Below are 901,573 nucleotides of genomic sequence, written 5' to 3' on the forward strand. Positions count from 1 at the left end.
TATGGCCCACGTGGTGGTGGCCACAGGCGTTGATGCAGCCCGAGATCTTGATCTTCAGGTGGCCGATATCATGCTCAAGCTTCAGGTCCTCGAACCGGGTCGCAATTTCCTGCGCCACGGGGATCGACCGCGCCGTCGCCAGCGCGCAGTAGTCCATGCCGGGGCAGGCGATGATGTCGCTGATCAGGCCGATATTTGCGGTCGCCAGCTCGTGCTCCTTCAGCTTCGCGTGGATCGCGGGCAAGTCCGATTTGTGGACATGCGGCAGGATCACGTTCTGCTCGTGGCTGATGCGTAGCTCGTCATAGGCGAACTCTTCGGCCAGATCGGCCATCACGCGCATCTGCTCAGTAGTCGCATCGCCCGGCGTCTGACCGTGCTTCTTGATCGAGATCGTGACAATCGCGTGGTCAGCGTTCTTATGCGGCGCGATGTTTGTGTCGACCCACGACCGGAAGACTGGATCGTTGGTATAGGCGCCTTCGAAGGTCGCAACCGAAGCCTCGCGGAAGGCAGGCGGTGCGAAATGGCCCTTGATCTCTTCCAGCAGGTTCATGTCGGCGCCTTTGAACTGGGGGCGGACCTGCAGGAAACGCTCATTGACCTTGGCGCGGATGGTGTCGATGCCATTCTCGTGCACGGTGATCTTGATGCGCGCCTTGTACTTGTTGTCGCGACGGCCGATCTGGTTCCACACGGAGACAGTGGCTTCAAGATACGCCAGCAGGTCGTCAAAGGCGACGAACTCGGACAGTTCCTTGCCGATCATCGGGGTGCGGCCCAGACCGCCACCGACGATCACGCGGGCACCCAGAACGCCGTCACGCTCGACCAGTTGCAGACCGATGTCATGCGCTTTGATCACGGCGCGGTCATTCTCGGACCCGGTGATGGCGATCTTGAACTTGCGCGGCATGAACTGGAATTCCGGGTGGTCGGTGGACCATTGGCGCAGCAGTTCGGCATAGGGGCGCGGGTCGGCGATCTCATCCGCGGCGGCACCGGCGAAATGGTCGGCGGTCACGTTGCGGATGGTGTTGCCACTGGTCTGAATGGCGTGCATGCCAACCTCGGCCAGCGCGTCCAGCATGTCCGGCACGTCTTTCAGCTTCGGCCAGTTGTACTGGATATTCTGACGGGTGGTGAAATGGCCATAGCCTTTGTCCCACTTCTCGGCCAGCAGTGCCAGTTGACGCATCTGCGCGCTGTTCAGCGTGCCATACGGGATGGCGACGCGCAGCATGTATGCGTGCAGTTGCAGATACAAGCCATTCATCAGGCGCAGGGGTTTGAATTCTTCCTCGGTCAGCGAGCCGTCGATGCGACGCTCGACCTGAGCGCGGAACTGCGCGTTGCGTTCTGCCAAAAATGCTGTGTCGAACTCGGAGTAGCGATACATGTTTAGCTGTCCTTAGTTGCAGCCCCGAACCTTGGGGCCTTGAAGGGGAGAGAGAGGGCCGAAAGTCAAGCCCGGGGCTGCGGGGAAGTTTCCTGTTTGCCGTGGGCATAGTTGGACGGACCAGTGCGGCGGAAATCTTCCCGGAAATGGGTGGGTTCAGGGCCGTTTTCGCCAGCCACTGCGTCGGCCAGATAGGCCCCCACGATCTTGTTCGCCTGACGCGCGGCATCCAACAGGCGGACCTGCGCATGAGCTTCGTCGGTGATCAGCTCGGCGTCGGACAGGTCACGCGACCAGCGGTCATCCTCGGTCAGATAGATCACGTCGCCTTCCAACAGGTCATTGGCGGTTACAACTTTGGGGGTAAAAGCGCGGGCCATCAGGCGTGCTCCTTTTTGAATTCGGTCAGGGCCTGTGCCGCGTCGCGCGGAGCGAGGCCGTAAAAAGTCAGGGCCGGGCCGTCCATTTCGGCGGCGGCCAGATCGGCGGGCAACTGATCCAGCGACGTGGCCAGAATGCGTTGATCCGGGCGCGAGGCGTTTTCGACCAGCGTGACCGGGGTCGCGCGATCGGCACCGTGCATGATCAGACGGCCCTGAATGAAACGGGCGGATTTCTTGCCCATATAGATCGCCGCTACAGAGCCTGAACGCGCCAACGCGTTCCAGTCGTGATCGGCAAAGCCTTTCATGTCATGTCCGGTCAGAAAGCGAACCGACGAATTGCGTCCGCGCCGGGTCAGGCTTTGACCAATTCCAGCAACCGCCGCCGAAGCTGCGGTGATACCGGGCACGATCCGCCACGGGATGCCTGCGGCCTCGACCGCTTCGATTTCTTCGTCCAGACGGCCAAAGATCGTCGGATCGCCGGACTTCAGGCGCACCACCCGCTGTCCCGCCCGGGCGTATTCCACCAGCAGGGCGTCGATATCTTCCTGCTTCCACGACGGGCCGAAACCGGCCTTGCCGACATCAACCAGAACGGCGGACTTGCCGGCCAGCGCCAGAACTTCGGCACTGATCAGGCGGTCATGCAGTATGACATCCGCGCGCTCGAAGGCTTTCAGCGCCATGAGCGTCAGCAATTCCGGATCGCCGGGGCCTGCGCCGACAAAATCGACGTGTCCTGTGCCATCATATGAATGCGTAACCTGCATGTGCCGTCTCGGGTTGGTTTGACTTGACTTGCAATATAGGAAATATTCCCGGATATGCGCCATATGGGTGCGCAAATAAGGACGGCCGTTCTGCGAATGCCGTCGAACGGGACGAAAGTTTCAAAACGAAGGAAAAATTGGAATGTCGGTGCGGATTGATGACACGGATCGGAAAATTCTGGTCGAGCTACAGCGCGATGCCAGCCAATCTTTGGATGAAATCGCGGCGCATGTCGGCAGTTCCAAGACGCCGGTCTGGAATCGAATCCGCAAGTTGAAAGGCGCCGGGGTGATTGGCCAGCAAACCGTGTTGCTGGATGCCGAGGCGCTGGGGTTCGAAGCGACGTTTTTCGTTCTGATCCGCACATCCGAGCATGAGGCGGAATGGCAGCGTAAGTTTCTGAAAGCATTGCGCGACCGGCCCGAAGTGCAGGAAGCGCACCGGCTGGCCGGGGATATCGATTATATCCTGAAGGTCCGCGTCAAGAATGCGCGGGCATATGACGAGTTTTATCAGCGCCTGATCTCTGAAGTTCGCGTCCACAACGTCACGGCCTTGCTGTCGATGGAGGAAATCAAATCCACAACCATGTTGCCATTGAACGCACTGATCGAAAGCTGAGCCGGATCAGACCTGAACCATCAACCGGGTCAATCCGTGAAAGTGGTAGGTATTCGAAAACTCAGGCGCCGAGCTTAGGCGCAGGTCGGGGCATCGTTGGAACAATGCGATCAGAGCAACCCGCATTTCAAGACGCGCCAGCGGAGCCCCGACACAGAAATGCAGTCCGCCACCGAAGGCGGAATTGGTTGCGACCGGGCGCGTGGGATCGAACATGTCCGGATGCGCCCAGACCGCGGGATCGCGGTTCGCCGCACCCAGCAACAGAGCCACCTCATCCCCGCGCTTGAACTGATGCCCGAACAGGTCGACGTCCTGATAGGCAAAGCGGGTGAACATGTGCAGCGGCGGGTCATAGCGCAGAATTTCCTCGACCATTCCGTCAATGGTTTCCGGCGCAAAGTTCACCTTGTCCACACCCAGTTGCAGAACCGTTTTGATCCCGTTGCCCAGCGAATGAACCGTGGCCTCGTGACCTGCGTTCAGCAGCAGAATGCAGGTGGCAATCAGTTCATCCCGGGATAGCTTTTCGCCGTCTTCCTCGGCAACGATCAGGCGGGTGATCAGGTCGTCCTGCGGGTCGCTGCGGCGCTGCTCGATATAGTCCCCAAGAAATACGGCAAATTCCTGTGAGGCGACGGCCGCCGCGTCCTCGGTCTGGCGGGTTCTGCTTGCCTGATACATTGCCACCATTGCATGCGACCAGCGCAGAAGGCTTGGCGACATCTCTTCTGGCACGCCCAGAAGGCGGCAGATGGTGATCACCGGAACCTGCGTGCAATAGGCATCCAGCAGGTCAAACGGTTCGCTTCCGAACCCGTCGACCAGATTGTGGCAAAGGTCCCGGATCGACGGCTCCAGCGCTGCAATCGCGCGCGAAGTAAAGGCCCGCATGACAAGGGCGCGCAGCCGCGTGTGGCGAGGCGGTTCCGCTTCCAACAGCGAATGGGCCTCGACATTCAGCCAGGGCGCAAGATGCGCCGGTCCGGGGCGCTGCATTTCCGCGGGAACTTCGCGACCAAAGCGGCGATCCTTCAGCAATGCCTGAACGGCCCGGTGCGAAACCGCCGCGGGCATCTCATAATCGCTCCAGTAGACAAGATCGCCCATGGCCCGGGCCTTGTCGTAAAACGGGTATGGGTTCTGAACGAAACCCGGCTGGATCGGGGATTGCGACACCGTCTTCATGCGTCGCAGACTTGCCATGCGGCGCGCTGAATGCAAGACCCTATGTCATGCAACGGGTCTGGGTCATCCTGGGATTTCTGTTTGCCGTCGGGCTGTTGTCCGCCGGCGTCTGGTCCTATGGATATCGGCAGGCACTGTCGCAGCTGAGCGAAAAGGCCGAGGCGGACCTTGAACTGGCCGCCGACCGGCTGAGCACGCAGATGCAGGTGTATCAGGAACTGGCGGTGCTGATGGCGGACCACCCGATTCTGCGCGCGCCGGAAACTGTAGTACAGCAAAACGCGGCGCGGGCGATGCTGTTGGACGTCGCGGATAAGACGGCGGCGGTCAACATGATGTATGTGGATCGCACGGGCCGCGTGTTGTCGGCCGCTCAACCCGTTACACGGAACAGCATGGCCGGGCATCCCGCGTTCGAGCGCGCAATGCAGGGGGCCTTGGGCAGTGCCCACGGCGTTCAGCCTGTCAGCGGCGAGCGTTTCTATTCCTACGCCGCCCCGGCCTTTGGTCCCACCGGGCAGGTTGAAGGCGCATTGATGGTTGTCGCTGATGTGCAGGATGTGGAGCAGACTTGGCGCGGCAGTACAGAAGCGGTTTTCTTCGTCGACGCGGATGGGATCGTCTTTATCTCGAACCGGTCCGACCTGCTGTTCTGGCAGCGATCCGAAGGGCAGCGCGGGTTGAACCCGCCGGGGAATGGCGCGGCCGGGTTCAGTTCAACCCATGTCGGTGGGCATGAGTTGTGGATGCTGAACTGGGGCCGTTACTTGCCTCAGCGGGCCCTGCATCTGACATTGGACCTGCCTGTAATCGACATGACCGCCGAGGTGCTGGTCGATGTCGCCCCGGCACGACGTTTGGCGGGTTTGCAGGCGGCAGCGGTCGCGGCGATCTGCTTTGCTTTCGGGGCCCTGCTGTTTCTGGCGACCGAACGACGCCGAACGCTGGCGCAGGCCAACGCCGTTCTGGAAAGCCGTGTTGCGCAACGAACGCGCGCGCTTACGGCTGCGAACACTGCCCTGCGGCGTGAAGTACACGAACGTCAGGAAGCAGAGACGGCCCTGAAACACGCGCAGGAAGAGTTGATTCAGGCCGGCAAGCTGAGCGCCCTTGGGCAGATGTCGGCAGGTATCAGCCATGAGCTCAATCAGCCGCTAATGGCGATCCAGCAATTTGCTGATAACGGGGCCGCGTTTCTGACGCGCGGTCGCGAAGGAAAAGCGGCGGAAAACCTGACCCGGATTTCCGATATGGCCGCCCGGATGGCGCGGATCATCAAGAACCTGCGCGCGTTTGCCCGCAATGAAAACGAACCCATGGGCAAGGTTGATCTGGTGCAGGTGATCGACACAGCGGTGGAACTGACCGAAGCGCGGCTGCGGGCCGATGGCGTCACGTTGGAGTGGAATGCGCCCGACAGCCCGGTGTTCGCTTGGGGCGGAGAAGTGCGCCTTGTGCAGGTTTTTGTGAACCTGATCAACAACGCGGCCGACGCGATGAGCCAACAGGACGAAAGGCTTATTCGTATTGAAATCAACACTGGACAGAAACTGGCCGTCACTGTGCGGGATATCGGTCCGGGTATTGAGAATACGGAAAAACTCTTTGAGCCGTTCTATACGACCAAGGCGGTTGGGTCCTCGGAAGGGATGGGATTGGGTCTGTCCATCTCTTATGGTCTGGTGCAAAGCTTTGGCGGAAATATTCGCGGCGCCAACGCGCAAACCGGCGCAATTTTCACGGTTGAGCTGGAGTATTTCCGGGAAGACGAGGTGACATGAGCCGCAAAGTTCTATTGGTCGATGACGACGCGGCGGTGCGCGAGGCGCTGGCGCAGACCCTGGAACTGGCCGAGTATGACCCGGTAACCGCAGGGTCGTTCGTGGCGGCCAAGGATCATATCCGAGCCGATTTTCCCGGCGTGATCGTCTCGGACCTTCGCATGCCCGGCCGGGACGGGTTTCACCTTTTGAACTATGCGCACGACATCGACCCCGACCTGCCTGTCATCCTGCTGACCGGTGAAGGTGACATTCCCATGGCGGTGCAGGCCATGGGGCAGGGCGCTTTTGACTTTCTTGAAAAACCCTGCGCCGCAGCCGATCTGCTTGAGGTTCTGGGCAAAGCCTTTGCCCGCCGAATACAGGTTCTTGAGCAGCGCGCTCTGAAACACGAACTGGAACGCGGCGACCCTGCCGCGCGGTTGCTGTTTGGCCTGTCCCCGCAGGCCGAAGCCCTGCGCGAGCGTGTCCGGTCCGTTGCGCCAACAGGGGCCGAGGTTCTGGTCACCGGGCCCGCCGGCAGCGGCATCTCAAAAGTGGCCGAGGTTGTTCACCTGATGTCGCCTCAGGGGCAGGGTCCGTTTGTCAAAAGGCCGTCTTCGGGCCTGACGGCGGGTGAATTGGTCCGGATGTGCGAGGATGCTGCCGGGGGCTCCCTGTTTCTAGACGAGATTTCGGCGATGCCCGAGGCGACTCAATACGTGGCGCTTGAGCTTGTCGAACAGGGCGTGGGCGCGCGCATTCTGGCGGGTACAACGGCTGATCTGGCGCATTTGTCCTCTGAGGGGCGGTTTCACGCGGATCTGTTTTATCGTCTGGATGTCATGCGGGTGCGCATTCCGTCGCTGGCCGAACGGCCCGAGGACATTCCGGTGATCTTTCGCCATTACGTTGCGCAGGCAGCTGAGCAGGCCGGAATTGCCGAACCGGAAATCTCGTCGGAACATATGGCGGCACTGATGGCGAGCGACTGGCCGGGCAATGCCCGATCGCTGATGTCGGCGGCAATGCGGTTTGTTCTGGGCATGCCGGAAGAGGTGTCGCAGGCCACCGATCTGGGGTTGAGCGAACAGATGGCGCGGGTCGAACGTTCTTTGCTGATTGCGGCGCTGGGGCGGCACAACGGCAAAGCGGCCGACGCGGCCAAGGCGCTGAAGCTGCCGCGCAAGACGTTTTATGACAAACTGGCCCGCTACGGTATTCGCCCCGAGGATTACCGCAGGTAGCGGCGGAATACTCCCGACCCTTTCAGCGCATTTTCATGCGCTTAAAGGCGTTGGGCCGGGCAGCCCGCTGACGCGGGCTGCGGTTCCACCAAGGTTGAAGTTGAGCCGATTCGTTACAGACGATTCGGGATGTGTGCGGAAATCCGCACAGGTCGCCACACGCGTGTGCGAAAATCCGCACGCGGAGTGTCGGTGTGCAATACTCGCTTCTGAAGTGCAACTTATAAGATATTGTAATCGAAGGACGAAACCGGATCGTGCGGCAGGTGAAACAAAACGTTGAGCCGGAACCGGCGATTCGGTTCACTTCCCGACATGCGGTGCCGACTCGGCGCCCAGTGGAAATTTGAAGAAGTCTGGGAGGAAAAGACTTATGAAATTCCTGACAACGGCTGCAACGGCAGTTGCACTGACTGTAACCGCAACCGCCGGGATGGCGGCCTGCGAAGACGGCGAAATCGTCGTCAAATTCGCGCATGTTACAAACACCGACAAACACCCTAAGGGCATCGCGGCCTCGCTGCTGGAACAGCGTGTGAATGACGAGATGAACGGCGTGATGTGCATGGAGGTTTATCCGAACTCGACGCTCTACAACGACGACAAGGTGCTGGAGGCGATGCTGCAAGGCGATGTGCAACTGGCCGCACCGTCGCTGTCCAAGTTCGAGAAGTTCACCAAACAGTTCCGCCTGTTCGATCTGCCGTTCATGTTCAAGAACATCGAAGCTGTGGATGCATTCCAGGCCTCGGCTGACGGTCAGGCGATGAAGGACAGCATGCAGCGCCGCGGCCTGCAGGGCCTGGCCTTCTGGCACAACGGCATGAAGCAGATGTCGGCCAACAAGCCGCTGGTAGATCCCGTGGATGCGGATGGCTTGAAATTCCGGGTGCAGTCCTCGGACGTGCTGGTGGCGCAGATGGAAGCCATTGGCGGTAGCCCGCAGAAGATGGCGTTCTCCGAGGTTTACGGCGCGCTGCAACAGGGCGTTGTGGACGGGCAGGAGAACACCTGGTCGAACATCTACGGCAAAAAGTTCTTTGAGGTGCAGGACGGCATCACCGAGACCAACCACGGCATCATCGACTATCTGGTCGTAACCTCGGTGGATTGGCTGGACAGCCTGGATCCGGAAGTCCGTGACCAGTTCCTGACCATTCTGGGCGAAGTGACCGAGCAGCGGAACAAGGAAGCTTTCGCAGTGAACGAAGCGGCCAAAGCCTCGATCACCGACGCCGGTGGCATCATTCGGGAACTGAACCCCGAACAGCGTCAGGCCTGGGTCGACGCGATGAAGCCGGTCTGGGACCAGTTCGCCGGTGACGTGGGTCAGGACAAGATCGACGCTGCGCAGGCCATCAACGCCGGGTTCTGATCCCGGAACAGGCCGCGCGTCCGAAGACTGGGGAGTTATCGACGCGCCGGCCGGGCGGGCTGACACAGGCCCGCCCCTGAACTCCAATCACGAAAATGCGGGGACAGAAAGATGTCTGGTGCGAAATCCGGCCAGGGCGGGCTGGTCGACCATATCGAAGAAACCCTGATCGCGTTGCTGCTGGGCCTGATGACGGCCGTGACATTTGCCAATGTGATCGCGCGGTACTTTTTCAACTCGAACATATTATGGGCGCTTGAACTGACGGTTTTCATGTTCGGCTGGCTGGTCTTGTTGGGCGCGTCATACGCAGTAAAGAAACACGCGCATCTTGGCGTGGACGCCATCCTGAACATGCTGAACCCCGCACCGCGCCGGATACTGGCGCTGATCGCGGTGGCGTGCTGTCTGGTGTTCTCGTTGCTGCTGTTGAAGGGGTCGTATGACTATTGGGCGGTGTTTGCGGACCTGCCGCCGACCTCGGGCCGCTGGTTCCCCACCGGGTTTGATACCGGTGCGCGCAGTCAGAGCTTTTATGAGGTGGACGACATCCCAATGGTCGCGCCGCTGCGCTTTCTGGAGGGGCTGATCAACTACGGCGAGGGGTATGAAAAACTGCCCAAGGTCGTGCCTTATCTGGTGCTGCCGGTTTCGATGTTGCTGTTGGTGATCCGTTTCTCGCAGGTCGCCGTGCAGATCTGGCGCGGCGAGACCGATCGCCTTGTCGCCAGCCACGAAGTCGAGGACGAGATCGAAGAGGTCCGGGCTCAGCAGGGAGAGCATGACTGATGGACGTAATTCTTCTTTTCTCGATGGTCATCGGCCTGCTGTTGATCGGAGTTCCGATTGCGGTGGCACTGGGCCTCAGTTCGACCCTGTTCCTGCTGATCTATTCCGACAGTTCGCTGGCTTCGGTCGCGGGCACGCTTTTCGAGGCGTTCGAGGGGCACTTTACCCTGTTGGCGATCCCGTTCTTCATTCTGGCATCGTCTTTCATGACAACGGGCGGCGTGGCACGGCGGATCATCCGGTTCTCGATTGCCTGTGTGGGGCATCTGCCGGGCGGTCTGGCGATTGCGGGTGTGTTCGCCTGTATGTTGTTTGCGGCACTGTCGGGCTCCAGCCCTGCCACCGTGGTCGCTATCGGCTCCATCGTCATCGCGGGGATGCGTCAGGTCGGCTATTCCAAGGAATTCGCCGCCGGTGTGATCTGTAACGCGGGTACGCTGGGCATTCTTATCCCGCCCTCTATCGTGATGGTGGTCTATGCCGCCGCGGTCGAGGTTTCGGTGGGCCGGATGTTCCTGGCCGGGGTCATTCCGGGCCTGATGGCCGGTTTGATGCTGATGATCACCATCTACGTCATGGCCAAGGTCAAGAACCTGCCCAAAGGTGACTGGAAGGGTTGGGGCGAAATCTTTGCCTCGGCACGCGAGGCCGGTTGGGGCCTGTTCCTGATCGTGATCATTCTGGGCGGCATCTACGGCGGTATCTTCACCCCGACCGAGGCCGCTGCGGTGGCCGCTGTTTATGCGTTCTTCATTGCCAGCTTTGTCTACAAGGACATGGGGCCGTTGAGCACCGAAGGGGATGCCAAGAACATCTCACTGCTGAGAAAACCCTATGCGCTGGTCACGGCGTTCTTCCACCCCGACACCAAGCACACGCTGTTCGAGGCTGGCAAACTGACCGTCACGCTGCTGTTTGTCATCGCCAACGCGCTGATCCTCAAGCATGTGCTGACCGACGAACAGGTGCCTCAGCACATCGCCAGCGCCATGCTGTCGGCGGGTCTGGGTCCTGTCACCTTCCTGATCGTGGTGAACGTGATCCTGCTGATCGGCGGTCAGTTTATGGAGCCTTCGGGACTTCTGGTGATTGTTGCGCCGCTGGTGTTCCCGATTGCGATCGAATTGGGCATCGACCCGATCCATCTGGGCATCATCATGGTGGTGAACATGGAGATCGGGATGATCACACCTCCGGTCGGGTTGAACCTATTCGTAACCTCGGGCGTCGCGGGGATGCCGATGATGGGTGTTGTGCGGGCTGCGTTGCCGTTCCTGGCGGTTCTGTTCGTCTTCCTGATCATGGTGACGTACATTCCGTGGATTTCGACCTTCCTGCCCAACACGTTCATGGGACCCGAGATCGTCACAAACTAGGTCAGATCACAAGCAAACTGAGCCGGCCAAGATTAGGCCGGCTCAGTTCTTTCAGGTGCTGTATTTCTGCAAATATTGCTGAACCCAACCGACAGCGCCAAAGGCACGTCTGCGGCCATATCCCCAATACCCCACATCGTTGCCAATCAGTTCGAACGGCTTTGGGTGGCCGTTGAAAATCACGATTTTCGAGCGTTTTGGAATCTTCTTGTATTGTTTGAAGATCAACCCAAAGGGCCAATAAGGCACCAGATGATGAAGGCCGATGCACCAGCCTTTGGGATAACATTTCCGGTCATGCGCCAGTGCCGAGATGTAATTCTGGTCGTTCCCGAACTTGGTGACATGTGTGGCGGCGTCGAACTGGTCGAACAGGTGCCGTTGTTCGGACGGGACGAAGCCGACGATCGACGAGTTGCCGCGCGTCACCCTGTTCATAAAGGCCGGTGCATGATCCCAAAACACCGCCGGGATAGAGAGCCATACAAAGCCGCGAAACTTGGGCATCAGAAACAGCCCACGGCGCTTTCTGACCGTGTCGATCAGCGGTTCGATGTCTGCGGTGACAAGCACGTCCAGATCCAGAAACAGCGCGACCTCATAGTGGCCGGCAATCTTTTCGTCAAACATCAGCAGTTTGGGCCAGCGACCGTTTTGCCAGTCAGGCCGCGCCATCTGAGGAAAGCTGAGCGGATGGCATAGGATTCCGAGATCCAGCCCGCGGGGATCGTTCGTGATACAGATAAAATTATGACCCACGCTCAACTGATCGCGAACCGCACTGTAGAGCGTGTTGACGTTGTCCGCCCCAAAGACCTCGCCCCATTTCATGCACAGGATACAGGTTCTGTGTTTAGCTCGGGCGTTTTTGGGCATTCTTGCTCCGGAGTTCGCGGTCGCGATCTTCGCGGGCCGGATATCGGCCCAACGTAAACTTCGGATGACAGATTTCTTAATTTGACCCGACCGCGCCAGCGAGCCTTGATTCACGGCCCGCGTTGCTTATGTGAAGGGCAGAGGACGACCTCCCCAAAACGGGCAGAAAACCGGGACGACCCGGTTTCATATGAGGGGTCCTTATGTCCTGGATATATCTTTTGCTTGCCGGTCTTCTTGAAGTTGTCTGGGCCGTTGCAATGAAGCAATCCGCCGGTTTCACGCGCATCTGGCCCACGGCCATCATGGGGGTGACCATGATCGGATCGTTCGGCCTGTTGGCCATGGCGATGCGCACGCTTCCCCTGGGCACAGCCTATGTCATCTGGACCGGCATCGGTGCGGTCGGCGCGTTCTTGGTCGGTGTGATGCTTCTGGGCGAGACGCTGAACGCGGCCCGGATCATCGCGGCTGTACTGATCGTGTCTGGGCTGGTGACGATGAAGCTGGCCTGAGCACGCGCTCAGGCCCTTTGCAGGGCTTCGATGATGCCCGAGAAATCCTGCGCTTTCAGGCTGGCGCCACCGACAAGGGCGCCATCCACATTCGAAACCCCAAAGATATCTGCGGCGTTCGAGGGTTTGACCGATCCGCCATACAGCAGCCGGACCGAGCGCCCAACGCCTTCGCCAAAGCGACGTTCCAGCCGGGCCCGCATGAAATCATGAACATCACCAATTTCGTTCAGCGTCGGAACCTTGCCGGTGCCAATGGCCCAGATCGGTTCATAGGCGACCACAAGGTTTTCGCCTGTCGACTGATCGGGAATCGACCCCGACATCTGACCGCCGATGATATCCAGCGTATTGGCCGCCTCGCGCTGTTCCAGGCTTTCGCCTACGCAAATGATGGTCATCAGCCCGGCATCCATCGCCGTGCGCGCCTTGGCGCGGACATCCTCGTTTTGCTCTCCGTGATCCTCGCGGCGCTCGGAATGGCCCAGGATCACCGATCCGGCACCAGCATCCGCAAGCATCTCGGCGCTGACGTCGCCCGTATGGGCACCTGAGGTCGCCGCATGGCAGTCCTGACCACCGACGGCGATTCCGGTACCTTTCACGGTCTCGGCAGCGCGGTGCAGCAGCGTTGCCGGAGGGCAAATCAACACATCGACCGAGGGCGTCGGAAAAGAGCGCGCCAGATCCTCCAACTCGCTCAGCGCCGCAGCGGTTCCGTTCATTTTCCAATTGCCAGCCGCCAGCTTGCGCCGCATCGCTCAGTCCCCCTGAAAATCCTGCATTCAAAAACCGGATAGCACTGACTGTCCGGTCTGACAATTCCGGTTGCGGAGCAGGAAACAAAACGGCAGGTTCCGCCGCAAAGAGGTAGAGGCAGAATGATCGAAAATCTTGATCTGGATAAGCTGGATCGTTGTGATCCGTCCGAGCTGACCAAACTGATGCGCGCAGTTGGGAATGTGGGTTTTTTGACTGTGTCCAATACCGGGATGGATGGCGACCGGGTGCGCCGTGTCCTCGATGCGTACCGCACGTTCTTTTACCTGCCGGAATCCCGGAAAAGGCTGGTTGATATGGCCGCGACCGGCTCCAACCGTGGTTGGGGCGCGTCACAGTCCGAACAGGTCGACCCGGCGGCGAACCCGGATTACAAAGAGGTCTTTGATTGCGGCTACGAAGTGCCCGAGGCCAGCCCTTATTCGGGCGCGGGCCTGAGTGTCTATGCCCCAAACCTGTGGCCGCAAGACCTGCCGGGTTTCAGAGAGACGATACAGGGCTACTATACGGATGCCTGCGCCGTTGCGATGCGCGTTTTGCGTGCAATTGCGGTGGCGCTGGGTCGTGATGAGAACAGTTTCGATACCGCCTTCGACACACCCATGGCGTTGCTGCGCGGCAATTTCTATCCGCAGCGCCCGGACTGGGCCGGCGAAAAAGACTTTGGGATAGGGGCCCACACGGATTACGGATGCCTGACCCTGCTTGCAACGGACGGGACTTCGGGCCTTGAGGTCTGCATGCCGGACATGAGCTGGGAGCGGGTCGAGGCCGCGCCTGGCACCTTCGTCATCAATTTCGGAGAGATGCTGGAGTTCTGGACAGCCGGTCAGGTCAAGGCAACGCTTCACCGGGTTGTCGGCGGCACCCAGGAACGCCTGTCGGTCCCGCTGTTCTTTAACCCGTCCTACGACACCAACGTCGCACCGCCGGCTTCAGGCAACGTCATCCGGGCGGGGGATCACCTGACACAGCGCTTTAACGAGACTTACGTCCACCTGCAGGCGACAGCCTAGCCCTGAGACGAAATCCCTTCGTCGAATTTGATCGATTCACCGCACCCGCAGGCATCGACGACATTCGGGTTGCGGAACTTAAAGCCGGATTCCAGCAAGGACACCTCATAGTCGATTTCCGTGCCGAACAGGAACATCTGCGCCATCGGAGCGATCATGACCCGCGCACCGTCCTGTTCGACGACTTCATCATTCGCATCCGGCTGATCGACATAGTCCATGGTATATTCCATACCAGCGCAACCACCTTTCTTGACACCGATGCGCAGGCCGGCATGGCCGCCTGATGCCATTAGGCGCGCAATCTGCTCAGCAGCTTTAGGTGTCATGGTCACGGCTTGCTTGCCGGGAATGCCGAACATGGTGGTCTCCGTTGTCGCGCGTCGATACCAATCTAGTGCCGCGGGGCGGTGGCCTCAAGACACAGCAGCCCTGCTTACCTAACTTTTTCGCTCGGAAAGGCAGTGATTGTATTGCTCCCGATCCAATGACGCTTGCTTTTTGAAACAAGGTCCTCGTAGCCTGAGCGCACGGAGTTGAAGTTGAATTGAGTCAGTTCCATGAAGGGTGAGATTTGATGGGGAACTTTCACATATTGAGGAAAAGCAAAGCTTTACCGGCAATCCTTTGTGCGGTTTTGGTGGGTGGTCCCGCCTTGGCCGAGACGACTGACAAGCGGCATCCGGTGAATTGCGCAACCGCCGAGGGCGACCTGAGGGCGATCGCCGCGGAAAAGAAGCACGCTCAGGACCAGCAAGTGGAAAGCGTAGTTTCGATTTTACCAGCCGGCGCGCTTTTGGGTCTGATCACCGGGACCGAGAACAAGAGGCTGTCCATGCTGTCGGGCGACTACGTGAAGGCCCTGGATGAACGCGCGGCTGAAATCAAATCCAAATGCGGCGTGGAATAGCCGAATGTAACGACAGTATCTGCCAAAAAGAAAAGACCGCTCTCGGGCAAGAGCGGTCTCTCATTCAGGCCGGTGCTCTGGGGGGACGGAATATGTACTGTCGGCCCGCGCAGCGAATTGCCTGAGGCCAGACGCTAGCACGCGCGAACTATTCACAATGCTTGTGACGGTAACCTTTCAGATATGTGACAGGCACATAAAGCTTTTAAGACAGGGGATTATGTGCGGGACCTGATGTGGGTTTACATAAAGCCCAGTTCAAGCCGGGCTTCGTCCGACATCATCTCCATGCCCCAGGGCGGCTCCCATGTCAGTTCGACGTCGACTTCCTTGACGCCCGCAACCGGTTCGATGGCTTCGACGATCCAGCCCGGCATGTCGCCGGCGACCGGGCATCCGGGGGCCGTCAGGGTCATGATGACCTTCACAGCGTTATCCTGCGCGATGTCGATCGTGTAGATCAGGCCCAAATCGTAGATATTCACCGGGATTTCAGGGTCATAGACCGTCCGGCAGGCTTCTACCACCGGCTCGTACAGGGGATGCTCAATGGTCGAAGGCGCGATCAGGGGGGTGCCTTCAAACTGTTCACTCGGATGAGTCATTCGTGCCTCGGGTCTGTTTCCTGAGAGATTATATAGGGAATACCAGAGCCATCGTCCAGAGGTGCGATGGCGCCCAATACGGGCGCCAGTCAGGTTTAATCGTTGATGTCGTGATTGAAGGTTTTGACCTGACCGTGGGGCAGGGCAAACATGCGCCGCAGGACCAGCCAGGCAATCAGTGACAAGGCTGCAAAGACCAGCAGCAGGATAGGCAGCGACGGGGCTAGGCCGGGTATGGCCAGAAGAAGCCCGGTTGCCGCGGCACCTATCGCGAAGCCCAGAAAGATGAACCCCGGCAGGAAGATCTCAAGAATGCCCAGAGCAAGCGCTGCCGCAAGCCACAGCCACCAAGTCAACCAGAAGGGATCGGCCATTACTTTCCTCCTCGCAGCATCTTAAAGGCGTCGCCAAAGGCTTCAAGGGCGTTGGCAGGCACCACGATGGTCTGCGATCCGGTCCCGTTACCCAGCGCGTTGAGCGCTTCGACCTGTTTCAGTGCAACCTGATACTGTGCAGCCTCAATACCGTTGTCCTGAATGGCCTTGGCAACGACACCCGTGGCGTAAGCCTCGGCCTCGGCCTGAATGCGGCGCGCTTTCGCGGTTTGCTCGGCCGCGTACAGCTCAGCATCCGCATGCAGTTCGACAGCGCGTTTCTGACCTTCGGCTTCGGTCACCTGCGCCCGGCGGGCACGTTCGGCGTTCAGCTGCTGCAACATCGCGTCGCGGGTGGCCTGATCCAGGTTAACGTCCAGAATCTCGGCCCGGGTCACTTCGATGCCCCAGTCGTCCACGGCGGTTTCCACGCTTTCCTGAATCCGTTCGATCAGCTGCGCCCGGTTGGACTGAACCTCATCCAGGTCCATTTTACCAATCTCGGCCCGCACAATCCCAGCCACCGTCGTCGCAATCGCGCCATCCACGTCGCGGATACGGTAAACTGTCTTTTCCGGTTCCAGAATGCGGTAAAAGACCGAGGTGTCGATTTGCACAAGAACGTTGTCCTTGGTGATCGCGTCCTGCGTCGCGTTAGGAAGCTGACGTTCCAGAATGGATATCTTGTGACGCGCAACATCTAGAAAAGGAACGATAAAGTTGATGCCGGGCCCAAGCACCGAATGCAGGCGTCCGAACCGTTCGACCACGTATTTTTCGGATTGAGGGACGATTTTTACGCCCTTGAAGATAACGGCGATGATCAGAACGGCGGCAAGCACGTAAATGATATTCGACGTTATCAATCCTATAATCTGGTCTTCGGTCATATCTGTCCTCGTTTATTGTGTACTACAGTATACATTTGGGAGTTGAGTCGCTCAATTTCAACTCTGGTATGGAGAGATTGCGCGTGGATGCAAATCTCTGAAGTTGTGGATGCGACGTGGTATTTTGCGAATGTGGCCGCTTTGCATCCCGCGCCGTTTGCGGTATCGGGCTGGTATGAAACTGATCATCGATACTGACCCCGGCATAGACGACGCAATGGCGATTGCCTATGCCGCCGCCGCCCCGGAAATTGACCTGATTGGGCTGACAACTGTCTTCGGCAACACGCATGTGCACCAATCCAGCCGCAATGCCCGGTTCTTGTTGGATAAACTGGGGTTAAATGCCCCGGTGGCCGAAGGCGCGCCTTTTGCCATGGGCGCGAAAGGTCACGATCCTTCTGAACATGTCCATGGCCCCGAGGGGTTCGGCGATATTACGGACATTCCCGAGATCGGGTCGAACCACCCGCTGCCTGCGGCCGAGTTTCTGGTCGAGATGGCACGCCAGCACAAAGGCGAACTGGTTGTTTGTGCCGTCGGTCCCCTGACCAATATCGCCGACGCGATGCGGCTGGATCCGGATTTCGCGCGCAATATCAGACGTCTGGTGATCATGGGCGGGGCGGTCTATTGCCCGGGCAACATTACCGCGCATGCCGAGGCCAATATCTATCACGATGCCCGTGCCGCGGACGAAGTGTTCGCCGCACCCCCCGACATCGTCGTTGTTGGTCTGGATGTCACGCTAAAGACGCTTTACGAGACCGCCGATTTCGAGGCGCTGGCCGCCCGTTCGCCGGACATGGGCGCGTTCCTGCGCGACATCTCGCGGTTCTACCTGAAGTTCTATAAAGAGGTCGGTGGGCTGGAAGGCTGCGGTTTGCACGATTCGACCGCTGTGATCGCCTGCACGCACGCACCGATGTTTGACATGGTTGAAACAGGATTGAAGGTCGTTCTGGAAGGCACTGAGATCGGCGCGACACGCCCGGTTTCGACGCGCCCGTCCGTACGCGTGTGCCGGGACGTTGACGGGGCAGGGGTAGTTCATCTGTTTACCGAACGCGTTGCGTCGCTGCCCTGACGGGTTGCAATGACGGCACAGATCGGGCAAACGCTGCCCGGTTCAGCGACCCTAAGGCGAGCCCATGACCGAACGTTTCTCATTTGACCTGAAGGCCACGGATGGCAAGGCCCGAACCGGTGCGATTCACACGCCGCGGGGCGAGGTGCGTACCCCGGCCTTCATGCCTGTGGGTACGGCGGCTACGGTCAAGGCGATGATGCCGGAAAGCGTTCGTGCGACCGGGGCGGACATTCTGCTCGGCAACACCTATCACCTGATGCTGCGCCCAACGGCGGAACGGATCGACCGGCTGGGCGGGTTGCACAAGTTCATGAATTGGGAACGGCCCATCCTGACGGACTCGGGCGGGTTTCAGGTCATGTCGCTGGCCGGGTTGCGCAAGCTGACCGAAAAGGGCGTGACCTTCAAATCTCATATCGACGGGTCCAAGCACGAGCTGACACCCGAGCGGTCGATGGAGATCCAACGCCTGCTGGGGTCCGATATCGTCATGTGTTTCGACGAGTGTCCGGCCTTACCGGCTGATCGCGACCGCATCGCCGAGTCGATGCGCCTGTCGATGCGGTGGGCTGACCGATCGCGCGAGGCGTTTGGGGACCGTCCGGGGCACGCTCTGTTCGGGATCATGCAGGGCGGTCTGGAAATGGACCTGCGGGAAGAAAGCGCCGAGGCGCTGAAACAGATCGGGTTCGAGGGATATGCGGTCGGTGGTCTGGCCGTTGGCGAGGGGCAGGAGGCCATGTTCGACTGCCTCGACTATGCGCCCGGCTTCCTGCCAGAGGACAAGCCACGTTATCTGATGGGGGTCGGCAAGCCCGACGACATTGTCGGCGCCGTCGCGCGTGGCATCGACATGATGGATTGCGTTCTGCCGTCGCGGTCAGGGCGCACCGGGCAGGTTTTCACCCGGTTTGGTGTGGTAAACATCAAGAACGCCCGACACGCCGATGATCCGCGACCACTGGATGAGGCGTGTTCCTGCCCCGCCTGTTCAAACTATTCGCGGGCCTATCTGCACCATGTCTTCCGGGCCAACGAGATGATTTCGGGGATGCTGCTGACTTGGCACAACCTGCATTATTTTCAAGAGATCATGCAGGGCATGCGGGATGCAATCGCTGCCGGGACGTTCGACACCTGGCAGGCTGAGTTCCATGCGCAACGAGCGCAGGGAGATATCGAGCCCCTCTGACGGGCCGGCCCTTTGGTGACAAAGCGCGGGTGTTTTGGTAATCTGCCACACGATTATTCAAGACAATTATTGTGTTTTTGCCGGAGATTTCGATGCCTCGTTTCCTTGCTCCATTGGGTGTATTTGTTGTCTTTTCCACCGGGCTGTATGCGGATGTCTGGACGTTTGAAACACCTTCCGAAAACATCCAGTGTTCGGTTGGCCAGGACGTGAATGCCTCGGATATCTACTGCACCATTATCGAACGCCGCGGCGCGCCGGCCTTGCCGCGCCCGACGAATTGCCAATCCGACTGGGGTCACGTCTTTTTCATGTATAGCACCGGGCCCGCTCAGATGTTGTGTCGCCCGCTGGACCGCAATCGAAATGGCTTTGACAGGGCCGAATATGGCGTAACCGGAAGGTTTGGTGGGTTCGTATGCCATTCCTCGAAAAAAGGGTTGGAGTGCAGGAACCAGGACGGTCACGGCTTTTTCCTGTCGCGGGCAGTGCAGAGGTTGTTCTGACGCGTGCTTTTTCAGGCATGCCTGCATGTTTTGTGAAATTCAGTGGATATATGCGCCGGACGCCTTGCAGTCCGCAAAAGCTCGGTTCATTCTGAATCATGTTACATGGCGGTAAGGTTGAAAAAGGGCGATGAGGCCCCACCTTTATCGTCCAAGACAGGAGACGGCCGGGCGTTGCCTTAAATAGGGACCAGAGCCGTCTTGCCAACGATAAGGATTGAGCATGCAAGAGCCCCTGAATTCCTCATACCCCGTACTTCCGCTGCGCGATATTGTGGTCTTTCCACATATGATCGTGCCGCTGTTCGTGGGTCGGGAAAAATCCGTCCGCGCGCTGGAAGAAGTGATGCAGGACGACAAGCAGATTTTGCTGTCCAGCCAGATTGATCCGGGTGATGACGACCCGGTGGTGGAGGGCATCTACCGCTCGGGCGTTTTGGCCAACGTTCTGCAACTGCTGAAGCTGCCCGACGGCACGGTCAAGGTGCTGGTCGAAGGTCAGGCCCGCGTGCAGATTACCGAGTTCCTTGAAAACGAAGAGTTTTTCGAGGCCCGTGCCGAGTACCTGACCGAAATTCCGGGCGATGTGACCACAACCGAAGCGCTGTTGCGCACTGTCGCGGATGAGTTCGAGCGCTATGCCAAAGTGCGTAAGAACATTCCCGAAGAAGCTCTGACTGCCGTTGGTGAAACCGCCGAACCGGCCAAGCTGGCCGATCTGGTATCCGGTCATCTGGGCATCGAGGTTGAGCAAAAGCAGGAACTGCTGGAAACCCTGTCCGTCAGCGAACGGCTTGAAAAAGTCTATGGGCTGATGCAGGGCGAAATGTCGGTTCTGCAGGTCGAGAAAAAGATCAAGACCCGCGTTAAATCCCAGATGGAGAAGACGCAGCGCGAGTATTACCTGAATGAGCAGATGAAGGCCATTCAGAAGGAGCTTGGCGATGGTGAGGACGGCAGCAACGAGGTTACCGAACTGGAAGCCAAGATCAACGAGACAAAGCTGTCCAAAGAGGCACGCGAAAAGGCGGAAGGCGAGCTGAAAAAGCTGCGCAACATGAGCCCGATGTCGGCTGAGGCCACGGTCGTGCGCAACTATCTGGACTGGATCCTGTCGCTGCCGTGGGGCACCAAATCCCGCGTCAAAAAGGATTTGGGCCGGGCACAGGAAATCCTTGATGACGACCACTATGGTCTTGAGAAAGTCAAAGAGCGGATCGTCGAATACCTGGCAGTTCAGCAGCGGTCGAAAAAACTGAAAGGACCGATCCTGTGCCTTGTTGGACCTCCGGGTGTGGGTAAAACCTCGCTGGGTAAATCGGTGGCCAAGGCCACGGGACGCGAGTTCATCCGCATCTCGTTGGGTGGGGTGCGCGACGAATCCGAAATTCGCGGCCACCGCCGGACCTATATCGGTTCGATGCCCGGTAAGATCATTCAGGCGCTGAAAAAGGCGAAGACCACGAACCCGCTCATCCTGCTCGATGAGATCGACAAGATGGGGCAGGACTTCCGTGGCGACCCGGCTTCGGCCATGCTGGAAGTGCTGGACCCCGAACAGAACAACACGTTCATGGATCACTATCTTGAGGTCGAATATGACCTTTCCAACGTGATGTTCCTGACCACGTCGAACAGCTACAACATGCCCGGACCTCTGCTGGACCGGATGGAGATCATTCCGCTAGCCGGTTACACCGAAGAGGAAAAGAGCGAGATCGCCAAGCAGCACCTGATCGCCAAACAGATCAAGAACCACGGCCTCAAGGCCAAGGAATTTGAACTGACCGACGAGGCGCTGCAAAAGATCATCCGCACGTACACGCGTGAGGCGGGCGTGCGGAACCTTGAGCGCGAGATCGCCAAAGTGGCGCGGAAATCGCTGACCAAGATCATCAAGAAAGAGGCGGAAACCGTGCAGGTGACGCCGGACAACCTTGACGATTTCCTTGGCGTGCCCAAATTCCGCTACGGTCTGGCCGAACAGGACGATCAGGTCGGTGTGGTCACTGGTCTGGCCTGGACGTCAGTGGGCGGCGACCTGTTGCATATCGAGGCGCTGAAACTGCCCGGCAAGGGGCGGATGAAGACCACCGGCAAGCTGGGCGATGTGATGAAAGAATCCATCGATGCGGCTTCCTCTTATGTGCGGTCTATCTCACCTCAGATCGGGGTAAAGCCGCCGAAATTCGACACGCTGGACATCCACGTTCACGTGCCGGACGGGGCGACGCCCAAGGATGGTCCGTCGGCCGGCCTTGCCATGGTGACGTCGATCGTGTCCGTGCTGACCGGAATTCCGGTGCGCAAGGATATTGCGATGACCGGAGAGGTTTCGCTGCGCGGCAATGCGATGCCGATTGGCGGGCTGAAAGAGAAGCTTTTGGCTGCGTTGCGCGGTGGAATCAAAACGGTTCTGATCCCGGAAGAAAACGAAAAGGATCTGGCCGAAATTCCCGACAACGTGAAGGAGGGGCTGGAGATCATTCCGGTCACTCATGTTTCGGAAGTTCTGAAACAGGCGCTGGTTCGAACCCCCGAAGCGGTGGATTGGGACGAGGCCGCAGAAGAAGCTGCGGCCGCTGCGGCCAAAGTCACTTCGGACGGAAGCGGCGCATCCGCCACCGCGCATTGAACAACGATGAGACTACGAAAGGGCGGGGCGTTTTCCCCGCCCTTTTTCGTTGACCAGTAGTTGTCTAGCCTGAGTTAAACGGCAGTACACCTAAATGCCACGAAGTGTTAGAAAGTGACTCTGTCGTTTGCGGAAACACGCAGGGAAAATGGTGGGTGATAAGAGATTTGAACTCCTGACATCTTCGATGTGAACGAAGCGCTCTACCACTGAGCTAATCACCCGTGAGGACGCGTATTATAGAGACTTCAAAACCGCTGCAAGGGCGTTGAGGCGATTCAATGAAGAATATGCGAAGACTAATGGCGGTCAGCTCGCCCGAGTCTTTTTCCGCATTTGCGTGGTTTCAGTACGCTGTCAGGACTGAATATCGCTGTTCAAACGTGCCCGGACTAACGGAATATTGGAGCAGGGCAACATGGGGAAGCCGGTTAGAAGGCTTCCCCGGTTTTTAGTTTACAGAATGAAATCATCTGCAGTCAGATTATGGAGCCCGCTCAACTCAATCACCATCTCGGGCGCGCGATCTCCGTCTGTGTCAATGTAGACGTAAGTTCTGTCATTGGCGGTTCCCGCTGCGTCGATCTTTTTGTAGTAGATCTCACCGCGATCCGCGACGCCAAAGGGTTTCTGTCCGCGGAAAACGAACTCGTCATCACCGGCCAGAACGGTGCTCGCGTCGATCGCACTGACGTCGATTTTGTCAACGCCGGGCCGGAAATCGCGAATTTCATCCGTCCGTGCAGTCGAAGCTGTGCTTTCGCGTGTTGATGTGAACACGAACGTATCAGCGCCTTGGCCGCCGGTCATAATATCCAGACCGCCACCGCCAAAAATCGTGTCCGCTCCATTGCCGCCGTTCAATGTGTCACGGCCGCCTCCGCCGATAAGAGTGTCGTTATGATTCCCGCCGTTGAGGCGGTCATTCCCGGCGCGGCCGTCCAATACGTCTTTGCCACTGCCACCGTTCATAACGTTTACTGCAGCAGATCCGGCGAATTGGTCGCCCTGACCGGTTCCGCTCAGGTTTTCGATGCCGGAAATGGTGTCCAGACCATATCCGGTGTCTTGCTGCGTGGTTACTTCCAAGTCGACAGCAGCCGCGGCGGTACCGGTAAAGCGAATCCAGTCCGAGTTCTCGCCTCCATTGATCACGTCATTCCCGTCGCCGTCGCGCGAGACGATGTTATCGTTGCCGCGCCCGCCGTTCAGAATATCGGAGCCACTGTCCCCGGACAGGGTATCATTGCCGTTGCCGCCAAGGATCGTGTCGTCCCCCGCACGCCCATACATGACGTCATTGCCGGCGCGCCCCTGAATGTTGTTTGCGACTTCGTTGCCCAGAATCCTGTCCGACTTGTTACCGCCGATCGCGTTTTCAATGACGACCGTGTTTGCAATAGTATACCCGCCACGGATACCGCCCGCATGAGAAGGAATGCCGCCCGCATCCTTGCCGGACAGGTCAGCATCATTGAGGTTGATCAAAGTGTTTCTATTCAGCCCTTCCGCGGAAATCGTATCCACGCCACCGGTATCCCAGATTGCGGACCAGTAGGTGCCGGGGCCGTTTACATCTTTCAGCTTGTAGACGTTATTTCCGGTGTTGTTCGCGGTTGTACCGTAGATTTCCTGCAGCGCCGCAATGTCCAGTGCCATCGGCGAGGCAGCACCGCCAAACGTCAGGGACGTCAAGGGCACTTTTTGAGCGTATCCGGAATTGTAAGACATGATTGTGAACACGCCCTGATTCTGGCCATGTGATCCGTAATCGTCGAAGGGCTGTGTTACGCCTGGAAACACCGACGAACTACCGCCGTTGTCATGCGGGTGTGCCAGGCCAAGGCCGTGCAGAATCTCGTGCAGAATCGTCGTGAATCCCTCGCCGCCTTTGACCAGCGCTTCGCGGCTGAAGAAAGGGGTGTCGTAGGCGAAGAAACCAAAGAGCGTATCGATGCCGAAACCATCCTGAAAAATCGGCTTGTCGCCGGGTACCTGGTGATAACCCAGGCCGCCATCGAGGAATTCTGACGTGACCAGGCCAAAAGAAACGTTCTCGAAATAGGGCGTCCCGCTGGGAGACAGGAAATCAACCTCCACGAAGTCGATCGGAATAATGCTCTCGATTATTGCCAGCGCCGCGCGAAATGCCTGCATTTCGTAGGGCCGCATCGTTTTGAAGCCCGACACCGTCGAGTCCGCGAAGGAATAGGTGATGGTGCCTGCAGGACCTCCGACGCTGGTGTTCACATTCCACGACGTTCCCCAAATCAGCCCGTCCACGTATACGTTACCAGTGGGGTTGGCGCCTGGAGAAGTTGTGCTGACAACTGACATTTTCTACTACTTCCTTCTTAACAAAACGCGGCGGAACTTCTGTATCGAGTTTCTAAAATCCATTCGCGTCAAATTTGATCTTCGACCCATTAACAAAGATTCGGAACATTCTTCCTTGGATTAGATGGTTCCAATGCTATTCGGCGTATGCAAGCAACGCGTCCTGAAATCTTCGCGGTAGAGGTTCTTTTGCATCTCTTGCCGTTGCAATGTGGCTGAATAGTGGCGCAAGGCTGACGTTTACGAAGCGTCAGTTTGAGACAGGCACGGCGTGTCTGCTCGGTCTGGTGCAAACAGGTGATTTGATCAGAATTTATCCAGCGCGCGCATCTTATGCGTGTTGGCTTCGGGGCCTTACCGCACCGTCAATCTGTCATGATTTACGCGCCAAGTTGGCGGGCATGTTCAGGAATTTTCGCGTGCAGGCAATTTGGTGGGCGCGGCGGCATAAAGAAACGAGCGGGCCAAAAATCCAAACAAAAAATGCGTAGGTCAAAAAAACTTCAAAACGCCGCTTGACGATGCCGGGGCGTGGCCATAATACACCCCAACGTTCAGCAACGAACGGGCAGCGGGCGGTTGTAGCTCAGTTGGTTAGAGTACCGGCCTGTCACGCCGGGGGTCGCGGGTTCGAGCCCCGTCAACCGCGCCATCGCTGCCAGCCTCGGTTCAGGCAATAGAACCATGAAATAGATGCGCGGTTGTAGCTCAGTTGGTTAGAGTACCGGCCTGTCACGCCGGGGGTCGCGGGTTCGAGCCCCGTCAACCGCGCCACTTTTCCTTTGATGCCGAAAAAACCTCAGCCAGCTAGCAGGGTGGCTTTGGCATGGTGTCAGCAGGTGTCGGCAATAACCCGTTAGTTCACACTTTGTTCTAACTTTTCTATTGGAGACTCAGTGCCGCTCGCCTATTTCTAGGACACTTGTGTGTTGGGAGCCAAAAATGGCTGAGCTGAAGAATATCGAGGTACGCGGCGCGCGCGAACATAACCTCAAGAGTATCGACGTGGACATCCCGCGGGATCAACTGGTGGTGATCACCGGACTGTCGGGTTCAGGTAAGTCGTCTCTGGCGTTTGATACGATCTATGCCGAAGGCCAGCGTCGCTATGTCGAAAGCCTGTCAGCTTATGCGCGCCAGTTTCTGGACATGATGGAAAAGCCCGATGTCGATCACATCAGCGGCCTGTCCCCGGCAATTTCGATTGAACAGAAGACCACCTCGAAAAACCCGCGCTCGACCGTCGGTACGGTGACCGAGATCTATGATTACCTGCGGCTGTTGTTTGCACGCGCCGGCACGCCCTTTAGCCCTGCAACCGGTCTGCCGATCGAGGCGCAGCAGGTGCAGGACATGGTCGACCGCATCATGGCGATGGAGGAAGGCACACGCGGCTATCTGCTGGCTCCGATCGTGCGGGACCGCAAGGGGGAATACAGAAAGGAGTTTCTGGAACTGCGCAAGCAGGGGTTCCAGCGAGTCAAGGTGGACGGGGCGTTCTACGAACTGGATGAGCCGCCGACGCTGGACAAGAAGTTCCGGCACGACATCGATGTTGTTGTCGACCGCCTGGTTGTGCGCGAGGGGATGGAAACCCGGTTGGCGGACAGTTTGCGGACTGCGCTGGATCTGGCGGACGGCATCGCCGTGCTTGAGACCGCACCGCGTGAGGGCGATCCGGAAAGAATTACCTTCAGTGAGAATTTCGCCTGTCCGGTCAGCGGTTTCACCATCCCCGAGATTGAACCGCGCCTGTTTTCCTTCAACGCTCCTTTCGGCGCCTGCCCGGACTGCGACGGACTGGGGGTTGAGCTGTTTTTTGATGAACGGCTTGTTGTTCCCGACCAGACCCTGAAGCTGTACGATGGTGCGCTGGCCCCGTGGCGCAAGGGCAAATCGCCTTATTTCCTGCAAACAATCGAAGCCATCGCGCGGCATTACGAATTCGACAAGAATACGCCGTGGAAAGACCTGCCAGAGAACGTGCAGCAGGTGTTTCTGCGCGGCTCGGGCGATGAGGAGATCCAGTTCCGTTATGACGAGGGCGGGCGGGTTTATCAGGTCACCCGCAGCTTTGAGGGCGTTATTCCGAATATGGAGCGTCGCTATCGCGAGACCGACAGCGCCTGGATACGCGAAGAGTTCGAGCGGTATCAGAACAACCGCCCTTGCGGGGCGTGCAACGGCTATCGCCTGCGGCCCGAAGCACTGGCTGTCAAGATCGCCGGCCTGCATGTCGGGCAGGTGGTTCAGATGTCGATCCGAGAGGCGCTGGCCTGGATCGAAGGCGCACCCAAGCACCTGAGCGTACAGAAGAACGAGATCGCGCGGGCCATCCTGAAGGAAATCCGCGAACGTCTGGGCTTTCTGAACAATGTCGGGCTGGAATATCTTACTCTGTCCCGCTCAAGCGGCACATTGTCCGGCGGTGAAAGCCAGCGGATTCGTCTGGCCAGCCAGATCGGTTCGGGCCTGACAGGTGTTCTGTATGTGTTGGACGAGCCCTCTATCGGTCTGCACCAGCGTGACAATGATCGCCTCTTGGGCACGCTGAAAAATCTGCGCGATCAGGGGAACACGGTGATCGTCGTTGAACATGACGAAGAGGCCATCCGCGAGGCCGATTATGTCTTTGATATCGGGCCGGGGGCCGGTGTGCATGGCGGTCAGGTGGTCAGCCAGGGTACACCGGATCAGATTGCTGCGGATGCCGCGTCAATGACGGGTCAGTACCTTGCCGGTACACGCGAAATCCCTGTGCCGGCAGAGCGTCGCAAGGGCAACAAGAAGAGTGTTTCGGTGGTCAAGGCGACCGGAAACAACCTCAAGAACGTCACGGCGAAATTTCCCCTGGGCAAGTTCGTCTGTGTGACCGGCGTGTCAGGCGGTGGCAAGTCGACGCTGACGATTGAAACCCTGTTCAAGACCGCCTCGATGCGGCTGAACGGCGCGCGGCAGACCCCGGCACCCTGCGAGACGATCAAGGGGTTGGAGCATCTGGACAAGGTCATCGATATCGATCAGCGACCCATCGGTCGGACTCCGCGTTCAAATCCAGCCACTTACACAGGTGCCTTCACCCCGATCCGCGACTGGTTCGCCGGGTTGCCCGAGGCCAAGGCGCGCGGTTATAAGCCGGGCCGCTTCAGTTTCAACGTCAAGGGCGGCCGGTGCGAGGCCTGTCAGGGGGATGGTGTCATCAAGATTGAGATGCACTTTCTTCCCGACGTCTACGTAACCTGCGAAACCTGCAAGGGCGCGCGCTACAACCGCGAGACGCTTGAGATCAAGTTCAAGGGTAAGTCCATCGCCGATGTCCTTGATATGACAGTGGAAGACGCGCAGGAATTCTTTAAGGCCGTGCCTTCGATCCGGGACAAGATGGATGCGCTGGCGCGTGTTGGTCTGGGGTATATCAAAGTCGGTCAGCAGGCGACCACGCTTTCAGGTGGTGAGGCGCAGCGGGTGAAGCTGTCCAAGGAACTGTCCAAACGCTCGACCGGTCGGACGTTGTATATACTGGATGAACCCACAACCGGGCTGCATTTCGAAGACGTCCGCAAGCTGTTGGAGGTTCTGCATGAACTGGTCGATCAGGGGAATACAGTGATCGTGATCGAACACAATCTGGACGTGGTCAAAACGGCGGACCATATCATTGATATCGGTCCCGAAGGGGGCGACGGCGGCGGTGAAATCGTGGCGACCGGAACGCCCGAGGATGTGGCCGTGGTCGAGCGCAGCCATACCGGTCGTTATCTGAACCAGATGCTGAACCCTGAACAGGTCGCGGCGGAGTAACGTCCGCCGCAGGTCATCTTGTGTGCAGAATTAGTATTGGGCGTGTCTCAGCATGTGCCAATGACGCAGCAATGGCGGAAAGAACAGGAACACGAAGCCGAAGTAGGTATAGGCAAATATCATCATCGGGATCCAAAGCAGCACGCCGATTAATCCGATGAATCCTGCAATTCGTGTGGCTGTTGTGGCGGATACGATGCGATTCAGTCCCGCATGCAGAAGACGCCCGCCATCCAGCGGCATCAGGGGCAGCATATTGAACAGGGCCAGCCACAGGTTCAGTTGCGCCGTTACCGCCAGCACCCAGCCCAGGTCCGGCGAAGCGACCATTGGTTCCAGCAGAGAGCATACCGCCCACAACGTCAGGTTGACGATCGGACCCATGGCCACGATCAGTTCATCTTCATAAGACGTCGTTGACCGGCGGTGCTCGCAGAATCCGCCGCCGCCGTAAAGCACGACCCGGTTGACGGGAATGCCCTGAACAAGGCACCCCCAGGCATGGCCCAGTTCATGAAGAAGGATCGACGCCAGAAGAATCGCCACAAATCCAAGCGCATAGGGCAGGCTGTCCGGGTCAAAATTAAACCCGACAATGATCAGGACAAGAAAGATCAGGCTTTGGCTGAATTGTATCGGTACGTTCCACGGGCCGCGGAACTGAAAAATCGTGCCGTCATTATTCATATTCAATCCTCGCAATAGCGAGAATCGTGATGACGCCAAATTGCGTCAAAATTTTGGACTTAACCTCTGGGTTGTGGCAGAACGTTCTTTTTATTGACGTTTTGGCGGGCGGTATCTGAAATACACGGCTCTGGGTTGGGAACGTCAGTTCAGGATATCAGCCACCGCTCCGATGAGATTCAGAACTTTGTGTGTATCCGGGTCGACGCGGTACACATAATCGCCCGCGCGCACGTAATAACCGCCAGGGCGCAGCCCATAACGGTATGGATCGCGGACCCAGAAGTAATCCCGGGTGATATAGTCGCCCGTGTTGTACAGCTTTTTCGCCTGACCCGGCGGCACGCAGGGCACCGCCTTTTTCGCAAGCCCCGGCGGGCAGTGACCCGACTTTCCTTTTCCGTTCCCGGCCAAGGCCACGCTTGAATTGAGCGCAAGCGCCAGAATTGCTGTCGAAATGGTCAAGACACGCGACATCTTACTTCCTTCTGCATGAGCGTCGGCTTGCAGGATAGATGGCTGTTGCGTTCAGGTTGGTCAACCGCGTGGGCGAGAAGCCGCCCACGCGGGTCGCTCAGCCCCGGTTGCGCTTTTCGAACCGGGGCAGCATGGCCGAGAAATCCATGCCCAGACCGCCCTCATTTTCGACGAATTGTTCGTAGAGGGCGGTTGCGGCCTGGCCCATCGGCGTGTCCGCGTCAGAGCTTTCGGCAGCTTGCTGGCTAAGGCGCAGGTCCTTGAGCATCAGTTCTGCTGCAAATCCGGGCTGATATCCGTTGTCCGCCGGGCTTTCCGGTCCGACGCCGGGGGCAGGGCAGTAGGCATTCATCGTCCAGCTATAGCCCGAGGATGTACTGACCACGTCAAACATCTTCTGGCGGTCCAGCCCCAGCTTGTCGGCCAGAGCGAAGGCTTCACAGGTGGCAATCATGGTGACGCCAAGGATCATGTTGTTGCAGATTTTTGCGGCTTGCCCGGCACCGGACTCTCCGCAGTGCACGGCTTTTTGCCCCATGATATCGAACAAGGGATCAGCCTTTGCAAACGCGACGTAGCTGCCGCCGGCCATGAAGGTCAGTGTACCGGCGGCCGCACCGCCGATTCCGCCAGAGACGGGGGCGTCCACGGCAAGAACGCCTGCATTCCCCGCCTGTTCGGCAACAGCCCGGGCGCTGTCGACATCGACGGTCGAGCAATCGATCCAGACCGAGCCGGATTTCATGGCGGGAACGATCTCATCCGCTACCGCGCGCAGGATTTTCCCGTTCGGCAGCATGGTGATCACGATCTCGGCGTCAGCGGCGGCCTCTGCGCCAGATCCCGCTATTTTCACACCCGGAACGTCGACATCGGCCATGTCGAAACCTGTCACCGTATGGCCAGCCTTGGCCAGATTGGCCGCCATTGGATTGCCCATATTGCCCAGGCCGATAAATCCGATCTTCATGTTCTATTCCTCCTCGAATGTCAGCGCGTCATCGCCCAGGGGCTGAAGCATTTTTGAAACCGCGACGGCTGGTACGGACTGGTCGCTGTACTGCCAGGTGGGATTGCGATCCTTGTCGATGATCTGCGCACGGATGCCTTCCAGAAAGTCGCCATGTTCCATGGCCCGGTAGGTGTACCTGTATTCCAGTTCCAGCGCCGTGCGCACCGTCACGGTCGGGTTGCGGAGGCGGTGGAGTATTTCGATCGTGCAGGCCATCGACAGAGGCGAATTGCGACCCATGAGGGTCAGCGCCTCGGAAGCCAGTTCCTGATCCGAGTTGCGCAGAGCGTTCAGAATATCAGCCAGCCCTTCGCCGCCAAACAATGTGTCCAATGAGGACTGGGCCTTTTCCAGATCGCTGGCAGGGAGCGGCGCGGAATGCTGTTCCAGCATCGCGACATCACCCGACGCTTCGAGCATTTCAATCACGTCAGACCAGTGCCGAAGCGGGATAAAATGATCCGCGAACCCGGCGAAAATCGCGTCGCCCGGCCCCATGCGGTGACCCGTTGTCGCAAGGTACTCACCCAGTCGGCCGGGTGCCAGCGCCAGCATGAACGAGCTTCCGACATCGGGAACCAGCCCAATGGAACATTCCGGTAAAGCGATCTTTGAGCTTTCACCGACGACGCGGTGACTGCCATGGCAGCCGATGCCGACACCACCGCCCATTGTGAACCCCTGCAAAAAGCTGACGACCGGTTTGGGGTATTCAAAGATCAACGCGTTCAGGCGGTACTCGTCCCGCCAGAATGTGCGTCCGTAGCCATAATCCTGTTTCATGCCCGAGGTGTAGAGGTCGGCAATATCGCCACCCGCGCAAAAGGCTTTGTCACCTTCGGCGTCAAGGATGACAAGGTCCACGGTGTCGTCTTCCCGCCAGTTGCGCAGCGCCGTGTCGATGGCCATGCACATGTCGTATGTCATCGCGTTCAACGCTTTGGGTCTGGTCAGCGTAATACGCCCGGCGCGACCCGTGGTCCGAATCTCAATATCTGCCATTGGGTCCTCAGCGATGGGCAAGCAACTGGCGCGATACGATTACCCGCATGATTTCATTCGTGCCCTCCAGAATCTGATGCACGCGCAGGTCACGCACCAGCTTTTCGATTCCGTAATCGCCAAGATAGCCGTAGCCGCCGTGAAGTTGCAGACATTGATCCACGACCTTTGAGCCCGTTTCAGTGACGAATTTTTTGGCCATCGCGCAGAACTTGGTGGCATCCGGCGCACCCTGATCCAGTTTCCAGGCGGCCTGACGCAGAAAGGTGCGGGCGGCCTGCAATTCGATCTCCATATCCGCAAGACGGAACTGAAGGGCCTGAAACTGGTCAATGGACCGCCCGAACGCCTTGCGTTCCGACATGTATTGCAGCGTCATGTTCATACCTGTCTGTGCCGCCCCCAGCGAGCATGAGGCGATATTCAGCCGGCCGCCGTCCAGACCCATCATCGCGTATTTGAACCCGTCGCCTTCGACGCCGACAAGATTTGCCGAAGGGATTTTGCAATCATCGAACTGAACCTGCGCGGTCGGCTGGCTTTTCCAGCCCATCTTTTCCTCCAGCGCACCAAAGCTCAGGCCGGGGGTGCCGTCTTCGACATAAACGGTCGAGATGCCTTTGGGGCCATCCTGTCCGGTTCTGACCATGCAGACATAAGCATCGGAATAGCCGCCGCCGGAAATGAATGCCTTGGTTCCGTTCAGTGTGTAGCCTTCGTTTGAGCGTTCGGCGCGTGTTTTTAGTGCAGCCGCGTCGGAACCTGATCCGGGTTCAGTCAGACAATAGCTGAGGACCGTATTCAGGCTCAGAACGTCCGGCATGATGCGGGATTTCAGATCGTCGCTGGCAAAGCTGTCCAGCATCTTTGCGCACATATTGTGGATCGACAGGAAGGCCGCGACCGAGGGGCAAGCCATCGAAAGCGCCTCGAACACGAGCGTCGCGTCCAGACGGGTCAGCCCCGAGCCACCGCTGTCCTCGGACACGTACAGCCCGCCGAACCCCAGCTCTCCGATGCGTGGCCAAAGGTCTTTGGGAATGGTGCCATCGGCCTCCCACTGCCGGGCATAGGGTGCGATGTTTTCCTGCCCGAAGCCATACGCCATGTCGAAGATCGCGTTCTGCTCTTCTGTCGTTGCAAAATCCAAGGCTTACCTCCCACGCGACCCGATGAATTGAACGAGTGTTTATTTCTCAATTCTTACAGAAATATTGCATGGCCAGCAATCACCGGTTTGGGCAACTTTTGATACGTGTTCCGGCGCCAGGCCTTACAGGTCCATGTGGTATTCTTCGATCAGATGCCGCACCACTGCCTTGCCCGGATCGTCGTCTCTTGCCGCGGCCTCGGCGTAGACGCGACGTTGTCGTGTGGCCGAAGTTCCGTTCTGCGCGATTTGTTGCAGCCGGGCCAGTTCCGTCATGGTTCCCAACGCCTCGCCATCTTCTGCCAGCAACCCCATCAATTCACCCATAAGGTCGGGCATGGGTTTGATGGACCGGTCTCCGAAATCGATCAGCCCTTCGCCCACGCCATAGCGTTGCGCACGCCAGCGGTTTTCGCCGATGAGGAACTGATCATAGTTCCGCCACCGCAGGTTCCGGTCCTTGAGGCGGCACAACATCCGCGTCAGGGCCTGCACGAGAGCGGCAAGCGACAGCGTGTGTTCCAGCCGTGGCTGCACATCCATGATCCGGGTTTCCAGAGTGGGAAAGCGATGCGATGGCCGCAGGTCCCACCAGATCTTTGTGGTGTCTTCGATCACGCCCAGCTCGACCAAAATGCCGGTCGTGCGTTCATAGTCTGACCAGCTGGCCAGAACAGGCGGTAATCCTGTGCGCGGCAGGTTGTCGAACACCGTCAGGCGATAAGAGGACAGCCCCGTATCCTCACCGTTCCAGTACGGAGACGATGTTGACAGCGCCAGCAGGTGGGGCAGGAAATAGGACAGTTGCGGCATCAGATCGGCGCGGATTGCGGGGTCTTCGACACCGACATGCACATGCATCCCGCAGATAAGCATCCGTCGCGCGACACCGCCCAGGGCATGTTGCAGCGCGTCATAGCGGTCCTTGCGCGTGTGATGCTGTTTCTTCCAGTCCGCGAACGGGTGGCAGGACACGGCAATCGGCGCAAGATTATACTCTGCCGCGCGCTCGGCCACGCAGGATCGCAGGCGTTTCAGGTCTTCGCGCGCGGACTTGACCGTTGAATGCGGGCGGGTGCCAACCTCGATCTGGCATTGCAGAAACTCCGGGCTGACCTGTCCCTGAAAATCGGCTTCGCAGGCTTCCATCAGGGCAGCAGGCGCTTCGGCAAGCTGAAGGCTGTCGCGATCGACAAGCAGATATTCTTCTTCTATGCCCAGCGTGAAATCCTGCTGCATGGCGGCCCTCGTCTTACCGTTCACAACAGTGAATACGGAAAATCGGGTTTTGCCAAGTGTTTGCCACGGAGGTTCTTGCAGAGCCCCCGTCGGCAACGCTATGGAGCTTGGCAGAATATCCCGAACCGGAGACATCGCGTGAAACCCAGGAAATTCACCCGGCTCAATGCCGCGCTTGACCGATTTGGTGTGAAATTGATCGACAAAGTGACCGAACGGGATGAGCGGACCCGGCTTGAGGCGTTCGAACGGGCAGGGGGGTTGACCCGCCCGGCATATGCGCTGTCTCCGGGGATGGACGGGTTCGACATCGGGCAACTTGTCGATGACTATGCCAAGCATGCCAAGGCGCTTGATGCACTGAAAGACCCTGCGCGGAACAAGACCGGTTACTGCATCGGCAACGGATATTACGACAGCCCGGACGCGGACGCTCTGTATCTGATGGTCCGGCGCTTTGAACCGCGTCGCGTGATCGAGGTCGGCTGCGGCAATTCAACCCGGGTGACCCGACAGGCGATCATTGATGGCAGGCTTGAGACGACGATCACCGCCATCGATCCCTTTCCCCGCGCGGACATTGCCCATGTCGTCGACCGGTTCGAACAAAAGCGTCTGGAAGAAGTCGATCCGGTCCTGTTCGAACAGCTGGAAGCCGGTGACATCCTGTTCATCGATTCCAGCCATGTCGTACGCATGAGCAATGACGTGGCTCATCTGTTCTGCCGGATCATTCCGACGCTGAAGCCGGGCGTGGTGATCCACGTGCACGACGTTTTCCTGCCCTACGAATACCCCAAGCGTTTCTTCTATGATTGCCCAGGGTGGGGCGAGCAGTATATGCTGCACGCCATGCTGCAATCCGGAGCGTTTTCAATGCTCTGGCCGGGGTATTACCTGCAACATGACCGTCCGGATGCAGTCGCGGCGTTGCCATTTCTCAAAGATGGCCGCGCACAGAGCATCTGGGTTCAGATCCGGGAAAATTGATCGCAAAGTGATCCGGCGCGTCAAAACGCCCGTACCCCTTTCCATAACAAGCTGGAGAGGAGAAGACAGTTATGTTTCGCCGCACTTTCATGGGCGCCGCTGCCGTATTGGCGCTCGCCTTGCCCGTAAAGGCCCAGGCCGCCGATATTGTGGACACTGCCGTATCTGCCGGATCGTTCAACACGCTGGTTGCTGCCGTTCAGGCCGCCGGGCTGGTTGATACTCTGAAAGGTGATGGGCCGTTTACCGTGTTCGCACCCACCGATGAGGCTTTCGCCGCCCTGCCGGAGGGAACGGTTGAAACGCTGCTTCTGCCCGAGAACAAGGACCAGTTGGTCGAGATTCTGACCTATCACGTGGTGCCGGCCAAGGTGATGTCGGGTGACATCGCCGGCAAACGCGCCAAGGTTCTGACAGTTCAGGGCGACCGCCTGAACGTGAACGCCAGGAACGGCGTCAAGGTGAACGGCGCCGAGGTTGTGCAGGCTGATATCGAAGCCAGCAACGGCGTCATTCATGTGGTCGATGCGGTTATTCTGCCGGAGTAACGACGTACCACAACAACCAAAAAGCCCCGGTCCATTTGGCCGGGGCTTTGTTCGTCAGACCAGTCTGACCTGTGTTCCGATCTGAACCAGCGGATACAGTTCCTCGACATGCTGATTGTACAATCCGATGCATCCGGATGAGCTCTGCCGGCCGATTTTCCGGGTATCGTGCGTGCCGTGCACCAGATAGGCAGGCCAGCCCAGATACATCGCGCGGGTGCCCAGCGGGTTGCCGGGGTCGCCACCTTCCATTCGAACGGGCAGGGAAGGATCACGTTCGCGCATCGATGCTGTCGGAGTCCAGCTAGGGTTTTCGCGCTTGCGCACAACCTCAGTATAGCCGCGCTTGGTCAGTTCCTCGCTCATCGGGACCGAGCTGGGATACAGCTTGTAGGACCCGTCCGCGCCCCAGTAATGAACCGCGCGGCTGGTGATATCGGCCAGCAGGCAGCCAACGCCAAGCTCATCAAAATGGTCCTGCCAGTTTTGCTGTGAAAACGACGATACATTGCGGCGCACCGGAAGCTGTGTGCTGATGGCTTCTTCGTCCGGCGGAAACGCATCCGTGCTTTGCGCGCGCACCAGTGCAGGTGCCGCCATAAGAGACGCTGCGCCCAGCAAGGCAGAGCGGCGGGTCATGCGGAAATTTGACAAATTGGCCTCCGGTTCAGGAACTGCTCGAGCTATAATTTGCCGCGAAAATATTTGCCGCCGGCCTGATTTGCTAGGGTCCGGCGGCTAAATTTATCGTGAAGCCGCCGGAATTGTTCCAAATTGGCAAGGCTTCGCCGAAACAACCGGGACTGTTCAGGGCCGGGTTGTTCCATGTTCGTAGCCGCAGCGCGGATCAGTCCATCGCTTTGAAGTTGAACTCGCCGCCTTCCTTGATGCCGGACGGCCAGCGCGCTGTGACGGTCTTGGTGCGGGTGTAGAACTTGAAGCTGTCCGGCCCGTGCTGGTTGAGGTCGCCGAACATCGACTTTTTCCAGCCACCAAAGGTGTGATAGGCCAGCGGAACCGGGATCGGAACGTTGATGCCGACCATGCCAATATTCACGCGGCTGGCGAAATCGCGCGCGGTGTCACCGTCACGGGTGAAGATCGCTGTGCCGTTACCATATTCGTGGTCCATCGCCAGCTTCAGCGCCTCTTCATAAGAACCCGCGCGGACGGTGGACAGAACCGGGCCAAAGATTTCCTGCTTATAGATTTCCATCTCAGGGGTCACATGGTCGAACAGGTGCGGACCGACAAAGAAGCCGTCCTCATATCCCTGCAGGCTGAAGTCGCGGTTGTCGACAACCAGCTTGGCACCCTGTTCAACGCCCGAGTTAATCAGGCCCAGAATACGCTGCTTTGCAGCACCGGTGACCACCGGGCCCATGTCGACATCATCGCCAGCCGTATAAGGACCGACCTTCAGCTTTTCAACGCGCGGGATCAGCTTTTCGATCAGCGCATCTGCGGTTTCCTCACCCACCGGAACGGCGACCGAGATGGCCATGCAGCGTTCGCCTGCCGCGCCGAAACCGGCACCAACCAGGGCATCCGCAGCCTGATCCAGATCCGCGTCGGGCATCACGATCATGTGGTTCTTGGCGCCGCCAAAACACTGCGCGCGCTTGCCGTTCGCCGTGGCGCGGGAATAGATGTACTGCGCGATCGGGGTCGAGCCCACGAAAGACACACCTTGAATGACATCACTGTCGAGCAGCGTGTCGACCGCCTCCTTGTCACCGTTGACCACCTGGAACACGCCCTTAGGCAGGCCCGCCTCAACAAACAGTTCCGCCAGCATCAGCGGGACCGAGGGGTCACGTTCGGACGGTTTCAGCACCACGGCATTGCCGCAGGCCAGCGCCGGGCCGACATGCCACAGAGGCATCATCGCGGGGAAGTTGAACGGCATGATTGCGGCGACAACACCCAGCGGCTGGCGCATCGAATACATGTCGATGCCGGGGCCGGCGCTGTCAGTGAACTCACCCTTCAGCATCTGCGGCGCGGCAATGCAGTATTCGATCACTTCCAGACCACGCTGCAGGTCGCCCTTGGCGTCGGGGATGGTCTTGCCGTGCTCGCGGCTCAGCGCTTCGGCCAGTTTGTCCATGTCCCGGTTCATCAGTCCGACCATGGCCATCATGACGCGGGCGCGTTTCTGCGGGTTGGTCGCACCCCATGCGGGCTGCGCGGCAGCCGCGCTTTCGATGGCGGCGTTGGTTTCGGCTGCGCTGGCCATCGGGCACTTGTACTGTACGTCGCCTGTGGCCGGGTTGAAGACGTCGTCGAAACGGCCGGATGTTCCGGCGACGTTTTCGCCATTGATGAAATGGGACAGTTCGTTCATTGCAAGTTCCTCCGGTGTATTTGCGCGCACAATAGGCTTGCAAAAATTGCTTGAACAGAGGCAATATCTCAAAGAAGTTTTGCAAAAATGCAAAGGTCGGGACGTGGCGGCGAATTGGGATGACATGCGCGTTTTTCTGGCAGTCGCGCGCGAGGAAAGCCTGTCGGCAGCGGGTCGGATTCTCAAGATTGATCCGGCGACGGTTGGGCGCAGAATTGCGCGGCTTGAGGCATCGCTGGACGCGCCTTTGTTCACCAAATCCCAGCAAGGCTATGTCCTGACTTCGGCCGGAGAACGGTTGATGGATCACGGGCTGAAGGCCGAAGAGGCCATGCGTTCCGCAGCAGGTGCGCTGTCCGGATCGTCCAAGACACTCAGCGGTCAGATCCGGATCGGGGCCCCGGATGGCAGCGCCAATTATCTGCTGCCGCAGGTCTGCGCAAAAATCAGTGATGCAAACCCGGATCTGGATATCCAGATTCTGGCCTTGCCGAGGGTCATCAACCTCTCCCGGCGCGAGGCTGACATGGCGGTGACCGTCAGCGCGCCGACAGCCGGCAAACTGCTGGTTCAGAAGATCAGCGACTATAAGCTACATCTTGTCGCAACTCAGGATTACCTGAGCCGCCATGACGCCATCCAGTCTGTCGAAGACCTGAAGGGACACCGGATGATCGGCTATATTCCGGATATGATCTTCGACCGCGAACTGGACTATCTGGTGGACATGGGGGTTGACCGTGTCGCGCTTGCATCGAACTCGGTTTCCGTACAATTGCGGCAGGTTGCGCTGGGTTCGGGGATATGTGTGGCGCATGACTTTACGCTGCCGTTTCACCCGAATTTGCGGAAAATCCTGACGGATCAGGTGAGTCTGACCCGAAGTTTTCATCTGTTGCGCCACCAGGGCGACCAGCGAAACGAAAGGCTGAACCGCTTTGCTCAGGCGCTCAGCCTCGGTATTCGCGAAGAGGTTGAGCGGTTAGAGGCCGAAGCTTCACCTTGACAGGGTTAAACATTCCGGCAACGCTTTGGAAAACAGGAAGTTATTTCGGAGGTTACGCACATGCTTGTTCAGGCCATTCTGAAATCCAAGGCCACCGAAGGTGTAGAAACGGTTCTGCCTTCGTTGACCGTGTCCGATGCCGCGAAAATACTGGCGGACAAGCGGATCGGGACGGTTGTTGTGTCCGAGGATGGTGGCGAAACGGCGACGGGCATCCTGTCCGAGCGTGACATCGTAAGGGAACTGGCCGCCAGCGGCAGCGGTTGCCTGACCCAGCCGGTCAGCGCCTATATGACCAGCGACCTTGTCACCGCCACCCGGCAGGACACAGTTCAGGACATTCTGTCCCGCATGACCGAAGGGCGCTTTCGCCACATGCCCGTTGTGGAAGACGGCAAACTGATCGGCATTGTCACCCTGGGCGACGTCGTCAAGGCGCAACTGTCCGAACTGGCTATGGAAAAAGACGCGCTGGAAGGCATGATCATGGGGCATTGACGCCCCTGCGGCCTGACGCCACCTCTTGCACCCGCGGCAAAGTTATGTTTGCTTGCGCAGAAATTTTGTTGCGCTGGAGGCCGCGATGAGGGTTGGATTATATCCCGGAACTTTCGATCCGATCACCTTGGGTCATGTCGACATCATCCGCCGCGCCTCGGCTCTGGTGGACAAGCTGGTCATTGGCGTTGCGATCAACAGGGACAAGGGCCCGCTGTTTTCTCTGGAAGAACGTGTTGAGATGATCGAGGCGGAATGCGCCCTTCTGACCGAACAGACCGGAACGGAAATTGTCGCCCATCCCTTTGAGAACCTGCTGATCGACTGCGCGCGGGATGTCGGTGCCCAGATCATCGTGCGCGGTTTGCGGGCCGTTGCCGATTTTGAGTATGAATTCCAGATGGTTGGAATGAACCGGGCCCTAGACGACTCGATCGAGACCGTGTTCCTGATGGCCGAAGCGCGGCATCAGGCCATTGCGTCGAAACTGGTCAAGGAAATCGCGCGGCTTGGCGGGGACGTGTCGAAATTCGTCACCCCCCGCGTCAATGCCGCGCTGAAAGACCGGTTAGGTTAGGGCACCCATCGCCGCCGCCGTATCCAGCATGCGGTTCGAGAAGCCCCATTCGTTGTCATACCACGCCAGAACGCGGACCAGCGTGCCGTCCGTCACCTTGGTTTCGGGCAAAGAGACCGTCGAACTGTGGGAATCGTGGTTGAAATCGACCGAGATCAGCGGACGATCTTCGGCCGCCAGAACGCCGGGGATTTTGGCTGCGGCCTCAGAGAACAGCGCGTTCACCTCATCCTCTGTCGTCGGGCGCGAAACTTCGGCCACCAGATCGACGACAGAGACGTTGGGGGTCGGAACGCGAATGGCCTGACCTGTCAGTTTCCCCGCCAGTTGCGGCAGCACCAAACCTACGGCCGAGGCAGCACCGGTCGTTGTCGGGATCATCGACAGCGCAGCGGCCCGGGACAGGTAGGGGTCCTTGCCAGCCGTGTCGTGGACGGGTTGGCTGGCGGTATAAGCGTGAACGGTGGTCATGTTGCCGTGCACGATCCCAAGCCCGGCATCCAGCGCGGCCGCGACCGGAGACAGGCAGTTGGTGGTGCAGGATGCGTTCGAGACAACCGTGTCATCCGCAGTCAGTTCATGGTCGTTGACGCCAAAAACTATAGTCTTCACCGCGCCGTCGCCGCGGGCAGGGGCCGAAATCAGCACTTTCTTCGAACCATTTTCAAAGTGGCGCGACGCAGCCTCACGCGTGCGGAAAACACCGGTGCATTCCAGAACGACGTCGACATCGGACCAGTCCAGCTTTTCCGGTTCGCGCTCATTGGTCAGGCGGATCGGCCCGCCCCCCACATCTAGGCCCTTGTCATTCAGGGTAACCGTTTTTGGATACCGGCCGTGCACGCTGTCGAACTCGAACAGGTGGGCGTTCATTTCGGGCTTGGCCAGGTCGTTGATGGCGACGATTTCAACATCGGTGCGACCTGTTTCCATTGCGGCGCGCAGAACACCGCGTCCGATGCGTCCAAATCCGTTGATGGCAATCTTGAGTGTCATGTTCCGCTCCGTCCGGTTTTCGGCTAAAAGTAAGTTAGCGCTAACAAAGATAGAATGGCAAAAAAGTCAAGCAAAACCTCTGTCAGCGCCAGAAAGCGAGCCAGTCCAGAAAAGCATAAAGCTTCTTGCCAAGAAACACGAAATGTTCCGGGCCAAAGACCGCGTAGTCGACAATACACCCGCCAAGGATAAGAAGGCCAAGCCATATGGCGATTTGATTTGTCATGCCGGCCCCGAACGAAAACGCCCGCCCAGATAACCTGAGCGGGCAAAAAGGTTCAAGATTTCAGGCCGATCTTAGTTAAGCCGGCCCATTGCGGCCGCGACATCGGCCATGCGGACCGAAAAGGCCCATTCATTGTCATACCAGGCCAGAACCCGCACCATACGATCGCCGACAACGCGCGTCTGGTCCGGCGCAAAGATCGAGCTTTCCTCGGTATGGTTGAAATCGGTCGAAACCAGCGGCGCGGGTTCGTAACCCAGAACGCGCTGCATCGGCCCCCGCGAGGCTTCGCGGACGACGGCGTTGACTTCCTCCACCGTCACATCGCGCCCGGCGCGGAAGGTCAAATCGACGGCCGAGACATTCGGTGTCGGTACCCGGATGGCCGATCCGTCCAGACGACCTTTGAGGTTGGGCAGAACCTCGCCCAACGCCTTCGCGGCGCCCGTCGAGGTGGGAATCATCGACATGGCCGCCGCGCGGGCGCGGTACAGGTCGCTGTGGCGGCGGTCCAGAGTTGGCTGATCGCCCGTGTAAGCATGGATCGTGGTCATGATGCCGTGTTCGATCCCGATCCCTTCGTCCAAGACCTTGGCAAGCGGAGCAAGGCAGTTGGTGGTGCACGAGCCGTTCGACACCATCTTGTCATCGGCAACCAGGCTGTTGTGATTCACGCCGTAGACGATGGTCTTGTCGACATTCTTGCCCGGGGCGGACAGCAGCACCTTTTGCGCGCCGCGTTCAAGGTGGGTATTGGCCTTCAGGCCGTCATTGAACTTGCCGGTGCATTCAAGAACGACGTCGCAGCCATCCCAGTCCAGTTCCTTCATGTCATAGGTCGAAAACATCTCCATCGGGCCGCGACCCAGATCCATGGTTTTGCCGTTGATGGCGACATCGCGTGGAAAGCGGCCGTGGATGCTGTCGTATTTCAGCAGATGCGCAGTGGTTTCCAATGGGCCTGTTGCGTTGACCTTGATCACTTCGATGTCGTTGCGGGCTGACGCGGCGATGTGCGACAGGGTGCAGCGGCCAATGCGGCCAAAACCATTGATACCGACCTTGATGGTCATCTGACGTCTCCAAATGCGCTTGCTTTAAGCGCCATATAGCGGTGAATTCTTTTTCTCAAAAGCCCAAAAGTGACATAATTTTAAGGTGTTAGCGCAAACCTCGACCGATTGCGCTAACGCTTGCGCTAAGCGTCGGATCAGGTAGGGTCCAATTGCGGCAGGTGAAAGGAAAGGAAGCATCATGAGCGGTCTTTTGGCGCTGTTGGACGACGTTGCTGGCATTGCAAAAGTTGCTGCGTCATCGGTGGACGATGTGGTCGCCGCGGCGGGCAAGGCCGGGGCCAAGACTGCGGGTGTCATCATTGATGATGCGGCCGTCACCCCGAAATACGTTCAGGGTTTCGCGCCGGCGCGGGAATTGCCGATCATCTGGCGGATCGCCCGCGGGTCGATATTCAACAAGATCGTCCTATTGCTGCCCGTCGCGCTGCTACTTGCGAATTTTGCGCCCTGGCTGATCACGCCACTACTTATGATCGGCGGGTCCTATTTATGCTTCGAAGGGGCTGAGAAGATATTTCACGTCCTGTTCCCGCACGGTTCTCATGTCATTGATGAAGACATGAATGTCCGCGATCCCGGACATCTTGAGGAACAGAAGGTCAAGGGGGCGATCAAGACGGATTTCATCCTGTCGGCGGAAATCATGACCATTGCCCTGGCGGCTGTCGAAGCGCCGAATCTGTGGATGCAGGCCGCAACCCTGGCCGTTGTCGGGATCGGGGTGACTGTCGCGGTTTATGGCTCGGTCGCCCTGATCGTAAAGATGGACGACGTCGGCCTGTACCTTGCGCAAAATGCGCCTACACCGATCGGGCGCGGTTTGGGGCGCGGTTTGGTCAAGGGGATGCCGGGCGTGATGAAAACCCTTTCCATCGTCGGCACCGCGGCAATGCTCTGGGTCGGCGGGTCGATCATCATTCACGGGATGGAAGTTCTGGGCTTTGGCTGGCTGGGCCACCACATTCACGACTGGGCCTATGCCGTCGGGCATTCGGTTTCAGCGCAGTGGGAGGCAGCCGCGGAATGGATTGCCAAGGCCACAATGGACGGCGTGTTTGGACTGGCCTGGGGACTGGTGCTGATCCCGGTCGCAACCAAGTTGATCGCTCCACTGCTTTCGAAGACGCCCGGAGAGCATTAAAAAAGGGCGGCTGATGCCGCCCCTTTGCCTGTGTTTCCGATAAGGGTTACTGACCCAGCAGTTCCTTGACCTTGGCAACCGTCGCCTCGGCTGTGATGCCGAAGTGCTTGTACAGCTCGCCTGCCGGGGCCGAGGCGCCGAAGCCCGACATGCCAATAAAGCCCGCCTTGACCTCACGGCCACGCTCGCCCAGCAGCCAGCGATCCCAGCCTCCGGCACGAACGGCGGCCTCGATGCCGACACGAACCGGACCTGCGGGCAGAACGCGCTTGCGATAGGCTTCGTCCTGCTCGGCGAACAGTTCCATGCAGGGCATGGAAACGACGCGGGTGCCGATGCCTTCGGCCTCAAGCATGGCCTTGGCTTCCATCGCCAGCGAAACCTCGGAACCGGTGGCGATCAGGATGGCCTGACGCTTGCCCTCGGCTTCGGCCAGAACGTAAGCGCCTTGCGCAACGAGGTTCTTGGTTTTGTGCTGGGTCCGCACGGTCGGCACGCCCTGACGGGTCAGCGACAGGACCGAAGGGCTGTCCTTGAAGGTCAGCGCCAGTTCCCATGCCTCGGCGGTTTCCACGGTGTCGGCGGGACGGAACACATAGGTGTTCGGCGTCGCGCGCGAAATCGCCAGATGTTCAACCGGCTGGTGGGTCGGACCGTCTTCGCCCAGACCGATCGAGTCGTGGGTCATGACGAAAACAGTCGGTACCTTCATCAGTGCCGCCAGACGCATGGACGGGCGCGCATAGTCGGTGAAGGCCATGAACGTACCGCCGTAGGGGCGGATGCCGCCGTGCAGGGCCATACCATTCATTGCAGCGGCCATGCCGTGTTCGCGAATTCCGTAGTGGATGTAACGGCCCTTGCGGTTTTCCGGCAGGAACACGCCCATATCGGCGGATTTGGTATTGTTCGACCCGGTCAGGTCGGCCGAGCCGCCGACGGTTTCGGTCATGATCGGGTTGACGACGTTCAGAACCTTTTCGGACGAGGCGCGGGTGGCCAGCTTGGGCTGATCTTCCGACACCTGTTTTTTGAACGAACGGATCGCTCCGCCCAGTTTTTTCGGCGCTTCAAATGCATAGGCGCGATTGAACTCGGCCTGTTTGCGTTCGGAGAGTTGGGCAAAACGCTCTTCCCACGCGGAACGCTCAGCTGCTCCGCGGGCACCAATGGCTTCCCAGGCGGATTTCACATTGCCCGGGATTTCGAACGCATCATGCGGCCAGCCGTAACCTTCCTTTGCGGCCTTCAGCTGATCCTGATCGGTCAGCGCGCCGTGACCTTTTGACGTGTCCTGCGCAGCGTGACCCAGTGCGATGTGGCTCTCACACGCGATCATGGTTGGTTTGTTCGACTTTTTCGCCTGAATGATCGCAGCATCAATCGCCTGCGGGTCATGGCCGTCGATTTCGATCACATACCAGCCCGAGGCCGCGAAACGGCGCACCTGATCGGTGCGGTCGGCCATATCAACGGTGCCGTCGATGGTGATGTTGTTGTTGTCCCAGAACACGATCAGCTTGCTCAGTTCGTGGCGTCCGGCCAGCGTAATCGCCTCCTGGCTGACGCCTTCCATCAGGCAGCCGTCACCGGCGATCACGTAGGTATAGTGATCGACAACCTTCTTGCCGTAATGCGCGCGCTGGATTTCCTCGGCCATGGCAAAACCCACAGCGTTCGAGATGCCCTGACCCAGAGGGCCGGTGGTGGTCTCGATCCCTTCAACAAGGAAGTTTTCCGGATGGCCTGCCGTCTTGGCGCCCAACTGGCGGAAGTTCTTGATCTCGTCCAGCGTAACGTCCGCGTGGCCCGTCAGGTACAGCAGCGAATAGACCAGCATCGATCCGTGACCAGCCGACAGAATGAACCGGTCGCGATCGGGCCAGTTCGGGGCCGAGGCGTCGAATTTCAGGTGCTTTTCGAACAGGACGGTCGCGACATCGGCCATGCCCATCGGCATGCCGGAATGGCCGGAATTGGCGGCGGCGACGGCGTCAAGGGTCAGGGTGCGGATGGCCGCAGCTTTGTCCCAGTGTTCGGGGTTTGCATTGCGCAGCGCAGTCAGGTCCACGGGTGTTGTTCCTTTGGATTACAGGCAGATGGGCCGCTCAATATCAATTACCCCTCAAAGTGCAAGCGGAACTGGGCGATGACGTACGCCAGTGGTTCAAGAATGCAGCCCAAGTGATTGAAAGCAAACAGTGGGTATTTTCCGCCCCGTTCGGTTAGACTAGGCAAAGAAGCGGACTACGTTGATTCGGACAAACCCGCGAAAGAAGGAACCTTGGATAAGAGGTGGCAGGGGCATGAGCCAGATCGAAGAATTACAACGCCGTATCGTGGCCGCGATGGAGCGGATCGGAACCGGCGTTGAGGCCCTGCGGGACGTAGCGCCCGCAAGCGGCAGTGAAGATGTTACTCTGCGGGCGGCCCTGGATGATGAACGCGTCGCCAATGCGCAGCTGGAAGAACGTCTGAAATCCCTGAAAGAACGTCACGCTCAGGAAGTCGACGCGATGCGCGCCGATATGGAAAGCCTGCGCGCCGCACCGGCGGAAGACCCGGAAAACAGCGCCCTGCGCGAACAACTGGCTGAGGCGACGGCCCGGCTGGCCGCGGTTGAGGCGGCGCGCGCCGAATTGGCCGATGCCAAGGCCGCGCTTGAAAATCAGGACGAGCTTGAGGCGCTCAAGGCCGAGAATGCGCGCCTGCACTCTGAACTGGCCGACAGCGAGCGCGTGGCCGAACTGAATGCCGAGCTTGAGATGCTGCGCGCCGAGCGCAGCAGCCATGGTGCCGCGATGTCGCGTCTGGATGACGATCTTCAGCGGATGCGCAAGGCGAACGAACAACTGCGCAAGTCCGTGGATGAACTGCGCGCCGCCGCTGAAGATGGCATGCCCGATGCCGAGCTGCTCAACCGTGCAACGGTCGCCGAGCTGGAAGCCACGCGTGCGGCTCAGGCGACCGACGCGGCCGAGGCGCATGCAGTTCTGGCCCGGCTGGAGCCGTTGTTGTCCCAGGCGAAACTGGCTGAGGGAGAGGTGGAGTAATGCCCGAAGTGACCATTCAAATCGGTGGGCGCGGCTTTGAAGTCTCGTGCCAGGAAGGCGAAGAGGCGTTTCTGCAATCCGCAGCGAAATTGCTGGATGATGAGGCGCAGGTTTTGTCTGATCAGATCGGCAGGATGCCGGAATCGCGGATGTTGCTGATGGCCGGGCTGATGCTGGCGGACAAGGCCGCGGGGACCGACGACAAGATCAAATCGCTCGAGTCGAAACTGGCCTCGGTTGAAGCCGAGTTGCAGAACCTGCGAAACATGCCGCGACCCGAACCCGAACGGGTCGAGGTGGCTGTCGTTCCGCCCTCGGTCACGGATACACTGGCAGAACTGGCCGCACGGGCCGAGGCGCTGGCATCGGTCATCGAAGAAAGGTCCGGCGGATGAAACCGCTGAAAACTTTCGCCTTTTCCCTGGCGATGACTTTTTACGGATCGGTTACGTGGGCCGACATCGACATTTTGCCGGTCACATTCACTTGTGAAAACGGCGTTCCGCTTCAGGTCGCCTATTTCAACGCGCCGGACGGGTCCAGCGCAGCGGCGATGATGGTCGACAATCAGCTTGTCACTCTGCGTCAGGCGGAAAGCGGGTCCGGAATACGTTATGAATCCGAGGGTGGGGCAGGGACTTACATCCTGCGATCCAAAGGGTGGGACGCAAACGTCAGTTATCTGGCGGCAGGTGCGGATGCCGCCAGTGAGCAGGTCGTCTTGCAGAATTGCGTCAGCCGCTGATCAGGCGTTGGCTTCGCGGATCTTGTCTGCGGCGTCCTTGTTGTAGCCGACACCGTTCTCGTCAAACAATGTGTCCAGCTCGCCCGACAGGGTCATCTCGGTGATAATGTCACAGCCGCCGACAAACTCGCCTTTGACAAAAAGCTGGGGAACGGTCGGCCAGTCGGAATAGTCCTTGATGCCCTGGCGCACGTTTTCGTCGGCCAGAACGTTCACGTCGGTGTAGTCCACACCCATGTAGTTCAGGACACCGGCCACGCGGGACGAGAACCCGCACTGCGGCATCTCTTTGGTGCCCTTCATGTACAACACAACGTCATTGGCTTTGACGGTTTCGTCGATCTGGGTCTTTACGTCGGTCATCTTGCTTGTCCTTTTCCCCCGCATTCAGGGCAGTCGTTTCGTTCTCTGACGGGTTCGGGCCCCATCCTTCTTTCTCCAGCCGCCGATGCTCGGCCTGTGCCATGGCCAGCGGATCCAGCCCGTATCTTTCAATGCCGCCGACCTTGCTGATCTTGTCCGGGTCAGGACGCATGTCGGCTAGGTTACGTTTTCTGTTTCGCTTCACATAGGCTTCGATTGCTGCGGCGACAACTATCAATGCAGCGATTGCGCATATCCAGAAGAGCCAGCCGTTCATTTTTTCGGAGCCATGGCTTTGGCAAATTCCTGAGGATCTCTGGCGACCCGGGATACAGTTACATGACCGCCACCGCCACCCAACACTGTTCCATGATCTATCAGTTGGTCACCCTGACCAGGGTCCACGCCCCGAATTTTGTCAGAACGCACACCTTTTATTGTTGATCTGAAAATAACGACACTGCCGACTGCGGCGATCAGTCCACAAATGCCATATATCCAGAAAGTAATGCTCATTCAGGCACTTTCGTCGTCAACGCCAGCGCGTGCAATTCTCCGTCCGGGCCGTCCATCTTGCCTTTCAGCGCTGCGTAGACCGCGCGCTGTTGCTGGACGCGGTTCTTGCCGCGAAAGCTTTCGTCCACGACCATGGCGGACATATGCACGCCGTCATGCCCGCCGACCTGAATTTCCGCATCCGGAAAGGCTTCGCGCAGCAGGTGTTCGATTTCGTGGGCGCTCATCGGCATGTAGGTTTCTCCTGAAGGTCTTTCCCAAGATGTAGAGCGCCCGGACGGGGCGCGCAAGGGTGTGATAGGGGGCTAAAAACGACAAATCCTGCGCCTGAACGGACGCAGGTTTCGGGAACTTGAACCGCTTGCAGATCAGGCCACGGCTTCGGCAAAACTGTTGCGGAAAGTGACCGAAAGCTCGTCCAGAGAGGCTTCGGAACTTCCGATGCGAACACAGTCGCCAGTGAACCGGCCAACCGACACCAGCGGCACGCCCGCCTGACCGGCGGCGATCATCAGTGCTTCGGCCTGATCGAAATTGCAGGCAACCAGATAGCGGGCCTGATCCTCTCCGAACAGGAAGCCGGTTGATGCGTCATCAAGGCAGATGCCCACACCCGCAGCCTCGGCTAGTTCGAATGCGGCCAGGGCAAGCCCGCCGTCGCCCAGATCGGTGCAGGCCTTGATCATGTCACGGTTGGCGCGAATGAAGTCGCCGTTGCGCTTTTCCGCGTCCAGGTCGACATGCGGCGCGTCACCGTCTTCGCGGTTGAACACTTCGGCCAGCAAAGCGGATTGGCCAAGATGGCCGTTGGTTTCGCCGATGACCAGCGCGACATGGCCTTCGCGCACTTCGTTGCCGATGATGTCGTCGGTATGGGCCAGAAGGCCGACCGCACCAATGGTCGGCGTGGGCAGGATCGCCTGACCGTCGGTTTCGTTATAAAGGGAAACGTTGCCCGAAACGATGGGCATATCCAACGCCGCCACGGCCTGACCGATACCCTGAATGGCGCCGACGAACTGGCCCATGATCTCGGGCTTTTCGGGGTTGCCGAAGTTCAGGTTGTCGGTGGTGGCCAGCGGCTTGGCACCAACGGCGGTCAGATTGCGGTAGGCTTCGGCCACTGCCTGTTTGCCACCCTCGACCGGGTTGGCACGGACATAGCGCGGGGTCACGTCGCTGGTGAAGGCCAGCGCTTTGTCAGTGCCGTGCACGCGGATCATGCCAGCACCCAGACCCGGCGTGCGGGCGGTGTCGGCCATGACCATGGTGTCATACTGCTCGTAAACCCATTGCTTGCCGGCATAGTTGGGCGAAGCCAGCAGGGCGCGCAGCCCGTCGATCGGGTCGATCTGAGGGACTTCGGCCAGCTCTTCGGCTTCGGGCGTGGCAACCCAAGGGCGGTCATATTCCGGAGCGGTCGAGGACAGTTTGGACAGAACCAGATCGGCTTTGACCTCACCGTTGTGAACGATCAGGAAGCGGTCCTCGGCAATGGTTTCACCGACGATGGCGAAATCCAGATCCCATTTTTCGAACACGGCGCGGGCCTCGGCCTCAAGCTCGGGCTTCAGCACCATCAGCATGCGTTCTTGGGACTCAGACAGCATCATCTCATAGGCGGTCATGTTCTCTTCGCGCTGGGGCACGTTTTCCAGATCCAGACGCACGCCCAGACCGCCTTTGTCGCCCATCTCAACGGCGGAACACGTCAGGCCCGCCGCACCCATATCCTGGATCGAGATCACAGCGCCGGTTTGCATCAGCTCCAGCGTTGCCTCCATCAGGCGTTTTTCGGTGAAGGGATCGCCGACCTGCACGGTGGGGCGCTTTTCTTCGATGGTGTCGTCGAATTCGGCCGAGGCCATGGTTGCACCGCCAACGCCATCACGGCCGGTTTTTGCGCCCAGATAGACAACGGGCATGCCGACGCCCGACGCGGCCGAATAGAAAATCTTGTTGCTGTCGGCCAGACCCGCGGCAAACGCGTTCACAAGGCAGTTGCCGTTATAGGCGGGATGGAACCGCACCTCGCCGCCCACGCAAGGTACGCCAAAGCAGTTGCCGTATCCGCCGATGCCTTCGACCACGCCGTTGACCAATTGCCGGGTCTTGTGGTGGCCGGGCTCGCCAAAGCTGAGCGCATTCATTGACGCGATGGGACGCGCGCCCATGGTGAACACGTCGCGCAGAATGCCGCCCACACCGGTCGCAGCACCCTGATAGGGTTCGATATACGAGGGGTGGTTGTGGCTTTCCATTTTAAAGACAACCGCCTGACCGTCGCCGATATCTACAACACCGGCGTTTTCACCGGGGCCGCATATGACCTGCGGGCCGGACGTTGGCAAAGTCCGCAGCCATTTCTTCGAAGACTTATAGGAGCAATGCTCGTTCCACATCGCGGAAAAAATGCCAAGCTCGGTAAATGTCGGCTCGCGTCCGATGATCTCAAGGATCATGTCGTATTCGTCAGGTTTGAGCCCGTGGGCAGCAATCAGATCCGGGGTGATGGCGGGCTCTTGCATCGTTTGTCCTGTGTCCAAATTGGCCGAGATTTCGGGCCTTTTAGGGCAAGGGGGCGTCCGTGGGAAGGGTCAAGTGAGCGCAGGGCGGGTCAGGCAAAGAAAAACGGGCCCGGCAGCGAAGCAGAGCCCGTCTTTTTCTTGTAACAGACCGGCGTCAGGCTGGGGCCTGACCCTTGTTTACCGCGTCTGCGGCGGCCGCACCTACGGCGGTTTTTTGTTCGTCGGTCAGGTTATCGCTCTCATCCAGACCGGGGATCGCAACGCGCACTTCGCGGCGGGCGAAGTCGATGCCGTTTTCCTTGAACGCCGCCTTCACCCGGTTGAAGATTTCCTTGCGCAGTGTGAACTGCTTGCCCGGTTTCGCCATGAACTTGCCCCGGATGATCATGCCGACATCGTCGAAATCGAACACACCCTGAGATTTAAAGGGCTGCAAGAAGCCGTCTTTGTGGGTTTCGTCCTCCATCATCTCGGCCCCGATCTTCTTGAAGATCTTCTTCACCTTGTTGGGGTCGGTGTCGAAGGGCACAGTGAATTTCAGCTTCATGATCACCCAGTCGCGGCTGTAGTTGGTCAGTTTCTGGATCTCACCGTATGGAATGGTGTGAACCGGCCCGCGATGGTGGCGCAATTGCATGGAGCGGATCGAGATTTTCTCGACCGTCCCGGTGGTGCCGCCGACATCCACATATTCGCCGACGCGGAAGGCGTCGTCGATCAGGAAGAAGATCCCCCCGACGATATCCGAGACCAGTTTTTGCGCGCCAAAGCCGATGGCCAGACCCAGGATACCGGCACCGGCCAGAAGTGGCGTGATATCCAGACCAAGCGCCCCCAAGGCCAGCAGGACAAAGATCACCGCAATCGCCACCTGAGCGGTTACGCGAAGCAGGGGCAGGACCGTGGCCAGGCGCGACCCGCCGGACCCGCCGCCTTCGCCGGCCTCTTCGTCGGGACTTTGTTCCGCCGCGGTTTGCTCCTTGGCCAATCGGCGGTTGATCCAAAGCGAAACGAGTTCGTTCAGGATATAGCCGACGGCGATGATGATGAAGAACTGAATGATCCGGCTGCCGGACTCCTCGGCTCCGCCCGCGATTTCCCGAAGGTCGAGGTTCCAGGCATTGGCAACCATCAGGATAACCAGAATGCCCGCGAGAACGCGGCCGATGCGGATATAGCTGCGCTTGGTGGACTTGTAAGCCTGTAGGGCCACCGGACCCTCACCCAGCATTGGCGGCTGCAAATGCCGCACAAGACCACGTATCAGCGTGTCGAGCGCCGGCGCGATCAACAGCCAGAACATGGTAGTGAAATGCGCACCCCGACCCAGCATGGCGAGGATCGCGGGATCACGTTTCGCGACCAGGAATTCGACCAGCAACCAGATAACCGCCGACACGCCGATTGCGAAATAGGGGTAATAATGGGCAACTTCTTCGTCGAATTTGGTGCGGTCCGGGTCCGTGCCAAGCATCATCTGCGACAGCCCTTCGCGCGCTTTCCACGCGATTACGCCGATATAGATGTGGATCGCCGCGTTAAGCCAGAAGCCCACGCGCGTTTCACCTCCGGTAATCCCGTTCAGCCTGTTGAAGTGCAAAAGGAATAACGTGAACCCGATCAGGATCAGCAGGCCGATCAAATTGCGGTGCAGGTATTTCGCCCAGTGATCGTCGATATTGACGAGGCGGAAATGGGGTTTGCTGGGGGCGAGAATAAAGCGTGAGGCCGCCGCACCCAGACGCGGAACCCAGATCAAATAGAACACAAACGGCGCGGCATAGGTGATCTGCTCGGGCGTCAGCAATCCGCGCCCGACAGCGCGGATTACGACGTAGAACACGACCAGCCCGGCGATCTCGTGGCAAAACCGCCGGAACAGATAACTGACTGCGCTCCAGAGGTCACTGTCATCCATCTGTTCGTTCTTGTTGTGCCATTTACGGGTCAACAGGCCGAACAGTTTTTCCGCTACGAAACCGGCCGCCAGAACACTCAGGATCAGGCCCATAAGAACAAAGACACCAGTAGGGCCAAAGGTCCCCTGAAAGTTCTGAAATGCGTGGGCCTGTGCGCTGAAGATATTGGGAACAGTGACCAGAACATGGGTCCAGGATGCCACCATTTCGGCCCAGATTTCGTTGATCTCTGTGATTGGGTCTTCGCGTTCCTCTGCCTCGGCCGCGCGTTGCTCGGCCACCGCATCCAGCCGCTCGAGCAAAATGGCGCGGACCTGATCATCCGACATGCGCGCTACCAGATCGTCCACCTGTTCCGGCGTCAGATCATCCGGAATGCTGACCGTGGTGGATGGCTGCGTGGCGTCGCTTTGCTGGGCGATCAACGGGGTTGAAAGCCACAAGACGGAAATAATCGCCAAAAGAAGACGAATTGGGTGAAACATCGAATCTGTCCTCGAACACAAGTCTTCGTGATTTTTTTGTGATCATAGGTCTAAGTACCCGACTTTCCCAAATGTTTTCCCTCAACCACCGCGAATGTCGGCGTTCGGAGCAAAAAAAAGGCCGAGCACTAAGCTCGGCCGTAGTCCAACAGGGAGGTATGAAGATGATGAGCGTTTCAGCATCACCGCCTTCGAGTGCTCATTTAGGGATCAGTTTGTTAACGATCAAGATGTTTCAGACTGATCTATGGTCATGTCCGCTATGCCTGCGGCGCATAGCTAGAGTTTTCCCTGTTGCTTCAACTGTTTACGTTGTGCGATGATCTCATCCTGAACAAAGTCGCGGAAGGCCGCGACGCGCTTGGAATGGCGCAGTTCCTCGGGGTAGGCGAGGTATACAGGCACGTCAGCGGTTTCAACATCTGACAGGATGGGCAGCAGGTGCGGGAAGTCCTGCGTCACGTAATCCGGAAGCACGCCGATCCCAAGATTGTGCAGCACGCCCTGAAGCACGCCAAAATAATTGTTCACCGTCAGCAAGGATCCGGGGTTATACGTCATCAGATGCCGCACCATCGCAGCGCTGGCGCCCACTTGCGGGGCGGACGGCGTTTGGCAAATCAGCCTGTGATCCGAAATATCTTCCAGCGATTTCGGCTCACCGTTATCCGCCAGGTATTCCTGCGTCGCGTAAAGCTGCATCTGGACCGTCATCAGACGCTTGCGCACCAGATCGGCCTGGCTTGGTTCTTTCATGCGGATGGCGACGTCGGCCTCGCGCATGGGCAGATCTAGCACCCGTTCCTCCAGCATCAGGTCAATGTTGAGGTCGGGATACTGTTCATAAAGCTTGGGCAGGCGGGGCGCCAGCCAAAGAGTGCCAAAACCAAAGGTCGTGGTGACACGCAGAACGCCGAACACCTCTTCTTCGCTGTCACGAATGCGCGCGGCGGCTGCGTCCAGACGTTTGGACATGGCCGAGGTCGCGTCGAACAGCAACTCGCCCTGTTCGGTCAGGATCAACCCGCGCGCATGGCGGTGAAACAGGGTCGAATCAAGCGACTCTTCCAGCGCGCGAATTTGTCTGCTGACCGCGGATTGCGACAGGTTCAGCTTGTCCCCCGCATGGGTCAGGCTGCCTGCGTCCGCCACTGCGTGAAATATCCTAAGCTTGTCCCAATCCATCGTCGCAACTTTCGTTATTCTTCGGAACGCCTATATGAAATAGGTGACAACTTCCACATTCAAACCGCAAAATCCTTGGGATTCAGAGGATAAACACTATGCAGGTCAGAATATATGACCTAAAATGCGAACTAATGAAGCACACTGATCTGACGAGGGGAGGCGTCTGATGAGTCAGCCACAAATATCGCTCAACGACCGGTTCGATCTGGAAAAGAACCCCGTTCTTCTGAACGGGACACAAGCGCTGGTGCGCTTGATGCTGATGCAAAAAGCGCGCGACAAAGCAGCAGGGCTGAACACCGCCGGTCTGGTTACGGGTTATCGCGGCTCACCGCTTGGGGCGGTCGACCAGCAGATGATGCGCGCCGAAAAGCAACTTACCGAAAGCGATGTCACATTTCAGTTCGGGCTGAACGAGGATCTGGCGGCAACCGCGCTGTGGGGCAGCCAGCAGGCAGGGCTGCGCGGCGATGGGCGCTTTGACGGTGTTTTCGGCCTTTGGTACGGCAAGGGGCCGGGCGTGGACCGGTCGGGCGACGTGATGCGGCACGCAAATATGGCGGGTACAGCACAGCATGGCGGCGTGCTGATGGCGATGGGCGACGACCATACCGGCGAAAGCTCGACCGTGCTGCATCAGTCCGAATGGTCGCTGGTCGATATGTATATGCCGATCGTCAGCCCCGCCGGCGTGCAGGAAATTCTGGACTATGGCATCTATGGCTTTGCGCTCAGCCGCTTTGCCGGCGTCTGGGTCGGGTTGAAGACGATGAAGGACACGATCGAGGTCACGTCGGTCGTCGATGGCAGCCCGGATCGGATGCGTGTTGCGGTGCCGTCGTTCGACATGCCCGAAGGGGGGCTGAACATCCGTTTGGGCGACACCCCGCATCTGCAGGAATCGCGCATTATCGACTTTAAACGCTTTGCGGCGGAAACCTTCTCACACGCCAACAAGATGGACAAACGGGTCTGGGGCAAGCCGGGTGCCAAAATCGGACTGGTTGCCGCCGGAAAGAACTGGCTGGATCTGGCGCATGCCATGTCGTTGCTGAATATTGACGAGGCCGAAGCCGAACGTCTGGGTATCACGACGTACAAGGTCGGGCAGACCTTCCCGCTGGATATGGCGGGCTTCCACGACTGGGCCGAAGGGCTGGATCTGATCGTCATCGTCGAGGAAAAGCGCAAGCTGATCGAAGTTCAGGTGAAAGAAGCCATCTTTGACGACCGGCGCGGGCGTCGCGTGTATGGCTGGTACAAGGGCGGAGCGGGGACGCTGCACCGCGAAGAGCTGTTCCCGACGCGCGGCGCGCTTGATCCGATCATGATCGCCGAAAAGCTGGGTGAAATCCTGATCGAAGAGGGGCGCGAAACAGACGGCGTGCGGGCCGGTCTTGCAAGCCTGTCCGAGGCGCGCCGGGCTGACAACGCGGAAGAGATTGCGACGCGTCTGCCCTATTTCTGCTCGGGCTGCCCGCATAACAGTTCGACCAGATTGCCGGAAGGCAGCCGCGCTTATGCGGGCATCGGGTGCCATTACATGGTGCAGTGGATGGATCGCAACACATCCGGGTTCACCCAGATGGGCGGCGAAGGGGCGAACTGGATCGGGGAAGAGCCGTTTTCAACCACCAAGCACGTGTTTCAGAATCTGGGCGACGGCACCTACAACCACTCGGGCGTTCAGGCGATCCGGGCGGCATTGTCCGCGGGTACGAACATCACCTTCAAGATTTTGTTCAACGATGCGGTCGCGATGACCGGCGGGCAAGGCAACGAGGGCGACCTGACCGCAGAACGGATCGTGCAAGAGGTCAAGGCCATGGGCGTCGGGGAGGTCGCCGTGGTGTATGACGAAAAAGAAGACGTGAACTTCAGGGCGCTGCCGGCCGGTGTCGAAACCTTTGAGCGTGCCGATCTGATGCATGTGCAGGAAAGGTACCGTGAGATCGAAGGCGTTTCGGTCATCGTCTATATTCAGACCTGCGCTGCGGAAAAACGGCGTCGCCGCAAGCGCGGCGCTTTTCCCGACCCGGATAAGCGGGTCTTTATCAACACAGATATTTGTGAAGGCTGCGGCGATTGCGGCGTGCAATCCAACTGCGTTTCGATTGTGCCGAAAGATACGGAACTTGGCCGCAAGCGCGCCATCGACCAGTCCAGCTGCAACAAGGACTTTTCCTGCCTGAACGGTTTCTGCCCTTCGTTCGTGACTTTGGAAGGGGCCAGGATTCGCAAGGAAGCCACGACCGAGATTGACCTGCCTGATTTGCCGATGCCGGAGCTTCCGCGGATCAGGGGAACGCATAACGTGGTGATCACCGGCATCGGTGGCACAGGAGTCGTGACACTAGGTGCGGTGCTGGCACAGGCGGCTCAGATTGACGGCAAGGGTGCCGGCATGATGGAGATGGCGGGCCTGGCCCAAAAAGGCGGAGCTGTGCATATCCACTGTCGTCTGGCCAATCGCCCCGAAGACATCAGCGCCATTCGGGTTGCAACCGGCGAGGCTCATGCCCTGATCGGCGGTGATCTGGTCGTCTCGGCCGGGGCCAAGACACTGGGGCTGACGCGCAGCGGTCAGACCGGGGCGGTCGTCAACAACCATGAAACGGTCACCGGAGATTTCACCCGCGATACCGAGTTTCAAATTCCGGGCGACCGTCTGGAACTGGCGCTGCAGGCGCGCCTGAAAGAGGACGTGTCCCTGTTCGACGCGACCGAACTGGCGCGCGCGGTCATGGGCGATTCGATCTATTCCAACATGATGGTCTTTGGCGCCGCCTGGCAGCGCGGGTTGCTGCCGGTCAGCCACGGCGCAGTTATGCAGGCGATCGAATTGAACGGCACCGCCGTCGAGCGCAACAAGCGCGCTTTCGATATCGGTCGGTGGGCGGTTCTGCATCCTGCGGAGGTCACAGAAATTCTGACCCCTACAGTCGCCGAACTGCCCAGAACGCTGGAGCAGATCGTGGATTACCGCGCAACGCATCTGTCCGAATATCAGGGCAACCGACTGGCAAAACGTTATCGCAAGCTGGTGGATAGTTTCGAGGATGAGACCATCCGCGCGACCGTCGCCAAAGGTTATCACAAGTTGCTGTCCTACAAGGACGAGTACGAGGTTGCACGGCTTCTGCTCAGCAGCCGCGAAAAAGCCGCGGCTGAGTTCGATGGCGATTTCCGGATGACGTTCCACCTTGCACCGCCGATCCTTGGGGGCACGGGCACGGATGGGCGGCCCCGGAAACGGGCCTATGGCGAATGGATGCTGGGGCCGCTGAAGGTTCTGGCCAGGCTGAAAGCTCTGCGCGGCACGCCGCTGGACATCTTTGGCTATACCGCCGAACGGCGCATGGAGCGTGCTTTGATCCGGCAGTATGAGCGCGACATGAAAGAGGTAGCACCTCTTGTGTCCGCGCAAACCCGGGACGCGGTGGTGGCACTTGCGCGCCTGCCGCTGGACATCCGCGGCTTTGGACCGGTGTTGATGGAAAACGAGGCCAAGGCCGCCAAGCGCCGTGAAGAACTTTTGGCAACAATTCGTGACGGGGGACCGGAAATGCAGGCCGCTGCCGAATAAAACGTCACAGCCCTGTCACGATATCTAGGCAAAATTGTTGCTTACACCTATTTTGCAGGCAGCAAACTTGGAGACTCGAATGCCTTCGCGCCATCATGTCGCTCGTGACATATCCTACGCCTATTCCGCCGAGACCAAAGGCGGGCGGATGGTGATCAAGCTGATGGAGAACACGACCGGGCGCATGCGCCTGATCAAGCGCGCGGACGGTTATGAGAAAGAGGTCGCGAACGGCCGCGATTTCTGGTCGGTCATGGTGGAACGCTATGGCCTGTCGCTGGATATCGTTGGCGGGTCTTTGTCGAACATCCCAAAGTCGGGTCCCCTGATCCTGATCGCCAACCATCCCTATGGCATTCTGGACGGGTTGATGATGGGCCATATCCTGTCCGAGGCACGCGGCGATTTCCGCATTCTGGCGCATCGCGTCTTTCGCAAGGCCGAAGACCTCAACCGCATCATTCTGCCGATTTCCTTCGACGAAACGAAGGAGGCAATGAAGCAGAACCTTGAGACGCGGAAAACCGCCCTGAACTATCTGGGTGATGGCGGGGCAATCGGGATTTTTCCGGGCGGCACGGTCAGCACCGGGCTGAGGCCGTTCTCGCACCCCATGGATCCGGGCTGGCGCGGGTTCACGGCCAGAATGGTGGCCAAGTCCAATGCGACCGTGGTTCCGGTTTTCTTTGACGGCCACACCTCGCGCCTGTTCCAGATCGCCAGCCACCTGCATTACACGTTGCGCATGGGTCTGCTGATCAAAGAATTCAAGAAGCGCGTCGACAGCCCTGTCCGCGTCGTTGTTGGCGACCCCATCGGGCGTGATGTTCTGGACCCGTTGGCGAAGGACACGCGCAAGATGATGGATTTCTTGCGCAAAGCCACGTATGAGCTGTCTCCGACGCCGTTGAAGTCTTATGACTACGGCTATGAATTCGAGGAACGGCATCGCGCCTAAAGGGGCACATGGCAGTAGGCATTTTTGATTCTGGTTTGGGCGGTCTGACCGTTCTGGACGCCGCGCAGAAACGTCTGCCGGACGTTGATTTCCTGTATTTCGCGGACAGCGCGCACGCGCCATACGGCGTGCGCGATGCCGAAAACATCTATGACCTGACCCGCAGCGCCGTGACGGACCTGTGGCAGCGGGGCTGCGATCTGGTGATTCTGGCCTGCAATACCGCCAGCGCGGCCGCGCTGCGCCGGATGCAGGAAGAAGGTGTGCCCGAAGGCAAACGTGTTCTGGGTGTATTCGTGCCGCTGATCGAGGCGCTGACCGAACGGCAATGGGGCGACAACAGCCCGCCGCGCGAAGTTGCGGTCAAACATGTGGCCCTGTTCGCCACGCCGGCGACTGTGTCCAGCCGGGCTTTTCAGCGCGAGCTGGCCTTCCGTGCGATCGGTGTGGATGTCGAAGCGCAGGCCTGCGGTGGTGTCGTCGACGCGATTGAAGACGGTGACATGATTCTGGCCGAGGCACTGGTGCGCAGTCATGTGGACGCGCTGAAACGCAAGATGCCAGAGCCGCAGGCGGCCATTCTGGGCTGCACCCATTACCCGCTGATGGCCGAAACCTTCCAAAAGGCGCTTGGACCGGATGTTCAGGTGTTCAGCCAGGGCGATCTGGTCGCCGAAAGCCTTGCGGACTATCTTCAGCGCCACCCGAACATGCAGGGCGCGGCGCAAGGCGGCTTTCTGACGACCGGCAAGCCCGGGTTTGTCAGCGACCGGGCGACTCAGTTCCTCCGACGACAAATCTCGTTCGAGGCGGCCTGACTTCGGTCAAGGACGGCACCATCTGCTATCTCTTATTCGATGACCGTCGCATCGGCGGTCGTGACATGTGACACAATGGATCAAGAGGTCTGACATGACCCACAAAATCGCAATTCTGGGCGCATCCGGCTATACCGGCGCCGAATTGGTGCGGCTGATCGCCGAGCACCCGAATATGGACATCGTCGCGCTTGCCGCCGAACGGAAGGCGGGGATGTCGATGGAGCAGGTGTTTCCGCATCTGCGCCATATGGACCTGCCGGACCTGTGCAAAATCTCCGAGATTGACTTTTCGCAGATCGACCTGTGCTTTTGCGCTTTGCCGCACAAAACCAGCCAGGAGGTCATTCGCGACCTGCCGAATGATCTGAAAATCATTGACCTGTCGGCGGATTTCCGGCTGCGGGACGCGGATGAATATGAAAAGTGGTACGGCAATCCGCACAGCGCCTTGGAGCAGCAGGCAGAGGCCGTTTACGGCCTGACCGAGTTTTACCGCGACGACATCCGCCATGCGCGACTGGTGGCCGGAACCGGGTGTAATGCGGCGACGGGTCAGTATGTGCTGCGCCCGCTGATTGCGGCTGGCGTGATCGATCTGGACGACATTGTGCTGGACCTGAAATGTGCCGTGTCGGGCGCGGGCCGGTCGCTGAAGGAAAATTTGCTGCACGCCGAACTCAGCGAGGGGTACAACGCCTATGCCGTAGGCGGGACGCACCGGCACCTTGGCGAATTCGATCAGGAGTTCTCGGCGCTGGCCGGTCGGACCGTTCATGTGCAGTTTACACCGCACCTGATCCCCGCGAACCGGGGAATTCTGGCGACGACCTACGTCAAAGGCGATCCGCAAAGCGTGTATGAGACGCTTGCCAAAGCCTATGAAAATGAACCCTTTATCCGGATGCTGCCGTTTGGGGAAACCCCGTCGACCCATCATGTGCGGGGTTCGAACTTCTGCCATATCGGGGTTGTCGGCGACCGGATCGAGCGCCGCGCAATCGTGGTGGGCGCATTGGATAACCTGACAAAAGGTAGCAGCGGGCAAGCCTTGCAGAACGCCAACCTGATGTTAGGTGAAACCGAAACCGCAGGGCTGATGATGGCCCCGCTGTTCCCGTGAGGATGAAATGAAAACGCTCAAGAAACGCCGTCGTGTACAAGTCATTCTGCTGGCTGTCGTGGCCCTGGTGTTGGCGACGGGGTTGATCGGTTACGCCATGCGAGACGGCATCAACTTTTTCCGCTCGCCCAGCCAGGTGATCGCGGAACCGCCTCAGCCCAGCGAAGTGTTCCGGATTGGCGGTCTGGTTGAAGAAGGTTCCATCGTCCGCGGGCAGGGCGAAACCGTGCGTTTTGTGGTGACAGACGGCGGGGAAAGCGTACCCGTGGCCTTCAAGGGCGTTCTGCCGGACCTGTTTGCGGAAAATCAGGGGATGGTGGGCACGGGAACCTACGTGAACGGCGTGTTTGAAGCCACTGAAATACTTGCGAAACACGATGAAACTTATATGCCGAAAGAAGTCGTGGACGCCTTGAAAGAACAGGGTGTCTATAAGGAACCCGGCGAAAGCTGACCCAGTCCTTTTTCCTCACCATTTTTAACAGGGCGTTGCGCAAAGTGCCCGCGCGGCGCCCTGTTTCGTTTGTTCGTGTTAACTGAACTGCCCGAGCCTTTTGTGCAACCAATCGCGGGGGCAGACGATGCAGACGGTTCGACAGATAGCAGCTGAAATCGTGGCGAGAGAAGGCGGGTTTGTGGACGATCCCGACGACCCGGGCGGGGCGACAAAATACGGTGTGACCATCCACACGATGCGCCGTCTGGGATTGGATCTGTCCGGCGATGGTGTCGTCGACCGCACCGATGTGAAAATGCTGAGCAAATCGCAGGCCACCGACATCTTTGTACGCCACTACTTCGAACTGCCGCGACTGGACTTGCTGCCCCGGTCGGTGCAGGCGACTGTGTTCGACATGTACGTCAACGCAGGTGTTCAGGCCATCAGGATTCTGCAGCGCCTGCTGCGGGACATGGGCTTTGCCATTGCGGTGGATGGCATTGTCGGCCCGGAAACTGCGCGGGTCTGCCATGACGCGGCCAGACCCGAGCCAACGGCGCTTAGGGATGCCTATGGGGTGGCGCGGCGAAACTACTACTTTCGGCTGGCCGACCTCAGACCCGCTTCGCGCAAATATGCGCGGACGCGAGCCGGCGGCAAAGGAGGTTGGATCCGCCGCGCGGAAGAATTCGTCTCGCCCGCATATCATCTCAGCGACAGTGAATTCAAACAAAGGGTATCCGAATGGGGCTGATCTCGGGCGTGTTGGCATTTCTGTTTGGCGGCGGCCGCAACGTCGTGCGCGAAACCGTCGAAGTATTTCGGGAAAATTCCGAGGAAGAAGCCAGACGGGGGCTGGCGTTGCAGCAGCAGGCGATGGCTCAGTTCGGGGCTGAATATCAGGTGCCGAAAAAGGGTGTCTTCGACCGCTTTATGGACGGGCTGAATCGCCTGCCACGTCCAGCGATGGCACTGGGAACGCTGGGCCTGTTCGTGGCGGCAATGGTCGATCCGCTGTGGTTTGCCGCGCGGATGCAGGGCGTTGCAGTGGTGCCCGAGCCTTTGTGGTGGTTGCTGGGTGTCATTGTGTCGTTCTATTTCGGAGCGCGCCACCAGACCAAGGTGCAGGATCTGCAGCGCGAGATTTCGGCGACGATGCAGCGTACGCCTCAGGTCCTGGCCAATCTGGAAAGGCTGGATTCAATGCGCGCTGATAGTGTCGGCGCGGCCGATGCCGGCGGCAACGCTGAACTGGTGCAGCGTGCGACGCATCCGGATAGCAACCTGGCCCTTGAAGACTGGCTGCGCAGACGCCACGCCTGAACCGCGACACTATGCTCGTCTCAGCAGGGCGAAAGTGATTGGTGCTTGCCCGGTATCGGGATTATATCCAGGGCCATGATTACAGAACTTGGCCACTTTGCCCTGATACTCGCCTTTCTGGTTGCCATCGTGCAATCGGTCGTTCCCCTGATCGGGGCCGCCAAACGCTGGACCGGATGGATGACCTTTGCCGAACCTGCGGCGATTATTCAGTTTCTGTTGGTGGCCTTTTCGTTTGGCGCGCTGGTCTGGGCGTTTGTGACATCCGATTTCTCGCTGAGGATCGTGGTTGAAAACAGCCATTCGGCCAAACCCATGCTGTACAAGATCAGCGGTACATGGGGGAACCACGAGGGTTCCATGCTGCTTTGGGTGCTAATCGTTGCGTTGTTTGGTGCAATGGCGGCATATTTCGGGGGTGGCCTGCCACCGACCCTGAAAGCGCGGGTTCTGGCGGTTCAGGCTGCGATTGGGGTGGCGTTTTTCGCCTTTATCCTTTTCACCTCGAACCCCTTTGATCGTCTGATCGTGGCACCTTTTGACGGGCGCGACCTAAACCCGCTGCTTCAGGACCCCGGTTTGGCCTTTCATCCGCCATTTTTGTATCTGGGCTATGTCGGGCTGAGCATGGCCTTCAGCTTTGCCGTCGCGGCCCTGATCGAAGGGCGCGTTGACGCCGCTTGGGGCCGGTGGGTGCGGCCGTGGACGCTGGCGGCATGGATATTCCTGACCATTGGGATCGCATTGGGGTCCTGGTGGGCGTATTACGAACTGGGCTGGGGTGGGTTCTGGTTCTGGGACCCGGTTGAAAACGCATCTTTCATGCCCTGGCTTCTGGCCGCCGCCCTGTTGCATTCTGCCATCGTGGTGGAAAAGCGCGAAGCGCTGAAAAGCTGGACCATCCTGCTGGCGATCATCGCGTTCGGGTTTTCGCTGATCGGCACGTTTATCGTGCGGTCGGGTCTGCTGACCTCGGTCCATGCATTCGCCAATGACCCCGAGCGTGGGGTGTTCATCCTGTTCATTCTGGTGATCTTCATCGGCGGGGCGCTGACGCTGTTTGCCGCGCGTGCGCAGACGATGGAGGCCAAGGGCGTGTTCGGAATGGTCAGCCGCGAAAGCGCGTTGGTGCTGAACAACATTCTGCTGGCCGTCAGTTGTTTCGTCGTGTTCTTCGGAACGCTCTGGCCGATGGTGGCCGAAATGGCTTTTGACCGCAAACTCTCGGTCGGGGCGCCGTTTTTCAATTCGGCCTTCACGCCATTCATGGTTGTGCTGGGAATTGTGCTGCCCGTCGGGGCAATGTTGCCGTGGAAACGGGGCAGGTTGGGCAGGGCGGCTTATTCCCTGCGCTACGCGTTTGTACTGGCAGTCGCTTTGGCCTTGCTGGTCTGGGCGATGCAGACGGGGCGCAGCGCGCTGGGACCCGTTGGGATGTTCCTGGGCGCCTGGATCACATTCGGCGCGGCCGTGGACTTGTGGAGCCGTACGGGCCGCAGGGGCAACCTTGGACGCCTGTTCCGCCTGCCCGGCGCGGATTGGGGCAAGGCCGTGGCCCATTCCGGCTTGGGGGTTACCATGTTCGCCATTGCCGGTCTGACCGCCTGGGAAGTCGAGGATATCCGCGTTGCCCAACCCGGCCAGCCTTTCGAGGTCGGACAATTCACACTGACGCTGGAGGATGTCCGCCTCGTCGAAGGTCCGAACTATTTCTCGACCACCGCCGATGTGAAAGTCGAAAAGAACGGGCGCGCCATCGGGACGCTGCATCCTGAAAAGCGGGACTATCCCGTGGCGCGGATGCCCACGACCGAAGCCGCGATTGACTACCGTTTCTTCCGGGATCTCTATGTTGTGATCGGCGATCAGCAAGCAGATGGGGGCTGGGTCATGCGCACCTATATCAAACCGCTGGCGAACTGGATTTGGGCCGGGTGTATCCTGATGTCTCTGGGCGGCGCGCTCAGCCTGTCGGATCGCAGGTTCCGCGTCGCGGCTGGGGCGCGCAAAGCCCCATCCGGCGGGGTGCCGGCGGAATGATGCGGCTGCTGTTGATCCTGATGCTGATTGCATCGCCCGTCTGGGCGGTGCAGCCGGACGAAGTTCTGGATGATCCGGTGCTTGAACAACGCGCGCGCGCCCTCAGCACCGGCTTGCGTTGCCTGGTTTGCCGCAACGAAAGCATTGACGAAAGCAACGCCGAGCTTGCCCGGGACTTGCGCCTGTTGCTGCGCGAACGGCTGGTGGCCGGGGACACCGATCAGGAGGCGTTAGATTTCATCGTGGATCGCTATGGCGAATACGTGCTGTTAAAGCCGACAACCACGGGTTCGAACCTGATGCTGTGGCTGGCCGGTCCGATCATGCTGCTGATTGCCGCCGCGATGGGATGGAACTTTCTGCGCAAGCGTTCGCAGGTGCAGGCCGCCGGGGAAAACGACACTCTGAGCGAGGCCGAGAAAGAGCGTTTGCGCCAGATTCTTGAAGACTGACCCAGGGTTCGTCTTTTCCTTCCGTGTCATATGGTTCAGGGTTCCCTCAAGCTCTGATTTGGGGAGGAATTCATGGAATACGAAACGGTCCTGTTGGATATCATGGACGATTTGGCGGTTGTGACCCTGAACCGGCCAGACAAGATGAACGCGATGACCGCGCAGATGCGGGCCGAGATCACCCACGCGATGAAACACGCCACGCGGCACGCGCGGGCGATCGTTCTGACAGGGGCAGGGGATGCGTTCTGTTCGGGGCAGGATCTGGGCGATGCCTCAAGCACGGGCAAGGTCGATTTGGAGCGCACGCTGCGCGACGAATACGAACCGATGCTGGAAACGATTTACGATTGTCCGGTTCCCACGATTGCGGCGGTCAACGGTCCGGCAGCCGGGGCCGGAGCAAACCTGGCACTGTGCGCCGATGTCGTGATTGCAACCGAAAGTGCCTATTTCCTGCAGGCTTTTGCCCGGATCGGTTTGTTGCCCGATGCCGGCGGTACGTGGTTCATGCCGCGCCAGATGGGCTTTGCCAAAGCCATGGGCGCCGCGCTTTTTGCCGACAAGATCAGCGCCCGGCAAGCGGATGAATGGGGATTGATCTGGGAAGCTGTCGCCGACGAAGACTTCGAGGCGCATTGGCGCAAACGGGCGGCCTATCTGGCCAAGGGACCGACCGCCGGGTTTGGCGCGATCAAACAGGCCATTCGCGGCACGTATGAAAACACGCTGCCCCAACAACTGGCAAAAGAGGCCCATCTACAGGGGGATTGCGGACGTTCGCGCGACTTCGCCGAGGGCGTCGTGGCCTTCATGCAAAAGCGCCCCCCGAAGTTCGAAGGGCGCTGATAGCCTCAGGCGCGGCGGCGGCGGCGTGTGCGCCGCTCGGGTGCCGCGGCGTCTTCGCCGGTTCCATCCGTAGCGGATGAAAACGGACCCAGAGCATCCGTGATCTGATCCAGCGTTGGCCGGGAGTTGCGCGGAGCACTGTCCAGTGCCTCGCGCATCTGACGCAGGTGCGCGGGCATGGTGCCACAGCAGCCCCCGATGATCGAAGCCCCGGCATCCCGTGCCATGGCAGCGTATTGCCCCATCAGTTCGGGCGTGCCGTCATAGTGGATATGACCGTCCACATATTTTGGAATGCCCGCATTTCCTTTCGAGATAACCGGTCGTTCCGTGCCTTGCGCGGCAAAACCCAGCACCGTGCGCAGAATGTCCGACGCGCCGGTGCCGCAATTGGCTCCGAAGGCGACAGGTGGGTTTGGCAGCGTCTCGACCAATTGCGCCAGATCAGAAGATGTCACCCCCATCATGGTGCGGCCCGCCGTATCAAAGCTCATCGTGCCACACCAGGGCATGTCGGCCAGCGCGAACGCTTCGGCCGCTGCGCGGAACTCCTCCGGTGCGCTGATGGTTTCCAGCCACAGAACGTCGACGCCCCCCGCCTTGAGCGCCTCAGCCTGTTCGTGGAACATCTCGACCGCTTCTGCATGAGACAGGCTGCCGACGGGTTCCATGATTTCACCGGTCGGTCCCACCGAACCGGCGACAATGACCGTGCGACCGGCCTTGTCCGCGACCTCACGCCCAAGCTCCGCGCCGATGCGGTTCAGTTCGTCAACGCGGTTCTGGGCGTCATGCAGCTTTAGTCGGGCCGCGGTGCCGCCAAAGGTGTTGGTCAGGAACAGATCGCTGCCCGCATCGACCGAGCCGTGATACAAGGCGCGGATCTTTTCGGGCGCGTCCACATTCCACAATTCCGGGGCGTCACCCGATTGCAGACCCATGTTGAACAGGTTGGTCCCCGTTGCCCCATCTGCGAGGATGGCATCTTTGGTTTCCAGTAGCTTGCTCAGTGCGTTTGTCATTGGGGTATTCCAGGAAATGACCCAAAGGGTCGATAAAATAAGAGACGCCCCGTGTCTCACGACCGGGGCATCAAATCAAATTCATAAAACTCATGATGATCATGAGGTTTGCGGAAAAGCCTTAAATTTCGGCCTCTGCCATGACCTGCTCTTTGGCTTCAACCAGCAGTTCCGCCATCTTTTCGCGAATCTTGGCCTCGTCCGCCAGGTCGCCCAGATAGCCTTTCACCGCTTCCACAACGTCGTCTTCGCCGACATTCTGAAGGTCGGTGTGAACCAGTTGCTGGCCATAAGCACGCGCCTTTTCAACGGGTTCACCCTTGAGGGTCGAGGCCCATACAGCCATGAACCTGTTGCGACGCATCCGGGCAATGAACTGCATCTTTTCGTCATGTGCGAATTTGTTTTCAAACGCGGCTTCACGTTCGTCAAATGTGGTCATTGGTTGGGGACCTCTTGGGTTTCATCTTCTTTCCTCATGATATGACTATACGGCGGCGTCGGTGCAAGGTATTTGCGCTGCGTCAAACCCACTCTGGCCGGTGAACTTGCGAGAGGGCAGGGCTTGCACTATGAGAACGCCAAAGCGAAGGGACTCATTCCCTCGCCCCGGACTTGAAAGGTCGCTTATGGCGCGTCGCAAGAAAATCTACGAAGGCAAGGCAAAGATCCTGTATGAAGGGCCCGAGCCGGGCACCATCGTTCAGTATTTCAAGGATGACGCCACCGCGTTCAACGCGGAAAAGAAGGACGTGATCGACGGTAAGGGCGTGCTGAACAACCGCCTGAGCGAGTTCTTCATGAACGGCCTGACCCAGATCGGTGTTCCGACGCATTTCATCCGCCGCCTGAACATGCGCGAACAACTGGTGCGCAGCTGCGAGATCGTGCCGCTGGAAGTGATCGTGCGCAACTATGCCGCCGGGTCCATGTCCAAGCGTCTGGGCATAGCCGAGGGCACGCAGCTGCCGCGCCCGATCGTGGAATATTGCTACAAGGACGATTCGCTTGGCGATCCGCTGGTCACCGAAGAGCATATCGCCGCGTTCGGCTGGGCCAGCCAGCAGGACATGGACGACATTCTGAGCCTGGCCCTGCGTGTAAATGACTTCATGAGCGGTGTGATGCTGGCCGTGGGTATTCGACTGGTCGACTTCAAGATCGAGATCGGCCGCGTTTACGACGGCGACTATCAACGCCTGATCATCGCGGATGAGATCAGCCCGGACAGTTGCCGACTGTGGGATATCGAGACCGGCCAGAAACTGGACAAGGACGTCTTCCGCCGCGATCTGGGCAACCTGACCGACGCCTATTCCGAGGTGGCGCGTCGCCTTGGCGTTCTGCCCAAAAGCAACGTGGCCAAGCCTACGCTGATCAACTGAGCCTCGGCTCAGTATGCATTGTAAAAGCGTCGCCTTTATGAAGGCGGCGCTTTTTTGATGTTAGGGGTGGTTTGACAGCGAGGCCGCTCGTCCCGCATTGTCGCGCCAGTTCAACCGAAGGTTTTCCCGGCATGGCGGAATTGTTCGATCAGGCAGTCTTTCTGAAATTCCTCGCGGCGTTGTTGGCGATCTTCAACCCGCTATACGGCATCCCGATTTTCCTGAGCATGACCGAGGGTTATTCGACCTCGGAACGCAAGCGCGTGGCGCTGATCGTGACCGCGACGGTGGTTACCGTGGCACTGATCGCGGTTCTGGTCGGTGAAGAGATATTGGCGATCTTCGGCATCGACATTCCGTCGTTTCGTATCGCCGGGGGGCTGATCATTCTGGGGGTGGGCATGTCGATGCTGAACGCCTCGGACCGGCCAAAAGGGGATCAGAAGGCGGTCGAGGAGGGGGCAGAGAAAAGCAACATCGCCGTGGTTCCCCTGGCGATTCCGCTGACAATCGGTCCGGGCACCATCGCGACGACCATCGTTTTTGCGCATACGCTGTCAGATGGGGCTGAAATTGTCACGCTCGGCTCTGCCGTGTTGATTGCCTGCGCCATCGTTGGCCTCGGGTTGCTGTTTGCGGACCCGATCTCGCGGTTTTTCGGACCGACCATGATCAATGTCATCACGCGGGTCATGGCCATCATCCTTGTCGCCGTGGCGGTCGAAATGGTTCTGACCGGGACCTTCCACGCAATCGACGCGCATTACCCGGGACTGTCGGGCGGAAGCTGAGCGCGCCCCTGCGGCAAACTGTATGCGGACAAGGGTTGTCGAACGCCGTTGGGCGCGCTATCTCCCGCGCAAGGGAACGGGCCGGAAATCCAGGCCCTCAGCTGGAGTTGCAGGAATGAAAGCACGGGTGCATGTGATGCTCAAGAACGGGGTTCTGGACCCGCAGGGTGAAGCGGTGCGTCATGCATTGGGTGCCATGGGCTTTGATCAGGTCGAAGGCGTGCGTCAGGGCAAGGTGATCGACCTGGAGCTGGCCGAAGGCGCGACCGAGGCGGACATCACCGAGATGTGCGAAAAGCTGTTGGCCAACACGGTCATCGAACGCTACGAGATCGAACTGGTCTGAACCTAATTCCGGAGGGCCCGCCATGCGCGCTGCTGTCATCGTATTTCCAGGCTCAAACTGCGACCGTGACCTGGCCGTCGCGTTCCGGCAGGCAGGGTTTGAGGTCGATATGGTCTGGCACAAGGATGCGGCACTGCCTGATGGTGTCGACATCGTGGGCGTGCCGGGCGGGTTTTCCTACGGGGATTACCTGCGCTGCGGGGCCATCGCCGCACAATCGCCCATTTGCAAGGCCGTTGTCGACCATACCGCCCGCGGCGGATATGCCCTTGGTATCTGCAACGGTTTCCAGATTCTGACCGAAACCGGCATCCTGCCCGGCGCCTTGCTGCGCAATGCCGGGTTGAAATACATCTGTCGAACTGTCGGCCTGAAGGTTGAAACCAGCGACAGCGCCTTCACAGAAGGTTACAACGCCGGTGATGTGATCGGAATTCCGATTGCGCATCATGACGGAAACTATTTCGCGGATGACGCAACATTGTCCACTCTGCGCGATCAGGACCGGATTGCTTTCACCTATGCCGAGAATCCCAACGGTTCAGTAGGCAACATTGCCGGTATCCTGTCGGAAAACAGGCGTGTTCTGGGCATGATGCCGCATCCCGAGCGGGCGGCTGACCCGGGTCACGGCGGTACTGACGGAACGGCATTGTTCCGCGCATTGTCCGGCGTCCTCGCGCCTGCGTGACTTGAGGTTGCACCCAAGCCCGCGTAATTTTCCGGGATGAGTTTCGACATTCGCTCTGGCTGGTCCATTCTGACAAAACCGTTCCGTGGCGCGCCAATGGGATGGCGACTGCGCTTGGCTGTTCTGGTCCTGTTGCTGGCGACCGTCGCGACAGTCTGGGTCACCAACCGATTGCTGACCGACCGATTCACGGAATCGACGCGCAATCGGGCCGAACTGCGCCTGGCGCTGTATTCGGGGAACCTGCTCAGTGAATTGCGCCGGAACGCGATCGTACCACAGCTTCTGGCACGCGACCCGACGCTGATTTCGGCGCTGCAGTCCAGCGACTTTTCACTGTCGACGCAGCGCCTGATTTCCTTTGTCGAGGAAATCGGGGCCGCATCGCTGATGCTGCTGGACAGGGACGGGCGCTCGGTCGCAGCCACCGACCGGAATCGGTTGGGTGAACCCCATCGGAGTTCGCCTTATTTCATTGACGCTGTCCGCTCGAATTCCACGGTTTTTACCGTCATTGAAAAGGAGGCGGGCGGGTACAGTTTCGTCTATTCCCGCCGGATCGAAGCCAATGCCGAGGTTATTGGCGTGATCGTGGTCGAGGTTGACCTGCAAAAGTTCGAAAGCGCCTGGGCCGGTATCTCGGATGCTGTGATGGTGGCGGACAGCACCGGCAAAATCATCCTGTCGACCGAACCGCAATGGCGTGGTGTCGAGGAAGGCGAGGCGATCCTGCGACAGCCGCCGCAAGGCGCCATCCAGCGCGCGATCCGCGCCACAACTGACTGGACCGCCTTGCCGCCCGATGCCTATCTGCAGGGCGAAGCGGTGATGCGGATGGAAACCCGCATTCCGTTCCGCGGCTGGAAAATGACTTCATTCACCACCTATGCGTCGATCCGGGAAAAGGTGAACAGCGTCCTAGCGCTGGAAATCATGGGATTTGCGATTCTTCTGGCTCTGGCCTTTTATGCGCTCAGCCGCCGCGCCACGTTCCGTATGACGTTGTTCCAGCGCGAGTCGGCAGAGCTTCGCGCATTGAACACACGGCTACAGCGGGAAATCGCTGAGCGCGAACGGGTTGAAAAGACACTGGAAGTTGCCGAGCAGACGCTGGCGCAAAGCTCGAAATTGGCCGCGCTGGGTGAGATGTCTGCGGCCGTCAGTCACGAGCTGAATCAACCGCTGGCTGCAATGAAAACCTATCTGGCCGGGGCGCGCTTGTTGCTGCGGCGAAACCGGCCCGAAGAGGCCCTTGCCAGCTTTGGCCGCATCGACGGTCTGATCGAACGGATGGGCGCGATCACACGGCAGCTGAAATCTTATGCACGCAAGGGCGCGGATGCGTTTTCACCAGTAAATCTTGGTGAAGCGCTGGCCTCCTCCCTTTCGATGATGGAGCCGCAGCTGCGGCAGCGCCATGTGAAGATCACTCAGATCCTGCCCGAAGAACCCGTGATCGTGATGGGGGACCGGATGCGGATCGAGCAGGTGATGGTCAACCTCTTGCGGAATGCGCTGGACGCCACCAAATCGGTATCGGACCCCGATGTGGAAATCATTCTGGCAGCAGGGGATATGGCGGTGTTGACCGTGCGCGATAACGGCCACGGAATCGAGGATATCGAGAACCTGTTCGAACCCTTCTACACCACCAAGCAGCCCGGCGACGGGGTCGGGTTGGGGCTTGCTATCTCGTCCGGGATCGTGAACGACCATGGTGGACGGCTGACCGCGCGCAACAGCCAGCACGGCGGCGCGGTATTCGAGATGCAACTGCCGATACTGGGAAGCGACGGCCTTGAGGCCGCTGAATAACGAGGAATGAATATGGCACAGGCCATGAAAATCGCCATTGTGGATGACGAACAGGACATGCGCCAGTCGATCAGCCAATGGCTGGCGCTGTCGGGATATGACACCGAAACCTTCTCCAGCGCCGAGGACGCGCTCAAGGTTCTGGGGCCGGATTACCCGGGCATCGTCATCTCGGACATCAAGATGCCGGGAATGGACGGCATTCAACTGCTGAAAAAGCTGATGGGGGCCGACAGCACGCTTCCGGTCATCATGATCACCGGCCACGGCGACGTGCCTATGGCGGTCGAGGCGATGCGCGTGGGCGCGTTCGACTTTCTGGAAAAGCCGTTCAACCCGGATCGGATGTCCGAACTGGCCAAACGCGCCAGCAATGCGCGCCGTCTGACCCTGGACAACCGGGCGCTGCGGCGCGAGCTGTCCGGCGGCACCCAGATCATGAACAAGCTGATCGGTGCCAGCCCGGTGATGGAGCGGCTGCGAGAGGATATCCTTGATCTGGGGCAGGCGGATGGCCATGTCCTGATCGACGGCGAAACCGGCACCGGCAAAACCCTTGTGGCACATGCGCTGCATGCGGTGGGTAGCCGGGCAGGCAAGAAATTTGTTCTGGTGTCCTGCGCGGCGCTGGAGGAAGAGGCGCTGTCGAAACGTCTGTTCGGCCCGATGATGCCCGAGGATGCCCAGTTGCCGGCCATCGAAGAGGCCCGCGGCGGCACTCTGGTTCTGGAAGATGTCGAGGCCCTCAGCGACACGCTTCAGGCACGTCTGCTGAGCGTCATGAACGATCAGGGCACGCCCGCCGAAACTCGGATCGTGGCGATTTCGAACCTGCAGGAGGCCGGAAAAACCAGCGAGGATGTTCTGCGACCGGACCTGTTCTACCGTCTGGCCGCCCTGCGGATCACCATGCCGCCCCTGCGTCAGCGCGGTGAGGATATTCTGACACTGTTCACCCGATTGAGCGAGCAGTTTGCCGAGGAATACGGGTGTGACGCCCCGCAGGTCAGCGCACAGGAGGCGGCGCAGCTGCTTCAGGCCCCGTGGCCCGGCAACGTGCGTCAGCTGATCAACATCGCCGAACGCGCGGTTCTGCAATCGCGTCGCGGATCGGGCACCATAGCCTCGCTGCTGATGTCGGATCACGAGGAAATGCAGCCAGTGATGACGACCGAGGGCAAGCCGCTAAAGGAATATGTCGAAGCGTTCGAACGAATGCTGATCGACAACACCATGCGCCGGCACAAGGGTTCGATCGCGTCGGTGATGGACGAACTGTGCCTGCCGCGCCGTACGCTGAACGAAAAAATGGCCAAATACGGCCTACAGCGGTCGGACTACCTGTAAAAGCCCGGGAGGGGGCCAGCCCCCTCTTGAGCCTTCGGCTCAATTCACCCCCGAGGTATTTTTGGCCAGATGAAGGGATCCTGCGTCGCGTTGTGGGCGCGCGATGCAGTTTGCCCATTGTCTTTTCCACAGGACTGCTTTTATTGTAACCGGACGGGCCGGGCCGATTTTGCGCCCACAAGTCCCGAATCTTTGAGTTTCGCTGTGTCGCCGCAGGTGGTGATCCTTCCCACAGGGCGACGCAGACAGATTGTGCCCCATCAGGGGCAGTAGAACGCCTGAGCCCGCAGCAGCGGGCGAAAGGAATAAATGGGCAGGCGGCGGCACTCCGCGCCTGTCGGAGAAGAACCGCGATGACGCGCGCGCAACGAGTGAGTATACGGGCAGGGGGCCACAGCGCCAGACCCTGCGGCGCGCCGTCCGATATCGCCCTGACAAGACACCACCCCAAAAGCGCCTGTCCTCCCGGACGGGTCAGGACAACGCGTTTGGCGCGGTGCACCAAGGACACATGGCTAAGAAAATGCTTATCGATGCCACCCACGCGGAGGAAACCCGCGTTGTGGTGGTTGACGGAAACAAGGTTGAGGAGTTTGACTTTGAATCCGAAAACAAACGCCAGCTTGCTGGCAACATCTATCTTGCAAAAGTAACCCGGGTCGAACCGTCGCTGCAGGCGGCCTTTGTGGATTACGGCGGAAACCGGCACGGGTTCCTGGCGTTTTCAGAGATTCATCCGGATTATTATCAGATCCCCGTCGCCGACCGCGAGGCGTTGATGGAGGAAGAACGCGCCTATGCCGAAGCGATGAAGGCGCGGGATGAGGCCGAGGAAGCCAAGCCCAAAAAGCGCCGGTCCCGTTCGCGGACAAAGGCGGCGGATATTAAATCCGACGACGTTGTGGAATCGCTGGACGTTTCTTCGGAACCGTCCGGCATGGAAACTATCGACCTCGACACGGGCGAAGAAGGGGCTGATCTTTCGGTTCCGGAAGGCACGTCTCCGGCGGATCGCGTGGCAGAGACTCCCGTCGAGGAACCGGTTGACGAGGGTGAGGCGTCTGACGCCGCTGATGAAGTCGCCGACGCGGATGAGAACGTTGTTTCCGACGACGCCGAAGCTGTCGATGAAACCAGCGAAGAGGCAGCCTCTGAGGTCAGTGCGGCGCAGGAAGACGAGAACGGATCAGACCCGGAACCTGTTACGGAAGAGCCTGAAACTGACGAAGCTGAAGCCTCGGATGAAGGCAAGGCTGTACCGGAAGAGGCCGACACTGCCGAAGCCCGCGCGGATGCCACCGCGAAGGACGATACCATCGAATCCGTTGCGGACGAGGATGACAGCGAGGACATTCGTCCGCCGCGCAAACCGCGTCCGCGCCGGTATAAAATTCAGGAAGTCATCAAGGTCCGCCAGGTCCTTCTGGTGCAGGTCGTCAAGGAAGAGCGCGGCAACAAGGGCGCTGCGCTGACCACATACCTGTCGCTTGCTGGACGCTATTGCGTTCTTATGCCCAATACCGCGCGGGGCGGCGGCATCAGCCGCAAGATCACCAACGCGCCGGATCGCAAAAAGCTGAAGGAAATCGCGGCAGAAATCGATGTGCCGACCGGTGCCGGCCTGATCATCCGGACCGCCGGCGCCAAACGCACGAAGTCCGAGATAAAGCGCGATTATGAATACCTGCAGCGCATGTGGGAACAGATCCGCGAACTGACGCTGCAGTCGATTGCGCCAGCCAAAATCTATGAGGAAGGCGACCTGATCAAACGGTCGATCCGGGACCTTTATAACCGTGAGATCGACGAAGTTCTGGTTGAAGGCGAAGGCGGGTACCGTATCGCCAAGGACTTCATGAAGATGATCATGCCGTCACACGCCAAGAACGTGAAACGGTATGAAGATGCGTTGCCGCTGTTTGCGCGGTATCAGGTGGAAAGCTACCTGACCGGTATGTTCAATCCGACGGTTCAGCTCAAATCCGGTGGTTACATTGTGATCGGGGTGACCGAGGCACTGGTAGCAATCGACGTGAACTCGGGCCGGGCCACAAAGGAAGGTTCGATCGAAGACACCGCGCTCAAGACCAACCTTGAGGCCGCCGAAGAAGTGGCGCGGCAACTGCGTTTGCGCGACCTTGCCGGTCTGATTGTCATCGACTTCATCGATATGGACGAGCGCAAGAACAACTCGGCCGTCGAGAAACGTCTGAAAGAAAAGCTGAAAACCGACCGTGCGCGCATTCAGGTCGGCCGTATCTCGGGCTTTGGTCTGATGGAGATGAGCCGTCAGCGCCTGCGCCCCGGTATGCTTGAGGCGACGACGCAGCCGTGCCCGTCCTGCCACGGAACGGGCTTGATCCGGTCGGACGACAACATGGCGCTGACCATTTTGCGTCAGATCGAAGAGGAAGGCACCCGTCGCCGATCGCGCGAGGTTCTGGTGCGCTGCCCGGTCAGCATCGCCAATTTCCTGATGAACCAGAAACGGGAACATATCGCGCAGATTGAGGCGCGGTACGGTCTATCCGTGCGCGTTGAGGGTGACGTGCATCTGGTCAGCCCCGATTTCTCGATGGAGAAGTTCAAGACCGCCAGCCGGATCGTGCCCGAGGCCAGCGCCCCGGTCGTGTCCGTCGACGCGTCCCTGATGGATCTGGTGGATGCCGGAGAGGATGAGGCGGTCGAGGAAGAAGCGGTTCAGACCGAAGAAGAGGCGAAACCCAAGCGCAAGCGCCGTCGTCGTCGCCGGAAGAAGGGCTCCGGCGCAGGTGAGACGCCCGAAGCTGACACAGACGAGAACGATGCCGCAGCGTCCGAAGCGGCAGATGAGCCGCCTGCGGAGCCAGAGGCTGATGCAACTGAGCAGGAAGAAAAGGCCGAGAAGCCCAAGCGCCGCCGCGCGCCGCGCCGCAAGAAGAAAGCGGCTGATGACGCAGCGACCGAAGCTGAATCGCCCGCATCCGAACCCGCCGAGCAGACGGAAGACACTTCCGCAGCCGAAGAAGATGCTGTTGCGCAGGAGACGGTCGAGACGGCAACTGAACCTGTTGAGAGCACAGAGACGGTTGCGGACGACAACAACGCGCCTGCGGCCGATGAGGTAAGCGAACCGGTTGCTGAGGAAGTATCGGAACCCGTAGCTGAGGAAACGTCTGTTCCCGAGACCGAGGAACCGGTTGAGCCTGCTGCGGAAGCGGTTGATGAGACCCCTGAACCGGTGCTGGAGTCCGTTGCGGAAGAGCCGGAACAACCCAGCAAGCCGGACAAGCCCAAACGGCGCGGTTGGTGGTCGCTGGGTCAGTAAAAAGAAAAGGCGGGTCTTGGGACCCGCCTTTTTTCATCCGGCACTGCCCAGTCTCAACCCGATTTCTGGATGACGTAGATCTGGTGCCCGTCCTCCTCTTCCTGAGACAACAATTGGTGGCCGCTTTCGACACAGAAATGAGGCACATCAATAACTGCCGCAGGGTCGTCAGCCAACACACGCAGAACCGCCCCGGCGGGCATGGATTTCAGGCGTTTTCGGGCTTTCAGTACCGGCAGAGGGCACAGCAGGCCCAAAGCGTCCAGCGTTTCAGTAGCGTTTGACATGGGGTTGAGATATTTCCACTTTGTCGTGGTGTCCAGCGTGCAACCACGAGGATGTGACCGATTGGCCCGGTGACGCGGCGCGATTGATACCCTATGTGCTGATCCATGTTCGGAATTGATATCATAGACGCGGGCTTGCTGCCTGCCATGTTCATCGCGATGCTCGGCGGGCTGATCAGCTTTCTGTCGCCCTGCGTGTTGCCCATCGTGCCGCCTTACCTGGCTTATATGAGCGGTGTGACCATCAACGAGATGAAGGACGAGGCGCAGGCACGGCGCAAGGCGACCCTGTCCGCGTTGTTCTTTGTTCTGGGCTTGTCTACAGTGTTCCTGTTGCTGGGATTCACCGCTTCGGCCTTTGGGGCGTTTGTGCTGAAAAATCAGGTTTTGTTTGCAAAGCTGTCCGGCGCGGTCGTGATTGTCTTTGGTTTGCACTTTCTGAACGTCTTCCGCATTCCATTCCTTGATCGCGAAGCCCGCATTGACGCGGGTGAATCCGGCGGTTCGGTCTTTGGCGCCTATATTCTTGGCCTGGCTTTTGCCTTTGGCTGGACACCCTGTATCGGCCCACAGCTTGGGGCGATCCTGTCGCTTGCCGCATCCGAGGCTTCGGTCGCTCGGGGCACCCTGCTGCTGGGCGTTTATGCGGCGGGGCTGGGCATTCCGTTCCTGCTGGCAGCGATGTTCCTGAACCGCTCGATGTCGGTCATGAACCGCATCAAGCCCCACATGGCCACTATCGAAAAAGTCATGGGCGGTCTGCTGCTGTTTGTCGGCATCATGCTGATCACCGGTCTATTCACAGAGTTCAGCTGGTGGCTGCTGGAAACCTTCCCGGCACTGGCCAATTTCGGGTGATTAACCGATCAGACTTACCTTGACGGCTATGCTGCGCTAGTCTGCGCGACAAAAGGTAAGGCGATGAGCAGTCACGACAATCAGCCTCGGGTGCGTCGGCGCCGGGTATTCTACATTCCCGGCTACGATCCGATTCCACCCCGCCGGTATCGCGAGCTGTATCGCCGCGAAAGCCAGGCTCAGGCAAAGATTTCCGGTTACAGCGTGTCAGTATCCCCAAAACCGGCGCAGGGACCCTATGGTTGGCATGTCCGGTCCTGTCAGGACGGGGCCGAAGTACAGTCGGATATCGAGGTTCTGGTCTGGTCCGATATCGTACGCGACAGCATGTCAGGTTCGATACCGGCAACCTATCTGCAACTGGCGCATACCGCTTGGATCTATATCGCATCGGGTGCGCTCGGCCGGTTGATGCGGTTGCGCAAAGGGCCGGTAATTGCCGCGCTCTATCCGGTTGGGATGCTGATCGCCCAGCTTGCCGTTGCGTTGGCGGTCGCATCAGTTGCCGTCACATTCCTGTCGCCGTATCTGAGCTGGTTCGCGATTGTGCCGGCCGCTGGTGCGGCCTATGCCCTGTTGATTTGGTTCCGCAACATCGACAATCGCCTTTTTGTTTACTACCTGATGCACGACTACGCCTATTCCGCGGCCTCGAAAGGCGCGTTGCAGGCGGACTTGAAAATGCGCCTGTCCGGGTTCACGGAACATATTCGGTCCGCGCTTGAGACGGATGTGGATGAGGTTCTGGTCGTTGGCCATTCTTCCGGTGCGCATCTGGGCGTGATGGTTCTGGCAGAGGTGCTTAGGGACGAAAACGCGCGCGACAACGGACCTGAACTGTCGTTTCTGTCTTTGGGTCAGGTGGTTCCGATGGTCTCTTTCCTGCCCAATGCGACCGATCTGCGTCGTGATCTTCAGTTTTTGTCGGCCCGCACCGAACTGACCTGGGTCGATGTCTCGGCACCGGGCGACGGCTGCGCATTTGCGCTTTGTGACCCGGTGGCGGTCAGCGGCGTTGCGACCGAAGAATCTCGCTGGCCACTGGTCCTGTCTGCAGCCTTCACCCAGACTTTGTCCGCGCAACGCTGGCGGGCGCTGCGCTGGCGGTTTTTCCGGCTGCACTTCCAATACCTTTGCGCCTTTGACCAGCCGGGTGACTATGATTATTTCCGCATTACGGCGGGGCCTTTTTCACTGGGTCAGCGGTTTGCAGGGCGCGCGCCGTCCAGATCGCGCATCGCAACGCCCGTTTCAAAATATCGGACGGTGCAGGCATGATACCGCCAAAGCCGTCCCCGCGTCCGGACAAGGTATCGCTGTGGCGGTATCTGAAGCTGTTCCGCAAGGACATATTGTCGGCACAGCCGCAACGGCTGTACCGCGCCTGGATGGCCGAATTTCGGACGCCGTTCTTTCGATCCTACATGATAAATCAGCCGGAACTCGTTGATATTGTACTCAAAAAACGCCCGGATGATTTTCCGAAATCCAGCCGCATCCGCGAGGGGCTGCGCCCGCTGCTGGGAAATTCAGTCTTCCTGACGAACGGTGAGGTTTGGAAACGGCAGCGCCGGATCATCGACCCGGCCTTTGAAGGCGGGCGTTTGAAAGACACTTACCCGGCTATGCGCGCCGCGGCGCATGCTTGTGTCGAACGTCTGCGGGCGCAGACAGGCACCGACGTCGAGTGCGAAGAGCTTACCAGCCATGCAGCGGCGGACGTTATATTCAGAACCCTGTTCTCGGTCCCGATCGAACATGACCTTGCCGCGCAGGTGTTTGAGAAGTTCAGATCCTATCAGCGGCAACAGCCTTTGTTGAATCTGGCGGCTTTTGTTCCCGTCCCCGCATGGGTTCCCCGCATGCACTCCCGCAAAACCCGCAGGAATGCCCGGGATATAAGGGCGTTGATCACGCGTCTGACTGCGGAACGAGCAGATATGATCGCAAAAGGAGAGGCACCGGACGATCTGGCCACCAAGATCATGACCACGCCGGACCCGGAAACCGGACACTGTTTCGACACGCAGGAGATGGTCGATCAGGTCGCCATCTTTTTTCTGGCCGGGCATGAAACCAGCGCGTCCGCTCTGGCCTGGGCGCTGTACCTCGTGGCTCTGTACCCCGACTGGCAGGACAAGCTTGCCGCCGAAGCGCAATGTCTGGACGAACCCGGTTTCGGCAGATTGTCCGATCTCCGGCTCAGCCGGGATGTGTTTCGTGAAACGCTACGCCTGTATCCACCGGTGCCGATGATGGTGCGCGAGGCCGCGTGCCCCGAGAACTTCAGGGGCAGGGCGGTGCGGCAAGGGTCGCAGGTCGTTATCAGCCCGTGGCACCTGCACCGTCAGGAGCGTCTGTGGGACCGGCCGGATGAATTCGACCCCACACGCTGGGGCACGGAAAACGGAAAGACCTGTCAGCGAACAGCTTATCTGCCCTTTTCCGCCGGCCCGCGCGTCTGCACGGGGGCCGGGTTCGCCATGGTCGAAGGGCCCTTGCTGCTGTCGACTCTGTTGAAGAACTTCAGGTTCAGCCTCGTCGAGGGGCGCCCCCCCGTTCCCGAGGCACATCTGACCGTCCGGTCCCGGAATGGAATTTGGTTGCACGTGGTTGAGCGCTAACAAACTACCATCACCCTGCGCCTTGCTGTATGCGATTTAAAGATGCGGAATCATTACTGAACGGGAAAATCTTATGTCCAAAGCAGAACAGCGCGAGCAGATGTCCAACGGCGCAGGATTTATTGCAGCACTGGATCAAAGCGGCGGGTCGACGCCCAAGGCGCTGGCGCTATACGGGGTTGAGGCCTCTGACTACAGCTCGGACGAAGAGATGTTCGGCGAAATCCAGAAGATGCGCGCCCGGATCATTCTGGCTGACGATTTCACCAAGGACAAAGTGATCGGCGCGATCCTGTTCGAACGGACGCTGGGTGAAGAGATTGACGGCCGCAAGGTCGCGGATTACCTGTGGTCGGTCAAGGGTATCGTGCCTTTTCTGAAGATCGACAAAGGGTTGGAGGAACAAGCGAACGGGGTTCAGATGATGAAACCGATCCCCGGTCTGGCCGACACGCTGTCAAAGGCAACGGGTATTTTCGGCACCAAAGAACGTTCAGTGATCCATGAAGCAAATGCCGAAGGCATCGCCGCTGTGGTTGCTCAGCAATTTGACGTCGCCAGAGAGGTCGTCGCCGCCGGTATGGTGCCGATCATCGAACCTGAAGTGAATATCAACTCTGCCACCAAGGCTGAGGCGGAAGACATCATGAAGGCCGATATCCTGAAAAACCTTGATAAGCTGGACGAGGGGCAGGAGGTCATGCTCAAGCTGACGATCCCCAGCAAGGCAAACCTGTTCGACGAACTGGCGGATCACCCGCGCGTTCTGCGCGTCGTGGCCTTGTCCGGCGGCTATTCGACCGAACAGGCCTGTGATCTGCTTGGTCAGAACGGCAAGATGATCGCGTCCTTTTCGCGGGCGCTGACCGAAGGTTTGTCCAAGCAGCAGTCGGAAGCCGAATTCAATGCCGCGCTGGGTGGCAATATCAACAAGATATTCAGCGCATCCGTCTGACGCGCATTATTCTGGTTTGGTGAAATCGCGGCGCAACTGCGCCGCTTTTTCACGCATCACGCAGCCCGTCGCATGATCGTTTACAAGCCCCATCGCCTGCATGAACGCAAATACCGTGGTTGGACCGACAAACTTCCAGCCGCGCTTTTTCAGGTCTTTCGACATGGCCACGGATTCTGCCGAGGTTGAAGCGGTCTGCGGGTCCGTCGGCGTTGCGGCTTCATAGCGCCAGACATAGGCGGCAAGTGACCCTTCGGCGGCAACAAGTTCTTGCGCACGGCGGGCATTGTTGATGACCGCTTCGATCTTGCCGCGATGCCGTACGATACCTTCGTTCTGAAGCAAACGCTCAACATCTGCGTCATCAAACCGGGCTACAGCATTGAAATCAAAATGCTTAAATGCAGCTCGGAAATTTTCGCGTTTGGCCAGAATCGTGCGCCAGCTTAGGCCGGACTGAAAACTTTCCAGGCATAGTTTTTCGAACAGACGCTGGTCATCAGCCACCGGGTAACCCCATTCCTGATCGTGGTAATCAAAGAACTCGGGTGCCGCCTGACACCAAGCGCAACGCTGTTTTCCATCCGGGCCGGGAACTGTTTGGTTCATATTGTACCCCTTTTGTTCTCACCCAACATAGGCGCAATTCGCCGCCCGGAGCAAGGCCCGTCGTTCAGGTGCGATACCAGTTCAGGGTAAATACGCGAATGGCCGAGGCAAGCCCGACATCCGGATCACGGTTGACGTCAATTTCAGCAGCCAGCGCATTGATAGGTATGTTTTTTTCTTTTGAGATTTCGCGAAAGGCCAGCCAGAACTCATCCTCCAGCGAAACCGAGGTTCGATGGCCTTTCAAGGTGAGGGAACGCTTGACCGGGCGGCCGCTCATTCGTCCAACTCATGGCTGTCCAAATCGCGGCGCTGTTTGTCCCGCTCGTGTCTGGTTGAGTCTTTCTCCGCCTTGCTCTGGCCAAATACAACCACATTGCGGTCTGCGCGGGCTTTCTTCTCGGCCCGGGCCTTTTCTTTCCGGTATTTGTTCAGGTTGACCACGGATTTCATAGGAACATCAGCCCTTGTCGTTGACCGGAGTGTACATGCACCAAACGGCTGCGTCAGAAAAAACTCCGCAGCAAGCCCGGCAGCATTGCCCGTCCTTCGCGGGTAATCGCATAGGCGACCGAGATGGGGCGCTGCGGTTCGGGCACTTCGCTTTCCCTTGGCTCCATCCAGCCGACATTGGACAGATGGGCCCAAAACCAGTCATTGGCCGACCCGCGGGCGGTCATCGCCACGGCATCCTCATCCGCAGTATTCGCAAGCATGGCCAACAGAACCGATTTGTCGCCTTGCGACAGATTACCGGCCAACTCCTTTAGCTGCGGACCCCATCCCTTGTCCTGCAGCGCGGCCTCGCTAAGGCCGCGCTGGGGTTCTGTGGGTTCGCTCATCGATCCTTGGGGCCGATCATGTGTTCGGGGCGAACGACCGCGTCAAAGGTTTCCTCATCAACAAAACCCAGTGCGATAGCCTCTTCCTTGAGGGTGGTGCCGTTCTTGTGGGCCGTCTTGGCCACTTTCGTTGCGTTGTCATAGCCGATGGTCGGTGCAAGCGCCGTCACCAGCATCAGCGATTCCTTCATCAGCTTGTCGATGCGCGGCTCATTGGCCTGAATGCCCAGCAGCATCCGTTCGGTAAAGCTGTCGGTGGCGTCGCCCAGAAGCTGAATGGATTGCAACAGGTTATAGGCCATCATCGGGTTGTAGACGTTCAACTGAAAGTGCCCCTGCGACCCGGCGAACTTGATCGCTGCGTCATTGCCCATCACATGGGCGGCCACCTGCGTCAGCGCTTCGGCCTGTGTCGGGTTCACCTTGCCCGGCATGATCGAAGAGCCGGGTTCATTTTCCGGCAGGATCAGCTCGCCCAGACCCGAGCGCGGACCAGACCCCAGCAGACGGATGTCGTTCGCGATCTTGTAACAAGACCCCGCAATGGTCGCCAATGCGCCGGACAGGAAGACCATTGCGTCATGGGCGGCCAGCGCTTCGAATTTGTTGGGGGCAGTGACGAAGGGCAGGCCGGTGATCTCGGCCATATTGGCAGCCACGGCCTCATCCCAGCCATCGTGGGTGTTCAGACCGGTGCCGACAGCGGTGCCGCCCTGCGCCAGTTCGTAAATGCCGGGCATCGAGGCTTTGACCCGGTCGATCCCCTGACGGATCTGATGCGCGTAACCGCCGAATTCCTGCTCCAGCGTCAGAGGGGTCGCGTCCTGCGTATGGGTGCGCCCGATCTTGATGATGCCTTCGAATTCCCTGGCCTTCTGCTCCAGCCCTGCCGCGAACTTCTCAAGCCCGGGCAGCAGCACGTCGCGCACGCTCATGGCGGTGGCAATGTGCATCGCGGTGGGGAAGGTGTCGTTTGACGACTGACCCATATTGCAGTGATCGTTGGGGTGTACCGGTTCTTTTGAACCGATCTCGCCGCCTAGGATCTCAATGGCGCGGTTGGCGATCACCTCGTTCGAGTTCATGTTCGACTGGGTGCCTGAACCGGTTTGCCACACGACCAGCGGAAAGTTGTCATCGAACTTACCCTCGAACACCTCACCCGCGGCCCGAATGATGGCGTCGGCAATCTCTGCGTCCAGCTTGCCGATGGCCTTGTTTTCCATCGCGCAGGCTTTTTTGATCACACCCAGCGCGCGCACAATGGCGACAGGCTGCTTTTCCCAGCCGATGGGAAAGTTCATGATCGAGCGCTGAGTCTGAGCCCCCCAATACTTGTCAGAGGGGACTTCCAACGGGCCAAAGCTGTCGGATTCGGTGCGGGTCTGTGACATCGGTAACTCCGTCGTGTATACAGTCGCATGCCGTTTACCCGTGACGACGCCATCGTGCAATCGGCCAGTTGCGCGCACCTTAAACACAAGGTTGCCAAAGGTATAGGCGCGATGGTACGTCATTTTTCTTGTTAAGGATGACAACAGCGCCATTGTGCGCACGGGCGGCTGGGCTACAATAAATGGATCACAACCCGGAGGCTAAGGTGGGCATTTTGAATCGGACTCGTCCCTTGAATTTCATTGCTTTTTCCCTGGGCGTCCTGTTTTGGACCGCGATTGCCAATCTTCCGGCGCACGCGGAGAACATCGAACCCTTTGTCGGCGATTACATCGGTTCGGCGAACGTGGTGGATGACGACGGCACCGAAACGCCCCGTGACATGAGCGTTTCGATCCATGAGACAAAGGGCGGCTTCAACGTCAGTTGGACGACGACAACCTACAAGCCGGATGGCCGGGTCAAAGAGCAGAAGTTTTCGATAGACTTCAAGGAATCCGAGCGTTCAGACGTGTATTCCGCTGCAATGAAACGTAACGTGTTCGGGCATGAGGTGCCGCTGGACCCGATGCAGGGCGAGCCGTTTGTGTGGGGCCGGATCGACGGCCAGACCCTGACCGTCTTTTCGCTGTTTATCAGTGAAAACGGCGATTACGAGCTGCAACAGTTCGATCGCACACTGGCAGAAGGCGGGCTGAACCTTGCCTTTTCAAGGTTTCGAAACGGCGTAAGGTCCCGTTCTGTCGAGACTTTCCTGGAAAAACAGTAAATCCGGCGCTATTTCCTGAAGCTGTCCAGCGACACGACCTCGGCATCGTGCTGGTCGGGTTCTTCTTCGACCTCAATTGCTTCCTCGACAAAGGATTCGATCTCTTCCTCGTCCTCGGGGCTTTCAAAGCGCAGTCCGAACTCAACCGAGGGGTCCACAAAGGTCTTGATCGCGGCATAGGGGATGTACAGCGGCTCTGGCGCGTCGCCGAAATTCAGGGTGATCGCAAAGCCCTTGTCACCGACTTCCAGGTTTTCGAACCAATGCTGCATGACAATGGTCATTTCTTCGGGATACCGCTCGCGCAGCCAGTCAGCCAGATCAACGCCGTCATGGCGAGTGTCAAAGGTAATGAAGAAGTGATGCGCCCCGGGCAGGCCGTGTTCGGAAACGCTGGTCAAAACAGTCTTGATGAGCCCGCGCATGGCGGTGTGCATCAGGTTCCCATAGTCGATGTCTTGCGACATGTGTCATCCTCAAAAGTGGTCGTTCTCAGCATAGGGTATTTCAACGGAAACGAAAGACCGCCAATGCGCAGATTGTTCAGAGAAAGTGAAGCCCGGTTCCGACCGCAGCGACGACAATCAGCGCCGTTGCCATGCCAAATTTATACTTGAAAATCAACACGCCAGCGAAAACTGTCAGGATCAGCGCTGTAGGATTCAAGCTCCACAACTCTGGCCATGGAATCGCAACCGGTCCCCAGGATCGCTCGGGGATGTTGCCGAAAAGAACATTCAGACCGAACCACACGGATAGGTTTAGAATCACACCCACGACAGCAGCCGTGATTCCATGCAGTGCGGCGGACAATCCGGGGCGCGCCGACAGTTGGTCCAGAAACGGGGCCGCAAGAAATATCCAAAGAAAACACGGGACAAATGTTGCCCATAGGGCGACGGCAGCCGCAGCAATCGCCAGCGACGCGCCACCATCAATCTGCCCAGCCAGCATCGCAACGAACTGGGTCACCAGTATCAACGGGCCCGGGGTTGTTTCCGCCAGACCCAGCGCGTCGATCATCTGATCTGTGCTGATCCATTGATACTTGTCCACGACGGTCTGGGTCATATAGGCCAAAACGGCGTAGGCTCCGCCAAAAGTAACAACCGCGAGGCGAGCGAAGAACCATCCCAGATCGCTCAACAGCTTCTGCCCGGTCAGGGTGAGCGTCAGCAAGGGCCCTAGCCACAGAACCAGCCAGAGCGCCCCGGTTCTGAGGGTGCCAGCCACGTTGGGGACAGGGGGGGCATCGCCGGTCTGCCGCTCTCCGTCGAAGGAAATATACCCCCACAGAGCGGCTGCAAGAATGATCAGGGGAAAGGGAAGGTTCAGGGCAAAGATGGCGATGAAGCCCAGCCCGGCAATCGCGCGGTGTTCGACATCGGTCAGCGCCTTGCGGGACAGGTTTCGCAACGCCTGCAGAACAATGACGATCACCGTGGCCTTGACCCCCAGAAAACCCGCCTGAATTGGGGGAAGGTCTCCGAAGGTGACATACAGCCCCACCAGAACCGCGATGACGATCGCGCCGGGCAACACAAACAACGTGCCGGCAATCAGTCCGCCTGTTACGCCACGCAGACGCCATCCGGCGTAAGTTGCCAGTTGCATCGCCTCGGGGCCGGGCAGCAGCATGCAGAGCGACAGCGCCCGCAGGTACGTCTGTTCATCCAGCCAGGGGCGCCTTTCGACCAGTTCCTGATGCATAAGCGATATCTGCGCCGCCGGTCCACCGAATGAAAGCAGCCCAATTCGCCCAAAGACCCGGATCAGATCTGCGATTGTGGGCGTCATGCCTTGCGGTCCGTTGGCCAGTCGTGGCGTTCCTCGAACCCGTCCCGCGCCCAGCGATACATCGCGTCATACACATGCAGGCCCGCCGCAAGGTTCTGATGATCGTCCCGATATTGCCGTGACAGTCCGACGGATACTGCCAGCAATCCCGCCGCCTCCGGTGCCAGATCATGACGGTTGGTGTCGGCCGCGCGGATGACGGTCGCCAAACGATCCAGCGCCGCTGTGTGCAACTCAAACTCATCCAGCATGGTATCAAATGTGCAGCGGTCCTGCCGATGTGACCAATAACTGCCTTCGATGTCGAACGGGGTGGCCCCGAAGGCCTGTGCGACGGCTTCGACTTCGGATGGGGCTACGAACAGAAAACGGGCGTTTGGGTCCACGAAACGGCGGATCAGCCACGGGCAGGCGATGCGGTCGATTTTTGGCCGGTGGCGGGTGACCCAGACGGTGCACCCATCCCTGCGCGCCGGAATGGCGGAGGCCGGAACGCGTGGCGCGTCGGCGCAGTCCCGCCAGCCATACATGCCGCCCTCCAGAAATTCTGCCTGACACCCCAGGCCACGCAGCCACGACACTGCACCCTGGCTGAGCTTCTTGCCTTTCTGGCAAATGATGACGGCCGGCCGGTCACCGATGATCGTTGCAAGCCCCTCGACATCCTGCGCCGGGTGCCGGACAGAGCCGGGGATCAGATAAGGGTCGGCCTCAAAATCCGGGTCCAGGCAGATGTCGAACAATACCGGGGCCTGAGGCGTTCCGATCAGACGCAATAGCTGTTTTGGGGTAATCGCATTTGGCGCGGGCATGGCATGTCTCCTGGCTCAATCGGATACATGCGAAACTTGGGCTTGCGCCTCACGGGGCGTTCGCAATTTTACCCCATGGCTCTTGCTTACGTGCAAGCGCCAGAGGGGTCAAGATTGCGCGACGGACCTGTCAGGCCCAGTCCAGCCGTTGCCCGGTCATGCAGACGGGCAGGGTATCCTGCGGAAACTGGCCAAGCTGTTCGAACAATGAAATAAAGTCAAACTGGTTATACGCCTCGACCATGCGGCCATCCCGGATGCGGGCCACGACGCTGCCTGTGGCCTGCAGCGGGGCGCCGTTATCCGCCCGCGTCGTTTTCAGATGAATGATCGCGGATACCCAGTCACCGTTTTCGATGATCTTGGGCAGTTCAACATGAATGTCGCCAAGAATGTGCCGGAACGCCATGACAAGATCGCGGAATTCATCCGCGCCAACCTGCATCTCGGGGATCAACCCTTCGGCCATCGTGTCGGGGGCAAAATACTGGTCGATGGCATCGGTATTCCCGTTTTCCCAGACTTCGGCATACCATTCCTTGAGTACATCTGCGTGTGACATCCCAGCTCTCCTTTTCCTGTCGGGCTGAGAATGAAACGAAAGGGTGAAAAAAGCCTGAACGTAAACAAGCGCAGGGGATTACAGCAGACATTTTGGATGAAAATGCAGGTTTCTGTTGCCAGGTACCTGCGAACCCCGCCTTACGCGGCTAGGCGCAAGGGCTTAAGTTTCGGTCTTGCTACTGCTTACGCAGCAACTGCAACCGGAGCACGATTGTCGTTTGCAATTGTACTGTTTTCGCCGGTAACGGTGGCAGACAGCCGAGACAAAGCTAACCCCTTTAGACGTTCGTCGATCCTATTTCGGCCCCAAAATCCTCAAACGAAGGATGGTTGGTGGAGCCGCCGGGTACCGCCCCCGGGTCCGATCCGCTTATTACGAGCGCGTTTATGTCCATAGTCCCGAAGGACATTACCTATATAGGTGAGCAGAGGCCGGGATGCAAACCGGGAATTTTCAGCCGTCGTTACATTGAAAACAAAAGCTTACGGGGCCCTGTTAATGTTCGCCAGAATAAGCCACAGCGCCAGCGCCAGCTCGATTCCTCCAAAGGTCAGCGCCTTGACCAAAGGCGGGTTGTCCAGAACCACGGAAACAAACCGTCCAAGTGCCGCGCCCGCATAGACGATCCCCAGAATGGCATAGGCCATCGGGTTGTTCAGATACAGAACCGCAGCACCCGTGACCACAAACAAACCCCCAACCGAAGCCCGCATTTCGCTAAGCCCCATGGTGCTGCTGGTCGGCGCCAAATCCAGTGAGGTCGCGGTCCAGGCCGGGGCCAGAAAGCCGAAAAGACCAAACCCGATGGTCAGAAGGGCCGCTATCACGTTCAATGCTGGGATCATCTGAACCTCATTATGCCGGTTTGCGCCGCTGCTGGGCCACATCCCGTGCCAGTTTGCGCGTGTAGCTTTCCAACTCAGCCAGCGTCGCGTCTACGCGGTCCGCGTCCCGGTCCTCAAGCGCGTCGGCGATCTGGTTGTGCAACAGGATGATCTCTTCGCGGGACCGGGCCGTAAAGGTGATCATGTTCATCAGCGGTTGCATCGCCTCAACTGCACCGGCCAGCTGGTACGACAGGACGGGGTTGCCGGCGCCGTCGACCAGTGCGCGATGAAAGGCAACGTCCGAGGCGCAGAACGCTTCGTCCGTCAGGCCCGGCTGGGCCTGCTTGAATATCTCCGCCCGCATTGTCGCCAGCTGATCTGCGGTTCTTCGTAGCGCCGAAAGCGGTGCACAGGCCCGTTCCAGTGCATATCGCGCCTCGCAGGCGGTATCGAAGCTGACCGCGTTCATCGATAACAGCAAAGTCGAGGTCGTGATCTGCTGACTATAGGCGTCCTCAAATCCCAGCCGGTTGACAAAGGCACCGCCGCTGGCTCCGCGCTGCGTGCGGATCAGCGACTGGGCCGCAAGGCGTTTGAGGGCTTCGCGCACCGTCGGGCGCGAGACTTTGAACTGTTCGGACAATTCCGCCTCGGACGGCAATCGTTCGTCCACGATCAGCTCGCCCGAGACAATCGCGTCGCGTATGGCCTGCGCTATCTGCGCGGACAGATCCGCTGGTTTCTGAGGGTCGATTTTCATTTTCCGAGCGTCACCGGATAATTTTTATTTGTCTGACATTTAAAAGTCTGACATTTGAAAAGCAAGAACTGAGTCGGGAGGAACAAGTGAGTCGCGCAGTTCTCCGCAATGGGTTGTGGCTGGGGTTCTATTTTCTGATCCTCTGGTCCTGGTGGATGATGTTCTCGATGAGCCGGGACATGGATCTGGACTGGATCGGCCGTCCCGGCCCGATGGGCGAAGCCATGCGCGCGATGGACCCCCGCATGGATATGTATATGCCAATGGCCGAATTCGGGCCGCTGTTCTGGATGTGGGCGATCATGATGGCGGCAATGATGCTGCCGACCCTCGTACCGACTCTGCGCAGCTATGACGACCTGATCCACAGCGCCAACGGCACCCGCGGCGGCTGGCTGGGCGTGCTGGCCGGGTATTTCATCGTCTGGGTCGGCTATGCCGCCCTGATCACCTGCGTTCAGCTTGTTTTGTTGTTCGGCGGGGTCATCGACATGCTGGGCATCGCAAAATCAGGCGCGCTGGCCGGTGGGCTGATGATCGCAGTGGGCGCATTTCAGTTCACCCGCGCGAAGGAGGTGTGCCATGGCGTCTGTCACGCGCCGATGACCTATTTTCTGGGGCATTGGAAGACCGGATTCACCGGCGGGCTGCGCATGGGTCTTGGCCTTGGCGCGTTCTGCGTCGGGTGCTGCTGGGGGTTCATGGCACTGGGCTTTGTCGGCGGCGTCATGAGCCTTTTGTGGATGGGTCTTGCGACCTTCTTCATGGTTCTGGAAAAACTTCCCCAGATCGGCCACGCGGTGACGCGGCCGCTGGGGTTCGCGCTTATGGCAGGAGGGCTCCTCCTGCTCATCTATCCCTTTGCTTACGGAGGATAAGCCTATGGCTAAGAACAGAAAACCCGAAGCTGACAGGCTGCCCATCAGTCAGCGTATCGACAGCCGTATGCCCAATCCCAAGCGGCGCGAGATGAGCCCTACGGACTGGGCTATCAAGGGGGAACTGATCCTCAACTGCTCATGCGACGTGTTCTGCCCCTGCGTTGTTTCGCTGGGGGCGCATCCGCCGACCGAGGGGCATTGCCACGCGTGGATGGGCGTCATCATCGATGAAGGCAATTACGAGGGCGAGGATTTGTCAGGTCTCAATGTCGGCTTGCTGGTCGATATTCCGGGGCGCATGGGCGAAGGGCAGTGGAAGGTTGCCGCCTATGTCGACGAGCGCGCCAGTGGCAAGGCTTATAACGGCCTGTTGCAGATTTTCAGCGGTCAGGCCGGCGGCACGACGGGGCTGTTTACCATGCTGGTCAGTGAGATCATCGGCGCCGAGCGGGCCCCGGTCGAGATTGAGCGCGACGGCAACAAGCGCCGCATCATGATCGGCCGCAAGATTCAAGGTGAGATCGAAATGCTGGCAGGAAAGGACCCCGAGCATCCGGTCATGGTGTCCAACTCGAAATACTGGATGGGGCCCGACATCATCGTTGCGCGCGGCACCAAATCCAGGGTACGCGACTATGGGCGGGTTTGGGACTTCGGTGGCAAGTCCGCCGAAATCTGCCCCATCGACTGGCACGGGCCAAAGTGATGATCACCGGCGCCTACGCGCGGGAAATGGCGCGATACAACCGGTGGCAAAACAGCCAGTTGACCGAATTTCTTCAGGACCTGTCGCCCGAGGAACTGGCGCGAGAGCGTGGCGCGTTTTTTGGCTCGATCATGGGCACTGCAAATCACTTGCTGTGGGGCAACTGGATCTGGATTTCTCGGTTCGACAAGGGTGAAGGCCCCGGTGGCGGCATTCCCGAAAGTGTTTCGCTCTGCGATACTCTGGCCGCCTGGGTGCCGCTTTGCGAATCCGTGGACGCGCGAATTCAGACCTGGGCCGGGACTTTGGGTGAGGAACCGCTGACCGGGTCGTTCACGTGGTTTTCGGCGGCAAAAGAGGCTGGTGTGACGCTGCCATATGCGCGCTGCGTGATTCACATGTTCAATCATCAGACCCATCATCGGGGGCAGCTGCACCAGATGCTGACCGAAACCGGGTCGGCGGCACCTGTCAGTGACCTGGTGTTTATGCCGCAGGAGGTTTGAATGCCCCAGATATCACTGTCTCGCCGCCTGCGCAGAACACCCTTTTCCGATGGTGTCGAAGCGGCGGGTGTCAAGGCTTATACGGTGTACAACCGGATGCTGCTGCCGACGGTCTTTGAAAGCGTCGAGGCCGATTACCGGCATCTCAAGACCCATGTTCAGGTCTGGGACGTATCCTGCGAACGTCAGGTCGAACTGCGCGGGCCCGACGCGACCCGCCTGATGCAGATGCTGACCCCTCGGGACCTGCGGGGCATGTTGCCGGGGCAATGCTATTACGTTCCCATCGTCGATGAGACCGGCGGCATGCTGAACGATCCGGTCGCGGTCAAGCTGGCGGAAGACCGATGGTGGATTTCCATCGCAGACAGCGATCTGCTGCTGTGGGTCAAGGGGATAGCGAACGGCTATCGGCTGGATGTCGTGGTTTACGAACCAGATGTGTCGCCGCTGGCCGTTCAGGGGCCGAAAGCGGATGACCTGATGGCGCGCGTTTTCGGGGACCGAGTGCGCGATATCCGGTTCTTCAAATTCGACATGTTCCAGTTCGAGGGTCGCGATCTGGCGGTGGCCCGCTCGGGCTATTCCAAACAGGGCGGGTTCGAGATCTATGTCGATGGATCGGATGTCGGCATGCCGCTGTGGAACGCGTTGTTTGCGGCGGGGCGTGATCTTTCGGTGCGCGCCGGCTGCCCCAATCTGATTGAACGGATCGAGGGCGGGCTGTTGTCCTACGGCAATGACATGACCGAAGACAACACGCCGCATGAATGTGGTCTGGGCAAGTTCTGCAATACCCACACCGCGATTGGTTGCATAGGCAGGGATGCCCTGTTGCGCGTGGCCAAGGAAGGTCCGGTGCAGCAGATTCGCCCGATGGAAATAGGAGGAGACGCCGTACCCGCCTGTGACCGGCCGTGGCCGATCTTTGCCGGGGGCAAGCGCGTGGGGCAGGTGACCTCGGCCGCGTGGTCTCCGGATTTTTCGACCAACGTGTCGATCGGGATGCTGCGGCTAAGCCATTGGGACGCCGGAACGGAAGTCGAGGTTGAAACCCCCGACGGCATGCGGCGCGCAAAAATACGTCCGCAGTTCTGGACTTGAACGGGGAAGGGCACGCGGCCGCCGTCGCAGCGCGACTTCCCCGGAATATTTTGAGCCAGGTGAAGAGCGGGCCTGGCATTTTGGAAACGAAAGGAAATCGGATGTTCAACGCATTGGTGATGGAAAAGAACGAGGAAACCGGTTTGGCCAGCGGCGCGGTTAAGGGACTGTCGCTTGAGGATTTGCCACAGGGCGACGTCACCGTGGCGGTTGAGTATTCCACGGTGAACTACAAGGACGGTTTGTGCATGTCCGCCAAGGGCGGCGGGCTGGTGCGCAGTTACCCCCATGTCCCCGGCATCGACTACGCCGGAACGGTCGAGGCTTCGAACGATGACCGTTACAAGCCGGGCGACAAGGTGGTCCTGACGGGTTGGCGCGTGGGCGAGGCGCATTGGGGCGGCTATTCCCAGAAAGCCAACGCGCTGGCCGATTGGCTGGTGCCCTTGCCCGACGGGCTGGATACACGTCAGGCCATGGCCGTGGGCACCGCCGGGTTCACCGCCATGCTGGCCGTCATGGCGCTGGAGGATCACGGGCTGAAGCCCGGTCATGGGCCGGTGCTGGTGACCGGGGCCGCCGGTGGCGTAGGTTCGGTCGCAACCGCGATCCTGGCCAATCTGGGATATGAGGTTGCCGCGGTGACAGGGCGACCGGAAACCGCCGACTACCTGACCTCATTGGGTGCGACGACCATCGTGCCACGAGAGGAACTGAACGAAACCACGAAACGCCCGCTGGAAAGCGAAACCTGGTCCGGCTGCGTGGATGCCGTGGGCGGCGAGATGCTGGCCCGGGTACTTGGCCAGATGAAATACGGCGCGTCGGTCGCAGCTTTGGGTCTGGCAGGTGGCGCGGCGCTGCCTGCGACGGTCATTCCGTTCCTGCTGCGCGGCGTCAACCTTCTGGGGATCGACAGCGTGATGCAGCCCTATGACAACCGCGTACGGGCGTGGCAGCGCATTGCCACGGACCTGCCGATGGAAAAGCTGGAAGCGATGGTTCATCCGGCCAGCCTGGCGGATCTGCCACAATTGGGCGCGGATATTCTGAACGGCCAGGTCAAGGGACGCGTGGTTGTCGACGTAAACGCTTGATCTGCGAAAATTTCCGGGGACCGGCCGGCTTGCAGGTCGGCCGGTTCACCTGTCTTGGAAAGTTCCAGAAAATGCCGGAAACTCCTCTGGTCAATGGCGCAATTCCGCATCATCATTGCTATACATCCCAAATGGGATGGCGTAAGAGCCATCCGAATAGCACCTGACGACGGGGAGTGAGCAGTATGTCTGACGATTTTGAACTGGATACCGATGATCTGAAACGCCGCATGGACGGCGCCATGTCCAACCTCAGAACCGAATTTGCCTCGCTTCGGACCGGGCGTGCCTCGGCCTCGATGCTTGAGCCTGTCATGGTGGACGCCTACGGTTCGATGACCCCGATCAACCAGGTGGGAACGGTCAACGTGCCCGAACCGCGTATGGTTACGGTCAATGTCTGGGACAAGGGTCTGGTCGGCAAGGTCGAAAAGGCGATCCGGGAAAGCGGGCTGGGGATCAACCCGCAACTGAACGGCACGATTATCATGCTGCCGATCCCTGAACTGAACGAAGAACGCCGCCGCGAGCTGGGTAAGGTTGCCGGTCAGTATGCCGAACACGCCCGCGTCTCGATCCGCAACGTGCGCCGGGACGGGATGGACCAGATCAAAAAAGCCAAGGCAGACGGGATGTCCGAGGATGATCAGAAGTTCTGGGAAAACGAAGTTCAGGACTTGACGGACGAGATGATCAAATCCGTGGACGCCGCGCTTGAGACCAAGCAAGCCGAGATTATGCAGGTCTGAGATCAGCACATGCTCAACGCCCCACATACCGTGCCCGCAGGGCCGCGCCATGTCGCAATCATTATGGACGGAAACGGACGTTGGGCGCAGGCGCGCGGCAGGCCGCGGCTGTTCGGACATCAGGCCGGCGCCCGCCGCGTGCGCGAGGTGGTCGAAGCCTGCCCGGGGCTGGGCGTCAAATACCTGACGGTTTTTGCGTTTTCGACCGAGAACTGGAAGCGGACCCAGGCCGAAGTCGCAGGCCTCATGAGCCTGTTCAGGCGATATATCATCAAGGAAACCCGGACGCTGAAGGAAAACGGCATTCGGGTCCGGTTCATCGGCGACCGGGTGCGGCTGGACGCCAAACTGACCGGCTTGATGGATGCGCTGGAAGAGGAAACCAAGGACAACGATCTTGTTCACCTGACGATCGCGCTGAACTATGGCGGTCGGGATGAGGTTGCGCGGGCGACCAAGCGGCTGGCGCGGGACGTGGCCGACGGGCGTTTGCACCCGGAAGACGTGGATGAAGAAACCCTGCCCAAGTATCTGGACACGCGTGTTCTTCCGGATCCAGACCTTGTGATACGAACCAGTGGCGAGGCCAGGATTTCCAACTTTCTTCTGTGGCAGTCGGCTTATTCGGAATATGAGTTCATCGATACCCTCTGGCCCGATTTCACGGCGGCCGAGTTTGAACGGCTGTGCCGAAATTTCGGAACCCGCGAGCGACGCTACGGAGCGGTTCCGGCATGAGCGACGGCCGATGGTCTGACCTGACGGCCCGCGTCCTGTCAGCAGCCGTTCTGATCGCCATCGGCTCGGTCGAGGTCTGGTTGGGCGGGCTGTGGTTCGAAACCTTTATCGGAATTGCCTGCGGATTGATGACCTGGGAACTGGTGCGCATGGTCGACCCGGACCGGAGCGGCGTGGCGATACAACTGGGCATACTGACCGGCGTGGCCGTTATCCTCAGCTATCACGTGCCGCCGCTGTACAAACTACCATTGTTGTTGGCACCCGCACTGGTCGGGGCAGGGCAGGTCAAACGGTCCCGCGGCACCTATGCGCTGTTTGCCATCTGGATTGCCGCCGCGGGGCTGGGCTTTATCTCGATCCGTGAGAATATGGGTTTTGGCTGGATGGTCTGGCTGATCATGGTGGTCGTCGCCACCGATGTCGCCGGGTATTTTGTGGGCAAAACCGTTGGCGGCCCTAAGTTCTGGCCAAAGGTCAGCCCAAAGAAAACGTGGTCGGGAACCGCTGGCGGCTGGGCTGCCGCAGCGGTTGTGGGTGTCATTTTTGCCGTTCACGCAGGGTTCGGGATCATGTTTGTCGTGGTATCGGTGCTGGCGTCGATGGCCAGTCAGGCCGGCGACATCATAGAAAGCGCGACCAAGCGGAAATTTGGCGTCAAAGACAGCTCGAACCTGATACCCGGGCACGGCGGCTTTCTGGATCGCTTCGACGGCATGATGGGGGCGGCGCTATTTGTTCTGATCGCAGGTCTGATTTACTCCCCCGGGGCCATGTAATGCGCAAAGTTTCGATTTTTGGTGCAACCGGCTCGATCGGACAGAACACTATTGATCTGATCGACCGCAACCCGTCTGCCTATGAAGTGGTGGCGCTGACCGGTGGGTCAAACATCGAAAAGCTGGCCGAGGATGCCCGCAGGCTCGGCGCGGAGCTGGCCGTAACGGCGCATGAAGACCGGCTGCAAGACCTTCGCGACGCGCTGGCGGGCAGTGGTGTTGAGGTCGCCGCAGGGCAGGCCGCGTTGGCCGAGGCCGCGGCACGGCCGGCGGATTGGGTCATGTCGGCCATTGTCGGCGCGGCGGGGCTTCCGCCCGGGATTGAGGCCTTGAAACAGGGCGCGACACTGGCGCTGGCGAATAAAGAGACGCTGGTTTGCGCCGGTGCGCTGGTTCTTGAAACGGCTCGTGCGCATGATGCCCGGTTGCTGCCGGTGGACAGCGAACACTCGGCCGTGTTTCAGGCGCTGATCGGCGAAGAAATGAACACGGTCGAACGCATCATCATTACCGCCAGCGGAGGCGCTTTCCGGGACTGGCCGCTGAACGACCTGGCCTGCGCAACAGTAGAGCAGGCGTCCAGTCATCCAAACTGGAATATGGGGCAGCGGATCACGATAGACAGCGCGTCCATGTTCAACAAGGCCCTTGAGCTGATTGAGACCAAAGAGTTTTTTGGCGTTCACCCGGGGCAGATCGAAGTGCTGGTGCACCCTGAATCCATCATCCATTCCATGGTTGGCTTCAATGATGGCGCCGTGATGGCCCATATGGGGGCACCGGACATGCGCCACGCCATCGGTTACGCGCTGCATTGGCCGCAGCGCCAAAAGCTGCCAGTCGAACGGCTGGACCTTGCGAAGCTGGGTCAGCTACGCTTTCACGCGCCCGACGAAGCCCGCTATCCGGCGCTACGGCTGGCCCGCAATGTGATGGAGCGTGGAGGTCAGGCAGGTGCGGTGTTCAACGCGGCCAAGGAACGGGCGCTGGATCACTTTATCGCGCGTCGGATCGGCTTTCTTCAGATGGCCGATATTGTCGAGGCTGTTTTGGACCGGTTCGAAGCCTCCGACAGCCTTATTGATGCCCCTTTGACTCTTGATAACGTGCTGCAAACGGACCATCTGGCACGTAAGTGGGCGGATGACGCTGTAATCCAAAAAGCAGGATAGAAACTTGGACGTACTCTCTCTGATCCCCCAATTCGGCAACCTGCTTTATACGATTGTGGCCTTTGTGATTGCACTTTCGGTAATTGTGGCGGTGCATGAATACGGCCATTACATCGTCGGGCGCTGGTCCGGCATCCATGCCGAGGTGTTTTCCATCGGGTTTGGGCCGGTTCTGTGGAGCCGTGTCGACAAGCGTGGCACCAGATGGCAGGTCGCCGCGTTGCCCTTTGGCGGTTACGTCAAATTCATGGGGGACGCGAATGCGGCCTCGGGCAAAGACGAAGAGGCCATGGAAGAAATCGCCGAGCTCAGCCCGGCGGAATTGCGAAAAACCATGCACGGCGCGCCGCTATGGGCGCGGACGGCAACGGTGGCGGCTGGCCCGGCCTTCAACTTCGTCATGTCCATTCTGGTCTTTGGGCTGATCTTCTTTTCTCAGGGCGTGACGCGCGAGCCATTGACGGTCGGAAAGCTCTATCCGCTGCCTGGCACCGTGCAAGAACTTAAGGATGGGGACGAGATTGTTGCCATTGCTGGAATACCGTTACCGGATTTCGATCAGGACGGGGCGTTCAGCGATTTCACCGACTCACTGCCGCGGCAACCGGAACTTAGTTACACGGTGGTGCGCGATGAGCAGACGTTGGATGTTACCGGTCCCTGGTTGTACCCACCTCTGATCCAGCAAGTCGCACCACGCAGCGCGGCCATGGACATTGATCTGCAGCAGGGCGACGTCATTACTGCGATCAACGGCGACCCGATTTTTGCTTTTGACCAGCTCAAGGAATATGTCGAAGGGTCCGACGGCCGGGTTCTGTTGCTGAACGTCTGGCGCGACGGGGCAGATCTGGAGTTTGCGCTGGCACCGCGTCGAACGGACGAGCCGCAACCGGATGGCGGTTTCGTGACCCATTGGCGCATCGGGATTGTCGGGGGCATGTTGCTGGAACCGGCAACCGAACCCGCCGGTATTCTGGACTCGCTTTCCGGCGGTGTCCGGCAGACCATGCGCATCATAGATGGGTCGCTTTCGGGCATCTGGCATATGGTGACTGGCGCGATCAGTACCTGCAATATGTCGGGACCAATCGGCATTGCCGAGACGTCCGGTGCCATGGCCAGCCAGGGGGCGCAGAGCTTTATCTTCTTCATTGCGGTTCTGTCCACCGCGGTTGGATTGCTGAACCTCTTTCCGATCCCGGCACTGGATGGCGGACATCTGGTTTTCTACGCGTATGAAGCCATCGCGGGCAAACCGCCCAGTGATGGCGCGCTCCGAATTTTGATGGGGGTCGGGGTGTCGTTGATTCTGGGGCTGATGATCTTCTCGGTCTCCAACGATCTGTTCTGCTGATTGTGGCAGACTCTGCACGAGGATGCCGCAATTATGCCTCAATTCACGCGTAGTTTTGCTCGCGAAAATTGAACCCCGTCAGAGGCTGCGATGACCAAGACACTGCGAAAATCATACCAAAGCTTCAGCTTTCTGTTTGCGCTGAACTGGGATTGGTTGCTGTTTTTCGGCGCGACCGCACTGGCAATGGGCGGCTGGACCTACCTTATCAATATGTGATTCTCTGCCTGTTGGGAAAACCACAGCTGGCGGCCCTCTGGGCCGCTTTGTGTTTTGGTCTTTTGACAAGGTTAAGTATTCTCGCTACTCAGCAATAAAGTCCAAAAATATTGGGTAGTGAAAAAATGACTGACAGGCGGAACGCGGGCACATCCTGCGGGGGGCAAAAGCCGAAAAACAAGATTTTGTGGCAAACACTAGCGTTATTTTTCCTTATTGCAGTCGTGAGTTTAGTGCCCGCGCCCAAGGCGGCATGGGCCCAGCCATTCACGATCAATTCCTTCGAGGTCGAAGGCAACCGGCGCATCGAAAGCTCGACAATTATTGCGCGAACCGGGATCGAACCGGGCCAGACAGTTACCGCCGGCCAGTTGAACGATGCCTTTCAGCGTTTGCTTGACAGTGGTGTTTTTGAGACAGTTGAACTGACGCCGCGCGGCAGCACTTTGCTGATCGAAGTTCAGGAATACCCCACGATCAACCAGATCAGCGTCGAGGGAAACCGCCGGGTCAAGGACGATGTTCTGCTTGAGGCGATCACGTCTCAGCCGCGGCGGGTCTTTACGCCTCAGGTTGCGGAAACCGACGCCGACCTGATTGCCCAGATCTACTCGTCACAGGGGCGCGTTTCGGCCACCGTTATCCCGCGCATCATCCGCCGCAGCGACAACCGTGTGGATCTGGTATTCGAGATTGCCGAAGGGACGACGATCGAAGTTGAACGCGTCAGCTTTGTTGGCAACCGGGCTTATTCCGACCGCCGTTTGCGTCGCGTCCTGGAAACCAAACAGGCAAATATCCTGCGTACTTTCCTGCGCGGCGATACCTTTATTGCTGACCGCATCGAATTCGACAAACAGGTGATCCGCGACTTCTACCTGTCCCGTGGCTACGTGGATTTCCGCGTCAACAGCGCCAATGTCGAATTCACCCGTGAGCGGGACGCCTTTTTCCTGGTGATGAACATCACCGAGGGACAGAAATTCTCATTTGGCCAAATCTCGACGGTCAGTGAAATCCCCGGAGTGGACCCGGCTGAATATCAGGCCGCGCTGAAGGTCAGGCCCGGTGTTACCTATTCTCCGTCAGTGATCGAAAACTCGATTGCGCGACTGGAGCGTCTGGGTATCAAGCAGGGCGTCGATTTCTTGCGGGTTGAACCACGTGTCACCCGCAACCCGCGTGAATTGACGCTGGATGTCCAGTTTGTTCTGACCAGAGGTCCGCGGATCTTTGTGGAACGGATCGACATCGAAGGAAACACCACAACGCTGGATCGCGTGATCCGCCGCCAGTTCGACACCGTCGAAGGTGACCCGTTCAACCCGCGTGAGATCCGGCAGGCCGCTGAACGCATCCGCGCGCTTGGGTTCTTCTCGATGGCGGATGTCGAGCCGCGTGAAGGGTCTTCGCCAAGCCAGGTGATTGTTGACGTTGACGTGGAAGAACAGCCGACCGGCTCGCTGAGCCTTGGCGGCAGTTACTCGGTCTCGGATGGTTTCGGTATTGCGATTGGCCTCAGTGAATCGAACTTCCTGGGCCGCGGGCAAACGGTTGGGCTCAACCTGTCTACCGCGCAGGATTCCGAGCAATATACCCTGAACTTTACCGAACCATACCTGCTGGGCCGCAGATTGCGCTTTGACGTAGGTCTGGGTCTGGCTTCGACCAACTCCAGCTTTGCCAGCTATGACACCGAAACTCTGTTTTTCCGGCCACAGCTGAGCTACGCAATCGGCGAATTGTCCTCGCTGCGTCTGCGTTATGGCTGGGACCGCAGTGAAATGACTCAGCAGGATGACGAAGTCAACGGCGCAGTCATTTCTTCGGAAATTGCGCAGGGCAAGCGGACAACCAGCTCGTTGGGCGTGTCTTACGTATATGACAGCCGTCTGGGCGGGCTGAACCCCAACGCTGGTGTTCTGTTTGAGATCGGAGTCGATGCAGCCGGTCTCGGCGGCGACAACGAATTCTACAAAACCACGGCACGCGGCATCGCACAAACCAGAGTGCTGAGCGAAGAAGTTGTTCTGCGCGCCACACTGGAAATGGGTGCATTGCATTGGAGGGGCAACGATTTCAGTCGCACCCTCGACCGCTTTGTCCTTGGCCCGAACGTGTTCCGTGGTTTCGAACCCGCAGGTCTGGGTCCGCGCGATCTGTCCAACGGGCAGGACGATGCGATCGGCGGCAACTACTACTGGGTCGCCCGCTTCGAATCCGATTTCCCGCTGGGTTTGCCCGAGGAACTGGGCCTGCGGGGCGGCGTGTTCTATGATGTCGGCAACCTTTACAATATCGACGACGTGAACACGACCGGTGCAAATATCGTAGGCGCTGACGGTTCGATCCGCCACGTCATCGGTGTATCGGTTCTGTGGGAAACACCTTTTGGCCCGCTGCGCTTCAACTTCTCGCAAGCGTTGAAGAAAGAGGATTTCGACAAGGAACAGAATTTCGACCTGACCGTTCAGGCGCGGTTCTGAGTCTGAATGTTGTCGCAATCGATAATGAAAATGCAGGGCCCGTTACGGGCCCTGTGCGTTTTGGCCCTTCTGGTTGTTTCCGGTACAGCGGTGGCGCAGCAGTTGGGCGTGCCTCAGGCCGATGTGCTGACGGTTTCCAGCGATCGCCTGTTTGCCGAATCCAAATTCGGTCAACGCGTCCTGCGCGAGATTGAGGCCGAGGGAACCCTGCTGGCCGAGGAAAACGAGCGGATCGTGGCCGAGTTGAGCCGGGAAGAAAAAGACCTGACGGAAAAACGAGCGGGCATGCAGGCCGAGGCGTTTCGCCCCCTGGCTGAAGCCTTTGACCGGAAAGTTCAGTCACATCGGGAAGGGCAGCGCGCGAAGCTGGATGCCCTCGCGCGCCGCAGCGAAGAGGCGCAACAGACGTTTGTTGAGCTGGTTCAGCCGATACTGATCGACCTGCTGCGCGAATCCGGAGCATCCGTCATCATTGAACGATCCAGCGTTTTTCTGAGCTCGGACCGTACCGATATTACCGAAGCTGCAATCAACCGGATCGACGCTGTGATCGGTGATGGCAGTTCGCTTGAGAACGGTTCCCGCGAATAGGTTTGCTTGCCCTTGGGGCGCTGTATTGCTAACCACGCGGCAAGTGGAAATCCAGAACGGGACAACAACATCATGAGCACGGAAACCAAGAGCGCCGACATTCAGCTGATCCAGCGGATATTGCCTCATCGCTATCCGTTTCTGCTGGTCGACAAAGTGGTGGAAATCTCGGGTTATCAATCTGCGGTCGGTATCAAGAACGTCACGATGAACGAACCGCATTTTCAGGGCCATTTCCCGGGCACTCCGATCATGCCGGGCGTGACAATCGTCGAGGCGATGGCGCAGACGGCCGGTGTCATGCTGGGCGTCGGTATGGACGTGATCGACAGCGAGTTGCTGATCTATTTCATGAATATCGACAAGTGCAAATTCCGCCGCAAGGTGGTTCCGGGCGACGTTCTGGAAATGCATGTTGAAACCGTGCGTGGCAAGAAGGGCGGCAAGATCTTCAAGTTCAGCGGTCGCGCGACCGTTGAGGGCGAAGTTGCAGCCGAGGCCGAATTCTCGGCCTATGTCGACTGGGACATGGAAAAAACGACATGAGCGGCATCCACCCAAGCGCAATCATAGAAGACGGTGCGCAAATCGGTGACGGCTGCGTGATCGGGCCGTTTTGCTATGTCGGTGCAAAGGTAAAGCTCGGCGCGCGGGTTGAGCTGAAGTCTCATGTGGTGGTGACCGGTGATACATCGATCGGCGATGAGACCGTTGTTTTCAATTTTTCCGTGATCGGTGAGATCCCGCAGGACCTGAAGTTCGGTGGCGAGGATACCCGGCTGGAGATCGGCAAACGCAACCGCATTCGCGAGCATGTCACCGTGAATACGGGCACCGAAGGCGGCGGCGGGGTTACGCGCATTGGCGATGATTGCCTGTTGATGGCCGGGGTGCATGTGGCCCATGACGTTCAGATCGGCGACCGGGTGATCATGGTGAACCATGCCGGTGCCGCAGGGCATTGCATTATCGAGGACGACGTTATCGTCGGTGGCATTTCCGGCTTGCACCAATGGGTGCGCGTCGGTCGCGGCGCGATTATTGGCGCTCTGACAATGGTTGCCAATGATGTGATCCCCTATGGTCTGGTTCAGGCGCCGCGTGGCGAGTTGGACGGTCTCAATCTGGTTGGGCTAAAGCGCAAGGGTGTGTCCCGCGAAGATATCTCGGCCCTGCGGGCCGCGTTCCGCGAACTCTCGACCGGCGACGGCACGTTTATGGAGCGGGCGCATCGTGTGGGCGAGGAGAACGAAAGCGAATATGTCCAGCGGATTGTCGATTTCGTGACCGGGCACTCGGACCGTTCTTTCCTGACACCGGGGAAGTGATCCGATGCTGGCCCTGATTGCTGGAACGGGCGCGTTGCCGAATGAGGTGGTGAAAAGCCTGGCGGAACGCCCGGTTGTCTGCGCCATGGAAGGGTTTGTGCCCGACGATCTGACGGCGGATATCGTGTTTCCGCTGGAACAGCTTGGCAGTTTCATTGCTGACATTCAGGGCCGCGGCGTTACCGAGATTTGTCTAGCGGGTGCGGTCCGGCGCCCGAACATTGATCCGTCGCGGATCGACGCGGAGACGATGCCTCTGGTCCCGGTTTTGCAGCAGGCCATTCTGTCCGGGGATGACGGAGCCCTGCGGGCGGTGATCGGCATTTTTGAAACGGCCGGGCTGTCCGTTCGCGCGGCACATGAGATTGCGCCGGGTCTGCTGCCGCGACTGGGTTGCCTGACAGAGGCGCAGCCCTCCGAGGTGGATCTGGCCGACGCGGACAGGGCGGCCGGAATTCTGCGCGCCATGGGCGCTGCCGATATCGGGCAGGCCTGCGCCGTATCCAAAAAGCAGGCGCTGGCGGTTGAGGGGATATTCGGCACCGACTGGATGCTGCAATCATTGACCCAGCGACCGGATGCGGGCGGTGGTGTTTTGTTCAAAGCCCCCAAGCCGGATCAGGATCGGCGCGTGGATTTGCCGACCATTGGCCCCGGCACCGTGTCCGGTGCAGTTGCCGCCGGACTATCCGGCATCGTGATTGAAAAAGGCGGGGTGATCGTGCTGGAACAACACCGCGTCATCAAAGAGTGCAACCGTCTGGGCCTGTTCTTCTACGTGCGTGAGCGGGCTGTCTGATGCGCGTCTTTCTGGTCGCCGGTGAACCTTCGGGCGACCGTCTGGGCGGCGCGTTGATGGAAGGGCTGCGCAGCCTCGTGCCAGAGATCGAATTCGACGGGGTCGGCGGACCGCTGATGCAGGCGCAGGGTCTGGACAGCCGCTTTCCGATGGCCGAGCTGTCGGTGATGGGTCTGGTTGAGGTCCTGCCGAAATTCTTTCACCTGAAACGCCGGATCGCCGAAACGGCGCAGGCGGTTCTGGACACGAAGCCCGACGTTCTGATCACCATCGACAGCCCTGATTTCTCGCTGCGTGTTGCCCGGCTGGTGAAGGCGAAAAGCGCGATCAGAACCGTGCATTATGTCGCCCCCAGCGTGTGGGCCTGGCGCCCGGGTCGTGCCGACAAGATGGCCAAGGTCATTGACCACGTGCTGGCGCTGCTGCCGTTTGAGCCGCCCTATATGGAACGCGCCGGGATGGAGTGCGATTTTGTCGGCCATCCCGTGGCAAGCGAACCAGTGGCGACGGAACAGGATATCGCGGAATTCCGGGCCGCATACGATCTTGGCGATTGTCCGGTCGTGCTGGCGCTGCCGGGCTCGCGCGGTGGCGAGATTGAACGGCTTGCGCCTGTGTTCGGTGAAGCGCTGAGCCTTTACCTTAAAGATCGGCCGGACGCGCGCGTGGTTGTGCCGACGGTCGCGCATATGGTGGATGCCGTGGCAGAGCATGTTCGCGGATGGCCGGGGGACGCCGTGGTGGTGGACCCGCGCGACATGCCTTCCGATCAGGCAGTCCGGCAAAAACGCGCGGCCTTTGCAACAGCTGATCTGGCGTTGGCAGCATCGGGTACGGTGTCACTGGAACTGGCCGCGCAAGCCACACCGATGGTTATCGCCTACAAGCTCAGCTGGTTGACCCAGAAAATGGCCGAGCGGATGGTCAAGCTGGATACGGTCACTCTGGTCAATCTGGTGTCCGAAACCCGTACCGTGCCTGAATGCCTGCTGAACGAGTGCCGGCCCGAAGTCATCGCAGCAGCACTGAGTCAGGTGTCAGACGCGCCCACCGCGCAGCAGGACGCCATGACGGTGACAATGGAACGGTTGGGACGCGGCGGCGAAGCGCCCGGCCTGCGGGCGGCCCGCGCAGTGCTGGCCCGGATGGGTACCTGATGCTGGATCAGGTCGTCTTTGGTCTGTCGGCCTTTATGGCTCAGGTCATGACCAACCTGGACAACCTGGCTGCCTTGCTGGCTTTGATGATGGTTTCGGGGGCGAAACGGTCGGTACTTGGGTTCCTGCTGGCGCAGTTCCTGATAATCGCGGCTTCGCTTCTTCTGGCACTGGGCGTGGACGATGTCGTGCCGCAATGGGCTGGATATCTGGGACTTATCCCTCTGGCGCTTGGCGTCCTTTCGCTGGTCAGGCGTCATCGTGGCAACGATACTGAAACGGACCCAAACCTTGAAGCCGGCGCTTCGGTGTTTGTGCTGACGCTGCTGTTCGTCAGCTTGTCGATGGATACATTCGCGGTGCTTGCGCCGCTGCTGGCGGATTCGGCTCCCGAATATCGAACCGCAGGCGTTGCCGGGGCGGTGCTGGCCGCGATCAGCCTCGCCGCGGTTGCCATGTTCGGGTCCAGAGCACCGTTCATGAGTGGCGCTCTGGCTCGTCGGCTTGAACGGCTTGTACCTTACGTGATGATCTGCGCCGGGCTCTATATCCTCAGCAATTCCTGGACCGACGCGATTTAATAGCCGCGCCAGATCCAGCCGCCGCCGAAGATGCGGCTGCCTTCGGACGCATAGAACACGCAGGCCTGACCGGGTGAGACGCCTTCTTCCGGCGTCAGCAATTCGACCTCGGCGGTGGTGCCAGACAGCGGTCGTATGATCGCCTCGCGCGGGGGGCGGGTCGAGCGCACCTTGACCGAGACATGCCATTCCTTCTGTGAGGTGAAGGGCGCATCGCCCAGCCAGTTGATTTCCCGCACCGGGATCGTGCGGGTGGCCAGCAACTCTTTGGGGCCCACTACGACCTGCTTCTTGTCGACGTCCAGCTTTACCACGTAAAGTGGCTCGCTCAGGCCGCCGATGCCCAGCCCCCGGCGTTGCCCGATGGTGAAGTGGATGACGCCGTCATGCTGCGCCAGAACGCGGCCGTCGGCGTGCACGATCTCACCTGGCTCTGCCGCGCCGGGGCGCAGCTTTTCAATGACGCTGGCATAGTTGCCGTTTGGAACGAAGCAGATGTCCTGACTGTCCGGCTTATCAGCCACGGACAGCCCGTATTGCGCCGCCATTTCGCGGGTCGCGTCCTTGGACGGCAAATGACCCAGTGGGAAGCGCAGGAAGTCAAGCTGCTCGGGTGTGGTCGAGAACAGGAAATAGGACTGATCGCGGTTCGCATCTTCGGCGCTGTGCAGTTCGGGTCCGTTCGGACCCATCTTTCGCTGGATATAGTGACCGGTGGCCATGCAGTCGGCCTCTAGATCCTTGGCGGTTTCCAGCAGATCCTTGAATTTAACCCGCTCATTGCAGCGGATGCAGGGAACCGGTGTCGCACCGGCCAGATAGCTGTCGGCAAACTCATCGATTACCGCGTCTTTGAAGATATTCTCATAATCCAGAACGTAATGCGGGAATCCGCGTTCCTCGGCCACGCGCCGCGCATCGTGGATGTCGATCCCGGCGCAGCAGGCACCCTTTTTGGCCAGCGCCGCCCCATGGTCATAAAGCTGCAGCGTAACACCAACCACATCATATCCCTGATCGGCCAGATAGGCGGCAACGACGGAACTGTCGACGCCTCCGGACATGGCGACAACCACCCGCGTTTCGGACGGGGGTTTGGCAAAGCCAAGGGAGTTCAGCGGTGTCTCGGTATCGAGGGCCATGACGGTTCCAGTGAGTGTTAAGAAAGACCGGCAGAATATAGGAAAATTCTACACACTCTCAAGGGGCAGTTTCATGACGCATTAAGTAGGCTGGTGTCAGCTTTGTCGCAGCAGGAAGAGGGTCGAAAGATGTATTTGCACAAAGTTGAAGGACCAAGGTCCGTAACCCTGCCGGATGGAACGGTTTTATCACGCGCCGACCTTCCGCCGGAAGACACGACCAGATGGGTCGCATCGCGCAAGGCCATCGTGGTGCGCGGCGTTATGTACGGGCTGATTTCCCTGTCGGACGCCAAGAAACGCTATGGGCTGAGCGATGAGGAATTCAATGCGTGGGTTTCGGCCGTCGCGGAACACGGAATGGATGCCCTGAAAGTGACCGCGATAAAAAAATATCGACAACCTAAGGGTGAGAGTAAATAAATGATTCAACGGTAACGTCAGATTAACCATTTTTGAGCAGGTTCAATTTGAATTGGTAAATTGACCCGAATTGGAGCAGTAAATGCGTATACTTCTTGTCGAGGATGATCCGACCACGTCCAAAAGCATCGAACTGATGCTGACGCACGCCAACCTCAATGTCTATGCAACCGATCTTGGGGAAGAAGGCATCGACCTGGCCAAGCTGTATGATTACGATCTGATCCTGCTCGACCTGAACCTGCCGGATATGAACGGGCATGAAGTTCTGCGGCAATTGCGCATCGCGCGGGTGGAAACACCGATTCTGATCCTGTCCGGCGCAGATGACACCGAGAGCAAGATCAAGGGGTTTGGCTTTGGTGCCGATGACTATATGACCAAACCGTTCCACCGCGAGGAACTCGTCGCACGCATCCACGCCATCATCCGCCGCTCTAAAGGGCATTCGCAATCGGTGATCCACACGGGACGCGTGGCTGTGAATCTTGATGCCAAAACGGTAGAAGTTGAGGGCAAGGCGGTTCATCTGACCGGCAAAGAGTATCAGATGCTGGAGCTTCTGAGCCTGCGCAAGGGCACGACCCTGACCAAAGAGATGTTCCTGAACCATCTTTACGGTGGAATGGACGAGCCCGAATTGAAAATCATCGACGTCTTTATTTGCAAGCTGCGTAAAAAACTCAGCAACGCCACAGGCGGCGAGAATTACATCGAAACCGTTTGGGGCAGGGGATATGTGCTGCGTGATCCCCAAAGCAACAGCGTGGATGAAACGCGTATGGCAGTCGGCGCCTGACCTGATCTGAAAATGGTCGCCGCAGGTCCGGGGCGGCCCCCTCGCTCACTGAACAGCACATCTGGACCTGGCCATGACCTCGCCCTATCACTGAGGTCCAAGAACACGTGACAGGGCGAGGCCATGAGCAAACCGATTCCGGTATCAGACCTGACAGAAGACGACGCGCGGACAGAACTGGCGCAGCTTGCGGAGCAGATCACCCGGGCAAACACGCTGTACCATGCCGAGGACGCGCCGAAAATTTCCGATGCGGACTATGATGCGCTCAAGCGCAGAAATGCCGAAATCGAAGCGCGGTTTCCGCATCTGAAACGACCCGACAGCCCCACTGACAAGGTTGGCGCGCGCGCCGCGGAAGGGTTTTCCAAAGTCACGCATGCTGTTCGCATGATGTCTCTTGGCAATGCGTTTGACGATGACGACGTGCGGGACTTTGACCGATCGGTGCGCAAATACCTTGGTATGTCTGACGCAGCGCCATTGTCTTATACGGCTGAACCCAAGATCGACGGGTTGTCGCTGTCATTGCGCTATGAACGGGGCCGGCTGCTTCAGGCGGCAACTCGCGGTGACGGTGAAGTCGGTGAGAACGTGACCGCAAACGCGCTGACAATTTCGGACATTCCGCATTACGTCGAAACCGCGCTGGACGTTCTGGAAATACGCGGCGAAGTTTACATGTCACATGACGATTTCGACGCCCTGAACCAGCGTCAACTTGAGGCTGGTGACAAACCTTTTGCCAACCCCAGAAACGCCGCCGCCGGGTCGCTGAGGCAGTTGGATTCGGACATCACGCGCGCGCGCCCGCTCAGGTTTTTTGCCTATGCCTGGGGCGAGGTGTCGGATGCACTGGCCGATACCCAGATCGAAGCAATTGAACGGCTTGCGGCTATGGGATTCGCTACCAACCCGCTGACCCGGCTTTGCGAAACTACGGAACAGATGCTGGAGCATTACCGGAGTATCGAGGCCCAGAGATCGACACTGGGTTATGACATCGACGGGGTGGTCTACAAAGTGAACGAACTCGCGCTTCAGGCACGCCTTGGGTTTCGGTCCACAACACCCCGCTGGGCCATCGCCCATAAATTCCCGGCCGAACTGGCCTGGACGCGGCTTGAGGGGATCGACATTCAGGTCGGCCGTACAGGCGCGCTCAGCCCGGTGGCCCGGTTGCATCCCGTTACAGTTGGCGGCGTCGTGGTCTCGAACGCGACGCTGCATAATGAAGATTACATCGCTGGCCGGGACGCCAAGGGCGGCACGATCCGCGATGGAAAGGACATTCGCGTCGGGGACTGGGTACAGGTTTACCGCGCGGGCGACGTGATCCCCAAACTGGCCGATGTCGATATCTCGAAGCGTCCCGAAGATGCTGAGCCCTTCCATTTTCCCAAAACCTGCCCCGAATGCCACAGCGACGCGGTGCGCGAAGAAGGCGACGCCGTCCGCCGCTGCACCGGTGGCCTGATTTGCCCTGCGCAGGCGGTTGAGAAACTGAAGCACTTCGTATCCCGCAAGGCCTTCGACATTGAAGGTCTGGGCGCCAAGCAGATCGAGATGTTCTATGACGACCCCGACCTGCCGATCAGGGAACCAGTCGACATATTCACGTTGCAGGACCGCGACACCGCCAATCTGAGCAAACTGGCGAACCGAAAGGGATGGGGCGCACAGAGCGCCGGAAACCTGTGGGCCGCAATCGAAGAAAAGCGCCGCATTCCGTTCGGACGGCTGCTGTTTGCGCTGGGGATCCGGCATACGGGCGAGGCTGCAGCCAACCTGATCGCCAACCATTATGGAACCTGGTCCGAATTCGAGCGCGCCGTGACAGCCGCACGGGGCTTTGAAGGCCCCGAGTGGGACGATTTGCTGGGTATCGACGGGGTGGGCGAGGTCATGGCCCGCGCGCTTGTATCTGCCTTTGCCCAGAGCGCGGAGCGCGCCAGCATTGATGCGCTGGTGGCCCAGTTGGACGTACAGGAGGCCAAGCGCCCGGACACATCAGGCAGCCCTGTGGCGGGCAAAACCGTGGTATTCACCGGCACGCTGGAAAAGATGACCCGCGCCGAGGCCAAGGCCAGGGCGGAGGCATTGGGCGCAAAGGTCTCTGGTTCGGTCAGCAAGAAAACAGACCTACTGGTCGCAGGTCCGGGTGCGGGTTCAAAAGCCAGGAAAGCGGCCGAACTGGGCATCGAAACGCTTGATGAAGACGGCTGGCTTCAGCTGATCGGAAGCGCATGAGCGGCCGTCCGGAACTTCTGTTTCCGCTGTTTGCCGGTCTGGAAACGCTTGGGGGCGTCGGCCCCAAAACGGCGCAGCTTTTGGTGCAGGCCGGAACGGAATCACCGCGCGATGTGCTGTTCAGCCTGCCCTATGCGGTGATTGACCGCCGCCGTCGCGACACGATCAAGGGCGTGGACCTGCCCGCGACGCTGACGGTTGAAGTGACGATCGGAACTCATAGGCCACCCCGCAACAAGGGCGGCGCCTATCGCGTTCACGTCGAGGATAACCAGGCCGACTTCCAGCTGGTGTTCTTTCACGCTCGCGGCGACTATCTGAAACGGGTGTTGCCGCAGGGATCGCGGCGGGTGATTTCAGGCAAGCTTGAACTGTTCGATGGCATGGCTCAGATGGTTCATCCCGATCACATGCTGCCGCCGGATCAGGCCCGGGACATCCCGGATTTCGAACCGGTCTATCATCTGACACAGGGGGTAACGCAAAAAACCGCATTCAAAGCCGCACGCAGCGCCCTGGAGCGCGCGCCGACTCTGGCTGAATGGATCGATCCCGCGCTGCTTTCGAAACAAGGCTGGCCGGGCTGGATCGCCGCAATATCGGCGGCGCACAACCCGCAGGGCGCGGATGACGTTGCCGCACATGCGCCCGCGCGCGAACGTCTGGCCTATGACGAACTGTTTGCACACCAGTTGACCCTTGCGCTCGCACGGCAACGCGAACGCAAGGCCCGAGGCGTTGTGAGCATCGGAACCGGTGCGCTGCAGTCCCGGGTTCTGGCAAGCTTGCCGTACCAGCCGACCAGCGCACAGAGGCGCGCCATCGACGAAATAGCTGCCGACATGGCATCGGAATCGCGGATGAACCGATTGCTTCAGGGCGATGTGGGCGCGGGAAAGACACTGGTCGCCTTTATGGCCTTGCTGATCGCGGTTGAGGCGGGCGGGCAGGGCGTCATGATGGCACCGACCGAGATTCTTGCCCGGCAACATCTGGAAGGGCTGCGCCCGCTGGCCGAAGAAGCCGGGGTAGTTCTTGAGATCCTGACCGGCCGCGACAAGGGGACGGAGCGGCGTGCAAAGCTTGCGGCGCTGAAGAACGGGGACATTCAGATCCTGGTCGGCACCCATGCTGTGTTCCAAAGCGACGTGGAATTCAACGCGCTTCGTCTGGCGATTGTTGACGAACAGCACCGGTTCGGCGTTCGGCAACGTATGGAACTGTCGGAAAAAGGGCAGGGTGCGGACGTGTTGGTTATGACCGCCACGCCGATTCCGCGCAGCCTTGCGCTGGCGCAATATGGCGACATGGACGTCTCTGTGCTGGACGAAAAACCGCCGGGTCGAAAACCCGTCAAAACAGCCATCGTCAGCACTGAGCGGATGGATGAGGTCGTTGCCCATCTGCGCCGCGCGATTGATGAAGGCAGGCAGTGTTACTGGGTATGTCCGCTGGTTGACGAGTCCGAGGTATCAGATCTGACCGCCGCAGAAGAACGGTTCAAACGCCTGCGCGCGGAATTGGGTGACGGGTCAGTCGGGCTGGTCCACGGTCAGATGCCCGCATCCGACAAAGACGCTGCGATGAAGGCGTTTCAGGACGGACAAACAAAAGTTCTGGTCGCAACGACCGTCATCGAGGTCGGCGTCAACGTCCCCAACGCGTCCATCATGGTCATCGAACGGGCCGAGATTTTCGGACTGGCACAATTGCACCAGCTCAGGGGTCGCGTTGGCCGGGGCGAGGCAGAGTCGACCTGCCTGCTGATGTATCAACCCCCGCTCAGCGAAGGCGGGCGCAAACGTCTGGAAGTTCTGCGCGAAACTGAGGACGGCTTTCGTATCTCGGAAACCGATCTGCAGATGCGCGGCGCGGGGGATCTGATCGGTACGGCGCAATCGGGATTGCCGAAATTCCGAATTGCGGACCTTGAAAGGCAAGCCGGTTTGATGGCCGTCGCCCAATCCGACGCACGCGCCCTGCTGGGTGCGGACCCAAAACTGAGTTCTGAGCGGGGGCAGGCAGCACGTGTTCTGTTGTGGTTGATGAAACAGGATCGGGCAATTCGTTTGATTTCAGTAGGTTAGGGAACTCGTTCCGATAAGTTCACAAATGTTCTCAAAAAGTTCTTTACCGACTCGGCAAAATATGAGAACAAAAGGTCAACAAAGGATTAAAACCCTGACCGGAGGTGAGACCATGCTGACCCAGATCAAGACAGCCCTGAGCCGTTCGCAAGCCACGCTTTTACAGGATGCCGCAGGTGCCGTCTCTCTGGTGGTTATGCTGATGGTCGCCCTTCACCTGCCCGGAGCGTTCTGACCCTTTCTGCCTGCGATCTCGTGCCGATCATACCGCGCTGTCATCCCCATTTCAGTCAAGGGTGACCTGCCTGTCCCAATTCCCTTGAGGGGCCTGCCTCGGCCCCGGGCGGCTATCCGGACCCCACGCGAGAAACGCATAACCTGCCGCCGCCCTTTCCGCCCGGAAGGCGCGGCGGTTTTTTTTAAAGCTGCCCGGTTTTCATGATCTCAAGAATCGCCGACAGCACCGAATTCACCGCGACCGAGGCCAGGATCATGCCCATCACACGGCTGATGATGGCCGCTCCGGAATGCCCGATTAGCCGTATGATCGGCTCGGCCAGCAGCATCAGCACAAACGCAATCGCCACAACGGACAACATGACAAGGGCTGTGATGCCCTGATCGGTCGCGCTGAAACGGTTATTGTCGGTCAGGATAACAATGGCCAGCATCGCACCGGGCGAGGCCAGCGACGGCACCGCCAGCGGAAAGATCGCCGGGTTGTGCTTATGCAGCTTGTCTTCCTGATCATCCTCGGCGGCGCGCTGTTCCACATCCTGTTTGCTTTCGCCAAAAATCATGGTCAGGGCAAACAGGAACAGGATAATCCCCCCGGCCACCTGAAATGAGTTCAACCCGATATCCAGCGCCTCGATCAGCAGTTGACCGAATACGAGGAAGAACAGCAGGACCCCGGCACTGATCACCGATGCCAGCAGCGCCGTCCGCCGACGCGCGGCAATCTCCATTCCTGCAGTCACGGCGATAAAAACCGGAATTGTGCCGATGGGGTCAATAACGACCCACAAGGTTACGAAATGCTCCAGCAAATTGTTCAAACCAATACCTTCCCCCAAAATTTCAGCAGAGGTTAGACGGGTTTGCGAAAAAACGCCACGTTCAGGCGCAATGCTCCTGTTCGGCTTGCTCCATGGCTTCGGCGGCGGCATCCAGCGCCAGCAGAATCGACGCGTGGCGGTTCTTGTAGTCCCGCGCGGGGATCAGAACCTCAAGCCCGTCAAACGGTGCGTCCGGCGCGGGGCCGTCCTGTTTCAGCATGGCAGACAGCTGATCGCGCGCGGTTTCGACCTGGGCCCGGTCGGCCCCGATGATCGCACGCCCGACAACCGAGGCAGAGGCCTGACCCAGAGCGCAGGCTTTGACGTCCTGACCATAATCCGAAACCTTGCCATCGCGCAGCTTCACATCCACGGTCACGGTCGAACCGCACAAGGGCGAACGCTTTTTAACGGTCGCATCGGGCCCATCAAGCCGATCCAGATGCGGAATATCCGCCGCAAGCGCCAGAATACGGCCCGAATACAGCTTAATCAGATCGTTCTCGCCCGACATGGCTTTCCCTCGTTGTCTGTTCCCCATACATAGTGAGCATCCACCGGGATGCAAAAGGTTTTTGCCATGTCTGACACGATCGCGTTCGACCCCACGCGCCTGCGATTCAACGATGCCGGGTTGATCCCGGCCATAGCTCAGGACGAGGGGACCGGAGAGGTTTTGATGATGGCCTGGATGAATGTCCAAGCCATTGAACGCACGCTGGAAACCGGGCGCGTCACTTATTGGTCCCGCTCGCGGCAGGCGTTTTGGATCAAGGGCGAAAGCTCTGGCCATGTGCAGGAACTTGTGGATTTTCGCGTCGACTGTGACCGCGATTGCCTGCTGATCCTGGTACGTCAGACCGGACCGGCCTGCCACACCAACCGGCGCAGTTGTTTCTACACGGCCGTTCGCGAGGGTGCCGAGGTCGAACTGATGTCGCCGATGGAATAGCGCGGATTACAAACCCACCATGGCCCTGACTTCCGCGGGTGTCAGGCCATCCTGACGGTATTTCGCGATGGCCCGCGCATCGTCCCGTTTCGCCAGACGTTTGCCGGCCTCATCGCGGATCAGCCTGTGATGATGGTAGATTGGTGTCAGCAATCCCAGCAAGCTTTGCAGCACCACATGGATGCGCGTGGCGTCAAACAAGTCCTGCCCGCGTATGACATGTGTAATGCCCTGCGCGGCGTCGTCCAGCACCACAGACAGGTGATATGACGTGCCCATATCGCGGCGGGACAGGACCACGTCACCGATGGTCCGAGTGCATTCCCTGTCTGAAAAGCGCACCAGCCCCGTTTCGCCATTTGGCCCTTCACCGGTTTCCCTGAAACTATCCCTATTGTCCGGACCAGCAACAACGCGCAATGCTGCCGCCATATCCAGCCTCAGCGGAATGTCATCAGGCCGGGGCCCCATATCACCGGGAATCGGGTGCCGGTCCGGCCGGCACGTGCCCGGATAGACAATGCCGTCCGGTCCAAGCAGCGGTGCGCCTTCCTGCGGTGCGCTGGCCGCCGCGGCGATGTCCTTTCGGTTGCACGTGCAGGGATAGAGCAGGCCACGCGCCCATAGCGTGTCCAGCGCTTCTTCGTAAATCGCCAACCTGTCGGACTGACGCATAACGGGCTCTGGCCATTTCAGGCCAAGCCACTGCAGGTCATCATAAATCTTCTCTTCCCAGTGGCTGCGTGATCGCGACCGGTCGATATCTTCGATCCGCAGCAGGAATTGTCCGTTCTTTGCGACGGAAAGATCATGGGCAAGCATTGCGGAATACGCGTGCCCCAGATGCAGCGGACCAGTGGGCGAAGGCGCAAATCTGGTTTTAAATGTCACGCTTTTTCAACAATATATACGTCAGACTTAAGGTCCATCCCAGGCAGATGAGGCCCGTATTCGCGAAACAGCAAACGTGCGGCCCCCATGTCCAACCAGTCATTCAGACGACAAGTGTAGGACACATCTTCAAGCGTATGATCATTAAAGGAAAATCCCAGCAGCCCGCCTTTGGGCAGGGCCTGCATCAAAAGATCAAACACCTGCGGCGGTGCGGCGCCCGCGCCGATGACGCCGATAGCAGTGATCGCTTTGTAAGCGCCTTGTTCCAGAGGGTCGGGATCGGTGATGTCAAACGTTGAAAGCTTGCGATAAACCCCTTTGGCCGCAGCACCTTCCAGCATTTTCGGTGTCGGGTCGATTCCGTCGATCACCTGAAATCCCGCCGCGTGCAGCGCCACGCCGGAAAGTCCTGTGCCACATCCATAATCCAGAACCGGCGTCTGCGCCTCCGGCATTTTGGACCACAGCGCCTCGGCAACCCGGCCGGGGGTGGCGTAACCGTGCGCGCCGACCTCGGCATCGTAGGATGAGGCCCATTTCTGATAATGCGCGCGGGTCGCTTGCGGGGTGTCCAGATCGTAGACGTCTTTGAGGTACTTGTCGCTCATGCCACGATGTTATGCCGCGGCGCACCTGCACGTCCAGTCAGCAATGGTTCAGCCAGTCGGTCCATTCAGCCTTGGCCCGGTCCGTGTACGCCTTGTAACGATCCTTGCGGCCGCGTCGCCCGCCCTTGAGACCATCAACGGGCCGGAACAGGCCGAAATTGACGTTCATTGGCTGGAACGTCTTTGCCTCGGCCCCGCCGGTAATGTGATGGATCAAGGCCCCCATGGCGCTGTCCTGCGGTATTTCGGGCAGGGTTTGCCCCAGAATTTCGGCCGCCGCCAGACGACCGGCCAGCAGACCCATTGCAGCACTTTCGACATAGCCCTCAACACCGGTGATCTGCCCGGCAAAGCGGATATGCGGCTTGGACTTCAACCGCATCTGCGAATCCAGCAGCGTGGGCGAGTTGATGAACGTGTTGCGATGAATGCCGCCCAGCCGGGCGAACCCGGCGTTTTCCAGACCGGGGATCATGCGGAACACTTCGGTCTGAGCCCCGTATTTCATCTTGGTCTGAAAGCCCACGATGTTGAACAGAGTGCCCAGAGCATTGTCCCGCCGCAATTGCACGACCGCATGCGGTTTGATGTCCGGCTGATGTGGGTTGGTCAGACCGACCGGCTTCATCGGACCGTGTCGCAGAGTCTCGCGCCCGCGTTCCGACATCACCTCGATCGGCAGGCAACCGTCGAAATACCCTGCTGTTTCGCCCTCGTGAAATTCGGTTTTGTCGGCCGCCAACAGGGCATCAATGAACGCCTCGTACTGGTCGCGATCCATCGGGCAGTTGAGATAGGCAGTGCGCTCTTCCTCGGTTTCGCCCTTGTCATAGCGCGACTGCATCCAGGCTTTGCTCATGTCGATGCTGTCGGCATAGACAATCGGCGCGATCGCGTCGAAAAACGCCAGCGATTCCGCGCCGGTTTCCGTGCGGATGGCATCCCCCAATGCGGCAGAGGTCAGCGGACCTGTCGCAAAAATCCAGTGGCCCTGGTCGGGCAGGGTGGTGACCTCTTCTCCGGTCACTTCGATCATGGGGTGGGCGTGCAGTTTGGCTGTGACGGCCTCGGCAAACGGGTCGCGGTCCACGGCCAGCGCACCGCCTGCGGGCAGCCTGTGGGCGTCGGCGGTTGTCATGATCAGGCCATTGGCGGCGCGCATTTCCCAATGCAGCAGGCCCACCGCGTTCTGTTCATCGTCATCCGACCTGAACGAATTCGAGCATACCATCTCGGCCAAATTGCCGGTCTGGTGCGCAAAAGTGCCCACTTTGGGCCGCATTTCGTGGATCACCACGTTCACGCCCATTTCCGCCGCCTGCCAGGCCGCCTCGGACCCGGCCATGCCGCCGCCCACGATATGCAATGTCTGTGTCATGCGCTGCCACATAGGGCACAGCACAGCCCAACGCAACAGAACACGGCGACAACGGCAATGGTCAATATTTCAGGGAAGATCTTGGGGTCGCCGCTGCGGGGATGTCGGCGCCGGTGAGAGAAACCAGCTTGGAGGGACCTTCCGCCCACGACGACCCAAAAGTGTATCCAGGGCCTCAGCCCTGACCCAGCTTTGCCACAGTGTCGCCCTTTTGAAAAGTGCAAAAATGAGAACAGTGGGGAAAAATGTCCGTTACAATCGCCTCATTGGTGCCAATTTGGCGGTCTTTTTTCGATAAATGCAGATATCCCTTCTTCGGTATCCCGGTGCAGCATATTCTGCGCCATTACCTCGCCGGTATAGTCATAGGCTTGATCTATCGGCATCTCCAACTGCTGATAGAACGCCTGTTTCCCGATCTTCACGGCAGATCCCAGCTTGGACGCCAACTGTTCGGCCAGCGACGTGGTTTCATGCTCCAGCAGCATTTCCGGAACGACCCGGTTGATAAGGCCCAGTTCGGCGGCTTTTTCTGCGGTGATGAAATCTCCGGTCGTGAGCATCTCAAACGCTTGCTTCCGGGGGATGTTCCGGCTGAGCGCCACCATCGGCGTCGAACAGAAAAGGCCGATATTCACGCCGTTGACGCCAAATCGTGTGCCCTCGGCGGCCACGGCCAGATCACAGGTCGCAACCAGCTGGCACCCGGCCGCCGTCGCGATTCCGTGCACCTCGGCAATAACTGGCTGGGGCAGGGACCGAATCGACAGCATCATCCGGGCGCATCGGGCAAAAAGGTCCTGAAAATAGGCTTTGCCACCGTCTTCGGACTGACGTCCCGCGGTCATTTGTTTCAGATCATGACCGGCGCAAAACGCCTTTCCTTCGCCCGACAGAACCACCGCCCGGATCGAGTCATCCCCGTCCAGCGCATCGAATTCGGCCTGAAGGGCCGCCAGCATCTCATCGCTCAGGGCATTCAGACGCTCGGGCGAGTTCATTTTCAGCCGCGCGACCGCGCCTGTGTCGCTACGTTCCAGAATTGCCATCTTGCCCTCCGATATGATGTCGGGCCAACTCTAGGTCGGCAAATCGAGGAGGGGAAGTATGTCATTGGCGATGAACCGGGAACAACTGACGGATTACCTGAAACAAGTCTTTCCGCAGGTGCATCGGGATTTTGTTGTCGAGGCGTTGGACGAAACCTCAATCACCGTGCGTCTGGTCGTGGAAGACAGGCACTTGCGACCGGGCGGAACCGTGTCCGGACCGTCGATGTTCGGGCTGGCGGATGTAAGCGTCTATGCCCTGATTCTTGCGCTGCGGGGGCAGCAGTCGCTTGCGGTAACGACCGGATGCTCGATGGACTTCATGCGAAAGCCGAACGGTGGCAAGGACATCATTGCGCGGTGCACGCTGCTGAAGCTGGGCAAATCCCTGGCTGTCGGCGATGTTTTGATGTTTTCGGAAGGGTCGGACAAACCCGTGGCGCGCGCGACGATGACTTATTCCCTTCCCCCCGAAGGCTCGGCCGCAGCGGCGTTTGGATAAAAAATGGCCGGGTGTGAACCCGGCCAGGGAAGAGGTCCCGAAATGGGACTGGGGATTAACTAATACTGCCAGAACCGGCGGTCGGCTTCCCGGTTGGCCTGATAGCGGGTCAGACCGACATCCTGCAAAAGCCTGTCATCCAGTTTCGACAGATTGATGCGGCTGCGACGGCGACGCTCCCACTGTGTGACAGTCGCCGCAAACCGCACGGCCAGCGCGGCGATAAGCGGCAGCCGGGGGCTGTCGTTCAGCAGCATGAGGGCGGGGTTGTGCATTGCGCGTGTCATTTGGGTATCCTTTCAAATCGTATTGACACAAACGTAATATGTTCGGTATGTGTGTTTGATACATTCAGGATTGTGTCAAAATCAAAGGAAGAATTGTAATGGATACAATTTGGCCGGAGGCGTTGCCGAAATCTAAAGGTCCCAAGTATACACTGGTGGCTGACACAATCCGAAAAGCGATTGATAACAAGATGCTGGAGGTCGGAACAAAGTTGCCTCCGGTACGTGAACTTGCGTATCGGTTACAAATCACGCCGGGAACCGTCGCCCGGGCCTATACGATTCTGACGGAAGAGGGTCTGCTGCTGGCCGAGGTCGGACGTGGTACATTTGTGGCGCCCCCGAAATCTCCGATACTGGATGATGTCTGGGCAAGGCAGCTTCACCTTCGCGACGACAAATACAATGCCAATGTCAGCCTGTTCAGCCCACGGCTGGCAGATGTCGGGCAGGTCGCGCTGATCCGCGAATGCCTTCAGAAGGTGGCTCAGTCCGATCCTGGCCTGTTCCTGAATTACCCGACGCGCGATGCCTATAAACCGATGCGTCTGTCCGTGGTCGACTGGCTTTCCGATCTGCCGCTCGGCCCGCTGTCGCATGACGATATTGTGCTGACACATGGCGGACAGAACGGGCTGTGCCTGGTGTTTCAGACCATTCTGCGCGGTGCCAAGCCGGTCGTTCTGGTCGAAGACCTGTCTTACGCCGGTTTCCGCAGGGCCGGGGAACTGATGCGCTCGGACGTGATAGGCGTAAAGATGGACAAATGGGGCGTCGACCCAGGCGCGATGGAGCATGTGTTGCGCCAAACCCCAGCACAGGCGATCTGTGTTTCACCCGAAGTTCAGAACCCGACCGGGTCGCACACGCCGCTGGAACGCCGCAAGGAAGTGGTCGAGGTTGCCCGCCGCTATGACGTCCAGATCATCGAGGACGACTGCTATCGCATGGGCGACGCGCGCGAGCCCAGCTATCGCGCCTTGGCGCCTGAGCGGGGCTGGCATGTGTCCTCGATCTCAAAAACTCTGACACCGGCGCTGCGTGTTGGATTCGCCATCGCACCACGGGAAAGAAGCGTGGAGCTGCGACGATCTGCCGAATACGGGTATTTCGGGCTGGCGCAACCGCTCGCGGAACTGACGCGGCTGTTGCTGTCCGATCCGAGAACGCGTCAGGTGGCGCGCGATGTCCGGGTGCGGATGGGCGAGTATGTCCGCGTTGCGGTCAACGCATTGGGCGGGTTCGACCTCAACTGGGCACCCGATGTGCCGTTTGTCTGGCTGAACCTTCCGTCAGGCTGGCGCGCCGCAGCCTTCAGCCGAGCCGCCGAGCGGGAAGGGATACAACTCCGCTCGGCCGACGAGTTTGCCTTGCGGGACGGGCGGGCACCCAACGCCGTGCGCATCGCGATGAACGGACATGTGTCGCTGGAACGGTTCGAGGACGCGATGCAACGGTTAAGGGCGTTGCTGGACAATCCGCCCGAACAGATCAGCGTCTGAGGTTCAGGTCAGCGGATCTGGATCACCAAAGAAACCGGCCAGATGCACAATCTGACCCTGCGCATCCAGTTTGATAAAGTCGTGACCTTTGACCATGATCGCCCCATCCGGTGCAACCATATGCCAGGTAAAGTGAACGACGTCGTGGTGTGCGGCAGGCTGGCTGGTGATATCAACGCGGCCGTTCGTGTCCTGCAGAACCCCGCCGATATGCGCGTTCAGATGCTCCCGACCGGAAACCTCCCCGGTTGGATCGACATATCGGCCATTTTCCGAAAAGCACCGCGTCAGCAGCGCAAGCCGCTTGTCCGCGTCGGTTTCCTGCCACGCTGCGCCATAGTCGGCGATCACCTGGTTCAGTTCCTGCATGCGTCCCTCCGTTGCCTATGTTATGCCGCCTGTGCCCGATAATAGCAGAGGGCGGTCCAATGCGGGTTATTTACCCGCAAGACTATGGGGTAAAATAATACCTATTTTGCAAAGCTTTGTTTTTGCTTACTTTTTATAAGATTACGTCGCTTGACGCGGCACTTGGGTATGTCTAGATACGCAACCATCGAATTCGGGCCGCTCCGCCGTGGGGCGGTCTTTCACATCAAACAGGACTATCCTGCCATGAAAACCTTTTCTGCAACACCTGCAGACATCGACAAGAAGTGGATCCTGATCGACGCCGAGGGCGTTGTTCTGGGCCGTCTTGCCTCGATCGTCGCCATGCGTCTGCGTGGCAAGCACAAAGCGTCGTTCACTCCGAACATGGACATGGGCGACAATGTCATTGTGATCAACGCTGACAAAATCCAGATGACCGGCAAGAAGCGCGAAGAGAACTTCTACTGGCACACGGGCCACCCGGGCGGCATCAAGTCGCGCACCAAGCAGCAGATCCTGGAAGGTGCGCACCCCGAGCGCGTCGTGACCCAGGCGGTCAAGCGTATGCTGCCGGGCAACCGTCTGGCGCGTCAGCAAATGACCAACCTGCGCGTTTACGCCGGTGCCGAGCATCCTCATGAGGCGCAAGCGCCCGAAGTTCTGGACGTGAAGTCCATGAACAAGAAAAACACCCGGAGCTAATGACCGATGGCTGATCAGATCAATACTCTCGAAGAGCTGAGCGCCGTCGCAGGCGTTGAAACCGTGGCCGAAGAAGTCATCGTGCGTGAACCCGTACGTGACGAGTTGGGCCGCTCCTACGCCACCGGCAAGCGTAAAGACGCTGTTGCCCGCGTTTGGATTAAGCCGGGTTCCGGCAAGGTCACCGTGAATGGCAAAGACCAGGACAAGTACTTCGCACGTCCCGTTCTGCAGCTGATCCTGCGCCAGCCGTTCCAGGTTGCCGGCGTTGAAGGTGAGTTCGACGTTGTCGCAACCGTCAAAGGCGGTGGCCTGACCGGTCAGGCCGGTGCGGTCAAGCACGGCATCTCGAAAGCCCTGCAGCTGTACGATCCCAACCTGCGTGGTGCCCTGAAAGCCGCAGGCTTCCTGACCCGCGACAGCCGCGTTGTGGAACGTAAGAAATACGGTAAGCGCAAAGCGCGTCGTTCGTTCCAGTTCTCGAAGCGTTAATCGCTGCGGACTACGAATATCAAAGGGCTCGCATCCGCGAGCCCTTTTTCTTTGGGGTTGTGCCCGGGATTATTCTTCGTAGACCAATTTCCACGCGCCGTTTTCGACCACGTTGACAAAAACGGTATCCGCCCCCTGATGGTCATCTGGTCCATAGGTGATGTGATTACCAACCAATTCATCGGTATAGTCCAGCGATTCCATTGCAGCGATGAAACTGTCATGGGTCAGGTCAGGGCCCGCGGCCTCCAGCGCTTTGACCATCATCTCGGCGGCCGAATATCCCAGCATCGAAAATCCGACCGGGTCTTCTCCGGTGGCTGCTTTGTACTCATCGATGAATGCGGCGGGAACGGGGTCTTCGGCCCGGGCCCACAGGTCCTGCCACGAGGCCGCTGCGTAAAACCCGTCGGTCACTCCGCCGGGCACCTGCGCCACAACCGTCAGGAAGCTGGCCGAGGTGCCCAGGAACTTCATGTCCTCAAGTCCCATTTTCTTGGCCGTCCCGACAACAGTGATCGCCTGCCGCACACCCAAAGCCATCGTGACGATGTCACAGCCTTCTTCCCTGAGTTTGCTGAGCGATCCGACAAAATCCGTTTCATCCGGTTTGTGCGTGGTCTCGGTGACAAAGGCGATACCGGCCTCTTCTGCACCGGCCTTGCTGCCTTCCAGAATTTCTTCGCCAAAATCCGTCGGCAGGTACATGGTGCAGACGGCCTGAGACCCGAACTGACCGGCCAGATATTTCACCCCGACGCGGCTTTGATCGAAATAGGTCGAGAAGGAGGTGAATTTGTTTTTCATCGGCTCCTGCAGCATTTGCCGGGCCGCAGTCAGAGGGGCCACATTCGGAATGCCTTTGGGATCCAGCAGCTTGAAACCGGCCAGGTTCATCGGCGTGCCCAGTGATTGCAGCATCGCAAACACCTTGTCGCGGTTCAGCAGCTTGTTATAGCCCTGCATCGCGCGTGGCATCTGATAGCCGTTATCTTCGACCACAAAACGTATCTTGCGACCGTGCACGCCCCCTTCGGCATTGACGCGGTCAAAGACGACATTCGCCCCTTTGGTGGCGGGGACGCCGACCGCGGCGAAAATACCGCTCAGATCATTGACCGAGCCGATGACGATTTCATCATCCGTTACGCCCTGAGTCTGTGCACCGGCGATCGTGCCCGATGCTACCAAAGCGGTGGCCGCAGCCAGCCGTTTGATCACGTTCCTCATGAGTTCTCCTCCCTTTGGGTAATCCCTTTTCTATTTGTACATGTCTTCAATAAGATGTCCGTGTTTCTTTTCCACGAAGCTGCGCTTTAGTTTCATCGTCGCCGTAAGCTCGTCGTCATCAGCGGTAAGCAAGACGTCGATCAGGCGGAAGTCTTTGATCTGTTCAACGCGTGCGAAGTCGCTGTTGACGGCAGCGACCTCGGAGCCGATCAGATCACGCACTTCGGGGGCCGCGCAAAGTGAGGCGAAATTCGAGAACGGGGTTTTTCGGTCCTGCGCATATTTCTCGACGCTTTCCTGATCGATCATGATCAGGGCGGTCAGGTATTTGCGCTTGTCGCCGATGATGACCGCGTCCGAGATGTACTGGCTGAATTTCAGCCTGCTTTCGATCTCGGAAGGGGTGATGTTCTTGCCGCCGGCCGTGATGATGACGTCCTTCATGCGGCCGGTGATGGTGATATAGCCCTGGCTGTCAATCTCACCCATATCTCCGGTTCGCAGCCAGCCATCGGCGGTAAAGGTCTCGGCCGTTTTTGCGTTGTTGCGCCAATAGCCCTGAAAGACGTTCAGTCCCTTAAGCTGAATTTCACCGTCGTCCGAGATGCGAATGTCATTGCCCGGCACCGCGCGCCCGATGGTGCCGACCCTGTTGTCTTCGACCGTGTTTACCGTTGCCAGCCCGGCCGTTTCCGTCATCCCGAACCCTTCGACCAACGGAACGCCAATGGCCCAGTACCATTTCAGCAACTCGGTCGAGATGGGCGCCGCACCGGTTCCGCCCCGGCGCAACTTGTCCATGCCGAGCATCCGGCGCAGATTGCGCAGAACCAGCCTGTCCCACAGCCAGAACTGCGCGGCGACTGCGGCAGGCACGGGCTCGCCCGCTAGAAGGTATTTGGCCCGCGCAAAACCGGCCTTCAGCGCCATAGCATAAGCCGCGCGTCCAGCGGGCGTGGCATCCTGCGCCATGATCTGAACATGGGCATAAATTTTCTCCCACACGCGCGGAACGGCAGTGAACGTGGTGGGTGAGACCTCTTGCAGATTGGCGAACACGGTCTCGGGGCTTTCGGCAAAATTCACCACGCATTTGGCGGCCAGCGGGAAATAGACCGAAACGTCACGCTCCAGAATATGGCAGAGCGGCAGGAAACACAGTTGCTCGTCGCTTTCCACCGAAGGCAGCGCGTGGGCGCCGGCCTCGATCGCCGCCAGGATGTTCTCGTGACTGAGCATTGCGCCTTTGGGCTGACCGGTCGTGCCAGAGGTATAGACCAGCAGCGCCGTGTCCTGGGGCGAGGCCAGGGCGATTTCCGCGTCGAATCGGCCCGGCTCGGCCGCTTCGGCCTGACGCCCCAGCGCATACAGCTCGTCGATCATCATGCAGCGCGGATGGTTCAGGTCGTGCAGACCTTCGTCTTCCAGAATGATGACGTTCAGCAGACCGGGCACTTCGGCGTCGATCTCAAGAAACTTGTCCAGATGTTCTTCGTTTTCGACGATCAGAAAACGGCTGTCGCTGTCATTTACAAGGTATTTCAACTGGTTGGCGGAATCGGTTGTGTAAACGCCTGAAGCGATGCCGCCGACGCCCTGAATGCCCATGTCAAGCCATGCCCATTCCTTGCGGTCTTCGGACAGGATCGAAACTACCTCGCCCCGCTGCAATCCCAGTTTACGCAATGCCAGCCCGATCCATTTGGCATGCTGCCAGTAATCGGACCAGGAATACGATTTCCAGATACCAAAATCTTTTTCGCGGTGGGCGGTGCGATCCTTCAGATCCAGACAGCGTTTCTGAAACAGCTGGCAGATCGTCGTGCATTCATCGACCAGAACCGGGCGCTGACCAGGGGTTGCGTTGAAGCTGATGCCGTTGATTGTGGTTTGTGGGGGCAGGGTGCTGATGTTCATCTGTGTCACCTCCACGTTTTCTTTCGTTTCCAGCGGCGATTTTCACGCGCGCCTTCCTCCTGCACGCCAAGGTAGAAATTCTGCACATCCTCGGACTGCATCAACACATCTGCCGCGCCATCCATGACGATGCGCCCGACCTCCATAACATAGCCGTGATGGGCCAGGTCCAGCGCTGCGTTGGCGTTCTGTTCCACCAGCATCATGGTCATGTTCTGTTCGTCATTCAGGCGTTTGAGGATGCCGAATATCTCTTGCACCAGCAGCGGTGACAGACCCAGCGAGGGTTCGTCCAACAGCATGATTTTCGGGTTGGCCATCAGGCCGCGCCCGATCGCCAGCATCTGTTGCTGCCCGCCGGACAGGGTGCCGGCCTCCTGATCGCGACGTTCCTTGAGGATCGGAAAGTAGGAAAAAACCAGATCTCGGTCGTGGTCGATCTGCCCTTTGTCAGACAGCGTGTATGCGCCGAGGCTGAGGTTTTCATCAACCGTCAGCAATGGAAAAACCTCGCGCCCCTCGGGCACATGGACGATGCCCTTTTGCACGACCTTATGCGGTTCGGACCCCTGAATTTCATCCCCGTCAAAGGTGATCTTGCCTTTTTCCGGGTCCATCACGCCGGAAACGGTTTTCATCAGCGTGGTCTTGCCCGCGCCATTCGCCCCCAGGATCGATACGATTTGACCCGGGCGCACATCCAGCGACACGCCACGGATCGCCATGATCGGGCCATAGAAGCTTTCGACGTTTCGGATGGTCAGGATCGGTTCGCTCATGAGGCTTTCCCCAGATATGCCTCAATCACCGCCGGATGCGACTGTACCTGCGCCGGTGTACCAAGCGCCAGTTTCGCGCCGTCTGCCATCGCCAGCACCCGGTCAGAGACGCCGGAAACCAGCCCCATATCATGTTCGACCATCAAAACCGTTATTCCCATTTGCCGCCGAATATCGTCGATCCACCAGCGCATGTCGGTCGTTTCCTCGACCGAGAGGCCCGAGGCGGGCTCATCCAGCAGCAAAAGCTTGGGGTCGGTTGCCAGTGCGCGCGCAACCTCGACCACTTTGCGCACGCCGTAGGGCAGGCCCGAGATCATCTTGTCGCGGAACGCCTGCAGATCGAGGAAATCGATGATTTCCTCGACCTTCTCGCGGTTCTCGATCTCCTGCCGGCGCGCGGACGGCAGAAACAGAATCTCGGACAGCATATTTGTCCGCCGGTGACGGTGCCGCCCGACCAGAAGGTTCTGCAAAACGGTGGCGTGTTCGAAAAGTTCGATGTTCTGAAATGTCCGCGCCACGCCATACGCGGCGACGCCCGACGGCTTGACCTGCAACAGGTCGTGCCCGTCATACCGGATCGATCCGGCGAAGGGTTCGTAGAAGCGCGAGATCAGGTTGAACACCGTGGATTTGCCCGCACCGTTCGGCCCGACGATGGCAAAAACCTCGCCTTCTTCAACCTGAAACGACAGATCGTTTACGGCGGTCAGGCCGCCGAATTTCAGGGTGACGTTTTCAAACTCAAGCAGGCTCATCTCAGGCGCTCCGTCTTGAGGTATGATTTCTGGCGCTTGAACATGTCCTTGCGATAGAACGGGAACAGTTCGAACCAGGTACGGATTTTCAGCCAGCGGCCGTACAGGCCCATCGGTTCGAACAGGATGAAGGCAATCAGGATCATCCCGAATATGCCAAATTCCAGCCCCGGTATCGCAACCGTATTGCCACCGAACAGCGCACCGGCATATTCCTTTGAGATCGACAGGAACTGCGGCAGAAAGCCAATGACGACAGCGCCCAGAAACGCGCCGTGGATCGAGCCAAGACCGCCAATCACGATCATCATCAGCAACTGAATTGAAATCACGACGCTGAAGGTTTCGTTGTTGAACGCACCGGAAAACATCCCCATCAGCGCGCCCGCCCAACCGGTGATGGCGCAGGAAATGGCGAAGGAGATCATCTTGGTCCGGGCAATATCGACCCCCATGGCCTGAGCCGAGACCTCGGAATCGCGCACCGCGATGAAACTGCGCCCCAGCGGCGCGCGCAGAAGGTTGATGTAACCCAGAGTCACGATCACAGCGACGCCCAGCACCAGCCAGTAGAACTGATCCGGGGTTGCCCAGCGATCAACGAGGTGTCCGAACATCTCAACGCCGCCCAGATACTTACCGGCAACGCCGCCGGTGATCGGTTCGGCCAGAACGATGACATCGTCCATCAGGATGGACAGTGCCATGGTGAAGATCGCCAGATAGATGCCGTGCAGACGCAGGGCAGGGATGGCGACCGTCACCCCGGCAATCCCGGTCAGGATGCCGGCCAACGGAAAGGCGACCAGAAACGGTACGCCTGCTTCGATCAGGATGACGTTGGCATAGCAGCCAAAGGCCAGAAACGCCGCATGGCCCAGGCTGACCTGCCCGGTATGCCCCGTCAGCACCATCAAACCCAACCCGGCAATGGCCCAGATCAGAACGTTCGTCAGTTCACCCAGATAAAAGTCGTCCAGCCACCAGGGGGCCACCGCCACCACTGCCAGCAAGAGCAGATACAGGCAGAGTTGATAGGTGTCCTTCCAGGGGCGGATGTCTTGCATATAGTCGGTTTTGAAAACGATCCGCATGCGCCTAGACCTTCTTGACCCGAACCTGACTGAACAGCCCGTTGGGACGGAAGATCAGCACCGCCAGCAACAGCGCATAAGGCGCGATCTGGCTGTATCCGGCGGCGATGTAGCGGCTGGCAAACGGTTCGATCACGCCGACGATCAGCCCTCCTGCCAAGGCGCCGGGCAGGCTGCCGAATCCACCAATCACAGCAGCCGCGAAGGCCTTGATGCCCAGCAGTCCGGTGGTCGGGTCCACCGATCCTTTTGCGGCGAACAGAATGCCTGCAATGCCTGCTACAGCGCCGGCCAAAGCCCAGATGAACCCTTGTACGCGTTTCACCGGGATGCCCATGTAATAGGCCGCCAGCTGGTTTTGCGACGCGCCCTGCATCGCCAGTCCCAGCTTTGTCCGGCTGAAAAAGACATAGAGGCCCCAGGTCAGCAGTATGGTGACGATGATGACCGCCACATCCTCTAACCCCAGCACCAGCCCGCCGAACCGAACCTCTTTCCCGGCCAGCGGATTTTGCAGGGTCTGCGGCTCATGCCCCCAGATCAGCCCGGCCGCGAACCGGATCACAAAACCAAGCGCAATCGTCAGGATGACGACGGCCGTCTGACTTTCGCCGAATAGCCGCCGGATGATCAGACGATCCAGCAAATAGCCAAGCGCCGCCATGATGCCCAGGGAAATGGGCAGGGCCAGCCAGAACGGCAGGCCCATATATTCGGTATTCGTAAGCCCGATAGTGACAAATGCCCCCAGCATCATGAAATCGCCCTGCGCGAAATTCACCGCCTCGGTTGCCTTGTAAATCAACACAAACCCAAGGGCGATCAGGCCGTAGACACAGCCATTCGCCAGCCCGCTGATCAGCAGCTGCGCGTTGTCCAAATTCACCTCCCGATACCGGTTTTCCCGGCGTTCTTGGCACCCCGGTTCAGGTTTCTGATCCGGGGCTTTGTTCTACTATGGCGTGATAATCACCTTTCCGTCACTCTTTTTCAGCGCACCGGCCAGATTTGACACCACGTCCTTTAACGCCACCCGTTCCGAGACATCGGTTTTCCAGCGCCCATCGGCAAAACGCGCCTGCACTTCTCCGACAACACGCATCTGATCGGCAGGCGGTGTCGAAGTCATCCATTGCGTCAGCCAGAACCCTTCAATCCGCTTGCTCATAAAGATCAGCTGGCCCATCTGCGTCAGCCGCGGCAGTTCGGCACTGAGTTTGCCGTAGCACACCCAGCGACCTCCATTTGGCATTGCACAGAAAATTTGTTCGGACACCTGATCGGCAACGGCATCCAGAAACACACGGGGTTTAAGTTCTTTGCTCAGGGCGGCAAATTTCTGACCCAGTTCCGGGTCGCCGGTGACCAGAACCTCGTGCGCCCCCAGCGCTTTCAGGTTGTCAACCGCATCAGCGCGGCGCACCAGAGCGATGGGTTTAAGGCCAAGGTCGCGACCGAGGCTGCACATCAGCTTGCCCAACTGGCTGGTCGCGGCCGAGACAACAAATGCGTCGCCGGCCTCGCGGGCAATATCGACCATCGCCATCGCAGTCATCGGATTGACGATTTGGGCCGATCCGTCCTCGTCCGATATCTCGGGCCGCAACGGGATGCACATCTGTGCCTGGGTGAGGGCGTATTCCGCCCATGCGCCTGAACCGGCGGCCACAAAGGCCACGCGCTGGCCCTGCAGCGCTTCGGCGCCTGCACCGGTGGCGACAACATCGCCGCAGCCTTCGAACCCCGCAGGGCTGCCCTTGACGCGCGGCTGACCGTATTCGCCCTTGATAAAGTGAATATCCGACGGATTGACCGACGACGCCCTGAGACGGATCAGGACCTGCCCGGGGCCGGGTTCGGGCACGGGGATCTCCGCCTCGGCCAGCCAGTCGGCGGCGTTTTCGATCACGGGTCCGGTGGCCGTTTCTGAATACCCGTCATGGGTTTGAAGGACGGCAAACATTGTTGAGGGCAGGGCGGTCATGATGGCTCCTTCTTGTGGGCGCTTCCGCGACCGATGACGGCCGCAGGGATATGGCAAACACATACCACGCCTGGTGGATCAGGTGTGGGCGAATATGTGCATTGGTATCCGGGGCAGCCAATCAAAAGCCCCCATTCGCGTCAATCTGACAGCTCCTTTACGTAACAGGAACCATGAGGCGCGTGGGCAAAAATGGGGCGCCGGACCTCAGGCGCCCCAAGGGGGTCACTGCCCCGACAACAGGTCACGAAGTTCCTGTATCTTTGTGGCGATGGTCTCGGGCGATGCCTGGATGTCATCCAGAATCTGAATCGCCTGCGTCTTGACTTCCTGGGCCAGGGTGCTTTCCTGAACCGACGCCACCATCGTGTCGTAATCGAAGTTCTGTACGGTCAGCGCCCCGTCTTCGATCCACGAGTTGATCAGATCCTGACCCTGGTTTGCCAGCGCGGCAACTTCCTCGCCCGCCTGATTGGCCAGATCGGTGGCGGTTTCCCCGGCCTGCTCGGCCGCGTCTGTCGCCTGTTCCGTGATCGACGACGCAGCGTCGGTCGCCTGCTCGGTGATCGAGGATGCGGCTTCGCTTGCCTGCTCGGTCACTGTTTCGGCTGCCTCGCCAACCGCATCGCCCGCATCCTGGGCCGCTGATTGCAATTGATCCGCCGGCGTCGGGTCGGACTGATTCAGATAGTAATAAATTCCAGCGCCAATGGCGGCTATGACTACACCTAATAAGATAGTACGCGACATGTGTCTCTCCTTTGGAAAATGTGTCGCCAAGATGGAAACAGGCTAGCGGGATTCAACGGTGAATTCCCGGAATTTCTTTTCAAAACGGGGGATTGAGCCAGCCTACGCCTATCGATCGCACACAGATGGCAATATCACGCCGCCGTGCAGCGCGAGAGGTGGCAATAGAGGCAGATCATGCCAAAACAGGCCGGATAACATGCAGTAAACTGGAAAGTTTGTGGCGGAGAGACAGGGATTCGAACCCTGGGTGGGCTTGCACCCACAACGGTTTTCGAGACCGCCCCGTTCGACCACTCCGGCACCTCTCCGCGGGGGTCTGTGAGGGGGGGATGTAGTCAGGAACGGGCAGGGGTGCAAGCAGAAAATTCCGGAATTTCACTTCGCTGGTATTTTCCATTGCCAGACCGCCCAAAACGCCTAGGCTTCTGGGTATGACTTATCTTGCATCCCGTTTCGTCCTGCCTTTTTCCCTGTTGTTGCTGGTCCTGTCTACCGCGCCTCTGCCATCCGCAGCGGCCGGGCGCGACCGGATCGAGGCGTTTCTGACAACGACCGGATTCGACGTCGCACTGGAAAGCATCGCGCTTGCCTCGGCCTCGGCACCTCAGATGTTGGGAATCGACGCAAAGGACTTTGGCTCGGACTGGAAACGCCTGACCGAAGAGGTGTTCGATACCGCCGACATGCACGAAACCGCTGTGTCGATCCTGGAACAGACCCTCAGCGATGACGCGCTGAACCACGCGGTGGAGTTCTATGCCTCGGACCTGGGACAGCGGTTGGTCGAGGCGGAAAACGCGTCTCATATGATCGAGGACGAGGATTCCAAACAGCAGGAAGGACAGAAAATCGTGTCCGACCTGATTCAACAGGGCTCACTGCGTGTTGAAAGCCTCAAGCGGATGAACAACGCCATTGACTCCAGCGGCACGGCTTTGCGGGCGCTGCAGGAAATCCAGCTGCGGTTTCTTCTGGCCGCAAGTGCGTCGGGCGTGATTGATCTGCAACTGAACGGTGACGAGTTGCGGCAGATGATGCGGCGGAACGAAACCGGCATGCGACAGGCGTTGCAACTGTCTGCGCTGGCCGGGGCGGCCTATACCTATCAGGATTTTTCGGACACGGATGTTGTCGCCTATGCCGAAGCGCTGGAACAGCCGTTGATGCAGGAGGTGTACGAACTGCTGAACGCCATTCAGTATGAAATCATGGCGATGAAGTTCGAAATACTGGCGGCCCGGATGGCGGATCTGCACCCGGCACAGGATATTTAATGCACCGGATCGCTGTTGTCGCTGCCCTGATCCTATGGGCCTTGCCCTTGCAAGCCGAAGAAAGGGTCGAGCGCCTGATACAGGCCATGCAGTTCGATCAGGTCATTGCCATCCTGCGCGAAGAAGGCAGAACGCAGGGGCAAGAAATGGATGAAGACATCCTCAACAACACCGGCGGGCCCATCTTCGCGGCGCAGGTTGAACGGATTTACGATCCGGTCGCCATACGCAATCAGGTGACCGAGGTGTTCAGTGAGGACCTGACCGACAGCCAGCTTGAACGCGCCATTCTGTTTTTCGAAAGCGATCTTGGCCAAACCATCGTTTCGCTGGAAAACTCCGCCCGAAAAGCCTTTGCCGATGAGACGATCGAGGAGATGGCCCGCGACGCCTACCGACAGGGCGATCAGAACACCGAACTGTTCCGGCTTGTCGAAGAATACATTCAGGTCAATGATCTAATCGAGCAGAATGTCCAAAGCTCGCTCAGCGCGGATTTCAGCTTTTTTCGCGGGCTGAACGACGACACCCCGAGCGACGATGCACAGCTGTTGGCCGGGCTTCTGGCGCAAAAAGACAGCGTGACAGCTGAAACAAAAACCTGGTTGTATTCCTTTCTGCTGCTGGCCTATCAGCCCCTGAACGACACCCAGATGCGCGAGAATATCGCGTTTTCCCGCACCGAGACGGGCAAGGCGGTCAACGAGGCCCTTTTTGAGATTTTTGATCGGATGTATGGCGAGATCTATTTCAAACTGGGACAGGCGGTTTCGCAGGTGTTGAAAGGATCGGATCTATAGTCATCATTTCGTGTTGACTTTCCGGCTTAATCTATGGATAAGCGCGCATCCCGGCCGGTTCTTCCGCGCCGGGTATCGTTATTATTGACCCGCCCGGCAAGTCTCGCGGGTCGTCACACAGCCCGAAAAGGGCGCGCTGTTCGAGGTGGCTTTCAAGTTTCTTGGGGCCAAAACACCCGGAAGGGGACCACAGAACGCGGGTTAGAAAAGGAAAGACGCATGTTTGCGGTCCTCAAGACTGGCGGCAAGCAGTACAAGGTTCAGGCGGGTGATATCCTCCGCGTTGAAAAGCTGGCTGCCGACGCAGGTGAAAAAGTTCAATTCAACGATGTTCTGATGCTGGGCGGCGACGCTCCGGTTGTTGGTGCACCTTTCGTTGAAGGCGCAGGCGTACAGGCCGAAGTGATCGAACAGGTCAAAGGTGACAAGGTCATCAAGTTCGTCAAGCGCCGTCGTAAGCACAGCTCGAAGCGTACCGTTGGCCACCGTCAGAAGCTGACTCTGGTCAAGATCACCGACATCCTGTCGTCGGGCGCTGACAAGTCTGGCATCAAAGCTGCAACCGGTTCGGCTCCGGCTGGCGAAGCTGCTCCGGCGGCGAAAAAGCCTGCCAAGAAAGCTGAAGCCAAGGCAGAGGCACCCGCCGCTGCGACTGCCGCTGACGATCTGACCAAGCTGAACGGTGTCGGCCCCGCCGCTGCCAAGAAGCTGAACGAGGCCGGTATCGAGAGCTTTGCCGCTCTGGCCGCCTTGTCGGACGAGCAGATTGCTGCTATCGACACGATCAAAGTGAAACCCGAATGGGTTGAGCAAGCTAAAGAGCTGGCTCAGGGCTAAGGAGAGAGAGAATGGCACATAAGAAAGCTGGCGGTTCCTCCCGTAACGGTCGCGACTCAGCGGGTCGCCGCCTTGGCGTGAAACTGTATGGTGGCCAGGCAGCCATCGCAGGCAACATCATCGTACGTCAGCGCGGCACCAAGTTCTGGCCGGGCGAAGGCGTAGGCATGGGCAAAGACCACACAATCTTTGCAACTGTCGATGGCGCCGTGAAGTTCCACAAGGGACTGAAAAACCGCACCTTCATTTCGGTCCTGCCAGTGGCGGAGGCCGCAGAGTAAGCCGAAACCCAGAAGGTTTAAGAAAAATTCATGGGGGGCCGGCACAAAGTGCCGGTCCCCTTTCTCGTTTTAACGCAATTGTGAAGCCAAGCCCCAATGACGGTTGCAACCACCAGCTTCCTGATCTTTGCCGCCTCTCAGGTCGGCACGCCGGGACCGGCCAATATGGTCCTGCTGGGCACCGGTGCGCGGTTTGGTTTTCGGGCGGCACTGCCGTTTGTGGGCGGTGTCATACTGGGTAAACAGCTGATAATCTGGCCTGTCGGATTTGGCCTGATGCAATTGGCGGATCAGGCGCCTGCGGTATTTTCCGTTCTGAAATACGCCTCTGCCGCCTATGTCTGCTGGCTTGCGTGGAAAATCGCCAACCTGCGGCTGTCGCGCAGCAGCGGCTCTGATCGGGTTCCGGGATTCTGGTCCGGATTGATCGTGCATCCGCTGAACCCAAAGGCATGGGCCATGATAATCGCCGGGTTCACCGGGTTTGTGGCCGCGGGAACACCCAGTTTCACGGCGACGCTGACGATCGCGCTCTGCCTGTTGTTGTGTCAGTTGATCCTGCACCCGATCTGGACATTTGCAGGCGATAGAATTGCGCACGCGGTTGAAGGACAGCCCGTGGAAAAATATCTGATGTGGATGCTAGCGAGTTTGACTGTTGCGTCCGTAATTTTCGTGTTGTTCGGAGGAGGAACGCACTCATGAAACTTGAGACGATAATAAACCAGCCGGTCATTGAAACCGAGCGGTTCGATCTGCGCCCCCTGCGCCGGTCGGATATGGGTCTCATTGAACATTATGCAGGTGATGAACGTGTGGCGCGGATGACGACCAGCATCGCGCATCCGCTGGTGCCGGGTTCAACCGAGGCCTTTGTGGTCCGTTCCATGTCAGACGACCGGGACGAAGACGTCTGGGCGATGGATGCGACCAAAGACGGCGGGCCGGAACTGATCGGCCTGATTTCACTGAAGCGGCTGGATCGCAACCAGTCCGAGGTCGGCTATTGGGTCGCGCCGATCTATTGGAACACCGGCATCGCGTCGATGGCGGTCGAAGCGCTGGTTAACGCCAACCCGCTGGAGAACGCGACCATGTTCGCCAGCGTGTTTCAGGACAATCCGGCCTCGGCCCGGGTGCTGACCCATTGCGGGTTCCAGTATCTTGGCGATGCCGAAAGCTATTCGGTGGCGCGCGATGCGAACGTGCCCACCTGGACATACAGCAAAAAACTCTGACTTGTGGCCGATGGGGCCTTTGCAGTAGGGGACAGTCATGAAATTTCTCGATCTTGCAAAGGTCTACATCCGGTCCGGGGCCGGTGGTAGCGGGTGCGTCAGCTTCCGACGCGAAAAATACATCGAATATGGCGGTCCCGATGGCGGCGACGGCGGCAAGGGCGGGTCTGTCTGGGCCGAGGTTGTGGATGGGCTGAACACCCTGATCGACTTTCGCTATCAGCAGCATTTCTTTGCCAAGAACGGTCAACCCGGCCGCGGCCAGCAACGCACCGGTAAGGATGGGGATGACATCATCTTGCGCGTGCCCGTGGGCACCGAGATTCTGGATGAAGACGAAGAAACCGTCATCTGCGATCTGACCGAGGTTGGCCAGCGGGTCCTGCTGGCCAAGGGCGGCAATGGCGGCTTCGGCAACCTGCACTTCAAATCGGCCACCAATCAGGCCCCGCGGCGCGCCAATCCGGGGCAGGCGGGGATCGACCGCACAATCTGGCTGCGGCTGAAGCTGATTGCAGATGTGGGGCTGCTGGGTATGCCCAACGCGGGCAAATCGACCTTTCTGGCGGCGACATCGAACGCGCGTCCCAAGATTGCCGATTACCCGTTCACGACCCTGCATCCCAATCTGGGCGTTGTGGGTGTCGACAACGTGGAATTCGTGGTGGCCGACATCCCCGGCCTGATCGAAGGCGCGCATGAGGGGCGGGGCATCGGCGACCGGTTTCTTGGCCATGTCGAACGCTGCGCGGTGCTGCTGCATTTGGTCGACGGGACCTCGGAAACCGTTGCCGAAGACTACCGGACCATTATTCACGAATTGGAAGCCTATGGCGGCGCACTGGCGGAAAAACCGCGCATCACCGTTTTGAACAAGGTCGATGCGCTGGACCAGGAAGAACTGGCCGCGACCAGGGCCGAACTGGAAGAGGCCGTGGGCGGCCCTATTATGACAATGTCCGGTGTGGCGCATCTGGGCGTGACCGAGGTGCTGCGGGCGTTGCGGGCACAAATCGACCACGACCGTCTGCGGCAAAAGCCCGCCGAGGAGACCAAGACTTGGCAACCCTGACCTCGGCGAAACGACTGGTTGTCAAAATCGGATCTGCCTTGCTGGTGGACCGAAATACCGGTTTGCTGCGGTCCGACTGGCTGATTTCACTGGCGCAGGATGTGGCGTGGCTCAAGGAGCAGGGGACGGATGTTATTCTGGTCTCGTCAGGGTCCATCGCGCTGGGGCGCGGTGTGTTGGGCCTGCCGATGGCGACATTGCCGCTGGAACAGTCGCAGGCGGCGGCAGCCGTGGGTCAGATCCGTCTGGCGCGTGCGTATGAGCAGGCGTTGACACCACACGGGATCACCACGGCACAGGTTCTTGTCACCCTGGAAGACAGCGCCGATCGCCGCCGTTATCTGAATTCGCGGGCGACGCTGGAGACTTTGCTGGGGCTGGGCGTCGTTCCGATTGTCAATGAAAACGATACCGTCGCGACGGACGAAATCCGATATGGCGACAACGACCGGCTGGCGGCCCAGATTGCCGTCACCGTTGGCGCGGATCAGTTGATTTTGCTGTCGGATGTGGATGGGTTTTACACAGGCAATCCAACCGAAGACCCCGCCGCCACCCGCTATGACGTGATCAGAGAAATCACCCCCGAGATCGAAGAAATGGCCGGCGATGCCGGGTCGGGCCTTTCCAAAGGCGGAATGAAGACCAAGTTGCTGGCGGCCAAGATGGCCACTGCTGCCGGGTGCGACATGGCGATCACCGAAGGATCACCCCTGAACCCATTGAAATCCCTGGAAAACGGCGCGAACAGTACGTGGTTCACGGCCACGCTGGACCCGCATGCCGCCCGCAAACGTTGGATCTCTGCAATGAAACCGCGTGGTGAAATTGTCGTCGACGAAGGCGCAGCGCAGGCGCTTGGCAACGGCAAAAGCCTGTTGCCCGCCGGTATTGTCGAGGTGACCGGTGATTTCGGGCGCGGCGACCCTGTCGCGATCCTGGACCCAAGCGCGCGCCGTCTGGCGCAGGGGCTCAGCCGTTATACCGCGCAAGAGGCGGACGCGATCAAAGGGCGCAAATCATCCGAAATTGAGGCGACGCTGGGATACCCGGGACGGGCGGTGCTGATCCACCGGGACGATTTGGCGCTGTAGCAGCGCAATGTTAGAACTGAAAAGACCGACTGAAAGGCACATGAGATGAAGGATTTCGACAGTATTCCCACATTGATGGCCGATCTTGGAAAGCGCGCCAAGGCGGCCTCGGCCGATCTGGCCTTTGCCAGCGCCGAGCGCAAGCACGCCGCTCTGATCGCTGCGGCAGATGCGGTCTGGGCGAACCGGGTTAAAATCATCGAAGCCAACCAGAAGGATCTGGAATTCGGCCGCGAAAAGGGCCTGAGTCCGGCGATGATGGACCGCCTGATGCTGGACGAGTCTCGTGTTCAGGGGATGGTCGACGGTTTGCGTACCGTTGCGGATCAGGCCGACCCGGTGGGAGAGATTCTGACGGAATGGGACATGGCCTCGGGCCTCAACATCCAGCGCGTGCGCACGCCGCTGGGTGTGATCGGTGTGATCTATGAAAGCCGCCCGAACGTCACAGCGGATGCCGGCGCGCTGTGCCTGAAATCCGGCAACGCGGTGATCCTGCGCGGCGGTTCTGAAAGCTTCCACTCTTCAACCGCCATTCACGCCTGTCTGGTCGAAGGGCTGAAGGCTGCGAACCTGCCCGAAGATGCCATCCAGCTGATCCCCACCCGCGACCGTGCAGCAGTGCAGGAACTGCTGACCATGACCGACTATGTCGACGTCATCGTTCCGCGCGGCGGCAAGGGGCTGGTCGGGCTGGTGCAGCGCGAAGCCCGCGTTCCGGTCTTTGCCCACCTCGAAGGCATTGTGCACATCTATATCGACAAAGACGCCGACCCGCAGAAAACCCTGGATGTCGTTCTGAATGCCAAGACGCGCCGCACCGGAATTTGCGGCGCCGCGGAATGCCTGCTGGTCCATCAGGATGTGGCCGAGACACTAGGGCAGGACGTTGTCGCGGCCCTGCTGGCCGCAGGTGTCGAGGTTCATGCCGAGGGCGCGCTGGCCGTTGACGGCACGGTGGCAGCGACACCCGATGACTGGGGCAAGGAATTCCTCGACAGCATCATCGCGGCCAGACCGGTCACCGATATTGACGACGCCATCGCACATATTCGCCGGTTCGGATCAAACCACACGGACTGCATCATGACCGAGGATGCGAATGCCGCCAGCCGGTTCTTTGAACGGCTCGACAGTGCAATCCTGATGCACAACGCCTCGACCCAGTTCGCCGATGGCGGAGAGTTCGGGATGGGCGCCGAGATCGGAATTGCGACCGGCAAGATGCACGCGCGCGGACCGGTCGGCGCGGCGCAACTGACAAGCTTCAAGTACCTTGTACGCGGGAATGGAACGACCCGGGCCTAAAACCGGATCAAAACGCGGGTGGCGGTGGTTTCCGCCGCAACCCGCCGCCCCATCGACGCAGCCGCCTGCTGCAACAGGGCGAACTGCACCTGTGCGGGTTTTACAGCATTGGCAAACCGACCCGAAGGCAGGTTCTTCCAAAGGTCGCTGTCCAAGTTCAGCTTGTCCGCAGACCCGGTAACTGTCCAGTCCGGGCCCGAGTTTTCAATCGTGACCTCACCGCCAAACGGCATCGCGCTTTCGCAGCACATCATTGCCAGAAACGCCAGCTTGACCTGATTGCGCGGCACTGCCCCGGTCAGGTTCCAGTTGACGCGCACGCGGCCCGCGCGTTCCACATCCTTCAGCAGTTCGGCGACCTCGGCGCGCCCGAGCGGCTGATCGCTGGCCGATCCGAAAGCGACGCGAAAAAACCGTATCCGCGCCCCGGCGCTGCCGACGCTGCCCGAAATCAGCTCCATCTCGGGGCCCTGGACCGAGCCAACCATCTCAAGCAGTTCCAGACCATTGGTGATCGCGCCAATGGGGCTGATCAGATCGTGACAGATCCGCGAGCCGATCAACTCGGCCAGGTTGACTGTGGTGTCGCTCATGCGTACCTCCTGCTGCATCTGCCGCCGGACCGGAGCCCTTGGATGACAGACCTCAATGCTATTCTTGCACCGGGCATGTTTGTCCGCCACCCCGATTTTCCCGAATGGGGTGTCGGACAGGTACAGTCCAACATCGCAGGCAAGATCACCGTGAACTTTCGCGAGCAGGGGAAAGTGGTGATTGACGGAACACGCATCACCCTGATGCCCGTCTTTGATCCGTGAAACTGGTTTAGGAAAGGTTAACGGTTTCGCATATCTGCACTTGTTGCCATCCCCCCGGAAACTGCGGTATCAGCGCGCAAACAAGAACGGAACCATTCATGCCGGACGCAGGCCCTTCCTTTACCGTCAAGCTTGCCGAAACCGAGGCCGAACTGCGCGCAGCCCATCGTCTGCGATATGATGTTTTCGTGCGCGAACTGGGCGGCGGTGGAGAGATGGTGGATCATGAGGCCGGGCTGGAACTGGACCAGTTCGATCCGTACTTTGATCACATGCTGGCCATCGACGACCTGACCCACGAAGTTGTGGGCGTTTACAGGCTGTTACCGGGCGAACGTGCGGCGGAACTGGGCCAGTTTTATTCCGAGGACGAATACGATCTGACCGTGCTCAAGCAAGGCGGTCGCAAGCTGCTGGAACTGGGCCGATCCTGCCTGCATCCCGATTACAGGGGTGGCACGGCAATGTACCACCTTTGGAACGGTCTGGCGGGCTATGTCAACGAACGCGGAATCGAAGTGCTGTTCGGAGTGGCAAGCTTTCACGGAACGGATGTGCGTGAACTGGCGCAACCCTTGTCGATGCTGCACCACAACCACCTGGCCCCGCCGGACCTGCGGGTTCGCGCGCAGCCGGATGTGTTCGAACCAATGGATATGGTCGCGCCCGAGAATCTGGACCGTCGCGCGGCGATGGTGCAGGTGCCCGCGCTGATCAAGGCCTATCTGCGGCTGGGCGGATTCGTGGGCGAGGGGGCCTTTATCGACCACGCGTTCAACACAACTGATGTGTGCCTGATCCTCGACACGGCCCGCATGAACGACCGCCAACGGCGCATCTATGGCGGAGCCTGAACAGGTGAACGATCCTTCCTGGTACAGCGAAGACGCGCCTGATCCGGTTGAGCTGGGCCTTATTGGCTGGCTGCTGGTGGCTCTGCGCGGCTTTCCACTGGCAGTTCTGGTGTTCGGCGGCCTGATCGTTCTGTTGGTTGTTCGCCTGATTGAGCGTCCGCTGTATGGTGTGCGCCGCCCGATCACTCCGTTCATCACGCAATTCGTCTGCCGAAACGCCTTTCGCATTCTGGGGATCGGGTTTCGGTCCTCGGGCGAATTGATGAAGCAACACGGCGCGGTGGTGGCAAACCATTCGTCCTGGCTGGACATTTTCGCGCTGAACGCCCGCAAACGGGTTTATTTCGTGTCCAAGGCCGAGGTCGCAAAATGGCCCGGGATCGGATGGCTGGCCCGTGCAACCGGGACCGTGTTTATCGAGAGAGACCGAAAAAAGGCGCGCGAACAGACAAAACTGTTCGAAGAACGCTTGTCTGCGGGTCACAAACTGTTGTTTTTTCCGGAAGGGACCTCGACGGACAATTTGCGTGTTTTGCCATTCAAAACAACGCTTTTCGCCGCATTCTTCACTGACGAACTGCGGGAGTTCATGTGTGTGCAGCCCGTCTCGGTGATCTTCCATGCCCCGAAGGGGCAACCAGACAGGTTCTATGGCTGGTGGGGCGATATGGAGTTCGGGCCGCATTTGCTGAAGACGCTGGGCGCGCGCAGGCAGGGCGTGGTCGAGTTGATCTATCACGCTCCGGCAAAGGTCAGCGACTTTGCCAACCGCAAGGAACTGGCGGTTCATTGCGAGCAGGCCGTGCGTCACGCGCATTCGCTGGCGCGGCTTGAAAAATAGGGTCGAAAGGCCCTTGCGCTGCCATAAAACCTGCCGTATACGCGCGCCATTCAAACCCGCAGGCGGGGTTTGGCCTTTTTGAGGGAGACATCCTCATCAAGACCGCCGGTTGGAGCATCCGCTTCTTTCACCCCCGCCCAGGCGTAAACCGGAAAAGGAAAACATAGCATGGCTCTTCCCGAGTTCACCATGCGTCAGCTGCTGGAAGCTGGCGTTCACTTTGGTCACCAGACACAGCGTTGGAATCCCCGCATGGGCCCGTTCATCTACGGCTCGCGCAATGGCATCCACATCATGGACCTGACCCAGACCGTTCCGATGCTGGATCAGGCTCTGCAGGCCGTTCGTGACACCGTTGCAAAAGGTGGCCGCGTTCTGTTCGTTGGTACCAAGCGTCAGGCCGCTGGCCCGATCGCGGAAGCCGCTGAAAAGTCGGCTCAATACTACATGAACCACCGCTGGCTGGGCGGCACGCTGACCAACTGGAAAACCGTTTCCCAGTCGATCAACCGTCTGAACCAGATCGACGAAGCCATGGAATCGGGCGCCGAGGGCCTGACCAAGAAAGAGCGTCTGGGCATGGAGCGTGACCAGGCCAAGCTGCAGGCTTCGCTGGGCGGTATCCGCGAGATGGGCGGCGTTCCGGATCTGCTGTTCGTCATCGACGTCAAAAAAGAAGCACTGGCCATCGCCGAAGCCAACAAGCTGGGTATCCCGGTTGTGGCTGTTGTCGACACCAACTGCTCGCCCGACGGCGTTGACTACATCATCCCCGGCAACGACGACGCAGCCCGCGCAATCGCGCTGTACTGCGATCTGGCCGCACGTGCCGCGCTGGACGGCATGACCGCACAGCTGGGCGCCGCAGGCGTTGATCTGGGCGAATTCGAAGAGGCGCCGGCAGAAGAAGCCGTTGCAGAAGAAGCAGAAGCAGAAGCACCTGCCGAAGCGTAAGCTGCCCGTCACCAAAATGACATATGGGGCAGGGTATGACCTGCCCCAATTCCGTTTGAATTGAGGAGAGCCGAAAGATGGCAATCACAGCAGCAATGGTTAAAGAACTGCGCGACTCGACTGGCGCAGGCATGATGGACGCGAAAAAAGCGCTGACCGAAACCGGCGGCAACATGGACGAGGCCGTTGACTGGCTGCGCACCAAAGGTCTGGCCAAAGCGGCCAAGAAATCGGGCCGTACCGCAGCAGAAGGTCTGGTTGCCGTGCACGTTGACGGTGGCAACGGTGTTGCTGTCGAAGTGAACTCGGAAACCGACTTTGTCGCGAAGAACGCTGAGTTCCAGGAAATGGTCGGCAAGATCGCCTACGCTGCTGAAGGCGTCGACAACGTCGAGGCCCTGCTGGCTGCTGATCTGGGCGGCAAGTCCGTTGCCGACACCCTGACCGACAAGATCGCCACCATCGGCGAAAACATGTCGGTGCGCCGTATGGCTAAACTGTCGGGTGATATTGTTGTGTCCTACGTCCACAACGCGGCCACCAACGGCATGGGCAAAATCGGCGTTCTGGTTGCTCTGTCCGGCGGTGACGAAGCGATCGGCAAGCAGATTGCGATGCATATCGCAGCTGTGAACCCGGCAGCTCTGTCCGAAGCGGACATGGACCCGGCCGTAGTCGAGAAGGAAAAGCAGGTTCAGATGGACATCGCCCGCGAATCCGGCAAGCCGGAGCAGGTGATCGAGAAGATGATCGTGGGCCGCATGAAGAAATTCGTCGCGGAATCGACTCTGTTGAACCAGCAGTTCGTTGTGAACCCTGACCTGACCGTCGAAGCAGCAGCCAAGGAAGCAGGCGCAACCATCACCGGTTTCGTCCGCCTGGAAGTTGGCGAAGGCATCGTCGTCGAAAAAGAAGACTTCGCCGCCGAAGTGGCCAAGGCCGCTCAGGGCTAAACAGATTTGCCCGGACCGTACCGGTTCGGGCGTTTCGACAAGGACCGGTTGCGCGATGCGCAGCCGGTCTTTTCTTTTGCGGAATCAAAAAAAGGCGCCAAAGCGCCCGCAAGTCTTCCGGATTTGAATTGAGGGGCCCCGCATGATGGGGATGGTCGAGGCCCCCCAAAAATTCCGACATAGGTACGTGGACGAATAGACGCCCCTGTGTCAGAGCGACCGGAGAGCTTTGTTATTACAAAGATCCGACCAAATGTTCCCTGGCTAAAGCCACCACTCACGGAACAATATCACTTTGCAACCAGACCCCAGATTTGGAAAGTCATGTTTTCCTTACCTAAGGTAAATTGACGCAATTTGGCGTCAGATTCAGCCCTCAGGCCTCCATGATGAACATCTGATTTTGCAGCGACGCCTTGAGCACAGCCTGCGCCGTGGTCTCAACCGAAAGCGCCTCGCGCGCGAGCCTCAGATGCTTTTCCACGGTTGCCGATGTCAGCCCCATCAAAAGCGCGATGTCCTGGGTGGTCTTGCCGTCGCCGACCCATTGCAAGGCTTCGCGCTGACGCTTGGTCAGGGCGCGGTTCGGCGCGTTATAGGGCAGGGTCAGAATCTTCAGATGGGCGACATTATTCATCAGCAGAATGTCGTCGCCATGCTCGTCCCAGATCGCGTCCACTTCGTCCTGGCTGCGCCTGTCCCGGGCAGAGAGTGATATCGCGCCCTTGGACCGCATCGAGACGGAGTTGAAACTGACCGTATACCCGGAAACGACACCCTTGGATTTGTTGAACTCGATCACCGCGCGCTCCTGCGCCGACAGGGTGTCGTCGTTCATCATCTCCTGCGTCATTCGCCAGCTTGCCGCGCCTTCGTTGTGCAGCGCCCATTTCAGCATCGGAGCATGGAAATAAAGTCCACCGCTCAAAAACCCGTCCAGGTATTCCTTGCCGTGGTTCGTCAGAATCACGAAATCTTCGGGATCACCCAGCGAGGTTTCCGTTCGGTATTGCGTATATCCATAAAGCAGACGGTCAAACCCGTATTCGGCCATCTGGCGGCAATGTGCGTCCCAAAGCTCTTCCAGAGTCTTTGCATAACTGAGAAAATGAAGGTATTCGCTCAGCTTCATGCAGCGCCTCCGCCTTTCAGGTGCGCAGCCAGGGCATCAAGGGCCAGAACATATCCCTGTGCGCCGAAACCGCAGATCAGACCTATAGCGACCTGCGAGATATACGACCTGTGCCGGAACGTTTCACGCGCGTGGATGTTGGACAGGTGAACTTCGATAACCGGCAGGTCAACCGAGGCGATCGCGTCCATAAGCGCGATGGAGGTGTGCGTGTACGCGCCCGCATTCAGAACGACACCGTCCTGAACCCCTTTTGCGGCGTGAATCGCATCGATCAGCGCGCCCTCATGGTTCGATTGAAAATGCGTCACTTCCAGCCCGATGGAATTCCCATGGGTCCGGCACAAATCCTCGACCATCTTCAATGTGGTGTCGCCGTAAACCTCAGGTTGCCGGGTGCCCAACAGGTTGAGGTTCGGGCCGTTCAAAATCAGAGCTTTGTGCATTATTTCACTGTCCCCATAACAGGTTGATAAACGTGAATTGGTGGCAATGTCCACCTGCCAGCACACACGTGAGATGCGTGGCCCCGGCCAGTGACACTTTTATCGGCAAATGGCCGCCCTTCGGGGTCAGTTTTCATCCATTGTCACGACGATTTTTCCGACCGCCGTGCGTTCGGAAAGCTGCACAAGCGCCTCGGCCGCGCGGCTTAGCGGAAAGGTTGCGCTGACGCGGGGTCTGATTTGGCCCTTGTCGTATAACCCGAACAACTCACTGACGTTTTCAGCATGGCCCTTGGGGTCACGGAACACCGATGCACCCCAGAACACACCGACGACCTGACACCCTTTGAGCAAAGGCAGGTTCAGGGGAATTTTCGGAATGCCTGCGGGAAACCCGACAACAAGGTAACGCCCGTTCCAGGCCATGCTGCGCAGCGCGGGTTCCGCGTAATCGCCGCCAACCGCATCATAGACCACATCAACGCCTTCACCGCGCGCCAAGGATTTGATTTCTGTCGAAAAAGACTTTTGCGCGGCCCTGTCCATCTCGCGCGGATAGACGATGGTGGCATCTGCGCCAACCTCTCGGCAGAATTCCGCTTTGTCCGCAGAGGAGACAGCAGCGATCACGCGCGCGCCCATGGCTTTGCCCAACTCAATCGCCGCGGATCCGACGCCTCCGGCCGCACCAAGGATCAGCAGCGTCTCACCCGGCTGAATCGCGGCCCGGTCCTTCAGGGCGTGATGGGAGGTGCCATACGTAAAAATGAAACTGGCCGCATCTTCGTAGGGCATCGAGTCCGGGAACCTGACGGCGGTATTCGCCTTTATTGTCAGATGGGTGGCGAACCCGCCGGACCCGGTCAGCGCAAGCACCCGGTCGCCGGGTTCAAATCCGGTGACGCCTTCGCCGGTTGCCAGAACCTCGCCCGCAATCTCTCCACCGGGGGCAAAAGGGCGGGGCGGCTTGATCTGATACAAGTCCTGTATCATCAACGTATCGGGGAAATTGACACCTGCTGCCTTGACCCCAACCAGCAGTTCGCCCTTTCCCGGAACGGGAGCGGGCAGGGTGGTCAGTTCCAAAGTTTCCGGCCCGCCCGGGGCGACGCTGAGTAAAGCTTGCATATTGGCCCTGTTGTCCTTGTTATTCGGTCCAGAGGAACTTTGGCGCAGCAGCGGGTGTTGTCAAGAATTCAGCCGGGAAGGAACGTCTGACACAAGGCGGATCACCCCCGACAGCCCGCACCGCCGGAACACACCGAGGAGCAAGAACAATGACCCCCGAAACGCTATTCTCCCTGCACGGCAAAACGGCGCTTGTCACCGGCGGCGCCACGGGCATCGGTCGCATGGCTGCCGAGGCATTGGTCCGGGCGGGCGCTCGGGTTCTGATCGCTTCCCGGAAGGGCGACGCGTGCGAGGCGGTGGCGGCGGAGCTAAACGCGCTCGACGCGTCAGGAACGGCAGAGGGCTTCGCAGGGGATGTCGGAACGCAGGCGGGAATTGAGTCGCTGGCGGCCGAGGTCAGGAACCGCACGGATCGGCTGGATATCCTTATGAACAATGCCGGCGTATCCTGGGGCGCGCCGATGGGGCAGTTTCCCTACGAAGCCTGGGACAAGGTCATGTCCGTCAATGTCGCCGGTATCTTCGACCTGACGCAAAAGCTGCTGCCCATGCTGATGAGCTCCGGATCACCCGACGACCCGGCCCGCGTGGTCAATGTCGGCTCGGTCATGGGCGAGGTGCCGATGGGCGACGGCGCTTACAGCTATTCCGCCTCGAAAGCGGCGGTGCTGCACCTGACCAAGATCATGGCAAAAGAGTTTTCGCCCTACCACGTCACGGTAAATGCCCTGGCGCCCGGACCGTTCGTGTCGCGCATGACGGCATTTGCCACTGCGGATGAGACCACCCGCGAAAAGGTCGGAAAGTCCGTGCCTCTGGGACGCGTCGGCTGTGATGAAGATATCGCGGGATGTATGCTGTTCCTGTGCGGTCGCGGCGGCAGCTATGTCACCGGTGCGGTGATCCCGGTATCCGGCGGCATCAACGTCGTGACGGCCGGAAACATCTTTGCCGAAGCGTTTTGACAGCATCACGCGGAGGAGCCCAATGTCCGACAGCTCAAATCTGGACCTGACTGCAGTTGATAACTACCTCAGCGCCCATCTTCCGGGATATCGCGGGCCGCTGGAGGCGACGAAATTCGCGGTTGGGCAGTCGAACCCGACCTACGAACTGCGCACGCCTGAAAAATCCTATGTCCTGCGCCGAAAGCCACCGGGCACCCTGTTAAAATCGGCGCATGCGGTGGATCGGGAGTTCCGGGTTCAGACCGCACTTGCCGGCAGCAACGTGCCGGTGCCGGAGATGTATCTGCTGTGCGAAGATGCGGATGTCATCGGGTCCGATTTCTATGTCATGGAGCGACTGAACGGGCGCACTTTCCTTGAGCCGGTCATGAAAGGCGAAAGCAACGACACCCGGGCCGCAATCCTTGATGAGATGAACCGGGTTCTGGCCGAGTTGCATCAGGTGGATATCGACGCGGTGGGGTTGTCCGACTACGGGCCGCCCGGCAATTACTTTGAGCGCCAGATCGCGCGATGGACCAAACAATACCGGGCGTCGGAAACAACGCAGATCGCCGAGATGGACGCGCTTATTTCCGCCCTTGAAAGCTCGGTTCCGGCCGATGACGGGCAGCGGACCCTGGTACACGGCGATTACCGCATCGACAATTTGATGTTTGAGGAGGGCGGCACCCGCTGTCTGGGCGTACTGGACTGGGAGCTGTCGACGATCGGGCACCCCTATGCCGATCTGGCCGCCGTCATCATGCAATGGCAGATGCCACAGGGGAAAGAGGGGCGGGGCCTGGCCGGGATCGACCGCGCCTCACTTGAGCTGCCTTCGGATCAGGCATTTATCGAACAATATTGCCTGCGGCGCGGACTGCCCGGGATAGACAATTTCGGGTTCTATCTGGCCTTCAATTTCTTCCGCATGGCAGGAATTTTGCAGGGCGTATACAAACGGGCCCTGGACGGAAACGCGTCAGACCCGAAACGCGCGCAGATTTTCGGCGCCTACGTCCCGATGTTCGCGCAGCACGGGCTGGCCGCACTGAAATAGCGTTGCGGCCAACTACGCATTACGCTTCAGTTCAAGCTCCAGGTTTCCGAGGCTGTTTTTCCCGAAAAACATCTCGGAGCCGACAAACATACTGGGCACACCAAAAACGCCCTTTTTGACTGCGGCCTTGGTCTGCTCTTTCAATTGCTGTTTGATGTCGATGCTGGTCATCGCCTCGCGCATCTTGCGGACGGGCAACTCCTTTTCGTGCAGAATTTCGGTCAGGACGCCAAGTTCATCAACTTTTTGACCGTGGACCCAGATCGCATCAAATATGGCCTTTACATATTTGTTTTCCCATGGCTTTCCAGAAGCATAGACCGCGCCCCGCATGGCAAACCTGGTGTTGACCGGAAAATGCGGGCTCATGTGGAAACTCAACCCACGGGCACGAGCGAACCGATGCAGATCATGCGTAAGATACGCAGATTTCTGTCGGTTCTCGGAAAACGCCTGAAACGGGCTCTGGTTGTTGGTCGCCTTGAAAACCGTGGCCAGCAGCACCGGTACATAGCTCACCCGAACGCCATTCTTTTTCGCCAGATCGGGCAGAACCTTGTGCGCAAGAAAGGCATTCGGACTACAGAAATCGTACACAAAATCTATATGTTGCGCCATGTTTCTCCTCCGGGGCGTGAAAAATCGGACTAACCATCCCGCAATCGGCGAATCTGTTACTACGTCAGTGTAACAGCCCGTCCGGACAATACGTATAGGTGTGCGTTTCGCCCGCAAGCCGGTGATTGATTTCCCTGTTAATTCAATCCGCAAGGGCCCAATATCCAACGGGAAACCAAAGGACCCGGACCATATGCAAAGCCAGACCAAGTTCGATCCAACGCGACTGGGCCGTATACCCGGCTGGATGCAGCGATATGTCGATCAGCGGAAATACGCGGGCAACGCGCTGTTGGTGAGACACAAGGGCAACGAGGTGTTCTTTCACACCTGCGGTCAACGAAGTGTCGAGCGTGATCTGAGCTTTCAACGGGACACAGTAGCGCGCATCTATTCGATGACCAAACCGATAACGTCGGTTGCGCTGATGATGCTGGTCGAACGGGGGCAATTGCATCTGGATGCCCTGCTGTCCGACTTCATCCCCGAATTTCAGGATATTCGCGCGCTGATCCCCGGTGCGGCCCGACTGGATCAGACAGAGGCTGCGCCGTCGCCGACGCTGCACCATTTGCTCACGCATACAAGCGGTTTCAGCTATTCGTTCAACCCGGGATTGTTGCCGGACGCGATGGATGAGGTCGACCTGATTTTCGCGCCTAATCAGGGGCTTTTGGCGGATCGTGTAAGAGACTTAGCCAGTTTTCCTCTGGCGTTTCAACCGGGCACGCGATGGGAGTATTCGGTCGCGACTGATGTGCTGGGCCGGGTGATTGAAGTGGTTTCCGGGCAAACGCTTGATCAGTTTTTTCAGGCTGAGATTTTTGAACCGCTGGGCATGCACGAAACCGGGTTTTCCGTACCTTCCCGCGCGGTAGACAGGTTTGCGTCACTTTACACGCCGCTGGCAGGCGACGCGATGGACCTGAATTCGGCCAAGACCGGTGCAGAGACCCTGCGTCTGGTGGATCAGGCCGGCGAGTCGCCCTTTGAAAATGCAGTCACGTTCTCGGGCGGTGGCGGTCTGGTCAGCACCATCGACGATTATTCGCGCTTTGCCGAAATGTTGCGAAATATGGGGCAGGGCAACGGATATCGTCTGTTGGGGCCAAAAACCGTGGACTTCATGATGCGCAACCACCTGCCCGGCGATATCGCATCCATGGGACCGCAGAGCTTTGCAGAACAGCCGATGGAAGGCACAGGGTTCGGACTGGGTGGCGCTGTGGTCATAAATCCGGGCAGAACCCGCGTTCCGGGAACGCCGGGTGATTTCAGCTGGGGCGGAATGGCTTCGACCTTTTTCTGGGTCGACCGTCTGAACGAAATGACTGCTGTTTTCTTTACACAGCTCTCACCGTCCAGTTCCTATCCATCCCGCGCGGAACTAAAAGCGCTTGTCCTTGGGGCAATGATTGAATGACACCCAACGCGCTGATACCCAAGGCACATGCACCAAATCGGAGATCCGGGCATGACCGAAGCAGAACGTATCCTTCTGGACCTGCTGGACATCGAAAGGCTTGAAGTCGACCTGTTTCGGGGCACCGGTTCCGGCGGCGAAACCCCGACGCGCATCTTTGGCGGTCAGGTCATCGCTCAGGCGCTTGCTGCCGCATACCGCACGGTCGAGGAGCGGCTGTGCCATTCCCTGCACGCCTACTTCATTCGCCCCGGTGATCCGTCCATTCCCGTTATTTATCAGGTGGATAGAGCACGGGATGGAGGTTCGTTCACCACCAGACGCGTTGTCGCTATTCAGCACGGCAAGCAAATTCTGAACATGTCGGCTTCATTCCATATACAGGATGAAGGTTGGGGTCATCACCACGAAATGCCCAGGATGGAAGCGCCCGAACACTATCCGGCCCGCACCGATCTGCGGCAGAGATACGTGGAACTGGTGCCCGAAAAGCTGCGCGGAGAGCTATTGCGTGAACGTCCCATCGAGGTTCGCGAAGCCAGCCATCTGCACCCGTTTACGCCCGAGAAATCCGATGATCGCAACCAGATCTGGTTTCGCATGGGCGCCGCCGCAAATGCCGACCCGGTGACCCAGCACCTTTTGCTGGCTTACGCGTCGGATATGTACCTGATGAGTTCGGGGATGCGACCCCATGGGCTCAGCTGGTTCACCGGCGAAGTCAACGGAGCCAGCCTGGATCATACCTTATGGTTTCACGCGCCTGTGCAGTTTCAGAACTGGCATCTTTACGCGATGGATTCGCCATGGGCCGGGCAGGGGCGCAGTTTTAACCGCGGGTCGATCTACTCAGAGGACGGTACTCTGGTCGCGTCAGTTGCGCAGGAAGGGCTTATGCGAAAAGCTCAGCGGAAATCTTAGGATCACTCGATAAACTGTTGATTTAGCTTCCGCATTCCGCCCAGCCAGCGATCATAGTCGCCAGCTTTGTGCCGCATATAGTCCAGAACCTGCGGATGCGGCAGCACCAGAAACTGTTCCGCTTCGATAGCCTTCACACAGGCTTCGGCTACGTCCTCGGGCTCCAGCATGCCGTCTATTGATGCGACGGAAAACTCGTGCCCGCGTGTCATTTCAGACCGAACGGCCTGCGGACACAGAACCGACACGCGCAGACCTTTGTGGCCATATGTCAAAGAAAGCCACTCTGCGAACCCAACAGCCGCATGTTTCGTAACCCCATAAGGTGCCGCACCCGGCTGATTGAGTAATCCGGCAGCCGAGGCCGTTGTCATGAAGTAACCGCCGCCACGTTCGATCATTCGCGGAACAAGGTGACGCGCCGCCCAGACATGCGACATGACATTGATCTTCCAGATCCGATCCCAATCTTCATCCGGAACATCGAGACCGCCCAGCGTCAGAATTCCCGCATTGGCGCAGAACAGATCAATCGGTCCGATAGTGTTTTCAACCGTGTCGATCAGGGATTTGATATGCGCTTCGTCTGAAACGTCGCAATGTACCGCTGAGCCGCCAATAGACTGCGCGACCTCAGTTGCACCGTCCAAATCAATATCGGCGCAAGCGACATGAGCACCTTCCTTGGCAAAACGCTCAGCCAAACCTTTGCCAATACCTTGCGCGGCACCGGTCACGACGACAGTTTTTTCGTTCAGAACCATCTGACACTCCGCAGCTTGTCTTTAAGGCGTGACCGTAAGACATTGGTAGTTAATGGCAAACCCGGTTTTCGGACATAAACTATTTAACCATAATACCGATTACGCGCTTATTGGGTCACCTCAGTAGAAGGCCTGCAATCCGGTTTGTGCCCGCCCCAGGATCAGCGCGTGAACGTCATGCGTGCCTTCATATGTATTCACGGTCTCAAGGTTTACCATGTGACGAATGACCTGGAACTCCAGCGATATGCCGTTTCCGCCATGCATGTCACGGGCCATGCGCGCAATGTCCAACGCCTTGCCGCAATTGTTGCGTTTGACGATCGAGATCATTTCGGGCGCGGCTTCGGCCTGATCCATAAGACGACCGACGCGCAGACTTGCCTGTAGCCCCAGTGCGATTTCGGTTTGCATGTCCGCCAGCTTGCGCTGGAACAGCTGCGTTTGCGCCAGCGGCTTGTTGAACTGCTTACGATCCAACCCATACTGGCGGGCTCCGTGCCAACAGCTTTCGGCGGCCCCCATAACGCCCCAGCTGATCCCGTACCGCGCGCGGTTGAGACAGCCGAACGGTCCTTTCAGTCCCTGCACATGCGGCAGCAGAGCGCCCTCGTCCACCTCGACGCCGTCCAGAACGATTTCGCCGGTGATCGAGGCGCGCAGGCTCATCTTGTTCCGGATTTTCGGAGTGCTCAGCCCCTTGAGGCCTTTTTCAAGAACAAAACCACGAATCTTGCCCTCATGCGCATCAGACTTGGCCCAGACAACAAACACATCCGCAATCGGAGAATTTGAAATCCACATCTTGCTGCCGGTCAGACGATAACCGCCATCAATCTTCTCGGCGCGGGTTTTCATGCCGGCCGGATCGGACCCGGCATCGGGCTCGGTCAGGCCAAAACAGCCGATCCATTCGCCGCTGGCCAGTTTCGGCAGGTATTTCCGGCGCTGTTCCTCTGATCCGTAGGCGTAGATCGGATACATGACCAACGAGCTTTGAACGGACATCATCGAGCGATACCCCGAGTCGACACGTTCAACCTCGCGCGCGACCAGACCGTAGGACACGTACCCTGCCCCGAGCCCGCCATACTCTTCGGGAATCGTGGTGCCCAACAGGCCCATTTCGCCCATTTCCCGAAAGATTTCGGGATCGGTTTCCTCGTCCTGAAACGCCTGGAGCACGCGCGGCTGAAGCTTTTCCTGCGCGTAAGCCTGCGCGCTGGCGGCGATCATCCGTTCGTCTTCGTTCAGCTGATCTGACAGGCGAAACGGATCGTCCCAAGTGAAATTGCCCATGTCAGGCGCATCTTTGGCACGCAGGGCCGGCTTGGTGTCAGGGGCGTTCATAATGCTTCTCCGCTCAGTCAGCTTCGCCGCAAACTAACCCGGCCACCGGACAAAAAACAGTAAGAGTTTTGCATTCACCCATGAGGAAAACTCATAGGCCACCGGCGACGCCCCTGCCCCGGTCCGGTTCAGCCCAGGGCGTAGCCGGCGCCGCGCACTGTCCGCACGGGATCTTCGCCGCCATGTTGCGTCAGTGCCTTGCGAAGACGACCAATGTGGACGTCCACAGTGCGGGTATCCACATAGATATCGCGGCCCCAGACGCGGTCCAGCAACTGTTCGCGGCTCCAGACGCGACCCGGTTTTTCCATGAAGGTGCTCAGCAGCCGAAACTCGGTCGGGCCAAGCTTTAGCGGCTTGCTGTCCCGGCTGACCTTATGTGTCTCTGAATCCAGAACGATGTCGTCGAACTCCAGCCGCAGACCGACGGTTGCGGGCCGCACCCGGCGCAACTGCGTGCGCACGCGTGCCATCAATTCGACGACCGAATACGGCTTGACGACATAATCATCCGCCCCGGTTTCCAACCCGCGCACCTTGTCGACCTCTTCGGTCCGGGCCGACAGCATGATGATCGGGATCGATCGCGTGTCGGGACGGGATTTCAGACGGCGGCAGACCTCGATCCCGCTGAGGTTGGGCATCATCCAGTCCAGTACGATGATGTCCGGGCTGTCCTCGTCAACCAGCAGCATGGCTTCGTCGCCGCTGGCCGCTTTGGACACGCGGAATCCTTCAGCTTCGAGGTTATAGGCCAGCACTTCGCGCTGGGCCAGTTCGTCCTCGACAACCAGAACGGTTGGTTGGTCAGCTGACATTCTTCAGATCTCCTAGGCGGATTGCGACGTAATATCTGCTTTGGGTCGGGCTTCGGCCGGGCGTTCACCGGTTACAAGATAGACGACCTGCTCGGCGATGGCGGTGACATGGTCGCCCATGCGCTCGATGTTCTTGGCGATGAAATGCAAGTGCATACAGGCGGAAATGTTGCGCGGATCCTCGGCCATGAAGGTCAGAAACTCACGGAACAGACCGTTATACATCTGATCGACTTCCTCGTCGCGCTCGATGACGTCAGCGGCCAGTTCGGCGTCGCGCTGGATATAAGCATCCAGAGCGTCGCGCAGCATCCGCTCCACCTCGCGCGCCATGCGGCGCAGGGCGGCGGCGCTGCCGTTGATCTCACCTGCGTTGACCAGAACCGTGGTGCGTTTGGCGATATTCTTCGAATAATCGCCGATACGTTCCAGGTTTGCCGACACTTTCAGCACCGACAGGACCAGACGCAGGTCGCCCGCGGTTGGCGCGCGCAGCGCGATCACGCGGGCTGTTTCCTCGTTGATCAGGTCTTCCAGCGCATCAATAGCCTTGTCGCCTTCGCGAACGCGGTGGGCCAGTTCTTCGTCCCGGGTCTCAAGTGAGCGTGCCGAGCTCATGATGGCGGCCTCGACCAGGCCGCCCATCTTCATGATATGGGCCTGGATCGCTTCGAGATCCCGGTCGAATACGGATGCAATATGTTGTTCGCTCATCGCAATATACCTGTGCTCAGCCGATGCGGCCGGTGATGTAACTTTCGGTGCGGGGATCTTCGGGGTTGGTGAAAATCTGACCTGTTTCGCCAAATTCGACTAGGTTGCCCAAGTGGAAGAACGCGGTCTTCTGGCTGACCCGCGCGGCCTGCTGCATCGAGTGGGTCACGATCACCACCGAATAGCGCGAGCGCAGCTCGTCGATCAGTTCCTCGACCTGTGCGGTTGCAATCGGGTCCAGCGCCGAACAGGGTTCGTCCATCAGCAAGACCTCGGGCTCGGTCGCGACGGCGCGGGCAATACACAGACGCTGCTGCTGCCCGCCCGACAGGCCGGTACCCGGGGCATCCAGACGATCCTTGACCTCATCCCAGATCGCGCCGCGACGCAGAGATTTCTCGACAATCTCATCCAGTTCCGCCTTATTCTTGGCAAGGCCGTGGATGCGGGGACCATAGGCCACGTTGTCATAGATCGACTTGGGGAACGGATTCGGCTTCTGGAACACCATGCCCACCTTGGCGCGCAACTGCACCGGGTCGACGCGCTTGTCATAGATGTCTTCGCCGTCCAGCAGGATATCACCTTCGACCCGGCAGATGTCGATCGTGTCGTTCATCCGGTTCAGACAACGCAGGAAGGTGGACTTGCCGCAACCCGACGGGCCGATAAAGGCCGTTACTGTCTTGTCTTCGATCTCTACGTCCACGTCCTTGATGGCGTGGGTATCACCGTAATAAACCTGAACCTTGTTCGCGGCGATTTTGATATCTTTTGCGTCCACGGTTCTCTCCACTCGTGTCATGTCGTTCATTATAGCCCCCAATTACCAGCGGCGTTCAAAGCGGCGGCGCAGAATGACCGCGATTGTATTCATCGTCACGAGGAATATCAGCAGAATGATGATGCCTCCCCATGCGCGTTCATAAAAGGCCGGGTCGGCGCGTTTCGACCATTCGTAGATCTGCGCCGGCATGGCCGAGTTCGGGGACAGGAAGCCCGCAACTAACCCATCAGGTGGATTCGACGCGATAAAGCCCACCATCCCGATCAGCAGCAGCGGCGCGGTTTCCCCCAGCGCCTGTGCCAGACCGATGATCGTGCCGGTCAGGATACCGGGCGCGGCCAGCGGCAGAACGTGGTGGAACACTGCCTGCATTTTCGAGGCCCCTACCCCAAGCGCGGCGTCCCGGATCGAAGGCGGAACCGCTTTCAGCGACGCGCGGGTCGAGATGATGATCGTTGGAAGGGTCATCAGCGTCAGCACCAGACCGCCCACAAGCGGTGCTGAAGTCGGCAGATGCATGTAGTTGATGAACACAGCCAGACCCAGAATACCGAACACGATCGACGGAACCGCCGCCAGGTTCGAGATATTTACCTCGATGATATCGGTCAGCCGGTTCTGCGGCGCGAATTCCTCAAGATAGATCGAGGCCGCAACCCCGATGGGCAAGGCCAGCGCCAGCACAACCAGCATCATGAACAGTGAACCCAGCATCGAGACGCCGATCCCCGCAGCCTCGGGCCGCTGATCCGATGCGTCCGCACCAAAGATGAAGTCCGGGTTGAACGCCTTGTAAAGCACTCCGGCGTCCCGCAGCTGATCCACGAAATCAAGCTGAGCGGTGCTGATGCTTTTGTCGTTGGCAATCGACTCGCGCGTCACGCGGCCCTTCATGTACCCGTCCACACGGCTGTTGACGAGGAACCGGAAGCTGACCGTTTTGCCGATTTCATCGGGATTGGCCAGAACGTAGTTCCGCAGCTCTGCCTGCGCGGCCTTGGACAGAATCCCACCCATTTCCTTTGGCTTCAGATCGGTTTCGATGCCCAGCTTCTGAACTTCGCTTTCCAGTGCGGCCGCAATCAGGGGCGCGTAGCCGAAGGTCGAAACCTTTTTGATCTCTTCGATGTTCCGGTTGCCCTTCTTGTCCAGCTTGTCTTCCAGCAAGTTCACATCCAGTTCCAGGAAGGACTGCTGGAATGCGCCGGTGCCGGCTGTCACGATGTTGGTGACCAGCACGACCAGCATCAGCAAGCCGACGCCAATGGCCGCGATCCCGTACATCTTGAACCGGCTCTCGGCCGCGTTGCGGCGCTTGGTGCGTGCGTCCTGCTGGAACAGCGATCCGCCCTTGGGCTTCGCAGAAGGAGCAGCGCTTGGAGTTTGGGAAACTTCGGTCATTCGTACTGCTCCCGATATTTGCGTACGATGTAGAGGGCGAAGATGTTCAGCCCCAGCGTGATGATGAACAGGGTCAGTCCCAGCGCGAAGGCCACCAATGTCTCGGCACTGGCAAAATCGGTGTCCCCGGTCAGCTGACTGACGATCCGCGTTGTGATCGTGGTCATCGCCTCGAACGGGTTCCCCGAAAACTTGGCAATCGCACCTGCCGCCATCACCACGATCATCGTCTCGCCAATGGCTCGGCTTGCTGCCAGCAGGATGGCTCCGACGATGCCCGGCAGCGCTGCGGGCAGGATCACGCTGCGCACGGTTTCGGAATGGGTCGCACCCAGCCCAAGCGAGCCGTCGCGCATGGACTGCGGCACAGCATTGATGATGTCGTCCGACAGCGACGACACGAACGGGATCAACATGATGCCCATCACCAGGCCCGCAGTCAGAACCGCGTTTGAACTGGCCATCCAGCCCAGCCCCAGCGCGCCGCCATCACCGAAAAGCGACACCAGCGCCGGCCCCACGGTCAGCAGGGCAAACAGACCATAGACGATGGTGGGAATGCCGGCGAGGATCTCAAGCAACGGTTTGGCAATCGACCGCGTCGCGCCGGATGCATATTCCGACAGGTAGATCGCCGCGAACAGGCCGATCGGCACCGCCACGAGCAGCGCGATCAATGAGATATACAGCGTACCCCACAGCAGTGGCAGGATCGAAAGCTCACTCCCGCCGCGGAAGTTGGGCGCCCATGTGCTGCCAAAGAAGAAGTCCCGCCACGAATGCATCTGGAAGAAGTTCATCGTCTCGAACAGCATCGACAGGACGATCCCGACCGTCGTCAGAATGGCGATGGACGCAGCCAGCAACAGCAGCGCCAGAATACCCTGTTCGACGACGTTGCGGGCGCGGAATTCCTTATGTGTGCGCACATAAGCAAAGGCCGCGCCAAGCAGAGCAAGTGCCAGAACAACGACTTGCATCACGACAGTACCCATTCCGGTCATGTTGCGGTATTTCTGCGCTGCGACCAGAATAGGCTGAGTAATCTCCTGCGTCAGGACCTGGCCCGCGTCTTTCAGCGCTGCCGTAAGCTCATCAATATCAGCGTTGGGATTTTGCGCCTGTGCTTCGCTCATCGTGCCCAGAGCAACTGCGCCATCCAGGCCGTCCGCGACGCGGCGCACTTCGCTCATGACAAGACTCCGGTCCGTTCCTTCCGTGATTGCATGATCAGGGATCAGGCCGGACACCGAATTGTTTACGATCATCGGCTGAACCAGAAGCCAGACAATCAAAACCCCCAGAGCCGGTACAAGCGCTGTAAGCGCGACATTGTAACCATAATATGATGGCAGCGAATGCAACTCGCGGGCATCTCCTCCCGCGCTTGCCAAGGCACGGGACCGACCCGTGAAAAATCCAATCACTGCCAGTGCAAGCAGGATCAGCAACAGCCAGGATAACGCCATGAGAACTCCGTGGGGATGGCAGTAAATGGAGTCAAAATGAACCGGGGCGTGCTTTGAGCGCCCCGGTTCTGTTCACAAGGGTGATTAGGAACCGCCGCCCAGAACGGCTTCGTTGGCAACGGCTTCCTGAACTTTCGCCAGTTCCGGATCCGAGACCAGACCGTATTCGGCCAGCGGGCCGTCGGGGCCTGCGATTTCGTCGGCGACGAAGAACTCAGCATATTCTTTCAGGCCGGGGATCACGCCGATATGGGCTTTCTTCACGTAGAAGAACAGCGGGCGCGAAACCGGGTATTCGCCGGTTGCAATCGACTCAGTCGACGGAACGATACCGGACATGGTCGCAACCTGCAGCTTGTCGGTGTTGTTCTCGTAGAACGCCAGACCAAAGACGCCGATGCCGTCCTTGTTGCTGTCGATGCGGGCCAGGGTCTCGGTGTAGTCGCCGTCGATGTCGACCGAAACGCCGTCGGTGCGCAGCGCAATACAGGCTTTCTCGGCGGCTTTCTTGTCGTCACCGTTTGCAGCCTTGTAAGCGTCGAAATCGCCCAGATGCTCACAACCGGCCAGGATCACCTTGTCTTCGAACACTTCGCGAGTGCCGTGCTTGGTGCCCGGGATATAAGCGGCGATCGGCTGTGCCGGGAAGTTCGGGTTCACGTCAGCCCAGGTCTTGTTCGGGTTGTCGACCAGTTCGCCGTCCACAACAATCTGTGCCGACAGGGCCTTGTACCAGTCTTCCGGCGTGAACTCGAACGAGTTGCCGTTGATGTCGCTGGCAAAGACGATGCCGTCATAGCCGATCTGGACTTCGATGATGTCGGTCACACCCGCATCAGCACAGGCCTTGATTTCTTTCTCGCGGATTTTGCGCGACGAGTTGGCAACGTCGATGGTGTTTTCGCCAACACCTTCACAGAAACGCTTCAACCCGGCCGAGGAACCACCCGACTCGACAACCGGTGTCGGGAAGTCAAAGTTCTCACCGAAGGCTTCAGCTACGATTGAGGCATAAGGCAGCACGGTCGATGAACCAGCAACCTGAACCTGATCACGAGCAGCGGCCGTGGTGGCCGATACGGCAGCGATAGCAAGAGCAGAAGCCGACAGTTTTACAAAGGACATTTCAGTCTCCTTGAGAGATAGAGTTAGTGATCACCCCCATGATGATCTTGCGCGAACCTCTACGAGTCGTGCGTAAGCCTTTTGTGACACCCATGTAACAGCTTTATGACAGAAACGGATAAACCGGGCTGACGTAACGCAAAGCTGCCATGCATTCTTTACATACGGGCGCGATTGGCAGTGTCACATAGACGAGGCTTACGATCAGCGTGGCAGGATAACGGTAAAGATTGTCCCCTTGCCCAGATCGCTTTCCACACGCAGCCGCCCCCGGTGGCGATTGATGATGTGCTTTACAATCGCCAGACCCAGCCCGGTGCCGCCCAATTGACGGGATCTGTGACTGTCGGCGCGATAGAAACGCTCGGTCAGGCGGGGCAGATGAACGGCGTCTATTCCGGGGCCCTTGTCGATAACCTGAACCCGGACCGCAGGACCGCGCATCGCGGTATCCCGTTCCAACGACATGACGCGCACTTCGACGACGCCGCCACTGCCGCCGTATTTGATCGCGTTCTCGATCAGGTTGGTGAACACCTGACGCAACTGATCGCTGTCCCCGGTCAGCGACACCGGTCCCTGAGAGGCGTTCAGCGACAGTTCCACACCCGCATCTTCGGCCAGAGGCCGCAGTGAATTGAGCGTCGATTGCAGCAGGCCCGTCAGTTCAAGCTGCTCTTTCGGCCGGACCCGCTCCTCGCTTTCGACACGGTTCAGTGACAGCAGATCGCCAACCAGACGGTTCATGCGGTTGGCTTCCTCGGTCATGATCTGCAGAAACCGTTCGCGCGCGGCAACATCGTCGCGGGCAGGTCCGCGCAGGGTTTCGATGAACCCCATCAACGCGGTCAGGGGCGTGCGCAGTTCATGGCTGACATTTGCCACGAAATCGCGCCGCATCTGGCTGGCCTGTTCCACATGCGTGATATCCTGAAAAATCGCCAGAACCGCTCCGCCGGACACTGCGCCCACGTCGCGCATATACCGGCACTGCACCTCGAACGTCGTGTCCTGTGCGCCGTCATTCGACAGGTGCCGGGTTTTTGCAGAACCCTTGCTCCGCAGGCTTTGCTCCATCGCTTCGATAACCTGGGGCTGCCGGAGGATGGTGGCGAAATGCCGGCTGACGATATTCTGACCCAAAAGCGTTCGGGCATCCGTGTTGGCCGCGATGATCCGCTCTGTCTGATCGACCATGAGCGCCGGCATGGGAATGGCCGAGACGAATTCGGCAAGCAGGTCGTATGACATGATTTCGGTCTCTTGCGGATGGGCGACGGGCGTTACGACACGGGCTTCATCATATCGCGAAACGCCCGCATGTTCTGCTGATAGTGCAAAGCGCTGAAGGTGATCTTTTGTGCCGCGGCTTCGTCCAGTTGCCGCACAACCTTGCCCGGTGACCCCATGACCAGCGAATTGTCGGGGATCTCTTTCCCTTCGGTGATCAGCGCCCCTGCCCCGATCAGGCAGTTCTTTCCGATCCGTGCACCGTTCAGAACGATTGCGCCCATACCGATCAGAGTGTTTTCCCCGATCGTGCAGCCATGCAGCATCACCTTATGTCCGATGGTGCAATTGCGGCCGATGGTCAGCGGGAACCCGGCGTCAATATGCATGACACAGTTCTCCTGAACGTTGCTGCCCTCACCCACCCGGATCTCTTCATGATCCGCGCGAATGGTGCATCCGAACCAGACCGAGGCCCCCTGCTCCAGCACCACTTTGCCGATCAGATTGGCGTCCGGCGCGACCCAGGTGTCCTCGTGAATTTGCGGAACGTGGTCGCCCAATGCGTAAATGGTCATGACAGCCCCTCGAACTCGCTTTGCAGGGTACGGACGTGATCCTGCAGTCTGGGTTGCTGGATGCGGCGCATGCGCTCGGCGCTGACGATGGTTTTCAGCTTTTCCTCGGTCGCGTCCAGGTCATCGTTGACCAGCACGTAGTCGTAATACCCCCAGTGGCTGATCTCATCCCAGCTTTTCAGCATCCGCTTTGCGATCACGTCGTCGCTGTCCTGCCCGCGGCTTTCCAGCCTGCGGCGCAGTTCCGGGATCGAAGGCGGCAGGATGAAGATCGACAACGCGTGTTTGCCCAGATCGGAGTTCCGGATCTGAACTTCACCTTGCCAGTCCACGTCGAACAGAACGTCCCTGCCCGCGTTGATCGAGTCGCGGACCGGTCCCGCGGGCGAGCCGTAGAAGTTGCCGAACACATGGGCATGTTCCAGCATCTGCCCCTCGGCGACCTGTTGTTTAAAGGCGTCTTCGCTCAGAAAATAGTACTCACGCCCATGTTCCTCACCGGGTCGCGGTGCGCGGGTCGTGGCAGAAACCGAAAACTCCAGCCCGCTGTCCCATTGCATCAGCCTTCTGGCCAGGGTCGATTTGCCCGCACCCGAAGGCGAGGACAGAATGATTAAAAGGCCGCGTCGATCCGCCATTTGGGGCGCTCCTGTCTTTATTCCACGTTCTGCACTTGCTCGCGCATCTGATCTATTACGGCCTTCAACTCAAGCCCGACCGAGGTCAGTTCGGCGCTTTGCGCCTTGGAACACAGCGTGTTGGCCTCGCGGTTGAATTCCTGCATCAGGAAATCCAGCTTGCGCCCGACCGCGCCGTCCTGTGCAAGAAGATCGCGCGCCGCCGTCACATGCGCCTTCAGGCGGTCGATCTCTTCGGTAATGTCCGCCTTGACCGCGATCAGGGCCAGTTCCTGTGCCACCCGGTCCGGGTCGGCCCCCTGCGCGTTGTCCAGTACCCGCGCAAGGTTTTCGCGCAATGTCTCGGCCATCTTGTCCTTGCGCTGATCCGCCAGTTCCGCCGCCTGCGCCGTCAGCTCCGCGACCTGACGAAGCTGGCCGTCCAGAATCTCGGCCAGAGCCTGCCCTTCGGTCCGCCGCATGTCGATAAACGCGTCCAGCAGACCGGCAAATTCCGTCGTCAACTGAGCCGTCAGTGGGGCCGGATCGTCCACGTCGCTGCCGGCATCCAGCATTCCCTTGACGGCGATTAGATCGGCGGCGGTGGACGGCGTCAGCGTGACGCCGTGTGCGGTCGCCATCTCTTGCGTGCGGGCCAAAGCCTTCAGCGCGGCCTCCATCGCCGCCTCGTTCAGGACAAGATCCGGTGCGGTCTCATCCCGGCTTAATCGGAGCGACAGCGTGACATTTCCCCGGCTCAACGCCTTTGACATCTGCGCCCGCAGCGCTGTCTCAAGCCCGGTCAGCCAATCCGGCGTACGTACGCGCAGATCCAGCCCCTTGCCGTTTACGCTGCGCAGTTCCCAAGTCCAGCTATGGGGTCCGAACGCCCCTTTGCCCGAGGCGAAACCGGTCATGGATCTGATCATGCCTGCCCTTTCAATAGCCGCCCGTTCCCTTGTGCCTGCCGCACCTAATGCCATCGGCGCACGCAGGGCAAGTCTTTGCTGAGTTTGGCAATGCGACCCGGAAGTTAACCATTCATTAAAGAATTGCTCCAAAATTGAATTAACCCGTGTCAATCTGACCCGTGACGGGACTGGTCAGACCTTGATGTCCCGGATATGTGGCATTTTAAGAAAATGACGGTCGATTGGTGCTAGGGTGATGAAAATGAAAACCTTTTTCGGGAACGGTTCCGGGTCAAACTTTGGAAAGATCGTCGCAATGGATCGTTTTGACAGTGGGCGCAGCCTCTCGCCCATCCGGCAGGCCGAGGCATACTGGACCGCGTTGCTGACAGGTGACGGCGTGCCCATGCGGTCGCAGATCGATCCGCGCGGGCTTGAGAATATCCTGGAATACACATTCGTTCTGGAACGCATCGCCCCGGGGCTGGCAAGGTTCCGTCTGGCAGGAAGTCATCTGAACAAACTGGCGGGCATGGAGGTGCGCGGCATGCCCCTGACCGCGTTTTTTGAACCCAGCGCACGCGGGCAGATCACCGAGTTATTGGAACAAGTCTTTGCCCGGCCCTCGATTGCCGAGCTGGGGCTAGTGTCTTCGGGCAAGCTGGGGCGGACAGAAATGCAGGCGCGAATGATCCTGCTGCCCCTGAAAAGCGATCTGGGCGACATCAGCCGCGTGCTGGGCGTGATGGTCAGTGACGGCACAATCGGCGCGACACCCCGACGGTTCACAATCCCGGACAGCCGTGTGCGTGCGGTTTCCGACGTTCAGGCACCGCGAAAGCTCGCACAAGAAAACATGGCGGAATTCGCCGAGGACCAGGCCGAGTTCAAGCGGCCCGGCTCGCATTTGCGATTGGTCGTGTCGCGGGACGATTAAAAAAAGGCGGGCACGCAGCCCGCCTTTCTCTTTTCGATAGGTTCAATACTTAGCTGACAGCCCGTTTGCTGCCATTGCGGCGCAGGGTAGTCAGTTCTTCCGCAACCAGGAACGCCAGTTCCAGCGACTGCGTTGCGTTCAGGCGCGGGTCGCAGGCTGTGTGGTAACGATCCGAAAGATCCTCTTCGGTCACGGCGCGGACGCCGCCGGTGCATTCGGTCACGTCCAGACCGGTCATTTCGAAATGCACACCACCGGGGATGGTGCCTTCGGCCTGATGAACGCCGAAAAAGTCGCGCACCTCGCGCAGAACCGAGTCGAACGGGCGGGTCTTGTAGCCGGTGGCCGACTTGATCGTGTTGCCGTGCATCGGATCGCAGACCCAGGTGACCTTGGCGCCTTCTTCCTTGACCGCCCTGATCAGGCGCGGAAGATGTTCGGCCGCCTTGCCTGCGCCGAAACGTGCAATCAGGGTCAGACGCCCCTCTTCGTTTTCCGGGTTCAGCTTGGACATCAGAACCTTGAGGTCCTCTGCCGTGGTCGTCGGGCCGCATTTCAGGCCGATCGGGTTCAGAACGCCGCGGCAGAATTCCACATGTGCGCCGTCCGGCTGACGGGTACGGTCGCCGATCCAGATCATGTGACCGGACCCGGCCAGCCAGTTACCGGAAGTCGAATCGAGACGGGTCAGCGCCTCTTCGTATTCCAGCAGCAACCCTTCGTGGCTGGTGTAGAATTCAACGGTCGAGAATTCATGCGTGGTGTCCGCCGTGATCCCGGCGGCATTCATGAAGTCGATGGTGTCCTGAATGCGATCCGCAATTTCGGAATACTTCTGAACGTCCTGCTCATCCGTGAACCCCAAAGTCCACGAATGTACCATGCTCATGTCGGCAAATCCGCCGGTCGAGAAAGCGCGTAACAGGTTCAGCGTTGCCGCAGCCTGAGTATAGGCCTGCAGCATCTTGCCGGGATTCGGAATGCGCGCTTCGGGCGTGAAGGCCAGTTCGTTGATGATGTCACCGCGGTAGCTGGGCAGTTCCACGCCATCCACAACCTCGGTCGGCGCGCTGCGCGGCTTGGCAAACTGGCCAGCCATGCGGCCCACCTTGACCACCGGAACCTTGGCGCCATAGGTCAGCACCATCGCCATCTGCAGCATCACCTTGAACGTGTCACGGATCGCATCCGCACTGAATTGTTCAAAGCTTTCAGCACAGTCCCCGCCCTGCAGCAGGAAGGCCTCGCCGCGACCGGCGGCACCAAGAAGTTGCTTGAGACGCCGTGCTTCGCCAGCAAAGACCAGCGGGGGATACTGCGAAAGCTGAGCCTCGACCTTGGCCAGAGCGGCCGCGTCGGTATAGTCTGGCATCTGAACCCGGGGCTTGTTGCGCCAGTTCGTTTTTTGCCATTCGGTCATAGCTTTGATCTCCGCTGAAGTCGTCAGGTCGTCTCTATACAAAATGCAATGAAGACTGACCATATGCGATTTGCGCCTCTTGACGCCGGAAACAAGCTTTGATCATGGTGGCTGCCAAATCAGTCGCGGGACGTCACGTCACAATGCGGCGAATCAAGGACACCTCGCCATGCAAGAGCAACGCCAAGTTGTCACGGTGGAAGACACTGCGGCCAACCCGAAAAACTTCGTATTTGTCCTGCTGGACAAATTCTCTTTGCTGTCGTTTGCATCGGCACTGGACAGCCTTCGGATCGCGAACCGGATGGCGGATCGGCAATTGTATTCCTGGACGCTGGCAGGAGAAGGCGGTGAAACCGTCAGCTGTTCGGCCGGAACCACCTTTCAGTTAGACTCGGACCTTGTCGAGCTTCAGCGCGACGAGGTTGTCCTTATTTGCGGCGGCGTGGATGTTCAGGGGGCGACGACCAAGCGGGTTCTGAACTGGGTCCGCCGCGAGGCGCGGCGCGGGTTGCGCATCGGCGGGCTTTGCACGGCGGCCTATACGCTGGCCAAGGCAGGGCTTCTGGACGGCAAGCGCGCCACGATCCACTGGGAGAATTCGGACAGTTTCGTCGAAGAATTCGATGAGGTGGAACTGACAAAATCGGTCTTTCAGATCGACGGCAACCGAATGACAACGGCTGGCGGGACGTCCTCGATCGACCTGATGCTGAAAATCATCGCGGACGATTTCGGCGAAGACCTTGCGAACGCCGTCGCGGACCAGATGATCTATTCGTCCATCCGCACCGACCAGGACACGCAACGCCTGTCGACCCCAACCCGGATCGGCGTGCGCCATCCAAAGCTGAGCCAGGTCATCCTGATGATGGAAAAGAACATCGAAGAGCCGATCTCGCCCTCGATCCTGGCCAAGGATGTCGGCATGTCGACCCGGCAGCTGGAGCGGCTGTTTCGCCGCTATCTCAGCCGGTCGCCAAAGCGCTATTATATGGAACTGCGGCTGCACAAGGCGCGCAACCTGCTGATGCAGACGGATATGAGCGTAATCAACGTGGCCCTTGCCTGCGGTTTTGCCAGCCCGTCGCATTTTTCGAAATGCTACCGCGCGCACTACAACACCACGCCCTATCGTGAGCGTGGTGCGCAGGGCGGGCGGTTGTCGGTCTGACCGATCAGAACATCTTGAACAGGACTTCGGAACTTGTGTTCATGGTAAAGCGCAGGACCAGAACGCCGTCTTCGCGGTCATGCAGCAAAGCGTAGTAGTAAAAGTAACTGTTCTTGTCGTTCCAGAACGCGCGCAATTCATGAGAGAAGCCGTTTTCAAGCTCGACACGCTTAATAATGGCGGAATCGGTGAGGTAAAACGGAACGACGTCGCGCAACTGGTTCTGGGCAAGCCTTAGTTGTTCTTCCGTATACTCATCCGCGCCCCCTAACCGCAGGATGATATTCGAAAATTCCCGGTTCTTGATCTTCTTCTCAACATATTCCTCATAATCGTCATATGTCGCGAAGGCTTCATCTGCCGCAGAAGGCAATGCGCTGACTGCAAACAGCGCAGCGGCGAGAATGTTTTTCATGAACTACCCCGTTAAGTTGTCGTACCAACGTTCTAGGTCTGCGGAGACATTCTGTAAACTGCGCCCTGCCCAACCGAAATGAACCAGATCGACCCGTCCGGGGCTTCTACTATTTCCCGCACGCGTTCGGTTTCCGGGCCCTTGATCTGCTCGACCTCTCGCAACGGGTTGCCAGCAAGCCGCGAGATGTAGTCGAATTTGAGTGACCCGACAAAGATATCGCCCCTCCATTCGGGCCAAAGCTTGCCCGAATAGACCAGCAGCCCCGAAGGAGCGATGGACGGGTCCCAATAGAACTCGGGCTGTTCCATGCCGGGTTTGGATGTGCCTTCGCCAATTTTCTGACCCGAGTAATGAACGCCATAGGAAATCACGGGCCATCCGTAATTCCGGCCGGGCCGGATCAGGTTCACCTCGTCGCCGCCTCTGGCCCCATGTTCGGAAATCCACAAGCGGCCGCGCCCGTCCAAGCCCGCCCCTTGCGGATTGCGGTGCCCGAAGGACCAGATCTCGGGGCGGATATCCGCGTTTCCGACAAACGGATTATCGGCGGGCACCGTCCCGTCGCGATTAACGCGGATCACCGATCCCATATGGTTCGACCTGTCCTGCGCTGACGGCCGGTCGCCGCGGTCGCCAATGGTCAGGAACAACGTGCCGTCATTGGCCTCGACCACCCGCGAGCCAAAGTGACGGCCGGTTGTGCCCCCAGGCACGGCCTCGAATATGACACGAAAGTTGTTCAGCCTGTCGCCCGCGTCCGACAGGCGGGCGACGGCAAGCGCGGTGCCCGCGCCGCCTCTTTGGGGTTTGGAAAAGGTCAGGAAGATCTCACGGCTCTGCGCAAAGTCACGCGCGACGGTCACATCCAGCAAACCGCCCTGCCCGTTCGCCGCCACTTTGGGCAGACCCTTGACGCGCTTGGCCTGCCCGTCTGCGATGAACAGCATCTCTCCGTCACGCTCGGTAACAAGAAACGCCCCACCGGGCAGGATGCCGATTGCCCAGGGGGTATCCAGCCCTTCGACCATTGGCGTTACACGCACAGGACCAGCGGAAGTTTGAAGAACATCCGCCCTGACCAGACCGGCGCTCAGGGTGAGGATCAGAATCACAATGGCTCTTAACATGGGGGCCTCCAGTTGCGGGTCGTTCTTCAGGGAACACGGCGACAAACCCTACAAAACAAATAGGATTGTGGGGGACAAAAACACAATTGCGTTAGGACTTTTCTTTTTCAGGCAGCTTGCCTAGGGTCGTGCCCAGAACGAAGACGTTCCAATAAGGGAGTAACCTAATGAAAAAGCTGCTTACAGCAACTGCAGCAACCGCTCTGTTGTCCGGCACCGCAATGGCCGAAGATGTCACGCTTGGCGTCCTCTTTGGCTTTACCGGCCCGATTGAATCGCTGGCCCCGGCCATGGGTTCGGGTGCCGAACTGGCGATGGCCGAAGTCTCGGAATCCGGCAAGCTGCTGGACGGCACGACCGTCACAGCGTCGCGCGCGGATACCGGGTGCATCGACAACGGTCTGGCAACCTCGAACGGCGAACGCATGATCGCCGACGGTGTGGCCGGCCTGATCGGCGGCGACTGCTCGGGCGTGACCGGTGCGATCCTGCAAAACGTCGCGATCCCGAACGGCATGGTCATGATCTCGCCTTCGGCGACCTCGCCCGGCCTGTCGACCATGGAAGACAACGGCCTGTTCTTCCGCACCGCCCCGTCGGACGCGCGTGAAGGTCAGGTGATGGCGGACATCCTGAACGATCGCGGCATTAGCTCGATCGCACTGACCTACACCAACAACGACTATGGCAAGGGTCTGGCGGATGCGATCCAGTCGTCCTTCGAGGCTGCGGGTGGTGAAGTCACCATCGTTGCCGCGCACGAAGACGGCAAGGCCGACTATTCGGCCGAAGTGGGCGCGTTGGCCTCGGCCGGTGGCGACATTCTGGTCGTTGCAGGCTATCTGGATCAGGGCGGTCTGGGCATCATCCAGTCGGCGCTGGACAGCGGTGCGTTTGACACATTCGGTCTGCCCGGCGGCATGATCGGTGACTCGCTGCCTGCCAATGTCGGCCCCGACCTGAACGGCTCGTTCGGTCAGATCGCCGGTTCGGGTGGCGAAGGTGCCGAGAAGTACTTTGCCATGGCCGAAGCCGCGGGCTTTGACGGCTCGTCGCCCTACTCGCCGGAATCCTATGACGCCGCAGCCCTGTTCATGCTGGCGATGCAGGCGGCTGGGTCCACCAACCCTGCCGACTATGGCGCGAAGATCATGGACGTTGCCAACGAACCGGGCGAAAAGATCTATCCCGGCGAGCTGGCCAAGGGCCTGGAACTGCTGGCCGCGGGTCAGGACATCGACTATGTCGGCGCTTCGGGCGTTGAGCTGATCGGCCCCGGTGAAAGCGCGGGTTCCTATCGCGAGATCGAAGTCACCGACGGCGAGAACAAAACCGTCAATTTCCGTTGATCCGACGTTAAACGTCATAAAAACAAGCAGCCCGGGCCTTGTGCCCGGGCTGTTTCGATGAAAAAAGACCGCACCTCTCCGGGGGATGGGAAAACAACAACGCCGAAAACGGCGGCTAGGGGAAAAGATGATCGTCGTCGAAGACGTGCACAAGCATTTCGGCGGTTTTCACGCGGTGGACGGGGCATCGCTGGAAATCCAAAAGGGCTCGATCACCGGCCTGATCGGGCCGAACGGGGCCGGAAAAACCACTTTGTTCAACGTGATCGCAGGGGTTTTGCCGCCCACCAGCGGACGCGTCTTCATGGATGGCGAAGAGATCACCGGCCTGCCCCCGCACGATCTGTTTCACAAGGGCCTTCTGCGCACCTTCCAGATCGCGCATGAGTTTTCGTCGATGACCTGCCGCGAAAACCTGATGATGGTGCCCGGTGCTCAATCGGGGGAATCGCTGTGGAACACATGGTTTGGCCGCAAGCGCATCGCCGATGAAGAACGCGCGCTCAAGGCCAAGGCCGATGAAGTTCTGGAATTCCTGACCATCGAACATCTGGCGGATCACAAGGCCGGTCAGGTTTCGGGCGGTCAGAAAAAGCTGCTGGAACTTGGCCGCACCATGATGGTCGACGCCAAGATCGTGTTTCTGGACGAGGTCGGCGCAGGCGTGAACCGCACCCTGCTGATGACCATCGCCGACACGATCCTGCGGCTGAACAAGGAACGCGGCTATACCTTCGTCGTCATCGAGCATGACATGGATTTCATTGGCAAGATCTGCGACCCGGTCATCTGTATGGCCGAGGGTAAGGTTCTGGCCGAAGGCACGCTGGATGAGATCAAGGCCAATGAACACGTGATCGAGGCCTATCTGGGCACCGGCCTGAAGAACAAGGACAAGCTGGAGGCGGGCGCGTGACCGACAACCCCTATCAGGACGACAAGGGCAACAAGGACGCCTCGATCACCAATACCGCGGGTATCGGCACGATGACACCCGCCCACCGCAAAAGCGGCGAAACGCACCGCGTGGAAGGCGGCCCCTTTCTGATCGGTGACACCATGACCGGCGGCTACGGCAAAGGGCCGGACATTCTGCACGATTGCACCATTGCCGTCGACAAAGGTGAAATTGCGGTGATCGTCGGCCCCAACGGCGCCGGTAAGTCTACTGCGATGAAGGCTGTGTTTGGGATGCTGGACGTCCGCGCCGGGTCGGTTCGGCTGGACGGTGAGGATATCACCACCCTCACGCCACAAGACCGGGTGATGCGGGGGATGGGCTTTGTGCCCCAGACCTCGAACATCTTCACGTCGATGACGGTGGAAGAGAACCTTGAGATGGGCGCCTTCATCCGCCGCGACGACATCAGCCAGACGATGGAGCAGGTCTATGACCTGTTCCCCATCCTCCGCGACAAGCGGAACCAGGCAGCCGGAGAATTGTCCGGCGGCCAGCGCCAACAGGTCGCCGTGGGCCGCGCGCTGATGACCCAGCCCAAAGTGCTGATGCTGGACGAACCAACGGCCGGCGTCTCACCCATCGTGATGGATGAACTGTTCGACCGGATCATCGAGGTCTCGCGCACCGGTCTACCGATCCTGATGGTCGAACAGAACGCCCGCCAGGCGCTGGAGATTGCCGACAAGGGATATGTTCTGGTGCAGGGACGCAACGCCTATACCGGCACGGGCAAGGAACTGCTGGCTGATCCCGAGGTTCGGAAGAGTTTTCTGGGCGGATAAGTGCTATGGCTAAACCGTTCTCAGCAACTTTAAGCAAAGCATTGCTTCTAACCGCATGCGTATCCTTACATACCCCAGTACAGGCGTCCGAGGCAGAAATCTCCAGTGTTGCCAAGGAAATAGTTGCCAACGGTGGAACTGTTTTGAACTGTATTTTTTCAGAGTCTTGCGACCGTGGGGAATGCTCAAGTATGGATAGCAAGGTTGAAATAGCACTTAGTGCGTTCGCAGAATCCGCGCTCTCCTTCGAGGCAACCGAAACTGTAGTAATAAGAGGCACTTGGATCGAGTCTGCTCGGCACAGCGGCGTTGATGGCGTTAAACTGGGTAGAGTCGCGACAGTAATCGCAACTGGTTTCGACGATGCAGTATTGGTAGCTTCCGTTGATCTGAAGACGCTAGAGATCAATTCCTCCAAACACTTGTCGACTGCTTTCGGAACTTCCCATCAATACGGTTCATGCGAGGTCGTAAACTAGTGGACTTCCTTAACGCCATTGTGGCGCTCTCCAACTTTGTCCTTGTTCCCACAATCGCCTATAGCCGGTAGGTAACATTGGCCCTCTAGAAGAGGCGCGCATGACCAACTTCCTGGACCTAAACTCAATGTCCTCCATCCCAAGATTTCCACGCCTCGGCTGCAATCCGGACACATTGTGCGTTTAGCGGGCGTGAATGAAGGAAACGATTTCCCGGGATTGCACACGCTTTCTCCGCGAAATCAGCGAACCTTCTGAATGAAATACACTATTCAGGACACAAAAATGAAAAAATGGATGTGTGTGGCGGTCGCCACGCTGTTCGCCACGACCGCAACCGCGGAAGAACGTCACTTTGTCTGCGTCTCGGATCGCGACGGCAGCGAAGTCCGCCTCAACCGGGCACCCGAAGGGGACAAGGGCAGTATCGAGACAAAGGACATTGCGGGTGATGCAATGGTATTCAAGGGCGTCGGCAACATGACATTTGTTCATATCGAAGATCAGGACGTCATGACCTTCGTCGTCCACTTTGGTGACATGTCCTATGACCTGTCGGTCAAGGGTCCGCACGCCGGTACCGATCACGGAATGTGCACCGAAACAGCCGCCTGATTCCCCGGCTGATCCACCTGGGCGTGCGGCAGAAATTGCTGGCGCGCGCCGAAACCGGGAACTGTTCCGCGACACCCAAGTTCTTCGTGGTTCTTTTTCGCAAACAGCAGAAAAATATGGCTTTAATCCGGGCCCGAAATGTTGTGCCCGCAGGGATCGTCATGCCATAAGGTCGCACCCGGACAGTGAGAAGAAATAATGGATCTACTGAACGCGCTCGTCGCGCTATCGAATTTCGTCCTTGTGCCGGCGGTTGCCTATGGCAGTCAGCTGGCTCTGGGGGCGCTGGGGGTGACCCTGATATACGGAATCCTGCGGTTTTCCAATTTTGCCCATGGCGACACGATGGCCTTTGGCGCGATGATCGCCGTGCTGGTCACCTGGGGGCTACAGGCCGCTGGGGTCAGCTTCGGCCCGCTGCCGACCGCTCTGCTGGCCCTGCCCTTTGCCATCCTGGGCTGCATTGTTCTGGTGCTGATCACCGACCGGCTGGTTTACCGTTTCTACCGCGAGCAGAAGGCGAAACCGGTCATTCTAGTGATCGTTTCCATGGGCGTCATGTTCATCATGAACGGTCTGGTGCGGTTCATCATCGGCCCGGACGACCAGCGGTTTTCCGATGGTGTGCGGTTTCTGATTTCAGCGCGGGATTTCAAGACCATGACCGGTCTGAACGAGGGGCTTGCCATCCGAACGTCGCAGGCGATCACGGTCGTCGTTGCCGTTGTTGCCGTGGCGCTGCTGTTCTGGTTCCTCAACAAGACCCGCACCGGCAAGTCGATGCGCGCCTATTCGGATAACGAAGATCTGGCGCTGCTGTCCGGCATCAACCCCGAGCGTGTGGTGATGATCACCTGGATCATCGTTGCGGCCTTGGCCACCACTGCCGGCGTGCTGTACGGGTTGGACAAGAGCTTTAAGCCGTTCGTCTATTTCCAGCTTCTGCTGCCGATCTTTGCCTCGGCTATCGTAGGCGGGCTTGGCAACCCGCTGGGGGCCATCGCGGGCGGCTTCATCATCGCCTTTTCCGAGGTCACGATCACCTATGCGTGGAAGAAGGTTCTGACCTATGTCGCACCGGAAAACCTGGCCCCGTCGGGATTGGTGCAGTTCCTGTCCACCGATTACAAATTCGCCGTCAGCTTTGTCATCCTGCTGATCGTGCTTCTGTTTAAGCCCACGGGCCTGTTCAAGGGGAAAGCGGTATGACCGAGTCCGTCAAAAACACGCTGCTTTTTGCCGTTGTCGGCGGCCTGATCCTGTTGACCGGATTTACGCAGAGCTGGAACGCCGCGATTCTGATCCTGAACATGGGGCTGATCTCGGCCATCATGTCGATCGGGGTGAACCTGCAATGGGGCTTTGCTGGCCTCTTCAACGTTGGTGTCATGGGCTTTGTTGCGCTGGGCGGATTGGCGGTTGTGCTGGTTTCGACCCCGCCGACACCCGGAGCGTGGTCTTCCGGCGGGTATGGCATTGTTCTCGCCCTGATGCTGGGGGCCGCAACCGTTGTCGGCGCCGTTCTGGTGGCGCAGAAACTGCCGAAAGGCCGGGTGCAGACCCTATCGATCATTGGCATTCTGATTGTCGGCTTCTTTGTCTACCGCGCGATATTTGATCCCAACGCCGCCGCGGTCGAGGCCATCAACCCGGCCGTGGAAGGCAACATTGGTGGTCTGAATCTGCCTGTCCTCATTGCCTGGCCCGCAGGTGGGTTGCTGGCCGCCGGGGCGGCCTGGCTGATCGGCAAGACGGCCCTGGGCCTGCGTTCGGACTATCTGGCAATCGCCACGCTGGGAATTGCCGAGATCATCATCGCCATCCTTAAAAACGAAGACTGGCTGGCCCGGGGCGTCAAGAATGTTTACGGCATTCCGCGCCCGGCCCCTGTTGTCGGATACGAGGTCGAGTTGCAGAAAGATCCCGGCTTTATCGCCCGTGCCGAGTGGTTCGGGCTGGACCCGGTCACGGCCTCGACCCTGTCGGTCAAGCTGGGCTATTCGCTGCTGTTCCTGATCGTGCTGCTGGCGCTTTTGTGGATGGCGCAGATGGCGCTCAAAAGCCCGTGGGGCCGCATGATGCGCGCCATCCGCGACAATGAGGTTGCAGCCGAAGCCATGGGCAAGGACGTTACCCGCCGCCACCTGCAGATCTTCGTGCTGGGCTCGGCCATCTGCGGCATCGCCGGTGCAATGATGACCACGCTGGACGGTCAGTTGACCCCCAGTGCCTACCAGCCGCTGCGTTTTACCTTCCTTGTTTGGGTGATGGTGATCGTGGGCGGATCGGGCAACAATTTCGGCGCGGTTTTGGGCGCGTTCCTGATCTGGTTTCTTTGGGTTCAGGTTGAACCCATTGGCCTTTGGCTGATGAACCTGATCACCATTGGTCTGCCCGATGGAAGCGCGCTGAAGGCTCACCTGATTGGAAGCGCCGCGCATATGCGGTTGTTCACCATGGGCCTGATCCTGCTGATTGTTCTCAGATTCAGTCCTAGGGGACTGATCCCCGAGAAATAGATCAGAAAATAATCAATTGCCTGAACCGCGCCGCAAAAACGGCGCGGTTTCTTGATTAGAATCAGGATTGTGAATAGACGGATTCACAACGCTTACCTGTAATCAGGCGATGCTCGGCGCACTCTCACACCATATTTGCCGATCTTCGTCGACCAAATAGTTAACCAGTAAAATGAGCACCAATCATGAAACCTACCACTGCCAAGACTCTCCTGCTTTTTCCCCTGACAGCAGTTCTGACCGGATGCATCCCCTCACCCGAGGATCTGGAAACAGCGCCCGTCACAGTGCAGACCCCCAAGGGCGAAGTGACCTGTCAGCTGTACCGTCAGGACCGCGTGACCTGGGACCGGGCCATTAACTTTCCGGCGACCAGTATGACGGTCCCCGAGGCCGATGCCTATTGTCGTCAGGAAGGCCAGCGCCGCCTGAAGTAGTGCGTTCGGGGCTACCGGCTTTTGAACAAGCCCCCAAGGATGCCGCGCACGATCCGGCGTCCTGTGGTGCCCTTCAGCTCTTTGATGACCGCCTGACTCATAGCCGTTGCAAACGTGTCTTTCTGACGTGACACGCGCGACGACGACCGCCCGACCCTGCTGCCGGAATACCGGCGCGCGGTGGCGAATTCGCGTTCGGCCAGAGACAGGGCCTCTTCCTGCTCTTCCGCTTTTGCCGCCTCCTGCGCGGCTGTATCGGCACGCGCCCTGAGGATCTCGAACGCGGATTTTCGATCCTTCAGCGTGCCGTATTTTGCCTTCATCGGAGAGGCAGCCATGACCGCCTGCCGTTCGGAGGCCGTGATCGGACCAAGCTGAGACCCCGGTGGCCGGATCAGCGTGCGTTCGACGATTCCCGGCACGCCCTTCTTCTGTAACATGGAGGTCACGGCCTCACCCACACCAACCTCACGGATAGCGGCCTCGGTGTCGAAAGCCGGGTTTTCCCGATAGGTTTCGGCCGCAAGACGCAGGTTCTTTCTGTCCCGCGCAGTGAAGGCGCGCAACGCGTGTTGAACCCGGTTGCCCAACTGCCCCAGAATATCCTCGGGGATATCCGCCGGGTTCTGCGAGATGAAATAGACGCCAACGCCCTTGGACCGGATCAGACGCGCGACCTGCTCGACCTTATCGACCAAAATCTTTGGCGCGCCTTCGAACAACAGATGAGCTTCATCAAAGAAGAAGACCAGCTTGGGTTTTTCGGGATCGCCCACCTCGGGCAGTTCCTCGAACAACTCGCTGAGCAGCCACAAAAGGAACGTCGCGTATAGGCGCGGCGACCCCATCAGCTTGTCGGAGGCCAGAATATTCACCATCCCCTGCCCGTTTTCGTCGAGCCGCATCAGATCGGCCAGTTCCAGCGCCGGTTCGCCAAACAGATTGGTGCCACCCTGATTTTCCAGTACCAGCAGACGCCGCTGGATCGCCCCGATTGATGCGGTTGAGACATTGCCATAGCGCAAGGACAGCTGGGCGCGGTTTTCCCCGATCCAAACCAGCAAGGCTTGCAGATCCTTCAGGTCCAGCAGCGGCATACCTTCTTCATCCGCAACGCGGAAGGCGATGTTCAGAATGCCCTCCTGCGCTTCGCTCAGGTCCATGAGGCGCGACAACAGCAGCGGCCCCATCTCGGTCACGGTGGTTCTGACCGGGTGCCCCTGCTGCCCGAACAAATCCCAGAACGTCACCGGGCAGGCGGCATAGTCGTAGTTTTGAAATCCGATACGCTGAGCCCGATCCTGAAACGCCTGATGCAGCTTGTGGTTTTCGCTGCCGGCTTTGGCCAATCCGGAAAGGTCACCTTTGACGTCAGACAGAAAGACCGGAACACCGGCCTGCGAAAACCCTTCGGCCAGAATTTGCAGGGTCACGGTCTTCCCCGTGCCAGTGGCGCCGGCGATCAGGCCGTGTCTGTTGGCATAGTTCAAAGCAAGGGATTGAGGCTGGCTATAGTCTTCACCTGCACCGCCCAGAAAGATGTTTTTGTCCATGTATCTAAGGCCTTAATTTCACCGATCTGCCCCCAGCATACAAAGTTAACCTTTAACTGCGATAGTCATTTTCGCTGCCTTCGCGGCGCAAGGTGCAAGGCGGCGAACTTCCTCCCTGTCGACTGGCCGCGCCTTCGGGCGCGGTTTTTTTAAGGAACGCTGGTCGTGTCATTAAAATTTCAGGTTTGCAGTTGACCGCCGCGCTCCCCTCTCGTAACGTCTGCGCATAACTAAGTCGGCCAGTCCGACGGGGAGAACATTTTCTGGAAGGGAGCCGCTCCACCGGCTCCCTTTTTCGTTGCCGAGTTGCGACGGTCGACGGCAAGAATCCGTTCACTTCCACATGTTCACGCTGCTTAATGACTGACACCATGATCCAAGGGTGATAGACCGGGCAAAAAGCTCTGTCACACTGCCGAGGCATTCATGATCAAGAAACTCCTACCATCCACCGTAATGGCAGCCGCGTTGATTTGCGGTGCCGTAAGCGCCCAGGAAACTCAGACCGAGGAAACCCCGTCGCAATCCGCCGACAGCGGCCTGGATCTGGGCAGCGAAGGCCCCCGCATCGGCGAGCAATTCGTCAAGGAAAAGTCGGGCGATTGGGACGTGTCCTGTATCAAGGCTGAAGAAGGCGACGATCCTTGCGCGATGGTGCAGATTCTGAACGGCCAACAGGGAGAACCCATTGCCGAGGTGACCATTGGCAAGCTTCCTGCGGGAGGTGCAGCGGTGGCTTGGGCCAACGTGATCGTACCGTTGGAAACGCTGCTGCAGGCTCAGCTTGCGCTGTCGATTGATGGGGCACCGCGCAAACTTTACAACTATCACCATTGTGTGCCGGTTGGGTGCGTCGCGCAACTGGGGCTCAGCCAGGGCGACATTGACGCCATGAAAGCCGGCAGCAAGGCCGTCCTGTCGCTGGTGCCTGCGCGGTTCCCGGATCAGGTCCTGCAGATGGAGATGTCGCTGTCTGGCTTCACGTCCGGTTTCGACGGGCTGGTCGCCAATCAGAACTGACCTACCGAAACAAAAAGCGCCGCCGATTAAAACCGGCGGCGTTTTTCATTTCCAACTGTCCTGCTTCAGACGCGTTTCAGGGCCAGAACCGCGTTCAGCCCGCCAAAGGCAAACGCGTTGCTCAGCGCCACATCGACCTTGGCTTCGCGGGCATCGTTCGGCACCACGTCCAGCGCGCATTCCGGGTCCGGTTCTTCATAGCCGATGGTCGGGGCAATTACACCGTCACGCAGCGCCATGATGCAGGCCAGCAACTCCACAGCGCCGGTGCCGCCAATCAGATGGCCATGCATGGACTTTGTGGACGAGATCATCAGATCGTCCGCATGCGGTCCGAACACATCGGCCACCGCCGCGCATTCGGTTTTGTCGTTTGCTGCCGTTCCGGTGCCATGGGCGTTGATATATCCGACCTGATCCGCGTTCAGCCCGGCATCGGCCAGCGCGCCCGACATGGCCCGCGACGCGCCTTGCTTGCTTGGCATTACGATGTCTGACGCGTCGGACGACATCGCAAATCCGACCACTTCGCACAGAATGTCCGCGCCGCGCGCCCGCGCATGTTCGTATTCCTCGAATACAAACACACCCGCGCCTTCACCCTGAACCATGCCATTGCGGTTGGCGCTGAAGGGGCGGCAAGCATCCTTGGACATGACGCGCAAACCTTCCCAGGCCTTCACACCGCCAAAGCACAGCATGGATTCCGATCCGCCTGTGATCATCGCGGGTGCGGCTCCGCTACGGACCATCTGAAAAGCCTGCGCCATGGCATGGTTCGAAGACGCGCAGGCCGTCGAAACCGTGAAACTGGGACCTTTCAGATTATGCTCCATCGACACATGACTGGCTGCGGCGTTGTTCATCAGCTTGGGCACAACGAACGGGTGAACGCGGTTCTTGCCGTCCTCGTACACAGACCGGTAATTGTCGTCCCAGGTGGACACGCCGCCACCCGCAGTGCCAAGCACAACGCCGGAGCGGGCCGCAAGGTCACCGTGAAACTCGATCCCCGACTGATCAATCGCTTCCTTCGCCGCAGTCAGCGTGAATTGGGTGAACCGGTCATACAGGGTCATCTGCTGGCGGTTGAACCGCCCTTCGGCCTCGAACCCACGCACCTGGCCGCCGATCTTGATGGCCAGCCGGTCCACATCACGGAACTCAAGCTCGGAAATGCCGCAGCGGCCTTCGCGCATAGCCTCCAGCGTATCGGGAACGGAATGGCCCAGCGAGTTGATCGTCCCGGCCCCGGTAATGACAACGCGTTTCATCAGCTTAGGTCAGACCTTTTCCGACACAAGCTTTTCAATGCCCGCGATGATGGCAGCAACATTTGAGATATCGAAATCGCTGGCCGTTGGTTCGTTGGCGTTGAACGGCACCGAAATGTCGAACTCTTCTTCTATGGCAAAGATGCTTTCGACCAGTCCCAGACTGTCGATGCCCAGATCTTCGAGCGTACTTTCGGGCGTCACATCCGAAGGCTCCAGCACGGCCTGCTCAGCGATGATTGCGATGACGCGGTCGGTGATGCTCATGTCGATCCTCTGATTATCACGTTGAGTGTGATTTAATCACTCGGAGGCTGTTTGAAAACAGCCTTTTTCAACGCCTCTACGTCACGTGCCATGCGCGGCAACCGGCGCTGGGCCTTGTAGACATCTGTATGGGTTTCCATTTTGATGCCCGGATAGCCCATGATCACCCGTCCCGCAGGAACATTGGACAGGATTTTGGTGCCTCCGCCCGAGATAACGCCGTCGCCGATAAAGATATTGTCCACCACGCCGGTCTGACCGCCCAGAACGACATTGTTGCCGATCTCGACCGATCCGGACACGCCGGTTTGGCCGCACAGCAGACAATCCTGCCCAACGCGGGTGTTGTGGCCGACATGCACAAGGTTATCCAGTTTGGAACCGTTGCCGATGCAGGTATTGCGGATCGTGCCGTTGTCGATGGTGCAATTTGCCCCCACCTCGACGTCATCGCCGATCTCCACCGCGCCCAGCGAGTGAATACGCAGCCAGCTTTGCGCGCGCGCCTCGCCCTGATCGCCCAGGGTTTTGCGCGCGTTTTCGGCCCCCGATACCTCGGGCGTGACAAAGCTGAAGCCGTCACCGCCGATTCGAGCGCCGGGTTGAGCGATGAACCGGTCGCCGATTTGCGCCCGCGCTCCGATGCTGACCATCTCGCGCAGCGTCGCGCCATCCCCCAGCACAGCGTCCATTCCAATCACGCAATGCGCCCCGATGACGGCATCCTTGCCGATCCGCGCCCTTGCGCCAATGACCGCGAGCGGCCCAATGGATGCGCCCTCGCCAATATTCGCGGTCGGGTCGACCACTGCCGATGGGTGAATCCCCTGCGCGACCCCCTGTCCCCGGTCCAGCATCGACGTAATCCCGGCCATGGCCATACGCGGCCGCGGAACAAAGATCGCAGCCTTCAGCCCCAGCGCCTGCCAATCCGCGCCTTCCCACAGGACCGCCGCCCGTGCCGACCCGGCACTCAGCGCTTCGGCGTATTTCGGGGACATGGCCATCGCGAGGTCCGATGCACCTGCATCCGCAGGTTCTGCCGCCCGTTCGATGATCAGGTCCACATCGCCCTGGCTTTCGGCACCGAGCGCTTCGGCAATTTGCTGAATAGTATACTGCATGACGGGCTTCCCGGTTTAAGGACGTGCCCCGGTGATTACCCCTGAACGTCCGGCAGGGCCACCCCTGCTTTCTGCAGGGCCTCCCAGATTTTCCGATCCCGGTCGTAAACATCGCGGCGGTACTGAACCTGACCTTTTGGCCCGATATAAGCCGTGCGGTAGATCAGATGAACCGGAACATGCTGTTCAAGCTGCACGGTCGTTTCCTTGCCGGTGGCCAGAACGCGGTGAAAGAACGCCTTAGGGTCTTCCTCTTGTCTGGCCAACAGCGCGTAGGCGAACTCAAACGGCTGCGCCAAACGGATACACCCGTGCGAGAACGCACGCACCTCGCGCGCGAACAGGTTTTTCTGAGGCGTATCATGCAGATAGATGTTGTACTTGTTGGGGAACATGAACTTCACCAGCCCCAGCGCATTGCTTTTGCTGGGCGGCTGGCGCATCGCGAAAGGAAAGTTCCTGGCGTCGAACTGGGTAAAGTCGACCGCACCGCGATTGACCTGACGACCGGAGCGATCCGTGATCTGAATATGGCCGACCGCGTTGGGATTGGACTGCAGTTTGGGCAAGTATTCCTTGGTGATAATCGACCTTGGGACATACCAGCTTGGGTTGATGACCATATGCTCCATCTCGTCCGAGAACTCGGGGCTGCGCCGGTCATGTGTGTTCTTGCCAATCACCGCGCGCGTTTCGAAGGTCACCTGCCCGTCATCGACGATCTTGGCGGAGAAGTCGGCCTGGTTGACCAGAATGTGCCGGTCACCTCGGTCACGCGGCAGCCAACGCTCGCGTTCCAGCGCAACGTAGACTGCCTTCAGCCTCTCGGATGCGCTTCGGTTAAGTTCTGTGATCGTTCCCTGCCCGGCAACGCCATCCGGTTCCAGACCGTGATCCACCTGAAAGGCCTGTACCGCAGACAACAGCGCGTCATCGAATTTCGGGCTGGCCGTCGGTTTGAGGTATCCCAGGGAAACTAACCTGTTGCGCAGCTTAACGACGTTGGGTCCGGTATCGCCATATTCCAGCTTGGACACCGGAACGGTCGCACCCCACCCCCCTTGCTGCACAAGGTTTTCCAGGGCTATCTTCTGTTTCATCAACGCCCGATACTGGGTCGATTGCGGGGCCAGCTGATCGAAATACGCGGCGTTTTCGGTGGCAATCAGCCCCTGCAAGTGGTCTTTGGCCGGGGTCCGTTCAACCTTGCGAACCAGCCCGTCGTCGATATCCGAAGGACGCAAAGCGCCGGATTGGAGACTGCGCGCGTACTCGACAAAAGCTCGGGTCAACTTGATCTCGACCGCGCCCAGATCGCGCATTGTACGCGCGGTCTGCATCTGATCCAAAAGCGCCTGAACGTTGTGGGACCCGCCGGGCAGCCCGTGCATATGCGTTGTCGACAGGGCTCGGATCAATCTACCGCGCCGGGCCTGATGCTCGGGCGTGGTCCCCACCCAAACCGGCGCAAACCCGCTGGTCCGGTAGAATTCGGCAATCCCCGAGCCTGTCGGCGCAAACTCGGCAACGGCCATCTGGAATGCGGTCGCTGGCCTGGTTTCGGCACTGGCAACGGATGCCGCGGCGAAAAAGCATGCGGCGACGAGGGTACTGGTACGCGTCCGAAAAACAGAGAGCATTTGATGGCCTTGACTATTCAATATCTTACGTCGTTTGTATTGCGTCGATAACTATGGTTTCGCGCCACGCAGAATGTCTATTCACAAATGCTTCAATTCTGCGCTTATGTCCGCGCGTGATGCTTGTTTGCATCGGCTGAATCGGGCCGACACGTAATTGTCTAAAGATTATACCCATTTGCATCACCTGCGCAAAAATCTGCCGAAAATTCCCCCTTGAAATGGTGAATATGAAAGACTTCTTGGCTGCCTTTCGCCTCTGTGTCATAAATCCCGCATCTGGGATGGGAAAAAATTAAGATCGCGCGCGTAACATCGTGTGCAGGCAGGAACAGTACGGGACGAAACAGAAATGACGAAGTGCAGTACCTCGGGCCTGACCCGGCGTGCCCTATTGGGCGCATTCGCAGCTACGGCAGTCGTGGCCGCACCGACTTATTCCAATGCAGCAGGGTTCCTTCGCGGCGGTGGCGATATCCGACGCATTCGTATGTATTCCGGTCGCACGGGCGAACGGATCGACATGATATATTGGGTCGATGGAAAATACATCAAGGACGCTGTCAAAGAAGTGAACCACTTCATGCGCGATTGGCGGACCGATCAGGTCAAGGACATGGACCTGCGCACCATCGACATCATGGCCGCCTCGCACAATCTGCTGGATGTCAACGAACCCTACATGCTGCTGTCCGGCTATCGCTCCCCGCAGACCAACGCGATGCTGAGATCCCGGTCGCGTCGGGTTGCCAAAAACTCGTTGCACATGAAAGGTCAGGCCGCTGATCTTCGCCTGTCCTCCCGCTCGGTATCCCAGATGGCCAAGGCAGCCATGTCTTGCCGCGCCGGCGGCGTCGGCAAATACTCCCGCTCAAACTTTGTACATATGGACTGCGGCGTGGTCAGGTCCTGGGGCGGCTGACACGCCCGTTCCAATTCCAGTCAACGACGAGCGCCACCCGGCGCTCTTTGTTTTTGGGGCGAAGGCAACGGAAGTCTGACCGCCACGTCTATGAACAGACGTCATCTCCGACGGGATCGGAAGCTGGTGGACTGACAGGAATATGGCGCACCTGAGAGGATTCGAACCTCTGGCCTCTGCCTTCGGAGGGCAGCGCTCTATCCAGCTGAGCTACAGGTGCCTTGGCCGTTAGCTAACCTTGTTCCGGTCCGGGTGCAACTGCAAATCTGACCAGAAACGCCCGGTTTCACGCAAAGAGTTCATGCGCCAGTTCCAGCGCGTCAATCAGCGTATCGACCTCTTCCTTGGTGTTATAAAGCCCAAAGCTGGCGCGGCAGGTGGCGGTCACACCAAAGAAATCCATCAGCGGTCCGGCGCAGTGATGACCTGCGCGCACGGCAACACCTTTCTTGTCGAGAATCGTCGACACATCATGGGCATGACCGGCCCCGTCCAGCGTAAAGCTGAAAATCGCCGCTTTGTCCGGGCGTGTGCCTTGCACCTGTACCCAGTTCAGCCCCGTGAGCCTTTGCATCGCGTAATCGCGTATTCCGGCCTCATGCGCGGCAATGTGTTCCATCCCCAGATCCGACATGTAATCCAGCGCAACGCCCAGTCCGATGGCCTGAACGATGCCGGGGGTTCCGGCCTCGAATTTCATCGGCGGATCGTTGTAGATGATCTGATCCTTGCTGACCTCTTTAATCATGTCGCCGCCGCCGATGAAGGGGCGCATTTCGGCCATCCTTTCGGACTTGATGTAGATCGCGCCGGATCCGGACGGACCATACAGTTTGTGTCCGGTGATTGCATAAAAATCGCAGCCGATATCCGACACGTCGACCGGCATGTGCACGGCCCCCTGACTGCCATCCACAAGCACAGGAACGCCTTTTGCATGCGCGCCCTGAGTGATGGCCTTGACGTCCACCACGGTCCCCAGAACGTTGGAACACTGCGTCACAGCAACCAGTTTGGTCTTTGGTCCGATCGCATCAATCACGGCCTGCGGGTCAAGCCCGCCATCCGCGTCCACATCCACCCATTTCAACACGACACCCTGCCGTTCGCGCAGAAAATGCCAGGGCACGATGTTGGCGTGATGTTCCATGACGCTCAGGACGATCTCGTCCCCGGCCTGCAGGCGGGGCATAGCCCAGCCATAAGCAACCAGATTGATCCCCTCTGTCGTTCCCGAGTTCAGGACAATCTCATCCTCGCTTGCCGCGCCCAGAAACCGGGCAACCGTGCCGCGGACGGCCTCATATTTCTCGGTCGCCAGATTGGACAGGAAGTGCAGGCCGCGGTGCACGTTCGAGTATTCTTCGGCATAGGCGCGTGTTACCGCATCAATGACAACCTGCGGCTTTTGCGCCGAGGCCCCGTTGTCCAGATAGGTCAGCGGTTTGCCGTTGACCTGCCGCGACAGGATCGGAAAATCTGAACGGATTTTTTGCACGTCGTACATGGTCTTCTTTCCCTATACCGGGGCGCTGGGCGTCAATGCGAGGACAAATGGCACTGCCACAAGGGCAGAAAGCATGATGACCGCAAAGGATTTCCACAGCGATCCGAACTTATGGGCCTCATTCAGGAAATGCAGTGTGACGTAAAGGCTCAGCACGGCAGTGGCGAGAAGCAGCAAAAGCATCAGGAACGGAAGCGCGATGGCGACGACAAGCGTGATGAACAGCGCTGCGATCTGAAGGTATTGCAACCAGACCGTCAGGATCATGATGTCGGCAAACGCCCCGACACCGCCAAGCAGACGCCCGACAAACAGAAACGCCACGATGCTCAGCAGCATGGCCCCGGCGGATCGCACCAGATTCAGCAACACCGAATCCGGCGGCGGAGCGGCCTGCCCTTCCGGAACGGGTATAAGCTGATCAATTCCGATCTGAACCAGACCATTCAGGACAACAGCCAGCGCAAAGGCCAGCCACAGAACCTCGCGCCCCGGACGCAGGGCCAGCAACTGACGGGCGGTCTCGGCCGGGTTGGTCAGGGTCTGAACAGCCAGATTTCCAAACGAAGCAACGTTCATTCCGACGCCCTTTGCGATTGCACAAGTCCGGCCAGCCAGAACCAGACGAACACCGCCGTCCAGATCAGCCCGACCCACCATAGCAGCGGTCCGGGACCGATGAACCCGGCGACCAGCCCATTCAACAAGACCAGCGGTGTCGAGGACAAGAGCGCCCAGAACAGCGCAAGCCGCGCACCGTATGCAGTGCCCTGCCCGCCCACCAGACGCGCGATCCCATAGGACAGAAACGCAAACAGGTAGAATATCAGTGGCAGGAAAATAACCGTGCTCAACAAGGCGCCGCCCATCAGCATGTTCAGCTCAAGCCCTTCCAGATGCGCGCGGCGGGCCAGGCCCGGCAGTTGCGCAATGAAGGCAACCACACAGAACCCCATCACAAAGATAAGCGCCCTGTCCTCGCGCTGGCCAAGGTCGAGAAGCCGGCGCACGACCCGCCCCGGCCCCCGATAGGTGGCCACGATATCCGAAGTCACCGGCATCAGATGTGCCGCGAGAGCCAGCCTTCCAGGCGGTCCACCATGGCCTCGGCCAGGGCCTCGTCCTCGATTTCATCCACGGCTTCGGCCAGAAAGGCCAAAGTCAGCATGTTGGTGGCATCCTTGGCTGGCACCCCCCGCGACCGCAGGTAGAACAAGGCCGTCTCGTCAATCGCGCCCGAGGTCGAGCCATGCGAACAGGCCACATCATCGGCATAGATTTCAAGTTCCGGTTTGGCCAGAAACTGGCTGTCGTCATCCAGCAACAGCGACTGGCTGATCTGATAGCCGTCGGTCTTTTGCGCGCCTTCCTTGACCAGGATCTTGCCCTGGAACACGCCGGTCGCGCCGTTGCGCAGAACCTTCTTGAACACCTGACGGCTTTCGCAGTTCACCGCATCATGGGTCACAAAGACGGTGTCGTCGTGGTGGAAGTCACCATCGCCGACACAGGCACCGGCCACATGCGCAACGGCATCGTCACCGGTCAGTTCGACGACCTGCTCATTGCGCGTCAACACGCCGTTCACGGTCAGCGTGAAGGACTTATAGATCGACTCGCGGCCCAGCCGGGTGAACATATGCGTCGCCGCACGGCGTTCGTGATCCCTGCCCTGCGCACGCACGTGATGCAGCGTACCGCCATCGGCGATATCGATCTCCATGCACTTGTTAAAGCGCGAGGCCGCCGGTCCGTTCTCCAGAATGGTCACTTCGGCACCGCTTTCGACCCGCACGATATGGTGCAGCATCGCGTCCGACGTTTCCGATGCGTGGCGGTAGATCAGGCTGATCGGCTTGCTGGGTTTCCCGGTGACATGAATCGCCACCCCATCCGCCGCGAACGCCGTGTTCAGGGCTGCCAATGGCCGCTGCACCGGGGTCTGGCCCCGTGCCTCAAGCACACCGTAGAGTTCCTTGGCCCAGTGGATGTCCTTGCAGCAGATATCCTCGATCCGGTCGATCGCAACGCCCTCAAGCGACAGCTCATCCGAGTCTTCCGGGCTAAACACGCCATCAATGAACACGATTTTCAATCGGTCCAGACCACCGAACAGCATCGGTTCATCCGCATGGAACAGAGCCGCCCGAGGCGCCTCAGGTGCAATCAGTGTCTCGGGGCGGGTGTATTTCCAATACTCGTCCCGCCGGCCGGGCAGACCCATTTCCAGCACGCGGGCCAGCGCATCCTCACGCGCGGCACGGGTGCATCCTGCGTCCGGCATGACCAGATTGGACAGCCGTGCCTCGGTCGCGGTTTGTTTGACTTCGGGCAGCGCCATCAGTTCACCTCGGCCAGAATGTCGGCATAACCGTTGTTTTCAACCTCAAGCGCCAGCTCGGGGCCACCGGTCTTGACGATCCGGCCATCCGCCATGATGTGCACGACATCCGGTTTGATGTGGTCCAGCAGACGTTGATAGTGGGTGATGACAAGGAATCCGCGCCCTTCGTCGCGCAGCGCGTTCACACCTTCCGCCACCAGTTTCATCGCGTCCACGTCGAGGCCGGAATCCGTCTCGTCCATAATGCACATCTTGGGTTCCAGCATCGCCATCTGAAGGATCTCATTGCGCTTCTTTTCGCCGCCCGAGAACCCTACGTTCACCGGTCGTTTGAGCATATCCGCGTCGATCTTCAGCGACTTCGCCACCGCACGGACGGCTTTCAGAAAATCGGCAGCCGAAAGTTCGTCTTCTCCACGCGCCTTGCGCTGTGCGTTCACGGCGGTGCGCAGGAAGGTCATGTTGCCCACACCGGGAATTTCCACCGGATATTGGAACGCCAGAAAGATGCCGGCTGCGGCGCGCTCTTCCGGCTCCATCTCAAGCAGGTCCTCGCCTTCCAGTTCCGCCGATCCTTCGGTCACCTCATAGCCGTCGCGACCCGATAGCACGTAGCTGAGCGTAGACTTGCCCGAGCCGTTCGGCCCCATGATTGCGTGCACTTTGCCGGCCTCGACCGTGAGATCGACACCTTTGAGGATTTCTTTCTCTTCTTCCTCAAGTTTCACGTGCAGGTTATTGATTTCCAGCATTTTTTGTCCTTTTGCATAACGCAATGAGCGTCCTTCCGCCCGGGTAATATCCTATCCCCACAACTTGCGGATCACGCGTGCAACAACCCATCCAAGGATCGCTCCGCCGCCTACCGCCCAGACTGGGTTGATGAAGTCCATATGATTGATGTTGACATAGACGACGCCTAGCAACCCGCCCAATACCGGAAGAGCGTAGCCCGCCCAGGTCAGAGCATCATCCTTTTGGACGTGTTTGCGAGGCGTACGCGCCATCAGCCAACCGAACCTTCGAGGCTGATCGCGACAAGCTGTTGCGCTTCCATCGCAAATTCCATCGGAAGGGCCTGCAAAACGTCCTTGCAGAACCCGTTGACGACCAGCGCCACGGCCTCTTCCTCGTCCATTCCGCGCTGGCGGCAATAGAACAGCTGGTCGTCATCCACCTTGGATGTCGTCGCCTCGTGCTCGACCCGGCTGGAGTTGTTCTTGACCTCGATATACGGCACCGTATGGGCCCCGCATTTGTCGCCGATCAGCAAACTGTCGCACTGGGTATAGTTGCGGCTGTTCTTCGCCTTGGGGTGCATCGAGACAAGGCCGCGATACGTGTTCTGCGCCTTGCCCGCGCTGATCCCCTTGGAGACGATCCGCGACTTGGTGTTCTTGCCCAGATGCACCATTTTGGTGCCGGTATCGGCCTGCTGATAGTTGTTGGTAATGGCGATCGAATAGAACTCGCCCTGGCTGTCATCACCGCGCAGAATGCAGGACGGGTATTTCCAGGTCACGGCCGATCCGGTTTCAACCTGCGTCCACATCACCTTGGATCGGTCGCCCCGGCAATCGGCGCGCTTGGTCACAAAATTGTAGATACCACCCTTGCCGTTTTCATCGCCGGGGAACCAGTTCTGAACGGTCGAGTATTTCACTTCGGCGTCTTCTTCGACGATGATCTCGACCACGGCCGCGTGCAGTTGCGCCGTGTCCCGCTGAGGTGCAGTGCAGCCTTCCAGATAGGACACGTAAGACCCCTTGTCGGCGATGATCAGCGTCCGCTCGAACTGGCCGGTGTTCTCTGCGTTGATGCGGAAATATGTGCTCAGTTCCATCGGGCAGCGCACGCCCGGCGGGATGTAGACAAACGAGCCGTCCGAGAACACGGCCGAGTTCAGCGTCGCATAGAAGTTGTCCGAAACCGGAACCACCGTGCCCAGGTATTTCTTGACCAGTTCAGGGTGTTCCTTGATCGCCTCGGAGATCGAACAGAAGATCACGCCGTGCTTTTTCAGTTCATCCTGAAACGTCGTGCCGACCGAAACCGAGTCGAACACCGCATCGACAGCCACTTTGCGACCCTCTGCCGGTGCATCCTCAGCGCCTTCGACGCCCGCCAGAATCATCTGTTCTTTCAGCGGGATACCAAGCTTTTCGTACGTTGCAAGCAGCTTGGGGTCGACCTCATCCAGCGACTTCGGCTTTTCCTCCATCGATTTGGGCCGGGCATAGTAATACTGGTCCTGAAAATCGATTTCGGGATAGTTGACCATCGCCCAGTTCGGCTCGTCCATCTTCGTCCAGCGCTCGAACGCGGACAGGCGCCATTCGGTCATCCACTCCGGCTCTTCATTCTTTTCCGAAATCAGACGGACGATATCCGGGTTCACGCCCTTGGGCGCGTATTCCATTTCGATCTCGGTTTCCCAGCCGTATTTATAGGTCCCGACCTCGCGCACCGCATCCACGGTTTCCTGATCGACACCTTCTTTTACCTGGGTCTGGTCCAAAGCGGCCATAAGACACCCTCCGTCAGATCACGCGGCCCGCGCGCGATGCTTTTTCTCTTTTTCCAGCCACGTCTCGGCGAAACGCAGCACATCTTCTTCACTCGTCCGAGGGCCCAGCGACACGCGGATTGCGCTGGCTGCTGTCACCTCGTCGTATCCCATGGCGGTCAGCACCGCACTTGCGCGAACCTTGCCGCTTGAGCAAGCCGAGCCTGCGCTGATCGCAAAACCCGACAGGTCCATCTGCATTACCTGCGTTTCACCTTTCCATCCGGGCGTGGCGAAACACAGGGTGTTGGGCAGGCGGTCCTGACCTTTCCCGACAAAAATAGTAGATTTAGAACCAGCCTCAAGGGCCTTTTCTAGAATATTTCTAAATTCTGCCACCTGGTCCCAAACACCGCTGGCCAGTTCCCGCGCCGCTGCTTCAGCTGCGGCCCCGAACCCTGCGATTCCAATGACATTTTCCGTACCGGACCTGCGCCCCATTTCCTGACCACCGCCCTTGATCTGCGCAGGCAGGTCCGTGCCGCGCTTGATCACGACCGCGCCGACACCTTTTGGCCCGCCCAGTTTGTGCGCGGAAACAAGCGCCATCCGGGTATCCAGCCAGTTGAACGCCACCGGCAGTTTCCCAAATGCCTGCGTCGCGTCAGTCACCGCAAGGCCCGAAGGCAGTTTCTGTACGATACCTGTTTCTGAGTTGGCCAGTTGCAGAGTGGATTTCTCGGGTACGCGCACTTCGACCAGTCCGGATTGCGCGACCGGTAAATCTTCGGTCACCCAGGCTCTTACCGCATCATGCTCAACCGCCGCGCCGTGCAAATCCCGTCCTGCCAGGGTCAGCGCAGCACCCTCGGTTGAGCCCGAGGTGAACACGATATCGGCTCCGTCAGCCCCAAACGCCGCCGCAACCTGCGCCCGCGCGCGTTCCACCAGGGCTTTAGCGGCGCGTCCCTCGGCATGGACCGAGGATGGGTTGCCGACAAGATCCATCGCCGCGATCATCGCGTCCCGCGCCTCGGGGCGCAGGGGCGTCGTGGCGTTGTGATCCAGATAAACGCGACTCATGGATACACCTTTTTTCCGAAGCGCGTCCGCCCGGGGTGAGAATTCATCGGCGTCAGCACGTCACTCATCCACAACGGCAAACAGGTTCGGAACGGCCGGGCACGGGGCCAGATCGTTCTTGATCACGTCAGACAGGCGTGTCTGATGCAGGAAGACATAGACATGCGCACTCAGGCTTTCCCACAAGCGGTTGGTCAGCGATTGCGCCCGGCTGCCCGACGACGCGCCCGAAGCGCCCGCGCCCTTTTGCAGCGCATCTACCGTTTCATCCACGGCTGCCAGAATCTCGACCACACTGATGTCCGATGCCGGGCGGGCCAGCCTGTACCCGCCGCCCGGACCACGTACCGACGCCACCAGTTCCGCCCGGCGCAGCTTGACGAAAAGCTGTTCGAGGTAGGGCAGCGAAATATCCTGCCGTTCCGAGATTTCGCCCAGTGTCACAAGACCATCCGTGGGCTGAAGGGCGATATCGGCCAATGCAACCATTGCATAACGGCCCTTGGTCGACAGCTTCATTGCCTTTACCTCATGGCAGATTTCGCGCGAAAACATTGACGCCGCTGCCGCCAGTGCGTATCTCCGACAGGCAGCGCCATTGCGCAAAGTATCACAATTAGAACCGTTCTAAGGTGCCTGAGGATTACCGTCAAGTATATCCGGGCGCTGAGAAATAAAAGACAGGACCAAAGCACACATGCCCGAGGTGATTTTTCCCGGACCCGAAGGCCGCCTGGAAGGCCGCTACCACCCGCAAAAGGAAAAAGACGCACCGATCGCCATCGTGCTTCACCCGCATCCTCAATTTGGCGGGACCATGAACAACAAGGTGGTCTACAACCTGCATTACGCGTTCTACAACATGGGCTTTACCGTGTTGCGCTTTAACTTTCGCGGCGTTGGCCGCAGCCAGGGTGAATACGATCAGGGCGTGGGCGAGCTGAGTGATGCCGCATCCGCGCTGGATTACCTTCAGTCCATGAACAACAATTCGAAACACTGCTGGGTTGCAGGTTTCTCTTTCGGGGCCTGGATCGGCATGCAGCTTCTGATGCGCCGACCCGAGATTACCGGTTTCATCAGCGTGTCGCCGCCTGCGAATATGTATGATTTCTCGTTCCTGGCGCCCTGCCCGTCTTCCGGTCTGATCATCAACGGTTCGGCGGACCGCGTTGCGCCCCCGGCAGACACCACCTCGCTGGTGAACAAGCTGCATGAACAGAAAGGCATCACCATCACCCATAACGAGGTTGAAGGGGCCGATCACTTTTTCCAGGATCGCCACATGGACACGCTGATCACCGATGTCAGCGACTATGTGAAACGCCGCCTGACCGAGACCACGCGCTGATGTCTGACACCATCACCACCCTTGCCGCCAAACTGGCCGAGGACACGATGAAGGTCATGGACGAGACGGGAAACGACCGGTTTTTCGTCGAAGTGGGCGAGCTGCTTGGCGCGTCCTCGCAGACACTTGAAGAAGCTTTCCTGACCGAAATCCGCGTGCGGCTGGCGGAACGGAAAGCCCGCAAATTCGTAATTCAAAAGCTATCCGAACACCGTTCCAAAATGAAGGCGATCGAAAAGCAATGACCGAAAGACTGTCCGCGCAAATTGAATTTCTGAAACGCGCGGACAGGTTGAAATCGGTTGAACGCGCCAACAACCTGCTGGACCAGTCGCGCCCAGAAAACGCGGCCGAGCATAGTTGGCAACTGGCGGTCTGGGCGCTGGTGATGGCTCCGCTGGCCGATAGAGGCGTGAATATCGACCGGGTCATCAGAATGCTATTGCTGCATGATCTGGTCGAGATCATCGTCGGCGATCACCCTATTCATCTGGATACGGACTGGCAGGCCCTTGAACTGGCGGAACAATCGGCCGCGGCCGAATTGTTCGGGCTATTGCCTGCAGATCAAGCCGCGGATTTTCTGGCGCTGTGGCACGAGTTTGAAGCCGATCAGACGCCCGATGCCAGATTTGCCAAATGCCTCGACCGCTGTCAGCCCATGTTTCAGGTGCTCTGCGCACCGAACCCGCCCCCGGCACATAAAACGATTGTGCAGGACAACCTGAACGGCGGGCGCGCGGCCTATCTTGAGACCGAATTCCCGGACGCCCATCACCTTGCATCGGCGTTGCTGCTTGGCAAAACGCCTGCCGAGACTCCGTTCTCGCTGCGCCTTCCGTTTCTGGCAGAGACGGATCAGTTGAAATCCGTTTTCCGCGCCTCGCGCCTTCTTTCCGGCGAACGGTTCGAAAACTCGGCCGAACATTCCTGGCACATCATGCTTTTCGCCTGGGTGCTGTCCGAATATGCCGGGCCGGATGTTTCAACCGACCGCGTGCTGAGAATGCTGTTGCTCCACGATATCGTCGAGATTGATGCCGGGGACCACCCCATTCATGGTCAGGTCGATCACGCGAAACAGGAGGCCGAAGAACAGGCTGCCGCAATCCGGTTGTTTGGGCTACTGCCAGAGGACCTGGGACAGACATTCCTGTCTCTGTGGCACGAGTTCGAGGCGGCGGACAGTGCGGATGCACGGTTTGCCAAGGCAATTGACCGCTTTCAATCGCCGATTGGAAATCTGGAAACGGGCGGTGGGTCCTGGCGGGACTACGATGTCACCTTTGCACAGATCGAACGGCGCGTCGGCGAACCCATTCAGCGTGGCGCGCCTATGCTGTGGGCATGGCTCCGCCCACAATTAGTCAAGTATTTTTCCGTCAGGGAAGAGGTTTAGCTTCAGCCGAAGAAAAAGGGGCATAACTGCCCCTTTTTCCCATGTTCCGGCAGACGCCTAAACTTGTGCACTATTCAACCGTTCAACAGACCTGGCTGCATTCTTGTCAACGGACCCCCCGTCTGCAAGCCACCCAAGCGCCACGATTAAAGCCGAAACAAGTATTACGGACTTCGCAAATTTCGTCATACGATACACTCTTTAACAAAAACCTTTAAATAACAGCAGCTTTGTAGCACAGATCCGAATCAGTAAATAGTCAGGTTATCCTGACTTCCCCGACACGCCCGGCGGTTGCGCCAATTGGCCTGCCATCGCCGCCTTCTCACTTAATTTGGGCTGGTATATTTTGCCGCAGCGCGCTATGCGCGCGGCAACTTCCCGTTCAAAGGCTGACCTCTCATGGACCTGCGCAATATCGCAATCATCGCTCACGTGGACCACGGCAAGACGACCCTGGTGGATGAGCTGCTCAAACAATCCGGCGCGTTCCGGGAAAATCAGGCCGTGGCAGAACGCGCCATGGACAGCAACGATCTGGAGCGCGAGCGCGGCATCACCATCCTGGCCAAAGCGACCTCGGTCGAGTGGAAAGGTACGCGCATCAACATCGTCGACACCCCCGGCCACGCCGATTTCGGCGGTGAGGTTGAACGGATCCTCAGCATGGTGGACGGCGTTGTCCTGCTGGTTGACGCTGCCGAAGGGCCGATGCCGCAGACCAAATTCGTGACCTCCAAGGCGCTGGCGCTGGGTCTGCGTCCGATCGTGGTGCTGAACAAGGTCGACAAACCCGATGCCGAGCCCGATCGCGCTCTGGACGAGTGCTTCGACCTGTTCGCCAACCTGGGCGCCGACGACGATCAGCTGGATTTCCCGGCCATGTACGCCTCGGGTCGGTCTGGCTGGGCGGACATGGAACTGGACGGGCCGCGCAAGGACCTGACCGCTCTGTTCGATCTGATCGTCGATCACGTCCCGGCACCGCAACAGGTTGCGCACAAGGACGAACCGTTCCGCATGCTGGCCACCACGCTGGGCAGCGACCCGTTCATCGGCCGCATCCTGACCGGTCGCGTGGAAAGCGGGACGCTGAAGGCGGGTGACAGCCTCAAGGCGCTCAGCCGCGATAGCACGCTGATCGAAAACTTCCGTGCATCGAAAATTCTGGCGTTCCGCGGTCTGGCGCAGCAACCCATCGACGTGGCCGAGGCGGGCGACATCATCACCATCGCCGGCATGAGCAAGGCGACGGTTGCGGATTCGCTGGTCGCGCCGCAGGTTGATGAGGCCCTGCCCGCCCAACCTATCGACCCGCCGACCATTACCGTAACCTTTGGCATCAACGACTCGCCACTGGCCGGCCGCGACGGCAAAAAGGTCCAATCCCGCGTTATTCGTGATCGCCTGATGAAAGAGGCGGAATCGAACGTGGCGATCCGCATCTCTGACACGCCGGGCGGTGAAGCCTTCGAAGTGGCAGGCCGCGGCGAATTGCAGATGGGCGTCCTGATCGAGAACATGCGCCGCGAAGGGTTCGAACTCAGCATCTCGCGCCCGCAGGTTCTGTTCCGCGAAGAAGACGGCCAACGCCTTGAACCCGTTGAAGAAGTCACCATTGACGTGGATGACGAATATTCCGGCGCGGTGATCGAAAAGGTCACCGGCGCGCGCAAGGGTGAACTGGTCGAAATGCGACCGGCCGGTGCAGGCAAGACGCGCATCATCGCCCATGTACCCTCCCGCGGTCTGATCGGCTATCATGGCGAGTTTCTGACCGACACGCGCGGCACCGGCGTTCTGAACCGGGTTTTCCATGGCTGGGCCGCGCATAAAGGGGCGATCCCGGGCCGCCGGGCCGGAGTCTTGATCTCGATGGAAAACGGTCAGGCCGTTGCTTACGCCCTGTGGAACCTGGAAGAGCGCGGTCGCATGTTTGTTGGTCCGCAGACAGATGTCTATCAGGGCATGGTGATCGGAGAGCATTCCCGCGACAACGATCTGGAAGTTAACCCGCTGAAAGGCAAAAAGCTGACCAACGTCCGCGCCAGCGGATCAGATGACGCGGTGCGTCTGACGCCGCATATTCAGTTCTCGCTGGAAGAGGCGATCGCCTATATCGATGACGACGAACTGGTTGAGGTGACGCCGAATGCCATTCGGTTGCGCAAACGGTACCTGGACCCGCACGAACGCAAGCGTATGGCAAAATCCGCCTAAGACCTGCAGTGACATAGTTCACTCAACGGCAACAATCGCGAACATGTGGTAATATTGCTGCTGACGCAGGGTGGTTTATCACCAAAAAGCCCGCCAAAATGGCGGGCTTACATTTTGATTTTCTAAACAATTCAACCCTAACGTGCATGGCTTCGGTTTAATTTGCCTCAGTGCCTCTTGAAAATGTGTCTTAAAACGGGTGTAATTGTGTTGGTAATGTGTCGCGGTTGTATTACCTGAAATGTGCGGCACGATTTGTTAGTGCAATGAAGTTTGTAACGAGTTCCGAAGGAGTGGCGCCATGCGCGTGAAATCCCGATTTTTATCGATTGTTTTTATTTCTGCAACATTCCCCTTAATCTCAGCCAGTGCTGCGCAAGCGGAAAGATGTACCGTCAAAACGGCTCGTCAGTCGGTTGCGACGGAAACGTTGTGCGGTTGCTCGGTCGTTGAAGCGCGAATGCTCCGCTATATTCAGCGCCGCAGCGATTTCGAAGACATCCTGGCCCGTACTCTGGAAAGCTGTCCGGCTTTCGCAGCCGTTCTGACCGACATCCCGACTGCAACCACAGCCGCGTCTGATCGCGACGGTGATACGGAAGACAGTGGATTTGACGGTGGCGATGGCAACAACGGCGGTGGCGGCAATGGCGGCGGCGGCGGCAATGGCGGCGGCGGCGGCAATGGCGGCGGCGGCGGCAATGGCGGCGGCGGCGGCAACGGTGGCGGCGGCGGCAATGGTGGCGACGGCAACGGCGGCAACAATGGCGGCGGCAGCAACAGCGGCGACGGCAATGGCGGCAACAATGGCGGCGGCGGCAACAGCGGCGACGGCAATGGCGGCAACAATGGCGGCGGCGGCAACAGCGGCGACGGCAATGGCGGCAATAATGACGGCGGCAGCAACAGCGGCGACGGCAACGGCGGCAATAATGACGGCGGCAGCAACAACGGCGACGGCAACGGCGGCAATAATGACGGCGGCAGCAACAGCGGCGACGGCAACGGCGGCAACAATGACAGCGGCAGCAGCAGCGGCGACGGCAATGGTGGCAGCAACGGCAGCGGCAACACCGGCGGCAACTCGGGCGGCGCGGGCAATGGCGGCGGTACCGGTGGCGGCAATGCCGGCGGCCCGGGCAGCGGCGGCGTCTTCTGATCCGCGACTGAAGACAGTTGGTTTGCCATCTCCTTTTGAAGCGAGCCGATCTATAGAAAAAAGGGCGACAATTGCGTCGCCCTTTACCCGTATCTGTCCTGCCTTTTAGGCCTTAATACATCTTTCGGATCAGGCCCTTAACTGCTGCCGTAGACGCCGACCCATCCGCTGGGCTTTTGTGGATTCTGCATCCGCAAAAAAAGATAGCGCGTGGCCGACCAGGGTTTGATCTGGTTGGTCAGGTTGTCCAGCACCAAATCTCCGCCGGCTGAGCGGTAAACCAGCACGGCATGAGAATTTCTTTGGGTATCCAGCACGGTTGCGATTAGCAATTTGCTTGGATCGACCCCCGCCCTGATCAGATCTCTCTTCTTCAACAGGGCGAAATCTTCACAATCGCCGCCCCGCGAGGTCGGCAAAGCCCAACGCTCGCTTGTTTGATACTGAGACTGATCTGTTACCGAGCGTGTTGACGCGTTCACACGGCGGTTCACCTGCCGGATGATCTGCATCTCTTGCTGTTTGGACAGGGAAACGGAAGATTTGCTTGAACAGGCCCAATTGTACTGCCGGCACAATTGCCGCGCGCCAGACGGCGGTGAGGCCACAGCAACGCTGGGGATGAACTTTCCCTCACTGGCTGAAGCGGCCGACCCGACCATCGCGGACGCAATGACCAACGCAGACAGCCCGCAAATGCGAACCGAAGCAACAACCATTCGCGCAAGCGCGGCCTTGAATTCAATGCCAATAGATTTCATGCCTGTCCCTCGATCCATGTCTCACCCGAGTGATTGCGGACAATTAGGACCGTACCTTGATGGGGTTAAATATCGGTAGACGGCGCCGTTTCTGCAATCTACAGGAAAATTGCAAGTGAAAAGAGGCGGAAATTCGTCATTCAATATGACCATTTCGGGCAAAAACTAAGGGATCGCGGTCACAATCTATAGGTAACCGGTCGGGAATTCACATTCGGATATTGCTATAAGTCACTGAAATTTATGGCCAGGAACCACTGAGGCTAAATTCGGGCGACCACCAAAGTCGCCCGGTTTTTCAGTTGGCTGAAATCCGCGCATCTGGCTGGCACGTTGCACCAGATTGGCGCCGAAATTCTATTCGGTGATCTCGACAACCAACAGTTCACGCTCGCTCGCACCCCGCGCGTGGTCAAGCGCCTGCTGGTATTCGGGAGAGTTGTAGCACTCCACAGCCGCCTCAACCGAAGGGAACCGGGCCACGACATTCCGGGGTCGTTCCTTTCCTTCAAGCTGAACGTACCGCGCCGCGCGGGCGATGAACGCGCCGCCGTGTTTGGCAATCGCGGGCCCGGCCAGCTCTGCGTATTTTCCATAGGCTTCGGCGTCGGTCACCGTTACATGCGCAATCCAGAGTGCGGCCATGTCATCCTCCCAGTACTTGTTCGGCGGCCTTGATGGCCGCATCAGAATTCGAGGCGTCGCGGCCACCGCCCTGCGCCATATCGGGACGTCCGCCGCCCCCCTTGCCGCCCAGTTCACTGACGGCGGCCCGCACCAGATCAACCGCTGACACTTTGTCTGTCAGATCCGGGGTGACGCCGGCAGCAACGGCTGCCTTGCCGCCCGCATCAGCGATCAGCAAAACCGCGCCGGAACCCAGACGGCTTTTGTGCTCGTCGATCAGGGCGGGAAGGTCCTTGCCGGACACGCCGGTCAATGCCTGCGCCAGGAACGGAACGCCGTTGACGTCGCGCGCTTCGCTGCCGACTTGACCCGACCCGCCTGCCATCGCCAGATCACGGCGCAGTTGCGCCACCTCGTTCTGCAGCGACTTGCGCTCATCCAACAACGATCTGACGCGGCTGACCACTGTGTCAGGTTGCGCCTTTAGATCCAGCGCAATCTGGCTCAGACGCTGATCCTGCACCGAGAGGTGTCGGAACGCCTCATCCCCGGTCAAGGCTTCGATCCGGCGTACACCGGCGCTGCTGGCGCTGTCGCCAAGCACGACAAAAGTTCCGATGTCACCGGTCTGACGCACATGCGTTCCGCCACACAGTTCGATCGACCAGGTTTCCCCATCCTGCCCTTTGCCTGTCGGTGCCTTGCCCATCGACACGACGCGGACCTCATCACCGTATTTCTCACCAAACAGAGCCTGCGCGCCCAGTTCGCGGGCATCGTCCGGGGTCATGATGCGCGTTTCAACGGTCGAATTCTGGCGGATGAAGTCATTCACCTCGCGCTCGACCTTCTGAATCTCCTCCGGGCTCAGCGCCTTGGAGTGGCTGAAGTCGAACCGCAGACGATCATTAGCGTTCAGCGACCCGCGCTGTGCGACGTGATCGCCCAGAGTTTCACGCAGCGCTTCGTGCAGAAGGTGCGTGGCCGAATGGTTGGCGCGGATTGCGGTGCGGCGGGCGTGATCCACCTCAAGCTCGACCGCGTCGCCTTTTGACAACGTGCCCTGGCTGACGGTCACCCGATGCGCATAGACCTTGCCTTCGGCAAATTTGCGTGTGTCTTCAACCCTCGCCACGTCCTGCATATTCTCAAGACGCCGGATTTCCCCGGTGTCGCCGACCTGACCACCGGCCTCGCCATAGAACGGTGTCTGGTTCACGATCACCCATCCGGTCCCGCCCTTTTCGATCTGGTCGACCAAAGCGCCATCCACGATCAGGGCCGCCACCTGCCCTTCGGCTTTCTCGGTGTCGTAGCCAAGAAAATCCGTGGCACCGGCGGCATCCAGCACGTCGAACCAGACCGCCTGATCCGCCGACTCACCCGAACCGGCCCACGCCGCACGCGCCTTGGCCTTCTGTTCGGCCATGGCCGCATCAAAACCGTCGGTATCCACGGTCCGGCCCTTTTCGCGCAGCGCATCCTGCGTCAGATCCAGCGGAAAACCATAGGTGTCATAGAGTTTGAAAGCGGCGTCGCCCGGAAGGGCCGCGCCCTCGGGCAGACCCGCGACCTCATCATCCAGCAATTTAAGACCTCGATCCAGGGTTTGCTTGAAGCGGGTCTCTTCAAGCAGCAACGTCTCTTCGATCAACGCCTGCGCCTGCCCCAGTTCGGAATATTGCGCGCCCATCAGTTGCACCAGCGAAGGCACCAAACGGTGCATGACCGGGTCTTTCGCGCCCAGCAGATGCGCGTGACGCATCGCGCGGCGCATGATCCGTCGCAGCACATAGCCGCGCCCGTCATTGCTGGGCATAACCCCATCGGCAATCAGGAACGAGGTCGACCGAAGGTGATCCGCGATCACGCGATGATGCACGTTTTGGTCGCCATACGGATCGACGCCGGTTGCATCCGCCGATGCCTCGATCAGCGTCTTGAACAGGTCTGTGTCATAGTTGTCATGGCTGCCTTGCAGCAACGCCCCGATCCGTTCCAGCCCCATGCCGGTGTCGATCGACTGCATGTCGAGTTCCACCATCGAGCCGTCCTCAAACTGTTCGTTCTGCATGAAAACGATGTTCCAGATTTCAATGAACCGGTCGCCGTCTTCCTCGGCTGAACCCGGAGGGCCGCCCCAGATATGATCGCCGTGATCATAGAAAATCTCGGTGCAGGGGCCGCAGGGGCCGGTCGGACCCATCTGCCAGAAGTTGTCATTGGTGGCGATGCGGATGATCCGGTCTTCGGGAACGCCGACCTTTTTCCAGATTTCAAACGCCTCGTCATCAGTGTGATAAACCGTTGTCAGCAGACGGTTTTTGTCGATGCCGAATTCCTTGGTGATCAGTTCCCATGCAAAAGGGATCGCCTCGGGCTTGAAGTAATCCCCAAACGAGAAATTGCCCAGCATCTCAAAAAACGTGTGGTGCCGTGCGGTATAACCTACGTTGTCCAGATCGTTATGCTTGCCGCCGGCACGGACGCATTTCTGGGCGGTTGTAGCACGCTGATAATCCCGGCTTTCTACGCCTGTGAACAGGTTCTTGAACTGGACCATGCCCGAGTTCACGAACATCAGCGTAGGGTCGTTGCGCGGGACCAGCGGGCTGGACGCCACCACTTCGTGCCCCTGCTTGGCAAAGTAGTTCAGAAAGGTCGATCGGATATCGTTCAGCGTGGGCATAAGGTTCTCTCAGCGCGCAATCATAGTGTGTCGAAACGGGTTTATCCCCGTCCCTGCGGATAGTCCACAGCATTGCAGACGCAGAACGAAACAAGGCGGCCCCGACGGACCGCCCTGTTCAAGACATTATCAAAGACCGTCAGGCTTCGAGGATATCGTCATCCTCGGCCACACCCGGCGGCATGTCGAATTCCAACCCGTGCGCGGCGCGAATCTTGTCTTCGATTTCCAGCGCAACGCGGCTGTTGTCGCGCAGGTATTGCTTGGCGTTCTCGCGCCCCTGCCCGATCCGTTCATCGCCATAACTGAACCACGAGCCCGACTTCTCGACCACCCCGGCCTTAACGCCTAGATCCAGCAACTCGCCCATCTTGCTGATGCCTTCGCCATACATGATGTCGAATTCGACCTGCTTGAAGGGCGGCGCCACTTTGTTCTTGACGACCTTGACGCGGGTCTGGTTGCCGACCACCTCGTCCCGATCCTTGATCGCGCCGATGCGGCGGATGTCCAAGCGGACCGAGCTGTAGAATTTCAGCGCGTTACCACCGGTCGTGGTTTCCGGGCTGCCGAACATCACGCCGATCTTCATCCGAATCTGGTTGATGAAGATCACCATGCAATTCGAGCGACTGATCGAGCCGGTCAGCTTGCGCATCGCCTGGCTCATCAGGCGGGCCTGTACGCCCACGTTGCTGTCGCCCATATCGCCTTCCAACTCGGATTTCGGCGTCAGCGCCGCGACCGAGTCGACGACGACCATGTTCACCGCACCCGAGCGCACCAGCGTATCGGTGATCTCAAGCGCCTGTTCGCCTGTGTCGGGTTGCGAGATCAGCAACTCATCCAGATCGACGCCCAGCTTGCGGGCATATTGCGGGTCCAGCGCATGTTCGGCATCCACAAACGCGCACACACCGCCGCGCTTCTGTTGTTCCGCGATGCAATGCAGCGTCAGCGTGGTCTTGCCCGAGCTTTCCGGCCCGTAAATCTCGACAATCCGGCCCATCGGCAGTCCGCCAATTCCCAGCGCAATATCCAGACCCAGCGATCCGGTCGAGCTGGCGTCGATATCCTGCTTGGCATCCTCGCCCAGCTTCATGATCGAGCCTTTGCCGAATTGCCGTTCGATCTGCGCCAGCGCGCTGTCGAGCGCCTTTTGCTTATCTGCGTTTTTCTTGTCGCTCATTGTCAGAAGATCCGCCATTGTCCTGTCGCCTTCCCTTTTGTCACACCCTTGAACGGGCGGCAATCGCTGCTTTGTTCGCCTCTTGTTCCTTATGGGACCAAAAAGAGAACATTTCAACTAAAACTTACAGAACTTACTGTTGGGCAATTGTGTTAAAGAGTCGTTTACGCCAATCTGCGACCGTAGCAAAATGCGGCAAGGGTTATTTAAATGCTTGTTTTCTATAAGGAACGCCTTGCGTTTCTGGCTGTCCCCAAAACAGGCAGCACGGCCTATCACTCGGCTCTGCGCGACCGTGCCGACTTTGTGGTCACCGGCCCGCCGGACCTGAAACATGCGCCCGTGCGGCGCTATGACCGGTTTTTCCAGAATATCTTTCGCAAGATGTACGACACCGAAATGGAAATCATAGCCATTGTCCGCGAACCGGTTGACTGGCTGGGCAGCTGGTACAGGTTCCGCAGCCGCGACGCGCGGATCGGGCATCCGCATTCGACCCGGGGTCTTAGCTTTGACGACTTCGTTCAGGCTTATATGCAGAACCCGCGCCCGGAATTTGCCGATGTCGGCAGCCAGAGCCAGTTCTTCCGCACGCGCAGCAACGGCGCCGGCGCGCGTCATGTCTTCAAATATGAAAATCAGGACAAGATCCTGGACTTTCTGCAAACCCGGCTGGACATGAAAATCGACCTGAAACACGAGAATGTTTCACCGCCTGGCGACCTTTCCCTGACACCGGAAACAGAACAGAGGTTCCGCAAGCTGCACGCGGCGGAATTTGCCTGTCACGCCTCGGCGCTCTGACGTGGTCAGTTGAGCTGCTGAAACACCGCTTCGGTCAATTGATTCAGCGAGAAGGGTTTCGGAAGGAAGGTGGAATTTGGAATTTCCGGCCCGGAATCACCGAATGCGCCTTCGGTGTAGCCCGACATGAAGATCACCCTGACATCCGGACGCGTTTCCATCGCTTTGCGCACCCATGTCGGACCGTCCATTCCGGGCATGACCACGTCGGTGACAAAGGCGTCAACGTTCAGCGATCCGTCATTGAGCATATGCAATGCCTCTTCGGCCGACCCGGCTTCGAGCACGGTAAAGCCTTTCAGCCGCAAGGCACGCGTCGCGAAGGCGCGCACCGGGGCTTCATCCTCGACCAGCAAGACGACACCTTCACCCTGTCGGGCAATGGGGGTGTCGGCCCCGGTTGAGTCGACGGAACTGACTTCGCGGGGCGCGACCGAGACCGGCAGAAGGACTGTGAACTCGGTACCGTGCCCCGGAAGGCTGTCGACGAAGATAAAGCCTCCGGTCTGCTTGACGATACCGTAAACGGTCGACAGGCCCAGACCAGTGCCTTCACCCGTTCTTTTGGTGGTGTAGAACGGCTCGAACACTTTTTGCAGCTTGTCGGAGGGGATGCCGACACCGCTGTCGATCACCTTGACGGTTACGTATTCGCCAGGTTGCACCGTCGCGCGGTCTCGTTTCAAGGCTTCGCTCAGCACCACAACCTCTGTCTCAATCCGCACTTCGCCACCGTCTGGCATCGCGTCGCGCGCGTTGACGACAAGGTTCATAAACACTTGCTCCAACTGCCGTTTATCGGCCCGAACAGGCTTGAGAACGGGATCGTGGCTAAGGGTCAGGCGTACTTTCTCGCCCACCAGCCGGTTCAGCAGGTGGATCAGGTCGGAAATCGTGTCCCGAAGGTCCAGCACCTCGGGCTGCAGCGTCTGCTTGCGGGAAAACGCCAGCAACTGACTGACCAGGGCAGCCGCACGGTTGGCATTCTGGTTGATCTGAACCAGGTCGCCGTAATCCGGGTCGTTTTGATCATGCCGCAGCAACAAAAGATCGCAATGACCTGATATTGCGGTCAGCAGGTTGTTGAAATCATGGGCAACACCGCCGGCCAACTGCCCGACAGCCTGCATCTTTTGTCCCTGAACAAACTGCGCTTCAAGTGTCTTGAGCTCGGTCGCGTCGTTCAACACGGCGATCAGGCAGACCTGCCCGTTGTTCACCACACGGTTCAGCGTCACCTGAACGAACACCTCCTTGTCCTTGCGCGTCAGCCGCAAAAACTCTGAACGCATTGCGGGTTCCTGCGCGGCGGTCCGCGCCAGCCAGTCCAGGATCGGATAGCCAAGGCCGTGCATGATCTGCTCGGCATTGGTTTCACCGGGCACCACATCGCCGATCAGTTTCACGGCCAGTCTGTTGGCTTCGAGAATGCTGCCATCGGGATCAAGGCACATGATCGGCACAGGCAGGTCCGCAAAGGACGCCGCGCTTTCGCCGTGATCAGAGGCGTCTACGGGGAGAAGCAGCACATCCCGAACCGAGCCCGATCGGTTGAGTTCGCACACCGCGACAGAAACCGGGTCGCTGGCCGTTTGGACCTGCGCAATTCCGCCCTGCCCATCGGGTTCGTTCAGAAACACCTGTCTCAGATTTTCGGGCCGCCGCCCCAACAGGTGTTCGGCCGCTGTGTTCACTCGAAGCAACGCGCCGTTTCGGCCTTCGGTCAGAACCGGAACGCGGACCTCATCCCAATGGCCATGCGCGTCCAGATGAAACCGCCAGCAGAACAGACCATTGCCGACGCCGAACACGGCCACCGGGATTGTCGAACCGACAGTAACGATGTCTTCCCTCGCCTTTCCATAAATCTCGGCCTGCGATTGAAGCCGCAGCAAAATGGCGGGCGGATTGGCAAAAACGGATTTCAGGCACCGCTCAAGCCGGTTGCCTGCACGCGCCTGAAGCTGCTCTGTCGCCTGGGCGTTGCATGTCAGAACATCACCCTGGGCATTTGCAATCAGACAAGGATAGGCGTCCTGATCGGCAAAAGCCGCCATCGCCTTGACGGCCTGACGCACGGAATAATCCGCGATCTGCCCCTTGAGAACGACAAGGAACGCGGCCGCCAACAGCGACACGCCGGCGACAACAAGGCCGATACTCCAGTTCGGCGGCATAAGTCCCGCGATCGGCGACAGGCTCAACACTGCCCCGAAGGCTACAAGCGAGGCCAGTCGAAATCCGGACGGGGCTTTTTGAAGAGAAGGGTCAGAAAAAATTTCCGCAGTTTCAGACATAAACAACTCAGATCAGAGGGCTTCGGTCCAATCAGCCCAAATAAAGTTAATGCCCGCTTAAAGGAAACCGAACACTCTCCTTAAGGTTGCTATGACCTGATGCGCTATCGCGTCAAGTGTGCTGTGAAGAAACCGTCCGTTCCGTGTGAAACGAGCCACGTTTTGCGAAAACGCGCGCTCCATTCCGGGTTGGCCTGAAGAAAAGCATCCACGACATTGCCATTCTCATCATCAAGCATCGAACATGTGGCATAGGCCAGCACGCCGGCCGGATGGACCAGATTTGTCAGCCTTTGCAGTATTTCCGTCTGGATGCGCGACAATGCGTGCAGGCGATCTTCGGTCAATGCCCATTTTCCTGCTGGTGCACGACGCCAGGAGCCGCTGCCGGAACAGGGAGCATCGGCCAGGACAACGTCGAACGGGGTGTGATCCGCGATTTCATCCGGCGACAAAATGGTGACGTTTGCCCCTGCCCGCTCTGCCCGTGCGGGCAAGTCCCGCATTCGACCAACATTCACGTCATGCGCGAAAACCTTCACGCCTGAATGTGCGGCCAGCGCCAGTGACTTGCCACCACCTCCGGCGCAGTAATCCAGAACGCGCATTCCCGGTTGCAGGTCCAGCGCGGCGACGACGGCCTGGCTGGCTGCGTCCTGAAGCTCGACCAGCCCTTCAGCATAGGCGCGGCTTCCCGCGATTTTTCGAGCGCCTTCCTTTACTTCGAGAGCGGTGTCACAGGCCGGATGGGCGGATGCGAAAATGCTGTCTGCGCTCAGTGCAGCAATGGCGCCCGGAACGTCCACCTTTAACAAATTGACCCGCAGATGTACCGGAGCACGACCCTGCAACGCCTGTGCGACCACGCTAGCCTGGTCACCCAGCGATGCTTGAAATCTGGGCCAAAGCCATTCGGGTATATCCAGCCGCTCGGCTTCGGTTTCAAAATCACGCCCCGTCTCCGTTGCGACTATTGGCTCGGGCGCGTGCCGCAATCCGGTGAACAGCGCGTCAAGATCGGCACCTTCTGCCCGCGCCGCTCCGATCATCAACCCGCGCCCGGTCTCTGATCCGCCCAAAGCGGCAAAGGACCGTTTGCACCTCATGGCTGAAAAGACATGATCCCGCACGGCCGCACGGTCTTTGGAGCCCGCGAAACGACTGCGCCGAGCCCAGTTGGTCAGCGATTTCTCGACAGGCGCACCGGACAGGATCTCGTCCAGGATTTCTATCGAAGCCTGAATGCGTGCGGCCGGTGTCATGGAATGTTCCGTTGCGGTTATGGGCGGGCTGCCCGATGTCGAAAACGCAAGACGGCGCCTGGGTCCGGGCGCCGTTCTCAATCAGGTTCGGGCTCACATCACCCGGTAGTTCGGGCTTTCACGGGTGATCTGCACGTCATGCACATGGCTTTCCTTCAACCCGGCCCCGGTGATTTTGACGAAATGGCAATTCCTGCGCATCTCTTCGACAGTGGCGCATCCCGTGTACCCCATTGCCGCCCGCAGGCCGCCAACAAGCTGATGCACCACCGCGCTGGCCGAGCCCTTGTAGGGCACCTGCCCTTCGATCCCTTCCGGCACCAGCTTGTCATTGGCGGCGTCCTTCTGGAAATACCGATCCGCCGAGCCGCGCGCCATGGCACCAAGGCTGCCCATGCCGCGGTAGGATTTGAACGACCGACCCTGATACAGGATCACTTCGCCCGGGCTTTCGTCCGTCCCCGCGATCATCGAGCCGACCATGGCGCAGGATGCCCCCGCTGCGATGGCTTTGGCAAAATCGCCCGAGAACTTGATGCCGCCGTCCGCGATCACCGGGACATCCCCCGCCGCCGAGGCGCAATCCATGATGGCGGTCAGCTGCGGCACGCCGACGCCCGCAACCATCCGCGTGGTGCAGATCGAGCCCGGCCCGATGCCCACCTTGATCGCGTCCGCCCCGGCATCGATCAGTGCCTTTGTCGCCTCGCTTGTCGCGACATTGCCCGCGATGATCTGAACCTCATTCGACAGAGTCTTGACCCGTTTCACCGCGTCAAGCACCCCTTGCGAATGGCCGTGCGCGGTATCCACAACGATGATGTCGACGCCCGAATCCACCAGTTGTTCCGAGCGTTCGAAACCGGCATCCCCGACCGAGGTCGCAGCCGCCACCCGCAGCCGGCCCAGCCGGTCCTTGCACGCGGTCGGATTCAGCACCGCCTGTTCGGTGTCCTTCAGCGTCAGCAGGCCCGTCAGCTTGCCTTCGCCGTCGACCACCAGCAGCTTTTCGATCCGGCGGGCTTTCATAAGGCTCTTGGCCTCTTCCAGATCCGCCGGCTCTTGCAGCATGGCCAGATTTTCCGAAGTCATCATGACGTGGACCGGCGTTTCTTCCGAAGTTGCAAACCGCATGTCACGGTTGGTCAGAATGCCGACGACGCGACCGGCGTCGTCAACCACCGGAAATCCGGTAAAGTTGTAGCGCTGCACCAAAGCCTTGGCATCGGCCAGGGTCTGATCGACCCGAAGGGTCACAGGGTTGTAGACGATGCCGGATTCAAACCGCTTAACCCGGCGTACCTCGCGGGCCTGCTCGTCCACGGACAGGTTCTTGTGAACAACGCCGATACCGCCTGCCTGTGCCATGGCGATGGCCATGCGCGCTTCGGTCACCGTATCCATGGCCGAGCTGAGCAGCGGGATGTTCATGGTGATCTCGCGCGTCACGCGCGTGGTCGTATCCGCCGTTGCCGGCAGCACCGACGAGGACGCCGGAACCAAAAGAACATCGTCAAAGGTAAGTGCCTCACGAATCTGCATCTGTTAACCCCATGCAAAAGCCCGTTTGGCGGTGACCCTATTGCATGGATTCAAGCTAAGGAAAAGCCCCTGACCTAAACTAGTTTTCACCTGCGGGGTGATACCGCAGCAAAAAACGACGCAACGCGCACAAAACGTGCCGCGGAATGGCCTTTCCCTTTTGACGCAAACCCATATCTTGCCCGGCAAACGCGCGAATACAAAAAGGCAGGCCAGACATGACCACCGACCCCCTTGTTGTCTTTACCCCGTCGGGCAAACGCGGGCATTTCCCCGTGGGCACTCCGGTTCTGACTGCCGCCCGGCAGCTGGGGGTCGATCTGGATTCGGTCTGCGGCGGCCGTGGGATTTGCTCGAAATGTCAGATCACGCCCAGCTATGGTGAGTTTCCCAAACACGGCGTCACCGTCTCGGACACTGCGCTGAGTGCGTGGAATGCCGTCGAACAGCGCTATGACGACAAACGCGGGCTGAAGCCCGGCCGCCGTCTGGGATGTCAGGCGACCGTTCAGGGCGACATTGTGATCGACGTCCCCCCCGAAAGCCAGGTGCACCGTCAGGTGGTTCGCAAAGCGGCCGCCGCGCGGGCCATCACGATGGACCCGGCGACCCGGCTTTATTTTGTGGTCGTGGAAGAGCCCGATATGCACTCGCCCACCGGCGATCTGGAACGTCTGGAACGGGCCCTGCGCCAGCAGTGGAAGATCGACGCTGTCACCGCTGACCTGTCCCTGTTGTCCAAGCTGCAACCGGTTCTGCGCAAAGGGAAATGGGAAGTCACGGTCGCCCTTCACAAGGGCCACAAGGACGAGGTGGCCCGGATCGTTGAAATCTGGCCCGGCCTGCATGAGAGCGGGCTGTACGGTCTGGCGATTGACCTTGGCTCGACCACGATCGCGGCCCACCTGACCGATCTGGAAACCGGTGAGGTCAAAACCTCCTCGGGTCTGATGAACCCGCAAATCAGGTTCGGAGAAGACCTGATGAGCCGGGTGTCCTATTCGATGATGAACCCCGGCGGGGACAAGGAAATGACCAGGGCCGTCCGCGAGGCGATCAACGATCTGACCTCCTCGATTGCGGAAGAGGCCGATATTGACTCCGCGCTGATTGTCGAGACCGTGTTCGTCTGCAACCCGGTCATGCATCATCTGCTGCTGGGTCTGGACCCGGTCGAGCTTGGCCAGGCGCCGTTTGCGCTGGCGACGTCGGAAAGCATGTCGCTGCCCGCGCGTGACATGGACCTGACCAAAATGAACCCGCGCGCGCAGGTCTACATCTTGCCCTGCATCGCGGGGCATGTAGGTGCGGATTGTGCGGCTGTGGCGTTGTCAGAAGAGCCCGGCAAATCCGAAGACCTCGTGCTGATCGTCGACGTCGGCACCAACGCGGAAATCCTGCTGGGCAACACCTCTCGCGTGCTGGCCTGTTCCTCTCCGACAGGGCCCGCCTTTGAGGGCGCGCAGATCAGTTCCGGCCAGCGCGCCGCGCCCGGAGCAATCGAGCGGATTGAGATCGATCCCGTCACCAAGGAACCCCGCTTTCGGGTGATCGGGTCCGATAGATGGTCGGACGAAGACGGATTTGACCGGGATGTCGCAACTACGGGAATCACTGGCATATGCGGTTCGGGCATTATCGAAGCCGTCGCCGAAATGCGCATTGCCGGGTTGCTGGATGAAAGCGGACTGATCGGGTCTGCCGACCAAACCGGCACAGCCCGCTGTGTCCCCGAAGGCCGCACCCACGCCTATCTGATCCACGATGCCAGCGCCGAGGGCGGTCCGCGCATCACCGTGACGCAGGGCGATATCCGCGCCATCCAGCTGGCCAAATCCGCGCTTTATGCCGGCGCGCGCCTGCTGATGGACGAAATGGGCGTCGACAAGGTGGATCGCGTGGTTCTGGCCGGGGCGTTCGGCGCGCATATCTCGACCAAACACGCGATGGTTCTGGGCATGATCCCGGACGCACCACTGGACAAGGTGAACAGCGCCGGCAATGCCGCCGGAACCGGTGCCCGGATTGCGCTGTGCAACATCGGCTCGCGGTCCGAGATCGAACGCGTCGTGCGCGAGATTACCAAGGTCGAAACAGCCATCGAGCCCAAGTTTCAGGATCATTTCGTTGCGGCCAACGCCATCCCGCACAAGACTGACCCGTTTCCGGAACTGGCGCAGGTGGTCACGCTGCCCGCGCCTTCGTTCAACACCGGTGGGGACGAGGAAAAATCGGGCCGTCGCCGCCGCCGCCGGTCATAGGATGGCCTGCTGTTGGTGAAAGTGGGTCCGTTGGCGGCCACCACCTGAAAGCCGTATCAAAAACGCGCAGAGGTCGGGCGGTGCACTGCCCGGCTTCCGGAATCACAGAAACGGCAGTCTTTCCCGGCGAAACTTGTCAGAGATAAAGACGGCATCCCCGAACCGGCGCTGCCCGCTGGGCGCAGATCGGCCGGGGAAAATGTCGTACATGGAATAACTGAACCGATCCAACTCGTTCCAAAGGTCCAGAATCAGGGGACAATTCGCATAATGCGGCGTTGCGAACCATTCGAACATGATCATGTCGATGCGCTGCTCGGACAGCATCTGCGCAGCACCTCTGAATATATTCAGCTCGGACCCCTGCGCGTCGATCTTCATGCAGGAGATGTGCGAGATGCCATTCTCCTCACAAAAGGCGTCGATTGTGTTCACTTTCACCTGAATGGATGAGACGACCTCGGATTCCGGGTGGTTTGCAACCGTCTCATCACTCATCGGCAGCAGCGAGGACGTTCCAAGACTTTTGCCAACAAAAAACTCGGCTTCGCCCGGCGTATCGCTGAGCGCCTGCTGCACGACATTCACGGCCGAGAACGAGGAAAACCTGTTGGCCAGAAAGCTGGCCTGTTCTGGCAGGGGTTCAAACAGAAAGCAGGGGCAGTCGGGGAAAATGCGGATCAGGTGGCGGGCGATGGTTCCCCGGTTCACGCCGATGTCGAACAGGGCGCCGTCCTCATGCGCGACGGCGGACAACCGCGCCAGCGATCCGACAGGCCCGCCCTTTTTTGCGACTACTTGCGCCCGCCGCGTCAGCTGTTTCTTCATGACCGAGATCCCTTGGAGCGGGTAGCGGGAATCGAACCCGCGCGTTCAGCTTGGGAAGCTGACAGGCTACCATTACATCATACCCGCCGCGTTGGATTGGATAGCACTCTCGTCCGGCCGACTTCAAGCACGTTTCGGTGCTGACCGGGCGCTATTCCGTTCGGGCGCGCAGGCTGTCGATCAAGGACTGGTCCACGTCCAGCGCCTGACAGGCCGCATCCAGTGTTCGCTGATCCAGATGCTGCGGGTTCAGGTCGACATCCTTTGAAAACGCATCAACAATCGCGCGCATCGCCTTGATACGGGCGTATTTCTTATTGTTGGCGGGAATCACATGCCAAGGGGCGATTGCCGTCGATGTGCGCGCCAGCATTTCGTCCACAGCGACTTCAGTTTCCGCCCAGCGTTCACGATTTCGGAAATCCTCGTAGGTCAGCTTCCAGCGCTTCATCGGATTGCGCAGACGCTCGGTGAACCGTGCCATCTGCTCTTCCGGAGAAATGTGAAAGAACAACTTCACGATCCGGGTTCCGTCATCGACGAGCATGCGTTCGAAATCATTGATCTCCTGATACGCGGCGCGCCAGCGTTCTTTCGGAGTAAGGTTTTCGATCCGTTCGACCAGCACACGCCCGTACCAGCTGCGATCAAAGGCCGAGATGGCCCCGGCCGGCGGCAGCCTTTCCCAGAAACGCAGCAGATAGTGCCGGTTCAGATAGTAGTTTCGGGGCGCACCGATCGGCCAGACCTTGAAACTGCGCGGGTCCAGCGCCTGGCTGATCCGCCGGATTGTCCCCCCCTTGCCTGCCGCATCCCAGCCTTCGAATACCAGAACGCCCTTAACCCCATGAAACAGAAACGCCTGCTGAATCAGCGCAAGCTGCGCCTGCAGCGCGGCGAGTTGTTCGAAATAATCCTGCTTGTTTAAACGCTTGCCGAGGTCTGTGTCCGCCAGTTTCGGGGGGTGATGTTTGCTCATCTTTGCACCTGAACCTATCTGTTGGGGTTCTGCCAATATCGCAAACCAATGATGAACCAGCCTTGATCGGTGTCAAAACGAAAATGGCCGGGCACTGGGCCCGGCCTTTGATGTCTGGGCGTTGCCTATCCGGCGCGGCGCCGGCGACCGCCACCGCGACGACCGCCTGCCGCACCGGCGGCACCGGCTTCGTCCGGCGCTTTGTTGAACTTGATCCAGGCACCACCATGCGGGTCGTTGTTGGTCAGCAGATTGGCCGCGCGGATGGCCTCCATCTCTTTACCGGCACGCGGCAGGGTCGAACCCAGACCGAACAGCTGGCAAAAGGTTTCGTCATCCATGTCCGCGGGCAGAACGATGCCTTTCGCTTCGACTTCCGCTTTTTTCTCGGCCAGCTTTTTCGGACCAACCGGCAGGGCCACCGGGTTCATGATCGCCGAAGTCATACCCGCGCCCATCGCCATCGGCAGGAACGCGTTGTTGATACCGTGGCGGTTCGGCAGGCCGAACGAGATGTTGGACGCGCCGCAGGTGGTGTTAACGCCCAGTTCCTCGCGCAGGCGACGGACCAGAGCGAACACCTGCTGACCGGCCGTAGCCATCGCACCGATGGGCATGACCAGCGGGTCGACGACGATGTCATGCGCAGGGATGCCGAAATCGGCGGCACGCTCAACGATCTTCTTCGCAACTTCGAAACGCACATCGGGGTCTTCGGAAATCCCGGTGTCATCGTTCGAGATCGCGACCACCGGAACGTTGTATTTCTTGACCAGCGGCAGAACCAGTTCCAGACGCTCTTCCTCGCCCGTGACCGAGTTCAGCAGCGGACGGCCCTCAGCCGCCTCAAGGCCGGCCTCCAGCGCGCCGGGAACAGAGCTGTCGATGCACAGCGGAACCTCAACCAGACCCTGCACCAACTCGACGATCTTGCGCATCAGCGGCGGTTCGGTCTCGTTCGGGTTGGGGTTCGAGTTGTAGACAACGCCCGCGTTGATATCCAGAACGGTCGCGCCTGCAGCGACCTGGGCGATGGCGTCTTTCTCAACGGTCGAGAAATCGCCCGCTTCCAGTTCGGCGGCCAGTTTCTTGCGGCCGGTCGGGTTGATCCGCTCGCCGATCACGCAGAACGGTTCGTCAAAGCCCAGAACGGCGGTTTTTGTTTTTGATTCTACGACTGTACGGGTCATGTCCGTTCCTTAGGAGTTTGCAGGCTTTGCCGAGGCGCCGCCGTTGTCGATAGCCCAGTTGGCGTTGGTCTTGATGCCGCCGAGCGGGAAGAAATGCACGTTGGTGATGTTGAACTCTGGATTGGCCGCTTTGTGGTTGGCCAGTTCGGTGATCACATCGGTCGGCTCGTAGGGCAGCAACAGCTTGGAGACATCCATCGCGCGCTTTTGCAGGACCTTCAGCGACGGGCCGACACCACAGGCGATGGCGAACTTGATCAGGGTCTGCAGTTTGGCTGGACCGGCAATTCCGATATGGATCGGCAGGTCGATACCGGCGGCCTTCAGACCGTCGGCCCATGCGATGATCGGCTTGGCGTCAAAGGCAAACTGCGTGGCCAGCGCCATTTCCGCGTCGGTCGTTTCATTGAACTTCTGCTTCCAGCGCAGCGCGTCGTCGACATTCCTGGTCGAGCCGTCCGGGTCAATGTCCTTGTTGCCCTCGGGGTGACCCGCCACGTGCAGACGTTTGAAGCCCGCCTTGTCGAACAGGCCGGACTCCAGCAATTGCATCGAGCTGTCGAATTCACCATGCGGATTCGCGACACCACCGGCCAGCAGCAGCGCCTGATCGACACCCGCTTCGCCCTGATACATGGAAATCCAGTTTTCCAGCGCCTTCGCATCCTTGATGATCCGCGCCGGGAAGTGCGGCATCACGGGATACCCTTCAGTCGCGATCCGCTTGGCGGTCTTGACCATGTCTTCGATGGGCGTGCCTTCGATATGAGCGATATAGACGCGGGTGCCTTCGGGCAGCAGCGCGCGGAAATCCTCGATCTTTTCGGCGGTGCGCGGCATCACCTCGATCGAATAGCCCTGCAAAAAGGCTTCGACGGTCGGGTTTACCGGGGCCTTTTCGGCCGCATCACGTTTCTTGAAGTTCAGCAAAGCCATTGCGGCCTCCCATATAGATCTGGGGCTCATGCCCAACCGTCATTGGCGATCAGGGCCTTGACGCGCTCCTGATCGTATTCCGTCTCCAGACGCACGGCTTCGGCCTCGGCAATCTCGGACGGGTCTCCGTCCACAGCAAAGGGTTCGGCCTTGCGCCATTCAGCCAGGTAGGCATCGCTGTCCTTGGCGTTCACCTTCATCGCGGCCCGGTCGATGGCTTGCTCGAACCGCTCCTCCAACTGCCGCTTGGCGCCCCGGCGGCCTTTGCCGACGATGACTTGGGCGGGAATGTCGCGCCAGTATACGATGGTGACGTCAGGCATAGCCTTTGATTCCTCCTAACCAGATGGAGTGGTTCTAGACTTCTATATGGGCCAAGGTCGGTCGATTTTCGACACACGGCGTATTTCAAGCGACCTTTTTGCCCACGATGGGATACCGGGGCTTGTAACCAATTCCCGGTCGAAGTCGCACATCAAAATACTCAACACTTTAATGAGCGTCTTGCACGAACCAACCGCCCGACCTATGGTCGGGGTAACTCGAAAATCGGAGGGCGTTACGATGGCGCCCAAGCGTCCCAAAGGTGCGGGCGCGTTCCCGAAGGCGGTCGAAAGCCCCGCGCCGGCAAGACCCGATCCAGATGCGTTGTATGCGGCGCTGGATCTGGGAACAAATAGCTGCCGCATGTTGATAGCCCAGCCCAAGGGCAGCGGGTTCCATGTGGTAGACAGTTTTTCCAAATCCGTGCAGTTGGGCGCGGGGCTGGAACGGACCGGACGACTGTCGCGGTCGTCGATGGCGCGCACCATTCAGGCGCTGCGCATCTGCCAGCAAAAGCTGAAACGCAACAGGGTCAGACGGATGCGTCTGGTCGCGACCGAGGCATGCCGCCGCGCGCGAAACTCACGCGACTTTATCCGGCAGGTCAAGCGCGAGACCGGATTGACGCTGGAAATCATCCAGCCCGAGGAAGAGGCGCGTCTGGCCGTCATATCCTGCGCGCCGCTGGTCTCGACCAAGACCGAGCAATTGCTGGTCGTGGATATCGGGGGCGGCTCGACCGAGCTTGTGTGGATCGACATCTCTTCGGTGCCCCGCCGCGACCGTCCAGCTGCAATCATGCGCCTGCATAACGGGTTCCACACGGTTGAAAGCCCGTTTCCGGCGGCCAAGGTCGTGGACTGGATCAGTGTGCCGCTGGGTGTCGCGACACTGCGCGACCAGTTCAACGATGTCGAGGATGACTCGGCACGCTTTGCGCTTATGAGCTGGTTCTTCGAAGAAAATTTGGCCGATTTCGCGCCCTACAAGGACGAACAGGCGCGCGAAGGGTTTCAGATCGTCGGCACCAGCGGCACGGTGACGACCGTGGCTGCCTCGCATCTGGGGTTGAAGCGTTATGACCGGACCAAGGTGGACGGTCTGCGCATGACCAGCGATCAGATTGACAAAGTGATACGGGGATACTTAGAACTCGGCCCACTGGGGCGGCGGCGAGATCCGCGTATCGGCGATGACCGGCAGGCCCTGATCATGTCCGGCTCGGCCATTTTGCAGGCTTTGTTACGCTGCTGGCCCACCGACCGCCTTTCCGTGGCGGACCGTGGGCTGCGCGAAGGTTTGCTTTATGCGCAGATGAGCGCGGACGGCGTATTGGAAGACGGACCGTTCTGATGGCGAAGACACCGAGTGGAAAGAATACCTCAGGCCGTGGACAACGCGACCTGAAGGTCAAGGTGAAGACCGCGCGCGGGCGCAAGCTCAGCTCGACCCGCTGGCTTGAGCGGCAGCTGAACGACCCGTATGTGAAACGCGCGCAGGCCGAGGGCTATCGTGGGCGTGCGGCGTTCAAAATTCTGGAACTGGACGACAAGTTTCGCTTTCTTGTCCCCGGTGCGCGCGTAGTCGATCTGGGCTGCGCCCCCGGTGGCTGGTGTCAGGTGGCGGTGAAACGCGTCAACGCGCTGGGCGAACGCTCGGGCAAACGCGTCGGTACGGTTCTGGGCGTGGATCTGCAAGAGGTCGAACCCGTGGCCGGAGCGGACACCCACGTGCTGGACTTCATGGAGGACGACGCCGATCAAAAGGTCAAGGACTGGCTTGGCGGCAAGGCGGATGTGGTGATGTCGGATATGGCGGCGGCCTCATCCGGGCACAAACAGACGGACCATCTGCGCATCATGGCCCTGTGCGAATCCGCGGCCTATTTCGCCTTTGACGTTCTGGAAGAAGGCGGAACCTTCGTTGCCAAGGTGCTGGCCGGGGGCGCGGAAGGCGATCTGCAAAAGCTGCTGAAACAGAAATTCGAAAAGGTGGCGAATGTGAAGCCGCCTGCGTCCCGGTCGGACAGCTCCGAAAAATTCGTGGTCGCAACCGGTTTCCGGGGCTGAGTTCAATCGTCCAGCGAAATACTGTCGCCCGTCAGCACCTGTTCCCGCAGTGATGCCGCGGCGGTGCGTTGCAAAAGCAGGGCTTCACCATGGTTGATGTATTCAGGTTTTCGGGCCTGAAGATCGGCAATCCGCTGGTTCAGCGACAAGGGGCGCTGCAACTGCCATGTATGGACCGGTTTTTCAAACATTGGCTACCTATGGGCCTGTCCAGGGTTCTGCTTAGCCGAAATCATTAACCGGAGATTTTGCCGGGAACGTGGCGTAAACCGGGCCACGCGATGCCGTTTCAGGGGTCAAGCTGCGCCTTGAGTTGTCGCAGTTCCGGGCTGGCGGGTAAGCTGGCCAACCCCTCGCGCAGAACTTCGCGCGCGGCATCAAGACCGCGGTTGATCTGGGCCAGTTGCACCAGTATCGGCCACGCTTCGGCCTGCTGCGGGTCCAGGGTGACGACCTCGCGAAAGGCGCGTTCGGCGGCTGGCGCGTCCCGAAATGTCAGGGCCATCCCGCCCAGCACAAGATGTGTCTCGGGAAAGTCCAAACGGTTGGACATTGCCGCTTGCCACTCGCCCATTCCCTGCCCGACCAGCGCCTGCTGGGCGGGGTTCAGGGATTGCATCGGAATGGTCAGGAACTCTTTCGCGGCCGAAATCCGCACGTTCAGCATCGGGTCCGAGAGCAAGGGTTCAAGGCGCTCTAGCCGCTCTGGCAACCCGGCCTGACGCTGTAACGGGGCCGCGTTGGCACGCACCAGGGGGTCCGGATCAGTCAGCATCGCGGCGGTGATCGCGGCAACGTCCGCTGATCCGAAGGGTTGCAGCAAATACGCCGCCGTTGCACGGACGACCCCCGGCTGGCCCGGATCGGTCGCAATGGCCAAAAGTCCCTCTGGCCCGTCCATGCGCCTGGTCGCCGCCGCCTGAAATGCCCTGCCAAAATGTGCGCCCCGATACGCGGAATCGGGAAACCATGCCTCAATCTGCTGCGCGGCCCAGTCCTGATCTTCATCGCGGTGGCAATCGGTGCAGGCATCCTGCCCCAAATTCAGGTCGGGTCGCGGAATACGAAAACTGTGATCGCGCCTGCCATCCACGCCCATATAGACACGTTCGATCATGTGGCAGGACTTGCACTGCGCACCGTCGCTGCTTTCCGGGTGGTGATGATGGCCAAAAGAGTCGTAATCTTTCGCCGTAAGCGTTGGAAACTCCGGGTTGGCAGCCGGCGAGTGGCACTGTGTGCAGACCCCGTTTCCTTCGGCCCGAAGCCCGGCGCCATGAGGTTCGTGACAATGCATGCAACCAACGCCCCGTTCATACATCTTCGATTGCAGGAACGAGCCGTAAACATAGACCTCGTCCTGAATCTGACCGTCGAACTGGTAGAGACCGGGGCGCAGCACTGCCAGATTATAGGCGTCGTGATAGGGGGTTCCGGGTAACGGGTTGCCGTCCTGATGCGCCTCGCGCCGGGAATGGCAACCGGCACATTGCTGAATCTCCGCCTCGGTGCGGCCCCTGCCCCAGCTCATGGTAAAGCCGAATTCGTTCAAGCCGGCAGCAACCGTCTGACCATTGGTCCAATCGATATGCGTCGATCCGGGGCCGTGACAGGCCTCGCACCCGACGCCGATTTCGGCCTGCTGTGACCTGTAGGTTCTGGTTTGAATTTCATACTTCTTTTCGAACCCGGTCGCATGGCATTCGGCACAGCGCGCGTTCCAGTTCTTATACGGGCCGGTCCAGTGCAGACCGTCGCCGGGCGGCAGGTCCTGATCGGGATACAGGTGGAACCAGCGTTGTTGTTCCGTGTCCCAGACAACGTCAAAGCTTTGCAGACGGCCGGGCTGTGTTTCGAACAGGTATTGCTGCAAGGGCTCAATACCGACGACCGAATGCACATCATAAAGGGTTATTGCGCCGTCCTTTTCGGTCACATGGGCCCGCAACACGTCATCCTTTTCGTCGAACTCCACAGACATGCCGTCATGGTCAAAACGTGTGCCGTCGAAATCCGCCTTGACGTGCCCGGACGCTACAGAGGTCCAGGCCAGCGCGTGGTGCGAAGTTGACCAGGCCTCGGCCTCCTCCTCATGGCAGTCCATGCATTGGGCAGAGCCGACATAGGTCGGGGTCTGGGCAAAAGCAGTCAGGGGCACGAACATCGCGATTGCAGCGGCGACGAACCTCACGAGGCGCGCCCTTCCGGTCCGCTTTGCAGATCCATCAGCGCGCCGTTGAATTCCGCCCCAAGGATCAGGATCGCCGCACAGAGGTACAGAAAGATCAATGCCGCCATGGCCCCCGCCAGCCCGGCATAGGTGGCGCTGTAGGTTGCGAACTGTCCGATATAGATCGAAAACCCCCAACCGCCCGCCGTCCAAAGGGCAAGGGTCAGCAGCACGCCCGGCAAAATCTGCATCACCCTGTGACGCCGCGTCGGCAGGACCAAATGCGCCAGGATCACCGTGCCCGCCGGGACCGCCACCGTGAAGGTCCAGCGCAGCCGGTCCACCGATAGCCAGTCAGAGACATTGACATCGGTCTTTTCGGATACCAGCCGCGTGTAGAACGGCAAAACAACCTCGACCGCGGCGATTGCCAGAATGGCGGCACCGCCCACAACGACCAGCCCCAGGCACAACAAGCGCGTCTTCCAGAACGGCCAGCTGTCGCGGTCATGATACGCCTGATTGATCGCAGCGCGCACGGCAACCACACCGTTCGAGGCAAAGAAGATCGCAAGAAGCCCCCCCAGCGTGATGACACCGGACCCGGATTCCGCAAGGACCGCCCGCAGCTCGGTGACAATCGGCCCCGCGACATCCTGCGGCCACGCGCCAAAAAGCAGCTCGATCAACTCGTCCGTGACATAGTCCTGAGACAGCGCCCCCGCCAGCGCCACGGTAAACAGAACAAAGGGAAACAGGGCCAGCATAAGCGACATGGCGACATGGCTGCTCATGACGAACCCGTTCTTGGCGCCAAAGCGGATGATGGCCAGCCAAAGCGCCTGAACCGGTCGTCCAAATAAGGGAATCACTCGTGCGCTCATTCACAAAGACTAACCCGCCCGTCCCGCTCAAAGAACCGCCAATTCCGGTGATGTCTCAATTTATCCCTTACAAATGACTGGCCGCATTGCATAATCCGGCCTTGCTGTGCAGGATCGGCGGCACACACAATCCGCTGCCCCGCCGCGCAAAGTGCAGTTCCTGATACGGGCCGATCAATGACTTTGGACAATGACATCGCTTCCAAGCCAACGAAACTGAAGCTGTCCGTCGTGCGGGACGTGTCGATAGTAGCGACACTCATGGTGCTGGGACTATACGCAGGGTCGGCGTTTCTGGTGCCGCTGACCATGGCATTGCTGATCAATGTCCTGATCATCGCGCTCAGCGACCGGATCATCGCCCTGACCCGTGTGCCCGTCTGGCTGGCCAATATAGCGGGCGTCACCGTGGTTCTGGCCGGCCTGTTCGTCATCATGTACATCCTGGGCAGTCAGGCGACCCAGTTCGCGCGCTCGATCAACACCTATGAGGCCCAGTTCGACAACGCGGTGAACCGCATCGCCGGGTTGGTGGGCAATGACGTGACCACCTTTATCCGGGACAACCTGATCAGCATCGACATGTCCTATGTGGCTCGCGTTCTGCTGGGCAGCGCCACATCCCTGCTGAACCATTTCTTTCTGATCAGCCTCTACGTCGCCTTCCTTATGGCCGAGCGGCTGGCTTTTCGGAAAAAGATACGGCTTGCGGCGGGCGATCCGAAAACGGGTGCAGAATTTGCCGCCATACTCGATGCGATTTCCTTCAGCCTGCAACGCTATGTCGGGGTCAAGACGTTCATCAGCCTGATTACGGCGACCATCAGCTATCTGGTCTTCAAGCTGTTGGGTCTGGAATATGCCGAAACCTGGGCTGTGCTGACCTTCGCGCTGAACTTCATTCCCTCGATCGGCTCAATCATCGCGGTGGTGTTTCCATCCATGATTGCGCTGGTGCAGTTTGAATCGATCGGGCCGTTTCTGATCATCGTTTTGGGGTGCGGAACCCTGCAATTCCTGATCGGAAATTTCCTGGACCCCGCAATGTTGGGGCGGTCCCTGAACATGTCCACTTTTCTGGTCATTCTGGCGCTGACCTTCTGGACCACGGTCTGGGGGCTGATCGGGTCCTTCCTGAGCGTTCCGCTGACCGTTTGCATTCTGATCGTATTCAGCCATATCCCCGCGCTGCGCCCCATCGCCATTTTGATGTCACTGGACGGCAGGCTGGGCGAGGATGACCGCCCGCAAACGGCTGGTTAGACCATGCGACGGCCGGTTTTCATCGGGTCGGAAATCTATCGTAATTCGACCTATGGCTCAAAGCATCCCCTAGCGATTCCGCGCGTGTCCACGGTCATCGATCTGTGCCGCGCGCTGGGATGGCTGAATTCCAAGAACTATCGCGTCAGCCCCTGCGCCAAGCCAAGTGCGTTGCAGAGCTTTCACACACCCGAATACATCTCGGCCCTGAGGCTGGCGGAAAAGCAGCAAAGGGTTTCCGAGGATATCCGCGCCAGACACGGTCTGGGCACAATCTCAAACCCGGTATTTGCGGAAATGTTCCGACGTCCGGCCACCGCTGCGGGTGGGTCGATGCTGGGTGCGGAACTGATCCGTGAGGGCGGGATCGTGTTCAATCCGGCGGGCGGCACTCATCACGGTCTGCCTGATCGCGCCAACGGGTTTTGCTATCTGAATGATCCGGTGCTGGCGATACGAACCCTTCTGAACGCCGGGCTTGATCGCATCGTCTATGTCGATATCGACGCGCATCACTGCGATGGGGTTGCTGCTGCATTTCATGGCTCGGACGTGGTGCGGATGATTTCGATCCACGAGGCGCGCAGATGGCCGTTTACCGGCGCGCTGGATGATGATGCGGGCGGCGCGGCGTGGAACCTTCCCGTTGCCCGCAGCCTCAATGACAGTGAGTTTCTCGCCATTCTCGATCAGGTCATACTGCCGGCCACCGTCGCCTTTCGCCCGCAGGCCATCGTGATGCAATGCGGGGCCGACGCCGTAGCCGAAGACCCGCTGTCCCGCCTGACGCTGTCCAACAACGCCCACTGGCACGCGGTCGCCAGCCTGCGCGATCTGGCGCCAAGGTTTCTGGTTCTGGGCGGCGGTGGGTATAACCCCTGGTCCGTGGGCAGACTGTGGACCGGCGTCTGGGCGATCTTGAACGGGTTCGACATCCCCGAAATGCTCGCGCCAGAAGCACAGACTGTTCTTCACACCCTGACGTGGAACCGGGCCGCGGGAAAACGGCCTCCTCAGCACTGGTTCAAAACGCTGCGTGACGCTCCGAACGAAGGTAAGATTCGCCCGGAGTTGCGCGCGGACATGCGCATCCTGTCGGATCGGATTTCTCAATCCGTACGCCACTGACCGGCAATTGGTTGCCGGCAAACATGCGGCCCGTACGTCAAAAGTTGTGTAGATACATTGCGATATGGCGCAGGATCGGGATCGCATCTACACTGGCACAGATTAACAAGGCAAGAGACCGATAACCCCATGTGGACACTGCTCGTTTCCGCGCTCGTCTTCTTCCTCTACGCGACGGCCATCGTCTTTTCGATACGCGCCGCGCAGACCGCGCGCACGCCGCAGGGGGCCGTGGGGTGGGTTGTCTTTCTGATCGCCACGCCGCTGCTGGGGGTACCCTTGTACCTGTTTCTCGGCCACCACAGGTTTCGCGGGTATCGCATCGCCAGAAAGCAAAGCGAACGGGTTGTCGAGGGCATCAAGACCTTTGCGGATTTTTCCAAACCCGACGCCGAAAGAATGCCGATCAACCCGCGCCCGTTCGAATCACTGGCGCACCTGCCCGTTTCGCGCGGAAACGGGGCGGAATTGCTGGTGGACGGACAGGCCACTTTCGATGCGATATTCCAGGCCATCGACGACGCGCAGAACTATGTCCTGATTCAGTTCTACATCGTGCGCGACGATGCGCTGGGCAAGAAACTGCAAGCGAAACTGATCGCGGCAGCAGAACGTGGCGTCTGCATCCGGTTCATGACCGACGCGGTGGGCAGCTACGGACTTCCGACCGCCTACCTTGACGCCCTGCGCACAGCGGGGATCGAGATTGCGAACCCCCGGGATCGCCGCGGGCCGCAGTACCGGTTTCAGCTCAACTATCGCAATCACCGAAAGACCGTGATCATTGACGGCGAAACCGGATTTATCGGCGGGCATAATGTGGGCGTCGAATATCTGGGGCAGGACGCACATTTCGGCCACTGGCGCGACACGCATATCCGTATGACCGGCCACATTGTCCGGCAGCTGCAACTGATCTTCACCGAAGACTGGCATTGGGCACATGACGAAGACCTGATCGATCAGCTGGATTGGGCAGGATCGGAATCCGAGCAGGACATGAACGCGCTGCTGGTGGCGACCGGACCCGGCGACGAGACCGAAACCGGGGCGATGATGTTCTTTGCCGCCATCACCGAGGCCAAGGAAAGGCTGTGGATCGCGTCGCCCTATTTTGTACCGGACATCGACATCATGACAGCGTTGCAACATGCAGCCCTGCGTGGTGTCGACGTGCGCATTCTGGTGCCCGACGTGATTGACCACCGCCTGCCCTGGCTAGCCGCATTCGCCTATTTTGATGAAATCAGAGAATGTGGCGCGCGGGTTTTTCGCTATACCGATGGCTTCATGCACCAGAAGGTTTTCGTGGTTGACGACACATTGGCCGCGGTGGGAACAACCAATCTGGACAACCGCTCGTTCCGCCTGAATTTTGAGGCGATGGCGCTGTTCTTCGATCCACGCGCGGCGCATGCCGTTGACGCGATGCTGCGCAAGGACTTCGAATCCAGCTACGAGCTGACCCGCAATCTGCCCGACCAGCCCGCCTATATCCGCTTTGGATCACCCCTTGCGCGACTATTCGCGCCGATCCTCTAGGACATCAGTTCCTCTTTGAAGACCTGCGTCATCAGGGCAACCATGAATGCCGTGGATAATCCAAACGCCAGCAGCCCGGTCACCGACGCAAACGCGCCGAAAATGCGCAATTGTTCCCCCAGTACAATGTCGCCGTAGCCGAGCGTCGTAAACGTCACCAGCGAGAAATACAGCGCCGAGTTCCAGTCGGGCAGGACATCCCCCAATACCCAGACAATCGCCCAAAGCCAGACCTGGAACGTATGAATCGCCACAATGAACATCAGAGCGATACAGATCGGCCCGGCGATCGAGACAAACCTTTTGCTGTTTTCCAGTCGAACGGACATCACGCGCACCATTTGCGTGCACCAGGTGAGAAGGATGATTTCGATCAGAAAGCAGATGCCAAGATAGATGCTGCCCCAAACGATCTGCTGCGTTAATGTCATAAACCTGTATCTCTTGTACCCGTCCGGAAAAGTCCCTTCACAATGGCCGCTTCCGCGAAACGGAACAACCCCGTGGCCACCGCTGCGACGAATGGAAACGAAAACGCCTCGGTGCTGGACTCTGCCGGGAGGCGCTGCACATTGTTGCGGGCACTATCCGGGGCGTTTGAATGCTGCTGACGATCGACAAGGTTCACAAATCCTATCCGGGCGGGCGCCCGGTTCTGCGGGACGTTTCGCTGACGCTGGACCAGGGTCAGACGCTGGCCCTGACCGGCGAAAGCGGCAGCGGCAAAAGCACATTGCTGAATCTGGTCGCGGCATTGGACGGCTTTGACCAGGGTGAGATCACGCTGGACGGAACCGCCCTGTCGCCTTTGGACGACACGGGCCGCGCCGCGCTGCGCCGGCACAGCGTTTCGCTTGTGTTTCAGCAGTTTAACCTGATCCCGTCGCTGACGGTCGGGCAAAATCTGGCGTTCCACGCCCGGCTGGCGGGTCGTCTGGATCACGAATGGACCGCGCATCTGGCAGACAGGCTGGGTCTTGCGGAACTTCTTGAACGCTATCCCGAGAATCTGTCCGGTGGGCAACAACAGCGTGTCGCCATCGGGCGCGCCATGGCCGCTCGGCCTAAACTGCTGCTGGCGGATGAGCCAACCGGAAATCTGGATGAAACCGCCAGCGCCGCGGTACTGGACCTTATGCTGTCGCTCGTGGCTGATACCGGCGCGGCGCTGCTGCTGGTGACGCATTCGCAGGACATCGCGGCGCGGCTGGATCGGCAGGCGCATCTGTCCGGCGGGCGCATCGCATGACACGCGCCGTGATAGAAGCTTTGCTGTCGCATTGGCGCGCGCACCGGCTACAACTGGCGACGTTGCTGATCGGCATTGCCCTTGCAACCGGGCTGTGGTCTGCCGTGCAGGCCATCAACGCCGAGGCGCGCAACAGCTATGACCGGGCGCGCGACCAACTGGCTGTCGGTCAGTTTGACGAACTGCGCAACCCGTCCGGCCTGATCCCGATCTCGCGCTATGCCGAGCTGCGCCGGGCCGGGTGGCAGGTCGCCGCAGTGCTCGAAGGTCCGGTGCGCATCGGTAACCGCAGGGTGCAGGTGCTGGGCGTCGATATGGTCACCTACCCGGCCCTTCCGGCTGTTACCCAGATCGAACAGGGCGCAGTACCCCCGAACCCCGCTGACATCCTGACATCGCCCGGCCGTCTGCTGGCCACCCCCGATCTGGCCGCGTATCTCGAAGCGCAGGACGGCCTGCCCCCGGTGTTACGGTCAGATGCCCTGCCCCCTGATCTTGTCCTGACCGATATTGGCGTGGCCGAAACGCTGTTGGACAGACGCGGGCAAGTATCGCGGCTGATCGTATTGCCGAACCAGCCCGTATCCGTCCTGCCCCTGTCCGACATCGCACCTGAACTGGAGAGGGTCGAAGCCTCGGCGCAATTGGATACGGCCCGGCTGACCGACAGTTTTCACCTGAACCTGACCGCATTCGGCCTGCTGTCCTTTGCAGTTGGGCTGTTCATCGTGCAGGGCACGGTCGGTCTGGCCTTTGCTCAGAGGCGCCCGATGATCAGAACCTTGCGTGCGCTGGGGGTCTCGATGCGGCGGCTGGTCTTGCTGATCACAGCCGAGCTGACCTTGCTGGCCCTGACCGGTGGCGCGCTGGGCCTGATCCTTGGGTTCTTTCTGGCCGGTGCGCTTTTGCCCGATGTCGCCGCCACGCTGCGCGGTTTGTACGGCGCGCCGGTGGACGGGCAAATGGCGTTGCGGCCCCAATGGGTGCTGGCCGGGCTTGCTATGGCATTGGCCGGAACATTGGTGGCCAGCGGTCACGCCCTCTATCGCCTCTCTCGCATGCCATTGCTGTCAGGTGCCGGGGTCCTTGCCTGGCGCGAGGCGGCCGCAGGTCACCGCATCTCGGCCCTGCTGGGGCTTGCGCTGATCGCGGGCGGTGTTGCCATTGCTTTCCTTTTCGACGGGTTGATCTTTGGCTTTGCAATGGTGGCAGGTATCCTCACCGGCGCGGCTCTGCTGCTGCCGTTTCTTGTCTCCACCGTCCTGTCCATATTTCAGCGCGGCGCCCGCGGGCCTTTGACCCAGTGGGTCTGGTCGGACATGCAGGCGCAATTGCCGGGCCTTTCGCTGGCGCTGATGGCGCTGTTGCTGGCGCTGGCGGCAAATATCGGCGTCGGAACAATGGTATCCAGCTTTCGCCTGACCTTTACGGGCTGGCTGGATCAGCGTTTGACCTCCGAACTGTATGTGACCGCCGCAAGTGACCAGCAGGGCCAGCAGATCGTAGAATGGCTTACGCCGCAGGTAGATGCCGTTTTGCCGATCCGCAGTATCGAACTGGCCCACACGACCGGGCCACTCTTCCTGTACGGAATCGTCGACGACCAGACATACCGGCAAAACTGGCCGCTCATCGCCTCGTCCGACAATGTGTGGGACCGCGTATTGGCTGGTGAGGCGGTGCTGATCAACGAACAGCTCGCCCGCCGGTCGAACCTGTGGCCCGGAGATACGCTGAGCTTTGGTACAGACCATACGCTGACCATTGCCGGCGTGTATTCGGATTATGGGAACCCGACGGGTCAGGCCATCGTCTCCATGGCACAGCTTGACCGGATCGCGCCCGGTGCCGACATGCGCCGGTTTGGAATTCGCGTTGCCCCTGAGCAGGCATCGGAATTGGCGCAATCTTTACGCGATCAATTCGAACTGCCACGACAGGCGGTAGTCCAGCAGGCCGCGATGAAGGCGCAGTCTATGGCGATTTTCGAAAAGACGTTCGTTGTCACTTCCGCCCTGAATATCCTCACCCTCGGCGTGGCGGGCTTCGCAATCCTCACCAGCCTGCTGACACTGTGGACGCAACGCTTGCCACAAATTGCTCCGGTCTGGGCGCTGGGTCTGACGCGGACGCAACTGGCGCAGCTTGAGTTGCTGCGCAGCGTATTGCTGGCGGCGGTGACGGCGGTTCTGGCACTGCCGCTCGGGCTGGTTCTGGCCTGGGCGCTGCTGGCCGTTATCAACGTTCAGGCCTTCGGATGGCAGCTGCCGATGTATCTGTTTCCTCTGGACTGGGTCTATCTGTTCTTCCTGACCCTGCTGGCGGCGCTCATCGCCGCCGCCCTGCCCGCGCTGCGCCTGTTGCGCCTGCCACCGGCCGATTTGTTGAGGGTGTTTGCCAATGAACGTTAAAGCCTTGTTGCTTGCCCTGATGATCTTTCTGCCCGGTACCTTGCACGCGCAGGGCTATGCCGGGTTGGGCGGCAGCGCCGAGGGGTTCGACATTCCGCAACCCGGGTATCAGTTTCAATTTCCAGCCGACCACGGCCCGCACCCAAACTTTCGGATCGAATGGTGGTATCTGACCGCGAACCTTACCGGAGAGGACGGGCGTGATTACGGCATACAGTGGACCCTGTTTCGATCTGCCCTGAAACCCACCAGAACCGAGGGCTGGCAAAGCCCACAGCTTTGGATGGGGCACGCCGCCGTGACCACACCCGAGACGCATTACTTTGCCGAGCGTCTGTCGCGTGACGGGGTCGGCCAGGCCGGCGTGACGGCGGAACCGTTCGAGGCCTGGATTGATGAATGGCATATGCGCGGCCCCGATCCCAACAGGCTAATGCTGACCGCAGGCGGTACTGACTTCAGCTATGACCTGACGCTGAACGCTCAGGGCCCATTTGTGTTTCACGGCGACGCGGGATATTCGGTCAAATCTGCTGACGGGCAGGCCAGCTATTACTATTCGCAACCGTTCTACACCATCGAAGGCGTGTTGCACCTGCCTGACGGCGAAGTTGCCGTTACAGGTCAGGGCTGGCTGGACCGGGAATGGTCCTCGCAACCTCTGGCAGAGGATCAAAGCGGCTGGGACTGGTTCTCGCTCAGCTTTGAGGGTGGTGACAAGCTGATGGCGTTTCGTCTGCGCGGCGCGCGCCGGGATTTCACCGCCGCGACATGGATAGATGCAGACGGCACAGCCACACCCCTTGCGGACGGGTCCGCAACGTTCACCCCGTTGGATACGGCAAACATAGCGGATCGCGACATACCGGTGCGATGGCGCGTTACCCTTCCCGACCGTGGGTTGGATGTCGAGGTTTCGGCCCTGACGCCCACGGCGTGGATGGCCACCCGGTTCGAATATTGGGAAGGCCCCGTTACCGTATCAGGCAGCCATTCTGGCCGCGGTTACCTTGAGATGACCGGCTACGAACCCTAGCGCACCACGTAGACTGAGACGGTGGAATGCCGCACGACACGCGCGGCGTTCGGCCCAAGAAGGTAATCCTTCAGGTCCGGCTTATGCGCGCCGATCACGATCAGGTCACTGCCCGCCCCATCGGCGGTTTTCAGGATCTCCTGATAGGCAGTGCCGGTCGCCACCACATGACGGATCTTTGCATTAAGATCCGCCCCCAAAGTTGCGGTGCACATTTCGACAAGTTTGGAATGTGCCTCCTCAAGCGCCTTGTCATGAAAATCCGGCTGGAAGAATCCTGACACCCAGCTTTCCCCGAAATCGGGCAGGACGGTCACAACGTCCAGCTGGGCACTGTCCCGCTCGGCCAGATCGGCGGCGGTTTTCAGGACATTCACATCCAGATCGCCGTTGCTGATGTCTACGGCGCAAAGAACGGAATTTGTCATGCGGGCACCTCTTGTCTGGCGGCACGGCCACGTTGAAGGAAGGCGATCAGACCCAGCAATAGCATCGCCGGGATGTAGATCAGTTGTTTCGGCGGCTGGCTGGATGGCAAGCTAACCGAGGTCAGGCGCACGGCCTCATCCCCGTAATAGTCGAAAATGTCCAGCTCATCCGCGACGGGCGTGCCAAACAACGGCTCCTCCAGTTTGATCAGACCGTCCTCTTCGATCAGCAACAGACCCATCGCGTCAACGCGCGCCTCGCCGCCTTCTTCCTCGCCGACAGTGACGACAACTGTGGTATCCGTCATCTCGAGCGTGTCGAAATCCGGGCCGCTGACGACCATGCGCACCTCGGTCCCCGGTGGTGTCTGCCCGATGGTTTCGACAAAGGCAGAAGGCTCAACCGAGGTATAAGGCGGCGCGACGCGATCCATGAAATAGTCGGGCCTGAACAGCGCAAAGGCCACAAAGATCAGCGCGACGCTTTCATAGATGCGGCTGTGGGTCACAAAGTAACCCATTGTTCCCGCAGTAAAGACAAGGATCGCTATTGTCGCAAATATCGCGACGATAATGCCCTCGACCCAGGTGACATCGATCAACAGCAGATCGGTGTTGAAGATGAACACAAACGGCAGCGCAACGGTGCGCAGGCTGTAAAAGAACGCGGTGAAACCGGTCTTGATCGCGTCACCGCCCGACACGGCCGCAGCAGCGAAACTCGCCAGCCCCACGGGGGGCGTCACGTCCGCCATGATGCCAAAATAGAAGACGAACAGGTGCACGGCGATCAGCGGCACGATCAGCCCGCTCTGTGCGCCCAGTTCGACAACCACACCTGCCATAAGCGAGCTGACAACGATGTAATTCGCCGTGGTTGGCAGGCCCATGCCAAGGATTAGGCTCAGCAGGCCAACCATCACCAGCATCAGGATCAGGTTGCCGCCGGACAGGAATTCAACCAAATCGGCCATCACCTGCCCCACACCTGTCAGTGTAACTGTCCCCACGATCACACCCGCCGTGGCCGTTGCCAGGGCGATGCCGATCATGTTGCGCGCGCCGTCGATCAGACCCTGCCACAGGTCCACGACGCCGTCGCTGAACGAGGCGGACAGGTTGCTCTGCCCCCGGAACAGCGCCTTGAGCGGTTTTTGCGTCAGCAGGATCACGAACAGCAGCGCCGTGGCCCAAAACGCCGACAGGCCGGGCGATTTCTGTTCGATCATCAGGAAATAGACCAGAACGATGATCGGCAGCAGGTAATGCAACCCGGCTTTGTAAATGTCCGCGATGATCGGAAGGGTCACCTCTTTGGCGTTCGGATCGTCCGGTTCCAGATCCGGCACCTGAGCGGCCAGATACAGCAGAGCGACATAGACCGCGCAAACAATCAAGCTCAGGATCAATCCCGCCGAGGATGGTGCCCAACTTGAGACTGCTTCGACCGGGAATTGCGACCCATAGCACAGCCCGGCGAAGACCAGGAAGAAGGACAACATCCCCACAATGGTCCGTGCCAGATGGACGTCGCGGTCACCCAGCGTAGGCATGTTCCGCTTTACGGCTTCAAGGTGCACGATATAGACCAGCGCGATGTAGGAAATCGCCGCCGGCAGGAAGGCGTGGGTGATCACTTCGACATAAGAGATGCCCACATATTCAACCATCAGGAAGGCCGCAGCACCCATCACCGGCGGCATGATCTGGCCATTCACGGATGAGGCCACCTCGACCGAGCCCGCCTGTTCACTGGAAAAGCCCACACGCTTCATCAGAGGGATGGTAAACGTCCCGGTGGTCACAACGTTTGCGATGGAAGAGCCTGAGATCAGACCAGTCGCGGCAGAGCCGACAACCGCCGCCTTGGCGGGGCCGCCGCGCAGGTGGCCGAGCGCGCCGAAGGCCATCTTGATGAAATAGTTCCCTGCCCCGGCCTTATCCAGCAAAGCCCCGAACAGGACGAACAGGAACACGAATTTCGTAGACACACCCAAGGCGATGCCGAACACGCCCTCGGACGTGATCCACATATGGCTCATCGCCTTTTTCAGGCTGGCGCCCTTCCAGCGGATAACCTCGGGCACCCATTCGGAAGAGCCAAAGAATACATACGCCAAGAATATCGTCGCAATGATTGCCATTGCCGGGCCAAGCGCGCGACGCGCGGCCTCGAACAGCAACAGCAGACCGACCAGAGCGACCCATTTATCGGTATCATCCGCAAGCCCGCCCGCATCGACGATCTTGTTGTAGAAAAAATATCCGTAAAGCGCGACAAACGTGCCCACCAGCCCCATGATCCAGTCCTGAACGGGGATATAATCACGCGGGCTGGATTTGAGTGCTGGGTAGGCCGCGAAAGCCAGAAACATGGCAAAGGCCAGATGAAACTGCCGCGCGTTGTTCACAACGCTGCCCGGCAGCACGTAGTTCGCAAGCGGTGAAGCCAGAACCACCTGAAAGATCGACCAGATTGCAGCAACAATGGCCAGAAAGATTCCGACATTTCCGACCGGATTACGCCCGCCCGCATCGGACGAGGCCACGAGATCCTGTAGCTCTTCTTCGGATAGCGGACGATTGGATTGGTTGTCGGAACTCATGAATAGTCTCCCCGTCGCGGCCTTTGCGGCCTTCTGATTCACCCGCTTCTCGCGGGTTTGGGTGGCAGGGCACCAATCGGGCGCCCCGCTTCAGGTCTGGATTACTGAATCCAGCCTTTTTCCTTATAGTATTTCTCGGCGCCCGGATGCAGCGGGGCCGACAGGCCGTCCGCGATCATCTCCTCCGGCTTCAAGTTGGCGAAGGCCGGGTGCAGCTTTTTGAAGTCGTCGAAGTTTTCGAAGACCGAGCTGACAACCGCGTAAACCGCGTCATCCGACACGTCCGCCGAGGTCACGAAAGTCGCGCCCACACCAAAGGTCGCGGTGTCGCCGTCCGAACCGCGATACATGCCACCGGGGATTGTTGCGGTACGATAGAACGAGTTGTCGTTGACCAGCTTGTCAACCGCGTCGCCGCTGACGTTCACAAGAACCGAGTCGCACGCGGTGGTGGCTTCCTGAATCGAACCCGAGGGGTGACCCACGGTATAGACCATCGCGTCGATCTGGTTGTCGCACAGAGCTGCGGACTGTTCCGCTGCCTTCAGCTCGGTCGCCAGTTCGAAATCGTCCGTGGTCCAGCCCATCTCGCCCAGCAGAACTTCCATGGTGCCGCGCTGACCGGAACCGGGGTTGCCGATGTTGACGCGCTTGCCCTTCATATCTTCGAAGTTGGTGATGCCGGAATCGGCACGCGCAACCACAGTGAACGGTTCGGGGTGAACCGAGAATACCGCGCGCAGGTTTTCGAAAGGACCGTTTTCTTCGAATTTCGAGCTGCCGTTATAGGCATGGTACTGCCAGTCGGACTGGGCAACGCCGAATTCCAGCTCGCCTTCGCGGATGGTGTTGATGTTGTAGACCGAGCCGCCGGTCGATTCGACGGAACACCGCACACCATGTTCCTTGCGGCCCTTGTTGACCAGACGGCAGATCGCGCCGCCGGTCGGGTAATACACGCCGGTCACACCGCCGGTGCCGATGGTGATGAATTCTTCTGCATACGCGGCCGGAGCCATAAGAGCGGCGGTTACGACCGCGCCGAGGCTAAGCTTGCTGCTGTTTTTCATTTTTGAGAACTCCCAATTCTTCTGGTGGATGGGAGACCGACCCGCGGCCCCACCCAGGGACCCCGCCGGTACGGCAAGCGCAAACGTCTTGCAACAGGTACAAGCGCCTGAAATTACAAAATCTCCCAACACCTTCGACGTTTCATTCAGACACTCCACTTGTCAAGCCCTGTGCTTGGAAGGATGCGCCACAGCCGCAAATGTGAGAGATTTTTCCGAAGTTTCCCCCTCGTCACACGCCAAAAGGCGCAAAGACGCCGGAATGTCGCGCCTAATCATGGCTGTAGATTGTGTTGCTTGTCTTTCAGTGCCGGAACCACTTCCGCTTACCGGGCGCGGCAATTCACGCCAGGGCAATGATACCGCACGCGTTCAAAGCGCCGGAAAACACTGATTCAATGGTCTGATGTGGTGCCCAAGGAGAGACTCGAACTCTCACGCCCGTGAAGGCGGGGGATTTTGAATCCCCTGCGTCTACCATTCCGCCACTTGGGCCACGAACACTGGATTAGCGTCCATGACCGGGAAGGTCCAGAGGCAAAAACCACCCCAAATACAGTTTGTTTTGCCGGCAGCGGTTGACGCTCCACCGACCCCGTGATTTGGCTTACTCAACAAAAGAACGGGGTTTTTGCACCTAATGTTGCGATCGCTTTATGACTGGACCATCCGTCTGGCCGAACATCCGCACGCCCTGTGGGCGCTGGCCATCGTGGCGTTTATCGAAAGCTCGTTCTTTCCGATCCCTCCGGACGTTCTGATGATACCGATGATCATTGCGCGCCCGTCTCGGGCCTGGCTGATCGCAACCGTCGCCCTTGTCGCATCGGTGCTGGGCGGGTTGCTGGGCTATGCCATAGGGGCGTTCTTCTATGAAAGCCTCGGACAGCCCATTCTGGAATCCATGGGCAAGGCGCATGCGATGGAAGAATTCAACACCCGCTTTAACGATTTCGGCTTCTGGGCCGTTCTTGCCGCAGGTGTCACGCCATTCCCCTATAAGGTCATCACCATCATGTCCGGCTGGACCGGAATGCCGCTGGGCACTTTCATTGCGACCTCGATCTTGGCGCGCGCGCTAAGGTTTTTTGTGGTCGCCGGGCTGCTTTGGGGATTTGGCGAACCGATCCGGGCCTTCATCGAAAAGCGGCTGGGCCTTATGTTTACGCTGTTCATCACCCTGCTGTTCGGCGGATTTCTTGTGGTGCGATACCTATGACAAGTAGAAACACACTGGTTCTGATCGCCTCAGTCGGTTCGGCGGCCCTTTTGCTTGGGGCCTGGGGGTTTCAGTACATTGGCGGCATGGCACCCTGTAAGATGTGCATCTGGCAGCGGTATCCGCACGGGGCCGCCATCCTGATCGGAGCCGTCGCGCTCGCCCTGCCCCGGCTGGCATTTGTGCCGCTTCTCGGCGCACTCGCGGCGCTGACAACCGCGGCCATCGGCGTTTTCCACGCAGGGGTCGAGCAAGGCTGGTGGGAAGGCCCGTCCAGTTGCACGTCCGACGACATCGGCGGGTTGTCGACGCAGGAACTAATGGATCAGATCATGTCCGCCCCGCTGGTGCGCTGCGATGACATTCCGTGGCAGATGCTCGGCCTGTCGATGGCTGGCTGGAACGCTGTTCTGTCCGGTGTTCTGGTTCTGGTCTGGCTCGCCGCGTGGCGCGCAGGCCGTTAGAACTCGTCCAGTTCCGCATCCCAGTAGAGAAAGTCGATCCAACTGTCATGCAGGTGGTTCGGTGGGAATTTGCGGCCAATATTCCGCAGCGCTTCAGCATCCGGCTGGCGCGGTGGTTTGCGCAAGGACATTCCCGCCTGCCGCAGCGATTTGGACCCTTTGCGCAGGTTGCAGGGGCTGCATGCGGCCACGACATTCTGCCAGCTTGTCACGCCGCCCGCGGCCCGGGGCACAACGTGGTCAAACGTCAGATCACCGCGGCTGCCGCAATACTGGCAGCGAAACTCATCCCTCAGAAATAAATTAAAGCGCGTGAAGGCCACGCGCTTTCTGGGTTTTACATAGTCTTTCAGGACAACGACCGACGGTATTCGTATCTCGGTACTCGGGCTTCGGACGACCTCGTCATACTCGGCCACGATATCCACCCTGTCCAGCCAGGCCGCCTTGATCGCCTCTTGCCAGGGCCACAAAGACAAAGGGTAATAGGACAAGGGGCGATAATCGGCGTTCAAAACCAATGCCGGATGATGCTTCAGCGCACCGGGCTCCCTGACAAATTCGGTCCTGAAGTCTCCGTCCATCTTAGAATCGCTCCTCGCTCTGCTCTGCCCTTTTTTGACATCAGAGCGGGGAACACCCGCCCCGGCCTTAACTTTACTATATATCGTGTTAAAACTCTGACAAGCCCTGAGTTTCCACAATATCTCGGGGACTGGTTAAGCCGAATCCGTAACAACATCGTGACAGTTATCCACAGGTTGCGCGCCTGTGTCCGCCGGGCTATGGCGGTGGCCATGTCATGGTTCATCCGCTTCAACAAACCTTACGATGTGTTACCGCAGTTCACGGATCGCGCGCATGCGGATTCGCCCCGGCAAACGCTGTCGGATTTCATCGACCTGCCCGGCGTGTATCCCGCCGGACGGCTGGACCGTGACAGCGAAGGGCTGATGCTGCTGACCGACAATGGGCGGTTGCAGGCAAGGATATCCGATCCAAAGCACAAAATGGCCAAAACCTACTGGGTTCAGGTCGAGGGTCTGCCGGACCCGGCCGCGCTGAGCGCGCTGCGCGATGGTGTCGAGCTGAAGGACGGCCTGACCCGGCCCGCCAGGGCCCGGCTGATAGACGAACCGCCGGAATTATGGCCTCGTACCCCGCCAATCCGCGTGCGCCAGACCATCCCGGACTGCTGGATCGAACTGACGCTGCGCGAAGGCAGAAATCGTCAGGTGCGGCGCATGACCGCGGCGGTCGGGCACCCGACCCTGCGCCTGATCCGGGCGCGGATCGGGGACTGGACGCTGGACGGTCTGGAACCCGGTCAATGGGACAGCCTGCCCGCGCCAGAGTCGAACACGGCCCCGCACCGCAAGCGGGACCGGCGCCCGCGACGGTGACAAAAACGCCCATTTGTGATAGGCTTAGGGTATGAAAGTCACGCCAGACATACCCGCGCCCGAGGGCATTCTTGAGGCCGCTTTATACGTCGATGATCTGGACGCGGCAGAGCGATTCTATGGTGAAGTACTGGCGTTGGAGAAAATTCAGCGCGCCGCAGACCGGCATGTTTTCTTTCGCGTCGGCAGGTCGGTCCTGTTGCTGTTCAACGCCGAAGAAACCGAGAAACCGCCCGGAAACCCGGACCTGCCGGTTCCCCCACACGGCGCGCGCGGGCCGGGTCATGTCTGCCTGACTCTGACGCGGCCGCAGATCGACGCCATGCGCAAACATCTGCTTGACTGGAACATCCCCGTCGATGCCGAGTTCGACTGGCCAAATGGGGTGCGCTCGCTCTATGTCCGGGACCCGGCCGGAAACTCTGTCGAGTTTGCGGAATCCCATCTTTGGACGTGATCCGGGCAGCTCAGCGCAACGGCTGCTTTTCGCCTCCGACAATCCGGTAGATATCGCTGGATGTCACGCCGACCTCGGCCAGCACGCCCTGAAATGCCGCCATGTGCGCGGTGGCGAAATGCGCCTCCAACGCGGCCTGGTCCTGCCATTCCTCGTAGACGCGGAAACGGTTGGCATGGCCCAGAATCTGGCTGAATTCATAGATCTGGCAGCCGGGTTCCTTCACGGTTTCAGCGACCATCGCCTGCGCGGCTTTGGACGCTTTTTCAACACCTTCTGCCGACACCTCGACAGTTCCCGTAACGATCAGCATACCGCCCCCTTTCCCAGATCAAACCGTTTGGAAATGCGATCCACCGGAGTGCCATCCCTGAGCGGAACGCCGCAAGCCACCGAATAGTCTACAAATCCCATCTTGTCATAGTAACTCAGCCCCTGCCCGTTATCGGCCCGGATAGTTGCGTTGATGGCCACCAGCCCCAGTGCCGTCGCGTGTTTGGCGGTTTCCCCAAATAACGCCCGCCCCGCGCCTTTCAATGCCGGTTCGCGTCGGGTGAACGTTGCGATATCCGCCCAGCCATCCGGCAAGGATTCATAAGTTCCCAGCCACTGAAACCCGGCCACCTCGCCCTGATCGTCCATCGCCACGTGGCAACATATCTTGTCGGACCCGTTCAGAAAGCTCTGCGCAAAACTGGCGTCCGAGAACGGCGTTTCAATCGCGGTCGTCCCCCCGATTTCGATGATTTGATTGAGGATCCGGCACGCAGGCGCCACATCCTCTTGCATCATTGGGCGGACCACGATCATCGCTAAAGGCTCAGCTTGTCGCGCATGAAGGCCAGCGCGACGCTGAGGCCGTCCGGGGCGATGCCATGCCCCGTACCCTTCATCACATGCGCATAGACTTCTTTGAAATCGGCCGCCTGAAGCGCCTCGGCAGCTTCGGGCAGCGATTGCGGTGGCACCACGTCGTCGGCGTCACCATGCACCAGCAGAACAGGCATGCGGCTGACAGTCTCGTCCGGCAGCAGGTCCGGTTCCAGCAGACGTCCCGAAAAGGCGACGATCCCGGCCACCGGGTCCTCGCGGCGTGGCGCGACATACAGGCTTATCATCGTGCCCTGAGAAAAGCCGAACAGAACCACCTGCTCGGGCAGCACGTCCTCGTCCACCATCAGCGCGTCGAGGAAGGCGTTGAAATCCTCGACCGCCATTTCCATCCCCCGGCGCGCCTCTTCCTCGGACGAACCGTCGATCCACGGGATAGGAAACCACTGAAACCCGTTGGGCATGCCGGGGATTTGTTCGGGCGCGTCGGGGGCCACGAACAGCGTTTCCGGAAGATGTTCACCCAGCACATCAGCCAGCCCCAACAGGTCGGCCCCATTGGCACCATAGCCATGCACGAACACCACGACCGAGCGCGCGTCGCCCGAAACCGGCTCTTTCCTGAGCGCATTCAAAACCCGTGTCATCTGATCCCTTCTCGTTCTTTTGCGACCCGGTAATAGGCCCACAACACACGGGCCGCAACCGACCGCCACGGCGTCCACGCTTCGGCCATCCGGCGCAATTCCTTGTCAGTGGGGCGTTCGGGCAGGTCATACAGGATACGCGCCGCCTCTTGCAGCGCCAGATCGCCCGGCGCAATGACATCGGCCCGGCCCAGCGAGAACATCGCGTAAATCTCGGCGGTCCAGACGCCGATGCCGGGCACCTCGGTCAGAATTGCGACGACATCCTCATCAGGAACGTCCCGCAACGTGTTGTAATCAATACGCGCTTCGGCCAGCGCGCGCGCATACCGGATTTTCTGACGGCTCAGCCCGACGGCGCGAAGATCATCGTCGGTGGCCCACATGATCTTTCGCGGTCCGGTCAGCTTCGCCTCTTTCAGCCGCTTCCAGATCGCATTGGCCGAGGCCACGCTGACCTGCTGGCTGACAATCGCGCTGAGAAGCTGGGCAAACCCGTCAGGGCGGCGGCGCAGTGGCAATGGCCCGGTCTGCTGCATGGCATAAGCCATGCGCGGACAGGCCCCGGCAAGCCATCTTGCCCCCTCGGCCACACAGTCCGGTGTTTCGATGATGCGTCCGACAGACATGTACGCTCCGGCTAATGGGGTCGCATGCACGTTAGGTTGCTTTGTCGCAGATGCAACCCGCTTGTGCGACTGGCATTTCGCGGATACGCATGGCCCATGACAATGACCACCGCCACCCCGGATAACAGTCAGGCCAAGCGGAACGTCGCCGTTCTGGTGGCGGCGCAGGCCGTGCTTGGCGCGCAGATGCCGATGATTTTCATCGTTGGGGGTCTGGCGGGTCAGTCGCTGGCCACGAACCCATGCCTGGCGACCCTGCCCATTTCCCTGATCGTTCTGGGGTCAATGTTGGCGGCCACACCGGTTTCAGCGATCATGCAACGCTGGGGCCGGCGCGCCGGATTTCTGGTCGGGGCCACGGCGGGTGCATGTGGCGGCGTCGTCGGGGCCTATGGCCTGTATCTGGGATCCTTCCCGATCTTCCTGCTGGGCAGCCTGCTGACCGGCATATACATGAGCGCTCATGGCTTTTACCGCTTTGCGGCGGCTGATACAGCGTCTGACGCGTTCCGCCCCAAAGCGATTTCCTATGTCATGGCCGGCGGTCTGGCGGCTGCCATAATCGGACCGCAGATCGTCAAGCTGACAGCCGAAGCTTATGTGATTCCGTTTCTCGGCACCTATCTGGCCGTGATCGCGGTGAATATCTTTGGATCGGCGCTGTTCTTCTTCCTCGACATCCCGACACCCGAGAAGCCGGCCGAAGACGCCCCCAAGGGCCGGACCCGGCTTGAGATGCTCAGAACCCCCCGGATCGCGGTGGCGATCATCTGCGCGATGGTGTCCTATGCGCTGATGAACCTGGTGATGACATCGACCCCGCTGGCGGTCGTGGGCTGTGGATTCTCTGCCAATGACGCTGCGGACGTCGTCACCAGCCACGTTCTGGCGATGTATGTTCCCAGCTTCTTCACCGGCCAGTTGATCGCGCGCTTTGGGGTCGAAAAGATTGTGGCCCTGGGCCTGGCCATTCTGGCTGCTGCGGGGGTCGTGGCCTTGCAGGGCGTCGAACTGGGCAACTTCTTCGTTGCCCTTATCCTGTTGGGTATCGGCTGGAATTTTGGATTTATCGGCGCCACATCCATGCTGGCCGCCTCGCATGACGTGAACGAGCGTGGCCGTATGCAGGGCCTGAACGACCTGCTTGTGTTTGGCGGGGTGACCGTTGCGTCGCTGGCCTCGGGCGGGCTGATGAACTGCTCGGGCGGGTCCCCGGTCGAGGGCTGGACCGCAGTAAACCTCGCCATGATCCCGTTGCTGACACTGGCCGGCGGTGCGCTGCTGTGGCTGGTTCTTAAACCGTCCGAACAGGAAGCTGCCTGATCGCTACCAGCGACCGCTGGCCGCCGTCCACATCAGGGTCGCTCTGCGTCGCAACTCACCCTGTGCAAGATTGCCGGCGGCGACGCGCTCGGGGCGTGCCACTGCCTGCCGCAACACCCATTCCGCCTGCCATCCGGCAAACAAAGCGGGCCGGGCCTGTTTTGACACAGACAATGACCTGGACCGCGCCCGCCGCAACCTCTGCAACGCTGCCTGCGCCAGCGTTCGGACGCCGTCGGGCGTGCCATCCAGCAGCGGAATGCGCCCACGCGCCTCAAGATCGGGGATGGCGCGCAACCAGTTCGCCACCCCGACGCCATAGCCAAAATCGCGCAACACGGCTTCGTCTGCGGACCCAAGCGACTGCGCCGTGGCGACCATCAGGGTGCCGGCGCTGTGATTGATGTAGGCATCGAAATGCGCCTGATCCTCGAACGGATCACGGTATATATCCCAACGTCTTACAGCGACATATTCATCCAACATAGCCGCCAGATGTGGTGACAATACCCGCAACAGAGGTGTTACGACCTCATGCCGCCGCACGGTTTGCCCTTCGGCAATCTCCTGCAAGGCGTCACGCCACCATTGCAGGCGCATCTCGGCGATCATCGTCTCTTGCGTGACCCAGGGGGCCCGCGCGACCTCGACGTTCAGCGCATAGATCGGAAACAGCACGGCCCGCGCCGCGATCGGCGCCGCCATGGCCGCCATGAACCGGTCGGGATCCGCCCGATGAACCAGCGCCGCACAGGCTTTGACGTCGTCGTCGAACTGAATGCTCACTCGGCCACCGCAGTTTGCGACCCGCAGTCGCGCACCAGCTTCCACTGGATCGCGTCCAGCAGAGCCTCGAACGAGGCGTCGACTATGTTGGCGCTGACGCCGACGGTTGACCAGCGCCGGCCCTGCCCGTCTTCGCTGTCGATGATGACGCGGGTCACCGCTTCGGTGCCGCCCTGCGTGATCCGCACCTTGAAGTCCACCAGATGCATGTCGTCCAATATGGGGGAATATTGCCCCAGATCCTTGGACAGAGCCTTGGCCAGTGCGTTCACCGGACCGCGGTCACTGCCGTGTTCGTCGTGCGATTCACTGACCGACAGCTTCTTTTCTCCATCCACTTTCACGACCACCACCGCCTCGGACAGGCTGACCATCTTGTTGTACTTGTTCTTGCGCCGTTCAACGGTGACCTTATAGCGCTTTACCTCGAAGAATTCAGGCAGTTGCCCAAGTTCGTCGCGCGCCAGCAGTTCGAAGCTCGCCTGCGCGGTGTCATAGGAATAGCCTTCTGCCTCACGCAGCTTGATGCGGTCCAGAATGCGCCCCAGCGCCGGATCGCCCTTTTCGACAGCCAGTCCCGCTTCGGTCAGGCGCTTGCGCAGGTTCGACTGCCCGGCCTGATTTGACATCGGAATGATACGGGCATTACCAACCGCCGCCGGTTCGACATGTTCATAGGTCGACGGGTCTTTGAGGATCGCGCTGGCGTGCAAACCCGCCTTATGCGCAAAGGCCGATGCTCCCACATAGGCCGATTGCTTGCTGGGCACCCGGTTCAGGATATCGTCCAGCATCCGGCTGATGCGCGTCAGACCCGCCAGTGCCTGTTCACCGACACCGATATCGAATGACGACGCATAAGGTTCTTTCAGCAACAAGGTTGGGATCAAGGCCGTCAGGTTGGCATTGCCGCAGCGCTCCCCCAACCCGTTCAAAGTCCCTTGTACCTGCCGGGCGCCTGCATCGACAGCGGCCAAGGAACAGGCGACCGCGTTTTCGGTATCGTTGTGGGTGTGAATGCCCAGCCGATCCCCCGGCAAACCCGCAGCGATCACTTCTGACACGATGCGCGAGACTTCGGCCGGCAGCGCGCCGCCATTGGTGTCGCACAGCACAACCCACCGGGCACCGGCGTCCAGTGCGGCCCGGCACACCTCGACCGCATATCCGGGATGGTCCTTGTAGCCGTCAAAGAAGTGCTCGGCGTCAAACAGCGCCTCGCGCCCCTGCGCCACGACATGGGCAATCGAGTCCCGGACGTTCTCGACATTCTCCTCCAGCGAAATTCCCAGCGCCTGGGTCACGTGGTAATCATGCGATTTGCCCACCAGACAAACCGCCTGCGTGCCCGCGTTCATCACGGCGGCCAGCACGTCATCATTCTGGGCCGACCGGCCCGACCGTTTGGTCATCCCGAACGCAGTCAGGCGCGCCGCTGTCTTGGGTGCGACATCGAAAAACGCGCTGTCGGTCGGGTTGGCACCGGGCCAGCCGCCTTCGATATAGTCAACGCCCAGTTCGTCCAGCGCCTGTGCGATCTGCACCTTTTCGGCCGTGGAAAACTGGACACCCTGCGTCTGCTGACCGTCGCGCAGGGTTGTGTCGTACAGGTAGAGGCGTTCTCTGGACATCAGACATTCTCCAGCTTGGCGGCGTCGAACCCGGCTCCCGGAACCAGTTCGACCCCGTCCTTGCCCATGCGGACCTCCAGACCGGCGGCCAGATAAGCCGCCTTCAGACGGTCAACTTCCGAAAAGTCCTTGCTTTGCATCGCAACAGCCCGCGCGTCGGCCAGCTTGTCCGCATGTGCGGACAAATCCACCGCGCCGGTATCTGCCCAAGCCCCCATTTCCGGTGACAACAGACCCAGCAGTTGCGCCCCCGCCAGCAGACCCGCCGCATCGCCATCTGCCGCCAAACGGTAGAGCTCGGCCAGGGCGCCCGCCGTATTCAGGTCATCGCTCAGCGCGGCGACAACTGCGGGCGTCGCGCTGGCGGCGGGCTCGATGCCCGCTGTCAGCGCCCGCCACTTGCGCAGCGTCGTTTCGGCCTCGCGCGCCTTCTTTTCGGTCCAGTCCATCGGTTTGCGGTAATGGGTTTGCAGGAAGACAAACCGGATCACCTCACCCGGCACGCCCTGCTCCAGCAGATAATGCACGGTGAAGAAATTACCCAGCGATTTGGACATTTTCTTGCCTTCGACCTGCAACATCTCATTGTGCAGCCAGACGCGGGCGAATTCGCCATGCGGATGAGCGCATTTGCTCTGAGCAATCTCATTCTCATGATGCGGGAACATCAGATCGTTGCCGCCGCCATGGATGTCGAAACTCGCGCCCAGCAGCTCATAGCTCATGGCCGAGCATTCGATGTGCCAGCCCGGGCGTCCGCGACCCCAGGGCGATTCCCAACCCGGCAACTCGTCGGTCGATGGCTTCCACAGCACGAAATCCATCGGGTTCTTCTTATAGGGCGCAACTTCGACCCGTGCACCGGCGATCATGTCGTCGACAGACCGGCCGGACAGCGCACCATATTGCGCTTTCCAACTGTCCACGGCGAACAGGACATGCCCCTCGGCCGCATAGGCGTGACCTTTTGCAATCAGATCCTCGATCATTGCGATCATCTGGGCGATGTATTGCGTGGCGCGCGGCATCTCGTTGGGCTCCAATGCCCCCAACGCGCCCATGTCATGCAGGTACCAGCCGATCGTCTCGTCCGAGCGCTCCTGCACCAGTTGCTCCAACGTCCCCCCGGCCCCGGCCTTCTGCCGGGCCAGAGCGGTGGCGTTGATCTTGTCGTCTACGTCGGTGAAATTGCGCACGTAGGTTACGTGGTCGGCACCATAGACATGGCGCAACAGCCGAAAGAGAACGTCAAACACCACCACCGGGCGGGCATTGCCCAGATGGGCGCGGTCGTAAACGGTGGGCCCGCAGACATACATCCGCACATTTTCGGCGCTGATCGGCACGAAATCTTCCTTCGTCCGCGTCCGTGTGTTGTGCAGTTTGATCGTCGTCATCGGTCGGCTCCTAAAGACAGCAAAGGCTTGCGCGTTGGCGCGGGCTTAGCAACTTGTCTCGGGGATGAAAACGAAAGAAACCGGCCCGCTTGGTAAATCAGCAGGTAATGCAGCAGGTAATGATGCAGGTCATCGGGTTCATGAGATTCCCCTAGCATGGGCTGACCGCTGTGCCAAGGCTTGAGTTCTGCCGCAACCCGGCGCACCATCCCGACATGACCCGAAAACACGTGAACTCGATTTGCAAAGCGCTGCCCGGCGCAGAATGGTCCGACCCCTGGGGTGGCGGGCATGATGCCTGGAAGGTTGGCGGCAAGATGTTTGCCTGCATCGGAACCGCCAATGACGGCGTATCCGTGAAAACAGCGGATATCGAAACCGCCCAGATGCTGATCGATGCGGGGGTTGGCACCAAGGCCCCCTATTTTCACCGCAGTTGGATACGCCTGCCCTTCGATTGCGACGACGCGGAATTGCGCCATCGGCTGAACGCATCCTACGATCTGGTGCGGGCGTCGCTGACCAAGAAAGTCCAGGCGACCCTGCCCCCGCGAAGCTGATTGACTTTCCGCCAAAGCTCTGGCCCTGTCCGCGAAATCGACCAGACCGGAGCGTGCCATGAAATTGTCTCAGCGTATCACTCACCTCACCGGGGGCGGCAGTGACGGCTGGGAGGTGTTCTACCGTGCGCGCCGCATGATCAGCGAGGGGCACGCGGTTACCGAGCTGAACATTGGCGAACACGATATCGGCACCGACCCGTCCATTCTTGCAGCCATGGATTTGTCGGCCCGGCAGGGCAATACCGGGTACGCGATGGTGCCGGGTACGGACCTGCTGCGCGACACGGTTGCTGCGCGGATACAGGCCCGTACTGGCGTTCCGACCGCGCGCAGCAATGTCCTGATCACACCCGGCGGGCAATCCGCCCTGTTCGCGACCCATGTCGCAGTGTGCGATCCCGGCGACGTGGGCCTTTACATTGATCCCTACTACGCCACCTATCCCGGAACGATCCGTGGCGCCGGTGCAATCGCCCGACCGATCCAGACCACAGCTGAAGACGCGTTTCAGCCGCGCGCCGACCGGATTGCCGCCGCCGCGGACGGGGCGGTTTCCCTGCTGATCAACACGCCCAATAATCCAACCGGGGTGGTCTATTCGCGCCAGACCCTGGAAGGCATTGCCGATATATGCCACCACCGCGATCTGTGGCTGATTTCGGATGAGGTCTATGACACGCAGGTCTGGGACGGCGAACACATCTCTCCCCGCATTTTGCCAGGCATGGCCGAACGCACGCTGGTTGTGGGTTCCATGTCCAAGTCTCATGCGATGACCGGGTCCAGATGCGGCTGGGTGATCGGGCCGGAAGAGGTGATTGCCCACCTGATCAATCTGGCCACGCACACGACCTATGGTGTTCCGGGGTTTATTCAGGATGCTGCCAGTTTCGCGCTGAATGCGGGCAACGAACTTGAGGAGCGGATTGCCGCACCATTCCGTCGGCGACGCGCCCTGGCGATGAAGGTTCTGGCCGGCCAGAACACCGTTGGCCTGGTGCCGGCGCAGGGGGCGATGTATCTGATGCTGGACATCCGCGCCACCGGCCTCAGCGGCGAGGCTTTCGCCAACGCCCTTCTTGATACCCATGCAATCGCCGTCATGCCGGGTGAAAGTTTCGGGCTTGCGGCGGCCGGCCATATCCGTGTGGCGATGACCATTGATGATGACAGGTTTGTCTCGGCCCTCGGAACGATCTGCGATTTTGCAACCGGGCTGGCCGACCGCCACGCGGCGGAATAGGCCCGTCAGAAACGGAAGGTTGTGCGCAAATTGAAGACGTTGGAATCCAGTCCGCCATCGGACCGGGTCACATCGTTGAAATCCTGCCGCAATGCCTCGCCGCTGATGACGAAGTTTTCGCCAATGGGATAGGCAACGCCGATTCCGTAGACAGCAGCGGTGTCGTTATCGACCGACGAATCCACCCGGGCCGCACCGATCACGACATAGCCAAGGGCGGTCCCGAAATCGTAACCGCCGCGCAGTTTCAGCCGTGTCATACTGTCCAGAGTGCCTTCACCGTCGCCTAGGTTCAGCGACAGGCGGTTGTATTCCAGTTCCCCGCCGATCACAAAATTCCCGAAGTCGCGGTCATACCCGATAAGAGGCCCAAAGCTGGTGTCGTTTCCACTGGACCCGTTTGGCCCGTCGGCATCGGTGTAGCCAAAGCTGAATCCTGCATAAGCCCCCGTCCAATCCTCGGCAAATGCCGGGGCGGCGCTGGTCATCATCAAACCGACAATGAGGGCCTTATGGACTTTCATAAACCTCTCCGAAAAGCCTTGAGACAAAGCTTTGGCAATTTTCAGGCGTCGTTACACAAAATCGGCCTGCAACCCTTAAAATTCAATTTAGATCACGGGCCACTCTTAAATAAGTGAAGGAACTATAACAGATTTCTGCCCCGTCGGGAAAAATTCTTGGAACCTTCTGAAACACCGTGACAGAAATATCGAATGCTTCGCTTTTGGACGCTCAGGTCGCAAACAGAACAGAATGCGACGGTCTGCACCGGAATACTGAATGCTACGGAGTGAGGCCCTGCATGCAGAACGAAGTTTGGAAGATCCGCCTGGTCAGCCGCACCATTGGTGCGGACCGTGGGCGTGCGGCACGTGGGCGGCCATCAGGGGCGTGAACACCGCCACCCTGTACACTTTACTACCACCGGATTCCGAACAATGAACGAACAAACCCGAAACTCTTCGCGCAGCGGCGGACGCGCCGCGCGCCGCGCGGCCCGTGCCTCGGCGCTGCCTGAACATCTGCGCCCGGTCCGCCCCGGGATGGAAGGCGGCGCGCTGAACGTTCTGACGCAGGCACAGATCGAACGCATCCACGACGCTGCATTGACGGCGCTGGAGACAATTGGCCTTGCCGACGCACCGCAAAGCGGGATCGACTATCTTGTCGGCGCCGGATGCAGCCTTTGCGATGACGGTCGGATTCGGTTCCCCCGCGCCCTGGTCGAGGACACTCTCGCCAAGGCCAATCGTTCGGTTACGCTGTTCAGCCGCGACGGAAAAACCGATCTGGAACTGGCGGGCACCCGTGTCCATTATGGAACTGCCGGCGCGGCTGTCAGCATGGTGGACGTGCACGGTCAGGAATATCGCGATTCAACCGTTCAGGATCTTCACGACGCCGCGCGAATCTGCCAACAGCTTGATAATATTCACTTTGTTCAACGACCGATGGTTTGCCGCGATATCGCCGACAATCTGGAAATGGATCTGAATACGATCTACGCCAGTTGCGCGGGCACGTTCAAACATATCGGCACCTCGTTCACTGAACCAAGCCATGTCGCTCCGGCAATGGAGATGATCCACATGATCGCCGGCGGCGAGGATAAATGGCGCGAACGGCCATTCATCTCAAACTCGAACTGCTTTGTGGTTCCGCCGATGAAGTTCGCGACGGAAAGCTGCGAAGTGATGGAGGAATGCATCAAGGCCGGAATGCCGGTTCTGCTGCTGTCGGCGGGCATGGCAGGGGCAACAGCCCCCTCAACCATCGCCGGTGCGATCACCCAGGCAACCGCTGAATGCCTCGCCGGACTGGTTTATGTTAACGCCGTAAGTCCCGGTGCACCCGCAGTTTTTGGCACCTGGCCCTTTGGTCTGGATCTGCGCACCGGTGCCATGTCGATCGGGTCCGGGGAACAAGCGTTGTTGACTGCCGGCTGCGCGCAGATGCACCGATTCTACGACCTGCCCGGAGGCGCAGCAGCCGGTGCATCGGATTCGAAACTGCCGGATATGCAGGCAGGCTGGGAACAGATGTGTTCGAACGTGATGGCGGGGCTGTCAGGGCTGAACATGGTGTACGAAGCGGCGGGCATGCATGCCTCACTGCTGGGATTCTGCTTTGAAAGCCTCATTCTCAGCGATGATCTGATCGGTCAGGCGCTGCGCTGCGTGCGTGGCATCGAAGTATCGGACGAAACACTGGCGCTCGACCAGATTGCCGATGTCTGTCTGGACGGGCCGGGTCATTACCTTGGCACGGATGCGACGCTCAGCCGGATGCAGGCGGATTACGTCTACCCGACCTTCGGCGACCGGTCCTCCCCCAAAGAATGGGTGGAGCTTGGCAAGCCTGATCTGATCGAAAAAGCGATCAAGCGGAAAGAGGAAATCCTGTCGACACCATCTGCCGCGCGGTTCGATCCGCTTCTGGATTCCGAGATACGCGGTAAATTCCGGATTCACCTTCCGTCGTAACAACTGAAAAAGCGGCCAGATTCCCTCTGGCCGCTTCCTTGAATTCCGTTAGCCGTTTGACGGTGGCAACAGACCTGCTTCTTGCGCAACGGTGATCTCGGCCTCGTCCAGCGCGCCATCACCATTGGTATCCATTGCCGAGAAACCGTCTGCGTCGACGTCAGGCAGAACCGCCTGTACTTCCTCGATTGTCAGCACGCCATCCCCGTTGGTATCTGCCGAGGATTGTGCGACGGCCAGCGCCGGCAGTCCAAGAGCAAGAGCAGAGATTGCGGCCAGAGTTTGCGGTTTCATTGTGATGCCTCCTGATAGAGTTTGTGTGTTTCATGTCCGGACAGGCACCAAAGACACCCGAACCCCAACCCAAGTCACCCGCATAGATGGATTTCGCTGCTTTCGCGCCAATCTCCGCGTGTTTGCCAGAGTCGCGTCTGCGGGCAACCGCTGGGCAAAAATCCCCCATTGGGCCTCGGCGGTTCTTGCCCGATGGCGACCGGGCGATCTGGCAAGGCTCTGCTCAAAAACCGGTTTCTGACACCGAAAAAAAAGAAAGGGGGCCGAAGCCCCCTGTCAGTTTCGCCTTCCAGGCTCATTTCGTTGACCGCCCGGTGTTTTTTTGCCTGCGGCCTGGACTGCGCATGGGACGAGCGCACCCGCCCCGTGAAAGAGTGGGAAAGAGCAAATATTCCGCCCCACCCTGTTCCCGGCTGACACGGGCATGTCGGCCGAGTGAAGCAAGGCAAACTTGGTAAGTCTCAGCGCCTTGCTCCGTATTCGTCGGGGTCGGTACCTGTGGCAGCTATCCGACCCCTGCACCCCGGGTTGCCGGGGCGCTGAGCTTAGCTACACCCGCTGGTCGCGCCGCAAGTGTTGCACTTCATGCAGGTGCCGTTGCGCACCAGCGTGTAGTTTCCGCATTCGCCGCAGGGGTCGCCCTCATAGCCCTGCATCTTGGCTTTGGTCCGTGCATCCATGCTGGTCGCGACCGCCGTTTCCGCCGCAGGGGCTTCGAATGTCGGTGCCGCTTCGGCCATGCCGTTGGCTTCGGCCTGACCGCCATTGAACACCACCAGATCCTGCGGCAGACGCTTACGCAGATAGCCGGTCGAACTGATTTGTTTCAGCACTTCCAGTGACTTGGACGCCGCACTTTCACTGATCTCCGATACGTTCGAGACGCCTTCTTCCTCGCCCCGGCCCAGATCGTCGAAGGTTGCGCCTTCGGGTTTCACATGGGCCAGATCGGTGCGGTCCAAATAGGACACGGCCAGTTCGCGGAAGATATAATCCAGGATCGAAGTCGCGTTCTTGATCGAGTCGTTGCCCTGCACCATCCCCGCCGGTTCGAATTTGGTAAAGGTGAAGGCATCCACGAACTCCTCCAGCGGCACACCGTATTGCAGGCCAACCGAGACCGCGATGGCAAAATTGTTCATCATCGCCCGGAAGCCAGCACCTTCCTTGTGCATGTCGATGAAGATTTCGCCTAACTTGCCGTCTTCAAACTCGCCCGTGCGCAGATAGACTTTGTGGCCGCCGACGATCGCCTTTTGGGTATAGCCTTTGCGGCGATGCGGTAGTTTCTCACGATGGCTGCGGATCATTTCTTTGACCACAACCTTCTCGATCACCTTCTCGGCGAGAACGACGGCTTTTTCCTGCGTCGAACCGCTCTCCAGCACTTCCGCCGCCTCGTCATCATCCTCGACCAGCGCCGCCGCCAGAGGCTGCGACAGTTTCGAGCCGTCGCGGTAAAGCGCGTTCGCCTTCACACCCAGCGACCACGACAGTTCATAAGCCTTTTGGCAGTCCTCGATGGTGGCGTCATTCGGCATGTTGATCGTTTTCGAGATCGCACCCGAGATGAAGCTCTGCGCTGCTGCCATCATGGTGATGTGGCTATCAACCCCAAGGAAACGCTTGCCTTTCTTGCCGCACGGGTTGGCACAGTCGAAGATCGCATAGTGTTCCTCTTTCAGGTGCGGCGCGCCTTCCAGCGTCATCGTCCCGCAAACATGGTCGTTGGCCGCGTCGATATCCGCCTTGGTAAAGCCCAGATGGCGCAGAAGGTCGAAGGTCGGATCGTTCAGCTTGGTCGCCGGGATGCCCAGAACGCCGGTGCAGAAATCCTCTCCCAGTGTCCACTGGTTGAAGACGAACCGGATGTCGAACGCGCTTTCCAGCGCGGCGTCCACCTTGGCCAGTTCGTTCGGGCCAAAGCCGTGACCGGTCAACGAGGTGTGGTTGATCCCCGGCGCATTTCCGATGGTACCATGGCCGACCGCGTAAGAGACGATCTCTTCGATCTGAGACGAAGAATAGCCCAGTTTCTCAAGCGCCGAAGGCACTGAGCGATTGATGATCTTGAAGTAACCGCCGCCCGCGAGCTTCTTGAACTTCACCAAAGCAAAGTCAGGCTCAATCCCGGTTGTGTCGCAATCCATCACCAGACCGATGGTGCCCGTCGGCGCAATCACCGTTGCCTGCGCATTGCGGTAGCCGTTCTTCTCGCCGAGGCTCAGCGCCTCATCCCAGGCCGACATGGCCAAATCGACCAGACGTTTGTCCGGGCAGTTGCCGTGGTCCAGCGGCACCGGCTTCACGGCCAGTTTCTCATACCCTTCGGTCACGCCCTGCGACGCGCGACGGTGGTTGCGGATGACGCGCAGCATGTGGTCTGCGTTGCGCTCATAGCCTTTGAATGCGCCCAGCTCACCGGCAATCTCGGCCGAGGTCGCATAGGCCACACCGGTCATGATCGCGGTCAGCGCGCCACAGATCGCCCGTCCCTCGTCCGAGTCATAGCTGTAGCCCATGTTCATCAGCAGGCCGCCGATGTTTGCATAGCCCAGACCCAATGTGCGGAAATCATAGGACAGTTGCGCGATTTCCTTCGACGGGAACTGCGCCATGGTCACAGAGATTTCCAGCGTCAGGGTCCACAGGCGAGACGCGTGCATGTAGTCCGCCGCCTGGAACTCACCATCCTTCAGGAAGGTCAGCAGGTTCATCGACGCCAGGTTACAGGCAGTGTCATCGAGGAACATGTATTCCGAGCACGGGTTCGAGCCGCGGATCTCACCATCTTCGGGGCATGTGTGCCACTCATTGACGGTGTCGTGAAACTGAATGCCCGGATCGGCACAAGCCCATGCGGCGTGGCCGACCTTTTCCCACAGGTCGCGCGCCTTGACGGTGCGGGCGACCTTGCCATCGGTGCGGTTGATCAGCTCCCAATCGGCGTCTTTTTCAACGGCGGTCAGGAACGCGTTGGTAACGCGGATCGAGTTGTTCGAGTTCTGACCAGAGACCGAGCTGTAGGCTTCCGAATCCCAGTCGGTGTCGTAAGTCGGGAATTCGATACTGTCGTGGCCCTGCCGCGCATAATCCAGCACACGCTTGATGTAAGTCTCTGGGATCGCGACTTTTTTCGCTTCGCGTACCGCTTTCTTCAGGCTGTCATTCTTGTTGGGGTCATACGCGTCGTCTTGCGCGCCGTCCCAGCTTCGGATAGCCTCGAAAATGCCGTTCAGCATCTTCTCGTGCATCTTCGATCCGGCAACGATCGAGGCCACCTTCTGCTCTTCGATCACCTTCCATTCGATGAATTGCTCGATGTCGGGGTGATCAGCATCGACGATTACCATCTTTGCTGCTCGACGGGTTGTGCCGCCTGATTTGATCGCGCCAGCGGCGCGGTCGCCGATCTTGAGAAAGCCCATCAGGCCCGAGGACTTGCCGCCACCCGACAGCGCCTCACCTTCTGCCCGCAGATGGCTGAAGTTGGTCCCGGTGCCCGAGCCGTATTTGAACAGGCGCGCTTCGCGCACCCACAGATCCATGATGCCGCCTTCGTTCACCAGATCATCATCGACGGACTGGATGAAACACGCGTGCGGCTGCGGATGTTCATATGCGGATTTCGATTTGGTCAGCTTGCCGGTTTTGTAATCGACATAGTGGTGCCCCTGCGCCGGGCCGTCGATCCCATAGGCCCAGTGCAGACCGGTGTTGAACCACTGAGGGCTGTTCGGTGCGGCCCGTTGGGTCGCCAGCATATAGCGCATCTCGTCAAAATAGGCGCGCGCGTCTTCCTCGGTCGAGAAATAGCCGCCCTTCCAGCCCCAATAGGTCCAGGCACCAGCCAGACGATCAAAAACCTGCTTTGAAGACGTCTCACCATCGAATTCAGCGCCATCGGCGGGGACCGAGCGCCACAGGAATTCGGGGACGTCTTTCTCTTTTACTTTCTTCAGCTTCGAGGGCACGCCCGCCTTGCGGAAATATTTCTGCGCAATGACGTCGCTTGCGACCTGGCTCCAGCTTGCGGGGACTTCGATTTCATCCAGGCGGAATACAATGGTGCCATCCGGGTTTCGGATCTCGGATGTAGCAGAGACAAAATCCAGTTCTGCGTAAGCGTCTTGCCCCGGTTTTGTAAATTTCCTGTCAATCTTCATGTCCGCCGCCCTAGATCTAATCAACTTGTCCATTTGCGTCCGGTCCAAATCCGCAGACCATCCGCCTTGCCTGAAAACCGGGCGCAGTAGACCGGGCGCTGTCTCTTACAGCGCGAAACCGATCAAACGGTTGCACGTTACTATGATGTGCTTTCCGACCCTCGCCCTGTGCCTTTGCCTGGCTTTTCTACCAGATTTAGTGGCATCACTTTCGGCCCATACAACTTGGCGTATCCACCCATAGAAGGTCAACGACCTTTTTAGGTCATTTTTGAAATCTTTTTTGTTGACCCGAAGGCCGCCATACCCTGTGACCTGCCCGCAACCGATTCCTCCACAGAGTCATCCACCGCGACTCGGCCCGAAATTCACCTCTCCGTCCCGCAATTAACTGTTTTTCCCGGGATAGTTATCGGCATTTGATAATCTGCCGCTATGATGGTCGGGCTGAAACAGAATCAGCGCGCAGCGATTCAGGCACCGGCCCGCGGTCGTCCTGCGCGGCGCGCCAGATCGAGGGTGTCAGGACCGATGTTGTTGTTGCGTTTACTTCCGGTAATGGCCCTGATCGTGGCCTGCACACCACAAGATGTGGCATCTCCGTCGCGCAGCGCCCAGTTCGATACCTACCCCAAAAGGCTGTTCGACACGTTCGAAATCAGCTGCGACGGGCCGGGTGAACGGTTTGAAAAGGTTGGGAATCGGGTGTTCGAATGCACCGAATTGCTGCCACCGGAAACCACCGCATTTCTGATTCTCAACTATGACGGCTATCCCCAGAACCTGCCTAAAAGCGTCATGCGACTGACATCGACAAAGAACAACCTGGGGTACCGCGTGGATGCCGACCTGTTCTTTAACATCCCGCGAAAGACCGGGCCGGCGGTCCGGGTTCCGGTTGAAAGCCAGAGGCTGGATAGGGCGCTCGGCGCGCTTTACCAGGCAATGGGTGGTTCACCGACATAAGGGAAAGAAGTGGTCGGGGCGGCAGGATTCGAACCTACGACCCCCTGTACCCAAAACAGGTGCGCTACCAGACTGCGCCACGCCCCGGACCGTGCGCCTTCCTAAACGTGCCGATCTGATTTGAAAAGCCCTAACAGGGCCAAATTGCAGGGCCTTGCGAAAAAACTTGATGCCGCATCTGAGTGCCGGGCGTGATCATATAGCGACCGGCCAGCCCGGCATTGATTTCCAGCACCGCATACACCGAATCGCCGCCTTCAATCGGGGTCAGATCCCCGGGTATGGCGCTATGGTGGACATGCACAACGGTTCCGGTCCGATCCAGAAAAATGATATCCAGCGGGATCAGTGTGTTCTTCATCCAGAAGGCCACCGGTTGCGGCGGATCAAAGATGAACAGCATCCCCGCGCGTTGCGGCAGCGATTCCCGGAACATCAGCCCGCGCGCCCGCTCCTGCTGGGTCACTGCCAGTTCGACATCAAAACTGATCTGAGTTGTGTCGTTTCGCAGCCCGACGCGATCATCGCGACAGGCGGCCTGCGCCTCTGCGGTCCAAAGCATCGTTGCACCCGCCAGAACCGCAAGAAGTTTGCGCATGGGGAATCAGTCGTCCATGGCGGCTTCCCAGGCCAGGACCTGAGCCGCCATACGTCCGCGTTTTCCGTCAATGACCCGCATCGCCAGCGCTTCGCCCGGCTGCAAATCAGCAAGACCGGAACGGCGCAGAACTTCGATATGCAGGAACACGTCCTCACCCCGGCCGAACACATTCGCAAAGCCGAAACCTTTGCCCTTGTCGAACCATTTGACCCGCGCAGCCTCCAGCGGGGCTTCGGCGATCACCACCGGGTCAAGTTCGGCAAAATCGGCCAGCATCATCGAGTCGGTCCGCGCCGGTGGATCGACGCTGATCACTTCGACCGCCTGAACGCCGCGATCGGTGCGATGCGTCATGATCTCTATGCCGGCGCCATCGGCGACCGAGCTTTGGCCGAAATTGCGTAACACATTCACATGCAACAGAATATCCGGGCCGCCCTCATCGGACACAACGAACCCGTACCCCTTGGCAGGGTCGAACCATTTTACGTGTCCCCGGACGCGGTACATGCTGTTCAGATCTTCTGGCACGGTTTTCCCATCGCGAAAATTACCAATTCGTTAAGGGTTCGATGTGTATGGGAATGGCTCGCAAATTCAAGCTGAAAAATCCCTTTGATTTCTGCGTGTTGCATTTCACGATACGCGAACGTCATGGATTCAACCTCTGCACTTGCCACTCAGAGCCCACCTGATCACGCCGCCACTGGAACCTGTCATGCAGCCGGAAGGCTCCGTCGGCCCAGAACTCGATCTCTGTCGGCGCCAGCCGGTAGCCCCCCCAAAACGGAGGGCGCGGTGGATTCGGGCCCAGTCTGGCGGTCACTTTCGCAACCTCTGCCATCAGGGCGGACCGGCTGCTGAGAGGCTGGGACTGCTTGGATGCCCAGGCCCCAAGACGGCTTTTCAGCGAGCGGGACGCGTAATATTCGTCGGCTTGCGGTCCGTTTTCCCGGGTGATTGTACCACGAACACGGATTTGTCGCCGCAAAGATTTCCAATGCATGACAAATGCGGCTTTGCCCGCACTGTCCAGCTCGCTCGCCTTCGCACTCTCGTAATTGGTGTAAAAGACGAAGGCATCAGGTTCGATTTCCTTCAGCAGCACCATGCGCACATTCGGCATGCCACCTTCATCTACGGTCGCCAATGCGATCGCGTTCGGATCATTCGGTTCATTGTCTTTGGCATCATCCAGCCACTGCTCCGCTATTTTAAACGGATCAGTGCCAGCGAATATGCCGTCACGCTCACTCATTTCCATCCCCTGGAAACTTTCGTTAACCACCCTAGGGCGAGAACCCGCCACGGGCAAGAGTGCACGGCCTTGATGCAACGCATCCAATGGCATAAACCAACGCAACATAACGCGAAGACAGGCGGAGAACCAAACATGTCAAATCAGTTGATGGCCGGCAAACGCGGCCTCATCATGGGACTGGCCAATGACAAATCTATCGCATGGGGAATCGCCCGCGCTTTATCCGATGCCGGGGCCGAGCTTGCTTTTTCCTATCAGGGCGATGCGCTGAAAAAGCGGGTTGATCCTCTGGCCTCGCAACTGGGCAGTGAAATCGTTCTGCCCTGCGACGTCAGCGACGAGGCGTCGATTGACGGGCTGTTCGCGGCCCTGTCCGAAAAATGGGGCAAGCTGGACTTTGTGGTTCACGCCATCGGGTTCTCGGACAAAAACGAATTGCGGGGGCGGTATGTGGACACCTCGCGTGCCAACTTCAATCTGACCATGGATGTGTCGGTCTATTCGTTCACCGCGGTCATGCAGCGCGCTGAAAAGCTGATGACCGACGGCGGCAGCGCGGTGACGCTGACCTATTACGGCGCCGAGCAGGTCATGCCGCACTACAATGTCATGGGTGTGGCCAAAGCCGCACTGGAAGCTTCGGTGAAATATCTGGCCGAAGACCTGGGCAAAGACGGTATCCGAGTGAACGCGATCTCGGCCGGTCCGATCAAGACACTGGCCGCCAGCGGCATCGGCGATTTCCGCTATATCATGAAGTGGAATGAATATAACTCGCCCCTGCGCCGCAACGTGACCATCGACGATGTCGGCAATTCGGCCCTGTACCTGCTCTCGGACCTGAGCGGCGGCGTGACCGGCGAGAACCTGCATGTGGATTCGGGCTATCACATCGTCGGCATGAAAGCCGTCGACGCACCAGACGTTGAAAAGGGTTAAGCCATGAGCGCAAAGGATCGCCTGCCCCACGAAAAAGGGTTTCACATCAGTTGGGATCAGATCCACCGGGACTCTCGCGCGCTGGCCTGGCGGCTGGACGGGCAAGGCCCGGATGACGGTGCCTGGCGCGCGGTCGTGGCGATTACCCGTGGTGGGATGGCCCCCGCGATGATTGTCAGCCGCGAGTTGGACATCCGCACGGTCGACACGATCAGCGTCCGGTCCTACCACCACCAGGCACGTGGCGAGGCCGAGGTGCTCAAGGCCCCCGACGCAGACCTGATGGGCGACGGCACCGGTGTTCTGATCATCGACGATCTGGTCGACAGCGGTAAAACGCTGGAACTGGTGCGCGACATGTATCCCAAGGCGCATTTCGCAACCGTCTATGCCAAGCCCAAGGGCCGCCCCATGGTCGATACCTTCATTACCGAAGTCAGCCAGGACACGTGGATTTTCTTCCCCTGGGATATGGCCCTGCAATATGTCGAACCCTACCGCGGCACAGACTAACCGCGGCCAGCAGCACAATTTCCAAAATACAGGGACCACGCATGACCCGCACTCGCACTGCCGCCACCTTCGCCCCTCCGGTGATGGAGGCGCGGCGTTGGCTGGAGGGCGTGGAATTTCCCAGTAACCGCCCCCTGATCAATGTCAGTCAGGCCGCCCCGGTCGATCCGCCGCCGCTGTCGCTGCGCAAGGCCATGGCTGAATTTGCCGTGACCGAGGATGGCGCGCATCTGTACGGGCCGGTTCTGGGCAATGGCGACTTGCGAGAGGCGCTCGCGAATCAGATTGGCCAGCACTACGACGCCGCAGTCTTTCCGGATCAGGTCGCTATCACTTCGGGCTGCAATCAGGCGTTTGCCGCCGTGATATCCGCGATCACTGACGAGGGCGATGAAGTCATCCTGCCGACGCCCTGGTACTTCAACCACAAAATGTGGCTGGACATGGCAGGTGTTCAGGCGGTGGACCTGAAGACGGGTGACGATTTGCTGCCCGACCCCGAGGCCGCACGCACCCTGATTACCGAAAACACCCGCGCCATCGGGCTTGTCACACCAAACAACCCGGGCGGGGTCGAGTACCCGTCCGAACTGGTCCGGGCCTTCTATGATCTGGCGCGTGAAAGCGGTATCCGCCTGATCGTGGATGAAACCTACAGGGATTTCGACAGCCGCACCGGTCCCCCGCACGATCTGTTCAGCCAGCCAGCGTGGGAAGATACCCTGATCCACCTCTATTCCTTTTCAAAGGCTTACCGCCTGACGGGCCATCGGGTTGGGGCGATCGCGACAGGTGTCGACCTGCTGGCAGAAGTTGAGAAGTTTCTGGACACCGTCGCGATCTGCCCCGGACAAATCGGCCAGTTCGCGGCGCTTTGGGGGATGCAGAACCTGTCGCAATGGGTGGCCGGTGAGCGGGACGAAATCCTGGACCGCCGGGCTGCAATCGCAGACCTGTCGCCGCGCCTTCTGGACAAGGGCTGGCGTTTGCTGGGGCTTGGGGCGTATTTCGCCTATTTCGAACACCCGTTCGATATCGCCTCGGACGAACTGGCCCGGCGTCTGGTTCCCGAAGCCGGCGTTCTGTTGTTGCCGGGAACGATGTTCATGCCCAAGGGGGACCCAGCCGGAAAACGGCAGGTCCGCATCGCGTTTGCCAATCTCGACCGTGCGGGTTTAGAACAATTGTTCGAACGGCTGCAGACCCTGTCCTTCTGAGCTTGCCCCCCGGCGGTGCGCGTCGTATTCAGGGCCGCAACCGACAGGGCAGATACCTGCCGATAAAAGCACAAAGAGGGCACTATGGCCGCAGGCATGAAAAACCTATCAAAGACCTTTGTATGGATTCTCATGGGTCTATTGATGCTGGGCCTTGCCGGGTTCGGGGCGGTCAACCTCAGCGGAACGATCAGCACGGTGGCGCAAGTCGGGAATGAGGATATCTCGATCGATGCCTATGTCCGCGAATTGCAGCGCGAAATCCGGGCGGTCGAAAGCCAGACGGGTCAGCCCCTTCAAATGTCGCAGGCGCGCGAATTTGGTCTGGACCAACTGGCCCTGTCGCGCCTGACCGCTCTGGCCGCGCTGGATAATGAGGTTGGGCAACTGGGCATTTCGGTCGGTGACGAGAACCTGCAAAAGGAAATCGTGGCCATTCCCGCCTTTCAGGGCGTCAACGGCACGTTTGACCGAGAAGCCTATCAGTTCCAGCTGGAACAGATCGGAATGACGGATTCCGAGTTCGAAACGGACTTGCGCAAGGAATCCTCGCGCACCATCGTTCAGAATGCCGTTGTCAGCGGCGTGAAGATGCCCGAAATCCTGACGCAGGTTCTGACCGATTACGTGGGCGCCCGGCGCAGCTTTACGGTTGCGACCGTGGGACCCGACGCCCTGTCCGCTCCGGTGGCCGAACCGACGGATGAGCAGATTGAAACCTTCTATGATGAAAATGCCGATCAGTTCACCCTGCCCCGCACCAAGAAACTGACTTATGCGATCCTGTCGCCTGAAATGCTGTTGGACAGTGTCGAGGTGGACGAAGTTTCGGTGCGCCGTCTCTACGATCAGCGCGCGGCCGAGTTCCGGCAACCGGAACGCCGCCTGGTCGAGCGGCTGACCTACCCGACGGAAGAAGCCGCCCAAAATGCGAAGGCGCAACTGGAGGTCGGTGGCACTACGTTCGAGCAACTGGTCCGTGAACGTCAGCTGGAGCTTGGCGATATCGATCTGGGCGACGTCACCCGCGACGATCTGGGTGAGGCCGCCGAAGAAGTGTTCGCGGCTGAGCTGGACACCGTAGTTGGCCCGCTGCCCTCAACCTTTGGCCCGGCGCTGTTCCGCATCAATGGCGCGCTGGCGGAAAACAACACCTCGTTCGAGGATGCCGCCCCTGCCCTGCGCGAAGAACTGGCCGCCGACCGCGCCCGCCGCCAGATCGAAGCCCAGTCCGAAGACATCAATGATCTGTTGGCCGGCGGCGCGACGCTGGAGGAACTGGTTGCCGAGACCGAAATGGATCTGGGCCAGATCGACTGGACCCGCCAAAGCCAGGATGGCGTTGCCGCCTATGAAGGCTTCCGCAGCGCGGCCGAGGCCGTGCGCGAAGGCGACTTCCCCGAGGTTGCCTTTCTCGAAGATGGCTCGATCTTTGCGCTGCGCCTGAACGAAATTCTGCCCCGCCGCCCCGAGCCGCTGGAAACAGCCCGTGCCCGCGTGGCGGCCGCATGGATGCAGGCCGAAACCGGTAAGGCGCTGGAACAGCAGGCAAATACCGTGGTCGAGCAGCTGAAGAAAGACGGTGATTTCACCGCAACTGGCTTGCCCTTCCGTGTCGAAAACGCGCTGACGCGAACTGCGTTTCTGGATGACGTTCCCGTCGATTTCATGACACAGGTGTTCGAGATGGAACCGGGCGACCTGCGCGTTGTTCCCGGCACCGGAACTGCCCTGATCGTGCGTCTTGAAGAACTGTTGCCGCCCGCCGAAACCGACGAGCTGCGGCAGGCGCAAGAGGCGCTGGCGGCGCAGTTGGATCAGGCCCTGGCCCAGAACATCTTTGACGCCTATGTGCGCGACGCCCAAACCCGTGCGCGACCCGTCATTGATCAGCGCGCGCTGAACGCCGTGCAGTCGAGCTTCTAAAAGAGACCGGATATGGCCCTGACCCCTGAGTTCGACAGCTTCGCCCGCGCCTATGAGGCTGGGGAAAATCAGGTCGTTTACACCCGTCTTGCCGCCGATCTGGATACGCCTGTATCCCTGATGCTCAAGCTGACCGGCGCGCAGAAAGACGCCTTCATGCTGGAATCGGTGACGGGCGGAGAGATTCGCGGCCGCTATTCGATCATTGGTATGAAACCTGACCTGATCTGGCGCTGTCACGGCGAGACCTCGGCGCTGAATCGTTCGGCCCGGTTCGACCCCGAGGCGTTCGCACCGCAGGACGGCAACCCAATGGATAACCTACGGGCGCTGCTGGCCGAAAGCCGGATCGACCTGCCCGATGATCTGCCGCAAGCCGCGGCCGGGCTGTTCGGTTATCTGGGCTACGACATGGTGCGGTTGGTCGAATATCTGCCGGATGTGAATCCCGACCCTCTGGGTCTGCCGGATGCGGTCATGCTGCGGCCATCGGTGGTTGCGGTTCTGGACGGCGTGAAAGGCGAGGTGACCGTTGTGTCGCCAGCCTGGGTCAGCGACGGGCAATCCGCCAAGGCGGCTTATGCGCAGGCGGCTGAACGAGTGATGGATGCGGTGCGCGATCTGGAACGTGCCATGCCAGCCGAAACCCGCGATCTGGGTGACGCTTATGAAGTTGCCCCGCCCGAGTCCAACTTTACCAAATCCGGCTATATGCAGGCGGTTGAAAAGGCCAAGGAATACATCCGCGCGGGTGACATTTTTCAGGTCGTTCCGGCGCAGCGCTGGACACAGGACTTTCCGCTGCCGCCCTTTGCACTGTACCGCTCGCTGCGGCGTACCAACCCGTCGCCCTTCATGTTCTATTTCAACTTTGGCGGCTTTCAAGTCGTTGGCGCCAGTCCGGAAATCCTGGTGCGTGTCTTCGGCGACGAGGTCACCATCCGCCCCATCGCAGGCACGCGACCGCGCGGTGCAACGCCCGAAGAGGACAAGGCGAACGAGGTTGAGCTGCTGGCCGACAAGAAGGAACTGGCCGAGCACCTGATGCTGCTGGATCTGGGTCGCAACGATACCGGGCGGGTTTCAAAGATCGGAACCGTGCGCCCGACCGAAGAGTTCATCATCGAGCGCTACAGCCACGTCATGCATATCGTGTCGAACGTGGTCGGAGAGCTGGCCGAGGACAAGGACGCTCTGGATGCCTTCTTTGCCGGCATGCCCGCCGGCACCGTCTCGGGCGCGCCGAAAGTGCGCGCGATGGAGATCATTGACGAGCTGGAGCCCGAAAAGCGCGGGGTCTATGGGGGCGGTGTGGGCTATTTCAGCGCCGGTGGCGACATGGACATGTGTATCGCCCTGCGGACGGCCATCGTGAAAGATCACAAGCTTTATATTCAGGCGGGTGGCGGAGTTGTCTATGACAGCGACCCCGAGGCGGAATACATGGAGACGGTCCACAAATCGAACGCGATCCGGCGCGCAGCCGCCGACGCGGCGCGGTTTACCGGTTCCGGCAACAGCTAATCGAGACGGCTGCCCCGGGACAGGCAGCCGGTTCTTCAGCCCTTACTGAACCTCTTTCATCATCACCGCAGAAATTGGTGCCATGGCCACGCGGCCTCCGCGATCCTCAAGCCCCCACAGCAACAGGGCAGAGATCGTGTCCGGGCGCAGACGGCCCAGCATTACAACCGTGCCCTCCTGCCCGGCGCGAAAGGCGGCCTGATCCAGAAAGCGGCGCATGATCTTGGGGTCCTGCCGGGCCCCGTCGATGTCACGGAAGATGACGCCCGAAGGAACGCCGTTGCGGGCAGCCAGCTTTTGCACCGTGTTCAGCCCGTTGTCCTGCGTGATCAGACCCCGCCCGGTGCCGCCGGCAATCGCCGCAACCTGATCGGCCAGTTTGCGATTGCCCTGAATCCCCGAGTGCACTCCCTCAAGAATGCCAACGGTTTCCGGCAGCGTGTCGAGCCAGACCGCCAGCGAAACCTCTGCATCCTGGGCGCTGGCCGCCTTGGGCAGATCGGCAAGGGCCAGAACTTCGAACCCGGCCTGACGATGCCGGGCCATCTTTTCCGCCGCATCCGGGTCTGACGGGCTGACGGCAAAGCTCAGCGGATAGGGAAAATCACGCAGCGCCTCGGCCCCGAAAGCGCCTTCGTCGTCAATCAGGATGATCGACATCAGTGGCTTGGCCTCGGGGTTTTCGAACACTGCGGCATAAGTTTCGATCGGTTTGCCGGGAACGGCCTGTTCCGCCTCGGTTGCCGTCTCTTCGGGCGCGTCGTCGCGCTCTGTCAGCGGCACGACGCGCTTGCCGATTGTCAAACCTGCTGGCGATTCCACGGCCCCTCCGATCTGGGGAACCGAGGCAATGCGCGGCAAGTCGCGCGGCGCCGTGTCCTCATCGCCCTCAACAGCGATCGGGCTGTCTTCGAACGGATTTTCTTCCACATCTTGCGCCGTGCTTTCGACGGGCTCCGGCTGCGGTTCCGGTTCTTCCGGCTGCGGTTCTAGGACAGCAACCTCCTGTTCCGAAGGTTCGGGCGCTGCCGGTGCAGGTTCGGGCAGTTCCACGATGACATCGGGCAAGGGTTCGGATTTCGGAGGCTCCTGAATTGTCGCGGGGGTCTGGGGCGCGACCGGCGCCTCGGTTGCGACATTGACGTCCGTCAGACTGGCGGCGTCGGGCGCGTCAGTCTGCGCCGCCGCCTCTCCGATCTGGGGCTGCGCATCGGGCGCAGTTTCCACATCACTGAGGTCGGCCAGCGAATCCGTTTGCCCGGCCGAGGATTCGGGCGCGCTTGGCGGCAGTTCCACCAAATCGGCATCCGCACCCGCATCGGTCGCATCCGCCACTGTTTCTGGAACTTGCACCTGATCCGGTTCGGGTGCCAGAACGGCAACTTCCGGTTTGTCTGTCAGAGGCGTGTTCAGAGAAAGCATCGCCCCCAGCAAAAATACAACGATCGCGCCCACGATCATTCCACCGACAAATCCGCCCATCACTTTTGCCTCTCGTCTTAATCCTGCTTCGACCGTCACTGTACCATCTGCTGCGGTACTCACTCGTATGGCCCCCAAGAACGGGGATGTCCCCTTGACGCTGCCGCGCAAGCCTGAACATGTATGTCCCGACATTATACCGTGGCCCGGGGCTGCATCGCCAGCCCGAAATGCCCAATCCGAGACAAGTGCCCAAATGCTGCTGCTGATCGACAACTACGACTCGTTTACCTACAACCTGGTACACTATCTGGGCGAACTTGGCGCAGAAATGGTCATTCGCCGAAACGACGCCCTTGACGTGCAAGAGGCGATGGCGATGAACCCTGCCGGTATCCTGCTGAGCCCGGGGCCGTGTGACCCGGATCAGGCCGGGATTTGCCTTGCGCTGACCGAGGCGGCGGCTGAAACGAACACTCCGCTGATGGGCGTGTGCCTTGGCCACCAGACTATCGGTCAGACCTTTGGCGGGGATGTCATCCGTTGCCACGAGATCGTGCACGGCAAGATGGGCACCATGCACCACACCGGCAAAGGCGTGTTCGCCGGGCTGCCCTCACCTTTCGAAGCGACGCGTTATCACTCCCTTGTTGTCGACCGTGCCACCCTGCCCGACTGCCTTGAGATTACCGCCGAGCTGGAAGACGGAACCATCATGGGCCTGCAACATAAGGAACTGCCCATTCACGGCGTTCAGTTCCACCCCGAATCCATCGCTTCCGAGCATGGTCACGCCCTGCTCAAGAATTTCCTGTCCGAGATGAAAGTCCCCGCATGAGCGACGCTCTGAAACCGCTGATCGGAGCCGCAGCCGACCGGCCCCTGACCCGCGCCGAGGCCGAACAGGCCTTTGGCATCCTGTTCGAAGGTGAAGCCACCCCCAGCCAGATCGGCGGCCTGTTGATGGCCATGCGGACCCGGGGTGAGACGGTAGATGAATATGCCGCCGCCGCCGCGGTGATGCGCGCGAAATGTCACGCGGTTTCCGCCCCGGCGGGTGCCATGGACATCGTCGGCACCGGGGGCGATGGCAAAGGCACGCTGAACATCTCGACCGCCACCGCCTTTGTCGTGGCCGGGGCCGGTGTTCCGGTCGCCAAGCACGGCAACCGGAACCTGAGTTCGAAATCCGGCGCGGCCGATGCTTTGGGGCAGTTGGGGATCAATGTCATGGTTGGCCCGCAAACCGTTGAAAAAGCGCTGGCAGAGGTGGGTATCGGTTTCATGATGGCCCCGATGCACCATCCGGCCATTGCCCATGTCATGCCCAGCCGGCAAGAGCTTGGGACGCGCACGATCTTCAATATTCTCGGCCCGCTGACCAACCCGGCCGGTGTCAAACGCCAGCTTACCGGCGCTTTCAGCCGCGATCTGATCCGCCCGATGGCGGAAACGCTTGGTCTGCTGGGGGCAGAACACGCATGGCTGGTCCATGGATCGGATGGCACCGATGAGCTGACCATCACCGGAGTAAGCTGGGTTGCGTCGCTTGAGAACGGCACTGTGCGTGAGGTTGAACTGCATCCCGAAGACGCCGGTCTGCCGGTTCACCCGTTCGAGGACATCCTTGGCGGCACCCCGGAAGAAAACGCAGTGGCTTTCCGCGCGCTGCTGGACGGTGCGCCTTCGGCCTATCGCGATGCCGTGCTTCTGAATTCAGCGGCGGCTTTGGTCGTCGCGGATGCCGTGGCCGATTTGCGCGATGGGGTCGCCATGGCTTCTGAAAGCATCGACAGCGGCAAAGCCAAAGAAAAAACCGCCGCATTGGCCCGAATTACGCAGGAGGCCGCATGACAGAGACGGTACTGGACAGAATCAAAGCCTACAAACTGGAAGAAGTCGCAACCGATAAGACTCAGAAATCTTTGGAAACTCTGGAAGGCGAGGCCAGATTGGCACCAGAGGTTCGCGGATTTGGCGACGCGCTCCGGACTGCGACGCGCAACGGCTATGGGCTGATTGCCGAAGTCAAAAAGGCCAGCCCGTCCAAGGGTCTGATCCGTCCCGATTTCGACCCGCCGGTGCTGGCCAAGGCGTATGAAGATGGCGGTGCCGCCTGCCTGTCCGTTCTGACCGACACGCCCAGCTTTCAGGGTGCGAAAGAGTTTCTGACCCAAGCCCGCGCGGCCACCTCGCTGCCTGCATTGCGCAAGGATTTCATGTACGACCCTTATCAGGTGGTCGAGGCCCGCGCCTTGGGCGCGGACTGCATCCTGATCATCATGGCCTCGGTCGAGGACGCTCAGGCGGCGGAACTGGAACAAACCGCATTCGACTGGGGCATGGACGTTCTGATCGAAGTTCATGACGAAGAAGAACTGAACCGCGCGACGCAGTTGAAAAGCCCATTGATCGGGATAAACAACCGCAATCTCAAGACCTTCGAGACCAATCTTGATTCGACCCGCCGACTGTCGAAACTCGTGCCGGGTGACCGGACCATCGTCTGTGAAAGCGGGCTGAGCACGCCCGAGGATTTGGCCGACATTGCCCGCTATGGCGCACGGTGTTTCCTGATCGGCGAAAGCCTGATGCGGCAGGACGACGTCGCCGCTGCAACCCACCACCTGTTGGCAAACCCGCTGATCCCCGGAGTGATGTGATGCCGCTGACCCACTTTGATGCTCAGGGCCAGGCCCATATGGTCGATGTTTCGGACAAGGCCGTGACGGACCGTGTGGCTGTCGCCGCCGGCCACATCAGGATGGCACGGGACACCTTTGACTTGATTTCGGAAGGCAGGGCCAAAAAAGGCGACGTTCTGGGCGTGGCGCGTTTGGCGGGCATCATGGGGGCGAAGAAAACGCCCGATCTGATCCCCCTTTGCCATCCGTTACCCGTCACCAAGGTCGCCGTGGACCTGACGCTGGACCCGGATCTGCCCGGCGTTCGGATTGAGGCGACGGTAAAGACCTCCGGCCAGACCGGTGTTGAGATGGAGGCGCTGACAGCCGTCTCAACCGCGGCGCTGACCGTGTATGACATGATCAAGGCCGTCGACAAGGCCATGGAGATCGAAGGTATCCGGGTTCTGTTGAAAGATGGCGGAAAATCAGGACGTTACGAAGCGAAATGATTACCGTTGAAGACGCCCGGGCGCTGCTGTTTGATCTCGTCTCGCCCCTTCCGGCCGAGGAAGTCGCAGTGGGAAACGCTGCCGGCCGCGTTCTTGCGCAGGACGTCGTCGCCACACGGGACCAGCCCCCTTTTGCGGCGTCATCAATGGATGGCTATGCCCTGAAATCGGCCGAAGTTGAACTGCACGCCATGTTCAAGGTCATCGGCGAAGCGGCCGCAGGTCGTCGGTTTGACGGTACAGTCGGCGCAGGCCAGGCGGTGCGTATTTTTACCGGTGCCCCGGTTCCCCAAGGCGCGGATTTCGTTGTTATTCAAGAGGATACCGAGCGGCGCGGTGACCTGCTGACTATCACCGATCAGCCGGGGACCAAGACGAATATCCGCCCCGCGGGCGTCGACTTTACTTCCGGCACCAGGATCACGGCACCCCGCACCCTGCGTCCCGAAGACGTCGCATTGATGGCGGCAATGAATATCGCAACCGTGCCCGTAACACGCAGACCCGAGATTGCGCTGATTTCCACCGGGGACGAGTTGGTCATGCCCGGCGAGAACCCCGGCCCTGATCAGATCATCGCGTCCAATACTTTTGGCCTCAAAGCCCTGCTGGAAAACGCGGGGGCGCATGTGCGCATCCTTCCAATCGCACAGGATACCGTCGCCTCGCTGGAAACAGCGTTCGGACTGGCGCAAGGCGCCGATCTGGTTGTGACCATCGGCGGTGCGTCCGTCGGGGAATATGATCTGGTGTCCGATGTCTCGCAGGGGCTTGGCATGGAACGGGCGTTTTACAAGATCCGAATGCGCCCCGGCAAACCGCTGATGGCGGGGCGGCTCGGCGATGCCGCGATGGTCGGTCTGCCGGGAAACCCTGTCAGCGCAATGGTTTGCGGCTATCTTTTCCTAGTTCCGATGGTGCGCCGCATGCTGGGTATCGAACAAGCCCTGACGCCGTTCCGACATGCACGTCTGTCCGCGCCAGTCGACGAAAACGGGCCGCGTGAACACTATATGCGGGCCGTTGTGGACGACACCGGCATTCGGGCCTGCAAGGATCAGGACAGCTCTCTGCTGAGTGTTCTGGCACAGGCGAACGCTCTTCTGGTCCGGGATCCCAACGATCCGGCGCGCCCTGCCGGGGATACAGTTCGGTATCTGCCGATCTAGGCAATTTGCAAATCCGTTGACACAAAACGTGAACATGCGTAGAACAAAAGAAAACGCATGACCGACGAGGTGTGAGCAATGCTGACCAAGAAACAGTTGGATTTGTTGGAATTCATCCACAAACGCGTTCAGGCGGACGGTGTTCCGCCCAGTTTCGATGAAATGAAGGCTGCGCTGGATCTCAGATCGAAATCCGGCATCCATCGCCTGATCACCGCGCTGGAGGAGCGCGGCTTTATCCGCCGTCTTGCCCACCGCGCGCGCGCCATCGAAATCGTCAAGCTGCCGGAAAGTCTGGGCGGTGAGCCGACCGCTGCGTTCAAGCCGCGCGTCATCGAAGGCGACAAGCCCAAGGGCCCGCGCCCTGCCAACTTTGAGCCGGTCACGGTGGACGCGATGGAACTGCCCGTGATGGGCCGGATCGCGGCCGGTGTACCGATTGAGGCGATCAGCCATGTGTCGCACCGTGTTGCCGTGCCCGGTTCGATGGTGTCCGGCAAGGGTGAGCATTACGCGCTGGAGGTGCGTGGCGACTCGATGATCGACGCAGGCATCAACGATGGCGACGTGGTGGTGATCCGAGAGACATCCACCGCGGACAACGGCGACATCGTGGTCGCACTGGTCGAGGATCAGGAGGCCACGCTGAAACGGTATTTCCGCAGGGGCCACGCCATCGCGCTTGAGGCGGCGAATCCGGCCTATGAAACCCGCGTTCTGCCCGAAGAAAAGGTCAAGGTCCAGGGGCGGCTAGTCGGGTTGATCCGCAGCTACTGATCGCGGTTTGACTTCAGGTCCCCGGTGCTTGCCGGGGACCATAGCCTGTCGCCGATTACCTCCTTGCTGGTGTGTATGCGGCCGTCCGAAAACGCCAAACTTCCTGTTTCCATCAATCGCTCTGGGTCATAAATCCCGCACGCGCCTGCCAATGTCAGGGCGACAGCAGAGATAACGATCTGGTCTTCGCGACACTCGTCAAACCCCTGCGCCGCACGTTTTCCGGTTATGTGTACCAGTTCCTTGCCTTGCCAGACGTATCGCTGAACGGAATCCGTACCTTGCGGCCAGCGTCCGGCTGCCGCCGCCTGATCCACTCCATCACCGTCGTTTTCCAACCAGACGGTGGCGACAAAGCCGCTACCTTTCTCTTTGCTCAGGGCGCGGCCCTTGTCCGTCATCACCCCGACCAATCCGCCGGAATCCGCGACCAGCACCTCTGGCCGATGCCCCTGCCCCCACATCAGGAACGCTGCAATGACCGGCACCGCCCCCACCCATTTCTGCACACCCCGCCACAACGCAAGGCAAAGCGCGCCCAACGCGAACATGGGCAGCACAAACCACGGCGGGCTGACCACATAACCCTGTGCCCCGTCGAATCCGGAGACCCAGGCAGACACGTTCAAAATCCACTCAAGCCCAAACCCCATGACCGTCAGCGCCACCGCTTCGAGCCCGAAAGGCGCCAGAAGTGCGGCAACAACCGCGGACGGCACAACAATTGTCCCCATAACCGGAACCGAGAGGAGGTTGGCCAGCAAACCGTAGTGAGACATCGTGTTGAAATGCGCAGCGCCAATCGGCGCGGTCGCCAGACCGGCAATTGCCGACGACAATAACAGCCCTGCAACGGGCCTTAACCATTTCGGACCCGGCATCGGACCATAGTCCCGCAACGCGCCGAATACCGCGACAAGGGCCGTCGTTGCCGCAAAGGACATCTGAAATCCCGGGCTCAACAGCGATTCCGGCCGCAAGATCAGCACGATCAGGGCGGCCACGGCTACGGCGCGTAAGGAAATCGCGCGACGGTCGATCAGCACCGCACCCAACATTACGCTGGCCATTACAAACGCCCTCTCCGTGGCGACGTTGCCACCCGACAGCATCAGGTAAAAAATCGCCGCTGCCAACGCGCAGCTTGCCGCAAGCTTTCGCACAGGCACGCGCAGTGCGACGACAGGGATGGCTGATAAGGCCCCTCGGCACACAAGAAACACAAAGCCGGTGAGCAACCCCATATGCAGTCCGGAAATGGCCAGCAGATGCGCCAGATTCGAGGCGCGCAGCGATTTCAGCGTATCATGACCCATGCCGCTGCGATCGCCGGTTGTGACCGCCGCGGCAAATCCGCCGATCTCACCCGGCAGCACGGCACGCACCCGTTCCGAGATCGCCATCCGCATTGCGGTTATCCGGACGCCCTGAAGTTCATCCTCGGGCCGTGCGACCGTCATCACGGGAACGCGGGTATAGCCGACGGCGCCAAGGTGCTGAAACCAGGCGTGACGCCGAAAATCGAACCCGCCGGGCTCGACAGGTCCCTGAGGGGGCGACAGGTGACCGGTGGTCATGATCCTCTGCCCCGGCGACAGGGCAGCCGGCCCGCCATGCAGGGAAAGCCGGACGCGCTGCGGTCTGCGATCCGTGGGCAGATCCCCTATTCGTACCCGGTCCAGCGTGACCCGCAGCGCGTCCGACGCAGACCGGTCCAGGGCCACAACCCGCCCCTCGATCGGGCCGTAGTAGCGCCATGACAGAACCGGCTCTGCAACCGTATGGGCGCGTGCCCCCGCCAGAATTACTCCGGCAGCGATCAGGGCACCCGCCGTTGCCAACGATGCCCAGCCCGAGGATACCGCGCGGCCGACACCGAAAAGCACCCCGGCCAGAAGGGCCAGTGCCACATAGACCTGCCATCCCGGTTCGAACCGAAGACTGAAATACAGGCCGATACCAGCCGCCAGGCACACCGGAGACCATTGGAACAAATACCCGGTCTGGGTCAGCAATGCGGCCTCAACCCGTGCCAGAACCTGCATGGTTGCCCCCGTCCTTCGGGCTCGTTAGACAGGCGCCAAACTATGCCCGACACGGTTACCAAAAGGTTAATCCACATAATGTCCGATCAGGTCGTCACCCGCTTTGCCCCCTCGCCCACCGGTTTCCTGCATATCGGAGGGGCACGCACCGCGCTGTTCAACTGGCTTTACGCCCGCGGCCGCGGTGGCAAGTTCCTGTTGCGGATCGAGGACACGGATCGCGAACGATCCACGCCCGAGGCGACCGCAGCCATCCTGCAAGGCATGGCGTGGCTGGGGCTGGATCACGATGGCGACGTGATCAGTCAGTTTGAAGGGGCGGCCCGGCACGCCGAAGTCGCGCACCAGTTGCTGGCCGGGGGCAAAGCCTACAAGTGCTTTTCAACTCAGGAAGAAATCGCCGCGTTTCGCGAACAAGCCCGGTCCGAGGGCAAATCGACCCTGTTCCGCAGCCCCTGGCGCGATGCGGACCCGGCGACCCATCCCGATGCGCCGTGTGTGATCCGCATCAAGGCACCGCAAGACGGCGCAACCGTGATCCGCGATCAGGTGCAGGGCGATGTGACCATTCGCAACGACCAGTTGGACGATATGGTCCTGCTGCGCTCGGACGGGACGCCGGTCTATATGCTGGCCGTCGTCGTGGATGATCACGATATGGGCGTGACCCATGTCATCCGGGGCGATGACCACCTGAACAACGCCGCCCGTCAGATGATGATCTATGAGGCGATGGGCTGGGAGGTTCCGGTCTGGGCGCACATCCCACTGATCCACGGCCCTGACGGCAAGAAGCTTTCCAAACGCCACGGCGCGTTGGGCGCGCAGGAATATCAGGCCATGGGCTATCCGGCTGCCGGCATGCGCAACTATCTGGCGCGACTGGGTTGGAGCCATGGCGACGATGAGTTCTTTACCGACGAGCAGGCGAAAGACTGGTTCGATCTGAACGGCATCGGCAAAAGCCCGGCCCGGTTTGACCTGAAAAAGCTGGAAAACCTGTGTGGTCAGCATATCGCGATCTCAGAAGATGCTGCGTTGCGGCAGGAAATCGAATCTTATCTGGCCGCAGCGGGGCTTGCACCGCTGACGCAGACACAATCCGGTGATCTGGAACGTGCGATGTATTGCCTCAAGGACCGGGCGCGCACGTTCCCGGAACTTCTTGAAAAGGCGCATTTTGTGCTGACCAACCGCCCCGTCGAACCAGATGAGAAGGCGGCAAAGGCGCTTGATTCGGTATCCGATGGTATACTGGACGAATTGACGCCGCAGCTGCAAAATGCTAGCTGGACGAGAAATGAACTGGAGGAAGCCCTGAATTCGTTCGCAGATGCGAAAGGGCTTAAGTTCGGCAAGTTGGCAGGCCCGCTTCGGGCCGTTCTGGCAGGTCGGGCAGTGACACCTTCGGTTTTTGACATGATGCTTGTGCTGGGGCGTGACGAAACCCTGGCGCGGCTTTCTGATGCAGCGAAGTAAACCCAATCTTCACATTCGGGTAACGCTGCTCCGCTAACACCCGGACTGCGCGCCTGCGCGCAGCCGTTGCCCGCAAGGTCGGACAGCGATCCGACATGCGCATGATTGAGGAAGGGACACTATGACCGACAGCAATAAATCCGCCACTCTGACAGTCCATGGTGAAACATACGAGTTGCCGGTTCATTCGCCGACCGCAGGACCTGACGTTATCGACATCCGCAAGCTCTATGGTCAGGCAGGCGTATTCACCTACGACCCCGGTTTCACCTCCACCGCAAGCTGCGACAGCACCATCACCTATATCGACGGGGAAAAAGGTGAATTGCTGCACCGGGGCTACCCGATCGATCAACTGGCCGAGAAATCGCACTTCCTCGAAGTGTGCTACCTGCTGCTCTACGGAGAGCTTCCGGCAGCAAAGGATCTGGAGAACTTCGAAACCACGATCACCCGCCACACCATGCTGCACGAACAGATGCAGTATTTCTATCGTGGCTTCCGCCGCGACGCGCATCCGATGGCAATTATGGTCGGCGTGGTTGGCGCGATGTCAGCCTTCTATCACGACTCAACCGACATTCATGACCCCCGTCAGCGCGAAGTGGCCTCTCATCGTCTGATCGCCAAGATGCCGACCATCGCGGCCTGGGCCTATAAGTACCACACCGGTCAGCCTTTTGTGTATCCGCGCAACGATCTGGATTACGCGTCGAACTTCCTGCGCATGTGCTTCAGCGTTCCGGCCGAGGAATATGAGGTCAACCCTATCCTCAGCCGCGCGATGGACCGGATCTTTACGCTGCATGCCGATCACGAACAGAATGCCTCGACCTCGACCGTGCGTCTGGCGTCGTCTTCGGGCGCAAACCCGTTCGCCTGCATCGCGGCCGGCATCGCCTGCCTCTGGGGTCCGGCGCATGGTGGTGCCAACCAGGCTTGTCTGGAAATGCTGGAAGAGATCGGCTCGGTCGATCGCATCCCGGAATATATCGCCCGCGCCAAGGACAAGAATGATCCGTTCCGCCTGATGGGCTTTGGTCATCGCGTTTACAAGAACTTCGATCCGCGGGCCAAGGTGATGAAGCAGTCGGCCGACGAGGTGTTGGATCTGCTAGGCATCGAAAACAACCCGAAACTGCAGGTCGCCAAGGAACTGGAGCGCGAGGCGCTGGAAGATCCGTATTTCGCCGAGAAAAAGCTGTTCCCGAACGTGGATTTCTATTCGGGTATCATCCTTGAGGCGATGGGCTTCCCGACCTCGATGTTCACGCCGATCTTTGCGCTGTCACGCACCGTTGGATGGGTCAGCCAGTGGAAAGAGATGATTGCCGATCCTCAGAACAAGATCGGCCGTCCGCGCCAGTTGTATCTGGGCGAAACCACGCGTGATTACGTGGATATCGAAAACCGCTGATCGCGATACTAAAAACATCAAAAGCCCCGAACCTGCGTTCGGGGCTTCCTTCAGAACAGGTTTAGCTGATCCCCCGCCTGTGCCGGTCTTTCGAACAGATCACTGCGCAGTGGCGGGGTTCGCGTCGCAAGGCCAAGCCGTTTCACCGCTAGGCTGAACCGCTTGGCAATGAGCCCGGCATATTCACCCTCGCCCCGCATCCGGTGGCCCCAGCGCGGGTCATAATCCCGTCCCCCGTGCATATCCCTGAGCTTCGACATGATCTTTTCCGCGCGCGCGGGCTCATGCTCCTTCAGCCAACCCTGCCACAGTTCTGAAACCTCGCGCGGCAGACGCAGCATGATCCAGCTTGCGGCATCGGCGCCCGCATCCTTTCCGGCCTCAAGCAGGTTTTCCAACTCGTGATCCGTCAGCCCGGGAACAACGGGCGACGTCATGACCCGCACCGGCACCCCCGCATCAGTGAGCCGCCGAATGATACGCAACCGCCGCCGGGGCGACGGGGCGCGCGGTTCCATCCTGCGCGACAGATCCGCGTCGAGGGTGGTGAGCGAGATCCCGACCCGGACCAGCCCGACCCGCGCCATATCGGTCAGGATATCCAGATCCCGTTCGATCAGCGTGCCCTTGGTGACGATGGCGACCGGGTGTTGAAATTCCTGCAACACCTTCAGGCATGATCTTGTAATCAAGCGGGTTTTCTCGACAGGCTGGTAAGGATCGGTATTCGTACCAAGGGCGATGGGCGCAACCTTGTAACCTTTGGACGAAAGCTCTTTTCTCAGAACTTCCCCCGCGTTCGGGCGGGCGATCAGGCGGGTTTCAAAATCCAGACCCGGAGACAGACCAAGATAGGCGTGGGTCGGGCGGGCAAAACAATAAACGCAACCATGCTCGCATCCGCGATACGGGTTGATCGACCGGTCAAACGGCAGATCGGGAGAGCGGTTGTAGGTGATCAGGCTGCGCGCGATTTCATCGCGAACATCTGTCCGCAGCGGCGGAAGGTCCTCGTCGATGTCCCAACCGTCTTCACAGGGAACCGTATCGAACCTTTCGAACCGGCCTGCGGCGTTCGTGGCCACACCCCGGGCCTTTATGTTGGCTGCACCCATTGCTTTGTTCTCTTTTTGTTCCCATCACATATACTACCGTTGTCGTACCCCGGCAAGAACCCCAACACCCTTCCTGTCGAGCGCAGTAAAATCAGCAACTTGTGATGCCGCCAGCAGCAAGCGCCATTTCCCGGTCATGAATGAAACACAGGATAATGATGCGGAATTTTCGGTCGAGCGAAGGAAAAATCTGTCCTATAGGTCGGTCCCGAAACGACCAAGGTCGCAATCGTCACAGTCAAACTGCGACGTTTTGGCCAAAACGGGAAAAATGCCACCACGGGCCTCGGGTCCGAACAGCTCAGGGAAACGCCCCATGTCTGATGAAGAAGACATTGTCCTGTCCGAACTGAACGACGACGAACTCGTCGAACAGATGTTCGACGATCTTTACGACGGCCTGAAGGAAGAAATCGAAGAAGGTGTGAACATCCTGCTGGAACGCGGATGGACACCATATGACATCCTGACCAAGGCTCTGGTCGGTGGCATGACGATCGTTGGCCACGATTTCCGCGACGGTATTCTTTTCGTGCCCGAGGTTCTGCTGGCCGCCAACGCCATGAAGGGCGGTATGGCGATCCTCAAGCCCCTACTGGCCGAAACCGGCGCACCGCGCGTCGGCAAGATGGTGATCGGCACCGTGAAGGGCGACATCCACGACATCGGCAAGAACCTGGTTTCGATGATGATGGAAGGCGCAGGTTTCGAGGTTGTCGATATCGGCATCAACAACCCGGTCGAAAACTATCTGGAAGCGCTGGAAACCGAAAAGCCCGACATTCTGGGCATGTCGGCCCTGCTGACCACTACAATGCCCTACATGAAAGTCGTGATCGATACGCTGGTTGAACAGGGCATGCGCGAGGAATACATCGTTCTGGTTGGCGGCGCACCTCTGAACGAGGAATTTGGCAAGGCAATCGGCGCAGACGCATATTGCCGTGACGCGGCCGTCGCCGTTGAAACCGCCAAGGATTTCGTGTCGCGCAAGCACAATCAACTGGCCGGCTGACCGGACAAACGGACTTGTTTGAGGGCCGTCCGGTAACCGGGCGGCCTTGTTTGTTTTCAAAGACGTATCGGGTAAACTTCATCTTATCTGTCGCTAATACTCCGAAAGGTGCGGCCATGCAGCAGGACGAACTGCCAGACGACACCAGCCTGACGACAGACGGGTTCGCGCCCGCCACGGCGGGCCGTATTCTGCTGTTGGCCTGCGGCGCGCTGGCCCGTGAAATACTAGACCTGAAACAGCGCAACGGCTGGGATCACATGGCGCTGACCTGCCTGCCTGCCATTCTGCATGTCTACCCGGAGAAAATCACTCAGGCCGTTCGCGACGCCGTCGCTAAGCATCGCGATCAGTATGACCAGATCTTTGTCGTTTATGCGGATTGCGGAACCGGCGGCCTGTTGCAGAAAGCCTGCGAAGAGATGGGCGTCGAAATGATCAAAGGGCCTCATTGCTATTCCTTTTTCGAAGGAAATCAGGCCTTTGCCGAACGCGGCGATGACGAAACTACGGCCTTTTACCTGACGGATTTTCTGGCCCGACAATTCGATGCCTTTGTCTGGAAGCCGCTAGGTCTGGACCGGCACCCTGAATTGCGGGACATGTATTTTGGCAAATATACCAAGCTGATCTATCAGGCGCAGACCGAGGATGCGGAACTGACCGCCCGCGCCCGTGACTGCGCCAAACGCATGGGGCTGGAATTCGAGCACCGCTTTACCGGGTATGGCGACCTTGAAACCACGTTGACGGGATGGGCCAGCCGGCCGCCATCCGGCTCCCGTCGTTAATTCACGCGTTTTCCTGCGCCACGTCCCGGATACGTTCGATCATCGAGCGCAATCCGTTCGAGCGTTGCGCCGACAGGTGGTCATTCAGACCCAGCCGCGCCAGTTCGCCGCCCGCATCCACAATCGGCACGTCGCGTACGGGCAAACCGTTATAGAGCGATCGCAGCACCGCAATCAGCCCGCGCACGATCAGGGCATCGCTGTCACCGTCGAACCGAAAGACACCGTTTTCGATAATCGGATGCAGCCAGACCTGACTGGCGCAGCCATGCACCTTGGTTGCGGGCACTTTCAGCGCCTCATCCAACGGTGCCATTGCCTTGCCCTGCTCGATCACATGGCGATAGCGGTCTTCCCAGTCTTCCAGAAACTCGAAATCTTCGACGATTTCCTCAAAGGCAGGCGTTGCCATTTCGCAGCGGTCCTTTCGTTGCGGTTACAATTGTGACCTATGCTTCCGTTCTGTGCCTGTCCACCCCCCTGCGTGGCTTTTCAAACCCCGCAATTTGCGGTAACCCATTGCTGGAAATACTGCTCTGGACGTTGGGACCATGCAAAAATCGCTTACTCTACTTATGGTCGCCGCCCTGACCTTGTCTGCCTGCAACAGCTGGAGAGATTCGCGGGTCAATCCCTCCAACTGGTTTGGCTCCAGCGCACCCGCACCAGCAGAGGTCTCGGCAGACGATGCTGACGCCCTGGTGCCCAAGCAAAGCGAAGGCGTGGGGCTGTTTTCACGGCCCGAGGCTGAGGACACCAGCGTTCCGATTGCCAGAATTGATGAGCTTCGGATCGAACCGACGCCGACCGGCGCAATCGTCTACGTCGCAGGCACCGCGACCCGGCAAGGGGCCTATAACGCTCAGCTGGTTCGCGTGGAAAACGAAGCAAATGCGGAAAACGGCGTTCTGGAATACACGTTCCGTGTCAACTATCCGACTTATGCGACAAATCAGGGGACCGAGCGTTCGCGCAAAGTTTCGGACGCGGCCAATGTCAGCGTGAAGGAATTGGAAAGCATCCGCCTGGTGCGGGTTGCGGGCCAGCAGAACGCGCTGGAATCCCGGCGCCGTTAAGGCCTAAAGCGCAACCACCTTTACGGTCTGGCCCTTTGCGGCCAGCGCGATCTTGCCCTCGCACAGCTTCAGGGCATCCTCGCCAAAAACCTCGAACCGCCAGCCCGACATGGCCGGCAATTCGCGTTCGCCGGCAGCGATCTGATCAAGTTCAGAGCTTGTGGCGATCAGCTTGGCAGCAACGCCCGAGCTTTCGGTCTTGGATTTAAGCAACACGCGCAACAGGTCAGACAGCGCCGGGTTGACCTTGAGCTTGTCACGGCTGGTGTCGATCCGCGGCAAATTTTCGGCCGGGCAGTTCACACCTTTCTTTACCGCAGAAAGAATCCCATCGGCGATTGCCCCTCTCCGCGCCTCGCGCAGCAACAGGCGGGACCCACCCAGATCAGACGATGATTTCGGTTTGGTCGAGGCCAGCTCGATCAGCGCGTCATCCTTGAACACCCGGCTGCGCGGGACGTTGTTTTCCTGCGCATAGGCTTCGCGAAACTGGGCAAGTTCGCGCACCACGGCCAGAAACTTGGCCGAATTCGTACGCGTTTTCACCCGCTTCCACGCATCCTCGGGGCGAATGTCATAGGTTGCCGGTTCGGTCAGCGTGCGCAGTTCCTCAGCAACCCAGTGGCTGCGTTGGGATTTTTTCAGTTCAGCCGCCAGATACTCATAGATCTGCCGCAGATGGGTGACATCCGCCAATGCATAGATTTTCTGCGCCTCGGACAACGGCCGCCGCGACCAGTCGGTGAACCGAGAGGTCTTGTCGACGCCCTGTTTGCAGATTTTGCGCACCAGAGTCTCATACCCGACCTGTTCGCCAAAGCCGCAGACCATGGCAGCGACCTGCGTGTCGAACAACGGTTTGGGAAAGACCCCGGCTTCCACCCAGAAAATCTCAAGGTCCTGACGCGCGGCGTGGAACACCTTGACCACGCTTTCATTGCCGAAGAGCTCATACAGCGGATCCAGCGACATTCCGTCCGCCAGCGGATCAACCAGTACGGCGCTGTCTTCGTCCGGGGACGGCACCGCAAGCTGCAACAGGCAGAGTTTGGAATAATAGGTCCGCTCGCGCAGAAATTCGGTGTCGACAGTGACATAGTCATAGTCCGCAGCGGCCTTGCAGAAATCGGCCAGCTCTTGCGTCGTTGTCAGGGTTTTCATGCGCGGTGCTGTACTTGCTCTTGTTCTTCTCGTGGCTGCCCGTCAGTTCCTTGCCGTACCGAGCCGTAGTGCAGACCATAGGCCGATTTCCGGGCGCGTGTAAATCACCCTGAGACGTTCACGGCAGCAACACCGGCGTTCTGTCTCCGATGGCGTATCGCTGCAACACTGCGGGGTAAAGCCTGTGCTCCCAGACCAACACGCGGGCGGCCAGGGTTTCGGGCGTGTCCGCGTCCTCGATGTTCAGCCGGGCCTGTCCCAGGATCGGCCCGTCATCCAGCGCCGCCGTCACTTCGTGGACCGAACATCCGTGTTTGGCATCCCCGGCTTCGATCGCGCGCGCATGGGTGTTCAGGCCCTTGTACTTCGGCAGGAGCGAGGGGTGGATATTCAGCATCCGCCCCTGAAAGCGCGACACGAAATCGCCGGTCAGAACCCGCATGAACCCGGCCAGACAAACGATGTCGGGCTGTGCCTGTTCCAGCGGTTTCAGCAATTCAGCTTCAAAAGCCGCCCGGTCGCCCCTGAATGGCCGATGGTCCACCGCCGCCGTCGGAATGCCGCGGTCGGCGGCCTTTTTCAGACCGCCCGCCTGCGGGTCGTTCGACAGAACCAGACAGGCGCGCGCCGGGTGGTCGCCGACCATGCTGTCGACCAGCGACACCATGTTGGAGCCACCCCCGGATATCAGAATGGCGACGCGCTTGTGGCTCACAACAGCTTGCCCGAATAGGCCACGCCCGGCGCATCTGTCACGGTGCCGATCCGCGCGACGGTTTCACCGTCATCGGCCAGCATTGCGGCCAGTTCATCGGCGCGGGCCGCGTCACAGACAACGATCATGCCGATGCCACAGTTGAAGGTTTTCAGCATCTCGGCCTCGGCGATCCCGCCGGTTTCCGCCATCCAGCGGAACACAGGCGGCAGGTCCCAGGCGTTCAGGTCGATTTCAGCGCCCAGTTCGTCGGACAGAACGCGCGGCAGGTTCTCGGTCAGGCCGCCGCCGGTGATATGGGCCAGCGCGTGTACACCCCCTGCCCGGATCGCCTGCAATGCCGGCTTCACATAAAGCCGCGTCGGCGTCAGCAGCGCCTCACCCAGCGAGCCGCCACCAAAGGGCGATGCCGCGTTCCAGCCCAGCCCCGACATTTCAACCAGCTTGCGCACCAGCGAATAGCCGTTGGAATGTACCCCGTTCGAGGCCAGCCCCAACAGCACATCGCCCTGCTGTACCCCGTCAGGCAGGTGCGCCCCGCGCTCCATCGCGCCGACCGAGAACCCGGCCAGATCGAAATCCCCTTCGGGATACATGCCCGGCATCTCGGCCGTCTCACCCCCGATCAGGGCGCATCCCGACTGCACACACCCTTCGGCGATGCCTTCGATGATTCGCGCCGCGGTGTCGGTGTCCAGCTTGCCGGTGGCAAAATAGTCCAGGAAGAACAGAGGCTCGGCCCCCTGACAGATCAGGTCATTGACGCACATCGCCACCAGATCGATGCCCACGCCGTCGACCACGCCGGTGTCGATGGCAATACGCAGCTTGGTACCAACCCCGTCGGTCGCACCAACCAGAATGGGGTCTTGGTAACCGGCGGCCTTCAGGTCGAAAAGAGCGCCAAATCCGCCCAGGCCGCTCATGACGCCGGACCGGTTTGTGCGCTTGGCCGCAGGCTTGATGCGGTCGACCAGAGCGTTCCCTGCGTCAATATCCACGCCTGCATCGGCATAGGTGATTCCGTTCTTGCCCGCTGTCATGGCCAACCCTTCATGAATGCTGTCTCGCGCGGGTTAGTCGATTGTGCCCTGCGTTGCAACGGTCAGGCTTGACGCGGGCGTTCACCGTGATAGGCAAAGCGCTCAGGCGGGCCTGTAGCTCAATTGGTTAGAGCAGAGCGCTCATAACGCTTTGGTTGGGGGTTCGAGTCCCTCCGGGCCTACCATCTATCCGCCGTTACCTGAGCTTTCCTGTGCCTCGCCTGCGCGTCAGGGTAACGCGTCCCGGTCTTGCCAAACCGTTGCAAATGGCCTTCTTCTTGATGTCACAGGCGGCAATCGGGGTCAGGACAAATGGTTGAAAGCGTTCAGGCCGTGACCCGCCTTACCATCATTGTCGCACCCAATTTCAACATGTCCGCAACGATGGGGTTCATTGACCCGTTTCGGGCAGCGAACTATTTGGACGGCAAGTCCTATTTCAAATGGAATTTCGCTTCTGAATCAGGCGGTTTCTGCGTTTCCAGCAATGGGTCGGGCATTGGAACTGAATCCCTGAATGCGCCGGGCGCCGAACGTCCGGACATTGTCATTGTCTCCACAAGCTGGACACCTGAAAGGCACATGACCGAGAAGATCGGCAGCGCCTTGCGGCACTGGGCAAGATCCGGGGCAACGCTGGGTTCACTGGACACCGGGGCATTTGTTCTGGCACAGGCCGGATTGCTGAAAGGCCGGCGCGCAACTGTTCATTACGAACATATCGACGCCTTTCAGGAGCTTTTCCCGGATATCGACGTCGTGGAAAACCTGTATGCGCTGGACGGCAACCGGATTACCTGCTGCGGAGGTGGTGGCGCTGTGGATTTCGCGCTGCAAATTCTGCAGGGCATCCATGGCAGCGCGCTGGCGAATGCAGCCGCGCGGTATATCTTTCACGACCGGCTCAGAGGTCCGGCCGCCATGCAGCAGCCGGAAGGCAGCGAACCCCTTGGAACGGTCGTCCCGGCGACATTGAAGGCCGCGATTCAGGTGATGGAATCGCATCTGGAGGACCCGATGCCGATACCTGATATCTGCAAATTGGCGGGTATTTCGCATCGTCAGCTCGACCGGCTGTTTGCCACCTACATCAAAAAAACGCCGGCGCTTTACTACCGCGATATCCGGCTGGACCGCGCGCGCGGACTGGTGACGCAAACAGAGCTGCCCATTGCTCAGGTCGCGGCGGCGTCCGGGTTTGCCAGCCAGGTCCACTTTAGCCGGTCATACAAGGACAGGTTCGGTCTGCCCCCCAGCCAGGACCGCATCGAGGGACGCGTGCCGTTCGAATATCGCGCTTGGCCGATGCACCGAAAGCCCAAGGTCTGACCCAACCGGATGACGTTAATAGTCAACTCGGCGGCGTAAAAAGTTAAGCGTCGGAGCGCTTTTACGGGGAACATACTAACGACAAGCCAGTCACCCGGTGGCCCTGCCCCGGGCCAGTCAGTTGGAGCCCCCGATGAGCGCGCTGCCGTCCAAAGAACAATTCAACCGCATTTCCGATGGTTTCAGCACCGACCCGTTCAACACGCATTCTCTCAAGGCTGAGGCCTATGTTGATCCGGCGTGGCATCAGGTTGATCTGAACGGCATTCTCGCCCGGACATGGCAATGGGTGTGCCATGTCGAAAAACTGCGAGCGCCCGGGTCCTATGTCACGGTCGAAATCGCCGGACGCCCGATCGCCGTTGTGCGTGACCGCGAAGGCGAATTGCGCGCCTTCTACAATGTCTGCAAACACCGCGCGCATCACTTGCTGTCAGGCGAAGGCGAAACGACCCGCATCATGTGCCCCTACCACGCCTGGGTATACAAACTGGATGGCCAGTTGGTACGCGCGCCCGAAACCGAGAACCTGACCGGCTTCAGCACCAAGGACATCTGCCTGGATCAGGTTCAGGTCGAAGAGTTCGCCGGTTTCGTCTTTGTCAATCTGGACCCCAAAGCCCGCCCGCTCCACGAAGTTTCCGGCAACCTGCAGACCGAGATCCGCCATTGGGCCCCGGATATCGAGCAGCTGACATTCGGGCACCGGCTGACCTATGACATCAGGTCAAACTGGAAGAATGTCGTCGACAATTTCCTGGAATGCTATCACTGCCCGACCGCGCATAAGGACTTCTGCGATCTGGTCGACATGGACACTTACAAGGTGACCACTTACGGCATCTACTCCAGCCATTTGGCCGAGGCGGGAAAGGGCGCGAATACCGCTTATGACGTGTCGAACGCCACAGTGCGCACCCATGCGGTCTGGTGGTTGTGGCCGACCACCTGCCTGATGCGGTATCCGGGACGGTCGTCGATGATCGTTCTCAACATCATCCCGGTGGGTCCGGACCGGACGTTGGAAACCTACGACTTCTTCCTCGAAACCCCAGAGCCGGACGAGATGGAGCTGGAAGCGATCCGCTATCTGGACGAGGTTCTGCAACGCGAAGACATCGCCATTGTCGAAAGCGTGCAGCGCGGCATGAGCACGCCCGCCTTTACCCAGGGCCGGATCGTCCATGACCCGAACGGATCGGGAAAATCGGAACATGCGGTGCATCACTTTCATGGGCTTGTTCTGGACGCCTACGCAAAGGCCGCGCCGTGACACGGCCCAATATCGTCGTGGTCATGGCCGACCAGCTTGCGCCGCATTTCTGCGGCGCCTACGGCCACCCGACGGTGAAGACGCCACATATGGATGCCTTGGCTGTGCGCGGCATGCGTTTTGATGCGGCCTATTGCAACTCGCCCCTTTGCGCGCCGTCGCGATTTGCGTTCATGTCCGGCCAGTTGATCAGCCGCATCGCCGCCTATGACAATGGCAGCGAGTTCCGCGCGTCGGTGCCGACCTTTGCGCATTACCTTCAGGCGCTGGGGTATCGCACCTGCCTGTCGGGCAAGATGCATTTTGTCGGCCCCGATCAGATGCACGGATTTCAGGACCGCGTGACCACAGATATCTACCCCGCCGATTTCGCATGGACCCCGGATTGGGAGGCCCCGAACGAGCGGATCGACAAGTGGTATCACAACATGCAGACGGTCAAGGAAAGCGGCGAGGCCGTCGCGACCTTTCAGACCGATTACGATGACGAGGTCGAATTCGCCGCCCGACGCTGGCTGATTGACCGGGCCCGGGACCGGGCCGCCGGCAATGGCGCGCCATTCTGTCTGGTCGCCAGCTTCATCCATCCGCATGACCCGTATGTAGCCAAGCCGGAGTGGTGGAACCTCTACACGGACGATGACGCCCCCATGCCGGATTTCACCCTGACGCCCGCGGAACAGGACCCGTTCTCGCGCCGGGTGATGGATGGGATTAAGGCGAGCCTCGTGCCCCTGACCCCGGAAGAAATCCGCCGTGCCCGCCGCGCCTATCTGGCCAATGTCAGCTATTTCGACAGCAAACTGGGCGCGATGCTGAAGGCGTTGGAGGACATCGGAGAGCTGGACAACACCATCGTCGTCGTCACTGCCGATCACGGCGACATGCTGGGCGAGCGCGGCTTGTGGTACAAGATGAACTTCTTCGAACACTCGGCCCGCGTGCCTTTGATCATCGCCGGTCCGGGCGTGGTATCCGGTTCCACAGCCAACGCCTGTTCGCTGATCGACCTGCTGCCGACATTTGTTGAACTCGCCGGTGGGTCGGACGCGATGTTCGGCGAACCGGTGGATGGCCGCTCTCTGTTACCGTTGATGCGCGGGGAACAGGACCCGGTGGACGAGGCCATCGGTGAATACTGCGCCGAGATGACTCCCTACCCCGTGTTCATGATCCGGCGCGGGGCATTGAAGTACATACATTGCGACCCGGACCCGCCGCAGCTTTACGACCTGTCCGCCGATCCGCTGGAAACAAAGAATCTCGCCGGTGATCCGGCATATGCGGAACTGGCTGCCGGATTCGCCGCCGAAGTTACGCGCCGCTGGGACAGTGAAAAGCTGCGCGCCGACGTGATCGCGACCCAGAAATCGCGCCGCGCCCTGCTTGCGGCGATGCAGGCTGGTTCGGGCGAGCCCTGGGATTACAACCCGCCCCGCGATGCCGCGCAGGAATATGTGCGCAACACCGTCGATTGGCCGGTTGCCGCGGCGCGCTATCGATATCCGCCGCTGAAGGAGAAGGACGAATGATGCTGAAAGGCAAAACCGCGCTGGTCACCGGTGGCCGTGGCGGGATCGGACGCGCCATTGTTGCGCGTTTCCTGCGTGAAGGCGCGCAAGTCTTTGCGGCCGACCTGTCGCCCGAAGGGTCTCTGGCCTTGCACGACGCGGATGACAGCTATTTCGTGAAACTGGACGTGACGCAGGAGGCCGACGCAATCGCCGCGATGGAACGGATCGGTGCCGAGGCCGGTCAACTGGACATTCTGGTCAACGCCGCCGGGATCGAGATCGAAAAGACCATCGAAGAAACCACGCTTGAGGAATGGAACCTGTCATTTGCTGTCAACGTCACCGGCACATTCCTGACCTCGAAACACGCGCTGCCCCTCATGCGCAAGGCGGCAAGCGCGGGCACTACTGCCTCGATCATCAATTTCGGCAGCTATGACGGGTTTATCGCAGACCCCGGCCTTGCCGCCTATTGCGCCACCAAAGGCGCGGTTCACGCGCTGACACGGGCCATGGCCTGCGATCATGGGCCGGACGGCATCCGGGTCAATGCGATCTGCCCCGGTTATGTCGATACCCCCATGTTGCAGAGCTTTTTCACCGGCGACGGGTCCGGCGGCGGCGGCAAGACGATCGACCAGCTGCAACAGGCGGTGCGCGACGTTCACCCGATGCGCACCTATGGCACGCCGGAGGACATCGCCAATCTGGTCAACTGGCTGGCCTCGGACGAGGCGCGTTACGCCAGCGGGCAGCTTTGGGTTCTGGACGGGGGGCTGAGCGCGCAGGTTCAGCAGATGAAACTATGAGCAAACCGGTCATCATCACCTGCGCACCGACCGGCGGCATCCACACGCCGACCATGTCAGAGCATCTGCCGATCACGCCCAACGAAATCACCGAGGCCAGCATCGGCGCGGTCGAGGCCGGGGCCTCGATCATTCACCTGCACGCCCGCAACCCGGAAAACGGCCGCCCCGATCCGGACCCTGAACTGTTCATGCAATTCCTGCCCCGCATCAAACAGGCAACCGGCGCGGTGATGAATGTCTCAACCGGCGGCGGGCTGGGCATGACGCGCGAGGAACGGTTGCGCGCGGCCCTGCGCGCCAGCCCGGAAATGGCCAGCATGAACATGGGGTCGATGAATTTTGGCATCTTTCCGATGATGCAGAAATATTCGAACTGGAAACATGAGTGGGAGCCCGAGTTCCTGGACATGACCCGCGACTTCATCTTCCGCAACACATTTGCGGATATCGAATACGCGATGAAGGAACTGGGTGAAGGCCACGGCACGAAGTTCGAGTTCGAATGCTACGATCTTGGCCATCTCTACAATCTGGCATGGGTGGTCGATCAGGGCTGGGTCAAGCCGCCCTTCTTCATCCAGATGGTCTTCGGCATTCTGGGGGGCGTCGGTGCTGATCCGGACAACCTGATGCACATGCACTCCATTGCAGAAAAGCTGTTCGGCGGCAGTTATGAATGGTCGGTGCTGGCGGCTGGCCGACATCAGATGGCGTTTACCACACAGGCCGCGATTCTCGGCGGTAATGTCCGCGTGGGCCTGGAGGACAGCCTGTACATCGGGCCGGGCGAAAAGGCGAAATCCAATGCCGATCAGGTGCGGAAAATCCGCGCGATCATCGAAAACCTTGGCCTGACGGTCGCCACGCCCGAAGACGCCCGGCAAAGACTGGGCCTCAAAGGCAACGACCAGACCGCGTTCTGATTGGGGAAAATCATGCAGACAAAGATGCTGATCGACGGAGAACTGGTTGCCGGAAATGGCGAAGCCCTGCCTGTGCTGAACCCCGCGACCGGAGAGACCGTCGCCGGGATTGCCTGTAGCGAGGTGTTCGGCCCGGTCGTGACCCTGTCGCGGTTTTCCGAGGCCGGGGACGTCCTGCGCATTGCCAATGCCGGGCGGTATGGGCTGGCATCGTCGGTTTACGCGCTGGATGCCTATACGTCCGTGCGCCATATGATGGTGGCGCACTGATGCGGCTGGCCGGGAAAAGAGCACTGATCACAGGCGGCCGGCAAGGCATCGGGCGCGCCATAGTCGAGGCGTTCGCGCGGGAAGGAGCAGCCGTGACCACCTGTGGGCGCGGGCCGAGACCGGCCGGGTTGGACGACCTCATCCAATGGTGTCCGCTGGACGTCACGAATGCTGAAGCGGTTGAGGAATTGGCGTTTGTCACGGACGGCACCGATATCCTTGTCAACAACGCCGGCGTTCAGGTCGAAAAGACCGTGGCCGACAGCACCAACGCCGATTGGGAGGCGGTGATTGGCACCAATTGCCGGGGGGTCTTCAATCTGTGCCGCGCCTATATTCCGCGAATGCCCGAGGGTGGCTCGATCATTAACATAGGTTCGATTTCAGGCCGTGTCGCCGATCCTTCGATGGCGCTCTACAACGCATCCAAGGCTTTTGTGCATGGGTTGACCCGGTCGATTGCTGTTGATCATGGCCCCGGGATCAGATGCAACGCGATCTGTCCGGGCTGGATCGAAACGGGGATGCTCGATGCCGGGTTCGATCTGGCGGCGGACCCCGAGGCCGCGCGGCAGGACGCACTGGCGCGCCATCCCGCCCGCAGGTTCGGCAAACCCGAGGACATCGCCAGCATGGCCGTCTGGCTGGCCTCGGACGAAGCCGGCTTTGCCACCGGACAGCTGTTTACCGTGGATGGCGGCATGACGGCGGCCTCCCCCCTCAACCCGGGATTGTTCTGATGGAGTTTCAACACACAGCCTGCCTTGGCGGCGGCGTGATTGGCGCCAGCTGGGCGGCATTGTTTCTGGCCTCCGGCCGTTCGGTGGCGATGTTCGATCCTGCGGCGGACGTCGAACGCAAGGTGCGCGACTATGTCGAGACGGCCTGGCCCGCGATGACGGAACTTGGGCTGACCCGGAACGGGAATCCTGATGACATCACGTTCCACAACAGCCCGGTCAGCGCGGTCGATGGCGCGGAATTCGTGCAGGAAAACGTGCCCGAAAGGCTGGCGATCAAACACGCGACATTTGCCGGGATCGAACCCGCCCTGATGCCGAACGCGATTGTTGCAAGCTCGGCCTCGGGGCTGACCCTCAGCCAGATGCAACCGGGGTGGAAAGACCCGTCGCGCTTTGTTCTGGGCCACCCGTTCAATCCGCCGCATCTGATCCCGCTGGTCGAAGTTCTGGGGAACGAGCACACAGGTGCTGGCGTGGTCGACGCCACGCAACGGTTTTACGAATCCGTCGGCAAGACCACGATCCGCGTCAACAAAGAGGTGCCCGGCCACGTCGCCAACCGTCTTCAGGCCGCAATCTGGCGCGAGGCAATCAATCTTGTCATGTCCGGCGTTGCATCGGTTGAAGACGTGGACAAGGCGGTTTGGGCCGGCCCGGGTCTGCGCTGGGCGGCCATGGGCCCGACCATGTTGTTTAACCTTGGCGCGGGTGAAGGCGGCTTACAGGCGTTTTGCGATCACTTCGCGGATACGTTCAACGGCTGGTGGGACGATCTGGGGCAAGTCTATCTGACCGAGCAGGTCACGCAAACGCTGGTTCAGGGCGTCAATGCCGAAACAGCCGGGAAGTCAACGGCCGAGCTTGCGAAAACGCGGGACGCCCTGATTGTGGCGATGCAGAAATCCATTTCAGAGTTACGCTAGAACACCGGCGGTCTGAGCCCGGCCTGAAACCAGCCGATCAGTGAAACAATCGAGTATACCGGCAACCCGGTCGCCCCTTGAATATCCGCGGCGTAGGGGCACATATTCGTGCATTCCAGCACCAGAGCCCCAAGGTCGGGATGCGCCTTCTGCATCGCAAGCGCCGCTTCGACATTGTCGGCGCGGGCTTTGTCGATGTCCAAGGTAGGCTGGTTATCAAGGATCGCCCGCGTGAATTCCTGCCCGCCTTCGGTTGACCCGATGGGCGTCCCTTCGGGCACCTGAGCACTGCGCAGGTGTTCGGGGGTCAGGGTCGATGCCGATATCGTAAGCACCCCGGCCCGCTTGCCCGCTGGCAACAGCCGGTTGACCATCTCGACCTGCATCAAAGAGGACGTGACGACCGGGACCGGCACGGCCCGGGACAGCTCATCCTGAAACAGTGAAAGAAACCCGCAATTCGTAGTGATCCCGTCGACGCCGTCCTCAACCAGTTCCCGGGCGGCATCGGTAAACGCACCCAGCAACCCCTCGGCCTTGCGGCGCACCACCAGATCGGGCGAGGCGTTCCGCACGATGCGGTAATGCACCGGGAACGGCCACGTCAAAGCATTGCCCATATCGCCGGGGATACGCGGAAAGCGCGCATCTAGCATCAGAATTCCGACCGACGCGCCATAGAGCGATTTACCACCTGTCGCGATCATGACTTACGCCTCTTCGATAATCCGGGCCGCGATATCTTCGGACCCTTCCATATAGATACTAGAAATCCCGTGCCGAACCGCATCCTGCACCTGATCCATTCGCTTGGCGATGTGATTGCCCAGCACTTCGGCAGCTGCGCCAGAGTCGCGGTTCAGCAACGCCTGCATCACCTGCTTGTGTTCCTCTTTGGAACGTTGCACCCGGTCCAGGCTCATTGAGATCCAGCGGATATACCGGATGCGCTCGTTGATCCGGCGCAGGGAGTCGAGCAATTCCGCATTGCCCGAAAGCCGCGCAATACCAAGATGAAACGCCTCATCCCGGCTGACCGCTTCTTCGACCGTCAGGCCCTTGATGTCGATCCCGGTGGTATAAAGTTCGTCGTGCAACTTCTGCAATTCGGCGTCCGTCGCTTTTTCACAAGCAGCGCGCGCGGCGGCGGTCTCGATGATCTGCCGCAACTCAAACAGATCAAACACACCCTTCGCGTCCAGCGGACGACAGAAAAACCCCTGCCCGGGCCGAAAATCGAACATCCGCTCGGCCACCAGCCGGTTCAGAGCTTCGCGCAGCGGCGTGCGGCTGACACCCAACTCTTTCGACAGGGCGACTTCGTTCAGACGATCGCCCGGCCGAAGCCGAAAGGACACAGCCATCGCTTTGACCTGTTCATAGATGTCGTCGACCCGTGGACCTGCCATGAAAACCCCTTTTTCGCACTGCTGCCACAGACCAGACTTGAAATCAATATACAAAACTGTATACAGCTCTGCGCACAGACCTGCAATCAAAGGGACCAGCGATGACGGGAACCAACTATCTGACCGGAGCCGAAGCAATGGTGCGCATGCTCGAAGCGCATGGCGTCAAACATATGTTCGGTCTGTGCGGCGATACCACGCTGCCCTTCTATGACGCACTGGCGCGGATGGATCATGGCATTGAACACATCCTGACCCGTGACGAACGTCATGCCGCCTATATGGCGGACGGCTACGCCCGCGTGACCGGCAAGCCGGGCGTTTGCGAAGGGCCGTCGGGCGGAGGCGCGACCTACATTCTGCCGGGCGTGATCGAGGCCAATGAAAGCTCGGTTCCGATTCTTGCCATCACCTCGGACGTGGCGACCACCAGCCGGGGAAAATACCCGCTGACCGAATTGGATCAGGAAGCGCTGTTCAAGCCGCTGTCCAAGTGGAACACGTCGCTGGACGATGCGACCCGCTTGCCGGCGATGGTCCGCGCCGCGTTTCGGGCGATGACCACCGGAACTCCGGGCGCGACCCATCTGGCCCTGCCCTTCGACACGCAGAAAGGTCAGGTGGACGAGGCTGAAATCTGGGCCGACGCACGCCACCGCAGTTACCCCGCTGAACGGGCCGCCCCGGATCAGGCGGCCATCGACGCGGCCGTCGAAATACTGGCGCGAGCGAAATCGGCCGTGGCAATCTGCGGCGGCGGACCTGTTTTGTCGGGCGCGACCGACGCGCTGCACAAAGTGGCCTCATTGCTAGACATGCCCGTGGCCACAACGGTGTCCGGTCAAGGATCAATCGCGGAAACTGACCCCTTGGCGCTGGGAGTTGTGGGATCGAACGGCGGCATCCCCGCGACGCGTGCCGTCGTGGACGGCGCCGACGTCGTCCTGTTCATCGGATGCCGCGCGGGGTCAGTCACAACCGAACGCTGGCGCAGCCCGGCGCGTGACGTGACAGTCATCCATATCGACAGCGATCCAATGGTGATCGGCGCGAACTATCAGACCGAGGTTGCGATCTGCGCCGATGCACGTCTGGCGCTGGAGGCGCTGGCAGACGGATTGGCAGCACATGCGGGTCTGACAGCTCAGGGCGGCGCAGCCAAAGCCAAAGCGGCGTGGCAGGCCAAAATGGCGGCATTCGCCCCCCTGGCCGCCAACCAGGACACTCCGATCCGGCCCGAGGCGGTGATGGCCGCCCTGATGGATATTCTGGATGAAGACGCCATCGTTGTGGCCGATCCCGGCACCCCCTGCCCGTATTTCAGCGCCCATTACCGCTGGCAAAAGCCGGGGCGGCATTTCATCACGAACCGCGCACACGGCGCGTTGGGCTATTCGTTCGGGGCGGCCATGGGCGCGTATGTCGGACGCCCTGCGGTCAAAACTCTGGCCGTGATGGGGGACGGATCATTCGGCTTTGCCTGCGGTGAATTCGAAACGATGGTGCGGCACAATATGCCAATCACATCCATCGTGTTTTCGAATTCCGTGTTCGGCTGGATCAAGGCCGGGCAGGATGCAGGGTTCGGCCAGCGGTATTACAATGTCGATTTCAACCGCACGGATCACGCCGCCGTTGCATCGGCCTTTGGCGTCAAATCATGGACGGTGAAGGACCCCGACGACCTGCGCCGCGTTCTGAAAGAAGCAGTCGAGCATGACGGCCCCACTCTGGTCGACATCCACTCGCAACCGCTTCACGAGGCCGCGGCGCCTGTTTCCGAATGGGTCGCATAAGACGCGATTGAGGGCGTCAGCTGGGCCAGAAATTCCTGCGCGATGGCGGACAGAGGACGCCCCTTGGCGGTTATAATGGCAAGGTCCAGCATCACCGCAGGTCGGAACGGGCGGGTCTGATAGCCGCTTTCTGCGTCGAATGTCACAGTGAACGGGTCGATCACCGCCACCCCCATGCCTTGCTTGACGAAACTCAGCAGGTTTTCGGACAGGTGCGTGTGAATCTTGGTGCGCCAGGTCCGCCCGGCGGCCTGAAAGATGTCTCGGGTGCGGCGGTGAGTTTGATGTTCAGGGCCCATCACGATGAAGGGTTCGTTTTCCAGCAATTCCGGCGTCAGCACATCATATTGCGCCAGATGGCTGCCCTCGGGAAAGGTGGCCAGCGTTTCGAACTGAAAGACCTGATAGTTGAGCGTGTCGTGAAGAATCGGCATCTCGACAATGCCCACTTCGAACAGGCCCGAGATTACCCATTCCTGAATCTTGGACGAATATTGCGACTGAAAACTGACCGACAGGTTCGGACGACTTTCGGCGAACCGCGCGATTTCCTTTGGCATGAAGCCAAAGGACAGCAGATGTGGCGCGGCGACCTGTAGCTGACCGGGGTGCTTGTTCTGCAAATCCGTCACCGCCTGCGCCACATGATCCAGACCACGCACGACCGTATCGACCTCGCGGAACAGCAGCTCGGCCTCGGGCGTTGGCAGCAGGCGGCCCTTGTTACGCTCAAACAGCGGCAGCCGCGCCTCGCGCTCAAGCTGCGCCAGAAGGTTGCTGATTCCGGGCTGCGAGATACCCAGAACCGAGGCCGCCCCGGTCACCGTGCCCGTTTCCATGATTGCGTGAAATGCCTGCAATTGACGAAACCGAAGGGACATTGCGCCAACCTCATCATTTTTTCTGATACTCTTGCCATAACATAGTATTTGAAATGATACACTCACCACGGCACGGTTCCTCCTGACGACCGGAGGACCAATGAGCGATCTGAACCAGACCATCACCGGGTTTGATGTTTGGCATCTTGAACTGCCCGTCACGTCGCGACGCGATCACGGGATCGGAACGGTCGACGGCGCGTGCGAGGTGGTGATCCTGCGCCTGACGTCCGAGGATGGCACCGAGGGGTATGGCGAAGCCTCACCCTGGGCTGTCTTCACCGGAACCCCCGAGGCAACTTATGCGGCGCTGAACCGATATTTGCGCCCTCTGGTCGTCGGGTCCCGCGTGGCGGACCGGGCAGCGATCATGGCGCGGGCTGCCTATGCGGTCGCCCATTGCACCGAGGCCAAGGCCGCGCTGGAGTCCGCCTTGCTGGACCTTGCCGGACGCATCACCGGCCTACCTGTCTGGGCGATGCTGGGCGGAAAGTGTCGCGATACGATCCCGCTGAGCTGTTCCATCGCCAACCCGGACTTTCAGCAGGATGTCGCGCTGTTGGAGCGGCTCAGGGAAGATGGGGTTCGGATCGTCAAACTGAAGACGGGATTCAGGGACCACGCGTTTGACATCATGCGTCTGGAGCATCTGGCTCGGAACTGCCCCGAATTGTCGGTGCGCGTGGACTATAATCAGGGGCTGTCCGTCGAGGAGGCACCCGAACGGGTGCGGGATGTGGCGCAGTTCAACCCGGATTTCATCGAACAGCCCGTGCGGGCGCACCACTTTGGGATGATGGCCCGGTTGCGGAACCAGATTGGCGTCCCGCTGCTGGCCGATGAAAGCGTATTCGGCCCCGAGGACATGGAGCGCGCGGCCCGCGAGGGTATCTGCGACGGGGTTTCGGTCAAAATCATGAAATCCGGCGGTCTCAGCCGCGGCCAGTCGGTGGCGCGTATTGCTGCGGCGCACGGGCTCAGTGCCTATGGCGGAGATATGTTTGAGGCTGGTCTGGCGCATTTGGCCGGCACGCATATGATTGCCGCGACGCCTGAAATCACGCTGGGCTGCGAGTTCTATCAGGCGTCCTATTTCCTCAGGCAGGACATATTGGAAGAGCCGTTTTCTGTGCAAAACGGAAAAGTCGTCGTACCGGATACGCCCGGGCTGGGCGGCAAACCGGATCGGGACAAGCTGAACCATTTCGCGGTGGCAAGGGCGGTGGCGGCATGAGCGGGAAAAAGACCATTGCCATCATCGGTGCCGGTATCGTGGGCGTGTCCGCTGCGATTTGGCTCCAGCGCGACGGGCATGACGTGATCCTGATCGACAAGACCGGCCCCGGCGAAGGCACGTCGCACGGCAATGGCGGGGTTCTGGCGTCCTGTTCGATTGTCCCGGTCACGGTTCCGGGATTGCTGGGCAAGGCACCCGGAATGCTTTTTGATCCGGCACAGCCCCTGTTCCTGAAATGGGGGTACGTGCCCAGACTGCTGCCCTGGCTGCTGCGTTATCTGAAACACGCCAATGCCGCCGATGTCGAACGGATCGCCGCCGCGCTGTCCCCTATTGTCGGAGACAGCCTGAACGATCACAAGGCTCTGGCCGAAGGTACAGGGGCCGAGAAATGGATCGTGCCTTCGGATTATCTTTTTCTGTATGAAAATCGCCAGCATTTCGACGGCGACGCCTTTGGCTGGAGCATCCGCCGCAGGAACGGATTTATGTGGGAGGAACTGGAGGGCCAGGCCTTTCACGACTATGACCCGATCTTCAGCCGCGACATCGGATTTGCCGCCAGGCTGTCGGATCACGGGCACATCACCGATCCCGGCCTTTACGTCAAAGACCTGGCTGCATTTGTTGCCGCGAACGGTGGCAGGGTCATCCGCGCAACCGTTGACGATGTGGTACGCGACAACGGCCGGGTCACTGGTGTTCGGGTCGGGGGCGAGACCATCCCCTGCGACACCGCGATTGTCACCGCGGGCGTCTGGTCCGGCGCGTTGGCCGAGAAACTGGGTGTTACGGTTCCTCTTGAAAGCGAACGCGGTTATCATCTTGAATTGGTGGAACCTTCTGCGATGCCCAGAAGCCCGGTTATGGTAGCGTCAGGCAAGTTTGTCGCCACCCCGATGAAGGGACGGATACGGCTGGCCGGGATCGTCGAATTCGGCGGTCTGGATGCGCCGCCCTCGCGGGCACCGTTCGAATTGATGCGCAAGAATGCCCGGGCGGCGTTTCCGGGCGTGACATGGAAGGACGAAGTGGAATGGATGGGGCACCGGCCCGCCCCGGCAGACTCGATCCCGATTATCGGAGAAGTTCCGGGGATTGACGGCGCCTATTTGGGGTTCGGGCACCATCACATCGGCCTGACAGGCGGGCCGAAAACAGGACGCCTTTTGGCGCAGATGATCGCGGGCAGAACCCCAAACGCGGATGTGAGCGTGTACGCCCCGTCGCGATACATAAACTAAGAAAAGCCGGTGAAGAACACCGCCCAACCTAATGACAACTGGGAGAATAAAATGAAAAAACTGACAAGCCTTCTGGCGGCAACCGCTCTGACCGCAGCCGCAGCCCTGCCCGCCGTTGCGGAAAAATGGGACATGCCGATGGCCTATTCGGCGTCGAACTTCCACTCGGCAACGGGTGCTGAATTCGCCAAATGCGTAACCACCGGCACAAGCGGTGAGATTGAGATCGTGACCCACCCGTCCGGTTCGCTGTTCAAGGGCGCCGACATCAAACGCGCGATTCAGACTGGTCAGGCACCGATTGGCGAGCGCCTGTTGTCCGGCCACCAGAACGAAAACGCGCTGTTCGGGTTCGACTCGATCCCCTTCCTTGCCACCTCGTTCGACGACAGCGCCAAGCTGTGGGACGCTGCAAAACCAGCGATTGAAAACCTGCTGGCGGAACAGAACCTGACGCTGCTTTACGCGGTGCCATGGCCGCCTCAGGGGCTGTATTTCAAGAACGAAGTGAACTCAGTCGCCGATATGAAGGGCATCAAGTTCCGCTCGTACAACAACGCCACATCGCGTCTGGCCGAATTGACCGGAATGCTACCGGTGACCATCGAAGCGGCTGAGATCAGTCAGGCTTTTGCCACCGGCGTTGCGGATTCGATGGTGTCTTCGGGGTCGACCGGATATGACCGCAAGGTCTGGGAAAGTCTGAACTACTTCTACGAAGTGGATGCCTGGCTGCCGCGTAACTACGTGATGGTGAACTCGGACATCTGGTCGGGTGTGTCGGACGCCAACAAGAACGTCATCAAGGCCTGCGCCGAACTGGCCGAATACGCGGGCAACTGGCGCGCCAAGGAATATACCGGGTTCACCCTGCAAGGTCTGCGCGATGGCGGCATGACCGTTGGCCCGGCGTCGGATCAGATGACAGGCGAACTGAAAGAGATCGGCGTCACCATGACCAATGAATGGCTGGAGGCTGCCGGAGACGAAGGCAAAGCCATCGTCGACGCCTTCAACTCGGCGCAATAATCTTCCTGAAGCGGGCGGCGGCAGATCCCGTCGCCCGTTGTCCATCCAGACATAACAAAGCGGGGACGGTATGGCAGTCTTGAGAGGGCTTCGGTCCGTACTGGATTTCATCTATCTGGCAGCTGGCGTGCTGGCGGCATTGAGCCTGATCGCCATTCTGGCGCTAATCGTGGTGCAGATGCTGGCCCGCTGGACCGGCGAGGTCTTTCCGGGCGCGCCGGATTATGCCGGATACGCGATGGCCGCCGCCTCGTTCCTGGCCTTTGCCAACGCGCTGAACCGCGGCAGCCATATCCGCGTCTCGATCCTGTTGAACGCGGTGCCGGACAGATTTCGGCGGGTGCTGGAAATCTGGTGCTTCACCATCGGCACTGCCGTAATGTGGTATTTCTGCTGGTACGCCTATCGCTTCGTCTACTGGAGCTGGAAATTCAACGACATCAGTCAGGGGCAGGACAGAACGCCCCTATGGATACCGCAATCGGCCATGCTGTTCGGCGCGGTCATTCTGGCCATCGCCCTGACCGATCACCTGATCCACGTGCTGTTCCGGGGCGACCACCGCATCACCCGCGATCTTGCCGATCAAAGCCACGGAGAGTGAGAGCATGGAAAACGCATCAATTATCATCCTCTTTCTCTTTGTCCTGTTCACTCTGCTGGGCACCGGCGTGTGGGTCGGGCTTGCCCTGATGGGCGTCGCCTGGGTCGGGATGGAGCTGTTCACCACCCGCCCTGTCGGTGATGTCATGATCACGACGATCTGGTCGGCTTCGTCCTCATGGACGCTGACGGCGCTGCCGATGTTCATCTGGATGGGCGAGATCCTGTACCGAACGCGATTATCCGAAGATATGTTCAAGGGCCTGTCCCCGTGGATGGCCCCCCTGCCCGGCGGATTGGTGCACACCAATATCGTGGGCTGCACGGTCTTTGCCGCTGTGTCGGGGTCCTCGGCCGCCACGCTGACCACGGTCGGCAAGATGTCGATCCCTGAGTTGCGCAAGCGCAACTATCCCGAACGTATGATCATCGGCACCCTGACCGGCGCGGCAACATTGGGCCTGATGATCCCGCCGTCGCTGACGCTGATCGTCTATGGCGTCACAATCAATGAATCGATCACCAAGCTGTTCTTCGCAGGCATTCTGCCAGGGCTGGTTCTGGCTTGCATGTTCATGGGATATGTCGCGATCTATTCGAAGGTTGGTAAAGACTGGAACCCAAATGAGGAAGGCAAGTTGACCTTCTCAGAGAAGGTTAGGAATTCACGCTTTCTGCTGCCGGTGATCCTGCTGATCACAGTCGTTATCGGTTCGATGTATCTGGGCTATGCCACCGCCACCGAAGCCGCGGCGTTCGGTGTGATCGGCGGGCTGCTACTGGCGGCGAGCCAGGGTTCGCTCAGCTGGAAGACCTTCACCGATAGCCTGATGGGGGCCACCCGGACCAGCGCCATGATTGCGTTGATCCTTGCGGGTGCGGCGTTCCTGTCCCTGTCGATGGGCTTTACCGGACTGCCGCGCGGTCTGGCCGATCTGATCGCAGGATGGGACCTGACCCGGTTCGAGCTGCTGATGGTGCTGCTGGTCTTTTACATCATCCTTGGGTGCTTTCTTGACGGCATTTCCTCGGTCGTGCTGACAATGGCAGTGGTTGAACCGATGATCCGTCAGGCTGGCATCGACTTGATCTGGTTCGGCATTTTCATCGTCGTCGTGGTCGAAATGGCCCAGATCACACCACCGATCGGCTTCAATCTGTTCGTCATGCAAGGCATGACCAATCACGAGATGAGCTATATCGCCCGCGCCGCGATCCCGATGTTCCTGATCATGGTGGTGATGGTGTTCGTGCTGATCTGGTTCCCGGAACTGGCCACATGGCTGCCGGAAAACCTGCGGCAGAGCCCGACCGGGTAGCGCGTCCTTGAACCCTTTGCACGCAGCCGCCCGCCACGGCCCCTATGTGCTGTTGGCGGGTTTGATCGCGGGGTTGCTGCTGCCGGGGCTGGCACAGCCGATGCGGCCATTGTTGCCGCCCATGGTGGTGCTTTTGCTGTTCGTCACCGTCCTGCGCATGGAACCGGACAGCATTCTGGGTTCTTTGGCCGACCTGCGCCGCGTTCTCCTCGCGGTGGTCGGGCTGCAACTTGCCATGCCGCTGGCCCTTCTGGCGGTCGGTGCTGCAGGTGGGTGGTCCGGCAGCCCGGTTCTGTTCGCGCTGCTGATCATGACGGCAGCACCGTCAATTGCCGGCAGCCCGAACTTGTGCCGGATGATGGGGCATTCCCCGGAGTTTGCGTTGCGCTTGCTGGTTGTCGGCACCGCATTGTTGCCGCTGACGATGGCACCCGTCTTCTGGTTTGCGCCCGAGTTTGGTGGGTTCGGTGCCGTATTGTGGGCCGCGGCAAAGCTTCTGGCCACGATCCTCTTGTCAACGCTCACGGCGATCGCCTTGCGTATGACGTTTCTGCGCCGTCCGTCGCCGAGCTCAGAGCAGAGCCTTGAAGGCATCGCAAATGTCACGCTGGCGATCTTTGTCATCGGCCTGATGCCATCGGTCAGCGAGGCGATTCTGACCGAAACCATGCGCGCAATTTTCTGGATTGCCTTCGCCTGCGCCGCCAATTTCGGCACACAGATCGCCTTTTTCTATCTGACCCGGTCGCGACTGTCCCCGGCAAGGACAACCGCCGTATCTCTGATCGCTGCAAACCGGAACATCGCCCTGTTCTTTGTCGCCCTGTCACCAGAGGTCACGGCGCCGATCATGGTGTTCATCGGCGCATATCAGATACCGATGTACCTGACTCCACTGGTGATGCGTCGCATGTACCAGGGACCCGTTACCGACCGATGATGATGTCTGCGCACAGCCCGCCCAGCCGTTCGCTTTTGCCCAGCCGCAGCACGCCGCCATGCGCGCGGGCAATGTCGGCAACGATGGCCAGACCCAGCCCGACGCTGCTGCCCCGATTCTGGTTGCGTGCCGGATCGAGGCGCGAGAATGGCTTGACGGCCTCGGTGCGTTGCTCGGGCGGAATGCCCGGCCCGTCATCTTCGACCCGGATGCGCAGGGATTTGGGAGAAACCGACAGGCTGACCTCGGCGCAATTGCCGTATCGGACGGCGTTGCCGATCAGGTTTTCAACGGCACGGCGAATGGCCGTGGGGCGCAGGGTAACAGCACCCGCACCTTCGACCGAAACCAGATTTGCGTCATGACCGGCCCGGCGCGCATCCTTGACGATCTGGCGCAACAGCGTTTCGGGATCGACGGTTTCCGGCGATCCTTCCGCCGCCCCGCGCGAGAAATCGAGGAAGGCATCCAGCAGCAACTGCATCTCATCAACGTCCTGCTGAAGCGGCGCGGCCTCATCCTCGGGCAGCATCGACAGGCCCAGTTTCAGGCGGGTCAGTGGGGTGCGCAGATCATGGCTGACACCGGACAACATCATCGTGCGCTGTTCCATCTGCCGCTCGATCCGGGCGCGCATATCCAGAAACGCGCTGCCGGCGGCACGGACTTCGATGGCGCCACCGGGCGAATACGGCACCACTCTGCCACGCCCGAACGCCTGCGCGGCATCGGCCAGACGCGTAATCGGACGCAACTGGTTTCGCATATACAGAAACGAAATCGAGGTCATGATGACGGCGAAAAACACCATCGTAACGATCAACTGATGCGGCGCGGCAGGCGACAACCTGCGGCGATCAAAGGTCAGTTGCAGCATCCCCAGATGTGTACGGAGGTACAGCCGCGCCTCCTGACCGCTGGGCAAGGCGACCGTGACCAGTTCCGGCAGCAGCGCATGCAGATCGGTTTCAACCTGCGGCGCGATGAAATCATACCATCGGCGGGGGCCGATGACCGGTTTCTCGTTGATGCCCAGAAACCGCGCCCGCATATCCAAAGCCAGCAAATCCGGGCGCACGGCTGCCAGCGCCTGTTGCTGGGTCTCGGCGTCCTGCATGACGTCAGTCACCAATGTCACCTCGCGCGATGCCGCGCGTGTCATCTGCGCGGTCACGTCCTCAAGGTGTTTTTGCAGGAACGCGACGCCCACCACCAACAGCAGGACAATCACCGGCAGAACCAGGATCAGCGCAGCACGGGCATAGAGGCTGCGCGGCATATAGGGTTTGAGCCATCGCGCGGACATGCGCTAAACCTAACGGGCTGTTACGACAAGAGAAAGAGTGCAGAATGCAGGCCCCCGATGATTTCAACCCGCCCGCCGGCCCGGCCGTTGAGTTGCAACCGGACCTACGGCGCATCCTGGCACCGAATCCGTCACCGATGACATACCGGGGCACCAACACCTATCTGCTTGGATGCCGCGACCTGGCCGTGATCGACCCCGGCCCGCTCAGCGACGCACATCTGGATGCCATACTGGCCGCTGTACAGCCCGACCAGCGTATCAGCCATATCGTCGTCACCCACAGCCATCTTGATCATTCCCCGCTTGCAGCACCGCTGGCCGAACGAACGGGCGCTCCGGTCCTCGCCTTTGGCGGGCCTGAGGCCGGGCGCAGCGCGGTCATGTCGGAACTGGCCCGGGACGGGCTTGCCGGGGGCGGCGAAGGGATCGACACGGCCTTCCAGCCCGATGTCGAAGTTGCAGACGGCGACATTATCTCGGGCGACGGGTGGCAGCTTGAGGTGATCCACACGCCCGGCCATTTGGGCAACCACATCGCGCTGGCCTGGGGCGACACCTGCTTCACGGCCGATCACGTCATGGGCTGGGCCAGTTCGCTGGTATCACCTCCGGACGGCGATCTGACAGATTTCATGAGCGCCTGCCACCGCCTGCGGGCGCGTGACTGGTCAGTGTTTCATGCCGGACACGGGGCCCCGATCACAAACCCTGCCGGCCGGCTGGACTGGCTGATCAATCACCGCATGGAACGTGAGGCCCAGATTCTGGCCGCCCTGGAGATCAATCCCGGCACGGCCCGGGACCTGGCCGCACGGATTTACACGGACACACCCGCCGCGCTTCTTCCAGCGGCAGAGCGCAACGTATTCGCCCATCTGGTTGATCTGGCTGGAAAATCAAAGGTCGAACCCGACGGAAAACTGTCCGTCAACGCCCGGTTCGTCCGGTCTTTTTAGAGCCGCAGAACTTTTTTGCAAATTCCTGTCGTTCCCCTCTGGACGGCGAAAATGCGGGTTGCTATACGCCCCTCAGTTCCGGCGTAGCTCAGCGGTAGAGCAGTTGACTGTTAATCAATTGGTCGTAGGTTCGATCCCTACCGCCGGAGCCAAATTTCCCCAATAATTCAACACCTTGCAGAGCGTTCACTCGTCTTTGAGACGACCGGATCGCGCCATTTGGCAACCTAGTTTGAGAAAATGGTTTGCGCCAAGATTTGCGAAGGAAACCAGGCTTGCTTGCTCATCCCGCCATCAAGGGTCTGTTTTTCAGACATTTTTCAGGAATGACCGCCCTAACACCATTTGATTCGAGCTCTACCGGTTGCGTCGGACGCAAAGCTGAAGCTCGCTGCCCCTTTTCGTGGGCCTGGGCTCGTTGAGAATCGGCCTTGTTCTTTGGCCGGAATGACGGATCGCCGTGTGGGTGGCCACCACACTTCCCCTTGCTCAATTGCCCTACCTGACGCAAACTTGCATGTGGAAGAGGGATGTCTGTTTCACTGCCTGGTTGGTTGGAAAACGGACCAGCGCGGCAACATTCGTTGGAAGGAGTGTGTCATGCCATCCAAGACCGCAGGTTCCACACCACCGGACAATCTGACGCCGCAGAATCAGGCCATGCCCAAGGTGAACAAGGTGACTGCGGCTGATATCACCGCGTCGCTGAAGGCCGGGTTTTCCGACTTTCTGGCGCGCCCCCTTATGAGCGGTTTTTTCGGCCTGTTTTATGCAGTTTTCGGAATCCTGCTTGTCTGGAGCCTGGTCTGGCTCGGTAAGATCTGGATGATCATTCCTGCCATTGTTGGCTTTCCGCTGGTCGCGCCTTTCGCTGCCGCCGGGTTATATGAGATGTCGCGCCGGTTGCAGAAAGGCGAGAGCTTCGGCTGGTCTGAAATCCTCACCGTCATGGCCAATCAGCGCAAACGCGAGTTGGGCTGGATGGCCTTTGTTACGCTGTTCATTTTCTGGGTGTGGATTTACCAAATTCGGCTTTGGCTGGCGATCATCCTGCAGAACGCGTCCTTCTCGGATTTTGAAGGGTTTCTAAACATCGTGTTCTTCACTCCTCAGGGCTGGACCTTCCTTGCAGTTGGCACCTGCGTCGGCGCGTTTCTGTCGGCTGTTCTGTTCGCTGTGACCGTCGTTGCCATGCCCATGCTGCTGGACCGGGAAACCAATTTCGTTTCCGCAATGTTGACGTCCATTCGCGTCGTCACGGAAAACCCGGTGGTCATGCTCAGCTGGGCCGCGATCATCTCGGTCACGATGCTGTTGTCGATGGTCCCGGCGTTTCTGGGCCTGATCTTTACATTGCCGATCCTTGGCCACGCCACCTGGCACCTCTATCAGCGCGCCGTATCACCAGCCGAGGGATGATCTATCCGGCGCGCGCCGTCAGTCCTGAGGACGGACGGAGTAGCCGGGCCGTCAAGGCGCCGGCTAGGCAATAATTGACGGGTGTTTTGCTAAGTCCTCTTTGGGTTCAACGATACCTCCACCTGCACCAATCAAAGAAGTTGGCTTCGAGCAGCTACAGGTTTTGAAGGGGCTTGTGCCCGCCTCCCCAAAAATCGTCTTTTTCGTCTGGACGTCCGCATTGCCTGTTGATACACGCGGCTCAGTTCCGGCGTAGCTCAGCGGTAGAGCAGTTGACTGTTAATCAATTGGTCGTAGGTTCGATCCCTACCGCCGGAGCCAATTTTACCTTCAGTTCGTCAACCTGTTAAAGCGCCTTCAAAATCCGCCCGCAGGTTGCGTTTCAGGACTTTTCCGGTGGCGTTCAGCGGCAGGGCGTCGACGAAAACCACCTTGTCCGGCACCTGCCAATTGGCGATCTTGCCGTCGAAGAACGCCAGCAGCTCTTCCTCGGTCGGATTTTCTCCCTCAGCCTTGACCGCAACCAGTATTGGCCGTTCGTCCCATTTGGGATGCGGTACGCCGACAACAGCGGCCGTCGCCAGTTTGGGGTGCGCGACGGCGATGTTTTCCAGTTCCACCGAGCTGATCCATTCCCCGCCGGACTTGATGATGTCTTTTGAGCGGTCGCGAATGGTCATGTACCCATCCGCGTCCAGAGTGGCGACATCCCCGGTTGCGAACCAGCCATCCTGCAACAGGCCTTGATCCTGCATCTGGAAATAGCTGTCCAGAACCCAGTAGCCGCGCACCATCAGGTCGCCCTGCGTTTCACCGTCATGGGGCAGATCGCTACCGGCATCGTCGACGATCTTCAACTGTACGCCGTAACAGGGGCGGCCCTGGCTTTCCCGCAGCCTGTGCTGCTCGTCCTTGGGCAGGGTCAGGTGTTTGGCCAGCGGGTGATTGGCCGTACCCAGGGGGCTCATTTCGCTCATGCCCCAGGCGTGGACGGTATCGACGCCATAGGTCTCACGGAACGTCTCGATCATCGACGGGGGACAGGCTGCCCCGCCGATTACAGTACGCTCAAGGCTTGCCAGCTTGCTGCCGGATTGCGCGGCGTAGGCCAGCAACCCCTGCCAGATCGTGGGAACCCCCATCGCCAGTGTCACCCCATAGGTGTCGATCAGATTTACCAGCGCCTCGCCGTGCAGGTCCGGCCCCGGCAACACCATGCGCGATCCGGACATGGCGCAGGAATAAGGCGAACCCCACGCATTCACATGGAACATCGGAACCACCGGCAGCACCACGTCCATGGCGGAAAACCCGATCACATCGCGGGTATTCGACGCGAAGCTGTGCAGGACGGTCGAGCGATGGGAATAGAGCACGCCCTTGGGATTGCCGGTTGTGCCCGAAGTGTAGCACAGGCTTGAGGCCGTGTTTTCATCAAAGCCAGGCCATTGGAATCCGGGGGCTCCGGTCTCGATCAATTCGTCGTAGAACTGGACACCGGGTATCTGGGAAATGGCGTCCTCGTTCCGGGCGCCCATCAGGACGAAATGCTGAACTTCGGTCAGGTGTTCCTTCAGCGCAGCCACCAAGGGGATGAAGGTGGCGTCAAAGAACAGAACCCGGTCCTGCGCGTGGTTGATGATATAGGTCAGCTGTTCGGGAAACAGACGCGGATTGACCGTATGACACACGAAACCTGCCCCCGAGGCGGCATAGTAGATCTCAAGGTGTCGGCGGTTGTTCCAGGCCAGCGTCCCGATCCGGGCTTGTGGTTCCAGCCCCAGCCGGGACAACGCGGAAGCCAGTTTCCGGGCGCTTTCCGCAATCCGCGCCCAGTTGGTTTCCGTCACCGAGCCATCGGTTTCGACCGAAATGATCTCGGTCTGGCCATGATATTGATCGGCGTGTTCAATCAGCGACGAGATCAGCAAAGGCTGCGCCATCATCTGTCCCAGCATGGACATCCTCCCTATGGCGGCGCGGCTTCAGCTTGGCCACACCTGTTCTTTGCACGAAATCCCGAAGGCACCGGCCCGGTTCAGGTTTCGTGGCGTTTCCTCATATGGAACCCTGCCAATCATTTAATTGTCTGACAATAAGAGAATGCGGCCTGCCGCGGCGGCAGGCCCGTTTTTGCGCGGTACCTAGCCCCGGTGGCGCATCGCGTAGGCGACCAGCGCGGCGGTTGACCCGTCCTTGCCGTCAGCACTGACCTCTCCGTCCACGATGGGTCCCAGCGAGGTCGCAAGCTCTTTGCCCAGTTCAACACCCCACTGGTCGAACGAGTTGATCCCCAGGAGCACCCCTTCGACAAAGACCCGGTGTTCATACAGGGCAACGATCTGGCCCAGCACAAACGGTGTCAGCTTTGGATAGATCAGGGTCGAGGACGGCCGATTGCCCGGAAATACACGGTGACGCGCCTGTCGCTCCAGTTCGTCGCCCTGAAGGCCCTTGTCGGCCATGCGCCGCCGCGCTTCGTCCAGCGAACGCCCCCGCATCAATGCCTCGGATTGAGCCAGACAATTGGCCAGCAACAACCGCTGGTGGTGCGTAAGCTCGGGTTCGTGCCCCTCGGCGGCAACCATGAATTCGCAGGGGATTACGTCAGTGCCCTGGTGGATCAACTGATAAAAGGCGTGCTGCCCATTGGTGCCGGGCTCGCCCCACACAACCGGGCCAGAGGGGACGCTCAGCGAACTGCCGTCCATGGCGACGGATTTACCGTTCGATTCCATCTCAAGCTGCTGGAAATAGGCCGGCAGGCGCAGCAACCGTTGATCGTATGGCAGAACCGCGCGGCTGGCATGGCCCAGAACCTGACGATGCCAGACACCGACCAGAGCCAGCATAACCGGCATATTCTCGGCCCAGTCGGCGGCCTGGAAATGCACGTCCATCGCCTGACCACCCCGCAGGAACGCGTCAAACGCGTTCGAGCCGACCGCGATCATGACCGGCAGACCCACCGGCCCCCAAACCGAATAACGCCCGCCGACCCAATCGGCGAACCCGAAAACACGGTTTTCAGGGATACCGAAGGCCTGCGTTTTGTCCAGCGCGCTGGACACAGCAGCGAATTGCTTTGTCGGATCCCCACCGCCATCCGTCATCCATGCCCGCGCCGTACGGGCGTTGGTCATGGTTTCGATGGTCGTAAAGGTCTTGGACGCAACGATGATCAGCGTCCGCATCGGATCAAGCTGGCGCAGCGTGTCCGCGATATGCGCCCCGTCCACGTTGGACACATAGTGCAGCCTGGGCCCGTCGTGATACGGGGCCAGCGCATGCGTGGCCATCACCGGGCCCAGATCGGACCCGCCGATGCCGATATTCACCACGTCGGTGAAACTGCCCCCTGCCCCGGTCACCGCGCCGCCGCGCACCTCTTCGGCGAAGACCCGCATCCGTTGCAGCGTGTCGAGGACGTCGGGCATGACGTCCAGACCATCAACCTCGACAGGACCTCCGTCCAGATTGCGCAGTGCGGTGTGCAATACCGCGCGGTCTTCTGTTTCGTTGATCCTTGCGCCCGAAAACATCGCCTCGCGGCGCTCGGCCAGACCGGCCTGATCGCACAGGTCGATCAGGGCGTTCCTGACATCGGTGTCGATCTGCGTTTTCGAGTAATCAAACAACAGGTCGCCGGTCGATGCCGAAAACCCCGCTGCCCGGTCTGCGTCGGATTCGAACAATTCCAGGATGGTCCTGTCGTCGCGGTCTGTGGCCAGCGCCTTGAGTTTATCCAGTTGCATCTTCGTTACTCCGCCCAGTGGACTGTCATGCCGCTCAGCACTGCTGCGATCGGGGCATCTTCCGGCGGCAGTGACATTGCGCGTTCAAGGGCGTCGCGCTTGGCGCCGCCATAGATGATCAGGTGTTTCGACAACGCGCCATCCAGCACGGGCGCGGTCAGGGTGATACGTGGTTCGGGTTGAACATCCGTGCGCGCCACTGCCAATGGGCGCGCGTGGCTGTCCAGAGCATCCTCAAGCCCGTCCATGCCGGGAAACAGAGAGGCCGTATGCATGTCTTCGCCCATGCCCAGCACAAGAACCGACAAGGGCCGGATCGGAGCGATCAGGCTTTCGATCTCGGGCAGAACTTCTTCGGGTTCCTTGCCGGGCACGTACAGCGGAATGTACTGCGCCACCGAGGCGCGATTGGTCAGCAGGCGCGCGCGGATCAGACGCTCGTTCGAACGCTCATGATCTCCAGGCACGCATCTCTCGTCTGTGGGCAGAACCCGCACCCGATCCCATTCCAGATCCGCCGCGCACAGCCCGTCGAAAACCAGACCCGGCGTCGTGCCGCCCGGCACCGCAAACGAGACCACGTCATGGTGCAGCAGCGCCGACTCAAGCTCTCCGGCCAGCGCGTTCGCGACGTCGATGGCCAGCATGTCCCGGTCGGCATATTCCTGAATATTCATGGGTTTATTCCTTGCCAGCGGCGACCGTCCCGTTTCATCAGCAGCTCGGCGTCGCCCGGTCCTGTGCTGCCGCTTTCATAAGGTTTGGGCACGTCGCCGCGCGCCTGCCAGCCTGCGATGATCGGATCGGTCCAGGCCCATGCGGCCTCGACCTCATCCCCCCGCATGAACAGGGTCTGATTGCCCCTTATAACATCCATCACCAACCTCTCATAAGCGCCCGGCGGGTCCTGATTTTCCGGCCCCAGCGCTTCGGCAAAGCTCATGTCCAGCGGCACGTCGACCAGACGCATGCCGCCCGGGCCCGGCTCTTTGATGGTCACTTTCAGGGTAATGCCTTCGTTCGGTTGCAGACGGATGGACAACGCATTGGCGTGTCGCCCCGCGTCGGCGCCAAAGATCGAATGCGGCGCGTCTTTGAACAGCACGTTGATCACGGAGGACCGGGCCACCAACCGCTTGCCGGTGCGCAAATAGAACGGCGTGCCCGCCCACCGCCAGTTGCTGACATGCGCCCGCAGGGCGACATAGCTTTCTGTCGTCGATCGCGGCTTGCCCACAACCTGCCGATAACCCGGCCCGCTGGACCCGCCTTCGAACTGACCGCGCACGATGTGGTGCGGTTCGACCGGATCCAGCGCACGAATGACTTTGAGCTTTTCGTCACGGACCGCGTCGGGGTCGAACTTGGCCGGAGGCTCCATCGCGATCAGACACAGCAGCTGCATCAGGTGGTTCTGCATCATGTCACGCATCGCACCGGCGTGATCATAATATTCTTCGCGCCCGTCGATGCCTACGGATTCAGCAACCGTGATCTGGATATGGTCGACATATTGGCTGTTCCACAGCGGTTCAAACAGCATGTTCCCAAACCGGACCGCCATCAGGTTCTGAACCGTTTCCTTGCCCAGATAGTGGTCGATCCGGTAAATTTGACCTTCTGAAAAATGCGCCGCCAGAGTGCCGTTCAGTGCCCGTGCGCTGTCGAGGTCATGCCCAAAGGGCTTTTCGACCACAACCCTGGTTTGTGTCGTCGCCAGACCGTGGGACTTGATTTGTTCAGCCAGCGCCCCGAACAGTTGCGGGCCCACGGAAAAATAGAAGGCCCGGACGCGCCCGGCATTCAGCTTTCCGGCAAGCTGGTCCAAGCCGGCACCCGACAAGGCGTCCAGTGGAACGTAGTCAACCCGTTGCAGAAACGCGCCAAGCGCATCGGCGTCCTGACTGGCGGCGGGCATGTGGCTGCGCATGGATTCGGCGACCATGTCGCGAAAGTCGTCCCGGCTGTATTCAGCCCTCGCCGCACCGATGATCTGGGCGTCCTCGGGCCATTGACCTGCACAAAAACGTCGGAACAGCGTCGGAAGAATCTTGCGCTGCGCAAGATCGCCGGTACCGCCGAAAATGACCAGATCGAACGGATCAACAGGGATTACACGAGAAACCATGCATTTTCCTTACCTTGCCCCCGGGGTCATGTCCAATGTTAGCGCAATCAATCAAGCGGATTTCCCCTCATCAAAACTCTGTCAGTTCCCGGGCTGTGCCCTTAACTATCCCGCGGTGAAGGGCTAAGTCGGTGTGTAGACTTCAAAGAACCGGATACGGGAATGAAAGACAACGCCCCTCAAAGCGCCAATATTGGCAAGTTTCAGAACAAATTGGTGACAGCAGACGGGCAAACGCGGGCCTCCGTGTCGCTCAGCAGCCCGCAGACGCTTTGGTTCAATACCGGAACCCTGTGCAATATCGAATGCGTCAATTGCTATATCGCCAGCAGCCCGACCAACGATGCGCTTGTCTATATAACGGCAGACGAGGTGCGGGATTATCTGGATCAGATTGAGGAACGCAACTGGCCCGTGCGCGAGATTGGGTTCACCGGGGGCGAACCCTTTATGAACCCCGAGATGATCGACATGACACGCGCAGCGCTGGAGCGCGGGTATGAGGTTCTGATCCTGACCAACGCGATGCAGCCGATGATGCGCCGCGGGATGCGCGAGGGCCTGCTTGGCCTGTTACGCGACTTTGGTCACAGGCTGACATTGCGGGTTTCTGTGGATCACTTTCGCCCGAACCTGCATGATGAAGAACGCGGCAAGGGCAGCTTTGACAAGACGATCGCCGGGATGGAATGGCTGCGCGACAACGGGTTCAAAATGGCCGTGGCCGGGCGCACCCTCTGGGGTGACAGCGAAGCCGAGAGCCGCGCCGGATATGCCGCCTTTTATGCCCGGCATGGCTTTGACATCGACGCGCAGAATCCGGGTGAGACGGTATTGTTCCCCGAGATGGACGAAACTGTCGAGGTTCCGGAAATCACCACCGCATGCTGGGGCATCCTGAACAAATCCCCCGACGCGGTGATGTGCGCCAGCGCCCGCATGGTCGTCAAACGCAAAGGCGCGAAACGCCCTGCCGTTCTGGCCTGCACCCTGCTGCCTTATGAGCCGGAGTTTGAGATGGGCCATTCACTGGCCGAGGCCGAAGCGGACGTGCATCTGAACCATCCGCACTGCGCCAAGTTCTGCGTTCTGGGCGGGGCCAGTTGTTCGGGCTGATCAGTTCAACTCGGGCGATTTCCAGAATTTCGTACCGGACGCCCCGGCCGCAACCCGCCAGCCTTTCTTGCTGAGTGCAAAAAAGGACCGGCCGTCGGTGAAGTGAACGGTGTCGCCGGTGCTGTCGTCACCATACATGGCCCCGGTTTCCGCCGTTGCATCATAACCGTGGTCTATGAACGCCTGCAGGTCGGCGGGCGTTTCGAACAGGATCACGAATTTAGTCTCGAACCCGCCAATGCCGACGGCCGCACCGACACCACCCGATCCCATGTTCATATAGGTATGCTGGCCGGTGTCTTTCGAAACTGCCACGCCGCGCCCATAGCCCGCCGAAACCGGAAACACCGTCACCTTGCGCGAGTCGAATACCGCGTAACCCGCGCTTGTTTCATAAAGCGCCTGTGCATCGGGGTTTTCGGCAAAAAGCTGTGCCAGAACGTCGTCAGCCATGACGTCCAGCTTGGCGCGTGTTTCCTCGGGCGTGGCTTCGTTGGTCACCAGATCGGTCGTGGATGCGATGGTGTCATCAACCGCGCTTGCGCCTTTCTGGACGGTATCGCCCACGGTCTCGGCCCCGCGCCCGATGGCATCGGCGGTGTTTTCCGCACCCTTCTTGATTTTGTCCAGAACGCCTTCGGCGAAAACAGGTCCGCTCAGGACTAAAGCGGTGGTTAAGATCAGGATTTTGTGCATCGCGCGATTCCGTGTGTGACCGAAGGCTTGGCGCCACACTACATCACGCGGCCCGAAAAATAACGCACGTCAAACGATTGAAGTCCGGATTTTCAGTTTACCCGGAACTCACCCACAACATTGCGCCATTCGCCGGGTGCAATCATCTTGCGGTGTGTAAACCGAACCGAATGTAGCGGCCCTTCAATCTCGCGCTGCCAGAAGTCGATGAAATCAAACAGTTTTGGATGATCCGGTGCCAGATCGTAATCCTGCCAAATGAATGTGTTGAGTACGTGAATATAGTCGGGCATGTGATAGAAGAATTCCGCCGTCGTCAGCCCATACCCCTTGAGCATTAATTCCGTTTCGCTTTGCTCCATGCAGACCTCCAATTTCTTGCAAGGTCTCTTCAGCATAGCACGAAAACCACCTAACCCTTAGTTAACAATATGTTACTCTGATGTTACCGGGGTTTTTCGCAGGTGAAATGGTTGCTTGCTTGCACCTTATGTGCCGGGTCTGATAAGGTGCATCCACAAGATATAGACCCAGAACAATACACGGGCAGTTTACGTGAGCGATACGCCAGAAATCCCCGAAAACATGGACGAAACCCCGCCCGAGCGCCCCGTTTATGACGGTCCGACGGTGTCCATCGAATCCGAGATGCGCACCTCCTATCTGGACTATGCGATGTCGGTCATCGTCAGCCGCGCGATCCCCGATCTGCGCGACGGGCTGAAACCGGTGCACCGGCGCATCCTGTATGCCATGCACGAAACCGGAAATACCCATGACAAGTCGTACCGCAAATCGGCCCGTCCGGTCGGCGATGTGATGGGTAAATACCACCCGCATGGCGACAGCGCGATCTATGATGCGCTGGTGCGGATGGCGCAGGATTTTTCGATGTCGCTGCCGCTGCTGGATGGTCAGGGCAACTTTGGTTCGATGGACGGCGATAACCCGGCGGCCATGCGTTACACCGAAGTTCGGATGGACAAGCCCGCCGCGTCCCTTTTGGCTGATATCGAAAAAGAGACGGTCGATTTTCAGGACAATTATGACGGCAAGGACAAAGAACCAACCGTCCTGCCCGCCCGTTTCCCGAACATGCTGGTCAATGGTGCCGGCGGTATCGCTGTCGGCATGGCGACCAACATCCCGCCGCACAATCTGGGCGAAGTGGTCGATGCCACGCTGGCGCTGATCGACGATCCGGATCTGACGTCCGAGCAGCTGATCGAATACGTTCCCGGCCCCGATTTCCCGACCGGAGGTGTGATGCTGGGCCGGTCCGGTGCGCGCAAGGCGTATCTGGAGGGCCGCGGCAGTGTCATCATCCGTGCCAAGACACGGGTCGAGGAACTGCGCAAAGACCGCTACGCCATCGTCGTGGACGAAATCCCCTATCAGGTGAACAAGGCCGCGATGATCGAAAAGATCGCCGAAGCGGTGCGCGAGAAACGTATTGAGGGCGTGGCCCATGTACAGGACGAATCCGACCGCAACGGTGTACGCGTTGTCGTCGAACTGAAACGTGACGCAACGCCCGAAGTGGTGCTGAACCAGCTTTATCGTTTCTCGCCGATGCAGACCTCGTTCGGTTGCAACATGCTGGCGCTGAACGGTGGCCGGCCCGAGCAACTGACCCTGCGCCGCTTCCTGACCTCATTCATCGACTTCCGCGAAGATGTCGTTGCACGTCGCACCGCCTATGATCTGCGCAAGGCACGCGAACGCAGCCATATCCTCTGTGGTCTGGCCGTTGCGGTCTCGAATGTCGACGAAGTGGTCGCGACGATCCGGTCGTCAGCAGATGCCGCAGAGGCGCGCGAAAAGCTGATGACCCGCCGCTGGCCTGCGGCCGAGATCGAAGGCTATCTGCGCCTTATCGACGATCCTCTGTCCAAGATGAACGACGACGGCACCTATAACCTGACCGAAGTTCAGGCCCGCGCAATCCTCGAACTGCGTCTGCAACGTCTGACCCAACTAGGCGTCAAGGAAGTCACGGACGAGTTGGAAAGCCTGGCCGCCAAGATCAAGGAATATCTGGATATTCTGTCCTCGCGCGAGCGCATCATGTCGATCATCGCCGAGGAGTTGCGCGACGTCCGCGAACAATTCGCCGTGGACCGCCGCACCGAGATTGTCGACTGGTCCGGCGACATGGAAGACGAGGACCTGATCGAGCGTGAAGACATGGTCGTGACCGTCACCTCTGGCGGTTACATCAAGCGCACGCCACTGGCCGATTTCCGGGCGCAGAAGCGCGGCGGCAAGGGTCTGTCTGGGATGCAGACCAAGGAAGAGGATGTTGTCACCAACCTCTTCGTGGCGAATACCCACACGCAGCTCTTGTTCTTCACCACCGAAGGCATGGTCTACAAGCTCAAGACATGGCGCCTGCCCCAATCCAGCCGCACCGGCAAGGGCAAGGCCATTGTGAACATCCTGCCGATCCCGACTGGTGTTTCGATCGCCGCGATCATGCCTGTGGATGTGCCGGATGAAGAATGGGAGAACCTGCAGATCGTCTTTGCCACCAGCGCCGGCGATGTGCGCCGCAACCGTCTGTCGGACTTCACCAATGTCCGCCGCAACGGCAAGATCGCGATGAAGCTGCCCGAGGATGTGGAACTGGTAAACGCGCGCATCTGCTCCGAGGATGAAGACGTGATGTTGGTCACCAATTCGGGCCGGGCGATCCGCTTCCGCACCACGGATGTCCGCGTCTTCAACTCGCGCGAATCCACCGGCGTTCGGGGGATCAGGCTCACCAATGGTGACCGCGTGGTGTCGATGTCTGTGATCCGCCATTTCGAAGCCGGACCGGACGAACGCGCGGCCTATCTGAAAATGCGCCGCCTGATGGCCGGTGTCACGGATGAGGCCGAAGGGGACGAGGAGGAAGGCAATGCCGACAGCGTGTTGCCGCAGGAGCGCTACGCCGAAATGTCCGCTGCCGAGAACCTGATCCTGACCATCACGAAGGGCGGTGCCGGTAAGCTCAGCTCCAGCCACGACTACCCTGTGCGCGGGCGCGGCGGTATGGGCGTCGCGGCCATGGATAAGGCAATGCGCGGCGGTGAACTTGTGGCCTCGTTCCCGGTTGAGATCGACGACCAGATCATGCTGGCCACCTCCAAGGGCCAGTCGATCCGGGTGCCGGTCGACGGTATCTCATTCCGCTCACGCAGCGCGGGTGGCGTGCGCGTCTTCAACACCGGCAAGGGGGAAGAGGTTGTTAGCGTTGCCTGGATCGCGGATCAGGGCGACGAAGAAGCCGAAGAATAACAAAGCACTACAGAAGTGTAACAAAGCGCCCGTTCTGCGGGCGTTTTGCCGTTCCGGATCACGTTCCCGCCACCTCTCCGGCAGACAGGCTTGCCCGAAACCCGCCACGTGCCTAACTTTTTTTCATGTGGTCATTTGCCCATATCCGCCCTGCCTATAGCCGTTCAGAACGTATAAGTGACGGCATCGTTCACGTGCTCGGCGTGTCTTCGGCGGCGATTGCTGTTCCCATGCTGATCATCATGACAGTCTTTTACCGCTCTGACCCCGCAGCGGTATTGGGCGCGACGATCTATGGCGTGACGTTGGTTCTGATGCTGACCTTCTCGGCGCTGTACAACATGATTGAGCATGACGAATGGGGCGAATTTCTGCGTCGCCTCGATCATTCGGGCATCTACATAAAAATCGCCGGAACCTACACGCCCTTCGTGCTCCTCTCGGCCTCACAGTCGCTGGGTTTGTTGCTGGGCTTGTGGTTTTCTGCAACGTTGGGCTCGGTCCTGAAGATGATCGACCCGAACCGGTTCCGCTGGTTCGGACTGGCGCTTTACCTGCTGATGGGTTGGGCAGCTGTGTGGGCTGGTCAGTCCATGTTGGCCGAACTCTCGCCTGTCACATTGACGCTGATGTTCGCCGGGGGCCTCATCTACACCGCAGGCGTGATCTTCTACCTGTTAGAGTGGCTACCCTATCACAATACAATCTGGCATGTGTTCGTTCTGGCCGGAAGCGGCCTGTTCTTTGCCGCCGTCGCCCTGCGTATCGAGATGTTGCCGTCAAGCCCCGCCTGAGGCCAAGGCTGTGCCCGACGAATGAGGTTCAAAGCCCGTACAGCGCCCCGAACTTGTCCTCCAGATACGCCAACAGGGGTTCCGGCCCCGGCTCCATTCCGCTGGCGCGCGTGATGGTTTCGCGCGGCATGAAAAGGCCACCGTACTGCTGCACGGTCTCGCGCAGCCAACCCGTTGCACCCGAAGTGTCCCCATTGGCCAATTGCCCTTCCAGCCCCGGTACGGCGGCCCGCAGTGCCTGATAGAGACACCCTGCATAGACGTTGCCCAATGAATAGGTCGGGAAATAGCCGAACAGGCCAACCGACCAGTGCACATCCTGAAGGCACCCGTTCGACGGTTTATCGACCGCATAGCCGAAATCAGCCTCAAAGCGGTCGTTCCACGCGGCCTCAAGATCACTGACCTGAAGATCGCCGGACATCAGGGCACGTTCCAGATCAAAACGCAGCATGATGTGCAGGTTGTATTGCACCTCGTCCGCCTCAGTCCGGATATAGCCGTTATGGACGGCGTTGACGGTGGCGTAAAAAGTATCCGCATCTGCGACGCCGAAATCGCCGAACACATCCGTCATCTGATCATACAGCCAGCCGGTAAAGGCACGGGAGCGGCCAATCTGATTTTCGTAGATCCGGCTTTGGCTTTCATGCACGCCCATCGACACGCCGCTGCCCAGCGGTGTCAGGGTGTAAGACGGGTCGATCCCCTGTTCATAGGCCGCGTGTCCGACCTCGTGAATGGTCGAGTAGAAGCAGTTGAACGGGTCCGTCTCGCTGGTGCGGGTGGTGATCCGCACGTCCAGCCCGCTGCCCGAGCTGAACGGGTGTACCGCCTTGTCCACGCGCCCCGTATTCAGGTCATAGCCAAAGGTGGTGGCCAGCTTCTGCGACAGGCGCATCTGCGCCAGCTCGTCAAATGTACCCGTCAGTGCTTTGGGCGCGGCCCGATCAAGAACAGCGGCCCGCAAGGCCACCAGGCGCGGGCGCATCTGGTCGAATATCGCGGCGATCTGGCTGCCGGTGGTATAGGGCTCATAATCTTCGACCATGGCGTCATAGACGTCGCCGCCCTGCGCCAGCGCCGCGCCTTCTTCCCGTTTCAGGGCTACGACCTCTTGCAGAACGGGCAGAAAGGCGGCCACGTCCTCGTCCGCGCGGGCCTGCGCCCAGGTGCCCTGCGCGGCGGAAGTTACGCGCGCAATGGCCTTGGCCAGATCGGCCGGTACTTTGACAGTCCGCTCATAGGAACGGCGGATTTCACGGATCTGAGCCCGCGCCACCTCGTCCTGCGGGTCTGCTTTTTCCAGCCACTCAGCCACACGCGGATCGGATCGGCGGGCGTGAAGAACCGCCTCGATCGCGGCCATTTCCTCGGCCCGCTGCGGGGCGGCTCCGCGCGGCATCACCGTTTCCTGGTCCCAGCCCAGCCGCCCGGCTATCTGTCCCAGCGCCGAGGTTTCGCGTTGGAACGCCATCAGGTCGTCGAAAGCTGTCATCGGGGTCAGGCTCCGCGGATCGAAGTTGCGATTGGGTATGCGGTCAGGAACCGAGCGCGCAGGATCAGCGTCCAGACGACGACGGCCATGAACTGGTGCAGAATGGCGATCTGCCAGGGGGCAGCGTAGACCACGGTGACGATACCGATGACCACCTGCAACGACAGCGCCGCAAAGGCCGCGTTGAAGGCAAAGCGCGTCTGCGGATGGGCGCTGGTGCCGCCGCGACGCCAGACGACGACACCAAAAGCAAACAGCAGGTAGCCCGCGCAGCGATGGATGAACTGCACCAATCCCGGGCTCTCAAAGAAATTGCGCCACATCGGCTCCAGCATGGTGGCATCGGGCGGCAGAATCTGCCCGCCGATCAGGGGCCAGTCGGTATAGGACCGCCCGGCATCTATCCCCGCCACCAGCGCGCCGATCAGAATCTGAAGAAAGGCGAATTGCATCAACCCGGTCGACAGCGAGAACAACCTGACCTCTTTTGCGCGCCGCGCCTGCATCAGGTCACGCTCTTCCCGGCCCAGTTCAAAGATATACCACGCCAGGAAACCGAGGATCACGAAGGCCAGCCCTAGATGCACGGCCAGACGGTAACTGGCCACGGCCGTCATCCCCTCGCCCTGCGTCACGCCCGACGCGACCATCCACCAGCCGACGGCACCCTGTACGCCGCCCAGAACACCGGGGATCAGCAGCTTGCCGGCCCAGCCCGTCGGGATTTTGCGTGCCACAAGGAACCCGAAGAACCCGATCGCCCAGACCAGACCGATCACCCGGCCCAGTTGGCGGTGGCCCCATTCCCACCAGTAGATAAATTGGAAATCACTCAACTCCATCCATTGGTTCTGAATGCGCCACTGGTCAATCTCTTTGTACTTGTCGAACTCGGCCTGCCAATCGGCTTCGGTCATCGGCGGGATGGCCCCGGTGATCGGACGCCATTCGGTGATCGACAGGCCGCTGTCGGTCAGGCGGGTCAGCCCGCCCACGGCGATCATCACCACGACCAGCGCAAACAGGATCATCAACCAGACACGGATCGCGCCACGCGCGCCGCCCCGGCCCCGGTCGATCATGCCCGGCTGCACCGCCTTTTGTTTTTCGGTGTCCGAGACTTCTTCGAAGATGCTGCGCTTGCCGCTCATGCTGTCCTCATGTCCTGAATTTCGTCGCAAGCTAGGGCCAAGGGGGGCTGAGGTCCAGCCTCAGCCCTTGTCCTTCCAGCGGACCATCTGCCGCATGATCCCGTGCAGCATCTGCACATCCGCCCGCGTCATCCGCATCCGCGACCACAGGTTGCGAAGATTGGTCTTCATTCCTTCGGCCTTTTCGGGCGGGTAGAAGAACCCGGCCTCGTCCAACCGGTCCTCGTAATGTTCGACCAGCTTTTCAACCTCGATCCCCGTCGCCCAGTCGCCCTTGCCCAGATCGGTGGCCTCGTGCACCACATCGCCGGTCTGGCGCATCCACTCATAGGCGGTCAGCAACACACATTGGCCGAGGTTCAGCGAAGCATATTCAGGATTCACCGGCACCGAGATGATGGCATTGGCCTTGGCGATGTCCTCATTCTCAAGCCCTGCCCGTTCGGGGCCGAAGAGGACCGAGACCTTCTCGCCAGCCGCTACCTTTTCGGACGCAATCTGCATGGCCCGTTCCGGGCTGTAGACCGGTTTGGTCAGCCCGCGCTGCCGCGCCGTGGTGGCAAAGACAAAGGTGCTGTCCGCCAGTGCTCCGGCCAGATCATCGAACAGCTGCGCCTCATCCAGCAGCCGCCCGGCCCCGCTGGACATCGCCACGGCCCTGGGGTTCGGCCAGCCATCACGCGGCGCCACGATCCGCATCCGGTCCAGCCCGAAATTCCACATCGCCCGCGCGGCGGCACCGATGTTTTCGCCCATCTGCGGGCGCACGAGCACGAAGGAAGGCTGGGATTTGTCGCTGGGCATGGCTGTCTCCGAAAACTGCGCCTGCTCTAATCGGCACGCATGCGCAGGGCAAGGCGTAGCCGCCGCAATTCCGCCGCGACGGGCCATAAAAGTTTGCTTCCCCGCCGCAATCCGCTAAACCGCGCAAAAGACTGAAAGCGAAGGACGCGCCAATGGACACCCCCGAGCAGCCACAGATTTACCTGATCACCCCGCCGACGATCTCGCTGAGCACTTTTCCCGAACAGTTGGGCCGCGTTCTCGACGGGGCGGACATTGCCTGTATCCGGCTGGCGCTGGCGGGCAGTGACGAGGACACCATCGCCCGCGCCGCCGACGCCTGCCGCGAGGTGGCCCATACGCGCGATGTGGCGCTGGTGATCTCGAACCATGTTCTGCTGGCGCAACGTCTGGGGTTGGACGGGGTGCATCTGGACGATGCGGCACGCTCGGTCCGTGCGGCGCGCAAGGAACTGGGGGCCGACGCCATCGTCGGCAGTTTTTGCGGCGTCTCCAGCCATGACGGTATGACTGCTGGTGAGGCGGGCGCAGATTACGTTGCCTTCGGCCCGGTCGGCGCGTCCGATCTGGGCGACGGTAGCACAGCCGAACGCGACCTGTTCCAATGGTGGTCCGAAATGATCGAGGTTCCGGTCGTGGCCGAAGGCGGGCTGACCCCGGACCTGATCCGCGATCTTGCGCCTTGCACCGACTTTTTCGGCATCGGGGACGAGATCTGGGCGCAGGATGATCCGCTGGCCGCGCTGACGGCGCTGACCGCCGCCATGCGCTGACCCGTCCGCGCGATACCCCTTGCGCCTGCGCCGGGGCTGCGGCATGACGACGACATGACTCAGAACAGCGAAATCCTGTGTATCGGCTCGGTCCTCTGGGACGTGATCGGGCGATCTGCCAGTGCCATGCGGCAGGGATCGGACGTGCCGGGGCGGATCACCCGCCTGCCCGGCGGTGTGGCCATGAACATTGCCATGACGCTGGTGCGGTTCGGCATGACCCCCACCCTGCTGACGGCCATCGGCCGCGACCCCGAGGGCGACGAACTGGTCAACGCCTGCGCCCGGCTTGGGATGGTGACGGATCATATTTACCGTTCGCAGGATCTGCCGACCGACCGCTATATGGCTGTCGAGGGGGCCAACGGCCTGATCGCAGCCATCGCCGACGCGCATTCGCTTGAGGCCGCCGGCGCCAAGATACTGCGCCCACTGATGCAGGGACCGCTTGGGTATGACAATGCGCCGTTCGAGGGGCCGATTGCGCTGGACGGCAACCTGACGCTGACGCTGCTGGAAGAAATCGCCCAAAGCCCCGCCTTTGCTCGCGCCGATCTGCGCGTCGCCCCGGCCTCGCCGGGTAAGGCTGAACGACTGCTGCCGTTCCTGAAACACGCCCGCGCGACGCTTTATGTGAACCTCGAAGAGGCAGGTATCCTGTGCCAGCGAGAGTTCAGGGACTCGGAAAGCGCGGCCAGGGGCCTGCTGGATCGCGGCGCGCTGCGGGTTCTGGTCACCGATGGCGGCAACTCTGCCACCGTCGGTAACGCAGACGAAATCCTGACACAGAAACCCCCATCCGTTCTGGTCACCCGCGTGACCGGCGCGGGAGATACCTTCATGGCCGCCCACATTGCCTCAGAGGCAGGTGGCGCGCCCAGCGACGAGGCACTGACCCGCGCCCTGCACGCTGCTGCAACTTATGTTTCCGGAGAAACCCCACTGTGATCGACATCCAATACTCTGCCGAAGTTCGCGCCGCCAAAGAGGCCGGCAAACCCATCGTTGCGCTGGAAAGCACCATCATCACCCACGGGATGCCCTACCCGCAGAACATTGAAGTTGCTGCGCAGGTCGAACAGGACATCCGCGACGCCGGGGCCGTTCCTGCAACCATGGCCGTGATCAAGGGCAAGCTGCATGTGGGTCTGGAATCGGATGAGCTGCAGTCGCTGGGACAGGCGCAGGGCGTCGCCAAAATATCCCGCGCGGATATGGCGGTCTGCATGGCGTCAGGCGGAACCGGCGCGACAACGGTAGCCGCGACCATGATCGCCGCCCGCTATGCCGGGATCGAAGTCTTTGCCACCGGCGGTATCGGCGGCGTGCATCAGGGGGCTGAAACCTCGTTCGACATTTCCGCGGACCTGCACGAACTGGCCCAGACTCCCGTGACGGTCGTGGCCGCCGGAGCCAAGGCCATCCTAGACCTCGCCAAAACGCTTGAGGTTCTGGAAACATTGGGTGTTCCGGTCATCGCGTATGGTCAGGACGAGTTTCCGGCATTCTGGTCCGCGAAATCGCCCTTTGCCGCCCCGCTGCGGATGGACAGTGCCGAAGACATTGCCCGGGCCCACGCCACCCGCCGCGCGCTTGGTCTGCCCGGCGGTCAACTGGTCGCCAATCCGATCCCGGCGGCAGATCAGATCCCGGCTGAGGAACTGGCCACAATCATCGCCTCGGCTCAATCCGACGCGGATGCGCACCGCATCACCGGCAAGGGCGTCACCCCTTACCTGCTGCAACGGATTTACGAACAGACCGAGGGCCGCTCGCTGATCGCCAATATCGCACTGGTGCGCAACAACGCCCGGTTGGCGGCAGGCATTGCGCGCGCCCTGTCCCAGGGAACCGAATGACATAAAGCTATTGTACCAAAGCCCCGGACTGCTTAACTAAATCCGCAAACCACTCAGGACCGCAATGAACACGCCGTTTGACGAAGAACCCCATCGCCGCCCGGGCCTTTTGTCTCGGCTGCGCGCGTCGTTCCTGACGGGCATCGTTGTCATTGCGCCTGTTTGGTTGACGATCTGGCTGATCTGGTCGGTCGTGGGCTGGATCGACAGCGCGGTTCTGCCGCTGATCCCACAACGCTTTCAACCGCAGGAATATGTCGGGATAAACCTACGCGGTGTCGGGGTAGTCATTTTCCTGACCTTCACCGTCATCGTGGGCTGGATCGCAAAGGGCATTCTGGGGCGGTCGCTGATCCATTTCGCCGAAAGCCTGGTCAACCGGATGCCGGTGGTCCGGTCGGTTTATTCGGGAATCAAGCAAATCTCGGAAACGGTGTTTGCCCAGACCGAACGCTCATTCGAAAAAGCCTGTCTGATCCAGTATCCACGTCGCGGCATCTGGGCGATTGGCTTTGTCTCCACCACCGCCAAGGGCGAAGTCAGCGAACGCGCCGAAACGACCGGCGGATTGCTCAGCGTCTTTGTGCCCACGACACCAAACCCGACCTCGGGGTTCCTGCTGTTCTTCCCGGCCGAAGATGTGATCCTGCTGGACATGTCGATCGAAGACGCCGCCAAACTGGTCATTTCCGCGGGTCTTGTTTACCCCAACGACAAGGACCCGACCCAGCCGCCCGAATGATTAGCTGAACATCTCGGGCAGGTTGACGGTGCTGCGGCTGCCCAGATCGCCTTTGTGATCGGACAGGAACCGATCTGCCGCCGCACGGCCCGCCTGTTTCAGCTTGTGCAGAACCACCGGGTTCGGAACCGTCTTGGTCGCCACCGACAGGTCGTTCATCAGTTCGTCATCGGCGATCATATGCACCAGAACGCGGCTCATCTCACCGGCATTCAGCTTACCCTCGGCCAGCAGACGCTGAACAAAACTGATCGCGCGCAACTCGCGAAACAGTGAGGAATTAAAGCTGATCTCGTTGATCCGGTTCTGGATCTGCTGCGGTGTCTTTGGCACCTCGTCCCGCTCCAGCGGGTTGATATTCACGATAACCACATCATCGGGCAGGTCGTTGTTGAACAAGGGGTACAGCGCCGGATTGCCAGTATAGCCGCCATCCCAATACGCCTCGGTACGGCCGGACCTGGGATCGAAAATCTCAACCGCCTGGAACAGATTGGGCAGGCAGGCCGAAGCCAGAATGGCGTCGGTCGAGATATCTTCGCCTGTAAATACCCGGATCTTGCCACTGCGTACGCAGGTCGCACAGACATGCAGGCGCGGGCCTTCATCTGCGCAGATTTCGTCGAAGTTGAACCGGTCCACCACCGGCTCCAGCGGATTGCGGTAGAACGGGCCGTAAGCATAGGGCGACACCAGACGCGACCACGCGTCGCCGACGGAAAACGGCAGGGAATATTCCATCGCCTGGGCGATCTGCGCAGGTTCGATGGCCTGCATCCAGTTGGCAAGGCGCATGTCGCCCACCGCGCCCATGCGTGACCACAAATCGTTCAGACTGGCCCGTGCACCGTCACGGCCCGCGCGCACCATCCCCGACTTGTACGCCGCCCCGTTCAGCGCTCCGGCCGAGGTTCCGGTGATCGCCGCAACCTCGATATCGTCCTCATCCAGCAGCCGGTCCAGAACACCCCAGGTAAAGGCACCATGCGCCCCGCCGCCCTGCAAAGCCAGATTGATCCGTTTCATTGCGGGCCTCCTACATCAAAGCGCCGTCCAGCCCCCGTCCACGGAAATCGTCGTGCCGGTGATCTGCGCCGCCGCATCCGAGCACAGGAAGATCGTTGTACCGCCCAGTTGTTCGACGGTGGCGAACTCCTTGGAAGGCTGACGTTCCAGCAGGACGTTCTTCACGACATCCTCACGGCTCATGTCGTATTCCTTCATGGTGTTCGGGATCTGCGCCTCGACCAGAGGTGTCAGCACGTAACCCGGACAGATCGCGTTGCAGGTGATCGGCTCCTGTGCGGTTTCCAGTGCCACGGTTTTGGTCATGCCGACCACGCCGTGTTTCGCGGCCACGTAAGCTGCCTTGAAGGGGGATGCCGTCAGACCGTGCGCCGAGGCGATATTCACGATCCGCCCCCAGCCGGACGCGCGCATCATCGGCAACGCCGCCGCCATGGTGTGATAGGTCGAGTTCATGTTGATCGCTATGATCGCGTCCCATTTGTCGGCCGGAAACTGATCGATGGGCGCGACATGCTGAATGCCCGCGTTGTTCACCAGGATGTCGCAGGCGCCGGCCTGTTCGATCAGCGCGCGGCATTCGTCGCCCTTGGACATGTCGGCCTTGATGTAGCGCGCATTGGTCCCGGTCTGCTGCGCGATTTCGGCGGCCAGCGCGTGATCCTCATCCCGGTCGGTGAATGAGTTCAGTACCACGTCAGCCCCGGCCTTGGCCAGTTCCCGCGCCACGCCCAAACCGATCCCTGAATTCGACCCGGTGATGATCGCCGTTTTTCCAGACAGGCTCATGAACTCTCTCCCTCAAAAACCAGTTCGACCGCACAGTGCCATGCTGCAGTTGCAAAGGAAACGGGGAAACACCAGCCTCTGTCCGCCACGGGAAACTAAGCACAAAAAAACGCCCGCACGAAGCGGGCGTTAAGTTATTGAGGCAGGTTTCATACAGGCAAGAAACCTATCGAGCAGTGCGTCCTTTATAAGCAATTCCTTGCGTTCATCCAAGCTAAAAGTTTGATAATAGGAAAAATCATCGGTACGGTGAATCCCAACAAAATAAGGCCAGAGCAGGATTGTTTCCAAAATGCGCCCCGATTTTCTACGCCCCGTTCGTCCAGTGCTCGCGGGAATCGCTGCGGTTTTTGCCGCTGCAATCGCCCACGCAGAATCGGCTCATGGCATAGCTATGTACGGCGACCCTGCCCTACCACCGGATTTTGTGTCGCTGCCCTATGCCAACCCGGATGCACCCAAGGGCGGCAAAGTCGTTTTCGGAAACACGGGCGGCTATAACAGCTTGAACCCGTTTGTGCAAAAAGGCACCTCTCCGTGGCAACTTAGGTTTTGGACCCACGAAGGCCTGATGGGCCGGTCCTGGGACGAACCTTTCACTCTTTACGGCCTGTTGGCCGAATCAGTCGACACCGCACCGAACCGCTCGTGGGTGGAATTCACCCTGCGTGAAAACGCGCGATTTTCCGATGGCACGCCCGTCACAATCGACGACGTCATCTGGTCGTATGAGACTTTGGGCACCGAAGGGCACCTGCGATATCGCGGGTTGTGGGGCAAGATCGACAGCATCGAACAAACCGGTCCCCGTTCGGTTCGGATCACCTTTAACGAGCCCGACCGCGAACTCGCACTGATCGCCGGGTTGCGCCCGATCCTGCAAAAGGCCCAGTGGGAAGGGAAAGACTTCGCCGATGCTGAACTTCACGACGTACCAATCGGAACCGGCCCGTATATCATCGAGGATTACGAAGCCGGGCGCTATGTGAACCTGCGCCGCAATCCCGACTATTGGGGCAAGGACGTTCCGTTTCGCCGCGGCACGATGAACCTGGACGAGATGCGGATCGAGTTTTACGGCGACGGAACCGTGCTGTTCGAAGCTTTCAAGGCGGGCGAACTGACCGCCGTCCGCGAATTCAACGCCGACAAATGGAACACGCAATATAGCTTTCCCGCCGTTCAGCGCGGCGATGTGATCAAGACCGAAATTCCGCATCGCAAGCCGTCCGGAATGACGGGCTTTGTCATGAACACCCGCAAGCCGCCGCTGGATGACTGGCGCGTGCGCGAGGCGCTGATGCTGGCGTTCAATTTCGAATTCATCAATGACACGATCACCGGCGGCGCGCAGCCGCGGATCACTTCATACTACTCGGGTTCCGATCTTGCGATGCGCTCCGGTCCGGCCTCGGGTCGCGTCGAGGAATTGTTGCTGGCCTTCAAGGACGACCTGCCGCCCGGCGCGCTCGAAGGCTATACCCTGCCCGAAGGCGACGGAACGGCCCGCAACCGGGCCAATATCCGAAAGGCGGCCAAGCTGCTGGGCGACGCGGGCTGGACCATTCAGGACGGCGTACTGCGCAATCAGGCGGGTGATGCCTTCACGCTGAACGTCCTATTGCAACAGGGCGACAGCGAAAGCGAAACCGCCATCGAGATGTTTTCCCGCGCGCTGGAACGGCTGGGCGTTCAGGTCTCGACCGAGCAGGTCGACGCGGCGCAGTTTTCGGCCCGTAACGCGGAACTGGATTTTGACATGACCTTTTTTCGCAGGGCGCTGTCGCTGTCGCCGGGCAACGAACAGCGGCTGTATTGGGGCAGCGAAAACGCGGACACCCCGGGCACGCGCAACCTGATGGGCGTCGCCTCGCCCGCCGTGGACGGGATGATTGACGCCATGCTGGCCTCAGAAAGCCGTGAAGATTTTGTCGCCGCCACGCGGGCACTGGACCGTGTCTTGACCGCCGGGCGCTATGTGATCCCGATCTGGAACTTTGATGTCGGGCGAATTGCCCATGCCAAAGAGCTGAAGGGGCCACAAACCCTGCCAATCTATGGCGACGGGCCAGAGTACATGCCGCAGGTCTGGTGGTACGAAGAGGATTGATCCGAAGCCCCCGGAACAGCCCCTTCCTTCTGTGCCCTTTGGTGCGCCCATCCGTTCCGTTACCCGCGTTTCACGCCGCGCACTTGCGTACCCAGCGGGGTCGCGATGTCGGCGGAATTCGGCACATTCTTCGGATTACACCAAATATTGTAGCTCTCCCATCCGCTTCCGCCACAACTTGATCGAGAGCCAAATTTCAGGAGAATCCAAATAAACTGCCACAAGGGGCTTTACGTAAACTGTCCGCGCGGTATAGCCTGCGGGCAATTCAACGTAGTGCCTGACCGGATTAATACAGCAAATTTCATTAGATAGCTTTTGATCGGGCGCCATAAACCAAGGATTCACGGACCGGCCTCCACTCACTCCAAACTCAGGTCCGTCGGCCCGTTGCGGTTCGCCCGCAGCGGGCTATTTTGACCTTACGTCAGCGCGATACCGGTGCGACATTTTGTCATGCGCACGCACAACCGTGCCCTCCGTACCCTGTAATGAGGGCCGGGCAGCGGTGAAACCCGAATTACGGAAACCTAGCAGATGTTGAACTGGACCGATCTGACGCAAGACTGGGATGCCATGTATTCGCGCGCAAAGCGGCGTTTTCCAAATCTTCGCGATCAGGACAAGGTGCGGCTTGGCAAGGACCGGAAGCGGTTCGAAGCTTACCTGGCCGAACGCCACCACCTGACCGTGAACGAGGCGCATGAGGAACTTGAGGACTTTCTGTTCACCGAAGGGCTGAACCGCGAGTTCAGCCGGTCCTTAAGTAAGTGACGTAACCCATAAGATGGTCGCGTCCTCGTCGCTGACAGAAATTACGTTGTGCCCCATGCTGCCATCGTAATAGGCGCTGTCTCCGCGGCGCATTTCGACAGGTTCATAGAACTCGGTAAACAGCCGCACGACCCCGGTCAGCACATACAGAAACTCTTCGCCATCGTGGCGCACCCAGCCATCGAACTCGTCCATAGAGCGGGCGCGCACGCGGGCGCGATAGGGCAGCATCTGCTTTTTCGTCAGCGTCTCCGCCAGCAGTTCATGTTCGTAGGTGGCCGTGGCGTGGGCGGTGCCGGCGCCCATTCGGGTCACGGCCATTCGCCCGATGACCTGATCGCGTTGCGGCGGCGTGAACAGTTGCGGCACCGAAATCTCCAACCCTGTCGCCAGCTTTTTCAACGCGTCATAGGTCGGGGACATCTGGCCATTTTCGATCTTGCTGAGCGTCGACCGTGCCAGACCCGCCTGTGTGGCCGCCTGTTCCAGCGTCCAGTTCCGTGCCTTGCGCAATTCCCGCACGCGCGCGCCCAGATCCAGCGGCTCGGGTTCGGTGTGGTCACCGGAATCCCGGGCGATACGGATCAGCGATGTCTGTTCTTGGGTGCTCATACGCCAATCTATAGGCCCAGCCCGTCCCGCTTGCAACGCGGCAGGCACAAGGTTAGCCAGACGTCATGCTTTCTGTATTCGATCAGGGCCCGCCTCCGGCCTGTCCATCGCCGTTCAATCTGGCCGCGCATGTATTGCGTCGCGTCGACCAGAACCCTGACAAGATCACTCTTTCGGTTCTGCGGCCCGACGGTACCGAGGACTGGACCTACAGCGCCCTGCGCTCCGCCGTTCTGGGAACGGCCACCGGGTTGTTACAGGCCGGGCTTGAACCGGGGGACATTGCCCTGATGCGGTTGGGAAACACGGTCGACTTTCCAATTGCCTATCTTGCCGCGATTGCAGTCGGCATCGTGCCCGTCCCCACGTCTTCGCAACTGACAATCCCGGAAACCGCGCGGATCATTCAGGACCTGAACCCGGCGGTCATATTCCGGGACCCGGCCGTAGACTGTGCCGACCACCCGTTTCAGATCAAACTGACGGAATTGAAGCGGATGCAGGACCTGCCCCGGGCGCAATTTCGGATGGGCGACCCCGAGACGCTGGCCTACGTGGTCTATACATCCGGCACCTCCGGTAACCCGCGCGCCGTGGCCCATGCCCACCGCGCGATCTGGGCCCGCCAGATGATGGTGGAAGGCTGGTATGGGCTGCGTCAGACCGATCGGCTGTGCCATGCCGGGGCATTCAATTGGACTTATACGCTGGGCACCGGGTTGATGGACCCATGGACCATCGGCGCAACGGCCCTTATCCCGGCCCCCGGCACCGACCCGAACGACCTGACCGACCTGCTGCGCCAACATCGCGCCACGATCTTTGCCGCGGCCCCTGGTGTGTACCGCAGGATGCTTCGGACACCAGGCTCCGCCCGTCTGCCCGATCTGAGACATGGGTTATGCGCCGGTGAAAAGCTGTCGCGACATTTGCACGAGCAATGGGTTCGCTCCACTGGGACCGAGCTGTACGAGGCTTATGGAATGTCCGAGTGTTCGACATTTATCTCGTCCAGCCCCGCACATCCGGCAAGGGGCGAGGCGTTGGGGCAACCGCAGCCGGGGCGCCGGGTGGCCATACTCGGGCCCGACGGACCGGTACCGCAGGGCCAGGAGGGTACCATCGCCATTCACCGTAGGGACCCCGGGCTGATGCTGACCTATCTGAACGCCCCCGACGAGGCGGCGGCCCGCATGCAGGGTGACTGGTTTCTGACCGGAGATCAGGGTGCCATGGCCGTCGACGGGCAGATCACCTATCTGGGTCGCGACGACGATATGATGAATGCGGGCGGCTACCGCGTGTCGCCGGTCGAGGTCGAAGCCGCCCTGTCCCGCTTTCCGGGCATTGCGCAGGTGGGCGCGGCCGCGGTTGAGGTCAAACGGGACACCTTTGTCATCGCCGCCTTCTATACAGGGCCGGAAAAACTGGACGAGGCCGCCCTGCGCACCTATGTCGAAGCAAATCTGGCGCGGTACAAACAACCGCGCGCGTTCATCCACCTGTCCGAATTGCCGACCGGCGGCAACGGCAAACTCCTGCGCCGGGCGCTGCCGGCCTATTTCAAGGCGACCAACGAATGACCCAGACCGTCAAACTTGACATCATGTCCGATCCGATTTGCCCCTGGTGCTATATCGGCAAGACCCATCTGGACAAGGCGCTGGCCGCCATTCCGGATCACCCGCTAGTCATCGAATGGCATCCGTTTCAGCTGAACCCGGATATGCCGGACGCAGGGATGGACCGGCGGGAATACCTTGAACGCAAGTTCGGCGGCAAGGAAGGCGCGGTGCGCGCCTATGCGCCGGTGGTGGAACACGCGGAAAAGGCAGGGCTGAGCATAGATTTCGAAGGAATGAAGCGCACCCCGAACACGCTGGACGCGCATCGCCTGATCCACTGGGCCGGGATCGAGGGCAAGCAGAGCGCCGTCGTCGACGCCCTGTTCGATGCCTATTTCGTTCAGGCCCGCGATATCGGAGATCACGAGGTTCTGGCCGACATTGCCGACAGCCAGGGCATGGATGCGGCGGTTGTTATGAAGCTGCTGAAATCCGACGCTGACCGCGACGATATCCGCAGCCGCGACACCCATTCGCGTGAGATGGGCGTGAACTCGGTCCCGACCTTCATTGTTGCGAACCAGCATGCGGTGCCTGGCGCGCAACCCCCTGAAATGTGGGAAAAGGTGATCGGCGAGATCATGTCTCAACTTGACGCTTCCCCTGCAAATTAGCACAGCCATCTGTGCATTTTGATCCCTAGCGCCGACTGACCTGCCGTGATAGCGCGATCAGGTCAGGAGGGCACTATGGCCAATCGCATGTCTCGGGGTGAATTCGTCGCGCTTATCGCAATGATGTTTGCGACAATTGCGTTTTCCATCGACTCGATGCTGCCGGCCCTGCCTGAAATCGGCGCGCAGCTGAGCCCCGGTGACGTCAACAAGGCGCAATTGATTCTGACCTCCTTCGTGCTGGGAATGGGCATCGGCACGTTCTTCACCGGACCTTTGTCCGACGCTTTCGGGCGCAAGCCGGTGATCTATGCCGGTTCGGCACTTTACATTCTTGCCGCCGCGGTGGCCTGGGCAAGTTCCTCGCTTGAGATGCTGCTGGTTGCGCGCATCTTTCAGGGCGTCGGCAGCGCGGCCCCCCGCGTGGTTGCCATGGCGATCATCCGCGACCTGTATTCAGGTCGGGAAATGGCCCGCATCGTGTCCATCGCCATGATGATCTTTACGCTGGTGCCCGCCATCGCGCCCATGATGGGCGCCGGGGTTATCGCCCTGACCGGTTGGCGGGGCATCTTTGTGTCCTTCATGCTGTTTTCGCTGATCACGATTGTCTGGATGGGGCTGCGCCTGCCCGAGCCGCTTGCGCCCGAAAACCGCCGCCCGCTGCGCCTGCCGCTGATGCTGGATGCGGCGCGTCAGATGTTCGCACACCCAACGGTCCGGGTTTCGATTATGGTGCAAACGCTGTGCCTGGGGATGCTTTTCACCATGCTGACCATGGTGCAGCCGGTTTATGATGTCATTTACGACAGCGCCGACAGCTTCCCGTTCTGGTTCGGCTTCGTGGCCCTTATGGCCGGATCGGCCAGCCTGTTGAACGCCGCCCTGGTGGTCAGGCTGGGTATGCGCCGGATCGTCACCTGGGCACTGGGTGCGCAGATGGTCTTTACGTCCTCGGTCCTTGCCTTGAACGCACTGGACCTGTCGCCGGCCCTGTCCTTCGCCGTGTTCGTCGGCTGGCAGACCACCGTCTTTTTCATGGCAGGCATGACCATGGGCAATCTGAACGCCATCGCGATGGAGCCGATGGGCCACATCGCCGGCATGGCGGCGTCGGTGATCGGTGCGGTGTCGACCGTATTGGCCGCCGCGATTGCCGCGCCAATCGGCCTTCTGTTCGACGGCTCAATCACTCCACTCGCGGCCGGTATTCTGACCATGTGCACCCTCGGCTTCGGTCTGATGCTGCATATGGGCCGGATCGAAAGCAGACTGCCTGCCTGATCTGTGCAGACCGGGTGAATCACGCTAATCTCTCCGCGAGCCGAGGGGAGGTTTTCTATGAGCGACTATTACGATCTGGGCACCTATTCCTGTCCGGTCACCACATCTTCGACCGACGCTCAGCTGTGGTTCGATCGGGGCTTGGTCTGGACCTATGGTTACAACCACGACGAAGCGGTCGTCTGTTTTCAGCGCGCGCTGGAATTCGACCCTGGCTGTGCGATGGCCCACTGGGGCGTCGCCTACGCCAGCGGCCCGAACTACAACCTGCCCTGGAACCTGCGCGATGAACGCGGACAGCAGACATCGCTGGCACAGGCTTTCGATGCCACCCATCAAGCGCTGGCACTGGCCGACGGCTGCACCCCTGCCGAGCAGGCCCTGATCCGTGCCCTGCCCGCCCGCTATCCGCAGCGTGACCCGATCCCGGACATGCACGGCTGGGACTATGACTTCGCCGACGCCATGCGGGCCGCCTTTGCGGCACAGCCCGATCATCTGGACCTGCGCACCATCTATGTCGAGTCGCTGATGAACCTGACACCCTGGCAGATGTGGGACCTGAGAACCGGCCAACCCGCCGAAGGTGCCGCAACGCAAGAGGCCCAAGAGGCGCTGGAAGACGCGATGGCCAATGATCCGGCCGCGATGACACATCCCGGTCTGCTCCACCTATACGTTCACCTGATGGAGATGTCGCCGACCCCGGAAAAGGCGCTGAAAGCCGGGAACGTATTGCGCACTCTGGTGCCCGATGCCGGCCACCTGGTGCATATGCCCACCCATATCGACGTGCTCTGTGGTCACTATCACAACGTCGTTTACTGGAACGAAAAGGCCATCGAAGCCGACCTGAAATATTACGAGCGCGAAGGCGCCTTCAACATCTATACGGGCTATCGCCAGCACGATTATCACTTTGTCATCTATGGCGCGTTGTTTCTAGGCCAGATGGAACCCGCCCTGCGCGCCAATCAGGGCCTGTGGGACACCACACCCGAGGATATGCTGCGGGTCGAAAGCCCGCCGATGGCCGATTATTTCGAAAGCTACATGTCCATGGGTCCCCACATCCTGATCCGATTTGGCCGGTGGGAAGAGGCCAAGGCGCTGCAGGTGCCAGATGACCCCGACCTTTACCGCACCCTGACCGCAACAACGCATTACGCCCGTGCGGTTGCGCTTGCGGCCACCGGTCTGGTGGCCGAGGCCGAAGCGGAAGAACAGCTATTCCTGTCCGCCATGGCCTGCGTGCCCGAAACCCGGCTGCTGCACAACAACCGTGTCATCGACCTTCTGGAAATCGCCAGGGAAATGCTGCGTGGTGAGATCGAATACCGCAAAGGCAATTTTGAACTGGCCTTCGGCCACCTGCGCCGTTCGGTCGAACTGGATGACACATTGCCGTATGACGAACCCTGGGGCTGGATGCAGCCCACCCGTCACGCGCTGGGGGCGCTGCTGTTCGAGCAGGGGCATGTGGCCGAGGCCGAGGCGGTCTATCGCGAGGATCTGGGCCTGGGCGGCACACTCAGCCGGGCCTCGATCCACCCCGACAATGTGTGGAGCCTGAAGGGGCTCTATGACTGTCTGAAATCGCGCGGCGACACGGTTGAAATCCGGCAGGTCGAACAAAGGCTGGATCTGGCGCTGGCCCGGGCCGACCGGGCAGTCGGCGCATCCTGTTTCTGCGCGCAGGCCGCGATGAGGGCCGCTGAATGAAATATCTTCTGTTCGCGGCGGCTGTTCTGGCAGCGCCCGCTCTGGCGGACCGCCAGACCTTTCCGCCCGCCGACGAGGCCGGGCGCGACCCGTCGCTTGTGGCCTTTCGCGCTGAGTTGCTTGCCAACGTGGCGGCGCGGGACGTCGAAGCGGTCGTTGCATCTGCGTGCCCTGACATCTACCTGAGCCACGGCGGCAACGGTGGCCCAGCGGAGTTGCGCGAATACCTGACTGCAAACCCCGAAACCCTAACCGAACAGGATCGGCAAAACACGCACGGCTATCAGGACTTCTGGGCGGCGCTTGAACACACGCTCTCGCAGCCCGGGTATTTTGATGACGAGGGCGAGTTCTGGATGCCGCATCAGTGGCGGGTCACCCTGCCCGCCTCACTGGACCCTTTCACGGCCTTTTTTGTGACCGGCAAGGATGTGACCCTGCGCCGATCCGCGGATCGCGGTGCGCCGATTCTGGCCTTGATCAGCCACGAAGTCGTCATCATACCCGACTATCAGGAAGCCGCCGACTATCAGGGTGTCATTCTGACGGACGGCACCCAGGGCTTCATGCACAGCGATTTTCTGTGGTCCATGGTCGGCCACCGCGCCGCGCTGGTGAAATCAGAAGCGGGCGCGTGGCAGCTTTGTACCTTTGTCAGCGGCGATTAGGTTTTCGCCTTTTTCTTTTCGGCCACGACTTTCTCGGCCAGATCACGGGCGATGGCAAACGCGCCCTTGATCTTGTCGCTGTCCTTTTTCCAGTCGCGGCGCACGACGATCTTGTTGTCCTTGACCTTGGCCAGCCCGCGCTGGTTCTGGATGAATTCAACCAGCCCCTGAGGTGAGGCAAACTTGTCATTGTGGAACTGGATCGTCGCGCCCTTGGGGCCACCATCCAGCTTTGCAATCCCGGCCCGTTTGCACATGGCTTTGATGCGAACGACCAGCATCAGCGTGTTCACCTCTTTTGGCAGCGCGCCAAAACGGTCGATCAGCTCGGCTGCGAACCCTTCCAGCTCGACCTTGGTCGAAAGCGACGAGAGGCGACGATAGAGGCCAAGGCGCACGTCAAGGTCGGGCACGTATTCCTCGGGGATCAGCACCGGCACGCCCAGATTGATCTGCGGCGCCCATTGATCGTCGGCATCCGACAGCCCCTCCATCTCGCCCGCCTTGATCTTGGCAATCGCCTCTTCCAGCATCGACTGATACAGTTCATAGCCCACGTCGCGCATCTGGCCGGATTGTTCTTCGCCCAGCAGATTGCCCGCGCCACGAATGTCCAGATCCTGCGACGCCAGAGTGAACCCGGCCCCGAGCGTATCGAGCGAGCCCAGAACGCGCAGGCGTTTCTCGGCTGTCGCCGTCAGTTTCTGGCGCGGCTTGGTGGTCAAATAGGCATAGGCGCGCGTTTTCGACCGCCCTACCCGACCCCTGATCTGATAGAGTTGTGCGAGGCCGAACATATCCGCCCGGTGCACGACCATCGTGTTCGCCGTCGGGATATCCAGCCCGCTTTCCACAATCGTCGTGGCCAGCAATACATCATACTTGCCGTCGTAGAACGCGTTCATCCGGTCGTCGAGCTCTCCTGCCGCCATCTGGCCATGCGCCACGACATAAGTCAGTTCCGGCAGCTGATCCTTAAGGAATTCTTCGATGTCTGGCAGGTCCGAGATACGGGGGACGACATAGAAACTCTGCCCGCCGCGATAGTGTTCGCGCAACAGCGCCTCGCGGATCGTAACCGCATCGAACTCGCTGACATAGGTGCGGATCGCCAGCCGGTCGATGGGCGGCGTACCGATGATCGACAGATCCCGCACGCCTGTCAGGCTCAGTTGCAGGGTTCGCGGGATCGGTGTTGCGGTCAGGGTCAGGACATGAACGTCCGAGCGCAGCTGTTTCAGGCGTTCCTTATGCGCCACGCCGAAATGCTGTTCCTCGTCGATGATCAGCAGGCCCAGATTGTTGAACCGGATGCCCTTGGCCAGCAGCGCATGGGTCCCGATCACGATATCCACCGTGCCGCGCGCCAAACCATCCCGGGTCTGTTGTGCCTCTTTGCCCGAGACAAACCGCGACAATTGCCGAACCTCCAGAGGGAACCCCCGGAACCTGTCCCGGAAAGACGCCGCGTGCTGCCGAGCCAGCAATGTGGTTGGCGCGACGACGGCAACCTGCACCCCGGACATGGCGGCGACGAAGGCCGCGCGCATGGCGACCTCGGTCTTGCCAAACCCTACGTCACCGCAGATCAGACGATCCATCGGCGCGCCGGAATGCATGTCGTCCATCACTTCCGAGATTGCGCGCAACTGATCGTCGGTTTCCTGATAGGGAAAGCGGGCGCTGAACTCTTCCCACGCGTGGGGCGGCGGGTCCATGACCGGCGCTTTGCGCAGGGCGCGTTCAGCGGCGATGCGGATCAGCTTGTCCGCCATCTCGCGGATGCGCTCTTTCAGCTTGGCCTTTTTGGCCTGCCACGCGCCGCCGCCCAGACGATCCAGCAGACCATCGTCGTGACCGTATTTGGACAGCAGTTCGATATTCTCGACCGGCAGATACAGCTTGGCCTGTTCGGCATATTCCAGCAGCAGGCACTCATGCGCCGCGCCTGCGGCGGTCACGACCTCCATCCCCTGATAGCGGCCGATCCCGTGATCCACATGGACCACCAGATCACCGGGGCTGAGCGATTGGGTTTCGGTCAGGAAGTTCTCGGCCTTGCGGCGTTTCTTGGGCTGGCGGATCAGGCGGTCGCCCAGAACGTCCTGCTCGGCAATCACAGTCAGGCCGGGCGTTTCGAACCCGTGTTCCAGCGCCCAGACCGCCAGATGCAACCCGCGTTTACCGATGCGCGTGCCGTCCCTGACAGGGATGGCTTCGGCCAGCCCCTCATCTTCGATCAGCCCGGTCAGACGTTCCCGCGCGCCTTCGGAATAAGACGCGATCAGAACCGGCCCCTTAGCCATCTTGTCGGTGATATGACTGGCGAGCGCGCCGAACAGACTGATGCTCTCCTGCTGACGCTCAGGGGCAAAATTGCGTCCGATCCGCCCGCCCGCATCTATCACGCCGGGGCCGCTGGCCTGCGGCAAGGGGCTGAATTGCAGCACCCGCCGTTCACCCACCGCCTGGTCCCAAGCGGCATCGTCGAGATACAGCAACCCGGGCGGCGTGGGCTTGTAGACCGTATCCATGCGCGAGCGGTTTTCCAGCGCCAGCCGTCGCGTTTCGTACTGATCCTCGATGCTGTCCCATCGGGCCAGCCGCGCGGGTGTGACCTGATCATCCAGCGAAATCGCGGCCCCGGGAAGATAGTCAAACAGCGTCTCAAGCCTGTCATGGAAGAACGGCAACCAGTGTTCGATACCCTGATGCTTGCGCCCTGCGCTGACGGCTTCGTAGAGCGGATCGTCGGTACCGGCGGCACCGAATTCTATGCGGTAGTTTTGCCGGAACCGTGTGATGGCCGCTTCGTCCAGAATGACCTCGGACACAGGGGCGAGTTCCACCAGATCAAGCTTTTCGGTCGTGCGTTGCGATACCGGATCAAACCGCCGGGCACCGTCCAGCACATCGCCGAACAGGTCCAGACGCACCGGTCCGGACTCGCCCGGGGGGAAGATATCGATGATCCCGCCGCGAATCGCGTAATCACCCGGCTCCATCACGGTCGGACTTTGGGTAAAGCCCATGCGCACCAGAAAATTCCGCAGCGCGGTTTCATCGACGCGATGGTTTACGCGGGCGGTAAATGCGGCCTCTTTCAACACCTCGCGCGCCGGAACCCGCTGGGTCGCGGCGTTCAAGGTGGTCAGCAACACAAAGCGATCCGGCATCTGGTGCACCAGCGCCGCCAGCGTGGCCACCCGTGCCGCTGCAATGTCCGCATTGGGCGAAACCCGATCATAAGGCAGACAATCCCAGCCGGGGAACACGAACACCGGCATGTCCGGCGCAAAGAAGGCCAGCGCGGCGCGCATCGCCTCCATCCGCTTGTCATCCCGCGCGACATGACAGACCGGCCCGCCGGACCGGGCGACCTCGTTCAGGACCAGCTGTGCGTCAAACCCCTCGGGGGCGCCGCCGACAGTTACGTGGTTCGGAGCCGTCATAACTTTGCCTTTCCGAATTTTCTAACCCAGAGCACCAATGGAAAAGTTCTGGTACATGCCCCAAAGCGACGTGATCAAAATCGAGATCATACCTATGATTTGCGTATAAATCCGACAGCGCGTCAGAATTTTGCTCACGATGTCCAGCGTCCCGTCGCAATGCCGCAGCTTTCGCGCAGCGGACAGGTTGATCAGCATCACCAGACACACCGGAAACAACAACAGAAACACCGCCTGCGCAAACTCGACCCCGTAATAGAACCCAAGGGTTGCCAGACCGGTGAAGAAGAAACAACTCAGCCCCAGAATGGCCAGCCCGGCGACATTGGCAATGTACAGCAGGCGGTTTCCGTTGATGCGTACGATATCCATCAGGTCCTGTTCGGCCTGCCCGCCAACGCGCCGGGCGCGCACAACCAGATCATAAGGCACCCCCATCGCCCAGTGGCTGGCTGACGACCACAGAACCGCCAGCACGATCCAGTACCACAGATTCGAAAAGCTGCGCATGTCGATGATTTCGAAAATCGAAGAGTATAAGTCCAAGCGTCAGCCCTTTATTCACTGTCCTGAGGGGCCTTCTTTGCGCAGCCGCGTCCATCGTTACCCTTGAGAACACCGGGAATTCATGCCACCCAATGCGCGAATATTCAAGGAGAGCGCGACATGAAACCGACCATTGCCCCCTATCCCATGGCTCGCTTCCGCAGGGCGCGTCAGTCGCAGGCCGTTCGGGGCCTTGTTCGGGAAAACACACTGACGCCGGATGATCTGATCTGGCCGGTCTTTGTGCGGGACGGCGAAGGCGTGGAAGAGCCGGTGCCGTCGATGCCCGGCGTCATGCGCCGGTCGGTTGACCTGATCGCCACGGCAGCCGTTGAAGCTCAGGCCCTTGGCATCCCGGCGATCTGCATCTTTCCCTATACCGACGCCAGCCTGAAAACCGAGGATTGCGCCGAGGCCTGGAACCCCGACAACCTGTCCAACCGCGCCATTCGCGCGGTCAAGGCGGCCGCGCCGGACATTGCGGTGATGACCGATGTCGCGCTGGACCCTTACAACATCAATGGCCATGACGGATATGTCGTCGATGGCGAGATTGTGAACGACCAGACCCTCGAAGCGCTGGTCAAGATGACACTCGCACAGGCCGAGGCCGGGGCCGACATCATCGGCCCCTCGGACATGATGGACGGCCGGATCGGCGCAATGCGTCAGGCACTGGAATCAGCGGGGCACCGGAACGTGATGATCCTCAGCTATGCCGCGAAATACGCCAGTGCCTTTTACGGTCCGTTCCGCGACGCGGTTGGCGCGTCCGGCGCGCTGACCGGTGACAAGAAGACCTATCAGATGGATCCGGCCAATTCGAACGAGGCGCTGCGCCTGATCGAACGCGACCTGACCGAAGGCGCCGATATGGTGATGATCAAGCCCGGCATGCCCTATCTGGATATCTGCCGTCGCGTGAAAGACACCTTTGGCGCGCCGACCTATGCCTATCAGGTGTCGGGCGAATACGCGATGGTGCAGGCCGCGGCACAGAACGGCTGGATCGACGGAGAAAAGGTGATGCTGGAAAGCCTGCTGGCATTCAAACGCGCGGGATGTGATGGCATCCTGACCTATTTCGCCCCGCAGGTCGCCCGAATCCTGCAGGGCTAAAACCCGATATTGTCGCAATTTTTCGCCGATTGTGATCAGCGCGTCCGCAGCTTTCCCGTGACACAGGGGCGCAATCGGCGTATTCTTGCACATAAGATCGGGATCACCCGGCACTTCAGGCAGTTATACAGAGAAAAAACATGAGCAGTTCCAATTCCCCCCGACTGAGCCGGCGTGGCTTTGCATTTGGCATGGCTGGTCTGACCGTCACCGCGGCCTGCGGCAACGGCGTCGGCAATTCCAATGCGGCCACGATCGACGCCCGCGTCGACGCCACGCTGACCGAGATGTACAGCTCGTACCCCAACACGGTCGAGATCGCCAACAAGGCCAATGGCATGCTGGTCATGCCGCTGATCACCGAGGCCGGGTTTATCTTCGGTGGCGCCTATGGTCAGGGCGCGCTGCGCATACAGGGCGCGACGGTCGATTATTACTCAGCGGTATCCGGCAGCGCCGGGCTGCAGATCGGTGCCCAGCAATATGCGCATGTCCTGTTTTTCATGACGCAGGACGCACTCAACGATTTCCGCCGGTCCAACGGTTGGACCGCCGGGGCCGATATCGGCTACGTCGTCGATGCAACGGGCGAGTCGCTGTCGACCGACACGACAACCCTGCGTTCACCGGTTCTGGCGGCTGTCTTCGGCCAGGCCGGCCTGAAATTCGGCGCGACGGTCGAAGGCACCAAATACACACGGATCATTCCGTAACACCGGATTACCACACCCTCGCTCACGGCCCCGCCACAAGTTCCGACTGTGGCGGGGTTTTTCGTTTATGGCGCTGTAAACATGAATATTCCGGGGCTGTTCCTCTTTCGGTCGGCACGGCCATCCACTAGTCTTGGCGCAACCGGAATTAGATCAGGATTGTGGCCACAAATGGGATTCGTATTTCGCTGGCTTGTGCGTATAACCTCGGGCCTGATCCTGCTGGCGCTGGCCGCCGTGGCCCTGATTTACTTTCTGGCCAGCCAGTCCCTGCCCGACTATGACCAGACCGTCGAAGTCAAAGATCTGCGCGCCCCGGTCGAGATCATCCGCGACACCGCAAATGTACCCCATATTCTGGCCGGGAACGACCCCGATGTATTCTTTGGTCTGGGCTATGCGCATGCTCAGGACCGGCTTTGGCAGATGACCGTTATGCGCCGCACCGCGCAGGGTCGCCTGTCCGAGGTGTTCGGCGCACGAACCGTCCATATCGACAAACTGCTGCGCCGGCTGGACCTGTACGGGCTGGCCCATCGCTCGGTCGAGGTGCAGGACGATTACACCAAGGCCGCGTTACGCGCCTACTCTGCCGGGGTGAATGCGCGGCTGGATGAGATCAACGAGATGGCCCTGGGCCGCGGCGCGCCCGAGATGTTTCTTTTCAACGCGCCCGTGTCTCCGTGGCAACCCGGCGACAGCATCGCGGTGATCAAACTGATGGGCCTGCAACTGTCCGGCCATCTGCAGGACGAAGTGCTGCGCGCCCGAACGTCGCTTATGCTGAACGACCCGGTCAGGCTGGCCGACATTCTGCCCAATGTACCGGGCCCCGGCATTGCAGCCCTGCCGGAATACGCCGCCCTGTTCCCCAACCTGCCCCGCTTTGCGCGGGGCACGCCAATGCCCGACAGCCCGTTGTCACCCTTCCCGAAACGCGGTCTGGCCGGTGCGTCGAACGCCTGGACCGCCGCGCCGACACGCTCGGCCAGCGGCGGCACTTTGCTGGCCAATGACCCGCATCTGGGCTTTACCGCGCCGGGGGTCTGGTATCTGGCAAGGCTGGAACTGGCCAAAGGGGGCGTCATCGGTGCGACCATTCCGGGCATCCCTGCGGTCATGACCGGGCGCAGCGACCGGTTGGGCTGGGGTCTGACATCCTCGTATCTGGACGATCAGGACGTGCATATCGAATGGCTGAACCCCGACAATCCCGAAGAATACCTGACCCCTGACGGTTTCAAACAGTTCCGCACCCGCCCTTCGATCATCGAGATCAAGGACGAGGCGCCTATCACGCTGACGCTGCGCTGGACGGAAAACGGCCCTGTCCTGCCCGGCAGCCACTATGATCTGGAAACGATCACTCCGCCCGGCCATGTCGCGTCCCTGTCATGGACCGCCCTCAGCCCCCGCGATACGTCGATGACGGCGTCGATGGCGCTGATGAACTCGGACACCGTCCGGCAGGCCATCGCGGCCGGCGAAGACTTCATCTCTCCGTCACAGAACCTGTCGCTGGTCGACAGGGACACCATAGGCATGAAGCTGATCGGTGCCATGCCCAAGCGGGACCTGCGCAATCAGAGCCGGGGCCGGATTCCAACCCCCGGCTGGCTGGCCGAAAACCTCTGGCAAGGCCGCCTGCCTTATGCCGACAACCCTGAATTCGTGGCACCCGCAGGCGGAATTTTGGGCAACACCAACAACAAGGTCATCGACCGCCCCTTCCCCGAACACGTGTCCTATGAATGGGGCGACACCCAGCGCGTACACCGCTGGGAACGCCTGATGCAATCGCGCGAGGTGCATACCCGCGACAGCTTCATCGAAGCGCAGCTTGACACCGTCAGCTTCACCGCCCGCTCGCTGCTGCCGCTGATCGGTGCGGACCTGTGGTTTACCGGAGCTTCCGCGCCCGAAGGAACGCCTGAGCGCCGCCGACAGGTAGCGTTGTCCCTGCTGGCCGAGTGGAACGGCGAAATGAACGAACATTTGCCCGAGCCGCTGATCTATGCCGCCTGGCTGCGCGCGCTGCAAATCCGACTGATCTCGGATGAGCTTGGTCCACTGGCGGCGGAATACAAACATGTCGAGCCGCTGTTCATCGAACGCGTCTACCGCGACATCGACGGCGCCTCGGTCTGGTGTGACGTCCGCCAGAGCGCCCCGTCCGAGACCTGCACCGACATGGCGAGGCTGGCACTGGATGACGCGCTGATCTGGATTTCCGAGCACTTTGGCGGCGCGTTGGAATCCCTGCGCTGGGGCGACGCGCATCAGGCCACGCATGACCACCCGGTTCTGGGTTCGGTTCCGGTGCTGCGCTTCTTTGTCAACATCCGGCAATCGACCAGCGGCGGAGACAACACTCTGCTGCGCGGGCGCACGTCGGGCGAAGGTCCCGATCCGTTCCAAAATGTACACGGTGCAGGGTATCGCGGCGTCTATGACTTTGCCGACCCGGACAGTTCGGTGTTCATCACCGCCACCGGCCAGTCGGGCCATTTCCTGTCACGCTATTATGACGATCAGGCGCAGCTTTGGCGGCGGGGTGAGTACATCCCCATGTCGCTTGACCTTGATCTGGCCCGCGCGGCTGCCGTTGGCGTGACGAACCTGATCCCGCGCTGACTTCGCCGGCTCGGCAGGACCTTGCCCCTTTTTCAACCCGCCGTGGACGACCACCGGTGTTTTCGCCTACGATCTGTAGGCCGACGATCTTGGACCGGGGAGCAAAAATGGCTAGTATTCGGGATAGGCTGAACAATCTCGCTCGGGACTATGCAATCGCCTGGAGCTCGGGTGATGCAGACGCTGTCGCCGAATTCTTTGCACCCGACGGGCAGATGATCATGAACCGAACGGAAACGTTGCAGGGTCGCGCGGCGATCGCCGAGATGGCGCGCGGGTTTCAATCAGACTTCCCCGATCTGGAATTGCGTTGCGATATGATGCGATGGGCCGGCAGCCACGCGATCTTTGTCTGGACCTTTGAAGGCCATCACGCGCAGACCGGCTATCACGTGGTCACACGCGGCTGGGAAGAGTGGGAATTGACGGCAGATCACAAGGTCCAGTCGTCGCTGGGCTGGTTTGACGCCGACGACTATCAGCGGCAGATCGACGGAAAGTAAGCCGAGCGACCTAGCCTTTGGTAATGGTGTACTCGCGCGGGATGCCTTGGGTCACCGCGAACCACTGGGATGCCTGCGTGCGTGCCTGATGCGCGTCGAAGGCGGCCTGGCTTTCAAAAATTTCGCTGACGTTGAATTGCCCGGGAATATCTGCGTCCTCTGCGACCTCAAAGGAAACACAACCCGGCTCGGCCCGCGTCAGCGCGATATGTTTCGGCAACGCGGCCCGAACCTGCGCCAGCCGGTCGGCAGGCACAAGGATGCGCCCATGCAAATACACCTTGCCGCTGTCCTCCGTCGCCAAGGGCAAACCTCCTCCGGTCAGATCAGATTGTCGCAAATTGCGCTGCTTGTTTGTCCGTCCAAAGAACGGTGATCTCAAACCCGTCTTCTGTCTGCTTTTCCGAACGCACAACATCCTGCCGGAACAGCCACGCGCGCTTGTTGCCGTCGGCAAACCCCAAACTCAGCGTCGTTTCATGGCGCGCGCCCTGCAACCGTGTCGCGATATCGGAAAGCAGAGGTTCGACACCCTCGCCCGTCACCGCCGAGATGGCAAAGATCGACGGGTCCCGGTCGGCGCGTGCCAATGCGGCCTCGCGCTCGTCCGGGTTCAGCAGGTCGATCTTGTTCCAGACTTCCAGCCGTGGCCGGTTTTCATCCACGCCCAGCGAGGTCAGGATGGCCTCGACATCCTGTGCCTGCGCCTCGGATTCCTCGTGGCTGATGTCGCGCACATGAACAACGATATCCGCGCCCAGCACCTCTTCGAGCGTGGCGCGAAACGCCGCGACCAGTTCGGTTGGCAGGTTCGAGATGAACCCCACAGTATCTGACAGGATCACCTCGGGGCCGTCCTGCAGTTCCACCCGGCGCATGGTCGGGTCCAGCGTGGCAAACAGCATGTCCTTGGCCATCACCTCGGCCCCGGTCAGGTGATTGAACAGAGTGGATTTGCCGGCGTTTGTATACCCCACCAGGGCCACAATCGGATAAGGCTCCTTGGCCCGAGCCGCCCGGTGAAGGGTGCGCGTCTTGACCACCTTTTGCAGTTGTCGGCGCAGACGCACCAGTTGTTCGTCAATCGCGCGGCGGTCAGCCTCGATCTGGGTTTCACCGGGACCACCGACAAACCCCAATCCGCCCCGCTGACGCTCAAGGTGGGTCCAGGCGCGCACCAGACGCGTGCGCTGATAACTCAGCGCGGCCATTTCCACCTGCAACACACCCTCGCGGGTGCGGGCGCGATCGCTGAAAATCTCAAGAATCAGGCCGGTGCGATCAAGGATTTTGACCTTCCACGCCTTTTCCAGGTTGCGCTGTTGAACGGGGGTCACCGGCCCGTCGATCAGAACCAGCTCGATCTTGTTGTCATGCAGCCGTGCAGCAAGTTCTTCGATCTTGCCGCTGCCGAACAGCAGCCCGGGCTGGGCGCGCGGAAGGCGCACGATTTCGGACCCGATCACATCCAGATCGGGCAAGGCGGCAGCCAGTGCCACCGCCTCTTCCAGCGCCGGTTCAGGGACACGGCGCTGTTCATCTGATTTGATTTCAGGATGCAGCACCCAAGCCCGGGTGTGCATCCGTTCATGTTCCATCAAGAGGCGTCTTCGCCCTCATACAGGTTGATCGGCTGCGACGGCATGATGGTCGAAATCGCGTGTTTGTAGACCAGCTGCGACTGTCCGTCGCGGCGCAACAATACACAGAAATTGTCGAACCAGGTGATCACACCCTGCAATTTCACGCCGTTGATCAGGAAAATCGTGACCGGGACTTTTGCTTTCCGTACATTATTCAGGAACGCGTCCTGCAGATTCTGTCTGTCCGAAGCCATATTTTTATAATCTCGCCATTGTTCTTGCTACGCGCTGCGGACCAACGCGCTCCCTCCGGGTGAGTATGGAGTGTCGTTAACCGAGTTTCCAGATGAAAAATCAGTCAATTCGCGCATGTTGGCCCTCAATCCCGCCAGAGTGTCGGTGTAATCAGCGCGATGATCGCCAATGTTTCCAACCGGCCAATCACCATCGCCGCGCACATGGTCAGCTTTGCGCCCGCGGACAGATCAACCAGCCGGATGGGAACATCGGTGGCCAGTTCGATCAGCGGGCCGGTCGTGCTCAGCGCCGCAACGCTAAGCACCATGGCCTCTTCGAACCCCGCCCCCATGGCTGCAAGAAGGACGTTGAACACGGCCGCAGTCAACGCAAACATCATCAGGAAGATCCACGCGATGAACGCGCCGTCGCTTTGGATCCGTCGGTTGCCGCCGCCCGCGCCGCTGACAGAGGACGGATAGATCAGCCGGTCAATCTCGCGCGCGCCGTTCAGGTACAGCGCAAATACGCGCAACAGTTTCACCCCGCCCGCAGTTGTCGCTACGCCGCCGCCGATCAGGGCCAGGCCCATCAGGATCAGCCCCGGCGTTCCCAAGCCCGACAATTGCTGCGCGTCATTCCAGTTGGCGCTTTCAAACCCGGCCGTGGTCAGAAACGACAGCACTGTAAAACCCATGCCCCAGATGACGTGCAGCGCCTGAAGCGGCTGGACTTGTCCACCGATTTCCTGAACCCCGGCCAGAACCCGGAAGAACAGCAACAGGGCAACGCCGGCCACGATCATCAGACCAATGCGAAATTCGGGGTCCTTGTCCAGCCGCGAATACCCGGTTGTCGCGGTATCCGTAGAAAAAGTCAGCCGGGACAAGGCAAAGAACAGGAAAAGGAACAGGATCGCCTCGCCCGTGATGCCCGCCTTTGCCCCTTCGAGGCCACCAACCGGGGAAATGCCGGATGTGGCCATCGTGGACATCGCATGACACACCGCCGTCAGCCCGTCTTCGCCGGCAATCAGCAGCAGCAACCAGATCACCGCTGTCAGACCTGCGTAGATCGGCGTCAGCGCGCGGGTCACCCGGATCAGCCGCCCGCGCGGGTCAACCTTTTCGCTTTGCGCCACGCCCGACACCGGGCGCCCGGGTTGGCCGCGCGCCGTTACTTCGAACCCGCCCAGCGACAGCGGCGCCAGAATGGCCGCAGCCGATATCCACATCAGCAGGCCGCCGATCCACCCCACCAGAGCCCGCCATAAATGCAACGGCGCGGACAGGCGGTTCGGATCGGGGAACATATCAGCCCCGGTCGTCGACAGGGCACTGACCATATCGAAATACGCGTTCAGGTAAGTGGTATTCCCCAGCGCATCGTGCAGCGGGATGGCAAGGAACAACGGCAATACCGTGAAACAGCCCAACAAAACCGCCAACTGACCCAACGTGCCCCGGCGCGGTTGCCGGTTCGAGGTTGCCAGCGCGATTGTCGCCACCACGAACAGCCCCAGCAATCCGGAATAGAAAAACGACCGCGACGTATCGTGATCATCCAATGCCAGCGCATAGATCGCCGGAATCCACATCGACAGCGCGACAATGCCCCAGATCAGCAGAAACAGAGGCAGTCGCCTCAGAAGCCCGACCTGTTGTGTCCGCGCGCGTGCCATCAGAAGAAATCGATCGAAACCTGCATCAACCGTTCGACCTCGGGCACGTCCTTGGCCATGGCAAAAATTGCCACTACGTCCTTTTCTTCGATCCGCAGACTGCCGGTCGGGCGCAGCAATTCGTCACCCTTGCGAACCGCGCCGACCAGAACGCCTTCGGGGAAGTCGATATCGCGCAGCCGTTGCCCGGCCATGGGTGAGGTAGACAGAACTTCGGCCTCGATCACCTCAGCTTCGGCATCGCCAATGGAATAGACCTGACGCACCCGCCCGTGACGAATGTGGCGCAGGATCGAACTGACCGTCGTTGCCCGCGGGTTGATATAGGCGTCGATCCCCAGTGGACCCATCAGCGCCACCATGCTGGGGTCGTTGATCAGCGCAATCGCCAGCGCACAGCCTTCGGCCTTGGCGCGCACCGCAGCCAGCATGTTGGCGCGGTCGTCATCGGTTACCGCCAGCATCGCGTCTGCCCGTTCGATCCCGGCCTCACGCAACAGCGCTGCATCCAACCCGTCGCCGTTCAGAACAATTGTCCGTTCCAGCGCCTCAGCGGCCAGTTCGGCGCAGCGGCGGTCGCGCTCGATGATCTTGGCCCGCACCCGGCTTTCACGTTCTTCCAGTGTGCGCGCGACCTCAAGCCCGACATTGCCGCCGCCCACGATGACCACGCGATCCTGTTTCTTCTGGGTCTTGCCAAAGACCTCCATCGTGCGATCCACGTCTTTGACGTTGGTAAAGACATAGCATTCGTCGCCGACAAACAGCTGATCTTCGGATTCCGGCGCAAACAGGGTCCCTTCCCGCCGCACGCCGACGACAATCGAACTGAGGGTCGAAAACAGATCCGTCAGCTGCCGCAGCGGGGTGTTGACGATGGGGCAGTCTTCTTCGATGCGAATGCCCAGCAACTGGGCCTTGCTGTCCATGAACATCTCGGTGTCAAAGGCCGAGGGCGCGGACAGGCGGCGCATCGCGGCGGCGGCGACCTCTCTCTCGGGGCTGATCACCACGTCGATGGGCAGGTGGTCGCGGCGGTAGAGATCGGAATGGATCGCCTCAAGATACGATTTCGAGCGCAGGCGGGCGATCTTGCGCTGAATGGAGAACACCGAATGCGCCATCTGACAGGTGACCATGTTCACCTCGTCCGAATGGGTCGCGGCGATGATCATGTCCGCATCGCGCGCCCCTGCCCGGTTCAGCACGTCGGGATAACTGGCGAACCCGGCAATCCCCTGAACATCCAGCGTTTCCGTCGCCCGGCGCACCAGATCGGGGTTGTTGTCCACCACGGTGACGTCATTCAGTTCGCCCGACAGGTGCCGTGCAATCTGCCAGCCAACCTGACCGGCACCGCAAATGATGACCTTCATGTTATTGGCCCTTCTGCCTGAAATCTTTGAATGACAGATGCCCCCATAGCGGTCAATTGAATTGTCATATACGCGCGGCTAAGGCAAGGTAAGCATATGAAAACAGTGCTTCGTTTGCTCATTCCCCTGACTGTCCTGTCCGCATGCAGCGGCCCGCTGTCGCTGTATTACCGCGAAGGCGAGAGTGTATCGCGCATGCAGTCCGAGACCACACAGTGTCAGGTTCAGGCCGTCAATCAGGTGCCGGTTGCCAATCAGGTGCGACAGAGCCCGCCGACCTACTGGCCGGGTCGCACCTATTGCGACGGCAAGGGGCATTGCTATCGCTCGCCCGGATGGTGGCAGCCGGGCCGCGTCTATACGGTGGACGTCAACCAAGGCCTCCGGAATGAGGTCGAAACGCAATGCATGGCGAAAAAGGGGTTTCGCCCGGTCAGCCTGCCGCCTTGCAGGCAAAGCGTGAAATCTCAGGTCCCTGCGGCACCCACGACGAATCTACCGCCGCTAACGACCCAATCCTGCTTTGTGAAATTCGACAACGGGACTATCCAGATCATCTCACCCGGTCAGACCGGGTAGGTTCCCGGCGGATTACTCCGCCGGTTCCGGCTCGTCCAGTTGCGCCACCCGTGCGCCCGATTTGTTCGAAGTCACGACACCCAGCGATTTCAGCTTGCGATGCAGCGCGCTGCGCTCCATTCCGACAAAGCTGGCGGTGCGGCTGATATTGCCGCCAAACCGGTTGATCTGGGTCAGCAGGTACTCCCGCTCGAACGCTTCGCGTGCCTCGCGCAGCGGCAGCGTCGCAAGGGCGCCCGACAGAACAACACGGCCGGAATCGTCTGCTTTTTCCTCCTCGGTCGGCAGTTCCTTCGCCTCGATCGGCCCTGAGCCATCGCCAAGGATCAGCACACGCTCGATCAGGTTCTTCAGCTGCCGCACATTCCCCGGCCAGGTCATCGTCTGCAACAGGGCAACGGCCTCTTCCGAAATGTCGCGTATCGTCAATCCCTGGGTTTCATTGCACATTTCTATGAAATGCTGGGCCAGAACCGGAATATCCTCGCGGCGCTCTTCCAGAGAAGGCACCGCAATCGGCACCACGTTCAGGCGATGATACAGTTCTTCGCGGAACCGGTCGGCGGCGATTTCGGTCTCAAGATCGCGGTTGGTGGACGAGATCACTCGCAGGTCCACCCGCACTTTGTCAGACCCGCCAACCCGCTGGAACTGCTGATCGACCAGCACCCGCAGGATCTTGGACTGCGTACCCAGAGGCATATCCGCGACCTCGTCGAAATAGACCACGCCACCATGCGCCTCTTCCAGCAGTCCGGATTCGATCCCACGCTCTGAGGATTCACGCCCGAACAGCACCTCTTCGACGCGTTCCGGCTCAATGCCCGCACAGTTCACCGTGACAAACGGCGCATTTGCGCGGTTGGAATGCGCGTGAATATAGCGTGCCGCGATTTCCTTGCCTGACCCTGCCGGGCCGCTCAGCATCACGCGGCCGTTCGACTTGGTGACCTTGTCCAACTGACTTTGCATCGCGCGAAATGCGGCTGATTTGCCGATCATGTCGGAGTTGGTGACTTCCTTGCGCTTCAGCGAGGCATTCTCGCGGCGCAGGCGAGAGGTTTCCATCGCGCGGCGGATCACCACCATCAGCTGGTCAATGTTAAAGGGCTTTTCGATGAAGTCATACGCCCCCTGCTTGATCGCGGCCACCGCGATTTCGATGTTGCCGTGGCCGGAAATGATCACCACCGGCACGTCCGGGTTGTCGCGTTTGACCGCCTTGAGGATGTCGATCCCGTCCATGCGGCTGTCTTTCAGCCAGATATCCAGGATCAGCAGCCCCGGGGGTTCGGAATTGATGGCGGCCATGCACTCGTCCGAGTTACCAGCCAGCCGGGTTGAATAGCCTTCGTCCTCCAGAATGTCGGACACCAGTTCGCGAATATCGCGTTCGTCATCTACGATCAGAATGTCGCTCATCTTTGGCCTGCTTTCAGTTTGTTTATATTGATTGCCTGCTTTTGCGGCGCTGCGGTCGGGGTTAAATTGCCCCCGGGCAAACGGATCACGGCCATTGCGCCAAAATGGTCCTGACCGTCGAATATGGGCGCGTCTTCCAAAGTAAGCGCGCCACCGTGTTCTTCGATTATCTTCTTGACGATGGGCAGGCCCAGCCCGGTCCCTTCGTCGCGTGTGGTGACATACGGCTCGAACAGGCGCGCCCGGTCTTCGGGCAGGCCGATGCCGTTGTCGGCAATGGTAATCACCGTACCCGCGTCATCCCGGGTCACGTCCACCTTGATCTGTGGCTTCAGGTTTTCAGGCGGGCCTTTTTTCTTAAGCGTTTCAATCGCCTCGCCTGCGTTCTTGATCAGGTTGGTCAGCGCCTGATTCAGCATCGTGGCGTCCACATCGGTCCAGATTGGCTGATCCGGCAAAGTGGCGTCGATCTGAACCTCCGGCTGTCCGGCCTGTTGCAGCAGAACCGCCTCGCGCACCAGACCGACAATGTCTTCCTCGTTGCGGTCAGGTTCCGGCATCCGTGCGAATTTCGAAAACTCGTCGACGATCCGCCGCAGGTCGTTGGTCTGCCGCACGATGACGTCGGTCATGGATTCCAGGCTGCCGCAGTCTTCTTCATCCAGCTTCCGCGAGAACTTGCGTTTGATCCGTTCGGCGCTCAGCTGGATCGGGGTTAGCGGATTCTTGATCTCATGCGCGATCCGCCGGGCGACATCTCCCCACGCGGCCATCCGTTGCGCACTGACCAGATCGGTGACATCGTCAAAGGCCACCACATAGCCCTCAAGCCCGCCATCTTCGCCGCGACGGGTTGCCATGCGGACCAGCAGGTTTTCCAACCGGCCTTTTCGGGTGACCTTAATCTCACCCTGAACAGCCTCCTGACCGCTGTCCTTGAGGGTTTCGAATAGCGGCAGGAATTCCGGCACCGCGACACCGATGACCAGATGCTCTTCACCCCGCGACCAGTCGAGCAAACGTTCGGCCGAGCGGTTCACGAAAGTCACGTACCCCTCGGAATCAACCCCGACCACGCCCGAGGTCACCGAGCTTAGCACCGAATCGAACAGGCGGCGTCGACGCTCGATCTGGCGGGTGTTTTCCAGCAGCGTATCGCGCTGCCCTTTAAGTTGTCGCGTCATCTGGTTGAAATAACGGCCCAACATCGCGATCTCGTCATCGCTGGCTTCTTCGATGACCTGCACGCTCAGGTCCCCCGCCCCCACACGCTGCGCCGCCGTGGTCAGTCGGCCAACGGGCCGCGACAGCCGTTCGGCAAACCACATGCCCAGCGACATGGCGGCCAGAATAAGGATCACCGCAAAGCCCAGATACAAAAGCCCGAACTCAAACAGCACCCTGCCCCGTTCGCTTTCCAGTTGCTGATAGAACTGCACCGTTTCCTTGGTATCATCCAACAGCGTCAGCAACTGTCCGTCCACCTCGCGACTGACATAGAGATACCGGTCCAAGTACGCCTGCAACGGCACCAGCGCGCGGAACTCGCTGTTTTGCCAGTCGGCGATGATTAGCAGACCGGTATCTGTGGCCTGAACCATCTGCTCCGGCGTCGGAGGCTCAAAATTGAAAAGGTAGGACCGGTCGCCGCGCGACCGGATTTCGCCACTGCCGTCAATGACATAGGCTTCGCGCAATCCGCGCTGAATCTGCGATTGCCCCTGCGCCAGAACCTCGCGCAGTTCCGCGTCCGAGATGTAGTAATCCCGCGCGCGGGCGTTATCCAGAAACAGGGCCAGAACCGTCGCGTCCTGTGTCAGACCCTCGCGGTGTTCCTGCTCATAGGCTTCTGCTGCTGTCAGGGACGAGCCCACAACCTCGCGCACGCGGTCCGAAAACCAACCCTCAAGCCCGATATTCACCGTCAGCCCGGCAAAGATCGCAACGGTCACGGTTGGCACCAAAGCCAGCAGCGTGAAGGCGCCGATCAATCTCAGGTGCAGGCGGGACCCGGCGGATTTCGCACGGCGGGCCGCGATCAATGTGCCGACCTGCCCCAGCACAAGCCCCGCAACCACCAGCACGTAGACAAGATCAGCAAGAAGGATCAGCCGCAACGTCGGCGCGGTTGCCCCCAGATCAAAAGGCCCAATGACAAGATACGTGGCCAGCGCCAGCGCAGGGCCCAGAAGAACCAGCCCCAAAGTGCCGAAATTGCGCAGTTTTCGGGATTTCCGCCACCGGTTGATCGATAGGATCAGCCCGCTCTGTGCCCGGGTTGCCACCGTCTGCCCTCATCCTGATGTGTCGCTTGCGCGACGTACCGCCATATATCGTGGTCTTTGCCGGGTCCGAACCCGGATGCCACGGTTTGTGTGGCGATATTACATCAGTTTGCGGCGGCGTGTCACCTGAATATCGAGGTCAGTGATTTTTTTCCGCAACGTATTTCTGTTGATCCCCAGAAGATCGGCGCATTTCGCCTGATTTCCGCCCGTTGCATCCAGCGCCAGTTCGATCAGCGGGGCCTCAACTTCGCGCAGGATACGCTGATACAATCCAGGGGGCGGCAGCAGGTTGCCGTGCAGGTCGAAATAACGGCGCAAATGCCGCGCGACGGAGGCAGAGAGTTTCTCGCGCTCGCCGTCGCCCAGAACCGGTTCGGCCTCAGGCTGGCTGCCCAGAACCATCTCAACCTCGGTCTTGGTTATCTCATCCGCGCGGCTGGTCAGGCTCAGCCGCCGGATCGCGTTCTCAAGCTGCCGCACATTGCCGGGCCAGGAATACCGGCGCACCAGTTCCACGGCGTCCGGGCTGAGCCAGCGCTTGGTGCCATGGTCACGCTCTTCCCGTGCCAGAAAATGGTCGGCCAGCAGAGTGATATCGTCCACCCGCTCGCGCAGGGCCGGTACGTGGACGGTCGCCCCGCACAGACGATAGTAGAGGTCCTGCCGTACCCGACCGCTTTCCATCGCCTCGGTCAGGTCCGACTGGCTGGTCGCCATGAAACGCGGCACGTGATCGCCGGGCGTGTCCATCATACGCACGATGCGGGCCTGAAGCTCGTCCTCGATATCAGCGATCTCGTCGATCAGCAGCGTCCCGCCCCGCACCCGCGCCATCACGCGCGCCGGGCCTTCCAGATCACGCAGATCGGCTGCCGTCGCTGTCACAAAAGGCAGCGTGCGCCGGTCCGAGAAGTCATGAATGGCGCGGGCGATCAAGGATTTGCCTGTCCCGCTTTCGCCCGAAATCATCACCGACAGATCCGTGTTCATCACCCGCGCCACAAGGCGGTACAGGGCCTGCATCACGGACGTGCGCCCGACCAGAGGCAACTCTTCGGGGCGGTCTTCTGTTGCGACCGCCACATCGGTCAGAATGCGCTGCTTCTGTTCCAGCGCCCGCGCGGTGCGCTTCATCAGGTCGGGCAGGTCGAACGGCTTTGGCAGATAGTCATAAGCATCCGCCTCGGCCGCCTGAATTGCGGTCATGATCGTGTTCTGGGCCGAGATGACGATGACCGGCAGACCGGGCCGGTCCTGTGCGATCTTCGGCAACATCTCAAGCCCGTTCCCGTCCGGCATCACCACGTCCGAGATCACCACATCCCCTTTCCCCTCACCAACCCAGCGCATCAGCGTGGTCAGCGACGAGGTCGCGTGTACCTTGCACCCCGCCCGCGTCAGGGCCTGAGTCAGAACGGTTCGGATCGTGCGGTCGTCATCTGCGACCAGTACTGTGCCATCCATCGGGTGCTCTCCTTACCTTTGCTCTTTTCGGCGGGGCTGTTTCATGTTTCGTCACGCGGTGCCCGTCGCAGGGACAGACGAAAGACCGTGCGCCCCGGAACCGAGTCGGCCGAAATCCAGCCGTTGTGGTCCGAGATGATCTTGCTGACCAGTGCCAGCCCAAGGCCGGTGCCGTTTTCCTTGCCCGATACGAACGGGTCGAAAATGTCGCTGCGGATGTCTTCGGGCAGTCCTGGGCCATCATCGATGATCTCGATTTGCAGCGGCAGGGAGTGGCCAGATCCGTCGCTGCGCCGCAGGCGAAACGAGTGCTCGAAATACGTCCGCAGCCGGATGGTTCCGCCCTTGGGATCAGCGGCTTCCGAAGCGTTCCTGAGAAGGTTCAACACCACCTGAAGGAACTGATCCGGATCGCCATAAGCCAGCGGCAGGGATGGGTCATAATCCTCGATGATCGTCATATGCGCGCCGAACCCCAGCAGCGCCGACCGGCGCGCGCGGTCCAGAACGTCGTGAATGTTGATCGGTCTGAAATCCGGCTGCGAGAGATTGCCGAATTGCTCGACCTGTTCAAGCAGCTTTACGATGCGTCGGCTTTCCTCGACAATTAAGTCTGTAAGTTCAAGATCTTGCTGCGGGATATTCATGCTCAACAATTGCGCCGCACCGGTAATGCCCGCCAGCGGGTTCTTGATCTCGTGCGCCAGCATTTCGGCCATGCCGATGGCGGATTGCGCCGCAGATTTCACCGTGTTGCCGCGCGTCATCCGACCCGCCAGTTCTCGCGGCGAAATGATCATGATCATCAACCCCGGATGCCCGACAAGCGGCGCGATCTGCAGCGCGCATTGCAGCGGTGCCCGGTTGCCGGACCCGACATCGACATCGTTGACGAACAGCGGTGTCCCCTGTTGGCGCGCCCGCAGAAACGCCTCTTCCAGCGGTGCGTCGACAGCGATCTGATCCCATACGGGATGCCCGACCACGGCCTTTCGCGACGCGTTCAGAAAGCCTTCGCCGGCCGAGTTCACATCCGCGATCCGGTCTTCGACGTCAATGATGAAAGCCGGGACCGGCAGCGAGTTCCAAATGAACTGGTCCGAGGTCATGCCGCGGCCTCCGCATCGCCGTTCAGCGCGTCGCCCAGCAGGCGCAGGACCTCATCGGAATCGCGGGACGTCAGCACCGCCCGGCGCAGCGTGGCAGGCGTTCCGGCTTCGTCCATGTACCAGCCCAGATGTTTGCGCGCGACACGCAGCCCCAGTTCCGCCCCGTAAAAGCTGAGCATTGCCTGATAATGGGCACCTACCATATCGCTCAGGTCCGTGCCTGCGGGAATAACAGGAGCGTCCGCGCCATACAGGTCGTGACAGATCTGCGCCAACAGCCACGGCTTGCCCTGCGCCCCGCGCCCGACCATGACACCGTCCGCGCCAGACTGGTTCAACGCTGCGCGCGCGGCCTTTGAATCCACGATATCGCCATTGGCGATAACCGGGATCGAGACCGCCTCTTTCACCGCTCTGATCGCCCCCCAATTCGCGTGACCTTTGTAGAATTGACAGCGGGTGCGCCCGTGAATCGTGACCATACAGATACCCGCATCCTGCGCCCGCCGGGCAACGTCGGGCGCGTTCAGCAGCTTATCATCCCATCCCAGACGGGTTTTCAGCGTCACTGGCACGTCCACTGCGTTCACCACCGCTTCGATCAGCGTCAGCGCGTGGTCGGGAGTTTTCAGCAGGGCTGACCCTGAATACCCGTTCGTCACCTTTTTGGCCGGGCAACCCATGTTGATGTCGATCACCCGCGCCCCTCGGTCAGCGACCTGCCGGGCGGCTTCGGCCATCCAGTGCGCCTCGCGTCCCGCCAGTTGAACGGCGGTGTTTTCGACATCTGCCGACAGTTCCGCGCGCTCGCGCACGCCCGGCTTTGCCTGCACCATTTCCTGGCTCGCCACCATTTCGCTGACAACCATGCCAGCGCCAAAGCGCATCACCAGATCGCGAAAAGGCCGGTCGGTAATTCCGGCCATCGGCGCCAGCATGACCGGCGGGTTCAGTTCCTTGTCGACGAGGTGCAGGGTCAACGTGCTTAATCCTTGGGCAGTTGCGGATTTGATATCGAATTGAACGCATATGAACAACAAAACGGCGGCCATCAAGCCTGCAAAATCATCACTTGCCTAATTTTTAGGCAGCTTGACGCAGGTGATTGCCTCTGCATTCACCGCACCCTAAACAAAGCGTCAAACCACCGGAGAATTCACCCCATGACCACCGCCGCCATCATCGTTGCCGCAGGACGCGGATTGCGCGCAGGAGGGGGTATTCCAAAGCAATGGCGCCCGCTAGCCGGACGTCGCGTCGCCGACTGGACCATTGACCGGTTCCAAGGACAGGTCGACCATACCGTGCTTGTGCTGTCGCCGGATGACATAGATGCGTGGGACGAGTTCAGCGACAGCGGATTGCTGCTGGCCCGGGGCGGCAGCGACCGCGCCGGATCGGTGCGCAACGGGCTTGAGGCGCTGGTAGGTCGGCAGGTGCAGCGGGTTCTCATCCATGACGTGGCCCGGCCCTGCGTCCGCCGTCAGACCATTCAGGACGTCTTGACCGCGCTGGACACCCACCCCGGCGCCGCACCGGGTCTGGCGGTGACCGATGCGCTCTGGACCGGGGACGGGGCGGTCGTGACCGGCACCCAGGACCGCGACGGGTTGTTCGCGGCCCAAACCCCGCAGGGATTTCACTACGACGCCATCGTCGCGGCGCATGCGGCGCATCCCGGCGGTGCGGCGGATGATGTCGAAGTTGCCCGCGCCGCGGGGCTGGATGTAGCCATCGTACCGGGCGATCCGGACAATCTGAAAATCACACGGCCCGAGGATTTTGCCCGGGCGGAACGCATATTGGGAATGGACATGGATGTAAGGCTGGGCAACGGATACGACGTGCATCGGTTTGGCGACGGGGATTATGTGATCCTCTGCGGTGTCAGGGTGCCCCATGGCCGAGGGTTGCAGGGCCATTCGGACGCGGATGTCGGGATGCATGCCGTCACTGACGCGATCTACGGCGCGTTGGCGCGGGGTGATATCGGGCAGCACTTCCCGCCCTCGGACCCGCAATGGAAGGGCGCGGCCAGCGAGATATTCCTGCGCCACGCGGTCGAACTGGCCGGGCAGATGGGGTACCGGATTTCCAATGTCGATTGCACGCTGGTCTGCGAATACCCAAAGATCGGCCCGCACGCCGGGGTCATGCGCGAAGAAATGGCGCGGATCATGGGCTTGCAGGCCGATCAGGTCTCGGTCAAGGCAACCACGTCCGAGCGGCTAGGCTTTACCGGACGCGCCGAGGGCATTGCCTCACTGGCGACCGCTTGCCTGGTGAAATCATGAACGCGGCGCGGCTGATTGGAACCGTCTGCGGTGTCGGCTATCTGCGCCCCGCGCCGGGCACATGGGGTTCACTGGCCGCCCTGCCCCTGGCCTGGCTGCTGCATGTTCTTGGCGGTTTTCCGTTGCTGGTGATCGCCACTGTCGCGGTCTTTTTCGGCGGGCTCTGGGCCACCCGCGTCATGACCGCGGGCATGGATGATCACGACCCTTCCGAAATCGTGATTGATGAGGTCGCGGGGCAGTTCATCGCCTTGTGGGCAATCTCTTACCCCTCCTGGGCACACGGGATCGAGATCACAGCGCTCTGGCCCGGCTGGGTGGCGGGTTTCCTGCTGTTCCGCCTGTTCGACATCACCAAACCCGGGCCGGTCGGCTGGGCCGACCGCCGTGGTGACCCGCTGGGCGTGATGCTGGACGATGTAATTGCGGGCGTATTTGCCGGGATCGGCGTGCTGATCCTTGCGGGCCTCTCGCACGGGGCGCTGGGCCTGTGACTGTGGCTGGCCTGCTGGACCGCGCCAAGGCGCAGGGGGTGATGATCGCCACCGCCGAAAGCTGCACAGGCGGTTTGGTTGCGGCTGCGCTGACGGATATTCCGGGCAGCTCCGTCGTGGTTGAGCGCGGTTTTGTCACCTATACCAATATCGCCAAGCAGCAGATGCTGGGCGTGCGCGCCGAAACGCTGAATGCGCATGGCGCCGTGTCGGAACAGGTGGCCCGTGAGATGGCGGACGGCGCGCTGCGGAACTCCGGGGCGCAGCTTGCGGTGTCCGTTACCGGGATCGCGGGCCCTGGCGGGTCCGAGTTCAAACCCGAGGGGCGCGTCTGTTTCGGACTGGCCGTCGATGGCCAGCCGACCGTGACGGAAACCGTCGAGTTCGGCGCACAGGGCCGCGACAACGTGCGCCGCGCAGCGCGGGACCATGCGCTGGCGTTGCTGTCGCAGGGACTTTTCACTCTTGCACAAAATTAAGGCGCGTTGCGCTTTTTGACGCTCAATTCGTCACCGGTTGGCAAAAAGCCCTTAAAACAGGCGGCTAAATTGCGTCCTGCCTCTTTTTTCCCCGCCCTCCCTCCGCTTCAACGCCCCTCGCAAGTTGAGGACGCTGAGAGGAGACCGGCCGATGAATGGAGCCGACACCGCCTGGATCATAGTGGCAACCGCCCTGGTCCTGTTCATGACATTACCCGGCCTGGCGCTGTTTTACGGTGGCCTCGTGCGCGCCCGCAACGTGCTGAGCGTATTCATGCATTGCTTTAGCATCGCATGCCTGATGAGCATCCTGTGGCTGGTCGCAGGCTATTCGATCGCCTTCGGCGACGCCGGTTCGGGCCTGTGGGGCGGTCTGGGCAAAGCCTTTCTGACCGGTGTCGACGCCGACAGCCTGTCGGGCACCCTGCCCGAGATCCTGTTTTTTGCCTTCCAGATGACCTTTGCCATCATCACCCCGGCCCTGATCGTCGGCGCTTATGTCGAGCGTGTGGGCTATGGCTTTGTCCTGACATTTTCGGCCCTGTGGATGCTGCTGTGTTATGCGCCGGTGGTGCACTGGATCTGGGGCGGCGGCATTTTGACCGACGGCGGTATTCTGGGTGAGGTCGGTGTACGCGATTTCGCCGGCGGCATCGTAGTGCATGAAACCGCGGGTCTGGCCGCGCTGATCATAGCGGTTGTGCTTGGGCCGCGCCGCAACCGCACGACACCGCCGCACAACCCCGGTTATGTCATGGTTGGCGCTGCGATGCTGTGGGTCGGCTGGTTCGGCTTCAACGGCGGTTCGCAGCTTGCAGCCGATGGCGGCGCTGCGATGGCGATGACCGTCACCCATATCTCGGCAGCGACTGCTTCGCTGACATGGGCGCTGTATGAGCGGATCAAGTATGGCAAGGCTTCGATGGTGGGTCTGGTCACAGGCACCATTGCCGGCCTGGCCTCAATCACCCCGGCTTCGGGCTATGTCGACCCGGTTCAGGCGCTGATCATCGGTGCCGTGGCAGGTGTCCTGTGTCAGGAGGCGGTGAACGTGATCCGCAACGTACTGCATATCGACGATACGCTGGACGTCTTTGCGGTACACGGCGTGGGCGGTATCTTTGGCACACTCATGATCGCTGTCTTTGGCCTCGGCGCCTGGACCGCGCAGCTGGGCGGGCTTGTGATCGTGGGTGTCTTTACGTCAGTTGTCACATTTGTGTTGATCAAGGTGGTTGCGCTGATCACTGCGCTTCGCGTAGACGCAGAGACCGAAACAAACGGGCTCGATCTGTCGGTACACGGTGAACGCGCCTATGACATGAGCAGCTAAGCCCACCTTGGCTGCCACTCGCCCGCAAGGGCAAAAGCGGACCTCTTGAGGGTCCGCTTTTCTTTTGCGCCCCGGCCCCCTCGACTCTGGCCCGGCGGACAGGCTATCAGCCCGCAGAGTCACATAGTTTGCCGAGGTCCCGCCATGATCCCCAGTTCATTTCCCGACAGCACCGAAATCGCCCGCCTGACTGCGCGGATGCTGCTGGAGATCAAGGCCGTCCATTTCAATTCGCGCGAGCCCTTCACGCTGGCGAGCGGCTTGCCCAGCCCGACCTATATCGACTGTCGCAAGCTGATCTCGTACCCGCGCATCCGCTCGACCCTGATGGATTTCCTGACGGTGACCGTGATGCGCGACGCCGGGTTCGAAGCCTTCGACAATATCGCGGGTGGCGAAACGGCCGGCATCCCCTTTGCCGCCATGGTCGCCGAACGCATGGCCCTGCCGATGACCTATGTGCGCAAGAAACCCAAGGGCTATGGCCGCAATGCCCGCATCGAAGGTGCCATGGGCGAAGGCGAGCGCGTTCTGCTGGTCGAGGACCTGACCACCGATGGCGGATCGAAACTGTCCTTTGTGGACGCGATCCGCGACACCGGCGCGACCTGCGGGCACACGGCTGTTATCTTCTACTATAGTATTTTCCCCGATACCGAGAAAACGCTGGGCGACCACGGCGTGCGGTTGCATCACCTTTGCACATGGTGGGATGTTCTGGCCGAGGCCAAGGCGCAGAAAGCCTTTGATCCGGAAACACTTGACGCGGTCGAGGCCTTCCTGAACGACCCGCGCGGATGGCAGGAAGCCAATAAACCCACGTAAACCTCTTGTGGATGGACTGGGGATAAGCATCGAAGAATCGGCCTGCGCGCAACGATATCTGGTGACTTTCGCCACAATTCCTACATAATAAGCTACGCATACACGGGTATCCAAACCGCTGGGAAAGTTATCCCAAGGCCTTACCCCAAGTTAGCCACAGCTATTTCCAGATAGATTGTGGTGGTGTTTCGCGTGTAGAACCTCCGAACGGGCAGCGGGGACAAAATGAACGAGATAAGCAGTATCGAGCAGGCGGCGGCGCAGATTCAGAACGCCGAAACCATGCCGCATTCGATTGAGGCCGAGCAGCAGCTTCTGGGCGCGATCCTGACCAATAACGACCTTTATGACCGGGTCGCCTCGATCATCGGGGCCGAGCATTTCTACGACCCGGTCCACGCCCGGATTTACGAGGTGGCGGCCGCACGCATCGCCAAGAATGCGCTGGCCTCCCCCGTGACGCTGAAATCTTTCATGGCCGAGGACGAGGGGCTGAAGGAACTGGGCGGCCCCGCTTATCTGGTCAAGCTGGCGGGGGCGTCGATCAGCGCCTTCGCCGTGCATGACTATGCCCAGATGATCTATGACCTCGCCATCCGGCGCGAGTTGATCCGGCTGGGCCGGGACATCTCGGACAAGGCGGCGCGGGTCGAGGTCAGCAGCGAGCCGAAAGAACAGATCGTCGAGGCCGAGCAACAACTTTATCAGCTTTCCGAGCAGGGCCAGACCGAACAGGGTTTCCAATCCTTCCTCAAGGCGGTCACAGAAGCCGTCAATGTCACCAACGAGGCGTATCAACGCGGTGGCGGCATGGCGGGAATTTCCACCGGTCTGGCCGACTTGGACAAACAGCTTGGCGGGCTGCACCCGTCCGACCTGATCATTCTGGCCGGTCGTCCGTCGATGGGGAAAACCTCATTGGCGACCAACGTGGCGTTCAACGTGGCCAAGGCTTACAAGCGTGGCACCAAGCCGGACGGGTCTGAGGGCGCGATTGATGGCGGTGTCGTGGGTTTCTTCTCACTGGAAATGAGCGCCGAGCAGTTGGCTGGACGTGTTCTGGCCGAAGCTTCTGAAATTTCGTCGCACAAGATCCGTCAGGGTGACATGACCGAGGCGGAGTTCCGCCGTTTCGTGGACGCGGCGAAAGAACTGGAAGCCTGCCCCCTGTTCATCGACGACACACCGGCCCTGCCGATTTCGCAGCTTGCTGCGCGTGCGCGGCGGTTGAAACGGACCCACGGGCTTGACCTGCTGGTGATTGACTATCTCCAGCTCTGCCGGGGTATGGCCGATAACCGCGTCAACGAGATCGCCGAGATTTCGATGGGCATGAAGGCCATCGCCAAAGAGTTGAACATCCCGGTCATTGCCCTGTCGCAGCTCAGCCGTCAGGTTGAAAGCCGCGACGACAAGCGCCCGCAGCTGTCTGACCTGCGCGAATCCGGCTCGATCGAACAGGACGCCGATGTGGTGATGTTCGTGTTCCGCGAGGAATACTACAAGGAACGCGAAAAGCCCGGTGATCACGAGCTGGAAAAGATGGAAGAGTGGAAGCAGGCCATGGACCGCCTGCACGGCAAGGCCGAAGTCATCGTCGGCAAGCAGCGCCACGGTCCCATCGGTACGGTCGAGCTGTCCTTCGAGGCACAGTTCACCCGGTTCGGCAACCTGGTCAAACCCTGGCAGCAGGACGGTCAGATCGAGGGCTACTGACCCCTACCAAAGCTCGGGCCTGTTGAACGCGCTGACGCAGCGGGACGGACCCGCAATGGGCGTCATCTTATCACCTGCAAGCGACTGCCCAAGCCAACCATGAGGCATGCTCAGCGGCATCGGCGCCCTGGCGGTATCTTCGCTGACGGGTTGAAACCCGGCTTTGCCGTAATAGGACGGATCGCCATAAGTGACAGCGATATCAACGCTGTGGCGGCGCAGTTCATCCAGCCCGAAACCGATCAGCCTCTGGCCAATTCCCGATTTCTGCCGATCGGTGCGCACAGCCACCGGTGACATCAGAAACACCTGTTGCGGGTCCTGATCATAACGCAGCCGCGAGAACAGAATGCAACCAAGCAATGCGTCCTGATCAAGCGCAACGACCCCCAACAGATCGCTCTCGGGGGTGGTTGCCAGCAAATCCGTGACCAGCGCACCAATCGCGTTGCCTTCTTCTTCGCCTTCCGAAGCCGCAAAAACGTCTTTGAAAAATCCGGGCAGCGTCGGCGTCTGGTCCTTAAATCTGGCCGTCAGTTTCATCAGCACATTCCTTTTCTTCCCTCTGCAGGCCATCAACGATCACCACCTGACGCCCATAGTTGATCACAGGCCGGACACAATGACGACAACCTGCTTACACGGCCAACAACGCTTTTTTTGCCAATGCCTTGTGATCCCGGCCAGAAGCTGCCCATGATCCGCCCGAACTTAACCAGATTCGCCGCATTCCCCCTTGACCTGCCGCAATCCAATGTCATGAACAGCACCATGAGTACTGCACGTTTAACGATCAACCTACAGGCGCTGGCCAGCAACTGGCGGGCGCTCGGCGCCAAAACAAATGTCGAGACCGGCGCCGTGGTCAAAGCGGATGCCTATGGCCTTGGGGCCGGGCCCGTTTCCGCGACTCTGGCCGAGGAAGGCGTTCGCAAATTCTTTGTCGCCGCGGCCGAAGAAGGCGTTGCCGTGCGCAAGGCGATTGGTCCGGGCCCGATGATCGGCGTGTTCTCAGGGCACATGGAAGGCGACACCGACCTGCTGCGCGATCACGATCTGACACCGCTGATCAATTCGCCGGAACAGTTCGTCCGGCATCAGCAGGCGCTGCCCGACCAGCCATTTGGCATCCAACTGGACAGCGGCATGAACCGTCTGGGGCTGGAGCCGGCGGATTGGGCCGAACTGCGCCCGGCGGCCGAAGCCCTGAACCCCGTTGTCGTCATGTCCCATCTGGCCTGCTCGGACGAACCCGACCACAGGATGAACCGCCAACAGTTGCAGACGTTCCGCGAGATGACGGACGGCGTTGCGGCCCCCCGGTCCCTCGCCGCGACCGGAGGGATCCTGCTGGGCCCCGAATTCCACTTTGAATTCTGCCGCCCCGGTGTGGGCATCTATGGCGGTATGCCCTTTGCCGGCGCAAAACCTGTTGTGACTGTCGATCTGCCGGTCATTCAGGTGCGCCCGGTCGCGGTTGGGGAAACCGTGGGCTATGGCAACAGCTGGGCGGCGCGGCGCCCTTCGCGCATTGCAACCGTCGCTGCCGGGTATGCCGATGGCTTGCACCGCGCCATCGGTGGCGGCATCGACGCCTTTGCCGGCGATCAGCCCTGTCCGGTCGTTGGCCGCATTTCGATGGACCTGATCACAGTCGATGTGACCGACCTGCCGAAAGACCCTGAACGCCTGCGCATCCTGAACGGCCATCAGACCGTCGACGATCTGGCCGAGGCCGCGGGCACCATCGGGTATGAAATCCTCACGTCGCTTGGCGCGCGCTATTCCCGGGGTTACGTGGAATGAACCCGCTTGCTCTGCTGGGCGGGCTGGGCCGTGCTGTCCTGACCCTGCTTGCCACTTTTGGTAAAGTCGCGCTGTTCTCGCTGGATGCGGTTTCGCATATCTTCCGCCCGCCCTATTACCCGCGTGAGTTTGCCGTGGCGCTGATGAATATCGGCTGGCTGTCGCTGCCCGTGGTTGGCCTGACGGCCATTTTCACCGGCGGCGCGCTGGCTCTGCAAATCTATGCAGGCGGCGCTCGTTTCAATGCCGAGGCCGTGGTGCCGCAGATCGTCGCCATCGGCATGGTGCGCGAATTGGGTCCCGTTCTGGTCGGCCTGATGATCGCCGCGCGCGTGACCTCGTCCATCGCGGCCGAGATTGCCACGATGAAAGTGACCGAGCAGATCGACGCGCTGGTCACCCTGTCCACCCATCCGATGAAATACCTGACCGCGCCGCGTGTTCTGGCCGCGCTGATCACTGTGCCGTTGCTGGTTGGGATCGGAGATATCATCGGAATCGCGGGCGGCTATGTGGTCGCGACCCAGAACCTGGGCTTCAACGCGGCGACCTACCTGCTGAATACGGTCAATTTCCTGGAAGCGCGCGACATTGTTTCCTCGCTGGTCAAAGGCGCGGCTTTCGGGCTGATCGCGGCCCTGATGGGTTGTTACTACGGCATGAACTCGGGCCGTGGTGCGCAGGGCGTGGGCCGGGCCACCAAATCCTCGGTCGAATCCGCCGCCATCATGATTCTGGCGGCCAACTTCATTCTGACAGGGGTGTTCTTCTCGATATGATCCGGCTGGAGAACGTACATAAGACCTTCGGGGACAATCATGTCCTGCAGGGTATGAACCTGGAGATCCCCAAGGGCACCTCGATGGTCATCATCGGCGGTTCGGGCACCGGAAAATCCGTTGCGCTGAAATGTATTCTCGGGCTGATCAAGCCCGACAGCGGCATGGTCTATGTCGACGGCAAGGACGCAACCAAAGGCGACCGCGACAAGTTTCTGGCCCGGTTCGGAATGCTGTTTCAGGGCGCGGCGCTGTTTGACTCGCTGCCCGTCTGGCAAAACGTATCCTTTCGCCTGCTGCGCGGCCCGCTGAAGCGCCCGCCGGAATACGCCCGCGAAATCGCAATCGAGAAACTGCGCCGCGTCGGTCTGAAATCGGATGTGGCCGACCGCTTTCCCTCGGAACTGTCCGGCGGGATGCAGAAACGCGTGGGCCTCGCCCGCGCCATCGCCGCCGAACCCGAGATCATTTTCTTCGACGAGCCCACCACGGGGTTGGACCCGATCATGTCCGGCGTCATCAACGACCTGATCCGCGAAATCGTGACCGAGATGGGCGCCACCGCCATGACTATCACCCACGACATGAGTTCCGTCCGCGCCATTGCCGACAACGTCGCCATGCTGCATGGCGGGGTGATCCAGTGGACCGGCCCGGTGAGCCAGATGGACGCCTCGGGCGATCCCTATGTGGAGCAATTCATCAGCGGGAGCGCCGAGGGACCGATTGAGGCCGTGCGGTGACAAAGTTCTTAGATGAACGGGAGTCAATGAGCCCCCACTTGTTCGCTCAAATCTCTGAGAAATACTTACAAGCAGCGAAGATTATTTGGGAAGCTGAGTTCGCTAATCGGCATCGCTTCTATTGGGACAAACTACTAATTCTGCGCCCCCTTTCGCAATTGGTGGGCGTTTCTCTCGAAACTAGCCTCAAGGGGCTAATAGCGTGTCGCGGCATCGATAACAGCAAGTCACACAGTATATCTAAGCTCTTTGAAATCCTTGACGACCCTAACCTTGAGGCCGAGATTTCAGCTCTTCTTCAAAACGTCGAACTGCCGGAAGAGCTAGTTGAGGTAAACGAGCACCTAGAAGCGGATGAACTTGCCAAATTGTACCGGACACTGGGAATACACGTAGATCTGCTTGATCGGGTGTACGACCGCCCATACGTTTCTCGGTATCCATACCTCGGAAGCCATGCCGCACCCGACATTGAGGCACTTATGATCGTTATCCAAGCCATTCAGCTCAGGTTGCGTGAAGAAAAACTAACGTGGCATCGCGACTAGTGCGATGACCCTCCGCCTCATCACCCTCTCTCTCCTGATCCTCTACCCTATCGCGTGGTTCGCCCCGCTGATGCGCGCCGGTCTCCTCCCGATCTTCGGCCTCAGCGAAATCAGCGTTATCACCGGTCTGCAATCGCTGTGGAAATCGGACGTCTTTCTGGCGCTGATCGTCACCGTTTTCGCCCTGTTTGCACCCTACATCAAAACCATCGGAACCGCCCTGATCCAATGGGACCTGCTGGATGCACGTGTCCAGCCCGCGCTCAACTTTCTCGGGAAACTGGCCATGGCCGACATCTTCCTGATCGCGCTCTACATCACGCTGGCCAAGGGCATTTCCTACGCGACTATCGAGACTGCTTGGGGTCTTTACCTGTTCACCGCCTGCATTCTGGCCTCGATCGCACTGGGCCACATTACCGAAATGACATCCAGTTCACGAAATCCTCAGAGCTAATTGATTGAAAACGATCATCTGAGTATCATCTTTATATTTAGAGCAGTAAAATTTGTGTTTGCGGGTCCGTGGCGGACCAATCTGTGTATTTTGGATGACATCCGCTTGGGCTCGGTGTTTACCGGTTTGAGAAGGAGATCGTCGATCATGACCGCCCTCCACAACATTACGTTGCAATTTCAGAATGTCTTTTTACGCCTGACCTTTTTCCTCATCTGCGCCGCGGCGCTGTTTACCGTTACTGCAACCCTTCTTTCCGCGTTTGGCGTGCTGCCCTGGCTTTCGATGCAGGCCGGGTTTGGCGGCGGGCCGGTTACGGATGCCGGGATGTTTGTCCAGATCGGCCTGACCGCGCTGATTCTGATGCTGGCCTTTTACCTGCCGGCCAATGCCCGGATGATGGCGCTGGAAAATGCCCATCGCAAATTCGCGCTGAACATGCAGGACATTTCGGCGGCTTATCAGATGGCGCACGCGGCGGATCGTGCCGACACGTTCATGTTGTCGTCCGAGTTTGATGCGGTAAAGGAACGCATCGCCTTTCTGCGCCACCACCCCGATTTGCAATCGCTGGAGCCCGAGATACTGGAACTGGCCGCACAGATGAGCCAGATCAGCCACGAACTGGCCGAAACCTATGGCGATGCCAAAGTGTCCCGCGCCCGCATGTTCCTGCAACAGCGTCAGGAAGAGATCGAACAGTTTCAGCGGCGGATCGAGGACGCCCAGACCATCCAGCACGAGCTGCGCCAATGGACCCGGGACATCGAGATCGAGGAATCCATCGCCAAGTCTCAGCTGACCCGTCTGCGCGATGAGTTGTTCGAGCTGTTGCCGGAATTGTCGGCGCAGTTGCAGGCGCCATCCGACGACCGCAAGTCCAAGGCGTCCAGCGTCATCGCGATGTCACCGCCCCGCGCTGCGGAATAGGCGCGTCAGCGCCCGCCGTGGACGATGGCCCGCCGGGCCTGAGGACGCGGCCCGCCCCGGCGGAGATGAAAGCCCTGTCAGGGCTTGAAGAACCGCCCGACCTCGGGCACCAAGGGCCGCATGGCAAAGACGACTTTTTCCTGCTCGGCCTGTGGCGCGTCGCATTCGCGCTGGACCGGGCGCTGTGACGGATGCGGTGAGTGGAACACGATCACCCAGGACGTCCCCCTTTCGGCGGGCCCCGCAAAGAAATCCCTCGGCGGCAAGCGCGGCCAGTCCATCGCACTCACGGACCTGTCCACCGAGGAAACACCCCCGCCCCGCACCCTCTGCGGGGTCGAGGAACTGGATCGTGTGCTGGGCGGCGGCCTTGTCCCCGCCTCGGCCCTGCTGGTGGGCGGCGACCCCGGCATCGGAAAATCCACTCTGTTGCTGCAGGCCGCAGCACGCTTTTCCCGCGCGGGTGTGAAAACCATCTATGTCTCGGGCGAAGAAGCCAGCGCACAAGTCCGCATGCGCGCGCGCCGTCTGGGGCTTGAGGACGCGCCGGTTCAGCTGGCGGCGGAGACCAACCTGCGCAATATTCTCACAACGCTTGAGGCCGAAAAGCCCGGTCTTGCGATCATCGACTCGATCCAGACCATGTGGGCCGACAATGTGGACAGCGCGCCGGGATCCGTCAGCCAGGTGCGTGCCGCCGCCCACGAACTGACCACCTTTGCCAAACGCCATGGCGTGTCGATCATAATGGTCGGCCACGTCACCAAGGAAGGTCAGATCGCCGGTCCCCGTGTGGTCGAGCATATGGTCGATACCGTTCTCTATTTCGAAGGCGAGCGCGGCCATCAGTTCCGCATCCTGCGCGCCGTCAAAAACCGCTTTGGCCCCGCAGATGAGATCGGCGTGTTCGAAATGACGGGCAAGGGGCTGGCACAGGTCACCAACCCTTCGGCGTTGTTCCTGTCGGAGCGCGGCACGCCCAGCCCCGGATCAGCGGTGTTTGCAGGCATTGAGGGCACCCGGCCCGTCTTGGTCGAGTTGCAGGCGCTGGTCGCCCCCTCGCCCCATTCGCAGCCGCGCCGCACCGTTGTCGGATGGGACAGCGGTCGACTGGCGATGATCCTCGCCGTGTTAGAAGCGCGCTGCGGCATCCCCTTCGCGGGGCTCGACGTCTACCTGAACGTCGCCGGCGGGCTGAAAGTGAGCGAACCCGCGGCCGATCTGGCCGTTGCCGCAGCGTTACTGAGCGCGCGTGAAGACACCGCCCTGCCCGCTGATACGGTCGTTTTCGGAGAAATCTCGTTATCCGGGGCACTTAGACCGGCGCCGCAGACCGAAAACAGGTTGAAAGAAGCGCAAAAACTTGGTTTCACATCGGCAATCGCTCCGGCAGGCGGCAAAACCGGCACTGTGGCAGGTCTGACACTCACCCGACCCTCTGATTTGGTCGGGTTTGTTGGCGAAACCTTCGGAGCAGGTTAAGGTAACGCCTTGAGAGGCAGAAAAAATTACGGGCGAGGGCCATGGAAGGTTTTACAATCATTGACGGGGTGGTCGCCCTGATCATCGTCGTGTCGGGCTTGCTGGCCTATTCTCGTGGCTTGCTGCGCGAGGTTCTGGCGATTGCAGGCTGGGTTGCGGCCGCCGTGCTGGCCTTTATCTTTGCGCCCCAGGCCGTGCCGCTGGTGAAAGAGATCCCGGTGGTCGGCGACTTTCTGCGCGACAGTTGCGAGCTTTCGGTCATCACCGGCTTTGCCGCCGTCTTTGCCATCGCGCTGATCGTGGTCAGCATCTTTACTCCGTTGTTCTCGTCGATCGTCCAGCGCTCGGCGCTTGGCGGGCTGGATCAGGCGCTGGGGTTCTTTTTCGGCATCGCGCGCGGCATCCTGTTGGTCGCCATCGCGTTTTTCGTCTATGACACCGTGATGACCGGCCAATCCTATACAATCGTTGACGAAAGCCGCTCTGCCAAGGTGTTCGAGCAGTTCAGCGACCGGATCGAAGAACAGAACCCGGAACAGGCCCTGGGCTGGGTAACCCGTCAGTACGAAGAACTGGTGGCAAGCTGTGGCGCAGGCTCTGAAGCGTCCGGTGAACAGACGGCCCCAACGACCACCGAGTAACAAGAAAGCCCGGTTCCGACCGGGCTTTTTTCAAGGCGCAAGTATCAGCAGGCGGGTTTCAGACGAACCCCTCGCCGCCGCACACAGTGCATCTGATGTTCTTGAGACCGAAACACCCGTCACAACGGCTGAGGACCGGTTTTCCGTGGATATCCCGGCTTTTGATCACCTCACCGGACCCGTTGCAGATCTGACAGGGCGCGCGACCCATCCCCCGGCAGCGGTGGCACCGGCGTTTCACGGGCTCTTCCTTCTTTACGGCTTGCTTGTGTGGCCTCATGGCTGACTTCCGATTAAATCGCGGGCGTCCGGAACACCTTTTGCTTTCTCTATGACAGCATAAGGCTTTGCCGATGTCACCTTTTCATGCGTTTCACAGCAAAATCCACCTGCGTCAAATCGCAGATGTGATCCTTTGATGACACAGCCATCGTTAGGCTTTATGTGAATGCCGAACTGACATGGAATCGGAGCTGCCGATCTTGCTGTATCTGTGTACTTTCGCGCCCGCCCCCGGTGATGCCGCGCGTAACAGCCACCGTCTGGATGGTTGAAGATGTATTCAGATGCAGACGTGCAGACATTCCGCACCGAAACCCTGATCAACGAAAAAACGTCATAGAAATTGGAGCCCGTGCATGTGTGGGATTTTGGGGATCGCAAGCAGGACACATGATGTCTTTGCGGAAATCTATGACGGGCTGCTGATGTTGCAGCACCGGGGTCAGGACGCCTCGGGCATCGTCACCTATAACGGCGAGTTCTTCCGCGAGAAGAAGGCGAACGGTCTGGTCAAGGACGTCTTTAACGTACAGGACGCCGAAACCCTTCTGGGCAAGGTCGGGATCGGCCATGTCCGCTATCCCACCGCCGGGTCGCTCAGCGCGGCTGAGGCACAGCCGTTTTTTGTGAATGCCCCTTATGGCATTTACCTGGTCCATAACGGCAATATCACCAACACGGCCGAGCAGCGCGAGAAGGTCACCGGTAAATACAGCCGTCACCTGCGCACCACGTCGGATTCCGAAATTCTGCTGAACGTGCTGGCCGACAAGGTTTCTGACGCCATCAAGGTCAACGGAACCGTTGATCCGATCCGGAACATCTTTGCCGGTGTGAAGATGACGATGGAGCGTGTTCAGGGCGCTTATTCCGTCATCTGCCTGATCGCCGGTGTGGGCATGCTGGCATTCCGCGACCCCTACGGCATTCGCCCGCTGTCGGTGGCGATGCGCGCGGCCACGGGCGACGGCGACGATTATGCCTTTGCCTCGGAAGACGTGGCCTTTGGCATCAACGGGTTCGAAAAGCTGCGCGATCTCGATCCCGGCGAGGCCATTCTGATCGACCTTGAAGGCAACATGCACACCTTCCAGGCCGTCGAGGGCAAGCTGACCCCCTGTATATTCGAATATGTCTACCTTGCCCGCCCGGATTCCATGCTGGACGGGGTTTCGGTTTATAAAACGCAGATGCGCATGGGCCAGACCCTGGCGCGGCAGATCGAATCCGCCGGTCTGGATATCGACCGGATCATCCCGGTGCCCGACAGCGCCCGCCCCGTTGCGCTTGAGGTGGCCAAGGCCACCGGAATTCCGTACCGCGAAGGTCTGGTCAAAAACCGCTATGTCGGGCGGACATTCATCATGCCCGGTCAGGAAGAACGGCAGAAATCCGTGCGCCGCAAGCTGAATGCGGTGCCGCTGGAGTTCAAGGGTCACAACGTCCTGCTGATCGACGATTCGATCGTACGCGGCAACACGATCAAGAAGATCGTCCAGATGTGCCGCGACGCCGGTGCCCGCAAGGTATTTGTCGCCAGCGCCTCGCCGCCGGTGAAGTTTCCCAATGTCTACGGGATCGACATGCCGACCAAGCATGAGCTGATCGCAAACGGTAAGGACATCGAAGAGATCCGTCAGGAACTGGGCGCGGATGCCCTGTTCTATCAGCATCTGGACGATCTGATCTGGGCGGCCAAGGAAGGCAATCCCGACATCGGAGCCTTTGATTGCTCGTGTTTTGACGGAGACTACATCACGGGCAGCGTCAGCGACGACTATCTGGACAGCCTGGAAAACAGCTCGCGCGTTAGCAAAAAGCGACAGGATATGCAGGTTCCCGGGGGATCGTGGAACGCGGCCAAACTGGCGTCTGGCTGATCCGCAATCCGAACGGTCCAAGAGCCGAATCAATACCCGCGCAAGGCCCGTTTTGCAGACGCGAAGCGGGCCTTGCGTTAGCCGGTTGTCGCATCCGCTCGGTAAGATTTCGCCCACAACCCAGCGGCGAAGAAAATGTAATCGCAAGGGGTTCGTCGAGGCGCACCGGATGGCGGGAATTGCGACGCCGGGTCGGGCTTTTACTCTGGTCTTTGGTTTGGTAGGCCGCTGACTTCCAACCACTCACAACAAGGGGTCGGGGCGATTTTGCCCGACCGCATTACATGTCAAACGCAACCGTCAAAAGCGCGGCCACGCAGAAGGGCGCGCTGAAGAAGAACTCCGTCTCGGTCCTTGGGGTCTTTGGGCCCAAAGCCGACATGCGCGCGCTGGTGCGGATGTCATCGGGTCGTGTGAAAGAGGTCAAGCTGGGCAGCCGCGTTTCCTCGGGCACAGTGGTCGCGATTGATGCCGAAGGCGTCATACTGCGACAAAGCGGCCAGACCAAGCGGATCGTGATCCCCGGCAGCTAATCTGTCTTGACGCCCTGCGCGCAGGGGTTCAAACCGCTGTCATGACCGATCAGACCAAAATTGCCCTAATCACCGGGGCTTCGCGCGGGCTGGGCGCCGCCCTGGCCGAGGCGCTGGCGCCCGAGTATCACATCGTTGCCGTCGCCCGCACCACCGGCGGGCTGGAAGAACTGGACGACCGCATCAAGGCCAAAGGCGGCGCGGCGACCCTTGCCCCGATGGACATCGCCGACCCGAACGCCATGGCAACCCTGTGCCGGGGCATCCATGACCGCTGGGGCAAGGTGGACCTGTGGATGCACACTGCGGTTCACACCTCGGCCCTGACGCCAGCGCATTTCGTCGACTCCAAAGAGTGGACCAAGGCCAGCAACATCAACGCCACCGCCACATCGGTTCTGATCCCCTATATCGCCCCCTTACTGGGCGAAACCGGGCATGCGGTGTTTTTCGACGACCCCAAGGCGGGCGAGAAATTCTATGGCATCTATGGCGCGACAAAAGCCGCACAGATGGCTCTGGCCCGCAGCTGGGCCGCCGAGACGGAACGCACCGGTCCGCGTGTGTCGATTGTCGAACCTGCGCCGATGCCAACCGCTGTACGCGCCCGGTTCCATCCCGGCGAGGACAGGGAAGCGTTGACAAGCACAACGGATGAAGCTGCGCGGATACTGGCGCAGCTGTAAGAATGGCCCGTGTCGGGCCAGACCAGCGGCTGCGATTATTTCAGCCAGACGAACCGGGCGGATCAGGCGATATGCACACCGCTGCGCCCAGCCAGATCGACGAAGAACTGCCACGCCACGCGGCCCGACCGTGCGCCGCGCGTGGCCTGCCATTCGATCGCTTCGGCGCGCAGGGTGTCTGCGTCTACAGAAACGCCATAAGCCGCACAGTATCGGTCGATCATCGCCAGATATTCGTCCTGATCGCAGGGGTGGAAACCCAGCCACAGACCGAACCGGTCGGATAGCGAGACCTTTTCCTCGACCGCCTCGGACGGGTTGATGGCGCTGGAGCGTTCGTTTTCGATCATGTCCCGCGGCATCAGATGGCGGCGGTTCGAGGTGGCATAGAACACCACGTTTTCAGGCCGGCCTTCGATGCCACCGTCCAGAACCGCCTTGAGCGATTTGTAATGCTGGTCATCGTGGCTGAACGACAGATCATCACAGAACAGGATGAACCGGTGCGAAGACGCGCGCAGGTGGTTCAGCAGGCGCGCGACCGAGCCCATATCCTCACGCTGAAGCTCAACCAGTTTCAGGTCGGGGTACTCCGTTAACAGCGTGCCGTGGACTGCCTTGACGAGGCTGGACTTGCCCATGCCCCGTGCGCCCCAGAGCAGCGCGTTATTGGCCTTGTACCCTTCCGCAAACCGGCGCGTATTGTCGAGCAGCGTGTCGCGCGAGCGGTTGATGCCGACCAGCAGATCCAGATCGACACGGTTGATCCGCGTGACAGGCTCCAGCCGGTCCGGCTCCACATGCCAGACGAAGGCCGGTGCGGCCCCGAAATCGGGCGCGGCCAGAGGCGCCGGTGCCATCCGTTCCAGCGCATCGGCGATACGGTTCAGGGCTTGGTCGTCCATTGGTTCCTCCGGCGGTGTCTTGCAGGTTTCAAACCATGTTCCGCCCGGCGCAACAAGGGTCGCGCACGAAAAAGGCGCGCCACGAGCGGGCGCGCCTGTTCCTTAGCGTACAGCGGTATTACTTGCCGTCTTCTTCGCGAACGATCTCTTCATCCGCTTCTTCCTCGTCGTCATCATAATAGCCATCGGCGCGCAGTTGTTCTTCGCGCTTCTTCTCGACGCGGGCGACCAGGAAGATCGACACCTCGTAAAGGCCATAGACCACAACGAACAAGATGACTTGCGTGATAACATCTGGCGGGGTGACAAGCGCGGCCAGCACCAGAATAGCGACCACGGCGTATTTGCGCACGCTGCCCAGCCCTTCTGCCGTGACCAGTCCGGCTTTGCCCATCAGGGTCAGCAGAACCGGAAGCTGGAAACACAGGCCAAAGGCCACGATGAACTTGATGGTCAGGTTCAGGTATTCCTGCGCCGAGCCCTGAAACACCACGCTCAGCGGTGCGGCCGTTGTGCCATCGGTCACGGCCTCTCCTTCGGCGCCGAACTGCTGGAAGCCCAGAAAGAAGTCATAGGCCAGCGGTGTCACCACATAGAAGGCAAAGCTCGCGCCCAGCAGGAACATGAAGGGCGAGGCCAGCATGAACGGCAGAAACGCGTTCTTTTCCGACCGGTACAGCCCGGGTGCCACAAACCGCCACATCTGCATCCCGATATAGGGGAAGGCCAGAATGAATCCGCCCAGCAGCGAAACCTTGATGGCGACAAAGAACCCTTCCTGCGGTGAAATGAAGATCAGCCCGCAATCTTGCCCGCGCTCGGCCAAAACCTCGCACAATGGGTTAGTCAGGAAGTTGAAAAGCGGTGTGGCAACCGTAAAACAGATGATCATCCCGACCAGAAACGCCACGACACAGTGAATCAGCCGCGTGCGCAGCTCAGCCAGATGCTCGATCAATGGGGCCGAGGTATCTTCGATCTCGTCAGTCTTGGTCATGTCTTGCTTTCGGTTTTCAGCGCGGCTTCGGCCTCTTCGGCCCTGGCCAGCGCTTCCGCGGCTTCCTTTGCCTTGCGTTCAGCAGTGGCCCGGGCACTTGTGGCCTGAATCTTCTTGGCCTGCTCTGCCCGCTCGGCCGCCAGTTTGCCGGTTTCGCTGTCGGGATCGAACTTGGTCGGATCAATGCTCTTTGCCATTTCCTGCGCGGCTTCTTTTACGCCGTCCATGGCGCTGCCGACAGGGTTGGCGGCCGCGTTCAGACCCTTCTTGATCTCGTTCACCCCCGCCTGATCCGCCGCTTCGTTCATCGCGCTTGAGAACTCGCGCGCCATGCCACGGGCTTTGCCGACGAAACGACCGACATTGCGAAACAGCACCGGCAGGTCCTTTGGCCCCACGACGATCAGGGCAACAACGCCGATGACCAGAAGCTCGGTCCAGCCCAGATCAAACATCTGCGCTTAGACCTTGTCTTTGTCGGTCTCGGGCGTGACGTCCTTGGCAACCTCGGCAGCGTCCTGCTCCAGCTCGTCCGCGCCTTCGCGCACGCCTTTCTTGAACGAGGTGATGCCTTTGCCCACTTCGCCCATCAGCGAGCTGATCTTGCCGCGGCCGAACAGCACCAGTACCACAACGGCAATCAGCAGAAGGCCGGGAAGGCCAATATTGTTGAGCATGTCTTTTCTCCTCTTACATCGGCGCGGTGCGCCGGGAATACGATCTGCGTCCGTGTCTACGCCCGCAGAACCGCGCGCAAAAGTCAGGCAGGCTGGTTTCGCGCCGAAATGTGAACGGATCACGCGATTTTTGCAGGCTGGCCATTTCCAACTGACAGGTTTATGTCAGTTGGTGGGCGATAATCAGGGGGTATCGAAACCTGGTCTACGGAGATTCAAATGACCCATGTTGCAGAAATCGTCACCTTCACCCTCGCCAACGGCACCACGGCAGAGGAATTCGTAAAGCTCAGCCAGGCGTCAGAGGCGTTTGTGCGGTCAGCCCCCGGATTTGCCCATCGCCAGTTGAGCCAGGGCGAAGATGGACGTTGGACCGATTATGTCGTCTGGACGGACATGAAGGCTGCAAAGGACGCCGCTGCCCAATTCCCGCAGCAGGAGTTCTGCGCCGGCCTGATGGCCGCCATCAACCCTGAAAGCATCCAGATGCGTCACGAGAATGTGCTATGGAACATGATCGCCTGATGCGGGTCGGGACGGCAGGTCATGCGCCGCACTGACCGCCTGTTCGACATTATCCAGATCCTGCGCGACGGCAAACTGCACCGCGCGCAGGATATCGCGGACCGGCTAGAAGTGTCGGTCCGCACCATCTATCGCGACATGGATACGCTGGCCGCCTCGGGTGTCCCGGTCGAGGGTGAGCGCGGCGTGGGCTATATGGTGCGCGAGCAGATCACCCTGCCCCCGCTGAACCTGACCCCGGCAGAGCTTGAGGCGCTGAATCTCGGCATGGCCATTGTGGCCGAAGCCGCCGACCCCGATCTGAAAGCCGCCGCTGAAACGCTTGCCGACAAGATCGACGCCGTGCTGCCAACGCAGGTCGTGGCCGAGGCCGATAGCTGGAAATTCGCCGTCTACCCCTTTGCCGACGCCGCCCGCGGACTGGCGCATATGGCCCCGATCCGCGCCGCCATCAAATCGCGCCAGAAACTGCGTCTGTCCTACCGTCGCATCGATGGCGTTCTGACCGAGCGCACCATCCGCCCGCTGCACATGGAATATTGGGGTCGTGTCTGGACCCTGACGTCATGGTGCGAACTGCGCGAGGGGTTCCGCGTTTTTCGGATCGACCTGATCGAAGCCGTCTCACCCTTGCCGGAAATCTTCGCTGACGAGCCCGGCAAACGGCTCAGCGACTACGACCCCCACGCCTGACCCGCCGCTTCACCTGGCTGAAAATACCTCCGCCGGAGGCATGGCCCGTCAAGGGCCATTTCGGTCACTTGAGATAGGGTTCGGGATCGACGGATTCGAACCCCTTGCGCACCTCGAAATGGACATAGGCATTGTCGCCGCCCCGCAAAGACGCGATCTGCTGCCCGCGACGCACTCGGTCGCCCTTTTTGACCGTGATCTTGTCGACATTGGCATAGACCGTCAGCAGGTCGCTGTTGTGCTTGACCACAATGATCGGAACCTGATCGGCGTCGGCGGTGATGGCCGCAATAGTCCCGGCCTCGGCTGCATTGACTGCGCTGCCCGGGGCGGCGGCGATGTCGATGCCCTCGTTTTTGCCCTTGTCATAGGTCCGGATGATCGTTCCGGTCACCGGCAGGCCCAGGGGCGAACTGCCCTGATTGGTGGGGGCTTCGGCGGTGACGTCCGGTGCCGGTGTGGCTGGTGCAATCACCTCGTCCGGCAGCGGTTGGGTCGCACTGGGCGGGGTCGGGGTCGGCGACCCCTGGCCCGGCTGTGTCACGTTGCCGGCGGGAACTGCAGCCTGCTGCGGCGCGGGCTGGTTCTTGACCGGGATCAGCAGGAACTGACCTTCCCGAACCGTAAAGTCCGGCCCCAGGCCGTTCCAGTCCGCCAGCGCATCGACCGGCACGTCGTACAGACGCGAGATGGTATAGGCTGTCTCGCCCCGCTTGACCTTGTGCCGGATCGGCTCGGGGCCGGTGGGCGCCGGGGCAGGTGCCGGAGCGGTCGCGGCCGCAGGCTGCGCAGGCTCCAGCGCCGATGTCCGGACCCCGCCATCCGCAGGCGCTTCGTCAATTGCAGTACCGGCGATGGTCGCAATGTCGACACTGCTTGCGGCACCGACCGCGCGGGGCAATGCGATCACCTCGCCGTCGCGCAGTGTGTCCGAGGGTTGCAGGCCGTTGAACCTGGCCAGTTCCCCGGCAGGCAGGCCAACACGGGCCGCCACATCGCTGACCGAGTCCCCCCTGCGCGCAACCGCCACCTGATAGGTCGGATAGGTGATTACACCGCGCGCGTCCGGCGACGGCCGGTTGGCGGTCGCGGATTGCACGGCGTCAGCGGTCGAAAACCCGCCAACCTGCCCGCGCAGATCATAGTCCAGCGGGCCTTCGCACCCGGCCAGAATTGCCAAAGCTGCCACCCCTGTCGCGCAGCGGCGCATCGCTGATTTGGAAACTGCTCTCATTTTAACTGTCCTCAACACCTGCCCCTGTTCCCCGGGGTTCCGGCGCATTTGCAGAATATTCCTTTACGCCCCGTCTTTTCCAAGCCCTTCCAACAAGGGCACGAAACGGACGGGCAACAATTCGTCATAGTCCAGGCCGGTCTCGGTCCGCCTGACCCTGATCAGGGTCTGAACCGCATCCGACTGTCCCACCGGCAAGACCATGATACCGCCGATTTTAAGCTGCGCCAAGAGCGGCCCGGGCGGGTCCTCGGCGGCGGCGGTCACGATGATCCGGTCGAACGGTGCCTGCTCGGGCAGGCCGAACGACCCGTCAGACAACATCGCGGTGACATTGGTCAGGCCCATCTCGCGGAACAGCTGTCCGGTTTCGCGGACCAGCCGCTTGTGGCGCTCGACCGTATAGACCCGGCGCGCCAGCTTCGACAGGATCGCCGCCTGATAGCCCGAGCCGGTCCCGACCTCCAGAACCGTGTCCCTTGGGCTTACCTCCAGCGCCTGCGTCATCAGACCCACGACCGAAGGTTGGCTGATCGTCTGACCACAGGCAATCGGCAGTGGCGTATCCTCATAGGCGCGTTCCGCGAACAGACCCGTGACAAAGCGCCCCCGGTCGATCTGTTCCATCGCGGCCAGAACGCGCGCGTCCGTCACCCCACGGGATCGCAGGGCAAACAGGAACTGCATTGTGGTTTCGGGGTTCAGTCCGCTCATTCGATTGACTTCAGTGCCTCCAGCGTATCATAGGCCGTCAGGTCGGCCCGCATCGGGGTGACCGAGATATACCCCGCCAGATTCACCGCCGCATCCGTGCCCGGGGCCGTCGGGTTGTGCTGATAGCCCCCTTTGATCCACAGAAACCGCCGCCCGGAAGGCGAGCTGTGCGGTTCGACAGAAAACCGCGTGTCGCGGCGGTACCCTTGCGGCGCAACCCGCGTGCCCAGTACCTCATCCGCAGGCACGGGCGGGAAATTCACGTTGTAAAACAGGCGGTAATCGCCCTGATCCGCCGGTGTCGCGTCCAGGATCTTCCGCACCAGATCGGCCCCGAAGCGGGTCGCGGTTTCGAACGGGTCCTCCAGACCCAGATTGCGCGGGCCGAAATACTGCGACAGCGCGATGGCCGGAACACCTTGCAACGCGGCCTCCATCGCGCCGCCGATTGTGCCGGAATACAGCGTATTCTCTGCCGAGTTGTTGCCCCGGTTCACCCCCGACAACACCAGATCGGGCGGCGCATCCTTCATCATGTCGTGCAACCCGGCCAGTACGCAGTCGGCCGGCGAGCCCTCGGCGGCAAAGCGACGCTCGCCCAGTTTGGCCACCATCATCGGGTGCGTATAGCTGATGCAATGGCCAACGCCCGACTGTTCGAAAGCAGGCGCGACCACCCAGACCTCGCCATCCGGGCCGGCCAGATCGGCGGCAATCGCCTCAAGCGCGATCAGCCCCGGCGCGTTGATGCCGTCATCATTGGTCAGAAGAATACGCATTTGCCCGGTCCACCCCCGCGTTTTGCCCTTGATAGACCCGCCCCCGCGTGGCGGCAAGCGACGGGCGTTCGCAATCTGCGGCTTTCGCGCACCACTTGCGGCTAAACTGTACGTTCAGACCCTAAACCGGGAAAACAAAGCACCGATCCCGGCGAATGGTCAGCCACATGACCCGTCCGGGACTGGGGACGAAGACATTCGGCACCGTGGCCTTCAGGACCGATCCGTTATGATCCATCCGGAATTCGACCAGGCTTTCATTGCCCAGAAACCGCGCTCTTTGAACCACACCGCGCGCAGCGACACCGTCGGTGGCCGTCGGCAGCGGCCCCTTGCCGTTGCGGTCAAAGTCCAGACGAAGGTGTTGCGGCCGGAAAACAATCTCGACATCGGTGCCGTCCGGCACGCCCGGGGCCAGGAACTGCCCAAAGGGCGTATCCGCCAAAGCTCCGTTAACTTGCGCCCGCAACACGTTGACATCGCTGAAAAATGCAACTGCCGCCTTATCCGCCGGCCGGGTGTAGACATTGTATGGCGCGCCCTGCTGAACGATCTTGCCCCGACGCATCAGGGCGATTTCGTCGGCCATGCGCATCGCCTCTTCCGGCTCGTGCGTCACCAACACTACGGCGGCGTCCTCTTCTTTTAGGATCGACAGCGTTTCATCCCGGATTCCGTCGCGCAAACGGTTGTCGAGACCCGAGAAAGGCTCGTCCATCAGCATGATGCGCGGGCGCGGCGCCAGCGCGCGGGCCAGTGCCACGCGCTGTTGTTCGCCGCCGGACAGGTGATGCGGGAAATTGTCGGCAAACCGCATCAGGTCAACCTTGGTCAGCAGCTCCTCGACGCGGGCGCGTTTCTCGTCCCTGTGACCCTTCAGACCAAAGGCCACGTTGTCGGCGACGCTCAGATGCGGGAACAGAGCGAAGTCCTGAAACATCAGACCAATCTCGCGCCGCTCTGGCGGAACACGAAAAACCGTGTCGCAGATCAGCTTTCCGTCGACATAGATTTCACCTGATTCCTGCATCTCGACCCCGGCGATCATCCGAAGCGTGGTGGATTTGCCGCAACCCGATGGTCCCAGCAGGCAGGTCACCTGCCCCGCCTGCACTGTCAACGAGACGTCATCTACGACGACGCGCCCCTCGTACCGGGCGATCAGATTGCGGATTTCCAGACGAGGAGGAGTTGCGTTACCTGTCACCGATGGACCCCGTTGCCTTTCCCGATCAAATTCATCGGGCTTGGGCGGGGATAGCAACCCCGCCCGTCAGGCGCAAGGGATCAGCAACAGCCGCCCGACGCGGCTTGACCACTGGCTTCAAACGGGCTTTCGCCGCCGCAGCCCTCGAAGATTCCATAATGGGTCGAGAAATCGCCGATGAAGTCGAAATGGCGGGCAAAACGTGTGTCTTTCAGCATCATCCAGGTGTTGCCGCAGACCGGAAAGACCTTGCCGGTCTCGATCGCATGGTGATCGTCCAGTTCAAACAGATGCGGGGCGTTGGGGATCGTGCCCTTGTAGATCACCGCCTGTCCATAGTCTTCACAGGCGGGTTCCAGCCCGGGCAATTTGAACAGTCGATAGGTGGCTGAAAGGAAGCTGAGCGGCGCAACGCGCGCCTCCAGCACCGGATTCTCGATGGTCAGCGGCCGGTGCGTGACCCGGCGCGGATCGCCGAAACCGGCCTTACGCGACATTGACAGAAAATCGTTCCAATACAGTGCGCCCGAGAGGCATTCGCCGTACAGCACCTCATCCTCGGCCATCGCCTGCGGAATGCGGCGGTCGGCATAGACGTCCGAGAAATACATCTCTCCGCCCTCTTTCAGCAGACGATGCGCGCCGCGCAGTACGGCCTCTTTATCCGTGGCCAGGTTGATGACGCAGTTTGACACGATGATATCGAAGGACCCCGGTTCCAGATCCAGCTCATCCAGTTTCTCGATATATCCGTGGTGAAATTCGACATTGCTTGCCGAATGCCCGAAGGCCGCGGCGTGAAAATCCTGATGCGCGCGCGCCACGTCCAGCTGTTCGGGGGTCATGTCGACCCCGACAACGCGTCCCTTTTCACCGACCATCGCAGACAGGGCGTAGACATCACGCCCGGCACCGCAACCCAGATCGAGAATGCGCATGCCCTCAAGGTCCAGCGGCGCGATCAGCCCGCAGCCATAGTAACGGGTCAGCACATCATCATGAATTTGCGACAGGATTCCTTTGACGTGGTCCGGCATGTCATCGGGCGTGCAACAGGCGTTTGTCTGCAAATCCGCGCTGCCCTGAAGCACCTCGCCATAGTAGTTCTGCACCGCTTCATGCTTCATTGCTGCGTTCCCTTTCCTATCTGGCTGCTCCGCAGCTAATACAGCCCATCGTTGGGCGCAATCCGGGCGCTGGAAATCTGACGAAAGCGTGAGCGTTACGGATGCTGGCCGAGCAGCTCAAAGTCGGTGCCCGCATGCACCTGACCGTTGACCTGAACTTCAAGCCGGTGCGCGCCGGGAACAAGCCTGAAAGTCGTCGCATCACCCTTCAGCTTGTGCTTTTTGCTCAGGCTCAGCGCACCATCTTGCAGGACGGTCTGCTTCAGCTTGTGCACCTTGGCCGAGGTTTTGCCGCCAGGCCTTTGAAAATGGACGATATAGTCAACCAGCACAGGCTGCTTTCCGGGTCCTTTCAGCACGACGTCAAAGTCAATCGCCTCACCGATCCGCGCCTCACCCTTGACCTGAACCGAAACCGAGATGTCGATATCGGGATCATAGCCTAGCATCTTCATCGCCCGGCGATGGCCCGACTTTACCAATCCCCGCAGCGTGTGGGTGGTCATCCAGTCCAGTTCGGCCCGGTCCTGCAATCCGGCGCGGCTCCAGTTCTGCAGCCGATCCAGCACCAGATCGGGGTCTTTCTTGGTGATGTCGTTCAGGTGGTTGGCGACCGACCTCGTAACATAGCGCGTTCCGTCGGCGTGCAGCCGGTCCAGCAATGGCAGAGGGTCGGACAGTTCCAACCCGACCGCCTGCCCCCAAGGCAGGCGCGGCCGCGTTCCTTCGCTGACCAGACGGCGCACGTGATAGCTGTCATGCGCGCACCAGGCCTCCATCCGCGTCAACACCTGATCCGGGTACCGGTTGAGGAACGGGCGAATGGCCCATTCCATCGAGAACCGTTGGGTCAGTTCCTCAAGCACGTCCAACGCCAGATCGGGATGGTTCAGACCCACCGCCACAACCCAGTCACCCAGCGGGGCAAAGATGAAATCGCCAAAATCGTCGTCCGACTTTCCCGGGTCCAGCGGCGGCGGCAGGGCGCGCAACAGGATCGGCGCAATGGCAGGCAAATCTCCGGGCACCGCCTGCTGCAGGCATTCGGCGATCCAGGCCATCCGCTGTTTCAGCTCCAGTTCCGTCAGGCGCGACAGGACCTTGCCCTCAAATGCCGCGGCGTCAAAGGACGGGTCCGCAGCGGCAAAAAGCCCCGCCAGATAGCGGGTCTTTTCGGCGTTAAACAACTGATCTTTCAGTGAGAAATTCTGTGCCATCTTACATCGTCAAATTGGTGCCGCCGCCGTCCAGCAGGATGTTCTGACCGACAATGAACCCGGCATGCTGTGAACACAGGAAGGCGCAGGCTGCGCCGAATTCGGCGCGCGTGCCATAGCGTCGCGCCGGGATTGTGGCTGCGCGCTCAGCCCGGGCTTCGTCCATCGAAATCCCCTTTTGCGCCGCCACGCCACCGTCCAGTGAATCTGCGCGATCCGTTGCGTGAATTCCGGGCAGAAGGTTGTTGATCGTCACACCATGCGGCGCCACTTGCCGCGAGGTCCCTGCGACATAGCCGGTCAACCCGGTCCGCGCTGCGTTCGACAGACCCAGTGCAGGGATCGGCGCCCGCACGGATTGCGAGGTGATATTCACAACCCGGCCCCAGCCCTTGTCCATCATGCCCGGCAGCAGCGCCTTCATGAACGCAATCGGCGTTAGCATATTGGCGTCCAGCGCCTTGATGAAATCCTCACGATCCCAGTCCAGCCACAGCCCCGGCGGCGGCCCACCGGCATTTGTCACAAGGATATCAACACCCTGCGCGGCTTCGATCACCTGCGCCTGACCGTCTGCTGCGGTCACATCACAGGCAACGGTCTGCACTTTGACACCGAATTCCGACCGCAATCGCGCGGCCTCAGCCTCCAGCGCCTCGTTACCGCGCGCGTTCATCACCAGATCAACACCTGCGGCGGCCAGCGCCTCGGCGCAACCCAGTCCCAGACCTTTGCTGCTGGCACAGACCAGCGCGCGTTTTCCCTGAATTCCCAAATCCATCTGATCCCCTCCATCCGTTGTTGTCCGCATGTCTAGCACCGGCCAGACGGAGAAGACCAGAATGGCGATGACGGGTTAATAAAAGAACTCCTCGCGCACGATCTTGCCGTTTGCGACGTGGTAGACGCCGACCTCGCGCATATCGAACGCCTCGCCGGTTTCCTTTACCTTGCCCTGCACTTCGAAGATCACGGCAAAGCGGTCATCGCCATGAGGAAACGGATCGCTGACCGATGCGCCGGACACTTCATGCGCGCCTTCCCACCATTCGTGCTTGCCCCGAATGGCGTCCAAACCGTGGGTTTCGCGCCCCATTCCTTCCATCTCCATCGCCTCGACCGATACGGCATCGGGCGCGTAAAGTTTGGCCAGGTTTTCCTTGGCCCGGTTCTCCCGGCATCCGGCGACCAATTCATCTGCAATTTCTCTCAAATTCATCGATCTACTCCACCTTTTGTTCACTTTATGTTCTTATTGCCATAGCATGGCGATTCTGAACACCCCCTTTGTCTTGCCTCGGCAGGATTCCCCGCCTATACGCGCGTTCATGCTTGATACCGCCTCGAACCAACCCTCCTTGCCGCCCGAGATTGCCCGGCGCCGGACCTTCGCCATCATCTCGCACCCGGATGCGGGCAAGACGACGCTGACTGAAAAGTTCCTGCTGTATGGCGGCGCGATTCAGATGGCCGGTCAGGTGCGCGCCAAGGGTGAGGCGCGGCGGACGCGCTCGGACTTCATGCAGATGGAGAAGGATCGCGGCATTTCGGTCTCCGCCTCGGCAATGTCGTTCGATTATCGCAACTTCCGCTTCAACCTGGTGGACACGCCCGGTCACAGCGATTTCTCGGAAGATACCTATCGCACGCTGACCGCCGTAGATGCCGCCGTGATGGTGATCGACGGTGCGAAAGGTGTTGAAAGCCAGACGCAGAAACTGTTCGAGGTTTGCCGCCTGCGCGATCTGCCGATCCTGACCTTCTGTAACAAAATGGATCGCGAAAGCCGCGATACGTTCGAGATCATCGACGAAATTCAGGAAATGCTGGCCATTGACGTCACGCCCGCCGCGTGGCCGATTGGTGTGGGCCGGGATTTCATCGGCTGCTATGACATGCTGCGCGACCGGCTGGAACTGATGGACCGCGCCGACCGCAACAAGGTGGCCGAAAGCATTCAGATCAACGGTCTGGACGACCCGAAACTGGCCGAACACGTGCCGGAACACCTACTGGAGAAACTGCTGGAAGAGGTCGAGATGGCACGCGAGCTGTTGCCCGCGCTGGACCCGCAGGCGGTGCTTGAGGGGCATATGACCCCGATCTGGTTCGGCTCGGCGATCAACTCCTTCGGTGTGAAAGAACTGATGGAGGGTATCGGCGCTTATGGCCCGCAGCCGCAGGTTCAATCGGCGCAGCCGCGCCAGATCGCGCCGGATGAGAAAAAGGTCGCCGGGTTCGTCTTCAAAGTGCAGGCCAATATGGACCCCAAGCACCGCGACCGGGTGGCCTTTGTCCGCATGGCGTCGGGCCATTTCAAGCGTGGCATGAAGCTGACCCATGTGCGGTCGAAAAAGCCGATGGCAATATCGAACCCGGTGTTGTTCCTCGCCTCCGACCGGGAACTGGCCGAAGAAGCCTGGGCCGGTGACATCATCGGCATTCCCAACCACGGTCAGTTGCGTATCGGCGACACGCTGACCGAGGGCGAAGCGCTGCGCGTGACCGGCATCCCCTCTTTCGCGCCGGAATTGCTTCAAGGGGTCCGGGCGGGTGATCCGATGAAAGCCAAGCATCTGGAAAAAGCGCTGATGCAGTTTGCCGAAGAAGGTGCGGCGAAGGTGTTCAAACCCTCCATCGGGTCAGGCTTTATCGTCGGCGTTGTCGGCGCGCTGCAATTCGAAGTGCTCGCCAGCCGGATTGAGATGGAATACGGCCTGCCGGTCCGATTCGAAGCCTCGCAATTCACCTCGGCCCGCTGGGTCAGTGGCGACAAGGTTGAGGTCGACAAGTTCGTCAACGCCAACAAGCAGCACATCGCCCATGATCACGACGGCGACATCGTCTATCTGACGCGCCTGCAATGGGATATCGACCGGGTCGTGCGCGATTACCCCGAGTTGAACCTGACGGCGACCAAAGAGATGATGACGTGATTGACCTCAAAGCCGCGAATGGCGGATAGGCCTCCAACCTGGGGCATCGTTTCGACGGTCCGGGGTTCCGCCCCGGACATCCTGAGTTTTGTGGCCCATCATCTCGATATCGGGGTCGACAGGGTTTACATCTATCTGGACGAACCCAACCCCAAAGCCTTCAATACGCTTAACAAGCACCCGAAGGTTGAGGTCCGAAATTGCGACGACGGGTTCTGGGCCAATCGAAAGCGGGAAAAGCCAGAACGGCATCAGGTTCGCCAAACCGCGAATGCCACTTTCACGTATCGCAAGGCAGATGTAGACTGGCTTGCGCATATTGATCTGGACGAATTTCTTTGGACGGAAACCCCAATCGCGGACCTGCTGGCCGAAATCCCCGACCATATTCCAGGCGTTCGTGTCCGACCGATTGAAGCGATGGCTGGAAATGCGGACTTGTATAAGGCCTATATTCCAACCGGGAAGGACCGCGACAAGATCGTGCAGTCGCTCTATCCCAACTACGGCGCCTTTGTGCTGGGTGGGTTCTTCAGTCATGTGCAGGGCAAGTTGTTTGTGCGCACAGGATTGCCGAAAATAAACTTCCGCATTCACAACATCTTTCAAAGCGGAGAGCTGCTGCCCTGCAAAGTCGAGCTCTCTGACGTCGACCTTTGCCATCGGCACGCCACGGATTGGGAACACTGGTTGAGCCATTATCGGTTCCGCCTTGAGCGCGGATCGTATCAACCCGGCATGTCCCCCAATGTTCCGCGTGAACATGGTGGAATGAACATGAACGAACTGCTCAGCTGGATCGAGGCAGAAGATGGCATGGACGGCCTGCGCGCGTTTTTCGATGAGTTAAGCGGGGCGGACCCAAACGTGCATGCGCGCCTCATGGATCTGGGCATGATCCGGCACCGCCCTTTGGAACTGGACCGGAAACTCAGGAAACACTTTCCCGGAAGTGTCTGAATTGTTGCGCAAAATCTCCAGTTCACCGGACCGGGGTCAGGTTAAAGTGTCTTCATTTGACCCCGACCAACGATTTTGTTATGTCCCCGTCCAAGCCGCAATGCGCATAACACCGCATGGCCATCCGGGCCCGGCAAACCTCTGACGCGCGGGCCAGGTCTAGTGTCCGCATGAACCGGACATACATGACAAAATTTAACGAACTGAACCTGAACCCGAAGGTCCTCAAAGCCATTGAGGAAGCCGGATACGAAACCCCTACTCCGATCCAGGAAGGTGCCATCCCGCCTGCGCTTGAAGGCCGCGACGTGCTGGGTATTGCGCAGACCGGCACCGGCAAAACCGCCAGCTTCACGCTGCCGATGATCACGCTGCTGGCGCGCGGTCGCGCGCGGGCGCGCATGCCCCGTTCGCTGGTGCTGTGCCCGACGCGGGAACTGGCCGCGCAGGTGGCCGAAAACTTCGACACCTATGCCAAAAATGTAAAGCTGACCAAGGCGCTGTTGATCGGCGGCGTCAGCTTCAAGGAACAAGATGCACTGATCGACCGGGGTGTCGACGTGCTGATCGCTACGCCGGGCCGTCTGCTCGACCATTTCGAACGTGGCAAGCTGTTGCTGACCGGCGTGCAGATCATGGTGGTGGATGAGGCCGACCGGATGCTGGATATGGGGTTCATACCCGATATCGAACGCATCTTCTCGCTGACGCCTTTCACCCGCCAGACCCTGTTTTTCTCGGCCACCATGGCGTCCGAGATCGAGCGGATCACCGACACTTTCCTGTCCGCCCCTGCCCGGATCGAGGTTGCGCGTCAGGCCACCGCGTCCGAGACCATCGAACAGGGCGTGGTCATGTTCAAAGGCGGTCGCCGCGACCGTGAGGCCAGCAACAAACGCAATGTTCTGCGCGCGCTGATCGACGCCGAGGGCGAAAAGTGCACCAACGCGATCATCTTCTGCAACCGCAAGACGGATGTGGATATCTGCGCGAAGTCGCTGAAGAAATACGGCTATAACGCAGCCGCCATTCATGGTGATCTGGATCAGTCGCAGCGCATGAAAACGCTGGACGGCTTCCGCGACGGCTCACTGCGCCTGCTGGTCGCCTCGGACGTGGCCGCGCGGGGCCTGGACATTCCCTCCGTCAGCCATGTGTTCAACTTCGACGTTCCAGGCCATGCCGAGGATTACGTTCACCGCATCGGCCGCACCGGTCGTGCGGGACGCGAGGGCAAGGCAATCACGATCTGCTCTGGTCGCGATGAAAAGGCTCTGGATGCGATCGAAAAGCTGATCCAGAAGGAAATTCCGCGGATCGAAAACCCGGTCAAGGACGAGCCCAAGGCCGAGACACCGAGGCCCGAGAAAAAGTCCAGACCGTCGGACAGCAGAAAGAACGAAGGCAAAAAAGGCGACCGCCGCAAGGACAAGGAGTCCAAGGGCCGCGGCCGTCGCGATGACAACGGTCCTGCCGTTGTGGGAATGGGTGATCACCTGCCCAGTTTTATCGCTCTCAGCTTTGATGAGCGCCGAGCGGGCTAAATCGCCAACACCAGCGCCAGAATGGACGCACCAAGCATGGCCATCCCGGCGATCTCTCGCCGGGTGATTGCCTCGCGGAAGAACAGGATCGAGGCCACGAGGCTGAAAATCAATTCGATCTGCCCCAACGCCTTCACATAGGCGGCGTTCTGCAACGTGAACGCGAAGAACCAGCAGAACGATCCGCACAGGCTGGTCACACCCACGAAGACACCCGTGCACCGGGTGTCCCACACCGCGCGCAGCTCGGCCCGGTCCCGCCACAACAGCCACAGGGCCATGCTGAGGAACTGGAAGGTAACGACCACGGCCAGCGTAACCAATGCGCGAAACCAGGCGTCGCCGTCACCCAGCTCCAGCGACGCGCCGCGATACCCGACCGAGGAAAAGGCGAACAGAACCCCCGAACCCAGTCCCAGCCGGGATGCGCGGTTGGTCAGGTGTTTCCACCAGATCCCGTCGCCTCCGGGATTCTTCGACAACAGCAACACCGCCACCAGTCCCAGTATAATGGCCGCCAAAGCGCCGCTTGATACCTGATCGCCCAGCACCAGAAAGCCGACGATCGCGGTCTGTATGACCTCGGTCTTTTTGAAGGTGATCCCGACGGCAAAGTTGCGTTGCTTGAACAGGGCAACAACGCAGATCGTTGCCAGGATTTGGGTTGTGCCGCCGATGATCGCGTACACCCAAAACCACCCAGTCAGCACCGGCAGGCTGAATCCGGTCAGTTGAAGGGCAACCAGCAGCGCGCATACCGCCAGAGGCATCGAATAGGCAAATCTTGCAAATGTCGCTCCGGCGGCGGTCAACCGCGTGGTACTGAGCGACTTTTGCAGCATGAACCGCACCGTCTGGAACGAGGCGGCGGCAATGGTGACGGGAATCCACAAACTCATGCGGTCACTTGTGTCGCCAAATCACCTTTTTGGCCAGAGCGGATGCGCCACCGGGTCTTTGGCCCGCCAGAAATAGGCGCGGAATATCTGCGCGTAGGACCGGTAAACATAAGCCTCGTTGGTGGCCAGATACCGATCTTTTCCTGCACGATAGAGCGCTGGCAACCGATACCACGGCGCCGAGGGATTCATGTGATGAACGACGTGCAGGTTGTTGTTCAGAAACAAAAATGCCAAAGGTCCGCGGTCTTCCACAATGACCGTTCGGGCCCGGGATTTGTCATGCGCGCGATGTTCAAGGAAGGTCCTGATCTTGACCAGCCCCAGCCCGATATACGCAGCGACGACATAGGCCCAGACCGGCATGGCAGACTGCGACACGATCCATAGTACAGCGACTACACCGGGCAGGTGCAGCGCCCATGCCAGCAGGATATCTCGGTTTCCCCGCAAGGCTCCGCGCAGCTCGGTTCGCAGAAAGAGGACCTGACTTATCGCAGGGCCCAGCAGGATGCGCCCCATCAGCGTGTTGTTCATCGCCAGCAATTGCCGTTGCCAGCCCGGCAGACGATTCCAGACCTTGGGGTCGAAATAGTTTGATTCCGGATCATCATAAGGGTCGGTCAGGGTTGCATCGCGGTGATGCGCCAGATGCAGGTCCCGAAACCGGTTAAACGGGATGAAAAGTGTCAACGGCAATGCCATCAACGCCTCGTTCAGCCATTGCCGGCGGAACGGGTGCCCGTGCAACACCTCATGCGTCAATGAGGAATGCATGGCCGCGACCAGCCCCATCGCAGGTACCGCCAGCCAGACCGGCAGCGTGAAGATCACTGCCACCCAAGCGCCGTAACAGGCCAGAATCAGGGCGAACGTGCCCCACTCGGGACCTGCACGCTCAGACATTTCGACCCCACGAGATCCCTGCCCAGATCCGTTCGTAAACGAGGTATAAGGTCAGTCCGATTACTGTATTTGTAACTGCCAGTGTCCCGCCAATCGCAGCGGAACCCGTGGCGATCAGGCCCACCACGGTCATTACGACCAGGCCCATCGCATTCCACAGCACCGCTTTCACGACCGATCTGCGCCGTGTCTCCATTCCGTCACCCATATTATTGTTATGTTTTAAGAATTGCGGATTCAGGACGGGTTGAAAATTCTGAATATGATTAACAAAATTCATCATCTGTGATAAAGATCACCAGATGCAGGAAAAAATCGACAAACGTGACCGCGCCGCCCAGTTTCGCTTTCGACTTGCCCGCGCGATGGAAGACAGGAATGTCAGCCAAAGCGCGCTGGCGCGACGCGTGGGCGTGGACCGCTCGACCGTATCCCAACTTCTGACCGATGACGGCGCGCGCCTGCCAAATGCCCATGTGGTGGGCAGCTGCGCTTCGGCGCTGGGTGTGTCAGCGGACTGGCTGCTCAGCCTGTCGGATCGCCCGGAAAGCGCCGCCGAATTGCTGGCCAGCTCGCTGACCATGACCGAGGCGCCCCGCGCCCTTGTGGATGAACGTATTTTCGAATGGCATCAGGAGGCCGCAGGATACAAAATCCGTTATGTTCCAGCGACTTTGCCCGACATGTTAAAGACCCGCGCGGTGCTGGAATGGGAATATTCATTGCATCTGGGTCGAACGGCGAACCAGGCCATCGGCGCCTCGGCCGACCGGTTGACATGGATGCGCGCGGCGCAATCCGACTATGAAATCGCTATGCCGCTTTACGAATTCGACAGCTTTGCCCATGCCACAGGGTATTATGAGGGGCTGAGCCTCGCCACGCGACTGGAACAGATCGACCACCTGCTGGAGCTTTGCCAGCAGCTTTATCCCCGCCTGCGCATCTATCTGTTCGACGCAAAACGCCTGTATTCCGCCCCGGTGACGATTTTCGGCCCGCTGCTATGCGTATTCTATGCGGGCAGTCACTACATGGCCTTTCGCGACCGGGACAGAATCGAAACCTTCACCCGCCATTTCGACCGCCTTGTGCGCGAGGCCGATCTGACCGCGCGGGACTTCACGGACCATCTGCAAACGGTGCGACAAGCAATTTCCGGCCAGTCGCAGAGTTGAGTATGCGCACCGACCCATCTTGTGCTATCGTCGTCCGGCGCGAACCTTCGGGCGTTCCGATCACAGACGGAGGACGATAGGAATGGACGCACTACAAACCGCTCAATACGCACGCGCCCTGTATACCGCTCATGGCGACCGGGCCGAGGCGGAAGCCGCGCAGAAAATGCGTGAATGCGAAGCCGCCGGGAATATGCAGCAAGCTCAGGACTGGCAGGCGGTCCGTCAAACCATCCGCCAGATCCGGGGGCCAAATCAGGGCTGATTGCGCCTAGATTTTCGGGTCAGGATTCACGGTATGGCCGTCCACGGCGATCACCTGACCCGATACCAGCCGCGCCGCGTCCGAGGCGAGGAATACGGCCATATTGGCGATGTCCCGCCCTTCGACAAAGCGCCCCATCGAGGTGCCGGCGGCATAACCTTCATAAACCTGTTCCCGCGTCATGCCCTTGGCGGCCGCCTCGCGGGACAGCACGCCTTCCATCCGCGGGCCTTCCACGGCGCCGGGGCAGATCACGTTGCAGCGCACCCCAAATGCGCCAAGCTCCATCGCCAGCGTTTTGCCCAGCCCGATCACCCCCCATTTCGCCGCCGCATAAGGCGCGCGGTTGGGATAGCCGTATTGCCCGGCGGTGGACGAGGTGATCAGAACCACACCGCTGCGTTGTCGTTTCAGGATCGGCGCGGCGTGTTTCGAACATAGGAACGCGCCTTCCAGATTGACCGCAAGGCAGCTTTGCCAATCCGACAGCGCCACATCCTCGATCAATGCCGTGGGGCCCGCGGTGCCGGCATTTGCGCACAGAGTGTCCAGCCCTCCCCAGTGGGCCTCAACATCCCGGAACAACTCAGCCACGGCACCCTCGTCGGTGACGTTCACCGCGGATCGTCGCCAATGGTCCGGACAGCCCGACAGCGCCGCCTCATCGACATCGGCCACCCAGACCTTTGCCCCGGACGCATCAAAGGCGTCGGCCATCGCCCGCCCAAGGCCCGAAGCCCCGGCGGTGATCAGAACGCGCCCGCTCATGCCGGTTTACGGATGGCGGCACCCGCGCCATCCGGATACGGCAACCCGGCTTGCGCCTTGGCGATCCGGGCCATCGCCGCCTCGATTTCAGGGGACGGCGCACTGGGCCGGCGCGTCTCCAGACTGACATGCAGCAGAAAGCTTTCGCCGGTCGCCAGCAGCTTGTCGCCCTCATACATGCTGTGGAAGACGTGCAGTTTCTTCCCCTGCCCCAGTAACATCTGCGTCCGCACCTCGATCTTTGCGCCTGCGTGTACCTCGTCAACATAACGGATGTGGTTTTCGGCCGTGAAATAGCTGCCACCCGAGGCAATGTAATCCGCATCGCAGCCGATGATTTCCATGAACCGGTCGGTTGCTGCGGCGAATGCCTCGACATATTTCGCCTCGTTCATATGGCCATTATAGTCGGTCCAGTCCAACGGTACGGCCCGGGACTGCGTCAGGATCGGCTGGCTCAGGTCTGCCTGTTCCAATGTCGGCAAGGCACCGGGTTTCAACAGCGCATCATGCTGGTTCAGCACAGCCCCCGCGCCATAATCCTGCGCCTTGAGCGCGCGCATCATGCCAACAAGGTTGTTGTCGCGGATGCGCTCAAGCTCGCGAATCGAATGCATCCCCGACTGCGCATCGGACTGATCGGCAATCATGTCCACCAGTTCATCAGTGAATTCGGGAACATCCATCAGCTTGGTCCACGGCCATTTCAGCGCCGGCCCGAATTGCGCCATGAAGTGCCGCATTCCGGCTTCGCCGCCGGCCACGCGATAGGTCTCGAACAAACCCATCTGCGCCCAGCGAATCCCGAACCCCATCCGGATGGCTTCGTCGACCTCTTCTGTCGTCGCAATCCCGTCCTTGACCAGCCATAACGCCTCGCGCCAGACAGCCTCAAGAAACCTGTCAGCAATATGGGCGTCGATCTCTTTCCGGACGTGCAGCGGGAAAAACCCGACCGACTTCAACAGGTCCCTTGCGCGCTCTACAAGCTCGGGCGGGTTCTTGTCCGTGGGCACCAGCTCAATCAGCGGCAACAGGTAAACCGGATTGAACGGATGCGTCACGACGATCTGTTCCGGTCGCAAGGCGCCCTCTTGCAGTTCCGAGGGTTTGAATCCGCTCGTCGACGAACCGATGATCGCGCCGGGATCGCAGGCCGCCTGCAACCCTTTGTAAACCTTCAGTTTCAGGTCCAGACGTTCGGGCACACTTTCCTGTATCCACACAGCACCTTGAACCGCCTCGGCCATGTCTGCATGGAAAGTCAGAGCCCCCTCGGGCGGCAGGGGCACATCGCTCAGCCCCGGCAGAGAACGACGTGCGTTGTCCAGAACCTCACCAATCTTTCGCCCGGCTTCCGGGTCCGGGTCGAACACCCTTACATCCCAGCCGTTCAGCAGAAATCGCGCGGCCCATCCACCGCCGATTACGCCACCACCAATGATCGCTGCTGTCTTCATGTCCTGACCTCAAACTGTCTGTGTCCGGTCCGTATTCCGGACCGGGCCGCGCTGCGCGGCGGCAGGCATTGTCCCAAAAGGTTGAATACGGCTCCTGCGCTTCACTTACTTCGCAACTGGCGCGCGTTTCACCAGACCCAGCTTTTCACGCACCTCCTGCGGACCAATCACCCGAGCGCCCATATTCTCAATGATCGTCCCGGCGCGTTCCACAAGTTGCCAGTTCTCGGCCAGCACGCCTTTGCCCAGCCACAGGTTGTCCTCCAACCCCACGCGCACGTTGCCGCCCGCCAGCACCGAGGCCGCCACATAGGCCATCTGGTTGCGCCCCAGCGAGAACGCGCTGAAGGTCCAGTCATCCGGTACGTTGTTCACCATCGCCATGAAAGTGTTCAGGTCGTCCGGCGCGCCCCAGGGCACGCCCATGCACAGTTGCACCAGCGCCGGGCTGTCCAGCACCCCGTCCTTCACTAGTTGTTTGGCATACCACAGATGCCCGGTGTCAAAGGCCTCGATCTCGGGCTTCACACCCATATGGGTCATCATCCGTCCCATCGCCTGCAACATGCCCGGTGTGTTGGTCATGACATAATCGGCCTCGGCAAAGTTCATCGTGCCGCAGTCAAGGGTGCAAATCTCGGGCAAACATTCCGCCACATGCTCGACCCGCGCCGCCGCGCCGATCATGTCCGTGCCGTCCTCGCGCAGAGGCAGAGGCGACTCGGTCGGGCCAAACACCATATCTCCGCCCATCCCTGCGGTCAGGTTCAGCACGACATCCACCTCAGCCTCACGAATGCGCTCGGTTACTTCGCGGTACAGGTCCAGCCGACGGCTTGGCGCGCCGGTCTCGGGGTCGCGCACATGGCAGTGCACCACGGCCGCCCCTGCCTTGGCGGCTGCAATCGCGCTGTCGGCAATCCGCTGCGGCGAGCGCGGCACATGCGGGCTGCGATCCTGCGTGCTGCCCGACCCTGTAACAGCACAGGTAATGAAGACGTCGCGGTTCATTTCTAGAGGCATCGTGTTTTCCCCAAGTTATACCCGGTTTCGCCCTGGGTTTTCCCCAGGCTTCTCCACGGATTCCGATTTGCTTTCCAACCGGACTCTGACGCAGCCTTGGGGAAACACTTGCCAGAATACGAATCAGACTTGATGAAATCCGCAAAAAACATACTTCAGCCCGAACATCGCGCCCTGAAAACGGCGGTTCTGGTGCTGGATGACTGCAACACGCTCAGCTTTGCGTCCGCCGTCGACCCGATGCGCGCGGCCAACCGTCTGGCGGACCGTCCGGCGTTTGACTGGGACTATGTGACCGCCGCCGCGGAACCGGCCATGCTGACCAGCGCCTTGCGCGTTCCCGGCATTCCGCTGGCCCGTCTGCAAGGGTGCGACCTGATGATCGTTGTGGCCGGGTTCCAACTGGCGCGCCACGCCACCCCCAGCCTGTTGGCCGGTCTGCGCCGCATCGCGGCCACAGGTGCCACCATGGCCGGGATCGACGGCGGGCCCTGGTTGCTGGCCGAGGCCGGTCTGTTGAACGGCCACGCCGCCACCACCCATTGGGAAGACCTCGACAATTTCGCCGCCCGTTTCCCCGAGGTGGACGTGCGCCCCGATCGCTTTACCGTCTCCGGTAACCGCCTGACTTCGGGCGGGGCGATCCCGGCCGTGGAAATGATGCTGCAGATTATCGCCGCGCGCCATGGCGCGGGTTTCGCCGCGCGGGTGGCGGGACTGTTCCTCTATGATGGCGCGCCCGCGCCGTCCAAACCGCAAAGCCGCACCGGTGCACCGCACCGCCATACGGCGCTGACGGCGAAGGCCAACACGCTGATGGAGTCCTCTCTGGACGACCCTCTGCCACTGGCAGACATCGCCGATGCGCTGGGCACCAGCCCGCGCACCCTGCAGCAGCAATTCCGCCTGCGCCTGAATACCACGCCGCAGGATCACTACCTGCAACTGCGGCTGGCCGAAGCGCGACGGCTGGTCACCGACACCGAGATGCCGCTGATGGACGTGGCACTGGCCACCGGCTTTGCCTCACAATCCAGCTTTGCCCGCGCCTTCCGCACCGCGCACGGCCTGTCCGCCCGCGACCTGCGTCAGGACAGGGCACACCCCACCCATCACTGACCGGATCCTTCATCTGGCCAAAAAAATACCTCGGGGGAGCCGTGCAGCGCACGGCGGGGGCAGAGCCCCCTAAAATGGCATCGGATGGGCGCGATGCGCCTCACCGATCTCGGCCAGAACATCGGCAGGTAACCGCAGATCCTTTCCGGCCAGAATATGCTCCAACTGCCCCACGGTAGTTGCACCAAAGATCGACGACATCATGAATGGCCTCGTCCGGCACCAGGCCAGCGCCATGTGGACCGGGTCCAGATCGTGACGCGCAGCAATTTCGAGATAGGCCGCGACCGCGTCGAACACGCGCACATATTTGCGCCCGCCCATTTCCGGAACCAGCGACATCCGCGACCCCGCAGGCACCGCCCCGCCCTGATATTTCCCGGTCAGAAAACCGGCGGCCAATGGCGAAAAGGCCATCAGGCCCACATCCTCATGAACGCTGAGTTCCGCCATATCCGTATCGAAATGACGGCACAGCAGCGAGTATTCGTTCTGCACCGAGGCTACCCTTGGGGCATTGCCGGCCTCTGCCAGTCGCAACCACTGCGCCGTGCCCCACGCGCTTTCGTTCGACAGGCCAAAGGCGCGGATATTGCCCTTGTCCACCTGCGTCTTCAGGGCCTCCAGACATTCCTGCATATTGTCCAGAACTTCGTCGGTGTTGTGCCCGGATGGCGCATAGGTCCAGTTCTGCCGGAACATATAGCTGCCGCGGTTCGGCCAGTGGAACTGATAAAGGTCGATGCAATCCGTCCGCAGTCGCCGCAGCGATCCCTCGACCGCATCGGGTATCGTCTGTGCTGAAATCGGCGCGCCGTCGCGCGCATGCATGAACCCGGCTCCCGAATGCTTGGTCGCCAGCACGTAATCGCCCCGTCGCGCCTGGTTTGCGGCATTCCAGTTGCCCAGAATTTCCTCGGTCCGGCCCACGGTTTCTTTCGAGATCGGGTTTACCGGATACATCTCGGCGGCATCGACGAAATTGATCCCGGCCTCCAGCGCCATGTCCATTTGCACATGCGCATCCGCCTGGGACGTTTGCGTGCCAAAGGTCATCGTGCCCAAACACAGGTCCGTCACCATGATACCGGTGCGGCCCAACGGCTTCAGCTCCATCCTTCACCCTCCTGAGATATGCTTAGAAGGCAGCGGCTATGCCTCGGCCTTCTTTTCCCAACGGCCCGATTCCTCGGACCAGTATTGCGCGGTGCAGCCTGCGCCGGTCAGCGTTTTCCATTGCTGTCGCGCGTGCTGCACGGCCGCGCCGTCATTTCCGTCGAACAGGATACAGACCCGCTCCAGCGCCGCGACCTCATCCGGGTCGACAAGTGCCCCGTCCACCGCCATGACGCAGGCGGGCTCATTAGCGGCCAGAGCCTCGGTCGTCAGTAGAATTGGTTGCGCCGCGTCATGCGCGCCCCCTGCGCGACCATGTGGCAGGAACCCGTCATCGGGTCCCAGCCATAGTTTTTCATCCAGCCAGTCCATCCGTGCAGGATCAGTGCCCCGCACGGCGATCTTCCACCCGGCTTGCCGCGCCTTGTCGAGCAGAACGGGCAGGGTCTGCTCAAGCGGTTGACGGGTCAGGTGATAGAAATAGACAGCCCCCATGGGTTTACTCGAAATTGTCCTGCACCAGCCGGCTCAGCGCACGAACGCCCCATCCGGTTGCACCTTTGGGCGCATACGATGTTTCCGTCGAAACCGAGGCGACACCCGCGATATCCAGGTGAATCCAGGGGGTCTCCTCTTTGACAAAGCGCTGCAGGAACTGCGCGGCCGTGATCGACCCTGCCGGGCGTCCGCCGACATTCTTCATGTCGGCAATGCGCGATTTCAGCAGATCGTCATAGGCTTTGCCCAGCGGCATCCGCCATGCGCCTTCATCCTCGGCCTTTGCCGCCTTCAGAAACGCCTCGCAGAATGTGTCATTGTTCGAAAAGACCCCGGCGTTCTCATGCCCCAGCCCGACAATGACCGCGCCGGTCAGGGTGGCCAGATCGATCATACCGACGGGCTGGAACCGCTCTTGCGCGTACCACATCACGTCGCACAGAACCAAACGGCCCTCGGCGTCGGTGTTGATGATCTCGACGGTATCGCCTTTCATCGACTTTACCACATCGCCGGGACGGGTGGCGTTGCCTGAGGGCATGTTCTCGACCAGCCCAACCAGACCCACGACATTGGCCTTGGCCTTGCGTTTGGCCAGCGCGCGCATGGTGCCCGCGACGACGCCTGCGCCGCCCATATCCATGGTCATGTCTTCCATGCCACCGGCGGGTTTCAGCGAGATGCCACCGGTATCGAACACCACACCCTTCCCGATCAGAGCCAGCGGAGCCTCGTCCTTGTCGCCGCCCTTCCACTGCATCACGACCACTTTCGACGGGCTGTCCGAGCCCTGCCCGACGCTCAGCAGCGTCCGCATGCCCAACTCGGCCAGCTTGTCTTCTTCCAGAACCTCGACCTCAAGCCCCAGCGATTTCATCTCGTCCAGCCGGTCGGCGAATTCGGTGGTGGTCAGCACATTCGCAGGCTCGTTGGTCAGATCGCGCGTCATCCGCACGCCATCTGCCACGGCATAATGCGGGGCAAAGGCCGCTTCGACCTCGTCCGCCTTCTGATGGCTGATGGTCATGGCCCCGGCCTCATCGGACTCCTTGGTTTTATGGGCGTCGAAATCATAGCTGCGCAGGGCGATGCCCATGGCCAGATCCTCGGTTCTGACCTGATTGCCCGCCATCACCAGCAAGCTTTTGCGTCCGGCCAGCTTGGCCAGCGCGGCGCCCCCTTTGCGGGCCTCCGCCGGTTCGGGGCGGCGCGGCAGGACCAGAATATCCAGCGCCTCGGCCGCCATGCCACCCGGCCATGCCAGCGAGATCACGTCGCCGGTCTTCACCTTTTCGAACCGCTCGCTTTCAACCAGCCGCGCCACAGCGCCGCGGGTCAGGCGATTGGCCCGGCGCGCGGCCGGGCTCATCTTGCCGTCCGACGGAATGATGATGGCGACGCGCCCTTCGACCTGCGCCATTGCGTCCACGTCAAAGGCCTGAAAGCTGATCGGTACAAGACTGCTCATTGCAAACTCCTCAAAATCTGTTCCCCAAGACCTAGCCCGCACCGCGCGGCTTGACCAGATAGCAGTTTTCCCCGCCCACCAATTGCATTACAGTCCCGGAAAAATTCCGGCAGGATCGGGGGAGAACGAATTGGCGAGACAGGGCAGGCATAAGCCATTGCGCAGCGGCGCAGGCAGCAGTGATTCTGGCCTGCGCACCACCCCTGCCCATCTTTGCCGGGTCGGGGCGGAGGGAACTTCGTGATCCTCGACCGCTATTTCGCCCGCCGATTCATCCAGAGCTTTCTGGTCATTGGCGGCATCTTTCTGACTTTGCTGATTCTGATCGATCTTATCGAACAGGCGCGCCGTTTCGACTCGGTGGACCTGTCCTTTGGCCGGGTGTTGCACCTGACCTTGCTCAACACGCCAGCCGCCATCAGCGAAATGCTGCCTTTGCTTGTCATCCTGTCCACGATTGCGCTGTTTGTGGGTCTGGCACGCAGCTCCGAACTGGTGGTAACCCGCGCCATCGGCCGCTCGGGCATACGCGCCCTGCTGGCCCCGGTGACGCTTGCCCTGATCATCGGTGCCCTGGCGGTGACGCTGCTGAACCCGATCGCCGCCGCCACCTCTGAAGAATATCAGCGACTGGCGGATTCCTACCGCAATGACGGCGGCTCGGCCCTGTCGATCAGCAGCGAGGGGCTGTGGCTGCGGCAGGGCTCGGAAAATGGTCAGTCCGTGATCCATGCCCGTGGCACCAGGAACGGCGACACGCTGCAGCTGAATCGTGTGACGATCACCACTTTCTCTCGCGATGGCAGACCGACACAGCAGATCTATGCCAGAAGGGCGGAACTCAAGAATGGCAACTGGGTGCTTGACGACGCCAAAATCTGGCCGCTGGAAGATGATGTGAACCCAGAGGTCAACGCTGTCGAGCACAAGCGCATCGAGGTCCCCACGACGCTGACGCGTCAGCGCATTTTGGACACGCTGGGCCAGCAGAACTCCGTGTCAGTCTATGATCTGCCGGAGCTGATCCGCGACCTGCGCGAAGCCGGGTTTTCCACCAAGCAATACGAAGTCTGGCTACAGGTTCAACTGGCGCGGCCATTCTTCCTGATGGCGATGGTTCTGATCGGCGCCGCCTTTACCATGCGCCACGTAAGATTTGGCGGCACCGGGATTGCAGTATTGACCGCAGTTCTTCTGGGGTTTTCCATCTATTTCGTACGCAACTTTGCCCAAATTCTGGGGGAAAACGGTCAATTGCCAATCTTCGTCGCGGCCTGGGCCCCGCCCTTTGCAGCCATCCTGCTGTCGCTCGGCCTCTTGCTGCACGCGGAGGACGGTTAATGCGATTGATCGCCTGCCTGTTGCTGTCCGGCGCTGTGGCACTGGCACTGCCGTCTGCTGGCCAGGCTCAGAAAAGGCCCGCCGCGGGTCCGGCCCAATCAACGGATCAGGAAGACCTGCCCGCCTTGCTGGTTGCGGACACTGTGTTCATCACTCCCGACAACGTGCTGGTGGCGGAAGGCAATGTCGAAGCCTTTCAGGGCGATATCAAAATCACTGCCGACCGTATCAGTTATGATCGGGATACTGGACAACTGAGTCTGGAGGGGCCTGTCCGCATAGATCAGGGCGGTGAGACGACCTTATTGGCGGATTCGGCGGAACTGGATGAAGGAATTCAGAACGGGCTTCTGATCGGCGCCCGTATGGTTTTTGACCAGCAGGTTCAGATCGGATCGGTTCAGGCCACGCGCGCGGCAGGCCGGTACACGCAATTCAGCAAGGTGTCCGCCACTTCGTGCCATGTCTGCGCCAACGGCAAGCCGCCGCTCTGGCAAATCCGCGCCCGAAAGGTCACGCATGACCAACTGGAGCGTCAGCTCTATTTCGAAGGCGCCCAGTTCCGTGTGCTGGACGTGCCGGTTTTCTATCTGCCCTATCTGCGTCTTCCGGATCCGACGCTGGACCGGGCAACCGGCTTTCTGGTTCCGTCGATACGGACCACGTCGCAACTGGGAACCGGCGTTCAGGTGCCGTATTTCTTTAAACTGGGTGACCACAAAGACCTGACTCTGACGCCTTATGTCTCGTCCAAGACACGAACCCTGGGCTACCGATACCGGCAGGCCTTCAAGCGGGGGCGCATTCAATTCGAGGGCGCCTTTACCCGCGACGACCTCGAAAAGGGTGAAGATCGCGGCTATCTGTTCGCAAACGGCTGGTTCAACCTTAAGAACGACTTTCGTTTGACGTTTGATTTCAAGACAACATCCGACGACGCCTATCTGGCCGACTATGGCCTGCCCGATTTTGACCGCCTGCGCAGCGAGGTCGCGCTGGAAAGGATCAAGCGGGATACCGCCTTCCGAACCAGTTTCATCCATTACAAGACGCTGCGCGACAGTGAGGAGCAGGACGAAATCCCGTCGCGTATTTTCGACCTGTACTATCAAAAACGGTACTTTCCGCAGGCATTGGGTGGCGAAGTCAGGCTTGGCTTCATCACGCATGCCCATGAGCGCACCAGCGACGATGATATTGTCGGCCGCGATATTGCCCGCGCGACTTTCGACGCGGAATGGTTGCGCAGTTGGACCTTTGCTTCGGGGCTGCGGGCTGAGGCGCGTGCTGGCGCGGCGGTGGACACGTTCAACATACGCCACGACAGCGCATTTCCGGATCAGGTCACCCGCGCCACGCCTCGCGCCGCTTTGACCTTGCGATACCCGATGCGGCGGCGGGAGAAGACCGGGGCAACCCAGATCCTGGAGCCGATCGCACAGGTCGGCTGGACCCATGTGACCGATACCGATGTTCCGAACGACGAAAGCACCTTTCAGGAATTCGATCAGGGCAACCTTCTGTCCCTTTCCCGCTTTCCCGCACCGGACCGCCGCGAAGACAGCCTGACCGGTGTCATTGGCGTCAACTGGTCCAGATACGGACCCAAAGGTTGGCGCGCCCTCGCCACGATCGGACAGGTGTTTCGGGCGGATGCAGACCCCAATTTCAACCTGACTTCGGGACTGCAGGGGACGGCCTCGGACATATTGCTTGCCGGTCAGTTGAAAACGGCCAATGGCTGGTCTCTGGCAGGCCGTGGCCTGATGAACGGCGATTTCAGCTTTGCCAAAGCGGAAGTGGCCGCAGCCTGGCGGCAAGAGGATGTGGGCCTGACAGGCAGCTACGTCTGGCAGGAACCCGATCCCGCGGAAAACGTCGATGACGAGATTTCGGAAATCCGGCTGACAGGGCGCTACGCCGTAGATCAGAACTGGCTGACGCGCGCCTCGGCGCGCTATGACCTGAGTGAATCCGAACCGTTGCGATACGGGCTGGGCGTGACGTATCAGAATGAATGTGTTCAGGTTAACATGACCGTCAGCAGGCGCTTTACTTCTTCATCAAGTATTGAGCCTTCGACCGAATTCGGCTTTACCGTAGCCCTGACAGGATACTCCGTTGAAAGTGGCGGTCAAAAGTACAAGAGAAGATGCAGTTGATTTCAGGTTTCTCCCGTTTCATTCGTCCCGGCCGGCTTAAGCCGGTTGTGTCGGCACTCAGCGCCGTGGCGCTGTCAATGATGGCCCAGCAGTCGAGCGCGCAAAGTCCGTTTTCGCCCGCGATCAAGGTGAATCAGGACATCGTCACCTGGTACGAACTGGACCAGCGGCTGCAGTTTCTGTCCGCCCTCGGCGCGCCAGGCGCATCCGAAGACGAAGTGCGCCAGTCCCTGATCGACGATCGCCTGCGCAAACAGGCCATGCGCGAGGCGGGTATAGAGGTGGCGCCTGAAGATATTCAGCTCGGCATCGATGAGTTTGCAACGCGCGGTCAGCTTTCGACCGACCAGTTCCTGCAATTGCTGGCCGAGGAAGGCGTCGATCGGGAAACCGTCCGCGATTTTGTCGCCGATCAGCTGTCATGGCGCGACTATATCAGCGCGCGTTTCCTGTCGCAGGCCCGCCCGAGCGAGGAGGAGATCAACCGCGCACTGGGACAGGCCGGTGGTGGTGGCCTGCAGGTGCTGTTGTCCGAGATCATCATCCCGGTGAATCAGCAAACCCTGGCCCAGGCCCAGCTTCTGGCGGACGAGATTGCACAGATCGAAGGTTTTGAGGCGTTTTCCGCCGCCGCGACGCAATACTCGGCCGCAGGCACCCGCGACAATGGCGGCCGGCTGGACTGGCTGAACCTGACAAACCTGCCCCCGGCCCTGCAACCGGTGATCCTCGGCCTGCAGAACGGCGATATCACTCAGCCTCTGGCCCTTCCCAACGCCATCGCCCTGTTCCAGATGCGTGGTCTGCGCGAAGTGGCGTCAGGCGCACCGCGCTATTCCAATGTCGACTACGCCATGTACTACCTGCCCGGTGGGCGCAGCGCTGAAACGCTAGCGCAGGCCGCCAGGCTTCAGGAAAACGTCGACACCTGCGAAGACCTCTATGGAATCGCCAAGGATCAGCCGCCCGAGGTGCTGGACCGGATCGAAGCCAGCCCTTCCGAGATTCCCCGCGACGTCGCGCTGGAACTGGCCAAGCTGGACCTGAACGAAGTGTCGACCGCGCTGACCCGCAACAACGGTCAGACGCTGGTGTTCCTGATGCTCTGCACCCGGACCATTGATCGCGGCGAGGAAACCTCGCGCGCGGACGTGGCCAATGCACTTACCCAGCAGCGTCTTCAGGCATTTGCCGAAAGCCTGCTGCAACAGCTGCGGGCCGACGCAACCATTGTCGAGCAATGACGACCCCGATCGCGCTCAGCTGCGGTGACCCTGCCGGAATAGGGCCCGAACTGGCAGCCAAAGCGTGGTCGGAACTACGAAACACCTGCCCGTTCTTCTACATCGGCGACGCAGGTCACCTGCCGCAGGACACCCCTGTCGTGCGTATATCCCAGCCGTCTGAGGCCCTCGAAGCCAGCACCTCGGCCCTTCCGGTGCTGCAGGTGGATTTCCCGGCCCCGAACGTCCCCGGACAGCCCGATCCGGGCAATGCGCCATCGGTCGTTGCCGCCATTGAACGGGGCGTATCGCTGGTACAATCCGGGGCGGCCTCGGCGCTCTGTACCGCACCGATCCACAAAAAGGCGCTGATCGATGGTGCCGGGTTCGCCTTTCCCGGGCATACCGAGTTTCTGGCCGCGCTGGCTGGGTGCGACCGGGTTGTTATGATGCTGGCCAGCGAACAATTGCGCGTGGTGCCGGCAACCATCCATATCGCCTTGTCCGAAGTGCCCTCGGCCCTGACCCCGGACCTGTTGCGCGACACGATCAACATCACTGCCGAGGGTTTGCGCGACCGGTTCGGCATCAACCATCCGCGCATCGCGGTTGCCGGGCTGAACCCGCATGCCGGCGAAGGCGGGAAAATGGGACAGGAAGAACTGGAGTGGATCGCGCCGCTGATCGCCGGTTTGCCGACCGATGCCTATACGGTCACCGGACCCCACCCTGCGGACACTCTGTTTCACGCGGCGGCGCGCGCGCACTATGACGCGGCCATTGCGATGTATCACGATCAGGCGCTGATCCCGATCAAGACGCTGGATTTCGACCGTGGCGTAAACGTGACGCTCGGGCTTCCTTTCATCCGCACCTCGCCTGATCACGGCACCGCGCTGGACATCGCGGGCAAAGGCATCGCCAACCCCACCAGCCTGATCGAAGCCCTGAAACTGGCGCAACGCATGGCACAAAGCACTTGATCCTGCATCTGGCTGGAAATATCCCCGCCAAAGGCAATAAATCTCTGGCGCTGCGACCCTGCCTCGCGCCACGGTAACCGTATCATGAGCGCAATCGACACCCTTCCCCCTCTGCGCGAGGTCATCGCGAAACATCAGCTTTCGGCGCGCAAATCTCTGGGCCAGAACTTTCTGCTGGACCTGAACCTGACGGCAAAGATCGCCCGTCAGGCCGGTGATCTGACGGAATGCGACGTACTGGAAATTGGCCCCGGCCCCGGGGGCCTGACACGCGGATTGCTGTCCGAAGGCGCGCGCAGGGTCGTGGCGGTGGAAAAAGACACACGCTGTATCGCCGCCCTGTCCGAGATCGCCGCAGCCTATCCCGGACGGCTTGAGGTCATAAATGGCGACGCCTTGGAAATCGACCCGCTGGCGCACCTGACCCCGCCGATCCGCATCGCGTCAAACCTGCCTTACAATGTCGGCACCGAGCTTCTGGTGCGCTGGTTGACCCCGGCCGAATGGCCGCCCTTCTGGCAGAGCCTGACGCTGATGTTCCAGCGCGAGGTCGCCGAGCGCATCGTCGCCCAGCCCGGCAGCAAAGCTTATGGCCGCCTCGCCATCCTTGCCCAGTGGCGGGCCGAGGCGCGCATTGCTTTGTCCCTGCCCCCTGGCGCATTTACCCCACCGCCCAAGGTCTCCAGCGCGGTGGTCCACCTGACCGCCCTGCCCCAGCCACGCTATCCCGCCGACGCCGCAACCCTGTCCCGGGTTGTTGCCGCCGCCTTCAACCAGCGCCGCAAGATGCTGCGCGCCTCGCTGAAGGGCGTCGCCCCGGATATCGAGGACCGTCTTGTGGCTGCCGGGATAAAACCGACGGAACGCGCCGAGCAAATTCCGCTTGAGGCGTTTTGCGCACTGGCGCGCGAAGTTCAGAAAAACTGACGCCCCAAAAGAAAACCCCGGGCGGGAGCCCGGGGTGTTTCACAATCTTGCTGTAGTGCTGGCTTACTCAGCCGCCTCCGGCGCGTCGCCACCTGTCTTGGGGGCATCCTCAGCCGTCGCGGGCGCGGCCTTGGGCTTGCGAGTGCGCGGGCGACGTGCAGGTTTTTCTCGCTTCTCGGCTGCTTCGGCACCGTCTTTGCTTTCCGGCGTTTCGACCAGACCGGATTCCGGTGCCGCAGGCTCAGCCCCGAAGTCCATGACATCGGGTTGCGGCGCTTCGGCCGGGTCCGCCTGACGGGCCGTTTCACGTTCCTGACGCTCGGCGCGTTCGCGGTCGCGCTCGGCCTGACGCTCGCGGTTCTGGCGCTCCTGCTCTTCGCGGCGCGCTTCGATCTCGCGCTGCGCTTCGCTCAGCATCCGCAGATAGTGCTCGGCATGCTGCTGAAAGTTCTCAGCCGCCACGCGGTCGTTCGACAGCTGGGCGTCGCGCGCCAACTGGTTGTATTTGTCAATGATCTGCTGCGGAGTGCCACGCACCTTGCCCTCGGGGCCCGAGCTGTCAAAAACCCGGTTTACGACATTGCCGCCAGAAGGACGATTGCGGTTGTTCTTGGCCCGCGAGCGGGATTTGGAAGATCTCATCTTACTTTACGTCAGCCTTATCAATTCACTGTCGATCAACCCGTACCTTACGCTGCTCAGTGGCTTGTGCCGTAACGCGTCATCGACTTTTTTGGGCTTGGCGTCAGGGGTGCGCTGTAACAGCGTCAACCTCGCCGACTAATCCTGAGTAAACATGTCCTGCGCGTACAGACAAGGGGTTTGTCCAAAAAATCGCAGCTTTTTTACATCAATCGGCGCTTTTCGGCCTCAGAACACGCCGTTACTGCGGCATTCTGGCGACAACGACGCGGTCACGGCCATCCAGATCGGGAATGATCCGCGTTTCGATCAGACCCGCCGCATCAAAAAGTGCTGAGACGCTTTTGCCCTGCGTTGGTCCAATCTCGACCAGTAAACGCCCGCCCGGCATCAGAAAATCGGGGGCCGAGGCCGCGATCCTGCGGTAGGCACCCAGCCCGTCGCCCTCGTCCGTCAAGGCCATGCGCGGCTCGTGCTCGCGCACTTCCGGGGACAGGTCCCCGATCTCGGACAGCGAAATATAGGGCGGATTCGAAACAATCAGGTCGAACTGGCCCTGAATGTCCTCAAACCAGTCTGAACGGAGAATCTCGACCCTCTCCTGCACCTGATGCTGCACCGCATTGGCGCTGGCCTGAAGGCAGGCCGCTTCGCTCAGATCTGCCCCCACGCCTGTGGCGCTGCCGCGTTCGGCCAGCAGCGTGATCAGGATACAGCCTGACCCAACGCCCAGATCCAGCACATGGTCAAAAGGCTCGCTGAGCGCGGCCTCGATCAGCGTCTCGGTTTCCGGGCGCGGGTCCAGCACGTCCCGGCTGACGCGGAACCTGCGGCCGTAGAATTCGCGCTCGCCCAGCAAATGCGAGACCGGTACCCGGATGGCCCGCAATGAAATCAGCTGATCATAGCGTTCGGCAATTTCCGGCGACAGTTCCTCGGGCGCGATCAGGGTAACCCTGCTGGCCTCGATTCGTGCCGCGTGGGCCAGCAGGACCCGCGCATCTCGCGCCGGATCGGCGATGCCGGCGGCCCGCAGGCGTGCGGTTGCGGCGACCATCGCCTGTGCTGCCGTCTGTGCCGCAATCATTGCGCCAACTCTGCCAGCAGCCGCGCCTGATCATCAGCGGTCAGTGCGTCGATCACCTCGTCCAGATCGCCCTGCATTACCTGATCCAGCTTATACAGGGTCAGGTTGATGCGGTGATCGGTCATGCGGCCCTGCGGAAAGTTGTAGGTCCGGATACGTTCGGACCGATCCCCCGACCCGACCTGACTGGCCCTGTCCGCCGACCGTTCGCTGTCGATGCGCTGGCGTTCCAGATCATAGAGCCGCGTCTTCAGCACCTGCATGGCGATCTCGCGATTGCGGTGCTGGGATTTCTCGGAACTGGTCACGACGATCCCGCTGGGCAGGTGCGTGATCCGCACGGCCGAGTCGGTGGTGTTCACGTGCTGCCCGCCCGCGCCGGAACTGCGCATGGTGTCGATACGGATGTCATTTGCGTCGATCTGGATGTCCACATCCTCGGCCTCGGGCAGAACCGCCACGGTTGCCGCCGAGGTATGGATACGCCCGCCGCTTTCGGTTTCCGGCACCCGTTGCACCCGATGCACACCGGATTCGTATTTCATGCGGGCAAAGACACCCTCGCCCTTGATATGGGCCACGACCTCTTTGATGCCGCCCAGGTCCGAGGCCTGTTCTTCGATAATCTCGAACCGCCACCCCCGCGCTTCGGCATAGCGCTGATACATGCGCAGCAGATCGCCCGCGAACAGGGCGGCCTCATCCCCGCCCGTACCGGGCCGGATTTCCAGCATTGCCGGCCGCGCATCCGCCGCGTCCTTGGGCAAAAGCGCCAGTTGCAGTGCATGTTCAGCCTCGGGGATGCGGGCCTGAAGCCCCGGGATTTCCTCCTCGGCCAGTTCCTTCATGTCCGGGTCGGTCAGCATCGCCTCGGCCTCGGCCAGATCGGCCACCAACTGCCGCCAGGCCATGATCTGATCGACCACCGGTTTGAGGTCGGAATACTCCTTGGCCAGCGCCGCGATATCCCCGCCCGAGGCGCCATCTGCCATGGCCGCTTCGAGGTACTGGAATCGCTGGGTTATCTGTTCAAGGCGTTCTTCGGGGATCATCCGCGCGGTGTCTCTTAATCCGGGGCTTTGGTCAAGGGCTGTCCCTGTGCTAAGATTCTGCACATGAAACGGTTGGTTCTTGTTTTTACGCTGTGCGCTATGCCTGCCGTGGCCGATGTGGTCGGCCCCGGCGGCAAAGTGCAGGACTGTTATTGCACCGACAAATCCGGCACGCGGGTCGAACTGGGCGAGATGATCTGCCTGCAGGTCGATGGCCGCATGTTCATGGCGCAATGCCAGATGTCGCTGAACGTGCCGATGTGGCGCGAGGTGCAGGAGGGGTGTTTGTCGTCAGGGCTGCAGCAGAGCCAGCCACCCGTCGACCCGTTTCCGATTGACACCAAAGTCTTTCCTGCCAAATCGTAACCGACCATGGACGCGCAATAAATCGCCGTCCTGCTGGGCCGTCGTGTAGTCCGGAAAGCCGAGTGCTTTGGTTCGGGTGACGTAGGTAATCATCCCTTCTTCGACCGATCCGGCCAGAACTGACGTGCGCGGTGTCGCACTGGCCACCGCGTGCAGCCTTTCCAACCCGTCCGCGCCGGATTCGACCACGCGGATCACGCCGCCCTTCATGTCGCGGTCGGTGTCAGCCTTGGGGGCCACATGCCAATGGGCAGGGTCTGTCGGGGCCAGGCGGATATAACCGGCAAACAGGGCCAGCAGACAAACAATCGACCAAAGCACCATCTTCCTCATCCCCGCGCCAAATTCGCGGCCAACCATATTCGGATCGGGAAGGTCGACAAGATGCGCTGCCGCCTACCGTGACGTCACGCCGGGCAGGATGCACAGCAATTCGAACAGCAGGTTCGCCGCTGTCAACGCCGTATTGCCCGAGGGGTCATAGGGCGGGGACACCTCGACCAGATCGCAGCCCACCACGTTCATCCCCCTCAGCGCATGAATCAATTGCAGCGCTTGCGGCGTCGTCAGGCCGCCAATCTCGGGCGTGCCGGTGCCCGGCGCAAAGGACGGATCAAGGCTGTCGATATCGTAGGTTACGTATACCGGGTGTTCGCCGATATCCTTGCGGATCTGCGCGCCGATGACGGTCAGGTTCTGTTGCCACAGCTCCCACGCGGGGAACTGGCGGAACCCCCAGCCCTTGGCTTCGGTGAAATCCGACGCTGCATAGCCAGAGCCCCGGATGCCGATCTGAAACGTCTTGTCCGGGACGATCAGGCCCTCTTCGTAGGCCCGGCGGAAAACGGTGCCGTGGGTCTCACGCTCACCAAACATCTCGTCATTGACGTCCGCATGGGCATCCACATGCACCAGCGCCACCGGCCCGTGTTTGGCGGCGATCGCGCGCAGGATCGGCAGGGTGATCGAATGATCGCCCCCCATCGCCACCGGGGTCACCCCCTGCGCCAGAATGGCGTCATAGCTTTCCCTGATGATTTTCAGACTGTCGGACAATGAGAACGTATTGATCGCAAGATCACCGATATCCGCGATCTGCAGACTGTCGAACGGCGCCGCGAATGTGGCCATGTTATAAGGCCGGATCATCGCGCTTTCGCTGCGGATTTGTTTTGGCCCAAACCGCGTGCCCGACCGCCAGGAAGTGCCGATATCCATCGGAATCCCCAGCACGGCGACGTCCAGCCCGACCAGAGACTCGGCCTGCGGCAAACGCATGAACGTGTTCGGCCCGGAAAACCGCGCCAGATCATTGCCGCTGATCGGTTGATTGAACTTGTCCATGCCTGTATTTCTCCCGTCCGGTCCTTCATCAAGCACATACCGGGATTATGCCTAATCAATAGTTAAGGCTTTACCAGCTTGTTCCACCCAAGCAGACAGATGATCTGTGTCGCGACATGCGCTCCAGCAATCGCCGTGGCGCCGGATGTATCAAACGGCGGCGAAACTTCGACCACATCCCCGCCCTTGATGTTGATCCCGGCAATATCCCGTAAGATGATCTGCGCCTGGATCGAGGTCAGCCCGCCCCAAACAGGTGTTCCGGTGCCCGGTGCGAAAGCCGGGTCCAGCCCGTCGATGTCAAAGCTCAGGTAAACCGGGCTGTCGCCCAGAATGCCTTTGATCTTTTGCGCCGCCGCGGCAGGACCGGATTCATAGACCTCGCGCGCGTCGATGATGTTGACGCCCAGCGTGTCCTCGTTGGTGGTGCGTATCCCCACCTGAACCGAGCGTTTGGGGTCGACGATCCCTGATTTCACCGCCTTGTAGAACATTGTCCCGTGATCGACGCGGCTCATGTCGTCATCGGCCCAGGTGTCCGTATGGGCATCGAATTGCAACAGCGACATCGGCCCGTATTTCTCGGCATAGGCCTTGAGAATCGGGAAGCTGATATAGTGATCCCCGCCCAGCGTGACCGAGGCCACGTCAGCCGCCAGAATGGTGCGGATGTGATCAGTCAGCGTATCGGGAAAGGCCGGGATATTGGCATAGTCATAGGCCATATCACCGTAATCTACGATGGCCAGTTCGCTCAGCGCATCGAACGGCCATCCATAGGGCGCATCGGGGGACTGTAGCGCGCTGGCCTCACGGATCGCGCGCGGTCCCAGACGGGTGCCGGGGCGGTTGGTCACCGCCTGATCAAAGGGCACCCCGGTCACGGCGATATCGACGCCATTCAGGTCCTTGGTATAGAGCCGCCGCAGGAACGACGTGGCCCCGCCAAACGTGTTTTCGTAAGACAGCCCCTTCAGATCCGGGTTGGTGAAAGCTTCGTCCACCTGCGTCTTTGCGTCTTCCAGTGCCATCGCTTTCCCCCGTCAGCCCAGCGGCTGCGCTTTTTCGACGATCCGCGCAAAGAACGAAGCCCCCACCGGCGCGATGTCGTCGTTGAAATTGTATTTCGGATGATGCAACCCGGCCCCTTCGCCCTGCCCGAGGAAAAGATAGGCGCCGGGCCGCGACTGCAGCATGTACGAGAAATCCTCGGCCCCCATCTCGCGGCCCATATTGTCGACCACACGCCCGGCACCGGACACGTCCCGGGCCACGGCGGCAGCAAAGTCGGCCTTGTCGCCGTCATTGATCGTTGCGGGATAGTTTTTCTGATAGTCCAGCCGCGCCTCGACCCCGTAAGAGGTCGCCTGCCCCTGCACGATCTGCTGCATCCGTTCGATCACCATCTGCTGCACCTTCGGATCGAAGGTACGCACGGTTCCGTTGATGAATGCGGTATCCGGGATCACGTTGTTCACCGTACCGGTGTGGATCTGCGTGACCGACACCACCAGATCGTCCAGCGCGTAATGGTTGCGGCTGACAATCGTCTGGATTGCCTGCGCGATGCCGCAGGCCGCCATCACCGGATCGCGGGTTTCATGCGGCATGGCCCCGTGGCCGCCGACGCCCTGAATGTGGATTTCGAACGTATCGACTGCGGCCATGATCGGCCCCGGCGTGGTATGAAACGCGCCTTCGGCCAGACCCGGCGCATTGTGCAGCGCGTAGACCTGCGCAATGTCGAACCGGTCCATGATCCCCTCGTCCACCATCACGCCGGCGCCACCGCCCTCTTCCTCGGCGGGCTGAAAGATCAACGCCACGCGGCCCGCGAAATTCCGCGTCTCGGCCAGATAGCGCGCCGCCCCCAACAGCATTGTCGTGTGGCCGTCATGGCCGCAGGCATGCATCTTGCCGGCGTTTTTCGAAGCATAGGAAACACCCGTTTCCTCGGGGATCGGCAGCGCGTCCATATCGGCGCGCAATCCGATTGTCGGCCCCGCGCTCTGCCCGTTGATGATCGCCACGATCCCGGTCGTGGCAATGCCTTCGTGCAACTCGTCGACGCCGAACTCGCGCAGCCGGTCCGCGACAAACGCCGCCGTTTCGTAGCATTCGAACTCAAGCTCGGGGATCGAATGCAAATGTTGGCGCCATGCGGCCATATCGGCTGAGTAATCGGCAATTCGGTTGACGACGGGCATCTGGGGTGGACTCCTGATCAGGACTGCGGGATGGATGCATCTGACACCGGAACGAAAGGGTTCGCAATGGCCGAAAATCCTCTGATCCATGACAGCGACGCGGGTATCGAGCGGCTGCTGGAAATCATGCGCCGCCTGCGCGACCCGAAATCGGGCTGCCCGTGGGATATCGAACAGGATTTCGGCACCATCGCCCCTTATACCATCGAAGAAGCCTATGAGGTCGCCGACGCCATCGAGCGCCAGGCCTGGGACGAACTGAAGGGCGAGTTGGGCGATCTGCTGTTCCAATCCGTGTTCCACGCGCAAATGGCGCAAGAGGCCGGGCATTTCACCTTTCAGGACGTGGTGCGCACCATGTCGGACAAGATGGTTGACCGTCACCCGCATGTCTTCGGTGACGAATCCCGAGACAAGTCCGCCGAACAGCAGACGCTGGACTGGGAAACCATCAAAGCTGCCGAGCGCGCGGGCAAGGCGCAGAAAGGCGCGCTGGACGGGGTTGCCGCCAACCTGCCCGCCCTGCTGCGGGCGCACAAGCTGCAGAAACGCGCGGCGCGTGTCGGGTTCGACTGGCCGGACGCCAGCCACGTGCTGGCCAAGATCACGGAAGAGGCCGCCGAACTGGAAGAGGCCCGCAACAGCAAGGATGCCGACGCGCTGGAGGACGAATTCGGCGATCTGCTGTTCGTCATAGTCAATCTGGGCCGCCACCTGGGCATCGAGCCCGAGGCCGCCCTGCGCCGCACCAACGCCAAGTTCACCCGCCGGTTTGAACAGGTCGAGGCGCGGCTGGCCGACCGGGGAAAAACGCCGTCCCAAAGCACCCTGGAGGAGATGGACGCGCTGTGGGACGAGGTCAAAACCGAGGAACACCGCGCCAATGGCAAACTCCCGCCTGTGGATGCAGCGGCTGACGCGAAATTCGGCTAGACAAGCGCGGTGACAGTTGCGAGTGTCCCACCTTCACGACCCCCGGAGACGACCATGCCCCCCCGTAAGATCATCATCGACACTGACCCCGGACAGGACGACGCCGTCGCCATCCTTTTGGCGCTGGCCAGCCCCGAAGAGATTGAGGTGTTGGGCATCACAGCCGTTGCCGGAAACGTGCCGCTGGCGCTGACCGCCAAGAATGCGCGCATTGTGTGCGAACTGGCCGGGCACACGCATATCCCGGTCTATGCCGGATGTGACCGCCCGCTCAGCCGGCCTCTGGTCACGGCAGAACATGTCCATGGCAAAACCGGGCTGGACGGCCCGGTCCTGCCCGATCCGGAAATGCAGCTGGCCGACGGTCACGGTGTCGATTTCATCATCGACACGCTGCGCGCGCACGAACCGGGCACGGTAACGCTCTGCCCGTTGGGGCCGCTGACCAACATTGCCACGGCATTCCAGAAAGCCCCCGATATCGTCGACCGGGTTCAGGAAATCGTGCTGATGGGTGGCGCATATTTCGAGGTCGGCAACATCACACCCGCTGCCGAGTTCAACATTTACGTCGATCCCGAAGCGGCTGATATCGTGTTCAAATCCGGCGTTCACATCGTGGTTATGCCGCTGGATGTCACCCATGACGCGCTGGTCACGAAACAGCGCAACGACGCCTTCCGCGCACTCGACAGCAAAGTCGGTCATGCTGTGGCCGAGATGACAGATTTTTTCGAACGTTTCGATATCGAGAAATATGGCTCGGAAGGTGCGCCGCTGCATGACCCTTGCGTCACCGCCTACCTGATCCGCCCCGATCTTTTCACCGGCCGCCACATCAACGTGCAGATCGAAACCCAATCCGACCTGACGCTGGGAATGACCGTCGCAGACTGGTGGCGTGTCACCGACCACGCGCCCAATGCGATGTTCATGGGTGAAGTGGATGCCGACGGGTTCTTTGCCCTGCTGACCGAACGGCTGGCCCGGCTATGAGCGCCGCGCTGAGACTTGCCCGCCCCGAGGATCTGGACCGCCTGATGGGTCTGGTCGCCTCGTTTCATGCCGAGGCAGGCATCACGCAGGATTCCGACCAGCGCCGCGAAGCCCTGCTGCCGCTGCTGGAAGGCATTCCACATGGGTGTGTCTATCTGATTGGCCCGGGCCGCGCGCCGCTGGGCTATATCATCCTGACTTTTGGCTGGTCGGTCGAGTTTGGTGGCATGGACGGCTTTGTCGATGAGATTTACATTCGTCCCGCTGTCCGCGGCCGCGGTATCGCCACCGAGGTGCTGATGGACCTGCCCAAGGCGCTGGCCGGGGCCGGTCTGACCGCCCTTCACCTTGAGGTCGACCGCTCGCACGAAGCGACGCAGAGATTGTATCTGCGTACGGGCTTCAAACAGCGGGATCGGTATATGCTGATGAGCAAAAAGCTCTGATCCTGAAACAGTACACGGGCGTTTCAGCCCGTGCCCCCAATGCGTATCCCCTTACCGGGCTTCGCCACGATAAATGTATGTGGCCGATTCCATGTTCCGAACCGGGTCGGATGAAGACACCGGATCTCCGGTTATCGGATATGTATCCGGGCCCGCACAGGCCGCCAGAAATACTGTGCTGATTACCGACGCTACGAGAAGGAATCTTGAACCAGTCATGGTATTCTCCTTTTCTGTCCTGTCGACAGGGTACGAGACATCCAAAGCTGACAAATAGGTAAAAGTTCACACAAAAGTGCGTTTATGCAGAATTTTTTCGGCTTATTTCATTTTCCGAAACGATTACAAGGGGTAACGCTGCAAATTTATTTCGGACTTTTGCTATCCCGCCGGTTCCGGACGCAGGGACATCTCGAAAAACAGCAGGTGACCTTCGGCAAAATCGGGAATTTCCGCATAGGCGTCCCGCAGCTCAAATCCCATCGACAGGTACAGGCGAATTGCCTTTTGCAGGGGTATTCCGGTGTCCATCCGGATATAGTCAAACCCCTGATTTCGGCAGGCTTCGACCAGAGCCTGCATGATCGCGAAACCCGCCCCCGAGCCGCGCGCATCCTCGTGCACATACACCCGCTTGATCTCGGCGATACCGGGTTCCAGTGTATGGAACATGCCGCACCCGACAGGCTGCTCATCTTTCAACACCAGCCGCGCACCACCGTTCGGCGGGGTATGCTCTGCTTCGATGGCGTCCATCACGCGGGCGTATTTGTCACGCGGATAGATCGTGCGTACGATCCGCTGCGACTTGGAATCCAGCGACAACAGGAATTCCCGGTAATCCCAGCACAAACGCCGGATCGCATCGAAATGCTCCGGCGTTTCTGGCTCTATGACACTAATCAAAACCTGATCCTCAAATAAATCCGGGGATCAGGATACCATTTAGCGCTTCAGGATCGAAGCCCCTGCATATTCTGCAACTTCGCCCAGCGATTCCTCGATACGGATCAGCTGGTTGTACTTGGCCAACCGGTCCGACCGCGCCAGCGAGCCGGTTTTGATCTGACCGCAATTGGTTGCCACGGCCAGATCGGCAATGGTGGCGTCTTCGGTCTCGCCCGAGCGGTGCGACATCACGTTGGTGTAACGCGCGCGGTGGGCCATATCGACGGCGCGCAGGGTTTCGGTCAGCGACCCGATCTGATTGACCTTGACCAGCATCGAGTTGGCGCAGCCGTTCTTGATCCCCTGGGCCAGACGTTCAGGATTGGTGACGAACAGGTCGTCGCCGACCAGCTGCACCTTGTCCCCGATGGCATCGGTCAAAGCGCGCCAGCCGTCCCAGTCATCCTCGGACATGCCGTCTTCGATCGAGATGATCGGATAATCGTCGACCAGCGCCGCCAGATAGGCCGCGTTTTCCTCCGACGTCAGGCTTTTGCCTTCGCCCGACAGAACGTATTTGCCGTCTTTGTAGTATTCGGTTGCGGCGCAATCGAGTGCGAGGTGGATTTCCTCGCCCGGCTTGTAGCCCGCTTTTTCGATGGACTTCAGGATGAAATCCAATGCCTCGCGGGTGCTGGCGATATTGGGGGCAAAGCCGCCCTCGTCACCCACACCGGTGGCCAGACCGGCGGCCGACAGTTCCTTTTTCAGTGTATGGAACACTTCGGATCCCATGCGGACCGCCTCGCGGATGTTCGCGGCCGAGACGGGCATGATCATGAATTCCTGAATGTCGATCGGGTTGTCGGCGTGTTCCCCGCCATTGATGATGTTCATCATCGGCACCGGCAGGACGCGGGCCGAGGTGCCGCCAACGTAGCGGAACAGCGGCTGCGTGGTGAAATCCGCGGCGGCCTTGGCGGTGGCCAGCGAGACACCCAGAATGGCATTTGCGCCCAGACGGCCCTTGTTCTCGGTCCCGTCCAGTTCGATCATCGCCTCGTCGATGGCGACCTGCTCGGTCGCGTCAAAGCCCACCAGTTCCTCGGCGATCTCGCCGTTCACGGCGGCCACGGCCTCAAGCACGCCCTTGCCCATGTAACGCGCTTTGTCACCGTCACGCTTTTCCACTGCTTCGTAAGCGCCCGTGGATGCGCCCGAAGGCACAGCCGCACGGCCCATGGTGCCGTCTTCCAGGATCACATCAACTTCGACCGTCGGATTGCCCCGGCTGTCCAGAATTTCGCGTGCGTGGATGTCGATGATGGTGCTCATGATGCCCGTCCCTGTGGCTGCATTCGGTTGCATGCCTCATAGCATCAACGGGCAAAAAGTAAACCGCTGATGTTATCGCTAACACGTTACAGGGCGCGTGTTTGCGCCAACCTGCGACGATCCGTCAGGTCGCGGCAACCGCCATCTGTTGCGCCAGTCGCCGTTCGCGCAGAAAGGTGTAAAGCCCTGAACCGATGATCAGAGTCGCGCCGGCCAGTGTCATCTGATCCGGGCGTTCGCCGAACATCATCATGCCTGCCGCAATCGAAAAGACCAGCCGCGTATAGCGGAACGGGGTCAGGGCCGAGGCATCCCCAACCCGCATCGCGCTGACGATCCCGTAATAGCCCAGAACCCCGAACCCGATTGCGCCGATCAGCGGCCCAATCTGCCCGGTACCGAACGCGACCAGCGGTTGCGCGTTGAAGACGATCAGCGCCAGCCCGGCCAGCGTAACGGCCCCATAGGCCTGCAGGGCCACGACAGCCGAAGCCACGCGCGCGTCCAGCCGGCGCGTGATCAGGTCACGTGCGGCGATGGCGACGACGCTGGCGACCACAAACAGGGTTTCGGGCTGGAATCCGTCGAGCCCCGGTCGAATGATCATCAGAACGCCGACAAAGCCGACGCCGATGGCGCTCCACCGTCGCCAGCCGACCTGCTCGCCCAGAAATAGCGCCGCGCCCATGGTCACGGCCAGCGGCATGGCCTGAAACACCGCCGCAACGGTCGACAGGTCGACCAGAGCCAGCGCGGTGACAAAGGCCACGGCACCCACACCTTCGCAGGCGGCGCGGATCAGCGGCAGAGTCTGCCAGGCGGCGGCATCAAAAATGCGTTTGCGCGTGGCTACGGCCATGACCGCGAAGATCAAGCCGCATACCAGGCCCAGCACAACCATGATCTGACCGGTCGGAATGCTGACCGACAGGTGCTTGATGAACATATCCTCAAGCGCAAAAGCCGCCATCGCGCCGACGACCAGCAAAATGCCGTTTACGTTGTTCATGGTCGTGTCCGTTGAATCCCGCGGCCCGAATTGCCGCCACTAACCCGCACCAAAAGCGGAAGTCGCCCGATCTGGCAAGCGTTTTGAACGCAGGAAACATGATTTCCCGTGCGATAGCCGTTCGCGTTTTGTGATGGGTCAGTCCTGTTCCAGCGGAACGCCGTACAGTTCCAGCCGGTGGCCCTTTAGCTTGTATCCCAGCTTGGCGGCGATCTTTTCCTGCAACGCCTCGATCTCGGGATCGACGAATTCGATCACCTCTCCGGACTGCATGTCGATCAGGTGGTCATGGTGGTCGCGCTCGGCGTCTTCATAGCGCGCGCGCCCGTCGCCGAATTCCAGTCGCTCAAGAATCCCGGCCTCTTCGAACAGTTTCACGGTGCGATAGACGGTGGCGATGGAAATCCCGGAATCCACTTCCGAGGCGCGGGCATACAGTTCTTCAACGTCCGGGTGATCCTCGCTCTGCTGCAACACCTGCGCGATTGTGCGGCGCTGTCCCGTCATGCGCAGACCTTTGGCTTCGCAACGAGCGATGATCGTGTCGGACATAAGTGACCCTCGGCTTGGTTCGGTTCTCTGTCTTAATACGTCTGTGCGGCTGGCGCCACAGGGGAATTGCCTCTCAGGCGACCCGACGCAGGTCCGCCCAGACCGGCAGATGGTCCGAGGCGATATGCGCCGGACGCGCGTCGTGCACGCCATGGACCACCGCCTCAAGCCCGGTGCCCAGCGCGATCCGGTCCAGCGCGCCCAGGGGCTGCGCCGCCGGATAACTGGGCATCGGCGGCAGGAACCGCATGTCCGGGGCAAGGTGATCCAGAACCGGTTGCCGCGACCATTCGTTGAAATCCCCGGCCCACACCGTGGGCATGTGATCAAGGTCGGCGTCGCAACGCCGGATATGCGTGATCTGCTGACGCCGCGATGCGGGCAGCAGACCCAGATGCATTCCCATCACCCGAAGGGGGCCGATCTGCGTGTCAAACTCGACCCGCACAGCCCCCCGGGGTTCGAGCCCCGGCAGATCATGATGCCCGGTTTGCCGCACGCGGATCGGGTCGCCCCGCCAGATCACCGCGTTTCCATGCCAGCCCAGACTGCCCGCGCCGCCCAGATCGACGATTTGCCACCCTGCCTCGTCCAGCATGAAATGCGGCAGGGCAGCGGGACGCGGCGGCAGGCGCTTGTCGGCCTCCTGCAGCACAACGATATCGGCCTGCATGCTTTCGATCACCTGCAATATGCGCTGCGGCTGCCGCCGGAAATCAAGCCCGACGCATTTCTGAATGTTGTAGCTGGCAATGCGCAGGGTCGAGTTTGGTTTCATTGGGTTCCGGACAGACGATTGGCAGTAAAAGTGCCATGCTCGCCACGAGGCGCAACCCCATTTCGCGCAGCAAGGCGGTGCAATCTCCGAAGTTGTCGCGTTCTGCAACCTCTGCGCTCAGGAAGTGGGCAGGAAACGCGCGCGGCGGTTGTGCGGGGTGGTTTCGCTTGATCGCCGGTGCCCGAACGCTCTATCCCGGAACCGCGTGCCGCCTGTAACGGAGCAACAATGGCAACGAACGAAGCACGATCGGACAGCGGCACCTGGGCCAGCATCACCCTGGTGATCGGCGGTATGATGTGGGGCCTCTACTGGATTCCGGTCCGGTTCTTTCTTGACCTCGGGCTGACCGGCCCCTGGCCGGGGATCGCGATGTACACATCGGCACTGATCGTGCTTGTTCCGCTGATCTGGCGCGACCGGCTGTCATTGGCCCTTCAGTGGCGCGACCTGATGATCAGCGGGATGTTCACGGGGGCGGCCTTCAGCCTCTATTCGATCAGCCTGGTCTACACCGAGGTCGTCCGCTCGATCCTGCTGTTTTACCTGACCCCGATCTGGGGAACGATTCTGGGCGTGCTGTTTCTGGGCGAGCGTCTGAGCGTCGGCCGCATCGCCGGGCTGATTTGCGGGATCGGAGGGTTGTTCGTCGTTCTGGGTGGCGCGGGGTTCGTGCCCTGGCCACAAAACACAGGCGACTGGCTGGCGCTGGCATCGGGGGTTTGCTGGGCGCTTGGGACGCTGGGTCTGTACAGGGCCGGCAATATATCGGTCTCAGGTCAGGTCTTTGCTTTTGTCCTCGGCGCGCTGATCCTGTCTCTGTTCGGTCTGGCCTTTTTACGCGGACCTGTTCTGCCCGAGATTGACGAGGCGCAGTATCTTTGGGTTCTGCAATTCGTCGCCTTGTCCGCCCTCTACATCCTGCCGATGGTGTTCATGACGATCTGGCCGGCGACCAGGCTGTCCCCGGCCCGCGTCGGGTTGCTGCTGATGAGCGAGGTGATCGTCGGCTTGGCCTCAGCCGCGGCGCTGTCAGGCGAACCCTTCGGGTTACGAGAGTTGCTGGGCGCCATCCTGATCGTCAGCGCCGCAGTGCTGGAGATTATGCGCGCATAGCGGACACTTCGAACGACCAGCGTCAGCCTTATGTCCCGCAAAATGTCGCATGAACAACTTCGTTCTGTGTCGGGGGGCGCGTCAGGTCTGCGGCGTCGGGCTGGTCCTCATAGGGGCGCGACAATACCGCGTTCAGCCGGTGGAACGGTTCGTAATCCCCCAGAACTGCAGCCTGTATCATCTGCTCGACCCGGTGATTGCGGGGAATGAAGGCCGGGTTGGCCGATGCCAGAACGCAGGCTGGATCATCCTCGCGCGTCAGACGCGCGTTCCAGCCCTCCGCCCAGCCATCAAACGCCTCCGGGTCGGTGAACTGATCCCGCGCGCTGTCCTTGCCCAGCGCACGGAACGTGTTGGTGAAATCGGCCTGATTCCGGGCCATTCGCACCAGCAGGTCCGAGATCAGCTCGGAATCGCCCTCTTCCTCTTGCAAAAGCCCGAGCTTCGCCCGGAACCGCGCCAGCCAGTTTTCCTGCAGCAAGTCGGGCATGGCGTGCACGATCTCGGTCGCTTCTTCCACGGCTGCTTCTTTGTCATCCATCTGCTGGATCAGCGCTGTGGCCAGTTGCGCCGCGTTCCACACTGCGATGTCAGGCTGGTTGGAATAGGCATACCGCCCCATCCGGTCGATTGAGCTGTAGACCGTGTTGGGGTGATAGCTGTCCATAAATGCGCAGGGGCCGTAATCAATGGTTTCTCCGGCAATCGAGCAATTGTCCGTGTTCATCACCCCGTGAATGAACCCCACGCTCATCCACTGCGCAATCAGCCGCGATTGCGCCTCGACCACCGCGCGCAGCAGGCCCATTGGTCCTTCGACACCGGGATAGTGGCGCGCGATGGCGTAATCCGTCAGGCGGCGCAGGCTGTCCATTTGCCCGCGCGCGGCAAAGACCTGAAACGTGCCGACGCGCAGATGGCTCTGGGCGACGCGGGTCAGCACGGCACCGGGTAGCGGCCCCTCGCGCAGAACGCTCTCGCCGGTTTCGACGGCGGCCAGCGCCCGTGTGGTCGGGATGCCCAGCGCGTGCATTGCTTCGGAGACCACATATTCGCGCAGCACCGGACCCAGCCATGCGCGCCCGTCACCCTGCCGGGAAAACGGTGTCGGTCCGGAACCTTTCAACTGAATATCCCGCCGGATACCATCAGCCCCGACCGTTTCGCCCAGCAGAACGGCGCGCCCGTCCCCAAGCTGCGGGTTATAGCTGCCGAACTGATGACCCGAGTACAGCTGCGCAATCGGTTCGGCCCCTTCGGGCAGCGCGTTCCCGGCGAAGGCGTCGGCCATCTCGTGCACGTCGCCCGGAGTGACGCGCAAGATCCGTGCCAGATCATCGTTGAACGCAATCAGTCGCGGCGCGCACACGGGAACCGGGGCCTGTCGCGCAAAAAAGCTGTCGGGCAGGCGGGCGTAGCTGTTGTCAAACGGGATCATCAGGGTCATGTGGCAAACATATTCCTCATCCACACGAATACCATAGCGGATCGCGCGGCCCCGTGCATAATCACCCGAAATCCACGAGGGGCCTATGACCGCACAAGAGATCATCGATCACCTGAATCTTCAGCGCCATCCCGAAGGCGGCTGGTTCCGTGAAACATGGCGCGCCGATAACGAGGGCCGCGCCACCGGCACCTGCATCTATTTCCTGCTGCAGGCCGACGAGTGCAGCCACTGGCACCGCGTCGACGCGACCGAGATCTGGCTTTATCATGCCGGGGCCACGCTGATCCTGTCGTTAAGCGCCACGGAACAGGGCCCTGCCCGCGATCATCTGCTCACCCCCGATCTGACTGAGGGCGCACCGCAGCTGATCGTGCCGCGCGATCACTGGCAAGCGGCGCGTTCGACCGGAGAGTATACGCTGGTCAGTTGTACCGTCTCACCGGGGTTCGAGTTCGAGGGGTTCGAACTGGCCGAACCGGGCTTTGATATTCCGCGCGGGTAAGCCCGCAACCTATGGCAGATAAACCACAATTTTTTACCGCGCCAAACCCGGCCGGTTACGCTGGTGCGGAATGCGTGCCAGCCTGACCAGGCATTATTTCAATCATTTGGACCTTCCCGCGATGACGGAACCGAACCACCGCGAGCATCATCTGAATTACGTCGGAATGCGTGCAAACCGCGACGTGCAAAAGATATTCATGTGGCTGAAACTCGGTCTGGGCACCGTTGGGTTACTGGTCACTGTCGGGTATTTCTTTCTGAGCAACGACAATATCGGCAGCGAAGCGGGCGCCTATGTTTTCATCTCATTCATTCCCCTGATTGTCCTGATCCTCGGCCTGATCGACCTGTTCACCCTCAGCCTGTCGAAACTTGTTGAAAACCGCATGCGCCGGAACGACCGCCTTGGCCGCAGCAACAGAAGGCACCTTGTTGTCGTGACGATCGGCGGGTTCGTTTTGCTGCATCTGCTGATGATCAAATTTCTTGGAAGCGGATATCTTTTCAAGGTGCTGACGCCCGGGCCCGATGGATACAACGCCACCGGGCTATTTCTTGTCCTGACCCCATACGCCGCATTTGCGGGTCTGATGCTGTATAACTGGATGACCCCCGAAGCCGGACCAACCGACCTGCCCGAAGAGGAAGAGGTCGCGCTGGCAGAAAAGAAACGTCGCTCACTGCGTCTGGCCATATTGGGCATCAACGCCGTCGCCGCGGTTATTGCGGTTGGTATTATCTATTTCTTTGCCTGAATGAGCCGGGGTATCCGGCACGAGTTGACCATCGCTGAAACCGGCTGGGACGGGCATGGGAATTGTGCAAGGGTGAGGCATGGATCATCGCACCCTCATCGCTTCGCTTCCACCCGAAGCGAAGGACCGCCTGCAAACCCGGTCAGATACAGCCGGGCTCGGGCATCTGGCGCTTTTTGGCGCTGCGCTTGCGGTGACCAGCGCCTGCATCGTCGCCCGGGTTCCGCTTTGGCCCCTGTTCCTGTTGCCGCAGGGCATATTGTTGGTCTTTCTGTTCACGCTCAGCCATGAATGCACTCACAAGACCCCGTTTCGCACCGCATGGCTGAATGACGCGGTCGGGCATCTGGCCGGGGTCCCGATTGCCCTGCCCTTTGTTTGGTTCCGGTATTTTCACCTGGCCCATCACAAATGGACCAATCATCCGCAAAACGACCCGGAACTGGACGGCAAGCCCAGACCCGACCACTGGCCCGCGCTGCTGGTCTATCTCAGCGGTTTGTCCTATTGGGGCGGTAACCTCCGCGTCCTGCTGCGCAATGCCTTCGGCGTGATTGACGCGCCGTATCTGCCTGGACGGCAACACCGCGCGATGCGATGGGAAGCGCGCGCCTTGCTGATCGCATACGCGGTCGCCGCGGTCAGCCTGTTCTATTCGCCGCTTCTGCTCTGGCTCTGGCTGATACCGGTGCTTGTGGGCCAACCCTTCCTCCGGCTTTACCTGTTGGCGGAACACGGACTTTGCCCACCCGTCGCCAATATGCTGGAAAACTCACGCACGACCTCCACCAATCGAATCGTCCGGTTTCTGGCCTGGAACATGCCCTATCACGCCGAGCATCACGCCTTTCCCAATGTGCCCTTTCACCAGCTGCCGGCGCTGCACCGCTGGACCCGGGCGCATCTGAAATCCACGTCAGAGGGGTATTCCGGGTTTACGGCAGACTATGTGCGGTCGCTGGATCACTGATCACGCCGCCGCCGACCAGCGCCTTCACCCCTGTCGTACCGGGGCAAGAGGTCGGCAACCCGCGCGCCACGCGGACCGCGAGATAGGCAAACGCCTGCGCTTCCAGCATATCGCCATCCAGCCCGACCACCTCGACCGGCTCAACCGGGCAGTCCAGCGCCACGCGCAGCATCTCCATCAAAACCGGATTGCGGCGCCCACCGCCGGTGACCAGCACGCGCGACGGCGGCTTGGGGCAATGCTCCATCCCCTGCACCACACCTGCCGCGCACATACCGGTCAGCGTGGCGACCGCGTCGGCATTGCCCAGTTCCCGGACCAGTCCGATCATCTCGGCAAAGTCGTTGCGGTCCAAAGATTTGGGCGGCATCCGGGTAAAGAAGGGTTCGGCCAGAAATAACTCCAGCGCACCGGTTTCGACCGTACCGCCCCGCGCGACCGCACCGTCGCGGTCCATCGGCAGACCCAGCCGCGCCTGCATCAGGTCGTCGACGGGTGCATTGGCGGGACCGGTGTCGAATGCCAGCAGCGCACCGGGCGCTTCGGGGCCGTTATAGCTGGGGTCAACATAGGTCAGGTTCCCCACGCCGCCGAGGTTCAGGAAACACAGCGGCGCGTCGGCCCCGATCCATTTGGCGCAGGCAAAATGAAAGAACGGCGCCAGCGGCGCGCCCTCGCCGCCCATGGCCACGTCATCGCTGCGGAAATCCCAGACGACGGGAATGCCCAGCGCCTGCGCCAGCCCCTTGCCGTCGCCCACCTGCAACGTGCCACGCCCGCGCGGATCATGCGCAAGGGTCTGGCCGTGACAGCCGATCAGATCGATATCTTCGAATTCGGACAACACTTCGGCATGGGCAAAGGTGACCAGTTCGGCGGCCTTGTCTACGGCGCTGCCGTGCCACTGCCCCTGCGCGTCGCGCAGATCAGCGCGTTCGGCATCGGAATAGGCGCGATAGGCGGTGGGGCCAAATCGGATGATCCTGTGCCCGTCGGTCTCGACCACGGCTGCATCCACACCGTCCATTGACGTACCGGACATTGTTCCCAAGGCTCTGATCGCCCCGACTTTCCTGCTGGCCCGGTTCACGCTTACCTCATTTGTCTTGTGTACTGCCGCCCGGCTCAACCGGTACGGCGCGCCAAACCTGCCCTTACAACCGGTGGCAACGCAAGCCACATCGCGCAACCGGGGCGTATTTTGGCGCCGATTGCGCGCATGAAACCACAGGAGCTTTGCACTGTGCTGTTCGCGACAGTTGCGCGAAATCGCTGCCTGAGTAACCATTACCCCAATCCCACCCGCGAAAATCAGGCGCAACCCAAAACGGCCATGACGGAAACCAGAACACAAAAGCAGCCCTCGGACGGCCGCAACTATCAACTGATCTTCTGGTCCGGCTCGCTGGCGACGATCGGTTCGCAACTGGTGAACCCGAATCTGGTGCTGCCGTTCCTGTACCTTGCCCTGGGGGCACCGACATTCTTCGCCGGCATGTTGCTGCCTTTCGTGACAGGCTCGCGCCTGATTGCCGAGATTTTCATGTCGCCCTTCGTCAACCGCGTGACACGGGCAAAGCTGGCGGTCTACATCCCCAATATTCTAACGGCTGCGATTTTGGCTGTGGTCGCCCTTTTCGCGACCGGCCTGCCCAAGGTGATGATTGTGCTGTTGTTCCTGATGACGGCAGTGATCATGGGGCTGTGTCAGGGGATCACCAGCCTGGGCACCAGCCAGATCTACGGCATTTCCATCCCCGAGGAAAAGCGCAACCGGATGGTGTTCGCGCAGGCCACTATTTCCGGCATTCTGGCCATTCTTGTCGTCTGGATCACGCGCGACCTGCTGGCCTCGGACCAGCCCATACAGCGCCACATTGTCGTTCTGTGGTGCGGTGTCTTTGCCATGTTTGCCGCCGGCATAAGCTTTGCCGGCGTCCGCCTGCTGGAAGAGGAACAGGCCCGCACCCCCGGCCCGAAACAGAAACCCAGACCGCTGGCGGAACTGGCAACCGGCTTCAAAACCGGTATGGCCTATTCCTGGTACCGAAAATTTCTGATGGCGCGCCTGATCTTTGTTTCGGTGGAACTGGCCATGCCGTTCTACACGATCCACGCGGCCACGTTCCACGTGGGCACCAAACACTCCCTCAGCTATTTCGTTATCGCGGCCAGCCTTGGGATGGTGATCGGGTCCGTCCTGTGGGGTTGGCTCAGCGGGCGTATCTCGGTCAAACCGGTAATGTGGCTGGGATGCCTGATCTCGACCCTGTCTGCGGTTCTGGCGCTGGTCTTCACTCTGCTTGGCTACGCGCAGGACGTATGGCTTTACGCGCTGGTCATCCTGCTGCTGTCACTGGGGGGCAACGGGGTGATCTATGGCCGCTACCTCTACGTCATCGAAATGACGTCGAAAAAAGAACGCCCCTATCTTGTTGCGCTTGGCGATGTCAGCGCCGGTCTGGTGGGCATGGTCTTTGCCGCGATCCTTGGCGCGGTGGCGCATCTGCACGATCCGGTGACACCGATTTTCGCCCTTGCGGCCCTGAACCTGCTTGCCATGCTTTTCGCGTTCCGCATGCCACCGACCAAAAGCTGAAACTTGCGCATTTTTCTTGATTAAGGTGGCTTTTCCTTACCCGGCCCGCCGCCTATACAGTGCCCCGCAACATCAACCCAAAGGGCACGATATGACCTACCACCCCAAATCGGATTTCATCGCCACGATGATCGAGCGCGGCTTTCTTGCCGACTGCACCGATTATCAGGGCCTTGACGACGCGCTGATCAGCGGGGTGCAGACGGCTTATATCGGCTATGACGCCACGGCGCAGTCGCTGCATGTGGGTCACCTGATGAACATCATGGTGCTGCGCTGGCTGCAGAAAACCGGCCACAAGCCGATCACACTGATGGGCGGCGGAACGACCAAGGTGGGTGACCCCTCGTTCCGGTCGGACGAGCGCCCCCTGCTGGGCCCCGACCAGATTGCCGCCAATATCGCCGGCATGCAGAAGGTCTTTGCCAATTACCTGTCCTATGATGACGGTGACACCGGCGCGCTGATGCTGAACAATGCCGAGTGGCTGGACAGCCTGAACTACCTCGATTTCCTGCGCGATATCGGGCGGCATTTCTCGGTCAACCGGATGTTGTCGTTCGAATCCGTGAAATCGCGGCTGGATCGGGAACAGTCGCTGAGTTTCCTCGAATTCAACTACATGATCCTGCAGGCGTATGACTTCCTGGAGCTGAACCGTCGCTATGGCTGCGCGCTGCAGATGGGGGGGTCGGACCAGTGGGGCAATATCGTCAACGGCGTCGATCTGACCCGGCGCGTGCTGGAACACGAGGTCTACGGCTTGACGACGCCGCTGCTGACCACCAGCGACGGGCGCAAGATGGGCAAATCTCAGGGCGGTGCGGTCTGGCTGAACGGCGACATGCTGAGCCCCTATGAATTCTGGCAGTTCTGGCGCAACACGACTGACCCCGATGTCGGCCGGTTCCTGAAGATTTTCACTGAACTGCCCGTCGATGAATGCGACCGTCTGGCCGCGCTGCAAGGGTCCGAGATCAACGAGGCCAAAATCCGCCTCGCCAACGAGGTCACTGCCCTGCTGCACGGGGCCGAAGCCGCGACTACGGCCGAAGCCACCGCCCGCGAAGTCTTTGAAAAAGGCGGTGTTGGGGGCGATCTTCCGACCGTGACCCTGTCTGTGGATGACCTGCCGGCCTCGATCGTTCAGCTGATTGTCAAAACGGGTCTGGCAAAATCCGGCAAAGAGGCCAAGCGCCTGATTGCCGAGAATGGCGCCAGACTGGACGATGCACCGCTGACAGATGCGGGGCTGATGATCGACGCAGGCGCGCTGTCCTCACCAATAAAACTGAGCGCCGGGAAAAAGCGCCACGCTCTGGTTCAGTTAGGCTAGCAAACACCCGATCAATACGCTGACGGCCACCCGATTGGGTGGCCGATTTCCTTTCTGACGCTGTGCCGGCGCGGCGCGCTGGGTTTACCGCTTGCCGCCTTTGCCGCCACCGTGACCACCCTTTCCGTCGCCGCCCTTGCCGCCACCTTTACCGTCGCCGCCCTTGCCGCCGCCTTTTCCGTCGCCTTTGCCGTCGCCATTACTGCCGCCGTTTCCGTGGCCGCCGCCGCCGTTGCCAGAGCCGTTGCCGTGACCGTTATTTCCTCCGCCGTTTCCGGTGCCCGGACCCGATCCGCCGTTGTTGCCGCCGCCGTTTCCGTTATTCCCACCGTTTCCGTTTCCATTGCCCGGGCCGCCATTGTTGCCGCCATTGCCATCGCCGTTGCCCGGTCCGCCGCCCCCGTTACCGGGACCACCGCCGCCATCGCCAGGACCGCCTCCATTTCCGGGGTCGCCACCACCACCGTTACCAGGGTCGCCGCCACCATCACCAGGACCACCACCGTCACCGGGGTCGCCGCCGCCGTCACTGGGACCGCCACCACCGTCACCGGGGTTTCCACCTCCGCCGCCACCGCTGCCGCCACCAGAGCCCGATCCGCCTCCGTTACCCGGATCGACCTGCGAAAGCTGCTCGCTGCTGCGGTTTTCTCCGGGCGTTCCCGACGTGCTGATTGACCCGGTCGGCTGATCTGTCAGCAGCGCGGCCAATCCGGGGCATTGCGCGCTGGTATTGCGCAGTGTCGTCGCGAAATCCGACCTGCTTTGCAGCCGCTCCAAAAAGCTTGGGGTTACGTGGGTGCATTCGCACATCGTTGCGTAATCGCCGCGATTTGCGGCGTCCCGCGCGGTTTTCCAGTTACATATCTCGGGCGCAGAAGCAGCGGCCCCACCGGCCGTCACTATCGCCAGAACGGGCGCTGCGACCAACGCGGGAAATCCAACTTTGACACTCTTGACCATACCATTTCTCTCCTTGTCCGGCGTCTGTGAGACGCGTCAAATCACTGGTATCGATGTGAGACCTGCGCATTAAGCAACGCTGAAGATCACCTGAGAAAACCTTGAGAAACGGCATTGGCCCCCATTATCGCGTGTCAATTTTGTGGACAGGATCGCAACTTCCGGATTAAATGAACACACGTTCATATCCCGGAAAGAAGGAGCCCGCCATGCAACTCACCACCACTGCTGCGGTCATAACCGGCGGCGCGTCGGGTCTGGGCGAAGCCACTGCCCGCCATTTTGCCGACCAGGGCGCGCAGGTTACCATCCTCGATCGCGACGCCGAGCGCGGCGCACAGGTTGCCGCGGATATCGGCGGCCATTTCGCGCAAACGGATGTGACAAACGAGGAGTCGGTGAAGGCGGCCATCGCGCATGCGATGGACAGGATGGGCCGGATTACCGCCACCGTGAACTGCGCCGGGATCGCTTATGGCATCAAAACGGTGGGCAAGGACGGCCCACACCCGCTGGACGCGTTTCAGCGCACCATCGACATCAACCTGGTCGGCACGTTCAACGTGTCACGCCTGGCGGCGGCCGAAATGGCAAAAAACGAACCGGAACCCGACGGTGCGCGCGGGGTGATCATCAACACCGCCTCGATCGCCGCCTTCGATGGACAAAAAGGCCAGGCGGCCTATGCGGCGTCAAAAGGCGGTGTGGTGGGCATGACCCTGCCAATGGCCCGTGATCTGGCCTCGACCGGTATCCGGGTTATGGCGATTGCGCCCGGAATTTTCATGACCCCGATGCTGGCCGGTCTGCCGGAAGAAGTTCAGCAGCAACTGGCCGCCGACGTTCCCAACCCGGCCCGCCTTGGCGATCCGAACGAATACGGGCGTTTGGCCGGGTTCATCGTCGAAATGGGATATCTGAACGGAGAGGTCATCCGGATCGACGGTGCCCTGCGCATGCGCTAGACCTTGCCCATGACCGAGCGCGAGAAGATGAAAGCCGGCGAGTGGTATTGCTGCCTTGATCCCGAACTGGATGCGCTGCGCGCGCAGGCGCGCCGTGCCGTTCACGCCCATAACACCTGCCCGCCAGATGACCGGGGGCAAATCGCGCCTGAACTGGCGGCGCTGCTTGCCGACATCGGACGGGATTGTTTTGTCGAGGCCCCGTTTCACTGCGCCTATGGGCTGAACCTGTCGCTGGGTGACCGGGTCTATCTTAACGCGGGTTGCGTGGTGCTGGACACGGCACCGGTGCGCATCGGCAGCGACACGATGCTTGGCCCGACGGTGCAAATCTACTGCGCCGAACATGCCAAGGACCCGACCTTGCGCGCGCAGGGACTTGAGGTCGCGCATCCGGTAACGATCGGGAATAATGTCTGGATCGGGGGCGGTGCGATCCTCATGCCGGGTGTTACCATCGGCGATCATGTCATCGTTGGCGCCGGCAGCATCGTCACCAGGGACGTCGCGCCCGGTGAAACAGTTGTCGGCAATCCGGCCCGCCCTATTCAGCCGCGCCCATGACCCGGGTCTGCCCCCATTCCCCCAGCGCTTCGATCACCGGGCGCAGCGCCAGCCCCTTATCTGTAAGGCTGTATTCGACCTTGGGCGGCACCTCGGGATAGACCTTTCGATAAACGATTCCGTCCGCTTCAAGTTCGCGAAGCTGTTTGGTCAGGCTGCGCTGGGTCACTGTTCCCAGCGCCCGCGACAGGGCGTTGAACCGCATCGTTCCGCCCAGAAGGTGGTAGATCACCAGACCTTTCCACTTGCCTGCAATCTGTTCCAGACCGGCCTCGACCGGACATCCGCCGCTGCAGTCATACCTGTCGAACCGATCCATCAGACGCCCCCATTTGGACAGTATACAAATGATGTGTAATGGCACAAATAGTGCGTACTTGCGTGAATTACAGCTATGTCACATATCCGGGGTCATCGCAATCTGAACCCCGAAGGACAGACCATGATCCTGACCATCCTCGCCCAGATCACCGCCGAACCCGGCAAGGAAGACCTTGTGCGCGCCGAGTTGGAAAAGCTTATCCCGATTACCCGCGCTGAAGAAGGTTGCCTGCAATACGACCTGCATGTCGACAACTCCAACCCCGGCTTCTTTGTTTTCTATGAGAACTGGCGGAACCGCGAATTGTGGCAAACCCACATGAACGCGCCTCACCTGGCCGCCTATATGGAAGCCACCGACGGCGCGGTTGCTGCATTCACGCTGAATGAGATGTCGGGCATCGGGTAACTTGTCGGCCCGAGGGCGGAACCGCCGCCGCGACTGCGGAAGCGCAATCAGCCGCCCTCGGCCTTTTCCTCTAGCGTCAGCCATTCTTCCTCGGCCGCGGTCAGTTTCTCCTGTCGTTCAACCAAGGCTTCTGTCGCCTTCTGAAACTTGACCGGCTCGCGGGTGAACAAATCCGGATCGGACATTAGCTCTTCCAGCTTGCCGATTTCCGCTTCAAGGCGTGCAATTTCGGCGGGCAGCTTATCCAGACGGTGTTTTTCCGAGAAGGAAAGGCCCGGCTTCGATTGGCTTTCGTGCTTTACTTTCGGCTTAGAAGACTTTGTCTTTTCGACATTATTTTTCGCCAAATCGCCCCGCTGGGCGATGTAGTCAGACCATCCGCCTGCATAGACGGTCGCGCGGCCATTGCCTTCCATCGCAATGGTCGTCGTGGCAACGCGATCCAGAAAATCGCGGTCGTGACTGACCAGCAGAACGGTGCCGTCATAGTCGTCCAGCAACTCCTGCAAGAGGTCCAGCGTCTCGACATCGAGGTCATTCGTAGGTTCGTCCAGCACCAGAAGGTTCGAGGGTCTGGCCATCAGCTTGGCCAGCAGCAGCCGCGCTTTTTCCCCGCCGGACAGGGACTTGACCGCCGCTCTTGCCTGACGCTCGTCGAACAGAAACTCCTTGAGGTATCCGACCACGTGCTTGGGCTGGCCCCCGACCATCACCTGATCCGCCTTGCCCGACACCCGCATCTCGGGGTCTCCGGTCAGGCTGTCCCACAGGGACATCTCGGGGTCCAGTTGCGCGCGGCTCTGGTCAAAGACCGCGATTTCGAGGTTGGTGCCCAGCGTTACCGTGCCTTCGTCCGGTTCGACCTGCCCCAGAAGCATCTTCAGCAACGTGGTCTTGCCGACACCATTCGGGCCGACAAAGGCCACCCGGTCACCGCGCTGCGCCAAAAGATCGAAGTTTCGCACGATCTGCTGTGCATCAAAGGACTTTGACAAACCCTTGGCCTCAATCACTTTTCGCCCGGATTTCGGGCCGGACTCCAGCGCCATGGCGGCCGAACCCTGACGTTTGATTTGCGCCGCTTTCTCCGCCCGCAACGCCTGCAAAGCGCGCACCCGCCCCTGATTGCGCTTGCGGCGCGCGCTGATACCTTCCACCGCCCACCGGGCCTCGGACTTGATCAGGCGGTTCAGCTTATGCCTCTGCTGATCTTCTTCTTCCCAAACTTTGTCGCGCCAGGTTTCGAACGCTGCGAACCCCTGCTCCTGCCGACGCACCGCGCCGCGGTCGATCCACAGCGTCGCGCGCGTCAGGGCACGCAGAAAGGCGCGGTCATGTGAGATCAGCACAAAGGCCGCCCGTGTGGCCCCCAACTCTCGTTCCAACCAGGCGATGGCCTCGATATCCAGATGGTTGGTCGGCTCGTCCAGCAGCATCAGGTCGGGCGCCTCGGCCATCAGCTTGGCGAGCGCCGCGCGCCGCCGTTCCCCGCCCGAGGCCGTCTCGACCGCGCGGGACGGGTCGAATTTCAGCCCTTCGCCGGCCCGCTCGACCTTATAGAGCTCGCCCGGCTCCAACCCGCTCGAAGCATAGTCGCCCAGTGTGGCAAACCCCTCCATTCCGGGGTCCTGCTCCATGTAACCTACTGACTTTCCAGGCGGAACAACGATGTCGCTATGATCGGGCTCAACCAGCCCGGCCATCACTTTCATCAAGGTGGATTTGCCCGAGCCGTTGCGCCCAACCAGCGCAACGCGGTCACCCGGCTGCACCACCAGATCCAGCTCGGAGAACACCGGATCACCCCCGAAGGTCAGGGAAATGCCGGACATCTGCAACAAAGGAATTCTCGCCATGCCCGCCAGCTAAACCGGCAGGCGCAGGGCGTCAACGGCGATTACCCGGCCACAGACCGCAACAGCCGTTTGCGCGCAGGGGGAATTGCCCCGATCTCCAACCCGGTGAACACATGCAGCGTGTTCATGTGGCGGTCGACCACCGCATGGTCGCTGACCCAGCCCCCCATCATCAGATAGGTGCGCAGCAAGGGCGGCATCCGCAGCATCGCCTTTTTGGCGTCAGGCCGGCGGCGCAAACGGGCCGCAAACCGAAATACGTCTGGTGCCTTGACCCGTGGTAACCAGCGTTTGGGGGCAAGATGCCTGTGCTTCAGCATTGCAAACGCGTCCAGATATTCCGACGTCTCGGTCCCCGCGAAAGACGAACAGCCAAACAGCATTTCAACGCCGTTCTGATCCACGTATGAGGTCATGGCGCCCCAAGCGACGCGCAGAATGTCCGGGTCTGTCCAGTCCGGGTGCACGCAGAACCGTCCCATCTCAACCATCCGCCCGCCGAAATCCTCCAGCGCCGAAAGATCATAGAACTGGGCCGAGTAGCTGCGGCCGATTTCACCGCCGTTCTCCATCGTCAGCATCCGGAAACAGCAGACCAACCGCCCACCTTCGCGCATATCTTCGACCAGAATATGAGCGCAGACCGGGTCGAATTCGTCCTGATCGGTCTGTTCCGTTCCAAACGCCAGCGTCCGCAGCCGTTGTGCAGACACGACATCCTGTGGCGTCCGCGCCAGCCGCGCGCGATATCGGCCTTTGCCAAGCAATAGTGCCATGGTCGCATCCTCCGGGGTTGCTGACCCGAGTCATCTTGCCGTGTTCCTACCACAAGACGTGTGACTGTCCTGTGACCATAACAAGATCTGGCTAAAAATTAATTGGCGCCGGGGATATTGGCCGGGTTGAAGTTGCCGATATTACCAAGGATCTGACGCAGGAAGCCCTGATTTTCGATCGTCGACTCGGTCACCCGGCGATCCAGCTGCACGACCACGCCGTCCTCAAGACCAAACCTTTCGATATTGCGCACGACCCCGCGGTCATCAAAGCTGATCGCGACCAGCTCGCGCGAGACCACTTCGGGCCGTTTGGGGCCATAATGGCGAATGCGCGAGCGCACGTAATAGAACCCGGAATCGCGCACCACGCCAGAGGAACTGGGCGCGCCAACGGCTTCAACCACGGTGTCGCGGGTATCGACGCCCACCTTGATCTCGGCCAGATCCTCGGGCGTCGGGACATATCCGTGATTCTTGAAGACCGGCGAGCACGCGGCGGCAACTGCCAGACAGGCCGCAAAGACAAGCGTTTTCGACGCTGGTTTCAACCCGTTCACAACCTTCAACATTTACACCCTCTTGCCTTGGACCCTTGCGGCCCCTATCCGATTACAGAAACCGCAGCCCCGGTTCAACACAGGAAAGGGTCACGAATGAGCAACCAGACATCTCTGCGGGTGGCCGACCTGCCCCAAAACGCGCCGACACCCTTCGATCTGCGCCCTGATGCCAAGGGCCTGGACGCAATCAGAGCGGATCTGGACCTTCTGGGTCTGCGCAAGCTCAGCTTTGTGGGTGACGTAAGGGCACAAGGCAAGCGCGACTGGATATTGAAGGGCAAACTGGGGGCCACGGTGATTCAGCCCTGCGTCGTGACGCTGGAACCGGTCACCACGCGGATCGACATCCCGGTGACCCGGGTCTTTCTGGCCAATTGGCAGGACCCCGATGAGCCCGAGTTCGAAATCCCCGAGGGAGACGAGACCGAAAAGCTTGGCGCGGAGATCGACCCCGCCCTTGTCATGACCGAGGCGCTGTCGCTGGCCCTGCCGCAATATCCGCGCAAGGACGGGGCGGAACTGGGTCAGGCTGACTATACCGAACCGGGAAAGCAGGCGATGACGGACGAAGACGTCAAGCCGTTCGCCGGGCTGGCAGGATTGCGCGACGCGCTGAAAAAAGACGAGTGACATAGGTCTGTTTTCCTGTCATAGCAGGCGCTCAGAAAAATCGCTTGAACATGTCGAGAATCGCAGTATTTTCGCGCGCTCATCGGAATTTGGGTTGGACATTGCGGGGCTCGTCCCCTAAACGCGCGTCAAACCACGAGAAAAACGAAGAATGAAACCCGGCTGGCAGCGAATCTGCTGGCCCTTAGTAGACAAAGGTTGAGACCATGGCCGTCCAACAGAACAAAGTTTCCAAGTCGCGTCGCAACAACCGCCGCGCACACGACGCTCTGGTTGCTGCAAACCCGAACGAATGCCCGAACTGCGGCGAGCTGAAGCGCCCGCACCACGTCTGCGCAGCCTGCGGCCACTATGATGACCGCGAAGTCGTCGCTCAGGCCGACGAAATCGACCTGGACGAAGACGCGGCCTAAGCCTTTAAAAGCGCAGGCCAGGCATGACAGAACAGCCCACGCAAACCGGACGGATTACAATTTCGGTTGACGCTATGGGCGGAGATTCGGGGCCCGCTACTGTTGTGGCGGGCATTGCCAAATCGGCAAACAAGAACCCCGACATCGCGTTCATCCTGCACGGGCCTGAACAGATACTGAGCAAACTTGTCGCCAAACGGCGTGTCCTGCAGGGGCGCGTCGTTTTTCGTGATTGCCCCGACGTGGTCACGATGGAGGACAAGCCCAGCCAGGTTGTCCGCAGCGGCAAGCAGACCTCGATGTGGTCGGCGCTGGAATCGGTGCGTCAGGGCGAAGCGCATGGCGCCGTTTCCTGCGGCAACACCGGCGCGCTGATGGCGCTGTCGATGATGCGGTTGCGCAAATTGCCGGGTGTGAACCGCCCGGCGATTGCGATTCTGTGGCCGTCACGCAACCCGCAGGGGTTCAACGTGATGCTGGACGTGGGCGCGGATGTGCGCGCCGACGCCAAGGACCTGCTGCAATTTGCGCTGATGGGTGCGTCCTATGCCCGTAACGGTATGGCGCTGGAACGTCCGCGTATCGGTCTGCTGAATGTCGGCACCGAAGAACACAAGGGCCGCGCCGAGCTTAAAGAAGCCCACGCGATGATCGCGGATTTCGCGGAGCCTGCGAATTTCGATTTTGTCGGGTTCGTCGAAGGCAGCGATATTCCCGGCGACAAGGCCGATGTCATTGTTACCGATGGGTTTACCGGCAATGTCGCCATCAAGACCGGCGAAGGCACCGCCAGCCTGATCGGGGACCTGTTACGTGAGGCGTTCAAGTATTCGCCTCTGTCCCGTCTTGCCTCGGTTCTTGCGATCACATCGTTGCAGCGCCTGAAAAAACGCATCGACCCGCGCCGTGTTAACGGCGGGGTTTTCCTTGGCCTCAACGGCACCGTCGTCAAATCGCATGGCGGCGCCGACGCGACCGGAGTTTCAGCGGCAGTCAAGCTGGCCTTTACCCTGGCCCAGTCGGGATTTGCCGAAAAATTGGCGGCACGGGTTGCATCGACAGCCGAGCTTGCACAAGATGCCGCCCACGCGCCGCCAAAGGCGGGCGAATAACAAAAAGGCAGTACCCCAGCATGGCAGGCCGTTCAGTTGTAGTAGGTGTCGGACATTATTTGCCAGAGCGCATCGTTCCGAATGCTGAGTTTGAAAAGACGCTCGATACGTCGGATGAGTGGATCAGAACCCGCTCGGGTATCGAACGGCGCCATTTTGCAGCCGACGGGGAAACCACGTCGGATCTGGCCACGAACGCGGCCGAGGCCGCGCTGGCCGATGCGGGGCTGACGTCGGAAGACATCGACGCCATTGTTCTGGCAACGTCGACCGCTGATCTGACCTTCCCTTCTGCCGCGACAATGGTTCAGGCGCGTCTGGGCATGACGAAAGGCTTCGCCTTTGACGTACAAGCCGTTTGCGCCGGGTTCGTTTTCGCGCTGAGCAACGCAAATGCGCTGATCCTGTCCGGTCAGGCCAAACGCGTTCTGGTTATCGGGGCCGAAACATTCTCGCGAATCATGGACTGGTCGGACCGATCCACATGCGTACTGTTCGGTGACGGGGCCGGCGCGCTGGTGCTCGAGGGACAGGACGGTGAAGGCACCGCGCAGGATCGCGGCATCCTGGCGACCGACCTGAACTCGGACGGGCGGTATAAGGACCTTCTCTATGTGGATGGGGGCGTCTCGACCCAGTCGACCGGCCATCTGCGGATGCAGGGCAATCAGGTCTTCCGCCATGCGGTTGAAAAGCTTACCAAAACGGCGGAAACTGCCTTGCAGAACGCGGGCTTGACCAGTGCCGATGTGGACTGGATCGTGCCACATCAGGCAAATATCCGTATTATTCAGGGCACTGCCAAGAAAATGGGCCTGCCGATGGAAAACGTGGTGGTCACCGTTCAGGATCACGGCAATACCTCGGCCGCATCCATTCCGCTCGCCCTGTCCGTTGCCAAACAGCGTGGTCAGATCAAACAGGGCGACCTGATCGTGACCGAAGCCATCGGTGGCGGGTTGGCCTGGGGCTCGGTTGTCCTGCGCTGGTAACCGGCGCAATTCGGCTTACACACACAGCCGCAATTCATTGATATTGACAGCGAATTTCCCGCCACCATATGCTCTGGTATCAACAGGGGAAATGGCATGGGCGATAAAACACTGACCAGAATGGATCTGAGCGAGGCCGTCTTTCGTGAGGTTGGCCTGTCACGCAACGAAAGCGCGCAGCTGGTTGAAAGCGTTCTGAACCATATGTCGGACGCGCTGGTTCGTGGCGAACAGGTCAAGATTTCTTCTTTTGGGACCTTCAGTGTTCGTGACAAAACCGCCCGTATCGGCCGTAACCCCAAGACCGGCGAAGAGGTTCCGATTCAACCCCGCCGGGTTCTGACCTTCCGCCCGTCGCATCTGATGAAGGATCGCGTCGCCGCAGGGAACCGCAAGTAAGATCAGGACGGCACGGTCATGAGCAAGTCCCCCGACGCCTTTCGCACGATCAGTGAAGTAGCGGATTGGCTGGGCGTTCAGGCTCATGTGCTGCGATTCTGGGAAAGCCGGTTCAGTCAGGTCAAACCTGTGAAACGCGCCGGCGGCCGGCGATATTACCGGCCCAACGACATGCGCTTGCTGGGCGGCATCAAGAAACTGCTGCACGAAGATGGCATCACGATCAAAGGGGTCCAACGCATCCTGCGCGAGCAGGGCGTGGCGCATGTCGCCTCGCTGTCGCAGAGCCTTGAGGACGCGGCCGAGCCTGCTCCGTCGCCAAATGACAGTGTGGTTGTGCCGTTTTCGGCCAAGCCTGCCCCTGCAAGTGAACAGATTGATCTGGACCTGGGTGAAGCCAAGCCAGTGGCCGCACCGGCCGCGCCACAAAGCCCAGAACCGGAATACCTGGACGAAAGCCCCTTGCTGGGCGGAATCGCCACGCAAGCCTGGAACCGGACCGATTTTGACGACCAGTTGCTGCGGCAGATTGCGCCGGTGGCAAAAGACCTGCGCGCCGTTCTTGACCGGATCGAAAACCGAACGGCGGGATAAGAAAAAAGGCGATGATTTCCTCTTGCCCCCGCCGGGAAAGTCTTTATGAACACTCCAACGTCGGGCTATGGCGCAGCCTGGTAGCGCGTCCGTCTGGGGGACGGAAGGTCGCAGGTTCGAGTCCTGCTAGCCCGACCAAATCACACCGACGTTTATGGCACACAGGCCAGATCCCGCTCTGGCATCATGGGGGATCGGAATGACCGGCGTATGCCCGAACCAGCAGATCGAAGGCATGATTGCACGCGGTGAGATCACCGCCAGCCCCGAAATCATCCCCGCACAGGTTCAGCCTGCCAGCCTTGATTTGCGTCTGGGTACAGTGGCTTACCGGGTGCGCGCGTCGTTTCTGGCGGGCGAAAGCCGGTCGGTCGCGGATCGTCTGGCCGAGTTTGAGATGCACCGCATCGACATCACCGATGGCGCGGTTCTGGAGAAGGGTTGCGTCTATCTGGTGCCGCTGATGGAATCGCTCGCCCTGCCGAACAGCGTGACTGCCGTGGCCAATGCCAAAAGCTCAACCGGGCGGCTCGATCTGCTGACCCGCACGATCACCGATGGCGGAACCGAGTTCGACCGGGTGCCCGCAGGCTATACCGGCCCGCTTTATGCCGAAATCTGCCCGCGTTCCTTCTCGGTGCTGGTCCGTCCAGGGATGCGGCTGAACCAGATCAGGTTCCGGCAGGGTCAGGCTGTTCTCAGCGATGGCGAACTCACCGCGCTGCATTCCCAGTCGCCGCTGGTCGATGGCCCCGCCGTCATTCAGGACGGGCTTGGGTTTTCGGTCGATCTGCAACTGCCCGACACCGACCTTGTCGGCTATCGCGCAAAACCACATACCGGCGTGATCGATCTGGACCGGATTGGCGAATACGACCCACAGGAATACTGGGAAGAGGTGCGCACCACCGACGGCCGCATCATTCTGGACCCCGGCGCGTTCTATATTCTGGTCAGCCGTGAAGCGGTGCATATCCCGCCCATGTACGCGGCCGAAATGGCCCCCTATCTGGCAATGGTCGGCGAATTCCGGGTTCACTACGCCGGCTTTTTCGATCCCGGTTTCGGCCATGCAGAGGCCGGCGGCGCCGGCTCGCGCGGCGTGCTGGAGGTTCGCTGCCACGAGGCACCCTTTGTGCTGGAGCACGGTCAGGTCGTCGGACGGCTAGTCTATGAGAAGATGGCCGAAATGCCCACGCAGCTATATGGCGCGGGCATCGCGTCGAACTATCAGGGACAGGGGCTGAAACTGTCCAAGCATTTCAAAGCGGTCGGCTGATCAGAATTTCATGAACCGGCGCATCTGGCGGGTCATCCGCTGCGCCTGCTTCATGCTTGGGGCGTGGTGGCCCGTATTGCGTTGTTCCGCGTCAGAAGGGCTGGACGCAGGCGCATTCGTGTCCGATTTGCGCCCCATGCGGCTCGCCATGTCAAAGCCCTTGTCGACACCCTTTGTCACAAGACGCCGCATGACCTGACGCACAATCATGTCGATGATCCGATTGGCATTCATTGCACAACTCCGTTTCCTGACCTCAACATACGTGAAATTTGCGGCTACAAAAGGGCCGCGCGATCACTCTTCCTCGAACAGTTCTGTCTGGTCTTCGTCGTTTTCGTCTTCCTGCCCCTCGCCCAACGGGATCGTGCCCGGCGGTGGTCGGTTTTCCAGCAATCCGGCCGCGCGCAATTCCTTGAGACCCGGCAGATCGCGGGCGTTTTCCAGTCCGAAGTGATCCAGAAATTGCGGCGTTACCACAAAAGTCACCGGACGGCCGGGCGTCATGCGACGGCGGCCCAGACGGATCCATTCCATCTCCAGCAACTGGTCGATGGTTCCGCGCGATACCGAGACACCGCGAATTTCCTCGATCTCGGCCCGGGTGCAGGGCTGATGATAGGCGACGATGGCCAGCGTTTCGATCGCGGCGCGGCTGAGTTTTCGGGTCTCGACCGTTTCCTTTTGCATCAGGAACCCCAGATCCGGCGCGGTGCGAATGGCCCAGGCTTCGCCCACACGGACCACGCGCACACCGCGCCCTTCATAGCGTTTCTGAAGCATTTCAACCGCTTGCGCCGCGTCGCTGCCATGGGGCATCCGCGCCTCCAGGTCGGTGATCGTCACCGGTTCGGCACTGGCGAACAAAACAGCCTCGACCATGCGTTCCTGTTCCGCCATCGGCGGCGCCTCGAACAGGGTGCCGGTGCCTTCGTCTTGGGGGGCGTCAGTCACGTGTGTCGGTCCTCTTGCGCAGATGGATCGGGGCAAAGGTCTCGCTCTGCTTGATCTCCATATGTCCTTCTTTCACCAGTTCTAGCGAGGCCGCAAAGGTCGCCGCCGTGGCCGACCTGCGGCGCACCGGGTCGGCATCCCAACCGTCGGGCAAATAGGTCTCCATATCGGTCCAGGTGCCCGCAAACCCGATCAGAGGGCGCATCCGCTCCAGCGCCTGCTCCATGGTAAACACGGCGTCGCGGTCCATCACAAAGGGGCGGAATTCGTCGCGGGTTCGAATGCGGGCATAACCCTGCATCAGATCCAGCAGGGTCGCTGAATAAGTCACGGTACGGATGCGGGTGATATCCTCACCCTGCCCGCGCTTGAAGAAATCGCGCCCCAACTGGTCGCGTGCCATCAGACGCGCAGCGGCATCGCGCATGGCCTGAAGGCGTTCCAGCTGGAAGGCCAGATGCGCGGCCAGTTCCTCGCCCGACGGGCCTTCGTCATCCGGGTCAGGTGGCAGCAGCAGACGGGATTTCAGGAACGCCAGCCAGGCGGCCATGACCAGATAGTCCGCCGCCAGTTCAATCCTCAGCGCCCGGGCCTTTTCGACAAAGGCCAGATATTGCTGTGCCAGTGCCAGAACCGAAATTTTCCGCAGGTCGACCTTTTGCGTGCGCGACAGCATCAACAGCACATCGAGCGGGCCTTCGAACCCGTCGACATCCACGATCAAGGCTTCGGCCGCAAGACGATCCGCGACCGAGACCGGGTCTTCGCTGAAAAGGTTATCGTTCATACACCTGCCCGCCCATTAGGGCAGATAGTTCCGCCTCGGCCGCAGGGATGTCAAGTTCCTGCGGGGCATTGCGCATGGCCAGTGCCCGTTCTGCGCGGGACTGCGCCTGATCCGACATTTCGCCGGCAGCCTCCAGTACCCTTGCGCGCGCCTCGAACGATCCGTTGCAATGCAAAACCACGTCGCATCCTGCGGTCAGCGCCAGACGGGCAATCTCGTCAGGCGCGCCGCTCAGCGCCTTCATCGAGATATCATCGGTCATGATCAGACCGTCGAAGCCGATATTCTCGCGGATCAAACCGATCATCGTGGCCGAGATCGTGGCAGGCTGCGGATCGATCCGGTCGTAAACCAGATGCGCGGTCATCCCCATCGGCAGATCGTTCAGGGCGCGGAACGGTGCGAAATCAGCCTGTTCGAGCGCGTCCGGCGTCAGGTCGACATGGGGCAGGTCGTGATGGCTGTCCAGCGTGGACAGCCCGTGCCCCGGCATATGTTTGATAATAGGCAGCACACCGCCGTCTAGATGCCCGTTCGCAACCGCGCGGCCAATCCCGGAAACCTTAAGCGGATCTGCGCCATAGCAACGGTTCCTGAGAAACGGGTGCGTCTCCTGCCGTGCCAGATCCACCATCGGCGCACAGTTGCTGTCGATGCCCAGCTCGAACAGTTCATTTGCGATCAGGCGATAGCGCAGATACATGGCGCGCTCGGCCTGATCCCCCGCACGCGCGGCATGATCCAGCGGCGGCATCCACTCGCGCGCCAGCGGGGCGCGCAGGCGCTGAACCCGGCCGCCCTCCTGATCGATGGTGATCGGGCAGTTGCGGCCCACCGCCTCGCGGAAGTCATCGCACAGGGCGCGGACCTGATCCGAGCTTTCGATATTGCGGGCGAACAAAATGAACCCAAACGGGTTCATTTCACGGAACAGCTTCTTTTCCCCGTCCGTCAGGCGCAGCCCTTCGGCATCGGTGATCGCGGCACCGAATGTCACCGCACGGCAACCGGGATACAGTCAGCCCCCTGCGCCACCAGCGCTGCGCAGAACTGACGCGAGTCACTCAGATCTGCGAACCCAAGAACGCGCAGACGGTAAAAGGTGCGTCCGCCGCTTGAAGTTTTCTGGATAACGCGCTGTTTTCCATCCATATATTCGCCGAACCGTCCGTTCAGACGATCCCATTCCGCACGCGCCACATCCGCGCTTTCATAAGCACCAAGCTGCGCCATACGCGTACCTTTGGGCAATGCGTTGGGGTCGATATCCAGACCTACGGCAGCTTTGACCGCGGCGTTGATTGCGGCTTCGGTGTTGCTGTTCGATGCAACCCCGCTGGGCGTCGCCCGCGCCGGACGTGTGATCGGGCGTAAGGACCGGCGCACCCCCGGCAGCGCGGCAAGCTCCGGATCCGGCAGTTGCGCGGCCAGATCAGCAGGATCAATCGCGGGCTCTTCCTCGGGTGTGGAGAGTGCGGGCAGTTGCACACCCTGCGCGGCAGGGTCCTCAATCCCGGCGGCCTCGCCGGCCAGTTCAGCGACCAGCGCATCAACCGCGCCCTGCCGGAGTTCGGCGGCTTCCTGATCGGATATCTCTTCTTCGACCACATGGACAGCTTTGGTCGGCTTCAGGGGTTCAACCGGCGTGTCTTCATCCGTCAGAGAGACCGGCCGCGGCGCAAGGATCAGGCGATCCGCCGGCGGCGCAGCGGTCCCAACCGCTGCAACGGCGTTAACAGCCAGACCCTGATGATCGGCAGGTGTTCCGCCAGGGTTTTCGGGCTGTATGCGCATCGGACCCTCGATGGCGCGCACCACAGGCACACCGCTCACGTCCCGCATTACCAGCTTGTAACCCCAGAGCCCGATCCCGGCGACCAGCGCCAGTGAAGCGAAAGCCCCCATTGCGTTGACAATACGCCCCAGACCCGAGGTCCACGGCGCTTCCTCATACCCCTGCATTTCATCTGAATACGCGTACCCATCCTGTGGATGTGGCTGATTCGTGTAATGCATCTGCTCGGGGCGCATCTGCCCCGAGTAATCGTAACTTGCCATTTCCGCCTCACCGCCCGATTCACGCCGGAAAACAAGGCGTGCGGGTCATTTCTTGCCTACCTCAAACCGGTGCTTCGGGCGGTGTTTGTTACCGCATCTCCTGCGCCGGAGTGACGCCAAGAATACCCAAGCCCGCTGAAATCACAACAGAAACAGCCCGCGCCAGTGCGATTTTCGACTGGCTTGTGGCAACATCGCCATCCTGAATAAAGCGCAGTTGGGTTTCGTCATTGCCCTTGTTCCAAAGCGCGTGGAAATCCCCGGCAAGCTCATACAGGTAAAAGGCAACGCGGTGCGGCTCATTGGTGCGCGCGGCGATTTCGACCAGACGCGGCCATTCGGCCAGCTTCTTGGCCACGGTCAGTTCGGACGCATGATCGTTCCTTCTGAGGTCAGCGCCGGCAAGGGTTGCGTCATCCGCCGCAATCCCGGCCTCAGCCGCGCGGCGCAGAACGCTCATCACGCGGGCATGGGCGTATTGCACGTAGAACACCGGGTTCTCGCGGCTCTGCTCCAGCACCTTGTCAAAGTCGAAATCCAAAGGCGCGTCGTTCTTGCGGGTCAGCATCACGAAACGGGTCACATCCGGGCCCACCTGACCGACCACATCGCGCAGGGTGACAAAGTTCCCTGCCCGTTTCGACATCTTGAAGGGTTCGCCATTCTTCCACAGCTTCACCAGCTGCGTCAGCTTGATATCCAGCGGCACCTTGCCATCGGACAGCGCGGAGACGGCCGCCTTCATCCGTTTGACATAGCCGCCATGATCCGCGCCGAACACGTCGATCAGTGCATCAAAGCCACGGGTCACCTTGTCATAGTGATAAGCGATATCCGGGGCGAAATAGGTCCAGCTCCCGTCCGATTTTTTAACCGGACGATCGACATCATCGCCATGCTCGGTCGATTTGAACAGCGTCTGCTCGCGCGGCTCCCAATCCTCGGGCTTTTTGCCCTTGGGCGGCTCCAGAACGCCCTCATAAATCAGGCCCTTGTCGGTCAGCGATTGCAGAGCTGCTTCGATCCGCCCTGTGCCATAGAGCGATTTTTCTGAGAAGAACACGTCCATCTCGACGCCCAACGCCTTCAGGTCAGCACGGATCAGGTCCATCATCGCGTCGGTCGAGAACTCGCGTAGCTCTTCCAGCCAATCGCTTTCGGGCTTGTCGATCAGGCTTTCGCCATACTTCTCTTTCAGCGCCTCGCCGATCGGGATCAGGTAGTCGCCGGGATAGAGACCCTCGGCAATCTCGGGGCTCAGCCCGTTGGCCTCGCGATACCGCTCGTAGGCTGAACGCGCCAGAACATCCACCTGCGCGCCACCATCGTTGATGTAATACTCACGGGTTACGTCATGGCCCGAATAGGCCAGCAGGCTTGCCAGAGCATCGCCGAACACAGCCCCCCGCGTATGACCCACGTGCAGAGGGCCGGTCGGGTTGGCAGACACGTATTCAACGTTGACTTTCTGCCCCTGCCCCATGGTCGAACGACCGTAATCCGTGCCCTTCGCCAGTACGGCCGCCAGCACGCCCTGCCACATCGACGAAGCCAGTCGCAGGTTCAAAAAGCCCGGCCCCGCCACTTCGGCGCTGGTGATCCGGTCATCGGCGGCCAGTTTCCCGGCCAGTACATCGGCAATGTCGCGCGGCTTCTTTTTCGCCGGTTTCGCAAGCACCATCGCCGCGTTGGTCGCCATGTCGCCATGCGCGGCGTCTCGCGGCGGTTCAACAGCCACGTTGTCAAAGCTCAGCCCCTCGGGCAGCGCGCCTTCGGACTGCATCTGCGCCAGCGCGTCCAGTACGAGGTCGCGGATCTCGGAAAACAGGTTCATTTGGATGTCCTTTTGCTTGCCCGGCGGTTTACCACGCAACACGGCAACGTCAATGCACGCCTAAAATTTCAGCTTGGTTTGGCCGCAAACCGGACTAAGGTCGGTGAAAAATCCACCGACAGGAGATCACATTATGCGCCTAGCCCTGCCCTTTGCCATTGCTCTGACCACCGCGCTGCCGGTCTGGGCCGATATGCCGGCCCCACAGGGCCATGTCCTTCTGACCCTTGGCGGGGCGGTGACCGAAACCAATCTTCCGGCGCGTGGCGAGAATGACGGAGGTTTGCTGGGCTTCCTCGAAGTCCGGCACGACGGGGCCGCGGGCTTTGACGCGCCGATGCTGGACGGGTTGGAACAGGTCGAGATCACCATACCCTATGGCCCCGAAGGTCATCAGCGCGAGATCTCGTTTTCCGGACCACGCCTGTCGGATATCATGATCATGGCCGGCGCCCAAGGCAAAGTGGCGCGGCCGATGGCGATGGATGGGTACCAGTCTGAAATTCCATGGGACAGCATCGCAGCGCACCAGCCTATCGTGGCCACCCACGCGGACGGTTCACCAATGGGAATTGGCGGCTATGGCCCCACAATGATCGTTTTCCCGCCAACCGACGATCTGGATCTTGCGCAGGAACAGGCCGGGCAGCAGGTCTGGGCCCTGGCCTATATCGGGGTCGAGTGATTACCCGCCCGTAAGCCTCTTGTGGTCCTGCAAGGCAAACCGGTCGGTCATTCCGGCAATATAATCCGACACGATCCGCGCCAGCGCCGTTTCGTCACCGGCGGCCTCAATGTCGCGGTGCCAGCGCACAGGCATTTGCCGGGGGTCGCTCAGGTAGATCGGAAACAGATCCTCCACCACCCTGCTGACCTCCTCCCGCACGTGCATCACGCTGGGCGCGCGGTACATCTGAGCGAACAAAAACGCCCGAATTTCCTTGAGCTGCGTCCAAAGACCGCTCGAAAACCGGATCACCGGGTAACCCAGATGTCGGATATCTTCGACGGATTGCGCGCCTGAACCGGCGATCAACGTGCGTGACGTTTCAATCACATCCGAAACCATGACACCAAAGACCCGCCGCAAAGCCTCATGCCGGCGACGATACGGGTCCAGCCCGGGATACTTGCGATCCACCTCGGCATAACACGCACCCACGATCGGCAATTCGCGGATTTCGTCATCCGCAAACAGGTTGGCGCGCAGGCCATCTAAAAGATCGTGGTTGTTATAAGCGATGTCATCGGACAGCGCCGCCACCTGCGCCTCGGCGCTGGCATGGGTGTGAAGCTCCAGATCAAAACCCTCGTTGCACTCGGCCAGCGCCCAGGGCAGTTCACCTGCGACCGGCCCGTTGTGCTTGGCGATCCCTTCCAGGCATTCCCAGGTCAGGTTGCAGCCATCGAACTCGGCGTAATGCCGCTCCAGCTCGGTCACGATCCGAATGGCCTGCGCGTTATGGTCAAACCCGCCATAAGGTTCCATGAGCGCGTGAAGCGCGTCCTCGCCCGTATGCCCGAACGGGGTGTGACCCAGGTCATGGGCAAGCGCCACGGCCTCTGTCAGTTCCGGGTTCAACCCCAACGCCCCGGCGATTGTCCGTGCCACCTGCGCGACTTCGATGGAGTGGGTCAGGCGCGTGCGATAGCTGTCGCCCTCATGTTCAACAAACACCTGCGTCTTGTGCTTGAGCCGTCGAAACGCGCTGGCGTGAATGATCCGGTCCCGGTCGCGCTGAAAGCATGACCGGAAACTGCTTTCCTCCTCCGGCACCAGCCGCCCCCGCGCGCGGCCTGGATCCGAGGCAAAACCCGCTCTGTCCAAAGGTCTTGTCCTTGTCGCCTGTCCTTGCACTTTCTATATTGTAAGGCGAACGGGAAATAAACCTTTGGAGACCGGCATGAATCTGCCCCCAACAGTCACGGAACGCGCCTTTGATCGCCTGGCCGAAATTGGTGCCGCGGATCAGGGTCAGGCCCTGCGCGTCGCGGTTGAAGGCGGCGGATGTTCCGGTTTTCAATACGAAATCGCGCTGGACGAACCAAAAGAGGACGACCTCGTGCTTGAGGGCAAAGGGCAGAAGGTGATTGTCGACTCAATCTCGCTGCCATTTCTCGAAAACGCGGTTATCGACTTTTCGCAGGAATTGATCGGTGCGCGTTTTGTGATCGAAAATCCAAACGCCACCTCCTCCTGTGGATGTGGCACGTCATTCTCCATGTAATCGCCGGTGGGGGCTTTGCCCCCACACCCCCAAGGTATTTTCAGCCAGATGAAGCAGGGATCCGCTCTCCGACCATCCGCCGGAGAGCTTCACCTGGCGCGGTCATCGGCGCCTCCGCCTGTACCGCCCAACTCTTTTCGACGAAAATGGTTAAGGATCCGTTTCTTCATCTGGCCAATAATACCTCGGAGCGCGAGGCAGAGCCTCGCAAACCCGCCACCACTTGCCGCTGGGTTCTGAATGCGCGATAGGTTGCCGGGGGCTTCGGAGGATCGCGCATGAAAATCGCCACGTTCAACATCAACGGCATCAAGGCGCGGGCCGAGGCTTTGCCACGCTGGCTGGATGACGCGCAACCCGATGTGGTTTTGCTGCAAGAGATTAAGTCGATAGACGAAAACTTCCCCCGCGAGCTGTTCGAGGAGCGGGGCTATAACGTTGAAACGCACGGGCAAAAGAGCTTCAACGGCGTCGCGATCCTGTCAAAACTGCCGCTTGAGGATGTCTCTCGCGGTCTGCCCGGTGATGACTCGGACGAACAGGCGCGCTGGATCGAAGCCACTGTGATCGGCAAGCAGGCGCTTCGTGTTTGCGGTTTGTACTTGCCGAACGGCAACCCGGTTCCCGGCCCGAAATACGACTACAAGCTGGCCTGGATGGAGCGGCTGTATGACCGCGCCCGCGATCTGATGGCGACTGAAGAACCTGCGTTAATGGCCGGCGATTACAACATTATACCACAGGCCGAAGATGCCGCCCGCCCCGATGCCTGGCGCGAGGACGCTCTGTTCCGGCCGGAAAGCCGAGCCGCCTATCGAAAGATCCTGAACATTGGTTTTACCGAAGCCTTCCGCGCTCGCACGCAAGGCCCCGGACATTATTCTTTCTGGGACTATCAGGCCGGGGCGTGGAACCGGAATGATGGCATTCGGATCGACCACTTTCTGCTGACCCCTCAGGCCGCGGACCTGATGCGTGATTGCAGGATCGATTCCGAGGCGCGCGGACAGGAAAAACCCTCGGACCACGTTCCGGTCTGGGTTGACCTGGACCTGTGACCCGTCAGGCAGTCGCGTCGAAGCTGTAAATCCACTCGTATTTCTGCGCCAGCCGCGAACCGGCAACCATCAGGGCGGCCTGAGCCGCCAGCCGCATGGGACCACGCAGATGGAAATTTCGTGCGTTCGCACCTGCGGCGGCGACCACGCGTTGTGCCCGGGGACGGCGACGGGCCTCATAGGCAGCAAGGGCTTGTTTCACACCGGATTGCTCTTCGAAGGACCTGACCAGAATCCACGCGTCTTCGAGCGCCAGACAGGCCCCCTGCGCCATGAATGGCAGCGTGGGATGCGCCGCGTCGCCCAACAGCGCCAGCCTGCCGTTCTGCCAGGATTGCGCAACGGGCCGCAGGAACAGCGCCCACAGATGGGTTTCCTGCACTTCGGCCAGGATGTCGCGGACAGGTCCACCGAAATCTGCGAATCTTGCACGCAGGTCCTGCGGGTCGCCTTGAAGACGCCAGCCTTCCTCCTGCCAGTCCGAGCGTTCTTCGATCGCGACCACGTTCATCAGCTTCTGGTCGCGCAGCGGATAGGTCACCACATGGCGGCCCGGTCCCATCGTCAGCGCGGCGCGCGGCCGTTCTTGGCGCTGAAACCAGGGAATAGTTGCCCGCCAGGCGATCTGATGCGTGAATCGGGGTGCCTCGATGCCATTCAGAACCGGGCGGATCGCGCTTCGGCCGCCATCCGCGGCAATGGCGCATGCGCAGCACAGGCGGTCACCGTTCTCCAGAATCACCTCGGCTTCACCCGGATGCTTCCGGACTTCGGACACCATTGCGTCCAGCCGGATGTCGACACCGGCAGCTACCGCCGCACGGTGCAGCAGATTCAGCAGATCGGCCCGGTGGTAGTAATAGGTCGGACCGGCAGACGGGGCAGGAATTTCGCTGATAACGCGGCCATTGCGGTAATCGCGCAGGATCGTCCCGCAGGACAACTGCCCGGCCTCGGGTTCACGTCCTTCGACTTTCAGGGCGCGCAGGACCGCCATGCCATTGGCACTGATCTGCAAACCGGCACCCACTTCGGTCAGCGCCGGCGCCTGTTCAAGAACTGTCACTCTGGCCCCGCGCTGCTGCAAGGCCAAAGCGGCGGCCAGCCCGCCGATACCGCCGCCGATGACACAGAATTTCAGACCGTCCAATTTCATGGCCATGGCTTAACGCAAAAACGCCGGAGCAACAGGCCCCGGCGTCGGAATTTTCCAGATTTTCCAGCGATCAATCGTCGCGGTGTACCTTCTCGCGGCGCTCGTGACGCTCCTGCGCTTCAAGGGTCATGGTCGCGATCGGACGTGCGTCCAGACGTTTCAGCGAAATCGGATCGCCCGTCATTTCGCAATAGCCGTACTCGCCCTCGTCAATCCGGCGCAGGGCCGAGTCGATCTTGGCCACAAGCTTGCGCTGGCGATCGCGGGTGCGCAGTTCCAGCGCGCGATCGGTTTCCTCGCTTGCGCGGTCAGCGACGTCCGGAATGTTACGGGTGTTGTCTTGCAGCCCTTCGATCGTGTCGCGGCTGCCTGCCAAAAGTTCGTTCTTCCAGTCCAGCAGCTTACGACGAAAATACTCTAGCTGCCTGTCATTCATAAATGGTTCGTCTTCGGCCGGACGATAATCCTCGGGCAGAAATACTTCCTGCTTCATTTTTGCTCCCTCGGTGTGGCCTGCAACGCCGGTCACTCTATCTTCACCTGACATGCGGCAATCCCCTTCTGCGGAGCGTTTATCCGACAGCGCGGAGAATGTCACTATGCAAACGACGCCCTGGTTGCGGGCCATATCGGGGCGTCCAGATAAGTCATTTCAAACAACAAAACCTTGTTTTTCTGTGCGTTTTAGCAGGCATTTTTGGGGCACGGCAAAAAAATTGTGATCGGCCGTGTCAATCGAATCAACCAAAGGCATTGTAGTTAATCGGTAAATTCGCGTTCGGCGACGCAGCGGCCCGGCTTGTCAATTTTTGCGCCTCGCGATAACCCCATGGGCACATGCCGCGCGACACTTCATGAGGGGCCGATGACCGCACGATTCCAAGGGACAGCAGAATATGTTGCCACAGACGACCTGACCATTGCAGTCAATGCCGCCGTGACGTTGGAACGCCCGCTTCTGGTCAAGGGCGAACCGGGCACCGGCAAGACCGAGCTGGCCAAACAGGTCGCCGGCGCGCTGGGGCTGAAGATGATCGAGTGGAACGTCAAGTCCACCACCCGCGCGCAGCAGGGCCTGTACGAATATGACGCGGTCAGCCGGTTGCGCGACAGCCAGTTGGGTGACGCACGCGTTCATGACGTGTCCAACTACATCCGCAAGGGCAAGCTTTGGCAGGCGTTTGAAGCGGACGAAAAGGTCGTCCTGCTGATCGACGAGATCGACAAGGCCGATATCGAGTTTCCAAACGACCTGTTGCAGGAACTCGATAAGATGGAGTTCCACGTCTACGAGACCGGCGAGACGATCCGCGCCCGCCACCGCCCTATCGTGATCATCACCTCGAACAACGAAAAGGAACTGCCGGACGCGTTTCTGCGCCGCTGTTTCTTCCATTATATCCGCTTCCCCGACGAAGCCACGATGCGCCGTATCGTCGAGGTGCACCATCCCGGCATCAAGGACGCGCTGCTGACCACCGCCCTGACACAGTTCTACGAAATCCGCGCGACACAGGGGCTGAAGAAAAAGCCGTCGACCTCGGAAGTGCTGGACTGGCTCAAGCTGTTGCTGGCCGAGGATCTGACTGCCGAAGACCTCAAGCGGAACGGTGCCAACGCTCTGCCCAAGCTGCACGGCGCGCTGCTGAAGAACGAGCAGGATGTGCATCTGTTCGAACGTCTTGCCTTCATGGCGCGCAGCAAACGCTGAACACCGCGTGATCACTGCTTGCCTAAAAGGGGGCCGGATGTCAGCATTGTAGGGCAGCCCGGTGCCGTCCGGGTGTTTTCGGACCTGGAACGATGGGGCTCTGAGATTGGCTGACACTCTGACGATCCGCGCGTTGCGACGCGACGACCGGGCCGAATGGTCCGACATGTGGCGCGCCTATCTGGCCTTCTACGAAACAACGGTTCCGGACGAGGTTTATGACAGCACCTTCGCGCGCCTGCTTGGGGATGACCCGCATGACTTTTCCTGTTTTGTCGCCGAAACCGGCGGGCACCTTGTCGGCCTGACCCATTACCTGTTTCACCGCCACGCCTGGAAGGTCGAGTCGGTGTGCTACCTGCAGGATCTGTTCGCCCGCCCCGAGGCACGCGGAACCGGTGTCGGGCGGGCTCTGATCCAGGCCGTCTATGACGAGGCGGACCGCCAGGGCGCGCCGTCGGTCTACTGGCTGACACAGGACTTCAACCATACCGCGCGAAAGCTATACGACCGCATCGGCAAACAAACACCCTTCATCCGGTATCAGCGCCAATGATGCGCTGGGCCGTGATCCTTGTGAGTGTGGCGCTGGCCGGATGCGCCTCGGTCGAGCCGACCGAAGTTCCGACCAGAGTACAGGCAATCGAAGAGACACTGCCCCCGCCCAAAGCCTTCACCCGTTCCTTTCCGACGCCTGCGTCACGCTCCAACGAAAACCTTGCCCGCGACTTTGTCGCGCTGCATTTCGCGCTGGAGGGCGGCGCAAAGCTGCCGGTGTTCACAAGGTTCGAAACACCCGTCACCGTGCGCCTGACTGGCACCCCCACACCGTCTATGCAACGGGACCTGACCCGTTTGCTGTCCCGCCTGCGGCGCGAGGCCGGAATCGACATCAGCCAGATTTCCGACGGTCTGGCCAACATCACCATCGAAGCCGTCAGTCAGGAGCAGATACACGAGATACTGCCGCAGGCGGCCTGTTTCGTCGTGCCCAACTCTTCCAGCTTCGAGGAATACCGCAGCGACCGGCGCAAGCAGAAAAGCAGCTGGACCCGCCTGCGCAAACGCGAACGTCTGGGCATCTTCATCCCCTATGATGTCAGCCCGCAGGAAAAACGCGACTGTTTGCACGAAGAAATCGCGCAGGCGCTGGGGCCGCTCAACGATCTGTATCACCTGCCGGATTCGGTGTTCAATGACGACAACATCCACACCGTCCTGACCGGGTTCGACATGCTGATTCTACGCGCCGCCTACGCGCCCGAACTGCGCAGCGGCATGAGCCGCGAAGAGGTCGAGGCCGCGATCCCCGGCGTTCTCAGCCGCCTGAACCCGCGCGGTGAAGCCCTGCCCGCGCAGCCGGCTTCCGAGACGTCCCGCGACTGGATTCGGGCCATCCAGAAATCCCTGCGCCCCGGACGCGGAAAGCAGCGGCGTCTGCGGGATGCGCAAAGGGCCGTGCGGATCGGTGCGCAGCAGGGCTGGACCGACCACCGCCGCGCTTATCCGCACTATGTGCTGGGGCGGATGAATCAGTTCGACAAACCGCAGGAGGCGCTGTGGCACTACCAGATCGCCATGCAATATCTGCGCGCCGCCCCCAACACCGAAGTACATCAGGCCTATATTACGACCCAAACGGCATCCTACGCTCTGGCCCAGGGCGCCGGCCCTCAGATTCTGCCCGAGCTGGACAGCGCCATCGGCGTGATGACGCGGGCCGAAAACGCCTCGCAACTGGCGACGCTCCTGCTGTTGAAATCCGAAGCTCTCAATCAGGCGGGGCGCACCGAACAGGCACGTTCCGTCAGGCTGGACAGTCTGGGATGGGCGCGATACGGGTTTGGCTCGGAAACGGTGGCCCGGTCGCTTATGCAGGATGTCGCGGAAGGCCCGTCCAACAACAACAGAGGCGGGTGACGCATGGTCGTAGTTCTGGGAATGGCATTATTGGGGGCGATCCTCGGTGCACTTACCGCACGCAAGCGCAACGGCAGCGGGGCTGACATGGCCCAATACGCGGCAGGGTACGGTATCGCATTTGCGCTGGTTGGGCTGGTGCTGTCTCTGATCCTTGTCCGTCTGGTGGCCTGAACCATGTTCCTGCCCTTTTTCGACAACCTTCGCAAAGCTGGCATTCCCGTATCCCTGCGCGAGTTCCTGACTTTCCTGGAGGGGATGAAACAGGGTCTGGCCACTTATGATGTCGAGGCGTTCTATTACCTCGCCCGCGTGTCGATGGTGAAGGATGAGCGCAATATCGACAAGTTCGACCGGGCCTTTGCCGCCAGTTTCGAAGGGTTGGACGAAATCAGCTTTGATCAGGTTCTGGAAGCTGTCGATATCCCCGCTGACTGGCTGGCAAAGATGGCGGAAAAGCACCTGACGGCAGAAGAAAAGGCCGAGATCGAAGCGCTTGGCGGCTTTGACAAGCTGATGGAAACGCTGCGCGAACGGTTGAAAGAGCAGCAAGGTCGTCATCAGGGCGGCAACAAATGGATCGGCACCGCCGGAACCTCGCCTTTCGGGGCTTATGGCTATAACCCCGAGGGCGTGCGCATAGGCCAGAAGGAAAGCCGCCATCAACGGGCGGTGAAGGTCTGGGATAAGCGCGAATTCAGGAACCTGGACGACACCGTTGAACTGGGTACGCGCAACATCAAAGTGGCGCTGAAACGCCTGCGACGCTGGGCGCGCGAGGGTGCGGCGGAAGAACTGGATCTTGACGGCACCATCCGCGCCACGGCCGAACACGGCTATCTGGACGTACAAACGCGCCCCGAGCGTCACAACGCGGTCAAGGTGCTGCTGTTTCTGGACGTTGGCGGCTCGATGGACCCGCATATCAAGGTGGTCGAAGAGTTGTTCTCGGCCGCGCGGTCCGAGTTCAAGCATCTGGAATATTACTACTTCCACAATTGCCTGTATGAGGGCGTCTGGCGCGACAACCGTCGCCGCTGGGATCAGCAGACCTCGACCCACGAAGTGCTGCGCACCTATGGCCCGGATTACAAATGCATCTTTGTCGGCGATGCCTCGATGAGCCCCTACGAGATTGCCTATCCCGGCGGCGCCAACGAGCACTGGAACCAGGAGGCCGGTCAGACCTGGCTGCAACGCGCCCGCGATCAGTGGTCGTCAAACCTGTGGATCAACCCGGTGCCCGAGAAATACTGGGAATACACCCATTCGATCGGCATGATTCAGGAGATTTTCGAGGACCGGATGGTGCCGATGACACTGGCCGGGCTGGAACAGGGCATGCGGGAACTGACGCGGTAGCCAGCGCGTCGGCTTTCGAGCCCCTACTGGACGTTGACCTTTAAGATCAGTTGACTTTATTCAACTTAAAATATGCGTCTGTTTCAAATAGACTCAGAGTTACGAGGTCTTCCCCGAACCTATATCGTAGGAGGGCCGCATCAGTTTTTGTCTTTTCTTTAGCACGTTCCACACATTCTTCACTGTCGACTGCCAACTTGCATTCAGCCAACAGCGCCTGCGCAATTTCAGTAGAAAGCTGGTCTTCTGCCATGAAGCGTTCAAAAACTACCCCATTGGCTTTCAAGAGTTCTGGTGGGGCCGTTGACTGCGAAATGCGTGCTAAATCCGGCGCGTGACTATAGGTCTTGCCTGAGCTACTTACAGTCTGACGATGGGAAAATGCGATAACACACTGACTTTCATCGAAAACCACCGCATATTCGATTTGTCTCGATGTGCTGTGCGACGGATTTTGTTTTAGTGTGTAGCTACCGGTTTGATGGACAGACTTCCATGCTTCGAAATCCGGGCTGCAAGATTCGACCGACGCTAAAACCTTATCGTGCAATAGCGTCTTGCTGACGTTGTTCGGCGTTATCGCGCAACTGATGAGTAATAGTCCCGAGAAAACTCCTACGAATTTCGCGAACAATACTCCAAATTTCATCTAACATCTTCTTTCGGTAGTTAAGCATCTAGCTATTTACGGGGCTCACTCTTAATGTATCCCGCTTTTGTCTATTCTCCGCCTAGTAGCTACGCAGCCGACAAAACATGGTCAATAAATCAGAATAGAACCAATGGCAGCATTGTCCCCACAGTAGACTTTGAACCTTTGCTTGCTCTCGAAGAGAAGCGTTCCCATATTTGGTCTATGCTCCGAATTACACCGATCCTGCTGGCCGTGCTTTATGCTTTTGCGATGTACCGGATTTCCGTCTGGCGCACGCATCGGGAGTTGGATGCGAAATCGACCGAGCTGGCGGATCCGGCGCTGAAACGCATGACCGACCGGCTGGCGGCAGCGCTCGGGATCGATCGGGTGCCGGTCTATATCTACGAGATCGACCCGGTGAACGGACTGGCCGCGCCGGATGGTCGGATTTTCATCACGCGCGGATTCTATCGCAAGTTTCTGAACGGAGAGGTTTCGGCCGAGGAAATGGCCAGCGTCATCGCGCATGAACTGGGTCATGTGGCGCTGGGGCACGCGCGGCGGCGGATGATTGATTTCTCGGGGCAGAATGCCCTGCGGGCGGCGCTGATGATGTTGCTGAACCGGTTTATTCCCTTCATCGGCGCCTGGATCGCCAATATGCTGACCCACCTACTGGCGTCGCGCCTGTCGCGGGGGGATGAGTATGAGGCGGATGAATACGCCGCCGCGTTGCTGACCAAGGCCGGGATCGGGATAGGGCCACAGAAATCGCTGTTTCACAAGCTTGAAGACCTGACCCAGCAACGCGCAGGGGTTGTGCCCGCATGGTTGATGAGCCACCCAAAGACCGGCGAGCGCATCGCGGCGCTGGAGGCGCTGGAGCAGCGTTGGGGCGCTGACGGGTAAGGCGCGCAGCGAGGGGCCAGCCCCTCGCGCTCCCCGAGGTATTTTCAGCCAGATGAAGAGGATCCGGGTTCAGGTCGTGAGGGCTTTGCCCAGACGCGGCAGGCGGGCCTTTTTCATCAGGGCGCGCAGGGACCATTGGTCGCCGGACAACCGGTTGGCCTCGGTCAGAACCCGGTTGGCCGTGCCCGCTATACCGTCAGGGTCGACCTGCCAGAACCCGTGCAGCAGGCTGTCGGGATCGCGACGGTCCAGCCCCTCTTCGGAAAGGATATTTCTGGGGAAATCCCTGGCGTTGACGGTGACGATGATGTCGGCCGAAGTCGCGACGGCGGTGGCAAGGACGTGGATATCCGCGCTGTCGGGCAGCCACAGCGGTTGTTCAACACCCGGCGCGGCGGGACATTCTGCGTCCGGCCACTGTGCCCGTGTCAATGCGATTTCGGCCCGCGCCTGCGCCTCGCCTTCCGGGCCCAGTTTGCGGGCGGCGCGGGCCCATTCTTCCAGAATACGGGCGGACCATACGGGCGTGAAGTGGCCCATCCGGGCGGCGCCCAGCAACATCTCTCGCATCACCGTGGGATAGATGACGCAGGTGTCAAGGACCGCCTTCACAACCGGTAGAACACGGCTTTGAGATAGCCGCTTTCGGCCAGTTGCGGCAGTTGCGGATGGTCGGGACCGGCGAAGCCCGTATGGATGAGCTGAGCCTGCCGCCCTGCCCGGCCAATCCCGCGCGAGGACGCATCGCGGAAGCGGCCCAGATCAGCCGCGTGCGAACAGGAGCACAGACCCAGGTAGCCGCCCTGCTTGACCAGCGGTGCCGCCAGCCGCGCGATCCGTTCATAGGCGCGCAGCCCTGCATCCAGCGCCTGTTTCGATGGCGCAAAGGCCGGCGGGTCGCAGATGACGACATCGTACCGTACGCCTTCCTCGGCCAATTGCGTCAATAACTCGAACGCGTCGCCCTGTCGGGTTTGGAACCTTTCGGCAAAGCCCGAAGCCTGCGCGCCTTGCGTGGCGAGTTCAAGTGCAGGTGCAGATCCGTCCACCGACAGCGCCTGCCCCGCGCCACCGGCCAGCATCGCCAGTCCGAACCCGCCCACATGGCTGAATACATCCAAAACCTGCGCGCCGGGCTGAACCAGCCGCGCGGCGAAGGCGTGGTTGGGGCGCTGGTCGTAGAACAGGCCGGTTTTCTGCCCGCCGGTCAGGTCGGCCATATAGGTCGCACCGTTCATTGGAACCGGTAGCGGCGCATCGGGGGTGGTGCCGCGCAGGGTCTGATTGACGTCATCCAGTCCCTCAAGACCCCGCGTCCGACCCGAAGCGTTTTTCAGCACGTTCGTTACGCCGGTGACAGCGACCAGCGCGTCGGTCAGGGTATCCAGATGTGCCTCGGCCCAGACCGCATTGGGCTGAATCACACAGGCATCACCAAAGCGGTCGATGATCACGCCGGGGAAACCGTCGGCTTCGGCATGGATCAGACGGTAATACGGCGCGTCAAACAGGCGTTCGCGCATCTCAACGGCGCGGCGCAGGCGAGATTCGAACCACGCGGGGTTCAACAGCGCGTCAGGATCGCGGTCCAGCACGCGGCACATGATCTTCGAGTCGGGATTGACCGCGACCAGCGCGATGGGTGCGCGTTTGTCATCCTCAAGCACCGCCAGCGCCCCGGCCGGGATCTTGCGCGTCCGCCGGTCGGTGACGATGTCGTTTGCATAGACCCAGGGGAAGCCGTGGCGCAGGCCGCGCGCGTTGGCTTTGGGCTTCAGTCGGATACGGGGGCGATCGGTGGCTTGGGTCATGACGCCCTCATAGTGGCGAACGCGCCGGGGGGAAAGCCCTAGCGCGGGCGCGATCGCCAGCCGCCGCGCCGTTTCGGTGACTGCGCGGATTGCAGGCCCTCGGCCAGGACGCGGGTCATCGGGTGATCGGCCTCTTGCGCGGCATAAGATGCGTGCAACTCGGTCAGCGCCTGCGCCTGATCCCGCTCGGCAGGCAGGCTGAGCGCCCAGTCCAGAAAGATGCTGCGGCATTCGGGCAGCGTGATACCGTCGATCCGATACGCCTCGCGGATCAGGCCCTTGTGGTCGTTCGGGTCGTCACTGCGCGCCATTTTCGTCCCCTTTTATCACCTGGCCGATGATCCCGGCAGCGGTTGAATAGCTTTCCTGCAACGCTGCCTGCAACTGTTCGACCTGCTCGAACCCGGTGGCACGGCACAGAAAGGCCGCACCGCCCTCGCCGATCTTATCGGCCTCGATGGCTTTGCCGGACAGCAACCGCGCTGCGCATTGCGCCGACCAGAATAGATCGTAGCAGCCCTTCAGCGTTTGCGCCTGAGCGACCTTCAGCAAGTCGGCTGCGACAGCGCCCTCCAGCCCGGCATGAACGTCGCGCCGGGTTTCGCCGGACAACAGGGCCCCGGTTTCCGCCACCAGTTCAACATCCATCATCCGACCCGGGCCGTTCTTGGCGTCCCAGATGCCTGCGGGCGCTTTTGCGGTGGCCAGCCGGGCACGCATGTCGGCGACTTCGCGCAGCACCTTTTGACGATCCTGGGTCTGCGACAGAAAATCGGCGCGGAAGGCTTCGATGTCCTGCGCCAGCCCGGCGTCACCGGCAACCACGCAGGCGCGGGTCAGTGCCAGATGTTCCCACACCCAGGCTTCGTTCTGCTGATAATTGGTGAAACTGGCCCAGCTGGTCGCCACCGGCCCCTGATTGCCCGAAGGGCGCAGGCGCATATCGACCTCGTAGAGCCGCCCTTGCGACATCGGTGCCGACAGCGCGGTGATCAGCGCCTGCGTGAACCGCGCGTAATAGGTGCGCGTGGCCAGAGGGCGCGGTCCGTCGGACATATCCTGATCCAGCGGGTCGTAGATCACGATCATGTCGAGATCGGATTGCGAATTGATGCGCCCGGCCCCAAGCGAGCCCATCCCCAATACGGCAGCCCCACGCCCCGGGGCCGGACCGTGCTTGCGGGCGAACTGATCGGCCACGCAGGGCAGGATGGCGGCGATCACCGCGCGCGCCAGTTCGGCGTATTGCCGTCCGGCCTGCGCCCCGTCGATCAACCCGCGCAGATGATGAACGCCGATGCGGAAATGCCATTCCTTGCACCAGCGCCGCGCAAAATCGAGCTGTGTTTCGTAATCCGCCTCTTGCGAAAGCGCTTGTTCCAACTCGGCCTGCAACGTCCCCTGCCCCGGCCAATCGATGAAGAAGCTACCGCCGATCACCGCGTCAAACACGGAGGCGTTGCGCGACAGATGGGCCGCCAGCGCGTGCGAAGTTCCGACGATATCGACCAGCAGGTCGATAAGGTGGGGGTTGGCTTCGAACAGGGAAAACAGTTGAACGCCCGCCGGCAGGCCCGACAGGAATCCGTCCAGCGCCTGCAGGGCCTCGTCGGGCTGCGCGGTCGTGGCAAGGCGCGACAGAAGCTCAGGCTTCAGACGCTCGAAAATCCGGGCGCCGCGTTGGGATCGCAACGCAGGATATGTGGGCCATCGCGCCAGAACGCTCTGGTCGAAATTCACCTCTGCCATCGGCTTTCGCGGCGAGGCGCCCGGCGCAAAGAAGCCCTCGGTCAGGTCGTGAACCTCGGTCAGGCGGCGGGTCAGGTCGCGCGTCAGGTCAGCGCTGTCGATGCCCATCAGACAGGCGACACGGGCGATTCCGTCGGGCGATTGCGGTATCTTGTGGGTCTGGGCATCATGCACCATCTGGATGCGGTGCTCGACCTCGCGGTGGGCACGGTAATGGTCGGACAGCTTGTCGGCCACGTCCTGCGGCACCCAACCCTTTTCAGCCAACGCCGCCAGTCCGGGCACGGTGCCCCGGACCCGCAGATCCGGGTCGCGACCGCCTGCAATCAGTTGCCGGGTCTGCGTGAAAAACTCGATCTCACGTATCCCGCCCTGCCCCAGTTTCATGTCGTGGCCCGGAATGGTCAGCGCGCCACCGGTGCCCTTGTTTTCGCGGATACGCAGACGCATGTCATGAGCGTCCTGAATGGCCGCGAAATCCAGATGCCTGCGCCACACGAACGGACGCAACGTATCCAGAAACCGCTGTCCGGCAGCGATATCGCCGGCGCAAGGCCGCGCTTTGATATAGGCCGCGCGCTCCCACGTCCGGCCAAGGCTTTCATAGTAACGCTCGGCCGCTTCGGCCGCCATGCAGACCGGGGTGACCGCCGGATCGGGACGCAGGCGCAGATCGGTGCGGAACACGTAGCCATCCGACGTCTTGTCGCTGAGTGTTGCACAGAAATTGCGCGTGGCCCGCACCATGCCCTGCCGCGCCTCGTAGAAATGCGCGGGGTCAAACCGGGTCTCGTCAAACAGAACGATCAGGTCGATATCCGAGCTATAGTTCAACTCGTGCGCGCCCATCTTGCCCATCGCCAGAATGATCATCCCGGCGGCGGTCTCCACATCTTCGGGCTCCATCCCCGGCAGTTTGTCGCGCCGGATCAGGGCGGCAATCTCGGCCTTGGCGGCCTGATCCGCGGCCAGCGCGCCGAAATCCGTCAGCGCCGCGGTCACCTTTTCCAGCGGCCACGCGCCCGCCAGATCGGCCAGAGCCGTCAGCAAGGCCAGCCGACGCTTGGCCTGCCGCAATCCGGGTTTCAACTGATCGGGCGGCAATTCACCGGCCGCCGCCATCACTTCGGCCAGCGCCTGATCCGGTTGGCTCAGCGCCTGCGCCAACCACTCCTTCTCACGGTCGATCAGGCTTTTGAGATAAGGGCTGGAACCTGCGGCACCGGCAATCAACTCGCCCTGTTCCGACGGGATGTCAGGCACCGCAGCGCGCGATTCTGCTCCCAAAGACGGATCGAAGGCGCGCGGCATGCGATGAACGGTAAGGGGCCCGGTCATTTGCCCTCCAGCGGCGTGTCCTGACTGAAACTGTTCACCCAGACATCGTGACGACATTCCCACAAAGAGGATATCAGCATCGCCTCCCACATGTCGGTACCGGGGCGCTGAAAATCCGCGCGGTAGGACAAAAGAACGATATCCGGGGTCAGTACCCGCAGCCGCGCCTCGCTCAGTTCGTACTGCGCCATTGTGGGCGCATCCGCGAATTGCCCAACATGTTCGTCCCGATTGGCGAACCCAGTTGGATAAACGCCCAGAAAATCCGCACTCAGCAACGCGCGATCCGCTGCGCTGTTGCCATCGATCAAAGCCTGCCAGACCTGCCTTTCAAGGCTCAGAATGTCATCAAGCGTTGGCGGAGGCGTGTTTTCAACATGTTGCATAGGCGGAAAGTGCGCCCGTTACGGGGCAAGGTCAACCGCCGCGATTTCAGAAATGTAAATCTTTTTCACATCGACCCCTTGCAACCGGCCAGCGCCACCCCATCTAGACAATGTGAAAGCAATTTACATCAACCCGGAGAACCCAAATGACCGCATTGTCCGACCACGCCGTTCCTGAAAATCCGGGATGGCTTTACCGTGCCGAAGCCTGGCTTGACGACAAGGGCAAAGGGGCCTGGATCGCCGTCATGGTCCTTGGTTTCATTTTCTTCTGGCCCGTTGGCCTGGCCCTTCTGGCCTATATGATCTGGAGCAAACGCATGTTCAGCAAGTCCTGCAGCCGCCGCAAATCCTGGCACAGCCACATGAGCGCGATGAAGCCGTCGGGCAACAGCGCCTTCGACGCCTACAAGGCCGACACCCTGGCCCGGCTGGAACGCGAGCAACAGGATTTTGAGGCCTTTCTGCGCCGCCTGCGCGATGCCAAGGACAAGGCCGAGTTCGACCAGTTCATGGAAGAACGCGCCAGCGAAAACCGCGAGGACGATGAAAACGGCGACCGCGCCTGATCCGTCCTTGCCCTGTCCCGGCTTTCGGGACAGGGTGACCATTGCCCAATTTTCGGATTTGACCACATGACCCACCTGCCCGATCCAGACAGCCAGCCCGAGTTCTACAGGTCCGTAGCAACCAAACGCTTTGTGGCATGGCTGTTCGATGTCGTGTTTATTTCTCTGCTGTGCACAGTGGCCATCCTGCTGACCGCCTTTATCGGCCTGTTCTTTCTTGCCCTGATCTATGGCGTGGTCAGCTTCGTCTACCGCGTTGTCACCATTTCCAACGGGTCGGCCACGCTGGGCATGCGTTTCATGGGCATCGAACTGCGCGACGCGTTCGGCGCGCGAATGGATACTGGCAAGGCGCTGGCCCATACCGCTGGCTATTTCGTCAGCATGGCCTTCCCGGTTTTGCAGATCATCTCGGTCATCATGATGCTGACCAGCGCACGCTGTCAGGGCCTGACCGACGCGTTCCTCGGGACCGCAATGATCAATCAACGCGCGTAAAATAATCAGCGCCGTGAATCACTTGGCGGCTTGCGGAACCGTTGTTATCATCCGGTCTCAGGAGATACGGGACCTTCATGCGACACACGCTGCCAATAGCGCCACAATTCTATGTGACGGCACCCCAGCCCTGCCCTTATCTTGAGGGCCGGATGGAACGCAAGCTGTTCACGGCGCTGCAGGGCGAAGGCGCCGACCAGTTGAATAACTCTCTGTCGCAGCAGGGGTTTCGCCGGTCCCAGAACGTGCTGTACCGACCCTCATGCACCGATTGCGCCGCCTGTCTGTCGGCCCGGATCGACGTCTCGGCCTTTCAGGCCAGCAAAAGCCAGCGCCGCGCCGTCAGACGCAACGCGTATCTGCAGCGCCGGGCCAATTCCCCCTGGGCAACAGACGAGCAATATGACCTGTTCCGCCGTTACCTGGATACACGCCACGCTGACGGCGGCATGGCCGACATGGACGTGTTCGAGTTTGCCGCGATGATCGAAGAAACACCGATCCGCAGCCGTGTGGTGGAATATGCTGACCCAGAGACCGGCGGCCTGATCGCCGTCAGCCTGACCGATGTTCTGGATGACGGGCTTAGCATGGTGTATTCCTTCTACGACCCGGAACAGCCGCAGAATTCTCTGGGCACCTATATGATCCTCGATCACATCGACATCGCGCGCGAAGCGGGCCTGCCCTATGTGTATCTGGGGTATTGGGTGCCGGGCAGTCCCAAGATGGGATACAAAGCCCGGTTTTCCGGTCTCGAAGCGTATATCCAGGGCAACTGGACCCGCGTTGGCGATCCTTCGGAACTCGCAGACTCCAGCCACCACCCCCTGTCGACAGCGCCCATCGCCGAACAGGTCGCCAGCATCCAGTTACCGGACCGCCACCCCACCAAAGGCTAGGATTTCATGCAGCAGAACCTTCACGCGGTCACCCTTGTGGTGCCCGATTACGATGTCGCAATTGCGTTTTACACTCAAACACTGCGGTTCACCCTCTTGCAGGACATTGACCTGGGTGACGGCAAACGCTGGGTGCGGGTATCGCCCCCGGGGACGGGCTCCGGGTCGCTGCTGCTGGCCCGCGCGGATGGGCCCCAACAGGCGGCGGCAATCGGAAACCAGACCGGCGGGCGCGTCGGCTTCTTTCTGGAGACCGATGATTTCGTGCGCGATCATACGGCAATGCAGTCCGCCGGCGTCCATTTCGAGGAATCCCCGCGTTACGAACCCTATGGAATTGTTGCGGTCTGGCGCGATCCATTCGGTAACCGCTGGGACCTGATCCAGTTTACCTGATCCGTCCTTCATCTGGCCGAAAATACCTCGGGGTTGAATTGGCCAAAGGCCAAGAAGGGGCTGGCCCCTTCCCCGAACTAACAAGCAAAGGGGGCCATTCGGCCCCCTTTTCCATTTGACTGCTACATCTCGTCAATTCGGGATCAGGTCCGGAACAATCGTCACGATCGACGGGAAGAACCACAGGATGGCGATGCCCACCACCTGGATGATCACGAACGGAATGATCCCGCGATAGATATGGCCCGTCGTGACCTCTTTCGGCGCGACGCCCCTCAGATAGAACAACGCAAATCCGAACGGTGGCGTCAGGAACGAGGTCTGCAGGTTCACCGCCACCATGATCGTCACCCATTTCGGGTCGAACGACCCGCCATAGATCACCGGGCCCACGATCGGGATCACGATGTAGATGATTTCGAGGAAGTCCAGAACAAAGCCCAGGATGAACAACACCAGCATCACAATCAGGAAGACCGTGAACTCGTTGTCGAAGCTCTTCAGGAACTGCTGGATGTAATGCTCGCCCCCGAATGAGATCACCACAAGGTTCAACAACTGTGACCCGATCAGGATGGTGAACACCATCGAGGTCACCTTGGCCGTCTCGCGCACCACCGGCGTCAGTACCCCGCTGGTAAACAGCACCCAGCACCCGAACAGAAGGCCAAACAGAGCGTAGATATAGGTGGCATAGGCCAGAATAAACGCAACCCAGGTTTCAAACGTCACGCTGCCTTGATTGATGCGCAGGTCAAAATTCACGCCCAGCAGCAAACAGATGATGACGGCGAAGGTCGACCAGATGATCACCCTGCCGGACCGGCCCTGATCCTGCAGCTTGCGATACGCCGCCAGCATGATCGCGCCGCCCGCACCCAGCGCCGCAGCGGGCGTCGGGTTGGTGACACCCCCCAGGATCGAGCCCAGAACCGCGATGATCAGGACCAGTGGCGGGAAGACGACCCGGATCAGGTCATTCGTCGCACAGCGCGCCGCGGCCTCCCTGCAGCCGTAAATCGCCAGCGCAAACGGAATCGCCAGTCGCACAAAGCTCCAGCCGGACGAAGTTGTGGGCGATATGAACAGCACGTCTACCAACAGCATCAGCAGCAGACCGATGGCCCCAAGGATCAGCGGTTGCGACGGCTTCGACGGTGCGATGCCCCGGCCCAGAACCAGCGTCAGACCCAACAGCACAACGATCACGGCCACGCCGGTTCCGATCGGCGCGGCTGCGGCGATCTTGGCTTCGCGGGCGGCTGTCAGCTCTTCCTCGGACAGGCGCTGCGCCTCGGCGGCACCCCCGGCGGCGTCGATGGATTCCTGCTCGGCCACGGCCTGATCCCAGGCAGACTGGCCATGCAGTTCGATCATCGACACTTTGCACTCTTCGGACACGTTGGTGCGCAGCGACGCCCCTGCCCCAACATCCGAAAACGCCGAGACCGCGACATTCTGGCTGCCGATCACGCCCGCGCTGCTCAGCAGGACGGCCCCGACGATCAGCGCGACCGGCGCACCCAGCAACCAGGTCAGGCCTTCGCCCCGTGTGATCGCCTCGCCACTGCCGCCCGACATCTCAACGGCCGGGGCTTTTTCCGGGTTCAGCAACGCGTAGCCAAAGGCGTAGATCGCATAAAGCAGGGCCAGCATGATCCCGGGCAGCAGCGCGGCCTGAAACAGCGTGCCAACCGAAACCACCGCCGGTTCCCCCAGATAGGTCAGCGCGTCGGTGCAGCCCGCTTCAACCGCGCGGGTTTCCTGCGCGGTCGAATAGAGGTCCCCCGCCAGCGTTCCCAGCAGAACGATCACGATTGAAGGCGGAATGATCTGCCCCAGCGTCCCCGAGGCTGCAATCACCCCGGTTGCAAGTTCCGGCGAATAGTTATTGCGAAGCATGGTCGGCAGCGCCAACAGGCCCATGGTCACCACAGTCGCGCCGACGATACCGGTCGAGGCGGCCAAAAACGCGCCCACAACCACGATCGACACGGCCAGACCGCCCGGAAGCGGGCCAAAGACACGCGCCATCGTGGTCAGAAGATCGTTGGCGATCTTGGACCGCTCCAGCGTGATGCCCATCAGGACGAACATCAGCACGGCCAGCAAGGTTTCGATGGATTGACCCGCCAGAACACGCTCGTTCATGCGGTTCACGATGAAGGATACGTTGCGGTCCAGCGCCGTTTCCCAGCCCTGTACAAAGACCGGTTCGGCGATCCTTGGCAGGTCCGGATATCGGAACACGGATATGACATCCGGTTTGACACCCGAATTCACAACGTCCCGATAGGCCTGCGATCCGGTATCAATCGCCTGGTGCACCAGCAGCCCGGCACTGTCCAGCGCCGCGATGATCCCAAAGGAAATGATCCCGGCCCCGCCGATGGCAAAGGCCACCGGGAACCCGGACAGGATGCCTCCGAAAAGGCAGAAGAATACGATAATGAGGCCTATCTCGACGCCATCAAGTCCGAATAGCATTGTCTTGGTCTCCGTCCTTAATGTGCGCCTTCGTAGGCTTCTTCACCCTCACCAAGGCTGTCCTTGTCGAGGTATTTTCCAGTGCTTTCCGGCCCTTCCACATATTCCAGATACGAGCGGTACAGGAACGCGATCGCATGCAGGAACACCATGGCTGCAAATGCGACCAGCAGGATTTTGAACAGGAAGTAGGCGTTGAATCCGTTCGGGCTGAACCCGATGGTTTCCACGTTCCAGCGCAGCGCGCGCGACTTGGCCAGCAGACGGTCAAGCGTGTCACTGGCCGAAGGTTTCGGGACGATCAGGTGCCGCCACATGAAGTACCAGCCATACATCCAGGTCAGAACGGCCATCGGCATCATGAACAGTAACGCGCCCAGCATGTCGACAACGCGTTTGGCGCGATGGCTGATGCCGGCATAGATCAGGTCAACGCGCACGTGGCCGCCCTGCACGAAAGTGTAGGTGCAGCACAGGCAGACCACCATGGCGTTGTAAAGCTTCAGCTCTTCGGCGTACCAGCTGATGTCCATCTGGAACGGGATCCCCAGACCAAAGGCCATGTCGGGTCGCGCGAAAACCCGCTGCATGAACACGATGACAATCTGCTGGATGACCATCAGCAGGCCCGCCCAGGCAAAGAATCGCCCGGTGACGTTGGCGAACCCTTCCAGACCCCGCACCATTCCCCACATGAAGCCACGGAAATACAGGCCGATGGCTGTCAGGACGAGGAAGATCGTGAAGATCACAAAGAAGAACTCAACCGACCCGCCATAGTAGACAAAGCGCATGATGGCTTCTTTGTCCGACCAGTTCAGCCAAAGCTGCGGATGCGTGATGGCGTATCCGAAATTGTAGAAAGCTTCGGCAATGTTCTGAACGAACCAGATCAGTCCATTCCACAAAGCGCCGAAAAACGAGAAACCGTTATCGTCCTGCATGTTGTCCCCGGGTCGCGTCAGTTGCACTGCTGTTTATTGCTGGCTTGTCCGAACCGCGCATGTGCAACGGGAAAGGTTTCCCCGCACGGGGCGGGGAAACCATTTGATTGTAATCGGTACGTTTAGCCGCGAACGCGGTCGCGCTGTGCGGTGTAGACACCCGACGACAGGTTGTTCCAGGCCGACGAGGCCGCCATTGATTCCATGGCGCTGTCGTGGATGCGCTTGAACAGCTCGTCACCCATGTTTTCGTCCAGCACTTCCTGGCTGGCCTGACCGAAGGCATCCCAGACGGCATCCGGGAATTCCATGACCTTGACGCCACCCGACTGCAGACGCTGCAGCGCCGCACCGTTGTTGGCCAAGAATTGCGCCAGGTTCCACTGGTGGCACTCGGCGGCCGCGATCTCGATGATCTTCTGCTGGGCCGGTGTCAGGCTGTCGAACACGTCGCGGTTGGTTGCCAGCGACAGGCCGGCGCCCGGCTCGTGGAAGCCCGCGGTGTAGTAGGTCTTGGTGATTTCCTGGAAACCGGCCTTTTCGTCGGCCCAGGGACCGATCCACTCGGTCCCGTCGATGGCACCCGAGGACAGCGCCTGATACACTTCCGAACCCGGAATGTTCTGCACGGATGCGCCCAGTTTACCCAGCGCCTTGCCGCCCAGACCCGGCATACGGAACTTTAGGCCGTTGAAATCTTCGGGGCTGTTGATCTCTTTCGAGTACCAGCCGCCGGCCTGCGCGCCGGTGTTGCCGGCCAGGAAGGATTTCAGACCAAAGATCTGGCCCAGCTCGTCATGCAGCTCCATGCCGCCGTCGTGATAGTACCAGTTCACCAGTTCCTGAGCGGTCATGCCGAACGGCACGGCGGTGAAGAAGGCATAGCCCGGGTGCTGACCGACAAAGTAATAGTCAGCCGCGTGATACATGTCGGCCTGACCGGACGAAACGGCGTCAAACACTTCGAACGCGCCGACCAGTTCGCCGGCGGCCTTGATGTCAACGGTCAGGTTGCCGTCGGACATGGTGGTGATGCTGTCTGCGCAACGCTGTGCGCTGTCGAAGACGCCCGCCAGACCACGGCCCCACGAGGTGACCATGGTGAGCGTGCGCTTACCCTGCGCATAAGCCGGTGCGGCCAGCGTGGTGGCCGCAGCAGCCGAGCCGCCCAGAGCAGATGTTTTCAGAAATGAACGACGATCCATATGAGTGTTCCTCCCCTGCATATTCAAAGCCCGGCAATTCGCCAGGCGCAGTCGTTTTCAGTGCGCGTGAGATTAATGGGCAGGTTTTGAATGTGAATACCTACTACTGCGTAGACGGTGGTGTTTTTGGGCGGCGTGGAGGTCAAAACCTCTGCAAATGACACGATTTTTTCGAATTCTGACCGGCCAGCAGCGCCAGGGGCCAAAAATTTTGCAATTTCCCGCGCGCTTGCGTATCGATTCGAACATGAGGGGATTTCGCAACCTGATCTCGCTGACCTATGGCCAGAAACTTTCGCTGGTCGCCGCGATACCGCTGGTCGTGGCGGTGGCGGCGATTGCGGTGCTGGTTGCCTATGAATCCCGCGCGACGGCCGAGCGCGAGATACAGGCGCTGGAGCGTCGGCTGATCGAGGCCAAGAAAGAGGAACTGCGGAACTATGTGACACAGGCCCGGAACGGGTTCGCCTATATCTATGGCCGCGCCTCTCCGGATGATCGTGTTGCCAAGAATCTGGTGACACAGATCCTGTCGGCGATGATCTACGGCAAGGACGGGTTCTTCTTCGTCTATGACTATGATGGCAACAACCTTGTCAGCCCGCGCCAGACCGAATTCATCAACCGCAACTGGGAAGGTCTGACCGATAGCGACGGCACCCCGATCGTGGAAGAGTTCATCAGCCTCGCCCGGCAGGGCGCAGGCTGGCACAGCTTCATGTGGCAAAAGCCGTCCACCGGGGAAGAGGCACAAATGATCGCCTATGTCGTCGGCCTGCAGGACTGGCGGTGGGCGGTCGGCACCGGTGTCTTCATCGACGACATCGTGGCCACTGTCGCCAACGCCCGCGCCGAGGTCGAGGCCCGCGTACAGCGGACCTTTATGTATATCGGCGGCATTGTCCTGGCCGCCGTGCTGATCGTGTTCGCCTCGGGCATGTTGCTGAATGTCCGCGAACGGCGTCTGGCCGACGCCAAGCTCAAGGAACTGACCCAGCGTGTGTTCGATGCGCAGGAAGAGGAACGCGGCCGCGTGGCGCGCGAGTTGCATGACGGGATCAGCCAGATTCTGGTGGGCGTGCGCTACGCGCTCGACAATGCGCGGCGACGGCTGGACCGCGGGGATGATGACGGTGCCCGCGACCCGTTGGGCAAGGGGATCGATCACCTTGGCACCGCCATCACCGAGGTCCGCCGCATCAGCCGCGATCTGCGTCCCGGCGTGCTGGACGATCTGGGCCTCGGGCCGGCCCTCAAGGCCCTGACGGATGATTTTCGCGAACGCACCGGGATCGAGACCGAGTTTTCCACCGTCGTGTTCCGCAACCGGCTGGATCAGGACAGCAAGATTGCCCTCTACCGCATCGCGCAGGAGGCCCTGACCAATATCGAACGTCATTCCGGCGCAACCCGCGTAACCATCGACCTGCGCGGTCACAAAAAAGGCGCGACCATGCGCATTACCGATAACGGCAGCGGATTGCCCGGCGGATCCGATCCGGTCAGCACCGGGATCGGGCTGCGCAATATGGAGGAACGCATCGCACAGCTTGACGGATCGTTGCGTATTCTGTCATCACGCGGGCCACGCAGCGGCACGGTGATCGAAGCCAGCCTGCCGCTGAGCCACTTGCTGCCGCCGCAGGAAGACGCAACACCGAACCGAAAGGCCGGCACATGAGCGCACAGACGATCCGGGTCCTTATCGTGGACGACCACCCGATGGTGGCCGAAGGGATCCAGTCGATCCTTGAAAGCTATGCTGACATCGAGGTGGTCGGGACGCTTGGCAGCGGTCAGGAAGCGGTGGATCAGGCCGGGACGTTGCTGCCCGATGTCATCCTGATGGACCTGAACATGCCCGGTCTGGGCGGGCTCAGCGCCACCGAAATCATTCTCGAACGTCTGCCGGAAACCCGTATTCTGATCCTGTCGATGCATGACAGTCCGGAATACATCTCGACCGCGCTCAGCCATGGGGCCAAGGGGTATGTGCTCAAGGACGTGCAAACCGAAGAGATCAAACAGGCCATCGACGCGGTGATGCGGGGCGAACAATATCTTTGCACCGGGGCCAGTGGCTCGTTGCAGCCCAAGGGCGACAGCACCCGCGAAGCCCTGACCGGCCGGGAACAGACGATCCTGCTGGAACTTGCGCAGGGCAAGTCGAACAAGGAAGTCGCGCAAACTCTTGAGATTTCAGTCCGCACCGTGGAAACGCACCGCAAGAACATCAAACGCAAGCTGGGCATTTCCTCGACCGCGGGTCTGACCCGCTATGCGCTGGAACACGGTGTTCTGCAGGGCACCAGCCCCGGCTTTTAAGCACCATCCGCAGCGCGCAGCGCTGCCAAGCCCAACCGGTGGAGATGCGCCGCAGGCGCATCGACAACGGGCGGGAGGGCTTATGATCTGGGCCGGATATCCTCGCCAAAGAACACCAGCGTTCCATCCTCGTCCAGAACGTGAAACTCGCGCTGCTGATAGGGTTGGTCGAAAGGCGGGCGCACGCGCCCTTCGGGCAGGTCCGCCAACCCCGCGCGCATGGTCGCATACAGATCGTCGATGCCTTCGACATCTATATAGAAGGACTGATTGTCGCCCAGCGGCCGCCCATCCTCGCGCGGCGGGCATTCCAGCAACCGGATGGCCACCGTGCCCCGCGACAGATATGCGTAATTCTCTTGCCTGAACCCGCACGAGAACCCCAGCCGGTCACAATAGAAGTCGATCTGCTGTTGCAGGGAAGAACACAAGACAAATGGCGTAAGTTGTAAAACACGAGGCACCAGACCCTCCGGCTTTTGAAATCGTCTCCGGTGTCAGCCTAACACAGTTCAGTCCAGCAACCGGTCTTTTCGCACCCCCTCGCGTTCATGGTGATGCGGCAACACGCGCCCGTAAAGCTGCCGGGTGCGTTCGACCCCGCCGCACATTCCTTTGGCTTCGACAAAGGAAAAGATACCGACATACCGGCTGACCGCTCCTTTCACCGGCGCAACCCGATGCAAGGAGTACCGGCCTTTGAAAATCTGCAGGTCTCCGGGCTGCAACTCCAGTTGCCGGACCCGCGCCCTGTCGCCGTCCAGAACCGCGCCGACGGTCTGAAAGTTCTCGTCCTCGGCGCTGCGCAGATTGGGGACATATTCGAAAGCGCCGCCCTCTTCACCGTTCTGGATGGCCAGCGTCACCGTGTAATTGTTGGTGTCGAAATGCCAGGGAAAGCCCTGCCCCTCCTCGACCACATTGACGATGACATCCGCCAGCGGGTCATCATAGCGAAAAAACCGATCCTCGGGTTCGTTCAGCGTGTCACGGATAAAGGGCAGAAACCCCTCAAACTCATAAATCCTACGCAGCGGGCCGGATTTGCGGAAATTGTCGGCAGGCACAAATGCGTTGGAACGGTCGTAGAAACGGCGGACCGGATGAGCCGCCCCAAATCGCGGATCGTCCTGGGTGAAATAGGCGTTCGTGCGACTGAAAGAACGATGAGCGTTTGGCGCCACGGCATCTGCTTCGGCCAGTAATTGCGTCAGACCCTCTGGGTGAACGAAGCCGGGCAAAATGGCGCATCCATCCTGATCAAGTTCGCGGCGCACATCGGCGATCATCTGATCATAGGCGCGCGAGTCCGGGCGATCGATCGGGTAGCGCCCCAGATCAACCAGATCCTGCAGCATTTTCCACCTCACTTACCTGCTATGTCAGGACCAGCGTGCCCTACTCGAACAGGCCCATCATGCCCGTTTCGGACATCGCCCTGACGCTTTCAGACAAGTCGGCAAACGGGCGCAACACCCTGTCATCGGGTCGAAATTCACGTAAGTTCCGGACATGCGTCAATCTGCGCAAGAAAATGTCGCAAATTCCCGCCTGCAAGTTAGAAAATTGGTGCAATTGCCTGTTGACGCCTCTTTCCCCCGCCCATAAGGTCCATGCACGCAAAAAAGGAGCCTCTGGCGATGAAAACGCTAGTCGTAATCGTGGGAACCAAGCGCATGGGCCGGTAACGGTAAGCCATAATCGAACCCATGCGCCTCCGAAAATCTCGGGGGCTTTTTTTATGCGAAACGCAAGACACATGTCGCGAACGGAGCAAAGCAGATGACACGTGAGATGACCGGCGCAAAAATGGTTGTTCAGGCCCTCAAGGATCAGGGCGTGGACACGGTATTCGGGTATCCCGGCGGCGCCGTCCTGCCGATCTATGACGAGATCTTTCTGCAAAACGACATTCGCCACATTCTGGTGCGCCACGAACAGGGCGCGGTGCACGCGGCCGAAGGCTACGCCCGCTCGACCGGCAAGCCCGGCGTTGCGCTGGTGACGTCCGGCCCCGGTGCGACCAATGCGGTGACCGGGTTGACGGACGCGTTGCTGGATTCGATCCCGATAGTGGTTCTGACCGGCCAGGTTCCGACCTTCATGATCGGATCAGACGCCTTTCAGGAGGCCGATACCGTTGGCATCACCCGCCCCTGCACCAAGCATAACTGGCTGGTCAAGGACACGGATTCGCTGTCCGAGACCATGCACGAGGCGTTCCACGTCGCCACATCTGGCCGCCCCGGCCCGGTGCTGATCGACATCCCCAAGGACGTTCAGTTCGCGTCCGGTGAATACCGCGCGCCGAAACCTTCGACCTCGCATTACCAACCGGTGCTGAAAGGCGATCTGGAAGAGATTACCGAACTGGTTGCAGCCATGGAAACGGCGAAAAAGCCGGTGTTCTACACCGGTGGCGGCGTCATCAATTCCGGACCGGCCGCCAGCCAGCTGCTGCGTGAATTGGTGGATGCAACCGGATTTCCGATCACCTCGACCCTGATGGGGCTGGGCGCCTACCCCGCTTCGGGCAAAAACTGGCTGGGAATGCTGGGCATGCACGGATTGTACGAGGCCAATCTAGCCATGCATGACTGTGACCTGATGATCAATGTCGGGGCCCGTTTTGATGACCGGATCACCGGGCGGATAGATGCGTTCTCGCCAAACTCGAAAAAGGCGCATGTCGATATCGATCCGTCTTCGATCAATAAGGTGATCCGCGTCGACATCCCGATTGTCGGCGACGTTGCGCATGTGCTTGAGGATATTCTTAAAATCTGGAAGGCACGCGGGCGCAAGACCGATGCGGCGAACGTGAAGCAGTGGCAGGCGCAGATCAGTGAGTGGCGCAAGGTCAACTGCCTTGCCTACACCAACAGCGAAAAGACCATCAAACCGCAATACGCGCTGCAACGGCTTGAGGAACTGACCAAGGACCACGACCGTTACATCACCACCGAGGTCGGCCAGCACCAGATGTGGGCGGCCCAGTATCTTGGGTTCGAAGACCCCAACCGCTGGATGACGTCAGGCGGTCTGGGCACGATGGGCTATGGCTTCCCCGCCTCGATCGGCGTGCAGATGGCGCATCCCGAGGCGCTGGTCATCAACGTCGCCGGCGAGGCGTCGTGGCTGATGAACATGCAGGAGATGGGCACCGCCGCGCAGTACCGTCTGCCGGTGAAGCAGTTCATCCTGAACAATGAACGTCTGGGCATGGTCCGCCAGTGGCAGGAATTGCTGCATGGTGAGCGGTATTCGCATTCCTGGTCCGAGGCCCTGCCTGATTTCGTCAAGCTTGCCGAAGCCTTCGGGGCCAAGGGCATTCTGTGTTCCGACCCCGTCGATCTGGATGATGCGATCATGGAAATGATCAATTATGACGGCCCGGTGATCTTCGACTGTCTGGTTGAAAAGCACGAGAACTGCTTCCCCATGATCCCGTCGGGCAAAGCCCATAATGAGATGCTGCTGGGCGAAGCCGAGACGCAGGGCGTGATCGACAGCAAAGGCTCGGTTCTGGTCTGAAAAATTTGACGGATTTTGCCGGGTGCCGCTTACGCGCCCGGCACCATAAGGATGATGAAAGGGACATAAATGTCTGCCCTACATATCAAAAAAGGCTCCACTCGCCATTCGGCCTATAACCTACGGCCCACCTTCTCGGACGTTCAGGAACGCCACACGATCGCGGTTCTGGTCGAGAACGAGCCGGGCGTTCTGGCCCGGGTGATCGGGTTGTTCTCGGGCCGCGGTTACAACATCGAAAGCCTGACGGTGGCCGAGGTGGATCACACTGGTCACCTCAGCCGCATCACCATCGTCACCACCGGAACGCCGCAGGTGATCGAACAGATCAAGGCGCAGCTTGGCCGGATTGTCACCGTTCATGATGTGCATGACCTGACCGTCGAAGGCCCCTCGGTTGAGCGTGAGCTGGCGATCATCAAGGTCGTCGGGGCGGGCGACAAGCGGGTCGAGGCGCTGCGTCTGGCGGATATCTTCCGCGCCAATGTTGTGGACAGCACACTGAACTCATTCATCTTCGAGATTACCGGAGTACCGGACAAGATCGACGCCTTCGCCGACCTGATGCGCCCGCTGGGTCTGGTCGAAGTGGCCCGCACGGGGGTCGCTGCGCTGTTGCGCGGCGAATGACGCATGCTCCACCCTTGCGCAACAGGCGTTAAGGGTGGGGAATATTGGCCAGGAAGGGCGTTACCGGGTGCTGCAAGGCACCCGGCGCATTGGTCCCTGGGTAACACCTGCCCAAAAAGATCACGCAAAATAAAATAAAGCCTATTGCCATTGCCGGATTGGGCGTTAGCCTCGGAAGGTGACGTGGCGTCGGGATGCGCGCGTTGGGGTTATCTGTACGATTTTGGCGCATGGTCGACCTGTGGGTCGGTGGTTGGTGCGTTTCTGGAATTCGAGTCGCAAGAACCTGGGACGAAAATGACCAAAGACACCCGCAAACCTGCTGATTTGCGCAGGATGTTCGGCGCCAACCTCAGGCGTCTTGCACAGCAATATTCATCCGTTTCAGAACTTTGCCGTCAGCTTGGGATCAACCGCACCCAGTTCAACCGTTATCTTGGCGGCGAAAGCTTTCCGCGCCCGGACGTTCTGGATCGTATCTGCCGGTTTTTCGAAGTTGACGCCCGCATTTTGCTGCGGCCTCTGGACGAGATCGACCGCGCCCCCGCGCATCCGGCCGCATCTGCCCTGACCGATTTTCTGGGGTCGGGCCCTACCACACTGACCGAGAACCTGTTTCCGGCGGGCTTCTATTATGCGACCGAGACCGAGTTGAACGAACCGCAGCCGTCCCGGCACAGGCTGTTTCATGCGCGCAGATTGCCGCAATGCACTTTGGTTCGGGGGTACGAGCCGCGCCCGGTGATGCCCGGGCTTCCCCCGGCAGACCGCGAGGTGCAGGGCATCGCGGCCTGCGCCGGCCGGCAGATTTACATCCTGATGTCCTGCCGGGCCTCTCAGAACAGCCGGATTTATCTTGTGACGCGCGGATCGAACGATCAGGCGGACCGGTGGCGCGGCGTGGCGATCTGCCTGTCGAAAACCACGGCCAACGCGGCCACCACGCGGCGCATCCTGTTGCGCCACCTTGGCGAAGACCCGACGGCGGTGCTGGCCGCCGCTCGGACGGCCCGCCGGTCCGAGCGCCCGCTCGCGCATGCCGTCAGGTAGCGCGAACTGCCGTATCTGTTGCCCGGCTAGCCTGTGTTTTCGCTGCGTGCCTGCGTGATCAGCCGGTATAGATGCCAGCTTGCGTGCCCCAGAAGGGGCAGGACAACCAACAGCCCCAGAAACCACGGAACCATGGCCACAAAGGTCAACACGGCGATGAACACCCCCCATCCCAGCATGATCCGGGGGTTGGCCCTGACATAGCCAAAGCTGGCTATCATCGCGGTCACAAAATCCAGTTCGCGATCCAGCAGCATCGGAATCGACAGCACCGTGATCATGTACAGAACGGTTGCAAAAATCGCGCCGACGACCGTTCCGACACCCAGCATCGTCAACCCGTTGGGTGTCAGGAAAACCTCAAGCGAAGACGACACGTTGGTCATCGTCGACAGGCCCATGAACAGGGCAAAGATCATGTGACCCAGAAAGAACCAGAACAGAAACATCACCACGATGATCGCGCAGATCGACGGAAGCTGACGGCGGCTTTGCTGAAGGACCACACCGAAGATGGCTTTGAAATCCAGCGGTTCATTCTGCTCAATCCGATGTGACACTTCATACAGCCCCACAGCGGCAAAAGGCCCGAGCAAAGGGAAGCCGATGGCCGCCAGAACCAGCCAATAGGACGTGCCGGACTGTATCGTAATCCAGGCCATCACCCATCCCGCTAGCACGTAAAAACACGCAAACAACAGTCCAAAGATTGGCGCCCGCCGGAAATCCGCCCAGGCGCGGCGCAGTGCCTCGCGCACCATGCCGACATCCACAGGCCCCATATCTGGAACGCCAAACTGCTTTTCCATATCCTGTCCTCCTCCCGTATCGGCGCGCTCGTCAGGCCTGCCGTTTTTGTGGCCACCCGGTGGCGGCGTGATAGGCTGACCCGATCGACAGAATGCGGGCGTCAGACCCGCGCGGGCCAAATATCTGCATCCCCATCGGCAACCCTTCCGGCCCGAACCCGACCGGCACCGACAGACAGGGCAGACCGATCAGGCTGACCGGTACAACCACCTGCATCCATCGGTGATAGGTATCCATTCTTTTCCCGGCAATCTCTGTGGGGAAGGGCAGTTCGGCATCAAAGGGCCAGACCTGCGCCGATGGCAGGATCAGCGCGTCGTAGTCCGCAAACAACTCGGCCGCACACCGAAACCACTCCGAACGAGCAACACTTGCGCGGTGCACCTGCATCGCCGACATGGCCAGACCGCGATCAAGCTCCCACTGCGCGGTGTCCTTCAGATCCGCCCGGTGCTCGGTCAACGGCAACAGGCTTGCCGCGATGCTCCACGATCTCAGGTCCGCCCAGCTGTCCCACATCCGGTCTGCCGCGAACGGGGGCGCAACCGGTTCGACCACTGCGCCCATTTGGCTGAACACCGACAGCGCGCTGTGGCACAGATCACGAATGCCGTCTTCGAACGGGAACGCCCCGCCCCAATCGTCCAGCCAGCCGATGCGCAGGCCGGTCAAATCGGCGGCCTGCACAGGTGACACCGGAGAACTGGCCGTCCCGTGTGGCTGTCGCGGGTCAGGTCCTGAAATCACGTCGAGCAACACACCCAGGTCTTCGGGGCTCCGCGCCATCGGGCCCAGCGTTGAAAGCTGATGCAGAAATCCGTCCCCGACGGGTTCGGAGGGGACGCGCCCCCAGCTCGGGCGAAATCCATAGACGTTGTTCCACGCCGCCGGGTTGCGCAGGCTGCCCATCATGTCGGACCCATCCGCAAGCGCCACCATGCCGGTCGCCAGCGCCACCGCTGCCCCGCCGGACGAGCCGCCACAGGTCCGCTCCGGATCATACGGATTGCGCGTCGCGCCATAGACCGGGTTGAAGGTATGAGACCCCAGCCCAAACTCCGGCGTGTTGGTTTTTCCGATCAGGATCGCCCCCGCCGACCGCATCCGCGCTGCTATCAGATCATCATCCTGCGGCACGTGGTCCCGAAAAATCGGAGACCCCTGCGTCGAGGCGATCCCGGCCACGTTAACCAGATCCTTGACCGCAATGGGCAACCCGTGCAGCGGCCCCCGGCGCGGCCCGTCATCCAGGGCCCGCGCCTCGGCCATCAGGTCGTCTTCGTCGCGTAGTGCAACAATCGCGTTCAGCCTGCCGTTAATCGCGGAAATCCGGTCCAGCATGGCACGCATCAGTTCCGCCGCCGACAAACGCCCGGCAGAGATCGCGTTCAGCAGGTCAATTGCGGTTGTCTGGCTCAGATCCATTCCGGGCTCATCCCTTTGTTCAGGATCAGCCTAGCCGGGGCACACCCCCATTTAAACCCACTGTTTTGATGTATCTTTTCCGGTCCCGCGCAGAACCGCGATCTGATTCATCCGGCCCGAAATATCCCCGGTGCATTTCCACCTGCGAAAACGGAGGCCGAGCCCCCTGCCCGACTTATTCGCCCTGCGCCTCAGACCGGCTTTTGCCCGCGACATTCAATGCCAGCGTGGCCGCCATGAACCCGTCCAGATCGCCGTCCAGCACACCTTTGGTATCCGAGGTCTCAAAGTTGGTTCGCAGGTCCTTTACCATCTGGTAGGGCTGCAATACGTAAGACCGGATCTGGTTGCCCCAGCCCGCGTCGCCCTTGGCCTCATGCGCGGCATTGATATCGGCGTTGCGGCGATCCAGTTCCTGCTGATACAGGCGCGATTTCAGCGCCTTCATCGCGATATCACGGTTCTGGTGCTGCGATTTCTCAGAGCTGGTCACCACGATCCCGGTCGGAATATGTGTGATCCGCACTGCCGAATCCGTCGTGTTCACGTGCTGTCCGCCGGCACCCGAAGACCGGTAGGTGTCGATGCGGATTTCCGAGGGGTTCACTTCGATCTCGATATTGTCGTCCACCACCGGATAAACCCAGACCGAACTGAACGACGTGTGCCGTTTCGCCGCCGAGTCATAGGGCGAGATCCGCACCAGACGGTGCACACCGCTTTCCGACTTCAGCCAGCCATAGGCGTTATGGCCGGAAATCTTGTAGGCGGCGGATTTGATCCCCGCCTCTTCCCCTGCGGTTTCGGATTGCAGCTCGACCTTATAGCCCTTCTTCTCGGCCCAGCGCACATACATCCGCGCCAGCATCGAGGCCCAGTCGCAGCTTTCGGTTCCGCCCGCGCCCGAGTTGATCTCAAGGAAGGTGTCATTACCGTCGGCCTCACCATCCAGCAGCGCCTCAAGCTCTTTCTTTGCGGCCTTGGTTTGCAGCTTTTTGATGGCCTCTTCGGCGTCTGTGACGACCTCATCGTCCTCTTCCATCTCGCCCAGTTCGATCAGTTCGATATTGTCGTTCAGATCGGTTTTGATGGACTCGTATGTCTCGATCGCATCGACCAGCATCTGCCGCTCGCGCATCAGTTTCTGCGCGTTCTCGGGGTTGTCCCACAGGTTGGGATCCTCGACACGCGCATTGAACTCTTCAAGGCGATGGGGGGCGGTCTCATAGTCCATACGCTGCGCCAGCAGCTCCAGCGATTTTTGGATTTCCGCCACGATGTTCTGGGTTTCGGCGCGCATGGTCTGTTCCCAACTTGCTCAATCAGGCCTGCGTGATAGCAAGAGGTGCGAGCCACCACAAGCCAAGTGAGACGCGAATGAACGATGCGCCGGACGAGTTTCTGGACAGATGGGGCCTGACCGTCGTTGGACCGGTGGCGGAGACCGGTCTGGCCCGCGTCTGGAAGGTTGAAACCGACAGCTTAACTGCGGCCCTCAAGGTATACTGGCGCGTGGATCGCGGCAACGAAGCGCCGGGTGCGCGGCTGTTGTCCGCCTGGCAAGATTGCGGCGCGGTCCGCATATTCGATGAGGTAGCAAATGCCGTTCTGATGGAATGGCTGGACGGACCGTCGCTTGGGGGTATTGCCCGCAGTGGTGACCCGGACACTGCCGTAATGCTGCTGGCACAGACCGCATCCAGACTGCACCGTCCGCCATGCCCGCCGGTTTCCGATCTCAAAGGGTTGGATCAGGTGTTCGCACCCCTGTTTGATTGCCAGTTTTCGGTGGCCTGTGATCGGAACCTGAAGCACGACATGAAACAAGCCATGGCTTTGGCCCGGGACTTGCTGGCCAGTCAGCCGGTACAGGTTCCGCTGCATGGCGATCTGCATACCGACAATGTCATCCTGACCGATGCCGGCCCCAGAGTGATTGATGCCAAGGGGTACATTGGTGATCCGGCCTTTGAGCTTGCGAATGCCCTTCGGCACCCCAAGGGGATGCCGGAACTCGTGCGTGATCCATCGCAGAGGTCGCGCTGCCTGTCGCTTTACGCAAAGGCAATGGCGGTTTCGCCCGAACGCCTTGCCAAATGGGTTGCTGCGAAATGCGCGCTGTCGATCTGCTGGCGATCACGGGGTCGGATCACGGAGGACAGCGAAGCCGACCTCCTGAACCTTTTCCTGCAACAAGCGGCGGCTCAGTAAAGACCGCCACCCTGCAGATCGCCCTGGCTGGCATTTGGACCGACGGTAATCGTGTTGCCGGTCGACGTGGTGACCTGGCGGCCCGAACTGGCTTCTTCAAACAGCGGCAGGTCCGACCCCATCGCAAAGCCACCGTCATAGATGCGATCAATAAAGCCGTCGACGCCGTCGCGGAAATACTCGGCCACGACATAGTCACCGGTTGCATCCGCCGGCAGGCGCGCACCGCTGAACCGGTCAATCTTGATGAACTGGCCGCCCGGCGGCACTTCGAACGGGCCACCGCCGTACTTTTCGACGGCTTTTTCCATAAAGCTCTGGAATACTGGGCCGCACATCGTGCCACCGTAAGCACCCCGCCCCATCGGGCGCGGACGGTCGTACCCGATATAGCAACCGGCCACGATGTTCGAAGTGAAGCCGATGAACCACGCATCCTTGGATTCGTTGGTGGTCCCGGTCTTGCCCGCTGTCGGCACCGGAAGACTGACATAGGACGACGCTGTGCCACGATCCACCACGCCCTTCATCATTGAGGTCAACTGATAGGCAGTGATCGCGTCCATGACCTGAGAGCGGTTGGTCTCGATGGTCGGGGACTCGTCCGGTTCCAGCCAGCCAGAGCTGCAGTCCAGACACCGCCGGTCGTCATGGCGATAGATCGTCTTGCCGAACCGGTCCTGAATGCGGTCGACCAGAGTGGGTTCGACCCGTTCGCCCCCGTTGGCAAACATCGCATAGGCGGCGACCATCTTGTACAGCGTGGTTTCCTCGGACCCCAGGGAATTGGCCAGAAACGCGCCCATCCGGTCATAGACGCCGAACCGTTCGGCATAGCCTGCCACAACGGGCATCGTGACCTCTTGCGCCAGACGGATGGTCATCAGGTTCCGCGACTGCTCGATCCCGGTGCGCAACGGCGTGGGCCCGTAGAACTTGTTCGACGAGTTCTTGGGTCGCCACAAACCCTGCGGCGTGTTCACCTCGATCGGTGCGTCCACGACGATGGTGGCGGGGCTATAGCCGCTGTCCAGCGCGGCGGCATAGACGAAAGGCTTAAAGCTGGACCCCGGCTGGCGCTGTGCCTGTGTGGCGCGGTTGAAGACTGAATCCTGGTACGAGAACCCGCCCTGCATCGCCAGAACGCGGCCCGAGTTCACGTCCATCGCCACGAAACCGCCCTGCACTTCGGGCACCTGACGGGCAGACCATTGGCCCTCTTCCCCAGCCATCACAAGAATGACGTCGCCGCGTTTGAAGTTGGCGGCAAAATCACCCTGCATCCATTTGATGTCCGAGCGCGGAACAACACCCTCTGCCGGTCCATCCTCGATCCCCACGGTCAGGGATTGATCCGCGACGTTCAGAACCACAGCCGGGTACCATTGTGTCGGTAGCACGACGTCACGGGGAATTTCCATGATCGCCAGCGCCTCGCGCCACTGCGCCTCGTCCGACAGTTTGTCTTCCGGGATCACTTCGCCGGTACCACGCCATTTCCCGCGCGAGCGGTCGTATTTCTGCAACGCCTCACGCAGCGCGCGGGCCGCTTCGACCTGCATCTCCTCGTCCACCGAGGCGCGGACGGTGAAGCCGCCGGTAAAGAACTCACCCTCGCCAAAATCCTCGCTCAGCTGGCGGCGGATTTCATCGGTGAAATAGTCGCGCGGCGGCAGAGCGGTGCGGAAGCTTTCGAAATCGCCATTCTGGACCGAACGCAGGGGCATCTCGACCTCGGCCTCATAGGTCGCCTGATCGATATAGCCGTTCTGCTGCATCTCGCGCAGCACATAGTTTCTGCGCGCCAGCAACCGGTCTTTTTGCCGGACCGGGTGATAATCCGACGGGGCCTTGGGCATCGCCGCCAGCGTCGCGGCCTCATGCGGGGTCAGTTCTTGCAGGGTCTTGTTGAAATAGGTCTGCGCGGCGGCTGTAACTCCGTAAGAGTTCTGGCCCAGAAAGATCTCATTCATATAGAGTTCGAGGATCTGTTCCTTGTCCAGCGTATCCTCAAGCCGAGTGGCGAGGATGATTTCCTTGATCTTGCGCTCGGCCCGGCGGTCGCCCGACAGCAGGAAGTTCTTCATCACCTGCTGGGTGATCGTGGACGCACCGCGAACATTTTCCCCCTTGGATTTCACCGCCTCGACCCCGGCCGCGATAATACCGCGCGGGTCATAGCCCTGATGGGAGTAAAAGTTCTTGTCTTCCGCCGAGATGAACGCCTGTTTCACCAGGTCGGGGATTTCCTCGGACGGGGTAAACAGGCGGCGTTCCTGCGCGAATTCGTCGATCAGTTGGCCTTCGCCCGAATAAATCCGGCTGATCGTGGGCGGCTTGTACTGCGCCAGCGATTCATGGCTGGGCAGGTCGCGGCCATACATCCAGAAGATCGCGCCGACGACCAGCGCGGCCATGAAAATACCCAGGGTAACGAGGCTGAAGATCGCCCCGAAAAACGAAAGAATGAAACGGATCACGTTACTGCCTTTTACTCGCGGTGACGCCTATATAGGGATGCCCCGGCGCAGGGTCAAAACCCGGTGGCCAATAATAGCCTGTTTGCGCCGTGGGGTCACTGGCCAATCAGGGACCGTTTGACCAGATCGTCCTGTCGCCATTGCTCCAGCCCGTTGAGGATGCCGCGCGCCATCCCCTTGCGCCATTCGGGATTTTGTATGTTTTCCAAATCCCTGGGGCTGGACAGAAACCCAAGCTCTACCAGAACCGAAGGGATATCGGCCGCCTTCAGCACCGAGAAGGACGCCGTGCGGATCGGCCGGCTGTTCATCGGCCCGCCTTGCTGGGTCATGCCGGCCGCCAACGCCCGCGCCAGCGCGTCGGTGCGCGGTTTGGTCTCTTGCCGGGCGATATCCAGCAGAACATCGGCCACCTGATCGTCTGACCCGCTCAGATCGACACCGGAAATCAGGTCACCCCGGTCATGCCGTTCAGCCAATTTGTGGCTGGCCACATCCGATGCGTCTTCCGACAGCGTATAGACCGCAGCCCCATGCGCGCGCCCCTCGGACAGCGAATCCGCATGCAATGAGATAAAAACATCCGCGCCTGCCCGGTGCGCCAACGCGATGCGCCGTTCCAGACTGACGAACTGATCGTCGACGCGGGTCAGCACGACCTGATACCCGCCTGCCCGCAGCAGCGTTTCGCGCAGTTCGCGGGCGAATGTCAGCATCAGCGTTTTTTCGTCGGCGCCCTCAACCTCGGCCCCCGGATCAATGCCGCCATGGCCGGGGTCCAGCATCACCAGCAACGGGCGCGTTCCGTCCCGGCCCGGTCTGGCGGGCGTTACCGCCGGTTCGGGCAGGTCCCAGCCCGGCTGGCGCGGCGCACCGGCCCCTGCGGCAAATCTGTCGAAATCGGTCCCGCGCAGCCGGAGCGACAGTTGCGCCGTGCCGGTATCCTCATCGACCCGCAGATCCGCTGCTTCCACGGCCAGAGGTGCGCCAAGTTCCAAGACCAGCCGCGACCATCCCGGAACGTAAGTGCCGAACTGAACGCCGCTGATCCGGTCGGTTTGCAGGAACGCATCCCGATCGAGCCCGGTCCAGTCGACCTCCTGAAAGTCCAGAACCATGCGGTAGGGATCGCGCAGGGTGAACACCCGGTAGGGCACACCCTGACTCAGACCAAGATCGAGCCGGACCCCGGCGCGGCCGTCATCGGTGATGCGGCTGTGTTCGGGCAACACACGTGCAAGCGCGCTGAAATCATGCGCGACGGCAGCACCGGTCAGCGCCCAGATCAGCGCGAATGCGTAGAAAATCCTGCTCATGGCCTCAAGTTTTCCCGAGATCGTTTGAATGCCAGCCTATCCCAACCGTGCGGATTTGTGAACGCTTCAGACCGGCTCGGCCACTGCGCCACGTTCGGCCATGAAACGACGCAACCGGCTCAGACCTTCTTCGATATCCGCGGTCGACCGAGCATAGGAAAACCGCAGCGTTCTGTGACCGCGCAGCGGGTCAAAATCCAACCCCGGCGTGACGGCGACCCCGGCCTGATCCAGAATTTCGGCCGCGAATGCGCGGCTGTCATCGGTCAGTTCGGACACGTCCGCATAGACGTAAAACGCGCCGTCCGGCGGTGCGATATTGGTGAAACCCGCCTTGGGCAGCCCGTCCAGCATCAGGGCGCGGTTGCGGCGGTAAACATCCAGATTGCCCTGCAACTCGTCTTCGCAATCCATCGCCGCCAGCGCCGCCACCTGGCTGGCATGGGGTGCGCAGATAAACATGTTCTGCGCGATCCGCTCGACCACGCGCACCTGATCCTCGGGCACCACCATCCAGCCCACGCGCCACCCGGTCATCGAGAAATATTTCGAGAACGAGTTGATCACATAGCATTCATCCGTCAGTTCCAGCGCGGTGACAGCCTTGGCCTCGTATTCCAGCCCGTGATAGATTTCGTCGCTGATGAACGAGGCACCCTGCCCGTGCGCGGCTTCGATCAGTGATCCCATGGCCGCGTGATCCAGCATGGTGCCCGTCGGGTTGGCCGGGGACGCCACCATCAGCGCTTGCAAGTCCAGTCCCGCAAAGTCCGTCGGCACCGGTTGCAGGCGGTTTTCCGGGGCGGTTGGCAGATCAACGGGCACCAGCCCCAACGCTTTCAGGATCTGCCGGTAGGACGGATAGCCCGGCGCGCCGATACCCACGCGGTCGCCACTGTCGAACAGGGCGGTGAAGGTCAGCAGAAAGCCGCCGGATGACCCCGGTGTGATCACCACTCGCTCGGGGTTAAGGTCGACATTGTACCACTCGCCATACAGCCGCGCGATCCGCTGCCGCAGCGCCGGCAGCCCCAATGCCACCGTATAGCCCAACGGCCCCTGTTCCATCGCTTTCGCCAGTGCCTGAACGGCACCCTTGGGCGCGCCGGTGCCGGGCTGGCCGACTTCCATGTGGATGATGTGGCGCCCGGCCTCTTCGGCGCGGCGCGCGGCCTCCATCACGTCCATCACGATGAAGGGATCGACCCCGGACCGGGTTGAGTTTCTCATGCCCATCTCCCATGTTGCTGCCATGGCTTTTGAACGCGTATCCAGGCTGGCGTCAATCCCGGCCCTGTTGCTGCTGGCGGCGACATGGATGGCAAGCGCCGTTCAGACCAGCGCGCAAAGCCTGATCCGCGACCCTGATATCGAATATGGCCTGCGCGAACTGGCCTTTCCCGTTCTGCGCGCGGCCGGGCTGAACACCAACCGGGTTCGGATAATCGTGGTCAATGACAGCACGTTCAACGCGTTTGTCATCGACTACAACGCGATTTACCTGAATTACGGGCTGATCCTGACCGTCGAAAACCCCGAGATGTTGCAGGCTGTCATCGCCCACGAAGCCGCCCATATCGCCAACGGACATCTGGCGCGCCGGACCGAGAATCTGCGGGCGGCGCAGCGCAAGGCGCAGCTTGGCACGGCGCTGGCGCTTGTTGCCGCTGCGGCCGGGGGCGGCGAAGCTGCGGCAGGGATTGCCGCCGGCACCAACTCGGCTGCCCTGCGCAGCTTTCTTGGACATACGCGCGCCGAGGAATCTTCGGCCGACCGAAGCGCCGCCAGCTACCTCCGCCTGGCCGGCATTTCGCCCAGCGGCATGGTCGCCCTGCATCGCAAATTCGCCGGACAGGAATTGCTGAACATCGCCAATCAGGACCCCTATATGCGGTCGCACCCGACCGATCGCGAACGTTTGCGCGCGGCCGAGGCGTTTCTGGCCGAGTTCGGGGATCAGGCGCAACCCAATCCAAACGCCGATTACTGGTTCGCCCGTGTCAAAGGCAAACTGTCGGCGTTTCTCAGATCGCCGGGCTGGACCCTGCGGCGCGCGAAAGAAGAAAGTGCCGCCGATATTCGCCTGATGCGTGAGGCCGCCGCCCATCACCAGAACCGCAACCTATCCAAAGCGCGTGCCGCCATCGACGGCGCGCTGGCCATTCGCCCCGACGATCCGTTCTACTATGAGCTCAAAGGTCAGATATTGCTGGAAAACAGACAGGTTCAGGAGGCCGTGGCTGCTTATGGGTTGGCCGTCGAAATGGCCCCGAACGATGCCCTGATCCTGGCCGGCCATGGCCGGGCCCTGTTGGCACAGGGCAAGACGAAGAACGCCCTGCAAGTGCTTGAAAAAGCGCGAGCAAGGGATTATCGAGATGCGCGCCTGATGCAGGATCTCAGCGTGGCCTATGCCCGTGCGGGAAATAACGGCATGGCCTCTGCGGTAACGGCAGAGCGGTACGCCCTTCAGGGGCGGCTGGACGACGCCGGAATTCACGCAAAACGCGCCCTTCGGCTGTTGCCCGAAGGCTCACCGGGTTGGCAACGCGCTCAAGATGTGATGATTGCCTCGGAACAAGCAGAGAAAAAGAAAAGGAAACGGAAATGATCCTCAGACATGCTGCACCGGCCCTTCTGGGGCTTTCCCTGATCACGGGGCCCGCGCAGGCGCTGGACCTGAACGCCTTGAGCGATGCCGAAAAGGCAGAGTTTGGCGCTCAGGTCCGCGAATACCTGCTGGAAAACCCCGAAGTGATCATTGAGGCGATCAACATTCTTGAACAGCGCAATGCCGCGGCTGAGGCCGCCGCCGACAAGGAACTGGTCGCAGCCAATGCGGACGAACTGTTCAATGACGGGTACAGCTGGGTTGGCGGCAATCCCGACGGTGATATCACGCTAGTTGAATTCATGGATTACCGCTGTGGCTATTGCCGCCGCGCGGTGCCCGAAGTGGCCGGCCTGCTGGCCGAAGACGGCAATATTCGGCTGGTCATCAAGGAATTCCCGATCCTGGGCGAAGCCTCGGTTCTGTCGGCCCGCTTTGCCGTGGCGACCAAACATGTCGCGGGCGACGACGCCTATAAGCAGGTGCATGATGCGCTTCTGGAGTTCAGCGGAGAACCTTCGGATGTCACCCTGCGCCGAATCTCTGACGGCCTCGGGCTGGACAGCGACGCGATTCTGGCGGCCATGGACAGCGATCAGGTCACCGAAGAGATCAACCAGACCCGAGAACTGGCACGCCGGATGCAGATATCCGGAACACCGTCCTTCGTTCTGGGCACCGAGATGCTGCGCGGGTATCTGACCGCAGACCAGATGCAGCAGATCGCAAACGGCGTGCGCGCGGAACAGGGCTAGTGAATCGGGGCGGCCAAGCCTGCCCCGAATGCATTCTAATCGTAGGGGTAAGGGGCGTCACATTTCATCGACACGACCCAGGTCGGAGAGCCGTCTGTCCTGAAATGGGTCGCGGGAATTGCTTCGCCCCTGATGCCGGCAGGAATGACATCACGCCCCTGCCGCTGACTTTCCGCCAGAATCGCCTGCAAGTCCTGGGGGTTGGAATATTTCCGGATTCCGGTGTTTTCGGTGATCGGACCCGACGGGCAATAAGTGGCACGCGCAATCTGTTGCGCAAATGCAAAGGCCGCCTTCGAGTCGCGACCGTCGCGCAATGACAAGGCAACGCGAGAGGTCAGTTGCGGATCGGCCGTCATAACCGGCGTCAGGCTTCCCTTAGGCTTACCTCTGCCACCCGAACTAATCCGCACATCGGTTCGAGTTGTGGTCCCGTTCTGGCTCCACCCCGATACATTGACGGACAAATATCCAAGCTGCGTGCCCTGTGTAGGAGGAACCGGAACGTGAAAATAACTCGGACGTTTGTCATAGTCATTTGACGGGGCGCTGCAGGCGGCCAGCACGGCGGCCAGCAGCCCCGCGCAAAGTGTATTGAGTTTCACTGTTCACTGCTCCGGACATTCAGGTCTTTGCCGCCACTAATAACGGCAATTCAGGCCACATCATGGCGCAGCGCTGAGTATTGAAGAACCCCGGTCGAAATTCTACTCGGCCGCTTCAGCCACCGCATCCAGTTCGGCGGCCTTCTTCTCGACCTCTTCCACGATATGGTCGATCATCTGGTCGTTGGACATCTTGTGGCTGGCCTTGCCCGCCAGATAAACCATGCCGGACCCTGCTCCGCCGCCGGTAAAGCCCACGTCGGTCATCAGCGCCTCGCCCGGGCCGTTTACAACACAGCCGATGATGGACAGGCTCATCGGTGTCTTGATGTGTTCCAGCCGTTGTTCCAAAGCTTCGACCGTCTTGATCACATCGAACCCCTGCCGCGCGCAGGACGGGCATGAGATGATGTTCACGCCCCGGTGGCGCAGGCCCAGAGATTTCAGGATTTCATAGCCGACCTTGACCTCTTCGACCGGGTCCGCGGACAGGCTGACGCGGATCGTGTCGCCGATCCCCATCCACAGCAGGTTGCCCAGACCGATGGCCGATTTGATCGTGCCGCTGACCAGACCTCCGGCCTCGGTGATGCCCAGATGAATCGGCGCGTCGGTCGCCTCGGCAATACCCTGATAGGCAGCCGCCGACAGGAAGACGTCGCTGGCCTTCACGCTGATCTTGAAGTTGTGAAAGTCGTTGTCCTCAAGGATGCGGATATGTTCCAACCCGCTTTCAACCATCGCTTCGGGGCACGGCTCGCCATACTTCTCAAGCAGATGCTTTTCCAACGACCCCGCGTTCACCCCGATGCGGATCGAACAATTGTGGTCGCGGGCGGCCCTGATGACCTCTTTCACCCGCTTTTCGTCACCGATATTGCCGGGGTTGATCCGCAGGCAGGCCGCACCGGCCTCGGCCGCTTCGATTCCGCGGCGATAGTGGAAATGGATATCCGCGACGATGGGCACCGGGCTTTCGCGCACGATCTCCTTCAACGCTTTCGAGGACGCCTCATCCGGCACCGATATCCGCACGATATCCGCGCCCGCTTCGGCCACGGCCTGCACCTGCGCGACCGTCGCCGACACATCCGTTGTCAGGGTATTCGTCATTGTCTGAACGGCAATCGGCGCATCCCCCCCGACGGCGACATTGCCAACCATGATCTGACGGGATTTGCGGCGGTAGATATTGCGCCACGGGCGAACGTGATTGAGGGACATGAGGACGGGTCCGGGACAGTCTGAGTTGCGTCTTTAGATAGTTCGCCTGCCCGATCACCGCAATGGCTAGATCACTCGGCCGGGGCGTCGTCCACCTGGGCCTGAAGTTCGGCCACCAGTTGTTTGAGCGCGCTGTTTTGTTCAGCTTCGAGATCGGCCACGGCAAAAGCCTCGGCAACAGCGTCCTTGGACAGAACGACACCCTTGGCAACGGTTCCAGGGGCGCCTGCCGGCCCGTAATGTTCGCCATTCATCAAAAAGAACACCGACCCCGACGCACCGGCGCGCAGCAGCGGGGGTTCTTCTGTCAGCGGGACTTCGAACACGCTGCCTTGTTCGACGGTGCCCAGCGTGCCTTCGAAGATCACGCTGCCGTCAGCGGCCGTCACCCGCATCCACGCAGGATCAACGGCCACGATCTTGAGCGTTGTATCAATCTGCTCGACCACCTGCGGCAAGGCCGGGCGTACAACAGTGTGAACCTCTGCAATTTCCACTGCGGGCAGTTCCTGCGGAAGGAATGTGCCGACGGTGCGCGGATCAAGTGTCGAGATCGGCGCGTCGCGCGCGACCAGAACCGGAACGTCCAGCGCCTGCGGACGGTACAACCGGTCCAGCGCCTCGGCACTTGGGGATTCTACGGCCGCAACTTCAGCCTCTGGCACGTTGCGCGCGGCATCCAGCGGATCGAGATCGGACAGGACCACCGGTGCCTGTTCGACCGGGCTGACCTGCACTTGTTGGATCTTGTTCAGAACTGACCAGCCGCCATAGCCGATGCCACAGATGACGGCGACCAGGACCAGCGAGGATCCGATAGCGCGTGGTTCAATCTGGCTGACCAGGGATTCCCGACCCGGAACAAAGGGAGTGTTCGGCGAGATAAAGGGATCACGGCCCATCGGACCGCGCGCAGGTACCCCGACCGAAGGCTTGCGGACGACCGACGCCTCGGCCGACATGCCATGGGCGACTTCAAACCCGCTTTCCTTGCAGAAGGCGGCAAAGGTTTCGTCCGGGTTCATCCCCAGATACCGGGCATAAGAACGCACATACCCGGCGATAAAGCCGGGTGTATCGAACGCATCTGGATCCGCGTCTTCTATGGCTGCGATGTAGTTGGCCTTGATCCGCAGTTCGCGCTGAACATCCAGAAGAGACTTGCCCATCGTTGCGCGCTCACCGCGCATCATATCGCCAAGCCGTACCTCATAATCGTCATAGCCCTTTGGCCTGACGTCAGTATCATCTTCGGATTCGCGCTGAGATCTGCGCCCAATCATCCCTGCTGCCCCATTCTGCCTATGCGTGTTTCACGCCGACGGCGAATCATTCCTATAACGATTCGTCCGTATCTTTTGTTAGCGTAATCTTAACACGCGACAAACGCGTTGCACACTTTGGCGTGAGGTTAACCGGCAAGTTCGGCGCGATTTAGCGCACAATGTGACCAAAGTTCGTCCATAGCTTGTACCAGACGGTTCATTTCGTCAGGCCCATGGACCGGCGACGGGGTGAATCGCAGACGCTCGGTTCCGCGTGGCACGGTCGGGAAATTGATCGGCTGAACGTAGATTCCATAGTCGTCCAGCAACATGTCGCTCAGCTTTTTGGTGTGCACCGGGTTGCCTACGATCACCGGCACAATATGGCTGCCATGATCGATCAGCGGAAGGCCCATCCCCTTGAGGCGCAGCTTGAGGATCTTGGCCTGAGTCTGGTGCAGCGCGCGCAGGTCCGCCGCCTCTTTCAGGTAGGCCACCGAAGCCGCAGCACCGGCCGCAACCGCGGGCGGCAGCGATGTGGTGAAAATGAACCCCGGCGCATAAGAGCGTACGGCGTCGCACATTTTGGCACTGGCCGCGATATAGCCACCCATCACGCCAAACGCCTTGGCAAGCGTGCCGTTGATGATGTCAATACGATGCGCCAGCCGGTCGCGTTCGGTCACACCACCGCCACGCGGGCCGTACATGCCGACCGCGTGCACCTCGTCAATATAAGTGAGGGCGCCAAACTCATCCGCCAGATCACAGATCGCCTCGATCGGACCGAAATCGCCATCCATGGAATACACGGATTCAAACGCGATCAGCTTGGGCGCCGCAGGGTCGTCCGCTTCAAGCAGCTCTCGCAGATGTGCGACGTCATTGTGACGGAAAACACGCTTGGCGCCGCCATTGCGGCGAACACCTTCGATCATCGAGGCATGGTTCAGTGCGTCGGAATAGATGATCAGGCCGGGAAACAGCTTGGGCAGCGTGCTCAGCGTGGCGTCATTTGCGATATACGCGCTGGTGAACAGCAGCGCGGCTTCTTTACCATGCAGGTCGGCCAGTTCAGCCTCCAGCCGTTTGTGATAGACGGTGGTGCCCGAGATGTTGCGTGTGCCGCCCGAACCTGCTCCGGCGGCATCCACCGCCTCGTGCATGGCGTTCAGAACGACCGGGTGCTGGCCCATGCCCAGATAGTCATTGCCGCACCACACGGTGATATTCTGCTGCGACCCGTCCGGGCGCGTCCGCACCGCATGCGGGAAATGACCATTGCGACGTTCGATGTCGATGAAGGTCCGGTAGCGTCCTTCTTCGTGCAGCCTGGCAATCGCTGAATCGAGCTGAGCAGTATAGTCCACCGGTTTCTCCTTACCTGCCCGGCCATGTTCGCATCGACCGGACGTCTTCTGTGGCACCGTTGACGGACCCGTCCGTATTGGCGCCGATGCGTTCCCTTGAGCCACAACCATATAAATGACCCTGAGACCGCGGAATTGATTTGCATCAAATATCCGCTTGCATCAGTGCCGACAAGTAAAGTTACGGCCATCAGACGCGAGGAAACGACGCAGGCGCCATCCGGCATTTCGGTATGTTTCCGATATTATACCATATTGACCGCAATGCACACTGGACGGCGCCGGTGGCGCTGATAGGGTTCGGCCAAATTTCATTCAAGCAGGAGCCCTTCATGTCGCTGGACGCCGTTCTGAACCGCATCGACACCGATCTGCAAACCTCAATCGACCGTCTGATGGAACTGCTGCGCATTCCGTCCATATCGACGGACCCGGCATATGATGCGCAGGTCAGCCAGGCCGCCTACTGGCTGGTTTCCGACCTGCAAAGCATTGGCATCGCTGCGGAAAATCGTGAAACCACCGGTCATCCGATGGTCGTGGGACATATCGGTGAAGACAGCACCGCACCGCATGTTCTGTTCTACGGGCATTACGACGTTCAGCCGGTCGATCCGCTGAAGCTGTGGAACCGCGATCCGTTTGATCCGGCCATCGAGGATACCGATTTCGGCCCCGTTATCCGTGGTCGCGGGTCGTCGGATGACAAAGGGCAGTTGATGACCTTCGTCGAGGCCTGTCGCGCCTGGAAAGCCGTTCATGGCACCCTGCCCTGCCGCATTACCTTTTTCTTCGAAGGCGAGGAAGAATCGGGGTCGCCTTCTCTGGTCCCGTTCCTGCGTGAAAACGCAGCCGAACTGAAAGCTGATCTGGCGCTGGTCTGCGACACCTCGATGGTGTCGCGCGGCGTGCCGTCGATCGCGTCGCAACTGCGCGGCATGCTCAAGGATGAGTTCACCATTATCGGCCCCCGCATCGACCTGCACTCGGGCCATTACGGCGGTCCCGGTCTGAACCCGCTGCGCGAACTTTCGAAAATCGTCGCCTCGTTCTACGACGACGAAACCGGCCGCGTTGCGGTCGAAGGATTCTACGAAGGCGTGCACGAGGTTCCGTCCGAGCAGTTGCGCCAATGGGAAAACTGCGGGTTTGACGAGGCCGATTACCTGAACTCAGTCGGATACTCGCAACCTCATGGTGAAAAGGGCTATTCGACGCTTGAACAGCAATGGGCGCGCCCGACTTTGGAAGTGAACGGTCTGTGGGGCGGCTACAACGGCGCCGGTTCGAAAACGGTTATCCCGTCGCAGGCGCATTGCAAGATCACCTGCCGCCTTGTCGGCGACATGGACCCGGACGCCCTGCGCGACAAGATCCGCAAACATGTCGAAGACCGTTTGTCGCCGGATGCGAAGGTCGAGTGGGACAATGACCTGGAGGGGTCGCCGGCCTCGGTCATGAACCTGGACCGGCCGGAATTCGAGGCCGCCCGCGGCGCGCTGTCTGACGAATGGGGCCGCGAGGCGGTGTTCACCGGCATGGGCGGATCAATCCCGGTTGTCGGGTATTTCAACACGGAACTTGGAATGGATTCGATGCTGGTCGGTTTTGCCAATGATGACGACGCCATTCACTCGCCGAACGAGAAATACGACGTCAAAAGCTTCCACAAGGGCATCCGGTCCTGGGCTCGCATTCTGGATGCGCTGACCAGAAACTAAACTTGGATTCTGCGAGGCTCTGCCTCGCGCTCCGCGGTATTTTCGGCCAGATGAAGAAGGGATCCCATGCTTCATCTGGCGATAAATACCTAGGGGGAGTCGCGGCTTGCCGCGGCGGGGGCAGAGCCCCCATCCCTTACATGTGGATCACGCGCCCGTAGGCATCCAGCACGCTTTCATGCATCATTTCCGACAGCGTCGGGTGCGGGAAGACGGTGTTCATCAGGTCCTCTTCCGTGGTCTCCAACTGACGGCCCACGACATACCCCTGAATGAGTTCGGTCACTTCGGCGCCGATCATGTGCGCCCCAAGCAATTCCCCGGTCTTGGCGTCAAAGACCGTTTTGATCAGCCCATCAGGTTCGCCCAGAGCGATGGCTTTGCCGTTGCCGATAAAGGGAAAGCGGCCAACCTTGACGTCATAGCCCAGTTCCTTGGCTTTTGCTTCGGAATACCCGACTGACGCCACCTGAGGCTGACAATAAGTGCAGCCCGCAATGCTTTCGGGTTTTACCGGGTGCGCATGTTGTCCCGCGATCAGTTCGGCGACCATGACGCCCTCGTGGCTGGCCTTGTGCGCCAGCCACGGTGCACCTGCGATATCGCCGATGGCGTAAAGTCCGTCGACCCCGGTACGGCAAAACTCGTCCGTCACCACGTGGGTCCGGTCGATTTTCACACCCAGCGCCTCCAGCCCCAGGTTTTCGACGTTGCCGACGATGCCAACGGCCGAGATGACGGTGTCAAAGTCATGCTTTTCCACTTTGCCGCCGGTCTCGATATGTGCCGTGACCTTGCCCTTGGCACGATCCAGCTGCTTGACCATCGCCTTTTCCATGATGGTCATGCCCTGTTTGGTGAATGCCTTCTTGGCAAATGCGCTGATCTCTGCATCTTCCACCGGAAGCACGCGATCCATCACTTCGACCACGGTCGTTTCCGCGCCCAGCGTGTTGTAGAAGCTTGCGAATTCGATGCCAATTGCACCTGATCCGATCACCAGCAGCTTTTTGGGCATGCGCGGCGGCATCAGGGCGTGCTTATAGGTCCAGACCAGATCACCGTCGGCCTCAAGCCCGGGCAGTTCGCGCGCACGCGCGCCAGTGGCCAGAATGATATTCCTGGCGGTCAGGTCTTCCTGACCCTTGTCTGTTGTGACGCTCACTTTGCCCTTGGCCGGGATCGTGGCTTCACCCATGATCACGGTTACCTTGTTCTTCTTGAGCAGATGCCCGACCCCGCTGGTCAGCTGTTTTGCGACCCCGCGCGAGCGTTTGACGACCGCGTCCAGATCATACCCGACCTTATCCGCGCTCAGCCCAAAATCCTTGGCGCGTTCCATCAGGTGAAAAACCTCGGACGACCGCAGCAGCGCCTTGGTCGGGATACAGCCCCAGTTCAGACAGATACCGCCCAGATGCTCACGCTCGACAACGGCGGTCTTCAGCCCCAGCTGTGCCGCTCGGATGGCCGCCACATAGCCGCCGGGACCGGCGCCGATTACGATCAGATCAAAAGATTGTGCAGCCATGTTTCCCTCTCGGCACAGGTCGATTGAAATTTAGTTTACCATTAAACTATTTTTCAAAGCGCTTCAACACACTCTCACCGCGACAAAAGCGACGCTGGGTCAATTGGCGGGTAACGAGCGGCTTTCAGCCTATACCGCACATGGCTCAATGGCTAGAACATAGAAACCGGCTACCCTCGGCTATTCAGGAACCCAAGTTATTCGAAAGGCTTACCATGGCCAGTACGTTCAAAGATCTGTTGCTTGCACTGCTGAACGCGACGCTCATCCTGGTGGCATTGTGCCTGTTTCTGGGGTGGAAGCTGGCGTCATCGGTGGAGGGTGTGACCTCTGCCTTTGCCGAAAAGGTCCAGATCGTGGCCCCGTTGAAGGATGAGCTTCTGGGTGTGCGCGGAGAGCTTTCGGCGCTGCGGAGCGAACTTGCCTCGATGCGTTCCGGTGACACCGCAGGGAACGCTGCCGCCGAAGGGTGGATTTCCGACGCCCTGATCAGGTTGGAGGCTTTGGAACAAAAGATGCAGGCCACTCAGGCCCGGATCACGGACCTGGCTGCGTCGCCGGACGCGCTGATTGAAACGGCCATAGAAACATCGGCCGGCGTGGTCGCCGACCGGGTTATTGCCATTCGCGGGTGTGTGCCGGCCTCCTAGCCCGCGGCCTGCAACTCTCGGACCGTCGTGCCGTAGCCGCCCATGTCGACATAGGCCGCCTCATGCTCGGTCATTGGGCGCGAGAGCGCTTCGTTCCTGTAAGGGAACCGTCCGAACTTGCGGATCACCTCGCGATGCGCGCGTGCGTGCAGCAGATTGCCCGAGTCCTTGTCGGTCATGTTCTGGCACATCAGGCGCACACAGCGTTCCTGATCACACAGGTTTTCCGAATGCATCATCGGCAGGTAAAAGAACTGCCGTGCGGGTTCGTCGATCTTCAGGTCCCAGCCTTTGTCCACCGCGCATTTGGCGGCCGAGAGGGCCGCACGGTCAGAGGCAAACGCCCTGGCGCTGCCCCGGAACATGTTGCGTGGAAACTGGTCCATCAAAATGATATAGGCCAGCGACCCGCTTGGATATGTCAACCAAAGAGAAAACCTGCCTTCATTCGCGGCTTCCCAGGTGGCCAAAAACCGCTCGCGAATGTCTGCATCCAATGCGTCGTCCTGCAGATACCAACCCTTGGGACCGACCTCATCTAACCAATAACTCAATACGTCTTCAGGCCCTGCCATTGCCCTAACTCCGTCGTGTTGCCCTCCCCAGGGACGTAACGTCATTTAAGGCAGTTTTACAGATTTGTTACAGTAAAAAATTGCAACACTTGCGACATAATTTCGTGTCCTAGGCAACATCTTGCGTCTCGGCCTCGGCTTCGGCGGCTTCGATCGCGACCTCCTGCGCCACTTCCAGCGCAATTGGCGATGCGGTCGGATAGACCGGCGACATCGTCCCGGTCTCGTCCACAGGGATCGCGGCCCGCTGAGTCGTGCGGTACAGCGCATATCCCGCCATTGCGATCAGCAGGGCGGCGATGAACAGGAAAAAGCCCGGCGGGCCAAAGACGGCGTCCCCCATCAGCCAACCGGTGATCAACGGACCGGCAATTGCGCCCATGCCGTTGATGAATACCAGCCCGCCCGAGGCGGCGGCCATATCCTCGTGTTCCAGAAAGTCATTCGCGTGGGCGATCAGCAGGGAATAAAGCGGGTTCGACATGCCGCCGATCACGAAGGCCGAGATCAGCAGGATCGGAAACGTCACCCCGAACAGCATCCCGGCAAGCGACCCGCCTGCCCCGACAATCGCGACCAGCATGATCAGAAAGCGGCGATCCATGCGGTCGGACATCCATCCCAGCGGATATTGCAGCAAGACCGCACCGATATAGAAGGCCGCCACGAAGGTCGAGATTTCCACCAGCGTCAGACCGGCGCGCGCGCCATAGACCGAGGCCATCCCGAACTGCGCCGAGAATACGCCGCCCAGCAGGAACATGCCGACGCAGCCGAGCGGCGATTTCCCCATCAGTTCGCGCAGGGTCATCGGTTTGGTGGTATCGAAGGCGGGTGTCGGTGAAATGGACAGCAAGATCGGCGCGAAGGACACCGAAACAAGGATCGAGGCGATCACAAAAGTCTCATAGCCCGACGGATCGCCCAGCAACATCAGCGCCTGCGCGCTGATAATCCCGGTCATCTGCACGATCATGTACAGCGACAGCGCCTGTCCCCGGTTTTCATTGCTGGCGGCGTTGTTCAGCCAGCTTTCCGCGGTGACATACACCCCGGAAAAGCAAAACCCGATGATCACACGCCCCAAAATCCATGCGACCGGGTTGGTCAGCATCGGGTACATGATCATCACCGCGGAAATGAACGAGGCCAGAGCCGCGAAGACCCGCACATGTCCGACCCTGCGGATCATTTCGGGCGCGAGGCGCGAACCGCCCAGGAAACCCAGGAAATACGCGGACATGACAAAGGACATCTGAAGGGTCGAGAACCCCTCGATTTCGCCCCGGACACCCAGAATCGTACCCTGTAGGCCGTTGCCGACCATAAGCAGGCCCATTCCAAGAAGAAGCGCCCATGCGCTGGACAGGACCTGAATCATTGGGGCCTCCGAAATCTGCCGACCTTAACTGTGTCGCCGTTTTCCTATGAAAAGCGGCTCTGGTCATGCTTGTCTACGACATTGCAGGGATTCGATCCCGACATCGCGGCCCTTATGGGATCAAAAGCGACGCGTCCCCATAGGAAAAGAACCTGTATTTCCGTTCAATCGCATGCGCATAGACGTCCCGCATCCGGTCCTGCCCCATCAGGGCGGACACCAGCATCAGCAATGTGGATTTCGGCAAGTGGAAATTGGTCATCAGCGCATCGGTGACGTGGAACCGGAATCCGGGATAGATGAAAATATCGGTTTCCCCCTCCCACGGCTGGATCTGTCCGGACCGGGCCGCGCTTTCGATCAGCCGCAGCGCGGTTGTCCCGACCGGGATAACGCGCCCGCCTGCCGCCTTGGTGGCGCTGATTTCGCGGGCAGCTGTGGCGCTGACCCGGCCCCATTCGGCGTGCATCTTGTGCGTCGTCACATCCTCGACCTTGACCGGCAGGAACGTGCCCGCGCCCACATGTAGGGTCACGTGGCTGAGCGCGACACCGCGCGATTCAAGCGCCTGCATAAGGGCTTCGTCGAAATGCAGTGAAGCGGTCGGGGCCGCAACCGCGCCCGAGTTTCGGGCCCAGATCGTCTGGTAATCGGTTTTATCCTGATCATCCGCCGGACGTTTGGCGGCGATATAGGGCGGCAGCGGCATCGCTCCGGCCTGCTCCAGCGCCGCATCGAAATCCTCGCCCGTCATGTTGAACCGCAGATAAGCCTGCCCTTCTTCGGCCCGATCCAAAGTGGCGCTGAGATCGTCGGAAAACCGGATCTCCTCGCCTTGTCTGACTTTCTTGAGCGGCTTGATCAGGGCCGCCCAGGTGCCGTCGGCCTGCGGGTCCAGCAGCGTGACCTCGATCGCGGCAGAGACCGGCCCCTGCGCGCTGTCGCGGTGGCGGCGGCCATTCAGCCGCGCGGGGATGACACGGGTGTCGTTCAGCACCAGGCGATCTCCGGGCTGCAACCAGTCGGGCAGGTCAAAGACATGCGCATCCGATAGGGCGTCGCCGTCCGCCACCAGCATACGGGCAGAAGACCGCGGGCTGGCGGGGCGCGTGGCAATCAGGTCTTCGGGCAGGTGGAAATCAAAATCGCTGAGTTTCATGAGCGCGCCTTACAATGCCGCGTCAGATTCGGCCACATCCCAATTTCAGCGGTCGGATGGCGGCGCCCCATAGGTGCGTTTCGGCTCATCCGGTTTTGCGGGCCGGGCATTGGGACCGTCGGATACGGTGGGGGCCGGAGTGCGCAGCAGATTGCGCAGGAACAGAGGCGCCAGTCCGGACAGCGGGTTCACCGACACTTTCGGTTGCTTCAGCGGGCCGGTCAGCGTGTAGTTGAAGCCGATTACCCCCTCGCCTTTTTTGGTAAAGACGCTGCCGATGGCATTCACCAGATAAATCGGCGAGATCGCCCCGCGCAGGTTCAGCGTGCCCGCAACCGTGTTGATCATGCCGTCGAAGGACAGCCCCATCGAAGGGCCGACCGCGCTGCCGCTCAGCACTTTGATTTCGGTCGGGGTGATCCGCATCCGGCTGTCGATGGTCGAGAAAAAGATGCCTTGCCCGGCCATTTCATCCAGCAGGCCAACCAGACTGATGGCGTTCAGAAGCGCTGCCATGGCCGGAGCGTCCTGAATGCGCGTGTTGGCGATTTTCAGGATGACATCGTAATTGCCGGGTCCCGCAACAGGTTCCAGTTGCAGGTCCATCGACCCGCCGCGCGCCTGCGTGATCACCCCGGCCGACCGCAACGCCGCCCCGGCATCGCCGGACGTCAGATTCACTGCGCTGCGCCCCGCGCGGGGCGTAACCTGCCCGCGCACCGACGCACCTCCGTTCAGACTGGCCGTGAAGGCGCCGTTGACGCCTCCGGTGGTCTGAAACGCGCCCTTGAACCCGGTCAGGGCAATCGTTTCAGTCACCTGCAGCCGGTCCAGAGTGACGTCCAGCTTCGGCCCGGGTCCGGAGCCGCCCCCACTGCCTGAACCGAATGTCGCGCGCCCCAGATTCATGACCCCGCCCAATACGCGAATGTCCGGCACCGCCGCGCCCCGGCTGATCAGCTCTGCCGGAACGGCCAGCCAGTTGCCCAGATCGAAGGAGCTGAACCGAACGCGGTCCAACGCTCCACCTTCCTTGAACGCAATCGAAGCCGAAGTGCGCAAGCCCGCCGCGTCCAGGTTGAGCTGGTCGACGCGCAGCTGTTCGCCCAGCGTCGCCTCGACCGTCAACGACCCCGTTGTGCCGCCGCCCTTGCGCCAGCCCAGTTCGGGAATGGACAGGACCACACCGGCCAGATCGGATGTCGCCGACAGTTTCGGCGGCTCGCCCGCACCGATGCCTAGCGCGATATCGGCTGATCCCTGCCCGGTCAGCATGCCCTGCGGTAACCCGGCCTTGAGTTCGGCCATCAGCCGGGGCGACAGTTCGATTTGCCCGGTCAGTTCGCTGCGCTGCGGTTCGGTGCCGCCAATGGGCTGACGCCACGCCGCCTGTATCGGAACATCGCCGAACAGCCCTTCGCCGTCGATCTGAACCGCCGTCTGATCGCCCTGAAGGTTCAGACGGTCCGCGCTGACAGAGAATCCCGGCACCAGCCTGTCGCTTTGAACGTCATCGATCTCACCAGTAAAATGAAACTCAGTGTCACCGAATTTCAGACCTTTCTTCATGGGCAGGGCCAGCGTCCCGGACAGGTTGACCTGGCCCGAAGCCAGATCGACCGGCAACCCCGCCTTGGACAACAAGGACAATGGCGGCCGGTCCAGCAGCGACAAGGCGGCCGTCGTGCTGCCGCTGGCGGTGATCCGCGTGATCGACGGGGACAGTTTCTTGATGCTCGTGTCCGGAATAATGAACGAGGTTCCCGACGCATCGATGGCCCCGCCAAGCCGGGCCAAAACACTCCCGGATTCGGCGGTGGCAGTGAACCTTCGGTTGATCAGGCTGGCCTGCCCCTGCGCGTTCTCGATGGGGGGCAATGTCTTGGCGAACCGGATCTTTGCCTCGTCAAACCCGAAATCCAGATAAATGTCAGGTTTCCCGCCCGGTTGCAGGCGCAGAGCGAAGTCCACTTTTGAGAATTGACCTTCATAAAGGTTTTCCGCCACCCATTCCCGCGGCTTCGGCGCCAGCAGTTCGGGCCAATAGTTCAGCAACTGGTCCGACCCCATACTGTCCAGATGCGCGTCCAGCTCGACCGCCCAGCCATCGGGCTTGCCCAGCAAGTTCCCTGTGGCCCGCAACCTGTGGCTGGCATCCTCGACCGTCATCTGCCCCAGCCGCAGCCCGAACGGGTTCAGTTTCATTTGCAGGTCCAGATCAGCCCGCGCCAGTTCCAGCGGCTCGGGAAACAGACCGGCGGGGTTGATTTTGATACTGCTTAGCCGCAGTTGCGAGGTCAGGCTTTCCAGCGCGCCGCTTTCCAGACCCAGCAGAAAGGCTTTGCCTTCGGCCTGAACTGCCCCCCACGCGGATACGACCGACACTTCGTTGAAATCCAGCACCTGCTGGCGCGGCTCATAGGTGAAATAGGTCCGGGCGGATTCGAACGGGATGGGGCGTGTTTCCTGCGTGGGCTGAACCACCCCTTCACCCAGGTTCAGCGTGGCGAACAGCGGACCCAGTGCCGCGTTGTCATCCACACTGCCGCGCAAGGCGCCGGAAATCGGCGCATCGAGGACCTGCAACCAGGAAAACGCGAGGTTCTGACTGGCGATATCTATCGCCGGCAAGTCGTTGATCGTCACGCCGAACTCGGCCTGCGGCGTGCCCAGCACGCTGGTATAATTCGCTTCGATCGAGCTGGCGTAGTCGCGCCCTGTCAAAACGGAGAACCCGGTGGAAAGGCGCATTTCATCGCCGCTGCGCACCACCGAGATGTGGCCGCCGTCAAAGATCCAGGCTCGCCCGAGGCGCAGGTCCTGATAGTCCAGTGTCAGGGATTCCAATTCGACGGACCGAAGGCCGGACAGGATCGGCGACAGGAATACATCGTCCGACTCCTCGATCAGCTGCGCCAAAGTGGGCGCTTCCTGCACCGGGGCGCTGCCGGACCCGACGGTCAGCGACAAGGCTCCGTCAAGGCCGCGCGTCAGTGCAATCTGCGCATCCTGCAACGTGATCCGGCGCGGTCGGATCCGCCCCCGCAACAGGCCGCGCATGGAAAGGCGCGTCCGCATATCCGCGACCTGCGCGATCTGTTGCCCGGCGGCATCGCTGATTGTCACGTCGGTCAGCCGCAGCCGGGGGCGCCATTCCTCATTGACGATGAAACTTGCATCGCCAAAGCGGAATTTCAGGCCTCCAAGGCTGCGCTCCAGCCTTTGTTCGACCTGTTTGCGCACCCATTCCGGCGCATGCAGGTTCTGTCCAAACAGAAAAAACCACCCGGCAAAAACCAGCAATCCCAGCGACAGGACAGTCCAGAGAGACCAGCGCGCAGCGACATGGCGGCGCGACCGGCGGCGCGGAGGGGCCTCCGTCTGCGACGCACTTTTGTCTTCGAGCTGCACCAATTTCCTATCCACGCCTTTCAACCCGCTCGGTCCGCCCTATGATGTCGGGCAGCCTTTAAGAACCTTTAGCGGAGTTTCCAATGCCCGACGTTTCAGACATCGCCCCTGATTTCACTTTGCCCCGCGACGGAGGCGGCGAGGTCACGTTGTCGGACCTGCGCGGCGGCGCCGTCGTCCTGTTCTTCTACCCCCGCGATGATACGCCGGGCTGCACCAAGGAATCCATCGGTTTCTCGGAACAACTTCAAGCGTTTGCCGATGCGGGCGCTCACGTTTACGGCATTTCGCGGGACAGTGTGGCCAAGCACGACAAATTCGTCGCCAAGCACAGCCTGACGACGCCGCTGCTGTCGGATGAGGCGTCCTCGGTCTGCGAGGATTACGGCGTGTGGGTCGAAAAGAACATGTACGGGCGCAAGTCGATGGGTATCGAGCGTTCGACGTTCCTTATTGATGCCGATGGCAAGGTCGCAAGGGTTTGGCGGAAGGTCAAAGTGCCCGGTCACGTGGAGGAAGTGCTGGAGGCGGTTCGGGCGCTGTGAACCCTCTCGACCACGGTCGTCATCCGATTTATGACCCGCACATCTGATTAAGCGGAGAGATCCAGTGTCGAAAACACTGACCCAGATGGCGACCGAAGTTCTGACCACCGCGGACGGGCGCGAAAAGACCGCCCTGTCCAAACGCCATGCCGCCGCATGGTTTGCGTCGCGCAAGGGTGAGGCCCCGGCGATCGGGATCGGCACAGCGACCCCGCCACTGAACCCGGCTCGGCCGGATCGGCCCGAATTGCTGTCTCCGCGCGAGGTTCCAAAGCGGAAACCGGGCACCGAGGCGGGCCGCATCGCATTGCTGCATGCGGTTGCCCATATCGAACTGAACGCGGTGGACCTGCATTGGGACATCATCGCGCGCTTCGGTCACGTGCCCATGCCCATTGGGTTCTATGACGACTGGGTCAAATGCGCCGAAGAGGAATCGCGGCATTTCGAGATGGTCTGCGATTGCCTGACGCGGATGAGCAGCCACTATGGTGCCCTACCCGCCCACGCCGGGATGTGGCGCGCCGCCGAGGATACCGCCAATGATCTCATGGGTCGGCTGGCGGTGGTTCCCATGGTGCTTGAAGCGCGCGGGCTGGACGTGACGCCCGGCATGATCGACATCTTCCGCAAGGCGCAGGACCAGCAGGCCGTTGCCGCGCTTGAGGTTATCTATGCCGAGGAAGTCGGCCACGTGGCCTATGGGTCGAAATGGTTCCATTTATATGCCAACCATTTCGTTCCAGAGGAAGCCTCGAGCACTTAAATATTTGTAAATTAACAAAAATTTTTTCATCAGGTCAGATTCCCCCTTCAAAAGACTTGCGTCATCACTTGGTGTTACGGAACAAGTATTTTCTGGACGGAACTTTCGAAATGTTCCCACGTACACACACGCAAGACCCACAAAAATCCAATTATCACAGAGCTTTAAAAGATTGGGCGTTCTGGGAACAAAAATGACCGACAGCACCCAATGCCACGTAGTTTGGTGCACGTTGCTGACTGGATTTGACTTACAGTCACGGACGGAGACACAGATGGTCTCAACTACTTCAGACGTTTTCATTATTTAAATGCCAACAGCGGTATGTTTTCCGACCACTGAGAGGCGCAATACCCGGCCATTTCAGAGTGACTGGCACCTTGGCACGCGCGCTCTCCAAATAGCTGGCGTGTGCCGAGGTGCCTTGGTCCGCCAGGACCAATCAAAATTCCATTTCAAGAGTTGTCTTTGAGCTGTTTTGCCCTGCTTTGCGTCAGGCTCTAGCTTTCACCGTTCAACTTAAGAATTCTGACATGATGGGTAAGCCTGTTGAGAAAGGCTCCGGTCAAAGATATCATACCGTGACAGGTACAAGCCTTGTTGCCGATGATCGTTGAAAATGTGCAGCCTGGTGAGGCCGCGTGGATCCGTATCACCAAGTTGGTTTGGCTGTCGAGGTTGTTACCTTCGATCATTTGCAGTTGCGGGCTTCTCCGGTGATTCGCAGCGCTGGTCAAAACTGGCACCGACAAAGCTCAAAACGCGTTAGACTGGGAAAAAAAATCTTAGGGCTCTCATTGGCAAGAATAGCCAATCGTAGAGCACCATTGCCTCCCTACTCTTCTTCTATCCTTGAAATCCAAGAACAGTCCCTCATCTATCCATTGGGGGGCAAGAACAGCGTAAGCATTTGTTCTTGCTAATTATTTAAGATCGCACCAAGCCTGAGACTGTTGAAGATTGGCCTCCATTCGAGTATCGTTTGGAGACCACCCACTGCCTCGGAGAAACCCTTGAAGCCCATTTCAACACTAGGCCGGCAACCTGTGAAACACACTCAAACTCGAGCTGGCGAAACCCGATTTTCGATCTACCGGGAAGATGGCAGCATCGCTCTGTGGCCTTGGGCTTGGGTTGTCAGCGAGACACGTCAGCGCAACTACACCCCGGATACTATTTCCACTCGACTATCTCACATCACCATTCTCGAACTTTGGGCAATTCACCGAGGTGTCGACCTTTACAACATAATGCTAGACGGAGAATGCCTGAGCTTAGAGCAAGTAGCAGACTTAAACTATTTCCTGAATTTTCAAATCCAGGATTTGCGTAAGCTGGCGTGGGTTTTGCCCATGAATGAGCAGAAGTTTCTTACCAGGTGCCTGGAAGAGCGAAGCGTTCAAGCTGGCACAATAATCCAACGGCAGATTGGTATTGAAGAATACCTCCTGTGGCTCGGCGAGTACGGCAATCGTTTGCTTCAAAAAAAGCCAAGCCCAGAATCCGAACGGAAACTGTGCCGCCGCAAACAACTCCTGGAACCAACGATCAAGCTACGTGAGGGCGGCTATCACACAGTGCCGGGCAGCTATGCGCACTACTTTCGAAAGGTACGTAAAGGTATGCCGCAAAGCCGGATCAAGGCATACGATCATGAGGAAGCTGCTGACCGCTTTGCCCTATGGTTAGCGATCTGTAATCCGTATGATGTTTGGCCCAAGAATCGAGTTCGAGCTTTACGAAACTACCTAATTTTATTGATGTTTTCCGACCTTGGCTTGCGCGCTGGCGAGTTGGGTCAATTGAAGACCGAAGATTATAAGAGCGAAGATGATTTGATCGAGGTCGTCCGCCGCCACAATGACCCAGAAGACCCTAGGAAACGTCAGCCAAACGCAAAGACCTTCGACCGAAAAATCAGTTTGAAAGCGTCGCCGTTGCTGATCGAGACCCTCGATGAATGGATGGATGTGAGGGACGACATCGATTTTCAAAGCGGCAGAAACTCAAACTCCTTCATGTTTGTCAACTTGGCTCGTGATCCCACTGAGTATGGCAAGCCTATGTCCAAGACCGCAATTGACAATGTGTTCAGAGACGCCTCCAGAGCAGCTGGAGTTCGAACACTGACCCCGCACCCAATGCGACACAAAAAGGCTCGAGAAATGGCCAAGCTTCTAAACGAACTTGGAACCAGCGGCGAAGAAGCTCGAAAAGTCTTCACTTATCACTTTGGATGGTCGGAAACGTCCAAGATGATCTCTCGCTATCTCGGAGGAGAGTCCGATCTTGGCGCCGCGAAAAGCATGCGAACAATCTGGGCGGAACAGGAGGCTCGAGCCGCTGCCAAAGATACGGAATTCCTCAACATAATTGGCTCAGAAACAAGTGAGTACATTAGCCTGCTCGATCACCGCGAAAAGTTGGCCGAAGAAGCCGCGACAAAGAAGAAAGATAAGAAATGAACAAGCACAAACCGTGCTCTCACGGCATTCCAGCACTGCGCCCAACCAATATCCGCCGAGCTGCCAATGGTGAAACTTTCGATATCACTTCTAATTATTGGGAAGTGAGCGCAACTGGTAGCGTTGCTACCTTCAATTTTGAATGGTGTACTGAGGTATTGTCGCCGTTGATGAAAAACGCGCTCAAGGAAGTGGTGGCTTATCGGCTTGAATCCAATCTTGCTTCGACGATTAGTGGAGAGTTAACAGCCTTTAAACGGCCATGCCTCTGGATCCAAGCTCAAACAAATAGTTCAGTGACCAACATCAGTTTAGAAGATGTGTTGGCGTATCGTTTGGACGGCGGAACTAACAACGATTATTCGATGAGGAACCTTGTTGCCACGTGGCTCGAACTTGGATTCACAGGTATCAACAAAGAAGCCTCTGATTTTATTCACAAAATACCCCCACAAAGTAAAGAGAAAACTCACATTCTAACTCTTGATCCGGTATCCGGACCATATCTGGATGGCGAAATCGCAATTGTGGATCGCGAACTGCAAGTCGCGTACGAAACGGGTGAAATCAACAATGCTCAGTATGTGTTGGTTCAGATGTTTCGGCTCTATGGGCAGCGATCAAGCATGGTGGCGAACCTGAAACTCAGGGACGTTAAGACCCCGAAACATCATGGCGAGGAAACCTCGGTTAGATTCGAAATACTGAAACAGAAACGGAGCCAAGCCCAAAGGTTTGGCCCAAAGCGCCCTGCGCCGATGTTGTTTACGCACGCATTAGAAGCCTATTTAGACGAATTGACAGGGGAAACTCCTGCTTCTGAGTGGGATGAAGGTCAACCGCTATTTTGGGCAAAGACAGATGTCTTCTTGACTAGGAGACATGCAAACGACATTCGAAATTCCACGAAGATTAAGGGGCAAACTGCAGTGGGATACGAAGCCCACATGACAGCCGACAGGGCTAGAGCACGGTATCAAACTATCCTAGCCAGTTTGCGCATTATCAGCCCTCGTACAGGTGAGCCAATGGTGTTTAACCAATTGAGAGAAAGGCACACAATCGCGACAATTATGGCAATGCGAGGGTGTACAGCGGAAGAAATCGCGGCATGGCTACATCATACAAGCCCTGCAAGCTGCGAGGCCTACATCGAACTAGCTTCGCGACATCATCAGCTTATGAGTAGCCTCCTTGACGGTAAGATGGTGCATGTCGCCGGTAGGTTCTTGGGCCAAGTGATCGAAGATAACCCTGATGACTTCGAGGTCGGTTCTATAATCACAGCGACCGAAGCTGAAGGTGCTCCTGATCTTGGTACATGCGCTTCCGGAGGTTGCAGTGCGCTGGAAAGCCTCGCAGCGCCATATGCATGCTTTCTCTGCCGCCATTTCAATCTCTCAATTGATTCCGAGCTTGACCCGTTACTGCACCTTCTGGCTGGCAGAAAGGCAGACGCTAAGATGCATGGCGATGACGAATACTCTCGGGAACTTAATCGGCACATTGCTGCGGTTTTCGCTGCAAAGAAATTGCAGCGCCAGGCGCGCAAAGAGCGAGAGAGCAACGCATGACTTTGCATTTCAAGTCAAAACAACAGATCTCAGTCGAGGAATACATCGCAAGGGCTAAGAAGCTGTCGATCCTTGATCCTCGTGTCGAGGGGCATGTCGTATGGGACAGTGCCACTTGGGACATAACTGCTTTTGTAAAGCGGACAAGGAATTCCAAGGGAGAAACGATTGGTTTCCATCATGCGGATCGATTGCGGTCCCGCGCGAATGATCCCAAGTTCGCGATGAACCTGCCATTTGGTGACTTTGCAAAGGCATACTTCGCCTTTCAACTCAATGAAAACGCCACAAAAACAGGAAAATTTAGAAAATCCAATGTCTTTGGCCACAAGGTGAAGTTCTGCCGCATCTTAGACCGCGTTCTCGAAAGCCGAGGACTTCCCGGCCGCGCAGACCTTATAGCAAAGTCAGACCTGAACAAAGTCGTCGAGATCGCCAGCAAATCGCATAAGCGGAAGGCTGCTGAAACCATGCGATCTATTGCGAGAGTACTGGAGGAAGTGGGTATCGCGCGTGACTTAAAGAACTGGTGGCATCCAGAACTCCAGGACTGCCGTTTTCGGAGCAGAGTGAATGAGAATTTTCTCCGAAAAAATCTGACTGAGGAGGAAGTATCATGCTTGGGAGAAGCCTTCCATCGTGCAGAAGTTCCACGAGATCAGGTTGCTATGAGCATCGTTGCCCTTTTGATGTGTGCACCTTCTCGAAAAGAGGAAGTCTTCATCTTGCCCGCTCAGGCCGAGGTACTGGAAAATCCAGGCGGGGGCTACGTCGATCCGGACGTACCTTTCCACCAAGACTGTCGGTTCAATGCTGGCCTCAGATGGTGGCCCGTCAAGGGCGGGAAGCCGATGATCAAGTTCGTTCCGAAGGAGATGTTGCCTGTTGCTCAGTTGGCGCTGGAGAGGCTTCGCACCCATAGTGAAGATGCTAGAAAAGTAGCAAAATGGATGATTGAGAAGCCAGGAAGAGTTTATCTCCCACCTGAGCTGGAAGAAACGCGAGTTTCCGGTGAAATCACAAAGCAACAGATTGGTAAGCTTCTAAACGCATCGCAACGTGCGGTTCAAAACTGGCTGGGCCACAGGTCAATCAATCACGAAAGGCTCCAAGTAAACGGAGGTACTGGGCGACATTATGCCGTCTACAGTTTCTCAAAAATTGAGCGAGCCTGCCTTGACGAACTGCCAATCGACTGGCCCGTGCTTAGCGATTTATCATCTGTGAAATACGATAGTGCCTTATGTATCTGTCTCAAGGCTCAGTTTGACAGCGGTGCAAACTCTAGGCCTTACATGGTCGAAGCAATAAGCACTGATATTATCGATCTGGTCTTGGCTGGAAGGCCAGAACGCACAAGAAAAGATGGCTACACTCATAGCGCTACGCCTTCGATCTTCGAGCGCTTAGATATCCGTCTGCGAAATGGTGAATACCCCAAGGTGACAACACACCAGATGCGCCATTACTTAAACACGATGGCTCAACGTGCAAACGTACCACAAGCCCATATCGCATTTTGGTCTGGGCGCGCGAGTACTATGCAAAACCCGTACTACGACCACACAGACAAGCTGTATCAAGTCGAACAAATCAAGCGCGGCGATGAGGACGAGAACTTGCCGACGATCAGGGTCGTGGATGACTCGAATGTAGAAAACGCGTCCTACGCGTCGGCCAATCGCAAAATGCACATGCATTCAACAGCGTTCGGGTACTGCAACCGCCGCTTCAATCAAGAGCCGTGCGACCGAGCTGGTGCCTGTAGAACATGCACTAGGCTGGTATGCCTAGGCGGTTCCAAAAGAGCCGCTGATCAGCTCCTTAGGAAGGCGGAAAGAGATCAAAATTCGCTTGAAACCCTGCGGGCTCGCCAGGCTAAAGGAATGCGGGTCAATGAAACAACCATAGAGGCTATCGAACATAGTCACGCTCGTAGCCAAGCACTCGCTGAGGCCATTATGGATCCAGCAAACGAAGGGACTCTGATCCGCAATACCGACCTTGGCCCATTGATCGAGTTCAGCCATGCTGAACGGATCATCGAAAAAAAGCTGGCAGAGCTTGAAACGTCTCAAATCACAGGGAACTTGACGTGAAGCTTACGCCCGAAAAAGTGGATAAAATTTTGGTCCTGATTGGTCAAATGAGGGGCGAAATCACCCAGAGAAAAATACACGATAAAGTTGAATCCAAGGTTGTCAAAATCTCATCTAAGCAGCTATTCAAACACCCTCACATCCATGCGGCCTACCTAGACAAAGCGGCAGCCTTCTCGCGCAAAAGAGAAACGGCTAAAGGTAAGAAAGCCCGAAAGGCACCAAAAAACGCCGCTGCAATAATGGAAGAACAGCAGAAAAAGATCTCTCAACTCGAAGAGAAATTGGACGTGATCTTGTCAAATGCCGTCGCGCAAGGGGTAGATCCTCGCTTGATGAAGCAACCGCTTAACGTCTCCAGACTTGGGAATACGTACCCAGAGGGGCGCAAAAAATGAGTCGCAGCAAGAATGCGGAAGCTATTACCACGCTTGAGGTGGTGATCAGAAAAACTAAAGAAGACTATTATTTGTCACCAAATTCGCATCGTGCCTTGAGCTCGCAACTAATTTTGGAACAGGCGAAACTGAACTGGAAAACTCTGTATCGCAAAGAAGATGTCCGCCCTCTCCTCGCTGAGTACGCAAAGGAGAAGGGGCTGGCATACAGCAGGAAAGGCAGAGTTGCCCCAACTCAAGAAATCGTTGGAGTATTGGAGTCTGATCCCACAGATATGGTGCCCCAGAAGAAGCTCAAAGACGTACAGCAGCGTGTCTCAGAGCTTGAGAAGAAGATTGCTGACTTGCGGGTGTCGAACACCTCGTTGAGGGCTGATGCCTGCAGCGTCACAGCGCACCAAGGTCAGCGATGTGCAGGAAGCGAACTTTGCAAAATCTAGCGGACGACCCCTAAGAACCATTCACCACCTAACCGTCGCGCTACACCTTGGCTGATCTCCGGATCAAATTACGGTTTCCCAGGTATCGCCTGCGGTGCGTGTGCGGACTCGCAAGCCGTTTTCACCCATGATGAGCATGACGCCAGGCATGACATAGAGCTCTCTCCGTTCTGTGATCCAGTCCAGCAATTTTTCGTCATTTAAGCTTGGCTCGTTGTGCATTCCCAATGGGTGGGTGTGCCATTCACCGATGTATGTCAGATGGTTCATTGTCATGCGTTCGGCCGACATTATCGTCTTTTCGACTTTGTGCCCGCCGCGCTCGAAATAGCTTGCCCCAGCAAGACTATCAGCTGGGGCCTGTAATGCACCTGTAATGTAAATGCAGCGGTTTGTTCGATCACAGGATCCAAGAAGTACACCACCCGTTTCCAAGCGGCCTGAGGCAATCCGGGCCTCGGAAACAGTGGCCTGGACAGCCGCCGATACCGACACGCTCCAATCTCCCAAACCCACTTTCACGAATGGGGGAACGTCATGTTTCAATACCGAAACCCCGCCGTCGGGCTGCGTTACCCAAATCTTGATCTGCCCATTCTCAGTTTTTTGGACCGGATCGATGATCTGCCCGGACGCGATTGCTGCGAACAAACCCATTCGATGCTGCGGAATAGTCACGCTCGCATCCCGGCAACTGCCAATATGCACCGTGTCCCCGACAGCCAAATGGTCGTTCAACTCAGAGCGGGCAAAGATCGACCAATAGTACTCCATCTCAATGTCAGTGAGATGGACATGCCGGTCTCGACCTTCGCCGAACTCAATTAGGGATGAACCAGAGGGATTGACAAAATAACTCACCAGCGGGTTCTTGAAATTCTTCCTCATTGCCAAGTTCCGGCTAACATCAAGGGAAGCACTCAGATCCACGATACGCCGATCACTGGCCAAGGCGTCTTGGAGTGCTTCGCTCTCGTCAGGCGCACCCACACTCTCATGAAGAGAAACGGCGTGCTCAGAGCCGAAAAGGTTGTCAATGTTGCCTTTAGCAATATCAGATTTCGACTGACCCATCAGCCAACCAGGGACATTGTGTCTTGCTAGATTGTGAGGAAGCACGAAATCATTGTCGACGACAATCCAATCACTAGAGCCCATACGGGCACAATTGTTGATCACCTGAGATCCAAGTGCGCCGGCACCGATTGCTACAAGGCCATCTTGTTCTCCGGGCACCAAGCCGGACGAAATACGCGCCTGGTCTGGGCTAAATCCCGTGACCACATTGAGAGGCAAAACACTGATGCCAGCTAATGCACCGAAGTCTATTGGTTCTTCCTTCAACAGTAGCCCTACCGTATCACCCTCCGCATGAATAAGTCCGAGGTTCAGACCAACGTGCAAAAGGTTAGTATTGCTGCTAAGGTATGCACGCGTAGTTCGGGCTCCAACAGAACCGTCTTCTCGGAGCAAGGGCGTGATAATAATAAGCAGCAGCCCGCTTCTTACCTGAACTTTTTTGGCTCCCTTTTCGAGATCCCCGTGAAATTCCGCTTTCAGTCGCGCTTTGAGATCGATGCCAATCTGGCTGTAGGTTTCGAGGAGCTCAGCCATATTCTGCGGAAGGTCCAGCATTGATCCGTGAGGAACGGGATCTGTTAGCAGAACAGTAGCGCCGTAACTTTCTTGCCAGTTCTCTGGATTTGACACCGCGGGTACAAGCAAGACCGGAGGTAGCATCCTATCAGAAGACCTGATTGCAAAATATTGCTGTTGAATTTCTGGGTCGAAATCGGCGGGTAGGATTAGCTCGCAAATACTCGGGGCGATAGCAGGATCAAGAGGCTGTTCTTCGCCATGAAGTTCTCCATGCGCGGTCTCAGCCAGCCACCATCTGATACGTTCAACAAGGAGATCGGGGCTGTAAATATGTGCTATGTCACTTGCTTTAGCATCAAACAAGCAGAGAGAGCGACGATTGCCAGGATAACCCAGGTTCATATGAGGCAAAGTTTGAGGGAAGTCACACCTGATCGGATAGACACTGGGTATTTGACAACCTGAGACGAAGACCACAGCCATCGGCTCAGCGTGCCTAACATCGTTGGCGACTGGTTTTTGGCCAAGCGCAGCATATGCCTCTAGAAGAACAACTTCGGTTTCACCCGAAGAACTCCGACGTGCCTCCAGAAAATTTGCGCCCGTGTAATCGTCCCTCTGGACCAAGGCAGTGAGTGCCCTGAGGCCAGGGTCAGACAAATCTTCTGGTGAGATTGCAGCTTCGGCTTGTGCCGCCAGCCACTCAGCATCAATTCCCATCGCCGGCCCGCGGAGCAGCACCGCCGGTAAGCATCGCGGCCGCGGGCGCACCAAAGGCTTTCAGTGAAGCACCCCGCCTGCCAATTTCTAGAACAACTGGCTTTGGATTCGTCTTATTTGGTTGTTCCATCGTCACAAGGAGATGGTTTTTACTCACGACATCCTCCTTGTAGTAGTTGGCGGCCTGTCGGTGCGGTGGCTGCACATCATTATCTTCGGCAGAACCTTTGACGGGGACCGGCTTGCTGGATGACACGACGTACCCACCGCTTTCACCTTGAGTTTCAAACAGCCATTTCACCTGATCTACAGGGGTTGTCTTGTCAGTCCCTTTTGTATCCGAGAGAGAGAGATACGAGCAGTGGTGTGGCAATTTGAAGATATTCCAGTGCAACCGGTCATCATTCTTCTTTTTCTTTGTGATATCGACAATTTCTGACAACACGTCATGAGGCACATCCGCCGCGAAAAGCACGTCTGTGTGATATCCACCCTCTTCGAACCGCATCTGGAATACCAAGGAGTCCCCGTTGCGGTCTTCTACTCCATTTTGGTCCGTTCGTGTGGCGTGGGGCGAATGAACAAAAACTTCGACTTTGTCACCGTCGAGGGTCAACTGGGGAACCAGCTGACCTGCGTCAACAAAGCAGTCTTTTCGATCTTCGATAGTCAGACCATTGTCCTCAAGCCAGTCTTTCAACCGTTCCGGGCGCGAGAAAACTTTGATCCCCTTACCCTTTTTTAGCCGATGCCTCGCCTCCTGTCGGATCACGCGGCCATCATTCTTCATGCCCTCTTCCGTGATCGCCGCTGCGGGAACCCAGAGCGTGTCGATCTTCTTGCGATCCTTGGACTGGTATTTGGAAGCGTGTTCGAGCCAAAAATATTCCGGAGCCTTCCGACAATGGTCATCATCCAAGTGGGTGAAGGCCACAATGTGATAGCTGTCGAAATCGGATCCCTCGAGATCTTCGCTGAGTAATTTCGGCAAATCACACTTCTTGTCCTTGTTGTTTGCGTTACGATCTTTCGTGTCCGCAAAATCGATGAGCATGCGCCGCCCGTCATTCAGCTCTACGAGGTTCGTATCTGCATTGCCAATTGGAAAAAATGTAATCTGTGTCATGCTCTGTACCTCGAATTTTATCTTTTCATTTACTTGGTAACGAACACGTGAGATGCAAGGGGATGTTCACAAAAAGTTCTAATCCTTCAAGAGCTCCGGATGATGCTCCTTCAAGACGGCCAACGTGACCTGCTCTCCACGCTTTGAGAGCTTTGCAATCCAGTCATCATTCATGGCAAAGAAATCAGTTGGGTAGCCATCAACTTCTTCGCGCCGCACCAGGTTTTTTGGCGGTTTTGCAAGGCGCTGATCAGACTGGCCGAGATAGGGCAGAATAAAGCGTTTCAACCGTCCGTCGGCTTTGAGATCAAACAAGCGTTTCATGGCTGCATTCTGCGCCCTGTCAAAGGTTGTGAAAAAGCTCGCCTTCATCCGAGCGATCCAAAACAGGCTCGGCTGATCCAGCCTTAGTCCATACCCGGCTCGGCAAGCAATAATAGTGTCCAGAGTGGGAACCTGAACCGAGATTTTGGGATCGCGATCAGGCCAGAGAGGGGCCAGGCCCAGATTATCGTATACTCCACCGTCAGTGAGCGTCACTCGGTCACTACGCTCGCTTCCATCAGAGCAATTAAACGTGAACACCTCATCGAGCGCAGGCAAGAAAAGCGGGTATGCCGCAGACGCCGTTACCGCCGTCGAAAGAGGGATTTTGTCAGGGTTCACTTTGCCAAACCGCCAACAGCCGCTTTCAACGGGGCTAAAGTAGAAAGCGGCCCCAGTTCGCAGCTCGGCGGCCGTCGCAACAAACTTGGGCGTTTTGTCTTCCAGATCCTTTAGTGTGGCTCCTGCAAACAGTGTTCGGTCGAGCGTCCGTGCAATCAGTGTCGTACGGCTGGCGAACCGGCGCGGCATTCGCCTGGCCCCTTGTTTTCCCTCGACTGCACCAAATACTCTGCGCATTGCCTCTGCGTAAAGCCAGAGAGGAAGGGCGGTTAGAAGCCTCCAAACAAACGCCAACAGGTGGATGATAAAGCTGAAAACCACCTTTCCGCCTTCAGTTGATGTGAAGGCGGTCCTGATAGTGGGCAAAAACAGGCCGGATCGGAGAAAGCCCGTTATCTTCTGTTCGAAGCTCTCGAATGAACCCTGATGTGTCACGTACGCGGCACCAATGACGCTGCCACCAGAGACACACGACAAGACGGCGCAATCGTTAAGAATTCCATGTTTGTGGAGCGTTCGCAGGCAACCGAGATGAAACGCAATAGCCCTTGAGCCGCCACCAGATAGAGCTATTCCGATGGTTTTGTGCGGATCCGCATTGCCCTTGCCCTTGCCCTCTTCTTCCACTTATTGGCTCCCTATTCAGTTGATCGCCGAAGTCCTAACCTCTCAAAATTGCGGCGGCAACGGAATGCACAATTGGGATGGTGGCCACTGATCATACGCCAGATCCAAAGTTGAATGCCGGTTGACAATGCGGCAACGCGGCATTTGGATTGCCCCCCGGGAGAATCACGGTCGGGTGCGTGTACCTCAGCAGGTAACAGCGGGCAGCCCATTGCTGCAGGTCGCGCCAGGAGCTGTGAACAAGGACGATCAGCCCAAATCGGTCTATGAGCCAAGAGTGCCGGGATGAGAGAAGCGGAACCACTTCGTGTCATGCCCCAGAGCCCGGCAGATGGACAAAGTGATCTGAAATGATTGCATAGGAATCGACTTACCAGCCTTGTAACTCAGAGCATCTCGGAGAAAGTAGAGTGAAAATCCGAAGTGTCATTGTTTTACAGAGTTTAGAAGAAACATGAATACAGTCGTCCACATCCTAAATGTTGGCCAAGGAAATATGGTGTGGATCCGCACGGCCAACGGCAAAGATATCATCTTTGATTGCAACATCACTGACGACAATGAAATCGACGTGCTTGGTTACATGTACGAGCACAGTGGATCTGGGCTGACCATCGACGAATTCATCTGCTCGCATCGGGACAATGACCACATCCGTGGCATCTCCACGCTTCACCAACACTTTCCCATCCAGGTCATCAAAGACAGTGGCTATCCCGGTACTTCCACAACGTCGCCAGACTATCGGGCTTACATGCGCCTCCGCCGAGAGATCGGGTATAGCGAAATAAAGAAGAAAACACGCAGCGATTTTGGGTCGACGCGTCTCCGCTTCCTCAGTGCTCAAGACCCACGCTTGGCTGATAATGCCAACGCGCAAGGCATTGTCATCAAGGTAGAGCACCGTTCTCCTGACATAGACGTGGTGCGAGGGAGCATTATGCTTCCGGCGGACAGCGACGCAGCTACATGGCGCTATGGCATCGAATGCGACTACGACTCCCGTGAGTTGAAATCAGATCTACTTATGGCCGGTCACCACGGTGCGCTCGGCTTCTTCGATGATCCAGTTGATGAAATTAACTACTATCTCGACCACGTGCATAGCATTAAACCTGCGATGACGTTGATCTCGGTCGGAAAAAATGGGTACGGCCATCCGGATCAAACCGCTCTCAAGTTTTACGAGCAGATGAGCACAGGCTCAAATAATGGCAACAAAATAAAACGTACCGACCAGCACGGGCACATGAAAATCGTATTGAAGGACACTGGCGGGTGGAGCCTCACGGTCGCTTAGTTCGACGCCTTGCCTTCAGCAACGTCAGGAGCATTACCTAACCAACTTTAGGCACCTTGATCTGACGAAAAGTCAAACTGATGCGTGGCTCGAGAACCCGTTTCGACTTTGGAATGCTATGTAGCCAGTGATCTTGAGTCTCGCCCTTCATTGTCAGCAAGCTACCGTGTTGCAGATTGACCGACACCGTTTCCTTGTTCGACTTGTGCTTAAAGGAAAACTTGCGCTCCGCACCAAAACTTAGCGACGCGATTGTACCGTGCTTGACTAGATCTCTCTCTGCATCGCTGTGCCAGGCCATACCTTCGCCACCGTCAGCATAGCGGTTGAGCAGACAAGAGTTAAATTTCTCGCAACACCGCTCTTCCACCAAGGCCTTCAATTCCAATAGCAAGGATGGCCACGGCATCGCCGTTTTTGTCACCTTCGAGTATGTGTACGAGAAAGCGTGATCCGCATACCACGCGACCTTTCGCTTTGTTTGCACGCGCTTGCCAAAAATTATCGCTTCATCGTGCTTCCAATCCACGTGAGCCTCAAGTTTAGCTAAATAGTGGTCAGATATACTGTTATCAAAAACCCGACCGTAGAAGTACACCTCACCGTCTTTGGGAAGAAGGTTTTTGGAGCTGCCGTCTAAAAATGAGAAAAGGTCGTCTTGCATGTGTTTCCAGATATTTGAACTGCGGCGTGAGCCAGGACAGTACTTGAATTTGCTTGGCCTTTGGGCGTCCATACACGGCACGCTCAAAAACGAGCCGTGGATCGTGCTTTTAACCCTTCGTTACTGAGTTGCCACCGTCAGCAGTCATTGCACTATCCGTCACGAACGAGGACTGATCTGAGATCAGGAACAGGGCGGCCTTCGCAATTTCCTCTGCCTCCGCCATACGTTTGAGAGCATGAATGCTGGCGACCCACTCGTGCGCCTTGGAATCGTCGCCCGCCATCTCGGTTTTGGTTCCGCCTGGCAAGAGAGCATTCACACGAATGTTCTCGGCACCATGTTCAACGGCCAGAACTTGCGTCAGACCAATAAGACCCGCTTTGGAGGCTGCGTAAGCCGCCATACCTGGCAGACCGATAGTGTGCCCAACAAATGTTGAAGTGAACACGATTGAGCCACCACCCCGCTTGTTCATCGCCGGGATTTGGTGCTTGGCTGCATGAAAGCCACTGGTCAAGTTAGTCTTAATGACACTGTCCCAATTGGCGTTCGTCATATCCGTAACCGGCCCCATATCTCCCATAACGCCAGCATTATTGAAGGCTGCATCAAGCCCGCCGAATTCAGCTTCCGCTAATTCGACTAACTCTTCCGCGTAGGTCTCATCAGAGACATCTCCGGCCAAATAGACTGCTTTTCCACCTCTTTCGAGGATTTGGTTGCCCAGACTCGCCAAGCGGCTTTCCCGTCGTGCACCAAGCACGACATTGGCGCCGTTTTCGGCGAAAATGATTGCCGCTGCCTCACCAATTCCACTGCTCGCACCTGTGATGATCACGGTCTTGTTCTCAAGTAGCATAATCTCTCCAGAATTGAATTCTCGACTGGGAGATAAGCGTGAATCACTGTCGGAACGACCCGTTTCTTGCGGATAGAGATCTCGATAAAACGAAGTGCAAGGGATGTTTGATCTCCCTAGACCTTGTGTTTGTTCCCAAGTGAAATGATGTTTTTGACGTGTTTTACGTATTCAGTGGAACGGCCCGGTATGTTCGTTGGGATATCGAAGGAAGCGATGCCAGATCAACACCATACAAATGCAAATGGAATGTAGCATCGGGCCCAATTGAAACAGTACCGTGAATTTCATCGTGGTTCATGATGATGGAGTCTTTTGGTCCAATCGTCGAAATCCCAATTTGCTCCACCTCATTGCTTGTCATTGATTTGCGACTGTACCTTTGGTTCATTTCTCTGCCTTCGATGCCAACAATCACCGCCCAGGTTTCATGTCGATGAGGTAGTGTAACAACACCATGACCATCCGATACTAAGTATAAAGAGGCACCGCCATCGTGGGCTATATCCAGCATATGTGTGACTTCCTCTCCCGGCGCAGCACGACGGTACTGACTGAAGTCTCCGTCAGATGCCAAAGACAGTAACTCCTTCTCGATTTTTCGAAGTGTGGATTTGGTAGGCCCTTCATTCGCTAGGAGCTGTCTAATAAGGTTCATCTTCTCCATTATCATTGAGGTAACTCCCTATTTACAGTTCGTGGCACTTGTCTGCCTCGTTTGACCCACCCCGGTTATCAAGGTAGCGCCAGCCAAGCACACCAAGCAAATTCTGCCCCCCCGCACGGACTCAAGACAACGAAACGACTATTGTTTCAGCCTGAACTAGTTTAACTGTTCTTTCACTTAGTCGTTACAGAGGATTGAGCTGTTTCTTATTGCTCTTTCTAAGCTCCTAGCAAGCGCCCGAACTAAGGGGTTTGCCTCTCTTCTGGACGGAAACTGAATAGACAACAATGAGCGAGGTCGGTTCTCCGTGTAGTGCAACTCGACTAGGTCTCCGGCTTCAATAGCTTCCTTAGCCAAATATAACGGAACTTGAGCAACGCCAGCTCCTGTCAGAGCCACTCTCAAGTTGAACAACATGCTGTTAGACATAATTGCCGCTTCATTTCTAGAAACTGTTGTTGGTTGTTGAAGATGAATTGAACGCTGTTCTGAAAACTCCACTGCGAACCCAATGTGCTCACTGACAGAAAGCGATGAGGGTTCCGAAACATGTTGGTGTTTCGAAAGGAATGTTGGTGATGCGCAAAACGCAAACTCAATACCACCAAGTTTTTTCACTACCGTATCCTGGCTTGTGGGAGAACCGCCTCGAACCGCGATATCTACATCACCGTCCGCGAAATCAACGATCTCGTTTGACAATCGAAAATCGATCTGAACGTCCGGATGCTTTTGTGTAAATTCTCCGATTGCTTGCGCAATTGGCGTAAGTGGAATCTCCGAAGGAGCAACCACCCGTAAACGCCCTGCTAGGCCGCTGTGTATGTTTGCCAACCGCTGGTCATTGGAAAGCAGCATTTCAACAGATGGCTTGACTGCTTCAAGGTACTCCCTCCCCTCCCTCGTAAGGACCAGTTTTCGCGTAGTTCGCCTGAAAAGGAAAAAGCCTAGGCGTGCTTCAAGGGAGGCTATCTGAGAACTGACTGTGGATTTTGCCTTCCCAATGTCTCTTGCGCCAGAGCTAAGGCTTGGCGCGTGGGCGATTTGTACAAAGGTCACAATTGAGTTTACATCCATCGTCCGAAATATTGAACGAATCTGACGACGTTGTCCATCTTTTCGGAAACTCGAGCAGCCTTTAGCTTGGTAACACAATCAATCATAGGAGCTGAGAAGATGAGTGCTTTCTTTTTGTTCGACAACATCGAAGTGACCGACCCAGAAAAACTGGGAACTTATGTAGAAACTGTTGGCCCGGTCGTCGAAAAGTTCGGTGGCAAGTATCGTGTCATCGGCGGCGGAACCGAAATCCTAGAAGGCGATTGGCAACCCACCTACCCCGTAGTGATAGAGTTCGAAAGCAAGGAAAAAGCCTTGGCATGGTACAACTCTGAGGAGTACCAGCCCTTTAAAGCGCTGCGTCAGAGCGCCGTGAAGTGCAACGGCACTCTGTTTGAAGGCCTTTAATTTAGTCCGCGCGCCTGGCGTTGCTCGGCCCGCGAACTAAACGGCCCTGCTCTGGGCATATTGGGCAGTCCAACACGCAATTGTCTGGTCTGCCCAGCTCTCTCACTCAAAGGGCGCATTTCACTCAATCAGTCTGGAATCGCCTGTGACTAGAGATCTTTAGTTTTTTGCTTGAGCCCAAGCAACGCCAGGAAACTCGTTGCTATGGAACTGAGTAGAGGAAGGATGGCTCTCAATGGAAAACCAACTCATCGCATTGATAAGTTTCGCCCTGGTGGCAACCGGTTCACCTGGGGGAGCAACCTCGTTGGCAACTGCCTCAGGCGCCAGGTTTGGCTATCGGCGCAGTTTGCCACTGATTTTCGGAATTGCCACTGCATTGGCCGCGCTGGTTTCATTTTCTGGAGGCGGTCTGTCCGCACTTATGTACGCATTCCCTTCCTTGGAACTGATCCTGAAGCTTCTCGGTTCCGCCTATCTGGTCACGCTGGCGATAATGATTGCCAGAGCGGGAAAGCCGGAAGGAAACGGCGGTAAGAGGGACGTCCCTTTCGGCTTCGTTGCAGGAGCATTGCTCCTCATCATCAACCCAAAAGCATGGGCAATGGCAGTTGGCGTCGCAGCCTCGTTCTCCTCGATTTCCGACAATGGCGCCGTAATCGTCTCGCTGTTCGGGAGTGTGTTCTTTATTTGCGCGGCTCTTTCGCTGACGCTCTGGGCACAACTCGGCAGCTTGCTAGGGAAACTGCTAAAGACCGATCTGCAATGGCGCGTGTTCAATGTTCTGATGGCCGTTCTGCTGATGGTTTCCATTCTGACCCTATGGCTCTGAGATTCTGGGTTCGGCACCGTTGCCACGCCACCAAACCTTCAAAACGACTTTCTTCACTCCACAACAACGAAATCTGCTGAGTAAGGAGCTGACATGAAAACTCTAGATCTCAAATCACTTGGAAACTCACTACGCCAATTCTCAGCGATGGCCAGCGCGGGCGTTGAGATAAGGGATTTGCTCGCCGAGAATGCTTTGAGCAGAGCACCCGCGGTGGACTTCAGCCACGTGCTGCGAGAGGTGTATCAAAAGCATGGGCTGGGCGATGTTTTTGGCGAGCCAGATGATCAAACCGATATGCCAAAGTTCGAGTTCTCCGAACAAGTACAAGATTGCTTGCTGTTGGCCCAAACAGAACTCAAAATGGCGAGAGCTTACGCGAATGAAGAAATTGAGAGTATCGGCGAACAGCCCGCTCGGCGGGCATTGCTCTTAGAAGCGATCCAGTGCGCCGAGACCTGCCTCAGTCTGATCGACCATTTAAACGACAAGCCAGACGCCGACGGCCAAACAACTGTGTAAGCGAGTTCTAAACACGCTCGTCACCAACCGCAAAAAACAATGCCCGTCGGGTCTGCGTCAGCAACACCAAACAACCTATTGCTCGAACTTGACCCATCGTTAATCGAGAAATTGGAGGAGAATATGACTCTGGAAATTCGAGATTGCTATGAACTAGATAAACATGAGCTAGAACAACTCCGTTCTCTGAGTGTTTCTCAGCAGCAAATGGAATTCGGCGGCACGTTTGAGAATTCCTTGGGTTCTGCGATCACTGAGCGCAGCTCTACTCTACGCGGATACTGCTTCTTCAAGCAAAGAAACGTTGTCGGCATTGTTATCCTCAAGCGACCACCAACGTCACCGGAATGGGTTCCACCCGACGCAGTGTCACTACATGGCCTGAAAATAGACCAATGGTATCAAGGCCAAGGCTTGGGTAAAGAAGCTTTGAAGCTAGCGACTGATGCGGCAGCCACTGTGTGGCCAGAAGCAAGAAGTTTGATTCTTGCAGTTGATGCAGACAACGCGAGCGCATTGGCACTTTATCGAGGATTTGGCATGGAAGACAGTGGGCCGATTTTTTCTGGTCGGATTGGAAAAGAGCACCGGCTAACGAAGTCGTTTGATCGATGAACTCTTTGAATCAAGCAGGAATCCTCGAACGATGAAAAAGCGCCGCGTCAACGGTGACAAACCCTACCTATCTAGATTGCATAGAAGAATCGCGTCTAAATGGGTTTCTCGATTGTCGAGTTGGCTGTCCTGCTCTGTGTTTCATGGCCACTGAATTGGCGTTTCTCTGCTGACGTTTACAGCACTAGAGAACGCATTTTGAGGGCCCGGTCTGAACGGTTGTGATTGATCCGCTCCAGCCAATGATTGATGTCAGTCACTTTTGCTGATCTGTTCGCCCTACCTCCTAAAGCCGTCCGAAAGTTTTGTATAAGAGAAGAGAGATACTGAGGTTAGAAGTCACCTTAAACGAAGCTACGATAACCAATGCAAGGTCCGTTTGCGGGAGGTTGGATAACCGATACAGGACAATATTTAACTACCTGCAGACGGACCAAGATTGCTGATTGTCTCGAGCCCTCAAGCTCCATGGTCAGGCACCAATCACAACCGGAGCGGATAGCCTACGCAGTGTTGAGATAACGCTAAGAGGGGTGATTTTACCCGTCTTCGGATTTTCCTCCGTTGGAATGTTCTCAATCTTTAACGTTAGGTCCGCACTATCAGACTTAACGGTAATCGTATGAGTGTTGCGCACGACAGTCGGATCGGCCCAGATTTCAAGGTGGGTATTTTGGACACCAGAACCGGCCAACCCGAGAGCTACCGCCACATTAAGATTAGCAGGAAAACCAACAATCGCTTCTTCGGCGGTGCCGTCAAACACTTTTGTTGGTTCTTTGACAGCGGCAGGGTCGAAGCCCTTTTCTACCAGAGCAGGCGCACCGGTTAGACCAAGAGGAGGCTTTTGGGTTACCATATTGATTTCATGTATTTTCCCCTGCCCTACAGATTGAACTGCGTCCAAGCCTAGTAGCGCTCCTGATGGCACAAGGATACGACCGCCGTGTTCGCGCGCTAATTGTTCAAGGTGCGGGTTCGACAATAGCGCACCTGCACTGATAACTACGACCGTTTTTCCCTGCTTCAACGCTGGCGATGCGACGTCCGAAAGAAATTTTGCGGGGCAACATTCAACGACAACGTCCGCCACATCTGCCAACTCCGCAAGAGCGAGAACGTCGTAGTGCTGAGCGAAGTTTTCTGCAATGTATGCCTCAGCGTTGGCAACATTGTTCGCTGACACCGCGGCCAACTCCAACCCATCGATGCCTTCGTCAAGCGCCTTGGCGACGAATTTACCTATGGCTCCGAACCCACCGACGGCCACTTTGATTTTTTTGTTTTCTTTGGTCATTTTGATCACCACTTGGTTCGCCATAGCGAAGTTTCCAAACATCCTGTTCGTTTCAGCTGACGCGCTCCTGTTTGCGAAAGCGCGAAAAGGCATTAGGCCAGGGCAGCAAACTCGACCCACCCCGGCCCAGCTTTAGTTCGTTGGGCGCCACCCCTTCGGTTGACGGATTTCGGTCAAATCAATCTCCGGAAGGTTTTCAGGAAAAACTGCCACTGGAGAAATCGTCCGTACCTCGCCCTGCTCGGCATTGCCTGCAATCAGTTTGTCGGCAAGTTCTACGGACTGTGAGCCAATTGTGACGGGTTTTTGTGCTACAACGTAGTCGACACAACCCTGCTCCATCAGGTCTTGAGCCGCTTCACCGAGAACCGCGAAGAGTACTTTGATCTCACCACATTTTCCTGCCTGTTGAACCGCCCTCGCCGCGCCGATGCCATAGGTGTCATCAGCGGCGTAAAGCATATTAACGTCAGGGAACCGCTGAATGATATCATTGGCAGTCGTCAGGGCAATTGCCACGTCCTGATCAGTGGATTGAGAGGCAATAATCTCGATATCGGACTCTGCCACATTTTCCTTGAAACAGCGAAGCCGCTCTTCAGCCCAGAATGCACCGCCAGGACCGGCCAGAACGCCAATTTTTCCACCGTCTGGCAGGATTTCGTTTGCGCCAGCAGCCATCATTTCACCCAAAGTGCAATGACTAGAGGATACAGCTCCATCAGGCGGCACGTCGGTCGCTACAATAGGGCTAGAAACCCCTATCAATGGGACCCCGGCACCGCGAGCTTCGCGGGCCACGCCATTGAATGCACTTGGGTTAGCTGGGTCCACTAAGATCGCGTCGACCTGTTGCGTGATTAGGTTCTGAACCTGTGACAACTGACGGTCAACATTGGAATAGCCACCGGCATCCAATACAACGATTTCGTAGCCGAGTTCTTCTGCCTTTGTCTCGATCCCGTATAGGATAGCGGTATACCACGGCCCCGCCAAAACAGGCATCGAAACACCTAATTTCTTCTCATCAGCGAGCGTCGCCGTTGCAGTCATGAGCAGTGCAGCGGCAGCCACACTTGTGCGCCTCAGAAAGGACTTCCAAATTTCCATCATAATCTTCCTCCTTGTTGTGTTTGACTTGTTGAATCGGAGGTCATGTCTTCGCGAGGATCACTTCGATCTCGACCAACCATGCTGAGCTCATCAACTGTACGACCTGCACACGGGTACGAGCTGGAAGGGGTCCATCGATCTTGAAATATTCTCGGTAAGATTCACCGAACCCATCCAGATCGATTTCGCCACCTTTGTCCGGATCCGGGCAAAGGTAAGCGACCATCTTTACGATATCTCCCATCTCGTAGCCCTTATCGGTCACGATCTGTTCGATAGTTTTGAGAACACCCGCAGTTTGAACTTTCGTGTCACCGTATGCTGCCCTGTCTTCAGGATTAGCAGTCTCGTCGATGATCGGTGGAACTTGGCCGCTCACGAACAACAGCTTGGCGTTCGGTGGAACTTCCACGGCTTCAGCCCAGGGTGCCTTAGACTGGTACGGCGTCAGTGCCGGATCGTCGTTTACAAATCGTTTGATGGTGTCTGACATGGATTGTGACCTCTTGATAGGTTAAGGCTTCCAGTCGGCTGGCTGCCGAATGTCCGCAACGTTCACTTGGGAAGCAGTTTCAGAAGTGACCGGCAGGAAGGGAACTTGCACAACTTTCTCGTCGAGCGTTCCGCCCTTTATCAACTCGTCGGCTAAACGAACTGCTGTTCGACCGATCAAAACTGTTTGTTGGGCAACGATGTACTGTGCACAGCCGGCCGACAGCATTTCTTCTGCAGCCTCGCCGTAACCTGCCATTAATACGTTAACGGTCCCGCATTGGTTGGCCTGCTGGACGGCGCGGCTCGCTCCTACACCTAGCGTGTCATCTGCGGCGTAAACCAAATCTGCGTCTGGGAAACGCTGCAGGAAGTCATTTGTTATGGACAGGGCAGTTGCCGCGTCTCCGTCACTGTGGCGCTCACTGATAATCTCAATGTTTGTGCCTTCAATGCTCTCCTTGAAGCAGCGATAACGCTCGTTGGCCCAATAGGCACCGGGCGGGCCTGCAAGGCTGACAACGGAACCTCCATCTGGAAGAACTGACCGAGCACCTTCTGCCATCATCTTACCAAGATCGCACTGACTAGACGTCGACGCGGCGTCTGCTTCGACATCGGTGGCGACCACCGGTGAACCCAGACCCACGACCGGAATACTGGCACCCCGCGCTTCGCGTATCGCACCATTCAGAGTCGCCGGGTCTATCGGGTCGGTCAAAATAGCGCCGACGCCCTGAACCACTAGGTTGGAGATGTGGTCGATCTGGGTTTCAGGGTGTGTGAAACCGCCTGCATCCAGTACCACCACATCATAGCCAAGCGCTTCGGCTTCATCCATCGCGCCATAAAGTACGGCCGAATAAAAGGCACCGGCATTGGTCGGCATGGCAATACCGATCTTTTCATCTGCGGCGACGGGAGCTGACAGAGATAGTGCTGTCAATGTGCACGCTGCTAGGGAGCTCTTCCCCTTCAGCTTCGTGATGTGTTTACGAGATTCGGACATAGTACTTCCTCCGGCTGTTAGGTGTTTTTTTTGGCTATTTCTGTTTGGACATTGCCTGGTCGACAGCTACCGCTGCGATCAGCGCGATACCGACGATCATCAGTTGGGTGTACGAAGAAACGTTCAGCAAATTCAGTCCGTTGGACAAAATGGAGACAAAGGCGACGCCGATACCTACGCCAATGATTGATCCCCTACCGCCAAAAAGTGAAACACCACCGAGCACAACCGCTGCCACGGATTCAAGCGCTAGCGAAGACCCCAAAGTGGGCTGGCCGGAACCTACTCGCGCCGTAAGGATCAGAGAGGCAACCGCAGCGCAAACGCCGGATATTACATAAGCCCAGGTCTGTGTCTTACGTACCGGAATGCCGGACAGGCGCGCTGCCGCTGAATTACCGCCAACTGCGTAGATGTTGCGACCTAGTCGCGTGTAGTGAAGAGTGATTGCGGCTGAAACAAACAGCACCAATGAGATTAGGAATGGTACTGGCACTCCCATGAGGCGTGCAAACGCGATATCAGCAAAGCTGCCGGGTACACCCGTAATCGGAATGCCCTTGCTGATATTCAAAGCCACGCCCTGCGCAATAGACAGCATTGCCAATGTGGCAATAAAGGCCATCACGCGGAGTCTAGTCACCACTAATCCGTTGATCAAACCGACCAGCGCACCAGTTATTAAGCCGACGAAAATACCGACCGGAGCACCGTAGGCCGCCATTGCCATGCTGGCGACGACACTAACTAGCGCAACGATGGACCCAACGGACAGGTCCAGATCTGCATTTAGGACAACAAAGGTCTGTCCTATTGCCACTGCCGCGAGGGCTGCGGCTTGCAAGGCGACATTCCGCATGTTTGCGCCGGTCAAAAAAACGTCCGAACTTGCAGAAAAGTAGATAACGAGAAGGATGAGTGCCACCGGCATCCCAAATTCTCGAGCCCTATTCATAAGCGTGTCTTTGAGCTTTGTATTACTGGTTAGTCCGGTAGGCATAGTCGCTGTCTCTTGCGTCATTGTTTTGTTCCCTGTCTTTAAAGACGTCCTTAGGCTGTCATACCGCCGCCCCATGCCCGGTTGCGTGACCCGCAAAAGCGGCTTGCAGGATTTGGTTTTCGTCGAAATCCTCCCGCGAGAATTCCTTGATAATTTTGCCTGCCGACATCGTGACTATGCGATGGCAAACGTTCACGAGTTCTGGCAGTTCAGATGAAACAACGACAACCGCAGCGCCGTCTTCGGCGGCCTCATGGATCAGTTGGTAGATTTCAGCTTTTGCTCCGACATCAACACCTCTTGTCGGCTCATCCAGAATGAGAAGATCCGCCCCGGATAGGATCAACTTGCCAATAGCAATCTTCTGCTGGTTACCGCCTGAATACGTCGAAGTGTCATTGGACAATTGCCCACGAAAACGCATCCTGGTTGAAATTTCCTCCGCGATGGAGCGAACCTGTTTCCACTTGATGAATCCCGATGGGAAGATGCGGGGCATTGCCGACATCACGACATTTTCGTAACCGGACATGGACAACACCACGCCGGAACCTTTCCGGTCTTCGGACAGGTAGGATATGCCCGCTTCAATCGCATGCCTCGGATTGCGCGCCCTGAAATGCACGCCGTTTTTCACGATGCTGCCACTATCCAGAGGATCCGCGCCTATGATTGAGCGCATCACCTCAGTCCTGCCCGCTCCGACAAGACCGCTGAAACCGACAATTTCACCTGACCGCACTTCAAAGGAAACGTCGTCGAACACGCCTGCGCGGGTCAGACCTTCGGCCCGAAAATGAACGCTCCCAATATTGTCATTGACCTTTGGGAACAGTTTTTCCAGCACACCCCCAACCATCATGCTAACGAGTTCATTGGTGTCGCGGACGTCTTTGCGGTCACGAACTTCAATCAATTCGCCATTGCGCAAAATGGTGATACGATCTGATACGTCCAAAACCTCATCGAGGCGGTGGGACACGAAAATCATGCTGTGGCCGGATTCACGCAACTGCTTCATGATGCCCAAAAGCTGTTCTGCTTCGACGTCGGACAGTGAAGCCGTCGGTTCATCTAAGATCAAAACCGGCGGGTCCAGAACCAAACCTCGAGCAATCTCAACCAATTGCATTTCACCTGTTGACAGCGTTTCGGCCCTTGCGTCTGGGTCTAAATCAATCCCCATACGTTCAAATATTCTCTGGGCCGTTTCCCGTGCCGCTTTGCGCGAATAAACTGAAGCCATTGGTCCAGTCATCGGCAAGTTCCCAAGTACGACGTTCTCCGCGACCGAAAGGCTCGGAATTACTGTAAGCTCTTGAAATACCGTTACGATACCAGCTTCTCTAGCATCCTGAGGGGAAGTGAAATGCACCGACGACCCGCCGACATTAATCTTACCGGCGCTGGCAAGTGTATCGCCGGATAAGATTTTGATCAGCGATGATTTCCCCGCTCCATTTTCTCCCACCAAAGCGTGTATTTCACCTTGGCGAAGATCAAAATCGACACCGGACAGCGCTACCGCACCTGGGTAGACCTTGCTTATACCCGTCAGCGAGATCAAAGTGTTCTTTGCGCTGGCGCTCGCCATTATCCAACTCCCGATGGTGCAACTGTTCGTTCTAGTAGGTCGGTGGTCTGCTGAAATCACAACCGACTATTGATACCGGAATGATTTACTTTTTGTTATGCATGATACTGTCAAAGCTCTACCTTTATGGTTTTTAGGCACTCTTTCACGATGGCACCCTGGTCAAGGCTGCCCTGCTTGCTCGTGTTTCATTTAAAGAGAACGGTTTGGTCTGGTCGCCTGCCAAACCTTAGAGCGCTCATACCGGCACCCATGACATTTAACCAAGCACTAAAGGAACAAAAAGTTATGTGACGCCGTCAATCAGGCTATTTTTTGGGCTTAACTTCGGCAAAGCGACCAAAAGTCTATTGAAGGATCTCTCACTATGTGGAGCCTTTCCCGCGAGATAAGCCAATTCGGTCACGAAAGCTCAAGTTGGAGTAGGCAATTATGAACCGCGAGTATCGCACCGAAAACGATAGCATCGGCACCTTGAAGATACCCGCCGATGCGCTCTATGGTATTCAATCTGCTCGTGCACGGGATAACTTCGCCCTGTCGGGCGTCAAACTGAGCGACTTTCCTGAAATCGTACGCTCGCTAGCCATGGTCAAAAAAGCGGCAGCACTCTCGAATTGCGAGTTAGGAGCAATTCCCAAAAGAGCCGCTGATGCAATTATTGCAGTGTGTGATGAAATAATCGACGGACAGCACCACCACGCCTTTGTAGTGGATGTCATTCAAGGCGGTGCAGGCACGTCCACAAACATGAATGCGAACGAAGTAATCGCTAATCTCGCGTCTTCGAAGCTTGGTTTAGTGCTAGGGGACTACAGCGAAATTCACCCTAACGACACCGTGAATTGCTCTCAATCCACCAATGACGTCTACCCCACCGCGATGCGGTTGGCTTTGATCAGCCAATGTGCACCGTTAGTTGCTGAACTCCAGAGCTTGCGTCACTCCTTTGATACCAAGGCTACGGAGTTTGCTCACATTCAGAAAGTTGGGCGCACCCAGCTTCAGGATGCAGTCCCCATTTCCCTTGGCGAAGAATTCAAAGCCTTTTCCGATGCGATATGCAACGACATTGAACGTTTGCTGCAGCTTTCCGAAGTCCTGAAGGAGATCAACCTTGGCGGCACCGCAGTCGGAACCGGGGTGAATGCGCCCGATGGTTACCAAAACCGGGCTGTTTCGCATCTTTCTCAGATATTTGGAGAACCTCTCTCCGCCCATGAAAACCTGTTGGCTGCGTCGTACGACCAAAGCGCATTCGTCACTTACTCAGGAGTCCTAAAGCGCATCGCAGTGAAGCTTTCGAAAATCAGCAATGACCTACGACTGCTAAGCAGTGGCCCTCTAGCCGGAATTGGAGAAATCCATTTACCGCCCGTTCAAGCGGGATCATCGATCATGCCAGGAAAAGTTAACCCAGTAATCCCTGAGGCCGTGAATCAAGTTGCCTACGAGATCATTGGACGAGACGTCACTGTGACTATGGCGGCAGAAGCAGGACAACTGCAGCTAAACGCTATGGAACCAATTATTTTTTACAGCATCCTCAACTCAACCCGCCTTCTGACCCGGGCAGCAAAAATGTTAAATGAAAAATGTGTAGCAGAAATTAAAGCTGACGAAGAACGATGCTCGGAGCTCCTGAAGAAAAGTGTGACACAAGCTACATCTCTGGTGCCTGTGATCGGTTATGAAAAGGCAGCCTTCGCGGCAAAGGCTGCGCTGAGACAGGGATTGTCTTTAAGGGAGGTTATATCCAGCGAGGGACTTATGGATCCGGCTGAATTGGAGCGACTACTTCCGATCTAATCCATGCCCATTAGGGCATCAGTCCATAAAGCAGATTTCATTCGTGACTCTCAACCTGGCGGCCTCCAGAAGATGCCCGCACCTCGTTAAGCAACCACTCTTTGAAAATCCTGACTTTACCTTGATCCCACGAGCGTTTTCGCCCGATCAGGAAGTAACGGCCGTCGCTGGAAATGCGGCGGTGCATTGCAGGCACAAGCAAGCCTGCGGCAATATCTCTTTGTGCTAGCACCTGCGGAACCAATGCAATTCCCCGCCCTTCAATCGCCGCCTGAATTGTCATGAAGAAATGGCCATAGGAGATTTCATGCTGCCGCATATCTACTTCCCAGCGTATAGCCTTGAAGAAATCGCTCCAAGCATTGGGTCTCGTCGCCATGTTGATCAGTGTCACGCTGCCGACCTGCGCCTCGTCAGTTATCTCACCATACCGTTCAACATAACCAGGAGAAGCAACTGCTATCAGTTCGTCGGGTAACAGAGGAGCAACCTGGAGTTGTGCCCAAGCCTTAGCCATCACCAGGTCAATTCGCGGCCTTCCTTCTGTGTTTAGTTCGGCCTCGACTGTCCCAACACGAATTGCAAGGTCAATTTCTTCTTTTTCAAAATCAACTGGTTTGATTGAATTAACCAGGTGCACTTCAATGTCCGGGTGCTTTTCTGAGAAATCCAGCAAGCGTGGCATAAGCCATTTAACTGAAAACGTGGGAAGGACCGAGATAGTGAGTATTCCGCTGCCTTTGTTCCCCCAGATCCTGTTTGTAGCCCGTTCTATTTGATCAAGTGCATCCCGTAAGGGAGGAAACAGAAGAATTCCCTCTTCAGTCAACTCTACTGCTCGGGTCATACGTTTAAAAAGTTTGACTCCAAGATCATCTTCTAGGGCTCGTATTTGGCGTGACACAGCGGCCTGGGTCACATTTAGCTCATCTGAAGCTGCCGAGAAACTGAGATGCCGAGCGGCCGCCTCAAACGTCCGCAGGGCATTGAGCGAAGGAAACCGGCGCGCCATCTCAACCTCAATGACAAATAACTTAAAGTAATGCATAATAGCATGAATTCTGCTTTGTACAAGCCGAGTAGATGGTGGAAAATTTATGTACGTCGCGCAATTGGCGTTACCGTGTCGCGTTAGAAAGCAGATTTTATCCCCCCTCTCCCGCGTACATGGCTGGGACCACTACACAGAACTGAGAGCCACTTATGAAAATCGAGCCTAATAACAGATTTCCTTATAGCGCTATCACAGATCGCCCTGATTTTTCGTGGCCGGGCGGAAAGAGAATGGCGGTGTACACAGCCCTATGCGTTGAACACTTTTCTTATGGGACCGGTGGTGGGTTGCCCTATTCACCCGGCTTGGAGCATCCAAATTCCTACAACTGGGGTTGGCGTGAATACGGCAACCGCGTCGGTGGTTGGCGGCTCTTAGAGCTCTACAATGAATATCAACTGCCGATGAGCGTTCTGCTGAACTCCGGCTGTTACGAGCATTGCCCCGAGTTAATCCAGGCCTATGCCGCGCGAGGAGACGAAATCGTCGCGCATGGGCACACAAATTCGGAACACCCCAACCATCTTTCGCCTGCTGAAGAGCGCGAAATGATCAAACAAGTCACCGAAATCATCAAAAAGCATAGCGGAGTTCAACCTCAGGGTTGGATGAGTCCCGGTGCCCATCCAAGCGCAGTAACAGAAGAACTGTTGGTTGAATTCGGTTACAAATACACGCTGGACTGGCCGATTGACGATCAGCCGACTTGGATGACGACAAAGAATGGTCCACTGCTAAGCGTTCCATACCCACATGAAGTTAACGATGTGCCGATGGTAGTACTCCATGACGGAACAGCGACGGCATTTGCGGACATGTGCATAGACAATGTTGCTGAGATGCTCGAACAATCCAAAAGTCAATCACTGGCGTGCGGTATCACCATACATTCTTTCATTGTGGGACAGCCCTTTCGCATCCGCCAGTTCCGTCGTGTACTTGATTTTCTCAACCAACATTCTGATGACATTTGGTTTGCAACAGCCGGCGAAATCGCAAATCACTATGCTGGGTTGTTCCCTGCAAACGACAAGTGACTGAAACACTTGGCAGACGGAGGTTCATACAATGCAGAGCGATATCCTCAAAGAGGCGCGCGCGCATCTGGACCATAACCTTGATCAATTTGGGATCACGCTCAGCCATGCAGATAAAGAAGCAGCGGCCTCGTCCGTGGTGGCTCAATTTCAGAAGCTGAACCCGGATGCAAAATCCGCCACAGAAACTGAAAAGACCCAAAATGCTGGCTTTGCCAAAGAGGCCGTTCAGGATCTGCTTCTCAATGTGGCTGTAACGCCCGAAATCACGTTCGAGCAAGCGCAAAAGGAGACCGGGTGCTTTCGCTCGGTCTTCGATCCGCCAAAATCGCCGAATATGATGCATGTTGCGGTCAAGGACATTTTTAGATTTGGAGGTCACCACCCAACCGCCGGTTTGGCAAACCCGCCAGAAGATCTGGACTTGCCAGAATCGCCTCTGATTTCAAGGCTGCGTACCGCAGGTGCGCATATTGCAGCTACAACCAAACTGTCAGCTTGGTGCTACCTCCCAATTGAGCTGAATGAGCAAGTTCCGCCACCACGCAACCCCCTAGGCGACGGCCTCCTTGTTGGAGGTTCCTCCAGTGGTTCTGCAGTCGCAGTTGCATCCGGAGCGGTCCAAATTGGAATTGGCAGCGACACTGGCGGATCGATCCGAATTCCAGCCGCATTGTGTGGTGTATATGGCTTCAAACCAAGTCGCGGTGCTATTCCAGTACAGGGCTCGGTGCCACTAGGAGAAACCCAAGACACCATTGGACTAATTGCGAAATCCCCAGTGAGCATCCAGTCAACCTTCGAGGTACTTGCAACGCAACCCGAAAAGACCGCTATACTTCGAGAAAAATCAATTGCTGGGATACCAAACGAGCTTTTTACGCAAGCCAGTCCGAATACGAAAATGGGGCTTAACGGTATAACAGTAGCCTTGCGTCAACTTGGACTAGAATGCGGTGAAGTCGCCGAACTGGACCTGGAACGAATGAACGCGACCGCAGGGCTCATAACTGGGTACGAGGCGGGAATCTTTCATGCACCGCGCATAGCCAAGTACCCAGAACAATACCCCACCTCCGTGCTAAAACGCCTCATGGTTGGCTTAGCTGTGCCAAACACAACGTATGAAATCGCGCAAGCCAACAGGGCAACTTGTGTTGAACACGTCGACCGCAGCATCTTTGCTTATTGCGACTGGATACTTGCGCCAGTGATCAACCGCGACGGCCTTACAGTCTCTGAATGGGGCGCCGACGGTGATCTGCAGGCCATCGGGAAACTGTCGCTTGAGCTTTTGTCACTGAACCGATGGGTCAACTTACTTGGTCTACCGTCCATCAGCATCCCGGTTTCTGGAGATGACTTAGTTCCCGCTGCTGTTCAAGTTGTTGGGAAATTCGGTTCTGACTACGAGTTGCTCAAGCTCGCATGCGAACTTGATGCGGTACTTCGTGACAGCTTTAGCTAAGACTTTTCTTAGTGAATATGCCGTCGTGGCATCATTAAGCCTCAACCGAATGTTAATTAGACCCTGCCCAACTAATGTATTTGGCGAACGCTGATCCGACACTGTTTGAGTCTAAGGGCATGGTCTAACGGTCAAAGACGATACACCTCCAGAACCGTGTAATAGTCTGAATGTAAATAGATGTTTTCTCTTCTCTAATTTAAAAAAAGGCCGACGCGTTTCGGCGCCGGCCAGGTACTGGGGGAGTGTTATTTAGGGGTCTATTTATCCTTGAACAAGACCAGCTTGTCGTACTCTGCGCTGCTTACCAGCGCTTCGATAATTACTGGGCCTTCCATCTTGAATCCCTCTTCCAGCTGCACTTGCAGTTCGGCTGGATCTTTTGCTTGCATCACAGGTACACCGAAGAGGTTGTCGCCACCGATGTTTCCTTCACGACCGCGAACCGGCGTACCGAAAATCGGGTTGCCCTTGCGTTGCTGTTTGATACGGATGAGGGCAAGATCGTTGTCGGTCAAAATCACGATGACAATATTAAGGTTTTCCCGAACAGCTGTTGAAAGCTCTCCTGCGGTCATCAGAAACCCACCGTCACCCAGTACCGCGCAAACCGGAGTTTCGGGACGGCAGAGTTTAGCTGCAATCGCTGCCGGCAGCCCAAACCCCATAGCTGACCATCCATTTGTCATTAACTGGGTCATAGGCGCGCGGGTTTCCCATTTTTGGCCAATCAAATGGGTATGCGCCCCCACATCGCACGCCATAATGCCGTCATCTGGTAAAACTTCACGCAGGGTATCCAACACAGCGCATGGACCAAACTCTTCGTTTCCGGGGCGCATCTGAGCAAAAATTGCATCCATGCGACTACGAACGTCGTCCATGTCCCAATCGTTATCTGTATTTTCAACTTTCGCCAAAGCGCGGAAATTGGACGCTATATCACCACCCACATGAAGGGTGTCCGTGTAAATCGACTTATCAATGTCCAGAGGCGCATCATCAATGTTGATCAGCGTCATCGGATGAAGCCAATTTTCGTAGTTGAACTCGACAGGATCGTAGCCAATGGCAATCATCAAGTCTGCTTGAGCATGGATTTCGCCGACTTTGTCACTCAAGGCGTGGAACACCACGCCGGCATAGGACCGATGAGATTCAGGAATCATTCCCTTGGCCATTGGCGTTAAAACGACAGGGATGTTGTGTCTTTCTGCAAAGTTCAGGATATCTTCTTGAAGGCCCGCGCGAACCGCGCCCAAGCCGAGAACCATTGCAGGTTTACGCGCTTTAGAAAAGGCCGACTTTGCTGCATTGATCACCTCGCTCGAAGCCTTCATGGGCACTAAAGCGGGCTTGGAAGTGGCTTCAGTCAGCGTGGCGGGTTGAGCGGTTAGATCAACCGGCATGCCAATATGAACCGCACCCGGGCGACCAGTAGTTGCGACTTCAAAGGCTTTGTCCAACGTTTCAGTTACATTGTCGGTGGTTAAACGAGTCGTCATTTTGGTAATCGGTTCCATCAACGCCTGATGGTCGATGTTCATCTGCACCACGCGATCACGGTTGGCCGCAGACATTTCGTCTGTGAGTGCAATAAGCGGTGAGCGATCCAATTGGGCGGAACCAACGCCGGTCGCGAGGTTCGTGGCGCCAGGGCCGAATGTAGCAAAACAGACACCAGGAACACCCGTTAGGCGCCCTGCAACATCAGCCATGAAACCCGCACCGCCTTCATGGGCCGTCAATACGAAATCAATCCCGTCGGTATTGCGGATCGCCTCCATGAAATCCACCCAGCCACCGCTTGGAACGCCGAAGACATGCTTAACCCCACGATCACGCAGACCTTCAATTACAGTTTGAGCCACTTTCTTTGTCATTGGTTTTATTCCCGAGCTAGAAGTTTCAGGCTTGAATGCAGACATACTGCGGTTCAGTGAATTCAAGGATTCCCAGACGTGAGCCTTCTCGGCCATTGCCGGACTGTTTGACACCACCGAAAGGAATGGGTGCGCCGGTCAGCTTTGCAGTGTTCACAGCCACCATTCCGTACTCTAGCTTGGACGGTAGTGTTTGAACCCGCGTTACATCGTTGGTGTAAGCATATGCGACCAAGCCATATTCAGTGTCATTGGCCGCCTTTACTACGGCTTCTTCATTGTCGAACGGCATTAAGGCCGCGACGGGTCCGAACGTTTCCTCATAGGTGATTTTCATGTCCGGAGTTACGTCTGCTAACACTGTCGGCTTGAAATAAAGACCGCCCTGTTCGGGCTGCTCACCTCCGCACATCAGTCGGGCACCTTTTTTGACGGCGTCCTCAACATGCTCCATTGATTTGCGCAGTGTTGGATTGGACGCTAGCGGACCAATATCTACTGCCGTATCAAACCCGTCACCCACTACCAACTTATTGGCTTCTTCGGTGAAGCGGGTGACGAATTGATCATAGAGGCTGCGAGCCACAAAAATTCGATTGGCAGCCAGACAGTCTTGGCCACCTGTTTGATATTTGGCAGAAATCGCCCCCTGAACGGCGGCCTCAAGATCAGCGTCGCTAAATACGATAAACGGAGCGTGTCCACCCAGTTCCAGCGATACACGTTTCACCGTCGCTGAACATTGCTCCATGATATTGCGACCAACTTCGGTTGACCCTGTATAGGACACGGCCCGCACTTCGGTATGGGCACACAACTCTGACACAAGTTCCCTCGCGTGGCCTGTCACAACCCGGAATACACCTTCGGGAACACCTGCTTCGCGAGCCAGCATTTCCAGCGCCATTGCGGAAAATGGGGTAACTTTGGATGGTATCGAAACAACGGTGCACCCAGCGGCCATGGCTGCAGCTGCCTTACGGGTGAGCATCGCAGATGGAAAATTCCAAGGCGTAATGGCTCCAACCACTCCAACAGGTTGGTGAGTTACTTTCATTGACTTACCTGGCAGGTGGCTAGGAATCGTGTCCGCGTAAAGCCGGTTTCCCTCTTCAGCGAACCATTCAATAAAACTAGCCGCGTAGGCAATTTCGCCTTGTGCATCAGCTACTGGCTTTCCTTGCTCCAATGTCATCATCGCAGCGAGTGAATTCGAGTTTTTTTGAATGAGGCGATGCCAGCGCATCATAATTGCGCCACGCTCTCTGGGCAGAAGTTCCGACCAAGCGCCAAGCGCTTCGCTTGCCTTACTGACGGCCTCTGCAACGCCGACAGCACCCTCGTTAGCTACAGCTCCTATCACTTCGCCAGTGCTCGGATTTTGAACATCAATCGTAGCTTTAGATTCAGAACTGCGTCGAAAGCTACTTACGACTTTTTCAAGCATAACTGTTGCAGCTGCTTTGGCGCTGTCATCAAGTAGAAGGTCAATTTGAGATCTTTGGTTCATAATTCCATCCGGTGCCGTCGAGTTAACGCCTGCGGTAAATCTGGCGCAGGCGGCAACCTCGGACAAACGACAATTGGATGCGCAGTCAGGAACAAAATATTATGCGTATTTTAGTTTTTTCGTTTATTTTTTAACTTACAAACAATTTTTTCTCTCACCGCTGGAGGCCACTGACACAGGCCAAAACAGCTGTCAGCCTTTTGTAGAAACGGCTTAAAGCAAGCTTAATCGCTATGTACCATCCGAGTATTTCGAGCTCGACGCCGCTCAGCGACGTGACGAAAAATCTGTATTGACCTCAAGTTAGGTTGAGCACTTAAGAAGAAAATAAGTTTCGAATCGCTACAAATTGGGTGAGCTATGTCTTTTTCGGACGCTAAAGTAAATGTTGGCACTGACGAGGTGTCTTGGCGTGAACTCATTGGAGGACCGTACTCTGCAATTTCACTGGTTCTAGCTGGTGGAATAGCGTTGCATGCAGTAAATCTTACGATCACCGCGACTATGCTACCTTCAATCGTTACTGATATTGGAGGCCAACATCTCTATTCTTGGACGTCGTCGCTTGCCACTGTCGCTGCTATTATCAGCGCCGCAATTACCGGTAAGTTTATGCGTTGGGTTGGCATTAAACGGAGCTTCGCAGTCGCAGGGCTCCTCTTTTCTATCGGGTGTTTGTTAGCTGCCACAGCGCCAAATATGTTTAACCTGCTGGCCGGACGAATTGTCCAAGGGGCTGGTGGTGGCATCCTATTCACCCTTTGCTACTCGATGATTGTTCTTCTTTATCCCGAGCGGCTTTGGCCACTAGCCCTAGCCCTGTTGTCTGGCACCTGGGGTGTTACGATGTTGTTTGGTCCAGCAATTGGAGGGATGTTCGCGCAGTTTGACGCCTGGCGCCTCGGCTTTGGAGCCATGCTTCCTGCAACGGCTGTTTTTGTCATTCTTGTCAACGTGGTGTTACCCAACAAAGAACCGACTGGCACGTCCGGTACAAAGATCGCATTCATTCAGTTGGCACTGCTTGCCGCATCGGTTTTAGCAGTTTCAATTGGAGGAGCGAGCCACAATCCCATTACGTCGGGTGTGTCGCTACTTGGTGCCGGAATGCTGATCACCGTTCTGGTCACGCGTGAAAGAGCCAAAGAGCCAAAGCTCTTTCCCACTGGGGCAATGAATTTTGACAATCCACTGTTTTGGGCAATTGCCGCCATGGCACTGTTAATTGTCTGCATCAATGCCGAGTTCTTTCTACCCTATTTTCTCCAAAAAGTGCACGGCTTTCAGCCCATATCCGCGGGTTACCTTGCTGCATTGGTATCTATTGGTTGGGCCGCGTCTGAAGTGATCTCGGCAAAAACTCGGAAGCAATTGGTGCCGACAATCTTGCTTCTTGGGCCTTGCCTAATCTGCGCTTCTTCTTTGACCTTGGCGCCGCTAATTCCACTTTCTCATGCCAATACGATGTTTGTCGTTGTCTTGGCGGTCGTATTGATTTCATTGGGGGCCGGAATAGGAGTGGGCTGGCCTCACCTCAATACCATGGCCTTTCAATTCACTTCAGAAAAAGAAAGGGATCAGGCAGCGTCAGCGATGTCTACTGTACAAATGTTTGCCGTGGCAATCGGGGCTGCATTTTCTGGGTTCATCGGAAACCTGACTGGCTTTCAAGAGTATTCGAACATCTCTCGATTGCAAAATTCTGCTTTTTGGATGTTTTTGTTCTTTGCCGCAATTGCCCTGCTGGCCTTGCTGGCGGTGCGGGCACTACTCAAAAGAACTTTGGATTCAAAAATGGAACCCTAAATTCAAATCTGAACGGATTGCCTCGCACTCAAAAGCTGCCAAAATAAAAACTGTGCCGACCTTAGGCAAAGCTAAGACTATATCCAAGCATCCGACAGGACGGACAACCCGCCTACCAAACTGAACCTGCTTCAAAACCTCGAATCCCGTTGTTCGAAACACAAACCCCGACGCCCATACAGAACTTACGACGGCGCCGTTTACAACTCTTGCCACGCAAGTCGAAGTTTTGTTGCCATAGGACCCTTGGTTTTCCGCCAGACTCACTCTATTTAGTTTCGTATCGAAACGAATAAGGTGAGTGAAGGACATGCGCTTTCTCGAACTGCCGATAAAAGCTCTTCGAGAGTTCCTGGCAATGGCACGAGCGGGTTCGGATATTCGTGACTACTTGAGATCAAATGCGCTGAAACCGCTTCCTTCAACAGATTTCAGTCAGGTTCTTAGGACGGTTTATGCCCGTCATGGCTTGGCGGAGGTATTTGAGGACGAAGACCAGGCAGGTTCCGCGAACTCCTACCAATTTGCAGAGCAGATCCGCGACTGCCTCGAAATTGCTGAGACAGAATTGAAGCTCGCTCGAGCTTCCGCTGAGGAAGAGCTAAAGAGTCTACAGGCTCAACAAATCACTTCACTGTCGAAGCGTTCAGGTCTTCTTGCAGTTCTAGACAGTGTCAATAAGTCTCTAGCTAATTTGGAAGATCTGAAGCATAGAAAATGTGGCTAGAATTCAGAACTTATCTCAGATCTGATGTGTGTTCTGCGCATATTGCTTGCGAGTCTCCGATAGTTAGCGGTTCTGAAAGCAACCGACAAAAACTTGGAGATCCTTGCTCGTGACGTTGCTGAAAGAACTTGCAGGTTTGGCAAACTCCAAAAGGCTTCCAGTCTTGCTGCTGAACGATTTCACTCAGCAGTTTAAGAATTGTATCCGAAGTTTGTTGTTCGACTTCAACCGGAAGCTTTTCGACAGCCTTCTGCAGTAAGATGAATGGATCCTCCTTAAGCTGTTCGAAACCAGCGGCCGTTAGGGACAATCGCAGTCCGCGCCGATCCTTTTCATCAATGTTTCTTTCAATCAAACCTTTAGACTCAAGGGACTTTAGAGTTTGAGATACAGTCCCTTTTGTGGTTCCGAGATAACTGGTCAAAGCAGAATGGCTTCTTGAAAACCGGTTCGCCTTTTCCAAGTACCGCAACACCTCCCATTGAACCGGTTTTAGCCCTTGTGAAAACCCGTCGTTCTGTAAAACGCGCCCCATACGTTCGAGCAGGATGTGAAGTCGTGTATCGGTGTTCATACCGGCAATGTATCGAGTCAAAAGCTATTTGTTCAATACCATAAATGGCCATTTTCGTTAGGCATTCCGGTCACGAGAGCTATGTGCGCCTATCGGGTAAGATTGATGCTCCTCAGCCAACCAAGGGTAGGTTCATAACTCTGAATTTTGGATCATACTCGCCTCCAGGGAAGACAATAGGCTGGCCATGCCTGGAGCCAATTTAATCGTATCGGCCAGAGTATACTTGTCGAGTTCGTCAAAGAAGGCGTTCTGCGCTGCCTCCAAGGCTGTCGCCAGGCCACAGGCAGGTGACAGACGGCATGTTCCGCCTTCTGGTCCAAAACACTCAACTAGCGGCCTGTCAGCTTCCAGTTTTCGAAGAATTTCTCCCAGAACAATTTCAGTCGGGTCTTTTGCAAGACGGAGCCCACCTCCCCTACCGCGAAGTGAATCTGCATAGCCCTCCTGTGCTAACCAGACCGTCACCTTTGTGAAGTGATTGTACTTTGCCTGATGAAGTTCAGCGATTTGACGTGTGGTCAACAACTTATCCGGTGAGGCGGCTAAATGAACGAGGATTCGAAGAGCATAGTCCGAGAATTTTGATAGGAGCATGTGTGCCATTGTGCCACCCCATAATACGCATCTCAAGTGCGATTTTAAATTGACATTTACAATGCTAATTATCTATCAAGTATCGACTCGCAACAAATGAGACAGTTATGCAATCGACAGTTTTTATGGTGACGTTGGCGCTGATGGCGTTTCTCGCGGCCGCCTGCCTGCGCACAATATGGGCCACCGAAAACGCTGGCAGCCAGCGTGTTGTCAATAATACGCGCTCGGCACTTCTTTGGTTTTTAGTAACACTCGGAATAGTCGTGTCCATTGCCTCTCTGCGCGACTGGCCCAATCGAAGCGCAAGCAGCGATGCGCTGATTGTGAACATCTCCAGCGGCCAATGGTGGTGGGACACTGACACAACAGAAATCCCACTGGGCCAGGAGGTGGAATTTCGAGTGACTTCCGAAGATGTGAACCACGGCTTAGGGATCTATGACCCAAGCTCACGTTTGGTTGTGCAGGTGCAAGCCATGCCAACTTACACAAACAAGGTCGTCCATACTTTTGAAGAAACTGGCACCTACTCCATTCTTTGCATGGAGTTCTGCGGCGTTGCCCATCACGCCATGACCTATGAATTTGAAGTTGTGGAAAAAGCCCAATGACCTCGATAACTGACCATCACACGCCTCAGACAACTCTTGCGAACACCCAGTTCGTCAAGCTCACAATGCTCGTAAGTGGCATCGTTTTTCTCCTTATGATGATCTTCGGTCTCGCAATGAGAATGGCTCAAGGCGGTACAATTGAACTCGATCCAGCAATTTTCTACCTGCTGCTGACTGCACATGGGGCTGGCATGGTAGGAACCGCAGCACTCTCTGGTGCCGCAATAATGTGGTTCCTTTGCGCTCGCTATGTAGACCTTAGACCAGCGATTTACGTAACCTTCCTAGGGCTTTTTCTTTTGGGTGTAGCCCTAATCCTGGGTTCTATTTTTGTCGGAGGATACGGAGGAGCATGGACGTTTCTCTTTCCACTGCCGGCACTGTCTGGTGGAGCTTGGGAAGCAGGTGCAGCTGTGACATTTTGCTTTGGTTATCTAGCCATCGGTGTCGGATTCCTGCTGTACTACTTTGAAGTTGGCTTGAAAATATCGCGAAAGTACCGCGGCCTGTTTGGAGGACTTGGCTGGCGCTATTTGTTTACTGGAGACGCGGACAATGTTCCCCCGCCAACAATAGTCGCGGCGTCTTCTGTACTGGTATTTAATACAATCGGCATCGTATTCGGTGCTGCTGTCTTGGCCGCAAGCATCGTGAACTTGATCTTCCCCGAGTTCGAAGTTGATCCATTGCTTGCAAAGAACGCAATTTACTTCTTCGGACATGTGTTCATCAATGCCACCATCTACATGGCTGTTACCGCTGTTTACGAAATAATCCCGAGCTACACTGGCAGGCCGTGGAAATCCACACGTCTGTTGGTTGCCGGCTGGGCCGCGGTGGTTGTTTTTGTCCAGGCTGTCTACTTCCACCACCTACTTCAAGACGTAAACATGCCTGCCTGGACGATGGCAGTCGGGCAGATTGTGTCCTATGCCTCTGGAGTTCCGCTCATTGGGATCACCGTGTTTTCCTTATGCGCGTATATCAGAGGATCAGGAATAAAGTGGGACCTTCCAGCTAGCCTATTGGCTCTTGGCGTCATTGGTTGGGGACTGGGCTCAATTCCTGCGGTTATCGACGGCATGGTTGCTGTGAACAAAGTAATGCACAATACGCAGTGGGTCCCCGGTCATTTCCACATTTACCTTTTGCTAGGCGAAGTCGCCATGGCATTCGGTTTCTCCGTTTGGCTCGTGCGTAACGGCCTGAATGTTGGGATGAGCACGCTCGATAAGCTTGTCTTCCGCTCATATGTTTTCGGCGCCATCGGTTTCTGCCTGATCTTCCTGTGGTCTGGAGCTAGCTCAATTCCAAGGCGGTGGGCTGAACACTACGAAGAATGGCAACTCCAAAGTCAACTCGCGAGCCTCTTTGCGATTATCGTCGTATTGGCAACGGCAGGACTCGTGGCTCGTTTTGCAATCGAAATGTTGAGGAAAGCGCGATGAATACCGAGGTCGCGCTTGCCATCGGCACACTAGCGCTAGGTTGTCTTGCCGTCAGCGAAGCGACCGACGGGTTTCGTGCAATCACTGCTGAAGGCGCGCGTCGGATAACAATTGCTGAAAATCCCAAGCCCGTTCCCAACGTCGCACTTGAGACAATGGATGGCAGTTGGAAGCAACTGCCATCAGATAGTCCTGCCTTGGTGGAGTTCATCTACACGACATGCCCCACAGTCTGCCAAGCTTCGGGCGGTGACTTTGCTGAACTCAGAGACCACCTTGCATCGACGGGTTTATCTGTTCCGATGTACTCAATTAGCTTCGATCCGGAAGTTGACGATGTGGACGCCATGCAAGGATATGCGGAGCTGCATACTGCGACCGGTTCGCCTTGGACGGTAGCACGACCCAACCAAGCGGATTTGGAAAAACTGCTCGAAGTTTTCCAAGTCACAGTGATCCCCGATGAATGGGGAGGTTATCAGCACAACATCGCTGTTCTCTTGATCAATCGTACAGGGAAATTTGCTGGGGCGTTTGACACGCGTTCCTTTGATGAAATCCAGGATGCGATCCGAGCAGAGCTGTAATGACGCGTCTGTTGGCATCGACCACGTGCTTCACACTGGCAATCGTCGTACAAGCTTGGGTGGCGAGTGATCCGGTTGTGCATGTTCTTGTGCAGTTTCCATTGTTGGCGGCTGCCGGGTATCTGCTTTCAAACTCACAAAAATCTTCAGGCCACGCGAGAGCGCCTATGCTGCTTGTCGCGCTCTTTGCCGGGGCAATTTGGATGCTCCCGCGGTCTCTAGATGCTGCGCTTTCGTCCGACACCTGGCATTTGGCGAAATTCGTTTCGCTGCCTTTGTTGGTGGGTCTACCACTCGGTGTGTCATGGCCCGGTTTGGGTCCTGTATTACGAGGAATACTGAAGGCGCAGTCCGTTTCCATGCTGCTTTTTCTGGGATTTCTCTACACGCACGCGCCAATCAGAATATGCAACTCTTACTTGTTAGGTGATCAATACCGGCTAGGCATCGGCTTCGTTATTGTTGCCGCAGCATTGGTCGTATTTTGGATCACTCCCGCGTTCGTCGGACAAACCACAGCTTCTATTAGGGAACCGCGCAATGGACTACCGCGCCACTGTAACTAAATTCGCTGAAACCGCCGCGCAGAAGCGAGCGTATCTGTCAAAGAATCCTATTGGGTTTTTGGTTCTCGCAATGATGGCAGGAGCTTACGTCGGCTTGGGTATTTTGCTGATTTTTTCAGTTGGGCAAGGGGTCGACATAAGCCTGCGTCCAATTGTTATGGGGGCTAGCTTTGGCTTAGCGTTAACGCTTGTGATTTTTGCCGGATCCGAACTGTTCACTGGCCACACCATGTACATGACGCATGGCCTGCTAACGCGTCGAACAACCTTGAACGATTTGACGATCTGTTGGGTCTACAGTTGGATCGGAAATTTGGCTGGCGCCGTACTGCTGGGGTTTATTTTTGTCCAAAGTGGTGGTGGCTTGGTGTTGGCCGGTCAGCAAGACAACTTGATAATGGAAGTCGCCGCCAAGAAAATAAGCGGCTCTCCGCATGAGCTTTTTCTGAAGGGTGTCCTTTGCAATTGGTTGGTTTGCCTAGCAATATGGGCAAGCTCGAATTCTCAAAACGACATGGCGAAGTTAGCCATAATTTGGTTCTGCCTTTATGCTTTCATTGCGGCAGGGTTTGAGCACTCGGTCGCTAACATGACCGTGTTTTCCGTCGCTCTATTCGCCGAATACTCAGAAAGTCTGAACTTGGCAGGCGCATTGCGAAACTTGTTTTTTGTCACCGTAGGAAATGCCGTTGCCGGTGCGGTGATAATGGGTCTTGGGTACTGGGTTGCGGCCGGAACACCGACGCGAGATCTGATGCCCGACAAATGAATATTGAACGGCTTGATTTGAACGGGACACTAGAACTTTGTTGAGTAACGCTCGATTGGAGTCTGTTGAATGCAGGCTCCAATTTGGGTTCAAGAGTTCACGCTGCCCCGGCTTTGCGCACTCGATCTTGTGCTCTAGCAACGTTTTTGAGAACGTAGTCGAGAGCTGCTCATCTTCTCATTATTGCGAGATCGATAAGCGCAACAGTTTGAAGAACCCCTACTGGCCTACCTCTAGAGTACCGACTGACAACGGTTGGCCTTCGTAGGCATTAATGGCCAACCGGACATGCCAAAATTTCATTCCGACATAGCTCAACAGTAGCACGGCAATAATGAGCACAATCATATGTTTGCACTGTCTCTCACGGTTACTTGTCACGGTCGACCATCCCCGCCCAAACAACGTATATGGTGAGTTGCCGGATCTCAGCGGGTGTCAAACGACCCGACCAGTGAGGCATGACTCCAGCGCGCCCGTACCATAACGTTTCCTTCAGATCCTGACGATCAGATCCGTAAATCCACGCCTCATCAACAAGGCTAGGTGCACCGTTTTCCAAACCTCCAACACCTCCCTCAGAATGACAGGACGCACAGCTGTCTGAGAAGATCACTTCTCCTCGGCCTGCCATTTCCTTATCATGGCCTTGGGAGGAGATTTTCAGAATGAACTCGATTACGTCATCGAGTTCTGCTTTCGTCAGAAGCTCATCGCGCCCAAATGCGGGCATTTCCGCATAGCGTGAATCATCATGTTGTGAATTGATGCCAAACTGAATTGTGTATTCGATTTCCTCAGGCGAGCCGGACCAAAGCCAATGATCGTCCGCCAAGTTTGGGAACTTCCTTTGTCCCATCAGGTCTTTGCCGTGACAAGCTGCGCAGTTGTCATCAAAAAGTACAGAAATTGACTTCTCGAAACGATCCCTAAGCGTCTCGTCTTGAGCCAGAGCGGCGACATCACGCGCAACAAACGGCTCGAAGTTCACTGCCTGCTGGGCGCTCGCCAAGCGCACTTCCTGTTTTACGGCAACTCGAGACGAATATCCCAGTAGACCTCGAGAATAGCCCTCAATTAATGGCCAAGCAGGGTAGAGAACCCACATCAGTACACAAACCAAGATCGACACCCAAAGCCAAATCCGAAAAGCTCTGGGCACGGGGTTTTTTAGCTCACGTATTCCATTCCACTCATGACCCGTAGTGTTCTCTTGGAGAGGGTCGTCTTGTTCATGTGTCACCGTTGTATTTCCTCTTCAGTAAGAGGGCTTAACGACGCTTTGTCGTAGATGGACTTTCTTCCTGGCCAATAAGTCCAAATCGCAGCCACTAGAAATACGACAAGAAGGTAAATCGCACCCCATGTCTTGGAAAACACCAGGACAGCATCGTGTGTCATCGCGCTATTTCCTCGATGTTTAGTTGATCCAGCTCTGCCAAAGTTCCAAGCACTTGCAGATACGCTACGAGCGCATCCATTTCACTTAGCCGACGGGGATTTCCATCAAAGTAACGTGCCTGAACCTTTTCGCCGTATCGTTCGAAAAGCTCATCAACGTATTCGCCATCGAGGCTTGCCTGAGACAGGGCATCGCGTTCTGCGTATTTGATTTGCTCAGCCGAATACGGCACCCCAGCGTAGGAGAGGGCTTTCATCGAAGCTGGTAGTGAGCCGGTGTCCAATCGGCGCTCAGCAAGAAAAGCGTACCCAGGCATTACTGACCCGGGCACAACTTCCCGAGGCGCGATGAGATGGGCAACATGCCAATCATCGGAGTACTTCGTCCCGACCCTTGCGAGATCTGGGCCGGTTCGCTTTGAGCCCCATTGATGTGGGTGGTCATACATCGATTCAGCTGCCAGACTGAAATGCCCGTACCGATCCACGTCCGACCTTAGAGTACGGATCATCTGACTGTGGCATGCGTAACAACCTTCTCGTACGTAGATATCCCTGCCGGCGAGTTCCAATGGAGTGTATGGTCGCATCCCCTCGACTTCTTCCACGGTGTTTTCAATTGTGAATAACGGAGCGATTTCAAATATCCCGCCAAGTGATGCGACAAAGAGAATTGCCATCGCGAACACGATCCCGTTTCTCTCAAGTTTTTGGTGTTGCGTATTCATCGATCTAGCCTGTTGCTCTCGGGACAGGGTGAGCGTCCACCGAGATTGCCTTGGCGCTCTTCCCTTTGACCGTCATGTAGATGTTGAAAGCCCCGATTAGCGCTCCAAGCAGATAGAGGAACCCACCAATGGCCCGCGCTGTGTAGTAAGGCCTCATCGCGTCTACTGTATCCATGAAAGAGTAAGTAAAGGCCCCGTTTGGCTCATATGTTTGCCACATCAGAGACTGGGTGATCCCGCTGTTCCACATGGCGCCGACGTAGATGAGGGTGCCAGTTAGCGCGAGCCAGAAGTGCCAGCTTTCAAGCTTAAGAGAGTAGGTTCCCTGACGCCTCCATATCCACGGCACCATTTTGTACATCGCGCCGAAAGTAATGAACGCGACCCAACCCAATGCACCGGCATGAACATGACCGACCGTCCAATCCGTGTAGTGACTGAGCGTGTTGACTGGCCGGATTGCCAGGAACGATCCTTCAAATGTTGCGAGCCCATAAAAGAGGATGGCAACCAACATGAACCGAACTGCGGGATCAGTTCTAACCTTGTCCCAAGCCCCATTCAGCGTCAGGACGCCATTGAAAACCGTTCCCCAGCTTGGCACCAGGAGGATAATTGACATGGTCATGCCGAGGTACTGCACCCAATCTGGAAGGGCGGTGTAATGCAAGTGATGTGACCCAGCCCAAAGGTACAGGAAGGTGATTCCCCAAAAGCCGAGAATGGACAGTCTGTAGCTGTAGATCGGCCGCTCCACTGCTTTGGGCAGGAAGTAGTACATCATTCCAAGGAACCCTGCTGTCAGCAGGAATCCCACTGCGTTGTGGCCGTACCACCATTGCGTCATAGCGTCTTGGACACCGGAAAACAGGGAGTAGCTTTTGGGGTATGTCAGAGATGTTGGCACAGCCAAATTGTTTACAGTGTGGAGCATTGCAATCACCACAATGAATGCCAGATAGTACCAATTTGCGACATAGATGTGTGGCTCAGATCGGCGCGCCAGGGTCTTCATGTAGAGCCAGAAGTATATGACCCACGTGACCAGCAAAACGATATCCGCGTACCACTCTGGCTCAGCGTATTCTTTTGATTGTGTTATTCCCAACGGGTATCCCGTGACCGCAAGAATGACGAACACGTTGAAGCCGACCAAAACAATCCACGGCATAGTTTCACTCGCCAGGCGTGCTCTGGTTGTTCGTTGAACAACGTAGAAAGACGTTGCAATTAGTGCGTTTCCACCAAAACCAAAGACTACAGCCGTTGTGTGGATGGGACGGATTCTACCAAAATTACTCCAGGGAAGGTCGCCGTTCAGGCTCGGAATAGCAAGCTGCCACGCCAAAACGTCACCTATGGTGAAGCCAACTACGCCCCAAGCAAAACAAGCCAGAACACCCCATTTTATGACGTCGTCCTTGTATTCGAGCGGTATCTCAGGTTCGGGGTCTGTCATCCGGTTGATGAGATGAAAAGCTCCGATTGCAGCACAAATGGCAATCAGCCAACCATGAAGAACATATCCCGCATCTCGCCCAAAACCGAGGATACAGATGCCCAGCACCATCACAGCCAACAGAGCGATCAGGAGGGTCAAGTGCTCTATGATGGGTTTCATTAGGAAGCTCTCACTTTGAAGTTTGTTTTCACCCAAGGCACCAATCGCTTGCAGTTTTCGTCCGCAATGCGCGTTGGAATTTGCTTTGGGCGAGCGATGTTCTTCTTAAGCATTGGCAGGCATCTCGAATAAATCCTCATAGGCATGCCACGTGGCAAAGCCCAGGATTGGAAACAGGACGATCAACGCCAAAAAACCGGTCGCGACGCCTATTGCGAACAGGACGGTCAAACAAAACCCCCACGCCACCATCAAATTAAAGTTCCGAATAGTGGCGTTGAAGCTAAGGCCCATAGCCGAAAACCCATCGATCTCGCGATCAACGAGCATCGGCAGAGCAAACACAGATATCGCGTATCCGAATGAAGCAAACAGCCCGCCGACGAGAGACCCCAACACTACCAAGGTAATGCCTTCATTCGTTGAAAGCAGTGTTACGGTGGTCTGTAGAAAACCAGCGAAAGGGTGGAGACCAAAGAACACAGCAAAGAGAAGCGTGGCTGCACGTATCCAGGCAAGAACCAAAACCATCATGACCACGCCCACGAGAAAGACCTGCCCTGAGGTCGAAACGTCTTCAACAAGGCGTTCTTTTGACCTTCTGCTCAATCGGTACAGACCCACTGTGACGACCGGGCCAAGCAACATTGCGCCCGAAATTAACGGAAGGATCATCCAACCTAGCCCAAACCGAAGTAGAAATAGAATGATGACCCAGCCAACAACAACCAACCCGAACCCATAAGCTAAAGAGACCCAGAGGTGAGAGCGAAAGTCCGAACACGCCAAGCGCAACCAACGTGTGATAACAACGCCGGCAGCCTCATCAGAAACTCTAGCTCTTTGCCTCAAGTATTCGGTGTTCATCGCGCCCTCACCCATTTTAGGTTAACTTCGGTGGTTGATTGACACGGCTCCGAAACTGATCAATTCCGAAAGAAAGGCTTTGGCCTATGCGATCTGCTAGATCAGCGATTTCGGCGGCTGCACTGGGTGGAAGATTGGACATTGCCGTCTCCCTAAACAGAGCCAACCAAACAGGAAAATGATCTTTTTGGATTTTTGGGTTTGTACTGTGTTTGATCATTGGGTTTCCGGAGTAGCTCTTGTCGATACCGACAGCGTTTCTCCAAAATGCTGCGATTTTTGCCTCATGCACCCGCCACTCTGAAGCTTCAGTCCCGATTACAGATGTGAAAATTGGACCTAGAATCTCATGGCTCCGCACTTTCTCGTAAAAAGCTGCCACAAGTGTTTCAATTTGGTGTGCTGTCAGATTGGAGTGTTTCATGCTCTCGCCCCTTTCGCGGGCATTGAGCGAAATCCCACAAAAATCAGGAGACAGATCTTCAAGGTTTCCAACGCTATGAAAGTCAGATGGAGATTAGCGGACGTTGGTTCCTTTCCGGCAATGATCAAGTCACTGCGATCCTCAAGCAAAGGCTGCAACCAAAGTTGCTGTGCCAGAAAAATGACCGCGATCAAAACAAAGGAAATCGGAAGCACCCGCCTGGTGACCGCTAACAGAGCAGCTGACGCAGAAAGAAGAAGCCACTCTGCCACCGCAAGCCACGCAAACTGGGCACGACCTACTTTCAACAATTCCCCAAGCTCGAGCGATTGAACCTGAAATTTGGCCGGAGCTGCGATCATATCTCCGCCAATTGCCACACCCGCCCAAATCAATAGGCAAGTTGCGACAAGTGGCTCTACCTTCGACCAATTTCTTGCCCGGTAGGTGTCGGCATTTCGTCCTACGATTCTGTTCGCTTCAGTTCCAATCATTTTCTTCACCCAGCCTGACGAGCGTTTCTTTAATTAGCATATAAAATACTAATTATTTATTTGACAGTGCGACGATTGCGCCCACCCGCGTTCGACCAGTGTGCTAAGGGTGACGTCGCGGAAGATCGAACCTCTGGATCAGATATTCCTGTATCTCCGTAGCGCCCTCGATTTTTTTCGAATTTCCAATACCTTGATGGGACAAGCCGTGAGAAAATTCGTCATCCCCATCTAGTAAGATCAACTGAGGACAAGACTGACTCGCGTCGCCGACATACTGTGCCAGAGATCCACGGGGTTTTTGAAAGCCAACGTAATTCACATCGAGATTTTGACGAATGACTGGGAAAGCAGCCATCATTCCCTCAACCTCTATGCAATGGGGGCAAAAGAATTCTCCGTCGCCGGCAACAGAGTCGGTAAATCCTGTCCTTAAAAGATAGAGAGTAGCTCTAGTCATATTGATGATCGTCCATTTTTAGTTGTTGTGTCGTTTCCACGGCAGCCCCTGTCTTTGTCGCTGACAAAAAGGACATTTATGCTGCCAGATTTGATCGCACCTGCTGATTGAAGGTTGGTGCTATTCGCGATTTAGCCGCCGCTCCGTCCCGCTGGGTCTACCAAAACCACTTCTGCTATTTGGTTGGCAAAGAAGACGCCCGCATGTGAACTGCTTTGCACTCTCATTCCTTTCCGATTTTCAAGTCCTCATTGATTTCTAGGGTGTTCTCCAAATGACAGAACCTAGTGGCTTGTCGATGCAGACATGAGAGACATTGGCGACTTTAGGTGACTTCGAAGATACCACACGTCCTTCTCATGTTCGCTTAGTCGACGTGTTGCAAGATCAGCAGTCGCATCGTCGCAATATACCGAAGCCGCTCGCAATAGTTCCTGCGCTGTCACAGCAAGTGTTGCGTGGTCACCCGCAAGAACTTCAAGCATAACTGGCGCTGCTGGACCTGTTCTGTCCTCTTCTACCAGAGTCAACTGCGCACACTCTGAGTAACTCGTGGGAGTACGTGCGCCCAGTGCTCGGATGCGCTCAGCCAATTCATCCACTGCGCCTGTGAGCGCTGCATATTGTGCTTCAAAGAGACTGTGCAGATTGATGAAACTTGGGTCCGCCACGTTCCAGTGATAGTGCTGCGTCTTCAATGCGAGCGAATAGCTACTTGCTAGCAAGACGCTGAGCTTCTCAACTGTTCGTTCTCTCGCTTGCATGATGATCTCCTGGTCGTTCGGTTGCTTGGCGCAGAGAATTGATGACCGATTAATTTTCTTCCTCGACACCAATGTCCGTGAGTTTTCGCAGCACTATGCGTTCGCTAAGCCCTCGATGAGCACAGCGTTGTTCTCCTCCGTGGAATGGCGGAAACGTCTCAAAGGCGCGTAGTCTTCCGAGTGATACCAGGCTTTGGCTTCCTGGAAGGTATTGAACTCGATCAACACTGGATAGGTTGGCTGCCATTGTCCTTCCAAGACTATGACTTTGCCACCAACTATCCGGTACTTACCGCCATGTTGAGCGACAACCGGGGCAAGCTTTTCGACATACTTCACTAAGGTTTGAGGGTTATGGATTCCCACATTGTCAAAAAGAAAGAACGCGCTCATTGGCATTTCCTCTGTCAGTGATGTTGTCCGAGTTGTCGATCTCGCCAGTGGTCATTCGCTGCTGCTATTGTCTGAAAGTGAACCGCAACGACATGACTGCTGGCGATCAGATTACCCGCGTCTGTGGAGTACACCGGTCGAAGTTTTTGCAGTACCTCGACGTCTGACTGAGCTGCCTTGACGGCAAGGCGGGATAACTTGATTGCAAGCTCGAAACCATCATGCGGCGTCTCAGTTACGAGGCTTTCGGGGAAAACCGAGGGGGTCTCATTCATGGTATTTCTCCACTGACATTGTTCTTCTGCTTCGCAAGGTTTGAACGTGGCACAAGCAATACGCGGTCCTGCACTCCCGCTTTGCTCCGACCAATGGTTGTCGGGTTGCGCGTGTATGATCAAAGCAGCACCATCTGCGTCACGGAAATCGTCCGATTGGAGCTGTCCTGCGAAATAGTCGGCGTTCGCCGTCCCGTCTTTGTGGGCGTACAGGTTTGGCAGGTCGCCACGGGGGAGGTCTGTGGCATGCGAGTGACTTAATGAGTCATCGTCATGAGCAACGTGGCCACCTGCCAACTCAAAGGTGTCGTGATCTGTGCAATCGCCAACAGCATGTATGTGAACAGCGTGAAACCCAACCGGCAAAGTTGTCGCGCGAACTTGCAGAAGCATGCCCTTGGGACCGGCTTTTGCCCTCACTTCACCAATCACTACACCGTTTGAGTTGATCAACTCACCCTTGAAATGGTCAGTGAACGGCTTGGCTCGGCCTTGAGAACTCTTGGTGCTCATTTCACCTGAAAAAGCCGAGCTGCCAAACGCGATTGAACTTAGCAACAAAAGGTTTGCCAACGATTGATTGACACCCATCATTTCTCGGCCCTTACACGCCCTGGAAGCGACAAGTCACCGGATGCGACGTCATGAACACCAGTCACGCAAAGTAGTGGTACTTCCTCACTTTCGTTGACCTGTAGTTCAGCTGTTACGGCATCGAACGAGATACTACTGGTGTCACCAACTGGAACCGTCACGATAGCCATTTTGCCGTCAAGAATTGGACTCATACCAGGGCTGTCGAGAGCAATCGGGAATAATGGGGCGGTTGCAGGGAGCAGGTCAACGCCGGGAGAGACATCGCGCACCTTCAGTCCTGCACCGCACCCTTCCTCCTCTACAAGGACGACCCAATGTGAGTGCCAGTCGGCACCATCGTTGTTTGGATCTCCATCGGCGTTTTCGTCAAAGAGAGGCGTGTCGTCGAAATCGGGGTGGGCTGTGATGGCAAGCGCTAGTATCCCAGACTGAGGGTCAAATCCAACAACGGCGGGGTCGAGACTAGTGGGCCACACATAGGCCTCTACTTTGGAGCCGGCCACCTGACCGACGGCTGAAGGTTTTTTACTTCCCGCGACACCAGCCACCTCCATAATGAAGGTCGTGAGCCGCCCGTCTGTCGTTGCCGCGCCCATGGTAATGTCAAAAGCAGGGGTTTTACTTGGATCGACCGAGCTTACGATTTCATGACCAAAAACCGGACTAGCGGTGAGCAAGAGTAGCGAAAAGATGGTTGGACGCCTCATGGTGTACTCCTCAGTGAAATTGACAGTTCTGGGCACAACTGAAACCAGAGTATTGATCCGCTTGGATGCGTCATCACTCATTTGGTGTATTTTTTGTTTCGCTTCTCCGGCCGGCATTTTGGAACCAAGTGGCCGCCCTGTCTCGAGCACAACTCTCGACCTAAAATTGCGCAGAATCTGGCTTTAGTGTAATATTCTTGCAGCGACACAACGCCGATCTGAAGGGGGGTAATCTCACGGTGAACCGCGGGTCGCAGATCAGATTGGTAGGGCTGGCTTACGAGGCGGGAGTTGATCCTTCGAAGTGGCCAGCTTTCCTTGACGAGCTTGTACGTTCAACCAATGCTCGCTCAACCGCACTCGCATATCAGCCAGACCGGAACGATCCGTTAAGCTATATGGAAATCCACGGCATCGAACCTCACTGGTTAGAGCAGCATGTGACACATTTCTCAAACGTTGACAGAACCATTCAAACACTTCTCGAAATCGGAAGTGATAAAATGGTTTCAGACACTTCCGGTTTTTCAAGTCAAAAGGACTTTGAGAGCAGAGTCGGAAGAGAAATCGTCAATGATTGGCTCAGCCCCCAAGACATAAAGCATTGCGCAGCCGTACTACTAGATGCTGGTAATCCATACGGATCAGCATTCACCATCCAACGTTCTGCGGCACAGGGTCCGTTCACCAGTAATGATTTGCGCAAAATCGACGAGTTAATCCCTCACATTCGACGGGCGCAAATTCTTGGCCGTCAACTTGCATCACTGCGAGCTCAGGCACAATCCTGGCATGAAACGCTGCAACGAATCAGGATGGGTGCCGTGTTGTGCAACGAACTGGGCCACGTCCTCTATGCTAACCCTGTAGCCGAGGACCTGTTGAGAGCCCGCCCATCATATAACTTGACGAGAAATGGTATTGTTTGCCCTCGCGAACGTGACACGCAACGGTTGAGACGTTTTATCTTAGAGGCAGCGCAAACTGGCCGTGGAAACGACATATTGACTGCTGGTGTCTGCCTACGACTTGATTGCGAGGGAGCGTTACCCTTGCAGGTCTTTGTTTCGCCATTGCAAACTCGATGTGACAGCCAACTCAGTTTCCCAGAGGATGCGTGTGTTCTGGTATTGCTAAAGGCGCCGGACCCGGTAACGCCGCCCGTTGAGATGCTGTGCTCGTTGTACAACCTGACGCGAGCAGAGGCAGAAGTCGCTTGTGATCTCGCGAATGGCCATAACCTTAAAGAAATCTCAGATGCCCGGCGACGTAGTATTCACACTGTCAGGACGCAATTGAAGACCGTATTTGGAAAGACGAGCACCAGCAGCCAAGTGGATTTGGTTGTCGCACTTCACTCCGAACCAAACTGGTTCAAGTAATAGAAATCATCGCCGAGGGAGTTGTCATGGTGAAAACCCGAGTTATCGGGACAGTTGGACGATACCAACGCACCCGAGGGGACATCGTTTTATCCATCGTTTCAGCAATGAAATTCGACTTGGAAACCAACGTCACTGCGCCTCAATACTCAATAGCACCGTTCAACCCGAATGCTCAAAATGCCTATGCAAATGCAAAAGCTTGAACAAATGTTTGGTCGGACGCTTTTGATGAGAGCAAGGCATGGTGTCTCACTAACTGAAGTTGGCCACGATTTTTGCCACACGCCAAGTCGATCCTGGAGGCAAAAGACCGAGCCCTTAGGGCGATAGACGGATATGGAGTAGACAGCGATGTGAGGATAGGGATGCCTCAAGGTTTCGCTGAAACGTTCCTTCCGGATATTCTTGGATCATTTACTAGATCGCATCCATCTGTACGATAATCTGCGTTTGTCGAACGCAACGTAGAACTGCGTGAAGCCACACCACGGGGACATGTTGACTTGGCATTGACAATTGAAACAAAGAGTGACGGCTCTGCAGACATAATCGCTGAACTCCAATCTGTCTGTATTGACCCGAACAGATATCAACTGACTGTGTCAGATCCCGTCCAGTTGGTAGCTTTCGGGCAGCCTTGTATATTCAGGGAAATTGCCGCGGAAAACCTAACTGAATCAGGAATTGACCACTATGTTTCAATGGCCAGCACCGGCCTCAGCGGCCTGTGGACTGATATTGAAGCAGGACTTGGCATCGTCGTCAGAACATCAATGTATGTTCCAAAGAACCTCCGGATCTCGAGCGAGAGAGAGGGATTGCCAAGCCTACTCAGTGTTTATGTCAAACTACACAAGCGAGGCGGCGACTTGACTGCGGCGACTTCGCGACTGAAGGACATTTTGTTGGACGCATTTGGGGGTCGGTTGCGTCCGATGCAGCCATGATGCTGGCTCGGAAAGCGAGATGTTGATCAATTAGCTCAAGCGAAAGGAGTTGCTTTAATATGTCAAGGCGGCGGCTAACTCAGTTTGTGAACTTTTGGCTAGGACATGTTTGCCAAACCACGGCAGACCGTGGATTTCGTGATCGGGTTAAAGCACTACCTCAGAAAAGCGGCAAGTTTAACTCATTTGCAATGTTTCATATCTGCTGTCTAATGTTCTACCATACCCGCTTAAACGCTAGTTTTTCGCAAAGATTGTTCGGAGTATTCGAACGATGTTGAAATTAGAAGGTATGGAAACATTCGTCGCAATCGTTCAAGCGGGCTCCATCAGTGAAGCAGCAAGACGCCTTTCGCTTTCTAAGTCCGTTGTAAGTGGCCGTCTAACAGACCTAGAGGCACATCTCGGCGCTCGCCTTCTCCTTCGTTCGACCCGCAAACTCACTCTCACTGACGAAGGTGCGGCATTTTTTGAAACGGCCGCAAGAATATCGCATGAGTTGTCTGAAGCAACTGAAGCAATTGCTGAACGTGTCGGAGACCTTGCTGGACCACTTAGAGTTGCTGCACCGATGAGCTTCGGTGCAATGCATCTAGGCCCTGCGATCTTTCCGTTTCTCAAGCGCTATCCACGCGTCAATCTTTCACTCGATCTGAACGACAGAATGATCGACATCGTTGGTGAGGGGTTTGACATGGCAATACGCATTGGCCGGTTGGCAGACTCAAGCCTAATTTCACGAAAGTTGTGCAGAAGCAGGCGTTCTGTAGTGATGAGCCCAGAGTACGCGGAAGAGCATGGAACACCAAAAACGTTGTCCGACTTAGAAAAGCACAAGGCGATTACATACACCAATAGGCGCATTTATGACGAATGGCTGTTTGGTGTGGACGGTCAGACTAAAACTGTACGTGTCAAAAACACCTTGCAGGCGAACAATGGGGACGTGCAGCGCGAGGCGGTCGCGGCAGGTCTTGGAATAGCCATTTTACCGACTTTCATTTCGAGTGAGGCAGTCAAGGAAGGGCGCCTTATTGAGGCGCAACTTGAAGTTGAACCGGCCGAAGACACAGTCTATGCGGTTTACCCACCAAATCTGCATCTAACGACTAAGGTCAGGGCCTTAATCGACCATTTACGTTCGGCATTTGGCGATCCGCCGTACTGGGATCAGTAAGGCGCAAAAAGCCTTAGCCCAGAGACTCCACCGAGTGATCAAAAGTTCAACCTGTGTAAAAACAGATCGAAGAACTATGGAAACAACCAACCGAGCACAATCAATTTTGGATGCCAAATTGGTCCTGCCAAACACGGCGTGTTTGTTTTCGAGTGCTTAGATCAAGTTGATTGAGACGGAGTTGGTGCTGGTATTGTGAAAATGGCAATGCAGTTTCCATAAGGTGGCTTCGAACACGGCCGCTGAAATGCACTCAAGTCATGCCTACCCAAGGTCGTTCCACAATTCCGAACAATCATTTCGAAATTAGGCACCTACACTCCTTAGGTCGGAATAATTACTGTCATGACATCCATCGCAGCAGCCGATATATACCTGATTTTCAATGAATTTTGGGGATCGGTAGCGTTCGCTGTTTGCATGTGACCAAACCTCGAAAAGGAGTTTCAAAGATGTCGAAAGTGCTTGTCTTGCACTATTCAATGTACGGGCATATTGGGCAGTTGGCCAAGGCCATCGCTGAAGGCGCGCGAGAAATTGACAACACTGAAGTCACTGTCAAACGCGTGCCGGAACTAATGTCAGCCGAAGTAGCCAAAAGTGCCGGCGCAGCTATTGACACCGATACTGACATAGCGAGCCCCGAGGAACTGGCTGACTATGATGCTGTGATCTTCGGCACTCCCACGCGCTTCGGCAACATGGCTGCCCAAATGCGCAACTTTCTTGACCAAACTGGCGGCATTTGGATGAACGGCGGATTGATCGGAAAAGTTGCCAGCGTGTTTGTCTCGACAGGAACAGGCGGAGGAAGCGAGACTACGATTACTTCGTTTCACACAACTCTCTTCCATCACGGTATGATTGTTGTGGGCCTGCCATACAGCGCTGCTGGTCTTACCGACCTGTCAGAAGTACGGGGAGGTTCACCGTTGGGTGCGGGAACACTGGCCGGTCCTGACGGAAGTCGGCAGCCAAGTGCAAAGGAACTGGAACTGGCGCGCTTCCAGGGTCGCCACGTCGCGAGTGTCACTTCGGACATAGTTGCTGGCCGACAGCTGCATTCGGGAACCCAGTAAACGGCCCTGCTCTGGGCATATTGGGCAGTCCAACACGCAATTGTCTGGTCTGCCCCGCTCTCTCACTTAGGGGCGCATTTCACTCAATCAGTCTGGAATCGCCTGTGACTAGAGATCATTAATTTTTTGCTTGAGCCCGAGCGGCGCGAAGAAACTCGTTGCTCTGGAACCGAGCAGAGGAAGGACGGCTCTCGATGGAAAACCAACTCATCGCATTGATAAGTTTCGCCCTGGTGGCAACCGGTTCACCTGGGGGAGCAACCTCGTTGGCAACGGCCTCAGGCGCGAGGTTTGGCTATCGGCGCAGTTTGCCACTGATTTTCGGCATTGCCACTGCATTGGCCGCGCTGGTTTCATTTTCCGGAGGTGGTCTGTCTGCACTTATGTATGCATTCCCTTCCTTGGAATTGATCCTGAAACTTCTCGGTTCCGCCTATTTGGTCGCGCTGGCGTTTATGATTGCCAGAGCGGGAAAACCTGAAGGAAATGGCGGCAAGAGGGACGTCCCTTTCGGCTTCGTTGCGGGAGCATTGCTCCTCATCATCAACCCAAAAGCATGGGCAATGGCAGTTGGCGTCGCAGCCTCGTTCTCCTCGATTTCCGACAATGGCGTCGTAGTCGTTTCGCTGTTCGGGAGTGTGTTCTTTATTTGCGCGGCTCTTTCGCTGACGCTCTGGGCACAACTCGGCAGCTTGTTAGGGAAACTTCTGAAGACCGATCTGCAATGGCGCGTGTTCAATGTTTTGATGGCCGTTCTGCTGATGGTTTCCATTCTGACCCTATGGCTCTGAGATTCTGGGTTCGGCACCGTTGCCATACCACCAAACCTTCAAAACGACTTTCTTCACCCCACAACAACGAAATCGGCTGAGTAAGGAGCTGACATGAAAACTCTAGATCTCAAATCACTTGGAAACTCACTACGCCAATTCTCAGCGATGGCCAGCGCGGGCGTTGAGATAAGGGATTTGCTCGCCGAGAATGCTTTGAGCAGAGCACCCGCGGTGGACTTCAGCCACGTGCTGCGAGAGGTGTATCAAAAGCATGGGCTGGGCGATGTTTTTGGCGAGCCAGATGATCAAACCGATATGCCAAAGTTCGAGTTCTCCGAACAAGTACAAGATTGCTTGCTGTTGGCCCAAACAGAACTCAAAATGGCGAGAGCTTACGCGAATGAAGAAATTGAGAGTATCGGCGAACAGCCCGCTCGGCGGGCATTGCTCTTAGAAGCGATCCAGTGTGCCGAGACCTGCCTCAGTCTGATCGACCATTTAAACGACAAGCCAGACGCCGACGGCCAAACAACTGTGTAAGCGAGTTCTAAACACGCTCGTCACCAACCGCATGAATTCAATGTTCGACGGATCCGCGTCAGCAACACCAAACAAGAAAACCGCACGAAAACAGAGCGTTCTGGGAAGCCCAGTTTCATTCTGCATCGGATAAATAACCGCGCACCCTTGCACAGCTAACGTTCGCATTTGAAGGATTATTGCGCGCTCATGATCTGACTATGTGTCAGCCAACAAGTGACAACTAAAAGAGAGAAAATTATGTCCTTTCGTCCCATTCTAGAGACTCGTCAGGCACAACCCACGATGGAAGGGGCTGGTGTCAAATTACACCGTGCTTTCGGCTTCCAAGACCCGAGTGAGTTGGATCCCTTCCTTTTGCTAGACGACTTTCGAAACGATATTCCAGAGGAATATCTTGCCGGTTTCCCCTGGCATCCTCACCGTGGTATTGAGACAATTACCTATGTGTTGTCAGGTAACGTCGATCATGGGGACAGCCTAGGTAACAAGGGCAAACTTGGCGCCGGCGACGTCCAGTGGATGACGGCCGGTTCAGGGATCATCCACCAGGAAATGCCAACAGGTAATGCTAGAGGCCAAATGCACGGCTTCCAGCTTTGGGGTAACCTACCCAGCTCACTAAAAATGACTGCTCCACGATATCAGGACGTCCGAGGGACTGAAATCCCGGAAGTCATTGACGATGACGGCACTTGGGTAAAAGTCATAGTGGGTGAATTCTGGGGCAAAACAGGTCCTGTGGATGGCATCGCCGCAGATCCACAATACCTTGATGTCTATGTTCCTGCTGGTGTAAAAAAGACTTTCAAAATCGACACGTACCGCCGTGCCTTTGCCTATGTCTTTGAAGGTGCCGGAGCATTTGTGGATGCCTCTGCTCCACAGGGCGTTCTGTTGGAGAAAGAAGTGGCAGGTCATGAGTTGAATATTCGCGACATGTCCGGTGATCGAACTTTGATCCGCTTTGGAACAGGAGACGAGGTGACAGTTCAGGCGGGTCCAGATGGCGTTCGCTTCTTGTTGATTTCTGGAGCGCCAATTCAAGAACCAGTAGCTTGGCATGGCCCTATTGTCATGAACACCCGTGCCGAACTAGAACGAGCATTCTCCGAGCTAAATAACGGAACGTTCATAAAACCGTCTCACTGACATTGCAGTGTCCAATGGTGGCAATGAGAAAATCTGCACCATAAACGACATGACGACAAATGTCTCGCAGGTGACTCATCAAGGTAACTATTCTGAAAGCAGATCTGCGCCTCAGAGTAGTTGCCCATTAAGACCAAATCGGCCTGAATTTTTGATGCAACCAATAAGACCAACCGACCATTCGACGCGAACCAAGATAGCAACCCTTGTGACCAAACGCATGAACACAGTGCTGTCATGGTAGGCGTCAGGAATACTAAAAAGAAACAAACAGTCTCTCACTCAACTGCCAGTGAAAAAATTGTTTTTGGTCATTCAACGTTCCTAGACGTTATGCCGACGACGTTGCCGTCACCTCGCACCGCGCTAATGTCAGACTTCAAGCCGTTGATTTCTTTTCGCAATTCATTATTCTCAACTAACAAAGCTTGAACCTCGGAAGAAGCCTTATTGAGGGCCAGTTCCAAACAAGAAATAGTGTCTCGCTTGACCTTTCTTGCTTCACTTTTGGTTCTCGCTGATGCCCGCTTCTGATTTTTCCGCCAGTCTTTTACTTTGTTCTCAAGTTCCTTGTGTCGTTTGTTTCGTAGATAGCCTTCGCTGAGTCCTGCTCGACGCAGTACCTCCGCATTCGGCATCCCGGCTTCCTGTTCTTTGATCATCCCAATGATCTGAGCTTCCGTGAAACGGCTCTTTCGCATTCGTTTGCTCCTTCAAAAGGTTGAGCAAACTCTACATCAGAACGAGGGAAGTTTCGGGGGGCAGGTCAGGACATCTGAAGATTTCCTATTGAGTCACACTCATTGCAATGCCGTTGAAAGTTTACTTCGTATCGGCTTGGGTAACGCTGCGAAGAGTTGTTCTTCGCAATTTACAAGCGCTGTTCAGAAGCGAGGGTCATCGGAAAACTTGTCAATTGTTGTTTCGAACGTTGCCAAATTTGAAACGACTTGCGCCTGAAAAATACTCGGGGACCCATACCGATGTCGTTCGACATCATGTCCAGGGCACTACCAATTGCTTCTTCTTTGTTTTGGCGCGCAGCCGCAGTTTCCAACCGAAACATACATGCTGAGTTGCAGGCACCTACGTCACGTTGCCCCGGCACCTTTGAGATTCACGGGTTCCCCATTCCACTGCGCCGACGAACGTAACTTGTTGCCAATACTGGAAATGCTCATGCAACCTAGGACAGATGGGTTATAGGGGAGGAAGCTCAGGAGCCCAGAACAATTGCGGAGTTTCGTCTGGGCTCCTGGTAAACGGATCTGCGGAATTCACACCAGGTCCGGGAAGCAGACACTCTGAATGAGGGGGCAGACCGATTTGAGTGAGTGGTGGCGTCGGTCGATTCAGGAGATCTTTCTGCTTTTATGTGAGTTATCGGCTTTCTGGCAGTGGTCTCTTTTGCCATCGCGCGGCTGAGAACTTATTGAGAACCGCCAAGCCGCGCTCCTTTACCTTCCCAAGCCCCCCTTGCAGACGCCATTCAATTCAAAGAGTACTGCAGAGGCTATTGTGCCTTAGATTTTCTGACTGCCTAAATCACTCCCGCCAATACGCATTAGCAGCCGCAATTGTTTGGAAGTTGACAGCAACTACACCAGACACCTCTACCAAGGCTGCAGCGTCTCTTTCGTAAACAGTTCTAAGTTCTCCGCGTATTTGCTCATCAGGCTGCGTTAGTTTAACGGCCATACGGGACAGCTTTATTGCGAGTTCATACCCTTGTTGGGGGTTTTCAGTCTGAAGGGTGGGTAGCCAAGAAGCGCTCATACTGCCTATCCTAGTTTTCTGGGATCATTGTCATCTAACTTGATGTGCATTTCAGGAATTGAGATCCGATATTTTCTAGTTTCGAAGACTTGGCAGAGTGTTTTTAGTCCCATCCAGTTTCGCCAGACCGCGTATCCAGTTGATTGCTTAGACCAACGCAATCTTGAAGATATAATGACTGCGAGCCCTGCGGGTTTCATCGAATCTCTCCAACCTGAATCTCAGCTTCCTTTTAAGATTTGCTCCAAGTCAAAGCAAGTTAGTTTTGAGTCAAAACTTTCTAGGGACGCTTGAACACCCACCTGTCATTCTAACCAAACTATGTTTGATGCAAGGATCTGTGGAACGATGTCCACGCGAAGCTCTGGAAGAACTCCCTGCCGCAAAAGAATGACAATGCCATATCAGAGCTGAGCAGCATAATCTGTTGTGCTTGGGTATTGGGACGACGCTGATTGGGACAAACTTTACTCGTCCCAATCACAATACTCATGAGCAGCCGTCTACTGCGCAGACCTTCCCAGCAGCTGGTTCAGCCGCAGGTATTTGAGTTTCTTCGCCCAATAAGGTCGCAATCTCTGCGCCCAGACGTAGCTCTGAAATATCGCCAAGGTGGTTGGCTCGCAGAACACCATTCTTGTCAATCAGAATGAGACTAGGCGTTCCTCTCATATGATAAGCTTCCATTGTTTTGGGCATAGCTCCCCTCCCCGGCATGTCCACACCAACAGGAAAACTGATACGGTACTCATGCAAGAACGCTTCAAGTGATACTGGTGTCATCGCGTCGTGATGTTCGAATACCGTGTGAAGCCCTAACACCTCCACACTGTCTTTGGGGAAGGCTTGTTGGATTTTTTGCGCCAATGGCAGGCCGTGGATGACGCAACCTGGGCACAGCATTTGGAATGCTTCGATTACGACCACCTTACCGTGAAGACCAGCGAGTGTTATTGGGTCGGCGGTATTGAACCACTGTGAAACTTCAAGCTCTGGAGCCAGCATCTGGTTGAATCCTTCAATTGTTGTGGGATCGCTAGATCTACAACCTAGCGACCCCTTGCGAGTGGTAGCTCGATTAGTTGATTTTTCCGGGCAGACTCAGATCACCAGAAGCGACATCAAAGACATCTGTCACGCACAGCAGTGGCGCATGCACACTTTCGTTCACGCGAAGTGCAGAAGTGACTCCATCGTAGGATGCTCCTTCGGCACCTCCCGCAACCGCCGCATTGATGACGATTTCTGGCCCGTCGAATACGGGCGTAAATCCGGGGCTATCCAGGAGGATAGGAAATCCTGGCCAAGTCGCCGGCAGGTTTGGTGTTGCACCCTCCGGAATGTCCTTTACAGCAAGAGCTCCGGGTCCGCACGCTTCAGTCGGAGCAAGAACAACCCAGTGGCTGTGCCAAATTCCACCGTCATCGCCTGGATTCCCATTCAGATCCTCGTCGTACAGTGGCGTATCGTCGAAGTCTGGATGGCTTGTAGCAACCATCGCGAGAATACCCGCTTCTTCATCAAATCCTACGACCGATGGATCAAGTGACGTCGGCCAAACGTAAGACCAAACATGTGATCCACCCACATTGCCGGTTGCTTCAGGTTTGTCCGCGCCAGCAACACCGTTGGTTGTCATATGGAAGGTTACAGTATTCCCTTTGCGGTGTACGTGCGCTGCCAAAATGTCGAATGAAGCAACTTTGCTGCTGTCCGACGCCGACTTAACAGCTCCTTCCTGATTAATCGCATGGCTTGCGTGATCATGATTGGCATCTGCCAGTACTTGCCCAGCCAACAGAGTAGAAGCTGCTGCGGCAATAAAAAAACTCTTTTTCATTGTGACGATCCTTCGATTAGCGATGTATCACAGTTAATTTCGAGTCGAAACTATTGCAAGTTTTATTTCGAGTCGATATGAAAATTTCATGGAACAAGGATTGAAAATTCGAGAGCTGATCAATCGCCTTGCGAGAATTGATGCGTTGCAGGGTTGGGAGGGTGACCTGAATCCTACGCAAAGCGCCGTATTGGATTATTTGTACCGTGCGAACCGCTTTTCGCGGAGCCCATCGCATGTCTCTGATTACCTTGGCACAACCCGAGGCACCGTGTCCCAGACGCTAAAGTCACTTCTACAAAAAGGATATGTTTCGGAACGAAAGTCCGAAAAAGACAAGCGGGCTATCAGCTTCGATCTGACCGCCAAAGGACGTCGGGTCGCGAGGCTGCCCAATTCTGTAGCGGCGGCAGTGGCTGAGTTGGACGACAATGCTCAAAGTGACCTGCAAGCAGTCTTAGACAGTCTTTTTAAAGGTCTCCTTAAGGTCAATGGAGGGCGGCCTTTCGGAGTATGCAAGTCGTGTCAGCATTTCTCCGCTAAAGGATCGGCTGGCTACTGTGCACTTTTGTCAGAGGTCCTATCCCCGGAAGAGACGAACCAAATCTGCCATGAACAGGATGCACGCAATGCACACTGAAGCGCTTAGTCACATTGAACAAATCTTCGTCGGAAAAGTGTCAAACCGCTGGGAAGGTCGCCCACCATCAGCAATTCATAAAGAACCAAAGGAAGGCCCGCTGGAAATTGATGAAGTAGGGTTTCTGACTGATGAGCAAGCCGACCTTGAAAACCATGGGGGAAAAGACAAGGCGATACATCACTACGCATTGGACCACTATATTAGCTGGATTCAGGAAGGGCATATGCCGCCCGGTACAGTACCCGCCGCATTCGGAGAGAATGTTTCTACATTGGGTATGACCGAATTGGATATGTGCATTGGTGATAAACTGCGGTTTGGAACAGCGGTCTTACAAATCAGTCAAGGCCGCCAACCCTGTTGGAAAGTCAGCGAATACACCGAAAATAAAAAGATGGCGTACCTGTTCCAAAAGACTTCGAGAACAGGATGGTACTATAGAGTTTTGGAGCCAGGGCGGGCCGCTGTTGGTGACGGTATTTTCCTCATCGAGCGCCCTCAACCAGATTGGACAGTCGCGCGAGTCACCAACGCCCGATTACGCCGAAACGCTTCGCCTGAAGACGCCAGCGTTTTGGCAACGATGCCAGAACTGGCTGAAGGTTGGAAGCAAGCGTTCGAGCGCATGGCAACTGGAGACAGAGATGAAGATACCAGCAAACGCCTATCCGGTTCGAAGCAATAGTTGCTCTCGCACGTTGGTGAACCCAACTACGTCCTGATTGGTTCGCTTTGATCCCAGCTTCCCCGGATCCCACTGAGGGGAGTTGGGGTCGCCAGTTTCTATAGGAAGCCGAAATTGAAGCTAGTTTTCGCGAGTTTCGTTTTCCTGGGCACCTTGCCTGGACCACAACAAAATTAAGTTGCTCAGTTCGTTGTAGAACTTTCCACCGGGATGACGTCGACATGAATAGTTGCTTTGATCGATCAAAGCCAAACAACTCACAATGACAATTTGAACTGCAAGGCCGATAAGTTCCAAGCTCGGATGGAAATGACTACTTTGCGTCGTGGAAGATTATCCCAAGCGTGGACCGACTACCTGATCGGACAGCACTCACGCCATGGCGCTGTTTGACACGATAGTAACCGCGAGAACCTTGCTTGGGGCGGTCGTTAACGGCAAATGCAATTGCGTGACCTTGCAGAAGTGGAACAACTTCAGCCTTTGACTGCATTCTCGGTCGCTGTTCGGTAATGACAAATTCCCCGCCAGTGTAATGTTCAGGGTTTGACAACAAGATTACGACTTGGAAAGGGAACCATACATCCCCGTATAAGTCTTGGTGAAGGCAGTTATAGTCTCCTGTTTTGTATCTCAGCAACAACGGTGTCGGACGTGTCTGACCTTGGCGATGACATACGTCGATGAATTCCTGATGGGTCGTTGGAAAGCGATTTTCGATGCCAAGCTTCACGTTCCACTCATTGGCAATTGAGGCTAACCCAGGAAAAATCTCATCTCGAAGTGTCTGGATTTCACTGGGCAACGGATAGCAGTAGTACTTGTATTCACCTTCGCCGAAACCGTGCCGGCGCATCTTAATATGGGACCTGAAATTCTGGTCATTATCGTAGCTGTCTGCAATTTTTTTTGTTTCCTCTGATGTGAGAACGCGGCCGAGATCCGCATGTCCGTCAGCATTCAACTTGTTCGAAACATCAGTCCAGTCAATGTTCAGCTTAGGCGGCATCCGGCTCTCCTGCTTCCCTTGAAAGAAGTTCTTTTTTCACCTCCATACCCCATCGATAACCTCCATGCCCGCCATCTGACCGAACGACTCTGTGGCATGGGATCAACACCGCAATTGGATTTGCGCCACAGGCGTTCGCAACGGCGCGCACAGAGTTTGGGCAATTAAGGCTGCGGGCTAATTGCGAGTACGTAAGTGTGCGACCGCGGCTTATGTTTCGCAAAGCTGTCCAAACCGCAGCCTGAAATTGGGTTCCCACCGGGGCCAATCGCCCGGAAAACTCTGCAGTGCCAGCAAGGGCAGACTTGAGGTTCTCTAAATCGCCGCTGTATTCCGGGCTCTCGCTTAAAGTAGATTGTTCAAATCTCTGCTTCAGATCATCGATGGCGCTTTCATAAGTGTCACCCAGGCATAGTGCCCGGACTCCCTTGGAATCCCAGGCCACAACCGCTTTGCCCAAATTGATCTCAAAACGGTAGAAACTTAGCTTATCGCAAACCTTTGACATTGTTTCCTTTCAACTCCTGTGAATTAGTTGAGCAATTATTTCCATTCTCAGAGTTTTGGAGCTCTAGCGGTCCTGGGTCAGCCCGTTTCTTGCGCATTAACTCGTTTTGCTGGGTTCGATAGAAAAACAGCCGTAAATTTTTGCAGGCCATCCGCGACCCTCGTCATCCTGTCCGGGCTGAGTTTCAAATAAAAACACGGCCATTTAGGCGGCAAAGAGGATGGTCATTGAACGGGCGCTGGTCACATGGCCTTTCCCATTGCGTTCAGCGCTAAAGCGGGGAGGCAAATCCAATTATTTAAGAACACCTATGACTTGCCCAAGCATCTTGCGGTCGGTCGAAAGGAATGAAGTGTTTCAAGCGACAAGAGTCACCTAGCATTAAGTGCGCAAGTTTTGACGTCGGTTGCAGTTTGGCATGTAGTCAGTCGAAACCAATTGCGCCAAATGGGCGACAAATAAATAGGCTGGCGCTGTCTGTCGCGCTGTGAACGCGGAGCATTGAATTTGTGTTTTTTCGAACGCAATACTCCTGCTAGCGTAGAACCTTGTATTCGAGAGTGTAGTGGCTAGAAACGATGAAACTCGCGTAGGTGAGTCCGCCAAGTCGGCAAGAATAAAAGCTGGGCTGACTCTCGAAGCTCTGGCCAAGGCTACCGGACTTAGCAAAGGTCATCTTTCGAGGTTCGAAAGGGGCCAGAAAACCCTTTCTGTAGCTGCGTTGTTGCGTCTGTGTGATGCTCTGGAGGTGAGTATCGGGACAATTCTCGGAGATGAACCGACGCGCAAAAAAACTATCGTTCGGCTATCCAAGGATCTAGAATACCATCCAATTACAGAGTCTTCCGATGGTCCGAAATTCGCGATCCTTAGCAGCCGACCTGATGACGGTTCGCCTCAGACACTTCTGCTAACTGTCCCGGCACATTACGAGACCGCCGATCCGGCACACCACAGCGGTAGAGAAGGCCTATTCGTGACAAAGGGCGAATTAACACTGACAATTGGTAATCAGCCAATCCATTTGGGCTTAGGGGACTATGTCGAGTTTGAGGCTAGTCAATTTCATTTCCTGCGAGGTTCCAAAGTCAATAGCGAAGTGCTGCTCGTGATTTTCAACTAGACGCAAGCACTCAAAAGTTGTCCTGTAGACAACAAAAATTAAATCTGCAATGCATGACCTCGTCACCAATGAGGGGGGAATCGCATGTCATGGTCAGGTTTTGTAGTTGGGTTGCATTTTGCTCCCAGGTCCTTCTTGCCAATGCGCGATGTATCGAGCCTCAACTTGATCTCCGGCATCGGCGTAGAAGGAGACAGGTACTCAAAAGAAAGCGGATTTTACTCAGATCGGCCGGAAGAAGGGCGCCAAATCACGCTCATAGAAATTGAAGCGTTGGAGGCAATCGAAAGAGACTACTCGATTTCGTTGCAGCCAAATGAGCATAGACGCAATGTGACCACTCGAGGCGTTCCATTGAACCATTTGGTTGGGAAGAAATTTTGCATTGGAGATACGCTATTGGAAGCCACCAGGCTTTCCACTCCGTGTCGGCATATCGAACAAATCACTGGAAAAAGTGTTTTTGAACCAATGCTGCACCGGGCAGGATTGCATGCTCGTATTTTAAGGGGTGGCACTATCAGAACATCCGACAAGATTGAGGCGGCGTAGGTCAATGATTGTTAAACCGATCCATCGAGTTTCTACGGTGATCCGTCAGAAAAAACAGTTGGCTCAATCTGTTGCGTTGTTCGAACTAGCTGATCCCGACGGCTGGGAACTGCCGCCCTTCTCTCCCGGAGCTCATGTGGATGTTCACATGCCCAGCGGATTGATCCGGCAGTATTCTCTGTGTGGTGATCCTGACGACCGAACAAGTTACTCTATTGCAGTTCATCTCGACACGAATGGGCGCGGCGGCTCTGAGGAGATGCACAAGCTCAATGTCGGCGCCGAACTACTGTTGTCCCTACCCCGCAACATGATGCCGTTGGTCGACTCTTCTCACGTAGTTTTTGTTGCCGGCGGAATTGGAATAACACCGTTCGTACCGATGATGATTGAGTTGCTCCGTACAGGTCGCAGTTTCAAGTTACACTACGCAGCAAAGAGCAGAGAACGTGCCGCTTTTGAAAAAGAGATTACGAAGGCCTTCGGGAGCAGCGTTCAATGTTATTTCAGTGAACAGAAAGAGAGACTTGACGTTTCCAGCGTTGTCGACGGCCTAAAAAGTGAAGATCATTTGTACTGCTGTGGTCCGGTCAGTATGATTGAAGAAGTCCTTGAACATACATCATCTCTTAGGGATCGCACTCACGTCGAAGTGTTTGGCGCAAACCCTAATTCTGCCGAAGTTGCCTACGATGTGAATCTTCTCCGATCACAGAAAACTGTACATGTCGTTGAAGGCCAAACAATGTTGGAAGCCTTGCGCCTTGCCAACGTCGTGGTGCCATCGTCCTGCGAAGCGGGCATCTGTTTGGAGTGCGTGACAAGATATACTGACGGCGAGCCAATCCACCGTGACATTATGCTTCCAAAGGACCAGAAATCGCGGTTCCTGACACCTTGTGTCTCAGGGTGTACGGGGCGATCTATTACCCTTGATCTGTGAACCGGCGTTAGAAAAGCCCCCAAAGAGTGGCCATTGACCTCTCGGGGGCTCACTATGCGCACTTTGCACCAACAGCTTCTGTTTTGAGCCGGTCGCTGGGAAATGGAGCGGTCCCCGACGAACACGACTAACATTGGCACTACTTTTCCGAGAGCCGTTTAGACGCACCAATTGCATATATCGCCGAGCGAACTTGAAGCATCGGGTCTTCGCTGGGCGCGAACCCATCCGACAGTATGAGGGGATCAAAGTTTAGATCATCGCATTCGCCATCTGCTTCACTCATGACCTCTTTCACGGTGAGCCTGGCAGCGTTGATCTGCTGATGTGGTCCCGTCCAAGGTTTTGATGGATCAGAAATGTTGTCATCAGCATTGGCAATCGTGACAATCATGTCCCAGGATACGGATCCAATCGACAAGTTCTGCTGCATGTTCTCGAAGAAAAAGTCTTTCTTGGGCGCAAGAAGTACCGAGTGTGCACCTGACGGGATAAATGACCAACGTATGGCAGTCCGTTTCCCATCATCGCCTACCAGATAAAAACTATTCACGCTGTTGTAAGTGGCACCCTCATACGAAGTAAGTTCCTGACCTCGGTTCTTGTGGTGAGCCTTGTAGGCTCTGAACTCCGGGCTGTTTGAGGCGAAGTGTGCAACTGCTTCATTGCCTTCAGTCAGAGCCCTCAACAGGTCCAGAAACTCTTCAGCCGTAGGAACTGGAAAGAAGTCTTCTGTGTTCATATTCATTATGTGAACATCACCAGAGTTCGTTGTGAGCTCAAAGGCCAGACCGTAGTGCCCAGGTTTGTTATCTGCAGCGTCGTTGTTTCCACCTTTGTGAGACACGCGGCCTATCACAGTCGAAGTTTCTCGGAAGATTGGGCTGGAAGAATAGTTCAATATCTGCTGACCTGAGACTGAAAACTCTCCTGTGAAACAAAATCCCTTGGTGTGGTTTCTGCGTTTGCCTTCTGTGATCCCGAACAGGTTTTCGAACACTGGTATTGCGCGCTCTGCTGTTTCGAATGGATCTGCGGCCACAAGCACATTTGGCAGGGCCATGGCGACAACTGCTAGTGTGGGTAAAATTCGTGCCATAGTCTTTGACCTTTCAGCAAAATTTACAAAGGTTGATGGTGCCACCTGTCTCGTTTCCGCTTTGCGCGGTACGGTTGGCATGAGGCGTCAGAGCTAAATCTGAAAACGTACTGCGGAGTGACGAGGCGGCGGTTGCGCCGCCTCGCATCTGTTTAGTCGACGCGACCAGGCAAGCTCAGATCACCTGATGCAATGTCAAACACATTTTCAACGCACACATGAGGAGCGTGGAAATCGGCGTCCACACGCAGGGCTGTGGTTACACCGTCGTATTGCACTCCCTTAAGTGCACCGGCGTCAGAGTTTGCGAGCACTGCGTTGATCGTGATGGTTGGACCATCGAACACAGGAGTGAAGCCTGGGCTATCGAGATAGAACGGAACACCCGGCCAAGTTGCTGGCATTACAGGGCTTTCACCCTCCGCAACATCCCGAACGGAAAGAGCGCCAGGACCACATTCCTCATTGGGGGTCAAAACCACCCAGTGGCTGTGCCAATGACCACCGTCGTTGCCAGTGTCGCCGTCAACGTTTTCGTCGAAAAGAGGAGTGTCGTCGAAGTCCGGGTGATTGGTTGCTGCAAGAGCGAGAATTCCAGTTCCTTCTCCGAACCCTACTGCTGACGGATCAAGCGATGTTGGCCAGACATATGCCCAGATCGCTGACCCAGGGGCGCCGTTTCCGGTCGCTTCCGGGGTGGTTTCACCTGCGTGTCCTGCTGTGGACATCGTGAATGTTGCATAACGTCCATTCAGTTCAACTTCCGCTGCGACGATGTCGAAGTCGGCAACTTTAGTGGAGTCGACGTCGGATATGATCCCGTGATCACCGCCGGCAAACGCAACACTTGCGATTGAGACGGAAACACTAAGGGCAAGAGCGAGATTTTTCATGAGACTTCCTCATTTCAGTTAGTAGCGAGTCGCTACTTATTTGAGGCAAGATGAGTCTGCAAGATTAAATTTCGAGTCGAAACTTAATGAAGCCCAAACAATGCTTGCCTCTCGGTTTCTCGCGTCAAAAGTTTTGAAAAAAAGCCGGGTTTTCTGATGTTTGAGATATGACCGTGTTAACTACCGCACATCAGCTCTGCGTAGATGATCAACTGACACTAACCACTGATTGGTTCGAGCAGGAAATACGTGCACCACATACGGTCGGCAGGCAGTAATTCACACAACCCAGGCAAGAAGGTTCCCGGAACTACGCGGTGAATCTGAGGCTGCCGCGCACTTCGACTTGACACGGTGGCCCGAACTGGTTCAGCTTCCGGTCATGACGTACACACGCATCCACTGCCAACGAATATCGACCTGAGGTCGATAACCCACGCGAAATCCGTGGGAGGCAGCATTGGTATGCGGGCGAGGCTTATATCCTTGTAATTGCTCCAGATTAGAGTGCACGAGTCGGTTCGATTCCGACGCCTCCTACCATCCCCTGGAGGAGTCCGACATGGCGGACGATGTTACGAACACAATTGACTTCAACGATATCGAGCAATCTGTCGAACGGAGCCTCGGCCGCACGCCCGAAGGCTGGTCCGGCTTGGCCACAAAGCTCTTCACAGAGGTTAAGGGATACTGCGAACTGAGGGATGCCACCTACCCCTTCATCCTCCAGATCAAAGAGAAATTCGGCGAACTCCGCATCTATCATCGTAGTGATGATCGACTCATCCAGTCGATGATCGCTGCGACGATTGCGCGAGCAAATCGTACCTGTGAGCGATGCTCAAACGCTGCCGAGACCCAGCTGTTGGACGGCTGGTACACGACCCTGTGTTGTTGGTGCGCGCATGATGTCGCGCGCAAACGCCATCCTGAACGGAAGAGGCTTTTTGGTGTTCGGAAAAAGCCAGTTCGGGATCGAATGACCTGCTCAGTTTGTGGCTATTTCGGTCAGATCGACCGAACGGATGATCGCGGTCGTTGCGCTGCTTGTGTAGCGAAAGGCTGGTGAACGATGCTTAAAATCGTTGTCTACGTGAATGAGAACGAAGTCGCACGGGCACATGCTGGAAACGTCAGCGATGACACCGATGGTCTCAGCGACTACGAAGTGCGCGTGAATGAGCGAGAGTCCGAGCAGTTCGGTATCGAAGAGAAAGCAGTACGCTTCGTTATCTCGCAGCATAATCGCGAGCAGACGGTGTGGACACTCGTTGAGAAGATCGCTGCCATGTGGCTGGAGAAGACCGGTGCGCGAGAGCCCCGCACCAAGGCTGATGAGGTGACGCGCGCATTCCTGAAGCTGAAAAAGACCAAGTTTCTCGCCGGACAAGCATCGCTGTCTGATCCGATCAGCAGCGCAGAGGAGTTCGACGCGCTCATTGCTGACCTAGAGATTGATCCACTGACCCGAGCTCTTTTAGCACTGCAAGAAGCGGCGTTGGCATTGGGCCAGGCAAAGCTGTCTGGTCCGATTTCCGCAGATGAAATCAGAGCGCGCAAGGTAGATGAAGAAGGCAACGAATTGCTTTCACAGATTCGGGCGAGCATTCGCGAGCTGGATGAGCGCATCGCTAAAGAGGAGAATGGCGATGACCAGGACGAACACACAGATCCAGCCCTCGACGCCTTCCTTGAGCTTTTGGAGAAAGACATCGCTGCTGGAAACCTCGTTGGAGACCTAGCCGAGCACGTTGAAAAGCACAGACGTCGATCAGGTTATAACGATGACCAAGACAATTGAGCCAGTTTGCTCGAAAACTGAAGATCCGAGGCTCCTGAAGATGACGATTGCGGTTCACGACAGTGAAAGCAGTGTTGTGGTCCCAATCTCGCCTGCCGATTTCGAAGGTATCGAAGATCTGACGGACGAAGAAATCAGGCGTGTTGTTCATGAGAAAGCTGACGCGCTGGCGCAGCTGAAGGATGGGTAATGTGAAACCGGTTGTCGACTGGAATGACATCCATACAAGCGTACAGAAAGCCCTTGGAGAGCATCGTGTGGGTTGGGCTGATCAGCTCGCACTAGAGTTGGAAGATGTGAAGCGCAGTGTTGCGCAACACCCCGATGTCTTTGGGGATGAGTTGCCGGTGATCGTACAGATCAAGCAAAAACTGGGAGGCCTTCGTGTCTACACACGAGAATGCAATCGAAACATCTTCGACGAGCTGGAGACGCGTGTCGAAAAGATCGAGAAGACGTGTGAGAGATGCGGAAATTCTGCCGAAATCCAAAACGTCAGGGGATATTTAGTCACCCTTTGCTGCTGGTGCGACAACCGCTACCTCGAAGATCGATTTGAAGGCGCTGAGGCGATGTGGCCAACGGATCTTGAGCTCAACATAGCAGATCGCTTTCCAGACCTGGTGAGCGCTGATACTGCCTCACTATGGCCAAGCATTGGTCCGGGTAGGCTGGTCTTGCTTGGCCGGTTCCTCACAGAGGCGGAGCATCTGGTTCGAGAGACCTCTGAGACACCGATTCAAGTGCAGATATCGGATGTGACGACGGGCTCAGACGGTTCAATCCAGATCATCTTCCGTCGGTACGATCAATGCCTGGATCTCCCGCTCAAACGTCTCGTACTGGACAGCAAGCGCACATGTGCAAGATGTGGTCATGTGGGGGATATCGTACGGAAGAAGAACAAGGCAACTGCCCTGTGCGCGCACTGTCAGGAGCAAGGCGATTGGAATCCCTTCGATGAGTGATGAGCTTTCCGATGAAGAGATCTTTGGACGTCCGTTGGAGTCCATCCCCCTGGATGACCTGATTGATGAGCTGAAAGCACGTCTGAAAAAGGATTCAGATGCATGGCCGGCACTTTTGACGACTGTACAAGAACACATCGTGGACGCTGCTCCAGCTGATGGACCAGCAGAATGGACAGACATCTGGATTAAAGAGAATAAGTGGCCAAAAATGACCGAAAAAGACAAAATCACAGAAGGATCTGGTAGCGTCTATCAAGACCTTGGACTCCCGGAACCAACCGTCAGCCACCTATTCTGCGACTTAAGGATCGTCGCCCTCCAAGACAGCTTTTACCCGATTGAGATCGCGGTTTTGAGGGTGATCGATGACAAGCCACACATTTGGGGTTCGCCCATTTACCCAGCCCGATCATGGCCACAACAGGTTCTGGATGCGTCTCCAATCGACCTGTCCACGGCTCCGGCCGCTGTGGAAGTAGCAAACCAAACACTCGATCTCATCGAGTTCTGTGAAGCCGGAAGGATCTACTCGGATTCTTCAGCAACCTCAGGATTGTTGGAGCGTCTATTAGCCGAAGCAAAGGTTGGGCATCTACACAAAGTCGACGTACTTCGTGCGGACCAAATCATGCAAGATGAAGCATCTCGTCGAGCGATGAAACAGCAGCTGAAGGTTCACAAGCGGATATCTGACGATCCGCGCGATGAGGTGAAGCGGTTGTGGACCATCTACCAAGCAGCGAAGGCCTCAAAGGCCAGAGATGAGCTGTGACTATTGCGGGCGATGCCTAGCGAAGATAGTCACGCAAGAGGTTTTCCTATCTGCAATCGTCCTCGCAGCATTAGTCTTACTTTGGCTATGAATCTTGAGCCTGGATACTACTCAGCCTCTTTTTCAATTTCAGAAACCAATTTGGTCAAAGTAAGCCCCAGTGCGCCACTGAGAAGTTGTAGGGTTCCGAGTGTTGGTTGGTGGTGCCCGGATTCCAGAAGTGAAATGTACTGCATGCTTCGGTTAGCCCGGGTGGCGAGCTCTTGTTGCGATAGCTTCTTGGCGAGTCTGTGGCGACGCAAAACTCTGGAAAATGCTGCTAGTAATTGGTCTTCTGGTGCGTTCGCCATGTTTTGACAAATCGCCCACGCAACGCTAGTCGTCTATACAGTATACTTTGAATCTCAGAGTAAATTCCAACTGCACCAAGGTTTGGCAATAAAGCGGGGGCCGTTAAATGGCGGAAAGAGTTCATCTGACAGAAACCCAGATGATTGAAATACTGAACAGACTGGAGATGCGCTTCTTGGAGCGACTGTCTCTCGACAAAGAACACAAGACTTTTGTCAAACCGAGCATTGCTTCAGGTGAAAAACCGACTCGAACCAGCGGAAGGCCTAGGTCTCAATACGTTGCGCAATTGCATCTATCGATTTTGGAAGAAGATGCGGCTTGGTTCAAAATGACCGCACAAGCCAACAACCTCCAGTACGGTAAGTTCTTCACCCATTTACGCCAAATTTTCGAGCAACACGGTTAGGTTGGTAGTGGAAGAAGGTCATATGCCGAACAGCTTAATGCTCCGCACAGGCACGGAAGTATAAAAGATTATTAAATTCAAATACTTAATGGGATTTGTCAAAGACAACCATGCCACAATCTAGGGCTGCGATGATTGAGGTCGCCGCCCCAGATGGCAGTGCGGTGTCTCGCTTCGTCTAGTTCACCAGCCCCACTCTCCAATCCATGCCCAAGTATTCTGAGCCAAAAGGCGGGCTTATCGACTCAGAGTCAGTCCGCTCATCGACCGTCCGATCTTCCAATTAACCGTTCATTCAATATGCGCTCTAACTGACAGATGGCCGTAGTATTGGGAGCGCATGATGGCTCAGACCACACAGCAACCTGAAATCTGGACGCAGGCTGCGACCTATAGTAGGCGTGGCGGGCAACCTTAAAATGTTTAATGCGACATCTGGTTTAAGGCCAAGCTCTGCTAATTCCACCGAACCGGGAGCAAGTTACACTTTGTCTAGCCGCACTGAAAAAGACGCTGAAACACAGCGTCCGACTACGCTGACTGCAATGGCAGTCGATGTGCTCTCCACGGCGGATGGTCGCGCAAAAACAGCCAAATCACGAGCCTACGCTTCTGTTTGGAAAACTGCGCGGACTACGGGTGAAGTCATTGAACTCGGGCGTTCTATTCCACCAGATCATCCTGCTCGCCCGCAGCACCCGGAGTTGCTTAGTCCCCGCGACGTACCAAAGCGCAAGCCAGGATCTCCAGCAGGGAGAATAGCGCTGCTGCATGCCGTCGCTCATATCGAACTCAATGCAGTCGATCTGCACTGGGATATTATCTCACGCTTCGCCCACGTACCGATGCCGATGGGATTTTATGACGACTGGGTGAAAGCTGCAGACGACGAAGCAAAACACTTCAATCTGATATGTGATTGCCTGGAAAGGATGGGAAGCTATTACGGAGCCCTGCCCGCTCATGATGGAATGTGGCGCGCGGCAACAGATACTGCAAACGACCTACAAGGGCGGTTAGCTATCGTTCCAATGGTATTGGAGGCACGAGGGCTAGATGTAACGCCAGGAATGATAGAAATTTTCGAGAAAGCCGGCGAGACCGCGGCTGTTGAAAGCCTCAAAACCATCTACAGCGAGGAAGTCAGCCACGTGGCGTATGGGGCGAAATGGTTTAACTTCGGCTGTGGCAGGGAAAACAATGATCCAAAAGAAGTATTCCATGCGCTAGTGAAGCACTATTTCAAAGGAGGTTTGAAGCCGCCGTTCAACGAAGAAAAACGCGCAGATGCCGGATTGCCACCTGATTTTTATTGGCCGCTCGTTGAGGAGCTTCCACCTTATGTTCGCTGAGTATGTTGGCATTTGCCCGCGCCACTGAAGCGTTTTGCTTGCGGACCTCGTACTTCAAGTAGTCACCTGCGCGCCTATTCACGAGGCGGCAGTTCCGGCGCACCGACGGCGAAACCGCTTCGGCAAGCGGGATTTCGTCCAAGCAAAGCAGAAGAATTGCCGAAGCCAAACCCGTTTCTCTTCCCGTTTGCCGCTTCTGTCCTGGATTCAATCAAGATTGGAACTCAAGTGCATGGAACTTTTGAACGGGTTTTAAGGCGAAAAAGTTCCATAATGCGCGTGGAACTTTTTGAAGTGGAAGTTTTTCGGCTCCATGCATTGAGTGTTTCAAGGCGATTTCGCTGATCGATACGAAAAAAAATCGGTTTTGGTTGGTATAACAAATCTCTGTGCGGGCGCGAAAACGCGGATCCGAAGGACGTTTTTCACCAGCTTGTCCGCCGCTATTTCCACGGCGTTCTGAAACCTCCGTTTAACGAGGAAAAGCGCGCCGAAGCCGGATTGCCACCAGATTTCTACTGGCCACTGACCGAAGACCTGCCAGCCCCCGGACAGTCGCAATAAGCCCGCTCAAGTTGACGTTATCGGCAATTTCCCGCCGAGAATGGGCCGGAATGCCCTGCTACGTAGGGTAAACTGGTTAACAAACTTGCCCAAATCCGATGCGCCCTCTATGCAATTCGCCCAAGGGACGGCTATCACTCACGACCGGTCCCGAATTTTGGGGATGAGAGGGAAGACGCGTGCGAACACGTCTGGCAATAAAACTACACTCACTACTCGAACGGCATTTCCCGGAGCGCCGGGTTTTCTTGAAATCTGACAACGACACGCGGTTCATCCGGCTCAGCTCGGAAACGCAGATTGTCGCCGTCGCCGGTGTTGCGGTGATCGTCGGATGGACGGCGGTTGCCACGGCGATCCTGCTGATGGACAGCATCGGGTCGGGTAATTTCCGGGAACAGGCGAAACGCGATCAGGCGACCTATCAGGAGCGCCTGAACATTCTGTCCGCAGAACGCGACGTCCGGGCGCAGGAGGCGCTGGCAGCGCAGGACAGGTTCAACGCGGCGCTGGAACAGATTTCGGCCATGCAATCCGAATTGCTGGCCTCGGAAAACCGCCGCCGAGAACTGGAAACCGGGATCGAAGTCATCCAGACCACTCTGCGCGCAACGATGAAGCAGCGCGAAGAGGCCCGCACCGAGCTGGCCGAAATGCAGCACGGTCCGGAGGTTGATGGCGTCTACATGGCGGCCCTGTCCGACCCCGAGCAGATGAATTTCATGACCCAGGCGCTGACCCGCACCGCGCAGGAGCGCGACAAGATTGCGGCGGACGCCAAGCATGCCCTGGATCAGCGGGACGAGCTGGAACTGGAAATCCAGCTGATGCAGGAACGCAGCGACGAGATTTTCCGCCAGCTGGAAGAGGCGATGGTGATCTCGGTCGAGCCGCTGGACAAGATGTTCCGTCAGGCCGGTATGCCCACCGACCGCATCATCGAAGAGGTCCGGCGCGGATATAGCGGTATGGGCGGTCCGCTGACCCCTTTATCCTTCAGCACACGCGGTGAGGAACTGACCCCCGACCAGATCCGCGCGAACACGCTGTTGCAGCAAATGGACCAGCTGAATCTGTATCGCATCGCGGCCGAAAAGGCCCCGTTCGCCAGCCCGGTGAACTCGGTCGTGCGTTTCACCAGCGGTTTCGGAACCCGCCGCGACCCCAAGACCGGTGGCCGCCGCATGCATAACGGTGCAGATTTCGCCGGCGCGCACGGGACGGACATCCTTGCAACCGCCGATGGTGTTGTCACTCATGCCGGCTGGCAGTCCGGGTTCGGCCGGCTGGTCAAGATCCGCCACGCCTTCGGGATTGAGACACTTTACGCTCATAACACCAAGATCCGGGTCAAGGTTGGCCAAAGGGTCTCGCGCGGGGATCATATTGCTGATATGGGTAGCACCGGACGGTCTACCGGCACGCATCTGCACTATGAGGTGCGTGTAAACGGAAAACCTGTAAACCCAATGACTTACATCAAGGCTGCGAGAAATGTTTTCTAAGAGCAAAATCAACGAACCCGCATCCAATGCGCCCGAGACGGCTAAACCTGCCGCTCCGGCCACACCAGCGGCCCCTGCACCAACCGAAACCAAAGCCAGCACGGCCCCCAAGCCCAAGCCGCCGGCATCGGTTCTGTCCTCGGACCTGCACATCACCGGCAACCTGAAGACGTCTGGCGACATTCAGGTCGAAGGCACGGTCGAAGGCGACATCCGCGCGCATCTGCTGACCATTGGCGAGACCGCGACCATTAAGGGCGAAGTCACTGCCGATGACGTCGTGATCAACGGCCGCATCGTTGGCCGGGTGCGTGGCCTGAAGGTGCGCCTGACCTCGACCGCACGCGTCGAAGGCGACATCATCCACAAGACCATCGCCATCGAAAGCGGTGCGCATTTCGAAGGTTCGGTGCAGCGTCAGGACGACCCGCTGAACCCGGGCCGCAGCGGCAAATCGGGCGCCAACCCGGCCGCCGAAGTCAAGCAGTAACACTGACCGGCAACGAATTGGTGGAACGCCGCGGGCCCCCCGCGGCGTTTTTCGTTTGGCGATGCCGTGGCCCCGGAAATTCCGGTTTCCTGCTGTCGGGGCTCCGTATAAGCTTTTTGGATGTTGTTCTTTTTTGCCATCCTGCTGTTGATCGCGGGCTTGTTTGTTTATCACCACTGGTCCCGGTCCCAATCCCGGCAGAAGCTTTTGGCCACGCCTCTGACGGAACAGCAGCGGATCATCATTGAACGGCAGGTGCCGTTGGTTCGCCGGCTTCCTGCCAATCTGCGCACCAAACTCGACGGCAAGGTGAACCTTTTTCTGGATCAGGTCCGCTTTCACGGCTGCGACGGTCTGGACGTCACGGATGAGATGCGGCTTGCCATTGCGGCACAGGCCTGTCTGCTGGTCGTCAACAGTGACCTCTGGTACGACCACCTGACGACGATCCTGATCTACCCGACGGCGTTCAAATCACGGCAGCGCAGGCAGGATGGCTATGTCGTCAGCGAAAAGGAAATCGTGCGCACCGGTGAAAGCTGGGATCGCGGCCCGGTGATCCTGTCATGGTCGCACAGCAGGCAGGGGGCGATGAATGACAGGGATGGGCAGAACGTCGTTCTGCACGAGTTCGCCCACCAGATCGACGATTTGTCCGGCGGGACAAACGGCGTCCCGATCCTGAGTGACGGGCAGAGTTTCGCCGAGTGGGAACACGTCTTTCTGACCGCCTATGACGCCCATGTCCGCGCCGTTGAAAGCGGCCGCCACACTCTCATCGACGCTTATGGCGCGGTGGGTCATGAAGAGTTCTTTGCCGTCTCCGTCGAGGTCTTTTTCGAACAGCCCCGAGAACTGAAAGCCGAGGTGCCGGACGTTTATGATCAACTGGCCAAACTGTTTCGGCTGGACCCGGCTTCGTGGACGGGCCCTCGCCTCTGAGGCCGTGCTCTGCACTGCGCCGCACAACCACCGCCCCGGTGTCCATTTCGCAAAATCCGTTTTTGCCTTACACTGAAACCCATTGTTTTCAGGAGGGCATTTCATGTTTCAAAAACTTTTGGCTGAATTCTTCGGCACGTTCTGGCTGGTACTGGGGGGCTGTGGCAGCGCGGTTCTGGCGGCGGGCGTTGCGGATGTCGGTATTGGCTGGCTGGGCGTTTCCTTTGCCTTCGGCCTGACCGTGCTGACAATGGCCTATGCGGTCGGGCATATCTCGGGCGGGCATTTCAACCCGGCTGTCAGCCTTGGCCTGATGATCGGCGGCAGGTTCCCGGCAAAGGACCTTGTCCCTTACTGGATCGCGCAGGTGATCGGAGCCATTGCCGCCGCGGCCGTCCTGTATCTGATCGTTAGCGGCGCACCGGGGTTCGAGGGCGTTGGTGGGTTTGCTTCGAACGGCTATGGCGACGCCTCACCCGGGGGCTATTCGATGACCTCCGCTTTGGTGACCGAGATCGTGATGACCGCGTTCTTCATCGTGGTCATTTTGGGCGCAACCTCGAACTGGGCTCCGGACGGGTTTGCTCCGATCGCCATCGGTCTGTGCCTGACGCTGATCCACCTGATCTCGATCCCGGTGACAAACACATCGGTCAATCCGGCGCGGTCGACTGGTGTGGCCCTGTTTGCCGATGGTCCGGCACTTGCACAGCTCTGGCTGTTCTGGATTGCCCCGCTGATCGGTGCCGCCATCGGGGCGCTGATCTGGGCGGCTATGGGCGACGACTAGGCCCACAAATATTCAAAAAGTGCCCCGGCGTCATTCGGCGCCGGGGCTGTGTCTTACTCGGTCACTGTGACCTTTTTCATAACATCGGGCTGGCCGATCACAGCGCCATTGGGGCCTTCGCCCCGCTTGATCGCATCGACCACATCCATCCCATCGGTCACCTGACCGACCACAGTGTATTGCCCGTTCAGGAAGGGGCCCGGTTCGAACATGATGAAGAACTGCGAATTGGCACTGTTGGGGTCCTGCGCCCGCGCCATGCCGAGGACACCGCGATCATAGTTGTAGTCCGAAAATTCGGCAGGCAGATCCGGCCGGTCCGACCCGCCGGTTCCGGCCCGGCGCAGATCACTGCCCATCCGACCATGTTCGACATCGCCGGTCTGAGCCATGAACCCGTCAATCACGCGGTGAAAAACAACGCCGTCATATTTGCCTTCAGCGGCCAAGGCACTGATTTGTTCGACATGTTTCGGGGCAAGGTCCTCGAACAGATCAACGGTGACGGTGCCGTTGGCCCCCTCACCCTCGATCTCGATCTCAAGGCCCGTGGCCAGCGCGGGGCTGGCCAGCAGAGCGAATGCGGCGGCCAGCTTATGCATCGGCTGCAACCTTCACGCTGATCATGCGGTCGGGGTTCGCTGGCGGCTCGCCGCGTACAATGGCGTCCACATGCTCCATCCCGTCGATGACGCGACCGTAAACGGTATACTGGCCGTTCAGAAAGTGGTTGTCCTTGAAATTGATGAAGAACTGCGAGTTCGCGGAATCCGGATTCTGCGACCGGGCAGCGCCCAGCGTGCCGCGATCATGGGGCAGCTTGGAAAACTCGGCCGGTACGTTCGGCAGCGACGAACCGCCTGTGCCCGCCATGCGCAGGTTGAACCCGTCTTCCATATCACCGTGCTGCACATCACCTGTCTGAGCCATGAACCCGTCGATCACTCGGTGAAAGGCCACGTTGTCATATTCACCACTGCGCGCCAGCTCTTTCATCCGCGCACTGTGCTGCGGGGCCACGTCCGGCAACAATTCGATGATGACATTGCCACCTTTCAGTTCGATGATGATTGTGTTTTCGGGATCCTTGATCTCGGCCATGAGGCCCTCCTGTCGATTTGTCTTGCGCAAATACCTATGCGCCGGGCGCGTGAATGCCAAGTGACGCATTGACCTGAGGGCAAAATGCAGGAAAAGAACCGCCTAAACCGGTTTTTATTACTGAGGATTGCACCATGGGCTGGAAAACGCTGGACGATATGGACCTGAACGGCAAACGCGTATTGGTGCGGGTGGATATCAATGTACCGGTTGTGGACGGCGTTGTGACCGACGCGACGCGCATTCAGCGCATCGTGCCGACCGTGCAGGATATTCTGTCGGCCGGGGGCAAACCCATTCTGCTGGCCCATTTCGGGCGTCCAGGTGGCGAGCGGCGCGAAAACCTGTCGCTGAAGCAGTTGGTTCCGACGCTGGAGGCGGCGCTTGGTGCCAGTGTCCTGTTCGCCGCCGATTGCGTCGGCACCGAGGCCGAGCTGGCCGCCGACACCCTGCAGCCCGGTCAGGTGCTGCTGCTGGAAAACACGCGCTTTCACGCGGCTGAAACCAAGAACGACCCCGATCTGGCGGCCGGGATGGCCAGGCTGGGCGACATCTATTGCAACGACGCCTTTTCCGCCGCGCACCGCGCGCACAGCTCGACCGAAGCGCTTGCGCGCCTGCTGCCCTGTTGCGCGGGCCGTCTGATGCAACAGGAGTTGAGTGCGCTTGAAAATGCGCTGGGATCGCCAAAACGCCCGGTCACAGCGGTTGTGGGTGGTGCCAAGGTTTCGACCAAGCTGGATCTGCTGGGCAACCTGATCGACAAAGTCGACTATCTGGTCATTGGTGGCGGCATGGCAAACACGTTCCTTGTGGCCCGGGGTCAGGATGTGGGCAAGTCCTTGGCCGAACATGCGATGAAGAACACCGCCGCTGAGATCATGGCGAAGGCCGGCGCCTCCGGCTGTCAGATCGTCCTGCCGCGCGACATCGTGGTTGCCGAGAAATTCGAGGCCAAGGCCCCGCATCAGGTTCTGCCTGCCGATCAGTGCCCCCCTGACAGCATGATTCTGGATGCCGGTCCCGAAAGCGTCGCCGCGATCACCGACATCTTTGAACAAAGCCAGACCCTGATCTGGAACGGTCCGCTGGGCGCGTTCGAGCTTGAGCCGTTCGACGCCGCAACCAACGCGGCCGCGCTCAAGGCCGCGGCCCTGACACGGGCCGGTCAGCTGATTTCGGTCGCAGGCGGTGGCGACACGGTGGCCGCGTTGAACGCATCCGGCGCGGCAAAGGACTTTTCCTACATCTCCACCGCAGGGGGCGCGTTTCTGGAGTGGATGGAAGGCAAAACCCTGCCCGGCGTTGCCGCATTGGAACAATAATCTACCTCCGTCACTTGTGGCCGACCGTTGGGGATCGTGGTAAAATCTTCTTTTAATCAGGAGATTTGCCATGAAAGCCATTGCGGTCCTCGCGCTTGTCCTGATCCCCTGTTCATCCTTTGCCCAGTCTCATTGTGGCGGCCAGACGCAGCTGGAAATCAATTTCTGCGCGAAGGAGAATTGGGAAATCGCGGACCGTGAACTGAACCGGTTGTGGAAGGAAATCAAACCCGCAGCGGATGCGCGCGGCGATGGGCAGGCGTTGCTGAATGAACAGCGCGCCTGGCTGAAAACGCGCGATGCTACCTGTGAACAGGAACTAACCGCAGGCGGCAGCGCCGATGCCATGTTTTACTGGTCATGCATGGAAGAACAAACACTTAGGCGCAATCACGAGCTGACGGCCTGGCGTTGAAAACACGCGCTTTCCGTTGAGACACCGCGCAAAGTTTGGCCGTTTGAACTTTTCACTACCAGGCACGGAAAATTGCGAATCAGGGGATTCACAAGCCGAATCACCTGTGACATAGTGCGAACAGAGGCCCGCAAAGGGCACGTTTTTGAGGCAGACTTCATACGGCGGTAAACAGAGTGTCCCGTTCCCATCGGCCCGGTTTGGGCGCAGTTGTTTTCTTCATGGTGGCTTTCATGCTGGGTGTCTATTTCACCTTTGCCGCCGTGCAGGGAGACTATGGCCTGTTCCGACGGGTCGAGATTGCGGCGGAACGGGACGCCCTGTCGCGCGATCTGGCACAGCTGGAATCCGAGATTGCCGAAATGGAAAATCTGACGCGACGCCTGTCCGATACCTATCTGGATCTGGATCTGCTGGATCAGCAAACCCGAAGCGTTCTGGGCATGATCCGCGCGGATGAGATCGTCATTCGCTGACCCGCGACGCAGCCCCAAAACCTTTATCTTCTCAACGCAGCCCCGGTGACATGCGCCGAATTGCGCGCGATCCGACGCTGCGTCACATTTCCACTCGCCAGAAAGCAGGAAATGCTTTATGAGATAGTTTAACGCTAAACTATCTGCCGAGAGGGGGAGATTGCCGCTATGGCTGCGCGAAAAACCGCAAAGAAACCAAATGTTTCTGCAGAAGAGCTTACCACCTATTACCGCGAGATGTTGCTGATCCGCCGATTCGAGGAAAAGGCAGGGCAGCTATACGGAATGGGCCTGATCGGCGGTTTCTGCCACCTCTATATCGGTCAGGAGGCTGTTGTTGTCGGTCTTGAAGCCGCCGCCGAGGAAGGTGACAAGCGCATCACATCGTACCGCGATCATGGTCACATGCTGGCCTGCGGGATGGACCCGGGCGGCGTGATGGCCGAACTGACGGGGCGTATCGGGGGCTTGTCCAAGGGCAAGGGCGGCTCGATGCACATGTTCTCGAAAGAAAAGCATTTCTACGGTGGTCATGGCATTGTCGGTGCGCAGGTGCCGCTGGGCGCCGGTCTGGCCTTCGCCGACAAATACAAAGAGAATGGCCGCGTGACCTTCACCTATTTCGGCGACGGTGCCGCAAACCAGGGTCAGGTCTATGAGACGTTCAACATGGCCGCCCTGTGGGCCCTGCCGGTCGTCTTCGTGATCGAGAACAACCAATACGCCATGGGTACCGCTCAGGCCCGCTCCACCTCGACCAAGGACATCTACCACCGGGGCGAGGCCTTTGGCATCCCGGGTGAGATCGTCAACGGCATGGATGTGCTGGCCGTCAAGGAAGCCGGTGAAAAGGCGGTCGCCCACTGCCGCGCCGGCAAGGGGCCTTATATCCTGGAAATCAAAACCTATCGCTATCGTGGCCATTCGATGTCGGACCCGGCCAAATACCGCACCCGCGAAGAAGTTCAGAAGGTCCGCGAGCAGAGCGACCCGATTGAACATGTGCGCGAACTGCTGCTGGCTGGCAAGCACGCGACCGAAGACGACCTGAAGGCGATCGACAAAGAGATCAAAGAGGTCGTGAACCAGGCCGCCGAATTCTCGAAAGAAAGCCCCGAGCCGTCGCTGGACGAGCTTTGGACTGACATCTACGCCGAGGCCTGACAGATGCCGCATTTTGAGATTCACGCCAGCGACGTCGAGCAGGCCAAAACGTTCTATTCAGGCCTGTTCGGATGGGGCTTCACGCCGATGCCCGGCGGTGAGGAAGTTGGATATCACCTGATCGACGGCGACCAGATTGGCGGCTCGCCGCTGACCGGCGGCCTGATGCAGCGCATCGGCGACGCGCCTACCGCGGGTAGCCCCGTGCGCGGCGGTACAATGACCTTTGAGGTCGGCGACTGCGATGAGCGTTTTGCCTGGGCGTTGGCCAACGGAGGCGCTGAGGCCTTGCCGCCAACCGACTACCCCGGCATTGGTCGTTGTGCCTATGTGGAAGACGGACAAGGAAACATCGTCGGGATGATCACCCCGGCCGCGGAAGGAAACTGAGACATGGCAACCGAAATTCTCATGCCCGCACTCTCGCCCACGATGGAAGAGGGCACGCTGGCCAAGTGGCTGGTCAAGGAAGGCGACACCGTCTCCTCCGGCGATATCATGGCCGAGATTGAAACCGACAAGGCGACAATGGAGTTCGAGGCCGTCGACGAAGGCATCGTCGGCAAGATCCTGATCGCGGAAGGCACAGAAGGGGTCAAGGTCAACACCCCCATTGCGATCCTGGTTGAGGAAGGCGAAGACGCCTCTGCCCTGCCCGCTACAGCAGCGGTGGCCGAGGCCTCCCCCGCGGCGGTTGAGGCGCCCGCTCCTGCGGCGACGGCGCCTGCGGCCCCGGTGGTCGATCACTCGCCCGACTGGCCCGCCGACGCGGAAATGGCGCAGCACACGGTGCGGGAAGCCCTGCGCGACGCGATGGCCGAAGAGATGCGCAACAACGAAGATGTGCTCCTGATGGGCGAAGAAGTCGCCGAATATCAGGGCGCGTATAAGGTCAGCCAGGGTCTTCTGGACGAATTCGGCTCCAAGCGGGTGATCGACACCCCGATCACCGAGCATGGCTTCACCGGCATTGCCGTCGGGTCGGCCTTTGGCGGGCTGAAACCGATTGTCGAGTTCATGACCTTCAATTTCGCCATGCAGGCGATTGACCAGATCATCAACTCGGCGGCCAAGACGCTTTACATGTCCGGCGGCCAGATGGGCTGTCCCATCGTGTTCCGCGGTCCCAACGGTGCGGCGGCACGCGTGGGGGCGCAACACAGCCAGGACTATGCCGCCTGGTACATGCAGGTTCCTGGCCTGAAAGTGGTGATGCCCTATTCAGCCGCCGATGCCAAAGGCCTGCTGAAATCGGCCATTCGCGATCCCAATCCGGTGGTGTTCCTTGAAAACGAGATCCTTTATGGCCGCTCATTCGACGTGCCGCAGGTGGATGATCTGACCATCCCGCTGGGCAAAGCCCGCATCTGGCGCGAAGGGTCCGATGTGACCATCGTCAGCTTTGGCATCGGCATGCAGTTCGCTCTGGAAGCCGCTGATAAGCTGGCCGAGGAAGGCATCAATGCCGAGGTGATCGACCTGCGCACCATCCGCCCGATGGACACCGGCGCGATCATCAACTCGGTGATGAAAACCAACCGTCTGGTGACCGTCGAGGAAGGCTGGCCGCAAGGCTCGGTCGGCAGCTACATTTCCTCCGTGGTGATGCAGGAGGCGTTCGACTACCTCGACGCGCCAGTCATCAACTGCACCGGCAAGGACGTTCCGATGCCCTATGCTGCGAACCTGGAAAAACTGGCTCTGGTCACCACGGATGAGGTGATCGCAGCGGTCAAACAGGTGACCTACCGGTAAGATGATGGAGATCAGGGGCCGCGATCCAGCAACCGAATGCTACCGTGTCGAAATCGACGTCGACAACCGCATCGTACGGGCGCTGGTTCCCGAGCGTCTGGTTGCGGATACCGGTTTGACCGGCGCGCGCCCTTCTCATCAGACGGCATATGTCTGGATGGCCGAGAACAAGAATAAAATCGAAGCCGCGATTGCGACGCTCGCACGTGGCACGGGGCGCCCCAAGGCGCCCTATGACCAAATTACTTTGATTGAGGAGCGCTGAGATGCCCACCGAAATCCTTATGCCTGCCCTGTCCCCGACGATGGAGGAAGGCACACTTGCAAAATGGCTGGTGAAGGAAGGCGACACCGTCTCCTCCGGCGACCTGCTGGCAGAGATCGAAACCGACAAGGCCACGATGGAGTTCGAGGCCGTTGACGAAGGCACGATCGGCAAGATCCTGATCCCCGAGGGCACCGAAGGGGTCAAGGTCAACACCGCCATCGCGGTTCTGCTGGAAGATGGTGAAAGCGCCGATGATATCGCGTCCACACCTGCCGCAGCCCCGGCGGCTGCGCCCGCAGCGGCCGCAGGCAACGAGGCCGCCGCGCCAGCGGCGTCCGAGGCGGCTGCCCCCGCTCCGGCGGCTCCGGTCAAGGCCGATGGCGGGCGTATCTTCGCGTCCCCCCTGGCCCGCCGGATCGCTGCACAGAAAAGTCTCGATCTGGCGTTGATCAGCGGCTCCGGTCCCCATGGGCGCATCGTCAAAGCCGATGTCGAAGGTGCGACTGCAACCGCCGCCGCCCCTGCCGCAGCCGCAGCGGCCCCTGCCGCAGCAGCCCCGGCTGGCCCCTCGGCCGATGCCGTCGCCCGGATGTACGAAGGGCGGGATTACGAGGAAATCAAGCTCGACGGCATGCGCAAAACCATTGCTGCGCGGCTGTCCGAGGCCAAGCAGACCATCCCGCATTTCTATCTGCGCCGCGACATCAGGCTGGATGCGCTGCTGAAATTCCGCGGCCAGTTGAACAAGCAGTTGGAAGGAAGGGGCGTCAAACTCAGCGTCAATGACTTCATCATCAAGGCCGTCGCCAACGCGCTGCAACAGGTGCCTGCCTGCAACGCGGTCTGGGCAGGTGACCGAGTGTTGCAGCTAAAACCGTCGGACGTGGCTGTGGCGGTCGCCATCGAGGGCGGTCTGTTCACCCCGGTCCTGCAGGACGCCGACACCAAATCTCTGTCTGCCCTGTCGACCGAGATGAAGGATCTCGCCGCCCGCGCCCGCGAGCGCAAACTGGCCCCGCATGAGTATCAGGGCGGGACCTTTGCGGTCTCGAATCTGGGAATGTTCGGTATCGACAATTTCGACGCCATCGTGAACCCGCCGCATGCGGGCATTCTGGCCGTGGGCACCGGCGTCAAGAAACCGGTTGTCGGCGATGATGGCGAACTGACCGTGGCCACTGTCATGTCGGTCACCATGTCGGTCGACCACCGCGTCATCGACGGCGCGCTGGGGGCGGAACTGCTGCAGGCGATTGTCGACAATCTGGAAAACCCGATGGTTATGCTGGCCTGATCGTCGGCAGAGTTTTCGCCGCGTCGGGTGACTTACCCGGCGCGGCTGCAGTGACCCTTGCCGTGTTGTGAAAGGCTGTGACCGTAGCAGCCATTGCCGCAGCCCATGTGGCTGCTCACCTTGATTGCATCAAGTTCCCCGATGCAAAGGTGCGCCATGACCCTTGTGAATACGGCCAAATCCCTACTGATCTTGTCGGTTCTGGCGACTGCCATGCCAACTGGCACGGTTGCGAAACCCAACAGCTATCCAGGCGAAAATTCGACCTATCAGCCCGACCCTGCCGAAGTTGCAAAACGCAAGGCTGAACGTGCCAAACGGGTCGAAGACCGGAAAAAGCGACGTGAGGAAAAACGGCTCAAGCGGTTGAACAGAAAGAACAACCGCCCGAACTGAAGTTTTTTACTGGTCTTTGCCCAGCATGTGATCCATCGAGATCGATGGTTGATCGCACCCGGCCTCGCCCACGATCTTTGCGGGAATACCGGCGACGGTCTTGCAGGCCGGAACCTCTTGCAGAACCACAGACCCCGCTGCGATGCGGCTGCATGGACCAACTTCGATATTGCCCAGCACCTTAGCGCCGGCACCGATCAGAACGCCGTCACCGATTTTCGGATGACGATCCTCTTCTTCCTTCCCGGTTCCGCCCAGCGTTACGGAATGCAGCATCGAGACATTGTCGCCAACCACCGCCGTTTCACCGATCACGATCGAATGCGCATGGTCGATCATGATACCCTTGCCGATTTTCGCGGCCGGGTGGATGTCGATCCCGAATATTTCGGATGAGCGCATCTGGAAGAAATAGGCCAGGTCATACCGCCCCTTGCGCCACAGCCAATGCGCCACGCGATAAGCCTGCATCGCCTGGTATCCCTTGAAGTAAAGGACCGGCTGCAACAACCGATGGCAGGCGGGGTCACGCTCGTAAACCGCCATCAGGTCGGCACGCGCCGCTTCGATCAGGGTTGCGTCATCGGCATAGGCTTCGTCCACGATTTCACGCAGAACCATCATCGACATTTCATTCGAACACAGCTTTGCGGAAACCCGATACGAAAGCGCCCGCTCAAGGCTGCGATGGTGCAGGATACAGGCGTGAACCAGCCCCCCCATCAGGGGTTCACTTTCGACGGCCGCCTGGGCCTCGGTCGTGATGCGATCCCAAACCGGATCGACGGGAGTGACCTGACTGCGCTTTTCCAACATGGCTTTTGATCCTTTGCTGCGCCTAGAATGCCATTTAGTGGCAAAATCGCCAAACGCAAACCCGTGATCGGCAGGTTAACGAAAATGAATGAAAATGCGCTGTCAGAATTTGAAGGATTGATCCGTGCCCGGCTGGCAGAACTGGCCGAACAATCGGCTTCGGGGAAAAAGGCGCAGGCCATTGTCGAACTGGATCAGCAAGCCGTGGGCCGCCTGAGCAGAATGGACGCCTTGCAGAATCAGGCTATGGCCAAGGCCCAACAGGCAAACCGCGATCTGGAAGTTCGAAGGCTGACAGCCGCCCTAAGCCGAATTCAGGACGGCGAGTTTGGCTATTGCGAAGATTGCGGCGACGAAATACCTGCGGGCCGGCTTAATCTGGACCTCGCCGCCAGCAAATGCGTCAGCTGCGCGTCTTCTTGACCAGAAATTGGATCAGGTGACGCAGAACCTGTTCGAAACACTGACAATATTGAATGTCGTCGAACCCGGGCTCATCCGCCAGCAGCCGGTTGCGCGCGGCTGCCATCAGCGAACCGTTGCCGAAATGCGGGTGTAGTTTGCCGGTCTGACCGACATGTGCGTCGGCCAGTTCGGCTTCGTGGATCATTCGCAGGCAGAGGCGATCGCGATCCGCTGTCGGCGCGGTCAGCAAGACCCGCGCCGCGGCGCTGACATCACCGTGCAAAACAGGGCGCATGGTATTGCCTATCCGACCGTCAGTCTTGCGAATGATCCCGGCCCATAGCTGGCTGACACCTGCGCAACGCGCACCTCATAGGACCCAGTTGATCCATCATCTTGTTTCATTGCGGCGGGGTAATGAATTCCGGGCGCCTGGACGACGTCTTCACGTACCCGGGCACCGTTAACCCAAATCTGAACCAGGTAGGATTCGCTTTCCTCGCCCAGCGGCACCTCAAGTCCGGCCCAATCATCTCCGTCAATCCGGGTGCGGCGGATCCACGAGACATGATCACCTGCGGGTGATGCGGTTACCGCCAAATGCGCTGGTGCGTAGGGTCGAAGCCCATTGCCATCAAAAGCTTCCACAAGATGAGTAAAGGACGGATCATCATACCCCCGTGCGCCAGGACCGATCCGGTAATGCTTGCTGACCCGTCGCTCCGACCTTCGCAACCCGGTCTGGTAGACGCGCTGGTCAAGCAGCACGAACATCGACCCTTCCGGCCAGACCTCGGGCATGATCGCATCTGTTCCCAGCTGGCCGCGCAACCGCCCGGACAGGTTATAGATTCCTGTTTCCTGAAGGTCAGCGTCCGCGAACTGAAACACTTCCCAGTTGTTCGGCGTTCCGTCCCCAATCGCGGCCAGATTTGCCCCGTTCAGCAAAGCTTCGCGCGGGCGGGACTCCAGCAGCCCGTCAACCAGATTAACCCGCAAGGGGGCTGCCTCATCCCAAAGCCCGGCACTTGCCCGCATCAGGGGCGTTTCGGTAAATCCTATGACGGCCTGGGCCGAAATCACCTCTTGCAAGGCATAGTCCTCATCGCTTGCAGCCGAATAGACGGCGACGCTGCCCGGCCAAGGGTTGGCGGATACAGCCAGATACGGCGCGTGCGGCTGTTCGGAACCGGTGATCAAGGGCAAATCCATGAACACCGGCAATACGGGAACAGGAGCCACAAAGGGTTTTGCGGTCACCGCGTCATCGGGCAGGTCTGTGGGCGCATAGACGCCGGGTTCGATGCGAACGGCCTCTGCCAGTTGCATTTCGGCCTGTTCCAGACGGTCGATGCGATATCTCGCGCCTTCTCCATCCCCGTTCAGGCGGATCACGTCCCCAGCACCGACGTTCAGCAGCGACGGCGGCAGCGCGAACCGGGCCGTTTCGCGGGACACCCGGGCCTCGCTCAGCCAACGTTCGGCGGTTTGCCTGCCTTCGGCGCGCGTCATCGACAGCGGCATCTCGTTCACCGAAACCGAGTGTGTGCGGGTGTCCGGCAGGACCGCCTCTTCGGACACGATGTCATGATCGGCATCCGATTGCACAAAACGCAGGCGCACGCGGCCCGTCATCTCCGCTTCGGCTTCGCGCCGATATTCGACCCGTCCTTCGATATCCGAAATGTCGGCGAGCGTGTCGGTGTTCAGATCAATGGCGCTGTCGCCATTGCGCATCCGGAATTGCAACACGCCATCCCGTTCGATCGCATCGAACCCATAGCGCAACATCAAGGGTTGCAACGCCGCGCGGGCGCTGGTGACATCCTCAATCGCGTATCCCCGGACAACACCGTAAAGGCGCGAGACGTCTATGTCCGTTACGCCGGCCCCGTAACAGATTTCAGTTACGACAGAGGCCAGCGTCCGTGACCCGGACCGTCCGTTCAACCAGTGCCCGCGCGCATAGTTCGCGCCATCGCTCCACTGGCTGCGCAGGTTCGGGAATGTGGGGTAAGGGCGCGCGTCCCAGGCCCAGACATAAGCGTTCGACAGGTCGATCATTCGTCCGTCATAAACATCGGAAGCCGGGTTCGTATCCGAGTCGGACCAGTACCCCAACATTGCTTTCAGATATTGCACCTGAATGAAATCGTCGCGCTGTCCGTCAGAATAGCGCGGCAGGCTGGATTCCGACGACTTCGGATCCAAAAACTTGTTCGGTTGATTGGTGCCCTTGTCGATTGCGGCACAGCCAAGTTCGGTGAACCAGATCGGTTTTGACCCCGGCACCCAATCTGTCCGGTTGACTTGGCGCACCCCTCCAATCCGCTCGTGATGCGGTTGCGACCACCAGTTGCGCAAGTCCTTGTATCGCCAAATCCAGGCCTCGTCATACTCGCTGTCCTGGATGGGGCTGCGGATCTGGGCCTTAGCCTCCTCGGGCGAGGCGTAGTACCAGTCATAGCCTTCGCCACCTTCGATATTGCTGCGCAAATAGTCGATGTCGTAGATCGCGTCCGCGCCGGATTTGGCATCCAGATGATCTTCGCCCGCGCGCCAGTCCGACAGCGGCATGTAATTGTCGATGCCGACAAAGTCGATGTTGTCATCGGCCCACAGCGGGTCGAGATGAAAGTAGCGGTCGCCTGACCCGTCGTTGGGCTGATACCCGAAATATTCGCTCCAGTCGGCCGCGTATCCGATTTTTGTACCCGGCCCCAATATCTTGCGCACCTCGGCGGCAAGATCCTGCAGTTGGCGAACGGCAGGAAACCCGGTCAGGCCGCGGATCTGCGTCAGCCCGCGCATTTCCGACGATATGCAGAACGATTCAACGCCTCCGGCGGCTTTGCACAAAGCCGCGTAATGCAGGATGAACCTGCGCAATCCCCATTCCTGCGGCCCGCTATAGGAAACGGTGCCGTCACCAACCGCAAAGTCACTTGCACGGGTTTGCCCGAAGAACGTTCCCACCTGTGTATCCGCAGCCGCCGTCTGGTCCGGCGACCCTTCCCGCCCCGGAGCGGTGCTTAGCGTAATCCGACCTCGCCAGGGCAAGTGCGGCTGACTGCCGGCCTCGGACCAGGGGTCCGGCAGGCCGTTGTCACGCAACTGGTCCATCAGGATAAACGGATAAAACATGACGCGATTGCCTGCATCCTTCAGGTGCCGGATAGCCTGCACCACGGACTCGTCTGTCGGAGTTGCGCCGTAAACCGGGCGGTCCCCGTCCTGCCGCACCCGTTGTGCCGCGTTTCTGTGCACACCGGCCACGCGCCAGGGCATGCCCTTGCCTTCGATATCTTTATGCAAAACCTTGGGCTGGATCTGGCATTGCCCGCACCGCAGGTCATCGCCAAACCACGAAACGATCAAGGACGTGGCATCACATGCGGGCAATTCAGTGTTCAGTGCGCGTGTGGCGGTCACAAGGTCCGGCTTGCCGGATGCTGAATTAACATTCGCGGCCCAGCTTCGCCCCTGCCCCTTTGAGTAATTCACCTGTGTCGAGGCCAGCGCATATTCTCCTGTGCCAGGCATCAGGGCGACGCCCCGGATGGTTCTGGACAAGGCATCCGGTGTGTCAGGCATTCCGGCCTGTTCCTGGCGTACAACCTCAAAAGAAAACTGCGGAACGCGATTTCCGAACGCGCCCAGTTGCAGGTCTTCGATTACAACATAGGCTGTTCCGCGATAGGCCGGAACGTTTCCTGTTCCCTCAATGGACTCGATCAGTGGGTCCGGCAGTTGACTGTCCGAACCGCGGTAAATGCGCATGTTCAGCCCGGCGCGTTCCAGTTCCTCTCCGTCTGCCCATACGCGCGGCACGTCGGCAATACGTCCCGCGCCAACGGCAATGGCCAGAGAAATCGAGTAGCTGTAGCTGTGGGTGGTGGTAGTGACTTCGGGGGTTTTGGGAGACCCCTTGCCACCGCCCCCACCGGACTGAGTGGCGGTGCTCGTGCTTTTGGTTTCCAGAAAATCCGAAGCCCAGATCACCTGACCGCCCACCCGCATGCGCCCGAAGACAGTAGCAACCGGTGCCCCCTCACCGGATTCGGTAAGGCGAAACCGATCCAGACGTCCTGTCTCAACAACTTCGCTGCCGCCGCCCATCACCGACTGGCTCATCAGCCGTTGGTCGATGACACGGCCCAGTGTCGCGCCGATCGCTCGTCCGATCACCGCAGACGACAGGCCCGCGACAGTTCCGCCAACCGCCCCGCCAATCGCAGCCCCTGCCGCGGAAAGAACAATTGTAGCCATTCACATATCCTCCAGCGGAAATTCAAAACGGGCAACGATCCGGCGGCACCAGGGCGCGCTCAGAGCGTTCTCGACAACGCCATATCCGGAATAGGCGTGAATAAACCGGGGCACTGCACCAACGTCGCTGACAATGCCCACATGCTTGGCGACCCGGCCTTCCCGCATGCGGAAAAGCAAAATATCCCCGATGGCTGGGGCATTCGAGTTCTTCTCGATCAGGTGTCGTTGCGCGGCGGCCCACATCCGCTCCTCGCCCTGCGGCTCGGACCAGTCCATGCTATAGGTCGGAACCAGTTCCGGTTCCTGTCCGAATTGGGCCCGCCACACGCCTCGCAGCAAGCCCAGACAATCGGTGCCCGCGCCCTTGACCGACGCCTGGTGCACATAAGGCGTACCCAGCCAGCTGCGGGCTTCATCAACAATGTCCTGCCGACGCACGCTCATCGAATGCTCCCCCCTTTGTTCGGGTTGCCTTGCTTGGGAACAGCCATCACCCAATCTTCGCCCGGAAGATCAGGAAATCCCTGAAAGTTGATCAGATTGTTGAACTTTTTGCGGCAGGCGCTCATGCTTTTGTTACATCCTGCCGCCAGCCTGACCTGATCGCCGACCGCCAGACCGCCGCTCAGCCCGGACCACAAAGTAACATTCCGGCCGCCGGCAATTTTCCGGTCCAGCTTGATGGATGCCCATAGTCCAGCCGCACGCCCCGACAAAACGTCCAGCCTGCCGCGTTCGAACCATGCCGCGGCCGGAGCTTCTGCGCCTTTCAACTGCAATACGCTGAGACCGGTCAGACCGACGACTTCCGCCGTCGCCGCAAAGCCCGGAGCCTTCAGATCGAAATTGCAGGCCGCGTCACCCAACACGGCAGTACATGGTTTCTGATAAATTCTGCCCATGGGGCGGTTCAACAGGTCCGTCAGGCCGCGCAGTTCGGCGTAGAAGGCTCCGCCGGCGCGGCGAAGCTCGCCAATCGAGCCCCGAAACTGCAGCATGCGTTGCTCGGGTGCCGCCCAGTTGACCAGCCAGGCACGCACCTCGGCCCCATCGAACCGGCCGGCTTCGATGTCTTCTTCGGTCACGGCGGCATCAGACAGCGCGCCCATGGCCTCAGAATTGTCGATGGACAGACCGGTGGCCTGTTCGATCGCGGTCGCGGTCAGGCCGGTGCTGGCCTTGAACTCCAGACCATCAAAGCTCAACGCCATATCGTGGTCGGTGAACCCATAAACCTGCCCGTCCGAGCGTGTGATCGCCCAGCACCTGCAAGTCGTGGTCAGCCCGCTCTGCAAATGGTCCAGCAATCCCTGCTTGTCGCCACTCATCACACGCGCACCTCGACAACCGGGACATTCGGCACGTCGCCGGCCTGAAAACTGGCAACGCTGGTTTGAATCTTGTCGGTATCGAACCGAACCGGAACGTCGAATTCGAAACCTGCGGTGATCTCCACCTGTTCAGGCGGCGGTGCTGAAAAAGTTACCACCCCCCGTGCAAGGTCGACTTCGAAGTCGACACCTTCGCGCATTTCGTCCTGTTCAAGCCCGAGCTTTACCGACCCAAGCACCGGCTTGATGATCGGCCGGACATAGGTGAATTCACCGGATCTGTAAGTCTTCACCAGTTGAAACGCCGTCTGTACGCCGTCCCCCCGCGCAATGACCTGATCACCCTTATCGACATCCGCGGTGGCCGCGCCCGACTTGTAATCAGACCAGTCCTTCCAGCGGAACCCAAACATCTGGCCCTGCCTGGCTTCGAAAAAGGACACCAGCGTTTCGATGTCATCCAGAGACCGCATCCCCAGACCGGCATCATAGCGTCGCCTTGAATGTGCCCAGGGCGTGTTGCGCTCCTCGAACCCGTTGGCCAGCGTCACGATATCCGTGCGCCGTTCGGGACCGCCGACCGAGCCAAAGCTCAGGCTGGCGGGAAATCTCACCTCATGGAAATTCATGACCTGCTCCTGTCATTACCTGTTGCGATTGCCGCGGCCCAGCGCCCGGCTCATCTGAGCGGCGATCTGGCCCTGACTGCGACGGAATCCCTGCACGTCCGGAGTTGTGATGTTCATCACCACATTCACGGCGCGACCGCCTCCAGAGGTCCGCACCCCCAGCTTTCCGTCAGGTCCGCGCGCCAGAGGCATGATCGCCTCGGGGCCAGCCTCGCCCATCAATCCGGTGCCGCCACGCATGGGAAAGGTTGTGGGGCCGCTGACCACGCCGCCATTGGCAAACGGCATCACCCGGCCCTGCGAAAAGCTGCCCCCATCCGCGAAAGGCAGCATCCCCTGCACCAGACCGCCAACCGTGTTGGCCAGCATCCCGCCAAAATGATCCGTGACCGGTTTGATAGCCGCCGAATAGGCCGTTCGGATCATCGAATTCTTCAGCACGTCCAGAGCATCTGACAGGTTCATCCCATCCAGAACCACGCCGTCAAACGCCTTGCGCAAGCCACCAGACATGCCGCGCTCCAATGTAGCGACGTCCTTGCCGGTCTCCTCGAAGGCCGCACTGATCCGCTTCATCTGGCTGTCAAACGCTGCCGCCATCGAGGCCGCATCCCCCAGCGAGTCGCCCAGCGCCTCGCCCCGTTCCTGCAGGTCGTCAAACCCGTCACGATCCGTCATCACGCTCTCCTTGTTCCTTGTCCGGATAGGCCGCCAGAAGCGCGTCCAGACCGGCGCGGTTCAATGCCGGCAACCCTGCGCCCTGTCCCAGCATCAGCCGCAATTCGGCGGGCGTCAGCCGCCAGAATTGATCCGGCGACAGACGCAACACGACAAACCCGGCCCGCATAAGCGCGGGCCAGTCGAACCCGCTCATGATTCACCCGGCACCATGAAGGCCCGCGCCAGCAGTTCAGCAGCCGCGCACACGCCCGCCAACGGGCCGCCTTCAATTTCAGCGACCAGCAAGTCGGCGCCGGTCACATCAACCCCACCGCCCCGCAGCCCTGCTACGATCAGGGCGAGCACATCACCACTGGAATACGACCCGCCTTCGAACCGCTGCACCAATTCCACCAGGGACCCGGTGCCCAAGTCCTGTTCCAACCCCGCCAAGGCACCCAGCGTAAGCTTGAGCACCCGGCGCTCCCCATCGATGGTCAACGCCACCTCGCCCGTCCACGGATTGGCCATTGGATTACAGCGCTGTGAAGGCCAGAGCACCGGCGCTGGCCAGGCTCATCTCATAGGTCGCTTCACCATTGTGCGAGCCCGCATATTCGATACCCGTCACCTGAAACGCACCCTCGACAATGCCGAAATCAGGGATGATCACCTGAAAATTCGGCGTCTCGCCATCAAAGAACAGCTGCCGCGCGCGCTCATCCGTATCGGCGTCCTTGAACACGCCCGAACCCGAGATTGCGGCGGATTTAACCCCCGCCCCGGACAGAAGTTCGCGCCAGCCGCCCTGGCTTTCCAGACTGGTGACATCCACGCTTTCCGCATTGAAACTGACCCGCGTGGCGCGCAGCCCCGCAATGGTCTCAAACAGGCCCGAGCCGTTCATATCCACTTTGACCAACAGGTCTTTTCCGTTCTGGGCAGGCATATGCTCTCTCCGTTGATTGCTTAATCGTCTTCCACGCGGGCGCGAAAACGCAGGTCGATCTGGCGGATCGCGCCGCCGGTTCCTGTACGGCGGGCCGAAGCGCGCTCGAACCACAGACCCACCAACCGCCCCCGGTCTAGGGTCAGCGCAGCGCCTTCCAGCGCGTCGCACACCGCCCCGGCCAACGTCTTGGCGGACCCGAACCCGGCCGCTTCGGACACCACTGACACCGTGAACCGATGCACAGCCCCGCTGCCGGAATGGTCCGAGGCGTCGCGCACTTCCTCCGGCCCCAGCGTCACATAGGTCTGGGGCACCGATCCCGCCGGCACCGCGTCATAGACCGCGCCGTTCGCAAGCGCGCTGACCTGCGTGTCGCCGGAAATCTGCTGAAACACAGCCGCTTGCAGGGCGGCCGAAACGCCATAGCTCATGCCACCACCTCTTCATCTGCGAAACAGGTCAGGTACTGGCCGCGCGGGTCACGCTCGGCCACCGCGCGGATGACAAACCGGCGCGTGCCGTCGGCAAAGCGCTGATCCGGCGAAGGGCGCATCACAGACCCTTCGGGCGCGCCACGCACTACAATGCGATACCCGACACGGGAAACCGGCACCCCGGCCACCTGGCGTTCGGATCCGCTGCGCGCCGTGACCTCGACCCAGACCGCACCCAGCGGCCGCCAGGTCTCGGTGTACCCTCCCGCGCCATCGGCGACGCGGACTGGGGCTTCCAAGGTCAGCTTTCGGTTCAATCGCGGCGTCTTCATTGCGCCACCCCGGCACCGAAACGAACCACTCGGTATCTCTGGATCAGACTGGTGACGCCAAACGGCATGCACCCTGCGCCCAGAGCGGTTTCGTGGCGGTATTCATAGTAATGTGCGGCCAGCAGCAGAACCGCCTGCCCCAGATCGGCAGGCAATCCGCCCCAATCCGCAGCCATCCCAGCCGCAATATCTATCCTGACCGACCCGCCTGTGGGAATGACCGGCAAATATGCTTCCGCTGGGCAAAGACGTGGGCGCTGGCTGTCTTCGGCCAGGCGATACCGGCCGCTGTCCACAATCGTATCGGCCCCTACCGCGTCGATCACAGTCACTGCATTAATTGCGGTAACAGGGGTCACCGGTAACACCTCACCCGCCGCATCGCGCCAGCCGTTCAGACCCCACGAGAAGCCCCTCGCGATCAGCACCTTGCCGGTGCGTGCCTCGATTGCTGCGATCGCCGCCCGCAGAAAACCTTTCAGCACCTCGTCCTGCACGCTGTCTTCGGCAAACCCCGTGCCCAGCCGCAGATGCGCTTTGAACTGATCCACCGGCAGCGCCGCATCTGCGATGGCGGTTTCTTCGATCAACATCATCCATTCACTCCGCAATCTCGGACCGCTCCGGGCCCGCATTCTCAGGACTTGACGGGCACGCGCCGCCCCACGTTGCTCGGACGGAGGGGAGCAGCTAGACAACGCAGGGGATCTCACCCCGGCCCGCGCCCGCCGTCCCGGGGGTCGGTTGCCCGCCCCCCGGGATTCGCCACCGCTTAGGCGATGCCGAATTTCACCAGCTTGATTGCTGCAAAATCGCTCACATCACCGCCCACGCGCTTGGTCGCGTAGAACAGGACATGCGGCTTGGCGCTGAAGGGATCGCGCAGGACGCGCAGATCGGGGCGTTCGGCGATGGTGTAACCAGCCTGGAAATCACCAAACGCAATCGAGTAACTGTCGGTGCCCGCGTCCGGCATGTCCTCGGCGATCAGCACCGGATAGCCCATCAGGCGCGCCGGTTCGCCCGCCGCCAGACCATCGGACCACAGGAAGCGCCCATCGCTGTCCTTCAGCTTGCGGATCAGACCCGCGGTTTTCGAGTTCATCACGAAAGTGCCGTTGACCCGGTATTGCGCACCCAGCGCATAGACCGCATCGACGATAGAATCCGCGTCAACACCGCCATCGATGCCGGTTGGCACATATCCGATATTGCCCCAGGCCCAGACGTCGTTGTCAACCTTGGCGTGGTCCAAGATCCCCTTTGGCTTGTCGACGCCATCGCCACTGATAAAGGCCGAAGCTTCGGCGCGGGCGAACTTGTCCGCGATGCGACCGGCCAGCCATCCTTCGACGTCAAAGGCACTGTCATCCAGCAGACGTTGCGAGGCTTTCGGCAGCGCGCTCAACTCGTGCAGCGCGATCGAAATCCGGTCGATCGAGGGCGTTGCCGTTTCAGTCGCGGCCGACGCCTCATCCGCCCAGCCAGCGCCGACATCGGTATGGTCGATCAACACATCGAACGAATTCGCTTCGACATTCACGACGGACGCAATCGAACGGATCGAGGCGGTGGATTTCAGCACCGATTTGATGACCTCGGCCGTCTGCGGATCGACCAGGTACCCGCCGTCACTGTTCACCGCGCTTGTCAGCGATTTGGCCTCAATCTCCAGCCCGCGCAGGCCGTCATCATCGCCCGAACGCACATATGCGTCGAACGCCCTCTGATGCGGCGCACCGTCTTCGATAGACGCCGCAAGATGCGGGCGCGCCGCGATAGTTGTTTTTCGATCCAGCATGGTCAGTCGCTCTTCCGTCTGTTGTAGTTGATTTTTAACTTCAGCCTTCAGGCCCTTGAATTCATTCACGAAGCCAGCCATCGCCTGCTTCACCTCCTGAACCAGGGGCGCACCCTCTCCGGTCAAGGCCGGGATCTCGGTCTTGCTCATCAGCATGTCCTGTCTTTCGGTGGGTCTAAGGCGCGCTAGGTCCGCGCCAGCTCCTGCCGGGCGTCGTTGAACACCTCAGCAATACTGCGCCAGGTGTCCTCGGACCCGGGCACAGAGCCCTTTGCCGCCACCCGCGCACTGGGCAGCATCGGGAATGTCACCAAAGACACCTCCCACAGCTCCAGTTCGGTCAGGACCCGCTGGCCCTTGTCATTCTTCACAGCCCGCTTGGTGCGATAGCCAATCGACAACCCGTCCATCGCGCCCGCCCGGATCAGCTCCGCCGCCTCTCGACCCTTTTGCGTGCTCTCCAGCAAGCGCCCTTTGACCCACAGGCCCTTGTCGTCCTCACGCACCTCGTCCCAGACTCCAATGGGCTGTGCCGGGTCGTGCTGCCACAGCATCTTGACTCGTTGGCCCGCCTTGACGAGCCCGTCAAGTGAGGCTTGATACGCCCCCCGCTGCACCACATCGCTGCCCTGATCAACTTGCCCAAACAGGCTTGCGTAACCTTCGATCACCGCGTCTTCTGTAACGGACAACCCGTCCCCAAAGCGCGCGAACTTATGCTCCAAATCCATGAACTTCTCCATGTAAGTCACTGAACTCATGGCGTTACCACCAACAGAGATTGAAACGCCTGCGCCAGAATCACCGCGACCACGCCGTAGACCGTCAGCCACAACCGCTTTTCCAGTCGTTCCATCATCTCTTCGATCTGATCCAACCGCCTGCACAAATGCGCGTGCTGGATCTCGGCCACCCGCTCATGCGCGGCCAGGCGCAGGCCCGGCGCGCAATCGAACGGGGGATACCCGTCAGACATCCGCACGCTCCGGCAGCCCCAACAGCGCGCGTTTCTCGGCATCTGTCAGGAACTCAGCCCCGCTGACCCGCGCCCATTGCGCATCGCGTTCCGCCGATAGCGCGGGCACCTGATCCAGATCGGGCTTCAGCATCAAATCCTCGCCGGTAAAGCCCGCCAGCCACTCCGACACCGCCGCCGCCACCCGCGTCACCAGGGGCAGCACGGTCAGGCGATAAAACGCCCGATTGGCCTCCTGATAGTTCGAATAGGTCGCGTCGCCTTGTATCCCCAGCAGCATTGGCGGGACCCCAAAGGCCAGCGCGATCTCGCGGGCGGCGGCTTCCTTGGTCTTTTGAAACTCCATGTCGGACGGAGAGAACCCCATCGGTTTCCAATCCAAGCCCCCTTCCAGAACCATCGGGCGGCCAGCATTCCGCGCCCCGCGATAGTTCTGCTCGATCTCATCGGACAGGCGGCGGAACTGATCCTCGGCCATCACCCCATGGCCATCACCCTTCCACACCAGTGCCCCCGAAGGCCGCGCCGCATTGTCCAACAGCGATTTCGACCACCGAGACGCGCTGTTATGCACATCAATCGCCATCGCCGCCGCCTGCATCGGCGAGAACCCATAGTGATCGTCCTGCGGGTGAAACGACTTGATGTGGCAGATGTTTTCTGCCGCAAACCGATGCTTCTTGCCACCGACCGCATAGTCATAGGCCTTGGGCCACCCATCCGCCCCCGGCACCACGCTCATCCGGTCTGAGCGCAACACGTGCAGCTCAACCGGCAACCCTTCCTCGGCCTGAACTGCCTCAACATAAGCATTGCCCGACAGCAGCAACTGCCCGAACAGCGCCTCCATCAACTCTGCCCGTCCCTGCGCCGCATTCGGTCGGCGCATCAGCGACAGGATCGGATGAGTATCAAACCGCTGCGCTTGATCCTGCAACACCAGAGGCAGAGCCGCCGCCGCCTCAGCAATCAGCTTGACCGAGCGAAACCCCACCGGGTTCCCCGAAAACCCCGTCCGCGTCAGAGACACCGCATCCCGAGGGCTCCACGCTACGCGTCCGCCCGTCTGCCACGCCACCACAGGCCCCGCCGCGCTCGCCTTCGCCTCTGGCGCGTCCCCAGCCGATCCACGACGCAAGAAATCGAATACCATCTGTGCTCCTTTCTGCCGCCGCTCTGCCCGGCTTGTTGAAAGGAGTTATGTCGGAAAGAAGTTTAAGGCTTGGGAATGGGGCGTACGGGGGTTGGGCAACGGTGGCATTTTCGTGTGGTTACGACGATTTACCAAAGATGGTAAAAAGACGTTATATAAATGCCGGAAATTCTGTATCAAACTAACATGTTGACTGAGTTCTTTGAAAGAGTCGGCAATTCGAAGTGGTTGCCATGGATCGAGTTAACTCCAATCCTAATTTTCTTAGTTTGCGCGATGATTGTCGGAGAAGGCCTCCTTGGTATTGCAGGTATAGCCTATTTGGCCAGCATGCCGTTAGGAGTTGCAGTGGGTGGGTTTGCGGCGAATCGTTTGAGCAAGAAATTGTTCCGACGTAAGCCCGAGATCGAACAAAGGCTTACCCGATCACTGTCGGCGCTCGGGTTTCTTTCGTTGCCTTCGTTCGTCGGATGGGCGGCCAATTCTTACTTGGATGCCGGAATCGACATGTATTCTCTGAAAACACATTTGTTTTGGGCTTGTGTCATAAGTGGCGGCGTTTTTCTGATCAATCCAAGTGTATCAAAGACTTAGCTTATCGTTCGGTAAGAATACCAAAGCTGACAAATCCGAACGCCTCGCCAAGTCAAGCCGCGACGAGACGGACTCTCCAAAGCCCTCACAACGCCCTTACCCTCGGCCGCCGATACGCGCCCGCAGGCCCCACAACCAACTCATGCAGTGCCCAGACCAACGCGTCGACGCGGTCGGGTGAGGCTTGCCCCTCGAACCCTCGCGCGGTCATCTGGCACATCTGTTCCTCCAGCGCATCCATCCCGGCCACATGGTGCACCCGCCCTTGCTCGTACAGGGCCGCCACAGGCTCGGCTCGCGCGACCTTGCCGCGTGAGGCCCGCACCGCGCGATAAGGGACCAGAGGGTCCACCTGTCGCATCACCTCTTCCACCAGTTGCCCGCCCTGATTGACCTCGGCCACCAGCCGTTCGGCCCCGAACTCATCCATCGCGTCAATCGCCGCCTGGGCCCAGCCCGCCGGACCAACGCCCTGAACCGTTCGATCGGCCAGCACATAGGCGCGCCAGTCCTCAGGCGGCCCCTGCAGCTGAGCCCCCACGACCACGATCCCGCAGGCATCCGCGCCTAAACCAGGCGTTACCGCCGGGTCCAGCGCCACGACGATGCGATGCAACGCAGGCACATGCCCGCACCGCGCCGCCTCCAGAATCGAGCCCGTCCACAGCGCTCCCTCGGCATCCGACAACAGCACCCCGTCCAATTCCTGCCGCCCAAGCCGGGTACCCGCATAACGCGCGCGAACCTCGTCCAGAAACGAGCCCGCCAGATTGGCCCGGTTCGCCTCAGTCGGCGCATGGGTTTGAACGGTGGACGGAGACGCCAGCAACTCTTTCAAAACCTTCACATTGCGTGGTGTGGTCGTCACACAGACCCGCGGCCGCTCCCCCAACCGCAAGGCAAATTGCAGCATATCCCAAGTGTCGCCGGCCTTCTTCCACTTGGCCAGTTCATCTACCCAGGCCGCGTCGAACTGAGGACCCCTCAGCCCTTCAGGATCATGCGCCGAAAACGCCTGTGCCTCGGCCCCGTTCGGCCAGATCAACTTGCGCTCGGATGCTTTCCACACCGGAAGCCGATCCGGCGGCGAGCACTGCAAAATCCCGCTATCGCCGAAAATCATCACATCGCGCACCTGATCGAAGGTCTCGCCAACCAAAGCCACGCGACTGGCCTCACCACGGTCCAACGGTTTCGAACCTTCAACCATTGACCGCAACCACTCGGACCCGGCGCGCGTCTTCCCCGCGCCGCGCCCGCCCATGATCACCCAAGACCGCCAGTCCCCTTCGGGCGGCAACTGATGCGGCAGCGCCCAGAACTCGAACAGGAAAGGGAGGGCGCACAGCCCCCCCTCCCCGATCTCACTCAGAAATCTCTCCCGCACCTCGGCATCGACGGAGGCGAGCCAGCCTGCACCCGATTTCAAATCGAGCGCGCTCAAGGTCGAGCGCATACCCTCCTTGGGCAATTCCGGCTTGTCTGTGATGTTGTTCGACAAAATTCGCCTCCACTTTCTGGCAGGTTCGGATCAGCCCCTCTAGCTGACCGAGTTGCCGTGCTGAACCAGCAAGATCTGCATCCTCCCCGGCTCCGATCTGCCTGCGCAGTTCTTCTGCTGCTTTGCGCAAATCGCGAATGGACCTCTCAAGCGACTGCAACAAATCTGCCGTCTGAGAAATCCGCTCCTCCGGGGTAATCAAAGTCATGTTTGCCTGTGACCTCATGCGTGAGTTTTCTCCGCACGAGAGAAACGAAAAACGGCCACCGGGTCGCCCCGGGGCCGTTGCCCACCTCTTCTAGCATGACACAACCTATACGAGAAATCGCGCGTGGAGTCAAGAAAATACGCAACGCCAGAAACACCCAACGCACTCAAAAATATAGAAAAATTAACACATCTGGACCGCGCCGGCAAATATCGAACCCAGATCAATTTCGTAGCCTGGCTTTGTTTCCCCAATACCGTTTGGCACTCAGGAAAACACAACGTTCTCTTCTGAACGTGGTTTGACCCGCGCAGTTGCAAAGCCCCTTGTCGAATGGTTGCCAAGAAATTGTTGCGCCCATTTCGCCGGCACCGGTCAACAGTAGAATTTTGTTTTGTGGAAAAAACGTAAACAATTGGCTAGTCTACACGTCATTAACTTGTTTTTGAATTTGAGGACTTATCTGACATGGCGGACGAAGAGCCGCATCCTACGTTGCATGATGACGATGCTTTCGAATTGCTTGAGCGGCGCTTGTCCGATCAGGTCAGATCGCGTGTCGAGACGACGCTCAAGTATCGCTACGGGACGATCTTTGCGATTTTGCTCTCGGTAGCTGCCTTTTTTGGGTACGACTTCGTCGAGCGGGCCCGCGAGGAAGTGCAATCCAGCCTAAAGGAACTTTCGGAAGACGTTACCGCGGCACAAGGCGATCTTGCTGCTTTCCAAAAACGGGTCACAGAGCTTGAGCAGGAATTGACGCCTTTGCTTGAGGACTTTCAGGAACTAAAGGTCGATTTCTCCAAGCTCGACAATACGTTCACCGAAATCGAGCAAGAAACCGAGCGTGTTCAGGACCAATTGGACGGCTTCATCCGAAAGCAGACCGATATCATCGCCATCAATTTCGGGAATACACTTGATCCGTTCGACAATGAAACCGCCGGTTTTTACAAGGCAATTCTGGAATTTGCCGACAAACAGAACTACACGACATTGGCCGTCTTTGCCACGGTTCAACTGGCGATAAACAGGGCGTTCAATAATGAGGTGCAACTGGCGCGAAGCCTGTTCAACGACGCCGAAGAAAAAGCCCGTAAAGTCAGCAATGCTGACTACCTGAACGTACTTCTGCAAAGGGCCAGCACAGAAAGCGACCAGGGTCTGTTTACCGACGCGTTGATTACGCTGGAAGTCCGCGCTGTCAGCAGTCTGGATGGGGTCGATGCATCCCTCAAAGGAGATGTGTATCAGGCTATCGGCAACATCTACCAAAATAATCTGAAATTCCCTTCGGCAATCGAAAGATACGAAAAAGCCGCCGAGTATTACAAAGCCGCGCAGAATTTCGACCGCTTGTCGCGGATACAAAAAACCATCGGAAACATACGCGTGCGGCGGGAACTTCCCGAAGTTTTCGATCTTGAAGCCGCTCAGACCGCTTATGACGAGGCCGTGCGGGTCGGCCAGTACAACAATGATCGCCTGATATTGTTTCAGTCCCTGTCCGGTTTGGCGAAACTCATGAAAGAAAAAGGCGACATGGCAGAAGCACGAAAACACGCCTGCCGCGCCGCCGAATATGCGACCGGGGCACCTGTTTTTGGCGACCGAAACCGCGTTGTCCGCGAATTTGGTGACGAAAGCCAAACTACGTTCGAGGAACTTTGTACATGAACGGCCAAAGCAGATTTGCCATATCACTTGTGTTAATCACCGCCTCACCTGCCGCCGCGCTGGCGAACTTTGCCGCAGAACGGTGCAACCCGGTCAACGAACTGCTGGTGGTACGCACGGTAGACCAGGAATTATTCCCCTCAGTCGGCATAATCGAGCCAGTTGCGCGTAACAAATTTACCTTGCTATGCCTGCGCCCCAGCGCAACCAGCGCCAAGGTCGCCTGGGCGCAAGAGTTTGAATGCGACGGGGCCTCTGCCGCCGTTGATTGGCGAAGCGCCGGCCGAATACGCGTGAATTGTGTCGCCCAGGAACCTGACACCGCATCAGAGGAAACAAACTAGATGAGAAACACTGTCCTGAAATTCATCTTTGCTCTGAGTGGCGGACTGTTGGCGTTCACGACTTCGGCGGCGGCTCAGGATTTTTTGGGGGAACAGACTTTTCGTTGTCTGGATTTCGAAGTTGAGGTCTGGGGCGAATATGATCGCGTTACGATCTTTCGCAACGAGGGCGACATTCTGGAAATCCCGAGAGGCGAGCCGGTCATGTGGTTTTGCGGACGAGACCGCATCGAGCTCAAGTGCCACCGCGATGCCGACCTGTTGGACGTCTTTTGGGATGGTGAGGGCATTATCTCATTCCAGTGCCTGCGCAGGTAACCGCACCTGAATGATGCCGCTAAGCGGACCACATGGCTGACAGACGATCAAATCCAGTACCGTAAGGAAGGGTGCGACCGGCGACGCGTACGGCAACGCTTGACATTCCCTTTGCAAAACGTCATTGCCGCCGCATAGCGCTGATGCGTGAGTACACGCCGGCAGAACCGGTCCACAGCGCCACTACACTCTCCAGTTCCCCTTCACGCAGGGTTCTTGAAGCGACAGCCAGATACCGCAGGACTCGCCTGTGGGTCCCGAGGTTTCGCTAAACCCCTGCCGGTCGCGCCGATTGCGTGGCCAGTAACTCTTGTCCGTGGCCGACATGTCGCCACGGAAAAAGGAATAATACGTGTTCGACTTTGATATGCTGGGCCTGGCCCCGGCCCTGAATGATGCGCTCCAACGCGCCAACTTTACGCAACCCACCCCGATCCAGAACCAGGCGATTCCGCTGGCCCTGCAAGGTCACGACATTCTTGGGCTGGCACAAACCGGTACCGGTAAGACCCTGGCATTCGGCCTGCCGCTGATCGACCACCTTCTGGCGCAACCGGGCAAACCCGCACCAAAAACGGTCAAAGCCCTGATCCTGGCCCCGACCCGTGAGCTGGTGAATCAGATCGCCGAAAGCCTGCGCAACCTGACGAAAAAGACCAAGTTGCGGGTTGCGACCGTCGTCGGCGGGCAATCCATCGGCAAGCAGATTTCGTTCCTGTCGCGCGGCACAGACATTCTGGTCGCCACGCCCGGTCGCCTGATCGATTTGATGGAGCGTGGAGCCGTTGATCTCAGCTCGGTACGCCATCTGGTTCTGGATGAGGCCGATCAGATGCTGGATATGGGCTTTATCCATGCCCTGCGCAAAATCGCGCCGGCATTGGGTACACCGCGCCAGACCATGCTGTTCTCGGCCACCATGCCGAAACAGATGGAGGAGCTCAGCCAATCCTACCTGACCAACCCGCAAAGGGTTCAGGTCTCGCCCCCAGGCAAAGCCGCCGACAAGATCACCCAATCCGTGCACTTTGTCAGCAGGCCGGAAAAGCCGAAGAAACTGCGCGAGATTCTGTCCGCGGACGCAGGTGCCCTGACGCTGGTTTTTGCGCGCACCAAACACGGTGCCGAGAAACTGATGAAAGACCTCGTGGCTGACGGATACAACGCGGCCTCGATCCACGGCAACAAAAGCCAGGGGCAGCGGGACCGTGCGATCAAGGCGTTCCGGGCCGGTGAAGTCGATGTGCTGGTTGCCACTGACGTCGCGGCACGCGGTATCGACATCCCGGGCGTGGCGTACGTGATCAACTATGACCTGCCCGAGGTGCCCGATAACTATGTCCACCGCATCGGCCGTACCGCACGGGCAGGACGCGAGGGCGAGGCTATCGCCTTCTGCGCGCCGGACGAACTGGACCAGCTGCGTCAGATTCAGAAGCTGATGAAGATCGAGATTCCGGTCGCCAGCGGCACGATGCCGGAAGCTGCGGAACCCAAGAAATCACGTGGTCGCGGCGGTTTCCGGGGACGCGGTTCAAAACCGCAAGCGGCGAATAACGGTGCAAGACCTGCTTCGTCCAAACGCCGCCGGCCACGCCGTCGTCCTGCTGCATAAGACAAAAAACATCGGGCCGCGTCTCACAACGCGGCCCGTTTTGTATCAATTGCCAGAGCCTTGTCGCTCGGCCTCAATCTCGCGCCACTTGGCCACGTTGCGATTGTGCTCCTGCAAGGTCTCCGCAAATGCGTGCCCGCCTGTGCCGTCCGCGACGAAGAACACAAAGCTGGTTTCGTCGGGCGCAACGGCGGCCTCAAGGCTTGCCAGCCCGGGATTGGCAATTGGCGTAGGCGGCAAACCATCAATCACATAGGTATTCCAGGGCGTTGCCCGGCGCAGCTCACTTCGGCGCAATCCGCGGCCCAGCACGCCCTGACCCTTTGTGACACCGTAAATCACCGTCGGGTCCGTCTGCAGCTTCATCCCCTGCTCCAACCGGTTGACGAAGACGCTGGCAACCTGACCGCGCTCATGCGGAACCCCGGTTTCCTTTTCGATGATCGAAGCCAGGATCAGCATCTCTTCGGGACTGCTGATTGGCAGATTGTCCTGCCGGCTTTCCCATACAGCATTGATCCGCAACTGTTGCTTGCTCTGCATATCCTGCAGAACAGCGTTCCGATCATCGCCGGGTGTCAGCTCATAACTGTCGGGTGCCAACATCCCTTCGGCAGGAAGGTCGGTCACGTCACCCGTCAGCGCATCGATACCTTTCAGCGCTTCAACCACCTGCCACGATGTCACGCCCTCGGCCACTGAGACGCGATAGCGCGTATCCGCATCCTGACGTTTTTCAGAATAGGCGGCGGGCACCTCTTCTTCAGCGGCCTCAAAGCTGGCGATCTCAACAAAGTCCAGTGTGGCCGGGTCCAGTTCGCGCACGCGTGTCTGAACGCGGGTGACGCCAATGCGGTATTCGATTTCAGACCCGCAAGTGCTGGCACCGCTGCTGGTAATCTCGTCAATGATCTGCTCCATCGACGCGCCTTCGCGCACCAAAAAGCTGCCGGCCTTCAACTGCTGCGCCTTGTCCGTGTAATCCGCCGCCATCCGGAAGATCATCGCGCTGCTGATGGCACCGTCATCTTCAAGCTGCTGGCTGACCCGTGTCATGTTCGAACCGCTTTTGACCTGCAGGCACATGGCGGATTCCAGCGGGCCTTGGGCCTTATACTGCGTCTGCCCCCACAGGATCAGACCGCCCATCAGAAACAGGCCGACCACCAGGATGGTCAGCGCGTTCGATGCTAAGGCCCGCCACATTTAACTGACCTTTCCGAAGATCACGCTGGCATTGGTGCCGCCGAACCCGAACGAGTTCGAAAGCGCCACATTGATCTCACGCTCACGCTTGGCGTTAGGCGCCAGATCAATCGGCGTTTCGACTGCCGGGTTGTCCAGATTGATGGTCGGCGGTGCAATTTGGTCCCGGATCGCCAGAATCGAGAAGATCGCCTCAATCGCGCCCGCGGCCCCCAACAGGTGTCCAGTGGCGGATTTGGTCGAGGTCATGGTTGCGGAGCCGGCATGTTCGCCCAGCAGACGCTCCACCGCGCCCAGCTCAATCGTGTCCGCCATGGTCGAGGTGCCATGCGCGTTGATATAGTCCAGATCCTTCGGCTCCAGCCCGGCGCTGCGCAGCGCGGCTTTCATCGAACGCTCCGCACCATCGCCATCCTCGCTCGGAGCGGTGATGTGATAGGCGTCACCCGACATGCCGTAGCCCAGAACCTCGGCGTAGATTTTCGCACCGCGTGCAACGGCGTGGTCGTAGTCTTCCAGCACAACGATGCCTGCGCCCTCGCCCATGACAAAGCCGTCGCGATCCACGTCATAGGGACGGCTGGCTTTCTTGGGATCGTCGGCATACTTGGTCGACAGCGCCTTGCATGCGTTAAAACCGGCTATACCGATCTCGCAGATGCAGCCTTCGCCGCCTCCGGCAATCATGACATCCGCGTCACCGGCCCGGATAATGCGGCTTGCATCGCCGATGGCGTGCGCACCGGTTGAACAGGCGGTCACAACCGAATGGTTCGGACCCTTGAACCCATGACGGATTGACACCTGACCAGAGGCCAGGTTGATCAGCGCACCGGGAATAAAGAAGGGCGACACACGGCGCGGGCCCTTGTCGCGGATCAGGTTGGCGGTATCTGCTATCGAACCCAGCCCCCCGATACCGGAGCCGATCAGAACACCAGTACGCAGGCGCGCCTCTTCGTCTTCGGGCATCCAGCCAGCATCCTGACAGGCCATGTCGGCCGCGGCGATGGAATACAGGATAAAGTCTTCGATCTTGCGCTGCTCTTTCGGCGGCATCCAGTCATCGGGATTGAACGTCCCGTCAGACCCGTCACCGCGCGGCACTTCGCAGGCATAGGTCGTCGTGACCCCGCTTGCCTCAGCATCGAACTGAGTGATCGGGCCAGCACCGGATTCTCCGTCCAGCAGCCGTGACCAGGTTTCCTCGACCCCACTGGCCAACGGAGTGACCAACCCCAGACCGGTTACAACGACTCTGCGCATGAAATGCCTCTTGCCTGCTTCCTGTTTGAGAAACGCTCATACCCCGGCCCGGGGTCCGGGGGCAAGAGCAAGGGCGCATTCCGCACCGGCATCCATCGGCGGCAATTCGCGTTTCACGAGCCGCGACAGAAATTTTGGATCACAGCCGATCTCAAAAAACCGCCCCCTCCCCACGACGGGAAGAGGCGGAAAATTATGCCTTTGTAACGTGTTACTGGAACTCGGCGACAGGCTCGTGCGCTGCGGCAGCTACCGCCAATGCGTCTGACAGGTCAATCGTCTTGCGGAACAAGGCCCGCCCGACCAGCGCGCCCGCGATATTCGGAACATATGCCAGACGAGAGATATCGTCCGCCGTACGCACCACACCGCTGGCGATAACCGGGGTGCGTGACTTTTCGGCCAGACCGGAAATCAGACCCAGTTGAGCGTCAACATCCTCGATGTCGCTGTCGATATCAGTCACCAGAATCGCCGCAAACGGGGTCCCTTCGAACGCTTCGATAAAGGCTTCGGGCGTAAAGGCGCTCTGGCTGCGCCAGCCTTCGGTCATGACATGGCCCTGCCAGACATCAACCGCCAGCACGATCTGATCCGGATACAGTTTGGCCAGTTCCTTGACCAGATTTGGATCCCAGGCTGCCAATGTTCCGATAACAATCCGGCCCGCGCCCTTGTCGATCCAGTATTCGACATGTTCACGGGTGCGCATACCGCCGGCAAGCTGGACGGGAATTTCGGCCGATCGAATGATCTCTTCAACCAGTTCCGCGTTTGTGTCGCGCCCTTCGATTGCATCAAAGTCGGTCAGGTGCATCCATTCAGCATTCGCCGCCGACCAGCTACGCGCCGTTTCAACGGGATTCACATGCCAGATCATGGCCTCGTCCAAACGGCCCTTGTCCAGCGTCACACACCGGCCGTTTTGCAGTTCCATAGTGGGGTAAATCCTCATGAGCCTGTTCCTCCGCTCAATCGCCTTGTTGATCCACCCTAACATACACACCGAGTCGGTTTCGGATTTACCAGTTTCGGCAAACTACGGACAATTTGCGGCATTGCAGCAGAGTTGATTTCTAGGCGCGGGCCGGCGGACCGTTGCGGCGCATCAGCTGGACCGGGGCGTCGTTGTACTCGCTTTCGCGCATCGTGACGTAGCCCAGCTTTTCCGCCAGCTTTTGCGAGGCCGAATTGGCAGAGTTCACCATTGCAACCAACGGGCCGGGCATTATTCGGTCGAACCACTCATGCGCTGCCTGCGCCGCTTCCAGACCCAGCCCCTGCCCCTGCGCTTCGGGCACAAGCACCCAGCCCGCTTCGGGGAAGCTGTCGAAGTCCTCGCCAATAGCGCGGTTGCCATAGAAAAAACCGGCCTGGCCGATCATCTGCCGATTCGACTGTTGGACCACCGCCCATTGCCCGAACCCGGCCATTTGCCAGTGACCCGCATTGCGCAGAAAGGAATCCCAGGCTTCACCCCGCGAACGCGGCTTGCCACCGATATGGCGCACGATACAGGGGTTGCGCCAGATCTCGGCGAACCGGTTGAAATCCTCGGGCCGCATCGCGCAGAGCGTCAAGCGTGCCGTGTTTATCATCGGGGTGGATCGTATCATGCCCTGCCCGCTCGGAATTTTTAGGCCTCGCGGGGAAGGTTGCGAACGAATTCTCCGCCTGGCAAGCGCGAAATCCGACCGGTCACAAAAAAACGGCGCCTCCGTTGCCCGGAAGCGCCGCTTTTAAACGATTTCGAAGCTCTTAGGAGGCTTCCGAGATAAATTTGACGGCGTCGCCAAAGGTCTGGATGGTTTCGGCTGCGTCATCAGGGATCTCGATGCCGAACTCTTCTTCGAAAGCCATAACCAGCTCAACGGTGTCCAGGCTGTCTGCGCCCAGATCGTCGATGAAGGAAGCGTTTTCCGCCACTTTGTCTTCTTCGACACCCAGGTGCTCAACAACGATCTTTTTAACGCGATCTGCGACGTCGCTCATGTCTATTCCTCATTTCATTTCAGGGCGTAGTGCCCGGTTCTGCCCTTGCCCGCTCAGGCTGGCTTCGATATGCCCGGTCTGGGCGGTTTGGGTCCCCGATTACCGGGAAAGTAGAAGGCCGACCGTTTGGCCGACCCCTGCATTCATGCGCCGCCTATAGCACAGACAACGCCCAAGGCAAACGCTTTCGCGCCCGCCTTGATCCGCGCTCACAACATGGCCATCCCGCCGTTCACATGCAAGGTGGTTCCGGTAACATATGCTGCTTCGGGGCTGGCGAGAAACAAAACTGCGGCCGCAATTTCCGACGGAGTCCCCATTCGCCCGGCCGGAACCTGCGCCAAAAGACCGGTTTTCTGGTCATCGGTCAGCTTTTCCGTCATGGCGGTCGTGATAAATCCGGGCGCAACCGCGTTGGCCGTGATCCCGCGGCTTGCGACTTCGTAGGCCAGCGACTTTGTCATGCCAACCATGCCCGCTTTCGATGCCGCATAGTTCGCCTGACCTGGATTGCCGATGGCCCCGACGACGGACGAGACGTTGACGATCCGGCCCCAGCGCACCTTCATCATGCCGCGCAGCACGCCTTTGCACAGTCTGGCGGTCGAGGTCATGTTGACGTCGATCACGCTCTGCCACTCATCGTCCGACATGCGCATGAACAGGTTGTCGCGCGTGATGCCCGCATTGTTGACCAGGATATCGACGGATCCCATCGCATCAGCCGCCTGTTTCGGAAGCGCCGCAACAGCCTCGGCGTCGCTCAGGTTGCATGGCAGCACATGGGCACGCTCGCCCAATTCGTCCGCAAGCGCCTGCAACGGCTCGACCCGCGTCCCCGACAGCGCGACAGTTGCTCCGGCCCCGTGCAGCACACGGGCGATCTCGCCGCCGATCCCACCCGATGCTCCGGTGATCAACGCATTCTTACCTGTCAAATCAAACATTCGGCTTCCCTCTTGGTACGTCACTTCAAACGCACGTTTCTTCTACGATTCGGACTGAATTGCATTCTGCACGTCATCCGGCGTGCCAACGGCTTTGCCGGCAATCGCACGGTCGATTTTTCGGATCATACCAGTCAGAGCTTTCCCGGCGCCGATCTCCCATGTCTCTGTCACGCCCTGGGCGGCCATGTACTGCACGCTTTCCCGCCAGCGAACCGAACCGGTGACCTGCTCGACCAGCAATTGGCGGATCAGGTCAGGGTCCTCGACAGCCTCGGCGCGCACATTGGCCACCAACGGAACCGCAGGTGCCTTGATTTCCACCGAAGCCAGCGCTTCGGCCATCGCGTCAGCGGCAGGCTGCATCAGCGCACAATGGAATGGCGCGCTGACCGGCAGCATCACCGCGCGCTTCGCACCTTTTTCCTTGGCAATTTCGGCGGCCCGCTCAACAGCGGCCTTCGCGCCCGAAACGACAACCTGCGTCGGGTCATTGTCATTGGCGGCCTGACACACCTCGCCCTGGGCGGCCTCGTCTGCAACCGCCCGCACCGCATCAAGGTCCAGCCCCAGGATGGCGGCCATCGCGCCTTCGCCAACCGGAACCGCGCTCTGCATCGCCTGCCCGCGTGTCCGCAGCAGGCGCGCGGTGTCCGCAACCGACAACGCCCCGGCCGCCGCCAGTGCGGAATATTCACCCAAGGAATGCCCGGCGACAAATGCTGCGTCCGTCACTGAAACACCCTCAGCCTCCAGCGCGCGCATCGCAGCCATCGAGGTCGCCATCAGTGCCGGTTGTGCGTTCTGCGTCAGCGTGAGGTCCGCAATATCACCTTCCCAGATCAGGGCGCTCAGCTTTTGACCCAGCGCCTCGTCGACCTCGTCGAAGACGGCCTGAGCGGCCGGGTTAGCCTCGGCCAGGGCTTTGCCCATTCCGATGGTTTGGGCACCCTGCCCCGGAAAAACAAATGCGCGTGTCATTGCGACCTCTTGAGTGACGTTAGGTTGCGGCGGGGTGTAAACCGTGTGGACACGCGGCACAAGCATTGCCTGATCTCTGCACGCAGGCACCGTGGCTGTGCGCATCAGGCTATTGAGTCCTGTATCCATGCCTATAGGTTGATCCCAACCATCCCGTCCCGGAGCGTTCAATGTCCACGACCAACACATTCTCCAGCTACGGCAGCGTGGCCAAGGCTTTTCACTGGCTGACGGCCCTGTTGATCTTCACGGCGTTGCCGCTGGGCTGGATTGCCAACGATCTGGCCCATTCGATCTATGATCCATCCGTTCCGACGACCGAAGATGACATCGCGCGGGCCGCGCGCCTGTTTTCCATGCACAAGACCGTGGGCGTCACGATCTTTTTCGTCGCGCTGGCACGCATCCTCTGGGCAATCACGCAGGCCAAACCGGGACTGCTCAACGCCGAAAACAAACCCGAAGCATTCGCTGCCGAAACTGTTCACTGGATGCTTTATGGCGCGCTTGTGCTGGTGCCGCTGACCGGCTGGACCCACCACGCCGCGGCAGAAGGCTTTGCCCCGATCTTGTGGCCGTTTGGTCAAAACCTGCCTTTTGTTCCGAAATCCCCGTACCTGGCCGAGGTAACCGCTGGGCTGCACTGGATGTTCATCTGGGTTCTGGTCGGGTCTCTGGCGCTGCATATCGCTGGCGCGCTGAAGCACCACGTTGTGGACAGGGACAGCACGCTGCGCCGGATGTTGCCCGGCCGGTTGGACGCCCCTGAACCACCGGCACAGCACCATTCACCCGTTCCGGCGGTCGCGGCGCTGGCCGTGTGGGGCGCGGTTCTGGCCGGGGGCTGGTTCATTGGCGTCTTTGCCGATCATTCCGCAGCCCGCACGGAAACGGCGGAGCTGACCGAAGTACAGTCGGATTGGCAGGTGCAGGACGGTTCGCTCTCGATCACCATAACACAGCTGGGCAACCCCGTGACCGGCAGCTTCGCCGACTGGACCGCCGCCATCGCCTTTGAGGACCCGTCCGAGCCGGGCCTTGCCGGATCGGTGGATGTGACCATCGCGATCACCTCCTTGAGCCTGGGAACCGTCACCGATCAGGCTCTGGGAAAGGATTTTTTCGACGGCACGCAGTTCCCGACCGCGCAGTTCAAAGCCGACCTTTACAAAACAGACACCGGCTACGAAGCGCGCGGTCCCCTGACCATCCGGGACAAATCGCTGGATGTCGTGCTGCCTTTCACGCTCGACCTGCAGGACAACACTGCCACCATGTCTGGCGAGTTGGAACTGAACCGTCTGGATTTCGACGTCGGAACGTCGCAACCCACCGAAGAGTCGCTGGGATTTGGCGTGACCGTCTCGGCAAGCCTGACCGCGCAGCGCGGGGAATGATAAAGCCGCCGGGGATATCCCCGGCGGCCTAACTTCAGCCCAGTAACACTAGCTTAGTCAGCTTTCTGAGCCTCAACCGAAATCTGAACCTCGACCTCATCGCCGACGAACGGCGCGAACTGGCCTAGATCGAAATCGCTGCGGACCAGGGTGGTTGTCGCGTCAAAACCGGCCCACGGCTTGTTCGCCATCGGGTGATCGCCAACCTGGTTCAGCTTGGCGTCCAGAACAACGGATTTTGTAACGCCGTTCATGGTCAGGTCGCCGGTGATGTTGGCTGTGTTTTCACCGGTCACTTCGATGCCGGTCGAGGTAAAGGTGATCAGGTCGCCCTCGGTCACGCCGAAAAAGTCTTCGGTCATGAAATGGTCTTCGCGCGGCTTCCACCCGGTGATCATCTCAACAACCGGCATCGAAACGTTTACGCTGGATGCAGCCGGGTCTTCCTGATCAAACATGATCTCGCCTTCAAAGCCCGAGAACATGCCGTGGGTGGTGGAAAAACCCAGGTGGTTATAGCTGAACACGACCTGGCTGTGGCTGGGGTCCAGAAGGTATTTTTCTGCACTGGCAAATGCCGATGTCGCAGATACGGCCAAAGCAGCAGCAAGAAGGGTGAATTTCATGACAAACTCCGCAATTTTGTGGATGCAAACCAATTGGGTTGCTCGGTAACAAAAATGTGCCGCCCAAGGGCGGCACACAAGCTTTATTCTCTCACAACTTCTGTTCCTATATGAACAGAATAAAAATCACGCGAAGATTGTTACACTTCCGCTGAGCTGCCCTTTGAGCGCTCGGCTGACATCCGCCGACTGCAGCGGCAGCTTCATCAGCAGGCTGCCATCGACGTCGAACAGTTCGACCTGATCATCGGCGAAACGCGCACCGCCCAGGGTGTCGTAGCTGCGGCGGAGAACCGTTTGAGGACGCCCGTTTTCGTTCTTTTGCAGAACCCGAACCTCGCGACGGATCGGATCGAAATAGGCGTCGGGACGGGCATCCAGAAGCTGGATGGTCAGCAGGCTGACGCCGACCATCAGAAACATCAGGGACGCGGCCAGCTTGATTGGCCAAACCTCGGCGGCCATTGCCGACCCCGGCACCAGCCACATCGAAAACGCCATGATGACCAGAAAGGCGCCGACAACCCGGGCCAGAACCATCCGCACTTTCCAGTTCGGCGCAAACGCGATCAGAACTGGTACGGATTTCTCATAGTTCGCGCTGTTTGCGGACTGTTCGAATGTATTCGTGTTAATCGCGCTCATTACTCTCACCCTGTCGTTCAGGTTGCCGTTCTGGGTTCGGTTAGTCCCCGGTATGCAAAACAACTTTGAGCCGAAAAGCGTCAGGAATTGGGCGGCGCAATGGAAATAGCACGACTTCACAATGGCATGTGTGGCGGCCCTTGCCCTTGGCGCGCAAACGTGTATACGGGGCCATCCTTCGCAAGACACATGAATCGCGCAGCCTCTCGTGGCAGGGTCGCGAAGGACCAAATGGCCCCGCCTATGAAATGCGCCTTGATAGAAACAGGAGTTCACATGCCACTGTATGAGCATGTAATGATCGCGCGTCAGGACCTGTCCAACGCGCAGGCAGAAAGCCTCGTCGAACATTTCGGCACCGTTCTGGCTGACAACGGCGGCAACGTCGTCGAAAGCGAGTACTGGGGTGTCAAGACGATGGCCTACAAGATCAACAAGAACCGCAAGGGCCACTATTCCTTTCTGAAGACCGACGCCCCCGCCGGCGCCGTTCAGGAAATGGAACGCCTGATGCGCCTGCATGAAGACGTCATGCGCGTTCTGACCATCAAGGTCGACGAGCATGCCGAGGGCCCCTCGGTCCAGATGCAGAAGCGCGACGAGCGCGAAGGCCGCCGCGAGCGCCGCTGATCAACGCCTGACGAAAGGACATAAACCATGGCCGCAAAACCATTTTTCCGCCGCCGCAAGGTCTGCCCGTTCTCGGGTGAGAACGCGCCGAAAATCGACTACAAAGACACCCGTCTGCTGCAACGCTACATCTCTGAGCGTGGCAAGATCGTACCTTCGCGTATCACCGCCGTTTCGGCGAAAAAGCAGCGTGAACTGGCCCGTGCTATCAAACGCGCGCGCTTCCTCGCCCTGCTGCCCTACGCCGTGAAGTAAGGAGAGACTGACATGCAAGTTATCCTTCTGGAACGCGTTGCGAAACTGGGTCAAATGGGCGACGTCGTTGACGTCAAGCCCGGCTACGCCCGCAACTATCTGCTGCCCCAAGGCAAGGCGCTGAGCGCGTCCGAGTCGAACATCGCGTCGTTCGAAGCCCAGAAAGCGCAGCTTGAGGCCCGCAACCTGGAAACCAAGAAAGAAGCTGAAGCACTGGCTGAAAAGCTGGACGGTCAGCAGTTCATCGTGATTCGCTCGGCATCGGACGCCGGCGCTCTGTACGGCTCGGTCACCCCGCGTGACGCCGCAGACGCAGCCACCGAAGCAGGCTTCACCGTCGACAAGAAACAGATCGCCCTGATCGCACCGATCAAGGAACTGGGTCTGCACGCGCTGGCAGTCAGACTGCACCCCGAGGTCGAAGTCGAGATCAAGATGAATGTCGCCCGTTCGGAAGAAGAAGCCGAACTGCAGGCGTCTGGCAAGACGATCCAGGAACTGGCCGCGGAAGAAGAAGAAGCCGCTGAATTCGAAATCGCCGAACTGTTCGACGATATCGGTTCCGCCGCTTCCGAAGACGAAGAGCTGGTTGTTGAAGAAGCCCCGGCTGAAGAAGACGAAGCCAAAGCCTGAACCGGCTGAAGCAAGTATCGAAGAAGGCCGTGCGGTTCGCGCGGCCTTTTTTTGTGCTCACGCGTAGCGGGCAGAATTCAGCCGGGATCCCTTCCTGAGCTTGCGGCCAGATTATCGTCGCATATCATCGCGCCCAGAAATTCGGAGTTCACAGATGACAAATCTCTTGCGCCGCAGCGTTTTGGCCATGTTGCTTATTGCCCCCTTTGCCGCATGCGGCGGACCGGACACACCAACCAAAACCGCCATTGATCCCCCCCTTTATCCCAACGAAACGCCTGAATTGCGCGCATCGATAAACAAATGGGCGGACCACTACGAACTGCCCCGCGAGCTTGTGCACAAGCTCGCCATCCGTGAAAGCACGCACCGCCCCTGGGCAGTCAACCGCCCCTATTACGGGCTGTTGCAAATCCTGCCCGCTACCGCCCGGTCGATGGGTTACAGCGGTGATGCGAATGGTCTGCTGGATGCGGACACCAACCTGGAATTTGCCGGAAAATACCTGCGCGGCGCCTGGTTATTGTCTGACGGAGACCAGCAGCGTGCCATCTTTTTATACGCAAAAGGGTACTATCCCGAAGCCAAGGCGCGCGGTATGCTGGTCGAAACCGGACTTGTTCCGGCGCAATGACGGGAACATCCCCTAGTTGAGCATACTTAATAGGCGTTCTGACTAAACAGTGGCAAAAATGCCGTAGTTTTTCGCACCCCGTTTTGAATTGCGCAGACATTATGTGCATCGTCTTGTCATGTTTGAAAAACTATGATGTTCTGTTGGGCAAAAGGTAAACTGGGTTCCACTCTGACTAAAAAAGCCGGCTTGACCACACCATCAAGTCGCAAGATGGGCCGCAGCCAGTAGGCGCCATATGAAGATTGTAGATCTGAGCACCCTACCAGAGTCAGAAGCTCGGTATACCGAGTTTTTGAAGCAGGTCTGCGAACAGCATGAAATGGATCATGCCGCTTACGCGGGAATGAACCCGGCCGCAGGAACGGTCACCGGGCATGTAACCTATGGTGACGACTGGAAAGAGCATTACCAGAGCCAGGGCCTGATCATGATCGACCCCACTATCAACACGGCGCGACGCAGTATTGCGCCGGTGGATTGGAGTCGGTTGGAACACAACAAGGAATTTCAGCAGGTGTTCCGGGATGCCCGTGATTTTGGCCTTTCCGATCAAGGTATTACGATCCCGGTACGTGGGCCGTACGGGGATATCGGCCTACTCAGTGCGACCCGGGACTGCAGCAAGGACGAGTGGCGCAAGCTGATCCCGAATGTAATCAGCGATCTGCAAGCGATGGCGGTCCACATTCATGACAATGTGGTGACGGCGGATGTTCAGACCAGCGCGCTGTACCACCCCACCCTGTCCACCCGCGAAGCCGAGATCCTGCAATGGGTCGCAGCGGGGAAATCACAGCAGGATATCGGCGACATCCTGTCGATCTCGCATCGCACGGTCGAGGTTCACCTGCGATCGAGTCGCGAAAAACTGGCTGCCCTGACAACGCCTCAGGCCGTCGGACGGGCGATCGCGATTGGCCTAATTACCCCAGGTTAATCAAAAAAATCGCATAATTCTGCCAAAATACGGGAATCCCCCAATAGTAAATCCACCTCGAGGCGGTAACGTCTAGTTTACCGAACAACCACTCGAAGGGGGAAGAAATGATCATCGTAGTTGATGGACTGAACAGGCATCTGTTCAGCGAAGTTCTTGATGAAATGTTCGAGTTGAGAGCGCGCGTGTTTGGCGGTCGCCTAGGATGGGACGTCAATATCGAAGATGGCAAAGAGATTGACGATTTCGACCATCTGGATCCGGCATATGTGATCGGCCTCGACGACGGGGGGAATGTCGTCGCAGCCGTGCGTGCCCTTCAGACCACCGGACCACATATGCTGGCTGACGTCTTCTCTGCAATTCTTTGCGGCGAAGCGCCCCTGCGCAGCGCAACCATGTGGGAATCCACGCGGTTCTGTGTCGACACGCAACGTCTGACCCGCGGGAAAGAGAAAAACTCGGTATCCTATGCCACGTGCGAACTGATGATCGGATCGCTGGAATATGCCCGCAACTCGGGCATCCAGGACATCATCACCGTGATTGACCCGGTCATGGATCGCGTTCTGAAACGGTCGAACTGTGCCCCATACGACTATGTCGGAAAAACGGTTCCGATGGGTAAAGTCCCGGCACTGGCCGCTTTGCTCGACTGTACCGAAGAACGTATCGCCGGTCTGCGCGAATTCGCGGGCATCCATGACGATGTGTTCATCGAAGAAGAAAAAGTCCTGGAGATGTTTGCGGCTAAGAAAGCTGCGAAACAGGGCGTGGCGAACCGTGACCACAAACCGCTCACCGATCTCGAAAAGTACTTTGTCGAGCAGATGAGCGCCGCACGCAACGAAGACGAACGCAGTGACGTGCTGAAATTGATCGAGGCGCTTTCCGACGCCTTCACTCCAGAGCAGAAGAACGCTCTGCTAGGTACCCCCCGTGCTTTTGCTCATGAGGCCTGACCCCCTCACCTCATAGTACAAAGCCACCCACGCGGAGCCGTCTTCTTAAAGACGGCTCCGTTTTTTTTGCCCACCGGGTGATGTGGGCGGAAGAGGATTACTCCTCTTCCAGTGCCTCAACGGCTTTCTGCAGGTCGTCCTTGCTGACTTCCTTGTCCGCGACCTGAGCCAGTTCGACGATGTAGTCGATGACCTTGTCTTCGAAGATCGGCGCACGCAGCTGCTGCTGCATCTGAGCGTTCTGCTGCACGAACTCAAAGAACTGACGTTCCTGACCCGGGTACTGGCGCGCCTGGTTCATGATCGCCTGAGTCATCTCGGCATCGGAGACTTCGACCTCGGCCTTCTGACCCAGCTCTGCCAGCAGCAGGCCCAGACGCACGCGGCGCTCGGCCAGCTTGTTGTGCTCGTCAGTGGGTTCGACCTCACCGTGGTCATGACCTTCAACCTCGGGGTTCTCCTCATGCCACAGCGAATGCGCGATTTGCTTGGCTTCTGCTTCGACCAGCGACGGCGGCAGGTCAAACGAGACCTTCTTGTCCAGCGCGTCCAGCAAAGCCCGCTTCATCACAGCGCGCGAGGCGCCGCTGTACTCGGCCTCCAGACGCTCGGCGATCTGGGTCTTCAGCCCGGCCAGGTCTTCTGCGCCGAATTTCGTGGCAAGCTCGTCGTTGACTTCGGCGGCAACAGGTTCCTTCACCTCTTTCACGGTGCAGGTGAAAACGGCGTCCTTACCGGCCAGATGCTCGGCACCGTATTCTTCCGGGAAGGTGACGTTGACGTCTTTTTCTTCTTCGGCTTTCGCGCCGACCAGCTGTTCTTCGAAGCCGGGAATGAAGCTGTTGGAACCCAGAACCAGCGGATAATCTTCGGCCGAACCGCCTTCGAATTCCTCACCGTCAACCTTACCGACGAAGTCGATCACAACCTGATCGCCGTCCTTGGCTTTGGAACCTTTGCGGCGCGCTTTGAAGTCCTGCGCAGTCTCGGCCAGGTTGTTCAGCGCTTCTTCGATGGCCGCGTCGTCCGCCTTGACAACCAGCTTTTCCAGTTCGACCGATTTCAGGTCAACTTCGGGGATCGCAGGCAGTGCTTCGTAGGACATCTCGACATGGACGTCGTCGCCTTCTTTCCAGTCGTCGTTGGTCATCTTGACCTCGGGCTGCAGAGCCGGACGGTCGCCACTGTCCTCAAAGTGCTGGTTCATCGCGCCATCGATGCTTTCCTGCATTGCTTCACCCAGCAGGCGCTGGCCAAACTGCTTTTTCAGCAGCGCCATCGGCACCTTGCCTTTGCGGAAACCCTTCATCTCGATTTCTGGCTGCGCTTCGACCAGTTTCTCGTTCACTTTGTCGTCCAGCTCAGCTGCGGATACGACGATGTTATAGCCGCGTTTCAGACCTTCGTTCAGCGTCTCGGTAACCTGCATTATGGTAGTCCCCATAGGATTCGGGGCGCGCAAAAAGGGCGCGCCAGGCAAATTTGACGCCTTCTATTTGCCCTGCCGTCCGCGTGCAAGGGGGCAAAGCCGGGATCGGTCTTGTTTTGCCGCCGAATTGGACAAAAAAAGCGCCCCGGACAAGGCCGGGACGCCGTTTGCCTTGCGACCGCGCCGGATCAGAATTTCCAGCGCGCGCCCAGTACCCAGGCCTCGTTTTCGTCGAAATCAACCGTATCGTCGAAATCATGGTTGCGATATTTCAGGTAGGCATCGGTGTTGATGCTGTCGATCCGCTGGACGACCGCGATGCCCCAGGACTTGGTGCTGGAACCGTCGTTTTCGAAATCCGATCCATCGAAATAGTCGATGCCCACGCCGGTTTTGCCCCACGAAACCCAGTCATCCTCATAGGCGACCTTCGCGTACCAGTAGTCGGGGTCGGTCGCCCCAGTTGCGGTGTCGTCGCGCGACCCCAGCGCTGTGGTAAAGCTGAACCCGCTGGGCAACAGAACGGATGCGGACCCGATAGTATCCTTTCTTTCCCCCGACTGACCGTCGAAGTCGCGCACGGCGTAAGCGACACTTGCAGCAAATTCCACACCACCGGCAAAGGTGTTTTTGTAGAACACGCCAATGTCGTAATAGGTATCGTCATCGCTGCTGGACAGGATGTTCTTGCCATAGGCCAGCCCGGCCGAGAACCCGTTGAAATCCGGTGTATCATAACGGATGCGCCCCCGGCGGGAGCCATCAAAGTTGCTGCTGCTGTCTCCGACGGTGATGGTGCTCAGAACACCATCGGTCCCCCGGTAAAAGAAGCTCGAGTTTTCGTCATTGGTAAATGAATACAGCGCGGTTCCCACATAGGACAGGTCGGTTTCAGCCGCACCATCGGACACCATGCTTCCCTGTCCGGCCGAGAATTTGCCATAGTCCCCCTTCAGCGCAAAGTCGACATGGCGGATATCCGTACGCGTCCACCCGCTGAAATCCGTGCCCAGCTGGTTCCATTCGGTCGAATTCGGCAGGCCCAGCGCCGTTTCAAAACGGAAGGTGAACTCGTTGGTGCCAAAGGGCTGCAACAGACGCAGCCCCACCCGGCTGTTCGACAGATCGTTGTCCAGCACCCGTGTATCCGTATCCTGCCCGTCATCGACCGAGATCAGCGCCGGGTGCAACTGGCCATAAAGCAACACGTAGCCGCCGCTGTTGTTTTCGTATTTCAGTTCGGCCACAGCAGGGATTGCTGTCGTCGCGGCGAAAGCCGCGGCCAACGAACAAAGTTTTAGTTTCTGGGTCATTTCACTCACCATGAAAAATTCCGGTTTCTGATACTGCCCTTTTGCGCACCGGGCACTGAGATTTCCGTGGCAATCGCCAATCGTTTCAGGGACAAAATCCAAGCAATCAGGTCACGAAAATCCGGTTTTATTTCCTATTCTTATCAATTTGTTATCCGCGAGTCCCTCGCAGCCGGAGGCATACTCCAAACAAAGTCTGACGCTCGGCCTCGCGTCTGGCAAACACTCGCTTTGGCTGGCTGGTGGCGCCATAGGCCATTTGTCGCCGACATGACAGATCGTCGGCCAAATCCCGCTCAACCAATCAAATATTCAGTTCTTTAAGAACCTTAGGCAATTGCTCGGGCAAGTCCTCGGCGATCAGGCCCGGCCCGAATGAACGCGCGCATTCCACGTGCAGCCACGCCGCCGTTTCCGCCGCCTGCATTGGTTCGAACCCGCGGGCCAGCAAGCCGGTGATGAACCCGGCCAGCACATCGCCCGATCCTGCGGTTGCCAGCCACGGAGCGGCGCGTTCGTAGAAAGCCGCGTTGATCGAACATCGCCCATCCGGGGCAGCGATTACCGTATCCGGCCCTTTGAACAACACGACACACCCTGCCCTTTTTGCAGCCTCTCGAGTGGCATCCACCTTGGAAAAAGCCGGGCCTTTGGTTGGTATTGCTGCCAGCTTCTCGGCAATATCCGGGAACAGCCGCGAAAACTCTCCGCCATGGGGCGTCAGAACACAGTTTTCGTGGAGTTGAGAGAACAACGCGGCCGGATCATCCGCAAACGCCGTCAGCGCGTCGGCGTCCAGAACCGTTGCACGTCGGGCCGTAAGGGCAGCCGGCACGAGCTCCCGCGCGCGATCTATGCCCAATCCCGGACCAAGACAAAGAGCGTTCAGCCGCTCATCCTTCAGCACGTCTGTCAAGCCATCCGCGCCCTCAACCCGCTGCAACATGATCGCGGTCACCTGCGCCGCGACCTCCATCTGAGCGGCCGGAGGCACCGCCATTGTCACCAACCCTGCCCCTATGCGCAAAGCCCCCCGCGCCGCCAGCCGCGCGGCCCCGGTTTTCGTGGTACCGCCGGAGAGGATGAGGGCATGGCCGTGGTTGAACTTGTGATGCTGTTTGTATTTGGGCAAGAGATAGAGTGGCAACCCACCCCATGTTCGCTCATCTTTCACGCGACCCGGTGTCTCGGCAAGGGTCAGGAATGCAGGGCGGCTTCCCCTGCGAGAAGCCGTTGGGCCACATGTGAAGGCACTGTCATACGGTTCACCGTTAAAGCGGCAACGCTGCATGGAAATACCGATGTCCTTCACAACAAGCTTGCCACACAAATCCGGCCCTTGTGCCAGAAAATGCCCGGGCTTTGGGCTGTCGAAACACACGGTCAACCACGCAAAACGTTCATGCAAAGCTCGTGCGCCGCCCGCACGGACAACCTTGTTCCGCATCTCGGCAGGAACACTTTCCAGCAACTCGGGAGGCCATAAATTCAATGGCTCTTGATGCAGCACCCGCCCGCTGTCCAAACACAAGCCGGATGGCGCGTCAATGCTGACCATACGGTCGGCGTAATGGTCCCCGTTCACACCAGAAAGATGCCGAACGACTTTAAACAGCTCACCATCCAAACCACGTTTTAGTCCCGTCCCGAACAGAGCGTCAACGTAAAGGTCGGCAGAACCACCCTTGCGCAAGTCCTGTTCCGTCAGCGGTAAAACCTCCCCCAAACCCAGCCACCAATCGTAATTCACCCGCGCATCCGGCGGTAGCTTTTCCGGATCGCCGTACAGAAAAACTTCGACCTTCCAATCCTGGCCGCGCAACAGACGCGCCACAACAAACCCATCGCCGCCATTGTTCCCCGGCCCGCACAGAACCACAGCCCGGCCAGGCGATTTTGCCAGTTCCGGCCATTCTTCAAAAATCGCTTCGACAACCCCGCGCCCGGCGCGTTCCATCAGTTCCAGCCCGGTCACTTGACCGGAGTCGATGGCCGCCAATTCGATGGCCCGCATTTGCGCAGCTGTCAGCAATTCCGTCATCTCAAATCCCCCGGCGATTCATTTTCGATTACTTTTTAGGCAAGTTGACCAAAATTTCACCTACCGCCTGCTTTCTAAGCGCCCGGACGGGGGCAATTCCGCAATCACATTGCCGACCGATCTTAGACGTGGTCACTGCCATCCTGACAAGAGGTATAGGGAGCCCGGGATGAAGAAGATCGAAGCGATCATCAAACCGTTCAAACTGGACGAAGTGAAAGAGGCGCTGCAGGACGTGGGCGTTCAGGGCCTCAGCGTGATCGAGGTCAAGGGATTTGGCCGTCAGAAAGGTCACACCGAACTGTATCGCGGCGCGGAATACGTGGTCGACTTTCTGCCCAAGGTAAAGGTCGAGGTCGTTCTGGACGACGATCAGGTCGATGCTGCCATCGACGCCATCGTTGCAGCCGCAAAGACCGACAAGATCGGTGACGGCAAGATCTTTGTGTCGCCCGTCGAACAAGCCATTCGCATCCGGACCGGCGAGACCGGCTCGGAAGCACTGTAATCGAACAATCTCAAATCAGAGGAATAGAGAGTATGAGCAAGGACGCAGTTCTTCAGCTGATCCGGGATGAAGACGCCGAATACGTCGACATCCGCTTTACCGACCCGCGCGGCAAGCTTCAGCATGTGACCATCATGTCCGATCAGGTTGATGAGGACTTCCTGGAAGAGGGCTTCATGTTCGACGGTTCGTCCATCGCCGGCTGGAAGTCGATCGAAGCATCGGACATGAAACTGATGCCCGACACCGACAGCGCCTATGTCGATCCGTTCTACGCGGAAAAGACCATCTGCCTGCACTGCTCGGTCGTGGAACCCGACACCGGTGAAGCCTATGAGCGTGACCCGCGCGGCACTGCCCAGAAAGCCGAAGCATACCTGAAATCCTCGGGTATTGGTGACGTTGCCTATATGGGTCCCGAGGCTGAATTCTTCCTGTTCGACGACGTCCGTTTTTCGAACAGCATCAACAAGGTATCCTACGAAGTTGATGCAACCGACGCGTCGTGGAACACCGACACCGAATACGAGATGGGCAACATGGGCCACCGTCCCGGCGTCAAGGGCGGCTACTTCCCGGTCAACCCCGTTGATGAAGCGCAGGACCTGCGTTCGGAAATGCTGTCGACCATGAAGCGTCTGGGCATGAAAGTGGACAAGCACCACCACGAGGTTGCCTCGTGTCAGCATGAGCTGGGCCTGATCTTCGACAGCCTGACCAAACAGGCCGACGAGCTGCAGAAATACAAATACGTCATCCACAATGTCGCCCACGCCTATGGCAAATCGGCCACTTTCATGCCGAAGCCCATCGCGGGCGACAACGGCACCGGCATGCACGTGAACATGTCGATCTGGAAAGACGGCAAGCCGCTGTTCGCGGGCGACAAATATGCCGATCTGTCGGATGAGGCGCTGTGGTTCATCGGTGGTGTTCTGAAGCATGCCAAGACCCTTAACGCTTTCACCAACCCGTCGACCAACAGCTACAAGCGCCTGATCCCGGGCTTCGAGGCCCCCGTTCTGCGCGCCTATTCGGCCCGCAACCGTTCGGGTTGTGTCCGTATTCCGTGGACCGAAAGCCCGAAAGCCAAGCGCGTCGAGGCCCGTTTCCCCGATCCGGCCGCTAACCCCTACCTGGCCTTTGCCGCCCTGCTGATGGCCGGCCTGGACGGCATCAAGAACAAGATCGATCCGGGCGAAGCCATGGACAAGAACCTCTACGACCTGCCCGCCGAGGAACTGGCCGGTATCGAGACCGTTTGCGGCTCGCTGCGTGAGGCTCTGGAAGCTCTGGCGGCCGATCACGACTTCCTGTTGCAGGGCGACGTGTTCACCAAAGACCAGATCGACGGCTATATCGCGTTGAAGATGGAAGAGGTCGAAACCTACGAGCACACGCCGCACCCGGTTGAATACGGCATGTATTACAGCTGCTGATCCGGCACAGGGTTACATCAGCAAGGGCGTCCGGTCGGGCGCCCTTGTTTCATCTGGCACGATCTTTCACACTTGGACCACACGGTTAGGAGAGATCGCATGTCGTCTGACACACAATTCTCGCAGTTCTCAAACTTCGTGACATCGGCTGAGGATTTGGAACGCATAACCGGAGCGCCCCTGCCCCAGATCATCGCCAAGGAACTGACGGCCCTGGATCAGATGTGCCGCGACTTTATCGACAAGTCTACGTTCTGCCTGATCGCTTCGGCCAATCCGACCGGGTATCTTGATATCTCGCCACGCGGCGATCCTGAGGGGTTCGTTCAGGTAATCTCGGACAGGTTGATCGCCATTCCAGACAGACCCGGCAACAAGCGTGTGGATACGTTTCACAACGTTTTGCAGGACCCGCGCGTCAGTGTGATCTTCTTTGTTCCCGGCAAGATGGAAACGCTGCGTATCCGCGGAACGGCCCGCATTTGCGCCGATCCCGACTTGTTGCAGGGTATGGCGGTCAACGACCATCCGCCCAAACTGGCCCTTTTGATCCATGTCGACACGGCATTTGCCCATTGCCCGAAATGCGTCATCCGAGCCAATCTGTGGCAGCCGGAAAACTGGCCAGATTCCTCTGATCTGCCAAACATGAACGCGATGATGGTGAAACACGCAAAGATCAACAAAACCCCCGACGAATGGTTTGAAAGCCTGAAAGGCACCGGAGAACTGGACCTGTACTAAACCCCTTTTCGGAATTCCGATGGCAGCGTAGCCTGAGGGATAATTGCTTTTCATATTGGATTACACTCATGCTCCGTTTTGTCCTGGCCCTTTCTCTTGCTCTGCCGACCTTCGCAGCTGCGGCACCCTGCGGCAACACCAGCGCAGGGTTCAAGGCCTGGAAACAGGATTTTGCCAAACAGGCCCGCCGCGCAGGGGTAAAAAAGAAAGGGTTGCAGGCGCTGGCGCAGACTCAATACGCAACGCGCACGATTGCCGCGGACCGCAATCAGAAGAGTTTCAAATATTCTCTGGACAAATTCATGCAGGTGCGTGGCGCCGATACGATTGTTGCGCAGGGGCGCAAGCGCAAGGCCCGCAACCCGCAGTTCTACGCCGCGCTGGAGCGCCAGTATGGCGTGCCCGCCGGTGTCCTGATTGCCATTCACGGAATGGAAACCGGGTTTGGCAATTTCATGGGTGACAGCCAGGTTGTTTCCGCAATCACAACACTGGCCTACGATTGTCGCCGGTCCGAGTTCTTTATCCCCCATGCGATCGGGGCACTGAAACTGGTTGATCAAGGCAGCATTACGACAGCCACAAAAGGGGCGAAACATGGCGAACTTGGGCACACGCAATTCCTGCCTGGAAACGCCATCACCTACGGGGTCGATGCCACCGGCGACGGCAGGGTGGATTTCTACAACATGACGGACTCTCTGGCCTCAACTGCCAATTTTCTACGCAAAAAGGGGTGGAAACCGGGGCGGGGTTATCAGCCGGGGCAGCCGAATTTCGCCGTGATTCAACAGTGGAACGCCGCCTCGGTCTATCAGCAATCCATCGCCATAATGGCGGCCCGAATCGACGGTTGAGACCGGCGCGGAACCTATTCTGACCCACCCAAATCCGGCCACATTGTTGCCACAGACATTAATCAGCCCTCAAAATGCCTTGGTTTCCATAGCGTAATCAATCCCGTGGATTTTTGTTTTTTTTCCATTTTTGCCAAAATCTGCCCCATATCGATTGTTAAATTGTTTCCTAATCAGGATGCGACGAAGGACAGGGCAGTGACTCCCAAGCACAGCTATCATGGTGGTCTGCAATTCAACGGCGAGACCGAAGGCTCGATCGAACGGTTCAGCAAGATCGTTGCGATGACCCTGCAGGACTATGGTCATCTGGTTGAACGCAAGACCGTGCTCAGCACGACCGAGGCCAGCATCGTGTCCAGCCAATACCTCGTGCGCCTTACCCTGGACACCCGTGTGGCCGAAAATGAGGATCGGTTCGAACGCATGAACCGGGCGGCCGGATTGAAGACGATTCAAAAGCCTCTGGTGACTGTGCCGAAGAACCGGCTGACGATCACGGTCTCTCCGGTGTCGACGCTGCTGGACGACAGCGAAATCTCCGAACTGATGCTGGTGGTGATCCTGTATCGGATGGTCGATATCTGCGCGACACAACGCGTTGAATGGCTGTCCCCCAACACCGTCCTGACTATTGAGCAATTCATGAGCGCTTTTGACACACTGACCCCGACCAAACAGAGGGACAGGAAACAAATATTCGAGGCAGTGTCCGGCCCGTTCGCGGGCATGGATATCCCAGCAGAAGAAGATCAGGATGAGGCACAAAAACAGGCGCTGAAACCAGCAGCCCGGCCGATCCAGTTGTCGGATGAGCAGTTGCTCAGCATCGCTTTTCGGACAGACCCAATCGAGCAGCCTACGGATGGGGACGACACACGCCCCCTCGACCACGAACGACCCAGTGACATTCTGCGACTGACCAGTTGGGGATTGACGGGCGCCGTGGCCAGTGTGTCGGTTCCCATCGCGGCCTCCATGGCCGCCGTGAACCTGATCAGGGGCGAAGACTTTCGCCTTAATACTCAGGTGCTTGCCTATACTGTCGCGATCTCCGCTCTCAGCACAAGCGGTGCATTCGCCGGTGTCGCCAACGCGTTGGGCATGTAACACGACAACACAAAGACCCTCCTTGGAGGCCCCGCCGTCAGGCGGGGTTTTCCATTTTGGGCAGGCTGTCGGCTTTGACGACATATGTATGGATCGAAAAGATCACGGCCTGTGTCCGCGGCAGACGTAAAAGCGTCTGGCGTTCGGTACGCAGGAAATTTGCCGCCCCCCGGTCTCTGACATCGCGCGGTTCGCTGGCGCTGCGCGGCTGATAGAGTTCTGCATCCTCGTACCATAACGCGTTGAACCGCCACAGCGGGCGACCGGGCTGAATTCCGTCGAATAGGCGTTGAACCCGGCGCGCTATGTCCCTGTCATAACTTGCGACCGGCCCATGAATGTCGACCAGCGGGCGCGTGAACTTTTCGGAAAGGCGCCAACTGGCGGGAAAGCACAGGATTGCGCCGGTCAGCACGTGTTCGTCCCCGTGCTTTTGCAGGATGCAGATATCCTCCTGCACCAGTCTGCACAGCGTATCCATCGGACGTGCGCGGTCGATCCGAACCTCCTGCCTGTCCGGGCGGGTCACGTGCGCGCCATGTCCCGGATAGGCTTGGTGCAGGACCAGATCCAGCACCTCCTGCGCTGCCGGTTCCGCGCCTTGATCCAGCGCCAGCACCTCGGCACGGCGTTCAGCCAGCAAATCCTCGCGGCGCTGCATCTGCGCGGCGAACGCATCGTCGCGGTGCAGCCACGTTTCCATGCTGGCGGGCTGGATGCCGGGCAAGGGACGGGGTTTCAGCGGATCGTAGGGGATCGAATTCTGCAGTATGGTCGTCATGAAACCGACCTATCACCTGTGCGTTTCCTTGTCGGTCAAAAAGCGACGAAAAGGCCGTCGCAAACATTTCAGACGCCATCCAAATGATTCTCCACGCTAAAAACAGGCAGGGAGGCCCAAGATGAACCAGCACTACCGCGACAGTCGCAAGATCGACCCGACCAAAGGCGCGACACTTGGGGACGGTACACCCAACGATATGGACCGCATCGAAATCGGCCCGACACAGCTGGCGTTCTCGGAATGGGAAACGGCCGGCCTGACCCTGCCCAACCTGGCGCAGATGCGCGAATACAGATGGAAACGCCTGACCAAAGCGATTGTCGATCGCGATTATGGCGGTCTTTTGATGTTCGACCCGCTCAACATCCGGTACGCCACCGACAGCACCAACATGCAGTTGTGGAACACGCACAACCCGTTCCGCGCCCTGTTGCTGTGCGCCGACGGGTATATGGTGATCTGGGACTACAAGAACTCTCCGTTCCTGTCGACGTTCAACCCGCTGGTACGCGAACAGCGATCCGGGGCGGACCTGTTCTATTTCGATCGGGGCGACAAGGTGGATGTGGCCGCTGACGTGTTCTCGAACGAGGTGCGGGTGTTGATCGACGCGCATGGTGGCGGCAACAGGCGTCTGGCGGTCGATAAGATCATGCTGCACGGCCTGCGCGCGCTCGAAGCACAGGGCTTTGAGATCATGGAAGGCGAAGAGGTCACCGAAAAGGCCCGCGCGGTGAAGGGACCGGACGAGATATTGGCCATGCGCTGCGCCAGCCATGCCTGCGAAACCGCAGTGGCCGAGATGGAGAGGTTTGCCCGCGCCAATGTCGGCGACGGAAAGACGTCCGAGGATGATATCTGGGCCGTGCTGCATGCCGAAAACATCCGGCGCGGGGGCGAGTGGATCGAAACCCGGCTGCTGACGTCGGGACAGCGCACCAATCCGTGGTTTCAGGAATGCGGCCCCCGGATCACCCAGAAGAATGAGATCATTGCCTTTGATACAGACCTGATCGGTTCTTACGGTATTTGCGTCGACATTTCCCGGACGTGGTGGATCGGCGACGAAAAGCCTCGCCCCGACATGGTCTATGCCATGCAGCATGCGCATGAACACATCATGACCAATATGGAGATGCTGAAGCCCGGTGTGATGATCCCCGAACTGACCGCAAACTGCCATCGGCTGGACGACAAGTTTCAGGCTCAGAAATACGGCTGCCTGATGCACGGTGTCGGGCTATGTGATGAATGGCCGCTGGTCGCCTATCCGGACAAGGCCGTGCCGGGCGCCTACGACTATCCGCTGGAGCCCGGCATGGTGCTGTGTGTCGAAGCGGCAGTCGGCGAGGTCGGCGGTGATTTCTCGATCAAACTGGAAGACCAGGTTCTGATTACCGAGGACGGGTTCGAAAACCTCACCACCTACCCGTTCGACCCGCAACTCATGGGGCTGAACTGACGCATCAGTTCGGCCAGGTCGACCGCCGGACATTGCCGTGCCAGTCTTCGGTCGTGGTTTCAGTTGCTGCGGGTGCCGGTGCAGCGGTTACCGGCCAGTTCTGACCGATCGAAAATCCGATGAGCCCTGTAAGGGCGATGATCACTAAAATATCCGAACGAAGAGCAGCGCCACGCGGCGCGGATGCGGTATGTGCCATTTGAGCCTCCTTGGCTGATTTGCTTTCACAGGCACAACATGAGGATGCGGGAAGCTTTATTGAAACGAATATTTGATCGAACTTGCATCACAAAAATTGAACAATACAAATTCGCGCTTATCGCAAGCGCCCGACGCGGGCTCCTATCCGTCCGTCACCTTCCCGTGACGCTTCTTACATAAGGGTTGAGCCACCAGCCGCTTGCACACAGTATTGGTCCCATCCCGATATGTAAGGACCTGATATGCCCACCGAACGCATTACCTTTGCCGGTCATGACGGCAACCAATTGGCTGCGCGCCTGGATTTGCCCGAAGGACCGGTGCTGGCAACCGCATTGTTTGCGCATTGCTTTACCTGTTCCAAGGACATTCCCGCCGCACGCCGGATTGCGGCGCGTCTTGCGGCGATGGGTATCGCCGTTCTGCGTTTTGATTTTACCGGGCTGGGCCATTCGGGCGGCGAGTTTGCCAACACGACCTTTTCCTCGAACGTCGAAGACCTGATCGCGGCTTCGCACTTTCTGGCCGGGCGCAACATGGCCCCGGCTCTGCTGATCGGCCACTCGCTGGGCGGTGCCGCCGTCCTGAGGGCGCGTGCCGGCATTCCAAGTGTCAAGGCCGTCGTTACTCTTGGCGCGCCCGCCGATCCCGGGCATGTGGCGCATCACTTTGAAGACGCCCTGCCACAGATCCAACAGGACGGATCGGCCGAGGTGACATTGGGCGGGCGTCCCTTTCGCATTGGCCGGGCATTCGTGGATGATATCTCCGAGGCTGCACTGACCCCGGCGATTGCCGATCTGAAAGCCGCGCTGCTGATCCTGCATGCGCCGCGGGACGATACCGTGAGCATCGACAATGCCAGTTCGATCTTTCTGGCCGCCAAACACCCCAAGAGCTTTGTGACGCTCGACGATGCCGACCACCTGATCACCCGTGCAGCCGATGCGGATTACGCCGCTGACGTTATCGCGGCATGGGTCACGAAATATGTCGCCCTTTGCCCGCCCGCACCGCCCCCCGGCGCGCCCGAAGGGGTGGTTCGCGTGACCGAGGCTGACCCGGCCGGGTTCCTGCAGGATATTCAGTCGGGGCCGCGGCATCACGCCGTTGCGGATGAACCCGCCTCTTATGGTGGCAGCGACCGCGGCATGTCACCTTACGGGTTCGTCTCATCCGGGCTGGGCGCGTGCACCTCGATGACAATCCGGATGTATGCGCGGCGCAAGCGGTGGCCGCTGACGGGCATTTCCGTCGATGTGTGCCACGACAAGGTTCATGCGCAAGACGCCGGACTGGCCGGGGACGGCAAGGTCGACCAATTCCGGCGCAAGATCCGTCTGGAAGGACCGCTGGATCAGGAACAGCGCGCCCGGCTGCTGGAGATCGCCGACAAATGCCCGGTGCACAGAACCCTCGAAGGGTCCGCCCGCATCACGACCGAACTGCTGACCTGACCCCGCGCACACGGCATCTTCCGCGAAGGCCATAAAAAAACCCGCGCGTGGACGTGTCCGCGCGCGGGTCTGTCTGTTCAGGTTTGCCGGAAATCAGGTGCGGGCGTTGCCCACCAGTTTCCACAGGCCGGGGATCAGCAGCGCGGCCAGCACCAGTTTGATCGCATCACCCAGCAGGAACGGTGTCAGACCCCATTCCAGGATCGGCTTGTCCCAGCCATAAAGCTGACCCAGCCACAGCAGGCCGGGAACGTAGATCAGGACGTTTGCCAGAACCAGCGCCAAAGCCAGCTTGCCGACCGAGCGATCCCAGCCACGCGCCGCCAGCGCGCCCAGCAGAACGGTTGCCAGCAGATAACCGACCAGATAGCCGCCGGTGCCACCCATCATATAGGTTAGACCGAACTTCTCGGCCGACGACCCGGCGAATACGTCAAAGCCCAGCGCACCAACCAGCAGATAGCCCAGCATGGTGACCAGACCCAGACGCGCGCCATAGGCGGTGCCGATGGTCAGAACGGCAAATGTGCCCATGGTGATCGGAACCGGCCACATCGGCACTTTGATTTTCGCGGCGATTGCCAGCGCAACGATGCCCAGCGCAACCAGAACCACCTGCTTGACGCGCAGCGCCGTTCCCTCACGCGGGCCAATCGCGTTGGCCAGAACGTTTGCATTCATCTTCACTTCTCCCAATTCGGACCGAGATTCTGGGACAGCAATGCCCTGTCAGGGCCTTCGCTGCAAGATGATTACGCTATCGCAAAGTGTATTCCGTGTCCATTTCATAGGATTTTCTGGGCCCCGCCACCGTCCACCGGACATTCCAGCGCGGCCAGCCGGTGAAATCATAAAGGGCATCGTAGCTGTCCGGGGGGCAATCGTGGTGATCCGCCGCCTGGGGCGAACCCAGTTTCAGCGAATGAAAGTAGCGCCCGTCATCGAAGCTGACCGCAACCGCACCGCCCGTATCGCGCCACAGATATCTGCGCGTGCCCTTCATTTCAGGCTGGCCCGGGATACGCAGCGTGACCTCTTCGTCATAGATCAACCCACCGTCAGCACGGTAGAATTGGGCCACGCCGTCGGCCTGCACGACCTGACCAGCCCGCGCGTCGCGGATGGTGCGGGTCAGGGTCCAGTGACCTTCAAAATCGGAAAGACTGTGAGGCAGATTCATTCAGAATAGGTTCCATCGGTGAACCCCCCGTTGTCATCGACAAAGCGGATCACGTCGCCCTTTTGGTGAACATCGTAGCAGGCCCATAAATCCGATGGCGGCCAAATTGAGCAATACCGGTCTTTGCGCACCGCCCAGCGACCGGTGCTTGGACGTCCCGAGAAATAATGCGTCGACATGGAACTGTCGAAGGTCTGCCAGATGCCGTCGCCGTAACCCAGTTTCTTGCCGGTCAGAGCAACCAGGATCTCGTCGCCGGACAATTGGCGGAACCCGTCCGCAAGCAAAAGTCCGGGCCAAAGGATCAAAATCAGGGCAAACCGTCTCATCCCAGCACTCGCGCCTTGTTCCCTTGTGCGGGTGGGTTTAAACCCCGCCGCATCGCCTCATGCCAAAACACAAAAAGGTGCTGTTGCCAATGATTCCACGTTATTCACGCCCCGATATGGTCGCCATCTGGTCGCCCGAGACCAAGTTCCGCATCTGGTACGAGATCGAAGCGCATGCCTGCGACGCCATGGCCGATCTGGGCGTGATCCCGCGCGAAAACGCAGAGGCTGTGTGGAAGGCCAAAGACGTGGAATTCGATGTGGCCCGCATTGACGAGATCGAGGCCGTCACCAAGCACGATGTCATCGCCTTCCTCACTCATCTGGCTGAGCATGTTGGCAGTGACGAGGCGCGTTTCGTACATCAGGGCATGACCAGTTCCGACGTGCTGGATACCTGTTTCAACGTGCAACTGACCCGCGCCGCCGATATCCTCATCGCCGATCTCGAAGGTCTGCTGGCCGCCCTGAAGCGTCGCGCTTTTGAGCATAAGGAAACGGTTCGTATCGGTCGCAGCCACGGCATCCATGCCGAGCCGACGACAATGGGCCTGACCTTTGCGCGTTTCTACGCCGAAATGGACCGCAACCTGTCCCGCATGCGCGACGCCCGCGCGGAAATCGCCACCGGTGCGATCAGCGGCGCGGTCGGCACCTTTGCCAATATCGATCCTCGGGTCGAAGAACATGTTTGCGACCAACTAGGTCTGGTGCCCGAGCCGATCAGCACGCAGGTCATTCCGCGCGACCGTCACGCGGCTTTCTTTGCCACGCTGGGCGTCATCGCCAGCAGCATTGAAAACATCGCCATCGAAATCCGCCACATGCAGCGGACCGAAGTTTTGGAGGCCGAAGAGTTCTTCTCGAAAGGTCAAAAGGGCTCGTCCGCGATGCCGCACAAGCGCAACCCGGTGCTGACCGAGAACCTGACCGGTCTCGCCCGCCTGGTGCGCATGGCCGTGGTTCCGGCGATGGAGAATGTGGCGCTATGGCACGAGCGTGACATCTCGCACTCGTCAGTCGAGCGCAACATCGGCCCTGACGCCACCGTCACGCTGGATTTTGCCCTGTCGCGCCTGACAAGCGTCATCGACAAGCTGGTTGTCTATCCTGAAAACATGCTGGCCAACATGAACAAGTTCCGCGGTCTGGTGATGAGCCAGCGCGTACTGCTGGCCCTGACCCAGGCCGGCGTCAGCCGCGAAGACGCGTATCGCCTGGTGCAGCGCAATGCGATGAAGGTCTGGGAGGAAGGCAAGGACTTTAAAACCGAACTGCTGGGCGACGCCGAGGTGACCGCTGCGCTGAGCGCGGAAGAGATCGAGGAAAAGTTCGACCTCGGCTACCACACAAAACACGTCGATACGATTTTCGCCCGCGTCTTCGGCGAATAATCCCAGTTCGATCAAGTGGTTCAGAGGGCCCGGTTCGCATAACGCGTTCCGGGTCCTGTTCTTTTGCCAGATGACGCAAAATCGGCTATGCTGTGCGTGTTGTCCGAACGGGAGAGACACGATGATCCGCACCCTTATTTGCGCTCTTGCGCTTAGCTGTTCAGCCTCGGTTGCACTGGCCTGCAGCGGCCATTCCAAACAAACCCAATCCTGCGCACCCGGAAGCTATTGGGACACGGCCAGCCAAACCTGCGCCAAAATCGTGAACAGCTGAGAAATAGTTTTCCTACTTGTGAATAAAAGCGAGCCGGCGGTTGTTAGCTTTTTATCAGATCGCGCTATGCTTGATCAGAGCAGCCCAGAGAACGGAGTAGGAAAATGCGCCTTGTATTAGTTTCAGCTATTGCCCTTCAGGCTTTTGTCTTCGCACCTGTTGCATTTGCCGCAGGCGGCGGTGGCAGCACTGCCCCCAAGCCAACGAATACAACCAAGAAATGCCTGTTCGGGCGCGTCTATGACAAGGATGCCGGGCGTTGCGTCAAACCGAACAAGACCAATTTTACCGAAGATCAGCTGTATGATGCCGTGCGTGAACTGGCCTATGACGGGCAGTACGAAAACGCCCAGGACATTCTGCGCATCATGGATCAGCGGGATGACCGCGTTCTGACCTACTGGGGCTTCACCTACCGTAAGATGGGCGAACTGGAACTGGCGAATGTTTTCTACAACAACGCCATCGAGGCAAATCCGGATAACATTCTGGCCCGCAGCTATATGGGTCAGGGTTTTGTGGCCGAAGGAAAAACCGATCTGGCGATCGAGCAATGGCGCGAAATCAAGGCGCGTGGCGGTGACGGCACCTGGGCCGAGGCATCCCTGCGCGAAGCCATCCGCACCGGCCTGACCTACAGCTACTAGGCTTCAACCTTTCTTTACCTGATTCTTCGTAACCTGCCTGCGGAACGAAATATTGGCACCGCAGGCAGATGCAGGACACACACTCTTTGGTACAGGTTGCACCGGGGGCGCCAGCTCCGGGTGCCGACAAAACAGACGACGCGCCCCGGGTCGTGCCGCGCACCCTCAGCAGCCGACAAAAAGCCGCCGTTGTCGTGCGCCTTCTGTTGAACGAAGGCGCGGATATCCCGCTGGAAGACCTTCCCGACGCCTTGCAGGAGAAACTGACCCATCAATTGGGTCAGATGGGTCTTGTGGACCGCATCACGCTGGATGCCGTCGCACAGGAATTTGCCGCGGCTTTGGACAGCGTCGGCCTGTCTTTCCCGCATGGTCTTGCAGGTGCGCTGGATGCCGTGAACGGCAAGATCGCGCCGGCTACAGCGGCTCGCTTGCGCAAGGTGGCCGGCGTGCGTCAGATTGGTGATCCCTGGCAGCGCCTGCGTGAAATCCCGGCCGAGGACCTGGCCGGAATGGCGCAGGCCGAAAGCACCGAAGTCGCGGCCGTGATGTTGTCGAAACTGGAAACGGCAAAGGCCGCGCAATTGCTGGGGCATCTGCCCGGCCCGATCGCCCGAAGGATCACCTATGCCGTGTCGAAAACCGGTAATGTCACGCCTGAGGCGGTGGAACGCATAGGCTGGTCGCTGGCAGCGCAACTGGATCAGCGCCCCTCGCAGGCCTTCTCGGAAAACCCCGGCGCACGTGTGGGCGCAATCCTGAACCAGTCCGCCGCATCGACCCGCGATGGCCTTTTGACGGCTCTGGACGAAGAGGATTCGGATTTCGCCAGTGTCGTGCGCCAGTCGATTTTTACCTTCGCCCACATTCCCGCGCGGATTTTGCCCCGCGACGTGCCCGTGCTGCTTCGCGGTGTGGATCAGGCTGATCTGGTCACCGCGCTGGCCGGAGCGTCGACGGAAGACGACAAAGCCACAGCTGAGTTTCTGCTGTCCAGCATGTCGTCCCGCATGGCCGAGAACCTGCGCGAAGAAATCGCAGAGCGCGGCAAGGTCAGGCAATCGGATGCCGAGGACGCGATGACACAAATAGTCGGCGCCATTCGCACGCTGGTAGACGACGGCACAATTTCCCTTGTCGAAGAAGACGGCGAAGAATGATGCGTGGGGGGTTTCGAACCCACTGCCAATCGCCGCGCATCGGAACGCTTGTGGTTGAAGGGTGCACCTTGTATGTCTGGCCCGGCAAATCGCAACAGCCGGTGAGACTTACATATGCCCGTCGAAAAGTCGGAACTAAGCCGCGTAGAGCTTGGAAAATACTATGTTACCGGCCTGTTTCTGAAAGGTGTTATTGGTGCAATGCGCCTGCTGCCATACGAACGGCGCATCGGTGCCATGGGCGCCATCGTTCGCGGCCTCGCGCCCTTGGTGGGCTTCACCAAACGGGTGCGCAGCAACCTGAAACTCACCTGCCCGGATCTGCCCGACAGCGAAGTGCGCCGTATCTGCAAGGCGGTGCCCGACAATGCGGGCCGCGCCATCATGGAGCATTTCTCGCCCGAAGGGTTCACCGAACGTCAGCGCGGCGCCAAACTGTCCGGCCCTGGTGTTGCCGCCTTTGACGAGGCCGTGGCCGCCGGGCGTCCGGTGATGATGATCACCGCGCATTTCGGCCATTATCTGGCCGCGCGGATCGCTTTGCAGGCCCGCAGCGGTCAGCCGATTGGCTGCCTGTATCGGCGGATGGCCAATCCGTATTTCAACGACATGTATGTCGATGCCTTCTACAAGACCGGTGCGCCCATGTTCGAACAGGGCCGCCGTGGCATGGTTGAAATGGTCCGCGCGCTCAAGAAAGGCGGGATTATCGCCATCGTCTCGGACCTGCACGCCCATGGCGGCGAAGAGTTGATGTTCTTTGGCAAGCCGGCTGTGACATCGGTTCTGAATGCGGAACTGGCAATGAAATACAATGCGGTCCTCATTCCCTGTTACGCGGTGCGCCAGCCCAATGGCATAGATTTCGAAATCGTTCTGCATGACCCGGTACCGCATACCGACCCCAAAACCATGACGCAGTTCACCAATGACGATCTTGAGACGATGGTTCGTCAGCACATGGGCCAGTGGTTTTGGATTCACCGGCGCTGGAAAGCCTGGAACGGACTGGGCGTACAGCCCGAGGATATGCCCTGATCACTTGACCCTGGCGGCCGCGATGATGGGGCCATGCCCTGCCCTTTGCACCATTACGACGGCCGGTAGGTCCGACGTCAGTTCAGCCGCATACTGCTGCGCGTCTGCCCCGTTCCATTGCCCGGCAACCTGCCAGGATTCCACGACATTGGCATAGTCCAGCTCATGCCCCGCCAACTCTCCACGGCGGATTGAGGCATGGCGCATGGGCGAATACTGCACGACCCGGATGTCATAGGTTTCTCCGGCAGAAAGGGCGACAGGAACCACATTCACGGTCACGTCATCGCCGGATCGGGTTGCGGTCACCGAAGCCTCGGGCGCGGCTTTCAGATGAGCGTTGATCAGACGATCCAGCTCACGCGATTGAGCACCCACGACATCCTGCTGGCCGTTCACCACCATCTGTGGCGTGTAGATCATCGACCGTCCGCCCTGCCGCGCATAGGCGCGCTGGCGCAAGGTGTGATCGGGGTCGGCATATTCATCTTTCCAGCCGATGTAGTCCCAATAATCCACATGCAAGGCCAGACCGATGACATCGTCCCGCTTGGCTAGGTCATGCATGATACGATCCGCGGGCGGGCAGGACGAACACCCCTGTGACGTAAACAGCTCCACAACGACCGGATCGTCTTCGGCCACCGCAGCGGTACATAGAAAAAGGGAAACAAGTGTGGTCGCTGCAACGGATCTGAACATATTGAATCTCGGGTATCGTCGGGTGCCTCACAGGTTTAGACGGAATGCGGTTCAACCTCCAATCAAGGTTTCTTGAGACGTCGGACATCGCAAAATCGCAAAAATGTGTGCAATGGTATACAAAAAATGCCGCACCCGGCGTCTTGGACCTTGAACCGCGCGCCCCGGTGATGCAGATAGCCATCAGCGAATCCCAAAATCCACGTCATTTGAGAGGGAGGCCATTAGATGCCCATCAAAGTCGGACAGGATACCGCCAAGACACGCCGCAGCCTGAGCGTGAATGGTAAGTCCATCTCCTATTATTCGATCCCCGCCGCGCAAGAGGCCGGTCTGGGTGATTTCTCGAAACTGCCGGCGGCGCTGAAAGTGGTGCTGGAAAACATGCTGCGGTTCGAGGATGACGGTTTCTCGGTCTCGGTTGACGACATCAAGGCCTTCGCCGAATGGGGCGCAAGTGGCGGTAAAAACCCGCGCGAGATCGCTTATCGCCCGGCCCGCGTGCTGATGCAGGACTTTACCGGCGTGCCGGCTGTGGTCGATCTGGCCGCGATGCGCGACGGGATCAAGGGTCTGGGCGGTGACGCGCAAAAGATCAACCCGCTGAACCCGGTCGATCTGGTCATCGACCACTCGGTCATGATCGACGAGTTCGGCAATCCGCGTGCTTTCCAGATGAACGTGGACCGCGAGTATGAGCGCAACATGGAGCGCTACCAGTTCCTGAAATGGGGCCAGAACGCCTTCAACAACTTCCGCGTTGTGCCCCCCGGAACCGGTATCTGCCACCAGGTGAACCTGGAATATCTAGCCCAGACCGTCTGGACCGACACCGATCAGAACGGGGACGAGGTCGCCTATCCCGACACGCTGGTCGGCACCGACAGCCACACCACCATGGTCAACGGCATGGCAGTTCTGGGCTGGGGCGTCGGCGGGATCGAGGCCGAGGCCGCAATGCTGGGTCAGCCGATCTCGATGCTGATCCCCGAGGTTGTGGGCTTTGAACTGACCGGTGATCTGGTCGAAGGCACCACCGGCACCGACCTTGTTCTGAAAGTTGTCGAGATGCTGCGCGAAAAAGGCGTAGTCGGCAAGTTCGTCGAATTCTACGGGAGCGGTCTGGACCGTCTGCCGCTGGCCGACCGCGCAACCATCGCCAACATGGCGCCGGAATATGGTGCGACCTGTGGCTTCTTCCCGATCGACAACGAAACCCTGCGCTATCTGCGCAACACCGGCCGCGACGAAGACCGCATCGCGCTGGTCGAAGCCTATGCCAAGGAAAACGGTTTCTGGCGCGGCGCGGACTATGCGCCGATCTACACCGACACCCTCTCGCTGGATATGGGCACCATCGTTCCCGCGATCTCGGGTCCGAAACGCCCGCAGGACTATGTTGCCCTGACCGACGCCAAGGCCGCTTTCACCAGGGAGATGGAAGAGACTTTCAAGCGCCCGATGGGCAAGGAAGTCGCCGTCAAAGGCGAAGATTACACCATGGAATCGGGCAAGGTGGTGATCGCCTCGATCACCTCCTGCACCAACACCTCGAACCCTTACGTGATGATCGGCGCGGGTCTGGTGGCGCGCAAAGCCGCCGCATTGGGTCTGGATCGCAAGCCCTGGGTCAAAACCTCGCTGGCACCGGGCTCGCAGGTCGTGTCCGCCTATCTTGAGGCCGCCGGCCTGCAGGACGATTTGGACAAGATCGGCTTCAACCTCGTGGGCTACGGCTGCACGACCTGTATCGGCAACTCGGGTCCGATCCAGCAGGAAATTTCGGAAGCCATCGCCGAAGGCGATCTGGTCGCCACTTCGGTCCTGTCGGGCAACCGGAACTTCGAAGGCCGGATCAGCCCTGATGTGCGCGCCAACTATCTGGCCTCACCGCCGCTGGTTGTGGTCTATGCGCTGGCCGGCACGCTGGATATCGACCTGACCTCGGAACCGATCGGTCAGGACAAGGACGGCAACGACGTCTTCATGAAAGACATCTGGCCCTCGGCGCAGGAAGTCGCGGAACTGGTCGAACAGACCGTGACCCGCGAAGCGTTCCAGTCGAAGTATGCCGACGTCTTCAAAGGTGACGAAAAGTGGCAGGGCGTCGATGTTCCGCAGCAAGAGACCTATGACTGGCCTGCGACATCGACCTACATCCAGAACCCGCCCTATTTCCAGGGCATGGGGGCTGAGCCGGGCACCATCTCGAACATCGACGGCGCCAAGGTTCTGCTGATCCTGGGTGACATGATCACCACCGACCACATCTCGCCCGCGGGGTCCTTCGCGACGACCACACCGGCCGGCAAGTATCTGACCGACCGTCAGGTTCAGCCGCGCGAGTTCAACTCGTACGGGTCGCGCCGTGGCAACCACGAGATCATGATGCGCGGCACCTTCGCCAATATCCGCGTCAAGAACGAGATGCTGGATGGCGTCGAGGGTGGATATACCAAGGGTCCCGACGGCCAGCAAACCTCGGTTTACGAGGCGTCAATGGCCTATCAGGAACAGGGTACCCCGCTGGTCGTCTTTGGCGGCGAACAGTACGGCGCGGGTTCCTCGCGTGACTGGGCGGCCAAGGGCACCGCGCTTCTGGGCGTCAAAGCCGTGATCGCCGAAAGCTTTGAGCGTATCCACCGCTCGAACCTGGTTGGCATGGGCGTGATTCCGTTCGAATTCACCGGCGGCGACACCCGCAAGTCGCTGGGCCTGAAGGGCGACGAAACCGTCTCGATCCAGGGTCTGGACTCGGTTGAGCCGCTGCAGGAAGTGCCCTGCACCATCGTCTATGGTGACGGGACCGAGAAGACCATCACCCTGAAGTGCCGTATCGATACCGCACCCGAGATCGAATACATCGAAAACGGTGGCGTGCTGCAATATGTGCTGCGGAACCTGGCCAAAGCAGGCTGATGGCCGTTGAATGCTGAAAATCAAAGGCGTCCCGCCCCGGGGCGCCTTTTTTTCGTGGTTTTGCCGGGTAATCCGCTCTTAGAACGGGGGCGTTTCCAAGTACGGACGAACCGGGAAATCACTTTGAAATCTGCCACTTTTGGGCTATTTCTCATCTGAACCGAGAGCTGCCTGAAGGATCGAATGCAACATCTCTGCGGCCTTCCCGCCCGGACCGCTGCATTTACTTGAAAGTAAGGGGCGCGACGCCTATATTTGGGGTGTATCAGAGGAGACTATGAATCATGACTTTTGGACCTGATCCGATCCAAGTTTGACGTTAAGGCTTTCATCCTGTGTGAAAGCTCATCCTCATTGCTTTGATGGTGCCCGAACATCTGTTTAGGGCGCCTTTTTAATTTTAAGTCCGTGAACCGTCCCTCCATCCGCCCAAGGATGCTGTAGCCAAAATTCTCGCAGGCTTCGCAGGTTTTGTACAAATTGCGGATCGTGCCGACTTTGCCCGCAACCGATATCTCCAGAAAGCTGGCGTTGTGCAGCCCCTCGATCTGTGACCTGACCTTTTCGAGCCCTCCGTAGAATTTCACGAAATCGGATATCAGATCATCTTCGAGAAAATGCAGTTCTTTGATGCGCGACTTGTACACTTCGGTGTGGCGCGCATCGGTGACATGAGGGATATAGCCCTTCTTTTGGAAGAGTTTTTCAAACAGGGTCAGTTCCGGCGCGTTGTCCAGAAACCGGGTCAGGTCTTCGGTGTTGAAATCCACCTCGGCGAATAATGCGCGCAACAATGCGTCACGGTCTTCCTGTCTTTGTCGGGTTTTGCGCCACAGTTCCCACATGCGGGTGCCGAACCACAAAAGGACGGTGACCGCCCCGAGGCGGGTAATCGTGACGACGTCGTTCAAAAACTCCGCGTTGTCCATCACTCTCCCAGTTGCCCAGCGGGCCTAATTGGCTTGCGCCTTTTCCAGTGCCGGGCGGATCGTCTTTTCGATCACGCGTTGGGTGACGGGCCCCGCAAAACGCAGGATAATCGTGCCTTCGCCATCAATCACATAGGTTTCCGGCACGCCGTAAACGCCCCAATCCAGCCCCATGCGCCCCTGTTCGTCGCGCCCGATACCGCTGTAGGGATCGCCCAGCTCGGCCAGAAAAGCCTCGGCATTGGACAGCTGGTCTTTGTAGTTGATGCCATAGACGGGGATGCCTTCGTCCGACAGGGCCTGAAGGTTGGGATGTTCAACCCGGCATGGCGCGCACCAGCTGGCCCAGTAGTTCACCAGCTTAACCTGCCCATCGCGCAGGGTGGCGTCGTCGAACCCAGGCTTTCCGGCAAAATCTGTCAGTACGACCGGCGGCGCGGGCTGGCCTTCGCGGGCAGATGGCAGCGCATTCGGATCGTCGCGGAACATTCCGATCCCGGCCAGCACCGCAAACGCGCCAAAGATCAGTGGCGGCGCAATCATCAGGGGCGAGATTTTAGCCATTGCGCATCATCCTTTGTTCGACCTTTTCCATCTCGGCCCGGACCTTGCGTCCGCGCAGGACGCTGAACACAATCAACAGTGCCAGCAGCACGATCGACGCCGCATAGGACCACAGGACCGTATCGGCATATTTTCCAAGATCCGGCATCATCCGTTTACCCTTTCCCGCGCCAGCAGCGCCTTGATCCGCCGTGCCCGGATTTCTGTCCCGGTGCGATACAGAACCAGTGCGATGAACAGAAGCACGAAACCGATGATGCACAGCAACAGCGGGTAAAAATAGATATTGCTGACCTTCTCTTCGGTATCCGTCCCGGTCACCGCGGCCGCGCGCATTACCGACGCGCCCTGATGCAAGCCCTGGTTCCAGAAATTCACCGCATAGCGGCTGAGGATCGCAAAGACCGATCCCACCAGACACAGGACCGCGGTCAGATCCGCCGCCGTGTCCGGGTCTTCGATGGCTTCCCACAAGGCGACATAGCCCAGATAGAACAGGAACAGGATCAGGAACGAGGTCAGGCGCGGGTCCCAGGCCCACCAGGTTCCCCACATCGGCTGCCCCCAGATCGCGCCGGTGGCCAGCGCGATCAGCGTCATCACGATGCCAACCGGCGCTGCGGCACGGGCAGCCAGCGCGCTGACATGGTGACGACGCACCAGCCAGACCAGCGAGGTTGCCAGCATCATCAGCCAGCAATTGATGGCCATCAGCGCAGCGGGCACGTGCAGATAGATGATCTTGACGGTCGAGCCCTGTTTGTAGTCATCAGGTGTGAAGAAGAACCCCCACACCAGCCCCACAACAATGCAGACAGCCGAAGTGATCCAGAAAAACGGCATCACCCGTTCGCTGATGGCAAGGAATTTGCGCGGGTTGGCGTATTCCCAAAGGGCGTTGGCTTTGGCTGCGATAGACATGGGCCTTATCTAGTCCGAGTCGGGTTCGTTCTCAATTGACATTGGTCAAAGTTTAACCCGGTCACCTTAGGTTGATGCGCAGCACGGCAGCGCTGGCAAAGGGCAGCAGGGCAATTGTCGCGGCGGTGATCCCCGCCAGCATTAGCAGCGGCGTCTGTGTTTCCATCCCTGTGGCACCACGCCGTGCAACTTCGGCCCCGAAGATCAGCGTCGGAACATAGAGCGGCAGAACCAGCAGCGACAGCAGCAACCCGCCGCGCTTGAGTCCCACGGTCAGAGCCGCGCCAAAGGTGCCGATGACGCTCATGGCCGGGGTGCCGATCAGCAGCGAGATGACCAGCCAGAAGAACCCCGGCACCGGCAGGTTCAGCAGCACGCCCAGAAACGGGGCGGCCAGAACCAGCGGCAGACCGGTGGTCAACCAATGGGCAAGTGCCTTGATCGTCACCACGGATTCCAGTGGCAAGGGTGCTGTGGCCAAAAGGTCCAGCGAGCCGTCTTCCCAATCCAGCGCCAACAGACGGTCAAGCGACAGCAGGCAGGCCAGCAGCGCGCCCAGCCAGAGAACCCCGGGCGCTATGGTGGACAGCAATGAGGATTGCGGCCCCACCGAAAACGGAACCAGAACCGTTACGATCAGGAAAAACGCCAGCCCAAGACCAAAGCCGCCACCCGCGCGGAAGGCCAGTTTCAGGTCGCGCAGCAACAGGGCGATCACAGGAACCCTCCGTCGAAATCGTCGATCGGTTTCGGTTTGGCCTTGTTGGGGCCAACATCCAGAACCTCGCCATCCAGGCCGAGGTCGATATGGGTGGCGATCAGGGCCGATCCGCCCTGCCCCAGATGCGCGCGCACAGCGTCAGCGAACATCTGCACCGCGCTGCGGTCCAGCGACACGGTGGGCTCATCCAGCATCCAGATCGGTCGGCCGGTCACCAGCATTCGCGCCAGGCCCAGCCGCCGCTTCTGGCCCGCTGACAGATTGCCCGCGTGACGATCCGACAGTTCGTTCAGCGCAAATGCGTCCAGCGCGGCCTGGATAGCATGGGTTCCGAATACGGACGCCCAGAAACTCAGGTTTTCAACCACCGTCAGGGTCGGTTTCAGCCCGTCGGAATGCGAGGCATAGGCAATCTGATCCTCGGCCCCGTCGATCCGCCCCGCCAGCGGGGGCTGCAACCCGGCCAGCGTTCGCAGCAGGGTCGTTTTTCCGATCCCGTTCGGGCCGCGCAGAATCAGCGCCTTGCCCGGTTGCAGCGCAAAGCTCAGCCCTTCCAGCACGGGAACGCCGCCACGGGTGATGGTCAGGTCGGTCACAGTCAGAGTCATGCGTTCCGCTTATCTCATTGCCGTCAGAGGCAAAAGGTGAGATTTGCCGCAGCCCGCCGGTCGGTGCGCCTGTGGGTGTCGCGGCTGCGAGGGGCCAGCCGCTCGCGCTCCCCGAGGTATTTTTAGCCAGATGAAGCGTGATCCCTTTACACGGCGATCAGGGCCAGCGCGATCCGGCGGCCTTCCGACAGCAGCACGTTATATGTGCGGCAGGCGGCAGGGGAGTTCATGATTTCGACCCCTATTCCGGCGCTTTCCAAAGTCGCGCGCAGTTCGGGCGGGATATGGGACATTGCGGCACCGGTACCGATCAGCAGTACATCCACCATCTCGGACAGCGCCAAAAGCGGTGCGTCGTCCGCGAACCCGCCCCAGTTTGATGTGCCGGTAGGGCCAGTCAGAACAGAACCTTCGTAGACGTGCCCTCCGATCCGAAAAAAACCCGGACCGTAGCCATCTACGGGTACTGCATTGTTATAGGTAATCTCGTTCAGGCGCATGAAGGTGTTCTAGCCCCAAAGCGGCAGGCCCGACAAGGCCGCAGCCGCAATCACCAGATAGGCGGCGGCGCGATAAAGCTGTTCGCGTTCGGGCCGGAACAGCCGGCCGCCAAGCCAGTTGCCCAGCAAATTGGGAACAGCCAGAACCAGACCCAACGCCGCGGCGGTCCCGGACACCTGCCCCATGCCGGTCAGGTATCCCAAAATGAGAAAATCAAACACGAACAAGAACAACAGGATCGTGGCGCGGATCACTTCGACCGGCAGAGGGCGCGACATATAGAACAGGATCACCGCGGGCCCCGGCAGGCCGGCAACGCCGCCCAGAAAACCAGCGGCTGCGCCGATGCCGGTGACCATGCTTCGACCAACATGCCCGTGATACCGCAAACCGAGGATCAATATGACGAGCATGAAAATCGCCAGCGTGCTGACCGCATAGCGAAAGACCTCTGGCGCGACTTGTGTCAGCACCCACAGCCCCACCGGCAGCATCAGGGCGCATCCCACGCCCAATCGCACCAGATCGCCGCGATCCACGTCGCGCCAGGCGCGCCGCAGATTCGGAAGCGGGCCGAAGATATCCATGATGGTCAGCCCGATCAGCGCCCCGAACGGGCCAAGATAGGGCGTAGCGATGGGCAGGAAAATCAACGCGGTTCCAAAACCGGAAAACCCGCGCACCACGCCACCGAGGAAAGCGGCAAACAGGATGATGGCCAGCCCCGTGGGGGACTGGCCAAAATAATCAGGCATCAATATTGGCAAACTGGTTGCCCGCCGTGTTCGACGGCTTGGACCAGTCGCGCTTGACCCCCAGCCACAGCAGGATGGTCGACGCCACGAAGACCGAAGAATAGGTTCCGACGATCACGCCCCAGATCATCGCGAACACGAAGCCGCGGATCACATCCCCGCCCAACACATAGAGCGAGATCAGTGCCAGCAGCGTGGTGACCGAGGTCATCACCGTCCGGCTGAGCGTCTCGTTGATCGAGATGTTCAGGACCTCTTTGAGGTCTTTCTTCTTGTACTTTCGCAGGTTCTCGCGGACCCGGTCGAAAACCACCACGGTATCGTTCAGCGAATAGCCCACGATGGTCAGCAGCGCCGCGATAATTGCCAGGTCGAAGCGGATTTGCAGCTCCGAGAAGATCCCGATGGTCAGGATCACGTCATGCACCAGTGCGGCCACTGCCCCCAGCGCAAATTGCCATTCGAAGCGCAGCCAGATGTAGACAAGGACTGCACCGATGGCGAGGACTACTGCGATGACCGCTGTCTGGATCAATTCGCCCGAGACTTTGGGGCCAACGGATTCGACGGACACGAACTGGATATCCGGCGCGGCGACCTTCAAGGCTTCCTCAACTGCGGTAACCGTTGCCGCCGAGACAGCTTCGGCATCGGCCTGCGCCTGAATGCGGATCATGGCGACGTTTTCGTCCGGCCCGAAGGTCGGATCGAACACCTCGGTGATCGAAACGTCGCCCAGATCCAGCGGTGTGATCGCGTCGCGATAGGCGCCCACGTCGATCTCCTGCGCGCTTTGCGTGCGGATCGTGGTTCCGCCGCGGAAGTCGATGCCAAAGTTCAGGCCCTGCAGCATGAAGGATGTGAAGGCGATCACCATCATCAAGCCCGAAATGCCCAGCCAGATTTTCCAGCGGCTGAAGAAATCGAACGAGGTATTCTGCGGTACGAGTTTCAGTCTCATGTCAAACCTCGATCATTTTCGGACGGCGGCGCTCGAACCACATCACGATCATCAGGCGCGTCACGAAGATCGCAGTGAAGACCGACGTGAGGATACCCAGACCCAGAGTGATGGCGAACCCGCGCACCGGTCCGCTGCCCATGGCAAACAGGATCGTCGCCGTGATGAAGGTGGTCACGTTCGCGTCCAGAATGGCTGACAGCGCCTTTTCATAGCCCAGTTCGATGGCGCGGGCCGGGCCCTTAGCGGATTTCAGTTCCTCGCGGATACGTTCAAAGATCAGAACGTTCGCGTCCACCGCCATACCTACCGTCAGAACGATACCCGCAATCCCCGGCAGGGTCAGCGTGGCGCCGATCAGCGAGAGAATGCCGAACAACAGCCCCACGTTAATGATCAGCGCAATGTTGGCAAAAACCCCGAACAGGCCATAGCTGAGCGCCATGAAAACCAGCACGGCGACAAAGGCCACCATAGTTGCCACCTTGCCGGCGTCGATGCTGTCCTGCCCCAGTTCCGGGCCAATGGTACGTTCTTCCAGGAACTCCAGCCCCGCAGGCAGCGCACCGGCACGCAGCAGAACGGCCAGATTTGTGCTCTCTTCTACAGTGAAGTTGCCGGTGATGATGCCGGAGCCGCCGGGTATGTGGCTTTGGATCACAGGGGCCGAGATCACTTCGTCATCCAGAACGATGGCGAAAGGCGCGCCAATGTTTTCAAGCGTATAATCGCCGAATTTGCGTGCGCCAGAGGTGTTGAACCGGAAGCTGACCGCAGGGCGGCCGTTCTGGTCGAACGAGGGTTGCGCATCCACCAGTTCCTCGCCGGTCACGACCGGGACGGATTCGATGATGTAATACACGCCGTCTTCATCAATCGAGGGAACGACCTTTTCCCCGACACCCGGAATGGCATCCGGGTCTGTTCCGCGGCTCACGACAGGATTGAAGGTCAGCTGCGCCGTGGTGCCGATGATCCCCTTCAACTCTCCGGCGCTGCCGATGCCGGGCACCTGGATCAGAATGCGGTCCGCGCCCTGACGCTGAATGGTGGGTTCACGGGTGCCCACTTCGTCGATCCGGCGGCGGATAATCTCAAGCGCCTGACGCACGGTACGGTCGTCCGAGGCGAGTTTCTCAGCCTCTGACAGTTGCACGACGATGGTATCGCCTTCGGCGCGGGCCTCAATATCGGTGGCCCCCACTCCGGTCAGGGTCTGCACCTGACGGGCCAGACCGCGCACGACCTCCAGCGCGCGGGACATCCCTTCGGGCTGGCTGATGCGTACGCGAATCTCATCCGGGGCCGAGTCCTGTTTGCGGATCGTGCCGACGGTTGCGCGTTCATCACGCAGCGCGTCGCGGATTTCCGGCCACATCGCCTCCATCCGGGCTTCATAGACATCTTCTACTTTGACCTCGGCCAGAAGATGCGCGCCGCCGCGCAGATCCAGACCCAGATTGACCAGCGAGGACGGCAGCCAATTCGGCCACTGCGCCGCCACGGCCTGCATTTCGGGGGTGTCGATGCCAAGCTCGATCGCAGCCTTGGCATCGTTGGATTGCTCGACGCGCGTGTAGAACGCATTCGGCAGGGCCATCAGCAGGCCGATCACGCAGACCGACCAGATCAGAACCCGCTTCCAGGTATCAATTTGCAGCATTACCCTGCCTTTTCAAGGAATTGTCGCGCGAAGTTACTTCGCCGGTTCGGTTTTGTTCAGAACCTGCGCAATAGTCGATTTTACCACACGGACCTTGACGTTCTCGGCGAGTTCAACCTCGATCTCGTTTTCGCCATCCTTGACCTTCGACACCTTGCCGATCAATCCGCCCTGGGTGACAATCTGATCGCCCCGGCGCACGGCCTCGACCATGGCCTGATGCTCTTTCATCTTCTTCTGCTGCGGACGGATCAGCAGAAAATACATGATCGCGAAGATCAGGATCAGCGGGAGAAACTGGGCGATTGCGCCACCTTCCATGGGATATTCCTTTTGTTTTGGTATTGCGAATAGGCTCCACAAATTTGGCGAGAACCTATTCTTTGGAATGCCTGTTTGCAAGGACAGGTGGCACAAGATGTCAATCTTTGAAACACGCGGCCACCTAAAGCATCAGGTTTGCTTTTTCCGGGACTTGGCAGGCGCGTAAAGTTACTCACCGGGAAGATAAGATTGCCTGGGTTTTGTTGACCGAGATGAGGAGCAATGACGCAATTAATCCAGACGTAAGGTCAAGGCGATGATGATCGAAGCGGCCTGGCGCAGCCGGGGGGTCAATACCACGCCCGGGCCTTCGCTCTGTGGACCGCTCTGGCAGATTACGCGATCACCTATCAGGTCAACTGGAATGCGACATGCGGCAGCATCATTTCTGAAATCCGTTCAGACTTGCATCGCTATTTCCCGACCGTGTTCAACGAAAACAACGTCCGGATCACGACACCCTCGTACATGGCGGATCCGCCCGAGCTAGAGACTCCCGCCGAACACTAGGCTGGCCATCTGGCGCATGAATCCGGGGATCTGACGGAAAACACGCCGCAAAATCCAATGCGGCGCTACACCCCGCCTGTCAGATGGTGCATAAGCGACCGCAGTGATTCACACATTCAAGGATCTGAACCATGCACGACATCCGCGCCATTCGCGAAAACCCAGCCGCCTTCGACGCCGCCATCGCGCGCCGTGGGGACGCGCCGGTGTCGTCAGATTTGCTGAGACTGGACGAAAGTCGCCGGGCCAAGATTCTGGCCGCGGAAACGGCGCAGGCCGAACAGAACAAGGCATCCAAAGAGGTCGGTGCCGCCAAAGGGCGCGGCGACGAAGCCGAGTTCGAACGCCTGCGCGCGTTGGTGGCCGAGAAAAAGGCCGAAATCGCCCAAATGCAGACCGAGGCCAAGGATCTGGACGCGTTGCTGACTGATCAACTGATCCGCATCGCCAACCTGCCGGCCGAGGACGTGCCCGATGGGACCGACGAAGACGACAATGTCGAGGTCAATCGCTGGGGAACTCCGCGCGCACTGGATTTCGCGCCCAAGGAGCATTTCGAGATCGAAGCCGTTCAGAACGGGATGGATTTCGAAACGGCGGCCAAACTGTCCGGCTCGCGCTTTGTACTGCTGTCCGGCGGGGTCGCCCGCATTCATCGGGCGCTGGCACAGTTCATGCTGGACACGCATATCAATGAAAACGGCCTGACCGAAGTGAACGCCCCGGTTCTGGTCTTGTCCGAAATGATGCAAGGCACCGGCCAACTGCCGAAATTCGGCGAAGACAGCTATCAGACCCGCGAGGGATGGTGGCTGATCCCGACGTCCGAGGTGTCGCTGACCAATATCGTGAACGACACGATGATCGAGGAAAGTTACCTACCCCGCCGTTACACCGCGCATTCCCTGTGTTTCCGATCCGAGGCCGGTAGCGCCGGTAAGGACACCCGCGGGATGTTGCGCCAGCACCAGTTCGAAAAGGTCGAGATGGTCTCGGTCACCCACCCGGAAAAATCGGATGAGGAACAAAAGCGTATGCTGCGCTGTGCCGAGGGCATTCTGGAACAGTTGGGCATCCCCTATCGCACCGTGATACTGTGCACCGGCGACATGGGCTTTGGCGCGCGCCGCACCTATGACATCGAGGCCTGGTTGCCGGGTCAGGACACTTATCGCGAAATCAGCTCTGTCTCGACCTGCGGCGACTTCCAGGCCCGCCGCATGAACGCCCGGTTCCGCCCCGAAGGAGGTGGCAAACCGGAATACGTTCATACCCTGAACGGGTCCGGGCTGGCTGTGGGGCGTTGCCTGATCGCGGTGCTGGAGAATGGTCAGAACGCAGACGGCACCGTCACATTGCCCGAAGTTCTGGCCCCGTATCTGGGCGGCAAACTGACCCTGCAACTGGACGGGACACTGGCCTAAGAAAAACCGGCGCACGCCAGGCGAAGCGCCGATTCTACAAGACCCAAAGGCGAAGAGGTATTACTTCTTCGTCTTTTTCTTGTCCTTCTTCTTGTCTTTCTTTTTGCCGTCTTTCTTCTTTTGGTCTTTTTTCTTGTCGTCCTTCTTGGACTTTTTGTCTTTCTTGGCCTTGGCTTTCACCTTGTCCTTGGCCTTGGAAAACGCGGCTTCCATCTCTTGCAGCTTTTTGGCGGCTTTTTCAGCTTTTGCCTTGGCTTTCGCTTTCTTGCGGGCCTTGGCTTCGGCCGCCTCGGCGGCTGCTTTTTCTTCGGCGGCTTTGCGGGCTGCCTCTTCTGCCCGCTTTTCGGCCGCGGCAGCAGCAACGGTTTTGCGCGTGGCCGGTCGGCGCGCTGGCTTGCGGGCAGTTGTGCGACGAATTGCGGGTTTTGCCGTCGCTGGCTTGGCCGCGATGGCTTCGTTAGCGGCGGCAATCAATACATGCGCGCGCGCCGTTCCAATCCGGGGGACTTTGACCAGGTCTGCGGGGGTTGCCTTGGCGATGGCTTCCGCGGTCTTGAAACCATTCGCGATCAGCGCCTGTCCCAGCGCTTCTCCCACACCCTTAACGTCGGTCACTTCGGTCATTACTCGTCCTTTCTGTGTCTCCCCGGCTTACGTATATACAAAAGATATACATGACTGCAACCCGAAGCGCGCAGACTTATTGCGTCAGTTGCTGTGGGCCAGGTTACCGGTTTGATCTTTCTTGGGGAAAGGTACGAGGCGCTTTGCGTCCTCGTCCCAGAGTTTGAGGTTCAGCGCCGCAACCGCTTCGGGGAATTTGATCCGGCGCGGCGTGTATTCGGGCGGCAGGTTATAGTGGCAGGTCCGCAGCCGGTAAGACGGTATGCGCGCATTGAAATGGTGGATGTCGTGCAGGGTGATGCAAGCCACCGCATTGTCGAACCACCACCCGAAGTCCAGAGCGGACGAGCCCTGCAGCGCCGCCAGTTTCGGATCCAGATCGGGGCGGCGGTCCCAATACGTGTCTTCAAAATTGTGCTGAAGGTAGACAAGGAAGACGCCAAGCATGCCGCCAAGCAGCGAGAAGACCAGCCAGACGAGAATGCCCGTGGCTCCGGCAATCAGATACAGCAGCCCCAGAAAGACCACGATGGACAGGTTGTGCAGAAGAACGCCCGTCACACCAAAACGAACCGTGTTCTTGGGCCAGCGGTATCGGATGAAATAGGTGAACAGCGCGCCGACCGGCACCAGAATGAACGGATTGCGGTACAGGCGATAAAACAGACGGGTTTTCCAGTCGGCTTTATTCCATTCACGCAGGGTCATCGTATGGATTTCACCGGTTTCACGGTGTTCCAGATTGCCGATACCCGCGTGATGCAGGTTGTGGTTCTGCTTCATCACCTCGAATGGCGCGAAGGTGAAGGGCGACAGCCCGTGACCCGCCCATTCGTTCTGGGCGCGTGTCTCGAACAGAGAATGATGTCCGCAATCATGTTGCAGCACATAAAGGCGCACGGCGGAAAACGCGAACACGATTCCGGCGGGGACCATGATGTACCAGCGATCGACATAAATGATCGCCAAGGCCAGCGATGCGAAATACACCGCAAAGGTTCCGAAATAGCTGAGCGCGGCCAACCTGTTGTCCTGTACCGCGTAGTGTCGAGTGTATTCCCTCAGATCCATCAAGTCCGCTCCCTACGATGGCCCGGTTCAATGTCGTTTCAAAAATAGGCGCGGACGGTCCGCGCACAAGGCTGCACGCGAGAACAGATGCGCGCCATAGAATGCTAGCGCGCAGTCAGGGGCCTGTCACGCCCCCCGGCTGAAAATGCTGAAAATTGGCGCAGTTACGCGCGACCCTTGAGATGTTTGGCCAACGCGCCCGCGTTTTTCTTACGCCGCCCCTTATAGGGGTTCTTGTCACCCTGCCCGCGCAAGGTCAGACGGATGGGCGTTCCTGGCATGTCGAAATCCTCGCGCAGACCGTTGACCAGATAGCGCGTATAGCTGTCCGGCATCTTGTCCGGGTGCGAACACATGACGACAAACCCCGGCGGGCGGGTCTTGGCCTGGGTCATATAGCGCAGCTTGATCCGGCGACCCTGCGGGGCTGGCGGCGGGTGCTGCTCCAGCATGGCTGTAAGCCAGCGGTTCAGCGCTGCGGTGGGCACACGGCGGTTCCACACGTCATGGGCGCGCAGGATCGCGGCCCGCAAACGCTCCAGCCCCCGACCCGTCTTGGCCGAAACGGTGACCAGAGGCGCGCCGCGCAGTTGCGGCAGCAGGCGGTCAAACGACTCTTTCAGATCGCGCAGCTTTTCCTGTTTGTTCTCTTCCACGTCCCACTTGTTGACGGCAACGACGACGGCGCGGCCTTCGCGCTCGGCCAGATCGGCGATGCGCAGATCCTGTTGTTCAAACGGGATGGCGGCATCCAGCAGGACCACCACGACCTCGGCAAATTTGACCGCGCGCAAACCGTCCGAGACCGAGAGCTTTTCAAGCTTCTCCTGCACCTTGGCCTTTTTGCGCATCCCTGCGGTATCGAAAATGCGCATAGGCGTGCTGCCACCGTCCGGATCGGCCCAGTCGACCCGCAAACTGATAGCATCGCGGGTGATCCCGGCCTCGGGCCCCGTCAGCAGGCGATCTTCGCCCATGATCTTATTGATCAGGGTGGATTTACCGGCATTCGGACGCCCCACAACAGCCACCTGCAACGGCTTGGCCGAAGTGATCAGCGGAGTTTCCCCCTCACCATCCTCATCCAGTTCGATGTCGGTTTCCGGCGCGTCGTCCTCGGCCTTTTCCTCGGCGGCATCAGCCAGCGGCATCAGTTGCGCATAAAGGTCGGTCATCCCTTCGCCGTGCTCGCCGGACAGGCGGACCGGTTCGCCCAGACCCAGGTTATAGGCCTCAAGCACACCGGCATCTGCAGCGCTGCCCTCGGCCTTATTGGCTGCCAGGATCACATGCTTGGAGCGTTTGCGCAGAATCTCGGCAAACATCTCATCGGTCGGCGTCAGCCCCACGCGCGCATCGATCATGAACAGGCAGACATCGGCCATGTCCACCGCACGCTCGGTCAGACGACGCATCCGGCCCTGCAGGCTATCGTCGGTCGCATCTTCCAGCCCCGCCGTGTCGATCACCGTAAAGCGCAGATCGCCCAAACGCCCTTCGCCTTCACGCAGGTCGCGCGTCACGCCGGGCTGGTCGTCGACCAGAGCCAGACGTTTGCCCACAAGGCGGTTGAACAGGGTGGATTTGCCCACATTCGGGCGCCCCACGATGGCGAGGGTCAGCGACATGATACTCAACTTTCAAGACTCAGACGCGCCCTTTAGCGCATCTTGTCGTCAACGGAAAGCGTGCAGTTCGCCCTTGGTCGACACAACGTACAGCGTTTGCCCCGCCACAATGGGTGCCGTGGTCGCGCCGCCCGGCACTTCGACCGTGTGGAGCAGCGTTCCATCAACCGGGTTGAAGAACCGCAGAAACCCGTCATTCGAGGCGATGACGATGCGCCCGCCCGCCAAAACCGGGCCGTAATGGGCATAGATCGGTCCGCGACGTCCGGGCTTGTCCTTGACAAAACCCGGTAGATCCTGCGCCCAGACAACCGACCCGTCCGCGCTGTCCAGCCGCACCAGTTGACTGCGGTCACTGATCAGGAAGATGCCATTGCCCGCAGGCCAGACCGTATCAACCGCCCCTTCATCGGCGGTCCATTTCCGCTCGCCCGAGCCCGAGTCGAACGCAACGGTGCGGCCAGAATGGTTGCCGATATAGATGGTGTCACCGACGACCATCGGCCCACCGGTCACGTCCACGATCTGAGCGGCAGCGCGCCCGCGACGCCCGCCCGCGACCGAAGCGTTCCAGCGGCGAATTCCGCCCCGACGGAAGGTTGCGGCGATATCGCCCGAGCCGAAGGCAAAGACGGCCAGATCTGACGCGATGACAGGTGCCGGTGCACCCAGCACGTTCCCGACGCTTGGGGTTCCCTGAATTTGCCAGGCGATGCGGCCATCCTTGGTGTCAATGGCCCAGCCGGTTTCATCACCGGCCACCAGATACAACAGGCCGTCATTGACCAGTGGTGCGCCGCTGCCGGTGGCATTCAGGCGCTTTTGCCATTTGATCGCGCCGGTTTTCGCGTCCAGCGCCGTCAGCCGGCCAAACCCGGACGAGACGTAAAGAACCCCGTTGGAATAGGCCATGCCGCCGCCTGTGGCGTCTGAATCTCCGTCATTCGGGGGAATGAGGTTTTGGCTCCACGCGACCTGCCCCTGCGGTGAAACGGCTGAGACGGTTGCCCCGGAATCCAGTGTGTAGATCAGGCCACCGGCCACAACGGGTTCCGCCGTAATCCGCTGTTTGCGGGAATCGCCATTGCCGATCGATGTGGACCAGACGCGTTGCGGTGTTGCGCGCAATGCCGCGTTGGTTGTCCGGTACGCGGCAGTTCCTGCGCTTTGCGGCCAGTTGGCATTTGCCTTTTGCGACGGAAGGCGGATGGGCTTGGCGCCACGGGTTTCCACGGTTTCCGTGTCAGATGCAGGCCGGATGTCTTCGCGTGCACCGGGCAGGATGACTTCGGGTTCCTGGCAGGCGGCCAGCGCAACCAATGAAACAGCCGCAATCGACAATCCTGTGCGGGGGAAAAGACTTGTCACCATGTTACTCCGAACTCGCCTGTTATTGTTTCGGCCGCCGTGTCAGCCCTGCCGGGCCACCAGCGGTTCCGGTTCGCCGCCAAGCGCAACAATCAGTTGCGCCGCGCGCTGCTGAAGGTCCACGCCAATCTCTGCGTCCTGACGCAACGCCTGCAAACGTTCGATCGCGGCATCCACGTTTCCTTCCGACACATCGATCAATGCCAATTGCTCCTCGGCCAGCAATCGCAGTGGCGCACCGGGCGCGGCCAGAGCCTCAAACTGCTGACGACGATCAGCGACCGGCAAAGTCTCCGTCTGCAGAAGCAGCGCCTTGAACGTGGCAATCGCGCGATAGATTTCCGGCAGATCGCCCTGAACTGAAATCGCGTTCAGGCTGTCCACCGCCTGCTGCCGCGACTCGGCCTCGACCTGCGAAGAAGACAGGAGCATGTTCAGAACCGCATCGCCGCCGGGCGTTGCCGCCTGAATTTCGGCAAGGCTGGTCGCACGCTCGGCCGAGTCGTTCTGTGCCAGGGCTGTCAGAATCGCATCGCCCAGATTCTCGGCCTGGCTGGTGGCGCGCGCCTTGCGAATTTCATTGAACGCCGCGCCGCCAACGATCAGAATAACCGTCAGGACGCCAACCCAACCCCAACGGCGCAACAGCAGGAAAAGACGGTCGCGGCGGACCTCTTCGGTCACCTCATCAATAAAACTGTCGACGTCGCTCATCCCTGCTCCCCGGGCTGTGTCCCACTGTATAGCGCCATGTCATACCCCGGTGCCTTTGCCAAGCCAAGGGTCGGAATTCGCTCATTTCCGCAGCGGCACACAACCCTTGCGCAAAAAAATGAACCGAACTATTCAGTTTAGCGTAGAAATAGTGCGTGACCGACCCCATTTTCAGGCATGCACGCCGACGGATAATCGGCTGAGAATTCTGGGAGAAGTTTTGTATGCGCTTGATTTCATTCGTGAATGCGTTTCTGGTTGTTGTTGCGCTGTTCTATCTTGTTTTCGAGCGGGACGCGCTGTTTGCCTTCGCTGGCCGGGGTGATGGCGACGCCGACGCAGCCGCAAGCGCGGAATCAGCCGGTGAATCGCCCTCGGATCAGTCGGTTATGGGCGTCGTTGCAGTGAGATCCGTGGCGCGCGAAATCGACAGCGCGGTGCTGTTGCGCGGTCAGACAAAGGCCAATCGTCAGGTCGAAGTTCTGGCCGAGACGACCTCGACCGTCATCTCGGAACCCAAGCGCAAGGGCGCGTTTGTCGAGGCCGGCGATCTGCTGTGCGAACTTGACCCCGGCACGCGTCCGGCCAGCCTGGCCGAAGCATTGGCCGGCAAGCTTGAGGCCGAAAGCCGCGTGCCTGAGGCCGAAGCCCGTCTGGAAGAAGCCCACGCCCTTGTGGCCGAGGCGGAAATCAACCTGACGGCGGCAAGCAAATTGTCGGAAACCGGATTTGGGTCGGAAACCCGCAGAATTTCCAGCGAGGCCGCAATGAAAGCGGCCGAAGCCGGCGTAAAGACCGCCGAAGCCGGGCTGGAGGCCACGCGCGCCGGTATCGAGGCCGCCACGGCCGAGGTCGAGGCCGCGCAGCGCGAGATCGACCGCCAGACCATCGAAGCCCCGTTCAAGGGATTGCTTGAAAGCGATACCGCCGAATTGGGCAGCCTGATGCAGCCCGGGTCGCTCTGCGCGACGGTAATTCAGCTTAATCCGATCAAGCTGGTCGGTTTTGTGCCCGAGGCCGAGGTCAACCGCGTCATCGTCGGCTCAGAGGCGTCGGCGCAGTTGGTCACAGGTCTGCAGGTCGCAGGCCGTGTCACGTTTCTGAGCCGTTCGGCCGATGAAACCACGCGTACTTTCGAGGTCGAGATCACCGTTCCAAACCCCGAACTGGCCATTCGTGACGGTCAGACCGCCGATATCCGCATCGCTGCCGAAGGCACAAAGGCGCATCTGCTGCCGCAATCCGCCATGACCCTGAACAATGAAGGGCAAGTTGGCGTACGCACCGTTGGCGAAGGCAATGTCGTCGACTTCAGGCCAATCCGCCTGTTGCGGGATACGGCACAGGGCGTCTGGGTCGACGGGTTGCCGGAAACGGTAAACATCATCGTTGTCGGGCAAGAATTCGTGACGCAGGGCGTCATGGTCAAGCCCACCTATCTGGAAGCTGAACAATGACCGGTATCGTAAGCTGGGCCGCCGGCCGGGCCCGAATGGTTCTGGCCTTCATCGCGATCTCGCTGGTCGTCGGCGGGTTTGCTTATGTCGGCCTGCCCAAGGAAGGTGAGCCGGACATCGAAATTCCGGCGCTGTTTGTGTCGGTTCAGTTTCCGGGCATCTCGGCGGAAGATTCGGAAAACCTTCTGGTCAAACCGATGGAAACCGAACTGGCGGATCTGGATGGTCTGAAAGAGATGACCTCGACCGCTGCCGAAGGGTATGCCGGTGTCGCGCTGGAGTTTGATTTCGGCTGGGACAAGACGGCGATCATGGCTGATGTGCGCGACGCCATGAACAGTGCGCAGGCCGAGTTCCCGGAAGGGGCGGAACAGTATTCGCTGACGGAAATCAACTTTTCGGAGTTCCCCATCGTCATCGTCAACCTAACGGGGGCCGTGCCGGAACGCACGATGGCGCGCGTGGCCAAGGACTTGCAGGACGATCTGGAAGCGATGGATTCCGTTCTGGAAGCCGGTATCGCGGGCAATCGCGACGAAATGCTTGAGGTGATCATCAATCCCCTGCGCCTTGAGGCTTATAACGTCACCGCGGCGGAACTGATCAACGTCGTTCAGAACAACAACCAACTGATCGCGGCGGGTGAGGTCGAAACCGAACAGGGCACCTTCTCGGTCAAGATCCCATCATCGTTCAAAACCGCGCAGGACGTGTATGACCTGCCCGTCAAGGTCAACGGCGACCGCGTGGTCACGCTCGGCGAGCTGGCCCAGATCAACTATACGTTCGAGGACCGCGAAGGCACCGCCCGCTTTAACGGGGAACCGACGGTCGCCCTGCAAGTGGTCAAGCGCAAGGGCTTCAACCTGATCGACACGGTTGAGGATGTGAAAACGACCATTGCTGAGGCGCGGACAAAATGGCCGCCCGAGATGCAGGCTGCCATCGAACTGGGAACTTCGAATGATCAAAGCCGTATTGTGGGGTCGATGGTCAGTCAGCTGGAAGGATCGGTTCTGACGGCCATTGCGCTGGTGATGATCGTGGTGCTGGCCTCGCTGGGGACGCGCGCCGCGTTGCTTGTGGGTTTTGCCATCCCGACCTCGTTCCTTTTGTGTTTTGCGTTCCTTGCCGTCATGGGTGTCAGCATTTCGAACATCGTGATGTTCGGGCTGATCCTGGCCGTCGGGATGCTGGTCGACGGGGCCATCGTTGTCGTCGAATACGCCGACAAGCGCATCAAGGAAGGCGTGGGCCCGATGCACGCCTATGTAGAAGCCGCGCAGCGGATGTTCTGGCCGATCGTGTCGTCCACGGCCACGACCCTATGCGCCTTCCTGCCGATGCTGTTCTGGCCCGGTGTTCCGGGTGAGTTCATGGGCATGCTGCCCGTCACGCTGATATTTGTTCTGTCGGCCTCGCTGATCGTTGCGCTGATCTACCTGCCGGTCATGGGCGGTGTTTCGGGACGGTTGAGCCGGGTATTCGACCGGACATCCAACTGGTTGCGGGCCCGCACGCCGTGGTGGGTCCGGGCCGTGATGGTTCCGCCTTCGGTCTACATGATTTTTCTGGGCGCGATGCAGATGCTGAACCCGACCTATCTGATGCCTGCGGATGCGCCCGGCGGCGTGTTCTTTGGCGCGTTCCTGTTCCTGCTCGGTGCCTTTGCCGGGTCCGTGACGCTGAGCGCGGCCAGGATCGAGCGCGCGCCGGACCAGCACGTGCATACGGCACGCGAACACACGCTTTTCGGTCATGTCATCAAGTTTCTGGTTGGCAATCCGATCATGCCGATCGTCTCGATCCTGGCCGTTGGCTTTGCCGTCTTTCAGGTCATGGCGATCTACGGAGCCAACAACCGGGGTGTCGAGTTCTTCGTCGAAAGCGAGCCGGAACAGGCCACCGCCTATGTCCGCGCGCGCGGCAACATCTCTCTGGCTGAAAAGGATGCAATGGTTCTGGCCGCCGAAGAGATCATCAGCACGCACCCTGCCGTGATCAATGTCTTTGCCTTTGCGGGCGAAGGTGGTCTGAACCAGAACAACGGCGGCGCGCAGGCACCGGCTGATACGGTTGGCCGGGTACAGTTCGAGATCATCCCATGGGAAGATCGCCCGAACGTTTCTGAACCCATCCTGGGCGGATTGCTGGACCGTGAAACCGTTGCGCCGGATTTTGACGGCGATTTTGTACTGGATCAGTTGAATGCCGAATTGGCGACGATCCCCGGAATTGTTGTCGAGATTCTGCCGCTGGAACAGGGTCCGGCCTCGGCCAAGCCCGTTCACCTGCGGATCAAGGGCGACAGCTGGGACGAGTTGACGTCAGCAACACTCGCCGCCCGCGAGGTGTTCGACGCCACCCCGGGCCTGATCAAGACCGAGGACACCCTGCCCCTGCCCGGTATCGACTGGCAGATTGATGTCGACGTGGCCAAGGCGGGCCGTTTTGGCGCAGACGTCGCGACAGTGGGCGCGATGGTGCAACTGGTCACGCGCGGCCTGTTGCTGGGCGAAATGCGCCCGGACAATGTTGACGAAGAGATCGAAATCCGCGTTCGCCTGCCCGACGTAGATCGGGTTCTGTCCACGCTCGACACGCTGAAGGTCAGAACTCCGGACGGGCTGGTGCCGCTGTCCAACTTCGTTTCGCGCAAACCCGTGGCAAAACTGGCCGAGATCAACCGCGTTGATCAGGAACGGTATTTCGACGTGAAGGCCGACGTAGAGCCGGGCCTGAGCAAGATTGTCACCGATGCACCGGACGGAACCGAACAGAGGCTGGCCGTTGTGCGCGAAGTAGCCGAAGGTGCTGAGCCGACCGGCGCAGCGTTCACTGGTCCGGGCGGTTCCGAGTTCGAGCTTGTTCTTCTGACCGGATCAGACTCGGTCGAGGATTTGCGCACCGCGGTCGAAGCCGGCGATGCGCGCTTTTCGCTGATCAACCCGAACGAACGCATTGTGGTCCTGACCGAGTGGCTGGAAACGGGCCCGTTCGGCAATACCATCAGCTGGGAATGGACCGGTGATCAGGAAGATCAGGAGGAATCGGGCGCGTTCCTTGTCAACGCCTTTGCCGGTGCTCTTGGGCTGATGTTCGTGATCCTGCTGGCGCAGTTCAACTCGTTCTACAACTCGGTTCTGGTTCTGCTGGCGGTCGTGTTGTCGACGACCGGTGTTCTGATCGGGATGCTGGTGATGCAGCAGCCGTTTTCGATCATCATGACCGGCACCGGCATCGTGGCGCTGGCGGGGATCGTGGTGAACAACAACATTGTTCTGATCGACACCTATCAGGAATACAGCCGCTATATGCCGCGGATCGAAGCCATCATCCGCACGGCCGAGGCCCGCATCCGGCCGGTTCTGCTGACCACGCTGACCACCATGGCGGGCCTGACCCCGATGATGTTCGGGCTGTCGCTGGACTTCATCAACGGTGGCTATTCCATCAACAGCCCGACCGCCCTGTGGTGGAAACAGTTGGCCACTGCCGTTGTCTTCGGGCTTGGCATCGCGACGGTTCTGACCCTGATCGTGACGCCTTCGTTCCTGGCGCTGCGGGTGTGGGTCACCACCTATGCTGTGTGGCTGGGCAGGCTGCTGGCCCGCGCAACGGCCGGCAGGTCCAGCCAGGTCGCGCAGGATATGGCCATTGGCAAGGCCGTCCGGCAGGCGCAGGCAACCGAGGTTGTCTGGGGCGACGAACGTCAGCCGGTACCCCCAACCTCGGAAGAGGCGGAGGACACGGACCATCCGACTGGTCCGCCGCTGAAAGCTGCTGAATAGCAAAGAAAGGGGCCGGGATTTCCGGGCCCTTTTTTTATTGCAGGCGCGTCCACGACTGGTGGCCGCAGACGTGATGCGCGCAGCCCTTGACCTTAAGCGTATTGCCCTGAAGGGTCATTTGCGGGACAGCTTCTACATTGACAAGGGGAACCCAGAATTCACCCCCGCCGTATTTCCCGCCACCTTCGTTTGAGACATCCCAAAACAGCTTTTTCCCGATGTTCTTGGTCTGAACCTCTTTGCCGGACGCATCATAGGCAGACTGGATCTGACCACAGAACTTGTCCCCACATGCCGTGATTTTGATATGTGAAATCAGGTCCTTGCGATCCGGTTCGGTTTTCCAGACACCGACGATCGGATCACTGGCGGCCAGCGCCGGGGTCAACATCAGGACTGCAGGAATAACAATATGTCGTATGAGTTTATGCATTAAACCACCTCCGACTGATCCCCGGCAGTGTAGCACATCCCGACGCACCGCTGGAACGGTCAAGCCGCCTGCGCATCCGCCTGCTGGCGGTTCCAGAGTTGGGCATAACGCCCCTCGCGCTGCAACAGCTCTTCATGGGTGCCCTGTTCCAGAATTTCGCCACGCTCCAGAACCACGATGCGGTCCGCCTCGGCAATGGTGCTCAGACGGTGCGCAATCGTCAGAACGGTCCGCCCCTCGCCCGCACGGGCCAACGCATCCTTGATGTCCTGCTCGGTATCGGTATCCAGGGCCGAGGTCGCCTCGTCCAGCAGCAGGATCGGCGGGTTCTTCAGAAGGGTGCGCGCGATGCCGACGCGTTGCTTTTCACCACCGGACAGTTTCAGACCGCGTTCGCCAACTTTCGTGTCGTACCCCTCGGGCAGCGTGACGATGAAATCGTGAATCTGAGCGGCCTTCGCGGCGGCTTCCACATCATCCTGCGTGGCGCCGTCGCGGCCGTAGGCGATGTTATAGCGGATGGTGTCGTTGAACAGCACCGTATCCTGCGGCACAACACCGATGGCCGCGTGCAGGCTGGACTGATTGACGTCGCGCACATCCTGCCCGTCAATCTTCAATGCGCCCCCGGTCACATCATAGAACCGGAACAGCAGTCGCCCGATTGTGGATTTGCCTGACCCCGTGGCCCCGACGATGGCAACGGTCTGCCCGGCGGGAACAGTCAGCGAAACGCCTTTGAGGATTTCGCGGTCCGCGTCATAGCCAAAGTGGACATTGTCCAATGTCACCTCGCCCCCGTTGACCACGAGGTCCTGCGCGCCGGGCTTATCCGTTACTTCGGCCGGTTGTTCCAGCAGGTCAAACATCTGCCCCATATCCACCAGAGACTGGCGAATCTCGCGATAGACCGTGCCCAGAAAATTCAGCGGAACAGTGATCTGTATCATATAGGCGTTGACCATGACGAAATCGCCGACCGTCAGCGTCCCGCTCTGCACACCGAGCGCGGCCAGAACCATTACGCCGATCAGGCCGCACGTGATCAGGAAGGATTGCCCGAAATTCAGGAAAGCCAGCGAGTATGCCGTTTTCAGCGCCGCCCCGGCATAGGCTTTCATGGACACGTCGTACCGTTCAGCTTCGCGCGTTTCCGCATTGAAATACTTGACAGTTTCAAAGTTCAGAAGGCTGTCGATGGCACGCTGGTTGGCCTCGGTATCCTGATCGTTCATCTCGCGCCGTAGCTTCACGCGCCACTCGGTCACGGCGAATGTGAACCAGATATAAAGCGCAATGGTGACGGCCACGACGACCAGATACCAGACATCGAACAGCCACATCAGGATGATCGCAACCAGCAACAATTCCAGGATCAGCGGTCCGATGGAAAACAGCAAAAAGCGCAGCAGGAACTCCACGCCTTTCACACCGCGCTCGATGATCCGGCTGAGCCCGCCGGTGCGGCGGGTCACGTGGTAACGCATCGATAGCTGGTGAATGTGCCGGAATGTCTCAAGCGCCAGAGCGCGCAAGGCCCGCTGCCCGACCGGGGCAAAGGCCGCATCGCGCAACTGCTGAAAGCCCACGGTCATCATGCGCGCGACGCCATAAGCCACGGTCAGGCCCACGGCGCCCAGCGCCAGCGGTGGAACCCCCTCGCCTGCAAGGCCGTCAACTGCGCCTTTGTACAGGATCGGTGTGTAGACCGCGATCAGCTTGGCCAGCACCAGCATGCCCATGGCCAGAACCACCCGGCGTTTGACCCAGGCTTCGTCCTCGGGCCACAGGTACGGCGCAACTTTGCGGATGGTGCGCCAGCCAGACCGGCGTTCGTCGCTTTGGGGCATGTCTTCTGAGGTCATCGGGGCTGTCCGTCTCATCACGTACCTGATCTGCGGTCAGAGATAGCCCCTGCCCCGGAATGGGCCAGAGGCAAAAGTTTATTCGGGGATCGTGAATATCTGACCGGGGTAAATCAGGTCAGGATCGCGGATCGAGTCCCGGTTGGCTTCGAACAGCCTTACGTAAAGGATCCCTTCGCCGAACCGATCGCGCGAAATGGCCCAAAGCGTGTCACCTTTCTGGACGGTCACCGAACGGATCGTGGGTGCTTCCGGTTCATCTCCGGACGTTGTGACGGCGTCAGCGGCGCGCAACACTTCCACCGGCTCGCGCTTGAAGGGCGTTTCCAGACGGCTCACCACGGTGCCATCTGCCGCCACTTCATCGACGCGCAAGGTATAGACGCCGGGATCAATCCCCTCCAGCTCGCTGCGCCATTTTCCATCGTCAGCCGGGGCCAGATCGGCCACAAGACGGTTGTCCAGATACAGGCGTACCACTGACCCGTCCGGAACCCGGCCGGTCAGTTGCACGTCGCCCGATTTCGAGTAGCCGATTGTATCAATGGCCACCTGTTCGGGCGCCTGTGGTTGTACGGTGGGCGATTGAACAAGTTCCACCCCGTCTTCACCAGAGCGCAGAATTGCGATCTGCTGATCTTCGGTGTCCTGAGCCGCCTCTTGGTTTGTCGCATCGGCAACCTGCGCGTCCTGCGCCGCCTCATCGTTCGACGCATCTGCGACCTGCTGGTCTTCTGCCTGAGACGTCTGAGGCGTCGCGTCCGCGGTTTCGACCTCGGGCGCTGGTGCCTCAGCCTCGTCCTGTTGCGCGGTTTCGGCATCAGCCACCGCTGGTTCAGTGGCGTCGCTATCCGCCGCTGCTACTTCCGCGGCGGCTTCCGCTACGGGTTCCGGCGCAGGCAAAGCCGCGATGACATAGTCGTCAGACTGCAAAGGCTGATCACCGCCCGTTTCAAGCGTCAGGCCACGCGCAGATTCGGAAAACGGTATCAGAACGAACTCGGCGAACTGGCCGCTGTCGTCTACGGTGAAACTGTGCACCAGTTCACCGTCCAGCAAAACGCGGACATCCGTACCCGGCTCGGCGTTGCCGGACAGAACGGCGTTGCCATCCGGTTCGACAAAAATCTGATCCAACACCGGAGGCATCGGTTGCGATGACGTTTCGGCCGTATCTTCGCTGTCTTCGGCCGGGGCCGAAGACGCGGGTTCCACTGCCTGATCGCTTGCGGTGTCTGTAGGTGCTGCCTCGTCCGTCGCTTCGGAAGATGCGCTGTCAGAGCTGTCTGTGCTGTCTTCGGTGGACGGAACCGCAACCTCAGTCGGCGGTACGTTGTCTTCCGGTTCTTCCTGTGGAGTGCCGAACAGGTAATATCCACCTGCCCCGACCAAAACTGCGATACCGGCGATCACCCCCCAGATGAAAGTTCCGGAGCTTCCGCTTCCCGACTCGGCGTTCATTCTTTTCCTTTCACTCCGCAGCGCAAGTGCTTTGATCCTAACACCTTCTGCCTGACGGTTGAGCCAATCTATCAATCCCGCTATCAGGGGTCAAAACCCAAGGCACAACCCCGGAGAGGCCGTCGGATGTCTCAGAAATCTGTCTGTGTGTATTGCGGGTCACGGAATGGCGCGAATTCCGCCTATGCCGAGGCCGCTCGGACCTTTGGCACCCTGTTGGCCGGCGAAGGCTGGCGTCTGGTCTACGGTGCCGGGGATGTGGGCCTGATGGGTGAAGTTGCGCGTGCGGCACAGTCCGCCAAGGGCGACACGTTTGGCGTGATCCCCGTTCACCTGTTAAAGCGCGAGGTTGGAAAAACCGACCTGACCCGCTTTGTGGTCACGGAAACCATGCACGAGCGCAAGAAAGTCATGATCATGAATGCCGACGCGGTTGTTGTGCTGCCAGGTGGGCCGGGTTCGCTGGATGAATTGTTCGAGGCGCTGACATGGCGGCAGCTTGGCCTGCATGACAAACCCATTCTGGTGATGAATATCGACGGGTATTGGGACGCCTTGCACGACCTGTTGCAGCAGGTCATTGGGCAAGGTTTTGCCGAGCCGTCACTGGCTGAGTTTGTGACCTGGGTCGACACGCCCGAAACGGCCATCGCCACTTTGCGGCTGCTTCTGACGTAACTGCCGTACACGGGCGGCCATGACCGCCCGCATTGACCGCAGCGCTCAGACCGCCGGCTTCAGCCGGTTCGCCAGAACCTTTTCGACCTTGTGCAACGGATGATTGGTCAGGGTTTTGTCGACCTCGGCCACAACCTTGGCCAGAACTTCGCTGTGAAGCCGCCGGCGCAACAACCCCAGAACATGCGGGCTGGCGACCAGCACAAGCCGGTTGAACGCGCCCTTCAGGCCCTTTCGGTTCAGCAGATTGGCAACATCCTGCACGAACAGGGCTTTCGCGTGCATTTTCCAATTCGGCTCTTCCACCGCCGATTTCTGGTTTGGCCCGGAATCGAACCGCCGCCCCGCCCGGTCAGTGGGTCGGTTGGTCGCTTCCTGTTCCTCGACCGAAACAACGACCAGATTGGGATCTTCGGCGTCAGTGATGTTTTCAACAAACAACGCCTTTTCCCCGTCGGCAATGACAACCCATGTTCCCTGTTCAAGTGCGACCATCGTGCTCTCCTGTTATGGCTGTTGTGGCCATCCCTCATCCGGCAGGCGCAGGTTATCCGTTACGCGCCGGGCATTTCCCGCCGCGTTGCCTGCTTGTTTTTCAATTGGTTGGCGGTTTTCTCCCTCCGCTCACCTAACGTAAGCACTGCGGAGCGGCGTGCAATCCCATCTCAATATGAAACTTTTTTCATCGGCAGGTTTTCACCTGTCAGGCCGACATCTCGATAACGGTGATCTCGGGTGCCACGCCAAAACGTACCGGCATGATCGAACAGCCGATCCCGCCTGAGACAACCAGATCGCGCTTGCCTTCACGGACATGGCCATAAGCATAGCGATTGCCGTATTTCGACGGCACGACAGGCGACCATCCGAACAACCGCACCTGACCCCCATGCGTATGCCCCGAAAGCGTGAGGGCAACGGTATCGGGTATTTTGGGGAAGATATCGGGTTCGTGCGCCATCATGACGACCGGCGCGTCATCGGTGACCTGCGCCAGAGTTCCCGGCAAATCATCCAGGCCCACAAGCCTTCCGTTGCGCCGGAACGCAAGCTGATCCTCCAGCCCGGCAAGCCAGATGCCCAGATCGTTCAGTCGAATGGCCTCGTTGGACAGGACCCTGATGCCGTTTTGCTGAAACGCGTCCGCGAATTTGTTTGGCCCCCCGCCCCGCCTTTGGGCGTTCCGGTCTTCCCACCAGTCGTGATTGCCCATGACGGCGTAAACACCGCTGCGCGCCTCAAGCTTGGCAAGGACCGGGGCCAGATCACTGGCTTCGACAGGTTCAGTGGTGACCTTGCGATGCCCAGCGTAATCGCCAAGCAGCAGGATCAGGTCCGGGGCCAACGCATTGGTGCGCCGAACCACCTGCCTGATCCGGTCCAGACTGACATAGGGTTCGCCGACATGCAGGTCCGAAAGAACGGCAATCCGCAACGGCGGTGCTGTCCAATCCTTACGCCGCACCCGCCACTTGCGCACACGCAATCGCACCGACGGCTCGATAAAGAACGCGTAAGCGGCGATAAAAAGTCCTGCCAGCGTTGTCGCCAGCAGGCCCGTTATGAATTTTCGTCTGGTCAAGAATTACATCCGCGACGCGACGTTTTCCCAGTTCACCAGATTGTCGAGGAAGTTCGACAGATAAGCCGGACGCTTGTTGCGGAAATCAATGTAATAGCTGTGCTCCCACACATCGCAACCCAAGAGCGCGGTCTGACCAAAGCACAGCGGGTTTACGCCGTTCTCGGTCTTGGTCACGGCCAGCGAACCGTCCGCATTCTTGACCAGCCACGCCCAGCCCGAGCCGAACTGACCGGCACCGGCGGCGCTGAACTGCGATTTGAACTCGTCGACCGAGCCGAAGCTTTCGGTCAGAGCCTTCTCAAGCTCACCTGGCATGGCGTTGCCGTCAGGGCCCATCATCTCCCAGAACTGGTTGTGGTTCCATAGCTGGCTGATGTTGTTGAAGATACCGTTCTGTGCCACGGCGTTTGCATCGTAGGTGCCAACGATGATCTCTTCCAGCGACTTGCCGTCCCACTCGGTGCCCGCGATCAGCTTGTTGCCGTTGTCGACATAGGCTTTGTGGTGCAGGTCGTGGTGATATTCCAATGTTTCCGCGGACATACCCTTGGCTGCCAGCGCGTCATGTGCATAAGGAAGATCAGGAAGTTCAAAAGCCATCTCGGCCCCCTGTTAAATGTAAGTTGCGGTTCCCAAGGTTACATGCTTTGGCAAGTGCCGCAGGTCAAGGGCCGAGATCACAAAACCCGGAGGTCCGCGATGCTGACGCAGGCGCGCAAGATGTTTTACCGCGCCCGCGGATACTATGCCGGCAACCTGAACGGCGAACCGTTCCGATTGGATCCCTATCATTCGAAATTCTGGCGCAAGGCATCGGCCGGCGCGTGGGAGCCGGAAACCTTCGCCGTGCTGGACAAATACCTGTCACCTGACAGTGACTACCTCGACATCGGTGCGTGGATCGGCCCCACGGTCCTTTACGGTGCGCGCAGGGCCCGCCATGTCTGGTGTTTCGAACCCGACCCCACCGCATTCCGTCATCTGGCCTGGAATCTGGACCTGAACGAAATCCGCAACGTCTCGGCCTTTGGTGTGGCGCTGTCGGACCGGTTCGGCGTCGCGCGCATGGCGTCGGTTCGCGGCGAGCCGGGAGACTCTACCAGTTCCTTGTTGCATGACGGTGAGCATGGGTCGGATGCACTGACGATCGGCTGGGGTCAGTTTGAGGCCGTGAACGACCTGTCAGCCGTTTCTCTGGTCAAAATGGACATCGAAGGCGCCGAATATGCGGTTTTGCCCACCCTCGTTGCGTTTTTGAAGAAATACCGCCCGGCGCTGCTTCTGTCGCTTCACTCTCCGTTACTGCCCGCAGAAGATCAGGTTTCCAAAACGTCTGATTTGCTAAATGCCTTGTCATTCTATTCCAAGCTTTGTGACGAAAACGGGCGCGCCCTTGACGATAAGGCGGTGCTTGCATCGCACAACCTTTCGCAGTTTCAAACGATCCTCTTACAGGGGTAAACTGCGGCAGAATTGCCGCGAGCCGCGGGCGATTTCCTCTTTATCCCCAGTATTCAGCTTGAGCTCCGTCAGGGGTTGAGATGATTTGCCGGGAAGACAGTTTACGAAGGAAAGAATTATGAGAATCAAACTTGCAGCCGCATTTGCTTTGTCTTTGGCTGCACAGGCCGCATCGGCCAGCCCGGTCAACTATGTTTGCAAGATGACAAAGGTCGACGGCCGGGGATGGATCGCCCCGGTTTACCTGTTTCAGGTCGATAGCGAGAAGGGAACTGCGCAAGTTGTCGATAAGCCTGAATGGATCGACGCACGCTTCAAGAACCGCGGCGCCAAAGGATATCGGATGTCCTGGAATCTGACGTCCAAAACGACAGAGGGGCCGAACGTCCGTGTCAGATATCAGGCAAATCTCGACCCGAAGGACAACAGTATCAAAGTTCGGATGGCGTTCGTTAACGTGGGTGCCGCGAACAAACCTTATGGCACTGGCAAATGTGAAACCGAGTAACGAATATCCCCGGCTTGCCCGGGGATACTTCGCCATTGACCGAATAAGGTCCGGCCTTTTGTCTTACGACGCGTAAAGGGACTCGCCGCGCAGGATCTTGCAGGGCCCGATGCCTTTGGGGCGGTTGGTTGCGTTTACCTGCGGAAACCTCGCAATCAGATTGAGCTGCCGTGTCTCCGGGTTCAGCGTCGCCGTATAGGTGACATATACCCGCTGACCGTTGCTTGCCGTGACTTTCATCTTCCAGAGCATTCTGTACTCACCCATGCGGGTTGTCTTGAATTTGACGTCTTTCGGCCTTGCACCGATGTCGTGAATATACGCGTCGTAAGCGCGTGCGCGCTTTTCCTCGGCATCCACGCTCAGGATCACGCGCTCGGAAATCCATCCCTGCTCCAACCTGTGAAGCGAACAGTCGTAAGTTACAACGTCGGCCACAGCAGCGGATGCGGACAAAGCCAAAATCACAGCGGCAAAAATATTCTTCATTTCCGTACTTTCTTAGGATTTTTATTTGAAGGGAGAAGCATGCGCCTTACAGCGCCCGGCGGCTTCGCCCGGTCGCATGCGTTGGCAGGTCGATCTTGAACGCGCGATCGCTTTCATCGTGGTTCGGTCCAGAAAAACGCGAAACTCCAGCTTATGTAAATCGGCGCCTTCGGGCGCGCCTACATAGGTACGCGCCGTCTTGTCGTTGCGACGGTACGAGTATTCCTTCCCCGGCCAAGCGATCGAAGGGACGCGGTAACTGTTTCTGAGAACGCTTGCAGACCCGGTCGAGGTTTCGATTTCCGGTATATCAACTTCATGAAGCAATGCAGATCGCCCAAATTCGTCCAACGAAAGCAGAATGCGGCTCGGCGTAGGTCTGTTGGCAAGCCCTCTTTCAAAGACGCACTCCAACGTCTCCGAATAGGTCTCGGCGATGGCCACACCGGGCGCAGCGGACAGCGCCGCGAGACAGATCGCCAACGTCTTCGACATCCTCATTTTAGTGATTGTGCCCCTGCTGTTTTTGTCCAAGCTTTGAAGTGCTTAGATCAGTTATAAATTCTCGCAATGCGAGAAAACCTGTAATTTCGTCATAATATGAAGTGTGCGGGTAGACCACCCGGTTTTATCGCCAAATAAAGCGACAAATCAGCCGACGCTTTAGAAGCCCCGACATTATAAAAAAAGCCGCCCGATCTACCCGGACGGCCTATTAAGTTCAGCACTGAGGCCGAGGTCAGTAGACCCCAACCTCGCTGCCCGGCTGTGCCGCAATTTTGAGAAGTTTGAACACGTAATCTGCTGCGGATCTGAAACAGACCACGCGGAATGTCTCGGCATCATCCATCCAGAACGCGCCCGCCACCTGCGCCAGACGCGAGCGGCGGATCTGGCCGGGCTGGAACGCTTCTGAAGACAGATCAACCGGGGCAAGCTTGCCCAGAACCTCGCGCGCGCTGCTGCCCGAAATGCGGAACACCGCGCGGGCATCCGAGACGTTGACCGCCAGCGCATGCGTGCCGCTGAGTGCATTGGTCATTGCGGCCAGCTTGGCCTCAACTTCAGCATATGGCACCAGCACCAGCAATTCATCGGTCGACATCCAGCAGACACCGGTATCGCCGTCGACCAGTACCTCGCGCTGACCGGGCACTTTCTGACCGGTGGCATCTTTGACGGCCTTGGCCAGCACCTTGTCGGACAGATCGCCGCGTAGGGTGATCATGCCCTGCAGGCCGCATTCCTCGGCCTTGGCGACGCCGTCGAAGCTTGCGTGGTTCAGTGCGCTTATGGGTTCAGACATTCTGCTTCTCCCCGTCCTTGTCGAAGAAGATCGGGTCCACGATCTTTGCTTTGTACGATTTGCCGTCGATACCCGGGAACTCGACAATCTCGCCCATCCGGTCCGGACCGTGCTTGATCAGGCCCATGGCGATGCCTTTGTCCAGATTGGCCGAGTAGTAGGTCGAGGTCACGCGCCCGATCATGTTGCGCTGACCGTTAGCGTTGACGCCCTCGCCCACTGCGTAAGCTCCGTCGGGGATGACGGAACCATCCACAGTCTCGAGTCCGACCAGTTTCCAGCGGTCCGGATCGGCCATATGGCTGCGCGAATGGGCACGCTTGCCGAGGTAGTCTTCCTTCTTTTTCGACAGCGCCCAGTGCAGCCCCAGATCCTGCGGGATCACGGTGCCGTCGGTTTCGTCCCCGATCATGATAAAGCCCTTTTCCGCCCGCAGGATGTGCAGACATTCGGTGCCATAGGGCATCACGCCGAACTCTTTCCCGGCTTCCATCAGAGCGTTCCAGAATGCCTGCCCCTGGCTGGCCGGAACGGCGATTTCATAGGACAGCTCGCCCGAGAACGAGATTCGGTAAGCGCGGCAGTCGAACTCACCGATCCTGCCGTCGCGCCATTCCATGAACGGCAGCGCCTCTTTGCTGACATCCATGCCGCCCAGCTTCTCAAGCACCTTACGGGCGTTGGGGCCGACAACAGCGACCTGCGCGTATTGCTCGGTGACATTGGCAACGTAGACTTTCCAGTCCCACCACTCGGTTTGCAGCCACTCTTCCATATGGCCGTGGATACGTTCCGCTCCACCCGTGGTTGTGTGACACAGCCAGGTATCCTCGTCGATCCGGGCGACAACGCCGTCGTCGATCAGAAATCCGTTTTCTGAACACATCAGGCCATAACGGCATTTGCCAACCTTCAGAGTGGACATCATGTTGGTGTACATCATGTCGAGGAATTTGCCGGCATCCGGGCCTTTGACAATCAGCTTGCCCAGCGTCGAGGCGTCCAGAAGGCCCAGGTTTTCGCGTGTGTTTTTCACCTCACGATTGACCGCGTCATGCACGGATTCTCCGGGACGGACATAGGCATAGGTTCGGCGCCAATGGCCGACCGGTTCCCAATCGGCGCCGTTCCTGTCATGCCAGTCATGCATCGGCGTCTGACGGATCGGCTGGAACACATCGCCACGCGCTTCACCGCCGATGGAGGCCAGCGAAATCGGTGTATAGGGCGGACGGAATGTCGTGGTGCCAACCTTGGGAATTTCCGATTCCAGCGCATCAGCAAGAATCGCCAAGCCGTTGATGTTGCTCAGTTTACCTTGGTCGGTCGCCATACCCAAAGTGGTGTAACGCTTGGTGTGCTCCACGCTCTCGTAACCCTCGCGCGCTGCCAGTTGAACGTCGGACACTTTGACGTCGTTCTGGAAGTCGAGCCAGGACTTCATCCGAAGCTGGACTTCGGCGTTTGCGGGCATCAGCCAGACCGCCTGCATCGCGGCTTCGGCTGTGGTTTCGCCGACCGGGGCCTTGGTGCTTTTGGGCTTGAACCCGGCGGCCTTGGCCGCGTTCTTTCCAGCCGTATAAGCATCGGCCAGCACATCACCCAGCGCCAGCGGTCCGTTCGAGGCACCTGCGGCCAGTACAAAGCCTTCGCCATCCGCGCCCAGCGGCGGCCGCAACGGATCGGGGCGGAAATGGGCGTTGACGTCATCCCAGATCAGCTTGCCGCCGCAATGCGACCACATGTGAACGACCGGAGACCAACCGCCCGACATGGCAACCGCGTCGCACTCAACTTCCTCGCGAGCGCCCCCGATCCCTTCCTGATTACAAAGCGCGACCTTCTTGACGCGCTTGCCGCCTTTGACCTTGGCGATCGCCTTGCCGGGATCGACCCGGATACCAAGCTGGCGCGCCTCTTCCGCCAACGGCCCGGCCGAGGCGCGGGCATCGACCACACGCAATACGTCAACGCCTGCCTGTTTCAGAATGATCGCAGTGCGGTAAGCGTCGTCATTGTTGGTGGCGACAATCACACGTTCGCCGGGTGTCACGCCCCAGTTCACAACATAGTCGCGCATGGCCGAGGCCAGCATCACCCCCGGCACGTCATTACCCGCAAAGGACAGCGGACGCTCGATCGCGCCGGTTGCCGTCACGACCTGCCTGGCGCGGATACGCCACAGGCGGTGGCGCGGGCCTTGCGTGCCCGGTTTGTGGTCGGTCAGACGCTCGTACCCCAGCACATATCCGTGGTCATAGACGCCCGCGCCCATGCAGCGCGTGCGCATGGTAACGTTGTCCATTGCTTCCAAATTGGAAACAGTTTGTTCCACGAACTTATCCACAGGCTCGTCATTGATGGTTCCGCCATCAACCGGAGCGCGACCGCCCCAATGTGCGGTCTGTTCGATCAGCATGACTTTGGCGCCGGATTGCGCCGCCGTCTTGGCGGCCTGAAGGCCCGCCACGCCGCCGCCGATCACCAGTACATCGGTGAACGCATAGAAATGCTCATACGTATCCGCGTCGCGGCTGTCCTTGTCGGGCGCCTTGCCCAGACCAGCAGACTGGCGGATGAAGGGCTCGTAGACATGCTTCCAGAACGGTTTGGGATGGATGAACGTCTTGTAGTAGAAGCCGGCCGGCAGGAACCGCGCCAGCGCGGTGTTAACTGCGCCGATGTCGAATTCCAGATTCGGCCAGTGGTTCTGCGAAACTGAAGTCAGCCCATTGAACAGCTCGGTCGTGGTGGCGCGCTGGTTTGGCTCGAACCGGTTGCCCTGCCCCAGTCCGACAAGGGCGTTCGGTTCTTCCGCGCCGCTGGCGACGACGCCGCGCGGACGGTGGTATTTGAACGACCGCCCCATCATCATCTGGTCATTGGCCAGCAGGGCCGAGGCAAGCGTGTCGCCTTCGTACCCCTGCATCGACGTACCGTTGAAGGTAAAGGTGACCTGTTTCGACCGGTCAATCAGCCGGCCTTGTTTTGCGAGACGGGTGCTCATGTTGCGGACCTTTCGCAGGCGGAATTACGGGTGGTGGCGCGGATCATTCGTATTCTCTCCACGTCCAGCCGGGGCGCTTGGCAGTGATCGCCTCGCGGATTTCTTTCGGCGGCTCGGTGGTCTGGGCCGAATAGGTCCCGAACACTTCCAGCGTGCTGGTGCAGCGCGCGGCGTGGAACCACTTGCCGCAGCCATTGCTGTGGCGCCAGCGTTCAAAGTGAACACCTTTGGGGTTCTCACGCATGAACAGGTAGTCGTGGAAGTCGTCATCCGACGACCCCGGCCCGAAACGCTTCAGGTGCGCCTCGCCACCAGCGGCCAGTTCGGTTTCTTCGGCGTCAACGCCGCAATACGGGCAGTTCAGGATCAGCATATGGTCATCCTTTTTGGCGGTCGGTCGGCACTTGTGCCGGCCTGAAATCTGTTAGCTGGCCACCTCGGGCAGAGCCCTTAGTGCGCCACCCCGGCGGCGACGCTTTCGTCGATGAAGCGACCCTCTTTGAAGCGGTCCAGCGTGAACGCTTCGGTCAGCGGCGAATGGCCCGTGGCCATCAGTTGCGCCATGCCCCAACCGGACCCCGGGATCGCCTTGAAGCCGCCCGTGCCCCAACCGCCGTTGATAAAGCAGTTGCCCAGAGGCGTCGCGGACAGGATGGGCGAGCGGTCACCGGTCATGTCCACGATCCCGCCCCACTGGCGCAGCATCTTCAGGCGCGAGATCATCGGGAAGGTCTCGACCAGAGCGCGGACGGTTTCCTCAATATGGTGGAAGCTGCCGCGCTGGGTGAAGTTGTTGAATCCGTCGGTACCGCCACCGATCACCATCTCGCCCTTGTCGGATTGTGACATGTAGCCGTGCACCGTGTTGGCCATGACCACGACGTCCATGCAGGGTTTGATCGGCTCGGACACCAGGGCCTGAAGCGCAATCGCCTCAAGCGGCAGACGGAAACCCGCCATCTCGGCCAACTGGCCCGAATGACCTGCTACGACAATACCCAGCTTGTCGCAGTCGATTGCCCCTTTGGTGGTGTCCACGCCGGCAACGCGGCCGTTTTCCGACCGAATGCCGTTGACCTCGCATTGCTGGATGATGTCCATGCCCATGGCCGAACAGGCGCGCGCATAGCCCCAGGCCACGGCGTCGTGACGTGCGGTGCCACCGCGTTCCTGCCACAGCGCGCCCAGAACCGGATAGCGCGGTCCATCGATATTGATGATCGGCACCAGTTGCTTGACCCGGTCGGGGCCAATCCATTCGGTCTTCACTCCCTGCAGCGCGTTGGCATGCGCGGTGCGTTGATAGCCGCGAATCTCGTGCTGGGTCTGCGCCAGCATCATCACGCCGCGGGGGCTGAACATGACGTTGTAGTTCAGATCCTGGCTCAGATCCTCATACAGACCGCGCGCTTTTTCATAGATCGCCGCCGACGGGTCCTGCAGATAGTTCGACCGGATGATGGTCGTGTTCCGGCCGGTGTTGCCACCGCCCAACCAGCCTTTTTCGATCACGGCGACATTCTGAATGCCATAGTTTTTGCCCAGGTAATACGCCGTCGCCAGCCCATGGCCACCGGCACCGATGATGATGACGTCATAGCGTTTCTTGGGCTCGGGCGAACGCCAGGCGCGCTCCCACCCGGTGTGATAGCGCAGCGCTTCGCGCGCTACAGCAAAGGCTGAATAGTGTTTCATAAGCGAATCCATCCGGTTCGGTGATTGGGCGAAGATATGCCGCGTAACGACAGGTTACCCCTGCCGTGCAACGCCGTAATATCGCACTATTGCGACATAGCCCCCATTAATGCGACATGACGCCCGCTCGCGGCCATTTGTCCCTTTTTTCCCCGCGCCGGGAGGTCTAAGTCAGGGCAGTCATATCGGAGAAGCCATGACATTCTGGGGCCTGACCATAGTAACGGCACTGCTGATCGCGGTGTTCCTGGGCTATTCCATGCTGCGCGGACGCAAAACGCGCGAGCCTGCCGCGGCATATGATCTGCGAGTCTATCGCGAGCAGCTGGCCGGGGTGGACCGCGATCTGGCCCGGGGCGTCATCGGCGCAGCGGACGCGGACCGGGTGCGCACGGAAATCTCGCGCCGTATTTTGGCCGCGGACGCGCAGATGCAATCTCAGACCGTTCAGTCCGGGCCGCCTTTCTGGGTCAGCGCCGTGGCGGTCGCGTCTCTGGTGGGTGTGCTGGTGGGCGGAGGTGTCTGGATGTATCGCCAGATGGGCGCGGCCGGGCTTCCGGATCAGCCTTTGTCGCTGCGGCTCGAAATGGCGGAAACTCTGCGCGCCGAGCGCCCGGGTCAGGCCGAGGCCGAAGCTGCCGCACCGGCTGCGCCATTGCCGCAACTGGACGAAAGCTATGCGGACCTTCTGGCCCAGCTGCGCAATACGGTTGCCGCGCGCCCCGACGACTTGCAAGGGCATATCCTGCTGGCTCAGCACGAAGCGAATGCGGGAAACTTTCCCGCCGCTTACAAAGCACAGCAGCGCGTGATCGAATTGTCAGGCGACACTGCTCCGGCAGACGCCTATTCGCATCTGGCCGAGATGATGGTTCTGGCGGCCAACGGCTATGTCTCACCCGAGGCCGAAGAGGCGCTGCGTCAGGCGCTACGTCGTGACCCGCACCACGGACCGGCACAGTATTATCTGGGACAGATGATGGTGCAGATCGGACGCCCGGATATCGGGTATCGCGTATGGGTCGACGCCTTGCGCACTGCCCCTGCCGGGGCACCCTGGGCCGAGGCCATCCGCGCACAACTGGACGAGGTCGCCTTTCGCGCGGGCGTGTTCAACGCACCGGAGATTCCGGACGCTCAACCCGCCCCCGGCCCCGATCAGGATGACATCGACGCAGCAGCATCGCTGAGCCCCGAGGAACGGCAGGACATGATCCTTGGCATGATCAATCAGCTGTCTGACCGGCTGGCGACCGAAGGCGGCGCGCCAGAGGAATGGGCGCGCCTGATCGCAGCCTTGGGCGTTGTGGGCGATCATGAACAGGCAACGGGCATCTACAGCGAGGCCGTAGCCGTATTTGCCGGCAATGAACCCGCCCTTGAGGTTCTGGCGAACGCAGCACGTCAGGCGGGGATTTCCGAATGATCCACGACGTTTTTGAAGAATTCGCAGGCTCGCTTGCCCCGATGACGGCCCTCATGGGACTGGACCTTGGCGAAAAGACCATTGGCGTGGCGGTTTCCGACCGGATGCGCTCGGTCGCGAGCCCGCTGGAGACGGTGCGGCGTAAGAAGTTCACGCAGGACTCTGCCCGATTGCTTGAGATCGTCGCAGACCGAGAGATTGGCGGCATCCTTCTGGGGTTGCCGAAAAACATGGATGGCACCGAAGGTCCGCGTTGCCAGTCCACCCGTGCGTTTGCCCGAAATCTTTCCCGTCTCAGCGACATTTCGATTGGTTTCTGGGACGAACGCCTCAGCACCGTTGCGGCAGAAAAGGCACTGCTTGAGGCGGATACGACACGAAAACGTCGCGGACAGGTTATCGACCATGTTGCCGCCGGCTATATTCTGCAAGGAGCGCTGGACAGGCTGCGCTTTCTTTAGATGCGACGGGGTACGCGAATGACGAACATGGTTTGGAAAAGGAACGAGGTCGAAAGCCCTTGCGTCCAGATCTGTGTCGTGCACCCGACTGAACGCATCTGCACCGGCTGCTACCGCACGCTGGACGAAATCTCGCGCTGGTCCAGAATGGACAGCACCGAACGCGCCGAGATCATGGAAGACCTGCCATCGCGCAAACCCCGGCTGAGCAAACGCCGCGGCGGCCGTGCCGCACGTATGAACAATTCGTGACGATGATTTTCCAAGACGTTGGGGGCTGAGCCTGCGCCGCTGCAGGCTGGTCTGAACTCCGAGGGGGTCAAGTTCGAAGACAATCAGTGAGTGAGTGGCAACCCACAGCGGCGCGCTCCGGTTCGTATGTTCTTCCGAAGTGATTTGCCGAAGGAACAGTACCTGTCTAATTCTTTTTTGACCAATCGATCAAGAAAAACTGTGGCCGTTTCGGGCTGACTTCACGTAAGCGTCAAACGGCCACTCGAACCCACAGCTGAAACAGGTGAAACGGGCCTACCCTGCCGCAAGCCATGACTTGGCGTTTTCGATCTCCTCCGAGGGGAAAAACTCGGTCCGTGCACCCAGAATGTGCCGGGCTACCCGTTGCGCCATATGCTGCCAGGATTTGTTTCCGACAATGGCGGCACGGTCCAACAGCCCCATATGCCCCCGCGCCAGACGGAAATGCGCCGCCAGGGCCGTCAGGCCCTGCCAGCCGTCAAACTCGCGCAGATCGATCAGCAGCCGGAACCCATCTTTGCCCGCAAGCAGGCTGTCCAGATCCTGTTCGGCCTGTTTGTATTCCTCGGGGTCCAGTTTCCCCATCAGGCTAATCTGAACACATGGGCCACCCAGATCGGTGACGTGAATGGCGCCCAGAGATTCGCGCATCCAGCGGCGGGCGGCTTCCAGATCAGACAGCTCAAATACCTGTACCGGGCAAGGCAGGATCGGGGCCGCCAACCGGATACTGGTCTGAACCCAGCCCTGATCGGCCGCCACCGCGATTCGGTCAAACCCGCGCCAGTGACTGAGACCCAGTTTGGTATCGGCCCAGGCCGCGCCCAGATCATACCCTTTGAATTCCGGCTGAACGACCGCCAGCAGGCGCACTGTGTCATGTTCCTCCAACGCCGCCTCAATCGCGGGAACCAGAGATTGGCTGTAATCGGTGCTTGTAACCTCGCCGGACAACTCGACCTCGATCAATGTCCCGTCGGAATTCGTATGGACCGTAATCATCGAACAAACCTCCAAACCTTAACAATGGCGGGACGTTAGGCGGATTCGATCCATTCGGCTACACCCCCGGCGCATTCCGGGCGGAAATAAACGATCATGCGTCCATCAGGTCCGGCAGAGGCGTCCTGCCCCCATGGCGCGACCCCGTGCAGGCAGTGGCGGTGCAGCAGATAGGCCTCGCCGGGTTTTGCCGGCAGCTCGATACGCGGGCAGGTCTCGAACACCTCACGCCGGGCGGCGTGATAGATGTCTGTCACGTCAACCTCATGCAGCCTGTCGCGAGGGTGTCCGGACAGCGCGCGTTCGAACGCTGCGCGCAGAACCTTGTGACTGCCCTCCCACAGCACCATCGGGGCGGCGTCTGCGCTGGCCTCGTTCAACGGAATGCCCAGAATCCAGGCATGCGGTTCATCCACCCGTCGACGGCGATCCGGGCCCATCGGCCGCAACCCGTCCACATGGGCAGCGTCGCGGTTCAACCGATACCGCGCCGCGCCCTCACCCTCACCTTTCCGCGGGCGCGGATAGCCGGGATAGATCACCGAGACCTGCCCCTTATGTAGCGGCAGTTGACCATAATGTTCGGCAATGAACGCCATCGCCTGCCCCGACAACGCGCCCGAACGCCCAACCCGGCCCGCCGGATCGTTGTCCAGCGCATCCACACCGATGAACCATGTGCCTTCGCATTCCAGCCACTCGGCATGAGCCGGATCCGTGACCGAGGCGCGGGCAACCGGCAATGCATGCTTCACCCAATCAGCGATTGCCGGATCGTTGGGAAACTTGATCCAGCCCTTGTCGTGGAACACGGTCAAAATCCCAGCGCCTTTCGCAACATGTTCAGAGCCACAAGGGTTAGAAACACCGCAAAGACCCGTTTCAACGGTTTCGGGTCCATCGCATGCGCCAGCTTTACGCCCCAGGGCGCGGTGATCATCGTCATGGCTACAACGATGGCAAAGGCCACCAGATTGACCGCGCCGATTGTCAGCGGCGGACGATGTTCGGCAGGGATATCCAGAAACAGAAAGCCCAGAACCGAGGGCACCGCGATGATGACACCAAAGCCGGCAGCGGTTGCTACGGCGCGGTGAATGGGCGTGTTGAACAGGCTCATCAGCGGGACACCAAAGCTGCCGCCCCCGATTCCCATCAGGACCGATAGGAAACCGACCGAAGGCGACAAAGCGGCCCGCAGGACCCCTTTGGGCATGGCATCGCCCAGCCGCCATTCGGACCGGCCAAGCCCAAGATAGGCCCCGATGGCCATTCCCAGCAGGCCGAACAGGGCCTGCAACGCTTCGGTTCGCAGCGCCGAGGCGGCCAATACGCCCAAAACCGCGCCAATCGCAATCCCCGGCCCCCAGCCGCGCAGGATGTCCCAGTCCACGGCACCCTTCTTGTTATGCGCCAGAACTGATCGGATCGAGGTCACTATGATCGTCGCCAGCGACGTTGCCAGACACAGCTGCATCAGTTGCGGGCCGCCATAGCCAAGTGTCTGGAACGCATAGAAAAAAGCGGGCACCAGCACGATGCCCCCGCCGACCCCCAGCAACCCGGCCAGCACTCCGGCCAGTGCCCCGATCACAAGTAAAAGGCCCAGCATCTGGGCCAGCAACATCGTCTCGGGCATTCTTCCCCCATACCGGCCTTTGGCCGTATCTTATTCCGTTCAAACCTCAGCTAGAGGCGCCACGCGCTCCAACGCCTGCAACATCACTTCGGGTCCGGCGCCGTCATGCACCGCGCCTTCCGACAAAGCCCGCCGCCACGCTCGCGCACCGGGACGGCCCGCGAAAAGACCCAGCATATGACGGGTGATCTGGTGCAACCGCCCGCCGTCGGCAAGATGCCGTTCGACATAAGGCACCATTTTTTGAACCACATCAATCGGATCGGCCGTCTGACCCGCCCCGAATACTTGCGGATCGGCCCCGGCCAGAATGTCGGTCGGCTGGTGGTACGCGGCACGTCCGATCATGACGCCGTCCAGACCGGCCTCAAGATGCGTGCGCGCCTGCTCCAGCGATGTGATGCCACCGTTGATCGAGATGTGCAGATCCGGAAACGCGGTCTTCATTCGATGGACCAGACCGTAATCCAAAGGCGGAATATCCCGGTTTTCCTTGGGGCTGAGCCCCTGAAGCCAGGCCTTGCGCGCGTGGATCGTAACGCGCTGGCAACCTGCGGAACGAATATCTTCCAAAAACTTGGGCAGAACGTCTTTGGGTTCCTGCTCGTCTACTCCGATACGACATTTCACGGTGACATCGACATCGACAGCGTCACGCATCGCGGCGACACATTCGGCCACGCGGGCCGGGTCTTTCATCAACACCGCGCCGAAGGTGCCTGACTGCACGCGATCTGACGGGCATCCACAATTCAGGTTGATCTCATCATACCCTGCCTCGGCACCCATCCGCGCCGCCTGCGCCAACTCGCCCGCATCCGAACCGCCCAGTTGCAAGGCCACGGGATACTCCTGCGGGTTATGGTCCAGCAGATGCAACGCCCTACCCCGCACCAGTGCCGGTGCGGTCACCATCTCGGTATACAACAGCACCTGCGCGCTGAGCAGCCGATGCAGAAACCGACAATGCCTGTCAGTCCAGTCCATCATCGGAGCCACGCTCAACCGGGCCGCATTTTGTGCGTTGTTTTTCAAAGCGTTAACTCCAATCGCATCTAAATGTCGTGTAGCACGATTTCATCTGATTTCGCGGTGTTTCTTGGGTTTTTCGATTCGAACGTGCTACGGTGTAGCACATCCGGAGAACACAAACAGCGGCCCTAATGCTGCTGGTTTCTGAGCCGGGCACCCCAATTCCCTTCTTTCCGTCGCCCTCCCGGAAATCGGCTATCAAACCCAAAAAAAATTTGGGTATTCGAGCCGACATCCCCATCACCGAAACCGAGATGAGATGTATTCCGAGACCAATCTCAACGACAGCACACAGCGCCTTTGCTTGCGAGGTACGTGGAACCGGGAACGGAATTGCTGAAGGCATTGCCCGAACATCTTCCGATCTTCCAGAACGACCGCAAGCTGTGAACAAAGAGAGCAATGTCGCCAGCGCAAGCCAAACATTTACGGCGATTGCCACCCTGCGGCTCCTCCAAAACCTTGGTAAGAGCCCGTTTGATTCCGTCGCGCCGTTCTTGCCGAGTGGTTGGTAGCCCGGCGAAGGGTTCGATGCTCTCAGTTTTGCTGACCTCATGACGCACAGTTCAGGGTTTGGCCAAATCTCTGCTCGGAATAGAATTCACAGCTCCGAGCCGCTGTAGAGAACGATGTCGAAACCACAAATTGGAAATACATCAATGCAAGCTTCGGATTGATGCGAGTGCTGCCGCCACGGCTTTCCGGGTTAGACGTTTCGACTGCAGAAATTCTAGTCTCCTAAGAATCCGCCGTTGTTGCAGCATTTTGAACGCTCTCGAAGTGGTATATCGGCCAATCGGAGTTGAGCTAAGTTGCGTCTCAAGAGATCCTGAGCCCATATTACAATACAGGTTTCCTGACTACGGAACATCCGGGTACGAAGACCCTCCAAAACTTCGGAGTTGTCGCGGCGTTGGTATATTCATAGTCGCCACAAAGATGGCCCATGTGATGTCGCAACTCGTCAGCACAGAGGCTTTGCTTTCAGACGAGGTGCGCACAATCATGATCACCGTATTCTTGGGTTTTGCCGATCCCTTTCGATACGCTTATGCCAGAGGAAGTTTCAGATCCTATCACATGCATCAAGACACCTGGAGCCATCAAGGCCGAAAAAAGTTACCGCCTGCGCGGCTTTTCCGAATGATCTGGGTGTGGGTTTGATAATCAATTCAGCGTTGGGTGCGATTCCTTCGGCTTGCAAAATAGTGAGCAAAACCTACGGTTCGGCTTGGGTAGCGTAGAAGGATCTCGAAGACGGTTAGTGGCTTGGGCTCGACGCGGCTTGTATCCTTTGGTCTGCTTCTTTCTTGAACTGGGTCTCAGAATTTCTTCTGTAGCATCTATTTTAGCGTTGCCACATCTATCATCTGCTCCGCTGATGAGTTTGCGGGCGCAGCGAATAGCCGGAAAGCGGGGTGCGATCGCAGCATTGAGGGGTTGCGCTGAGAGTCCGGATTGGTCCGTTGGCGATGGCGGCTTGCGCATTGGACAGAACCTGACATGTGCACCTGCACTAATCGAAGGCGAGTATTTCAGGCACCCGAGGAACTACACATTCTCAGTCTAATCTAAATAGCTCCGAAGAGTTGAAATGAATAACCGGTGCGATTGCAAAACAGAATGGCCCCGAACTCCCTTCCCGCTAAAACAATGCGTCCGGCACAAAGAGAGCTATTGCTGGGAACAAAACCAGCAGGAAGATTGCCAGCAGATGGATGAGCCAATAAGGCACCGTAGCGATCGCAACCCGTCCCAAAGGCACCTCGCCGCGCGTAAGCGATGTCAACACGGACAGATTCAACCCCACAGGTGGTGTCACCTGACCGATCTCGATCACAATCGTGATGATGACGCCAACCCATATTGGGTCGAACCCAAGCCCGGTCAAAAGCGGAAACACGACGGGCAACGTCATGATCATCAGCGACAAACCGTCGAAGAAACAGCCGAGGATCAGGTAAGTCAGCAGAACCACTGCCAGAACGGCATAGGGGCCCAAACCCGAATGCGCCACTGTCTCAAGGATTTTCTGAGGGACCCCCAGCACGCTGACCGATAGAGCAAGTATCGTGGCACCCAACACCAGAAACCCGATGGAGGAAAATAACAGCACCGAATTGAAGACAGCATCTTTCAGCTTGCGCAGCGTCAGATCTCCGCACACCGAAGAGATTATTATGGCAATCACAACGCCCAGCCCCGCAGCCTCGGTCGGGGTGGCGATCCCACCCACGATGGTACCTATGACGGCCATGATCAATACTAGGATGGGCCAGATTTCGCGAAAGCCCATGATGACTTGCCACAGATCCGTTGCCTCGGCTGTGCGCGGAGCCAGAGAAGGTGTTCGCAGGCTGCGGATCAGAATGTACGTCATGAACATCAAACCGACCATCAATCCAGGTACAATCCCGGCAGCAAACAGGCGTCCTATGGATGTTTCGGTAAGAGCACCGTAGATCAGGAACGAGAGGCTCGGCGGGATCAGCAGTCCCAGTGTGCCGCCTCCAGCAAGGCTGCCGACGATCATATCCTTGTCGTAGCCGCGACGCGTCATTTCAGGATAGGCGACCGACCCGACGGCGGCGGCAGTCGACAGGCTTGAACCGCTGACCGCGCCAAACAGTGTGCAAACGGCAATATTGGTATGCAATAGACCCCCGGGAACGCGGCGGAAAATCAGGGAGAACGCGGCATAAGCGCGTTTGCTGATGCCACTGCGCAATAGAATCTCGCCCAGCAGGATAAACACCGGCACGGCGCTGAGCGTGAACGAGTTGAAGACGTTCCAGATGGCGTCAATAGCCAGTGAGGTCGCCCCGTTGGAATAGAAGTACAGAATGACCATCCCGGTCAAACCTAACGCTGCTCCAAGGGCCATACCGGTGCTTGCAGTGGCGACCAGCACGCCGATCAAGGCGGTCCACAGGCTCATGAGCGCTGCGCGGGTTCGGGTAGGATTCCCGCGAGCCTGGCAAGCAGGATCATTGTGCAAATTATCAAGGATATAGGCAGCATCGCCATCCACGGATAAAGCAAGATCCGGGAAGTCAGCGTTTTCAAGTTCCGTTGGTAGGCAAACTCGAACCACTCATAGGATTCAACCAACAACCATCCAAAGAAAACTATGCTCAGCACCGCTCCAGCCGCCGCTACCCATTTGCCCGCAACGGGACCAAGAGCGCTCGTCAGCAGTGACACTTTCACATGTTCGGATCTCAGCGTGACCATCGGCAGTCCCATCAGGAGACTGACGCTAAGCAACAGGCCTACGACCTCTTCGGTCATATGCAACGGTGAATTCGCGAATTTTCTCAGTACGACGCTGGTGGCAATAAAACCGATGATCGTCACGATCCCGAACGCGGCCAGCCCTGCGCAAGCGAGGGCCACTTTTTCAAGCAGCCACGCGATTGAGTTCTGGACGCGCAACTAGCGACCCAGAGCGTCCAATACACGCTGACGGTATTGTGGGGCCTTGCCGCCTGCTTCCTCAGCCAATTCGGCCCAAATGCCCGTCACGGCTCCAACAAATGCGTCTCGGTCCGCCTCGGGAAAGTCCTCGCCCCAGACAATGCCCTGCTCGACCAGTGTTTCACGGGCCGCCATCTCTCGTTCGAGATCGTCGTCGTATTGGTTGGTTCGTTCCCACAGGCCATCAGCGGCGGAGGAAACGGCAGCCTTGAAAGCATCATCCGCCGCATCCCACTGGTCGTTCGAAACGCCAATTACATAAGGGCCAGACGCCATCGGATAAAGGAATGACCCATATTTCGACACTTCCTGCAGCGACACGGTATGCGCGTAGAGCGCCGGATAGAGGGCGCAATCCACAACGCCGGTTTTCATTGCCACATACATCTCTTCCTGCGGAATGATCTGTGCTGCTACGCCAAGCCGGGTAAAGGCCTCTACCTGATCGCGCGCCCAGACGCGCAACTTTTTCGTCTTCAGTTGCTCCAGTGTGTTCACCGGCTCGTCCCTGCAAAAGACCGATACCGACAGCATCGGGATGGCCGCATAGCCCACGGATGTAATGCCCCAATCCGAATAGGCTTCGGCATAAATCTCCCGCACGACAGGCAGTGCCTGCTTGAATTCTTCAACCGACGCAATGGTACCCTGAACCACGACCGAGCTGAGTTCTGGCGCGTCGCGGCCAAGGTAGTTCGCCCACATCAGGCTCATCTCGACGGCGCCCTTGGGCACAAAGCGCAACACGTCCGTATTTGGAAGCCCGAGCGATCCGCCGCTGTAAATCTTTAGCGTGGTGCCAGTGTCTGCAGCATTCACCTCGTCGACAAACTGCGACAGTTCGGCGGATTCCGGTCGAGTTTCGGGCAAGAAGTTGTTGAAGCGCCATTCATCGGCCGAACCAATGGTGGCCGTTAGACCAAAAGTCAGCGCAAGCAGGTGGTGTTTCATCTGACAACTCCCCTTTTGTCGTTCTGTAGTTGGAGCATTGCATGTGAACCCAATTGAGCCAAGCGGCATCCGCGTAAGTCGCCGTAACTGCCGGTCTGACACGATATGGAGGCCCCCGTGTCCGAAACGCTTATTCTGGGGTCCGGTCCTTCACCGCGGATCGGGACATTCAGACCATGCATGGAGAGTGATTTTGGATGGAGGAATCTGAGAATTGACAGCACAACACGCTTCTACCCTGCCTTGAGCAGCGCTAGTCTCAGATACGAGCAACACAGCAAGGAACCGCTCCGTGTAACTCTTCTTAATACTCTTCGGTGGCGGCGAAAAGTCGGATCCTGATCCGGTCCTGTACAAGGGGTTCAACATCTTTCCTGACCTAATGGCGGAGGTCGGCAAGTACTGTCTGCCGCCCCGTATCGAAAGGACTTTCGACGGCGAACACAAGACCTATGTGGTGATCCGAGCGGATGTCTTTGAAGTCCGGGATCAGGCCGAAAGCTCCAGCATCGCCAAGGCGAAGCAGGTGATTGACGAGCAGGGCGAACGTATTTTCGTACAGGAAACCGGCAAATCGAAGCCCGCTAAGCAGCCCAAAAAGTTTGCGAATGGGTCGTCCTGAGCGAAACTGAACTTAAGCCAATTCAATGCCGGCGAGACCAGCAGCCCGGCTCTAGCCGGTACTCGGTTCAGCATAGCTGCGATCCGGAAGGCGTCGAAGTCGAGCACCTGAGATATTCCGGCACGGCGCTGATGCCGACTCCACCGCAGATTCACTACGCTGATTTGTCTACAAAGCGACCTGTCGACCGGTTCTAGATTTTTGTACATGCCGCAATTGTAGGGATTACGGGCTGTAAGCGCAGCATCACTGACCCAAGCTAGATTGCAGCTCTGGGCCGTCCTTTCAGAACCAGTTGGGTGTGCTGGGCCAAAATGCCGCGCAGCTCTCGAAGTCGGCTTTGAACCCAGCTTGCTTTATTCTGTTCTCAGTTCGTTTGTCCGGTCCAAGGCGGCGGGTCAGTTACTTCTGACCCGCCGGCCCTCATCAAAATTCAGAACTTGCCGTTCCCATGCGCCATTTCCGTCGGAGTGGGCGATACAACGTCCCAATGCTCGACTATCTTTCCGTCCTCAACACGCCAAAGGTCAAAGAAAGCCCAGGGTTTTTCGCTGACTGTCGCATCTGAGGCGACAAAGACAAAGTTGCCCTCTGCCACAACGATCTGCGGCTCGAATTTTGTTATGACGTTGCCCTGTTCAGCCCAGGCTTTGGTGCCTTCCATCAAACCATCGATCCCATCGGCAAGCATTGGATTGTGCTGCATGTAGACGTCAGAATACTCATAAGCTTTCTCTGGCGCGGCACCGCCCAAGACGTCGCGCACAAATCCTAAAACCAACGCCTTGTTCTCTTCGGTCTTGTCGAGATCAGTGATCTCCGTCGCTCCATCGGTCATACCACGGCCGGACACGGTCGTTTCTGGAACTGGCTGAAGATTGTCCCAATGCTCGGCAACTTTGCCGTCCTCCACCCGGAATATGTCGAAAGCGGCAAGGGTCGGTGCACCAAAGGCGTCTGCGTTATCAAAAGTGCTGTGCAGTACCACCAAATCACCTTCGGTGATGACCCTATGGGTGGTTGCGGTCATTCCGGATTGCTCGACCAAGGGTATCAAGCCTATCAAACCCTCAGCCCCGGTCGGGATCTTGGGGTTGTGCTGTATGTAATCCGGAGTAACCAACTGCCGCGCAGCTTCCGGGTCGTGATCAGCAAATGCAGCGGTGAAGAGCGCGATTACAAGTTCTTTGGGAGACATGGCTTTATCCTTTGATTCGTATCCTCTCGATACGTGGTAGCAAAACCATACCACATTGCAATTACGTACTTTGAACTGACTTGGTATGTTCAACGCTACTGCCATATAGATCAAGTTGTTGTGAAATAGCCAAGGCATGGCTATGGTGCCCGTAGTTTCATAACAATACCAGAGACTGATATGCTACCGATAGGTGTTGCCAACAAAGCAGAAGCCTCCAGCTGCTCCATCCGTTCCGTACTATCCAACGTCACCGGAAAGTGGCGGATGATCATCATCCTCGCGCTGGAGGATGAGCCAAAACGATTTGGCGACCTCAAGCGCTGCATCGGAGACATCACGCAAAGTGTGCTCACCGAAAATCTGCGCGGATTGCAGCGCGATGGTTACTTGACCCGCACCGTAGATCCCGGACCCCCGGTCGCTGTATCCTATGAATTGACACCTTTGGGTCGCAGCTTACTTGAGATGCTAAAGCCACTCGTCTTCTGGTCTCATGAACAGATGGATGAAGTCAGACAATTTAGAATGCAATTCGATCGTGATCAGGCAAGTTGACTTCAAAGTGGAACTAAAACCGAGCTCTGTGAGCGGCGGCTTCGTTGCGTAGACCGAAAATTCACTCAACTAAGGAATCTGCAATTGCATCGAATGGCAGGTTCGACAAGAGCATCGCAGCATCAGGGCACCACGCCGAAGGTCCGAAACGGGCCATCCTTGAAGGTGGCAGAACCACACAGCAAAACGAATGCTGCGCCGCCTCCAATGGCTGGGAAGAGCCCTTATTTCCACATGCTGTACCTTGCACGAACAGCCGCGAAATGCTGGAAGCCGGCACTGACCGTTTTCAAGGCACCCACGCCAGTCAATCAAGAATCACGCACCGAACAGCCGTTGTGAGCCTAAAGTTTTTGATCCTGTGTTCATTCGGTTTTACCGGCCGTCGAAGAGGACAGCCCATCGAAAGACCTATCCACAACAGCAGTTCCCCAACTGAATTGGCGGACACGGAACCGTTGCGTACGAACAGAAAACACAGCAATCGCCTTCTAGGGGCTTCAAAACCGCCTTGCATGATCTGCATTCATAAAACCATTGGCACGAGTCGGTTGGCATTCTTTCGGTTTCAACGTGCCCACACTGAGGGCAGGTCAAAGTGCTATCGAGCACCACAGTTTGATTTGTCATTGTTTCACATCTGCATGATTAGATAGTCGTTGATTTGAACCTCATTGAACACGATAGCCCATGCCAGCACGGTGATTGCCGTGCTTCCGACAAGCCACCATTTCAGATTTACCAACGTCCCGTTTCGATGCGATACGAACCACGAAACAGCGACCAGCGCTGTTGAGGCGGCGAGAACATAATAGCTTGCCGCCGCAATTTGTCCGAATACCGCCAACCAACTGCCACCCAAGCCGAGCAACATCATGACCATTGGAAGTACACAGCATGTAGCAACCCCCAGAGCGGAAACCGATCCCAGGTAGCTGAGGGTCACATATTTCTTCACCTTTCGCTCCCCAAGATACTCGATTTGATTGTGTTGAGGCGTCGACATTCAGGGTGTATAACTCCTGTAGCGGCTACAGGATCAAGAGGGGGCACTTCGCGTGATTGCGATAGGTGAGGCTTCTCGGCAAAGCGGGGTCGGAATAGAAACCATCCGCTACTACGAACGCGAAGGTATCGTACCAAAACCCGCACGAGCGCTGAACAACCGTCGCCTCTATTCAGCAAGCGAGGTGGGAAGACTGCGATTTTTGAAGAAGTGCCGTGACCTGGGGTTTCCTCTTTCAGACGCAAAGGCGCTTTTGGAGCTGTCAGAAGGAAGTGCTGAAGACTGCCGATCAGTGAGAGAACTGGCCGAGGCACACATTGCCAGCGTTCGAAGCAAGATTGATGAGCTCAGACGCCTGGAACGCGCCTTGAGCGAGCTTACGGCCAATTGCAATAGCGGAAACGTTCACTGCCCGATGCTGCAAAGCTTGAGAACGATGGATGAAATCTGACTCTGGTCACTGTGCCGAAGCTCAGTGTCTGAGATATTGCCAGATCACGTCAGACCAAGGTCTGTGGTGCGATAACAGGTTGTAGTTCATAGTCGATTTCACGATGAGAGCGAAAATAGATGACCTGACGATTGGAAATTGGTCGTTGTCGCGAGTCTTTCTTGCGGCCAGCATCTTCGTGATGGGCGCTGCTACGGCAATAGTCGGGATCTGGGTGTCAAATCGAATTCAGAACGCAGTCGTGCAGAACTCCGCCAATTCCGCGGCGCTGTATATGGAAAGCGTTGTTTCTCCGCTCAGCCAGGAATTGGCACATGGCGACCGCCTTTCTGAGCAGGCGAGCCTGGCGCTGGACGAGATTTTCATGAGCCAGCCGATGCGTGACCGCATTGTCTCCTACAAATTCTGGAAGCAAGGCGGTGTGATTGCACATGCCTCGGATACAGACATCATTGGAAACCGTTTCAATCCAACGGACGACTTAAGGCGGGCATGGAACGGTGATATCTCCGGCTCTTTCGAAGAGCTTGATCATGCCGAGAGCGCCGCCGAGGCGGCATTGGGTATACCGTTACTTGAAGTTTACAGCCCCATCCGCGAACTCTGGTCCGGCGAAATCATCGCGGTTGCGGAGTTCTACGAAAGGGCCGATCAGCTGGAGTTAGACTTGGCCAAGGCCAGGCGAACAAGTTGGCTGGTCGTCGGTTCCGCATTTCTGGCAAGTACGATTGTTCTGTATTCCATCGTCGCAATTGGCGACAAAACTATTCGACGACAGGGGTCTCTACTTAAACAGCGCCTGACAGAAAGTGAGAGGATGGCGGAGCAAAATGCCTTGCTGCGGTCGCGTGTGGTCGAGGCGTCAGAAAGGTATGCCACGCAAACAGATCGGTTCCTCAAGAAACTTGGTGCAGAGCTACATGATGGTCCGGCACAATACCTGTCGCTGGCCGCCCTTAGACTGGAGGCGGCGTTTTCCAAAGGGCCCGAAAGGCCTAAAGAGGCAGAGGAAATTCAGCAATCTTTGCAAAAATCTCTGGCTGAAATTCGTGCTATATCACGAGGGCTTTCGGCCCCGGATATCGACAGCTTGTCACTCGTCGATGTTGTGAAGAGAGCCGTAGAGGATCACGCCGAACACAGCCCGTTGCGGCCAGATGTTTCGTTCCGGGGTAGCCAGGTCCCGGAGTTGTCATTATCAGACAAACTGTGTGTTTTTCGGTTTCTTCAGGAGACGCTTTCCAATGCCGCGAGATATGCCCCGGCTTCCAACTGCACTGTTATCTCTGAGGCGCAAAACGACAGCATAGTTGTAAAGGTCAAAGATGACGGACCTGGATTTGACAGGTCGGAAGAAACCGCGTTGCGTGACGATGGCGGCCAGGGGCTTATGGGCTTGCGAGATCGGGTCGAAAGTATTGGTGGCAGGTTCGAAGTCGCGTCGAGACCCGGTGAAGGCACCACCATTGCCATGACACTCTTTCCCAGAAAGCTGGGTGCATCATGACTACATCTGTTGTGATAGCCGATGATCATCCAATTTTCAGGGATGGTTTGCAACGCACATTGGATGAAGCTGAAGGATTCGAAGTTTTGGCTGCCGGGTCCAGCGCTGAAGAAGCAGTGTCGCTGGTCGATGCGCACCAGCCCGACATAGCTGTTCTTGACCTTTCGATGCCCGGCGGTGGGATAAAAGCCACGCGAGAAATCGCGGCAATGGCAAATCCGCCCTTCATCGCAATCTTGACGGTCTCGGAGAACAGCAGCGATGTCGCGGACGCATTGGAGGCGGGCGCGATAGGGTACATCGTGAAAGGAGTGACGGCGAGCGAATTGACAGCTTCCCTGCGCAGCATCGCCGAGGGTGAAGGGTTCGTTTCTCCGGGCTTGGCCTCGCGTGTACTGCTTCAAATAAGGACTGACACCGCCACATCTAAGAACAGCAGCATTCTCGATGACCTCACGCATCGAGAGGAAGAAATTCTTCGACGTGTGGCCAAAGGATTTAGCAATCGGGAAATCGCTGAGGAATTGGACCTTCAGGAAAAGACCGTGAAGCATTACATGACAGCAATCCTGTCCAAGCTTCATGCGCGAAATCGGGTAGAAGCCGCCCTCATTGCCCATGATGTTTGGAATAAGGAGGACTAACTGCGGTCTCTATGACGACGCTGACGGCCCCTCGCCAAGAAAAGCCGCCAACGGATCATCGACTGAAGCTGTTGTTCAGTTGGCAACCGCCTGTAACCTCCGGCGATCAGAGGCTGTTGCGTTTCGTTCAACAACAGTCCGGTTGAACGGGTCTTTCAACTCGTAGCGCCCAAACTCAATCTCTTCTTTCCAGCCATTGGCATAGTTTACTTCGATATTGTTGCCCTGGCGTTCAATTTTCGTGGGACGGCTACCAGCAGTGCCGCCTTGCCCAGCAGAGCGTACGCTATCGATTGAAATACCATTCGCCAAAGACCGCAGCCTTGAGACGTCAGCACCGGTCGCGGGGCGTTCTTCAACGGTTCGGTTCTGAGCATTTTTTCTCTCATACCGCCCGTTTTCGATCTCTTCCTTGGTTCCGTCGGCGTAACGCACTTCAATGCCGTTAGCGTTTGTTTCGACCTTTGTTACCCCAGCCGAACCCGACGGCTTGCCCCCAGTTTGAGAGCGATCTTTCTTTCCGCTGCCTCTATTGGAGCGTTTGGAGTCATCGTCGTCGTCATCATCATCGTCGTCGCGACCACCTTTGCCTGATCCTGAATTGTCGTCACGATCATCATCTCTGTCATCGTCGCGATCATCGTCCCTATCGTCATCACGATCATCATCCCGATCGTCGTCGCGATCATCGTCGCGACCATCCCCGTCTTTCCCCTTGCCGCTCTTGGCAAAGGCATATGACGGTTCAAAATGTAGGCGACCATCGGCGTCAAACGCTGGTACGTAAGGCGTCGCTACAATCAACGAAGCCAAGGCCGCAGTACTAAGAAGTTGACCAAGCTTTCTTTGAATTTTCATTTTCGCCTCCAATTCTGATCGCCACGTTTTATGACATTGGAGGCAGACTAACTCTGGTCTGGCTTGCCCACATCGGGCTTAGGTCTGACGAAATTCAAGCCGAACGTCGTAGTCAAAAAGCAAGACCAACCGAGTTTGGTTTAGAAAAGCCCTATTACCAGTTTAGTGGGAACTAACTCCGTCGCCCTTCAACTCGTCATCAGGTTCAAGGTGAATGACAAAGACAGACCCCGGATACATACGCTCCAATGCTTCTTCGATGTCATTGCATATGTCGTGCGCTGCGCTGACCGGCATTGTGCCGTCCACAACAAGATGAAACTCCACGAAAATAACATTTGCGGATCTGCGCCCCTTGAGATCGTGGTACTCTAAGGCTGCGCCGAGATTTGCTTCGATTGCACTAGAAACAGTCTGCAAGTCATGATCGGAAAGGCTCACATCCATCAGACCATCGACTGAAGCCCGGATAACTTTCCATCCTTCCCACAAGATGTTCAATGCAACAAGAATTGCCAGAACCGGGTCCAGGATCAACCATCCGGTGACAAGGGCGAGAATAAGTCCCGCGATGACACCAACTGAGGTCATGACATCCGTAAAAATGTGCCGGGAGCTTGCTTCCAGGGCGGGCGACCCCTCGCGTCTGCCGATCGTAAGCAATAGGTAGGCCCATGCACCGTTCACGCCCGTGGCAACGATATTGATGGCAATTCCAAGCAGTGGCGCATCGTCAAGTTGCGGATTGGGAAGGGCCTGCACGGCTTCTCTGATGATCAGGAACGCTGCCAGCACAATAAGCACGCCCTCAACGACGGCGGATAGATACTCGGCTTTCTTGTGACCAAAGGGGTGGTTTTCATCAGGAGGTTTATTGGCAACCCGAACCGCAAAATACGCCAGCAGCGCCGCGACGACATTCACGGTTGATTCCATTGCGTCCGACAATAACGCCACCGAGCCGGTTAGCCACCAAGCCAACAGTTTCAGGGCCAACACCGCGATGGATATGGGAATGGACCAAAGAGCGATTTTTTGTGTCATTCGGCCACGGCCCTAAATCAATCATGAACGGAAACTCGGGCGATTGGTGAGCTCCGATGTTCAAAACGTAAAACAGGTGTTTGGTGAAAAGGAAATAGGTCTAACGGCTTCCTGCTCACAACCGGTTACAGCATCTGGCATACGCGGCATGGCACCAAACGGCTGTTACTCCGAGGGAGGCCCAGTCGACGACGCGGGAACAGCTTTTAGATAGGCAGCTATCGCCAAACGGTCCTCATCCGTGAGGCGAGATGTGTTCTCGATAACCTCCACCATCTCACCACCTGCACTGTCATAATCCGGTGTGAAGCCAGAGTTCAGGTATTCGGCAATGTCAGCCTCGGACCAGTCGAGCTGGTCCGAGGTCAGGCCGGGAATGCGACCTTTCCCGTTTGGATTTGGTGCACCTGTTAGCCAGAGATCACGTTTCAGGCCCCCTAACCCGTTTCGCGGCGTGTGGCATTCTGCGCAGTGCCCAAGCGCTTCGACCAAATAGCGCCCACGAGTTTGTTGTTCGGTCAAATTACCATCAACAACCCAACCCGACGCCAAATACAATTTCTTCCATCCCCCCAGTCCGCGCCTGACGGTGAAGGGGAAGCCAACCTCGTGCGCTTTGCTGTCGACCGCGACCGCTGGCAAAGTGCTGAGGAATGCATGGAGCGAAACAACATCCTCTGACGTCATATTGGCGTAGGACGTATAGGGAAACGCCGGGTAATAGTGTTGCCCTTCGGGTCCGGTTCCATGGATCAGAGCATTGGCCAGATCGAGGGCAGACCAGGACCCAATACCAACTTCCAGGTCACTGGATATGTTCGGAGCAATGAACGTGCCGAACTCTGTTTCAAACCGGCGACCACCGGAGAGCATGAGCTTGTCTTCACCAACCGCATCCGGCGCTGAGTGGCAAGAGGCACATCCCGCTGCGTAGAAAACGATCTCACCTCTGGCGAGATCGGAAGTTGCGCCTTCGAAAAGAGCCTGATCCACTCCTTGCGGTCGGGTCAGCATCAATACTGCCCACCCAACCAAAAGCGCAGCGAAAGCGGTGAAAAGAAAAAACCGCTTCACGGCTATCTACCAATTAGTCTTTCGGCGCTCTGTACGCTTTGTGACATGCCGAACAGCTTCCACCAAGATCGCCCATTGCCGCTTTCACGGCGTCAACATCTTGCCCGGCAGCGGCCTGCATCGCAACAGCAGCGTCCGCCAGGGCCTGTCCTTTGGCACCAACATCGGGGAAGTTTTCCCAGATTGCAGGCAGAGCGCGTGTGGAATGGTCAGACACATTATCCGATCCAGCAGGCCACATCGCAGATTGATCAATCTGCGTCAGAACAACAAGGTTATTTGCGGCCCGTGTAGCGGCCCCTGAATCATAGTCAATCTCTCCCTTGGCCATTCCGCCAAGTGCACCCAGATTGAATGCATAGAGTTGCATGATCGAGGTTCGCGCTTTCACGGCCGGGTTTTCACTTTCATGGGCGATGGCTGCGCCAATAACGGCAACTGACAATAGACCTGCCGCGAAGATTGAGAACTTCTTGATCATGATGTTTCTCCCTGTTCAACATGGCGAATGTTAGCTTGAACAAATTTGCTTGTAATTGTTTGTTAATGACCGCTACTTGTTAATTTATGAACAACGAAAACTGGGATGACATCCGGTACGCGCTAGCCGTAAGCAAATTCGGCTCATTGAACGCTGCGGCGACGGCCATGGGCGTCACGCACGCAACAGTCCTGCGCAGGGTGGCCGCATTCGAAGGGCGCTATGGCTGCCGGGTTTTTCAAAAAAGCCCGTCAGGATATTCCGTTCTCCCAGAAGCCAGCTCGATTGTTACGGCCATGGAAAGCGTTGAGGACGCGGTACTGTCGGTGGAGCGGGCGGTTGTCGGGTCAAATCGTTCCCCAATGGGTCACGTACGCATTACGTCCACCGATAGTCTTTGCCAGATCGTTCTCCCTCGCATCCTAAGCGAGATCTCACTCCTGTACCCAGGCCTGAAACTGACTTTACTAAGCGGAAACAGCCACCATGATCTATTCCGATTGACAGCAGACATTGCTGTGCGCCCATCGATTAAGCTCGGAGAAGGGTTAATCGGGCAGCGCGCAGGAACGCTGTCCTTCGGCGTCTTTGATGATGGTTTACCCAATCGCAAGTGGATGAGGCTTGACGGAGCGTTGAGCCGTTCACTTCCTGCCAAATGGCTGGCAGAGAATGTGAGTGCTGACGAAATGACAAACGGGGCGGACAGTTTTTTGGTCCTACAGCAAATGGCCGCTGCGGGAGTTGGCAAAACGTTTTTGCCCACGTTTTTTGGCGACGCGGATTCCCGGCTTAAAAGGTCACACAACGTAGACCCCAAAATCGACGTTCCGCTCTGGGTCGCAACACTTGAAGAAATCTCGCAAACTCCGAGATTTGCTATCGTCCAACGGGCTTTGGTAGAACGATTAGCCAATGTTCTGACTAGACGAGGTTAATTTCCGGAATCAGTCGCAAGCACTAGGATTGTAACCCTGTGTTCCTCACATCAGTGTTTCGCGACCATGACGCCGTTATTTCGGCGTTGGGCGGTCGGCTGCCTTCGAAAGTCGCGACATCGGTGTATTAGCACAATGTCCCGAAGGTCCGGTCCAGCCCTGTTATTGTTGCCCTTGGGGCTAACCTGACCTCGTGCCAGGAACGGACACAATGACAGTTTGGTCTTTTAGACAAAGACCTATGCTGGAGTAGTTCGCTCTTCCTGTCCGTTCATCCACTCTTCCTCCTTTTCAGCAACCAGGTGCGTGTCATGCCTTTGCCTCGAACTTCAATAAAACCGCGTTCGACGAAGATGAATTGGTTCTTGAGGCGTTCATGAACGTCCGAAGTCACCTGGATTTGACCAGGCTCGCCGGTTTGCTCCATGCGCGCCGCCATGTTAACTGCGTCGCCCCAAACGTCGTAGAAGAACTTTTGCCTGCCTACGACTCCGGCGACGACCGGACCGCTGGCGATACCGATGCGAATCGGCACCGCACGTCCTTTCGGATCAACAAGGTCAGCGAGCGCGTCGCGCATCTCAAGTGCGAGATCTGAGAGTGCCTCAACTTGGTCTGGCCGCGGCTCGGGCACGCCACTCACAACCATGTAAGCATCGCCGGTGGTTTTGATCTTCTCGAGACCATGCTTCTCGACGAGCGTGTCAAGATCGCTGAAGACGTCGTTGAGAAATCGAACGAGATCCTCCGGCTCCGTGTCGCTTGCCAGTGCGGTGAACCCTCCCATGTCGGCAAAAAGGACAGAGGCTTGATCGTATCGGTCTGCAACTACTTCGCCGCCACTCTCCTTGAGACGTGCAGCCACACTGACAGGCAGGATGTTCGCGATCAATGCCTCGGAACGCTCGAATTCATGCTCAGCCGCCGCCTCGGCGTGCGCGATCTGACGCATCGCATATAGTACGATCGAAAACAGGATCGCAAAGCTCAGAACGACAGAGGGAATGAAATTCGCAACGAAAACCTGGTGCGGTGGCCGCAGCCCTGTGTTCACCGGCGTCACGGCCTCCAGAACGATCGTGACCGTCGCGGCCAAAACGACCAGTGCGACTGCAACTGGGAGGCGTATCTCTCCGTAGAACGGAATGAGAAGCGCCGGAACCAGCAGGGCCCAGAAGTGCAAACCTGATCCTGTTCCAAAGATCAAACATAGTCCGGAAATGTCGGCCAACCCGACCGCGATAAGCAGGGACGCTCCCAGCGACGGCCCCCACCGATGCATCAACGGGACGGCGCTAAAACCGAGCGCGGCGCCGAGATGGACGAGCGACGGCGGCCACAGGCCGGGGTTGGGGTTGATCATATGGGCGACGACAAATCCCAAGGAGATCGCCACCAGCGCAAATGCGGTCGCGTTCACCACGCGGAGCCGCCGCGCGATCTTCTCTGGATAGCGTTCGGTGCCAAGGCGGATCGTTGGAAGAACTCGGCGCCATTTCATACGGACCCCTCCAATACCTTCGATCATAATTGGGTGTCGGAATGAGACGAACGTCAAGCTTGCAGGCGGTGTGAAACGTGCGCAACAGCATGAATTAATGCCGGCGACGTGGCGCGCATCTTACGTCGCCAAGGATGAGCCTTGCTGGCAAACCTTCCACTTGGTCATGTCGTCGGGGACATCCCGATTGAGACAAGTATACGCAATGCGCACGCGAACTAAACGTCCGGATCAACCGATTATTGCCACCGTTCGCTGCGGGTGCAAGTTTCAACTCAGCCCGTACTCGGGAGTATCGGGACTTTTTCCTGGCGTCGCATTAAGAACAGACACCCACTCCGCGACATTTCTACATAATGGGATGACTTCCGCTGATTCCATATCTCAATCTACGGATCGCATCCTTGCAGGCGTTGCACTGATGCTTGGATTTTGCCTGACTGCTCCGTTGCTGGATGTAGCTGCGAAACTCGCATCGGCCAGTGTGCCAGTTGGTCAGATAACTGCTGCTCGCTTTGTCGTGCAGTGCGCGTTGATGGCGCCGTTTGTCTGGACAATGGGGCTGTCGTTGCGTGTGGCGCGAGGTGATTTGTTGGTACTCGTATTCCGCTCATTGCTTTTGCTGTTCGCGACGTTTTGCTTCATTTCGGCAATCCGTGTGATGCCGCTTGCCGATGCGCTGGCAATCGTGTTTGTGGCACCGTTCATTGTCCTGTTGGTCGGCAAGTTTTACCTTGGTGAAGATGTCGGCCCTCGTCGCGTCGGGGCAGCTCTTGTGGGGTTTGTTGGGGTATTACTCGTCATCCAGCCCAGTTTCGCAGCCTTCGGCGCGGTTGCAATAATTCCGCTTGGTACTGCAGTTGCGTTTGCTTTCTACATTCTTGTGACCCGGGGATTATCGCGTCGGATGCACCCCGTGGCGCTTCAATTCCACACTGGCCTGATTGCCAGTCTGTTTTGCATTCCAACCTTAATTGTTGCGCAAGGTTCAGGCTCGGAGCTTTTCGATCCCGTTTGGCCGGCAGACATCGCGTTGCTGTGGCTTTTCGGAGCTGGTTTTTTTGCGACAGTGAGCCACATCATGATGACCTATGCACTTTCTTTTGCCCCGTCCGCCACATTGGCCCCTCTGCAGTATTTCGAACTGCCGGTAGCGACCCTGTTCGGTTATCTTGTCTTTAGCGACTTTCCGAACACGCTTAGCTTGCTTGGTATCGCCATCATCATCAGTGCGGGGCTGTACATGATACACCGCGAAAGGGTTGTGGCCAGACAGTTGGTTACAGAACGCGCAGCACCTCCAATCTAAGATTGCACGCGCTCGCGACCTGCTGCAGGCCTTGGTGGATCGAGCGGCACCTGTCAGGTTCCCGTCGCTGCTCATGAATGTTCCACATGTGGGTTTCGTGGTTGGGTCGTCTTTTTCAACAGCCATGTCGGAAGCAGTGAATTCTTACGCTTAGCTTCCCAAGTAACATACCTTCGACAACGAACCGCATCAGGTATTGAATCTGACGAGCGGGCCCGATCTGGGCGTTTTTTGAACAGCCGATTTGGCCGAAGGGACACGAAAGTGGCGAACCTACTCGATCCGTTTCAATTGAAACACCTGACATTGCGCAACCGTATTGTAAGCACATCCCATGCACCGAATTTTGTCGAAAATGGCCATCCGCGGGACCGTTACAGGTTGTATCACGAGGAAAAGGCAAAGGGCGGGGTCGCCCTGACAATGGTCGGCGGGTCGACCAATATCTCCCCTGACAGCCCATCGGTGTTTGGCCAGCTTTATGCCGGTGATGACAGTATTGTCCCATGGTTCCGGAAACTGACGGATGGTGTTCACGAACATGGTGCCGCCATCATGTGCCAAATCACCCATATGGGACGCCGCACAGCCTGGGATGATGGGCATTGGCTGCCGGTTCTGGCCCCATCTGGTATCCGCGAACGCGCTCACCGCGCCTTTCCCAAAGCTATGGAACAAGAGGACATCGGCCGCGTGATTGGCGATTTCGCAGCTGCTGCGCGTCGCTGTCAGCAGGGCGGTTTCGACGGGATTGAGCTCCTTTCCCACTCACATCTTCTGGGGCAATTCCTGTCCCCGCTGACGAACAAACGTGACGATGACTATGGCGGAACGCTGGAAAACCGCATGCGCCTGACCCTGCAGGTGCTTGACGCGGTGCGCGCTGAAGTCGGCACCGAGTTCATTCTGTCGGTGCGCATTACCGGCGATGAACTGACCGAGGGGGGACTGAGCGCCGAAGATTGCATTGCCGCTGCCCGGATGCTGGAAAATTCCGGACATGTCGACCTGCTCAACATCCTTGCCGGCGCGCCCTATGATGATCTTGGCCTGGCCGAATGGGTACGCCCCATGGGCCTGCCCGCGGCCCCGCATATCACTGTGGCCGGGCGCATCCGAGATGCCGTCGATCTGCCGATCCTGCACGCCGGAGGGATTGCGGATATTGCTACAGCCCGCCACGCGATCTCTGGCGGCCATGTTGACCTGGTGGGCATGACTCGCGCACACATGGCCGATCCCTATTTGGTGCAAAAACTCGCACGCGGGGAAGAAAAGCGCATCCGCCCCTGTGTTGGCTTGGGCTACTGCGTGGACCGGGTCAATCAGGGCAAACCTGCCGTTTGCGGACACAATGCTGCGACGGGGCGGGAGCAGACCTTGCCTCATATCATCACCCCCAGCGACACTCGCAAAAAAGTGGTTATCGTCGGTGGCGGACCCGGCGGTCTGGAGGCCGCGCGGGTCTGCGCCTCACGCGGCCACGACGTCGTGCTGTTCGAGGCCTCGGATCGCCTGGGCGGGCAGTTGGTCTTGGCCGCCAAGGGGATGACGCGCCGGCAAGTCTGGGGCGTTGCTGATTGGTTGCTTTCCGAAGTTACGGCGCTTGGGGTCGATATCCGCTTGAACACCTATGCCGAAGCCAATGACGTTCTGTCCGAAGCTCCTGATGTCGTGATAATTGCGACAGGTGGCTGGCCCGAAACAGTAGCCATCCCCGGAGGTGACCTGGCGATCTCCAGTTGGGAAGTGCTGTCCGGTGAGGCGCGTGTCTCGGGCAAGGTGCTGTTGTTTGACGAAGTCGGCGACCACCCTGCAGCTGTCACGGCTGACACGCTGGCAGGCACCGGTTGCAGTGTCGACCTTGTTACGCCAGACCGGTCCCTTCTGCATGACCTTGGCCCAACGAACTCTGCTGTCGCATTGCGCGATCTGGCCACCAACGGAGTCGCATTCACCTGCCTACAGGAGCTCGCATCTCTCGCCCGCGAAGGCCGTCGGGTTCGCGCCAGCCTCCGTCATGCGTTGACGGGAAACGTAACTGAACGTCTTGTCGATTATGTGGTCATTGAACATGGTCTGTCCCCGATGGCCGAACTCTATCACGACCTCAAACCAATCTCGCGCAACCTTGGGCAGGTTGAACACAAAGCGCTCATTGGCGGGACGTTTACATTTGTTGACACCAATCGGAGCGGCCAATTCTATTTGGCCCGCATAGGCGACGCAGTTACAAGCCGAAACATACACGCCGCAATTCTCGATGCCTTGCGGGTATGTGCTCCTGTCTGAAAGAAACCATGCGCAACTGCCGATTAAAGACGGGAGCGGACGATCAGTTCTGGCACAGCGAACGACAGGGAATCACCCACTCTCACAAGTGTCGAGCGGCCCTTTCCGGACATTGGCCGTGCCCTAACTCCGCTGCGGTGCGGCCCATCAGATCAGACCTTCGCTGCGGGCGCAAAACCGGGGCCAAGCCGAACCCACAGTCCGCGGACAAAGCCAACCTTCGGTCCGATCCAAGAAACTGGAGTTCCTGGTCCCATAGCTGACATTCGCCTACTTGTCGCAAGTCGATCCAAATGGACATTCCCTCCCATCGGTTTTCTGTTTGTAAAACACTGTTATTCAGCTTTGCTCGCTTCCTGCTTCATCTATCTCAATTGCATGAGGGTTGGCTTTCACCGCTGACAACATCTTTAACACTTCCGCTTTCCAGCCCGCCTTGATCTTTAACGCCAATTGAGACGGTGGCCGGTGAACGGGCTCAAGGAGCGCATATTCATATCTGTGCGGTATTTTGAAGGGCACGAACGCGACTTTTCCGTTGGACAGGTTTAGTTCTCGTTCAGTCGCTACGGTCAACGGATCCACGATCGAATAACACTGACCTGAGCTCACAAATGGTATCAAGGGTAGAAAGTACTGACAGGTCACTGTTGGGTTGTAGTTAGCTGAAACATCTTGAAACTCTTGTCGAATTTTGCGCTGGAACGGATGCGTGGCATGCAATCCCCCCATAGGGGCCCCGTCGAGATCAGAAATGGATACAGTCCTGCGCGAAGCAAGCGGGCTGTCACGATCAACGGCGCAAAAACAATCTGCCTGGATCAGTTCTGTTGAATACTGAGGCTCCTTCCTGGTTGAATGCTCGAAGTCTGCGAAGCCGAAGTCAATATTCTGTGTACCCGCAAGCTCCATAATCTGAGGCGAACTGCGTGTAGACAATGTGATACGTATCTCGGGGTTCTCGCCGACTGATTGGCTGATGAAACGCGGGAACAAGAATGCGGATGGGCCCGGCATTGTAGCGATATTCAGGCTGCCGGAATGCCCTTTTATCAACCCTTCCATTGTCCTCGAAATCGTCGCTAGGCGGTCCAGAATACCCGTGGTTTCGGCCAAAAGGTAACGCGCTTCGGGAACAGGGACCAATCGCCGTCCCTTACGCTCGAACAGTGTCAGGCCAAGTGTCTTTTCAAGGTTCTTCAAGGCCAGACTGATCGCAGGCTGAGTGCGGTTCAGTTTCTTGGCGGTTTGAGAGATAGAGCCGGTCTCCATCACCTCACGAAAAACGGTCAACTGCATCAGGTTCATGGTAAATATATAAACTAAATCTTAGTTTTGTGAAATATAACAAATTTGTATTTATGATAATTGCCACTACGCTTGCGGGATCGAAATTCGGCCAAACCGAATCCGACGATCCAACAAGGGAGATGATGATGAAATTTGTGAAATGTTTGACGGGACTGGCCCTGGCAAGTGCGCTTGCCGCCCCGGCGCTGGCACAGGATCCAACTTTTTTCCGCATCGGCACAGGCGGCGCAGGCGGAACTTACTTCCCCATCGGCGGCACCATCGCAAATGGAATCTCCGCCCCTCCTGGCTCGCGCCCCTGCGAAGAAGGCGGCCAGTGCGGCGTGCCGGGCCTGATCGCCATCGCGCAATCCACCACCGCGTCGGTCTTCAACAACGCCGCCGTCCAGAATGGCGAGCTTGAGGCCGGTCTTGCCGCCGCCGACGTGACCCGCTCGATGTATCTGGGTGAGGGTAAGTTCGAAGGCAAACCCCACCCCAACCTGCGCATCGTCGCAAACCTGTTCCCCGAAGACCTGCATCTGGTGCTGCCAGCCGGTCAGACGATCAACGACCTGAGCGATCTGGAAGGCAAGCGCGTCGGTATCGCGCAAGCCGGTTCCGGCACGCAGGTCGCCGTGTTGCAGATGCTGGACGCCTGGGGCGTCAACCGCGACAACATGGACGAGGCCGAGCTGAACAACAGCCAGAGCGCCGAGCGTCTGGCCGACGGTCAGCTTGACGCCTATTTCTATGCTGCAGGCTGGCCGGTTGCCGCGATGGTACAGCTGTCCTCGACCAAAGGCATGAACCTGCATTCTTTCACCGACGAAGACATGGCCAAGATCAATGAGATCATCCCGGCCTATATCCCCTCGACCATTCCAGGCGGGGTTTATGAAGGCATCGACGGTGAAACCAAGACCCCGGCGGTCAGCGCTATGCTGGTTGTGTCTTCGGAATTGTCCGACGAATTAGTCTATGGCCTGACCAAGGCACTGTGGAACGACAATACCCGCAAGCTGCTGGACAATGGCCACGCCAAGGGCAAGCAGATCACGCCCGATACGGCGTTGGATGGTGTCGAGGCGCTGGGTGTGCCGCTGCATCCGGGAGCCGAGAAATTCTATAAAGAAGCCGGTCTGCTTCAGTAACCGTACCTTACTGACACCTGTCGTCGGTGCCCCTGTGCGGGGCACCGCACTCTGGAATTATGCGAAATCGGGGGGCCATCATGTCCGAGACCCAGAAACTTGATGACCACGAATTGACGGCAGAGGAACTGGCCGCCATCGAAGAACAATTCGACGAAGGTGCCGCCGTCCGGCAGGTCACGCCCGCCGCGGGCAAGGTGCTGCGCATTGTCGCCCTGATTCTTGCGTTCTACGAATTCTTCACAGCCGGTTTTGGCCTGCCCGCCGACCATTGGCACATGGGTATCTATCTGTCGCTGCTGTTCATTCTGGTCTATGCGACAATTCCGATTTTCGGCTCCAAAAACCTCTATGCGCTCAAGGTCAGCCGGTTCCGCATCGGCAACATCCCTCTGTACGACTTGGTCTTTATGGCGCTGGGAATCATCGCAGCCTTGTATGTTGGGGTCGCATGGCGCGGCATTCCGTTTCTGGGTGTCGAGGAACAGACGTTCCGAATGGGCAACCCGAACACCTATGACGTGGTTTTGGGCGTAATCATCATCCTGCTGGTTCTGGACATCGCACGCCGCACGCTGGGCTGGGTTCTGCCGCTGATCATCTGCGTGTTTATCTCTTACGCTTTGCTGGGGCCGTATTTCCCCGGCTTGCTGCAGCATCCGGGCGTGAACTTCAAAACCTTCGTGTCGTCAATGTATTTCCCGCAGGAAGGCATCTACGGCGTCACCCTCTGGGTCGTCTCGACCATCGTGTTCCATTTCGTCCTGTTCGGTGTGATCGCGCAGCGCACGGGGTTGGGGCAACTCTTCATCGACAACGCAACCATTTTGGCGGGCCGCTATACCGGCGGGCCGGCAAAAGTGTCGGTGGTATCCTCGGCGTTCTTCGGCACGATCTCGGGCTCTTCGGTGGCCAACACCGTTTCGACCGGCGCGCTGACAATTCCCAACATGAAGCGCCTTGGGTACCCCGGCCATTTTGCAGGCGGCGTCGAAGCCGCATCCTCGGCCGGTGGTCAGATCACACCGCCGATCATGGGGGCAGCGGCCTTCATCATGGCCGAGTTCCTTGAGGTGCCCTACACCACCATCGTCATCGCTGCGATCTTCCCCGCGATCCTTCACTACGTCGGAGTTTTCGCAGTGGTGCACCTGATGGCACGCAAGCTGAACCTGCAAGGCTTGGCTAAAGAGCAACTGCCGCAACTCAAGGCCGTCTGGGCCGAAGGTTGGGCCAACATCGTGCCTCTGATCGGTCTGCTGGTTGTGCTGTTTACCGGCTACACGCCGTTCATGTCCGCCTTCTGCGGTATTTCTCTGGCAGTGATCGCAGGCATGTCGCGCATCAAACAGCCGCCCACGCTGATCTATGCCGCGGCATTCCTGGCCTTCGTGCTGTGGAAATTCTCGGATGGCGGGTTCGATCTGACGATGACGGCGATCCTGTGTGCTTTATCGGTAATCGCCACGCTGAACCCGCAGAAACGCATCGAAGTACCCGAGATGCTGCAAGCGGTTGAGTTGGGAGTGAAATACTCGCTGGCCGTGGGTGCCGCCGCTGCCGCCGTCGGCATCGTTGTCGGTGTTATCAACACAACCGGCATTGGCTTCCGTATCGGGTTCATGGTCACTCAAGGTGCAGGCAATCTGGCCTCAGACCTGTACAATATGATCTCGTTCGGCAGCTGGCAGCTGTTTGCGATGGAAGACCTGCAACTGTTCATCTCGCTGGTCTTCATTGCCATCGTTTGCATCCTGATGGGCGCAGGCATCCCGACCACAGCGCTTTACATTATGCTGGTCTCGGTCGCACAGCCCGCGCTGGCGCAGCTGGGTGTCCCGCCGATCGCAAGCCACTTGTTCGTACTCTACTACGGTGTGGTGTCCGAGATCACGCCGCCCGTCTGCACCTCGGCCTATGCGGCGGCGGCCATTGCAAACTCCAACCCGTTCCGAACTGGTCTCTCTGCCTTTACCCTTGGGTTGGGCAAGGTGATCGCGCCAATGGCCTTCGTTTATGCGCCGGTCCTATTGTTCGTGTCCTCAACCGGATTCAACCTGTGGGAATTCACCTACACCGCCACCAGTTGTATCGCCGGGGTCATCGCCCTGTCCGCAGCTGTGGTCGGATACTGGCTAAAACCGCTGAACATTGCGTCGCGTATCCTGATGGCTATCGCAGGGGTGATCTTTGTTGCGCCGAGCCTGACGGCTGACCTGATAGCGCTTGCTGTCGCCTCGCCTGTCATTGTCAGCCAACTGATCGCGCGCAATCGCAGCCATTCCGCGGCCTGATGCGATGACAGAACAAGTGACCATCATCGGCGCAGGGATCGTCGGCATTTGTTGCGCCCTGTCGCTGCAAGACCGAGGCATCCCGGTCCGTCTCATCGACCGGAGCGACCCTGGACAGGAAACCTCTTTCGGCAATGCCGGGGTTGTGTCACCCTGGTCGATCATTCCGCAGGCCGTTCCGGGCATTTGGAAAAAGCTGCCCCAGATGCTGTTGGACCCGAAAAGCGCGCTTTCAGTCCGGGCATCCTTCTGGCCGAAGATGATCCCGTGGGGGCTGCGCTTTCTGGGTAAGTCTGGCGAAAAGACGGTTCGCGAAATCTCAGATGCGATGGAGCTTTTATGCCGCCCGTCCATTGATCTGTACCGTCGGCACCTGCAGGGCACGGGTCACGAAGCGCTAATCGCGGACAGTTACTACATCCACGCATTTCGCAACCCTGAACAGGCCAAACTGGATGATCTCGGCTATCTGATCCGCCGGGAAAAAGGCGGTGAGTTGGAGCGTGTCGACGGCGCTGAATTGCGGCGCCTGGAACCGGCGCTGTCAAAAGACCTCAAGGCTGCGATTGTGATCAAAGGTCAGGCCCGCGCTACTTCTCCCGGGCGTTTGGGCGCTGTATTGGCCGAAAAAGCCCGTGCGCAAGGGGCCGAGTTTGTGCGGACCGAAGTCACCAGGCTGAGCCACACCGAAGGCGGAATTTGGCAGCTTGCCACGTCACGTGACACGCTGCACGCACCCAATATTGTCCTTGCGGCCGGAGTGTGGTCCGCCGACCTGCTTAAACCCCTTGGCATACCTGTGCCGTTGGTGGCCGAACGGGGTTACCACGTTGAATTTCCGGCCCCTTCGGCTGTGCTGAATAACTCGGTCATGGATGTGGACGCAAAGGTCGTCGCAAGTTCGATGCAGGGCGGTCTGAGGGTCGCCGGTACGGCCGAGTTTGGCAGTGTCGATGCCCCAGCCGATCCGCGAAAAGAAAAGATACTGACCGATCAGGCAAAATCCTTGGTGCCGGACCTCAATACTGGCGAGGCACAGTTCTGGATGGGTCGGCGCCCCTCTTTTCCCGATAGCCTGCCAGCGATTGGGCCACTGAACGGAAAGGACGGGCTTTTTGCCGCGTTCGGCCATTCTCACTACGGGCTGATGATGGCGCCAAAGACCGGAGAGCTTGTGGCGGATCTGGTGTCCGGACGCAGCCCGAATATCAACCTGGACCCGTTCTCGCTGGCCCGTTTCTAAATCCCCTATTCGAAAGGACCTGAGCACCATGCCAATTTACGAAGGCGGCCAAAACATCTGTGGGGCTTCGATCGGGGTTTTGTGCCTTGAAAGCTATTTCCCCAAACCGCCCGGGCACATCAAGAATCCGTCCAGCCTTCCTTTTCCCGTTCTCTACGAAATGATCGACGGAATCACCGTCCCGACCCTGCTGAACAACCCAACGCCCGAGTTGCTGGCCCCCTTTATCAAGGGTGCACAACGGCTCGAGGCCGAGGGCGTTCGGGCCATCACGGGTAGCTGCGGATTTCTGGCTTTATTTCAAAAGGAACTGGCTGCGGCAGTGTCCGTACCCGTCTTTGCATCCAGCTTGATACAGGTGCCTCTGGCCTTTCACATGACCGGGGCGAATGCCCCGGTGGGCGTGTTGACCGCAGATGCATCTGCTCTGACGCCGAAGCATTTCGAAGGTGTCGGAGCAGGTGGTATTCCCGTCGCAGTACAAGGGTTGGAGGGCACCAGCGAATTCGCTGAAGTGATCTTACGGAATACGCGAACCCGCATGGACACCGATCTAATTGAGGTTGAAGTCCTTGAGGCGGCGCGGCGACTAAAACACCAAACGCCGGACATACGGTCCCTGGTGTTGGAATGTACCGATTTGCCGCCTTATGCGGCGCGCCTTCAGGACGAGTTGCAGCTTCCCGTCTTCGATTTGACGACACTGGCGCAGATGGCGCATACCGTTGCGACGCGCAAATCCTATGTTGGCATTATGCCCTGGACCTAAAGGAACTGAAGTATAGCGTGGTACTTGGGGGATTTAAGTGTCCGTTGACCTAACCATCCTGTTGGTTGCCATCGGCCTTGGCGCAATGCTGCAAGTCGGCGTCGGCATCGGGTTTAGCATCCTTGCCGGACCGCCGATGATGATCCTGCTTGGTACATCAACGGCTGTTCCAATTCTGCTGCTGTTGAATACCATCGTTTCAGCGGTCGCGACAGACCGGCAGGTGCTGAAGGCCGACCGACAGACCATTCGCACGGCAATCATCGGATGCCTCGTCGGAGTGGTCGCTGGCCTTGTCGTGTACCCCTGGCTGAGCGAGGCGTTTGTCCTTGCCCTAACAGCCAGCCTGTTGCTGATCGGGCTTGTGACGACCTTGCTGCCCCCGCGTCGCTCAATTGGAGCAGCAGGGTTTTCGACCGTTTCCGGCTTGTCCGGGCTGGCGACTGTTTGGGCCGCGACGCCCGGCCCGCTAATGGTTTTCGGGTTGATTGCGAAAGGCCGCCCAGCCAAAGAGGTTGCCAAGTTGGTACAACCCATTGCGCTGGTGGCGTACGGCATCGCATTCCTATTGCACAGCCTGTCCGAGACGCAAACCTTTGCCTATGGCCCGCAGCTATGGGGCTTCGTGGCGCTCACACTGATCGGCAGCCTTTTTGGTCGTGCAGTGGGCCCCCATTTGCCTCAGACTTTGGTCACAACGGCGATCCGCGTGGTTTCTCTGATAGCCTGCGGCGTTCTCTTTCATCGCGCGTTTGCGATCGCGTAAACTCGAAGGGCAGACGATGACGCAAGACAACAAATTGGACGGATTTCCTCGTGCCCAACTCATGTCAGGCCCAACCCCATTGGAGCGGCTGGACAGGTTGTCTTCGGAATTGGGCATCGACCTCTGGCTGAAACGCGATGACCTAACAGGGCTTGGGTTTGGCGGAAACAAAACGCGGCAGCTTGAGTTCTATTTCGGTGATGCCCTGCAGAAAGGTGCCGATACCATTCTGATCACCGGCGCAGTTCAGTCAAACTTTGTTCGGTCCGCTGCAGCCGCCGCAGCAAAACTGGGCATGCAATCTGTTCTGCAACTGGAAGAGCGTGTGTCGGATATGGGCGAGGCCTACTACAGCTCTGGGAATGTGTTGTTGGCACAAATTCTGGGTGCCGAACACATGACCTACCCCGAGGGCGAGGACGAAGCCGGTGCGGACGCTGCGTTGCACGCGCGTGCGGACGAACTGAAGGCGCAAGGGCGCAAACCTTATGTCATTCATCTGGGATTAAACCATCCGCCTTTGGGTGCTTTGGGCTATGTCGTCGCCGGACAAGAATTGTGTCAGCAGATGCCTGATATCGATGCGGTTGTCGTACCCTCAGGTAGTGGAGCCACACATGGAGGCTTGTTGACGGGAGTTGCCTTGGAAAACAACGCCGCTTCTGTGTTTGGCGTCTGCGTACGCCGGGATAGCGATAAGCAAATGGTCCGAATGAACGCCGTTCTGCAGAAACTGGCGGATTTGTTGGATATCGACCCAGCGCCTTTGCATGACAGGGTTAACATTATGGATGACATGCTGCCTCCCGGCTACGGGAAACTCAGTGAAGGGACACGGACTGCATTGGAAAAGATGGCTCGTACCGAAGGAATATTTCTTGATCCCGTCTATTCTGCGAAAACTTTCGCTGGACTGTTGCATTTGGTAAGTGCAGGAGAAATCCAACCCGGGCAGAAAGTAGTCATGGTGCACACAGGTGGGTTGCCTGCTCTCTTTGGGTACCAAAACGAGTTGGTAGATAACCAATCCTAATTCCACCCAAACCACCATAAAATTCACTAACAGGATTATCTCGAAACATGACCATTACCCGGATCGAAACAGGCCAACGCATGAGCCGGATCGTCAAACACAACGGCGTTGCCTATCTTTGCGGCCAGACATCGGACGCATCTACCGTAGCTAAACAAACACGCGACATCTTAGCCAAGGTTGAAGACCTTTTGACAAAAGCCGGCAGCGACAAGACCCGTATTCTGAAATGCGAAATATGGCTTGCTGACATGGCAGATTTTGCTGAAATGAATGCCGTTTGGGACGCCTGGGTACCAGAAGGCCACGCTCCAGCCCGCGCCTGTGGAGAGTCCAAACTTGCCCGTAGTGTGTTGAAGGTTGAAATGATTGTGACGGCAGCCTGTGACTGAATTGCTACCGGGAGTTTTCGCAAGATCGGCGAAACGGTCTACTAGGTATTGCAGGCATACGTGCTCAGTTGGTGCGCCGTTAATTGCGAAAAATTGCTGCCTGCTCATAAGTCGCGATCTTCAGTGGCAACCTAAGCGCAAACGAACTGGTCAGGAGCGGACGAAGCGGACCTCCGAGCTAAAGTGCACCGCACTCCCCCAACACGATTTCGACTCGTTCTTGAACCGGCACCTTGGGTAACTCAATTCTGATGTAGCCGAGCGCATCCAAAGCTTCCACGATGCGGAGATGTTCCTGCACTGCTGCATCGAATTTGTGCCGACGTTCAGCGTCATTGGCAAACAGTTCCCTCCAGGGCGGGACCACAAAAACGCGCTTCCAGTATGCTTGAGTGTCACCAAGTGTCTCTTCCATTGTTTGGCCGCCAGAATGTGCCAAAGCGACAGCCGCGTCGATCAAGCCACGATCAAAGAACACAATGCCATCAATGTGTTTCGCGACCTGTAAGTCGGACTTGGCCAACTCAACTGTGCGCAGTGCGAACGCCTTCATATCCACCCATGGCAGAGCCATGCCTTGTCTGGCCAGTTCATCTGAAACGATGCGTCGGCCGGGCTCTTGGACCGTCGGGAACCCGCGCTCTTCCAAGGTCTTCAGCAGAGTCGATTTTCCGCCGCCAGAGCACCCTGTCAGCAGAACAAACCTACGACTCAAATCAATTCCCCTTCCGTGGCTCGATGACTTTCAATGCACTTGATGCTGCGATGCCGAAAATTGCAACAAGGCTCATATCGCGGACCTTAGCTGCAAGACCCGTGGATGACGGAACGGCGGACGAAACTGCCATTCGCCGCAAGTTCGCCGATGACCGCTTTGGGGTTGCCAGCCGAAGGTGGGAGTATGTGATCAACAATAAAATCGAGACTTTGGGAGACAAAGGCTGGTTGTTGAAGGGGTTTTAACCACGCCGAAATCAATCGTTTGCCAACTTTGGTCATTTGTCGCCTAAGTTGTGCGTCAAGGGAGTGCACCGTCCGTTGGAGCTTGCTTCAAACCAGTTAACGGATAAGCTCGTAAACACACATCCAAAACCTATATTTCCAATAAGGCGTTGACCGAAATGTTGATACGCAAGCTGTGCAATCTGATCCTTTTTCTGCCATTCTTTTCTGTTCCTGCACACGCTCAGGATACAATCGAAAACTATATCCGCGAGTATCCCAACCAGGAACAGGTGCGCATGATGCAGCGCTGGCTTGAAACCAATGAGCCGGGCCGCTTTCAGTTCACAGGGCTCGTCGACCCTACCGATGACACGGTGATCACGCCGCAGGCGACGGTGAATTATGGCTATAACTGGTTCAGCCTGTCCGAGGGCCCGGCGATCATCCGCGCTCCGCAATACGACCGCTACTTCTCGGTGTCGATTTTTGACATGAAGCACAACATACCGGGCGTCATCGTGAACCCGGATTTGCCGATCCTGCTGTACCGGCCCGGGCAAACCCTGCCCGAGGGCGACTTTCACAAACTGGCCCTTGAGACCGACCAAGGGCTTGCCTTCACCCGCATGGTCGTCGTCGACAATCTTGACGAGGTCATGACGCTGAGCGGTGAGATTGTGATGGAAGGCGGCCAGGGCGACATGGACCGCGACGTGCAGCGGTTCTCGCCCGATACAGAGGCGGCGGCGCTGAAGCTGATTGAGACAGCAGTGCCGCTGGTGGATACCGACAAGATTTTCGGGTCCGTTTCCGGTGACGTGGGCGAAATTCACGCCGCGGTCGGCGTGTTTCAGGGACAGCTTGGCACGCCGTCCAACGTGGTGAGGTACGGCCTACTGGCGTTTGACGAAAACGGCCAGCCTTTTAATGGTGATGACACATACGTTCTGACCGTGCCTGCAAACATCGTCGAAGAAGGCGGTTATTTCTCCGTTACGGTCTACGCGTCCGCCAACAAGTTGCTGATCCCGAACGACAAGGGCATCTACGATCAAACCAGCTATACAGCAGAGCCGAATGAAGACGGCACCTATACCGTGACCCTCAGCCCGTCCGGCGAGGGGCAGAACGGCATTCCGACCGGAACGCCGTTTTATGGTGTTCTTCGTGCCTATGTTCCGGTTCCCGGCGCAGATTTGACAGTCGAGGTCGAAACAAAATGAAAAATGCATCTAGCACGTTCGACAAAATTGTAGCTGCCCTGTTGTGCAGCACTCTGATCGCACCAACCGCGCGCGCGGATATTCCGGACATAGACAGTTCTGGCTGGTCAACAGATCCGAACGATTACGGGATGAGCGCCGCCGAATACATCAACGCAGATAGCCGGGCATTCTTCGCGAACTTCATGGGTCGCTCTGGCATTAACCAATTCTTTCACTTCACGAACTTGTCTACCGCAGACGACCGCTGGGTCGTCTCGCCCAATAACGACACTATCTATTCGATTGCGATTGTTAATGCGCGACAGGGGTTCACGCTCGATGTGCCTGATGTGGGCGACCGGTTTCTATCGATCCAAATCATAACCGAGGACCACATGACGCCGTTCTACCTGTACGGCGACGGGCGGTACACTTTCTCGGCCGAAGAATTCGAGACCGATTTCGTCGCCGTAGGTATTCGAACCGGAACCGATGCCACGGCCGACGACGTGCGTGTGGTGACGGAAGAACTGCAGCCGCAATATGCGATTTCAGGTGCCGCACCAGAGGATGATCTGCCGGGCTTTGACGCGGAGGCACTTGAACGGGTGCGCGCCGCCCTGCTGGCAGAGTATTCCAAGCTGCCTTCGTCGTTCGGTGCGATGCAAAAGCGGGTCGCCGATGTCGAGGACTGGGAGTACTTCACCTATGTCACGGCAGGTGCCTGGGGATTGTCGGCGGACGAAAACGCAATGTACGCTATCGGTGGACCTGCAGACGCTGTGGGAAGCGCTTGCTACACAGCAACTTTCCCGAAAGTGCCGGTCGATGCATTCTTTTCCATCACAGTGTACGGTCCGCAGAAATACCTCATGTCGGATGCAGACAACATCGTCAGCTCAAACCAGGGCGTTGTGAGCAACGACGATGGCTCGTTTGACGTTGCATTCGGTGGCGAGGATTGTCGCGCACTTGCACCTAACTTCGCCTTCACTCCTAAAGACGGTTGGAACCTACTGCTTCGGGCATATCGACCGGATGTCAAAGAATTTCGAGCCTACCGTGTTCCGGATATTGTTCCGGCGAATTAGACCAACACAGCTCGGCGGTCATGGCTAAAACAGGGAGGCAGTTCGAGTGAATGGCTTGGATATATTTGCATGGATCTAATTGAAACGGGCATTAAATGTCGCAAAGCAATATGTTTGAGGGCCAACCGGGAGCCCTAGGCGGAAGCGGACGTCGTTACAAGTTGCAGCATTTGGTAGGTTTGGGCTCTCTCCCGCCGTTCCCTGCGGCTCGCATCGACTGGCGGTCAGAGCCCTGAGCCGCCATTGCTAAGATTTCACGCATTTGCTGTCGCGTCATGATGGCTCGGGCAAATGAAGCCATCCAACGCAGACCTGCGATGCTGCATCGCGGCCCCACCGAATCTGTCGTTCGGTGCAGACGCAAAGTTCTGAGCCACAAGAACTCACACATCGCGGGAACAAAAATGAACATTCGCCGCGTGGACATCAACGTCTGCTTTTTGGCGCACTCTCCTCAGCATCTTTGATACCTTTCGGCTTCAACCCAAGTATTTTTTCGTGACAAGATCAGTTGATCTGTAAAGGTTTTCTCAAACTCACAGACGGAGCCCTAGCATGGAAGTCGGAAGTCGACCGAATGTCATTCTAATCTTGGCCGATGACATGGGCTTTGCAGATTTGGGGGTCACCGGATCAGAAATACGCACCCCCAACCTCGACGCGCTCGCACACAATGGCGTGCTGCTGACTTCAATGTACAACTGCGCCAGATGTTGTCCGACGCGTGCCTCCCTTTTGACCGGGCTTTATCCGCACGACGCGGGCGTTGGTCATATGGGTGCCAATCTTGGTACGCCCGCTTATCAGGGGTTTCTACGCAACGACAGCGCCACGATTGCGGAACACCTGAGAGCAAACGGTTACCGGACCCTTATGTCAGGCAAATGGCATGTTGCCGGGGATTTCATGGCCAGAGAGGTCGACAGTTGGCGCGTCGGAGATCTGGAGCATCCAACACCACGTCAGCGCGGGTTCGATCGGTTCTACGGGATCGTTGACGGGGTCACACATTTCTTCTCGCCCCACTACATGCTTGAAGATGACAGCCGTGTCGAAACCTTCCCGGATGATTTCTATTTCACAGATGCAATCACCGACAAAGCCATAGGGATGATCGAAGAAACACCAGACAATCAGCCCTTCTTTCTTTACCTCGCGCACACCGCACCGCATTGGCCCTTGCATGCCCATCCAGAAGATATCGCGCGCTATGACGGCGTGTATTCCAAGGGCTGGGATGCGACGCGCACAGCCCGACATGAGAGCATGAACGGGATGGATGTATTTCAAACGAACTGGGACATTTCACCTCGCGACGCAGATGTGCATCCATGGGCCAGTGAGGAAAACACCGATTGGGAGGCACGCAAAATGGCGACCTATGCGGCCATGGTGGACCGCATGGATCAATCCATCGGCAGATTGGTTGCAGAGTTGAAACGCATGGGTCAGTTCGAGAACACGCTGATCATGTTTTTATCGGACAACGGAGGCTGCGCGGAGTTCATGGCCGAAGACGGATGGGCCAAATTCTTTCCCGACACGACGCAGGATGGGCGGCAAATTACGATGGGAAACCGGGCGGACGTGATGCCGGGCGATGCACTGACGTATCAAAGCTATGACAAACCATGGGCGAATGTCTCGAATGCTCCGTTTCGGCTGTTTAAGCATTATGTCCATGAGGGCGGTATCTCGACCCCGCTGATTGCCCATTGGCCAAAAGGGATTGTACCGGCTTCCAACGCGCATGCGGCCTGTCACGTTGTTGACATCCTGCCGACCATATTGGAGGCCACGGGATGCACCTATCAAAGCGAAGTGGGTGGTCACGCAATTCAGCCCATGCAAGGCCAATCGTTGATGGACGTCTTTCGCGGCAAGGATTGGGTCCGAGAAGAACCTATCTTTTTTGAACATGAGGGCAATTCCGCAATCAGGCTAGGACACTTCAAACTTGTCAGGCAGCACGGTCGGGATTGGGAGCTCTACGATATCGAAGCGGACCGAACAGAGCTGACGAATTTGCGGGGCAGCAATGCCAAATTAGAAGCGAAGCTAATCAAGCAATACGAAAGTTGGGCACAGAAGACGGGTGTTTTGGATTGGAACGTCGCGCTTCCCAAACTTCTTGAAGCGTGGAAGATCGAAACCGCGGAAGGTTAGATCTTCCTGTCATTAGGGAAAAGCAGAAATCATCTAAAACGGGCCCAGAACCGACTTTGGAGGTAGCCAAGCATTTTGTGAAGCGATGTTATGTCAACATCGGGTTTTGTTTTTGGCGGGCATGGCGGATCGAAAGAACAACCGTGGAAACACAATATCTGACATTGGCACCCATGGAACAATGGGCTGATTGCGTAAGGGAGGATTGCAGGCTCATCGTAATCATCTCAGAGTGAGGATTAGAATAAGTCCCAAAAGCGCCACTGCGTGATCAGAGTCCGGAACCGCTGATACGAGCTGCTAATCATACAATATGCCGCTAGGTACGAGATGAGGATTTTCGAGGCAAGGTTAGCTGCTTTGACAAAATTCGGGCCGAAGTTTTCTCACTCCGGCCCGAAGATACTGCCTTCACAAGCGACGCCTCTGAGTCAGAACGACCACTTCAGGCCGACTTGCACAAATGGCCCCTGTGCGTCATCGCCAATTTCCTGTTCGGCATTGGCTTCGAACAACATGTTGGGGACGAATTCGTGCTCATACCCGATCATAACACTGGCACCGGTAAAATCCGTAGACGGGAACGACAGAGATTGTATGGTCGAAAATACCGTCACAGTAGTTTCGGAATCCCCAAGGTCACGCCGCAAAACTCCTGACAGTTGACCGATCAGAACACCGCCATTGTTCAACGCCTTATCAGCCTCGACACCTAGGCGGGCCTCGATCACTTCGGTGGTACTGTCGCCGACTGTTGCGTTCGAAGAGGAGCCAGACTCTGTATAGCCTTCATCATCCTGGCGGGTATAACGTATGTCGCCGAAACCCGACATTCCGATTGTGTCACCAACCTCGAAGGCCCGTTCTACGCCGAGATATGCTGTAAAAAGTGTGCTGTCATAATCGGCATTGGCATCTGCGCTTCCGATAATTTCACGCGACCGATCAGTCGACAACCAGCCATACCCAAGTCCAGCTTCGATCGTGTAGGATCCAAATTGGCGGCCCAGTGAGGCGTCCAGGTAAAAGCCATCAGTGTCGAAATTGGTAGTGTCGGTGTCGCCGTCGGACCGGAACACACCCAGTCCCAACGCCATCGCCAGACCGTTGTCCAGCTGCCCGGAATATCCAGCGCTGCCATTGAATATTGCGACGTCAGTATCGACCCCGGGCACGTTTTCGAATTGGCGCGCCGCGGCATCTACGATCACGTAGGGACGAAACGGCCCGAAAGTCACGCCCGAGACGCGGCCTGTAGTCGAGTTGCGCGAAACCTGAGCTTGCGATCCATAACTCAGTGCACGTGTCGAACCACTAACAGCGCTGCCATAGAAGGCAACGACATCGCCTGAAGTCAGAAGCTCAGCGGAGTCCACAGTAGCGTAGATCGGGGCAGAACCGCCCTCGTCCTGCACAAACCAGGCTGAGCGGCCATCAGATACCGTCGTAGTATAAACTCCGGACCCGGCGGCTGCATCTTCGAACTCAAAAATAACGCTGCCGCCAGTTGCATTCAGATTGACGTCGTGATCCTGAACGCGGATCAAGCCTCCGACCTTGTCCGAGCTGACCAGATTCAATGTCCCTGCGCCTGTCCCCAAGTATATCGCATAGGCGTCACCGGTGTCGGAACTGGCGGTTATTTCGCCAACTTCCGCGATCACACCGTCGAAGTTTTCGAAATAGAGGCCATAAGCATTGGATTCCGCCGCGCCGGACGCATCTGCTGTGATGACACCGCTGTTCGAAAACGTACCCTGCATGTCATCCGCTTGGACTCCGATCGCAGTTCCCTGAAAGAAGTCCGTGTCGTTGGTAATTGTTGCAGAAGCGTTCAGAGTGCCCGTATTTGTGAAACTGCCGGTGAACACGTCATCCAGAAATACCGCCTGCGCTTCTGCTTCAGTTGAACCTGTCGCAATGGTGGAAACTCGTTCGCTATTCACGATCGTGCCGCCTGATCCGTTGCGTACATAGACACCGCGCGCTTCTGCCCCTTCAGTTTCCGAGGTGGCGGTCACGGTAATCACACCGGAATTCGACAGTGTCCCGCCAAGATCCGAGACAGTGAGGCCGTAGGCAGTTGCATCGGCGCTGGTCTCACCGCGGGCTGTAACCTGAATGGTGCCACTGTTCAACGCGTCACCTGTTGTCGTGCCGCTCGCGTAAAACCCGTAGGCTTCGGCTGAACTGGTGTTATCGGTAACAAGTACTGTAATCGAGCCAGAATTTGTGAAGTTGCCGTCCAGGCCGCCGGATATATAGATACCTGCTCCTGTGCCTTCTGTGTCCCCATGAGCTGTGATGTCGATGGAACCGCTGTTAAGAACATCACCCTCCATACCGCTGCTAACGTAAAATCCATAGGCTTCAGCTTCATCGGTCTGATCGGTCGCGATCGCTGTGATCGTGCCTGAATTCGTGAAGTCCCCTTCCAAGCCTCCTGAAATGTCAAACGCATAAACAGTAGCAGAAGAATAACCGACACCTTTCACCATGATTGTCCCAGAATTGGTGATATTGCCCGTCATCCCACCGCTCACATCAAGACCATAAGCTTCAGCCTCTTCAGTCTGATCGGTAGCGATGGCAGTAATGGTACCGGTATTGATAAAATCGCCGTCCAGGCCACTGCGCACATAAAATGCTGAAACGGTCGCCGATGTTTCACCGTCGCCGCGGACGTTGATGGTGCCATTGTTGGTGATGTTGCCTGTCATCCCCCCACGAACATACAAACCGTATGCTTCAGCTTCTTCGGTCTGGTCCGTCGCGTGGGCCATGATCGTACCGTTGTTGGTGAAATCGCCGACCAGGCTTCCCGAAATTTCAAACGCAACAGCGGTTCCCGACGAATAACCATCAGCCCGGATGTCTATCGTGCCAGTATTCGAAATATTCCCGTTCATGTCGCCGCTTAGATCCAGCACGTAGGCTTCAGCTTCGTCATCGACCGCGTCCGTGGCCTGAACAGTTATCGTTCCGCTGTTTTCAAAATTGCCGTTGAGATCGCCGTTAATGTCGAATGCGGCAGCGGTCGCCGAAGACGCTCCGTACGCCTGAACCGTAATATGACCAATGTTGCTGATATTGCCGGTCATTGTACCGCTCAGGTACAGCCCAAATGCTTCGGCTTCTTCATCGGTCGAGTTCGCCGTGACCGAGATTGTTCCGGAGTTGTTGAAGTGGCCGTTCAGGTCGCCAGACAAGTAGTAGCCCGATCCAGAAGCGGAATCGGTCGCGTTACCCTGGGCGACGATAGTCCCGCTATTGGTTATGTTGCCTGTCACGTTTCCTTGAACATAAACAGCTGCACCGTCAGCGCTACCGGATGTAGTATCGGCAATTGCACGGATCGTACCGTTGTTGGAGAGATCCGCGGTTTGGTCGCCTTCGACGTGATAGGCCCAGGCTATTGCGTCATCTGCCGACCCTTGGGCCCTGGCGACAATGGTTCCGCCGTTGTTCAAGGCACCATTCACATTGTTCGATACGCGAACACCAACAGCTTCGGCATCTCCGGATGTTCCGGAAGCCGACGCCCTGATCGTGCCGGTATTGTCAATATTACCATTCAAGTCGTTGGCGACCAGAATCCCGACTGCTTCCAGAGTAGATGCACCGTTAGCGTTTGCGGCAATCGTGCCACTGTTGACGATATTCGTGTCCGCATTTCCGACGGAAAGTAACCCAATGGCAGTTGCGTTCGAGGCACCGACCCCACTGGCCTTTGCCGTGATCGTGCCGGAATTGGACACCGACCCGGATGTATCGATTCCTCCGGTAAAAATGGCTCCTAGGGCGGTAGCGGCACTGGACGTCGCCGCAGCTTGCGCGGTCACAGTCCCGGTGTTCACAAAATCACCGGCAAAGTTTCCACCCATCAGGAAACCAAGAGCCGCCCCGAAGGACGAGGAATTTACATCGACGCCTATCGTGCCGTTGTTGATGATCTGCCCATCCGCCGACAGGTTGCCGTTCAGCAGTACGCCAAATCCAGTGGCGCTGGACGCGGACGGACCCGAGATGGTTCCGTTATTAGTGAATGTGCTGGAATAGTCGGTATCGATAACAACTGCTGGACCTCCCGAAGTGGTCAGGTTTACCGCGCCTGTCGCTGTGATCGTGTTGTCTTCGTCGTTCAGAAACACCTGCCGAGTTGTCTGAGGTGTTGAAACGACTTCTGCTGCTGCGAATCCTACTGACAATGCCGCCACTGACACCGATGCAAGGAATAGCGAAGGCGCGACACTGGCCACCTGCCCTTTCCATTTGAGAACACGACCGCCGCGCGCCACACGTTCCCGTGTGCGCCCATTTGCACAACCACTCATTTAAGAAGTCCCTTCCTTAGGATATTACTTGTTAACTTTTTTGGTTCGCGTTGGTGCATAGAAATGAAGCTGGGCGCAATTGTGGCAACTTGGAAAATTTTCGAATATTTCGTGGCATTGCACTCCGGATACACAAGATATCGCATTGATACTTGGGAATGTGTTATCCAACCATTGGATGGACGAAGGACTTGGAATGCTCTACGACTGCCTCGCCAGCAAAAAAGAAATTCGGGTTTCAGGCAGATTTGCGCTGGTCAACAGGAGGCGTTCTTATGGCAGAGCAGCAACAAATTTCAGTACAAGAAGCATACGCCCGCGCGATGTCGCATTATGGACAAGCGCAGTATAAGCAAGCCGTCGGCCTGTTATCCGAAATCGTCAAAGCTGCACCTGGACATGCAGACTCACACCATTTGCTGGGCCTCATTGCTTTTCAGACAGCACAAACAGATCCCGCTGTGAAGGCCGTCGGGCGGGCCGTTGAATTGCAGCCAGAGAACGTTAATTTTCTAACCAATTTCACTGAAATCCTGCGTACAGCCGGGCAATTGCACCGGGCCCGCGCGACCGGCGAGCGAGCGGTACGGTTGGCCCCCGGCCACGCTGCGGCCCATTCGAATCTGGGGCTTGTCCACTACGATCTTAAAGAGCTGGACCTCGCCCGAGTTGCGCAGGAACGCGCGCTTGCGCTGTCACCCGACTTTGACCGGGCTCTTAATAACTTGGGTAGCATCGCGCGCGATCAGGGCGATCGCGAAAAGGCCGCTTACCTGTATCAACAAGCGCTGCGGATCAACCCTGACTCGTCTGAAACCGCAAACAACTTGATCTCGGTTCTGATCGAAGCCGAGAACATCGCAGCAGCCCGGTCGGTTGCGGAATTCCATGCCAAAAGCGCGCCGCGCGATGCGGAACTGCACCGCAACTTTGGTCGGATATTCATGTTGGAATATGATTTGGACCAGTCGGAAAACGCGTTCCGCAATGCGATTTCTCTGAACAGCAAAAAAGCAGAAAGTTACGTGGGCTTGTCTCAGGTACTATTCGAAAAAAACCATCCGAAACTGGCTCTTATCGAAGCAGAACACGCTCTGCGTCTTGAGCCCGAGAATGCTTCGGTCTGCCACCAGATGGCGCTGGTCAAGGCGCATTTGGGTGACACCGAGTCAGCGCAGGCATTTTACACCAAAGCGATTGAAATCAAACCCGAACTGACGGCAAGCCGACTAGCCCTTGGGCACCTAGCCATGGAACAGGGCGATTTCAACTTGGCGCGCCAATTATTCAACACGGCAGCAGCCTCAGCCGACGACCCTCTCAGCGCTCAGATCGCACTGGCACGGCTGGACAAGATAACCGTAGACAGTCCGGTTTTTCAGGCGCTTGAAGCCGCATTGCCCTCGGCCGAACAGATGCTGCCCCAAAAAGCTGTTTCCTATCGTTTTGCCCTGGGTGATTGCTACGAAAAACTGAAACGCCATGACGAAGCTTTTGAGCAGTTCAAAATAGGTGCAGATCTCAAACGGTCTCTGATTACATACGACCCGGCTGAGGCGGACAAGCTTACAGAGGATCTGATTTCAACTTTTAGTCCAGAAATGATCAAGCGGCTGCGCCAACATGCGATTCCTAGCGAAAAACCTGTATTCGTCGTCGGCATGCCGCGCTCGGGAACAACGTTGACGGAGTCCATTCTTGACGCGCACCCGAAAGTATTCGGTGCCGGAGAACTGAATGATCTGCATAGCATCTTCGGTCGCACGAGCGATGGTTGCACGAGCATACCGCATGCAATGTCGTCTTCGTCCGGCGATCAGCTTGCAAGACGGGCCGAGGATTATGTTTCTGTTCTTTCGCGTCTCGGCGGTGACGCCCCGCACGTAGTAGACAAAATGCCTGCAAACTTTCAGATGATCGGTCTGATTCATGGTTTGATGCCAAACGCACGGATCGTCCACATCACCCGAGACCCCTTGGACATCTGCCTGTCTTGCTACACCCGATTGTTCGAACGCAGCCAATTGCACAGCTATGATCTGGTCGAGCTTGGAAACTATTACAATAACTATGCCCGAATTATGAAGCATTGGCACGACACTCTACCGCAAGGGGCATTCCACTCGATCCGGTATGAAGAGTTGGTAGATGATATCGACACGGTCGCGCGAGGCATCATCGACTATTGTGGGTTGGACTGGACCGAGGATTGTCTTGAGTTCTATTCTGGAAAACGCCGCGTTCGTACGGCAAGCGTCCATCAGGTCCGCCAGCCACTTTATGCTACGTCAATAGAGAAATGGCGCCGGTTCGAGAAGCATTTGCAACCGCTCATCGACACAATCGATAGCGATCTGGTTCAATCAATTCTGCGGTGACACTGTTCTGACTAAATCATAAAAGTGCCTGGGTAACTTCATGCCGAGTACTTTCGCGTCTCATAGTCCGATGATGCTGGCAAGAGTGAGGTGAATTAGACATCAAGAGCAGGCCGTCTGAGGTCGGCGCCTAAAGGACAGATTTTTAGTTTTGAGCGACGGAGGCTTTCTGGTTCATCGGGGCCTACACATCTCAACCTGCCAATTCGCCCGGAGTGTCAGTGACCGCGCGACCTGGATTTGGCTGGAGGCGAGCGCCTGGACAGCAAATTCGCCTAACATCGGTCAAAGTGACGATTAACGAACCAATGTGCATGGTGCGTATTTCTCTGCTCGGCCGACCCGGAATTGGAGAAAGTCATGACAAATGAAATCAAAATTACCCGGATGACACAACCGGGGGCAGGATCAGTGAAATCCTGGCTTGTCGAAGACAAGTCGGGTGTGTTCTGATTGATGCGCAGCGGACCTTGTCCGCTGGACGGGAGGTCGTTGCAGCCACACAAGCCATCGATAAACCGCTCAGGGCCGTGCTCATCACGCACTCACACCCGGACCGTTTCGGCGGATTGGCCACTGTGCTTGAGGCATTTCCGGGCACCCCGGTTTATGCGTCGCCACAAACGCAAAAGGTCATTGAAACAGATTCAATCGGACTTCAGGTCGCAACGCGCAATGCTATCCCGCAGGACAACCCGCGAGAGTTTCCTGCGCCCGATCATACGTTTTCGGATGGAGCGACACTCATGTTGGGCACAATTGAGCTCGTCGTACCCGAAATCGGACCAAGTGAATCCGAAGCGATGAGCATGTTCTATGCACCAGGTGTCAACGCGCTTTTTTCCGGCGATCTAGTCGCTAACGATATGACCAGTTTTGTGTTTGAAGGCCGCTCTTCCGCCTGGATTGCGCAGATCGACCGGATCGCTACGTCGTATCAAGCAGCAGAGCCCAGGATCTATCCTGGCCACGGTGACGCGGGATCATTCATCTCACTTTTGGGCGATCAGCCGCAATGGTTGGTCGATCTCAGAGAAATGACTGGAGCCCGCATTGCGGATGGAAAGCTCTCGGATGAAGATATTGAAAATATCAAGAAAGCGTTTGAAGCGCAGTACCAAGACCGACAGATCGTCGCAGAAATCCCGACCCTGTTGGCGCTGAACATACAGGCTGTTGCCGAAGAACTCAGAGAAGAAACGGGACCTTAGTTTTGTGTGCTTACCGTTCATTTCCGGAGGGCTTCCCCTTTTAGGCACCAATCATTGTCTCTCTGTGCCGAACACAGCGACAGGTTCGGCCAGACCACTGATTTCACTTGAACCAAAGCTTTGCAGTCGATCGGTTTCCGACAGCGTGTCATAGGTTGCGGGGTCTAAAAGAGTCGCTGCACTGAGCGATTTGCATTTGGCCTCTAACCTAGCTGCAAGATTAACGGGATCTCCGTACACCGTGAAAGACTGACGTGTGTCTGACCCAATCGTGCCTGTGACGAGCTCTCCGCTGGCAATACCTATACGGATTGAAAACCCATGCCTTGCGGCGGTCGCGTGCAAGGCTTCTGCAGTTCTTTTCGCAGCGTCCGCGGGCGTTTCTACTTTGACCGGTGCGTTATATGTGACAAGAAAACCATCGCCGAGGTAGGAGATCACGATCCCATTTTCGGCTGAAACATCCTGCGTCGCGTCCGTGAGAAAGACATCCAGACGTTTGATCACTTCGTCCGGAGAGTGTTGCGAGGAAAATCTTGTAAACTCTGCAATGTCCATCACTAGTGCCGTACCAAATGATTTCTGGGGTCCTAGCGGAGCGACGTTGTCAATGAGCCTCTGCGCAATTTCCTCCGGCAAGTATTTGCCTAGAAGATCCGAAACATGTTGTCTTTTCGCCCGTTCGCGACTGCGCAGCAGATCAGCTTCAACTTGCGCAAAGAAGATTGCTCGGCCCCTGAATACAGCAACTGCTAATATGCATGTTGCAAACAGCAGCATTCCGGTTTCCTCGATGCGATTGCCACGACCAATGAAGTCAATGGAAAGAAACACAGCCTCATAGGTTTCGCGGGTGGCCATCGCAGACATATCTGCCCATGACAGCGTCCGCTCCATCGGCAACGTGACCCAAATGAATGCCGCCCACCATCCAAGCACGCAAAGGCCGCCGGTCCAGAGCACAAGACGCCAGGAAAGGCTGAGGCACGATAAAGCGACAATCGGAAAGAGGTAGTATATTCCATAAGCGCGGAACGCGATGATCTGCGGCACGTCGTCGGCCCTGCTGATGGGGACGAGCGCAAAAAGTGAACAGATCGCCAGTGAATCCAGTGCGTAAACGGCATACTTGATCCAGGCCCTGTCATAGCTGGTGCCAATCAACACGAGATGGGCGACGCCAATTGCGGTGAACGCGAATAACACGAAAGTCGTGACTTGGCGTGTACTGAACTCAGGAAACAATAATGTTGACCCCAAGTACCAGAAAAACGCTGCAGCGGTAATGAAGGTGCGACAGGCAATCGCCAGGCGTAGTCCGCGCTGTTCGGCCTTTGTGAGTCTTCTTTCGGCCTCCATTGCGAATTTTTGCGCGTCGATTTCGGTCAAATCTGGCTCCGCCGAATGGGAGTTATATCAAATACTGCCATCACAGGTCACCGAGGCTATTGTTTCTGGTTTGAACGACATCCAAATATCTCGTTACTGGAATTTCCGGCCTTCCTGACCAACTTGAGAAAACGGCGATAACTCGCACCCATTTTGACCCAACATCCTCTGAGGACAAAAACAATCTAGCAAAAAACCGGCGTTAGTCTTGACCGTGTTGACGAAGAAATGCCTCTGTCTGCTTTTGAACGAGCTAGTCATGGAATTGCAACGAAGTAGCCTTTATGCGGAGAAAAAATATCTAGTCATGCAAATACTCCCATACTTGAGAGATCACGACAGATCCTTCACCCACCGCAGAGGCCACGCGCTTGACCGACCCTGCGCGTACATCGCCTACGGCAAAAATCCCGGGACAAGACGTTGCGAAAGATGATCCGGCGTTGGCCTCGTTGCCCGTAACTACAAAGCCGCGTGCGTCCAGTTGGCAGCTCAGCGACAGCCATTCAGTGTTGGGCGCAGCCCCAACCATGATAAAGGCGGCGCTGCAGTCGAGTGGCCAGTCTGATCCGTCACGCTCAATGATGACCCTGGACATGGCTTCTTCCCCGAGGAGTGTCTTTAGCTGGGACTTGTAGTGGATGGTGACCGCCGGATCCGCCTCTAACCTTGACAGCAGGTAATCGGACATCGATGCAGCCAAGCTGTCTCCTCGCACCAGCACATGGACATGTTTTGCTGATCGCGACAGGTACATCGCTGCCTGCCCCGCAGAGTTTCCGCCCCCAACCACGACGACATCGGTGCCCTTGCAATAGCGCGCTTCCATCTCGGTCGCGGCATAGTAGATGCCCAAACCCTCAAAGTCCTTCAGTCTGTCCAACGGCAGACGCCGGTACTGGACCCCCGTGGCGACTACTACCGAGCGTGTCCTTAGCTTTTGCCCATCATCCAGCGTTACACAAAACACGCCATCGGATTGACGTCGCAACTGAGTGGCCCGCTTTGGGCGAACAAATCGGGTGCCAAACTTCATGGCTTGGACCTCCCCTCGCCATACAAGGTCGGCACCCGATATGCCTGTAGGAAAGCCCATGTAATTCTCGATCCGACTGGATGTCCCAGCCTGTCCCCCAACCGCCAGGTCCTCGACAACAATCGCAGACAGCCCTTCCGCGCCAGCGTAGACCGCAGCCGCGACCCCGGCCGGACCACCTCCAACAACCAAAACATCTATGACCTCTCGACAATCGTAAGACTGTTCGAGCCCGAGCAATCGGGCGACTTTGGCTGGAGTCGGGTTGTCGACCACCAGGCTGTCGCCAAAGATTACCGCCGGCTGATGGCCTGTCAGGTGACAGGCCTGCGCGACCTTACATGCAGTCTCAGAACCCAGATCCATCGTTTGGAACGGAATCTTGTTTCGGATAGCAAACTCTTCGATTTGACGGATATTGCGACTCAGGTCAGCGCCAATCAGTTTCAAAGAGCTGTCGTTGTCTTCGATTTGACGTCGGCGACGTGCGGAAAAGACAGTGATGATGATATCTGACATTTCCGGAATGCGCGACATTGCATCCAGCATCTTCTCGCGCGGCACAGAGATAGCGTGCGTGTCCTCTCGCGCCCGCATCGGCAGCGAGTAAACCCCGCCGCTGAGAAACGCGATTTCTCCCAGAAACTGCGTCGGCCCAAGAGACGTCGGTAGGTAAGCCTCACGCGTTTGTGGATCAATTACCTCAACCCGACCGGTCACAATGTAGATAAAGTGGTCCATAGGATCGCCAACCTCAGCGATCATTTGGCCTGACTCAAAACCCACTTCAGTGCCTAGTGCTTTCAAGGTTTCGACATGGCTCTGGTGCAAAGGCGTTCGCGTCATTTCGCGAAGATCGGCAGCTAGGCTTTCCATGTGCAGTTCTCCTAATGATCGGCGCTGTTACAAGACCTAGCGGCTATTTCGAGATTTTCACCCATTCACTCTGCACTAACGCTTCCGCCAGAGACCTGCGGACGTTTGTATCCTGCTTCCCGCGCACTGAACGTTTCAAATGCGTCTGTCACTGCACCATTGGCTTACGTCGTGGCTTGTCGCATCGGGAATAGCGTGCGCATGGCAACGTAGAAAACAGGTGTAAAGAACAGCCCGAGCAGAGTTACGCCGGACATGCCAAAAAACACCGCCGTTCCAAGCGCCTGTCGCATCTCAGAACCGGGGCCGACTGCGATCATCAAGGGCACAACGCCGAGAATGAACGCGAATGCAGTCATCAGTATTGGCCGCAAGCGCAATTGGCTGGCTTCGACGGCGGCATCAATAGCTGACAACCCACGTTCTTCCTGCGCTTGTTTGGCGAACTCCACGATAAGAATGGCATTCTTTGCGGCAAGCCCCACAAGAACAATCAATCCAACCTGCGTTAGAATATTGTTGTCCATACCTCGAAACATCACCCCCAGCATCGCGCCTAAAACAGCGAGAGGTACGATCAAAATAATGACCATCGGAAGCGTCCAGCTTTCGTAGAGCGCGGCGAGAAACAGAAAGGCAAACAGCACCGAAAAGGCGAATATGTATGCTGCCGTATTGCCCTGATTGCGTTCCTGAAGGGCGAGTTCGGTCCACTCGTATTCCAGACCGGGTGGCATGACTGCCTCTGCAAGGGCTTCCATTTCAAGCAATGCCTGCCCCGTCGACACACCGGGCGCTGGCGACCCCTGAACCGGCACAGACACCTGTTGATTGTAGCGCTGAACCAAGGCGGGGCCGGCGGTTTCACGGACGGTAACTAGGGTGCCCAACGGAACCAAGGCTCCTGTTGCGGAACGAACTCGCAGACTTCGAATATCACTTTGGTTCAGACGGAATGGTTCGTCCGCTTGCGCGCGCACCTGAAAAAGACGCCCGAAAGCATTAAAGTCGTTCACATAGGCAGACCCGAGGTTGATTGAGAGTGCTTCGAATATCTCACCAATCGGGACGTTGAGCATTTGCGCCCGAACGCGATTGATCTCAAGATAAAGCTGCGGTGATCCTGAGGAAAAGGTTGTGAACACGCCCTGAACCTTATCCGACTGGCTGGCGCTGCCCATGATGGCATAGGCGGATTGCAACACGCGGGACATGTCCGCGCTTTCAAGTTCCTGAAGCTGAAGCTTGAATCCGCCACCAGTACCAACCCCGCGGACAGCCGGGGGCGCAATGGCTATGATAAAGGCTTCGCGCAGGGCCTGCATCCGGCCAAAAAGCTGGCCCACAATGGCACCAGCAGTCAGCCCGCTTTCCTGCCGGTCATCAAAACTCTCAAAGGTAGTGAAAATCACACCTTGATTGCTTGCATTGGTAAAGGTCGCTCCGGAAAAGCCCGCAAATGCTACTGCGTTTGTGACCCCAGGTGTTTCCAATGCTATCTCAGTTGCTTGCCTGATGATATCGTCGGTCCGGTCCAGTGCTGCACCGTCTGGCAGTTGCACCACGACGATGGCGTATCCCTGGTCCATTTCCGGGATGAACCCGGTCGGCACCTTGGTCGTGATCCAGTATGTTCCGCCCATCAATCCGGCAAATACCAAAAGGAAGATGCTGCGCATCCCAGTTGTACTGGACAATACCCGCACGCCCTGACCATAGGCGGACGCCAACGCATCAAACCCCCTATTGAACCCATTGCTGATCGGTTCGGTGACAAAGGCCAGCGGGTTTCGTGTTGGTGCACTGGAGTTTGGCCTCAAGATCACAGCAGCCATCGCCGGTGAAAGGCTGAGTGAGTTGACGGTCGAAATAATTGTTGCGACGGAAATAGTCACAGCAAATTGCCTGTAGAATTGTCCGGTAATGCCGGGAACCAAAGCGGCCGGCACAAAGACCGCGATCAGAACCAGTGTCGTCCCGATGATCGCATTTTGCACCTCGTCCATGGTGCGCGCAGACGCATCCCTAGGAGACATCCCATTTTTGATGTTTCGTTCGACGTTTTCGACGACGACAATCGCATCATCTACTACAATTCCTATAGCGAGAATGAGCCCGAAAAGCGTCAGCAAGTTCAACGAGTACCCAAGCACCAGCATCACAGCAAATGCCCCAATAAGCGATACCGGAATGGCGATCAACGGTATGATGGCCGTTCGCCAGCTCTGAAGAAAAACAACGATAACGACAACAACCAGCAATACCGCTTCGAACAAAGTTCTATAGACTGCGTTCACCGAGGTTTCGATGAATTCTGTAGGGTTGTAGACCACCTGATATTCAAGCCCGGATGGGAAATCCTGAGACAGCTCTTCGACAACGGCCAAAATCTCATCCGCCGAAGCCAATGCGTTCGAGCCCGGTCGCTGAAAAATACCGAGCGCCACGGCTGGTTTGTTGTTCAGGTACGAGTTGGTCACGTAAGAGCGCGCACCGATTTCAACCCGCGCCACGTCCCTGACCCGAACGACGCGCCCGTCGTCAGTCGACTTGACGATAACGCGACCGAACTGGCGTGGATCTTCCAATCGCCCTTGCGTTGTGAGCGTCACTTGAAAGGCGCTGCCCGTCGCATTGGGTGGCGATCCCAGCGACCCGCCCGAAACCTGTACGTTTTGTTCGCGGAGCGCCGCGACGACATCTCCGGACGTCAGCCCTAGTGATCCAAGCCGATCCGGGTCCAACCAGACGCGCGCCGAAAACTCTCGCTCGCCGAAAATAATCAGATCGCCAACACCATCAAGACGCACAAGGCGATCTCTGACACGCGAACGGGCGTAGTTGGATACATAAAGCTGGTCAAAGGTCTCATCGGGCGAGAGCATATGGATGACCATCATGAGATCGGGTGAAGACTTGTTAGTCGTGACGCCGAGCGCTCTAACCTCCTGTGGAAGGCGCGGTTCAGCGATAGAAACGCGGTTCTGGACAAGAACCTGGGCAGCGTCAAGATTGGTGCCCAGTTCAAACGTAATCGTCAGCGACATAGACCCGTCAGCCGTCGAGTATGACGACATGTAGAGCATGCCCTCAACACCGTTAATCTCTTGTTCAAGAGGTGTCGCGACCGTGGCGGCGATTGTTTCAGCGTCCGCTCCGGGATAACTCGCCCTGACCACAATCGATGGAGGGGCAATTTCCGGGTACTGCTCAACTGGAAGTTCGAAATACGCGATCAACCCAACGATGGTTGTTACAACCGCGACCACAATCGCAAAGATGGGGCGGGTGACAAAAAAACGTCCCATATCAGTTTTCTGCGACCAGCGGCAGTTCGATCAATTCCGCGGCAACGACACTGCCCGGGCGGGCGCGAACAAGACCTTCGATCACCAGCGTCTCTGACCCATCCAAACCTTCACGCACGACCCTGTAACCGTCAATTCTGGGGCCCGGTCGGATTTCCTTTGGTATGACGTTGCCTTCAGCATCCACTGTCATCACCAGTCTCCGGTTCTGATCCGAAGCAATCGCCTCATCCGGGATCAGGATGCCCTCATAGGGAAGCGACCCCGGAACATTGACGCGTCCGAACAAACCGGGTGTCAAAAGCTCATCCGGGTTGCGCAGAACCGCGCGTACGCGCATGGTTCCGGTTTCGTCGTCAATGCGATTTTCAGAGAAATCCAGTATTCCGTTCTGGGGCGGTATACTTCGGTCAGCCACTGTGACCTGAACTTGAAGGTTGTCCGCGCCTTCTTGCAAAACGGAACCCCGCGCACGAGCGTCCCTCGCATATGCTAGAAAATAACGTTCATCTATGTCGAAATAAAAATAGATCGGGTCGGTCGAGACGATCGATGTCAACAGGGTGTCTTGGGCGATGATCAGGTTTCCAGGATCAACCCGAGCCTGGTCGATGCGCCCCGACATTGGAGCACGGATTTCCGAGTACTCCAGATCAAGTTCGGCCAATTCCAGTGCAGCGCGTGCTTGTTCCAACGCGCCTTGCGCCGCGAGAAACGCTTCGCGACGTTGGTCCACCACGCTCTCTGCGATGTTACCGTTTCTGATCAAAGTCTCGGCGCGTTCGAGTTGATCCGTCGTGAAGGCGCTTGTGGCTTCAGCAATACTGATCTGCGCCCGGGCTTGTCTCAAAGCAGTGCGAAATTGGCGCTGGTCAATCGTAAAAAGCAACTGACCCTCTTCGACGAGACTTCCGTCCTTGAAATGCACCTGGTCAAGAAAACCAGAAACCCGCGCTCGGATATCTACGTCAGCCGCAGCACCAAAGCGACCGACAAATTCATCATCTTCCACTATGGGCTTCACAACCGGTTTAGCGACTGTCACGGGTGGAGGACCCTGCTGAGCCGTAAGAACGCCGGAGAGGACGATCAAAAGAACAGTGGCGATTGGAAAAACTCTAATGCTCATCTTCATGCCCCCGAGGTTGACGATGAATTAAGGCCAAATCTGCCATCGAAAACTTTAGTGTCATCTAGCATAAAGGGTCTAGTTCGTTTGACGTTGGTGATCTGTTTGCTAAATTTTTAGATCGCATGAAGCATACTGCGACTAATTTATGTGCAGTAAGCGAATATTAGGTCCAGCCCAGACCGGATCTTAGCCCGGATCCTGAAATGCAGCGGGCGCAGCCCGCTTTGCGGACACTTACGGCAAGTGTAAAGTAAGAACCTGGTTGAACTCCCAGTAGCTCCACTTGGCTAGAGACCATGCAACATCTGGATAGCGCCGCCTAGTCTACCCGGCGCCGGAATTCGGACTCAAATACACCGAAAGTATTGGCATTCGCGACGTATTTGACTGCGTCAGTCGACTTTTTTGGTCGATTTAAACGTTGCCACATTCTTCGCGACCGACATGGACCGCCTTCGAGCGATGACAGTACTGACCGTCCCGTATCCTCCAATGCGAACTGATTGGCTGGCCATCCATCCAGCCAAAATGCATAACCGTCACCCCCTGGGACGGATGATCCAGACAGTAGGGCATACCGAAAGGGCTAGTGTCGACAATTTCCTCGTACTCATCCGAGAACAGTGCGACCAATACGTCATGCCCCAATTGGCCGGCTTCCCGCCCCTTCTCGAAATCGAATGGCGAGGCCGGCATTCCGACGGCGGAGAGCGCTCCGCCCCAGTGCCGGTTTTTACGCCGCCGTTAACAAGCTGTTAAGTCCAAAAACCGCGCCGACCCTTCTATCAAAATTTCTGGAGGCACAGACCTATGAAAAACAAACTCTGCTGCTTCGGTGCATTCTTGCGCTTCTAGGTCTCGTCATTGCCTGGTCTGGCATCGACATTGCCTTTGGTGGCATCCGCACGCTGGGATGGCTGGGGCCACCGAACATTGTAGAGATTGCCAATCAGGGCGACTTCAATGTGCAGGACATCCACTTTCGTTTTCTTGATGGCGTTTGGACCGCAATCGGGCTCAGTTATGTCCTTGGCGCCCTGACTTTTCCCCAAATGAACACGGCGCTGATCATGCTGTGTGGCCTAGTTTTCGTAGGTGGACTGTCAAGGTTTTCCAGCCCCGAAGGCAGACATCAGAGACAACCAAAGCGTCCGGTGCTGATCTGGTGTCGTTGCGCGCCTTTTTGGCCTTGGGCGTCTCGACCGTTTCGCCGGTCGACTTTTCTCCCATCATAAGCGCTGACATCTGGGTCATGGGCGTGGTCGCGACAGGAAGAACTCATTCGACACACCTATCGCGCATAATTTCGACACACCTATCGCGCATAATCATGACGCGATCGGAAATTTCGCGGATTTCATCAAGCTAGTGGCTGATGAAAATTACTCGGCAGCCGTTGGCGACCAGCTTGCGCACACCTTTGAGAAACGGCGCGACCTCGGTCGGGGCAAGAACGCTGGTGGGTTCATCCAGGATCAAGATCGATACATCGCGAAACAGCGCCTTAAGGATTTCCACCCTTTGCTTCATGCCCACAGGCATTTCCGTGACGCGGATGTCGAAATCGACGTTAAAGTCAAAGTCGTTGCAAAGCTGCCGAATGCGCGCCCGCGCTTCGGCACCCCTCTTTGTGCTGGGCAAGCCGATCAGAATGTTCTCTTCGGCAGTCATTGCGCCGACCAGGCTGAAATGCTGGTGGATCATGCCGATCCCATGCTCAATAGCTTTTGCTGGGCTGGTCACCGAAACAGGTGTTCCGCCCAGTTTGATTTCGCCGTTATCGGGCTGATACAGACCAATCAAAACGCTCGCGAACGTGGTTTTCCCCGCTCCATTCTCGCCCAGAATCGCAATGCACTCGCCCTTCGAGGCCAGCAGATTGACGTTGTGCAATGCACGAACGGCGCCAAACGACTTGTCGATGCCAGTGACTTTCAAAAATGGATCCAAGACAACCTCCCAACTTTCACACAAATTCAAGAGAGAAAGCCCTATCTTCTCAAATTAGATGTTTTCACCTCACAGCTGAGAATTTTGCCCACATGTGAACTGGCAATCGGGTTAGAGTGGAGCGACGAAATAGCATCGCATCAGGAGAGCAAAGCCGCGCGTCATGGCGAAGATACCGTCGTTGAAAAGCATTCAGGCCTTCGAAGCAGCCTGCCGGCATCTGAGTTTCAAGGATGCCGCAGATGAATTGTGCGTCACTCCGACTGCCATTTCCCATCAGATCAAATCGCTGGAGGATCAACTTGGGGTGCCCCTGTTTCACCGGCTGACCCGCGCCTTGAAACTGACGGAAGATGGGGCCAACTACGCGCCCCACATCATTGAGGCTTTCAAGAACATCGAAGCCGCCTCTCTCGCGCTGGAGGAAGACGACCTTGCGGGCACATTGACAATCTCAACAACCGGGTCCTTTGCCGCCAACTGGCTTAGCCCGCGGCTGCGAAGTTTTTACGAGAAATACCCGGAGATTTCGGTAAGGGTTCTGTCTAGCGATCAACTGGTGGATTTCAAATCCAGCGATGTGGATGTGGCCATTCGGTATGGCTTTGGCGATTATCCTGACAGCAATGTGGCTTGGGTCTTGAATGACTGGGTGGCCCCTGTCTGCAGCGTGGAAAAGGCGAAGTTACTGAGCTTCCCCCAAGATCTTCTGAAGTCGCGTCTGATCGAATACAAATGGAGCGGGTTTTCCGGTGCGGATCCGAGTTGGGAGCGCTGGATGGACGCGGCTGGCTTGCAGATAGGTGATGTCGAGCCCTATGTCACCTATTCCGAGGAACACATCTGCTTGCTGACGGCAAGCGATGGTCATGGTGTGGCCCTGGTCAGCCTTTTGGCCGCCGCGCGTTTTTTGGAACGTAATATGCTGGTCGCCCCCTTTGATACGGCATTGAAGAACAAGAGCTATTTTCTCGTCTGCCCGGAAACTTACGCCAATCGTGCACGCGTTCGTGTGTTCCGGGAATGGCTATTGGACCAAGCAGATGAGTTTCGCGACAGCGCCGTCGGTCAACGGTTTTTTGAAGATTAGCGCGTCCGCAACGATCTAATCCGTCGCTTGAATTTTTGTCATTTCTAAATTGCCGAGAAGCATGCGTTTCTGAATCCCTAACCAGGAGTTCTTGCACATGCAAAGTTTTGACCCTTCCCAACCCCATGGTTTCAATCAAACTCTGAACAGCACGGTCTCTGCCGACGGCGTCCCGGTCATTGCACAACGGTATACAGTGCCAGCACGTTGCGGTGTCGCGGTGCGTTTGACAGCCGGACAGACATTGACCATCACCAATCCGACCGGCTGGCAAGTCTGCGATTTCTGGGCGTTCAATGCGGCAGAGCTGCATGAATATTTGTCTATGCCGCATGTGCATACGGATCTTCTGTCTGTTTTCCCAAAGGTCGGTGACAGGTTGGTCAGCAATCTGCGCAATCCTCTTCTGACGCTGACCCAAGACACATCGCCGGGTGTGCATGACACAACGGTCGCCGCTTGCGATGCCAACCGGTACAAGCAATTGGGCGTTACTGATTACCACGACAATTGCGCCGACAACTTGAGGCAGGCCTTGCTTGCTATCGGGAAAAAAGCACCGCATGTGCCAGCGCCCTTCAATCTGTGGATGAACGTCCCAGTTCACCCTGATGGCAGCCTTGCCTGGGCTGCGCCGGTGTCAAAGGCGGGGGATAGCATGACATTCAAAGCTGAGATGCGAGTCTACGCCGTGATGTCGGCCTGCCCGCAAGATATCACTCCAGTCAATGGGGACGAAGGCAAACCCAGCGCGCTGGAATTTGTTGTTCATGACGGCTAATGGCGGCGACATATTTTCTGCCCGTTGGATCATCGAAGATGCTTTCCATAGTCACAACGACTTCGCGCTGTATGTTCTAGACGGCAGAATAGGTGGCTTGGCGCCTCGGGCAGTATTAAAGTCACGTTATCCCAGTGCAAGGGTGCACTCGGACACAAACACGGCGATCCTGCCCGGGTTTGTGAATGCGCATCACCATTGCTGTGGGGTGAACCTGATCAACCAAGGGATACGGGATGACCTGTTAGAGCCTTGGATTTTCGCCTCCGCCGGCGCAGCTGACGTTGCGCCGCGCCTCGCCACCGAATACGCGGCAATGCGCTTGCTGAAGAATGGGGTAACGGCTGTTGTGGATGCCTGCACCGCGGGTCAGACAGCGGCTATTGCCGAAGCGAAGATAAGGGACAAAATCGCCGTATATAATGGGCTTGGCCTGTCCTGTGCCATCGCGCCGGGCGAGAGATGGCACAACCAGCTTGTGCATCCATATGGGCAAAGCCAGTCGTTTCTGACCACCTTGCCCGAGGTTCTGCGATGCAAACTGCAACGCCAGCACGTTGCGCGCGCACGTATTGAACCGCAGAGCTATGTGCGGCTTCTGTCCAGGACGTATGGCGAATACGCGGCTTCTGAATGCGCTGATGTTTGGTTTGGCCCCACGGCACCGCATTGGACGGGCCGAGAGACCCTGTGCGACATCGCCAGGGAGGTTCGCGAAAGCGGCCAGCGCATTCACACCCATGCCGAAGAGTCTCGGCTGCGGCACCTGTCGGCTACAGCCTGGAGTTTTCAGGGTGCCATCGCAGAATTGGGCAAAGCTGGCCTGCTCACTGACGGCTTGTCTTTGGCGCATATGGTCTGGGCGGACGAAAAAGATCTGGCGCGAGTGGCCGATGCGCGCGCGCATATTGTGTGCAATCCTAGCTCCAATTTGCGGCTGCGGTCCGGCATTGCACCCGCGCCATTGATGAAGCGGATGGGCATCAACCTCGCACTGGGGATGGATGGGACCAGCCTGGCAGGCGATGACGATATGTTCGCCGAAATGCGTCTGGCGCTAAGCCTTTACTGGTCGAGTGATCGGGCGAACCCTAGCCTGACCGCGAAGGATGTTTTCGACATGGCCACTTTGGGTGGCGCGCGTTTGATGGGTATGGATCATAGCATCGGAAGCCTGTCCGTTGGAAAACGCGCCGACTTTGTGATCCTGCACCTGGACCGTCTTGAAGGTCCCTGGTTAAACCCCGGCATTGATCCGGTTGAGCTGTTGGTCAGCTCTGCAAAATCCACGGATATCCAGAGCGTCTTCACCGGCGGACAACTGGCCGTTTCGCACGGCGAGGCCCAAAAGTGCGACGAAAAGATAATTCTTCAAAACATCACCGACAGCATGCAGCGCGCCGCGGATCAAAGGCTGAGCGCCAGTGAATATGCCGTCGTCAAATCCGCATTGCAGCGCTGGTATGACGATTGGCTGACGAACAATGCCCCGCAATTGTGACAGAGGAGCAAGACCATGCAGAAGAAGATTATCTGGCCAAACGGCGCGCGATGCGCCTGTGCGATCACCTTTGATATCGATGCGGACAGCTTGATCCATATCGCAAAGCCGGTCGACGGGCATGATCGCCTCTATCCGATCTCCTTGGGGCGCTACGGGCCGACGGTTGCCATCCCTCGGATTCTAGAAACCTACAAACGCCTTGAACTGAAACAGTCCTTTTTCGCACCCGGATGGGTCGTGGAGCAATATCCAGATGCTATGCAAGCCATCCTGAAAGATGGTCATGAAATCGGCCATCACGGCTATTTGCACGAAGACCCGACAAACCACAGCGCGTCTGAACAAGCCTATTGGTTTGAACGCGCGCTGGAGTCGCATAAGCGGGTTCTGGGCAATGTGCCAAAAGGCTATCGCGCACCGGTTTATAATGTGACGCAAACCGTCATCGACCTGCTGAACAAACATGAATTCGACTATGACAGTTCGCTGATGGCGGATGATGTGCCATATATCTTGCGATCCGGCGGGCGGACTTTGGTCGAACTACCATCGCATTGGGGAACCGACGACTGGCCGCAATTCGCCCATTTTGAGGAGATTGGCTACATGATGCCCGTCGCCGGGCCACGCGCCGGGCTGACCCCATTTTGGGAGGAATACGAAGCCCAATACGAAGAAGGTGGCTTCTGGGTCGGTATTTGGCATCCCTTCCTGACCGGGCGTTTGGCGCGGTGGCGGCAGGTGGAAGACTGGATGGAAACCGTCTTGAACAGGGGTGACGTCTGGTTCGCCACTCTCGGAGAGATCGCGCAGCACGTGCGCACGCAATATGAGGCAGACCGGCAAAGCGTACGGGTTGAAGAACTGCCTTATTATAAGGCTCCGGTCCTGACGACATGAATATCCTTCAACGGGCGCGCGACTTCCTGGATTCGCTCGACGCGCATCGCGAGGTATTCCTTAGCGTTGCGCCAGAAAGACTGTTGGAGGATGCCCGATCCGCCTCCGCGCGGCGGGCCGCAGGGAGGCTGCTTGGCCCGTTGGACGGCCAGTTTCTTGCTGTAAAGGCCAATATCGACGTGCAAGCGCTCCGAAGCCATGCTGGATCTTTGGCCATCGATCCTCAACCAGCAGACAATGACGCCCCGATCGTGGCCAGGCTCCGTTCTGCGGGCGCGATCGTCTTGGGCCATGTGAACATGTCGGAATTCGCCTTCTCCGGGCTCGGAGTTAATCCGCATTTCGGCACCCCTCTGAATGCGTTGGACAGTACAATGGTGCCTGGCGGTTCCTCGAGCGGATCGGCATCAGCTGTTGCCTTGGGCTTGGCCGACATCGCCTTGGGAACAGATACCTCCGGCTCCGTGCGCATTCCGGCCGCCTGTCAGGGCCTTGTGGGGTTTCGCCCAACTATGAACTGCTATGAAAGCGCCGGGATTTTACCTCTGGCACCTTCCTTGGATACGCCAGGCTCACTCGCCTTAAACGTCAGTCAGATTTGCGCTGTGGATCGCGTTTTGTCGGATTGCAAAAAAACCAGGCACGCCTGCCGTCAACTTCTGTGCCTGAGGGAAGATGCCCTGGTGGGATTTACCCCGGAAATCAAGACAATGTACGAACAGGCCCAGCAGCATTTGTCCGAGCATGGCATCGAATTGGAAAGGGTTGATATCCGAAGTTTCACTCGTGTCACGGAGATCTTCCAAACCTATGGAACGCTGGTGAGTGCCGAAGCCTTTCGTCTTCTGCCAAGTTTGGTCGGAGACCAGCAGGCCAGACTGGACCCAAATGTGCAGGATCGCCTTGCTCAGGCGGCTTCAATCCTTGGCACAGATCTGCAGGCATTGCTGGAAATCCGGCGGGCACTCATCTCAGACTTTGGCAGGGAACTGGCAGGGAAGATGCTGCTTTACCCGACATTGCCGTCGTACCCGCCGTCTGTTCAAGCCGTGACCCGCGATAAAGGGGTCTTTGCACGGGAAAACGCTCGTATCCTGTCGGTCTCGATGAAAGCCGCTTTCCTCAATGCCCCAACAATTTCCATTCCATTTGGAGAACGGAGACCGGGGGTCAGCCTATCCTTGAGCGGCGGCGCAAACAGGGACGCGGATGTACTTGCGACGGCGTCTCATCTGGAGAAGATTTTTTCAGCGATTAGAGATGGCTGAGGTCAGCTCACTCTGTTCAGAATTCTCTTCATTTGTACCTGTGCGTCTCTGGCTTCACCTTTGAATGGTTCATTGCAAACTGACTAGGTGACAAGATGACCACAATCCTGAGAATTGACGCAAGCGTGCGCCGCACCGACAACCCTGTTGCGGCCTATAACTCCATTTCCCGTGCTTTGGCGGACAGTTTCGTGGAAGAATGGGAAACGGTTGATCCGAACGTCGAAGTTATTGTGCGTGACGTCGGAATGACCCCGCCGGATTTCATTTCCAACGACTGGATCGCGTCCGTCTTTACACCGGAAGAGGAACGCACTCCTGAACAGAGCGCTTTGGTCAGCTTGTCTGATACGCTGATTGACGAGCTCGACCGCTCCGACATCCTGCTGATTTCGACACCCATGTACAACTACGGCATGCCCGCAGCCCTGAAGGCTTGGTTTGATCAGATCATCCGGATCAACAAGACATTTACGTTTGATTTGGCGCGCGGCGACTTCCCTCTGGAACCGATCATGTCCGGCAAAACACTGGTGCTGCTGACCTCGGCTGGCGAATTCGGCTTTGATGAGGGTGGAATTCGCAATGACTCAGGTCACCTTTCTGCGCATATCAGCACATTGCGCAAGTACCTGGGCGCAGAACGCATGTTCGAAGCTGCGGCCGAGTATCAGGAATTCGCCGATGAGCGTCACAAAGCTTCGGTCGCCTCAGCTCAGGCCCAGGCACGTAGCATTGCGCGTGAGCTTGCCTAACCGTTAGCCAGTTTTTGGAAAGTAGAACCTGATGAAAAAACAGGTTCTACATTTCCAACTGATCACAGCTCAAGGTGTGTGAGGCGGGTGGTTGTTTCCTGCGCCCTTACTTGAGTGGTTCAAGTCGCTAAAGATACGAAACGGCAGCGAAGGTAGTTGTAAACCTTCATTTCGGATTGGCAGACAGTTTATACCAATCTCTTGAATCTACATCCCTGTATTCGAACTCCAGGTTCGAAGGCGGACTTTGCTATGCTGCGTTTTAACGGCAGACATGTCCCGCGTCTTTTCGTGTCCAAGCCGCCTGCGGTGAAACGACGGTTCCGACGACGCCACCGAAACCGCTTAACAACGACCGCTTCGGTGACCTGTGCTGTTGTGCAGCAAGATCACTACCGCGAGTGCGAACAGATGCTGCGCTAACAATAGCCGCGTGAGCAGAAGGCGGGCTTGTCCCGCTCAGCGACCAATTGCCATCCAGTCCTGATTGTTTGGAAAATGCGGTTCGCGACCTTCCGCAGGAGCGAAAGTCCGAAGCTCGGTCGACGGCAACCATGGGCTCCGAACCGGTAATCTGACGGCTTCAGTAGGTCATCGAGTCGGTTCAGGCGGCATCAAGGTCTGCTGTGCGAGACAATGCAGCCGTTTGATCTATCGCTATTGGGCGGCTCGAAACATCGGAAACAGGAGTGGTGCATGGTCGGCTTTGATTAAACCCATCTCTTGGAAACCATAGCGCTTATACAGCGATAGATTTGTGGGGTTTGTCGACTCTAGGAAACGGAGGACCACGAGTGGCAAACAAGAGACCGAAGCCCGAAGAGTTTGTCTCGATGTTACGGCAGGTTGAAGTTCTGATGGGGCAAGGCATGTCCCGTCTTGATGCGATCAGGCAGATCGGCGTTGTTGAACAAACCTATTACCGTTGGCGAAAGAAATGAGCCGTTGAAGGCGCCAATGGTTCGAGCCCAACTGCGAATGCGGAATGGGTGTAGATCAGTTGAAAGAACTGAACCGGCTTCAGAAAGAGAACGAACGATAGCAACGTGCGGTGTCCGATCTGACGTTGGACAAGCTGATCCTGACGGAAGCCGCAAAGGATGAAGGCCGAAAAGAAAATCATTCAGTGGATGAATTGCAGGCCTGAACGCGCAGCCCTACTGAGCGCCGCTCGTCACCGTACCTGCATCAGCCATGTACGCAAACAGCTGAACGTTTCCGAGAGACGCGCTGTCGCGGCTTGGACAACACCGGTCCACGCAACGGCGCGTCCCACAAGGCCGCGCAGACGAGGACCGACTGGTCACCGACATGATCGAGCTGGCCCGTCAATATGGCCGATATGGTTATCGCAGGATCGCTGCGCCGCTGAGAGGCTGGATGGTCCGTCAGTGATGGGCGGGTTGAACGGAGAGCCATTGATGCACCATTGGTTCGAACACAATGGCGAGCGGCGGCGAAAGGGGCTGAAAGTGCCAATGAAACAATCAAAGAAAGGTAGGTTATGGCCAAATGGCGGCTCTTGCGTTCGGCTACGGCCAGAGTATCGCAACCATGTTTGATCGCATAGCTTCGTCCATTGCCGAACCGATGATGGCAAAGCCTTCCGGGAGCTGAACATCCTTAATGAGTACAGTCGGTAGTATTTGGCTACCCGGGTCGAGCGGAAGCTGAACTGGACCGATGTAATCGACATCCTGACAGACCTGTTCATACTTCGCGGCACACCCAGTTTCATACATTCTGAGAACGGGCCGGAAATTGTCGCCCAAGCTGTCCGAGACTGGATCGCCGTCGTTGGCGCCAAAACGGCTTACATCGAACCTGACAGCCCGGGCGAGAACGGATACAGTGAAAGCTTCAATGGCCGGTTCAGGGACGAACTGCTCAACGGTGAGATCTTCTACAGCCTACGCGAAGCTCAAATTCTGATCGAACAATCGAGAAAACACAACAACACAAAACGTCCCCACAGTGTTCTGGGCTACCGCCCGCCGGCACCTGAATCCATCATCCCGATGGATCACAGGCCGACGATGCACAAACAATCAATTTGCACCAGTCAGATGAGGCTGCTCACCCACGACCCGCGTGTCGATCAGTAGGTCGGATACATATGGGCGACTTCCGAAAACGTGTGAGAAATCATTTGCGAACAGCAGCCGGAACATACATTTGGGCCGGAATTCCCGTGACCTATTCCCGTGCCATGAGAGACCAAAGTCAGATGAAGTCACAAGGACAATGGAAAACTCTGATTCTGCTCACGAACTCCTATTGAAAGTTGAGAAAGTGAGTTCGGGCGCGACTTGCAGTATCAAGTATTCCTCCGGGAATTCTTCATGAACCCCGAAGAACACCTAGCCACGCGGTGAGGCGAAAGTCACCGGCCTTCGGCTGTGCAGCCAGAGGGTTTAACCAAGGCACATCATTCTTAGAGTTCCCGCCAAAGAAGAAGCACGGCGTTTCCCCGCCCGTCGCTTGCCGAATTACCGAAAATGCTGCATCGTCAATCAAGTGAAGCACGGCTTCACCATCAGGCAGGGACTAATGCTACAAATATGCTTCGCACCAAATTCACCCCTAACAAACACATAAAAAACAACACCCTACGCTCAGTCGCACAAATCCATCATCGGAGCCACGCTTAACCGCGCCGCATTTTGTGCGTTGTTTTTCAAAGCATTAGCTCCATATCTCTGCAACGACCGGACAACATGGTTGCGCGAAGTCCCCAGTTGAGTTTCCGGATTTACGTCGGTCTGCGATTCCGGCGTGCGATGGTGTAGCACAACTGATGGGACAGGACACCGCCAAATACGGCCAACTGTCAAAGCCGGACTCACTTTCGTTAAAAACTTCGGAGTACGAGGCTCGCAAGCGATCGGGAGTCAAACCAGCAAATGGGGCATCCGTGGCATCTAGCCGTGAGCGGAGGCAGTTGCGCCGTATCGGCTGAGGATCATATCGACGCTGCTTTCGACGGTCGAAGTCATCTCGGCTTTGCTCAGGACTTCTCCGGTGAATATCATCGGCCAAAAGGCTCTGGCCTTGATGAGGCCGATAAACTCGCGGCCGGCCTGTTCGGGGTCCTTGATCACCAATTGCCCGTCGCTGGCGGCATCCCTCAGCATGGCGACGAAGATCGGAGTCTTGTCCAGCTTGCCCTGCGCCGCCGCCGCCAGAACCGGGTTGCGCAATGTTTCGCTGATCACCATCCGCGACATCGCGATGACTTCGGGCAGCATCAGAATCCGGCCCTCGGCCCAGGCCAGATCGATCAGCTGTTCGCGAATGTCCCGGCCTTTTTGGTACCGGATATCCAACACGCCCGCGAAACGGCTGGACAGCTCGACCACAATGGATCGAAACAAATTTTCCTTGCTTTCAAAATACTTGTAGAGTGTGCGCTTTGAAACCTCGGCGCGGGCGGAGATGCGGTCCATACTTGCCGCAGCGAACCCCTTTTCCTGGAATTCGGCCACCGCCGCTTCGATGATCTGAGTATGTTTGGACGCGTTGGGCGCGCTGCAATCCGTCATATTTCACAGCTATAGACCCATTGACGGATCAAGGTCAAACACTACGTAAACTCTCCGGTTTACAGGCAAAACAACTTGGCGTAGTGTAAACCCGCCAGTTTACCGATTCAGGTAACCAGCCCAACAGGAGACCCCCTCATGTCTTTGACTTTGAAACTGAATGGCGAGACCCACACGGTTGACGCCGAACCCGGCACGCCCCTGCTGTGGGTGATCCGGGACGAGCTCAAACTGACCGGAACGAAATTCGGCTGCGGCGTCGCCTCGTGCGGCGCATGCACCGTACATCTTAACGGCGAGCCGGTGCGCTCGTGCCAGACCTATATCGAAGACGTTGAAGATGCAGAAATCACCACAATCGAAGCGATTGGCGACGGCAAGATCGGAGCGGCCGTGCAACAGGCCTGGGTCGAGCTGGACGTGGTTCAGTGCGGCTATTGCCAGTCGGGACAGGTGATGTCGGCTGTTGGCCTGTTGTCCGAAAATCCCAAACCCTCGGCCGAGGACATTGACTCATATATGCACGGCAACGCCTGCCGCTGCGCCACCTATCAACGCATTCGCGCCGGAATCCAGCGCGCATCCGAGATTCTGGAGGCCTGATCATGACTGTTAACACATCACGCCGTGGATTTCTGAAAGGCGCCGCTGCAGCCGGTGTCGTGCTGCTGGTTGGTGCCCGTCCTGACGGCGCGCTGGCGGCTGCATCTTCTGAAACCGCGCAGTTCAACCCGTTCGTCAAAATCGATGCCGATGGCACCGTGACCGCGATCGTGAAGCATTTTGAGAAAGGCCAGGGTCCCGCGACCGGCTTGCCAACGCTGATTGCCGAAGAGATCGGCCTGCGTATGGATCAGATCGAATATGAGTTCGCACCATCCAACCCGCAGGTCTATAACAACCTGCTGTTCGGCCCGTTCCAGGGCACCGGCGGTTCGACCGCGATGGCGAATTCGTGGATGCAATACCGTCAGGCTGGCGCGGCTGCGCGTGAAATGCTGATCGCCGCCGCTGCCCAAAGCTGGGGCGTGGACGCGTCCGCCGTCACCATTGAGGAAGGGATCGTCACGGCAGGCGACAAGTCTGCACCGATAGCCGAGTTCGTGGCCGCCGCCTCTCAACTCGAAGCACCGACTGAGCCGCGTCTGAAGGATCCGTCGGAATTCCGGTTGATCGGCAACGAATCCGTGCGCCGCAAGGATTCCGCCATCAAGGGCAACGGACAGGCGATGTACGCCATGGACGTTCACCTGCCAAACCAGATGGTCGCCATGATCAAGCGTCCTGAATCGCGCGGCGGTATCGCCACCGGCTTTGATGACAGCGCCGCGCAGGAGGTCAAAGGCTATATCAGTTCGGCGGTTCTGCCCAACAAGGCCGGCGTCGCAGTCTATGCTGAAAACACCTGGGCCGCGATACAGGCGCGGGACGCGCTTGAGGTCGAATGGGATGTGTCGAATGCCGAAACCCGTCACTCGGACCAGATCAGGGCCGAGATCATGGCAGCACTGGACGCGGAACCGACATACAACGTGAACAAGGCCGATGCGGCTGCGGTCGCAGCGGCGATTGACGGTGCGGACAAAGTCGTCGAAAACACCTTCTACTTCCCGCTGCTGGCCCACGCGCCGATGGAACCGCTGACCTGCACAATCGAGCAGACGTCTGACGGTGATATCGTGCTGCATGATGGCAGCCAGATGCCAACCGGCCCGCACATGGCCTATCAGCAGATCTTTAACCTGCCGCCGGAAAAGATCCACATCAACACGATGCTGGCGGGCGGCTCGTTCGGGCGTCGCGCAACGCCGGATGCGGACTATCAGGTCGAGGCCGCGCTGGCCTTTGTGGTCACCGACCGCTCGCGCCCGGTTAAACTGGTCTGGACGCGCGAGGATGATTTCCGCAGCGGTTATTACCGCCCCGCATTCGGGCATAAGGTTCGCGTAGGGCTGGATGCCGATGGAAACATCGTCGGCTGGCAGCATCAGGTGGCCGGACAATCGATCATGAAGGGCACGGCGTTTGAATCCTTTGCCGTGCATGACGGGGTCGATCACAGCTCGATCGAAGGCATTGCCGACAGCCCGTACAAGATCCCCGGCATGTCGCTTGGGCTGACGGATACACCCAAGGCAACCTCGGTTCTGTGGTGGCGATCTGTGGGTCACACCCATACGGCCTACGCAATGGAGACCATGATGGATATGGCGGCCAAAGCTGCCGGGCGCGACCCGGTGGAATTCCGTCTTTCCCATCTGGCGGATGCGGGCGATCCGGATCAGCAGCGCAAGGCCAATGTGCTGAAACTGGCGGCTGAAAAGGCCGGTTGGGGCAATGTGCCCGCCGGCCGGTCTCAGGGCATCGCGGTGCACAAGTCCTTTGGGTCCTACGCGGCCCAGGTTGTCGAGATTTCGGGCGATCCGGATGCCGGCATCAGGATCGAAAAGGTCACCTGCGCCGTGGATTGCGGGATTGCCGTGAACCCGGATATCGTGCGCGCCCAGATGGAAGGTGGCATCGGATACGGCATCGGCCATGTGATGCGCGACAAAATCACGCTGACCAGCGGTGCCGTCGATCAGTTCAACTTCCCGGACTACGAACCGCTTCGGATCGGTGACATTGCCGCAATCGATGTGCACATCGTGCCATCGGCCGAGGCACCGACCGGTGTGGGCGAGCCCGGAACACCCCCGTCAGCGCCGGCGCTGGCTAACGCCATCAGCGCCCTGTCGGGCCTGCACGTTGCCGAACTGCCAATGGCTGAAAACGGCGTCACCTTCTCGTGACACAACTGCCCCGCGCCCCTGGTCATGGGCGCGGGGCAATTTGATCAAATTTCGTGACAAGGCGCGCCGCGTCGATTAAGTCTCGGGGAACCATGGTGATGGAGAACCCGATGGACCTGAGCGCCCTGCACAGCTTTCGTGTTGCTGCGTGTGACCTGAACGGCCAGATGCGCGGCAAGCGTGTGCCGCCCGCTTATGCCGACAAGCTGGACAGGGGTGCGGTCCGAATGCCCTTTTCGGCGCTGAACGTCGATCTGTGGGGTGCGGATATCGACGGCAGCCCGCTTGTTTTCGAAACCGGCGACGCCGATGGCGTTCTGCGGCCAACGAATCGCGGCCCTGTCCCGGTTCCGTGGCTGGACCCCGAAACGGCTTTGGTGCCTATGTGCCTGTTCGACGATGACGGCAGACCCTTTTCCGGCGATCCCCGGCACGCGTTGTCAGCCATACTCGACCGGTACGCCGAACGGGGCTGGTCCGTGGTTGCAGCAACCGAGTTGGAGTTCACGTTGCTCGACGCCTCGGGGTCCCAACCTAAGCCGCCTGTTAATCCCGTGACCGGCCGTCGTCTGGTTGATGAGGCGGTCCTGTCCATGGCAGAAATGGATGCGTTCGATGCCTTCTTTACCGATCTCTACGACGGCTGCGCGGCAATGGGCATTCCGGCTCAGACCGCGATATCCGAAAGCGGTATTGGTCAGTTCGAGATCAACCTGAACCATCAGGACGCGATGCGATGTGCCGATGATACGTGGCTTTTCAAGGCGTTGACACGCGGACTGGCGCGCAGGCACGGATTTTCAGCCACGTTTATGGCCAAACCCTATGCCGATGATGCCGGGAACGGGATGCACGTGCATTTCTCGGTCGTGGACCGTCAGGGCCAAAACGTGTTCGACAATGGCGGCCCCGAGGGCACCGGATTGCTTCGCTGGGCCGTGGCGGGATGCCTCGCGGCGATACCCGGCTGCACGCTGGTTTTCGCCCCGCACAAAAATTCCTACACGCGCCTGTTGCCCGGCGCGCACGCCCCGACCGGCGCAAGCTGGGCTTATGAAAACCGCACCGCCGCCCTGCGCGTCCCCGGCGGCGCGCCAGCAGCGCGGCGGATCGAACACCGCGTCGCCGGTGGGGACATCAACCCGTACCTGATGCTGGCCGCTGTCCTTGGTGCCGCGCTGAACGGAATCGAGGATGAGGCAGAGCCGCCCGCCCCGATCACGGGCAACGCATATGAAATCGAAGGCTTGCCCCAGATGTCGCCGGATCTGTCATCCGCCATTGCGGCGTTTGAAACCGATCCATTGGTCGCGCGCATCTTTCCCGCCGATCTGATCCGCAATTTCGCCATGACAAAGCGCCAGGAAATCCGGCGCTTTGCCGAACAACCGCCCGAGGACCACTGGCTCAGCTATCTTGAGGCCGTATGACCCCTCTTGCCCGACCAGTTGCGCTGAGCTAGAATAAATTTGATCAAATTTGGTGACCCATGAAAATCGGCATACTTCTGACCGGCCACCCCCCAGACGAGTTGCATGACCAATTCGGCGAATACGACGCCATGTTTCGCGCCCTTCTGGACGGAAACGGGTTTGAGTTTGAAACGTTCTCGGTGGTCGACAATGAATTCCCCCAGAACGAAAATCAGGCCGATGGCTGGATCATCACGGGTTCGCGTCACGGCGCGTATGAGGATCACGCGTGGATCCCCCCGCTTGAGGATCTGATCCGCGCCATTCAGAAAAGGGGCAGCCCCCTGATTGGTGTGTGCTTCGGGCATCAGATCATCGCGCAAGCGCTTGGCGGCAAAGTCGAAAAGTTCAAGGGCGGATGGTCCGTCGGGCGGACCGACTATGATTTTGAAGACCAGACCGTGTCGCTGAACGCCTGGCATCAGGATCAGGTGGTCGAATTGCCCGCAGGGGCACGAGTGACCGGCTCAAACGCCTTCTGCCGCAATGCGATGGTGGCCTATGGCGACAGCATCTGGACGGTTCAGGCGCACCCGGAATATGGCGACGCCTTCATTCAGGGTCTGATGGAAACGCGCGGCAAAGGCGTGGTCCCCGATCCGCTGTTGCAAGCCGCCGCCGACCGCCGCTCCGGCCCCGACGACAATCCGAAAATCGCGCGGCACATGGCGGAATTCCTGAAGAAAGAGAGGGCCTGATGGCCGACTGGAAAGATCAGCTGCCGGAGGCAGCGCGGACCTATATTGATGGCCAGCGGCTGGATGAGGTCGAATGCATAATCTCGGACCTGCCGGGGATCGCACGCGGCAAGGCTGTGCCTGCCTCGAAATTCGCACGCCAGTCCTATTTCCACCTGCCCGACAGCATCTTTTACCAGACCATTACCGGCGATTGGGGTGAAGCCGCGGGCGAAGACGGCTTTATTGAACGGGACATGATCCTGAAGCCCGACTTCTCGACCGCGTCCGCCGCGCCATGGACTGGGGATTGGACGCTGCAGGTGATCCATGACGCCTATGACCGAGACGACAACCCGATCCCGTTCAGCCCGCGCAATGTGCTCAAACGCGTCGTGCAAATGTATCACGACAAGGGCTGGAAACCGGTTGTCGCCCCCGAGATGGAGTTCTATCTGGTCGCACCCAATGTCGATCCGGCGCAGGGGATCAAGCCGATGATGGGGCGGTCGGGCCGCCCGGCGGCTGCACGGCAGGCCTATTCGATGACTGCGGTGGACGAATTCGGCCCGGTGATCGACGACATTTATGATTTCGCCGAACATCAGGGGTTTGAAATCGACGGCATCACGCAGGAAGGCGGTGCCGGACAGTTGGAAATCAACCTGCGGCACGGCAATCCGGTCAAGCTGGCGGATGAGGTTTTCTATTTCAAACGTCTGATCCGCGAAGCCGCCTTGCGGCATAATTGCTTTGCCACCTTCATGGCAAAACCGATCGAGGATGAGCCCGGCTCGGCCATGCATATCCACCATTCGATCATCGACATGGAAACCGGACAGAATATCTTTTCCGGTCCGCAGGGTGGTGAAACGGACGCCTTCTACCACTATATCGCGGGCCTGCAGAACCACCTGCCCGCCGGTCTGGCCGTCATGGCTCCCTACGTCAACTCCTACCGCCGCTATGTGAAAGACCACGCGGCCCCCATTAACCTGGAATGGGCGCGGGACAATCGCACCACTGGCATTCGGGTGCCGCTGTCCGGACCCGAAGCGCGCAGGATCGAAAACCGGATCGCCGGAATGGACTGTAACCCGTATTTGGGTATCGCCCTGTCGCTGGCCTGCGGATTTTTGGGTCTTACCCAACAGGAACGCCCGCGGCGACAGTTTTACGGCGATGCTTATGAAGGCGAGGGCGACATTCCGCAGGTCATGGGCAACGCGCTGGATCTTTTCGACGAGGCCACCGCCCTGCACGAGGTGCTCGGACCCGAATTCGCCCGCGTCTTTGGCATCGTCAAACGCGCCGAATACGAAGAGTTTCTGCAAGTCATCTCTCCGTGGGAGCGCGAGCACCTTCTGATGAATGTCTGAGCCGCGCGATGAACCTGCTCTATTCCAACGACCGCAAGGCCGAGTATCCTGACAGTTGGTATGCCGCGACGGCCAATCCATTGGATCGGTATCCGCCACTGGAAGCGGACATAAAGGCGGACGTGTGCATTGTCGGCGGCGGGTATACCGGGCTGTCGGCAGCGTTGCATCTGACCGAGGCCGGGTTCGACGTGGTTCTGCTTGAGGCCCATCGCGTAGGCTTTGGCGCATCGGGTCGCAATGGCGGCCAACTGGGCAGCGCACAGCGGATGGATCAGGAAGACCTCGAACGGTTGGTCGGGGATGATAACGCCGGCAGACTTTGGGATCTGGCCGAGGATGCCAAGGCGCTGGTCAAATCCCTGATCGCAAAACACAGGATCGAGTGTGATCTGAAACCCGGCGTGGCCGTGCTGGGATTGTCGGCCGGTGAACAGAATGAGTTGCATGACCATGCGGCCCACCTGTCCAACCGCTATGGTTATGACCAGATCGAACTGCTAGACGAAAACGCGGGTCACGCGCTTTGCCCTTCGCCTGCGTACAAGGGCGGGTATCTGGACATGGGCGCGGCGCATCTGCACCCGCTGAACTTTGCCCTTGGGCTGGCGCAGGCCGCGACAAAGGCGGGCGCTCGCATCTTTGAAAGCACCGAGGTTTCGACCATTGATGAGGGCTTTCCGGCCACTCTGCGCACCGAGAAGGGCGCAGTCAGGGCTGACCACGTAATTCTGGCCTGCAACGGCTATCTTGGAGATCTGAACCGCAAGGTGGCGGCCCGGGTCATGCCGATCAACAATTTCATTGCCGCGACAAAACCGCTGGGGTCCGAGACAGCAAATGTCCTGTCCCGGGACGTCGCCGTCGCTGATACCAAATTCGTGGTGAACTATTTCCGGCTCAGCGCTGATGGCCGCCTTCTGTTCGGGGGCGGTGAAAGCTATGGCTACCGTTTTCCAACCGACATCGCCGCCAAAGTCCGGAAACCGATGACCGAGATTTTCCCGCATCTGCGGGATGTTAAAATCGACTATGCGTGGGGTGGAACTCTGGGCATTACCATGCGGCGGATGCCATATCTGACGCGGGTTGCGCCCAACATCCTGTCGGCCTCGGGCTATTCCGGACATGGCGTCGGCACAGCCACACATGCCGGTCAATTGATGGCAATGGCCATTCAGGGACAAGCCGAGGGGTTCGATACCATGGCCCGCGTACCCGCCCTGCCCTTTCCTGGCGGTCCGGCGCTGCGCAGTCCGCTGCTGGTTCTGGCGATGACGTGGTTTGCCCTGCGCGACCGGTTGGGGATCTGACCTTCCAAGATTGCGACAGATTGGTGAAATTTCGCCAACCCGGTGAAAGAGGGCTTGGAACGCTTTTTGTTTAGCTTTATCTTTCCCAAAGATAGAATTTGGGAAAATCAAATATGACGCTTCCACCAAACGTTCATGACGCCGAACCCATCCCCGCAGCCGCCAGAGAAGCCATTGACGCCCTGATGCAATCCGGCGATCTGTTCCGGTATACAGCGCCGCAGGATGCACCCGTCGCTTTGCTTGAGGCCGAGTTTGCCGCCCTGCTGGGCAGCAAATATGCGCTGGCCGTTTCGTCCTGTTCGGCTGCGCTGTTCCTGTCGCTCAAGGCGCTGGGCCTGCCACGCGATGCGCGGGTTCTGATCCCAGGTTTCACCTTTGCCGCGGTTCCCTCCTCGGTCGTGCATGCGGATTGCATTCCGGTGCTGTGCGAAGTGGGCGAGAACTACCGCATCGACATGGAAGATTTCGCAGCCAGGCTGGATGATGTGCAGGCTGTGATCATCAGCCATATGCGCGGCCACACCTCGGACATGGATGCGATCATGGCGCTGTGCGACGCACGCGACATTCCCGTGATCGAAGACGCCGCGCATTCGCTGGGCACCACATGGGCCGGCCGCAATATCGGTACCATCGGCAAGGTGGGCTGTTTCTCGTTCCAGTCCTACAAGATGATCAACGCGGGCGAAGGCGGTATCCTGATCACCGACGACGCCGATCTGGTTGCCCGCGCTGTCATCATGTCGGGCGCTTACGAGCACAACTGGAAGAAACACAAAACACCGCATGGCGACAACTCGCCCGAACTGGAGCAGGCCTTTGCCCGCTGGCAGAACCGGCTGCCGCTTTATAACCTGCGGATGAGCAACCTGAGCGCCGCCGTGATCCGGCCGCAGATCCCCGAATTGGCGCGGCGCGTGCGTGACGGTCTGGCCAATCACGACTACGTGGCCGAGCGGCTGAATTCATCCCCCTATATCAACGTCCCGGCCCCGCTGGCGCCTGAACGCCGCGCGCCGGATTCGATTCAGTTCAACCTGGTCGGATTGGACGAGTCGGAAATCCGCGCCTTTGCTGCCGCTGCCGAGGTGCGTGGCGTCAAGGTTCAGGTCTTCGGTCTGAGCGAAGACAACGCGCGCGCCTTCTGGAACTGGCAATTCCTGCCCGAGAAAGCTGAGCTGACACAAACACGGGACATGCTGATGAAAGCCTGTGACGTACGCCTGCCCGTGCGGCTGACGAAAGAAGAGTTGGATGTGATCGCCGATATCCTGCTGGCGTCGGTGGGTGAAGTGACCGGTCCCGTACCCGTTTACGGCACCTGACGTCTATTGTGCATCAAGGTCAAACAACCTGATTGACAGAAACAATGCTGTAATCCCTTCGGGGGTTACGGCAACACGGGACAGGACTGCGGCAACCTGAAGTCCGCTTGGCGTCTGCACCAAAAGGGGGGCGCCGGAATCCCCCATCATGACCGGGCAGACCGCCAACAGCATCCCGCCTTCAAGGTCACGCGGCGCGCAGGTCCTGGTTCTGCTCAGCACATGCGGGCGAATGGCCGGATACCCGGCGACAAAGGGCTTCGCCGCAACGGTGTCTGCCAGAGGCAGAAACCCCAGTTCCTGACCAAGCGGTTCGCTGAGCTCCAGAACGGCCCAATCCAGATCAGTCCGATCATCAAAACCTCCGCCAACGCCCTGTTCGGAATGAAATCGGTACCTGTCGACGGCCGAGACCGCAACGGCAGCCCCGCGCTGATATCCGGCCGCAAAGATGATACTGGATGCAGGAATCCATCGTTGCCGAGAAGCGTTGTATAAACAATGTGCTGCAGTCAGAACCTCACGCTCTGATACCAGCACTCCGGTACAATGCGATCGCTGGTCTCTGCTGGCAAAATTGATCCGACCGATGGCCTGCCACGGCGGCATTGCCGCATCCAGAATCTCGCGTTCGCGAATGTCGGCGCAGCCGGACCGCGCCTCCGCTCCAAGCGTACAAATCGGGGACCAGGTATCGGAATAAAGACCCTGAGACATCGCAGGCTGCATCCAAAGCAGCGCGACGCTCAGGGCCAGCCAACGCATCGGTGATGACTTCAGTTCAGCTTGGACAGTTTTTGCTGCAACTCGGCCAGTTGCTTTTTGATATCATCCAGATCTTCCTTTGATTCAGACTTGTCTTTCTCGTCCTTCTCGGGCCCAGACCATCCGCCGGACAAACCGCCGGTCATCGCCTTCAGAAAGGCCTGTTGCTGCGCCTGCATCGCTTCGAACCCAGGCATCTGAGACATCGGGTTCATGGCGTTCATGTTTTCCATCATCTTGCTCTGGCTTTCGCGTAGCATTTCGAACGAGCTTTGCAGGAATTGCGGCATCATCCCTCCGCCCGGAATCATGTAGCTGCGGACCAGATCGTTCAGCACATTGACCGGGAGGACATTTTCGCCCCGGCTTTCGTGTTCGGCGATGATTTGCAACAGATATTGCCGGGTCAGGTCATCACCGGTTTTCAGGTCGATAATCTGCACTTCGCGCCCGTCGCGAATAAAGGTCGCTATATCTTCCAAAGTCACATAGTCGCTGGTCTCGGTGTTATACAGCCGGCGGCTGGCATAACGTTTGATCAACAGCGGTTTTTCTTGTTCTGACACCGTTTACCCTCCCCAAGGATGATGCGTTGCAGCAGAGATTATGCGAGCGCAGAACAAAAAGAAAGGGCAGGTCAAACGACCTGCCCCACGCGATTGCACCGTTTGGGAGGAATGGGTGCGCCTCGCGGCTTTTCTTACTTGGCAGCCGTTGCTTTCTTGGCAGCAGCGGTCACGTCGTTGGTGGCCTTCTTGACGGCAGCAGTTGCGTCTTCGGCAGCTTCTTTGCCAGCAGCCATCAGCAGCTCGACGGTTTCGGACTGCAGCTTTTTCGCGATCTCAGCGAAAGCAGCCATGTTTTCAGCAGCAACTTCAGCCGACGCGCTTGCGAAATCGGTTGCGGCTTTTGCATAGTCAGCAGGCTCGGCCTTTGCTTTCGACATCTCGGTCAGTTTGGCCAGGGTGTCCTTGGTCCATTTGTTCGAGATCTCAGCCGATTTTTCTGCTGCTTCCAGAGCAACGCCCGACAGTTTTTCGTTCAGGGTCGCGGTCGATTTGAAGGCACCTTCCAGCGCGGTGGTGTCAACGGGGAACGCGCCCATCATGTCTTTCAGGGTCGCGGTAAAGTCTTGAGTCTTTGCCATTGTCGTAATCCTTGTTGCCGAACCGGGCCCACCCCGGTTTTCATCAGCTTGAGGGCAATATGATTGCTGCATTGCAGCATTGCAAGTTTTTTCTTGCTGCAATGCAGAAAAATTTCAGGAATTGCGCGAAATCAACTGGTTGATTTGACCAGGACATATGTCCCGGGTGCCGCCGCCAGCGAGGGATGATCCGAATCGCCGGGCGAGCGGGCGGGTATCTGCTTGCCCGAACGCTTTTTAAGCCAGGCCTCCCACAGCGGCCACCAGGACCCCTGGTGGAAGTCGGCATCCTTCAGCCAGGTGTCGGCATCGGGTTTCATGTCGGCGTTAGTGTAGTGGCCATATTTCTTCTTGCTGGGCGGGTTGACGATCCCCGCGATATGACCGGATTCGGACACCACAAATGTCTTCGAGCGCGAGCCCATCTGCTGAACGCCCCGGTAGCAGGATTTCCAGGCCGCGATGTGATCGGTTTCACAGGTGATGGCCATCAGAGGTACGTCGACGTCGCGGACATGCAGCTTGTGCCCCAGAAGATCGAACCCGTCGGTCACGAAATCATTGCGCTGGCACAGACCGCGCAGATACTCGACCGCCATGCGCCCGGGCAGGTTCGCCCCGTCCCCGTTCCAGAACAGAAGGTCGAATGCGGGCGGCGTCTCTCCCATCATATAGCTGCGGATGGCGGGGCCATAGATCAGGTCATTCGAGCGAAGGAAGGACATCGTGCGTCCGACAACCCAGGCCTTGAGCACCCCGTCTTTTGAAACCTGATCTTCGATGCCGTCCACGAAATCGTCCTGCAGGAAGGGCGTGAATTCTCCCTGATCGCCGAAATCGGTCAGCGCGGTGAAGAAGGTTGCGGATTTGATGGATTTGTCACCGCGCTGTTTCAGCAATGACAGCGTCAGGCCGAGCGTTGTACCGGCGATGCAATACCCTACCGCATTAACCTGTTTGACCTTGCAGATGGACTTGGCTTCTTCGATAGCAGTCAGAAAGCCCTCCTGCACGTAATCGTCCATGCCGATATCGGCGTGCGAATTGTCTGCGTTAACCCAGCTGACGACAAACAGAGTATAACCCTGCTCGGTCACCCATTTGATAAGGCTGTTCTGCGCCTTGAGGTCGAGGATATAGAATTTGTTGATCCAGGGTGGGAACAGAACGATCGGGGTTTCGTGAACCGTTTCGGTTACCGGTTTGTACTGGATCAATTCCATCAGGCGGTTGCGGAATACCACGTCGCCCGGGGTTGTGGCGATATTGCCGCCAACCTCGAACGCGCTTTCGTCCGCCAGTCGCACCACCATCTCGCCGTCGTTGGCCTCAAGGTCTGCGACGAGGTTCTCCAGCCCTTTGATCAGCGACTGCCCTTCTGTCTCGACCGCCTTTTCCAGCGCGTCCGGGTTGGTTGCCAGAAAATTCGTCGGCGACATCATGTCGATGATCTGCTGCGAAAAGAACTGCAGACGCTGTTTGTCCTTGGTATCCATATCCTCGACCGACGCGACGGCCTGCGAAATGGCTTCGGCATTGGTCTGGTACTGCTGTCGGATAAAGCGGAAATAGGGGTTGGAGTCCCACATGGGGTTGGAGAACCGTTTATCGGACGGCCTGTTGTCACCGTCGTCAATCTCGCCTTTGGTGAAAGCTTGCTGCGCCTCGGCGTAGTTCAGAACCGACTTGCCCCAATATTCGATCTGCTGCTCCAGCAGCTTGGCGGGATTTTGCCACGCCTCTGTCAGATAGGCCGTTGCTGCCCTTGCAAACAATTCTTGATTCGGACCGTCCAGCGCGGGGGTATGCGTCTTTTTTCCGGCAAGAATTTCGACCAGCCTTTTTGACAGTTCTTCGACCTTGGTCATGTTTTCTTTAAGGCGTTCAATATGTTCTTCGGGTACCTGAGGTGTCTGATCTTCGCTTGTTGTCATTTTAACAATTCCCCCCTAACCTTGCTGCTATGCAGAATAACGTCGTAGGCGCTGGGGGGCAAAGCGACGAATGGTCCGAACTTTCAGACTGACACTCAGGAGACCCATTTTATGCGCTATATGATCACTTACGATCTTATGGAAACCATGCGCAACACGAACCAATGGATGGGTGCCACTGCCAGTGCCATGGCCTCTTACCCCTTGTTTTCTATGGTTCCCAACCCCGCGTTCAGCATGATGGCCGCATGGGGCGAAGTGACCGAACGCACCTTTCAGCGCATGGTGGTCAAGCCCGACTGGGGCATTCGCACCTATACCTGCGAAGACGGCAAGGACCATCTGGTTGAGATTGTTCCGGTGATGGAACGGCCATTTGGCGACCTCGTCCATGTGCGCGTGAACGGCCGCGAGGAACAGCCCCGCAAGGTTCTGCTGGTGGCGCCGATGTCGGGCCATTATGCGACCCTGCTGCGATCCACGGTCAAAAGCCTGCTGGTCAATTGCGAAGTCTACGTTACCGACTGGCATAATGCGCGTGATATTCCCGTGTCCGAAGGCAAATTCGATGTCGAGGATTACACGCTTTACCTTGTCGATTTTATGAAGGCGCTTGGCCCGGATACGCATGTTGTTGCGGTATGCCAGCCCGCGCCGCTGACGCTGGCCGCGACAGCCTATCTGGCCGAGGTCGAGCCCAAGGCGCAGCCAACCACCCTGACCCTGATCGGCGGTCCGGTCGACCCGGATGCCACCCCCACCGACGTAACCGATTTTGGCCGTCGCGTGACAATGGGACAACTGGAAGAAACCATGATCCAGCGCGTTGGTTTCAAATACAAAGGCGTCGGCCGCATGGTCTATCCCGGCCTGTTGCAACTGGCCTCGTTTATGTCAATGAACGCTGACCGCCACTCGCAGGCGTTTTCGGACCAGATCCAGCGCGTCATGCGGGGTGAAGCCTCGGACCACGATGCGCATAACCGTTTCTACGACGAATATCTGGCCGTCATGGACATGACCGCAGAATTCTATCTGTCGACGGTCGAACGGGTGTTCAAAAAGCGTGAAATCGCACGCAACGAGTTTGTGGTGGCCGGTCACAAGGTCGATATCGGAAAAATCACCGATGTCGCGGTCAAAACGGTCGAAGGCGCAAATGACGACATTTCCGCCCCGGGTCAGTGCATCGCCGCCCTTGACCTGTGCACCGGGTTGCCAGAGTCCAAAAAAGCCAGCCATGTCGAGCCGGGCGCAGGCCACTATGGTATCTTCGCGGGCCGCAGCTGGCGCGACAATATCCGGCCTTTGGTGATCGACTTCATGAACGCCAACACGCGCAAACCGCCTCGCCGGGCAGCCAACAAGAACAAAGTGGCCTGAACCCCGTGGGAGGAAAGGCACCAAGGGAAACCGAATTCTCCTGTGATTGCGGGTCTCTACGCGGACGCATAACGGCGAATGGCGTACGAACCGGCACGCATGTTGAGTGTTTTTGCCACGATTGCCGCGCCGCCCAGCTGTATTTCGGACAGCCCGATCCGGCCCCCGGCCCGGTCGAGATTTTTCAGATGATCCCTGAAGAGATTCAGATCGACGCCGGGGCGGAACATCTAGCGCTGATGCAGCTTAGCCCCAAAGGGATGCTTCGATGGTACGCCGCGTGCTGTAACGCACCGATTGCGACAACCTCGCGCACGCCGAAATTCCCTTTTGCCGGGTTCATCGTCAAACGGATACCTGAACCCGACGGGCTCGGCCCCGTCACCACCCGCGGTTTTGTCCCGAAACCCGACGGCAAACAATCGCATGAGAAACCCTGGCCCGCGGTATATGGGTTACTGACGCGCACGGCGAAATCCCGGCTGTCCGGAAGCTGGAAAAAGACCCCCTTTTTCGATCCACAGACCGGCGATCCGGTGGCAAGCCCTACCATCCTCAGCAAATCCGAGCGGGCGGCGCTTTACCCGTAAGACACTTGCCCGGGGGTGGTCAGCCACGCCTCAAGCGCGCCATTCACGATCTGCGGCGTTTCCAGGGTCGGCAGGTGCCCTGCCTCGTCGATCACTTGCAGTTGCGCTCCGGGTATCAACCCTGCCATGAAAGTGTGTTTTCTGACCGGTGTCAGCGTGTCATGCGCCCCGCACAGGATCAGGGTCGGCACGTTGATACGGCGCAGTTCCCCCTGCTGATCAGGCCGGCGTTGCAGCGCGCGCATCTGGCGCGCGAACACGTCCGGCCCCAGATCCAGCGCCATATCAATGACCGTGTTGAGAATGGGGATGCGCCGCGGTCCGGGGGCCAGAGTGTCCGACCCGATCATCCTGCGTATGACATCTTCGAGACGGCCCGCCTTGGCGCCCACCATCAACTCCTCGCGCGAGGCCGCGATCTGAGGCGTATCGGCCTGTGCATCTGTCGCGATCAGGCACAGGCGCGACACCCGATCCGGTGCCCGGCGAATGATCTCAAGCGCGACGCCACCGCCCATATTCACGCCGCCCAGTGCAAAACGATGCGGCAGTTGATCCAGCAGCCTGGACGCTATCTCCTCGATCCGTTCGCCGTTTGATATCGGGGCCACCGTGACCGCGCGCTGTCGCGACAGGCTGACAATCTGGGGTTCGAAAAGCCGGGCATCACACATCAGTCCGGGCAGCAAAACCAGCGGCTCGATCACGCGGGGCCTCCTAAAATTCGACCTCTGGGGCGGACGTCTTTTTCAACAGGATGAGAGGTTTTGAATGCGCGGGCAAGTGAAAGTTCAGGGATAGGCGATCCCCCGAAAACCCGGAAAGTCCGCATAGCGTTTGCGCCGGGTGCCAAGGTCCTCGCCCGGTTCTGCGCCGGGGCGCAGCAGGCAACCCCGAGGTGCGATGTAACTATCGATCCGGCGGTGGGGTATGGGCCGCCAGACAAGGTTGAAGGCGCAGAGTTTGGGAAAGAACCAGATTTCGGAATAGTCCAGATGATCATGCAGCCACCAGGCCAGATCACGCCAGTCCCGCCCGGCCTCGTATTGATCCGCAAACCAGGGGATGACGATAGACGCCCCGGCGATCCGCTGGTCGCCTTCGCCCCGGTCCCAGATATGACACTCCAGCGGATTGTCGTTTCGCGCGCAATTCAGGCGGTTCTCATTCCCGAACCTGTTCAGAGAGGCCGACCGGTACCCTGACCTGGCCGCCACCCGTCCGAACGTTTCTTCCAAGGGGTCAAGCAGGGTTTGGCAGAACGCCCTGCCCGTTTCGATGGCAAGGTCAGGGTTGTCGGGGAGGTTCTGCACCATGTGGAAATTTCCGATTTCCGAATACAGAAAATCGCGCATGAAAAAGTGCCGGGACAGGCGCACGCGGCCAAGCGTCTCAAGGCTCCACATGCTGCCCGGTTTGCGCATCGACCGCCCCTGTTACCGCACGCCCAGCCCGTCAAGCCAGGCGAGAATTCCGGCCACCGCGGCTTCTGTCTGACCCGGTGACATCAACCGGCCCGCCACGACATGAGCCATGGGATCGTCCCCCGATCCCATTGTCACAAGTTCGACCGTTGCGGGCGCACCCCAGACCTCAGCCACTTTGTGGGTTCGGTCAGGGCGCACAACCTGATCGTCGTCCGAGAACCAGAACAGCGCGGGCACCTGCGCCCCCGAAAAGTCCAGCGCATAGACCACGTCAACCAGCACCGTCATCGGCACAACGGCCTCCCACGGGTAGACCGCCGACCAGTATTTGTTCTTCTCCGGGTCCGGGCCGGATACATCCCGGTCCTTCCCCATCAACACAGGCAACCAGTCCCGGGCCCATGGCAGGCCCGGAATCCATGCGCCCGGTGCATTGACGCCAAAGTTGGGCGAGACAAAGACCATGCCGGCGACGTCCTGGCTGAGTTCGTCGTCCAGCGCTGCCGCGGCGGCCAGCGTCCCGCCGGTTGAGGTTGAGATAACGACAACCTTGTCACCAACGGCCCGCGCCGCCGCCAACCCTTCGGCCAGATCCTGCATCCAGCCCGAGGCCGTGCCTTCGGCCATCGCGTCGCCCGAACGACCATGCCCCAGCAACCGGGTATAGACCAGATTGGCCCCAAGCGCCTCGGCGACCAGATCGGGAACCGGTCGGATTTCCTCGGACGAGGCGGAAAAACCGTGCACATACAGGATCGAGACAGGTGTCCGGCGTTCTTGGAATCCGTCTTGCCAGATCACCCGCTTTTCAACACCGGGCACGATGTCGTCAAACGCGGACTCTGTGCTTTCAAAGTAAACCTGAACGCCTTCGCCGAATTTTGCCGGATCAAAGCGCGGATGAAGGTTCACTTCCTCTCGCGGCCCGAACCAGTAGACCAGCCCGCCCACGACCACCAACGCCAGAATAAGCCGCCCCAATACCTTTCCGATAACTCTGATCATTGTGCCCCCATCACTTCAAGTACCGCGCTTTCGATCACCCCAAGGCACGGCCCGTCCGAGAACCGGTGATCGGCATCTTTCACCAGCAGCAACCGCATGTCTGGCCCGCCCGCATGTTCCAGCAGCCGAATGGCGGTCTCAGTGGATACCGCAGTATCCGCCGTGCCTTGCAGAAACCGAACCGGAAAAGGCAGAGTCAGCGTCTCCCGCAAAACCAATTGCTGCCGCCCATCCTCGATCATCCGCTTGGTGATGACGTAAGGCTCCATATAATCCGAGGGCAATTCCACATGGCCAACGGACTCCAGTGCCGCCTTCTGTTCCGCGCTGAACGACGCCCAATACCCGTCTTCGGTAAAATCCGGCGCGGCAGCGATGGTGACCATACCGGCGATCCGATCCGGTATTGCCCTGGCCAGCAGCAGCGCCTGCCACCCGCCCATTGACGAACCGACAACAATCAACGGTCCTTCGGTCAGTTCCGAAACCGCCGCCACCGTGTCCTGATGCCAGTCGCCGATACAGCCTTCCTCGAACGTGCCCGAGCTTTCGCCATGGCCGGAATAATCGAACCGCAAAAACGCCTGCCCGCGCGCCTGCGCCCAGGCCTCCAGATGCACAGCTTTGGTGCCCTCCATGTCCGATTTCAGCCCGCCCAGAAAAACGATGGTTGGTCCGGTACCTTCGCTTTTGTGATAGGCCAGCCGCCGCCCCTGCGGTGTCTCCAGAAATTCCGCCACTGCCATGAAAACCTCTTCCTTTTGCAACATCATGCACGCTCCCACCCCAAGTGCAATTCCCGGATCCCGCTTCATCTGGCTAAAAATACCTCGGGGAGCGCGAGGGGCAGCGCCCCTCGCTTCCGTACTTGACACGCAGGCAGCCGCCTGCCAAATCAGCCGGACACCATAACCCGCAACCGGGCGTTCAGTGGGCGCCAAACCGACGAGGAGAGCCGATATGGCCCTGGATGCAAAATCCGTCTCACTCACCTTTCCCGATGGCAATGCACGATCCTATGACGCAGGCGTAACGCCCGCGCAGGTGGCTGCCGACATCTCGACCTCGCTGGCGAAAAAGGCCATCTCGGCCACCGTGAACGGCCAGCACTGGGACCTGCAATGGCCCATCGAATCCGATTCCGAAATCGCCATCCACACCATGAAGGACGAGGTTCAGGCCAATGAACTGATCCGCCACGACCTGGCCCATATCATGGCCCGCGCCGTGCAGGAAATCTGGCCTGATACCAAGGTCACCATTGGCCCCGTGATCGAAAACGGCTGGTACTACGATTTTGACCGCGCCGAACCGTTCACGCCCGAAGACCTCGGCCTCATCGAGAAAAAGATGAAGGAAATCATCAACAAGCGCGACGCCGTGACCACCGAGGTCTGGGACCGCCAGCGTGCGATCGATTTCTACACCGCCAATGACGAGCCTTATAAGGTGGAACTGATCGAAGCCATTCCGGGCGACGAGCCGCTGCGCATGTACTGGCATGGCGACTGGCAGGACCTGTGCCGCGGCCCGCACCTGCAGCACACCGGTCAGGTGCCGGGTGACGCGTTCAAGCTGATGTCCATCGCAGGCGCCTATTGGCGTGGTGACAGCAGCCGCGCGATGCTTCAGCGCATCTACGGCGTTGCTTTCACCGGCAAGGAAAAGCTGAAAGCTCACCTGCACATGCTGGAAGAAGCCGCCAAGCGCGACCACCGCAAGCTGGGGCGCGAGATGGACCTGTTCCACATGCAGGAAGAGGCCCCGGGTCAAATCTTCTGGCACCCCAACGGCTGGACCATCTACACGCAGCTTCAGGACTACATGCGCCGCAAGCAGCGCGCCGATGGCTATCGCGAGATCAACACCCCGCAGGTCGTCGACCGCAAGCTGTGGGAAGCCTCGGGCCACTGGGACAAATATCAGGAACACATGTTCATCGTCGAAGTCGAAGAGGAACATGCCAAGGAAAAGGCGATCAACGCGCTGAAACCCATGAACTGCCCCTGCCATGTGCAGGTGTTCAATCAGGGTCTGAAGTCCTATCGCGACCTGCCGCTGCGGCTGGCTGAGTTCGGCTCGTGCTCGCGCTATGAACCGTCGGGCGCGCTGCACGGCATCATGCGCGTGCGCGGCTTCACGCAGGACGACGCGCATATCTTCTGCACCGAGGACCAGATCGAAGCCGAATGCGCGAAGTTCATCAATTTCCTGGCAAGCGTCTACCAGGATCTCGGATTCGAACAGTTCGAGATCAAGTTCGCCACCCGGCCTGAAAAGCGCGTAGGCAGCGACGAAAGCTGGGATCACGTCGAAGGCGCGCTGGAAGCTGCGATCAAGGCCACCGGCCGGGACTTTACTCTGGAACCCGGCGATGGTGCCTTTTACGGACCCAAGCTGGACTTCTACCTGACGGACGCGATCGGCCGGGTGTGGCAATGCGGCACTTTCCAGGTTGACCCGAACCTGCCTGAACGGTTGGGCGCGACCTATATTGCTGCAGATGGCAGCAAACAGCGCCCCTATATGCTGCACCGCGCTTGCCTGGGCTCGTTCGAGCGGTTCATCGGTATCCTGATCGAAGAACACGCCGGTAAGCTGCCCTTCTGGCTGGCCCCGCGTCAGGTCGTTGTCGCGTCAATCACGTCCGAGGCGGATGATTACGTCCTTGAGGTGGTCGAAACCCTGAAGGCAGCCGGTGTCCGGGCCGAGGCCGATATTCGCAACGAGAAAATCAACTACAAGGTTCGCGAGCATTCGGTCGGCAAAGTGCCGGTCATTCTGGCCGTTGGTCACCGCGAGGTCGAAGACCGCACGGTCAGCGTCCGCAGGCTGGGTGAAAAACAGACACAGGTTCAGTCGCTTGACGCTGTAACAAATGAGCTGTCCAGAGCGGCGACCCCGCCCGACCTGCTGTAACATTCGGCGGCAAATTGCCCGAAATCCGGCCCCGGCTTGGGGGCCGGATTGAAACAATTACCCTTTTTCTTTTCAAAAACAATTTGTTAACCTGCAACGGGGCATGACATGTCCTGACGGGGTTGTGAGACACGGGCTCGTGAATTTAACTGTGGCCGTTCAACCATTACCTTTGTCATTGTCACAAGCAGACATACGCAGTCACCAAAAGGATTACCGAGATGTCGAACACCGCAAAAACCCTGGTTATCGCAAGCGCAGTTGCAGCAGCCGTTTCCGGTGCAGCCACAACAGCCACCGCACAGGCCAAAGAGAAATGCTATGGCATTTCGCTGGCCGGTCAGAACGACTGTGCTGCCGGCCCCGGCACCACCTGCGCGGGCACCTCGACCGTTGACTATCAGGGCAACGCATGGACCCTGGTGGATGCCGGCACCTGCGCCGATATCGACCTGCCCAAAGCAGCCGATGGTTCGGCCCGCAAAGGTTCGCTTGAGCCGCTGGATCGCGACCTGCCTGCATAAGCCTGAGTTTTCAAAAACCGAAGGGGCGGGCAATAACGCCCGCCTCTTTGTCGTGATTGGGGAAGACGCACATGCTGGACAACACAACCAGAGAGAACAGACTGCCCGCCGCGCCGGGCGTCGGCTACAAGCCCCAGCATTTTTCCGAGGTTCTCGATCATGCGCACCCCGTGGCATGGCTTGAGATTCATGCGGAAAACTACATGGGCGACGGTGGCCGCCCCATCGCACAACTGCGCCATCTGTCCGAACAGTTTCCAATCTCGGTTCACGGTGTGGGCCTGTCGATCGGGGGCGAAGGTCCGCTGGACAAGGATCACCTTGCCCGTCTGAAACATCTGGTCGGCTGGCTGAACCCCGCCAGCTTTTCGGAACATCTGGCCTGGTCGACCCATGACAGCCACTTCCTGAACGACCTGCTTCCCCTGCCTTACACGGACGCAACATTGACCCGCATCTGCGAGCATATCGATCTGGTACAGGAAACCGTGGGGCGGCAGATGTTGCTGGAAAACCCGTCCAGCTATCTGGCATTTGAAGAAAGCACATGGTCCGAGCCTGATTTTCTGCGCGAAATCGCACGGCGGACCGGGTGCGGTTTGCTGTTGGACGTGAACAACGTATTCGTATCCGCAACCAATCTGGATTTTTCACCCCAAAGCTATATCGACGCCTATCCGCTGGACAAAGTGGGCGAGATCCACCTTGGCGGCCATGATGAGGACGAGGACGACCACGGCCACCCTCTGCTGATCGACAGCCACGGGCGCGAAGTCGTCGATCCGGTCTGGGCGCTGCTCGACTATGTGCTGGAGCGGTCCGGACCCAGACCCGTTCTGATCGAATGGGACACCGATGTACCCGACTGGCCTGTCTTGCGGGCCGAAGCCGACCGCGCGCAGTCGGCCCTGAACCGGGTTCCGGCATGAGCGTTTCGCAATCAACCTTCCACGCCGCGTTGCTGGACCCGGCTGCCGCGATACCCGAGGGCCTTCTGGATGCTGCCGCGCAACCTGCCGGGCGTCGGTTCAGTGTCTACCGCAACAACGTCGCAGTATCTCTGACCGAGGCGATGCATCAGGCCTTTCCGGTCATCACCAAGCTGCTGGGCCCCAAGAACATGGACGGGCTGGCTGGCATCTTTCTGCGCAAGCACCCGCCTTCCTCGCCGCTGATGATGTTTTACGGCGACGAATTTCCCGACTTCCTGGCCGGGATGGATCAGCTTTCCCATCTGGGTTACCTCGCCGATGTCGCGCGGCTGGAACTTGCATTGCGCCGGTCATACCACGCGGCGGACCGCCCGCCCGCGCCCGCCGATGCTCTGGACGTGCCGCCAGAAGATATCATGCGGGCAAAGCTGGAATTTGCGCCGTCGATGCAGGTTTTGCGCTCGCAATGGCCGGTGTTTTCCGTCTGGCGCTTTAACACGGAAGACGACGCGCCTAAGCCCGCACCGGGCCCCGAGGATGTCCTGATCACCCGGCCCGACTATGATCCAGTTCCGCAGCTCCTGCCCGAAGGCGGCGCGGACTGGATCGAAGGGCTTCGGTCCGGGCAAGCCATCGGCGAAGCATTTGAACAAACGGCCACCAATTTCCCCGAATTCGACCTTGGGGCCACTCTGGCGCTGCTTTTGCAAGGCGGTGCAATAACCACTGTGACTATCGAAAGGCTGGCAACATGACTGCCCTGATCTCTCTTCACAACAACACCCTGGGAAGGCTGGAAATGACCTCCGGCTGGCTGACGCCCACTCTGGCCCGACTGGTCTTTGCCGCGACTCTGCTGATTTACTACTGGAATTCGGCAACGACCAAGCTCGGCAACGGCATTTTCGGATTTCTGTTTCCGTCGGATGGCGCCTACGTGCAGATCTTTCCCAAGGCGATGGAAGCCGTCAGCTATGACAGCTCTCAACTGGGGATTTTTCATTGGGCCATTGCGGTCGCAGGAACATGGGCGGAATTTCTGCTGCCAGCGTTGATTGTGATTGGTCTTCTGTCCCGGTTCGCAGCACTGGGCATGATCGCCTTTGTCTGGGTGCAGACCATCGTGGATGTCAACGGCCACGGGACTGAGTTGGGTAGCTACTTTACCAACAACGTGAGTTTGCTGGACGATCGGACGCTGTGGTCGTTTCTGCTTGCGGTGATTGTGATCAATGGCGCAGGCCCTTTGTCGGTTGACCGGATCCTGCGCATCAAATGATCTAGAAATGTGCCTTGGGCTCGTCCGGTTTACCCGCGGCCAGCCCAAGCAGGCCCGCCACGGCCGCAAAAGCAACCGGGAACATTGTGAAGACATTGAACCCGAACGCGTAATACATCCCGGCTGCCGAAATCAGCAGCAATACCCCACCGATCAGTGCCCGCGCATGGGCCATTGCGCCCCCGGCGATGGCCAGCAACGGGGCGATGATGGACGCCGCCTGAATGAGCTGAGCGTTGTCGACCTGCTCGGCCACGCCTTCGATCTCGCCAAAACGGTCGATGAGTTCGACATAGCCATAGCCGAAAAAGCCCACGATCATTCCGATCAAGCCGGAAATGACACCCAGAATCATAGCTGCGTTACGCATTCAAAACCTCTTTCTTGCGCCAAATCAGATAAGCACCCGTTCACGCTACGCCAAGACCCGCCCGCGTTTCAGGCCCCCAGCCCAGAAACAGCGTGCCACTTTGGTCGATCAAAGGCCGCTTCATCAGAGTCGGGTGTTCGACAAGCAGCTCTAACGGTGGCCGCGTGCGTTGTTCTTCGTCCAATCCACGCCAGGTTGTAGAGCGCGTGTTGAGCAAAGCCCCGCCGAACGCCTCCAGGGCCTGTTCCAGAACGGATTCTGGTACGCCGTCCGCTCGAACGTCGACAAACTCGGCATCCGGCAGGGATTTCAAAGCCTTACGGCAAGTATCACAGGTCTTCAGACCATAAAGGCGCATTTTCGGACAGCTCCTGTTTTTGGGGCAATTTTTGGCAAATTTGCCTGTGTCTTCCGGTAATTCTTGATTTTTTACTTCACCGTGCAATGTTGAAAAAGACGAAACACGCAATTCGGGCCGTATCGTGTGGGCGATACAGTGACGTGTTGCGGCGGCGTCAATCACTACCCCCACCAATTATGTGGGACAACGTGTAAGTAGAAGGAGACACGGGAAATGCCAACTGGCACCGTGAAATGGTTTAATACCACCAAAGGCTATGGGTTTATCGCCCCTGATGAGGGCGGCAAGGACGTTTTTGTTCATATCTCGGCCGTAGAACGATCCGGTCTGACCGGGCTCGCTGACAATCAGAAAGTCTCGTATGAGTTGCAAGACGGGCGCGACGGCCGCCAGATGGCAGCTGATTTGAAGCCACTGTAAATCACCCCGTTTTCCGCGGGGCCCCAAAACAGGTTGACGGCCAATTTCCGGCCGTTGACCGATTTTCAAAGGTTTGAAACCTTACCCTCGTGCCGGGTCGCTCCCGGCATGAATGTGCCAGTGTTGACCCATCGCCACGATGCAGGACGTTCCCGTGGCGTAGGTCACCACCATTGTCCAGTCGCCGGACTTGCTGGTCCAGACCTCCATCACCTGCTCCGGTCCCCGCACCCCGGTTGCAGCGCGTTCCGAGCCGAACTGGCGCGTCAGTTTCTCGTGCATGCGCGGCGTCGGCTCGCAGATCACCTCGGCAATCGGAGACTTGGCAACCGCTGGCCCTGCCAGCATCAGGACAAGGCAAGCGGATCGGGTCGCGGCAGAAATTGTCATGAGTTGAATGTAACATCTTCATGACAATCCGTATAGACAAACGATATGCGCTTTGCTTTTTATCCTTCGCGAATAACGGCCTCGAACTCGCGCCATTCCCGCGCGGTCATACCGGAGTTTTCCTGCGTCACCGTCTCTCCGGCCAGCATTCTGCGCAGGCTGTCGACCATTTGTGCAGACAGGTTAACGGCGCCCAGGCGGTAATCTTCGAACGCCTTGTAGGCGAAGGGCACCCAGTCGGCGACGATCCTGCACATGGTTTCGGCATAGACTCTGATCTCGTACTGAGCGTGCGGATCAGCCCGCAGGCGCAGGAAGTGGAACAGGTTGTGCAGATCGACCTTCCAGTACCACTGGGTATAGATGTTTGCCGGCAGGTTCATTCGTGCCAGTTCCCGCGCCAGCCCCTGCTGGCCGTCCTGGCTGATCATCGCTTCGTAGTTGTCATAGCAGCGCGCGCTGTCGGCCTTGAGAATGTCCAGCACGCGCGCGGCCTCTTCCCCTTCCAATGCCGAACCCCGGCCCTGATTGTTGACCTCGGACTGGGCGGCGACATGGTCCGGCGCCGGGATGTAGAATTCGCGGTCCAGTATCGAATAGCGGGCCGAGTATTCGTTCACGTTAGCGGTGCGGTGGCGAATCCACTGCCGGGCCACGAAGACCGGCAGCTTGACATGCAACTTGACTTCGCACATCTCGAACGGGGTCGAGTGCCAGTGGCGCATCAGATAGCGGATCAGCCCCTCATCGTTTTGAACCGATTTGGTCCCCTTGCCGTAGGACACCCGCGCCGCCTGGCAAATCGCCGCGTCGTCGCCCATGTAGTCGATCACGCGCACAAATCCATGGTCCAGCACCTGATGCGCCGAATACAGGTGGTCTTCCATCCCCGCAGCCACAACGCGGCGTGTAGGATACGACTGCGCCCGTTGCGCTTCGATCTCGGCCAGTTGGTCAGAGGACAGCGGCATGAAATTTCCTTTCCAGCAATGAGTCGCCTGCCACTATATCTCGGCAATTCTCGGACCGGAACCGCGATATGTGCGACGAATTCTGCAATTTCCAAATTGTGTCCGCGCGGCCTCTCGACACCCTTGACCGGCGCGCTAAGCTGCATCGCGTCACCTGAACAGAAAGGAAGCCGCAATGGGGCTGAGATATCTTCACACCATGATCCGCGTGAAGGATCTGGAAAAGTCGATGGCGTTTTATGAACTGCTGGGGCTGAAGGAAACCCGCCGGTATGACAGCGAAGCCGGGCGGTTTTCGCTGATCTTCATGGCGCCCCCAGGGCAGGAAGACCGGCCGATCGAACTGACCTACAACTGGGACGGGGACGACGCGCTGCCCAGCGACAGCCGCCATTTCGGACACCTCGCCTATGGCGTCGATGACATTTACGGGATGTGCCAACACCTGCAGGACAACGGCGTCGTGATCAACCGCCCGCCGCGGGACGGGCGCATGGCTTTTGTGCGGTCCCCCGACAATATTTCGGTCGAGCTGCTGCAGAACGGCGAGGCGCTGAAACCCGCCGAACCCTGGGCCAGCATGGAAAGCACCGGCCACTGGTGATCCGCTGGCTGATGACATTGGGTTTGGCCGGGCTGGCCAGCCCCCTTCGGGCCGAGACCTGCCGCCTGGCTCTGGCGCTTGCCATGGATATCTCGACATCTGTGGACGCGACCGAGGATACCCTGCAACGGCAAGGTCTGGCCGCCGCGCTGATCGCGCCCGAGGTGACAGAGGCGTTCTTTTCCTCCCCCATGCCCGTCGCTCTGGCGGTGTATGAATGGAGCGGCCGCACCACCCAGCGTGTCATTCTGAACTGGACGATGATCCGCTCTGAAGCCGACCTGCTGTTGGCGGCATCAACCGTCCAGCAATCGGTGCGGTCCGACAGCGGCTCGGCCACGGCCATGGGATATGCGCTGGCCTTTGGGGCCACGCTGATGCAGCAGGCCCCAGGCTGTCTGTTCCAAACCATCGACCTGTCCGGTGACGGATCGAACAATGATGGCTACGGACCGGATTCAGCCTATCGGCACTTTCCGTTTGAAAACACGGTGGTCAACGGGCTGGTCATCAATGCCGCCGATTTCGAGGGCGAGCTGTTCCTGATCCCCTTCTTCGAAAACAACGTCCTGCACGGACCCGGTGCCTTTCTTGAAATCGCGCAGGGGTTCGAGGACTTTGAACGCGCCATGCGGCGCAAGCTGGAACGGGAACTGCAAGGTCTGCAAATCGGGGCGCTGCATAGCGATGGGCAGAAATGATACGGGTCCTGGCATTCGTCCTCAGCCTGGCCGCAGGTTCGGCGGCATCGGAATGCCGGCAGGCGCTGGCGCTGGGTCTGGACGTCTCCGGGTCGGTGGACAGCGGTGAATACCGCCTGCAACTGGATGGGCTGGCGGCCGCGCTGCAGCGGCCCGACGTCGCGCAGCTGATCCTGTCCAACGCTGCCGCCCCTATCCGACTAGCGATCTATGAGTGGAGCGAGACCGGCCACCAGCGCGTATTGCTGAATTGGACCGATCTGCGATCCATCCAGGATCTGGAACGGATCGGCGCGATGTTGCGCAACACAAGACGCAGCGCCGCGCCGCAGGGAACCGCGCTTGGATCTGCCATGCTGTTCGGGGCTGAGTTGCTGTCGCAACAGGCCGCATGCTGGAAACGCACGCTGGATTTGTCAGGCGACGGAAAACACAACCTTGGCCCCCACCCGCGGGACGTTAAAAACACACTCTCGCTGTCGGGTGTCACTATCAACGGATTGGTAATCGGGGCGGACGATCCCAACAATGGTGACACACGCTATGTGCAGGTGGGCGAGCTGTCGGCCTATTACCGCGCCTGGGTCATCCTGGGTCCGAATGCGTTTGTCGAGGTCGCGCTGGGTTTCGAAGCCTATGAGGACGCGATGGCCCGCAAACTGTTACGGGAACTTCAGGGACCTGTCCTGTCCTATGAAGGCGGACCCAAGCGTCATCGGTCAGTAGATATAGCGGATCTGGTCGGTCCAGTACCGTTCGACCCGGCGCAATGAAGTGGTGATATCCTCAATCCCTTCCAGCCCCAGCACACCGCGGCTTTGCAGCCCTTCGGCATGGCGCGCGAACAACTCGGCCACGATATCGCGGATTTCCCGGCCCCGCGGCGTCAACCTGACCCGGACCGAGCGTCGGTCGATCTCGCATCGCTGGTGGTGCATATACCTCATCTCGACCAGTTTCTTGAGGTTGTAACTGACATTGCTGCCCTGATAGTAGCCCCGGCTTTTCAACTCACCCGCCGTGACCTCGTGATCGCCGATATTGAACAAGAGCAATGCCTGCACAGCGTTGATCTCAAGCACGCCCACGCGCTCGAACTCATCCTTGATAACGTCCAGCAGCAGGCGGTGCAGCCGCTCAACCAGGGCAAGCGCCTCAAGATAGCTGGTCATGAACCCCTTGGTTCCGGGCGCGGAGACCTGCATTTCGATACTCATCCGATCCTCCGATTCAATCGCGCTGTTTCAGGCAGAATGAATCGAAATCCCGAAAAATCGGTTAAGCGGGTTTTTCCATTATTTTTGAAACGTCTGCGCGATATCGGAAATCAGGTCAGCGAAGGTTTCGGGTGGTGGGACCTGCCCCGTCACCCACTGATACAGATCCTGGTCATTCTCGTGCAGCAACGCATCGTATGTATCCAGCCCGGCAGGGTCCATATTGGCCAGATGCCGTTCGGCATAGGCCGACAGGATCAGGTCCATCTCTTTGATGCCGCGCCGCATAGATCGCATCTTCAGACGCTTGACCCGTATGTCCCGGGGTTCGCTCACTGGCCGTTCTCCAGCATCAGGCGCAGCTTTTTTTCCAGCCTAGCCGCACGTTCGGCGCTGGCGCGCATCTCGCCGCGAATGGATCGCAGTTCGGCCACGACCTCTGCCAGTTCGGGAACGCCTTCATCGGCCTCCTGCGGGGCGTCCATGCCCTCGCCCTCACCGGTCAGCAGCCACATGATGGAAACGTTGACCATGCCCGCCATCATCGAAAGCCGGTTCGCGCGCGGCTCGGACAGGTCATTCTCCCACGCTGCAATAGTTGCCTTCTTGACGCCCAGACGACGGGCCATCTGCGACTGCGTCATACCGGCCGCTTCGCGGGCGCCTGCCAGGCGATCCCCGAATGTGGCTGCGTCCGGTCCATACCAGTCGTTTTCGTCGTTCATCGGGCTCTCCAATTCCATTCTTCATATCGCTTGATCGTCATTCGGGCGCACCCTATGACAGACAGGCTGAACATACAAACCGAGGCCGTCCATGAGTTTCCTGTCTGCGACACTGTCACGCGTAAAACCATCGCCTACGATCGCGATGACGGCCAAAGCGGCCGAGTTGAAGGCCGCGGGACGCGACGTTATCGGCCTGAGCGCGGGGGAACCCGATTTCGACACGCCGCAGAACATCAAGGATGCCGCCGTTGCCGCAATTGCGGCCGGCAAGACAAAATATACCGCCCCTGACGGCATCCCCGAACTGAAACAGGCCGCCTGCGCCAAGATGAAGCGCGACCACGGTCTGGATTATGCGCCCGCTCAAATCTCGGTCGGAACCGGTGGCAAGCAGACGTTGTACAACGCCCTTATGGCGACGATGAACGAAGGTGACGAGGTCATTATCCCCGCCCCTTACTGGGTCAGCTATCCCGATATGGTGTTGTTGGCAGGGGGTACTCCGGTGGTCGTTGAAACGACGCTGGATAACAGCTTCAAGTTGACCCCGGATCAGCTTGAGGCGGCGATCACGTCGAAGACAAAATGGTTCATCTTCAACTCGCCGTCCAACCCCACGGGCGCGGGGTACAGCCGGGCCGAACTGAAGGCCCTGACCGATGTGCTGATGCGGCACCCGCAGGTCTGGATCATGTCCGACGATATGTACGAGCACCTCGCCTATGACGGGTTCGAGTTCTGCACCCCGGCCGAGGTTGAGCCCGGCCTGTTTGACCGCACGCTAACCTGTAACGGCGTGTCCAAGGCCTATGCCATGACAGGCTGGCGCATTGGCTATGCCGCCGGTCCCGTCGAGATCATCGCCGCGATGCGCAAGATCCAGTCTCAGTCGACATCGAACCCCTGTTCGATCAGCCAATGGGCCGCGGTTGAGGCGCTGAACGGCACGCAGGCATTTCTGGCCCCGAATAACGATACGTTCAAACGTCGCCGCGATCTGGTTGTCCGGATGCTGAACGACATAGAAGGCATCACCTGCCCGACGCCCGAAGGCGCGTTCTATGTCTACCCGTCTATCGCCGGACTGATCGGCAAAACGACACCTGCCGGAACGGTGATCGACTCGGATGAGGCATTTGCCACCGCGCTGCTCGAAGAGGCAGACGTCGCCGTTGTGTTTGGCGCGGCTTTTGGCCTGTCGCCGAACTTCCGTGTCAGTTACGCAACCTCGGACGAGGCGCTGACAGAAGCTTGCACCCGTATTCAGCGCTTTTGCGCGTCGCTGAACTAACCGGAGACCTCTGATGACCGCTGAACTGCCCGAATACTATTTCCGAGTGCGCGAGAACGGTGCGGCTGTGTTCCGGATCGACACCGAGAACCGCCAGCGCCGGATCGAAATGGATCAGATCGCGGTGATCAACATCCGAAACGGCGAGGTCAAACCGCAGGGACAGCGCGTTCTGAGCGATTCTGATCGCGAGGCGATCACCCGCTGGATGGAAGAACGCAAGACCCTGCTGGCGCAGCGCGATATCGACGACATTCATCGCGCGGTCGATTATCTGAACCTGACCACGCATTGGGCGCAATCCAAGGCGACGGACGAACAGCTGGAAGAGATCACCGACCGGCTATTGCTGGCCATGCACGACCTGCGCACGGTTCTGGTGCGCAAAAAGGCGGATCGCCTCGGCAAAGGCTGATCCGCCGGGTGGCTATTCTGCGGGCACCCCAATGGCGCGCACCGAACGCAGCCAGAACCGTGCCATCAACAGGACCGCTGCGCAGGCAAGACCCAGCACGAGGCCCAGCCAGATACCGATCCCTCCGAGGTCCTGCGTAAATCCAAAGTAATATGAGGCCGGTATACCCACGACCCAATAGCTGAGCCCGGCCATCACCATAGGAACTTTCGCATCCTGCAACCCGCGCAACAGGCCCAGCGCGATCACCTGCGCCCCGTCCACAAGCTGGAACAGGGCGGCCATGGCAAGCAAGCCGGTACCGATCGCCAGAATCTCGGGGCGCTGCGGATCGTCGGGTTCGACAAAGATCGAGATCAGCGGCTCGGCGCAGGTCAGGAACAGGGTAATCGTGAAAACCGAGACAATCAGCGACATCGCCGTCACCGCGATCGCACCCTTTTCAAGATGCGGTCTGTCCTTGCGGCCAAGGGCGTTCCCGGCGCGGATCGTGGCCGCGTTTGACAGCCCCAGATGCACCATGAACGTAGCCGAGGCCAGGTTCAGAGCGATACCATGCGCCGCCAGCGGCACCTGACCGATCCACCCCATCATGAAAGCCGACATCGCAAACAGTGACACTTCGGCCAACAGGGTCAACCCGATGGGAACACCCAGCCGAAGGACGCTGAACAACATCTCCCAATCCGGGCGCCAGAACCTTTGGAACAGGTTGTGTTCCGGCAGGACGCGCACGGCGTAGACGATCACCGCGATCAGAGACACGGTCTGCGTCACAACCGAGGCTATGGCCGCACCCATCACGCCGAGTTCCGGCGCGCCCCAATTGCCGAAGATCAGCGCATAGTTGGTCAGCCCGTTGACCACCGCCGCAGCGACCGTGATCCACAGCACGATCTGTGTCCGCTCCAGCGCCGCAAGATAGGATTTCAGTACCATGACCACCAGCGCCGGGAATAGTCCCCACCCGGCAACCCGCAGGTATTCCGACGCGGTTTCAGCAACTTGCGGGTCCTGATCCGTGGCAATCAGGATCGGGTAGGACCACCAGAGCAAAGGAATCACCAGCATCCCGTAAAGCAGCGACAGCCACAGCCCCATCCGCGTCGAACGGCGGATGCTGGTTTCATCCTCTTCGGCGGCGGCGGTTGCGACCATCGGCATGACTGCCAGACCAAAACCACCCCCGAACAGGAACAGGACGAAGTAAAAACTGCTGGCCAGCGTGACAGCGGCCAGGGCCTCGACCCCGTACCAGCCCAGCATGATCGTGTCGGTAAGACCGATGGCAAACTGCGCCAGATGCCCGCCGATCAAGGGCAGGCCCAGCACTGCAATGGCCCGGAAATGGGCGCGATATGTCATCACCTTGTTCATCGCATCAGCCATATGCCCGGCCAAAGGCTTGGACAAGAGCCGATCTGAGAAATTTCAGATTGAGACCGGCATCCGGCATTCGAAGGCCCACCTTTCACAAACCAAACCGGGCTTGGACCCGCCGCAGGTTGCTTATTCCACAAGAGAACATACAAACAGACCATGGACACAAGCATCGTCGAACTGAACGGCCATCCCTTCTTTCTGCGCAGCTGGGGGCGGCCGGACCTGCCGCCGCTTCTGATGTTGCACGGGTTTCCCGAATATGGTGGCGCGTGGGGCGATCTTGCTCCGTTTCTGTCGGCTCATTACCACTGTCTCGCGCCGGATCAGCGCGGGTACGGGCAAAGCTGGGCACCGGAAGGCACCGGCAAGTACACTTTGTCCCAGTTGGTGACCGACATGGCGGCCCTGGCCGAACAAAAGGGCGCCCCGCTGACTGTTCTGGGCCATGACTGGGGGGCGTCGGTGGCCTACGGCCTGGCTATGTTCCGCCCTGATCTCGTCAGGCGTCTGATTATAGCCAATGGCGTCCATCCGGTGCCGTTTCAGCGGGCCCTTGCCGCCGGCGGGGCGCAATCGGAAGCGTCGCAATATATCAACGCCTTGCGTGCGCCACAGGCCGCATCGTATTTTTCCGCCGACAATTTCGCCAAACTCGAACAATTTTTTCGGCATGGCATGGGCGTCGACTGGCTGTCAGAGAGCCGCATGCGCACATATCGCGCCGAGTGGGCCAGACCCGGTCGCCTCGAAGCGATGCTGAACTGGTATCGCGCTTCGCCTTTGGTGGTGGCAAATCCAAGCGAACCACGAACCGACCTGCCCGAACTGCCGCGCGAGCGGCTGATGGTCCGTTGCCCGCACCTACTGTTATGGGGCCCCGAAGACAAGGCCTTGCTACCGGAGACAACACAGGGGCTGGAGGAATTTGCCCCTGACCTGACCCGCATGGAAATTCCCGGCACGGACCACTGGCTGCATCACCAAAGGCCCGAGGCCCTTGCGCGCGCCATTCTGGACTGGGACACAGGCTAGCGCCTATTTGTGTCCCCAATCCGCCGGGTCCTCGGAATTGTTTGGTGACAGGCCCAGAATGTCGCCATCCGTGGAACATCCCAAGCCCAGAACAGTCCGGTTCGCATAAGCGAAATACGCACAGACCTGATTGATTTCCAGAATCTCGCCGTCATCCCATCCGGCATCCCGGAGCGCCCCGATATCCGCCTGTACCATCTCGGCCGGTGCTTCGGTCAGCTTTCGAGCATAGTTCATCGCACTGATCTGCGCGGCATTCAGAGGCGCGGTTTCCAGGGTTCTGGCCTCGATCGCGGCGCGAATGGCAAAGCCCCGGTCGGCATCGTCCAGCAGCCGCTGCAATCCACTGAAATGATGTTCGACACAATAGCTGCATTGGTTCAGGGAACTGACCCAGACGCCCAGCACCTCAAGAAACCATTTGGGGACGGCGTTGGCCGAATGGTGCAGCACGTTCTTATACAGCGCCATGTGACCTTCCATCGAATGCGGCCGCAGCGAATGCACCATCATTATGTTGTCTACATTGTTGCCCGGGCCGGTCACCCGTTCATAAAGTTTCTTCAGCCTGCCTGTGGCTTGTTCGAACGGAACGGTTTTTATCCAGCTCATTTGGCCCCCATGGTTCTGCGCGCATCACGTTCAACCCAAACTTTTATCCCGTCATTCTTCGAGACAAATCTGGATCATCCCAACATGCCGGGATAAGGTTCCGGAATTCAAGGGGGAGAGTAAATGATGGAAAAGGCGGAAGAAACTGTCGCCGAATGGTATGCCAGCCACCCGATTTCGGCACCGCATATCCTGACCAAGCTGACTGCCAGCAGGGGAAACCTTGACGGTGTTACTGCACAGGAGCTCTACCCTTACGATCAGGACCACTATGACGGGCTGGACGCAAATTCCCGGCTGGCGGACAACACGCAGATGAAGCCCGGCGACAACGTTCTGGACGTCTGCGCCGGCCTTTGCGGACCGGCGCGGTGGTACGCGACCGAACGCGGTGTTCAGGTCACCGGTGTCGATATCAGCCCCAACCGCATCGACGGTGCGAAAGAACTCAATTCACTGGTCGGGCTGCAGGATCAGGTGCATCCGGTTCTGGCCAGCGCAATGGCCCTGCCGTTCGACGACGCCCGGTTCGATGCTGCAGTTAGTCAGGAATCCTTTTTGCATATCCCGGACAAACCCCGGGCACTGCGCGAGGTTTTTCGCGTCCTGCGCCCCGGTGGGCGCTTTGCCTTTACCGATTGGGTGATGCACACACGCCTGTCGGACGAGGAAATGGAACAATATCGTCAGGGAATAGCCTGCCAGTCCATGCTCAGCATTCCCGAATATCAAACCGGGCTGCAACAGGCTGGTTTTCGGGTGGTTTCCGCGGATGATGTCACGGCCTCATGGGGCGACATCCTGGCACGGCGCCTCAGCATGTACCGGGCGCTTGATGCCGAGGCCGAACGCGCGGGCAACCCGTCCAAAGGCGACGAATTCCTGCGGATGTACGCGCAATTTGTTGACGACGTTCAGCAGCGGCGAATTGGCGGCGCGCGCCTGACGGCAGAAAAACCTCAATAACCGGTTTCTGATCAGCGGCTTCCGGAAAGGGGCCGGTATTCTGACGTCCAATCGCACACAACACCTCGGGGACCTCTTCCCCCCGACCACATCACCTGCCATAATGGGACCAACCTAAAAACAAGAGCAGCACCCATGCCCGACGATCTGTTGACGCCCAGCGCGACCACTACTTATGACGCCTCTTCCATCGAGGTGCTGGAAGGTCTGGAACCGGTCCGCAAACGCCCCGGCATGTATATCGGTGGCACCGATGAGCGCGCCTTGCACCACATGGTGGCCGAAATCCTCGACAACTCGATGGACGAAGCGGTCGCCGGTCACGCCAACCGGATCGAGGTCGAGCTGCACTCTGACTACGCCCTGACCGTGCGCGACAACGGGCGCGGTATCCCGATCGACCCGCACCCGAAGTTCCCGGACAAATCGGCGCTTGAGGTCATCCTCTGCACCCTGCACGCAGGCGGTAAATTCTCCGGCAAGGCTTACCAGACCTCGGGCGGCTTGCACGGCGTGGGTGCATCCGTGGTCAACGCGCTGTCGGATTCGATGGTCGTACAGGTGGCGCGGGACAAGCAGCTGTTCGAACAACGGTTCTCGCGCGGTATCCCTCTGGGTCCCGTGCAAAAGGTCGGCGCAGCCCCCAACCGGCGCGGCACCACCGTCACCTTCCACGCGGACGAAGAAATCTTCGGCCATCACCGCTTCAAACCGGCGCGACTGTTCAAGTCCATCCGCTCCAAGGCTTATCTGTTTTCGGGCGTGGAAATCCGCTGGAAGTCCGCCATCGACGATGGTGAGACGCCGACCGAGGCCAGCTTTCACTTCCCAGGCGGCCTGTCGGATTACCTGAAGGAGACAATGAACGGCTCCTCGACCTATGCCGAACAGCCTTTTGCCGGCACCGTGGACTTCAATGAAAAATTCGGCACGCCGGGCAAGGTCGAATGGGCGATCAACTGGACGCCTTCGCGCGACGGGTTCATCCAGTCCTACTGTAACACCGTCCCCACGCCCGAGGGCGGCACCCATGTGGCAGGGTTCTGGGCCGCTGTCCTCAAGGGCATCAAAGCCTATGGGGAACTGATCAACAACAAGAAGGCCGGCCAGATCACCCGTGACGATCTGATCACCGGCGGCTGCGCGCTGGTGTCGTGCTTCATCAGTGAGCCGGAATTCGTCGGCCAGACCAAAGACCGTCTTGCGACGGTCGAGGCGCAACGGCTGGTGGAAAATTCGGTCCGCGACCATTTCGATAACTGGCTGGCCGCGGACACGAAATCCGCCGGCGCGATACTGGACTTCCTCATCCTGCGGGCTGAGGAACGCCTGCGCCGACGGGCCGAGAAGGAAACACAACGCAAGTCCGCCACTAAGAAACTTCGTCTCCCCGGCAAGTTGGTGGACTGTAGTAGTTCAACACGCGATGGCACGGAATTATTCATCGTCGAGGGCGACTCGGCGGGCGGTTCTGCAAAAATGGGTCGCGACCGTAAAACGCAGGCCCTGCTGCCCCTGCGCGGCAAAATCCTGAACGTGTTGGGCGCGGCCAGTTCCAAGCTGGGTACGAATGCCGAGATCAACGACCTGACCCAGGCGCTGGGTGTGGGGCTTGGCACCAAGTTCAATGTGGACGACCTGCGCTATGACAAGGTCATCATCATGACCGACGCGGATGTGGACGGGGCGCATATCGCCTCGCTGCTGATGACATTCTTCTTCACCCAGATGCGGCCCATGATCGACGCGGGCCACCTGTACCTCGCCTGCCCGCCCCTCTATCGCCTGACCCAGGGCGCCAAACGCGTCTATTGTCTGGACGAGGCCGAGCGCGACGAATGGCTTGAGAAAGGTCTGGGCGGCAAGGGCAAGATCGACGTCTCGCGCTTCAAAGGTCTGGGCGAGATGGACGCCAAGGACCTGAAAGAGACCACAATGGACCCGGCCTCGCGCAAACTGATCCGCGTCACCATAGACGAGGACGAACCCGGCGAAACCGGTGACCTTGTCGAGCGCCTGATGGGCAAAAAACCCGAACTGCGGTTCCAGTACATTCAGGAGAACGCGCGGTTTGTGGAGGAGTTGGATGTTTGATGGCTGAAAAACTCTCAAGCTCTTCGTTAAGCGAGCTTGGTTTGAAGGCAACTTGGATTTACTTGGTCTTTTTGATTGGTGGAATTCCAGCGGCCGCAGTTTTTGGTTTTGTCGAGTCTAAGCCATTAGAGCTAAATGAGATCGGCGATTTCCTTGCGGGCGCATTTGGTCCGCTGGCTATTTTTTGGCTGGTTTTGGGTTTTTTTCAGCAAGGGAAAGAGCTTAGGGCGAGTGTCGAAGCATTAAAGCTGCAAGCGGAGGAACTGAAGAATTCTGTAGAACAGCAAAAAGCAATGGTCGGAGTTACACAACGTCAACTAGAGATCGATGAAGCCGCTTTCAAAGAAAACTCGTTTGTCCGGCAAGAAGCAGAAATGCCTCACTTGGTTGTGTCTCAAAACGGAGGGTCAACAACCGGCCGAAGAAGGCAATACAATTATAAGATTACGAACATCGGAAAACCTGCTGCTCGTGTAGTCTTGAGCATATCACCTAACCTAGAGAAAGTTTATCCAACGGAATTCCGTGCGCTGTCCGACGGAGAAACTGTAGTGTTTCACGTCGATTTTGACGTGGATACTTCTGAAGAAGACTTCGAACGCAAGCACGAACTCACGTTAATTTCCGACAATCAATTGGGCAAAACCAAAATTCAGGTTTTTAAACTATTTCGCACCGAGGTCACTCCAATGCACACTTCGATGGAGTCCGTTGGACTCTAGCTGCACAGTAAGAATAGGATCGGTGTCCATACCCATCAAATTGCCCGTTTCGAAATGGGTATAAACACCCATCCTACCTCTACACAATCCTCGCGCCCGCCCATGGGAGCGGGTCGGGCGCGTGCTTGATGCAAAGCATCAAGCATTGGGTGGATAGTGCGGGACGATCCCGCAACCCGCAGACCGGGCTTCAGCCCGGCACCACAGTGACCCCGTCCAACCACTCCGCAATCTGCCCCGCTGGACCCTCCCACCCTGGCTCCATGAACAGAAAATGCGCGTGGTTCTCGGCAGCCAAAAACGTCGCGCGGTCTCCATAAAGCTCAGCCAGCGCGCGGCAGGTATTTGGGTTCACGGCCCGGTCCTCGGTGCCGGATACGATCAGCACCGGGCAATCGACCTTGTCGATATCCACCTTCATCGCGTGGTGGTCGTCGAACATCCAGAAGAACATCTCGAACATCACCCGCCCGCTCTCAGCACCAAGCCGATCGAACACCTCATGCTGCTGTGCCTCGGGCATCTTGTTCAGCGCAAAGGGGGCCATCAGGTCGAAATCGACGCGCATGGGCTGTTTCCAGAAGGCCCCGCCCTCCATCAACGCGCGCGGCACGGCGCGTTCGTCATCGGTTTCGGGCAAGGTGCCCCACGGCGCGTTGGGGTTGATCAGGACAATCGCGCTGGCCAGCCCGCGCGACGCCACCTGCTGCGCGACGACCCCGGCGATGGCGTGGCCCAGAATGACAGGTTTGCTGTCCAGCACCTGCACATATGCGGCAATGTCATCGACGTAATCCAGAACGCTGGTATCGGTAAGGCCTGGATCGGGGTCAGCCCGGGGGTCGCCGCCATGATAGCGCAACGCCGGCGTATGGACCGTCCAGCCCCGGTCGCGGAAGAACGCCGCGTAATCCTGCATACACCACGGACCGGCAAACGCACCGTGGATCAGAACAATCTCTTTGGTCATGAAAATCTCCCTCACCTCTGATCAGTATGAGAGGTGAGGGAGCGTTTGGGCAAGGCCCTTACAGCGCCGCCTTGAACAACCCGGTCAGGTTATCCTCGGTCAGTTCTATCGGGTTGCCGCCGCAGGACGGGTCGATGATCGCCCCCTGCACCAGTTCGGGGATCGACGCCTCGGTCACACCCAGATCAGCCAGCCTGCGTGGGATACCAAGGCTGTCATTGAATTCCTGCACAAATTCGCGGAAGCCGTTGAACCCTCCGTCGATGCCCAGATAGGCAGCGGCGGTTCGGAAGCGGTCGGCGATGACCGGCGCGTTGAACTCCAGCACGGCGGGCATGCAGACCGCGTTGGTGGTTCCGTGATGGGTGTTGAACACCGCGCCGATGGGGTGGCTCATCGCGTGGATCGCGCCGAGGCCTTTCTGGAAGGCGGTTGCGCCCATCGCCGCCGCGCTCATCATCTGGGCGCGGGCTTCGATATCGGTGTCGTCAGCAAAGGCGCGCGGCAGGTAATCCTTGACCAGCCGCATTCCCTCCAGCGCGATGCCCTGAGACATCGGGTGGTAATGCGGGCTGGAAAACGCCTCGACGCAATGCGCGAACGCGTCCAGACCTGTGCCCGCCGTGATGAAACCGGGCATGCCCACGGTCAGTTCAGGGTCACAAATCACCACGGTCGGCAATACCTTGGGATGGAAGATGATCTTCTTGGCGTGCGTTTCAGAGTTGGTGATGACACTGGCGCGGCCCACCTCAGAGCCCGTTCCGGCGGTGGTTGGCACCGCGATGATCGGCGCGATGGCATCGGCATCCGCGCGGGTCCACCAATCGCCGATATCCTCGAAATCCCAGACGGGGCGCGTCTGACCGGCCATGAAGGCGACCATCTTGCCCAGATCCAGCCCCGAGCCGCCGCCAAAGGCAATCACCCCGTCATGGCCGCCCGCGTTATAGGCCGCAACCCCGGCGTCGAGGTTCTTTTCGTTGGGGTTCGGGTCCACATCCGCAAACAGGCCGCGCCCCAGACCCGCAGCCTCCATGATATCCAGCGTCGACGCTGTGATCGGCAGATTGGCCAGCCCCTTGTCCGTGACCAGCAGCGGCCTCTTCATCCCGGCCGCCGCGCAGGCCTCGGGCAGTTCCCTGATGCGCCCGGCACCGAATTTGATTGCGGTCGGATAGGACCAGTTTCCAACAAGTGTCATGTCAGAGATTCCTTTGTAATTGTGGCCTGCCCCGGCGAGGGGGTCTTTCCGGGGCAGGCAGATCGCCCTCAGCCGGTGACCTTTTTCAGGTGATAGGATTTGGGACGTGTCAGGTTGTGGTAGCCGATCACGGACAGCCCGCCGCCGCGCCCGGTATTCTTGCAGCCGGTCCAGCACAGGCCCGGGTCCAGATAGTCGGCGCGGTTCATGAACACGGTGCCGGTTTCGATGGCGTCACCCACCCGCGCGGCGCGATCCACGTCCCGGGTCCAGAGGCTGGCGGTCAGGCCAAACTCGCTGTCATTCATCAACGCGATGGCTTCCTCGTCCGAGGACACTTTCATGATGCCCACCACCGGGCCAAAGCTTTCCTCCCGCATCACCCGCATGTCATGGGTGACGTTGGTGAGGATTTGGGGGGTCAGATAGGCCCCTCCGTCATCTTCGGCAAAGGTGTCGATATGGGCCACCGCCCCGGACGCGACCGCCTCGGCAATCTGCGCGCGCACCTCGTCGGCAAAACGCACATTGGCCATCGGGCCAATCGTCGTTTCGGCGTCCAGCGGGTCGCCCAGCTTGTAACCCTTCAAAATCTCAACCGCCTTGGCGACGAAATCGTCATAAAGGCTCTCATGCACGTAAATCCGTTCGATCCCACAGCAACACTGCCCCGAGTTGAACATCGCCCCGTCGATCAACGTGTCGACGGCGGCATCCAGATCGGCATCCTCCATGACATAACCCGGATCCTTGCCGCCCAATTCGGTGCCCACGCCGGTAAAAGTGCCCGCCGCCGCGCGCTCCATCGCCCGGCCGCCGCCGACCGAGCCGGTGAAGTTCACGAAATCAAACGCGTTGCCCGCGATCAGGTCACTGGTCACGTCGTGACTCAGGAAAACGTTCTGGAACACATCCTCGGGCACCCCTGCTGCTTGAAAGGCCTGCGCCAAACGCTCACCGACCAGAAGGGTCTGTGTGGCGTGTTTCAGCATCACAGTATTGCCCGCGATCAGCGCCGGCGCCACCGTGTTGATCGCCGTCATATAAGGGTAATTCCAGGGTGCCACGACAAACACGACCCCATGCGGGATGCGTTTGATGTAGCGCCTGAACATCTCATCCTCGCCCACGGCAATATCGGCCAGAGACGTCTCAGCAATCTCGGCCATATAGGCGGCGCGCTCGTTGAACCCGCCGAACTCCCCGCCATAGCGCACCGGACGCCCCATCATATGCGCGAGTTCGGGTACGATCTCATCATTCATTGCGCCCACGGCAGCGACACCTGCCATCACAAGACCGATGCGTTCCTGCAGTGGCCGTGCCGCCCAGTCCACCAGCGCCGCCCGTGCACGCTCAGCCGCCGCAAAAGCCGCGTCCCGCGACAGCACGTCCCGCTCCGCATATACCGACCCGTCAATCGGTGAGACACATTTCAACATCTGCCCCATAGTCACTCCATTTCCGAAAGAAACAGGATCCCTGCTTCATCTGGCCAAAAAATACCTCGGGGGTCTGGGGGCAGAGCCCCCAGCCTGATCCGACCTCACGCCCGCTCGAACCCGCGGGCAATTTCCCAATCAGTTACGACGCGCTCGAATTCCTCGATCTCGACCTCGGCCGCACGTGAATAGTGATCAACCACCTCATCCCCCATGGCCGATCGCAACATGGCCGAACCATGCAGTGCATCCCGCGCTGCACGTAAGTTGCCCGGGATCATCCCGGTCTCACCCTGATACACATCGCCCTTGGTAGGAGGTTGCAACTCCAACCCCTCTTCGATCCCCGCGATCCCGGCTGCCAGCATTCCGGCCATCGCAAGATAAGGGTTCATATCCGAGCCCGGAATCCGGCATTCGACCCGAACGGCCTTGGTTCCATCGCCGCACAGACGGAAGCCGGCGGTGCGGTTGTCTACCGACCAGATAATCCGTGTCGGTGCAAATGTGCCCTTCATGAACCGCTTGTAGCTGTTGATGTAAGGGGCCATGAAATATGTGTAGTCGGCGGCGTATTTCAGCAGACCTGCCATATAGCTTTTCATCAGCGCCGACATGCCCAGCTCGTCCTCTGCATCAAAGAACACAGGCTTGCCATCCGCCCACAGCGACTGGTGCACATGGCTGGAACTGCCGACCTTGTCATGATGCCATTTCGGCAGGAATGTCGCGGCGTGGCCATGCTGCCACGCGATCTCTTTCACCGCATTCTTGGCGATCGAGTGATACTCGGCCGTCTCCATCGCAGATGCGTATTTGATGTTCAGCTCTTCCTGTCCGGTCTCAGCCTCGCCCTTCGAATTCTCGACCGGGATACCCGCATTCCACAGATGATTGCGGATCGGGCGCATCACATGTTCTTCCTTGGTGGTCTGCAGGATGTGGTAGTCTTCGTTATAGCCCGAGATCGGTTCCAGATTGCGGAACCCTTCCTTGCGGATCTGATCAAAGCTCTTCTCGAACAGGAAAAATTCCAGTTCGGTGGCCGTCATCGCGTCATACCCCATGGCTTTCAGACGGGCGACCTGCTTCTTCAGGATCGACCGGGGCGCGTGGGGCACTTCCTCGTGCGTATGGTGATCCAGCACATCGCACATCACCATCACCGTGCCTTCCAGCCAGGGCACCGGGCGTAACGTGTCCAGATCCGGCTTCATGACATAATCGCCATAGCCCCTTTCCCAACTGGTCGCCGCATAACCGTCCGGTGTGCCCATCTCAAGGTCGGTGGCCAGAAGGTAGTTGCAGCAATGCGTTTCCTCCCACGCGCCGGCCACGAAGTGACCCGCGTGGAAACGCTTGCCCATCAACCGCCCCTGCATGTCCACCATGCAGACCAGAACGGTGTCCACCTCGCCCGCTTCGACCCTGGCCTTCAAATCGGCCAAACGTGGTTCATCGCCCATCTGTCAATCCTTTGTCACACTCAGAGACCCCAGCCTCTTTTCCCAGTTGACGGCCCTCAATCTTCGGACGCGTCCTTTTCCATTTCCATGACCAGACGCGTCTCCAGCACCTGCCCGCTCTTGTAGAGGATCGGATAGGCGATGGCGGCGACATGGCCGTGCAGGTCCCGCATGGCGCGCAGCGTTTCAAGATGCAGATCGCTGGAGCGGAAGCTTTCGGTCTGTCCCCGCTCCAGCCGCTTCAGATGCGCCTTGCGACTGTTTCGCGACATGCGCTTGACCTCGGCCTTGTCCAGCACCAGCCGGCGGGCGCAGTCCATGTCGTCCACCAGCAGCACGTGGCGGGCCAGCGAGAAGCTCTCCAGTATCGCACCGTGCAAATCCTTCAGCTCTTTCCACCCCTGGGCGGAAAACTCGGTGCGCTCCGTGTGCTTGATCTGAGCGGTGCGGGTCATGCGGTTCGATACCACATCGCCCGCGGCCTCCAGTCGGATGGCGTATTCCACCAACCCGCGCGCCGCCTTGATCTGCGCCTTGGTCATGTTCTGGCGTGGCATGCGCGCGACAAAACGGCGAATTTCAGTCAGTTGCGCATTGACCCGCTCATCCTGCTGCCACAGGGCCGAGATCGCGTCGCTGTCGTCCTGTTCGTAAATGTCCAGCACCGGGCGGAACATCCGCTCGACCTGGGTGACCATCTGCAGCAATTCGTGGCGCACCGAGGACATTGCCACATTTGCCCCCGACGCGCTGGGATCGCTCAGCGGGCTGAGCGCGTCCGAGAACTGATCCATCGCCTTTTTTTCCACCTCGGGTTCAGGCAGCAACAGGGCCATCGGCCGCTCCAGCCGGTTGACAAAGCCCGTGGCCAGCAGGAACACAGCCAGGTTGAACCCGATATGTGCAAGGATCAGCGACTGCCCTGCCCCGGTGATCATCAGCGCGCCTTGCGCGCCGTTCACGTTGACCGCAATCAGCACCACAAGCGCGGCACTGCCCCGCAACAGCAGGTTGGCCATCGGAATGCGGCGGGACGAAACCGTCAGGTCACGCGTCAGCCAGATCGGGATAAAGGCCGAACCCAGATTGGCTCCCAGCACCAGTGACAATCCGGCCGCAAACGGGATCGCTCCGATCTGCACCAGCGTCACGCACATCAGGATCGTCGCAACCGAGCTGTGCATGACGAACGCCAGCACCGCCCCCACGATGAAAGCGCTGAAATAGTCGCTTTCCAAGTAACCGGCGATGGCCGGAAGAAACGCGCTTTCGCGGATTGGCTCGACCGCGTCGCGCAGGAACTGAAGTGAGATCAGAATGAAGGCGATACCCAGAATGATCCGTCCCATCAACCGCACATTGGCCCGGTCGGACTTGAGGTACAGCCACCCGCCCAGCGCAAGCAGCACCGGTTGCAGCCAGCCCAGATCATAGGACAGAACCTGAATGATCAGCGCCGAGCCAAGATCGGCGCCCAGCACACCGGCCAGTGCGATACCAAAGCTCACCATGCCCGCCGCGGCAAATCCGGTCAGCAAGACGGCAACTGCGGCCGAGCTTTGAAGGATCGTGGCCAGCACCATTCCGGCCCCGCCAGCAAGAAAACCGTTCGAATGGCGCGTCAGGATCGACTGGAACAGCGCGCCAAAACGCCGTTCGATCCCGGTTCTTACCAGCCGCACGGCAAACAGCAGCAACATGGTCGCTGCAAAAATCTCGATCAAAAAACCTGCAATGGCCATCTGCTTACACCTCGCCGCTCCGGATCACGCCGCAGCGCACCGGGGGCCTTGATTTTGGTTTAAAAACAGATGTCAGCATACGAATTGTCGGTTCCGTTTGTCCAATCCCGGCGCAGGGCAGATACCGCGCGCCGGGGCTGAGGTTCTTAGCCGTAGCGATAAGGCCGCCCGGCCTTGAGCATGTCGGCATTATATTGCTTGAAGATTTCGACAACCTTCGCCTTGGTCTCGGACTCGGCCGCGATCTCGTCCCAGAACGCGACTGCCGCGGCTTCGACAGTTGCCCATTCTTCATCCGGGATCGAAGTCAGCTGCATCTTGGTCCCGTTGACCCGCAGGCTGGCTTCGCCGCCCCAGTACCACCACTGGCGATAGTAATGCGACTGGTCACAGCAGACGCGGAACAGGGTTTGCAGGTCTTCGGGCAGTTCGTTCCAGCGGTCCATATTGGCGAAGAACGACCCGGCCCACGCGCCCGAGATGTTGTTGGTCAGGAAGTAGTTGGTCACATCCGCCCAACCGACGGTGTAATCCTCGGTGATGCCCGACCATGCAATGCCGTCCAGCTCGCCGGTCTGAACCGCGACCTCGATGTCTTCCCACGGCAGGGTGACCGGAACAACGCCGAATTGCGACAGGAACCGGCCCGCCGTCGGGAAGGTAAAGACGCGTTTGCCCTGAAGATCGGCCAGGCTGTTGATCGGGTCCTTGGTGGCAAAGTGGCACGGGTCCCACGCCCCGGCCGAGATGTGTTTCACACCGACCTTGGAATATTCCTCGTCCCAGATTTCGTTCAGGCCGTACTGGTTGAACAGAACCGGCACATCCAGCGAATAGCGCGAGGCAAACGGGAAATACCCGCCGAATACAGTGACCTCGGTGGGCGACGCCATCGAGTCATCATCCGACTGAACCGCGTCGATAGTGCCTTTCTGCATGGCGCGGAACAATTCACCGGTGGGAACCAGCTGATCGGCATAGAACAGTTCGATTTGCATGCGGTCGCCCGCAATCTGGTTGAACATCTTGATGGCGGGGTCGATCACATGCTCGGCCAACGCGGGTCCTGCATAGGTCTGCATCCGCCAGGTGATCGTGCTTTGCGCCAGAGCCGGCGTGGCCAGAGGCGCAGCGGCCACACCTACCCCGGCCGTTTTCAGAAACTTACGTCTTGTCGTCATGTCAATTTCCTCTCCGTTGAAGTTACTCGTGCCCATTCGAAAGGCATTCTTGTTAATTTCCATAGACATAGCCGGGCAACCAAAGCGCGATTTCCGGGAACACCATAATAATGATCAGCGCCAACACCATCACGCCGACAAACGGAATGATCGAGCGGTAGATGTCCTTCAGCCTGATCTCGGGCGGGGCCATCGCGCGCATCAGGAACAGGTTGTAACCAAAGGGCGGCGTCATATAGGCTATCTGCGTGGTGATCGTATACAGCACGCCGTACCAGATCAGATCAAAGCCCAGCGCCCCGACCAGCGGCACGTAAAGCGGCGCCACAATGACCAGCATCGCCGTGTCGTCCAGAAACGTGCCCATGACGATAAAGCTCAGTTGCATCAGGATCAGGATCATCCAGGGCGAAAGGCCCAGCTGTTCGGTGAACAGATTCTCAATCGCCTTCACCGCGCCCAAGCCGTCGAACACGGCCCCAAAGCCCAGCGCGGCAAGGATGATCCACATGAACATGCAGGAAATCGCCATCGTCTGCTTGGTGCAGTCTTCGAAAATCTTCCACGTCATGCGACGTTTGACGACCGAAACGACCAGCGCGGTCAGCGCCCCGATGGCAGAACTTTCCACCAGCGAGGTCCATCCGTTCACAAATGGCACCATCATCGCGGCAAAGATAATCAGCGGCAGGGCACCCGCCCCCAGCAAGCGGATTTTCTCGGCCCGCGGCACCTCATGCGCGTCTTTCATCGCAGGGCCCAGTTCGGGCTGAATGCGGCAGCGAATCCAGATGTACAGGATGAACAGACCGGCCATCAGCAGACCCGGAAGAATGCCAGCCAGCCAAAGCTGACCGACCGGCTGCCGCGCGATCATCGCATAAAGCACCAGAACCACCGAGGGCGGCACGAGAATACCCAGGCTAGATCCTGCCTGAATGACCCCGGTCACCATGGTCTTGTCGTACCCGCGCCGCAACAATTCGGGCAGTGCAATGGTCGCGCCGATGGCCATGCCCGCGACACTCAGCCCGTTCATGGCCGAGACCAGCACCATCAAACCAATGGTGCCAATTGCCAGCCCCCCGTTCACCGGGCCCATCCAGACGTGGAACATCCGGTAAAGGTCATCGGCCAGCCGGCTTTCAGACAGCACATAGCCCATGAAGATGAACATCGGCAGGGTTAGCAGCGGATACCATTTCATCAGCTTCATGGCGGCCGAGAACGGGATGTCTTGCCCGCCTGTGCCCCACAGCGCCAACGCGGCAATGGTTGCCACAGCTCCAATGGCGCCAAAGACGCGCTGCCCGGTGAACAGCATCAGCATCATCAGCGCGAACATGAAGATGGCGATAAACTCCTGGCTCATGCCCGCTGGACCCCGATTTCCTGCCCGTTGATCCGGGCTATGTCTTTGAAGAATTCCGAAATTGCCTGCAAAAGCATCAGGAAAAAGCCGAGCACCATGATCGCCTTGATCGGCCAGATATACGGGCGCCATGCGGTGGATGAGCGTTCCAGACGTCCGATCTCTTCACTGCCGGTCAATAGGCCGGTGAAATAGGACAGTGGCGCGTCGCCCCAATACCCGAGGCTATAGGCTGTGGACCCCAGCCCGCCATAGAGCAGAACACCCAGATACAGGATCAGCAAAATGACGGTGAAGGCGTCGAACCAGGCTTTTCTACGTGGGCTCCAGTTGTGATAGAACAGATCCATCCGCACATTCGAGCCCAGCTGGATCGAATACGGCCCGCCCATGATGTAATAGGTGACCATCGCGAACTGCGCCATTTCCAGCGTCCAGAGCGATGGCAGGAAGAACGTTTTCGAGATCGAGGACCACAACAGGATCCCCATCATCGCGAACAGCCCCCACATCATCACCCGGCCGATCCTGTAGTTGACCGCATCGACGACCCGCACATATGACGCCATCGCCCTGATCACACCGCTTTCCTTTCCTGAAATCCGGCCAGCGTCCTGCTGATCCAGGGCACAAGACATTTGGCTGCGGCGATCTGCTGAGCGGGCGTGCGGATCAGATCGTTGCGCAGCTCGATCATGACGTTCAGCAACCCGTTGGGCAGCGCCTGAGTATCCAGCGTATGCGCCACCCCGTCCACGGCCGAATAGGGTTCGTTCAATCGCGTGATGAATGGCAGTTCGGCAGGGGCCGTTGCCATCATCGCCTGCGCGAACCTGTCGTCCCGCCCATGCAGCAGACCCAGTTCAACCTCTCGCTTCTGGCCATGGTAGACCGGCGTGAAACTGTGCATCGTGACCATCAGCTCAAGCGAGGACCGATGCCGGTCGATCTGAGCCGAAAGCGCCTGCGAAAAGGGCTGGTAGATGCCATCGATCCGGGACTTGCGTTCCTCTGGTGATAACGCTGCGTTGGCAGGGATGGCGTAGTTTTCACTTTTGACAGGCATCGCGCCCGCGGCTTCGGGCGGGCGGTTGCAGTCGTAGACCAATCGCGAAACGCCGCCATAGACCAATGGCGCAGACAGACGCGCCGCCATCAGCTTTGCGACGGCAAGGGCCCCCGGATCCCAGGCTATATGGCTGTTCCGCGCTTCAGGCGTCAGCCCCATATCCCCCAGATACTCCGGTATCCGTCTGGACGCGTGTTCGCACACCAGCACCACCGAAGGCATGCCGTCCGCCGTATCCGTGTGAACAACCGTTCCAAAATCCAAGTTTCAGCCCTGCGATTCCAAGAATTCTCCCTGCGGAAAAATTTCCACACGAGACATTCACCTGTCAATAATTTTCCTGTACAAATCTCACCACACTTGATCACGCTGAAAAATTATTCACACTGCGCAGGAAACCAAAGCAGGAGGACGCTTGAGTGCGGGTAACGGACAGGCTGCTGGCGCACCGGGAAAAGATGACCCCTTCCGAACGGCAACTGGTCAGCGTTTTGCTGGATGACTACCCCATGGCGGGCCTTGGCAGTATTACCGAACTGGCCAGCACGGCCTCGGTTTCCACGACGACCGTGGCGCGCATGCTGCAAAAAACCGGCTTTGGCGGGTATCCCCAGTTTCAGGCCGCCCTGCGCGGCGAAGTCAAAGAAATGATTTCGGGGCCTGTCGCCAAACGCGACCTATGGCAAAACGATCTGCCCGAAGGACACATCCTGAACCGCTATTCCCAGCAGACACTCGCCAACCAGAAACGCACGATAGACGAAGTTGATCCGGCCGAATTTGACAGTTTCTGCAACCTGCTATGCGATCCCGACCGGCGCATTTTCATAACGGGCGGGCGCATCACCGGCACATTGGCGCAATACCTGTACCTGCACTTGCAGATGATCCGCCCGGATGTGCGCCTGCTGCCTTTCGCCGCCTCGTGGACCCACGACCTGCTGGATGTCCGCAAGGATGACGTGTTGATCGCTTTGGATGTGCGCCGCTACGAGAACTCTACCCTGCTGATCGGTCAGTTGTGCCACGAACGCGCCGCGGAAATCGTGCTGTTCACCGATCAGTGGCGCTCGCCCATTCACCGACTGGCCAAACACACCTTCGCCGCGCGCATCGCTGTTCCTTCTGCGTGGGATTCGATGGCGGCCATTTTGATGCTGATGGAATGCGTCATCGCCGAAGTACAGGAACGCCTGTGGGATTCGGTCAAGGAACGCACGGACGAACTGGAACAGGCGTTTGACCGGACCAAGCTGTTCCGGAAATTTGGCCAAAGTTCCGGCTCCTAAGGTGTTTCTCCGTAAGAAAGCTACAACTGCCCGTGAGGAGTGTTGCCAGCGCGCGGGCGGACGGTCACTTTGGGGCCATGACGTTTGTGACCGAAAACCAGTTGCCGCTGCTGATCCTGTTTTTCCTGATCGGATCGATCGGCACCGCATTTCTGTTTCGCAAACCGGCCGGTCACCGGGCATGGAAGCTGGCCGATCTGGTCTGGGTCGTGCTGGGCGGTATCGGTGCGTTGGTGGCTGTGCTTGCGGGGCTTTACACCTCGGACAGTTCGCGGCTGGACCGGCAGATAGACGTGGCCTATGCCGCTACACTGGCCTTCGATCGCGACGCCGCGCGGTTCCGTCTGAGGTTCTGTGATCCCGCCTATGACCCGGACACGGCCGTTTTGTGCGAAAAGGTCGAGTTTCTTTCCGCCTCAACCGCCAGCAACGCGGACCTGCCCCTGTTCATCGCGGTGACCAATGAAGTCGCCCCGCTGCAAGGGCTGCAATTTCTGTTCGGCCGACAGGCGAAAGACGAAAAGGACGACATGCGTGCCATGGCGGCCAAGGCGGACGCGTTCGATATCGACCAGTTTCTGGTCTTCACGACGCTGGACAACGCAACGCAGGCCGCCATCGACAACATGCGCCGCAAGGTGCCCGCTATTGCCGGGGACTATATGATCCTGGCCCAAAGCTATGATGATCTGGTTGAACAGGTTGGCAAACTGAAAGACGAATGGGAATACCTGCAGGCCAATGCGCATATTCTGGTGTTGCAGATCATCGCATTGTGCCTTGTCAGCTTTGCCGCGCCCTTCAGGCTGGGCAAGTCCATCGTTGAACTGCGCACTGCACTCAGCGCCGGTAGTCCTGCGCCAGCCGTTCCGGATCTGCCCCCAGAAAATAGCGCGTCAGAGTCCACAGATTCCGAGCCCCCCGGCGCACCCAGCCCGACCGCTCGTACCGGTCCGCCCGCGTAACCGCACAGGCGTTCAGCAGCGTTACAGAAGGCAAGGCCCGCACCAGCGCTACGTCCTCCATCAGGGGCTGGTTCGGATATCCGCCAGCGTTCTGGTATGCCCTGCGCGGAACCAGCAGGCCCTGATCGCCATAGGGCAGACCGAACACGCGGCTGCGCAGATTGGCCCAGCCCGCAACCCACGACGGTCCGAACCCTCGCGTATCGAAGGCCAGACGAAACGCTGCGGGCCTGCCCGTCGACAAATGCCCTGCGACCACGTCACCCCAGCCTTCCCGCAGAACGGTATCGGCATGCAGGACCAGCAGCCACTCTCCGCTGGCCCGCACACATCCCCGGTGCAGCTGCCCGCCGCGAGAGGGCGGGCCGGTGACGATCTCTGCGCCCGCTTCTTCTGCGATTTCAAGGGTATGATCGGTTGATCCGCCATCCGTGATGATCAGTTCCCGGATCAGGCCGGAATGCAGCCCCTCCATCAATGCCTGCAGCGTCGAAGGCAGAGTGCCCCCGGCATTCAGCGTAGGGATTACGATGCTGATTGGTGCAGGCACGGCGATACCCTCTGGTCATGTCGGCGCGAACTCCTATATCACGGGGCCGAGGGAAAAGACGAGGACCACCCAATGCCCAATCGCCGTATTCTGCGCCTGAGTGGTTCGGACACCGACAGCTTTCTGCAGGGGCTGGTCACCAACGATATCGGCGGGCTGGATCACGGGCTGGTCTATGCGGCCTTGCTGACCCCTCAGGGCAAATACCTGGCGGATTTCTTTCTGAAACGCGACGGCGATACGGTCCTGCTGGACGTGGCCGAGGATATCGCTGATGGCTTTGTCAAGCGGCTGGGCATGTACAAGCTGCGCGCCGACGTCAAGATCGAGGACAGCGGCCTGAACCTGCAACGCGGCACGGGTCCTGCGCCCGAAGGTGCCCTGCCCGACCCGCGCCACCCCGATATGGGCTGGCGGGTATACACGGCCGCTGCGGAAAGCGACGACGGCACGGATTGGGACGCCATCCGCGTGCGCCACTGTATCCCCGAAACCGGCATCGAACTGACCCCGGACAGCTATATCCTTGAGTCTGGGTTCGAGGTGCTGAACGGGGTTGATTTCAAAAAGGGCTGCTATGTCGGGCAGGAAGTTACCGCCCGGATGAAACATAAGGTCGAATTGCGCAAAGGGCTGCGCAGCGTTCGGGTCGAAGGCGCGGCTCCGGTCGGGACCCAGATAACGTCAGGCGGCAAACCGGCCGGCACTTTGTTCACCCAGTCGAAGGGTCTGGGCATCGCTTACCTGCGTTTTGACCGCGCGCAGGCTAGCATGCAGGCTGCCGAGGCCACGGTCACCCTTGACGACTGATATGTTGCCGATCCGGCACGACTGAACCGCAGGTTAAGCCGACGGCGCTTGGACAAGGTCCATTGCACTGCCAAACTGGGTTCAGTTCAATGACCCGGATCCGCATATGTTTAAGTTATACAGAGCGATCTGGCGTGCCAGCGCCGGGCGGCAGATCATCCTGATCATCTTGTCCATTGCCATTGCGGCCCTTGCCGCGGTGCCCCTGGAATTTCAGCGCGATATCGTCAACCACCTTACCTCGACGGATGTCGGCGCTGAACGGCTGATCCGGCTGGGTGCCGGTATGATGGCTGTTATCCTGCTGAGCCTGGCTCTGAAATGGTTGCTGGGGTTTCGCGCGGGCACGCTGGGCGAAGACATGATCCGGATGATCCGCCAGCGGCTGCTGGTCCGTTCGTCCGACATCGGTGAAACCGGTGAATCGATGCGCAAGGGGACCATGACCACGGCCATTTCCGCCGAAGCCGAGGAACTGGGCAAGTTTGCAGGTGGCGCCTTTTCCGATCCGGTGGTCCAGATCGGCACGCTGATCAGCGTGATCGGCTATATCTCGTCCACCCAACCGGGGCTGGGCCTGATCGCTTTTTCCATGATCGTGCCCCAGATCGTGATCGTTCTGGTATCGCAGCGCAAAGTGAACGTCTTTGTTGCCGAACGGGTCCGCATATTACGCAGCTCCACCGACAAGCTGACGACCGAGGAGATCGACGCGGTAGCGCGCGATATCGATGCCCAGTTCGACAAGATATACGAAACGCGACGCAGGATGTTTCTGTGGAAACTGTCTGCGAAATTCCTGCTGAGTGTTATCAACGGCGCGGGCACCGTCGGGGTTCTGATGCTGGGTGGCTGGCTGGTTCTGCAGGGAAGAACAGATGTCGGTACCGTAGTGGCCGCCGTCAGTGGTCTCGGCCGTATTCAGGGCCCGACCGCGTTTCTGATCGCCTTCTATCGGCAGGTCAGTGCCAACCGCATCAAATACGAACTGATGCTGGAACTGTTCGGCCCCAATCCCGAACGGTATCGATACCTGAAACGTCGCAACTAAAAAGACCGCGCGGCTGGTACCTGCGCGGTCTTTCGTATTTCCGGAATGGTCGCTGCGTCACGCGCGCTCGGAATATTCCATGGTTTCCGTGTTCACCACGATCATCTCATCCTGGCCGATGAAGGGCGGGACCATGACCTTTACGCCATTGTCCAGAACGGCGGGTTTGAACGAGTTCGCAGCGGTCTGTCCTTTGACCACCGGCTCGGTTTCGACGATCTTGCAGGTCACTTTCTGCGGCAGCGTCGCATTCAGCGCTTCGCTTTCATAGAATTCGACCACAATTGTCATGCCGTCCTGCAGAAAGGGACGCCGCTCACCCAGCAGGTCCGAGGGCAGTTCGATCTGCTCGTAAGTCTCGGAATCCATGAACACCAGCATGCCGTCGGATTCGTACAGAAACTGCTGATCCTTCTGCTCAAGGCGCACGCGCTCGACCTTGTCGGCGGACCGAAACCGTTCGTTCAGCTTGGACCCGTTGCGCAGGTTACGCAGCTCGACCTGCGCAAAAGCACCGCCTTTTCCGGGCTTTACGTGATCCACTTTGACCGCCGCCCACAGCCCGTCATTATGCTCAAGCACGTTGCCGGGGCGAATTTCGTTCCCATTTATCTTGGGCATTACATAAATCCTTCACAAACGGTTGATGCGTCAGTTGCCGCCCCTATATCTGGCGTGATCACACCTGGCAAGACAACGACACCTAGTGCTGCACTTGCAGCAAGCTATGCAAATGACGCAACGCAACTATGCATTTTAGGTGTATCCGAATCGCACCTAATAGGTCATAAGGACCGTCACGCCGAAAATGCAAGAGCAAGAACAACAAGGAAGACGAGATGAGAGATTTCGTTGACGGCACTGCCTTTAACAATGAGCAAGGCAATCGTGCACGCAAACTTTTCGCGGCCGTTGTGTTGGCTGCGCTTGATGACGCCATTGCCGATGACAAGAAATACGGCAACGGCCCGGAACAAATCGCCCGTTGGGCGCGTTCGCGCGATGGTCGCGAAGTGCTGTCCTGCGCGGGCATCGACCCGAACGAACGGGTTGTCAGCGGACTGATGGAGTTCGTTGGCCGTGGCGTGCGGACCTCGGTCGCGCTGTCGCGTGAAGAAAGCGAGCGTCGCAATGCCGCTCAGCAGGCAGAAGCCGCCTGATCCAGGGCGACCTCTGAAGGAAAAAACGCGCTCCCGAAACCGGGGCGCGTTTTTCTTTTGGGCACGTCAAAAGAACAAGAACCACTGACGGGCGACCCAAAGTTCCGCTGCCAGAAGCGCGCCAAAGAACAGCTTGGCCGTAACCGTCAGGCCTCTGTGCCAAAGCACCACAAAGGATCCTGCGCAAACCACGATGGACGCCGGGGCCACCCAAAGGGCGTGGTGCGCGCTGTCCCAATAGCTTATTGGGCTGTGAAACACCCAATCGCTCAGCGGCCAGAACTGCGGGCGACCGTCACCCGCATGCAGCAGGAAATCCATGGCCAGATGCAGAAGGCCCGCGGCAGCGGCGACGGCCAGAAACCGCCATCCGCGCCAAAGCCCCATCAGCAACGCCAGCCCCCACAGGATAAAGGAATTGTCGATGGCAAAAACCGTCTGCCAGGCGGACGAAAAATAAAGTTCGCCGAACACCACCTGTGGCGGGATGCCCAGAAGGAACAGGGACGTCCCCGCCATGAGGTACAGCGACAAATCAGGCAAAAGCGACCCGATCACCGCCGCCCACAGAACCCACCCTTTCGCGGGGCGCGCAAATGCGGCGGCACCGATCAAAAGATGCGCGGGCGTGTTCATCCGGGGCTTTCCCTTTGGCCTCAAATCAGGTCATCTGCGCCCCAACGTATAGGAGACGGCCATGGTTCGCGCCATCATGATTCAGGGCACCGGCAGCAATGTCGGCAAATCGGTTTTGGTTGCCGGGTTGGCGCGGGCCTATACGCGACGCGGGCTGCGCGTTGCGCCGTTCAAACCGCAGAACATGTCGAACAACGCAGCGGTGACGGAAAACGGCGGTGAGATCGGGCGCGCGCAGGCCCTGCAAGCCCGTGCAGCCAAACGCGCCACGCACACGGATATGAACCCGATTCTTCTGAAACCCGAAACCGACACCGGGGCACAGATCATAATTCAGGGTCAGCGCGCGGGCACGATGAAGGCGGGCGACTATCGCAAGGACAAATCGAATCTGCTGGGCGCGGCGCTTGAAAGCTTTGACCGGCTGTGCGGCGATGCCGATCTGGTGCTGATTGAAGGAGCCGGCAGCCCGGCCGAGACCAATCTGCGCAAGGGTGACATCGCCAATATGGGCTTTGCCTGCGCCGCCGGTGTTCCTGTAGTTCTGGTAGGCGATATCCATCGCGGCGGCGTGATCGCTCAGATTGTCGGGACGCAGGCGGTTCTGGATCAACGTGATCTGGCGATGATCCGGGGCTTTGCGGTTAACCGGTTCAAGGGGGATGTGTCTTTGTTTGATGAAGGGCGCGACGATATTGCCGCGCGTACGGGATGGCCCTGCTTGGGCGTGGTCCCGTGGTTCCACGATGCCTGGAAACTGCCGGCCGAAGATATGATGGACATCCGGTCTCACAGCGGCGGCACCTGCAAAGTCGTCGTACCGCAACTGGAGCGTATGGCCAATTTCGACGATCTGGACCCGTTGTCAGCCGAACCCGGTGTCACGGTCGAGATTATCCCCGCCGGCCGCCCCCTGCCCGGCGACGCCGATCTTGTTCTGCTGCCGGGAAGCAAATCCACCATCGGCGATCTGGCCTATTTCCGGGCGCAAGGCTGGGACATTGACCTCTATGCCCATGTCCGGCGCGGCGGGCATGTTCTGGGCCTGTGTGGCGGTTTTCAGATGCTGGGTAAAACCATCGATGACCCTGACGGCGTCGACGGCCGCCCGGGCGCGGTTGAAGGGCTGGGGCTGCTGGACGTGACCACCGTGATGGCAGGCGAAAAACAGGTCACACAGCGCACCGCGCGCGCGGTTCCCGGCGATCAACCCGTGACGGGATACGAGATTCACATGGGCCGGACCGAGGGTCCGGATTGCGACCGGGCCTGGCTTGAGATCGAAAACCGGCCAGAGGGCGCCGCTGACCGCACGGGCCGTATTCGCGGCAGTTACCTTCACGGTATCTTCTCGTCCGACGCATTCAGAGCCAGCTATCTGGAACAATTGGGCGCCGCGTCGAATCTGTCATACGAGGACGGTATCGAGGACACGCTGGACGCATTGGCGGATCATCTGGAACAGCACATGGATCTGGATCGGCTAATGTCGATCGCCAGCCGTCCCACCCGGTCCTAGAGGTCAGTCCAGCTTTTGCTCGGCCAGCGCGCGGAACACTTCCCGCCGTACCATTTTTCGAACATTGCGCGTGATACGCTCACCCAATACGCCCTGCAATTCCTCGCGCACGACCTGCGCCACGAACTCGCGAAGCGCTTCTTCGCTCATCGTCAGAGATACCAAATGCTCCAGTTCTTCCGGGGGTTCGGTGCTTGTCAGCGCAAAGACGTCGGGGTCGCGGATAAACGTCGCCGTCGCGTCGAGTTCCGTGTGCTCCAACTCGATCCCGCCTTCATCGTCATTACCACTTGTTGCCACAGCTTCGGCTTCGGCTTCGGCTTCGGCTTCGGCTTCGACAAACTCAGCCTTTGGACGCCATTCAAGCGGTTTGGTCGGCGTGCCGGAATAGGCGTCATCGCTGTCGCCATCGGGTTCCCACTGATCCTCGGTGCGGGCGATCGCGGCTTCCAGCGCTTCGATCTTGGCGCTCAGGCTGACGGCGGGATCGCTTTCGGGTTCTGCGTCTGTCTGCTGTTCCGCCGCCGGCTCCGCGTGCTTAACGATGTCACATGCCCGCAGGATCATCGGCTTGACCGAATCCTCGGCCCGGTACTCCGGTTTCTTTTGCGATGGCCGGGTATTTTCGTCATCCGCCGCTGGCGCACCCACCCTCAACGCGTCGGTCAGAACCAGCCTGCCCGGCTTGCGCGAAACTGACGATGCAACAAGATCGGGGACTTTCCGACCCTCTTCGGTGACCAGACGTTTTATCGAGGACAGGACGTCCTCGATACCCGAGTTTACGACTTTTTCCGTCATTGTTCTCTACCGCTCTATCCTTACGGTAGAGTGTAGCCAAACAATTCGGTCCTCACAACAGGTAGTATCGCCCCTTAGTCGCGGCGCAATGCTTTGAGGACGCGATCCAGATCCCGGCTTTGGCGGCTGACCTGCGCCGGAGCCTTCTTCACCAGATTGTAGTAGAGGGTCGGATCGTAGATCTGCACCGCCAGCCCCAGACGTTCCGCCGTCAACAGGCCCTGAGCCTGCAATAGCTGATACGCAGCCCGGGACCGTTCCGTGCGCGATGCGACCTCGGCCAGTTGCGCGTCCAGCAGATCCTGCTGAGCGTTCAGAACGTCCAGCGTGGTCCGCGCGCCCAGGGTGGCCTCTTCCCGGATACCGTCAAACGCCACCTGCGAGGCACGAACCCGCTCGGTCGACGCCCTCAGGCTGGCAGTGGCGGCCTGAAACGCGGCATACGCGTCGGCGACCCCCTGGGTGATATCCTTCTGAACATTCAGCAGGTTGGCGCGGGAGGCATCCCGCGTCGCCATGGCGCGGCGAACGCTGGCCGCCAGCCGGCCGCCAGCATAAATCGGCTGGTTAAAGCGCAGCGCAATGGTCGCGTCCTCGATATTGTCGTCGTTGTCATAGCTTTCGGTGATACCGGCATCGGCGTTCAGCGTGACATTCGGACCCAGATTGGCGCGCTGCTGCTGAACCACCAGATCCAGCGCCCGCACCTGATGCTGCGCGGACAGAATTGAAGGGTGGTTGCGCTGCGCCAGGCTTACCGCCTCGGCCTCGGATCGTGGCAGGTTCGGCAGCCTCGGCTGGCCTGACGTCCGCCCCGGCGCCTTGCCGACCGCGTTCACATATTCGGCCTGCGCGATGCTCAGGTTACCACGCGCGACCGCCAAATCCGCCTGCGAGCTTGCAAGCTGCGCCTCGGACAGCGCCACATCCGTCCGCGTAACTTCGCCGACTTCGAATCGGTCCTGAGAGGCCCGGAGTTCCTCGGCCGACACATCGACGTTGTTCAGCCGGATCGCAACGGTTTCTTCCTGCAGCAGAACGCCCAGATAGGCTTCGGCCGCGCGGAACAGTACAATTTGTTCGATGTCCAGCAGGGTCTGCCGGGTGGACAGAACCGTTTCCTGCGCAGATTGCTTGCCCAGCACGGAAAACCCGCCATCGTAGATCAGCTGGCTCAGCGTGAGGCCTGTGAAAAAGTTGGACGGCTCATTCCTGGTGACACCGGTGCTGGTGTCGGCCCGGGTGTAATTCTGGCTGACTTCCACCGTCCAGTTGATGATTGGCCGCAGCGCCGACAGCGCGATTGCAACGTCTTCATCCGCCGCACGCAACAACGCCCGGTTCTGTTCCAGCAATCCACTTGTATTGTAAGCTCCGATGAATGCGTCGGTCAGGTTATCGGCCCAGACCGCCTGCCCCGGCATAGCACTGAGCGCGATGCCCGCCGTCAATGCAAATGCCTTAACTAACTTCCGCCCCGTCCGTGAACGCATAACGAAATCCTTCTCAAACCAAAATTACGCTGCCCTGTGGACAGTTTGCGCGTTTGTTTTCAACTAATCAAGGCAGCGAAAATTTATGCGCTACAACTATAGCGAAAATGCACACTCGGCGGAAAAGGCCCGCAATATCGGCGCATTGGCATTGAACGCGTGGCGCCACGTGATCCGGTCGCCGGATTTGTGCCCGATGCGCACGGTTCCAAGCTCTCCTTCGACGAAAAGGCATGCAATGCGACCGTGATCCTTGAGCTGACCGATCAGGGCATCCGGCACCTGCTCAACCCCGCCTTGAATCATGATGACGTCGTAAGGTCCATGTTCCGTCGCGCCCTGATCCAGCGGCCCGACATGCACAACCGCGTTGTCGGCATCCGCTTCCATCAGAATGGTCTGTGCTTCCGCGGCGAAACCTTCGTCTTCTTCCACGGCGACCACCAATTGCGCCATGTGCGCCGCAACCGCGGTCGAATACCCCAGTCCCGGAGCGATATCCAATACCACCTCGTCATTGGAAATATTCAGCGCATCCAACATCTTGGCCAGGGTCCGGGGCTCCAACATGCAGCGCCCGCCGCCAAGCTCGATCACGCCTTCGGCATAGGCCGCTTCGCGCTGCGCATCCGGCACAAAATTCTCACGCTGGACGCTGAGCATTGCGTCGATGATGGGAAACTTCGTGACATCAGACGGGCGGACCTGAGTGTCGACCATCGTACGGCGCCGGGTTGCGAAATCTGTCATTGGATCGCTCATGTTTGTCCCAAGGGTGTTTGGCTTGTGCCATATCCGGATGAAACCGGCAACGGCTCTGGCGCTGAAACTTTTGCCTCATCGCAGGAACTTGGACACGGGCGGAGCCCAATGCGCAACCACGTCTTGGTTCCCCGCCTCAATACACTTGGTGCCCCCGGAAACATTCGCTGACGAATTGCGCGCGCCTGGAGAGCGTGAGAATGCGGCAGCCAAAAAGGTATGTGACTTTTGCGCCAGAACCTGATTCTGGCATGGCGTCATGGATATCAATCACTTGACGCGGAAATCTTGCTGACCATAGCCTGTATCAAAGTCAGAAGCCGGAAAACGGCAGGCAGAGCAGTCCTAATGAGAAAATCAATTGCGGCCCTGGCGGCGCTCATCTCTATGAGCCTGCCCGCGGCATCAAAAGAAATACAGGTTATCAATGACCCCGGAGGCCGGATTCTGGATCGTAAGGTCCAGATCGAAATCGCCAACAGGACCAACACGCAGGTTCGGATCATAGGTGACTATTGTCATTCAAGCTGCACCATGCTGCTTGGCGCGGATGACGTCTGCGTCTCACCTAAAACAATGTTTGGCTTTCATGGTCCCTATCGGTCAACGCGGACGAAAATGACCGCTGATGAGTTCGACAGAAAGAGCGCTTCGCTTTCCACCTACTACCCGGGTCCGGTAAGACGCTGGTTCATGTCCACAGCACGGTTTGCAGGACCCGCCGAGCTTCTGCTTGTCTCTGGCGAATACCTGATTGGTCTAGGTGTGAAGGAATGCGGAAGTATTTCGACCGTATCCCGACTATCCAAGCCGTAATTTGCCTCCCGAGGCTTGAAATTGCTGTTGGCGGTCCCCTGAACTTCGAGCGCTCAAACTCACGACGACCAGAGCCTGCCCCGTCAAGGTTTCGGAGGACAGCGTTTTGACAGGTTTGAAGCCGCGGACCGCGGCCGTGACCAACAAGAAAGCCGAGTATTTGCAAAGTCACCCTGTTTGCAGCTCTCTGGCCAAATAAACGCAAGAACAGAACAAGGCCAGAACGCGAAGGATTGGGCAAATGTTGGGAATATCGTATTGCGCCCATCCGGCGACTCGTTTAAAGCCCTGCTTTACACCACCTTAGGCGAGTTGGCGGAGTGGTGACGCAGCGGATTGCAAATCCGTGTACACCGGTTCGATTCCGGTACTCGCCTCCACTACTTTTCAATGGGTTAGAAGCATTGGCAATTTTTGCCGAAGCGCATTTTACAATCCATTTTACAATTCCGTTCACGCTTTGCTCTCCTTGGCCTCACTTAGAAGCGTCAAAACGTCATCAGTTTCACCCGGCGAAACCTGCGCGTAACGCTCGATCATGGCCGCAGCAGTGCGCAGAGACCACCCCATGCATCCGGCGATCTGAGAGAGCGATAGACCCGCCCGCAAAAGCCTCGTGGCTGCCGTACCACGGGCGTCGTAGAGCCGCAGGTCATAGCCTAAGCTTTGTGGTGTTAGCCCTGCCTTGTCGCGCCACTGACGCACGCCCTCAGACGCCCGATGCTCTGTCAATGGCTTGCCACTGGCGTTGGTTAGGATAAGCAGTCGATCATCAGGTGTTGCGTCAATCACTTGGGCCATTGCTTGACTGACCGGCACAAACGCAGATTTGCCACGCTTGTTGGTTTTTATGCGAATCCGACGACCGCTCGGCGTTGGCTCAACGTGGGCGCGCGATAGCCTTATTAGATCACCGGGGCGCATGCCTGTTTCACAGGCGGTCACCAAAATACGCACCACCCATTCCGGCGCTAGCTTTTTGACAGCCTCAACGTGTTCTGGAGCCCAAACAACATCGGATCTGTCAGACCGGTACACTTTTTTGAAACTGCAATGGTGCTCGGCCAGTTTTCCGGCATCCCGCGCCCAATTCAGAATTCTGGTTACCACGGTTCCAGCATAGTCATACTGTTTCGGCGAGTGAGCCCATTGTGCGCGCCATTCGTTCACCTCTGCACGCGATGCGGCCTCTTCAAACATAGCCACCGGGTCTTTCTTGAATTCAGTTGCGAACCGAAGCGCCCACTTCTTGTAATCAGCTTGCGTTCGCGGCTTGAGCGCCTGAAATTCGGCAGACTGCAGGTACGCTTCAACTAAAGCCTCAGTCATGTGCCGATCAACCTTGGGCGCAGCGGCGGCCATCGATGCGGTGTAAGCTGCAAAGAACTCGGCATTTTTCGGAAATGGCCGGGAGTCTTTCCAAAAACCAGTTCCTTTCCGACCACGAAGCGAGAAATAGTAACAGACAGAGCCATCTGCGAGTTTGGCTCGCACGCGATGAACCTCCGGGGGCAAGTTACCGCGCGGCACGGCGAGCCCTCCTTGCTGAAACCAAGCTATCATTCTCGCTGCCATCCGAAGAATAAAGCCCTTGAGCTTCATCAAGACGGCGACGAACCAAAGCAGGGTCAAAATACCCTCTTCGTCCCGGAACAGGCGTTATACGCATCGAAGCGCACCAGTCTCGAAAGGCAGCGTTCGTGCCCGAATACCCGAGGCGATGTGCAAGGTCATCCGATTTGACTAGTTCAATACCGAAGCTGCCGAAGTTATCCATTGTCGGCCTCCGTAAGAAAAACGGCGGTGAAGCTGAGACCGAGAGAGGCTGCAATCTGACCGCAAATAGTGGAAAGATTTAGCACGATCCGAGGCGCGGCCCCGCGCCCCTCGACTGCCCCCATCACGGCGCCGGGAACACTTTCTCCTTTGTTCAAATCAAACATTGGGTCAGCGTCCGATACAATCGCCAACCGGCTTTGTTGCCACTCTACACCCTCACTCACAAAGATCAGAAATGTATCACCAAGGGCGAACAACTTACCCGGCGCCCGAATGTTCGCTGATCTGGCCTGAATTTGATTGGGTTTAGATTGCTGACCATAGTAAGTGAACTGAGCCCCCGCCCTATACGCTTCGCGAACATCGACTCCGCAGTCGATCAGTGCAAACGCAATGGCCCCTTGCACAACGGTCTCAAGCGAAAGCTGCCGTAGCCTCCCGCGCCCCGGTCCTCTTGATGCAACGGATTTCACCCCTTCCGGCACGAACACCTTGTTCATATCGAAGTGGTTTTGCCAGCGACGGGAAGTATTCCCCATCGCAATCAGTGCCTTATCGGCAGGAAAATATAGCCCCTCGGACGACATGGGAAACGCTACCTCCACGCTTATTAAATTACAACAGGCATGGTTATTTTATTACCATAGGTAGAGTTTTGTTGCGTCAACTGCATGTCACCGAACAAAATAACAGAACTCCGCAACAAGGCTGACCAAGAATTGCTTGCGACATTTCGTAAAACGAATGTCATTGCACCATTTTGTCGGCCCCTCGCCAGTTTATGTCCTCAACCATGTGCCCCTTCACAATCAATAAGAGAAACGTAACTGAGGGGGTGCAACCCAAAGAAAGGTTGGATAAGGTCTCGCAAGAACTTAAAAATATTGGAGAAAAGCTTGCTGTTTTCAGAGCAATTTGGAATTTCCATAGATGGAACCGAGCCTTGGTTTGATCCTCTGTTGACCCTTGATACGAAACTGTACATTGACCCGTTCCTGATCTTTCAGGACGAGTTCGGCCCCTTTGTCGGCGCGCATGAAGAAATCGTGAGTTTTTATGAGGCCGCATTCCAGCTCGTCGCCGAAGCTGGTGAAACCAAATCTGAGCGCCCTTGGAAAAAGGCGATCTCCATTTTAGGCACGCCCGAAGTTGAAGAGTTTTGCTTGGGAGTAACGGCATCAGGCACAAGAGGTGCAGGCGCCGCAGGCGGAAAAGCAAAGCTCATCGCCGAAGCATTTCACAAAGCAGTACTTTTCGGGCTTGCCAATCCAAAGCACTTCGAAACGGTGCAACTTTTTCAAGAGGGTATAGCCGAAGACACGGTAAGTGACGCTGTTGGCAATATTCTCAGACACAGGTTTGCCGAGTACACAAAATCCGTCTGCGATGGGTATGGAGTTCTCACCAAAGCGTGCCCACACTACCGTGGTCGCTTCAATCCAGACACACGGCGGTGGGAACGCATTGTCGTAGATGCCCCGATCAACCCATATAGCGAAAAGCAAGTCCTGCTCGTGCCAAAGCAGTATCTGCGACCGTTGCCGACGCTGAATCCAGATGATTTTTGGGGATACTGCTTTGATCAGAATGCCCAAGAACTTCGGACAGAGTTGGGTGAGGAAATTACGCGCAACGTCAAAAAAGAAGTGATACTCGAAAAAGCACTAGGCGACTATGACAGCGTAGAAGAATATGTAGCGTTTCTAGAGCGTATCGGCGGAGCGCCCTATGATCTCGACGAAGACCCAAAAGGACTTGTCAAATGGTACCACAAGTCTAGGGAATTTGTTCAGGAAAACCCGATAGAACTGCATTTCAATGATGCATCCGACTTTCCACAATTCATAGATAAGTTGCTGTCGATATTCAAAAACTACGTCGAAAACCAAGGCGGGTGGGAACTCATCTACAATGACGACGGCAGACCAAAAAGCGAAAGCGCATGTCAGCGATTGTTCTTGGGGATTGTCCGGCACTATTGTCTTGCAAACAACATCGACGTGTCGCCCGAGGTTAATATCGGGATTGGCCCGGTAGACTTCAAACTATCACAAGGAGCCAAGCTAACTGCTCTGGTAGAAATGAAGCTCGCCAAGAATACCAAGTTTTGGTCTGGTCTAGAAAAACAACTACCGAAATATCTTCAAGCCGAAGAGGTAAAACTAGGGCGCTTTTTGGTCATTGCCTTCAACGAAACGGATGTTGAGAGGTTGAATGACATTTATGAGCGAGTCGCGAAAGTTAACGCTGAAACCGGGTACGAGATCCAAAGCTGCGTCGTTGAGGCAATCTATAAACCGCCGTCAGCATCGAAACTGTGATCCTCCGCTGTGGCCATAGGGTTTTAGCGCACGAGGGATCAGGTTCTAAGCCACGTAGCGCAACTATGTTCGCGAACAGGTCTTTTCGAACGCGTAAACTGCGTCTTTTCATCTCTAAAGCAGAATGTGAGGCACGGAAGATACCGGCCTTAGTTGGCGCATCATTACCCTTGTCTAAGTTTAGGGCAAACTTTGCGCACCATCAACTCAATCAGAGCTTACTAACTAGAGCGTTTCGCCAAATCCAACGCACGCTCACGAACTTCCGCAAGCCTTTCAATCCGATGAACTTCTTCTTCCAAACACTCAAAAACAGGTAAGAACTCATCCCCATGCAGCGCAACCAATTGAGCGGCACCAGCTAGTGCACGTTTATACAAGACAAGGTCAGATTCGATGCCTTTTGCAACCATTCTTCCCTCCATCAGATGTTGGAACACGTCGATTGATATAGTCCTGTTCCGACCGTCTCATGCGTCAAGCAACATTGGAAGTAACACCAAGTTTGAATTTGCTGAGCTTCCGACTAAAAGCCATGCAGATCAATCCGGCTAGCCGCTGCAAGCTCTGTCATCCCTGCTGCAGAGTTTCTTGGCTCATCTGCGCTCATGGCCGATTGTTGGCGTTGGCATCACGTTTATTTTCGGCGTTGAGGCGTTAGGTGAAATATCTCTGGCTACTAATTGCGCAATTACTTCTCACCACACGAATTCACATTTTTTGGAAGGTCTTCTGGTTCAACCACTTCAAGTCAGGGAAGGAGACGGTTACTGACACAGCATGGCATTTATTTATTTAGACGATAGCAAACACCACAACTTCGGCTTCTCATTGGCAGCATTTGTAATCTGTGAAACTGATCCCACCGAAGAAGTTAGTTCGATATTTCGAGACCTTGGTTTTGATCCTAACGTGTTCGAATTTAAGTCATCTGCTAGGATGCAGGGTGACGCCTCTCTTCAAAGGCTCCGGCGTGCCTTGAAGGCTTTTATCGGCATGAAATGCAAAATTGCCGTTTGTGTAGTAGACGGTGACAAGAGATTGGGCCCGGCAGCTTTAAAGCTTCTGAACAACGCTCTTACCCATCCCTACCTTTTTGGTCACGACCATCTAATATTCTTTGATGAAGGTTTGTTTCAGTCTTCCAAAGCTGCCGTAGCTCTGGTCGAAGATAATGAGGCTTTAAAGGACTGCGAGTTCCATTTCGAACAAGATTCACGACAAATTATGGGTATACAACTTGCCGATGTTGTTGCGCACACGTGCAGTACGATGTTGCTTGAAACTCTCGGTCACATCACAAAAAAAGTCGTCGTTAATGCCCCGAATGACAGGGTGTACCACGGCTTAGAAATTGAGTTAGGTTTCGAAATGTGGGCTGGAATACGCTACGCATTTCTAAGCCAAAACAAGCTGAATCCGAAAGATGATTTCGACTTAGCAAACGTGGATGTTTACCCATGGGGCTTACATATAGACGACAGTGTCGATGAAAGAATCGCGTCGGCAGCAATGGAACGGTTCGGGGAGAATTACCTAGGCTGCATCCACTGAACGGCTATTCAGACTATTTGGTACAATAAATGCACCTTTGATGAAGCTAGCGGGAGTTGCGTCAGCTTCGACCTGTTACTCAGATCGTAATTTTCCCCCAAAAGGTGGGGGCGCGTTCACAAACGGTTAGGGCGGAAGGTGGACGTTGAAGATGCAAAGCTATTTGCGACTGGGCTTCTGAAGCTTCGTTGTGGTAGGCGGTGATGACGCATAGGCAGTGGTCGGTTGAAATTATGTGCCTTTAGCAAGAAGCGATTTGGTTTTCCCCGCACTAGTTTGATGTAATAGTCTGTACAGCAGCTAGATAGTCAGCGTCCGAGTTCAGCGGAACGTGTATATAGATTCCGTCATTTTCTTGGAGATCCAAAAGAACTCCAAACCGCAGCAACCATCTCTCTAAGTGTCTGTTAGTAAAAAGAATATCGTCAAATTTGCTCCAATTCTTGATATTAAGAAAAAAATCTTCTAGGTCTTTCTCAAAGAGCCGGTACCACGACATCATCTCCAAGTCTTTCAGCGTTGTTTGCAAATACTCTGGCAACGCTTTTGGGTTTTCACAGGAATGGTACATCCCGATCAAGCGAGCAGATGACTTCATAACCAAGTTCAATGCACTTAGTGTGTAGCTGATGAAGTCATCAAGTTCACCCGTATCCCTATAGAGTCTTCTTCTTTTAACAATCTGGTCGCTGGCAGTATGGATTTGATCGTTCAATAGAGTTTCAGCTTGATCAAAGTCAGAATACTCCGTCGCACAGATTCTCCCACTGAAATAGCTGTCAAACACACCATTTGCAGCTTGATACAGAAATTGTTCAATCGCGTCATCGAGGCGAGAAAGCATCTGTTCCGGAAATTTTCGAAAGGTCAAATGATGCAAGTATGTACTTGCGAGTTGATCGCTAAGGATTTCCCACGCTGGCGCTCTCTCTTGCGGGTCCTCTTTCATCATTTGAAGGGCCAAAAAGTCCCGCAGCACGAAGTGAGTCTTTATTACACCATTGCGACGAACGGTTATCGGCATGGCGACGCCGGTGCCAAATTCGCTTGGTATCGTTTTTAGAGGGGGCGCCTTAAATCCGCGATCAATACAATTCAAAGCTTCCTCGTAGTTACTAGCGAATGTAAATCCTTCAATTCGATGAAAAGCTTCTCGAGGAAGTAGTCTCAATATTTCCTGCTGAATTCTATCTACTAGCTCATTGGCGAACTCGTCATTTCCAAAGCCTTGCAAGGACAACGTGAAAGACAGAGTTTCGTTGTCGTTGGGTTCAACGGTATCTACTGTTTCGGCAACGTCAGGTATAACGATAGAATCTTGTGGAAGGATGTCTTGCACTGCCATCGCCAGACTTTCGTCGATCACATCTGTGATTTTGATGCGAAGTTGGTCCCCTAATGTAGCCTGACGAAAGGTAAGCTCGTCACACCGCTCTGAAGACAGGAAGAAGTCCAGACAAACTGAGGAAGCAGCTTGGTTATAAGTGGAGGCTATAAACTCCTGACAGCCGCTTCCGGCACCTACAAGAAGCCTGTCTGGCGCCAGTGGAAAGACAACTAGCAGCGGGTCTTTTCCACTCAAGAACAGAGGCTGCCAACCTTCCATTTTATCGAGAGAGATGCAAACGCAGTCAGGTAAAATTGCCGGATTGGAACTATGATCGACTATTTTCCATTCAAGTTTCTTTAGCTTCTTTATGACACCCTCGGGTGCCAGAGACTCCGAAAGAGCCTTTACATGAGCTGCTCGCGCTAGCTCTCTCGGTTTGAACATGAATTGCTCAATGTAAGGTAGCATTGATGCTTTGGCATCTTTGAGCATTCGCGCACCATTCTCTCGAAGTTCGAAGTATAGCGCGCGGCCAATCGTTTCCACGCTTATTCCAGTAAACCTGTCGATGCCGTTGTTGACGACCCCTTCATGGATAAGCTCCTGTATCTTGAGGGGAGCTTTTTGGGGATTGAAGCTCTCGAAATCAATGAGTTCATTTGGCTGATCAACCAGCCTCCAGATAACTTCGGCCATGCTCTTAGCCCCTTCCACAATGAAGGTTCGTGTATGCGCAGAGCGGATGGAAAGATGTGCTGCTACCTCTGCCACAATCCCAGCATTCGCTAGTTGCCCCACGGACAAACTCCGTAGTTCGTCAACAAGTGCAAAAACATGGTGTTCGTAGTCGGTGATCAAATCATCAAGCGTGGGAACGTCTCCCACGGACGGTTTCGAATAGAAATTGTGTTGTTTCGCTGCATCCTTCCGTCCGACAGGGACGGGTTTTGTCTGATCACGTCGATACATCCAAAGCTTATCTGAGCCGTCTGGAATGACGAATGGTTTTTGAAAGTGCTGCGGGATGAAGTGTTGTCCGGAACCTGCCATGATTTCCCACCTAGCTAATTAACAAAGTGATCTCTTTCGATTGATCTATGCGAGCAACCCCACACTCCACTTGCTACTTGTGTAAAAATAGGAGACCCATGGGTGATTTCTTAAGCTCAGTGTGAGCGTTTTTCAGATTTCGGAATCTTTCCGGTATTTCCTTCAGCTTGGGAGCATCAACAACTTGGTTGATGGCAAATGCAGCAGCTCCGAATGTCGGCACACCAGTAGCGATAGCGGCGATTTCTACAGCTCCGGTAACGAACCAAGTACCCAAATCGTGACCCGCGAATTTGAACCCTTTATCTCGAAGTTCGCGAACACTCTTTTTGTGGTCTTCAAACGCTGCTTGTAGGTTTTCTACTATTTGGTCGCTGGACCGAAAAAACGCATCGGGTTTAGCTTCTGCTATCTCGGAGACTCCGGCTGAGAGCATGCTGCGAATTTCCTCAAACGCGCCTTCCTTGCGCATTTCAATTAACGCGTCGGGTGGAATGTTCCCAAGCCATTCCATATCAGTGGCCGCTGCATGCTGGAGGCCGCGCACCATGTGAAGGTGCGTCGCATTTTCCTCGTATGTGGCTGAATTATACTCAAGCTTCCAATTGAAATACTTCCACGAAGTTGGAGCATCCAAAAGTGGTGTCCCCATCAGATATCTGCTTTTCAGAAGTATATCTGTTGCCTGCATCATTCGGCCAATGCACTGTCCCGCGATCAAATTGCCCGCATGCTTCTCACCCAACATAGCGGCACCGTCACCTTCGAGTGACCGCTTCAACTGCTCCAATGAGGAACCTGACCAGTCTACATCAAAAAGAAGCTTTTTCTGATCTACCACCTTCTTGATAGCGTCCTCGGGGGCACTCAAATTGGAAGTGAATTCAAACAACTCGGTCAGACTTTCAAAGTCTCGGCCAAATATTGCACTCGCATGATTTAAACCGTCAGGCTCTGCAGATCGTTTGAGAAATTCGATTTCAGTCTCCTCGACAGAGGAGCGGAAGGGCGTGACAACAATGATAGGTTGGTCAAGTTCAGCGAGAGCCAGATCACGATATTGGATGACATTTATTGCGTGCTTAACAAGATAATAGACTTGGGTTTCGGAGGGCAAATTTTCAAATAAGTGCTTACTGTGCCAAAACGGGTCGGTTAGAACAATCGTATCTACATATAAGCCTGCACTGCTCGCGATGTTACGCTGGTAAGACGGGAATAGGTCGCCCCCATATACAGCTTTAGTCCCGTGCATGTCTTGGATGTGGTAGTGGGATGCATCAGTCAAGGCCGTCCAAAACTCAGATAGGCCTTCAAGGAATTTAGGAATCTGAGGCGCAATGTCTTTTACGGCAAGCGGTTGCCGTGACACAGCCGAAGCGAAACTATGTGCGTCGTATCCTTTTTCCTGCGCCTCTTTTACGAAGAACCCTAGGTTGTCTTCGATGTACTTAAAATACATCTTGGTTATGTCACTCAGCGGAGCCGCATCTTTTTCCTGCTGGCGACTGTGAAGCGTGGCCGCCGCCATTGCCATTGCTCGTATGCGACCATCGACGGTTGCTAGATCAATGCGACCATCTTGACCATATTTGACGGCCATCAAGCTTTGTTCGAGATCGTCGGCAAGATGTTCAGCAATGTGAACTTTGCCCTCCTCCAATTGTGTTTTTAGGACTTCCAGACGCCAGCGAAGTTCTTCATTGTATTCTTCTTGGTTCATTGCCGCACAAATACAGTTATGATAATCTACTGATCCATCTACCAGCAACAATGTGGATTGGAAACCACAACATTGAATCCACACATCCATCTGTTTTATTAAAGAAATTTTTCAAGATAGGATGACTTCTGGTCTTTCGGCTGTCTGGATCCAAACTGACCTTTTTGTGTTAAAATCTGACTAAGTTAGAGACCCACCCTTGCCAGCCGCAAACGCGGCCATCAAGTCAGCTTGGGATCGACTACCTCCTCCACCCATCAGCAACTTGTAACCCAATGGCCCTAACGCTTTCAGCTCTGAAAGCACTTCTCCAGCTTCCCTGACGACATGCCCGTTCCCGCTCGCAACAAGGCTGATATTCTCTAACAGGTCGTCAGATGCCATTCCATCTGCGAATTGGGCAATTTCTGAGGGTACAGTCCCCACATTGGCGAGAAAACCAGAAGACGCCAGCACAACTCTAAGGCTTGCTGTACCAATGATTGGACCCTTGTTTGAGTTAATGGCAGCAAACGCGCGAATTCGTCCGTCTGGGGCTTGTACCTGTAGACGGCTAACGGTGAGGTGTGGGAGCTCATCGTCAGTTAGACCGGCGCTCTCCAGCGCGCCCGTAAGTTTGCCATTTGCGTTCCCTATGAAATCGAATTCGCTATCAAATATGTGTCTCGCGTCAGCTTTCAAAAATCCGCTCAGCATGAATGGCTCGTCTTGAGGAATTGTTCCCTCTTCCTTCATTTGTGAGAAAACTCGAGCATGAAAAACAAGTTCGACCAAGTACCGCGTCAGCGTGATCGCATTTATCTGTCGAACCTCTTCGAACCCAAATATTCGAAAGAGGGGCAAGTTTGCTTTATGACAAATTGCATCCTTCTTTTCATCGTTGAAGGGGTCGTGCCCCGGACCATCAAACTCTATTGCCGCGATCAACTCTTGTTTCTCATCTATGAGTGCAAAGTCGAAATGCGCTTGCAACGCGTAGGTACCAAGACTTCGTTGGTTCAGTTTCTGGATATCAATCAGGTCCGCGATCCGAACCTTTTCATGCAATTCAGCTCCGTGTCGCTCGACGGCAGCCCGGATTTGTCGCCGTATTTGATCTTCGCTACGATTACGGAATTTTTTGAGCATAAAATCACTTAGCAGGTATGTAAGACAAAAAACAACAACCACAACCGAAAGCAACAGCCACTAGATAACAATGAACTTCACACGTCACATGCGCTCGAATTACCCATGAAAGGTCGCGCCTCAAAGAACCTACTGGTTCTCTGGCTTGGGCTGGTGAGCGTGGTGGTGGAGGTGAGTGCGTCTCAATGTTTTTAGTTTTTTTGGTATATATAAATTTTCTCACGCGTAATAGGGCTATCACCACCCTCACCACCTCCACCACATCCTTTATTTTCAAATATTTAGAAGGGTAAATTGTGGTGAGTTCGTGGTGACTGTGGTGACTTTTAGGTTCCGATGAGGTGTTTTTTGCCTTATTCCTTCTCTGCCGGACAACGGCAGAGGCCGTATTAGTCTCCTTTTCTTGGGTAATCGGGGTGATTTTTTTTGCACCCCACACCACCCTGGGCGCGGGACAGCAAACGCAAGAATGGAGGAGGCGATGGCCCTCGGCGATGAGGTGAATGAATAAGGCTTGATAGCGGGCAGTCGCCATGAGAGACAATAGGCGCTTTCTATAGAGACCCCGACCCAATGACTGCCCGTTGCGCCCAATTGAGGCTGTCCAGCGATTGGCCATGTGCTGATGGCCAATCATGCGTATTTGTTTTGAAGCACCGCAGCTTGGCCACTCGAGAAAACCAATGAAACCCTTTTACGCGCTGCTGCTAAACCATTGATCTTTCGTGGGCGGGAAGAGGCGTATTTTACAGGTTTATGTAGTAAAAACAGCAACCTAATGTGGATTGCAAATCCGTGTACACCGGTTCGATTCCGGTACTCGCCTCCACCCTCCTGATCAAATCTCACCTCCGGCACTGGAAATCACGCGTCGGCGCGACCTTGAGGGATGACTTCGTAGCCGGGCTCCTCGGGTTCGTCGTCCAGCATTTCCGTCGGGAAACCCGGCGCCCGGATTTCCAGCCCCGTCGCATCCTCCAACCTCTTGATAATGTTCGGGGACAGCTCCCGCTCGCCATACCGGGCGATGGCGTCATCGAAGATGCGGATCATCACCGGGTTGATTTCCAATGGCACGCCTGCGCGGTCCGCGACCTCCTGAAACAGTCCGATATCCTTTTTCACAAGGTCCATGGTGAAGGAGATATCACGGGATCCGTTGAGAATGACCTGGCTTTCCGTTTCGTGCACGAACGAGGTGCCGGACGAGATTTTGATGGCCTCGTAAGTGGTATTAAGGTCCATGCCCGCGGCCTTGGCCGTGACCAGCGCCTCGGCACAGGTGATCAGGTTGGCTGTCGCCAGATAGTTGGTGAGAACTTTCAGAACCGATGCCGAACCCAATTCGCCCGTATGCAGCACTCGCCGGCCCATCGTGGTCAGAAAAGACAGAATGTTTTCGAACGTCTCGCGGTCGCATCCGGCGAAGATCGAGATATTGCCGGTCGCGGCGCGGTGGCACCCTCCGGACACGGGGCAGTCAACGGCAGCCCCGCCGCGAGCGATCACCTGGGCGCCAAGGCGTTTGACCTCGGCCTCATCCGTGGTCGACATCTCCATCCAGATTTTTCCCGGACCGACTTCTGGCAGCATCTCCTGCATCACAGCATCCGAAGCCGCAGGCGAGGGCAGGCAGGTGATGACGGCGTCGCAGTCGCGCATCAACTGCGCCGGTCCCTCAGCCGCCCTGGCGCCCTGTGCCACAAATTCCGCCACCAGGTCCGGGTTCAGATCGTGAACGGTAAGGTCGATACCGTTACGCAAAAGCGAGCCCGACAGCTTTGCGCCCACATTTCCCAAACCGATAAAACCGACTTTCATTTATTCCTCCGGAAGCGTGTTCTGTGTTGTTTCGCGGCAAGTATCCATGTTGCCTTTCTGAAAGGAAAACGAATAATAATGCAGGTAATGGTCAAGTTTAGTTGGTGATAAATGGACCGCCTGCCAAACCCCGCCTGGCTGCGCAGTTTTGAATCTGCCGCTCGGCATCTGAATTTTACAACCGCGGCGCATGAGCTTGGATTGACCCAGACGGCGGTGTCTTTGCATATACGGTCTCTGGAAGCGGAACTGGGGCAAAAACTGTTCACCAGAAACGCGCGGCGACTGGAGCTGACCGAACTGGGACAGTCCTATTCCATGACGGTGCGGCGCGCGCTTGGGGATATCGTCCTGTCGACCAACAGCCTGTTCGGCCCGGCCTCCCGTCAGACGCTGACGGTCAGAGCGGCGATTTCGACTGCGACCTACTGGGTCGCGGCGGAACTGCCGGACTTCACCACCCGGCACCCGGGTATTCCGGTTCGGCTGGTGTCGCATATCTGGAACGACAGTATCGCGCCCAATGATGTGGACGTCGAAATTCGCCTCGGCTACGGCGACTGGCCGGGCGTAAAATCCGAGAAGCTGACGGAGGAAAGACTGGTGCCGGTGTGCCGGGCCGATGCCGGGGTTCCTGCCCCCGGCACGATTGGCGACGGCCCGCTGATTCACATCCTGGGATACGAGGACAACTGGGCGCGTTATTTCCAGGCCAATGGCATCTCCCCTTCGGACCGGTCACCCCGGCATTCGGTGGATACAACGGTGGCGGCGCTGCAACTTGTCATGGCGGGCGCGGGCTACGCCACGATTCTTGAACGGTTTGCCCGAAATGCAATCCGGCAAGGTGCGCCGATCGCGATTGCGGGTCCGGCGATTCCCTTTGCCCAGTCTCATTACCTGATCACCGCACAGGGGGCTGCGCATCAGACAGCGGCGGCCGGATTGTTTTGCGCCTGGTTGCGGGATCGGCTGAGTACGGATGCCGCTGACTGACATTGGCAGGTCGCTTTTCCGACCTTGAGCATTTCGACACCTTGCTGATGCTTGACAACCCCCCTGCCCGTGCCGCATGTCCCTTGCGTTGGTGTCCTCGTAAGAGGATGAAAAGGGAATGCGTCAGCGGTACTCCGTCAAACGCAGCCGCCCCCGCGACCGTGACCGGAGAGGGTGCCCAATGCCACTGGCCCGCAAGGCCGGGAAGGCGGGACATCTGCCAGAGCGAAGCCTCTGACATCCGCAAGCCGGGAGACCTGCCAGCACCCGAAGATGTAACCGGACGGGGTGTTCCGGTGTCGGGTCCATGTGCAGACGCGTGGCCCGCATGAAACCCCGTCCCCCGCGAAGAGGATTTGGGGGGATGAGAGACATGACCGAGACCGCACCTGTCGAGTTGCTGGTCTGCACCACTTGCCGTCGTGGGCTGCCCATCGAAGATGACGCGCAGCGACCCGGCACCCTGCTGCACAAGGCACTTGAACAGGCTGATCTGCCCGAAGGCGTAAAGCTGAAACCGGTCGAATGCCTGTCGAACTGCGATCAGGGCTGTTCCGTCGTGTTGCGCGGTGGCCCCGCACGCTGGACCTTTGTCTATGAGAACCTGAACGAAACCGACCACGTCGAAACCATCGTTGAGGGCGTCACCAAGTACCTCGCGACCCAGGATGGTCTGGTCAAATGGCGCGAGCGCCCCGAACATTTCCGCAAAAACTGTGCGGCCCGCATTCCCCCGATTGGAGCCCTGAAATGAGCACTCTAGAGAAACTTCCCGTCACTGTGATCACCGGCTTTCTGGGCTCGGGCAAGACCACGCTGGTCAAGCACCTGATGCAGAACCCGCAGGGCAAGCGTCTGGCCGTCGTGGTCAACGAATTTGGCGACGTCGGCGTCGATGGCGACATCCTCAAGTCCTGCGCCATTCCCGACTGCCCGGCGGAAAACATCATGGAGCTGGCCAATGGCTGCATCTGCTGCACCGTGGCCGACGACTTCATCCCGACGATCGAAGCGCTGATGGCGCTGGAGCCGCGCCCTGACCATATCCTGATCGAAACCTCGGGCCTCGCCCTGCCCAAGCCGCTGCTGAAGGCGTTCGACTGGCCCGATATCCGTTCGAAAATCACCGTGGATGGCGTGATCGCGCTGGCCGATGCCGAGGCTGTTGCCGCCGGTCGGTTTGCGCCGAATGTCGAGGCTGTAGACGCCCAGCGTCTGGCCGACGACTCCATCGACCACGAAACGCCTCTGTCCGAGGTATTCGAGGATCAGATTTCCTGCGCCGACATCATCCTGCTGACCAAGCCCGATCTGGCGGGTCCGGAAGGTGTGGCCAAGGCCAAGGCCGTCATCGCCGCCGAAGCGCCCCGCCCGCTGCCCGTGGTCGAGGTTGCCGAAGGTGTCGTGGATGTGCGCGTGGTTCTGGGCCTGGAGGCCGCCGCCGAGGACGATATGGACGCGCGCCCGTCGCATCACGACGGCCATGACGACCACGAGCATGACGATTTCGAAAGCATCATCGTCGAACTGCCGGAACAGACCAACCCTGCGGCGCTGGTTGCGAATATCGAGCGTCTCGCCAAAGAACTGAACATCCTGCGCGTCAAGGGCTATGCCGCCGTTCAGGGCAAACCGATGCGCCTTCTGGTGCAGGCCGTGGGTGCCCGCGTGCGTCACCAGTATGACCGCCCGTGGGAGCCCGGCGAAGAACGCCGTTCGCGTCTGGTGGTCATTGCCGAGCATGATGACATCAACGAGGCAGCGATCCGCGATATCCTTGTGGGCGTGGCCGAGGCCGCCGAGTAACCGCACATGCACGTCGTCTTCCGCGAAAGCCACGGGTTAGAGGAAACAGAGACCCCAACCGATCTGGGCCAGAGCCCGGCGGATCTGGTGGTGTTGTCGTTCTCCGACAGCGACCTTGGCGCTTTCGCGGCAGGCTGGCATCGCGGTGGTGGGCCCGAGGGGCGGATGCCGACGATGCGGCTGGCCAACCTGACGGCGCTGAAGCATCCGCTGTCTGTCGACACCTATGTCGAACAGACGCTGGAGGGGGCCAAAGGCATCCTGATCCGCCTGATCGGCGGCGTGCCTTACTGGTCCTATGGGTTGCAGCAGGTTTTGACACTGGCGCAATCCAAGGGCATTGCCTTGGCCGTATTGCCCGCCGATGGGCGAGAGGACACGCGGCTGGACGATTATTCCACCCTGCCCGTTTCAACCCTGCGGCGTCTCGCGCATCTGTGCGACACCGGCGGAGAGGTCGCGGTACAGGCGGCTTTGGCGCAGATGGCGCTGGCGGCAGGGTTGTATGCCGGTCCGGTCATGGGGGCGAAAACGATCCCCGAATATGGCGCCTGGTGCCCGGATCGCGGCGTGATCCCTGTGGACACGGCGTTTGCGGGCGACGCGAAACGCATCCTCGTGACCTTTTATCGTGCTTATCTGACCTCAGCGGACACCGCCCCGGTCGCGTCCTTGATCCACAGCTTGCGCGCGCGTGGGTTCGAGGCTGTGAGCGTGTTCGCCCCGTCGTTGAAAGCCCCCGCTGCGGCTGAGTGGTTGCGCGAAAACATCGTAGAAATGCAGCCGTCGGCGATCATCAACGCTACTTCATTCTCGGGCAAGGGCGCGTCGGGCACCTCACCTCTGGACGCCGCGAATGTCCCGGTGTTTCAGGTTGCCCTTGCCACGTCTCGCCGCAAAGCCTGGGCCGAGGCGGAACGCGGGCTGTCCCCCGCCGACCTCGCCATGCATGTGGTACTGCCCGAGGTGGACGGGCGGATTTCAGCAGGCATTGCCTCGTTCAAGGAACCGGGCAAGCGCGACCCGCATCTGGAATATTCCCGCTTTGCCCACCGAGCCGAGTCTGAGCGGGTCGAAGCCATCATCGACCGGGTTACCGGTTGGCTTAACCTGAGTGACAGGCCCAAGGCTGATAAGGTTCCGGCGCTGGTGCTGTCAACTTATCCCGGCAAGGACTGGCAAATGGCCCATGCGGTGGGCCTCGACGCTCTGGCCTCGGCCGAGGCGATGCTGTCCGATCTGCAGGGCGAAGGCTATGATACCGCGCCCGCTGAGCCAATTGCCGAGACGCTGCTGAACGCGCGGTTGTCATGGCCGTTGCAGGACTACCTGGCCGCACTGTCGGACCTGCCCGAACAACTGCGCGCAGACCTGCAAACCGTCTGGGGCAATCCCGAGGATGACCCGGCATTCGCGGATGGCGCGTTCCACTTCACCGCACTGCGTCGCGGCAAGGCGCTGGTCGCCCTGCAACCCGAACGCGGCACGCCCGAGTTGCGCGATGATGAGTATCACGACCTGTCGCGCACGCCGCGTCACAGCTATGTCGCCTTCTACCTGTGGCTGCGCAAAGGGCTGGGTGCGGATGCGCTGATCCATATCGGTGCGCATGGCACGTTGGAATGGCTGCCTGGCAAATCGGTGGCGCTGTCCGCCAACTGCTGGCCCGAGGCGCTGATCCGTGATCTGCCGGTGATCTACCCGTTCATCGTCAATGATCCCGGCGAAGCCGCACAGGCCAAACGCCGGATCGGGGCGGTGACGCTGGGCCATATCCCGCCGCCGATGAAGGAAAGCGGCACGCCGGACCGGATGGTGCGGCTGGAATCGCTGCTCGATGAGTTCTCGAATGCCGACGGGTTGGACCCGAGGCGCCGCGACCGGTTGCAATCGGATATCCGGGATGAAGCGCAGGCCATCGGTCTGGAAAACGATCTGGGGCTCAATCAGGCCACCTGCACCGCCGAGGCGATCACCCGGATCGACCGTTTCGTCTGCGATATCAAGGAAAGCCAGTTCGGCGACGGGCTGCACGTTTTTGGCCGGGTGCCGGACGTGACGGGCAATTTCGATCCCGCGCCTTCGGCCCATGCCGAAAGCCGCGCTCTGATTGACGCGCTGGCTGGAAAACGGATCGAGGCTGGTCCTTCGGGCTCCCCCTATCGCGGGCGTTCGGATGTGTTGCCCACCGGTCGTAATCTCTACACCACCGACCCGCGCTCGGTACCCACGCGCGCCGCTTATACGCAGGGCGTGAAACTGGCCGAGGAACTGGTGCGGCGGCATTTGCAGGAAGAAGGCGATTATCCCAAGGGGCTGATCGTAGACCTTTGGGGGTCGGCCACCATGCGCACGGCGGGCGAGGAATTCGCCATGGCGCTGCACTTGCTGGGTGTGAAGCCGGTCTGGGACAAAGGCTCGGAACGGGTGTCGGGCATCGAGGTATTGCCGATCACCGATCTCAGCCGCCCGCGTCTGGACGTGACCCTGCGCGTCTCGGGTCTGTTCCGGGACGTGTTTCCAACGCTCTCGGCGCTTTATGGTCAGGCGGTCCGGGCGTTGTGCGACCGCGACGAAGCCCCCGACTGGAACCCCTACGCCGGTCAGGCCCCTGCCGCCCGCGTCTTTGGCCCCGCACCCGGCAGCTATGGTCTGAACATGACCCACCTGTCCGAGACCTATACCGACGAGGCCCGCATAAAGGCGGGCGAGGCGTGGCTGGACGCCAGCTCCTTTGCGCTGGAAGGCGAACACATCGCGCAAGATGTCGATGGTATCACTCAGCGCGTCGCCAATGCCGACAGTTTTGTGCATTTGCAGGACCTGACCGAGACCGACCTGTTGCTTGCCAACGACTATGCCACGCATGAAGCCGGTTTTGCCGCCGCCAAAAAAATCACCGGAGGCACTGCGCAGCTGTACCATCTGGACAATACCAATCCGGAAAACCCGCGCGCCCGGACGCTGCCCGAAGAAATCAGCCGCGTGGTGCATGCCCGAGCCGCAAATCCAAGCTGGATCGCGGGGATGCAACGCCATGGCTTCCGGGGCGCGGCCGAAATCGCGGCAACGCTGGATCACATGGCATCCTTCGCGCATCTCTCCGGCACCGTCGCGCCGCATCTCTTCGACCTCTACCACGACGCCACGCTGGGCGATCCGCAGGTCGACGCGTTCCTGCAAGACGCCAACCCACGGGCGCATCAGGCCATGCAGGACCGGTTCCGCGCTTTGCTGGAGGCTGGTCTTTGGAACACGCGCCGGAATTCGATCCGCGCCGATCTGGAGGGGCTGGGATGAGCACGCCCATCGTCCAAGGCTGGTGCCCCGGCGCACACCGTCCGATGATGTCCGGCGACGGTCTGGTGGTGCGCGTGCGACCCCGTCTCGCCCGGCTGAGCACTGAGCAGGCGCTGGGTTTATGCGAACTGGCGGAACAGTTCGGAAACGGCACCATCGACCTGACCAACCGCGCCAATCTGCAACTGCGTGGGGTTCAGGAAAACGATCACAAGCCGTTGCTCGACAAACTTGCAGCACTGAATCTGCTGGATGCCGAGCCCGGCATTGAGGTGCGGCGCAATATTCTGGTCTCGCCGCTTTATCAGGCGGGCGATCTAACCGCGCGGCTGGCTCAGGAACTGATCGACCGGCTGGCCGAATTGCCTGTCCTGCCCGCCAAGTTCGGGTTTGCCATCGACACTGGTCCGGCGCGCCTGCTGGCAGCGGATTCGGCCGATATCCGGCTGGAGACCGGCCCTGACGGCCTGATCCTGCGCGCCGACGGGGCCGAAACCGGGCGGCGCGTGACCGAGGCGGATGCCATTGATCACCTGATCGCGCTGGCCAAGTGGTTCGCAGACACCTACCGGCCCGAGACCCGCCGCATGGCGCGCGTGGTCGCGACGGAAGGGCTTGCGCCGGAATGGCAGGGCAGCACGGCAGGGCCTTTTGGGTCACCGATTCAGCCCGGCACCTGCGATCCCGGCATCTTCTACGGCGCAGCCTTCGGGCAGTTGCCCGCGCGACCGCTGTTCAACCTGATTGACAAAAGCGGCGCTGCCGCCCTGCGCGTTACCCCGTGGCGGCTGTTCCTTCTGGAAGGCGGGGCGGCGATACCTGCCCCGGACTTTGTCTCGGATGGCACTGATCCGCTGATGACAACCGACGCCTGCCCCGGCGCACCGTTCTGCCCGCAGGCGCAGGCGGAAACCCGCGAGATCGCGCGTGTGTTGGCCCCGCGCGTGCGCGGAAGCCTGCATGTTTCCGGCTGTGCCAAGGGATGTGCACGGATGGGTCCCGCCGACGTCACTTTGGTCGGCCAGAACGGACGATTTAATCTTGTCAAACAGGGCCGCGCGGGGGATGAGCCCCGTCAACGCGGGCTGAGCACCGAAACACTAAAGACCATGGACTTCACCTGATGCCCTATGAATACGAAACCGATGGCGCGGCGATTTATAAGCAAAGCTTTGCCACCATTCGGTCCGAGGCCGATCTGGCCCGGTTTGACGCCGATGAAGAACAGGTCGCGGTTCGCATGATCCATGCGGCCGGCATGGTCGGGCTGGAAGAGTTCGTGCATTTCTCGCCCGGTTTCGTGGCCGCCGCCCGCACTGCGCTGGAAAACGGCGCGCCGATCCTGTGCGACGCCCGTATGGTCAGCGAGGGCGTGACCCGGTTCCGCCTGCCCGCCGATAACAAGGTAATCTGCACCCTGCATGACGACCGCGTGCGGCCGTTGGCAGCTGAGATGAGCAACACCCGCTCGGCCGCAGCATTGGAACTGTGGCGCCCGCAATTGCAGGGCGCGCTGGTCGCTATCGGGAACGCACCCACGGCGCTGTTCCACCTGCTGAACATGCTGGAAGACCCCGATTGCCCCCGCCCCGCCGCCATCATCGGCTGCCCGGTGGGCTTTGTCGGCGCGGTCGAATCCAAGGACGCCCTGTGGGAAGCGCAGCCGGTCCCATCGTGCATTGTCAAAGGTCGCCTCGGCGGCAGCGCCATCACCGTGGCGGCCATCAACGCAATCGCGAGCCGCGCGGAATGAGCGCGGGCAAGATATATGGCCTGGGCCTTGGTCCCGGCGACCCGGATCTGATGAGCGTTCGGGCGGACCGCCTGCTGCGCGCGGCCAAACACGTGGCCTTTTTTCGCAAACCCGGACGCAGCGGTCAGGCGCGCAAGATCGTCAATGGCATGATCCCCCGTGATGCGGTCGAATTCCCGATGGAATACCCCGTCACCACGGAAATCCCGGTCACCGATCCGCGCTATAACCAGCTGCTGTCGGTCTTTTACGAAGACTGCGCCGCGCATCTGAAGGCGCTGTCGGACAAGGGTGAGGACGTGGTGGTTCTGTGTGAGGGCGACCCGTTTTTCTACGGCTCTTTCATGCACCTTTACAGCCGCTTGCGGAACGCAGCTGAAGTGGAAGTTGTCCCCGCGATCACCGGCATGTCCGGCGCGTGGACGGCGACGGGTGACCCGATCACATGGGGCGATGACGTCCTGACCGTTCTGGTCGGCACTCTGCCCGAAGACGATCTGGCGCGGCGCATGGCGCAAACCGACGCGCTGGTGGTGATGAAGATCGGACGCAATATCGACAAGGTGAAACGGGCGTTGAGAACCGCAGGTCTTTACGACCGCGCCTGGATTGTCGAATTCGCCCAGATGCCGAACCAGACAGTGACAAAGCTGTCCGAAGCCTGCGCGAAGGTAACCCCCTATTTCTCGATCATCATCGTGCATGGTCAGGGGCGGCGGCCATGAGTGGCTGGGTCAAAATTGCAGGGCTGGGACCGGGCAATGAAGATCTGGTAACGCCCGAAGTCTCGGCCGCGCTGGCCGAAGCAACGGATGTGGTCGGCTATTTCCCCTATGTCGCGCGCTTGGCGGAACGCCCCGGCCTGACCCTGCACGCCAGCGACAACCGGGTCGAGATCGACCGGTCCCGGCACGCGTTGCAGATGGCGTCCGAGGGGAAACGCGTGGTCGTGGTGTCCTCGGGCGATCCCGGCGTGTTCGCCATGGCAGCCGCTGTGTTCGAGGCGCTGGAGAACGGTCCCGAAGACTGGCGCGACATCGACATCGACGTGCTGCCCGGGATCACCGCGATGCTGGCGGCGTCGGCACGGGCGGGCGCGCCATTGGGGCATGATTTCTGCGCCATTAACCTCAGCGACAATCTCAAGCCATGGTCCCTGATCGAAAAACGCCTGCGTCTGGCGGCGCAGGGGGATTTCGCCATGGCATTCTACAACCCACGCTCGAAGTCCCGACCGGAAGGGTTTGTAAAGACCCTGGAAATCCTGCGGGAGGAATGCGAGCCCGAACGGCTGATCCTGTTCGCCCGCGCCGTTTCACGCGCGGATGAAGTGATCCGCGTCTCAACGCTGGCCGAGGCCACCCCTGACATGGCCGACATGCAGACGGTGGTTATCGTGGGCTCCTCGCTGACCCGTGTGATCGAACGCGACAGCGCCCCAATCGTCTACACCCCGAGGTTCACGCCCGAATGAGCCAGCCAGTCCAGAACCTGTGCGACACTCGACAGCTCGGTCCGCTGCGGCAGGGCCGGACGGTCGATCATCAGCAAAGGCAAGCCCAGCGCCCGCGCGGCGTCCAGCTTGGCGCGTGCACCGGTGCCGCCTGCGTTCTTGGACACGATCAATTCGCATCTGTGGCGCTGCATCAATGCCCGGTCATCCGCTTCGGTGAACGGCCCGCGCGACACGATCACGTCGCACTGCGGCAAGGGCAAGACATCCGGCTCATCGACCAGCCGCAACAGGTAATGGTGTTGGGGTTGAGCGGCAAAATCCTCAAGATGCATCCGGCCCACGGCCAGAAAGACACGTCTGGCCGCGCCGGACAACGCGTTAACCGCGGCGGCAATGTCAGGTACGTGGCGCCAGTTGTCCCCATCCTGCGCGCGCCACTCCGGTCGGGTCAGCGCAGCAAGCGGCACCCCGGCGTTACGACAGGCGCGTACGGCATTCCCACTCATCTGCGCGGCAAAGGGGTGGGTGGCATCGACCACATGCGTCACCTCATGATCTTGCAGATAACGCTCCAGACCGGCGACACCGCCGAAACCGCCGACGCGCACCGGCATCGGTTGCGGGCGTGGCGTTCCCACACGTCCGGCGTAAGAATAGGTTGCCGGGATGCCCTGCCCGGCCACGGCTTTTGCCAGCGCATTGGCCTCGGTCGTGCCACCAAGGATCAGGAGGTTGGTCATGTCTGAAACTCCGTGGCTGACGGTTCTGGGCTTGGGCGAAGATGGACCGGATGGGCTGCCGCCTGCAAGCCGTCAAGTTCTGGACCATGCAGAAATCATCATGGGTCCGCCGCGCCACCTGACGCTGATCCCGGACAGCGATGCAAAACGCGTCGAGTGGCCGGTACCGTTTTCCGACGGACTGCCGATCCTTCAGGGGTTTCGCGGGCGACCGACCGTTGTTCTGGCCTCGGGCGATCCCTTCTGGTTCGGCGCAGGCTCGGTGATCGCGCGGAATTTCGAGCCGGGCGAATGGACCGCGCTGCCCGGGCAATCGACTTTCTCGCTGGCCGCCGCGCGGCTGGGCTGGCCGCTGGAAAGCACACAGACCTTTGGTTTGCACGCGGCGCCTCTGACGCGGCTGCGCCCGCATCTGGCCCCCGGATTGCGCGCCATCCTGCTGCTGCGCAATGGCGCGGCGGTGGCGGAACTGGCGAGCTACCTGACCGAGACCGGTTTTGCCGACACCCGGCTGCATGTGATGGAAGCCCTTGGCGGCCCTCGGGAACGGGCGCGCAGCGTCTCGCTGACCGAGGCACTGCTGGGCTCGTTCGATCACCCCGTCTGCGTCGGGCTTGAGGTCGCCGGCACCGGACCGGCCTTTCCCAAGGCTTCGGGCAAGCCGGACGAAATATTCGAAAACGACGGGCAAATCACCAAACGGCCGATCCGGGCGCTGACCCTCTCGGCGCTGGCCCCGCAAAGGGGTGAGCATCTGTGGGATATCGGCGGCGGCACGGGATCAATCAGTATCGAGTGGCTTATGTGTGACCCGACCCTGATCGCAACCACGATTGAGCCGCGCTCAGATCGCGCCGAGCGCATTCGCCGCAATGCGGACGCGCTGGGTCAGGATCGACTGAGTGTCGTGCATGGCACCGCCCCCGACGCGCTGAACGGCCTGCCCTTGCCGGACGTGGTATTCATTGGCGGGGGCCTAAGCGCCGATCTGCTCGAATGGCTGCGTGCAACTCTGCCTAGCGGGACCCGGCTGGTTGCCAATGCCGTGACACTGGAAAGCGAAGCCCTGTTGGCGCGATGGCAGGAGAAACTCGGAGGCGAGCTGTTGCGGATCGAATTGGCGCAGGCTTCCGCATTGGGCCCCCGGCGCGGTTGGAAATCCGCCTATCCGGTGGTGCAGTGGAGCGTGACCCTATGATCATCGCCGGGCTGGGATTTTCGTCGACGGCCACAGTGGACAGCCTGCGCGCGGCTTTTGAACTCGCCAGTACCGGGCAGAGCGTGGATGCCCTGGCCACCGTTGCCGACAAAGTAGGCCATTCCGCGCTGATTGATTTCGCATCGGTCACCGCCTTACCCATCCATTTTATCGCGTCCGCTGATCTGGCGGGGCAGCGAACCCTCACATGCTCGAACCGCAGCCGGGCCGCCTATGGCACCGGCAGCGTCGCCGAAGCAACCGCCCTTGCCGCCGCTGGGCCCGGCGCGCGGCTGACCGCACCCAGACAGATTTCGGACGACCGGCTTGCAACATGCGCCGTCGCCATCGGAGGACAGATATGACCGTTCATTTCATTGGCGCCGGACCGGGTGCTGCCGACCTGCTGACCCTGCGCGGGCGCGATATCATCGCCGCCTGCCCGGTCTGTCTTTACGCCGGATCGCTGGTGCCCGAAGAGATTCTGGGCCATTGCCCCGAGGGCGCAAGAATCGTGAACACCGCGCCAATGGATCTGGATCAGATCATGGCCGAGATCGAGACTGCACATCAGGCCGGACAGGATGTGGCTCGGTTGCATTCCGGCGACCTGTCCGTCTGGTCGGCGATGGGCGAACAGATCCGCCGCCTGAAAGAGATGGGCATTCCGGTCAGCGTGACCCCCGGCGTGCCCTCCTTTGCCGCCGCTGCCGCCGCGCTGGGTACGGAACTGACCCTGCCCGGACTGGCGCAGTCGGTGGTTCTGACCCGAACACCCGGGCGCGCATCATCGATGCCCGAGGGCGAGACGCTGGAAAATTTTGGGCGCACCGGCGCGACTCTGGCGATTCACCTGTCGATCGGCAATCTGGACAAGGTGATCGCCGATCTGGTTCCAGCTTACGGTGCCGATTGCCCCGTCGCCGTGGTGTACCGCGCCAGTTGGCCGGACGAGCGGATCATCCGCGCGACATTGGCGACTTTGAAGGGCGCGCTGGACGAGAGCATTTCGCGCACCGCGCTGATCATGGTCGGCCCGGCGCTGGCGGGTGAAGGTTTTGATGAAAGCTGCCTCTATTCAAAAGATTACGACCGCCGCTATCGCCCGCAAAGCGCCGACAGCCCGTGGTCGAGCTGGAGCCACGGCGATGACTAACCCGCCGGGCCTTCTGATTTCCGCGCCATCTTCGGGCACCGGAAAAACTACGGTTATGCTGGGCCTGCTGCGGGCCCTTGCCGAGGACGGCCTGACCGTGCAGCCGTTCAAGAGCGGCCCGGACTATATCGACCCGGCCTTTCACCTTGCGGCGGCCGGGCGCGCCTCGTTCAATCTGGACAGTTGGGCGATGGGAGATTCCCTGCTGAACGCCATTTCGGCGCAGGCCGAACGCGCCGATATCGTTGTCGCCGAAGGCTCCATGGGCCTGTTCGACGGTGTCGCCAAACCCGGCGAACTGGGCCACGGGTCCAGCGCCGAGACCGCCTTGCGCATGGGCTGGCCGGTGGTTCTGGTGCTGGATGTGGGTGGTCAGGCGCAATCGGCGGCGGCCACGGCGCTGGGGTTCCGGATGTACAACCCCGACCTGCCCTTTGCCGGCGTGATCCTGAATCGCTGCGCCAGCCCCCGGCACGAACGCCTGACCCGGCTGGGGATGGAACGCGCGGGGCTGCCGGTTCTGGGCGTGCTACCGCGTCGCGGAGACCTTACCCTGCCTGAACGCCATTTGGGTTTGATCCAGGCGGTCGAACACCCCGATCTGGAAAGCGCGATTGTTGGCTATGCGGCGTTTCTGCGTGAACACGTGGATCTGGAGGCGATCAAACAGGCGGCCTCCTCAGGCCCCAATGGGCCATCGTCAGCCGCGCTGCCGCGGCCACCGGCCCAGCGAATCGCGTTGGCGCGGGATGCGGCGTTTTCGTTCACCTATCCGCATTTGCTGGAAGGGTGGCGCGCTGCAGGGGCGGAAATTCTGCCGTTTTCACCCCTGGCCGACGAAGCCCCGGCGGCGGATGCCGATCTGGTCTGGTTGCCAGGCGGATACCCCGAGTTGCACGCTGGCACGCTGGCCTCTGCTGGGACATTCCTTACCGGATTGCTCAAACATGCCGAAACCAAGCCGGTGCATGGCGAATGCGGAGGTTATATGACCCTGGGGCAAGCGCTGATTGACAAAAACGGCGTTCGGCACCAGATGGCCGGGCTTCTGGGTCTGGTGACATCTTACGAAAAGCGCAAGTTCAACCTTGGCTATCGCAGGGCGCAGTTGCTGGCGCCAATGCCCGGATACCCGACGGATACTGCCCTGCGCGGGCATGAGTTCCACTATTCCTCGATCGTCGAGCAACCGGACGCCCCGCTGGCGCGCGTGTTTGACGCAGAAGGGGCCGAGGGGCCGCAAACCGGATCGGTGCGCGGCAATGTCACCGGCACATTTTTTCACCTGATCGCCGAGGCCTCGGCATGAGCGGTTTCGTCTCGTTCATCGGTTCGGGCCCCGGTGACCCGGAATTGCTGACGCTCAAGGCCGTGGATCGGATGCAGAAGGCCGATGCGGTGCTGTTTGACGACCTCAGCAGCGGACCGATCCTGAGCCATGCGCGCGACGACGCCGATCTGGTGGGTGTGGGTAAGCGCGCCGGACGGCCCTCGCCCAAGCAGGACCACGTCAGCCGACTTTTGGTGGATTACGCCAGAACCGGTGCCCGCGTAGTTCGGTTGAAGTCCGGCGATGGCGGATTGTTCGGGCGGCTTGAGGAAGAACTGGTGGCCTTGCGCGCGGCCGACATCGCGTATGAGATCATCCCTGGCATCCCGTCGGCTGTGGCCGCAGCGGCTGCGGCGGGCATCCCGCTGACCCGCCGGCTGACAGCGCGGCGGGTGCAGTTCGTGACCGGCCATGATGTCAGCGGCAAACTGCCCGAAGACCTGAATCTGCCCGCTCTGGCAGATCCGGATGCGACGACCGTGGTATTCATGGGCAAACGCACGTTTCCTTTGCTGGTCGCGGCGCTGCACTCCCATGGCCTGCCGCTGGAGACGCCCGCGCTGATGGCCGAATCCGTCTCGACCCCCGATCAGACACTGCATCGCGCGACCGTTGGGGCGCTGTCAGACAAGCTGAGCGCCGAAGTCGGTACGGCCCCGGCCTTGATCCTCTACGGTCCGCTGGCAGAGTTTGACGATGTTTGACCTGACCCTGATCGGCATCGGCACCGGCAATCCCGACCACGTGACCTTTCAGGGCGCGAAAGCCATCCAGTCCGCGGATCTGATCCTGATCCCGCGCAAGGGCGAGAACAAAGCCGATCTGGCCGGGCTGCGGGAAAAGATCATTGCCGAGGTAACAGATACGCCGCCCAGGATCGAATATTTCGACATTCCCAAACGCCGCTCGGACGATGGCTATCTGCGCGGCGTGGACGAATGGCACGATGCGATTGCCCTGCGCTGGCAGGCGGCCATCGCGGACCACCCGCAGGCCCGTCATGTCGCCCTGCTGATCTGGGGCGACCCGTCGCTGTATGACAGTTCCCTTCGAATCGCGGCACGGCTGAAGCCGCAGCCCAAAACACGCGTGATCCCCGGCATTACCGCCCTGCAGGCGCTGACCGCGGCGCATGCGATTCCGATCAACGATCTAGGCGCGCCCTATATTGTCACGACAGGCCGCCGCATCCGCGACGAAGGCTGGCCGGTTGGCACCTCGAAAGTGGCTGTGATGCTGGATGGCGAATGCTCGTTTCAGAACCTGGACATGGCGGATTATGACATCTGGTGGGGCGCCTATGTGGGCATGCAGGAGGAAATCCTGATCCAAGGCCCGCTGGCCGAGGTCGCCGGACAGATTCTGGAAACCCGGGCGCGGTCGAGATCCGATCACGGATGGATCATGGATATCTATTTGCTGAAAAAGCGCGGGAACTGACCAAAAAGGTCGCAAATGACGATTGCGCCACCGCCGCCATAACGGCTAAATGGAAACGTCTGGTCCTGCCGGAGACATCCGGATGCTAAGAGGGAATTTGGTGCGGCTGCCCCGGCAGTCAAATCCAGAGCCGCCCCCGCGACTGTAAGCGGAGAGCCCCTGTTCAACCAGCCACTCCTGATTTCAGGGGGAAGGCGAACAGAGGCACCGACCCGCAAGCCAGGAGACCTGCCAGGCGAAAAACGAAACACCGGCCGTCGGGTGCGGCGGCAGAGGAGAACAAATGATGGCAACACAAACAAAAACAGCATCCGCCGCGCGCACAGGCTTCGTTCCGGTCATGTTCGCAGTGGTTCTGGGTCTGGGTATCATCACGCTGACCGGTCACGTTCAGGCCGCGGCGCTGCATGATGCGGCTCATGACGTGCGTCACGCGACCGGCTTCCCCTGCCACTGAGACCATGTTCAGTCGTATTCTGACCAGCGCGTTGTTCGCTGGTGCTGCAGCGGGGCTGATAGCCGCCTTGCTGCAGTTGGTCTTTGTGCAACCTGTTTTGCTGCACGCCGAGCTTTATGAGTCCGGTGAACTGGTGCATTTCGGGGCCGAGGCCGTTTCCGCCCATCCCGAATTGCCGGGTATGTTCTCGGAACTGACCCGTGACGCGCTGAGCGTCATCTTCACCATGCTGACCTATACCGGCTATGCGCTGGTGATGGTCGCGCTGATGTCGGTGGCCGAAGGTCAGGGACACAGGATTGATGGCCGCACCGGCGTTCTGTGGGGTCTGGCCGGGTTTATTGCATTCCATCTTGCCCCCGGTTTCACGCTTGCGCCCGAGGTACCCGGCGTAGCCGCGGCCGACGTCTATGCTCGGCAGGTCTGGTGGTTTGCAACCGTTGCAGCCGCGCTCGTCGCCCTTTGGCTGATCGCCTTTGGCGGCAACCTGATCAGCTACGCCATCGCCGCGGCCCTGCTGCTGGCCCCGCACCTGATCGGTGCGCCCGAACCGGAAGTTTTCACCGGGCCGGTCCCGACCGAGATCGGCGCCCTATTTGCCGCGCGTGCCTTTGGCATCGGTCTGGTGGCCTGGGTTCTGGTCGGTGCGTTTGCCGGGTATTTCTGGCAGAGCGAAGGCAAGCGCGTCGAAGCGACGGCCTGATTATCGAACATCAAAACACACCGGGTCCCGCCCGGTGTGTTTCTTTTTGTCTTCAAGGAAATGAAAGATGGCACGCTCACTTGCCCTTTTTGCAATCGGTCTGGTGTTCGGCGGTGGTGCCGGATTCGTTCTGGCCGCGGCCAACGGCGTCACTTTTGACGGCCACGATCATGGCGACCCCGCGCACCACGGCGGCGCACATGCCGAGGCTATGGCCCATGACCACTCGACCGCCGTTAACCTTGCGGCGGGGCCGGATGCGCCCAGCGTTGCGATTGCCCTGACGCAAGATCCGATGGCCGGGTGGAACCTTCACGTCATGCCGCAGAACTTCCGGTTCTCGCCGGAAAACGCGTCGACCGCCGACAAACCCGGCGAAGGCCACGCGCATGTTTACATCGACGGGGTGAAACTGGCCCGTCTCTACGGCAACTGGATGCACATTCCCGATCTGCCGAAGGGAGAGGTCGAGGTCTCAGTCTCGCTGAACGCCAACAGCCACAGCCCGCTGATGGTCGATAATGTGCCGGTCAGTTCGGCCGTAACCGTGCAGGTCGACTAAAGCGCCGGTATTCGCGCACGCAAACACATCCGAAGCCGCCCGCATGGCCGGGCGTCTTCGATCCAGCCGCCAGGGCTGTCCAGATAGGTTTTGCAGGTCGCTGCAATATCCTTCGCATCCGCAACGACATTGACCCCTGAGAACACGTAAGATGCCCGCTCTGCAGATTGCAGCGCCAGCGCGGTTGGTTCCGTGCAACTGCTGAAACAGGCGTGCTCGGCAACCTCTACGCGCTCCCCCAGTCCCGCCGCGTCCAGCGCGGAATGCACCGATTTGAGCTCGGCCGCGCGGTCACGCGTGCCGGCGCAACTGTTGCAGATCAATAGGCGCATCCGTTTCAAACCAAACCTCTTTTCTTGGCTCCGCCCCAGTACTGCGGCTTTCCGATGCCCGGTGCAATCCCGATTGCGCACAGGATTGTGAGTGCGCCGTGCGGCGGTTTCTGGCATCAATCGAACTGTGACATCAAGGGAGACACCATCATGCGCGCGCTCTGGGGCTTCATCTGTTTTCTGGCCCTGCCCGTCTGGGCGGACGAGCCGCTATCCGGATGGGCGGTTTTCCCATCTGACAAAAGCTATGAAGCTCTTGTGGCGGACACAAAAGCCGCCGTAAAGGAAAACGGGCTGATCGTGGTCACGCAGGCCGGGCCGACCAAGGCCGCCGCTGCGCGCGGCATCACCATTCCGGGAAATCTGGTGATCGGGGCCTTTAACAACGATTATGCGGTGCGCGTTCTAGAAACCTCGGTCAATGCCATGATCGAAGCACCGATCCGCTTTTACGTCACTGAAAACGACGACGGCACCGCAACCCTGTCATACAAGACCCCCAGCTTTGTGTTTGCGCCTTATACGGTAGAGGGCGGCGAACCCCTGCGCGATATTGCGGTAGAACTGGATGAAAGGTTTCAGGCCGTGGCGGAATCCGCAGTCAAATAGTCACACTGACGTGAACCAGCTTGCGTCCGGGCGCGTCCTCCGCAATCTCCTGTGCAACCATTGTTTCGGAGCATCATGATGCAGGACCTGTCCCCCCGCGCGGCTGACCTTCTGGCCCAACGACTTTACGAGGCCGGGTGCCGCCACGCCTTCGGCATGCCGGGCGGAGAGGTGCTGACGCTGGTCAATGCGCTGGAACAGGCCGGTATCACCTTTCATCTGACCAAGCACGAAAACGCCGCGGGTTTCATGGCCGAGGCCGTGCATCACCGCGACGGCGCGCCCGCCATCCTTGTGGCCACGCTGGGGCCCGGCGCGATGAACGGGATCAACGTGGTTGCCAATGCGTTGCAGGACCGGGTGCCGATGATCGTGCTGACCGGATGTGTCGATGCGGACGAGGCGCTGACCTACACCCATCAGGTTATGGATCATGCGCAGGTCTATCGCTCGATCACCAAGGGAACCTTCACATTGACGGCGCAGGGTGCGGATATCGTGGCGGACAAGGCCGTTTCACTGGCCAACCAGCCCCGCCCCGGCCCGGTTCATATCGACGTTCCGATTTCGGTTGCGGATACGCGGGTATCCGGTGTCAAACGCCGGCGCCGTTCCAAGGTTGCCGCCGTCGCGCCCGAGGGGAACTGCGTCGAAAAGGCCCGCCGCTGGGTGGCCGAGGCCGAGCGCCCGTTTGCAATCATCGGGCTGGACGTACTTTATGATGACTCGCGCAATGTCGTGCGCGCGTTTCTGGAGCATTTCAGCATTCCCTTCGTCACTACCTACAAGGCCAAGGGCGTCGTGCCCGAGGATCATCCCCTGTGTCTGGGGGGCGCGGGCCTGTCACCTCTGGCAGACAAACATCTGGTGCCGCTGGTCGAACAATCCGATCTGGTGTTGTGCCTGGGCTATGATCCAATTGAAATGCGTCCCGGCTGGCGGGAAATCTGGGACCCCGAGGACAAGCGCGTCATCGACATCTCGGCCGTGGTAAATGACCACTATATGCATCAAGCCGGGCTGAACCTGGTGGCCGATACCGGTGCCACACTTGAGGCCATCGCCAAGGGCAACCCGGCCCGAAAGACATGGCCCAAAGGCGAGCCTGATCAGGTCAGGGCGGCATTGGCGCAGGATTTCCCCACAGACGAAGACTGGGGTCCGGCCGCCGTCATCGCCGAAACCCGCGCCACCCTGCCCGCCGATACTCTGGCCACCGCCGATAGCGGGGCCCACCGCATCCTGCTGAGCCAGATGTGGGGCTGCACCGAAGAACGCGGCCTGATCCAGTCCTCGGCCCTGTGCACAATGGGTTGCGCGGTGCCGATGGCGATTGGCCTGAAGCTGGTCGAACCGGATCGCCCGGTCATCAGCTTTTCTGGCGATGCCGGGTTCCTGATGGTGGCCGGAGAACTGTCGACCGCTGCCGAGATGGGGGGAAACACGATCTTTCTGGTCTTTGTCGATGCAAGCCTCGCCCTGATCGAGCTGAAACAGCGCCAGCGCCAGATGGGCAACATGGGCGTGGATTTCGGCCATCACGACTTTGCCGCCATCGGCCGCGCATTTGGTGGCAACGGGCACACTGTTCGCAATCGAACAGAATTGCGCGCGGCTCTGAACAACGCCATGAAAGCCGATACGTTCACCGTGATTGCCGCCGAAATTGACCGCGGAGGGTATGATGGCCGGATCTGAAGGACCGCTGAAGGGCGTCAAGGTTCTGGACCTCAGCCGCATTTTGGCCGGCCCCACCTGCACGCAATTGCTGGGCGATCTGGGTGCCAGCGTCATCAAGATCGAAAACCCCGCGACCGGCGGCGACGACACCCGCCAATGGGGCCCGCCCTATGTCGCGGATGCCGAAGGCAACCGGTCCGACCTGAGCGCCTATTTCATGTCGGCCAACCGCAACAAGAAATCCGTCGCCATTGATATCACGACCGCGGAAGGTCAGGCCGAGATCCGGCGTCTGGCCTCGCACGCCGATATACTGATCGAAAACTTCAAACCCGGCGGGCTTGCGAAATACGGGCTGGATTATAGGACCCTTTCGCCGGCATTTCCCAGCCTGGTCTACTGCTCGATCTCGGGCTACGGCCAGACCGGACCCAATGCCGCGAAACCGGGATACGATCTGATGGCGCAGGGTTACGGCGGGATCATGTCGCTGACCGGTGACCCGGATGGCGCGCCAATGAAAGTGGGCGTGGGCATCGCCGATGTGATGTGCGGAATGTACGCGGCCGTGGGCATTCTTGCCGCGCTGCGCCACCGGGACCAGACCGGCGAGGGCCAGCAGATCGATCTGGCGCTGGTGGACGCCCAGGTCGCCTGGCTGATCAACGAAGGCGTCAATTACCTGACTTCGGGCCACGTGCCCCAGCGGCGCGGCAACGGGCACCCCAATATCGTACCCTACGAGGTTTATGAAACGGCGGATGGCCATGTCATTCTGGCGGTTGGCAATGACAGCCAGTTCCGGCGCTTCTGCGACTTTATCGGGCGTCCCGAACTGGCGGATGACCCGCGATTTGCCACCAACCCGGCCCGCCTTGAACACCGAGACGCCCTAAACTTGGTGCTGCGCCCCGCGATGCAGACGCTGGATACCGCCGCTGTCATTGACGGGCTTGAAAGCCGCAAGGTCCCGGTCGGTCCGGTGCAGTCCATGGATCAGGTTTTCGCCACCGATCAGGTTGCCGCGCGGCAGATGCAGATCACGATGCAGGCGCAGCCCGGTGCGGTCCAGCTGATCGGAAACCCCCTGAAACTGTCGCGCACACCTGTAACATATCGTGGGGCGCCTCCCATTTTCGGGGCCGACACCGTGGCCGTTCTTGGCGCCGACAACCCGTTCGACGATTGAAACACTGTGCCTGATTAGGCGGCATGTTGCTGAAACATGCCGTTGAATCGGCGATTTTTTTCACGTTTTGCACACACAGGTTTTCACCAATTCGAGAGCAGGGCCGATACTGATACGACCCTGCGGGAGTCTCTGCTAAGTCGAATATAGTAGAAAATCTAAGTTGGATTGGACCCCGCGCATGAAACAAGACGTTTTTGGACAAATGAACACCCTCAGCCAGCCCGCAAGTGTCGAGGCGTGGGATGGTGTTCTGCTTGGGTTCATGGCGCATGCCGCGATCACACCTCAGCATCTGGCTACCGTGCTTGAGCTTGAGCCCGATTTTGCGCTGGGCCACGCGGTCAAGGGCCTGTTCATGGTCCTGCTGGGGCGGCGCGAAATGATGTCGGTCGCGGTCGAAGCTTTGTCTGCGGCCAATGCCGCAATGGAACGGCAACCGGTATCCCCGCGCGAGCGTTTGTATGTCGAGGCATTGGGTCTCTACCTTGCCGACCTGCCGTCGCAGGCGATCCAGAAGTTCGAGGAAATACTGCGCGCGCATCCGCAGGATACGCTGGCAATGAAACTCAGCCACGCCACGCGCTTTGTGCTGGGCGATGCGCAGGGTATGCGGCGATCGATCGAACGGGTTCTGCCTGCCTATGCGCCAGACCATGCGGGGCGCGGCTATCTGCTGGGATGCCACTCTTTTGCGCTGGAGGAAACCGGCGCGTATGAAAAGGCCGAGATTGCCGGTCGTCAGGCACTGTGGATGGTGTCGGACGATGCCTGGGGCCTGCATGCTGTGGCGCATGTGCACGAGATGACCGGGAACGCCCAGATGGGGCTGGACTGGCTGGCCGGGCGCGAGGACGCCTGGGCGCATTGCAACAATTTCCGTTACCACGTCTGGTGGCACAAAGCGCTGATGCATCTGGATCTGGGCCAGATCGATCAGGTGATGGAACTGTATGACCAGTATATCCGTCAGGACAAAACAGACGATTACCGCGATATCTCGAACGCGACCTCGCTGCTGTCGCGGCTTGAACTGGAAGGCGTCGAAGTAGGCAACCGCTGGGAAGAACTGGCCGATCTCAGCGCCGCACGAACCGAGGACGGGTGCCTGATCTTCGCTGATCTTCACTATCTGCTGGCGCTGACCGGCGACAACCGGACCAACGCAACCGGCAAAATGCTGCAGCGTATTCAGAAGGATGCGCAACGCAATCAGGGGGACACTCCGATCCGCATGTCCGATCCGGGCGTTGCGGCGGCCAAAGGGCTTGAGGCCTTTGGCGAAGGCCTGTACGGCGCGGCATTCGACTTTTTGTCAACCGCGCGCGGGTCCATGCAACTGGCAGGGGGCAGCCACGCCCAGCGTGATGTATTCGAGCGCATCACCATTGATTCCGGCCTGCGCGCCGGCCGTCTGGACGCTGTCGAGCGTATTCTGGATGACCGCCGCGCCAAACGGGCCGGGGGCGAGGACAATTACGCCTTGGCGCGCCGCGCATTGATTGACGCGGCCCGCGACGACGGAGACGCACAAAGCGTTCCGGCAGAATAAAAAATAACAAAGACCAAGAAGGACAGAAAACGTATGGCGACTGCATCGCCCGCTTCTGATTTTGCGCCGGTGGCGGCTTCGGCGGCCACCTCTGCAGGTACGCGCGACCCGCGGCTGGATTTTTACCGCGGTATCGCGATGTTCATCATCCTGATCGCGCATATTCCGAACGATCCCTGGGCCAAATGGATTCCCGCCCGGTTCGGGTTTTCCGACGCCACCGAGATTTTCGTTTTCTGTTCGGGCATGGCCTCGGCCATTGCCTTTGGCGGCGCATTCGCGCGCAAAGGCTGGTGGATGGGCACCGCCCGCGTGGCCTTCCGCATCTGGCAGGTCTACTGGGCGCATATCTGTCTGTTCTTCTTTGTGGCCATGAGCATGGCGGCGCTGGATCAGACCGGGTTGTTCGAGAAAACCTATGTCTCGTCCCTGAACCTGCAGCATTTCTTCAATGATCCCGCGCCGCAGATCATTGGGATGTTCACATTGACCTACGTGCCGAACTATTTTGACATCCTGCCGATGTATCTGGTGGTTCTGGCGATGATGCCGCTGTTCATGGGCCTGTCCCGGATCGGGTTCTGGGCCGTTGCGGCAACGTCGGTCGCGATCTGGCTGGTGGCTCAATTCGATTACCTTGATCTTCCCGCCGAGCCGTGGTCGGAGCGTCAATGGTTCTTCAACCCGTTTGGCTGGCAATTGCTGTTTTTCACTGGCTTTGCCTTTATGCGCGGCTGGATACCGGCCCCTCCGGTGTCGAAAACGCTGATCTGGGCAGCGGCGCTGTTTCTGATTCTGTCCATGCCTTTCGGGTCGTGGAAAGTGTTCACCTGGATCAATGCCGCGGCGCCTGATCTGGCCGGTGAAATCCGCAAGGTCTGGCCAGTGACGAAGGAATTCCGCGACAAGACGGATTTCGGCCTGTTCCGCTATCTGCACTTTCTATCGCTGGCCTATCTGGGCTGGGTCGTCGCGGGCGAGCATGGCCATAGGCTGATCGCAACAGGGCATGGCGCGGCGGCACGTGTCTGGCAGTTCCTGCTGACGGTGATCACCAAGGTCGGGCAGCAATCGCTGGCGGTATTCGTATTTTCCATGGCAGCAGCACGGCTTATCGGCGTCGGGCTTGACCTCTCTGGGCGGGATGTTGCCAGTGTTTTCGTCGCCAACATGATTGGCTTTGCCATGATCATCGGTGTGGCCTATTTGGCCGCTTGGTTCAAATCACACCCCTGGAAGTCGAAGAAATGAACTTTACGCGCCGCGCATTCCTAGCCTCAACCTCGGCACTGGCCTTCGCTCCGGCGACTTTTGCCACAGGTGGCGAGGTTCCGTTTGACCGCAACGACGTCATAGCGCTGGCGCGTGATCTGGCCAGCCGTCCCTTTGCCGAGCGCGAAATGGTGCCGCAGGAATGGCAGGACCTGACTTATCAGCAATACCGCTCGATCCGGTTCCGACTGGACCGCGCGCTTTGGTACGAGACCGAGACGCCCTTCAACGTCGATTTCTTCACCCCCGGCCTGTATTTCCCCCGCACGGTCAAAGTGTCGACAGTTGAAAACGGGATGACCAAGCCCGTGGCCTTTGATCTGGCAATGTTCGACAAGTCCGAAGATGTACCTGAACTGCCGATCGACGACACGCTGGGTTTTTCCGGCCTGCGCCTGCGTACCGAGATGCATCGCCCCGGCAAGACCGATGAGTTCTGCGTCTGGCAGGGTGCCAGCTATTTCCGTGCCATCGGCCTGCATGAGGTGTATGGCCTGTCCGCCCGGGGCCTTGCCCTGAAGACCGGCGATCCGGATGGCGAGGAATTCCCTGAATTCATCCGCTTTTGGCTGGAACGTCCGGAACCGGGCCAGCGCAACATGGTGGTCCACGCCCTGATGGACAGCCCGAGTGTCACCGGAGCATACCGGTTCGACGTCACCGCCGGCGCAGATTGCGTGATGGATATCGAGGCGACGCTGTTTCCGCGCGAAGACCTGACCCATGTGGGGATCGCCCCGGGAACGTCGATGTTCCTGTTCGATCAGACCAACCACAGCCGCTTTGACGATTTCCGCCCCGCCGTGCATGACAGCGACGGATTGATGATCCGCAATGGCGCGGGCGAGGTTCTGTGGCGACCGCTGGCCAACCCGACGCGGCTGCAGATTTCGTCCTTTGTCGATATGAACCCGCGCGGATTTGGACTGATGCAGCGGAAACGCGAATTCTCGGACTATGCCGACCTTGAGGCAAATTACCACAAACGCCCGGGCCTTTGGGTCGAACCCAATGGCGATTGGGGAAAAGGCACCGTCACGCTGGTCGAAATTCCGGCCGATCAGGAGATCTATGACAATATCGTTGCCTATTGGCGCCCGATGGAACCTTACGCGGTGGGTAGTCAGGTCGATCTGTCCTACCGTCTGATCTGGGGTGAAGAACCGCAGCGCACGCCCATGCCGCGCGTCATCAACACCGCAATGGGCGAAAATACTTTTGGCGAGGGACGTCTTGCCGTTATCGACTTCGAAGCCAGCCAACTGTTCGAAGACCCCGAGGCGATGACCATCTTCGTGGATTCCCCGCACGCCGACACGTCCGATGGCGTCCTGCAACGCAACCCGGACACTGGCGGGCTGCGCCTGGCATTCTCATTCGAGCCGGGCGACCGGAACCATGTTGAACTGCGCGCGCAGTTGCTGAAGGACAAACAGCCGGCCTCAGAGGTCTGGCTCTACCGTTGGACCACATGAGCCGGGATCTTCATATCATGCCACCCGAGGCGCCCCTGGCCATGCCTGCGCAGGATTTCAGCGCGGGGTTCCGGGATGCGCAGGTGCCACAGGCGGGCAGGCCCGCTTCGGCCGGGTTCTGGCGCGCGCTGGCGTTTTCACCCGCAATGGCCGCGACGTTGGGTTTGCTCTGGGTCATGAGCGACTGGTTCGGGGCCGAGGGGATCAACCTGATCGAAGGCATCCTGCTGGCGCTGATCTCGTTCAACTTTTTCTGGATTTCCTTCACGGTCTGCACCGTGTTGCTGGGCATGGTGTCCCTGTCGCGGCAGGAAGCGCCGAAGCGCGACACCCGACCACAACCCTTGCGCGTGGCCCTGCTGATGCCGGTCTACAACGAGGTGCCGTGGAACGTGCTGGGCAATGCCCGCTCGATGCTTGAGGACTTGCGCACGCGGGGCGGACAGCACCACTATGCCATGTTCATCCTGTCCGACACCCGTGACCCAGAGATCGCGGCGCAAGAACAGGCCAGTATCGAGGCGCTGCGCACCACCCTCGCCCCCGGGCTGGAACTGTATTACCGCCGCCGCGCACAGAATACGGACCGCAAGGTTGGAAATATTGCAGACTGGGTCAGCCGTTGGGGTGCGGATTGGGATGCGATGCTGGTACTGGATGCCGACAGCCTGATGACCGGCCGCGCCATCGCGCGCCTGACCGACGCGCTGGCGCGCGATCCCGGGGCGGGCCTGATCCAGAGCTATCCGCAACTGATAGGCGCGCAGTCGGTCTTTGCCCGGATGCAGCAATTCGCCAACGGCGTCTACGGCATCGCCTTTGCCGAAGGTCTGGCGCGCTGGTGCGGGCAGGAAGGCAATTACTGGGGCCACAACGCCATCATCCGCACGCGGGCCTTTGCCAGCAGTGCCGGTCTGCCAAAACTGCGAGCTTATAATGGTCAGGAAAAGCTGATCATGAGCCACGATTTCGTCGAGGCCGGCCTGATGCGCCGCGCCGGATGGGCTGTGCGGTTCCTGCCGCGCATCCGCGGATCGTATGAGGAAACCCCGCCCACGCTGATCGACCACGCCCTGCGGGACCGGCGCTGGTGTCAGGGCAACCTGCAACATCTGAAACTGCTGGGTTCGACGGGTTTTCGCGCCGTTTCGCGGTTCCACATGTTCCATGGTGCCGTAGGGTACCTGATGTCGCCGCTATGGTTCGCCCTGCTGGTGATGTGGGCGCTGATCGGTCAGGGCGAGGACGCCTCGGTCCTGCATTATTTCAGCCCCGACAACCCGCTGTTTCCGCAATGGCCCGAGATGTCGGAAACCCGCCATGTGCTGATCATTCTGGTGATGTACGCGATGCTGCTGGCCCCCAAGGTGCTGGGTGTTCTGGCCCTGCCCCTCAGCGGGGTGCGCTATGCGGAATTTGGCGGCGGCTGGAAATTCCTGACGTCTTTTCTGGCCGAGGTGGTCCTGTCGATCCTCTATGCGCCGATCCTGATGGTGCAGCAGATGATCGCAGTGTTCCGCACCGCTCTGGGCGTACAAAGGGGCTGGTCCCCTCAGGCGCGCGACGGCGGCAGCTACAGCATGCGTACGCTGATCCTGTGCCACATGCTGGAAACCGTCAGCGGCATCGCGTTGAGCGCGGGCATCCTGTCCGGCCTTGTATCGATCTGGCTGGCGCCGATTGCCGTCAGTCTGGCCTTTGCGATCCCGCTGTCGGCGCTCAGCGGTGTGTCAGCCGGGGCCGCGCGACGCATGGTCGGGATGAAAGAGGATTTTCATGAGCCCGCCATCACCCGTTCAGCCCGGCGTCACCGGAACGAGTTGAAGCGGGTGATCGAAGGCAAAGGCATCATGACCCCGGCCGAGTGATCAGCCACCCGGCAACCCCTCGTACCAATCCACCATCATGTCCGCCCAGCCATTGGGTACGTTGTGCCCACCGGGAAACAGCGCGAATTCCAACGCGCCACCTTCGGCGCAGGTCGTCCACCTGCGGCGCAGGAACTGGTCCGTGGTGCTGAACCCGGTGGGTTTGTGGTCGGCACATCCGTTGGCCACGCGCCAGATTTCCAGGCCGGCATAGATATCCCCTTGCTGGAAGCGGCCGCCGCCCAGCAATCGCCCCTCCAGCGGTACCACATTGTCAGTCCAGCCATGGGTGTGGAACATGCGCACCGGCCCGTCGCAGGACACAGGGTGCGGACGCCAGAAGCCGCCTGAAACCGGCGCATAGGCCGAAAACGTGTCCGGTGCCGCACAGGCGAGGTAATAGACCATGAATGCGCCTGCGGAAAACCCACCCAGAACAACGCGATCCGCATCGACGCCAAATCGGTCCGAGGCATCCCGAACCACTTCGGTCAGAAAGGCGGTTTCATCCCGCCCTTCCCATCCGGGAAAGAAATTCCAGCTTTGGCGACCGTTGCGCTCTGATCCTTCCGGGGCCATCACCGCATAGCCCCGCGCCAGCAAAGGCTCGACCATGCCCCGGTTCTTCATCGTTCCGGTGGCCGTGCCGCCATAGCCATGCAGGAACACGACCATCGGCGGGTTCTCGGCGGCGGGCAGTTCTATGTGGTAACCGCCTGACGCAGTTTCGCACATGCCCTCCTGATCGGCGCATGCGGCAAAACCGGCCTGCCCGATCAATGCGAAACCGGTGGCCAGAGTTAGTGTTCGGATCATTCCGATCTCCCGTTGATTTTCTGTATCGGCAATCCCGCGCGCACCCATCCGGGACCTGCGGCCGAGCCCAGCATGCCTTCGGGCACGTCGATGACTTGGGTAAAGCCGGCCTCAGTCAGCTGGTTGCTCAACCGAGCCGAACGTACCCCGCGTGCGCAGATCAACGCGACCGGAGCGGCGCGGTTTCCGCCGGTGAGTTGTTCCAGTGCCGCTATGAAGTCGTCGCGGCGCATATCCAGCGGCTGCGCGCCTTGGCCAATTCCAGTGGCCTGCCACTCTTTGGGGGTGCGGATATCTATCAACACGACCTGACCGGACAGGGCCTGTTGGTGCGCGTCGTCGACGCTCAGCTGTCCGCCCGCGTAAACCGGTGGAATCAGGCGGTATTCACGGATCGCGAATCCGCCCGCCACAACAGCGGCGCCACCCAACAGAACCCACCGACGCGTTCGGTTCACTTTGTTCGACACGCTGCACTCTCCTGACATGCTGCGGTGCTTTTACCACATTCCACGTTTCAATTCCGCGCCGAATTTTGCGCCGCAGATCAAGTTCGCGTCATAATTTCGTACCGGAAAACGGCCCTGTCCCATCGCCATGGAACCAACCGGCAAACTTGCAATAGCTGGACAGTTTGAAAATTATCCTTACAAAATCAATACCACTTTTGACCGCCCAGACCGGAGTATCGCACTTGTCCCTATTCCTCATCGCGGCCCTTCCCTTTCTCGGAGCTGTATTCCCAGCCCTTCTGATCCGGGCGGGACGAAACGCAGCAGCCTCGGCGGCAGGTCTGACAACCTTCCTGGCGTTGATGGGGCTTTTGATCCACATCCCCTCGGTCATGCGCGGAGATGTGGTGACTGCGCGGTTCGACTGGATACCGGGCCTGGGCCTGAACGCGAATTTCATGCTGGACGGGCTTGGGTTTCTGTTTGCCCTGCTGATCCTGGGTATCGGGTTGCTGATCATCCTTTACGCGCGGTTCTATCTGTCGCGCGAGGACCCGATGGGGCAGTTTTATTCCTATCTGCTGCTGTTTCAGGGCGCGATGGTCGGGATCGTTCTGTCCGACAACGTCCTTCTTCTGCTTATTTTCTGGGAGCTTACGTCGTTAAGCTCATTCCTTTTGATCGGATATTGGAAACACCTGCCCGCCGGGCGGCAGGGCGCGCGAATGGCGCTTGCAGTGACCGGTTCGGGCGGATTGGCGATGATCGCCGGCATGCTGATTTTGGGCAATATCGTAGGGTCCTATGACCTGAGCGTCATTCTGCAGAACAAAGAGCTGATCCAGGCCTCACCCTATTACATGCCCGCATTGATCCTGATCCTGCTGGGCTGTTTCACCAAATCGGCACAGTTCCCGTTCCATTTCTGGCTGCCGCACGCGATGGCCGCACCAACGCCGGTCTCGGCCTATCTGCATTCTGCCACGATGGTGAAAGCCGGGCTTTTCCTGATGGCGCGGATGTGGCCGGTTCTGGCGGGAACCGATGCGTGGTTCTATATCGTTGCAACCACGGGTCTGGTGACGATGCTGATCGGCGCCTGCATCGCGCTGTTCAAGGACGACCTGAAGGCATTGCTGGCGTTTTCCACCGTCTCGCATCTGGGTCTGGTGACGATGCTTTTGGGCTTTGGCACCAAAATCGCCGCCGTAGCCGCCATTTTCCACATCATCAACCACGCGACCTTCAAGGCCGCGCTGTTCATGACCGCCGGGATCGTGGATCACGAAACCGGCACGCGCGACGTCAAGCGACTGGGCGGATTGCGGCATCTGATGCCGATCACGTTTACCATCGGCACGATCGCGGCGCTTTCCATGGCGGGCCTGCCGCCACTGAACGGCTTTTTGTCGAAAGAGATGATGCTGGAGGAGACCGTTCACACAACATGGTTGAATTCACATTATCTGGTGCCCGGTCTGGCCTTGCTGGCGGCGCTGTTTTCGGCGGCGTATTCCTTTCGCTTTGTCAGCCACGTTTTCCTTGGCCCGCAGCGCACCGATTATCCCCATCACCCGCATGACCCGCCGGTCGGGCTGTGGCTGGCGCCGGCCTTCCTTGTCGTGCTGGTCGTACTGATCGGCCTTTATTCCGCCGCGCTTGTTGGACCATTGGTCGCAGTCGTATCCAGTGCCGTCATCGGCGGGGAAAAGCTGCCTTATTATTCGCTGAAACTGTGGCATGGCTTTACGCCCGCGCTTTACATGTCGGTCGTGGCCACGCTGGGCGGGCTTTTCCTGTTGGCCCTGCATCGCCGGGGCGAGCTGGTATGGAACGCCCTGCCCAGACCCGAAGCCAAGGTCATTTTCGACGCCGTGATCGGCGCGCTGACAACGCTGAGCCGCTGGATCACCGACACGCTGCACAATGGTGTCATCAGCCGCTATGCGATTATCATGGTCGCGTTCACCGTGGGGCTGGGATATTACGCCTACTCCACAGGCTCTATCGGTCTGGAAACGCGGGCACCGCTGCCTGCCCCGATCATTCCGATCATCGGCTGGATTTGCCTTGTCGGTGCGACGCTGGCGATCATGTGGTTCCACAGGAACCGCCTGTTGTCGCTGGTGCTGATCGGCGTTGTTGGCCTGATCGTCTCGATGGCATTCAACTACCTCTCGGCCCCGGATCTGGCCCTGACGCAGATCTCGGTCGAGGTGGTGACGATGATCCTGTTGTTGCTGTCGCTGAACTTCCTGCCGACGGATACGCCGTGGGACAGCAGCGCGGCGCGGCGCTGGCGGGATGCAGCGATATCGGTCGTGGCCGGCATCGGTTCGGGTGCTCTGATCTACGCGCTGATGATGCGGGACTTTGCCTTTCCGACTATCTCGGATTTCCATCTGGCCAACTCGTACAAGGGCGGCGGCGGCACCAATGTGGTCAACGTGATCCTGGTGGACTTCCGGGGTTTTGATACCTTTGGCGAGATCATCGTGCTGGGCATCGCCGCCCTGATCATCTTTGCCCTGACCGAATCCGTGCTGAGTTCGAACGTCCGCGGCTATCTGCTGAACCGCAAGCCGCACTGGCCCCAATCGGGCGATTCACACCCGTTGATGATGGTGGTGGCGACCCGCGTGATGATGCCGATCGCGCTGATGGTCGGGGCCTATATCTTTTTCCGGGGCCATAACCAGCCGGGCGGCGGGTTCATCGCCGGGCTGATCGTCGCGATTGCGTTCCTGATGCAGTACATGGCCAGCGGCTATACCTGGGCCATTGAACGGCAGAGGTTCTATTACCACGGGACAATCGGCTGGGGCGTTCTGATCGCTGCCGCAACCGGGATCGGGGCCTGGTTCAACGAACGCCCGTTCCTGACCAGCGATTTCGGATATATCCACTGGCCACCTCTGGAAGAGTTTGAATGGGCCACAGCCATCCTGTTCGATACAGGCGTGTTCCTGGCGGTTCTGGGCGCGGTGATGCTGGCGCTGGACAGCCTGTCGCGGTTCGCGTGGCAGCCGGGTATGGCACAGGAATTCCCGATGGATATCAACCCGCTGCGGGATGACCCCTCGGACCAAGACCAAGAGAAGGAGCAGGCCTGATGGAAGCGCTCGTAGCCTCCGCCGTAGGCGTCATGACCGCAGCCGGGATTTTCCTGATCCTGCGCCGCCGGACATTTCCCGTCATTCTGGGGCTGTCCCTGATCACCTATGCGGTCAACGTGTTCCTGTTCGCCACGGGGCGTCTGGCGCTGGACGCGCCCGCCGTGCTGAACAAATACGAAGAGGTCACCTATACCGACCCGCTTCCGCAGGCGCTAGTGCTGACGGCCATCGTGATCTCGTTCGGGATGACGGCGGTGATCGTGATGATCGCGCTCAGTGCGTACCTGTCGTCGAAGGACGACCATATCGACATGACCGCGCAGGACAGCGTGGACGCGGCAGGAGAAGACGCATGAACCACTGGATCGTTGCGCCGATCGTCCTGCCCGCGATCCTGGCTCCGTTCATCATCATGGTCCTGCGCTATCACCTGGACCTGCAGCGCATCTTCTCGGTCGCCGGTGTCGTGGGTCTGCTGGGCATCGCGCTGACGGTCACGGCACAGGCTGCCGGCGGTGAAATCCAGGTATATGAGCTGGGCGACTGGCCGGCACCCTTTGGCATCGTTCTGGTGCTGGATCGCCTGTCGGCGATGATGGTGCTGCTGACCGCCCTGCTGGCCCTGCCCATCGTGCTTTACGCCATCGCGTCAGGATGGGATGACAGGGGCAAGCATTTCCACGCCCTGTTCCATTTCCAACTTATGGGCGTCTGCGGTGCTTTCCTGACCGGCGATGCCTTTAACCTTTTCGTGTTTTTCGAGGTGTTGCTGATCGCCTCATATGGCCTGATGACACATGGAGGCGGTTCCGTACGGCTTAAGGCCGGAGTTCAATATGTGGTGTATAACCTGCTGGGCTCGACCCTGTTCCTGTTTGCCCTCGGCACGCTTTATGCCGTGACCGGCACGTTGAACATGGCGGATATGGCAGTGCGTGTGGCGGAACTGCCGGCTGAGGACACCGCGCTGTTGCGCGTGGGGGCCGTGCTGCTGCTGCTGGTGTTCTGCATCAAGGCGGCCGTACTGCCCCTGCATTTCTGGCTGCCGGCCAGCTATGCCAATGCCCCCCTTCCCGTGGCGGCACTGTTCGCGATCATGACCAAGGTGGGGGCCTACTCGATCCTGCGGATGTACACGCTGACCTTCGGGCCTGATCTTGCGGCAACGCAGGGTCTTGTCGGCGCATGGCTGCAACCCGCAGCGCTGGTGACGCTGGCGATCGGCGCGATCGGCATTCTGGGGGCACAGCACATCGCGCGGATGGTCGCCTTCTGCGCCATCACGTCCATGGGCACGCTGCTGATCGCGATATCGCTGTTCACCGAGACCGCAACCGCTGCTGCGCTTTACTATATCTATCACTCGACGCTGGCGACGGCGCTGATGTTTCTGGTGGCCGACCTTGTGATGGAACGCCGCGGTGGCGCGATTGTGCCCAAGGTGCCAATGCCGCAGAGCGGGTTGATCTCGGCGCTGTTCTTTGTGGGGGCCATCGCGCTGGCCGGTATGCCGCCGCTTTCGGGGTTTGTCGGCAAGCTGCTGGTGCTGGACGCAGCGCGCGACGCGCCGGACGCAAACGCGATCTGGGCCGTGATCCTGATCGGGTCTTTTGTTACCATAGTCGGGCTTGCGCGCGCGGGCTCTCTGATCTTCTGGAAAAGCCACGACGCCGGGCAAGCCCCTGGTCAGGCCCCGGAGGACGAGGACGAGGACGAGGTTGCGGTCCTGCCCGCGCCCGAGCCGCAACCCGGCCTAGCTTTCACCGCCGTCTTTGGCGCGGTTTTGGGTCTTGTGATGCTGACGCTATTTGCGGGACCAGCCCTGTCTTATGCCGAAAAAACGGCCCAGCAGTTGTTTACGCCCCAAACCTATATTTCAGCCGTCCTGGGAGGAGAAGAATGATGAGACTTCTGCACCGGATATTCCCCCACCCCCATCTGACATTTCTGCTGACGGTGGTGTGGATATTGCTGGCGAACGAACCGTCGCTGAACTCGCTGGTATTTGGCCTGATCCTGGGGATCATCATCCCGTTCATCACGCAACCCTACTGGCCCGACCGCCCCCGGTTGCGGAACTGGCCGATGGTGGTGGAATATATGCTGGTGGTGCTGTGGGATATCGTGATGGCCAATATCACGGTCGCGCGGATCATCCTGTTCAAGCGCGATTCCGACAGGCAGCCGAACTGGATCTGCGTCCCGCTGGAACTGCGCACCCCCGAGGCGATCACGGTATTGGCCGGAACCATCACCATGACACCCGGCACGGTCAGCTGCGATCTGTCGGCGCAGGGCCACAACCTGTTGGTTCACTGCCTGGATGCACCCGACCCCGACGCCGTGCGCGACCAGATCAAGCACCGCTATGAACGCCGCCTGAAGGAGATTTTCGAATGATCACCTTTGCGATTTATTTTGCCTTCGCCTGTTTCGGTGCCGCCATCATGATGTGCCTTTGGCGCATCATCACCGCCGATGGCGTCGGCACGCGTGTACTGGCGCTCGACACGATGGTCATCAACACCATCGCCCTGATGATCCTTTACGGTCTGGCGTTGGAGACCGAGATCTTTTTCGAAGCCGCGATGATAATTGCCATGCTGGGCTTCGTCTCAACCGTGGCCTATGCGCGCTTCATGTTGCGCGGCAACATTATCGAGTGAGGGCGCCATGAGTTTCATCTTCGAGTTTCTGGTCGCCTTCTTTCTGATCGTCTCGGGCATATTCGGCTTTGTCGGGTCCTTTGGAATGATCAAGCTGAAAGACCCGATGTCGCGCCTGCACGCCCCGACCAAAGCCACGACACTGGGTGTTGGTGGCGTGCTGATCGCGTCAATCATCCACTCGGTTGTGATCGAAAATCACCTGTCCCTGCACGAGTTGCTGATCACCCTTTTCCTGTTCCTGACCGCACCGATCACGGCCCTGTTCATTGCCAAATGGCACATTCACCGCCATGAAAAGCCGGACGATCTGCCGGATGCGGGTGAGGACGAGCTCTGGGCCACCCACGCGGTCGAGCAGGTCGAAGACGTACCTGACCACAGCAAGACCTGAGTACCATGCACCAACCTCCGTTGCCCCTGACCCGCGATCTGGTTTTGATTGGCGGCGGCCATACGCATGCGCTGGTGCTGCGTAAATGGGGCATGAGCCCCTTGCCCGGCGCGCGTTTGACCGTGATCAACCCCGGCCCCACTGCGCCCTATTCCGGCATGCTGCCGGGCTTTGTCGCCGGGCATTACGAACGCAGGGCTCTGGACATTGATCTGGTGCGGCTGGCCCGGTTTGCGGGTGCGCGGATCATTCTCGGAACGGTCGACGGGATTGATACCGACCGGCGTGAAATCCACCTTCCCGGGCATCCGCCGGTGGCGTTCGATGTCGCCTCGGTCAATGTGGGGATCACATCCGATATGCCCTATCTGCCGGGGTTCGCCGATCATGCGGTTCCCGCAAAGCCGCTGGGCCCGTTCGCTGCCAGATGGGCAGAGTATCTTGGCGGCAGCGGGGATGCTTCGGTCGCAGTAATCGGCGGCGGCGTCGCGGGGGTTGAACTGATCATGGCGATGGCGCACGCCTTGCGCCTCAAAGGCAGACACGCGCAGATAACGTTGATCGACAATGCCTCAGCCCTGACTGCAACGGTCGACAAGGCAGCTGCAACCATTCGCAATGCGATGGCGGAGCTGGGCGTTGAAGTGATCGAAAACGTCAATATCGCGCGCATCGCCGAAGACCGCGTGATACTGGACAATGGCCGCGAGGTTCAGGCGGCGTTCATCACCGGGGCCGCGGGCGCCCGCCCTTATGACTGGATGGCGAAGATGGGCGTCGATCTGCATGACGGCTATATTCGCGTGAATTCGCACCTGCAATCCAGCGATCCGGCCATCTTCGCCGCTGGTGATTGCGCCCATCTGTCGGAAAACCCAAGACCCAAGGCCGGTGTTTACGCCGTTCGCGAAGCCCCGGTTCTGTTCGACAACCTGCGGGCAGCCTTGGGCGCGGGTCGGATGCGGCGGTACAAACCGCAGACGGACTACCTGAAACTGATTTCGCTGGGCCGCAAATCTGCGCTGGCTGAACGGTTCGGCACGGCGATCAGCGGTCCGTTGATGTGGAAATGGAAAAACCACATTGATCAGGCATTCATGAACAAATTCCGGGAGCTGCCGCAGATGACCCGCCCGGCCCTGCCCCGCTTGTATGCGGACGGGCTGGAACAGGCGCTGGGGAAAAAGCCCATGTGCGGCGGCTGCGGCGCCAAGGTCGGGCGCGGTGCGCTGCGAACCGCGCTTGACACCCTGCCAGCGCCGGATCGCACTGACATCGTGGTCTTGCCGCAGGACGATGCCGCCCTTCTGATCACAGGCGCGGTTCGTCAGGTGATGACCTCGGACCATCTGCGCAGCTTCACCAATGATCCCGTTTTGATGACGCGCATCGCGGCCGTTCACGCATTGGGCGATATCTGGGCCATGGGGGCGAGCCCGCAGGCCGCAACCGCGACGATCATCCTGCCGCGTATGTCACCCGAGCTACAGCGCCGTACGATGTCTGAGATTATGGCAACCGCCAGCGACGTCATACGAACCGCGGGCGCCGAGATCGTCGGCGGCCACAGCTCAATGGGTGATGAGATGACCATCGGCTTTACCCTGACCGGCATATGCGAAAGGGAACCGATCACCCTCTCCGGCGCCCGACCCGGAGACGCGCTGATCCTGACCAAACCGATCGGCAGCGGTATTCTGATGGCGGCAGAAATGGCCGGCCAAGCTGATGGCGGATGGGTTGCCGATACTTTTCGGCAGATGGTGCAGCCACAGGGCGGCGCGTCGCGCGTTCTGGCCGACGCCCACGCGATGACCGACGTGACCGGGTTTGGTCTGGCCGGACATCTTGCGGGAATGTGCGAAGCGTCGGAATGCGGGGCCACACTCCAGCTCGACGCGATCCCGCTGATGGCCGGGGCATTGGATCTGAGCGCAAGCGGCGTCCGTTCGACGATTTTTGACGACAACCGCACAATCGCGCCCGAATTGCCCACCGGAGACAAGACCGATCTGCTGTTCGATCCGCAGACTGCCGGAGGTCTGCTGGCAGCCGTCGCTGCCGACCAGGCGCAGAGGGTTTGCGAAGATTTGCAGCACGCGGGTTATCCGGCGGTCATCATAGGTTCGATCACCAACACACCCGGAATACGCATTCAAAGCTGAGCCAGAATGCGTTCGATCCGTGCCGCTGTGTCGCTCAGACCCGCCGCGTCGAGCGCCGGAGCATCAACCCGGGCCAGGATATCCGCGGCCCGGTTACGGCTGGATTTGTCATAGGCCGGGTCATAATGCTGGTCCATCAATGCCCGTGTCAGCGCCTGCTTGTTCCCAGCTTCGAGCAGGGCAAGCCAGCCATCCACCACCTCATGCCCCCGGTGAAATCGCAGCGGAGACAAGCGGTCGTGCATACGCTCGACATCGGACAGGATGTCGTCATAGGCGCTGACCAGATAGGCCGTCCGCGCCCCGATCGGTGCATTGATCTGAATGCGCGGCGCGGCGCGCAGCGCGGTCCAGAGCGACGGCGGCAGGATCAACGAGCCGATCTTGGACGATTCCGCCTCGACCACCACCGGGCGCGCCGTGTCCAGACCGCAGAGCGCAGCCGCCAGCGCGGATTCAAAGGCTTTCTGACCGGGTTGTCCGCCCGGCATCTCGCCCAGCAGGGACCCGCGATGGTTGGCGATGCCTTCAAGGTCCAGCACCTGCACGCCCCGCGCATTCAGATGCGCCAGCAGATCCGTTTTGGCCGTCCCTGTATACCCATCCAGCGCGATCAGCCGGTGCGGCAGAGGATCGTCATACAGGTAACGGTTCACCAGCCGGCGATAGGTGCGGTATCCACCTTCGACTACCTCAGCCCGCCAGCCGATTTGTTGCAGCATCCACGTAAATGACCCCGACCGCTGTCCGCCGCGCCAACAATATACCAATGGCTTCCAGCTGCCTTCGTGGTGCGATAGGCTGCGCTCGATGTGATAGGCGACGTTCCGAAACACCAGCGCGGCCCCGAGTTTGCGCGCCAGAAATGGGCTTTGCTGAACATAGATCGTGCCCACGCGCGCGCGTTCTTCATTGTCCAGAACCGGCAGGTTGATGGCGCCGGGCAAGTGGTCCTCGGCGAATTCAGCGGGGCTGCGCACGTCGATCACCGTATCGAAATCATGCGCATAAAGGCCGGGCAGGTCAGTGAATTTCAAAGCCATGCCAGCGGTCTATCTTGCGCGGTTCGGAAAGAAAAGGCACGCCGTCAGGTTGGCGCGGGTTCGATCAGCTGCGGCCCGCTGGCCCGGTTCGAATTCACGGCCGGATCAACGCGGAAAAAGTCCAGAACCTCTTCGGCACACGGCCGCATCAGACGCGCGGCACCTCTTCCCGCCTCACCCAGCCAGAGCGGCCAGTCTTCGGGTTCGAGGATCAAGGGCATTCGGTGGTGGACGGCGCTGAGACGGTTGTTGGCGGCTGTTGTCACAATGGCGCAGGTCCCCTGCCGTGCGTCGTCCTTCCCCCAGTCCTGCCAGACCCCGGCAAAGGCTATTGGCGCGCCATCCTTGCGATGGATATACCAGGGCAGCCGAGTGCCCTGTTCCGTCTTGGTCCATTCAAAGAAACCGGTGGCGACAATCAGGCACCGCCGTTCGCGACAGGCGGCGCGGAACGCAGGCTTGTCCGCCAGCGTTTCGGCCCGCGCATTGATCAGCAGCGGTCCGGCCGTTTCGGATTTGTACCAATGGGGCAAGAACCCCCAACGCAGCGGGTCCAGCCTGCGCCCGCCCTCTCCCGCGCGCACTGCATGGACCTGATTGGTCGGACAGACATTGAAGTTTGGAACCGAAGGCAAAGTATTCGCGGGTCGTGCCGAAAACAGCTGCGCCATGGCGTCATTGGGAAGAGTTATTGCAAACCGTCCACACATGGGTAATGAACCATCACTAATCGTTTCTTACAGGCACAGGGTCTTACGAGGTCACATGCAGAATCAATCAGCGAAAACCCTCAAAGGCAAGGCGGTGGCTGCTCTGGATGCGGGCAAGCTGCAGCAGGCGCTGAAAAAGGCACAGATTGGCATCAAGAAATTCCCCGGGGACTCGGATTTCCACGCCATTTCGGGGTTCGTCCTGACCGAAATGAAACAGTACAAGAAATCCATCCCGCATTTTGTCGAAGCTTCGCGGATGAAACCGGACGATCCGCAATTCGTGGAAAATCTTGCGAACGCGCTGATGCAGACGGGGCAGATTGCCAAGGCGCTGGAATTCGCTGAACACAGCCTGGAAAAATTTCCCAATAACAAAGAATTAACGCGCGTAATTGACGAGATTCAGCAAAAAGGCGGCAATTGGCGCACAATAATCGAGTACACGACGCGGAAGCTGGCTAATGATCCTGACAATGTCGATCTGCTCTTGGCCAGAGCGCGGGCTTTTGGCCGGATAGCCTTTACTGACGAAAGCAGCCAAGACCTGTCACGAGCATATGAGTTAGCCCCACGGAACCAAAAGGCAGCGTATCAAAAGGCAATTGATCTTCACCAAAGCGGAGACAAAAATGGGTCGGAATTGATACTTAGGGAAATTATTGCCGAAAACCCGGGTCACTTGGCTACATTGTTTCAACTGTCAACTATCGCAACCAAAGAAAACGCGTCTGACTTGATGGTTGCAGTTGAGGCAGTAGCAGAGGCCAATGAATCTGAACATTCTGAATTGGAATTCGCCAAAGCTGAACTGATTTCCAGACAAAATGGCCTTGGCGCGGCTTTGCCGCAATACGCGCGGGCGAACGCAGTTCAGCATGACGCAAATCCTTACGATTTTGCAGCGGAAGAGGAAAAGCAACGGAAAATCACCGGCCTGTTCCCAATCGATCCATATCCCCCTAAAGCCGACATAAGCGAAACACCGGTTCCGGTTTTTGTTTTGGGTCAACCACGCTCTGGCACGACTTTGATGGAAATGATGCTGAGTTCTGCACCTAACATTGCGGGATGCGGTGAGTTGACACTTGGTGGGGATCTTTCCCATGAATTCACAAAAGGGCGCAAAAAATTTGGCGTGAAGGAAGCCACCGCATTCGCACAGGAATTCCGCAAGTTGATGCCTCCGATCCCCGAAGGCTCTGTCGCCTTCGTCGACAAGATGCCGCATAATTATCAGCGCGTGGGCTTCCTGCTGTCGGCATTCCCCAATGCCAAGGTTATCAACATGCTGCGCGACCCTAGGGATGTCGGGTTGTCTAAATGGATCAGACGCTTCCCTGCGGGTGGGATGCGCTATGCGTCGAACCTCAAGGCAATTGCCCACTCGGCGAATATGTACCGCCGCTATATGGCCCATTGGGATGCCGTGTTCGGCGACAAGATCCTGACGATCCCCTACGAAGATCTGGTCGCTGACCCCAAAACCTATAGCCAGAAGGTGGCGGCGTTCTGCGACATCGGGTGGAGCGAGACCATGATGCACCCCGAGAAAAACACCAAGCAGGTCAGAACTGCCAGTATCGATCAGGTGCGAAAGAAAATCTCAACCAAGTCCATCGGCGGGTGGCAGAGCGTGTCCGGACATATTCAGCCCATGCTGGAAGGGTTCGACCCGGAGCTTTGGCCGGAATATGATCTGGGCTAATTGACCCCATTAAAAAGGCCGCATCACCCGACGCGGCCTTTCCTTTTCAGTACAGAATTACTTCTGCTTGATACGGCCGTCCAGGTACGGCTGGTACGGTGCGTTTGCCGCAAGATACTCCGCCGTCACGTCGGCCAGATCCGGGCCGAAATCATAGGCGTTCTTGTCGTCTCCTTCGAACATGCTGTACCCGTCGCCGCCGTTGCGGACGTAATTGTTCGTGACAACAAGGTACGTGGCCGCGGGATCAATCGGAGCAAAGCCGTCGCCGTCCGCAACCATGACCTCGGACACGCGCCCTTCATTCGGTGCGACTGCGGGGTCCCAGGTAAAGGTCAGGCCGGCGACCTGCGGAAAGCGCCCTTTGACCTCTTCCACCTGACTGACACCGTTTTCCAGCGCGTCGATGACGCCCTGTCCGCTGATCTCGAAGGTGGACAGGGTGTTCTGGAACGGCAGAACCGTCAGCACCTCACCCATCGTCACGTCGCCCGGATCGATCGAAGCCCGCAAGCCACCCGAGTTTGCAATGGCGATTTTGACGCCCTGATCCGCAACCCGCGCCAGCATTGCGTCGGCCACCAGATTGCCCATCTCACATTCCTGCACACGACAGATCGAGCGGTCGCCTTCAATGGCACCGGCCGCGTTTGCGACGACCTTGTTACGGATCTCGTCCAGAGGAACCGCCAGTTCCGCGATGCGGTCCAGTGCAGCCTGATCTTCGGTCACCGTATTGTCCATGATCAGCGGTTCGCCCGCTGCCGAGACCACGTTGCCATCGTCGTCAAAGGTCACGTTCAGTTCACCCAGGAACTTGCCATAGGCATACGCCTGAACGATCTGAACGCCGTTGACCACGGTCGGGTAAGGTCCCGCCGCCTTGTCCGACACGTTGGACAGATAGGTATTCGAATGGCCGCCGACGATGACATCCACGCCGGTGGTTTCCTGCGCAACGCGCTGATCGACGCCATAGCCGGAATGGCTGAGCACGATGATCTTGTTCACACCTTCGCCCGTCAGCCTGTCAACCTCGGCCTGAACCGCCGGAACCGGATCCGAGAAAGTGATGTTCGGCCCGGGCGAGGCCAGTTCATGCGTATCTTCCGGGGTCAGCCCGATCAGGCCGATCTTTTCGCCGCCCACCTCGATAACTGTCGATTTCTTGATCTTGTCGGTCAGCAATTCTTCGTCGGCGATATTGGCATTCGACATCAGAACAGGGAAATCCACGGAATCAATAAAACCACGCAGTACCTCGGGGCCATCGTCGAATTCGTGGTTTCCGACGGTCATTGCGTCATAGCCCAGCTTGTTCATGAACTCAGCCGCGACTTTGCCTTTGTAATAGGTATAGAACAGCGAGCCCTGGAACTGGTCGCCGCCATCCACGAGGATCGAGTTTTCGGCACGGCCGCGCGCCTCGTTCACGGCTGTGACCAGACGGGCCGATCCGCCGAAACACTTGCCTTCGGCGTTGTCCTCGGCGTTGCAACCGCTGTCGTATTTGTTGATCGGCTCAAAACGCGCGTGGAAATCGTTGGTGTGCAGAATGGTCAGCTTGTACTCGGCTGCTGCCATCCCGGCAGTTAGGCCAAGAACGGCCGCAGAAGCCAGTAAACGGGTGAACATAATTAAACTCCCTTTGTTATTTTGCGCGATGTTGCGCCGTAGAATGCCGAGAGTCAAAGGGGGAAATCCGTCTTGATTCCGCCGGTCGCGCAGGGCATCACGGCCTTATGCTGATTTACAAGATTTTCCGGGCCGAGGAGTGGGCCACGTTGCAAGCCCTGGGCGCGTCGGACGGGGCACCCATTGACGTGGCGGACGGCTATGTTCATTTCTCGACGGCGGCCCAAGCTGCTGAAACCGCGGCCAAACATTTTGCGGGCATCGACGGGCTGACCCTGTTGGCCTGTGATGCGGACGCCATGGGCAACGACCTGAAATGGGAAATTTCGCGCGGAGGCGCAAAATTTCCGCATCTCTATCGCCAGATCCGCATGGCTGATGTGGTGTGGTCGCGCCCTTTGCCCTTTGACGGCGAAGCGCACCAATTCCCCAAGGAGATGGAATGACCACCTTCATCGACCCGGATCGCACGCAGTTCGAGGCGTTCAAGGCGCTGGACCGCGACCATCCGATCGAAATGCTGAATTTGGTGCGATTCCGCGCTTCGGCCGCCTATCCCGCCGGGCACGAACTGGCCGGTGCGGGACTGACAGGCGCGCAGGCTTATCGCAAATATGGAACCCAGACCGCGCCGATCATCGCCCGAATTGGTGCGTCCATTCTATGGCGCGGCGCGTTTCAGGCCACGCTGATCGGTCCGCAGGACGAAATATGGGACGCGGTCTTCATCGCCCGCTATCCAACCGCACATGCGTTTCTTGAGATGGTCACGGACCCTGAATACCAACAAGCGGTCGTGCACCGTCAGGCCGCGGTGGAAACCTCACGCCTGATCCGATGCGCCCCGGCTGAGGGCAGTGAGGCGTTCGGATGAAACTGACGGAAAAACTGGGGTTGGCCGTCCTGCACCGGATGGACCCGGAAACCGCCCATGGCATGTCGATCAAGGCATTGAAAGCCGGGCTGACCTCGGCACCGGGGCCGGTTACGTCACCCAGGCTGCGGACCCGCCTTGCGGGCATTGACCTGCCAAACCCGGTGGGGCTGGCCGCAGGCTTTGACAAGAACGCCGAAGTCCTGACCCCACTGTCGCGCGCCGGTTTCGGCTTTATCGAAGTCGGTGCCGTCACGCCGCGCCCGCAGCCCGGCAATCCCAAGCCCCGGCTGTTTCGCCTGACCGAAGATCGGGCGGCAATCAATCGCTTTGGCTTCAACAACGAAGGTATGGAGGTCATGGCCCGGCGTCTGGAGAACCGCCCGAAGAACGCGGTGATCGGCCTGAACCTTGGCGCCAACAAGGACAGCGACGATCGCCCCGGTGATTTCGCCAAAGTGCTGGCGCATTGCGCCGCGCATCTGGATTTCGCGACCGTCAATGTCTCGTCCCCCAATACCGAAAAACTGCGGGAATTGCAGGGCAAGGCCGCCCTTGGTGCGCTGCTGTCCGGCGTGATCGAAACCCGGGACGCGTTGCCGCGTCACCTGCCCGTTTTCCTGAAAATCGCCCCCGACCTGACCGAAGCTGAGGTGCAGGATATTGCCGACGTGGCCGCCGAAACCGACGTGGATGCGGTGATTGCCACCAACACCACCCTGTCCCGCGAAGGTTTGCGCAGCCCTCAAAAGGACGAAACCGGCGGCTTGTCAGGCGCGCCTCTGTTCGAAAAATCGACACGCGTTCTGGCCCGCCTCAGCCAGTTGACTGACGGGAAGATGCCCCTGATCGGCGTTGGCGGTGTCAGCACCGCCCAGCAAGCCTATTCCAAGATCTGCGCCGGGGCATCCGCAGTGCAGCTTTACACCGCAATGGTCTACGGTGGAATATCTCTGGCGGCAGAGATAGCGCGCGGGCTGGACGAGTTGCTGGTGCGAGACGGATTTAACTCAGTCGCGCAAGCCGTTGGAAGTAAACGAGGGGAGTGGCTGTGATCGAATATTGGCACAACCCACGTTGTTCGAAATCCCGCGCCGGGCTGGCACTGCTTGAAGACAGCTGTGCGCAGGTCAGAATACGCAAATATCTGGAAGATGCGCCCTCGGCCGATGAATTGCGTGCGGTGCGTGACAAGCTGGGCCTCAAGACCATCGAGATGATGCGCACCGGCGAAAAAGTGTTCAGGGAACTGGGTCTGACCAAAACCATGCCCGAGGAGGATCTGATCCGCGCCATGGCCGGGAATCCGATCCTGATCGAACGCCCGCTGGCGATTGCCGGTGACAAGGCTGCCATCGGGCGCCCGCCGGAAAACCTGCTGATGCTGCTTTAGGCGATCTGAGCCTCAAGCCTCGGGTATCGCCACCCCAACGTGACGCCACGCGCGATGTTCAGCACCATCAGCGCAGCCCACAATCCGTGATTTCCCAGCGTCGGTACCAGAATGAAAAGCGCCACCACGTAAATCGCAACCGACTGGATCATCGCGCTGCGCATCGCGCGCGTCCAGGTCGCGCCGATGTAGATTCCGTCGAACATCCAGCTTGCCACGCCAATCGCCGGGGCCAGCGCCGCCCAGATCAGGTATTCTCGTGCGGCGATCCGCACTTCGGGCGAGGTGGACATCAGGTCGATCAAGGCCGGACCGGCCAGATAGAACACGATCCCCAGTGCAAAAGCTCCGCCCACGCCCCATTGGGACGCCATGATGGACGCGCGCCGAACCTGATGCCGATCCCGTGCGCCCACGGCGCTGCCCACCAGCGCTTCGGCAGAAAAGGCGAACCCGTCCAGGGCGAACGCGGTGATTTCAAGGAATTGCAGCAACACCTGATTGGCGGCAAGGTTCACATCGCCCAGATCCGAGCCGACAAAAAGAAACGTTGTGAACGCCCCGGTCAGCAGGACCGAGCGGATCATGATATCCCCGTTCACCTGCATCATCCGTCGCAACCGGGCCGCATCGAATATCCGGGGCCAGTCGCGCCACTGATTGCCGCCAAACGCGGCCCGGCACAGCCACAGGCCCAGCGCCAGCCCGGTCCATTCGGCAATCAGCGTGGCGATGGCAACGCCTTCCACCCCCCAGCCGAGGCCGAGCACGAACCACAGGTCCAACACGATGTTCAGCCCATTCATCCAGACCTGCAGCACAAACACGCCACGCGTCCGTTCAACCGCGATCAGCCAGCCCGTCACCGCATAAAGCGCGATCGTCGCAGGAGCCCCCCAGATACGGATTTGCAGGTAATCCCGCGTCAGCGCCTCGACCTCGGGGCTGGCGGGCGACAGCGCAAAGGCCCCCAAGAACAGCCAGACCTGAGTCAGGATAAAGAGCAGGCCCGCCGCACCGCCCAGCAGAACGCCGCGCATCAGCAACGCGCCGGTTTCCGCCGTGTCCCCGGCCCCGCGCGCCTGCGCCGCAAGGCCGGTGGTTCCCATGCGCAGAAAGCCGAAAATCCAATAGATCGTCGCCAGAATGACGGCGCCCATACCCACAGCCCCAATCGGGGCGGCCTGCCCCATCTGTCCGACCACACCTGTATCGACGGCCCCCAGAATTGGGACCGTGGCGTTGGACAGCACGATCGGCACCGCAATCTTCAACACCCGTTTATGCGTAAGGGGTGCCGTGGCCTGCTGCATGGCGGCTTACTTCTGTTCAGGCTTGGGTTGCGGCATCAGGAAATGGCCGGTTGCCTGCGCGTAGGGACGCAAATGATGATCCTGCCACGCTTCGACACGCACCGAGGCATAGCGACGTCCCGACCGGCTTATGAAGGCCCGGGCATAGGCGTCACGGGGCAGACCGGACCGCAGATAATCGACTGTAAAGTCGACGGTTTTCGGGAATCGGATCGATTCATCGCCGGCGATCGTATCAGCATCGATCTCACCGCTTTCGATACCGGGAAAGAAGTATTCCCAACTTAGCGTGATGACGGCCGTGACTTCCAGAAAGGCAGCCGTCACGCCACCGTGCAGCGCAGGCAGCAGCGGGTTTCCGATCAGCTTTTCGTCGAAGTTCAATACGCCGGTCAGCTCGTCACCGCGCCGGTCGAAACCGATGTTGAGAAACCGGATATACGGCACGCCTTCGACGATGGCCTTCAGGGCCGCATCGCGGCGTTGTTTAACCACCTGCATGGGTTCGGGACGGGGACGCGCCATTACAGACCCTCCACCGTGAAGGACCCCGATGCCGTTGCGACCGGCAGATCCTGATCCTCGTCCATCGCGGTGGCGCGGACAAAGGCGACGTTGCGGGTGATGTGATAGCAGGTTGCGTGGGTCGTGATGCTCTGACCCGGGGTGGCTGCGCGCATATAATCGATTCTCAGATCTATCGTGGCGGTTCCGCCGGGGGCGGACGGGTGGCTCATGACTGCGGCGCCGCAGCAGGTGTCCAGCACGGCAAAAACCGCCCCGCCATGAATCACCCCGGTTCTGGGATCGCCAACCAGATCCTTGCTGTAAGGCATGGTGATTCCTGCCTCTCCATTGCCGATTGCCGTCAGTTTCATACCAAGCGCCCGGGCATGCGGAATCGCTTCGATGAACTGGCGCGCAATAGATGCTTTGTCGACCATGTGCCTGTGTCCCTTCAATTTATCCCTTTATGAGCCTGTGGCCCGCAAAAGAGCAAGCCCACCTGTTGCGCTTGCCAAAGACAAGCCATAGGCTGTTTCAGAGGAGAACAGGAATGTCCGACAATCGTTTGTCATTCAAAGAGATGTGCGCCGAGTTCGACGTGACTCCACGCACCCTGCGCTACTATGAATACATCGAATTGCTGCAACCTGACCGGGAAGGCCGGTCGCGGTTTTACGGCCCACGCGAGTGTGCGCGGATGACCCTGATCATGCGCGGCCGCAAATACGGATTCCCCCTTGAGGACATCCGGCAGTGGCTGCTGATCTACGAAGATCAGGGCAATCAGGCCCAGATGGCCGCCTTTGTCGAACTGGCCGATCAGCAGATGATCGAGTTGCACAAGCAAAGGCAGCAACTGGACGAAGCGATCGAAGCGCTACAGAAAATGCGCGACCAGACCGCCAAGTCCCTGACCTGATTCACAGGCAGGACCAGTAACCAGTTTTCTGTTCGTTCAGCGCCGTTGATGCGTATCGGTGTTCTGTCCTTGGCCGCTACGCTGCGGAACGACAAGCGCATTTCCCGGGGCGCGCGGCCAAAGTTCCGTTGCGTTACGCCCGAAAATGTCAGCAGGCGGCACCTTGACGCGAGCGGATGTTACGTCAACTTATTTGTGACGTAGCGTTTGCATTACGTGAACGTCATCTCCGTGTTGTAACGTGCGCATCGACTGCGCAACTGACTTATCTAGACGCCAGTGACGAGAGTGCTGAAACCATGACCGAAGACCTGATGACCATACGTGAAATGTGCGAGACATATGATGTCACGCCACGCACATTGCGGTTTTACGAGGCAAAGGAACTTTTGTTTCCGATCCGCGAGGGACAAAAGCGTTTGTTCACCAAACGCGACCGAGCGCGGTTGAAACTGATCCTGCGCGGCAAGCGTTTCGGGTTCAGCCTGGAAGAGATTCGGCAATTGCTGGATCTGTACCACGTCGGCGACCAGCAAATGACGCAGATGACCCGCACGTTTGAAATCGCGCGGGAACGTCTGGCTGATATGGAAGCCCGGCGCGAGGAACTGACTCAGGCGATTGACGACTTGCAGGAACAGTTGCGCTGGGGCGAGAAAGTCATCGCCTCGATGAAACACGAGAAAAAGGCCGCCGAATAACCCTGGCGGCTCAATCCCCGGACATCTGAATTTAAGGGAGCTTCAAATGCCCGTTTACAACGCGCCTACCAAAGACATGCAGTTCATTCTGCACGAAGTACTCAACGTTTCGGGGTCTGATATCCCCGGTTACGATGAGTTGGAGGCTGAATTCACCGGCGCTGTTCTGGAAGAGGCAGGCAAGATTTCAACCAACGTTCTGCATCCGTTGAACGTGGTCGGCGACACCGAAGGCTGCCGTCTGGAAAACGGCGTTGTCTATACGCCCACAGGCTTCAAGGACGCCTTCGAGCAGGTCAAGGAAGGCGGCTGGACAGGTCTGGACATGCCCGAGGAATTCGGCGGCCAGAACATGCCCTATGTCATGGGCACCGCAGTTGGCGAGATGTTCTCGGCTTCGAACCAGGCGTTCACCATGTATCAGGGCCTGACTCATGGCGCGGCTTCGGCCATTCTGGCGCATGGCACCGACGAGCAGAAAAACAAGTACCTGCCGAACATGGTAAGCTGCGAATGGACCGGCACCATGAACCTGACCGAACCGCATTGCGGCACCGATCTGGGCCTGATGCGTACCAAGGCAGAACCGCAGGATGACGGCAGCTATAAGATTTCGGGGCAGAAGATCTTTATCTCGTCCGGCGATCACGACATGGCCGACAACATCATCCACCTTGTGCTGGCGAAAATCCCCGGTGGCCCCGAGGGCATCAAGGGCGTTTCGCTGTTCATCGTACCCAAGTTCATCGTCAAGGACGACGGTTCGCTGGGCGAGCGCAACGGCGTCTCGGTCGGCAAGATCGAAGAGAAAATGGGCATCCACGGCAACTCGACCTGCGTCATGAACTATGACGAGGCGACCGGCTGGCTGCTGGGCGATCTGCACAAGGGCATGCGCGCCATGTTCACCATGATGAACGAAGCGCGGCTGGGTGTGGGTATGCAGGGTCTGGCGCAGGCCGAGGCCGCCTATCAGAATGCGGTGGAATACGCCAAGGATCGCTTGCAGGGCCGCGACGTGACCGGCGCGAAGAACCCCGAAGGTCCTGCCGATCCGCTGATCGTGCACCCGGACATCCGCCGGAACCTGATGGATCAGAAAAGCTTTACCGAAGGCGCGCGTGCGTTCATCCTGTGGGGCGCGACCATGATCGACAAGGCGCACCGTTCGGATGACAAGGATGCGGACGGGCTGATCTCGTTGCTGACGCCGGTGATCAAAGGCTTCCTGACCGACGAAGGCTATGACATGACCGTTCAGGCGCAGCAGGTCTATGGCGGCCACGGCTACATCGAGGAATGGGGCATGTCGCAATATACCCGCGACGCCCGTATCGCGATGATCTACGAAGGCGCAAACGGCGTTCAGGCGCTGGACCTTGTGGGCCGGAAACTGGCGCAGGATGGCGGCAAGCACGTCATGGCCTTCTTCGACATGGTCAAAACCTTCTGCAAGGAAAACGCAGGCCAGAACGAAGCCTATGACAAGGCTTTCATCGAGCCGCTGAAAGCAGCGTCCAAGGATCTGCAGGCCGCGGGCATGTACTTCATGCAGGAAGGCATGAAGAACCCGAACAACGCCCTGTCCGGTTCCTATGACTTCATGCACATGTTCGGCCATGTCTGCCTGGGCCTGGTGTGGGCGCAGATGGCCAAGGCCGCGTATGCCGCGCTGGATGGCGGGACGTCGGACAAGGCGTTCTACGAAACCAAGATCGACACCGGCCGTTTCTATATGGCCCGCCGCCTGCCTGCCACCGCAATGCACCTGGCGCGCATTCAAACCGGCGCTGACACGGTGATGGCACTGGAGGCCGCGAACTTCTGATTGAAAACCGGTTCCGGGGCACCGCCCCGGAACCTCTTCTTCCAAGGACACGACATGCCGAAACGCTTTCGCCTGACCCGCCGCTTTCCGGTCGCCATGACCGAGGATGGTTATCGCAAGCTGAAAGGTTTTGCCCGTGAATCCGGTCTGGATGAAGGCGAAGCACTGTCTTTTCTGTTCGAAAACTTCAACAGCGTCATTGATGAGGAGAATTTGACCCACCGTTTGCGCATCTTCAATTCCGAGCTCGAGTCGCGAAAGCGCTGACAGACCGCGCGACGCCATCAGCGTATGCGTGTTTCCAGCAAGACGAACCCAGAACACGGAGGCAGCCAAACTTGGCCAACCCGGTTCGCCTTTCTTGAGATACGCGGTTTCCAACCTGCACCATGCGCCTTGGGAGGGGCGATTGCATGACCATCAAACTTCACTGCTTCGGAGAAAGTGGCAACGCCTACAAAGCAGCACTGGCGCTTGAGATGTCGGGGCTGGAGTGGGAGCCGGTTTTTGTAGATTTCTTCGGCGGCGTGACGCGAACCCCGGAATACCGCGCCGACGTCAATGAGATGGGCGAGGTCCCGGTTTTGGTGGATGGCGACTTCCACACCAGCCAGTCCGGCGCCATTCAGGCCTATGTCACGGAAAAGACAGGCAAGTTCGGCGGCAAGACCCGCGATGAGAACTATGACATTTTTCGATGGGTGCTGTGGGACAATCACAAGCTCAGTTCGATGGCCGGGCTGACCCGTTTTCTGATTAACTTCCTTCCGGAACAGCATCGCAACCCGGACGTGATCGCCTTTAACCAGGGTCGTCTGAAAGCGGCCTATCAGGTTCTGAACACCCATCTGGACGGCCGCGACTGGATAGTTGGCGACGGAGTGACCAACGCCGATCTCAGCTGCTGCGGTTACCTCTACTATCCCGAACCGTTCGGCTTTGACCGCGCCGACTGGTCCCATATCGACGCCTGGCTGACCCGCCTCAGCGAGCAGCCCGGCTGGAAACACCCCTATGACCTGATGCCCGGCAAATTGTCGGATCGAGCTTAAGGAGAGCTACTCATGACCGAAGCTTATATCTATGACGCCCTGCGCACCCCGCGCGGCAAGGGCCGCAAGGATGGCAGCCTGCACGAGGTAACCTCGGTGCGCCTGTCCGCCCTGACCCTGAACGCAATGAAAGAGCGTAACAATCTGGAAGGCCACGCCGTCGAGGACGTGATCTGGGGCAACGTCACGCAGGTGATGGAACAAGGCGGCTGTCTGGCGCGCTCGGCTGTTCTGGCCTCGGATCTGGATGAATCGATCCCCGGTCTGGCGATCAACCGTTTCTGCGCCTCGGGCATGGAAGCCGTGAACCTGGCGGCCAACCAGGTCAAGGGCGGCGCGGGTCAGGCCTATATAGCGGGCGGCGTCGAAATGATGGGCCGCGTGGCCATGGGCAGCGACGGCGCCGCGATTGCCGTCGACCCCTCGCTGGCAATGGACACCTATTTCGTGCCGCAGGGCATTTCGGCGGACATCATCGCCACCGAATACGGGTTCGACCGCGATCAGGCCGACGCGCTGGCCGTTGAATCGCAGAAACGGGCCGCGAAGGCATGGGAAGAGAACCGGTTCGAGAAATCGGTCATCACCATCAAGGACCAGAACGGCCTGACCATTCTGGACCGTGACGAATACATGCGCCCCGGCACAGACATGCAAAGCCTCGGCGCGCTGAACCCGTCCTTTGCGATGATGGGCGAGCAGATGCCCGGCTTCGACAAGGTCGCGATGCTGAAATACCCGCATCTGGAAAAGATCAACCACATCCACCACGCGGGCAACAGCTCGGGCATCGTGGACGGTGCGGCGGCTGTTCTGATCGGCAACAAGGAATTCGGTGAGAAGTACGGCCTGAAGCCGCGGGCCCGCATCAAGGCAACCGCCAAAATCGGCACCGATCCGACCATCATGCTGACCGGCCCGGTTCCGGTGACCGAGAAGATCCTGGCCGACAATGGCATGAAGATCAGCGATCTGGACCTGTTCGAGGTCAACGAAGCCTTCGCCTCGGTCGTGCTGCGCTTTCAGCAGGCTTTCGATGTCGATCCGGCGCTGGTCAACCCCAATGGCGGGTCGATCGCGATGGGTCACCCGCTGGGCGCAACCGGTGCGATGATCATCGGCACGCTGCTGGACGAGCTTGAGCGACAGGACAAGGAAATGGGTCTGGCCACGCTCTGCATCGCGTCCGGCATGGGTGCGGCAACCATAATCGAGCGCGTCTGATGCCCAAGCTGGATCTCTCTCAGATCCCGTTTCTGGGTGGCTCGGCCTATCCCGGCAAACTGGCCGAGGCGACCGCGGGTCGCTTCGTTCAGCGCGTCGGCGATGCAGGCGGGCTGACCCAGTACGGGGTCAACATTGTCCGGCTGGAACCGCAGGGGATGTCCTCGTTGCGCCACTATCACAAGGAGCAGGATGAATTTGCCATTGTCCTCAGTGGCACCTGCACCCTGATCGATGACGATGGCGAGCACGAGATGCAGCCCGGCGACTGCGCCGCTTTTCCGGCAGGTGAGGCCAACGGCCATCACCTTGTGAACAAAACCGATGCGCCCACGACCTTTCTGGTGGTGGGCACACGGACCCCGACCGAGACCGGCTATTACAGCGACATAGACATGATGGTGAAGGATGATGAAAACGGATTCGCCTTCACCCGCAAAGACGGCAGCCCCCTGACGGCTGACCAGATTGGAGACGACGGATGACCGAGTTTACCCTGACCAAAGACGCCGACGGCGTTGCAACCATCACCTGGGACGTTCCCGGAAAGTCGATGAACGTGATGTCCTTTGACGGGCTGGCACAGCTGAACGACTGCATCGATCAGGCGCTGGCGGATGACGAAATCAAGGGTGTCATCATTACCAGTGGCAAGGAAGGGTCCTTTGCTGGCGGCATGGACCTGAACCTGCTGGCGGTTATGAAGGAAGAGGCTGGCGATGATCCGGCCAAGGGCCTGTTCGACGGCACGATGCGCATGCATGCTCTGCTGCGCAAGATCGAACTGGCCGGCATGGACGCCAAGACCAAGAAAGGCGGCAAGCCGATCGTCACCGTGCTGCCCGGCACTGCCGCAGGCATCGGCATGGAACTGCCGCTGTCCACGCACCGCATCTTTGCTGCCGAGAACCCAAAGGCCAAATTCGGTTTGCCTGAAATAATGGTCGGCATCTTCCCCGGTGCTGGCGGGACGACGCGCATGGTCCGCAAGGTCGGTGCGATTGCAGCCGCCCCGCTGTTGCTGGAAGGCAAGATGCTGGACGTCAAGAAAGCCAAGGGCGCAGGCTATATCGACGAGATCGCGTCTGACCCGATGGCTGCGGCCAAAGAATGGGTTCTGAACGCCAAGGACGCCGACCTGGTCAAGCCCTGGGATGCCAAGGGCTACAAGATGCCCGGCGGCGCCCCCTACCACCCCGCTGGTTTCATGAACTTCGTCGGTGCCTCGGCAATGGTGAACGGCAAGACCCAAGGCGCCTTCCCGGCCGCCAAGGCCCTGCTGAGCGCGGTCTACGAAGGCGCGCTGGTCGATTTCGACACCGCGCTGAAGATCGAGGCACGCTGGTTCACATCCGTTCTGATGAACCCGTCCTCGGGCGCGATGATCCGGTCGCTGTTCCTGAACAAGGAAGCGCTGGAAAAAGGCGCTGTGCGCCCGGCAGGCGTTCCAGACCAGTCGGTCAAGAAAATCGGCGTTCTGGGCGCGGGCATGATGGGTGCGGGCATCGCGCTGGTCAGCGCGCAGGCCGGGATGAAAGTGGTTCTGATCGACCGCGACCAGGCCGCTGCCGACAAGGGCAAGGCCTATACCGAAGCGTATCTGGACAAGGGCATGAAGCGCGGCAAGGTGACCGAAGAGAAAAAGGTAGCCATGCTGGGTCGGATCACCGCCACGCCGGAGCTTGAACACCTCAAGGGCTGCGACCTGATCATCGAAGCGGTGTTCGAAGACCCCGGCGTCAAGGCGGACATGACCCAGAAGGTCGAGGCAATCATTCCCGAGGACTGCATCTTTGCCTCGAACACCTCGACCCTGCCGATCACCGGTCTGGCCAAAGCCTCGTCGCGCCCAGATCAGTTCATCGGCATCCACTTCTTCTCACCAGTTGAGAAGATGTTCCTGGTTGAGATCATCAAGGGCAAGGAAACCGGTGATCGCGCGGTTGCCAAAGCGCTGGATTATGTGCGCCAGATCCGCAAAACGCCGATCGTGGTCAACGATGCGCGGTTCTTCTACTGCAACCGCTGCATTATTCCCTATATCAACGAAGGCGCGCGCATGATCACCGAGGGCGTCAGCCCCGTTCTGGTCGACAACGCCGCGCGTCAGCTGGGCTTCCCTGTCGGGCCTGTCACGCTCACTGACGAAACCTCGATCGATCTGGGCGCAAAGATTGCCCGCGCGACCAAGGCCGCGATGGGCGACGCCTATCCCGACAGCCCTTCGGACGATCTGATTTTCTGGATGGAAGAACAGGGCCGTCTGGGCCGCAAGTCCAAGGCCGGCTTCTTTGACTATGACGAGAAAGGCAAACGTCAGGGCTACTGGAAAGGTCTGCAAGCGCAGTACCCCCTGGCCGAGGACCAGCCGGATCTGATCGAAGTGCAGGAACGGCTGATGTTCGCGCAGGTGCTGGAAGCGGTTCGCGCGGTGGAAGAAGGCGTTGTCGAAGATATCCGTGAGGCCGATGTCGGTGCGATTCTGGCCTGGGGGTTTGCGCCCTGGTCGGGTGGTCCGCTCAGCTGGCTGGATATCATCGGCGCGCCTTACGCAGTGGAACGCTGCGATCAGTTGGCCGCGAAATACGGCGACCGCTTTGCCTGTCCGCCGCTGCTGCGTGAAATGGCCGAGAAAGGCCAGACCTTCTATGGCCGCTTCGACCCAGAGGTAAAAGCAGCCTGAAAATAACATCGCTGGCGCATACCCCCATGCGCCAGCGTTACCTGGGGTGTTGACCGGACCGCTGTGTCGTTCAGATCATCGCCAACGGTCGACCCGGACGCCCCGGGCGACGCGTTCCTCTGACCGGCCTGACCGGCACGATCTGATGGTCCATAATGGGTGCAGGCAGTGCGCCCAGTGAACTTGCAAGAATGGCGACATCACCGCGATTGGCTGTCAGATGGATCAACTCCGCCGCAGTTTCGGCGCTGGCGACCTCGTAAGAGACCGCATCCGACACATTGCGTGCTCCAAATCGGCCCGAGGGGCAAAACGCGCGAAACCCGCCTTCGATGAAAATCACTTCGTCCTGATCGAAGAACAGCGTGCTGACATCGAAATAGGACGCTGGCGCGTCCGGGACGATGCGGAACATCCCGCTCAGCATTCTTGCGGGCACCACAGGCAGGTTGGCCGGAAGATTGATCGGATCGCGGTCTAATCTGGTGTGATCCAAGGCAACGCCCTGCTCCGGCATCAGCCAGACCGGGCGACCGTTATACGCGGCCTGTGACGGCACACGGACAGGCAGGTTTTCAACTGTGGTTTCGTCCGCCGGGACCATGATGCAATCTGTCGAAACGCGCGAAACCTGCCGGAACCCGTTATCCAGCGTCCGCACCCTGTCACCGGGCTGAATATCCTCGACCAGCTTCCAGCCGCCACTGGTCGCGACCTTGGTCCCATGCACAATCCCACCCCGACGCGCGTTTACCGCAGCCTGCGCCGCGCCGCTGCCGCGATAACCAGGTCGCTCAGAAAAACCCGAAACACTCTCTACTTTCAACACGAACCGCACCCACCTGTAACTCGTAACAACACTTAAGGATGACTAGCACAGGATCGTCAGATGTGACTTATTTTTGACATATTTAGGCCCAATTTGCGCCGCTAAAGCCCCGAAACCAATGGAATTTCCGAACAACGCCGCGGCCAGGCCAAGTATTGGCACGCATTTGGAAACTATGCCGGATCACCGGTATCGAACGCGTATCCGAATCTGTGGATGTCCTCGGCACAGGCCTCGGCGACCGCGGCGCGGGTTTCCGGGCCGTAATACCTGCGGTAGTCGCCAATACGGTCGGACTGGTTAAGCCGTGGCAGGTCAACCCGAAACCCCAGATGCGCGAAAAGCGGCCCAGCATCCTGTTCGAAATGCTCAAGCCGGATGTAGAATTCGCATTGCTCAACCCCGTCTGCGCGGGTCATGTAACGGCGCGCCGGGTTCTGCCGGAAGGATGCCAGCGTCTGCGGATGCAGAACGAAGTCGTCAAAGCGCAACGTTTTCGCCATCGCGACGGCGGCATGATCAAAACGCTGAACGCGCAGCCAGTGGTAATAGCTTACGATCCGGTCCCACGGATTGCGCACCAGTGTAAACGCGGTCATGGATTGCAACTCGGCAAGCGACAAGACACCGTCGATATCTGCCAGCGAGGAATGCTTCCACAAACGCCCCCTGCCCGTCAGAGCCTTTGCTCGTTTGCGTCGCCTCACAGCTTTGGGCGTATCGCCGAGCAGAATGTCATCCTTCATCGCGCGATCTTCCAGAGCCAGCGACAGCGACGTGCCGCCCGTCTTGGGGATGTGGACGAAAACATACGAACGGCCGCGCGAGATAATCACGCCGCCTCCTGCCGCTCTGCCGCACGACCGGACCGCCAACCCAGCAGGGCGCCGGCCGCGGCGATTAATCCGATCCCCGCGATCTGCATGACGCCGATCGCCTGCCCCAGCGCCACCCAGGCAAAGAGCGGGCCGAAAATCATCACCGAGTATTCAAACACCGCCACATAGGAGGGCTCACCAATCTGGTAGGCCTTGATCAGCATAAACACCGCAATCGTGGACCCGACCGCCTGTACCACGATCCATGGCAGCGCGGCGTGTATTGGCCAGACCCATCCGCGCGCCACAAAACCGTCGGGTCCCTCCGGCACCGGTAACGGAAACGCCGAGAGGGCCGCCAGCCCGACGCCGCCTGCTACGCCCAGAGTTATCACCATGGCAGCCAACAGCGCGATGGTGCTTTCCTGCGCGCAATGGCTGCGCGTGATGACCGCGCCAAGCGCATAGAACATACCCCCCGCCACCGGCAGCAACGTCAGGGCATCGAACTGATACGGGTTCGGCTGCAACACAAGCAGAATCCCTGTAAATCCGATCAGCACCGCCAGAACACGCCACGGCCCGATCTGCTGACCCATGGCCACGGCCGAAATCAGCAGAACAAAGATTGGCGACGTGAAGAGGCCGGCAAGGGCCTGCGCGATTGGCATCAGCGAAAGCGAGGCAAAGTAACACAGCATCGCCAGCGTGATCAGAACGCTGCGCAGGATGACTGGGCCAACCCGTTTGGGACGGAACCCGCCCAGCCCCAACAACGACAGACCACCGATCAGTGGCAACATCAGCAGGGCGCGGCTTAGGTGGAACTGCCACAATCCGATGGAGTCCGCCAACAGGATCACCACGTTATCCACAACCCCGATGATCGCCATTGCGCAGATCATCAGCACCGATGCCAATATCGGTGAGGTCTGTGGTTTCGTCTGCATCCAGTGCCCCGGTCACAAAGTGGCGCGCGGGCTCCTAGGCAGCCGCGCATCGTGATATCCAGCACATTTTCCGAACAGGGCGCAACAGGTTTGCGCCTTTGGATTTCAGCATGCTAAGCTGAGGCAAAATAATTACGAGCATACCTCACCTTGAAGACGGCACTTAAACAGTTCCAGCGGATCGAAGCCACCGGTCTGTGGCGCCCCTCGCCCGATGTGCAACGGCGCGAGGTCGTGGTGTCGATTGGCGAGGCGACTCTGACGATCTCGGATTTCAACGAACAGGCTTTGACACATTGGTCTCTGGCCGCATTGGAACGGCAAAACCCGGGCGGCTATCCGGCGATCTTCAACCCGGACGGCGACCCAGACGAGACGCTGGAACTGGAAGAATCCGAAACCACTATGATCGAAGCCATCGACCGTCTGCAACGCGCCATCGACCGGGCGCGGCCGCATCCGGGGCGTTTGCGGTGGTTGAGCGTTGCCGGCGTTGTCGCGGCCGTTGCAGCCCTGCTGTTGCTTTGGATGCCGGCGGCATTGCAGAACCACGTCGTCTCGGTAGTCCCCGACATCAAGCGCCACGATATCGGCGATGCGATCCTGCAACGGGTCGAACGAGTGTCCGGCAGGGCCTGCTCTTCCGAAGACGCCCAGGCCGCACTGGATAAGCTGGCCACCCGCACAGGCGTGGAAGAGATCATCATCCTGCCGGCCGGGGTGCAAAGCAGCCTCAGCCTGCCCGGCGGGATCGTCTTGCTCAACCGGTCGCTGGTCGAGGATCACGAAGACCCGTCCGTCGCAGCCGGATTTATCATCGCCGAACGCGCCCGGTCCGCAAGTCAGGACCCTTTGAACGACCTGTTGGACCGCACCGGGGCCACCACCGCCTTTCGTCTGCTGACAACCGGCGAACTGACGCCCGAGATTGTCGATTCCTATACCGAACAGGTGTTGTCAGAGCCGCGCCCGTCTGTGCCTGATGAAGACCTGCTTGCGGTTTTTGCGCAGGCCGCGCTGCCATCCACGCCATATGCTTATGCAAAGGACGTCACGGGTGAGGCGGTTTTGGGTCTGATCGAGGCTGACCCGATGGCGGGCCGCCCGCTGCAACAGGTATTGCCGGACCGCGATTGGGTCCGGCTTCAGAACATTTGCGGCGAATAGACCGGGTTACTTGGTTCCGAACATCCTGTCTCCGGCATCCCCCAGACCGGGCATGATGTAACCCTTGGAATTCAGTTCGCGATCCAGCGACGCGGTAACGATTTTGACGTCTGGATGCGCCTCTTTCATGCGCTCCACACCTTCGGGAGCGGCCAGCAGGCAGAGAAAGCGGATATCGGTTGCGCCTGCCTCTTTCAGCAGATCTATCGCCGCGGCCGAGCTGTTGCCAGTGGCCAGCATCGGATCAACCGCGATCACCAGACGATCCTTCAGACCTTCGGGTGCCTTGAAATAGTACTGCACCGGCTCCAGCGTCTTTTCATCGCGATACAGACCAACAAAGCCGACGCGCGCCGACGGGATCAGCTCAAGCACCCCGTCCAGCATCCCGTTGCCCGCCCGCAGGATCGAGACCAGCGCCAGCTTCTTACCGGCCAGAATGGGCGCATCCATTTCTTCCATCGGTGTTTCGATGTGGCGGGTGGTCAGCTTCAGCTCGCGCGTGACCTCATATGCCAGCAGCAGAGTGATCTCGCGCAGCAATTGGCGGAAGCCGGCGGTCGAGGTGCCCTTGTCCCGCATGAGCGTCAGTTTGTGCTGGACCAGCGGGTGGTCAACGACGGTCAGGTGTTCGCTCATGTTCTCTCCAGTCTTTTCTTGACCCGCGCACGGGTGTCCTCATCACAAAAGGCCGCATTCAGGGCCGTGTCATTCAGGGCGGTGAAATCGTCGGCATCCCAGCCAAAGGCTTTGGCCAGCATCTCATATTCGCGCCGCATGGTGGTATGGAAAAACGGCGGGTCATCGGTAGAGACGGTGACCCTGGCACCCGCGTCGCGGAGTTTCGCAATCGGGTGGGCATCAAAATCGGGATACAGCCCGAGAACCACGTTGGAACCGGGGCAAACCTCAAGCGTGATCTCGCGGTCCACGAGTTCCCGGACAAGATCGGTATCTTCGATCGCGCGAACCCCGTGGCCAATCCGTTCGACGCCCAGATCGCGGACAGCATCCCGAACGCTTTCCGGGCCGCCGAATTCCCCCGCATGGGTGGTCAGTCGCAACCCAGCCTCGCGCGCGCAGTCAAAAGCCCATTTATAGTCGCCCTGCGCGCCCGTGCCCTCGTTGCCGCCCATGCCGAATCCGGTGATCCAGTTTCCGGCGGTTTCCGCCGCACACCGGGCGCTGATCCTTGCCTGCTCTGGCCCGAAATGGCGGACACAGGTCACGACCCCGCGCAGGGTAATGTCGAACTTGCGCTCTGCTTCTTCGGCGGCGTCCTGAATGGCGCTCAGGTAATCCCGCCACGCGGACAGATCTCCGCCGCCACAGAAATCGGGGCTCAGGAAGGTTTCGGAGTAGACAACGCCGTTTGCCGCGCTTTCTTCAAGGATCGCCAGCGTCAGGCGGCGAAAATCCTCGGGAGACTTCAACACTTCGCAGGCGGCTTCATATACGCTGAGGAAATGCGCGAAGTCGCGGAAATCATAGCTGCCGTCCGGCTTGAAAATACCGCTCAGGTCGATGCGTTTCTCATGCGCAAGTTGACGGATAAAGGCGGGCGGGGCCGCCCCTTCGTGGTGCAGATGCAGTTCGATCTTGGGCAGATCAGCAACGGTCATAGAAAGGTCCTTCCCGGTCCTTGCGCCGGAATGTTCAGATGGTGTGCGATACTGGCCGCGACATCGGCGAAATTGACGGCGCCGATCTGCCCTGCGCCCTGCCCCGCGATCAGCACCGGCACCTGTTCGCGTGTGTGATCGGTTCCGATCCAGCTGGGGTCATTCCCGTGATCAGCCGTCAGCAGCATCAGGTCGCCGGGGCGCAGTTTCTGCAGGATCACGCCAATCTCGCGGTCGAACCATTCCAACGCGCGGGCGTAGCCGCTGATGTCACGGCGGTGGCCATAAAGGCTGTCGAACTCGACGAAATTGGCGAAAGTCAGGCTGCCCTCCTCGGCCTCATCCACCAGATCAGACAGGTGCCGCATCAGCGCGTCATCCGCGCCCTTGCGCAGCGTGTCGATCCCCTGCATCGAGAAGATGTCGCCGATCTTGCCCACCGCATGCACGCGGCGCCCGGCATCCTGCGCCCAGTTGGTCAGAACCGGCGCGGGCGGCAGGATCGCGAAATCCTTGCGGTTGGTAGTGCGGGTGAAACCATCTTCCGGCGAGCCGATGAATGGTCGCGCGATGACGCGCCCCACCTTCATCCCATGCAGACGCGGGGCCAGTGTTTTGCACATGTCCAGCAGGCGGTCGAGGCCAAAGCTCTCCTCATGTGCGGCGATCTGGAACACACTGTCGGCAGAGGTGTAGCAGATCGGCCAGCCCGTGCGCATATGCTCGGCGCCAAGTTCGGCGATGATCGTCGTGCCCGAAGCGTGGCGATCCCCCAAAATGCCTTCGGTTCCCGCTGCCTCGGCGGCGGCGCGGCTCAGGTCCGACGGGAAAGAGGGCGTAGTATCGGGGAAATAGTGCCAGTCCCACGGAACCGGCAACCCGGCCAGTTCCCAGTGCCCTGACGGCGTGTCCTTGCCCGGCGAATGTTCACGCGCGCAGCCCCAGAGGCCCGTCGGATCGGCGATCAGGCCGGGCGTTTCCGCTCCCGATGCAAGCCGTGTCGCCGCCCCAAGACCCAGCGCATCCAGATTGGGCAGATGCAGGGGGCCGGATCGCCCCTCCTCTGCCCGCCCTTCGGCGCAGGTCTGCGCGATATGGGCCAGAGTATTTGCACCCGTGTCCGGGTGGTCCCCATTGAAGAACCTGTCTGCATCGGGCGCGCCGCCGATACCGACCGAGTCCATCACCACAAGAAACGCGCGGGTCACGGTGCTATCCTTTCGTGGATGAGGTCATGAACCTGAACCGCATCGGGGCTGATTTCAATGGCCCGCAGAACCGCCTCGGCCGCTTGCCGCGCCGCATCTTCGCGGGCCGCGTGGACCACTGCCAAAGGGGTGCCCTTGTCGACCCTGCCGCCCAGACGGACGATACCCGACAACCCGACCGCAGGGTCAATCACGTCATCCTCAACCTGCCGCCCACCGCCCAGGGCAACAACGGCAAGGCCCAGCGCCTCGCCATCAATCGCTGCGACGTAACCGCTGGCGGGGGCCGGAACTTCAAGGATCACACTGGCTTCGGGCAGGTAGCGGGGCCAGTCATCAACAAACTGCAACGGTCCGCCGACCGCTGCCATCATGCGTCCGAACCGCTCGGCGGCCTGCCCGTTGCGGATGACCTCGGCAACCTTGTCGCGCCCTTCTTCAACCGTGGCGAACATCCTGGCGTCGGCCAGCAGGACCCCGCCCAGTTCCGCCGAGATTTCAGCCAGAGGCGCGTCATGCTGTCCGGTCAGCACTTTCATCACCTCATCCACCTCAAGCGCGTTGCCCAGCGCCGGGGCCAGAGGCTGATGCATGTCGGTGATCACCGCCGTCGTCCGACACCCCGCCGCATTTGCGGTTTCAGTCAGCGCCGTGGCCAGACCGCGCGCGTCTTCATGGGTCTTCATAAAGGCGCCGCTGCCGACCTTGACGTCCAGCACCAGCGCATCCGGGCTGGCGGCCAGCTTCTTGGACAGGATCGATGCGGTGATCAGGTCCAGGCTTTCCACCGTCGCCGTCACATCCCGTATCGCATACAGCCGCTTGTCCGCCGGGGCGATCTGCCCTGTCGCGCCGACAATCGCGGCGCCGGTCTCGCGCAGGATCTGCGCCAGACGGTCCTGCCCGATCTGCGTGCTGACGCCGGGGATGGCTTCAAGCTTGTCCAGCGTACCTCCGGTATGACCCAGACCACGTCCCGAGATCATCGGCACGTATGCCCCCAGTTCGGCCAGCGCCGGGGCCAGCACCAGACTGACGCTGTCGCCAACGCCGCCCGTTGAATGCTTGTCGATCACCGGACCATCCACATCCCAGGTCAGGACGTCGCCGCTGTCGCGCATGGCCACCGTCAGATCGGCGCGCCCCTGCGCGCCCAAGCCACCCATACAGACGGCCATTGCAAATGCCCCGGCCTGAGCGTCACTGACACCGCCATCGGCAAGGCCCTGCGCGAACCAGCTCAGTTCCTCTCTGCCGGGGACTTCGTTGCGACGCAGTTTGGCGATGATCGAGCGTGCGTCCATGCCTTAGACGTCCTCCATATGCGATGCACCGAACGCACCGGGCAAAAGGTCACCGATGGTGGTTTCAAACTCGGCCCCGTCCACGGTGGCCAATGTCACCTTTACCTCACGTTTACCAAATTCGGCCAGCTTCTGGCGGCAACCACCACAAGGTGGCACCGGTTGCGGGGACGAGGCAACCACGTAGACCTCAGCCAGTTCCTGTTCACCCGCGGCGACCATGGCGGCGATGGCACCGGCTTCGGCACAGGTGCCCTCGGGGTAGGCCACGTTTTCAACGTTGCAGCCGGAATAGACAGTGCCACCGGTCGACCGGATCGCCGCTCCTACCTTGAAGTTGGAATAGGGCGCATAGGCTTTTTCCCGGACAGACAGGGCTGCATCTTTCAAAGTCATGGCGATTCCCCATTTTTTGATCATCTGGTCAGAATGTCATACCCTAAATGAAACGCCCCGGGGAGTTGAAGCCCCGCGCGCAAGATTCCTGAGCCAAATTTCACTTAGTCGAGGGTTGTGTTGAAGGTGCCGGGCAAGGTCACCTCAAGCAGTTCGACATCATCCGACGGATCGGCCAGCCGGGTCCGCATGCCGGGCGGGAGGACAAAGGCATCGCCCTGTTCCAGCCGGAACGGATCGCGGCCTTCACCCTCCAGCGTGACTTCACCGTTCATGACAAAGGTAAAGTGGATATCGGTGTCATGCGTGGCCCAGACCGGATCGCCCTGCCCTTTGCGTACAACCTGAACCCCGGCAACGCCTTTGGTGTTTTCGGCAATGGTCGTGTCACGGCAGACATAGCCCGGCAGACGGAACGGCCCCCATTCCGCGCCATCGGCCTGATTGTACACAAATCGCTGCCCCTGCCATTCACGATCAGGGCGGTAATGGGGCGTGGGCAGGTCCATCACATGATCAATTTCGGTAACATGCTCGGCTGGAACGCCGATCTCGATCACCTGCACATTGTCGGACGCTTCAAGCACGCGATGGCGGATTTCGGGCGGCTGGATAAAGCAATCTCCGGCGGTCAGGCGCATCTTATCACCCTGATCTTCATAGACCACGTCGACCCAACCGTGGATGCAGAAGATCAGCTGAAATCCGACCTTGTGGAAATGCACCATATCCGGCACCGGACCACCATCGGGAATGCGGATATGGCTGGCAATGATCGACCCGCCCAACCGGTCCGGCACCAGATCGCGGTAATGCATCCCGGCCCGCCCGATGATCCAAGGGGCCTGATCCTTAAGCCTGCGCACCACATAGGAATGCACGGTTTCCGGCATGACCAGCGGCGGGTTCAGTTCTTCAATCTCAACCCGTGTGCCGTTCGGGGCGACAAGACTGCGCTGACCAGCGGCGAATTCGTCCGGATTTTCGGTCAGAATCCGCAGTGTACCTGCCGCCTCAGGCGCATCCTTTTCGATGCGCAACCGCAGCCCATGGCCCGAGAAAACCGCAACGCTCGGATCGTCCGCGGGATAGATCATGTCCATCCGCATGCCCAGAACTTTGGTGTAAAACGGAATGTCGTCGCGCAGTTCCTGCGTCGGCAGGCGAATCTCAGCCCGCGTCAGATTGTGAGTGTTGGTCATCCGGCGTCTCTTCGGTCTTGGATTTTGGCCATCCGATCAGAACAGCGGCCAAAATGCCAATCGAAAAGAACATCTCAAGCGTTTCTTCCAGAACGAACAAACGCATCATCATGATCTGGGACAGCTCCGCACTGAACGCGCCGCTGAGTTCTTCCAGAACCTGAGCGACAAAAGCTGACATTCCCGCCAGAAAGAAAACCAGAAGAAACGGCGCCCTTTGCCGGAACGCCCGCCACGCGCTGGGAACGCCGTGCCAGACAAGCCCGCCCAGAACAAGCACCGCCAGAACAACCCGCACCAGCGTCATGTCCAGCACCGTGTCCAGCCCGTTCAAAATCCAGTAAGGCAGGCTGTCAGTGGCGTAAATGTCAGCTTCCAGCTCTCTTTCCGCCAACAGCAGACACACCAGACCGATATACAGCCGGGTCACCCCGGGGAACCGGTACAACGCAGCTATCCCGGCAGTGAATAGTGCCGCGGCCGAGATTGTCTCGATCGGTCCGCCTTCCTGATTGAGCCCAAATGCCTGAAGCGGCCATACCACGACGGCCGCCAGAACCAGCAGAACACCAACGATTGCTGCACGGAACGCAAATCGGTCCGTGCCAAAAGACAATTCACCGGTGGGGTAATTTTCCCCGGCCCGAAACTGATCTTTGTAGCTCATGGCAATCTTTCGTGTTCGCGGTAGGCGTTCAAAATCCGAAGTTGCGGGAATGTAATAGTTCTGCGACAAAGTTCAACCGGCGCCGCCGAGGCGTCAAGAAACTGTTGCAAATTGACGCAACGTAGCCAAGCCGCCAGAAATGGTTTACCCCTCAATCAAATTTCGGAAGGGAGTTGAATCGCCGATGTCTGACACACCCAGCCTGCGGCAGGCCGCGCTTGACTATCATGCCCATCCAAAGCCCGGAAAGCTTGAGATCAAGGCGACAAAGCCGATGGCCAACGGCCGTGACCTGGCCCGCGCCTATTCTCCGGGCGTTGCCGAAGCCAGCCTGGAAATCAAGGCCGACGCCGCGAACGCCGAACGCTATACCGCGCGCGGCAATCTTGTGGCCGTCGTCTCGAACGGGACGGCAGTTCTGGGCCTTGGCAATATCGGCGCGCTGGCGTCGAAACCGGTGATGGAGGGCAAGGCGGTCCTGTTCAAGAAATTCGCCGGGATCGACTGTTTCGACATCGAGGTCGATCAGCCCGACCCTGAAAAGCTGGCCGACATTGTCTGCGCGCTTGAACCAACCTTTGGGGCGATCAACCTTGAAGACATCAAGGCGCCCGACTGTTTCGTCGTTGAAAAACTGTGCCGCGAGCGGATGAATATCCCGGTCTTTCACGACGATCAGCATGGAACCGCCATCGTGGTCGGCGCGGCCGCAAAGAACGCGCTGCATGTGGCGGGCAAGAATTTCGAGGATATCAAGGTCGTCTCGACCGGCGGCGGCGCGGCGGGCATTGCCTGCCTGATGATGCTGGTCAAGCTGGGGGTCAAACGCGAAAACATCTGGCTGTGCGACATTCACGGTCTGGTCTACGAAGGGCGCGCCGAAGACATGAACCCCCACAAGGACCAGTTCGCGCAGAAATCCGACCTGCGCACACTGGATGACGTGATCGGCGATGCCGACCTGTTCCTTGGCCTCAGCGGCCCCAATGTTCTCAAGCCTGAAATGGTCGAGAAAATGGCCAAGCGCCCGATTATCTTTGCGCTGGCCAATCCGACGCCGGAAATCCTGCCGCAAGCCGCGCGCGAAGTCGCGCCGGACGCGATCATCGCGACGGGGCGCAGTGATTTCCCCAATCAGGTCAACAACGTCCTGTGCTTCCCCTTCATTTTCCGGGGCGCGTTGGATGTGGGCGCGACCGAGATCAATGACGAGATGCAGATCGCCTGCGTGGACGGCATCGCCGAGATGGCCCGCGCCACCACCAGCGCCGAAGCCGCTGCGGCATATAAGGGCGAACAACTGACCTTCGGGCCTGATTACCTGATCCCGAAACCCTTTGACCCGCGTCTGGTGGGTGTTGTGTCCTCGTCGGTGGCAAAGGCCGCCATGGACAGCGGCGTCGCCAAACGCCCGATCGAGGACATCGAAGCCTATAAGGAACGGCTGAACCAGTCCGTGTTCAAATCCGCGCTGCTGATGCGGCCGGTGTTCGAGGCTGCCGCCGCCGCGTCGCGTCGGATCGTGTTTGCCGAGGGTGAAGACGAAAGGGTGCTGCGGGCCGCGCAGGCCATATTAGAGGAAACCACGGAAACGCCCATCCTGATCGGGCGCCCCGATGTGATAAATGCCCGCTGTGAGAGGTTGGGGCTGACCGTCCGGCCCGGGCACGATTTCCAGATGGTGAACCCGCAGGACGACCCGCGGTATTACGACTATTGGAACTCGTATCACGAGATCATGCAGCGCCGCGGCGTGACGCCCGATCTGGCCAAAGCGATCATGCGCACCAACAACACCGCGATTGCAGCCATCATGGTGCATCGCGGCGAGGCTGATAGCATGATTTGCGGCACGTTCGGCGAATATCGCTGGCACCTCAATTACGTCGAACAGGTTCTGGATGACGGTGATCTGCGGCCTCATGGCGCGCTGTCTCTGATGATCCTTGAGGACGGGCCATTGTTCATTGCCGACACCCATGTCCGGCAACTGCCGACGCCCGAGGAACTGGCCGAGTCGACAATGGGGGCAGCCCGTCACGTCAGGCGGTTCGGGATCGAACCCAAGATCGCCTTCTGCTCGCAGTCGCAGTTCGGCAATCAGACCGAAGGGTCCGGAAAACGGCTGCGGGCCGCGCTGGATATTCTCGATTCCGAGCCGAGAGCCTTCACATATGAAGGGGAAATGAACCTTGATCTGGCGCTTGACCCGGAACTGCGGTCGCGGATTTTCCCCAACTCGCGGCTTGAGGGGGCAGCCAACGTTCTGATCTTCGCCCATGCCGATGCGGCCAGCGGCGTGCGCAATATCCTGAAGATGAAAGCTGACGGGCTGGAAGTCGGACCGATCCTGATGGGAATGGGCAACAAGGCGCATATCGTGACGCCTTCAATCACGGCACGAGGACTGCTGAACATGGCCGCCATTGCCGGCACCCCGGTGGCCCATTACGGGTAATGCCCGCGAACACGGTGCGTCAGGTGCCCGAATGGGCACCTGACCGCGGGATCTTGATAGGTGATTCTTTGCACCCGAGAATTTGCAGATTTGCAAAACCCGATAATTGTTTTACTCAACGCCGCCCCGGGAAACGGGTTTGCAAAAATTTGCAGGTCAATCTGCCGAATTCTGCAAAGATTTTGCGATAAAGTGACGCCCCGTCATTTCCCTTGCTTGTGCGCCGCCCCCTGACCGCCTTACACACGGCACGAGGAATTCTTGGAGGAGGTCAGCGTGGCTTATCAGGACGTTTACGAGAGCTGGAAATCCGATCCGGAGGCATTCTGGATGGAAGCCGCAAAAGGCATTGATTGGGTCCAACCCCCGACCAAAGCGCTGTTTGATGATAACGCCCCGCTCTATGAATGGTTCTGTGACGCCAAGGTGAACACCTGCTGGAACGCGGTTGACCGACATGTCGAAAACGGACGGGGTGAGCAGACCGCCATCATCTATGACAGCCCGATCACCCACACCAAGCGCGAGATCTCTTATGTCGAACTGCGCAACCGCGTGGCCAATCTGGCCGGGGCGCTGCGTGCCAAAGGCATCGAAAAGGGCGACCGGGTCATCATCTACATGCCGATGATCCCCGAAGCGCTTGAGGCGATGCTGGCCTGCGCACGGCTGGGCGCGGTGCATTCGGTGGTGTTTGGCGGTTTTGCCAGCAACGAACTGGCCGTCCGGATCGACGACGCGAAACCCAAGGCGATCATCGCCGCCTCCTGCGGGATGGAGCCGGGCCGCGTGGTGCATTACAAACCGCTGCTGGACGGTGCCATCGACATGGCCAGCCACAAGCCCGAGTTCTGTGTGATCTTCCAGCGTGAGCAGGAAGTGGCGCAGCTTGTCGAAGGTCGCGATGTCAACTGGCACGGGTTTCAATACGGGGTCGAACCGGCGGAATGCGTCCCGGTCGACGGCAACGACCCGGCCTATATTCTTTACACATCCGGCACCACCGGCGCGCCCAAAGGCGTCGTGCGTCCGACAGCGGGTCATCTGGTGGCGCTGAACTGGACGATGAAGAACATCTATGACGTCGACCCCGGCGACGTGTTCTGGGCGGCTTCGGACGTGGGCTGGGTCGTGGGGCACTCCTATATCTGTTATGCCCCGCTGATCCACGGCAACACCACCATCGTGTTCGAAGGTAAACCGGTCGGCACCCCCGATGCGGGCACGTTCTGGCGGGTGATTTCTGAGCACAAGGTCAAAAGCTTCTTCACCGCCCCGACTGCGATCCGCGCGGTTAAACGCGAAGACCCCAAGGGGGAAATGCTGGTGAAATACGACCTGTCCAGCCTGCGGGCCCTGTTTCTGGCCGGTGAGCGCGCCGATCCCGACACGATCGTCTGGGCGCAGGATGCGCTGAAGGTTCCCGTGATCGACCATTGGTGGCAGACCGAAACCGGCTGGACCATCGCGGGCAACCCGCTGGGGATCGAGGAATTGCCGGTCAAGCTGGGATCGCCTGCCAAGCCGATGCCGGGCTATGACGTACAGATTCTGGACGAAGGCGGTCACCCGATGAAACCCGGCGAACTGGGTGCGATTGCAGTCAAACTGCCGCTGCCTCCGGGCACACTGCCAACTTTGTGGAACGCGGAGGATCGGTTCAAAAGCTCATATCTCAACCAGTTCCCCGGCTATTACGAAACCGGCGATGCGGGCATGATTGATGAGGACGGTTACCTTTACATCATGGCGCGCACCGACGACGTGATCAACGTCGCGGGCCACCGCCTGTCTACCGGCGGCATGGAAGAGGTCCTGGCCGCCCACCCCGACGTCGCGGAATGCGCGGTGATCGGTGTGACCGATCAGTTGAAAGGGCAAATGCCTGTTGGATTCCTGTGTCTGAACGCCGGCTGCGCGCGCGATCATGGTGAGGTCGTGCAGGACGTGGTGAAGCTGGTCCGCGAAAAGATCGGTCCCGTAGCGGCCTTCAAGCAGGCCGTCGTGGTGGATCGTCTGCCCAAGACCCGATCCGGTAAGATCCTGCGCGGGACAATGGTTTCGATTGCCGACAGCAAAGAGTTCAAGATGCCCGCAACCATCGACGATCCGGTCATTCTGGATGAAATCACCGTTGCGCTGAAATCCATCGGCTACGCGCAGTGACCCAGGTTCGGGCGGACAACGTCCGCCCGGCCTCGCCTTTCTCTTGCAACCGGAAACAGGGTCCCTACTGTCTGACCCAGACAGTGAGGCCCCATGACACAAACCGACATCTGGCGTCTGAGCGCCACAGACCTGACCGCCCTGACCCACAGCGGAGAGTTAAGCGCCGAAGACGTGGTGAAAGATGCCGTCGCGCGGATGCATCAGGTCAACCCGGACCTGAATGCCGTGGTCGAGGATCTGAGCGCCGAAGCGCTGGATCGGGCGCGTGATCTGGACAAGGCCCGGATGCAGGGCGCGCCGGTCGGCCCGCTGCACGGGGTGCCGGTGACTATCAAGATCAATGTCGATCAGAAGGGTCACGCGACATCCAACGGGGTCGTGGCGTTAAAGGACGTGATCGCGCCTGACGACGCGCCCATCGTACGCAACCTTCTACATGCCGGGGCTGTGGTGATCGGACGGACGAACACGCCCGAGTTTTCCTTTCGCGCAGACACGGACAACCCCCTGCACGGGCGCACGCATAATCCCTGGGGTCGGCATATCTCGCCCGGCGGGTCGTCGGGCGGCGCAGGCGCGGCTGTCATGGCCGGAATCGGGGCGCTGGCCCATGGTAACGACATTGGCGGCAGCCTTCGGTTTCCGGCCGCCGCGAATGGCGCGGTCACCGTCAAGCCGGGCCTCGGCCGCGTTCCCGCATGGAACCCCAGCCAGCAGGCCGAGCGCGGGCTGCTGGCGCAATCCATGTCGGTGCAGGGGCTGATCACACGTTCGGCGGCTGATCTGCACCTGTCCATGCCGAGCCTGATCGCCGCTGACCCGCGCGACCCGTTTCACGTGCCGATGCCCTGGCGCGGTGAACCTGTGAGCGGCCCAATCAGGGTTGCCTATACGAAGGAAACCTTTGGCTATGCCCTGCATCCCGAGGTCGAAAAAGCGCTGGACACAGCCCGCGACGCATTGATCGACGCGGGCTATCAGGTCGTGGAAATCACGCCGCCCGATGTGTTCGACTGCGGGCGGACTGGTTACCGCACCCTTATGGGTGAGGTTCTGACCCTGATGAAAAGTGATATCGAGGCTGCCGGGTCTCAAACCATTCGCGATATCTTTGACGTCTATTTTCAGGAATTCCCGCCAATCGTGGGAACCGATCTGGTCCGGATGCTGTCCAAACGCAGCCACTACGCGCGGGAATGGTCGCTGTTCATGGAGGACTACCCGCTGGTCCTGTCACCCTTCCTGCCGCAGCCATTCTTCGGCCCCGACCGCGATACCGAGGGTGCGGAAGGTGTGCATGAGGTTCTGGGCTGCGCGGTGTATTCCTATGCGATGAATTTCCTTGGTCTGCCAGCTGCCTGCGTCCCCGCGCGACTGGCCGATTTACCCAACTGCCCGCAACCGATCAACGTGCAGATTGCTGCCCGGCGCTGGCGCGAGGATTTGGCTGTCGACGCTGCCGAAGCGATCGAGGCGCGCGTAGGTCAGATGTGCCTGCCGCTGTGGCAAAAAATAGAAGCGGCCAACAAAGCCAGTCCCCAAAAGTAATAGACCCCGGGTTATTGTGCCCGGGGCCTGCGTGCTAAAATATACCCGGAAATCTGATAACGAGCGTAGCACCACCTACCCTCGCCAGCGCGAAAACTGCGCAATCATTCGACAACGCCGTCTGGTGGCCACTCACTCCCACCTTGGCGTGTTCTCCGGGCAAGTTCAGATTAACAAAGGATGAATCATTCTCCTGTGAACTGGATCACATAAGCCGAAAAAAGTTTGCCATTGAGACGTCAGGTGAATTGTTCAGAGATCAACCGCTCTTCCAAACCGTGGCCCGGATCGAAGAGAATGCGGTGCTGTATGGACGGTTCCGACCGAATCTCGACCCAGTCGATATCCGCAAAGGAAACGGAATCGGCGTCCGCCATGACGGGGCGTTTGTCGGCGTCCAGCACGTCGAAACGCACTTTGGCGATCTTGGGCAGCAATGCCCCCCGCCACCGGCGCGGGCGAAAGGCGGCAATCGCTGTCAGCGCCAGCACGTCCGACCCGATGGGCAGAATCGGCCCGTGCGCAGAATAATTGTAGGCCGTCGATCCTGCAGGCGTTGACAACAACGCGCCGTCACAGACCAGTTCGTCCATCCGCACGCGCCCATCGACACTGATCTTCAGCCGTGCCGCCTGCGGACCCGCGCGCAGCAACGAAACCTCATTGATCGCCAGCGCCTCATGCAGTTTGCCGGCCTGATCCATGGCCTTCATCGCCAGCGGATTGATGAGCTCTTCCTCGGCCGAGTCCAGGCGCTCCATCAGATCCGCCTCATGAAACTCATTCATTAGGAAGCCGATCGTGCCGCGGTTCATCCCGTAAACGGGCGTGTCGAGATGCTGCATGTTGTGAAGCGTGTGCAACATGAAACCGTCACCGCCCAGCGCAACCACCACATCTGCGTCCCGTGGCGCCGCGTTGCCGTAACGGGCGATCAGCTTATCCCGCGCCGTTTGGGCCACTTGGACATCGCTGGCGAGAAAGGCGATTCTCTGGATCATCTTTTCCGGTTTCCGGTGTTGCACATTTGGTTCCGAAACAAGCATACCTTTCCCCGATAGGCCAGACTTGACGCCACAGCGGGCCAAATCGTCGCTTTACAGCTTTTGCGCATGTACCGTTTCCGATAGGAAATCCGCGAGATAATCCCCAGCTATGCGGAGCCCCCATGAACGCCAATCTTCGTGATACCGGTTTTTTCACTCAGTCCCTCGCGGATCGTGACCCCGAGCTGTTCGGCTCGATCACATCCGAACTGGGTCGCCAGCGTGACGAAATCGAACTGATCGCTTCGGAAAACATCGTCAGCGCCGCCGTGATGGAGGCGCAGGGCTCTGTCATGACCAACAAATACGCCGAGGGTTATCCCGGGCGTCGGTATTATGGCGGCTGTCAATTCGTCGATATCGCAGAAAACCTGGCCATCGACCGCGCCAAGCAGCTCTTTGGTTGTGAGTTCGCCAATGTTCAGCCGAATTCGGGCAGCCAGGCGAACCAGGGTGTGTTCCAGGCGCTGATCAAACCCGGCGACACCATTCTGGGCATGAGCCTGGACGCTGGCGGTCACCTGACCCACGGTGCCCGCCCCAACCAGTCGGGCAAATGGTTCCACGCGGTGCAGTACGGCGTCCGCAAGGAAGACAATATGCTGGATTATGATCAGGTCGAGGCGCTGGCGAAAGAGCACCAGCCCAAGTTGATCATCGCTGGTGGCTCGGCCATCCCGCGCGTGATCGACTTTGCCCGCATTCGCCAGATCGCCGATATGGTCGGCGCCTATCTGCATGTGGACATGGCGCATTTCGCAGGGCTGGTGGCAGCAGGCGAACACCCCAACCCGTTCCCGCATGCGCATGTGGCGACGACGACCACGCACAAGACCCTGCGCGGTCCGCGTGGCGGCATGATCCTGACCAATGATGAAGAGATCGCCAAGAAAGTGAACTCGGCCATCTTCCCCGGCATTCAGGGCGGCCCGCTGATGCATGTAATCGCGGCCAAGGCCGTGGCCTTCGGCGAGGCACTGCAACCGGCGTTCAAGGACTATATCAAGCAGGTTGTCGTCAATTCACAGGCGCTGTCGGACCAACTGATCAAGGGCGGTCTGGACACGGTCACCCACGGCACCGACACCCACGTCGTTCTGGTCGACCTGCGCCCCAAGGGCGTCAAAGGCAACGCGACCGAAAAGGCTCTGGGCCGGGCGCATATCACTTGCAACAAGAACGGCGTTCCGTTTGATCCGGAAAAGCCGACCATCACCAGCGGTATCCGGCTGGGTTCGCCTGCGGGCACAACGCGTGGGTTCGGTGAGGTCGAATTCCGTCAGATCGCCGACTGGATCATCGAGGTTGTCGATGGGCTTGCCGCGAATGGCGAAGAGGGCAACGGCGCGGTCGAAGCCAAGGTAAAGGCCGAAGTGGCCGAGCTGTGCGCCCGGTTCCCGCTTTATCCGAACCTGTAGGGCAAACACCTGTCACTGATCTGAACGGCGCCTATGGGCGCCGTTCTTTTTTGCGCTGGTGATCAGATCAGACCCTGCCAGCGCAGAAAGACCAAAAGAAGTACAGCCAGGGCCAGCAAATTAAAGGCCAGCCCGCCCAGCAGCCCCAGAAACCAGCCCCATCGCCGATCGGCGAGATTTATGCGACGCAGATGGGCCTGAACCTCTTCCGACGCCTGCTCCAGCTTGGGCGTGTCCAGCAACAGACGCAGCTTGGGATGGGCCGCCATCTGTTCGGCATTCGCCAGCAGCATCGCCTGCTTGTAGATGCGCCGGGGCAGCCTGCGCCTGGCCTTGCGGACCGAGGCCGTCAGCGTTTTGTCCCGGACGCCCAGCTTGGCGCGTAACATCAGCACCGTTTGCGTGATCTGCGTCTGAACATCTGTTTCCTGTGGCATCAAGCGACCTCCTGATCGTGCAATTTAGCCGCGCTGCGCAAGGGCGACAATGGGGCTGGTTGTTTGGCATCCCGGCAGGTATCACACGAGAATGCTGAATACGATCATACATGGCGACGCCACCGACAATCCGCCGCTTCTGATTGCGCACGGCCTTTATGGCTCGGCCCGCAACTGGGGGGTGATCGCCCGGCGTCTGTCTGATGAACGGCAGGTCGTTGCCGTCGATATGCGGAACCACGCGTATAGCGAATGGACCGAGCATCACGACTATGGTGATCTGGCGGACGATCTGGCCGAGGTTATCGAGCATTTCGGAGGCCGGGCCGATCTGGTCGGACATTCGATGGGGGGCAAGGCCGCCATGGCTTTGGCGCTGCGGCATGGTCATCTGTTGCGGAAACTGGTGGTCGCTGACATTGCGCCGGTGACCTACACCCACAGTCAGATACAGTTTATCGAAGCAATGCGCGCCACCGACCTGACCACGGTCGAGCGGCGTTCGGACGCCGAAAGGCAACTGGCCGATCAGGGTGTTGAAAAAGCCCTGCAAAGCTTTTTCACGCAATCCCTTGATATCAAAGGCAAGCGGTGGCTGCTCAATCTGGATACTCTGGCAGCAGAGATGCCAAAAATCATGGGTTTTCCCCAGTTCGACACGACCTGGGACGGCCCGGTTCTGTTCCTGTCGGGCGGCGCATCCGACTATGTCCTGCCCGAGCATCGCGGCGTAATCCGTGCCCTTTTTCCCGCCGCGCGGTTCGCCAAAATCCCCGGTGCCGGCCATTGGCTGCATGCTGAAAAGCCCCGTGAATTCGAGGCCGCCGTTCGTGCTTTCCTGAACGCCTGATCAGGGCGGGTCCGGTCACTAGGGGGTGGTGATCGCGCCCCCTCCGTTCACCCAATCGGTCAACCCGCCAACGTTGTAGACCCGCTCATACCCCATATCTTTCAGCAACTTACCTGCCAAAGCGGCCCGTCCGCCCGCAGCGCAGTAAAGAACGATGGGGCGATCTTTGCGAAGCTCAGGATCGTGGGATTGCAGGGATCCGTCGGCGCGGAATTCCAACATTCCGCGTGGGATGTGGTGGGCTCCGGCGGCGCGGCCGGTATTCTGCAATTCGTTGGCGTCACGAACATCCAGCAGCAGCCCGCCCTGGCCCAGCACCTTTTGGGCTTTTTCAGTGTCGATGCGATCCACAACCGCATTCGCGGCTTCCATCATGTCTTTTACGGTCAATGGCATACGCTGCTCTCCCGGTGAGTTTCGCAGGATGCTATCATGCGTAAAATGGAAGGTGTAGACCGGCCGTCAGGCGCACAGCCCTATTGTTCGCGGAACGCCCGGGACATACTGTCCGTGACAGGCTTGGCGATATAGGCGGCAAAGGTCCGTTCCTCGGTCTGGATCATGATCTCGGCAGGCATGCCGGGCGTCGGAATAAACCCTCTGACACGGCTGATTTCGTCGGGTTCCAGCGAAATCCGGGCAAGATAAACCTCTTGCGGCGCACCGCCGGATTCCTCAACCAGCGCATCGGCCGAGATATAGAACACCTGACCGCTCAGAACCGGCGTCGTCCGCTGGTTCAAGGCAACCAGACGCACGGTCGCATCCTGGCCGGTGACAACGCTGTCGATCTCGGTCCGCGGAATTTGTGCCTCGATAATCAGAGGCGCATCGGCGGGCAGAATCTCGGCGATGGGTTCACCGGTTTCGATCACGCCGCCGGGCGTATGATAATGCAGCCGCACGACCGTTCCCGACACCGGCGCACGCACAACGGCGCGGTCCAGAACGCTGCGGGCCTGGCGGGCTTTTTCGCGGACACTTTCCAGATCGGCTGCGATCACGCTCAGCTCATCCAGCGCGGCCTCACGATAGGCGGCGCGTGTGCGTTCGATCTGTTCTTCGTACTTCAAGAGCATCTGGCTGATCTCGGCCGCTTCGGCCGTCAAACGCGCCTGCTGGCCTTCCGCCTCGGCCTGAACACGGCGGATCGTGTTCAACTCGCCTTTGCGCACCAGCCCTTTTTTGAACAGCGATTCCTTGGTTTCATACTCTTCCTGCAGGATTTCCGCGCGTCGCACCATACTGTCCAGTTGCGCTTCGAACCCGCTGGACCGGATTTTCAAGGCTTCCATATTCCGCTCAAGCAGGGCGATGTCGTTCAGCAAGGTCTTGCGGGACAGGTCGAAGCTGATTTTCTGACCGTCCAGTATCGACATCACCTCAACATCTTCCGAGGCTTCCATCAAACCGGGCGAAAACTCCAGCCGCTGAAGTTCGTCATATTCCGCGTTCAGACGCTCGGACATGGCTTGCAGGCGAATCTTGCGGATGAACAGCTCGCGCTCATTCGCCTCGGCCGAAGTCTGATCCAGCGTCATCAGCACTTCACCGGCTTCTACGGTCTGGCCTTCGATAACCTTGATGTCCTGGATAATACCGCCCTCAAGGTGCTGCACGATCTTGTTGCGACCGGTGGCGACAAAGCTGCCCTGCGCGATCACCGCCGCAGCCAGCGGCGCGCTGAACGACCAGATGCCAAATCCGCCGAAACAGACGACCAGCATGATCAGGCCGATGGTAATCAGCCGGTTGATCGAACGCGGAACCTCGGCATACCAGACCGCCGGATCCTTGGGATCATTGTTCACGGGTACGAGGTCGTTCATGCCGGGCCCCCTTGCTGGTTCTGAATTCCGGGTTGCTGACTGCGCGACGCATTCAGTTGTTGCAGCACCTGTTCGCGATGTCCGAACAACGCCACACGACCGTCCGTCAGCAACATGATCTTGTCGACAGCGTTCAGAAGCGTCGGCTTCTGAGTAATCACCACAACGGTAATCTTGCTTTCCCGGGCCTGTGCAATCGCACGGGCCAGCGCCTGATCACCGGCGACGTCGAGATTTGAGTTCGGCTCGTCCAGCACCACCATACGCGGATTGCCGAAAAATGCACGAGCAAGGGCGATGCGCTGCTTTTGGCCGCCGGACAAGGGCGTACCATCCGCCGCGACGACAGTTTCATAGCCCTGCGGCAAAGTCGCGATCATGTTGTGCACATCGGCCAGAACGGCGGCATCATGGATTTGCTCGTCCGTCGCATCTGCCCGCATCCGGCCAATATTGTCCTTGATCGTGCCCGGGAACAGTTGCACGTCCTGCGGCAGATAGCCGATGCTTTCCCCAAACTGACGCGGATCCCAGTTGCGGATATCCATCAGGTCCAGCCGGACACTGCCCGAAGTCGGAAGTATCGAGCCGACCAGCGTTTTGCCCAGCGTGGTCTTACCTGCACCAGAATTGCCGATGATGGCTAGCGTTTCACCGGGGTTCAGCGAAAAGCTGATCCCGTTCAGGACCACGCGCTTGGTGCCACCGGGGACAAACAGCAGACGCTCGACATCCAGCCGGCCTTCGGGCCGCGGCAGCCGCAGCTTTTCGAACTGCAATGCCGAGCTGGAGAGCAATTGGTTGATCCGGCCATAAGCGCCACGCGTCAGAAGGAAGCTGTTCCACCCTTCAATCGAACCTTCGATCGGGGCAAAGGCGCGACCTGCGATGATCGAGGCTGCGATCACCATGCCGCCCGTAATCTCGCCCTGCAACGCCAGGAACGCGCCCCAGCCAAGAATGGCTATCTGTGTCAGCAGACGCACGCCGCGCGAAATGGCGGCGAAGATCACGTTGCGGTCCTGTGCACGAACCTGCCATGTCAGCGACTGCGCCGTATCCCGCCCCCAAATGCGAACGGCTTCGGGGATCATGGCCATCGCATTGATGATCTGGCTGTTGCGCGCCATCGAATCCAGATGCTGGTTTGCCATGGATTGCGCCTTGTTTGCCTCGGCAAAAGGCTTGGCTGTCATGCGCTGGTTGATCAACGCGATCAGCATCAGCAACAGGGCCGTGACGATCACGATCATCCCAAGCTGCGGGTGGACCAGAAAGATCATCAGGATGAACAGAGGCGCGAATGGCACATCCAGGAAGGAAATCAGCGTACCGGAAACCAGAAAGCCCCGCACCTGCTGCAAATCGCCCAGCGTCTGATACTCGCGGCCGGTCCCATGCAACGAGGCATGCGCGGCCGCACTGAGAACCGGAGCCCCGAGACGGGCCGCCACTTCGACCGCGGTGCGCATCAGCATGAACCGGCGCACGGCATCAAATGCCGACTGGAACACCACCGCCCCGGCAACAATGGCCGTCAACATGATCAGCGTATCAAGCGACCGGCTGGTCAGCACGCGGTCGCTGATCTGGAACAGATAAATCGGAATGGCCAGGATCAGGATGTTCGTCGCACAGGTCAGTATCAGCACAAAGGCCAGATTGCGGTAGATCGCCCGCAACGAGGTGCGCAGTGTTTTTTGAAAATCCTCTGGCGGAGTTCGCTTGTGGAATGTTTGGGGTGGCCCTTTCCCGTCACCACCGCCCGAATTGCTTCGCAGCAGTGGTTGGTTCGCCTTGGCCTCGATAGTGGTGCCCATGCCTTCTCCGCCGTTCGAGCGCGACGCGGGGGGTATACGGTCGCTCGTTTTACTGACGGTTTCAGGATCGGGGTCCTCGGCATCGGCCACCCCAGCACCGCTGCCCTGTTGGTCACTGTCTTCGGCAGGCTGCGGCTGCATACGCCGGGGGGGAGATCCGGCGTGCAGTTTCGATTCCTCACTCTCTCCCTGATTTGCGTTGTCTTGTTTCACGGTTCTGTCGGCGCCCGCTGTTTGTTCTGCGGCCGCGTCCTGAACTTTATTTTCTGCTTCGCCAATGCGCAGGTCCGCGCTCAGACGCAATTTTGGTGTCTTATTGGCGTTACTGTCAGAACGGGTCACTTCTGGCGTTTCTGAAACGGCGCCCCCGTTACGATCCAATGGGCTAGCGTAACGACTCGGACGAGACGAAAAAACAATCGACATGATAAAACTTTCGGGTCACTCGTAACAAACAGGTACTATGCTAGCATAGACTGCAGGCCGTCGTCGACGGTCGCCGTCTCCGAAGGTGTAAGTTTGATCTGGCCGGGCGCGTTTTCAGAGTTTCCGGGCCCGTCGGCTTCTTCCATCAGGTACGCGATGGCTTCGTTCGCAATCTCAAGATTCTGCTCTTCCGGAACATCGAACAGGCTGGCCTGATGCAGCAGAAGATCAGAATACTCGCCGTCCTGCGCCATCACGACCGAATCCACGCCTACCTTGTTCACGTTGGCGGTATTCAGAATGGCGTTTCCGGCACCCAAGGCCGAGGCGACCTCGCCCTTTGTCGCATCAACCGAGATGTCATCCTGGTCCTGCAACTTGGTTACCTGGTCGATGATGTTGACCTGCAGCAGATCGCCTTCGATCTTCAGCACCCGGATCAACTCCGTTCCGGCATACGTGGGATCGTTAAGCAACGCATCCTCAAGCGCGTCGGTGTCCACCTCCTGCAGCGGTACCATATCGGCGAAACTGTCGCTCATTTCTTCGTGCGTGTCTTCACCGGTGGCCATCAGCGTGGCCTGGTTCATCACCAGGTTTTCTTCATCTTCGGTCGGAAGCGTGCCAGAGATTTTGTCGTCATCCATGAACACGATGGTCTGGGACACGACATCAACCGATATCATGTTGCCGCCAACAATGATCAAATCGTAGAAGCTGCCCAGCTGGACAATATCGGCCACGTTGGTCATCACGTTATCGCCCAGCGTGTACATCGTCGACGATGCCGAGATTTCGGTACTGATCTGGTCAATATCTGTGGCGTCGATGAGCTGCTGGATGAAGTTTGTGACGATCAGGTCTCCTTCGATCCAGTCAATCGCGACAATCGGGTCCTCGCCCGGATCAGCGACATTGTCCTTAACCCAAGGCGCTTCGCTGGCTTCGACCCCGATATGGGCGGCCTGGACAATATGGGTATCGCTTTGCGCCCCGGCCTCGCCCTCATCAATGTCGGACACCACGGCGACCTGGCTCATAACGGTCAGGTTCATGGCCTGCCCGCCAACGACGATGTTCGGCGCGTCGACCCAACCAACCGTTATGGAGACTTCGTTGATGGCCAGGTTGCCACCTGCGATCACCGAATGGCCGTCCTCAAATTCCGAGTCGTCGCCTTGATCCCATTCCACCGGCAGCAGATCGGGCGCATCACCTTCTTCGCCTTCATCCTCTTCGGTCTGGTGATGATCCGGCAGCAGGTCGCTCCAGACCGGCATTTCATCAACATATTCGCCGTTTACGATCATGCCGCTGGCATCTTCGCCATGGAATTGATGAATCGTAACCCCGTCAACTTCGGTGACCAGGGGCGATTGCATCTGTTCCGCAATCTCCTTGACCTTTTCGATGGACAGGTAGTCTGAAATGTGGATCGACGGGGCAGCGATCGCATGCAGCGACATCGCAATCTCCATCGCGTGCTCGCCCTCTTCCATCAGCACGTCTTTGTCGCGGAAATCGCCTTCGCCGATCGTGTCGTTGTCGTTCAGGATGATTTCCTGGAACGTGTAGGTCACGGCCGAACCAATAAGTTCGGTCACGATCTGCGGTTCAATCTGAATGATGATCACTTCGGATGAAATCTTCAGCCCCGAAAGAAGAGCTTCGGGCGCGTAGTATTCCTGGGTCTCCGCCGACGCATAAAAACTGGATGTGTCCGAAACTGAACTCGGGGGGACCGGCGCAGGCGGAATAAAAACTTGTGGTGTTTCAAATTTGTAAGGCAGGGGGTCGTATTCGCCCTCGGGAAGTTTCAAATCCGCTTTAACATTAATCTTCGTCGCTTCTTCCAGTTCTTCGAGTTCGGTTTTCCGCCGTAATGCCGTGAACTCTTCGTATTGTTCCCGTAGACGCGCCTGTTCAATAGTTAGCTCAAATGCTCCGAAAAAATGTGCAATCTGTTCCGTAATACTGTCGAGCGACATAATCGTTATCCTTTCCCCGCCCCGGCCTAAAATTTCCGGTTGAGGTGAAGCTGGACCGAGGCCGCCTGATGCGGCCCCGGCATTTTCAAAGAGTCAGAGCCCGGTAATCCGGGCTCTGCTATCAGTTACACGTCGTTGTCGTCGCTGGAGTAGCTCGAAGTCATCGAACCACCAACCATGGTCGTGTCGACCGAGTTGCCCAGAACGTTTGCACCCATGACGATCGACTGGTTGAACGCCGAGGTGTCAACGATTGCGGCAGCAGATGCGTAGGATTCACCGGAGACAATACCGTCGCCAGCATTGTTCGAACCCCACATTCCGGCGTTGCCACCGTTACCGCCGTCACCCGAATAGGCGCCAGAGGTATTGCCAGTGGACACGTCTGCGCCCGTGGTGTTTCCGGCGTCTGCCATACCATACGCTGCACCGCTGGATCCGGCATTCGACTGGGCAGCACCGCCGCCACCGCCGACGCCCGATTCCGATGCTCCGGTCGCTGAGCCGGTTCCGGTCGACATCGCATCATTGTCAGTCGCCGCGGCACCGCCATAGCCCGAAATCGCTTCGGCCATGCTGTCTGCAGAACCGTCGGTGTCCGCCATCGAGAAGACATCCGCTGCAGCGCCGTCACCTGCGGTGTTGGTCGCATCAGCAGAACCCGTGCCAGTTCCGTCCGAGGTCGCATCCTGGTCGATTGCGCCACCGGCACCACCGTCACCATCTGCCATCGACGTACCGGTTCCGGTACCGTCGGCACTGCCGTTGGTGGTGTTGGTTCCGCCAGCACCGGCCATGGAGTCCGCAGTCTGGTCGCCAACGCCCTGAGCATCAGCGTCCGCATCCGCGTCACCGCCGTCACCCGAGCCGCCTGTGCCCGCGCCGCCAATTCCGTCACCGGTCATGTTCTCGTTTGCGCTGTTGCCGCCGGTGCCGTCACCGCCGTCACCGCCGCCACCGGCCAGTTCTTCGAACAGTTCGGGACCGCCCGCGCCACCGTCACCACCAGTGCCGTCGCCGCCAGTTGCGTCGTTGTTGTCGCCGTCACCGCTGGTGCCGTCGCCACCGTCGCCTTTGCCGCCGTCACCGCTGGCGTCGCCTGCAGCAAGGCTGCCTGCAAGACCCAGACCCAGATTACCGGCACCACTGTCGCCACCGTCCGCGCCGTATGCCGACGAGTCGTTTGCGCCCAGGCCAGCACCAAGTGCGTTGGCGTCGCTGTCGCTGTCGCCACCGGTGGAATCACCATCGTTGCCGGCGCCTGACAGACCCAGCCCCAGACCAAGACCGATAGATCCTGCGTCGCCGCCGTTTCCGCCGGTTGCATCAGAATCGGACGAGTCCGAGTGCCCGCTGTTGTCAGCAGCCGAGTCGCTGTTCGCGTCACCGCTGTCGCCGCCATCGCTGTTGCCGTTGGCGTCTGCGTCTGCCTTACCAACACCCAGACCCAGCGTTGTCGCGTCACCCGACGCTCCGCCGTTTCCACCAGTTGAGTCAGCATTTGCATCACCGGAATAGCCGCCAGCGCCAAGCGCTTTGCTGCCATAGGTGTCGCCGTCAGCGTTGCCACCTTGGGTTGAGCCACCGCTACCGGAATCACCACCATCCGACGAAGTCTGGATGCCTTCTTCGGCATACGCGGAGCCACCATGGGCGCTGCCGCTCTGATCGAAGGAACCGGTGTTGGAAACCGACGCGTTGCCCAGATGGTCGTCGTCATGCAGGTTTGCAACCTGGCTGTTGATCGACGACATATCGTTGCCGGCGCCGTTCAGCGAAATATCCAGATGCATATCATCACCCGGATCGTAGTTCAGGTCGTTGCCGGCCGTGATGACATCGTTGACCGATCCACCTTCGCTCACATCGACATCTACAAAGTCATCGTCGCGCGGGATCCACTCGCCGCCGCCGAAATCGATGTTGACGGAGTTCGAGTTATCGTTGCTGTCGTCGCCACCGTTTGTCTGCGACTGATCCTGACCCTGACCCTGATCCTGGCCTTGTCCCTGATCCTGGCCTTGTCCCTGATCCTGGCCCTGACCCTGATCCTGGCCCTGACCTTGCTCATTATCGACCTTGGTCTTCTGACCTTGCTCCTGACCCTGACCCTGATCGTTCGAGACAGAGTTTTCGTTGTCCTGCTTGGTGTAGTCCGCATCAACTTCAGCGTGCTGCACCTCTACGTCGGCATCCACCGGCGCATAGACTTTGTCGACGTTAACTTCATCAACGACAGTAACATGAGGTTGTTGGCGTTTTGACATATCAATTTTCCACTTATTAAGCGCCGACCGTCATTCATCTACAAAACGGCCACAGGCGCGGTTGAAACAAATTTTAAGCACACGGGCGAAATCCACGCCTGAATGCGGACTTTTTCATCGAAGTTGTCTACCACCCTCCTTTCCCGGCTTAGCCGATACAGTGACCAATCAGAAAAACCGCGTTAATTCGCGAATCGTGGACACCCCAGGAACCTGCGCTCCTCAAATTGAAGCAGCTTCATAGTTGCAGCAGGAAAATCGTCTGAATAGCTAACCTAAAGCATTAGATATCGCATCATACTGATTTTATTGTATAATTTCCTAAACCCACTGATGAGACCGGGTGCTTAAGTCAGAAACGCAAAGGAAATAGCGTTGTTCGGGTAAAGCCCTAGTTTCTCTCTACTTTTGCGGGAAGGTTAATCGCGAACCTAACCAAAAGTTCTAAGTCTATTTGGCAGAACCACACGAAAGATTGAAGAAAATCACTCTTTCAGGTATAGTCGGGCGGCAATAGAAGTTTACATATCATTAAGTTTTGCTGAAAAAGCGTTCCTAGTGTTTTTACGATTTCGCCGCAGATTTGGTGGCGTGGGTTCAAAGGGGGGAATAATGAACAATCCGTTGCAGGATAGTCTTGCCCAAATTGAAATTTGTCCGGAAGATTTCTCGATTAACTTCATCGGCAAAGAACTGTTCTACTCAAATCAAACGCTGCGCAGCGTTCAGTCCGAATTCGGCGTCGCTGCGCATCGGTTTGAAGCCGTTGCAGATCTGGGCCAAGCTGCTGAATCTGATGCAAGCGCGGGCAAGGTCGTCGTTGTCGATCAGATGGTGCTGGACGACCTGCTGACCCGGCCGGAGGTTTATACTCAGGCCGCAGGATCAGGTTGCCTGGCTTTCGCCTACCGCAAAGAGGACGCCGCGCGCGCGTTGTTCGAAAGCTGGGACAGGTCACAGCACGGAGATATCGGTTATCTTCCAATGAACGTCGCCCCGGATGTTTGGCGTTCGATACTGCGTCTGCTGATGCATGAGGAACTTTACCTGCCCAGCTTTCTGGCCGACTGCATGTCAAACGTCAAAAGCCAGAGCAAACCGTGCCTGGTAAGTGAGAGCGCGCCCAAGTCGAAAGATCCGCACCCGATCTATTCAAGGTTGACGCGTCGCGAGAAACAGGTGCTGCATCTGGTTTCGCAAGGTCAAAGCAACAAGATCATCGCGTCAAACCTTGGAATTACGGAACACACAGTCAAACTGCATATGCACAACGTTGCCGGCAAGATCGGTGTGAGCAACCGAACCGCCGCCGCGCAATTCTATTTTGAGGTGGCGCCCGACGAAGTACACGGCCAGGCACTTGACTGAAGACCTCAAATCCCGGTTTGA

Annotated in this window: 886 protein-coding genes, 15 tRNA genes, 1 other RNA gene, 4 pseudogenes and 2 riboswitches (2 of these 908 cut by a window edge); of the genes and pseudogenes, 464 read left to right on the forward strand and 442 right to left on the reverse strand. The window is 58.9% G+C overall.

The genetic code is table 11. The features are described from left to right. The 3 genes from ACR0D8_RS05225 to cobA (ACR0D8_RS05235) form a co-directional block, all read right to left on the reverse strand. Positions 1 to 1,399 carry the 5' portion of a nitrite/sulfite reductase gene (locus ACR0D8_RS05225; RefSeq protein ID WP_480645048.1) on the reverse strand. 266 nt of this gene lie to the left of the window's left edge, so only the first 1,399 of its 1,665 coding nucleotides appear in the window; the start codon lies at positions 1,397 to 1,399; its stop codon lies off the left edge, out of view. Between the two features lie 65 nt (positions 1,400 to 1,464). Next, positions 1,465 to 1,779, reverse strand: a complete 315-nt coding sequence (locus ACR0D8_RS05230; protein ID WP_480645050.1) for a DUF2849 domain-containing protein — start codon at positions 1,777 to 1,779, stop codon at positions 1,465 to 1,467. Further along, positions 1,779 to 2,555, reverse strand: coding sequence for a uroporphyrinogen-III C-methyltransferase (gene cobA, locus ACR0D8_RS05235; RefSeq protein WP_480645052.1), 777 nt, complete (start codon positions 2,553 to 2,555; stop codon positions 1,779 to 1,781). Before cobA (ACR0D8_RS05235) ends, ACR0D8_RS05230 begins: the two co-directional genes overlap by 1 nt. A gap of 142 nt (positions 2,556 to 2,697) precedes the next feature. On the opposite strand from cobA (ACR0D8_RS05235), the gene ACR0D8_RS05240 reads away from it, so the two are divergent. Further along, complete coding sequence (locus tag ACR0D8_RS05240) at positions 2,698 to 3,177, forward strand: Lrp/AsnC family transcriptional regulator (RefSeq protein ID WP_475160370.1); 480 nt, start codon at positions 2,698 to 2,700, stop codon at positions 3,175 to 3,177. A gap of 6 nt (positions 3,178 to 3,183) precedes the next feature. Here ACR0D8_RS05240 and ACR0D8_RS05245 read toward each other — a convergent pair whose 3' ends face one another. After that, on the reverse strand, positions 3,184 to 4,365 hold the full coding sequence (locus ACR0D8_RS05245) for a cytochrome P450 (RefSeq protein WP_480646361.1): 1,182 nt from the start codon (positions 4,363 to 4,365) through the stop codon (positions 3,184 to 3,186). A gap of 47 nt (positions 4,366 to 4,412) precedes the next feature. Between ACR0D8_RS05245 and ACR0D8_RS05250 the strand changes: the two genes are divergently transcribed. The 5 genes from ACR0D8_RS05250 (at position 4,413) to ACR0D8_RS05270 (ending at position 10,912) form a co-directional block, all read left to right on the forward strand. Further along, the gene (locus tag ACR0D8_RS05250; protein WP_480645053.1) at positions 4,413 to 6,146 is read left to right on the forward strand and encodes a sensor histidine kinase; all 1,734 of its coding nucleotides are present in this window, start codon (positions 4,413 to 4,415) and stop codon (positions 6,144 to 6,146) included. Next, entirely contained in the window at positions 6,143 to 7,372 is a 1,230-nt protein-coding gene (locus tag ACR0D8_RS05255) for a sigma-54-dependent transcriptional regulator (RefSeq protein WP_480645055.1), read from the forward strand. The genes ACR0D8_RS05250 and ACR0D8_RS05255 overlap by 4 nt, the downstream gene beginning before the upstream one ends. Before the next feature lie 373 nt (positions 7,373 to 7,745). Beyond that, positions 7,746 to 8,747, forward strand: a complete 1,002-nt coding sequence (locus ACR0D8_RS05260) for a DctP family TRAP transporter solute-binding subunit (protein WP_480645057.1) — start codon at positions 7,746 to 7,748, stop codon at positions 8,745 to 8,747. A 111-nt stretch (positions 8,748 to 8,858) separates the two neighbouring features. Further along, on the forward strand, positions 8,859 to 9,536 hold the full coding sequence (locus ACR0D8_RS05265; RefSeq protein WP_475160378.1) for a TRAP transporter small permease: 678 nt from the start codon (positions 8,859 to 8,861) through the stop codon (positions 9,534 to 9,536). Then, entirely contained in the window at positions 9,536 to 10,912 is a 1,377-nt protein-coding gene (locus tag ACR0D8_RS05270; RefSeq protein WP_480645059.1) for a TRAP transporter large permease, read from the forward strand. The genes ACR0D8_RS05265 and ACR0D8_RS05270 overlap by 1 nt, the downstream gene beginning before the upstream one ends. A gap of 51 nt (positions 10,913 to 10,963) precedes the next feature. Here the strand turns inward: ACR0D8_RS05270 and ACR0D8_RS05275 are convergent, their stop codons facing one another. Then, entirely contained in the window at positions 10,964 to 11,788 is an 825-nt protein-coding gene (locus ACR0D8_RS05275; protein WP_480645061.1) for a hypothetical protein, read from the reverse strand. A gap of 203 nt (positions 11,789 to 11,991) precedes the next feature. On the opposite strand from ACR0D8_RS05275, the gene ACR0D8_RS05280 reads away from it, so the two are divergent. Beyond that, positions 11,992 to 12,303, forward strand: coding sequence for a DMT family transporter (locus ACR0D8_RS05280; protein WP_480645063.1), 312 nt, complete (start codon positions 11,992 to 11,994; stop codon positions 12,301 to 12,303). Positions 12,304 to 12,311: 8 nt separating this feature from the next. On the opposite strand, the gene tpiA is transcribed toward ACR0D8_RS05280, so the two are convergent. Beyond that, positions 12,312 to 13,061: a triose-phosphate isomerase gene (tpiA, locus tag ACR0D8_RS05285; RefSeq protein WP_480645064.1), complete on the reverse strand. Its 750-nt coding sequence runs from the start codon at positions 13,059 to 13,061 to the stop codon at positions 12,312 to 12,314. Positions 13,062 to 13,184: 123 nt separating this feature from the next. Between tpiA and ACR0D8_RS05290 the strand changes: the two genes are divergently transcribed. After that, on the forward strand, positions 13,185 to 14,099 hold the full coding sequence (locus ACR0D8_RS05290) for an isopenicillin N synthase family dioxygenase (protein ID WP_480645065.1): 915 nt from the start codon (positions 13,185 to 13,187) through the stop codon (positions 14,097 to 14,099). On the opposite strand, the gene ACR0D8_RS05295 is transcribed toward ACR0D8_RS05290, so the two are convergent. Further along, positions 14,096 to 14,461, reverse strand: coding sequence for a HesB/IscA family protein (locus ACR0D8_RS05295; RefSeq protein WP_480645066.1), 366 nt, complete (start codon positions 14,459 to 14,461; stop codon positions 14,096 to 14,098). The genes ACR0D8_RS05290 and ACR0D8_RS05295 overlap by 4 nt on opposite strands. A gap of 293 nt (positions 14,462 to 14,754) precedes the next feature. Between ACR0D8_RS05295 and ACR0D8_RS05300 the strand changes: the two genes are divergently transcribed. Further along, positions 14,755 to 15,009 (forward strand): hypothetical protein, encoded by a 255-nt coding sequence (locus tag ACR0D8_RS05300; RefSeq protein ID WP_480645068.1) that lies wholly within the window; start codon positions 14,755 to 14,757, stop codon positions 15,007 to 15,009. A 242-nt stretch (positions 15,010 to 15,251) separates the two neighbouring features. Here the strand turns inward: ACR0D8_RS05300 and ACR0D8_RS05305 are convergent, their stop codons facing one another. The 3 genes from ACR0D8_RS05305 to ACR0D8_RS05315 all read right to left on the reverse strand — a co-directional run bounded on the left by ACR0D8_RS05305 (position 15,252) and on the right by ACR0D8_RS05315 (position 16,878). After that, on the reverse strand, positions 15,252 to 15,614 hold the full coding sequence (locus ACR0D8_RS05305) for an SUF system Fe-S cluster assembly protein (protein ID WP_475160393.1): 363 nt from the start codon (positions 15,612 to 15,614) through the stop codon (positions 15,252 to 15,254). A gap of 95 nt (positions 15,615 to 15,709) precedes the next feature. Beyond that, entirely contained in the window at positions 15,710 to 15,988 is a 279-nt protein-coding gene (locus ACR0D8_RS05310; RefSeq protein WP_475160394.1) for an NfeD family protein, read from the reverse strand. Continuing rightward, positions 15,988 to 16,878: an SPFH domain-containing protein gene (locus ACR0D8_RS05315; protein WP_475160397.1), complete on the reverse strand. Its 891-nt coding sequence runs from the start codon at positions 16,876 to 16,878 to the stop codon at positions 15,988 to 15,990. The genes ACR0D8_RS05310 and ACR0D8_RS05315 overlap by 1 nt, the downstream gene beginning before the upstream one ends. 175 nt (positions 16,879 to 17,053) lie before the next feature. Between ACR0D8_RS05315 and ACR0D8_RS05320 the strand changes: the two genes are divergently transcribed. From ACR0D8_RS05320 to lon, 4 genes are all read left to right on the forward strand, one after another. Then, positions 17,054 to 17,965 (forward strand): nucleoside hydrolase, encoded by a 912-nt coding sequence (locus tag ACR0D8_RS05320; protein ID WP_480645070.1) that lies wholly within the window; start codon positions 17,054 to 17,056, stop codon positions 17,963 to 17,965. Positions 17,966 to 18,029: 64 nt separating this feature from the next. Then, positions 18,030 to 19,160, forward strand: coding sequence for a tRNA guanosine(34) transglycosylase Tgt (gene tgt, locus ACR0D8_RS05325; RefSeq protein ID WP_480645072.1), 1,131 nt, complete (start codon positions 18,030 to 18,032; stop codon positions 19,158 to 19,160). Between the two features lie 92 nt (positions 19,161 to 19,252). Then, on the forward strand, positions 19,253 to 19,666 hold the full coding sequence (locus ACR0D8_RS05330; protein WP_480645073.1) for a DUF6636 domain-containing protein: 414 nt from the start codon (positions 19,253 to 19,255) through the stop codon (positions 19,664 to 19,666). 223 nt (positions 19,667 to 19,889) lie between these two features. Beyond that, positions 19,890 to 22,301 (forward strand): endopeptidase La, encoded by a 2,412-nt coding sequence (lon, locus tag ACR0D8_RS05335; RefSeq protein WP_480645075.1) that lies wholly within the window; start codon positions 19,890 to 19,892, stop codon positions 22,299 to 22,301. 149 nt (positions 22,302 to 22,450) lie between these two features. On the opposite strand, the gene ACR0D8_RS05340 is transcribed toward lon, so the two are convergent. Beyond that, a tRNA-Val gene (locus tag ACR0D8_RS05340) sits at positions 22,451 to 22,525 on the reverse strand. Between the two features lie 232 nt (positions 22,526 to 22,757). Beyond that, a complete protein-coding gene (locus ACR0D8_RS05345) occupies positions 22,758 to 24,584 on the reverse strand; it encodes a M10 family metallopeptidase C-terminal domain-containing protein (RefSeq protein WP_480645076.1) in 1,827 nt (608 codons plus the stop codon). Positions 24,585 to 25,213: 629 nt separating this feature from the next. On the opposite strand from ACR0D8_RS05345, the gene ACR0D8_RS05350 reads away from it, so the two are divergent. The 3 genes from ACR0D8_RS05350 to uvrA all read left to right on the forward strand — a co-directional run bounded on the left by ACR0D8_RS05350 (position 25,214) and on the right by uvrA (position 28,439). Further along, a tRNA-Asp gene (locus tag ACR0D8_RS05350) sits at positions 25,214 to 25,290 on the forward strand. Positions 25,291 to 25,335: 45 nt separating this feature from the next. Beyond that, a tRNA-Asp gene (locus ACR0D8_RS05355) sits at positions 25,336 to 25,412 on the forward strand. Positions 25,413 to 25,580: 168 nt separating this feature from the next. Further along, entirely contained in the window at positions 25,581 to 28,439 is a 2,859-nt protein-coding gene (gene uvrA, locus ACR0D8_RS05360) for an excinuclease ABC subunit UvrA (RefSeq protein WP_480645077.1), read from the forward strand. A 30-nt stretch (positions 28,440 to 28,469) separates the two neighbouring features. Here uvrA and ACR0D8_RS05365 read toward each other — a convergent pair whose 3' ends face one another. From ACR0D8_RS05365 to ACR0D8_RS05390, 6 genes are all read right to left on the reverse strand, one after another. Beyond that, positions 28,470 to 29,126 (reverse strand): site-2 protease family protein, encoded by a 657-nt coding sequence (locus ACR0D8_RS05365; protein WP_480645079.1) that lies wholly within the window; start codon positions 29,124 to 29,126, stop codon positions 28,470 to 28,472. Positions 29,127 to 29,270: 144 nt separating this feature from the next. Further along, the gene (locus tag ACR0D8_RS05370) at positions 29,271 to 29,603 is read right to left on the reverse strand and encodes a hypothetical protein (RefSeq protein WP_480645080.1); all 333 of its coding nucleotides are present in this window, start codon (positions 29,601 to 29,603) and stop codon (positions 29,271 to 29,273) included. A gap of 97 nt (positions 29,604 to 29,700) precedes the next feature. After that, complete coding sequence (mmsB, locus tag ACR0D8_RS05375; protein ID WP_480645081.1) at positions 29,701 to 30,573, reverse strand: 3-hydroxyisobutyrate dehydrogenase; 873 nt, start codon at positions 30,571 to 30,573, stop codon at positions 29,701 to 29,703. Positions 30,574 to 30,576: 3 nt separating this feature from the next. After that, on the reverse strand, positions 30,577 to 31,617 hold the full coding sequence (locus ACR0D8_RS05380; protein ID WP_480645082.1) for an enoyl-CoA hydratase/isomerase family protein: 1,041 nt from the start codon (positions 31,615 to 31,617) through the stop codon (positions 30,577 to 30,579). Between the two features lie 7 nt (positions 31,618 to 31,624). After that, a complete protein-coding gene (locus ACR0D8_RS05385; RefSeq protein ID WP_480645083.1) occupies positions 31,625 to 32,767 on the reverse strand; it encodes an acyl-CoA dehydrogenase family protein in 1,143 nt (380 codons plus the stop codon). A gap of 123 nt (positions 32,768 to 32,890) precedes the next feature. Next, positions 32,891 to 34,006, reverse strand: a complete 1,116-nt coding sequence (locus ACR0D8_RS05390; protein ID WP_475160419.1) for a carboxylate-amine ligase — start codon at positions 34,004 to 34,006, stop codon at positions 32,891 to 32,893. Positions 34,007 to 34,144: 138 nt separating this feature from the next. On the opposite strand from ACR0D8_RS05390, the gene ACR0D8_RS05395 reads away from it, so the two are divergent. Together ACR0D8_RS05395 and ACR0D8_RS05400 are read left to right on the forward strand one after the other, a co-directional pair. Continuing rightward, positions 34,145 to 34,996, forward strand: a complete 852-nt coding sequence (locus ACR0D8_RS05395) for a class I SAM-dependent methyltransferase (protein WP_480645085.1) — start codon at positions 34,145 to 34,147, stop codon at positions 34,994 to 34,996. 71 nt (positions 34,997 to 35,067) lie between these two features. Beyond that, positions 35,068 to 35,544: a fasciclin domain-containing protein gene (locus tag ACR0D8_RS05400; protein ID WP_480645087.1), complete on the forward strand. Its 477-nt coding sequence runs from the start codon at positions 35,068 to 35,070 to the stop codon at positions 35,542 to 35,544. 54 nt (positions 35,545 to 35,598) lie between these two features. Here ACR0D8_RS05400 and ACR0D8_RS05405 read toward each other — a convergent pair whose 3' ends face one another. Both ACR0D8_RS05405 and ACR0D8_RS05410 read right to left on the reverse strand, forming a co-directional pair. Beyond that, positions 35,599 to 36,183, reverse strand: a complete 585-nt coding sequence (locus tag ACR0D8_RS05405; protein WP_475163424.1) for a L,D-transpeptidase — start codon at positions 36,181 to 36,183, stop codon at positions 35,599 to 35,601. A gap of 208 nt (positions 36,184 to 36,391) precedes the next feature. Next, a complete protein-coding gene (locus ACR0D8_RS05410; RefSeq protein ID WP_480645088.1) occupies positions 36,392 to 37,891 on the reverse strand; it encodes a CoA-acylating methylmalonate-semialdehyde dehydrogenase in 1,500 nt (499 codons plus the stop codon). A gap of 124 nt (positions 37,892 to 38,015) precedes the next feature. Between ACR0D8_RS05410 and ACR0D8_RS05415 the strand changes: the two genes are divergently transcribed. The 3 genes from ACR0D8_RS05415 (at position 38,016) to coaD (ending at position 39,972) form a co-directional block, all read left to right on the forward strand. Next, positions 38,016 to 38,897, forward strand: coding sequence for a LysR family transcriptional regulator (locus ACR0D8_RS05415; RefSeq protein WP_480645090.1), 882 nt, complete (start codon positions 38,016 to 38,018; stop codon positions 38,895 to 38,897). Between the two features lie 60 nt (positions 38,898 to 38,957). Next, positions 38,958 to 39,395: a CBS domain-containing protein gene (locus ACR0D8_RS05420; RefSeq protein WP_475160426.1), complete on the forward strand. Its 438-nt coding sequence runs from the start codon at positions 38,958 to 38,960 to the stop codon at positions 39,393 to 39,395. A gap of 85 nt (positions 39,396 to 39,480) precedes the next feature. Continuing rightward, positions 39,481 to 39,972, forward strand: coding sequence for a pantetheine-phosphate adenylyltransferase (gene coaD / locus ACR0D8_RS05425; RefSeq protein ID WP_480645092.1), 492 nt, complete (start codon positions 39,481 to 39,483; stop codon positions 39,970 to 39,972). Here coaD and gap (ACR0D8_RS05430) read toward each other — a convergent pair. The 3 genes from gap (ACR0D8_RS05430) to gap (ACR0D8_RS05440) form a co-directional block, all read right to left on the reverse strand. Further along, positions 39,964 to 40,968 carry a type I glyceraldehyde-3-phosphate dehydrogenase gene (gene gap / locus ACR0D8_RS05430; protein WP_480645094.1) on the reverse strand — a complete coding sequence of 335 codons (1,005 nt, stop codon included), beginning with the start codon at positions 40,966 to 40,968 and terminating at the stop codon, positions 39,964 to 39,966. The two genes, coaD and gap (ACR0D8_RS05430), sit on opposite strands and share 9 nt — an antisense overlap. A gap of 82 nt (positions 40,969 to 41,050) precedes the next feature. Beyond that, positions 41,051 to 41,194 carry a hypothetical protein gene (locus ACR0D8_RS05435; protein WP_480645096.1) on the reverse strand — a complete coding sequence of 48 codons (144 nt, stop codon included), beginning with the start codon at positions 41,192 to 41,194 and terminating at the stop codon, positions 41,051 to 41,053. Between the two features lie 71 nt (positions 41,195 to 41,265). Then, positions 41,266 to 42,267: a type I glyceraldehyde-3-phosphate dehydrogenase gene (gene gap, locus ACR0D8_RS05440; protein WP_475160434.1), complete on the reverse strand. Its 1,002-nt coding sequence runs from the start codon at positions 42,265 to 42,267 to the stop codon at positions 41,266 to 41,268. A 181-nt stretch (positions 42,268 to 42,448) separates the two neighbouring features. Between gap (ACR0D8_RS05440) and ACR0D8_RS05445 the strand changes: the two genes are divergently transcribed. Further along, a complete protein-coding gene (locus ACR0D8_RS05445) occupies positions 42,449 to 43,411 on the forward strand; it encodes a DUF808 domain-containing protein (RefSeq protein WP_480645098.1) in 963 nt (320 codons plus the stop codon). 46 nt (positions 43,412 to 43,457) lie between these two features. Here the strand turns inward: ACR0D8_RS05445 and tkt are convergent, their stop codons facing one another. Next, the gene (gene tkt, locus ACR0D8_RS05450; protein WP_480645100.1) at positions 43,458 to 45,482 is read right to left on the reverse strand and encodes a transketolase; all 2,025 of its coding nucleotides are present in this window, start codon (positions 45,480 to 45,482) and stop codon (positions 43,458 to 43,460) included. Positions 45,483 to 45,717: 235 nt separating this feature from the next. Between tkt and ACR0D8_RS05455 the strand changes: the two genes are divergently transcribed. The 3 genes from ACR0D8_RS05455 to ACR0D8_RS05465 are packed head-to-tail and all read left to right on the forward strand — an operon-like array spanning position 45,718 to position 47,209. Continuing rightward, a complete protein-coding gene (locus ACR0D8_RS05455; RefSeq protein WP_480645102.1) occupies positions 45,718 to 46,464 on the forward strand; it encodes a hypothetical protein in 747 nt (248 codons plus the stop codon). Continuing rightward, entirely contained in the window at positions 46,464 to 46,859 is a 396-nt protein-coding gene (locus tag ACR0D8_RS05460) for a cell division protein ZapA (RefSeq protein WP_475160444.1), read from the forward strand. Before ACR0D8_RS05455 ends, ACR0D8_RS05460 begins: the two co-directional genes overlap by 1 nt. Beyond that, positions 46,856 to 47,209 carry an MliC family protein gene (locus ACR0D8_RS05465; RefSeq protein WP_480645104.1) on the forward strand — a complete coding sequence of 118 codons (354 nt, stop codon included), beginning with the start codon at positions 46,856 to 46,858 and terminating at the stop codon, positions 47,207 to 47,209. Before ACR0D8_RS05460 ends, ACR0D8_RS05465 begins: the two co-directional genes overlap by 4 nt. On the opposite strand, the gene grxD is transcribed toward ACR0D8_RS05465, so the two are convergent. The 7 genes from grxD to ACR0D8_RS05500 form a co-directional block, all read right to left on the reverse strand. After that, the gene (gene grxD, locus ACR0D8_RS05470) at positions 47,210 to 47,572 is read right to left on the reverse strand and encodes a Grx4 family monothiol glutaredoxin (RefSeq protein WP_480645105.1); all 363 of its coding nucleotides are present in this window, start codon (positions 47,570 to 47,572) and stop codon (positions 47,210 to 47,212) included. It abuts the gene before it with no gap. Next, positions 47,526 to 47,849 carry a hypothetical protein gene (locus tag ACR0D8_RS05475; protein WP_480645107.1) on the reverse strand — a complete coding sequence of 108 codons (324 nt, stop codon included), beginning with the start codon at positions 47,847 to 47,849 and terminating at the stop codon, positions 47,526 to 47,528. The genes grxD and ACR0D8_RS05475 overlap by 47 nt, the downstream gene beginning before the upstream one ends. Then, positions 47,846 to 48,088, reverse strand: a complete 243-nt coding sequence (locus ACR0D8_RS05480; protein ID WP_480645108.1) for a hypothetical protein — start codon at positions 48,086 to 48,088, stop codon at positions 47,846 to 47,848. Before ACR0D8_RS05480 ends, ACR0D8_RS05475 begins: the two co-directional genes overlap by 4 nt. Then, the gene (locus ACR0D8_RS05485; RefSeq protein ID WP_155147029.1) at positions 48,085 to 48,321 is read right to left on the reverse strand and encodes a BolA/IbaG family iron-sulfur metabolism protein; all 237 of its coding nucleotides are present in this window, start codon (positions 48,319 to 48,321) and stop codon (positions 48,085 to 48,087) included. Before ACR0D8_RS05485 ends, ACR0D8_RS05480 begins: the two co-directional genes overlap by 4 nt. A gap of 135 nt (positions 48,322 to 48,456) precedes the next feature. Further along, the gene (gene purL, locus ACR0D8_RS05490) at positions 48,457 to 50,616 is read right to left on the reverse strand and encodes a phosphoribosylformylglycinamidine synthase subunit PurL (RefSeq protein ID WP_480645110.1); all 2,160 of its coding nucleotides are present in this window, start codon (positions 50,614 to 50,616) and stop codon (positions 48,457 to 48,459) included. A 154-nt stretch (positions 50,617 to 50,770) separates the two neighbouring features. Next, positions 50,771 to 53,020 carry a mechanosensitive ion channel family protein gene (locus tag ACR0D8_RS05495; protein WP_480645112.1) on the reverse strand — a complete coding sequence of 750 codons (2,250 nt, stop codon included), beginning with the start codon at positions 53,018 to 53,020 and terminating at the stop codon, positions 50,771 to 50,773. A 279-nt stretch (positions 53,021 to 53,299) separates the two neighbouring features. Beyond that, positions 53,300 to 54,205 (reverse strand): LysR family transcriptional regulator, encoded by a 906-nt coding sequence (locus tag ACR0D8_RS05500; RefSeq protein ID WP_480645114.1) that lies wholly within the window; start codon positions 54,203 to 54,205, stop codon positions 53,300 to 53,302. Positions 54,206 to 54,374: 169 nt separating this feature from the next. On the opposite strand from ACR0D8_RS05500, the gene ACR0D8_RS05505 reads away from it, so the two are divergent. The 10 genes from ACR0D8_RS05505 (at position 54,375) to ACR0D8_RS05550 (ending at position 65,796) form a co-directional block, all read left to right on the forward strand. Next, on the forward strand, positions 54,375 to 57,794 hold the full coding sequence (locus tag ACR0D8_RS05505; protein ID WP_480645116.1) for an indolepyruvate ferredoxin oxidoreductase family protein: 3,420 nt from the start codon (positions 54,375 to 54,377) through the stop codon (positions 57,792 to 57,794). Between the two features lie 79 nt (positions 57,795 to 57,873). Continuing rightward, the gene (locus tag ACR0D8_RS05510; protein WP_480645118.1) at positions 57,874 to 58,752 is read left to right on the forward strand and encodes a lysophospholipid acyltransferase family protein; all 879 of its coding nucleotides are present in this window, start codon (positions 57,874 to 57,876) and stop codon (positions 58,750 to 58,752) included. An 8-nt stretch (positions 58,753 to 58,760) separates the two neighbouring features. Next, on the forward strand, positions 58,761 to 59,570 hold the full coding sequence (gene murI, locus ACR0D8_RS05515; RefSeq protein ID WP_475160467.1) for a glutamate racemase: 810 nt from the start codon (positions 58,761 to 58,763) through the stop codon (positions 59,568 to 59,570). Positions 59,571 to 59,664: 94 nt separating this feature from the next. After that, positions 59,665 to 60,693 carry an N-acetyl-gamma-glutamyl-phosphate reductase gene (gene argC, locus ACR0D8_RS05520; protein ID WP_480645120.1) on the forward strand — a complete coding sequence of 343 codons (1,029 nt, stop codon included), beginning with the start codon at positions 59,665 to 59,667 and terminating at the stop codon, positions 60,691 to 60,693. Positions 60,694 to 60,700: 7 nt separating this feature from the next. Next, positions 60,701 to 61,147 (forward strand): cytochrome c maturation protein CcmE, encoded by a 447-nt coding sequence (ccmE, locus tag ACR0D8_RS05525; protein WP_475160471.1) that lies wholly within the window; start codon positions 60,701 to 60,703, stop codon positions 61,145 to 61,147. Between the two features lie 127 nt (positions 61,148 to 61,274). After that, positions 61,275 to 61,886: a holin-associated N-acetylmuramidase gene (locus tag ACR0D8_RS05530; protein WP_480645121.1), complete on the forward strand. Its 612-nt coding sequence runs from the start codon at positions 61,275 to 61,277 to the stop codon at positions 61,884 to 61,886. Next, entirely contained in the window at positions 61,877 to 62,455 is a 579-nt protein-coding gene (locus ACR0D8_RS05535; RefSeq protein ID WP_480645123.1) for a holin family protein, read from the forward strand. The genes ACR0D8_RS05530 and ACR0D8_RS05535 overlap by 10 nt, the downstream gene beginning before the upstream one ends. 75 nt (positions 62,456 to 62,530) lie before the next feature. Continuing rightward, positions 62,531 to 64,495 (forward strand): heme lyase CcmF/NrfE family subunit, encoded by a 1,965-nt coding sequence (locus ACR0D8_RS05540; protein ID WP_480645125.1) that lies wholly within the window; start codon positions 62,531 to 62,533, stop codon positions 64,493 to 64,495. Continuing rightward, positions 64,492 to 64,947 (forward strand): cytochrome c-type biogenesis protein, encoded by a 456-nt coding sequence (locus ACR0D8_RS05545; RefSeq protein WP_480645126.1) that lies wholly within the window; start codon positions 64,492 to 64,494, stop codon positions 64,945 to 64,947. Before ACR0D8_RS05540 ends, ACR0D8_RS05545 begins: the two co-directional genes overlap by 4 nt. A gap of 72 nt (positions 64,948 to 65,019) precedes the next feature. After that, entirely contained in the window at positions 65,020 to 65,796 is a 777-nt protein-coding gene (locus ACR0D8_RS05550) for an enoyl-CoA hydratase-related protein (RefSeq protein WP_480645127.1), read from the forward strand. A gap of 5 nt (positions 65,797 to 65,801) precedes the next feature. On the opposite strand, the gene bmt is transcribed toward ACR0D8_RS05550, so the two are convergent. Continuing rightward, positions 65,802 to 66,818: a betaine--homocysteine S-methyltransferase gene (gene bmt / locus ACR0D8_RS05555; RefSeq protein ID WP_480645128.1), complete on the reverse strand. Its 1,017-nt coding sequence runs from the start codon at positions 66,816 to 66,818 to the stop codon at positions 65,802 to 65,804. A 121-nt stretch (positions 66,819 to 66,939) separates the two neighbouring features. Further along, positions 66,940 to 67,260 (reverse strand): DUF1476 domain-containing protein, encoded by a 321-nt coding sequence (locus ACR0D8_RS05560; RefSeq protein ID WP_475160488.1) that lies wholly within the window; start codon positions 67,258 to 67,260, stop codon positions 66,940 to 66,942. A gap of 187 nt (positions 67,261 to 67,447) precedes the next feature. Here ACR0D8_RS05560 and purC point away from each other — a divergent pair, with 187 nt between their 5' ends. The 7 genes from purC (at position 67,448) to ACR0D8_RS05595 (ending at position 76,500) form a co-directional block, all read left to right on the forward strand. Next, positions 67,448 to 68,203: a phosphoribosylaminoimidazolesuccinocarboxamide synthase gene (gene purC / locus ACR0D8_RS05565; protein WP_480645129.1), complete on the forward strand. Its 756-nt coding sequence runs from the start codon at positions 67,448 to 67,450 to the stop codon at positions 68,201 to 68,203. A gap of 131 nt (positions 68,204 to 68,334) precedes the next feature. Beyond that, positions 68,335 to 68,994: a MarC family protein gene (locus tag ACR0D8_RS05570; protein ID WP_480645130.1), complete on the forward strand. Its 660-nt coding sequence runs from the start codon at positions 68,335 to 68,337 to the stop codon at positions 68,992 to 68,994. Positions 68,995 to 69,109: 115 nt separating this feature from the next. Next, positions 69,110 to 69,340: a phosphoribosylformylglycinamidine synthase subunit PurS gene (gene purS / locus ACR0D8_RS05575; RefSeq protein ID WP_109311572.1), complete on the forward strand. Its 231-nt coding sequence runs from the start codon at positions 69,110 to 69,112 to the stop codon at positions 69,338 to 69,340. 22 nt (positions 69,341 to 69,362) lie between these two features. Next, on the forward strand, positions 69,363 to 70,031 hold the full coding sequence (gene purQ, locus ACR0D8_RS05580) for a phosphoribosylformylglycinamidine synthase subunit PurQ (protein WP_475160492.1): 669 nt from the start codon (positions 69,363 to 69,365) through the stop codon (positions 70,029 to 70,031). Between the two features lie 96 nt (positions 70,032 to 70,127). After that, positions 70,128 to 71,846: a sensor histidine kinase gene (locus tag ACR0D8_RS05585; protein ID WP_475163426.1), complete on the forward strand. Its 1,719-nt coding sequence runs from the start codon at positions 70,128 to 70,130 to the stop codon at positions 71,844 to 71,846. A gap of 12 nt (positions 71,847 to 71,858) precedes the next feature. Further along, on the forward strand, positions 71,859 to 73,193 hold the full coding sequence (locus ACR0D8_RS05590; protein WP_170616909.1) for a sigma-54-dependent transcriptional regulator: 1,335 nt from the start codon (positions 71,859 to 71,861) through the stop codon (positions 73,191 to 73,193). Positions 73,194 to 73,704: 511 nt separating this feature from the next. After that, positions 73,705 to 76,500 (forward strand): Rne/Rng family ribonuclease, encoded by a 2,796-nt coding sequence (locus tag ACR0D8_RS05595; protein WP_480645132.1) that lies wholly within the window; start codon positions 73,705 to 73,707, stop codon positions 76,498 to 76,500. Between the two features lie 53 nt (positions 76,501 to 76,553). Here the strand turns inward: ACR0D8_RS05595 and ACR0D8_RS05600 are convergent, their stop codons facing one another. Beyond that, positions 76,554 to 76,787 (reverse strand): sulfurtransferase TusA family protein, encoded by a 234-nt coding sequence (locus ACR0D8_RS05600; RefSeq protein ID WP_480645134.1) that lies wholly within the window; start codon positions 76,785 to 76,787, stop codon positions 76,554 to 76,556. 105 nt (positions 76,788 to 76,892) lie between these two features. Here ACR0D8_RS05600 and ACR0D8_RS05605 point away from each other — a divergent pair, with 105 nt between their 5' ends. The 4 genes from ACR0D8_RS05605 to ACR0D8_RS05620 all read left to right on the forward strand — a co-directional run bounded on the left by ACR0D8_RS05605 (position 76,893) and on the right by ACR0D8_RS05620 (position 81,224). Further along, a complete protein-coding gene (locus ACR0D8_RS05605; RefSeq protein WP_475160502.1) occupies positions 76,893 to 77,645 on the forward strand; it encodes a cytochrome c biogenesis CcdA family protein in 753 nt (250 codons plus the stop codon). Positions 77,646 to 77,708: 63 nt separating this feature from the next. After that, positions 77,709 to 78,923, forward strand: a complete 1,215-nt coding sequence (locus tag ACR0D8_RS05610; RefSeq protein ID WP_480645136.1) for a hypothetical protein — start codon at positions 77,709 to 77,711, stop codon at positions 78,921 to 78,923. Then, complete coding sequence (locus ACR0D8_RS05615) at positions 78,920 to 80,269, forward strand: cytochrome P450 (protein WP_480645137.1); 1,350 nt, start codon at positions 78,920 to 78,922, stop codon at positions 80,267 to 80,269. The genes ACR0D8_RS05610 and ACR0D8_RS05615 overlap by 4 nt, the downstream gene beginning before the upstream one ends. Positions 80,270 to 80,342: 73 nt before the next feature. After that, positions 80,343 to 81,224, forward strand: a complete 882-nt coding sequence (locus ACR0D8_RS05620) for a fructose bisphosphate aldolase (RefSeq protein WP_480645139.1) — start codon at positions 80,343 to 80,345, stop codon at positions 81,222 to 81,224. Between the two features lie 6 nt (positions 81,225 to 81,230). Here the strand turns inward: ACR0D8_RS05620 and ACR0D8_RS05625 are convergent, their stop codons facing one another. From ACR0D8_RS05625 to fumC, 5 genes are all read right to left on the reverse strand, one after another. Then, positions 81,231 to 81,833: a DNA-3-methyladenine glycosylase I gene (locus tag ACR0D8_RS05625; protein WP_480645140.1), complete on the reverse strand. Its 603-nt coding sequence runs from the start codon at positions 81,831 to 81,833 to the stop codon at positions 81,231 to 81,233. A gap of 64 nt (positions 81,834 to 81,897) precedes the next feature. Continuing rightward, positions 81,898 to 82,113: a ribbon-helix-helix domain-containing protein gene (locus tag ACR0D8_RS05630; protein WP_480645141.1), complete on the reverse strand. Its 216-nt coding sequence runs from the start codon at positions 82,111 to 82,113 to the stop codon at positions 81,898 to 81,900. Further along, the gene (locus ACR0D8_RS05635; RefSeq protein WP_480645143.1) at positions 82,110 to 82,286 is read right to left on the reverse strand and encodes a DUF4169 family protein; all 177 of its coding nucleotides are present in this window, start codon (positions 82,284 to 82,286) and stop codon (positions 82,110 to 82,112) included. The genes ACR0D8_RS05630 and ACR0D8_RS05635 overlap by 4 nt, the downstream gene beginning before the upstream one ends. Positions 82,287 to 82,339: 53 nt before the next feature. Further along, positions 82,340 to 82,675 (reverse strand): hypothetical protein, encoded by a 336-nt coding sequence (locus tag ACR0D8_RS05640; RefSeq protein WP_480645144.1) that lies wholly within the window; start codon positions 82,673 to 82,675, stop codon positions 82,340 to 82,342. Continuing rightward, complete coding sequence (gene fumC, locus ACR0D8_RS05645) at positions 82,672 to 84,069, reverse strand: class II fumarate hydratase (protein WP_480645145.1); 1,398 nt, start codon at positions 84,067 to 84,069, stop codon at positions 82,672 to 82,674. Before fumC ends, ACR0D8_RS05640 begins: the two co-directional genes overlap by 4 nt. A gap of 233 nt (positions 84,070 to 84,302) precedes the next feature. Between fumC and ACR0D8_RS05650 the strand changes: the two genes are divergently transcribed. Further along, a complete protein-coding gene (locus ACR0D8_RS05650) occupies positions 84,303 to 84,839 on the forward strand; it encodes a hypothetical protein (RefSeq protein ID WP_480645146.1) in 537 nt (178 codons plus the stop codon). 8 nt (positions 84,840 to 84,847) lie between these two features. Here ACR0D8_RS05650 and ACR0D8_RS05655 read toward each other — a convergent pair whose 3' ends face one another. From ACR0D8_RS05655 to ACR0D8_RS05685, 7 genes are all read right to left on the reverse strand, one after another. Beyond that, the gene (locus ACR0D8_RS05655; RefSeq protein WP_475160520.1) at positions 84,848 to 85,306 is read right to left on the reverse strand and encodes an SspB family protein; all 459 of its coding nucleotides are present in this window, start codon (positions 85,304 to 85,306) and stop codon (positions 84,848 to 84,850) included. 76 nt (positions 85,307 to 85,382) lie between these two features. Beyond that, on the reverse strand, positions 85,383 to 86,636 hold the full coding sequence (gene chrA, locus ACR0D8_RS05660; RefSeq protein WP_480645148.1) for a chromate efflux transporter: 1,254 nt from the start codon (positions 86,634 to 86,636) through the stop codon (positions 85,383 to 85,385). Continuing rightward, positions 86,633 to 87,448, reverse strand: a complete 816-nt coding sequence (locus ACR0D8_RS05665; protein ID WP_480645149.1) for a chromate resistance protein ChrB domain-containing protein — start codon at positions 87,446 to 87,448, stop codon at positions 86,633 to 86,635. Before ACR0D8_RS05665 ends, chrA begins: the two co-directional genes overlap by 4 nt. Positions 87,449 to 87,578: 130 nt before the next feature. Beyond that, positions 87,579 to 88,010, reverse strand: coding sequence for an ester cyclase (locus tag ACR0D8_RS05670; protein WP_480645151.1), 432 nt, complete (start codon positions 88,008 to 88,010; stop codon positions 87,579 to 87,581). Positions 88,011 to 88,111: 101 nt separating this feature from the next. Next, positions 88,112 to 88,459: a transfer-messenger RNA gene (gene ssrA / locus ACR0D8_RS05675) on the reverse strand. Between the two features lie 36 nt (positions 88,460 to 88,495). Then, the gene (locus ACR0D8_RS05680) at positions 88,496 to 88,858 is read right to left on the reverse strand and encodes a DUF4345 family protein (RefSeq protein ID WP_480645153.1); all 363 of its coding nucleotides are present in this window, start codon (positions 88,856 to 88,858) and stop codon (positions 88,496 to 88,498) included. 10 nt (positions 88,859 to 88,868) lie between these two features. After that, positions 88,869 to 89,600 carry a FadR/GntR family transcriptional regulator gene (locus ACR0D8_RS05685; protein ID WP_480645155.1) on the reverse strand — a complete coding sequence of 244 codons (732 nt, stop codon included), beginning with the start codon at positions 89,598 to 89,600 and terminating at the stop codon, positions 88,869 to 88,871. A gap of 86 nt (positions 89,601 to 89,686) precedes the next feature. On the opposite strand from ACR0D8_RS05685, the gene ACR0D8_RS05690 reads away from it, so the two are divergent. The 18 genes from ACR0D8_RS05690 to ACR0D8_RS05775 all read left to right on the forward strand — a co-directional run bounded on the left by ACR0D8_RS05690 (position 89,687) and on the right by ACR0D8_RS05775 (position 105,850). Further along, positions 89,687 to 90,478 (forward strand): DUF2182 domain-containing protein, encoded by a 792-nt coding sequence (locus tag ACR0D8_RS05690; protein ID WP_480645157.1) that lies wholly within the window; start codon positions 89,687 to 89,689, stop codon positions 90,476 to 90,478. A gap of 4 nt (positions 90,479 to 90,482) precedes the next feature. Beyond that, positions 90,483 to 91,187, forward strand: a complete 705-nt coding sequence (locus ACR0D8_RS05695) for a DUF1326 domain-containing protein (protein ID WP_480645159.1) — start codon at positions 90,483 to 90,485, stop codon at positions 91,185 to 91,187. After that, positions 91,187 to 91,693, forward strand: coding sequence for a DinB family protein (locus ACR0D8_RS05700; RefSeq protein ID WP_480645160.1), 507 nt, complete (start codon positions 91,187 to 91,189; stop codon positions 91,691 to 91,693). The genes ACR0D8_RS05695 and ACR0D8_RS05700 overlap by 1 nt, the downstream gene beginning before the upstream one ends. Further along, complete coding sequence (locus ACR0D8_RS05705) at positions 91,694 to 92,797, forward strand: dimethylsulfoniopropionate demethylase (RefSeq protein WP_480645161.1); 1,104 nt, start codon at positions 91,694 to 91,696, stop codon at positions 92,795 to 92,797. It abuts the gene before it with no gap. A gap of 101 nt (positions 92,798 to 92,898) precedes the next feature. Next, positions 92,899 to 93,894 (forward strand): acryloyl-CoA reductase, encoded by a 996-nt coding sequence (gene acuI / locus ACR0D8_RS05710; protein ID WP_480645162.1) that lies wholly within the window; start codon positions 92,899 to 92,901, stop codon positions 93,892 to 93,894. Positions 93,895 to 94,079: 185 nt separating this feature from the next. Then, a complete protein-coding gene (gene frr, locus ACR0D8_RS05715; protein ID WP_475160547.1) occupies positions 94,080 to 94,643 on the forward strand; it encodes a ribosome recycling factor in 564 nt (187 codons plus the stop codon). Positions 94,644 to 94,652: 9 nt separating this feature from the next. After that, positions 94,653 to 95,381: an isoprenyl transferase gene (locus ACR0D8_RS05720; protein WP_475160548.1), complete on the forward strand. Its 729-nt coding sequence runs from the start codon at positions 94,653 to 94,655 to the stop codon at positions 95,379 to 95,381. After that, on the forward strand, positions 95,378 to 96,160 hold the full coding sequence (locus ACR0D8_RS05725; RefSeq protein WP_480645165.1) for a phosphatidate cytidylyltransferase: 783 nt from the start codon (positions 95,378 to 95,380) through the stop codon (positions 96,158 to 96,160). The genes ACR0D8_RS05720 and ACR0D8_RS05725 overlap by 4 nt, the downstream gene beginning before the upstream one ends. Then, the gene (gene dxr, locus ACR0D8_RS05730; RefSeq protein WP_480645167.1) at positions 96,160 to 97,332 is read left to right on the forward strand and encodes a 1-deoxy-D-xylulose-5-phosphate reductoisomerase; all 1,173 of its coding nucleotides are present in this window, start codon (positions 96,160 to 96,162) and stop codon (positions 97,330 to 97,332) included. The genes ACR0D8_RS05725 and dxr overlap by 1 nt, the downstream gene beginning before the upstream one ends. A gap of 4 nt (positions 97,333 to 97,336) precedes the next feature. Continuing rightward, positions 97,337 to 98,689 (forward strand): RIP metalloprotease RseP, encoded by a 1,353-nt coding sequence (gene rseP / locus ACR0D8_RS05735; RefSeq protein ID WP_480645168.1) that lies wholly within the window; start codon positions 97,337 to 97,339, stop codon positions 98,687 to 98,689. A 90-nt stretch (positions 98,690 to 98,779) separates the two neighbouring features. Beyond that, the gene (locus ACR0D8_RS05740; RefSeq protein WP_475160558.1) at positions 98,780 to 98,908 is read left to right on the forward strand and encodes a hypothetical protein; all 129 of its coding nucleotides are present in this window, start codon (positions 98,780 to 98,782) and stop codon (positions 98,906 to 98,908) included. Between the two features lie 125 nt (positions 98,909 to 99,033). Beyond that, positions 99,034 to 101,394, forward strand: a complete 2,361-nt coding sequence (gene bamA / locus ACR0D8_RS05745) for an outer membrane protein assembly factor BamA (RefSeq protein ID WP_480645170.1) — start codon at positions 99,034 to 99,036, stop codon at positions 101,392 to 101,394. A 30-nt stretch (positions 101,395 to 101,424) separates the two neighbouring features. Beyond that, positions 101,425 to 101,985 (forward strand): OmpH family outer membrane protein, encoded by a 561-nt coding sequence (locus ACR0D8_RS05750; protein ID WP_480645172.1) that lies wholly within the window; start codon positions 101,425 to 101,427, stop codon positions 101,983 to 101,985. Positions 101,986 to 102,057: 72 nt separating this feature from the next. Continuing rightward, the gene (gene fabZ, locus ACR0D8_RS05755) at positions 102,058 to 102,531 is read left to right on the forward strand and encodes a 3-hydroxyacyl-ACP dehydratase FabZ (protein WP_475160565.1); all 474 of its coding nucleotides are present in this window, start codon (positions 102,058 to 102,060) and stop codon (positions 102,529 to 102,531) included. Continuing rightward, positions 102,528 to 103,313, forward strand: a complete 786-nt coding sequence (lpxA, locus tag ACR0D8_RS05760) for an acyl-ACP--UDP-N-acetylglucosamine O-acyltransferase (protein WP_475160567.1) — start codon at positions 102,528 to 102,530, stop codon at positions 103,311 to 103,313. Before fabZ ends, lpxA begins: the two co-directional genes overlap by 4 nt. A 4-nt stretch (positions 103,314 to 103,317) precedes the next feature. Continuing rightward, complete coding sequence (locus ACR0D8_RS05765; protein WP_480645174.1) at positions 103,318 to 104,112, forward strand: LpxI family protein; 795 nt, start codon at positions 103,318 to 103,320, stop codon at positions 104,110 to 104,112. Further along, complete coding sequence (gene lpxB, locus ACR0D8_RS05770) at positions 104,112 to 105,269, forward strand: lipid-A-disaccharide synthase (RefSeq protein WP_480645175.1); 1,158 nt, start codon at positions 104,112 to 104,114, stop codon at positions 105,267 to 105,269. Before ACR0D8_RS05765 ends, lpxB begins: the two co-directional genes overlap by 1 nt. Then, on the forward strand, positions 105,269 to 105,850 hold the full coding sequence (locus ACR0D8_RS05775; protein WP_480645176.1) for a cadmium resistance transporter: 582 nt from the start codon (positions 105,269 to 105,271) through the stop codon (positions 105,848 to 105,850). The genes lpxB and ACR0D8_RS05775 overlap by 1 nt, the downstream gene beginning before the upstream one ends. Here the strand turns inward: ACR0D8_RS05775 and mnmA are convergent. Then, complete coding sequence (gene mnmA, locus ACR0D8_RS05780) at positions 105,847 to 106,992, reverse strand: tRNA 2-thiouridine(34) synthase MnmA (RefSeq protein ID WP_480645177.1); 1,146 nt, start codon at positions 106,990 to 106,992, stop codon at positions 105,847 to 105,849. The genes ACR0D8_RS05775 and mnmA overlap by 4 nt on opposite strands. Positions 106,993 to 107,121: 129 nt before the next feature. Between mnmA and sciP the strand changes: the two genes are divergently transcribed. From sciP to ACR0D8_RS05805, 5 genes are all read left to right on the forward strand, one after another. Further along, positions 107,122 to 107,415, forward strand: a complete 294-nt coding sequence (sciP, locus tag ACR0D8_RS05785) for a CtrA inhibitor SciP (protein ID WP_475160578.1) — start codon at positions 107,122 to 107,124, stop codon at positions 107,413 to 107,415. A gap of 82 nt (positions 107,416 to 107,497) precedes the next feature. Further along, a complete protein-coding gene (gene ctrA, locus ACR0D8_RS05790) occupies positions 107,498 to 108,214 on the forward strand; it encodes a response regulator transcription factor CtrA (RefSeq protein WP_480645179.1) in 717 nt (238 codons plus the stop codon). A gap of 123 nt (positions 108,215 to 108,337) precedes the next feature. Next, on the forward strand, positions 108,338 to 110,464 hold the full coding sequence (ligA, locus tag ACR0D8_RS05795) for an NAD-dependent DNA ligase LigA (protein ID WP_480645181.1): 2,127 nt from the start codon (positions 108,338 to 108,340) through the stop codon (positions 110,462 to 110,464). Further along, positions 110,461 to 112,551, forward strand: coding sequence for an ATP-dependent DNA helicase RecG (recG, locus tag ACR0D8_RS05800; protein WP_480645183.1), 2,091 nt, complete (start codon positions 110,461 to 110,463; stop codon positions 112,549 to 112,551). The genes ligA and recG overlap by 4 nt, the downstream gene beginning before the upstream one ends. Positions 112,552 to 112,663: 112 nt before the next feature. Then, the gene (locus ACR0D8_RS05805; protein ID WP_475160586.1) at positions 112,664 to 112,786 is read left to right on the forward strand and encodes a hypothetical protein; all 123 of its coding nucleotides are present in this window, start codon (positions 112,664 to 112,666) and stop codon (positions 112,784 to 112,786) included. A 184-nt stretch (positions 112,787 to 112,970) separates the two neighbouring features. On the opposite strand, the gene ACR0D8_RS05810 is transcribed toward ACR0D8_RS05805, so the two are convergent. Together ACR0D8_RS05810 and ACR0D8_RS05815 are read right to left on the reverse strand one after the other, a co-directional pair. Continuing rightward, positions 112,971 to 113,609: a MarC family protein gene (locus ACR0D8_RS05810; protein ID WP_480645185.1), complete on the reverse strand. Its 639-nt coding sequence runs from the start codon at positions 113,607 to 113,609 to the stop codon at positions 112,971 to 112,973. Positions 113,610 to 113,670: 61 nt separating this feature from the next. Beyond that, entirely contained in the window at positions 113,671 to 114,123 is a 453-nt protein-coding gene (locus ACR0D8_RS05815) for an iron-sulfur cluster assembly scaffold protein (RefSeq protein ID WP_480645187.1), read from the reverse strand. Positions 114,124 to 114,171: 48 nt separating this feature from the next. Here ACR0D8_RS05815 and hisI point away from each other — a divergent pair, with 48 nt between their 5' ends. Beyond that, on the forward strand, positions 114,172 to 114,561 hold the full coding sequence (hisI, locus tag ACR0D8_RS05820; RefSeq protein WP_475160593.1) for a phosphoribosyl-AMP cyclohydrolase: 390 nt from the start codon (positions 114,172 to 114,174) through the stop codon (positions 114,559 to 114,561). A 6-nt stretch (positions 114,562 to 114,567) separates the two neighbouring features. On the opposite strand, the gene gluQRS is transcribed toward hisI, so the two are convergent. From gluQRS to ACR0D8_RS05840, 4 genes are all read right to left on the reverse strand, one after another. Then, positions 114,568 to 115,452 carry a tRNA glutamyl-Q(34) synthetase GluQRS gene (gene gluQRS, locus ACR0D8_RS05825; protein ID WP_480645189.1) on the reverse strand — a complete coding sequence of 295 codons (885 nt, stop codon included), beginning with the start codon at positions 115,450 to 115,452 and terminating at the stop codon, positions 114,568 to 114,570. Continuing rightward, positions 115,449 to 116,063: a class I SAM-dependent DNA methyltransferase gene (locus ACR0D8_RS05830; RefSeq protein WP_480645190.1), complete on the reverse strand. Its 615-nt coding sequence runs from the start codon at positions 116,061 to 116,063 to the stop codon at positions 115,449 to 115,451. The genes gluQRS and ACR0D8_RS05830 overlap by 4 nt, the downstream gene beginning before the upstream one ends. Positions 116,064 to 116,100: 37 nt before the next feature. Continuing rightward, entirely contained in the window at positions 116,101 to 117,441 is a 1,341-nt protein-coding gene (gene trmFO / locus ACR0D8_RS05835; RefSeq protein ID WP_480645191.1) for a methylenetetrahydrofolate--tRNA-(uracil(54)-C(5))-methyltransferase (FADH(2)-oxidizing) TrmFO, read from the reverse strand. Between the two features lie 263 nt (positions 117,442 to 117,704). Further along, positions 117,705 to 118,490 (reverse strand): enoyl-CoA hydratase, encoded by a 786-nt coding sequence (locus ACR0D8_RS05840; RefSeq protein ID WP_480645193.1) that lies wholly within the window; start codon positions 118,488 to 118,490, stop codon positions 117,705 to 117,707. A 58-nt stretch (positions 118,491 to 118,548) separates the two neighbouring features. Here ACR0D8_RS05840 and ACR0D8_RS05845 point away from each other — a divergent pair, with 58 nt between their 5' ends. Then, positions 118,549 to 118,992, forward strand: coding sequence for a PaaI family thioesterase (locus tag ACR0D8_RS05845; protein WP_480645194.1), 444 nt, complete (start codon positions 118,549 to 118,551; stop codon positions 118,990 to 118,992). Positions 118,993 to 119,051: 59 nt separating this feature from the next. Here ACR0D8_RS05845 and ACR0D8_RS05850 read toward each other — a convergent pair whose 3' ends face one another. Then, the gene (locus ACR0D8_RS05850; protein ID WP_475160608.1) at positions 119,052 to 119,279 is read right to left on the reverse strand and encodes a DUF1127 domain-containing protein; all 228 of its coding nucleotides are present in this window, start codon (positions 119,277 to 119,279) and stop codon (positions 119,052 to 119,054) included. Between the two features lie 98 nt (positions 119,280 to 119,377). Between ACR0D8_RS05850 and ACR0D8_RS05855 the strand changes: the two genes are divergently transcribed. Then, positions 119,378 to 120,781, forward strand: a complete 1,404-nt coding sequence (locus ACR0D8_RS05855; protein ID WP_480645195.1) for an aminotransferase-like domain-containing protein — start codon at positions 119,378 to 119,380, stop codon at positions 120,779 to 120,781. Positions 120,782 to 120,784: 3 nt separating this feature from the next. Here ACR0D8_RS05855 and ACR0D8_RS05860 read toward each other — a convergent pair whose 3' ends face one another. After that, positions 120,785 to 121,150 carry a nuclear transport factor 2 family protein gene (locus ACR0D8_RS05860; RefSeq protein WP_480645197.1) on the reverse strand — a complete coding sequence of 122 codons (366 nt, stop codon included), beginning with the start codon at positions 121,148 to 121,150 and terminating at the stop codon, positions 120,785 to 120,787. 246 nt (positions 121,151 to 121,396) lie between these two features. On the opposite strand from ACR0D8_RS05860, the gene rplM reads away from it, so the two are divergent. Together rplM and rpsI are read left to right on the forward strand one after the other, a co-directional pair. Beyond that, positions 121,397 to 121,855 carry a 50S ribosomal protein L13 gene (rplM, locus tag ACR0D8_RS05865; protein ID WP_039536983.1) on the forward strand — a complete coding sequence of 153 codons (459 nt, stop codon included), beginning with the start codon at positions 121,397 to 121,399 and terminating at the stop codon, positions 121,853 to 121,855. Positions 121,856 to 121,861: 6 nt separating this feature from the next. After that, positions 121,862 to 122,347: a 30S ribosomal protein S9 gene (gene rpsI, locus ACR0D8_RS05870; protein ID WP_010440030.1), complete on the forward strand. Its 486-nt coding sequence runs from the start codon at positions 121,862 to 121,864 to the stop codon at positions 122,345 to 122,347. Positions 122,348 to 122,416: 69 nt separating this feature from the next. On the opposite strand, the gene ACR0D8_RS05875 is transcribed toward rpsI, so the two are convergent. From ACR0D8_RS05875 to ACR0D8_RS05915, 9 genes are all read right to left on the reverse strand, one after another. Next, positions 122,417 to 123,577 (reverse strand): ABC transporter substrate-binding protein, encoded by a 1,161-nt coding sequence (locus tag ACR0D8_RS05875; protein WP_475160615.1) that lies wholly within the window; start codon positions 123,575 to 123,577, stop codon positions 122,417 to 122,419. Between the two features lie 30 nt (positions 123,578 to 123,607). Then, positions 123,608 to 125,494, reverse strand: a complete 1,887-nt coding sequence (locus tag ACR0D8_RS05880) for an AMP-dependent synthetase/ligase (RefSeq protein ID WP_480645198.1) — start codon at positions 125,492 to 125,494, stop codon at positions 123,608 to 123,610. Positions 125,495 to 125,499: 5 nt separating this feature from the next. Next, positions 125,500 to 126,273: an ABC transporter ATP-binding protein gene (locus tag ACR0D8_RS05885; protein WP_480645199.1), complete on the reverse strand. Its 774-nt coding sequence runs from the start codon at positions 126,271 to 126,273 to the stop codon at positions 125,500 to 125,502. After that, the gene (locus ACR0D8_RS05890) at positions 126,270 to 127,034 is read right to left on the reverse strand and encodes an ABC transporter ATP-binding protein (RefSeq protein WP_475160621.1); all 765 of its coding nucleotides are present in this window, start codon (positions 127,032 to 127,034) and stop codon (positions 126,270 to 126,272) included. Before ACR0D8_RS05890 ends, ACR0D8_RS05885 begins: the two co-directional genes overlap by 4 nt. After that, positions 127,031 to 128,128: a branched-chain amino acid ABC transporter permease gene (locus ACR0D8_RS05895; protein ID WP_480645201.1), complete on the reverse strand. Its 1,098-nt coding sequence runs from the start codon at positions 128,126 to 128,128 to the stop codon at positions 127,031 to 127,033. Before ACR0D8_RS05895 ends, ACR0D8_RS05890 begins: the two co-directional genes overlap by 4 nt. 4 nt (positions 128,129 to 128,132) lie before the next feature. Beyond that, positions 128,133 to 129,008 (reverse strand): branched-chain amino acid ABC transporter permease, encoded by an 876-nt coding sequence (locus ACR0D8_RS05900; protein WP_480645202.1) that lies wholly within the window; start codon positions 129,006 to 129,008, stop codon positions 128,133 to 128,135. A 75-nt stretch (positions 129,009 to 129,083) separates the two neighbouring features. Beyond that, a complete protein-coding gene (locus tag ACR0D8_RS05905; RefSeq protein ID WP_480645204.1) occupies positions 129,084 to 130,112 on the reverse strand; it encodes a zinc-binding dehydrogenase in 1,029 nt (342 codons plus the stop codon). Between the two features lie 225 nt (positions 130,113 to 130,337). Beyond that, entirely contained in the window at positions 130,338 to 130,862 is a 525-nt protein-coding gene (locus tag ACR0D8_RS05910) for a hypothetical protein (RefSeq protein WP_480645206.1), read from the reverse strand. A 221-nt stretch (positions 130,863 to 131,083) separates the two neighbouring features. After that, positions 131,084 to 131,173, reverse strand: a tRNA-Ser gene (locus ACR0D8_RS05915). Between the two features lie 123 nt (positions 131,174 to 131,296). On the opposite strand from ACR0D8_RS05915, the gene ACR0D8_RS05920 reads away from it, so the two are divergent. From ACR0D8_RS05920 to ACR0D8_RS05960, 9 genes are all read left to right on the forward strand, one after another. Continuing rightward, the gene (locus tag ACR0D8_RS05920; RefSeq protein ID WP_480645207.1) at positions 131,297 to 132,139 is read left to right on the forward strand and encodes a DUF2059 domain-containing protein; all 843 of its coding nucleotides are present in this window, start codon (positions 131,297 to 131,299) and stop codon (positions 132,137 to 132,139) included. Next, a complete protein-coding gene (locus ACR0D8_RS05925) occupies positions 132,139 to 132,939 on the forward strand; it encodes a DUF2059 domain-containing protein (RefSeq protein ID WP_480645209.1) in 801 nt (266 codons plus the stop codon). Before ACR0D8_RS05920 ends, ACR0D8_RS05925 begins: the two co-directional genes overlap by 1 nt. Positions 132,940 to 133,158: 219 nt before the next feature. Continuing rightward, complete coding sequence (locus ACR0D8_RS05930; protein ID WP_480645210.1) at positions 133,159 to 133,776, forward strand: 50S ribosomal protein L21; 618 nt, start codon at positions 133,159 to 133,161, stop codon at positions 133,774 to 133,776. A gap of 11 nt (positions 133,777 to 133,787) precedes the next feature. Next, complete coding sequence (rpmA, locus tag ACR0D8_RS05935) at positions 133,788 to 134,057, forward strand: 50S ribosomal protein L27 (protein ID WP_010440093.1); 270 nt, start codon at positions 133,788 to 133,790, stop codon at positions 134,055 to 134,057. Positions 134,058 to 134,153: 96 nt separating this feature from the next. Beyond that, the gene (locus ACR0D8_RS05940; protein WP_475160633.1) at positions 134,154 to 134,762 is read left to right on the forward strand and encodes a LysE family translocator; all 609 of its coding nucleotides are present in this window, start codon (positions 134,154 to 134,156) and stop codon (positions 134,760 to 134,762) included. Beyond that, entirely contained in the window at positions 134,759 to 135,295 is a 537-nt protein-coding gene (locus ACR0D8_RS05945) for a GNAT family N-acetyltransferase (RefSeq protein WP_475160634.1), read from the forward strand. The genes ACR0D8_RS05940 and ACR0D8_RS05945 overlap by 4 nt, the downstream gene beginning before the upstream one ends. Before the next feature lie 37 nt (positions 135,296 to 135,332). Further along, on the forward strand, positions 135,333 to 136,367 hold the full coding sequence (gene obgE, locus ACR0D8_RS05950) for a GTPase ObgE (RefSeq protein WP_480645212.1): 1,035 nt from the start codon (positions 135,333 to 135,335) through the stop codon (positions 136,365 to 136,367). Next, the gene (gene proB, locus ACR0D8_RS05955; RefSeq protein ID WP_480645214.1) at positions 136,355 to 137,461 is read left to right on the forward strand and encodes a glutamate 5-kinase; all 1,107 of its coding nucleotides are present in this window, start codon (positions 136,355 to 136,357) and stop codon (positions 137,459 to 137,461) included. The genes obgE and proB overlap by 13 nt, the downstream gene beginning before the upstream one ends. A 45-nt stretch (positions 137,462 to 137,506) precedes the next feature. Further along, the gene (locus tag ACR0D8_RS05960) at positions 137,507 to 138,769 is read left to right on the forward strand and encodes a glutamate-5-semialdehyde dehydrogenase (RefSeq protein WP_480645215.1); all 1,263 of its coding nucleotides are present in this window, start codon (positions 137,507 to 137,509) and stop codon (positions 138,767 to 138,769) included. On the opposite strand, the gene ACR0D8_RS05965 is transcribed toward ACR0D8_RS05960, so the two are convergent. Beyond that, positions 138,766 to 139,362 (reverse strand): histidine phosphotransferase family protein, encoded by a 597-nt coding sequence (locus ACR0D8_RS05965; RefSeq protein WP_480645217.1) that lies wholly within the window; start codon positions 139,360 to 139,362, stop codon positions 138,766 to 138,768. The genes ACR0D8_RS05960 and ACR0D8_RS05965 overlap by 4 nt on opposite strands. A 42-nt stretch (positions 139,363 to 139,404) precedes the next feature. Between ACR0D8_RS05965 and ACR0D8_RS05970 the strand changes: the two genes are divergently transcribed. The 5 genes from ACR0D8_RS05970 to tsf all read left to right on the forward strand — a co-directional run bounded on the left by ACR0D8_RS05970 (position 139,405) and on the right by tsf (position 143,189). Then, positions 139,405 to 139,587 (forward strand): DUF3553 domain-containing protein, encoded by a 183-nt coding sequence (locus ACR0D8_RS05970; RefSeq protein ID WP_475160646.1) that lies wholly within the window; start codon positions 139,405 to 139,407, stop codon positions 139,585 to 139,587. 98 nt (positions 139,588 to 139,685) lie between these two features. After that, on the forward strand, positions 139,686 to 140,441 hold the full coding sequence (olsB, locus tag ACR0D8_RS05975) for an L-ornithine N(alpha)-acyltransferase (RefSeq protein WP_480645218.1): 756 nt from the start codon (positions 139,686 to 139,688) through the stop codon (positions 140,439 to 140,441). Beyond that, complete coding sequence (gene olsA / locus ACR0D8_RS05980) at positions 140,428 to 141,282, forward strand: lyso-ornithine lipid O-acyltransferase (RefSeq protein WP_480645220.1); 855 nt, start codon at positions 140,428 to 140,430, stop codon at positions 141,280 to 141,282. The genes olsB and olsA overlap by 14 nt, the downstream gene beginning before the upstream one ends. A gap of 168 nt (positions 141,283 to 141,450) precedes the next feature. Continuing rightward, the gene (gene rpsB, locus ACR0D8_RS05985; protein WP_480645221.1) at positions 141,451 to 142,236 is read left to right on the forward strand and encodes a 30S ribosomal protein S2; all 786 of its coding nucleotides are present in this window, start codon (positions 141,451 to 141,453) and stop codon (positions 142,234 to 142,236) included. Between the two features lie 77 nt (positions 142,237 to 142,313). Then, the gene (gene tsf / locus ACR0D8_RS05990; protein ID WP_475160656.1) at positions 142,314 to 143,189 is read left to right on the forward strand and encodes a translation elongation factor Ts; all 876 of its coding nucleotides are present in this window, start codon (positions 142,314 to 142,316) and stop codon (positions 143,187 to 143,189) included. Positions 143,190 to 143,565: 376 nt separating this feature from the next. Here tsf and ACR0D8_RS05995 read toward each other — a convergent pair whose 3' ends face one another. From ACR0D8_RS05995 to ACR0D8_RS06005, 3 genes are all read right to left on the reverse strand, one after another. Then, positions 143,566 to 144,321, reverse strand: a complete 756-nt coding sequence (locus ACR0D8_RS05995) for an autoinducer binding domain-containing protein (protein WP_475160658.1) — start codon at positions 144,319 to 144,321, stop codon at positions 143,566 to 143,568. After that, positions 144,318 to 144,767: a type II 3-dehydroquinate dehydratase gene (gene aroQ / locus ACR0D8_RS06000; protein WP_480645222.1), complete on the reverse strand. Its 450-nt coding sequence runs from the start codon at positions 144,765 to 144,767 to the stop codon at positions 144,318 to 144,320. The genes ACR0D8_RS05995 and aroQ overlap by 4 nt, the downstream gene beginning before the upstream one ends. Positions 144,768 to 144,893: 126 nt before the next feature. Next, positions 144,894 to 145,895, reverse strand: coding sequence for an NADPH:quinone oxidoreductase family protein (locus ACR0D8_RS06005; protein ID WP_480645223.1), 1,002 nt, complete (start codon positions 145,893 to 145,895; stop codon positions 144,894 to 144,896). Positions 145,896 to 146,044: 149 nt separating this feature from the next. Here ACR0D8_RS06005 and ACR0D8_RS06010 point away from each other — a divergent pair, with 149 nt between their 5' ends. Beyond that, positions 146,045 to 146,863: an SDR family NAD(P)-dependent oxidoreductase gene (locus ACR0D8_RS06010; RefSeq protein ID WP_480645224.1), complete on the forward strand. Its 819-nt coding sequence runs from the start codon at positions 146,045 to 146,047 to the stop codon at positions 146,861 to 146,863. 22 nt (positions 146,864 to 146,885) lie between these two features. Next, the gene (locus ACR0D8_RS06015) at positions 146,886 to 147,908 is read left to right on the forward strand and encodes a phosphotransferase family protein (protein ID WP_480645225.1); all 1,023 of its coding nucleotides are present in this window, start codon (positions 146,886 to 146,888) and stop codon (positions 147,906 to 147,908) included. A gap of 12 nt (positions 147,909 to 147,920) precedes the next feature. Here ACR0D8_RS06015 and ACR0D8_RS06020 read toward each other — a convergent pair whose 3' ends face one another. Beyond that, entirely contained in the window at positions 147,921 to 148,679 is a 759-nt protein-coding gene (locus ACR0D8_RS06020) for a DsbA family protein (RefSeq protein WP_480645227.1), read from the reverse strand. A gap of 40 nt (positions 148,680 to 148,719) precedes the next feature. Here ACR0D8_RS06020 and ACR0D8_RS06025 point away from each other — a divergent pair, with 40 nt between their 5' ends. Both ACR0D8_RS06025 and ACR0D8_RS06030 read left to right on the forward strand, forming a co-directional pair. Further along, entirely contained in the window at positions 148,720 to 149,949 is a 1,230-nt protein-coding gene (locus ACR0D8_RS06025; RefSeq protein ID WP_480645229.1) for a serine hydrolase domain-containing protein, read from the forward strand. A 51-nt stretch (positions 149,950 to 150,000) separates the two neighbouring features. Continuing rightward, entirely contained in the window at positions 150,001 to 150,870 is an 870-nt protein-coding gene (locus tag ACR0D8_RS06030; RefSeq protein ID WP_480645231.1) for an acyl-CoA thioesterase, read from the forward strand. 2 nt (positions 150,871 to 150,872) lie between these two features. Here ACR0D8_RS06030 and ACR0D8_RS06035 read toward each other — a convergent pair whose 3' ends face one another. From ACR0D8_RS06035 to ACR0D8_RS06090, 12 genes are all read right to left on the reverse strand, one after another. Continuing rightward, positions 150,873 to 151,634, reverse strand: a complete 762-nt coding sequence (locus ACR0D8_RS06035) for an SDR family oxidoreductase (protein ID WP_480645232.1) — start codon at positions 151,632 to 151,634, stop codon at positions 150,873 to 150,875. A gap of 120 nt (positions 151,635 to 151,754) precedes the next feature. After that, entirely contained in the window at positions 151,755 to 152,984 is a 1,230-nt protein-coding gene (locus tag ACR0D8_RS06040) for an acyl-CoA dehydrogenase (protein WP_480645233.1), read from the reverse strand. Positions 152,985 to 153,112: 128 nt separating this feature from the next. After that, on the reverse strand, positions 153,113 to 153,802 hold the full coding sequence (phoB, locus tag ACR0D8_RS06045; protein ID WP_475160681.1) for a phosphate regulon transcriptional regulator PhoB: 690 nt from the start codon (positions 153,800 to 153,802) through the stop codon (positions 153,113 to 153,115). Positions 153,803 to 153,814: 12 nt separating this feature from the next. Next, positions 153,815 to 154,516 (reverse strand): phosphate signaling complex protein PhoU, encoded by a 702-nt coding sequence (phoU, locus tag ACR0D8_RS06050; RefSeq protein WP_475160682.1) that lies wholly within the window; start codon positions 154,514 to 154,516, stop codon positions 153,815 to 153,817. A gap of 16 nt (positions 154,517 to 154,532) precedes the next feature. Continuing rightward, positions 154,533 to 155,330, reverse strand: coding sequence for a phosphate ABC transporter ATP-binding protein PstB (pstB, locus tag ACR0D8_RS06055; protein WP_475160683.1), 798 nt, complete (start codon positions 155,328 to 155,330; stop codon positions 154,533 to 154,535). A gap of 12 nt (positions 155,331 to 155,342) precedes the next feature. Then, positions 155,343 to 156,704: a phosphate ABC transporter permease PstA gene (gene pstA, locus ACR0D8_RS06060; protein ID WP_480645235.1), complete on the reverse strand. Its 1,362-nt coding sequence runs from the start codon at positions 156,702 to 156,704 to the stop codon at positions 155,343 to 155,345. Further along, positions 156,701 to 158,173 carry a phosphate ABC transporter permease subunit PstC gene (gene pstC / locus ACR0D8_RS06065; RefSeq protein ID WP_480645237.1) on the reverse strand — a complete coding sequence of 491 codons (1,473 nt, stop codon included), beginning with the start codon at positions 158,171 to 158,173 and terminating at the stop codon, positions 156,701 to 156,703. Before pstC ends, pstA begins: the two co-directional genes overlap by 4 nt. A gap of 84 nt (positions 158,174 to 158,257) precedes the next feature. After that, on the reverse strand, positions 158,258 to 159,298 hold the full coding sequence (locus ACR0D8_RS06070) for a substrate-binding domain-containing protein (RefSeq protein WP_480645238.1): 1,041 nt from the start codon (positions 159,296 to 159,298) through the stop codon (positions 158,258 to 158,260). A gap of 204 nt (positions 159,299 to 159,502) precedes the next feature. Next, positions 159,503 to 160,549 (reverse strand): ATP-binding protein, encoded by a 1,047-nt coding sequence (locus ACR0D8_RS06075; RefSeq protein WP_480645240.1) that lies wholly within the window; start codon positions 160,547 to 160,549, stop codon positions 159,503 to 159,505. 32 nt (positions 160,550 to 160,581) lie between these two features. After that, complete coding sequence (locus ACR0D8_RS06080; protein WP_475160694.1) at positions 160,582 to 161,106, reverse strand: gamma carbonic anhydrase family protein; 525 nt, start codon at positions 161,104 to 161,106, stop codon at positions 160,582 to 160,584. After that, entirely contained in the window at positions 161,103 to 161,744 is a 642-nt protein-coding gene (gene gmk / locus ACR0D8_RS06085; RefSeq protein WP_475160695.1) for a guanylate kinase, read from the reverse strand. Before gmk ends, ACR0D8_RS06080 begins: the two co-directional genes overlap by 4 nt. A 17-nt stretch (positions 161,745 to 161,761) precedes the next feature. Beyond that, positions 161,762 to 162,652, reverse strand: coding sequence for a YicC/YloC family endoribonuclease (locus ACR0D8_RS06090; protein WP_480645241.1), 891 nt, complete (start codon positions 162,650 to 162,652; stop codon positions 161,762 to 161,764). A 244-nt stretch (positions 162,653 to 162,896) separates the two neighbouring features. Here ACR0D8_RS06090 and ACR0D8_RS06095 point away from each other — a divergent pair, with 244 nt between their 5' ends. Then, positions 162,897 to 163,571: a PAS domain-containing protein gene (locus ACR0D8_RS06095; RefSeq protein ID WP_480645242.1), complete on the forward strand. Its 675-nt coding sequence runs from the start codon at positions 162,897 to 162,899 to the stop codon at positions 163,569 to 163,571. A gap of 49 nt (positions 163,572 to 163,620) precedes the next feature. Here the strand turns inward: ACR0D8_RS06095 and ACR0D8_RS06100 are convergent, their stop codons facing one another. After that, complete coding sequence (locus ACR0D8_RS06100) at positions 163,621 to 164,991, reverse strand: class II 3-deoxy-7-phosphoheptulonate synthase (protein WP_480645243.1); 1,371 nt, start codon at positions 164,989 to 164,991, stop codon at positions 163,621 to 163,623. Positions 164,992 to 165,160: 169 nt separating this feature from the next. On the opposite strand from ACR0D8_RS06100, the gene ACR0D8_RS06105 reads away from it, so the two are divergent. Next, the gene (locus ACR0D8_RS06105; RefSeq protein ID WP_475160707.1) at positions 165,161 to 166,165 is read left to right on the forward strand and encodes a GlxA family transcriptional regulator; all 1,005 of its coding nucleotides are present in this window, start codon (positions 165,161 to 165,163) and stop codon (positions 166,163 to 166,165) included. 4 nt (positions 166,166 to 166,169) lie between these two features. Here ACR0D8_RS06105 and ACR0D8_RS06110 read toward each other — a convergent pair whose 3' ends face one another. Together ACR0D8_RS06110 and ACR0D8_RS06115 are read right to left on the reverse strand one after the other, a co-directional pair. Next, complete coding sequence (locus ACR0D8_RS06110; RefSeq protein ID WP_480645245.1) at positions 166,170 to 166,580, reverse strand: hypothetical protein; 411 nt, start codon at positions 166,578 to 166,580, stop codon at positions 166,170 to 166,172. 32 nt (positions 166,581 to 166,612) lie between these two features. Continuing rightward, positions 166,613 to 167,710 carry a PQQ-dependent sugar dehydrogenase gene (locus ACR0D8_RS06115; protein ID WP_480645246.1) on the reverse strand — a complete coding sequence of 366 codons (1,098 nt, stop codon included), beginning with the start codon at positions 167,708 to 167,710 and terminating at the stop codon, positions 166,613 to 166,615. Between the two features lie 167 nt (positions 167,711 to 167,877). On the opposite strand from ACR0D8_RS06115, the gene ACR0D8_RS06120 reads away from it, so the two are divergent. The 8 genes from ACR0D8_RS06120 (at position 167,878) to ACR0D8_RS06155 (ending at position 174,852) form a co-directional block, all read left to right on the forward strand. Continuing rightward, on the forward strand, positions 167,878 to 169,059 hold the full coding sequence (locus tag ACR0D8_RS06120; RefSeq protein WP_480645247.1) for an ABC transporter substrate-binding protein: 1,182 nt from the start codon (positions 167,878 to 167,880) through the stop codon (positions 169,057 to 169,059). A gap of 127 nt (positions 169,060 to 169,186) precedes the next feature. Continuing rightward, positions 169,187 to 169,975 (forward strand): ABC transporter ATP-binding protein, encoded by a 789-nt coding sequence (locus ACR0D8_RS06125; protein WP_480645249.1) that lies wholly within the window; start codon positions 169,187 to 169,189, stop codon positions 169,973 to 169,975. After that, the gene (locus tag ACR0D8_RS06130) at positions 169,972 to 170,802 is read left to right on the forward strand and encodes an ABC transporter ATP-binding protein (RefSeq protein ID WP_475160718.1); all 831 of its coding nucleotides are present in this window, start codon (positions 169,972 to 169,974) and stop codon (positions 170,800 to 170,802) included. Before ACR0D8_RS06125 ends, ACR0D8_RS06130 begins: the two co-directional genes overlap by 4 nt. A gap of 5 nt (positions 170,803 to 170,807) precedes the next feature. Further along, positions 170,808 to 171,281: a hypothetical protein gene (locus ACR0D8_RS06135; RefSeq protein ID WP_480645251.1), complete on the forward strand. Its 474-nt coding sequence runs from the start codon at positions 170,808 to 170,810 to the stop codon at positions 171,279 to 171,281. Positions 171,282 to 171,566: 285 nt separating this feature from the next. Then, a complete protein-coding gene (locus ACR0D8_RS06140; protein ID WP_475160723.1) occupies positions 171,567 to 171,896 on the forward strand; it encodes a hypothetical protein in 330 nt (109 codons plus the stop codon). Positions 171,897 to 172,094: 198 nt separating this feature from the next. Continuing rightward, positions 172,095 to 173,105, forward strand: a complete 1,011-nt coding sequence (locus tag ACR0D8_RS06145) for a branched-chain amino acid ABC transporter permease (protein WP_480645253.1) — start codon at positions 172,095 to 172,097, stop codon at positions 173,103 to 173,105. Next, entirely contained in the window at positions 173,102 to 174,415 is a 1,314-nt protein-coding gene (locus tag ACR0D8_RS06150) for a branched-chain amino acid ABC transporter permease (protein ID WP_480645255.1), read from the forward strand. Before ACR0D8_RS06145 ends, ACR0D8_RS06150 begins: the two co-directional genes overlap by 4 nt. A gap of 185 nt (positions 174,416 to 174,600) precedes the next feature. Next, complete coding sequence (locus tag ACR0D8_RS06155; protein ID WP_480645256.1) at positions 174,601 to 174,852, forward strand: hypothetical protein; 252 nt, start codon at positions 174,601 to 174,603, stop codon at positions 174,850 to 174,852. 11 nt (positions 174,853 to 174,863) lie between these two features. Here ACR0D8_RS06155 and ACR0D8_RS06160 read toward each other — a convergent pair whose 3' ends face one another. Further along, on the reverse strand, positions 174,864 to 176,405 hold the full coding sequence (locus ACR0D8_RS06160) for a helicase HerA-like domain-containing protein (RefSeq protein WP_480645258.1): 1,542 nt from the start codon (positions 176,403 to 176,405) through the stop codon (positions 174,864 to 174,866). A 426-nt stretch (positions 176,406 to 176,831) separates the two neighbouring features. Here ACR0D8_RS06160 and ACR0D8_RS06165 point away from each other — a divergent pair, with 426 nt between their 5' ends. After that, positions 176,832 to 177,425 (forward strand): invasion associated locus B family protein, encoded by a 594-nt coding sequence (locus tag ACR0D8_RS06165; protein WP_480645260.1) that lies wholly within the window; start codon positions 176,832 to 176,834, stop codon positions 177,423 to 177,425. A gap of 65 nt (positions 177,426 to 177,490) precedes the next feature. Here ACR0D8_RS06165 and ACR0D8_RS06170 read toward each other — a convergent pair whose 3' ends face one another. The 4 genes from ACR0D8_RS06170 to ACR0D8_RS06185 are packed head-to-tail and all read right to left on the reverse strand — an operon-like array spanning position 177,491 to position 181,730. Further along, a complete protein-coding gene (locus tag ACR0D8_RS06170) occupies positions 177,491 to 178,699 on the reverse strand; it encodes a beta-ketoacyl-[acyl-carrier-protein] synthase family protein (protein ID WP_475160737.1) in 1,209 nt (402 codons plus the stop codon). Positions 178,700 to 178,708: 9 nt separating this feature from the next. Next, positions 178,709 to 178,966, reverse strand: coding sequence for an acyl carrier protein (locus ACR0D8_RS06175; RefSeq protein ID WP_170760709.1), 258 nt, complete (start codon positions 178,964 to 178,966; stop codon positions 178,709 to 178,711). A gap of 32 nt (positions 178,967 to 178,998) precedes the next feature. Beyond that, positions 178,999 to 180,090, reverse strand: coding sequence for a UDP-3-O-(3-hydroxymyristoyl)glucosamine N-acyltransferase (gene lpxD, locus ACR0D8_RS06180; protein WP_480645261.1), 1,092 nt, complete (start codon positions 180,088 to 180,090; stop codon positions 178,999 to 179,001). A gap of 35 nt (positions 180,091 to 180,125) precedes the next feature. Further along, on the reverse strand, positions 180,126 to 181,730 hold the full coding sequence (locus ACR0D8_RS06185; RefSeq protein WP_480645263.1) for a L,D-transpeptidase family protein: 1,605 nt from the start codon (positions 181,728 to 181,730) through the stop codon (positions 180,126 to 180,128). 352 nt (positions 181,731 to 182,082) lie between these two features. Here ACR0D8_RS06185 and mepK point away from each other — a divergent pair, with 352 nt between their 5' ends. Next, positions 182,083 to 182,652, forward strand: coding sequence for a peptidoglycan L,D-endopeptidase MepK (gene mepK / locus ACR0D8_RS06190; protein WP_475160744.1), 570 nt, complete (start codon positions 182,083 to 182,085; stop codon positions 182,650 to 182,652). 143 nt (positions 182,653 to 182,795) lie between these two features. Here the strand turns inward: mepK and ACR0D8_RS06195 are convergent. The 10 genes from ACR0D8_RS06195 to iscR form a co-directional block, all read right to left on the reverse strand. Further along, positions 182,796 to 182,872 (reverse strand) — tRNA-Arg (locus ACR0D8_RS06195). A 66-nt stretch (positions 182,873 to 182,938) separates the two neighbouring features. Continuing rightward, positions 182,939 to 184,159 carry a cysteine desulfurase gene (locus ACR0D8_RS06200; RefSeq protein WP_480645266.1) on the reverse strand — a complete coding sequence of 407 codons (1,221 nt, stop codon included), beginning with the start codon at positions 184,157 to 184,159 and terminating at the stop codon, positions 182,939 to 182,941. 12 nt (positions 184,160 to 184,171) lie between these two features. After that, entirely contained in the window at positions 184,172 to 184,738 is a 567-nt protein-coding gene (locus ACR0D8_RS06205) for a YIP1 family protein (RefSeq protein WP_475160747.1), read from the reverse strand. Next, complete coding sequence (locus ACR0D8_RS06210; protein ID WP_480645267.1) at positions 184,735 to 185,220, reverse strand: YIP1 family protein; 486 nt, start codon at positions 185,218 to 185,220, stop codon at positions 184,735 to 184,737. The genes ACR0D8_RS06205 and ACR0D8_RS06210 overlap by 4 nt, the downstream gene beginning before the upstream one ends. Next, on the reverse strand, positions 185,220 to 186,500 hold the full coding sequence (sufD, locus tag ACR0D8_RS06215; protein ID WP_480645269.1) for a Fe-S cluster assembly protein SufD: 1,281 nt from the start codon (positions 186,498 to 186,500) through the stop codon (positions 185,220 to 185,222). The genes ACR0D8_RS06210 and sufD overlap by 1 nt, the downstream gene beginning before the upstream one ends. Further along, positions 186,500 to 187,255 (reverse strand): Fe-S cluster assembly ATPase SufC, encoded by a 756-nt coding sequence (gene sufC / locus ACR0D8_RS06220; RefSeq protein ID WP_480645271.1) that lies wholly within the window; start codon positions 187,253 to 187,255, stop codon positions 186,500 to 186,502. The genes sufD and sufC overlap by 1 nt, the downstream gene beginning before the upstream one ends. A gap of 51 nt (positions 187,256 to 187,306) precedes the next feature. Further along, complete coding sequence (locus tag ACR0D8_RS06225; protein WP_475160751.1) at positions 187,307 to 187,510, reverse strand: hypothetical protein; 204 nt, start codon at positions 187,508 to 187,510, stop codon at positions 187,307 to 187,309. Next, positions 187,510 to 189,030 (reverse strand): Fe-S cluster assembly protein SufB, encoded by a 1,521-nt coding sequence (sufB, locus tag ACR0D8_RS06230; RefSeq protein ID WP_480645273.1) that lies wholly within the window; start codon positions 189,028 to 189,030, stop codon positions 187,510 to 187,512. Before sufB ends, ACR0D8_RS06225 begins: the two co-directional genes overlap by 1 nt. Positions 189,031 to 189,048: 18 nt before the next feature. After that, a complete protein-coding gene (locus ACR0D8_RS06235; RefSeq protein ID WP_480645274.1) occupies positions 189,049 to 190,092 on the reverse strand; it encodes a cysteine desulfurase family protein in 1,044 nt (347 codons plus the stop codon). Between the two features lie 60 nt (positions 190,093 to 190,152). Next, a complete protein-coding gene (iscR, locus tag ACR0D8_RS06240; RefSeq protein WP_475160756.1) occupies positions 190,153 to 190,611 on the reverse strand; it encodes a Fe-S cluster assembly transcriptional regulator IscR in 459 nt (152 codons plus the stop codon). Between the two features lie 178 nt (positions 190,612 to 190,789). On the opposite strand from iscR, the gene ACR0D8_RS06245 reads away from it, so the two are divergent. The 5 genes from ACR0D8_RS06245 (at position 190,790) to ACR0D8_RS06265 (ending at position 196,221) form a co-directional block, all read left to right on the forward strand. Further along, the gene (locus tag ACR0D8_RS06245; RefSeq protein WP_170450609.1) at positions 190,790 to 191,443 is read left to right on the forward strand and encodes an alpha/beta hydrolase; all 654 of its coding nucleotides are present in this window, start codon (positions 190,790 to 190,792) and stop codon (positions 191,441 to 191,443) included. Further along, entirely contained in the window at positions 191,443 to 191,688 is a 246-nt protein-coding gene (locus ACR0D8_RS06250) for a hypothetical protein (protein WP_475160760.1), read from the forward strand. Before ACR0D8_RS06245 ends, ACR0D8_RS06250 begins: the two co-directional genes overlap by 1 nt. After that, complete coding sequence (locus ACR0D8_RS06255; protein ID WP_480645277.1) at positions 191,685 to 192,842, forward strand: HD domain-containing protein; 1,158 nt, start codon at positions 191,685 to 191,687, stop codon at positions 192,840 to 192,842. Before ACR0D8_RS06250 ends, ACR0D8_RS06255 begins: the two co-directional genes overlap by 4 nt. A gap of 402 nt (positions 192,843 to 193,244) precedes the next feature. Further along, positions 193,245 to 195,062: a translational GTPase TypA gene (gene typA / locus ACR0D8_RS06260; RefSeq protein WP_480645278.1), complete on the forward strand. Its 1,818-nt coding sequence runs from the start codon at positions 193,245 to 193,247 to the stop codon at positions 195,060 to 195,062. Between the two features lie 460 nt (positions 195,063 to 195,522). Then, positions 195,523 to 196,221: a hypothetical protein gene (locus ACR0D8_RS06265; protein ID WP_480645280.1), complete on the forward strand. Its 699-nt coding sequence runs from the start codon at positions 195,523 to 195,525 to the stop codon at positions 196,219 to 196,221. A 137-nt stretch (positions 196,222 to 196,358) separates the two neighbouring features. Here the strand turns inward: ACR0D8_RS06265 and ACR0D8_RS06270 are convergent, their stop codons facing one another. The 4 genes from ACR0D8_RS06270 to recA form a co-directional block, all read right to left on the reverse strand. Further along, positions 196,359 to 197,000, reverse strand: coding sequence for a transglutaminase-like cysteine peptidase (locus ACR0D8_RS06270; protein WP_480645281.1), 642 nt, complete (start codon positions 196,998 to 197,000; stop codon positions 196,359 to 196,361). Positions 197,001 to 197,339: 339 nt separating this feature from the next. Then, on the reverse strand, positions 197,340 to 197,627 hold the full coding sequence (locus ACR0D8_RS06275) for a DUF1330 domain-containing protein (protein ID WP_475160774.1): 288 nt from the start codon (positions 197,625 to 197,627) through the stop codon (positions 197,340 to 197,342). A 1-nt stretch (position 197,628) separates the two neighbouring features. Beyond that, positions 197,629 to 200,298: an alanine--tRNA ligase gene (alaS, locus tag ACR0D8_RS06280; protein WP_480645282.1), complete on the reverse strand. Its 2,670-nt coding sequence runs from the start codon at positions 200,296 to 200,298 to the stop codon at positions 197,629 to 197,631. 139 nt (positions 200,299 to 200,437) lie between these two features. Then, on the reverse strand, positions 200,438 to 201,505 hold the full coding sequence (gene recA, locus ACR0D8_RS06285; protein WP_475160780.1) for a recombinase RecA: 1,068 nt from the start codon (positions 201,503 to 201,505) through the stop codon (positions 200,438 to 200,440). A 192-nt stretch (positions 201,506 to 201,697) separates the two neighbouring features. Between recA and ACR0D8_RS06290 the strand changes: the two genes are divergently transcribed. After that, positions 201,698 to 202,291 (forward strand): gamma-glutamyl kinase, encoded by a 594-nt coding sequence (locus tag ACR0D8_RS06290; RefSeq protein ID WP_480645283.1) that lies wholly within the window; start codon positions 201,698 to 201,700, stop codon positions 202,289 to 202,291. A 5-nt stretch (positions 202,292 to 202,296) separates the two neighbouring features. On the opposite strand, the gene ACR0D8_RS06295 is transcribed toward ACR0D8_RS06290, so the two are convergent. From ACR0D8_RS06295 to guaB, 3 genes are all read right to left on the reverse strand, one after another. Next, entirely contained in the window at positions 202,297 to 204,588 is a 2,292-nt protein-coding gene (locus ACR0D8_RS06295; protein ID WP_480645284.1) for a hybrid sensor histidine kinase/response regulator, read from the reverse strand. A 104-nt stretch (positions 204,589 to 204,692) separates the two neighbouring features. Beyond that, positions 204,693 to 205,850, reverse strand: coding sequence for an RsmB/NOP family class I SAM-dependent RNA methyltransferase (locus tag ACR0D8_RS06300; protein WP_480645286.1), 1,158 nt, complete (start codon positions 205,848 to 205,850; stop codon positions 204,693 to 204,695). Positions 205,851 to 205,943: 93 nt separating this feature from the next. After that, on the reverse strand, positions 205,944 to 207,392 hold the full coding sequence (gene guaB / locus ACR0D8_RS06305) for an IMP dehydrogenase (protein WP_475160793.1): 1,449 nt from the start codon (positions 207,390 to 207,392) through the stop codon (positions 205,944 to 205,946). Between the two features lie 218 nt (positions 207,393 to 207,610). Here guaB and ACR0D8_RS06310 point away from each other — a divergent pair, with 218 nt between their 5' ends. Further along, positions 207,611 to 209,653, forward strand: coding sequence for an ASKHA domain-containing protein (locus tag ACR0D8_RS06310; RefSeq protein WP_480645287.1), 2,043 nt, complete (start codon positions 207,611 to 207,613; stop codon positions 209,651 to 209,653). 102 nt (positions 209,654 to 209,755) lie between these two features. On the opposite strand, the gene ACR0D8_RS06315 is transcribed toward ACR0D8_RS06310, so the two are convergent. From ACR0D8_RS06315 to ACR0D8_RS06340, 6 genes are all read right to left on the reverse strand, one after another. Further along, a complete protein-coding gene (locus ACR0D8_RS06315) occupies positions 209,756 to 210,481 on the reverse strand; it encodes an FkbM family methyltransferase (RefSeq protein ID WP_480645289.1) in 726 nt (241 codons plus the stop codon). Positions 210,482 to 210,494: 13 nt separating this feature from the next. Next, a tRNA-Gly gene (locus tag ACR0D8_RS06320) sits at positions 210,495 to 210,568 on the reverse strand. 64 nt (positions 210,569 to 210,632) lie between these two features. Then, positions 210,633 to 211,460, reverse strand: coding sequence for a polyphosphate kinase 2 family protein (locus ACR0D8_RS06325; protein ID WP_480645290.1), 828 nt, complete (start codon positions 211,458 to 211,460; stop codon positions 210,633 to 210,635). A gap of 125 nt (positions 211,461 to 211,585) precedes the next feature. Continuing rightward, entirely contained in the window at positions 211,586 to 212,650 is a 1,065-nt protein-coding gene (locus ACR0D8_RS06330; RefSeq protein WP_480645292.1) for a methyltetrahydrofolate cobalamin methyltransferase, read from the reverse strand. 9 nt (positions 212,651 to 212,659) lie between these two features. After that, entirely contained in the window at positions 212,660 to 213,586 is a 927-nt protein-coding gene (locus tag ACR0D8_RS06335; RefSeq protein ID WP_480645293.1) for a methylenetetrahydrofolate reductase, read from the reverse strand. A gap of 26 nt (positions 213,587 to 213,612) precedes the next feature. Then, complete coding sequence (locus ACR0D8_RS06340; RefSeq protein WP_475160805.1) at positions 213,613 to 213,909, reverse strand: virulence factor; 297 nt, start codon at positions 213,907 to 213,909, stop codon at positions 213,613 to 213,615. A 241-nt stretch (positions 213,910 to 214,150) separates the two neighbouring features. On the opposite strand from ACR0D8_RS06340, the gene ACR0D8_RS06345 reads away from it, so the two are divergent. Next, positions 214,151 to 215,263, forward strand: coding sequence for a Ppx/GppA phosphatase family protein (locus tag ACR0D8_RS06345; RefSeq protein ID WP_475160806.1), 1,113 nt, complete (start codon positions 214,151 to 214,153; stop codon positions 215,261 to 215,263). Continuing rightward, positions 215,263 to 215,979 (forward strand): RlmE family RNA methyltransferase, encoded by a 717-nt coding sequence (locus tag ACR0D8_RS06350; protein ID WP_480645295.1) that lies wholly within the window; start codon positions 215,263 to 215,265, stop codon positions 215,977 to 215,979. The genes ACR0D8_RS06345 and ACR0D8_RS06350 overlap by 1 nt, the downstream gene beginning before the upstream one ends. 2 nt (positions 215,980 to 215,981) lie before the next feature. Here ACR0D8_RS06350 and ACR0D8_RS06355 read toward each other — a convergent pair whose 3' ends face one another. From ACR0D8_RS06355 to ACR0D8_RS06365, 3 genes are all read right to left on the reverse strand, one after another. Next, complete coding sequence (locus tag ACR0D8_RS06355) at positions 215,982 to 216,170, reverse strand: hypothetical protein (RefSeq protein WP_475160810.1); 189 nt, start codon at positions 216,168 to 216,170, stop codon at positions 215,982 to 215,984. Between the two features lie 98 nt (positions 216,171 to 216,268). Beyond that, positions 216,269 to 218,170: a multiheme c-type cytochrome gene (locus ACR0D8_RS06360; protein WP_480645296.1), complete on the reverse strand. Its 1,902-nt coding sequence runs from the start codon at positions 218,168 to 218,170 to the stop codon at positions 216,269 to 216,271. Continuing rightward, complete coding sequence (locus ACR0D8_RS06365; protein ID WP_475160816.1) at positions 218,167 to 219,033, reverse strand: YihY/virulence factor BrkB family protein; 867 nt, start codon at positions 219,031 to 219,033, stop codon at positions 218,167 to 218,169. The genes ACR0D8_RS06360 and ACR0D8_RS06365 overlap by 4 nt, the downstream gene beginning before the upstream one ends. A gap of 177 nt (positions 219,034 to 219,210) precedes the next feature. Here ACR0D8_RS06365 and ACR0D8_RS06370 point away from each other — a divergent pair, with 177 nt between their 5' ends. The 3 genes from ACR0D8_RS06370 to cls all read left to right on the forward strand — a co-directional run bounded on the left by ACR0D8_RS06370 (position 219,211) and on the right by cls (position 222,966). Then, positions 219,211 to 220,296: an AI-2E family transporter gene (locus tag ACR0D8_RS06370; protein WP_480645297.1), complete on the forward strand. Its 1,086-nt coding sequence runs from the start codon at positions 219,211 to 219,213 to the stop codon at positions 220,294 to 220,296. 3 nt (positions 220,297 to 220,299) lie between these two features. Next, complete coding sequence (locus tag ACR0D8_RS06375) at positions 220,300 to 221,424, forward strand: acetoin utilization protein AcuC (RefSeq protein WP_480645299.1); 1,125 nt, start codon at positions 220,300 to 220,302, stop codon at positions 221,422 to 221,424. Positions 221,425 to 221,553: 129 nt separating this feature from the next. Next, positions 221,554 to 222,966: a cardiolipin synthase gene (gene cls / locus ACR0D8_RS06380; protein WP_480645301.1), complete on the forward strand. Its 1,413-nt coding sequence runs from the start codon at positions 221,554 to 221,556 to the stop codon at positions 222,964 to 222,966. Here the strand turns inward: cls and ACR0D8_RS06385 are convergent. Further along, positions 222,963 to 223,397, reverse strand: coding sequence for an ion channel (locus ACR0D8_RS06385; RefSeq protein ID WP_475160825.1), 435 nt, complete (start codon positions 223,395 to 223,397; stop codon positions 222,963 to 222,965). The genes cls and ACR0D8_RS06385 overlap by 4 nt on opposite strands. Positions 223,398 to 223,567: 170 nt before the next feature. Here ACR0D8_RS06385 and ACR0D8_RS06390 point away from each other — a divergent pair, with 170 nt between their 5' ends. From ACR0D8_RS06390 to ACR0D8_RS06400, 3 genes are read left to right on the forward strand one after another with little or no spacing between them, the layout of a single operon-like run. Beyond that, positions 223,568 to 224,215, forward strand: coding sequence for an ABC transporter ATP-binding protein (locus ACR0D8_RS06390; protein WP_480645303.1), 648 nt, complete (start codon positions 223,568 to 223,570; stop codon positions 224,213 to 224,215). Continuing rightward, positions 224,212 to 226,626 (forward strand): ABC transporter permease, encoded by a 2,415-nt coding sequence (locus ACR0D8_RS06395; RefSeq protein ID WP_480645304.1) that lies wholly within the window; start codon positions 224,212 to 224,214, stop codon positions 226,624 to 226,626. The genes ACR0D8_RS06390 and ACR0D8_RS06395 overlap by 4 nt, the downstream gene beginning before the upstream one ends. Further along, positions 226,616 to 227,662, forward strand: coding sequence for a lipocalin-like domain-containing protein (locus ACR0D8_RS06400; protein WP_480645306.1), 1,047 nt, complete (start codon positions 226,616 to 226,618; stop codon positions 227,660 to 227,662). The genes ACR0D8_RS06395 and ACR0D8_RS06400 overlap by 11 nt, the downstream gene beginning before the upstream one ends. Here ACR0D8_RS06400 and ACR0D8_RS06405 read toward each other — a convergent pair. The 4 genes from ACR0D8_RS06405 to ACR0D8_RS06420 form a co-directional block, all read right to left on the reverse strand. Then, complete coding sequence (locus tag ACR0D8_RS06405; protein ID WP_480645307.1) at positions 227,659 to 228,090, reverse strand: universal stress protein; 432 nt, start codon at positions 228,088 to 228,090, stop codon at positions 227,659 to 227,661. The two genes, ACR0D8_RS06400 and ACR0D8_RS06405, sit on opposite strands and share 4 nt — an antisense overlap. Further along, on the reverse strand, positions 228,087 to 230,696 hold the full coding sequence (locus ACR0D8_RS06410; RefSeq protein WP_480645308.1) for a TRAP transporter permease: 2,610 nt from the start codon (positions 230,694 to 230,696) through the stop codon (positions 228,087 to 228,089). The genes ACR0D8_RS06405 and ACR0D8_RS06410 overlap by 4 nt, the downstream gene beginning before the upstream one ends. 101 nt (positions 230,697 to 230,797) lie before the next feature. Continuing rightward, positions 230,798 to 231,766, reverse strand: coding sequence for a TAXI family TRAP transporter solute-binding subunit (locus ACR0D8_RS06415; protein WP_480645310.1), 969 nt, complete (start codon positions 231,764 to 231,766; stop codon positions 230,798 to 230,800). Positions 231,767 to 232,175: 409 nt separating this feature from the next. Then, a tRNA-Leu gene (locus ACR0D8_RS06420) sits at positions 232,176 to 232,261 on the reverse strand. A 145-nt stretch (positions 232,262 to 232,406) separates the two neighbouring features. Here ACR0D8_RS06420 and ACR0D8_RS06425 point away from each other — a divergent pair. Continuing rightward, positions 232,407 to 232,985: a YqaA family protein gene (locus tag ACR0D8_RS06425; RefSeq protein WP_480645312.1), complete on the forward strand. Its 579-nt coding sequence runs from the start codon at positions 232,407 to 232,409 to the stop codon at positions 232,983 to 232,985. Continuing rightward, complete coding sequence (locus ACR0D8_RS06430) at positions 232,982 to 233,449, forward strand: disulfide bond formation protein B (protein WP_480645314.1); 468 nt, start codon at positions 232,982 to 232,984, stop codon at positions 233,447 to 233,449. Before ACR0D8_RS06425 ends, ACR0D8_RS06430 begins: the two co-directional genes overlap by 4 nt. Here the strand turns inward: ACR0D8_RS06430 and ACR0D8_RS06435 are convergent. Further along, positions 233,446 to 234,033, reverse strand: a complete 588-nt coding sequence (locus ACR0D8_RS06435; RefSeq protein ID WP_475160858.1) for an HNH endonuclease — start codon at positions 234,031 to 234,033, stop codon at positions 233,446 to 233,448. The genes ACR0D8_RS06430 and ACR0D8_RS06435 overlap by 4 nt on opposite strands. Positions 234,034 to 234,246: 213 nt before the next feature. Here ACR0D8_RS06435 and ACR0D8_RS06440 point away from each other — a divergent pair, with 213 nt between their 5' ends. Together ACR0D8_RS06440 and ACR0D8_RS06445 are read left to right on the forward strand one after the other, a co-directional pair. Next, positions 234,247 to 234,852: a pseudouridine synthase gene (locus ACR0D8_RS06440; RefSeq protein ID WP_480645316.1), complete on the forward strand. Its 606-nt coding sequence runs from the start codon at positions 234,247 to 234,249 to the stop codon at positions 234,850 to 234,852. A gap of 31 nt (positions 234,853 to 234,883) precedes the next feature. Continuing rightward, positions 234,884 to 235,309 (forward strand): VOC family protein, encoded by a 426-nt coding sequence (locus ACR0D8_RS06445; RefSeq protein WP_480645317.1) that lies wholly within the window; start codon positions 234,884 to 234,886, stop codon positions 235,307 to 235,309. 10 nt (positions 235,310 to 235,319) lie between these two features. Here ACR0D8_RS06445 and ACR0D8_RS06450 read toward each other — a convergent pair whose 3' ends face one another. From ACR0D8_RS06450 to ACR0D8_RS06465, 4 genes are read right to left on the reverse strand one after another with little or no spacing between them, the layout of a single operon-like run. Next, complete coding sequence (locus tag ACR0D8_RS06450) at positions 235,320 to 235,622, reverse strand: putative quinol monooxygenase (RefSeq protein WP_480645319.1); 303 nt, start codon at positions 235,620 to 235,622, stop codon at positions 235,320 to 235,322. Continuing rightward, positions 235,616 to 236,119, reverse strand: coding sequence for an N-acetyltransferase family protein (locus tag ACR0D8_RS06455; RefSeq protein WP_480645320.1), 504 nt, complete (start codon positions 236,117 to 236,119; stop codon positions 235,616 to 235,618). The genes ACR0D8_RS06450 and ACR0D8_RS06455 overlap by 7 nt, the downstream gene beginning before the upstream one ends. 2 nt (positions 236,120 to 236,121) lie before the next feature. Further along, positions 236,122 to 236,787, reverse strand: a complete 666-nt coding sequence (locus ACR0D8_RS06460; protein ID WP_480645321.1) for an alpha/beta hydrolase — start codon at positions 236,785 to 236,787, stop codon at positions 236,122 to 236,124. After that, positions 236,784 to 237,416: a DNA-3-methyladenine glycosylase family protein gene (locus ACR0D8_RS06465; RefSeq protein ID WP_480645323.1), complete on the reverse strand. Its 633-nt coding sequence runs from the start codon at positions 237,414 to 237,416 to the stop codon at positions 236,784 to 236,786. Before ACR0D8_RS06465 ends, ACR0D8_RS06460 begins: the two co-directional genes overlap by 4 nt. A 96-nt stretch (positions 237,417 to 237,512) precedes the next feature. Here ACR0D8_RS06465 and ACR0D8_RS06470 point away from each other — a divergent pair, with 96 nt between their 5' ends. Then, positions 237,513 to 238,739: an MFS transporter gene (locus ACR0D8_RS06470; RefSeq protein ID WP_480645324.1), complete on the forward strand. Its 1,227-nt coding sequence runs from the start codon at positions 237,513 to 237,515 to the stop codon at positions 238,737 to 238,739. 3 nt (positions 238,740 to 238,742) lie between these two features. Here ACR0D8_RS06470 and ACR0D8_RS06475 read toward each other — a convergent pair whose 3' ends face one another. The 3 genes from ACR0D8_RS06475 to cysS are packed head-to-tail and all read right to left on the reverse strand — an operon-like array spanning position 238,743 to position 242,553. Then, positions 238,743 to 239,519, reverse strand: coding sequence for a squalene/phytoene synthase family protein (locus ACR0D8_RS06475; protein ID WP_480646363.1), 777 nt, complete (start codon positions 239,517 to 239,519; stop codon positions 238,743 to 238,745). Between the two features lie 2 nt (positions 239,520 to 239,521). Continuing rightward, entirely contained in the window at positions 239,522 to 241,156 is a 1,635-nt protein-coding gene (gene cimA, locus ACR0D8_RS06480; protein WP_480645326.1) for a citramalate synthase, read from the reverse strand. Further along, on the reverse strand, positions 241,156 to 242,553 hold the full coding sequence (cysS, locus tag ACR0D8_RS06485; protein ID WP_480645328.1) for a cysteine--tRNA ligase: 1,398 nt from the start codon (positions 242,551 to 242,553) through the stop codon (positions 241,156 to 241,158). The genes cimA and cysS overlap by 1 nt, the downstream gene beginning before the upstream one ends. 215 nt (positions 242,554 to 242,768) lie before the next feature. Here cysS and ACR0D8_RS06490 point away from each other — a divergent pair, with 215 nt between their 5' ends. Together ACR0D8_RS06490 and ACR0D8_RS06495 are read left to right on the forward strand one after the other, a co-directional pair. Then, complete coding sequence (locus ACR0D8_RS06490) at positions 242,769 to 243,113, forward strand: MmcQ/YjbR family DNA-binding protein (protein ID WP_480645330.1); 345 nt, start codon at positions 242,769 to 242,771, stop codon at positions 243,111 to 243,113. A gap of 58 nt (positions 243,114 to 243,171) precedes the next feature. Continuing rightward, the gene (locus ACR0D8_RS06495) at positions 243,172 to 244,359 is read left to right on the forward strand and encodes a pyridoxal phosphate-dependent aminotransferase (protein ID WP_480645331.1); all 1,188 of its coding nucleotides are present in this window, start codon (positions 243,172 to 243,174) and stop codon (positions 244,357 to 244,359) included. Between the two features lie 5 nt (positions 244,360 to 244,364). Here ACR0D8_RS06495 and ACR0D8_RS06500 read toward each other — a convergent pair whose 3' ends face one another. Beyond that, positions 244,365 to 244,883, reverse strand: coding sequence for an outer membrane protein (locus ACR0D8_RS06500; protein ID WP_480645332.1), 519 nt, complete (start codon positions 244,881 to 244,883; stop codon positions 244,365 to 244,367). Between the two features lie 417 nt (positions 244,884 to 245,300). Between ACR0D8_RS06500 and ACR0D8_RS06505 the strand changes: the two genes are divergently transcribed. Further along, positions 245,301 to 246,845, forward strand: a complete 1,545-nt coding sequence (locus tag ACR0D8_RS06505; protein ID WP_480645333.1) for a trimethylamine methyltransferase family protein — start codon at positions 245,301 to 245,303, stop codon at positions 246,843 to 246,845. A 48-nt stretch (positions 246,846 to 246,893) separates the two neighbouring features. Here the strand turns inward: ACR0D8_RS06505 and ACR0D8_RS06510 are convergent, their stop codons facing one another. Next, the gene (locus ACR0D8_RS06510; RefSeq protein ID WP_475160904.1) at positions 246,894 to 247,139 is read right to left on the reverse strand and encodes an EF-hand domain-containing protein; all 246 of its coding nucleotides are present in this window, start codon (positions 247,137 to 247,139) and stop codon (positions 246,894 to 246,896) included. Positions 247,140 to 247,684: 545 nt separating this feature from the next. Further along, positions 247,685 to 251,305, reverse strand: coding sequence for a vitamin B12-dependent ribonucleotide reductase (locus ACR0D8_RS06515; RefSeq protein ID WP_480645335.1), 3,621 nt, complete (start codon positions 251,303 to 251,305; stop codon positions 247,685 to 247,687). A 531-nt stretch (positions 251,306 to 251,836) separates the two neighbouring features. Here ACR0D8_RS06515 and ACR0D8_RS06520 point away from each other — a divergent pair. Further along, on the forward strand, positions 251,837 to 252,271 hold the full coding sequence (locus ACR0D8_RS06520) for a hypothetical protein (RefSeq protein WP_480645337.1): 435 nt from the start codon (positions 251,837 to 251,839) through the stop codon (positions 252,269 to 252,271). Positions 252,272 to 252,281: 10 nt separating this feature from the next. Here the strand turns inward: ACR0D8_RS06520 and ACR0D8_RS06525 are convergent. The 4 genes from ACR0D8_RS06525 to pdxH form a co-directional block, all read right to left on the reverse strand. After that, positions 252,282 to 252,358, reverse strand: a tRNA-Pro gene (locus ACR0D8_RS06525). Between the two features lie 43 nt (positions 252,359 to 252,401). Next, positions 252,402 to 252,869 carry a DUF192 domain-containing protein gene (locus ACR0D8_RS06530; protein WP_480645339.1) on the reverse strand — a complete coding sequence of 156 codons (468 nt, stop codon included), beginning with the start codon at positions 252,867 to 252,869 and terminating at the stop codon, positions 252,402 to 252,404. 6 nt (positions 252,870 to 252,875) lie between these two features. Further along, positions 252,876 to 253,403, reverse strand: coding sequence for a cold-shock protein (locus ACR0D8_RS06535; RefSeq protein WP_475160915.1), 528 nt, complete (start codon positions 253,401 to 253,403; stop codon positions 252,876 to 252,878). A 121-nt stretch (positions 253,404 to 253,524) separates the two neighbouring features. Continuing rightward, positions 253,525 to 254,130, reverse strand: coding sequence for a pyridoxamine 5'-phosphate oxidase (pdxH, locus tag ACR0D8_RS06540; RefSeq protein WP_475160918.1), 606 nt, complete (start codon positions 254,128 to 254,130; stop codon positions 253,525 to 253,527). Positions 254,131 to 254,265: 135 nt separating this feature from the next. Here pdxH and fabI point away from each other — a divergent pair, with 135 nt between their 5' ends. From fabI to trpE, 5 genes are all read left to right on the forward strand, one after another. Next, positions 254,266 to 255,072 (forward strand): enoyl-ACP reductase FabI, encoded by an 807-nt coding sequence (fabI, locus tag ACR0D8_RS06545; RefSeq protein ID WP_480645341.1) that lies wholly within the window; start codon positions 254,266 to 254,268, stop codon positions 255,070 to 255,072. 3 nt (positions 255,073 to 255,075) lie between these two features. After that, positions 255,076 to 255,585, forward strand: coding sequence for a xanthine phosphoribosyltransferase (gene gpt, locus ACR0D8_RS06550; protein ID WP_475160925.1), 510 nt, complete (start codon positions 255,076 to 255,078; stop codon positions 255,583 to 255,585). A 41-nt stretch (positions 255,586 to 255,626) separates the two neighbouring features. After that, positions 255,627 to 256,802: an aminotransferase gene (locus tag ACR0D8_RS06555; protein ID WP_480645343.1), complete on the forward strand. Its 1,176-nt coding sequence runs from the start codon at positions 255,627 to 255,629 to the stop codon at positions 256,800 to 256,802. Between the two features lie 84 nt (positions 256,803 to 256,886). Further along, positions 256,887 to 258,728: a peptidyl-prolyl cis-trans isomerase gene (locus ACR0D8_RS06560; RefSeq protein WP_480645344.1), complete on the forward strand. Its 1,842-nt coding sequence runs from the start codon at positions 256,887 to 256,889 to the stop codon at positions 258,726 to 258,728. A 12-nt stretch (positions 258,729 to 258,740) separates the two neighbouring features. Further along, positions 258,741 to 260,252 carry an anthranilate synthase component I gene (gene trpE, locus ACR0D8_RS06565; RefSeq protein ID WP_480645345.1) on the forward strand — a complete coding sequence of 504 codons (1,512 nt, stop codon included), beginning with the start codon at positions 258,741 to 258,743 and terminating at the stop codon, positions 260,250 to 260,252. 42 nt (positions 260,253 to 260,294) lie between these two features. On the opposite strand, the gene ACR0D8_RS06570 is transcribed toward trpE, so the two are convergent. Continuing rightward, a complete protein-coding gene (locus ACR0D8_RS06570) occupies positions 260,295 to 261,797 on the reverse strand; it encodes a divergent polysaccharide deacetylase family protein (RefSeq protein ID WP_480645347.1) in 1,503 nt (500 codons plus the stop codon). A 133-nt stretch (positions 261,798 to 261,930) separates the two neighbouring features. Between ACR0D8_RS06570 and ACR0D8_RS06575 the strand changes: the two genes are divergently transcribed. The 6 genes from ACR0D8_RS06575 to lexA all read left to right on the forward strand — a co-directional run bounded on the left by ACR0D8_RS06575 (position 261,931) and on the right by lexA (position 266,756). Further along, a complete protein-coding gene (locus tag ACR0D8_RS06575) occupies positions 261,931 to 262,512 on the forward strand; it encodes an anthranilate synthase component II (protein ID WP_480645348.1) in 582 nt (193 codons plus the stop codon). Next, complete coding sequence (trpD, locus tag ACR0D8_RS06580) at positions 262,509 to 263,528, forward strand: anthranilate phosphoribosyltransferase (RefSeq protein ID WP_475160945.1); 1,020 nt, start codon at positions 262,509 to 262,511, stop codon at positions 263,526 to 263,528. Before ACR0D8_RS06575 ends, trpD begins: the two co-directional genes overlap by 4 nt. Next, positions 263,525 to 264,337 (forward strand): indole-3-glycerol phosphate synthase TrpC, encoded by an 813-nt coding sequence (gene trpC, locus ACR0D8_RS06585; protein ID WP_480645350.1) that lies wholly within the window; start codon positions 263,525 to 263,527, stop codon positions 264,335 to 264,337. The genes trpD and trpC overlap by 4 nt, the downstream gene beginning before the upstream one ends. Further along, the gene (gene moaC, locus ACR0D8_RS06590) at positions 264,337 to 264,810 is read left to right on the forward strand and encodes a cyclic pyranopterin monophosphate synthase MoaC (protein WP_480645352.1); all 474 of its coding nucleotides are present in this window, start codon (positions 264,337 to 264,339) and stop codon (positions 264,808 to 264,810) included. The genes trpC and moaC overlap by 1 nt, the downstream gene beginning before the upstream one ends. Continuing rightward, entirely contained in the window at positions 264,807 to 265,979 is a 1,173-nt protein-coding gene (locus ACR0D8_RS06595) for a molybdopterin molybdotransferase MoeA (RefSeq protein WP_480645353.1), read from the forward strand. Before moaC ends, ACR0D8_RS06595 begins: the two co-directional genes overlap by 4 nt. A 78-nt stretch (positions 265,980 to 266,057) precedes the next feature. Beyond that, the gene (gene lexA / locus ACR0D8_RS06600) at positions 266,058 to 266,756 is read left to right on the forward strand and encodes a transcriptional repressor LexA (RefSeq protein WP_480645355.1); all 699 of its coding nucleotides are present in this window, start codon (positions 266,058 to 266,060) and stop codon (positions 266,754 to 266,756) included. Here the strand turns inward: lexA and ACR0D8_RS06605 are convergent. Further along, positions 266,750 to 268,801 carry a ComEC/Rec2 family competence protein gene (locus ACR0D8_RS06605; RefSeq protein WP_480645356.1) on the reverse strand — a complete coding sequence of 684 codons (2,052 nt, stop codon included), beginning with the start codon at positions 268,799 to 268,801 and terminating at the stop codon, positions 266,750 to 266,752. The genes lexA and ACR0D8_RS06605 overlap by 7 nt on opposite strands. A 78-nt stretch (positions 268,802 to 268,879) precedes the next feature. On the opposite strand from ACR0D8_RS06605, the gene gltX reads away from it, so the two are divergent. Both gltX and gltA read left to right on the forward strand, forming a co-directional pair. Then, on the forward strand, positions 268,880 to 270,280 hold the full coding sequence (gene gltX / locus ACR0D8_RS06610) for a glutamate--tRNA ligase (RefSeq protein WP_480646365.1): 1,401 nt from the start codon (positions 268,880 to 268,882) through the stop codon (positions 270,278 to 270,280). A 121-nt stretch (positions 270,281 to 270,401) separates the two neighbouring features. Then, on the forward strand, positions 270,402 to 271,697 hold the full coding sequence (gltA, locus tag ACR0D8_RS06615; RefSeq protein ID WP_475160963.1) for a citrate synthase: 1,296 nt from the start codon (positions 270,402 to 270,404) through the stop codon (positions 271,695 to 271,697). 50 nt (positions 271,698 to 271,747) lie between these two features. Here gltA and ACR0D8_RS06620 read toward each other — a convergent pair whose 3' ends face one another. Then, positions 271,748 to 272,812 carry a PA0069 family radical SAM protein gene (locus ACR0D8_RS06620; protein WP_480645357.1) on the reverse strand — a complete coding sequence of 355 codons (1,065 nt, stop codon included), beginning with the start codon at positions 272,810 to 272,812 and terminating at the stop codon, positions 271,748 to 271,750. A gap of 316 nt (positions 272,813 to 273,128) precedes the next feature. Between ACR0D8_RS06620 and ACR0D8_RS06625 the strand changes: the two genes are divergently transcribed. Together ACR0D8_RS06625 and ACR0D8_RS06630 are read left to right on the forward strand one after the other, a co-directional pair. Then, entirely contained in the window at positions 273,129 to 273,827 is a 699-nt protein-coding gene (locus ACR0D8_RS06625; protein WP_475160966.1) for a corrinoid protein, read from the forward strand. Positions 273,828 to 273,943: 116 nt separating this feature from the next. Next, positions 273,944 to 274,618: a DUF1638 domain-containing protein gene (locus ACR0D8_RS06630; RefSeq protein WP_480645359.1), complete on the forward strand. Its 675-nt coding sequence runs from the start codon at positions 273,944 to 273,946 to the stop codon at positions 274,616 to 274,618. Position 274,619: 1 nt separating this feature from the next. Here ACR0D8_RS06630 and ACR0D8_RS06635 read toward each other — a convergent pair whose 3' ends face one another. Beyond that, positions 274,620 to 275,030 (reverse strand): SufE family protein, encoded by a 411-nt coding sequence (locus tag ACR0D8_RS06635; RefSeq protein ID WP_475160971.1) that lies wholly within the window; start codon positions 275,028 to 275,030, stop codon positions 274,620 to 274,622. A gap of 139 nt (positions 275,031 to 275,169) precedes the next feature. Between ACR0D8_RS06635 and ACR0D8_RS06640 the strand changes: the two genes are divergently transcribed. Then, complete coding sequence (locus ACR0D8_RS06640; protein WP_480645360.1) at positions 275,170 to 275,694, forward strand: hypothetical protein; 525 nt, start codon at positions 275,170 to 275,172, stop codon at positions 275,692 to 275,694. 3 nt (positions 275,695 to 275,697) lie between these two features. Here ACR0D8_RS06640 and rnd read toward each other — a convergent pair whose 3' ends face one another. The 3 genes from rnd to purM all read right to left on the reverse strand — a co-directional run bounded on the left by rnd (position 275,698) and on the right by purM (position 278,613). Continuing rightward, entirely contained in the window at positions 275,698 to 276,855 is a 1,158-nt protein-coding gene (rnd, locus tag ACR0D8_RS06645; protein WP_480645361.1) for a ribonuclease D, read from the reverse strand. A 118-nt stretch (positions 276,856 to 276,973) separates the two neighbouring features. After that, positions 276,974 to 277,570, reverse strand: coding sequence for a phosphoribosylglycinamide formyltransferase (purN, locus tag ACR0D8_RS06650; RefSeq protein ID WP_480645362.1), 597 nt, complete (start codon positions 277,568 to 277,570; stop codon positions 276,974 to 276,976). Beyond that, positions 277,567 to 278,613 carry a phosphoribosylformylglycinamidine cyclo-ligase gene (gene purM / locus ACR0D8_RS06655; RefSeq protein WP_480645364.1) on the reverse strand — a complete coding sequence of 349 codons (1,047 nt, stop codon included), beginning with the start codon at positions 278,611 to 278,613 and terminating at the stop codon, positions 277,567 to 277,569. Before purM ends, purN begins: the two co-directional genes overlap by 4 nt. Positions 278,614 to 278,721: 108 nt before the next feature. Between purM and ACR0D8_RS06660 the strand changes: the two genes are divergently transcribed. The 9 genes from ACR0D8_RS06660 (at position 278,722) to ACR0D8_RS06700 (ending at position 286,400) form a co-directional block, all read left to right on the forward strand. Then, a tRNA-Ile gene (locus ACR0D8_RS06660) sits at positions 278,722 to 278,798 on the forward strand. A 127-nt stretch (positions 278,799 to 278,925) separates the two neighbouring features. Next, positions 278,926 to 279,942: a GlxA family transcriptional regulator gene (locus ACR0D8_RS06665; protein WP_480645365.1), complete on the forward strand. Its 1,017-nt coding sequence runs from the start codon at positions 278,926 to 278,928 to the stop codon at positions 279,940 to 279,942. 133 nt (positions 279,943 to 280,075) lie between these two features. Further along, positions 280,076 to 281,215, forward strand: a complete 1,140-nt coding sequence (locus ACR0D8_RS06670; protein WP_480645367.1) for an aromatic ring-hydroxylating oxygenase subunit alpha — start codon at positions 280,076 to 280,078, stop codon at positions 281,213 to 281,215. Next, the gene (gene betC, locus ACR0D8_RS06675; RefSeq protein ID WP_480645368.1) at positions 281,212 to 282,747 is read left to right on the forward strand and encodes a choline-sulfatase; all 1,536 of its coding nucleotides are present in this window, start codon (positions 281,212 to 281,214) and stop codon (positions 282,745 to 282,747) included. The genes ACR0D8_RS06670 and betC overlap by 4 nt, the downstream gene beginning before the upstream one ends. After that, entirely contained in the window at positions 282,744 to 283,538 is a 795-nt protein-coding gene (locus ACR0D8_RS06680) for an SDR family NAD(P)-dependent oxidoreductase (protein WP_480645369.1), read from the forward strand. Before betC ends, ACR0D8_RS06680 begins: the two co-directional genes overlap by 4 nt. Beyond that, positions 283,535 to 284,464 carry a 3,5-dioxohexanoate:acetyl-CoA acetone transferase gene (gene kce, locus ACR0D8_RS06685; protein ID WP_480645370.1) on the forward strand — a complete coding sequence of 310 codons (930 nt, stop codon included), beginning with the start codon at positions 283,535 to 283,537 and terminating at the stop codon, positions 284,462 to 284,464. The genes ACR0D8_RS06680 and kce overlap by 4 nt, the downstream gene beginning before the upstream one ends. Before the next feature lie 12 nt (positions 284,465 to 284,476). Further along, positions 284,477 to 284,734: an aldehyde dehydrogenase family protein gene (locus ACR0D8_RS06690; RefSeq protein WP_480645372.1), complete on the forward strand. Its 258-nt coding sequence runs from the start codon at positions 284,477 to 284,479 to the stop codon at positions 284,732 to 284,734. Continuing rightward, a complete protein-coding gene (locus tag ACR0D8_RS06695) occupies positions 284,734 to 285,474 on the forward strand; it encodes an SDR family NAD(P)-dependent oxidoreductase (RefSeq protein WP_480645374.1) in 741 nt (246 codons plus the stop codon). The genes ACR0D8_RS06690 and ACR0D8_RS06695 overlap by 1 nt, the downstream gene beginning before the upstream one ends. Next, positions 285,474 to 286,400: a 3-hydroxyacyl-CoA dehydrogenase NAD-binding domain-containing protein gene (locus tag ACR0D8_RS06700; RefSeq protein ID WP_480645375.1), complete on the forward strand. Its 927-nt coding sequence runs from the start codon at positions 285,474 to 285,476 to the stop codon at positions 286,398 to 286,400. Before ACR0D8_RS06695 ends, ACR0D8_RS06700 begins: the two co-directional genes overlap by 1 nt. Here the strand turns inward: ACR0D8_RS06700 and ACR0D8_RS06705 are convergent. Further along, on the reverse strand, positions 286,397 to 287,107 hold the full coding sequence (locus ACR0D8_RS06705; RefSeq protein ID WP_480645377.1) for an aspartate/glutamate racemase family protein: 711 nt from the start codon (positions 287,105 to 287,107) through the stop codon (positions 286,397 to 286,399). The genes ACR0D8_RS06700 and ACR0D8_RS06705 overlap by 4 nt on opposite strands. Positions 287,108 to 287,110: 3 nt before the next feature. Next, positions 287,111 to 287,809, reverse strand: coding sequence for a GntR family transcriptional regulator (locus tag ACR0D8_RS06710; RefSeq protein ID WP_480645379.1), 699 nt, complete (start codon positions 287,807 to 287,809; stop codon positions 287,111 to 287,113). A gap of 101 nt (positions 287,810 to 287,910) precedes the next feature. On the opposite strand from ACR0D8_RS06710, the gene ACR0D8_RS06715 reads away from it, so the two are divergent. Then, positions 287,911 to 289,605 carry a thiamine pyrophosphate-binding protein gene (locus ACR0D8_RS06715; protein ID WP_480645381.1) on the forward strand — a complete coding sequence of 565 codons (1,695 nt, stop codon included), beginning with the start codon at positions 287,911 to 287,913 and terminating at the stop codon, positions 289,603 to 289,605. Here the strand turns inward: ACR0D8_RS06715 and ACR0D8_RS06720 are convergent. Beyond that, a complete protein-coding gene (locus ACR0D8_RS06720; RefSeq protein WP_480645383.1) occupies positions 289,566 to 290,486 on the reverse strand; it encodes a LysR family transcriptional regulator in 921 nt (306 codons plus the stop codon). The genes ACR0D8_RS06715 and ACR0D8_RS06720 overlap by 40 nt on opposite strands. A gap of 100 nt (positions 290,487 to 290,586) precedes the next feature. Here ACR0D8_RS06720 and ACR0D8_RS06725 point away from each other — a divergent pair, with 100 nt between their 5' ends. From ACR0D8_RS06725 to ACR0D8_RS06750, 6 genes are all read left to right on the forward strand, one after another. Further along, positions 290,587 to 291,720 carry an enolase C-terminal domain-like protein gene (locus ACR0D8_RS06725; protein ID WP_480645384.1) on the forward strand — a complete coding sequence of 378 codons (1,134 nt, stop codon included), beginning with the start codon at positions 290,587 to 290,589 and terminating at the stop codon, positions 291,718 to 291,720. Further along, a complete protein-coding gene (locus tag ACR0D8_RS06730) occupies positions 291,717 to 292,967 on the forward strand; it encodes an NAD(P)/FAD-dependent oxidoreductase (protein WP_480645386.1) in 1,251 nt (416 codons plus the stop codon). The genes ACR0D8_RS06725 and ACR0D8_RS06730 overlap by 4 nt, the downstream gene beginning before the upstream one ends. Positions 292,968 to 293,018: 51 nt before the next feature. Next, entirely contained in the window at positions 293,019 to 293,996 is a 978-nt protein-coding gene (locus tag ACR0D8_RS06735) for a TRAP transporter substrate-binding protein (protein ID WP_475161019.1), read from the forward strand. A 70-nt stretch (positions 293,997 to 294,066) separates the two neighbouring features. Further along, positions 294,067 to 294,600 (forward strand): TRAP transporter small permease, encoded by a 534-nt coding sequence (locus tag ACR0D8_RS06740; RefSeq protein WP_480645388.1) that lies wholly within the window; start codon positions 294,067 to 294,069, stop codon positions 294,598 to 294,600. A gap of 4 nt (positions 294,601 to 294,604) precedes the next feature. Next, positions 294,605 to 295,918 (forward strand): TRAP transporter large permease, encoded by a 1,314-nt coding sequence (locus ACR0D8_RS06745; RefSeq protein ID WP_480645390.1) that lies wholly within the window; start codon positions 294,605 to 294,607, stop codon positions 295,916 to 295,918. Between the two features lie 7 nt (positions 295,919 to 295,925). Continuing rightward, entirely contained in the window at positions 295,926 to 296,858 is a 933-nt protein-coding gene (locus tag ACR0D8_RS06750; RefSeq protein WP_480645392.1) for a hypothetical protein, read from the forward strand. On the opposite strand, the gene ACR0D8_RS06755 is transcribed toward ACR0D8_RS06750, so the two are convergent. Further along, complete coding sequence (locus ACR0D8_RS06755; protein ID WP_475161028.1) at positions 296,845 to 298,164, reverse strand: ATP-binding protein; 1,320 nt, start codon at positions 298,162 to 298,164, stop codon at positions 296,845 to 296,847. The two genes, ACR0D8_RS06750 and ACR0D8_RS06755, sit on opposite strands and share 14 nt — an antisense overlap. 44 nt (positions 298,165 to 298,208) lie before the next feature. On the opposite strand from ACR0D8_RS06755, the gene ACR0D8_RS06760 reads away from it, so the two are divergent. The 4 genes from ACR0D8_RS06760 (at position 298,209) to ACR0D8_RS06775 (ending at position 300,863) form a co-directional block, all read left to right on the forward strand. Further along, positions 298,209 to 299,123 (forward strand): MBL fold metallo-hydrolase, encoded by a 915-nt coding sequence (locus ACR0D8_RS06760; protein WP_480645394.1) that lies wholly within the window; start codon positions 298,209 to 298,211, stop codon positions 299,121 to 299,123. Between the two features lie 77 nt (positions 299,124 to 299,200). Then, a tRNA-Asn gene (locus ACR0D8_RS06765) sits at positions 299,201 to 299,275 on the forward strand. Positions 299,276 to 299,723: 448 nt separating this feature from the next. After that, positions 299,724 to 300,542 (forward strand): DUF2189 domain-containing protein, encoded by an 819-nt coding sequence (locus tag ACR0D8_RS06770; RefSeq protein ID WP_480645395.1) that lies wholly within the window; start codon positions 299,724 to 299,726, stop codon positions 300,540 to 300,542. Positions 300,543 to 300,788: 246 nt separating this feature from the next. Next, positions 300,789 to 300,863: transfer RNA gene (locus tag ACR0D8_RS06775), tRNA-Asn, on the forward strand. 17 nt (positions 300,864 to 300,880) lie between these two features. On the opposite strand, the gene ACR0D8_RS06780 is transcribed toward ACR0D8_RS06775, so the two are convergent. The 4 genes from ACR0D8_RS06780 to zwf all read right to left on the reverse strand — a co-directional run bounded on the left by ACR0D8_RS06780 (position 300,881) and on the right by zwf (position 306,425). After that, positions 300,881 to 302,500: a long-chain-fatty-acid--CoA ligase gene (locus ACR0D8_RS06780; RefSeq protein ID WP_480645396.1), complete on the reverse strand. Its 1,620-nt coding sequence runs from the start codon at positions 302,498 to 302,500 to the stop codon at positions 300,881 to 300,883. Positions 302,501 to 302,686: 186 nt separating this feature from the next. Beyond that, positions 302,687 to 304,297: a glucose-6-phosphate isomerase gene (pgi, locus tag ACR0D8_RS06785; RefSeq protein WP_480645397.1), complete on the reverse strand. Its 1,611-nt coding sequence runs from the start codon at positions 304,295 to 304,297 to the stop codon at positions 302,687 to 302,689. A 5-nt stretch (positions 304,298 to 304,302) separates the two neighbouring features. Then, on the reverse strand, positions 304,303 to 304,974 hold the full coding sequence (gene pgl / locus ACR0D8_RS06790; protein ID WP_480645398.1) for a 6-phosphogluconolactonase: 672 nt from the start codon (positions 304,972 to 304,974) through the stop codon (positions 304,303 to 304,305). Then, positions 304,971 to 306,425: a glucose-6-phosphate dehydrogenase gene (gene zwf / locus ACR0D8_RS06795; protein WP_480645400.1), complete on the reverse strand. Its 1,455-nt coding sequence runs from the start codon at positions 306,423 to 306,425 to the stop codon at positions 304,971 to 304,973. The genes pgl and zwf overlap by 4 nt, the downstream gene beginning before the upstream one ends. 162 nt (positions 306,426 to 306,587) lie before the next feature. Here zwf and ACR0D8_RS06800 point away from each other — a divergent pair, with 162 nt between their 5' ends. Continuing rightward, a complete protein-coding gene (locus ACR0D8_RS06800; protein WP_480645402.1) occupies positions 306,588 to 307,541 on the forward strand; it encodes a radical SAM protein in 954 nt (317 codons plus the stop codon). Here the strand turns inward: ACR0D8_RS06800 and ACR0D8_RS06805 are convergent, their stop codons facing one another. Together ACR0D8_RS06805 and ACR0D8_RS06810 are read right to left on the reverse strand one after the other, a co-directional pair. Beyond that, positions 307,542 to 308,237, reverse strand: a complete 696-nt coding sequence (locus ACR0D8_RS06805; protein ID WP_480645404.1) for a lipid-binding SYLF domain-containing protein — start codon at positions 308,235 to 308,237, stop codon at positions 307,542 to 307,544. It lies immediately after the preceding gene. 92 nt (positions 308,238 to 308,329) lie between these two features. Further along, a complete protein-coding gene (locus ACR0D8_RS06810) occupies positions 308,330 to 308,599 on the reverse strand; it encodes an usg protein (protein WP_170481731.1) in 270 nt (89 codons plus the stop codon). Between the two features lie 193 nt (positions 308,600 to 308,792). On the opposite strand from ACR0D8_RS06810, the gene gyrA reads away from it, so the two are divergent. Both gyrA and trhA read left to right on the forward strand, forming a co-directional pair. Then, positions 308,793 to 311,519, forward strand: a complete 2,727-nt coding sequence (gyrA, locus tag ACR0D8_RS06815) for a DNA gyrase subunit A (RefSeq protein ID WP_480645405.1) — start codon at positions 308,793 to 308,795, stop codon at positions 311,517 to 311,519. A 125-nt stretch (positions 311,520 to 311,644) separates the two neighbouring features. Then, positions 311,645 to 312,313 (forward strand): PAQR family membrane homeostasis protein TrhA, encoded by a 669-nt coding sequence (trhA, locus tag ACR0D8_RS06820; protein WP_480645406.1) that lies wholly within the window; start codon positions 311,645 to 311,647, stop codon positions 312,311 to 312,313. 28 nt (positions 312,314 to 312,341) lie between these two features. Here trhA and ACR0D8_RS06825 read toward each other — a convergent pair whose 3' ends face one another. Genes ACR0D8_RS06825 through ACR0D8_RS06835 form a run of 3 tightly spaced genes read right to left on the reverse strand, consistent with a single transcriptional unit; the run spans position 312,342 to position 315,766 of the window. Further along, the gene (locus ACR0D8_RS06825; protein ID WP_480645407.1) at positions 312,342 to 313,811 is read right to left on the reverse strand and encodes a carboxypeptidase M32; all 1,470 of its coding nucleotides are present in this window, start codon (positions 313,809 to 313,811) and stop codon (positions 312,342 to 312,344) included. Positions 313,812 to 313,816: 5 nt separating this feature from the next. Then, positions 313,817 to 314,962 carry a heme A synthase gene (gene ctaA / locus ACR0D8_RS06830; RefSeq protein WP_480645408.1) on the reverse strand — a complete coding sequence of 382 codons (1,146 nt, stop codon included), beginning with the start codon at positions 314,960 to 314,962 and terminating at the stop codon, positions 313,817 to 313,819. Positions 314,963 to 315,022: 60 nt separating this feature from the next. Further along, positions 315,023 to 315,766 carry an RNA methyltransferase gene (locus ACR0D8_RS06835; RefSeq protein ID WP_475161055.1) on the reverse strand — a complete coding sequence of 248 codons (744 nt, stop codon included), beginning with the start codon at positions 315,764 to 315,766 and terminating at the stop codon, positions 315,023 to 315,025. Positions 315,767 to 315,918: 152 nt separating this feature from the next. Here ACR0D8_RS06835 and ACR0D8_RS06840 point away from each other — a divergent pair, with 152 nt between their 5' ends. From ACR0D8_RS06840 to ACR0D8_RS06855, 4 genes are all read left to right on the forward strand, one after another. After that, complete coding sequence (locus tag ACR0D8_RS06840) at positions 315,919 to 316,539, forward strand: thiamine phosphate synthase (RefSeq protein ID WP_480645409.1); 621 nt, start codon at positions 315,919 to 315,921, stop codon at positions 316,537 to 316,539. A gap of 54 nt (positions 316,540 to 316,593) precedes the next feature. After that, positions 316,594 to 317,487, forward strand: a complete 894-nt coding sequence (locus ACR0D8_RS06845; protein ID WP_480645410.1) for a PfkB family carbohydrate kinase — start codon at positions 316,594 to 316,596, stop codon at positions 317,485 to 317,487. Then, entirely contained in the window at positions 317,484 to 318,398 is a 915-nt protein-coding gene (locus ACR0D8_RS06850; RefSeq protein WP_480645411.1) for a pseudouridine-5'-phosphate glycosidase, read from the forward strand. The genes ACR0D8_RS06845 and ACR0D8_RS06850 overlap by 4 nt, the downstream gene beginning before the upstream one ends. Before the next feature lie 64 nt (positions 318,399 to 318,462). Then, on the forward strand, positions 318,463 to 319,140 hold the full coding sequence (locus ACR0D8_RS06855) for a DUF502 domain-containing protein (protein ID WP_475161073.1): 678 nt from the start codon (positions 318,463 to 318,465) through the stop codon (positions 319,138 to 319,140). On the opposite strand, the gene ACR0D8_RS06860 is transcribed toward ACR0D8_RS06855, so the two are convergent. Together ACR0D8_RS06860 and ACR0D8_RS06865 are read right to left on the reverse strand one after the other, a co-directional pair. Beyond that, positions 319,141 to 320,166: a patatin-like phospholipase family protein gene (locus tag ACR0D8_RS06860; protein WP_480645413.1), complete on the reverse strand. Its 1,026-nt coding sequence runs from the start codon at positions 320,164 to 320,166 to the stop codon at positions 319,141 to 319,143. It lies immediately after the preceding gene. A 15-nt stretch (positions 320,167 to 320,181) separates the two neighbouring features. After that, a complete protein-coding gene (locus ACR0D8_RS06865) occupies positions 320,182 to 320,955 on the reverse strand; it encodes a 3-hydroxybutyrate dehydrogenase (protein ID WP_480645414.1) in 774 nt (257 codons plus the stop codon). Between the two features lie 292 nt (positions 320,956 to 321,247). On the opposite strand from ACR0D8_RS06865, the gene ACR0D8_RS06870 reads away from it, so the two are divergent. Together ACR0D8_RS06870 and ACR0D8_RS06875 are read left to right on the forward strand one after the other, a co-directional pair. Next, positions 321,248 to 323,065, forward strand: coding sequence for an extracellular solute-binding protein (locus ACR0D8_RS06870; protein WP_480645415.1), 1,818 nt, complete (start codon positions 321,248 to 321,250; stop codon positions 323,063 to 323,065). 537 nt (positions 323,066 to 323,602) lie between these two features. Next, positions 323,603 to 323,839: a hypothetical protein gene (locus tag ACR0D8_RS06875; protein ID WP_475161083.1), complete on the forward strand. Its 237-nt coding sequence runs from the start codon at positions 323,603 to 323,605 to the stop codon at positions 323,837 to 323,839. Here ACR0D8_RS06875 and ACR0D8_RS06880 read toward each other — a convergent pair. Beyond that, a complete protein-coding gene (locus ACR0D8_RS06880) occupies positions 323,828 to 324,451 on the reverse strand; it encodes a helix-turn-helix domain-containing protein (RefSeq protein ID WP_475161085.1) in 624 nt (207 codons plus the stop codon). The two genes, ACR0D8_RS06875 and ACR0D8_RS06880, sit on opposite strands and share 12 nt — an antisense overlap. 65 nt (positions 324,452 to 324,516) lie before the next feature. On the opposite strand from ACR0D8_RS06880, the gene ACR0D8_RS06885 reads away from it, so the two are divergent. From ACR0D8_RS06885 to ACR0D8_RS06905, 5 genes are all read left to right on the forward strand, one after another. Continuing rightward, entirely contained in the window at positions 324,517 to 326,034 is a 1,518-nt protein-coding gene (locus tag ACR0D8_RS06885; protein WP_480645417.1) for a class I adenylate-forming enzyme family protein, read from the forward strand. Beyond that, positions 326,031 to 326,690 (forward strand): DsbA family oxidoreductase, encoded by a 660-nt coding sequence (locus ACR0D8_RS06890; RefSeq protein WP_480645418.1) that lies wholly within the window; start codon positions 326,031 to 326,033, stop codon positions 326,688 to 326,690. The genes ACR0D8_RS06885 and ACR0D8_RS06890 overlap by 4 nt, the downstream gene beginning before the upstream one ends. 75 nt (positions 326,691 to 326,765) lie before the next feature. After that, the gene (locus ACR0D8_RS06895) at positions 326,766 to 327,974 is read left to right on the forward strand and encodes a multidrug effflux MFS transporter (RefSeq protein WP_480645420.1); all 1,209 of its coding nucleotides are present in this window, start codon (positions 326,766 to 326,768) and stop codon (positions 327,972 to 327,974) included. Between the two features lie 57 nt (positions 327,975 to 328,031). Beyond that, entirely contained in the window at positions 328,032 to 329,696 is a 1,665-nt protein-coding gene (locus tag ACR0D8_RS06900; protein WP_480645421.1) for a hypothetical protein, read from the forward strand. Then, on the forward strand, positions 329,693 to 330,364 hold the full coding sequence (locus ACR0D8_RS06905) for an SH3 domain-containing protein (RefSeq protein WP_480645422.1): 672 nt from the start codon (positions 329,693 to 329,695) through the stop codon (positions 330,362 to 330,364). Before ACR0D8_RS06900 ends, ACR0D8_RS06905 begins: the two co-directional genes overlap by 4 nt. Here the strand turns inward: ACR0D8_RS06905 and mfd are convergent. Together mfd and ACR0D8_RS06915 are read right to left on the reverse strand one after the other, a co-directional pair. Next, complete coding sequence (gene mfd / locus ACR0D8_RS06910) at positions 330,361 to 333,816, reverse strand: transcription-repair coupling factor (RefSeq protein WP_480645423.1); 3,456 nt, start codon at positions 333,814 to 333,816, stop codon at positions 330,361 to 330,363. The genes ACR0D8_RS06905 and mfd overlap by 4 nt on opposite strands. Positions 333,817 to 333,837: 21 nt before the next feature. Further along, a complete protein-coding gene (locus ACR0D8_RS06915; protein ID WP_475161113.1) occupies positions 333,838 to 334,362 on the reverse strand; it encodes a component of SufBCD complex in 525 nt (174 codons plus the stop codon). A 120-nt stretch (positions 334,363 to 334,482) separates the two neighbouring features. On the opposite strand from ACR0D8_RS06915, the gene hemB reads away from it, so the two are divergent. The 4 genes from hemB to ACR0D8_RS06935 all read left to right on the forward strand — a co-directional run bounded on the left by hemB (position 334,483) and on the right by ACR0D8_RS06935 (position 339,331). Next, entirely contained in the window at positions 334,483 to 335,481 is a 999-nt protein-coding gene (hemB, locus tag ACR0D8_RS06920; protein WP_480645424.1) for a porphobilinogen synthase, read from the forward strand. Positions 335,482 to 335,621: 140 nt separating this feature from the next. Further along, positions 335,622 to 336,194 (forward strand): lipid-binding SYLF domain-containing protein, encoded by a 573-nt coding sequence (locus ACR0D8_RS06925; protein WP_480645426.1) that lies wholly within the window; start codon positions 335,622 to 335,624, stop codon positions 336,192 to 336,194. A 171-nt stretch (positions 336,195 to 336,365) separates the two neighbouring features. Continuing rightward, positions 336,366 to 338,828, forward strand: coding sequence for a penicillin acylase family protein (locus ACR0D8_RS06930; protein WP_480645428.1), 2,463 nt, complete (start codon positions 336,366 to 336,368; stop codon positions 338,826 to 338,828). 107 nt (positions 338,829 to 338,935) lie between these two features. Further along, complete coding sequence (locus ACR0D8_RS06935) at positions 338,936 to 339,331, forward strand: SgcJ/EcaC family oxidoreductase (RefSeq protein ID WP_480645429.1); 396 nt, start codon at positions 338,936 to 338,938, stop codon at positions 339,329 to 339,331. Between the two features lie 10 nt (positions 339,332 to 339,341). On the opposite strand, the gene ACR0D8_RS06940 is transcribed toward ACR0D8_RS06935, so the two are convergent. From ACR0D8_RS06940 to trkA, 5 genes are all read right to left on the reverse strand, one after another. Next, entirely contained in the window at positions 339,342 to 339,635 is a 294-nt protein-coding gene (locus ACR0D8_RS06940) for a putative quinol monooxygenase (RefSeq protein ID WP_480645431.1), read from the reverse strand. A 22-nt stretch (positions 339,636 to 339,657) separates the two neighbouring features. Next, positions 339,658 to 340,929: a GTPase HflX gene (hflX, locus tag ACR0D8_RS06945; protein WP_480645432.1), complete on the reverse strand. Its 1,272-nt coding sequence runs from the start codon at positions 340,927 to 340,929 to the stop codon at positions 339,658 to 339,660. Further along, entirely contained in the window at positions 340,929 to 341,168 is a 240-nt protein-coding gene (hfq, locus tag ACR0D8_RS06950; RefSeq protein ID WP_005982826.1) for an RNA chaperone Hfq, read from the reverse strand. Before hfq ends, hflX begins: the two co-directional genes overlap by 1 nt. 125 nt (positions 341,169 to 341,293) lie before the next feature. Then, the gene (locus ACR0D8_RS06955; protein ID WP_475161134.1) at positions 341,294 to 342,832 is read right to left on the reverse strand and encodes a TrkH family potassium uptake protein; all 1,539 of its coding nucleotides are present in this window, start codon (positions 342,830 to 342,832) and stop codon (positions 341,294 to 341,296) included. After that, positions 342,832 to 344,208, reverse strand: a complete 1,377-nt coding sequence (gene trkA / locus ACR0D8_RS06960) for a Trk system potassium transporter TrkA (protein WP_475161137.1) — start codon at positions 344,206 to 344,208, stop codon at positions 342,832 to 342,834. Before trkA ends, ACR0D8_RS06955 begins: the two co-directional genes overlap by 1 nt. Before the next feature lie 96 nt (positions 344,209 to 344,304). Between trkA and ACR0D8_RS06965 the strand changes: the two genes are divergently transcribed. Further along, positions 344,305 to 344,787, forward strand: a complete 483-nt coding sequence (locus ACR0D8_RS06965) for a hypothetical protein (RefSeq protein WP_480645434.1) — start codon at positions 344,305 to 344,307, stop codon at positions 344,785 to 344,787. Positions 344,788 to 344,799: 12 nt separating this feature from the next. Here ACR0D8_RS06965 and ntrX read toward each other — a convergent pair whose 3' ends face one another. The 5 genes from ntrX to dusB all read right to left on the reverse strand — a co-directional run bounded on the left by ntrX (position 344,800) and on the right by dusB (position 352,125). Then, the gene (gene ntrX / locus ACR0D8_RS06970) at positions 344,800 to 346,209 is read right to left on the reverse strand and encodes a nitrogen assimilation response regulator NtrX (protein ID WP_480645435.1); all 1,410 of its coding nucleotides are present in this window, start codon (positions 346,207 to 346,209) and stop codon (positions 344,800 to 344,802) included. Further along, positions 346,206 to 348,494: a sensor histidine kinase NtrY-like gene (locus tag ACR0D8_RS06975; RefSeq protein WP_480645437.1), complete on the reverse strand. Its 2,289-nt coding sequence runs from the start codon at positions 348,492 to 348,494 to the stop codon at positions 346,206 to 346,208. Before ACR0D8_RS06975 ends, ntrX begins: the two co-directional genes overlap by 4 nt. 99 nt (positions 348,495 to 348,593) lie before the next feature. Further along, positions 348,594 to 349,961 (reverse strand): response regulator, encoded by a 1,368-nt coding sequence (locus ACR0D8_RS06980; protein WP_480645439.1) that lies wholly within the window; start codon positions 349,959 to 349,961, stop codon positions 348,594 to 348,596. A 41-nt stretch (positions 349,962 to 350,002) separates the two neighbouring features. Continuing rightward, a complete protein-coding gene (locus ACR0D8_RS06985) occupies positions 350,003 to 351,070 on the reverse strand; it encodes a two-component system sensor histidine kinase NtrB (RefSeq protein WP_480645440.1) in 1,068 nt (355 codons plus the stop codon). Continuing rightward, a complete protein-coding gene (dusB, locus tag ACR0D8_RS06990; protein ID WP_480645441.1) occupies positions 351,067 to 352,125 on the reverse strand; it encodes a tRNA dihydrouridine synthase DusB in 1,059 nt (352 codons plus the stop codon). The genes ACR0D8_RS06985 and dusB overlap by 4 nt, the downstream gene beginning before the upstream one ends. A gap of 108 nt (positions 352,126 to 352,233) precedes the next feature. Here dusB and ACR0D8_RS06995 point away from each other — a divergent pair, with 108 nt between their 5' ends. The 6 genes from ACR0D8_RS06995 to ACR0D8_RS07020 all read left to right on the forward strand — a co-directional run bounded on the left by ACR0D8_RS06995 (position 352,234) and on the right by ACR0D8_RS07020 (position 358,211). After that, entirely contained in the window at positions 352,234 to 353,364 is a 1,131-nt protein-coding gene (locus ACR0D8_RS06995) for a bifunctional 2-C-methyl-D-erythritol 4-phosphate cytidylyltransferase/2-C-methyl-D-erythritol 2,4-cyclodiphosphate synthase (RefSeq protein WP_480645443.1), read from the forward strand. Next, positions 353,361 to 353,858 carry a phosphatidylglycerophosphatase A family protein gene (locus ACR0D8_RS07000; RefSeq protein ID WP_480645444.1) on the forward strand — a complete coding sequence of 166 codons (498 nt, stop codon included), beginning with the start codon at positions 353,361 to 353,363 and terminating at the stop codon, positions 353,856 to 353,858. The genes ACR0D8_RS06995 and ACR0D8_RS07000 overlap by 4 nt, the downstream gene beginning before the upstream one ends. Then, on the forward strand, positions 353,855 to 354,337 hold the full coding sequence (locus ACR0D8_RS07005; RefSeq protein ID WP_480645446.1) for a CinA family protein: 483 nt from the start codon (positions 353,855 to 353,857) through the stop codon (positions 354,335 to 354,337). Before ACR0D8_RS07000 ends, ACR0D8_RS07005 begins: the two co-directional genes overlap by 4 nt. A 151-nt stretch (positions 354,338 to 354,488) precedes the next feature. Then, positions 354,489 to 355,670, forward strand: a complete 1,182-nt coding sequence (locus ACR0D8_RS07010) for an ammonium transporter (RefSeq protein ID WP_480645447.1) — start codon at positions 354,489 to 354,491, stop codon at positions 355,668 to 355,670. Between the two features lie 144 nt (positions 355,671 to 355,814). Next, positions 355,815 to 356,495: an orotate phosphoribosyltransferase gene (locus tag ACR0D8_RS07015; RefSeq protein WP_480645448.1), complete on the forward strand. Its 681-nt coding sequence runs from the start codon at positions 355,815 to 355,817 to the stop codon at positions 356,493 to 356,495. 225 nt (positions 356,496 to 356,720) lie between these two features. Beyond that, positions 356,721 to 358,211: a replicative DNA helicase gene (locus ACR0D8_RS07020; protein WP_480645449.1), complete on the forward strand. Its 1,491-nt coding sequence runs from the start codon at positions 356,721 to 356,723 to the stop codon at positions 358,209 to 358,211. A 3-nt stretch (positions 358,212 to 358,214) separates the two neighbouring features. Here the strand turns inward: ACR0D8_RS07020 and ACR0D8_RS07025 are convergent, their stop codons facing one another. Further along, complete coding sequence (locus ACR0D8_RS07025; RefSeq protein WP_480645450.1) at positions 358,215 to 358,754, reverse strand: GNAT family N-acetyltransferase; 540 nt, start codon at positions 358,752 to 358,754, stop codon at positions 358,215 to 358,217. Between the two features lie 228 nt (positions 358,755 to 358,982). On the opposite strand from ACR0D8_RS07025, the gene alr reads away from it, so the two are divergent. The 11 genes from alr (at position 358,983) to ACR0D8_RS07080 (ending at position 368,978) form a co-directional block, all read left to right on the forward strand. Then, positions 358,983 to 360,017, forward strand: a complete 1,035-nt coding sequence (gene alr, locus ACR0D8_RS07030) for an alanine racemase (protein ID WP_480645451.1) — start codon at positions 358,983 to 358,985, stop codon at positions 360,015 to 360,017. Further along, positions 360,014 to 360,796, forward strand: coding sequence for an MlaE family ABC transporter permease (locus ACR0D8_RS07035; protein WP_480645452.1), 783 nt, complete (start codon positions 360,014 to 360,016; stop codon positions 360,794 to 360,796). The genes alr and ACR0D8_RS07035 overlap by 4 nt, the downstream gene beginning before the upstream one ends. After that, positions 360,793 to 361,539: an ABC transporter ATP-binding protein gene (locus tag ACR0D8_RS07040; protein WP_480645454.1), complete on the forward strand. Its 747-nt coding sequence runs from the start codon at positions 360,793 to 360,795 to the stop codon at positions 361,537 to 361,539. Before ACR0D8_RS07035 ends, ACR0D8_RS07040 begins: the two co-directional genes overlap by 4 nt. A 38-nt stretch (positions 361,540 to 361,577) precedes the next feature. Further along, complete coding sequence (locus ACR0D8_RS07045; protein WP_480645456.1) at positions 361,578 to 362,087, forward strand: hypothetical protein; 510 nt, start codon at positions 361,578 to 361,580, stop codon at positions 362,085 to 362,087. 4 nt (positions 362,088 to 362,091) lie between these two features. Continuing rightward, positions 362,092 to 362,544: a paraquat-inducible protein A gene (locus ACR0D8_RS07050; RefSeq protein ID WP_480645457.1), complete on the forward strand. Its 453-nt coding sequence runs from the start codon at positions 362,092 to 362,094 to the stop codon at positions 362,542 to 362,544. 147 nt (positions 362,545 to 362,691) lie between these two features. Further along, entirely contained in the window at positions 362,692 to 363,474 is a 783-nt protein-coding gene (locus ACR0D8_RS07055) for a DNA repair protein (protein ID WP_480645459.1), read from the forward strand. Positions 363,475 to 363,594: 120 nt separating this feature from the next. Next, complete coding sequence (gene radA, locus ACR0D8_RS07060) at positions 363,595 to 364,956, forward strand: DNA repair protein RadA (RefSeq protein WP_480645461.1); 1,362 nt, start codon at positions 363,595 to 363,597, stop codon at positions 364,954 to 364,956. Between the two features lie 41 nt (positions 364,957 to 364,997). After that, entirely contained in the window at positions 364,998 to 365,597 is a 600-nt protein-coding gene (locus ACR0D8_RS07065) for a CvpA family protein (RefSeq protein WP_480645463.1), read from the forward strand. 638 nt (positions 365,598 to 366,235) lie between these two features. Beyond that, the gene (gene purF / locus ACR0D8_RS07070; RefSeq protein WP_475161189.1) at positions 366,236 to 367,759 is read left to right on the forward strand and encodes an amidophosphoribosyltransferase; all 1,524 of its coding nucleotides are present in this window, start codon (positions 366,236 to 366,238) and stop codon (positions 367,757 to 367,759) included. A gap of 284 nt (positions 367,760 to 368,043) precedes the next feature. Continuing rightward, on the forward strand, positions 368,044 to 368,292 hold the full coding sequence (locus ACR0D8_RS07075; protein ID WP_475161192.1) for a hypothetical protein: 249 nt from the start codon (positions 368,044 to 368,046) through the stop codon (positions 368,290 to 368,292). Positions 368,293 to 368,333: 41 nt separating this feature from the next. Continuing rightward, complete coding sequence (locus ACR0D8_RS07080) at positions 368,334 to 368,978, forward strand: SDR family NAD(P)-dependent oxidoreductase (protein WP_475161194.1); 645 nt, start codon at positions 368,334 to 368,336, stop codon at positions 368,976 to 368,978. 62 nt (positions 368,979 to 369,040) lie between these two features. Here ACR0D8_RS07080 and ACR0D8_RS07085 read toward each other — a convergent pair whose 3' ends face one another. From ACR0D8_RS07085 to ACR0D8_RS07100, 4 genes are all read right to left on the reverse strand, one after another. Further along, positions 369,041 to 369,883, reverse strand: coding sequence for an ATP-binding protein (locus tag ACR0D8_RS07085; protein ID WP_480645465.1), 843 nt, complete (start codon positions 369,881 to 369,883; stop codon positions 369,041 to 369,043). A gap of 118 nt (positions 369,884 to 370,001) precedes the next feature. Then, on the reverse strand, positions 370,002 to 370,880 hold the full coding sequence (gene tatC, locus ACR0D8_RS07090) for a twin-arginine translocase subunit TatC (protein WP_475161196.1): 879 nt from the start codon (positions 370,878 to 370,880) through the stop codon (positions 370,002 to 370,004). After that, entirely contained in the window at positions 370,877 to 371,335 is a 459-nt protein-coding gene (gene tatB, locus ACR0D8_RS07095) for a Sec-independent protein translocase protein TatB (RefSeq protein WP_480645466.1), read from the reverse strand. Before tatB ends, tatC begins: the two co-directional genes overlap by 4 nt. Before the next feature lie 6 nt (positions 371,336 to 371,341). Further along, positions 371,342 to 371,557, reverse strand: coding sequence for a twin-arginine translocase TatA/TatE family subunit (locus tag ACR0D8_RS07100; RefSeq protein WP_475161200.1), 216 nt, complete (start codon positions 371,555 to 371,557; stop codon positions 371,342 to 371,344). A 219-nt stretch (positions 371,558 to 371,776) separates the two neighbouring features. Here ACR0D8_RS07100 and ACR0D8_RS07105 point away from each other — a divergent pair, with 219 nt between their 5' ends. Both ACR0D8_RS07105 and ACR0D8_RS07110 read left to right on the forward strand, forming a co-directional pair. After that, entirely contained in the window at positions 371,777 to 372,082 is a 306-nt protein-coding gene (locus tag ACR0D8_RS07105) for a hypothetical protein (protein ID WP_475161202.1), read from the forward strand. A 21-nt stretch (positions 372,083 to 372,103) separates the two neighbouring features. Continuing rightward, complete coding sequence (locus ACR0D8_RS07110) at positions 372,104 to 372,775, forward strand: helix-turn-helix transcriptional regulator (protein ID WP_475161204.1); 672 nt, start codon at positions 372,104 to 372,106, stop codon at positions 372,773 to 372,775. Positions 372,776 to 372,839: 64 nt separating this feature from the next. Here the strand turns inward: ACR0D8_RS07110 and ACR0D8_RS07115 are convergent, their stop codons facing one another. From ACR0D8_RS07115 to ACR0D8_RS07150, 8 genes are all read right to left on the reverse strand, one after another. Further along, positions 372,840 to 374,009 carry a peptidoglycan DD-metalloendopeptidase family protein gene (locus ACR0D8_RS07115; protein WP_480645468.1) on the reverse strand — a complete coding sequence of 390 codons (1,170 nt, stop codon included), beginning with the start codon at positions 374,007 to 374,009 and terminating at the stop codon, positions 372,840 to 372,842. 63 nt (positions 374,010 to 374,072) lie between these two features. Continuing rightward, the gene (locus ACR0D8_RS07120; protein WP_475161210.1) at positions 374,073 to 374,723 is read right to left on the reverse strand and encodes a protein-L-isoaspartate(D-aspartate) O-methyltransferase; all 651 of its coding nucleotides are present in this window, start codon (positions 374,721 to 374,723) and stop codon (positions 374,073 to 374,075) included. Further along, positions 374,720 to 375,502 carry a 5'/3'-nucleotidase SurE gene (gene surE / locus ACR0D8_RS07125; protein WP_480645469.1) on the reverse strand — a complete coding sequence of 261 codons (783 nt, stop codon included), beginning with the start codon at positions 375,500 to 375,502 and terminating at the stop codon, positions 374,720 to 374,722. Before surE ends, ACR0D8_RS07120 begins: the two co-directional genes overlap by 4 nt. A gap of 121 nt (positions 375,503 to 375,623) precedes the next feature. Next, positions 375,624 to 376,709 carry an ABC transporter ATP-binding protein gene (locus tag ACR0D8_RS07130; protein WP_480645471.1) on the reverse strand — a complete coding sequence of 362 codons (1,086 nt, stop codon included), beginning with the start codon at positions 376,707 to 376,709 and terminating at the stop codon, positions 375,624 to 375,626. Between the two features lie 80 nt (positions 376,710 to 376,789). Beyond that, on the reverse strand, positions 376,790 to 377,836 hold the full coding sequence (locus tag ACR0D8_RS07135; protein WP_480645472.1) for a methyltransferase domain-containing protein: 1,047 nt from the start codon (positions 377,834 to 377,836) through the stop codon (positions 376,790 to 376,792). A gap of 95 nt (positions 377,837 to 377,931) precedes the next feature. After that, complete coding sequence (locus ACR0D8_RS07140; RefSeq protein ID WP_480645474.1) at positions 377,932 to 379,053, reverse strand: DNA alkylation repair protein; 1,122 nt, start codon at positions 379,051 to 379,053, stop codon at positions 377,932 to 377,934. 1 nt (position 379,054) lies between these two features. Next, positions 379,055 to 379,834, reverse strand: coding sequence for an SDR family oxidoreductase (locus ACR0D8_RS07145; RefSeq protein ID WP_480646367.1), 780 nt, complete (start codon positions 379,832 to 379,834; stop codon positions 379,055 to 379,057). Between the two features lie 75 nt (positions 379,835 to 379,909). Then, positions 379,910 to 380,272, reverse strand: a complete 363-nt coding sequence (locus ACR0D8_RS07150) for a nuclear transport factor 2 family protein (RefSeq protein ID WP_475161222.1) — start codon at positions 380,270 to 380,272, stop codon at positions 379,910 to 379,912. 109 nt (positions 380,273 to 380,381) lie between these two features. Here ACR0D8_RS07150 and ACR0D8_RS07155 point away from each other — a divergent pair, with 109 nt between their 5' ends. The 3 genes from ACR0D8_RS07155 to ACR0D8_RS07165 all read left to right on the forward strand — a co-directional run bounded on the left by ACR0D8_RS07155 (position 380,382) and on the right by ACR0D8_RS07165 (position 384,493). Next, a complete protein-coding gene (locus ACR0D8_RS07155; RefSeq protein WP_480645475.1) occupies positions 380,382 to 381,989 on the forward strand; it encodes a peptide chain release factor 3 in 1,608 nt (535 codons plus the stop codon). 18 nt (positions 381,990 to 382,007) lie between these two features. Continuing rightward, positions 382,008 to 382,949: a glycosyltransferase family 2 protein gene (locus tag ACR0D8_RS07160; protein WP_480645476.1), complete on the forward strand. Its 942-nt coding sequence runs from the start codon at positions 382,008 to 382,010 to the stop codon at positions 382,947 to 382,949. A gap of 185 nt (positions 382,950 to 383,134) precedes the next feature. Further along, positions 383,135 to 384,493: a DEAD/DEAH box helicase gene (locus ACR0D8_RS07165; RefSeq protein ID WP_475161225.1), complete on the forward strand. Its 1,359-nt coding sequence runs from the start codon at positions 383,135 to 383,137 to the stop codon at positions 384,491 to 384,493. Here the strand turns inward: ACR0D8_RS07165 and ACR0D8_RS07170 are convergent. Genes ACR0D8_RS07170 through ACR0D8_RS07180 form a run of 3 tightly spaced genes read right to left on the reverse strand, consistent with a single transcriptional unit; the run spans position 384,490 to position 386,494 of the window. Continuing rightward, positions 384,490 to 385,392 carry an EamA family transporter gene (locus ACR0D8_RS07170; protein WP_480645477.1) on the reverse strand — a complete coding sequence of 301 codons (903 nt, stop codon included), beginning with the start codon at positions 385,390 to 385,392 and terminating at the stop codon, positions 384,490 to 384,492. The genes ACR0D8_RS07165 and ACR0D8_RS07170 overlap by 4 nt on opposite strands. A 21-nt stretch (positions 385,393 to 385,413) precedes the next feature. Further along, positions 385,414 to 386,298 (reverse strand): fatty acid desaturase, encoded by an 885-nt coding sequence (locus ACR0D8_RS07175; RefSeq protein ID WP_480645479.1) that lies wholly within the window; start codon positions 386,296 to 386,298, stop codon positions 385,414 to 385,416. Continuing rightward, positions 386,291 to 386,494 carry a DUF2061 domain-containing protein gene (locus ACR0D8_RS07180; RefSeq protein ID WP_480645481.1) on the reverse strand — a complete coding sequence of 68 codons (204 nt, stop codon included), beginning with the start codon at positions 386,492 to 386,494 and terminating at the stop codon, positions 386,291 to 386,293. The genes ACR0D8_RS07175 and ACR0D8_RS07180 overlap by 8 nt, the downstream gene beginning before the upstream one ends. A gap of 106 nt (positions 386,495 to 386,600) precedes the next feature. On the opposite strand from ACR0D8_RS07180, the gene ACR0D8_RS07185 reads away from it, so the two are divergent. Further along, complete coding sequence (locus tag ACR0D8_RS07185; RefSeq protein WP_480645483.1) at positions 386,601 to 387,476, forward strand: helix-turn-helix domain-containing protein; 876 nt, start codon at positions 386,601 to 386,603, stop codon at positions 387,474 to 387,476. Positions 387,477 to 387,558: 82 nt separating this feature from the next. Then, positions 387,559 to 387,741, forward strand: a complete 183-nt coding sequence (locus ACR0D8_RS07190; RefSeq protein ID WP_475161233.1) for a hypothetical protein — start codon at positions 387,559 to 387,561, stop codon at positions 387,739 to 387,741. Positions 387,742 to 387,747: 6 nt separating this feature from the next. Here ACR0D8_RS07190 and ACR0D8_RS07195 read toward each other — a convergent pair whose 3' ends face one another. The 3 genes from ACR0D8_RS07195 to bcoG all read right to left on the reverse strand — a co-directional run bounded on the left by ACR0D8_RS07195 (position 387,748) and on the right by bcoG (position 390,992). Continuing rightward, positions 387,748 to 388,509 carry an SDR family oxidoreductase gene (locus ACR0D8_RS07195; protein WP_480645486.1) on the reverse strand — a complete coding sequence of 254 codons (762 nt, stop codon included), beginning with the start codon at positions 388,507 to 388,509 and terminating at the stop codon, positions 387,748 to 387,750. Next, positions 388,506 to 389,969, reverse strand: coding sequence for a carnitine 3-dehydrogenase (locus tag ACR0D8_RS07200; RefSeq protein WP_480645487.1), 1,464 nt, complete (start codon positions 389,967 to 389,969; stop codon positions 388,506 to 388,508). The genes ACR0D8_RS07195 and ACR0D8_RS07200 overlap by 4 nt, the downstream gene beginning before the upstream one ends. Positions 389,970 to 390,074: 105 nt before the next feature. Then, positions 390,075 to 390,992, reverse strand: a complete 918-nt coding sequence (bcoG, locus tag ACR0D8_RS07205) for a 3-dehydrocarnitine:acetyl-CoA trimethylamine transferase BcoG (RefSeq protein WP_480645488.1) — start codon at positions 390,990 to 390,992, stop codon at positions 390,075 to 390,077. 132 nt (positions 390,993 to 391,124) lie between these two features. On the opposite strand from bcoG, the gene ACR0D8_RS07210 reads away from it, so the two are divergent. Further along, positions 391,125 to 392,111 (forward strand): GlxA family transcriptional regulator, encoded by a 987-nt coding sequence (locus tag ACR0D8_RS07210; RefSeq protein WP_480645489.1) that lies wholly within the window; start codon positions 391,125 to 391,127, stop codon positions 392,109 to 392,111. Between the two features lie 69 nt (positions 392,112 to 392,180). On the opposite strand, the gene ACR0D8_RS07215 is transcribed toward ACR0D8_RS07210, so the two are convergent. From ACR0D8_RS07215 to ACR0D8_RS07225, 3 genes are read right to left on the reverse strand one after another with little or no spacing between them, the layout of a single operon-like run. Further along, complete coding sequence (locus ACR0D8_RS07215) at positions 392,181 to 393,227, reverse strand: aldo/keto reductase (protein ID WP_480645490.1); 1,047 nt, start codon at positions 393,225 to 393,227, stop codon at positions 392,181 to 392,183. A gap of 36 nt (positions 393,228 to 393,263) precedes the next feature. After that, positions 393,264 to 393,722: a DNA polymerase III subunit chi gene (locus ACR0D8_RS07220; RefSeq protein ID WP_480645491.1), complete on the reverse strand. Its 459-nt coding sequence runs from the start codon at positions 393,720 to 393,722 to the stop codon at positions 393,264 to 393,266. Positions 393,723 to 393,726: 4 nt separating this feature from the next. Continuing rightward, entirely contained in the window at positions 393,727 to 395,193 is a 1,467-nt protein-coding gene (locus ACR0D8_RS07225) for a leucyl aminopeptidase (RefSeq protein WP_480645492.1), read from the reverse strand. Positions 395,194 to 395,433: 240 nt separating this feature from the next. Here ACR0D8_RS07225 and lptG point away from each other — a divergent pair, with 240 nt between their 5' ends. From lptG to rsmA, 5 genes are all read left to right on the forward strand, one after another. Continuing rightward, a complete protein-coding gene (gene lptG, locus ACR0D8_RS07230) occupies positions 395,434 to 396,534 on the forward strand; it encodes an LPS export ABC transporter permease LptG (protein ID WP_480645493.1) in 1,101 nt (366 codons plus the stop codon). Then, positions 396,534 to 398,696, forward strand: coding sequence for an LPS-assembly protein LptD (locus ACR0D8_RS07235; protein WP_480645494.1), 2,163 nt, complete (start codon positions 396,534 to 396,536; stop codon positions 398,694 to 398,696). The genes lptG and ACR0D8_RS07235 overlap by 1 nt, the downstream gene beginning before the upstream one ends. Further along, positions 398,687 to 399,940, forward strand: coding sequence for a peptidylprolyl isomerase (locus ACR0D8_RS07240; protein ID WP_480645496.1), 1,254 nt, complete (start codon positions 398,687 to 398,689; stop codon positions 399,938 to 399,940). The genes ACR0D8_RS07235 and ACR0D8_RS07240 overlap by 10 nt, the downstream gene beginning before the upstream one ends. Further along, entirely contained in the window at positions 399,937 to 400,902 is a 966-nt protein-coding gene (pdxA, locus tag ACR0D8_RS07245; RefSeq protein ID WP_480645497.1) for a 4-hydroxythreonine-4-phosphate dehydrogenase PdxA, read from the forward strand. The genes ACR0D8_RS07240 and pdxA overlap by 4 nt, the downstream gene beginning before the upstream one ends. An 84-nt stretch (positions 400,903 to 400,986) precedes the next feature. After that, positions 400,987 to 401,829: a 16S rRNA (adenine(1518)-N(6)/adenine(1519)-N(6))-dimethyltransferase RsmA gene (gene rsmA, locus ACR0D8_RS07250; RefSeq protein WP_480645499.1), complete on the forward strand. Its 843-nt coding sequence runs from the start codon at positions 400,987 to 400,989 to the stop codon at positions 401,827 to 401,829. Positions 401,830 to 401,892: 63 nt separating this feature from the next. On the opposite strand, the gene ACR0D8_RS07255 is transcribed toward rsmA, so the two are convergent. The 3 genes from ACR0D8_RS07255 to prfA all read right to left on the reverse strand — a co-directional run bounded on the left by ACR0D8_RS07255 (position 401,893) and on the right by prfA (position 404,610). Then, on the reverse strand, positions 401,893 to 402,471 hold the full coding sequence (locus ACR0D8_RS07255; protein WP_480645500.1) for a DUF4167 domain-containing protein: 579 nt from the start codon (positions 402,469 to 402,471) through the stop codon (positions 401,893 to 401,895). Positions 402,472 to 402,712: 241 nt separating this feature from the next. Beyond that, on the reverse strand, positions 402,713 to 403,558 hold the full coding sequence (gene prmC, locus ACR0D8_RS07260; protein ID WP_480645502.1) for a peptide chain release factor N(5)-glutamine methyltransferase: 846 nt from the start codon (positions 403,556 to 403,558) through the stop codon (positions 402,713 to 402,715). Next, positions 403,555 to 404,610: a peptide chain release factor 1 gene (gene prfA, locus ACR0D8_RS07265; RefSeq protein WP_480645504.1), complete on the reverse strand. Its 1,056-nt coding sequence runs from the start codon at positions 404,608 to 404,610 to the stop codon at positions 403,555 to 403,557. The genes prmC and prfA overlap by 4 nt, the downstream gene beginning before the upstream one ends. 63 nt (positions 404,611 to 404,673) lie before the next feature. Here prfA and ACR0D8_RS07270 point away from each other — a divergent pair, with 63 nt between their 5' ends. After that, a complete protein-coding gene (locus ACR0D8_RS07270) occupies positions 404,674 to 404,976 on the forward strand; it encodes a hypothetical protein (RefSeq protein ID WP_480645505.1) in 303 nt (100 codons plus the stop codon). Here ACR0D8_RS07270 and ACR0D8_RS07275 read toward each other — a convergent pair. From ACR0D8_RS07275 to ACR0D8_RS07290, 4 genes are all read right to left on the reverse strand, one after another. Continuing rightward, complete coding sequence (locus tag ACR0D8_RS07275) at positions 404,902 to 405,309, reverse strand: DUF1499 domain-containing protein (protein ID WP_480646369.1); 408 nt, start codon at positions 405,307 to 405,309, stop codon at positions 404,902 to 404,904. The two genes, ACR0D8_RS07270 and ACR0D8_RS07275, sit on opposite strands and share 75 nt — an antisense overlap. A 63-nt stretch (positions 405,310 to 405,372) precedes the next feature. Next, on the reverse strand, positions 405,373 to 406,320 hold the full coding sequence (gene speB / locus ACR0D8_RS07280) for an agmatinase (RefSeq protein ID WP_480645507.1): 948 nt from the start codon (positions 406,318 to 406,320) through the stop codon (positions 405,373 to 405,375). A gap of 62 nt (positions 406,321 to 406,382) precedes the next feature. Then, complete coding sequence (speB, locus tag ACR0D8_RS07285) at positions 406,383 to 407,351, reverse strand: agmatinase (protein ID WP_480645508.1); 969 nt, start codon at positions 407,349 to 407,351, stop codon at positions 406,383 to 406,385. A 12-nt stretch (positions 407,352 to 407,363) separates the two neighbouring features. Continuing rightward, the gene (locus tag ACR0D8_RS07290; protein ID WP_480645510.1) at positions 407,364 to 408,527 is read right to left on the reverse strand and encodes a M20 aminoacylase family protein; all 1,164 of its coding nucleotides are present in this window, start codon (positions 408,525 to 408,527) and stop codon (positions 407,364 to 407,366) included. Positions 408,528 to 408,593: 66 nt separating this feature from the next. On the opposite strand from ACR0D8_RS07290, the gene mazG reads away from it, so the two are divergent. The 3 genes from mazG to ACR0D8_RS07305 are packed head-to-tail and all read left to right on the forward strand — an operon-like array spanning position 408,594 to position 410,902. Then, positions 408,594 to 409,460, forward strand: a complete 867-nt coding sequence (mazG, locus tag ACR0D8_RS07295) for a nucleoside triphosphate pyrophosphohydrolase (protein WP_480646371.1) — start codon at positions 408,594 to 408,596, stop codon at positions 409,458 to 409,460. 54 nt (positions 409,461 to 409,514) lie between these two features. Then, entirely contained in the window at positions 409,515 to 410,456 is a 942-nt protein-coding gene (locus ACR0D8_RS07300; RefSeq protein ID WP_480645511.1) for a nucleoside hydrolase, read from the forward strand. After that, positions 410,453 to 410,902: a GNAT family N-acetyltransferase gene (locus ACR0D8_RS07305; RefSeq protein ID WP_480645512.1), complete on the forward strand. Its 450-nt coding sequence runs from the start codon at positions 410,453 to 410,455 to the stop codon at positions 410,900 to 410,902. The genes ACR0D8_RS07300 and ACR0D8_RS07305 overlap by 4 nt, the downstream gene beginning before the upstream one ends. Positions 410,903 to 411,283: 381 nt before the next feature. Here ACR0D8_RS07305 and ACR0D8_RS07310 read toward each other — a convergent pair whose 3' ends face one another. From ACR0D8_RS07310 to ACR0D8_RS07330, 5 genes are all read right to left on the reverse strand, one after another. After that, complete coding sequence (locus ACR0D8_RS07310) at positions 411,284 to 411,808, reverse strand: GNAT family N-acetyltransferase (protein WP_480645513.1); 525 nt, start codon at positions 411,806 to 411,808, stop codon at positions 411,284 to 411,286. A gap of 39 nt (positions 411,809 to 411,847) precedes the next feature. After that, positions 411,848 to 413,125: a phosphopyruvate hydratase gene (eno, locus tag ACR0D8_RS07315; protein ID WP_480645515.1), complete on the reverse strand. Its 1,278-nt coding sequence runs from the start codon at positions 413,123 to 413,125 to the stop codon at positions 411,848 to 411,850. A 124-nt stretch (positions 413,126 to 413,249) separates the two neighbouring features. Further along, positions 413,250 to 414,134, reverse strand: a complete 885-nt coding sequence (locus ACR0D8_RS07320) for a DMT family transporter (RefSeq protein ID WP_480645516.1) — start codon at positions 414,132 to 414,134, stop codon at positions 413,250 to 413,252. 138 nt (positions 414,135 to 414,272) lie between these two features. Beyond that, entirely contained in the window at positions 414,273 to 414,686 is a 414-nt protein-coding gene (locus tag ACR0D8_RS07325) for a Fur family transcriptional regulator (RefSeq protein ID WP_475161288.1), read from the reverse strand. A gap of 73 nt (positions 414,687 to 414,759) precedes the next feature. Further along, positions 414,760 to 415,464, reverse strand: coding sequence for an endonuclease/exonuclease/phosphatase family protein (locus ACR0D8_RS07330; RefSeq protein ID WP_480645518.1), 705 nt, complete (start codon positions 415,462 to 415,464; stop codon positions 414,760 to 414,762). Positions 415,465 to 415,692: 228 nt separating this feature from the next. Here ACR0D8_RS07330 and ACR0D8_RS07335 point away from each other — a divergent pair, with 228 nt between their 5' ends. Next, positions 415,693 to 416,580, forward strand: a complete 888-nt coding sequence (locus tag ACR0D8_RS07335; protein WP_480645520.1) for a DMT family transporter — start codon at positions 415,693 to 415,695, stop codon at positions 416,578 to 416,580. Between the two features lie 28 nt (positions 416,581 to 416,608). Here ACR0D8_RS07335 and ACR0D8_RS07340 read toward each other — a convergent pair whose 3' ends face one another. Next, positions 416,609 to 418,027 (reverse strand): protein adenylyltransferase SelO, encoded by a 1,419-nt coding sequence (locus tag ACR0D8_RS07340; RefSeq protein ID WP_480646373.1) that lies wholly within the window; start codon positions 418,025 to 418,027, stop codon positions 416,609 to 416,611. 85 nt (positions 418,028 to 418,112) lie between these two features. Here ACR0D8_RS07340 and ACR0D8_RS07345 point away from each other — a divergent pair, with 85 nt between their 5' ends. The 3 genes from ACR0D8_RS07345 (at position 418,113) to ACR0D8_RS07355 (ending at position 420,259) form a co-directional block, all read left to right on the forward strand. Then, positions 418,113 to 418,532 carry a cupin domain-containing protein gene (locus ACR0D8_RS07345; protein WP_480645522.1) on the forward strand — a complete coding sequence of 140 codons (420 nt, stop codon included), beginning with the start codon at positions 418,113 to 418,115 and terminating at the stop codon, positions 418,530 to 418,532. 121 nt (positions 418,533 to 418,653) lie between these two features. Then, positions 418,654 to 419,289 (forward strand): hypothetical protein, encoded by a 636-nt coding sequence (locus tag ACR0D8_RS07350; RefSeq protein ID WP_480645523.1) that lies wholly within the window; start codon positions 418,654 to 418,656, stop codon positions 419,287 to 419,289. A gap of 79 nt (positions 419,290 to 419,368) precedes the next feature. After that, positions 419,369 to 420,259, forward strand: coding sequence for a fatty acid desaturase (locus tag ACR0D8_RS07355; RefSeq protein WP_480645524.1), 891 nt, complete (start codon positions 419,369 to 419,371; stop codon positions 420,257 to 420,259). On the opposite strand, the gene ACR0D8_RS07360 is transcribed toward ACR0D8_RS07355, so the two are convergent. Further along, the gene (locus ACR0D8_RS07360; protein WP_480645525.1) at positions 420,225 to 421,301 is read right to left on the reverse strand and encodes an anhydro-N-acetylmuramic acid kinase; all 1,077 of its coding nucleotides are present in this window, start codon (positions 421,299 to 421,301) and stop codon (positions 420,225 to 420,227) included. The genes ACR0D8_RS07355 and ACR0D8_RS07360 overlap by 35 nt on opposite strands. Before the next feature lie 201 nt (positions 421,302 to 421,502). On the opposite strand from ACR0D8_RS07360, the gene ACR0D8_RS07365 reads away from it, so the two are divergent. Together ACR0D8_RS07365 and tyrS are read left to right on the forward strand one after the other, a co-directional pair. Next, positions 421,503 to 422,858: an MFS transporter gene (locus tag ACR0D8_RS07365; RefSeq protein ID WP_480645526.1), complete on the forward strand. Its 1,356-nt coding sequence runs from the start codon at positions 421,503 to 421,505 to the stop codon at positions 422,856 to 422,858. A 91-nt stretch (positions 422,859 to 422,949) separates the two neighbouring features. Further along, positions 422,950 to 424,194 carry a tyrosine--tRNA ligase gene (gene tyrS / locus ACR0D8_RS07370; RefSeq protein ID WP_480645528.1) on the forward strand — a complete coding sequence of 415 codons (1,245 nt, stop codon included), beginning with the start codon at positions 422,950 to 422,952 and terminating at the stop codon, positions 424,192 to 424,194. An 84-nt stretch (positions 424,195 to 424,278) separates the two neighbouring features. Here tyrS and ACR0D8_RS07375 read toward each other — a convergent pair whose 3' ends face one another. Beyond that, positions 424,279 to 425,157, reverse strand: coding sequence for a hypothetical protein (locus ACR0D8_RS07375; RefSeq protein WP_480645529.1), 879 nt, complete (start codon positions 425,155 to 425,157; stop codon positions 424,279 to 424,281). A gap of 209 nt (positions 425,158 to 425,366) precedes the next feature. Here ACR0D8_RS07375 and ACR0D8_RS07380 point away from each other — a divergent pair, with 209 nt between their 5' ends. Together ACR0D8_RS07380 and ACR0D8_RS07385 are read left to right on the forward strand one after the other, a co-directional pair. Further along, entirely contained in the window at positions 425,367 to 426,122 is a 756-nt protein-coding gene (locus ACR0D8_RS07380) for a 3-hydroxyacyl-CoA dehydrogenase (RefSeq protein ID WP_480645530.1), read from the forward strand. Between the two features lie 9 nt (positions 426,123 to 426,131). Continuing rightward, complete coding sequence (locus ACR0D8_RS07385) at positions 426,132 to 426,686, forward strand: sugar O-acetyltransferase (RefSeq protein ID WP_480645532.1); 555 nt, start codon at positions 426,132 to 426,134, stop codon at positions 426,684 to 426,686. Here the strand turns inward: ACR0D8_RS07385 and ACR0D8_RS07390 are convergent. Continuing rightward, positions 426,667 to 427,005 (reverse strand): winged helix-turn-helix transcriptional regulator, encoded by a 339-nt coding sequence (locus ACR0D8_RS07390; RefSeq protein WP_480645533.1) that lies wholly within the window; start codon positions 427,003 to 427,005, stop codon positions 426,667 to 426,669. The genes ACR0D8_RS07385 and ACR0D8_RS07390 overlap by 20 nt on opposite strands. Positions 427,006 to 427,080: 75 nt before the next feature. On the opposite strand from ACR0D8_RS07390, the gene ACR0D8_RS07395 reads away from it, so the two are divergent. Next, positions 427,081 to 427,416: a putative quinol monooxygenase gene (locus ACR0D8_RS07395; RefSeq protein WP_480645534.1), complete on the forward strand. Its 336-nt coding sequence runs from the start codon at positions 427,081 to 427,083 to the stop codon at positions 427,414 to 427,416. Between the two features lie 47 nt (positions 427,417 to 427,463). Here ACR0D8_RS07395 and ACR0D8_RS07400 read toward each other — a convergent pair whose 3' ends face one another. From ACR0D8_RS07400 to ACR0D8_RS07410, 3 genes are all read right to left on the reverse strand, one after another. Further along, positions 427,464 to 429,272 (reverse strand): ABC-F family ATP-binding cassette domain-containing protein, encoded by a 1,809-nt coding sequence (locus tag ACR0D8_RS07400; RefSeq protein WP_480645535.1) that lies wholly within the window; start codon positions 429,270 to 429,272, stop codon positions 427,464 to 427,466. Positions 429,273 to 429,313: 41 nt separating this feature from the next. Beyond that, on the reverse strand, positions 429,314 to 430,048 hold the full coding sequence (locus tag ACR0D8_RS07405; protein WP_480645537.1) for a GNAT family N-acetyltransferase: 735 nt from the start codon (positions 430,046 to 430,048) through the stop codon (positions 429,314 to 429,316). A gap of 98 nt (positions 430,049 to 430,146) precedes the next feature. Then, positions 430,147 to 430,620 carry an outer membrane protein assembly factor BamE gene (locus ACR0D8_RS07410; RefSeq protein WP_480645539.1) on the reverse strand — a complete coding sequence of 158 codons (474 nt, stop codon included), beginning with the start codon at positions 430,618 to 430,620 and terminating at the stop codon, positions 430,147 to 430,149. 84 nt (positions 430,621 to 430,704) lie between these two features. Here ACR0D8_RS07410 and ACR0D8_RS07415 point away from each other — a divergent pair, with 84 nt between their 5' ends. From ACR0D8_RS07415 to ACR0D8_RS07450, 8 genes are all read left to right on the forward strand, one after another. Then, positions 430,705 to 431,241 carry a YceD family protein gene (locus ACR0D8_RS07415; protein ID WP_480645540.1) on the forward strand — a complete coding sequence of 179 codons (537 nt, stop codon included), beginning with the start codon at positions 430,705 to 430,707 and terminating at the stop codon, positions 431,239 to 431,241. Between the two features lie 206 nt (positions 431,242 to 431,447). Next, positions 431,448 to 431,654, forward strand: coding sequence for a 50S ribosomal protein L32 (rpmF, locus tag ACR0D8_RS07420; RefSeq protein ID WP_068331762.1), 207 nt, complete (start codon positions 431,448 to 431,450; stop codon positions 431,652 to 431,654). A gap of 23 nt (positions 431,655 to 431,677) precedes the next feature. After that, complete coding sequence (gene plsX, locus ACR0D8_RS07425; protein ID WP_480645541.1) at positions 431,678 to 432,766, forward strand: phosphate acyltransferase PlsX; 1,089 nt, start codon at positions 431,678 to 431,680, stop codon at positions 432,764 to 432,766. A 20-nt stretch (positions 432,767 to 432,786) separates the two neighbouring features. Beyond that, on the forward strand, positions 432,787 to 433,758 hold the full coding sequence (locus ACR0D8_RS07430) for a beta-ketoacyl-ACP synthase III (RefSeq protein WP_475161348.1): 972 nt from the start codon (positions 432,787 to 432,789) through the stop codon (positions 433,756 to 433,758). Between the two features lie 96 nt (positions 433,759 to 433,854). Then, positions 433,855 to 434,157, forward strand: a complete 303-nt coding sequence (gene ihfA, locus ACR0D8_RS07435; RefSeq protein WP_008755922.1) for an integration host factor subunit alpha — start codon at positions 433,855 to 433,857, stop codon at positions 434,155 to 434,157. Positions 434,158 to 434,175: 18 nt separating this feature from the next. Beyond that, complete coding sequence (locus ACR0D8_RS07440; RefSeq protein ID WP_480645543.1) at positions 434,176 to 434,751, forward strand: MerR family transcriptional regulator; 576 nt, start codon at positions 434,176 to 434,178, stop codon at positions 434,749 to 434,751. A 61-nt stretch (positions 434,752 to 434,812) separates the two neighbouring features. Further along, positions 434,813 to 434,889: transfer RNA gene (locus tag ACR0D8_RS07445), tRNA-Pro, on the forward strand. A 61-nt stretch (positions 434,890 to 434,950) separates the two neighbouring features. Further along, positions 434,951 to 436,030, forward strand: a complete 1,080-nt coding sequence (locus tag ACR0D8_RS07450; RefSeq protein ID WP_480645545.1) for a 2'-deoxycytidine 5'-triphosphate deaminase — start codon at positions 434,951 to 434,953, stop codon at positions 436,028 to 436,030. Here ACR0D8_RS07450 and ACR0D8_RS07455 read toward each other — a convergent pair whose 3' ends face one another. The 6 genes from ACR0D8_RS07455 to argS all read right to left on the reverse strand — a co-directional run bounded on the left by ACR0D8_RS07455 (position 436,031) and on the right by argS (position 441,663). After that, positions 436,031 to 436,264 (reverse strand): hypothetical protein, encoded by a 234-nt coding sequence (locus ACR0D8_RS07455; protein WP_480645546.1) that lies wholly within the window; start codon positions 436,262 to 436,264, stop codon positions 436,031 to 436,033. A 63-nt stretch (positions 436,265 to 436,327) separates the two neighbouring features. Further along, positions 436,328 to 436,984 (reverse strand): SMC-Scp complex subunit ScpB, encoded by a 657-nt coding sequence (scpB, locus tag ACR0D8_RS07460; protein ID WP_475161359.1) that lies wholly within the window; start codon positions 436,982 to 436,984, stop codon positions 436,328 to 436,330. Beyond that, positions 436,977 to 437,771 (reverse strand): segregation and condensation protein A, encoded by a 795-nt coding sequence (locus ACR0D8_RS07465; protein ID WP_475161361.1) that lies wholly within the window; start codon positions 437,769 to 437,771, stop codon positions 436,977 to 436,979. Before ACR0D8_RS07465 ends, scpB begins: the two co-directional genes overlap by 8 nt. Next, complete coding sequence (nagZ, locus tag ACR0D8_RS07470; protein WP_480645548.1) at positions 437,761 to 438,768, reverse strand: beta-N-acetylhexosaminidase; 1,008 nt, start codon at positions 438,766 to 438,768, stop codon at positions 437,761 to 437,763. The genes ACR0D8_RS07465 and nagZ overlap by 11 nt, the downstream gene beginning before the upstream one ends. Further along, positions 438,765 to 439,829 (reverse strand): SPOR domain-containing protein, encoded by a 1,065-nt coding sequence (locus ACR0D8_RS07475; RefSeq protein ID WP_480645549.1) that lies wholly within the window; start codon positions 439,827 to 439,829, stop codon positions 438,765 to 438,767. The genes nagZ and ACR0D8_RS07475 overlap by 4 nt, the downstream gene beginning before the upstream one ends. 88 nt (positions 439,830 to 439,917) lie before the next feature. Continuing rightward, positions 439,918 to 441,663 (reverse strand): arginine--tRNA ligase, encoded by a 1,746-nt coding sequence (argS, locus tag ACR0D8_RS07480; protein WP_480645551.1) that lies wholly within the window; start codon positions 441,661 to 441,663, stop codon positions 439,918 to 439,920. Between the two features lie 133 nt (positions 441,664 to 441,796). Between argS and ACR0D8_RS07485 the strand changes: the two genes are divergently transcribed. After that, positions 441,797 to 442,348 (forward strand): putative pterin-binding protein, encoded by a 552-nt coding sequence (locus tag ACR0D8_RS07485; protein WP_480645553.1) that lies wholly within the window; start codon positions 441,797 to 441,799, stop codon positions 442,346 to 442,348. On the opposite strand, the gene ACR0D8_RS07490 is transcribed toward ACR0D8_RS07485, so the two are convergent. Further along, positions 442,349 to 443,491 (reverse strand): deoxyguanosinetriphosphate triphosphohydrolase, encoded by a 1,143-nt coding sequence (locus ACR0D8_RS07490; protein ID WP_480645555.1) that lies wholly within the window; start codon positions 443,489 to 443,491, stop codon positions 442,349 to 442,351. Between the two features lie 76 nt (positions 443,492 to 443,567). Between ACR0D8_RS07490 and ACR0D8_RS07495 the strand changes: the two genes are divergently transcribed. Both ACR0D8_RS07495 and xth read left to right on the forward strand, forming a co-directional pair. Continuing rightward, entirely contained in the window at positions 443,568 to 443,891 is a 324-nt protein-coding gene (locus ACR0D8_RS07495; RefSeq protein WP_475161377.1) for a HesB/IscA family protein, read from the forward strand. A 278-nt stretch (positions 443,892 to 444,169) separates the two neighbouring features. Further along, a complete protein-coding gene (xth, locus tag ACR0D8_RS07500; RefSeq protein WP_480645557.1) occupies positions 444,170 to 444,949 on the forward strand; it encodes an exodeoxyribonuclease III in 780 nt (259 codons plus the stop codon). 4 nt (positions 444,950 to 444,953) lie between these two features. Here the strand turns inward: xth and ACR0D8_RS07505 are convergent, their stop codons facing one another. After that, complete coding sequence (locus ACR0D8_RS07505; protein WP_480645558.1) at positions 444,954 to 446,105, reverse strand: FAD-dependent oxidoreductase; 1,152 nt, start codon at positions 446,103 to 446,105, stop codon at positions 444,954 to 444,956. 70 nt (positions 446,106 to 446,175) lie between these two features. Then, entirely contained in the window at positions 446,176 to 446,598 is a 423-nt protein-coding gene (gene dksA / locus ACR0D8_RS07510; protein ID WP_039531267.1) for an RNA polymerase-binding protein DksA, read from the reverse strand. A 372-nt stretch (positions 446,599 to 446,970) separates the two neighbouring features. Here dksA and ACR0D8_RS07515 point away from each other — a divergent pair, with 372 nt between their 5' ends. From ACR0D8_RS07515 to ACR0D8_RS07535, 5 genes are all read left to right on the forward strand, one after another. Continuing rightward, entirely contained in the window at positions 446,971 to 447,816 is an 846-nt protein-coding gene (locus tag ACR0D8_RS07515; RefSeq protein ID WP_480645559.1) for an AAA family ATPase, read from the forward strand. A 106-nt stretch (positions 447,817 to 447,922) separates the two neighbouring features. After that, complete coding sequence (locus ACR0D8_RS07520; RefSeq protein ID WP_480645560.1) at positions 447,923 to 448,372, forward strand: N-acetyltransferase family protein; 450 nt, start codon at positions 447,923 to 447,925, stop codon at positions 448,370 to 448,372. Beyond that, a complete protein-coding gene (locus ACR0D8_RS07525) occupies positions 448,369 to 449,736 on the forward strand; it encodes a DUF2927 domain-containing protein (protein ID WP_480645561.1) in 1,368 nt (455 codons plus the stop codon). The genes ACR0D8_RS07520 and ACR0D8_RS07525 overlap by 4 nt, the downstream gene beginning before the upstream one ends. A 3-nt stretch (positions 449,737 to 449,739) precedes the next feature. Beyond that, positions 449,740 to 449,910, forward strand: a complete 171-nt coding sequence (locus ACR0D8_RS07530; protein WP_475161392.1) for a hypothetical protein — start codon at positions 449,740 to 449,742, stop codon at positions 449,908 to 449,910. A 3-nt stretch (positions 449,911 to 449,913) separates the two neighbouring features. Then, entirely contained in the window at positions 449,914 to 451,098 is a 1,185-nt protein-coding gene (locus tag ACR0D8_RS07535) for a vWA domain-containing protein (RefSeq protein ID WP_480645563.1), read from the forward strand. A gap of 46 nt (positions 451,099 to 451,144) precedes the next feature. Here the strand turns inward: ACR0D8_RS07535 and ACR0D8_RS07540 are convergent, their stop codons facing one another. Continuing rightward, positions 451,145 to 451,747 (reverse strand): hypothetical protein, encoded by a 603-nt coding sequence (locus ACR0D8_RS07540; protein ID WP_480645564.1) that lies wholly within the window; start codon positions 451,745 to 451,747, stop codon positions 451,145 to 451,147. Between the two features lie 207 nt (positions 451,748 to 451,954). Between ACR0D8_RS07540 and ACR0D8_RS07545 the strand changes: the two genes are divergently transcribed. After that, a complete protein-coding gene (locus ACR0D8_RS07545) occupies positions 451,955 to 452,644 on the forward strand; it encodes a M48 family metallopeptidase (RefSeq protein ID WP_475161399.1) in 690 nt (229 codons plus the stop codon). A gap of 69 nt (positions 452,645 to 452,713) precedes the next feature. Here the strand turns inward: ACR0D8_RS07545 and ACR0D8_RS07550 are convergent, their stop codons facing one another. From ACR0D8_RS07550 to ACR0D8_RS07570, 5 genes are read right to left on the reverse strand one after another with little or no spacing between them, the layout of a single operon-like run. Then, the gene (locus tag ACR0D8_RS07550) at positions 452,714 to 453,256 is read right to left on the reverse strand and encodes an RSP_2648 family PIN domain-containing protein (RefSeq protein ID WP_480645565.1); all 543 of its coding nucleotides are present in this window, start codon (positions 453,254 to 453,256) and stop codon (positions 452,714 to 452,716) included. After that, entirely contained in the window at positions 453,253 to 454,455 is a 1,203-nt protein-coding gene (locus ACR0D8_RS07555) for an RSP_2647 family RNA methyltransferase (RefSeq protein ID WP_480645566.1), read from the reverse strand. The genes ACR0D8_RS07550 and ACR0D8_RS07555 overlap by 4 nt, the downstream gene beginning before the upstream one ends. Positions 454,456 to 454,493: 38 nt before the next feature. Continuing rightward, a complete protein-coding gene (locus tag ACR0D8_RS07560; protein ID WP_475161407.1) occupies positions 454,494 to 454,766 on the reverse strand; it encodes a hypothetical protein in 273 nt (90 codons plus the stop codon). Continuing rightward, positions 454,753 to 457,542, reverse strand: coding sequence for a [protein-PII] uridylyltransferase family protein (locus ACR0D8_RS07565; RefSeq protein ID WP_480645568.1), 2,790 nt, complete (start codon positions 457,540 to 457,542; stop codon positions 454,753 to 454,755). The genes ACR0D8_RS07560 and ACR0D8_RS07565 overlap by 14 nt, the downstream gene beginning before the upstream one ends. Further along, the gene (locus ACR0D8_RS07570) at positions 457,539 to 457,928 is read right to left on the reverse strand and encodes a DUF4440 domain-containing protein (RefSeq protein WP_480645569.1); all 390 of its coding nucleotides are present in this window, start codon (positions 457,926 to 457,928) and stop codon (positions 457,539 to 457,541) included. Before ACR0D8_RS07570 ends, ACR0D8_RS07565 begins: the two co-directional genes overlap by 4 nt. A 146-nt stretch (positions 457,929 to 458,074) precedes the next feature. Between ACR0D8_RS07570 and ACR0D8_RS07575 the strand changes: the two genes are divergently transcribed. From ACR0D8_RS07575 to ACR0D8_RS07590, 4 genes are all read left to right on the forward strand, one after another. After that, positions 458,075 to 458,497 (forward strand): DUF2852 domain-containing protein, encoded by a 423-nt coding sequence (locus ACR0D8_RS07575; protein WP_475161415.1) that lies wholly within the window; start codon positions 458,075 to 458,077, stop codon positions 458,495 to 458,497. 66 nt (positions 458,498 to 458,563) lie between these two features. Next, on the forward strand, positions 458,564 to 458,995 hold the full coding sequence (locus tag ACR0D8_RS07580; RefSeq protein ID WP_480645571.1) for an RDD family protein: 432 nt from the start codon (positions 458,564 to 458,566) through the stop codon (positions 458,993 to 458,995). 77 nt (positions 458,996 to 459,072) lie between these two features. Beyond that, positions 459,073 to 459,897, forward strand: coding sequence for an arginyltransferase (locus ACR0D8_RS07585; RefSeq protein WP_480645573.1), 825 nt, complete (start codon positions 459,073 to 459,075; stop codon positions 459,895 to 459,897). 6 nt (positions 459,898 to 459,903) lie between these two features. Then, entirely contained in the window at positions 459,904 to 460,293 is a 390-nt protein-coding gene (locus ACR0D8_RS07590; RefSeq protein ID WP_480645575.1) for a VOC family protein, read from the forward strand. Positions 460,294 to 460,425: 132 nt separating this feature from the next. Here ACR0D8_RS07590 and ACR0D8_RS07595 read toward each other — a convergent pair whose 3' ends face one another. The 3 genes from ACR0D8_RS07595 to ACR0D8_RS07605 form a co-directional block, all read right to left on the reverse strand. Beyond that, the gene (locus ACR0D8_RS07595) at positions 460,426 to 462,780 is read right to left on the reverse strand and encodes a TRAP transporter large permease (protein ID WP_480645576.1); all 2,355 of its coding nucleotides are present in this window, start codon (positions 462,778 to 462,780) and stop codon (positions 460,426 to 460,428) included. 17 nt (positions 462,781 to 462,797) lie between these two features. After that, complete coding sequence (locus ACR0D8_RS07600; RefSeq protein WP_480645578.1) at positions 462,798 to 463,724, reverse strand: TRAP transporter small permease subunit; 927 nt, start codon at positions 463,722 to 463,724, stop codon at positions 462,798 to 462,800. 122 nt (positions 463,725 to 463,846) lie between these two features. After that, positions 463,847 to 464,929: a TRAP transporter substrate-binding protein gene (locus ACR0D8_RS07605; RefSeq protein WP_475161432.1), complete on the reverse strand. Its 1,083-nt coding sequence runs from the start codon at positions 464,927 to 464,929 to the stop codon at positions 463,847 to 463,849. A gap of 247 nt (positions 464,930 to 465,176) precedes the next feature. On the opposite strand from ACR0D8_RS07605, the gene ACR0D8_RS07610 reads away from it, so the two are divergent. Then, positions 465,177 to 466,610: a cache domain-containing protein gene (locus ACR0D8_RS07610; protein WP_475161434.1), complete on the forward strand. Its 1,434-nt coding sequence runs from the start codon at positions 465,177 to 465,179 to the stop codon at positions 466,608 to 466,610. After that, positions 466,607 to 467,254, forward strand: a complete 648-nt coding sequence (locus ACR0D8_RS07615; RefSeq protein ID WP_475161436.1) for a response regulator transcription factor — start codon at positions 466,607 to 466,609, stop codon at positions 467,252 to 467,254. Before ACR0D8_RS07610 ends, ACR0D8_RS07615 begins: the two co-directional genes overlap by 4 nt. Positions 467,255 to 467,334: 80 nt before the next feature. Here ACR0D8_RS07615 and ACR0D8_RS07620 read toward each other — a convergent pair whose 3' ends face one another. Both ACR0D8_RS07620 and ACR0D8_RS07625 read right to left on the reverse strand, forming a co-directional pair. Continuing rightward, positions 467,335 to 467,718, reverse strand: a complete 384-nt coding sequence (locus tag ACR0D8_RS07620) for a bleomycin resistance protein (RefSeq protein ID WP_480645579.1) — start codon at positions 467,716 to 467,718, stop codon at positions 467,335 to 467,337. A gap of 48 nt (positions 467,719 to 467,766) precedes the next feature. Beyond that, a complete protein-coding gene (locus tag ACR0D8_RS07625; RefSeq protein ID WP_480645581.1) occupies positions 467,767 to 468,612 on the reverse strand; it encodes a HalD/BesD family halogenase in 846 nt (281 codons plus the stop codon). A gap of 424 nt (positions 468,613 to 469,036) precedes the next feature. On the opposite strand from ACR0D8_RS07625, the gene ACR0D8_RS07630 reads away from it, so the two are divergent. The 3 genes from ACR0D8_RS07630 (at position 469,037) to ACR0D8_RS07640 (ending at position 472,468) form a co-directional block, all read left to right on the forward strand. Next, positions 469,037 to 470,788, forward strand: coding sequence for an acetolactate synthase 3 large subunit (locus ACR0D8_RS07630; protein ID WP_480645583.1), 1,752 nt, complete (start codon positions 469,037 to 469,039; stop codon positions 470,786 to 470,788). A 69-nt stretch (positions 470,789 to 470,857) separates the two neighbouring features. Further along, positions 470,858 to 471,418 (forward strand): acetolactate synthase small subunit, encoded by a 561-nt coding sequence (gene ilvN, locus ACR0D8_RS07635; RefSeq protein ID WP_475161447.1) that lies wholly within the window; start codon positions 470,858 to 470,860, stop codon positions 471,416 to 471,418. 297 nt (positions 471,419 to 471,715) lie between these two features. Continuing rightward, entirely contained in the window at positions 471,716 to 472,468 is a 753-nt protein-coding gene (locus ACR0D8_RS07640) for a helix-turn-helix domain-containing protein (RefSeq protein ID WP_480645584.1), read from the forward strand. A gap of 26 nt (positions 472,469 to 472,494) precedes the next feature. Here the strand turns inward: ACR0D8_RS07640 and ACR0D8_RS07645 are convergent, their stop codons facing one another. The 3 genes from ACR0D8_RS07645 to prfB all read right to left on the reverse strand — a co-directional run bounded on the left by ACR0D8_RS07645 (position 472,495) and on the right by prfB (position 476,003). Next, positions 472,495 to 473,277, reverse strand: coding sequence for a DUF2189 domain-containing protein (locus ACR0D8_RS07645; RefSeq protein WP_475161453.1), 783 nt, complete (start codon positions 473,275 to 473,277; stop codon positions 472,495 to 472,497). A gap of 31 nt (positions 473,278 to 473,308) precedes the next feature. Further along, on the reverse strand, positions 473,309 to 474,703 hold the full coding sequence (locus ACR0D8_RS07650) for an amidase (protein WP_480645586.1): 1,395 nt from the start codon (positions 474,701 to 474,703) through the stop codon (positions 473,309 to 473,311). A 175-nt stretch (positions 474,704 to 474,878) separates the two neighbouring features. After that, positions 474,879 to 476,003, reverse strand: coding sequence for a peptide chain release factor 2 (prfB, locus tag ACR0D8_RS07655; protein ID WP_480645588.1), 1,125 nt, complete (start codon positions 476,001 to 476,003; stop codon positions 474,879 to 474,881). 77 nt (positions 476,004 to 476,080) lie between these two features. On the opposite strand from prfB, the gene ACR0D8_RS07660 reads away from it, so the two are divergent. Then, positions 476,081 to 476,914 (forward strand): aminoglycoside phosphotransferase family protein, encoded by an 834-nt coding sequence (locus ACR0D8_RS07660; RefSeq protein WP_480645589.1) that lies wholly within the window; start codon positions 476,081 to 476,083, stop codon positions 476,912 to 476,914. Here the strand turns inward: ACR0D8_RS07660 and ACR0D8_RS07665 are convergent. The 3 genes from ACR0D8_RS07665 to ACR0D8_RS07675 all read right to left on the reverse strand — a co-directional run bounded on the left by ACR0D8_RS07665 (position 476,908) and on the right by ACR0D8_RS07675 (position 481,940). Then, positions 476,908 to 479,394: a penicillin-binding protein 1A gene (locus ACR0D8_RS07665; RefSeq protein ID WP_480645591.1), complete on the reverse strand. Its 2,487-nt coding sequence runs from the start codon at positions 479,392 to 479,394 to the stop codon at positions 476,908 to 476,910. The two genes, ACR0D8_RS07660 and ACR0D8_RS07665, sit on opposite strands and share 7 nt — an antisense overlap. A gap of 95 nt (positions 479,395 to 479,489) precedes the next feature. After that, positions 479,490 to 480,710 (reverse strand): N-acetylmuramoyl-L-alanine amidase, encoded by a 1,221-nt coding sequence (locus ACR0D8_RS07670; RefSeq protein WP_480645592.1) that lies wholly within the window; start codon positions 480,708 to 480,710, stop codon positions 479,490 to 479,492. Between the two features lie 66 nt (positions 480,711 to 480,776). After that, positions 480,777 to 481,940, reverse strand: a complete 1,164-nt coding sequence (locus ACR0D8_RS07675) for a pyridoxal phosphate-dependent aminotransferase (RefSeq protein ID WP_480645593.1) — start codon at positions 481,938 to 481,940, stop codon at positions 480,777 to 480,779. On the opposite strand from ACR0D8_RS07675, the gene ACR0D8_RS07680 reads away from it, so the two are divergent. Both ACR0D8_RS07680 and ACR0D8_RS07685 read left to right on the forward strand, forming a co-directional pair. Beyond that, the gene (locus ACR0D8_RS07680) at positions 481,939 to 483,321 is read left to right on the forward strand and encodes a M48 family metalloprotease (RefSeq protein ID WP_480645594.1); all 1,383 of its coding nucleotides are present in this window, start codon (positions 481,939 to 481,941) and stop codon (positions 483,319 to 483,321) included. The genes ACR0D8_RS07675 and ACR0D8_RS07680 overlap by 2 nt on opposite strands. Then, entirely contained in the window at positions 483,318 to 484,076 is a 759-nt protein-coding gene (locus ACR0D8_RS07685) for a DsbA family protein (protein WP_475161475.1), read from the forward strand. Before ACR0D8_RS07680 ends, ACR0D8_RS07685 begins: the two co-directional genes overlap by 4 nt. Positions 484,077 to 484,111: 35 nt before the next feature. Here the strand turns inward: ACR0D8_RS07685 and ACR0D8_RS07690 are convergent, their stop codons facing one another. The 4 genes from ACR0D8_RS07690 to hemA all read right to left on the reverse strand — a co-directional run bounded on the left by ACR0D8_RS07690 (position 484,112) and on the right by hemA (position 488,540). Further along, entirely contained in the window at positions 484,112 to 484,681 is a 570-nt protein-coding gene (locus tag ACR0D8_RS07690) for a hypothetical protein (RefSeq protein ID WP_480645595.1), read from the reverse strand. A 102-nt stretch (positions 484,682 to 484,783) separates the two neighbouring features. Continuing rightward, a complete protein-coding gene (ispG, locus tag ACR0D8_RS07695) occupies positions 484,784 to 485,905 on the reverse strand; it encodes a flavodoxin-dependent (E)-4-hydroxy-3-methylbut-2-enyl-diphosphate synthase (protein ID WP_480645596.1) in 1,122 nt (373 codons plus the stop codon). Positions 485,906 to 485,976: 71 nt separating this feature from the next. Further along, complete coding sequence (locus ACR0D8_RS07700) at positions 485,977 to 487,188, reverse strand: helix-turn-helix domain-containing protein (protein ID WP_480645597.1); 1,212 nt, start codon at positions 487,186 to 487,188, stop codon at positions 485,977 to 485,979. 128 nt (positions 487,189 to 487,316) lie between these two features. Next, positions 487,317 to 488,540 (reverse strand): 5-aminolevulinate synthase, encoded by a 1,224-nt coding sequence (hemA, locus tag ACR0D8_RS07705; protein ID WP_480645598.1) that lies wholly within the window; start codon positions 488,538 to 488,540, stop codon positions 487,317 to 487,319. Positions 488,541 to 488,872: 332 nt separating this feature from the next. On the opposite strand from hemA, the gene ACR0D8_RS07710 reads away from it, so the two are divergent. Further along, entirely contained in the window at positions 488,873 to 490,261 is a 1,389-nt protein-coding gene (locus ACR0D8_RS07710) for a M20/M25/M40 family metallo-hydrolase (protein WP_480645599.1), read from the forward strand. Positions 490,262 to 490,397: 136 nt separating this feature from the next. Here ACR0D8_RS07710 and lpdA read toward each other — a convergent pair whose 3' ends face one another. Beyond that, positions 490,398 to 491,792, reverse strand: a complete 1,395-nt coding sequence (lpdA, locus tag ACR0D8_RS07715; RefSeq protein ID WP_480645600.1) for a dihydrolipoyl dehydrogenase — start codon at positions 491,790 to 491,792, stop codon at positions 490,398 to 490,400. A gap of 215 nt (positions 491,793 to 492,007) precedes the next feature. Here lpdA and ACR0D8_RS07720 point away from each other — a divergent pair, with 215 nt between their 5' ends. After that, a complete protein-coding gene (locus tag ACR0D8_RS07720) occupies positions 492,008 to 492,442 on the forward strand; it encodes a hypothetical protein (protein WP_480645601.1) in 435 nt (144 codons plus the stop codon). Here ACR0D8_RS07720 and ACR0D8_RS07725 read toward each other — a convergent pair. From ACR0D8_RS07725 to ACR0D8_RS07740, 4 genes are all read right to left on the reverse strand, one after another. After that, the gene (locus ACR0D8_RS07725; RefSeq protein WP_480645602.1) at positions 492,439 to 493,017 is read right to left on the reverse strand and encodes a DUF924 family protein; all 579 of its coding nucleotides are present in this window, start codon (positions 493,015 to 493,017) and stop codon (positions 492,439 to 492,441) included. The genes ACR0D8_RS07720 and ACR0D8_RS07725 overlap by 4 nt on opposite strands. Positions 493,018 to 493,126: 109 nt before the next feature. Continuing rightward, entirely contained in the window at positions 493,127 to 494,398 is a 1,272-nt protein-coding gene (locus tag ACR0D8_RS07730; protein WP_480645603.1) for an MFS transporter, read from the reverse strand. Positions 494,399 to 494,510: 112 nt separating this feature from the next. Then, on the reverse strand, positions 494,511 to 495,557 hold the full coding sequence (gene queA, locus ACR0D8_RS07735) for a tRNA preQ1(34) S-adenosylmethionine ribosyltransferase-isomerase QueA (RefSeq protein ID WP_480645604.1): 1,047 nt from the start codon (positions 495,555 to 495,557) through the stop codon (positions 494,511 to 494,513). Positions 495,558 to 495,602: 45 nt separating this feature from the next. Further along, positions 495,603 to 498,968: a YhdP family protein gene (locus ACR0D8_RS07740; RefSeq protein WP_480646375.1), complete on the reverse strand. Its 3,366-nt coding sequence runs from the start codon at positions 498,966 to 498,968 to the stop codon at positions 495,603 to 495,605. Between the two features lie 83 nt (positions 498,969 to 499,051). Between ACR0D8_RS07740 and ACR0D8_RS07745 the strand changes: the two genes are divergently transcribed. From ACR0D8_RS07745 to ACR0D8_RS07775, 7 genes are all read left to right on the forward strand, one after another. Then, entirely contained in the window at positions 499,052 to 499,513 is a 462-nt protein-coding gene (locus ACR0D8_RS07745; protein ID WP_480645605.1) for a peroxiredoxin, read from the forward strand. An 85-nt stretch (positions 499,514 to 499,598) separates the two neighbouring features. After that, the gene (locus ACR0D8_RS07750; protein ID WP_480646376.1) at positions 499,599 to 500,279 is read left to right on the forward strand and encodes a ferritin-like domain-containing protein; all 681 of its coding nucleotides are present in this window, start codon (positions 499,599 to 499,601) and stop codon (positions 500,277 to 500,279) included. A 1,013-nt stretch (positions 500,280 to 501,292) separates the two neighbouring features. Beyond that, the gene (locus tag ACR0D8_RS07755; protein WP_480645606.1) at positions 501,293 to 502,744 is read left to right on the forward strand and encodes a tyrosine-type recombinase/integrase; all 1,452 of its coding nucleotides are present in this window, start codon (positions 501,293 to 501,295) and stop codon (positions 502,742 to 502,744) included. Beyond that, positions 502,741 to 504,318, forward strand: a complete 1,578-nt coding sequence (locus ACR0D8_RS07760; RefSeq protein WP_480645607.1) for a site-specific integrase — start codon at positions 502,741 to 502,743, stop codon at positions 504,316 to 504,318. The genes ACR0D8_RS07755 and ACR0D8_RS07760 overlap by 4 nt, the downstream gene beginning before the upstream one ends. Then, entirely contained in the window at positions 504,315 to 506,417 is a 2,103-nt protein-coding gene (locus ACR0D8_RS07765; RefSeq protein WP_480645608.1) for a hypothetical protein, read from the forward strand. The genes ACR0D8_RS07760 and ACR0D8_RS07765 overlap by 4 nt, the downstream gene beginning before the upstream one ends. Beyond that, positions 506,414 to 506,815 (forward strand): hypothetical protein, encoded by a 402-nt coding sequence (locus ACR0D8_RS07770; protein ID WP_480645609.1) that lies wholly within the window; start codon positions 506,414 to 506,416, stop codon positions 506,813 to 506,815. The genes ACR0D8_RS07765 and ACR0D8_RS07770 overlap by 4 nt, the downstream gene beginning before the upstream one ends. Then, positions 506,812 to 507,255: a hypothetical protein gene (locus ACR0D8_RS07775; RefSeq protein WP_480645610.1), complete on the forward strand. Its 444-nt coding sequence runs from the start codon at positions 506,812 to 506,814 to the stop codon at positions 507,253 to 507,255. Before ACR0D8_RS07770 ends, ACR0D8_RS07775 begins: the two co-directional genes overlap by 4 nt. Before the next feature lie 63 nt (positions 507,256 to 507,318). Here ACR0D8_RS07775 and ACR0D8_RS07780 read toward each other — a convergent pair whose 3' ends face one another. From ACR0D8_RS07780 to ACR0D8_RS07790, 3 genes are all read right to left on the reverse strand, one after another. Then, positions 507,319 to 509,574: a ThiF family adenylyltransferase gene (locus ACR0D8_RS07780; protein ID WP_480645611.1), complete on the reverse strand. Its 2,256-nt coding sequence runs from the start codon at positions 509,572 to 509,574 to the stop codon at positions 507,319 to 507,321. Continuing rightward, the gene (locus tag ACR0D8_RS07785; RefSeq protein WP_480645612.1) at positions 509,564 to 510,700 is read right to left on the reverse strand and encodes a ComEC/Rec2 family competence protein; all 1,137 of its coding nucleotides are present in this window, start codon (positions 510,698 to 510,700) and stop codon (positions 509,564 to 509,566) included. Before ACR0D8_RS07785 ends, ACR0D8_RS07780 begins: the two co-directional genes overlap by 11 nt. Before the next feature lie 78 nt (positions 510,701 to 510,778). Then, complete coding sequence (locus ACR0D8_RS07790; protein WP_480645613.1) at positions 510,779 to 511,993, reverse strand: patatin-like phospholipase family protein; 1,215 nt, start codon at positions 511,991 to 511,993, stop codon at positions 510,779 to 510,781. 454 nt (positions 511,994 to 512,447) lie between these two features. Between ACR0D8_RS07790 and ACR0D8_RS07795 the strand changes: the two genes are divergently transcribed. After that, positions 512,448 to 513,293 (forward strand): ComEC/Rec2 family competence protein, encoded by an 846-nt coding sequence (locus tag ACR0D8_RS07795; protein ID WP_480645614.1) that lies wholly within the window; start codon positions 512,448 to 512,450, stop codon positions 513,291 to 513,293. Between the two features lie 37 nt (positions 513,294 to 513,330). Here the strand turns inward: ACR0D8_RS07795 and ACR0D8_RS07800 are convergent, their stop codons facing one another. From ACR0D8_RS07800 to ACR0D8_RS07820, 5 genes and pseudogenes are all read right to left on the reverse strand, one after another. Continuing rightward, entirely contained in the window at positions 513,331 to 513,957 is a 627-nt protein-coding gene (locus ACR0D8_RS07800; protein WP_480645615.1) for an alpha-ketoglutarate-dependent dioxygenase AlkB family protein, read from the reverse strand. A 109-nt stretch (positions 513,958 to 514,066) separates the two neighbouring features. Further along, positions 514,067 to 514,819 carry an SDR family oxidoreductase gene (locus tag ACR0D8_RS07805; RefSeq protein WP_480645616.1) on the reverse strand — a complete coding sequence of 251 codons (753 nt, stop codon included), beginning with the start codon at positions 514,817 to 514,819 and terminating at the stop codon, positions 514,067 to 514,069. Between the two features lie 163 nt (positions 514,820 to 514,982). Further along, positions 514,983 to 515,486: a hypothetical protein gene (locus ACR0D8_RS07810; RefSeq protein ID WP_480645617.1), complete on the reverse strand. Its 504-nt coding sequence runs from the start codon at positions 515,484 to 515,486 to the stop codon at positions 514,983 to 514,985. 177 nt (positions 515,487 to 515,663) lie between these two features. Then, positions 515,664 to 516,344, reverse strand: coding sequence for a LysR substrate-binding domain-containing protein (locus ACR0D8_RS07815; protein ID WP_480646378.1), 681 nt, complete (start codon positions 516,342 to 516,344; stop codon positions 515,664 to 515,666). Between the two features lie 45 nt (positions 516,345 to 516,389). After that, positions 516,390 to 516,563 (reverse strand): annotated as a pseudogene (locus tag ACR0D8_RS07820) (LysR family transcriptional regulator); the annotation flags it as partial. Between the two features lie 99 nt (positions 516,564 to 516,662). On the opposite strand from ACR0D8_RS07820, the gene ACR0D8_RS07825 reads away from it, so the two are divergent. The 4 genes from ACR0D8_RS07825 to ACR0D8_RS07840 all read left to right on the forward strand — a co-directional run bounded on the left by ACR0D8_RS07825 (position 516,663) and on the right by ACR0D8_RS07840 (position 518,922). Further along, entirely contained in the window at positions 516,663 to 516,953 is a 291-nt protein-coding gene (locus ACR0D8_RS07825) for a DUF1330 domain-containing protein (protein ID WP_480645618.1), read from the forward strand. 235 nt (positions 516,954 to 517,188) lie between these two features. Next, positions 517,189 to 517,785: a LysE family translocator gene (locus ACR0D8_RS07830; RefSeq protein ID WP_480645619.1), complete on the forward strand. Its 597-nt coding sequence runs from the start codon at positions 517,189 to 517,191 to the stop codon at positions 517,783 to 517,785. A gap of 93 nt (positions 517,786 to 517,878) precedes the next feature. Further along, complete coding sequence (locus tag ACR0D8_RS07835; RefSeq protein ID WP_480645620.1) at positions 517,879 to 518,307, forward strand: hypothetical protein; 429 nt, start codon at positions 517,879 to 517,881, stop codon at positions 518,305 to 518,307. Positions 518,308 to 518,430: 123 nt separating this feature from the next. Beyond that, entirely contained in the window at positions 518,431 to 518,922 is a 492-nt protein-coding gene (locus tag ACR0D8_RS07840) for a GNAT family N-acetyltransferase (RefSeq protein ID WP_480645621.1), read from the forward strand. 472 nt (positions 518,923 to 519,394) lie between these two features. Here the strand turns inward: ACR0D8_RS07840 and ACR0D8_RS07845 are convergent, their stop codons facing one another. The 6 genes from ACR0D8_RS07845 to ACR0D8_RS07870 form a co-directional block, all read right to left on the reverse strand. Beyond that, positions 519,395 to 520,243, reverse strand: coding sequence for an aspartate dehydrogenase (locus ACR0D8_RS07845; protein ID WP_480645622.1), 849 nt, complete (start codon positions 520,241 to 520,243; stop codon positions 519,395 to 519,397). 108 nt (positions 520,244 to 520,351) lie between these two features. Beyond that, the gene (locus ACR0D8_RS07850; RefSeq protein ID WP_480645623.1) at positions 520,352 to 521,332 is read right to left on the reverse strand and encodes a sugar ABC transporter substrate-binding protein; all 981 of its coding nucleotides are present in this window, start codon (positions 521,330 to 521,332) and stop codon (positions 520,352 to 520,354) included. 40 nt (positions 521,333 to 521,372) lie between these two features. Beyond that, positions 521,373 to 521,825 carry a Rid family hydrolase gene (locus ACR0D8_RS07855; protein WP_480645624.1) on the reverse strand — a complete coding sequence of 151 codons (453 nt, stop codon included), beginning with the start codon at positions 521,823 to 521,825 and terminating at the stop codon, positions 521,373 to 521,375. Between the two features lie 21 nt (positions 521,826 to 521,846). Next, the gene (locus ACR0D8_RS07860) at positions 521,847 to 522,833 is read right to left on the reverse strand and encodes a sugar ABC transporter substrate-binding protein (RefSeq protein ID WP_480645625.1); all 987 of its coding nucleotides are present in this window, start codon (positions 522,831 to 522,833) and stop codon (positions 521,847 to 521,849) included. Positions 522,834 to 522,867: 34 nt separating this feature from the next. Then, positions 522,868 to 523,854 carry an ABC transporter permease gene (locus tag ACR0D8_RS07865; RefSeq protein ID WP_480645626.1) on the reverse strand — a complete coding sequence of 329 codons (987 nt, stop codon included), beginning with the start codon at positions 523,852 to 523,854 and terminating at the stop codon, positions 522,868 to 522,870. Between the two features lie 37 nt (positions 523,855 to 523,891). Continuing rightward, complete coding sequence (locus ACR0D8_RS07870; protein WP_480645627.1) at positions 523,892 to 525,427, reverse strand: sugar ABC transporter ATP-binding protein; 1,536 nt, start codon at positions 525,425 to 525,427, stop codon at positions 523,892 to 523,894. Positions 525,428 to 525,859: 432 nt separating this feature from the next. On the opposite strand from ACR0D8_RS07870, the gene ACR0D8_RS07875 reads away from it, so the two are divergent. Beyond that, positions 525,860 to 527,236: an aspartate ammonia-lyase gene (locus tag ACR0D8_RS07875; RefSeq protein ID WP_480645628.1), complete on the forward strand. Its 1,377-nt coding sequence runs from the start codon at positions 525,860 to 525,862 to the stop codon at positions 527,234 to 527,236. A gap of 37 nt (positions 527,237 to 527,273) precedes the next feature. On the opposite strand, the gene gcvA (ACR0D8_RS07880) is transcribed toward ACR0D8_RS07875, so the two are convergent. After that, positions 527,274 to 528,284, reverse strand: coding sequence for a transcriptional regulator GcvA (gcvA, locus tag ACR0D8_RS07880; protein WP_480645629.1), 1,011 nt, complete (start codon positions 528,282 to 528,284; stop codon positions 527,274 to 527,276). A gap of 155 nt (positions 528,285 to 528,439) precedes the next feature. Here gcvA (ACR0D8_RS07880) and ACR0D8_RS07885 point away from each other — a divergent pair, with 155 nt between their 5' ends. After that, on the forward strand, positions 528,440 to 529,327 hold the full coding sequence (locus ACR0D8_RS07885) for a polysaccharide deacetylase family protein (protein ID WP_480645630.1): 888 nt from the start codon (positions 528,440 to 528,442) through the stop codon (positions 529,325 to 529,327). A 31-nt stretch (positions 529,328 to 529,358) separates the two neighbouring features. Further along, positions 529,359 to 530,795 carry an amidase gene (locus ACR0D8_RS07890; protein ID WP_480645631.1) on the forward strand — a complete coding sequence of 479 codons (1,437 nt, stop codon included), beginning with the start codon at positions 529,359 to 529,361 and terminating at the stop codon, positions 530,793 to 530,795. A 260-nt stretch (positions 530,796 to 531,055) separates the two neighbouring features. On the opposite strand, the gene ACR0D8_RS07895 is transcribed toward ACR0D8_RS07890, so the two are convergent. Both ACR0D8_RS07895 and ACR0D8_RS07900 read right to left on the reverse strand, forming a co-directional pair. Beyond that, entirely contained in the window at positions 531,056 to 532,678 is a 1,623-nt protein-coding gene (locus tag ACR0D8_RS07895) for a thiamine pyrophosphate-binding protein (RefSeq protein WP_480645632.1), read from the reverse strand. 25 nt (positions 532,679 to 532,703) lie between these two features. Next, positions 532,704 to 534,188, reverse strand: a complete 1,485-nt coding sequence (locus tag ACR0D8_RS07900; RefSeq protein WP_480645633.1) for an NAD-dependent succinate-semialdehyde dehydrogenase — start codon at positions 534,186 to 534,188, stop codon at positions 532,704 to 532,706. 360 nt (positions 534,189 to 534,548) lie between these two features. Here ACR0D8_RS07900 and ACR0D8_RS07905 point away from each other — a divergent pair, with 360 nt between their 5' ends. Further along, positions 534,549 to 535,994, forward strand: a complete 1,446-nt coding sequence (locus tag ACR0D8_RS07905; protein ID WP_480645634.1) for an MFS transporter — start codon at positions 534,549 to 534,551, stop codon at positions 535,992 to 535,994. A 310-nt stretch (positions 535,995 to 536,304) separates the two neighbouring features. Next, entirely contained in the window at positions 536,305 to 536,721 is a 417-nt protein-coding gene (locus tag ACR0D8_RS07910; RefSeq protein ID WP_480645635.1) for a hypothetical protein, read from the forward strand. 10 nt (positions 536,722 to 536,731) lie between these two features. On the opposite strand, the gene ACR0D8_RS07915 is transcribed toward ACR0D8_RS07910, so the two are convergent. After that, on the reverse strand, positions 536,732 to 537,295 hold the full coding sequence (locus ACR0D8_RS07915) for a MarR family winged helix-turn-helix transcriptional regulator (RefSeq protein WP_480645636.1): 564 nt from the start codon (positions 537,293 to 537,295) through the stop codon (positions 536,732 to 536,734). Positions 537,296 to 537,427: 132 nt separating this feature from the next. Then, positions 537,428 to 537,901: an RrF2 family transcriptional regulator gene (locus ACR0D8_RS07920; RefSeq protein ID WP_480645637.1), complete on the reverse strand. Its 474-nt coding sequence runs from the start codon at positions 537,899 to 537,901 to the stop codon at positions 537,428 to 537,430. A 98-nt stretch (positions 537,902 to 537,999) separates the two neighbouring features. Between ACR0D8_RS07920 and ACR0D8_RS07925 the strand changes: the two genes are divergently transcribed. Genes ACR0D8_RS07925 through ACR0D8_RS07945 form a run of 5 tightly spaced genes read left to right on the forward strand, consistent with a single transcriptional unit; the run spans position 538,000 to position 541,879 of the window. Then, positions 538,000 to 538,506 (forward strand): cupredoxin domain-containing protein, encoded by a 507-nt coding sequence (locus ACR0D8_RS07925; RefSeq protein ID WP_480645638.1) that lies wholly within the window; start codon positions 538,000 to 538,002, stop codon positions 538,504 to 538,506. Then, positions 538,503 to 539,957: a cbb3-type cytochrome c oxidase subunit I gene (locus ACR0D8_RS07930; protein ID WP_480645639.1), complete on the forward strand. Its 1,455-nt coding sequence runs from the start codon at positions 538,503 to 538,505 to the stop codon at positions 539,955 to 539,957. Before ACR0D8_RS07925 ends, ACR0D8_RS07930 begins: the two co-directional genes overlap by 4 nt. Further along, positions 539,954 to 540,544, forward strand: a complete 591-nt coding sequence (locus ACR0D8_RS07935; protein WP_480645640.1) for an SCO family protein — start codon at positions 539,954 to 539,956, stop codon at positions 540,542 to 540,544. Before ACR0D8_RS07930 ends, ACR0D8_RS07935 begins: the two co-directional genes overlap by 4 nt. After that, positions 540,544 to 541,110, forward strand: coding sequence for a hypothetical protein (locus tag ACR0D8_RS07940; RefSeq protein ID WP_480645641.1), 567 nt, complete (start codon positions 540,544 to 540,546; stop codon positions 541,108 to 541,110). The genes ACR0D8_RS07935 and ACR0D8_RS07940 overlap by 1 nt, the downstream gene beginning before the upstream one ends. After that, a complete protein-coding gene (locus tag ACR0D8_RS07945; RefSeq protein ID WP_480645642.1) occupies positions 541,085 to 541,879 on the forward strand; it encodes a formate/nitrite transporter family protein in 795 nt (264 codons plus the stop codon). Before ACR0D8_RS07940 ends, ACR0D8_RS07945 begins: the two co-directional genes overlap by 26 nt. Positions 541,880 to 542,249: 370 nt before the next feature. Here ACR0D8_RS07945 and ccoP read toward each other — a convergent pair whose 3' ends face one another. From ccoP to ACR0D8_RS08005, 12 genes are all read right to left on the reverse strand, one after another. Further along, a complete protein-coding gene (gene ccoP / locus ACR0D8_RS07950) occupies positions 542,250 to 543,122 on the reverse strand; it encodes a cytochrome-c oxidase, cbb3-type subunit III (protein WP_480645643.1) in 873 nt (290 codons plus the stop codon). Next, positions 543,119 to 543,280 (reverse strand): cbb3-type cytochrome oxidase subunit 3, encoded by a 162-nt coding sequence (locus ACR0D8_RS07955; RefSeq protein WP_480645644.1) that lies wholly within the window; start codon positions 543,278 to 543,280, stop codon positions 543,119 to 543,121. Before ACR0D8_RS07955 ends, ccoP begins: the two co-directional genes overlap by 4 nt. Then, on the reverse strand, positions 543,277 to 544,008 hold the full coding sequence (gene ccoO / locus ACR0D8_RS07960) for a cytochrome-c oxidase, cbb3-type subunit II (protein ID WP_480645645.1): 732 nt from the start codon (positions 544,006 to 544,008) through the stop codon (positions 543,277 to 543,279). Before ccoO ends, ACR0D8_RS07955 begins: the two co-directional genes overlap by 4 nt. 4 nt (positions 544,009 to 544,012) lie before the next feature. After that, on the reverse strand, positions 544,013 to 545,629 hold the full coding sequence (gene ccoN / locus ACR0D8_RS07965; RefSeq protein ID WP_480645646.1) for a cytochrome-c oxidase, cbb3-type subunit I: 1,617 nt from the start codon (positions 545,627 to 545,629) through the stop codon (positions 544,013 to 544,015). A 105-nt stretch (positions 545,630 to 545,734) separates the two neighbouring features. After that, complete coding sequence (locus ACR0D8_RS07970; RefSeq protein WP_480645647.1) at positions 545,735 to 546,496, reverse strand: DUF2189 domain-containing protein; 762 nt, start codon at positions 546,494 to 546,496, stop codon at positions 545,735 to 545,737. A gap of 16 nt (positions 546,497 to 546,512) precedes the next feature. Then, positions 546,513 to 546,920 (reverse strand): group III truncated hemoglobin, encoded by a 408-nt coding sequence (locus ACR0D8_RS07975; RefSeq protein ID WP_480645648.1) that lies wholly within the window; start codon positions 546,918 to 546,920, stop codon positions 546,513 to 546,515. Continuing rightward, complete coding sequence (locus ACR0D8_RS07980; protein WP_480645649.1) at positions 546,917 to 547,414, reverse strand: hypothetical protein; 498 nt, start codon at positions 547,412 to 547,414, stop codon at positions 546,917 to 546,919. Before ACR0D8_RS07980 ends, ACR0D8_RS07975 begins: the two co-directional genes overlap by 4 nt. A gap of 103 nt (positions 547,415 to 547,517) precedes the next feature. Then, a complete protein-coding gene (locus ACR0D8_RS07985; protein ID WP_480645650.1) occupies positions 547,518 to 547,874 on the reverse strand; it encodes a DUF3088 family protein in 357 nt (118 codons plus the stop codon). A gap of 284 nt (positions 547,875 to 548,158) precedes the next feature. Further along, positions 548,159 to 548,638, reverse strand: coding sequence for a Dps family protein (locus tag ACR0D8_RS07990; protein ID WP_480645651.1), 480 nt, complete (start codon positions 548,636 to 548,638; stop codon positions 548,159 to 548,161). Between the two features lie 93 nt (positions 548,639 to 548,731). Next, positions 548,732 to 549,031 (reverse strand): DUF1330 domain-containing protein, encoded by a 300-nt coding sequence (locus ACR0D8_RS07995; RefSeq protein WP_480645652.1) that lies wholly within the window; start codon positions 549,029 to 549,031, stop codon positions 548,732 to 548,734. A gap of 14 nt (positions 549,032 to 549,045) precedes the next feature. After that, complete coding sequence (locus tag ACR0D8_RS08000; protein ID WP_480645653.1) at positions 549,046 to 549,900, reverse strand: hexameric tyrosine-coordinated heme protein; 855 nt, start codon at positions 549,898 to 549,900, stop codon at positions 549,046 to 549,048. Continuing rightward, positions 549,897 to 550,691: a hypothetical protein gene (locus ACR0D8_RS08005; RefSeq protein ID WP_480645654.1), complete on the reverse strand. Its 795-nt coding sequence runs from the start codon at positions 550,689 to 550,691 to the stop codon at positions 549,897 to 549,899. The genes ACR0D8_RS08000 and ACR0D8_RS08005 overlap by 4 nt, the downstream gene beginning before the upstream one ends. Before the next feature lie 182 nt (positions 550,692 to 550,873). Here ACR0D8_RS08005 and ACR0D8_RS08010 point away from each other — a divergent pair, with 182 nt between their 5' ends. The 7 genes from ACR0D8_RS08010 (at position 550,874) to ACR0D8_RS08040 (ending at position 557,663) form a co-directional block, all read left to right on the forward strand. Continuing rightward, on the forward strand, positions 550,874 to 551,992 hold the full coding sequence (locus ACR0D8_RS08010) for a helix-turn-helix transcriptional regulator (RefSeq protein WP_480645655.1): 1,119 nt from the start codon (positions 550,874 to 550,876) through the stop codon (positions 551,990 to 551,992). 506 nt (positions 551,993 to 552,498) lie between these two features. Beyond that, the gene (locus ACR0D8_RS08015) at positions 552,499 to 552,942 is read left to right on the forward strand and encodes a type 2 periplasmic-binding domain-containing protein (RefSeq protein ID WP_480645656.1); all 444 of its coding nucleotides are present in this window, start codon (positions 552,499 to 552,501) and stop codon (positions 552,940 to 552,942) included. A 274-nt stretch (positions 552,943 to 553,216) separates the two neighbouring features. Further along, a complete protein-coding gene (locus ACR0D8_RS08020) occupies positions 553,217 to 554,119 on the forward strand; it encodes a LysR family transcriptional regulator (protein ID WP_480645657.1) in 903 nt (300 codons plus the stop codon). Between the two features lie 452 nt (positions 554,120 to 554,571). Next, the gene (wrbA, locus tag ACR0D8_RS08025) at positions 554,572 to 555,198 is read left to right on the forward strand and encodes an NAD(P)H:quinone oxidoreductase (RefSeq protein WP_480645658.1); all 627 of its coding nucleotides are present in this window, start codon (positions 554,572 to 554,574) and stop codon (positions 555,196 to 555,198) included. A 194-nt stretch (positions 555,199 to 555,392) separates the two neighbouring features. After that, positions 555,393 to 555,989: a LysE family translocator gene (locus ACR0D8_RS08030; protein WP_480645659.1), complete on the forward strand. Its 597-nt coding sequence runs from the start codon at positions 555,393 to 555,395 to the stop codon at positions 555,987 to 555,989. Between the two features lie 93 nt (positions 555,990 to 556,082). After that, positions 556,083 to 556,511 (forward strand): hypothetical protein, encoded by a 429-nt coding sequence (locus ACR0D8_RS08035; RefSeq protein WP_480645620.1) that lies wholly within the window; start codon positions 556,083 to 556,085, stop codon positions 556,509 to 556,511. Between the two features lie 240 nt (positions 556,512 to 556,751). After that, positions 556,752 to 557,663 carry a pirin family protein gene (locus tag ACR0D8_RS08040; protein WP_480645660.1) on the forward strand — a complete coding sequence of 304 codons (912 nt, stop codon included), beginning with the start codon at positions 556,752 to 556,754 and terminating at the stop codon, positions 557,661 to 557,663. Between the two features lie 311 nt (positions 557,664 to 557,974). On the opposite strand, the gene ACR0D8_RS08045 is transcribed toward ACR0D8_RS08040, so the two are convergent. The 4 genes from ACR0D8_RS08045 to ACR0D8_RS08060 all read right to left on the reverse strand — a co-directional run bounded on the left by ACR0D8_RS08045 (position 557,975) and on the right by ACR0D8_RS08060 (position 561,279). Then, entirely contained in the window at positions 557,975 to 558,364 is a 390-nt protein-coding gene (locus ACR0D8_RS08045; protein WP_480645661.1) for a transposase, read from the reverse strand. 844 nt (positions 558,365 to 559,208) lie between these two features. Then, complete coding sequence (locus ACR0D8_RS08050) at positions 559,209 to 559,439, reverse strand: hexameric tyrosine-coordinated heme protein (RefSeq protein WP_480645662.1); 231 nt, start codon at positions 559,437 to 559,439, stop codon at positions 559,209 to 559,211. 489 nt (positions 559,440 to 559,928) lie between these two features. Next, on the reverse strand, positions 559,929 to 560,444 hold the full coding sequence (locus ACR0D8_RS08055) for a redoxin domain-containing protein (RefSeq protein WP_480645663.1): 516 nt from the start codon (positions 560,442 to 560,444) through the stop codon (positions 559,929 to 559,931). A 73-nt stretch (positions 560,445 to 560,517) separates the two neighbouring features. After that, the gene (locus ACR0D8_RS08060) at positions 560,518 to 561,279 is read right to left on the reverse strand and encodes a hypothetical protein (protein WP_480645664.1); all 762 of its coding nucleotides are present in this window, start codon (positions 561,277 to 561,279) and stop codon (positions 560,518 to 560,520) included. An 88-nt stretch (positions 561,280 to 561,367) separates the two neighbouring features. Here ACR0D8_RS08060 and ACR0D8_RS08065 point away from each other — a divergent pair, with 88 nt between their 5' ends. Then, on the forward strand, positions 561,368 to 561,919 hold the full coding sequence (locus tag ACR0D8_RS08065) for a MarR family winged helix-turn-helix transcriptional regulator (RefSeq protein WP_480645665.1): 552 nt from the start codon (positions 561,368 to 561,370) through the stop codon (positions 561,917 to 561,919). Next, positions 561,909 to 562,607 carry an MOSC domain-containing protein gene (locus ACR0D8_RS08070; protein ID WP_480645666.1) on the forward strand — a complete coding sequence of 233 codons (699 nt, stop codon included), beginning with the start codon at positions 561,909 to 561,911 and terminating at the stop codon, positions 562,605 to 562,607. Before ACR0D8_RS08065 ends, ACR0D8_RS08070 begins: the two co-directional genes overlap by 11 nt. A 313-nt stretch (positions 562,608 to 562,920) precedes the next feature. Here the strand turns inward: ACR0D8_RS08070 and ACR0D8_RS08075 are convergent, their stop codons facing one another. Beyond that, positions 562,921 to 563,616, reverse strand: a complete 696-nt coding sequence (locus ACR0D8_RS08075) for a 2OG-Fe(II) oxygenase (RefSeq protein ID WP_480645667.1) — start codon at positions 563,614 to 563,616, stop codon at positions 562,921 to 562,923. Further along, positions 563,606 to 564,124, reverse strand: coding sequence for a methylated-DNA--[protein]-cysteine S-methyltransferase (locus ACR0D8_RS08080; RefSeq protein WP_480645668.1), 519 nt, complete (start codon positions 564,122 to 564,124; stop codon positions 563,606 to 563,608). Before ACR0D8_RS08080 ends, ACR0D8_RS08075 begins: the two co-directional genes overlap by 11 nt. Positions 564,125 to 564,689: 565 nt before the next feature. On the opposite strand from ACR0D8_RS08080, the gene ACR0D8_RS08085 reads away from it, so the two are divergent. The 3 genes from ACR0D8_RS08085 to ACR0D8_RS08095 all read left to right on the forward strand — a co-directional run bounded on the left by ACR0D8_RS08085 (position 564,690) and on the right by ACR0D8_RS08095 (position 566,742). Beyond that, positions 564,690 to 565,247 (forward strand): helix-turn-helix domain-containing protein, encoded by a 558-nt coding sequence (locus ACR0D8_RS08085; protein WP_480645669.1) that lies wholly within the window; start codon positions 564,690 to 564,692, stop codon positions 565,245 to 565,247. Between the two features lie 84 nt (positions 565,248 to 565,331). After that, a complete protein-coding gene (locus ACR0D8_RS08090) occupies positions 565,332 to 565,799 on the forward strand; it encodes an MOSC domain-containing protein (protein WP_480645670.1) in 468 nt (155 codons plus the stop codon). 4 nt (positions 565,800 to 565,803) lie between these two features. Then, positions 565,804 to 566,742: a PDR/VanB family oxidoreductase gene (locus tag ACR0D8_RS08095; protein WP_480645671.1), complete on the forward strand. Its 939-nt coding sequence runs from the start codon at positions 565,804 to 565,806 to the stop codon at positions 566,740 to 566,742. 139 nt (positions 566,743 to 566,881) lie between these two features. Here the strand turns inward: ACR0D8_RS08095 and ACR0D8_RS08100 are convergent, their stop codons facing one another. Further along, entirely contained in the window at positions 566,882 to 567,841 is a 960-nt protein-coding gene (locus ACR0D8_RS08100) for a catalase (protein WP_480645672.1), read from the reverse strand. A gap of 152 nt (positions 567,842 to 567,993) precedes the next feature. Beyond that, a complete protein-coding gene (locus ACR0D8_RS08105; protein ID WP_480645673.1) occupies positions 567,994 to 568,734 on the reverse strand; it encodes a hypothetical protein in 741 nt (246 codons plus the stop codon). 449 nt (positions 568,735 to 569,183) lie between these two features. On the opposite strand from ACR0D8_RS08105, the gene ACR0D8_RS08110 reads away from it, so the two are divergent. The 6 genes from ACR0D8_RS08110 (at position 569,184) to ACR0D8_RS08135 (ending at position 572,278) form a co-directional block, all read left to right on the forward strand. Continuing rightward, a tRNA-OTHER gene (locus ACR0D8_RS08110) sits at positions 569,184 to 569,277 on the forward strand. Positions 569,278 to 569,296: 19 nt separating this feature from the next. Continuing rightward, positions 569,297 to 569,803, forward strand: a complete 507-nt coding sequence (locus ACR0D8_RS08115) for a hypothetical protein (RefSeq protein ID WP_480645674.1) — start codon at positions 569,297 to 569,299, stop codon at positions 569,801 to 569,803. Between the two features lie 3 nt (positions 569,804 to 569,806). Beyond that, positions 569,807 to 570,535 carry a hypothetical protein gene (locus ACR0D8_RS08120; protein WP_480645675.1) on the forward strand — a complete coding sequence of 243 codons (729 nt, stop codon included), beginning with the start codon at positions 569,807 to 569,809 and terminating at the stop codon, positions 570,533 to 570,535. Then, positions 570,519 to 570,725 (forward strand): hypothetical protein, encoded by a 207-nt coding sequence (locus ACR0D8_RS08125; protein WP_480645676.1) that lies wholly within the window; start codon positions 570,519 to 570,521, stop codon positions 570,723 to 570,725. The genes ACR0D8_RS08120 and ACR0D8_RS08125 overlap by 17 nt, the downstream gene beginning before the upstream one ends. A gap of 1 nt (position 570,726) precedes the next feature. Continuing rightward, the gene (locus tag ACR0D8_RS08130) at positions 570,727 to 571,503 is read left to right on the forward strand and encodes a hypothetical protein (protein WP_480645677.1); all 777 of its coding nucleotides are present in this window, start codon (positions 570,727 to 570,729) and stop codon (positions 571,501 to 571,503) included. Further along, positions 571,496 to 572,278 (forward strand): hypothetical protein, encoded by a 783-nt coding sequence (locus tag ACR0D8_RS08135; protein ID WP_480645678.1) that lies wholly within the window; start codon positions 571,496 to 571,498, stop codon positions 572,276 to 572,278. Before ACR0D8_RS08130 ends, ACR0D8_RS08135 begins: the two co-directional genes overlap by 8 nt. Positions 572,279 to 572,385: 107 nt before the next feature. Here the strand turns inward: ACR0D8_RS08135 and ACR0D8_RS08140 are convergent, their stop codons facing one another. Beyond that, positions 572,386 to 572,628 (reverse strand): helix-turn-helix domain-containing protein, encoded by a 243-nt coding sequence (locus ACR0D8_RS08140; RefSeq protein WP_480645679.1) that lies wholly within the window; start codon positions 572,626 to 572,628, stop codon positions 572,386 to 572,388. Positions 572,629 to 572,735: 107 nt separating this feature from the next. Between ACR0D8_RS08140 and ACR0D8_RS08145 the strand changes: the two genes are divergently transcribed. The 7 genes and pseudogenes from ACR0D8_RS08145 (at position 572,736) to aqpZ (ending at position 578,681) form a co-directional block, all read left to right on the forward strand. After that, positions 572,736 to 573,038 (forward strand): hypothetical protein, encoded by a 303-nt coding sequence (locus ACR0D8_RS08145; protein WP_170492029.1) that lies wholly within the window; start codon positions 572,736 to 572,738, stop codon positions 573,036 to 573,038. Positions 573,039 to 573,583: 545 nt separating this feature from the next. Next, positions 573,584 to 574,390 carry a ferritin-like domain-containing protein gene (locus ACR0D8_RS08150; RefSeq protein ID WP_480646380.1) on the forward strand — a complete coding sequence of 269 codons (807 nt, stop codon included), beginning with the start codon at positions 573,584 to 573,586 and terminating at the stop codon, positions 574,388 to 574,390. A gap of 363 nt (positions 574,391 to 574,753) precedes the next feature. Beyond that, positions 574,754 to 574,954, forward strand: a pseudogene (locus ACR0D8_RS08155) (DUF455 family protein); the annotation flags it as partial. Positions 574,955 to 575,133: 179 nt separating this feature from the next. Continuing rightward, positions 575,134 to 576,459 (forward strand): DUF5930 domain-containing protein, encoded by a 1,326-nt coding sequence (locus tag ACR0D8_RS08160; protein WP_480645680.1) that lies wholly within the window; start codon positions 575,134 to 575,136, stop codon positions 576,457 to 576,459. After that, positions 576,449 to 576,949 (forward strand): bactofilin family protein, encoded by a 501-nt coding sequence (locus tag ACR0D8_RS08165; protein ID WP_475161657.1) that lies wholly within the window; start codon positions 576,449 to 576,451, stop codon positions 576,947 to 576,949. The genes ACR0D8_RS08160 and ACR0D8_RS08165 overlap by 11 nt, the downstream gene beginning before the upstream one ends. A gap of 120 nt (positions 576,950 to 577,069) precedes the next feature. Continuing rightward, positions 577,070 to 577,891 (forward strand): M90 family metallopeptidase, encoded by an 822-nt coding sequence (locus ACR0D8_RS08170; protein WP_480645681.1) that lies wholly within the window; start codon positions 577,070 to 577,072, stop codon positions 577,889 to 577,891. Positions 577,892 to 577,994: 103 nt separating this feature from the next. Further along, positions 577,995 to 578,681: an aquaporin Z gene (gene aqpZ / locus ACR0D8_RS08175; RefSeq protein WP_480645682.1), complete on the forward strand. Its 687-nt coding sequence runs from the start codon at positions 577,995 to 577,997 to the stop codon at positions 578,679 to 578,681. Between the two features lie 53 nt (positions 578,682 to 578,734). Here the strand turns inward: aqpZ and ACR0D8_RS08180 are convergent, their stop codons facing one another. After that, the gene (locus tag ACR0D8_RS08180) at positions 578,735 to 579,283 is read right to left on the reverse strand and encodes a peptidylprolyl isomerase (RefSeq protein ID WP_475161664.1); all 549 of its coding nucleotides are present in this window, start codon (positions 579,281 to 579,283) and stop codon (positions 578,735 to 578,737) included. Then, positions 579,276 to 579,782, reverse strand: coding sequence for a peptidylprolyl isomerase (locus tag ACR0D8_RS08185; RefSeq protein WP_480645683.1), 507 nt, complete (start codon positions 579,780 to 579,782; stop codon positions 579,276 to 579,278). The genes ACR0D8_RS08180 and ACR0D8_RS08185 overlap by 8 nt, the downstream gene beginning before the upstream one ends. 134 nt (positions 579,783 to 579,916) lie before the next feature. Between ACR0D8_RS08185 and ACR0D8_RS08190 the strand changes: the two genes are divergently transcribed. From ACR0D8_RS08190 to ACR0D8_RS08230, 9 genes are all read left to right on the forward strand, one after another. After that, positions 579,917 to 581,107, forward strand: coding sequence for a phosphoglycerate kinase (locus ACR0D8_RS08190; RefSeq protein ID WP_480645684.1), 1,191 nt, complete (start codon positions 579,917 to 579,919; stop codon positions 581,105 to 581,107). A gap of 70 nt (positions 581,108 to 581,177) precedes the next feature. Beyond that, the gene (locus ACR0D8_RS08195) at positions 581,178 to 581,522 is read left to right on the forward strand and encodes a lysozyme inhibitor LprI family protein (protein WP_480645685.1); all 345 of its coding nucleotides are present in this window, start codon (positions 581,178 to 581,180) and stop codon (positions 581,520 to 581,522) included. Positions 581,523 to 581,698: 176 nt separating this feature from the next. After that, the gene (locus ACR0D8_RS08200) at positions 581,699 to 581,998 is read left to right on the forward strand and encodes an FtsB family cell division protein (protein WP_475161677.1); all 300 of its coding nucleotides are present in this window, start codon (positions 581,699 to 581,701) and stop codon (positions 581,996 to 581,998) included. Positions 581,999 to 582,166: 168 nt separating this feature from the next. Next, positions 582,167 to 583,162 (forward strand): pyruvate dehydrogenase (acetyl-transferring) E1 component subunit alpha, encoded by a 996-nt coding sequence (gene pdhA / locus ACR0D8_RS08205; RefSeq protein WP_480645686.1) that lies wholly within the window; start codon positions 582,167 to 582,169, stop codon positions 583,160 to 583,162. A gap of 3 nt (positions 583,163 to 583,165) precedes the next feature. Then, positions 583,166 to 583,552 carry a VOC family protein gene (locus ACR0D8_RS08210; RefSeq protein WP_480645687.1) on the forward strand — a complete coding sequence of 129 codons (387 nt, stop codon included), beginning with the start codon at positions 583,166 to 583,168 and terminating at the stop codon, positions 583,550 to 583,552. 3 nt (positions 583,553 to 583,555) lie between these two features. Further along, positions 583,556 to 584,917, forward strand: a complete 1,362-nt coding sequence (locus tag ACR0D8_RS08215) for a pyruvate dehydrogenase complex E1 component subunit beta (RefSeq protein ID WP_480645688.1) — start codon at positions 583,556 to 583,558, stop codon at positions 584,915 to 584,917. Position 584,918: 1 nt separating this feature from the next. Then, positions 584,919 to 585,182 carry a hypothetical protein gene (locus tag ACR0D8_RS08220; protein ID WP_475161684.1) on the forward strand — a complete coding sequence of 88 codons (264 nt, stop codon included), beginning with the start codon at positions 584,919 to 584,921 and terminating at the stop codon, positions 585,180 to 585,182. Position 585,183: 1 nt separating this feature from the next. After that, positions 585,184 to 586,479, forward strand: coding sequence for a pyruvate dehydrogenase complex dihydrolipoamide acetyltransferase (locus ACR0D8_RS08225; RefSeq protein ID WP_480645689.1), 1,296 nt, complete (start codon positions 585,184 to 585,186; stop codon positions 586,477 to 586,479). Between the two features lie 156 nt (positions 586,480 to 586,635). Next, positions 586,636 to 586,875, forward strand: coding sequence for a hypothetical protein (locus ACR0D8_RS08230; protein WP_480645690.1), 240 nt, complete (start codon positions 586,636 to 586,638; stop codon positions 586,873 to 586,875). Between the two features lie 6 nt (positions 586,876 to 586,881). Here ACR0D8_RS08230 and cysE read toward each other — a convergent pair whose 3' ends face one another. Continuing rightward, the gene (cysE, locus tag ACR0D8_RS08235; protein WP_475161696.1) at positions 586,882 to 587,691 is read right to left on the reverse strand and encodes a serine O-acetyltransferase; all 810 of its coding nucleotides are present in this window, start codon (positions 587,689 to 587,691) and stop codon (positions 586,882 to 586,884) included. 84 nt (positions 587,692 to 587,775) lie between these two features. Here cysE and ACR0D8_RS08240 point away from each other — a divergent pair, with 84 nt between their 5' ends. Further along, complete coding sequence (locus ACR0D8_RS08240; protein WP_480645691.1) at positions 587,776 to 588,114, forward strand: TraR/DksA family transcriptional regulator; 339 nt, start codon at positions 587,776 to 587,778, stop codon at positions 588,112 to 588,114. On the opposite strand, the gene ACR0D8_RS08245 is transcribed toward ACR0D8_RS08240, so the two are convergent. The 16 genes from ACR0D8_RS08245 to ACR0D8_RS08320 form a co-directional block, all read right to left on the reverse strand. After that, positions 588,095 to 588,391 (reverse strand): DUF7742 family protein, encoded by a 297-nt coding sequence (locus ACR0D8_RS08245; RefSeq protein ID WP_480645692.1) that lies wholly within the window; start codon positions 588,389 to 588,391, stop codon positions 588,095 to 588,097. The genes ACR0D8_RS08240 and ACR0D8_RS08245 overlap by 20 nt on opposite strands. 8 nt (positions 588,392 to 588,399) lie before the next feature. After that, positions 588,400 to 592,365, reverse strand: a complete 3,966-nt coding sequence (locus ACR0D8_RS08250; protein WP_480645693.1) for a baseplate multidomain protein megatron — start codon at positions 592,363 to 592,365, stop codon at positions 588,400 to 588,402. Then, positions 592,366 to 592,812, reverse strand: coding sequence for a CHAP domain-containing protein (locus ACR0D8_RS08255; protein WP_480645694.1), 447 nt, complete (start codon positions 592,810 to 592,812; stop codon positions 592,366 to 592,368). Next, positions 592,809 to 593,696 (reverse strand): DUF2163 domain-containing protein, encoded by an 888-nt coding sequence (locus ACR0D8_RS08260; protein WP_480645695.1) that lies wholly within the window; start codon positions 593,694 to 593,696, stop codon positions 592,809 to 592,811. The genes ACR0D8_RS08255 and ACR0D8_RS08260 overlap by 4 nt, the downstream gene beginning before the upstream one ends. Further along, the gene (locus tag ACR0D8_RS08265) at positions 593,696 to 594,328 is read right to left on the reverse strand and encodes a phage distal tail protein, Rcc01695 family (protein WP_480645696.1); all 633 of its coding nucleotides are present in this window, start codon (positions 594,326 to 594,328) and stop codon (positions 593,696 to 593,698) included. The genes ACR0D8_RS08260 and ACR0D8_RS08265 overlap by 1 nt, the downstream gene beginning before the upstream one ends. Positions 594,329 to 594,343: 15 nt before the next feature. Further along, positions 594,344 to 595,006, reverse strand: coding sequence for a phage tail tape measure protein (locus ACR0D8_RS08270; RefSeq protein WP_475161715.1), 663 nt, complete (start codon positions 595,004 to 595,006; stop codon positions 594,344 to 594,346). Beyond that, positions 594,993 to 595,202 carry a rcc01693 family protein gene (locus tag ACR0D8_RS08275; protein ID WP_480645697.1) on the reverse strand — a complete coding sequence of 70 codons (210 nt, stop codon included), beginning with the start codon at positions 595,200 to 595,202 and terminating at the stop codon, positions 594,993 to 594,995. Before ACR0D8_RS08275 ends, ACR0D8_RS08270 begins: the two co-directional genes overlap by 14 nt. Further along, the gene (locus ACR0D8_RS08280) at positions 595,199 to 595,519 is read right to left on the reverse strand and encodes a gene transfer agent family protein (RefSeq protein ID WP_480646381.1); all 321 of its coding nucleotides are present in this window, start codon (positions 595,517 to 595,519) and stop codon (positions 595,199 to 595,201) included. The genes ACR0D8_RS08275 and ACR0D8_RS08280 overlap by 4 nt, the downstream gene beginning before the upstream one ends. Before the next feature lie 4 nt (positions 595,520 to 595,523). Next, positions 595,524 to 595,937, reverse strand: a complete 414-nt coding sequence (locus ACR0D8_RS08285) for a phage major tail protein, TP901-1 family (RefSeq protein ID WP_475161724.1) — start codon at positions 595,935 to 595,937, stop codon at positions 595,524 to 595,526. A gap of 20 nt (positions 595,938 to 595,957) precedes the next feature. Then, entirely contained in the window at positions 595,958 to 596,371 is a 414-nt protein-coding gene (locus ACR0D8_RS08290; RefSeq protein WP_480645698.1) for a DUF3168 domain-containing protein, read from the reverse strand. Further along, a complete protein-coding gene (locus tag ACR0D8_RS08295; RefSeq protein WP_480645699.1) occupies positions 596,368 to 596,706 on the reverse strand; it encodes a phage head closure protein in 339 nt (112 codons plus the stop codon). The genes ACR0D8_RS08290 and ACR0D8_RS08295 overlap by 4 nt, the downstream gene beginning before the upstream one ends. After that, positions 596,703 to 597,302: a head-tail connector protein gene (locus tag ACR0D8_RS08300; protein ID WP_480645700.1), complete on the reverse strand. Its 600-nt coding sequence runs from the start codon at positions 597,300 to 597,302 to the stop codon at positions 596,703 to 596,705. Before ACR0D8_RS08300 ends, ACR0D8_RS08295 begins: the two co-directional genes overlap by 4 nt. Positions 597,303 to 597,478: 176 nt before the next feature. Further along, on the reverse strand, positions 597,479 to 598,657 hold the full coding sequence (locus ACR0D8_RS08305) for a phage major capsid protein (protein ID WP_480645701.1): 1,179 nt from the start codon (positions 598,655 to 598,657) through the stop codon (positions 597,479 to 597,481). A gap of 35 nt (positions 598,658 to 598,692) precedes the next feature. Continuing rightward, positions 598,693 to 599,250 (reverse strand): HK97 family phage prohead protease, encoded by a 558-nt coding sequence (locus tag ACR0D8_RS08310; RefSeq protein ID WP_480646383.1) that lies wholly within the window; start codon positions 599,248 to 599,250, stop codon positions 598,693 to 598,695. A gap of 14 nt (positions 599,251 to 599,264) precedes the next feature. Next, entirely contained in the window at positions 599,265 to 599,483 is a 219-nt protein-coding gene (locus ACR0D8_RS08315) for a GTA head formation protein, RCAP_rcc01685 family (protein ID WP_480645702.1), read from the reverse strand. Further along, positions 599,476 to 600,636 carry a phage portal protein gene (locus ACR0D8_RS08320; protein WP_480645703.1) on the reverse strand — a complete coding sequence of 387 codons (1,161 nt, stop codon included), beginning with the start codon at positions 600,634 to 600,636 and terminating at the stop codon, positions 599,476 to 599,478. The genes ACR0D8_RS08315 and ACR0D8_RS08320 overlap by 8 nt, the downstream gene beginning before the upstream one ends. A 159-nt stretch (positions 600,637 to 600,795) precedes the next feature. Between ACR0D8_RS08320 and ACR0D8_RS08325 the strand changes: the two genes are divergently transcribed. Beyond that, positions 600,796 to 601,230, forward strand: a complete 435-nt coding sequence (locus tag ACR0D8_RS08325) for a hypothetical protein (RefSeq protein ID WP_480645704.1) — start codon at positions 600,796 to 600,798, stop codon at positions 601,228 to 601,230. 85 nt (positions 601,231 to 601,315) lie between these two features. Here the strand turns inward: ACR0D8_RS08325 and ACR0D8_RS08330 are convergent, their stop codons facing one another. Beyond that, positions 601,316 to 602,686, reverse strand: coding sequence for a DNA-packaging protein (locus ACR0D8_RS08330; RefSeq protein WP_480646385.1), 1,371 nt, complete (start codon positions 602,684 to 602,686; stop codon positions 601,316 to 601,318). 721 nt (positions 602,687 to 603,407) lie between these two features. On the opposite strand from ACR0D8_RS08330, the gene ACR0D8_RS08335 reads away from it, so the two are divergent. The 4 genes from ACR0D8_RS08335 (at position 603,408) to ACR0D8_RS08350 (ending at position 606,893) form a co-directional block, all read left to right on the forward strand. Then, complete coding sequence (locus tag ACR0D8_RS08335) at positions 603,408 to 604,616, forward strand: YfgM family protein (RefSeq protein ID WP_480645705.1); 1,209 nt, start codon at positions 603,408 to 603,410, stop codon at positions 604,614 to 604,616. Further along, positions 604,613 to 604,960, forward strand: coding sequence for a hypothetical protein (locus ACR0D8_RS08340; RefSeq protein ID WP_480645706.1), 348 nt, complete (start codon positions 604,613 to 604,615; stop codon positions 604,958 to 604,960). The genes ACR0D8_RS08335 and ACR0D8_RS08340 overlap by 4 nt, the downstream gene beginning before the upstream one ends. Next, positions 604,961 to 605,278 carry a hypothetical protein gene (locus ACR0D8_RS08345; protein WP_475161751.1) on the forward strand — a complete coding sequence of 106 codons (318 nt, stop codon included), beginning with the start codon at positions 604,961 to 604,963 and terminating at the stop codon, positions 605,276 to 605,278. A gap of 352 nt (positions 605,279 to 605,630) precedes the next feature. Continuing rightward, positions 605,631 to 606,893: a DEAD/DEAH box helicase gene (locus tag ACR0D8_RS08350; RefSeq protein ID WP_480645707.1), complete on the forward strand. Its 1,263-nt coding sequence runs from the start codon at positions 605,631 to 605,633 to the stop codon at positions 606,891 to 606,893. 45 nt (positions 606,894 to 606,938) lie between these two features. Here ACR0D8_RS08350 and mltG read toward each other — a convergent pair whose 3' ends face one another. From mltG to fabD, 7 genes are all read right to left on the reverse strand, one after another. Then, positions 606,939 to 608,099, reverse strand: coding sequence for an endolytic transglycosylase MltG (gene mltG / locus ACR0D8_RS08355; RefSeq protein ID WP_480645708.1), 1,161 nt, complete (start codon positions 608,097 to 608,099; stop codon positions 606,939 to 606,941). Continuing rightward, positions 608,100 to 609,365, reverse strand: coding sequence for a beta-ketoacyl-ACP synthase II (gene fabF / locus ACR0D8_RS08360; protein ID WP_480645709.1), 1,266 nt, complete (start codon positions 609,363 to 609,365; stop codon positions 608,100 to 608,102). 211 nt (positions 609,366 to 609,576) lie between these two features. Continuing rightward, positions 609,577 to 610,320 carry a 1-(5-phosphoribosyl)-5-[(5-phosphoribosylamino)methylideneamino]imidazole-4-carboxamide isomerase gene (locus ACR0D8_RS08365; protein ID WP_475161763.1) on the reverse strand — a complete coding sequence of 248 codons (744 nt, stop codon included), beginning with the start codon at positions 610,318 to 610,320 and terminating at the stop codon, positions 609,577 to 609,579. Positions 610,321 to 610,441: 121 nt separating this feature from the next. Continuing rightward, positions 610,442 to 610,981 (reverse strand): GNAT family N-acetyltransferase, encoded by a 540-nt coding sequence (locus tag ACR0D8_RS08370; RefSeq protein WP_480645710.1) that lies wholly within the window; start codon positions 610,979 to 610,981, stop codon positions 610,442 to 610,444. Positions 610,982 to 611,123: 142 nt separating this feature from the next. Next, positions 611,124 to 611,357 (reverse strand): acyl carrier protein, encoded by a 234-nt coding sequence (locus ACR0D8_RS08375; RefSeq protein WP_008756330.1) that lies wholly within the window; start codon positions 611,355 to 611,357, stop codon positions 611,124 to 611,126. 209 nt (positions 611,358 to 611,566) lie between these two features. Beyond that, a complete protein-coding gene (gene fabG, locus ACR0D8_RS08380; RefSeq protein WP_480645711.1) occupies positions 611,567 to 612,304 on the reverse strand; it encodes a 3-oxoacyl-[acyl-carrier-protein] reductase in 738 nt (245 codons plus the stop codon). A 42-nt stretch (positions 612,305 to 612,346) separates the two neighbouring features. After that, a complete protein-coding gene (fabD, locus tag ACR0D8_RS08385) occupies positions 612,347 to 613,285 on the reverse strand; it encodes an ACP S-malonyltransferase (protein ID WP_480645712.1) in 939 nt (312 codons plus the stop codon). A 170-nt stretch (positions 613,286 to 613,455) separates the two neighbouring features. Between fabD and ACR0D8_RS08390 the strand changes: the two genes are divergently transcribed. Then, positions 613,456 to 614,682: a cytochrome b/b6 domain-containing protein gene (locus ACR0D8_RS08390; protein WP_480645713.1), complete on the forward strand. Its 1,227-nt coding sequence runs from the start codon at positions 613,456 to 613,458 to the stop codon at positions 614,680 to 614,682. A gap of 53 nt (positions 614,683 to 614,735) precedes the next feature. Here the strand turns inward: ACR0D8_RS08390 and ACR0D8_RS08395 are convergent, their stop codons facing one another. Beyond that, the gene (locus ACR0D8_RS08395; RefSeq protein ID WP_480645714.1) at positions 614,736 to 615,308 is read right to left on the reverse strand and encodes a YceI family protein; all 573 of its coding nucleotides are present in this window, start codon (positions 615,306 to 615,308) and stop codon (positions 614,736 to 614,738) included. Between the two features lie 126 nt (positions 615,309 to 615,434). Continuing rightward, positions 615,435 to 615,953 (reverse strand): hypothetical protein, encoded by a 519-nt coding sequence (locus ACR0D8_RS08400; protein ID WP_480645715.1) that lies wholly within the window; start codon positions 615,951 to 615,953, stop codon positions 615,435 to 615,437. A gap of 276 nt (positions 615,954 to 616,229) precedes the next feature. Between ACR0D8_RS08400 and rpsF the strand changes: the two genes are divergently transcribed. The 6 genes from rpsF (at position 616,230) to ACR0D8_RS08430 (ending at position 620,007) form a co-directional block, all read left to right on the forward strand. Next, on the forward strand, positions 616,230 to 616,583 hold the full coding sequence (gene rpsF, locus ACR0D8_RS08405) for a 30S ribosomal protein S6 (protein ID WP_170399869.1): 354 nt from the start codon (positions 616,230 to 616,232) through the stop codon (positions 616,581 to 616,583). A gap of 27 nt (positions 616,584 to 616,610) precedes the next feature. Next, positions 616,611 to 616,838 carry a 30S ribosomal protein S18 gene (gene rpsR, locus ACR0D8_RS08410; RefSeq protein WP_005608650.1) on the forward strand — a complete coding sequence of 76 codons (228 nt, stop codon included), beginning with the start codon at positions 616,611 to 616,613 and terminating at the stop codon, positions 616,836 to 616,838. A gap of 12 nt (positions 616,839 to 616,850) precedes the next feature. Beyond that, the gene (rplI, locus tag ACR0D8_RS08415; RefSeq protein ID WP_480645716.1) at positions 616,851 to 617,471 is read left to right on the forward strand and encodes a 50S ribosomal protein L9; all 621 of its coding nucleotides are present in this window, start codon (positions 616,851 to 616,853) and stop codon (positions 617,469 to 617,471) included. A gap of 154 nt (positions 617,472 to 617,625) precedes the next feature. Next, a complete protein-coding gene (locus tag ACR0D8_RS08420) occupies positions 617,626 to 618,105 on the forward strand; it encodes a transglycosylase SLT domain-containing protein (protein WP_480645717.1) in 480 nt (159 codons plus the stop codon). 238 nt (positions 618,106 to 618,343) lie between these two features. Further along, on the forward strand, positions 618,344 to 619,045 hold the full coding sequence (locus tag ACR0D8_RS08425; RefSeq protein ID WP_480645718.1) for an autoinducer binding domain-containing protein: 702 nt from the start codon (positions 618,344 to 618,346) through the stop codon (positions 619,043 to 619,045). Between the two features lie 107 nt (positions 619,046 to 619,152). Further along, positions 619,153 to 620,007, forward strand: coding sequence for an acyl-homoserine-lactone synthase (locus ACR0D8_RS08430; RefSeq protein WP_480645719.1), 855 nt, complete (start codon positions 619,153 to 619,155; stop codon positions 620,005 to 620,007). A gap of 97 nt (positions 620,008 to 620,104) precedes the next feature. Here the strand turns inward: ACR0D8_RS08430 and tig are convergent, their stop codons facing one another. From tig to ACR0D8_RS08445, 3 genes are all read right to left on the reverse strand, one after another. Then, positions 620,105 to 621,436: a trigger factor gene (tig, locus tag ACR0D8_RS08435; protein ID WP_480645720.1), complete on the reverse strand. Its 1,332-nt coding sequence runs from the start codon at positions 621,434 to 621,436 to the stop codon at positions 620,105 to 620,107. 188 nt (positions 621,437 to 621,624) lie between these two features. Continuing rightward, positions 621,625 to 622,749, reverse strand: coding sequence for a porin (locus tag ACR0D8_RS08440; protein WP_475161792.1), 1,125 nt, complete (start codon positions 622,747 to 622,749; stop codon positions 621,625 to 621,627). A gap of 304 nt (positions 622,750 to 623,053) precedes the next feature. Continuing rightward, a complete protein-coding gene (locus tag ACR0D8_RS08445) occupies positions 623,054 to 624,790 on the reverse strand; it encodes an NAD(P)H-hydrate dehydratase (protein WP_480645721.1) in 1,737 nt (578 codons plus the stop codon). 169 nt (positions 624,791 to 624,959) lie between these two features. On the opposite strand from ACR0D8_RS08445, the gene ACR0D8_RS08450 reads away from it, so the two are divergent. The 5 genes from ACR0D8_RS08450 to ACR0D8_RS08470 all read left to right on the forward strand — a co-directional run bounded on the left by ACR0D8_RS08450 (position 624,960) and on the right by ACR0D8_RS08470 (position 629,448). Continuing rightward, positions 624,960 to 625,298, forward strand: coding sequence for a P-II family nitrogen regulator (locus ACR0D8_RS08450; RefSeq protein ID WP_475161798.1), 339 nt, complete (start codon positions 624,960 to 624,962; stop codon positions 625,296 to 625,298). A 32-nt stretch (positions 625,299 to 625,330) separates the two neighbouring features. Beyond that, positions 625,331 to 626,737 carry a type I glutamate--ammonia ligase gene (gene glnA, locus ACR0D8_RS08455; protein WP_475161801.1) on the forward strand — a complete coding sequence of 469 codons (1,407 nt, stop codon included), beginning with the start codon at positions 625,331 to 625,333 and terminating at the stop codon, positions 626,735 to 626,737. A gap of 99 nt (positions 626,738 to 626,836) precedes the next feature. Further along, on the forward strand, positions 626,837 to 627,481 hold the full coding sequence (locus tag ACR0D8_RS08460) for an MSMEG_1061 family FMN-dependent PPOX-type flavoprotein (protein ID WP_480645722.1): 645 nt from the start codon (positions 626,837 to 626,839) through the stop codon (positions 627,479 to 627,481). Positions 627,482 to 627,549: 68 nt separating this feature from the next. Beyond that, entirely contained in the window at positions 627,550 to 628,338 is a 789-nt protein-coding gene (locus ACR0D8_RS08465) for a lytic murein transglycosylase (protein ID WP_480645723.1), read from the forward strand. Between the two features lie 198 nt (positions 628,339 to 628,536). Beyond that, the gene (locus tag ACR0D8_RS08470; RefSeq protein ID WP_480645724.1) at positions 628,537 to 629,448 is read left to right on the forward strand and encodes a hypothetical protein; all 912 of its coding nucleotides are present in this window, start codon (positions 628,537 to 628,539) and stop codon (positions 629,446 to 629,448) included. 37 nt (positions 629,449 to 629,485) lie between these two features. Here ACR0D8_RS08470 and ACR0D8_RS08475 read toward each other — a convergent pair whose 3' ends face one another. After that, positions 629,486 to 630,229 carry a heme-dependent oxidative N-demethylase family protein gene (locus ACR0D8_RS08475; protein ID WP_480645725.1) on the reverse strand — a complete coding sequence of 248 codons (744 nt, stop codon included), beginning with the start codon at positions 630,227 to 630,229 and terminating at the stop codon, positions 629,486 to 629,488. A gap of 121 nt (positions 630,230 to 630,350) precedes the next feature. Here ACR0D8_RS08475 and dddP point away from each other — a divergent pair, with 121 nt between their 5' ends. Then, on the forward strand, positions 630,351 to 631,694 hold the full coding sequence (gene dddP, locus ACR0D8_RS08480; RefSeq protein ID WP_480645726.1) for a dimethylsulfonioproprionate lyase DddP: 1,344 nt from the start codon (positions 630,351 to 630,353) through the stop codon (positions 631,692 to 631,694). A 4-nt stretch (positions 631,695 to 631,698) separates the two neighbouring features. Here the strand turns inward: dddP and ACR0D8_RS08485 are convergent, their stop codons facing one another. Next, positions 631,699 to 631,893, reverse strand: a complete 195-nt coding sequence (locus tag ACR0D8_RS08485; RefSeq protein ID WP_480645727.1) for a hypothetical protein — start codon at positions 631,891 to 631,893, stop codon at positions 631,699 to 631,701. A 244-nt stretch (positions 631,894 to 632,137) separates the two neighbouring features. Here ACR0D8_RS08485 and ACR0D8_RS08490 point away from each other — a divergent pair, with 244 nt between their 5' ends. Beyond that, a complete protein-coding gene (locus ACR0D8_RS08490; protein ID WP_480645728.1) occupies positions 632,138 to 633,352 on the forward strand; it encodes a bifunctional alpha/beta hydrolase/OsmC family protein in 1,215 nt (404 codons plus the stop codon). 93 nt (positions 633,353 to 633,445) lie between these two features. On the opposite strand, the gene ACR0D8_RS08495 is transcribed toward ACR0D8_RS08490, so the two are convergent. The 3 genes from ACR0D8_RS08495 to ACR0D8_RS08505 all read right to left on the reverse strand — a co-directional run bounded on the left by ACR0D8_RS08495 (position 633,446) and on the right by ACR0D8_RS08505 (position 634,861). Then, a complete protein-coding gene (locus ACR0D8_RS08495) occupies positions 633,446 to 634,033 on the reverse strand; it encodes a biotin transporter BioY (protein ID WP_480645729.1) in 588 nt (195 codons plus the stop codon). A 76-nt stretch (positions 634,034 to 634,109) separates the two neighbouring features. Next, positions 634,110 to 634,532: a DUF6314 family protein gene (locus ACR0D8_RS08500; RefSeq protein WP_480645730.1), complete on the reverse strand. Its 423-nt coding sequence runs from the start codon at positions 634,530 to 634,532 to the stop codon at positions 634,110 to 634,112. Beyond that, positions 634,529 to 634,861 carry a hypothetical protein gene (locus ACR0D8_RS08505; protein ID WP_480645731.1) on the reverse strand — a complete coding sequence of 111 codons (333 nt, stop codon included), beginning with the start codon at positions 634,859 to 634,861 and terminating at the stop codon, positions 634,529 to 634,531. Before ACR0D8_RS08505 ends, ACR0D8_RS08500 begins: the two co-directional genes overlap by 4 nt. Positions 634,862 to 634,950: 89 nt before the next feature. On the opposite strand from ACR0D8_RS08505, the gene purB reads away from it, so the two are divergent. The 4 genes from purB (at position 634,951) to ACR0D8_RS08525 (ending at position 639,374) form a co-directional block, all read left to right on the forward strand. Beyond that, on the forward strand, positions 634,951 to 636,255 hold the full coding sequence (gene purB, locus ACR0D8_RS08510; protein ID WP_480645732.1) for an adenylosuccinate lyase: 1,305 nt from the start codon (positions 634,951 to 634,953) through the stop codon (positions 636,253 to 636,255). Between the two features lie 378 nt (positions 636,256 to 636,633). Continuing rightward, positions 636,634 to 637,176, forward strand: coding sequence for a tetratricopeptide repeat protein (locus ACR0D8_RS08515; RefSeq protein ID WP_480645733.1), 543 nt, complete (start codon positions 636,634 to 636,636; stop codon positions 637,174 to 637,176). A gap of 68 nt (positions 637,177 to 637,244) precedes the next feature. After that, positions 637,245 to 638,336: a flagellar motor switch protein FliG gene (locus ACR0D8_RS08520; protein ID WP_480645734.1), complete on the forward strand. Its 1,092-nt coding sequence runs from the start codon at positions 637,245 to 637,247 to the stop codon at positions 638,334 to 638,336. Positions 638,337 to 638,450: 114 nt separating this feature from the next. Continuing rightward, positions 638,451 to 639,374 carry a lysophospholipid acyltransferase family protein gene (locus tag ACR0D8_RS08525; RefSeq protein WP_480645735.1) on the forward strand — a complete coding sequence of 308 codons (924 nt, stop codon included), beginning with the start codon at positions 638,451 to 638,453 and terminating at the stop codon, positions 639,372 to 639,374. Here ACR0D8_RS08525 and ACR0D8_RS08530 read toward each other — a convergent pair whose 3' ends face one another. Then, positions 639,375 to 640,076 (reverse strand): DUF1223 domain-containing protein, encoded by a 702-nt coding sequence (locus tag ACR0D8_RS08530; protein ID WP_480645736.1) that lies wholly within the window; start codon positions 640,074 to 640,076, stop codon positions 639,375 to 639,377. 228 nt (positions 640,077 to 640,304) lie between these two features. Here ACR0D8_RS08530 and acnA point away from each other — a divergent pair, with 228 nt between their 5' ends. Continuing rightward, a complete protein-coding gene (gene acnA / locus ACR0D8_RS08535) occupies positions 640,305 to 642,995 on the forward strand; it encodes an aconitate hydratase AcnA (RefSeq protein WP_480645737.1) in 2,691 nt (896 codons plus the stop codon). 275 nt (positions 642,996 to 643,270) lie between these two features. Here the strand turns inward: acnA and ACR0D8_RS08540 are convergent, their stop codons facing one another. The 11 genes from ACR0D8_RS08540 to yajC all read right to left on the reverse strand — a co-directional run bounded on the left by ACR0D8_RS08540 (position 643,271) and on the right by yajC (position 650,939). Next, the gene (locus tag ACR0D8_RS08540; RefSeq protein ID WP_480645738.1) at positions 643,271 to 643,924 is read right to left on the reverse strand and encodes a hypothetical protein; all 654 of its coding nucleotides are present in this window, start codon (positions 643,922 to 643,924) and stop codon (positions 643,271 to 643,273) included. A 24-nt stretch (positions 643,925 to 643,948) separates the two neighbouring features. Continuing rightward, positions 643,949 to 644,488 carry a DsbE family thiol:disulfide interchange protein gene (locus tag ACR0D8_RS08545; RefSeq protein WP_480645739.1) on the reverse strand — a complete coding sequence of 180 codons (540 nt, stop codon included), beginning with the start codon at positions 644,486 to 644,488 and terminating at the stop codon, positions 643,949 to 643,951. After that, positions 644,481 to 644,639 (reverse strand): heme exporter protein CcmD, encoded by a 159-nt coding sequence (gene ccmD / locus ACR0D8_RS08550; RefSeq protein ID WP_480645740.1) that lies wholly within the window; start codon positions 644,637 to 644,639, stop codon positions 644,481 to 644,483. Before ccmD ends, ACR0D8_RS08545 begins: the two co-directional genes overlap by 8 nt. Then, positions 644,636 to 645,409 carry a heme ABC transporter permease gene (locus tag ACR0D8_RS08555; protein ID WP_480645741.1) on the reverse strand — a complete coding sequence of 258 codons (774 nt, stop codon included), beginning with the start codon at positions 645,407 to 645,409 and terminating at the stop codon, positions 644,636 to 644,638. The genes ccmD and ACR0D8_RS08555 overlap by 4 nt, the downstream gene beginning before the upstream one ends. A 61-nt stretch (positions 645,410 to 645,470) precedes the next feature. After that, positions 645,471 to 646,127, reverse strand: coding sequence for a heme exporter protein CcmB (ccmB, locus tag ACR0D8_RS08560; RefSeq protein ID WP_480645742.1), 657 nt, complete (start codon positions 646,125 to 646,127; stop codon positions 645,471 to 645,473). Continuing rightward, positions 646,124 to 646,738, reverse strand: coding sequence for a heme ABC exporter ATP-binding protein CcmA (gene ccmA, locus ACR0D8_RS08565; protein WP_480645743.1), 615 nt, complete (start codon positions 646,736 to 646,738; stop codon positions 646,124 to 646,126). The genes ccmB and ccmA overlap by 4 nt, the downstream gene beginning before the upstream one ends. A gap of 146 nt (positions 646,739 to 646,884) precedes the next feature. Continuing rightward, positions 646,885 to 647,238 (reverse strand): Mth938-like domain-containing protein, encoded by a 354-nt coding sequence (locus tag ACR0D8_RS08570; protein WP_480645744.1) that lies wholly within the window; start codon positions 647,236 to 647,238, stop codon positions 646,885 to 646,887. Positions 647,239 to 647,247: 9 nt separating this feature from the next. Next, positions 647,248 to 647,994: a TSUP family transporter gene (locus ACR0D8_RS08575; RefSeq protein ID WP_480645745.1), complete on the reverse strand. Its 747-nt coding sequence runs from the start codon at positions 647,992 to 647,994 to the stop codon at positions 647,248 to 647,250. Further along, on the reverse strand, positions 647,987 to 648,955 hold the full coding sequence (gene secF / locus ACR0D8_RS08580; protein ID WP_480645746.1) for a protein translocase subunit SecF: 969 nt from the start codon (positions 648,953 to 648,955) through the stop codon (positions 647,987 to 647,989). The genes ACR0D8_RS08575 and secF overlap by 8 nt, the downstream gene beginning before the upstream one ends. Position 648,956: 1 nt before the next feature. Beyond that, a complete protein-coding gene (gene secD / locus ACR0D8_RS08585; protein ID WP_480645747.1) occupies positions 648,957 to 650,618 on the reverse strand; it encodes a protein translocase subunit SecD in 1,662 nt (553 codons plus the stop codon). 33 nt (positions 650,619 to 650,651) lie between these two features. Next, a complete protein-coding gene (gene yajC / locus ACR0D8_RS08590; RefSeq protein ID WP_475161885.1) occupies positions 650,652 to 650,939 on the reverse strand; it encodes a preprotein translocase subunit YajC in 288 nt (95 codons plus the stop codon). Between the two features lie 644 nt (positions 650,940 to 651,583). Here yajC and serS point away from each other — a divergent pair. Continuing rightward, positions 651,584 to 652,876: a serine--tRNA ligase gene (serS, locus tag ACR0D8_RS08595; RefSeq protein ID WP_480645748.1), complete on the forward strand. Its 1,293-nt coding sequence runs from the start codon at positions 651,584 to 651,586 to the stop codon at positions 652,874 to 652,876. Between the two features lie 60 nt (positions 652,877 to 652,936). Here the strand turns inward: serS and ACR0D8_RS08600 are convergent, their stop codons facing one another. The 5 genes from ACR0D8_RS08600 to ACR0D8_RS08620 form a co-directional block, all read right to left on the reverse strand. Beyond that, positions 652,937 to 653,500 carry a helix-hairpin-helix domain-containing protein gene (locus ACR0D8_RS08600; protein WP_480645749.1) on the reverse strand — a complete coding sequence of 188 codons (564 nt, stop codon included), beginning with the start codon at positions 653,498 to 653,500 and terminating at the stop codon, positions 652,937 to 652,939. An 84-nt stretch (positions 653,501 to 653,584) separates the two neighbouring features. Then, positions 653,585 to 654,571, reverse strand: coding sequence for a fatty acid desaturase (locus ACR0D8_RS08605; RefSeq protein ID WP_480645750.1), 987 nt, complete (start codon positions 654,569 to 654,571; stop codon positions 653,585 to 653,587). Positions 654,572 to 654,735: 164 nt separating this feature from the next. Beyond that, the gene (gene der / locus ACR0D8_RS08610) at positions 654,736 to 656,199 is read right to left on the reverse strand and encodes a ribosome biogenesis GTPase Der (RefSeq protein WP_480645751.1); all 1,464 of its coding nucleotides are present in this window, start codon (positions 656,197 to 656,199) and stop codon (positions 654,736 to 654,738) included. 48 nt (positions 656,200 to 656,247) lie between these two features. After that, complete coding sequence (locus ACR0D8_RS08615) at positions 656,248 to 657,570, reverse strand: PQQ-like beta-propeller repeat protein (protein ID WP_480645752.1); 1,323 nt, start codon at positions 657,568 to 657,570, stop codon at positions 656,248 to 656,250. A 39-nt stretch (positions 657,571 to 657,609) separates the two neighbouring features. Next, on the reverse strand, positions 657,610 to 658,281 hold the full coding sequence (locus ACR0D8_RS08620) for a hypothetical protein (protein WP_480645753.1): 672 nt from the start codon (positions 658,279 to 658,281) through the stop codon (positions 657,610 to 657,612). 224 nt (positions 658,282 to 658,505) lie between these two features. On the opposite strand from ACR0D8_RS08620, the gene ACR0D8_RS08625 reads away from it, so the two are divergent. Further along, a complete protein-coding gene (locus ACR0D8_RS08625) occupies positions 658,506 to 659,738 on the forward strand; it encodes an efflux RND transporter periplasmic adaptor subunit (RefSeq protein WP_480645754.1) in 1,233 nt (410 codons plus the stop codon). Next, positions 659,735 to 663,529: an efflux RND transporter permease subunit gene (locus ACR0D8_RS08630; RefSeq protein ID WP_480645755.1), complete on the forward strand. Its 3,795-nt coding sequence runs from the start codon at positions 659,735 to 659,737 to the stop codon at positions 663,527 to 663,529. The genes ACR0D8_RS08625 and ACR0D8_RS08630 overlap by 4 nt, the downstream gene beginning before the upstream one ends. A gap of 34 nt (positions 663,530 to 663,563) precedes the next feature. Here the strand turns inward: ACR0D8_RS08630 and ACR0D8_RS08635 are convergent, their stop codons facing one another. From ACR0D8_RS08635 to ACR0D8_RS08645, 3 genes are all read right to left on the reverse strand, one after another. Beyond that, positions 663,564 to 663,962: a DUF2147 domain-containing protein gene (locus tag ACR0D8_RS08635; protein WP_480645756.1), complete on the reverse strand. Its 399-nt coding sequence runs from the start codon at positions 663,960 to 663,962 to the stop codon at positions 663,564 to 663,566. Between the two features lie 59 nt (positions 663,963 to 664,021). Then, on the reverse strand, positions 664,022 to 665,827 hold the full coding sequence (locus ACR0D8_RS08640) for an ABCB family ABC transporter ATP-binding protein/permease (RefSeq protein ID WP_480645757.1): 1,806 nt from the start codon (positions 665,825 to 665,827) through the stop codon (positions 664,022 to 664,024). Positions 665,828 to 665,905: 78 nt separating this feature from the next. Then, entirely contained in the window at positions 665,906 to 667,288 is a 1,383-nt protein-coding gene (locus tag ACR0D8_RS08645) for a LysM peptidoglycan-binding domain-containing protein (RefSeq protein ID WP_480645758.1), read from the reverse strand. A gap of 126 nt (positions 667,289 to 667,414) precedes the next feature. Between ACR0D8_RS08645 and ACR0D8_RS08650 the strand changes: the two genes are divergently transcribed. Further along, a complete protein-coding gene (locus ACR0D8_RS08650) occupies positions 667,415 to 667,966 on the forward strand; it encodes an LOG family protein (protein ID WP_480645759.1) in 552 nt (183 codons plus the stop codon). Between the two features lie 45 nt (positions 667,967 to 668,011). Here the strand turns inward: ACR0D8_RS08650 and ACR0D8_RS08655 are convergent, their stop codons facing one another. The 3 genes from ACR0D8_RS08655 to ACR0D8_RS08665 all read right to left on the reverse strand — a co-directional run bounded on the left by ACR0D8_RS08655 (position 668,012) and on the right by ACR0D8_RS08665 (position 670,151). Further along, complete coding sequence (locus ACR0D8_RS08655; protein WP_480645760.1) at positions 668,012 to 668,461, reverse strand: baeRF12 domain-containing protein; 450 nt, start codon at positions 668,459 to 668,461, stop codon at positions 668,012 to 668,014. A 208-nt stretch (positions 668,462 to 668,669) separates the two neighbouring features. Beyond that, positions 668,670 to 669,548 carry a metallophosphoesterase gene (locus tag ACR0D8_RS08660; RefSeq protein ID WP_480645761.1) on the reverse strand — a complete coding sequence of 293 codons (879 nt, stop codon included), beginning with the start codon at positions 669,546 to 669,548 and terminating at the stop codon, positions 668,670 to 668,672. Between the two features lie 3 nt (positions 669,549 to 669,551). Continuing rightward, positions 669,552 to 670,151: a superoxide dismutase gene (locus ACR0D8_RS08665; protein WP_480469397.1), complete on the reverse strand. Its 600-nt coding sequence runs from the start codon at positions 670,149 to 670,151 to the stop codon at positions 669,552 to 669,554. A 99-nt stretch (positions 670,152 to 670,250) separates the two neighbouring features. Between ACR0D8_RS08665 and ACR0D8_RS08670 the strand changes: the two genes are divergently transcribed. Both ACR0D8_RS08670 and ACR0D8_RS08675 read left to right on the forward strand, forming a co-directional pair. Next, positions 670,251 to 671,012 carry an FkbM family methyltransferase gene (locus ACR0D8_RS08670; RefSeq protein ID WP_480645762.1) on the forward strand — a complete coding sequence of 254 codons (762 nt, stop codon included), beginning with the start codon at positions 670,251 to 670,253 and terminating at the stop codon, positions 671,010 to 671,012. A 118-nt stretch (positions 671,013 to 671,130) separates the two neighbouring features. Next, the gene (locus ACR0D8_RS08675) at positions 671,131 to 671,520 is read left to right on the forward strand and encodes a hypothetical protein (protein WP_480645763.1); all 390 of its coding nucleotides are present in this window, start codon (positions 671,131 to 671,133) and stop codon (positions 671,518 to 671,520) included. Between the two features lie 63 nt (positions 671,521 to 671,583). Here the strand turns inward: ACR0D8_RS08675 and ACR0D8_RS08680 are convergent, their stop codons facing one another. The 6 genes from ACR0D8_RS08680 to ACR0D8_RS08705 form a co-directional block, all read right to left on the reverse strand. Then, a complete protein-coding gene (locus tag ACR0D8_RS08680) occupies positions 671,584 to 672,009 on the reverse strand; it encodes a hypothetical protein (RefSeq protein ID WP_480645764.1) in 426 nt (141 codons plus the stop codon). A 21-nt stretch (positions 672,010 to 672,030) separates the two neighbouring features. Beyond that, positions 672,031 to 672,504, reverse strand: a complete 474-nt coding sequence (locus ACR0D8_RS08685; RefSeq protein ID WP_480645765.1) for a hypothetical protein — start codon at positions 672,502 to 672,504, stop codon at positions 672,031 to 672,033. A 244-nt stretch (positions 672,505 to 672,748) separates the two neighbouring features. Then, entirely contained in the window at positions 672,749 to 673,315 is a 567-nt protein-coding gene (locus tag ACR0D8_RS08690) for a sarcosine oxidase subunit gamma (protein WP_480645766.1), read from the reverse strand. Continuing rightward, on the reverse strand, positions 673,308 to 676,322 hold the full coding sequence (locus tag ACR0D8_RS08695) for a sarcosine oxidase subunit alpha family protein (RefSeq protein WP_480645767.1): 3,015 nt from the start codon (positions 676,320 to 676,322) through the stop codon (positions 673,308 to 673,310). Before ACR0D8_RS08695 ends, ACR0D8_RS08690 begins: the two co-directional genes overlap by 8 nt. 43 nt (positions 676,323 to 676,365) lie before the next feature. Then, complete coding sequence (locus tag ACR0D8_RS08700; RefSeq protein ID WP_475161938.1) at positions 676,366 to 676,695, reverse strand: sarcosine oxidase subunit delta; 330 nt, start codon at positions 676,693 to 676,695, stop codon at positions 676,366 to 676,368. Between the two features lie 77 nt (positions 676,696 to 676,772). Continuing rightward, complete coding sequence (locus tag ACR0D8_RS08705; RefSeq protein ID WP_480645768.1) at positions 676,773 to 678,017, reverse strand: sarcosine oxidase subunit beta family protein; 1,245 nt, start codon at positions 678,015 to 678,017, stop codon at positions 676,773 to 676,775. Positions 678,018 to 678,213: 196 nt separating this feature from the next. On the opposite strand from ACR0D8_RS08705, the gene ccmI reads away from it, so the two are divergent. From ccmI to ACR0D8_RS08720, 3 genes are read left to right on the forward strand one after another with little or no spacing between them, the layout of a single operon-like run. Beyond that, positions 678,214 to 679,443 carry a c-type cytochrome biogenesis protein CcmI gene (gene ccmI, locus ACR0D8_RS08710; protein ID WP_480645769.1) on the forward strand — a complete coding sequence of 410 codons (1,230 nt, stop codon included), beginning with the start codon at positions 678,214 to 678,216 and terminating at the stop codon, positions 679,441 to 679,443. Further along, positions 679,440 to 679,904 carry a Holliday junction resolvase RuvX gene (ruvX, locus tag ACR0D8_RS08715; RefSeq protein WP_480645770.1) on the forward strand — a complete coding sequence of 155 codons (465 nt, stop codon included), beginning with the start codon at positions 679,440 to 679,442 and terminating at the stop codon, positions 679,902 to 679,904. The genes ccmI and ruvX overlap by 4 nt, the downstream gene beginning before the upstream one ends. Before the next feature lie 18 nt (positions 679,905 to 679,922). Then, a complete protein-coding gene (locus tag ACR0D8_RS08720; RefSeq protein ID WP_480645771.1) occupies positions 679,923 to 680,156 on the forward strand; it encodes a DUF1289 domain-containing protein in 234 nt (77 codons plus the stop codon). Between the two features lie 276 nt (positions 680,157 to 680,432). On the opposite strand, the gene ACR0D8_RS08725 is transcribed toward ACR0D8_RS08720, so the two are convergent. The 7 genes from ACR0D8_RS08725 to dctP form a co-directional block, all read right to left on the reverse strand. Beyond that, entirely contained in the window at positions 680,433 to 681,161 is a 729-nt protein-coding gene (locus ACR0D8_RS08725) for a SpoIIAA family protein (protein WP_480645772.1), read from the reverse strand. Positions 681,162 to 681,196: 35 nt separating this feature from the next. Next, positions 681,197 to 681,982 (reverse strand): hypothetical protein, encoded by a 786-nt coding sequence (locus ACR0D8_RS08730; RefSeq protein ID WP_480646387.1) that lies wholly within the window; start codon positions 681,980 to 681,982, stop codon positions 681,197 to 681,199. Further along, the gene (locus ACR0D8_RS08735) at positions 681,976 to 682,800 is read right to left on the reverse strand and encodes a sulfite exporter TauE/SafE family protein (RefSeq protein WP_480645773.1); all 825 of its coding nucleotides are present in this window, start codon (positions 682,798 to 682,800) and stop codon (positions 681,976 to 681,978) included. Before ACR0D8_RS08735 ends, ACR0D8_RS08730 begins: the two co-directional genes overlap by 7 nt. 39 nt (positions 682,801 to 682,839) lie before the next feature. Continuing rightward, positions 682,840 to 683,835: a tRNA dihydrouridine(20/20a) synthase DusA gene (gene dusA / locus ACR0D8_RS08740; protein WP_480645774.1), complete on the reverse strand. Its 996-nt coding sequence runs from the start codon at positions 683,833 to 683,835 to the stop codon at positions 682,840 to 682,842. A 1,642-nt stretch (positions 683,836 to 685,477) separates the two neighbouring features. After that, positions 685,478 to 686,770: a TRAP transporter large permease gene (locus tag ACR0D8_RS08745; RefSeq protein ID WP_480645775.1), complete on the reverse strand. Its 1,293-nt coding sequence runs from the start codon at positions 686,768 to 686,770 to the stop codon at positions 685,478 to 685,480. Then, positions 686,767 to 687,267, reverse strand: a complete 501-nt coding sequence (locus tag ACR0D8_RS08750) for a TRAP transporter small permease (RefSeq protein WP_480645776.1) — start codon at positions 687,265 to 687,267, stop codon at positions 686,767 to 686,769. The genes ACR0D8_RS08745 and ACR0D8_RS08750 overlap by 4 nt, the downstream gene beginning before the upstream one ends. Next, entirely contained in the window at positions 687,268 to 688,260 is a 993-nt protein-coding gene (gene dctP, locus ACR0D8_RS08755; protein WP_475164394.1) for a TRAP transporter substrate-binding protein DctP, read from the reverse strand. Between the two features lie 307 nt (positions 688,261 to 688,567). On the opposite strand from dctP, the gene ACR0D8_RS08760 reads away from it, so the two are divergent. After that, the gene (locus tag ACR0D8_RS08760; protein ID WP_480646388.1) at positions 688,568 to 688,882 is read left to right on the forward strand and encodes an HlyU family transcriptional regulator; all 315 of its coding nucleotides are present in this window, start codon (positions 688,568 to 688,570) and stop codon (positions 688,880 to 688,882) included. Positions 688,883 to 689,315: 433 nt separating this feature from the next. Here ACR0D8_RS08760 and ACR0D8_RS08765 read toward each other — a convergent pair whose 3' ends face one another. Further along, entirely contained in the window at positions 689,316 to 690,080 is a 765-nt protein-coding gene (locus ACR0D8_RS08765) for a nuclear transport factor 2 family protein (protein ID WP_480645777.1), read from the reverse strand. A gap of 267 nt (positions 690,081 to 690,347) precedes the next feature. Between ACR0D8_RS08765 and ACR0D8_RS08770 the strand changes: the two genes are divergently transcribed. Beyond that, positions 690,348 to 690,638, forward strand: a complete 291-nt coding sequence (locus tag ACR0D8_RS08770; protein ID WP_480645778.1) for a winged helix-turn-helix transcriptional regulator — start codon at positions 690,348 to 690,350, stop codon at positions 690,636 to 690,638. 411 nt (positions 690,639 to 691,049) lie between these two features. On the opposite strand, the gene ACR0D8_RS08775 is transcribed toward ACR0D8_RS08770, so the two are convergent. Then, complete coding sequence (locus tag ACR0D8_RS08775; RefSeq protein WP_480645779.1) at positions 691,050 to 691,268, reverse strand: GDCCVxC domain-containing (seleno)protein; 219 nt, start codon at positions 691,266 to 691,268, stop codon at positions 691,050 to 691,052. A 4-nt stretch (positions 691,269 to 691,272) separates the two neighbouring features. After that, positions 691,273 to 691,596: a hypothetical protein gene (locus ACR0D8_RS08780; protein WP_480645780.1), complete on the reverse strand. Its 324-nt coding sequence runs from the start codon at positions 691,594 to 691,596 to the stop codon at positions 691,273 to 691,275. A gap of 100 nt (positions 691,597 to 691,696) precedes the next feature. Between ACR0D8_RS08780 and ACR0D8_RS08785 the strand changes: the two genes are divergently transcribed. From ACR0D8_RS08785 to ACR0D8_RS08795, 3 genes are all read left to right on the forward strand, one after another. Next, positions 691,697 to 692,095 (forward strand): MerR family transcriptional regulator, encoded by a 399-nt coding sequence (locus ACR0D8_RS08785; RefSeq protein WP_475164413.1) that lies wholly within the window; start codon positions 691,697 to 691,699, stop codon positions 692,093 to 692,095. Positions 692,096 to 692,198: 103 nt separating this feature from the next. Next, positions 692,199 to 693,602 carry a sensor histidine kinase gene (locus ACR0D8_RS08790; RefSeq protein ID WP_480645781.1) on the forward strand — a complete coding sequence of 468 codons (1,404 nt, stop codon included), beginning with the start codon at positions 692,199 to 692,201 and terminating at the stop codon, positions 693,600 to 693,602. Beyond that, entirely contained in the window at positions 693,599 to 694,246 is a 648-nt protein-coding gene (locus ACR0D8_RS08795; RefSeq protein WP_480645782.1) for a response regulator, read from the forward strand. Before ACR0D8_RS08790 ends, ACR0D8_RS08795 begins: the two co-directional genes overlap by 4 nt. Before the next feature lie 75 nt (positions 694,247 to 694,321). Here the strand turns inward: ACR0D8_RS08795 and ACR0D8_RS08800 are convergent, their stop codons facing one another. The 4 genes from ACR0D8_RS08800 to ACR0D8_RS08815 form a co-directional block, all read right to left on the reverse strand. Next, positions 694,322 to 695,104: a hypothetical protein gene (locus ACR0D8_RS08800; protein ID WP_480645783.1), complete on the reverse strand. Its 783-nt coding sequence runs from the start codon at positions 695,102 to 695,104 to the stop codon at positions 694,322 to 694,324. 162 nt (positions 695,105 to 695,266) lie between these two features. After that, complete coding sequence (locus ACR0D8_RS08805; protein ID WP_480645784.1) at positions 695,267 to 696,148, reverse strand: cation diffusion facilitator family transporter; 882 nt, start codon at positions 696,146 to 696,148, stop codon at positions 695,267 to 695,269. A gap of 165 nt (positions 696,149 to 696,313) precedes the next feature. Then, complete coding sequence (locus ACR0D8_RS08810; protein ID WP_480646390.1) at positions 696,314 to 697,162, reverse strand: c-type cytochrome; 849 nt, start codon at positions 697,160 to 697,162, stop codon at positions 696,314 to 696,316. A gap of 73 nt (positions 697,163 to 697,235) precedes the next feature. Continuing rightward, positions 697,236 to 697,703, reverse strand: coding sequence for a c-type cytochrome (locus ACR0D8_RS08815; protein WP_480645785.1), 468 nt, complete (start codon positions 697,701 to 697,703; stop codon positions 697,236 to 697,238). An 86-nt stretch (positions 697,704 to 697,789) separates the two neighbouring features. Here ACR0D8_RS08815 and ACR0D8_RS08820 point away from each other — a divergent pair, with 86 nt between their 5' ends. Beyond that, positions 697,790 to 698,641, forward strand: a complete 852-nt coding sequence (locus ACR0D8_RS08820; protein ID WP_480645786.1) for a LysR family transcriptional regulator — start codon at positions 697,790 to 697,792, stop codon at positions 698,639 to 698,641. Between the two features lie 271 nt (positions 698,642 to 698,912). On the opposite strand, the gene ACR0D8_RS08825 is transcribed toward ACR0D8_RS08820, so the two are convergent. Further along, on the reverse strand, positions 698,913 to 700,169 hold the full coding sequence (locus ACR0D8_RS08825; protein ID WP_480645787.1) for an adenylate/guanylate cyclase domain-containing protein: 1,257 nt from the start codon (positions 700,167 to 700,169) through the stop codon (positions 698,913 to 698,915). 334 nt (positions 700,170 to 700,503) lie between these two features. On the opposite strand from ACR0D8_RS08825, the gene ACR0D8_RS08830 reads away from it, so the two are divergent. Then, complete coding sequence (locus ACR0D8_RS08830; RefSeq protein WP_480645788.1) at positions 700,504 to 701,451, forward strand: DMT family transporter; 948 nt, start codon at positions 700,504 to 700,506, stop codon at positions 701,449 to 701,451. A 264-nt stretch (positions 701,452 to 701,715) separates the two neighbouring features. Next, positions 701,716 to 703,743, forward strand: a complete 2,028-nt coding sequence (locus ACR0D8_RS08835; protein ID WP_480645789.1) for an oxidoreductase — start codon at positions 701,716 to 701,718, stop codon at positions 703,741 to 703,743. Between the two features lie 339 nt (positions 703,744 to 704,082). On the opposite strand, the gene ACR0D8_RS08840 is transcribed toward ACR0D8_RS08835, so the two are convergent. Beyond that, positions 704,083 to 705,051 carry a LysR family transcriptional regulator gene (locus ACR0D8_RS08840; RefSeq protein ID WP_480645790.1) on the reverse strand — a complete coding sequence of 323 codons (969 nt, stop codon included), beginning with the start codon at positions 705,049 to 705,051 and terminating at the stop codon, positions 704,083 to 704,085. 128 nt (positions 705,052 to 705,179) lie between these two features. Here ACR0D8_RS08840 and ACR0D8_RS08845 point away from each other — a divergent pair, with 128 nt between their 5' ends. The 7 genes from ACR0D8_RS08845 (at position 705,180) to ACR0D8_RS08875 (ending at position 712,684) form a co-directional block, all read left to right on the forward strand. Continuing rightward, positions 705,180 to 706,187 carry a TAXI family TRAP transporter solute-binding subunit gene (locus tag ACR0D8_RS08845; protein WP_475164424.1) on the forward strand — a complete coding sequence of 336 codons (1,008 nt, stop codon included), beginning with the start codon at positions 705,180 to 705,182 and terminating at the stop codon, positions 706,185 to 706,187. Between the two features lie 80 nt (positions 706,188 to 706,267). After that, positions 706,268 to 708,481 (forward strand): TRAP transporter permease, encoded by a 2,214-nt coding sequence (locus ACR0D8_RS08850; RefSeq protein ID WP_480645791.1) that lies wholly within the window; start codon positions 706,268 to 706,270, stop codon positions 708,479 to 708,481. Positions 708,482 to 708,485: 4 nt separating this feature from the next. Next, a complete protein-coding gene (locus ACR0D8_RS08855; protein WP_480645792.1) occupies positions 708,486 to 709,724 on the forward strand; it encodes an NAD(P)/FAD-dependent oxidoreductase in 1,239 nt (412 codons plus the stop codon). Between the two features lie 28 nt (positions 709,725 to 709,752). Further along, a complete protein-coding gene (locus ACR0D8_RS08860; RefSeq protein WP_480645793.1) occupies positions 709,753 to 710,493 on the forward strand; it encodes an aspartate/glutamate racemase family protein in 741 nt (246 codons plus the stop codon). Between the two features lie 37 nt (positions 710,494 to 710,530). Beyond that, positions 710,531 to 711,259 (forward strand): TSUP family transporter, encoded by a 729-nt coding sequence (locus tag ACR0D8_RS08865; RefSeq protein ID WP_480645794.1) that lies wholly within the window; start codon positions 710,531 to 710,533, stop codon positions 711,257 to 711,259. A gap of 16 nt (positions 711,260 to 711,275) precedes the next feature. Beyond that, the gene (locus ACR0D8_RS08870; protein ID WP_480645795.1) at positions 711,276 to 712,292 is read left to right on the forward strand and encodes a D-cysteine desulfhydrase family protein; all 1,017 of its coding nucleotides are present in this window, start codon (positions 711,276 to 711,278) and stop codon (positions 712,290 to 712,292) included. A gap of 47 nt (positions 712,293 to 712,339) precedes the next feature. After that, a complete protein-coding gene (locus ACR0D8_RS08875; RefSeq protein WP_480645796.1) occupies positions 712,340 to 712,684 on the forward strand; it encodes a RidA family protein in 345 nt (114 codons plus the stop codon). Between the two features lie 178 nt (positions 712,685 to 712,862). Here the strand turns inward: ACR0D8_RS08875 and ACR0D8_RS08880 are convergent, their stop codons facing one another. After that, entirely contained in the window at positions 712,863 to 713,399 is a 537-nt protein-coding gene (locus ACR0D8_RS08880; RefSeq protein ID WP_480645797.1) for an AAA family ATPase, read from the reverse strand. A 23-nt stretch (positions 713,400 to 713,422) separates the two neighbouring features. Here ACR0D8_RS08880 and ACR0D8_RS08885 point away from each other — a divergent pair, with 23 nt between their 5' ends. From ACR0D8_RS08885 to ACR0D8_RS08900, 4 genes are all read left to right on the forward strand, one after another. Next, complete coding sequence (locus ACR0D8_RS08885; RefSeq protein ID WP_480645798.1) at positions 713,423 to 713,647, forward strand: hypothetical protein; 225 nt, start codon at positions 713,423 to 713,425, stop codon at positions 713,645 to 713,647. 158 nt (positions 713,648 to 713,805) lie between these two features. Next, positions 713,806 to 714,852, forward strand: coding sequence for a DUF1214 domain-containing protein (locus ACR0D8_RS08890; RefSeq protein WP_480645799.1), 1,047 nt, complete (start codon positions 713,806 to 713,808; stop codon positions 714,850 to 714,852). After that, positions 714,849 to 715,925 (forward strand): DUF1254 domain-containing protein, encoded by a 1,077-nt coding sequence (locus ACR0D8_RS08895; RefSeq protein ID WP_480645800.1) that lies wholly within the window; start codon positions 714,849 to 714,851, stop codon positions 715,923 to 715,925. The genes ACR0D8_RS08890 and ACR0D8_RS08895 overlap by 4 nt, the downstream gene beginning before the upstream one ends. A gap of 555 nt (positions 715,926 to 716,480) precedes the next feature. After that, positions 716,481 to 718,091 carry an arylsulfatase gene (locus ACR0D8_RS08900; RefSeq protein WP_480645801.1) on the forward strand — a complete coding sequence of 537 codons (1,611 nt, stop codon included), beginning with the start codon at positions 716,481 to 716,483 and terminating at the stop codon, positions 718,089 to 718,091. A 431-nt stretch (positions 718,092 to 718,522) separates the two neighbouring features. Here ACR0D8_RS08900 and ACR0D8_RS08905 read toward each other — a convergent pair whose 3' ends face one another. Then, on the reverse strand, positions 718,523 to 722,425 hold the full coding sequence (locus tag ACR0D8_RS08905) for a beta strand repeat-containing protein (protein WP_480645802.1): 3,903 nt from the start codon (positions 722,423 to 722,425) through the stop codon (positions 718,523 to 718,525). Positions 722,426 to 722,700: 275 nt separating this feature from the next. On the opposite strand from ACR0D8_RS08905, the gene ACR0D8_RS08910 reads away from it, so the two are divergent. Further along, entirely contained in the window at positions 722,701 to 724,803 is a 2,103-nt protein-coding gene (locus ACR0D8_RS08910; RefSeq protein ID WP_480645803.1) for a sulfotransferase, read from the forward strand. Between the two features lie 470 nt (positions 724,804 to 725,273). After that, complete coding sequence (locus tag ACR0D8_RS08915) at positions 725,274 to 726,014, forward strand: MBL fold metallo-hydrolase (protein WP_480645804.1); 741 nt, start codon at positions 725,274 to 725,276, stop codon at positions 726,012 to 726,014. A gap of 51 nt (positions 726,015 to 726,065) precedes the next feature. Here ACR0D8_RS08915 and ACR0D8_RS08920 read toward each other — a convergent pair whose 3' ends face one another. From ACR0D8_RS08920 to ACR0D8_RS08935, 4 genes are all read right to left on the reverse strand, one after another. Continuing rightward, entirely contained in the window at positions 726,066 to 727,403 is a 1,338-nt protein-coding gene (locus ACR0D8_RS08920) for an adenylate/guanylate cyclase domain-containing protein (protein ID WP_480645805.1), read from the reverse strand. 301 nt (positions 727,404 to 727,704) lie between these two features. Then, entirely contained in the window at positions 727,705 to 729,315 is a 1,611-nt protein-coding gene (locus ACR0D8_RS08925; protein ID WP_480645806.1) for an FAD-dependent oxidoreductase, read from the reverse strand. A 164-nt stretch (positions 729,316 to 729,479) separates the two neighbouring features. Then, positions 729,480 to 732,623 carry an efflux RND transporter permease subunit gene (locus ACR0D8_RS08930; RefSeq protein WP_480645807.1) on the reverse strand — a complete coding sequence of 1,048 codons (3,144 nt, stop codon included), beginning with the start codon at positions 732,621 to 732,623 and terminating at the stop codon, positions 729,480 to 729,482. Position 732,624: 1 nt separating this feature from the next. Continuing rightward, on the reverse strand, positions 732,625 to 733,758 hold the full coding sequence (locus ACR0D8_RS08935) for an efflux RND transporter periplasmic adaptor subunit (RefSeq protein ID WP_480645808.1): 1,134 nt from the start codon (positions 733,756 to 733,758) through the stop codon (positions 732,625 to 732,627). Positions 733,759 to 734,435: 677 nt separating this feature from the next. On the opposite strand from ACR0D8_RS08935, the gene ACR0D8_RS08940 reads away from it, so the two are divergent. Beyond that, positions 734,436 to 734,990 (forward strand): DUF4345 domain-containing protein, encoded by a 555-nt coding sequence (locus ACR0D8_RS08940; RefSeq protein WP_480645809.1) that lies wholly within the window; start codon positions 734,436 to 734,438, stop codon positions 734,988 to 734,990. Positions 734,991 to 735,120: 130 nt separating this feature from the next. On the opposite strand, the gene ACR0D8_RS08945 is transcribed toward ACR0D8_RS08940, so the two are convergent. Then, complete coding sequence (locus tag ACR0D8_RS08945) at positions 735,121 to 735,705, reverse strand: ATP-binding cassette domain-containing protein (RefSeq protein WP_480645810.1); 585 nt, start codon at positions 735,703 to 735,705, stop codon at positions 735,121 to 735,123. Positions 735,706 to 735,868: 163 nt separating this feature from the next. Here ACR0D8_RS08945 and gcvA (ACR0D8_RS08950) point away from each other — a divergent pair, with 163 nt between their 5' ends. The 7 genes and pseudogenes from gcvA (ACR0D8_RS08950) to ACR0D8_RS08980 all read left to right on the forward strand — a co-directional run bounded on the left by gcvA (ACR0D8_RS08950) (position 735,869) and on the right by ACR0D8_RS08980 (position 744,108). Continuing rightward, the gene (gene gcvA / locus ACR0D8_RS08950; RefSeq protein ID WP_480645811.1) at positions 735,869 to 736,795 is read left to right on the forward strand and encodes a transcriptional regulator GcvA; all 927 of its coding nucleotides are present in this window, start codon (positions 735,869 to 735,871) and stop codon (positions 736,793 to 736,795) included. A 97-nt stretch (positions 736,796 to 736,892) separates the two neighbouring features. Further along, a complete protein-coding gene (locus ACR0D8_RS08955) occupies positions 736,893 to 737,576 on the forward strand; it encodes a DUF1989 domain-containing protein (RefSeq protein WP_480645812.1) in 684 nt (227 codons plus the stop codon). After that, on the forward strand, positions 737,566 to 739,077 hold the full coding sequence (locus ACR0D8_RS08960) for an amidohydrolase family protein (protein WP_480646392.1): 1,512 nt from the start codon (positions 737,566 to 737,568) through the stop codon (positions 739,075 to 739,077). The genes ACR0D8_RS08955 and ACR0D8_RS08960 overlap by 11 nt, the downstream gene beginning before the upstream one ends. 15 nt (positions 739,078 to 739,092) lie before the next feature. Further along, complete coding sequence (locus tag ACR0D8_RS08965) at positions 739,093 to 739,980, forward strand: polysaccharide deacetylase family protein (protein WP_480645813.1); 888 nt, start codon at positions 739,093 to 739,095, stop codon at positions 739,978 to 739,980. Continuing rightward, positions 739,977 to 741,248 (forward strand): amidase family protein, encoded by a 1,272-nt coding sequence (locus tag ACR0D8_RS08970; RefSeq protein WP_480645814.1) that lies wholly within the window; start codon positions 739,977 to 739,979, stop codon positions 741,246 to 741,248. The genes ACR0D8_RS08965 and ACR0D8_RS08970 overlap by 4 nt, the downstream gene beginning before the upstream one ends. Before the next feature lie 95 nt (positions 741,249 to 741,343). Continuing rightward, positions 741,344 to 742,003 carry an FMN-dependent NADH-azoreductase gene (locus ACR0D8_RS08975; RefSeq protein ID WP_480645815.1) on the forward strand — a complete coding sequence of 220 codons (660 nt, stop codon included), beginning with the start codon at positions 741,344 to 741,346 and terminating at the stop codon, positions 742,001 to 742,003. Positions 742,004 to 742,797: 794 nt separating this feature from the next. Continuing rightward, positions 742,798 to 744,108: pseudogene (locus ACR0D8_RS08980) on the forward strand (IS3 family transposase). 816 nt (positions 744,109 to 744,924) lie between these two features. On the opposite strand, the gene ACR0D8_RS08985 reads toward ACR0D8_RS08980, so the two are convergent. Beyond that, entirely contained in the window at positions 744,925 to 745,545 is a 621-nt protein-coding gene (locus ACR0D8_RS08985; RefSeq protein WP_480645816.1) for a TetR/AcrR family transcriptional regulator, read from the reverse strand. Positions 745,546 to 745,683: 138 nt separating this feature from the next. Between ACR0D8_RS08985 and ACR0D8_RS08990 the strand changes: the two genes are divergently transcribed. From ACR0D8_RS08990 to ACR0D8_RS09020, 7 genes are all read left to right on the forward strand, one after another. Continuing rightward, positions 745,684 to 746,148 carry a (2Fe-2S)-binding protein gene (locus ACR0D8_RS08990; RefSeq protein ID WP_480645817.1) on the forward strand — a complete coding sequence of 155 codons (465 nt, stop codon included), beginning with the start codon at positions 745,684 to 745,686 and terminating at the stop codon, positions 746,146 to 746,148. Positions 746,149 to 746,150: 2 nt separating this feature from the next. Then, positions 746,151 to 748,337, forward strand: coding sequence for a xanthine dehydrogenase family protein molybdopterin-binding subunit (locus tag ACR0D8_RS08995; protein ID WP_480645818.1), 2,187 nt, complete (start codon positions 746,151 to 746,153; stop codon positions 748,335 to 748,337). A gap of 110 nt (positions 748,338 to 748,447) precedes the next feature. Next, positions 748,448 to 749,767: a glutamine synthetase family protein gene (locus ACR0D8_RS09000; RefSeq protein WP_480645819.1), complete on the forward strand. Its 1,320-nt coding sequence runs from the start codon at positions 748,448 to 748,450 to the stop codon at positions 749,765 to 749,767. A 59-nt stretch (positions 749,768 to 749,826) separates the two neighbouring features. After that, the gene (locus tag ACR0D8_RS09005) at positions 749,827 to 750,507 is read left to right on the forward strand and encodes a type 1 glutamine amidotransferase (RefSeq protein ID WP_480645820.1); all 681 of its coding nucleotides are present in this window, start codon (positions 749,827 to 749,829) and stop codon (positions 750,505 to 750,507) included. Next, complete coding sequence (locus tag ACR0D8_RS09010) at positions 750,507 to 751,865, forward strand: glutamine synthetase family protein (RefSeq protein WP_480645821.1); 1,359 nt, start codon at positions 750,507 to 750,509, stop codon at positions 751,863 to 751,865. The genes ACR0D8_RS09005 and ACR0D8_RS09010 overlap by 1 nt, the downstream gene beginning before the upstream one ends. A gap of 8 nt (positions 751,866 to 751,873) precedes the next feature. Beyond that, positions 751,874 to 753,178 carry an NAD(P)/FAD-dependent oxidoreductase gene (locus tag ACR0D8_RS09015; RefSeq protein ID WP_480645822.1) on the forward strand — a complete coding sequence of 435 codons (1,305 nt, stop codon included), beginning with the start codon at positions 751,874 to 751,876 and terminating at the stop codon, positions 753,176 to 753,178. Between the two features lie 113 nt (positions 753,179 to 753,291). Beyond that, the gene (locus ACR0D8_RS09020) at positions 753,292 to 754,506 is read left to right on the forward strand and encodes a DegT/DnrJ/EryC1/StrS family aminotransferase (protein WP_480645823.1); all 1,215 of its coding nucleotides are present in this window, start codon (positions 753,292 to 753,294) and stop codon (positions 754,504 to 754,506) included. Between the two features lie 3 nt (positions 754,507 to 754,509). Here ACR0D8_RS09020 and ACR0D8_RS09025 read toward each other — a convergent pair whose 3' ends face one another. The 4 genes from ACR0D8_RS09025 to ACR0D8_RS09040 form a co-directional block, all read right to left on the reverse strand. Then, positions 754,510 to 755,271, reverse strand: a complete 762-nt coding sequence (locus tag ACR0D8_RS09025; protein WP_480645824.1) for a trypsin-like serine peptidase — start codon at positions 755,269 to 755,271, stop codon at positions 754,510 to 754,512. Positions 755,272 to 755,282: 11 nt separating this feature from the next. Next, positions 755,283 to 755,837: a polyhydroxyalkanoate synthesis repressor PhaR gene (gene phaR / locus ACR0D8_RS09030; protein WP_475161986.1), complete on the reverse strand. Its 555-nt coding sequence runs from the start codon at positions 755,835 to 755,837 to the stop codon at positions 755,283 to 755,285. 134 nt (positions 755,838 to 755,971) lie between these two features. Then, positions 755,972 to 756,418 (reverse strand): phasin family protein, encoded by a 447-nt coding sequence (locus ACR0D8_RS09035; protein ID WP_475161988.1) that lies wholly within the window; start codon positions 756,416 to 756,418, stop codon positions 755,972 to 755,974. A 131-nt stretch (positions 756,419 to 756,549) separates the two neighbouring features. Next, positions 756,550 to 758,352: a PHA/PHB synthase family protein gene (locus tag ACR0D8_RS09040; protein ID WP_480645825.1), complete on the reverse strand. Its 1,803-nt coding sequence runs from the start codon at positions 758,350 to 758,352 to the stop codon at positions 756,550 to 756,552. Positions 758,353 to 758,463: 111 nt separating this feature from the next. Between ACR0D8_RS09040 and phaZ the strand changes: the two genes are divergently transcribed. Both phaZ and ACR0D8_RS09050 read left to right on the forward strand, forming a co-directional pair. Next, positions 758,464 to 759,735: a polyhydroxyalkanoate depolymerase gene (gene phaZ / locus ACR0D8_RS09045; RefSeq protein ID WP_475161992.1), complete on the forward strand. Its 1,272-nt coding sequence runs from the start codon at positions 758,464 to 758,466 to the stop codon at positions 759,733 to 759,735. 5 nt (positions 759,736 to 759,740) lie between these two features. After that, entirely contained in the window at positions 759,741 to 760,325 is a 585-nt protein-coding gene (locus ACR0D8_RS09050; RefSeq protein WP_480645826.1) for a DUF6151 family protein, read from the forward strand. On the opposite strand, the gene ACR0D8_RS09055 is transcribed toward ACR0D8_RS09050, so the two are convergent. The 4 genes from ACR0D8_RS09055 to ACR0D8_RS09070 form a co-directional block, all read right to left on the reverse strand. After that, positions 760,316 to 761,032, reverse strand: coding sequence for an alpha/beta fold hydrolase (locus tag ACR0D8_RS09055; RefSeq protein ID WP_480645827.1), 717 nt, complete (start codon positions 761,030 to 761,032; stop codon positions 760,316 to 760,318). The genes ACR0D8_RS09050 and ACR0D8_RS09055 overlap by 10 nt on opposite strands. 84 nt (positions 761,033 to 761,116) lie before the next feature. Next, on the reverse strand, positions 761,117 to 761,731 hold the full coding sequence (locus ACR0D8_RS09060) for a hypothetical protein (protein ID WP_480646394.1): 615 nt from the start codon (positions 761,729 to 761,731) through the stop codon (positions 761,117 to 761,119). Between the two features lie 30 nt (positions 761,732 to 761,761). Beyond that, the gene (locus ACR0D8_RS09065) at positions 761,762 to 762,757 is read right to left on the reverse strand and encodes an alpha/beta hydrolase (RefSeq protein WP_480645828.1); all 996 of its coding nucleotides are present in this window, start codon (positions 762,755 to 762,757) and stop codon (positions 761,762 to 761,764) included. Further along, positions 762,754 to 763,503 carry an alpha/beta hydrolase gene (locus ACR0D8_RS09070; RefSeq protein ID WP_480646396.1) on the reverse strand — a complete coding sequence of 250 codons (750 nt, stop codon included), beginning with the start codon at positions 763,501 to 763,503 and terminating at the stop codon, positions 762,754 to 762,756. The genes ACR0D8_RS09065 and ACR0D8_RS09070 overlap by 4 nt, the downstream gene beginning before the upstream one ends. Positions 763,504 to 763,717: 214 nt before the next feature. Here ACR0D8_RS09070 and thrS point away from each other — a divergent pair, with 214 nt between their 5' ends. From thrS to ACR0D8_RS09095, 5 genes are all read left to right on the forward strand, one after another. Continuing rightward, positions 763,718 to 765,676, forward strand: coding sequence for a threonine--tRNA ligase (gene thrS / locus ACR0D8_RS09075; RefSeq protein WP_480645829.1), 1,959 nt, complete (start codon positions 763,718 to 763,720; stop codon positions 765,674 to 765,676). Positions 765,677 to 765,897: 221 nt separating this feature from the next. Next, positions 765,898 to 766,200, forward strand: a complete 303-nt coding sequence (locus ACR0D8_RS09080; RefSeq protein ID WP_475162001.1) for a BufA1 family periplasmic bufferin-type metallophore — start codon at positions 765,898 to 765,900, stop codon at positions 766,198 to 766,200. 71 nt (positions 766,201 to 766,271) lie between these two features. Then, positions 766,272 to 767,129, forward strand: coding sequence for an MNIO family bufferin maturase (gene bufB, locus ACR0D8_RS09085; protein ID WP_480645830.1), 858 nt, complete (start codon positions 766,272 to 766,274; stop codon positions 767,127 to 767,129). Then, positions 767,126 to 767,887: an HvfC/BufC N-terminal domain-containing protein gene (locus tag ACR0D8_RS09090; protein WP_480645831.1), complete on the forward strand. Its 762-nt coding sequence runs from the start codon at positions 767,126 to 767,128 to the stop codon at positions 767,885 to 767,887. The genes bufB and ACR0D8_RS09090 overlap by 4 nt, the downstream gene beginning before the upstream one ends. Beyond that, positions 767,884 to 768,411: a DoxX family protein gene (locus ACR0D8_RS09095; protein ID WP_480645832.1), complete on the forward strand. Its 528-nt coding sequence runs from the start codon at positions 767,884 to 767,886 to the stop codon at positions 768,409 to 768,411. Before ACR0D8_RS09090 ends, ACR0D8_RS09095 begins: the two co-directional genes overlap by 4 nt. Position 768,412: 1 nt before the next feature. Here the strand turns inward: ACR0D8_RS09095 and ACR0D8_RS09100 are convergent, their stop codons facing one another. Together ACR0D8_RS09100 and ACR0D8_RS09105 are read right to left on the reverse strand one after the other, a co-directional pair. Then, on the reverse strand, positions 768,413 to 768,781 hold the full coding sequence (locus tag ACR0D8_RS09100) for a hypothetical protein (protein ID WP_480645833.1): 369 nt from the start codon (positions 768,779 to 768,781) through the stop codon (positions 768,413 to 768,415). A 40-nt stretch (positions 768,782 to 768,821) separates the two neighbouring features. Continuing rightward, positions 768,822 to 769,139 (reverse strand): ArsC/Spx/MgsR family protein, encoded by a 318-nt coding sequence (locus ACR0D8_RS09105; RefSeq protein ID WP_480646398.1) that lies wholly within the window; start codon positions 769,137 to 769,139, stop codon positions 768,822 to 768,824. A gap of 216 nt (positions 769,140 to 769,355) precedes the next feature. On the opposite strand from ACR0D8_RS09105, the gene ACR0D8_RS09110 reads away from it, so the two are divergent. Continuing rightward, complete coding sequence (locus tag ACR0D8_RS09110; RefSeq protein ID WP_008758035.1) at positions 769,356 to 769,562, forward strand: cold-shock protein; 207 nt, start codon at positions 769,356 to 769,358, stop codon at positions 769,560 to 769,562. 81 nt (positions 769,563 to 769,643) lie between these two features. Here the strand turns inward: ACR0D8_RS09110 and ACR0D8_RS09115 are convergent, their stop codons facing one another. Together ACR0D8_RS09115 and thyX are read right to left on the reverse strand one after the other, a co-directional pair. Continuing rightward, complete coding sequence (locus ACR0D8_RS09115) at positions 769,644 to 769,952, reverse strand: hypothetical protein (protein ID WP_480645834.1); 309 nt, start codon at positions 769,950 to 769,952, stop codon at positions 769,644 to 769,646. 59 nt (positions 769,953 to 770,011) lie between these two features. Then, positions 770,012 to 770,923, reverse strand: coding sequence for an FAD-dependent thymidylate synthase (thyX, locus tag ACR0D8_RS09120; RefSeq protein ID WP_475162011.1), 912 nt, complete (start codon positions 770,921 to 770,923; stop codon positions 770,012 to 770,014). 175 nt (positions 770,924 to 771,098) lie between these two features. On the opposite strand from thyX, the gene ACR0D8_RS09125 reads away from it, so the two are divergent. Genes ACR0D8_RS09125 through ACR0D8_RS09135 form a run of 3 tightly spaced genes read left to right on the forward strand, consistent with a single transcriptional unit; the run spans position 771,099 to position 773,001 of the window. Further along, entirely contained in the window at positions 771,099 to 771,527 is a 429-nt protein-coding gene (locus tag ACR0D8_RS09125; protein WP_475162012.1) for a VOC family protein, read from the forward strand. Beyond that, positions 771,524 to 772,228 (forward strand): DUF1194 domain-containing protein, encoded by a 705-nt coding sequence (locus ACR0D8_RS09130; RefSeq protein WP_480645835.1) that lies wholly within the window; start codon positions 771,524 to 771,526, stop codon positions 772,226 to 772,228. Before ACR0D8_RS09125 ends, ACR0D8_RS09130 begins: the two co-directional genes overlap by 4 nt. After that, the gene (locus ACR0D8_RS09135) at positions 772,225 to 773,001 is read left to right on the forward strand and encodes a DUF1194 domain-containing protein (protein ID WP_480645836.1); all 777 of its coding nucleotides are present in this window, start codon (positions 772,225 to 772,227) and stop codon (positions 772,999 to 773,001) included. Before ACR0D8_RS09130 ends, ACR0D8_RS09135 begins: the two co-directional genes overlap by 4 nt. On the opposite strand, the gene ACR0D8_RS09140 is transcribed toward ACR0D8_RS09135, so the two are convergent. From ACR0D8_RS09140 to ACR0D8_RS09150, 3 genes are all read right to left on the reverse strand, one after another. Continuing rightward, a complete protein-coding gene (locus tag ACR0D8_RS09140; RefSeq protein ID WP_480645837.1) occupies positions 772,948 to 773,445 on the reverse strand; it encodes a MarR family winged helix-turn-helix transcriptional regulator in 498 nt (165 codons plus the stop codon). The two genes, ACR0D8_RS09135 and ACR0D8_RS09140, sit on opposite strands and share 54 nt — an antisense overlap. 78 nt (positions 773,446 to 773,523) lie before the next feature. Continuing rightward, positions 773,524 to 773,781, reverse strand: coding sequence for a succinate dehydrogenase assembly factor 2 (locus ACR0D8_RS09145; protein WP_480645838.1), 258 nt, complete (start codon positions 773,779 to 773,781; stop codon positions 773,524 to 773,526). After that, positions 773,778 to 774,170 carry a helix-turn-helix domain-containing protein gene (locus ACR0D8_RS09150; RefSeq protein WP_475162025.1) on the reverse strand — a complete coding sequence of 131 codons (393 nt, stop codon included), beginning with the start codon at positions 774,168 to 774,170 and terminating at the stop codon, positions 773,778 to 773,780. The genes ACR0D8_RS09145 and ACR0D8_RS09150 overlap by 4 nt, the downstream gene beginning before the upstream one ends. 91 nt (positions 774,171 to 774,261) lie before the next feature. Here ACR0D8_RS09150 and ACR0D8_RS09155 point away from each other — a divergent pair, with 91 nt between their 5' ends. Further along, positions 774,262 to 775,464 (forward strand): pyridoxal phosphate-dependent aminotransferase, encoded by a 1,203-nt coding sequence (locus ACR0D8_RS09155; RefSeq protein ID WP_480645839.1) that lies wholly within the window; start codon positions 774,262 to 774,264, stop codon positions 775,462 to 775,464. A 13-nt stretch (positions 775,465 to 775,477) separates the two neighbouring features. Beyond that, the gene (locus ACR0D8_RS09160; protein WP_480645840.1) at positions 775,478 to 775,879 is read left to right on the forward strand and encodes a hypothetical protein; all 402 of its coding nucleotides are present in this window, start codon (positions 775,478 to 775,480) and stop codon (positions 775,877 to 775,879) included. Between the two features lie 12 nt (positions 775,880 to 775,891). On the opposite strand, the gene ACR0D8_RS09165 is transcribed toward ACR0D8_RS09160, so the two are convergent. Further along, positions 775,892 to 777,244 carry an MATE family efflux transporter gene (locus ACR0D8_RS09165; protein WP_475163459.1) on the reverse strand — a complete coding sequence of 451 codons (1,353 nt, stop codon included), beginning with the start codon at positions 777,242 to 777,244 and terminating at the stop codon, positions 775,892 to 775,894. Positions 777,245 to 777,418: 174 nt separating this feature from the next. Between ACR0D8_RS09165 and ACR0D8_RS09170 the strand changes: the two genes are divergently transcribed. Then, the gene (locus ACR0D8_RS09170) at positions 777,419 to 778,294 is read left to right on the forward strand and encodes an alpha/beta fold hydrolase (RefSeq protein WP_480645841.1); all 876 of its coding nucleotides are present in this window, start codon (positions 777,419 to 777,421) and stop codon (positions 778,292 to 778,294) included. A gap of 3 nt (positions 778,295 to 778,297) precedes the next feature. On the opposite strand, the gene ACR0D8_RS09175 is transcribed toward ACR0D8_RS09170, so the two are convergent. Then, entirely contained in the window at positions 778,298 to 778,906 is a 609-nt protein-coding gene (locus ACR0D8_RS09175) for a peroxidase-related enzyme (protein ID WP_480645842.1), read from the reverse strand. 123 nt (positions 778,907 to 779,029) lie between these two features. On the opposite strand from ACR0D8_RS09175, the gene ACR0D8_RS09180 reads away from it, so the two are divergent. From ACR0D8_RS09180 to ACR0D8_RS09190, 3 genes are all read left to right on the forward strand, one after another. Beyond that, on the forward strand, positions 779,030 to 779,872 hold the full coding sequence (locus ACR0D8_RS09180) for a methyltransferase domain-containing protein (RefSeq protein ID WP_480645843.1): 843 nt from the start codon (positions 779,030 to 779,032) through the stop codon (positions 779,870 to 779,872). Positions 779,873 to 780,007: 135 nt separating this feature from the next. Next, on the forward strand, positions 780,008 to 781,966 hold the full coding sequence (gene parE / locus ACR0D8_RS09185) for a DNA topoisomerase IV subunit B (protein WP_480645844.1): 1,959 nt from the start codon (positions 780,008 to 780,010) through the stop codon (positions 781,964 to 781,966). After that, the gene (locus tag ACR0D8_RS09190; RefSeq protein WP_480645845.1) at positions 781,966 to 782,688 is read left to right on the forward strand and encodes a hypothetical protein; all 723 of its coding nucleotides are present in this window, start codon (positions 781,966 to 781,968) and stop codon (positions 782,686 to 782,688) included. The genes parE and ACR0D8_RS09190 overlap by 1 nt, the downstream gene beginning before the upstream one ends. A gap of 190 nt (positions 782,689 to 782,878) precedes the next feature. Here ACR0D8_RS09190 and ACR0D8_RS09195 read toward each other — a convergent pair whose 3' ends face one another. The 9 genes from ACR0D8_RS09195 to ACR0D8_RS09235 all read right to left on the reverse strand — a co-directional run bounded on the left by ACR0D8_RS09195 (position 782,879) and on the right by ACR0D8_RS09235 (position 793,398). Then, a complete protein-coding gene (locus tag ACR0D8_RS09195) occupies positions 782,879 to 783,658 on the reverse strand; it encodes an alpha/beta hydrolase (RefSeq protein ID WP_480645846.1) in 780 nt (259 codons plus the stop codon). Positions 783,659 to 783,716: 58 nt separating this feature from the next. Further along, positions 783,717 to 784,862: an iron-containing alcohol dehydrogenase gene (locus ACR0D8_RS09200; RefSeq protein WP_480645847.1), complete on the reverse strand. Its 1,146-nt coding sequence runs from the start codon at positions 784,860 to 784,862 to the stop codon at positions 783,717 to 783,719. Positions 784,863 to 784,930: 68 nt separating this feature from the next. After that, positions 784,931 to 786,313 carry an aldehyde dehydrogenase family protein gene (locus ACR0D8_RS09205; RefSeq protein WP_480645848.1) on the reverse strand — a complete coding sequence of 461 codons (1,383 nt, stop codon included), beginning with the start codon at positions 786,311 to 786,313 and terminating at the stop codon, positions 784,931 to 784,933. A gap of 95 nt (positions 786,314 to 786,408) precedes the next feature. Continuing rightward, positions 786,409 to 787,770 carry a glutamine synthetase family protein gene (locus ACR0D8_RS09210; RefSeq protein ID WP_480645849.1) on the reverse strand — a complete coding sequence of 454 codons (1,362 nt, stop codon included), beginning with the start codon at positions 787,768 to 787,770 and terminating at the stop codon, positions 786,409 to 786,411. Between the two features lie 56 nt (positions 787,771 to 787,826). Then, positions 787,827 to 789,512 carry a Na/Pi cotransporter family protein gene (locus tag ACR0D8_RS09215; RefSeq protein ID WP_480645850.1) on the reverse strand — a complete coding sequence of 562 codons (1,686 nt, stop codon included), beginning with the start codon at positions 789,510 to 789,512 and terminating at the stop codon, positions 787,827 to 787,829. Positions 789,513 to 789,658: 146 nt separating this feature from the next. Then, positions 789,659 to 790,693 carry a TRAP transporter substrate-binding protein gene (locus ACR0D8_RS09220; protein WP_475162053.1) on the reverse strand — a complete coding sequence of 345 codons (1,035 nt, stop codon included), beginning with the start codon at positions 790,691 to 790,693 and terminating at the stop codon, positions 789,659 to 789,661. A gap of 52 nt (positions 790,694 to 790,745) precedes the next feature. After that, a complete protein-coding gene (locus ACR0D8_RS09225; RefSeq protein WP_475162055.1) occupies positions 790,746 to 792,065 on the reverse strand; it encodes a TRAP transporter large permease in 1,320 nt (439 codons plus the stop codon). Then, on the reverse strand, positions 792,062 to 792,634 hold the full coding sequence (locus ACR0D8_RS09230) for a TRAP transporter small permease subunit (RefSeq protein ID WP_480646400.1): 573 nt from the start codon (positions 792,632 to 792,634) through the stop codon (positions 792,062 to 792,064). Before ACR0D8_RS09230 ends, ACR0D8_RS09225 begins: the two co-directional genes overlap by 4 nt. Positions 792,635 to 792,642: 8 nt before the next feature. Further along, positions 792,643 to 793,398, reverse strand: coding sequence for an N-formylglutamate amidohydrolase (locus ACR0D8_RS09235; protein ID WP_480645851.1), 756 nt, complete (start codon positions 793,396 to 793,398; stop codon positions 792,643 to 792,645). 155 nt (positions 793,399 to 793,553) lie between these two features. Here ACR0D8_RS09235 and ACR0D8_RS09240 point away from each other — a divergent pair, with 155 nt between their 5' ends. Beyond that, complete coding sequence (locus tag ACR0D8_RS09240; protein WP_480645852.1) at positions 793,554 to 794,423, forward strand: MurR/RpiR family transcriptional regulator; 870 nt, start codon at positions 793,554 to 793,556, stop codon at positions 794,421 to 794,423. Positions 794,424 to 794,500: 77 nt separating this feature from the next. After that, a pseudogene (locus ACR0D8_RS09245) lies at positions 794,501 to 795,256 on the forward strand (hypothetical protein); the annotation flags it as partial. Between the two features lie 7 nt (positions 795,257 to 795,263). Here ACR0D8_RS09245 and ACR0D8_RS09250 read toward each other — a convergent pair. Continuing rightward, positions 795,264 to 795,938 carry a TIGR04283 family arsenosugar biosynthesis glycosyltransferase gene (locus ACR0D8_RS09250; protein WP_480645853.1) on the reverse strand — a complete coding sequence of 225 codons (675 nt, stop codon included), beginning with the start codon at positions 795,936 to 795,938 and terminating at the stop codon, positions 795,264 to 795,266. Between the two features lie 72 nt (positions 795,939 to 796,010). Here ACR0D8_RS09250 and ygfZ point away from each other — a divergent pair, with 72 nt between their 5' ends. Next, positions 796,011 to 796,748 (forward strand): CAF17-like 4Fe-4S cluster assembly/insertion protein YgfZ, encoded by a 738-nt coding sequence (gene ygfZ / locus ACR0D8_RS09255; protein WP_480645854.1) that lies wholly within the window; start codon positions 796,011 to 796,013, stop codon positions 796,746 to 796,748. 106 nt (positions 796,749 to 796,854) lie between these two features. After that, on the forward strand, positions 796,855 to 797,799 hold the full coding sequence (locus tag ACR0D8_RS09260) for an ABC transporter transmembrane domain-containing protein (RefSeq protein ID WP_475162069.1): 945 nt from the start codon (positions 796,855 to 796,857) through the stop codon (positions 797,797 to 797,799). A gap of 57 nt (positions 797,800 to 797,856) precedes the next feature. On the opposite strand, the gene efp is transcribed toward ACR0D8_RS09260, so the two are convergent. Continuing rightward, positions 797,857 to 798,420 (reverse strand): elongation factor P, encoded by a 564-nt coding sequence (gene efp, locus ACR0D8_RS09265; RefSeq protein WP_039525334.1) that lies wholly within the window; start codon positions 798,418 to 798,420, stop codon positions 797,857 to 797,859. Between the two features lie 218 nt (positions 798,421 to 798,638). On the opposite strand from efp, the gene ACR0D8_RS09270 reads away from it, so the two are divergent. Further along, complete coding sequence (locus ACR0D8_RS09270) at positions 798,639 to 798,959, forward strand: DUF6280 family protein (protein WP_037310273.1); 321 nt, start codon at positions 798,639 to 798,641, stop codon at positions 798,957 to 798,959. Positions 798,960 to 799,025: 66 nt separating this feature from the next. Here ACR0D8_RS09270 and ACR0D8_RS09275 read toward each other — a convergent pair whose 3' ends face one another. Further along, on the reverse strand, positions 799,026 to 799,595 hold the full coding sequence (locus ACR0D8_RS09275; protein ID WP_480645855.1) for a cobalamin biosynthesis protein CobQ: 570 nt from the start codon (positions 799,593 to 799,595) through the stop codon (positions 799,026 to 799,028). Positions 799,596 to 799,656: 61 nt separating this feature from the next. Between ACR0D8_RS09275 and ACR0D8_RS09280 the strand changes: the two genes are divergently transcribed. After that, complete coding sequence (locus tag ACR0D8_RS09280) at positions 799,657 to 801,114, forward strand: cobyric acid synthase (RefSeq protein ID WP_480645856.1); 1,458 nt, start codon at positions 799,657 to 799,659, stop codon at positions 801,112 to 801,114. 3 nt (positions 801,115 to 801,117) lie between these two features. On the opposite strand, the gene ACR0D8_RS09285 is transcribed toward ACR0D8_RS09280, so the two are convergent. The 3 genes from ACR0D8_RS09285 to ACR0D8_RS09295 form a co-directional block, all read right to left on the reverse strand. Then, positions 801,118 to 801,915, reverse strand: a complete 798-nt coding sequence (locus ACR0D8_RS09285; protein ID WP_480645857.1) for a hypothetical protein — start codon at positions 801,913 to 801,915, stop codon at positions 801,118 to 801,120. Positions 801,916 to 801,989: 74 nt separating this feature from the next. Next, entirely contained in the window at positions 801,990 to 803,408 is a 1,419-nt protein-coding gene (locus tag ACR0D8_RS09290) for a TolC family outer membrane protein (RefSeq protein ID WP_480645858.1), read from the reverse strand. Between the two features lie 96 nt (positions 803,409 to 803,504). Beyond that, the gene (locus tag ACR0D8_RS09295; RefSeq protein ID WP_475162079.1) at positions 803,505 to 804,158 is read right to left on the reverse strand and encodes a protein-L-isoaspartate O-methyltransferase family protein; all 654 of its coding nucleotides are present in this window, start codon (positions 804,156 to 804,158) and stop codon (positions 803,505 to 803,507) included. Between the two features lie 360 nt (positions 804,159 to 804,518). Between ACR0D8_RS09295 and ACR0D8_RS09300 the strand changes: the two genes are divergently transcribed. Together ACR0D8_RS09300 and ACR0D8_RS09305 are read left to right on the forward strand one after the other, a co-directional pair. Beyond that, entirely contained in the window at positions 804,519 to 804,986 is a 468-nt protein-coding gene (locus tag ACR0D8_RS09300) for a hypothetical protein (RefSeq protein WP_480645859.1), read from the forward strand. Between the two features lie 306 nt (positions 804,987 to 805,292). After that, positions 805,293 to 805,366: transfer RNA gene (locus ACR0D8_RS09305), tRNA-Cys, on the forward strand. Positions 805,367 to 805,439: 73 nt separating this feature from the next. Here ACR0D8_RS09305 and ACR0D8_RS09310 read toward each other — a convergent pair. Together ACR0D8_RS09310 and ACR0D8_RS09315 are read right to left on the reverse strand one after the other, a co-directional pair. Next, complete coding sequence (locus tag ACR0D8_RS09310) at positions 805,440 to 806,618, reverse strand: tyrosine-type recombinase/integrase (RefSeq protein WP_480645860.1); 1,179 nt, start codon at positions 806,616 to 806,618, stop codon at positions 805,440 to 805,442. A gap of 137 nt (positions 806,619 to 806,755) precedes the next feature. Then, complete coding sequence (locus ACR0D8_RS09315; RefSeq protein ID WP_480645861.1) at positions 806,756 to 807,352, reverse strand: hypothetical protein; 597 nt, start codon at positions 807,350 to 807,352, stop codon at positions 806,756 to 806,758. 309 nt (positions 807,353 to 807,661) lie between these two features. Between ACR0D8_RS09315 and ACR0D8_RS09320 the strand changes: the two genes are divergently transcribed. Next, a complete protein-coding gene (locus tag ACR0D8_RS09320) occupies positions 807,662 to 809,086 on the forward strand; it encodes a hypothetical protein (RefSeq protein WP_480645862.1) in 1,425 nt (474 codons plus the stop codon). Between the two features lie 221 nt (positions 809,087 to 809,307). On the opposite strand, the gene ACR0D8_RS09325 is transcribed toward ACR0D8_RS09320, so the two are convergent. Next, positions 809,308 to 809,499 (reverse strand): hypothetical protein, encoded by a 192-nt coding sequence (locus ACR0D8_RS09325; RefSeq protein WP_480645863.1) that lies wholly within the window; start codon positions 809,497 to 809,499, stop codon positions 809,308 to 809,310. A 367-nt stretch (positions 809,500 to 809,866) separates the two neighbouring features. On the opposite strand from ACR0D8_RS09325, the gene ACR0D8_RS09330 reads away from it, so the two are divergent. Then, entirely contained in the window at positions 809,867 to 810,640 is a 774-nt protein-coding gene (locus tag ACR0D8_RS09330; RefSeq protein ID WP_480645864.1) for a DUF3800 domain-containing protein, read from the forward strand. A gap of 271 nt (positions 810,641 to 810,911) precedes the next feature. On the opposite strand, the gene ACR0D8_RS09335 is transcribed toward ACR0D8_RS09330, so the two are convergent. The 3 genes from ACR0D8_RS09335 to ACR0D8_RS09345 form a co-directional block, all read right to left on the reverse strand. Further along, entirely contained in the window at positions 810,912 to 813,020 is a 2,109-nt protein-coding gene (locus ACR0D8_RS09335; RefSeq protein ID WP_480645865.1) for a DUF4238 domain-containing protein, read from the reverse strand. 73 nt (positions 813,021 to 813,093) lie between these two features. Then, the gene (locus ACR0D8_RS09340; protein ID WP_480645866.1) at positions 813,094 to 814,743 is read right to left on the reverse strand and encodes a hypothetical protein; all 1,650 of its coding nucleotides are present in this window, start codon (positions 814,741 to 814,743) and stop codon (positions 813,094 to 813,096) included. A 180-nt stretch (positions 814,744 to 814,923) separates the two neighbouring features. After that, on the reverse strand, positions 814,924 to 815,871 hold the full coding sequence (locus ACR0D8_RS09345) for a DUF2726 domain-containing protein (RefSeq protein ID WP_480645867.1): 948 nt from the start codon (positions 815,869 to 815,871) through the stop codon (positions 814,924 to 814,926). Between the two features lie 751 nt (positions 815,872 to 816,622). Here ACR0D8_RS09345 and ACR0D8_RS09350 point away from each other — a divergent pair. Next, a tRNA-Cys gene (locus ACR0D8_RS09350) sits at positions 816,623 to 816,700 on the forward strand. Positions 816,701 to 816,735: 35 nt separating this feature from the next. On the opposite strand, the gene ACR0D8_RS09355 is transcribed toward ACR0D8_RS09350, so the two are convergent. Continuing rightward, the gene (locus tag ACR0D8_RS09355) at positions 816,736 to 817,692 is read right to left on the reverse strand and encodes an NAD(P)-dependent oxidoreductase (protein WP_480645868.1); all 957 of its coding nucleotides are present in this window, start codon (positions 817,690 to 817,692) and stop codon (positions 816,736 to 816,738) included. A gap of 111 nt (positions 817,693 to 817,803) precedes the next feature. Here ACR0D8_RS09355 and ACR0D8_RS09360 point away from each other — a divergent pair, with 111 nt between their 5' ends. The 8 genes from ACR0D8_RS09360 to cobJ all read left to right on the forward strand — a co-directional run bounded on the left by ACR0D8_RS09360 (position 817,804) and on the right by cobJ (position 827,021). Then, entirely contained in the window at positions 817,804 to 818,688 is an 885-nt protein-coding gene (locus tag ACR0D8_RS09360) for a LysR substrate-binding domain-containing protein (RefSeq protein ID WP_480645869.1), read from the forward strand. A 72-nt stretch (positions 818,689 to 818,760) separates the two neighbouring features. Continuing rightward, positions 818,761 to 818,967: riboswitch (cobalamin riboswitch) on the forward strand. A 94-nt stretch (positions 818,968 to 819,061) separates the two neighbouring features. Continuing rightward, complete coding sequence (locus ACR0D8_RS09365; protein WP_480645870.1) at positions 819,062 to 819,442, forward strand: DUF1636 family protein; 381 nt, start codon at positions 819,062 to 819,064, stop codon at positions 819,440 to 819,442. Then, the gene (gene cobW, locus ACR0D8_RS09370; protein WP_480645871.1) at positions 819,439 to 820,494 is read left to right on the forward strand and encodes a cobalamin biosynthesis protein CobW; all 1,056 of its coding nucleotides are present in this window, start codon (positions 819,439 to 819,441) and stop codon (positions 820,492 to 820,494) included. The genes ACR0D8_RS09365 and cobW overlap by 4 nt, the downstream gene beginning before the upstream one ends. A gap of 6 nt (positions 820,495 to 820,500) precedes the next feature. Then, the gene (gene cobN, locus ACR0D8_RS09375) at positions 820,501 to 823,794 is read left to right on the forward strand and encodes a cobaltochelatase subunit CobN (RefSeq protein ID WP_480645872.1); all 3,294 of its coding nucleotides are present in this window, start codon (positions 820,501 to 820,503) and stop codon (positions 823,792 to 823,794) included. Further along, the gene (locus ACR0D8_RS09380; protein ID WP_480645873.1) at positions 823,791 to 824,918 is read left to right on the forward strand and encodes a cobalamin biosynthesis protein CobG; all 1,128 of its coding nucleotides are present in this window, start codon (positions 823,791 to 823,793) and stop codon (positions 824,916 to 824,918) included. Before cobN ends, ACR0D8_RS09380 begins: the two co-directional genes overlap by 4 nt. Then, a complete protein-coding gene (locus ACR0D8_RS09385; protein ID WP_480645874.1) occupies positions 824,918 to 825,547 on the forward strand; it encodes a precorrin-8X methylmutase in 630 nt (209 codons plus the stop codon). Before ACR0D8_RS09380 ends, ACR0D8_RS09385 begins: the two co-directional genes overlap by 1 nt. Further along, entirely contained in the window at positions 825,544 to 826,272 is a 729-nt protein-coding gene (locus ACR0D8_RS09390) for a precorrin-2 C(20)-methyltransferase (RefSeq protein ID WP_480645875.1), read from the forward strand. Before ACR0D8_RS09385 ends, ACR0D8_RS09390 begins: the two co-directional genes overlap by 4 nt. Further along, complete coding sequence (gene cobJ / locus ACR0D8_RS09395; RefSeq protein ID WP_480645876.1) at positions 826,269 to 827,021, forward strand: precorrin-3B C(17)-methyltransferase; 753 nt, start codon at positions 826,269 to 826,271, stop codon at positions 827,019 to 827,021. The genes ACR0D8_RS09390 and cobJ overlap by 4 nt, the downstream gene beginning before the upstream one ends. Here the strand turns inward: cobJ and ACR0D8_RS09400 are convergent. Continuing rightward, complete coding sequence (locus ACR0D8_RS09400) at positions 826,994 to 827,743, reverse strand: cobalt-precorrin-6A reductase (protein ID WP_480645877.1); 750 nt, start codon at positions 827,741 to 827,743, stop codon at positions 826,994 to 826,996. The genes cobJ and ACR0D8_RS09400 overlap by 28 nt on opposite strands. On the opposite strand from ACR0D8_RS09400, the gene cbiE reads away from it, so the two are divergent. The 9 genes from cbiE (at position 827,742) to ACR0D8_RS09445 (ending at position 834,589) form a co-directional block, all read left to right on the forward strand. Beyond that, a complete protein-coding gene (cbiE, locus tag ACR0D8_RS09405) occupies positions 827,742 to 828,941 on the forward strand; it encodes a precorrin-6y C5,15-methyltransferase (decarboxylating) subunit CbiE (protein WP_480645878.1) in 1,200 nt (399 codons plus the stop codon). The genes ACR0D8_RS09400 and cbiE overlap by 2 nt on opposite strands. Next, positions 828,938 to 829,306, forward strand: coding sequence for a cobalamin biosynthesis protein (locus ACR0D8_RS09410; protein ID WP_480646402.1), 369 nt, complete (start codon positions 828,938 to 828,940; stop codon positions 829,304 to 829,306). Before cbiE ends, ACR0D8_RS09410 begins: the two co-directional genes overlap by 4 nt. Beyond that, positions 829,303 to 830,097 carry a precorrin-4 C(11)-methyltransferase gene (gene cobM / locus ACR0D8_RS09415; protein ID WP_480645879.1) on the forward strand — a complete coding sequence of 265 codons (795 nt, stop codon included), beginning with the start codon at positions 829,303 to 829,305 and terminating at the stop codon, positions 830,095 to 830,097. The genes ACR0D8_RS09410 and cobM overlap by 4 nt, the downstream gene beginning before the upstream one ends. Then, positions 830,090 to 831,406, forward strand: coding sequence for a cobyrinic acid a,c-diamide synthase CobB (locus ACR0D8_RS09420; RefSeq protein WP_480645880.1), 1,317 nt, complete (start codon positions 830,090 to 830,092; stop codon positions 831,404 to 831,406). Before cobM ends, ACR0D8_RS09420 begins: the two co-directional genes overlap by 8 nt. Further along, positions 831,403 to 832,131 (forward strand): uroporphyrinogen-III C-methyltransferase, encoded by a 729-nt coding sequence (gene cobA / locus ACR0D8_RS09425; RefSeq protein ID WP_480645881.1) that lies wholly within the window; start codon positions 831,403 to 831,405, stop codon positions 832,129 to 832,131. The genes ACR0D8_RS09420 and cobA (ACR0D8_RS09425) overlap by 4 nt, the downstream gene beginning before the upstream one ends. Beyond that, the gene (cobF, locus tag ACR0D8_RS09430) at positions 832,124 to 832,867 is read left to right on the forward strand and encodes a precorrin-6A synthase (deacetylating) (protein ID WP_480645882.1); all 744 of its coding nucleotides are present in this window, start codon (positions 832,124 to 832,126) and stop codon (positions 832,865 to 832,867) included. The genes cobA (ACR0D8_RS09425) and cobF overlap by 8 nt, the downstream gene beginning before the upstream one ends. 43 nt (positions 832,868 to 832,910) lie before the next feature. Further along, a riboswitch (cobalamin riboswitch) is annotated at positions 832,911 to 833,117 on the forward strand. Between the two features lie 36 nt (positions 833,118 to 833,153). After that, on the forward strand, positions 833,154 to 833,324 hold the full coding sequence (locus tag ACR0D8_RS09435) for a CbtB domain-containing protein (protein ID WP_170741109.1): 171 nt from the start codon (positions 833,154 to 833,156) through the stop codon (positions 833,322 to 833,324). Between the two features lie 4 nt (positions 833,325 to 833,328). Continuing rightward, positions 833,329 to 834,027 (forward strand): CbtA family protein, encoded by a 699-nt coding sequence (locus tag ACR0D8_RS09440; RefSeq protein ID WP_480645883.1) that lies wholly within the window; start codon positions 833,329 to 833,331, stop codon positions 834,025 to 834,027. A gap of 67 nt (positions 834,028 to 834,094) precedes the next feature. Further along, complete coding sequence (locus ACR0D8_RS09445) at positions 834,095 to 834,589, forward strand: hypothetical protein (protein WP_480645884.1); 495 nt, start codon at positions 834,095 to 834,097, stop codon at positions 834,587 to 834,589. Here ACR0D8_RS09445 and ACR0D8_RS09450 read toward each other — a convergent pair. Further along, positions 834,586 to 834,921: a DUF1636 family protein gene (locus tag ACR0D8_RS09450; RefSeq protein ID WP_480646404.1), complete on the reverse strand. Its 336-nt coding sequence runs from the start codon at positions 834,919 to 834,921 to the stop codon at positions 834,586 to 834,588. The genes ACR0D8_RS09445 and ACR0D8_RS09450 overlap by 4 nt on opposite strands. 150 nt (positions 834,922 to 835,071) lie before the next feature. On the opposite strand from ACR0D8_RS09450, the gene ACR0D8_RS09455 reads away from it, so the two are divergent. The 7 genes from ACR0D8_RS09455 (at position 835,072) to mdoH (ending at position 844,566) form a co-directional block, all read left to right on the forward strand. Then, positions 835,072 to 835,530 carry a DUF302 domain-containing protein gene (locus ACR0D8_RS09455; RefSeq protein WP_480645885.1) on the forward strand — a complete coding sequence of 153 codons (459 nt, stop codon included), beginning with the start codon at positions 835,072 to 835,074 and terminating at the stop codon, positions 835,528 to 835,530. A 78-nt stretch (positions 835,531 to 835,608) separates the two neighbouring features. Further along, positions 835,609 to 837,228 carry a thiamine pyrophosphate-binding protein gene (locus tag ACR0D8_RS09460; RefSeq protein ID WP_480645886.1) on the forward strand — a complete coding sequence of 540 codons (1,620 nt, stop codon included), beginning with the start codon at positions 835,609 to 835,611 and terminating at the stop codon, positions 837,226 to 837,228. Beyond that, the gene (locus ACR0D8_RS09465; RefSeq protein WP_480645887.1) at positions 837,215 to 838,399 is read left to right on the forward strand and encodes a CaiB/BaiF CoA transferase family protein; all 1,185 of its coding nucleotides are present in this window, start codon (positions 837,215 to 837,217) and stop codon (positions 838,397 to 838,399) included. The genes ACR0D8_RS09460 and ACR0D8_RS09465 overlap by 14 nt, the downstream gene beginning before the upstream one ends. Before the next feature lie 181 nt (positions 838,400 to 838,580). Continuing rightward, positions 838,581 to 839,951 (forward strand): tetratricopeptide repeat protein, encoded by a 1,371-nt coding sequence (locus ACR0D8_RS09470; protein ID WP_480645888.1) that lies wholly within the window; start codon positions 838,581 to 838,583, stop codon positions 839,949 to 839,951. A 33-nt stretch (positions 839,952 to 839,984) separates the two neighbouring features. Beyond that, the gene (locus tag ACR0D8_RS09475; protein ID WP_475162137.1) at positions 839,985 to 841,202 is read left to right on the forward strand and encodes an OpgC family protein; all 1,218 of its coding nucleotides are present in this window, start codon (positions 839,985 to 839,987) and stop codon (positions 841,200 to 841,202) included. Beyond that, positions 841,199 to 842,698: an OpgD/OpgG family glucan biosynthesis protein gene (locus tag ACR0D8_RS09480; protein ID WP_480645889.1), complete on the forward strand. Its 1,500-nt coding sequence runs from the start codon at positions 841,199 to 841,201 to the stop codon at positions 842,696 to 842,698. The genes ACR0D8_RS09475 and ACR0D8_RS09480 overlap by 4 nt, the downstream gene beginning before the upstream one ends. Continuing rightward, positions 842,695 to 844,566 (forward strand): glucans biosynthesis glucosyltransferase MdoH, encoded by a 1,872-nt coding sequence (gene mdoH, locus ACR0D8_RS09485; RefSeq protein ID WP_480645890.1) that lies wholly within the window; start codon positions 842,695 to 842,697, stop codon positions 844,564 to 844,566. The genes ACR0D8_RS09480 and mdoH overlap by 4 nt, the downstream gene beginning before the upstream one ends. Here mdoH and ACR0D8_RS09490 read toward each other — a convergent pair whose 3' ends face one another. Together ACR0D8_RS09490 and ACR0D8_RS09495 are read right to left on the reverse strand one after the other, a co-directional pair. Further along, the gene (locus ACR0D8_RS09490) at positions 844,567 to 845,382 is read right to left on the reverse strand and encodes a CE1 family esterase (RefSeq protein WP_480645891.1); all 816 of its coding nucleotides are present in this window, start codon (positions 845,380 to 845,382) and stop codon (positions 844,567 to 844,569) included. Beyond that, positions 845,379 to 845,870 (reverse strand): rhodanese-like domain-containing protein, encoded by a 492-nt coding sequence (locus ACR0D8_RS09495; RefSeq protein ID WP_480645892.1) that lies wholly within the window; start codon positions 845,868 to 845,870, stop codon positions 845,379 to 845,381. Before ACR0D8_RS09495 ends, ACR0D8_RS09490 begins: the two co-directional genes overlap by 4 nt. Positions 845,871 to 846,076: 206 nt before the next feature. Between ACR0D8_RS09495 and ACR0D8_RS09500 the strand changes: the two genes are divergently transcribed. Genes ACR0D8_RS09500 through selD form a run of 7 tightly spaced genes read left to right on the forward strand, consistent with a single transcriptional unit; the run spans position 846,077 to position 854,175 of the window. Beyond that, positions 846,077 to 848,947 (forward strand): monovalent cation/H+ antiporter subunit A, encoded by a 2,871-nt coding sequence (locus tag ACR0D8_RS09500; RefSeq protein ID WP_480645893.1) that lies wholly within the window; start codon positions 846,077 to 846,079, stop codon positions 848,945 to 848,947. Continuing rightward, the gene (locus ACR0D8_RS09505; protein ID WP_475162154.1) at positions 848,947 to 849,306 is read left to right on the forward strand and encodes a Na+/H+ antiporter subunit C; all 360 of its coding nucleotides are present in this window, start codon (positions 848,947 to 848,949) and stop codon (positions 849,304 to 849,306) included. The genes ACR0D8_RS09500 and ACR0D8_RS09505 overlap by 1 nt, the downstream gene beginning before the upstream one ends. After that, a complete protein-coding gene (locus ACR0D8_RS09510) occupies positions 849,303 to 850,853 on the forward strand; it encodes a monovalent cation/H+ antiporter subunit D (protein ID WP_480645894.1) in 1,551 nt (516 codons plus the stop codon). The genes ACR0D8_RS09505 and ACR0D8_RS09510 overlap by 4 nt, the downstream gene beginning before the upstream one ends. Continuing rightward, positions 850,853 to 851,350 carry a Na+/H+ antiporter subunit E gene (locus ACR0D8_RS09515; protein ID WP_475163471.1) on the forward strand — a complete coding sequence of 166 codons (498 nt, stop codon included), beginning with the start codon at positions 850,853 to 850,855 and terminating at the stop codon, positions 851,348 to 851,350. Before ACR0D8_RS09510 ends, ACR0D8_RS09515 begins: the two co-directional genes overlap by 1 nt. Continuing rightward, entirely contained in the window at positions 851,347 to 851,616 is a 270-nt protein-coding gene (locus tag ACR0D8_RS09520) for a K+/H+ antiporter subunit F (RefSeq protein WP_480645895.1), read from the forward strand. Before ACR0D8_RS09515 ends, ACR0D8_RS09520 begins: the two co-directional genes overlap by 4 nt. Positions 851,617 to 851,623: 7 nt before the next feature. Beyond that, positions 851,624 to 852,010 carry a Na+/H+ antiporter subunit G gene (locus tag ACR0D8_RS09525; protein ID WP_475162158.1) on the forward strand — a complete coding sequence of 129 codons (387 nt, stop codon included), beginning with the start codon at positions 851,624 to 851,626 and terminating at the stop codon, positions 852,008 to 852,010. A gap of 5 nt (positions 852,011 to 852,015) precedes the next feature. Next, positions 852,016 to 854,175, forward strand: a complete 2,160-nt coding sequence (gene selD / locus ACR0D8_RS09530) for a selenide, water dikinase SelD (RefSeq protein WP_480645896.1) — start codon at positions 852,016 to 852,018, stop codon at positions 854,173 to 854,175. Here the strand turns inward: selD and mnmH are convergent. Beyond that, the gene (gene mnmH, locus ACR0D8_RS09535; protein WP_480645897.1) at positions 854,166 to 855,218 is read right to left on the reverse strand and encodes a tRNA 2-selenouridine(34) synthase MnmH; all 1,053 of its coding nucleotides are present in this window, start codon (positions 855,216 to 855,218) and stop codon (positions 854,166 to 854,168) included. The genes selD and mnmH overlap by 10 nt on opposite strands. Before the next feature lie 44 nt (positions 855,219 to 855,262). Then, positions 855,263 to 855,928, reverse strand: a complete 666-nt coding sequence (locus ACR0D8_RS09540) for an SOS response-associated peptidase (protein WP_480645898.1) — start codon at positions 855,926 to 855,928, stop codon at positions 855,263 to 855,265. 55 nt (positions 855,929 to 855,983) lie between these two features. Here ACR0D8_RS09540 and ACR0D8_RS09545 point away from each other — a divergent pair, with 55 nt between their 5' ends. Beyond that, positions 855,984 to 857,636 carry a tetratricopeptide repeat-containing sulfotransferase family protein gene (locus ACR0D8_RS09545; RefSeq protein WP_480645899.1) on the forward strand — a complete coding sequence of 551 codons (1,653 nt, stop codon included), beginning with the start codon at positions 855,984 to 855,986 and terminating at the stop codon, positions 857,634 to 857,636. Between the two features lie 57 nt (positions 857,637 to 857,693). Here the strand turns inward: ACR0D8_RS09545 and ACR0D8_RS09550 are convergent, their stop codons facing one another. Further along, the gene (locus ACR0D8_RS09550) at positions 857,694 to 859,271 is read right to left on the reverse strand and encodes a bifunctional metallophosphatase/5'-nucleotidase (protein ID WP_480645900.1); all 1,578 of its coding nucleotides are present in this window, start codon (positions 859,269 to 859,271) and stop codon (positions 857,694 to 857,696) included. A gap of 107 nt (positions 859,272 to 859,378) precedes the next feature. Here ACR0D8_RS09550 and ACR0D8_RS09555 point away from each other — a divergent pair, with 107 nt between their 5' ends. The 4 genes from ACR0D8_RS09555 to arsC are packed head-to-tail and all read left to right on the forward strand — an operon-like array spanning position 859,379 to position 861,538. Beyond that, a complete protein-coding gene (locus ACR0D8_RS09555) occupies positions 859,379 to 859,717 on the forward strand; it encodes a DUF952 domain-containing protein (protein ID WP_480645901.1) in 339 nt (112 codons plus the stop codon). Then, positions 859,714 to 860,145, forward strand: coding sequence for a DUF1330 domain-containing protein (locus tag ACR0D8_RS09560; protein ID WP_480645902.1), 432 nt, complete (start codon positions 859,714 to 859,716; stop codon positions 860,143 to 860,145). The genes ACR0D8_RS09555 and ACR0D8_RS09560 overlap by 4 nt, the downstream gene beginning before the upstream one ends. Next, the gene (locus ACR0D8_RS09565; RefSeq protein WP_480645903.1) at positions 860,142 to 861,200 is read left to right on the forward strand and encodes a quinone-dependent dihydroorotate dehydrogenase; all 1,059 of its coding nucleotides are present in this window, start codon (positions 860,142 to 860,144) and stop codon (positions 861,198 to 861,200) included. The genes ACR0D8_RS09560 and ACR0D8_RS09565 overlap by 4 nt, the downstream gene beginning before the upstream one ends. Next, positions 861,197 to 861,538, forward strand: coding sequence for an arsenate reductase (glutaredoxin) (gene arsC, locus ACR0D8_RS09570; RefSeq protein ID WP_480645904.1), 342 nt, complete (start codon positions 861,197 to 861,199; stop codon positions 861,536 to 861,538). Before ACR0D8_RS09565 ends, arsC begins: the two co-directional genes overlap by 4 nt. Here the strand turns inward: arsC and ACR0D8_RS09575 are convergent. From ACR0D8_RS09575 to ACR0D8_RS09585, 3 genes are read right to left on the reverse strand one after another with little or no spacing between them, the layout of a single operon-like run. Further along, positions 861,535 to 862,851, reverse strand: a complete 1,317-nt coding sequence (locus tag ACR0D8_RS09575) for an MATE family efflux transporter (protein ID WP_480645905.1) — start codon at positions 862,849 to 862,851, stop codon at positions 861,535 to 861,537. The genes arsC and ACR0D8_RS09575 overlap by 4 nt on opposite strands. Before the next feature lie 6 nt (positions 862,852 to 862,857). Beyond that, the gene (locus ACR0D8_RS09580; RefSeq protein WP_475162179.1) at positions 862,858 to 863,376 is read right to left on the reverse strand and encodes a PaaI family thioesterase; all 519 of its coding nucleotides are present in this window, start codon (positions 863,374 to 863,376) and stop codon (positions 862,858 to 862,860) included. Further along, positions 863,376 to 863,795 (reverse strand): PaaI family thioesterase, encoded by a 420-nt coding sequence (locus tag ACR0D8_RS09585; RefSeq protein WP_475162180.1) that lies wholly within the window; start codon positions 863,793 to 863,795, stop codon positions 863,376 to 863,378. Before ACR0D8_RS09585 ends, ACR0D8_RS09580 begins: the two co-directional genes overlap by 1 nt. A gap of 113 nt (positions 863,796 to 863,908) precedes the next feature. Between ACR0D8_RS09585 and ACR0D8_RS09590 the strand changes: the two genes are divergently transcribed. The 8 genes from ACR0D8_RS09590 to ACR0D8_RS09625 all read left to right on the forward strand — a co-directional run bounded on the left by ACR0D8_RS09590 (position 863,909) and on the right by ACR0D8_RS09625 (position 871,765). Further along, complete coding sequence (locus ACR0D8_RS09590; protein ID WP_475162182.1) at positions 863,909 to 864,277, forward strand: MerR family transcriptional regulator; 369 nt, start codon at positions 863,909 to 863,911, stop codon at positions 864,275 to 864,277. 299 nt (positions 864,278 to 864,576) lie between these two features. Then, the gene (locus tag ACR0D8_RS09595) at positions 864,577 to 864,978 is read left to right on the forward strand and encodes a MerR family transcriptional regulator (RefSeq protein WP_475162184.1); all 402 of its coding nucleotides are present in this window, start codon (positions 864,577 to 864,579) and stop codon (positions 864,976 to 864,978) included. Between the two features lie 46 nt (positions 864,979 to 865,024). Continuing rightward, positions 865,025 to 866,806, forward strand: coding sequence for an acyl-CoA dehydrogenase C-terminal domain-containing protein (locus ACR0D8_RS09600; protein WP_480645906.1), 1,782 nt, complete (start codon positions 865,025 to 865,027; stop codon positions 866,804 to 866,806). A 54-nt stretch (positions 866,807 to 866,860) separates the two neighbouring features. Then, the gene (locus ACR0D8_RS09605) at positions 866,861 to 867,073 is read left to right on the forward strand and encodes a hypothetical protein (RefSeq protein ID WP_475163473.1); all 213 of its coding nucleotides are present in this window, start codon (positions 866,861 to 866,863) and stop codon (positions 867,071 to 867,073) included. 146 nt (positions 867,074 to 867,219) lie between these two features. Next, the gene (locus tag ACR0D8_RS09610) at positions 867,220 to 867,858 is read left to right on the forward strand and encodes a glutathione S-transferase family protein (RefSeq protein WP_480645907.1); all 639 of its coding nucleotides are present in this window, start codon (positions 867,220 to 867,222) and stop codon (positions 867,856 to 867,858) included. A 12-nt stretch (positions 867,859 to 867,870) separates the two neighbouring features. Further along, positions 867,871 to 869,082, forward strand: a complete 1,212-nt coding sequence (locus ACR0D8_RS09615; protein WP_480645908.1) for an acetyl-CoA C-acetyltransferase — start codon at positions 867,871 to 867,873, stop codon at positions 869,080 to 869,082. Further along, positions 869,082 to 869,567, forward strand: a complete 486-nt coding sequence (locus ACR0D8_RS09620; protein ID WP_480645909.1) for a cupin domain-containing protein — start codon at positions 869,082 to 869,084, stop codon at positions 869,565 to 869,567. Before ACR0D8_RS09615 ends, ACR0D8_RS09620 begins: the two co-directional genes overlap by 1 nt. Then, positions 869,564 to 871,765 carry a 3-hydroxyacyl-CoA dehydrogenase NAD-binding domain-containing protein gene (locus tag ACR0D8_RS09625; protein ID WP_480645910.1) on the forward strand — a complete coding sequence of 734 codons (2,202 nt, stop codon included), beginning with the start codon at positions 869,564 to 869,566 and terminating at the stop codon, positions 871,763 to 871,765. The genes ACR0D8_RS09620 and ACR0D8_RS09625 overlap by 4 nt, the downstream gene beginning before the upstream one ends. Before the next feature lie 70 nt (positions 871,766 to 871,835). On the opposite strand, the gene ACR0D8_RS09630 is transcribed toward ACR0D8_RS09625, so the two are convergent. The 3 genes from ACR0D8_RS09630 to ACR0D8_RS09640 form a co-directional block, all read right to left on the reverse strand. Further along, positions 871,836 to 872,594 carry a Hint domain-containing protein gene (locus ACR0D8_RS09630; protein WP_480645911.1) on the reverse strand — a complete coding sequence of 253 codons (759 nt, stop codon included), beginning with the start codon at positions 872,592 to 872,594 and terminating at the stop codon, positions 871,836 to 871,838. Between the two features lie 173 nt (positions 872,595 to 872,767). Beyond that, positions 872,768 to 873,430 (reverse strand): sulfotransferase family 2 domain-containing protein, encoded by a 663-nt coding sequence (locus tag ACR0D8_RS09635; protein WP_480645912.1) that lies wholly within the window; start codon positions 873,428 to 873,430, stop codon positions 872,768 to 872,770. Beyond that, on the reverse strand, positions 873,427 to 874,362 hold the full coding sequence (locus ACR0D8_RS09640) for a DMT family transporter (RefSeq protein WP_480645913.1): 936 nt from the start codon (positions 874,360 to 874,362) through the stop codon (positions 873,427 to 873,429). Before ACR0D8_RS09640 ends, ACR0D8_RS09635 begins: the two co-directional genes overlap by 4 nt. A gap of 150 nt (positions 874,363 to 874,512) precedes the next feature. Between ACR0D8_RS09640 and ACR0D8_RS09645 the strand changes: the two genes are divergently transcribed. Beyond that, positions 874,513 to 875,529, forward strand: coding sequence for a hypothetical protein (locus ACR0D8_RS09645; RefSeq protein WP_480645914.1), 1,017 nt, complete (start codon positions 874,513 to 874,515; stop codon positions 875,527 to 875,529). A 6-nt stretch (positions 875,530 to 875,535) separates the two neighbouring features. Here the strand turns inward: ACR0D8_RS09645 and upp are convergent, their stop codons facing one another. From upp to ACR0D8_RS09680, 7 genes are all read right to left on the reverse strand, one after another. Beyond that, positions 875,536 to 876,168, reverse strand: coding sequence for a uracil phosphoribosyltransferase (gene upp, locus ACR0D8_RS09650; protein WP_480645915.1), 633 nt, complete (start codon positions 876,166 to 876,168; stop codon positions 875,536 to 875,538). Then, entirely contained in the window at positions 876,165 to 877,151 is a 987-nt protein-coding gene (locus tag ACR0D8_RS09655) for an adenosine deaminase (RefSeq protein ID WP_480645916.1), read from the reverse strand. Before ACR0D8_RS09655 ends, upp begins: the two co-directional genes overlap by 4 nt. Next, positions 877,148 to 878,359: a phosphopentomutase gene (locus ACR0D8_RS09660; protein WP_480645917.1), complete on the reverse strand. Its 1,212-nt coding sequence runs from the start codon at positions 878,357 to 878,359 to the stop codon at positions 877,148 to 877,150. The genes ACR0D8_RS09655 and ACR0D8_RS09660 overlap by 4 nt, the downstream gene beginning before the upstream one ends. Next, the gene (locus ACR0D8_RS09665; protein ID WP_480645918.1) at positions 878,356 to 879,663 is read right to left on the reverse strand and encodes a thymidine phosphorylase; all 1,308 of its coding nucleotides are present in this window, start codon (positions 879,661 to 879,663) and stop codon (positions 878,356 to 878,358) included. The genes ACR0D8_RS09660 and ACR0D8_RS09665 overlap by 4 nt, the downstream gene beginning before the upstream one ends. Positions 879,664 to 879,666: 3 nt before the next feature. Next, the gene (locus ACR0D8_RS09670) at positions 879,667 to 880,059 is read right to left on the reverse strand and encodes a cytidine deaminase (protein ID WP_475162215.1); all 393 of its coding nucleotides are present in this window, start codon (positions 880,057 to 880,059) and stop codon (positions 879,667 to 879,669) included. Between the two features lie 104 nt (positions 880,060 to 880,163). Beyond that, positions 880,164 to 881,261, reverse strand: a complete 1,098-nt coding sequence (locus ACR0D8_RS09675; protein ID WP_480645919.1) for a cupin domain-containing protein — start codon at positions 881,259 to 881,261, stop codon at positions 880,164 to 880,166. Continuing rightward, a complete protein-coding gene (locus tag ACR0D8_RS09680; RefSeq protein ID WP_480645920.1) occupies positions 881,230 to 881,928 on the reverse strand; it encodes a hypothetical protein in 699 nt (232 codons plus the stop codon). Before ACR0D8_RS09680 ends, ACR0D8_RS09675 begins: the two co-directional genes overlap by 32 nt. Positions 881,929 to 882,112: 184 nt before the next feature. Here ACR0D8_RS09680 and ACR0D8_RS09685 point away from each other — a divergent pair, with 184 nt between their 5' ends. The 3 genes from ACR0D8_RS09685 (at position 882,113) to ACR0D8_RS09695 (ending at position 888,103) form a co-directional block, all read left to right on the forward strand. Continuing rightward, entirely contained in the window at positions 882,113 to 884,386 is a 2,274-nt protein-coding gene (locus ACR0D8_RS09685; protein WP_480645921.1) for an NADP-dependent malic enzyme, read from the forward strand. A 276-nt stretch (positions 884,387 to 884,662) separates the two neighbouring features. After that, positions 884,663 to 886,552: a propionate-CoA ligase PrpE gene (gene prpE / locus ACR0D8_RS09690; RefSeq protein WP_480645922.1), complete on the forward strand. Its 1,890-nt coding sequence runs from the start codon at positions 884,663 to 884,665 to the stop codon at positions 886,550 to 886,552. A gap of 93 nt (positions 886,553 to 886,645) precedes the next feature. Continuing rightward, positions 886,646 to 888,103: an amidase family protein gene (locus ACR0D8_RS09695; RefSeq protein WP_480645923.1), complete on the forward strand. Its 1,458-nt coding sequence runs from the start codon at positions 886,646 to 886,648 to the stop codon at positions 888,101 to 888,103. A 239-nt stretch (positions 888,104 to 888,342) separates the two neighbouring features. Here ACR0D8_RS09695 and ACR0D8_RS09700 read toward each other — a convergent pair whose 3' ends face one another. Further along, entirely contained in the window at positions 888,343 to 889,104 is a 762-nt protein-coding gene (locus tag ACR0D8_RS09700; protein ID WP_480645924.1) for an NAD kinase, read from the reverse strand. A 167-nt stretch (positions 889,105 to 889,271) separates the two neighbouring features. Here ACR0D8_RS09700 and glyA point away from each other — a divergent pair, with 167 nt between their 5' ends. Beyond that, positions 889,272 to 890,567, forward strand: a complete 1,296-nt coding sequence (glyA, locus tag ACR0D8_RS09705; protein WP_480645925.1) for a serine hydroxymethyltransferase — start codon at positions 889,272 to 889,274, stop codon at positions 890,565 to 890,567. Positions 890,568 to 890,629: 62 nt separating this feature from the next. Here glyA and ACR0D8_RS09710 read toward each other — a convergent pair whose 3' ends face one another. Further along, positions 890,630 to 891,004, reverse strand: coding sequence for a hypothetical protein (locus ACR0D8_RS09710; protein ID WP_480645926.1), 375 nt, complete (start codon positions 891,002 to 891,004; stop codon positions 890,630 to 890,632). A 91-nt stretch (positions 891,005 to 891,095) separates the two neighbouring features. On the opposite strand from ACR0D8_RS09710, the gene ACR0D8_RS09715 reads away from it, so the two are divergent. Next, positions 891,096 to 891,854 (forward strand): alpha/beta fold hydrolase, encoded by a 759-nt coding sequence (locus ACR0D8_RS09715; protein ID WP_480645927.1) that lies wholly within the window; start codon positions 891,096 to 891,098, stop codon positions 891,852 to 891,854. 18 nt (positions 891,855 to 891,872) lie between these two features. On the opposite strand, the gene ACR0D8_RS09720 is transcribed toward ACR0D8_RS09715, so the two are convergent. From ACR0D8_RS09720 to ACR0D8_RS09740, 5 genes are all read right to left on the reverse strand, one after another. Then, positions 891,873 to 892,250, reverse strand: a complete 378-nt coding sequence (locus tag ACR0D8_RS09720) for a rhodanese-like domain-containing protein (protein ID WP_480645928.1) — start codon at positions 892,248 to 892,250, stop codon at positions 891,873 to 891,875. An 80-nt stretch (positions 892,251 to 892,330) separates the two neighbouring features. Further along, positions 892,331 to 893,683 carry an HlyD family type I secretion periplasmic adaptor subunit gene (locus ACR0D8_RS09725; protein ID WP_480645929.1) on the reverse strand — a complete coding sequence of 451 codons (1,353 nt, stop codon included), beginning with the start codon at positions 893,681 to 893,683 and terminating at the stop codon, positions 892,331 to 892,333. After that, positions 893,680 to 895,644 (reverse strand): type I secretion system permease/ATPase, encoded by a 1,965-nt coding sequence (locus tag ACR0D8_RS09730; RefSeq protein ID WP_480645930.1) that lies wholly within the window; start codon positions 895,642 to 895,644, stop codon positions 893,680 to 893,682. The genes ACR0D8_RS09725 and ACR0D8_RS09730 overlap by 4 nt, the downstream gene beginning before the upstream one ends. Positions 895,645 to 895,964: 320 nt before the next feature. Then, on the reverse strand, positions 895,965 to 897,563 hold the full coding sequence (locus ACR0D8_RS09735; protein WP_480645931.1) for a type I secretion protein: 1,599 nt from the start codon (positions 897,561 to 897,563) through the stop codon (positions 895,965 to 895,967). 479 nt (positions 897,564 to 898,042) lie between these two features. Next, the gene (locus ACR0D8_RS09740) at positions 898,043 to 900,184 is read right to left on the reverse strand and encodes a hypothetical protein (protein WP_480645932.1); all 2,142 of its coding nucleotides are present in this window, start codon (positions 900,182 to 900,184) and stop codon (positions 898,043 to 898,045) included. A 612-nt stretch (positions 900,185 to 900,796) separates the two neighbouring features. Here ACR0D8_RS09740 and ACR0D8_RS09745 point away from each other — a divergent pair. Together ACR0D8_RS09745 and ACR0D8_RS09750 are read left to right on the forward strand one after the other, a co-directional pair. Continuing rightward, a complete protein-coding gene (locus ACR0D8_RS09745) occupies positions 900,797 to 901,552 on the forward strand; it encodes a LuxR C-terminal-related transcriptional regulator (RefSeq protein WP_480645933.1) in 756 nt (251 codons plus the stop codon). Continuing rightward, positions 901,545 to 901,573: the 5' end (the start) of a hypothetical protein gene (locus ACR0D8_RS09750; protein ID WP_475162257.1), read on the forward strand. It continues 469 nt past the right edge of the window; 29 of the gene's 498 nt are visible here — the first part of the coding sequence; it begins with the start codon at positions 901,545 to 901,547; the stop codon falls past the right edge of the window. Before ACR0D8_RS09745 ends, ACR0D8_RS09750 begins: the two co-directional genes overlap by 8 nt.

The organism is Ruegeria sp. BG10 (assembly GCF_056538575.1).

Bases quoted from the DNA above. Each gene is read 5' to 3' on its own strand.
- pstA (WP_480645235.1), bottom strand. From the start codon at position 156,704: ATGACCGAAGTTTCCCAAACTCCAAGCGCTGCTCCTTCTGCGAAGCCC.
- cobA (WP_480645881.1), top strand. From the start codon at position 831,403: ATGAGCGGTTTCGTCTCGTTCATCGGTTCGGGCCCCGGTGACCCGGAA.
- phoU (WP_475160682.1), bottom strand. From the start codon at position 154,516: ATGAGCGAACAACATATTGCATCCGTATTCGACCGGGATCTCGAAGCG.
- ACR0D8_RS06935 (WP_480645429.1), top strand. From the start codon at position 338,936: ATGGCTAGTATTCGGGATAGGCTGAACAATCTCGCTCGGGACTATGCA.
- ACR0D8_RS08620 (WP_480645753.1), bottom strand. From the start codon at position 658,281: ATGAGCGACGTCGACAGTTTTATTGATGAGGTGACCGAAGAGGTCCGC.
- ACR0D8_RS08825 (WP_480645787.1), bottom strand. From the start codon at position 700,169: ATGATCGAAGGTATTGGAGGGGTCCGTATGAAATGGCGCCGAGTTCTT.
- ACR0D8_RS06860 (WP_480645413.1), bottom strand. From the start codon at position 320,166: ATGAAACGGATCAATCTGGCTTTGCAGGGCGGCGGGGCGCATGGTGCC.
- plsX (WP_480645541.1), top strand. From the start codon at position 431,678: ATGACAGAACAGCCCACGCAAACCGGACGGATTACAATTTCGGTTGAC.
- ACR0D8_RS08635 (WP_480645756.1), bottom strand. From the start codon at position 663,962: ATGCATAAACTCATACGACATATTGTTATTCCTGCAGTCCTGATGTTG.
- ACR0D8_RS05615 (WP_480645137.1), top strand. From the start codon at position 78,920: ATGATACCGCCAAAGCCGTCCCCGCGTCCGGACAAGGTATCGCTGTGG.
- pdhA (WP_480645686.1), top strand. From the start codon at position 582,167: ATGGCTGCGCGAAAAACCGCAAAGAAACCAAATGTTTCTGCAGAAGAG.
- ACR0D8_RS07640 (WP_480645584.1), top strand. From the start codon at position 471,716: ATGACCAAAGACACCCGCAAACCTGCTGATTTGCGCAGGATGTTCGGC.
- ACR0D8_RS05310 (WP_475160394.1), bottom strand. From the start codon at position 15,988: ATGGCCGATCCCTTCTGGTTGACTTGGTGGCTGTGGCTTGCGGCAGCG.
- ACR0D8_RS06405 (WP_480645307.1), bottom strand. From the start codon at position 228,090: ATGACAAATTCCGTTCTTTGCGCCGTAGACATCAGCAACGGCGATCTG.
- ACR0D8_RS08395 (WP_480645714.1), bottom strand. From the start codon at position 615,308: ATGAAATTCACCCTTCTTGCTGCTGCTTTGGCCGTATCTGCGACATCG.
- ACR0D8_RS07380 (WP_480645530.1), top strand. From the start codon at position 425,367: ATGCAACTCACCACCACTGCTGCGGTCATAACCGGCGGCGCGTCGGGT.
- ACR0D8_RS05840 (WP_480645193.1), bottom strand. From the start codon at position 118,490: ATGGCAATTCTGGAACGTAGCGACACAGGCGCGGTCGCGCGGCTGAAA.
- chrA (WP_480645148.1), bottom strand. From the start codon at position 86,636: ATGACGCCCACAATCGCAGATCTGATCCGGGTCTTTGGGCGAATTGGG.
- ACR0D8_RS07035 (WP_480645452.1), top strand. From the start codon at position 360,014: ATGAACCCGCTTGCTCTGCTGGGCGGGCTGGGCCGTGCTGTCCTGACC.
- ACR0D8_RS08705 (WP_480645768.1), bottom strand. From the start codon at position 678,017: ATGAAACACTATTCAGCCTTTGCTGTAGCGCGCGAAGCGCTGCGCTAT.
- ACR0D8_RS09725 (WP_480645929.1), bottom strand. From the start codon at position 893,683: ATGAACGACCTCGTACCCGTGAACAATGATCCCAAGGATCCGGCGGTC.
- hemB (WP_480645424.1), top strand. From the start codon at position 334,483: ATGAAACCGACCATTGCCCCCTATCCCATGGCTCGCTTCCGCAGGGCG.
- ACR0D8_RS06470 (WP_480645324.1), top strand. From the start codon at position 237,513: ATGACAATGACCACCGCCACCCCGGATAACAGTCAGGCCAAGCGGAAC.
- ACR0D8_RS08940 (WP_480645809.1), top strand. From the start codon at position 734,436: ATGGCGAGGCCGGCATTCCGACGGCGGAGAGCGCTCCGCCCCAGTGCC.
- ACR0D8_RS08295 (WP_480645699.1), bottom strand. From the start codon at position 596,706: ATGAAGACGCCGCGATTGAACCGAAAGCTGACCTTGGAAGCCCCAGTC.
- ACR0D8_RS05230 (WP_480645050.1), bottom strand. From the start codon at position 1,779: ATGGCCCGCGCTTTTACCCCCAAAGTTGTAACCGCCAATGACCTGTTG.
- ctaA (WP_480645408.1), bottom strand. From the start codon at position 314,962: ATGAGCGGCAAGCGCAGCATCTTCGAAGAAGTCTCGGACACCGAAAAA.
- ACR0D8_RS07945 (WP_480645642.1), top strand. From the start codon at position 541,085: ATGGACTACCGCGCCACTGTAACTAAATTCGCTGAAACCGCCGCGCAG.
- acuI (WP_480645162.1), top strand. From the start codon at position 92,899: ATGTTCAACGCATTGGTGATGGAAAAGAACGAGGAAACCGGTTTGGCC.
- ACR0D8_RS06985 (WP_480645440.1), bottom strand. From the start codon at position 351,070: ATGACCTCGGACCAGTTCATTTGGAACTCGCTGCCGGTCCCGGCTTTC.
- ACR0D8_RS06120 (WP_480645247.1), top strand. From the start codon at position 167,878: ATGAAAAAGCTGCTTACAGCAACTGCAGCAACCGCTCTGTTGTCCGGC.
- ACR0D8_RS09215 (WP_480645850.1), bottom strand. From the start codon at position 789,512: ATGGCCATTGCAGGTTTTTTGATCGAGATTTTTGCAGCGACCATGTTG.
- ACR0D8_RS05250 (WP_480645053.1), top strand. From the start codon at position 4,413: ATGCAACGGGTCTGGGTCATCCTGGGATTTCTGTTTGCCGTCGGGCTG.
- coaD (WP_480645092.1), top strand. From the start codon at position 39,481: ATGAGGGTTGGATTATATCCCGGAACTTTCGATCCGATCACCTTGGGT.
- ACR0D8_RS06635 (WP_475160971.1), bottom strand. From the start codon at position 275,030: ATGGCAACGCCTGCCTTTGAGGAAATCGTCGAAGATTTCGAGTTTCTG.
- ACR0D8_RS08850 (WP_480645791.1), top strand. From the start codon at position 706,268: ATGTCCGAGACCCAGAAACTTGATGACCACGAATTGACGGCAGAGGAA.
- parE (WP_480645844.1), top strand. From the start codon at position 780,008: ATGCCCGACGATCTGTTGACGCCCAGCGCGACCACTACTTATGACGCC.
- ACR0D8_RS07010 (WP_480645447.1), top strand. From the start codon at position 354,489: ATGAATGGAGCCGACACCGCCTGGATCATAGTGGCAACCGCCCTGGTC.
- ACR0D8_RS05695 (WP_480645159.1), top strand. From the start codon at position 90,483: ATGGCTAAGAACAGAAAACCCGAAGCTGACAGGCTGCCCATCAGTCAG.
- ACR0D8_RS07955 (WP_480645644.1), bottom strand. From the start codon at position 543,280: ATGACACACGATGCTGTCCTGGTGTTTTCCAAGACATGGGGTGCGATT.
- ACR0D8_RS05545 (WP_480645126.1), top strand. From the start codon at position 64,492: ATGATGCGGCTGCTGTTGATCCTGATGCTGATTGCATCGCCCGTCTGG.
- ACR0D8_RS09515 (WP_475163471.1), top strand. From the start codon at position 850,853: ATGAGACTTCTGCACCGGATATTCCCCCACCCCCATCTGACATTTCTG.
- mazG (WP_480646371.1), top strand. From the start codon at position 408,594: ATGGCCGAAAATCCTCTGATCCATGACAGCGACGCGGGTATCGAGCGG.
- argS (WP_480645551.1), bottom strand. From the start codon at position 441,663: ATGAACCTGTTTTCCGAGATCCGCGACCTCGTACTGGACGCGCTGGCG.
- ACR0D8_RS06170 (WP_475160737.1), bottom strand. From the start codon at position 178,699: ATGAAACGCGTTGTCATTACCGGGGCCGGGACGATCAACTCGCTGGGC.
- ACR0D8_RS05925 (WP_480645209.1), top strand. From the start codon at position 132,139: ATGCACCGGATCGCTGTTGTCGCTGCCCTGATCCTATGGGCCTTGCCC.
- aroQ (WP_480645222.1), bottom strand. From the start codon at position 144,767: ATGCACAAAGCTCTGATTTTGAACGGCCCGAACCTCAACCTGTTGGGC.
- ACR0D8_RS08725 (WP_480645772.1), bottom strand. From the start codon at position 681,161: ATGATTACGGTCCATACGAATTCCGACGGGACATTGATCGAGGTCGAG.
- mltG (WP_480645708.1), bottom strand. From the start codon at position 608,099: ATGTGGCGGGCCTTAGCATCGAACGCGCTGACCATCCTGGTGGTCGGC.
- ACR0D8_RS06125 (WP_480645249.1), top strand. From the start codon at position 169,187: ATGATCGTCGTCGAAGACGTGCACAAGCATTTCGGCGGTTTTCACGCG.
- ACR0D8_RS05405 (WP_475163424.1), bottom strand. From the start codon at position 36,183: ATGACCCGCCGCTCTGCCTTGCTGGGCGCAGCGTCTCTTATGGCGGCA.
- ACR0D8_RS06560 (WP_480645344.1), top strand. From the start codon at position 256,887: ATGGCCGCAGGCATGAAAAACCTATCAAAGACCTTTGTATGGATTCTC.
- ACR0D8_RS06505 (WP_480645333.1), top strand. From the start codon at position 245,301: ATGAACGAACAAACCCGAAACTCTTCGCGCAGCGGCGGACGCGCCGCG.
- ACR0D8_RS08665 (WP_480469397.1), bottom strand. From the start codon at position 670,151: ATGGCTTTTGAACTTCCTGATCTTCCTTATGCACATGACGCGCTGGCA.
- ACR0D8_RS08195 (WP_480645685.1), top strand. From the start codon at position 581,178: ATGAAAGCCATTGCGGTCCTCGCGCTTGTCCTGATCCCCTGTTCATCC.
- ACR0D8_RS08475 (WP_480645725.1), bottom strand. From the start codon at position 630,229: ATGACGACCATACTGCAGAATTCGATCCCCTACGATCCGCTGAAACCC.
- ACR0D8_RS08810 (WP_480646390.1), bottom strand. From the start codon at position 697,162: ATGCTGACCCGACCGCAAGGAGTGGATCAGGCTCTTTTCGAAGGCGCA.
- ACR0D8_RS05480 (WP_480645108.1), bottom strand. From the start codon at position 48,088: ATGAGCATTACTTTCTGGATATATGGCATTTGTGGACTGATCGCCGCA.
- aqpZ (WP_480645682.1), top strand. From the start codon at position 577,995: ATGTTTCAAAAACTTTTGGCTGAATTCTTCGGCACGTTCTGGCTGGTA.
- ACR0D8_RS06740 (WP_480645388.1), top strand. From the start codon at position 294,067: ATGGCAGTCTTGAGAGGGCTTCGGTCCGTACTGGATTTCATCTATCTG.
- ACR0D8_RS05415 (WP_480645090.1), top strand. From the start codon at position 38,016: ATGCGCGTTTTTCTGGCAGTCGCGCGCGAGGAAAGCCTGTCGGCAGCG.
- ACR0D8_RS06705 (WP_480645377.1), bottom strand. From the start codon at position 287,107: ATGATCGCGACAGGTGGTAAATCGCTCTATGGCGCGTCGGTCGGAATT.
- ACR0D8_RS09385 (WP_480645874.1), top strand. From the start codon at position 824,918: ATGCCCTATGAATACGAAACCGATGGCGCGGCGATTTATAAGCAAAGC.
- ACR0D8_RS07210 (WP_480645489.1), top strand. From the start codon at position 391,125: ATGAAATCCGCAAAAAACATACTTCAGCCCGAACATCGCGCCCTGAAA.
- ACR0D8_RS05850 (WP_475160608.1), bottom strand. From the start codon at position 119,279: ATGACACGCGCAATGCACAACCCCGCCCTCATGCTGCTGAACGACAGC.
- ACR0D8_RS06930 (WP_480645428.1), top strand. From the start codon at position 336,366: ATGGGATTCGTATTTCGCTGGCTTGTGCGTATAACCTCGGGCCTGATC.
- ACR0D8_RS06720 (WP_480645383.1), bottom strand. From the start codon at position 290,486: ATGTCCCTTCGGTTTCGTCAATTGCAGGCATTTCACGCAATCATGGAA.
- ACR0D8_RS05910 (WP_480645206.1), bottom strand. From the start codon at position 130,862: ATGTCGCGTACTATCTTATTAGGTGTAGTCATAGCCGCCATTGGCGCT.
- ACR0D8_RS08960 (WP_480646392.1), top strand. From the start codon at position 737,566: ATGACGGCTAATGGCGGCGACATATTTTCTGCCCGTTGGATCATCGAA.
- ACR0D8_RS08170 (WP_480645681.1), top strand. From the start codon at position 577,070: ATGTTGTTCTTTTTTGCCATCCTGCTGTTGATCGCGGGCTTGTTTGTT.
- ACR0D8_RS07485 (WP_480645553.1), top strand. From the start codon at position 441,797: ATGCGCCTAGCCCTGCCCTTTGCCATTGCTCTGACCACCGCGCTGCCG.
- ACR0D8_RS08505 (WP_480645731.1), bottom strand. From the start codon at position 634,861: ATGAGACGGTTTGCCCTGATTTTGATCCTTTGGCCCGGACTTTTGCTT.
- ACR0D8_RS05465 (WP_480645104.1), top strand. From the start codon at position 46,856: ATGAAACCGCTGAAAACTTTCGCCTTTTCCCTGGCGATGACTTTTTAC.
- ACR0D8_RS07905 (WP_480645634.1), top strand. From the start codon at position 534,549: ATGTCTTTTTCGGACGCTAAAGTAAATGTTGGCACTGACGAGGTGTCT.
- ACR0D8_RS05815 (WP_480645187.1), bottom strand. From the start codon at position 114,123: ATGTCGGGCGAGAACGATCTGATTAAGCTGTATTCGGGCCGTATTCTG.
- ACR0D8_RS06905 (WP_480645422.1), top strand. From the start codon at position 329,693: ATGAAATATCTTCTGTTCGCGGCGGCTGTTCTGGCAGCGCCCGCTCTG.
- ACR0D8_RS08930 (WP_480645807.1), bottom strand. From the start codon at position 732,623: ATGGGACGTTTTTTTGTCACCCGCCCCATCTTTGCGATTGTGGTCGCG.
- purQ (WP_475160492.1), top strand. From the start codon at position 69,363: ATGCGCGCTGCTGTCATCGTATTTCCAGGCTCAAACTGCGACCGTGAC.
- ACR0D8_RS06070 (WP_480645238.1), bottom strand. From the start codon at position 159,298: ATGTCCTTTGTAAAACTGTCGGCTTCTGCTCTTGCTATCGCTGCCGTA.
- ACR0D8_RS08895 (WP_480645800.1), top strand. From the start codon at position 714,849: ATGAAAAATGCATCTAGCACGTTCGACAAAATTGTAGCTGCCCTGTTG.
- ACR0D8_RS06800 (WP_480645402.1), top strand. From the start codon at position 306,588: ATGAAAGACAACGCCCCTCAAAGCGCCAATATTGGCAAGTTTCAGAAC.
- ACR0D8_RS06735 (WP_475161019.1), top strand. From the start codon at position 293,019: ATGAAAAAACTGACAAGCCTTCTGGCGGCAACCGCTCTGACCGCAGCC.
- ACR0D8_RS08275 (WP_480645697.1), bottom strand. From the start codon at position 595,202: ATGAGCGGGTTCGACTGGCCCGCGCTTATGCGGGCCGGGTTTGTCGTG.
- alr (WP_480645451.1), top strand. From the start codon at position 358,983: ATGAGTACTGCACGTTTAACGATCAACCTACAGGCGCTGGCCAGCAAC.
- ACR0D8_RS06275 (WP_475160774.1), bottom strand. From the start codon at position 197,627: ATGGCCGCACTCTGGATTGCGCATGTAACGGTGACCGACGCCGAAGCC.
- cysS (WP_480645328.1), bottom strand. From the start codon at position 242,553: ATGACGACGATCAAACTGCACAACACACGGACGCGGACGAAGGAAGAT.
- ACR0D8_RS05705 (WP_480645161.1), top strand. From the start codon at position 91,694: ATGCCCCAGATATCACTGTCTCGCCGCCTGCGCAGAACACCCTTTTCC.
- ACR0D8_RS06210 (WP_480645267.1), bottom strand. From the start codon at position 185,220: ATGCCGGTGACTTCGGATATCGTGGCCACCTATCGGGGGCCGGGGCGG.
- ACR0D8_RS08145 (WP_170492029.1), top strand. From the start codon at position 572,736: ATGGCGGAAAGAGTTCATCTGACAGAAACCCAGATGATTGAAATACTG.
- ACR0D8_RS07835 (WP_480645620.1), top strand. From the start codon at position 517,879: ATGAAAACTCTAGATCTCAAATCACTTGGAAACTCACTACGCCAATTC.
- lpxD (WP_480645261.1), bottom strand. From the start codon at position 180,090: ATGCAGTATACTATTCAGCAAATTGCCGAAGCGCTCGGTGCCGAAAGC.
- ACR0D8_RS05875 (WP_475160615.1), bottom strand. From the start codon at position 123,577: ATGAGGAACGTGATCAAACGGCTGGCTGCGGCCACCGCTTTGGTAGCA.
- ACR0D8_RS07320 (WP_480645516.1), bottom strand. From the start codon at position 414,134: ATGAACAACGTAAACGGCATTTTGCTGGTCGTCGGCGCGATGGCGGCT.
- ACR0D8_RS06665 (WP_480645365.1), top strand. From the start codon at position 278,926: ATGGTTGAAAGCGTTCAGGCCGTGACCCGCCTTACCATCATTGTCGCA.
- ACR0D8_RS07940 (WP_480645641.1), top strand. From the start codon at position 540,544: ATGACGCGTCTGTTGGCATCGACCACGTGCTTCACACTGGCAATCGTC.
- ACR0D8_RS06350 (WP_480645295.1), top strand. From the start codon at position 215,263: ATGGCGAAGACACCGAGTGGAAAGAATACCTCAGGCCGTGGACAACGC.
- ACR0D8_RS08680 (WP_480645764.1), bottom strand. From the start codon at position 672,009: ATGAAGAATATTTTTGCCGCTGTGATTTTGGCTTTGTCCGCATCCGCT.
- ACR0D8_RS07845 (WP_480645622.1), bottom strand. From the start codon at position 520,243: ATGGCGAACCAAGTGGTGATCAAAATGACCAAAGAAAACAAAAAAATC.
- ACR0D8_RS08260 (WP_480645695.1), bottom strand. From the start codon at position 593,696: ATGAGTGGCGACAAGCAGGGATTGCTGGACCATTTGCAGAGCGGGCTG.
- ACR0D8_RS09695 (WP_480645923.1), top strand. From the start codon at position 886,646: ATGACACAAACCGACATCTGGCGTCTGAGCGCCACAGACCTGACCGCC.
- ACR0D8_RS06855 (WP_475161073.1), top strand. From the start codon at position 318,463: ATGAACACGCCGTTTGACGAAGAACCCCATCGCCGCCCGGGCCTTTTG.
- ACR0D8_RS05365 (WP_480645079.1), bottom strand. From the start codon at position 29,126: ATGAATAATGACGGCACGATTTTTCAGTTCCGCGGCCCGTGGAACGTA.
- secF (WP_480645746.1), bottom strand. From the start codon at position 648,955: ATGAGACTGAAACTCGTACCGCAGAATACCTCGTTCGATTTCTTCAGC.
- ACR0D8_RS09325 (WP_480645863.1), bottom strand. From the start codon at position 809,499: ATGGTTGCAAAAGGCATCGAATCTGACCTTGTCTTGTATAAACGTGCA.
- gcvA (WP_480645629.1), bottom strand. From the start codon at position 528,284: ATGCATTACTTTAAGTTATTTGTCATTGAGGTTGAGATGGCGCGCCGG.
- ACR0D8_RS09520 (WP_480645895.1), top strand. From the start codon at position 851,347: ATGATCACCTTTGCGATTTATTTTGCCTTCGCCTGTTTCGGTGCCGCC.
- cobM (WP_480645879.1), top strand. From the start codon at position 829,303: ATGACCGTTCATTTCATTGGCGCCGGACCGGGTGCTGCCGACCTGCTG.
- ACR0D8_RS09390 (WP_480645875.1), top strand. From the start codon at position 825,544: ATGAGCGCGGGCAAGATATATGGCCTGGGCCTTGGTCCCGGCGACCCG.
- ACR0D8_RS08925 (WP_480645806.1), bottom strand. From the start codon at position 729,315: ATGGAAAGCCTAGCTGCCGATCTTCGCGAAATGACGCGAACGCCTTTG.
- ACR0D8_RS05305 (WP_475160393.1), bottom strand. From the start codon at position 15,614: ATGACTCATCCGAGTGAACAGTTTGAAGGCACCCCCCTGATCGCGCCT.
- ACR0D8_RS08905 (WP_480645802.1), bottom strand. From the start codon at position 722,425: ATGAGTGGTTGTGCAAATGGGCGCACACGGGAACGTGTGGCGCGCGGC.
- ACR0D8_RS07200 (WP_480645487.1), bottom strand. From the start codon at position 389,969: ATGAAGACAGCAGCGATCATTGGTGGTGGCGTAATCGGCGGTGGATGG.
- ACR0D8_RS07120 (WP_475161210.1), bottom strand. From the start codon at position 374,723: ATGAGCGGACTGAACCCCGAAACCACAATGCAGTTCCTGTTTGCCCTG.
- ACR0D8_RS09170 (WP_480645841.1), top strand. From the start codon at position 777,419: ATGGACACAAGCATCGTCGAACTGAACGGCCATCCCTTCTTTCTGCGC.
- ACR0D8_RS06805 (WP_480645404.1), bottom strand. From the start codon at position 308,237: ATGCACAAAATCCTGATCTTAACCACCGCTTTAGTCCTGAGCGGACCT.
- murI (WP_475160467.1), top strand. From the start codon at position 58,761: ATGGCAGTAGGCATTTTTGATTCTGGTTTGGGCGGTCTGACCGTTCTG.
- ACR0D8_RS07890 (WP_480645631.1), top strand. From the start codon at position 529,359: ATGCAGAGCGATATCCTCAAAGAGGCGCGCGCGCATCTGGACCATAAC.
- ACR0D8_RS09620 (WP_480645909.1), top strand. From the start codon at position 869,082: ATGCCCAAGCTGGATCTCTCTCAGATCCCGTTTCTGGGTGGCTCGGCC.
- ACR0D8_RS06630 (WP_480645359.1), top strand. From the start codon at position 273,944: ATGCAGCAGGACGAACTGCCAGACGACACCAGCCTGACGACAGACGGG.
- dddP (WP_480645726.1), top strand. From the start codon at position 630,351: ATGAACCAGCACTACCGCGACAGTCGCAAGATCGACCCGACCAAAGGC.
- ACR0D8_RS06160 (WP_480645258.1), bottom strand. From the start codon at position 176,405: ATGGACAAAAACATCTTTCTGGGCGGTGCAGGTGAAGACTATAGCCAG.
- ACR0D8_RS05495 (WP_480645112.1), bottom strand. From the start codon at position 53,020: ATGTTTCACCCAATTCGTCTTCTTTTGGCGATTATTTCCGTCTTGTGG.
- rpmA (WP_010440093.1), top strand. From the start codon at position 133,788: ATGGCACATAAGAAAGCTGGCGGTTCCTCCCGTAACGGTCGCGACTCA.
- rpsF (WP_170399869.1), top strand. From the start codon at position 616,230: ATGCCACTGTATGAGCATGTAATGATCGCGCGTCAGGACCTGTCCAAC.
- ACR0D8_RS06490 (WP_480645330.1), top strand. From the start codon at position 242,769: ATGACCCGAAAACACGTGAACTCGATTTGCAAAGCGCTGCCCGGCGCA.
- ntrX (WP_480645435.1), bottom strand. From the start codon at position 346,209: ATGAGCGACATTCTGATCGTAGATGACGAACGCGATATTCGCGAACTG.
- ACR0D8_RS05630 (WP_480645141.1), bottom strand. From the start codon at position 82,113: ATGAGCGGCCGCCCGGTCAAGCGTTCCCTCACCTTGAAAGGCCATCGA.
- ACR0D8_RS07085 (WP_480645465.1), bottom strand. From the start codon at position 369,883: ATGGACGACCAAGCCCTGAACCGTATCGCCGATGCGCTGGAACGGATG.
- ACR0D8_RS06745 (WP_480645390.1), top strand. From the start codon at position 294,605: ATGGAAAACGCATCAATTATCATCCTCTTTCTCTTTGTCCTGTTCACT.
- ACR0D8_RS05945 (WP_475160634.1), top strand. From the start codon at position 134,759: ATGAAACTTGAGACGATAATAAACCAGCCGGTCATTGAAACCGAGCGG.
- ACR0D8_RS05535 (WP_480645123.1), top strand. From the start codon at position 61,877: ATGGGGCTGATCTCGGGCGTGTTGGCATTTCTGTTTGGCGGCGGCCGC.
- ACR0D8_RS08770 (WP_480645778.1), top strand. From the start codon at position 690,348: ATGATCATCATCCTCGCGCTGGAGGATGAGCCAAAACGATTTGGCGAC.
- ACR0D8_RS09455 (WP_480645885.1), top strand. From the start codon at position 835,072: ATGCGCGCGCTCTGGGGCTTCATCTGTTTTCTGGCCCTGCCCGTCTGG.
- ACR0D8_RS09205 (WP_480645848.1), bottom strand. From the start codon at position 786,313: ATGGGGCAGATGTTGAAATGTGTCTCACCGATTGACGGGTCGGTATAT.
- ACR0D8_RS07785 (WP_480645612.1), bottom strand. From the start codon at position 510,700: ATGACACAGATTACATTTTTTCCAATTGGCAATGCAGATACGAACCTC.
- ACR0D8_RS05585 (WP_475163426.1), top strand. From the start codon at position 70,128: ATGGGATGGCGACTGCGCTTGGCTGTTCTGGTCCTGTTGCTGGCGACC.
- ACR0D8_RS07825 (WP_480645618.1), top strand. From the start codon at position 516,663: ATGAGTGCTTTCTTTTTGTTCGACAACATCGAAGTGACCGACCCAGAA.
- ACR0D8_RS08030 (WP_480645659.1), top strand. From the start codon at position 555,393: ATGGAAAACCAACTCATCGCATTGATAAGTTTCGCCCTGGTGGCAACC.
- ACR0D8_RS06175 (WP_170760709.1), bottom strand. From the start codon at position 178,966: ATGAGCATCACCGACCGCGTCATCGCAATCATCGCTGAGCAGGCCGTG.
- ACR0D8_RS05485 (WP_155147029.1), bottom strand. From the start codon at position 48,321: ATGCCGATGAGCGCCCACGAAATCGAACACCTGCTGCGCGAAGCCTTT.
- ACR0D8_RS08150 (WP_480646380.1), top strand. From the start codon at position 573,584: ATGGCAGTCGATGTGCTCTCCACGGCGGATGGTCGCGCAAAAACAGCC.
- ACR0D8_RS09300 (WP_480645859.1), top strand. From the start codon at position 804,519: ATGAGAAAATCAATTGCGGCCCTGGCGGCGCTCATCTCTATGAGCCTG.
- ACR0D8_RS09410 (WP_480646402.1), top strand. From the start codon at position 828,938: ATGATCATCGCCGGGCTGGGATTTTCGTCGACGGCCACAGTGGACAGC.
- ACR0D8_RS06980 (WP_480645439.1), bottom strand. From the start codon at position 349,961: ATGGATGGCACAGTACTGGTCGCAGATGACGACCGCACGATCCGAACC.
- cobN (WP_480645872.1), top strand. From the start codon at position 820,501: ATGCACGTCGTCTTCCGCGAAAGCCACGGGTTAGAGGAAACAGAGACC.
- ACR0D8_RS08515 (WP_480645733.1), top strand. From the start codon at position 636,634: ATGCGCCTTGTATTAGTTTCAGCTATTGCCCTTCAGGCTTTTGTCTTC.
- ACR0D8_RS06450 (WP_480645319.1), bottom strand. From the start codon at position 235,622: ATGCTGATCGTTACGGGAACTGTCGAGGTGTCGGCAGAAGGTGTTGAA.
- ACR0D8_RS09360 (WP_480645869.1), top strand. From the start codon at position 817,804: ATGGACCGCCTGCCAAACCCCGCCTGGCTGCGCAGTTTTGAATCTGCC.
- ACR0D8_RS06460 (WP_480645321.1), bottom strand. From the start codon at position 236,787: ATGACACGGGTTTTGAATGCGCTCAGGAAAGAGCCGGTTTCGGGCGAC.
- ACR0D8_RS08640 (WP_480645757.1), bottom strand. From the start codon at position 665,827: ATGACCTCAGAAGACATGCCCCAAAGCGACGAACGCCGGTCTGGCTGG.
- ACR0D8_RS09355 (WP_480645868.1), bottom strand. From the start codon at position 817,692: ATGAAAGTCGGTTTTATCGGTTTGGGAAATGTGGGCGCAAAGCTGTCG.
- mnmH (WP_480645897.1), bottom strand. From the start codon at position 855,218: ATGGCTTTGAAATTCACTGACCTGCCCGGCCTTTATGCGCATGATTTC.
- ACR0D8_RS08090 (WP_480645670.1), top strand. From the start codon at position 565,332: ATGTCATGGTCAGGTTTTGTAGTTGGGTTGCATTTTGCTCCCAGGTCC.
- ACR0D8_RS07670 (WP_480645592.1), bottom strand. From the start codon at position 480,710: ATGAGCAGGATTTTCTACGCATTCGCGCTGATCTGGGCGCTGACCGGT.
- pstC (WP_480645237.1), bottom strand. From the start codon at position 158,173: ATGGCGTTATCCTGGCTGTTGCTGATCCTGCTTGCACTGGCAGTGATT.
- thrS (WP_480645829.1), top strand. From the start codon at position 763,718: ATGGCCCTGGATGCAAAATCCGTCTCACTCACCTTTCCCGATGGCAAT.
- ACR0D8_RS06695 (WP_480645374.1), top strand. From the start codon at position 284,734: ATGCGGCTGGCCGGGAAAAGAGCACTGATCACAGGCGGCCGGCAAGGC.
- ACR0D8_RS09680 (WP_480645920.1), bottom strand. From the start codon at position 881,928: ATGAGCTACAAAGATCAGTTTCGGGCCGGGGAAAATTACCCCACCGGT.
- ACR0D8_RS07325 (WP_475161288.1), bottom strand. From the start codon at position 414,686: ATGTCCGACACGATCATCGCTCGTTGCGAAGCCAAAGGTCTGCGCATG.
- mfd (WP_480645423.1), bottom strand. From the start codon at position 333,816: ATGACGGCTCCGAACCACGTAACTGTCGGCGGCGCCCCCGAGGGGTTT.
- ACR0D8_RS05240 (WP_475160370.1), top strand. From the start codon at position 2,698: ATGTCGGTGCGGATTGATGACACGGATCGGAAAATTCTGGTCGAGCTA.
- dxr (WP_480645167.1), top strand. From the start codon at position 96,160: ATGCGCAAAGTTTCGATTTTTGGTGCAACCGGCTCGATCGGACAGAAC.
- purM (WP_480645364.1), bottom strand. From the start codon at position 278,613: ATGACAGCGGGCAAGAACGGAATCACCTATGCCGATGCAGGCGTGGAT.
- ACR0D8_RS09280 (WP_480645856.1), top strand. From the start codon at position 799,657: ATGGTTCGCGCCATCATGATTCAGGGCACCGGCAGCAATGTCGGCAAA.
- ACR0D8_RS05455 (WP_480645102.1), top strand. From the start codon at position 45,718: ATGAGCCAGATCGAAGAATTACAACGCCGTATCGTGGCCGCGATGGAG.
- ACR0D8_RS06005 (WP_480645223.1), bottom strand. From the start codon at position 145,895: ATGCAAGCTTTACTCAGCGTCGCCCCGGGCGGGCCGGAAACTTTGGAA.
- purL (WP_480645110.1), bottom strand. From the start codon at position 50,616: ATGCAAGAGCCCGCCATCACCCCGGATCTGATTGCTGCCCACGGGCTC.
- ACR0D8_RS08215 (WP_480645688.1), top strand. From the start codon at position 583,556: ATGGCAACCGAAATTCTCATGCCCGCACTCTCGCCCACGATGGAAGAG.
- lon (WP_480645075.1), top strand. From the start codon at position 19,890: ATGCAAGAGCCCCTGAATTCCTCATACCCCGTACTTCCGCTGCGCGAT.
- ACR0D8_RS08070 (WP_480645666.1), top strand. From the start codon at position 561,909: ATGCACACTGAAGCGCTTAGTCACATTGAACAAATCTTCGTCGGAAAA.
- ACR0D8_RS06465 (WP_480645323.1), bottom strand. From the start codon at position 237,416: ATGTCTGTCGGACGCATCATCGAAACACCGGACTGTGTGGCCGAGGGG.
- ACR0D8_RS09525 (WP_475162158.1), top strand. From the start codon at position 851,624: ATGAGTTTCATCTTCGAGTTTCTGGTCGCCTTCTTTCTGATCGTCTCG.
- prmC (WP_480645502.1), bottom strand. From the start codon at position 403,558: ATGATTGCGGCACAGACGGCAGCACAGGCGATGGTCGCCGCAACCGCA.
- ACR0D8_RS08625 (WP_480645754.1), top strand. From the start codon at position 658,506: ATGCGCTTGATTTCATTCGTGAATGCGTTTCTGGTTGTTGTTGCGCTG.
- ACR0D8_RS08745 (WP_480645775.1), bottom strand. From the start codon at position 686,770: ATGAGCCTGTGGACCGCCTTGATCGGCGTGCTGGTCGCCACTGCAAGC.
- ACR0D8_RS05605 (WP_475160502.1), top strand. From the start codon at position 76,893: ATGTTCGGAATTGATATCATAGACGCGGGCTTGCTGCCTGCCATGTTC.
- ACR0D8_RS05775 (WP_480645176.1), top strand. From the start codon at position 105,269: ATGCTGGATCAGGTCGTCTTTGGTCTGTCGGCCTTTATGGCTCAGGTC.
- rsmA (WP_480645499.1), top strand. From the start codon at position 400,987: ATGAGCGCAATCGACACCCTTCCCCCTCTGCGCGAGGTCATCGCGAAA.
- ACR0D8_RS05740 (WP_475160558.1), top strand. From the start codon at position 98,780: ATGACCAAGACACTGCGAAAATCATACCAAAGCTTCAGCTTTCTGTTT.
- mepK (WP_475160744.1), top strand. From the start codon at position 182,083: ATGACGAAGTGCAGTACCTCGGGCCTGACCCGGCGTGCCCTATTGGGC.
- ACR0D8_RS07175 (WP_480645479.1), bottom strand. From the start codon at position 386,298: ATGTCTGAGCGTGCAGGTCCCGAGTGGGGCACGTTCGCCCTGATTCTG.
- ACR0D8_RS08860 (WP_480645793.1), top strand. From the start codon at position 709,753: ATGCCAATTTACGAAGGCGGCCAAAACATCTGTGGGGCTTCGATCGGG.
- ACR0D8_RS08695 (WP_480645767.1), bottom strand. From the start codon at position 676,322: ATGAGCACCCGTCTCGCAAAACAAGGCCGGCTGATTGACCGGTCGAAA.
- ACR0D8_RS09180 (WP_480645843.1), top strand. From the start codon at position 779,030: ATGATGGAAAAGGCGGAAGAAACTGTCGCCGAATGGTATGCCAGCCAC.
- ACR0D8_RS06310 (WP_480645287.1), top strand. From the start codon at position 207,611: ATGACCACCGACCCCCTTGTTGTCTTTACCCCGTCGGGCAAACGCGGG.
- ACR0D8_RS06040 (WP_480645233.1), bottom strand. From the start codon at position 152,984: ATGAACGCCCCTGACACCAAGCCGGCCCTGCGTGCCAAAGATGCGCCT.
- rpmF (WP_068331762.1), top strand. From the start codon at position 431,448: ATGGCCGTCCAACAGAACAAAGTTTCCAAGTCGCGTCGCAACAACCGC.
- ACR0D8_RS08055 (WP_480645663.1), bottom strand. From the start codon at position 560,444: ATGCTGGCTCCAGAGCTTGAAGTTTCACAGTGGTTCAATACCGCCGAC.
- ACR0D8_RS07985 (WP_480645650.1), bottom strand. From the start codon at position 547,874: ATGACTAGAGCTACTCTCTATCTTTTAAGGACAGGATTTACCGACTCT.
- ACR0D8_RS09585 (WP_475162180.1), bottom strand. From the start codon at position 863,795: ATGGTCGACAAAGCATCTATTGCGCGCCAGTTCATCGAAGCGATTCCG.
- ACR0D8_RS07540 (WP_480645564.1), bottom strand. From the start codon at position 451,747: ATGAAATTTGGAGTATTGTTCGCGAAATTCGTAGGAGTTTTCTCGGGA.
- purB (WP_480645732.1), top strand. From the start codon at position 634,951: ATGATTCCACGTTATTCACGCCCCGATATGGTCGCCATCTGGTCGCCC.
- ACR0D8_RS08320 (WP_480645703.1), bottom strand. From the start codon at position 600,636: ATGGTATTCGATTTCTTGCGTCGTGGATCGGCTGGGGACGCGCCAGAG.
- ACR0D8_RS09275 (WP_480645855.1), bottom strand. From the start codon at position 799,595: ATGAACACGCCCGCGCATCTTTTGATCGGTGCCGCCGCATTTGCGCGC.
- ACR0D8_RS08500 (WP_480645730.1), bottom strand. From the start codon at position 634,532: ATGAATCTGCCTCACAGTCTTTCCGATTTTGAAGGTCACTGGACCCTG.
- ACR0D8_RS06770 (WP_480645395.1), top strand. From the start codon at position 299,724: ATGCCATCCAAGACCGCAGGTTCCACACCACCGGACAATCTGACGCCG.
- ACR0D8_RS08935 (WP_480645808.1), bottom strand. From the start codon at position 733,758: ATGAAGATGAGCATTAGAGTTTTTCCAATCGCCACTGTTCTTTTGATC.
- trmFO (WP_480645191.1), bottom strand. From the start codon at position 117,441: ATGACACAGACATTGCATATCGTGGGCGGCGGCATGGCCGGGTCCGAG.
- ACR0D8_RS05370 (WP_480645080.1), bottom strand. From the start codon at position 29,603: ATGTCGCGTGTCTTGACCATTTCGACAGCAATTCTGGCGCTTGCGCTC.
- ACR0D8_RS09365 (WP_480645870.1), top strand. From the start codon at position 819,062: ATGACCGAGACCGCACCTGTCGAGTTGCTGGTCTGCACCACTTGCCGT.
- ACR0D8_RS08430 (WP_480645719.1), top strand. From the start codon at position 619,153: ATGATCATCGTAGTTGATGGACTGAACAGGCATCTGTTCAGCGAAGTT.
- ACR0D8_RS06400 (WP_480645306.1), top strand. From the start codon at position 226,616: ATGAACGTTAAAGCCTTGTTGCTTGCCCTGATGATCTTTCTGCCCGGT.
- ACR0D8_RS08230 (WP_480645690.1), top strand. From the start codon at position 586,636: ATGACCCTTGTGAATACGGCCAAATCCCTACTGATCTTGTCGGTTCTG.
- ACR0D8_RS09465 (WP_480645887.1), top strand. From the start codon at position 837,215: ATGGCCGGATCTGAAGGACCGCTGAAGGGCGTCAAGGTTCTGGACCTC.
- ACR0D8_RS07530 (WP_475161392.1), top strand. From the start codon at position 449,740: ATGGTCGTAGTTCTGGGAATGGCATTATTGGGGGCGATCCTCGGTGCA.
- ACR0D8_RS07270 (WP_480645505.1), top strand. From the start codon at position 404,674: ATGAAACGGTTGGTTCTTGTTTTTACGCTGTGCGCTATGCCTGCCGTG.
- ACR0D8_RS09140 (WP_480645837.1), bottom strand. From the start codon at position 773,445: ATGAGTATCGAAATGCAGGTCTCCGCGCCCGGAACCAAGGGGTTCATG.
- ACR0D8_RS06605 (WP_480645356.1), bottom strand. From the start codon at position 268,801: ATGCAGGTTCTGGCACGGGTTGAGGCCGCATTGCTGACCCAGACCGGG.
- ACR0D8_RS06680 (WP_480645369.1), top strand. From the start codon at position 282,744: ATGATGCTGAAAGGCAAAACCGCGCTGGTCACCGGTGGCCGTGGCGGG.
- ACR0D8_RS05655 (WP_475160520.1), bottom strand. From the start codon at position 85,306: ATGTCGCAAGACATCGACTATGGGAACCTGATGCACACCGCCATGCGC.
- cobW (WP_480645871.1), top strand. From the start codon at position 819,439: ATGAGCACTCTAGAGAAACTTCCCGTCACTGTGATCACCGGCTTTCTG.
- ACR0D8_RS07610 (WP_475161434.1), top strand. From the start codon at position 465,177: ATGAGGGGATTTCGCAACCTGATCTCGCTGACCTATGGCCAGAAACTT.
- trkA (WP_475161137.1), bottom strand. From the start codon at position 344,208: ATGAAGGTCATCATTTGCGGTGCCGGTCAGGTTGGCTGGCAGATTGCA.
- ACR0D8_RS05390 (WP_475160419.1), bottom strand. From the start codon at position 34,006: ATGCAGCAGGATTTCACGCTGGGCATAGAAGAAGAATATCTGCTTGTC.
- ACR0D8_RS06575 (WP_480645348.1), top strand. From the start codon at position 261,931: ATGCTGCTGCTGATCGACAACTACGACTCGTTTACCTACAACCTGGTA.
- ACR0D8_RS09420 (WP_480645880.1), top strand. From the start codon at position 830,090: ATGACTAACCCGCCGGGCCTTCTGATTTCCGCGCCATCTTCGGGCACC.
- ACR0D8_RS05410 (WP_480645088.1), bottom strand. From the start codon at position 37,891: ATGAACGAACTGTCCCATTTCATCAATGGCGAAAACGTCGCCGGAACA.
- ACR0D8_RS08615 (WP_480645752.1), bottom strand. From the start codon at position 657,570: ATGGTGACAAGTCTTTTCCCCCGCACAGGATTGTCGATTGCGGCTGTT.
- ACR0D8_RS07795 (WP_480645614.1), top strand. From the start codon at position 512,448: ATGAATACAGTCGTCCACATCCTAAATGTTGGCCAAGGAAATATGGTG.
- ACR0D8_RS09460 (WP_480645886.1), top strand. From the start codon at position 835,609: ATGCAGGACCTGTCCCCCCGCGCGGCTGACCTTCTGGCCCAACGACTT.
- ACR0D8_RS06895 (WP_480645420.1), top strand. From the start codon at position 326,766: ATGGCCAATCGCATGTCTCGGGGTGAATTCGTCGCGCTTATCGCAATG.
- ACR0D8_RS08445 (WP_480645721.1), bottom strand. From the start codon at position 624,790: ATGACGGAATTGCTGACAGCTGCGCAAATGCGGGCCATCGAATTGGCG.
- ACR0D8_RS09175 (WP_480645842.1), bottom strand. From the start codon at position 778,906: ATGAGCTGGATAAAAACCGTTCCGTTCGAACAAGCCACAGGCAGGCTG.
- typA (WP_480645278.1), top strand. From the start codon at position 193,245: ATGGACCTGCGCAATATCGCAATCATCGCTCACGTGGACCACGGCAAG.
- ACR0D8_RS07140 (WP_480645474.1), bottom strand. From the start codon at position 379,053: ATGGCACAGAATTTCTCACTGAAAGATCAGTTGTTTAACGCCGAAAAG.
- ACR0D8_RS06225 (WP_475160751.1), bottom strand. From the start codon at position 187,510: ATGGCGCGTACGCCTCGCAAACACGTCCAAAAGGATGATGCTCTGACC.
- ACR0D8_RS06110 (WP_480645245.1), bottom strand. From the start codon at position 166,580: ATGAAAAACATTCTCGCCGCTGCGCTGTTTGCAGTCAGCGCATTGCCT.
- ACR0D8_RS08305 (WP_480645701.1), bottom strand. From the start codon at position 598,657: ATGAGCAAGACCGAGATCCCGGCCTTGACCGGAGAGGGTGCGCCCCTG.
- ACR0D8_RS09730 (WP_480645930.1), bottom strand. From the start codon at position 895,644: ATGCAGCCGCAGCCTGCCGAAGACAGTGACCAACAGGGCAGCGGTGCT.
- ACR0D8_RS05995 (WP_475160658.1), bottom strand. From the start codon at position 144,321: ATGAAGCTGAGCGAATACCTTCATTTTCTCAGTTATGCAAAGACTCTG.
- trhA (WP_480645406.1), top strand. From the start codon at position 311,645: ATGTGGTCATTTGCCCATATCCGCCCTGCCTATAGCCGTTCAGAACGT.
- ACR0D8_RS05880 (WP_480645198.1), bottom strand. From the start codon at position 125,494: ATGAACATCAGCACCCTGCCCCCACAAACCACAATCAACGGCATCAGC.
- ACR0D8_RS07700 (WP_480645597.1), bottom strand. From the start codon at position 487,188: ATGATTGGGCGCAGATCTCAGCGCGAATCCGAAGATGATACTGACGTC.
- sciP (WP_475160578.1), top strand. From the start codon at position 107,122: ATGTATTTGCACAAAGTTGAAGGACCAAGGTCCGTAACCCTGCCGGAT.
- ACR0D8_RS06250 (WP_475160760.1), top strand. From the start codon at position 191,443: ATGTCTGACACCATCACCACCCTTGCCGCCAAACTGGCCGAGGACACG.
- ACR0D8_RS07680 (WP_480645594.1), top strand. From the start codon at position 481,939: ATGCCCATCTCCCATGTTGCTGCCATGGCTTTTGAACGCGTATCCAGG.
- ACR0D8_RS09675 (WP_480645919.1), bottom strand. From the start codon at position 881,261: ATGACCAACACTCACAATCTGACGCGGGCTGAGATTCGCCTGCCGACG.
- ACR0D8_RS08605 (WP_480645750.1), bottom strand. From the start codon at position 654,571: ATGGATCTGAGGGAATACACTCGACACTACGCGGTACAGGACAACAGG.
- ACR0D8_RS07555 (WP_480645566.1), bottom strand. From the start codon at position 454,455: ATGACCCAAGCCACCGATCGCCCCCGTATCCGACTGAAGCCCAAAGCC.
- lexA (WP_480645355.1), top strand. From the start codon at position 266,058: ATGCTGACCAAGAAACAGTTGGATTTGTTGGAATTCATCCACAAACGC.
- ACR0D8_RS05860 (WP_480645197.1), bottom strand. From the start codon at position 121,150: ATGCAGGAACTGAACCAGGTGATCGCCGACTATGGCGCAGCGTGGCAG.
- ACR0D8_RS06270 (WP_480645281.1), bottom strand. From the start codon at position 197,000: ATGGATCGAGGGACAGGCATGAAATCTATTGGCATTGAATTCAAGGCC.
- ACR0D8_RS07980 (WP_480645649.1), bottom strand. From the start codon at position 547,414: ATGATTGGAACTGAAGCGAACAGAATCGTAGGACGAAATGCCGACACC.
- ACR0D8_RS08140 (WP_480645679.1), bottom strand. From the start codon at position 572,628: ATGGCGAACGCACCAGAAGACCAATTACTAGCAGCATTTTCCAGAGTT.
- ACR0D8_RS06495 (WP_480645331.1), top strand. From the start codon at position 243,172: ATGAAATTGTCTCAGCGTATCACTCACCTCACCGGGGGCGGCAGTGAC.
- ACR0D8_RS07145 (WP_480646367.1), bottom strand. From the start codon at position 379,834: ATGGATTTGGGAATTCAGGGAAAACGCGCGCTGGTCTGTGCCAGCAGC.
- cimA (WP_480645326.1), bottom strand. From the start codon at position 241,156: ATGTCCAGAGAACGCCTCTACCTGTACGACACAACCCTGCGCGACGGT.
- hflX (WP_480645432.1), bottom strand. From the start codon at position 340,929: ATGGAACATGAACGGATGCACACCCGGGCTTGGGTGCTGCATCCTGAA.
- rpsI (WP_010440030.1), top strand. From the start codon at position 121,862: ATGGCTGATCAGATCAATACTCTCGAAGAGCTGAGCGCCGTCGCAGGC.
- grxD (WP_480645105.1), bottom strand. From the start codon at position 47,572: ATGACCGACGTAAAGACCCAGATCGACGAAACCGTCAAAGCCAATGAC.
- ACR0D8_RS06780 (WP_480645396.1), bottom strand. From the start codon at position 302,500: ATGCTGGGACAGATGATGGCGCAGCCTTTGCTGATCTCGTCGCTGATT.
- ACR0D8_RS09470 (WP_480645888.1), top strand. From the start codon at position 838,581: ATGAAACAAGACGTTTTTGGACAAATGAACACCCTCAGCCAGCCCGCA.
- ACR0D8_RS08450 (WP_475161798.1), top strand. From the start codon at position 624,960: ATGAAGAAGATCGAAGCGATCATCAAACCGTTCAAACTGGACGAAGTG.
- efp (WP_039525334.1), bottom strand. From the start codon at position 798,420: ATGCCCAAGATAAATGGGAACGAAATTCGCCCCGGCAACGTGCTTGAG.
- ACR0D8_RS07525 (WP_480645561.1), top strand. From the start codon at position 448,369: ATGATGCGCTGGGCCGTGATCCTTGTGAGTGTGGCGCTGGCCGGATGC.
- ccmA (WP_480645743.1), bottom strand. From the start codon at position 646,738: ATGACTCTGACTGTGACCGACCTGACCATCACCCGTGGCGGCGTTCCC.
- ACR0D8_RS07400 (WP_480645535.1), bottom strand. From the start codon at position 429,272: ATGGCGAGAATTCCTTTGTTGCAGATGTCCGGCATTTCCCTGACCTTC.
- lpxA (WP_475160567.1), top strand. From the start codon at position 102,528: ATGAGCGGCATCCACCCAAGCGCAATCATAGAAGACGGTGCGCAAATC.
- ACR0D8_RS06640 (WP_480645360.1), top strand. From the start codon at position 275,170: ATGCAAAAATCGCTTACTCTACTTATGGTCGCCGCCCTGACCTTGTCT.
- ACR0D8_RS08245 (WP_480645692.1), bottom strand. From the start codon at position 588,391: ATGCGCCCTGTTTTGCACGGTGATGTCAGCGCCGCGGCGCGGGTCTTG.
- ACR0D8_RS08965 (WP_480645813.1), top strand. From the start codon at position 739,093: ATGCAGAAGAAGATTATCTGGCCAAACGGCGCGCGATGCGCCTGTGCG.
- ACR0D8_RS07765 (WP_480645608.1), top strand. From the start codon at position 504,315: ATGACTTTGCATTTCAAGTCAAAACAACAGATCTCAGTCGAGGAATAC.
- ACR0D8_RS08285 (WP_475161724.1), bottom strand. From the start codon at position 595,937: ATGCCTGCCCAGAACGGAAAAGACCTGTTGGTCAAAGTGGATATGAAC.
- ACR0D8_RS08900 (WP_480645801.1), top strand. From the start codon at position 716,481: ATGGAAGTCGGAAGTCGACCGAATGTCATTCTAATCTTGGCCGATGAC.
- ACR0D8_RS06690 (WP_480645372.1), top strand. From the start codon at position 284,477: ATGCAGACAAAGATGCTGATCGACGGAGAACTGGTTGCCGGAAATGGC.
- fumC (WP_480645145.1), bottom strand. From the start codon at position 84,069: ATGTCACAGACCCGCACCGAATCCGACAGCTTTGGCCCGTTGGAAGTC.
- ACR0D8_RS07515 (WP_480645559.1), top strand. From the start codon at position 446,971: ATGACCGCACGATTCCAAGGGACAGCAGAATATGTTGCCACAGACGAC.
- ACR0D8_RS07360 (WP_480645525.1), bottom strand. From the start codon at position 421,301: ATGTCCGGTACGTCAATGGACGGTGTGGATGCAGCCGTGGTCGAGACC.
- ACR0D8_RS09290 (WP_480645858.1), bottom strand. From the start codon at position 803,408: ATGCGTTCACGGACGGGGCGGAAGTTAGTTAAGGCATTTGCATTGACG.
- ACR0D8_RS06185 (WP_480645263.1), bottom strand. From the start codon at position 181,730: ATGCTCTCTGTTTTTCGGACGCGTACCAGTACCCTCGTCGCCGCATGC.
- ACR0D8_RS08050 (WP_480645662.1), bottom strand. From the start codon at position 559,439: ATGAGCGCTTCTTGGCTACCCACCCTTCAGACTGAAAACCCCCAACAA.
- ACR0D8_RS06365 (WP_475160816.1), bottom strand. From the start codon at position 219,033: ATGAGCGCACGAGTGATTCCCTTATTTGGACGACCGGTTCAGGCGCTT.
- ACR0D8_RS07405 (WP_480645537.1), bottom strand. From the start codon at position 430,048: ATGGCACTATTGCTTGGCAAAGGCCGATATCGCGCGCGGCTGGCGCGG.
- ACR0D8_RS06725 (WP_480645384.1), top strand. From the start codon at position 290,587: ATGAGCGATCTGAACCAGACCATCACCGGGTTTGATGTTTGGCATCTT.
- ACR0D8_RS07410 (WP_480645539.1), bottom strand. From the start codon at position 430,620: ATGTTGAAGGTTGTGAACGGGTTGAAACCAGCGTCGAAAACGCTTGTC.
- ACR0D8_RS07170 (WP_480645477.1), bottom strand. From the start codon at position 385,392: ATGAGTTTGTGGATTCCCGTCACCATTGCCGCCGCCTCGTTCCAGACG.
- ACR0D8_RS08290 (WP_480645698.1), bottom strand. From the start codon at position 596,371: ATGAGCTATGGCGTTTCGGCCGCCCTGCAAGCGGCTGTGTTTCAGCAG.
- ygfZ (WP_480645854.1), top strand. From the start codon at position 796,011: ATGCCCAATCGCCGTATTCTGCGCCTGAGTGGTTCGGACACCGACAGC.
- ACR0D8_RS06090 (WP_480645241.1), bottom strand. From the start codon at position 162,652: ATGATCAGATCCATGACCGGTTTCGCCTCGGGCAAAGGGGCGTTCGGA.
- ACR0D8_RS05315 (WP_475160397.1), bottom strand. From the start codon at position 16,878: ATGACCGAAGACCAGATTATAGGATTGATAACGTCGAATATCATTTAC.
- ACR0D8_RS09100 (WP_480645833.1), bottom strand. From the start codon at position 768,781: ATGCGTAACGCAGCTATGATTCTGGGTGTCATTTCCGGCTTGATCGGA.
- ACR0D8_RS07805 (WP_480645616.1), bottom strand. From the start codon at position 514,819: ATGCTACTTGAGAACAAGACCGTGATCATCACAGGTGCGAGCAGTGGA.
- argC (WP_480645120.1), top strand. From the start codon at position 59,665: ATGACCCACAAAATCGCAATTCTGGGCGCATCCGGCTATACCGGCGCC.
- ACR0D8_RS08670 (WP_480645762.1), top strand. From the start codon at position 670,251: ATGCTGACGCAGGCGCGCAAGATGTTTTACCGCGCCCGCGGATACTAT.
- ACR0D8_RS07800 (WP_480645615.1), bottom strand. From the start codon at position 513,957: ATGCAAGACGACCTTTTCTCATTTTTAGACGGCAGCTCCAAAAACCTT.
- ACR0D8_RS09220 (WP_475162053.1), bottom strand. From the start codon at position 790,693: ATGACGACAAGACGTAAGTTTCTGAAAACGGCCGGGGTAGGTGTGGCC.
- sufC (WP_480645271.1), bottom strand. From the start codon at position 187,255: ATGCTGGAAATCAATAACCTGCACGTGAAACTTGAGGAAGAAGAGAAA.
- ACR0D8_RS07570 (WP_480645569.1), bottom strand. From the start codon at position 457,928: ATGCAACATGTTGAAAACACGCCTCCGCCAACGCTTGATGACATTCTG.
- ACR0D8_RS08985 (WP_480645816.1), bottom strand. From the start codon at position 745,545: ATGACGGATTGCAGCGCGCCCAACGCGTCCAAACATACTCAGATCATC.
- secD (WP_480645747.1), bottom strand. From the start codon at position 650,618: ATGCTGCAAATTGATACCTGGAAGCGGGTTCTGATCTGGTCGGTCTGC.
- ACR0D8_RS06530 (WP_480645339.1), bottom strand. From the start codon at position 252,869: ATGCGCAAACTTCTTGCGGTTCTGGCGGGTGCAACGATGCTTTGGACC.
- ACR0D8_RS08575 (WP_480645745.1), bottom strand. From the start codon at position 647,994: ATGCCTGATTATTTTGGCCAGTCCCCCACGGGGCTGGCCATCATCCTG.
- phoB (WP_475160681.1), bottom strand. From the start codon at position 153,802: ATGTCAGCTGACCAACCAACCGTTCTGGTTGTCGAGGACGAACTGGCC.
- alaS (WP_480645282.1), bottom strand. From the start codon at position 200,298: ATGCCCACGCTGAACGATATCCGATCGACCTTTCTGAACTACTTTGCC.
- gltX (WP_480646365.1), top strand. From the start codon at position 268,880: ATGTCCGATCAGGTCGTCACCCGCTTTGCCCCCTCGCCCACCGGTTTC.
- ACR0D8_RS06760 (WP_480645394.1), top strand. From the start codon at position 298,209: ATGCAGGCCCCCGATGATTTCAACCCGCCCGCCGGCCCGGCCGTTGAG.
- gmk (WP_475160695.1), bottom strand. From the start codon at position 161,744: ATGGCGGATCGACGCGGCCTTTTAATCATTCTGTCCTCGCCTTCGGGT.
- ACR0D8_RS09210 (WP_480645849.1), bottom strand. From the start codon at position 787,770: ATGGGCGATGAACCACGTTTGGCCGATTTGAAGGCCAGGGTCGAAGCG.
- trpD (WP_475160945.1), top strand. From the start codon at position 262,509: ATGAGCGACGCTCTGAAACCGCTGATCGGAGCCGCAGCCGACCGGCCC.
- ACR0D8_RS09230 (WP_480646400.1), bottom strand. From the start codon at position 792,634: ATGGCGTCATATGTGCGGGTCGTCGATGCGGTCAACTACAGGATCGGC.
- ACR0D8_RS07450 (WP_480645545.1), top strand. From the start codon at position 434,951: ATGACCGGCGTATGCCCGAACCAGCAGATCGAAGGCATGATTGCACGC.
- ACR0D8_RS08005 (WP_480645654.1), bottom strand. From the start codon at position 550,691: ATGAGTGATGACGCATCCAAGCGGATCAATACTCTGGTTTCAGTTGTG.
- ACR0D8_RS08365 (WP_475161763.1), bottom strand. From the start codon at position 610,320: ATGAGGATTTACCCCACTATGGAACTGCAAAACGGCCGGTGTGTGACG.
- ACR0D8_RS06440 (WP_480645316.1), top strand. From the start codon at position 234,247: ATGTCATGGTTCATCCGCTTCAACAAACCTTACGATGTGTTACCGCAG.
- ACR0D8_RS08885 (WP_480645798.1), top strand. From the start codon at position 713,423: ATGACTTTCAATGCACTTGATGCTGCGATGCCGAAAATTGCAACAAGG.
- fabF (WP_480645709.1), bottom strand. From the start codon at position 609,365: ATGCGCAGAGTCGTTGTAACCGGTCTGGGGTTGGTCACTCCGTTGGCC.
- frr (WP_475160547.1), top strand. From the start codon at position 94,080: ATGTCTGACGATTTTGAACTGGATACCGATGATCTGAAACGCCGCATG.
- trpC (WP_480645350.1), top strand. From the start codon at position 263,525: ATGACAGAGACGGTACTGGACAGAATCAAAGCCTACAAACTGGAAGAA.
- ACR0D8_RS06415 (WP_480645310.1), bottom strand. From the start codon at position 231,766: ATGAAAAACAGCAGCAAGCTTAGCCTCGGCGCGGTCGTAACCGCCGCT.
- acnA (WP_480645737.1), top strand. From the start codon at position 640,305: ATGCCCATCAAAGTCGGACAGGATACCGCCAAGACACGCCGCAGCCTG.
- ACR0D8_RS05320 (WP_480645070.1), top strand. From the start codon at position 17,054: ATGAAACTGATCATCGATACTGACCCCGGCATAGACGACGCAATGGCG.
- ACR0D8_RS06825 (WP_480645407.1), bottom strand. From the start codon at position 313,811: ATGACAGCTTTCGACGACCTGATGGCGTTCCAACGCGAAACCTCGGCG.
- ACR0D8_RS08460 (WP_480645722.1), top strand. From the start codon at position 626,837: ATGTCGTCTGACACACAATTCTCGCAGTTCTCAAACTTCGTGACATCG.
- ACR0D8_RS09115 (WP_480645834.1), bottom strand. From the start codon at position 769,952: ATGACAATTTCTGCCGCGACCCGATCCGCTTGCCTTGTCCTGATGCTG.
- ACR0D8_RS06345 (WP_475160806.1), top strand. From the start codon at position 214,151: ATGGCGCCCAAGCGTCCCAAAGGTGCGGGCGCGTTCCCGAAGGCGGTC.
- ACR0D8_RS07875 (WP_480645628.1), top strand. From the start codon at position 525,860: ATGAACCGCGAGTATCGCACCGAAAACGATAGCATCGGCACCTTGAAG.
- ACR0D8_RS07745 (WP_480645605.1), top strand. From the start codon at position 499,052: ATGCCCGACGTTTCAGACATCGCCCCTGATTTCACTTTGCCCCGCGAC.
- ilvN (WP_475161447.1), top strand. From the start codon at position 470,858: ATGTCTGCCCTACATATCAAAAAAGGCTCCACTCGCCATTCGGCCTAT.
- ACR0D8_RS09155 (WP_480645839.1), top strand. From the start codon at position 774,262: ATGAGTTTCCTGTCTGCGACACTGTCACGCGTAAAACCATCGCCTACG.
- ACR0D8_RS06890 (WP_480645418.1), top strand. From the start codon at position 326,031: ATGACCCAGACCGTCAAACTTGACATCATGTCCGATCCGATTTGCCCC.
- ACR0D8_RS07630 (WP_480645583.1), top strand. From the start codon at position 469,037: ATGACACGTGAGATGACCGGCGCAAAAATGGTTGTTCAGGCCCTCAAG.
- ACR0D8_RS06900 (WP_480645421.1), top strand. From the start codon at position 328,032: ATGAGCGACTATTACGATCTGGGCACCTATTCCTGTCCGGTCACCACA.
- ACR0D8_RS08525 (WP_480645735.1), top strand. From the start codon at position 638,451: ATGCCCGTCGAAAAGTCGGAACTAAGCCGCGTAGAGCTTGGAAAATAC.
- tgt (WP_480645072.1), top strand. From the start codon at position 18,030: ATGACCGAACGTTTCTCATTTGACCTGAAGGCCACGGATGGCAAGGCC.
- mmsB (WP_480645081.1), bottom strand. From the start codon at position 30,573: ATGAAGATCGGATTTATCGGCCTGGGCAATATGGGCAATCCAATGGCG.
- ACR0D8_RS08370 (WP_480645710.1), bottom strand. From the start codon at position 610,981: ATGATACGATCCACCCCGATGATAAACACGGCACGCTTGACGCTCTGC.
- ACR0D8_RS07810 (WP_480645617.1), bottom strand. From the start codon at position 515,486: ATGGAGAAGATGAACCTTATTAGACAGCTCCTAGCGAATGAAGGGCCT.
- prfA (WP_480645504.1), bottom strand. From the start codon at position 404,610: ATGATCCCCGAAGAACGCCTTGAACAGATAACCCAGCGATTCCAGTAC.
- ACR0D8_RS08265 (WP_480645696.1), bottom strand. From the start codon at position 594,328: ATGAATTTCCATGAGGTGAGATTTCCCGCCAGCCTGAGCTTTGGCTCG.
- ACR0D8_RS09710 (WP_480645926.1), bottom strand. From the start codon at position 891,004: ATGCCACAGGAAACAGATGTTCAGACGCAGATCACGCAAACGGTGCTG.
- ACR0D8_RS07990 (WP_480645651.1), bottom strand. From the start codon at position 548,638: ATGCAAGCGAGAGAACGAACAGTTGAGAAGCTCAGCGTCTTGCTAGCA.
- ACR0D8_RS06875 (WP_475161083.1), top strand. From the start codon at position 323,603: ATGTTGAACTGGACCGATCTGACGCAAGACTGGGATGCCATGTATTCG.
- ACR0D8_RS07975 (WP_480645648.1), bottom strand. From the start codon at position 546,920: ATGAAACACTCCAATCTGACAGCACACCAAATTGAAACACTTGTGGCA.
- ACR0D8_RS06670 (WP_480645367.1), top strand. From the start codon at position 280,076: ATGAGCGCGCTGCCGTCCAAAGAACAATTCAACCGCATTTCCGATGGT.
- ACR0D8_RS06315 (WP_480645289.1), bottom strand. From the start codon at position 210,481: ATGAAGAAACAGCTGACGCGGCGGGCGCAAGTAGTCGCAAAAAAGGGC.
- ACR0D8_RS09490 (WP_480645891.1), bottom strand. From the start codon at position 845,382: ATGATCCGAACACTAACTCTGGCCACCGGTTTCGCATTGATCGGGCAG.
- ACR0D8_RS07195 (WP_480645486.1), bottom strand. From the start codon at position 388,509: ATGAGCGGGCGCGTTCTGATCACCGCCGGGGCTTCGGGCCTTGGGCGG.
- ACR0D8_RS05530 (WP_480645121.1), top strand. From the start codon at position 61,275: ATGCAGACGGTTCGACAGATAGCAGCTGAAATCGTGGCGAGAGAAGGC.
- ACR0D8_RS09715 (WP_480645927.1), top strand. From the start codon at position 891,096: ATGCTGAATACGATCATACATGGCGACGCCACCGACAATCCGCCGCTT.
- ACR0D8_RS06835 (WP_475161055.1), bottom strand. From the start codon at position 315,766: ATGCCCAGCGACAAATCCCAGCCTTCCTTCGTGCTCGTGCGCCCGCAG.
- speB (WP_480645508.1), bottom strand. From the start codon at position 407,351: ATGGCACTGGAAGACGCAAAGACGCAGGTGGACGAAGCTTTCACCAAC.
- ACR0D8_RS07590 (WP_480645575.1), top strand. From the start codon at position 459,904: ATGCAGCAGAACCTTCACGCGGTCACCCTTGTGGTGCCCGATTACGAT.
- ACR0D8_RS09090 (WP_480645831.1), top strand. From the start codon at position 767,126: ATGAGCGTTTCGCAATCAACCTTCCACGCCGCGTTGCTGGACCCGGCT.
- cobF (WP_480645882.1), top strand. From the start codon at position 832,124: ATGTTTGACCTGACCCTGATCGGCATCGGCACCGGCAATCCCGACCAC.
- ACR0D8_RS08375 (WP_008756330.1), bottom strand. From the start codon at position 611,357: ATGAGCGACGTCGCAGATCGCGTTAAAAAGATCGTTGTTGAGCACCTG.
- ACR0D8_RS07190 (WP_475161233.1), top strand. From the start codon at position 387,559: ATGGACGCACTACAAACCGCTCAATACGCACGCGCCCTGTATACCGCT.
- ACR0D8_RS08845 (WP_475164424.1), top strand. From the start codon at position 705,180: ATGAAATTTGTGAAATGTTTGACGGGACTGGCCCTGGCAAGTGCGCTT.
- ACR0D8_RS05500 (WP_480645114.1), bottom strand. From the start codon at position 54,205: ATGGATTGGGACAAGCTTAGGATATTTCACGCAGTGGCGGACGCAGGC.
- ACR0D8_RS09270 (WP_037310273.1), top strand. From the start codon at position 798,639: ATGAGAGATTTCGTTGACGGCACTGCCTTTAACAATGAGCAAGGCAAT.
- recG (WP_480645183.1), top strand. From the start codon at position 110,461: ATGAGCGGCCGTCCGGAACTTCTGTTTCCGCTGTTTGCCGGTCTGGAA.
- ACR0D8_RS09070 (WP_480646396.1), bottom strand. From the start codon at position 763,503: ATGGCAGTGGCGGAATTTCTGGAGACACCGCAGGGGCGGCGGCTGGCC.
- ACR0D8_RS07935 (WP_480645640.1), top strand. From the start codon at position 539,954: ATGAATACCGAGGTCGCGCTTGCCATCGGCACACTAGCGCTAGGTTGT.
- ACR0D8_RS07440 (WP_480645543.1), top strand. From the start codon at position 434,176: ATGAGCAAGTCCCCCGACGCCTTTCGCACGATCAGTGAAGTAGCGGAT.
- ACR0D8_RS08800 (WP_480645783.1), bottom strand. From the start codon at position 695,104: ATGAAAATTCAAAGAAAGCTTGGTCAACTTCTTAGTACTGCGGCCTTG.
- mnmA (WP_480645177.1), bottom strand. From the start codon at position 106,992: ATGGCCCTCGATACCGAGACACCGCTGAACTCCCTTGGCTTTGCCAAA.
- ACR0D8_RS09315 (WP_480645861.1), bottom strand. From the start codon at position 807,352: ATGTCGTCCGAGGGGCTATATTTTCCTGCCGATAAGGCACTGATTGCG.
- ACR0D8_RS06455 (WP_480645320.1), bottom strand. From the start codon at position 236,119: ATGATCGTGGTCCGCCCAATGATGCAAGAGGATGTGGCGCCTGCGTGC.
- ACR0D8_RS09435 (WP_170741109.1), top strand. From the start codon at position 833,154: ATGGCAACACAAACAAAAACAGCATCCGCCGCGCGCACAGGCTTCGTT.
- cls (WP_480645301.1), top strand. From the start codon at position 221,554: ATGTGGACACTGCTCGTTTCCGCGCTCGTCTTCTTCCTCTACGCGACG.
- ACR0D8_RS06430 (WP_480645314.1), top strand. From the start codon at position 232,982: ATGACAAGTAGAAACACACTGGTTCTGATCGCCTCAGTCGGTTCGGCG.
- ACR0D8_RS08765 (WP_480645777.1), bottom strand. From the start codon at position 690,080: ATGTCTCCCAAAGAACTTGTAATCGCGCTCTTCACCGCTGCATTTGCT.
- ACR0D8_RS07650 (WP_480645586.1), bottom strand. From the start codon at position 474,703: ATGGATCTGAGCCAGACAACCGCAATTGACCTGCTGAACGCGATCTCT.
- ACR0D8_RS07580 (WP_480645571.1), top strand. From the start codon at position 458,564: ATGACCCACCTGCCCGATCCAGACAGCCAGCCCGAGTTCTACAGGTCC.
- ACR0D8_RS05680 (WP_480645153.1), bottom strand. From the start codon at position 88,858: ATGATCCCAGCATTGAACGTGATAGCGGCCCTTCTGACCATCGGGTTT.
- ACR0D8_RS07995 (WP_480645652.1), bottom strand. From the start codon at position 549,031: ATGAGCGCGTTCTTTCTTTTTGACAATGTGGGAATCCATAACCCTCAA.
- gltA (WP_475160963.1), top strand. From the start codon at position 270,402: ATGACCGACAGCAATAAATCCGCCACTCTGACAGTCCATGGTGAAACA.
- ACR0D8_RS08520 (WP_480645734.1), top strand. From the start codon at position 637,245: ATGCAGGACACACACTCTTTGGTACAGGTTGCACCGGGGGCGCCAGCT.
- ACR0D8_RS07860 (WP_480645625.1), bottom strand. From the start codon at position 522,833: ATGTCCGAATCTCGTAAACACATCACGAAGCTGAAGGGGAAGAGCTCC.
- ACR0D8_RS07645 (WP_475161453.1), bottom strand. From the start codon at position 473,277: ATGGAAAAGCAGTTTGGCGTTCCAGATATGGGGCCTGTGGATGTCGGC.
- ACR0D8_RS08225 (WP_480645689.1), top strand. From the start codon at position 585,184: ATGCCCACCGAAATCCTTATGCCTGCCCTGTCCCCGACGATGGAGGAA.
- ACR0D8_RS09005 (WP_480645820.1), top strand. From the start codon at position 749,827: ATGAAAATCGGCATACTTCTGACCGGCCACCCCCCAGACGAGTTGCAT.
- ACR0D8_RS08100 (WP_480645672.1), bottom strand. From the start codon at position 567,841: ATGGCACGAATTTTACCCACACTAGCAGTTGTCGCCATGGCCCTGCCA.
- ACR0D8_RS07575 (WP_475161415.1), top strand. From the start codon at position 458,075: ATGACCGCATTGTCCGACCACGCCGTTCCTGAAAATCCGGGATGGCTT.
- ACR0D8_RS07155 (WP_480645475.1), top strand. From the start codon at position 380,382: ATGCTTGATACCGCCTCGAACCAACCCTCCTTGCCGCCCGAGATTGCC.
- ACR0D8_RS06880 (WP_475161085.1), bottom strand. From the start codon at position 324,451: ATGAGCACCCAAGAACAGACATCGCTGATCCGTATCGCCCGGGATTCC.
- ACR0D8_RS08735 (WP_480645773.1), bottom strand. From the start codon at position 682,800: ATGCCCGAGACGATGTTGCTGGCCCAGATGCTGGGCCTTTTACTTGTG.
- rplM (WP_039536983.1), top strand. From the start codon at position 121,397: ATGAAAACCTTTTCTGCAACACCTGCAGACATCGACAAGAAGTGGATC.
- ACR0D8_RS08685 (WP_480645765.1), bottom strand. From the start codon at position 672,504: ATGTCGAAGACGTTGGCGATCTGTCTCGCGGCGCTGTCCGCTGCGCCC.
- radA (WP_480645461.1), top strand. From the start codon at position 363,595: ATGGCAAAGACGACTTTTTCCTGCTCGGCCTGTGGCGCGTCGCATTCG.
- ACR0D8_RS06150 (WP_480645255.1), top strand. From the start codon at position 173,102: ATGACCGAGTCCGTCAAAAACACGCTGCTTTTTGCCGTTGTCGGCGGC.
- ACR0D8_RS06425 (WP_480645312.1), top strand. From the start codon at position 232,407: ATGTTGCGATCGCTTTATGACTGGACCATCCGTCTGGCCGAACATCCG.
- ACR0D8_RS07925 (WP_480645638.1), top strand. From the start codon at position 538,000: ATGCAATCGACAGTTTTTATGGTGACGTTGGCGCTGATGGCGTTTCTC.
- ACR0D8_RS09700 (WP_480645924.1), bottom strand. From the start codon at position 889,104: ATGATCCAGAGAATCGCCTTTCTCGCCAGCGATGTCCAAGTGGCCCAA.
- ACR0D8_RS08390 (WP_480645713.1), top strand. From the start codon at position 613,456: ATGTCCACGACCAACACATTCTCCAGCTACGGCAGCGTGGCCAAGGCT.
- ccoO (WP_480645645.1), bottom strand. From the start codon at position 544,008: ATGAATACGCAACACCAAAAACTTGAGAGAAACGGGATCGTGTTCGCG.
- ACR0D8_RS09035 (WP_475161988.1), bottom strand. From the start codon at position 756,418: ATGGCAAAGACTCAAGACTTTACCGCGACCCTGAAAGACATGATGGGC.
- ACR0D8_RS06325 (WP_480645290.1), bottom strand. From the start codon at position 211,460: ATGAGCAAACATCACCCCCCGAAACTGGCGGACACAGACCTCGGCAAG.
- ACR0D8_RS05420 (WP_475160426.1), top strand. From the start codon at position 38,958: ATGCTTGTTCAGGCCATTCTGAAATCCAAGGCCACCGAAGGTGTAGAA.
- ACR0D8_RS08120 (WP_480645675.1), top strand. From the start codon at position 569,807: ATGCTTAAAATCGTTGTCTACGTGAATGAGAACGAAGTCGCACGGGCA.
- ACR0D8_RS08125 (WP_480645676.1), top strand. From the start codon at position 570,519: ATGACCAAGACAATTGAGCCAGTTTGCTCGAAAACTGAAGATCCGAGG.
- ACR0D8_RS07885 (WP_480645630.1), top strand. From the start codon at position 528,440: ATGAAAATCGAGCCTAATAACAGATTTCCTTATAGCGCTATCACAGAT.
- ACR0D8_RS06385 (WP_475160825.1), bottom strand. From the start codon at position 223,397: ATGACATTAACGCAGCAGATCGTTTGGGGCAGCATCTATCTTGGCATC.
- ACR0D8_RS07150 (WP_475161222.1), bottom strand. From the start codon at position 380,272: ATGAATTTGAGAGAAATTGCAGATGAATTGGTCGCCGGATGCCGGGAG.
- ACR0D8_RS07385 (WP_480645532.1), top strand. From the start codon at position 426,132: ATGACCGAGCGCGAGAAGATGAAAGCCGGCGAGTGGTATTGCTGCCTT.
- ACR0D8_RS08975 (WP_480645815.1), top strand. From the start codon at position 741,344: ATGACCACAATCCTGAGAATTGACGCAAGCGTGCGCCGCACCGACAAC.
- ACR0D8_RS06095 (WP_480645242.1), top strand. From the start codon at position 162,897: ATGAAAACCTTTTTCGGGAACGGTTCCGGGTCAAACTTTGGAAAGATC.
- ACR0D8_RS06520 (WP_480645337.1), top strand. From the start codon at position 251,837: ATGTTGTTGTTGCGTTTACTTCCGGTAATGGCCCTGATCGTGGCCTGC.
- ACR0D8_RS05435 (WP_480645096.1), bottom strand. From the start codon at position 41,194: ATGACAAATCAAATCGCCATATGGCTTGGCCTTCTTATCCTTGGCGGG.
- tig (WP_480645720.1), bottom strand. From the start codon at position 621,436: ATGCAGGTTACCGAGACGCTGAACGAAGGTCTGAAACGCGGCTATAAC.
- ACR0D8_RS07910 (WP_480645635.1), top strand. From the start codon at position 536,305: ATGCGCTTTCTCGAACTGCCGATAAAAGCTCTTCGAGAGTTCCTGGCA.
- ACR0D8_RS07725 (WP_480645602.1), bottom strand. From the start codon at position 493,017: ATGGCAGGGCCTGAAGACGTATTGAGTTATTGGTTAGATGAGGTCGGT.
- ACR0D8_RS08630 (WP_480645755.1), top strand. From the start codon at position 659,735: ATGACCGGTATCGTAAGCTGGGCCGCCGGCCGGGCCCGAATGGTTCTG.
- ACR0D8_RS07355 (WP_480645524.1), top strand. From the start codon at position 419,369: ATGGATCATCGCACCCTCATCGCTTCGCTTCCACCCGAAGCGAAGGAC.
- ACR0D8_RS07850 (WP_480645623.1), bottom strand. From the start codon at position 521,332: ATGATGGAAATTTGGAAGTCCTTTCTGAGGCGCACAAGTGTGGCTGCC.
- ACR0D8_RS07300 (WP_480645511.1), top strand. From the start codon at position 409,515: ATGCCCCCCCGTAAGATCATCATCGACACTGACCCCGGACAGGACGAC.
- ACR0D8_RS07495 (WP_475161377.1), top strand. From the start codon at position 443,568: ATGAATCTGCCCCCAACAGTCACGGAACGCGCCTTTGATCGCCTGGCC.
- ACR0D8_RS09510 (WP_480645894.1), top strand. From the start codon at position 849,303: ATGAACCACTGGATCGTTGCGCCGATCGTCCTGCCCGCGATCCTGGCT.
- cobA (WP_480645052.1), bottom strand. From the start codon at position 2,555: ATGCAGGTTACGCATTCATATGATGGCACAGGACACGTCGATTTTGTC.
- mdoH (WP_480645890.1), top strand. From the start codon at position 842,695: ATGAGCCGGGATCTTCATATCATGCCACCCGAGGCGCCCCTGGCCATG.
- ACR0D8_RS08570 (WP_480645744.1), bottom strand. From the start codon at position 647,238: ATGCGCCTGAACGAGATTACCTATAACAATGCAGTACCCGTAGATGGC.
- ACR0D8_RS07930 (WP_480645639.1), top strand. From the start codon at position 538,503: ATGACCTCGATAACTGACCATCACACGCCTCAGACAACTCTTGCGAAC.
- tpiA (WP_480645064.1), bottom strand. From the start codon at position 13,061: ATGCGGCGCAAGCTGGCGGCTGGCAATTGGAAAATGAACGGAACCGCT.
- ACR0D8_RS07395 (WP_480645534.1), top strand. From the start codon at position 427,081: ATGTCACATATCCGGGGTCATCGCAATCTGAACCCCGAAGGACAGACC.
- ACR0D8_RS05750 (WP_480645172.1), top strand. From the start codon at position 101,425: ATGCAGGGCCCGTTACGGGCCCTGTGCGTTTTGGCCCTTCTGGTTGTT.
- ACR0D8_RS08970 (WP_480645814.1), top strand. From the start codon at position 739,977: ATGAATATCCTTCAACGGGCGCGCGACTTCCTGGATTCGCTCGACGCG.
- ACR0D8_RS05400 (WP_480645087.1), top strand. From the start codon at position 35,068: ATGTTTCGCCGCACTTTCATGGGCGCCGCTGCCGTATTGGCGCTCGCC.
- ACR0D8_RS09080 (WP_475162001.1), top strand. From the start codon at position 765,898: ATGTCGAACACCGCAAAAACCCTGGTTATCGCAAGCGCAGTTGCAGCA.
- ACR0D8_RS07840 (WP_480645621.1), top strand. From the start codon at position 518,431: ATGACTCTGGAAATTCGAGATTGCTATGAACTAGATAAACATGAGCTA.
- ACR0D8_RS05685 (WP_480645155.1), bottom strand. From the start codon at position 89,600: ATGAAAATCGACCCTCAGAAACCAGCGGATCTGTCCGCGCAGATAGCG.
- ACR0D8_RS08790 (WP_480645781.1), top strand. From the start codon at position 692,199: ATGAGAGCGAAAATAGATGACCTGACGATTGGAAATTGGTCGTTGTCG.
- ACR0D8_RS08820 (WP_480645786.1), top strand. From the start codon at position 697,790: ATGAACAACGAAAACTGGGATGACATCCGGTACGCGCTAGCCGTAAGC.
- ACR0D8_RS05445 (WP_480645098.1), top strand. From the start codon at position 42,449: ATGAGCGGTCTTTTGGCGCTGTTGGACGACGTTGCTGGCATTGCAAAA.
- ACR0D8_RS06375 (WP_480645299.1), top strand. From the start codon at position 220,300: ATGCGACGGCCGGTTTTCATCGGGTCGGAAATCTATCGTAATTCGACC.
- glyA (WP_480645925.1), top strand. From the start codon at position 889,272: ATGAACGCCAATCTTCGTGATACCGGTTTTTTCACTCAGTCCCTCGCG.
- ACR0D8_RS06755 (WP_475161028.1), bottom strand. From the start codon at position 298,164: ATGTCCGCGCGATGGCTCAAACCCTATATGCCGCGCAGCCTCTATGCC.
- ACR0D8_RS09225 (WP_475162055.1), bottom strand. From the start codon at position 792,065: ATGAGCCAGGAGTTTATCGCCATCTTCATGTTCGCGCTGATGATGCTG.
- ACR0D8_RS08540 (WP_480645738.1), bottom strand. From the start codon at position 643,924: ATGGACAACGCGGAGTTTTTGAACGACGTCGTCACGATTACCCGCCTC.
- ACR0D8_RS07340 (WP_480646373.1), bottom strand. From the start codon at position 418,027: ATGACCCTGATGATCCCGTTTGACAACAGCTACGCCCGCCTGCCCGAC.
- ACR0D8_RS09655 (WP_480645916.1), bottom strand. From the start codon at position 877,151: ATGACCGTTGCTGATCTGCCCAAGATCGAACTGCATCTGCACCACGAA.
- ACR0D8_RS06435 (WP_475160858.1), bottom strand. From the start codon at position 234,033: ATGGACGGAGACTTCAGGACCGAATTTGTCAGGGAGCCCGGTGCGCTG.
- ACR0D8_RS06145 (WP_480645253.1), top strand. From the start codon at position 172,095: ATGGATCTACTGAACGCGCTCGTCGCGCTATCGAATTTCGTCCTTGTG.
- ACR0D8_RS06035 (WP_480645232.1), bottom strand. From the start codon at position 151,634: ATGGTTCTGAACGAAAAAACTGTCGTCGTGACCGGTGCCGCGCAAGGT.
- ACR0D8_RS07100 (WP_475161200.1), bottom strand. From the start codon at position 371,557: ATGCTCAACAATATTGGCCTTCCCGGCCTTCTGCTGATTGCCGTTGTG.
- pdxA (WP_480645497.1), top strand. From the start codon at position 399,937: ATGACGACCCCGATCGCGCTCAGCTGCGGTGACCCTGCCGGAATAGGG.
- ACR0D8_RS06995 (WP_480645443.1), top strand. From the start codon at position 352,234: ATGACCACCGCCGCCATCATCGTTGCCGCAGGACGCGGATTGCGCGCA.
- ACR0D8_RS05255 (WP_480645055.1), top strand. From the start codon at position 6,143: ATGAGCCGCAAAGTTCTATTGGTCGATGACGACGCGGCGGTGCGCGAG.
- ACR0D8_RS05295 (WP_480645066.1), bottom strand. From the start codon at position 14,461: ATGTTCGGCATTCCCGGCAAGCAAGCCGTGACCATGACACCTAAAGCT.
- ACR0D8_RS07475 (WP_480645549.1), bottom strand. From the start codon at position 439,829: ATGGCAAGTTACGATTACTCGGGGCAGATGCGCCCCGAGCAGATGCAT.
- ACR0D8_RS08180 (WP_475161664.1), bottom strand. From the start codon at position 579,283: ATGCATAAGCTGGCCGCCGCATTCGCTCTGCTGGCCAGCCCCGCGCTG.
- ACR0D8_RS09590 (WP_475162182.1), top strand. From the start codon at position 863,909: ATGTCCGACAATCGTTTGTCATTCAAAGAGATGTGCGCCGAGTTCGAC.
- ACR0D8_RS07345 (WP_480645522.1), top strand. From the start codon at position 418,113: ATGACCGCACAAGAGATCATCGATCACCTGAATCTTCAGCGCCATCCC.
- ACR0D8_RS09745 (WP_480645933.1), top strand. From the start codon at position 900,797: ATGAACAATCCGTTGCAGGATAGTCTTGCCCAAATTGAAATTTGTCCG.
- ACR0D8_RS05890 (WP_475160621.1), bottom strand. From the start codon at position 127,034: ATGAGCCTGCTTGAGTTTGAAAACGTCACCCTGAAATTCGGCGGCCTG.
- ACR0D8_RS05725 (WP_480645165.1), top strand. From the start codon at position 95,378: ATGAGCGACGGCCGATGGTCTGACCTGACGGCCCGCGTCCTGTCAGCA.
- ACR0D8_RS06245 (WP_170450609.1), top strand. From the start codon at position 190,790: ATGCCCGAGGTGATTTTTCCCGGACCCGAAGGCCGCCTGGAAGGCCGC.
- ACR0D8_RS06355 (WP_475160810.1), bottom strand. From the start codon at position 216,170: ATGTTTGAAAAACCGGTCCATACATGGCAGTTGCAGCGCCCCTTGTCG.
- ACR0D8_RS06700 (WP_480645375.1), top strand. From the start codon at position 285,474: ATGGAGTTTCAACACACAGCCTGCCTTGGCGGCGGCGTGATTGGCGCC.
- ACR0D8_RS09440 (WP_480645883.1), top strand. From the start codon at position 833,329: ATGTTCAGTCGTATTCTGACCAGCGCGTTGTTCGCTGGTGCTGCAGCG.
- ACR0D8_RS06625 (WP_475160966.1), top strand. From the start codon at position 273,129: ATGTCTGATGAAGAAGACATTGTCCTGTCCGAACTGAACGACGACGAA.
- fabD (WP_480645712.1), bottom strand. From the start codon at position 613,285: ATGACACGCGCATTTGTTTTTCCGGGGCAGGGTGCCCAAACCATCGGA.
- tsf (WP_475160656.1), top strand. From the start codon at position 142,314: ATGGCAATCACAGCAGCAATGGTTAAAGAACTGCGCGACTCGACTGGC.
- ACR0D8_RS05245 (WP_480646361.1), bottom strand. From the start codon at position 4,365: ATGAAGACGGTGTCGCAATCCCCGATCCAGCCGGGTTTCGTTCAGAAC.
- ACR0D8_RS07375 (WP_480645529.1), bottom strand. From the start codon at position 425,157: ATGGTCAAGAGTGTCAAAGTTGGATTTCCCGCGTTGGTCGCAGCGCCC.
- glnA (WP_475161801.1), top strand. From the start codon at position 625,331: ATGAGCAAGGACGCAGTTCTTCAGCTGATCCGGGATGAAGACGCCGAA.
- ACR0D8_RS07160 (WP_480645476.1), top strand. From the start codon at position 382,008: ATGGCGGATAGGCCTCCAACCTGGGGCATCGTTTCGACGGTCCGGGGT.
- ACR0D8_RS05720 (WP_475160548.1), top strand. From the start codon at position 94,653: ATGCTCAACGCCCCACATACCGTGCCCGCAGGGCCGCGCCATGTCGCA.
- ACR0D8_RS09605 (WP_475163473.1), top strand. From the start codon at position 866,861: ATGCCGAAACGCTTTCGCCTGACCCGCCGCTTTCCGGTCGCCATGACC.
- ACR0D8_RS09010 (WP_480645821.1), top strand. From the start codon at position 750,507: ATGGCCGACTGGAAAGATCAGCTGCCGGAGGCAGCGCGGACCTATATT.
- ACR0D8_RS09560 (WP_480645902.1), top strand. From the start codon at position 859,714: ATGACCACCTTCATCGACCCGGATCGCACGCAGTTCGAGGCGTTCAAG.
- ACR0D8_RS08420 (WP_480645717.1), top strand. From the start codon at position 617,626: ATGACAAATCTCTTGCGCCGCAGCGTTTTGGCCATGTTGCTTATTGCC.
- ACR0D8_RS06715 (WP_480645381.1), top strand. From the start codon at position 287,911: ATGACGGGAACCAACTATCTGACCGGAGCCGAAGCAATGGTGCGCATG.
- ACR0D8_RS09065 (WP_480645828.1), bottom strand. From the start codon at position 762,757: ATGATCAGAGTTATCGGAAAGGTATTGGGGCGGCTTATTCTGGCGTTG.
- ACR0D8_RS07110 (WP_475161204.1), top strand. From the start codon at position 372,104: ATGCGCCGCACTGACCGCCTGTTCGACATTATCCAGATCCTGCGCGAC.
- ACR0D8_RS07080 (WP_475161194.1), top strand. From the start codon at position 368,334: ATGACCGATCAGACCAAAATTGCCCTAATCACCGGGGCTTCGCGCGGG.
- ACR0D8_RS07415 (WP_480645540.1), top strand. From the start codon at position 430,705: ATGAGCAACCAGACATCTCTGCGGGTGGCCGACCTGCCCCAAAACGCG.
- ACR0D8_RS08890 (WP_480645799.1), top strand. From the start codon at position 713,806: ATGTTGATACGCAAGCTGTGCAATCTGATCCTTTTTCTGCCATTCTTT.
- ACR0D8_RS09285 (WP_480645857.1), bottom strand. From the start codon at position 801,915: ATGACGGAAAAAGTCGTAAACTCGGGTATCGAGGACGTCCTGTCCTCG.
- ACR0D8_RS09665 (WP_480645918.1), bottom strand. From the start codon at position 879,663: ATGGACGCACGCTCGATCATCGCCAAACTGCGTCGCAACGAAGTCCCC.
- ACR0D8_RS08675 (WP_480645763.1), top strand. From the start codon at position 671,131: ATGAGAATCAAACTTGCAGCCGCATTTGCTTTGTCTTTGGCTGCACAG.
- pgl (WP_480645398.1), bottom strand. From the start codon at position 304,974: ATGAATATTCAGGAATATGCCGACCGGGACATGCTGGCCATCGACGTC.
- ACR0D8_RS06390 (WP_480645303.1), top strand. From the start codon at position 223,568: ATGCTGCTGACGATCGACAAGGTTCACAAATCCTATCCGGGCGGGCGC.
- ACR0D8_RS06845 (WP_480645410.1), top strand. From the start codon at position 316,594: ATGACTCAGAACAGCGAAATCCTGTGTATCGGCTCGGTCCTCTGGGAC.
- ACR0D8_RS09540 (WP_480645898.1), bottom strand. From the start codon at position 855,928: ATGTGTGGACGGTTTGCAATAACTCTTCCCAATGACGCCATGGCGCAG.
- hfq (WP_005982826.1), bottom strand. From the start codon at position 341,168: ATGGCTTCGGACAGACAGAATCTGCAGGACGCGTTCCTGAATAATGTA.
- ACR0D8_RS07185 (WP_480645483.1), top strand. From the start codon at position 386,601: ATGCAGGAAAAAATCGACAAACGTGACCGCGCCGCCCAGTTTCGCTTT.
- ACR0D8_RS07780 (WP_480645611.1), bottom strand. From the start codon at position 509,574: ATGGGAATTGATGCTGAGTGGCTGGCGGCACAAGCCGAAGCTGCAATC.
- ACR0D8_RS08315 (WP_480645702.1), bottom strand. From the start codon at position 599,483: ATGTCTGACGGGTATCCCCCGTTCGATTGCGCGCCGGGCCTGCGCCTG.
- xth (WP_480645557.1), top strand. From the start codon at position 444,170: ATGAAAATCGCCACGTTCAACATCAACGGCATCAAGGCGCGGGCCGAG.
- ACR0D8_RS09340 (WP_480645866.1), bottom strand. From the start codon at position 814,743: ATGAACCAAGAAGAATACAATGAAGAACTTCGCTGGCGTCTGGAAGTC.
- ACR0D8_RS09260 (WP_475162069.1), top strand. From the start codon at position 796,855: ATGTTTAAGTTATACAGAGCGATCTGGCGTGCCAGCGCCGGGCGGCAG.
- yajC (WP_475161885.1), bottom strand. From the start codon at position 650,939: ATGGAAGGTGGCGCAATCGCCCAGTTTCTCCCGCTGATCCTGATCTTC.
- gcvA (WP_480645811.1), top strand. From the start codon at position 735,869: ATGGCGAAGATACCGTCGTTGAAAAGCATTCAGGCCTTCGAAGCAGCC.
- ACR0D8_RS06925 (WP_480645426.1), top strand. From the start codon at position 335,622: ATGAGCAGTTCCAATTCCCCCCGACTGAGCCGGCGTGGCTTTGCATTT.
- ACR0D8_RS05960 (WP_480645215.1), top strand. From the start codon at position 137,507: ATGAAGGATTTCGACAGTATTCCCACATTGATGGCCGATCTTGGAAAG.
- bcoG (WP_480645488.1), bottom strand. From the start codon at position 390,992: ATGCCTCTAGAAATGAACCGCGACGTCTTCATTACCTGTGCTGTTACA.
- ACR0D8_RS06135 (WP_480645251.1), top strand. From the start codon at position 170,808: ATGGCTAAACCGTTCTCAGCAACTTTAAGCAAAGCATTGCTTCTAACC.
- lpxB (WP_480645175.1), top strand. From the start codon at position 104,112: ATGCGCGTCTTTCTGGTCGCCGGTGAACCTTCGGGCGACCGTCTGGGC.
- ACR0D8_RS05550 (WP_480645127.1), top strand. From the start codon at position 65,020: ATGGAATACGAAACGGTCCTGTTGGATATCATGGACGATTTGGCGGTT.
- ACR0D8_RS08000 (WP_480645653.1), bottom strand. From the start codon at position 549,900: ATGATGGGTGTCAATCAATCGTTGGCAAACCTTTTGTTGCTAAGTTCA.
- ACR0D8_RS06010 (WP_480645224.1), top strand. From the start codon at position 146,045: ATGACCCCCGAAACGCTATTCTCCCTGCACGGCAAAACGGCGCTTGTC.
- ACR0D8_RS08020 (WP_480645657.1), top strand. From the start codon at position 553,217: ATGTTGAAATTAGAAGGTATGGAAACATTCGTCGCAATCGTTCAAGCG.
- bmt (WP_480645128.1), bottom strand. From the start codon at position 66,818: ATGACAAACGCACTGAGCAAGCTACTGGAAACCAAAGATGCCATCCTC.
- ACR0D8_RS05595 (WP_480645132.1), top strand. From the start codon at position 73,705: ATGGCTAAGAAAATGCTTATCGATGCCACCCACGCGGAGGAAACCCGC.
- ACR0D8_RS07895 (WP_480645632.1), bottom strand. From the start codon at position 532,678: ATGACAAAGAAAGTGGCTCAAACTGTAATTGAAGGTCTGCGTGATCGT.
- tatC (WP_475161196.1), bottom strand. From the start codon at position 370,880: ATGACCAAGACTGACGAGATCGAAGATACCTCGGCCCCATTGATCGAG.
- ACR0D8_RS08250 (WP_480645693.1), bottom strand. From the start codon at position 592,365: ATGGCTACAATTGTTCTTTCCGCGGCAGGGGCTGCGATTGGCGGGGCG.
- ACR0D8_RS05845 (WP_480645194.1), top strand. From the start codon at position 118,549: ATGTCATTGGCGATGAACCGGGAACAACTGACGGATTACCTGAAACAA.
- ACR0D8_RS07180 (WP_480645481.1), bottom strand. From the start codon at position 386,494: ATGGAGACACGGCGCAGATCGGTCGTGAAAGCGGTGCTGTGGAATGCG.
- ACR0D8_RS08545 (WP_480645739.1), bottom strand. From the start codon at position 644,488: ATGGCTAAAATCTCGCCCCTGATGATTGCGCCGCCACTGATCTTTGGC.
- ACR0D8_RS09160 (WP_480645840.1), top strand. From the start codon at position 775,478: ATGACCGCTGAACTGCCCGAATACTATTTCCGAGTGCGCGAGAACGGT.
- ACR0D8_RS05905 (WP_480645204.1), bottom strand. From the start codon at position 130,112: ATGACCGCCCTGCCCTCAACAATGTTTGCCGTCCTTCAAACCCATGAC.
- obgE (WP_480645212.1), top strand. From the start codon at position 135,333: ATGAAATTTCTCGATCTTGCAAAGGTCTACATCCGGTCCGGGGCCGGT.
- ACR0D8_RS07855 (WP_480645624.1), bottom strand. From the start codon at position 521,825: ATGTCAGACACCATCAAACGATTTGTAAACGACGATCCGGCACTGACG.
- trpE (WP_480645345.1), top strand. From the start codon at position 258,741: ATGGCCCTGACCCCTGAGTTCGACAGCTTCGCCCGCGCCTATGAGGCT.
- ACR0D8_RS05510 (WP_480645118.1), top strand. From the start codon at position 57,874: ATGCCTTCGCGCCATCATGTCGCTCGTGACATATCCTACGCCTATTCC.
- ACR0D8_RS09190 (WP_480645845.1), top strand. From the start codon at position 781,966: ATGGCTGAAAAACTCTCAAGCTCTTCGTTAAGCGAGCTTGGTTTGAAG.
- tyrS (WP_480645528.1), top strand. From the start codon at position 422,950: ATGACCTACCACCCCAAATCGGATTTCATCGCCACGATGATCGAGCGC.
- ACR0D8_RS06865 (WP_480645414.1), bottom strand. From the start codon at position 320,955: ATGAGCCTGTCTGGAAAAACGGCGATCATCACCGGGTCGAATTCAGGG.
- dctP (WP_475164394.1), bottom strand. From the start codon at position 688,260: ATGAAACACCACCTGCTTGCGCTGACTTTTGGTCTAACGGCCACCATT.
- ACR0D8_RS06885 (WP_480645417.1), top strand. From the start codon at position 324,517: ATGCTTTCTGTATTCGATCAGGGCCCGCCTCCGGCCTGTCCATCGCCG.
- surE (WP_480645469.1), bottom strand. From the start codon at position 375,502: ATGCGTATTCTTCTGACCAATGATGACGGCATCAACGCGCCGGGGCTG.
- ACR0D8_RS07465 (WP_475161361.1), bottom strand. From the start codon at position 437,771: ATGAACGATAACCTTTTCAGCGAAGACCCGGTCTCGGTCGCGGATCGT.
- ACR0D8_RS09040 (WP_480645825.1), bottom strand. From the start codon at position 758,352: ATGACAACAAGCGAAGATCAGACACCTCAGGTACCCGAAGAACATATT.
- ACR0D8_RS06410 (WP_480645308.1), bottom strand. From the start codon at position 230,696: ATGAGTTCCGACAACCAATCCAATCGTCCGCTATCCGAAGAAGAGCTA.
- ACR0D8_RS08115 (WP_480645674.1), top strand. From the start codon at position 569,297: ATGGCGGACGATGTTACGAACACAATTGACTTCAACGATATCGAGCAA.
- ACR0D8_RS08280 (WP_480646381.1), bottom strand. From the start codon at position 595,519: ATGGCCAATCCGTGGACGGGCGAGGTGGCGTTGACCATCGATGGGGAG.
- ACR0D8_RS09165 (WP_475163459.1), bottom strand. From the start codon at position 777,244: ATGACATATCGCGCCCATTTCCGGGCCATTGCAGTGCTGGGCCTGCCC.
- ACR0D8_RS06620 (WP_480645357.1), bottom strand. From the start codon at position 272,812: ATGGGTGCAGCCAACATAAAGGCCCGGGGTGTGGCCACGAACGCCGCA.
- ACR0D8_RS07165 (WP_475161225.1), top strand. From the start codon at position 383,135: ATGACAAAATTTAACGAACTGAACCTGAACCCGAAGGTCCTCAAAGCC.
- ACR0D8_RS05280 (WP_480645063.1), top strand. From the start codon at position 11,992: ATGTCCTGGATATATCTTTTGCTTGCCGGTCTTCTTGAAGTTGTCTGG.
- ACR0D8_RS09335 (WP_480645865.1), bottom strand. From the start codon at position 813,020: ATGGCAGGTTCCGGACAACACTTCATCCCGCAGCACTTTCAAAAACCA.
- ACR0D8_RS06335 (WP_480645293.1), bottom strand. From the start codon at position 213,586: ATGGCTTTGCTGAACTTCAAGAAACGTGATGCGGCCGAAAAGGCCCCG.
- ACR0D8_RS06370 (WP_480645297.1), top strand. From the start codon at position 219,211: ATGACTTTGGACAATGACATCGCTTCCAAGCCAACGAAACTGAAGCTG.
- ACR0D8_RS06330 (WP_480645292.1), bottom strand. From the start codon at position 212,650: ATGACCCGTACAGTCGTAGAATCAAAAACAAAAACCGCCGTTCTGGGC.
- ACR0D8_RS09200 (WP_480645847.1), bottom strand. From the start codon at position 784,862: ATGACACTTGTTGGAAACTGGTCCTATCCGACCGCAATCAAATTCGGT.
- ACR0D8_RS05260 (WP_480645057.1), top strand. From the start codon at position 7,746: ATGAAATTCCTGACAACGGCTGCAACGGCAGTTGCACTGACTGTAACC.
- ACR0D8_RS07240 (WP_480645496.1), top strand. From the start codon at position 398,687: ATGCAGTTGATTTCAGGTTTCTCCCGTTTCATTCGTCCCGGCCGGCTT.
- ACR0D8_RS08105 (WP_480645673.1), bottom strand. From the start codon at position 568,734: ATGAAAAATCTCGCTCTTGCCCTTAGTGTTTCCGTCTCAATCGCAAGT.
- ACR0D8_RS08830 (WP_480645788.1), top strand. From the start codon at position 700,504: ATGACTTCCGCTGATTCCATATCTCAATCTACGGATCGCATCCTTGCA.
- ACR0D8_RS09600 (WP_480645906.1), top strand. From the start codon at position 865,025: ATGCCCGTTTACAACGCGCCTACCAAAGACATGCAGTTCATTCTGCAC.
- ACR0D8_RS07455 (WP_480645546.1), bottom strand. From the start codon at position 436,264: ATGAATGCCAATCGGATCATCGACATGATTGTGCGTCAGGTCATGCGG.
- ACR0D8_RS05970 (WP_475160646.1), top strand. From the start codon at position 139,405: ATGACAGACCTCAATGCTATTCTTGCACCGGGCATGTTTGTCCGCCAC.
- ACR0D8_RS05590 (WP_170616909.1), top strand. From the start codon at position 71,859: ATGGCACAGGCCATGAAAATCGCCATTGTGGATGACGAACAGGACATG.
- ACR0D8_RS07535 (WP_480645563.1), top strand. From the start codon at position 449,914: ATGTTCCTGCCCTTTTTCGACAACCTTCGCAAAGCTGGCATTCCCGTA.
- ACR0D8_RS09195 (WP_480645846.1), bottom strand. From the start codon at position 783,658: ATGACCAAAGAGATTGTTCTGATCCACGGTGCGTTTGCCGGTCCGTGG.
- ACR0D8_RS07970 (WP_480645647.1), bottom strand. From the start codon at position 546,496: ATGAACACCGAATACTTGAGGCAAAGAGCTAGAGTTTCTGATGAGGCT.
- ACR0D8_RS05620 (WP_480645139.1), top strand. From the start codon at position 80,343: ATGTCCAAAGCAGAACAGCGCGAGCAGATGTCCAACGGCGCAGGATTT.
- ACR0D8_RS07335 (WP_480645520.1), top strand. From the start codon at position 415,693: ATGGCAACGAACGAAGCACGATCGGACAGCGGCACCTGGGCCAGCATC.
- ACR0D8_RS08325 (WP_480645704.1), top strand. From the start codon at position 600,796: ATGCCGGAAATTCTGTATCAAACTAACATGTTGACTGAGTTCTTTGAA.
- ACR0D8_RS08465 (WP_480645723.1), top strand. From the start codon at position 627,550: ATGCTCCGTTTTGTCCTGGCCCTTTCTCTTGCTCTGCCGACCTTCGCA.
- ACR0D8_RS09545 (WP_480645899.1), top strand. From the start codon at position 855,984: ATGCAGAATCAATCAGCGAAAACCCTCAAAGGCAAGGCGGTGGCTGCT.
- fabG (WP_480645711.1), bottom strand. From the start codon at position 612,304: ATGTTTGATTTGACAGGTAAGAATGCGTTGATCACCGGAGCATCGGGT.
- der (WP_480645751.1), bottom strand. From the start codon at position 656,199: ATGTCGCTGACCCTCGCCATCGTGGGGCGCCCGAATGTGGGCAAATCC.
- pdxH (WP_475160918.1), bottom strand. From the start codon at position 254,130: ATGAGTGAGCGTGACGGCATATTCGCTGGCACTGATCCGTTTAAAATA.
- ACR0D8_RS08840 (WP_480645790.1), bottom strand. From the start codon at position 705,051: ATGAACCTGATGCAGTTGACCGTTTTTCGTGAGGTGATGGAGACCGGC.
- ACR0D8_RS06500 (WP_480645332.1), bottom strand. From the start codon at position 244,883: ATGAAAGTCCATAAGGCCCTCATTGTCGGTTTGATGATGACCAGCGCC.
- ACR0D8_RS09720 (WP_480645928.1), bottom strand. From the start codon at position 892,250: ATGCCATTGACCGTAAAAGACATGATGGAAGCCGCGAATGCGGTTGTG.
- ACR0D8_RS07750 (WP_480646376.1), top strand. From the start codon at position 499,599: ATGGCGACCGAAGTTCTGACCACCGCGGACGGGCGCGAAAAGACCGCC.
- ACR0D8_RS07000 (WP_480645444.1), top strand. From the start codon at position 353,361: ATGAACGCGGCGCGGCTGATTGGAACCGTCTGCGGTGTCGGCTATCTG.
- ACR0D8_RS09150 (WP_475162025.1), bottom strand. From the start codon at position 774,170: ATGAACGACGAAAACGACTGGTATGGACCGGACGCAGCCACATTCGGG.
- lpdA (WP_480645600.1), bottom strand. From the start codon at position 491,792: ATGGCTGCACAATCTTTTGATCTGATCGTAATCGGCGCCGGTCCCGGC.
- ACR0D8_RS06235 (WP_480645274.1), bottom strand. From the start codon at position 190,092: ATGAGTCGCGTTTATCTGGATCACAACGCCACGACGCCCCTGCGCCCC.
- ACR0D8_RS08080 (WP_480645668.1), bottom strand. From the start codon at position 564,124: ATGTCAAAGGTTTGCGATAAGCTAAGTTTCTACCGTTTTGAGATCAAT.
- ACR0D8_RS09025 (WP_480645824.1), bottom strand. From the start codon at position 755,271: ATGCGTTGGCTGGCCCTGAGCGTCGCGCTGCTTTGGATGCAGCCTGCG.
- ACR0D8_RS07135 (WP_480645472.1), bottom strand. From the start codon at position 377,836: ATGAAGCATGAAGCGGTGCAGAACTACTATGGCGAGGTGCTTCAGGGC.
- ACR0D8_RS07775 (WP_480645610.1), top strand. From the start codon at position 506,812: ATGAGTCGCAGCAAGAATGCGGAAGCTATTACCACGCTTGAGGTGGTG.
- rplI (WP_480645716.1), top strand. From the start codon at position 616,851: ATGCAAGTTATCCTTCTGGAACGCGTTGCGAAACTGGGTCAAATGGGC.
- ACR0D8_RS08775 (WP_480645779.1), bottom strand. From the start codon at position 691,268: ATGACAAATCAAACTGTGGTGCTCGATAGCACTTTGACCTGCCCTCAG.
- ACR0D8_RS05640 (WP_480645144.1), bottom strand. From the start codon at position 82,675: ATGAGCGAACCCACAGAACCCCAGCGCGGCCTTAGCGAGGCCGCGCTG.
- ACR0D8_RS09475 (WP_475162137.1), top strand. From the start codon at position 839,985: ATGGCGACTGCATCGCCCGCTTCTGATTTTGCGCCGGTGGCGGCTTCG.
- cobJ (WP_480645876.1), top strand. From the start codon at position 826,269: ATGAGTGGCTGGGTCAAAATTGCAGGGCTGGGACCGGGCAATGAAGAT.
- ACR0D8_RS07870 (WP_480645627.1), bottom strand. From the start codon at position 525,427: ATGGCGAGCGCCAGCGCAAAGAACACTTTGATCTCGCTGACGGGTATA.
- ACR0D8_RS05670 (WP_480645151.1), bottom strand. From the start codon at position 88,010: ATGTCACACGCAGATGTACTCAAGGAATGGTATGCCGAAGTCTGGGAA.
- ACR0D8_RS08165 (WP_475161657.1), top strand. From the start codon at position 576,449: ATGTTTTCTAAGAGCAAAATCAACGAACCCGCATCCAATGCGCCCGAG.
- phaZ (WP_475161992.1), top strand. From the start codon at position 758,464: ATGCGCTATATGATCACTTACGATCTTATGGAAACCATGCGCAACACG.
- zwf (WP_480645400.1), bottom strand. From the start codon at position 306,425: ATGGTTTCTCGTGTAATCCCTGTTGATCCGTTCGATCTGGTCATTTTC.
- wrbA (WP_480645658.1), top strand. From the start codon at position 554,572: ATGTCGAAAGTGCTTGTCTTGCACTATTCAATGTACGGGCATATTGGG.
- ACR0D8_RS05560 (WP_475160488.1), bottom strand. From the start codon at position 67,260: ATGACCACATTTGACGAACGTGAAGCCGCGTTTGAAAACAAATTCGCA.
- ACR0D8_RS08600 (WP_480645749.1), bottom strand. From the start codon at position 653,500: ATGACCGAAGTGACCGACGTTAAGGGTGTGGGAGAAGCGCTGGGACAG.
- fabZ (WP_475160565.1), top strand. From the start codon at position 102,058: ATGAGCACGGAAACCAAGAGCGCCGACATTCAGCTGATCCAGCGGATA.
- ACR0D8_RS07290 (WP_480645510.1), bottom strand. From the start codon at position 408,527: ATGCCCGTCGTCAACCGAATTGCCGATTACTCAGCCGATATGGCCGCA.
- ACR0D8_RS08190 (WP_480645684.1), top strand. From the start codon at position 579,917: ATGGGCTGGAAAACGCTGGACGATATGGACCTGAACGGCAAACGCGTA.
- ACR0D8_RS08990 (WP_480645817.1), top strand. From the start codon at position 745,684: ATGTCTTTGACTTTGAAACTGAATGGCGAGACCCACACGGTTGACGCC.
- ACR0D8_RS08490 (WP_480645728.1), top strand. From the start codon at position 632,138: ATGCCCACCGAACGCATTACCTTTGCCGGTCATGACGGCAACCAATTG.
- ACR0D8_RS08805 (WP_480645784.1), bottom strand. From the start codon at position 696,148: ATGACACAAAAAATCGCTCTTTGGTCCATTCCCATATCCATCGCGGTG.
- ACR0D8_RS09565 (WP_480645903.1), top strand. From the start codon at position 860,142: ATGAAACTGACGGAAAAACTGGGGTTGGCCGTCCTGCACCGGATGGAC.
- ACR0D8_RS07625 (WP_480645581.1), bottom strand. From the start codon at position 468,612: ATGCTGCAGGATCTGGTTGATCTGGGGCGCTACCCGATCGATCGCCCG.
- ACR0D8_RS07685 (WP_475161475.1), top strand. From the start codon at position 483,318: ATGATCCTCAGACATGCTGCACCGGCCCTTCTGGGGCTTTCCCTGATC.
- ACR0D8_RS07920 (WP_480645637.1), bottom strand. From the start codon at position 537,901: ATGGCACACATGCTCCTATCAAAATTCTCGGACTATGCTCTTCGAATC.
- ACR0D8_RS07565 (WP_480645568.1), bottom strand. From the start codon at position 457,542: ATGACCGGGCCCCTTACCGTTCATCGCATGCCGCGCGCCTTCGATCCG.
- ACR0D8_RS09345 (WP_480645867.1), bottom strand. From the start codon at position 815,871: ATGCTCAAAAAATTCCGTAATCGTAGCGAAGATCAAATACGGCGACAA.
- prfB (WP_480645588.1), bottom strand. From the start codon at position 476,003: ATGCGCGCCGAAACCCAGAACATCGTGGCGGAAATCCAAAAATCGCTG.
- ACR0D8_RS06300 (WP_480645286.1), bottom strand. From the start codon at position 205,850: ATGACACCGGCCGCACGCATTCAGGCTTCGATAGAAATCCTGGACGAG.
- ACR0D8_RS09330 (WP_480645864.1), top strand. From the start codon at position 809,867: ATGGCATTTATTTATTTAGACGATAGCAAACACCACAACTTCGGCTTC.
- ACR0D8_RS08645 (WP_480645758.1), bottom strand. From the start codon at position 667,288: ATGAACGCCGAGTCGGGAAGCGGAAGCTCCGGAACTTTCATCTGGGGG.
- ACR0D8_RS08060 (WP_480645664.1), bottom strand. From the start codon at position 561,279: ATGAAAAAGAGTTTTTTTATTGCCGCAGCAGCTTCTACTCTGTTGGCT.
- ACR0D8_RS07040 (WP_480645454.1), top strand. From the start codon at position 360,793: ATGATCCGGCTGGAGAACGTACATAAGACCTTCGGGGACAATCATGTC.
- ihfA (WP_008755922.1), top strand. From the start codon at position 433,855: ATGGGCGATAAAACACTGACCAGAATGGATCTGAGCGAGGCCGTCTTT.
- ACR0D8_RS05600 (WP_480645134.1), bottom strand. From the start codon at position 76,787: ATGTCAAACGCTACTGAAACGCTGGACGCTTTGGGCCTGCTGTGCCCT.
- ACR0D8_RS08035 (WP_480645620.1), top strand. From the start codon at position 556,083: ATGAAAACTCTAGATCTCAAATCACTTGGAAACTCACTACGCCAATTC.
- ccmE (WP_475160471.1), top strand. From the start codon at position 60,701: ATGAAAACGCTCAAGAAACGCCGTCGTGTACAAGTCATTCTGCTGGCT.
- ACR0D8_RS07830 (WP_480645619.1), top strand. From the start codon at position 517,189: ATGGAAAACCAACTCATCGCATTGATAAGTTTCGCCCTGGTGGCAACC.
- recA (WP_475160780.1), bottom strand. From the start codon at position 201,505: ATGGCGGATCTTCTGACAATGAGCGACAAGAAAAACGCAGATAAGCAA.
- ACR0D8_RS05830 (WP_480645190.1), bottom strand. From the start codon at position 116,063: ATGAGCGACAAGTACCTCAAAGACGTCTACGATCTGGACACCCCGCAA.
- ACR0D8_RS09445 (WP_480645884.1), top strand. From the start codon at position 834,095: ATGGCACGCTCACTTGCCCTTTTTGCAATCGGTCTGGTGTTCGGCGGT.
- ACR0D8_RS09110 (WP_008758035.1), top strand. From the start codon at position 769,356: ATGCCAACTGGCACCGTGAAATGGTTTAATACCACCAAAGGCTATGGG.
- ACR0D8_RS06255 (WP_480645277.1), top strand. From the start codon at position 191,685: ATGACCGAAAGACTGTCCGCGCAAATTGAATTTCTGAAACGCGCGGAC.
- ACR0D8_RS07215 (WP_480645490.1), bottom strand. From the start codon at position 393,227: ATGGAGCTGAAGCCGTTGGGCCGCACCGGTATCATGGTGACGGACCTG.
- ACR0D8_RS05885 (WP_480645199.1), bottom strand. From the start codon at position 126,273: ATGAGCGAACCGATCCTGACCATCCGAAACGTCGAAAGCTTCTATGGC.
- ACR0D8_RS05940 (WP_475160633.1), top strand. From the start codon at position 134,154: ATGACGGTTGCAACCACCAGCTTCCTGATCTTTGCCGCCTCTCAGGTC.
- ACR0D8_RS07815 (WP_480646378.1), bottom strand. From the start codon at position 516,344: ATGCTGCTTTCCAATGACCAGCGGTTGGCAAACATACACAGCGGCCTA.
- cbiE (WP_480645878.1), top strand. From the start codon at position 827,742: ATGTCTGAAACTCCGTGGCTGACGGTTCTGGGCTTGGGCGAAGATGGA.
- ACR0D8_RS08345 (WP_475161751.1), top strand. From the start codon at position 604,961: ATGAGAAACACTGTCCTGAAATTCATCTTTGCTCTGAGTGGCGGACTG.
- ACR0D8_RS05330 (WP_480645073.1), top strand. From the start codon at position 19,253: ATGCCTCGTTTCCTTGCTCCATTGGGTGTATTTGTTGTCTTTTCCACC.
- ACR0D8_RS09575 (WP_480645905.1), bottom strand. From the start codon at position 862,851: ATGCAGCAGGCCACGGCACCCCTTACGCATAAACGGGTGTTGAAGATT.
- ACR0D8_RS06015 (WP_480645225.1), top strand. From the start codon at position 146,886: ATGTCCGACAGCTCAAATCTGGACCTGACTGCAGTTGATAACTACCTC.
- ACR0D8_RS09105 (WP_480646398.1), bottom strand. From the start codon at position 769,139: ATGCGCCTTTATGGTCTGAAGACCTGTGATACTTGCCGTAAGGCTTTG.
- ACR0D8_RS08815 (WP_480645785.1), bottom strand. From the start codon at position 697,703: ATGATCAAGAAGTTCTCAATCTTCGCGGCAGGTCTATTGTCAGTTGCC.
- ACR0D8_RS07015 (WP_480645448.1), top strand. From the start codon at position 355,815: ATGATCCCCAGTTCATTTCCCGACAGCACCGAAATCGCCCGCCTGACT.
- ACR0D8_RS06265 (WP_480645280.1), top strand. From the start codon at position 195,523: ATGCTCCGCTATATTCAGCGCCGCAGCGATTTCGAAGACATCCTGGCC.
- ACR0D8_RS05610 (WP_480645136.1), top strand. From the start codon at position 77,709: ATGAGCAGTCACGACAATCAGCCTCGGGTGCGTCGGCGCCGGGTATTC.
- ACR0D8_RS09555 (WP_480645901.1), top strand. From the start codon at position 859,379: ATGCTGATTTACAAGATTTTCCGGGCCGAGGAGTGGGCCACGTTGCAA.
- ACR0D8_RS09060 (WP_480646394.1), bottom strand. From the start codon at position 761,731: ATGTGGAGCCTTGAGACGCTTGGCCGCGTGCGCCTGTCCCGGCACTTT.
- ACR0D8_RS08240 (WP_480645691.1), top strand. From the start codon at position 587,776: ATGAATGAAAATGCGCTGTCAGAATTTGAAGGATTGATCCGTGCCCGG.
- ACR0D8_RS08690 (WP_480645766.1), bottom strand. From the start codon at position 673,315: ATGTCTGAACCCATAAGCGCACTGAACCACGCAAGCTTCGACGGCGTC.
- purF (WP_475161189.1), top strand. From the start codon at position 366,236: ATGTGTGGGATTTTGGGGATCGCAAGCAGGACACATGATGTCTTTGCG.
- ACR0D8_RS05265 (WP_475160378.1), top strand. From the start codon at position 8,859: ATGTCTGGTGCGAAATCCGGCCAGGGCGGGCTGGTCGACCATATCGAA.
- sufD (WP_480645269.1), bottom strand. From the start codon at position 186,500: ATGGCGCTGCCCGAAGTCAAACAAACCGCGACCGAGGCACGGCTGTCC.
- ACR0D8_RS09595 (WP_475162184.1), top strand. From the start codon at position 864,577: ATGACCGAAGACCTGATGACCATACGTGAAATGTGCGAGACATATGAT.
- ccmD (WP_480645740.1), bottom strand. From the start codon at position 644,639: ATGATGCCGGATCTTGGAAAATATGCCGATACGGTCCTGTGGTCCTAT.
- ACR0D8_RS06030 (WP_480645231.1), top strand. From the start codon at position 150,001: ATGACCGAAGCAGAACGTATCCTTCTGGACCTGCTGGACATCGAAAGG.
- fabI (WP_480645341.1), top strand. From the start codon at position 254,266: ATGTCAAATCAGTTGATGGCCGGCAAACGCGGCCTCATCATGGGACTG.
- ACR0D8_RS07560 (WP_475161407.1), bottom strand. From the start codon at position 454,766: ATGGCGCGCAGTGACGACCCGAACGACCACAAGGGCCTGATCCGCGAG.
- ACR0D8_RS09480 (WP_480645889.1), top strand. From the start codon at position 841,199: ATGAACTTTACGCGCCGCGCATTCCTAGCCTCAACCTCGGCACTGGCC.
- ACR0D8_RS05270 (WP_480645059.1), top strand. From the start codon at position 9,536: ATGGACGTAATTCTTCTTTTCTCGATGGTCATCGGCCTGCTGTTGATC.
- queA (WP_480645604.1), bottom strand. From the start codon at position 495,557: ATGAAACTCAGCGATTTTGATTTCCACCTGCCCGAAGACCTGATTGCC.
- ACR0D8_RS07025 (WP_480645450.1), bottom strand. From the start codon at position 358,754: ATGAAACTGACGGCCAGATTTAAGGACCAGACGCCGACGCTGCCCGGA.
- ACR0D8_RS09450 (WP_480646404.1), bottom strand. From the start codon at position 834,921: ATGCGCCTATTGATCTGCAACAGTTGCGCCGGCACGCGTGACCGCGCG.
- ACR0D8_RS05700 (WP_480645160.1), top strand. From the start codon at position 91,187: ATGATCACCGGCGCCTACGCGCGGGAAATGGCGCGATACAACCGGTGG.
- ACR0D8_RS08045 (WP_480645661.1), bottom strand. From the start codon at position 558,364: ATGCGAAAGAGCCGTTTCACGGAAGCTCAGATCATTGGGATGATCAAA.
- ACR0D8_RS05290 (WP_480645065.1), top strand. From the start codon at position 13,185: ATGATCGAAAATCTTGATCTGGATAAGCTGGATCGTTGTGATCCGTCC.
- guaB (WP_475160793.1), bottom strand. From the start codon at position 207,392: ATGCAGATTCGTGAGGCACTTACCTTTGACGATGTTCTTTTGGTTCCG.
- bamA (WP_480645170.1), top strand. From the start codon at position 99,034: ATGACTGACAGGCGGAACGCGGGCACATCCTGCGGGGGGCAAAAGCCG.
- olsA (WP_480645220.1), top strand. From the start codon at position 140,428: ATGGCGGAGCCTGAACAGGTGAACGATCCTTCCTGGTACAGCGAAGAC.
- ACR0D8_RS08555 (WP_480645741.1), bottom strand. From the start codon at position 645,409: ATGTCTATCGCAGCCAAAGCCAACGCCCTTTGGGAATACGCCAACCCG.
- ACR0D8_RS05460 (WP_475160444.1), top strand. From the start codon at position 46,464: ATGCCCGAAGTGACCATTCAAATCGGTGGGCGCGGCTTTGAAGTCTCG.
- ACR0D8_RS05635 (WP_480645143.1), bottom strand. From the start codon at position 82,286: ATGAAATCCGTGGTCAACCTGAACAAATACCGGAAAGAAAAGGCCCGG.
- ACR0D8_RS06955 (WP_475161134.1), bottom strand. From the start codon at position 342,832: ATGGCACGCGCGCGGACACAACAGGTCGGGCTTCTGAGGCGACTGCCT.
- ACR0D8_RS08095 (WP_480645671.1), top strand. From the start codon at position 565,804: ATGATTGTTAAACCGATCCATCGAGTTTCTACGGTGATCCGTCAGAAA.
- ACR0D8_RS07430 (WP_475161348.1), top strand. From the start codon at position 432,787: ATGGCAGGCCGTTCAGTTGTAGTAGGTGTCGGACATTATTTGCCAGAG.
- ACR0D8_RS07595 (WP_480645576.1), bottom strand. From the start codon at position 462,780: ATGCTATTCGGACTTGATGGCGTCGAGATAGGCCTCATTATCGTATTC.
- ACR0D8_RS08855 (WP_480645792.1), top strand. From the start codon at position 708,486: ATGACAGAACAAGTGACCATCATCGGCGCAGGGATCGTCGGCATTTGT.
- ACR0D8_RS07065 (WP_480645463.1), top strand. From the start codon at position 364,998: ATGGAAGGTTTTACAATCATTGACGGGGTGGTCGCCCTGATCATCGTC.
- ACR0D8_RS05965 (WP_480645217.1), bottom strand. From the start codon at position 139,362: ATGAGCGACACCACAGTCAACCTGGCCGAGTTGATCGGCTCGCGGATC.
- ACR0D8_RS08870 (WP_480645795.1), top strand. From the start codon at position 711,276: ATGACGCAAGACAACAAATTGGACGGATTTCCTCGTGCCCAACTCATG.
- ACR0D8_RS06075 (WP_480645240.1), bottom strand. From the start codon at position 160,549: ATGTCATACGACCTGCTTGCCGAATTCGTCTCGGCCATTCCCATGCCG.
- ACR0D8_RS08135 (WP_480645678.1), top strand. From the start codon at position 571,496: ATGAGTGATGAGCTTTCCGATGAAGAGATCTTTGGACGTCCGTTGGAG.
- ACR0D8_RS06290 (WP_480645283.1), top strand. From the start codon at position 201,698: ATGCTTGTTTTCTATAAGGAACGCCTTGCGTTTCTGGCTGTCCCCAAA.
- ACR0D8_RS09135 (WP_480645836.1), top strand. From the start codon at position 772,225: ATGATACGGGTCCTGGCATTCGTCCTCAGCCTGGCCGCAGGTTCGGCG.
- ACR0D8_RS08795 (WP_480645782.1), top strand. From the start codon at position 693,599: ATGACTACATCTGTTGTGATAGCCGATGATCATCCAATTTTCAGGGAT.
- ACR0D8_RS09400 (WP_480645877.1), bottom strand. From the start codon at position 827,743: ATGACCAACCTCCTGATCCTTGGTGGCACGACCGAGGCCAATGCGCTG.
- ccoN (WP_480645646.1), bottom strand. From the start codon at position 545,629: ATGAAACCCATCATAGAGCACTTGACCCTCCTGATCGCTCTGTTGGCT.
- kce (WP_480645370.1), top strand. From the start codon at position 283,535: ATGAGCAAACCGGTCATCATCACCTGCGCACCGACCGGCGGCATCCAC.
- ACR0D8_RS07760 (WP_480645607.1), top strand. From the start codon at position 502,741: ATGAACAAGCACAAACCGTGCTCTCACGGCATTCCAGCACTGCGCCCA.
- ACR0D8_RS09615 (WP_480645908.1), top strand. From the start codon at position 867,871: ATGACCGAAGCTTATATCTATGACGCCCTGCGCACCCCGCGCGGCAAG.
- ACR0D8_RS07330 (WP_480645518.1), bottom strand. From the start codon at position 415,464: ATGAAACCAAACTCGACCCTGCGCATTGCCAGCTACAACATTCAGAAA.
- ACR0D8_RS05380 (WP_480645082.1), bottom strand. From the start codon at position 31,617: ATGGCAGATATTGAGATTCGGACCACGGGTCGCGCCGGGCGTATTACG.
- ACR0D8_RS08485 (WP_480645727.1), bottom strand. From the start codon at position 631,893: ATGGCACATACCGCATCCGCGCCGCGTGGCGCTGCTCTTCGTTCGGAT.
- ACR0D8_RS05475 (WP_480645107.1), bottom strand. From the start codon at position 47,849: ATGAACGGCTGGCTCTTCTGGATATGCGCAATCGCTGCATTGATAGTT.
- hisI (WP_475160593.1), top strand. From the start codon at position 114,172: ATGCAAAAGGTTTTTGCCATGTCTGACACGATCGCGTTCGACCCCACG.
- ACR0D8_RS05805 (WP_475160586.1), top strand. From the start codon at position 112,664: ATGCTGACCCAGATCAAGACAGCCCTGAGCCGTTCGCAAGCCACGCTT.
- ACR0D8_RS08425 (WP_480645718.1), top strand. From the start codon at position 618,344: ATGAAGATTGTAGATCTGAGCACCCTACCAGAGTCAGAAGCTCGGTAT.
- bufB (WP_480645830.1), top strand. From the start codon at position 766,272: ATGCTGGACAACACAACCAGAGAGAACAGACTGCCCGCCGCGCCGGGC.
- ACR0D8_RS08530 (WP_480645736.1), bottom strand. From the start codon at position 640,076: ATGTTCAGATCCGTTGCAGCGACCACACTTGTTTCCCTTTTTCTATGT.
- ACR0D8_RS07050 (WP_480645457.1), top strand. From the start codon at position 362,092: ATGACCCTCCGCCTCATCACCCTCTCTCTCCTGATCCTCTACCCTATC.
- ACR0D8_RS06710 (WP_480645379.1), bottom strand. From the start codon at position 287,809: ATGGCAGGTCCACGGGTCGACGACATCTATGAACAGGTCAAAGCGATG.
- ACR0D8_RS07275 (WP_480646369.1), bottom strand. From the start codon at position 405,309: ATGAGGAAGATGGTGCTTTGGTCGATTGTTTGTCTGCTGGCCCTGTTT.
- ACR0D8_RS06445 (WP_480645317.1), top strand. From the start codon at position 234,884: ATGAAAGTCACGCCAGACATACCCGCGCCCGAGGGCATTCTTGAGGCC.
- ACR0D8_RS07730 (WP_480645603.1), bottom strand. From the start codon at position 494,398: ATGATTCAGGTCCTGTCCAGCGCATGGGCGCTTCTTCTTGGAATGGGC.
- rnd (WP_480645361.1), bottom strand. From the start codon at position 276,855: ATGAAAACCCTGACAACGACGCAAGAGCTGGCCGATTTCTGCAAGGCC.
- ACR0D8_RS09505 (WP_475162154.1), top strand. From the start codon at position 848,947: ATGGAAGCGCTCGTAGCCTCCGCCGTAGGCGTCATGACCGCAGCCGGG.
- ACR0D8_RS05855 (WP_480645195.1), top strand. From the start codon at position 119,378: ATGGATACAATTTGGCCGGAGGCGTTGCCGAAATCTAAAGGTCCCAAG.
- ACR0D8_RS07720 (WP_480645601.1), top strand. From the start codon at position 492,008: ATGGCCAGTACGTTCAAAGATCTGTTGCTTGCACTGCTGAACGCGACG.
- ACR0D8_RS07220 (WP_480645491.1), bottom strand. From the start codon at position 393,722: ATGGGGGCTGTCTATTTCTATCACCTGACCCGTCAACCGCTTGAGCAG.
- ACR0D8_RS09295 (WP_475162079.1), bottom strand. From the start codon at position 804,158: ATGACAGATTTCGCAACCCGGCGCCGTACGATGGTCGACACTCAGGTC.
- ACR0D8_RS05665 (WP_480645149.1), bottom strand. From the start codon at position 87,448: ATGCCCGCGCCAAATGCGATTACCCCAAAACAGCTATTGCGTCTGATC.
- ACR0D8_RS07600 (WP_480645578.1), bottom strand. From the start codon at position 463,724: ATGCAGGACGATAACGGTTTCTCGTTTTTCGGCGCTTTGTGGAATGGA.
- ACR0D8_RS07055 (WP_480645459.1), top strand. From the start codon at position 362,692: ATGACCGCCCTCCACAACATTACGTTGCAATTTCAGAATGTCTTTTTA.
- ACR0D8_RS07255 (WP_480645500.1), bottom strand. From the start codon at position 402,471: ATGAGATCTTCCAAATCCCGCTCGCGGGCCAAGAACAACCGCAATCGT.
- ACR0D8_RS07225 (WP_480645492.1), bottom strand. From the start codon at position 395,193: ATGAGCAGTCTTGTACCGATCAGCTTTCAGGCCTTTGACGTGGACGCA.
- ACR0D8_RS07350 (WP_480645523.1), top strand. From the start codon at position 418,654: ATGACGGAACCGAACCACCGCGAGCATCATCTGAATTACGTCGGAATG.
- ACR0D8_RS06870 (WP_480645415.1), top strand. From the start codon at position 321,248: ATGCGCCCCGATTTTCTACGCCCCGTTCGTCCAGTGCTCGCGGGAATC.
- ACR0D8_RS06840 (WP_480645409.1), top strand. From the start codon at position 315,919: ATGGACACCCCCGAGCAGCCACAGATTTACCTGATCACCCCGCCGACG.
- ACR0D8_RS08700 (WP_475161938.1), bottom strand. From the start codon at position 676,695: ATGCTGATCCTGAACTGCCCGTATTGCGGCGTTGACGCCGAAGAAACC.
- ACR0D8_RS06165 (WP_480645260.1), top strand. From the start codon at position 176,832: ATGATCAAGAAACTCCTACCATCCACCGTAATGGCAGCCGCGTTGATT.
- ACR0D8_RS07305 (WP_480645512.1), top strand. From the start codon at position 410,453: ATGAGCGCCGCGCTGAGACTTGCCCGCCCCGAGGATCTGGACCGCCTG.
- ACR0D8_RS09380 (WP_480645873.1), top strand. From the start codon at position 823,791: ATGAGCACGCCCATCGTCCAAGGCTGGTGCCCCGGCGCACACCGTCCG.
- ACR0D8_RS09740 (WP_480645932.1), bottom strand. From the start codon at position 900,184: ATGTCAAAACGCCAACAACCTCATGTTACTGTCGTTGATGAAGTTAAC.
- ACR0D8_RS08955 (WP_480645812.1), top strand. From the start codon at position 736,893: ATGCAAAGTTTTGACCCTTCCCAACCCCATGGTTTCAATCAAACTCTG.
- pgi (WP_480645397.1), bottom strand. From the start codon at position 304,297: ATGCAACTGGATAAACTCAAGGCGCTGGCCACAGACCGCGACGACAGG.
- gpt (WP_475160925.1), top strand. From the start codon at position 255,076: ATGAGCGCAAAGGATCGCCTGCCCCACGAAAAAGGGTTTCACATCAGT.
- ACR0D8_RS07865 (WP_480645626.1), bottom strand. From the start codon at position 523,854: ATGACGCAAGAGACAGCGACTATGCCTACCGGACTAACCAGTAATACA.
- ACR0D8_RS08335 (WP_480645705.1), top strand. From the start codon at position 603,408: ATGGCGGACGAAGAGCCGCATCCTACGTTGCATGATGACGATGCTTTC.
- ACR0D8_RS08400 (WP_480645715.1), bottom strand. From the start codon at position 615,953: ATGAGCGCGATTAACACGAATACATTCGAACAGTCCGCAAACAGCGCG.
- ACR0D8_RS08340 (WP_480645706.1), top strand. From the start codon at position 604,613: ATGAACGGCCAAAGCAGATTTGCCATATCACTTGTGTTAATCACCGCC.
- ACR0D8_RS09550 (WP_480645900.1), bottom strand. From the start codon at position 859,271: ATGTTCACCCGTTTACTGGCTTCTGCGGCCGTTCTTGGCCTAACTGCC.
- purC (WP_480645129.1), top strand. From the start codon at position 67,448: ATGGCGCGTCGCAAGAAAATCTACGAAGGCAAGGCAAAGATCCTGTAT.
- ACR0D8_RS06340 (WP_475160805.1), bottom strand. From the start codon at position 213,909: ATGCCTGACGTCACCATCGTATACTGGCGCGACATTCCCGCCCAAGTC.
- thyX (WP_475162011.1), bottom strand. From the start codon at position 770,923: ATGCCGCTGTCCTCTGACCAACTGGCCGAGATCGAAGCGCAACGGGCG.
- ACR0D8_RS08220 (WP_475161684.1), top strand. From the start codon at position 584,919: ATGATGGAGATCAGGGGCCGCGATCCAGCAACCGAATGCTACCGTGTC.
- ACR0D8_RS09640 (WP_480645913.1), bottom strand. From the start codon at position 874,362: ATGCAGACGAAACCACAGACCTCACCGATATTGGCATCGGTGCTGATG.
- ACR0D8_RS08075 (WP_480645667.1), bottom strand. From the start codon at position 563,616: ATGCCGCCTAAGCTGAACATTGACTGGACTGATGTTTCGAACAAGTTG.
- iscR (WP_475160756.1), bottom strand. From the start codon at position 190,611: ATGAAGCTGTCGACCAAGGGCCGTTATGCAATGGTTGCATTGGCCGAT.
- ACR0D8_RS05570 (WP_480645130.1), top strand. From the start codon at position 68,335: ATGGCGGAATTGTTCGATCAGGCAGTCTTTCTGAAATTCCTCGCGGCG.
- ACR0D8_RS06295 (WP_480645284.1), bottom strand. From the start codon at position 204,588: ATGTCTGAAACTGCGGAAATTTTTTCTGACCCTTCTCTTCAAAAAGCC.
- ACR0D8_RS07020 (WP_480645449.1), top strand. From the start codon at position 356,721: ATGAACGAGATAAGCAGTATCGAGCAGGCGGCGGCGCAGATTCAGAAC.
- ACR0D8_RS09020 (WP_480645823.1), top strand. From the start codon at position 753,292: ATGACGCTTCCACCAAACGTTCATGACGCCGAACCCATCCCCGCAGCC.
- ACR0D8_RS08300 (WP_480645700.1), bottom strand. From the start codon at position 597,302: ATGATGTTGATCGAAGAAACCGCCATCGCAGATGCGGCGCTGCCGGTG.
- ACR0D8_RS05920 (WP_480645207.1), top strand. From the start codon at position 131,297: ATGACTTATCTTGCATCCCGTTTCGTCCTGCCTTTTTCCCTGTTGTTG.
- ACR0D8_RS07660 (WP_480645589.1), top strand. From the start codon at position 476,081: ATGAACGATGCGCCGGACGAGTTTCTGGACAGATGGGGCCTGACCGTC.
- ACR0D8_RS06205 (WP_475160747.1), bottom strand. From the start codon at position 184,738: ATGAACGTTGCTTCGTTTGGAAATCTGGCTGTTCAGACCCTGACCAAC.
- ACR0D8_RS05625 (WP_480645140.1), bottom strand. From the start codon at position 81,833: ATGAACCAAACAGTTCCCGGCCCGGATGGAAAACAGCGTTGCGCTTGG.
- ACR0D8_RS08875 (WP_480645796.1), top strand. From the start codon at position 712,340: ATGACCATTACCCGGATCGAAACAGGCCAACGCATGAGCCGGATCGTC.
- ACR0D8_RS08720 (WP_480645771.1), top strand. From the start codon at position 679,923: ATGACGAACATGGTTTGGAAAAGGAACGAGGTCGAAAGCCCTTGCGTC.
- ACR0D8_RS08440 (WP_475161792.1), bottom strand. From the start codon at position 622,749: ATGACCCAGAAACTAAAACTTTGTTCGTTGGCCGCGGCTTTCGCCGCG.
- pstB (WP_475160683.1), bottom strand. From the start codon at position 155,330: ATGAACGACATGACACGAGTGGAGAGAACCGTGGACGCAAAAGATATC.
- ACR0D8_RS09125 (WP_475162012.1), top strand. From the start codon at position 771,099: ATGGGGCTGAGATATCTTCACACCATGATCCGCGTGAAGGATCTGGAA.
- ACR0D8_RS08995 (WP_480645818.1), top strand. From the start codon at position 746,151: ATGACTGTTAACACATCACGCCGTGGATTTCTGAAAGGCGCCGCTGCA.
- ligA (WP_480645181.1), top strand. From the start codon at position 108,338: ATGAGCAAACCGATTCCGGTATCAGACCTGACAGAAGACGACGCGCGG.
- ACR0D8_RS06595 (WP_480645353.1), top strand. From the start codon at position 264,807: ATGATTACCGTTGAAGACGCCCGGGCGCTGCTGTTTGATCTCGTCTCG.
- ACR0D8_RS06515 (WP_480645335.1), bottom strand. From the start codon at position 251,305: ATGAAGATTGACAGGAAATTTACAAAACCGGGGCAAGACGCTTACGCA.
- ACR0D8_RS08310 (WP_480646383.1), bottom strand. From the start codon at position 599,250: ATGGAGAAGTTCATGGATTTGGAGCATAAGTTCGCGCGCTTTGGGGAC.
- ACR0D8_RS08185 (WP_480645683.1), bottom strand. From the start codon at position 579,782: ATGGCCGAGATCAAGGATCCCGAAAACACAATCATCATCGAACTGAAA.
- ACR0D8_RS09580 (WP_475162179.1), bottom strand. From the start codon at position 863,376: ATGGCGCGTCCCCGTCCCGAACCCATGCAGGTGGTTAAACAACGCCGC.
- ACR0D8_RS07615 (WP_475161436.1), top strand. From the start codon at position 466,607: ATGAGCGCACAGACGATCCGGGTCCTTATCGTGGACGACCACCCGATG.
- dksA (WP_039531267.1), bottom strand. From the start codon at position 446,598: ATGAAGCAGGAAGTATTTCTGCCCGAGGATTATCGTCCGGCCGAAGAC.
- gap (WP_475160434.1), bottom strand. From the start codon at position 42,267: ATGACCATCAAGGTCGGTATCAATGGTTTTGGCCGCATTGGCCGCTGC.
- ACR0D8_RS06105 (WP_475160707.1), top strand. From the start codon at position 165,161: ATGCAAGAGCAACGCCAAGTTGTCACGGTGGAAGACACTGCGGCCAAC.
- ACR0D8_RS06100 (WP_480645243.1), bottom strand. From the start codon at position 164,991: ATGACCGAATGGCAAAAAACGAACTGGCGCAACAAGCCCCGGGTTCAG.
- ACR0D8_RS07105 (WP_475161202.1), top strand. From the start codon at position 371,777: ATGACCCATGTTGCAGAAATCGTCACCTTCACCCTCGCCAACGGCACC.
- ctrA (WP_480645179.1), top strand. From the start codon at position 107,498: ATGCGTATACTTCTTGTCGAGGATGATCCGACCACGTCCAAAAGCATC.
- ACR0D8_RS05275 (WP_480645061.1), bottom strand. From the start codon at position 11,788: ATGCCCAAAAACGCCCGAGCTAAACACAGAACCTGTATCCTGTGCATG.
- ACR0D8_RS08255 (WP_480645694.1), bottom strand. From the start codon at position 592,812: ATGAGCGTGCGTCGGCAGGACATTGTTGATGAAGCCCGCAGCTGGCTG.
- eno (WP_480645515.1), bottom strand. From the start codon at position 413,125: ATGAGCACCATCATCGACATCCACGCACGCGAAATTCTGGACAGCCGG.
- rpsR (WP_005608650.1), top strand. From the start codon at position 616,611: ATGGCCGCAAAACCATTTTTCCGCCGCCGCAAGGTCTGCCCGTTCTCG.
- ACR0D8_RS07585 (WP_480645573.1), top strand. From the start codon at position 459,073: ATGCGACACACGCTGCCAATAGCGCCACAATTCTATGTGACGGCACCC.
- upp (WP_480645915.1), bottom strand. From the start codon at position 876,168: ATGAGCGAACACCTGACCGTCGTTGACCACCCGCTGGTCCAGCACAAA.
- olsB (WP_480645218.1), top strand. From the start codon at position 139,686: ATGCCGGACGCAGGCCCTTCCTTTACCGTCAAGCTTGCCGAAACCGAG.
- ACR0D8_RS06555 (WP_480645343.1), top strand. From the start codon at position 255,627: ATGACCCGCACTCGCACTGCCGCCACCTTCGCCCCTCCGGTGATGGAG.
- ACR0D8_RS08270 (WP_475161715.1), bottom strand. From the start codon at position 595,006: ATGACGGATCGTGACGGGTTTGACGACCTGCAGGAACGGGGCGAGGCG.
- ACR0D8_RS09670 (WP_475162215.1), bottom strand. From the start codon at position 880,059: ATGACTTTGAAAGATGCAGCCCTGTCTGTCCGGGAAAAAGCCTATGCG.
- ACR0D8_RS09015 (WP_480645822.1), top strand. From the start codon at position 751,874: ATGAACCTGCTCTATTCCAACGACCGCAAGGCCGAGTATCCTGACAGT.
- ACR0D8_RS06730 (WP_480645386.1), top strand. From the start codon at position 291,717: ATGAGCGGGAAAAAGACCATTGCCATCATCGGTGCCGGTATCGTGGGC.
- ispG (WP_480645596.1), bottom strand. From the start codon at position 485,905: ATGTCCCTCAATCACGTTCGCCCGTGGCGCAATATCTACCGCCGCAAA.
- ruvX (WP_480645770.1), top strand. From the start codon at position 679,440: ATGATCCACGACGTTTTTGAAGAATTCGCAGGCTCGCTTGCCCCGATG.
- ACR0D8_RS06155 (WP_480645256.1), top strand. From the start codon at position 174,601: ATGAAACCTACCACTGCCAAGACTCTCCTGCTTTTTCCCCTGACAGCA.
- ACR0D8_RS05895 (WP_480645201.1), bottom strand. From the start codon at position 128,128: ATGCGGATCGTTTTCAAAACCGACTATATGCAAGACATCCGCCCCTGG.
- ACR0D8_RS06810 (WP_170481731.1), bottom strand. From the start codon at position 308,599: ATGGAGCAAAGCGAAACGGAATTAATGCTCAAGGGGTATGGGCTGACG.
- ACR0D8_RS07075 (WP_475161192.1), top strand. From the start codon at position 368,044: ATGTCAAACGCAACCGTCAAAAGCGCGGCCACGCAGAAGGGCGCGCTG.
- ACR0D8_RS06025 (WP_480645229.1), top strand. From the start codon at position 148,720: ATGCAAAGCCAGACCAAGTTCGATCCAACGCGACTGGGCCGTATACCC.
- ACR0D8_RS08495 (WP_480645729.1), bottom strand. From the start codon at position 634,033: ATGAATGCAAACGTTCTGGCCAACGCGATTGGCCCGCGTGAGGGAACG.
- ACR0D8_RS07505 (WP_480645558.1), bottom strand. From the start codon at position 446,105: ATGAAATTGGACGGTCTGAAATTCTGTGTCATCGGCGGCGGTATCGGC.
- ACR0D8_RS07710 (WP_480645599.1), top strand. From the start codon at position 488,873: ATGTCGCTGGACGCCGTTCTGAACCGCATCGACACCGATCTGCAAACC.
- ACR0D8_RS07675 (WP_480645593.1), bottom strand. From the start codon at position 481,940: ATGAGAAACTCAACCCGGTCCGGGGTCGATCCCTTCATCGTGATGGAC.
- tatB (WP_480645466.1), bottom strand. From the start codon at position 371,335: ATGTTTGATCTGGGCTGGACCGAGCTTCTGGTCATCGGCGTTGTTGCC.
- ACR0D8_RS09625 (WP_480645910.1), top strand. From the start codon at position 869,564: ATGACCGAGTTTACCCTGACCAAAGACGCCGACGGCGTTGCAACCATC.
- gap (WP_480645094.1), bottom strand. From the start codon at position 40,968: ATGACACTCAAGATTGCCATCAACGGATTTGGACGCATCGGACGCGGT.
- ACR0D8_RS06965 (WP_480645434.1), top strand. From the start codon at position 344,305: ATGAAAACAGTGCTTCGTTTGCTCATTCCCCTGACTGTCCTGTCCGCA.
- purS (WP_109311572.1), top strand. From the start codon at position 69,110: ATGAAAGCACGGGTGCATGTGATGCTCAAGAACGGGGTTCTGGACCCG.
- ACR0D8_RS06080 (WP_475160694.1), bottom strand. From the start codon at position 161,106: ATGACCATTTACGCATTGGGCGACCACGTTCCGCAAATTCACGAGGAC.
- ACR0D8_RS07235 (WP_480645494.1), top strand. From the start codon at position 396,534: ATGCGATTGATCGCCTGCCTGTTGCTGTCCGGCGCTGTGGCACTGGCA.
- ACR0D8_RS06395 (WP_480645304.1), top strand. From the start codon at position 224,212: ATGACACGCGCCGTGATAGAAGCTTTGCTGTCGCATTGGCGCGCGCAC.
- ACR0D8_RS07115 (WP_480645468.1), bottom strand. From the start codon at position 374,009: ATGAGAGCAGTTTCCAAATCAGCGATGCGCCGCTGCGCGACAGGGGTG.
- ACR0D8_RS05540 (WP_480645125.1), top strand. From the start codon at position 62,531: ATGATTACAGAACTTGGCCACTTTGCCCTGATACTCGCCTTTCTGGTT.
- ACR0D8_RS08655 (WP_480645760.1), bottom strand. From the start codon at position 668,461: ATGGTCGCACTTGAACAGGGAACATGGGTTGTCATTGCCGACGGGGAA.
- ACR0D8_RS08040 (WP_480645660.1), top strand. From the start codon at position 556,752: ATGTCCTTTCGTCCCATTCTAGAGACTCGTCAGGCACAACCCACGATG.
- ACR0D8_RS09610 (WP_480645907.1), top strand. From the start codon at position 867,220: ATGACCATCAAACTTCACTGCTTCGGAGAAAGTGGCAACGCCTACAAA.
- serS (WP_480645748.1), top strand. From the start codon at position 651,584: ATGCACGACATCCGCGCCATTCGCGAAAACCCAGCCGCCTTCGACGCC.
- cysE (WP_475161696.1), bottom strand. From the start codon at position 587,691: ATGTTGGAAAAGCGCAGTCAGGTCACTCCCGTCGATCCGGTTTGGGAT.
- ACR0D8_RS08210 (WP_480645687.1), top strand. From the start codon at position 583,166: ATGCCGCATTTTGAGATTCACGCCAGCGACGTCGAGCAGGCCAAAACG.
- ACR0D8_RS06200 (WP_480645266.1), bottom strand. From the start codon at position 184,159: ATGTACGACGTGCAAAAAATCCGTTCAGATTTTCCGATCCTGTCGCGG.
- ACR0D8_RS08910 (WP_480645803.1), top strand. From the start codon at position 722,701: ATGGCAGAGCAGCAACAAATTTCAGTACAAGAAGCATACGCCCGCGCG.
- ACR0D8_RS05765 (WP_480645174.1), top strand. From the start codon at position 103,318: ATGCTGGCCCTGATTGCTGGAACGGGCGCGTTGCCGAATGAGGTGGTG.
- ACR0D8_RS05930 (WP_480645210.1), top strand. From the start codon at position 133,159: ATGTTTGCGGTCCTCAAGACTGGCGGCAAGCAGTACAAGGTTCAGGCG.
- ACR0D8_RS06510 (WP_475160904.1), bottom strand. From the start codon at position 247,139: ATGAAACCGCAAACTCTGGCCGCAATCTCTGCTCTTGCTCTTGGACTG.
- ACR0D8_RS08650 (WP_480645759.1), top strand. From the start codon at position 667,415: ATGTCTCAGAAATCTGTCTGTGTGTATTGCGGGTCACGGAATGGCGCG.
- ACR0D8_RS08330 (WP_480646385.1), bottom strand. From the start codon at position 602,686: ATGCGCTCGACCTTGAGCGCGCTCGATTTGAAATCGGGTGCAGGCTGG.
- uvrA (WP_480645077.1), top strand. From the start codon at position 25,581: ATGGCTGAGCTGAAGAATATCGAGGTACGCGGCGCGCGCGAACATAAC.
- ACR0D8_RS06140 (WP_475160723.1), top strand. From the start codon at position 171,567: ATGAAAAAATGGATGTGTGTGGCGGTCGCCACGCTGTTCGCCACGACC.
- ACR0D8_RS06115 (WP_480645246.1), bottom strand. From the start codon at position 167,710: ATGTTAAGAGCCATTGTGATTCTGATCCTCACCCTGAGCGCCGGTCTG.
- sufB (WP_480645273.1), bottom strand. From the start codon at position 189,030: ATGGCCGCTTTGGACCAGACCCAGGTAAAAGAAGGTGTCGATCAGGAA.
- ACR0D8_RS07545 (WP_475161399.1), top strand. From the start codon at position 451,955: ATGCTCCGAATTACACCGATCCTGCTGGCCGTGCTTTATGCTTTTGCG.
- ACR0D8_RS07915 (WP_480645636.1), bottom strand. From the start codon at position 537,295: ATGAACACCGATACACGACTTCACATCCTGCTCGAACGTATGGGGCGC.
- ACR0D8_RS07900 (WP_480645633.1), bottom strand. From the start codon at position 534,188: ATGAACCAAAGATCTCAAATTGACCTTCTACTTGATGACAGCGCCAAA.
- moaC (WP_480645352.1), top strand. From the start codon at position 264,337: ATGCCGCTGACCCACTTTGATGCTCAGGGCCAGGCCCATATGGTCGAT.
- rpsB (WP_480645221.1), top strand. From the start codon at position 141,451: ATGGCTCTTCCCGAGTTCACCATGCGTCAGCTGCTGGAAGCTGGCGTT.
- ACR0D8_RS07605 (WP_475161432.1), bottom strand. From the start codon at position 464,929: ATGGATCGTCGTTCATTTCTGAAAACATCTGCTCTGGGCGGCTCGGCT.
- ACR0D8_RS08065 (WP_480645665.1), top strand. From the start codon at position 561,368: ATGGAACAAGGATTGAAAATTCGAGAGCTGATCAATCGCCTTGCGAGA.
- ccmI (WP_480645769.1), top strand. From the start codon at position 678,214: ATGACATTCTGGGGCCTGACCATAGTAACGGCACTGCTGATCGCGGTG.
- ACR0D8_RS09495 (WP_480645892.1), bottom strand. From the start codon at position 845,870: ATGTCAGGAGAGTGCAGCGTGTCGAACAAAGTGAACCGAACGCGTCGG.
- speB (WP_480645507.1), bottom strand. From the start codon at position 406,320: ATGGACAAGTTCAATCAACCGATCAGCGGCAATGATCTGGCGCGGTTT.
- selD (WP_480645896.1), top strand. From the start codon at position 852,016: ATGCACCAACCTCCGTTGCCCCTGACCCGCGATCTGGTTTTGATTGGC.
- ACR0D8_RS09000 (WP_480645819.1), top strand. From the start codon at position 748,448: ATGGACCTGAGCGCCCTGCACAGCTTTCGTGTTGCTGCGTGTGACCTG.
- ACR0D8_RS09095 (WP_480645832.1), top strand. From the start codon at position 767,884: ATGACTGCCCTGATCTCTCTTCACAACAACACCCTGGGAAGGCTGGAA.
- ACR0D8_RS09685 (WP_480645921.1), top strand. From the start codon at position 882,113: ATGTCTGACACACCCAGCCTGCGGCAGGCCGCGCTTGACTATCATGCC.
- ACR0D8_RS07390 (WP_480645533.1), bottom strand. From the start codon at position 427,005: ATGGATCGGTTCGACAGGTATGACTGCAGCGGCGGATGTCCGGTCGAG.
- ACR0D8_RS05505 (WP_480645116.1), top strand. From the start codon at position 54,375: ATGAGTCAGCCACAAATATCGCTCAACGACCGGTTCGATCTGGAAAAG.